We start from the raw sequence: 922746 nt of genomic DNA on the forward strand, positions 1-922746 counted from the left end.
CTCTTAGTAGCTTAACCATATGCTCCGGTTTCGTTCGCTCGCTTCCCTTGGTTTGGACTACGTCCAAAGCCAAAAGTCGCTCCCACCCGATACCATCGCAATTGCATTATCTACCGTTTTTATTGAAACTTGTTATACACAAGTTCAGCTAAAAAGGAATGTTCTAATTCGCGTTTGTTTCGTTTCGATATCTAGTTTTCAAAGAACAAGCTCCATAACTAGCAAGCTGTTTGAGAGTTTGAGCTCTCAAAACTGAGCAACGAGTGAGTAACTAGCCGACCTGGCTAGATTTTAGTTTTGAATGTCTTCATTGCAGAAGACGATTCTCCATAGAAAGGAGGTGATCCAGCCGCACCTTCCGATACGGCTACCTTGTTACGACTTCACCCCAATCATCTATCCCACCTTCGGCGGCTGGCTCCTTGCGGTTACCCCACCGACTTCGGGTGTTATAAACTCTCGTGGTGTGACGGGCGGTGTGTACAAGACCCGGGAACGTATTCACCGCGGCATGCTGATCCGCGATTACTAGCAATTCCGACTTCATGCAGGCGAGTTGCAGCCTGCAATCCGAACTGAGACCGGCTTTGTTGGGATTGGCTCCATCTCGCGATTTCGCAGCCCGTTGTACCGGCCATTGTAGTACGTGTGTAGCCCAGGTCATAAGGGGCATGATGATTTGACGTCATCCCCACCTTCCTCCGGTTTGTCACCGGCAGTCTATCTAGAGTGCCCACCCGAAGTGCTGGCAACTAAATATAAGGGTTGCGCTCGTTGCGGGACTTAACCCAACATCTCACGACACGAGCTGACGACAACCATGCACCACCTGTCTCAACTTTCCCCGAAGGGCACCTAACGCATCTCTGCCTCGTTAGTTGGATGTCAAGACCTGGTAAGGTTCTTCGCGTTGCTTCGAATTAAACCACATACTCCACTGCTTGTGCGGGTCCCCGTCAATTCCTTTGAGTTTCAGTCTTGCGACCGTACTCCCCAGGCGGAGTGCTTAATGTGTTAACTTCGGCACCAAGGGTATCGAAACCCCTAACACCTAGCACTCATCGTTTACGGCGTGGACTACCAGGGTATCTAATCCTGTTTGCTCCCCACGCTTTCGCGCCTCAGCGTCAGTTACAGCCCAGAGAGTCGCCTTCGCCACTGGTGTTCCTCCACATCTCTACGCATTTCACCGCTACACGTGGAATTCCACTCTCCTCTTCTGCACTCAAGTCACACAGTTTCCAGTGCGATCCGGGGTTGAGCCCCGGGATTAAACACCAGACTTACATGACCGCCTGCGCGCGCTTTACGCCCAATAATTCCGGACAACGCTTGCCCCCTACGTATTACCGCGGCTGCTGGCACGTAGTTAGCCGGGGCTTTCTTCTCAGGTACCGTCACCTTGAGAGCAGTTACTCTCCCAAGCGTTCTTCCCTGGCAACAGAGCTTTACGATCCGAAAACCTTCATCACTCACGCGGCATTGCTCCGTCAGGCTTTCGCCCATTGCGGAAGATTCCCTACTGCTGCCTCCCGTAGGAGTCTGGGCCGTGTCTCAGTCCCAGTGTGGCCGATCACCCTCTCAGGTCGGCTACGCATCGTCGCCTTGGTGAGCCGTTACCTCACCAACTAGCTAATGCGCCGCAGGCCCATCCCCAAGTGACAGATTGCTCCGTCTTTCCAGTTCTCTTCAGGCGAAGAAAACAAGTATTCGGTATTAGCTACCGTTTCCGGTAGTTGTCCCAAGCTTGAGGGCAGGTTGCCTACGTGTTACTCACCCGTCCGCCGCTAACCATCAGAGAAGCAAGCTTCTCTTCAAGTCCGCTCGACTTGCATGTATTAGGCATGCCGCCAGCGTTCGTCCTGAGCCAGGATCAAACTCTCCAATAAAGATGAATTTCTTCAGCGTCGTTAAACGTTCTGAAACTCATCAGGGTATTGAAAAGAGCGATAAGCTCATTTTGAATCTGACGAGATTAAAAATCTCATTTTGATCTTGCAAGCAAGATCGATACTCACTCGTTGTTCAGTTTTCAAAGATCAAACATAATTTGATGCGTTGTTTTTCATGTTGTCGTCGTTTCAGCGGCGACTTTTATAATGTAACACATCCACGTTTTCTTTGCAAGCATTTTTTTCAACCGTTTTAGCTACTGTCTTATAAAAATGCTTGTCCAATCAAACGGCTCCTTAAAAATGGAACGAAAATTAATTTACCATATAGTTTCGAAAAGGTCAACCCTATTTCGACAAATAAGTTGATCATTCCCTTTAGCAAATGGCGAATACAATGAGAGGCGCATTCTCTATCTAGAGAGCTACGCCTCTCATCATAACGTTTAAAATTATATGTTCAGCTTTATTTTATAGCTTGGAGTTTTTTAGCTTACCGCCTCTTGCATACTTGGATAACTCTTTAGGCGGGGCGAACCTTGCATACATACGGAATACTGTTTTATACCGACTCGCTATAGCATATTTAATCTCTTGGTCAAGACGATGGTCACTTAGATCGAACAGCATTTCATCCAACTCTTTGCGTAATACATAGTCCAGTTCCTTGCATTCTTTCTCGTTAAATAGCATACCCAGCATTAAGAGTTCTCCTTTTTGTGCATAGCCTCTATAGTCACACTCGTCTTTCAGCATCTTCTTTTGTTGAACATATCTCTTTTTTGTCTGCACTGCTGAAACCCGTTTTATTGTTATGGTCAAATTACTGGGAATTTATGAATGCTGGGTATCACAAAATTTGCACAAATAATTTTAATCTCTCACAAGTGCATATGTGAGCGTGCTCTCAATAACCGCTGCAACGAGAAGCAAGATGACTACCCAAAAACTTGCCGTTAACGTCATATTCATAAACTCTTTCCACCGAGATCCGATCATTGCCCGTTTGTCGCCTCCCATTTGCGCCAGACTCCGCACGACCAAACCGCCGAACCTCAATCCAAACGCACAGGCAATAATAATAACCGGGATTTCGATAATGCCATGTGGAAGAAGCCCCTTCACGACAATATCAAAAAAGCTTGCCCCATAATTCATCGTGGTGTGAACAACAAAGCCAAGCACCATCCCGTTGATTAGCAGAAAGATAATTGGCAAGATTCCGAAGAAAATACCTGCATAGATAACCAATACACTTTTAATGGCATTATTGAAAAAGATAAGTAAGAAGAAATTCCACTGCACATTTCCTCCTTGCTCCAACTGCTGACTGATTTGGCGAAGCCCTTCAATCTGCCCTAACAGTAACTCTTCTAGGGGGCCAGTACTCACCCACCCTGCTCCTATACCCACAGCGAACAATAAAAATGACCAGATTAAAGCTCCTCTAATCTTACCCATATCTCTTATAAATGTACTGAATTTTAACATAACAACCTCCTGTAAACCGAAATGATGGACAAACAAAGATGTAAAACGAATAACTGGACGGTACGAGCATACATTGAGAAGTAAACAAGCATTTCTTTATTGGGAGAGGGGCGCTTAGCGAAATGAACTCGTTCTATGTATTCAGCGGCAAAAAGATCAAACGTAATCTGATTGTGCTCGTTGCTGCCATTTTTGCGATTGGTATTATTTATCTGGAAAGTGGCAACGTGTCAGTGTTCTCGGAAGAAGCACCTTCCGCCGTCTACAGTGTACCGACTGACAAGAAGGTCATTGCACTTACCTTTGACATTAGCTGGGGTGATAAACGAACTGAACCGATTCTTAAAGTTCTTCAGGAGAATAAAGTGCAGAAGGCCACCTTCTTTCTCTCCTCACCCTGGAGCAAAACCCATCCCGAGATTGTGACTGCCATCAAAGATGCAGGCTATGAGATCGGTAGTCATGGACATCGGCACGAGAACTATACTAGCCTGACCGAAGAGCAGATCCGCAAGGAGATTTCGACAGCTCACAGCATTTTAACCGATTTAACGGGAAAAGAACCCAATTTGCTACGATTGCCTAACGGAGATTTTGATAAACGCGTGCTTCAGGTTGCGAATAGTCTAAACTATCAAGTTGTACAATGGGATACAGATTCTCTGGATTGGAAAAACCCCGGAGTACAGACAATCGTTGATCGTGTCGTCAGCAAAGCACATCCCGGTGACATTGTCCTGTTGCATGCCAGCGACTCATCGAAACAAACTCATGAAGCACTTCCGGCCATCATCGATAAATTAAAAAATCAGGGCTATGAATTCGTCACCGTATCTGAACTCCTTAACCATTCAAGTGTAGAGGGTAAGGAAGTACGCGATCAAGCCAGCGGCCAATAATACGCAAACAGTTGAAAAAGAGCTAACACAGTTAGCTCTTTTTGTATTTTTCATCGTTATGAAAACCTTATTCATGTGTATGGCCCTTCAACTCTTTATACCCAACATTCATTCAACGACTCGGAGCAGGATTCACAGCCGCTTCTTTTGAGCTATCGACCAGCTTGTGCAGGATCAGCATCTGATATGCATTACATAACAGCAAAGGGATCACAATAAAGATGGTAGCTGCATTAACGTCAATACGCAGTACACCAATCGTTTCCACTGCAGTCACGGCGATCATGAAAAAGAGCGTTGGTACTAACGCAGAGATATGTGTCTGTTTCACTTTCACGTAAGCGGTAACAATTGCAGCCGCCAAAATGATCAGTCCCAGCACAATGTCCGAGATACGCTCTCGTCCTCCTCCGACAAATAAACGCAAGAACATGATGTCCAGCAAAGCTAGCACAGTCAGCACAACCTGCACAATCTGCCATCCGCGTCTTGGGAATACACCCTTGCCCATATAATTCAAGATGAGATATGCAAAGAAACCCATTTGTGAATATACGCTAATCATCACTCCGGAGCCAAACAGAATCAGAAGATACAGCATAAAATCAGCAATACCATTCATTTTTTCTCCGTTTACCAACATCATAATCAATCCTGTACCTAATGCTCCCGCGGCGCCAATAAGCAAGGCTGTCCAAAATAGGAAAAACCATCTACGCAAATTCAAATGTTTTCCACCCCCGAGTGTTTATTTTACCAACCTTCACAGCAAAAAACCATCATTGCTCAACATATTTCCCCCTTTCCCATCACATACTACATCCAGTATCTAATCAAGGAGGGATTGTACACATGAAACGGCCTATATGGCAGCTATGCTACGTTGTATTGGGGCTATCCGTCATGCTCGCCGGCTGCGGTTCAGATCAGAGTTCTTCGCCTCCTCAGGGCAGTTATAAAGAGATGAAAACGATGGTCGTAGATATTTTGAAAAGTGATGAAGGCAAGAAGGCTGTTGAAGAGGCTCTAACGGGTCAAAGCTCCTCTGGCGGCGGTGGAGGCGGTGGGTCAGAAGAAGTCGGGAGCTCTGGTGGTGGATCGGGAACGGTAGGAATGAAAATGTTAATGCCAATGCAATCTTCGGAACAAATACGTATTGCCGTAAAAGATACCATAACCGCTCCTGAATACCAGAAGGAATTCGAGAAAATCATGACCGATCCGCAATTTGCCGGTGAATTCGCCAAAGCGATCAACGGACAAAGCAAACAACTGCATATGCAACTGATCAAAGATCCGACGTATCAGAAGTCGATTGGGGATATCATGAAATCTCCTGAAGTATCCAAGATGTTCATGGATATGACCAAAACCCCGGAATACCGAAAACAAACGATGACCGTTATGCAGGAAGTGATGCAAAATCCTTTGTTTCGTATGGAAGTTCTTACTTTGCTGAAAAAAGTGGTACAAGAAGAGCTCCAGCCTAAAACGGAAAGCGGTGGCGGGCAAAAGGGGCAGGAATCCGGTGGTCAGGGAGATGGTGGCAGTGGTGATTCTGGAGGTGGAGACTCCGGTGGTGGCGGTGGAAGTTCATAGAACTGCAAAGATGATCCAGGTTCTGCAAGAAGAGAAACGTTGATAAGCTTCAAATTTCCAAAGTAGAGATCATGTGAAAAGCCTGCATCCAAAGGACGCAGGCTTTATTTATAAGCACATTAAATTTTAATCACATAAGAAACTCATTCAAACTTAGACTCGATTGACTTGGCAACCTCGTCATATATAGCTCCTATTGTTGTCTCTGCCTTGTACACAGACGGTGAGAAATCCGGCTCAGAAGGATGGTTATCTGGAGCACCTAATGGAATCTGGGCAAGCAGTACCGTATGCAAGCTTTCGGCAAGACGTCCGCCCCCTCCACGACCAAAGACATACTCTTTCTCCCCACATTTACCACATTCGTAGTACGCCATGTTCTCAACCACACCTAACAGTTCATGTTCTGTTTGAATGGCCATCGCTCCGGCACGCGCCGCTACAAAGGCTGCGGTCGCATGTGGAGTCGTTACAATGATCTCTTTGCTCTGTGGCAACATCTGATGCACATCAAGCGCAACATCTCCGGTGCCCGGTGGCAGATCCAGCAACATGTAATCCAGTTCGCCCCACTGAACATCGGTGAAGAACTGACGTAGCATCCGGCCAAGCATTGGGCCACGCCAGATCACAGGGTTATTTTCCCGAATGAAGAAACCCATAGACATCACTTTGACGCCAAAACGTTCGACCGGTTGAATCACACCGTCCTCAACGACAGGGTATTCTTCAATCCCCATCATATCCGGCACACTGAAACCATAAATATCAGCATCAATGAGACCGACTTTCTTCCCTTGACGAGCCAGGGCTACAGCCAGGTTAACGGTGACCGTTGATTTCCCCACGCCCCCTTTACCACTAGCTATGGCAATAAAACGAACTCCCGACTCAGGGCTTAACAGCTCATGTCCATCGAGACCAGCCGCATGACCTTTTACAAGCACTTCATCCTGATCTTGCTCTTGCTGCACTTGTCCCAGGTTAAGGCTCTGACGGTCATGCTCTGACGCTACCCGTGTGCGGATATGCACATCCTTCACTCCATGCTGGGAAAGCAGGTTACGTGCAGCATCCGTTAAAGCGGTTGCATCTTCTGGCCGATTCTCCAGTGTCACCATGCTTAAGGCCACATGGTGTTCTTTCACCATAATGTCACGAATCCATCCCAGTTCCACTAAGCTTTGTCCTAGCTGCGGTTCCTGTAATGGCTGTAAAAGTTCAAGTATCTGTTCTTTTGATAACATCAGACAGCACCTCGGTTTTATCTATTGGCATGTGTTAGGTATGCTGTTCCAATTATAGCACTACCTCTCTTCTTATGACTAACTTTTCGGACGTTCACCTGAAGCATACCGGAGAATACCGTTATAAATAGATGCGGCTACTTTGCGTTGGTACGTTTCTTCAGCGAGCAGACGGGCCTCTTCCGGATGAGACAAGAAGCCGACCTCAACGAGTGCTGACGGGATTTTCAGAGCCTGAAGCAGATAAACGGTACTCACCGTTTTCGCTATACGATCTGTATTTTCCAGATTCCGAATCATTTCGGCTTGTAGCAGATTTGCAAGACCTTCGTTATCAGGATGATTAGGCGTGTAAAAGACTTGTGCACCGCTCCACCGATTAGATGGCACACTGTTCATGTGAATGCTGATAAATAAATCAGCTTGCTTATCTTCAATCTGTCTTACTCTCTGTTTGAGATCCTCTGTCTTACGTCTGGAGTACCCTCTCGTTCCCTCGTCGGCCAAATCCTTATCGATCTCACGAGTCATCACAACAAGAGCTCCTGCCTGTTGCAGATAGTCTCTAACATACAGCGCAATGGACAGATTGATATCCTTCTCAATAACTCCCTGCCTGCTCACGGCTCCCCCATCTGGTCCGCCATGACCTGCATCAATAGCGATCACCTTGCCAGCCAGAGGCAAACTCCAATATCCTGACGTTTTGGCCGAGGGCATCTCATACGAAACAACCGCTACAAACATAGCCAACAAACATAGGCTCAGCATAACCCTCTTCACTGTTTTTAACCGGACCCAGACTACCAGATGTTTCCCCATGTTTTTGCGCATAAAAAAACCACCTCGTCCCTATAAATGACTCTAATCATCTATATGGGACAAGATGGACAAATATACCCTTAGGAATGGACTTGCTCTGACATGCCCTCAATCAACACCTCAGCAACCTCAGGACGTGTAAATTCTGGCGGTGGACATTCACCATTACGCAACAATCCACGTACCTTGGTTCCCGACAAAGTCATATGATGTTTCTTGTCATGAGGGCAGGTTTTGCTGGAAGCCATATTTCCGCATTTGGTACAGAAGAAACTGTGCTCAAAGAACAGTGGTGTAATGCCCAATTCCTCAGCCGTAAAATTAGAGAAGATCTCTTGTGCTTCATAGGTTCCGTAATAATCACCTACACCCGCATGATCACGCCCTACGATAAAATGAGTGCAGCCATAATTTTTACGTACCATGGCATGAAAAATGGCTTCACGAGGTCCCGCATACCGCATTGCAGCCGGGAATACACCCAGAAACGCACGATCCGCCGGATAATAGTTCTCCAGCAGTACCAGATAACTCTTCATGCGCACATTCGCTGGAACATCATCAGACTTCGTCTCACCTACAAGTGGATTCAAAAAAAGTGCATCAACGATTTCCATTGCACTCTTCTGGATATACTCATGTGCCCGGTGGACAGGGTTACGCGTCTGAAAACCAACAACGGTTCTCCATCCTTTATCCTGAAAAATCTTACGTGTCTGAGCCGGGTCATAATAGAATTCTTCAAACTTGGCCGGTTTCGGACGGTTCAACACTTGAATTGGACCTCCTACATATGTTGCAGGACGCTCCAGCAGTTTTTTCACACCAGGGTGTTCAGGATCATCGGTTTTGAAAACACGACGTGCTTCCTCTGCCTGATCCACCTTATAGATGCTTTGAACCTCGAGCAGACCGTACGTTACTCCATCCGCTTCACCAACAAGAGCTACAGTTTCACCTTTACGAAGTGAATCAGCCTGTTGATCATTTACAGCCAGTGTAATCGGTATGCTCCATACTGTGCCATCCGCTAAACGCATTCGGGATACGACAGACAGATAATCTTCCTCATTCATAAAGCCTTGAAGCGGTGAAAACGCACCTACACCAATCAAATCCAAATCTGAGATCGTCCAGGTGTTAATCTGCAATGAGTTCAGGTTTTTGCTATCCTGCAATAATTGCTCACGTTCTTCTCCTTGTACGATACGCTGCACCAGCGCACCTCCATGAGGCAGAATCGAAGTCATCTTGTCAGCTCCTTATTAAAACATCCGATATTTTGATGAAAACTGCATTATCATTCTAAAATGGTTTAACTGAAAAAGACATTTGCGCTATCATGCCATAACTCTATTAATCAGCTTATTTGTGCAATCCGCACTCCGTTTTATCATTACCAGACCAGCGCCCCGCGCGAGGATCTTCCCCAGGCATTACCTGGCGTGTGCAATGCTCGCACCCGATGCTCGGGTAATTTTGATCATGCAGCGGGTTATATGTCACGTTATTAGCACGAATGTATTCCCACACATCCTCACTCGTCCAATGTGCAATCGGGTTAAATTTCATGAGTCCAAACTTAGTATCATATTCAACCTTCTTGGAGTTTGCACGCGTTGGTGCCTGATCTCTGCGAATCCCCGTAATCCATGCATCATACTGCGAAAGAATACGTGTCAGAGGTTCCACCTTACGAATGTTACAACAAGCATTAGGATCGGATTTCCATAATTCTTCCCCATGCTGAGCAGCTTGTTCTTCTGGTGTGATTTTTGGCGATACTTTTACAAACTCAAGGTTGTACTTTTCTTGCATCCGATCACGCGTATCATATGTTTCCTGAAAATGAAAATCTGTATCCAGATAAAAAACATCAGTAGATGGGCTAATTTTTTGCAACATATCTACAAGTACAACATCCTCTGCACCGAAGCTGCATGCAAATGTGATATTAGGAAATGTTTCAACCGCATAGCGAATAATATCTTCCGGGCTTGCGTGCTCCAGTTCCTCTGCTTTTGTACGAGCCAGTTCTTCCTTTTCTAACAAGTTCATTGTTCAATTTCCCCCATTCATGATCTCAAAACCACAAAAGCCGACTAATCTAATATGAATTATGTATAGTATAAATCTTTCACTCGCGATGTCAATGCCTGCCATCTGGTAAATTACATCAGTTCTACTCAGAAAAAATCAGTATAACAACGCTCAACTTTTAGTGCTATTAGGCTTCTAGATGAAATGAAGGTAAAACTATACAAAAATCTTATAAACATAACTTTCAAGTGCTCAAGATCCTAAAGAGAAAAAAACGTTGCTATTGTTGGATTTTTGGGATGAAGGACGAATTATTTTTCATCATTAGAGAGCGTATCCTGTCAGAAGAGGCATCCTCATTTGAGGAATAGTGAAAGCCGAGACTGCAACTCCGTCAAATAACAAAAGTAAGAACCCTTTATCGTATTCATAAAAAAGACTGATATCTGAGACATGAGAAAAAATGATATTGATTGGGTGTAGTAGTATTGCTATATACGGTTAAGATTTGTGCTAACGATAGTTAGAGTTATAACGTGGATCAAGTCATAGAGGGGAATGGCGGATGGACATTGATTAATCAATTTGAATTCATTTGGATTAAGAAGGTTAATTTAGATATGAATTAGATCAAAATTCAAGGATATACAAAACTAAAGTTACAGCTAATCTCTTGTAACCTCGTTTTTCTCTCAATGGGAATCATGTTGCTATTACGTTAACGTTAGAATATTCAAATTAGGCATAGCCTATTAGTAGATAAAACACAAAAAAGTCCCTGGCCGAAGCCAAGGACTTTGAAAAATCTTAACGTTTGGAGAACTGAGGTGCGCGACGAGCCGCTTTAAGACCGTATTTTTTACGTTCTTTCATACGTGGGTCACGAGTCAGGAATCCTGCTTTTTTCAGGGATGCACGGTATTCTGGATCTGCTTTGAGCAGAGCGCGGGAGATACCGTGACGGATCGCACCGGCTTGACCGGAGATTCCGCCACCGTGAGCGATAACCAAAACGTCATAGTTAGTGAGCGTTTCTGTCAAAGTCAGTGGTTGTTTTACGATCAGTTTGAGTGTTTCCAAACCAAAGTATTCATTAATATCACGTTTATTGATGACAATGCGTCCTTCACCCGGTACAAGGCGAACACGTGCTACCGAATGTTTACGACGACCTGTCCCATAGTATTGTACTTGTGCCATGAAACTGTCCTCCTTTTAATTAACCGCGAAGTTCGTAAACTTCTGGTTTTTGTGCTGCGTGTGGATGCTCAGTGCCTCTGTACGCTTTAAGTCTCAGCTTCATTTTCTCGCCCATGCGAGTTTTAGGAAGCATACCGCGAACAGCCAATTCCAACATACGTTCAGGTTTGTTTTTAACCATCTCTTCTGCAGTAGTTACTTTCAAACCACCTGGGTGCATCGAGTGACGGTAGTATTTTTTACCTTGCATTTTTTTACCAGTCAATACAATTTTCTCTGCATTGATGATAACAACGAAATCGCCAGTGTCCACATGTGGAGTGAATTGTGGCTTATGTTTGCCGCGGATCAAAGCAGCTGCTTCGCTCGCCAAACGTCCGAGGGTTTTGCCTTCAGCATCAATGATGTGCCATTGGCGCTCAACTTCGTTAGGCTTCGCCATGTACGTAGTACGCATGAAAAGTTCCTCCTTAAATGTTCAAAATCATCATTTTTCATTTATCTTCGTTCGTTAAGTGATAACTTTAGGTGTTGATGGATAGTTGTTGCGATGTGAACATCTTAATTGGGGCTGTGGGAAAGCCATTAAGAAAACACAACTTTTATATTACATGATAGGAGACTAATTCGCAAGTATTATTTGAGCTTTTTACTCACCAAATTTAATCTTTTTTGTATTCAAGATCCCAGAGCATCAAACCACAACTAACTGCAGTTGGTCCCGCAGCAGAACGGTTGCATGCAGCAATCATATCCGGCACATCAGAGGCTTTCCGTTTACCCTCTCCGACCTCCAGCAGTGTCCCTACAATGATACGCACCATATGTTGCAAAAAGCCGTTACCACTCACATAAATGTGAATGACACCCTGATCGCGAGGATGGTCCCTGCACATTGAACGGTCCACTTCTATCCATGCTTCGTATACCGAACGCACATGATTCTCTTTCTGAGACTTGCGTGAAGCAAAGGAAGTAAAGTCATATGTGCCTATGAAATGACGCAGGCCCTCTTCCATCGCAGTGATGTCCAGCTTGGCATGATGATGATGCTGCAGTCTTCTGTTAAAGACATCCGGAAATTGGTTTGCATTGACCGTATATCGATAGGTTTTCTTTTTCGCTGCATAACGAGAATGAAAATCTAGCGGTACCTCCATTGCATCAATAACAACAATGTCAGATGGCAATCTGGAGTTGAGTGCAATACACCAACGTTCCACCGGAATCTGGGACGCTGTAGGAAAATTGAAGATTTGTCTGCGGGCATGAACGCCTGCATCCGTTCGGCCTGACCCCGTGATTTTCACCGTCTCACCAGTCAACGCACGAATAGCATCCTCAAGGTGGTCCTGAATGGTATTACCTCCTGGCTGTACTTGAAAGCCGTAGTAGGCCGTTCCATCATAAGTTACCGTCATACATAAGTTGCGCATATTACCACACCTTTGTTCCATACTATACATAACCCTATCCCGAACAGCAAAAGAAGCCCCTTACGGAGCTTCATTTACAGCACGAATTCCGAAATGAAGAGAAAAAAAGGGTTGACTCAGAATCTTGGACTCTGTCCCCTTTCCTCATCTCACATCTGTATTACGCGCGGTCTACCAGTTCCAAGTAAACCATAGGCGCTGCGTCACCACGACGAGGTCCCAGTTTCAGGATACGTGTGTATCCGCCTGGACGCTCAGCGTAACGACCGGACAATTCGCTAAACAGTTTTTGGATTGCATCTTGCTCACCATCGATAGTTTCGCGGCGAACATATGCTGCCACTTGGCGACGGGCATGAAGATCTCCCTTTTTCGCTTTAGTGATCAGTTTTTCAGCAATAGAGCGAACCTCTTTTGCTTTCGCTTCAGTTGTCTGAATGCGCTCGTATAAGAACAGGTCGGTTACCAGGTCACGGAACAAAGCTTTACGTGCGCTGGAATTACGGCCCAACTTTTGGTATGCCATTGTTTTCCCTCCTTCACTTCAAGCACTCAGCTGTCTATTCTTCTGTACGTAGTCCCAAACCCAGTTCCTCAAGCTTCTCTTGAACTTCTTCCAAAGACTTGCGTCCGAGGTTACGGACTTTCATCATGTCTTCTTCCGTTTTCGTAGTCAGCTCTTGTACGGTATTAATACCAGCACGTTTGAGGCAGTTGTAGGAACGAACAGAGAGATCCAGCTCTTCGATCGTCATTTCGAGTACTTTTTCTTTTTTGTCTTCTTCTTTTTCAACCATGATCTCTGCATCCTTCGCTTCGTCTGTAAGACCCACGAAGAGCATGAGATGCTCGGTCAAAATTTTAGCGCCAAGGCTTACAGCCTCTTCAGGACGAATACTTCCGTCAGTCCAAACTTCCAACGTGAGCTTGTCATAGTTGGTTACTTGGCCTACACGCGTATTTTCCACAGCGTAGTTTACGCGGCTGATCGGGGTGAAGATGGAATCGACAGGGATGACGCCGATCGGCTGGTCATCGCGTTTATTCCGATCTGCCTGGACGTAGCCGCGACCGCGATTGGCAAAAATACGCATGTGAAGTCTCGAACCTGGTCCAAGCGTAGCAATGTGAAGATCCGGGTTAAGGATTTCTACATCGGAATCAGCACGAATGTCTCCAGCCGTGATTGCTCCTTCGCCTTCAGCATCAATCTCGAGCACTTTCTCCTCGTCAGAATGAATTTTGAGCGACAAAGCTTTCAGGTTAAGGATAATCTCTGTAACATCTTCCATTACGCCAGGAACTGTAGCAAATTCATGCAGAACGCCATCGATTTGAACCGAAGACACTGCCGCACCCGGCAGTGATGAGAGCAGGATTCGGCGAAGCGAGTTTCCAAGCGTCGTACCGTATCCGCGCTCCAGCGGTTCTACTACGAATTTCCCATAGGTGCCATCATCGTTGACGTCTACCGTCTCAATTTTCGGCTTTTCGATTTCTATCACTGCAATACCCCTCCTTCAAAACGTCGGTCCTCTATGAAACATTTACCTTCTCTTGCGAAAACATGTAGTAGTATGCCTAAACAACCATTATTAGCAGATTGTGCCGGAAGTATACCACACGCAGGGGCAAATCTCATTAGACACGACGACGTTTTGGAGGACGGCATCCGTTATGCGGGACTGGAGTTACGTCTTTGATCAGGTTAACTTCAAGACCAGCAGCTTGCAAAGAGCGGATCGCTGCTTCACGGCCTGCGCCTGGTCCTTTAACCATAACCTCAACGGATTTCATCCCATGTTCCATTGCAGCTTTGGCAGCAGTCTCAGCAGCCATTTGTGCAGCAAACGGAGTCGATTTACGGGAACCTCTGAATCCGAGGCCGCCGGAGCTTGCCCACGAAATCGCGTTTCCGTGAGGATCCGTAATAGTAACGATAGTGTTATTGAAAGTGGAACGGATATGTGCCACGCCAGATTCAATATTTTTACGGTCACGACGTTTAGTACGTACGACTTTTTTCGGTTTAGCCATTTTCTCTTATCCCCCCTTATTATTTCTTCTTGTTCGCTACAGTACGACGAGGACCTTTACGAGTACGAGCATTCGTTTTCGTACGTTGTCCACGAACAGGCAGACCACGACGATGACGAACTCCACGGTAACAACCGATCTCCGTCAAACGTTTAATATTCAAAGAGATTTCACGACGCAGGTCACCTTCAACTTTGACCTCTTTGTCGATACTTTCACGCAATTTGCTGACTTCATCTTCCGTCAAATCACGAACACGAGTGTTCTGATTGATGCCTGTAGAGCTCAGAATTTTCTGGGAAGTCGTTTTACCGATTCCGAAAATATAAGTCAAGGCGATCTCAACGCGCTTATCACGTGGCAAATCCACACCAGCTATACGTGCCATTTTACGCTACACCCCCTTCATTAACCTTGTTTTTGTTTGTGTTTTGGATTTTCACAGATAACCATTACATTCCCTTTGCGGCGAATGACTTTGCATTTTTCGCAAATCGGCTTGACCGAAGGTCTTACCTTCATGTGAATTACCTCCTCAAAGTTCTGCTTAGCAAAACCCTCTTCGTAAGCATTGACCTTGTTCTACTATTGTAAAACCGGCTTCGAAGCTTTCGCAAGTTTTGCCGGGCAAAACCCGCTTCATAAGCTTCACAGTTCATTGCAACTGTCTACTACTATTTACGGTAAGTTATACGACCTTTTGTTAGATCATAAGGCGATAACTGAACAACTACTTTGTCTCCAGTCAGGATACGGATGAAGTGCATCCGTAATTTCCCGGAAACGTGAGCGAGAATTTGATGACCATTCTCAAGCTCAACCTTGAACGTTGCATTCGGCAGCGGTTCAAGAACCGTGCCTTCCACTTCAATGACATCTTCCTTGGCCATTAGTCAGTCTCCTTTCTCTTCAGCTTGAATGTTGGTGGATTCCAGAAACGAATGAACCGCATAGCGGAGCTTTCCGTTTGTCACCCGACCACTCTCGTTTAAACTGTTTACAACCTCACTGCTAATCATCGGTTGAAGTTCAAGATGAAGAACATTCTTCTTCTTGGGTTGATCAAACTTTCGTTTGTCTCCATCCGCGATATATACGAACCTATTGTCCTCTATAGCAACAATTACTGCGGCTTGGTCCGCATTGCGGCCTTTACGGATCTTCACAATTTGACCGAGCTGCGGATTCGACGGATTGTTCATGCCTAATCACCTACGCATTCAGTTTTGTGAAAATTTCCATACCCTCAGGTGTAACTGCTACGGTGTGTTCAAAGTGGGCACATAACGATCCATCAGCTGTAACGACAGTCCAGTTATCTTCCAACGTTTTCACATACCGTCTGCCTGCGTTAACCATTGGCTCAATAGCTAGCACCATACCAGCCTTTAACCTTGGTCCACGATCAGGAAGACCATAGTTCGGAATCGATGGTTCCTCGTGCAGATTCGCTCCAATGCCGTGACCGACATATTCACGAACGACGGAAAACCCTTCATCTTCGATATATTTCTGAATTGCATGAGATATTGTAAACAAGCGAACGTCTGGTTTTACCAGCGCTAGTCCTGCGTATAATGAAGCCTCGGTAACGTCCAGAAGACGACGAGCTTCTTCGGAAATACGGCCAACTGGATAGGTCCAGGCAGAATCTCCATGATACCCCTGGTACTGCGCGCCAATGTCAAACGTAACGATATCGCCCTCGTTCAACTTGCGTTTGCCGGGAAATCCATGTACCAACTCTTCATTCACTGAAGCGCACACACTGGCAGGGAAACCGTTATAACCTTTGAAAGACGGCACAGCTCCTTGACTGCGAATAAATTGATCAGCCATATGGTCAAGTTCACCAGTCGTAATACCGGGAACAATGTGTTCTTCCAAGAGACGATGCGTTTCCGCAACAATTCTCCCAGCTTCCCTCATCAAACCCAGTTCCGTTTCGGACTTACCAATGATCATCAATTAACCTCTCAACAAGGACACGATTTCTTGAGAAACTTGATCGATATCCTGTTCTCCGTCGATTTGACGAAGAAGGCCTTTAGTTTCGTAGAACGTGAGGAGTGGTGCTGTTTTGTTGATATATTCGTCCAAACGAGTGCCTACGCTCTCTTCGTTATCATCAGAGCGTTGGTACAACTCGCCGCCGCATTTATCACAGATACCATCCTGCTTTGGTGGATTAAATACGACATGATAAGTCGAACCACAGTTTTTACAAATACGACGACCCGTCAAACGAGCCAGCAATTTGTTGCGATCCACTTTCAGGTTGATCACATGATCAAGACCTGAGTTCAGTCGTTCCAGGATGCCATCCAGCGCTTCTGCCTGAGACAGGGTTCTTGGAAAACCATCCAAGAGGAAACCTTCTCTGCAGTCCGACTGTTGCAATCGTTCTTCAACGATGCCAATGGTAACATCATCTGGTACAAGTAATCCTTGATCCATATATTCCTTGGCTTTCAGGCCAATGGGAGTTCCCTGTTTAATCGCAAGACGAAATGCATCGCCTGTTGAAATATGGGGAATACCGAACTCTTTCACAATGACGTCTGCTTGCGTACCTTTTCCTGCCCCCGGAGGGCCCATGAATAGGATGTTCACGTTATGTCACTCCCTCCAAGACTACCCTACATCAACAAACAGCACAATAGGTGCCGGCAAGTAAATCTTTACTCAACCGGAACCTATTGCCTATTTATTGATAAAACCTTTGTAGTGGCGTTTGATCAATTGGCTTTCGATTTGCTTCATCGTATCCAGCGCAACACCGATAACGATCAGGAGGGAAGTTCCTCCAATTTGCGCTGATTGAGGCAAACCAGAAAGTGCCCCTAAGAATACAGGCAGAACGGAAATGACTGCCAAGAAGATGGCTCCGGCCATTGTCAAACGAGTCATGACACGGGTCAGATATTTCTCGGTTGCTTTACCTGGGCGAATACCCGGAATGTAACCGCCGTTCTTTTTCATATTATCAGCCATCTGCTGTGGATTCATCTGTACGAACGTATAGAAGAATGTGAATCCGAAGATCATCACGACATACAGCACCATACCAAGTGGTTTGTGTGTAGTCAAGTTCTGACCGATCCACTGTGCCCAACCATGATTAGCCCAGAAGTTGGCGATAATCGTTGGGAACATCAACAGCGATGATGCGAAGATGACAGGGATAACACCAGCTGCATTAATCTTCAGCGGGATATGTGTATTCTGTCCACCGTACATTTTGTTTCCTACGACACGTTTTGCGTACTGTACAGGAATTTTCCGAATCGCCTGTTGAATGTAAATGACCCCGATGATAATCAGCACGATGACAATCGCGATGATCACACCTTTAAGAATGTTCATGAACAATTGATCAGGTTGGATGAAGTCGGACTCGATTGTTTGTTTGATAATGTTAGGCACTGTTGACAGGATACCCGCAAAGATCAAAATCGAGATTCCGTTTCCGATGCCTTTCTCGGTGATCTGCTCACCAAGCCACATCAGGAATGAAGTACCGGCCGTAAGTACAATTGCGATCAAGATATAATCTGCAAACGTAGCGTTAGGAATCATGTCTGTATTGTACAAGCGGTTGAATCCGATCGACGTACCAAACGCTTGAATCAATGCCAGCCCGATCGTTAAATAACGAGTCAGTTGTGCAGATTTCTTCTTACCTTGTTCACCTTGCTTTGCCCACTCCGCTAATTTAGGAATAACGTCCATGGAAAGCAACTGTACTATGATAGACGCAGTGATGTAAGGAACGATCCCGAGAGCAAATATAGAGAACTGGAACAGTGCTCCACCCGAGAACGTATTGAGAAGTCCAAAAACTTCTTTACCCGCAGAATTTGTCGCTTCGAACACATCTTTGTTAACGCCCGGAACGGGGACAAAGGAGCCGATGCGGTAAATGATCAGTACAAAAAGGGTAAATAATACCCTTTTGCGCAGATCCTCAACCCGCCAGATATTCTTTAGGGTCTTGAACATTAAATCACCTCGGTTGTACCGCCGGCAGCTTCAATTTTCTCCACCGCAGATTGAGAAAACTTGTTAGCTTTAACAGTCAGCTTCACAGTGACTTCACCGTTACCCAGGACTTTGATTCCGGATTTAGCGTTTTTAACAACGCCGTTCGTCATCAAGAATTCTGGAGTTACTTCAGTACCCGCAGGCAAACTATTCAGGTCTTCGATATTAACAACTGCATATTCTTTGCGAGTTGGGTTTACGAAACCGCGTTTTGGCAAGCGACGATACAATGGATTTTGTCCACCTTCGAAGCCTGGACGAACACCACCGCCCGAACGAGCGTTTTGTCCTTTATGACCGCGACCTGATGTTTTACCTGTACCACTACTTGGACCGCGACCAACACGTTTGCGTTCTTTACGCGATCCAGGAGATGGTGAAAGCTCATGTAACTTCATCGTTCGTTGCACCTCCTTAAAGATTTGTGGGTGTATACCCGTATATTAAGCTTCTACTTCTTTTACAGCTACCAAGTGACTTACTTTGTTAATCATACCACGGATGGCAGGATTATCGTTTTGGATCACTTTGCTGTTGATTTTGCGCAATCCCAATGTTTTCACAGTTGTTCTTTGCGTCTCCGGACGTCCGATCAAGCTACGGACGAGGGTAATTTCTAATTTAGCCATGAGAATTCCCTCCTAACCCAGAAGCTCTTCGACGGATTTTCCGCGCAGTTTAGCCACGTCTTCAGCACGCTTCAAACGGGACAAACCTTCCAAAGTCGCATTGACCATGTTCATGGAATTCGAAGAACCCAGAGATTTTGTCAAAATGTCACCTACACCAGCAAGTTCGAGAACCGCACGTACAGGACCACCAGCGATAACACCAGTACCTTCAGATGCTGGTTTCAACAGAACGCGTCCTGCGCCGAACTTACCTGTTACCAAGTGAGGAATCGAAGTTCCTACGAGTGGAACGTGTACAAGGTTTTTCTTAGCATCTTCAATACCTTTGCGAATTGCATCAGGTACTTCGCCCGCTTTACCGATACCCGCTCCAACCCAGCCGTTGCCGTCGCCGACTACAACCAGTGCGCTAAAGCTGAAACGGCGTCCGCCTTTTACTACTTTAGCTACGCGATTAATGTTTACTACTCTTTCAGACAGTTCCAAAGTATTCGGATCTACACGCAAGTCGTTAACCTCCTTTTGAAAAATATCTTAAAACTCAAGTCCTGCTTCACGAGCCGCTTCAGCCAATGCTGCGATACGACCATGATACAGATATCCGCTACGGTCAAATACGATATTGGAAACACCTTTATCTTTTGCACGTTTAGCAACGAGTTCGCCAACTTTACGAGCAGATTCAACAGATGCACCATTTTTGATGTCAGTGCTCAATTCTTTGTCTACAGTAGACGCGGAAGCGATTGTTACACCAGCTACATCATCGATGATTTGAGCGTACATATGTTTACCAGAACGGAAAACGTTCAAACGAGGACGTGCAGCCGTTCCTTGGATTTTCTTACGAACACGAAGGTGTCTTTTCAGACGAGCCTTGTTTTTATCTGGTTTCGTAATCATCTCAGGGATTCACTCCTTTCAGGTTACCTCGCTGGCTTCAAAGCAGAAGCCACGGGGTATATTAGAAACACACGAAGCAAGCAAGCCGAAAGCCGCGAAAAGGCGGTAAGAGAAATCTTATTTCTTCTTACCGGCTTTACCTTCCTTACGGATGATACGCTCGCCTTCATATTTAATACCTTTACCTTTGTACGGCTCAGGTTCACGAACGGAACGAATTTTAGCAGCGTAAGCACCTACGCGCTCTTTATCGATACCGCGAACAATGATTTTCGTATTCGAAGGTACTTCGAATTCGATTCCCGCTTCCGGTGTAATTTCAACCGGGTGAGAGTAACCAACGTTCAGAACGATTTTATCTCCGGATTTGCTTGCACGATATCCGACCCCAACCAACTCCAGAGATTTAGCGAATCCTTCAGTTACGCCACTCACCATGTTGCTGACAACGCTACGTGTTGTGCCGTGTAAAGAACGGTGAGTTTTGTTATCGGAAGGACGCACAACTGTAATTTCGTTGTTTTCAACTGTAACCTTCATGTCTTTGTGAAGTTCACGAGTCAAAGTTCCTTTAGGTCCTTTTACCGTGATAACGGTATTGTCCAAAGTGATGTCTACACCACTTGGTACTGTAATTGGTTTGCGACCAATACGAGACATATGTTGCACCTCCTATCTTGTGACGTTATATTACCAAACGTAGCAGACGACTTCTCCGCCGGATTTCGATTGACGAGCTTCTTTGTCCGTCATAACACCTTTGGATGTCGAGATAATCGCGATTCCAAGGCCGCCAAGTACGCGAGGTACTTCATTGCTTTTCGTGTAAACACGAAGACCTGGTTTACTGATTCTTTTCAGACCAGTGATAACGCGCTCGTTATTTTGACCGTATTTCAAGAAAACACGGATAATCCCTTGTTTGTTATCTTCGATATATTCAGCGTCACGGATGAAACCTTCACGCTTCAGGATATCGGCGATTTGTTTTTTCATTGTCGAAGCAGGCATTTCTACCGTTTCGTGACGAACTGTGTTCGCGTTACGAATACGAGTAAGCATATCTGCAATTGGATCAGACATAGTCATTGTGAGTTAACCTCCTTCCCGTTCAGGACTTTTTACCAGCTTGCTTTTTTCACGCCAGGGATCTGGCCTTTATAAGCTAATTCACGGAAGCAAATTCTGCAAATTTTGAACTTTTGCAGTACCGAATGTGGACGACCACAACGCTCGCAGCGTGTATAAGCACGTACTTTAAACTTTGGTGTACGTTGTTGTTTAACTTTCATCGAAGTTTTTGCCACTTTAGCCTGACACCTCCTAAATAATTTCGGAGAAAAGGGAGTCCTTCCAGACACCCGGAACGTTTATGCCAACATTATTTAACGAAAGGCATTCCCATTTGCGTAAGCAATTCACGGGACTCTTCGTCTGTTTTCGCCGTTGTTACGATGACAATATCCATACCGCGGACTTTGTCTACTTTATCATACTCGATCTCTGGGAAGATCAATTGCTCTTTCAGACCCAGAGTGTAGTTACCACGACCATCGAACGCTTTGCTCGATACACCGCGGAAGTCACGTACACGTGGAAGTGTTACGTTGAACAATTTATCGAGGAAGTAGTACATACGCTCGCCGCGCAATGTTACTTTCACACCGATAGGCATGTTCTCACGCAGTTTGAATCCTGCGATTGATTTTTTCGCACGAGTGATTACAGGTTTTTGACCTGCGATCAGTTGCAAATCGTTTACTGCGGAATCCAACACTTTGGAGTTTTGGACAGCGTCGCCCACACCCATGTTGATAACGATTTTCTCGATTTTCGGCACTTGCATTACCGTTGTATAGTTAAACTTCTGCATCAAAGCAGGAGCAATTTCTTGCAGGTAACGTTCTTTCATTCTTGATGCCATGAATCATAGCCCTCCTTTCTCATTCGGTTCAATTAGTCGATAATTTCTCCGGAACGTTTTGCAACGCGCACTTTTTTACCGTTATCCAAAACTTTGTAACCGATACGGGTTACTTTTCCGCTCTTTGGATCGATGTGCATCACGTTGGAAACGTGAATCGGAGCTTCCTTCTCGATAATGCCGCCTTGCGGGTTTTGCTGGTTAGGCTTCTGGTGTTTTTTCACCATGTTAACACCTTCCACAAGGACGCGGTTTTCACGAGGATAAGCAGCGATGACACGGCCTTTTTTACCTTTGTCTTTACCGCTGATCACCATAACCGTATCTTCCTTTTTAACGTGAAGTTTGTTGTTATGGGATTCCAGAACTTTTTTCACTCTTGGCATTTCGTACACCTCCTGTTTCTAAACATCACGAGCTTAATCTATTAGATAACCTCTGGGGCCAAGGAAACGATTTTCATGAAATCTTTCTCGCGAAGTTCACGAGCAACAGGTCCGAAAATACGTGTTCCACGTGGGCTTCTGTCGTCTTTTACAACAACAGCTGCATTTTCATCAAAACCGATGTAGGAACCGTCTTTACGACGTACAGAACGCTTCGTACGAACGACAACCGCTCTAACTACATCACCTTTTTTGACAACGCCGCCTGGTGTTGCTTGTTTTACAGAACAAACGATCAGATCACCGATTTGAGCTGTACGACGTCCCGTACCGCCGAGTACGCGGATACACATCAGTTCCTTCGCACCGGAGTTGTCGGCTACAGTCAAACGTGTAAATGGTTGAATCATTTAGTATTCCTCCTTCCAGCTATGCTGATCATGCAATTAGATGATAACCGCTTTTTCAACGACTTCAGTAAGTCTCCAGCGTTTATCTTTCGAAAGCGGACGAGTCTCCATGATTTTCACCGTGTCACCGATTTTCGCAGTGTTTTCTTCGTCATGCGCTTTGAACTTTTTAGTAACTTTAATGCGTTTATGATACAATTTGTGGTTTTTGTAGGTTTCTACAGCAACAACAATCGTTTTGTCCATTTTATCACTGACAACTTTACCAGTTTGAACTTTACGTGCATTACGTTCTTCGCTCATTGTTGGCCTCCTTCCTGATTACGGACGGAATGTATATCCGACCTCTAATTAACCGATTCCCAATTCTCTTTCACGGATGATCGTTTTAGCACGAGCTATTTCTTTACGCACATCACGGATACGAGTCGGGTTATCCAGCTGACCGGTAGCAAGTTGAAAGCGGAGGTTAAAGAGTTCTTCTTTAAATCCGGCAATCTTTTGCTCGATTTCAGCAGAGGTTAGGTTGCGAAATTCACTAGCTTTCATTTGCTTCACCACCCAATTCTTCACGTTTCACGAACTTCGTCTTGATTGGCAGTTTGTGAGCGGCAAGACGCATCGCTTCGCGTGCAATATCCTCCGGTACACCAGCAAGTTCAAACATGATCTTACCTGGTTTCACTACTGCAACCCATTTTTCTACGTTACCTTTACCGCTACCCATCCGAACCTCGAGAGGCTTTTGAGTGATTGGTTTGTCAGGGAAAATTTTAATCCAGACTTTACCACCACGTTTGATGTAACGAGTCATCGCAATACGAGCCGCTTCGATTTGACGGTTCGTAATCCAAGCCGGTTCCGTAGCTTGCAGACCATATTCGCCAAAGTTCAGCGTAGTTCCGCCTTTTGCTTGGCCTTTCATATGTCCACGTTGTTGCTTACGGTGTTTTACACGTTTTGGTACCAACATGATTAGTTGCCTCCTTCCTTAGCAGCTTGTTTCTTAGCCGTAGGAAGAACCTCTCCACGATAGATCCATACTTTTACGCCGATACGTCCGTAAGTAGTATGAGCCTCTGCAGTACCATAGTCAATGTCAGCACGCAGTGTGTGCAGTGGAACAGTTCCTTCGCTGTAGCCTTCAGAACGTGCAATCTCAGCACCGCCAAGACGTCCGCCTACTTGAGTTTTAATACCTTTAGCACCAGAGCGCATAGTTCTTTGAATAGCTTGTTTCAGAGCACGACGGAAAGAAACACGACGTTCCAATTGTTGTGCAATGCTTTCTGCTACCAGGATCGCGTCCAGGTCTTGGTTCTTAATTTCAGAGATGTTGATGTGTACTTTTTTACCGCCAGCAATTTTCGTAATTTGATTACGAAGATTCTCAACTTCAGATCCACCTTTACCGATTACCATACCTGGTTTCGCTGTGTGAATCGTTACGTTTACACGGTTAGCCGCTCTCTCAATCTCAACACGAGACATAGCGGAGTCTTTCAATTTATTTTTCAGGAATTCACGAATTTTCACGTCTTCCATCAAAAGATCGCCGAAGTCTTTGCCTGCATACCACTTAGATTCCCAGTCACGGATAACTCCGACACGAAGTCCGACTGGATTTACCTTTTGGCCCACACGTTTTCCCTCCTTCTACTTTTCAGATACCACCAAAGTAATGTGGCTAGTACGTTTGTTAATACGACTTGCACGTCCCATTGCACGAGGGCGGAAACGTTTCATCGTTGGTCCTTGGTTTACGTAAGCTTGCGAGATCACCAAGTTATTAACATCCAAAGAATAATTATGTTCCGCATTCGCAATAGCGGAGTTAAGCAACTTCTCAACAACTGGAGAAGCGGATTTCGGAGTGTGACGGAGAATGGCAACCGCCTCACCTACTTGCTTGCCGCGAATCAAGTCAACAACGAGTTGAACTTTACGAGGAGCAATCCGGATAAACTTAGCATGTGCTTTTGCTTCCATTGTGTAACCTCCTCTCAAACATTAGAGATGTTCATTTATCTTCTTGTTTTCTTGTCATCATCAGTATGGCCTTTGTACGTACGGGTTGGAGCGAACTCACCCAGTTTGTGTCCAACCATGTCCTCAGTTACATACACTGGCACGTGTTTACGACCGTCGTAAACGCCAAATGTGTGTCCGATGAATTGTGGGAAAATTGTAGAGCGACGGGACCAGGTTTTGATAACGTTCTTCTTGCCTGATGCTTCCATCTCTTCTACCTTCTTGAGCATGTAGCCATCAATGAATGGCCCTTTTTTCAAACTGCGACTCATGTGGAGATCCTCCCTTCAAACATAGCTTTTATGCATCCGTAGATGCCTCACGAAGTTATGCACAGTGTGTATTACTTCGTGCGGCGACGGATGATGTATTTATCAGAAGCTTTATTTTTCTTACGCGTTTTGTAACCAAGAGTAGGTTTACCCCATGGTGACATTGGCGATTTACGTCCGATTGGAGCACGACCTTCACCACCACCGTGAGGGTGATCGTTAGGGTTCATTACCACACCACGAACCTCAGGACGTTGACCCAACCAACGGCTACGACCGGCTTTACCGATTTTGATAAGCTCGTGGTCTTGGTTACCAACGGATCCGATTGTTGCGCGGCAAACTTTCAAAATACGACGAACTTCTCCGGAAGAGAGACGAACGGAAACGTATTTTTCTTCTTTACCAAGCAATTGAGCTTCTGTACCAGCAGCACGAACCAATTGTCCGCCTTTACCTGGTTTCAACTCGATGTTGTGGATAACGGTACCTACTGGAATGTTTTCAAGCGGCAGTGCGTTACCAATTTTGATATCTGCGTCAGGACCAGAGAATACTTGATCTCCAACTTTCAGACCTTTAGGAGCGATGATGTAACGTTTCTCACCATCAGCATAGTGAATCAATGCAATGTTGGAAGTACGGTTCGGGTCGTACTCGATTGTAGCAACGCGGCCCGGTATTCCATCTTTAGTACGTTTGAAGTCGATGATACGGTATTTACGTTTGTGTCCACCACCGTGGTGACGAACTGTAATTTTACCTTGGTTGTTGCGGCCTGCTTGTTTGCTCAATGGGGCCAACAACGATTTCTCCGGCTTATCTGTGGTAATTTCCTCAAATGTAGAAACGGACATGTTCCGTCTTGCCGGGGATGTTGGTTTATACTTTTTGATTGGCACTAGTTTTCCCTCCTTACTTCAAAGATTTCAATTATACAGTTTCAAAGAACTCAAGCGATTTGCTGTCTTGCGTCAGTGTTACAAACGCTTTTTTCCATTCGCTTGTATATCCGGAATAACGTCCGTACCGTTTCGGTTTAGCTGGAACACGAAGTGTGTTCACGTTTTTCACTTTTACGCCGAAAATAGCTTCTACCGCTTTTTTGATCTCGGTTTTGTTTGCACGGATATCGACTTCAAATACATATTTCAAGTCGTTCATCATGTCGGCAGTACGTTCCGTAATAATCGGACGTTTTACAATATCACGAGGATCTTTCATTACGCGAGCACCTCCTCTACCTTCTGAACTGCTTCTTTCGTAATGATCAGTTTGTCGTGCGAAAGCACGTCAAGAACATTAATACCATCAGCAGCTACGAATTTCACGCCCGGAATATTCCGTGCAGAAAGAGCTACATTATCATCATAGCTAGGAGCTACAATCAAAGCTTTGCGACCTACTTTGAGATTGTTCAAAATAGCTGCAAACTCTTTTGTTTTTGGTGAGCTCAACGCAAGAGCATCCAAAACGATAATGTCATTGTCTTGCACTTTGGATGAAAGAGCAGACTTGATCGCCAGACGGCGAACTTTCTTAGGCAGTTTGTACGCATAGCTCCGTGGTGTCGGACCAAATACGATACCGCCGCCTTTCCATTGTGGAGAACGAATCGAACCTTGACGAGCGCGACCTGTACCTTTTTGTTTCCAAGGTTTACGTCCACCGCCACGTACTTCAGAACGTCCTTTTACTTTGTGGGTACCTTGACGAAGAGAAGCGCGTTGCATAAGAACTGCATCGTACAGAACGTGTTGATTCGGCTCAATACCGAATACCGCATCATTCAGTTCAACTTCACCTACTTGGCTACCATCTACATTGTAAACTGATACTTTTGGCATTTTGTGTTCCTCCTTTCTTCAGTGGTTATTTTTTCACCGTTTCTTTGACTCTTACAAGGCTGTTCTTCGGTCCAGGAATAGAACCTTTTACGAGGATTACATTACGCTCAGCGTCTACTTTAACAACTTCAAGACGTTGAATTGTAACAGTATCATGTCCCATATGTCCTGGCAGGCGTTTGCCTTTAGGAACGCGGTTAGCTTGGATCGAACCCATCGAACCTGGGCCACGGTGATAACGCGAACCGTGTGACATAGGTCCAGTGCTTTGTCCCCAACGTTTGATAACGCCGGCAAAACCTTTACCTTTAGAAATACCTGTTACGTCAACGAACTCGCCTTCAGCGAAAATGTCAGCTTTCAATTCTTGGCCAACTTCATATTCCGCAATGTTAATGCCGCGAAGCTCACGAACGTAGCGCTTAGGTGCAGTATTCGCTTTTTTAGCGTGTCCTGCTTCTGGCTTGTTAGCATTTTTCTCTTTCTTATCGGCAAAACCGATTTGAACTGCTTCGTAGCCATCGTTTTCAATATCTTTCTTTTGCAAAACAACACAAGGACCTGCTTCGATAACCGTTACTGGAACTACGTTACCTTCAGCGGTAAACACTTGAGTCATTCCAAGTTTTTTTCCTAAGATACCTTTCATGTTGACACCTCTTTTCTTTTATACGTGGTCTTGTTTGTTGCTATATATTACAATTTAATTTCGATATCTACACCGGACGGCAGATCCAAGCGCATCAAGGCATCCACAGTTTGTGGAGTCGGGTTAACGATATCGATCAAACGCTTATGAGTGCGTTGCTCGAATTGCTCCCGAGAATCCTTGTACTTGTGCACCGCACGAAGAATAGTAATGATTTGTTTTTCAGTAGGAAGCGGAATCGGACCGGATACACCTGCACCCGAACGTTTTGCTGTTTCAACGATTTTCTCCGCGGATTGATCAAGAATTCTGTGGTCGTAAGCTTTCAAACGAATACGAATTTTTTGCTTTGCCATTTTAGTCCCTCCTTCTATCGCCCAATTTTTTATCGGACATACTCCGTGAAAATTTTCTAGCCACTCTCCCATGGCAAAGGGGCCGGGTGTGCCAGTAACCTCTCACATCATCGCAACGTCACAAGAACAACATTCATTATTATATAGAAAAGATGGGCGTATTGCAAGCATATTTAAAAAAAACATTTAAATTGATCTTTTCATAAGAATCGACTCAATTTAGCTCAATGTTTTTCTTCATATCCAGGCTGCCTAACCTATCAATCTATAAGATAAATCTTGTTCATTTTAGATGACGCAGGTTCCGAAACGTTGACATAATAAAAGAGTTCTTTATCCGATGTCGGATAAAGAACTCTTCCGAAGCTTCGTTACAATACAATGTTACTCGTTCCAGTACACTGTTGCTTATGCTCATTTGGCGAATGCCAAATTATTTTTGAATTGATGCTACGGAACCTGCACCAACTGTACGTCCACCTTCACGAATAGAGAACTTAGTTCCTTCTTCGATCGCGATTGGAGAGATCAGTTGAACAGTAACCGTGATGTTGTCACCAGGCATTACCATTTCAGTACCTTCTGGCAAGTTGATGATACCAGTTACGTCAGTTGTACGGAAGTAGAACTGTGGACGGTATCCAGTGAAGAAAGGCTTGTGACGGCCACCCTCTTCTTTAGTCAAAACGTAGATTTGTGCAGTGAATTCTGTGTGTGGTTTAACAGATGCTGGTTTAGCAAGTACTTGACCACGCTCGATTTGAGTACGGTCAACACCACGCAGCAATGCACCGATGTTGTCGCCCGCTTGTGCGGAATCCAACAATTTACGGAACATCTCAACGCCCGTAACTACGGATTTTTTAGTTTCTTCAGTAATACCAACGATCTCGATCTCTTCGCCGACTTTAACAGTACCACGCTCTACACGACCTGTAGCAACGGTACCACGACCAGTGATGGAGAATACGTCCTCGACAGGCATCAAGAAAGGCTTGTCAGTTTGACGCTCAGGCAGTGGGATGTAAGTGTCGATTTCTTTGAACATCTCAACGATTTTTTGAGCCCACTCACCATCAGGGTTTTGCAGAGCTTCACGAGCTGAACCACGAGTGATTGGAGTGTCATCACCTGGGAACTCATATTCGTTAAGAAGGTCGCGAACTTCCATCTCAACCAATTCCAACAACTCTTCGTCTTCAACCATGTCACATTTGTTCAAGAAAACAACAATGTAAGGTACGCCTACTTGACGGGAGAGCAAGATGTGCTCACGAGTTTGTGGCATTGGGCCGTCAGCTGCGGATACCACCAAGATAGCTCCGTCCATTTGTGCCGCGCCAGTGATCATGTTTTTAACATAGTCGGCGTGACCCGGGCAGTCTACGTGTGCGTAGTGACGAGTGTCAGTTTCGTACTCAACGTGTGATGTCGAGATTGTGATACCGCGCTCGCGCTCTTCTGGAGCTTTATCAATTTGATCGAAAGCAATTGCTGCACCACCGTAAGTTTTGGACAATACAGTTGTGATTGCAGCAGTCAGAGTTGTTTTACCATGATCGACGTGACCAATAGTACCAATGTTAACGTGCGGTTTATTACGTTCGTATTTAGCCTTTGCCATTTGAACGTGGCCTCCTTAAAATTTATGATTTTATGTTTCACTGAATGCAGTGCTTCAAACCAGGTTCAAGCACAAACATTCAGTGTGAGAAAACTACTCGGTGCCTTTTGTTTTGGCAACGATCTCTTCAGCAATGCTCTTAGGAACTTCTTCATAGTGAGAAAGCTCCATGGAGAACACGCCGCGTCCTTGAGTACCGGAACGAAGAGTTGTAGAGTAACCAAACATCTCAGAGAGAGGTACCTTAGCACGAATGATTTGAGCTCCACTACGGGAATCCATACCTTCAATGCGGCCACGACGGGAATTCAACATACCCATTACGTCACCCATGTACTCTTCTGGAACAGTTACTTCTACTTTCATGATAGGCTCAAGCAGAACTGGACTACATTTGTCTTTCGCTGCTTTCAGCGCCATAGATCCGGCAATTTTAAATGCCATCTCGTTGGAATCGACATCATGGTAAGATCCGTCTACGATAGTAGCCTTAACGTCAACAAGCGGGAAGCCTGCGATAACGCCGTTTTTCATTTGCTCTTCAATCCCTGACAATGCAGGTTGAATGTATTCTCTTGGTACGGAACCACCGACAACCTTACTTTCGAACTGGCTACCTGTACCCGGCTCGAGAGGTTCGAATTCAACCCATACGTGACCGTATTGACCACGACCACCGGATTGACGTACGAATTTACCTTCAACACGCGCTGGAGCACGGAATGTTTCGCGGTAAGCTACTTGTGGTTTACCCACAGTAGTGTCCACCTTGAACTCACGACGCATACGGTCAATGATGATATCAAGGTGAAGCTCACCCATACCCGCCAAGATTGTTTGGCCTGTTTCTTCGTCAGTGTGAGCGCGAAGAGTTGGATCCTCTTCCGTCAACTTACCGAGAGCTACACCCATTTTATCTTGGTCAGCTTTGGTTTTAGGTTCAACAGCGATTTCGATTACCGGATCAGGGAAGTTCATGGATTCCAGGATAACCGGATGTTTCTCATCACATAGTGTATCACCTGTACCTGTATCTTTCAAACCAACAGCTGCTGCGATATCACCGGAGTAAACTTCAGTGATTTCTTGACGACTGTTTGCGTGCATTTGAAGGATACGACCGATACGCTCACGTTTGTTTTTAGTTGCATTCAATACATAAGAACCGGATTGAAGTACGCCGGAGTATACGCGGAAGAATGTCAATTTACCAACGTAAGGGTCAGTCATGATTTTGAAAGCCAATGCAGAGAATGGCTCTTCATCGGAAGACTTACGAACCGCTTCAGTTCCATCCTCAAGAAGACCCTTGATTGCTGGAACGTCAACTGGAGCTGGCAAGTAGTCGATAACAGCATCCAACATCAGTTGAACACCTTTGTTACGGTATGAGGATCCACAGATAACTGGGAAGATCTTAACATCTACAACACCTTTACGGAGAGCGGATTTAATCTCATCAATAGTGATTTCTTCGCCTTCCAGGTATTTCATTGTCAGTTCTTCATCAAGCTCTGCAACACGCTCAATCAATTCGTTGCGAAGTTCTTCAACTTGCTCAACGAATTCCGCAGGAATATCGGTTTCTTCAATATCTTGTCCCAGGTCATCTTTATACATATGAGCCCGTTGAGCAACGATATCAATGATACCTTTGAAATCATTCTCAGCACCGATTGGAAGTTGAATCGCAACAGCGTTCGCTTGAAGGCGATCACGCATGTCAGATACAACGTTCAAGAAGTCAGCACCGATGATATCCATTTTGTTTACATATGCGATACGAGGTACGCCGTACTTGTCAGCCTGTCTCCATACAGTTTCAGACTGAGGCTCAACGCCTTCTTTCGCACTGAATACACCTACTGCTCCGTCCAATACACGAAGGGAACGTTCAACTTCAACAGTGAAGTCAACGTGTCCCGGGGTATCAATGATATTTACGCGGTGACCTTTCCAAGCAGCGGTAGTCGCAGCGGAAGTAATCGTAATTCCGCGCTCCTGTTCCTGTTCCATCCAGTCCATTGTCGCAGCGCCTTCGTGAACTTCACCGATTTTGTGCGTACGTCCTGTGTAAAACAAGATCCGCTCAGTTGTCGTGGTTTTACCCGCATCAATATGAGCCATGATCCCGATATTACGTGTATTTTTCAAGGAGAACTCTCTAGCCATGAAATGGGTCTCCCTTCAAAATTGAAGTTTATTTTTGTGAACTGAATCCTACCAACGGTAGTGAGCAAACGCTTTGTTCGCTTCAGCCATTTTGTGCGTATCTTCACGTTTCTTAACGGAAGCGCCTGTGTTGTTGGAAGCGTCGATGATCTCAGCCGCCAAACGCTCTTCCATTGTTTTCTCACCGCGGTTGCGGGAGTAGTTCACGAGCCAACGTAAACCCAAAGCAGTACGTCTCTCTGGTTTTACCTCGATTGGTACTTGGTAGTTGGCACCGCCGACACGGCGAGCTTTAACTTCCAGGACTGGCATGATATTTTTGATTGCTGTCTCAAATACTTCCATCGGGTCATTACCCGTGCGTTCTTGGATCAACTTGAACGCATTATACAGAATGCTTTGAGCAACACCGCGTTTTCCGTCGAGCATGATGCGGTTGATCAAACGAGTAACCAACTTGGAGTTGTATACCGGATCTGGCAACACGTCTCTTTTCGTAACTGGACCTTTGCGTGGCATGGATATCCCCCTTTCTTTCTTGTTCAGCAGTTCCTGTACCTTCCAGACCTAAGCCAGAAGGCTTTCAGGCAATCTGCTTATCATAATTTAGGCTTTTTTAGCTTTTGGACGTTTAGCACCGTATTTAGAACGAGCTTGCATACGGTTGTTCACGCCTGCAGTATCGAGAGCTCCACGAACGATGTGATAACGAACCCCTGCAAGGTCTTTTACTTTACCTCCGCGGATCAATACCACACTGTGCTCTTGAAGGTTATGTCCGATTCCCGGGATATAAGCAGTTACCTCGAGACGGTTCGTCAAACGAACACGGGCATATTTACGAAGTGCAGAGTTCGGTTTACGTGGAGTCATTGTACCTACACGAGTGCAGACACCACGTTTTTGTGGGGCACTGATGTTAGTGGATTCACGTTTCAAAGCGTTGAACCCTTTTTGCAAAGCTGGTGATTTTGACTTCTCAACTTTAGCTTGACGTCCTTTACGAACCAGTTGGTTAATAGTTGGCATGTGATTGCCACCCCCTTCCTCAATTATTCATGTTTCTTTACAAACCTTTATCTAAGCCCACAGACCCAGGCGGTTCATAAAAAGACAAATGAAAAGTTTTTGCCTTGGAGAATCCTTAAATGTTCTCGGACAAAAACGTTCCTTACCGTATCATTTTACGACAGCAGCCATCGCTGCTCCCACTCCAATCCCGCACGCTTTGCCGAGATTTTTCATTGTGTCCACTTTCGTGTACTTCACATTGTGTTGTTCACACAAAGCAATGATTTTGGAAGTGAGCTGCGGATCACTATCTTCTGCGACATAGACTTCTGAAGCCATTCCTGTCTGCACTGTCCGCATGGTCTGTTTGGTACCAATCTTGACATGAGCATCTTGCAAGCCTTTTTCATTAGACATCATACATTCCTCCGAATAGGACCAATTACAATCAGCTGCCCACGCACCTTTGATATATTAGCATCTAGCGCAAGCATTGTCAATGCTATTCCAAAAAGTTTTTATAAAGTTTGTGTACATCAGGATTCGTCGCTTGGATATTACAAACGTCGCTTCCTGACATACACATTCTTTAATTCCTCAGAAAGAGGAAATCTATATTAGTCTACCGAAACTGGCTCCAGCTCTTCTACAGAAGATTGGCCATCTTCAGGCTCAGCAAATTTGATACTGCGGTAACGGTTCATACCCGTACCAGCAGGGATCAGCTTACCGATGATAACATTTTCCTTCAGACCGAGCAACTGATCCACTTTACCTTTGATCGCTGCATCCGTCAGTACACGTGTTGTCTCTTGGAACGATGCCGCAGAGAGGAAGGAGTCTGTTTCAAGGGATGCTTTTGTAATACCGAGCAAGATTGGTTTTGCAACCGCTGGCTCTTTATCACTCAGAATCGCAATTTTGTTCGCTCTTTCGTACTCATGCGTATCTACAAATGATCCTGGCAACAATGTTGTATCTCCCGCATCAACGATACGGATTTTACGTAACATTTGACGGATCATAACTTCAACGTGTTTGTCATTGATTTCTACGCCTTGGTTACGGTATACGCGCTGTACTTCCTGCAAAATGTAGTTCTGTACGCCACGTACGCCTTTGATGCGTAGCATTTCTTTCGGGTCGATAGAACCGTCTGTCAACTCGTCACCCGCTTCAATTTCCATACCTTCGCTTACGCGAACACGGGAACCGTAAGTAACAGAGTATACTTTGGATTCTGCTTCACCTTGAATTTCGATTTCACGACGGTCTTTCGCTTCGCGAATCTCTTTAACCACACCGTCAATCTCACTGATTGTTGCTTGACCTTTAGGATTACGGGCCTCAAACAACTCCTGGATACGAGGCAAACCTTGCGTGATGTCGTCTCCGGCTACACCACCGGTATGGAACGTACGCATTGTAAGCTGTGTTCCTGGCTCACCAATGGATTGTGCGGCAATGATACCAACCGCTTCACCAATCTCCACGTGTTTACCTGTCGCAAGGTTGCGACCGTAACACTTTTTGCAGACACCATGACTTGCACGGCAGCTGAGAACGGAACGGATTTGCAATTTGGTTACGCCAGCTTTGATAATCGCTTCTGCTTTGTCAGAGTCGATCAATTCATTGCGGCCAGCGATAATTTCTTTTGTTTCCGGATGACGAACAGTTTCGAAGCAGTATCTGCCTTCAATACGGTCGTAGAGATCTTCGATGACCTCTTTACCATCCTGGATACGACTAACCGTAAAGCCTTTATCTGTACCACAATCGTCTTCACGCACAATTACGTCTTGGGCTACATCTACGAGACGACGAGTCAGGTAACCTGAGTCGGCTGTACGCAGGGCTGTATCCGCGAGACCTTTACGCGCACCGTGAGTGGAAATAAAGTACTCGAGTACTGTCAGACCTTCACGGAAGTTCGATTTGATTGGGAGTTCGATAATACGACCAGACGGGTTGGCCATCAGACCACGCATACCACCCAATTGAGTGATTTGCGATTTGTTACCCCGTGCTTTGGAGTCAACCATCATCATAATGGAGTTATAACGATCCATGGATTTCATCAAAATATCCGTGATGTCATCTTTGGATTTTGACCAGATATCAATGATACGGTCATAGCGCTCTTCATTCGTAATCAAACCACGACGATACTGGTTCGTAACGATCTGAGCTTTATCTTCGGACTGTCTGAGAATTTCGAATTTCTCAGGTGGAACGACAACATCGGACACGGCTACGGTAATACCCGCACGCGTCGAATACGTGAATCCAAGTTGTTTAATTTTATCCAAAATAACCGCAGTTTCGGTTGTATGATAAATTTCAAAACAACGAGCGATGATGGAACCGAGGTATTCTTTGCCGACACCGCCAGCTTGAGGAGCATTCATGATTGCCTCTCTCAAGTCAGTACCTTTCTCATAAACAAATGAATGATCGGCTGTACCTTGATACAGGTTCGCGCGAGTCGCATCATTGATATAAGGGAAGGTTGCCGGGAAAATTTCATTAAAGATAATTTTACCGATCGTAGTCAGCAACATACCTTTTTGTTGCTCTTCCGTGAAGCTTGTTTTACCAAGCGCCTTAACTGGAATAGCTACACGTGCATGCAGTCCGGCAGTCCCCCGTTGGTATGCAGATACAGCCTCATTGACTGTACGCAGAACCATACCTGTACCCTTCTCTTCTTTGTTGTCCATCGTCAGATAGTACGAACCAAGAACCATATCCTGGGAAGGAGTTACAACCGGTTTACCGTCTTTCGGGTTCAAAATGTTACCTGATGCAAGCATCAAGATACGCGCTTCCGCTTGAGCTTCAGCAGACAATGGAACGTGCACGGCCATTTGGTCACCGTCAAAGTCGGCATTGTATGCCGTACATACGAGTGGGTGAAGACGAATTGCTTTACCTTCAACCAAAATCGGTTCAAACGCCTGAATACCGAGACGGTGAAGCGTAGGGGCACGGTTCAACAGAACCGGATGCTCCTTGATGACTTCTTCAAGAACATCCCATACTTCAGGACTCACACGCTCAACTTTACGTTTTGCGCTCTTGATGTTGTGGGCAAGTCCTTTATTCACAAGCTCTTTCATCACAAAAGGCTTGAATAGTTCCAGTGCCATATCTTTAGGCAGACCGCACTGATACATTTTCAGGTAAGGTCCGACAACGATAACGGAACGGCCGGAGTAGTCAACACGTTTACCGAGCAAGTTCTGACGGAAACGACCTTGTTTACCTTTCAGCATGTGGCTGAGGGATTTCAAAGGACGGTTACCCGGACCTGTAACAGGACGTCCACGACGACCGTTATCGATCAAGGCGTCAACTGCTTCTTGCAGCATCCGCTTTTCATTTTGCACGATGATATCTGGCGCGCCCAGGTCAAGCAGACGTTTCAGACGGTTGTTCCGGTTAATTACACGGCGATACAAGTCATTCAAGTCAGACGTAGCAAAACGTCCACCATCCAGTTGTACCATCGGACGAAGTTCCGGCGGAATGACAGGAAGTACATCCATGATCATCCACTCTGGGTTATTGCCAGAGTTACGGAATGCTTCAATCACTTCCAAACGTTTGATTGCACGGTTACGACGTTGCCCTTGTGCAGTGCGAAGCTCTTCCTTCAGGAATTCAAGCTCTTTCTCTACATCAAGGTCTTGAAGCAATTTTTTAACTGCTTCTGCACCCATGCCTGCTTGGAAGCCGTATCCGTATTTTTCACGGTAGCTGCGATATTCCTTCTCGGACAACAGCTGTTTTTTCTCCAGTGGAGTTTCTCCTGGATCAGTTACTACATATGATGCAAAATAAATGATCTCTTCGAGAGATCTTGGAGACATATCCAGTGCGAGACCCATACGGCTCGGAATACCTTTGAAGTACCAGATATGCGATACCGGAGCAGCAAGCTCAATATGGCCCATACGTTCACGACGGACTTTCGCACGTGTTACTTCAACGCCACAGCGATCACAGACAACGCCTTTATAACGAACGCGTTTGTATTTACCGCAATGGCATTCCCAGTCTTTTGTAGGGCCAAAAATCTTTTCGCAGAACAGCCCTTCTTTTTCCGGTTTCAACGTACGATAGTTGATCGTTTCCGGTTTTTTCACTTCTCCGCGGGACCAAGAACGAATTTTCTCTGGGGAAGCAAGCCCGATCTTCATGTATTCGAAATTGTTGACGTCCAACAAGGAGCAACCCTCCTTAACCAATTCCTGTATTCTAGGTTACGCATGCCCCGGCTGTAGCCGGAGCATGACGTGAGCCTGATGAAAAACGCCGGTCATCATGCGCCCGAAGCGATTATTCCGCTCCGACCTCTGTACCCTCAAGGTTGAGGCTGAGCTTATCGCTCGCAGCGTCATCTTCATCGTCCATTTCTTTCATTTCAATCTCTTGCTCATCTTCACTCAAAATCTTAACGTCCATACCCAAGCTTTGTAGCTCTTTGATCAATACTTTGAACGACTCAGGAACACCTGGTTCCGGTACATTCTCGCCTTTGACAATGGACTCGTACGTTTTCACCCGACCAACAACGTCATCGGATTTAACCGTCAAGATTTCTTGCAGAGTATAAGCGGCACCATAAGCCTCAAGCGCCCAAACTTCCATCTCCCCGAAACGCTGTCCACCAAATTGGGCTTTACCACCCAGCGGCTGTTGCGTAACAAGTGAGTAAGGACCTGTGGAACGGGCATGGATTTTATCGTCAACCATGTGTGCCAGTTTGATCATGTGCATGACACCAACGGTAACTTCACGTTCAAACTCTTCACCAGTACGACCATCATACAGCACGGTTTTACCATTACGTTGCATACCTGCTTCTTCCATTGTATCGAAGACGTCATACTCTTTCGCCCCGTCGAATACAGGTGTTGCTACGTGGATACCAAGCTGCATTGCTGCCATACCCAAGTGAACTTCAAGCACTTGACCGATGTTCATACGCGAAGGTACGCCCAGCGGGTTAAGAACGATTTGAACCGGTGTACCGTCTGGCAGGAAAGGCATATCCTCTTCCGGCAAGATGCGGGCCACGACCCCTTTGTTACCATGACGTCCGGCCATTTTATCACCCTCGGAAATTTTCCGTTTTTGAGCAATATAAACACGAACGAGTTGGTTCACACCTGGTGGCAGTTCATCTCCGTTTTCACGGGTAAATACTTTCACGTCAACTACGATACCATCGGTACCGTGAGGTACACGTAGAGATGTATCACGCACTTCACGAGCTTTTTCACCAAAGATTGCATGCAAGAGGCGTTCTTCTGCAGTCAACTCTGTTACCCCTTTTGGTGTAACTTTACCAACGAGAATGTCGCCAGCAGCAATTTCGGCACCAATGCGGATAATACCACGCTCATCCAGATTACGCAGCGCTTCTTCCCCAACGTTAGGGATATCACGTGTGATCTCTTCAGGTCCGAGCTTCGTATCACGAGCTTCCGACTCATATTCCTCAATATGGATGGATGTATATACATCTTCCTTAACGAGTTTTTCGCTGAGTAGGATCGCATCCTCATAGTTGTAACCTTCCCATGTCATGAAGGCAACGACTACGTTGCGTCCAAGAGCAAGTTCACCCATTTCCGTCGAAGGACCATCAGCAAGGATGTCGCCAGCTTTAACAGTAGCGCCTCTTTTTACGATCGGACGTTGGTTGATGCATGTTCCTTGGTTCGAACGCATAAATTTGTGTAATTTATATTTAACGATATCGCCTTTGACTTCTTGACCGTCAACCTCTTCTACACGACGAAGCCAGATCTCGTTCGCAGAGGAACGTTCAATAATTCCGTCGTAATCGGCAACAATACATACACCGGAGTCTTTCGCAGCTTTGTGTTCCATACCCGTTCCTACAAGCGGAGCTTTAGGAATCAAGAGTGGAACCGCCTGCCGTTGCATGTTTGATCCCATCAGGGCACGGTTGGAGTCATCGTTCTCAAGGAACGGAATGAGCGCTGTAGCTACCGATACAACCTGCTTAGGAGATACGTCCATGTAGTCCACTCGTTCACTCGGCATCGTAAGGATGTTATCCGACTGTTTGTTGTAACGTACAATGATCGCATCTTCTGCAAAAGTGCTATCTTCGTTCAGCTTCGCATTCGCCTGAGCGATAACATAGTTGTCCTCTTCGTCTGCTGTCAGATAATCAATCTGCTCAGTGACAACACCCGTTTTCGGATCAACCCAACGATATGGAGCTTCAATGAAGCCGTATTCGTTCACACGCGCAAACGTCGACAAGGAGTTGATCAAACCAATGTTTGGTCCCTCTGGTGTCTCGATCGGGCACATCCGGCCATAGTGGGATGGATGGACGTCACGGACTTCCATGCCGGCACGCTCACGAGTCAAACCGCCCGGTCCGAGTGCGGACAGACGACGTTTATGCGTCAACTCGCCCAGCGGGTTCGTTTGATCCATAAACTGTGACAATTGGGAGCTACCGAAGAACTCTTTAATCGATGCGATGACTGGACGGATGTTGATCAATGCCTGTGGTGTAATGACATTCGCATCCTGGATGGACATTCTTTCACGAACCACACGCTCCATACGGGACAAACCGATACGGAACTGGTTTTGCAAAAGTTCACCCACAGAACGCAGACGACGGTTACCCAGGTGATCGATATCATCCGTGCTTCCAATGCCATGCAACAAATTCAGGAAGTAACTGATGGATGAAATGATATCCGCTGGCGTGATGTTTTTCACGGACTTGTCAATGTCGCCATTGGCAATCAGCTTAACCACTTTACCATCTTCAATTGGTGAAAACACATCAATCGTTTGCATCGGGATATCATTGGCATCCAAAACACCGTTCCCCACGTGATATGTGCGGAATCCAACGCTTTTCTCCAGGTGAGGCATGATTTCGTCGAGCAAACGACGGTCGACCATCTGACCTGCTTCTGCAATAATTTCGCCTGTTTCAGCGTCGATCAAAGATTCAGCCAAACGCTGATTAAACAAACGGTTTTTGATGTGAAGTTTTTTGTTGATTTTGTAACGACCTACGTTTGCAAGGTCGTAACGTTTTGGATCAAAGAAACGAGCAACGAGCAAGCTTTTCGCGTTATCCAGCGTTGGTGGCTCGCCTGGACGAAGGCGCTCATAGATCTCAATGAGAGCTTTCTCGGTGGAATCCGTGTTGTCTTTGTCCAGAGTATTACGGATATATTCGTCATTACCAAGCAAATCCAGAATCTCAGCGTCTGTGCCAAAACCAAGGGAACGCAGGAGAACCGTAACCGGAATTTTACGCGTACGGTCGATCCGGACATAAACAACATCCTTCGCGTCCATCTCCAGCTCCAGCCAAGCGCCGCGGTTAGGAATTACTGTAGCGGTATACGTTTTTTTCGCGTTCTTATCTACTTTGGTACTGAAGTAAACGCTAGGAGAGCGAACCAACTGGCTGACAATAACCCGTTCAGCACCATTAATAATAAATGTGCCGGTGCTGGTCATCAGCGGGAAATCTCCCATGAATACTTCCTGCTCTTTGACTTCTCCGGTTTCCTTATTAATGAGCCGGACTTTCACCCGAAGTGGTGCTGCATAAGTAACGTCGCGTTCTTTCGCGTCGTCTACTGTATACTTCGGTTCTCCGAGACTGTAATCGATAAATTCCAAAATCAAGTTACCTGTAAAATCCTGGATCGGCGAGATATCCTGGAACATTTCGCGCAACCCTTCCTCCAAAAACCAATCATACGATTTCTGTTGGATTTCAATCAGGTTCGGAACTTCGAGTATCTCGTTAATTCGTGCATAACTGCGCCGAGTGCGTCGACCATATTGAACAAGATGTCCTGCCAACTTAAACTCACCCCTCAATGTCTACTCACTTTAAAAATTTCGTTGCGAACCTCTGTTTGTAACCTTATAATGGTACACATACAGAGCAAAGCAATGCACCCGCAAATAAAGAAAAGCCCTTATTCGAAATGTCGTTCGATAAAAGAGCAACTTTGATCGGCGGATGTCTTTCCAAATCATTCTTATCCCCAGTTTGCCCAAAATGTACATATTATACGCCAAACATAGGCATAATAAGCCCGGTTCGGCGTAAAAAAAGGTTGACATTTTTAGTTAGCTAAAGCCAAGTAGGGCATCTTAATACTGACATTTTACAACTATACCACGCCTTGAATTTCAAGTCAATAGTCCTATTGCAAAAAAAATGATCCCCTGCTTACTTTACAAATTCGAATGAACCTCTCACAGTTCCTCTACTCTTCTTTCACCGCTTTGAAGATTCGGTAGCCTTTATCCTTCGTCACTTCTTCCACTCGTGTAAACAACGATTCCAACTTCGCTTTCGCAGAAGGTGCTCCTTGTTTCTTTTGAATGACAATCCATAACGCTCCGCCTACCTTCAAATGGTCATACGCCTGCTCGAAAATCGTGTGAACCGTTTCTTTGCCAGCTCGAATCGGAGGATTAGTCAAGATTACGTCGAAATCCCGCTTCTTTACTTCAGTCAGTAGATTACTCTGCAATACAGTAACATTGGCAATGCCATTCCCTTTGGCATTTTCTTTGGAAAGCTCAACCGCTCTTTCATTGATATCGATCATGGTGACATGCCCATCCGGTACAAGTTTTGCTGCTGTAAGCCCGATTGGCCCGTAACCACATCCCACATCGAGAACATGAGCGCCTGACGGCAGTTCCATCGCATCTATTAACACTCTGCTGCCATAATCGATTCCATTCTTGGAAAAAACACCAGCATCCGTCACAAGTCGCAGACTAATTCCGCGAAGTACCGCTTCCGCAGCCTTGCGATCATGTGCCACTTGTGGTTTGTCCGAATAATAATGATTGGACATGCCCTCACTCACTTTCCATAGTTACATTTACAGCAACAAACCCCTTGATATAAGTCAAGGGGTTTGTTGTTTTGTTCATTCAGCTTGGATAAGCTAAATTATTTAACTTCGATTGTAGCGCCAGCTTCTTCAAGCTTAGCTTTGATTGTTTCTGCTTCTTCTTTAGAAACTTTTTCTTTCAATGCTTTTGGAGCGTTGTCAACTACTTCTTTAGCTTCTTTCAAGCCAAGACCAGTGATTTCGCGAACCGCTTTGATAACGTTGATTTTGGAAGCGCCAGCGCTTGCCAAGATTACGTCGAACTCGGATTGCTCAGCTTCAGCCGCAGCCGCGCCGCCACCTACAGCAGCTACTGGAGCTGCAGCAGTTACGCCGAATTCTTCTTCGATTGCTTTAACAAGATCGTTCAGTTCCAGTACAGTCATGCCTTTGATTGCTTCCAAGATTTGCTCTTTACTCATGATTGAACCTCCATATATAATTTTATTTTTTTGTATTTCATTACTGCTAGGCAGTATTCAGATCAAGTAGCTTATGCGCCTTGTTCTTCTTTGTCTGCAACAGCTTTAACCGCAAGAGCGAAGTTGCGCACTGGCGCTTGAAGCACGCTGAGGAGCATGGAGAGGAGACCTTCGCGGGATGGCAGTTCTGCCAACGCTTTAACTTCTGCTTCTCCAATTACACGACCTTCTACGACAGCACCTTTCAATTTCAGTGCATCGTTCTTCTTAGCGAAGTCGTTCAGAATTTTGGCTGGAGCTACAGCATCTTCTCCGCTGAATGCAATCGCAGTAGGTCCTGTCAGAACGCTATCGAGTTCTGTCAATTCTGCTGCTGCAGTTGCACGGCGAAGCAATGTGTTTTTCAGCACTTGGAATTCGATTCCGGCTTCACGAAGCTGCTTGCGCAGTTCAGTAGCTTGGGCAACGTTCAATCCGCGGTAGTCAACAACAACTGTTGTCACGCTTTCGCGCAATTTTGCTGTTACAACATCAACGGACTCTTGTTTTGCTTGAATCACTTTTGCGTTTGCCAATCTGTACACCTCCTGATCAAATTTATCCCATTAAGAAAAGCCTCCGTAGAATCACGAAGGCTTGATATATACTCGCATCCGATTTGCATCGTTCAAGTTGTATAATCACACCTCGGTAGGAAATTAAGCCATATGGCACCTACTGTCTACGGCAAGCATATTCAAATGTCAACGGTCAGTCACTCGGACTCACAACTTTTATAGAATATCAGAACAGGGCGAACCTGTCAAGAATATTTTATCTAAAAGCTGCTGCGTTCACGCGTGCACCAGGGCCCATCGTAGAAGAAAGACTTACGTTCTTCAGATAAACACCTTTAGCTGCCGCCGGTTTAGCACGGTTCAGAGCATCCATGAGAGCTTTGAGGTTCTCATTCAATTGCTCGGAAGAGAAAGAAGCTTTACCGATCGGTGCATGAATTTGACCTGCACGATCCAGACGATATTCGATTTTACCGGCTTTGATTTCTTGAACAGCCTTAGTTACATCGAAAGTTACCGTTCCGGCTTTAGGGTTAGGCATCAGACCTTTACCGCCGAGCAGACGGCCCAATTTACCTACTTCACTCATCATATCCGGTGTCGCTACGCAGACGTCGAATTCGAACCAGCCTTGTTGGATTTTGTTGATCATGTCTGCATCACCAACATAGTCCGCGCCAGCCGCTTCCGCTTCTTTCGCTTTGTCACCTTTTGCAAATACCAATACGCGTTGTGTTTTACCTGTACCGTGTGGCAAGACAACAACACCACGTACTGCCTGGTCTTGCTTACGAGGGTCTACGCCCAAACGAACTGCTGCTTCGATAGTTTCATCGAATTTTGCAGTAGCTGCCTTTTTCACAAGCTCTACAGCTTCTGAAGGCTCGTAAGTTGCTTCGCTGTCGATCAGCTTAGCAGCTTCCAGGTATTTTTTACCGTGTTTAGCCATGTTATATTCCTCCTTTGTGGTTTTAGCGGATATACCTCCCACATTGACCGGCCGCGAATCGGCCGGCTTTACGAAGCCATGTTTCGTGTGAAAATTAGTCTTCGATGGTGATACCCATGCTGCGGGCAGTACCTTCAACCATACGCATTGCGGACTCAACGTCAGCAGCATTCAGGTCAGGCATTTTTGTTTCCGCGATTTGACGTACCGCGTCACGTTTAACGGTAGCAACTTTTTTCTTGTTCGGCTCGCCGGATCCTTTTTCAACTTTAGCTGCCACTTTCAACAGAACTGCTGCAGGTGGAGTTTTAGTGATGAATGTAAAGGAACGGTCCTCGAATACAGAAATCTCAACTGGAATGATCAATCCTGCTTGGTCAGCTGTACGAGCGTTGAATTCTTTACAGAATGCCATGATGTTGACACCTGCTTGACCCAATGCCGGACCTACTGGTGGTGCTGGATTTGCTTTACCTGCTGGAATCTGCAGTTTTACCATTTTGATTACCTTTTTTGCCATGATAGACACCTCCTTGCAAAATAGTGGTTAACGGGCCTCACAGCCCTCCCACAAGAAACTTGAAGAGACTATATCTTCTCCACTTGGGTGTATTCCAACTCAAGCGGTGTTTCCCGTCCAAACATGTTAACATGTACCTTGAGCTTGCTCTTGTCTACCAAAATCTCTTCCACGGAGCCCACAAAATTCGCAAAAGGACCGACTTTAATACGTACGGATTCCTTAATATCGAATTCAATTTTAGGCTTAGGTTCAACCATACCCATGTGCTTCAGAATTTGTTCCACTTCTTCTGGCAACAAGGCTGTTGGTTTGGAACCGGAACCTGTCGAACCGACAAAGCCGGTAACACCTGGTGTATTGCGAACAACATACCAAGAATCATCCGTCTGAACCATTTCGACCAAGACATAACCGGGGTAAACTTTACGCATAACGGTCTTTTTCTTACCGTCTTTGTTTACCACTTCTTCTTCCATCGGAACAAGAACGCGGAAAATCTTGTCTTCCATGCCCATGGACTCTACGCGTTTTTCCAAATTGGCTTTGACCTTATTTTCATACCCTGAATAGGTATGAACGACGTACCATCTTTTTTCCATATCAAGCCACCTGGGACCCTTCTTAAATAATCGCTTCGATCACAGCGGAGATGCCGATATCTACGACCCAAAAAAACAGCGTCATAACCACAACAGTACCAAGTACAATTAACGTGTAGTTCGTCAGCTCTTTACGATTAGGCCAGCGAACCTTTTTAAGTTCAGCCCAGCTTTCAGAGAAAAAGGAAATCAGAGATTTGAAACTACGTTTCACGCCGACTACACCTCCAAAAAACTATCTGGTTTCGCGATGAGAAGTCTGCTCGTTACAAAACTTGCAAAATTTCTTCATCTCCATGCGGTCGGGGTGATTACGCTTGTTTTTTGTCGTAGTGTAATTTCTTTGTTTGCAGTTCGTACAAGCCAAAGTAATAATTACCCGCATGATGTACACCTCCCGAAGACTTCCACATTGAAGCAGAGTCTCTAAATTGATCCTGAAAAAAAAGCCGTAAAATAGGCCTACCTAAAACACTTTATCACAAGGGTATAAGCATGTCAACGAAAGAATAACCTTTCGTCGATGGGTATTAATTCCGCAGGAAACGCAACGTATCTCTCATCTCTGATTTTTTCACTGCTCCAGTATGAACCGAGCGATTACTAGTATTTATCAAACCTTAACAATATAAACTACAGACAATAAAAAAAGACTCAAACACCGAGCCTTTTTCATCAACGACAACAACCTTTGTTCAATTATCTCGAACTTCCAGGTACTTTTCAAGTTTGCGTTTTACACGCTGCAATGCATTATCGATAGACTTTACATGACGATCCAAATCCACTGCAATCTCTTGATAAGATCTCCCGTCTAGGTACAACATCAGTACTTTACGTTCCAGGTCACTCAAAATCTCGGACATTTTATCTTCCAGGCCTACAAACTCTTCCTGGTTAATAATCAACTCTTCCGGATCACTGACCTGAGTTCCACAAATCACATCGAGTAACGTACGATCAGACTCTTCATCATAAATGGGCTTGTCCAGAGATACATAAGAATTAAGCGGAATATGCTTCTGACGTGTGGCTGTCTTGATCGCCGTAATGATCTGTCTTGTAATGCACAGTTCGGCAAATGCCTTGAACGAAGCAAGCTTGTCCCCTTTGAAATCACGAATGGATTTGTAAAGGCCAATCATTCCTTCTTGAATAATATCTTCCCGGTCAGCTCCGATCAAAAAATAAGATCTTGCCTTGGCGCGTACAAAGTTGCGATACTTGTTGATCAAAAACTCCAGCGCTTCGCTTTCGCCTTCACGGACCGCTTCGACAATGTCTTCGTCACTTTGGTAATCATACTTGGATAACATGATATCTTTGAGGTCGACACTCACAGACAATCCCTCCGGCTGCAACGCAAGGTACCCCGTTACTCTACTCTATGAAATATACGAACAGTATATATGATGGTACCTCCCACCGTCAACCACGGCATCCCTAAAAAAGAACAGCTATAACATAATTGTCAATAGTTTCAATATTGAAAAATTTGTAAGAAATCCGCTGTCAGCCTCGTCTCCAGCGTTCAAATTGCTGTAAAACATCCGGGCTTAATTTGCCCCCAATTGTATTCCGTGTTGACCTTGCCTGATCCTCTGCAAGCCGTTGTTGCAATTCCTTTTCATTTTGTTCCACTTCAATCAGCAGCTCTCTGGCAGATACGCGCAACGCTCCCTGTCCAAAGATGACATGTTGCTCTACCATATCGCTGGTTGCTACATAGATTTGGCGTCTTCGCATGCTTAGTTCCCGAACGAGTCTCTCGATACATTCGTCTGCCGTCTCTTTTTCCTTTGTAAAATGAACTTCCACTTTGCTCTGTGTAAAGGATTTACCGAGTCCTGGCACAAGGTAGGCGTCAAACACTACAATGACTCGGCGGCCGGAGAAAGCCTGATAGTCCGCAAGCCGAAAGAGGAGCCTGTTCCGCGCTTCTTCCAATTCGTTTTCGGCTATTTTGGATAATTCAGGCCAGCCGCCAATCATGTTATACCCGTCTACAAGAAGCACATCACGGGAATCAGCCATATCATCTATTCCTGCTCTTGGCGAGCACGAAGCACCTCATACATAACAACACCAGCTGCCACAGAGGCATTCAGGGAATTAATCTGACCTTGCATAGGCAATTTGACCAGAACATCGCATTTCTCACGAATAAGACGACCCATACCTTTATTTTCATTCCCGATGACAAGTGCAACCGGTCCTGTGAATACTCCATTGCCAAACACGCCTTCACGCGCAGTAACATCTGTACCAACAACCCATACGCCTTCTTCTTTCAACCGATCAATCGTTTGTGCCAGATTGCTTACACGAGCGACTGGAACATACTCTGCTGCACCTGCTGATGTCTTAGACACTGTTGCAGTTACAGCCGCTGAGCGCCGTTTAGGAACAATAACGCCGTGAGCTCCTGTGCAGTCCGCTGTACGCAAGATAGAACCCAGATTATGAGGGTCTTCAATCTCATCAAGCAAAATTAAAAACGGATGTTCATTTTTAGATTTGGCCGCTTCCAAAATATCTTCAACCTCAGCATAGGCATAAGGCGCTGCCTGCGCAACTACACCCTGATGTTGAATACCAGGAACCGTCTGGTCCAACTTGCGCTTGTCCACATGCTGAATGACAATCCCCTGTTTTTTGGCTTCCGCAATAATTGGTTGCGTCAAATGTTTCTGAGCCGTATCAGCAATCCATATTTTATTAATGGTCCGGCCTGATCGTAACGCCTCCGTTACGGAGTGTTTACCGGCAATCCATTCTTCTTCCATCCTCATTCGTTCCTCTCTGTATTGCTTGTTATATATATTTCAACCCTGAAGCTATTTTGACGTGGATGCAGATGCTTGCTCCGCCAGCTCAATACCCAGCCCGATCAGTTGAATCATGCGATCATGCTGACTACTGCTATACAGATAACCAATCAGACATTCAAACGCCGTTGCATGTCTATACTCCAGCACATCTGCATTTTTGGGAACACTGCCCGATTTGGCATTCCGCCCTTGCCGCACAACATCTTGCTCTTCTTCTGTCAGTTCAGCCTCAATACTTGTCAGTATGCGGCTTTGTGCTTTGGCAGATACCAGTTTGGTTGCACTGCGGTGCAGATGGTTAGGACGCATGTTCGCTTTGGATAACAGATACTGTCTCACGGCAACCTCATATACCGCATCACCGATGTAAGCCAGTGCGATTGGCGGAATCAATCGTGCAGGCCTGGAGGGTGGATAAGGAAACCATCCCCCCTCAAGTTCATTAACCTGATTATTAGTCACCACTTGCTTGGCCTGTTCATTCCGCTCGACAGAACCAGACAAAACATTCTCTTTTTCTCCACTCATTTGCGCCGCCATCTCATTCCCTGTGCGGTATCTTCCAGCAGAATCCCTTGAGCAGATAGTTCATCACGAATTTCATCCGCACGAGCCCAGTTTTTAGACTTACGTGCTTCCACTCGATCCTGAATCAAGCGTTCAATGTCCTCATCCAGAAGCTCTGGTTCAACATCCGTGTAGATTCGAAGCACAGCATTGAGTTCTCCGAACAGTTCAAGCAGTGCATGAATTTCAGCGGCATTGACCACATCTTGTTGCAACAACTGGTTCGCTTCCGCTGCCCACTCAAACAACGCCGTGATTGCATCCGGTGTATTAAAATCATCCTGCATTTTTTCATGATATTGTTGTCGAATCCGGTCTAGTTTTGCCGAAAATTCAGGTGTAACCTCCTGATTAACAGACACAGCTCCCAGGCGATGTCTCAGGTTACCTACTGCATTCGCAATACGATCCACACTGTTTTGCGCCTGTTCCATCGTATCTTCTGTAAAATTGAGCGGGTTACGATAGTGGGTGGACAACATAAAGTAACGAATCGCTTCACGTTTGTACTGATTACGCAGGTCTTTTACCAGAACACCGTTACCGAGAGATTTCGACATTTTTTCGTTATCAATACGAATAAAACCGTTATGCATCCAGTAATTCGCCAAAGGTGCGCCTGTTATTGCCTCGGACTGTGCGCATTCGCATTCATGGTGAGGGAACTGCAAATCCTGTCCACCGCCGTGAATATCTAGCGTGTCACCAAGGTATTCTCTTGCCATAGCAGAGCACTCGATATGCCATCCAGGACGACCATCTCCCCATGGGCTAGACCAGAAGATCTCACCTGGTTTGGCTGCTTTCCAGAGCACAAAGTCTTCCGGGTGTTCCTTCCGTTCATCTACACCGATCCGAATACCGAACTGCAACTCCTGCAGGTTTTGTTTCGACAATTGACCGTATTTTTCGAACTTTCCTGTTCGATAATATACGTCACCGCCATTTTCATATGCGAAACCTTTTTCAACCAGTTCACGGATAAAATCGATAATAAGCGGCATATTCTCCGTTACCCGTGGATTACTGCTCGCTTTAGGAATACCGAGTCCCTCTAGATCGGCATAATACGCGGCAATAAATGTTTCAGCCACATGCGGAACGTCGGTACCCAGCTGCTCTGCTTTGCGAATGAGTTTGTCATCGACATCGGTGAAGTTCACGACATAATTCACTTCATGTCCGATCTGCTCCAGATATCCACGAACCGTGTCGAAAAAGATCACCGGACGTGCATTGCCGATATGAATGTAGTCATAGACGGTTGGCCCGCATACATACATTTTCACTTTGCCAGGCTCTTGTGGAACAAACTCCTCTTTGGTGCGACTCATCGTATTATAAATCTGAAGTGTCATAGTCACTTTTCCTTTCATTCTAAACTACTTTTACTTGATTCCATGGTTTATGTTGATCGATGGAGTTATGTGCATTTCTCCGATTCTCGTGTATTTTGCAAAGTTCGCACTTCTTCCTGCAGCCGTTCAATCTCGCGCTGCATGCTGCGCAGAGAGTCAATAACCGGATCGGGCAATTGTTGATTAAGACGATCCACCCTACGTCCATCCTGTTTGACGATTCTACCTGGGATGCCCACCACCGTGCTATTAGCAGGAACTTCTTTCAGCACAACGGAGTTTGCTCCGATGTTGCTTTGATCCCCGACACGAAATGATCCCAACACCTTTGCGCCAGATGAGATAACCACATTATTACCAATCGTGGGATGTCTCTTTCCTTTTTCTTTCCCCGTTCCCCCAAGAGTTACTCCCTGATATATCACGACATCGTCACCAATCTCACAGGTTTCTCCAATAACAACGCCCATACCGTGGTCAATGAACAAACGTTCCCCAATCGTAGCTCCAGGATGAATCTCTATCCCTGTCATAAACCGGCTAACCTGTGATACGAACCGGGCGAGCGAGTACCATCTTCGTTTGTACAGATTGTGAGCAAATCGATGGGCCCATATGGCATGCAGCCCTGAATACGTAAATACGACTTCAAACCAACTCCGGGCGGCCGGATCATTTTCAAAGACCGTCTGGATATCGGATCTGATCTTTTTGAACATGCTCGTTCCCCTCTTGTTCCGGTTCTCGTCCTCCGGGTTCGCCGGACGGCGTGTTCCTTGGTAGTATACTTGCGCACTCGCTAGACAAAAAACGCCCCTGCAGCACGAAGCTGCAGAGGCGTTAGTCGCGGTCCCACTCTGCTTGGCTCATTCCTCTTCTTGAATAAAAGGAATGGGCCCTCTGGCGGCTCGGTAACGGGAACCAGTCGTCGCCATCTATCCTGACGTTTTCCTCTATCCAATGAATAGAAGCGGGGCCGGATTCGACGGTGCAGCTCACGGGTGCATTTCAGACTGCTGGACAGTGGATGACTCGCAGCCACCACTCGCTGAGCAGAAGTAATCTCTGTTCACGCGCGGGGCCATCCTCTCTGGATCTGTCCGGATCAGCTTACTTCTCCCGGTCTTTGCTGTTCTATATGAACGTATTATGACAATTCAACCTTGTGTTGCTATTATAGCGAAAAGCCTTCGCACTGACAACCAGCAGAATTGAATGGCATCAGTTGAACAATGAATACTTACACTCGTGCCAGCAAACGCTCGATGACAGTGTCACGACCCAGCAACACGATAGTCTGATTGAGATCACGTCCATGGGTCTGTCCAGTCAAAGCAACGCGGATTGGCATAAAGAGCTGTTTACCCTTGAAGCCTGTTTCCTTCTGCACTTCCTTGATCAAAGCAGCCATTTTGCTTGGCGTGAATTCATCACTTGCCTGTACTTTATCTGCAAATGCCTTCAGCACAGTTGGAACCTGTTCTTCAGCAAGTACCGCAGCGCCTTCACTTTCCAGTTCAACTTCGGAACGGAAGAACACTTCGGACAGTTCCACGATATCGGATGCCGCATTCATCTGCTCCTGATAGAGATGTACGAGCGTATATGCCCACTCTTTTTGTTCAGATGACAGCTCCGCAGGTAGACGTCCTGCTTTTTGCAGATGCGGAATAGCCATCTCGGCAATCCGTGCAGGGTCCGCATTTTTAATGTAATGGTTATTCAAATGCGCCAGCTTGTGTGTATCAAATACGGCCGGGCTCTTGGATAGACGTTTCGTATCAAAGATAGAGATCAACTGCTCTTGTGAGAAGATTTCTTCTTCCCCTTCTGGCGACCAGCCAAGCAAGGAGATGAAGTTAAACATCGCTTCTGGCAGATAGCCAAGCTGATCATATTGCTCAATAAACTGAATTACGGATTCATCGCGTTTACTCAGTTTTTTGTGGTTTTCGTTCACGATCAGCGTCATATGACCGAATTGCGGCGGCTCCCAGCCAAGCGCTTCATAGATCATCAGCTGACGCGGCGTGTTGGAGATATGATCCTCCCCGCGTAGCACGTGGGAGATCTTCATCAAGTGATCGTCCACGGCAACGGCATAGTTGTACGTGGGAATGCCATCTTTTTTCACAATGACAAAGTCGCCTGATTCCTTGCTGTTGAACGAGATTGTACCTTTAACCATGTCGTTGAATGTGTATGTGCGATCTGCCGGTACACGGAAACGAATGCTCGCCACGCGGCCTTCCGCTTCAAATGCCTCGATCTGCTCTGGTGTCAGGTCACGGTGTTTGCCGGAGTAACGCGGGGTCTCTCCACGAGCCGACTGCTCCTCGCGCTCCTGTTCGAGTTCTTCTTCCGTGCAGTAGCAACGATAAGCCAGGCCTTTGTCCAGCAGTTCCTGCGTATATTTGCGATACAGATCCAGACGTTCCGTCTGACGGTACGGCCCGTATTCTCCGCCTACATCAATACTCTCATCCCACTCGATGCCGAGCCATTTCAAGTATTTCAGCTGGCTTTCTTCTCCGCCCGCAATGTTGCGCTTCACGTCCGTATCTTCGATACGAATGATAAATTTTCCGTTATTGTGTTTGGCATACAAGTAGTTAAACAGCGCCGTACGAGCGTTCCCGATATGCAGGTGTCCCGTTGGGCTTGGTGCGTAGCGCACCCGAATTTCTGTGCTCATATGATTCCCTCCGTCTCTAATTGATTGATGATATCACACACGTACCAGGCATACAACGGATTGAGCGGCAATTCCCTCTCCTCGTCCAGGGAAACCTAATTGCTCGGTTGTTGTTGCCTTCACGTTCACTTGTGCCACATCCGCTTCCAGCGCTTTAGCAATGACTTCCGCCATCTGCGGGATATACGGTGCCATCTTTGGCTTCTGGGCAATAATCGTTGAATCAATATTCCCAAGCTTATAGCCGCGATCCTTCACAAGTTGCCATACATGCTCCAGTAGTTTCAAGCTGTCTGCATCCTTGAATTCCGGATCAGTGTCCGGGAAATGCTTGCCGATATCCCCAAGTGCCAGCGCGCCAAGAATAGCATCGCTGATTGCGTGCAACAGCACGTCTGCGTCCGAGTGACCCAGTAGCCCCTTCTCATAAGGAATGGTTACCCCGCCAATAATACACGGTCTACCTTCCACCAATTGGTGCACGTCAAACCCTTGTCCTACACGTATCATCGCTTCTTCTCTCCCTCAAGCCAAAACGCGGCATACTGTAAATCTTCCGGTGTTGTTAGTTTGATGTTGGTATAACTGCCTTCCACAACCTTAACCGACATTCCCTGGCGCTCAGCCAGCATGGCATCATCCGTCCCCAGAAACCCGTCACGTTCCGCGGATTGGTAAGCCTCCAGCAGGGAAGAAAGACGAAAAGCCTGCGGGGTTTGAATGCTCCACAGACTGCTGCGATCCGGCGTCGCTGTAACGATACCTTCCGCATTCACTTGTTTGATCGTATCCTTCACAGGCACAGCCAGCACAGCACCTTCGCCTGATTCGGCGGCAGCCATACATTCTCTAATCTGCTCACGGGTCACAAATGGACGCACCCCGTCGTGAACGAGAACCCCATCGGTGCTGAGCGCCCGAAGGCCTTCATGAACCGAATGCTGTCTCTCTTTCCCTCCGGGGATCACGCGGACACGCGTTTCCAGTTGGTATTCTTTTACCCATTCCAGGCATCGTTCAACATCTGCAACACCTGTAACCAGAATCATCTCACGGATCTCGTCCAGAGCCGCAAATACTTCAAGCGTATGTATGAAAACGGGCTTGTCCTGCAGCAGCAAAAACTGTTTGCTCTCGGTCGTTCCCATTCGGGTTCCCCGGCCTGCCGCCACAATGACAACGCCCCACCCTTTATCCATGCCGCAATCCCTGCCTTGTCTGTCAGTTTATCGCCGGGCGACAATTCATATCTCTTTCGATATCCATCATCGTACAACGATACACTACCCATCATACCGCTTTTATTGGGCTTTTTCCAACAGTTTCGGCTTGGCAAAAATCATTCGTCCCGCAGACGTCTGCAGCACGCTGGTCACCAGAACTTCCATCATCATGCCGATATACTCACGTCCACCTTCAACCACGATCATCGTTCCATCATCCAAATAGGCTACGCCTTGGCCGTGCTCCTTGCCGTCTTTGATAATCTGCACCATAATTTCTTCACCTGGCAGCACAACCGGTTTCACCGCATTCGCGAGATCATTGATGTTCAGTACGGATACCCCTTGGAGTTCACAGACTTTATTCAGGTTGAAGTCGTTGGTTACGACTTTCCCTTGTAGTACTTTGGCAAGCTTCACCAGTTTGCTGTCCACCTCGGAAATTTCCTCGAAATCACCTTCGTAGATCAATACCTGTACATCAAGCTCCTTCTGGATTTTGTTCAAAATGTCCAGCCCACGGCGCCCGCGGTTGCGTTTGAGCAGATCTGATGAGTCTGCAATATGTTGCAGCTCTTCCAGTACAAATTCCGGGATAACAATCGTGCCCTCGATGAACCCGGTTTTGCAGATATCTGCGATTCTGCCGTCAATAATGACGCTGGTGTCCAAAATTTTATGTTCTTCCATTCTTCGCTCTTCTTCAGGCTCTGGGTGGCCCCATCGTCCTGACTTCCAGAATGCCGCCAGATCGTCTTTCTTGGCCATAGCCAAGCTATAACCCGAATATGCAGCGATCACCGTGAGGGCCACTTGCAGCACCTCTCCTGCGGTTCCGAGCCAAGCCAAGCAAGGATACATCAGTAAGGCTACGAGCAGTCCAGCCACGATGCCTGCCGCGCCAGCAGCGAGCTCGTTCATGGGTATCCTGGCTAAAGAATCGATACCACTGTTTAATCTGTTGGCCATCATTGTGCCACCGATCGTGCATACGGACATAAAAAGTACTGCTCCCAGCAGTGTTGATACACCCGCACCCAGCAGTCCCGCTGATTGAATCCATTCAGCCATCCAAGGAATGGACTTGCCTGCCAGATGATAAGCCGTGTACCCGAACCATGCGCCGCACAATCCAGTAAAAGTTAAAATGCCTTTTCTCCACATGAGTTCCTGCACCTCCTCAAATCATTCTTCATTTTCATATCCAGTATGATCCAATTATCGAAAACCTAATCGCGTCAGCATGAAGTTTTTGGAAATGTTGTGCTCATCAGTTGAAAGTGAGACTTTTATTGGCATATAATGAATTCAATTCATATCCCGAGGTGAGTGGCAAAATGAGTACGCTAAGTTTACAGGCTTTTCAGGATCAAGTTTCCGAACTGTTGCTGCGCCATCGCAGCCTGATTGATGTACTGTCCAAAACGGGACAAGCCGGAGCCTCTGTTAACCGCGCTGTGTCCAAAGCCATTACCGAATGCGGCTGTATTGAGCTGCACGCCACCAAACAGAAATATGCCCCCGAGAGTGATATTTCTCAAGCCAAGGGCCTGCTGGAAACGCATGTGGAAGGTGAATTGTGTGAGAATTGCAAAGAGGTGATCAGCTCCGAGTTGGGGCGGAACCTGTTCTATATGTCTGCACTCTGCAATCTTCTGGACATCAACATGGAAGAGGTCGTGAATCACGAATCACAGAAATGTTCGACGCTTGGGATGTTTAATCTGTCTTAGCTAATCCGTCCCCGCTACTTCGTCATATATCAAAGAATACAAGCAAAAAGCACGTACACTCCTTGTTAGGAAGTGTACGTGCTTTTTTTTGAACTCATAGGGACCTTAGAGTTTGCCGAGTGGTTGGTACTTACGTACCCTACCCATTTTAGTTGTCAGAAGATCGCGATGATTTCTTGTCCTTGCGTTTCTTAGCACGATTGCGAGAAGCTGCCGTTCTTACACTGTATCTCATACCATATAGGGCATATAACACCAGCGGAATAAAAATCAGCTTGGAGAGTTGATCCGGGAATAAAACAGCCAGTGCAACCGCAAGTAACACAACCCACGGAGCGATCCAGATCGCCTTGCGGGGTAGTCCGACTTTTTTGAAATTGGGATATTTCAGTGAGCTGACCATCAGATAAGACAACAGCAACGTAGCAATCATCATGCTAATGGGTCCGATATCTTTGTGAAACAGGGATAGCGTAGCCAATACACCGCCTGCAGCGGGAATGGGCAAGCCTGTGAAATACCCCGGAATGCCCGGGCGCACGTTAAATCTCGCCAAACGAATCGCACCACAGATCGGAAAAGCCGCCGTTGCGATCCAGGCAAAGATCGGCATGGAATCCTGAAAAGACACCATGAAAATAATCAACGCAGGCGCCGCACCAAATGAAACCATATCCGATAGGGAATCAAGTTCCTTGCCGAATTCACTTTGTGCATTCAGTGCTCTGGCCACCCGTCCATCCAGACCGTCGAGCAGCATCGCAACGATAACCATAATCGCGGCCGAGCTATACTTTCCGTTGATTGCCAGCAAAATGGCCAGCATACCCAGAAACAGATTACCTAAGGTAAAAAGATTTGGAATGAATCTGGTTAACATGTTGTTTCACCTCATCCATAAAAAGCCGTTATAAGCGATCTCTACATCTGTCTGTCAATAAACATCTGCTCTTGCAGACGTTTGAGACCTTCCTTGATGGTACGGGCACGAACCTCGCCAATGCCGTCCACTTCATCGAGTTCTTCAATCGTTGCCATGATGACATGAGGTAATTGCTCAAATTGATCTACCAAGTTATGAATAATTACATTAGGCAGACGAGGGATCTTATTCAATACCCGATATCCGCGCGGGGCAACCGAATCTTCAGAAGTTGCCGCAGATGAAGGATAGCCAAGCAACCGTACAATATGATGTGCATCAAGCAACTCATCGTCCGACAATCTTTTTAATCCCACGATAATTTCGCGAATCTTGTCATCGCTGTCATCACGAGCATAGTCTTTATACAGCAACCATGCTTCTTCCTCTGTAGTACCCACGAGCTCTTCCATTTGCATCGAAATGAGCCTTCCTTCATTACCTAGCTCATCGATATAACGTTCAATCTCGGTTTTGATCCGCAGTACCATTTCTGTGCGCTGAATAACATTAACCACCTCGGGAATCGTAACGAGTTCCTCAAATTCGGAAGCGCTTAGATTCGTGAGGGATTGCTTGAGCACCGCTTTATACTTTTCGAGCGTTTGAATCGCCTGATTGGCTTTGGTCAAAATAACCCCGATTTCCTTAAGCGAATATCGAAGTGTTCCCTGGTACAGGGTAATAATATTCCGGCGCTGTGAGATGGAAACAACTAACTTACCCGTTTGTTTTGCCACCCGTTCTGCGGTCCGGTGACGAATGCCTGTCTCTGAGGAAGAGATGGATGAGTCCGGAATCAGCTGTGTGTTGGCATACAAAATCCGCTTCAAATCCTCACTCAGAATAATGGCTCCGTCCATTTTAGCAAGCTCATACAGGTAGTTCGGGGAGAAATCACAGTTAATCGAAAATCCCCCATCCACCACTTCCATTACTTCAGGGCTGTATCCTACAACAAGCAGTGCGCCCGTCTTGGCGCGTAGCACATTTTCCAGACCTTCGCGGAAAGGTGTACCTGGTGCGATCAGCCTTAACAAATCATTCATATTGTCCAGTTGGCTTGAATCCTTCATCTTGTTATGCCCCCTAATCTAAAGCAACCGCTAGTGCATCTGCCACGGTATTCACACCGATCAGTTGTATCCCGCGAGGATGTTTCCAGCCCTTTAAGCTTTTTTCTGGTAAAATAACTCGTTTGAAGCCCAGCTTCGCGGCTTCTTTCACACGTTGTTCTGCCCTGGATACGGCACGAACTTCACCGGTCAGGCCAATCTCGCCAAAGATGACATCATCCGGCTTGGTTGGCACATCTCTCAAGCTGGAGGCAATGCTAACTGCCACAGCCAGATCGACCGCTGGCTCATCCAGCCTCACCCCACCAGCGACATTCAGATAGGCATCCTGTGTCTGCAGGAACATACCCATGCGTTTTTCAAGCACCGCTATAATTAGATTTAATCGATGATGGTCGATACCTGTTGCCATCCGCCTAGGAGAAGGGAAGTGGGTCGTGGAAATCAAAGCCTGTAATTCTACAAGCATCGGACGTGTGCCTTCCATACTCGCCACAACGGTAGATCCAGCTACCCCTAGTGGACGTTCAGATAAAAATAACTCGGAGGGATTACCGACTTCACGAAGGCCATCTTCCCCCATTTCAAATATGCCAATCTCGTTAGTAGAACCGAAACGGTTCTTCACCGCACGAAGGAGACGATACGTATGATGCCGCTCTCCTTCGAAATAAAGCACACAGTCCACCATATGCTCCAGCATACGCGGACCAGCAATGGCACCTTCTTTGGTAACATGCCCTACAAGAACCGTTGCAATGCCTCGGCCTTTCGCAATCCGCATGAATCTAGACGTACATTCCCTTACCTGTGCTACACTTCCTGGTGCGCTGGTAACTTCGGGCAGATATACGGTCTGAATGGAATCGATGACAAGAAAATGCGGCTGGATCTGATCCACCGCTTCCTCAACCCGCTCCATATTGGTTTCACAGAGCACATACAGCTCCGGCGAAAGTGCACCAAGACGGTCTGCGCGCAGCTTCGTCTGCTTTACGGATTCTTCTCCAGACACATATAACACGCGTAGCCCCGAGTGGGTCAGCGCATGAGAAGTCTGTAACATCAATGTTGATTTTCCAATCCCCGGGTCGCCCCCCACCAGAACAAGCGAACCTGGCACAATGCCGCCGCCCAATACACGGTTCAGTTCACCGATTCCAGTCTGTACACGCGGCTCCTGACCGCTATCTATATCTATGATAGGAAGCGGTTTATCTTTACTGTCAAACAGAGGAGAATTTCTTCCTTGTGTTTTGACTACCGTTTCAGTTTCTTCTATCATCGAATTCCAGGACTGACAGCCAGGACATTTCCCGTACCATTTGGGGGCTTCATAGCCGCATTCCGTACATTGAAACTTAGTTTTTACTTTGGCCACTTCAGCACTCCTATTGATTTTTTTATTTTATAGCAGCATTTTGCATTATTCGACAAAATTTACTCGTTGCCCTGACATACAGGGATACTAAAAGTTTACCATTGTTTGAGATTTTTCGTAAAGGATTATCGCAAACTTTACACATGTTCCTCATCAATATCGCTTCATCTCAATCAAATCTTCACACATCCCTTTATAATTCGTACATACGAAAAAACCTCCCCGGCCAAAGCCAGGGAGGTTCTATATATGAGGTTCTATATATGCGGGTAGCTGAATTCATTCAGCCACATACATCATATTTATTTTGTTTCAATTTCCTCATTGGATGGAACGGCTGCTTCCTTTTTCGTTACAGACAATGCACCATTCTCTTCGTCGATGAGTAAGGAATCCCCTTTAGTCACATTACCTGTAAGCAACTCTTCAGACAATTTGTCTTCAATGTGCTTCTGGATCGCCCGGCGAAGTGGGCGTGCACCGTAAGCAGGATCAAAGCCAGCTTTCGCCAAGAAAGCCTTAGCGTTATCTGTGAGCTCAAAATCCACCTCGTACTCATTAAGACGTTTACGTAGGTCCTCACTCATAAGAGTAACAATCTCAGCAATGTGTTTCTCTTCGAGCGAGTGGAATACGATGATTTCATCGATCCGGTTTAAGAACTCAGGACGGAAGCTTTTCTTCAGCTCATCCATCACTTTGCCCTTCATATTATCGTAATCTGCACCTGCATCCACAACAGCTGTGAATCCAAGAGTAGAATTACGTTTGATCGCTTCTGCACCCACGTTGGATGTGAGAATGATCAGTGTATTACGGAAGTCAACAACACGGCCTTTGGAATCCGTCAGACGACCATCTTCCAGTACTTGCAACAAGATGTTGAAAACTTCGGGGTGAGCTTTTTCCACTTCATCCAGCAGGACAACGGAGTACGGTTTGCGACGAACTTTCTCTGTCAACTGTCCGCCTTCTTCGTATCCAACATAACCTGGAGGCGCTCCGACCAGTCGTGCTGTGGAGTGTTTCTCACCATACTCGGACATATCAATCCGGATTACGGCATTTTCATCACCAAACATTGCTTCAGCAAGTGCACGAGCCAGCTCGGTTTTACCTACACCGGTAGGACCGAGGAAGATGAATGAACCCATTGGGCGTTTTGGATCTTTAAGTCCTGCACGTGCACGGCGAACGGCGCGGCTGACCGATTTAACAGCCTCATCCTGACCGATTACACGTTCATGAAGAATGGACTCCAGATTCATCAGACGCTGTGTCTCTTCTTCTTTCAGCTTGTTCACCGGAATTCCTGTCCAGTTGGCTACCACTTGAGCGATATCCTCCGGAGTGACTTCGGAATCGGTACGACCTTGTTTTTCTTTCCATTGATTTTTCGTTGTATCAAGCTCTTCACGGATTTTTTGTTCCGTATCACGCAGTGCCGCTGCCTTTTCGAACTCTTGACTCTGAACCGCGGCGTCTTTTTCCTTACGGATATCTTCCAGACGGCTCTCCAATTGTTTCAGGTTTGGCGGAATCGTATAGGAGTTCAATCTTACTTTTGATCCTGCTTCATCGATCAAGTCGATCGCTTTATCCGGTAAGAAACGATCTGTAATATACCGATCCGACAATTTGACAGCTTGCACAATCGCTTCGTCCGTAATTTTCACACGGTGATGCGCTTCGTAACGATCACGCAGACCATGCAAAATTTGAATGGCTTCTTCCGGTGATGGTTGATCCACTGTAATCGGTTGGAAACGACGCTCTAGCGCAGCATCCTTCTCGATATATTTGCGGTACTCATCCAGTGTCGTTGCACCGATGCACTGTAATTCTCCACGAGCAAGAGCCGGTTTCAAGATGTTCGATGCATCAATCGCGCCTTCTGCGCCACCCGCACCAATCAGTGTGTGCAACTCATCAATGAACAGGACAATGTTGCCCGCCTGACGAATCTCATCCATGATTTTTTTCAATCGATCCTCGAACTCACCACGATATTTGGTTCCAGCAACAACCGAACCCATATCCAGCGTCATTACACGTTTATCACGCAATGTTTCGGGAATTTCGTTTGCAATAATTTTTTGGGCAAGCCCCTCGGCAATTGCTGTTTTACCTACACCCGGTTCACCGATCAATACCGGGTTATTTTTGGTACGACGACTCAATACCTGAATCACACGCTCAATTTCCTTGCTACGGCCAATAACCGGGTCAAGGTTATTCTCTCTGGCATACGCCGTCAAATCACGAGCGAGGCTGTCCAGCGTTGGTGTGCTTACATTGGCAGGTGTGCCGTTGTGGCTGGAAACTGCTTCACTGCTACCGAGCAATTGCAGTACTTGCTGACGTGCTTTGTTCAAGCTGATGCCAAGGTTATTGAGCACACGTGCCGCAACGCCTTCACCTTCACGGATCAGTCCGAGAAGAATGTGTTCTGTGCCAACATAGGTGTGGCCGAGTTTACGCGCCTCATCCATCGATAATTCAATTACTTTTTTCGCACGTGGCGTATATGCAATGTTCGTAGGTTGCTCTTGGCCACGGCCAATCAGCGTTTCTACTTCATCCTGAATTTTTTCCAATCCGAGTCCCAGGCCGATCAGTGCTTTGGCAGCAATGCCTTCACCTTCACGAATGAGGCCGAGCAAAATATGCTCCGTACCGATGTTATTGTGACCGAGACGGACAGCTTCTTCCTGCGCGAGTGCGAGCACCTTTTGGGCCCGTTCCGTAAATCTTCCAAACATCATATCTCCTGCACCTCCATGGTTTTGGATAAAACGAGGGATTCCATTCTATTTGAATGCCCCTTCGTTATTCTTCATATCACTTTTGTTTGCAGCCATGCTGCGAATAAAATCATTGGTAGCTTCAGTCTAGATGGAAGCTTATTATATAAAAGCCGCAGATGCGGCATGAAACCCATATTAACGCTTAAAGGAAGGTTTAACCAGAACTTTTAGCTGCATTGATCGTATCACGAATTAACTGAGCACGGTAGATGTCGCGCTCATCTGTACGCATATCCCCAAATGTTTTTTGTAAAAAACCTGGCTGAGTCATTACATTCAACTCATTCATCACTGGAATCGATAATCCTTCCAACAAACCAAGATCTACGCCGAGCCGCACATCCGACAAACGTTGCGCTGCTTCCTTCGTATCTACAATCGCTGCATGAGACAAAATCCCGTAGGAACGCATCACTCGATCCGTAATACGCAGTCTGGAATCAGTAATGAGCCGTTCTCTTGCGGTACGCTCATGACCAATCATCTGTAAAACAACACCGTGGAGGTTGTCAATCACTTCTTGCTCCGTCTGTCCAAGTGTAATCTGATTGGAAATCTGGAACAAGTTGCCCATCGCCTCGCTACCCTCTCCATAGATCCCTCGCACCGTTAATCCCACTTGAGACACGGCACTGAGGATACGGCCAATCTGCTGAGTCATAACCAATGCGGGAAGGTGCATCATAACCGATGCCCTGACACCTGTTCCAACGTTGGTTGGACAACTGGTCAGATACCCTCTGCGATCATCAAACGCATAATCCACGTGCGCTTCAAAAGCATCATCTATAGCGGAAGCTTTCTCCCAGGCCTCTTTGACCTGGAACCCCGGATAGAGGCACTGGATACGCAAATGATCCTCTTCATTGATCATAATACTTACCGACTCATCCTCACTAAGAATTACGGCTCCGTTGGTCGATTCATTTGCCAGACTCGGACTAATCAAATGTTTTTCCACCAGCACACGCTTGTCGAGTTCGTCAATATCGATCAGATCGAGTGTAGTAAAATCACCAAAGGCGTGTACGTCATCGTACTGAAGTACTTCGCTCAGCTTATTCAGCACCTCTTCCGATTGCTCACTCGAAGCCAGCATTGGAAACGGGATATGCTGAAGGTTACGTGCGATCCGGACACGACTGCTGATTACGATCTCCGAATCAGTTGCATCACTGCGCATCCAGTCACTGAGCGCCTTCTCTGTAAAACGCAGATTAGGCATCATGCTTCCCTCCTACTTATGACAAACTTTACTCTTGAGCTATTTCTTTTTCAAGTTCCCGGATCTGGTCACGAATCTGAGCGGCCTCTTCGAACTCTTCTTGAGCAATGCTCTGCTGCAGATTTTGCTTCAGATCGGCAATTTGCCGTTTCACCTTAATACGCCCGCCTGCTCTGGCAGGAACTTTACCTACATGCGATGTACTACCATGCACTCGCTTGAACAAAGGGTCCAGACGGCTGTCAAAGTATTTATAACAGGAACTGCAGCCAAAACGACCAACTTTGCTGAACTGAGCATACGTCATGCCACATTCTTCACATTGCAGCGTTTTAGCAGGAGCAGCACCTGAACTTTTGCCTGCCGGATCAAAATCGAGTATTCCTGATAACAGGTTGTGTATAGAGAATCCTCCTGCTGTTCCAGGAATCATCTCCCCCTTCTCTCGGGCACATGATTCACAAATATGAAATTCCGTCTTCTCGCCATTTACAATTTTCGTAAAATGAAGTGTAGCCGGACGTTTGTTACATTCTTGGCACAGCATATAGATGTACCTCCTTTGATCCCGATAGTTTTCATTTACCGAGCAAAGATATTAGCATTGCCTTCAACATTCTGGCACGAATTTGATCCCGGTAAGGAAGTTTGACCATAAGAACTTCTCTCGACACAGCCGCACGCATCAACCCGGCTTCCCGCTTACTTAAAAAACGCGCTTCTTCCAATTGATAAATCAAGCCTTCCGCAGCAGTCTGTCCAATCTCGTCACCAATACTGTGATGCAGATGGTTGTGCAGCGCCGATTGGGCAGGTAATTCAATGCGTTGTATACGAACATACCCACCACCGCCACGTTTACTCTCGACGAGATACCCTTTTTCAAGAGTGAAACGGGTGCTGATGACATAATTGATCTGGGAAGGTACACATGAAAACTGATCTGCCAGATCATTACGCTGAATCTCAATCATTCCTTCGGGACTTTCATGCAAAATACCCTTCAGATATCGTTCAATAATATCAGAGATATTACGCATCCAATCATCCTCCACTGTCTGAAACGTTAAGTCAATAAGGACCACACGCCCCCCACAGAGTACACCTTCTCCACCCATTTAACCACTCAGAGAAACAGCGAATCTTGCTGATACAAGTGTTAAACAGGAGAACAAAGGAAGCACGAAGGTCCTTGAATATCCCCTTGATCTTCCAATGATGTGTTCCGACTTACGGTACTTTTCATCAGAGAACAGTAAGAAAGCTAACGTCATATCATAGGTAAATAGCACGTATTCCAGAAATATAATCCTACGTATTTAACCTTGAGTTGACTTTGACTTTCTTTGACTTTATATACATTATAGCATATTTTACTGTTTTGCCAAGTGGGGGCACTATTCATTTTTTACGATTTTACACGAAATATTCGCCTGACACAAAAAAACCTCTCCCGGACATCGGGAGAAGTTCTCATTGCTTCCAATTGCGCTTCATATCTGTTGGAATGAAGTCGTACTCGATATAGATCGTCGCTCAAAAGAAATCAAGCAAATAGGTTTCACGTTTGGGAACTGCCTTTTCCAACGCTTGGATAGCGCTCACTGGCCCTTCCAATCTACCGATCTGTGCCATCTCTGCGGGTCTACGATAACCCATTAACACGGCTGAAAGGGATTGAATACTGAGACGAATCGGCTGATTCAGCTGACCTTCGCCATCCGATTTTGCCTTTTTCCATATTGAAGCGGTTCCGTTCATTGCCACGTTTAATTCCCATACACCTTCGTTCCACGGAGCGTAAGCATCTTCGACGTCAAGCCAAATCTGTACGGGCGAGTCTTGACTGGCAAAAGGGTACTGCGAAATGAACTGCTCCACGCTCACGATTCGTGCCATAAAGTAAGGCACTACCTCTTGCCCAATCCGTGGATTGTCCAATTGAAATGCAAGCAGATCACTTGCAGGTGCCTGTAAAGTTACTTCGTCAATCATGGAATCGTGATTAGCAATGAACGTCCAAAGCCCTCGTCTGGACTCTTCATTCAAATGAATGAACTCACCGATGGTAAACTTACTTTCCTTGACTTCGTAGAGGACATACCCTTGCGGCACTCCTGCCTCATCATAGTATACAGCACGCTGGCTTCCTTTTTTGACATAAACGGAATTTTCCCACCACGCATCATCACGATTCAAAGTCCCATTATAGCGCGCTGCATAAGCGTCATACACCTGCTTCAATTCTGCAAGCTCAGCATTACCACGTTTGATCGTGCCTGGTGTCAGTTGCTTGGCAGGCAGTTGAGCCGTAGACAATTTGTATTTCTTATATTCAACATAGGTTTCCCAGCCATACTTTCGATAAAAAGAAAACGAAAACGGATGCAGGAAAGATACACTTTGTTTATTCCGATTCATCTCTTCTAGTGCGTATTTCAGCAATCCTGCTACCCAGCCCTTACGTCTATATTCCGGCCATGTGGCTACACCCGCGATTCCACCCATTTCAAAGGACCTTCCATGGATATAGGTCTGAAAAGGAATAATCTGCAACTTGGCTCCAACCTGACCATCCGCATAAACCCCCAATACATTATGCTTAGCGAATTCCTGGCGCCGCCTCTCCAACTGATCCTCTGTTAATTTAAATTGAAAAGCATACTCGGAGAGCGCCATACAAGCCTCATAATCGTCGATCGTTAATTTGCGAAGTTCCATACTAATCTGCACCTCATTTTCTTCTAATGTAAGTTCATTCTGTACAAAAGGCTGCTTGTGCCCTTTTCTTACATTTGAGTGTCTCAGAGGTTCCCTTTAAAGTCAAACAAGAGATGTAACGTTCACATCTCCTAAATCATAATGTCTTCTGAATTTTAATATATAAAATAAAAACCACCACCGAATTACATCGGCAGTGGTTCTTCGCTTGGCGGCGTCCTACTCTCCCAGGACCCTGCGGTCCAAGTACCATCGGCGCTAGAGGGCTTAACGGTCGTGTTCGGGATGGGTACGTGTGGAACCCCTCCGCCATCGCCACCAAACGCGATTGGTCGAAGCATAGCTTCTTCCATATCCATTTTGGAATTGAAAATCATACACACATTCCGTGATGTACCGATTTTCATTTCACCATTCAGAGTGTTGTTCTCTGAAAACTAGATTCGAAACGAAACGTACGCGATTTAAAACTTGCTATTGGATAAGCCCTCGACCGATTAGTACTGGTCAGCTCCATGCATTGCTGCACTTCCACCCCCAGCCTATCTACCTCGTCGTCTTCAAGGGGTCTTACATACTGGGAAATCTCATCTTGAGGGGGGCTTCACGCTTAGATGCTTTCAGCGCTTATCCCGTCCGTACATAGCTACCCAGCGGTGCTCCTGGCGGAACAACTGGTACACCAGCGGTACGTCCATCCCGGTCCTCTCGTACTAAGGACAGCTCCTCTCAAATTTCCTACGCCCACGACAGATAGGGACCGAACTGTCTCACGACGTTCTGAACCCAGCTCGCGTACCGCTTTAATGGGCGAACAGCCCAACCCTTGGGACCTACTTCAGCCCCAGGATGCGATGAGCCGACATCGAGGTGCCAAACCTCCCCGTCGATGTGGACTCTTGGGGGAGATAAGCCTGTTATCCCCAGGGTAGCTTTTATCCGTTGAGCGATGGCCCTTCCATGCGGTACCACCGGATCACTAAGCCCGACTTTCGTCCCTGCTCGACTTGTAGGTCTCGCAGTCAAGCTCCCTTATGCCTTTGCACTCTTCGAATGATTTCCAACCATTCTGAGGGAACCTTTGGGCGCCTCCGTTACTCTTTAGGAGGCGACCGCCCCAGTCAAACTGCCCACCTGACACTGTCCCCGCACCGGTTTACGGTACCAGGTTAGAACCTAGATACGATCAGGGTGGTATCCCAACGGTGCCTCCACGCAAGCTGGCGCTCACGCTTCAAAGGCTCCCACCTATCCTGTACAGATCGTACCCAAATTCAATATCAAGCTGCAGTAAAGCTCCATGGGGTCTTTCCGTCTTGTCGCGGGTAACCTGCATCTTCACAGGTATTAAAATTTCACCGGATCTCTCGTTGAGACAGCGCCCAAGTCGTTACGCCATTCGTGCGGGTCAGAATTTACCTGACAAGGAATTTCGCTACCTTAGGACCGTTATAGTTACGGCCGCCGTTTACTGGGGCTTCGGTTCACAGCTTCGGGATTACTCCCTAACCACTCCCCTTAACCTTCCAGCACCGGGCAGGCGTCAGCCCGTATACTTCGCCTTACGGCTTCGCACAGACCTGTGTTTTTGCTAAACAGTCGCTTGGGCCTTTTCACTGCGGCCCCCTCGTGCTATTCACACTACCGGGGCACCCCTTCTCCCGAAGTTACGGGGTCATTTTGCCGAGTTCCTTAACGAGAGTTCTTCCGCGCGCCTTAGAATTCTCTTCTCGCCTACCTGTGTCGGTTTGCGGTACGGGCACCTTCATCTGGCTAGAGGCTTTTCTTGGCAGTGTGAGATCATGACCTTCGCTACTGTAATTTTCACTCCCCATCACAGCTCAGCCTTACGGTTAGCGGATTTGCCTACTAACCAGCCTTACTGCTTGGACAGGCATCCATCAGCCTGCGTCACTACCCTACTGCGTCCCCCCATCGCTCGTAACGATTTACGGTGGTACAGGAATTTCGACCTGTTGTCCTTCGACTACGCCTTTCGGCCTCGCCTTAGGTCCCGACTTACCCTGAGCGGACGAGCCTTCCTCAGGAACCCTTAGGCTTTCGGCGGATCAGATTCTCACTGATCTTTTCGTTACTCATACCGGCATTCTCACTTGTATAATGTCCAGCGCTCCTTACGGTACACCTTCAACCCTTATACAACGCTCCCCTACCCCTGATGCAAAGCATCAAGCCATAGCTTCGGTGGTGTGTTTAGCCCCGTTACATTTTCGGCGCAGAGTCACTCGACCAGTGAGCTATTACGCACTCTTTCAATGGTGGCTGCTTCTAAGCCAACATCCTGGTTGTCTGTGCAACTCCACATCCTTTCCCACTTAACACACACTTGGGGACCTTAGCTGATGGTCTGGGCTGTTTCCCTTTTGACAATGGATCTTAGCACTCACTGTCTGACTCCCGGAAGTAAGTCTATGGCATTCGGAGTTTGACTGAGCTTGGTAACCCTTGCGGGCCCCGCACCCAATCAGTGCTCTACCTCCACGACTCTGTTTTCCGAGGCTAGCCCTAAAGCTATTTCGGGGAGAACCAGCTATCTCCGAGTTCGATTGGAATTTCTCCGCTACCCCCACCTCATCCCCGCATTTTTCAACATGCGTGGGTTCGGGCCTCCAGTGCGTGTTACCGCACCTTCACCCTGGACAGGGGTAGATCACCCGGTTTCGGGTCTACGTCCACGTACTATAGTCGCCCTATTCAGACTCGCTTTCGCTGCGGCTCCGGCTCTTCACCTTAACCTTGCACGGGAACGTAACTCGCCGGTTCATTCTACAAAAGGCACGCCATCACCCCTAAAACGGGCTCTGACTTTTTGTAAGCACACGGTTTCAGGTTCTATTTCACTCCCCTTCCGGGGTGCTTTTCACCTTTCCCTCACGGTACTGCTTCACTATCGGTCGCTAGGAAGTATTTAGCCTTGGCAGATGGTCCTGCCGGATTCATACGGGGTTTCACGTGCCCCGCACTACTCGGGATCCGTCTCGGAGGGAACAGACTTTCAATTACAGGGCTTTTACCTTCTTTGGCGGGCCTTTCCAGACCTCTTCGCTTAACCGGTTCCTTTGTAACTCCATGTGAGACGTCCCACAACCCCAAAGAGCAAGCTCTTTGGTTTGGGCTTCTCCGCGTTCGCTCGCCGCTACTGACGGAATCACTATTGTTTTCTCTTCCTCAGGGTACTTAGATGTTTCAGTTCCCCTGGTATGCCTCTACTTGCCCTATGTATTCAGACAAGAGTAACTGGATATTACCCCAGCTGGGTTTCCCCATTCGGACATCCCCGGATCAAAGCTTGCTTACAGCTCCCCGAGGCAGTTTCGTTGTTCGCCACGTCCTTCATCGGCTCCTAGCGCCTAGGCATCCTCCGTGTGCTCTTAGTAGCTTAACCATATGCTCCGGTTTCGTTCGCTCGCTTCCCTTGGTTTGGACTACGTCCAAAGCCAAAAGTCGCTCCCACCCGATACCATCGCAATTGCATTATCTACCGTTTTTATTGAAACTTGTTATACACAAGTTCAGCTAAAAAGGAATGTTCTAATTCGCGTTTGTTTCGTTTCGATATCTAGTTTTCAAAGAACACAACAAATAGATGAAATTGTTTGGTGGAGCCAAGCGGGATCGAACCGCTGACCTCCTGCTTGCAAGGCAGGCGCTCTCCCAGCTGAGCTATGGCCCCTCAAATTCCATCAAAACTGAACAAATGGAGTAGTAACTTAGTAGTACTTGCAAGTTCACTGAACTTGCATATTTGAATGTCTTCGTTGCAGAAGACGATTCTCCATAGAAAGGAGGTGATCCAGCCGCACCTTCCGATACGGCTACCTTGTTACGACTTCACCCCAATCATCTATCCCACCTTCGGCGGCTGGCTCCTTGCGGTTACCCCACCGACTTCGGGTGTTATAAACTCTCGTGGTGTGACGGGCGGTGTGTACAAGACCCGGGAACGTATTCACCGCGGCATGCTGATCCGCGATTACTAGCAATTCCGACTTCATGCAGGCGAGTTGCAGCCTGCAATCCGAACTGAGACCGGCTTTGTTGGGATTGGCTCCATCTCGCGATTTCGCAGCCCGTTGTACCGGCCATTGTAGTACGTGTGTAGCCCAGGTCATAAGGGGCATGATGATTTGACGTCATCCCCACCTTCCTCCGGTTTGTCACCGGCAGTCTATCTAGAGTGCCCACCCGAAGTGCTGGCAACTAAATATAAGGGTTGCGCTCGTTGCGGGACTTAACCCAACATCTCACGACACGAGCTGACGACAACCATGCACCACCTGTCTCAACTTTCCCCGAAGGGCACCTAACGCATCTCTGCCTCGTTAGTTGGATGTCAAGACCTGGTAAGGTTCTTCGCGTTGCTTCGAATTAAACCACATACTCCACTGCTTGTGCGGGTCCCCGTCAATTCCTTTGAGTTTCAGTCTTGCGACCGTACTCCCCAGGCGGAGTGCTTAATGTGTTAACTTCGGCACCAAGGGTATCGAAACCCCTAACACCTAGCACTCATCGTTTACGGCGTGGACTACCAGGGTATCTAATCCTGTTTGCTCCCCACGCTTTCGCGCCTCAGCGTCAGTTACAGCCCAGAGAGTCGCCTTCGCCACTGGTGTTCCTCCACATCTCTACGCATTTCACCGCTACACGTGGAATTCCACTCTCCTCTTCTGCACTCAAGTCACACAGTTTCCAGTGCGATCCGGGGTTGAGCCCCGGGATTAAACACCAGACTTACATGACCGCCTGCGCGCGCTTTACGCCCAATAATTCCGGACAACGCTTGCCCCCTACGTATTACCGCGGCTGCTGGCACGTAGTTAGCCGGGGCTTTCTTCTCAGGTACCGTCACCTTGAGAGCAGTTACTCTCCCAAGCGTTCTTCCCTGGCAACAGAGCTTTACGATCCGAAAACCTTCATCACTCACGCGGCATTGCTCCGTCAGGCTTTCGCCCATTGCGGAAGATTCCCTACTGCTGCCTCCCGTAGGAGTCTGGGCCGTGTCTCAGTCCCAGTGTGGCCGATCACCCTCTCAGGTCGGCTACGCATCGTCGCCTTGGTGAGCCGTTACCTCACCAACTAGCTAATGCGCCGCAGGCCCATCCCCAAGTGACAGATTGCTCCGTCTTTCCAGTTCTCTTCAGGCGAAGAAAACAAGTATTCGGTATTAGCTACCGTTTCCGGTAGTTGTCCCAAGCTTGAGGGCAGGTTGCCTACGTGTTACTCACCCGTCCGCCGCTAACTATCAGAGAAGCAAGCTTCTCTTCAAGTCCGCTCGACTTGCATGTATTAGGCATGCCGCCAGCGTTCGTCCTGAGCCAGGATCAAACTCTCCAATAAAGATGAATTTCGTCAGCGTCGTTAAACGCTGTGAAACTCATCGGGGTATTGAAAAGAGCGATAAGCTCATTTTGAATCTGACGATTCATTGTGAATCAAAAGTTACTATCCATTTGTTCAGTTTTCAAGGAACTTGTTCACCTTATCTTGCGACAACTTACGTCAACCAGACAGGATATTTATCATATCATGTTAACTAAGTTTCTGTCAACAATCTTTTTCGTCAATCTTCAAAGCTACTCGACTACCTTCTGTTTGAAGCGACAAGAAATAATATATCACGCTGTCATGCTTTTAGCAAGTACTTTATTCAACTTCTATTATATTGCAATAAGATCGATCTTATTGCCTGAAGAGAGTGATCGAAATGAAGCGAATTTTGCCTTTACTAAGCCAAACAAGAGAGGTGATAGCTCGGAAAAGATCAAATTTGAAGTAAGTGATCCAAAAACTTTATAATTAAGGTATCTTTAAATAAAAGGGAGTACCCCAAGGTTGTTAACAGTTCCAATTGAGCAGTAGCACGCTCACATTTACACGTACCCTTCCTACACTCATCTGAGATCCGCTTTTGAATTTTGAATATTGATCTATTACGATTTTGCTTTCAACCTAAGATTTCGATTTCTAATTTAAATCCATGACGCGAGGTGAAAACACTTGAAACAGTGGTTAAAAATGATGCGTAAAGGTTACGGCAAAAAGCTCGTTTCTATTCATGCCTGGAATGCCTGGATCGTTGTGATACTTTCTATTACTGGTCTCATATTAATTGGTGGCTTCTGGCGTGAAACTCTGGGTATCGGACGTGTTTGGTTAAAATGGTTACATATCACCGTGGGCATCGCCATGCTTTTGCCTGTCGTGTATTACTTATTTTTGGCCAGTAAACATTGGAAGCAACTTCGCAATAAACCATGGCAAAAAGCAAATACCATCATCGTTCTTGCACTTCTGATCGGATGGCTATTATCCGGCATCGTTCTATGGCAGTTCAAGCTGGTCGGCCCACGATGGTCCAATGCCGCGCTTCTGATTCACGATTTGCTCACATGGGTTGGTTTACCTTACATCATCTACCACTCCATCACACGTACACGTTGGTTAAAAGACCCTGCACGCCGTACGATCCAAACGAATGAAGCATCGATACAGAAGACAAGTGTAAATAAACCAGCCGCTCCCAACGCTAACAAAGAGGAACCGGACACGGGTAACATACCAGCAGCTACATCTGTTCTCCCTGCAGACAAAGACTCTGGTAGAAATAACGTCCCAAACATGGAGAAACCGCAACCGATATATACCCGTCGAGCCTTCATCCGTTCTGCTGTGGGCATAGGACTCGCCGTTACTCTTGGACCTACATTTGTATCATGGGTAGGTAAAAACCTCAAGTTTGATAACAGCATAGACAGCATGCTTGAGACTGACCCCAATCGGATGGTTCCACTTCCGCAACCTTTATCTTCTTCATCTCCTCCAATTGGCGGGGGCGCCGAGGGACATTTTCGTGTATATACGGTAACACCCATTCCATCATTCTCTAATGCAAACTGGTCATTTCGGGTAGATGGTCTTGTAGAACGTGCCCAGATCTGGAATTGGGAACAGTTCGTCAAGCTTGCACGCACCGTGCAAGTCAGTGATTTCCACTGCGTTACCGGCTGGTCCGTGTACAAGAATACATGGGAAGGCATTCCTCTGAAGCATTTTTTGGAGAACGCCGGTATAAAGCCCGGCGCGCACAGCGTCAAATTTTATTCCGGAGACGGGGTATATACCGATGCGATCACACTAGAGCAGGCACAAATGGATGATATTATGATTGCGGTCATGCATGATGGCAAACCTATCCCTGCGGATCTTGGTGGACCTGTACGACTCGTTATTCCGCAAATGTACGCCTACAAATCGGTCAAGTGGTTGAACCGTGTTGAAGTCATCGACAGCGAGCATATCGGGTATTGGGAAGAACGGGGATACGACAAAGATGCATGGTTATCCGGTGCTTCTCAGCGTTTTCCTAACATAACGGGTTCATAACAGATCTCCAGCGTATACAAAAGAAGCCTCCTGACACGACATTTGCGTGTTTTTGGAGGCCTCTTTCTTTACAAGCTACTTGTATCACGTACCTAATTAATGCCTATGACACGTGCTGACGCAAAACTGTAGATATTAACGTTCTACGGATTCAGCAGGCGTACCAGTTCGTCCTCATCTTCGATGGTCGGAATACCGAGATCACGAGCCTTCGTTAATTTGCTGCCTGCCTTCTCTCCAGCTATGACAAGATCTGTTTTTTTCGATACACTCCCCGTGACCTTCGCACCAAGCGCTTCAAGTCTCTGCGTTGCTTCTTCACGTGTCAATTGATGCAGTGTTCCTGTAAGCACGACCGTTTTACCACTAAAGAAAGAATCCTCCACCACAACCGCTGGCGCTTCTGGTGCCTGTGCTTTCACACCCAAATTCAGCATTTTCTCAATAGCAGCCTGTGTGAACGGATCGGCAAAGAAATTCACGATGCTCTCCGCAACAATCCCACCTACATCGGGGAGTTCAACCAGTTCCTCTACGGTAGCATTCATGATGGCATGCAGATCACGGTAATGATCGGCGAGCATACGCGTGGTGGATTTTCCAGTGTTGGGGATACCCAAGGAATACAGGAACGAAGCCAGGTCCCGGTCTTTACTCTGCTCGAGCGCAGCAAGAAGGTTGTTCGCTTTCTTTTCGCCAAATCGCTCCAGTTTCACGAGATCATCGAACTGCAATGTATATAGATCAGCTGGTTCACGCACATTCAATTCATCATATAGCTGAATCGCTGTTTTCTCACTGAAGGTCTCAATGTCCATCGCGTCTCTGGAGGCAAAATGAGAGATCCGAGCAACCGTCTGCGGTTTGCATGCCAGCTTGTTATTGCAGAACAAGTGCGCTCCGCGTTGCTCTAACGGGAATCCACATGCCGGGCATTGCTCTGGATAGATGATCTCTTCTCCGTCATTCTCCTCAGTCACTTTGCCGAGAATCTCAGGAATAACATCATTGGAACGACGAATAAAGACACGTGAACCCAGCGCAAATTTCAGATTTTTACGTTCAATATCACCCACATTGTTCAGGGTGCAGTTCTGCACGGTCACTCCAGCGAGTTCAACGGCTTCCACCCGCGCCAGCGGCGTCACTTTACCCGTCCTGCCAACATTCCACACGACTTCGTTCAGTACGGTTGTTGTCTCTTCCGCTTCGAACTTATAGGCAACTGCCCAGCGCGGGAACTTATCCGTGTAGCCTAACACTTCACGAGTTCGCATGTCCGTGAGCTTAATGACCGCTCCATCAATCAGGTAATCCAGTTGCCCCCGATTTTCCTGAATTTCTTCGAGTTGCTCCATAACGTCATCGAATTCTTGGAAATAGGTGAGTGACGGATTAACTTTAAAACGGTTCTCACGCAAGAAGTCCATCATTTCCTGATGGTTGGCAAACTGGATATCATCCGAGTATCCAATGTTATAAAAATAAGCATTCAACCGACGCTCAGCTGTCGTTTTCGGATTCAGGTTACGCAGCGCTCCTGCGGCTGCATTCCGTGCATTTTTGAGCGGCTCGGCAGCCGTTTCATTATATCGATTCAGTACAGAAAGGTTCATAATGCCCTCGCCCTGCACTTCAATCGTACCTCCGGTATACGGAATTTTGAGCGGAACAGATTTGATGGTTTTCACTTGTGCCAAAATGCCTTCCCCTACCGTTCCGTTTCCGCGCGTAGAAGCCTGCACCAACTCACCGTTGGTATAGGTCAGGTTCAAGGTCAGTCCATCAAACTTCAGCTCAATGACATAACCTGGTTCAGGCAACGGATTATCCGGGTTTTTGCTGTTATAGTCATTCACCAGCTTTAATACACGTGTATTCCAATTGCGAAGCTGTTCAATGTTCTGCGCTTTGTCCAAACTCCATAATGGGGATAAATGACGATGCGGGGTAAATCCTTTGAGCAGTTCGCCCCCTACACGTTGTGTGGGAGAATCCGGCAACACCATACCGCTCTCCTGCTCCAGCGTAACCAGTTCATCGTATAGAAGGTCATACTCCTTATCACTGATCTGCGGCTGATCCATCGTGTAGTACTGATAGTTGTGCTGGTTCAGCTCGGTAACGAGTTGCTCCATCCGGTGCATCGGGTCCATATTGGGCCATCCCTCCGTATATTTAATATATGTAGAACGAACATGCCTATTGTAATCGAGAGACATGGCAGAATCGATGTTCATCTCAGTCCAGTATCATACAATAGGCCGTTTATTCTTATTCCACTTTGGTAATCGGGGCAAATCCAGCGAGTAGACGTTTCACGCCGACTGGAGCCGGGAATGCAATCTGCAGTTCGGTATCATTACCGCTACCTTTGACTGCAACGATGGTACCTGTCCCCCATTTGCCGTGTTGCACTTTGTCGCCTGCCTTAAATCCTGCCGCACTTTCGGATGAGGCCGATTTTGAAGCCGATGTTGGTGCCGCAAAGGTTGGACGAGATGTACTCGTAGTTACTCGGGACGTTGGCCCAGATGAAGCTGTTGCGGATGAACCACTTCGGCTTTGATGCTCAAACAGCTTGGATGCACTCGCGGCACCGCCGAAATTGCTTCCACCACTGGAGCCTAAACCACGTCCTCCATATGAACCTCCGCCTGTGCTGGTTCCTCGGCGGTAACGGTCGCGTGCAATGGAAGTATCTTCTTTAAGTTCATCCGGGATTTCATCCAAGAAACGGGATGGCGGATTGGCTGTTGTACGTCCAAACAAGGTCCGCATCTGTGCACACGAGAGGAATAACTGTTCCTCAGCCCGTGTAATCCCCACGTAAGCCAGACGACGTTCCTCCTCCAGCTCTTCATTATCCATAAAAGCACGGCTGTGAGGGAAGACCCCTTCCTCCATACCTACGATAAAGACAACCGGGAATTCCAGACCTTTGGCACTGTGCATCGTCATCAACGTGACCGCATCGCTCTGATCCTCTTCGTCATCGTTCATGCTGTCGATGTCTGCAATGAGTGCCAGATCGGTGAGAAACGAAACGAGCGTTTTGTCTTCATTATTTTTCTCAAACTCCATCGTTACCGACAGGAACTCTTCGATATTCTCCAGTCTTGCGCGAGATTCAATGGTGTTTTCCTTCTGCATCTCGTCACGATACTGGCTCATCTCCAGAATCTTCTCGGTCAATTCAGTCACGGACAGATATTCAACCATCTGGTGCAGAGCTGCGATCATATCATAGAACTCCACCAGTGCATTACGCGTGCGGCCAGCGAAACCGAGATCATCAACCACTTGCAGTACACGGAAAATGGAAACCCCGCGCTCTCCAGCGGCTGCAGCCAGCTTGGCTACTGTCGTATCCCCGATGCTGCGCTTCGGCACATTAATAATCCGGGTCAAACTGATATCATCATCCGGGTTGGACAACAGGCGCAGATAAGCCAAAATGTCCTTGATCTCTTTCCGATCATAGAACTTGATGCCGCCGACAATCTGATACGGGATATCAGACTTGATCAAAATTTCCTCAATAACCCGGGACTGAGCATTGGTACGGTACAGAATCGCATGTTGCTGATAGGATTTGCCGTTTTTCACATTTTTACTAATCTCGGAGGTTACAAAATACCCCTCATCATGCTCGGAATCGGCACGGTATACCTTGATCTTCGAGCCGCCTTCTTTATCCGTCCACAGCTTCTTCGGTTTACGGCCCGTATTCAGGCCGATGACTTCATTCGCCGCATTCAGGATGTTGGAAGTCGAACGATAATTCTGCTCGAGCAGGATCGTCTGTGCTTCCGGGTAATCTTTTTCAAAGTTAAGGATGTTGGTAATATCCGCCCCACGCCAGCGATAGATCGACTGGTCACTATCCCCTACGACGCAGATACGGTGGTGGCTGTCAGCCAGCATACGGCACAAGATGTACTGTGCACGGTTCGTATCCTGATATTCATCGACATGAATGTATTGGAATTTCTTTTGGTAAAAATCGAGCACTTCCGGCACTTCTTTGAACAGTTGAATGGTTGCCATGATCAGGTCGTCGAAGTCGAGTGAGTTGTTGGCTCTGAGACGTTTCTGGTACATCGTATATACCTTGGCTACAATGCCTTCAAAATAGTCGCCCGCCTGTTTCTCGTATTGCTCTGGACTGATCAGTTCATTTTTGGCCGTGCTCATCATCGCCTGAACAGCTTTGGGTTCGAACTTTTTCGTATCGATGTTCTGATCTTTCATACAGCTACGAATAACGGATAACTGGTCGGATGAGTCCAAAATACTAAAGTTGGATGTAAAACCGATCCGTTCAATATCACGGCGCAAGATGCGCACACACATGGAGTGAAACGTGGATACCCAAATATCGCGGCCCTGAGATCCGCCTACCAGTTGGGATACCCGATCCTGCATCTCCCGAGCAGCTTTATTCGTAAACGTAATCGCCAAAATGCCCCACGGGGGTGCTTTCCGTGTTGCGATCAGATAGGCAATCCGGTGTGTCAGCACCCGGGTTTTGCCCGAGCCCGCGCCAGCCATAATAAGCAATGGCCCATCCGTTGCCTCAACAGCTTGCCGCTGAGGAGTGTTCAGCCGTGCTACGGCGTCATGTATATTTACAGGTTGCATGCATGCATGCTCCTTTCATTAATTGGTCGTATAAGTGGGTCCTGCGGTTACACTTGTCACTCCGATGACAGAATAAGCTTTCAATCGCTGTTATTCCCGGATTTTTTAAACTATTTTCTAAAGGTGAATATCCGGTAATAAAGGCGAACGCTTATGCTTCCGATGCAGCTTTCTTTCAGAAAGCTTTTAGCTCCGCTTCTCCAGCTTATTTCTGTCCTCTCCGTTCGCGTGTAAACATAGTCGCCATATACTTTGTGGGTAGGTAAAAATACCAAGAGAACTGTAATAAATCTTCAGTTTGTTTAACGGGAGTCTTCGTTTCTTCAGATTACTCCTGTACTCTCCGTTCCTGTGTAAACATAAATCATAATGCACATGGGCGGAAGGAGATTTAGGCACCTGAAAGCAATATTACTTAAATGAAATTAAATCAATAAAGGGACAAAGATCTATTTTAACAGATTCTAAAGAGGATGTGGGGGAATGGTAAACTAAACCGGTCAGGTGTTACTTCGATCGCCTTTCACAGCTTGTACCGTTTCCAATGCTTGGCTCAAATGGCTGTACACAATATTCCCAACAACAATGGTATCCGCAACTTGGGCAGCTTGTCTTGCTTTCTCTGCTGTATCAATTCCACCGCCATAAATGAGATGTGATCGCTCCAATTGTCTATGTGTCTCGCCAACCAGCTCCATATCCCCGAAAGTTCCGCTGTACTCCATATATATAATGGGCAGGTTCAGTAACCGTTCTCCAGCTTGAGCGTAAGCAACCGCAGCCTCTGTCGTCAGTTCCGTATCTGCTCCGGTTAACCTCGCCACAGTCGAGTCCGAATGAAGCACAATATACCCCTCGGTAATCAGCAAATCCCACGGGATCAAATAGCCATAGCGCTCGATAGCCTGCTGGTGCTGTCCAATAATCCACCTGCTGTCTGTTGTGTTCAGCACCATCGGGATCAGATACCCGTCAAACCCAGGCACAACTGCCTCCAGATCGGATACTTCCAACACACAGGGCAGTTCATAGCGACGCACCCGGGACATCAGATCTACCGTATTATCATACGTAATACCTGATGATCCACCCACGATAATCGCATCCGTTCCAGACATGCATACCTGATCCAATGCCTCATCGGTAATTCCCCTGTCGGGGTCGAGCTTAAATACGTGTCTCCACTGCTTAATCATGTCTATCAACGAACATTCCTCCAGAGGTTCTTCTGCATCCTAAAAAGCTTGTAAACTAAGTCTAAGTCAGCAGACAGTAGGTGTCAATGTTCGTATAAAAGGCGAACAGAAAAAACACAGACTTTTTTGCTGTTTCCATCCCTAAAAAGTCTATGTCTCAAAATTGGATTCTCTTACGAATGTTTTTTAGTATTTATTAAGCCCCTTCTGGATCTTGATTGATTTAAGGCTTCCAAGCAAACCTTGTATTCATTTCTTCCATTTCCTGCTCTGTCAGGACGTCGGAGTACACCCCATACACACCCCATTTTTCATAATTGGCCGCCTGCCGGGTATCATTAATGGTATGCACATAGGTGACTGCCCCAGCCTTCTTCAGCTTGGCGACAAAGTTCTGGTTTACTTTATATTCCGGCATCGTTACAGCATCAATATCGTTATTTTGCACAAAATCAACAACTTGGCTCTCTGTATCTTGTGTAGCGTATAACGTGTAGATAATGGACGGGAAGTTGTAAACCTCCTTTACTTTTTCAAGCATAGGTTCATTATAAATCTGTACCACGACTCGGCTTAGAGCTGACGAATCATGTTTCTTCGCTGCATTGACCAATGATCGAAGCACTTGCTGGATATCTTCGTCCTTCTGCTCTTTGGTATCCGTTACAATATACATATCCGGGTACTTGGATAACACTTTCATAATTCCATCGGCATCCATTGGCTGGTACATGCCAAGAATCGGTGTGTTCATGAATTCATCGTGTGTAAGCGCCCCGGCCTGTTTATGCTCTGGCAACTCTTCATCCTGTCCCAGCATTTTGCTCATGTTAGCCGTCCACTCATGTCTGGCTACAGCTACGCGATCCGAAGTTAGCATGAAGTCTATTTCGAATACCCGTGTACCTTTTTCATAATTGGCAATCATCGCTTCATACGCGTTGGTGTAAGGCTGTTCCCGAATACTGCCCATCGCATGGGCGATTAATCGATAGTTTGCAAATCCATCACGTTGCTCCTCACTTTGACTGTCATGTGCCCAAAAGAGTGTACCCACAGTAACGAGCAACAGTATCAAAACGGCGGCAATACGTTTCATATCATTTACACATCCTTTGCAGACGTATTAGTCAAAGTAGTTTACAAGTATCACAAATTAATTATTGCTGTTCACTTACTATTAACGACGGTACATGTTGTGTAACATTACTTTTTGGTAACTAACTACCCGAATCAAGCAGGGGCAAAACAAAAAAGCCGCCCTGAGGCGACTTTCAATGGTGTGAGACAAGGATCAGATAAGGGAAGCCAGAGAGATCATTCAATTCATCTGTCGCTATCTGGTGCCCCTTCTCGTATCTACATGAAAACTCAATATGCATTTTTCAAACCATTGCGAATGGTTTCCCATATAATTTTAATATCAAATAATAAAGACCAGTTTTCAATATAAAAAATATCCTGTTCAATCCGATCCTCAATAGAGGTATCTCCTCGTAATCCCTTACTCTGGGCTAATCCTGTTATGCCTGGGCGAACATGATGTTTAATCATATACTTAGGAATTTCATCTCGAAACTGATTTACATAATACGGTCGCTCCGGTCTCGGACCCACCACGCTCATATGTCCTAACAACACATTGAAAAATTGAGGCAACTCATCTAAACTCGTACGCCTTATAAACGTTCCAAAGGCGGTACGACGTGGATCATTTTGAGTTGACCATCCTGTATCTTCCAAACCTTCAGGCATCGCCTTCATAGAACGGAACTTATACATCATGAAGTTACGTCTGTTAAGTCCAACACGCTCCTGTTTAAAGATAACCGGCCCTGCCGAGGTCAAACGCACCCCCAACGCTACAATGAGCATAATAGGAGATGTGAAGATGATTGCCGCGAGCGAAAACACAATATCAAACGCACGTTTCATAAGACGATTAATGGTACTATCTAGCGGAATGTCACGCACATTAATCATCGGCATACCTGCAAAGTTATCAAAGTGAGGCCGTGCCGGCAGATAATCAAAGAAATCAGGAATAATCAGTGTGCGCACTCCAGCCTTCTCACACACATTGATAATATGCGAATATTTATCATGTGCATCCAGCGGCAAAGCCAGAATAACCTCATCTACATAGTGCGTAGACAAAAATTCTTCCAGTTCATCGATTTTCCCTAAAATCGGGCTGTATCTCTTTTGTTCAACTTGATCCCAATGCCGGTAATCATCCAGAAAGCCCGTAACTTCATACCCGAGTTCAGGATAACTTTTGAGATTGTCATAGAAACGTTTCCCAAGTGAACCTGCTCCAAGGATCAGCACAAACTGACGGTTAAAGCCTTTTTTACGCAAGTGTTTTAATTGCAACTTCACCATATAACGATACAACAACGTGAAAGACACGTTACCGATCATATACATCGCAAGATATGCGCGCGAGATATTTACTTCTTTGAAAAAGAACATCAGACTCATCAGCATGAAGAAGGCTATGCCGTGAGATTGGATGATTTTCCAAAGTTCATCTACAAAACGCTTTTTGCGTTTAGGCACATAAAGTGAAGATAACAAACCTGCGAATATAGCAAGTACCGCATATACTAGGCTCCACATCAAATACTTTTCTATAGGTAGCGGGCTCTGGTTTATCAAGAGATCACTTTCAAATTTCAACCACCATGCGAGCAAAAAAGAAAGCTGGATAACACCAAAGTCAGATGCGATATACAATTGAGTTAAAAACCGTTGATTACGCCGAATCATGATTTCACCTCGGATGATACTTCGTTTTCCGTTCTCGTCGGTGTAACAGTTCTCTTCGAACGAGAAGGCAGAGATACCCAGTTACGCAGGAGGGATAACGTAAACTTTAAAGATATGCCCATCCATACGGCTCCGTTCATCAGTGGATTATATTTCTTTGCGTAGTGCTTGCGGTGGAACACCCACATTGCTCTATGAAACTCATACGTGATTTTCAAAGGTTTGCGACGGGCACTACCGCCTTTATAATGCACAATATATGTACGCGGATAGTAATAAATGCCCCACCCTGCCTCTTTGATACGATAACACCAGTCGATATCTTCACCATACATAAAAAACGTCTCGTCCAATCCACCAATCTGCTCAATGGTCTCACGACGTACCAACATAAATGCACCAACCAGACAATCTACTGGATATTCATCGTCTGGACTAAGATGCCCCAATTGATATTGATTAAACTTCGGTCGATCCGGGAAAAGCCGTGAAAGCCCAAACGCGTAGTAGAATGACGCAGATGGTGTGGGAAATCCTCTTTTGCAGGCTTTATCCAGTGAGCCGTCAGGAAGAATGACTTTACAACCGGAGGCCCCCATTTCGGGATGGCGATCCATAAAATAGACCATCGTATGGAGCGTATCTGGCTGAACGACCGTGTCAGAATTTAGGAGCAGAATGTAGCGTCCGCCGGCAATGTCCATTCCTTGATTATTGGCTACAGCAAAGCCGGTGTTGGCAGAGTTCGCGATCATCCGCACATTCGGATAAGCATGTTGAATAGCCCCAACCGAATCATCCCGTGAAGCATTATCTACGACGATAACCTCATATTGGTAAGAGGTCTGAGACGCATAAACTGATGCCAAACAATCCAGTGTCAGTTGACGTGTATTGTAGTTAACGATGATAATGCTAACGTCAACCTTATCATTTTTATTTATATGTGATACTTCGCTTAGTGAAGCATCGGTTGTATGAATCATTTTGAAAACTCCTGACTTCGTCTCATGTTTAACTATTGAAAGTATAGCATATGTTGGCATCAGAAGGGACTAAAAGTAGATTCAAGTTACAACTTCAAACCTTCTTCATTACATATATGAGTTTGAGAACAAGGTTATCCAGAGAGGCTTGACGGTAGAATGGCATATTCAGGACATAACTGATTCTATAATGCAAACTACGATCCCTCTGAAACAAAAAATGTTGTATGTCTTCTTGCTGTTGTGTAGATAACTGATCCTTATATATCTCAAAAAATGCACTTGCCTGTTTACTTAAAATAAAATGATTCTTTCCATTCATAAAACGATTCCATCTGTTCTTCCATTTTGTAAATAGTTTATCATTGCTGCCACCAAGGACATTCCCTTGATGCTGCCGATACAATATCATTGGCTCCTTATCGAAGATTACCTCACCAAAAGAGGCAACGAAAAGATATATCCACCAATCATGCATAATGATACTTGTTGGATCGGAGGGGAGATTCATTCTGAGATGCTCGAATGTAACTGAATTCAGAACTATGGTACAACCCACACAACAATTTTCGACCAAAGCATTGCACATACTGAGCGGTTTTGGAGGAAGCTGAGGCCATATGTTTAAATGATTCAACTCTTGATCCACCATTTGAGTAGAAGAACAATACATCAGAGGAATATCAGACGGCCTTGATTGAAGTTGTTCCACAGCCCTGCTGAGTTTGAAAGGCTGCCACACATCGTCCTGATCACAAAAGGCATAAAAATCATATTTCGGCTGCGTTAAACGCATCAGTTCAAAGAAGCTTCCGATTACACCTACATTCTCACCTTCAAAAATATGGAATCCGATCTCCTGGGGAATAGATTCAGCAAATTTACGGATTTTCAGGAGAGTTCCATCGGAAGAGCCATCATCCCGGATGTAAATATCCATCTCGATGTGGCGTTGTGCAATCAAACTTTCAAGTTGTTCCTCAATATACTTTGCACCGTTATATGTAGAAAGCATGACACATACTTTAGATTGGTTCACTCTGCACCTCAGATTTAAACTTTTCTTTTTATTATATACGAAAACTCCCGCCCGGAAATACAAGAGCGAGAGTTCATTATTGAGTACTAGATTTGTTTTGGTTATGACATAGAACGGATAAAATCACGTAAACCTTCCCGCCACGGGCGGAGATCCGTTAAACCGTTAGTACGAATCGACAAGTGATCCATTACTGAATTAACAGGTCTAGGAGCTGGCCTTGGAAACTGCTCTGTTGTGCAAGGTTCCAATTCAGCTTGAATGGAAACCCCGACAACAGTTTGAGCCTCCTCAAATATAGCTTGGGTAAACTCATACCAGGTACAATCTCCACAGTTAGAAGCGTGATATATCCCATACTTCTCTGTTCCCATTAGTTCGATAAGGAACAAAGCCAAGTCCACAGTATATGTGGGCGAACCTTTTTGATCATGAACAACCTGAAGTTTCGGTTTCTCCTGACCCAGCTTCAACATGGTTTTGACGAAATTATTACCGTGAAGGCCATACACCCAAGATGTTCGTACTACAAACCATTTAGAGCACAATGATTGTACCAGCCACTCTCCGGCTCGTTTGGATTTGCCATATACGCTTCGAGGATTCGTATCATCGTATTCCTGATAAGGAGTAGTCGATTGACCATCGAAGACGTAATCTGTACTGATATAAATCAGCTTGGCTCCGACTTTCTCTGCAGCTACAGCCACGTTACGTGTGCCTACTGCATTCACCTTATATGCACCATCCGTATCGGTCTCTGCTGCATCCACCGCAGTATACGCTGCACAATGTATAATGACTTCTGGATGATATGAAGATATAACCTCGTTACATTGAGCTTGATTGGTTATATCCATCTGGTCCCGATCACAAGCGAGAATGTCATGCCCCTCTTTTTCTAAAAGAAGCACAACATCCCGTCCAAGCTGGCCACTTGCACCTGTTACGAGAACCTTCATGCCTTATCGTCTCCTAAACGAGCTCCGTACTGCTTCTCATAGTACTCCTGATAGGCACCAGATTGAATACGAGTCCACCAATCCTTGTTATCCAAATACCACTGAATTGTTTCCTTAATTCCTGTCTCGAAGTTATGCTTAGGCTTCCAGCCAAGCTCGGTCATCGTTTTGGTTGGGTCGATGCCATAACGCCGGTCATGTCCCAGACGATCCTGTACATATTGGATTAGAGACTCAGGTTTTCCTAGCTGCTCCAAGATAGTCTTCACAATGTGTATGTTCGTCCGCTCGTTGTTACCGCCAATATTATAGACTTCACCATTACGTCCCTTGTGAATAACAAGATCAATCGCACTGCAATGATCCTCCACATAAAGCCAATCCCGAATGTTCAAGCCATCTCCGTATACAGGCAGAGCTTCATCATTCAGCGCACGTGAGATCATAAGCGGAATGAGCTTCTCCGGGAACTGAAGCGGACCATAGTTGTTAGAGCAACGCGTAATATTTACAGGCAAACCAAAGGTTTCGTGGTAAGCACGCACCAGCATATCTCCTCCTGCTTTGGAGGCAGAGTAAGGGCTGTTAGGTTGAAGAGGAGTATCCTCTGTAAACAAACCGGTTGGACCTAAAGATCCATACACCTCATCCGTCGATACTTGAACAAATTTGGTGATATTGTGTTTTTTAGCCGCTTCAAGCAGTGCCTGGGTTCCATTCACATTCGTACGCACAAAAACATCCGGTTCCAGTATGCTGCGATCCACGTGTGATTCTGCTGCAAAGTTAACCACTACATCTACACCCTGGCCAATCAAACGATCCATCTGGGCAGCATCCGTAATATCTGCTTTGATAAAGGTATGTCGCTTGTTACCCTCAAGAGATTTTAAATTCTCCAAATTACCCGCATAGGTAAGTGCATCTACATTGACGATTTCATAGTCCGGGTACTGCTCAAGCATATACATAACAAAATTACTTCCAATAAATCCGGCGCCGCCGGTAACGAGCAGTTTCATGAATGGGAACCTCCTAATTACTTCACTTCAAAATTAAAATTGATCTCCGCGTCCTTCAGCAATGGATGCCTCTGATCCTTGTCGGACAAGACCGGATTGGACGTAGGCCAATCAATTCCTAGTGCCGGGTCACTCCATAATATGCCGCGATCATGCTCCGGGGAATAGTATTCGTCTACTTTGTACAAGACTTGGGTGTCTGGGACCAAAGTACAAAAACCGTGAGCAAACCCTTTTGGAACGAGTAGTTGGCGGTGGTTGTGTTCGCTGAGAATTACACCAACCCAATTACCGAAAGTAGGTGATTCTTTACGGATATCTACAATTACATCATATATAGCACCAGAAATTACCCTTACTAACTTAGTTTGCGCCTTAGGAGCCGATTGGTAATGTAATCCACGTATTACTCCAGCTTCTTTTGAGAGCGAGTGATTATCTTGTACAAATTTGTAATTAATATCATTATCATTAAACAATTTTTCATTGTAACTTTCTGAGAAAAATCCTCTGTGATCACCGTGAACTGCGGGTTCAATAATTTTAGCACCTTCAAGTTCCAAAGCAACTATCTTCACATTTATGCTCCTTTCAAATAAAAAAATCAAAATAAGTATTTACGTTTCCGTAATCCATGGAAAACGAAAATTCCTTTCTATAATTCAAAGTTAAATACACTTCATTTCTGATCATGAAAATCTTGTTAAAAAGCCTAGATTGGCTGAGAAGATTAATAACCCTACGCCCGTAAACAATTAAACTCAGAATAGACCAGATCCTACGAATAAATTACAAACATATCTCATTAGAGAATTCATTCAAGTATTTTACCTTGCATCTGTACATTGTTTTTGTATTTTTTCATTATATTCCTATACATATAAAACGTGTCTATGCTTGGTGCCACCGTTTATACATTTGTTTCATTTTATTAAAAACCATGTAAATCCCTTTTTTTATCAACCAATATTGTACAAAAAAAACATAAATAAGCTTGTATCTACTTTTTTCAAGTGGCTGATTTTTTAAAAAACGAACTCCTTCTATGAGTCCTTCAACATAATCTTTAGATAGACCTAATCTCTTGAAGAAAGAATACTTCATACTAAACCCTATCATTATAAAAGGTAAATTAAATAAAATTTGAATAAAGGGCATATTTTTATGAATCAAAAAAATATTATTTCTTGCCGATAATCTTACTTTTAAGGAGGAGTATCCCCCTCCGGTAGTGGCACTCCCTATATGCAATATCTCTGCATTTGAACAAAGAATATTTCGAAACCCACATAGTCTTGCCCTATACCCAATATCAACATCCTCTAAATATGCGAAAAAACGTTCATCAAAGTATCCAACTATATTGAATAAATTCCGTCTATATATTGCAGCTCCTGCACAAGCACTAAAAACATCATGGTCTTTGTCATATAAATCTTTTCTCATGCCATGTCCTTCTTGATAAGCATTACCAAAAATAGTATAGGCATCTCCAGCATCATCAATTAAGCATGAATCATGATAACTTAACATCTTGCTAGAGCATGAAAAAATTGAAGAATCTTTATCAATGCTATCAACTAAATTCATCAGCCAGCTAGTTTGTGCTATTGTATCATTGTTTAACAGCACGACATACTTACCTTCAGCACTCTTAATTCCAATATTCACAGCTTTACTAAATCCCTGATTTGAATCCAATCTAATTATTGTTATACTTGGAATAAGAGACCGAGCTAGATTGATACTATCATCAGTCGAGTTATTATCTACTAATATTACTTCATAATTAGAGAATGTTTGATCTTTAAGAGAGCACAGACAATCTCTTAAATATTTTTCTCCATTATAGTTTGGAATCACAACTGACACTTTCATCAGTTAATTCCCCCTAATGTTTCTGTACAACATTTCAATCCCTTCTTCAACCGCCACTTTCGAATAAAAACTCATCTCAATCTTAGCCTTAAGAGGATCCAACACATTTCTTTTCACATCATAGCTTCGCTCAGTTTGATAATTAATTATGGCATCATTTCCTGTAACTAGTTCTAACAGGCGTATAATTTCAATTAAAGATAATCCTCTTCCAGTACCTACATTGAATACCGGTTCTGAATTATAACGCTTAGGCTCATACTGTATAGATGAAATAATTGCCCGGCACACATCTGAAATCTCAATGTAATCTCTTACAATATGCCCTTCGCCATAAATTGATATTGGTTCATTATTTAGAATCCGATGCATAAAAATAGATATTGCTCCGATTTTTTTATCTGGAGCTTGTCCAAAACCATAAGGATTCGCGACCCTAAGTATAACATTATGCATATTAAATAACTTGTTATACATTAGTAATATTTTTTCAAGAGTTAATTTCATATTTCCATAATGATTTAATGGGGAACAAGGCATATTCTCATTCAATAAATCAGCGTTCACTTCACCATAAACAGTGCCACCCGAAGACAAGAAAATGATCCTTTTTATTCCCACCTCTTTTGCAGCTTCTATTAACTCTATAGTTTTAATAACATCTTTAGAATATGGCTCTAAAACATTTTCCATTGAACTAGAAGGTGTGACACTACTAATCAAGTGAACGATCGTATTTTTACCTTCCAATAAAGTTCGGAAATTAGTTTCCGAAAAAAAATCACCCTCTATCACACTATACTTACCTTCCGGCAACCTTTTCCTGCTGATATCTCGATCATAAAGAGTTACTTCCATGTCCATAGAACAAAGCATTTTGACAAGCTCTGCCCCAATAAATCCAGCACCTCCAAAAACAATTGTGTTCATAGAGTTCTTTCCTTTCCACATTGTTAAAGTCACCAGTCATAGCTACCAGTGACTTTAAACAAATATTCAAAAACGATCATAATATCTACTCGCAAAATTCTGCATAGTGAATTGCTTAAACAATACAGAGGTATTCTCCTTATATTCCAAAAACTTATCAGGTTCAGTAGTCATCGTTTTCATTGCATTCACAATGTCATTAACATCTACAACGCCTTGACTTAACTCTAATAAAATTCCAGCTGACTTATTCTCATCTTGAGAATGAATCATATAACGAATTTCCCCAATGTTAGTAGATATTACTGGTTTGCCATACGCTAAATATTCAATTACCGAATTAGGTAAACTTTCCGAAATGAAATAAGTTGGTAACAATGCTACATCGAAAACCTTAACCCAACCGATCCATTCAGAGGGTTCTTTCAGATCCATAATAAAATGTATATAATCATAGTCTGTATATTTTTCTCTGAGTTTTTTAGAATATTCACTCTCGCCAACCAGAATCAGATGGGATTTTAAACTGCTTTCGTTATTTAATTTTATTATAGCTTGTATGCTCTCTTCCCAGCCTTTTTCTTTAATTGCACGTGAAACTAGGCCAAACACAAATTCATTTTGTTTAATACCTAATATAGTCTTGTCTTTTGGATCAATACTTTGTAAATCATATCCATAATATACCTTTTTAATTTTGTTGTAATCTGTTACCTTTACCTGCTCAAAAATCTTCAGGTTTTTATCCGTTGCATGGATAATATGATTAGCTCGTTCTAGAACCATAGGTACTATATTTATAAAATCATGGTCCCAATCGGGGTTCTGCTGAAGAGCCTCATAACATCCATGCATAGAGAGAACCCAATTTATATCTTTGTTTTCTTTTATAGCATTAAACACAATCTTATCAGACCACCAAATATGGGAATTCACTGTGTTAATATGAAGATTTTCAATTTGAGACTTTAACTCTCCCGCATCTCCAGAACTAGGTAATATATTCACGGAAGGAGAGATCATCTTAAGTACAGATTCGTCCACTAGCCAAGGCCTTGCATTATAAATATAAACGTTTTGATAAGTCGAGAAGAAATTTGCAAGCCTTATAACGAGCATTTGTCCTCCACCAACTTCAAAATCGGGCGTAACAAAAAGTAAATTTTTCTTTTCGCTCAAATAATTTGTTTCCGAATATTTTTTGACTGCATTTTTTTGAACTAATTCCATTTTATCTGCTAATTCCGGGTTATCAAAGATATTCTTACTACTATAACCTGCACAACCTAACCTTTCATAATCCTTCGGGATTTGTTCAAGAAATTTATCCAGCATACTCACAGGTAATTCATAGGTATTAATAATATATTGTTTAATATTTAGAAGCTCCCTATACAAGTCAACCTTTTGTTCATTTCTGCTAATGATACTTTGTGAGTGTCTTCGGTGGTAATTTAAAATTTCTGGTGTAAAAGAAATTTTACCTTGCTTAAGAACAAACAAATAACCAAACCAATCTCCACCAATTTTGTAATTCACCAACTCTTGGTCGATGCCTTCTAATGCAGAAGCTCTCATAAGAACTGCACTAGCATTAGGTATAGTATTTTTGATACCCAGACCTTGGACAACTTCGTCCTTTCCACTAATACAATAAGGTTCTACCCACTTATCAGTAGACAAATCATCAGTGTATTCAGTATAGCGGTAGTTAACTTTATTTGAATACTCATCTATGATTTGAGACTGCGCATAGGAAAGATTAACTTCTTGATCTTTAAATGCTGGAAGCAACCTTTCAAGCATAACAGATTCACATAAATCATCCGCCTCAGCTATCCAGATAATATCCCCTTCAGCTTCTTCAATTCCATTGATCCATTGACCAAAGCAACCCACATTCTTTTGATTCACAATAATCTTGTGTTTAATATTGCTCTCAGTCAAAATCTTCCTTGCCAAATTAACGCTGTTGTCACTCGATACATCATCCAAAAAGATAATTTCATATGGTTTTACAGTCTGGTTAATAACTGAAAGGAGTCTTTGTTCAATAAAAGATTCATAATTATAATTCGGAATAATTACAGAAACTTTATACTTAGATTTCTGATTGGTAGACGGATCGATACTATTCAATACGTTCCCAACATATTTTGTGAAATTAAACTTTTCCTCTATTGCTTTACGTCCCTTATTAACAATTGAGCTGTAAACCTCTTCATCACCTAGAATTCTCTCTAGTTCCACAGCCATTGCACTAACATCTAAATATGGTACTGGATTGACACCTAGCTCATTTAAGAGTTCGGGCATTCCCCCACCATCTTTAAAAGCAATAACTGGAGTGCCATTATCAATAGCTTCTAGTGCAATAGAAGGAAAGGGATCTTCGCGAGAAGTTAAAGCAAAAATATCTGCTCCTTCAAAAACAGGTAATGGATCTACCTGGAAACCAATCATATGGATATTCTGGCTAAGATCTAAAGCATTTGCATCATGCATCAACCACTTTTCAAGAATACCTTCCGTATCACCCATCCACACGAAATGCATATGACGAAGTTGCTTCTTGTGAACTAATTCCTGAGCTAGTTTAAAAAATAAATCAAGTCCCTTTCTAAGGTCACCGTATCCGCAACCTAAAATAACAACAGTATCATTGTCTAGTCCAAACCTTTTATGCAACTGCGTTTTCGCAAGCTCTTTATCCAAAGTCCTCGATCTTTTTTTATATATACCTTGAGGCATGATCAGAGCTTTCTCCTCATTAAATGGGAAAAACTCGACAAAATTATCTTTTACAAACTGATTAGGGAAAACCACTCTTGTTGCATATTGAGCTGCAAGCTTGGCAGCCTCTGTAAAGTTATATGTTTGAATTGATGTGGGTAATTCATGAATAAGCGAGATCGTTTCAATACCATTATCTTTAAGAATTTTAACTAGAATACTTGAAACTACTGAATTAGCTATACAGTACTTTACACCACTCATGGAAAGAGAGCGAATCACACCATGTACTTCTTTCTCATTTTCAAGAAAAGATAATGAATGTTGATGCAAACTGATAACTTCAGCAACTGTTGCAAATTCTTTTTCGAGCGGTCCCCCTTTAAGGAGGATTGCTATAACCTTTTTACCATATACATTCTTAAGAATCTTAATTATATTTAAAGATAAGATCGAAGCTCCTGCATTTTGAGCATCATGTACTATAAATAAAATTGCCTTTTCGTTGTTCACAGCACTTTTACTGTCAAACAAAACCTGATTGTGAAACTCAATGATATTCGTCTGAGGTTCAGTACTGTATAGCTTCTGTTTAACCTTGGTTAACGCTAATTTTAATCCAGATACTTTAATTTCCTGAAAAAACCTCTTGCGTAAATGAGGCTGAAGTTTAATAGTCTTATTAAATTTTATCCCGTACATTTTCAGTTTATTATACATATATTCACTTTTTGAGATTCCTATAAGCTCAAGTTGGCTAATATCAAAAGACTCAGAGGAATCAATATGAATAACAATTTTAGATATATTGAAATGCGTTTTTAGGTAAAATGGAACACTTTTGCCACTAAAGTTTCCAACATCAAATGTTTGAATTTCCCCATGTTCCCCGTGACAAACGATTCTTACTTTACCTTTGTCATTAGAGTTAAAGATACAATATATAAATTTCACGAATTTGATTTTTTTACCAACTGAGAAAGATATTTGAGCCTCTTGAAGCGGGTCACTAACATAAAATTGGTTGATTTCGTTAATCTCTATATTACTAGCATCATCCGCTTCGAAAGCGATAGAGTTTCTAAGCATGTTATTTTTTTTGGTGTTCCTATCCAAAACGGCATTAATTATATTCAACAAATGACTTACTAACATTAATCCACACCCATTTTCTTGAATTTAGAAATTACTCTCCATCTTTTTGATGAATAAATTCTATTTAATTCATCTGATTGTTCACTGACTTTTGCTTCAAGATTTTTAATCGTCACATTCATTTCTTTCATTTTATCTTCCTGTAGTAAAAAGGTTTCCATACACTTATCTACTTGTTGTTTACTTTCATTTATGCATTTTTTATTTTCTTCTAGCTCTTGTGTTAATTTTTTTACTAACAAGTTCAGTTCTTCTTTCTCTTTTCTTAGCTCGTATATATCTGATTCATATTCATCGTTCTCTTTCTTCAGGTTCTCTTTTTCTTGCAAGAGATTGTCTAATATTTCTTTTAGTTTATTTAATTTTTCGTTAGAAAAGTGGACCACATCACTTCGTTTATCTAATTGATCTAAAAGTTTAGATTGTTCTTTATCGATCCCCTCAATATTTTCCAACAGAACATCTATAAACTTGTATTTATCAAACTCATGATCAAGTATAGAGATTGTAATTACAATTTTTTTTAAATCAATAAAGTCATGAAGATCCATTATGATCTGTGGATCAGAATTGAAGAACACAAAAAAGCCATCATTTACGTATTCCGCATTCGTCTCATAAGATTCAATTGTATGAGTTGTTCCATCCTTCGCAATAAGCTCTATATTTTCAATTTTTATTGAACAACAGACATTCAACGGATCAAATCTAAGTCTGCTCACCTTTTCAAAATTATCTAGTTCAAAAATGATCTGGCCAGAATACTTTTTATTATTTATAATCGTTTGACTTTCTCCAAATCCGGCGCCCGTATCAATATATAACTGCGAAAAATAGTAATCACTACGCACAGGAATATCTCTGATTAAACTCGCTTGAGACATCGATTCTTTCTTCTTTATCTTTAGCACGTACTGATATACATCACCGAAGTCACGTGTCTTTAGATAAGCTGAAACGGAATTGGGGAGCCCATCAAAAAAATTACTAATCTCCGTTTCTCCAACCCTTTTTATTACAGCAGTTTCCTTAACTGTGACATAACCACTCGATTCTATCATATTGATCAACGTAGGGTAGGTGAAAAATCGGATGTGCGTATCATCTAAAATACCAACCGGTCTGTACTGAAATTTGTTGTGCATCATTTCAATGATTACACTGTTATGTGCAATGTTAGGAATCGAAATACATACAGAACCATCTTTCTTCAATAAGGAAGCAGCAGATTCTAAGACACGCTGTGGGTTATACAAATGCTCCAAGACGTCTGCAAAAATAATATAGTCAAACTTTATATCACTAAACTTTTCTAGCCAATCTAATTTCTCAATATCTCCTACAATTCCCTCTTTTGCATATTGTAAAGCTCTCTTCGCAGCCTCCTGATCTATCTCCACGATATAAACATCGCACTGTAAATTCTCTTTCAAGTGACGAGTTAATCTTCCTGCTGCCGGACCAAATTCCAGCACTGTTGTATGAGCTTCAATTTCTTTAGCTATGAGTGCCAAGGAGTTATTGGAATTCAAGTCGAGTTCGAAATCATATTTCATTTTCAGCCTATCCTTTCATACTCCAAGAATGAGGTAAGATACAAAGACCTTCAGCTACATAAGGGGCTTTTACAAAGAAGTCACAGATCTGTGCTTTATAATCTATGGGAACATGAGCATTTTTTTCAAACAAAGCAACATCAAAATAATAACTGCCACCTAGAAGATAAAAATCTGAATAATTTAAATATATAGTATTTATTCCTTTGTTATAGTTTATTTGTACTTTATCTAACAAGGTATTAAGACCACAAACATAAATATTGTCAATTGTATGCACGGCCACTCCTAATACAATATCTATATCCTCTTGATTCATCACAAAATCAATCTTGACCTTGAAATTCTCACCGTTTTTTATCTCGGTAATTTGCTCATTCGTCTGATTTATAATAGATACACTTTCAACAAATCCTACGATTTCTTTGTTTAAAACCCTTGTCTCTGAAGGCACTTTACCAAATACCGGCTTCTTTAAATTGCCATCACCATACTTTAAAAAGTCAGTATAACGATCACATACGGTTTCTGTGTCACCTTGCGCCTCTATTTTGCCTTGGTTAATCCATATTGCTCTTGTACAGTATCGTTTGATACTATTAATATCATGAGACACGAATAGAATAGTCTTCCCATTTTCCCTGAACTCGTTAAATTTCTCCATACATTTCAATTGAAATTTTAAATCGCCCACAGCCAAAGCTTCATCTACGATTAAGATCTCGGGATCTACATTTATTGCAACAGAAAATGCTAGCCTTGCAAACATCCCACTTGAATATGATTTTACAGGTTGATGAACAAAATCGCCTATATCAGCAAATTCTAAAATTGAGGGTAGCTTCTCTTCCATTTCTTCTCTTGAAAAACCCATCATCATTCCGTTAAGAAATACATTTTCTATCCCCGTATATTCTGGATTGAAGCCTGCTCCCAACTCAAGCAACGCCGATATTTTGCCTTCAACAGATACATCCCCTGAGCTAGGAGACACCACTCCTGTGATAATCTTGAGTAGTGTGGACTTTCCAGCTCCATTTTTCCCAATCAGACCAACGATCTCGCCTTTGCTTATAGACATGGATATATTATTTAGCGCAAAAAAATCCTTATGATACTTTCTCTTTTTAATACTTAGAGATTCTTTCAATCGAAGAATAGGCGAATCATATAATTTATAAATCTTTGAAATACTTTGAATTGAAATAATTGAATTCTCCATGTTCACACCATCCTACAATACATCAGCAAAGTGAGGTTTAAGTTTTTTCATAATGATTATACCAAGAAAAAAGAATACAGCAGCAAGTAACCAAAAATAAATAGATTGATTATACCTTTCCCAGAACCAGACCTTATAAATCAGGGAATCTCTGTATCCCTCAACAATATAATAAGCTGGGTTAATCTTTAGCATCCACCTGAATTGGCTAGGAAGCATGGCTGAATTCCATAATATTGGCGTAAGCCACATTCCAAACTGTAGCACCAAGCTAACAATCTGACCTAAATCTTTGAAAAACACAATCAAGGAACTCGTAATTAATGAAATACTATACACCATAACGAAAGCAGCGATAGAATAGTAAATCAACTGAATATAGTAGATATCAGGGTACAAGCCATATACTCCATAAATAAGTAAAGTAATAAGAATGAAAAAAATATGAACATATCCACTCGATATAATCTTCATGAAAGGAAGAACACGAATTTGGAAGACAACCTTTTTGACCAAGTAATTATATTCTATAAGTGAATTGGTTGAATTCCCTAAGGATTCGGCAAAAAAGAACCACGGAACAATTCCTGCAACCAACCAAAGTATAAAGGGTACATCTTGAACTGGTCCCGATCGAAAGCCTACTTCAAATACAAACCAATAAATAAGGACTGTAATGACAGGCTGTACAAATGCCCAAACAACACCTAGATAAGAGCCAGCATATCTTGTTTTGAAATCATTTAACGATAAACGATAAATGAGCTCTCGATGGTCTTTCATTTCTCTTAATAGATTAATAATATCTTTCCTAATTCTTAATAATAAACACATAACTATGGACACAACTAGAGAAATACCAATTGCGAAAAATTGTTTAACATATGCATTATCTCTAAGGATCTCATTTTTAATACTGTTAGGAATGGAGACATAAACATATGGATCTGTACCATCTGTTTGAAATGTAACACTAGACTCATTAATTTCAATCTCTGATATCTGGTTACTATTCTTCATAGTTACATTATTCAGTGGCAGATCATAACCTTGATATAAGGAAGTCAGTTTCAAATCGGCCAAGATTGGCTTAGATGGTTGTGTCCCTAAGTCAAATCTGATTTTAAATACATTCGTGTCCATTTTAAATTTCAATTCTTGAACAGCATTAGGTGTAACATAGCTTGCTTTTACGGAATTTTCTTCAGTGAGTTCGTCATCAGCTGAGTCTAATAGATAAAGTTGAAAATCATCCTTGTAATTGTTCGTGATGTTTGCCTTCAGATGCATCGTAATAGGAGTTTTTATGACAATATTCAACAAAAAAGAACATGCAAAAACTAGTATAAAAAATATTAAAATCCACTTAAATTTCTTATGCCCATGCAAAAAAATTACCCCTTTAATCAGAATTCAAATATACATCTAGCCATTAGCTACGATATCTAATAAATAGCGACCATACTCGGTCTTTAAAAGCGGCTCAGCCAAAGTAGACAATTGGGAACTATTAATATAGCCCATACGGTAAGCAATCTCCTCTAAGCAAGCGATATACAGGCCTTGGCGTTTCTGGATAGCTTCCACAAAATTAGACGCTTCTAATAAAGATTCGTGCGTACCAGTATCTAACCAAGCCATTCCCCTTCCTAGGAGTTCAACCTTTAATTTTGATTTTTTGAGATACTCTTCAATGACTGAAGTGATTTCAAGCTCCCCTCGTGCTGATGGAGACACATGTTTGGCGATGGATACTACTTCGCTATCAAAAAAATATAAACCCGGTACTGCGTAATTAGACTTTGGCTTATCTGGCTTCTCTTCAATTGAAAGTACATTTCCGTCTGAATCAAATTCTACTACTCCATATGCTTTAGGATCTTTCACATTACATCCAAAAATAACAGCACCTTCTGTCATTTTTGCGGCTGTTTGGAGAGTTTTAGTGAAGTTCAAACCATAAAATATATTATCTCCAAGAACTAGAGCCACAGGATCTCCATTAATAAACGACTCCCCAATGACAAATGCTTCTGCAAGTCCATGCGGATGTTCTTGCACACTATATTCTATTTTGATGCCTAGTGATGCACCACTTCCAAGAAGCTCTTGAAATAATGGAAGATCTCTGGGAGTAGAAATTAATAATATCTCTTTGATACCTGCTAACATTAGCACAGATAGCGGATAATAAATCATTGGTTTATCATAGATTGGTAGCAATTGTTTGGAGACAGCCCTTGTTAATGGATACAACCTTGTTCCCGAGCCTCCAGCAAGAATAATTCCTTTCATTCCTTACTCCTCCTAAATTTATGAATGTATCTATTTAGAACAAATCAAAGACAAGTGTTTTACTATTGAAATATATGCTAGAATATTGTCATATCTACAAGTAGAGAAGAATTATACCTTGTCGAATTCAGTATACGGGAAATAGACAGGAACGTCGACCCATGACGAGAAATGGCCATCTTTGTTCTAAGTATTAATTACTGGCATTGTACTATCATGGACCAAGACATCATTCCAGGCTACGTACCTTGATTTAAGGATTCAAGCTGGAAGAGAAAAGAGACTGGCTGACGATCATAGCGCTTCTAAATACATTTGTCATATATTATATTTTCAATCTCAGCAACCTCTCATTAATTGCAATGAATATGATATCCGCACAATGTGTCTGTTTTTTTTAACTATGTCATAAATAACCTTTCGTTTCGAATCAGTGTTTTAAAGCACTAATGCATATGTAGCCTACTAATGGCATTCTTGTTCGTAACCTTATTCTGCCTGGATAAAATCCAAAACTTGGAACTGGCAGATGACTCATCAAGAATTACTAGAATCGTGAAGAACGATAATACTAAGGTGTCTGAAATATTGCAAAACACACCCACCCACACTATATCTAGGATATTAACTGGTACAAAAATTTTATTGCTCATCTTATTATTTAGAAACTAGGTTAGAGAGGAGCAAGATACGATGACGTAAGAGAAGTACTTCACTACTTGCTTGAATGCTTACGAACGATACAACCAAGGTTGGCATAATCATCTGATTCAAGAAGATTCGGAGGATAAATAACTAATGGAACTACTAAATAAAATGCAATAGTACCTTAGGCTTAACTAGAAGCATTGAGAATTTACTGGGACTGTCCCTTTGAGCCGCTCCAGTTTAGTGTAATTCTGCATCTTAGACTATACCACAAGCATGCAGGCTATCTTTCCCAATTAGGCAAACTGACAAGAGATAAAAGTATCGGGTTGAACAAATCTAGAATCACCTCCTCATGGGCCTGATTATCAATGCGTTTAAGGAAAATTCTTAATAGCTTTATGAATTCATTCCATTGAAGGTTTTACATCAAAAAAGCGAGGGATTAGTAAATTGGTAGGTCGAAAGAATAACTTTGATTTGTTGAGGTTAATAGCTGCTATCGCAGTTATATTTTCTCATTCATTTGCTATTTCGCAAAATAATTATGCTCTTGATCCGCTAGTTGGTTGGACCAACAATCAGATCTCATTTGGTGATTTAGCAGTTGCTATGTTTTTTATTATTAGTGGTTTTCTTATTACACAAAGCTATGATTACAGAAAAGACCCTATCTATTTTTTAAAGGCAAGGATACTGAGAATATTTCCAGCTTTAATTGTAGTTATATTGATAACTACATTTATCATGGGGCCAATCTTAACAACATTTTCCGTAAAGGAGTATTTCAACAACCCCCAAACTTATATGTATTTAGGGAATATTTTACTTCATCCTATTCAGTACTATCTACCAGGAGTATTCGAGAACAACATATTAAAAGGTGTCGTGAACGGTTCGATATGGACTTTGGTATTTGAAACCTGCTGTTATGTCATTGTATTTATTTTAGGAGTCTTCAAAATGCTCAGAAAGAGCACATCAGTAATATTACTTACTTCCACTATTTGCATATCTATGATGCCACAAATCCCTCATAGTGATTTCACTTATAAACTCACTTTTTTAGGAGGATATTTTTTTGGTGGAATGGTTTTATATATGTTTAAGGATTACATCAAAATCAGCCATTTTTACGCTATAATCTCTATATTTATTTTCATACTAGCCGCGAATTATGGAGGTCTTGTTAAATCGGTTATACCTTTATTCGGCTCTTACCTGGTTTATTATTTTGCTTTTCATCAATCCTTTAATTTTAGCAATGTTTCAAAGTATGGTGACGTATCTTACGGAATATATATTTACGCTTTTCCTGTTCAACAAATATTGGTTCAGCTCTCAGGTGGAGAAATGAATGCAACTATTAACTTCATGTTAACATTAGTATTATCAGGTATATTTGCATTTTTATCGTGGCATTTAGTGGAAAAGAACGCTATGAAGTTAAGAAAAATTAAAAGAACTAGTTTGAGCGTCCAAGTGAATCGTGTTATAGATTGATAAGCCAAACGTCCCTTAATAATAAAACCGCTCTGTGAGAACATATGATACACCCCCTTTAAGTAGATACAAAAAACTTCATGTTAGCATGATGTTCTAGTGACACTCGGAGGGGATATTGTTATATCGAAAGAGGAAAACATTTCAGAGTTATACCTAAGAATTCTAATTAAATGAATTTAGATCATATGTGGATGGTTTTTTTTAGTTATATGGTGGTTGCTGAGCGCATCAAAACTGTTCACAATTGAAGGTGTGGGTGAAAAATTGGAAACGGGGAGCGCTTAATAAGCGAAAAAAAAAAAAAAAACGATTTCAAACCAAATTAAAACAGCGCGAACCGATTAAATATCGATGCGCACTGGTAGCATAGCTTTTTTTCGCCTGTCTACTTGACAGGGGTATGACCACAGAGTGGTTTTCTATACATAATTGAGGGAATGAAAAAGGAACAAATGAAGTGTCATTAAAGCTACCCCCGCTTGCATGAACTCCTGCATCTCAAAGTCATTCAATCTGTGACCAACTAAAGGTTATTAGACTTGGATTGTACAAAACTCTTCGCATTAGTACCATTTGGGAATATTTTATCTCGCAATTGCATAAACGGTGTCTCTATAAAGCGGAACATAATTATGGCAATTGCATATGTTACAACTAATGATATTAGCATTAAAAATATCGAGGATAGAATAGAATGATTATTTTGGTACTTTCCTGCTATATACATAAATATTGGAAAATGAACCAGATATACAGAGTAACTTGTCTTACTCAAGAACGCTATAAGTTTTTTAATGCTCCCTTGTGACAAATCATTAATTTCGCACTTTTCAAAAAAGGCAATCAATATGGCGCAAGAAATTGAAACAATGATAAACAAGAAGGTTCTACCATAAAATGAAGAATTGATAGTATCCTGAACTATACCATAATACACATAAAGAATTCCAAAGAAGAATAGGACGAGCAAATTACCTATCAAGTAAAACCGCCCTTTGGCAATATATTCATAAAATTTATTATAATACAGCTTAATTGAAGCTAAACATACACCAACAAGCATACTATCGAATCTTAACGGTATCTGTTTCCTTACCCCAAAATCCCACAAGGGTGAGTAGTTTATAACATAGTAGGCTCTGGATATACTCAGTATGATTAATAGAGAAACAATAACTAAAATAAAAGATTTTTTACTTGAATTGCATATTTTCGCTAAAAACAGAAAAAATACAGAGAACAAGACATAGAACCATTCTTCAATCGACAAACTCCATGATACAGCAAAAAAATCAAGATTCTCAGCTTTGAAATTTTGCAAGAAGAATAGTGTCTCTATATTAAATTTATCTTTTTGCACAAAATACAAAATAATGACCATGAAAAAATATGCGGGTAAAGTTCTAAACCATCTTTTTGCACAAAACTCATAAAGGTTCTTCCAATTAGGCTTATGATATATATCTTTTAGCATTATAGAGCCTATAAGAAAACCACTTAATACAAAAAACATTTCTACACCCAAATATCCAAATACATAAACATATCCAATAACGTTGTAATGCACAAAGAAGAATGATAAACCATGACAAATCAAAACCATTAAAATGGCCATTGATCTTGTGAAATCAAGTCCAATATTTCTAACCATTAAATTGCCCACCTGACCTATAAGAATGATAGTATGAATAATGCTCTAAATTCCTCTCGGACAATCTGAAAAGTTAGATAATCCTCTTCGCTCGGTTTAGCGATCGCGCTCACCATGAACCTGAAGATCCCTAACATGGGATATTCCCGTAGGCTCAATACCGAAGAAAGTCTCACAATGAGCATCCTCTGCATGTACTCCCTATGTAAGAAGGTAGTATGAAGCCTATGCCATACCATAGAAGTAGAAACCAGGTATTGCATAGTTGCGTTTGAATTCCTATGGTTATTCCTCAAATGAAAGGACTTCTCTATCATACTTTTGTTGAACGATCACAATAATGAAGCTCTATGCCGAACCATTTAGCTGATCCAGAACTGTATAAGTCAAACTCAAACTCTTTAACAACTATTACTAAATAGTTTTTAAAGAGTTTGATACTTCTGGCACTAGAATACTAAATCTCTTATATGAAAAAATTATCAGCTTATTGAAAGCAGAATGTTTGCTTTAATTTTTTTGGGGGTGGAGCTTTATTTCAAATCCCTTGCTAAAATGAATGCCTTTTATTTCCATTCTTTTCTCTCACACTAATTTTCTGGATCAGCCTAAGACATTACTCTTAGTATATGCTAAAATAATGTCGTATCTACAAGAAAAGGAGAATCAAACCTTGTCGAATCCAGTATACGGAAAACAAATGAAAACGTCGAGGAAAGTTACGGCCCATTCGGCATCGACGCTCCTATGGTCATTGTCCATAGGACTTATCTTATTTTTACTCTGGTCCGCGTTCCAAGTTGCGCTATTTAATGGTCAATTGCTGCAATTTGAAGCACCCATTCATTGGGCTGTTGCCATTACGACCCTCCTGTTCATCCTATGGGTTGCTATCTACTTTAAGCAGATGAAGTTAGAAACACAACAAGATTGGCTCAAAGTAGCTGTTATATTACTCCCTCTTACCTATGTACTATCGCTAATTAATGCAGCATCAGAATACTTGGCGGGTAATATGATTGTCATCCAATGTATTTATGCCATGATTTTTGTGATGACGATGTACCTGCTTCAAAACAACAAAATCAATCATATCATACAATCTTCCTTAATAGGAATTGCATATGTTATTGTCGGATTTGGTTTGTTAAATTGGTTAGGTGCCTTTAGTTTTGCAGGTAAACTAGTTGGATGGTTTTCTGCTGGCGTAATTAATGGTGTATACAACCAGGCCATCTGGAATGATTCCAACGGTGCGAGGCTTGCGTCCGTGTTTCAGTATCCCAATACATACGCAGCATTCCTAATGGCATTCTTGTTTATTTCCATCTTCAGCATGATTCGTTCCAAAAGAATATTCACACAATTGTTGCATGGCTTCATGCTTGTTCCCATTATTCTGTCATTGCTTCTGACGCTCTCTCGTACAGGACTTGTAATGTTGCCTATCGTATTTGTTATCCTATTATTTTTGCTTAAACCAACCAAACAAATTCTATGGTTTATCTATTGTGCCGTATCGGCAATTGGCACGCTGTTGGTTTTAAACCCGATTAACACTTCTGGAATTGAACTTCAAAAGCAGTTCACAGGTTCTCTTGCAGCCAAGAGCTGGGCGATCCTTATTGGAGCCTCGCTTGTTGTTGCATTGTTGTGTTGGGCGATCCAGCGCTTTGTAGCCCCTAAACTTGAAGCCAAGCTTCAATCTTGGTCAGCTCGAAAAGCATCCAGTATGTGGATTCCGCTAGGTTCTGTAGTTCTAACCGTTGTGATTGCTGTGCTATTGCTCGGTACGGGCGTGCGTAACATTTTGCCGGACAGTATTAGCACACGACTTGAGAATATCAACTTCCAGCAGCACAGTGTGCTTGAACGTATCACATTCTACAAAGATGCTACGAAACTATTTGCCGACTATCCTGTAATCGGGGCAGGTGGCGGAGCATGGACTTCATTGTATGAAAAGTATCAGAACAATCCTTATGTCAGTGCCCAGGCACATAACTTTTTCATGCAATATCTTGTCGAAGTTGGCCTCGTTGGATTTCTAGTATTTATGGCGTTTATACTATATGTTTTCTATCAATATGTACGATCGTATGTCAGACGGAATGAAGAGGATCGCGAATCACATTTCGTATACTTTATTCTTTCCATGTCCATCCTCGTGCTCAGTCTTCTTGATTTCAACATGAGTTATGTCTTTATTGGAATGCTGGTATTCCTTGGTCTTGGAGGCATGAGTGCCGCGATTGAGCCTCAACCAACTCGTCGTTTAAAAATGGGAGAAGCTGCGGCACGCGGAGTGTACAGTATAATTGCTGGAATAGCGATCATTGTGCTCCTCATCGTTTCTGTTCGATTCCTACAAGCTAATCATTATGCGATTGAAGGTAACGAGCTCGCGAGGAGCAGTCAAGATTTCCGGCAAATCAAAGCTCCGCTGGACAAGGATTTGTCCATCCGTAGCACACATCCAGATTCACTAATGCTTCTAGCATCACTTTATCAACAAGGCTACACGCAAACGAAAGATGAGCAATTCTACACAGAAGCCGTGCAATTGTTGCAGCGCGGCCTCGAAGCAGAACCATATAATAAAGGTATGGTAAAACAACTCATTGGCATATACGAATTGAAAGGCGAAAATGACCAAGCGTATACGCTACGAAAAGAATATGCAAGCAACTATATTTGGGATATGGACTGGTATGAGCAATTGATCAGCCGATCATTCGATCTGGGGTATCAGGCACTAGGACAAGGGGATACTACAAAAAAGAATGCTTATTTCACTTCGGGAATTGAGGCATATCAGCATGTAGTAGATGGAGTGGAGCACCTTAAAACTCTCCCTAAAGGACAGCTTCAAGGTCAGCCATTCCAAGTTACCCCAACGATGATTCTCAATGCTGGTAAAATGAAGTATATGTCCAACGATCTCTCAGGTGCTACCGCTGTACTTAAAACGGGAATTGCGGAAGATCTGACGGATGCGACGAATCGTGAAATTGCTCGTTGGTACCTCGCTTCGCTCAAACGAGAATTTAAAATGGACGAGGCTCTATATAATAAACTGATTGCCATCTCATCTAGTGAAGCAGACGAAATCAAACGAATTGCTGAATTGACTTTTAATTAGAATCTATCCCACATTTGTTGTTATCATCTTATAGAAAGAAGGTTTGCCTTATAAGGCAAACCTTCTTTGTCTTGTCCTTGGTAGAAGCGTTCTAAAGAAATAGTAGATCAATAACTTAAGCAAGGAATACATTCATTAATCAGTCTGCTGATACCACGATGTCTTTCAAATACTTCAGCAAATCCTCCCGCAGATCAGGACGCTGTAACGCATAGTGAATGGATGTTTCAATGAAACCTAACTTCTCACCCACATCATGGCGTAAGCCATCAAAATGATACGCGAGAATCTGTCTTTGCTCGTTCAGACGGGATAAAGCATCCGTCAACTGAATTTCTCCGCCTACACCGGCAGACTGCCTGCCCAAGATTTCAAAAATGTCGGGAGTAAGAATATAACGGCCCATAATCGCCAGATTCGAAGGAGAATCCTCCGTTTTCGGCTTTTCAATCAAACGATGTGCTCTAAAGACACGTTCATCCGTACGAGCCAGCAACTCTCCGTCCACAATACCGTAACGAGAAACATTGTTCCATTCTACAGGCTGTACTCCAACAATAGGGGACTGTAATTCGTCATAAACTTCCATCATTTGTTGCAAGCAAGGCTTGTCAGATTCTACGATATCGTCTCCAAGAAGCACAGCAAAAGGCTCGTTACCAATGAACTTGCGGGCACACCAGATGGCGTGACCCAAGCCTTTAGGTTCTTTTTGACGAATATAATGAATATCTGCCATTTCTGACGATTTTCGGACCTCACTTAGCAACTCCCACTTTTTTTTATCGACGAGATTCTGCTCAAGTTCAAACGAATAATCAAAGTGATCCTCGATTGCTCTTTTTCCTTTCCCTGTGACAATAATGATATCTTCTATTCCTGAGGCAACGGCTTCTTCTATGATATATTGAATTGTAGGTTTGTCCACGATTGGAAGCATTTCTTTAGGCATTGCCTTCGTCGCAGGTAAGAACCTAGTTCCCAGACCCGCCGCAGGGATAATTGCTTTACGAATTCGCATGTTTATACTCTCCTTTTTATTTCCAATTACTATCATTTAAGTTTTCAATTCGTTTGAATCATTGAGATATTCAATCCCTCAATCTTATGTATTGAAAAGTTAGAATAAGTATAACAGATATATGGTCGTTTCAACGGCTCGTTCTCTAGTGGTTTTCCCATAAACATGAGAGGGTGATACCAAAAAAGGAGTTTGTACCACCCACTAATTCTATCACACCATTAACAACTCGCGAATATCCTGCTCGGATAATGTCGTTGATCCTCCATCGCCCGGTTCAATGACCTCAGCAATCAAATCCTTTTTCCGCTGTTGCAACTCCAAAATCTTCTCTTCAATCGTGCCCTCCGTCACAAGACGAATCACCTGAACCACTTGTTTCTGCCCCATACGATGAGCTCTTCCAATCGCCTGTTCCTCCACGGCGGGATTCCACCACAGATCATATAATATGACGGTATCGGCTCCCGTCAGGTTCAGTCCGGTTCCACCAGCCTTGAGCGAGATCAGAAACAGTTCAGCTTCTCCCTCATTAAACCTGCGGCACATGTCTACACGACTCTGGGCAGGGGTTTGTCCATCCAGATAAAACAAGCTGTTGCCTTGCGCTGTAAGAGTCTGACGAATGAGGTTAAGCATACTTGCAAACTGGGAGAAGATCAGAATGCGTTTGCCAGCGGCCAGACAGTCCTGGACGGTCTCCAGCAGTTGCTCCATTTTTCCTGAATCCCCTTGATATCCGTCAACAAATAGTGCCGGGTGACAACATAACTGACGCAGGCGAGTGATACCGGCCAAAATTTTGATCCGGTTTTTCTGGAAACCGTTGTCTTCCATGTCCTTAGTTGTCTCATCCTGAAGCTGAGAGAGATACGCTGCGTAAAGCTTTTTCTGTTCGACCGTCAGCTCAGAGCGTTGCACCGTCTCAATCCGATCCGGCAATTCTTCCAATACATCTTTCTTCAAGCGACGGAGAATGAACGGACGTACCATACGCGAGATGCGTTCTGGCGGCAAGTCACGAAATCTTCTGTAGCTCGGGAATAAACCCGGAAATACGGCTTCAAAAATAGACCACAGTTCATCCAGTGAATTCTCGACGGGTGTACCTGTCAGGGCAAAACGGCGCGGCGCCTGAATTTGTTTGACGGCTTGCGCTGTCTGGGACGATGCATTTTTGACTGCCTGTGCCTCGTCCAGAATCAGGGTATGAAAAGTTCTTCCGAAATACGTATCCAGATCACGTCGTAGCAACGGATACGATGTCACGATCACATCCGCCTTGTCCATATCCGCCAGCATGCTGGCGCGTTCATCCTTCTGTCCTGCGGCGATCAATACATTCAAATGCGGAGCAAACCGTGCAAACTCATTCGCCCAGTTGTAAGTTAATGAAGCAGGCGCAACAACCAATACCGGCGGATGTGTCATTCGCGTGCGAATGGTCAGACCGTCTTGCTGCGAGGTGTGCCATGCATCATCTATCGTTCCACTGACGTTAGCCAAGTAAGCCTGCTTAGACCCATCCATGGTCCAATTATTAGAGATGTTGTTGTCTGTATCAGCTGGTAGCCCTGCCTCTTGTCCCTGCTCATACACGGATCTTTCCTGTAATGAAGCTGTGATGTAGGCGATACTTTGTAGCGTCTTGCCCAGTCCCATATCATCTGCCAGAATGCCGCCAAACCGGTAATGTGCGAGTGTACGAAGCCACTGATACCCGCTTGCCTGGTAATCCCGCAGCACGGGCGCCAGCGTCTGAGGTAACGGAAAGTCCATCCGGTCCGGATCACGCAGATCATCGAGGAAACGTTTGAGCGAGCCTCCCCATTTCACATGACCCGAAACCTCATCTCTCCCCGGAAGCTGCAACGCTCTCACCGCAGGCAACCGGATATGGCTGCTCTGGATATCCTTTGCTTCCAGTCCAAGCGCGTCAGCCATGTGAGCGAAGCTGCTCGCGCCATCATTTTCAAGTGACAGAAAGACACCGCTTCGCAGGCGGAAGAAAGCTTTCTTTTCCACAATGCTGCGCATCAGTTCTTGCAACTCCTGCTCGTCGACTCCCTCCATCTCGAAGGAAATCTCCAGCCAGTCCAGTCCTCTTCCCAGATCAGCACGAACCTTCGGCGGTACCGGATACGTTGGCATCATCGCTTTCACGGCATTCGGCATATAGATATCGGCCAGCTTCTCGAGCTCAGGCAACAGGTGATACATCACATCATAGATGGCGTCCTCACGCTCGCTTGCCCAGACACTCCCCTCCCGCTCCAGAAAAGAACGATCCAGTCTCTCGATGAGATTGCGTTCCTTGAAGCGGTCACGGATCAAGATGACTTTCTTTTCTTCCTCGTTAATTAAATACTCTGCCAGCGGGTTAATGACCATGACGCCATAATCGAATTCCAGACGTGCTGTAATGCGTTCCCGGTAAAAGTCGATATACAGTTTCGGTGACAACTCGGGTTCGGCAATCTGTTCGCGCACATGGGAATCAATCGACAGATGCCCCAATGTCCGCAGTTCCGGTACAACATGCTGCACAAACTCATCCACCTGCTGTGACGAGATATCGATGCTTTCTTTAATGCCGTAGGATGTGAGCGCACGGTTCAGGTCCTCCAAACTTCTCATCTGCGTCGGCTCTAACATATAGAACTGCCCCTCGACGACTGCCGCATCATATGCCGGAAGCAGAATCAACTCACGCAGTCCTGACACCTCCAGCTGATACCCTTCATTCGCCCCCTCTGCGATCCGGTAAAATAGAGGCAATGCTCCCTCGCTTAGGGTTAACGGACCATTTGCCAGTCCTGTGCCCTCCATGCGGCTATCCGCTTGCATAAGCAACTCCAGCAGTGGCTTCCAGACAATTGGAGCGATCAGGATATCGCGACCGTCCGAAGCACCTAGATACCCCGAAATGGACTCGCGGTATGCCTCTTCACTCTGTCTCATACGAATGAGCATGGAAAGGATAGCCTGATCTTCCGCCCGAAACACATGTAGCAGCGGATCATAATGAAACAGCTTGGTGAAGGACATGGGCTCGCCCTTTTCAATACAGTTCAGGAACTGCTTAACCTTCTGCACGACATAGAGCCGTTTGTTGCCCACTTTTAATTCAAGCGCCAACTTAGCTCCACCTTTATGCACATGTACCAGCTTACAGATGAACTGTACCTGTAATTCTTCTCGTAGCATGGAGCGGGTAACCGGTGCTGTGTATTTTGACTCTCGTTCATGCGGCAATCTGCGATCCTTCGCAAACAAGGATAAAATCTGGTCTGCCGTACGGTAGGACGGTTTGTCCGCAGAGCGGCCCCAGCCTGAGGCTGAACTCGGACGACCTGCCTGTGCAAAAGGAGAAGGGGACAACGACTGCGGCTTATGCTGCTGCGATTGATGAAGTTGATGAGGTTGTTCCAATTGCTGCGATTGCTGACCTTGTGCTGTAGATTTTAAATCTGAATAAGGCCGTTCCCATTTCTCTTCTTCGACCAGTGTGCCTACTTTTGAAGGTGTCCCTCTGCCACCAGACAGTTCTGGTGTATCCTCACGTTCATGAATAACAAGCAGAACAGCCGCAATATGCTTGCAATAGTCATAATAGTTGCCATATGCAGGGCAGTTGCAATGCGCTTCAATCTCTCCCGCATCGTCCAGGTCTACCTTCACTTCGTAGGCTTCCGTCCCCCGAACAACAGCTTGATAATGACGTCCGTCTTCACTCACAGCGAGCTTGCCAATCCTGCCAGACTGTTGATATTCTTCACCGTGTTTGAATGCCGTGACCCCGCACAGCAATTTGATATCCATCATCGTAAATGGAGCCACGCTTCACACCTCCTTGGTTGCCGATGCCGCTTTTATAGAAAAAACCCCAAGAGCTCCGTAAAGCAGAGATTGGGGTTGCTTATTAAGTTGAAACACAGTTGTTTACACGTGCACTTCGATGACAGAATAACCTTCCAATCACTGTTATCCCCAGATTTTTTTGATTCCCTTTCCTAAAAGGGAAAATCCGGTGATAAGCGTAGGCTTCCGATGTAGCTTTCTTGCAAAAAGCTTTTAGGCGAACGCTTCGCTTTTTCAGGTTTTTTCTGTCCTCTCCGTTTTTGTGTAAAACAATAGTTCAACTTATATAGCTTGTTGTTCCGTTTTATTTCACCAGTTGACCGCGTGTAACGCCCAATTGGTTCGTTGCTTTCAGGGTTTTCCATACTTGTGTTCCGCTGATCTCGCCGCGTAGTGCACGGTTGTACAGGTCGATAACTTCCTTCACCTGCTCCGGTGTCTCTTCCAGGAACTCGACCCGGTAACGGGATACACCCAGATCCATAAAGTTAGTCAGATACTCTGCACCAGACTGTTCTACGGCATTATATACCGTGTTACGGCAGCCCTCATCCACACGTACCGGGTGAGACATACCAATTCGGTCTTGCAGGGAAGCCCGCTTTTCTTCGCAAGGACGTCCGCAGTTCGTATAGTCGGTGCCTTCACTCATAAACGTACAGTACACGCAGTGCTCCGTGTGGAACATCGGCAGATGCTGATGGATTACCACTTCGGTCTGACTTGTACGGGAGTTACCGAGCAGATCAACCATCTGCTGAATGTTCAAGTCATACGACGGCGTGATCCAGTCGCAACCTGCCTCCAGGAACAATTCCACTGCCTTGTGGTTGGCGATGTTCAAGGAGAAGTCCCCGATCAGCTGCGGATGCTTCGCGTCCGGATTCATTCTACGGTGACGCAGGTAGAAGTAAAGCGCACCTGTATTACGAACGAGTACCGCATCCGGCTCCAAACGCAAGATATTGTTGTGATAGCCGTTCTCGCCAGGCATATGAATACGCGGCGTAGCCAGCGCGATTTTACGACCTGCAGCATGTACAGCTTCCACGGCTGCCGGGAATTGCTTGATAAACTCAAAGTCGGCGTAGATCATGCCGACGCCAGCTTCCAGCGCTGCCTCCACTTGTGGCAGGCTGCGGCACAGCGCGGTCAGCTCTGCTTGACCGCGAGCTACTGGCGATGCCGGTTGTGCCGCATCGCCGTACACGTCCACCGCCCGCTTCACGTAGACGGGCGGTTTCGGGCGCTCGCCCGCGAGTTGTTCAACCGCCTGACGGCGAATATTGTTCAACTCGCGCATCGGGATGATGACGTCACCGTGCAGATTGACGTCTAGTTCCTCAAGCTGGAACACGGTGCCGCCGAGACGTCCGAATTGCTCCTCGAGCAATTCATGGGTCATCGGACGTTTCTGGGCAATGTCCAGTTCCATCTCCGAATCCACGCGCACGGTCGTTCCCTTCTGCACGTCGGTCCACCACGTGCTGAGCGGCTGGCCCGGGCTGCCGATGACTTTCACTTTGACCGGGAAGACACGGTAAGGCTTATCGGTCTCAAAGCTTTGACGCAGACGTTTGTCGAGCGCAGGGTCATTGGTTTTCCATACCTTATCGCCGACTTTTACGCGGCGCAAGTCTACATCACTGCGGCCTGGTACGATGTCCACGATCCAGCCTTCGCCGGCTTCGCCTTCGATCTTCACACCTTTGCGGCGTACATCATATACACGTCCGCCCTCTTCTTTTTTCGTTGGATCACCAGCGTCGAACACGATGCCGTCTCCACGTTTCACAGGTGCATCCAGTTTCAGCACAACACCATCACGCAGCACTTGATCTACACGACCCAGGTAAACGCCACGGCTTTTCGGGAACGTCCCGTCTACCAGCTGTTTGTTGTTCGTGCCGTCCAGGAAACCATGTGTGAATCCACGCGAGAAGCTCTGTTGCAACTCACGAATCTCTTCTTTGCTTGTCCGTGTATTGTCACCGTCAAAATAACGGTCAATCGCTTTGCGATATTTGCTAACTACGTTCGCCACGTACTCTGGCGTTTTGAGTCGACCTTCGATTTTGAAAGACGTTACGCCTGCTTCAATCAATTCCGGCATGATATCAATGGCTGCCAGGTCTTTGGGAGACAACAGATATGCCACATCCCCCATCGGCTGGTGAACACCATCCACCATCAGATCGTACGGCAGACGGCACGCCTGCGCACATTCTCCACGGTTCGCGGAGCGTCCGCCCCACATTTCGGAAGTCAGACACTGACCCGAATAGGACACGCAGAGTGCACCATGCACGAATACTTCCATCGGAAGTTTCGCTTGATCACCAATCTTTTGAATCTGTTTCAGATTGTTTTCCCGTCCAAGTACGACACGTTCCATGTCAAACGGCTTCGTAAACTCTACCGCTTCAGGCGACGTAATCGTCATCTGCGTGGAACCGTGAATCGGAAAGTCCGGCGAAATCTCACGAATCATTTTGACCAGACCCAGATCCTGTACGATCACAGCATCCACACCCGCATCTACGCAGGCATCGATGAGTTCTTTGGCATCTTTCAACTCATTTTCAAAGATCAATATATTAAAAGTCAGGAACCCTTTTACGCCGTAACTGTGCAAAAACGCCATAATCTCCGGTAGCTCGTCCATACGGAAATTGTTCGCTCGTGCCCGTGCATTGAATTTTTCGACCCCGAAGAAAATCGCATCCGCCCCGTTGGCTACCGCCGAACGCATGCAATCCCAGTCCCCAGCAGGTGCCAGAAGCTCAACGTCTTCTCTTCGTATTGTTGCTGTTTTCATGTAGATCCTCCCCATACCGGCCTCAGCCAGTGTTCTTCCCTTGGTACCTGTATTTCGGTACGCCTGCATTGCTGTCAACGTCAAGTATCACTATATCTATACATTATGTCTGTATTGCCTGAAATCAAGGCCTACAGTCTCTCTATTTCTCAAATCAGCAGTAATAACTCCTGAACTAGTATAGTGTACCACTTCTGCACCGACTCTTCTACGGTTTCCTGAAAAAACCGTTTGTCATTTTCATCATTTTTCCATAGAGATTCCACTCATTCTCAACATATTTACACACCTTATTCCATTCATTGTAAAGTCGCAGCCAAAGAAAAACCGGAAGGTTCTTTAACCCTCCGGCAATTTCTACACATCTATATTGTTATTTAATAAAAGTAAATGAGTTCACTGCTTTTTCCAGCATGGCTGCCTGCACTTGCGTACGGTTCGCATCGTTCAGACCACTCGTGATCGTATACGTGATTCCATCCTTTTCAAACACAATCTGACGACCTGTATACGGCACACCCTTATCCACTTCATGGTACGTGAAGGAGAATGCCGGTACACCTGCAAAGGTCAGTTGTTCGCTACGGATCAGATTGAAGCTTTTTCGCGTTTTGGCTGCCTCTGCATAGGCCTCTCTCAGCTGACTAACCGTCATCTCAATCGACTTGTCCTCTGTAGCTGCAATGGAGAAGTTGCCACCCGTGAAGGTATAAACGACTGGTGAGCTTTCAAACCGATCACTATACGGCGTCCAGTAGCGCGGAATATCCACGCTGTAATGATAGTTTTTGGACGTACGCGTGATCGTTTTCATTTTATCTGTCAGATATGGATCTTCATCCAGCTGACCGAAATTATCTTTTACCGTGTCAAAATCAATCTCTACACTCTTCATAATTCGTTCAAACCATGCTCGGTCTGCGGCCTGTCCTTCAGGGAACGTATACTCCGCGTAGTAACGATATCCGTTCTTCTGCAAAAGCACATCATATTCCGTCTGCCATCCTGACCCGAAGTTATAACGGAATTCATTCACCTCGGCAGTTTCGCCAGAGATTTCCGTTGTAAATGAACCAATTTGCTGATAACTCTCGGCTGTAAAGGTTTCACGCATCCACTTCTCGAGCTGATCACTCCAGTCCTTCACCGTTGCACCGGACTTGGCTGAAGTCACTCGAAGTTGCAAATAAGCACCGTCTTTATCTTTATAAACCATATTATTATTGTCCATGGACCAGCCCGCTGGAACCTTTAATTCAATTCCGTAATCATCATTCCATGCCGCACGCATGTCGTCCTCCACCGTGGAAAGATCCTTAATGGTTCGATCTGACTGCGAATATCTTGGTTCAAAAGAGTTGAGCAATGAAGCATGTTTGCCCAGATCTTTATAATTAATCGCCTCATAATCCGCCAAGTAGACATCATATTGACGACCGTCATGAATGTACTGGCGTAACTCCCACAACACGCCATCCGCATCTTTGACGACAACTCTTGCATAAGGATTGTTTCCTTTAGATACCGCTTCACGGTCCAGTACCGTATCTCCTGCCTGTTTAGCCACCTGCACGAGCTGTGTCAGCAAGTCATCCGCATCCAGTACCACATTCTGGTCACTCACATACACTTCGAGAAAATAACTTTCATCCGTAGCGCCAAAGGTCATCATGCGTTCCTGTTCATTCGTTTGCAACACCAGAAGATCGGCTGGATAATGAATCGACCAGCCATAATAGCTGTTGCCAATTCTCGTTTTCCCTTTGTCCAGGTCGATGCCGTCCTCATCCACACCCTCACCCGTTTGAAGCAAACGAATGACGATCTCTCCCGAACTGTTCGGCGCAATCGTTGCACCGATTCCTGCAGCAACCGGGCGAAGAGGAACCATTAACACACCATTCACCATTTTGGGGGCAGTCCCCATCTCCACTTTGGCACCGTCAATCCATGCGATGGAACTGTCTATTCTCAAGGCCACAACGTGTGGACCTTCCTTGATTTTGATGACATCATTTTTCTCCAGCCGCACTTCACTGCCAAAGGCTTTTTTGAATACGCCGACAGGCACCAATGTCACGCCTTTAATCGTGAGGGGTTTCGTGATGTTTTGTTTTTTGCCATTCATAAAAGCACTTGTACTTCCTGCTTTGACACGCAGCTCATTGGTGATCAAATCATCAGCTGCCCATACTGGCAGAGCTGTGCTTGCCAGCAACATCCCTGCTAATACACCCGTGCTCAGCACGCGTAACCATGACTTCTTCATTCCGTTCATTCGTCCTCTCTCAATTCGGGTTGCTTGCCGGGCTTATTGTTCTTCATCCGTTAAAAGCGAATCATCGGACGGCTCCTCAAGAGAGGCTCGATCCACAAGTGTCAATGTGCGGGTAACGATGTCTCCGTCCGTTTGCACCAGCAGCTTTACCTTTTGTCCAGGTAAGTAGGCTTTGAGTAGCTCATTGATATCGACTACCGAAGATACACGTTTGCCCGCAACGCTGTAGATAGCATCCCCTTCCTTGATCTTGGCTTTCTTCGCTTCAGGACTCAATACACTCGTAACCGTCAACGGATCTTCCGCAGGCAGACCTACAATGGCCGACCAGCTCTCTTCCAGCTGTAATCCGAGACTTGCCCGTTGGATCGTTCCATATTTAAAAAATTGATTGATGACAAAGTTCACGGTGTCTACAGGAATAGAGAAACCCATGCTCTCGATGCCCACGGCAGAGAATTTCATGGAGTTAATACCGACGACTTCTCCCTTTAAGTTAACGAGCGGCCCTCCACTATTTCCGGGATTAATCGCCGTGTCTGTTTGAATTAAGCGGTAGGACGCTTCCACCCCACGGTTCAGACCGCTGATCACGCCAACCGTGGCTGAGTTACGCAATGAAAAGGAGATCGGCGTGCCGATCGCAATTACCGTTTCGCCCACAGCCGCTTGCGAAGCTTTAGCAAAGACCGCAGGTTTGAGTGCTTTAGCGTTAATTTTAATCAGCGCAAGGTCACTTAACGGATCACTGAACGATTCTGTAATGTTATATGTATTCCCGTCAGTCGTGACAACGACCGGATCGACCAACTGATCAACCACGTGGGCGTTCGTCACAATCCATCCATTAGCGCGAATGATAACGCCTGTGCCATGTGCCAGATTATAACGATCGTTTGCCGATCCGTTCTGGTTTTCCGTCGTTTTACCTATAATCCCAACCACAGACGGAGATACCTTCTCAATCACTTTGGGAATGGCTTCGCTTCCCTTATACGTATACGTTCCTGATTTGGCATCGTATTGTCCACTGCCACCGAACATCTTAACCAAATCTTTCGTATTTACATACACCTGGCCGTCGATCACCTTGGCTTGCATGCCTGTCTTGGATGCTGCTGCACCAGCCGTCGCCGTCATCACACCAATGGAGAGCACAACAACCATCATCATGGCTGTTGTCCGTTTTACTAACCTTATCATGACTTCACCTGACCCTCTCTACTCTATACATCCTTCTTGCGCGACTGGACAGCCGATTCCTGGCCGAATCTATCTTCTCTCTCATCTGCAATATCGGTATCCTTCAATGTATCATACAAATTCTGGCTATACAATCGTTTTAATTTTCGCTATTTTTCGACATAATCAAACTCTCTCAGTTTCCTCCCTTCGGAGAATACAGACATGAAAAAACACCTTCCATATTCATCATGGAAAGTGTTCGAAATGACTATTGCATGGTCTTATTTCTATGCATCTTAATATTACTATTAACCAAACCAACCTGTGATCATCGCGTAGTCTGTCATCAAAAATACCAGCAGACTGACAACTGTAAACCCGATAGCAAACAAATTTTTCTTCGGTGCCCGAAGGAGCCGAACCAATCCGATAAAAATCAGGATCGTAAACAAGATCACAAAAATATCAAATGCATTAAAATTCGATGTACTCGCTGTGGCAGCCTCTGCAAGCAACATGGATAGACAGACCTCCTCACCATAGTTAAACAACCAACACATACCCTAAACTCTTCCTCTATGTTATCCGTACCCTGTTAGTAATGCAAGCCCTATCATCCAGAAAAATGAAAAAAATCCAGATTGACCGATTTGCCCGCAAAAGCTTACCCGGTCTAATATGTAAACACTTTCATTAAACATTCTTATTAACAGTCAAGGTATGACAGATACCGGTAACAGACAATATGTAAAAAGAGCCTGACACCACGTATTGAGAAATAAAAACCTTCCTCACCGCAGAAAAGGGGTGGCATACATCCACAGCCTATTTCCCAGGCAAAGAAGGTTCTCATCTAATTTTACAGTTTAAAGATTCGCTGTGCTCTTACTAGTCTGCCAGTTGCAGAGCTCTGCTCCGCTCTGTATCGCGCTCCAGTACAGGTTTCAGATACTTACCCGTATAGGATTCCTGTACTTTAATAATATCCTCTGGTGTTCCTGTCGCTACAATTGTACCGCCGCCGCTTCCACCTTCTGGACCCAGGTCAACGATATAATCGGCTGTTTTGATCACATCCAGATTATGCTCAATGACAAGCACAGACTCTCCTGAATCGACAAGGCGATGCAAGACGTTCAGCAGTCGGTCGATATCATCGACGTGCAGACCAGTCGTAGGCTCATCCAGAATATAGATCGTCTTGCCAGTACTACGGCGATACAGCTCGGAAGCAAGCTTCACACGCTGTGCTTCACCACCGGACAGTGTTGTTGCTGGTTGACCGAGATTGATGTAACCAAGGCCTACATCAAGCAACGTTTGCATTTTGCGATGAATTTTCGGAATGTTCTCGAAAAACTGAGTTGCATCCTCCACTGTCATTTCAAGCACATCTGCAATATTTTTGTTTTTGTACTTCACTTCAAGTGTTTCGCGGTTGTAACGTTTGCCTTTGCAAACCTCACACGGCACATATACATCCGGCAAAAAGTGCATCTCGATTTTTATAATTCCATCTCCACGGCAGGCTTCGCAGCGTCCACCTTTGATATTAAAGCTAAACCGGCCTTTTTTATATCCGCGTACTTTTGCTTCATTGGTCTGTGCAAACAGGTCACGAATGTCGTCAAATACACCGGTATAGGTTGCCGGATTGGAACGTGGAGTTCGTCCGATCGGGGACTGATCGATATCAATCACTTTATCGATATGCTCCAGACCACGAATCTCCTTGTGTTGCCCTGGACGTACTCGTGCACGATTCAAATCACGTGCCAACGTTTTGTACAAAATTTCGTTGATCAGTGTAGATTTACCTGAACCAGACACTCCCGTTACAGCGGTAAACACACCCACCGGAATCTTTACATTCAGATTCTTCAAGTTGTTCTCTTTGGCTCCGCGCACTTCCAACCAGCGATCGCCAACACTTCGGCGTTCGGTACGAATCGGAATAAACTTCTTGCCACTGAGGTACTGACCTGTCAACGAATTCTCGTCATTCATGATCTCCTCAGGTGTACCTTGCGACATTACTGTCCCGCCGTGAATACCTGCACCTGGACCAATGTCGATAATATAGTCCGCCGCCATCATCGTATCTTCATCATGTTCGACAACGATCAATGTGTTCCCGATATCCCGCATATGTGCAAGCGTGGAGATCAAACGATCATTATCCCGTTGATGCAGTCCGATACTTGGCTCGTCCAGAATGTAGAGCACGCCCATCAGGCTGGAACCGATTTGAGTCGCTAGTCTGATCCGTTGTGCTTCACCACCGGATAACGTTCCAGCAGCACGGCTTAGCGTAAGGTAATCCAGACCTACGTTAACGAGAAAACCCAAACGGCTGTTGATTTCTTTTAAAATCAGTTTGGCAATGGTCTGTTCTTTTTCGGTCAGTTGCAGCGACTCAAAGAAACGTCCCGCTTCACCGATGGACAAACTAGTCACATAAGCCATGTTGTGGTCATTAATGGTTACGGCAAGACTCTCTCGTTTCAGACGTTGCCCTTTACATGTACCACAAGGCTTGGCACTCATGTATCCTTCAATGAACTCACGGATACCTTCTGAACCTGTTTCGCGATATCGACGCTCCAGATTATTAACGATCCCTTCGAACGTAACTAATGCTTCTTTACGCTGTCCGAAGTCATTTTCATAACGGAAACGAATTTTCTCAGACCCTGTTCCTTGCAACAGCTTGTTCATCTGATCAGCAGGTAGATCCTCTACAGGAACATCCTGAGGGATATTGAAATGTTCGCATACGGATTTGAGAAACTGCGGATAATACGTGGACGTTCCTCCTGTCCAGGCATCAAACGCTCCTTCTTCAATCGATTTACTGCGATCCGGCACAAGAAGGTCCGGGTCAACAATCATTTTGACACCCAAACCATCACAATCCGGACACGCACCAAACGGGCTATTGAATGAGAACATCCGCGGCGCAAGCTCATCAATACTGAATCCACATACCGGACAAGCAAAGTTGGAACTGAAGCGCAGTTCTTCTTCACCGATAATATCCACGAGTAGCTGCCCGCCGGACAGATTAAGTGCCGTTTCAATGGAATCTGCCAATCGAGCTTGGACATCCTCCTTCACAACGATCCGGTCAACGACAACATCGATGGTATGTTTTTTGTTTTTCTCCAGCTGGATGTCCTCCGACAGGTCACGCAATTCCCCATTAACCCGAACACGGACAAACCCCTGTTTAGATACATCGGCAAAAACGCTTTTGTGCTCCCCTTTGCGTCCCGCAACAATTGGAGCCAGAATCTGCAACCGGGTACGTTCAGGGTATTGCATGATACGATCGACCATCTGTTCTACGGTTTGGGATGTTATCTCAATCCCGTGATCCGGACAATGCGGATGACCGACACGAGCAAACAGGAGACGCAGATAATCATAAATTTCAGTAACGGTTCCTACCGTGGAACGCGGGTTACGACTTGTTGTTTTCTGATCTATTGAGATCGCAGGCGACAAACCCTCAATCGAATCGACATCCGGTTTCTCCATCTGACCTAAAAACTGACGTGCATAGGCAGACAATGATTCTACATAACGCCGTTGTCCTTCGGCATATATCGTATCAAACGCCAGCGAGGACTTGCCTGATCCGCTCAAACCAGTTAATACGACAAAGCGGTCACGCGGAATGGTAATATCGATGTTTTTCAAGTTATGCGCTCGTGCGCCTTTGATGACAATGTTCTCGCTCGCCAATGGTATTCATCCTCTCATTGCTTTTCTATAAACCTCTTAACCAAATTCGTCATTTTTATCAGTATAGACCTGATTTTACGATTTCAACATGTCTTATTATCGGGTCAATGGATACATTTATTTACTTCAATCTACTCAATAAGAGAACGGCCAAACTGGCCGTTCTCTCTTATCATCCAAGTTCAATCACTATCGACTTATATCTATTCTGCTCGCAATTCCAGCAATGCATCACGAAGCTCGGCGGCACGCTCAAACTGCAAGTTTTTGGCTGCATCTTTCATCTCCGCTTCCAGACGCTGAATAAGCGACTGGCGCTCCTTCTTCGACATCTTCTCGGCGGCGCCGGTCAGATACTCGTTTTTGGATTCAGCAACCTTCGTTGCCTCAATGACATCACGCACTTTTTTGCGAATGGTCTGTGGTGTAATGCCGTGTTTTTCATTGTACTCCATCTGAATGGTACGGCGTCTCTCGGTCTCTTTTATCGCTTTATCCATGGAATCCGTTACTTTGTCACCATACAAAATAACTTTACCCTCACTATTCCTTGCGGCACGCCCGATTGTCTGAATCAGGGAACGCTCGGAACGCAGGAAACCTTCCTTATCCGCATCCAGAATAGCGACCAATGAAACCTCCGGCAAATCCAGACCTTCCCGTAGCAAGTTAATACCAATCAATACATGGAAGGTACCCAGCCTCAGATCACGCAGAATGGACATCCGTTCCAGTGTTTTGATCTCCGAGTGCAGATATCTGACCTTAATGCCAACTTCCTTCAGGTAATCCGTCAGGTCCTCCGACATCTTTTTGGTCAGCGTAGTAATCAGCACACGCTCGTCTTTGGCAATCCGGTCGTTAATCTCTGCAATCAGATCATCAATCTGTCCTTTTGTTGGACGCAGCTCAATAACAGGATCAAGCAGGCCAGTAGGACGAATGATCTGTTGCACCATCGTATCGGTATGCTCAATCTCGTAAGGCCCTGGTGTCGCCGATACATAGATAATCTGGTTCATCTTTTCTTCAAACTCTTCAAACTTAAGCGGACGGTTATCCAGTGCAGAAGGCAAACGGAAACCGTGATCCACTAGCACAGTCTTCCTCGCTTGGTCACCATTGTACATCGCGCGGATCTGCGGCAATGTAACGTGAGACTCATCCACCACGATCAACATATCATCCGGGAAGTAGTCCATCAGGGTATATGGCGTATCCCCGCGTTCACGGAAGGTCAGCGGTCCGGAGTAGTTCTCGATCCCTGAGCAGAATCCGACTTCCTTCATCATCTCGATATCGTAACGTGTACGCTGCTCCAGTCGCTGTGCTTCCAGCAACTTGCCTTGCTCACGCAATACTTCAAGCCGTTCTTCCAATTCACGTTCGATGTTCACCAGTGCCACACGCATCGTTTCTTCTTGGGTTACGAAGTGAGATGCCGGGAAAATAGCAATATGCTCGCGCTCACCAATTAATTCTCCGGTTAAGACGTCAATCTCGGTAATTTTCTCGATCTCATCCCCGAACAACTCCACTCGAATGGCATGTTCACCCTTGGAAGCCGGGAAAATCTCAATAACATCGCCACGGACACGGAACGTGCCACGGACAAAGTTAATATCATTCCGCTGATACTGTATCTCTACAAGACGGGACAGAATCTGATTACGCGGTTTCTCCATTCCAACCCGCAGAGACAACAACATACTGGAATAGTCATGAGGTGACCCCAAACCATATATACAGGATACACTTGCTACGATAATGACATCACGACGTTCGAACAAGGAACTGGTCGCGGCATGTCGCAGCTTATCAATCTCTTCATTAATACTCGAATCCTTCTCGATATACGTATCTGAGGAAGGAATATAGGCTTCTGGTTGGTAGTAGTCGTAATAACTGACAAAATACTCAACCATGTTATTTGGAAAAAATTCTTTGAATTCACTCGCCAGCTGTGCTGCCAGTGTCTTATTGTGCGCAATAATCAACGTGGGCCGCTGTAGCTTGGCAATAGTCTGTGCAATGGTAAACGTCTTACCCGTACCCGTTGCACCCAAAAGCGTCTGGTATCTCTTCCCTTCCTGAACACCCTTCACCAATTCCTGAATGGCTGCAGGCTGATCACCTTGGGGAGAAAACTCTGACTCGATTTCGAACGTTTTGTCGCTCATAATAATATCGCTCATTGCCGTATCTCACCCTATCGTCTAAAATAATAGTCACTATATATTGTCGAAGTTCCCCGAATTTCCAGTTGGGAAAACTTATAGTAATAGGAATATTTGTTCCCGTTCAATTATACCTTGTTCGTTTTAGTGATGCAAACGTGAAATGAAGATAGGAGTGGGTTAATTTATGGATATTGCGACACTTATCGGTATAATTGCCGGAATTGCCGCAGTTATCAGCGGTTTTCTGTGGGAAGGCGGCCATATGTCCGGCCTGTTACAAAAAACGGCTGCTCTAATCGTGTTCGGCGGCACCATCGCTGCCGTTGTAGCCAGCTTCCCTGCACATCGTCTGCGAACGATCCCTGCTGCTTTACGTATGGCCTTTGGACGTCGTGCTCAGGATTCCAAACAATGGGTCGAAGAACTGATCGAGATGTCATCCATTGCCCGCAGATCCGGTGTGCTTGCTCTGGAACGCAGAGTTGTGGATCATCCCCATCCCTTTTTACAAGATGGCATCCAGATGGTTGTCGACGGTACAGACCCGGATGTTGTTCGGCAGATTCTGGAGATGGAAATTGATTCTGTAGAGCAGAAACATGAGAATTATGCCAAAATATTCGAATCTGCCGGTGGTTATGCCCCAACGATGGGGATCATCGGAACCGTAATGGGACTTATTCAGGTACTCGGAAGCTTAACCGATCCAACCGGACTCGGACCAGCCATTGCCGTTGCCTTTACAGCCACTCTATATGGAGTTGCCAGTGCTAACCTGATCTTTTTACCTATCGCTTCCAAAATCAAATCCAGAGGTGCTGACGAGGTGCAAGAAATGGAGATGATGCTTGAAGGAGTGCTTGCCATTCAAAATGGCGAAAATCCACAGCTCGTTCGCAAACGGCTAGAGTCTTTTACACTCTCGCACCGCCAGGTCTTGCAATCTCCGCTCGCAAAGGAGGGATTAGATGAGTCGTCGCAGTAAACGGCGTGCCAAACGCGAAGCTGCTGACCATCGGGATCGCTGGATGATTACCTATGCGGATCTCATTACGTTGCTACTGATTTTTTTCGTCATCATGTACGCCATGAGCAATCTGGACACCGGTAAATACGACGTCGTGACCCAATCCCTTCAAAGCACTTTTAATAAATCCGACTCCATACTTGAACTGGGGGACGGACTCGGGGAGACACCGGGTCAAACCATCACCAAGCCCCCCCAGGGAAGCTCAGAGGATGATCAAGATTCGTCATCAGATTCGGACAAAGATACCCCTATTGATAGCAACCGTCCGCTCACGGAGCGAGAAGAACAATTCAGGACTCAGGAACAGGAATTACAAAATCTGTTCAATGTGATTACCCAATATATCGAAGATAATAAACTGGATAATCAAATTTTCGTGGCAGACAAACCGCAAGGTATCTCCATTACGCTCAGTGATCGTTTTCTGTTTGATCAAGGACAAGCTGCCTTGAAAAAAGATGCTGCTCCTACACTTAGCAAACTCGCCAGTTTGTTTCGTAATCTTCAAATGGTGGTCAGTATTGAGGGACACACGGATAACATCCCAATAGGAGCCAATTCCGCGTACAAGGATAACTGGGAGTTGTCCGGTGAACGTGCGTTATCAGTACTACGCTTTTTCATCGATCAGGAGAAACTCGACCCCGACCACTTCCAATATGCAGGGTATGCGGATACCAGGCCAACCGGAGACAATACAACAGCAACTGGAAGACAGAAGAATCGCCGGGTTGAAATTACGGTGCTTCGCCAATTACAGCCATAGTCAGTTATCCCGCAAAAAAATACATGCATGACCTCAGCCTCTATTAACCGACTACGAAGTCATGTTACAAAAAAACAACTCAGTAAAAAGCACGTTTGACTGTATTCATCCCGTCAAACGTGCTTTTTTGACTGTATTCTAAATTACCCTTGCTCTTGCTCTTGCTTTCACTCTTAACTCTTAACTCCTAACTGACTCCCTCTATCTCTTTTCCTATTTACACCACAACCAATTTACGCATCCATCCCCGGTTGATTGGGACGAAGAATCACGGAACCGACAGCCAGCAGGATCACGGCCATGGCAAACAGGATCAGCAGCGGCAGGGTGATGTCTGCCAGCGTGCCTCCGGCGGAGATCGTTTCGACTGCCTGAATCGTCCATTTTTGCGGTACGAAGTTCGCCAGCTTCTGCATATACTCCGGCATGATGGATAACGGCCAGAAGCAACCCCCAATCATACAAGTTGGTACAATGATAAGAGAATTCAGCATACTGGCATTTTTCGATTCACGAATCAAACCGCTCACAGCACTCGCTAATCCCATCGATACCAGCATAAACGCTCCAAGAATCAGAAAGTGAATACCAAACGGAATCCCTGCATCATAATGCAGCACCCAACGGCTTATACCGAGCACGAGCATAATCTGGATGACTCCAATCGCCAGACTACCCAGAAAGTTTCCTAGCGCGATCTCATATGACCTAACTGGAGCAGTATACATTCGAGCCATCGTACGTTGTTTTCGATCGTCCATAATAACAGCCACTGCACTCGTTAACAGTCCCATCATGAACATAATCGTGAATCCGGTGACGTTATTTAAACCTGGCTTGGGATACAGTTGCAGATGTAATGCTTCCCCGGATAGATGATGCCTCCCAATCTCTTGCAGGAGCTGTTCGAGTTTCGCCTCCTGACTCTTAGCGTCAGCTTTAGAAGGCAACATGGTAGCAGATGTTTGTACGGCAGCAGCAGACTGTTTCAACCCATCCGCAACCCCTTCGGCGGCTGCTCGTAGGATGTATGAGCTTTCGCTGACACGCATTTCAATCCACTGGATCTCCACGGGCTTCCCCTGTAACAGCGATTCGGTGTAATTGGCGGGAATTACAATTCCCATGCTTGCTTTTTGGCGAACGATATCCGATTTCACTTCTGCCTCGTTACTCGCAGCTTTGAAGCTGTACTCCTTCGTACGAGCGAGCTCTTTGATCATCCATGATCCAGCGATCCCCTCATCCATATTGACATAAGAAACAACCGCACGACTGGCCTGCTCACTTCCAAAAAGAGCAACTGCACCTGTCACAACAAGGCATGGTAACAGTAAAAATGCAACAAACCCACGTTTACGTCCCAGTGTTCTCCGGATCATTAACCAAGCGATATGCAGACTATTCATAACGATATCCAACCTTTCTGTATATCACTGCAGCAACTGCTGCTAGCACTGCACACACGGCCCCAAGCATGAAAATATTGTGCATGACCTCTTGCAAAGTTGCACCCAGCATCATACTCAGAAAACTTTGAAGCGCCCAATGATTCACCGTGAATTCGCTAATGCGCTGTACAAAATCGATGGCGATCGGAGTAAACCCGCCGCTAATAAAAGTCATCACGATGATAATTCCCTGCATTAATGCAGTAGCTGAAGCAGCGCTTTTACTAACCAAGGCTACAATAATACCCAAAGTCATTGACGCCAGCGTAATAAGTATACAGATCAGTACAATTAACCACGGATGACCACCCCAATTCACGCCAAATAATAGGTTGGTCATGACGATAATAATGATTGCTTGTAAAAAGGCAAGCAGACTGTTACCTGCAACTTTGCCGGCAAAGATCACTCCATTGCCTACTGGCGTTGCCTGAAGACGCGCGAGCGTTTGTTTGTCGCGCTCTGTAAACAGGCTGTTAACGGTGGTCATGCCAGAGTACAGCATAAACATCGCCAGCATGGCTGCTGCGTAATACTGTGAAGCGCTGTAGGATTGGCCGGAATTCCCCGGGCTGCTGACCTTAATATTCGGCTGTGCTGATGGCAATCCAGTGCCATCTTGCGTTGAAATCGCCATCACCGTTTCTGGCCCAAGGACTTTTGCAATGGCAGCCTGTCGATTCAACTCATCCGTAAAGCTAGTGAATACGGTCTGCCCCACTACATTAAGTGTATTGTCTTTTCCAAGTATCCATTGTAGCTTAACGGTTTTTCCTGCCATCCATTGTTGCACCATATCCGAAGTCATGATCACCGCAAAATCAAGATCTCCTTGTTTTAACGCATCCATCGTTTCGTCCTGTGAAGACATGTTTTTCACTTTTATCATTTGGGCTACTTCAGGTGCAGCCACAAAGGCTTTCAGGGCTTCACCTGCCGGAGAGGATATCGCTTCATTTGATTGCACAATCCCCACGCGCAACGTATCAGGCGTCGTATCTTTTCCTGTTCCCATCGCGCTTGATAATGCCGTTCCCAAGATAAAAATTAATAATAAAGGCAGAATGAACAGATTAATCACTACAGAACGAATTTTCAAAATACGTCTGAGTTCAAAGATACAAATATGCCATATGCTCATGCCATCTCCTCCTAGTCTCGAAGCGTACGCCCGGTCAGATTGAGGAAAAGCGTCTCGAGATCCGGTTCTTCGACCCGGAGGGATTGAATGGACATGTCATGTTTGCTGCAAATAAACAGCATATCTTGCAGCGCCTGCTGTGCCGAAGGCAGCATAATCGTTAATGTGTCTTCCGTGACTTCTACTGCCCGTACACGCGGGTGAAGCTTAAGTTCTTCCACAGCACCGGCATCCATGCCGGAAGTGGTAAGTACAATTTTTTCCTCCGATGCAACACGTTCCCTTAACTCAACCTCGGTTCCACAAGCAATAATCCGGCCTTGATCCATGATAGCTACCCGATTACTGATCGCTGCAACCTCCTCCATATAATGACTTGTATAGATAATGGTCGAGCCCATCTTGTTGAGCGTTCGCACCGATTCAAGAATGTGATTGCGGGATTGTGGATCAATGCCCACGGTGGGCTCATCCATAATGATCAAATCCGGCCTGTGACTGAGCGCACATGCGATGTTGAGTCTGCGTTTCATGCCGCCCGAGAAGGTGGATGGAGCATCCTTGGCCTTATCTTGCAAACCGACAAATTCGAGAGATTCCTGCACTCTTTCTTTGAGCTTCTTCCCTCGTAATCCATAGAGCCGGGCAAAAAAAGTAACATTATCCGCGGCACTCATCGTTTCATATAAAGCCAAATCTTGCGGAACCAGCCCAATCTTACGCTTCACATCGAGTGGTCGCTCCTTCACCGATATGCCGTCCAGTCTGATCTCTCCCTGATCCATATTGAGCAGACCTGCAATCATGCTAATCGTAGTACTTTTCCCCGCTCCATTCGGTCCAAGCAGACCAAAAATCTCTCCCTTTTGCACACTTAAGTTGAGGTGATCCACCGATAACTTGCTGCCATACCGTTTTACAACGTGATCCATTTCCAATATATTCATTTACGTATGCCCCTCCCATATGAGCTCTTACCGCGATATTTCTATGTCTATTGTATCGAATGTCTCCCCTTGGCGAAGGTACATAAAGTCATCATTCAAAGGTGACTTAAGTCATCTCCTGATGTTGCGGTGGCCTATGTTATAATCAAGGATGCGTTATCGTCTTATTCTCCATTATGTTAAAAAAGGATGTCATCTACATATGCCCTTGGGATCCCTGCAATATGGTTTATTGGTTGTACCTGCTGTGTTGTTCAGTTTGACCCTACCTTTACATGGCGAAGCACTGTACACCTTTTACATCCTCATCTCGACCTTACTCGCTGTAGCGAACCGCTTTACCCGTTCAGGCGCACAGCAATCACTGTTATTTCTGGCAGAAATAATGTGGGCCAGCTGGTTGATCGCGCTATACGGCCCCTTTATGATTTTCATCTCTCTATCGGTTCTTTATGTTTATATGTATCGGCTCGGTGGATCTATAAGATGGTTCATATTAGGGTTTCAGCTGATTACAACGAATCTTGCACTGTATTGGCATGTTGCAACTCCAACTACGCTCAGTTCTGGAGCGATGGAAGTTCAAATGAACACCATGAGCTGGTTCTCGGACTCTGTGAAGATAAACATTGGCGTAAACCTGCTCCTATGGATGACAGCGGCTCTCTCCTGGCAAGGAGCCAAAGCTGCAAACGGTCGCAAGCAACTGGAGCATGTGTATGACGAGCTACGGCATAAGCATTATGAGCTACAAGAGACGCGTGCACAGTTGCTGTCATTTTCCAAACAATTAGAAGATGCGGCTCAGGCAGAAGAGCGTATTCGAATATCCCGTCAGCTTCATGATGATATCGGACATCGGCTAATACGCACCAAAATGATGTCAGAAGCTGCCTTGCTCACGCTACCTTTGAATAACGAACAGGGTACTGAAATGGTCAAGCAGATTCGAGACCAGCTGGCTGCAAGTATGGATGATATGCGTAACACCCTTCATAAACTTCGTCCTGATTTTCATGCATCCGATGCCTACGCTTTGGATCGTCTATTAGAAGAAGTCGGTCGCGATACAGGGATACAGACTCATTACGAGATTATTGGTCAGCCACACACTCTCTATCCAAGTACGCAGATTGTGTTGTACAAAAACGCCAAAGAAGCTATAACGAATGCCATTAAACATGGAAAGGCCACTTCCATTCGTTTGCAGCTGGCTTTTGGGCATCAGGAGATTCGTATGAGCATCAGTAATGATGGCAGCATGCACTCCCTTTTAGATACAAGTGTAACAACAGGCCTTGGGCATGAGGGTATGCGTCAGCGTACACAGTTCATTGGAGGTACCATTGAGGTTCAACCCACCGCCCCATATACCGTTATCACTCGAATCCCCATTACAAACAAAATGAATTTACTGTAAAACGGAAAGGAATATGCTCATGCCAGAACCGAACAATAGCACTCAGAAAACATTGTCCGAGCAACCTTCAATGATTCAAGTCCTCCTTGTCGATGACGATCCCTTCATCCGGGAAAGCCTGAACGTGGTGCTCGGTCTCGATGCGGGTATCCACATTACAGGTACGGCTTCCAATGGGACGGAGGCACTTGCCTGCCTTGAATCAGGAACAGCTGCAGATGTTGTACTCATGGATATACGTATGCCCGAATGTGATGGGGTCGAAGGAACTCTTTTGATCAAAACCCGTTTCCCCGATATCCAGGTACTGATGCTGACAACCTTTGACGACGATGAATATATCATTCAAGCTATACAGTACGGAGCGAGTGGTTATCTACTCAAAAACGTCCCTCCTGCCCGGATCGTGCAGGGCATCAAAACCGTCCATAACGGGGATATGCTGATCCACCCGGATATTGCACGCAAACTCGCGGGTTTGCTTCGAACGCCAGCTTCTCCTCCGGTAAACGAGCCACTTGAAACGCATGGGCTTACACGCATGGAGCTTTCCGTTGCCGAAGCTATATCAGAAGGACTATCCAACAAAGAAATTGCCACTAAACTGTTTCTCAGCGAGGGTACCGTCAAAAACTATGTAACTGAAATCCTGGGTAAGCTGCATTTGCGTGATCGCACCCAAATCGCCATTTTTATTTTGAGAAAATAAAGCAAAAAGGTACTTCCTCACGCCAGCCAAGGCGTTTGGAAGAACCTTTTATTACATTTCGACTGACCCTTTGTCACTCACTACAGGGGCTGGTGGTAAAGCCAGTGGAGCTTCGCCCACACGTTGCTCTTTCCGGCGTGTGAATAATTTGAGCGTAACCACATGAAACAACGTCACCGGACGTGGCTGAACTGCCCATGCTTCATGTTTATCCGGTGCCATAATCACACCAAGCTGGTGGTGCTCGCCTTCGTAAATCGCTCGTTGCATAAACTTGCTCTCTCCTTGATGATTACGCACCTCCAGCTTGCAAAAAGCCGGATTCATCCGCAGTGCCCGGTGTAGCTCTTCGGGAGAATGAACGAGTATACCGTTCACTTTATACAATGTCTCCCCTGCCTCAATTCCGAGCTCTGCTGCAGGACTCTCTGGAATCACACTAAGTACCTTAAGTCCATGCTGAGGGTGAACAAATGCAGGACTAAGTTGCTGCTCTTCCAATGCGCTGTACCACACCAGGAGTTCATGTCCGGCAAAAGCTACCAAGGCTGCAATCACTGTCAATGGTGACCACCATACGGCAAGCAGACTGAATACAAGTAATGCCAAGCTATACAGCATCAAACGTTTAGCTGAAACCTGGAGTTTACGCCCAGGTAGCATACTTTGTGTATTTTCGCTAAATCCCAGCAAGATGGGTAGTGCCATTAGCGTGTAGCCCTGACCTGCATGAAGTAGCGGAGTCCACGCCAGTTCTGTGATACCTCCGGTTGTCGGAACAAGAATTAGTAGCGGAACCGCCCAGAAGAGTTGAATCTGATATCCGCCTACCAACTTCCCGCGTTTACCTTCCATCAGAAACGGTGAGGCCATAGATACACCCTGCATTCGTGCCAGTATAGCTTCGCCAAAATGCAGCAATGCAGCCAGCACGAGCAGCACAGGCATGTCCAATGCGCGCACTGTGTCCACAGCCTGTCCAAGCATACCGACAGGCTGCCAGCTGGAGGCTACATTCAGAGCAAATTGCAGAATCCCCAGTGCCCCCGCTGCATAGGCAAAGCACAAATAACGGATACGAATTAAAGATAAAACCAATGCTGCAATCCATATGCTGATTACACTACCTAGCGTAAGATAAGTGCCAAGGAAAAGAGATATCATGGACACAATTACACCAATGACAATTCCCCCGAGAACCGCTCGAATCGCCTGCGTGATCGAACTCTGCATACGTACATGGAAGAGTTTCCGTTCCTGGAGCAACTGACGATGATAAATTAAAGCAATCAGAATCACTGCCATATAATAAAACGGCTGAATCAACAACTGTAACAATGCTTCCCCTAATACAGTTAACCAAGGCCATACCCATTCCATTGTAGCATTTCACTCCTCTCCTTCAGCCGGTTCAGAAAAAAAGAAGGCTGAAAATCAGCCTTCTTTATGGCTTCGACACAGCGGACGAAATATCCTTTGAGACATTTTCGATCGCGCGTTTCAGCTGTGCATCATATTGAGGATTGGCAATACGTTCAATCAGAGATGCTTCCAGAGACTCTGCCGTTTTCTCATCGATTTGGCCAGTAACCTGAATGCCTTTTTTCTTCTGGAACGCCTTGACGGCTTCTTCGGTCTTCTGGTCGTAGTATCCGTCCACACGATCCGGCTTGAAGTCAAGTCCTCTCAGCATCGTCTGCGCACTCTTCACATCCATGCTATTGCTGTCATATTTCAGTGGCAACTTCTCTTTATTAATCGGCGCAACCGAGAAATAGTCTGGCTGGTTCACTGCAATATCCGGTTTGATGCCTTTTTCATGAATCCAGGTACCGTTTGGTGTCAACCACTTGGCGATCGTAATCTTCAGCAGGCTACCGTCGCCCATCTGTTTATCGTAGCTGGTCTGCACCGTTCCTTTACCAAATGAATTTTCACCTACGAGTGTAGCACCAGCAGATTGTTGCAAAGCTCCTGCCAGGATTTCGGAAGCACTCGCGCTACCTTTGTTCATCAAGACGGTAATAGGATAAGGTTTGGCTGATCCATTCGATTTACTTTGTTCCTTCTTGCCATTTTTATCTTCAACCTGAACGATGACTTTACCTTTCGGTACAAACTGTTCTGCTATATCGATAACGACTTGTAGTACACCGCCCGGGTCATTCCGTACATCGATAATCAGGCCTTTCATATTTTGCTTCTCCAGCTTCGCGAGTTCTTCCTTGAAGCGTTCACCTGTATTCAGCGAGAACTGCGTAATGTTGATGACACCAATACCGCCATCTTCCATATGCGCATAAACGGTTTCCAGATCAATATCATCACGAACAATCATGAATTCAATCGGCTCTGTCGATCCCGCACGTTTCACCTGTACTTTGGCTTCGCTACCCTTTGGACCTCTAATCTTGTTAACCGCTTTGTTGAGCTCAAGTCCTTGAAGCGATTCGCCGTTAACGGACATAATGATGTCTTTCGCACGGATACCTGCTTTTTCAGCAGGCGAACCTTTGATTGGGGAAACGACAACGACATTACCGTCTTGCGAAGAAACCTCTGCACCAATACCGGTAAATGAACCTTCGATGGACTCTTCAAACTGGGCAGCTGTTTCCTGTCCCATATAGTTGGAGTAGGGATCACCGAGAGATTCCATCATGCCGTTAATCGCACCATCAATCAACTTGGTACGGTCGACATCTTTATAATAGTTACTGGAGATCAAATCCATTGCGGTTTCAATCTTCTTTAAATCGTTTTTCTGCTGCGAGCTGCCGGTTACACTTGCCAACAGTCCTTCGCCGGGTTTTACTTGGCTTGTAATACCCGGGTAAGTCATTAACACGATGGTTAACAGACTCCCGCCAAGCAGTCCCAAAATAACGAACAGCAGCGCCGATCTTTTTTTCATCATCCGTATGTCACCGCCTTTAGTATTGAAGCGCATCCGATTCGAACTGCCCCGAATCATTCCCTGAACATGCCAGCTTAGTATATGTCTAGCTTGTACGGATTATGATTTTTCCATTCGAAGTTTAAACTATATAAGTTGCAACGCATTAAATCAGACAATCTACAAATAGTTCATCGGATTCACAGCTGTTCCGTTATCACGCACTTCAAAGTGCAAGTGAGGCCCAGTTGAGTTCCCTGTATTGCCAGACTCGGCAATCGTATCGCCTTTATTTACCGTATCTCCCTTGCTGACCTTGAATCCACCTTCACGCAAATGGCCGTACAATGACCACAGACCTCCGCCATGATCAATAATAACCGTGTAGCCATAGCCACTATACCATTCAGCCATAATGACAATCCCGCCGGAAGCCGCATGAACGGATGTGCCTACTGGAACGGCAAAATCGACACCTGCATGCAGTTTGCCTACTTCCCCTGTAATCGGGTGAATTCGCGGACCGAACGGTGAAGAAATGCGTCCACCAGACACCGGTCTTGCAAAAATACCGCTACCTGACGAATAAGTTACCTCACTGTTGCCGCTTGAACTTACACGTGTTGGCGCCTTGGCTGCTGCTTTGGCACGTGCCGCAGCTTGGGCCCGAGCTTTGGCTGCAGCTGCGGCCTGTTGCTCACGCAATTTATTTTTCTCCTGTAACAGAGCTGAGCGTTTGCCAGCAATCTGCATCAACACAGCTTCCTGCTCAGCCGTCAACTCTTCGGATTGTTCAATTTTAGCATCATATGAAGCCAGGAGCACCTGCTTTTCTTTCTCTTTATCGTTCAGCTGCGACTTGCGCTGTTTCTTCTGTGAATAAAGGCTTTTGGCCTCCGCATATTGTCGGTCCAAATCTGCCTTTTTCTCTACCACAAGTTGCTTGTCCTTTTTATGTTCATCCAAGAGATGCTGATCCTGATCCACAATCGTTTTAAGCGAGTCCGCACGGGTCAGAAAATCGGTAAAGCTGGTGGAAGATAAAAGGACATCAAGGTAGGATACTGCCCCATCCGTATACATCAGGCGTACACGTGACTCTAGCAGTTTTTCTCTTGCGACGATCCGGTCTTCTGCTGCTTGCAGATCTTTTTTCGTTGTACGAAGATCTTCCTCCGTATTTTCAATCTGCAACGATACACTGGCCAGCTCATCACTAACGACATTGATCTGTTCCAAGACAACCTTCAGGTAAGCATTGGTTTTGTTCTTGTAATGTTGCGCTTCCTGTTTATTGGCCGCAGCCTTTTTTTGCTCCTGCTTGGCGGAAGCCGCCTTGCTCTCCAGTTGCTGAATCTGTTGATCAATATCGCTGATGCTATTCTTGGCATATCCGTCAGAAGGTTGAAACGTCATACCGGCCAGTAACATAAAGGCCAGCAGCGAAGCGGTTTTTTTCAAAATGATGATCCCCCATCCTATGAATTCACAAGAAAGCAACCTGCACAGGTGGTGAACAGCATGTTCTTTGCTTTCTTTCATCAAAACAACAGTTGCGTCTTTTCTACATATCGTCAAACAGCATTCAATAATGAACCTGTTTTGGCATTCTTTTCGACATTTTCTACACTTTGAGCGACTTGCGAATGGACAGTGTACTGCCCAAAATACCCACGAGCACACCAAGCCCAATCAGTAACGTTCCCATCAGTGGCCAGATTTCGCTGAGTGGAATTAGATTCAGCATCTGCATGAAGACATCCTGACCAATCGTTGACATCAGTTGACTGTATCCGAAGAACAGAACCGCGACCGTGATAACGGAACCGATTAGTCCAATTAACGCCCCTTCAATAAAGAAAGGCCAGCGGATAAAAGTGTTGGTTGCACCCACTAGTTTCATAATGCCAATCTCCCGGCGGCGCGCCAGAATCGTTACGCGAATCGTATTCGAGATCAGGAACATCGACATCAGGCCCAGTCCCCCGACAAAAATAAATCCGATATTACGAACAAGCTTCGTAAATTTGAATAACACATCTACCGTTTCCTTGCCGTAGTTCACTTTCATGATCGGCTTCTCGGCATGTTTCTCGTTCAATGCTTCAATCTTCTGCGCGACAAAATTGACCGTTTCCGGTTCAATTACTTTAACTTCAATCGTATCCGGCAATGGATTGTTATCTACATCAAAACCACCGAGAACATTATCCGCATTTTCGCCTAAACGATCACGGAATTCTTTTAATCCTTCATCCTTCGGAACAATTCGAATCTCGCTGACTTCAGGCATGGCACTGATCTCCTGACCAATGACATTGCGCAGGTTCTCGTCCACATTCAGCTCCAGAAAGGTACTGATCTCTACCTGGCTGTCTACCTGATTGGCCATAGAGTTCACGTTAAGCACAAGCAACATAAACACGCCAAGAATAAACAGAGAGACGATAATCGACATGACGGAGGCCACTGACATCCAGCCATTGCGGAATACGTTCTTGAAGCCCTCCCGCAGATGTCGCAAGAGAGTACTAAAATTCATAACCGTATTCCCCTCTCATCTGATCCCGTACAATCTGTCCGCGTTCAATGGCGATAACCCGTTTACGCATCGTATTAACAATATCTTTGTTGTGTGTTGCCATTACAATCGTTGTGCCCCGGAAATTGATCTCGTCCAGCAGTTGCATAATGCCCCATGACGTCTCCGGGTCCAGATTCCCTGTAGGCTCGTCCGCAATAATGACGGAAGGATTGTTCACAATCGCCCGTGCGATCGCAATCCGTTGCTGTTCCCCGCCGGAGAGTTGTGAAGGTTCGCGGTTGGCCTTGTTGCGTAATCCCACCAGATCGAGCACTTCCATAACCCTTTTCTTGATGTGACGCTTCGGCGCTTCAATAACTTCCATCGCAAATGCCACGTTCTCATATGCTGTCATCTTCGGTAACAGGCGGAAATCCTGAAATACAACACCGATATTACGGCGCACATAAGGAATTTTTCGTGGTTTCAACTTGCCAATATTAAATCCGTTAATGGATATTTGCCCTTTGGTTGGCACTTCTTCTCTGTACATCAATTTCATGAATGTCGATTTGCCTGCACCGGATGGACCAACGATATAGACAAATTCATTGCGGTCGATCTTCACCGACACCCCTTGTAATGCGTGGGTACCATTGGCGTAGGTCTTCCACACGTCCTGCATTTCTATCACATCATCACTTCCTGCTCACATAGTTAGCCATTATGATTTCGACACAATCCCGGCATTTCCTTTAAAAAGGCCTGAAATTCATCAGGAAAAATCCATCCTGTCCCTCTTTTGCTGGTGAAGCATGGATTCATATGAAGTTTATTGTAACAAATTTGTTACCTATTGAGTACCCGAAAGTTTTCCACCCTTGGATCATATAGATAGAGAGTGTTACGAATTCCGGAACAACAGAAGCCAAAAGGAGCGTTTGGTTATGAAAAAAATACATGTAACGGTCATCGCCCTGTTCTCCCTGCTCTTGATCGGCTCCGCGTCCTATGGATTGCTCTATATGTACGTAAACCAGCCTACTTTGCCCAAAGGGGTACAGATTAGCGGCTGGGCCATCGATGGCAAACATCGCAAAGAGGTACTGGCAGAACTGCACACTCGCATTCAACAATTACAGGACTGGCCTGTCACACTGGAAGTGGCTGAACCAAACCCGATAACGATGTCACATACTGCCGCCGAACTAGGAGTGAGTTACAGTGCAGACAGCTTCAAGGCCGCAGTACAACAGCTGGATGAGGGGAACCTGTGGGAACGCGCGTATGCACGGTATCAATTTCCCCAGACCTTCTCTTTGGATATGAACTACAATGAACAAACCTTTCAACAATTGCTTAGCCCTGCCTGGGAAAAAGAAACCTTCGGTACGCCGACCGAAGCCGTCCGCCGCATCACCGCAAATGATCAAGTGCAGTACATTCCGGAGAAAAGCGTGCGCCGGATTGATTGGAAAACACTTAGCACCCTCATGCAGACCAAGTTGCACAGGGAGCTGAGCGATGTGATGGATGGAGTAAAACCAGAACCCATCCGCATTCTTTTACCTCTATACACCTTGAAGCCAGAGGTAACGATCGATTCACTAAAGCAGGAAGGCATCGAGCGAAAAATTATTCAATTTTCCACAGGGCTGGGAAACAGCAGTCAAGGTCGGATACATAACGTCAGCGCGGCGGCTCAGGCCATCAACGGGATGATTTTGCCGCCTGGAGGTGTGTTCGACTATGAAAAGGTGATTCGCAAAGCGGAGAAGGAATATGGTTTTCGGGAAGCACCGGTCATCGTGAATGGCAGGCTGATGCCCGGAATTGGCGGAGGAATCTGTCAGGTATCCAGCACCGTATATAATGCCGCTCTGCTAACGGGCCTGGATATTGTGGAACGGCGTAATCACTCGTTGCCCGTTAAATATATACCGAAAGGGTTAGATGCCACCTTTGCCTCGGGCGCCATTAACTTTCGTTTTCGAAACAGCACCGAGAAATCCCTGTTGATCCATGCCAAGGTGCAAGGCGGGCGCATGGTGGTGAAGTTTTTCGGCACATTCCCCGAGAACGTCAGTTATGCGCTGGAGTCTCGTACGATTGAAACGCTCAGTGTACCTGTAAAGTATGTATCCAGTAACGTGCTACCTGACGGTGCCCAGCAAGTGCTTCAGAATGGACAGCCCGGGTACATCGTTGAGACGGTACGCACGAAGCGAGTTGATGGCAAAGTCGTTGAAACCAAAACAATCTCACGCGATACCTACAAAGCACAGAGCCGTTTGATTGCCCGCTCAGGTCGTATTAGCATGCCTGATCCACAGCAACCTTCCGTGGTGGAGGATGGCATTCGTGAGGGGAATCAGCCTTAAATTCAGGTGGAAATATAAGTTAAACGGGGAAGCTTTACACTGGACACTTCGCTGACATAATAACCTTCCGATCGCTGTTATCCCCGGATTTTTTGGATTCCCTTTTCCAAAGGGGAAAATCCGGGGATAAAGGCGAAGCTTATGCTTCCGATGTAGCTTTCTTGCAGAAAGCTTTTAGCTTCGCTTCTTCAGGTTTTTTCTGTCCTCTCCGTTATGGTGTAAATGAAAGTTCAACCTATATATTGAAGTAGGCAAATGTAAGCCTTAAAAACAACTAACGAATGATCCTTAAGAAGTAAAAATGCACCTGTCTCATACCCTTGTACGGGATATGAGACAGGTGCACTAGATTTACGGATTTGTAAAATCCGTTTATTGCATAACCTTTTGTTTCCTTAGCTTAAAGCTTGCAAAACGTTATAACTCAAGACTCACCGGATCTATGCTTCAAATACACGGTCGGTGATGGCTTAACTTCGTTCTCCTCTGCTTTAGTGCCCACCTGTATACTCGTGTTGCTCTTCTCCTACAACCATTTTCTCTTTCCCCATGAAGAAGGAAGCGATCAGTGCAAGGGCTGCCGGAATAACCGCCCAGGCAAACAGCTGTACAATGGAAGAGGATAACGCATGTGTGATGGACTCCAGCACCTGTGGGGGAATCCCTTGACGCAGCTCTGGTGATAACAATGCATGCGGATCGGTCAGATCCATCCCGGCAGGCAGACCACCTGCAGGCGCCCCAGTCGTTGCACCAGCTTCTCCAGCGGCACCAGCCATGTTGTCTGTCATTTTGCGCGTAAACACTTGACTCTGTACAATGCCAAAGATCGTGATGCCCATCGTCATGCCCAAGGAACGCAGAAAGTTCAGCGTTGAACTGGCGGCACCGCGTCTTTGCGGTTCGAAGGCATTCATAGCTGCATTACTAAGTACGGAGAAGGATGCACCGACACCAAGGCCAATCATGACCATGTATACCCGAATTGTCCATAGGGATGAACCTTCATCCAATGTCGTGAGCAACCCCAGACCCACTACAAGCAATGCCAGCGTTGGAATCATAATATTGCGGTATTTCGTTTTGGTCATGAGCACACCGCCCATAGAAGCCGTCACGACGGAACCCAGCATCATAGGCAGAAGGACAAGACCCGAGTTGGTTGCTTTACCACCGAGTACGCCCTGGATGAAAATCGGGATATATACCGATGCCGTGATGAACGCAGCACCACTGAACATGGCAATAACATTGCTTGACCAGTACACCCGCTTGCGGAACATACCGAATGAAATAATCGGCTCTTTGGCCTTCGTTTCTGCATACAAGAAGATCAATGCCAGCACGATAAAGCCGGCAAACAGCCCCAAGATCTGTGCAGAGTCCCAAGCAAACGTCTTGCCACCCAGCTCCAGCGCAAAGATCAGGCAGACCACGGCCCCAATCAGTGTAACAGCACCCAGCCAGTCAATCTGCTGTGACTGATGCTGGTGAGATTCCTTATAGAAAAATGCGATAAACAGAAATGCAATCAAACCGAGCGGCAGATTGATGTAAAACACCCATTCCCATGTGGCATACTCTGTAATGTACGCACCTAGCAGCGGCCCGAATACACTCGAAAGACCGAACACTGCCCCAAACAGACCACCCAGCTTCCCCCGCGATTCAGGCGCAACGACGTCGAACATAATCGTGAACGCAATCGGCACCAGTGCTCCTGCACCAATCCCTTGAATTGCTCTGTACATCGTCAGTTCCACGATGGATGTCGCAGTTCCACACAAAGCGGAGCCAAGCATAAATACGATGATCCCGAAGACAAAAAACTTTTTACGTCCATACATATCCGACAGTTTACCGAAAATCGGCATACCTGCCATCTCAGCCACCATGTAGGCAGAAGTTACCCAGACGAACTTGTCGAGCCCGCCGAGCTTGCCCACAATATCCCCCATGGCCGTAGCCACAATGGTATTATCCATAGAGGCCATTAAGATGCTGAGCAGCAAACCTGCCAGCACAAATCCAATTTTATTGTTACGCGCAGCCATTGTTGTTAATCTCTCCATTCCCGTTCTATTCATATGACTGCATTAGTATATCCGAAAAGAAGTAACAAGCAATCAGTCCAAGGACCGATTGCTTTATGGCAAAACCTTCTACCTTGGGGGGATAACCATAAGTTCTACTTTTATAAGATTATACGAGCCGTCTCTTGCATCTTGCCTCTTGGCTAAATTCGCTCGCTGTTACCCACCTTCGCTTCCGGATCAACGGATAGTTCGCCAGAGTACTCCACAAACCGGATATTACAGCCGCGCCCAATATGGACTCGACTCCCTCGAACCGTATCCGCTTCGGTATCTTCCAGTACAATCTCATCGCCCTCGATCAATTGAGCCCTGAAGGATGGCGCACCGCCCAATCCGAGCGCTTTCCATAATCCGCTGCGTTCCTTGCGCCGAATATCGATACGCTCACCGCCTACTTCTCTTGCTGAAGAAGACGTGTATAAACGAATCTCCACAATGTCCGCATTAAGTAGTCCGCCCACTTTAATATTGCCCTGAACGTTGATTACTTCACCCTGCACATCTCCATCAATCGTTGCCATACCACCGATATCAATACGCTCACTGTCCACTCTACCGCGCACATTACACTTTCCGTTCACAGTAAACTCAGGCGTAGATAAGTCTCCATTAATCGTGGTCATGCCATCCACACGTACCCGATTGCTGACCAGTGGACCATTAATGGTACACATTCCGTTAACCATCGTACTCTCGGCACGCGCCGCACCATGAACTCCCAATGTTCCATTGACATCTAGAGATTGGGTCTGCAGTTCTCCCTCCACTTTGGCCATTCCGTTGATCGTTGTGCTCTCGGAGACGAGGGAACCGTAGATTTTCAGCGTGCCGTTAACGCTTAGGGAGGAACAATCCAGATCACCATCCAGTTTAGCCATACCGTCAATATTCACTCGGTGATAAGAACCGCCTGTTGTTTTGCGAGAGCCTGTGACATTCAAATCATTTCTTAAGTGACGTTCTTCCATTCGTAAAATCCCCCTCAGCCCAATTTAAGTTTCAATTCTTCCATGAACGTTGCAAGCGGAATGCGAAGTACCACTTTTACCCCTTGATCAAAATAAAGTTCAGCTCCCGAGTTCACCACCATAAAGGCAGGTACGCCCATCTTGCGAATAAGCAGCAATTCACTAGCACGGTCACGAAACCGGTAATAGTGTTCAGACATTACATCAATCAGGAGTAACCCCTCCTGCTGAGTGATATCCCCGCTGAGAAGCAGCTTTTCAAGCACATAAAGCATCATAATCTGTTCGAGACCATATAATGACTGCTGGCGACCAGCCTCGTTTAACAGATCAAGCGAAGCTAGTGAAACAATGTTTCGATCCAGCAGTTGTTGGTCTGACATCTCCACCTCACCAAGTGTTGGCGAGAACACATCTGCCAGTTCATCCAGCGACAACCCGTCTTTCATATGAACAATCTTGTCGATCCGCTGTAAAATCTGCTGTTTAGGAAAAAATGTTTCCTGTCCCGTAAAAGAAGACTTTCGAATAAACCACTCCTCAGGAATCAGGTTTTTTCGTTTCCAACGATATAATTGACCGTATGAAATGCCTGTCAGGTCAAGTAGCTCTTTTTTGGAGATCAAATCATCCGTCAATTTCAGGACCCCCTTTTCATTAAAGTTAGTGTAACAAAACATTGTTACGTTGTAAAGATACGAGGATCATATGTGATGAAATAATCTATTCTTTGTTTATTTATTTCTTTGTTTTGTTCAGAAAGTTGATTATACAAAGATTATTTACGCAGATATCGAATACGTTTTATAACCTATCATTGCGTTTACTTTATTTTGGGTATAACCTTGAATATAAGCTGATATATTTCAGTTTTCTCACCTTTTCCATGGCATAATAACATCCTTATTCGACTTCCATTTATGAAAGGGGTTACTTTTTGGTATGGCACTCATTAAATGTGATTTCTACTCAGATGCCCTCGGATTAAGTACAAGCATGCATGTGATTCTGCCACAGCAGACCCACAATCAGATCGGAATGGAAAACGTCACTGGTTCTGGTCTGCACCCAACCCTGTATTTGCTTCACGGGATGTCCGATGACGATTCCATCTGGCTACGCCGCACTTCGATTGAACGTTATGTCGCTTCACTCGGAATTGCGGTCGTTATGCCTCAGGTTCATCGCAGTTTCTACACGGACATGGCAGAGGGAGGACAATACTGGACATTCATTAGTGAGGAATTGCCTAAACTCGCGCGCTCCTTCTTCCCGCTGTCACCGAAACGCGAAGATAATTTCGTTGCTGGCCTATCCATGGGCGGATACGGTGCCTTCAAGCTGGCTCTGCGAAAACCGGATCAATACGCTGCGGCGGCAAGTCTTTCGGGTGCTCTTGACATGGCCGCTCATTTGAGCAACGACGCCCCATCCGCTTTACGGCAGGCCGAACTGTTACGTATCTTCGGGCCTCAATTTGCAGGCTCAGAGAACGATTTAATCCATTTGCTCCAGGAGAGTAAACATAACCCGGCTCCACGGCCACTCCTCTATCAATGCTGTGGTACAGAGGATTTTCTGTATGAAGATAATCAGACATTCCGTAAAGCCTGCGCCGAGACAGACTTCAAGTTAACTTATGAGGAAGAACCCGGGGAACATGAATGGGGTTACTGGGACGTGAAAATTCAGAATGTGTTGAAGTGGTTACCGCTGTCTAAAAGAGACTGAGGCACATAAGAGAGGCCTCCCTCTCTGTATTAATTGCCAACTAAAAAAGCAGGCTTAAAGTGGACTGTGCCTCCTCGGTTACTATAACTAACCTGGGGGTACAGTTTATCTCAGCCTGCTTGTAATCATATTAGGTCACTCTATCAATACGCCGCTTTTCCTTCTTCTGGTAGCAACGCTTTGATCCGAAAGGCCATCCGAAGACGCAATGTCTCCTCCGGGTCTTTCAGGCTACGACCGATAATCTCTTCGCATTTTTCCATTCGATAAATTACAGTATTCCGGTGAATATAAAGCCGCTTTGCCGTCTCGGCAAGATGACAATGCGTTTCCAGATATACAGACAATGTATGAAGCAACATATGGTGATCCTTAAGTGTCTCATCTTCGAATCCTTGCATCGTATCCACATAAAATTTTCTCAGATGATCATGGGGGATCAAACGCAAAATTTCAGATACTTCCTTCGGCTGATACATTTCGATAAAGCGTATTTTTCCCGATATACTCCCGAAATAGAGAGCTTCATTCGCCTCTCTAAAAGATAAAGGAATCTGGCTAAGTGGCTGGGCATAACTGCTAAGACCAAATGACAGCTCCGATTCGTAATACATGGCAATTTTACGTTGCAGACGTTCCAGTAACTCGATAAAGGAAGGTTTGACCATCTCCCACTCTTCAACCAGCGGCATGAGTAGCACATAGGATCGGTCATGGGTGAACAAATATATAGGATGGCGGAAGTGTGCTAACTCCCCTTGAAGATGTTCAGCAATCTGATCCTGTTCTGCCTTATATTGCATGAATGACGTCGCTCGATCCTTGCTATTCAGCTTGCCGACCACACAAAGGTATCGTTGATCGCTGGACAGTCCGAACTCCCTTGCCCGGTTTGCAATCTCCTCGTTGCTCGAGAAGATCCCTCCAATAAAGTTAGTAAAAAACTCATTCTGGATCCGGCGCCGATTCTGCTTCAATGCATTATCCTTCATTAATTCAAACGCAATCACGTTCGTTGCCTGTTCAATGGTCAGAATGCTTGAACGTTCAGCAGGTGATATGAAGCCGGTAATACACAGGAAATGAACTTGTCTATGGGTGAATACGGGAAATAATGTTAACGTTTCACGTTCCTCACCTAACAAGGAAAATGCCGAGAACACGGAAGGCGCTACATGAATTTGACCACCGCCAGATAATAACATCTCCAGTTGTACAACCGTTTTAGCAGGAACTCGGCCGAAGATTGGCTGCAGATACGGCCCGAGCAAATATACAGGAAATCGCAGCAAAGCAGATAATTGATCAAGCAGCTTAGGTATACCTTGACCGCTCATAATTTGTTGGGTGAACTGACGATGGGTCTGTATGGCGTTATGCAACTCCGTTGTTCGTACATCGAGGATATGGCTCAGCGATTTGTTGACAATATCACCTAGCGAAGGATCAACAGGCAGTTCCACCAGAGGCAGTTCCAACTCGTTTGCCAGCTGAACTGCGGATTCAGGAATGTTGCCGAGAAATCTTTTGCTTTTGATACCCAGTCCTGCACATTCCTGTTGCCCCATCTCACGAATCAGTTCAAGCAGAGCCGGCAGGTCATCCTTGAAGTGAAAAGCCGTCGTAATCAGTAACTCATTTCTTTTCAAGTACGGAATAATATCAGGAGCATCCATCATATTGACGGTATGAACCTCCCGATTCAAACCACCGCTTCCCCCTACCACGATTGTGCCGTTGAATACACCCAGCTTCAGCAGGTCACTCATTTTCATCCTTCTCCACCCCTATGGTTAACATGCACAACGAATTCAGCTATTCTTCTACATTTTCGTGAATGCTTTTTAATTTTTTTTATTTTACGATGAATTAAACGCAATGCCAAGTTAATTAATCTAACATCGGTCGGAAAGCTAGCGTTACCGGAATGGGGGATACTGCACTTGATGATTGAACAACCAAAACCATCTGCCTTGTCTAATCAGATCGAAGAGATGGTCGAATGGCTGGCTTCGTACGGAAAAGACAACAGCGGCGGTGTAACCCGTTTGCTCTATGACCCGGCTTGGAGCGCAGCTCAGAAGGCGATTCAAGCTAAAATAGAACAACTTGGTTTATCCGCACGCTATGACGATGTCGGCAATTTGTTTGGTCGGCTCTCTGGACGTGATCCTGAAGCAAACGTAGTGTTAACCGGGTCTCATGTCGACACCGTGATCGGCGGTGGCAAATATGACGGAGCCTATGGGATCATTGCAGCACTCATTGCTGTGGAACATTTGCTCACACATTATGGTCAGCCACTCAAACCTATTGAAGTGGTATCGTTGTGTGAAGAAGAAGGCAGTCGTTTCCCAATGACTTATTGGGGCTCAGGCAACATAACGGGAGTAAAAGAGCGCGAGGCCATCCACCACATCAACGATGTAAACGGAATCCCCTTCGAACAGGCCATGCACGAGGCAGGATTCGGACTCGGACTTCATGCGCAGCCAACACGCAAAGACCTGGAATGTTTTATTGAACTGCACATCGAACAAGGCCAGGTGCTTGAACGCGAAGAGAAATCAATCGGCATCGTCAGTCACATCGTGGGGCAACGCCGTTATAACATTACGGTATACGGTGAGAGCAACCATGCCGGGACAACACCTATGCAGTGGCGTCGTGATGCGATGTTTACTTCAGCCGAGTTGATCCGAATATTGATGCATCGGGCCAAAGCCCATGAGTCTGGACTTGTCGCCACCGTTGGACGCATGGAAGTTAAACCGAATGTAGGTAATGTCATTGCACGCGAGGTCACCTTTAGCCTGGATGTTCGTCACAGTGATGCCAAGATCATTGAGCAATTTTGCGAGGCATGCTTCAGTGACTTCGAGACCGTCGCCTCTGAACATGGAACAACGGTCGCTTGCCATAAGTGGATGGATGAACCTCCCGTTGCGATGGATTGCACGTTAAACCAAACGGCTGAGGACATTTTAAAAAGCGAAGGTATTTCATACAAAAAAATGACAAGTGGCGCAGGACATGACTCACAGATTTTCGGCACGTATTGTGCAACAGGATTATTATTCGTTCCAAGCCAGGGCGGCATTAGCCACTCCCCTGCTGAATTCACCCATACGGAAGATTTGCAGCGCGGAGTTCGCCTGTTAATCGACCTGTTATATAAGCTGGCATATTGAATGAACAACTAGAACCAGGAGGCGATGACGAGATGACACAGTACCGGGAAATTCATGCACCTTTGAGAACCATTATGACCCCAGGACCAGTCGAGGTTGACCCGAGAGTTTTAAGAGCCATGGCAACACCCATTCTGGGCCAATTCGATCCGGAATTCACCCGAATGATGAACGAAACGATGGACATGTTGCGGCAGACATTCCAAACGACGAACCAGTGGGCCTTTCCGGTTGATGGCACTTCACGTTCCGGTCTGGAAGCCGTGCTGTGCAGCCTGATCGAGCCAGGGGACAAAGTGCTTGTTCCTATCTTCGGACGCTTCGGACATCTGCTGACTGAAATTGCCGAACGTCACGGCGCAGAACTCCATCTCATGGAATGCCCATGGGGAAAAGTATTCGACCAACAAGCAGTAATCGATGAGGTAAAACGAGTTCAGCCGAAAATTTTAGCCATCGTACATGGCGAGACTTCAACAGGTTGCATGCAGCCACTGGACCAGATCGGTCCAGCTTGCCGAGAACTTGGTGTATTAACGGTCGTTGATGCTGTTGCTTCCATTGGCGGCGCCCCAGTCAAAGTAGATGAATGGCAACTCGATGCCGTGATTGGCGGCACCCAAAAGTGCATATCCGTCCCTTCTGGCATGGCTCCTGTAACTTACAACGAGCGGGTAGAACGCATTCTGGCAAGTCGGAAAAAGGTAGAACGTGGTGTTGCACTTGAGAGTGATCGCCGGGATGTCGCACATCCAATCCGCAGTAATTACTTTGATCTGAGCCAGTTGCAAGATTACTGGGGGCCACGACGGCTGAATCATCATACAGAGGCAACATCCATGCTGTACGCACTGCGTGAAGGCTTGCGCATTCTGCTGGAAGAAGGGCTTGAAACACGCTTCGAACGTCATCGATTACATGAAAAAGCACTGATGGCAGGTATCCGCGGCATGGGTCTGGAGCTGTTCAACGATAAAGCATGGAAGCTTCCAGTCGTCACCTGTGTAAAAATTCCTACAGGGATAGATGGCGATTCTGTACGAACTACACTTCTGACCCAGTTTGGTATTGAAATCGCTAGCTCATTCGGACCGTTGCATGGGCAGATCTGGAGAATCGGCACCATGGGTTACAGTTGTCGGAAAGAAAACGTACTATTCGTCCTATCCGCACTGGAAGCTGTGTTAATCCGGCATAAAGCTCCGATTGTGATCGGACGCGGGGTGCAAGAGGCCCTTGACGTTTACGAGCAAGCAGAATAAAGCGCCGAGGGATTTAAACATCGCATAGGAGCACTGTTATTGGTCAATTAGAATCAAGGCTATTTATTAATATTGAAAGGATTCCGGGAACTGCCGGAATCCTTTTGTACAATTCAGACTTCGTTAAAATACATCAACTGCATCATGGATTGCCTGAATGCACAAGAAACATTTTCAACGAAGATCCACACGGAAGGTGACACATGCTTAAAATCAACCGGCTCCGCTCAGGTCTGGGCGGGCTGCAATGGCTGTTTTTCTTATTTACCAATACAGTAGTTATACCTATTACAGTTGGGGCGGCATTTGCATTGCCACAGGAACGAATTCAATTTCTGATCCAGTGTTCATTCATCCTCACCGGAATCGCATGTGCTGTACAAGCATGGCTTGGACATCAAAGATCCGTCATGGAAGGACAGTCGGGGTTATGGTGGGGTGTCATCCTGAGCCTTAGCGCATCCGCCCCCTCCCTTGGTATATCCTTGACGGAACTCGGGGGTAGTCTCGCCGTCGGCATTTTGATCTCGGGTGTGATCACAATCCTGATTGGCTTATGCGGTCTAGCTACGCCTTTATCGAAATTATTTACGCCAGGAGTCATGGCTGTATTTATGTTCTTACTTGGTTGCCGACTGAATATCATTTTTCTCGAAGGTATGCTTGGTATCTCATCAGGTTCTTCCGACAAGGCGAACGTAATCCAACCTGCCGTCTTCCTACTAGCCGCAGCAGTGGCTGTTTTGGTTGCTGTCTTATCCATAAAAGCACGGCCAGCCATAGCGCAGTATGCTTTGCTGATTGGTATTTTGGGCGGCTGGGCATTACATGTATTTATCTTCGGCAGCTCTGGGGGAACATCCAATTCAGGAACACTCGATGCAGTCTGGTTCCCGCTTGGGGAACCTGCGGGTGGATTGAACACTGGCGTAATCGCGATCGCCGTGATTGCCGGTTTAATCAACACTTCAAACACATTTGGTGCCCTGAAAGGTACGGATGCTATCTATGAGCACGAAGCGGCCAGCAGCCAGTATAAACGTTCTTTTACAATCAGTGGCATCCTTGCAGTGATATCAGGTGTGCTCGGACTCGTTCCATACGCTCCATATGTTAGTTCTGTAGGCTTTCTCCAACAAACCCGTATGCGAGAAAGACTTCCGTTTGTTATTGGGGGTCTGATGTTTGCAGCTATCGGCCTGATTCCAGCCGTCACTGGTTTACTGACACAACTTCCGCTCAGTATCGGAAGCGCTATACTATTCGTGACATACCTTCGCCTGTTAGGTTCTTCACTCCAGTATTTCGGACAGCTTCATATGGATGCGGCAAACCTCTACCGGACGGCTGCGCCATTATTCATAGGTATTATCGTTATGGGATTACCGTCGGAAATTTTTACAACATTACCCCCATTGCTACGTCCACTGCTCGGAAACGGGCTTTTGGTAGGTATTTTACTGGCTTTGTTATTGAACCAAGTCCACTCCCGCTCCTCCCTGAGTGCACTAAGCCCTAGTATAAGAACGAAAGGGGAATAACTAATGAATCATTCAAATCAGGAACAGACAGAAACATCCGCAATGAAAACGGGTCCAAAAAAAACAACCGATGCGCTCCAGCCTAATCACTGGGGGGCATACGTTAATGCAGAAATCAGACTCCCAGCTACCCAAGCTGGCTCACTAAGTGGACTAACCTTTGCAGTCAAAGATGTTTTCAATATTCAGGGAGAAACAAGCGGAGCAGGCAATCCAGATTGGCTTCGCACACATGATTCTGCAACCTCTACTGCTCCTGCATTGCTTACCCTGCTGGAGAATGGCGCAATTCTCGAAGGCACAACACAGACAGATGAATTGATGTACAGCCTGAATGGGGAAAATGCTCACTATGGCACACCAACCAATCCCCTCGCTTCGGATCGGATTCCAGGTGGTTCCTCGAGTGGGTCCGCCGTGGCAGCAGCAGCGGGACTCGCCGATTTCGCCGTCGGAACAGATACCGGCGGTTCTGTACGTATTCCATCTTCGTACTGTGGTCTGTACGGCTTTCGCCCAACGCATGGAGCAGTATCGACAGAAGGGGTCATTCCTCTTGCACAGAGCTTTGATACAGTCGGCTGGATGAGCCAGGATGTAACTATTTTACGTAACGTAGGCAACGTGCTACTGAAAGAGAAGCTTCTTCTGAAAGACAATGGTTCAGATATTACATCTGAAATAGATATGAAGCCGTTCACTCATTTCTTCATAGCGACAGAAGCATGGAATCTGCCAGAAGCTGAAGATCGTTCGATCTTGCTCTCAACATTACATGGAATTCAGGGATGGCAGCCGGAAGGTTATCAAACCATTAACCTAACCGAACCTGCCGAGAGCTTGGCAGACTGGTCAGCGGCGTTCCGTGTTCTTCAAGGGCTGGAAATTGCACACGAACACAGCGACTGGCTGACAAAAGAACGTCCGACGTTTGGCCCAGGGATCGCAGAACGTTTTGAGTGGGCTTGCTCCCTTGAGAAGTCTGCTAGCGAGGCCGAAGTGAAAATGCGTGCTCGCGTAAGGCGTAACCTCATTGACTTGTTAGGAGAAGATGGTCTGCTTGCCATCCCGACCGCACCGGGCCCGGCTCCCCTGCTGGGATTGAAAGGTCCTGAAGCAGAAGCTTACCGCGCCAAAACGATGCAGCTCTCCTGTATCGCAGGCCTTTCCGGCCTGCCCCAGGTTACAGTTCCTGTTCTCCGTCCTGATGGACTGCCACTCGGGTTATCTTTTATCGGTGGTACGAAGACAGATCTTAAGTTATTACATTGGACAGCAAAACAGTTTGCGGAAGAGGTGTGCCGATGAAACTTGTAACGATTGAAGATAAGGGGCGGGAGCAAATTGCTTTTTGGACGGATCGAGGCATTACTCCACTGGCTTGGCTGAACGAGCAATTCGGCACGAGCTGGGATACAGATCTGTTTACTTTGCTGCAAAATAATCAATTCAACGCACTACGTAACTGGTACCGCAATGAACACAAGCAGCTTGCCTCACTGTCTTCTCTGCCAGTCAATGACGCGCCCTATCGTGCGCTGTATCGACGTCCAGGGAAAATCATCGGTGTCGGCATGAACTATTGGGACAAAGCCATCGAACTATCTGGACATCCACCCGAGGATGAACCCGTTATTTTTCTCAAACCTGATTCATCCCTGATTGGCTCCGGGGAAACGATTCGTTTACCGTTTGGAGCGGGACAGATCACTGCTGAGGCAGAACTCGCGATTGTCATCGGACAAACATGCAAAGGCATTGGTGAAGAGCAGGCAATGGACGTTATAGCAGGTTACACGACCTCACTTGATATGACTGCCAAGGATATTCATGCCCGCAACCCCCGGTTTATGCAGCGTGCCAAAAGTTTTGACACATTCCTAAGCTTTGGCTCTTCTCTCTCAACGCCTGAAGAATACGAAAATTTGAATGAACTTGAGATTCAAACGGTTCACAATGATCATGTTGCCCACAGCAATACCGTTAATCATATGATCTTTTCTCCTGCGTACCTGATTTCTTTTCTGTCGAACGTGATGACACTTCATCCGGGAGATGTCATCTTAACAGGCACCCCGGGATCAGTCACCATTCAACCAGGCGATGTGGTTAGCTGTCAGATTGATGGGCTTCGGAAACTAGATAATAGGGTAGAGAGCGAAAACCGAACATTGTAAGATGTTTTGAACACAAAAATGCGTTTTTTACACCATTTTATCCTAACTTCACATACCACGTCATATTTTTTCATACAAATTCAACAGAAATTACGAGAACAATCTACGTTTTTGTCAATGAATTGTACAAACAAGATGATAAAATAAGAGATATAAAGAACAAGTAAGGATACATAACATTATTAAGTTATTTTATCTTACATGTTTTATATCATCTGTGGTGTGCAGACAGGAATGGATGGAACGACTCGTTAATTCAGAGATCAACCAGCCTTGCGGCACCCCATATCAAAGAGGAGTGGGGCAGATATGTCAACGAATTTGGCAGGACAAGTACTGAAACAGACGCAGCTACACGAAGAAATCAGCATCGACGACTCCTTAAAACCGAAACAGGAGAGCGAGAGAACAATCGGATCAGTACCCTACATGTTCATGTGGATCGGGGATGGCGTGAACCTCGGTAACATGACCCTCGGAGCGAGCCTCATTGTTGCTGGTGTCGCCACGCTCAATGTGTTTCAGACATTTGTAGCTGCGATGATTGCCATTGGTATTATTTCCGTGATCTTTGCGATCAATGACCGGTTTGGTTATCGAACAGGCATCCCTTATGTCGTTCAACTGCGAATGTCCTTTGGCATCAAAGGATCGATTATCTCCTCCTTTTTACGTGGTGTGCCCGCCATCGTGTGGTACGGCTTCCAGAGCTGGGTCGGAGCAACGGCTTTGAATGAAATTGTCAAAGTATTAAGCGGTGGCAGCTTAGACAGTATTCCTGTTTGTTTTATCTTGCTACAGGCCGTTCAGATTGTCCTGTCACTTTATGGCTTTCACGCAATCAAGTGGGTTGAAACTCTCGCTTCCGTCGTTATCATGCTTGCACTCGTCTATGTATTCACCTTATTACTTAACTCCCACAGCACAGCTATTACCGAAAATTGGGTGAATGCCAAAGGGACATGGGGACTCCCATTCTTTGCTTTCATCATGGTATTCCTCGGCAACTACGCAGCCATCTTCCTAAGTGCAGGTGATTATTCTCGTGAGCTGAAGAGCGGCATGAGTGACAAAAAGCGTAGTATGCTCTACTTCTTCCCGATCGTTATCGCTTATGGATTCGTTCTGACCATTGGTGCAATGATGGCAGCAGCAACAGGCATTTCCAATCCAGTCAAAGCATTTGCTGTTATTGTGGACAACCCATATATCACCGTATTTGTTTCAGCCTTCATCGTTATTGGTGCAGTTGCCGTTAACATGGTCGCTAACATCGTACCACCCGCTTACGTCATCTCGCTTGTTACCAAGCTCAAATACAAAGCATCTGTTATCATCACTGGTTTACTCGCCCTTTGTTCGTTCCCATGGGTACTCGTACAGGATTCCTCGGCTCAAGGTTTGAATACATTTATTCTAATCTATTCCGCATTCCTGGGGCCCATTGTATCGATCATGCTGGTCGAATATTACATCTTGCGAAAACAAAAGGTTGATACAGCGGAGTTATATCTGGATAACGGCTCCTTCAAAGGGTATAACCCAAGCGCCTTGTTAGCTATGCTCATCGGAGCTGGAGCAGCCTTCCTGCTCGTTGACATCGGCTGGATTATCGGCTTCATTACCGCAGGTCTATCCTATCTGCTACTCAGCAAGTTCGCCTTTAAGGGTTCCTCATTCAAGAAAGGTACCATCTACGAATAAATGAGCCTGACTTAACTGCCAGAGCCAACCCATTTAAACATCACCAAAAAGAGAGAGGGATGAATATGGAACATTATGATCTGATCATACGTGGCGGAAGCGTGGTGTTGCCAGACGGTGTGGCACAAGTCGATATCGGCGTGAAAGATGGCAAGATTGCGGCGATTGCCGCCACACTTGAGGGCGAAGTTACACATGAGTGGAATGCCACTGGACAGCATGTACTTCCAGGCATGATTGATGTACACGTGCATTTCAGCGAACCAGGAAGGGAGCACTGGGAAGGATTCACTACGGGATCAGCGATGATGGCCGCAGGTGGCTGCACGACCTTTTTCGATATGCCACTAAACGGAATTCCCTCGACAGTCACGGAAGAAGCTCTGCTGGAGAAGGCACGCATCGGCAATGAAAAATCTATCGTTGATTTCGGCCTCTGGGGCGGGCTCGTACCTGGCAACGAAGATGACTTGCAGCCATTAGCCGAATCTGGTGTCATTGGGTTTAAAGCCTTCTTGTCGACCACAGGTAATAAAGAGTTCGAAGCGGTAGACGACATGACACTGCTGACGGGCATGAAAAAGATTGCAGCTCTCGGCAAAATTCTGGCTCTGCATTCGGAAAGCGCGGCAATAACGAACTGGTTGAAAGCTGAAAAGGAAGCGGCAGGACTCGTCAGCGCCGATGACTATCTGGAGACAAGGCCAATCCTCGCCGAAGTTGAGGCTGTTGAACGCGCACTCTATTACTCCGAAATTACAGGCTGCGCCCTGCATTTTGTTCATATCAGTTCCGCAGCAGCCGTGGCTAAAATTGAGGCGGCAAAAGCCCGTGGTATGAATGTAACGGTAGAAACTTGCGCACATTACCTGCTCTTCAACCACGATAGCCTGCGTGAAAAAGGGACTATCGCCAAATGTGCCCCTCCCCTGCGTGAGGCGGATGAACAACAGCGATTGATCTCCCTCCTGGCAGAAGGTAAATTCGATATGCTATCTTCCGATCATTCACCATGCCCTTACGAGATGAAAGATCCGAAAGATTATAATCTCTTTCAGGCATGGGGCGGAATCAGTGGCGGACAGTTCACACTACTCTCTGCTCTGGAACTTGCATTAGCCCACAACATTCCACTAGAGCACGTCGCTGCTTGGACAGCTTCGAATCCGGCAACACGTTTTGAACTTGCAGATCGTAAGGGCAGTATCGCCGTCGGAATGGATGCAGACCTTGCCATCGTAAATCTGAATGAAGCATTCACCGTGACGGAAGAAAACTATTATGCCAAGCATAAACAGAGCCTCTATATCGGGCATACTTTCCCGTCGAGTCTGGCAGGTACAATCGTCCGCGGACATATCGTTGTGCAGGATGGCAAGGTGCTACCTTCTGTAAACGAAGGTAGCTGGCTGAAGCCTTAATTTAAAGCAATAGGAAACACACAAAAGAAGCATGTCAGAGATTCGTCTCTCGAACATGCTTCTTTTTTAATCTTTTTGAGTCCTAACCTTGGATTGTAGCCTATGCCTTAACCCCGATTTTCAATCCACTGCTCGGTTGCTCCGAGCACCTTCTCACTGCGAGCAATAGCCTCTGCCACTTGACCCGACGCTGTTCCACCGTAAACATTACGAGCGTTAACTACTGCTTCAGGCTGTAACACAGCATAGATCCGATCATCGAACAGCGGTGAAAATTGTTTGAATTCATCAATCGTCAGATCAAGCAAATATTTGCCATTCTGGATGCAGTACAATACGGTTTTACCAATCACCTCATGCGCTTGACGGAAAGGCAGACCCTCACCGACGAGGAAATCCGCAATATCCGTTGCATTGGAGAAGTCCTGGTTTACCGCTTGACGCATACGATCCTTGTTTACTTTCATCGTAGCAATCATTGGAGCAAATAACTGAAGCGCCCCTTCAAGCGTTGCTACCGTATCAAACATACCTTCTTTGTCTTCCTGCATATCCTTGTTGTAAGCCAGCGGAAGAGATTTCAGCACGGTCAGCAATCCGATCAGATTACCGTATACACGTCCTGTTTTCCCACGAACGAGTTCGGGCACATCGGGATTTTTCTTTTGCGGCATAATGCTACTGCCTGTGCAGAACGCATCATCCAATTCTACGAAGCCAAACTCCGTACTACTCCACAGTACCAGTTCTTCGCTCAAACGGGACAAGTGAGTCATGATCAGGGAAGCGGCGGCCAGGAACTCCACGATGAAGTCACGGTCACTTACCGCATCCAGACTATTCTCATATACTCCATCAAAGCCAAGCTGCTCTGCTACAAAATGACGATCAATTGGGAATGTTGTTCCTGCAAGCGCTCCTGCACCAAGTGGCAGTACATTAATCCGTTTGTAGCTGTCCATCAGACGCTCCGCATCACGCTGGAACATCGATACATAGGCCATCAAGTGGTGTGCAAACAAAATCGGCTGAGCACGTTGTAAATGGGTATAACCCGGCACAATCGTATCCAGATTATCTTTAGCCTGTCCGATCAACGCTTCCTGCAAAGCATGCAGCATGCCAACAAAACCAACGACACGTTCACGCAGATACAAGTGCATATCGGTTGCCACCTGGTCATTCCGGCTACGACCTGTATGCAGTTTACCGCCAACAGGACCGATCGTTTCAATCAGGTTTTTCTCAATATTCATGTGAATGTCTTCATCTGATACGGAGAATTCCACTTCACCTGCACGGATTTTATGCAAAACGGTGATTAGGCCTTCCTTGATCGTTTCCACATCTTCTGCCGGCAAAATACCGCATTTGCCCAGCATCGTCACATGGGCCAAACTGCCTTGAATATCTTCTTCCGCCAATGCTTTGTCAAAATTAATGGATGCGGTATATTCTTCAACCAGATGGTTGGTTTGCTTCGTAAAACGTCCTCCCCACAGCTTGCTCACAGTGAGTATCCCCTTTCGCTCATGGACAAAGCCGTCCCTGCCAGAATGTGCAAGAACGGCCCGCCTTGTCAGTAATTATGATGTAGCGTGATACACACGCCGTGAATTATTTTTTGTTTTGTTCCACACCGGAATGTACTTTCAAACGCAGTGCGTTCAGGCGGATAAAGCCTGTTGCATCGCCTTGATCATAAGCTTCAGATGGATCAGCTTCCATGGTAGCAATGTCCGGATTGTACAGGCTGACAGGACTTTTCACACCTGCGCCAATAACATTTCCTTTGTACAGTTTCACACGAACCGTACCGGTTACGTTCTTCTGGCTTTCCGTTACCAGAGCTTGCAGTGCCAGACGTTCCGGTGCAAACCAGAAACCGTTGTACACAAGTGTGCTGTAACGAGTAATCAAGCTATCACGCAGGTTCATCACTTCACGATCCATCGTAATGGATTCCATTTTGCGATGTGCCGTGAACAGGATCGTTCCACCCGGTGTTTCGTATACGCCACGGCTCTTCATGCCGACAAAACGGTTCTCTACCATGTCTACACGGCCGATACCGTGTTTGCCGCCCAGTTCATTCAGTTGCTCCATCACTTGCAGCGGGCTCAGACGCTCCCCGTTCAGGGCAACACAGTCACCTTGTTCAAACTCCAGTTCGAGGTACTCCGGTTGGTCCGGTGCATCCTCAGGTGCGCTGCTCAGCAGGAACATATCTTTGTTCTCGTCCGCGCTCGGATCGAACCAAGGATCTTCAAGCACACCGCTCTCATAGCTGATATGTAGCAGGTTACGGTCCGTGGAATAAGGTTTCGCCGCAGAAGCGGTAACCGGAATGCCATGTTTTTCAGCGTAAGCGATCATTTCTGCACGTCCTGGGAACTGATTGCGGAACTCTTCCAGACGCCAAGGCGCGATCACTTGAATGTCCGGTGTCAGTGCAGCTGCGTTCAACTCAAAACGAACCTGGTCATTTCCTTTACCCGTAGCGCCGTGAGCAATTGCTGTAGCGCCTTCTGCACGCGCGATATCCACCATACGTTTAGCAATAAGCGGACGCGCGATACTTGTACCGAGCAGGTATTGACCTTCATAAAGGGCACCTGCTTGGAACATGGGATAGATGAAATCTTTCGCGAATTCGTCGCGCAGATCATCGATGTATACTTTGGAAGCGCCCGTAGCGAGTGCTTTTTCTTCGAGTCCGTCGAGCTCATCCTTCTGACCGATATCGGCAGTAAACGCGATAATCTCGGCATCATACGTTTCTTTCAACCATTTCAAAATTACAGATGTGTCCAACCCGCCGGAATAGGCGAGTACGATTTTTTCCTTAGCCATGTGGTATGGTCCTCCCCAAGATCAATTACTATATTGCATCTATCATCGCCAAATTGGCGTTTAAAATCAACCCATTGCCGCAAATCGCGACTATTCACTCATCAAAGCGGCCATCAGTGCTTTTTGTGCATGCAGACGGTTCTCTGCCTGATCAAAGATCAGCGAGTTCGGGCCGTCAATGACACCTGCGCTCACTTCTTCACCGCGGTGTGCTGGCAAGCAGTGCAGGAACATGTAGTCCGGCTTGGCACCTTTCATCAATTCCTCATCGACCTGATACGCGGCAAATGCCTGCTCACGAATCTTTTGCTCTTCTTCAAAGCCCATGCTCGCCCATACATCCGTATACACAATATCGGCATCTTTCACGGCTTCCTGCACACTGTAGGTTACGACTACTTCGGAGCCACTCTCCTGTGCAATCGCACGAGCTTGCTCGACCACCGTGCTGTCCGGCTCATATCCTTCCGGTGTGGCTACTGCCACGTGCATCCCCATTTTTGCCGCACCCAGCATCAGAGAGTGTGCCATGTTGTTGCCATCGCCGACATAAGCCATTTTCAGACCCGCCAGTTTGCCTTTATGCTCCAGCACCGTTTGAAAATCCGCCAGTACCTGACATGGATGCGCTGCATCGCTCAGGCCGTTAATCACCGGAACATCGGCATGTTCTGCCAGTTCAATCACATTATGGTGTCCAAACGTACGGATCATGATGCCGTCAAGATAACGAGACAGTACCTTAGCCGTATCATGCGTCGTTTCGCCGCGTCCCAGCTGAATGTCGTTTTTGCTCAGGAAAAGCGCATGTCCACCCAACTGAAACATACCCACTTCAAAGGATACACGCGTACGTGTCGATGATTTTTCAAAAATAAGTCCGATCGTTTTGCCCTTCAGGGGCTGGAACGGTACACCGCTTTTTTGCTTGCCTTTAATCTCAATCGCGAGATCAAGCAGGTAACGAATTTCTTCTGCTGTATAGTCCGTGAATTCAATGAAATCCCGGCCTCTCAAATCAATTTTCTGGACCTTGTCTGTGTGCTGTACTGCCATTATTGGTTCCTCCTCATTTCCGGTTCCCTGCACCCGCACGGGCAGAAGTTCTACAGTCCTTGGCTGACTTGGCTCGGCTGAATTAACACTCTCCATATCAGCTTAGGTAGAGCAAATTCCCATTCAATCTATACCGCGGATGGATCGTCACCCTCTGCTACTTCTGCGCTTGAGCACCATGCGGCTACAGGGATTCTTTCGCTTTAATCTGCGCCGGGGGCCGTGATGGCCCCGGTTCAGTACTTTATTTTATCATCAAGAGATTAAGCTTTCGCCGCTACATGCTCCTCAATCAATGTCGCTACCAAGGATACAGCTTCGTCAATCTCTTCTTTACTTACATACAGGTTAGGAAGCAAGCGAATAACATTCGGTCCAGCTGAGACAAACAAGATACCACGTTTCTGTCCTGCCAATACGATATCACCGATCGGCTCTGCACACTCAATACCGACCAGCAAGCCCATACCGCGCACTTCTTTCACGAACGAGTTGCCCGCCAGACGATTGCGCAAGGACGTCATCAGATAGTCGCCCATCTCGGCTGCACGCTCCGGCAAACAATCTTCCAGCATGGTTTCAATGGTCGCAATAACAACGGAGGATGCAAGTGGTGTGCCACCAAATGTCGTTGCATGGCTACCCGGTGTAAATGCATCACGCAGAAACCCTTTACCCAACATTGCGCCAACAGGGAATCCACTACCAATGCCCTTTGCAACGGTGAACACGTCTGGTTCAACACCATAATGCTCGTGAGCAAACAACTTGCCTGTACGTCCCATACCTGTCTGCACTTCGTCCACGATCATGAGCAATCCGTGCTCGTCACACAGTTTACGCACATGCTTCACAAATTCCGGCTCCGCCGGATACACCCCGCCCTCTGCCTGAACCATCTCCAGCATAATCGCTGCGGTCTTTGGTCCAATCGCCGCTTCGAGCGCAGGAATATCATGCAATGGTACCGTTACAAATCCAGCTGGCAGTGGCAAAAATCCTTCTTTCACCTTATCCTGACCGGTTGCCGTCAGTGTTGCCAATGTCCGTCCATGGAACGATTGGGCAAAGGTAATCACTTCGTACCGATCTTCGCCCTTCACCTTCTGCTGATAACGACGTGCCACTTTGATCGCCGCTTCGTTCGCTTCAGCGCCGCTGTTGCAGAAAAAGACCGCGTCAGCGCAGGTGTTGGCTGTCAGCAAGGCTGCTGCCTTTTCCTGTCCTGGAATCTGGAACAAGTTAGATACGTGCCACAGCTCATCGATCTGAGCTTTCAACTTCGCTCCGACTTTCTCCGGTGCATGGCCCAGGCTCGTCACAGCAAGTCCGCACATGAAATCGAGATAGCGGTTCCCCTGATCGTCCCATAACCAACTGCCTTTACCTTTGACCAAGCTAATTGGATACCGTGCATACGTTTGAAAAAGTGAGCTTTCCGTCGGTATCGTTGCACCTGTTGCTGCTACTCCTGCTACGGCTGTGCCAGAACCTGGCTGTTCGTTGCCTTTTGCCATGACCATATCACTCCTTGTCGATTCGTACACGTATAAGGTGAATCCAAGACATAACACTGGCCACTTCGATGAAAAAAACCTTTGATCGCATATACCCATGGATTTTTCGATCATATTTATTGAACTAAAGGCAGTTTACACTAGCCACTCCGATGACAGAATAACCTTTCAATCGCTGTTATCCCCAGATTTTTTGGATTCCCTTTCCTAAAGGGAAAATCCGGTGATAAAGGCGACCGCTCCGCTTTTTCAGTTTTTTTCTGTCCTCTCCGTTTTTATGTAAACAAATAGTTCCAGAATGATAAAAAGTAAAAATCCACGATGCATGCGAACGCTTCGCTTCTTCAGTTTTTTCTGTCATCTTCGTTATTGTGTTATGAGCAGATTCACAAAAGTCGTGTACAAATTCTTTTTTATATATATAAAAGCCTAAAGTCTGAATTTCGTATTACATCTACTGCATTCGGATAATTCGTGTACCGATCGTCTCTCCGCCAAGCACGCGGCTCAGGATCTGCGGTTCGCTACCATCCACGATAATAACTTCGCGTACCTCGCCGTGAATGCAGGCAATTGCTGCGCGTACCTTCGGAATCATGCCGCCGTAGATTTCGCCGGTTTGAATCATATCCTCGATCTCTTGAACGGATACGGATGGCAGTACTTTTTTCTCGCCACCAATCGTCTTCATAATGCCTGGTACGTCTGTCACGACGATCATTCGACTTACGCCTAGATGAGACGCTACCGCTCCAGCAGCCGTATCGGCATTAATGTTGTAGCGCTGTCCGCTCGCATCCACACCTACGGGTGCAATAACGGGCATATAGCCCATGTTTACGATCCCCTGGATAATCTCTGCTTTGACGCTTGTTACATCACCAACCCAGCCGATTTCGGCATGGTTTTCTACCGGTTTCGCTTGAATGAGACCGCCATCGACACCAGATACACCCAAAGCCTGACCGCCTACACGCTGGATCAGACGGACGATCTGTTTGTTAATGCTACCTGCCAGCACCATCTCGACAACGTCCAATACAGGTTCGGTAGTCTTGCGCAAGCCATTCACAAATTCGGTTTCAATCCCAAGCTTCGCCAGATTATCGGAGATCGCCGGGCCGCCGCCATGAACGATGACCGGGCCGTTTCCCGAGGACTGCAAATCACGCAGATCTGCAAAGAAAGACTCTGGCAATGCAGCCAGCGTACTGCCTCCACATTTCATCACAAACATTTGTTTTTCCGTACCTGCTTCCGTTGCAGTACTGCCGTTTGGCATGGTTGAATTCACGGGGCAAGACTCCTTTCTTATGGGGTTATAAAGGATTAACACCTATATAAAAGATATAGATAAACGCTAGCCGTTCCAGATTCGGATCGTTCTTTCGATCGCCGTTGTCTCCAGGTTTTTCTGATTCCCCTTTTCCAAAGGGAAAACCCGGAGACAAATGCGAACGCTACGCTTCTACAGAATCGATTCCGCCTCTTCCACTATATTCGTTTATTTTTTATATTTAAAAGTTTAATCCTTATAAACATTTTTACATCTATGATGGTACGCAGCTTTCTAAGAGATGAAGCTGCAAGTTCAGTACCTTTAATAACGTTCAGATACTTTAGTAAACTTTCTGGTGAACCTAATTTTAAGACGATCTCGATATCTTATCCATTTGAAATGAGTCCGATCAGGAATAAGACAATTTATACCCATGATATATCATCTACTTACGTACGATACGCGGCGTTAATCCGCACATAGTCATACGTCAGGTCGCATCCCCACGCTACAGCGTTGCCTTCACCGTGATGCAGGTCCACTACAATACGCACTGTATCGGTCTGCAAGTATTCCAGCGCCGCTTCTTCATCAAACACAACAGGACGAGACTGAGCGAGCACAGAAATGTCTCCGAGACGGATATCTACCGTATCCGGGTTTACGGGTTGGCCTGCACGGCCTACAGCAGCAATAATTCGGCCCCAGTTTGCGTCAGCACCAAACATCGCGGATTTCACCAAACTTGAACCGATTACGGTTTTGGCAATGGCTTGTGCTGATTCGTCGCTAACCGCACCCGTCACTTCAACTTCCACCAGCTTGGTTGCTCCTTCACCATCACGTGCAATCGCTTTGGCAAGCACTTGGCATACATATGTGAACCCGGCAGCAAATGCCTCCCAATCCGGGTGATCCATCGTCAGCTCTTCATTACCTGCATAACCGCTGGACATCGCTACGAGCATATCGTTCGTGCTCGTATCACCGTCTACGGTAATCATGTTGAATGTATGGTTGGTCGCCTGGCGCAGCAGGCGCTGCAACGCTTCTGCGCCGATGACCGCGTCCGAGGTCATAAATGCCAGCATCGTGGCCATATTCGGATGGATCATCCCCGAGCCTTTGGCCGCTCCCGCAATTGTTACCGTCTTGCCGCCAACTACGACGGAGACGCAAGCTTCCTTTTTCACCAGATCGGTAGTCAGAATCGCTTGTGAAAATTGTTCTGCTTCGTTCGTTTCCTTACCGAGCTGTTCCGGAAGCGCCTTGATGCCCGAATGCACCGCATCCATTTTCAGCAATTCACCGATGACCCCCGTAGAAGCCACAGCCACGTCCTCTTCAGCCACGCCCAGTTCACGAGCCGCTGCCGCACGCATCGCATACGCATCCTCTTCACCCTGCTGCCCTGTACATGCATTGGCATTACCGCTGTTTACAATCACTGCTTGCAACCGTCCGTTGCTCAGACTTTCCCGGGTGACTTTGAGCGGAGCAGCCTGAAACACGTTCGTCGTGTAAACCGCTGCAGCTGTCGCAGGGATATCACATCGAATCGCTCCGATGTCGTTGCGTGATGTTTTTTTCAGACCACAGTGCAGTCCTCCTGCCGAGAATCCGCCTGGCGTAACAATCGTTCCATTTTCAACTACGGTAAAAGCTTGATGCTCCACTTTTGTTCCCATATCATATCCCCCGTATGCGTTCAGCCATATGCTGATCAACCGCCTGCTTCAACTGAAACTCCCACAACTTATACCCATGCCTTATGACTTTTAGATGGAACACCGCTTCTTCGCGCGCTCCCCCTACGATGTTCACAAGCCACATGTTATGGATATACTGGTGTCATGTTCAGCCCGAGGTTTTCCTCCCATCCCATCATCAGGTTCATATTTTGAATCGCTTGCCCGGATGCACCCTTCACCAAGTTGTCGATCACCGAAATGATCGTCAAACGTCCTGTGCGCGGGTCTACCGAAAATCCGATATCACAATAGTTCGATCCAGACACTTCTTTTGTCGAAGGCCAAATACCCGGTTCACGTACACGTACAAAAGGTCTGTTTTCATAATATTTACGATATAAGTCCACAATCTCCTGATCACTATGCTCACCCGTCAGCTTTGCATACATCGTACTCATAATGCCGCGTGTCATCGGCACAAGCTGTGTTGTAAAAGTTACCGTCACCGGGCTTCCGGTGATATTGCCGAGCACTTGCTCGATCTCAGGGATATGCTGATGTTTATTCAATTTGTACGCTTTAAAATTTTCATTCATTTCTGCATAATGATTGGTCAGACTCGTTCCGCGCCCTGCACCCGATACACCTGATTTCGCATCAATAATGATGGTCGATGGATCAATCCATCCCGCTTCCACCGCAGGAATCAGACCCAGCAACGTAGCTGTTGGATAACAGCCAGGATTGGATATAAAATCCTTACCTTTCACTTCATCTCCATACACCTCAGCCATACCGTATACGGCCTTCTCCAGCAATTCTGCTGACGGTGCAGGGTGTTTATACCATTGCTCATACACCGATCCGTCTTTCAAACGGAAATCACCCGACAGGTCGATCACTTTCAGTCCTGCTTCCAGCAGACTCGGTACGAGCTTCGCGCTTACGCCAGACGGGGTCGCGGTGAATACGAGATCTGCACGACTTGCGATCTCTGCCGGATCGACACCGTCGAGTGGCCTGCGAATCACGTCCGTCAAATGCGGAAACCCATCGGCGATGGACTCCCCGCTGCTGGATGAAGAGATTACCGATGTAATTTCAACTTGCGGATGATTCTGAAAAAAACGAATCAGTTCCACCCCGCCGTAGCCGGTGGAACCGACGATTGCCACTCTTAATTTGTTATTCACTCTCGCTCCCCCAATCCTGTTGTATGCGCTACTTGTGCCTTGCTCAAGGCTCTCTGAATGATGACGAGAAATTTGCACTAGCACTTCAATGACAGAACAACCTTTCATTCGCTGTTATCCCCGGATTTTTTCATCCCCTTTCTTAAAGGGAAAATCCGGTTATAAAAGCGACCGCTTCGCTTTCCAGGTTTGTTTCTGTCCTCTCCGTTTTTTGTGCGAACATCTCGTTCATACGTATCATCAAAGCTTGAGCAGACAATTCCGTCGCTTCTATGCATATTTGTGTATTATTATACGACTCTAGTTATATAAATACAACCATCTATCATGAATTTTACACGGATTCCCAACAAATCCGAACGATAACTTTTTACCTTAGGGACGAACAAGGATTCTTCTGTTAAAATACATAGTAGAAGGAAACATTACATACAGAGTCCTGTTCATACACATACCCTTTTTAATTAAGGTCACATTGAACTGGACTCCGAAGGTCATTATGAGACATGGGGGACTACAGTGCATATCGAATCTATATTACTTATTGTGCTCCTGGGACTGAATATTATCTTCGCTGCCGCAGTCGTTTTCTTTGAACGCAAGGATGCCAGTGCTTCCTGGGCTTGGCTGCTGGTATTGAACTTTATTCCGGTCTTCGGGTTCATCCTTTATCTATTGACGGGTCAGAATCTGACTCGCTATCGCCTCTTTCAATGGAAAGAGCGCAAGAAACTTGGCTTGGAGGAACGAATCGAGGCGCAGCTTGCCCAGCTGCAGGATAATCGCACGCCTTTCTCCAACAAGGCAACAGAAAATAGCCAAGACATGATTTATATGAACCTCAAACAAAATGGGGCACTCCTGACAGAGCATAACGCCGTTGAGATCATCACCGATGGAACAGACAAGTTCCAACGGCTTCTCGATGACATCGAGGCGGCACAAGATCATGTGCATGTGCAATATTACATTTATCGTGGGGATAGCCTCGGCAAACGGATTCGGGACGCTCTGATCCGTAAGGCGCGTGAAGGCGTGAAGGTTCGTCTGCTGTACGACGCGCTGGGCTCGCGACGGGTAAGAAATCGATTTTTCAAAGAACTGCGTGAAGCGGGTGGACTTGTGGAAGTCTTTTTCCCATCCAAATTCAGTCTGATCAACCTACGGATGAATTACCGTAACCACCGCAAAATCGTTATCATCGATGGTAATCTCGGTTATACTGGCGGCTTCAACGTTGGGGATGAATATCTCGGACTCAACTCGAAATTCGGCTACTGGCGCGATACCCACCTTCGTATTCGAGGTAATGCGGTGCATGCGTTACAAACACGTTTCCTGCTCGACTGGAACGAAGCTTCCAAACAACATGACACGCCGTATGTTCCCTCTCATTTCCCTCAAATTGAGGGTTCAGGTCAGACCGCCATGCAGATTGTATCCAGTGGCCCTGACGCCGAGATCGAGCACATCAAGAACAGCTACCTGAAAATGATTAATGGTGCCAAACATTCGATTCTTATTCAAACCCCGTATTTTATCCCGGATGCTAGTGTATTCGAAGCGATACGCCTTGCCTGCCTGTCAGGCATTGATGTTCGTATTATGATACCCAATAAACCGGATCATGCTTTTGTGTATTGGGCCACGCTGTCTTATATCGGGGAGTTGCTAAAAGTAGGGGCTAAAGTATTTATCTACGATAATGGGTTTATCCACGCCAAAACATTGATTATTGATAGTTTGGTCGCTTCGGTCGGAACCGCCAATATCGACTACCGCAGTTTCCGGTTGAACTTTGAGGTCAATGCTTTTATGTATGATGAGGCCATTGCAACGACACTTGTACAGACGTTCGAACATGATCTGCATGTATCACGAGAGTTATCGCTGGAAGAATACCAAAATCGCAGTTTTATGATACGTTTCAAAGAAGCTATTTCTCGTCTGCTGTCTCCGATCTTGTAAACTCGGCAGGAACCTATATAAATAACAGAACATAATTTACACAGACACTACGATGACAGAATAATCTTCCAATCGCTGTTATCCCCAGATTTTTTAATTCCCTTTACTAAAGGGGAAAATCCGGTGATAAAGGCGACCGCTTCGCTTCTACAGATTTTTTCTGTCATCTCCGTTGATGTGTAAATTTTAGTTAGTTTGGTTGTTTTGCTTATACAGGAAAACCTGCCTAGTCTAGATCCTATATCCTAAAAAATAAAAGCAGAACCTCCCTTCCCCGTAATCGGGGTAAAGAGAGGATCTGCTTTTTTATATCTACCTCATGCTTTTAAACCTTAAATATGCTCACCGCGCTTAAAGCCTTCACCAAGCACCTCATGCGCATTACTAATGATGACAAACGCTCCCGGGTCCACAGACCGGATCAGCGCTTTCAGTCTCGGCACTTCATTTTGCCCCACCACAACCATCAGCACCGTTCGCTGGTCATCCGTATATCCACCTTTGGCCTCCAGCTTGGTCAGACCACGATCCAGATCGGCCAGAATGACTTTGGTAATCGGTTCTGTCTGGTTGGAGATGATATATGCCACCTTGGAGTATCCAAGTCCCATCTCGACGGCATCAATGACTTTACCCGTAACGTACAACCCGATTAATGCATACAGAGACTGCTCCAGCGACAGCACAAAGGCTGCCAAAATAATGACGGTTGCATCCATGATGACAACGCATAGCGAGTAACTGAGTCCACTGTATTTTTGCACAATGCGAGCCAGAATACTCATGCCCCCGGTTGAGCCTCTGCCCCGGTACACGATCCCAATCCCGAGCCCCACACCAATGCCCCCATACAGAGAGCCGAGCAACGGATTAGCCGTCGGAATCTCCCAATGACTCGTCAAATATACAAAGAGCGGCAACACAATGCTTCCAAGGATGGAACGCACACCATATTGTTTACCAATCAACAGGAAACCTGCAATTAATAACGGGATGTTAATCGCCCATTGGGTATATGCCGGTTCCCAGCCCAACCACTCGTCTCCGAGGATGGATAAACCCGAGACACCACCTGAAGCGATTTGATTGGGCAATAAAAATAAATTAAAGGCTACGGCAATCAAAAACGAACCCACAATAATAAACAGGGTATCGATGACGTTCCGCCATGGTCCATTCAGGGGAATAAATGTGGTTAACCTCTTTTTGCGTTGAGGATATGAATGTTGTTGCTCTTGCATGTTGTCGCGCGCTCCTTTTATATAACGTATCCATAATCTTCTTAACATTTCTTAAAATTGTTCAAAAAAAAGCCCCTGTATACACCAGCATGCGCCTCAGCGCACGGGTCCATACAGGAACTTGAATTAATCGTTTTCTACTTTAATTTGGCTACGCAAATAACCGTCGATGAATGCATCGAGGTCGCCGTCCATCACTGCTCCTGTATTACCTGTCTCTACGCTTGTACGGTGATCCTTTACCATACTATAGGGATGGAATACATAGGAGCGAATCTGGCTACCCCACGAAATTTCCGATTGGTCCCCTCGGATTTCGTCCAGCTGTTGTTTTTGCTCTTCGATTTTACGCTCATACAATTTCGAACGAAGCATCGTCATGGCTCGCTCACGGTTTTTGATCTGTGAACGTTCGTTCTGACAGGTCACAACCACTCCGGTCGGTATATGTGTAATCCGTACAGCGGAATCGGTAGTGTTAATATGCTGTCCACCCGCACCGCTTGCACGATACGTATCGATCTTGAGGTCTTCGGTACGAATGTCGATCTCGATGGTATCGTCGATCTCCGGCACCACATCACAAGATACGAAGGAAGTATGTCTACGGCCTGATGAGTCAAAAGGGGAGATCCGCACCAGACGGTGAACCCCCTTCTCTGCTTTCAGATAACCGTATGCGTTATGCCCTTTGATGGACAACGTCACACTCTTGATCCCCGCTTCATCACCCGGAAGATAATCCAGCACCTCAACCTTGAAGCCCCGTTTCTCTGCCCAGCGTGTGTACATACGGAGCAGCATCTGACCCCAGTCCTGCGACTCGGTACCACCAGCGCCTGGATGAAGCTCCAGAATCGCATTCATCTTGTCATACGGCTGGTTCAGGAGAAGTTGTAATTCAAACTCTTCCAGTTTGCCTACAATTGCAGCGACACTGTTGCCAATCTCCGTAGCGAGCTCTTCGTCGCCTTCTTCATCAGCCAGCTCAGCCATCATCAATGCATCATCATAATCCTGTTGCAACTTCGCGTACTGATCTACCGAACCTTTCACTGCGTTCATCTCTGCAATGACGGCTTGCGCTTTCTCATTGTCATCCCAGAAGTCTGGAGCTGACATCTTCTCTTCAAAGTTCTCAATCATCTCTTGCTTGAGATCTAAGTCAAAGAGACCCCCTAAGGTTTGTTAATTTCTTGCCTATTTCACGCAGGTCCTGCTTCACGCTTGGATCGATCATGTGCAATTCCTCTTTTCATTAAGATAAGCTCCCCGCATCCGGGAAGTTCAATAATCAAGATCAAGTCTCGGATACAATATACCGTGAGGCTTGCGCATACTGTTACCAGCAGGCACGTCACCCCTCAATCAGCATCATATGATTATTCATATGCACCGATTATCGGATATGCATCCTCCACTTTATCTTATTGAACCCCCGGCTGCAAGGAGCCGTATAAGTGAAACGATATAGATTAAACTAACCTATCTTACATTGGGTACTTCGATAAAAGGAATGAAACGAAAACTACTCTTGACCATGACAGTGTTTAAACTTTTTGCCACTGCCACACGGACAAGGATCATTACGGCCGATTTGGTCAGAAACTTTCACCGGACGTTTCTCAGCAGGTTCACCGCTTGTCGAGATCTGACTCTCGTCCACTACGGCCTGACGCTCCTGGTTGCTTTCGATCTGTGCTTTCATCACATACGTCGCAACTTCTTCCTGAATTGAAGCGATCATCTGATGGAACATCTCGAAACCTTCGAATTGGTACTCACGAAGTGGGTCTGTACCACCGTATGCACGGAGGTGAATACCTTGGCGCAATTGATCCATTGCATCAATGTGATCCATCCACTTGCTGTCTACTGCACGAAGCACAACAACCTTCTCGAATTCACGAACCATATCTTCACCGATACGTTCTTCACGGGCATTGTACTTGTTCTGTACTTTCTCGAACAGATACTCAATGATCTCTTCAGCTTCTTTGCCCCAAAGGTCATCTTTGGTAATCGATCCTTCATCCAGTAATTTGCTGTTCATGAAGTCCGCAACCTCTTGCAGCTCCCAGTTCTCCGGAATCTCGTCACTGCAGTGTGCTTCAACGATACGTTCAATGGAAGGTTTGATCATATCCATAACGATTTGTTTAATATTTTCAGACTCCAATACCTCACGACGCTGTTTGTAGATGATCTCACGTTGTTGGTTCATGACATCATCATACTGGAGTACCACTTTACGTACGTCAAAGTTATTACCTTCAACCCGCTTCTGCGCAGATTCTACAGCACGTGTAATCATGCGGCTCTCGATCGGCTGATCTTCTTCAAAACCAAGACGCTCCATCATGTTGAGCACGTTGTCCGCACCGAAACGTTTCATCAATTCATCGCCCAGCGACAGGTAAAACTGTGTGGAACCCGGGTCACCCTGACGTCCCGCACGACCACGCAACTGGTTATCAATCCGGCGTGATTCGTGGCGCTCTGTACCGATGATATGAAGGCCGCCAACTTCAGCCACACCTTCACCCAAAATAATATCTGTACCCCGACCGGCCATGTTCGTTGCAATCGTTACTGCACCCGCTTGACCCGCGCCAGAGATAATTTCAGCTTCTTCCGCGTGAAACTTAGCATTCAAGACCTGGTGTCTGATGCCGCGACGTTTCAGCATGTCCGATAGACGCTCCGAGTTCTCAATGGATACCGTACCCACCAGAACCGGTTGGTTTTTGCTGTGGCGCTCTACAATCTCTTCCACAACCGCTTTGAACTTGCCATCAATGCTCTTGTAGACCACATCCGCCATATCATCCCGTTTGTTTGGACGATTCGTCGGAATTTGCAGTACTTCAAGTCCATAGATTTTCTTGAACTCTTCTTCCTCTGTTTTTGCTGTACCTGTCATCCCCGCAAGTTTGCGGTACATCCGGAAGTAGTTCTGGAAAGTGATTGTTGCCAGCGTCATACTCTCGTTCTGAACTTCAATGCCTTCTTTGGCTTCAATCGCCTGGTGCAATCCATCACTGTAGCGACGTCCAGCCATCAGACGGCCTGTGAATTCATCAACGATCATGACCTCTTCATCCGTGACAACATAGTCCACATCACGACGCATGATTACATTAGCTTTCAGAGCCTGTACAATGTGGTGATTCAGCGTCACGTTGGCATGATCATACAAGTTCTCAATACCAAAAGCTTTCTCCGCTTTAGCCACGCCACCCTCAGTCAGCGCCACGGATTTCACTTTGATATCCACCGTAAAATCTTCTTCCGGTACAAGACGTTTCACAAAACGGTCCGCTGCATAATACAGATCGGTCGATTTCTGAGCTTGTCCCGAAATGATCAATGGTGTACGTGCCTCATCTACGAGGATGGAGTCTACTTCGTCAATGATACAGAAGAACAATGGACGTTGTACCATTTGCTCTTTGTACAGCACCATGTTGTCACGAAGGTAGTCGAACCCGAATTCATTGTTCGTACCATACGTAATGTCACATGCATATGCATGCTGTTTCAGTGCATGGTCCATACCGCTGAGGTTAACCCCAACTGACATGCCCAGGAATTCATAGATTTGTCCCATCTCCTGGCTATCCCGTTGCGCCAAATAGTCATTGACTGTGACTACGTGTACACCTTTGGACATCAATGCATTCAAATATACCGGCAGTGTTCCTACCAGTGTTTTACCTTCACCCGTTTTCATCTCAGAAATACGGCCTTCGTGCAGCGCAATCCCGCCAAGCATTTGTACATCATAATGACGTTTGCCCAATACGCGGCGTGATGCCTCACGTACGGTTGCAAATGCTTCAGGAAGAAGTTCATCCGTCGTTTCTCCCTTTTCAATCCGGGCACGGAATTCCTCCGTTTTGCCTTTCAACTGCTCATCAGACAATGCCTGAAATTGTGGTTCCAGTTTATTGATCACATCGACCGTCTTCATCAGACGTTTCACATCACGCTCGTTCATGTCTCCGAAGATCTTTTTGACAAGTCCTAACATGGTATACCCCTTTCGTGCAAAACAGAATAGACCCCCTGCTGCCGCCATACGACACCATCGGATGGATTGTTGATCCATTTCCCCCTGGGGGTAACAAACAAAAAAACATATGAGATGAATCAACTCCAGGCTTGCCACAGTTACTCATGAAGCTGATCGTATTCACCCGGCTCTGGTTTATGAAATACATGCCAGAATTCGAGCTATTGAATCATGTTCATGGTGCTGTGTCTGTCATTGATTATGATTAGCGATCATTCGTTGACAATTCCTCATCAGGACAATGATTCTCTTTGCATAAATTGTAACAGTTTGTAAGGGTCGCCGCAACACGCCGTAGCAGACTTCTTTGAACTTCATCCCCCGTATAAACCGAGTTTTAGTGCAAAAAATCATAGTCGTTATCGGAAGTTGCAAATGGACTGTTTTATTTCCCGAGATGTTGCAAGGATCAATCAATCATTTGTGGGAAATATGGAATTTAATATCAAAATTCATTTTAACTTTTATAATTCTACTTTTGTTTTGATTTTCCTGCTGACTCCTAATCTATTAGACGCAACAATATAGCGAATAGTTTCATCATTTTATTTCCATCTTGCAATTCATTCGCTACGCACAAAAGAGCCCCATCCCTAGAAGGATGGAAGCTCTCGTTAAGTTCAATTCAGGAAGCATAGGCTCCTGCTTATATTCAATACTAAGGGCTAACTATTCAATTGAAGCGATGCTGTAAGTATACTTAACCTTGCTCAATCAAGCCATACTTGCCATCGTTCCGTTTGTAAACCACGCTTACTTCCTCATTCTCGATGTTGGAAAATACGAAGAAGTTATGACCAACCATGTTCATCTGGAGGATTGCCTCTTCCACATCCATTGGTTTTAACATAAAACGTTTCGTACGTACAACTTCCAAATCATCATCCGTATCCGTGTCCAGTTCGGCTGTAGCCACTGTGCCTGTCGGATCTTCTACGAAGAGAGTCTTCAGGCTACCTTCCTGACGGAATTTACGGTTAATTTTCGTTTTGTGTTTGCGAATTTGACGTTCCAACTTGTCCACAACGGCGTCAATGGATGCGTACATATCATCGCTCTCATCTTCAGCACGGAGCACAAAGCCCTTCAAAGGAATCGTCACCTCAACTGTATGCAAGCCTCTAGTTGTGCTCAGTGTAACGGCACCGTCAGAGGTAAGGGGTGCATCGAAATACTTCTCGAGTCTACTCAACTTTTTGTCGACATAATCTTTCAAAGCTTCGGTAACCTCGATTTGTTGACCTCGAATACTTAAATTCATAGGGCACTCCTCCTTTATCTTTGCCACTTCATTATAACACGAATGTAAGCGCCATGTAAAAACTCCCGGTGACCGAATAATGACATCTGCTCCAGTCACATCAACCAACGTAAGTTTAACGCCATATTTCGTGATTTTTCGGCATTTTCGAGCAAAATCACAGATTTAACTGGATTGTATATCTGGCGCTTGATCATCTATTTAACCGTTTTTGAGGTTCCTCAATCTGTTATGTAGAACTAGCTTATCCTGACCCTTAAGCTGCCCCCGTTTTGTCCGGTAATGGAGAGATCAACTTTCTTATATTTTAAACTCTATCAACACAAAAAAAGACCCCGGATCACCGGAGTCTGATGCTAGCGATAATTCAATTTGGTAACCATCTAACCATATATGTAGGTCGGATTGTCCGGATGATTATAATTTGATTACGTTAGCTGCTTGCGGTCCACGTGCGCCTTCGACGATGTCGAATTCTACGGATTGACCTTCTTCCAAAGTTTTGAAGCCTTCGGATTGAATTGCGGAGAAGTGTACGAATACGTCGCCGCCGTCTTCAGTCTCAATGAAACCGTAACCTTTTTCTGCGTTGAACCATTTTACTTTACCTTGCATGCACTAACATTCCCTTCGTCATCAAATGAAGTGAAGCTCTGGCCAAGACCCTAGCCCACAACTCAGATGATATCACCTAAACTTATCCATTGTCAATTGGTAAAGAAAATGTTTTCTTGGTATTTTTTGTAGATTTATAGGGAGAAATGTTGAAAGTTTCACGTTGGACTGTTTCAACTAAGTATAAATCATCAAAAACGAATATACTATTTTTTGTTGTGCATATTTATTTTTAACATGAATTAAAAAAGAGACCAAGAGTTCATCTGAACCCCTGATCTTTTTGTAAAAGATTATTTTCTTTTATCCATAAGGTAACTATCTGCTGCATACTTGGCTTCATAGAGGTTACGTTGACTACGTGCTGCATTCCGCTGCATCAACCACTGCTGAGCCTCATCTTTTAACGCTAACATATGAGACTCAATCAACGCATCATAAGCAAGAATATGATTCAGCTTCGTATGTTGTTCTTGATTTGCCTTAGCAGGCCCGCCCAACCTTATTAAACGTTCTACGATCGACTGACGTTCATTCACAAAAGCTTCAGTCTCATCTGATGATTTTGTGTTGATTTCTTTTACGAAAGCATCTGTTAATATCGCGAGTTCATCTATCAGCTGGTTTATCTGATCTTTGCTTTCCATACTACATTGTTCCTGCGGTCTGTTTATTGATCACGACCCAGGTTTCTCTTAGCTCTTGTAAATACCCTAATGCTTCCTCACCCAGACTCGAATTCTTTTTAATATTCGCCTGAATAAGCAAATGATTCGTATACTCGTATAGAGCAAACAAATCTTTAGCTACCGGGTAGGATTGATTCAAGGTTGACATTAGTTCACTAACAATTGTCTGAGCTTTACCTAAGTTCACATTTGCTTTGTAGTAATCTTTCGTTTGTATACCATCCAATCCTGCCTTAACAAAGCGAATGGCCCCATCATATAACATGATCACCAGCTGACCTGGTGTTGAGGTCTGTACAGAATTCTGTTTATATTTCTCATAAGGAGATTTAATCATTTCAAATCCTTCCTCCTCTTTTACTTAAAGTAGCTTGCCAAACTGGAAGATTGGGATTGGAACTGACTCATTGCTTTCTCCATCGCTGTAAATTGTTTATAATATCGCGTTTCCCAATTCGTCATTTTCCGCTCCAAGTTTGAGATACGATTATTATAATCTTTTAATTGTTCTCCCATAATACTTTCTGTTTTCAAAGCCATGGAAGCATTCGTATCAAATTTGGATGTACCTACTTTTTTCGTAAACATATCCAACGTTTCATTTAACTTTCCTCTTATTTCACCAAAAATAGGCTTGCCATTAAGATCGGAGGCAGAACCGCGGAAAATAGATAAAACCTTATCCGGATTCGTCGTTAAAGCTGCTGTTAACTTAGCTTCATCAATTTTCAATTGCCCCTTCTCATAATATTGCCCTGTCGTGATTCCGGCTTCGCTAAGACCTTTAAGATTATTGCTAATAATCATTCTCATGGTGGTTACAGTATCACTGAGAATACCATCATTTTTCAGGATACCACTCTTAGCCTTTTCTTCCCATTTTTTAATATCATCTTCCTTCATGGACTCGCGTTGTTCATCTGTTAAAGGTTTAAAGTCACGATAAGTTTGTTCTGATATTTTGGAATTCATCAGTCCTAGTAATTCATTATACGAATCCACAAATGATTTAATGGTCTCTACAGCCTTGGTAGGATCAGACTGGGTTGTGATTTTGGAGTTGGTAGCACCTGTGACTTCCAAAAAAGTCAATTTAACTCCATTAACCGTGAGACTGTCTGTGGAAGGCTTATACGTTTCAGTACCACCTAACCCGCTTGTAACGGTAACTTCTCCTTCAGTATAGTTCACCTTCCCACCTGTTCCAAAGTTAGCCGGAGCATCAAGTTTCAGTGCTCCTAACAACGAGCTAGTCTTAGATAATTTGTTACTATCCGTATCGGTTATTGCTTTACCAAATTCCTTATGTGTGATTGTAAACTTGCCACTAATTTCATCAAAAGTTGCATTCACTGTTGGAACCTCTGAGTTAATTCTTGCTATCACAACAGCTATTGAATCCGTGCTACCAAATTGGACCGTTTTATCGTTAATATTCAAATCATACGTTCCCGGAGTTGCACTTCCAGTAAGATCGGCCAGAGTTGTTGCTCGCGTAGCTTTTGTTCCACCAACCTGCAGCTCAACTGAACTTTTCATAATTGCCTTCTCAGCAAGCTTAGTGACCTTGACTTCCAAGGAAACATTGCTTGCATCTGCGTTGGCTTCAGCTTTGACAGCTGTAGAATTCCCACTCACCGTTGATTTTTGAGTATTTAGCAATTCCGATTTACTACTCATATCAAATAATTTATTACTCATTTGTACAATTTTACTGTTTAGTTCTCTATAGCTGTCGCGAGTCCAATCGAAAATTTGCTTCTGTTGCTTTAATTTATCTAGAGGGACACGCTTTACTGACATCAACGATTTGACCATACTGTCGACATCCATACCTGAAAAGCCATTAATTCTTGATACCATTCATTTCACCCTCCTACACCTTTTCGTCGATCACAATCCCTGCAATTTCCATCATTTTGGCAACTAGATCCAGTGTTTTCTCAGGTGGGATCTCTCGAAGAACCTCTCCAGTTTCCTTATTAAGAACCTTAACGAGAATTTGATGCGTTTTCTCGTGTACACTCATCTCTAGGGTCGTTGTTGGGCCCTGAAGAGCTTTAACGGCCTTATCAATGGCTTTGATGAGTTGTTCATCGCCAGGTGGAATATTCATTCCTTGCCGTTCCAATTTGGATAAATCCGTTCCGTTTCTAACCGATTGTAATAACATGCTGTCCTTATTACTCCGAGGCTCAACTGATGTGTTATTTGTAGCTGAAGAAGTCCCAGTCACATTGGTAGAAAGTGAAAACTGTAGATTCATCGTTCATCCCCCGATGGAATTATTTATTATATTTATCGGTAATCTTTAAGTGAGAATGTAGAGAATTATAGTAAAATTAAGATTTGATCTTAGTGATGGACTCAGTTAGATGACAAAATACGAGCATCATACACGGGTTGAACCCAAGCAGCTGAAGGGAATTTCTCCATCATTTCTTTTCTCATTTTCATCATAGCTTCTTGATCATTATTATTTTCGTAAAGCCTAAAATTCCGCTCGTATGTTTCATAACTGGAGTCTAAGTTCAATAATTTGGTATAGAACAATTCTGCATCTTCAAAATAGTTGTTTCGGAAACACAAATCCCCTAAAAGCCTTACAATTCCCGGATGATTTGGTGATTCCTTGTACACACCAACCAACATATCAATCGCTAACTCGTCAAATCTATACTCGCTGAGAATTTTACATATATTCAAAACATTTTTAGAATCGTTATCTATCAGTTTTTGAGTCAGCTCCTGGAATAGCTCAAACTCCTCAATCATGATCAATTGTTTACAAAGTGTAAATAGAACATTTTGCAACGGTTTAGTAATAGAGCCTGTCAACTTTTCATCTTTAAAGAGTTGTTTGATTATTTTCATCTCTTTGACGCCAAAATTCATTGCAAATTGAATTTTATCCATTACACTCTTGTCCTTAAATATATAGGCCATCAGTAGAACATCTTGTATATTTTCTCTATTGCCCAAGTTATTAATATCTTCCAAAGCTGTTCTCATTAGATTCTTGTCTTTACTATATATCTTGGCAATCGTATGAATATGCGGCTCCGTTGTGATGTTGAATTTGCTCAAGTAGTGGTTCAACAACGGATGACGCAAACTGTACAAAATATTCATTAAATTCTGGAGATCTTCTATGGTGTTCAGTTTATAGTGTTCCTCTATAATCTGTTTGCACTCGTCCGCAGATTGATTTATTTTAAGGCTGAACTGTAAGTAATCCTGCAAGACATGCGCAGTGTTCCCTTTTACCCTCATCGCGTTAATTCTCTCCAAGTAACTTTTATCCAATTGGTTCGTTTTCTCATACATATCCGCCAATTGAAGATGCGCCATATATCCTCCGCTACCCTCGGTAACCATCGTACCTTGATCGCCTAATTTAATACATTCATGGAAACACGTTTCGGCGTCTTTGAAATATCCATTCCTCGCATATATAATACCTTGAATGTATTTCATCTCCGTTTCTGAAGGGAAGATCCTCGTGGCATCCACTAGTATACCAACGGCATCCTCAAATTGACCGGTCTCATGAAGTGCAAATGATAACTTTGTGAGCAGCTCAGGGATATATACTTTGTCCTTGCCCAGCGAGTACGATTTTTGAAAATAAGTAACCGCTTTTTTAAAATCATTCATACCAAAATAGGTTTTCCCCATATTATATAGGTTGTAGGCTGTAGGATTCTCCTGAACTTCCAGTTTCATTAAAGGCAGATTACGCTTATGTTTCTTCTCTTCCAATATTTCCTCATCCATGTATCCTACATGCTGAATTGTTGATAGCGACATAACACCACGGTATTTAGAGTTGTCGTCCAGTATGTTAAGATGCTCATGCAATCTATTTTCATATTTTAGGCCAATGTTGTTCCGGAACAACCTCACAGCTGTGTGTATAAATGATTGATTAAATTTCATATGATTATTAATATTAAATACATAATAATCGTAGTCTTTCTTTAATTCCTCCTGTAGATTTACATCTGCATCAAAATATTCATCTGCATCCATCACAAGAATATAATCTGATTTTGCCAGCTCTATTGCATAATTTCTCGCGGCAGAGAAATCATTCACCCAATTGAAGGAATATATATTTGGGGTATATTTCTTGGCGATATCTAATGTTTCATCCGTCGAGCCTGTATCCACGATAATAATCTCACTAACAATCTGTTTTACACTCTCTAGGCACTTCTCCAAGTACTTCTGTTCATTTTTAACAATCATGCAAAGGGAAATCGTTTTGTCCATTAGATCCACTCGTCTCTTCATTAGTAGTATTTGAATTCATTCAATGACATCACATCGTAAAGTATAGATCCATAACACTTCATCATACCTGAATTTCAATTTATATGAATGAGCATGAGGTATATGCAACAGTATACCGAGCTTCCTCTGCTCTATATTTTTCTTGTTAATGTTTGTTAAAACACTATCCATAATCTATTTCAATAGAACACTCAAATTAAACAAAGACAGTTCTAATTTCTAATAACATGTCATGCACACTTAGATTCTGATTATTAGACGAGGCATAGTAAAAAAGGTTGTCGATGTGAAAATCGACAACCTTTTCTTACCCATAAATGCTGAGTTAAAATTAACGCAACAATTGCAGAACAGCTTGCGGCTGTTGGTTTGCTTGTGCCAACATCGCTTGGGAAGCTTGAGCCAAGATGTTGTTTTTCGTTTGGTTCATCATTTCTTTTGCCATGTCTACGTCACGAATACGGGATTCAGCAGCAGACAAGTTCTCGGAAGTTGTTCCCAAGTTGTTAATTGTGTGCTCCAAACGGTTTTGGTAAGCACCCAGTTTAGCGCGCTCAGTAGAAACTGTTTCAATCGCGTTGTTGATTGTTGTGATTGCAGCATTTGCAGAAGTTGCGCTGGAGATACTGATACCGCCAGTTACAGCTGCTGCTGTGCCACCAGTTGCGGAAGTGGATCCAGTAGCTGCGCCAACGCCCAGGCTTGCAGCATCCATCGCTTTGATTGTCAGAGAGATGTTTTGGTCAGCATTTGCACCAATGTGGAAGCTCAGGTTAGCAGCACTTGTTACGGAAGAACCGCTGTCCGCGAAACCGTTAAGCAATTTCTTAGTGTTGAACTCAGTTGTATTAGAGATACGAGTGATCTCTTTCGCCAACTCGTTTACTTCATCTTGCAATGCAGTACGGTCTTTATCTGTGTTTGTATCATTGGAAGATTGTACAGCAAGCTCACGCATACGTTGCAGGATGGAGTGAGTTTCGTTCAACGCACCCTCAGCTGTTTGGATCAAGGAAATGCTGTCTTGAGCATTTTTAGTAGCCATATCCAAACCGCGGATTTGACCGCGCATTTTTTCGGAAATTGCCAAACCTGCAGCATCGTCACCAGCACGGTTGATACGCAGACCGGAAGACAATTTTTCAATTGCTTTGTTTGTGTTTGTTGTGTTTGCACCCAGTTGACGGTGTGTGTTCATTGCAGCGATATTGTGGTTGATAATCATTAGAAATTTCCTCCCTGAAAATAAGTTAGTTCCACATCCATGTGGTAAACGCCGCGACATTAAGGTCGGCCGCCCTGCTGAAGCAGCGTCTAAACTATATATCGACAGGAAGTGAAGAACTCTTTATAGTAAATTGGAATATTTTTATTTTTTTTTGTTCTCTATTCCTTGCAGTAGCTCCATAAAAGCTGCAACGCTGGGAGCATCCGGTTTAGCTGATTCCCGGTTAGCTTCCTGGATAGACGCATATACCTCTTTTCGAAAGATATCAATCTGTTTGGGAGCAGATATACCGATTCGTACCGTGTCCCCTTCTACTGCGAGAACGGTTACCTCGATGTTATCCTGAATGATTATCGACTCGCCCTTTTTACGTGACAATACTAACATATCAGGCTCCCCCCTCTGTCGTCGTTAATTCTTCCGTCCAGATGAGATGTCTGGTCATATAGTCCGATTGGAGAAGGACAACTTGCTTCCCTACTCTCTTGACGGGATTAATGACTACTGGAGCCAGCAAATTCATGGTTGATTTCGTAATCTCGGAATGAATCGTAACGATCGAGAATACAGCAACTTCTTCCTCAATCTCCAATTCTTCTTTATCTTCATCGCTCAGTTCAAAGCTGTAATCCTGTTTAAATTCAAACGGGCTAACCACCAAAAATGAAAGTTCTTTCTCCTTCACTGATTGTAAATAGCTGAAAGGTGTCTCTTCCCAAGGAATTAAAGCAAACGTAGTCTCATCTTCAAATCCAGGCAGACCTCTGGAGAACTCATAAATACTTTGCTCATCGACTTCAATCTTACCCCAATTACTTGTCTCAATAAAAATGATAAACGCCTCCCTGGCGATAATAATTTTAGATAAAAAAAGCTATAGCGGATGCTTACAACCGTCTATAGCTCTATAGTATAACTTATAATCCGATATCTATTGAAGGCGGGATATACTGTATGGAAGCATATTGTTGTACATAGATATCCAGTTTCCCGCGTTGATACTCGATCTCAGGTTTGTTCACGGTGACATTCATTTCCGATTCTCCTGCTTCAAAACGAACGTCAGGCGCTCTCGTGTTAACACGAATGCTCACATTATCCATAGATGCCGGTGTACGCGTCTCTGGAAACGGTTTGGCTTGCCAGTTCGTCCCGACAATGTTGGCAATCGTATTACCTGGCTTATGAATTGCCGCCAGTTCATTTCCTTGCTGTACACGCTCGGCCATATTTTGCAGAAAAATCTGCTGAATGCCTGAATAGATCCGGGCATTCATATCAATCATATTCCCTCCATGATAGGCCGAGAAGGCCTTGGACTGATCGATATTAAGATCTATCGGATGGCTTTGTATCGTTAACTTCCCAGGCTTCGTATGGAGCTCTACATCTGCTTTCGGTTGCCGGATGGAATACTGCCCCATGTCCGCATCTATATGAAGTACTGTAGGCGTTGTCTGGATTTGCAGCATTGGAATAATACTCACAAGAGGATCTCCCCTTTATCTCAGAAAGTCAACCAAAGATTGGGATATGATTTTCGCTCCTGTAGATAGAGAAGCGTTGTAAATATTCTCCTGGATTTTAGATTTGATGGACAATTCAGCATAATCCGCATCCTCAACCTTGGACTGTAGATCGGACAAATTCACTTCAAGATCACTCAATCTACCTTGCATCAGTTCTATACGATTTGTTTTTGCACCAATTTCAGCTCGAATAGAAAGCATTTTATTGGTCCGCGTATCAATATTGTTTAGTTGATTAGACAATTCCTTCTGATCTCCACTAGCCAGAGCCTGACTAATGGTATTAAAGATTACAAACAGGTTATCTGCCTCAGCTGCGTTTCCAAATACCTCATTGCCCGTGACATTGATCGGGAGTTGAACAGCTTCACCGACAATAAAATTAATCTTGCCTGTATCAGTAAGAACTGAAGCAGCGCCAGATGTGTCAAATGATCCATCCGGATTTGCAGGAAAATCGTATGGCTTAACGTCATAGGTTTCGCCGTTAAAAACATACTTTCCGTTTAGTGTGCTATTTGAGATATCTATGAGCTGTGCTTTGAGTTGTTTGACTTCTTCATTGATGCTGTCCAGAGCCGACTGTGGATTCGTTCCCGTTGCCGCTTGAACTGTCAATTCTCTCAAACGCTGTACCACACTACCGGCCTGATCCATAACGGTATCATTGAAATCCAGCCAAGATATCGCGCTATCCACATTTTTCTGATATTGCTCATTGGATGATAGTTCCGCACGGTACCGGAGAGAATAAGTAATACCAACCGGATCATCTGAAGGCTTATTAATCTTACGCCCTGTTGCCAATTGAGTTTGAGTAGTGTTCATTTGCTGTGCATTGCGGTTCAGGTTAAGAATCAACTGTGAACTCAACATGTTATTGGTAACTCTCATTTTAATTTACTCACTCCTCTCTATGTTTATCTGCCTACTGTACCTGTGGAATTAATTAATTTCTCTAATAATTGGTCATATGCCGTCATAAAGCGTGCTGAAGCACTGTATGCATGCTGGAATTTAATCATATTCGACATCTCTTCATCCAGCGATACTCCACTGACCGATTGGCGTCTCGTGTTGACCTGTTCGACCAAAAATTCCGAATTCGATGTTTGGCGAGCTGCTTCCTGAGACTGTACACCGAGTTGACCTACTATCGCGCTAAATTGAGCCCCGATTGTTGCATTACGCAAACCGTCAGCTGATTTCATCGGCGTGTCTTTAAGATTAGCCATCAGATTAGCCAGTGTATTATTCCCTTTGATTATCGTTTCTGTTCCAGATGCATTCGTTGTTGTTCGAAGTGAAGTTGCAATCTTGTTTGGATCAGCCACTATGGCGGCATTCAAGGAGATATTCCCGGCTGTAATTGCGGTTCCACCTCCAGCCGCAGTAAAGAAAGGTAATCCTCCATTGTTCGTACCATCCAGACTATACCCAAGTTGATGCAATCCGTTTAAACCTTTGACAGTGACCTTCAGATCACTAGCCAATGTTCGTGTCGCTCCTGTGTATGTAACATTATTCAGAACGGTATTATCAGGTAGTACAGAACCTGCAGGTATTGTGATCTCGATATCCCCGTTAGCTAACGTATTCGCTAGCTCATCCATTTGTTTACGGTAGTCACTCACCAGCGTATCTCTGGATTTGATCATGCCATGAACCTCACCGTTGGTGAGCGTACCAGCTGTATATGCGTTATTCAAAAACGCTGAATCTACCACTGTTTGTACCACTCCGCCAGTCACAAGCTCTTGTCCATTCATTTGAACCTGATAACCCTGTGGCGAATCCGTGACGGTAATATTCATAATTTTGGACAGTTTGTCTGCCATTAAGTCACGTTGGTCACGTAGGTCGTTTGCATTATCCCCTAGGGACTCTACCTTTACAATTGCACTGTTAAGGTTCGCAATATTACCCAGATAACCTTGGATTTCATTACTCTTGACCGCAATATTGCTGTCCAAATCCTGACTTAGAGCGTCCAATTGGCGACTAATCTGGTTCATCGCGTCTGTAAGAGCCAGTGTCGTCTCTTTAACAATCCGTCGAGCCGTAACGTCTTCCGGGTTTTTACTCAGATCGGACCAGGATTTATAGAAATTATCCATAACCGTCCGGAAACCCGTGTCCGATGGCTCATTTACAATCGCCTCGAGTTTTTCCAGTGTATCTCGCTGAATCGACCAACTCCCGAAGTTGGTATTTTCGTTTCGATACTGGTCATCCAGAAACTTCTCGCGAACACGTGTGATCGAGTCGAACTCTACTCCTGTTCCGAGTTGTCCTGGTGCTGTGCTGTGCAAAAATGCAAACGGCTCCATAGGAATGGAAGCCTGCATGTTCACCTTCTGACGTGAGTATCCTTCCGTGTTGGCGTTGGCTACGTTATGGCCTGTTGTGCTAAGAGCGGCCGTCTGTGTGAACAAACTGCGTTTAGCCGTTTCGATTGAATGAAATGTAGATGTCACCTGGTTTCCCCCTATTAATCAGGCACGCGTGTCGAACAGACCGATTCGCCCTGGATTGCCGTGTTTATCAGCAGGATGCTGATAAGTTGCATCCTGTTCAGGTCTCGAAGCAAACATGTCCATAGATAAATCAATAAACATTAATGATTGCTCGATCAGCTTTTGATTGAGTTGATTAATCTCTTTCAATTCTTGTAATGTTTCCGCCAGCCTCTTCTGAACTTCAAACAATCGCTGTTTGTCAGCCGGATCAAAGATCAGCTTGGAAATCTCGGTAATATTCAGGTTCAGCATCGACTTGATGCCACGCTCCTGAAGTAGTTCATGAACAGCATGTAGTCGTTCTGTTTCAAGCGGCTCCTGCTGTTTCATAAACTTGGATTCCTTATTCATGATAGCAATAAGCTGGTCTACATCATTTTTGACGATAACTTCTCGTTTAAGTTGACTTAGCTCCAGCATATCACGGTGACTTTGCTCCATCTGCTCTAAAACTGCAATTAATCTGTCCAGTGCTGCCATTACCTAATCACCTATTCCTTATCAAAAGACTTGAAATACGGTAGCAGCTTATCAGCAAGCTTGCTACTGTCTACCTGGTATGTTCCTGAGCTTACCTGCTCTTTCAACTCCTGAATGCGTTGCAACCGTCCTGCATCTTGTGTACGTCCTTGTTCTTCAAGCATCTTCATCGCCTCCGGAGAAATGGATACTTCATCCTTGCGGCGGCTTTTCTTGTTCTCAGCCTGCTGATTGGACTCAACATTCCTCTGATATGAATTGATGGCTCCAATTCGACTCGGTTCATTGATTTTCATTCGAAGTGCACTTCCTTTCACCTGATTTTTTTCGTTGATATACGTATTTCTTTCTTTATCTTTATGTGTTCGAAATGAGTAGGATAATAAAAAAAACCGATAATCTTTAATAAGTTTATCGGTACGTTTCAAAACATTTGTTATAGCATTATTCGTATTTAAGACCACGTTCCTATTAATTGCGCAGTTTGTCGACGGCATTGTAGGTTCGTCCGCCTATTGGGTTGTTATCCTTCTGACCTACTTCACGAGCAGCCCCAGCCAAGTCTTTCGTTAGTCGAGTACGGCAGGAATCGCACATATGGCCTTCACGAATCAGCATTCCGCACACTTCACAAGGATACATCATATTCGGGGCGTTTTCGATGGAAATCCGTCCCTCTCGGATAAACTTCGTGATGGTTTTGATTGAGACTTCTGTCGCATCCGACAATTCCTGTATGTTGGCGCCTTTATTCTCGCGCAAATAGTCTACACAGATCTGGTATTCCTGCTCCATTTCCTTGATACAGTTCGAGCACACATCACGAAAATTCAATGCATACAATCTTCCGCAACGAGGACAATTCCCTAAATTCATCGCTAAAACTCCCCTCTCAAACTTCCTATTCCGACTAGATAATATCTATACATTACCTTATTTTCTCATATGAAGTCCATAGCATATTTACAAATATACAATGGTTTAGATTGCGTGAATATGAAATTTTTTTTTAAAGTTGGACCCCATATTTTACAAGGTTATCTTAGCTTCTGATATCTACTTCACAGTTTCCCCTAACTATTTAGGGGGAAATAACAACAAAACCTCAAGACCGTGCTAGTGTGAGTGTATAAATCTCCACCGTCACGCCGGCTTTACTTGCGGCATGTAAAATGACATGCCCACAAGCGTCTAACGTACTTCCGGTCGTGTAGATGTCATCAATTAAAAGTAATTTAAACGGCTTGCTGTAATTCTTGAGCAGGCTGAAATCAAATTCATCAAGCTTGATAGAAAAGGCATGTTTCATCGTCTCGAATCGCTCGGCGCGAGACTTGAAGCTTTGTTTCCCTGTGTTGATCTGGCGTTGCAACAGATCAACACAGGGCAAACCAGCGGTGATGGCAAGCTCTGTTGCCAGCCGCTCCGCCTGATTAAAGCCGCGTTCGGCCAGACGCTCGTCGCTCACGGGCACATACGTGACCGCATCCGGTCGCCATAGCGGCTTCCCGGTTTCTTTTTCACATATAAGAGTCAGTTCTTCACTCATCGCTTGAAAAGCTTGAGTTAACATAGCAGTTAGTAGCGGGGCGTAGCGCTCATAGCCTCGAAATTTGTACATGCTTATCCAATCTTTCATTAGATCGTTATACTGGACGGCGCTACGATTGCAGAAGAAAGAGCGATTCTGCATATGCGGGCGCACACAGTCAGGGCATCCTACACCACGCCCACAGCGCTGGCAACGGATCGAACGAATCCATGGAATCTGCTGTACACAACGCGGGCATATCCCGGAATAACGTGAGGACAACACCGCACGGGTTCCACAAGTCAAACATGGTGAACCCGGCGGGCCAAGCAGCTTATGGAGTTGTCCGGTTAAACGCTGAACATGCTCGAAAATATGAGAAATATAACTGAACATGAGGTGCTTCTCCTTTCTTAACGATATAACGAGACGACGTAGCGAGCATAAAGTATGTAATACACGTTCGGTTAGTATGTGTGAAGACCACTAGTGCTTGTGTAGCGATAGAATGGTTTTGTTTTGAAGGTGGATACTGGCGTAAATAATGGTTCGCATAAACGATTAGTCTGTAGTGAGCCTATTCAAGTTCAGTTGTGTATGTTGATGTAATGATGACTATGATCTTGGAGCTGGTGTACGGAGATAACCTTTGCGACGGGCAATCGCGTTCATTTTGCGAATCTGGGATACAGCTTTCACTTGGGAACGAGTACGGCGGGATGCAGCAAATACGACACGACCTGCCGGATCATCCAAGGAGCGCCCTGCCCGGCCTGCCATCTGTACGAGCGAGGCCTCGTCAAAAAGTCCGTTGTCTGCATCCAGAATAAACACATCGCTACGCGGGATCGTCACGCCTCGCTCCAAGATGGTGGTTGTCACGAGCAGACGGATGGAGCGTTCACGAAATGCAATGACTTTGGCGGCCCGCTCCGCATCCTGCGATGAAGTGCCTTCAATCGAGATCGCAGGAAAAGTCCGGCGCATCAGGTGCACAAAGGCCTCAATCTGGGCGATACGCGTTACAAAAACAAACACCTGAGCATCACGTTGTAAGGAAGTACGAATGCTACTCACGATGGTAGCTGGAAGTTGTTTGCGTTTGATGCATTGTGCCACAGTAGACATGTTGATCAGCTTCGGTACAGGTAGCGGATGTCGATGGAAGCGGACAGGCACTTTGGCATGAGCAAGTTTGCCCAAAGCGACCTCACGTTGCAAACGGGTTGGCGGCGTAGCGGACAAATAAATAAAATGCCCCTCCGGTTTACAGCAAGATGTAGCAGCGTGGGCCAGCATGGGATCGTTATGATAAGGAAATGCATCAAGTTCGTCGATGATCACCAGATCAAAACCTTGGTAAAAACGCATAAGCTGGTGTGTGGTGGCCAGAGTAAGCTGCGCGTCTTTCCAGCGCTCCGAACTTCCGCTATAGAGCGTTGCGAGCGAGGTGTCCGGGAATGCTTTGGCAAGGCGCGGAGCCAGCTCCAGTACAACATCCCTGCGCGGTGTAGCGACCAACGCTCGTCCCCCATGATCCAGGGTGTACTGGATTAGTGGGAAAATCATTTCGGTCTTGCCGGCCCCGGTCACGGCCCAGAGCAAGAACCGCCCCGGCCCATCCCCTGCGGGCGGCCGGGCCAAAAACGCGAGCGCCGCGGCTGCTGCCGCGCTCTGCGCTGCGCTTAGCCCCCACCGGGCGAGTCCGCCGCCGGTGGGGGCCAGGGCCGTGCCACGCGATGCTTTGCCGCGTGCGGGCACGGCCCCTTGCGCTGCACTGCGTAGCAGCAGCGCACAAGCACGGCTGCGCCCTAGCGCGAGGCATGCCTCGCAGTAGGCGCACGCCGCCAAGCCGCAGGCAGCGCAGGGCACGCGCTGCCGGGCTTCGCTGCCACAGCGGTGGCAGCGGGGCGCGCTTCGCGCGCGGCCGAGCCACGCGAGCCTGCGGCGCGTGGCAGGCCCTTCGAGGGCGGCTGTGAGCTGCAGCCGCCCATGCAAGCGCGCGAGCTGCGCAGCCGCGCGCCAGCCCCCTGGCGGCATGGCGGGCTCCGCCGCCAGCAGCGCCTCGGCCTCGGCCGCCAGTAATTGGCGGCCGCTCATCCGCTCAGCCAGCAGAGCTGCGCACTGCTCCAGCTGAGCCCAATACTCGGCGGGATATGGCTTCGGCATCCCACCAACCCTAACTGCACGCATAGCTGCAGTCCCTTTCCCTCCATCCCCACCAATTCCTTTTTCCCTTTTATCGTTCTCCCCTCTGTCCAATCTACTTCCATTCCTCCATCTTACCGCTTCCGCCTGTTCGACCAACACTCTCCTTGCCTCTATTTCACCCGAGAGATGCTCATACAAGTCCAGCTTGGTATTCAAGTAGCTTTGCCACGCCTCCATACGCCACATATCCATGCTACGCTCGGGTACGAATTGATCTACCAGCCACGATGCCTGACTTAACGGAAAATGCATGCTTAACACCAGCCATTGTTGCACATGCCGTCCACTCATGCCCTCAAGCCACCACATGACATCCACCTGAATGTCGAGAGACATGACCATATCCCACTCTTCCTCCGCCCGGTACACGTAAACCCCAACCTGCATCGCGTCTTCCCTCCCCTGTTCGTATCCGAAAAACAAAAAAAAGCACATGCTGACCGACGTCTTCGCCGGAGCATGTGCTTCATGTCCATTTTGCATATCACAGTGATTATAATTATTCATACGATGACCATATTCTAAAGCATTTCGAATTTCAACCTCACCGTATCCCATTCCTTCAGCTACTTAATTCGACTCTGTTCTTCCTCAATTTCCATATAAAATCAAGTATATGATTTTGCATTCTGTCCGTCAAGACAACCTTAACGTCACGTATTAACTCATTTAAAAATTTGGAATTTTCCCTTTGTATATGCGCAACTTTTTCCAATTTTATCAGTCTATACTTCTAAGTTAAGACTTCTGACTTCAAAATGCTTCTTCAGCATCATTTGAAGTGGTAAATCCAGTCTTTAACCATAGATTGCAATAAAACCCATATTCAATTTAAAGGCAGACTTGGCTACAATTACAAAAAAAAGATTACAGCCTCAAGCTGTAATCTTTCTCATATCGAATCGGCATATCAACGTCTGCAAACGTGTAAAATGTGAGGATTATCTGCACCCAGCTTCATCATTGGACCTACGCAGATCAATGAGGCGATAGTCACCATTCCTCTGCCCGGTATGTTCAAGTTCTGCTGGCACAGCAGGCAGATAAGACAACTCCATGCCTTGCCTTTGCATCATCTTCTCAATAATGGTTATCGTCTCTGCCTCTTGTTGCTCGGCGACCACCGTTAATGTAAAGCTCTTGCCACGATATAATAATTCCAGACAAAGTGATCGAATAATGCCTTCAATCCGTCCTACCTGATTGGAAGGAATGAGCAAAATCTGCTCGAAGCCTTCGGACTCCGGGCGGGAAGTATGGCGCTGGTGCATAAGATGAACGGCCATTGCCGCCAGGAAGTATATGAGCAGAATCATAGTCAGATGAGCAACCATGGCAACTGCACCTCCTCGGAAGGTCATGTTCACCCATGGCGAACATCCCTGTATACCGCAGTATATGCAGCGTATTCCGAAGGGTTACAGCCAAACAACCAGTCGGCGCTCGCCTGAACCAATGTTCAGGACACCCTTACACTGTGTTCATGTACAGTGATAAAGTCCATCAACCCGCAAACCAATCCGTACTGGATAGGGCGCGAGTAGATACCTGTATAACAATTATTAGAATTAGAGTGTAACCCAGCCATATTTGATGGAGTTAATAACGGCCTGTGTACGGTCGTCCACTTCCATCTTCTGCAGAATGCTGCTGACATGGTTTTTCACTGTTTTTTCACTGATGAACAAAAATTCACCAATCATCTTGTTGCTCTTACCCTCAGCCATTAAACGCAATACCTCAGCTTCACGACGTGTCAGCGGGTTATTGTCTCCAGCAACAAATTTAACGCCTGCTTCCTTCGAAGCGCCTTCGCTCATCGCACCTGTTTCGTTAAGATACGTCATACGACGAAGTTGCATAATCAGTTTGCCCGTTACTTTAGGATGAATAAATGCATGACCTTCATGAACGGAACGAATCGCGTTGATCAGCGACTCTGCTTCCATATCCTTCAGCAAATATCCGTTGGCTCCCTTACGGAGTGTTTCGAATACATAACTTTCATCATCATGAATGGACAGAATAATAACTTTTACATCCGGGAACAGCTCGCGCAGTTTCTCAGTGGCTTCGACGCCGTTCTCTACAGGCATGTTAATGTCCATCAGAACGATATCGGGTTTATCCTGATTACAGAATTCGAGCACTTGAATACCATCGCCACATTCCCCGATGACCTCAATGTCGTCCTCCATATTTAAAATGCGTTTCAAGCCCTCTCGGAACAGCTGATGATCATCAGCCAAGAGAACTTTAATTGATGTTTTTCCAGTATCACGGTTTTCCATCCTGCTACTCCTTTCCCTTATCCACGTTTGTCGGGATATGAATGACTATTTTGGTTCCCTGGTTCTCTGCGGATTCAATCTCTATTCTTCCTTCTAACAGTTCAACCCGTTCTCTCATCCCGATCAGACCGAAGTGGTTGTGATCCTTGCTTTTCTTGGCAAGAAGCTCCGGTTTGAACCCAAGCCCATTGTCCTGAACGACAATTTTGACGAGCTGAGCCTGGTATGTAATTTCTACGACAACATATGTGGGATAAGCATGCTTGGCAGCATTAGACAGACCTTCCTGCACGAGACGATAGATTGCAGCCTCCATTGCAGATGAGAGACGATGTTCCTTGCCTCTTGTTTCAAAAAGCGACCGAATTTTTGTTTTTACTTCAAAATCCTGCACATACTTTCGAAGCGTTGGAATCAATCCCAGATCATCCAGTGCCATAGGACGCAGATTGAATATAACTTTTCTCATTTCTTCAAGACTTGAACGAACCTGGCCTTTCAAATCTACTATTTCGGCCTGAACCATCTTAAAATCCTGCTTCATGAGCATTCTTTCTACAATTTCCGTCCTAAGCACTAGATTAGCAAGCATCTGCGCAGGCCCGTCATGAATCTCGCGGGCAATACGTTTCCGCTCTTCCTCCTGGGCCAAAATTATTTTCAAACCAATCATTTGTCGATTCTTGGCAGACTCGATAATCCGGGTCACCTGACCCAGCTCTCCTGACAAGTATTCTAGCACAACGCCCATCTGCGAACCAATCGTCTCGGCACGCTCTACAGAAGCCTCCACATTTTTGGCACGCTTCTGCAGATCATCCCGACGGGCCTTTAGATACATTTCCTTCTCACGATAAATCATCAGATCCAGCTGTAGCTGTGTCGCTTTTTCATACGCCTGCTTGATATCATGCTCCGAATAGCGGACAAAGTCGCGGCTCACCTCTGTAAGCCGGATCCGGGAACGGCGGTAATTCAGCTCCAATTGATCTACTTTCTCGATCGTTTCCGCCGTTTCCTTCAGCACCGACTTCAACTCTTCATTGAGCGTCTTCAGCTCATCACGAGTGGAGTCCATGATTTCAAACATTTGATATTTGCTGTTTTCCATGACTTGTATGGCGTTTTTTATGACGCGGTCTATGGCATCGGCTTGTAAATCCACGTTTGTTCGACTCCATTTCTATCGTTTCCGGTATATATCATACCATATCACGATGAGATGGTAACGGTCTTCGTGTTCTGTTCCCATTTTACAGTCAACCCAAGTTGCTCGGAAACGAGTCTGATAGGGACTAAAGTCCTACCCCCACTTACGTAAGGTGCAACCGTTGCGCTCTGTCTTTTGCCATTGAGAACAAATTCTTTCTGACCTACCACCAGATCGATCAGTTTGCTGCCGCGGATTACTGTAATCCGCTGATTTTTACTGTCCCAGTTCGCCTGTCCGCCAAAGGCATCCAGTACATGTTTGATCGGTACATACGTAGTTCCATTCTTAAGAACCGGTGTTGCATCAATGGTCTTTTTTGTCCCGTTTACTGTCATAGACTTCTGTCCAAGTACCAGTGAAGCTGTACCTGTAGGCAATCCAACTTCGCTGGATTTGGAAGGCATGGTGAACGCAATGTTGTCGAACGCAATCGTTCCCGTCATTGCACGCTCATCCTGTCCATCTTCTACATTCACGACATACACACGTTTCAGTTTCGCCGGATAAGCGATGTTCAGTCCATTCAGGTCAACATTAACCTTCTTCCATCCATTCCAGTCGATGACTTTAGCCAGATCGGCATATACCGTTTTGCCTTTAGCATCCGTAAATTCTGCACGTAGCCAGTTCAGACTCTTGTCACCCATCACATCCATCGACATGGACGTTGCGGCTGCTGATACGTCTCTGCCTGTTGAACCGTTCAGCTGAGCATAAGCATACATTTTACCGGTTCCGCCCGTCATATCGTAACTGAGTTGCAGTACCTTTGAGCCTGCCTTCTCACCGGTTCCTACCACGACTGCGGCCGAGCCTGTCACCCCTGCTACATTTGTTGTGAAGTTAATCGGATAGTTCGCGTTTTCGAAATTTTCCCAGATCGTTTCGCTCGCTGCTGCAGAGAGTACAACAACCGTGCTGTAACCATCATATCGGCCGATTGCATAACCAACCTGTGCTCCATCATTCACAGACGATACCGTCAACTGGTCACCTGCCACTTTTCCTTTAAATCCAATGAATTCCCATGTCAGGGAATCGGCTGGTACCGTCACGCTTTGTCCGCTCTTTGTTGTAGCTGTCACTGGAATCGAGAGTGTAGTTCCCGCTTGGAGTGAGCCAAGACCAGATCCGGCAGTTAAGGAAGCCAGCTCGTTACCACCCAGCACCGTTACTTTGATAGAGGAAGACGCTCCGCTACTTGTTGCCGTCAGCGTTGCTGTACCCGGCTTCACACCTTTAATCGTTCCGTTGCTGACGCTGACAATGCCGTTATTGCTGGATTTCCAGGTCAAAGGAATATTGCCTGTCGAGATCGGGTTGTAGTACGTGTCATAGCCTTTTGCAGAGTACTTTCCTTCCTGACCTGCGAGCAACGTCTGGTTGCCGCTCACCGCAAAACCTTTCAACTTGCCTTCAGGTGCCGTCGAGAATACTCCAAGTGTATTTACAACTTGACGTTGCTCGGTACCGTACTCGGTATTAAATGTGAGACTTGCGGATTGTTCACCCAGTGGACGTGTAACCATTGTCGTTGATCCGCCGCCATCCAGATTCATGCCTTTCCATACCCCGATACTGGTCATAAATGACTGTAATTCGGTCAAGGACATGCCGCTGCTGTTGCCGTTTTTCTCGGCTGCAATAATATACACATACCGCCCATCCTGAGAATATCCTACCGCGGTTCTGGCACGAACACCACCTATGCCGGAAGAAGCAATATTCCGCGAGAAGGAAGCAGCCTGACCTCCGTTTACCAGAATTGTATGACCGCCAATCATCATTTCCAGATTATTCGGGTCAACAGACTGTCCTGTCGTTTTGGCAACCAACTTGTAATCTGCTCCAACTGTTTGTCCAACAGACAGGTGACTCATGACCCATGTTGCCGCTGTACCATGTGCACGGAGGATATACCCGTCCGGCGGTACGGTCATATTTAATGCCTTTTTATCCGAAATTTGCGTGATGACACCATTCTGAACGAGTACCTCCGTCGGCGTTGTGGAAGGATCATTCGGACGTTTGGTCGACGTCCATGCAGGTGTATAAATATACATGGAGTTCACATGGCTGTATGTACCCGCTCCCGTTTCAACCGTATAGTCCTCCTTATTTATCCCACGCAGAGCGAATGTTGAACCATCCTGCGCCTTTACTGTGCCGTCAAATGAATATTCATCAATCATGGGCTTGCCATCTTTGGTTACCGTGAGAGCATACATGCCCTTCAGTTCCGAAGGCGTAGACACCAATACACCGTCAGAAACTTGACCGCCGATCGGTGACATTTCTCCGGATACGTTAAAATAATCTCCGTTCACCGCAGCGACCGCGCCGTTTTCCTTCGCCATACCGCCAGTGCTTTGTTTACTGTTTAATTTATTTCCCTTGCCTGTCATTACATCCAGTTTCACGTATGGATTTTGCAAGTCTACCTGGATCACATCGGCAAGCACATTTACCTTCGAACCTGAACGTGTTGTCGTATATCTGTATTTCATGAGCTTCGCACCCGAAGTCAGAATCTCTTCGCCCAGCTTGTTCGTATTCGTCGATGCTGCCGCGGCTACGGATTGCCACGAAGTCCCTGACCACATCTGTCCTCCTGCACTCATCACAGGCGCAATCCAGATCACACCTGCCAGTGTTACAATTGCCCATTTCTTTGCCTTATTGTACTTAACGCCTTCCAGCTGTTTCCCATGTTTCCCCAGCATGTTCGAAACGTCTCTCCCATCTTGTATATCAATCTTAGATATCACACAGATCCTGCCTAGTGACAGTCTCACAGCGTGATCCCTAGCATACCCTTCTATTAATAGACTGTTTTTTGCAGAAAAAGTTACGTTAATCATGAATATTAAGGGCTTTTCTGGTAAAAAAAGACCCAGGTATAGAGTAAACCTCCATACCTGGGAATCATCCTGCATATTAATATTTAAACCTTCATAATTGAATGGGTTTAAATCCAGCTTTATATGTTTACAGATAACCAATCCGATCCAACATCCGTTTTAACATAACCGCCGCTTGTTCTCTGGTCGCCTTACCCGTAGGCTTGAAGGTCTCATCGAGATGCCCTTGGATGATTCCTGTTTGCACGGCTTTGGCTACCGAATCCTTGGCTTTGATCTTGGCTTTATCCTTAAATACCTTGAGCGTATCCTCTGCCTTTTCCTGAAGTGCCTGAGGCTGCCCTACGAAATCCATTGCTTTGACGAGCATAATCGCCATTTGTTCACGCGTGACCGGGCTGTTTGGCTGGAACTTCCCATTGCCTACCCCTTGAATAATCTTTGCCTTCACTACAGCACCAATATATCCATTGGTCTCAGGTTTTCTGCCAAGGTCCGTAAATGATGTTGCAGATGCATCCGGTTTGAGTCCCAAACCTCTTGCAACAAGTTCAGCAAACTCGGCACGAGTGATATTCGTTTTGGTATTATACTTGTCCAGATTATCTGAAGTGATAATCCATTTGGAAGCGAGTTCCGTTAATGCTTCCCTAGACCAGTCCGATGCTTTAGGGAAGCTGACCAGATGGGTGATCGGTGCAATCACGCGGTTTCCATCCAACAAACCACGTGCTACGATCCCTGTCGACGAGGTTCGATAAGCCGTCGGTATATACGATAACGATTGTGAGTTAGGGTCAATCGCTGTCAAAGTGGTTAACAGTGTAGATGTGTTTCCAGGCACCTTCGTTAAATATTCACTTTTAATATTTTGCTCTACACTCTTCCCCGTGTTTCCATTAAAGAGCGTAACATAGGTTTCTGTTACTTCTCCCAGACTCTGTGCGTTGGATCTGGATAACATGAAGTCCATGGCACCTGCTGAAAGTCTTGGCACAGGCTCCATCTGTACGTACAGGGTCGCTGTCCCTGGAGCCGTTGTGATTCCCGCACTTTGTCCCATTGTTACAAACTTCAGGTCTGCAAGAGGGACCATCCATACATTGTCTTTATATTTGACACCGATCGTACCTGCACGATATTTGCCTGCCAGTTGGGATAGCTTGTGGAATGGAATACCCACATAGGCTGCTTCACTCGTCGTTGGGACTTCGAATATGATCGGTTGATTCAACTTAAAGCTGTTCGAGGCATAATTGAACGCCTGTTCAAGTTTATTTTCGTCCAGTGTGTACTGCTGTATTGTTCGGTTATAACGAGATGCTGCCATCTTAGCTGTTGCTGCATCTGTACTTAGAATTAACATACTTTGAGCAAAACCGGAGTTATTTGCATTACGTTCCGTCAGCCACGCTGGGAGTCCTAACGATGTATTATCTGTTGGCGTCGTAGTCACTGTCTTCTCTTGCAACGTCAATGGTCCGAACGCAGCCACTTCTGTATTCAAAGCATCTCTAAGCTGAACGCCACCTGGGGTGTACGTCACTGTAGCAACCTGTCCCGTCTGAGCAGCTTTGGACAGTTTAACCGTCACAACAGACCCATTAACCGAGGCGGAGCTAACCGGAATGATTTCATTGCCAGACTGTACTTTAAATTGCGTGGGAGTCAGTACAGCTTCTGATTTTAATGTGTTTCGGAAGTTAATCTGGACCGAATCTCCCTGCAGAATACCGGACAGAATTGTACCGTTTCCGAAGGTCTGTGTCACAGGTACAAGATCCAGTAAAGCGGCCTGATTGTTAGCCATATCCGTCAAGCGGGAGGTTCCCGGTACATAAGATAACGTCACCACTTGCGTACTTGTCACTGGAGTTGTCAGCGTTAGTGTCACCAGATCATCATCAATGTCTACATTGTTAACAAAGATCGCTTTGCCGTCTGCCAGTACCGAGTATTGATTATTCATCGGTTTGTTTAACCGGCTTAGCGGCTCATTGTAATACATCCACAGCTTATTAGCATTAACTTCAGCCTTCTGGAATACAGGCGGCTTTGAATCATTACTGTTCCGCACATAGAAACCGCTGAAACCTGCAAGCGGCTGCCCGCGGCTATCTTTTACAGGCTGGTCACCTGGCTGATACGATACTCGTACCACCTCACCATTGCTAATTGAAGAACTAAGGTTCAACGTAACCTGTGAGCTAGTGTTGGTTGAGATGCTGCTTACGCCAATGGTTTTGCCATCGGCAGTAACACTGAACTGTTTATACGCATCACTGGAGTTAATATATACCGTCTCCGGATAGTAGAGAACGATGCTGTTTGTATATGCCACACCTTCACGAGGTTTGGACATGATCGAGTCCAGTCCATTCTCTACATCTCGTGCCGAGAAGGAGACCGCAGAGTTCAGGGACAAGTCCTGAACTCTACGTGAAGTTGTCGTCGGGACGGTATAAGCTACTTTCACAACTTGTCCTACAGCGACACCTGTATCCAGCACAACATACACGCTATCCCCTGAAACATACGCCGTACTTACACTGCGATTATCTCCATTGACCGTCACTGCAAAGCTGGAAGGCAACAGGTCAAACGTAGATAACCATTCATCATACGTCAAACGAATAATCGTATTGCTGTACATTTTTGCTGTTTTGAGCACCGGTGGTGTCGTGTCAACAGACAAGGTTCTGAACGTCCACGAGGTTGTCCCCGTTAGGCCTGTAAACAGATTGCCGGACCGATCCCGGAAGACGTTACCCGGAATATCCACCGTATACGTTGTGTTACTCGTCAGGCTGGATTGCGGAATGATACGCAGCTGACGGTTGTTGGAGCTGTTAATAATCGTTGTTGCGTTCACCGTACCACCGTTTGAACTTCTCAGGATGGCTTGAGCGGAATAATTGGTATCCAATTCTTTGGTGAAGGTTACGTTTAGTTCCGTCGTAAGAGCTATGCCTGTTGCTCCATTTGCTGGAGACAAAGAAGCCACTGTGATAGCCGATGGATCGGAGATCACACTGAATCCCCAGTCGATTCGCTGGATCGCAGCCGTGTCATTGCCAAGCGCATCACGTAAAAAACCTTCGGGTATAGCTATGTATACGGTGCTATTATTTGCCCAGTTTCGAACAGGGTCAATCGTCACAATGGTTTGTGAACTGTTAAAACTAATTTGCGAAGAGTTCGCATCCACCTCTTCAAACAATTCATTCCCTTGATAAATCTGTAGTTTCCCGGTACCTCTAGACATCGCTTGATCAAAGGTCAATGTGAGATTTGCTGAAGGCGATACACCCGTAGATGCCGTTTGCGGTGTTCGATTCAGCAGTTTGGCCGGATTTACAGCAGCTACATGGAATGTCCACTCCTTATTCAGTCCTTCAAAAAAAGTTTGGCCATCCGCATATACAAAAGACCGATTGCCAATAGAGACATAGAAACTTCCACCTGGCAATGCAGGACTAGGCGTAATTGTGACCACCTTTCCCAGATCTGGATCAACAGCCACATTATCAGGTGTAATACTTACAGTCGGGTCACCAACATTGATACTACGCACAACCGAGTTATCCGAAAGTCGGTGGATAATGATTAGCTCTTGCGTATTCGCTACTTTTCTCACCGGGTTGGTAAATTCAATCTTCAGCGGCTGTGTTCCGTCTGCCTGTGTTGCATTTAACAAAGGTAATGTGGCGCTAATTCCCTTCGCAGCCAAGTCATCTGCGGCATAAGCTGTATTTCCACCTGTCCAGCCGCCTAGCAAACCCTGTGTCATTAACATCACGATTAATAGTGTAATCCATCCCTTACGGGCCCAATTCTTCACAAACACCCATCCTTTCCCCTCAATCCTTAGTCCTTATGTCTGATTTACAGACCTCTATATGTATGTCGGCCACAGAAGGAATATCTGTTAGTTATTTGGATATATATTACATTTAATTTATAATTTATCGGGCTTACTTGTCTTTAAGATTACTAGGCTAGAAGAGTCTATTATTTAATAAGATTCTCAGGAACTCATGACAAAAAAAGCCCTGGTTCCTAAACGGAACCAAGAGCTTTATATTTGCCTGACGTATTACAGACCCGCTTGTGTTTTCAAGAGTTCTGCTTTGTCCACTTGTTCCCAAGGTACATCGAGATCTGTACGGCCAAAGTGACCGTAAGCAGCCGTTTGTCTGTAGATCGGACGACGCAGATCCAGCATACGAATGATGCCAGCTGGACGAAGGTCGAAATTGTCTCGCACCAGTTCCACCAGCTTCTCTTCGCTAACTTTGCCTGTTCCGTATGTATCCACGTTAATGGATACCGGATTCGCTACACCAATCGCGTAAGCGAGTTGAATTTCCACTTTGTCGGCCAGACCCGCAGCAACCAGGTTCTTCGCTACATAACGAGCAGCATAAGCTGCAGAACGGTCTACTTTTGTCGGGTCTTTACCCGAGAACGCACCACCGCCATGACGTGCATAACCACCATATGTATCAACAATGATTTTACGTCCAGTCAGTCCTGCATCCCCTTGAGGTCCGCCAATAACGAAACGCCCTGTAGGGTTAATAAAATATTTCGTCTGCTCATCCAGCAACTCTGCTGGGACAACAGGCAGGATGACCTGCTCTTTGATGTCTTTCTGGATTTGTTCCAGTGTTGTCTCTTCCGCATGCTGTGTAGATACAACGATCGTGTCCACACGTACCGGTTTGTCACCGTCGTATTCGATCGTCACTTGTGTCTTACCATCCGGACGAAGGTAATCCAGCGTACCGTTCTTACGCACTTCCGCCAGACGGCGTGCAATACGGTGAGACAATGCGATGGGTAGCGGCATTAGCTCCGGTGTTTCGTTCGTTGCAAAACCAAACATCAAACCTTGGTCACCTGCACCAATGTTCTCTGTTTCACGTGCCATTTGCTCTGGATCACGATGCTCCAGCGCGGCATTAACACCTTGTGCAATATCAGCGGACTGTTCATTGAGTGATGTCAGTACCGCACATGTATTATAATCAAAACCGTACTTGGCACGAGTGTACCCAATTTCTTTTACTGTATTCCGTACGATTGCCGGAATGTCCACATATTCAGACGCAGAGCTGATCTCACCAATAACGAGCACAAGACCTGTTGCTACCGAAACTTCGCACGCTACACGAGCGTTTGGATCGTTCGCAAGAAACGCGTCCAATACGGCGTCCGAGATCTGATCGCAGATTTTATCCGGATGTCCTTCGGTTACAGACTCTGATGTAAATAGATGTCGGCCTTTAATAGACATGAAGTTTCAACCTCCCATAACTATAGTATGGCGATTGCCCGAACAAAACATAACGGCGATTCGTTCACTATACCCTCGAAGAAGCTTACAGTATAATAAGGACACTGATCCGCAATAACGAAGACAAGGATTTTTCAGGTAATTGCCTTAACAAAAAATCAACCTTTCCCTAGTGGAAAAGGTTGCATACCTCAACTTTCATCTTATCGTATTTGTCAAGTGGTGTCAATTCAGGGTCAGTTACGTATGAGTTCTAGAGGTGCTGTTCTGCCTGACGAATCAAACGTTTCGTAATCTCTCCACCGACCGATCCATTCTCCCGGGATGTGAGATGTCCCCAGCCTTTATATTGCCCATATGAATGATCACTTATCGCTCCAAGCTCTCCACCGAACTCGGTATCTGCACCAGCTAAACTGCTACGACCACCATATCCAACATTCAAACCAAACTCGGCAGCAATTTCGTACTTCATCTGATCGAGCATTTGACGACTTTCCGGTACGACCTTCTTATTACTTCTAGCCATTGTTCCTGCACCTCCGTTGTTGGTTGTCTACAAGTATAGAGTGAGCAGGAACTTGCCCGGCTAGCCGTATTAATGATTGTTAGAACTGGTTAATCTGAGCAATAGACCGCAAATAAAAGAGAATAATTCCGTACCAAACTACACAACCTATTTCAACGTATATCCACCGCGTACCATGACCGTGAGGCTGTATTTGTTACCATCCAGAACCGTAATGCCACGTCCGTCCCTTGGAAAAGAAAGCAGGTGATTGGTCGGCGCTGCCTGCCCATTCGTCAGGTCCACCCCGTCCGTCAGATCGGCTACACCATTCGTACCCTCACTGACAATCACGGCTTTACCGCTACGTACAATAAACTCCGCGCCAGATTTACCGAGCAGCTGTTGACCCGGCTTCACGGTTACAATCTCTACAGCATCGGTTGCACCCGATGCCAATGGAGGTAATCCCGGATCAGTGCTCGACCCACCCGTGCTACCCGTTCCGGTCGATCCATTGTTGCCAGTGGATGCGCCTGGACTTGTGCTTGCACCGCCTCCCAGCGCCTTCTGAATCTGCTGATCCACATAACTCTTCGTCACCACGGGGTCATCTGCCGTTCCCGGCTGACTAGTGCCTGCACCAATGGCTGTATCATTATATACGGCCCCGACCCACACGCCAACACCAATCGCCAGTGCAGCTAAAGATACTTTCATATAGGGTTTCATCTGTAATTTGTTCCTCCTCTGGTAATCTATTAACTTTAACTATAGAGAAAAAGGTGAGATGGGACAAGTAAAACCTCGCTCTCCTGTATGGGGAAGCGAGGTTTTATTGTTTATTTTTTTAATTGAAATACAAATCTTAATAGGTAATATAGACCTTTATGATAGATTGGTGTGAGCTATCTATCTTATATCCGTTGGTTCTTCCTTCGGAAGTTTTGTCACATCGTAACCGTAACCTTGCTCAGCCAGACGGATACGTTGCCCTTGGAACTGATCATCCAGACTAAGACGATATGAACCGCCACGGAGCTTCTCGAAAATACTATCCTCAATGCTCCATGTAAGAGTTTGGTTTTTACCGACCTTGATGTCTGTGCCCAAACTCAGCTCTTTCTCATAAGTTCTACCTGATTGATCTGTGAACGTAAGAATCAACTTATGTTCGTTCTCACCCATATCTGTCTCCTCGTTACGGGTAAGTGTGTAGTTCATCTCGATCTGTACAGATGTACTGCCTGCAAGGTAAGCACGGACACTATTTGCAGTCAGGTTATACGGATATAGATCAATGTTACTGAGCGAACCTTGTACACTGATGGAGACTGGCGGAACTTCAAATGCCAGAGCATTGACGTAAGCCGTCGCTTCGCCTTCACCCGTTACAAATTTGCCATCTGCAACCCCTTCACCTACAACCAGCTTCAGGTCAGAGAATGTAATAGATTTCGGCAGTTTGGCCCAGAAGGTTACAATCGACTTTTGCCCAGGTCCGGGCAGACGTTCGGATTGTTTTGCTGTAGCTTTATAGTACTGACCATCTGCTGTTTTATAGTAAGCAACCAACTTACCAAGGCCACTCTGACGCAATGATTTATTGGTCATCTCAAATTCGGTATACACGATATCCGATGATGCCCCAGGATAACGGATTGTTCTCCGTGCACCCATCTCCGTTTCTTTATCTCCTGTACCGGAAGTGTACGTTCTCCCTTTAGCTACAAAGGATACCGGTTGAATGAAGCCAGATGTATTGAGTGTAATCCATTCATTTGTTTCTTCTTCGCTCACCTTTTCGTTCAAGCTGAGTTCCAGACGAGACATCCGCAGATCCGATGGTATTTTTGTTAACAGATAAGCTTCCGTCGTCATACCTACGCCCAACAGTTTGCCGGATTGCGTATAAATCAACTTTTTATCTCCATCGATTTGAGCTGAATCTATCGTAAACATCGCTTCTAGTTCAGGAAGTTGTACCGTTTTGGTTGATGCATTGCGGATTGTTACCTTTGCGGCAATAATATCGCTATCCAACCACGGCAGACGTTGTAACGAACCGATTGATACGCCAAATGTGCCTTTATTGTTTTTGATCACTGTTTCTGTGGTCAGTGCATCTCCACTGGATACGGATTCAGGTAAGGTATATACTCCCACTGGATAAGAGAAAACCAATCCGTTGGTTGGCGTTGTTGTTGTCGAATCTGTACCCTCATTTTTGTCCTTAGGGCTCATCACATACAGCTTCATCTTGCTGGTGTCTCCATCTCCTTGGAATGTTCCACTCAGCTTAATCGTTTTGATATCGCCTGGGTTCAATTTCAAGTTGTCCAACGCTTTTGTTTCAATTGGATTAACCGTTCCATCCTCAGTACGGATCTCGAAGGAATAGGTTGGCACTTTTATGGCCTTTTTACCTTCGTTTTTGAGCACCATCTGCATATTTAACGTATATTCCTCATCTTCAATCCGAACTCTGGATGAGGTTACCAAAGTAGACAGAGGCTGTCCATCAATGGATACAATATTAGGTTGGTTTGCTGCCACACTGACATTGCTTTTACTTGCTTCGGGAAGCTGCATCGCCGCTACAGGAAGAACACTTTTCTCTTCACCCTGCTCTTCAACAAGTAACAACTCAGACTTTTGCAGTTTCACCGATGTAGGAACAGAGGCCATCAAACCAAGAGACTTGTTGGCTTGTGCCTGAATGCTCACCGTTGCACTGTCTTTATCTGGCGTTAATGGGTAATTTGCTCCGCCTGGGGTACGCAAAATCCATTTGATATTTGGGTTCTCCAGCAATTTGTAGCTAATGTTGTTTAAATTTACACCAATTTTCACATACTGTTTCTTATCTTCACCTGGATAGACTTTGATGCCAGAGACTTTCACCTTCACCGCAGAGTCGCTCAGGCGAACCGTCTTTGGTTTACCCACAGGTGTAGTAATGCTATAGGAGGCGGGCACATTAAACTTGCCCAGCGTTCGCTCATAGTTAGCTTGACTGAAATCCCATTTCACGATCAGGAAGTTCAGATCACTGATCTTCACTTCACGTCCCGCTTTCATGACATAAGTCAGTTCTACCGTGGAACCAGGGGATATCGATTTCTTTTCTTGATCCTTCGCGATCAATTTAGGGGAGAACACTGTGCCTCCATTCGTCTTCACCTTGCTCCAGTAATCAATCATCATCAGAGGTTTACTGTCATTATTTTGATACGATAGCGTATACGTCACGACATTACCATCATCCTGAGCCAGAATGTTCACATCCGTTAATCTTACAGTACTGCGTGCAGTCACCCGAATAGGCGAAAGATTCGCCAGTGTATGTACGACCTGTTTTTTCGGGGTAGTCGTTTTCTTGGTTGCTTTACTATTGGTACTGGTAGCCGATGATTTCGCTGTTGTATTTGCAGCCATTGCCATACCTGCCGTTGAACTGATCAACATGGCACTGACGAGCAAGCTCACAACCATTTTCTTTTGATCCACTTCCAAACCTCCCATAAGTTGCTTGTTGCTATATAGTATAAACGTTTGGGAAGGGAAGAAAGTTACGATGTTGTTGTCATTTCTAAATAAACAACAATAAAAAAAGACCCTTAGATTTCTCTAAGGGTCTTCTCTAGAAGCTTATAAATTAGTACTGTTTTTGTACGGAAACGTTGGAAGGATCAGCAGCGTTACCGGATTTGTCAGTTACAAATTTGTTAGTTGCATTTGTAGAGTTGAGGTACAATTCTACATAAGAACCAGCCAATTGTGAAGCACCATCAGCTTCAAATGTAACTACTACTTGATTAGCGTTAGCACCAGCAGCAACTGCAGTAACAGTAGCTTCGGATCCGCCAAGACGAGCCAAGAAGCCAGTAGTGTTGTTAGCAACATTCAGGTCTTCGTTGAAAGTCAATGTAGCAGTGTATTGTCTCTTACCATTAGCTTGAACAGCACCTTGAGCTACGCTGAAGTTGTTGTTGTCTGCCAATTTAGGCGCGATACCATCAGTCAAAGCTTGGCTCAGACCGCCTGCAACTTTGATTCCGTTAGGGCTAACAGATTGAATGTTCGCAGCTACAACGGAAGTGAAGTTTGCATTTGTAGGAACAGCAGCCAAAGATTGACCAGTAGTGATTTCGAAGTGAGCCAAAGTGTTACCATCTTTAGTCTCAACGCTGTTCAATTTCAAACCGTAAGTTGCATTAGTTACGCTGATCGAGAAGTCACTTGCACTTACGGAAGAAAGGTATCCATTAAATTGAACATCGATTTTTTTGTCGGAAACAGCTTTAGCTGATTCAATACCGATTGTTCTTGCAGCTTTAGCTACAACAGGTGTAGAAACTACGTTACCAGCGATGTAGTTATCTTTTGTATCAGCAACATTAGCGATACGCAGATTCAAAGTATCATTAGTACCCAGGTATCCATTTTCTTTGGCAGGCAAGGTAATGCGAACTTGTTGTGCATTCACTTGAGTTACCTCAGTGTTGTTAGGAAGCGGCAACAATGGACCGTTATTAATTTGGTAGTTATATTTGTTTGGATCAATTGCACTACCGTTACCACTTACAGCCATTTCTTTGCTGAATGTAACGTAGATATCAAGATCTTGCAAAGATCCGTTACCAGTGCTTTCTTGAACGAACCAAGCATCGTTAACTTTTGGTTTAGCAATGTCACTAACATCTACAGTAGTGGAGTATGGCAACATTGTGTTTGGAATTGCTGCGATATCACGGATACCGGAGATTTCCAAAGTGTATTTACCTTGTGCCAATTCACCAATTGTAGTGATTTGTACACGTTTGTTACCAGTACCATCTACGAATTTAGGAGTGTTAACTGGGTGACCAGCTGCTGTGAAGCCTCTAGTAGTTACCAGTTCGCCTTTTTCGTTTTTCAAAGTGAAGTTAGCGTTAGCTGTTTTCAACACATCAGCAGCTTCAACAGCTTTGCTGAATTCAACAGTGATTACGTGGTTGTTGTTGTAAACTTCAGCAGTTACAGAAGCTACTTCTGGACGAGTAGTATCGATAACTGGAGTCACTTTAGAAGTACGAGTAGCAGAGTTGTTGCTGTAGTCTGTTACACCTTCCAAAGTAATTGTGTTTTCACCCAAGCTCAGCTTGTTGTCGTTTTCGAAGTTTACAGTTACTTTGTTATCTTCAACAGTAACAGTTCCTGTTTTACCAGAAGACGTGTGGTAAGCTTTGCTTACGGATTTAACGGACTCGTTAAACTCGATTTCTACTTTGTTCAGGTTTGTAGCTTTTGCACTAACAACTTCTGGAGCTGTAGTGTCTTCAACTACTTCGAACTCAACTTCTTTTTGCAGAAGTTTGTAACCTGCATAGTCTTCAACACCATTTACTGTCAATGTGTGTTTACCAACGCTCAGGTCAGTTGTGATAACTGCAACACTTGGATAAGTGAAGTTAACATATCCAGAGATTGCTTTACCGTCGATGCGGAAGTTAGAAGTTGTGTTTACAGAAGAAGCTTTAACTGGCTCAGAGAATACTACTTTGAACGCTTTAGTTCCGAGACCTTTAACTTCTGAAACTTCTGGCAAAGTAGTGTCAACTGGAGTCACTTGTACTGTCTCTTTGAACACTTTGGATTTGTCAGAGTTTTTAACATTGCTTACATTCAACTTGTAAGTTTTTTGGGAAGTCAATGTTTGCTCTGCTGGCAGCAACAAAGTTACTGTTTTCTTGTCGGAAGACAATGTAGCAGATTTGAATTTGAAACCATCGATAGTGTAGTTGGACTCAAGCTCAGCGCTATCAGCATCAACATCACCATCAAATGTTACAACAACTTGTTTCAGGTTGTTAGCAGTTGCACTAACTACTTTTTGAGCTGCTGTTACTACATAAGTAACTTTCTCAGTGAAAGATTTATCTTTGTAAGTGAATTTCACTTCAGTTTCTTTGTTAGCTTCAAGAGCTTTATCCAAAGTTACTTTAACGGATTCACCATCGCTGATTTTGAAAGTAACAACTTTACCAGCTTCGCTTACTTCGTAAGAAGTAACTTTGATGCTTTGAGCTTGATCCACTGCATAAGCTGCACCTACCAGCAATTGGCGGGAAGCGTTAGCTGTGAAGTTAGCGTTAGCATCTACAAGACCAGCGTTGATTGCTGCTTGAACGTCTTTTTTAGCCCATTCTGGAGCGTTGTTGTTTACTTCAGCTGGAACTTCCAGGTCAAGCGCACGAGTAAGGATCGTCGCCATTTCAGCGATTGTCACTTTACCGTTGAAGTCAAAGATTTTTTTAGTTGTGTCTTTACCTTGCATGATACCCGCAGCAGTTACCGCTTCGATGTAAGGTACAGCCCAGTTTTTAGCTGTATAGTTTTTGTCTTTGTAAGACAATTGGCCAGTTACTTCTTTCAGACCAAGCAATTTAGTGATAACTTTTGCGAATTGACCGCGAGTCATCTCTTGATCCAATCCAGCTGTACCGTTAGGGAAGCCTTCGAAGATACCTTTTGCTTTCAATGCATCAAATTGTTGTTGCGGGGAAACTGCTGTATCACCGAATGCTACAGAAGCAAACATTGAGAATGCCATTGCTGTAGACAATGCTACGGATAAAATTTTCTTCATAACCTTTTTTTCTCCTCCTTGGGTGTTCATAACGTTGGAATTTTCTTTAATAGGGTCGCTCGTGTTCCTCATTCTATTGTCGCACCCCCTTTCCAGAGTCATGAGCAAGTTAATATAAATGATGTCTGTGAGCATATCACAGAAACTTGTTACCTAGAATAATGATAGAATCGCACGTAAATAGAGTAGTTTCCTAATCCTACCTTACGTATTATACAATGGGTCTCTCGTGCCGTAAAGCAATTTTTTCTAATAAATAGACAAGATTCTTCACGAGGTCAATCTTGGTAAGTTCCCCAATGTTTTTGACTCTACATCTTAAACGCAGTAGATTTGGAAAAGTTGCGCTTTCTTTAAAAAAAGTTTTGAACTTATTTTTGTAGTGGTGCAGCGCGGGTTTCTAGTATGTTCAAAACCAGTCACAGCGCCACTTTACTGATTTAATATCTGCGACATGAAGTTTTCAGAAATGAGACGGACGTTTATTTATACCCGCTGTTTATGACAATGAAGCGACAAATTCCACAATATTCAAAATAAAAAAAGAGAGCCCATTGGCCCTCTTTCATGTGTTGTTTTTGTAGATTATCGAATTTTCATTGCCAAATCAATAATTTGTGCACGCATTTTGGGATCACTATTTAGTTTCAAATACATGTCATCAATCGCGATACGGTTCTCACGATACGTCTTCTCATGTTTCATTGTTGTATGAGACCATTCGATCAATTCGTTTTCCGCTAGAACCAGATTATTATACGCATCATGGAAGCCGGTCGTCTGAACAAGCCCTTCCATTACTTCCTGAGAGATCTCCTGAGTCTTACGTGTATCCTCCAGTTTTTTCTCCAGAAAGACTGCCTGCTTCTCAAACTGTGTCTTTGCCTTCATGTAGCCCAGTTGGGCCTTAGAATAAATCGGTTTCATAAGCTAACTTCACCCTCTAGATCATTGTGTATTTAACGCTATTGTATCTTAATCTCTAGCAAATTACAAAAATAGTTATTGGTAAAAAACTGTTTCCTTCTATTATAAATGCATTCTATACAATCTCATATTTACCCATAAAAAGAACCCGCCCCTTCTTGTTAAAGGGACAGGTTCTTCCTAAAACATTTCCATATCGGATAAATTAGCTTAGCGTTTTAGGGAACAGTTTGGTACCTTTCTTGAACAATTCTACAGCAATTTTACCTGCTTCAGCACGAGTCAGGTTACCTTTTGGATTGAAAAGGAATGATTTGGCATTACCCTGCACGGGGCTGCCTTCCATGATTTTTGCCTTGGATACAGCCTGCACCGAAGGACGGGCATAGTACTCAATCTGATTAGAATCCTGGAAGGATTTGGACAATGTTCCTGCGAGCTTACTATCATTCGCAGCAAGCTTCATGCTCATCGCTCGTGCGATCATTACCGCTGCTTGCTCACGTGTAATTGGATCTTCCACACCAAAGAATCCATCACTAAGTCCAGTTATGATCCCTGCTTTGGCTGCTGTCTCAATGGAAGCATAATCCCACGTATCGCTTCTGGTTGTTGGCGAAACGTCTGAGAAGGTCTGTGTATTCGAATACTTCAATGGAATATCCAAACCTTTGACCAGCAGGGTAGCAAACTCCCCACGTGTCGTCTGATCATCTGCACCAAACGCGTTAAAGCGTAAATTGTTCATGATGCCTTTGGAATACAGAGCATTAAGGATATTTCTTGCCCATGGGTGGTTTGTAATATCCGGGTAGCTCTTACTTTGCTTCATTACTTTGTAATAACCAAACTCGTCGAAAGAAACGGTAACGGTATGTTTCTTCGTATCCACAGCTCCACCAATCGGTTCCCATTGTCCGATATTGCTCTTATCGGAGTAACGGAATACGCTAATGGTCGAACCTACTTCATCTACAATTGATGGATCGTAGGAAAGAGTCAATGTACCTCGGTTAGAAGGTACTAAAATCCGTTCCGTCGGGAATTGTGTAAAACTTCCTTCTAGAGAGTACGGTGTTACTCCATTTGTTCCTGGCTTATATCCGCTTGTCCCTTTATCTCCAAGTTCACCAATTCCACCGTTAATCCAATACGTATCGGATACTGGAACGAAGTTACTTGTCGTCAGGTTAGAGTTAAACATCTCTGTCAAAATAGTCGGAACTGTGATTGGTGACAAACCTCCCGTACTGCGTGGATCTGCCTGTCCAATATTAAAGCCGTAGTCATTTTTCCGTTCCAGTACGCCGTCCTTCGGATCAGCAATACCAAACAAAATTTTGTTGTCAGGGTAGAATTTGATTACACCACTGCTTGATTTGGAAGCGGATTGCAGAATGGTTCCCTTCGGGAACGACAATTCCAGCTTCTTATTAAATGCAGAATATTTGTTAGCCACTTTCGGAGCCATATACTGTGCATCTACTCCAACGGTGCTTGTATAGAATACGTTAACCGTATCGTTAATTTTGCCGCCATCTCTCGTAATCTGGATTTTGATCGCATTGTTCTTATCCGGAGACAATCCTACATAGTCGAGAACAAAACGGTTATCCATATCCGGACGTTTAACAGCCGCTTCCTTGCCAATCAATACCTGAGTTGCACCTTCAGCCTCAATATCAAAATGTACATAGTTCTTGTTAACGACAATCTGTTGTCCTACTGTCGCTACAGGAGACAGAATACGATAAGAAGATGGTTCTCTTACGATCTCCAACCGTTGTGTCGTTCTTGCCCCCGTGCTGTTGATCAGCTCTAATGTATACACATGACTACCTGGTGCATCAAAGATATAGTTCCGGATCCGAATCATGAATTCATCCTGATTCCCGGCAAAGTCAGCAATATGACCATCTTGAGTTGCCTTGTTTGGATCTCCTGTATCCGTTAATGGAATCGGATAGCTGTAGATCAGCTTGGAACCAGAGTACAGATTTGCAATAGTGGCACCGCCGCCCTTAAACACCAGGTCATATCTATCCTTGCTCGTTACATACTTTCCATCACGAATAATGAAGTCCGGCGTTACTTTGAAGATATTGACCATCTCTTCAGGGGTGTACACACTAACATCTGCCTTGCTGAATTCCACACGACCATCCGTTGGAACTGGGACCGGCATGAATTTATCAATATTGGACACATTGCTGTCTGAAATGTAAATTCTGATTTTTTTCTCAATGACCTTAGTCTTACCTGCACCGTCTTTATCCGTGCCTGTAATGGTGATGGTATTCTCCCCATATACAAGTTCTCCCGTCCCCCCAATGGTCAATGGGAAGGAAAACTTACCGTTAGTGCCCGGGAAACCAGCAGGAGTTCTGGCTACACCATTTACAAATAATTGACTTGTGAATGGAGGAGATACAAGTGTACTGAATCCAACGAATTCACCATTGACCGTTAAGGACTGGGTCGTTTTTGAATTGAATGTATAGTTCTGTCCATCATACAAGTTGGCTACGTAAATATAGCTTTTGGCAGCATACGATACGGTAACATCGTAATGTGGATCAGGATTTCCATAATAAAAACGAATTTTCTGCGTCCCATTGGCCACATTTTTCACCAAGTAAACCGCTTGATTGTTTGAAAGACCGGTAGGCGCATTCGTTCCCGTTGGTGCTCCCTCAATTGTCAACTTGGTTGTTCCGGTTGGTAGGTATTCACCTTTTACGATTTCGCCTGCAATAGCTTGGCTAGAATCCACCATAATATAAAAATCTGCTGTAGCAATCTGTGCATTGTCCAGTGGTACTTTATTGGTTACTGCACCACCGCTATAATCTGGAAGATAGTACATATTGGTAATAGCTTTAACACCTGGAGCATAAGTAAACTTCCCTTGATATCCAGAGCTAAATGTTCCATGCCCTACAACGGCGTTAACCGTTTGATTCTTCAAAATTTCAGCTGGTGTTGTGGTTGATGTTTGTAACGGATACGCATTATCGGTTGTGAATGTAACGATTCGGTATTCAGGCGTTGACCCGTCCGGACCAGGAATAATGGTTTCCGTTGCGTTGCTGAATGTCATCGTTGTTCCATTGACTGTGAACGATCCTGAATCCTTAAAAGAGCTATTGCTTGCGATATAAGGAAGCACCATCTGAACTTCAAGCTTGGCTTCGGTAGCTGCATTCGAGAATGTCGGGATATTGTTCAGTAGCGATTTCGTATCTGTAGTCCCACCGCTCGTTAATGAAACATTGAGCGTAGAGAATGGCTGATCCTTGTCGTAGTAATAAACTGCACGTTCGGTAAGGATAGAATCCGAGCCGTTAGCAATTCTAAATTTTAAATTATTCAAGCCCGCTGTTAATTTTAATTGCGGCGTGAAAAATGTTCCGTTTTGAAGCAAAGACGAATCAAGTTCTTCTCCGCCATTCAATGAAACGGTTACTTTAATTGCATTTTGCACTTTACCTTGAACAGACACAAACTGTGTATTTACAACTGTCTGCGCACCTTCATTCAAACCATAGGATGTATTGGAACCTGTACTTGGGTCCGTAAAAATTTTGAAATCCTGAATAAATGGAACCTGATCATATAGCACATAAAACGTATCTGAACGTTCTACAGATCCTTGAGTTCCTGTGAAGGTAATCCGGTTAAAACCCGGAAACAAGGTGATGTTGTTTGCCGTAAAGTTGTTATTACCGCTCGTACTCGCAGTTACTGCAGTGGTATTGGAACGGGTAGCATCAGGCTCCCATTTCGTTTTGTTGCTTGGTGCACTAACCGAGTTAAGCTGTTCGACTTTGACACGCATCGTATCTTTGGATACAAAAGCGTATGCACCCGTTATTGTAATTGTCCCTTGGGTCGTCTGATAAGCTCGATCCCGAGTCAAAAATCTAGCATTTGCTGAGTCTTCAATGTTCAAATCCGCCGTTTGACTAATCGCGGTATTATCTGGTGTAAAGTAGGTAGTCAGTGCGTTGGCAGCCGAAGCAACGGACCCACCGAATAGACCTTGTGGGAACAACGAGAGCACCATGGTGACCAACATGATCCAAATCAACGGCCGTTTCCTTTGTTGCATTACGTATCATCTCTCCTCTTTTTAAGTCAGTTACCAGTATTTATCGGCAAAAAGGTTCCAATTATTTAGTAAAAATCTCAAAAAAAACAAAAAAGCCTTATCCGCAATCGGGATAAGGCAAGGGTCTAATTATAATATTAAACGATAGCAGGGAAAGAACTGATTTATTTTAGGATTTCGAGCGGGTCTGTGGATTAAGCTTCACGCGCATACGCATTAGGAAATTGATCACCGGTTTTCTCGTTTTACTTACAAGTCCAATGACCTCCGCCCCTACTTGCAGGAAGAACATCATGATACAAATCACAACGAAGGTTACCCAGTTGGCTTCAAACATTGCTGCCGAAGACTGAATAATGGCCAGTACACCGAAGAATGCGGCAATACCATAGATGATCAGTACGGTCTGACGATGGCTGAATCCAAGTTCACGCAAACAGTGATGCAGGTGGCCCTTATCCGGTGAGAAGATCGGCTTCCGTTGCACCGCACGGCGAATAATCGCGAACAATGTATCCGAGAGCGGTACACCGATAATAATTAGCGGTGTAATGAAAGATACGACTGCAATCTGTTTAAATCCAAGCATCGAAAGCATCGCCAGGGAGAAACCAAGGAATAGTGAACCGGTATCTCCCATGAATATTTTCGCTGGGTGGAAGTTAAAGAACAAGAACCCGATAATGCTACCGAGCAATACCAGACACATCAGAGCAATCATCGTATTACCCATCAGGAAAGACATCACTGCAATGGTTCCAATAGCAATACCCGATACACCGGCTGCCAGACCATCCAGTCCGTCGATCAGATTAATCGCGTTGGTTACACCAACAATCCACAGAATCGTCAGCGGAATGGACACCCACGTTTCAAGTGAAGAATACGCATCCTGAAACGGAATGTTCACGAAGTCTACGCGGATGTTAAATCCAAATACAACGACGGAAGCAGCCACGATCTGTCCAAGCAGTTTCACTTTGGCAGACAATTCAAAACGGTCATCAAGTGCACCAATCAACACAATGATGGAGCCCCCAACCAGAAATGCACTGACAAAACTCATATCGCGAGTTGTAAACCAGGCAGAGACAAACGGAAGCAGGGCAGCCACCGTAATAATAAATGCCAGAAAAATACCCAATCCACCGAGACGCGGCATAATACGTGTATGCACTTTACGCGCATTTGGTGTATCCATTGCACCGATGCGGACTGCGAACTTTTTAACAAGTGGTGTAAGAGCTAAAGCAAGTCCCATTGACACCAGAAATCCAATGATAAAGATCGCTACCATTTGAACATTCGACCCCCAATTATAATACCTTCAGAAAAATTATAAATCCCCTGTTCTCTTTTTCTATATATAAAGAAACATTGTTTTTCACTTTTGATGAAAATTTATTGTTGATTCTGAGGCAACAGTTACACGGTACGAAGAGTGCAAGGGAAAACCTGTAGAAGCGAAGCGTTCGCTTTTATCACCGAATTTCATCCTTGAACAAGGATAAATAGAAATTTGGGGATAAGGGCGATCGAAGGTTCTCTTGCAATCGTAGTAATGAAGTGTAACAGCTCCTTTAGCGGGAGTGCCTAATGCAATCAAAGAATGTTTTCATTCGAGTGACACACGTATGTGCCGGAATGAATTATACGCTGATCATTTCTGAAAAGCTATCCTCAATTTCTAGCAAAAACAAGCATTTATCTCGTAATTACCTGTTTTTAACGGACTTTTGTCACGTTTTCTTTGTCCCGCATCACTTTCAATGCGAATTTCGGGAGCGCAAGCATCCGTCCAGCCCGGCTAGGTTCACGAAGCAGACGATAGAACCATTCCAGTCTTAACTTTTGGAACAGTTTAGGTGCCCGTTTGCTTTTGCCAGAGATCACATCAAAGCTACCGCCAACCCCCATCATGACAGGAACTTGCAACGCATGCTTATGCTTGTGAATCCAGGGTTCTTGGGTATCCGCACCGCGAGCGACAAATAACAGATCAGGTGCAGCCTGCTGTATCGCAGCTATAACCTGCTCATCCTCAGCCGAACCGAAGAAACCGTCGCGATAACCGACAATACGAATAGCCGGATACTGCTGTTGTAACCGAACTGCCGTTTCTTGAATCACTTCAGGAGTCGAACCAAGCAAATACACGCCCCACCGATAGTTTTCTCCAACCCGCAACAATTCATGTAAAAGTTCAAAGCCGGGCACTCGTTCTGCTACAGGATCCCCGCAGTAGCCTGCAGCCCATACTACGCCGGTTCCGTCCGGAACAATCATCTCCGCATCCTTCATCACCTTCATAATTGCGGGATTTTCTAGCGCAGCCATAACCATAATTGGATTGGCAGTGATAACCTGATGCGGCTGTTTCGACAACACGGCTTCTTCAAGCACCTGTACCGTTTCTTTCATCGTTAGTTTGGAAAAGGGGATACCATAGATGGAAACGGTAGGAATAGATCCGGTCTGACTCATTGTTATCTCATCCTTTGCGGCCTAAATAGGTAATAATTTGCTTGGCAGGCTCTACGGCTTCCTGCTTCAATGCAGTAATACGATCTTCATGTTGCTTCAACCATTGTGAACGATGTTCCAGCAATCCAGCAACCGTTTCTGCAAATTTATCCCCATCCAGTGAACTGGTATTGCCTGCAGGCTCACTTTCCAGTCGAAGCAGGAACTGATCGATTTTGGGATCATACGAGATACCAACAGGTGGGACATACTGTGAAGCTGCGTAGATTAAACTATGCAGACGCATGCCGATCATCAGATCACAGCGACTGACTTCCTCCAGCATTTGTTGAGGATCAGTAAGATCGTCCGTAATACTAATTTCACTACCTTTGCTTGTCACATCATCAATCATTTCCATAATGAAACGGGATGCCTGCACATCATCGGGCAGATGAAACGGCATAAAGCGCAGATGGACAGCCTTTTTCGTAGCCAGCTTCTTCAATCCAGCCGCAATAGCCGTCAATTCCTTACGATCCGATTCCCAGAACCGAACAGACACTCCGATCACCGGTAGTTTGGCATGAGTTGGTGGTTCCCCAGCAGTGGAAGGGTCAACTTCATCCCGGACTGGTGATGCTGTCTCCGGTAAAGGTAAACCCATCACTGGGTCAGGCACGACATGAATCTGATTCCACTTCAGTCCAAGACGACGCAGATAGTCTGCGGATTGCTCGTCTCGAACCGATACATAGGTACAGGATTTAAATACCGATTTGATCATCGGGTTAAAGATTTTACGGTGAACAGGGCCAATACCCTGCGCATAGATAAATGTAGGTTTTTTCAACCACTGAGCCAGCTTGATCACACCCAAATAATAAGGAATGGACTTCAATCCAGTTGCATCCTGCAGCAGACTTCCGCCGCCACTGATAAGTCCGTCACTTTCCTTCAGTGCCTCACGAACTTCCTTCAGCTTCATGCGATGTACAGCACGAACGCCATACATCGAGGTTGTCCACTCCGGATTAATGGAGAGCACAATCGGTTCAATGGTAACATTGGACCGCTGGCTCTCTTCTTGGAGGGCAGTCAGAATGGATTTCAGTACAGCTTCATCTCCGCTGTTGTTAAATCCATAGTATCCTGAGATGACTAACTTTTTAGAAGTGGTGACCATTTTTTCCAACATCCTTCCGCGACTTGCCACACACCCACAGCAATGATACCAAAGATCAAGCCAAGGCCGAGTCCCATCACCCCACGAATCAGTGACAGTACAGCTGGTGTATGAATATGCGCAAACGTATCAACCATAGACAATTGACCCATCGTGGCGATGATTAGCGCAAAAATCACTTTACGGTATTTTAAAGCGGCGAACACGCCAACGATAAACAGCGGGTGTCCCAGTACAAATTCTTTGAATCTAGGCCGCACGCCAAACGTATCTTCCAGCGTGGTACGCAGGAACATCTCAAATGGTGTAACGGAACCAGCGTTACCTGTACGGCTCAAATAATAATATCCAACAGCAGCAGCAACAAGCGCCAGTACAACCATCAAAATGTTGATCGGCATACGAAGCATGTCTTTCACTTGTTTCACAGAGATTGAACCGGAACCACGATAGAATATAATATAGATCGCAACCAGACCAATCGGAGCGAAGTGCAACAAGCTGACTCCACGGAACTGGTTAATAACCAGGCTGTACGTAATGCTATTCAATAATGCGATCACAAACGGTACAGCTACGAACGAAATGATCGATGTTCTTACATATAAAACAAGGGTCTGTGCCAAACGACGACCCGCAGGGGCATCCGGTTGACGCAGTTGTGTTGCATTCACTGTACGAACCGCCAGTACCATTGCAATGGTTGGTGCGGAAATGGCCGCCAGCAAGGCGATTCCTTGCTCCAGCAATGTAGGTTTCAACAGGAACAGACCCGCGCTTCCTACTAGTCCAAGCAGGAATACGGCAATGGTGAATACAAGTGCAAAATATGAAACCATCAGTGTGATCAAAGCAATTGCCCCGATAAGAGCGATCAGCTTCGCATACCGTTGAATAGACGAATCTTTCACAGTGAATGCTTCAGCTTGTCCGAGCTCAAAGCCGTGTTTGGCCATACGTTCAACGGCATGTCCTGGCTCACCCAAACTTTTGATCAGATTTTCGATCGGGTCGGTGATCTCAGCTTTGGCCGTATTCCGGCTCGGTGAAGCGTTCATATAAATCATGCGAATATTACGGTCTTTGGTTGCCAGTACAAAACGGTCGGCAATGGTATCTTCTTTCAGATTCGCATCGGAGTCGCTTAGTGAATAGAGACGAGTTACGTTGTAATCAATTTTGTAAGCCAGCGTCTGGAATCCTGCCTGTGGCTTCTTCAGATTTTCAATCGCCGCCAGACCAATATGATGTTTGTTCAGGAGCTGGGCAAACTGATCCAGACTTTTCATCTCTGCATTATCATTGTACCCTTTCACTGCATCCCCATCAAACAGGATACGTGTTACGCCATTCTCTTCGAAGAAGGTCAGCAAACGTTCCATCGATTGTTGGTTGTAAGGTACCGTGTCGGAGATACGAGGTAAAATATGAAAACCTTTATCACGCAGCATTTTCACCGCAACCGGGTCAGGCTGCATCGGCTGCATGTTGGCATTCTCCGGCGGTGTCTGCAATATTAAGCCGCTGCGACCTTCATACTCCCAAGGTTGAACCGGGATCTGACGCTCAGCGAACGTTTGTTCAATAATAGGGGTATAAGTCTGCGCATTCTCTTCAGATGTGAACAATACATAGGTATAGTTCGCATTGGAAGGAATCACTTCTTTGGTCATATTCGCAAGATCCTGACCTGAGTAAACCATCAATCGGCGTGTTTTTTTGAGTTCGTCCAGTGTACTCTCAAACACAGCCATCGTTGTCACACCAGCGTCTTTCAGACGTGTCATTTGTTGATCAATGAAATCTTGCGGGTGAGCCTGATACGCGGAAATATCCAAGAGTCCTCGGTAGTTGAAGACCAGTTCTACTTTGTTCGTGGAAGATTCTGTCTGCACCCGGTCACGGATGACCGGAATGGACGCCACCAAACCAATAATAACGATGAGCCACAACCACTTCCGGGAAGCGTTATTCCAATAAAGCCATTTTTGACGCACTACGTGTACCTCCTCAGTTGTTGGAACCAAATGCCCGTTCTGCTCTTATAATTCTTACGTTCAGCATGTGTTAACACACTCTCTAATATGCCAGCACACGATCCATTTTATTTCAAAGAAAAACCCCTCCGCCAACCAACCTTACGGTGCGGAGAGGCCTTCTGCATCTTTTTCTTACAGTACCATTTGTTTTATTGCGCGTCTACACGCGACATAACTTCCGAAACCAGACGTTCGATCTGGCTCTCTGCATCTTGCAAGCTCTCACCGCGCACAGCGAAGTACACTTTGATCTTCGGCTCTGTACCGGAAGGACGCAGGCAGAACCATGATCCGTCTGCCAAAATAAATTTCAGCACGTTTTCCTTCGGCAGGCCGTCCAGACCCAGAGAGTAGTCCAGCACATCCTGCACAGCGATGCCCGCAACTTCCTTCGGCGGATTAGAACGCCAGTCGGTCATTTTCGCCTGAATCTGTGCGACTCCGTCTTTGCCTTTCAGCGTGCGGGACTCCAGTTTTTCGAGGAAGAATCCGAACTGGTTGTACAGCTCCTGCAACACATCGTAGAGTGTCTTGCCTTGGCTCTTGTAGTAAGCAGCCGCTTCGGCAATCAACATCGAGGCAAGGACAGCATCCTTGTCACGGGCATAGTTGCCGGAGAGGTAGCCATAACTCTCTTCATATCCGAAGAGGAAAGTATGAGTTCCGGTTGCTTCGAACTGGTTCATTTTTTCACCTATATATTTAAAGCCTGTCAGGGTGTTCATCACTTCTGCACCGTAATGCTGAGCGATAACTGCCCCCATCTCACTCGTTACAATCGTTTTGATTACTGCACCGTTGCTTGGCAGCGCTCCTGTCTCTTGGAGACGACTGAGCAGATAGTGTACCATAATGGCACCCGATTGGTTACCGGACAAGACGAAATATTTGCCATCCTTGTCTTTTACGACAGCACCCATACGGTCTGCATCCGGATCTGTACCGATCAGAATGTCTGCGCCTACGGATTCGCCCAGCTTCATTGCCAGTGTGAACGCTTCGCGCTCTTCCGGGTTAGGGGACTTCACTGTGGAAAATTCAGCATCCGGCTGCTCTTGTTCAGCGACAATATACAACTGTTCGAATCCGATCTGCTCCAGTACGCGGCGAACCGGAAGATTGCCTGTACCGTGTAACGGTGTATATACGATTTTGAAATCACGGCCGATGCCGGATTGAATCAGCTCACGGCTTAGACTGCGGCTTGCCACGGTGTCTACGAATGCCTGATCGTCTTCTTCACCAAGCCAAACCAGCAAACCTTGTGCTTCGGCTTCTTCGCGTGTCATTTTTTTAACATCTGCAAGAGAAGGCACCTCTTGAATGTATTGAATGACTTGCTCTGCTTCATGCGGCACCAATTGTCCGCCTTCATGGTTGTACACTTTGTATCCGTTGTATTCTGGCGGGTTATGGCTTGCTGTTACAACGATACCACCTGTGGCTTGCAGGTGACGCACACTGAAAGACAACTGTGGTGTAGAGCGCAGGGATGGATACAGCTTGGCTACGATACCATTAGCCGCCAGTACCAGCGCCGCATCCAGCGAGAATTCAGGTGAGAAGTGACGGGAGTCATGTGCGATGACAACCGAAGGTTTGCCTTCCTTGTCCCCATGCTGCTCCAGCAAATAACGGGCAAAGCCTTGAGTAGCACGACCGACCGTATATTTGTTCATCCGGTTGCTACCGGCACCAATAACACCGCGCAATCCACCTGTACCAAACTCCAGATTTCTGTAGAAACGCTCCTCCAGCTCTTTGGGTTGATCCTTTAGATCACGAAGCTCCTGTTTCGTTGCTTCATCGATAGAAGCATCCTCCAACCATTGTTGCAACGTCTCGGCTGCTGCTGCGCTTAACTGTTCCATATCCAATAAGCCCCTTCCGTCTATATAAAAATTCTATTTATGCACGTAGCTGTTCAACTTATCTGCATGATATATACATGCCTATGTATCAGCTTGGGTCTGACAGTGCAAACATGATTTCGCCTTCAGCGACAATTTTGTCATCCACGCGGGCAGTAGCTTGACCTTTACCAATCGAGCCTTTAAGACGTGTAATTTCCACTTCCAGAATCAACGTATCCCCAGGCACCACTTGGCCACGGAACCGGAAATTGTCGAGTCCCGCCAAGAAACCAATTTTGCCTTTGTTTGCTTCTAAATTCAGCATAGCTGCCGCGCCAACCTGAGCCAACGCTTCTGTGATCAATACGCCTGGCATTACTGGATACTCAGGGAAATGTCCAATGAAGAACGGTTCATTAATCGTTACGTTTTTTAAACCGACAGCACGTTTGCCATCCTCCATCTCTAAAATTCTGTCCACCAACAGAAACGGCGGGCGATGTGGGATAATGGATTGAATTTGTTTGATATCTAACACAATTTAATCTCCTCTCGGGGTGTTTATACGAAGGCTCTCCATCATGCAAATAATGCCGGCGCAATAGCGTCGTTTCGGAAAGAGATCGTTCTATGACCGCCATTGTCCCTGAATTTTTTTGATCCCATTATTAATGGGTAAAATTCTGGGACAAACGCGAACGCTTTGCTTCTTTTGAACAATTCTCTTCCCTCCACTTACTGTAGTGCGGAAAACATTAAACGAGCATGATCAAGTCGATCCTCATATAAAATGAGTTTCATTTTTAATGTTGTATGAAATGTTGTTTTAGGGTTAACACTAGTAATATCCTTCATGACTGCAGTAGTGAAGGTTGAGATAAGGGGTCTCTCTTCGCGATGACAAGCAATGTCTTTCGCAGGGGAGGCCTCTTCTGACGTTAAACGTCATCCATCATTATACTGTTTTCAACACCAAAAAGAAAACTCCTGCCTGCGCAGGAGTTTTCGCTGAACTCGTTATCTTATGGAGCAAACACCAGATCATAAACATGTTTCCAGGTACTCCATTGCCATACGGAACCGATATCCTGTTTGCCCAGTACCACATACCCAGCGACCATTCCGCCAGCGAGGGCAAGAACAAGCAAAATCGGAATCAGAAACCATCTTGCGATGCGCCACCAACTCTTCTTTTTCTTCTTGACTTCCTTCTGCTCCGGCTTGCTGTTCTGCTGCTGTGTTTCTGTCATCCCATTCACCTTTATGCTCTCATATTATTGGCAAGACCCGCCATGGAATCACTAGACGTGAGCGCCCGTGCCGCCAGTTGATAAGTCCGCTGACCTTGCATGAGCAACGCCATCTCCTGTGTCATATCTACGTTGGATTGCTCAAGGAAACCAGTGCGGATCGATGCCTGAGGTACACGTGTTGCTGCATTAGCCCCGAATACGTCATTCTCGGTTAACCCAGCACCCAATCCAAAGAGGTTGTCCGCTAATTGCACAAGTCCTTCAGGACGCTCAATATCCACCATCTGTAGCTGTCCCCTGATTACGGCGTTGCCGTTGCCCTGACGCACGAGCAGATTACCTTTCTCATCAAAAGCAACTGTGCTGTCTTTCGGAGCAGTAACGGGCTCTCCCTGACGATTCAGAGCTAAATTCCCATCGCCATTGACAAGCACCATCAGGTCAGGATCGTTCGGATTCGCTTTTGGACGCATATCGGGCACAAAGTGGAATGCACCTTGACGTGTCCATACTTTCTGACCATCTGCCTGAACAGCAAACATCGCATTGCCCTCAATAGCTAGGTCTGTCGGGTTACCTGTCTCCTGCATGCTACCTTGGGACATATCTCTGGTGAGATTGACCAGACGTGCTCCAAAACCAAGGTTATACCCCATCGGTGTCGAACGCCCATCCTGCTTATACTTGTCATCTTGTTGCTGTATACGAGTCAGTACATCTTCAAAGTTTGCCTGTTTACTTTTATAGCCTGCCGTATTCACGTTGGCAATATTATCGGAAATGACATCCAGCCGTTGCTGAATCGCAGTCATCGACACCTTGGCACTAATCATGGAATTATTCATGCGGTGATTTTACCTCCCCTGCTTTGCTCCGCAAAGGGCTTATCGCCCATCACTACGCGGTAATATGGTTACAATTACAATTGGCGTTAGACACGACCAACTTCGTTAACAGCCTTTTCCAAACTGCGGTCATAGAACTGAACGACCTTCTGGTTCGCTTCGTAGGCACGAAATGCCGCATTCATGTCAACGGTAGCCTGAGAGGCGTCTACATTCGACCCTTCCAGATAACCTTGATGAATCTGCACAATATCAGTAGCATTCATCGTCCGAGCCGTTGCACCATTATCTTCATTCAGACTAAAATTACCGTCACCTTGACGAACAAGCTGATTCGGCTGGTCAATAATACTGATTCCAAGCGTAACGCCTGTTGGAACACCTGTAACCGCATTAACAAAGCGGCCTTGCTCATCCACTTTAAATTGATCCACAGGACCTGTCAATACAACCGGTTGCCCATTACTGTCCAGCACCTGAGAACCGGTAGAGCTGAGAAGTTGCCCTGTTCCATTAACATCCAGATGACCATCACGTGTATAACGCGTGTTTCCCTGTGCATCTCGAACAGTAAAGTATGCTTGCGGCTGGTACGTGACCGTTCCATCTGCTCGTACAAACTTGCCGGAAGCATCAAACCGAATGGGTTGATTGGTCTGCGGATCATTCACACTCAAATTCGATGAGATTGCAAAATCACTTGTACGTTTCGTTTCCATAAGAGCGCCTTGAACATTCATGGATAAGCTTTCCTCAGCGAATACGCCCGAGTTGAGTTTGCCCAGCCGCTTTGTTGGAAGATTGGCATCCCCGCCCGTTAAAGTAATGAGCATTTCCGGGAAGGAGCGGTTTACGCTATTCACCTGTTTGTATCCCGTTGTGTTCATATTTACAATATTCTGTGTAGCAGTGTCGTGGCGGCGTTGCTCTGTAATCATTCCCGCAGCAGCGGTGTACAGACCTCTTAACATGAATGAACCCCTCTCCTTAAACGCTTGTCCCTGCAACGCAGGTAGCTGTTTGTCCGTTCTGTTCACCTTTTCGGTGAACCTACCTGCTTTTTATATCGGCAAACTAGAATTTTTTCTTAACTACTTGATCCAAATTATTCAGCATAATGCCTGTTCCTTTTACAACGCAGTGCATCGGATCCTCTGCAACCCATACCGGAACATGCAATTCATTGGACAACAGTTCATCCAGTCCGTTCAGCAATGCACCTCCACCAGTCAAAACGACACCACGGTCAATAATGTCCGCAGACAGTTCAGGTGGTGTGCGCTCCAGTACCGACTTGGCCGCAACGATAATGGATTGCACGGAATCCCATAGCGCTTCCTGCACTTCACTACCTGACACAGTAACTGTAACCGGCAGACCGGTTACCATATCACGGCCGCGAACATCCATTTCAGCTTGAAGACCCGCAGGGTTAACGGTACCAATTGCGATTTTGATATCTTCGGCTGTACGTTCTCCGATCATGAGTTTGTATTTTGCTTTAATAAACTTGATAATCGCTTCGTCGAACTTGTCCCCCGCAACTTTAATAGAAGAGGCGGTGACTACGTCGCCCATAGACAGGACTGCAACGTCAGTCGTTCCGCCGCCGATATCCACGACCATATTGCCGCTCGGTTGGAAAATATCCATACCTGCCCCGATCGCAGCCGCTTTCGGCTCTTCTTCCAGAAATACTTCTTTGGCACCGCTGCGCTCCGCTGCTTCACGGATGGCCTTCTGCTCTACAGAAGTGATATTCGTTGGTGCACAAATCAAAATTCGCGGGTGGCTGTACCAGCTTCTTGCCCCTACACGACTAATGAAATGTCTAAGCATGGCTTCCGTAATTTCGAAGTCCGCAATAACGCCATCGCGCAGCGGTCTAATGGCAACAATGTTACCCGGCGTACGCCCCACCATACGACGCGCCTCTTCCCCGACAGCAAGGACCCGCTTCGTATCGCTTTCAATGGTCACGACGGAAGGTTCATTGAGAACAACTCCGCTTCCTTTCACGTGAATAAGCACGTTTGCCGTGCCAAGATCAATACCGATATCCTTGCTAAACATAAAAGAGCCCCCAAAGTGATATTATTTGGTCAGCGTATCCTGTGAAAAAGTGTCTCTTATCACGTCACCGCTCGTTCGACAAAGTGCAACATATATATGTAAAAATCGGGCTGATAAGATGTCATAATTCGATCCTGTACCAGCTTTTAACATATCATACTTCAGGGGAGGGATTCAATCCATGCTGTGAGCTTTTTGGCCTAGTTCTCAAAGAACTTGCTTATGATTTGGCGGAAGCCAGCACCTCACGTTTTTTTCCACTCGTTTTTTTGTACTTGATTTTGGTCGCTTCACCGCCCCGCAAATGACGGATCGACTTATGGTATTCCAAAATGTGTTTCACCTGGTCAGCAAGATCAGGGTTAATTTCCGGCAGACGCTCCGTCAGATCCTTATGCACAGTACTCTTTGACACGCCGAATTCTTTGGCAATGGTACGGACCGTATTTCTCGTCTCAACAATGCAGCGACCAATTTTGATGGTCCGTTCCTTGATGTAATCGTGCACGCTCCCGCCTCCCTACTGTGTGGATAGTTTGGTACATTATATGAGGAGCATGCCTATATATTCGCGGTTTAGAGGTGTGACAAGCTTCGAAGGTCCCATTATTTTCTGAAAAGCATAAAAAAGCAGAGGTTATTCACCCCTGCCCATCATGTTAGTGCGGTAAAAATCATTTATTTTTCCGGAAGATATCCTTGCGGGTTTACAGGCTGACCATCTTCATAAACTTCAAAGTGAAGGTGATTCCCCAGGTTTTTTCCAAGCTCACTCACACCAGCAGATGCAATCGCATCTCCTTGCTTCACTTCATCGTCCTGTTTTACTTTGACGTCCGCAAGGCTTTGGTATACAGTTTTCAGGTTATCGCTGTGAGTAATCTCCACCACTTGACCTGTAAGCGGATTTTGCTCAACACGTGTAACTTTACCGCTGAGTGCTGCTTTGACTTCAAATGATTTGTTATCACCGCGTGCCAGATCGACACCCGTATTCGGAATAAATGTGTCATTGTACTGCACCATCGCTGCTTCATGCTCTTCACTTGAAGCCTCGTTGTCATAGAATGGTTTCACAACCGAGATCTCGGAAGGAGATCCTACTGGCCAAACAAAATTTTCCGACTTTGCAACAACTTCCACACTTTCCTGATCCCCACCTGTAGCGGCTCCCTCGTTGCTCGCTGCGCCTGTTTCTACTGATTCTTTAGGAGAGTCCGGGTTCAGCGCTTTGCCGCCTGTTCCCTGATAGACCCACACTAGAGTTAGTATAATGCCTGCTGCTGCGATGTAGACTGCCGGGAAAACCCAACGTTTGGACATTGCTTTTCTCCATGAAGAGGGCTGAGCTGCCGGTACTCCTTGAGTTGTTTTAGGAGTTTCTTCTTGGATTGATTTTTTGTTGTTTTCATTCATCTTGATCACCTCAGTAACAAGTGTTACCGGGTGCAACTCTTTTATACACGCGCGACTCTAAAAATTTTCACGCAGCTTTCAAAGAATGCTATATATGTTTGAGATCAGTGTTCATCCGTGCACCGCTTCGGGGCCAGAAAACCTTTCGACCGCAGGTTACTACCAGATTTCTTCTATCTCCTTTTTCAAAGGTGAAATCCGGTAGTAAAGGCAAGTTTATGCTTCCGATGCAGCTTTTTTTTCAAAAAGCTTTCCGCTTCACTTCTACAGGTCTTTTCTGTCCCCTGAGCTCTCCGTATGCTCTCACTTTACTCATATATAGCCAAATCTTAAAAGCTCCGGAACGGGAGGTTGGTAGAGAACCACTCACTATACTCACTTCCCCTGCTTTGAGGCTAGCATCTTGGATGCCTGTCCGAAAGAGATTCCCGTATAATAATGTTTCAGAATCTCGGTAGCCGTGTGCCCCTCCTGCGCCATACCATTTGCTCCCCATTGACTCATACCCACTCCATGGCCATAACCATACGTTGTAATCTGCACTTCATCGCCTGTTGTTCTCCAGTTGAACTGACTGGATCTGAGTCCGAGACGTTTGCGGACTTCCGGCCCACTGAACGTTTCACCTGCAATCTGCATTTCTTTAATACGATGCCCCTTGGTCGTAGATAACACTTTGATCCAGGAACCGTTCTTATCTGCTGACACCGGAATTGCATCCAGGTTCATCTTCTGCAAAATTTCACTGCGCTTCATCGTAATTGTTTCTTCAAAACCTGGTGCAAGCTGTTTATCCCAGGGGCTAGCTACACTTTTCAAATAGGGAACAACATTGCCCCACACATCCTCTGCATTTTCCGTATATCCATTGCTGGTTGAGAAAAAGGATGCTGTGATCGCACGACCCTGATACGTCATAACTGCGTCACGACTTTCACGAACGGCCTGCTGAAGTTTTTCCCATTCCTTCGCTTTACCTAACCTTGTCCAATCCGCCTTGACCTGATCGGGTGGAATGAAGACCTGATGACTAATCGTATCCGTGACATCTGCTGTACCTGAAGGTACGCCACTTGTATCATTTGCAGCAAGTCTTCTCACGATAAATGTGCGAGCAGCTATCGCTTGTGCTTTTAACGCTTCTAACTCGAATTCAGCTGGCATCTCAGCAGCAACTACTCCCGTCACATATGTCTCAAGTGGTAATTCCAACGTTGTCCCGGTAGCAGACAAGTAAACACGCACCTTCGGCTCAGGATAGCTTACAGGCACAGCGGGTACAGGATTAGGAGACTGTAGACCGGTACCAGCGTTCACACCTGTAGAAGCAGGCGTAGATTTCACCTGTTCTCCTGCTCGCGGCCACACCAGGATGACCGGAATGCATATCGCCAGAACAAGCAGTGCTGATACCGCTACTGCGGGCTGCCAACGCCCTGGGTGGCGTCCCCAGCGGTGACGGTGACCGAATGCACGCATACGACGACGTTTGACCTTACGAAACGCATCCAACTCAATAAGCGGGATATTTATATGCTCTGTAGCTTCCTGTTTCAGTTCCTCCGTAGACAATCCCCCACGTTTAGCATGTGCCGTTTCTTGCTTGCTCCCCATTACGATTTGCACCTTCGCTATCTGTAACGGGGTACCTCTCTTCTTCTCAGGATTCAACCTGTCTTTCTCTGCATCCTGAATTAAATTCTCCTCTGATCCCTGCATTCCGGGCCGCGGGGCAAGAGGTACTTTTAGTTGTACACGAGCTTCTTTCATCCGTGATACCCCTCCGTTGTCGATGACCAGGTCATGGCTGGTTTTTTCTCAAATCCATAGTTTAAGATATGAGTTCACTCGATCTGATAGAACCGGATTTAAGAGAAACGCGAACCGTTGCTATTTAATGAGCACCTTTTCCTTTGTATGAGTAGATACCTGAAAGCATTGCTACTACGCGGTTTACACAGTGCATCCCGATCAATGGGTATGGAACACCCGCTCTTTCATATGGTCAAAATAGATATAAGCCTAGATGTTATGTTATACAAAGTTAGGATCAGGTATTAATAGAATCAGGCCCTTAACAGACCATCCTCATATATCGTTTGAACTTGTAAAAAGAACAAAAAAAGCCAAGCCCGGAGGCTCAGCTTCATCAAACGGATACGATACGTTTGATCTTGTTCCTGTATTCTCCACAGTAGGGTAGCTATACAGAAATAACGCTATGTGATATAAACGAGGGTTTACACCCAAGTTGGTTGTACTTTAAACATAGGAACTTCTTCCTCAACCTTTTCGCTAGGCGCCTTAACTGCATCCAGCTTAGGCTCTTCCACCGAAATTCGGTAGATATCTGCCCCGAGGCCATTTAACTTTTCTGCCAAATGTACATAACCACGGTCGATGTGATGTACACCACCTACCTCAGTTGTGCCTTCAGCGACCAAGCCAGCAATGATCAGAGCAGCCCCTGCACGCAGGTCTGTAGCTGTCACTTTAGCACCTTTCAGCTTAGCATTGCCTGTAATGATGGAGGATCTTCCTTCAACTTTGATTTCTGCGTTCATCAGTTGGAACTCATCAACATGCATAAAGCGGTTCTCAAAAACCGTTTCAGTCACAACACTCGTTCCTTCGGATGCCAGCAACAAAGCCATCATTTGGGATTGCATATCTGTCGGGAATCCTGGATATGGTAACGTTTTGACATCCACTGCTTTGAGTGGACGGTCTGCAATAACACGTACGCCATTCTCGTCAGGCTGTACTGTTACACCCATTTCTTCAAGTTTAGCAATAACGGAACCCAAGTGATCAGAGATCGCACCTTCAACGTATACGTCACCACCAGAGATTGCTGCGGCAGCCATATACGTTCCTGCTTCAATACGATCTGGAATTACCGTATGCTTAACACCAGACAGTTTCTCAACGCCTTCGATACGAATAACGCCCGTACCGGCTCCGCGAACCTTTGCACCCATCCCGTTCAGGAAGTTAGCCAGATCGACAATCTCAGGTTCTTTCGCCGCATTCTCCAGAACCGTAACACCTTCGGCCAAAGTTGCAGCCATCATAATATTTTGAGTGGCACCTACAGAAGCCACATCCAGATAAATTTTCGCTCCGCGCAACCGTCCTTGGCTACGTGCTTCGATATAACCTTGGCCCAAGCTGATCTCGGCTCCCATGGCTTCAAACCCTTTGAGATGCTGATCAATCGGTCGTGTACCGATGGCACATCCCCCAGGCAATGAGATTCTTGTTTTACCCAAACGCGTCAGCAAAGGCCCCATGACCAGAAAAGACGCCCGCATTTTACTAACCCATTCATACGGGGCTTCACAGGAAGTAAGGTTCTCCGCATTTACGGTAATCACTTCGTCCCGGTATGTAACTCCCGCTCCTAGCGATTCCAACACTTTGTTAATCGTCATCACATCGTCTAGAGGAGGTGCGTCAATAATAACGCTTTGTCCTTCTTCCCCTAAGAGAGAGGCAGCGATGATCGGAAGAACAGAATTTTTAGCGCCGCTAACTTTGACACTTCCGGTCAACCTTTTGCCACCGCGGACGATAAATTTGCTCATCATGGTTCCCTCCGCGCTTTTATTCCCTTTTCCTCATTCCGGAATACGTAAGCCCCACTGTGATAGAAAGGACTGTTGCTGTGTGTGGAATTTCGACATATTCTGGCATGTAAGCACAGATGTCTGATCAGAAAAGAATTGGTTTGTATAATTCATATCGATGATACCATGTGTACTGTACATCCTGCTTTATGGCTTGAAAAGTCATTAAAAAGGCCATCTTAGCATCAGAACAGACCAATTGGGATGGTTTTTAGCCGGTAACTACCGGATATCCCCTTTATAACCTACATAATTAGTGAAAAATTGTGAATTCCCTAACTTCCATCATAACATTGTTGAATTGTTCGATACAAGCATTTTTTACATAAACAATTCAAATTTGGTCAGTCAAACGTTCACATTTCTTTCTTATATTTTGGCCGACAGCTCATACTCTAATTGTTAACACAATTAATCGATGTTATTCGACAATGAGCCGCTTGAAGAACCTAACAGATGATTAACCAACCATCTCAACATTAAAACAAATTTCTTAACATTTGAGTCCAGGACAAATAATCAATAACAAAGCCAGCAACGGCATGCCCTAGAATAATGGCCAGCAACAAATGTAACAGTCTCCCCTGAGGACCTTTCGGCTGTCTGATCACTAAATCCAATTTCAGATTTTGCAATGACCACCATGTAATCGCTATACATATAAGAGAAACGACAATTGAGATCAGGCTGTTTGTGCTCAATGTCTGGTTCACCTGATTCGCCAGATCATTACCCATATCTTCTTACCTCCACCTTGATTGTTGCAGCGATCGGCATATCATATGCCTAACCCCCATAACTTGTTAGTCCACAGGAATGAGCGAAAACCAGAAAAACATCTCTGTTCTACTGTCAGGTCCCCCTCGAATTGACAAGATCTCTGATGCCTACCTGATCAAGCAACAACAATTCAACTCTGCAAGATGATGGACATCTAGCGCCCTACTTTCTGCATCTGCTGACTCTAAGGAATATAGGCTGTTTCACTATTACTTGTCAACTACATTGATTTCCACTTCAAAAAATATTTTAATTTTTATCCGCCAGTAATGGGTGACTAAAACGACATAAAATAGCGTTATAACGATATCGATTCTGTCATTTCCTCGGAAATAATTCTACTGAATCTCGTAAAATTAGTTCTATCAGGGTGATATGCCCATACTACTTAAGTCCTACATCTTATTCACCTGATCATTGAAATGTGAATCTAATTATTTGAAGCTATTCATACTATATAAAGAGAAAACTCTCTAACGTTCAAATCCATAAATAGCGTAGTGGCAATTCATCATCGTATTCCACTTTTTTTATTTCTATCATTATTTCTTCATAAAAGAGTAAAAGAACCCGGCAGACAATGCCGCCGGGCTCCATAAGTTACTTTAATTGCCGAATACGTTGATCCGGTTAACCGCTTTTTGCAAAGCAATCTCTGCACGACGGTGATCAAAGTGATCCTGGTTGCTTTGGCTGGCAAGCCGGCGTTCTGCCCGCTCTTTGGCCGCACGCGCACGATCCACATCGATGCTTTCCGGGAATTCGGCACTCTCTGCGAGTACAACAACCTTATCTTTGCGGACTTCGATAAAGCCGCCGCCGATGGCGACTTGCTTATTCTCTTTTCCGTTTTTGATCGTGATCGGTGCAATCTGTAAAGGTGTGACCATCGGGATATGACCAGGGAGAATCCCCAGTTCCCCTTCAATACCGCGAGCGATGACGCTATCCACTTGCTGTGAATAGACGAGACGCTCAGGCGTTACGATCTCCAACAAAAAGGTGCTCAATTCCATCCCTCCTGAAACTATCCGAAGGATAGCTCGCTTCATAAGGACAATCCTGGACTCAGATTATACCAGTGTTTTAGCTTTCTCCACTGCCTCTTCAATCGTACCCACGAAGAGGAATGCTGCTTCCGGCAGATCGTCATGCTTGCCTTCGAGAATCTCTTTAAAGCTGCGCACTGTTTCTTTAACCGGAACGTATTTACCCGGAATACCGTTAAATGCTTCAGCAACGTGGAAAGGCTGGGACAAGAAACGTTGAATTTTACGCGCACGATATACGAGCGCTCTGTCTTCTTCGCTGAGCTCGTCCATACCCAGGATTGCGATGATATCTTGAAGTTCGTTATAACGTGCCAAGATACGTTTAACGCCTTGTGCGACACTATAGTGCTCTTCGCCAACAACTTCAGGAGACAAGATCCGGGAGCTGGATGCGAGTGGATCTACGGCTGGGTAGATACCCATCTCGGAGATTTTACGCTCCAGGTTTGTTGTTGCATCCAAGTGAGCAAACGTTGTTGCAGGAGCCGGGTCAGTATAGTCATCCGCAGGTACGTAGATCGCCTGGATGGATGTAACCGATCCTTTTTTCGTTGAAGTGATACGCTCTTGCAATTGACCCATTTCTGTTGCAAGCGTAGGCTGGTAACCTACCGCGGATGGCATACGTCCAAGCAAGGCAGATACTTCTGAACCCGCTTGGGTGAAACGGAAGATGTTATCGATAAAGAGCAACACGTCACGGCCTTCTTCATCACGGAAATATTCCGCCATGGTCAAACCTGTGAGGGCTACACGAAGACGTGCGCCTGGTGGCTCGTTCATTTGTCCGAAGACCATTGCTGTTTTGTTGATAACGCCGGAATCACTCATCTCGTGATACAAGTCATTACCTTCACGGGTACGCTCACCAACACCGGCAAATACGGAGATACCGCCGTGTTCTTGCGCAATGTTGTTGATCAATTCCTGAATGGTTACCGTTTTACCTACACCGGCACCACCAAACAGACCGATTTTACCACCTTTTGCGTAAGGAGCCAGCAAGTCGATAACTTTGATACCTGTTTCAAGCATTTCCGCTTGGGTAGTCAATTCATCGAATGCAGGAGCAGAGCGGTGAATCGGGTTTTTATGTTCAGATACAACTGTACCGCCAGTATCGATCGCTTCGCCGAGTACGTTAAATACACGGCCCAGTGTCGCTTCACCGACAGGTACAGAGATTGGAGCTCCAGTATCTACGGCTTCCATGCCACGTACGAGACCGTCCGTGGAGGACATCGCGATACAACGTACACGGTTGTCACCCAGATGTTTCGAAGCTTCGAGTGTAAGATTTACACTCACACCGCTCTCGTTTACTGTAGTGATCGTAATGGCATTGAGGATTTCCGGCAGACCGCCGCGATCAAACTCGACGTCAACAACCGGACCCATGATGCTCACAACGCGTCCTTTGTTCATCTTAACGTTCCCCTCCTACAAGCCTGCTACTTTGGCAAAAACAAAATTCCGTTCGTTCATTTTTGCAGTGCAAGCCTTCATTAAATAAAAAACGGTTAGCCTTGTGCTGCGTTGGCACCTGCCACAATTTCCGTAATCTCCTGCGTAATCGCTGCTTGACGGGCACGGTTATAAGTCAATGACAGATCATTAATGAGTTTCGATGCATTTTTGGTTGCATTACCCATTGCTGTCATCTTCGCACCCAGTTCACTCGCTTTACCATTCAACAGTGCACCGTAGATCAATGTTTCCGCATAACGCGGAAGCAAAACTTCCAGCACAGCCTCAGCTGACGGTTCATACTCGTAGCTCGCAGTCGGTCCATCCGCAGGAGTTAACTCAGGTGTTTCCATAGGGAGAAGTTTCTCCATTGTCGGAATCTGGGTCAACGCATTTACAAAGCGGTTATAACAAATGTACAATTCATCAAAATCAGCCAGTTCAAATCCATGAACTGCCTCATGAGCGATGGATTTGATATCTGCGAATGAAGGTGAGTCCGACAGATCTGTAGTTGTGGAAGCCATAGCTATTTCGCGTCTTCTGAAATAGTCACGCCCTTTACGACCAATAACGAATAATTCGTACTCGTCCTGGGAGTTGTGACGCTCTTTCAGAGTCTGACTCACCTGACGCAGAACGTTCGCATTGTATCCACCTGCAAGACCCCGATCTGACGTAATGATCAGATACGCTGTCTTTTTGACCGGACGGCTTTCCAGCATCGGGTGCTGGATACCTTGGGTACTGGAGGCAATGCTCGCCACAACTTCTTTCAACTTCTCTGAATAAGGACGTGCGGCCTCTGCTTTTTCCTGCGCTTTACGCAGTTTTGCAGCTGCAACCATCTCCATTGCTTTGGTGATCTGCTTTGTGCTTTGTACGCTTTTAATTTGCCGCTTAATTTCGCGCATGCCTTTTGCCATGATTTCACCACCTTAAAGTTTTGACATAGTCAAAACTACTTCGTAAGCATATTCCTGCTTTGACTGAGTCAAAGTTTTGCATGCAGACATGCGGAATCGGTTAGACAACTCCGCAGCTACAATCATCTATTTAGACAGAGACTGCGAAGCTCTTTCTGAACTTCTCGATTGCACCTTTGAGTGCATTTTCATTGTCTGCTGTCAATTCTTTCGTTTCACGAATCGATCCCAGAATTTCCGGGTGGTTGCTCTCCATGAACGCAAGGAACTCATGCTCAAAACGAGTAACATCACCTGTTGGAATCTCATCAAGGAATCCTTTAACTGCAGTGTACAAGCTGACAACCTGTTGTTCTACAGGCAACGGCTGGTTAACACCTTGCTTCAGAATTTCCATCATACGTGCACCACGATTCAGACGAGCCTGAGTCGCTTTATCCAGATCGGAACCGAACTGGGAGAACGCTTGAAGCTCACGATATTGAGCGAGGTCAAGACGCAGGGAACCTGCAACCTTTTTCATCGCTTTGATCTGAGCAGAACCACCGACACGGGATACAGAGATACCAACGTTGATCGCCGGACGTTGTCCAGCATTGAACAAGTCAGCTTCCAAGAAGATCTGTCCATCCGTGATGGAGATTACGTTCGTTGGAATATAAGCAGATACATCGGAAGCTTGTGTTTCAATGAACGGCAGTGCGGTTAAAGAACCACCACCCAGTTCATCGTTCAGCTTCGCAGCACGCTCCAGCAAACGGGAGTGCAGGTAGAAGACGTCACCCGGATAAGCCTCACGGCCCGGTGGACGACGGAGCAACAAGGACAACTCACGATAAGCAGAAGCTTGTTTAGTCAAGTCATCATAGATAACCAGGACGTGCTCGCCTTTATACATGAAATACTCACCCATCGAACAACCGGAGTACGGTGCGATGTACAAGAGTGGTGATGGATCGGAAGCTGCTGCTGTTACAACAATGGTGTACTCCATTGCGCCTTTACGACGAAGAGTTTCCACAACTTGTGCAACCGTAGACTGCTTCTGACCAATAGCCACATAGATACACTTCATGCCGCTACCTTTTTGGTTCAGGATCGCATCAATGGCAATCGATGTTTTACCTGTTTGACGGTCACCGATGATCAACTCACGTTGTCCGCGACCGATTGGTACCATTGCATCGATGGCTTTAATTCCTGTTTGCATCGGCTCATGAACGGATTTACGATCCATTACGCCTGGTGCTTTACCTTCAACCGGACGGAATTCCGTTGTAGCGATTGGCCCTTTGCCATCCACTGGAATACCAAGCGGGTTCACGACACGTCCAATCAATGCTTCGCCTACAGGCACCTGCATGATTTGACCAGTCCGTTTCACTTGGTCGCCCTCACGAATATCATAGTAAGGTCCCAGGATAACGACACCGACATTGCTTTCTTCTACGTTCATGGCGAGGCCCATTACACCGCTTGGGAACTCAACCAACTCGTTGGACATGACATTCTCGAGTCCGTATACACGGGCGATCCCGTCACCAACCTCAATAACTGTACCAACTTCGACTACATCGATATCAGTCTTATATTGTTCAATCTGACTCTTAATTAATGTACTGATTTCTTCTGGTTTGATACTCAAGTGTCCTCACCCCAATCTACTGTACTCGTCTGTTAAAAGACTGCTCAAGACGTTCGAGCTTGCCAGCCAAGCTGCCGTCATAGATCGTATCGCCAATGGCGACTTTCAATCCGCCCAGCAGTGCAGGATCAACAATGTTCTCGATACGGATCTTTTTATTCACACGGCCACCGAACTCACGGGCTACCGCTTCTTTCTCTTCTTCCTTCAATGCATAGGTCGAGTATACGCGAGCATCGGCGATTCCAAGGGAATCCCCTTCGATTCTCACATAATCATCCAACAGGTCTTGCAACAATTCCACGCGGCCACGCTCAATCAGAAGCAAAACCGTGCGAAGGACAGGTTCGGACACTTTGCCATCAAGGCTTGCATGAAGCACATTTCGCTTGGCTTCATCAGAGATGTTTGGAGAAACAATAAATTTGATAATCTCTTGATCTCCGGTTAATCCACTGACAACGGCACGCAGTTCCTGTTCAACTTCAAGCACTTGCTGCTGCTGAAGAGCAACTTCGAACAATGCTTTTGCATAACGCTTGGCAACAATCGTATCGCGGCTCATTGTCGGCCCCCTACCTCATTGAGGTATTGGTTCACAAGTTCCTCTTGTGCTGGACCGTTCTCAACTTCTTTTTTGATCAATCTGGAAGCAATCTGAACGGAAGCAGTACCCAGTTCGCTGCGAAGAGCGGCAACCGCTTTGTTCTTCTCGCTCTCAATTTCACGTACAGCATCGTCTTTGAGACGAGTTGCTTCAGCTTTGGCATCAGCCAGAATAGATTCAGCCTGCTTGCCACCCGTTTGTCTGGATTGTTCAATAATGTCGTGAGCTTCTTTGCGCGCTTGTTCCAGAGCCTGTTTTTGCTCCTCCACATAAGCAATCGCCTGTTCCCGAGTCTGAGCAGCCTCATTCATCTGGCTCATTACGAGTTCACGACGCTTTTCCATGATGGAGAACAACGGACCGAAAGCATAACGGCTAAGCAGCCAGTATAAAACCAAAAATGCGATAATCGCAAGAAGCGTATTTTCCCATAAGAAACTCAATCTGTTCACTCCTTCCTGGAGGTATCCTAAACCGTTATCCCTTACAGGATAAGTTCCTAGCTAAAAAGAAGGCGCGGAGGGCTACAGCCTTCCCCGCCGTACTGTGTTATGTCTTAAGCAGCACCGTAGAACATGAATGCGAGTACCACACCGATGATCGGCAATACCTCGATCAAACCTACCCCGATGAACATTGTTGTTTGCAGTGTGGATTTCGCTTCTGGTTGACGCGCGATCCCTTCCACTGTTTTGCTGATTACCATACCGTTACCGATACCTGCGCCGAAAGCGCCCAATCCTGCAACAATTGCTGCTGCGATTAATGCCATTGCTCCCATTTGTATATCCTCCTTAAAATTATAAATCAATTTTATTGTTCAGCCTGATGGAGAGATCCCCGCAGGTCTAAAACTTAATGTTCTTCGTGCGTTTCGATGGTCTGTGAAATGTACACCATCATTAGAATGACGAAAACGAAAGCTTGAATCCCGCCGATAAAGATACTGAAACCTTGCCACACTGCAAGTAGCGGTATTGCGAAAATAGCGCCCAGCACTTTAAAGCTGGTCAGTTTGAGGATGGTTGCAATCAGCACCTCACCCGCAAAAATATTCGCGAACAAACGCATGCCGTGCGTGAGCAACTTGGACGCGGTCTCGATAATATTAATCGGAAGGAACAACGCGTACGGTTGCACATAGTGCTTCAGATAACCTCTAGTGTTCTTGAACAGTCCAAGTCCATGTGCTACGAGGAAGGCTACAAGAGCTAGTCCCATCGTTACGGACAAGTCAGCTGTTGGTGATTTGAACCAAGCCAGCTCGATATGTGGATGCGCTTCTGGGTCCTTCGCGTGAGCCTTTTCATAAGCCTCAACCGCTGTAACGATTGGTTTCCCGAAAACGGTAGCTGCATTAACATCCTTAACATCGGTAACGGCCTGGAATGGAAGCCCAAGCATATTTCCTACGAAGATGAACAAAATCATCGTAAGTGCGAGAGAAATAAAGTGTTTGCCTTTCTTCATGTCCATCGTACTGGATATCAGATTACGAACGAACTCAACAGCCCACTCCATAAAGTTTTGCAGCTTTCCCGGATTATCCACCGACAGGTTCCGTGTAGCGATGATGGCAAATATGAAGACAATGGCGCTGGTTACAATCAACATCAATAGTACGGACAAGTCCAGATGAAATCCACCAAGCATAATCACTGGAGCTTCATGCATATTTTTTTCTCACCCCTTTCTCTACCTGAAAGTTGCCACACTCAAAATCACTCTGCTTTGCGGGACATGATGATCCCTATAATTAATAGGGAAAATTGCGCAATGGCCAGACCGCCTGCAACCGCATATGTATTGAAGTACTGCGGAAAGCGCATCGATATGTAAATACCAAGCACTGCGAGCGCCGCTCTTGTCAAAAATCCCAGGTTCACACGCTTCAGATTACCTTCTGCCGCATCATCGGACATCTTCCTCACCTTGTAGCCCAGGTAAAATGCATTAATCAAACTGATGCTAACACCCAGGGCCAGTCCCAAAGCAATCGTTTCCAAACGAGGTGCAAATGCAGCCGTCAGAAAACAAATCATGAGAATGTACATGACGGAAACGGTCATCCATCTGCGATATCTGGCTAGTTCACTCATCACTTTCCCCCATGAATTTTTTAGCAATAAAGTAAATGCTTACCCCGCCTGCCGCAAGAAAAAAGAGAACGCTTACGGCGATCCATATTCCGTTGCCTCCAATGGTCCTGTCCAACCACGAGCCAGCGTAATATCCGGCAACAGCGAGCAAGGCAATCTCGATCCCAAAAGCTGTCACGAGCCCCATTGCTTTCCAGACCTTATCATCATGGTTACGGGATGAATTTGGTTTGTTCGAATCGGCCATTTTCCACGCCACCCTTGCAATCCCAGTTAATTTTACTGAATGATGAGAGCCTTTGTCAATTGATTGATTTTAGCGTTTTAAAGGGAGAAACGACGGGTCTACAGCTTAAGAAAGCCCATAAACCCGCGTAAACCGTACAGTTTAACTGTATGCTATCCCCTCTATAAATCCAACAGAAAATGTGAATTATTTTTTGAACTTTCTGTGAAATGATTCCGGACGCTCACTTTTTACGCCAAAATGGTGCAAAATCGCATTGACAATTCTTTCCGAAGCATGTCCATCACCGTATGGATTAGCAGCTTGGCTCATGCTTGCATACAGTTCTTCATCCGTAAGCAGAGCCTTGGTCCGTTCATATACACGTTCCTCTTCTGTCCCTACCAATTCCAGCGTACCTGCTTCGATGCCTTCCGGGCGCTCTGTAGTATCGCGCAATACAAGAACAGGCACACCAAACGAAGGCGCTTCTTCCTGCAAACCGCCTGAATCAGTCAGGATCAAGTGAGTGTGCGGGTAAAAGTTATGCAAATCCACTACGTCTAGCGGATCAATTAACTGAATACGGGGATGATTCCCCAAAATCGCGTGAGCCGGCTCCTTCACAGCAGGACTAGGGTGCACCGGGTACACGATGGCAATATCTTCAAATTCGTCAGCAATACGTTTGACGGCCTGGAAAATGTTGCGGTGAGGCTCGCCTTGAGATTCGCGGCGATGAGCAGTCATCAGCACCAGGCGTTTGCCTTGGGCCCAATCAAGTACCGGGTGTTTGTAATCCTCCCGTACTGTATATTGAAACACATCTGTTACCGTGTTGCCTGTGACGTAGGTACTAGACTCCGGTTTATTTTCCTTGGCAAGATTGGAAGAAGACCAGTCCGTTGGCGCAAAATGCAGATCGGCCAAAACACCCGTCAGCTGGCGGTTCATCTCTTCCGGGTATGGTGACAGCTTATTCCACGTCCGCAGACCGGCTTCCACGTGTCCGACCTGAATCTGTTGCAGGAAGGCTGCATAGCTGGCTACAAATGTAGTCAACGTATCACCGTGAACGAGCACGATATCTGGCTTGGCTTCACGCAAAACCGGCTCCAGACCGCCAAGAACACGAATGGTGATTTCGTTCAGGGTCTGACGATCTTTCATGACATCCAGATCATAATCGGGATGAATGTCGAAAACTTCAAGAACCTGATCCAGCATCTGGCGATGTTGCGCAGTTACGCAAACAATCGACTCAATAGAGTCGGGATGTTTCTGCAATTCCAGAATCAGCGGAGCCATCTTGATCGCTTCTGGGCGCACCCCGAAAATAGTCATCACTTTAATTTTTTTGGACATTTGAGCAAAGCTCCTTTTCTAATCCGCATGAAAATATGCTTATTTCGTTCCGTACAAACGGTCTCCCGCATCGCCAAGTCCTGGCACGATATATCCGTGATCATCCAGACGGTCGTCAAGCGCAGCTACATAGATGTCTACATCTGGATGTGCATCTTGTACTGCTTTTACGCCCTCTGGCGCTGCGACCAGGTTCATCATTTTGATCTGAGTGCATCCGCGCTTTTTGAGCACGTCAATCGCTGCGATTGCTGATCCGCCTGTTGCAAGCATCGGGTCAATCACAATAAGTTGACGTTCAGTCACATCTGTGGGCAGCTTGGTGTAGTATTCAACCGGTTGCAATGTTTCCGGGTCACGGAACAAACCAACATGTCCTACTTTTGCCGCTGGCAACAACTTCACAACGCCATCCAGCATCCCTAGTCCCGCACGCAGAATCGGTACCAGTCCAAGCATACGTCCAGAAATTACTTTTCCTTGTGTCGCGGCTACAGGCGTTTGTACATCAATGGATTCCAGCTCAACATCTCTTGTAATCTCGTAAGCCATTAATGTTGCTACTTCATCAACCAATTCACGAAAATCTTTCGTATTCGTACGCATGTCGCGTATAAACGTCAGTTTGTGTTGAATCAGGGGGTGATCACATATTACTAATTTTCCCATTAAATTGTCCCTCCGGTAAGTTCTTCATGAGTTAAGCATTTCCAAATATACCTAGCCGTCATTCACAGGCTCGATAAATCCTGTATATTATATCATCACCCACACTGAATTACACCATCAAAGGGCACCTAATCATTACAGAAAAGCAAATCCTACAAAAACAGGACCGGAAAATGATTCATCCGGTCCTGTTTGCTCGTGCTGTTGTGTGAGTTGAATGCTCAAAATACGTGTGAACACTAAAGATGCTCTTTTGTAATACAATACCACTCCGCCACCAGAATGCTCCTTCGATCGCCGTTATCCCCGAATTTTATGAATCACCTTAGGTAGGTGAAAATTCGGGGATAAATGCGAGCGCTCCGCTTCTACGGCCTCATTCTGCTCACTTCGTTACTTTGTATTCCATTTTAACAACCTTCAAAACCAAACAGCACAAGCAATGTTTTTTAGCAGTAGAAGTAACGGTACTAGTATTTAAGGTCGGTGTAGAGTGGGTATTGATCCGTCAGTGCAGTCACTTCTGCGCGTGCCTGATCAAGTGTTGCTGTATCTTTTGGATTTTTAAGAGTTTTCGCAATGATCTTACCGATCGCTACCATTGCTTTCTCGTCCATACCACGGGAAGTCGCAGCAGGTGTACCAATACGGATACCGCTTGTAATGAACGGGCTTGTTGGATCGAATGGAATCGCGTTTTTGTTCACTGTAATACCGATGGAATCAAGCACATGTTCCGCTTCTTTACCCGTGATGTTTACGCTACGAGTATCAATCAGCATCAAGTGATTGTCTGTACCGCCGGATACAATGTTCAATCCTTCAGCGATCAATGTTTCAGCCAGCACCTGTGCGTTTTTCACCACGTTCTGAGCATACGTTTTGAACGAAGGTTGCAATGCTTCACCGAACGCTACAGCTTTTGAAGCGATCACGTGCATCAAAGGTCCACCTTGGGAACCTGGGAATACTGCTTTATCAATGGCAGCTGCCCAGGACTTGCGGCACAGGATCATACCGCCACGTGGTCCGCGCAATGTTTTGTGTGTTGTTGTTGTAACGAAGTGTGCATGTGGCACCGGGTTAGGATGCAGTCCAGCTGCAACAAGTCCTGCGATGTGTGCCATATCAACCATGAACAGCGCGCCAACATCATTGGCGATGGAAGCCAGCTTCTCAAAATCAATCGTACGTGGGTATGCACTTGCACCTGCTACGATCAGACGAGGACGATGTTTGAATGCTGCTTTGCGAACTTCATCATAATCAATGAGGAATGTATCTTCTTGAACACCATACGCAACGAAGTTGTAAAGCAAACCAGAAGCATTAACCGGGCTACCATGGGTCAAGTGACCGCCATGTGCCAGGTTCATACCCAGAACGGTATCACCAGGCTTCAATGCTGCCAGATATACAGCCATGTTCGCTTGTGCACCGGAGTGCGGTTGCACGTTCGCATGTTCTGCACCAAACAGTTCTTTCGCGCGATCACGCGCGATATCTTCAACGATATCGACATGCTCACAGCCACCATAGTAACGTTTGCCTGGATAACCTTCAGCGTACTTATTCGTCAGAACGGAGCCGAGTGCTTCAATTACCGCTTCACTTACGATGTTCTCGGATGCGATCAGCTCGATGTTGTTCTGTTGACGTTTCAGTTCAAGATTCATCGCTTCCAATACTGCAGGGTCATTTTTACGCAATTGTTCCATGATTAAATTCCTCCTAAATTATAATGAAGTTATAAAGTGAAATGATGTTTACACGTAAACGGAGAGTGCAACACCAATCTGGAGAAGCAGCGCGTTCGCATTTATCACCGGATTTCCCCTTTTTAAAAGGGGATTCAAAGAAATCTGGGGATAACAGCGATCGTAAGATGGTGATGCAATCGAAGTCTGGAGTGTAACCCAGTGATTTCGCTTTATACGTTAGTCACAAAAGGTTGAATCGGGCTCTTCTTCCATTCGATAAACCGCACGTTCGCCGCCAATCAGCTTCGGACGTGTAAGTGCTGCTGTGACACGAGCCTCTCCAATGTAACGAAGCGATGTCCGAAAAGGAACCGCAACATGGCGAAGATGCATGCCAATCATAGTCTCTCCGATATCCATACCGGCATGGGCTTGAACATGCTCAGCCAGACATGGATCGGACAGTGAACGATAGGCGGTAGATGCCATGGAACCACCAGCCTTCGGCACAGGTACAGCGCCAACCTCTGTCAGTCCGAGCCGCTCAAGCAACCTACGTTCCATCACAAGCGCTCGATTCAGGTGCTCACAGCACTGGAATACAGTGTCGAAACCAAACTCTGTCTGCACCTCGCGAATACCTGCAAGCAACTGATCTGCCACGTCGACGGCACCACTTGTTCCGATGCGCTGACCTGCAACTTCACTTGTACTTGTGCCGATAACAACAACATGGCCAGAGCCAAGTTTACCGGCTGTCGCCAGTTCGCGCAGGATTGATGCTGTCTGTTGTTGCAATCCGGGTTGTTCCGAATCCAGTTCAATAGTCATCCTATCGCCTCCCGATAAAATCATGCCCGTCATCTTGTGATCATTTTGCTCAACGCATACGTTGCATGGCATTTCAGGTACTATTATAGCGAAAAATCAGATGAAAGACGAAAAAAAGAGCAGTCTGCGGGTATCGCAGAATTGCTCTTTTGCCCAGGCGACCGGCCGTTTGTTCCGGTGCTCCATTGTGGTTGTGCCCACTTCGTCGCCAGTTACACCGGATCCCTGTTTTCCCCTTCATCATAAATCAACCCCACTTTAAAATCAACGGTTAATTTACATTCCATGTTCTGTTTCTATATCTTGTCTCTGTACAGCTGAATTATTCAAGCTTATCCAGAAGCTTGGATAACGCTGTACGAATCTCTGCTGCCGCAATATTGTAATCGTCCCGGCTACCACCAAACGGATCGGAGATATCAAAACTCGGAATACGCTGCCGAATTTCGATTGCACGCTCCCTCTCCGAGGCCAGAATTTCCTGGCCCAGGGCCCGTTTCATCTCCATTGTAGCAAACAGGCTGTCCAATTCCTCCAGATCTTGAAGCACTTGTGTATCATTCTCGGCATATTCCTTCAGCGTGTAGGTCTTCTGAATGGAATTCGGGAACACCTGCATCACATGTTGCTTATGACTTCGGGTTAACGTCAGAATCAGATCTGCCCATTCGACCAATGCTTCACTAAGCTGTGTAGACTGGGATGGGCCCTCTGCCTGATGATCCTTCAAAACTGCTTCGGCATGACGTGATATCGGCATGCCTGACGATGCAGCCACACCTGCTGAACGAACATGTACCTCGATACCGCGCTCGGCTGCAAGTTTCCGCAGAAGCCCTTCTGCCATGGGGCTGCGGCACGTGTTTCCTGTACATACAAACAAAATATGTTTCATTGTGATAGCCTCCCCATATAATCAAGATGTGAACTACCTATCTTATCGTTCAACCGCTTTATTTTTTAAAATATAAACAAAAGTCCAAAGGCAAGCAAGATCGCCCCGCCTACAGCTTCACCGTAATCGCCCAAATTCTGACTGACCCGACGTCCGAGAAGCAGACCCATGATCGACATCAAACCACCGCAGAAACCAAAGGCCAGGATGGTCAGGACAAGATCACTGCTGAACATGCCGAGCGACACCCCGACAGAGAAGGAATCGACGCTGACACTAAGCGAAAACAAAAGAATGCCCAGCAGAGATCGATGATCGACCAGCTTGGTCTCCCCTTCACGAAAGGCATTCAAAATCATGTGAGCGCCTAGCAGTACCAGCAGTCCGCCTGCTGCATAATTCGTAATATTGCCCAGCAAGGAACTGACATATTTCCCCATATACATGCCAGCAAGCGGCATGATGACATGAAACAGTGCCGTAACGGTGCTAATTTTCAATACATCCCGCAGCCGTATACCCTTCATGCCAATGCCGATGCCCAGCGAGAATGCATCAAGCCCCAGCGCAACCGCCATAATCAGAATGGTTACCAACTGCCCTATATGGGCAGACACATCCCACATCCTCATACCCCCAAGTCACATAAGGTTCTTGTACACGATATGCGGACAAGAACTCAAACATGACGGTTACAGGGAAACGGAGCTAAGAAGTATGGATACAGTTTTCGGATGAAAAAAAACAGATCAAGGACACCCTTGCTAATATGAAATAGTAGATTGGGACGTTAAACTTGACGACTGCATGCAAGCTAGATGAATGCTTGCAAAAGTTGAGGCTCGCTCCTGATCCTGTGGGCAGGAGCGTTTAGGTAGGCGGCTCAGCCAACTTGAATAAGTTGGTTGCCTGCCGCCTTGAGCAGCCGGTTCATGACGGCTGCTCCCAGCCCTTCGCGCGAGCAGGCTTCCGCCACAATATATGTGGCGCCCTGCTCATCGCAGCTGCGCAGCGCGGCGTATAGTCTGCGCGCAGCTTCCTGTAGCTCGCTGGCGTTACCCAGCGAGAATACGGCATCGGCGCGGTACTGCTCCGCGTGCTCGGCGAACGCCAGCACCGCGGTACGCTCCCCGCGCTGCGCCGCCTCCGCCAGGGCGGCGCGGGTCCAGGCCGCCACCGCTACGGGCGGCCCCTCTACGACGCACAGCGCCCCTGCGGGTGCGTAGTGCGTGTACTTCATGCCCGGCGAGCGCGGCGCCGGGCTGTTGCTGTCGCCACCGGACCCTTCGGCGAGAAGCGCCGGGTCCGTGGCGACACGGGCGGCTACGGCGGACAGCTGTTCCGCCGTGATGCCGCCAGGGCGCAGGATGGTGACGGTACCGTCGTCACCGGCCTGCACCACGGTGGACTCGACGCCCACCCCCGTGGGGCCGCCGTCCACAATGCCGCCGATGCGGCCATCCAGATCCTCCCGCACATGTGCGGCGAGGGTTGGGCTAGGCCGCCCGGAGCGGTTCGCACTTGGCGCAGCCACGGGGCATGCCGCCGCCGCAATGAGTGGCAGCGCCACCGGGTGGTCCGGCATGCGCACGGCCACCGTGTCCAGCCCGGCAGTGACCCGCGGGGACACCGCCCCTGGCCTAACCGGCAGCACCAGCGTCAGCGGGCCTGGCCAGAAGGCCGCCATCAGCGCTTCCGCTGTTGCATTCACCTCAGTGACCAGTTCATGCAGCTGGTCACGGTGCGCGATATGCACAATCAGCGGATTGTCGGATGGCCGCCCTTTGGCGGCAAATACTGCCTCCACTGCTTCCGTGCTGCGAGCGTCTGCGCCGAGGCCGTAGACCGTCTCGGTCGGGAAGGCAACCGTCTCCCCTTGACGAAGGCAGGCCGCGGCAGCCTGCAAGTCAGCGAGCGCCGCTTCGCGGGCGGCGTTTCCCTTTTTCACATCCGATACTGGGGAAATCTCTTGAACGTGCACATTTATGTTCTCGCCCTCACTCTGCTCATGCACCAGTGCTCTGACATCCCAAAAGGCTGTATTGTGTTCCACCTCGACTCTCTCTACCGCCGCATGATCATGCTTGTCCTCTAACGAGGGTTGTTGTACCTTTTCGTGCTCTCTGTTCATATATATCATCATCCCTAAACTTCAAGTAGGTTCAATTTCAGTACATATAAGTATACCATATCTATAACGTTACAGGTTCGATCCAACCATAGGGTACTTCTCCCGCATATCCTGTTCATGTAGAAAAGGAAGCTCCCTGCACATTTGCAACGAAACTTCCATCCCTTAGTTTTTTATTCTATATTGCACTGCATTTTAATATGTCTTTTATTCGTTGTTAGGCGAATAAAGTTGCTACCCAATCCCATATTTTCACAGCCACATCCCACAGGAAGAATCTCGCTTCAGGCGTTTCACCTTGCACAGTTGCTTTCACCTCTACAGCATCCCCAGCTGAGGCAGAGACTGTCGTTGTCGTTGGTTTAGCCAGCGCGTCCCCTGTACTTGCATCGATGAAACAGAGTGGCGGGAACAGTACACACCACCAGTTCTGCCCTTTGCCTTCGCCCAGCGTAATCCGTACCGCTTCATACTCGCCAGCAGGGTATACCGTACCCCCATACAGCTTTGTTGGAAAAGGAACCGTGCCAAGCTCCACCTGATAATCATAAGTTAGACCACGTTTCATTAGCTCTTCTCCTACCCGATTCTCAATCTCGGACAGATGTTCACGAATGACATACCGAGCCTGCTCCAGACTTTGCGGATTTTCCAGCGCCCCAACCCATTCGCCCATCTGTGCAACGACCGCATCCCGAATCTCGCGTTTCACGAGCTGATCTCCCGCCGCATCGGAATTCGCTAGAATCCGCAAACGGATCGATTGCTCCGGAATAGTAGTAGCAGCAACAGCCGCATCGGTTTTCTGACCTTCCCACATCATAATGATCATCATAAGACATACAAGGATAAGTCCAATTTGTTTACCAATTCGTCTGTTCATCCCGTTCTCCCCCTCGGTTCCGATATCCAGCTGCAACTCTCTCATGTCTATCAGTATGCCCGGTAGAGGAAGAAGTAAACCTAGTACAAACCAGAAATCTATTAAAGTTTTTCATAGAAACGGATGAATTGGCTTTATAGATCGGGAAAGAAAAGAGATTCCTTACTAAAAGGAGATGATTTCAGCACTCATTTATTCTACGAAATGCCCCTAAACCATCTCTTCTCGGGCATATAAAAAAAGCTTAGTGACCACTAAGCTTTCTTTCGAAGACAGTAATGGATTAGATGCTACTTTAATCTGAATAATCCCTCCAACTCGTGAAAAACACAACTACATCGCGCTATTCTCTTTTTTCTTTTTCATCAGACTCCGAATCCGCTGCATCCACGACGGTGATTGCTCCTCTGGAAACCATTCATCCTCGTCTTCATCACCATACAACTTAATGCTCATCACCAGCCCAATACAGGCCATGTTAATCAGCAGAGACGTACCGCCATAACTAATAAACGGCAGGGTAATGCCCGTTAGAGGCATGAGGCCAAGGAATGCACCTACATTTTCAAACACCTGATAGAGTAACATCCCGATAATACCCACAATGATAATGGGTCCGGCCCGTTCTTTGCACTCCAGTGCGATTAACACCATCCGGTGGATAAGGATAAAATATAACAGGATTAAGAGCGAAGCTCCGACAAAACCAAATTCCTCCGCGACCACCACAAAGATGGAATCCGAATACGTATACGGCACACGTCCGCTTTGAACCGAAGTTCCTTCCAAAAAACCCTTGCCCATAATCCCGCCCGATCCGATGGCAAGTCCTGCATTTTTTGTATGCCACATCGCTTTGGCTGTAGCTTTCTCGGGTACAAGCCACGGATCGATCCGTTCAGCCCAGTGCTCCCGTTTGATCTTTTCCAAAAAGGCGAATATTTCATCATGGTAGAAGGTATACGATTTGATGAAACCAATAAAGAAAGCCCCCACAATCGCCAGCCCGATTAACGCATGTTTCAGCTTTATATTGCCGATCCATAAAATAGCAACCAGAATGACCACATAACCGAGAGCGTTACCCAGGTCATTCTGAGCCATAACCAGTGCGAAGGGAATAAATGTCCAGAGCCCAATCGGTACGACATCTCTCCAGAACCCGAGCTCCCCACGTTTACGCTTCACAATTAAATGGGCAAGAAATAGAACAAGGATCATTTTGAACAATTCCGCAGGTTGAAACGAAATGCTTTCCGTGATTTTCAGCCAGCCATTCGCGTTATTCAACGTACTTCCAAGCACATTGGCCAGGATCAAGAAAATAATGCCTATACCATATAGAAGAAAAGCGTATTTTACGTACAACTTGTAATTAAACAAACCAATCCCGATGACTGCAATGAACCCAACCACGTAGAAATAGATCGTTTTCACATGATGATTCGCGAGTTTGGGATCAAAGCGTGTTCCACTATAAATCGCAAGTATACTAATCGCCATTAACAACAACAGAACAAAAAGAATAACGCCATCCAGCTTCTTTACCGTTTTCCACATGATGTTTGAATATCCCCCTAGCTCACACATCGCACTTTACCAATAATGATCAATATTACCATTGTACCTAATTGGATGGGAGAATGGAAATCCGGTTGATTTTAAAGCAAAAAACCTTGAAAGTCCGTTCCCCAGCGAATGCCGGGAAGAACGATTCCAAGGTTGATCTGACTTCTTTTTCAATATTGCTGTAAACCATTCATGTTCACTGTTCCGGTTGCTCCTGTTGCACAGGTTTGCGTCTGAACAGCTTCAAGATCAGTTCCGTAATACTCGGTTGCTCCGCTGCTCCCAGGATATCTTCATTCTCTTCGGTGTGTACCTTGATACTCATGGCAATCCCCATACTGATCATGTTAATGAGCAGTGATGTTCCTCCATAACTAATGAATGGCAAGGTGATACCTGTCAGTGGCATGAGTCCGATAAACGGTCCGATATTGACAAAGACCTGATACAGAATCATCGCAATAATACCTACAATCAAATAAGCACCTACGCGATCCTTACATTCCAAAGCGATTAAGACTAGCCTATGAATCAGGATGAAATACAATAATAGAAGTACCGATGCGCCAACAAAGCCAAACTCTTCACCAATCTGTACAAAAATCGAGTCTGCATAGGCCAGAGGTACCCGATTGGATTGAATGGTCGTACCCTCCATGTAACCCTTACCCGTAACCCCACCAGAACCAATGGCAAGTTTGGCATTGTACGTCTGCCACAATACGTCTCTGGATGTCAGTTCAGGTACAAGCCACGGGTCAAATCGTTCTGCCCAGTGAGCACGTTTAATATCTTTGAGGAAACCCGTAATTTCATCATGATAATGAATGTATGCCTGTATGCCGGCAACAATGGCACTTACCGCCAGTACAAAACCAATCAATGCATGTGAAAATTTGATATTGCCGATCCATAATAAACCGATCCAGATAAAAATATAACTGAGTACCGCACCCAGGTCATTTTGCAACAACACAAGCAGCAAGGGCGGCAACACACATAAACTGATCGGAATGACATCTCGCCCAAAAAACAAAGGCCTGTTCTTCTTCCTGGCGAGCAGTGTCGATAACATGACAATTAGACATAGCTTGAACAATTCCGAAGGCTGAAGACTGATTCCGCCAATCGAAAGCCAACCTTGGGCTCCGTAATACTCATTACCAATGAACAAAACCAGAACTAACAGTAACAGACCCAGCCCATAGATATATAAATAATTTTTGACGATAAATTTATAGTTGATCATGGACATTCCGAAAAAAACAACAAAACCCAAAACATAAAATACAATCATATTTTTGGAGAATCCCTCAACCTTTGGACGACCAAACGTAGTACTGTAAATGGCCATGATACTAATGACCATCAGGATCACCAAAATAAAAACGATGGAGTAGTCGATCTTTTTGAATTTGTGCAGCATGTCTTTATGTTCCCCCAAGCATTCAGAAAATCTTCGGCATACCCCATTGTAGAGGATTTCGCGGCAAAAAGAAAACTTACGTGCCTTACATTTTTGTCACCTGTTCCGAAGGTCGAACACCCAGGACATGCCGCTCAATTCCGGCAAGGTCGGGAACGATGATAATCTCTGGCCAGTGCCCCGCCGATTCCAGCAAAGCCGCCACGTCGTGAGCCTGGCCCATGCCCAGCTCAAAACCGACAATCTGCGGCGGCGCAGGCAGCAGATTCAACTGCTCTACCATGATGCGGTACGGGGCGAGCCCGTCCGGACCGCCATCCAGAGCGAGGCGCGGCTCATGATCGCGCACCTCTTGCTGTAACCCGGCGATATCTCCCGCCGGGATGTAGGGCGGGTTGGACACCAGGATGTCCAACCGCTCCCCAGCGAACGGTGCAAGCAGATCGCCTTCACGGAAGTCGATCTGTACGCCGTTCGCGGCCGCGTTGCGCGCGGCCACATGCAGGGCATCCGCCGAGAGGTCCCCGGCGGATACCTGCCACTGCGGGCGAAGCGAAGCCATCGTGACCGCGATGGCACCGCTGCCCGTGCCAATGTCGACGGCGCGCACGGCACCGCCGGCGCCGGCAAACACGCGGTCTGCTGCGCGTAGCACAGCTTCGACCAGCAGCTCGGTCTCCGGCCGCGGAATCAGCACGGCCGGCGTGACCTCGAACGGCAGCCCGTAGAATTCCTGGCTGCCGATAATGTACTGCGCCGGCTCACCCGCAGCCTTGCGCGTGACGGCGTCTTCCCAGCGGCTACGCAGCCCGCTGGGGAACGGCTCCGGCTGCATCATGTAATACTGGGCGCCATAGACGCCCAGTACATGCTCCAGCAGCAGCCGTGCATTATTGTGCGGCTCGTACACGCCGCACTTCTCCAAAAAAGAGGAAGCCTCTACGAAGGCTTCCCGGCAACTCTGCTCCGGCGTCATTACAAACGTTCCGCCCGTCACAGATTATTCTCCTCTATCCATCATCTCGGTCTGCTGAGCAATCGTCAGTGCAGACAAGATATCTTCAATCTCACCGTTCATGATTTGATCCAGCTTGTGCATCGTCAGACCGATACGGTGATCCGTTACACGGCTTTGCGGGAAGTTGTACGTACGGATCCGCTCACTGCGGTCACCCGTTCCCACTTTGCTTTTACGCTCTACGGAGATTTTCGCTTCTTCTTCCATCCGTTTCATATCAAAGATACGTGTACGCAGAACTTGCAACGCTTTTTCTTTGTTGGAGTTCTGGGATTTACCATCCTGACACGTTGCTACGATACCTGTTGGCACGTGAGTTACCCGTACTGCCGATTTCGTTGTGTTAACCGATTGTCCACCGGCACCACTGGAACAGAACGTATCCACACGAATGTCTTTATCATGAATTTCGATATCAAAATCTTCCGCTTCCGGCATTACCGCAACGGTCGAAGTCGATGTATGAATCCGTCCACCGGATTCCGTTGTCGGGATACGTTGTACACGGTGTGCACCGCTCTCGTATTTCATTTTGCTGTACGCGCCGCGTCCGTTGATCATGAATACAACCTCTTTGAATCCACCGAGGTCATTCGTGTTCACATCCATCAGCTCGACTTTCCAGCCTTGTGCATCCGCATAACGGGTATACATCCGGTACAGATCAGCCGCAAACAATGCCGCTTCATCTCCACCAGCCGCGCCGCGAATTTCCACAATAACGTTTTTGTCGTCATTCGGATCTTTGGGTAGCATGAGTACACGAATCAGATCATCCAGTTCTTTCTGGCGAGCAGACAGTTCATCAATTTCCATTTTGACCATCTCGCGCATCTCGTCATCCAGCTTCTCGCCTTGCATTTCCTTCGCCGCTTCCAGATCCTCGCTTACCTGTTTGTACTCATTGTACGCATCGTATGTCGGCTGAAGATCGGATTGCTCCTTCGAATATTCACGCAGCTTTTTGTTATCACTAGCTACATCCGGGTCACACAAAAGCTCGCTCAGCTTGTCATAACGATCGGCCAATGCCTGCAATTTATCCAACATGTATAGTCACCTCACGTTTTATTTTGTCTTTGCACATGCCGTATTTCATAACGAACCAACATGCACACTTGCTGTATATATCTATCATTCAAGATTCCACAAACCACAGGATTCTTCTGAATCCCCTGACCGCAGCATCTCATTCGAATTCTGTGTTATATGATCGACGTATAACCTCGCTACAACGTCATCAAATCCTTTACTTTTAAAGTGATATAAAGAAATCGCCTACCGCCAAAAGCCCTTGTCTCATCTCATCGATTAAAACAAAGATTTTATCATGGGTATACGACTCTTAATTATAGCATATGCTTATGCCTCTGGCTAGAGCAATTCGTCCTCCAACTGCTCCAGCACAACACTCCACCATGTTTCTTCATCAAGCAAACTTACAGGGTCTTTCTCTGTATAAAATAAACGGAGTTGCTTCACTGCTTCATCTTTTCCGGACTGCTCTTTTTGCGTTAAACGAGGTTTAATCTCTCCGCGTCGAAATGCTTCCAGCTTCGCTTCCGCTTGTTCCAGTGTCATGACCGTGGGCTCATAGGCTTTGGAGTGCTCCTCTACGATTGCCGTGTACCTGCTCAGAAACGCCAGAAACAGGTGGAGACTGCTGTTCATTACAGCATACTCTCCACTCTGCACATCGACTCTATACAGTATGCCCGTTCCAGCTTACACCCCAAGAATGGCCGTCTGCTCATCCCATTCATAACCGATGGGTAACAGCGTTTTGAGATCATCCGATGTCCTCATTAACTCCATATCCGGCAATGGGTTGAACCTAATACCAAGTACATCTTCACCGTCCAACGTAAGCTGTGGCAAGCCAGAATGAAGCAGTAACCCCTGTGTTTCTTCGGTTAAATTCGCTTTTTCTACAAGCAGAGGATCGTATCGAACACACCGGGACGTTATATCCACTCTTGCCACCTCCTCCAAAGGTCCTTCTTTCTTTTATTATATCCATCATGGGTAAACAATCCAGTGAAAACGGAATCAACCTTGCATATACTGACCGTTGTTTCGGAGTAAAATGCAAACAAAAACAGCACTATTCCCCTACGAAAGAGATAGTGCTGTTCTTTATTTTAACCGGTAAACCTCTGAAGGCTGACCCGTCTTTAATCATTTATTTAAGATTACACGTTGAAACGGAAGTGCATCACGTCGCCGTCATTTACCACGTACTCTTTACCTTCCAGACGCAGTTGACCGCGCTCTTTGGCACCGTTCATGGAACCCGCTGCAACCAGATCGTCATAAGAAACAACCTCTGCACGGATGAATCCGCGTTCGAAGTCGGTGTGAATGACACCCGCTGCGCCAGGCGCTTTAGTTCCTTTACGGATGGTCCATGCACGAACCTCTTGTACACCCGCTGTAAAGTACGTATACAATCCGAGCAATTTATAAGCCGCTTTGATAAGCAAGTTCAGACCGGAATCCTCGATCCCGAGCTCTTCCAGGAACATTTGTTTATCTTCGCCTTCCAGTTCGGAGATTTCTTCCTCCACTTTTGCACTGATCGGCACCACTTCTGCATTTTCAGCAGCTGCGAACTCTCTTACCTTTTGCACATATGCATTGTTCGCTACATCACCAATTTCGTCTTCAGCCACATTGGCCGCATACAGAACGGGTTTCAGCGTAAGCAAGTGCAAGTCACGTACAATCAGACGCTCTTCGTCTGTCAGCTCCATGCTACGTGCAGGCTTGTCTTCATAAAGGACCGCTTTGACTTTCTCCAATACTTCCACTTCTTGAGCAGCCGTTTTGTTGCCACCCTTCATGTTTTTCTTGGAACGGTCGATTTTTTTCTCAACACTCTCGATGTCCGCCAGGATCAACTCCAGGTTAATCGTCTGAATGTCACTTACAGGATCAATCTTGCCATCGACGTGAGTGATGTTCTCGTCTACGAAACAACGAACAACGTGCACAATCGCATCCACTTCACGGATGTGTGCAAGGAACTTGTTACCCAGGCCTTCACCTTTGGAAGCTCCGCGTACCAGACCTGCGATATCAACAAACTCAAATGCGGTAGGCACTGTTTTTTTGGGTACAACGAGTTCTGTCAATTTGTCCAAACGCTCGTCCGGTACTTCAACGATCCCCACGTTCGGGTCAATCGTACAAAACGGATAGTTTGCAGACTCGGCACCTGCTTGTGTAATTGCATTAAACAATGTAGATTTACCAACGTTCGGCAAACCAACGATTCCTGCTTTCAAAGCCATGTATATGACAACTCCTCATTCATTACTTGTTCGGTATGGATAATCCTATCCATTATATATGACAAACCCCAAGGCATCAAGGAACTTCGCCGACTCATCGGCAATCATCCTCATCTTTAAATCCCGTGACTCATGCTAGCCTTTGATCTCCTTATACATCGTCAGGTCTGTCACTTCATAGCCCATCTTGCGATACAGGCTGCTTGCCCGCTCATTATGTCCAAACACATGCAGCCCGATGCGATCCACCCCAAGACTTCGCGCGGTCTTTTCGAGTGCATCCATCGTTTCTGTGCCGTACCCTTTGCCGCGATATGCTTCTTCCACCACGATATCCAGCAGAAAAGCTTCTTTCCCCCGGCGATTCTCCGTAATATTAAACCAGAGGTATCCGACAATGCCGTCCACCGGATGCATCAGATTAAACACATATGCCCCTGGCGTCTCTAATCCTTCCGGAAGATAACGCTCATACGATTCCTCTGCCCGTTGTAGCGCTTCTTCTGGCGCCCACGTTCCTGCTTCTACTTTTTCCTGTGCAAAATCTTCAATTGAACGGCTACGAAAACTCGCAAATTGTTCCGTATTCATTGGAGACAGTTCCATGTTATTTCCTCCTGATCTAGTTGTGATCACTTGAGTGTGATTGTTAAGATGGCCTACGTATGAACTTTATGTACAGTCTAGTACACTTACAAATCAGCACCTCTTCAAGTACCTCATTACATGAACCACATTAAATGAACCTTATTCCAAGCGCTTCAACTTCTTATGTTGAGCACTCATCCTAATCGACTTTACACGTTTCCAAGCATTTATCTTATTGCTCTGCTCGTTCTCCTTCATATTGTACCTTATTGTTTGAACATACACTGTAAAATAATGCTCTTGCACCAACTTTTGCATGCATCCCTGCGTTTATATCTTTAATACGAGACACCCGTATACAACAATCGAATAGAAAGGACGGTTTAACCATGCACACCAAACCACGTCGTCCCTTTTCCAAACTAAAACTAATGATTGCCCTTGGCCTGTTCCTTGCACTGGGTACCATTGTAGTGATGAGTTTTCTAAATGCCATCGATCCGTTCCGCAAACTAAGAATTACGATTGATAATCAGTCAGACTATGACATTACTCAGATTAAGACAGGCATAACCCATTTGAATCAACCCGTTCTCGATGCGAGCACAGCAGATAAAACAGAAGATTCCGATCTGCTCTATACCTTTAGCGAAGAAATCGTTAGCGGGGAAAAAATAAAGTATACTCCAAAATTGCATTTTTTAGGCGAAAGTTCCGTCTACGTCATACTTAAGGACAGCCGCGGCAAAACCTATACAAAAACAGCCTGTGGATATACAGAATCTGTATCAGGAACTTCCCTCATCACGATAACTAATGAGAATATAACTGTGAAGGAAAATTGTACTTAAATTGAATGTTTCTCTTTCTACACATCCACTTATGTTAAAATAGGAGGGAGAGCGACCGGCCAAAGTTTCTCGCCCAGAGGTCGATGGATTACTCCATCGGCTTTACCCTTTTAACAAGATTGTACATATTAATGAGTTCGTCCAGTACCATAGATTGATGGATCACCTGAGGGTGAAGAAGCTCGCCGTACTCCGTTTTTATTTGATGGAGTCTCTCCCTCGCTTCTTCGATCCGCAGTTTGAGTTCGCCCCGCTCCATAACACCCCTCCCTGCTGTACCATTGTAGAACATCCTGCTAATTAACATAAATTCAAATAAACTCCAACAGTGAAAACGACAAAAAAACACCCTTTTCTGAAACACCTTTGGACAATCTAACCAACTGTCTGTATAAGGAATTTCAAAACGGAGGATGCATCAGGATGCAACAAACCTAATTTCTTTAGACCTGTGGAGATCGCCCCTAGGCCTATACATACATGTGGATATGTTCCTTGTTACTTTTTACTTAGCATGTACCCACTCATCGTTCGGGACTGTATAATCTCTGAATCTTTTGAATAAGCATTTCGGCACTTGGCTTGACCCCGAGTCCAGTGACCACGTACTGCAAATCATCAAACAGGCCTAGACAATCGAGAAGCCCATCTTTATTCATATTTTCAATCGCAAATTCCATGCCTTGGCGAATGTAAGCTACACCTCTGTCATAGTTGTTATTTCTTAAATAATACGTACCTAACCCTGCAAGCAAAATACCATATTGATCATTGGTGTATTGTTTGCTCATTTTTCCGAAGCGACTGCTCTGTTCCTCGTAATCCAGATGAGATTGATACTGCTCAAGTACCTCGTCAATATTGACATTATATCGATTTGCTGCGGTCACGATGGCGCATAGCGCAGGAAATATTTCTTTTTTGCGATCAGAGATATACGTTAAATAATCTGGAATCAACGCTGTTTCACCCGACAGCAATCTGAAATAGTAGTTATTCCCTTCTGACCAATCCTGAAACTGAAGAATTACCATCTTTTCCTCTTCTGTAGGATCTTTGATCCAGCTGTAATCAGCATATTTGGAGACATACTGAAGGGTTTCTTCATACTTCCCATGTTGATAACTGACCTCAGCAAGCGCAAGATACGAATACAAAGCATAATACACAATCTTCTTTTTGGTTCTGGTCTCTACTTCTCGTAATGTTTTCTTGGCATCATATTGAATAAAAGCTTTGATCTGTAACTGGTCAGCGAATTCTTTCACTTTGTCCCAGCGGCGCAAGGATGCATACACATTGATCAGTTCATTCAGCGCATCGAATTGGTATTGCTCATCAAGACGTTCTACAAATAGTTCGAACCTCGTGGCTAGCGTAAGATTATGAACCTGGTCATTCGAAAGCCCTATTGAAAACAGACGATATTGGCATAAAGCCAGACGTTCCGAATGTTGCAACTTCTCACTCTCAGCAACACAGCGATAGAGCGGTTTACAAGCCTCCATCTTGCCTTCGCTATGCAACTGCTCTGCCAGCTCAAACAACAGAGGCACATAGGAAAGGTTATCCATCACATAGTTCACCGCTGTCTCCATATGTGTTATATGGCCTAGCTCCGCACAACGATATAGAAAAGGTCTGAGCCTTCTCCAATCCAGGGTAGAGTCTACTAAATACTCATGTATGTATAGTTCATATAATTCGCCTTCAGGCATTCCGATGCCAGCAGTAATACGATCTAACTGATTTAAGCCTATCGGACGATTCCCTTTCAACGTACCGCTCAATGTCCCGGAATTCACGCCAGAAATCTCGGAAAAGCGATTGATGGTCATTCGATTCCTTTTCAAAAAATGTTCTAAATGGTCACGAATTGTAGCTTTTTCGCTCAACGGGACACCGCCTTCCCATGAAATGAAGCTTAATGCGATCATACAATATTTTGGTAAGTATCATCAATATTTAACTTGTAAATATTTTACTTTAATATGCAAAAAAAACCGCCCTATTTTAATTGAGCGGATTAAGAACGATCTGCGATTGCTACGATGGGACTCGAATCATTCTAACGATCACCAGGGAGCTTATTTACTTGAAAAGCTACGTTTTTCACTCATTTTTGCGGAATTTCACACAAATAACGCTTCTGGTGATCGTTAGATTGTCAAACACCGCAAAATGCGCGAAATAAGGTTCTGTGAGATCGTTAGAGCCTCTGAGTCGATACAGCCACTCCGCTCACTAACCTTCGCTTCCGCACTCTGAGTCCTCGGCATCCATGTCGCCCGACCCCAACAACATTACCGCCGCTCAACCAGACGTTCTGTCCGCTTCACCTCTGCAACGCTGCCTGCGCCGATGCCGAACATGACGGTGCGTAGCTCGAATTCGACCTGCTCCAGCCGCTCGGACAGTGCTTCGTCGGAGGTGACGGCGGATTCGAGCAAGGAGCGACCAAAACCTGCGAGGTCGGCACCGAGCGCGAATGCTTTGGCAGCATCCACGCCAGTGTACAGTCCGCCGCTACCGATCAGCGCCCCATCGGGGTTCAGTGCCCGCACATCCTGGATGCATTCGGCTGTCGGAATGCCCCAATCGGCAAAAGCTTCAGCAGCCGCCCGGCGTACCGGGTTATTGTTGCGATACTTCTCCACCTGTACCCAGCTTGTACCACCTGCGCCAGCCACATCGATGAAGGCTACGCCTGCTTCGTACAATCGCTGTGCCGTCACACCATCGATGCCAAAACCAACTTCCTTAACACCGACAGGCACGTCCAGCTCACGACACAATTTCTCGATTCGTTGGTACAGACCACAGAAGTTCGTATTGCCTTCGGGCTGGAATACTTCCTGCAGCGTGTTCAGATGCAGCACGAGCAGATCCGCGCCGGCGATATCTACGGCACGCTGGAAATCAGCCGCGCTGAAGCCGTAGTTCAGCTGAACCGCGCCCAGGTTCGCGATGACCGGGATGTCCGGTGCCCAGCGGCGGACATCAAATGTGCTTGCGAGTTCCGGCTGCTCTACGGCAGCCCGGATCGAGCCTACCCCGAGCGCCCAGCCTCTGGCGTTTGCTACCCGTGCAAGGCGCTCATTTATCGCGCCTGTGGTCTTGCTTCCACCCGTCATCGAACTGATGAGCAAGGGTGTACGCATTTTTTTGCCAAGGAACGAAGTGTCCAGATTCACCTCTTCAAAATCCAGCTCCGGCAGCGGATGATGACGAAACGCATACTTCTCCAGGCCGCTCGTTATGCCTTCTCCTGCCACATTCTCCTCCAGACAGAGGCGCACGTGCTCCAGCTTCCGTTCTCCCGTTGCCACTTCGGGCAGCAGCCGTCTGCCGGCTCGCTCTTGTTCGTTCATGATGAGACCTCCTATGTGAGAATGATGTGCAGGGTAGGCTCATCTGCGTTGTTATGCTTCCTGTTCCCTACCCCATGCTGAGTTGCTCTGTAACTCTTGTTTCTATGTAAAATGCGGTTGCAATGGACTGGGAGAAATCACTCACCGTTCTATCCACTCACACCTATTCAATAAATCATCCTTGTGTCGTTAATCGCTCGGCTTATTCATTCGGTTCTTAGACAGACCATATAGGGTAGTGTCCATCAATGGACAACTCTATCCAGTATACCGTTCCTCTCAACCTAATGAAAGGACACTCCAAAACCCCCATGATCTCAAACATGAATTCATTAGAGTTTCGGAGCTTCTATTTTATCTCATTTGAGTCTTGTAGCGCCTCGGTCCACCTCATTAACTTCATCAAGTTCCAGCACACCTGGTTCTCCACGTGCTTGCTCTACCTTCCCAGCTCCGTTGCAAGTCGCTCCCCCACAAGCTGGCCGGACAGCGTAACAATCGGGGTTCCGCCGCCAGGATGGGTTGTACCGCCAACGTACCAGAGCCCTTGAACATCTTTGCTCTGATTGCCTGGTCGCATAAAAGTCTGTTTCACCGAATTGGAGGAAATGCCATAGATCGACCCTTGATGAGCGAGTGTATCCCGTTCAATATGTTGCGGTGTGTAACAAATTAACACTTCCGATTGCATCAACCCGCCAATACCACGCGCCTCCAATTGTTCCAGCACAAACTCACCGTAACGATATTTCTGCTCTTCCCAGTTCCACGCTTGAGACAAATACGGTGCATTCACCAAAATGAACAAATTGCTCGCCCCTTCCGGAGCCATACCTGCTTCGGAATAACCCGAGTAACAGATGTATATCGTTGGATCTGAGGGCATCCTGCGATCACGGAAAATATCATCAAACTCCAGCTTATACTGCTCTGGAAAAAAGACCGTGTGATGTAATAACTGATCGTACTTTCTGCGCACTCCCGCCAGGGTTACGAATCCTGAGATGGAAGGTTCGTACTTGGCAATCCGGGCATCACTCATTCGTTTCCGATGCTCCGGCGCGAGCAGTAACTTGTTTACACTAAGCACATCTCCATTAGCCACGACCTGTTCTGCTTCCATAAAGCCCCGATCCGTATCCACGCCGATCACCTTGCCATGCCGAGTCACGATCTGATGCACTTCTACACCCGTCAGAATCCGCACGCCTTTTTCCTGCGCAAGCCGGGTCATGCCTTCAATCAGCTGATACGTTCCGCCTTTGACCCCGTAGATGCCCACCTCTGCTTCCACATGACCCATCATGGCAAAAATAGAAGGCGACAGATACGGAGATGATCCTACATACGTGGCGTACCGCCCGAACATGGCGAGTGTGTGTGGATGGCTGAAATACCTGCGTAGCAACTTATCCAGCCTGACTGTAGGCCGCACCCGAAGCAGACTGCGCAACATTTGAAGGTTGTATTTATCAGACGGATTCAGTAGCAACTTACCGAGGAAATGACGATTCGCCTCCGCATACAATGCGGCAGATTCATCCATAAACGCATCATAACGCAAGGCATCCTCCGGACTGTACACAGCAATCTGCTCTTTCATCCAGCCGCGATTTCTAGACAGATCGACCACTGTTCCATCCGCAAAAACATTACGTGTTCTAGGCTCCAGCTCGTACAACTGCACATAGTTCTCCATCACCACGCCTGCCTGATCAAAAACCGAGCGAAACGCATCCGGCATCGTAATCGTGCTCGGCCCGCGGTCAAAATGATACCCGTCCTGCTGGATCTGTTGCAACTTGCCGCCCACATGCGCCTGACGCTCCAGAATGGTTACTCGCAAGCCCGCCGTAGCAAGGCGAATCGCACAGGATAGACCGCCGAAGCCTGCCCCGATTATAATGACATCCTGTTTCAAGTTCCCGTTTGAGGCCTCCGCCCGGTGCCCGTTATCCATTTTCATCTCTTTTCCCAGCAACATTCCTGCCCCTTTACTACCTTCTCCTATACCTTGGTCTCTCTCTGTATCTTCTGAACCGTCACCATTTCCATTCTCCTGTACACTCTGCATCAGCTATAACGCCTGCCTTTCCATACATACCCTTTACCAGATCGACCTGCCTGCCATGAGGCCAGACCAATAGCAATCACACACGCCATGCTGATCGGTTGAAAAAGAGCAAGCCACCACGGCTGACCTCCGATATGATCGGATACCCGTTTTACGGCCATGCCAAGCAATGTGCCTATGAAACCATAGAGAAATGACGTTTCACTGCCCGTTAATAGCCCTATAACCAGACCCAGCGGCGGCACAATATACATCACAAAGTACATCAGCATCGTCCCAAGCAACAGCACGTCCTTGCGTCCCATGCCTTCATACATATTTTTCTTATATCCGTTCCATACTTCTGCACCGTTCTGATACATCCGCGTACTCGTCACATCATGGACATCCGCCAGCATCACGGGATGACCGGCACGTTTCACTGCTTTGGCGAGACTCATGTCGTCCACCAGATGCCCTTGAATCGCTGCATGACCGCCGGACGCTTCATAACTTGTTCGATGAATAAGCAAAAAAGCCCCCGTAGCGGCGACAAACATCGGACTTGCCGATCTGCGTATCATAAAAATAGGAAGATGGCTGATGATCGTAAACATCATCATGGGCACAACAAGCTTTTCCATCCAGGTCTTCGCCACCTGGTAAGGGAAGCCGGTGACCAGCCCGCCGCCCTGCGCGCACCCGGCAGCAAAAGTCTGCCGAATGGCATCCGGCTTGACCCGAACGTCCGCATCCACGAACATAAACCAGTCTCCTTGGGCTTCCTGAACCAATCGGTGACAGGCGTAGGATTTCCCCATCCAGCCCGCAGGTAGTTCAGTACCCCGAAGCAAACGTACGCGTGAGTCTCGCTCGGCAATCGCCTGAACCAAAGCGGCGGTTTCATCTTCGGAGCGGTCGTCCAGTACCAGCACTTCCATACGAAACCCCTTCGTATCGCTGGCAAGCACACTTTCCAAACATGCTTCAATATGTATTCGTTCATTTCGCGCGGGGATCAATACCGAAACAAGCTGATCGGATGGCACGATATTCATCTTACGGAATGATCGTACTTTGGGCAGGCAAAGGGCATTCCACACCGCAAAGAGCAATTGCAGTAGCAACCCTCCCACCAGACACATCCACAATATCTCAGATGCATTCATACTCTCACTCATGTTATCGGTTCACCCGCTTTCGTGCCGCATCGTATTTTTCACTAGTGGAGCGAATTCCCCGAATCAGAGGCTGTGCATCTGGCAGACTTCCTTGCCCAAGCCGAATCAACGTTGCTCTATGATCATTCAGTTGTTGCTCCAGCACACATCCCAGCCGATGAGCAATCTCTTCACTTTTCCACGTTTTCCAATCTTCCACAATCGGCAAGCCAGCCTTCATTGAAATTTCAGGCAGGTCATGCTGAACCATGCCATGACATAAGGTGACTGGCACGGCAATAGCCTGTGGAAAACGACGAAGCACGAGTCCAATGCCCGGACGAAACTGAATCGGCCGAGCCTCCTGATGCAGAATTTCACCCTGCGGGAATATCCAGACCCTTTTACCAGCAGCCAGCAACTCATTCGTATATTGCAACGATGTCCGCACACCCGATGCACTGTCCTTGTTGATTGAATACGCCCCGAGTTTGCGAAAAAAAGCATACTGCCGAAGCTGCCGCTCCTCCATCATCACATAATGATCCCCGCGCGAAGTTTGCTTCGCCGCATGATACAGCAGCAGTCCATCCCACCATGAGCTGTGGTTCATAAAATAGACAACAGGCTGATCCGGCGCTATAGGCAACACTCCATCCAAGCGCTTGCGATCTACGATATGTGGATCGAGTGAACCCGAGAGCGTAAACGAACGAAAACGTCTACGCAACAAATAATAATGGTTGTACAGCGAGAAGACCCGGTCAAACGCTTTGGACTTTACGGCGCGAATCATACAGCCAGCTCCCCTCGGCAAGCAGCACACCTGCGATGGCAATGATGAAACTGCCTGTTATGCCTTCTTTTAGCGCAAGCAGGCCAAACAGAAGGATAAATAGTTGGTACAACCATTTTGCCCGCAGTAGGGAATGCCGATCCTTCGGCATGGCCGGCAAAAAGAGAGACAGAAATGCTCCCATAATGAACCAGCTGATGTAGTTTGTCCACGGAACACCGTAGAACCCGCCTGGAGCCTGCCATTCCCAAAATCCCCTTGCATGAGCTACAGGATCGAGTACAAAATCCAGCACAATTGCCCAAAATCCCGTTTTGAGGGCTCGCACCAACTTCCCACCCCAGGTCGATCCACCGCCGCTAATCATCGCCGAGTTGCCAACGACTGCGATCCAGGCGAATCCAAGTGTTACCGGTACACTGAACAGATGGATGCCAAAGAAGTCGGAATAGGCATACTCGCCAAAAGGCCAGTGTGTATGTACACCGATCCATTCCACACCCATACCGCCCAGCCAGATGATAAAGGACGATATCCAGAGGTCGGGCCGTAGCCACTTGACTGACTGGTCGGACAGGTCAGATCGGCGATGTTGTTGATATATAAGGTCAAGCACATACAATGCGTAGAATACAAGAAATAGCCCATTAGAGAAGGATAACGCCTCAGGCACACCAATCGTAAGCATGAGGATGGCACCAATGGCGTACCATACCCAGTACATCCACTGAACCATCAGGATACCGCCATTCGGGAAGCTTGATACGCCAGCATCGGATACCGTTTCACAATCGCGCCCAGCATCTCCAGTTTCAATTCATCGCTGACATATGCTCGTTTCGTGTACACATCGTAGTCGTTACGCTCCACGGCGTGCAGGATCGTTGAATAGAAGGCCGCGGCTAACTCAATCGAAAAGGCACTTTCAACCGGATAGGTGTCCAAACGATCCATGCCGATCCGGAACCAGTTCAGCGCTGCTGCTTTCAGATCCTGAATGATGGCGATAAATCGTTCATCCACAATGCCGTCTTCCCAGTCCTGTTCGGAGTATCCGTGTTTCTCCATAATCTCCAGCGGTACATAACGGCGCATTCTGGCCCGGTCTTCACCCACATCCCGAATAATGTTCACAATCTGCATGCCTTTGCCTAGTGCGATACCATTCATCGCTACTTCCGAACCGTTATCATTACGGAGCACAGGTAGCAGCATCTCGCCTACGGTTCCGGCAACCAGATAACAATAGTGCTCCAGCTGTTCCAGCGTTGTATAGTGGGTCACTTCCAGATCCGTTAATTGGCCCTCCATCTGACGAAAAAACGGGCCTTTGTCCAGATGAGGAAAGCTGCTGAACAGCCATCTCAGCGCCGGCCAGATAAAGTGCCCCTCCGCTTCTTCGAGGTGTTCAAATAATTCACGAATCTCATGGATCGTATACGTTGATTGCTCCGGCTCATCCACACTGTCATCAATCATGCGGCAAAACGCATAGATGACATATACCGCCTCGCGGCGGGGACTGGGCAGGCCCTTAAACGCCTGATAAAAAGACGAGGAGCCCTTCTGCATCAACTCTTCACACCTGCTTAAAATCGCTTCGTTCATTTCCCCATCTCCTTCATGAGTTGATTGACAGCCATCCTAGCGCCTTGCATGACAATGGGCACGCCGCCTCCTGGATGTACCGATGCTCCGGCAGCATATAAACCTTGTATCTTCGAGAACGGCTTGGGCTGCGGTCGATACACACCCGACTGAAACAGGACAGGTGCAATGCCAAAGCTTCCTCCACCGTATAAGCCATCACGCGCGGCGTCAGCAGGTGTACGTACTTTTTTCCATTGCAACGCTGCACGGAGTCCCGGGAATCCTCGTTCTTCTGCTTCTTCCAGCACACGTTCTGCCAGCGCTTCACTCTCTTGTTCCCAGTTCACGCCTTCTGCGTCCGGTACCGGAATGAGGAAATACAGTACACTCTGCCCTGAAGGTGCAGCGGTCTCGTCCACTGCAGCCGGATTGAAGACGTAAAACGATGGCTTCGCGGGAATGCGCCGCTCGTTGAAAACTTGGCGCAAGCTACCATCCAGGCTTGGTGGCAAGAAAAACTGATGCGTTATGGCATCCTCCCACCTTTTATCTACTCCGGCGTAAATCAGCACACATCCCGATGAAGGGCGATACGGCTTACGTTTCACGGGTGCTTCCGGTACCTGCTTCATCAGCCCGCTCAAATTCGGAAAATCTCCGTTATAGATTACGGCATCCACCTTTTCAGCACCATCAGCCGTTTCAATCCCCTCGCATATTCCATTGCGGATCTCCAGTCCAGTGACTTCCGTGTTCAGCTTGATCTTCCCGCCGCGAGAGAGCAGTTCCTGCTCCAGAATAGCGGGCAGAGCCGCGTAACCGCCCTTCACCATCCAGATGCCATATTCGTGCTCGGCGTAAGGAAGCAATGAATAAATCCCAGGTGTACCAAAGGGCGACCCGCCGATATACAAGCTTTGCAGCGAATACGCATCGAGCAATTCTTCATGTTCAAAATAATCCCCAACGGCCTTCCGCACACTCTTGTGTGCACGCAGCTTGCCCATAAGCGACATGAGCGAAGGGGTGAAGAAGTCCCTTTTGCGCGGAAACATCTGTTCCAGAAACGCTGCCCGGCCTGCGGGGAACAACGTGTCCATATCCTTCATAAACCTGTTGAACCCTCGGCCTTCTCCCGGGAACAACCGTTCAATCTCGGCGGTCTGCTCTGCCCGGTCTGTCTTCTTGGTCATGACACGTCCGCTGTGATAATGCACCCGGTATAACGGGTCACAGCGTAGCAGCTCGACTTTGGAGCGATCCACACCGGCCTCTTCCAAAATGCCAAGCAACATCTCGGGCAGGAGGACAATGGTTGGCCCCTGATCGATCCGGTATTCCCCTTCCTGTTCAAAAGCTATCCGTCCGCCTACGCGAGAGCCTCGCTCGTACACGGTAACATCCCATCCCTGACGGTTCAGCAGCAACGCTGAGGTAAGCCCTCCAATCCCGGCACCTACAACAGCTGCCCGCTTCATGATTGTCCTCCGGCTTGGGCAGTCTTCACGTAGGAGGATGGCTTGGTACGTCTTCGTGCATCCTCTTCCTGAATCAATCTGACACTGATTCGCGCCGATTCAAAGATTGTCGGCAAGCCGCTACCCGGGTGCGTACCTCCACCCACCAGCCAAACGCGTTCCAATTCCTCAAACTGATTATGCGGTCTCAGATACATCATCTGGCCCAGATTATGTGCCATATTAAACGTTGCCCCCTGGTATACATCCAGCTCATTCTGCCAATCCAGCGGTGTGAACAGCATACTTTCTTCGATCCGGCCACGAATGTCTGCCAGTTCTGGAATCGCTTCGAGCCGCTTCAACATGTCTTCTTGCACCTTCGCTCGTTCCGCCTCCCAATTGATGTCTCCCGTAAGGTTTGGTGTTGGCATCAGCACATAAAGTGCAGATTTTCCTGCCGGAGCGAGTGTCGGATCGAGCCTGGATGGGTTATGAACATATAGAGACGGGTCTGCCGATAAAATTTTGTGCTTGGTAATTTCGTCTACATTCACCCGGTAATCTTCCGGAAAATAAATCGAGTGATGTGGCAGGTCGATCTCACCATCTACACCGAGATACAACATGGCTGTGGAACAAGAATATTTTTTCTGTTTCATTTTTTCGGGTGTATATTTTTTAAGTACGCCAGGTTCGAACAGATGGTTCACTGCATGGGCAAAATCGGCATTGAGCACGACATGGTCTGCTTCGATCCGTTCGCCGTTCTCAAGCAGTACACCCTCGGCGCGACCATTGCGAACAATAACCTGGTTCACCGGTGTAAGGGTGTGAATGCGTCCGCCATTCTCTTCAACGACATCCGCCATCGCCTGAAATACCCGATTCACGCCGCCGATCGGATGAAACAGTCCATATTGGTGTTCGATGAACGACAAGATCGTAAATGTTCCTGGACAATCCCATGCGGACATCCCCAAATATTTGGACTGGAATGTAAACGCCCAGCGCAGGCGTTCGTCGGTGAAGTACCGGGAAAGAATGCCGTAAACCGTATTATTTATATCAAGTTTAGGTAGAGCCGTAATCGCATCTTTACGTAAATAATCGGTGAGCTTCCCAAACGGACGGCGGAGCAGTGGCATCACTTTGCCAAACTTCACTTCTTCGTCCCGCATGTACCGGAGGTAATTCTCTTCATTGCCAGGGAACAGCTCTTTGATCTGCGCTGCTGTATCCTCCCGATTGCGTGAAGGCGTGAACACCTTATCTCCAAAGTTCAAAGCGTACAGCGGGGTCAGTTCTTTCATATCTACATAATCCGAGAGCTTGCGTCCGACCACATCAAACATCTCTTCAATCAACTGAGGCATCATCAAAAAGGTAGCCCCGCGGTCAAACTTATATTCACCAAGCTCCAGACGGGAAGATCGTCCGCCAATGGCTGGCTGTTTCTCGTATACATCAACCTCATATCCCTGACCGGACAGTAACATGGCTGCTGCAAGCCCACCCGGGCCTGCGCCAATGACGGCTGCACGTTTGCGTTGTTGATTCGGTATCATGCCACTCACCTTTCTATGTAGGACTATCTCTAGTTCTCAAGCCCCTAAACTATTATTAAACCGCAATGAAACACTTTAATCGGGTAAACTCGAAAACATTATACAAATCGTGTACAAATATTATACGACAAGTAAAACATAAAATGACCCGTGGGTCAAATTAATTGTTTTTTACACGTTAAAGATCTATATAATCCCATAAAAAAACATCCCTTGATCGCTGGATCAAAGGATGTCCTATATGAATCTATTCCATCAACATTCGCCTTATGTTCAATTGTTATCCTATCACTTGTTAGGCACCTGGTGGCCGATCCGTAAAATACTCCCGTTCAATCCAGGACTGCCAGTCTGCCGAATCTTCAGGCATAATCCATTCCGGGTGACGAGCGTGCTTCGCACGTTCAAACCCTTTGCCGCCCAGCACAAAACGGATATGAGGGAACTCGTCCCGAATTCGGTCAATCAGCTGATCACAAGGTTCCACAAGTCCGGGGCTCGTAATCGAAAGACAGACCAGTTTGATTTTCTGCTCGCGGAGAATCGGAAATACCCCTTCTTCCGGCGTATTGGCCCCGAGATACAGGACTTCCGCTCCATTTTTGCGCATAAATAAAGAGAACAACAATAAACCAACCTGATGATGTTCCCCTTCCGGACAGAGAGCAAGAACTTTGGGCAGATGCGGATAGATCGGGAACAGATGGAAAAACTGATAAAACCGCTGGGAGATCAACTGCGTCATGAAATGTTCCTGCGCTACCGTTGCACGTCCTGCTTCCCATGCGTCTCCAACCCGAACCAGGATCGGTACGAGTACATGGTAAAACATGCTGTCATATCCGTACATCGTGAAACCAAAATCAATCAAACCGTTGGCACGCTCGCCCTGAAAATGATAGAGAGAATCATAGATCTGATCGGCCATCTGTGCATGAGCTTCTTCCATCACGGGTACTGGGGGAACCATCGGCGCAGGTGAAGAAGAATCAGGCCTTTTAGCTTTCCTGATCTTCAACATGCGTACAGCCTCGGAGATATTGGCCTGATGCTGATCAATCTGCTCCTTTAGCCAGCGCAGATCCGCTACATTCTCTTCCGTGTACATGCGATAACCCGACTCTGTCCGCTCAGGGGTAACCGCATCATAACGATTTTCCCAAGCCCGGAGCGTGACCGCCTGAATGCCCAGCATGGCAGCGACTTGTTTGATGGAATACACGTGATTACCTACTTTCTCTCCATAAACGTTCTACAAAAATAATACGTTCATTATACACAACGACCCTACAGCTGTCGATTCATCCAATCCAAATTGCATGATTCGCCTGTAAAAATCTCATGATTCCCATACAACACCCGAATTCTGCCTCCTGCGTCAACATCGCTACACCTGTGGTAATAAACGTCAGCAAGTACAGAAAGGGGGAGTCCAACATTGTTCCCATTGCGCCGCCATACCTCTGACCGCAAATCTTCCCGCGGCAAATTCCCATACATACGCACAGCAATTGCACTACTTATCCTATGGTTTATTGCTGTTATGCTCTATCAGACCTATAAACCGCTACCACCAGGCATCTCTTATGAAAGTCAAGAATATCGGGTGAAGAATGTCGAGTTCCTTCATGACCTCACGTACCCTTCTGCCGACGGACAGATGCAGCATGAACAGCAGATTTTTCAGCGGATGAAACAGGTGGTTGAGGATGCCGAGCAATTTGTCCTGGTGGATATGTTTCTGTTCAACAATTATCAACACAAGGGACAGAACTTTCCGCCTGTCAGCCAGGAGTTTACTGATGCACTCCTTGCCAAGAAAATGCAACATCCCGATATGGACATCTGGTTCATTACCGATGAAGTGAACACCAACTATAACTCGGCCCCCAATCCGCTACTGGAACAGATGAAACAGGCCGATATTCATGTCGTCATCACTAATGTTGATCCACTACGTGATTCTACACCGGTATATTCCGCAGTCTGGCGTACGTTCTTCCAGTGGTTTGGTCAGTCCGGTAAAGGCTGGATTCCTAACCTGATGGCAACAGATGGCCCGGATGTTACATTACGTTCCTATCTAAAATTGCTGAATGTAAAGGCCAATCACCGCAAGGTTGTTCTAAGCGAAAAAACAGCTATTGTATCATCAGGTAACATTCATGATCCTAGCGCTTATCACTCCAACATTGGCTTTGAGGTTACCGGTCCGATCATTGGAGATATCATTCAATCGGAGCAAGCTGTTGTAGATATATCGGGCGGGGGCCAGCTTCCTGTCTATGACGAAATCTCCCACACTCCGTCTTCCGAGGAAGCCGATGAAAATGATCGGCCTGTTCGCCTTCGTTATGTGACCGAAGGCAAAGTCAATGATGCCTTGCTGGATGAGCTGAGCCAGGTGGGAAAAGGGGATACCATTTGGATGGGGATGTTCTACATCGCTTCACCAAAAGTATTGGAGGCTTTACTGGATGCCTCGGAGCGAGGAACCGATATCCGGCTTGTACTTGACCCTAACGAAAACGCCTTTGGTCAGGAGAAGATCGGCATTCCTAATCGTCCTGTAGCAGCGGAATTACATGGTAAATCGAATGGCAAAATCCAGATCCGCTGGTATAACACGACCAAGGAACAGTACCATACCAAAATGATGTATATTGCCAAAGCTGCTGGAGATCATATCGTGCTCGGTGGCTCAACCAACTTCACTCCCCGGAATCTGAATGACTACAATTTGGAGAATAATGTGTGGATTGCAGCTCCGGCAGACAACAAGTTTACGTTAGACGTTGCGAATTATTTCAAGCGCATTTGGACAAATGAAGATGCCGAATTCACTCTGAATCTGGAAGAGTTCCAGGAGAAGACCACCTTCCTGAAAGGCATTTTGTATAAACTGCAGCTCATTCTTGGGTTTACAACATTCTGACCAGGCCCCAACATAATTAAATATATCCTTGTAACAAGATACATCCGTCTGTACGTTTCATGTGCGGCGGGTGTATTTCCTGATTTTTCTATCCTATCTTGACAGAGGATGTAATGTGTGAAAAGATGTTACCTAACGACCGTTAGGAAGGTGAATGTGATGACTGCTTATTCCATCCGGGACGCGGCCCTGTTTCATTTTGCCAGAGACGGCTATGAAGGGGCTTCCTTGAGAGCGATAGCTGATGAAGTCGGGATTAAGAAACCCTCTATATACGCGCATTTTAGCTGTAAAGAGGACTTGTTTATGCACACGCTGGACCATGCATTCGATGAAGTACGGCGACATACCTTGGAATATTTCCGTGACCACGCCCACCTGCCACTGGAACAACGGCTGCGGGGGTTGTTGACGTGGTTTGAGCAGGAGTATCAGAATCATGCCTCTGCCAGATTGATGCTACGCAACTGTTATTATCCGCCGCCCGATCTGTATAGCCAGGTGATGGATCTGGTATATCCATTTCTGGACGGAATGGAGCGTGCATTGTCACGGCTGTTTCAACGAGCGATTCGCGAGGGGGATGTTCCGCCTATTCCTGCCGAGCAGGCCGCCATTGCTTTTATGACCTTTCTCGATGGCATTACTGTTGAAATTATCTATGGAAGCTCACGTCGGTACAAGAGACGGCTGGATGCTTCCTGGCCTGTCTTTTGGAATGGTATACACAGCTTGAATGAACAGGCACGCCCTATCGTGCCAGAAGGAGATTGAACATCATGAACCGCAACTGGTTATACGTTTTTGTAGGAGGCATTATTGAAATTGTGTGGGTTAGCGGACTAAAACATGCTTCGAATGCTTGGGAATGGGCATTGACGGGAGTCGCCATTGTCATTAGTTTCGGCCTGATCATTGCTGCGGCTAAACGACTGCCTGTGGGTACGGTCTACGCCGTGTTTACAGGGATCGGTACAGCAGGTACAGTGTTGGCCGAAATGTTGCTGTTCGGTGAGCCGTTCCGTTTAGCTAAAATGCTACTGATCGGACTGCTGCTCTGCGGTGTCATTGGGCTGAAACTCGTCACGGATCAGCAAGAGAAGCAGAAACCACAGGTTAAAGGAGGTGCCGTCTAATGGCTTGGCTTGCGATTGTAGGTGCAGGAATTTGTGAAATTTTCGGAGTCATCGGCATCAACGGAGCTTCTACGCGTAAGGGTTGGCCTTACATTGTCCTGATGCTGGTATCATTCGTATTCAGCTTCTCGCTGTTATCTTACGCGATGACATCTATCCCTATGGGCACAGCCTATGCGGTGTGGACAGGAATTGGCACAGTGGGAAGTACGGTGACGGGTATGCTTCTGTTTGGTGAACGTAAAGAAGCGAAGCGGCTACTGTTCATTGCAATGATTTTGGTGGCAGCGGTAGGATTGAAAATCATTACGTAATGTAATGAATATCGTGCAATATAATGGATATTATCAACTTCAGGCAGAAAGACGACTTCACTCAGGGAGTCGTCTTTTTTTGTAGGTACGATTGTTTTAAGTACGTTTGTATATGTAGGTTCGTGTAGGTAGGCTTATGTAGGTACAAATTTCAGGTGAAATTTTTTAAGCACAACAAGTGATTTGGGATATAATGTAATCAAAGAGGCGGCCTTGTTATCAAGCTCAATTGGAAAGAAGGAGAGTGCTTTTTATGAAAAAATGGTTGGTACGTATCGGCGCGTATACCGGTTATTCGTTCTTGATCGCACTTGCACTCTTCTATCTCTTTTTCTTGGGAGTAATCATCATGATCGCTGTATACGATTTTATGGGAGGGGCATAGTCTGCTTTCTCTTTACTTCACTTGCTCTTTTTTCTTAGACTCGCAATGCTTTACTTGGATTTTCATTTATTCCTTTTTTATTTTAATTTCTTTTATTGAACTGTATTATATCTTCTTTAATTTGTTCTGATTTATTTTAGTTTATATCGATTTATGTTGGTTTACTTTCTATTTGCGCTTTCCTTCGCTTTTGCCCCTATTTCGTTCTCTACTTCTCGCCTCCCTCACTTCTTTACTTTACTTACTCCTTCTTGTTTTGCTTTGTTTTGCTTGGCTTACTTCCCTCCATTCGATATTCATTCACTTTTTCTCTCTTTTCCTTTTCCGAAGTAGCGCGGTTCATGCATTTAATTTCTAACGATCACCAGTAACGCTATTTGGGCCAAATTACAGGTTTTAGATTTCTAACGATCTCAGGTGAGCTTATTTCAGGATTTTGATGCGAAAATGGACGTCCAGCTTGTGTTTTCAACAAAATAAGGTTTCTGGTGATCGTTAGAATTTCAATAGGATGAATATTGCTCAAATAAGCTCCACTGTGATCGTTAGAATAAATTTTCGATATGTTCTCGAGTCGTCCTTAAGAGCGTTGTTGAGGTGTTGATGTGTTTTCGATGCGTCCTTTATACATTCTTCCATTCCCTCTCCAAAAAGTACAACGTACAGCTTTACGGCTTGCGTACTGTACTCTCTCAGTTCTTCTCTCGATTCATTAAGAGTTCTTTCTGGGCTCCCCTCTCGGTTCTTTTCTCAGTCCACTTTTCGGCTCTTTCACACCCCTACACCGTGCACATTTGTAATCCCTCATTCACATCGTTTATACTTAGTTTGACCACAAAGTCAATTCAAGAACTCAAGAGTTCCCAGTGAGGTGAACATACCCTTAATGAACCCGATCCATGGGATGAATGAAAAAAGAAAACTGGTCATCACCACAGCGCTCAAGCTGTTTTCCGCTAAGGGAAGCGCAGCAACCTCCATGCAGGAGATTGCCGAGTTATGTGGTATGTCCAAAGGCAGCTTATATCTCATGTTCAAATCCAAAGAGGAACTGGAAGCCAGTACGCTGGAGTACTGTGTATACATTCTTATGGACGAGATGTCCCAAATTGAACACGAGAGCAGCCTGACCTCCAGAGAACGGCTACATAAACAGATTGAGGTGCTACTAACGCATGTTGCGGAATTGAAGGAATTTTTACGCATCCAACTACGCAGCATGATGATGGATGATGAACAACAGCGCAAAGAGCACTGCACTCCTCAGCAAAGAGATATTGAGATACGTACATTGCATTGGTTCAAAAACAAACTGGAGGATCTATACGGCTCCGAGATCGAGTCTTATACGATTGATCTTATCCTTCTGACACATGGACTATTCCTGTCGTACGTCAAAATCTGGTTTACCGAAATGCCTTCTCTTACGGTCAATAAGATGGCTACGCATCTTTTGCAAATGATGGATTATGCAGCACAGGGCTGCCTCCAGCATCGGCCTGAACCTCTGATTCCGCTGGATCAGTGGCCTGCCTGGATTGCTGAACCCCAACTAGATGCAACCATGTTGCGGCATCCCGTCCATATTCTGAAACAGATGCAAGATATCGCATCAAGCGACCTGCCCGCCGGTCAGTCAAAAAATGATGTGCTTGAAACCATAGCCATACTAAGACAAGAGATCATGGAATTTACGCCAAGGCGTGCCATCATTCTCGGCATGATGCGTAACCTGGAAGGGATAACTATCCTTGAACCGATGCACTCCGAGCTTCAGCACATTATGGATACCATGTATAACCGGTTTATCCAGGCTGACTCGTCACACACATAAACAGGAGAAACAGAGAGGAGAAGAAACCAACGTATGAAAGGGATTATTAACTTTTCACTGAACAACAAGTTTGCAATCTGGATTCTGACCATCATCATCTCATTCGCAGGCTTGTACAGCGGAATGACGATGAAGCAGGAGACTATTCCGAACATCAATGTACCGTTTCTGAATGTCACGGCGATTGATCCGGGTGCGGCTCCAGAAGGTATTGTAGAAGATGTCACGAAGCCGCTGGAACAGAAGCTACGCAACCTCGAGGGTGTGAAGACCGTCACCTCCACTTCTATGGAGAATGCGGCATCCATCACGCTGGAATTCGACTATGGAACGGACCTGACGAACGCAACAGCTACGGTTCGTGAAGCACTGAACGAGGTGCAATTGCCGGACAGTGTGCAGAAACCAACTATCTCCAAGTTCAGCATTAACTCGTTCCCGGTTGTATCCCTCAGTTTGTCTGACAAAGACGGCGGGGATTTGGAAGAACTGACACGGCTCGTAGAATCGGATATCAAACCTGCACTAGAAGATATTGATGGTGTAGCTCAGGTTCAAGTGTCCGGTCAGTACGTTAAAGAAGTGCAATTGACGTTTAATCAAGCCAAAATGGCTGAACTCGGTCTAAGCGAAGATACGGTGAACGGAATCGTTAAAGGTTCATCCATTCGTGTGCCGCTCGGCCTATTTGAACTGGATAAATCCCAGAAAGCCGTTGTTGTAGACGGCAACATCATCGGACTCGATGATCTGAAAAATCTAGCGATTCCAGTCGTACCAAGCGGAGCTGGTGCAAACCAAGGTGCTGGGGGTGCTACAGGCCAGGGTGCCGGTGCGCAAGGGGCTTCCCAAGGTGGCGGTGCTCAAACCGGTCAAGCTACAGGTCAAACCGCTGATCCATCGGCTCAAGCTGGACAAGGTGAATCTGGTGCTGCGCAAGGGTCCAATCCTGCAGCTGGTCAAGCTGATAGCGGCAATGTTGCTACAGCAAATCCATCGGGTGCCGCAGGTGCGGCAAATGCAGCAGGAATCCCTACCGTGAAGCTGAGTGACATTGCCAAGATTGAGGTCATCGGTCAAGCCGAGTCCATCTCCCGCACGAACGGCAAGGAATCCATTGGTATTTCCGTAGTGAAATCCAACGATGCCAATACGGTGGACGTGGTTAAGGCCGTCAAAAGTAAAGCCGAAGAACTGCAAAAGCAATTCAAAAATGCAGAATTAACGATCCTGCTTGACCAAGGTCAGCCTATCCAGGATTCCGTCAACACGATGCTGGGCAAAGCTGTATTTGGTGCCCTGTTCGCGATTCTGATTATCCTACTCTTCCTGCGTAACATCCGTTCAACGATTATCTCCATTATCTCGATTCCGCTCTCCCTGCTCATGGCATTGACGGCGCTCAATCTGATGGACATTACCTTGAACATGATGACACTGGGAGCTATGACGGTTGCGATCGGCCGGGTTGTCGATGACTCCATCGTTGTTATCGAGAACATCTACCGTAGGCTGACACTCAAAAATGAGAAGCTCCGAGGCCGGGATTTGGTCCGTGAAGCGACTCGCGAGATGTTTATCCCGATCCTCTCCTCGACGATTGTTACGATTGCGGTATTCTTGCCGCTGGCACTCGTTAGCGGTATGGTCGGAGAGTTGTTCATGCCATTCGCCTTGACGATGGTATTCGCCCTGCTCGCATCCCTGCTGGTTGCGATCACCATTGTTCCAATGCTGGCACACAGCTTGTTCCACAAAGGAATCAAAAATAAACAAAACCATGAAGAGAAGCCGGGCAAACTGGCTGAAAGCTACAAACGCCTGTTGAACTGGACGCTCTCTCACAAAATCATTACCGTTCTTATTGCGGTTCTACTATTGGTCGGCAGCTTGTTCCTGTACCCATTCATTGGCACAAGTTTCTTACCAGAGCAGAAGGATAAATTCGCCACGATCACCTATAGTCCAGAAACGGGTTCACTTCGTGAAGATGTAGAAAAAGAAGCCCTCGTTGCTGAGAAATGGTTACTGAAACAGCCAGGTTTGGAGAAAATGCAATATTCCATCGGCGGTGGTAACCCGCTCGCTAGCATGGGTGGAGGCGGCGGTAACTCTGCACTCTTCTACATTCAATACAATAAAGACACCAAAGATTTTACCGATGTGAAGAAACAACTGGTTGAAGGTTTGCAAAAAGAAGTGACCAAAGGCACATGGAGTGAACTCGACATGTCCGGCGGATTTGGCGGAAGCAACTTAAGCCTGTCCATCTACGGGGATAGTGTGGAGCAATTGAAACCTGTAGCTGAAGAAGTCCTGAAACTGGTTCAAGCGGAAAAGGACTCTTTTGAAAAAGCAGATACCACCATCTCCGACACCTACGGTCAGTACACCCTCGTTGCCGATCAGGAGAAGCTGAGCAAACTCGGCCTTACGGCGGGTCAACTGGCAATGGCACTGAGCCCTGTACGTGAACGTCCGGTACTTACGGAAGTGGATATCGACAACAAAACGTACAAAGTCTATGTAGAAACGGACAACAAAACGTTCAGCAGCATCAAGGATATTGAAAATGAAAAGGTCACTTCACCGCTGGGCATCCAGGTTCCAATCAAGGATGTAGCCAAAGTGGAAGAAGGCACTTCACCGAACTCCATTATGCGTATTGATGGTAAAGTGGTTGTACAGGTGACAGCGAACATTCTGGCATCCGATGTGACCAAAGCTTCGCAAAACCTGAAAGCCAACATCGACAAGCTGGACTTGCCGGATGGCGTTGAAGTGAAGTTTGGCGGTACAACCGAACAGATTAATGACACCTTTACGCAGCTTGGTCTGGCAATGCTGGCAGCCATTGCGATTGTATACTTCGTGCTCGTGGTGACATTTGGCGGCGGACTTGCACCATTCGCGATTCTGTTCTCTCTGCCATTCACCGTGATTGGTATCATGGTTGGTTTGTTCATCGCAGGGGGTACACTAGACGTATCCGCAATGATGGGTGCATTGATGTTGATCGGTATCGTTGTTACCAACGCCATTGTTTTGATCGACCGTGTTATTCATAAGGAAAACGAAGGACTCACGACGCGTGAAGCGCTGCTGGAAGCCGGAGCTACACGTCTGCGTCCAATCCTGATGACCGCTCTCGCAACGATTGGTGCCCTGCTGCCACTGGTAACAGGTCTCGAAGAAAGTGCAGGTATCATCTCGAAAGGACTCGGAATTACCGTAATCGGTGGTCTGATCAGTTCTACACTGCTTACGCTGGTCATCGTGCCAATCGTGTATGAGTTCCTGATGAAATTCAAAAAGAAAAAAATCGTCGATTAATTCAGTCTATCGTTATTCCCACGATTCAGATGTGATCGCGAGCAAAAATTTGCCCTTGACGGGTACTGGAATCTGTAGTGATTCCCGTGCCTGATCAAGGGCATTTTTTATCGTGTCGATGGTAAAAAGTCGAACATATATCTGATGCTCATTTTAGATACAAAACAAAAAGGATAACTATTTTTGTCATCCAGACCAAATGAGCGTCAGGTTTAATCTCATCTTATCTAAATGCACGTATACTTATCTTTAAAAATCCAGTGAGCAAACACCCTGAATCCAGCATCCTTTGTATCAAATTTACAGGTGAGTCATGGGAAAGGGCGGTGATGGTGTGGGAGAGACCACGCTTCATATCCAAATTAGAGACATGCTGAAACGTCCTGTATTTCGCAAGGCCGAGTACCTTGCCAGTCAGCATGCATTGGAGCGTTATGTACGCTGGGTACATATTATGGAGGTTCCTGAGATTGGGGGCTTGCTGAGCGGCGGAGAATTGGTGCTGACAACAGGGATCGGCTGGCCTGAAGGCAAGTCGCATGGTCTGTCTTTTCTGCAACAATTGATTGCCTGCGGTGCCGCAGGGTTATGCATTGAACTCGGGGAACATACACGATCACAGCTTGAGGCGATGAAACAAATGGCGGAGGCGGCGGATTTCCCGCTGATCTGGTTTCATGAGCAAGTCCGGTATATTGACATTACACAGGATTTGCATTTTGCCCTGATTCGCAGTCATCAGCGTATGGTCGCGGAACTGGATCAGCTCACCACCTCCTTTCATCAGCTGTTGCTGAATGGGGATGGTGTACAGCCGCTACTGCGTCTGCTGTCACGCAATACCGGGTATGCTGTCGCCTTATATCCGCTGGAAGGTGAAGCGACGGCCATTCCTCATGTCCCACGTGAGCAACTGGAGAAGCAGAGACAACAGTGGTGGGATCAGCGTGAATCGATGGATCACACTACCCTTGACGGTTATACAGCGAACCCTTCGACTGTAGAGGTATCAGACCCTTTTTCCGGTCGGCTCACAATGAATCCAATCAGCATCCCTGTTCAGGCACTGGAGTACACCTTTGCTGATCTTATCCTTTTCCCTCAGAAACACACAGACCCTGAACCTCCCACTCCAGCTCTGCCGTACCCATCCGACGAGTACGTTTTTCATGCGCTGGAGCGATGTGCTGCTGCCATAGCCCAGGATTGGATGCGTACCCAGTACATGGAGGAAAAACGGCGTTATAAAGAGGATATGTGGGTCATTGACTGGTTAAACGGACATCACTCCGCGAAAGAAATTCATGAATATCTTGCAGCCGTACATCCGGCTCTCTGCACAGGACAGGCCGCAGTTGTTTTATTCGACAGCAACCCTACGCAACACGACAGTCTCAGACTGCAAAAGATACTGATTCAGCGTAATATCGTTGCCCGCTCCGTATTTGCCCGGGAAGGTTTCACCCTCTATAGCACTGTACTTAATCTCCAGATCATTCTCATTGTCATTGACCCGCAGGCTGCATCTCTGCGTAAATCTAATCTGTGGTCCTGCATTCAGCAACTTCGGCAACACGAGCAGGAGCAAACTCACCAGCTCTTCTCCGGTCTGTATGGTATCGGTCAGAACTATTCGGAATACCCACGCCTGCGAGAGAGTCTTGAATCCGCGAAGGAAACGTTACGTATTCAGAAAGATATCGGAGTAATGGAGCAGCCCTTTTACAGTAATCTGCACTGCTATCGTATCATCGCCAGTATGAAACAGAACGGTAACTTGAATGATTTTATTACGGAATACCTGGGCCCACTGATCCGGTATGATTCGGAGAAGGGAGGTCAACTGCTCCTTACACTGAAACAATACCTGGCGCTCTGCTGCTCCAAACAAGAGACGGCCAGTGCACTGTTTATCGTCAGACAAACGTTGTACCATCGGTTGGACAAAATCGAATCGCTTTTAGGGAAAGACTACCTTCTACCCGAGAAACGGGTTGCTATGGAACTTGCGCTATATGCCTATGAATACGTGCATGGATCGCTTATATAGTAACTATGCACTACGCTGTTCCTGTAGCTGACGTATGAGAATATGACTGAACCACTTTCGGCCCGAGGCTGTACCCACATGCTGCTCCACATTCTCTTCTGGAAGATCAGGATGTGCCCATGTCACATGAGCGCCCTCCAGATGTTCCCGGACCGAACAGATTCGATACCCCTGTGCAACCAATCGCTCAATGTCCAGCTTCTCCAGTTCAAATGCTTCGTGCTCCGACATCTGTTTCGACATTAGTTCCGCCCCCCATGAATCGCAGTCACCGGTTGCCTCGGTGGAATCGGTGCTCCTGCATCATACTTATTACGTTTTACATATTTTCCTGCCCCTGCATTGCCCACATACTGCCGATCCCGTATCACATACTCGCCGCGACAAAGCACGGTCACTGGACATCCCTGTACCTGCATGCCTTCAAACGCGCTGTAATCCACGTTCATATGATGTGTTTCCGCCGAAATCACCCTGGTTACGGAAGGGTCAAAAATAACAATATCCGCATCCGTACCCACCGCAAGTGTTCCCTTCTGAGGAAATAATCCGAACAATTTGCTTGCTCTGGTCGAGCACAAATCCACCCATTGATTGAGCGATATGCGGCCTTTGGCTACGCCTTCCGAATATAGAATACTTAGCCGGTCTTCAATGACAGGCCCCCCGTTAGGAATTTTGCTGAAGTCATCTTTGCCGAGATCCTTCTGCCCCTTGAAGTTAAACGAGCAATGATCCGAACCAATGGTCTGTAATTGTCCGCTTTGGAGCGCATTCCATAGTGCTTCCTGATGTCCCTTCTCCCTGAGCGGAGGCGACCAAACATATTTAGCACCCTCAAAGTCCGGCTGATCCATTATGGACTGATCCAGCGTCAGATATTGCGGACATGTCTCTCCCCAGATTCGGTATCCCATCTCACGCATGCGCGCGATCTGCTCGGCGGCTTCGGCACAAGTAACATGCACTACATACAGCTGTGAATCCGCCAATGCGGCCAAACGGGCGGCACGTCCCGTTGCTTCTCCCTCCAGCATAGAAGGACGGGTCAGTGCATGATGAATCGGTGCTGTGTGACCTTCAGCGAGCGCCTGCTCCACAAGCAGGTCAATGACATCTCCATTCTCGGCATGCACCATCACAAGTGCACCGTATTCTTTGGCTTTTTGCAACGTCTGAAAGAGAATGCCATCATCGGCCTGAAATTGGTTTTTGTATGCCATGAATACCTTGAAGGACGATACGCCCTCCTCTTCAATCATCTGCGGCAGTTCTTCCAGCACCTGCTCATTCATCTCGCCAATCATCAGATGAAATCCATAGTCAATGACAGCTTTCCCTTGGGCTTTTCGATGCCATTCTTGTAGGGATTCGGATAAGGGACGGCCTTTCTGAGTCAGACAAAAGTCAATGATGGTTGTGGTACCACCAAAGGCCGCGGCCGTTGTGCCCGTAGCAAAATCATCCGCTGTGACCGTGCCGCCAAACGGCATATCGAGGTGAGTATGGGGATCGATGCCGCCAGGTATGATATAACAGCCTGTTGCATCAAGTACTTCTGTCTGATCATCAGGGATTAACCCGATACCGATCTGTGCTATTTTCCCTGCTGCGATTAAAATATCGGCCTCAAAGGTATCCGATGCCGTCACCAAAATACCACCGCGAATTAATGTACGTGTACTCATGAAATCGCCTCCTTGGCTGATGGATTATGAATAGATTGCAGCAGGGAAATCGCCGACTGACGTTCATTCCAGGTAACCGGCTCCTGTTCTGGTGCAAGCTCAATCATCTCGATCGCACCGTCCACCGGGCAGACGATGGAACACAGATTACAGCCGACACAATCCTCCTCGACCACTTCAAGATAAGCACCGGACGGATCGTTTAACATGTCAATGCACTGATGAGAGGTGTCTTCACAGGCAATGTGGCACTTATTGCAATTGATGCATACATCCCGATTGATGCGGGCAACCACTTTGTAGTTGAGATCCAGATTGCCCCAATCCGAGTATCTTGGCACGGTCTGACCGACCAGTTCGACTACACTCTGAAGTCCTTTTTCATCCAAATAATCGTTCAGCCCTTCGATCATGTCTTCCACAATGCGGAAGCCATGGTGCATCGCCGCCGTACATACCTGCACTCCCGTCGCACCCATCAGCAGAAATTCCGCCGTATCGCGCCAGTCGGATATGCCGCCGATACCCGAAATCGGCACACCCACTTCGGAGTGACGGGCACACTCTGCCACCATGTTAAGCGCGATGGGTTTTACAGCCGGGCCACAGTATCCACCGTGTGCTCCCTTGCCGCCTACATGCGGCACGGTGTTCCAGGAGTCCAGATTAACACCAGCGAGAGAATTGATTGTATTGATCAGTGAGATCGCATCTGCACCACCACGTACAGCCGCACGGGCTGTTGCCGTAATGTCTGTAATGTTGGGTGTCAGCTTTACGATGACCGGTGTGGTAGCCACTTCTTTTACCCACATCGTCTGCAGTTCGACAAGATCAGGCTGTTGGCCTGATGCAGCGCCCATGCCTCGCTCTGCCATACCGTGCGGGCATCCAAAGTTCAGCTCCAGGCCATCGACGCCGGCGGCCTCGACCTTTTTGACAATCTCATGCCACTTTTCCCGCTTTGGTTCCACCATCAGCGATGCCACGACTGCGCGGTCAGGGAAACGTTTCTTCGTCTCGGCGATCTCGCGCAGATTGACCTCCAGGGGGCGATCGGAAATCAGTTCAATATTGTTAAAACCTGCCACACGCTGGCCGCCAAAATGTACTGCCGCAAAACGGGAGGAGGTGTTAATAATCGGCTCCCCAAGTGTCTTCCACACCGCGCCACCCCAGCCTGCTTCAAACGCACGCTGTACCTGGTACCCGGTATTGGTTGGTGGCGCCGAGGCGAGCCAGAATGGATTAGGTGACCGGATGCCCGCCAGATTGATGGATAAGTCAGCCATATCGAACCCTCCTTGATGTGATTTGGAGTGAATCTACGCTTGCTAAGATGAACGTAAACAAGGATAGCCATCTAACGATCCCCACAGCGCTTATTTAACTAAAATTAAGCCTTTGGGAATTCTAACGATCCGTAGGAACGTTATTTTGCTGTTTTTGCCCATTTCCGGCCTGAATCCGCGGGTTTTGGGTGAAATAAGGTTTGTGGTGATCGTTAGAAGTTCACATGCCTTGTTTTTGCAGAAATAGGGTGTCTGGAGATCATTAGCCGATTAGGAGCCAGTATGAAGTCCTGTGGAGATGAGTTTCTGAGAAAGCGTACAGACTTCCTTACGCGCTCTCTTCCGAGCAACCAGGCAGCATTTTCATGATCGAGGCAGCGACCCATTTGCCCTGCTGTGCCGCAGAAACAACCATGGCCTCTCCTTGACCCTGGCCAAAAATGACATCCCCTGCCGCGTACACCTGAGGATGAGAGGTACGGTACGTATGTGCCTCGACTTCTACCACACCTCCATGATGCTTCAGTTCAAACGCCTCAATTAGTGGTAGCAAACGATTCTGTCCAATAGCCCGAATCACCGTGTCACATTCGATAATAAAGGTTGAATTCTCCACCGCCACAGGCATCGCACGTCCGCCGCCAGGCGGGGTCACGAGCTCTATTTTCACACACTCCACCCCTCGAACCCGGCCATTCTCGTCTCCAAGAATACGCTCCGGCATCGTAAACCAACGAAACTCCACGCCCTCCTGCTTGGCAAACGTGTACTCAAATGCATAGGCCGTCATCTGTTGCTCTCCGCGCCGATACAACATCTGTACTCGCTCCGCACCCAGACGCACCGAACAGGTCGCTGCATCCACTGCCGTATTGCCTGCTCCAATTACAGCTACATTCAGACCATGCAGCGCCGGCGGTACACCCTGTTTGGTCGATTCCACAAGTTCAATCGCATCATAAACGCCTTCCAGCTTCTCCCCTTCAATGCCCAGCATCGGGACCGCTCCCATCCCGCATGCGAGAATGACAGCCTCATGTTGCTCCAGCAACTCGGGGGCCGCTATATCTACACCAACCCGTACACCGTATCGAATCTTTACTCCCAGTGCCTCCACCTGCTCGACTTCCCACAAGGAGATCGACTCCGGCAGGCGGAAGGATACGATGCCATAGGTATTCAGTCCGCCGCCTTTCGCCTTGGCTTCATAGATGGTCACATCATATCCTGCCCGGCCCAATTCGCGTGCTGCAGAGAGCCCTGCCGGTCCTGCCCCGACAATAGCCACACTTCTCCCGTTTGACGGGGCTGCATGAAACAGCGGTTCATGCCTCTCCATTGCCCAGTCTGTCGCATAGCGCTGCAGATCACCAATGCGGATCGGTTTGGAGGACTCGTTCAGTACACAGGCCCCCTCACATAACTCTTCTGTAGGACAGACACGTGCGCAACTCGCGCCAACCGGGTTGGCATCCATGATGGTACGAGCCGACCCTTTGAGATGTCCTGTTGCTATTTTTTTGATAAAAGAAGGAATATTGATATCCGTAGGACATGCCTTAATACATGGGGCATCGTAACAATACAGACAGCGGTTGGACTCTTCCATCGCTTCCTTATTGGTCATGGCTGGTTTCATCTCGCTAAAACGATTTTCCCAGCCGTAATCCGACCATGCTGTTCCAGAACGGTTCATCAATGTCATGCACCTCCCGCGGATTTAAGATTTCTGCCGTACCATCCATTGATATGCCTGACAAATGCCAAGCCTATACTTCCTGCCACAACGCTCTAGATCCGATCTACAAGCTCACCAGATGTTCATACGTCTCTGGTCTGCGATCCCGGTAAAACTGCCACACATTACGTACCTCACGGATCAACTCCGTATCCATCTCGCCAATGACCACTTCATCCTGATCCCTGCTCCCCATCGCCACCATGCGCCCTCGCGGATCCACCAGATACGACTGTCCGTAAAACTCACCCATGTTCCATGGCGCCTCCACGCCTACACGGTTGATTGCTGCTACGTAGTATCCGTTGGCTACCGCATGGGCTGGCTGTTCCAGCTTCCATAGATACTCCGAGGTGCCTGCCACTGTAGCCGATGGGTTAAAAACAATCTCTGCCCCTGCCAGCCCAAGCAAACGTGCACCTTCAGGAAAATGTCGATCATAACAGATATACACGCCCACTTTGGCGTAAGCCGTATCAAATACCGGATATCCAAGATTACCGGGTTTAAAATAATACTTTTCCCAAAAGCCGTTCGTCCCTTCTCCCGCTTCCACATGCGGAATATGATGTTTGCGGTATTTGCCCAGATACGTTCCATCCGCATCAATCACCGCCGCCGTGTTGTAATAAGAAGCAATACCCTCTACTTCGTACACGGGTAAAATCAGGACAACAGCAAGCTCCTTTGCCAGTTCCTGAAAACGCCGGGTCGTCGGCCCTTCGGGAACCTGTTCTGCGGATGCATACCATTTGGGTGTTTGTTCTGTGCAAAAGTAAGGCCCGTAAAACACTTCCTGCAGTCCGATGATCTTCGCCCCTCGTGCTGCCGCCTCGCGTACAAGTGTAATATGCTTCTGAATAGCTGCCTCCTTATGCACTTCAACCGGGGCCGACCCTTCAATCTCATGGGAAGCCTGAATCAAACCGATGCTGATCTTTGCCATAACGTTATCCCGCCTCCTTTGGTGGATTACCGTTGCACATCTTGCGAATGGTGCGATAGAGCACCTCCGTGCCTAACGCAATATCCTCGGGAGAGGAATATTCACTGGGATGATGACTGATACCGTCCTTGCTGCGGACAAAAATCATGCCATAATCGCACACATAAGACAGAGCGAGCGCATCATGGAACGGGCCACTCATCAATTCAGGCATGACTGCCCCCATCTCTTCCGCAGAAGAGCGAATGACGGACATCATGGAATCCGCACAATAGCGCGGTTCACTATTGGTATCCTCGGTGACCGTATATGTCAGACCATACCCAGAGCTGATTTCATCCAGCAATGTCATCAAACGGGCCTCCAGCCGATTACGCCGCTCCATCTCCATGTCACGCAAATCCACGGTAAAGCTCACTTCTTCCGGAATAATATTCCTTGAATCCGGAAATACCCTCAGACTTCCTACCGTACCGACAGTGGGCGCTCCCGGATCTTCACGGACCAGATCATCAAAGGCCGCAATCACTTTGGCACTGCCCGCAAGTGCATCATGACGCATCCCCATCGGCACAGAGCCTGCATGACCGGCCATTCCTTTCATAGTCACCGTGAGCCAGAGGGGACCCGAGATGCCTGTCACCAGACCGATCTGAGCATTCATAGCCTCAAGTACAGGTCCCTGCTCAATATGTAGCTCCAGATAACTGCCAATGGAACCGGGAGAGTACACCGCTGCTGTGAATTCTGAGGGCGAACACCCGAAGGATGCCAGCGCCTCCCGGCGAGTCACCCCGTTTTTATCCTGGCGTTCCAACTCCCCCTCCTCCAACTGGTTTGTAATGCCGCGGGAACCAAATAAACCTTTGTTAAACCGTGATCCCTCTTCATCGCAAAAAGCAATTACTTCGATCGGCATACGCGGCTGTACGCCTTGTTCAATCAGGCACTGTACGGCCTCCAGCGCACCGAGTACACCGATCGCACCGTCATAACGACCTCCATACGGCTGGGAGTCGATATGTGAACCGACCATCAGGATAGGTCTAGCTGCATCCGTGCCTTCAAGGCGACCAATTAGATTCCCGAAAGCATCCATTCGAGTCACAAGGCCTGCCTTCTCCATCCAAAACCTGACTTGGTTGATGCCCTCCATGTCCTCTGGAGTAAGGGCAAGCCTGCATACCCCTGTCTCTCCGATCTTGCCGATCTGAGCTAACTGTTCAATATGTTCATTCAGCCTCAGCTGATTAATGGATAACTCGGTTACGGTCTGCATCCTTCCTCTCCTCCTTGTCACGCGTTAAATCAACTCATGCCTACCCTCATCCAGACTGCGAAGTGCGGTAAACAAATGACTTACGATAAGGTCCAGTTCTTCCTCTGTGGTGACAAAGGGCGGAGATAGGGTCAAAATGTTCGCAAAGCCCGGCACCGTGTCTCCGTTTTTACCAATCAGGATGCCTTCCCGTTTACAATGAGCCAGCACCTTCATGACATTCTCTGTTGTCGCCGGTGAACCGTCCGGCTCAATCATCTCGATGCCGCAGGTGAATCCGAATAGACGGATATCGCCTACGGAAGGAAGTTCAAGCAGCGGCTCCAATTTTTCGCCAAGCAGCTGACCTAGTTCTGCAGCCCTGCTGACCAGTTGCTCCCTTTCCAAAATCTCCAGATTCGCCAGCGCAACCTGGCAGGATACCGGATTCCCGCCAAACGTGTTCACATGGCGAAAATGGTTATCCGTTCCTGGCTCACGAAAAGAGTCATACAGGTCGGCTCTTATCGCCGTGGCGGATAACGGAGCGTAGGCACTCGTCATGCCTTTAGCCATCGTGACGATGTCCGGCTGTACACCGTAGTTCTGGTGACCGAACTTCTGCCCGGAGCGGCCAAAGCCGCAAATCACCTCATCGACAATGAACAGCACGCCATAGCGCTGGCAGATGTCCTGTACTCTGCGCATATACTCTGGCGGAGGAACAATCATACCGCCACCGGTAATCACCGGCTCCATAATTACGGCAGCCACCGTCTCCGGGCCCTCCCATTGAATGACTTCCTCGTAGATGGCGGCACATTCAAGCCCGCAGCTATCCTTACTTTTCCCAAACGGACAGCGGTAACAGTACGGCGGAGGAACATGGGAGAAGCCTACACCGAGCGGCTCGTATTTGATCTTGCGTGCGGCTTGCCCCGTTGCGCCCAGTGCCCCCATAGAGTTACCGTGATAGGCACGGTGACGAGAGATGAATTTATGACGCGCGGGCTCACCGTTCTGATGGTGGAACTGACGGGCTATTTTGAAAGCCACCTCATTGGCATCCGAACCTGAATTGGAGAAAAAGATTCGATACTCTCCCTCTAGCCATTCATTCAGCTTCTCAGCCAGTAAAATCGCCGGCTCATGGCTCTGTGTCATCGGGATGTACGCGAGAGTTTTCATCTGTTCATAGGCACGTTTGGCAATCTCCTCACGTCCATGCCCTACATTGACGCACCATAAGCCCGACATGGCATCGAGGTAACGTTTACCCTCCTGATCCGTAACCCAGCTCCCCTCACCGCTAACGGCAATCAACGGGTGATCGTTATGGGGCGAGATGTGGTGCCAGACATATTTGCGATCCTTCTCCAGCCATTCTTCCTTCGTACCGCCCAGACGTTGTGCTTGCTGATCCACAGAACTCATCCATCCCGCTCCTCTCCTATGTGATGCGTGTAGCAATGTTCCCACGTCACGCCCATCCACATGATCATGTACATCCGACAACTCGATCTATGCCAGAACAATCGATTTATCCCTCAGTCTATGTTCCCGTGTCTCAGCCTATTTCAAGGCTCCTATACATCCTCCGTTCTTTCAAACCGCCCGGCCTCCGGGCTTATTTCACGGCCTCTTCATATATACTCTTCTCTAGTGCTTCATCCAAATTGGCTGCTTTCTTGATCAGTCCGTATTTCAGTGCAATATCTGCCGTTCGGGTAAACGATTCATCGACAAAACTTCCCACTTGTTCCTCGCTAAACCCTTCCGGACGAATCAACTTGGCAATCTCTTCAAGCATCGTTACTTGATGTTCACGAGTCGTACTGCCCTCGGTTACATTATTCATCACGATGTCCACCGTCTCATCCTGATGATCGATGGCATAGTTCCAGCCTTTCAGGATAGCCCGGGTTACTTTTACCGCCAATTCGTGATTGTTCTCCACCCACTCCTTCTTGGCAATCAGCGTATCCTCCAGCATGCCGACTCCGGCATCCTCAATGTTGAACACGTCCAGATCAGATTCTTTTGTGCCGCTCTCCAGTACAACGTGATATTCGTTATAAATCGTGGCCGTAGCCACATCCACCTGGTCATTGAAAAACTGATCCATCGTAAAGCCCTGCTTCACCAGTTCAATATCCTTTTTCGGATCAAGTCCGTTTTTCTCCATAAAAGCAAGCACCTGAAACTGCTGACTGCCAAACCAGGTACTGACCTTCTTGCCCTTCATCTGTGCCGGATCGGTAATGCCTGCTGACTTCTTCGCGATCAGGCGATAGCTGCTCTTCTGTGAGATCTGGGCAAGTGAAACGAGGGGAAGACCGTTATCCCGGCTGACCAGCAAGCTGTCCACTCCCGTAATGCCCACATCGGCTGCACCATTAACGACCTGTTGCTCAATAACGATATCCGGGCCACCTGGAATAATCTCCGCATCAATGCCTTCCTCTGCAAAAAAACCTTGTTCCTTCGCGGCATATATTCCGGCAAACTGTGCTTGCGGTACCCATTTAAGCTGAATCTTCACTTTGGTTAATGGTTGCTCCGCGGTTCCTGAACCACCCGAGCTTGCAGCGGCTGGCTGCGCTGCTGGTTCGCTTTTTGCAGAACATGCTGCCAGCACCAGCACCACACACAAGATCAACATCCCTAAACCCAGCTTCAACGTTTTGTACATGTACAGAACAACCCCCTGTTTATATATGGATTTTGTTAACGGTACGCGAAACGGAGAACGAATCTCCCGCTAGAATACGGAGCATTCAGAATTGTATTGGAGGGGTAATCGAATCCTTATCTATGTGCTCACTTTTTCTGTACATACCTGTCTACTGTGCTGACGTATGCGCACGACTCCAGTGAAGCAGGCGCTTTTCAGTCAGAACCACCGTCTCATAGAGCACAATGCCGAGGATCGCTGCGATGACGATACAGGACCAGGCCAGCGGCATGTTGGCGAGCCGAATCTGATCAGAGAGCAAGTAACCCAGCCCTTGGGATGCGATAAAAAACTCTCCTACAATCGCGCCGATAATACTGGTCGACATGTTGATTTTCAGACCCGCAAAGAGAGATGGCAGCGCATGGGGCATCCTCAGCTTCCAAAAGAACTGTTTCCTGCTCGCCGCCAAGCTGCTCAGCAGTTCTTCATACTGCGGCTGAATAGAGGTCAGTCCTTTGAACAGGCTGACGGCCATCGCGGCCATCGTGATGACCGACACGACGGCGATCCGGGACCAAATCCCGTCTCCGAACCAGTTGTTCATGATCGGAGCCAGAGCCACAATCGGAACTGCATTCAGCGCAGACAGGACTGTGACGGCTGCCCTGCCACTATTTGCAAAAAGTGATGCTCCCATCGCAGCCAGAGCCCCTAGCAGCGAGCCAATCAGAAACCCGCCCAGCATCTCGGTACCACTGTAGATGGCATAGCGGAAGAGCATCTCGGCATTGTCCCGGATGGATATAGCAATGGCGGAGGGTACGGGCAACTGATAATCTTCCAGTGACAGCAGCACATGAAAGAAGCGCAGTTGCCACAATGTTAGAAAAATCGCTCCTGCGAGCCAAGGCAACAGGTTGCGGAGCAGCATGCCGGCCTTCATGCCAATACGCGAAGTACTTGTGCGGAAATAATCAGTAGACGAGGACGAATGTTCTGCTTGTTGTATCTGTCCCCTTTCGCCAGGAAGAGCATGCCCTGTAACTCCGTTTGTGGTTCCTTCATCCCTTTTTGGCTGGAATACGCTACTTTCGCTCATGGCTACTCCCCTCCTTTGGGTCTGAATTCGGGCTGCCATGGAGTAAGCCAGTGTTCAGCCAAGCTGATGAACAGATAGGTGATGAGCCCAATGCCCATGCTGAGCATGATGGTTGCCCAGAACATACCCGCCTGTGCTGAACCATAATACAGCGAGCTGACCATCAGTACGCCAAGTCCATCAGGTGCTCCCATCAGTTCCACGACAATCGAGGAGGTCACTGCGAGCGGAGCCGCAATTTTCATGCCGGAGAATAAACCAGGAAGCGCCGAAGGCAGTAAACACTTTACGTAACGCGCTCTCCACGAAGTGCCATAGGCGCGCATGAGTTCCAGATGCTGGGTAGAAGCGCTTTTCAAACCTTTTAAAGTATGGATAATCACCGGAAAAAAGGTAACATATGCCGCCATGACAATTCGCGCCAACTCCGCATTATGAATAATGCCATATACGATCGGGGCAAGCCCGATCACCGGAACCATCTGAGAAGACACCACATAAGGAGATAACGTGCGTTCGATCCAGACCGTGGTACTCATGAGCAGTGCCAGTAATGCTCCCAGCAATGTTCCTACGGCAAAACCGATGGCAGCATTGCCAAAGGTAACCGAACCTTGCTCCGCCAGCGTGTTCCAGTGACGGAAGAACGACTCCATGACAACGTGAAGATATGGTAGACGAGAAGTGGCCTGCTGCGGAGACATAAACAGATGTAACATCCATGCCAGCCCTTCCCAAAGTACAAAAATCGATATGATCCAGATCATCACCCAGGTACGGTAACCCGGTCTAAACAAACGAAGGAACATGGGCTTGATCACGCTCCTCATGAAAACAGTTACGAATCGCCGTTATCATCTGATAGAAAGGTTCGGTTTCCCTCAACTGGCCCTCTCGCTCGGCTGGAAGGTTCACGGGATGGATCGAATGCACTTGGCCCGGATGGGCAGAGAGTACGATGATGCGGTCCGATAAAAAAACTGCTTCGGGGATGCTATGGGTAACAAAGAGGAAGGTTTTACCGGTAGAACGTTTAATCTCAAGCAGTTCCATCTGCAACTTTTCTTTGGTGAATTCATCCAGCGCAGAGAACGGCTCATCCATTAATAGAAGGGGTGGATCAAGCGCCAGTGCACGTGCAATAGACACGCGTTGCTGCATCCCTCCGCTCAGCTGCCATGGATAATGATCTGCAAATCTAGTCAGTCCAACCATATCCAGCAGTTCACTGCTAATGCGTCGGCACTCTTTTCGCCGGGTACCTAGCAGTTCCAGCGGTAGTTCTACATTGTGGCGCACCGTACGCCAATCAAACAGAGCCGGAGTCTGAAAGACGATACCAAACTGCCGTTGCAATCTTGCCTGCTTCGGTTCCTGTCCTGCAATTCGAACACGGCCTGATGTTGGCTGGAGAAGATCAGCAACAATTCGCAGTAATGTTGATTTGCCACAGCCGGAAGGACCCAGCAGGGAGACAAATTCATTGGGGGCAATATGGAACGTCACATCGGATAGGGCCGTTACTTGCTGAGGACCACTGCCAAAGATGACAGAAACATGATCCACATCGATAAGACGTTGCTCCGAGGTAACGCTCGTGGATGGATGAAGAGATACAACAGAGGGAGAGTTCATAGGCATTCTCCTTTGGAAAGATGGGATGGATGGAGAAGATTTCAAGGTTGATTGATGGAAGGTTAACCTACACAAACGTAACGGGTTGACTTGTTAGATACTACTATATCGCTTTGGCCGAAAATTACATTATACAAACTGTGTGGAGTATGGGCTTGTACATGTGACACATTGTAAAATGAGATTGATTCTCAGCATATCCGTTGCATATCTGTTGCACATTTGTTGAGACATGAAGTAACATGCAGCTGCCATAAATGAAGTACCCTCTCCACGCCCTCTTCTGCAAACAGCGTATATTCATTTGTATTAATTGATGGAATATTCGGAAAATATGACATATCCCCTCGTAATCCTATGAAATTTCATGTATAACGTTGGATATAGACAGAGATTGGAATAAAGCATTGGTGGGATACAGTTGTACCAACTCTAGCTTGAATTACCACAAGATCATGAAAAACAACATGTTTGAGGGCTGTTCAAATCTTTTTAAATCCAAAATTCGGGGTGGTCATCATGTTTGATTGGCTGGGATGGAAAAAAGGGTTACCGCTGTGGTGGTCTTATCGGTTGAATGCACACCGGAAGGAAGATGTGGAGCACATTTTTGAAGGGATCGCGGAGACAAGAAGACAGTTATTGATAGATTGGGCGAGTGATCAGTGGAGTCATCTGGATCGGTTGCTTCAGCAGATCGGATCGGTTAACCTCCAGGATGTGAAGCACGGATCAGCACAGGCAGAAAAGCTGGATACCTGGTTTAAGGCGAGCTACGCACGCACCCAGGATAGTACGGAATTGTTCATACTTAACGAGCAGCATCAGGTTATATTCTCTACATATCAGAAACATATAGGTCAACGTTATACTCCTCACGAGAAAATATCCTTTGGTCCCGGATTGAGCTATGCACAAGCAGGCATAGATGGTCAGAAGTGTCTGTATGGTCCGTATTCTGATCCGCTTACGCTGGAGATCGGGCCACGCTCGTCCACGTTTCATGACGCGATTACCTTGATGTTCATTGTCCCTATCGTGCAACAAGGTAAGGTTGCGGGTGCTTTATGTAGCCGTATTCCTGGCGACGTGCTTGGTGACCTCATTCAGCGTGAATCGGGACATATCTACCCGGACTCAGGTGATAACTATCTGTTTATGGCCGAGTCTGTATTGCGGCCTGAACTACAGCCAGGTACCGCTCTATCTCGCAGCCGCTTCGAGGATCGAACATTCACGCATGGAGAAAACCTGAAAGACGGTGTGACCACGGATTGGGGCATCGTGTCTGTCCAGAAGCATACGGAGCTTGAGCTGATGTTCACCGATCCCTCTACCGGCCAATTACATCCGGGCGTATCGAAAACGATTCAAAATGGCTCGAATCTGTTTGTGGCCTATCCCGGTTATTCGGATTACCGTCATATTCCCGTCATCGGTAAAGGCATCACCTTTCAACTCCCTCACTGCCCGGATCGCTGGGGCATGATGTGCGAAGGTGATCTGGAAGAAGTGTACCGCATACGCAGTATCGGATGGAGACAATTCAAACAGCATAGCTTCTATATTATGCTCTCGGCCGTTCTTGCTGCCGCCTTGATTTTTGTGCTGACAGGCAGCGGATGGAACGCTGCTGCAATCGCTGGCTTTCATGTCATCTTGGGATTCTTTGGTGCATTCCAGCTTCATCGCAAACAATACAACCGCGTCCATGGGGACTTGCGCAGTCTCAGTCAATTCATTCGGGTGAACGCGGAGGGTAAAGGTGATCTTACCCAGCGTCTGGACACCAATGCTTTTGCTCAAGATGAATCAGGTGAACTGGCCAAATGGATTAATAACATGATCGATTCTCTGGAGAGCATTATGCTCAAAGTCCAGCGGGCTACGGTGGACGTGATGGATAATCAGCATCTGATGCGTGCATCTACAGAGACCACTCAAGTGACTACTGACCGCGTCAACCTCAAGCTTGGTTCAATGATTCAAGCTACCCGTACCCAATTACAAGACCTGGATCAAGCCAAGCTGGCCGCTGATCATATGCGACTGACCCTGCAACAGCTGGAGATTTCAGCCAATGAACAGATTGGTGTAGCGAGACAGGAAGTAGATCGCATCGGTGATAAAATGATTCAAATCTCCAGTGCCGTGTCGGATACTAACCAGACGATCCTCTCCTTCCTTGGCACAATGAAAGACATCTACCGCGCCTTGGCGGTCATTGAAGAAATATCGGCACAGACCAATCTGCTCGCATTAAATGCGACAATCGAAGCCGCTCGCGTCGGAGAGCATGGACGCGGTTTCTCGGTTGTCGCGGAAGAGATTCGTAAGCTGGCCGATGTGTCCCGCTCCTCTACAGAGGACATTCATCAGATTTTGGATCGGATCTCGACGGCTGCAAGCGCAGCTTCCAAGCAAATCACCGAAGGAGACCAGGTGCTTGCCGAAGGAACAACGCTGGTTCAAGCAGCGTCAGAGCTTCTCCAAAAAGCCAGCTCCGAAGAAGCCGAGCGTACCCAAGTCGTCGATCAGGTCGTATTTTTGATGGAAAATATCGCTGCCATCAGCCACCAAAATCGGGTGACCTCCGCCGAGGTGGAAGCCGAGATGATGGCGTTGATTCGGGATATGTTGAAGGTTCAACAATCCTCCCATGATGTGGAGGCCATTACCCTGTTCCTGCAACAAGTCGTTGGCCAATTTCAATTGAATCAGCCTGCCTAAATTGCTATCACGGGACGTCATCATTGACGCGGATTGGAGAAATAGCTAAAATTTGATGCAACTGTTGCTTTTACAATTGTCGTATCATTTACTATAGAAGGTTTCCAATCTGAACTGTTGAAAGGGTGGTCTGCATGGAACTGCTTCAGGATTCATTTGGCCGCATACATGACTACATCCGTATTTCCGTTACGGACCGCTGCAATCTGCGCTGTGTCTACTGTATGCCCGCGGAAGGCATGGAGTTTGCTCCGCATGATGAGATAATGAGTTATGAAGAAATTACGGACGTGCTAAAAGTGCTCGCCCCGATGGGCATGCGCAAGGTTCGGCTCACGGGGGGAGAACCCCTGGTACGTAAGGATCTGCATAAACTTGTGGGCATGATCTCTGCCATTGATGGCATCGAGGACATTGCACTGACCACGAATGCCTTGCTGCTGGACAAACAGGCGAAGGCTTTGAAGGATGCTGGCCTGAACCGCATTAATATTAGCCTGGACTCCCTGCATGCTGACCGCTTCTCTATGATCACACGCGGTGGAGATGTCAATAAGGTGCTGAAGGGTATCGAGGCAGCTACTGCGGTGGGCCTGGCACCGATCAAGCTGAATGTCGTGCTCATGAAAGGCATTAACGATGATGAGATCAAGGATTTCATCGCTATGACGATGGATCAGCCGCTACATGTGCGATTTATTGAATACATGCCAATCGGGCAGGCTTCCGACTCCTGGCGCCAATCTTATCTGCCGCTGGAGGCTGTTACGGATGTATGTGCCGAGGCTGGCTGGACGGTTGAGAATACCGAGGGCCCTGCCGGGAATGGCCCATCACGTAATATGAAAATTACAGGCTCCCAAGGCACATTTGGTCTTATTCATCCAGTCAGTGACCACTTCTGCGATAACTGTAATCGGCTACGCCTTACAGCGGACGGACATATCAAGGCTTGTCTGTACTGGTCAGATGAATACAATGTTCGCCGCTATGTAGATGATCCCGATGCGATGGCCGCACTTTTCCTGAAAGCACTCGGTACCAAACCGAAAAATCATGAAATGGCGCTGGCACTGGAGAAAAAAATGCAATCCCACACCCCGACGGTACGACGCATGTCGCAGATCGGTGGATAGAAGGCAAACATAACGCCATCTATTATAAACAATCGCTGTGCTCATTATGATTCATGAACAAAACAGGCGAGAACCTCAGGTTCCCGTCTGTTTTTTGTGTTGTTTGATGATGAAAAGCTTATGTCAGCGACATGTTTCTATTCCTTTGATTCAAACGCTTAAAAAAAATGTAATAGACGTTATGCCCTTTTTAGGCCTAAATTAGGCTAATCGATCTGACGATGTATAATATACACCCAGATGATATACACACATACTACAGGAGCTGAACTTATTGAACATCGTAGAAGCACTCACTGCAGCAAGTCCTTATTTTAAAATGATGCTGAAAGAACACGATATCATGATTGCCGTTACCGATACCGAGAAGTTCTGGTATTACGTTCCCAGCAACGAGCTTGATCTTGGCATCAGAGCCGGAGATCCGATCTCTCTTGAAGACCCTACACTGCGCCGGGCACTTGTGCATGGGGAGACCTCAGCCAATCGCATTGACGCCAAATTTTACGGCACACCCATTATTTCATCCGCCACTCCGCTTTATGATGATGAAGGAAAGATTGCAGGAACGCTTGCTATAGGTTTTTCACTCCAGAACGAAGAAAAGCTCGAGCACTTTACCGACCTGATTACAGGCATCAGCGGCAGGTTATCAGAGATGGTGCAGACGGTTGCTGCACAGTCTGAACAGCTAACTGCTTCGTCTACGCAAATTTTGGACAATACACGCCTTGCTGTGAAGAACTCCGGTGAGGTCAACAAAGTTGCCGTATTTATTCGTGAAGTATCGGAACAAACGAATCTGCTTGGCCTGAATGCAGCCATCGAAGCCGCACGCGCGGGCGCGGCAGGTGCGGGGTTCGGCGTAGTTGCCGCCGAAGTGCGTAAACTGTCCACCGGAACCAAAGAGGCGACGGTGAACATTGAACGTTCCCTCAAGGATGTGCAGTCCTCCATTCAGCAGATGGAACAGGAAATTACCTCCATAACACAGTCCAGCAATGCACAGTCTGAACTTGTAACGGAGTTCAGTGAGATTATTGACCATCTGAACGCAACAAGCCAGGATCTTAAAGTGTTCATTGAATCAATGCTGCTAAAAGCAGAATAAACGGATACATCAAGCTTCCCGTGACTCTGTGACGGGGAGCTTTTTTGCTACGAAGTGTTAGCTAGCAGGTGCACGGCTGTCCCCTTCTTACACCCATCCAGCCTTTACGATTCCCTAGTTTTCATTGTTTCACCTTGCTCATGTGCTTTGAACACCTGATTTAGGAGTTAAAAAGCCTCCAGCACATCATCAGCGCGATTCCAACCATAATCAGAGCGGATACGCGGTTCAGCACAATTCGTAGATACCCTGTGCGATCATGATTGCCAACTACGCTGCCTGCGGCGGCAAGCCCCAGAAACCAAATCCAGGATACAGCCATTGTTGTGATTGTAAAATACATACGCTCCACCCCTGCATACTGAATGGAACTTGTACCAATGACAGCCACGGTATCCAGTAAAGCATGCGGATTGAGAATAGACACTGAAGCGGCAAAAGCAATCTGCCGACCTGCCGACATCGCTGTCGGGGCTTTATCTGAGGAAGCCGATGATTTCCATAGTCCCCAGCCCATGTAGAGCAAAAACAGGCTTCCAGCCGCGTATAAAACATGGGTGAGTAGCGGCCATTGAATCAAAATGAGAGACATGCCCCCTACAGCGGCTCCAATCAGCAGCGTATCACTAATCCCTGCTGTAATTATAGCCGGCAGTGCATGCAAGTATTTCTTTTGCGTTAACCCTTGATTGAAAATAAATACATTCTGAACACCCAGCGGTAAGATCAAGCCAAATGCCAGCACCACTGCATGAATAAAAACGTCCATTGCCCATCCCCCTTATCTCTTTCTTCAGCGTAAATGAAATTAGGGAAGACGTAACCAACCACTTGGATGGCATGGAGCCCAACCAAATGTTATAGTGGACGATACGAACACGATAACGGACTCTTTCTTTATAACTACAGGAGGTGAAATTACCTGATGGGACGTCAATATTCCAATACATCTTCTAGACAAATTTGGCAGCCTAACCCTGCGCTTGATTTGCCTATGTATCGTCAGATTGAAGCCTATATCCGGCAAAAAATCACAACAGGCGAGTGGTCGGCTGGGACTCGTCTGCCTTCTCAGCGAACACTGGCAACATCCATGGGTGTAAACCGCAGTACGCTGGTCACCGCTCTGGATAACCTGACTGCGGCAGGGATGATTGAAGGCCGACACGGAGGCGGTACCTACGTCTCCGGTTCCGGTTGGCACAGTATGGCGCATGCCGCCTTACCCAACTGGAGCGAAGCTGCTCAGGAAGGCTGGTACTATCCGAATTTGCCCGAGATTCAGCAGATTAATCAGGCGGAGTTCAGGACTGGCATTATTCGGCTGGGTACAGGTGAGCTCGCACCGGAACTGATGCCAAACGAAGCGTTTAATAAAATTCTCCAGACCCTGTCCAGCCAAACACGTATGCTGAATTACATCGAACCTCAAGGCAGCCTGGCGCTTCGTGAGGCGTTGTCCATACATTTGCAGTCTAATGGCATTCAGGCCTCACCTGATTCGATTCTGATCGTGTCGGGATCTCTACAAGCACTGCATTTAATCTCTGTGGGATTGCTGCCTCGTGGATCAGCTGTCTTGTTAGAGAAGCCGTCCTATCTATATTCCATCCACGCCTTCCAATCGGCAGGGCTAAAGCTAAACGGAATTGCCATGGAGGAAGAGGGATTACATCTGGGGCATTTAGAACATGCGATACGAACGTTGCACTCAGGAAACGACGAGAATAACAGCGAGTCCTTCCCGCTACTGTACACCATACCGAGCTTCCATAATCCTACAGGCAGCGTGATGAGCTGCCGTCGCCGGGATGAATTGATGTCCCTCGCCCGCAACTCCGGCATTTCGATCTTGGAGGATGCCGCTTATCAGGAACTTTGGCTGGATCACCCTCCTCCTCTTCCACTTAAGGCAATGGATCAGGAAGGTCGGGTGCTGCATATGGGCACTCTCTCCAAAGCGGTCAGTCCAGGTCTTCGTCTTGGCTGGCTTGTCGGTCCTGTGCCCGTCATTCGAAGGCTGGCCGACATTAAAATGCAGACGGATTACGGCACCAGTTCACTCGCACAGGAAGCCGCCGCATTATGGTTTACAGATGGCCATCACACAACTCATATGGAGCGGCTACGTCCGGAGCTTCGAAGACGCAGAGACTTCATGCTGGAGCTACTGCATCGCTATTTTCATGACATTGCAGAATGGGCAACGCCAGAAGGCGGGTTCTATATCTGGCTACACTTCACAGCGGAACCCTTGTCTACCCGCAAGTTGTTCTCTGCCTGTCTGGAAGCAGATGTACTCATTCATCCAGGATATCTGTATGATCGGCTGGATGCGAGTCATATCCGGCTCTCTTATGCCTATGCTTCGCAAGATGAGATGGAGCGGGGACTGATTGTCCTTGCACAAGAAGCACACAGGCTAATGAAGCCCAGCGTGTGAGCAACATCTCTTTGCATTGCAATATTGTAAAATACGTCGTTGCCCCCTATTGTACTGCTGATACTCAACTTGCGCTTATTTGGGATGCTCACCTTGGTGTCCCTCTCTTTCCATAAATGAGAATAGCCTTGAACTAACGGAGTATATCCGCAGTTCAAGGCTATAAGCATGAGCTTTTACACACTTAAGTGTGTAGAGTGGAATCGCAGGAACAGGAACAAGCTCCTATACCTATTATCCTTTGACCGCTCCCTCCGCAATACCCTCCATAATGAACTTTTGGAAGAATGCATAGATCAGGATAACCGGAATTGCAGTCAAAACCAGAGAAGAGAGAATTAACGGCCATTCCTTGTTATACTCACCAAACAGCATGTTCGTGGACAGGATAAGTGTGTACCGGTTTACATCCGTCAACATCAATAGCGGTAACAGGAAGTCATTCCATATCCACAGGAAGTCCAGAATTGCAATCGTCACCGTGATCGGAAGCAGCAGCGGGAAAATAATCTGAAAAAACGTCTGGAACTCGTTACATCCATCGATCTGAGCCGATTCTTCGAGTTCACGCGGAATGGACTTCACAAACCCGTGATAGAGGAAGATCGCCATGTTTACACCAAGTCCGATATAGATCAGAGCCAGTCCGTAAGTGCTTCCCTGCACCCCCATCCCCTTCGCGACACGCGTCAGCGGGATCATGATGGAATGGAACGGCACCAGCATGGAAGCGACAAACATGAAGAAGATCAGATTGCTAAGCCTGCCGGAAGTCCGTGACAGCTTGTATCCTGCAAGCGAAGCACAGAAGACGATGCCTCCGATACCCAGAATTGACACAATCGCGGAGTTCAGCGAGCTACCGAGCAGATTGATTTTGTTAAACGCATCCGTGTAGTTCTCCCAATGTAATGTGGTCGGCAGAGCAATAAAGGATTGGAACATTTCACCCTGTGTTTTGAATGAGTTCACCACAGCCATGTAGATCGGTAGCATGGCTACCAGAGAGCCGAGAATCAGTAACAGCCGAATCAGGTAGTTATTCAGTCGCTGCATTCTCATGCTTCCACCTCTTTTCTCTTCATGACGGTGATCTGGATGAGTGTAAAGATAAGAACGATAGCAAACAATACAACCGATTTGGCACTGGCATAACCATATCTGAAGTTGTTCGAGAAAGCTTCTTCATAGATATTCATGGTGATGACCTGTGTAGCCCGACCCGGGCCGCCGCCTGTCAATCCATAGACCACCTCGAACACTTTGAATGCACCGTTCAGTGTCAGGAAGAAACAGATTGTAATAGCGTGTGTAATCATCGGCAGTACGACGTTACGTAACACTTGAAATGCATTTGCACCGTCAATGACCGCGGCTTCCTTGAGGCTTTTCGGTACACCCTGCAATGCAGCCAGGTAGATGATCATCATATAGCCCACACCGTTCCAAAGCGATACGATTAGAATCGAGTAGAAGGAGAACTTCGGATCACCGAGCCATTGTTGGTCGAGAAAAGAAACGGCCAATTTCTCAGCCAGCTGCGGCAACACCTGGGAAAAGATGAACGTCCACATGAATGCACTGATGATTGTACTGATCATATTGGGCATGAAGAACAATGTGCGGAATAACCCTTTGCTGCGTGTACGCGACTCAATGAACACGGCGAGCAGCAATGCAATGACATTTTGCAAAATCAGCATAAAAATAACATATTTCATCGTAAACCACAGCGAGTTGAGGAAGTCAGGATCTTCCTTAAACAATTCCACAAAGTTCCCCAGCCCGATAAAGCTGTAGTCACGGTTTAACCCGTTCCAATCCGTCAAGCTGTAGAACATCCCGCTAAACGTCGGGTACAGCAGGAAAATCGCATAGATTACAAAGGCCGGCGCTGTGAACGCGAGCAATGAAAGATACTTTTTGAACACATTCGTAGCCATAACTTCTCCCCCTTTTTGCACAGCGGATGAAGGTTAACGGGGGAACGAAGATCGTTCAGCCAGCCGTTTCATCTGCTTCGAGACTGTTACGAAATAAAGTACCGCTAATTTGTTGACAAAACCCCGAGCTTAATACGGAACCAAACGAGATTTTGTCAACAAACGCAGGTACTGCTTTCTTACAGCTCAACCTTGTTGATCGTTCAGGCGCTTACTTGTTAAGCATCCTGCTCTTATTTATTGACTTTATTGTAGGATTTCCACGCTTTATCGAGCGCATCGATCACCTGCTGTTGATTCAACTGTCCGGAGTAGTACCCTTGAAGAGCTTTACCAGACTCATCCTTCACGGCTTGTGGAATCTTTGGATCTTGATAAGCTTTGCCTTCATTAACATATTTCAGGGCGTCGTCTACCCACGGGAAGCTCTTGAACGTATGCACTTTAGCAACCGGATTAAACTTGAGCGCTTCATAGAATGCACTTGAATCCTTGTCATCTAGAATGTAGTTTACAAAGTCGAGTGCCACTTCTTTGTTTTTACTTGATGACGATACAGCTAGTGAAGTGGATGTGCTCAGGTTGATTTTCGTATCATCCGGATTATCGTTCAGCGGCATTGGAGCTACACCAAAATTAACGTCAGGGTTGGACTTCAGAATCGTTTCTGCGTACCAAGGTCCTTGAATCCACATCGCCGCTTTGCCTGTAGCATAAGCGGCAGCGCCGTCATCGGCTCCAACTTCAAGCGCTTTATCCGTTCCGTTCGCATTAACGAGATCGAATACGTCAAACAGTGCTTTCATATCCGAGAAGGAAGCTTCGTCCTTGTTCATTTTTTCTACAAAATCTTTATGCTCCGTCTGTGTCAGTGCTCCTACTGTCAGCGGCAGGAACAATTGCGGAACCCAAGCTTCTTTGTAAGACAGCTCAAACGGTGTGATGCCAGCTGCTTTCAGCTTCTCTACAACCGCTTTCATTTCTGTCAACGTTGTTGGAACCTCAAGCCCTTGTTCTTTAAAGATATCTTTGTTGTACAGATAACCCCATGACAAGGTTTCCAGTGGAACCGCAACGACTTTGCCGCTTGCATCCGTTACCGAAGGTTTGACCGAATCCAGTAACTTATCTACAAAAGGTTGATTGGACAAGTCTTCGAGATATCCAGCTTTGCTGAAAGGCGGAATCTCATTCACCGCATGCAGAGCAAATACGTCTGGTGCGTCATTGGAAGCAAGTCTTGTTTTCAAAATCTGAGGTGCATTATCTGCTGGCGGCATCTCCAGTTGCACATTCACTTCGATGTTTTTGTCTGCTTTTTCTTTGGCTTTGAACTGTTCTATATATTTATCGTAATGTTCTTTCAGCCTTGGTTGAGCAACGAATACTTTGAGGTTTACGGTACTGCCAGCTTTGACTTCGTTCTGTTCATTATCCGTGCCTGCATTCGAGCCGCAGCCTGCGAGCAGAACGCTGACCAGTGCCGCACTTACAACGCTTTTCCATACTTTCATCTCTTATGACCTCCCGGTGTGACTGGTTTGTCTTTCATAGGCTTATTATATATCGCAAAATGTAAGCGCTTCATTGGACAAAATTAGACTCTTCCATTGGATTATTTTAAACCTTAATTCAAGCAACATTCCCCGAATGATTCATTCGGGGAATGGGTTAGGCAACTTATGCTGGCCTTTGCGCATCTCTCCGGGTGACACACCAAAGTGCTTTTTGAATACCCGATAGAAGTAGGACACATCTTCATACCCCGTCATCTCGGCGATATGTTTGAATGGAATCTGATCATCCATCACCCACTCTTTGGCCTTGGTCATCCGAAGTTGAACCACATAATCGGTCACGTTCACGTCATATTCTTTCTTGAAAGCTTTGCTCAAATATTCCTTACTGACAAAAAAGATTTGGGCAAGCTGCTCCAGCGTAATCATCTCCATGCAGTGTTGCTGCATATATTGCTTTACCTCTTCGAGGTTGAGCTTGTTCTTATACTTACGCTGGGCAATTAATTGTTCCAGCGCCTGATAATAGGAAGCGGAGATCCATTCCACAGCCGCCCGGATCGAACCCAGCGCTGATGCAGGAGGCAATACTCCCTCTTCCGGACGATCGAACAGCCCATTGGACACACATAGCTCGTCCAGCATATTCTGCAGCTCATAAACCGCACGTCCAAGCTGGCGAGGTCTTCGAACCTCGTTTTGTTCCAGCTTCTGCTCTAATTGATGAAACCATTCCCGCAGGCTCGTCAGGTTCAAGTCGTTGAAGCGCAGACGTGCTTGCTGCTGGAACAGAGAGAATTCACCCGCGAATGAAGCCGGATAAGCTTCCCACACTTCTGGTGCCGTAGCAGCTTTATCCAGTTCATGACTACATTTCGCCAGCGTAGCATTTAGTTCATCCGGATTCACCGGTTTCAGCAGATAATCAGCTGCACGATACCGCAGAGCGTGTTTGGCATAATTAAAATCATCATAACCGCTCACCACAACAACCTTAATCTCCGGGTACTGACTGCTCAGCGTCTGCATCAGCTCGACACCATCCGATCCAGGCATACGCATGTCCGTAATAATAAGATGAGGTTGCAACGTCTTGACCATCTGTATCGCCTGTTCTCCATCCTCTGCTTCACCGCAGACAACCAAGCCGAGCTCATCCCATTCACCAAGATTACGTAAAATATCGCGATTCCACGGCTCATCATCCACCAGCAACACTCTATAGATCTCCTTACTCACAAGGGCTCGCCTCCTGTTGTGCAGGGGATCGTTACGATCACTTTTGTTCCCTGCCCAAGTTTACTTTCCATACGCATACCGTAATCGGGTCCAAAATGCATCACCATTCGTGATGCGGCATTGAGCAGTCCAATACTCGTGCCTGAGTTCCATACCCGATCGGTATACCGCGTAATGCGTTCCAGTTTGGATTGCATCTCTACGAGCCTGTCCGGCTCCATACCCATGCCATTATCACAAATTTGAATCGTCACCCTACCCTGCTGTGGATCACAGAGCACTTCGATGCCTAGCTTCCACTCCCCAGGCTTTTTCTCCAGCCCATGCAAAAATGCATTTTCTACAATAGGCTGTAAGGATAACTTCGGAATATAACACTCTCGGAGTTCTCCCGTAATTTCCAGCTTATATTCAAGCCGGGTGGCAAAACGTTGCTTCTGAATCAGCATATAATGCTCCAATTGATCCAGTTCGGATTGCAGAGGGACAAGGCCGTCCGGTGCCCGTACAATATAGCGGAACATCTCGCTTAATGCCCGGATCACCTTGTAGCTATCTGCCGGCTTTTGCGAATAGACCATGCCACCGATCATTTGTAATGTATTTTGCAGAAAGTGGGGATGAATCTGAGATTGTAGTGCTTTGAGCTCGGCTGTCTGTTTCTCCAGATTCATCAAATAGTTATCCCGGATATGCTCCCGAATTCGACTAGCCATACCGTGCAAATTTTTCTCCAGTAGGCCAATCTCATCCACTCGTCCGCTACGCTCTACTTTACGATCCTTGATCAACTGGATACCCTTCATTGAATTCGCCAGTCTGACAATAGGTTTAGAGGTTCGCCAAGCGACCAGTGCCGCCAGAGCAACAGACACGACCGTTGCCACTCCGCCCACAACTAGCCCATACTTCATCGTTTCCAGTGCACTCTCGTTAATGACATGATCCGGTACGATTTTAATCACCCGTAGCCCTGTCGACTCAATATCGTGATAGAAAATATATTCCTGTGCTGTACGAATAAAACCCGCGTTATTCTTCGTTTCGCTCAGCTGCTTCAACGCTTCATCCGATGGCTGGATGGAGGAGTTCGGCTGATATACCGGATGGCCTGAACTGTCTCCGATATAGGCGGTATAATCTCCCCTGCTGTCGAGCAGTTCAAGCGTCTGGTTAAACTCGGCCCACTTGATCTCCAGACTGATTGCTCCGATCTGAGCCTGATCCTCAAAACGGTTCATGCTACGAGTCATATGGAACTTTTGCGGATCTATCGGATCATTGATAATTGTAAAATCTTTATGCTCCGCAAATAGCTTATGATACCCTTGGGGAATATCCGCAACCGTCTTAATTCGGGATTCCATAGAATTGAAGGTGAACAGGGTGTCCTGCTCCTTCAAGTACAGTTCGACCCCAAACACATAATTGCCAGCAGAATAGTACACACTGTTCAGCATATTAAAAACAGCCTTTTGTTCGTCAAAACGGCTGGAAGCAGGCGCTTCCTGGCCCAACGCCAAATACTGATGTAGCTCATCACTGATCTGAATGGAATAAATGATATTATTCATGCGGGTAAACTGTTCTGCCAGATAGACAGAGGCCCAATTCATATTGACCCGGTTCGTATCCATAACCTCGGCTTCCATGGAGGAACGCGCATTCTCCGCGGCTACCGCAGTTATCACAATGACTGGCAGTACAGCGACCAGGGTCATGGTCAGTATCAATTTATTACGAATGCTGCGCTTGAAAGGGTCTATCAGCCGACGGTAGAATTCGTTAAACACAGCGCATCCACTCCTGAGCTAAAATAAGACAAACGCCCCAGCATCAAAGCCGAGGGCGCCATGGTCTTGTTATTTTTTTCGGAAAATATGAAGTGAATGTTGAACCAAGATTTTACACAGGCCACTCCGATGACAGAATAACCTGGAGAGTAGCGGTTATCCCCAGATTTTTTTGATTCCTTTTTCCAAAAGGGAAAATCCGGTGATAAAGGCGAACGCTTCGCTTTTTCAGGTTTTTTCTGTCCTCTCCGTTAAAGTGTAAAAGAACAATTCAAAATCTTCTATTTTCCTTGGGAACTTAAAATCTGCACTATTATTCCCTAGTGTTGCTCGATAATTCGTACGCCCCAGCGTTCCAGCTTGATCTCCTGCCCAGCGGCAATCGAATCTCCTGATAATAGCTCTGTCCCTTCGCTATACGGATTCTTGAAGGAAACCGGCTCATCCGAATAGTTGAAATAGTAGCGAATGGTATGCCCCTGGTCGTTCACCCCTGTCTTCACAATGAGTGGAAAAGCAAGCTCCTGATCCGCCCCCCATACACCCGCGTCCTTCATCACACGTTCCAGCACACTGCGAATGACGGCGGCACTTGTGTAACAGCCAACATACGTTGCTTTGCCTTTACCGTAGTTATTTTGCGTGATCGCCGCATACTCTCCCCAATGTGGATGATCATACCAAGCGAGTACCTCCGCAGTCGTCGGTGTAATGAGCTCCATCCAGGTGTGTACCTGATTATGCTCCTCACCTACGCCAAATGGATCACCGCGTAGCCCAACATGCTTCGGCTCAACAAACAAGTTGTAGCTAATGCCACATGCTTCACTGATCAGTCCGGGCTGACGTGAAGAACGAACTTTGATATGCTCATTGGCAAAACCGCTCTTGAACGAGTACACGATATGTCCGCCGTCCTGTACAAATTGATTTAATTTTTCCAGCAACGCATCCGAAGCAGCATACAGAGCAGGCACCACAAGCACATCATAATCTGCATAACTCTCCACGGAAGGATCGATAAGATCGCAGCCAATGTTCATTTTATACAGCTCATCGTACATCCAGCGCACAACGTCGTTGTAATTCTTGTCACTGGTAAAGTTAAAGCCAAACCACTTGATGGAGGTTAACGCCTCGTTACTGAACAGTACAGCCACCCGATTTGTTTTCTTCAGATTCACCAGCTTAGGACTCAGGCGAGCAAAATCGCGGCCAATCGTCTGCGCTTCGTTATACACCGGATTCGGTTCAAAATCATGGCTTAGCAGGCCTTTCCAATAGGTCTCAAACGAATTATGCAGCGAGTGCCAATGCCAGTAGGCAACCATATTTGCTCCGGAAGCCAGATGACTGAATGCCTGTAATCGCAGTTGGCCCGGATAAGGAACCCAGTGCCAGAAGGCCTGTGCTTCGGTCTCCAGAACAAGGTAGTTGGATTGTTTGGTGGAACGCGCCACATCTCCTCCGAACGAAATCTCAATGCCGGTTAACTCGTCTTGGGAAGGATGATAGATATCTACACTGGTGATGTCAAAAGGTCGGGATGCTGCAAAATGATCCACATCCCCCTGAATGCCGTAGGAATACCCGCGCCATTCAAAGTCAAAGTTCTGGGTAACAAACTGGCCTTCCTGTTTGTACTCATTCACAATCCCTACTTGCCACGCCAGGAAATCCGTGACCAATTGCCGCTGGAACTTGGCAAACTCTGCTCCCAGGCTACCGTTAATGGTACCCACAACGGAAGGGAAGTCTTCCCAGCTATTGATGCGGTTACTCCAGTAATCCAGTCCAAATTCCTTGTTCAACTCGTCCAGGGAGCTGAACTTGTTCCGCATATATTTAACAAACTGTAACTGCACGTTGTCTCCAGCTGTGTTGTAGTGCTTCGTTTCATTATCTGTCTGATATCCTATGACAGCCGGATGTTTGCTCACGCGTGAGATCAGCTTACGAATGATGCGCTCTGCATAAAACAGATACGTCGGATGCGTGATATCCATAATCTGTCTTGCTCCATATTTTCCAGGTCCCTGTGCGGTTGTTGCCAGCACGTCCGGGTGCTCCTTCACCATCCACGTCGGAACAGCATACGTTGGTGTGCCTACGATGACATGAATTCCGGCCGCATGCATCGCATCCAGCACCCGATCGACGGAAGTGAAATCAAACACACCGTTTTGCGGTTCATGGGTACTCCACGTTGATTCGGCGATGCGCACGACATTGATCCCAGCATCCTTCATCATCTGAATGTCCTTGTCCAGTCTTTCATATGGCATATATTCATCATAATAGGCTACGCCGTATAATAATTTGTCCATGAAATAGTCTCCTTTGAGTGTATAAGGTAAGTTGACATGTTCCCGCTTCTAATGGTAGCGTTTACATTAATGCTAGTATCGTTTTATTCGTTGTTTAATATCTGTTGATACGCTTGCATATCCCGATATATTAGGATGTCCGCGTTAAACTGATTATAATGAAGTACATGCATAGTGCCGATGGCACAAGGCGAGTATTTTTTACCCTTTTCCGAGGTGAATGTCATGGATATCCGTTCGCAGCTTCGAGAGATGCCATACCATACGCTGGCTCACTGGCTTCCGATTATCGATTGTAACATCAAATTTTATGGCGCTCATAGCCAGCAAGTTCCATATGGGTGGGCTATGCCTGAGGAGACACATCCGGGCTTTGAGATCATTCTGATCATTCAGGGAACGCAGGAGAGTGTGATTCATGGCTACACGTATACGGTAGATGAGGGCTCTATTCTGCTCATTCCGCCCGGATTCAAACATACCAATACATGTATTTCTGCGGAGGGTATGACCTATTTTAGCGCACATTTTAACGTAGATGATCCGGTATTCACCTTAAAACTCATGTCCCAGCGTAGCAGAATCTATGCCGCCGGTACGGGAGATAATATGAAAATAAGAGCCGTGCTTGAAAGCTGGATGAGCATGATTAATACAGCCGAGGCTTATTCGTCCACAGACAAATTACTCATGCAAGCACGGATGTTCGAACTGTTTGCGCTGTTATCTCAAGCAGCAGAGAATACACCCGAGTCTACGATCTCGGTGGATGCTGCTCATGCCCCTGCTCCGACCGCTATGCATTACGCAGGAGCGATCGCTGAAGCGATCAAGCAGGCTTTCCATGCCCAGTTACGATCACGGGACGACAATGTATCTTCGGTAAAAGTCGAGCAGATCATTTCGTCGTTTGGCATTAGTCCGGGATATGGTTTACAGGTTTTTCGCAAAGTATTCGGTCATTCTCCGCGGGCCTACCTGTCCAGCCTGAAACTGCAAGAGGCCAAAGTGTTGATCGAGCAACCTGATCTTTCGCTTGGGGAGATTGCCATCAAACTTGGTTACACCCATTTGTCTCATTTCAGTAGACAATTCAAACGCTGGACAGGCCAAAGCCCTCTACTCTATCGAAATCAACATGCAGAGAATAGCCTGAATCCCGTTGCTCAACCTCCAGAAGGAAACTCCGAACACTGAAGATGAATTCGTATATTTTCGAATTCTTCGGGAGTATTCATATTGCTCAATTGTAGTGCGGCATGTTCAATACCTACTTGCTCCAGTTCGTCTATTTCGGCAAAATGGCAACCGATCTCTTCCAGCCAGCGAATGACACGCAGCCGGTCATGAATAAGGCACTGTTCTAGCTCGGGAAGCACACGCCTGTGGTAAACCCCTGCAAGGGGATGAATGCGTCCTTCTACTCGCGGAACGATGGCGTTGCAAGTTGGATACTGTACTGTGAGCCTCTTCATTCCATTGAAAAAAGAGGTTTGCAGAAGCGGCATGTCACAGGCACTGACCAGATTCCACTCTGTCTGGGAGGCATTGAGTGCTGCGTGGAGCCCCGCAAGTGGCCCCTTGCCCGGGTAAACATCCTTTACGCATTCGAAGTCTTCATCCCCTAGTGCGGTGTAAATTGCTTCGCTCGGCCCCGCTGCAACAACAACCCGGGATACGGCGGATCTGATCGCATTGTTTATATGAGTTAACACGGCTGAACCATTCAGTTCGAGTAGTGCTTTGTTCGTTCCCATTCGGCTGGATAATCCACCTGCCAATATAATGCCTGTCCATTTTTCAGCGTTCATAGCACTCTCCTCTTCCCGTAAGAACCTGAGTTATATCTTCGTGCAGTATTACACCGAACTTATAAAGCACATATCCATATTATACATTTCGTTACATCCGTTATGGGATAGGACATACCTTTAATTCATATATTCTATACGTTGAATCCCCTTTCAACAAATGATACATTGAACAATATGATTTGATTCGGAAAGGAATGGCTCAATTGGACAGATCTGCACCTGTGAGAGGCACTTCCTCGCTGACCTCTCTGAAACTATATAACTTTTTCATCTACGGAGCCATTTCGATCTTTGCCGGATTCCTGCAGCTCTATCTTCAAGAGATTGGTATGACCAAACTGGAGATTGGAAGCCTCATGGCCATCGGTCCTTTTGTATCTCTGTTTGCCAATCCGTTCTGGGGGTTCTGGAGCGATAAGTCGCGCAATATCCGTATTGTGCTAATGATGATGATGGGAGGCACCTTTGTGCTTGCACAGGGTGTATTTTATGCGCCCTCATATGCCTGGATCTATGTCGCCATGATTTTCTTTTATTTTTTCCAAAGTCCCTTATTCGCTCAAACCAACAGCCTGATTCTCGGTTATATCGACGGTACAGGTCAGAAGTTCGGATCCTTTCGGCTCTGGGGCTCTCTAGGTTGGGCGCTGACTGCAGTTGCTGCTGGGCCGGTTATTGACCGTTTTGGCGTTAGCAGTGTATCCATTATTTTTGCATGCATGATTGCAGTAGCGTTTGTATTCTCTGTACTTTTGCCAAAGCAGCCCATTGCTTCCGATACCCCGATTGTGACGTTCCGGCGGTTCGGCAAAGTGATGTTTAATCCGTATTTTATGATTTTTATCGGTCTTGGGGTGCTCGTTTCGGTACCCAATGCCATGAACAGTACATTTATGTCTCTTTATATTGTAGAGATGGGCGGCGACAAACAGATGGTCGGCTGGGCCATCTTCACATCCTCTATTCTCGAAGTGGGTGTGTTCCTGTTGCTGGATCGGTTACTGAAACGCAAAATGAGCATACTACTGGGCTCTCTGATTCTGGTCAGCCTGTTGTTTGCTCTTCGCTGGCAGCTCATGGCGCTGGCTAACAACCCGATGGAGGTTGTCTTTATTCAACTCATGCACTCGGTCACCTTTGGCGGTTATTTCTATGTGGGCACACAACTGACGATGCTGTTTATTCCACGGCCTTACCGCTCCTCCGGGCAAGCGGTGTATACGATGGCTTGGGGTGGTCTCTCCGGCGTCATTGCCGGGCTGTTTGGCGGTTGGCTATTCCAGAGCTTCGGTGCAGAGGTAATGTACAACATCGGTGTCTTCTTTTCACTCATCGGCGCTGCTGGCTTTGCCATCATGTGGCTGTGGAACCGTCGTAATGGATACCAGCCAACGGTGCTGACCGAGATGGGCAATATGGATGAAGACAAGTAGGTGAACTGACTCTGCGGAGGGCGGCTTTGCGGCAACTCCTACAGAAACTCGAGCACTCCTGTGGAGGATTAGTGGCAACTCCGCGGCTAACGATCACCAGGAAGCTTATTTGGGCAATTTCTAGACGTTTCATATTCTAACGATCACCAGCAACCTTATTTCCGACTAAAGCGAGGAAAACAGGGTAAAAAGACGGCATTTTCAAGAAATAAGCCCCGTACGGATCGTTAGAATTCAGAAATGCCGAAAAACGGGGAAATAGCGTTCCCTGTGATCGTTAGAGTAATTTGCATACTATAAAAGAGGACATCCCCTCTATATCGAAAAACACAAAAAGGGCGTCCCGTCATCTTAAGGATGAAGGAGCGCCCCTTTTTAATGCTTATGCAGCTGACTAATCTCGAAACTTCGTGCTCTAACCAAACCCTTCAAGCATTCGACGGGTGAATTAATGTCGTGGCTGACGTTGGTTTAGCAACCACCCCTGTCCCATGCCCACGCTACTATTACACGTCTATCTCAAGCTCTTGTTTGTCTATCCCACTCACTTGTTTGTCTATCTCACGCTCTTGTACGTCTACCTCATCCCATATCCTCTTGTATCTACTTTATACCTTATGCCTTCGGCAATTGGAATGAGCTTTTCAGCGATACAACCCGGTTGAATACGGGACGGCCTGGCTCGGAGTGCTTTGGATCAACACTGAAGTAACCGTGACGGAAAAATTGGAACTTGTCCTGTGATTTCGCTTCTTTCATCTCTTGCTCCACGAAGCCGTGAACGATCTCCAGAGAGTTCGGGTTCAGCTGATCCAGGAACGTTTTTTCCGGTTGCTCGGCAGTCTCTGCTCCAGCTCCAGTCACATCGGCCTCAATCTCAGCCCCTGCTACAGCAGCAACCACTTCGGCCTCTGCTTCCGCTTCCGGCGCTTCCGCCGAAATCAACGGCTCGTACAAACGGAATTCTGCGGGTACCGCTTGAGTTGCCTCTACCCAGTGAATCGTGCCTTTGACTTTGCGGCCTGTAAAGCCGCTGCCGCTCTTCGTTTCTACATCATATGTGCAGTGGATCTCAACGACATTACCATCCGCATCCTTAATTACGTCATTACATTTAATGAAGTAGGCATGTTTCAAACGAACTTCATTGCCAGGGAACAAACGGAAGTATTTGTTCGGCGGATTTTCCATAAAGTCGTCTTGCTCGATATAAATCTCACGGGAGAACGGAATTTGGCGGTTGCCCATCTCCGGATTTTCCACGTTATTCTCGGCTTCCAGCCACTCCACTTGTCCCTCAGGATAGTTGGTGATAACCACTTTGAGCGGGTGCAGGACAGCCATGGTGCGCGGAGCTTTCAGTTTCAGATCCTCACGAACAAAGTGCTCCAGCGTTTGCAGATCAATCACGCCTTGGCTTTTGGAAATGCCTGTTTCGAATACAAAATCACGGATCGCTTCCGGTGTGTACCCCCGGCGACGCAAACCCGAGATCGTTGGCATACGCGGATCGTCCCAGCCATCGACATGGCCTTCATCCACAAGCAACTTCAGCTTACGTTTGCTCGTTACCATCTGAGACAGGTTCAGGCGGCCAAACTCGTATTGACGCGGCTGACTTTGCATCTCACACTCTGCAACAACCCAATCATAGAATGGACGTTGATCTTCAAACTCCAGAGAACACAAAGAGTGTGTTACGCCTTCAATGGCATCTTCCAGCGGATGTGCGAATGCATACATCGGGTAGATGCACCATTTGTCGCCCGTGTTATGGTGATGTGCGTGAGAGATACGGTAGATGACCGGATCACGCAGGTTGATGTTAGGCGAAGCCATATCAATCTTGGCACGCAGCACTTTTTCTCCGTTCTTGAATTCGCCTGCACGCATACGTGTGAACAGGTCGAGATTCTCTTCCACCGAACGCTCGCGGTATGGGCTGTTTTTGCCCGGCTCGGTCAGCGTTCCACGCATTTGACGGATTTCGTCGGCGCTTTGATCGTCGACATAGGCTTTACCTTTTTGAATAAGCAAGACCGCACGGTTGTACATCTCATCGAAATAATCCGAGGCAAAACGTTTCTCGTTCCACTCGTATCCGAGCCATTTCACGTCTTCCTGGATGGAGTTCACGTACTCCACGTCTTCCTTCACCGGGTTCGTGTCATCAAAGCGCAGGTTTGTCTTGCCGCCGAACTCGCCGCCCAGCGTAAAGTTGATCCAGATCGCCTTCGCGTGACCAATATGCAGATAACCGTTCGGTTCCGGTGGAAAACGGGTAATAACTTCCTGGACTTTGCCCGACCGGAGGTCCTCGGTAATGATATTTTTAATAAAGTTAGGTGGGGTTGTGAATCGGTTGTCCACAGTTATCAAACCTTTCATGAATGGATTGGAGCTTGCAAAAAGTACAATAGTACAGCAATTCCGGGTAAAATTCCTTAATGACGAAACCATTTCCTGAAAATATCTTCTTTCATGGAAAGTTTCGTACGCGTTTCATTTAAATATACCTTTAACGGGGAAGGAGTTCAATAAATAACAACATGAAAATCGGGATCAAACGCACACGCTACCCGATTCAAGTTAGGCCCAATACCATTTTGACGAGTTCGCACGAATCATGTAGCATATGAGTAAAACTAAATTTAAGGGAGGGTTTCCCAAGTGAACGCGCTAAAACTGACCAAAGAACAGCAGGATGAAGCCATTCGCACGATCCAGTCGTATTTTGAAGAGGAACGCGGCGAAGAATTGGGCGATCTGGCAGCATGGGGCGTCCTCGACCTGTTTATGACACAGCTTGCTCCCTACATATATAATCAGGCACTCAGTGACGCACGCACGACGGTAAACCAGCGCATGGCCTCCATGGAAGAAGATCTGTTTGCTCTGGAGCGCAAATTGCCCCGGCCTCCCCGCTAATCTACCTATTATATAAAGAAAGAAGGTTGCAATCATGTTTACCTATTCATTGGATGAATATACAGAGCTTCGCCCGCTTTTGATGGAGCACACCAAACCGCTGTTCGAACTGACGGACCGTTCCAGAGATCAACTGAGACATTGGCTGCCTTGGGTAGATCAGGTGACCGACATGGAACATACATCGAGCTTTATTACGAACGCGTTAAAACAAGCTGCGGAGAACGGCGGCTTCACAGCCGGCATCTGGTTAAAAGGAGAACTTGCAGGCATCATCGGTTTCCACGAGATTAACTGGACAAGCCGTTCCGTAAGCATCGGATACTGGCTTGGTAAAGGTTTCGAAGGACAAGGCCTAATGACCAGTGCCTGCCGTGTCTTGGTGGATTACGCCCTCGTGACACTGGATCTGAATCGGGTGGAAATTCGCTGTGCCACCAACAACAAACGTAGCCGTGCTATTCCGGAACGACTTGGCTTCGTGCTTGAGGGTGTCATTCGCCAGGCGGAAAAGCTGCCTAAAGGATACGTCAATCATGCGGTATACGGCATGTTACAGCATGAATGGGAACTTTTGCGATAAAACAGCCTTACATAATGGACATGAAACGGACGGATATAACATTTTCATAAACAAAACTACATCACAACTAACTGAAGTATCTACGTAAATCAAAATACACTTCATTACACTGAAATACCTTATCATCATACATCACCCTAATCCGCTTGCCCTTTGTCTGTGACGGCACATGTCCCATAGATGAGGGGTATTTGTGGTTAGGACACCATTTTTTACTTCCCCTTAAGGTTGAACTCATCTCTGCTTCATGCTCGGTGCCTAAGATAGCGTTGTGGCTGTATAACCACAAACTCTATTCAAGGAAGAAGGATGATCACGGATGAAGAAAACCACAACATCAAAGGCAGTCAAAGTAACCAGCGCTTTAGCTTTAACACTTGCACTTGGCGGGGGCTTGGTGGCAACAACTGCGGTTCATGCAGACCCTGCGGCGAAAGCATCCGATGCACTCCAAAACAAACGCACTGCCCCGATGGGGTCCCATATATTGAAACCACCTGGCGAAGCGGAACGAGGACTTGGACCTTGGTTCGGGCCTCATGCTGAAGAAGTTCTCTCTGTGCTGGGCATCACCAAAGATGAGTTGAAAGAAGCCATTAAAGCAGATAAGTCCCTTGCTGAAATTGCTGCCTCAAAAAAGGTTGAGACACAGACGCTCATTGATAAACTGGTAGCCACGGAGAAAAAGGAACTGCAACTACAGCTTACCGACTCCAAGATCACACAAACCCAATATAATGAACGTTTGGCCGCTCTTACGGAACGCGTGAGTGAACTGGTAAACGAAAAACCATCCGCATTACGCGCGAAAAAACCAGAACATCCTGCGCCTGGAATGGGTTTGCCTGGACGGGGGTTTGGCCCTGAAGTCGATCGCAACCTGGACAAGCTCGCGTCTTTACTCGGAGTGACCACCAATGAATTAACTTCATCACTCAAAAAAGGGGATACCCTCGCAGCCATTGCCTCTGCCCAGAAGGTAAACGTGCAAACCCTTATTCAGCAGCTTGCAACCGATAGAACGGCCGATCTGCAGCAAGAGTTGAAAGACGGGAAAATTACACAGGCTCAGTATGATGAACGGGTTGCCGATCTAACCCAGCGCATCACAGACCTTGTTAATGGCAAACGCCCATCCGTTCAGCCCGAGCATCACCATGGCTCTCGTTTGAAAGACGAGTCTGGCACCCCAGTTAAACCTTTGCCAGAGAACGACAAAACAGACAAAGCAGGCACGACAGATCAGGCAGGTACGAGCACTTCTGATCTTAGTAAAGATCCTGCATAACCAACCGTTAGCAAGCAAATCGTACGTGGAATCTCACCTGTCTCTGCATCCTACAGGATGATTTCCATGCCAAGCCCCTCCTTCCCACGCTGTCAGCAGCGGTGAAGGAGGGGCTTTAATGTTTATCAGGTACATCGTCCTTTAGAGCGCGCGCACCATGCCACCATCCACAATTAATGATGTTCCGGTAATGTAGGAGTTGGCACCAGACAACAGAAATACGACAGCTTTGGCGAATTCCTCCGGCTGTCCATAACGCCCCAGCGGAATCTCTTTACGGAACTGCTCGGCAATCTCGTCTTCACTGACTCCATTCTGTTCTGCCCTCGCCGTATCCAACTCACGAATCCGATCTGTTGCGATGCGTCCAGGGGCTACGGTATTAATCAGAATACCGTATGGTGCAAGCTCCTGAGAGAGCGTCTTGGCAAGACCAAACACACCCGTACGAAACGTATTGGATAGAATCAGACCCGGAATGGGTTGCTTCACCGATGTGGAGGCAATGTTGACGATATGTCCTCCGCTTGCCTTCATATACGGAAGCACACCCCGAATCAGCCGCACATAACTAAGCATGTTTAGCTCAAACGCACGCTCCCAGTCCTCGTCGGTCAGTGACTCGAACGTACCGGAGGGCGGGCCGCCAGAATTGTTAACCAGAATGTCGATCTGGCCAAACTGTTCTGCTGTAGCCTGAATAAGTGCCGCGATGTCCTCCTTGCGTGTTACATCCGTTGCGACATATTCGACACATCCTCCGCCGCCAAGTGCAAGCAACTCTTCTTTGACGATAGCGAGCTTGTCCCCGCTTCGGCTGGCCAACATCACATCCGCACCTTCCAGTGCCAGCTGTGCCGCAACCGCTTTGCCCAGGCCTCGACTGGAGGCCAGCACGAGTGCTTTTTACCGCGAAGTCCCATATCCATTGTGTATTCCTCCCTAAGCAAAGTTTGTTCTCCTACACATCCGTCTAACCGTCTAGGCATCAATAAAATAAGCCATTAAAATGTCGTCTACATCCCTGCCACCGATTCGGAACTCAGATACAAGCCTGCCTTCGGTTATAAACCCACATTGCTCATAGAAGGCAACCGCTCCCGGGTTGCTGGATAATACACGCAGTCTCAGCTTACGAATGCCCTGCTCCAGCGCGTGTTGCTTCATCGCTTTCATTAGAGCTGTTGCCACACCAGAGCGGCGAAAATCCGGATGAACAGCAATATGGATTTCATAGACATGCCGATTCACTGGCATCCCCGTAGGGGGATGGAAGCCCACGTATCCGCATACCTGATCCTCTTGTACCGCAATGAGCTGACTGCCAGGAGGACAATATTGCAAATACTGCTGTCTGGATCTCCATTGCATCGGTGCAGGCGAGGTGGATGCATTCCAGACCAGCATATCCAGCTCCATTAGCTGGTTTGCATCCTTCATCTCGGAAGCACGGATTTGATACGTATGACTGGTGAACATGCTGATTCAACCTTTCGATATCTTCATTCAATTTTTTGATTCGCTTCATTTAAATATCTTTTTCCCTAGCTTGATTACGCTATCTTTATCATGTTCTTTATTCTGTTATCTATTGTAGCATAGCCGCCGGGAGGACTAAAATTCCACCTTCGTTTGACCAAATCATGAAAGATTAGAGCACACTACAACTTGCCTGCTAGCATAGCCGATGCCCTCTAATTTCTGGACCCAGCAGAAAAAAGCAGATAACCATGGACTTCGACAAATCAATTTACCTTGCCGTAACGTCATACTTTATACTGATTCCATGGTAATACTTATAGATACGGTTCAATAAGGTAAGGAGGTACATCCGGTTGAATATCAAAGAAGCCGCTTCCCGGCTGGGGATTTCCGCAAGAGCCATTCGTTTTTATGAGGAAAAAGGGTTAATTCAGCCTGCCAAGCAGGTCAGCAACGGATACCGCACTTATACGGAAAATGACATTTGGCGTTTGCAGACAATAGCAGCGCTACGCGAAATTGGCATGTCTTTGCAGGATATTACTCACGCGCTCGCCGAGATAGATCAAGGTAACCAGCAGGGGTTAGAGGAATATCTGGAGTTGCAGCAAGCGGTGATGTACGCCCAGTGGGTGGAGTTAAAACGTATGATGGATACAACCCAGCGGATGATCGACCTGAACCGTCAGGACGGGGCGCTGGATGTCAGCCACCTGCATGATCTGGCTGGCAGTGCACGCAGACTGCGGGAAGCAAGGCAGAACTGGCATGACCGCTGGAATTATGATAAACAAGCGGCCATCCATGATCAGCGGGTTCAAACTATGACAGATACAGAGGATTACACTCCACAAGCAGATTCAACCCTATCCACGACTGCGTCCTTAGGCCACGTACAAACAACAGCAGACAAGCCATTTAACCTATACCGTAATTACGACGAAGCATTAGAACAGACCTTGCAGTCTATTGCTCCTCAGCCTGGAGAAACTGGCTTGGACATTGGCACTGGGACAGGCAATCTGGCTGGCAGAATGCTGCGTCAGGGTGCTGTCATGACCGGGATCGATCAATCACGGGAAATGCTGCGAACATGCCGCCTCAAGTATCCTCAGATGCAGGTGAAGCTTGGTAATTTTCTGGCCTTGCCTTTTGCCGATCAATCCTTCGACTTTGTTGTATCCAGCTTCGCCTTCCATCATCTGGGTCCGGATCAGCAACAGCTCGCTTTGGAAGAAATCCAGCGTGTGCTCAAAACCAGCGGCACGAGCAGAATCTGTCTCACCGACCTGATGTTTAGGGATTCCGCCCATCGTGACGCTTACCTACGACATGCCAAGGTCACAGGCGACAAGGAACAACAACGCGCTTTGCACGAGCGCCATTTCCCATTGCTGGACGAATTACACTGCCGTCTGACTCACCTGGGCTACGAGACCAAACATGTCCGTCATAATGAATTATTGCATACCGTACTTGCGGTTCCGCTATAATAGCAGGTATCTGACAACAACCTCCAACGAAACACGAATGATATAGGAAAGAGCCAACTCTCCGAAAGGAGGTTGGCTCTTATTGCTGGTCTCGCTAGAGAGGACAGCAATGACTAGTTTACATATAAATATCAACAATCGTACGCTCAGCCGTGCCGCTTACTTCTTTGAACGCATCCAGCGAGATGCATACCCCGCCTTCACGATAACGGTTCACTGTACGCTCACCAGCCACGTCTTTGCCATTCACCGTTACACGGCTGACAGCTTTCTCATTCAGGTGGTAGATAAACGTCACCGGCGTGCCTGCATATTCGAATTCGAATTGCATGCCATCCAGCTCAGCTGGCAGTACCGGGTCAATGACCAGATTACCGCCTTCCTGACGAATACCGAGTGCATTCGAGATCAACTGGTTCATGTAGATTCCAGGGCCGCTGGAGTAGATTCTCCATCCGCCTTTCACTTCTACCGTCCCTTTGCGAAGCTGGTCAAAATGTTCCTGTGCCTCGTAACGGGTGTTGAACTTGCCATCCGAACTACTGAAGTACGCGTTCGCTTGGCGAATCTCTGCATTAGGCACAACCTCACGGATCCCCACCGGATTGATCATCGCCAGACCGTTCCACACTTGATCCGTTTTACCCAGCTTCGCCATCGCTTCCACGTAACGGATGTGGGCATGCACATATTGCAAACCGATCTCACGTCCGAAGTTGGATGCTTGCTCTGCACGTTTGAAGTGTGTGCTCACACCGCCAGCATATTGCGCAGGACGGTTCATCAGACGTACGCCATCCGGGCAGAGGAACTGTTCACGAATGAGTGCATAGTGTGACTCAGCCTGTTCTGCGTTCAGCAGTTCGCCGATCATGCTGCGTGTCATTGGCAACAGACGATATTGGATACCAGTCTCGGTGTCTGTCGGGTGCAGCATCAGCTTCGCCCGATCTGCCTCTTCCATGTACACAAAGCCTGGAATTACATCTGTGCCCAGCATGTAACGGTTGAAATCCTCGCGGATGCCCTGTGCCAGTTCGGCAAGCTCTTGCGCAAAAGCTTCGTCTTTGGACTTCAACGCCTGTGATAACACGTTCACGGACTGATACGTCAAGGCAACCGTCCAGCTACTCACCATGTATTGCTTGAGTTGTGCATTAGCTGGTTGCAGGGTATCATCCCAGTCTCCATCTCCATAGGAGGACAGGAACGTATCGTGCAGGAAGTGTGCACGGATGTACTCGATCTCTTTTTTCGCGTGATCCAGTACGGTTGCTGTCTCTTCTGTGAAGCCAAAGCTGTGTTTAACTGTATAAGGCACTTTCTCATCCAGAATGGCATAATCGCGTGTCGCAGTAAGGTAATCTGCCAGCACTTTCAGCGGCCATACGATGATATCGCCATGGCTCTCTTCCTGTTGAATCGCAAAGTACTTGTCAAACATAAACCATTGCGGCCAGTTACCATCATCTTCGTATTGGTGAGTGTACACCATTTTGATGATATCGCGAACCTGCTCATATTTTTGAGTGGCCATGAAATACTCTACCGGACCTTGGCACACATCACGCGTACCCCATGCCGCACCGCCGTATTGCTCCAGACCATGAGGCACAGAGTAGTGAACCAGCATGTTGTGGGTGTACCACCAAGCAAGTGCGTTGACTTTGAACAGATCTTCCGCATCCTGGCTCTCGCCGCGCGACAAACGGAAACCATTCATGACACCTGCAAAGAACTCACGGTATGCCTGCACTTCTTCTTCAAAAGAAAGAGTAGAAGTTGCTGTGTCAGCACCCGCAGTCGCCTGACCTTCCAGCACGCCCTGAACCTTCAGCGTCCATTCCGCAGTCTCTTCTAAGCTTAACGTTACAAGTGAAGCAGCACCACTGCGAACACCGCTGGCAAGAAGTGTTTCGTCCCCGGCTTGTACAGAGGCACCTTCAACAGTCATGCGGTACTCCAGCTCAGGATACGTTCCTGCACTCAGAGACTTCGAATCCGCTTTGAAAATCAATGTGCTACCATCCTGCGTCATGTGCAGTGGATACTCGTACTCATTCACGTTCATCGTAATCTGGTTCGTCACCAGGTAACGATAAGCTTTGCCACTTGTAGAACGCACATTCATGCGTACTTCCGTAGAATGCGTCGTTGTGTAATTCGTCACGATGAGTGTATCGGACTCCATTTTGTATATCCAGCGAGCATAGTTAAACCCAATCTCGAACAAAGACGGCATCGTCAGCAGACGATATTGCCCATCGATCTCAACATAGATGCGTTGTCCGGCCGTTTTTGGCACGTTCAGAGCATTGCGGGCATTACTGATCATTTTATTAAAATTGGTGTTACCAATGACAAGCTGTGAGTTAAACATTCCGTACATATACGAGGTGGTTGTAATAACCTGTGCACCAAGTTTTACATTACCGCCGCTCATCAGAATATGTCCGTGTGGACGCTCCACCAGCAGTTCTTTGGCTTTCAATACGATATGCTCGTAAGATTCGGTAAAGAAGGACAACAGCCGATCCCCGCTACGTTCTTCCTGATGACGGTCAGGGTACAGCTGGTTAATCTCTTCCTGCGTCAGATCCAGTGCCGCCAGTGGCTCACCCAGAGACGAGGAAAGTTTCACCTGTTCAAATACTTCACCTTGTTCTGCGTTCAAAGCCTGTACTTCGTTCCATGCTGCTGCAACTTCATCTCCATACTCCAGTGCGGTAATACCCGATGCATGGTTAGGCTTCGCCAGTCCGTAGAAAACAACCTGTGCCTCACCGTTCAATTCCAACAACTCGGATTGCAATGCAGTATAAGCGAACTCATACTGGTAAGTTTCGTTTGCCAGAGACGGGCGACTCAGGCTTTCAGGTTGATTGGTTTCTTTGTAAGATAGTCCGAAGAACTGGAATCCATCTGTTGAGTAACCCACCGCTTTGGTCAAAGAGCCTTGTTGCATGTAAGGGAACACGCCGCCCTGTGGCTGGTTTTGACGTGAACATACCACATAGCCTTTTGCATCATCTTCAAATACCGTATGGTCGATATATTGCGACAGATAGGCTTCATTACTACGTACTGCGCCCGGATCAGCAAGTCCCACATCTTGTCCATACACCACATCAACACGCTGCTGTTGTCCTGTAATCTTCACATCCCAGAACCAGATTCCTTGCGGGGCAAGCGTAAATACAACTTTATACTGGATCGCCTGTCCTGCAGGGTTCGGTTGCACACTGCCTGTCCAGATCAGCTGACGGTCTGCATGTAATTTGCTCGTAGATACTTGGCTACCGGAATGCACGCCGAGGAGAGGGAAGGAAAGAATCTCCCCATTTTCTCCGTATACACGCAGGTATAGATTATTCAAAGACCCATCAATCGGGTTGCTAAGTAGTTGATTCAGCATGGTTGAGCCGGAAGTGGCTTGATACAAATCTCCACTGTTCAAAAAAGTAAATGTGACTTCTCCGGCTGCCAGACGAATCGTTTCATTCATGGTTGTTGCCATCTCTCTATCACTCCTTAAATTAGTTTACGACTTAAAATCGAAACGTTTCGATATTTTTGAAAAAGAATAGGGCTCCCTTTGAACCGGTCGTTCCCGACCCGTTCCAACGATAACCCTCATGCTGTAATACAAGTAACACATTGTGTTCACTTACAGATCACACTTCTCGTCGTTATGTATCCATCTTAGCCAAGTCTTGCTGTGATGAATACTTGCTCTGCCTTTTGCATCTACTGCCCCAGTTGCCACCAATATTACATACCATGATGCAAACTCGGTAACCTTATTTCCTACTCTCGACCTTAAGGAGACCCCACGGACCCGCGCTCTACCAGATCAATCGTTAATGTATAGGATGGATTAACACTCTCTCCATTCAACATCTGGAACAGCAGATGCCCGGCCAGTGATCCCGCCTCATGCTTCGGCTGACGAATCGTGGTCAGCGGTGGTTGAATATATTCAGACAGCTGGATATCATCGAATCCAATAACGGAAACATCTCCCGGCACCGAAATACCACTCTCTTCAAATGCCTTCAGTCCACCAATAGCCATCTCGTCATTCCCGTAAAACACTGCTGACGGCAGCTCTCCCTGCATAATCATCATCTTGGTCGCGCTGAAACCGCCCTCGCGCACAAAATTGCCGTTCAAACGCCACTTGGATTTTTCGGTAAGGCCTGCTTCCCGCATCGCTCGGAGATACCCCTGGTAACGTAGCGCATTATCATAGGAATTGGACGGTCCGCTGATATAAGCAATATTCTCATGCCCCGCTCTAATTAGACGGCGAGTCGCCAGATATCCTCCCTGCTCTCCATCCACCAGTACGCTAACAAGATGATCGCCAGATAGCTGTCGATCCATGACAATAATGGGGAATCGCGACCCGGCAGACTGAACCAGGATATCATCATCGATGTTATGAGCCAGAACAACGGCTCCGTCCACTCTTTTTTCACGCAAAAAACGTACGGCCGTTGAATCCCCTCCACCCATCGAGCTGCACGCAATCAGGTCATACCCGTTCGCCAGCGCCACATCCTGCACACTACGAATCAACTCGGAGTAATAAGGTCCCGACAAGTCTGTCAAGATTAGCGCGATGGTATTGGTCCGGCTCCGTTTCAGATCCATGGCAAAGCCGTTTTTACGGTAATTCAGTTCCCGTGCTGCCTCGAGCACTTTGGCTTTGGTCTTGGCACTAACCTTGCTGTCCCCATTCAATGCATAGGAAGCAGTAGAGAGTGCTACACCCGCCAGCTTTGCCACATCCTTGATCGTTGCCATTCCTAGTTCGCCCCTTCTTGCTTCACTCGTCCATGACTATTTCGTTCTGTGCTCTGTTCTTTTATAGTTACTATTCATTGTAATGCAAATATTTTGAGATGATGTTTCAGGGTACCTCTAAAGTATGTTATGGTTGTACTATTATTATAAATCTTGAGTTGCTTCTAAACCATTTCAATTATGGATCGAAACGTTTCGAGGTATTTCCAAAAAAATAATTCATGCTCAACCTTCTTGTCTCTCTGCTGTAGTACAAACAAAACTGTAGTCATGATTCGTTCCTTCGTAATCAAATTCTTCTTAACCATATAAAAAGAAATATTGAGAAATCTGCTCTACACAACAGATTGAAACGTTTCGACATTTTCATTATAGTCGCTAGTGATAGCGATTTCAACCATTTTATTTGATTTTCGCAGAAAAGAAGAACATATTCAATACGTTCATATAATTGTTGCGAATTCTTCTGAAGTGATCAGTTTTCGACTTACAAAATCATTAAAGATAAGTGGTTCATCATGCTCCATATGGTAGGCTCGGGCAAATGCTGAAATCAGAGACGTTATACTGGACTCCTTCTTCTCGCTCATCATGTTCCTCCCGTATCAACAAAAATAAGGTCCCCCTGGCCAGGAGAACCTTAGTATATACGGAAAGTTTATATATGTAAATTATAGCATATATAAACTTTTTTGTCAATCTCATTTTTAGATAAGTTCATTAGAATCTATATTATTTCAGTCGTCTCTGTTGTTTAGATTCAGTACGTTCATTTTGTCCGTTTCACTTAGAATCCTATGCGTCCAAGCCGTATTCCCGAGTCTCCCGGTTACGGTTCAGCGCAGCATGTAATACAAATCCAAGCAGGGCTATTGAAGCCGTCCCGGTTGCCAGCCATGCTACAGGGATTAGACCCTGTTTATCATACATAACCCCCATCGCATACGGCCCGATTACACGTCCAACCGCTCCAATTCCGCCCGAGACACCAATGTAAAAAGGGGCTGCCCTCCCCGCATGCTCCGATATAAATGCCGGTGTTGCCGGTGAGATTAACATCTCTCCGAAAGTAGCGAGCACCATCGCAAGTACCATGCCCGGATAATTGTACATCGTGATCATAACAATGTAGGCGAGCCCATAAAATAAGGCACTTGCTGTCATCTGGGCGCTGGAGGTACGAGCCATCGTACGTTTTATCCAACTGGTGAATGGTTGCCCCACAAAGATCAGCACCCCGTTAAGTGTCCAGAGCAGACCGTACATTCTTTTCTCCAATCCTTCTGAAATAATATACGGGGATACGCCTGTATTCCAGATGGAGTTGCCAAACAAAAGGAACAACACACCAAGACTCATAAACAGATACAGCCGAGTGTTTCCCAGCAGTGTCCAGATGCCCGGACCGTCTGGTACGGTTTTACGTTTCGTCAGCTGTACTTCTCCCTGCTCCGGCTCCGCCCGGGAAAGATAAAACCAGAAAAACACTGCAAATCCTGCTGAGGTCACCCCGTTTAACACAAAGCTCAGATGATATGAAAAGTCAGCGAGAAATCCGCTAAGCGCCGTTCCAATCGCCACACCGATGTTGTTCGCCACATAAATAATGTTAAACAGTTCTCCGCGCCGCTCGGCAAACCGGAAGCCGATAAACGCTTGAATTGCAGGCAACGATAATGAACTGAATAACCCAATCCAACCCATTGCACAGATAAAAACAACCCAGTACGCGCTAATCCAAGGCAATGCGAACAATCCTGCCGCGTTTAGTGCAAGCGAACCAATGATTAGTTTTTTCACACCTACACGATGGTATAGAGAGCCACCAAGCAGCTGTCCAAAAATACCACCCAGAGATTGAATCAAAATAACAAAACCTGCGTTTGCCATCGTGCGCCCCAGCTCGTCGAATACATACATAGTCGTCAGCGGCCACATGAGAGCACTACCCGTGGCACTCACCATGCTTGCCAGCAAAAACACTTTCACTTCTTTTGGATAGTTATCCAGCCATCTCAACATTTTACCCATACTCCTTACATCTTCTAGCCTGACATACCCTTACCATTGTCCGCACAAAAGGCTCCCGCACACGTGGCACAACTCGCCACGGCGGAAGCCTGTAAGTTAAAGATATTATAATATGAATCTATATTACATCAAAACTATCTGGCTGCAAGCACACTCATTGCCGCTTCACTTCAACAGTGGCCGAGAAAAAGGTTGCACCGTTCCCCATATCCGACAAGCGGCCCGATGTCAGGGAATTGGAGCGCTGTTTTTTGCCCTCGCCGTCCCACCACAGTCCTTGGCTGATGACCGTTCCCGGAAGCATGGCATCCGTAACTTTGGCGGTCAGTTCAATACGTCCCCGTTCATTCCATACCACAACCGCATCGCCATCCTGTACTTCGCGGCGAGCCGCGTCCTCTGGATGAATTTGCAATAGCGGCATCTTCTCCAAACGTTGATGTTTAGCTGAATTACCAAAGTTGGAATTCAAGAAATTATGGTTCGGCGGAGATACAAACATAAGTGGATACGCTTCATCTGGACCAGCCGGATTCTCTCCATCAAAACCTTCAACTAACGCGGCGTATGTCGGTAATGGCGGTAGTCCCTTCTGCTGCATCTGCTCGGAGTATAATTCAATCTTGCCTGATGGCGTAGGCAAATGTTCCAGGAAAGATTCATGAGCCGACATGTCCAGCTTCACAAACCGCTGTTGCTTCAGACGATCCAGTGTAATCCCATTCATATAAGGGTTCTCCGTGCCCTGAAGTGCGTTCTCAATCATCTGCTCCGGCTTCTCACCAAAGATGTCCGCATCATAACCCATGGCTTGGCCAAGTAACGAGAACAGCTCCACATTGCTTTTACTCTCGCCGATTGGTGCGATCACCGGCTCTTGTAGCTGGACATACTGGTGCCAGTAGGACAGGTATAGGTCTGTTGCTTCAAAAGATGATGTCGCTGGCAGCACAATATCTGCATATTTTGCCGTATCCGTCATGAACAGGTCATGAACAACCGTAAACAGATCTTCCCTTGCAAAACCTCGCTCCACTCGTTCCGTATCCGGTGCCACCACCAGTGGATTGCTGCAGTAAACGAACATGGCCCGGATCGGCTGCTCCGCCTCCAGCAATGCTTCGCCAATCCGGTTCATGTTTACGACCCGCGGCTCGGCATGTTGCCTTAGTTCAGGGCGCTCTAGCGCGTCACCGTTGGTGCTCGCGTAGCTATTCGTGCGAACTGCACCGCCGCCGCGCTTCAGCCACTGCCCTGTAATTGCAGGCAAGCAGGCGATGCTGCGCACGTTCATGCCACCATTGTCATGATGCTGCAAGCCATTGCCAATGTGAATATGAGCGGCCTGCGCTCTTCCGTAGAGCTGTGCCAGCTCTACAATCGTTTCTTCCGGCACGCCTGTAATACGTGCTACGCGCTCCGGGGTATAACTACGCACATGCTCGCGTAGCGCTTCGTGTCCCACGGTATATTTTTGCATAAACGCTTCATTCGTCAGTCCTTGCTCGAACAGCACATGCATCATTCCCAGTGCCAGCGCACTGTCCGTACCCGGATAGAGCGGAATAAACCAGTCTGCCCACTGAGCCGTCCGGTTACGATGAACGTCGATGACAACGATTTTGGCGCCGTTCTTGCGAGCCTTCTCCGCTAGTACAACCTGATGCATATTGGTGCTGACAATGTTCCCACCCCATACCACAATCAGATCTGCATGCTCTGTATCCTCAGGCAACGTGCCGTGGTTGGCTCCCATCGTATATTTCCAGCCTGTGTTACCGGCAGCATTACATATCGTCTGCTCCAGCACGCTTGCGCCAAGCGCATTGAAGAAACGCCGATCCATACCGTCGACACCAAGCACACCCATATTACCGTAAAAACTATAAGGGAGAATGCTCTCCGGTCCATACGTTGCAGACAAGTCTTTGAACTTTCCTGTAATTTCCTGAATCGCTTCGTCCCAACTGATACGCTCGAACTTGCCTTCACCTTTGGCGCCGACACGTCGCATCGGATATTGAAGACGCCCCGGATGATACACCCGCTCCGTCATATTTCGAACTTTATTACAGATTGCACCCTTCGTAATCGGATGATCCGGATTACCGGTGACCTTCGTAATTTTACCGTTTTCTTTATGTAATAGCAGACCACATGTGTCTGGACAATCGAGCGGGCATACCGCTGGAAATACACCATTCTCCTGTTCAATCATCATTGGGCTCCCCCTCTTTCAATAGCTATCCCTATATCATATCCCGTTCAGGGTTATAACGTAAAGAGAACAGAATGAATCGGCCAAATCTTCATCATTGCTGGGTAGCATGTTATGTGTGCAAACTGGTCATTCCATTCAAAAATTTTAATTTCGAAAAAAGTTTTCTGCCTATGATTCATTCTTTGAATCGAAGGGTAAATTAAGAACAAGGCATTAGGCTGGTGTTTCCCCACTTCCTCCTCATGCCATATCATGGACCACTCCCGAAATTCGCCATGCTCAGGTTTCGTTCCCCCGAACCTTGTCATGGCGAATTTAATTTTGGGCAAAAAAAAGATGACCCCCTCCCATCTCCCCACGATCAACCCTGTCGTGAAGCGATGAAATGCATCATCTCACTTCGTTATTCCGTATTCTTACAAATATGATGCTACAATGCTCCTAAGTGTCGACTCTCCCATAAATTACGCCTGTTTACTCCACATCGCTCTGCCTTCTGCTTCCACTGAAGAAACCATAGCAGGAACAACCGTCTCCGGCTTGACCGCTGGCTCTGTTTTACGCAGATATACCATCCAATACGCAGCCGCTACGAACAACGCTCCACCCGTTAAATTACCTAGCCAAACCGGAATAAAATTCATGACGTACTGGCCCCAGGAATAGTGCCCTTCAAAGATCGCTGCTGGAATCAGAAACATGTTGGCCACAACGTGCTGAAAGCCGATAGCCACAAACGCCATCGTTGGAAACCAAATGCCCAGAATTTTACCGCTCATCGTATCGGATGCATAAGACAGCCAGACAGCCAGCGCTACCAGCCAGTTACAGCCTATGCCTGAGATAAAAGCCTGCAGGAAGCTGTCATGCAATTTGTGTCCTGCCATATCGACAACTTTGCTCAGGTATACACCCTCTGCAGTGAGCCCAAGCACATGACCAAAGAAAAAGGCCACAAACAATGCACCGAGCAAATTACCCACGGTCACAAGTAGCAGGTTCTTCAACATGCTGGCTGGAGAGATTTTACGTGTGATTGCAGCGAGCGGTACAGCCATCATATTGCCCGTTAACAGTTCTCCACCACCAATCAAAACCAGAATCAGACCTACCGGGAACACCGCCGCTCCGATAAACGTTGCAATGCTCCCCCACTCCGCTGGTGCAGATGCAATTACGCGAATATCGAGCAGAAACCCAAGCGCAATAAAGGCTCCCGCCAGGAAACCAAGAATCAGCACAGAAGAAACCGGATTCTGTGCTTTCTTAACACCAGCCTGCGAAGTATACTGTGCAACCTCCAGAGGTGTTTTGGTCGCCATATGTCATCCTCTCCTTTGTCTTCTATCCGTTCGCAGATCATTGAATTCATCTATGGTTTTATTGTATCTCGACCTTGCCGAAAACTTTGTGCAAATAATCACAAAGTAATCTAAGAAGATGATTCAATTTGCTACTTAGACGACAAAAAAAGAAGACTGACGATACGATCGCCAGCCTTCCTTCTGTCTTTATTTTATGATGTACCCAATTTTAATATCGTTGCTAGCCGCCTACATTCATGACTCACCTCACCGACTTACACCAGCGCTGGCGCTTTAACCTCTACCGGAGGCAGGGCTTGCAGACCTGCTGTGTTCAGGAAGTTCCAAGGTTTGTTGTAGTGCGGTTGGAAGAAGAAGTCGATAAACGCCAGCTCATCCACCGTCATGTTGTTCTGAATACAAACCGAGATCGTATTGATCGACTGCGTCAGATCCACTTGTGACATTACCTGTGCACCGACAATCCGGCGAGTCGCTTGTTCGTAAACCACTTTAAGCAACAGTTTCTCAGCCGTTGGCATGAACTCAGGACGGTAGCTGTCTTCCAGAACAACCGATTCGACAACAAGCCCCTCTTCTTTAGCAGACATCTCGGTCATTCCTGTTCCTGCAATATTTTGCTCATAAATTTTGATGCCCGATGTGCCCTGTGTTCCCATATAAGGTGTCGTTGGACGAACCAGGTTTCTCGCTACGAGTGTACCCATCCGCACGGCGTTTGTTGCTAGTGGAATGTAAGCCGCTTTGCCGGTCGGATTGTAGTGGATCGCACAGCTGTCACCTGCAGCAAAGACATCTTCCTGACTAGTTTGCATATATTTATCGACGATAATTGCACCGTTTGGCAACATATCCACTTGGCCTTTAAGCAGCTCCGTATTTGGACGGAATCCGATGCAAAGAATGACCAAGTCAGTCTCAAACTCCCCTTTGGATGTGATGACTTTGGTTACCTTGCCGTTCTCGCCCGTAAATTTCTGTACGGTTTGACCGAGAGCCAGTTTAATGCCTTTATTCGTGAGCGTATCTTCAATTCCATCTGTAAATTCAGGATCAAGGTATTTGTTCAAAATACGATCCACGCTGTCGATCAGCGTCACTTCTTTACCGTTCATCTGGAATGCCTCAACCAGTTCCACACCGATGTAACCTGCGCCAACTACAGTAACACGTTTCGCATCTTTGGCTTTTTCGATAATAGTGTTGGAGTGATTGTAGTTTTTGCAAAGCAGGATGTTATCCATCTCGATGCCTTCCAGCTTCGGTACAACAGGCCATGAACCTGTAGTCACGATCAGTTTGTCAAATGTATCTTCAAATTCTTCCCCGGTTTGCAGATTTTTAGCCCGCAAGGTGTGGCCTTTGGCATCCACTGCTGTAACTTCGTGAAGCATCTTGGTCACTACCCCGAGATCTGCCAATTGATTCGGCGAAGAGTAGAACAGGCCGTCAGGGTCTTTGACCACTCCACCTACGTAGAGCGCAATACCGCATGACAGGAAAGAGATATTATCATTGCGTTCATATACGGTAATGGTGGCATCCGGGTATAATTTGGCTGTATTTACGATGGCTGCTGTTCCTGCGTGTGTACATCCGATGACTGCGATTTTCATGAGAGTTCCTCCTTGGAGTATATAAAATAATGAGTTTAATAAACATGGTTAAGGTTGTGAAATAATTCACTATTAATTCAGTAGATCACTTGTGATTTATTTCACTTTATACACTCATTATAATGTGATCTTTTTCACATTGCAATAGGTTTTGCAAAAATAAATTCAATTTCCTCATAAAACATGCGACAGTTCTACTTTTGTCTTAAGTTCGCCATAGATTTTATACGTTATAAGTACTGACCCCATCTTATTTTCACTACTTACATTTTCCCCGAATTGCCTATTGCTTATGCCCTCCAAATCATTCAAATTCCGTTTTAGCGCAGTGCCAGCTATCTTCTATCCAACACAATGGGCAGGATGAATGAACAGAATGCAAAAATGGATGCCATTTAAAATTAAAGGTTGATTTCTTTATTAGTAAGCGCTTACAATATATAGAATCCTTTTATTGGATTATATGATATATATGTTCCATATTAGTTCGGGAAAATAATAGCTTAAGGAGGCGTTCACTTGAGTAAACCTAAATTGTTAGCCCCATTACGCATCATACCCGTTGCACTTTCTATGGCCATGATCACTGCCGCATTAGTCAATCCACATGCCGCTGCTGCCGATGTTAATGCTTCCTCCGCCCCAGTGACAATTAAAACCGAAGTGTTGCCGAGCCAGAAATCCAGTTCTACCCTTGTAGATGTGTCCTCTTTGTTGCAGAAATTCAGGGATATAAGCAACTTCGCGACTGGGGATCTCGCCAAAGATACGGCTTATGCACTGAATATCGTATCCTGGCAGATGCCGCACGGCGGCTTTTACAAAGACATGGAGAAACAATATGCTACCCCTTGGAATGGTGTAACGGAACGTTCTGGCTGGAAAGACCCGAGCGGTGTTGAGCTTGGAACCTTCGATAATGATGCTACAACATCGGAAATCCGCTTCCTGACTGAAATGTATGTCAAAACCGGTAATCCGATCTTTAAAGACAGTGTCCGCAAAGCCGTTGATTTTATTCTCGTGTCACAGTACCCTTCGGGTGGCTGGCCTCAGGTCTATCCTAAACGCAGTAATTATTCGGATGCCGTAACGTACAATGACAATGCGATGGTGCAAACGATGATTCTACTAGATGATATCACCCAGCGCAAACACGGGTTTGATAATGATATTCTGACGAGCCAGGAACGCAGTAAACTAAAGCTTGCATTAGATAAAGGTATTGCTTATACCCTGAAAGCCCAGATTATAAATAAGGGAGTACCTACTGTCTGGGGTGCACAGCATGATCCTGTGACCTATGAACCGTTACCTGGCCGAGCCTATGAGCTGGCTTCCAAATCGGGATCAGAGTCAGTTGCCATTACCGCTTTCCTTATGTCTCTACCTCAGACACCTGAAATCGAACATGCTGCTAAAAGCGCATTGAAATGGTTTGATACTGTTCGTGAAGATGGCACCAAATACAATCGGCAAGGCCCCGTTTATTTCGAGCCCGATGCTGGCAGTGTCATTTGGTACCGTTTCTATAACGTCGATGAAGATATTCCTTTTTACGCAGATCGGGACGGTAAAAAATATATGAACATTCTGGACATCAGCGAGGAGCGCAGACATGGCTATTCATGGGCTGGAAGTTATGCTCGTAATCTGCTGAAGCTTGCCTCCGAACAAGGGTATTACAAGCTTAGCAAGCCACTTCCCAAATCATAATAATTTTGAGTAGAGTATTCTGTGTAGATACAACACTTTAGACAAATAAAAGAAGCCTGTCCCTGCGAAATAGCAGGACAGGCTTCTCGTCATCATACGTTTACCTTACAGCAGATGTAGCACATTAACCGAGCAATTGCTCAATCGTTGCACTCATGGACTCTGGTGATTCTTTCGGTTCAACGCGGCCAACAACTTCACCTTCGCGGTTTACAAGGAACTTGGTAAAGTTCCATTGAATATCGCTGGTTTCACCTGATCCGGGCTGTTGTTCTTTCAAATATTGAAAGAGGGGATGAGCCTCTTCTCCGTTCACATCTACTTTTGCAAAGACCGGGAAATTAACGCCGTAGTTAATCTGGCAAAAAGATTCAGCTTCTTCGCTTGTTCCCGGCTCCTGCCCACCGAATTGGTTACAAGGAAATCCGAGTACGACGAGGCCTTGATCACGATAACGGTCATAGAGCTTCTGCAATTCACCGTATTGCGGGGTCAATCCACATTTACTCGCTGTGTTTGCAATAACGAGCACCTTGCCTTGATACATATCCAGCGGCACTTCCTGATTTGCGGTGGTTACCGCCTTGTACGAATATACGGACATTGCTAATTCCTCCTATGAGATCGTAATATCCCAATTATAAACGTGTTCAAGTGTGAACTTCAAATTTACCGGGAAGCTACAATCGCCTCATATCGAGTTTGCCGCTCAGCTTTGCTCAGTTTGGGACACGTGTAACAATAATCTTGACCCCCGTCCACCTTATAATACAGGCAGCATGTTGACTTCATTAAGATCTTCTCCCCCGGTTGATACGGGCTGTCTATCTCTACCGGCTTGAATTTCAACAGATTTTTACGTAATCCCAGAACTTCCGGTGGCATCGTTATGACATGCTCATACCCCTGAATAACAGCTTCTCGCTCCTGATCTGTAATCTCCATCTGAACAGCCAGCGTTTTGAACCATCTCAGGATCGACGCAAGCTGTGCCCACATCTGACCTGTATTCGCCCCGCCAGCCAGTGCCACTCCTTCAATTAAAGGCCGAAGCTGTTCTCCGTAATAAGCTGTAAGCATCGCCTGACGTGTAGATGTAGAAGCTACCGCTGAGTGGTGCTCGTCGTTGACGGGGGGTGCTGGATGAGCCTTTTCAGCGTCATCTAGCAGTTGAAAATGAAATGCGGGATATCCGTCCTGCAGGGTGAGTTGTAATCGAATATTATCCAGAGAAATATCCAGCACCTTGTCACACATCGCGTTTAGGTAATGTATACCCAAGAGCAAACCACGAACGGAATGCATGAAATACACCGCTGCGGTTTGCAAGCTATCTGCACGCAAATGTTCGTTATATGTTGTTAGCATATCTCTTGCCTGCTCTGCGTCCCTTAACGAAGCCAGAGGTGCAGCGTAGACAGAGTTCAAAATGGCATTCCTCGAGATACGTGCATATTGTTCAAGCCAGGTGTAATTGATTGCGCTCATTAATGAAACCTCCTGTGAATGCGAATGAGCCGCGTGCTAACAGCGCACAGCGGCTTCATTTCTATAATTCAGGATCGCACATCCGATCCAGCTCGTTTATTTTAACTGCCTGTTGCTTGCACACGATGTTCGGCGCGACCTGCCGCATGAACCATCGCACTGTTCACTACCTTGGTTTCAGGAGCAACTGGTTTTGGACGTTCGCCAGCGAGCGCATATGGCAAGCAGAGCGGTACATTGGAGCGCGGGTCCATAACGATGTCGGCTTCAATGTTAAATACTTCACGCAGCACGTCTGAGGTCATCACTTCAACTGGGGAACCTTCTGCAATGGCTTTACCTTGCTTGATGCCGATCATATGCTGTGCATACCGAGATGCATGATTCAGGTCATGGACGACCATCACAATGGTACGATTAGCAGTGGCATTTAGATGCTCCAGCAACTGCAATACTTCAAGCTGGTGAGCCATATCGAGGAAGGTTGTCGGCTCGTCCAGGAACAGAATATCTGTTTCCTGTGCAAGTGCCATAGCGATCCAGGCACGTTGACGTTGTCCGCCGGACAACTGATCGATCGGACGGTCATGGAATTCCGTCATGCCAGTCACTTCGATCGCCCACTCAATCATGCGTTTGTCTTCTGCACGCATGGAACCGAATCCTTTTTGATAAGGGAAACGACCATAGGAAACCAATTCTGTAACGGTCAGCCCTTCCGGTGCTGTAGGATTCTGAGGCAGAATCGCAAGTTGCTTGGCAACTTCACGCGTAGACTGCTTATGGATGGACTTGCCGTCGAGTAACACGCTACCTGCCTTCGGAGACATAATACGTGCCATTGTCTTCAGAATCGTTGATTTCCCCGAACCGTTGGCCCCCACAAGTGCGGTAATTTTCCCTTGGGGAATCTGAATGTTCAGATCCTCAACAATCAGTCTTTCCTCATAAGCGATATCCAGCTTGGACGTCTCCAGACGAAACATGCGATCATCCCTCTCTCATTAATCCCGGTATGTATTCCGGCTATCATAACGACAACGAAATTGAAATTATATTCTGATTCAATACTCTGAATTTTCCGACGCTTTAACCTTCTAAAAGAAACTGTTTAATCTGCTACACTAAAGATACTGATAATCATTATCACTTGTCAACCAAAAATCCCAATTTTTTTGATGTTATAAGGCATTTTTTGCTCGAAATCAGCATCTCAATGGCTACTATGACACTTATTATATGAGAGTATTTCTCAGTCATTCCGTGCGATTTTTCACCACTGGCCTAATTACCTTAATTTGAATCAATCGATATATGTCTAATTCGTGAACAAAAACAACTCATCAGCACACTTCATCTAGAAAAGACAATTGTTACACAAAAAAAATGATTCTGAAACCTCCGTTTCAGAATCATCCCCCAAATCTCACTTTATAGTTCCTTGCCAGTTCCAATTCGCATGGTGCCTAATACAAATTCAGCTTGGCTTCTGCATCAGGTTAATCGTGATCCCCGAACCTTCTGCATCTTGCTGGATGCTCACAACTTGATCGGGGTTGATATCGTCTGGCAACTTAATCTGCATGCCATAGGGGTACAAGCGATCTGCTTCTGCCAAGGTTAACGGTGCCTTAGTATCCGTTTTATTCTGGCCCTCTGGTGAAGCTTCATCGGTTGAATTATCACCTGTTTTATTTTGGCTTTGCTCCGGTGATTCATTTGTTGTGCCGGCTGACGCGTTGTCAACTTCGGATTGAGCATCCTTATCCGCATCACTCGTTGAATCAGCTGAACCTTGACCTGTATTTTCTGTATCAGAGCCTTCACCACGATTCAGGCTTTCCCACTGGTCTGTAACATCGATATCCCTTGTGTTTCCGTCATCCATACGTAGCTGAAGGTTCCCCTTTTCAAAAGGAATTCCGCCTGTCTCGCTCCGAAAGCGGATGACTAATTGGGCTGGTGATTTAGACCCTTCCTGCTTGTTCTCTGCAACAATATAAGCAATGTAGTCTGCTGGCTTCTCTTCTGGATTCGTGGCAACTACAGGTTCCCGATCTATCGGTGGCTGTACCTCAGGTTCAGATGAATTGTTCATCAGAGCATACGTACCACCTGCAGCACCGAGAATCAGGAACAACAGCAACAATCCCAGCCACCGTGTTTTCTTCCGTCCTGTTAACATGCGCATGAACGGAGAGGCAAGTTCCGCTTTGGCCCGATCATAGACCGGCTTCAGCGCTTTTCCTGCTTTGGCATAGTACGGCTTAAAAGCAGACTTGGATCGGAACGCTTCCCGATCATGCGTTTTGAAATACAGGATGATGGCATCTGCATATCCTTTATGTGCGTTAGAACCGCGAACAAACATGCGCTGCGCACCAGACCATTCAAAAAAAGTATAGATCTCTTCGGGGTGCCCCATATGACTGCGTGCAAACTCGATCAGACCCGAATAATCTAGCCGATTACTCCCGCTACCCCCACGATAAAACGCAAGCGACAATGCCTCATACGCTGGTGTTCCGGGCTGATTCCGTAGCTCTGCCGCGAGCCAGCGACGAGTCCAGCGCTGAAGCTCGTCCCGCTCAGCAAGGGAGAGAGATTCCATTCCTTCTTCCGCATTACCGTCACCGCTAAGCCAAGCTCTGGCTGCCAGCATCATATTGGTTCTTGCAACGACATCCGAGCCTTGACGTACCGACCAATCCCGAACCTCTTGCTCATGCTGCAAAATATCGATCTGCAACAGTTGCTCCCGATTCACCCGGTCCAGATCAAGATCCTGGATCATAAACAGGTTGATGACATAAGCAAGCTTGTCAGCCAGCTTGGTTAAAGCCTCCTGATATGCAGCCTGTTGGCCGCGAAGAGATGAGGCGGTTGGTTTGCTAGCAGGGGACACAGTCTCAGCACGCTGTCCTGAGTCGGCAAAAAACTCTGTTTGTCCGATATATCCGGTAATTTCCGATTCCATCGCACCACTCTCGGTGATAAAGTCCAAAACGCTAACCCGTTGAAGAGCTTCGTTCGCTGATTGCACCGGATTGGGCGCAGAACACAGTCTTTCCCGTAGCTCGGTACAAGACCGTTCCACTAAAAAAGCGGATTGGATGGCAGATGGATGAGCCGTAACCCATCGCTGTATAAGCTCAATCACGCCTGCTGCCGTTTCGGTACGTTTCAGCTGATTGTCCAGATATGGCTCAAACAGCAGTTCGGTCAATGAAGCATTACCCAGCACCTTATCAAAGAAGGCCTGATTCAACTGAGCATCCCGATCCAAAATGGTATACAGCTCCTGCACAGCGCGCAATCGTTTCTGCGCTCGCGCATTGTTTACACCGTAGATAAAATAATCCACAATCCGGGCCTTCACCACTGGTGCAGCGACCCGAAAATACTCACCGATGCGAGAAGCCACCACTTCTTCAGGTACATTTTCCCGCCGTACACTATCCAGTTCCCGGCTGAGCAAGGTCAGGAACAGTTCGTTCAGACGTGAACGCTGCTGTAATCCGCCCTCCGGCTTCAGATATGTCAACAAGCCGCTCAAGACCTCATGTTTGTTATTCAGATATAAATCCTCTACGCCTTGTTCAAGGCTGTAAAATACAGATAGCTCCCCATAGGCTTCGATGGAAAGTTCACGTCCAGGCTCCATGCCTGCCAACATCTCATCGGCAAATCCATAAAACTCGGCCGACCTTGCCTGATCCTGCATCAAAAACCACGCAAATTCTGCATATGGTAACTTCGCAACTGAAGCATCCGCGTGCGTGACACGCCCAGAGACGAGATCAAATGTAAAATCCTTCTCCGTATTTCGATCCTTGGGACGCAGTGTGCCACGCTCCACAAATTGCACATGAATACCTTTCTTGGCCTGTGGCTCTTTGGCAAATGTCATAAAACCAAGCTGACGTCGGAATGCATACGGCAATGCCTTGTACAGCAGACGAAGCAATGCCTTGGCTCCTGCTGTTACTTCCTCTGCTGGCACATCCAGTGCTATGTATACCTTGCGACGTGCCGCCACAGATTGCATCACGGCATACAGCATACGCTTGAACAATGTCTCGTCCATTTTCAGAGCGCTTAGAATCTGGCTCGGTGACGTGTTTGCCTCAAAGCTACCGCCGGGCAGTTCAGTTCCAAGTCCTGCTCCACCTTCTGTCGCTAAAGGCAATGCTGTCAGTGCAGGTAGCTCTGTACCCTGCTCGATATCATATGAGTTGGCGAACACGGCATCCAGCCAGTCGCCACGTTTCATATATTCTTCCGAGCTTGCCGGTGATAGAACATAATTGTGAGCGAAAAACGCGCTGCGCAGGCCGGTAAAATCCGCAGCCTGATACACATTTTGCCCGAGAATGGTCTCGCCGCTCTCCAGATGTAACAGGTGCATCGAAGCCGGATACTTGCTCTCGTCCTTCTCACTTCGGCCTGTCAGCTCCGCTGGAGCATCATAGACACAGTAAGGATGAAGTACTTTTTTGATAAAAGAAGGGTCCAGCCCCGGTGATGCAGCCACCGTATCGAATCCCTCCGTCGTCCGGAATACCCCGCGCCGCTCTCTCGTGTACATCTGCTGTTCAATGGGCGGAGTGTTAGTAGAACGCATCATCCCACTCTCCCCTCAATGTACTTGAGTTTGTATAGCAGCCACAGGAAAGGCTCGTCCACTCGGATGGGACTAACTACACCCTGAATTTTCATATCTACCGGATTACTTCCCAGCGCAGATACGGCAAAATAAGCGGTGTCTTTGAAATACACATCCATCGTACCTTTAAACGGACGATCCACTTTCTCGATAAAACGGCGAATCTCCCCGTCGATATTCTCAAACTCGGTCAGGTCGAAAGAGTCGCGGTGAACCATGTTGCGGAACACATTGCTATTGGATTTGATGTAATCGCCCTCCTCGTCCTTGAGGGAATGCAGCATGTCACTTTTGGTGAGCACGACAGCGGTTGGAATATTGGTTTTGGCCTTGTCTTGATAGGCGATAAAGTCACCGAAAAGAGTCAGCACCACATCGCGTGGCTCATCGTACTTCGGCGTCCATTCTCCCGGTTCGTTACCCAGGTTAATGCGGATTTTGTCCCGGATCGAACGAATCTGAAGCGGGTCAACCATGAACAGAATACCTGCCGAGTTTTTGATATGCTGTCCGTGCAAGCCCAGATAATCCTGCTCCACCATACCTTCACCTGCCACGTCAAAAAACACCAGGGTCAGCGGCGCTTTATCCTCGTCCTTGAACACAAACTGAAAAATAAATGGCTCCTGCAGCTTTTCCTTCTGCGTGGAATCCAGCAAGTCGCCTCGTTCGAACAGCGGCTCTTCATAATCCGCACGGAAACGGCGGCTGATCTCGGCATTCAGCGGCATACAAGCGGCATCAAAATGATCCGCAGTATAATGCTGCAACGTATGAATTAAGGAAGTCATATACACGGATTTCCCGACCTGGGATGCACCAATAATTGAAATGATATTGCTTGGTGCCTTACCCGCTGTTACAGGCAACTCATTATGACAATGCGGGCACAGACGGCGGCGTGTCATCACACCGTAACGATCATTCAGGCCCATGACAATGTTATCCGAATAGATCCGGTGCTCCTCCGGTACATCATAAGGTGACAGCACAGCTTCCATATCAAATACCGTATCCAGCCCAAAGCGTTCACGATATCGGTTAAGCTTGGCATCTTCTCCGAGTGCATAATCCTCGTCATCGTCACGATGGTGAGCCGCACGGAACACAACCTCTTCCGGTGAGAATTTGCTAAAGCAGTATGGACATACGATATCGTAGAACAACGGCCGTTCCTCCGGCTGCTGTCTCTTCAAAAACCGGCTAAAAAAACTCATAGACACTCCCCTCCCCGTTATATGTGTAAATAAAAATTCAACTTCAGTCGTCAAATCTGTTTAATCTGATATCAGCCGATAGGCAGCTCCGTACTTGGGGCCGTCCGTGAAGAATAACCTGATATAGTCGTCTTTGGCCACTTCCACGGGCGGCATTTCATTTTTCCCCGGTACAAAATCACTCACAAATGGATACACCGTTCCATCGTCCTTGTTCAGCGGAACGCCACCTTGTTTACGAACATAACAAAGCGCTTCTTTAGGCACAGGTACCTCAGCAGTTACCGTGATCAACACCGTCTTGCGTTTCTGAAAAAAACCGCTCTTATAGCGAATGGCAAAGCGGATATCCGCCTTGCCTGCACTTGCAATGCCCTGATTATCTTCATCCTGCTGACGGATCAGTACAGGCCCATCCTCATGCATCTGGCATGCGTACACCGTGTACTGGATCGCACCAAAGCCGGTAATTCGATCCACATACCCGTTATTCGCCTTGTACTCCTCTCGCGTATACAGCTTCAGCTTGCCCTGTGTCGATCCGCCCGCATCGTCTCCATAATCAGTAACACTCCTGTGTTCTTCACCCACACGATCCGTATTCATAAGATTAAGTTCCAATCGTTCCACGTATACCGCCTCAAGTTGCTCCGGCCAGAGCCAGCGAAGTGTGCAACGACCTTCGTCTACTGCGAGCGTCAACTTTCGAATCCGGGGAGCCGAAGGATCTGCATCTGCATTCATAAACCGCATATTCCGTTGACCTCCCCGATGTTAGAATCCTTTGCTGCGTGTATCTCTTGGCCGCCTACCGAATCCTTCCGCAGAAGAAGTTCCACGGCCAGCATCCCGGCGCCCTTTGCTCTTGCGTGGTGTGTTCTCTTTGATCGGAACAATCCAGGAGAAAAGGGTAAGTATACCTGACAGGATCAGCATGGCTCCCAATCGAACGAAAGCATCACCCACATTAGAACCGTTTAACCCCCACTCCAGTAACAGTCCGGCTAGCAAACCTGATACTGCACCACCTACACCGAAGCTGAGTGCAAGATGACGGTTATCAAACACAAGTCCAAGGGATACGCCAAGCGCCACACCGATCAGCAGCAAAGCCACAACACGGAAAATGGCCAGATACATACTGTGTTCCATCGCACCTGTACGCTCCGTCACGAGAGTACGTTCATCAATCGTATCGTAAATCTGCTGAAACGCGACATTCAGCCCACCTGCGTCAGGTACATCATAGTACATCCCGCCGGTTTGCTGAGCAATGCTCTTAAGCAAATCCGTCCCCGAAGGGTCTACCAAGCTCAGACCAACAGTATGGATAGCTACTTGTTCCTGTACATATTGCGGCAAAATGCCTGCGATATCAGCATCACTGAATCCGTCCGATAACAGGATAACGACTGTTCCCCGTTTCGGATCTTGTTTGCCTTCGATCAGTTTCATGCCTTCCCGGAGTACCGCATCAAAATTCGTCCCCCCGGATGTGGTGACAATGCCGTCGATTTTGCTATTCACTTCGCTTTTGGCAGCTTCACTATCTACGGCAATGAACGGCTGCAACAGTTGAGGCTGATCGTCAAACGTAATGACAGCCACCTGTTTGTCGCTCTCCATCTGATTAATGAGCGTCTTGGCTGCTTCAAACCGCCCGTTATTGGGGTCAGTCTCGTTCATGCTGCCTGAATTATCGATCATCAATATGATGTCTTTGACCTGTTTTGCTCCGCCCGGATTGATCTGGTACAGCAATTGCAATCCCATCCCTACAACCAGTAGCAGTGCTAGCGTTGCAGGCACAAACAGCTTCCAGGACAAGCTGAGATACCTGAGCTTCCACGAAGCACCGTTCAGTCTTGGTGAGATCATCTCTGCCAGTAGGCAGAACAGCCCCACGCTAAGTGCTAGCACACCGAAATATAACCCCATCAGCAGCAGGCGCGGCATTTCCCCAAGCCACTGATGCAGCATGATTTCTCCTGCCGCAAAACCAACTGCTCCGCCAATTAGGCTGAACAGCACCAGGAGAAGATTGATTTTTCGCTGCATGTCTGCATGCATCCTTTCTCAACGCCCGCCAGAAGCGGGCTGACTTAGTACCCACGAAACATAGAACGACACCTCTGCTTAATCTAAGCAAGTTGAACTTAAAGATGGTTTACCTCTACACTCCCTTAACAGGATGCCCCTTCCAACGTGCATTGTGCTATATGTTCTTTCATTCCGCTACCGAAGCGGAGACAGTTTCTCTGCTAGCTCCGCAGGATGAAGCTCATAACCATTTTCCGTATAAGAATCGTAGTACACCTTACCATTACGGTACACCATAAGATCCTCCAGATGGAACCCGCCCATCAGATTAAGCTTCTCTACCCCGCTGCTACGTTCCTCATAGACTACACCCAGTTTATAAATGCGCGAGGTTTCCTCTGCATGTGCCGCGTAGTCCATAAAAGCACTGTGATGGTCGCCAAAAAAGTACTTCTCTTCATACCGGTGCTCTTGCGTATAGTCGAACACCCGTATCCGAACAACGGCCTGATCTTCTAATGTGCGATACAGCCTGCGGAATAGATCATCACGGGTCAACACATCCCGATCCCTGTACGTAATCGTCACATTAGCTCGCTGCAGTAGTTCCTCTTCAAACGACAAGCGTAGCGGTTCCGCGGAAAGCAACAAGTCACGGCAAACTTCCATTAAGCGTGCAAGCAAACGGTCACTGCCTTTGATCGCAAGCTCATTCATATCTCCCATGTAGCGATCTTCGAACCATACTTCCCGCCCCCGTCTTGCCTCCAGATCGGCGATCAGTTCTTCCGTTACTTTGCCGTAATACTCCATGACGTTCTGACCAATGTATTCGTCAGCAGCGGCAATGCTCTCTTCCGCTACTTCACGCAATGTACGCTCCAGCGCTTCAAGTGAGGTTGTAACTTGACGACTGTAGCGATGCAGTTCTTCCATTTCCGTATCGTAGATACGAAGCAAATGCAGTTCATTTTCCAACCGTAGCAGTTCTACCTTGGGTTCATATACACGTTCCAGTAAACAATCGATTAGATTGCGCACGTTCTGCTTATCACGGAAGAGCGCACGTTTGATCGGTTGATCCTCCACCCGCTCTTGCTGACGCTGTTCCATCAGTGCCCGTGCGGATTCGAGTTGCATCGATTTGTCGCGGATCAGTGCGAGCAGGGCTTCACGAACACTCCCTGGCTCACCGTCGCTCCAGGCAGCCCACTGAAAGTATCCTATTTCGGGATATTCCATATGAGACTGCTCGGCCTGACGGCGAAGCGCCCCCGAAGAACCGCGCTCGCGTACACGTTCCTGCACCGGACGGACAACATTTTCACGGAAGTAGGCTTCCGCTCCTTCTCCATATAGCGCTCGCTCAGCCTCTCTTAAAGAGAGCGGCTTGAGTTCAGCAAAGCTGCGATTATGCGTCATGATGCCGCTCATGCCACTAACGAGGTCTTCGCTTGGCAACAGCCCCTCCACCTTACGTTCCACGGAGGAGGCATCCAGTCCGAAAAAGGTCATTTTGTCCTTGATGCTCCAGTCTGGCTCCTGTTGCATCCGGCTGAGCAGATAACGGTACAGATGGTACAGCACGGTCAGTGCGATCGGTTTGTTCGGCCGCCTGATCTCGGCAAAACCTGCACTGGCATACCCATGCTGATCCGAGGTGGTACGGATATTATTTTTAAACGACGTATTATTGTAGGTATTCGCGCCCGTGCTGGCGATGGCAGCCCGGTCTTCATAGCTTTCCTCCTGCTTTCGGTTCTTCAGCAGGCAGATGCGGCAGATGATCCCGGCATTTTCAATCCAGCCGCCAGGTACACCGGTGCCACGTTCGTTTTTGTCCGAAAGTACATAGACCAGATCAAACAAGGGTGCTGCAGGATGGGTTACGGGAACGGATATCCCGTCCTCCGTCACCAGCAACTTGCCGCTGAACATGTAATCCAACGATTGCATGTAATCGAGCTCACGCAGAAAAGCAAGTCCCGCTGCGCTGGCATATCCGAAGGAATCGACCTGCTCCATCTCACTAACCAGCACATGAAGATCCGTCTGTACCGACTTGAAAGACTGTGCCAGAATGGTCTCGGCCAGCTTCGTTATCTCAGGCAACAGTACATTCAGCGGATCATCGGCCCGGGTAATGACGGTTACGTAAATTCGATCAAAGGACGAATACAGCCGTCCATATTCAGCAATACGGTTGCTTACCCGCCGCATCATTCGATTTAATCCAAAAAGCGCCGCTACCGACTCGTGAAAGCTACGGTGTACATCCTTGCGCAGCGTTTTGGAAGAACTCCGCTGTGAATGCGAGGTGGAGATCGGTAAACGGTGGTACGTGACCTGAGCGTTTTCATAGGATGACTCGGCCCCGTAACCTGATTTTGCTTTCTCCTGATTGTGAGACGAATTCGTTGCATTCACTGCATCCACTGGATTCAATGTGTTTGAAGCATTTGAAGGACTCGAAGGACTCGATGCATTTGCAGCATCGGCTTCATTCGATGTATCATCTGTCCCAATGTGTACGTATACTACACCGTCTTCGTTATCCCACTTCAACTGGTTAATATCATGCACAGCGGACACCGCAGGTTTCACCAGATCACCAACAAAAAGGAACAAGGCCGGGTAATGGATGCTGCTGCGTCCATCCCCTTGGCTTCCTTGGCGTTCCTGTTCTACGGCGTACCGGGAAGCGTACTTGTAAAGCTCACGCTTTAAGGCGTGCTGCATCCCGTTTTCTTTTTGCTGCATATTCATTGGTACATTCATACCATCAGCCACCTTATTTCAGCCTTCTGCGAATATCGTTCAGCTTCGACGACATCGTTCTGTAGAACTGGTAGATGTCTTCTCCGTTCGCGAGTTCTACCCGTTCATACTCCAGACGATCACGTGACTCCATAAACAGTGCCGCCAGATCATCCAGCTTGCTCAGGAGCGGTGTAATATCCTCGGAAGCGGTCAGGTCGTTGTCGCGACGGGAGGATTTGCGTAGCAATGTACTGCGATCCTTCTCGGACAGGCCGCGGAAGTTGCCAAACACTTCGTATTCAGCGAAATTACGGCTTTTCATCAGGTTAGCGAACGGTTCCCATGCGTCTTCCTCCGGATCACGGTCATAGACGTATAGTGCACCCTTTTTAACAATCGTATCTGTATAGAGTGCTTCGATGAAGCGATCATACCACTGCTCTTCATCCTGATACTGTGCGAGAATGCCTTCCAGTTCAGCCACTTTCGCAGTGATTGCATTCATCTTCGCCAGTTCCTCACGTACCCGCGCGATAAGCTGTGGAGAGCGTACAAGGTTTTCTTTCGCCATATCTTCATTAATACTTCCGAAAATATCCTTCACATCCACCCGCGGCAGTCCTTCGGATTGCAGGCGTTTCAGCTCCATAACAGCTCGTTTCACCTCACCCAGATTCGGTGCGTTCGATGTGAGACGCATGTCGTAAGCAGCCAGCTTGGCAGACAGGTCAAACGGTTCCGTCGTGACAATCGCATATCGGTTACTTGTATTTTCATCCTGCGATTTGGCAGTGACAATGTTATAACCGAGCGCTTGCTCGAATTCATTGCGAACCCGTGCATTATACTGCTTCACGCGGGCATTCTCGTACACATCTCCCCAAGATTTTTCCGGGATTGGAGATGGCAGGTACGTCCAGTTATTTTTCTCCGTCTGCACCAGATGGCGTCCAATGCCCTCTTTGTCCAAAATCGTGCGTTCGTAGCTCTCTTCATACACTTTGAGCGGTGTATATACAAAGAGTGGTACCCCGTTGCGTGTATTCAGCCAGAAAATACGGTTCCGCACTTCGCTTTCTTTAACAGTAAAGTGAGATTTGCCTACGGCATTGTTCTGGTAGTTACGAATCCCTTTCAAGATACCCGGAGCCTGTGCTGGCACGGACACAAACCCCCAGGAAGGGAAATGTAGACTGCCTGTGCTATTGCTCAGATTAAATACCGGCACGGCCTCGTCATCCAGCTTACCTGCAATAAAACGTTCCACGAATTTCTCAACGGACTCGTCTTTCCCATATTTGATCACCAGGAAATCTTCCATGGAGCGAGTAATGAGATCACCAAACTTCTCACTCAGGAAATCAGAGATGGAGCTGACGATATCAATCTCGTTTTCCTTCACCCACTGGCTCGAATTCTCCAGCAGCTCACGCGAGAAGTCGCGGATCAGATCATCCGTGTCGCGTTTGTCCAGCAACCCGTCCACCACGCTCACGATATCCGGTACACTTACCACGTTCCAATAATAGGTTTTGTTGCCTTTATGATCCGTTTGCTCTTCGCCGCGTGTCAGCAGATCGCCGTTCTTGGCAAAGATGGAGCTGAGTGCATTCAGCGTCTCGGAAAATACGTTATAAATGCGACTGTTCTCTTGATTCAGCAGCTCATACAAGTCTTCATAGAACTCAATCATCTGGTCGTTGCGTTCCACATCGGCATGCAGCCAGTATTCATGAATTTTCGCTTCGATATAAGCATTCTTTTTCTTCTCTTTGGAGACAAAAGCACTCTTCGCATCACCCAGCTTCTCTTCGGATTGCTCCTGAGCCGCTTCAATATCACGTGGAATGCGGAATGCATTTTCCCGTAGCGTTTCGATGTACGACTGAATCATTTTCAGTACACAGAATCCTTTTTCGGTATAAATCAAACGAGAGACATAGAACGGCCCCTGTTCAGGATGCAAAAACATCCGCCGGATCTGCTCGGTAAACTGACCCGCAATCTCGCCCGGAAGCTGTTTCTTCGCCTTGATATATTCCTCACGGGCACGTGCCAGGAAGTTCTGTTCCAGCTCCGTATCCATGTTGACGACCTGGGATTTCACCACGTTGCCATAGGATAGACGTTCGCTGTTCTGGTAACCCGGTAGTGGTTCAGGTACGCGAGATTCGAAGGATTTGACGACACTTTCGAGATCAATACCCAGCTTACGTGCAAACTTCTCGGTATCTTCCTGATTCGGTGCTTTGGAGAACATGGTGCTCATTTTGTCGAACATCCGGTAGGCCAGATATGTTGTCATCTCTTCAATCGGCAGTACAGCCGAAGATGCACCGATGATGTTGTAGTCGTAGTTGGCCGGGTACACTTTGTTCATCTGTGCGATGTTGGTGCGAATGTTGCTGATATAGTCATGGATCGCAAATTCCTCACCCGACTGCTTCTCTTCACTGGAGATAAAGTTGGTGATGTTCTCCGCCGTAACGTTCATGCAGTAGTCGTAGGCATTCTCCAGCAATTTACCTTCCGTATTCGTCGCCGAGATCAGATGACACAGGTTAAATGGCGGCAGCGGTGAGTTCACGGCCAAAATGTTGCCGTACTTCTGGGTAAACCGCTCACCGCGGCTGTCCACGTTCATCCAGTAATCCAGCTCTTTAAGCGCTGCATATCCATTCTTGCGAATATATTCGCGTGTATGCTCGCTCAGACTTTTATTAGACAGGTTCACGTCAGGCGTGAACAGGTAACCGAGCGTGTTGACGCGGTCAATCCCGGCAGAGCCGTGATCCCGCTCAATGATGCCACGCACGATATAGGAAATATCGAGGAAGCAGCCGCTGCCTGTACCACCGGACAGACCGGTGAGCAGGAATACCATTAGTTTTTTGTTCGTACCAACGGATAATGTTTTGATCTTTTTATCGATGGCCTGTACCACTTGATTGATCTTCGTAAACAGCAGCAAACGTCCAGCCTGACGCACCCCTGCGGCTCCGTTCATACCGTCCGTGATGCTCAGTTCAGGAGACAGCCATTCTGTAATATACGGCTCCAGCACGCTGCGGTTCTGCAAAAGGCCGCCAATCTCGGCATTCGAAAGCAGTACAAATTCGTTGATCGGATCAAGGCCGATGCCTCTGTATTTCTTCGCGCGATCCTGTTCATTCGTTTCAAACGCCAGAAATTCAACGTTGTCCGGCTTCTCCATCTTTTTCTTGGACACCGGGTCTTGCGGCAGCTTGAAACGACGATTGATCTGATATTTCAGACGCAGTAGCGCGTCAATTCCCGTTCCGCCCAGACCGATAATCAGAATCGGGTTGTCAATCGTATCGACCCTGATTTTCTCACTGACGATACCTCCGCCCAGTGATACATCCAGTTGTTGAATATGTTCTCTCACAATCGGTTTCATTCAATATCCTCCCTGTATTTCAATTAAAAAGACTAGAAATATCATTTACACTTGCCACTCCGATGACAGAATAATCTTACGATCGCTGTTATCCCCGGATATCTTTGAATATGTTTTTCAAGGTTGATATCCGGTGATAAAGGCGAACGCTTCGCTTCTCCAGCTTTTTTCTGTCCTCTCCGTTAACGTGTAAATTGAAATCTGTCTTTTAAAGCTCTCATTCACTGAGCTCTAACACGTTACACCAAATACTCAATCAAAATCGTTTTATCCGCCTGTTGCAGCGGGATGCTCAGTCGATCACCGTTCTTCAGTTCAACGCCTGAGCTTGCATCCACCGCACGGCCGGATTTCTCCAGCGTACCTCCTGCGGTATTGCGAATGATCAATCGGTCTCCATTGCCAGGAGTGAATATATATTTCTCGGTTTCCTTCAGTTCAGGGTCAAGCTGCAGCAATTGATGCAGGTGGAATTTGCCCCGGAAGGATGCCAGCTTTTTGTATTGCGGATAGGATTTGTCTCCAGTGTTCTCATCCCGAATCTCCACGATGATCTGACCGACAAAGCCGCGGTTTTTGCGTTTCAGCCAGCCCATGAGGAACCAACCGCAGGCCGCCACCACGATCAGGGCAATCACACCCAGGATGACGGGCAACCAAGGGAACGGCTTATCATTCGCAGCAGGTGGCGTTGTAGGTTTTGCCTGACTTCCGCCTGTGCCCCCTGCGTTGATGACAATCGGTGCACTTTCACGGTAAAAGCTGTCTTCCTCTGCACGGATGATCAGTTCATAGTTGTGATTGTCCGGCACTTCAAAGGTTCCGGCAAAACCGGAGCCTGTGTTCTTGAGCGGTTGCTCTTCACTCTTGCCTGCGTCCTTGTCATTCACGATCAAGGTGGCCTTCATGTCCGCATACAGATCTTTATCTTGTAGCGGTTGACCGCCATTTTCCAGCCTCGCTGACAGATCGATCTTGTCGCCTTTCGTATAGGACTTGGTCTTAATTGGGTCCGCAACGAGTTGAAGATCGTAGTTAAACAGCAAGTTGATATCGATGCTGTCTTTGGGAGCCCCTTTTACCCGAAGTTTCCAGTCGCCCTCCTGAGGTTTCAAGAGCTTCACCAGCGAATAACTTTTGGAGGTAGATAGCTTGGCCTCATTCGAATTCAGGTTTACGTTCTTGCCAGAAGGATCGGTTAACTGTACCTGTACTGGCTTCGAAGACATGATGGAAATATTGGCTTCGAGCACGCTGTCATTCGGCACGTTCACGGTAACTTCCTGATAACTGCCGTTTCCGGTTACAGAAGGTAGCTTCACAACATTCAGCTTGGCATGATCGGCGAAAATTTCACTCAAAATCTGCGGCAGATCATCCGGTGTATCGGTGATAAACGACTTGCCTTTTGTTTGTTTGGCAAGGTCTGCAAGTGCATTTTTGTTCAGCTTGCCATCGGCATTCAGTCCGATCGTGTAGACTGGAATACCTTTCGCTTGCGCATCCTTGACGGCTTTTGCCAGATCCGCGTCCGACTCGGCCTGGGTGCGTCCTTTGCTTTTGTTAAAATCGTTATTGCCATCCGCAAGCAGTACAATCATGGGCGAGTGCGACGGGTCGGCCCCATGGCTCAATATGTTCATGGCCTCCGCAACACCTACGGATATATCGGTGTATGGGCCTCTGCCAAGCTGGTCGATAAAGTCTTTCAGATTACTTTTATCTGCGTCAGACTGAATCTCAAGCATTGCCTTTTCTCGCTCCACCTGATCGGTGTAAGCCACGATACCTACTTTATCGCCGACGGTGGGCAGCATATCTATAAACATTTTCATCGCTTCGTTACTGATCTTGTCGCGATCACTTGTATTCATCGAGTTGCTGACATCGGCTACAAGCACCGCGTCGATTCCACTCGTTTGTGCCTGGGCAGCTTCCGCTTGGGGGAGCAATGCCGAAGGCAGCAGCAGGGTTAGTAATGCCAGCAGAACCAGAGTTCCGCTAAGCCAGCGTTTTTTGCGTATCCGCAGCATGGGCTGTACTCCTTCACGTTTGAGATTAAAATGCGAATAGTTTATTATAGGCGTCAAGCCTTAAGGAAATCTTAACAGTCTTCTAATAAAATCTGAAAAGCACCCCTATTCTGAGTTACAATTTTGTAATGTCTGACAAAAATCGACGATTTTAGCGCTTTTGTTGGAATTCAAATTCCAACTATGGAAATATGATATAGCTATTACCAACAAACCGCAATATAACAGCGCTTGATCTTCAAGCCTTAGAAAGGGACGGAATTATGGTTACATACGTATGCCTCGCCATAGTGTTTCTTTTTGTTATGATCAAGGTGATCACGTTTCAGGTTCATCGGCGAAAGACCGTCTCCCGTGAAGACACGGATCGTACCCTGTACAATATTCTAAATGGTGGGCGTGATGGAGCATGAGTAGTACGAAAAAAGTAGTATCCATCCGGCCTTTCTATCGAACGACATATGCCTACCAAAAGTTGCATATCTGCAAACGCTGCGGGCAGTATACCTGCCTCTGGGAAGATCAGTGCACTTCCTGCGGACGTAGCACCCTTGTCACCGTAGAGGAAAAAGCAAGTTCACGAGTAAAACGCAGGATGGTCCGTGATGCTTTCTTTGTTCTTTTGATCGGCGCCGCAGCTACTTATTTCGGTGAAACGCTGGACCAGTCTATGATCGCTGCTACGGTGACGCTGTTACTGTTCGGCGGCCTGATCTTCTTGCAGCAGCGTTCATTCCAGATTGAACAACGGCGCGAAATGAGACAGTTGCTACGATTGGACGAAGAGATCATTCGCCAAGGGATCAATCGGAACTGGGCCCTTGTTGCCGAAGCGCGAAAAGAGGACGAGGCACTCGCCTACGAGATGTTGCGCGAGATCGGCTCCCTGATCTATAACGACCGGATTCGTCTGCAACAGATCGCGTTACTGCAATCTTTCGTGTTACGCAGCGATATGGACTTGCAACTTAAACCGCTACTGCTCCAGAACTTCGAGCGGCTGCTCGCCGAGTATATTGGCGAAATTGCCCGGCTGAAGCCGGAACTGATCCGTGAAGACGCGATTCGTTATATCGCCACGTATGAGGTTCACATTTTACAGTTGCATAATGGCATCCAGATTCTGACCGCCGTGGCGGCCGCTGCCGTGCGTAAGAGCAAATATATTGAACTGTTTCCCAGTCTGATCACCCGCTATGCACGTTTCATGCCCAAAGACCGGTTTATGCGGCTTTATCACACGATCGAGCGTTATCCAACCAAAGCACGCGGTGGACTCGCGGAGTCCGTCGGCCGGGTATATAACGAGAAATACCGCGACCAGTATGCTGATGTCCATGGGTGACCGTCTGTGCAACAAGCCGGTCTATATCGTATCGAGACTGGCTTACGTTCAGATTCGGATTCATAAAAAGTGGGCGAACCGCGTGTAATAACCAGTTAACCCGTAAGTAAAATAATGCAAATCAGCTCCCTAATTATAGACGAACGGTACACCGAGCTTCCCTGCATTGTTGTGATCTAGTAAGCAAGATATCGTGCCATCTTTTAATCATATAAGTTTTAAACCAAAAACACCCCGTCCTTAGGTCTAGGATGAGGTGTTTTGTCGTTCTGGTTCATATTGTGCGAATTCTAACGATCACAGGGGAGCCATCATAGCGTGGTGACTGTATAACGAGTGAAGGCTGGAGTGCGGTTCACATCGTGTGAATAAGTGCATGTGCATCCTGATTGTAAAAAAGGGCCGCGACGTGCTTCCGTCGCGACCCTTGGTTTGAGCGTTCGGTACGATAGCGTACCCGAACGCTCTTGATATGAGCCATGCGGCATCCGCTACTGCGATGCATGGCTATGATGCTTCTAGCGCAACATGCGGCTGCATCGCCGCTTGCGCCAGTGCGTTACCGCCCGCGACGAGAATCGCGGCGGTCGCCCCTGCTCGGACCGCGTCCAGCGGAGTCTGAGCGGCCTGAACCAGCGCCACCGCGCCCAGCGGTGCGCTTGTCGGCGCTGCGGCCAGCCCAGCCGCCGCTTCGCTCTTCGCCGCGGCCTGCTCCACCGCGGCCGCCTTGGCTTGTGCCGCGGCTACTACTGCTGCGGCCTTGGCTTGTTGCACCGCGACTGCTGTCGCTGCTACGCGCCGATCCGCGGCCTGCGCTGCGCTCGTCACCGCTACGGCCGCCACTGCGTCCACCGCTACGGCCACCTTCGCCTCCGCGCGAACCACGACCGCCACGTCCACCATCTCGGCGGTCGTTACGACCTGCACCGCGACGGGCACTGCCTGTCCCGGCAGTACGACCACCACGCTCATCATTGCCCTCGCTATTAATTACGCGGCGAGAAGCTCCCGTAGAAGCGACTGGTCCTTCGCTTGTCCATTGGATGCGATTCAGCTTCTGATTCGTACCTTCCTCGATCCGAGCAAGCTCCGGTCTGTCATGCTGGGTTGCAAACGTCACGGCAAGACCCGTTCCACCTGCACGGCCTGTACGACCGATACGGTGAATATAACTTTCCGCATCATGCGGCATATCGTAGTTGAATACGTGGGTAACCCCTTCAACATCCAAACCGCGTGCGGCGACATCGGTAGCCACAAGGATTTGCAGCTTCGCATCACGGAATGCTTTCATGACATTCTCTCGCTTGGATTGGGACAAGTCCCCGTGAAGCTCGTCGCTCTCATATCCTGCTTCTCTCAGATCTTCGTTCAGCTTCGAAGCACGGCGCTTCGTCCGGCAGAAAATAATCGCCAAATACGGGCGATACGTATCAATCATGCCACGAAGAGCATCAAATTTGCCGCGATCTGTACATTCCAGCACCTGCTGGCGAATTTGATGAATCGGGATCACGGACTTGGAGGAAACTTTTACGTCCTCCGGGTCTTTCATGTAGTTTTTCGCCAGAACACGAATGCCCTTAGGCATCGTTGCCGAGAACAGCATCGTTTGACGTCTATGCGGCAATTCTTTCAAAATCGTTTCTACATCGTCCAGGAAGCCCATGTGTAACATCTGATCTGCTTCGTCCAGCACCAGCTTTTTCACATTATCGAGCTTCAAGGTACCACGGCGCAGGTGATCCAGAAGACGCCCTGGTGTTCCTACAACGATCTGCGTTCCGTTTTGCAGTTTGCGCAACTGCTTTTCTACATCCTGTCCACCATATACCGCAAGCACATGCAGCTTGTCATCGTTCGCGGTCAGTTTCTTCGCTTCTTCCGTAATCTGCAATGCTAGCTCACGCGTAGGCGCAATAATCAGGGCCTGCGGAGAGCGGTCGGATACGTTAATTTTCTGAATAATCGGCAGCAAAAAAGCCAGCGTTTTCCCTGTGCCCGTCTGCGCCTCGGCGATGATATCACGTCCACCCAGCAGTACGGGAATGGAACGCTCCTGTACTGGAGTTGGCACGGCGATGCCCTGATGTTTCAGCACCTCGCACCATTCCGGGCGAATGCCCAGTTGTTCAAAGTTTGCCAATCGTTACACCTCTGTATATTCATTTAGATAAGTTCATTTCATAGAAGACCCCTAGCCCCTTGGAAAATGCATAGGCATCTCCGTCTGAACTTGATTGAGTCTATGTCATTGTCTGAGTCGGCATACGAGCCTGCTATTGGCGTCCTTGTGCCCGAGTTCTGCATCTGAACCTGATTCTCTACTCCAATCACACCCGTAACTGCAGTACACATCCTGTGAGTCCAAACTAGTTTTCCTGAATTCAACTCTGATTATGAAATGAATTTTTAAAAAGCAATCATTCCATTGCTCTTCTTCTCCATACCCTGTAGTTTACACGTTCATCCAGCAAAACAAAAGCGAAACTGAACTACCGCGCCAACTTGTAGCATAAATGTATCGCAAAAAGCAGACGTTTTAAGTTTATATTTCACACGAGGCGCGTATAAGCCGGACATAGGGAGTACGGAACAACAAGGTTTGTTTTTCGTAAATCAAGCTACACCAACTACTGTGACACCAACCACGAAAGTCCTAACGATCACCACAGAGCTTATTTGCTCGAATTATGCCTTGGCTGAATTCTAACGATCACCAGGAAGCTTATTTCGTCAAAAATCACGAGAATTCTCACAAAAAGTAGTGAAATCAGTAAAATAGCGTCTCTGGTGATCGTTAGAAATGAAAATGGCCCAAATTGGGCTAAATAAGCTCTCTCCTGATCGTTAGCGCTCACAGCTACAAAAAAAGCGGCTCCCCCGGCACACACCGCAAGGAGACCGCTGCATATTAATACTGTCTAGCGTTATCTATAGCCTATATTCGTTCGCATCGCAGTCCGCTATTTCTAACTTAGTTGCCACCTGTTGATGTTGTAACGTTCAGATACCAATACCAATACCAATACCATTTTGGAACAAGTTACTTAAACGTTACGCCTTACTTGAACTTTACACTTCGCTTTAACTTTACGCCTTACCCGAGCCTTACATGAGCTTTACGCTTTACTTCAGCCTTATGCTCCGTGTCCGCCCGTCTCCGGGACGGTACCCGCATCAGAAGCCTTAAATCCGCTGCGCTCCAGCAATCGGGAGCTTTCCTCGTTTAATCCACGCAAATGCACGGTTTTACCAAGCTTGGCGTATTTGAATTTTACTTTGCCAATCGCCACAACCGCAGTGTTGTCCCAGATATGCGAGCCTCCAAAGTCAATGGTGATGTCCTGCGGATCGGCTTCCGCATCGAATTTGTCCACGAAATGGGACGAGGAACCGAAGAAGAACGGCCCATGTACACGATACACTTTCTGTCCTTGCTCCTCGCTAGACTGGACGCGAATTTTGGTCTGTTTCCAGCCGAAGTGCAGCACACTGAGCACGACGCCAACCATTACACCAAGCGACAGATCATGCGTGTAAACAACGATCGCTACCGTCACCACCATAACGATCGCTTCAGCGCGTGGCACGCGAGCTATATTTTTCACAGAACTCCAGTCAAACGTACCAATACACACCATAAACATCACGCCAACCAGCGCACCCATCGGTACCTGCTTCACCACACCACTCAGGAGCAACAATAAAATCGCCAGGAACGCACCTGCCGTAAATGTCGACAGCCTGCCGCGTCCGCCTGACTTCACATTGATGACGGACTGTCCGATCATCGCACAGCCACCCATACCACCAAATAGCCCGTTCACAAAGTTCGCAATCCCCTGACCACGCACCTCGCGGTTTTTGCTACTTTTGGTTTCCGTCATCTCATCCACAATGGTTGCGGTCAAAAGTGACTCCAGCAAACCGACAAGTGCCATCGTAAACGAATAAGGAAGCAGAATCATCAATGTATCCCATGTCCACGCAATATTCGGCAGATGGAACATCGGCAATGTGCTCGTCAGATTGCCCATCTGACCTACCGTTTTAACATCGAGATGAAAGACCACTGTAATAATAGTCATGATAATAATCGCTACAAGCGGTGCCGGAGCCCCTTTGAAAAAACGCGGCAAAATATAGATGATAGCCAGTGTTCCCGCCACCATCACATACATGATCCAGTTCGCTCCCGTAAAGTGGGTGAGTTGCGCCATAAAGATCAGAATCGCTAGTGCATTCACAAATCCGGTCAACACCGAATGCGGCACGAACGTAATAAATCGTCCTACTTTAAATATGCCTAAAATAAACTGAATGATGCCCGTCAGGATGGTCGCCGCAAAAAGATACTCCACGCCATAATCCTTGACAAGCCCTACCATCAATACCGCCATAGCTCCTGTTGCTGCCGAGATCATGCCCGGTCTGCCGCCCGCAATCGAAATGACGATCGCTATCGTAATCGACGCGTATAACCCAACCATCGGATCTACACCTGCAATGATGGAGAACGCAATCGCTTCTGGAATCAACGCCAGAGCTACCGTGATGCCTGCGAGCACGTCTCCGCGGATATTGCCAAACCACTGTTGTTTTAACGTATTCATATGTTGTTGCTTTGCCTCCTAGATTTGTCCCTCAAATTAACGAACCTGCTGAAGAATAACGGGAGTCGTGCACGTCCAATTTCTCACCTTGGGACCCATAAAAACGACAGTGGAAAGTCTGCAAACAACTAAAATAATGGATAAGTCTTCGTAGAAAAAAACTACTATTATGCCTGACTCTTCGCCTGCTCATGGTAATGCCTAAAAGCATACCGCGCCCTTAACCTGTCTATTGCTAGTCTACTTGTCCCTAAGTGCATGATGATCTAATGCCTTGATTCAACTGCAAACACCGTCTCATAATCATCATGTCGTTGCCGTTCCAGCATGTACTGACCACTTCCGTTACCATTCAACTGTCTTTCTTGCTTACGGCATCTCTTCTCACCAACTAATCTCAACTATATTTGCTGGATAAACAGAGCAATGCCTGTTGTTAGTTTTCCTCTCTCAGAAAAACCGGGGCCGTTAATCTACTGACTTAATATTATAGTTACAGACATACATATGTACGAACACTGTAATATCGCAAAAACAGGTGCTTATCCCCTATTATCTTCATTCTTCTAGATTTAACTCTCTTTATCTCTGCTCATCAAAAAAAACCGCAAAGCCCTTTAATAAAAGGCCTTGCAGTCTATTTTGGCATTTACAGGTTATGGTTATGGTAAGTTATACCTATTGTCAAGCAATCACTTTTTGGCGTTCGTTTGCTAACTTCATTATTATAAAAGCTTGAACTTCCGGCTTAAAACCTGCCCGATTTAAAAATCGAGTACAGCAGAAATGCCACCATGAGGATCGCCACGAGAAAACCAATCTCAATCACCGGAATATCCCATAGCATCGTGGATTGGTGACTAATCGAAGAACCGATAATAAGTCCTACCATGATGATACAGAAGGCGAGCAGCACAATGCTGAACGATAAACGATTGCTGATCTGATCCAGTCTGCGCATGAGCGACTCTAATTCGGGAACGCTGATCTCCAGTCGCAGCTTGCCTTTGCTGATGATGGAGGACAACTGCCGTAGCTGTCCCGGCAAACCAATGACACTTTCGGCCATATCTGCCGCACTGCGAAACAGCCGATTTTTGATCCGACCCGCACTAAAACGTTCCTTGAGCAGCTTTCGCCCGAACGGCTCTGCCATATCCACAATGCTCAAAGTAGGATCTAGATGTTCAATGACCCCCTCCATCGTCAGCAAGGATTTGCCCATCAACAGTATATCTGCGGGCATGACAACCCTATGTTTCTGGGCAATGCCAAACAGATCATTGAGCGCCTGTCCTACACTGATTTTGGAAAAAGGGATATCGTAATATTTCGTTCGAAGTTTGTCCAAATCCACATGAAGGGCGCGCGCGTCCATGTCATCCGGCATCATACCGAGCTTCTCAATCGCACGGATCATACTATCCGTATCCTTACGCATCAGCCCGATAATAAGCGAGGCAAGCTGCTGCTTCATCTCATCACTCAGACTGCCCACCATACCGAAGTCGATGAAAGCCAGTCTCCCGTCCTTCAGCACCATCAGATTACCAGGATGCGGATCGGCATGGAAGAAGCCATGCATAAAAATCTGATTGAGCAACGCATCCACCAGCCGCTCGGCAATATTGTTCAGATCATGACCACGCTTCACCAGTTCATCCCGATTATTCAGCTTAATGCCCTCGATATACTCCATGGTCAATACACGTGATGAGGTCTGATCCCAGTAGATTACCGGAATTTTCACTTTAGGGTCCTGCTGATATTGCTGTGCAATCTTCTCCGTATTGCGACCTTCCACCGTATAATCGAGCTCAGCCATCAGAGCTTGGGCATACTCTTCTACCATCTGCGGAATCTGGTATTGTTTCACCCAATCCCAACGTTTCTCCGCCATCGCAGTCAGTTCTCGCAGAATGTCCAGATCGCGCTGCACAATCCGCGATATGCCGGGGCGCTGGATTTTGATCGCTACCGCCTCTCCGCTCTGAAGTTTGCCCAGATGCACCTGACCAATACTGGCCGCGGCCACCGGGGTATCCTCGAACCGGGAAAAGATCTCTTCCAGCGGTGTATCCAATTCCTGTTCCAAAATACCCCGTGCCGTCTCTGACGAGAACGGCGGAACCTGATCCTGTAATTTGACCAATTCACGAATCACCGATTCAGGTAATAGATCTGCCCTTGTGCTTGCAAGTTGCCCCAGCTTCACAAAAGCCGGCCCCAGCTCCTGCAACACCAGCCTGATCCGTTCACTTAACGTTTTGGAAGGTTGCGCTTCACGCGACATCCACCGTCTGGGCAGCGCGAGTAGCTGGAATAAACCCAACTCCTCGACCATATACCCGAAGCCATGACGCACCAACGCCATGGCAATTTCCCGGTATCTGCCGACATGTTTGATCCGCACAGCCATCTATTCGATCTCGTTTCCTTTGAGAGGAGGAGAATCTTCGACAACCGGAGCCGGGGATTCATCAAGTTGAAGTTGAGGTGTCTGATTCTGCTCGGCCAGCTTTTTTTCCAAAACGGCAACACGCTGTTCCAAACTGGTTACGTCACTTTCGGATGCCACGCCAGCTTCCTGAAGCACACGTTTGACCTGCTCCTGAATGACACGTTTCAGCTGGCCTTGCTCTTCTTCCCCGCGCTCCAACAATCGTTCAACAAACGCTTTGGATTCTCCAGGTGCAAGCTTCCCGCGCTCCACCAGATCATCCACGGTTTTCTCAATCTTTTCTTTGCTAACTAACGTAAGACCAAGCCCTAACGAGAACGCCTTCTTGAACAAATCGCTCATCTTATTCATCCTCCTCTTCGGTTGTCTATATATTACACCTGTTAAACCTCGACATGCAAAAAGGAGAGTTTCCTTACACGTACCGCGCTGCCCATTTTCCCGCTTGCAAAACTAATCGACGATATGTTTCATTCGCAAAGGATGGAACTGAATGCCCAGGCATCAGATAAACAATCCGCCCGAGTCCATACTTATGTGCCCATGCTGCCGGTTTCGGCCCCTCTTTAGACTGATAGTGTAGCAAAATTTTAGTCTCGGTAAATGAACCAAACTCAAATTCATATGGTTCTTCTTCCATCGTAAAACCGGAAATGCCCTCCGTCACAGGATGGCTCTCTTCCGTCACCATGAACTCCAGCGGCGCATATGGCGGGTGATGGAGAAATTTGGCGCCAATCATCTGTTTGATCTCATTTCGGTTCTGAAGCGAGATTCCATTATGTAAGATGACCAGCCCGCCCCCGTTACTTACATAAGACAACAGACCTGCTGTCTGCTGCGGGGAGACTTTGCCTCTCCAATCGTCCATGTATGAGATACATACATCAAATCCCGAAATATTTTCATGAAGCAACATGTTGCGATTTTCACTACATTGAACTGTAATCGTATCTTGAAAAATCCGGCTAATCTCCCCGTCTACCCCCTGTAGCGGATGCCAGTCCGGATGTGTATAATCTCCAATTAAAAGTGCCTTTTTGCGATGATCCATTATAATCATCTCCTTTCTTCTGATGTTATTCGTTTAGATTCGTCTGCACACTCCATATCCTATAAATTAACCACGCTTTATAAAATCGACTACCGTGGTGTTTCTTCATCTCTTCCACTTAGGTTTCGAATAAGATGTTCCCATCTCACAATACTTCCTAGTATAGCCGTATAACGGATTGGCATATCCATATCATCCAGATTCAGCTTGGACTCACCGTCTCCCTGTCACAACACACCCCATCCCTAACACATTCCACATGTTTCACTAAAAACCTTTAATTGTGCAGTCCAACACCCAACTTCACGACCAAAGTCTCAGGAGGTTCAAAACGAATTCAAGCCCTTCCGCATATGGATAAGTTAAGTACGTTCGTTCTGAGCACTTCTGAGCACGATCATTGCACACGGATGCTACACTTGAACTAAGCTTGGTGCTCGCGGTACAGTCGACAATGCTCCACCCATCGCTGTGCGGCTTGCGGATCAGAACCGAGGTGTACATGTGTGTATCCAGCTACGATACTGCCCGCCGCGTATCCCTCCTGCTTCGAACCCCTTAACCCCTTCGTCTCATACGCGTATGGAATGGCTCCTTCTTCGCGGTACGTCATCATGGAGTAATGGAATTCATGCCCCCGTAGAACTTCACCCTGTTTTAGCAAAAAGGAATCCTGAACCGCACTCGCCTCCCGGTATCCCAGTGCAGCTCGTTTCTTCTGCATCTGTACCTGCGCAGGAATAATACCTGCCATGGGATATGTCCGCCCTTCACGATCCGTGAGCGTTTCGGCCAGTACCATATAGCCGCCGCACTCCGCAAACAGCGGCATCTGGGAACGAGCTGCTTCGCGGAGCCCTTCCAGAAAACGCTCGTTTCCGGCAATCACCGCGGCAAACTCTTCAGGGAAACCACCACCCAGATAAATACTATCCGCCTTAGCCGGGATGCCTTCACCAGCGAGTGGACTGAAATACTTCAGCCTTGCCCCAGCCGCTTCAAGCAGTTCCAGGTTATCGGGATAATAGAAATTAAATGCCGCATCACGAGCGACGGCAATAACAGGCTGGTACGTATCCGGCTTGCTGTGGATGTGAAGAGCCGCGTGTTGGGCTACATACTCCGCGTCTTTTACGCTGGCTAAACGGGCAATGTTAGTGATATCGGTTGCGTTAGCCATATCGTTAGTATTAGTTTTGTCGCTAATGAGAGCCATTTCTGTATCACTAGATATATTCAATGTATCGCTAGTACGAGCAGTATCAGCCACATGAGCTGTGTTACTCGGGATGACATTCGTTGAGCCAGCTAGAATGGTGGAATGCACCGAGAGCGGGGGAGCACTTGTTGCCAGCTCCAGCAGAAGATCCATATCCGTGCCTTCCAGCAACACATCGGCTGCCCGCTGAAATAAAGGTTCCAGTTCACCACGCTCAATGGCAGGAACGAGTCCAAGATGTCTCTCGGGGATCGACATGTCTTCATCCCTTTTCAGCCAACCGACGACCGGAATACCGCACATTTGCTCAATGGCTTTTTTCACAATTGTATAATGACCCGCACTTCCGCACCGATTTACAATCACACCAGCAATGTTTAATTCAGGCTCCAGATGCTGAAAGCCCAGTACGATAGCCGCTGCACTGCGCGCCATACTCCGTACATCGACAACCAAAATCACCGGTGTCTGCGTAATCATCGCGATCTCGGCGGTAGAGCCGATGTTGCTGAGCGGATCTTTGCCATCGTAGAGGCCCATCACGCCTTCAATGATGGAAATATCATGTCCTGCGGAAGCCCGCTGAAATGTCTGCTTCACATATGCAGGCGAAGTCATCCATGCATCCAGATTACGCGAAGGTCTGCCCGTCACTGCCGTATGATACGTTGGATCAATATAATCCGGACCGCATTTGAACCCCTGAACACTCAATCCTCGCTGGGCGAGTACCTTCATTAGACCGAGCGTTACCGTTGTTTTGCCAGCCCCACTCCCCGTACCTGCGATGATCAGCCGAGGTGCACTTTGGTTATTGGACGTTACATTTTTTGAGTTCATCGTTCATCCCGCCTTTGCTTTACATATAACAAATAGACCATCCCATATCGGTTTCAACGGCTGGGACGGTCCTTTACATGAGGTTGTAACAACTACTTTTTATGTGTAAATACATAAGATGCTTCCCAATCACACGAACCCTAGCTTAATCAAACGCAACCCGTGCGACAGAGATCGTCAAGTTGCCGCTCTTTTTCTTTTCCAGCAGCCAATGATCAGCTCCCGAAGAGAGCAGCGCCGCCGGTTCACTTACGCCATAGGCTCCGGTGTATTTAAATACCGTCTCGGACGGATTGGCAAGTTGAACCGTATTCAGTTCCTCTGGAGTGTAAGTGACGAGTTCCCAGCCGTACTTAGCACATAGAGCCAGCAGGCCTTCCTCATCTTTTTTCAGATCAATCGTAGCCACGTTGCGCACGCTCTTCACGGACAGGGACAGCTCTTCCAGCGTGGCAAGCACTTCCTGCTCCAACTCCTCCATCGCCGTTCCGCGATTGCAGCCCATGCCGAGCACGAGGCTCTTCGGACGATACAACACACCATTCGTTAGAAAACGTTCCTCTTCCGCCGCCGAAAGCAGACGGTCACTGACCACCAGTGCAGCGTTAAACGCAAACGATTCCGTCTCCTGCATACTGCCGAAGACCTGAATGTGATCCGGTACAGGTTTGTTATACCGCCACCAGTTGCGTTCGCCTGTCTCTTGAATCAGTGCCACCGGCTCTTCGTTGACCACCGCCGCACTTACCGGGGTTGCTTTATCAAAGCTGTCCACGATCCAGCCCAGTTCACGACCAAACATATCCACCGGAATCGTGCCCTGCACATCCGAAGCCGTCGTAATGACTGCACGTGCACCAAGCACTTCCGCCACTTGACGCGTGAGTTCATTGGCACCGCCAAGATGACCGGATAACACGCTGATCACGTTCTCGCCGCGGTCATCGATGACCAGCACGGCAGGATCGACTTTTTTGTCCACCAGCAGCGGAGCAATCATACGGACGACGGCACCCAGCGAGATAAACAGAATGATGCCGTTGTAACGTTTGAACAGGTCTGGCAGAATCAGCTTCACCGAACCTTCAAACAGGGCATATCCAAGTTGTTCCTCATCGCCACGGGCAAATTTGCTCATATAATAGACGTCTGTACCCTGAAACTGTCCTTCGAGGTTGCGCACCATCTCCACGCCGTGCTTCGTAATGGCTACAGCAGCAAACGGATTACTCACCGAACTTCACTCCCTTGCGATAGCCGTGGGTGAAGGATTTGTCGTACAGTTTGGAACGGTGAGCATCCCGGTTCACCAGATCAGGATCAAGCGCCCAGCCTGCCAGAATCATCGCATGCATCGTAATGCCTGCGGCACGCAGATCCGCAGCCAGATTAGCCAGCGTGGTACGCACAATTTTCTGATCCGGCCATGTTGCTCGCTGCACTACCGCCACTGGTGTATCTTCGCTCCAGCCTGCGGCAAGGAATTCCACCACGACTTTTTTTGCCAATGTTGCACTTAGGAAGAGCGCCACCGTACAGTGATGCGAGGCCAAATCGCGCAGCTTCTCCCGTTCAGGCACAGGGGTGCGTCCTTCCGCACGTGTCAGGATGACGGTCTGCGTCAGTTCCGGCACAGTCAGCTCCGCTCCCAGCGCCGCTGCCGAAGCAAATACCGAGCTAACGCCTGGAATAATCTCGTACTCCACGCCCTGTTGTTTCAACAAAACCATCTGTTCCAAAATGGCACCATACATCGCTGGATCACCCGTATGTACACGTGCTACGCTGCGTCCTGCACGAACCGCTGTGCACATCAGTTCGACCTGCTGTTCCAAATCCATGCCGGAGCTTTGCAACACCTCGGCTTCGGGTTTGGCAGTCGCAATCAGTTCGTCATTCACGAGGGAATCCGTGTACAGAACGAGGTCGGCATTTTTCAAAATATTCGAACCTTTTACCGTAATCAGCTCAGGATCTCCCGGGCCTGCACCAACAATGTACACTTTCGGTTCCAATGTTTTCATTTGCTCACCACCATCAGGCTTAAATATTCCAGCTCCTGCCCTTTCAGTTCACGGGCGTCACGCCAGACCAATTCATAAGGAGAAGTGACTTTGGTGACCACCGACGCTTTGCCGCCAAGTCCCATCTCCTCCAGCAGCTCCAGCATCGGGTCCAGCACCTTTGCCACCTTAATAAACACAATCGTATCGTGATGCTCAATCGCCTGCCTCATCGCTTCTTTATCCGCTGTAGCCGGAATAATGCCAACCTGCTCATCTCCATCTGCCAGATGGATATCCAGCGCTGCCGCCGCACCAAGCACGGAGGATATGCCCGGAATCGAGCTAATCGGCACTTCAGGATGAAGTTCACGCATGAGACGTGCAAGGTGGATAAATGTACTGTATAAGTTCGGATCACCTTCCGTCACGAACGCTACATCTTTGCCATCCTTTAAAGCTTCCCAGCACGCTTCCACGGTTTTTCCCCACTCCCGCTCTAGTACGACCGGGTCTTTGGTCATCGGAAAGATCAGCCCCAGCATCTCTTTCTCCTCTGGATTCACATATAATTCAACAATTTCGTGGGCGTAGGATTTACCACCCTTGCGTTTCTTCGGGTAGGCGACCACCGGGCATTCGCGAATCATCCGGTATGCTTTGACCGTAATCAGCTCCGGGTCTCCCGGACCGACACCGACGCCATATAATGTGCCAACGGTAACTCCGGCTCCTGTCATGCTCTTTGAACTTTCCGTGTGAATTCCGGTACTGTTGATGTTTCCTGTTGTTGTGCTGATGCTGCTCTCCCCCTTTTCATTCTCTGCAAACTATTCCGCTCCGTTCGCTGTTTCGGCTTCCGCTTCTGCTCCTGCAATAAATTGACCTGTAATGACATAGATCGGGTTCAGTCCGTCAAAACGGGTCATGTTCAGGATCGGCTTGCTCCGCGCCGTCTGCAGCAAAGTCACGGAGGCATCCATGCCTGCATCGCGCATCGCCTTCATGCTGTCATGCAGCGTTTCGATAGTCGCTGCATTCACCACGATGCGTCCCTCGGGGCGCAGCCGGGACGCACACAAGGCGATCAGCTGCGCAAGTTCACCGCCGCTGCCGCCAATGAACACCGCATCGGGACCCGGTAGTTCGTCCAGCCCCGCTGGCGCTTTGGCATGAAGGACGGTAAAATCCGTCCGGAATTTGATCCGGTTGGCCTCGATGTTCACGAGGTCACCTTCGTTCTTTTCGATGGCGAAGACCTGGCCTCGCGGCGCCAGCCGCGTGCACTCCACCGCCACCGAACCGGAACCTGCGCCGATATCCCACACGATGCTGTCCTCGCCCAGTTTCAGCTCAGATAAGCTGAACGCGCGGACTTCACGCTTGGTGATGAGGCCCTTCTCGGGTTTGCGCTGATGGAATTCTTCATCTGCAAACCCGAAGCCTTTGCGCGGCGCCGGTGCATCTTTACGGCGCAACAAAATGACGACGTTCAGCGGGCTGCACTCAGCCGCTGCCAGCTCGTCCAGGGTGTAGTGGCGGGCACGCTCGTCTGCCGCGCCCAGGTTTTCCGCAACGTAGGCATCGTACTCCGTCATGCCGAACTGTTGCAGATACGCCCCGATCGCAGCGGGGCTGTTATGCTCGTCCGTGAGCAGCGCGACTTTGGCTTTGCCATCGATGCGCTGGGCTAGACCTTTGAGGGGGCGACCGTGCACGCTTTCAAGCACGGCGTCGTGCCAGCTCTCGCCAAGCCTTGCGAATGCCAGCTGCAGCGAGCTGAGATTAGGCCGGATATCCAGCTGATCCGGGCCGAGTTTGCGCGCGAAATATCCGGCGATGCCGTAAAACAGCGGGTCTCCTGAGGCAAGCACAACGATGGTGTGCGAGTCCTGCAACGCTTTTATTTTCGCAACGAGGTCATTCAAACTGCTCTTGATCACAATCTTCTCTCCCGCAAACGACGGGAAAAATTGCAACAGACGTTCGCCGCCTACCAGCACATCGGCCTCCTGAATGAGTTGTAGACTGTCTGCCGTCAGCCCCGCCGCGCCTTCTTCGCCTACGCCAATAATGCGGATGTTACGATTCTTTGCTCCAGTTGTTATGTTCGAGTTCACTGATTTCCGCCCTCCCCAGTTCCATTCCTTTCATGGTGACGAGCACCACTTCCACCGTTACGCCGCCCCCCGCATGTTCCAGACAGTGCTGACAGGCGTATAAGCATAACTTTTCAAAATAAGGCAAATATCCCGCTTCGGTCATCATATCTGCTACCTGAGTCGCCGTGTTGGCTTCCTCGATCGCTTGCGCCAGTTCATCGCCAGCTCCGGTCTCGCGAGCCACGGACGCAAGAAATCCAAAATCCACCGGCGCACTTTTGGAGTGCACCATCATGACCCCTTGAGCCACTTTGGCGAATTTGCCCGGCATCCCGACCAGACTGATGCGTTTCATGCCCAGCCGTTTCCCGTGTTTGATCGCAAAGCCGACAAAGTCACCCATCTGAATAAAGGCTTCTTCCGGCAGTTCGGGCATCATTTTCATGGCATACTTCTCACTGCTGCCTCCTGTTGTCAGCACAATATGCTCACAACCGGAAGCCTGAGCAACGGAAATCGCCTGTACTACACTGGCTTTGTACGCTGAAGTAGAGAACGGAACGACCACGCCGCGTGTGCCTAAAATGGATATACCGCCAAGAATGCCAAGCCGCGCATTGAGCGTTTTCTTCGCGATCTCTTCGCCGTCCGGTACGCTAATCACGACCCGCACTCCCCTGGCGGCCCCATATTCCGCAAGTACCTGTGTCACCGCTTCGGTAATCATGCGGCGCGGCACGGGATTAATGGCCGCTTCCCCAACAGGCACGGGCAATCCTGGCTTCGTAACACGCCCCACACCAATGCCGCCATCCAGCTCTACCCCCGGCTCGTCCCGCCAAGACACATGCGCAATGATTTTCGCCAAATGTGTGGCGTCCGGGTCATCCCCGGCGTCTTTGATCGTGGCACAGGTCGCCGTACCGTCCGTCATCAGTTCCTGCTCGATCAGCTCGAACGAGTGGTCAAAGCCGGCGGGCAAGGAAACCACGGCTTGCGCAGGGATATGACCCGTTAACAGGAACTGCGTCGCTCCTTTGGCAACGGCTGTCGCACACGCACCGGTCGTAAAGCCGGAACGCATCGGTTTATCCGGGTCCGGTGCTTCTCCGCTTTTCATGCGTTTCTTTTCCATGGCTTTGAACCTCCCGTCCTTCTATATGCTAGTTTGTTCGTGCGCTTATGTTGATTGTTGGTTGATTTTGATTGTTCATTGTTGTTTGGTCTTGTATGGATTGTGGATACATTGATTTTTAGTTTTACTCAACAACTGCGGTGCTAGTAACTGTACACTAACCCCTAGTGATCGTTAGAAGTTACCGGAGCGGAATCCCCATCTCTGGTGACTCGCACGCTAAGCGTCTCATTTACTTAACACCCACACACTCACGACTGAGCGCTAACGATCACAGATAACGTTATTTGGCCTAATATGCCCTCGCTGGAATTCTAACGATCTCAGGAGACGCTATTTCACTAAAACAGTGCGATTTCCAGCGCTTTTGGGTGGTTTTGAGCGAAATAACGTTCCTCAGGATCGTTAGAATTTCAAAAGGGTGATTTCACGCAAAATAAGCTTCCTGGTGATCGTTAGAAGTTGCTGGACTTTAACAGATTCGGACATGGCCCTTAGTGAAGACTCTTCCAGTTCTCATTAGGATTCGGCACGGCTCGCTAACCAGACTTAAATCAGATCAGGTAGATTTCGTTTGACCTCACTGGTCGAGCGAGGCAAACCGCCTTAGTACCCGCTCTATGCCTTTACAGCCATCAACGAGATTGCGTTAAGTGCTGCCACGACGATGGTGCTGCCACCTTTTCGACCGATGTTGGTAATAAAAGGAATGTCCAGCTTGCGTAGCTCGTCCTTGGACTCGGCCGCAGATACAAAACCTACCGGCATGCCGATGATCAGCCCCGGCTTGGCCTCGCCCTCTTTGACAAGACGAATCAATTCCAGCAGCGCCGTTGGCGCGTTACCGATGGCGTAGATGCCCCCGTCATACATTTGGGTTGCTTTGCGCGTCGAGATGATGGCACGAGTGGTGTTGAGGCGTTTGGCCTCTTCCATCACATCTGGATCGGATATATGTACATGTACATCGCCGCCAAAACCGCGAATACGATCCTTGCTCACACCCGCCTGAATCATCTGCACATCGGCAATGACTGACTGACCTGCACGTAGCGCCGCAATCCCTGCCTGGATCGCATCCGGGTGAAACACCATACTACGGCCCAGTTCAAAATCAGCCGAAGCGTGAATCACACGCTGTACGACTGGATACTGCTCATCGGTAAACGGGTGCTCCCCCAGTTCCTCCGTAATCATCTCAAAGCTCTTACCTTCAATTTCCTGAGGTTGCACGGTCAGCGGTTTAAATTCCGTCTTAAAATCCACCCGAATCACTCCATTCTTCTTTCGATATTTACAATAAAGCCGTTCAAAGTTGCGTTATTCAAATTAAGCCTATCGGGGAGATTATTTCCCCAAAATACTTTTCAGCTCGTCCAGTACACCATCAAAATGATCAAACACCGTGCCAAACTCCGCCTCTGGACGTGAGATCAGCACAACATGAATGCCCAGCTCCAGTGCAGACTGGATTTTCTCATCCACGGCTCCGGTTTTACCGCTTTCCTTGGTGACCATCACCGTTGTTGCATAGTGCTTGTAAAGTGCCTCATTCATTTCTCGGGAAAAAGGTCCTTGCATCGCAATAATATTGCGTTGCTCTACACCCAGCTCACCGCATTTCTCCATATTGTCGAGACGGGGGAGCATGCGTGCAACAAGTCGTATATCCGGATCACCGAGCAGGTGCTTGGTGAAGATTTGCAGCGTTTTGCTGCCTGTTGTCAGCATGACAGAACCTTTCAGCTCTTTGGCTTTGAGTGCTGCCTCATCATAAGATGACACGACATGTAATAGTTCATGGTCATCATAAGCAAGCCCCGTTCGTTCGTAACGAATGTAAGGAATGTTCGCTTGTTTCGCGGCTTCCATAGCATTCGCATGGGCTTCTTCGGCAAAAGGATGGCTCGCATCCACAAGGACAGGGGTATTATTTTCAAGAATCAGTTTCACCATCGCCTCTACGGTCAATCGGCCTGTCCGCACTGGTAAACCGGCTTCGGTCAGACTTTGGGCTGCACTTTCGGTCACAACCGACGTCAGGACGTTATGTCCTTGTTGCTGGATTCGGATCGCAAGTTCGCGTGCATCGCTTGTACCGCATAACATAAGAATCATGAACGCTTCACCTGCTCGGAAGTTGATGCCACTTGTGCCTGAGAAGAAGATGCGTGCTGCTGTATATCTCCTGCTGTTGCTTCTAAATCGTGTTGCTGGCTGCTCCGATGTCCTTCGTGCTCATGGTGCGAGTGATGCAACTCTTCGTCATGGTCATGATGGAAATCAAGTGTTGCCTCACGAGTAGATGCAGCCTCCGCAGCGTGCTCGGAATGCTCGTGGTCATGACTATGATCGTGATGATCGTGCTCATGATGGTGGTGATCGTGCCCGTGGTCATGTCCGTGATCGTGATGATCATGGTGATGGTGGTCATGGTGATGATCATGGTCGTGATCGTGGTCATGCCCATGGTCGTGGTCGTGATGGTGATGATGGTGTTTGGCCGCTTCAAGGCGGAACTGGCAGTTGTCACAGTTGGCTGTAACCCTTCCATATAGCCCCTCGTGCGCACGTTCCAACACCAGCTCGACCAGCTTCGGATGGAAGCCGAAATAACCACCGATTTCGACTTGAATGTCGGGATGTACGGCTGCAAATTCGGCCGTCATCTCATCAATGCGTTTAATCAGTACACCGGTAAAGAGGAAATACGGCATGACAATAATTTTTTTCGCACCAAGCAAGAGGCAACGTTCCAATCCATCCGGGAAAGAAGGCTGGGTTACGCCGATAAAGCTACTTTCTGCCCATCTGTACGGCAACTTCTCCCACAGCATACGGGTCATTTTGAAAAAGTCACTGTTGGCATCCGGGTCACTGCTTCCCCGTCCAAGTACAAGTACAGCGGTCTCTTCATCGGTCACCGTAGCAGGCGGGGCAGCCACTGCAACTGCTGTATCTGTTCCACCTTCACCTTGAGCTGCGATGCGTACAGGCTGCGCCTCTTGCAGACGAGTTTGCATAATTTGCACGACTTTTTCATGCACACCAATCGGACGTCCATAGATAAACTGCACTTGCGGATAACGCGCTTTGGCACGATCAATCGCATTCGGAATATCAATCTTGGCATGACCCGCTGCAAATAAAATAATCGGTACGAGTACGACGCGGGTCGCGCCTCGATCTACACAAGCGGTAACTCCATCCGCAATACTCGGTCTGGTTAATTCCAGAAAACAGGTTTCGACCAGTGTGTCCTCCGGTGCTTGCTCAGCGACTTCACGTGCAAACTCCTTTAACTCGCGGTTCCCCTCGGGATCACGGCTCCCGTGTCCCACCAACAAAATTGCATCCATCTTCGTATTTCCTCCTCTGTCCGATCCACAGATCAGATTTCTCATATTCGTAAGGCTCTCCTCTCGGTTCCAAGGAAGAAAGGTTTGATCTATTTCTATTTCTAGTTCTGTATTGATTCAGCTGTACATGTTGTATCTATCTCAATCAGCTGGGTTTCAGCCGAATTGTATTTAGATTATCGTTTCGTGTTTTAGTCACCGCATACCGGATTCACTTCAACAGTGACTGGCGCATCCACATGACGGAAGCCTTGAATGACTCCTACACGTTTGAAAAACTTGTGGAAACGTTCGTTCGGATGACCTTTTTCCTTGTACTCCGCGACAATGCGTTCCACAATGCCACCGATCTGATCACCCGGAATGCCCTCTGCTACAGGCTGAGCCGGATGTGCATTGCGGCCGAACTTTTTACCGCCAAGGAACAGATCGTAACCGCCTTTGCGATAAACGATGCCGATATCCTCCAGCACTGCCCCGTAACAAGCCATACCGCAACCGTTTAACGCTACGCTCGTTTCCTTCGGAGCAGACAATCCACCGATCACGTCCTGCAAATGGTTAGCCATCGGCACTGCGTCGTCCTTCTCCAGGTTGCAGAAGTCACAGGCTTTGACTTTGATCACATCCCCAATCGGCACTACGATAAAGTTCGCTGCGCGTAGCTCGTCTACCAGCGCGTCCGGCTCAAACGTCGGCACTCTCAGAATAATCTGGTGCTCCGGCGTATACTCAAGTTCGCCATCCTCACTCGCGCACTGCGCCAGCAGGGCCATCTGAGCGGCGGTGAACTTTTTGTTGCCCACGCCAGGCGACACGCCGATCTCAAAGAGCGGCGCCTTGCGCCCGGGCACGGGCACAGCAGCGGCTGCGCCAAGCACCGCTGCGCTGCTTGCGTCCTGCGCGCCTGCGGCTGCCGGGCCTGACGCCGTAGCGTCCAGCCAGCGGCTTGCCGCTTCGCCGGCGAGCGCACCGCCTGCCGCGAGCCGCGTCAGCGCCTCGGCGGCAAGCTCGGCTGCGCCGGCGCGTGGCGCCGCAACGGCAGCGCGCGGTGCGGCCTCTGCCGCCGCGGACGCGGGCCGCTCTGCGGTAAGCACGGCGGTGCCAGCACCGCTCGCCGGGCTTACCGCAGGCGGGGTGGCCGCCCATGCGCTTGCGGGCGGCTGCCCTTGCGGAGCCGTGCCCGCTCCGGCGCTGGCGCCGCGCAGGGCTGGCTCCGCCGGTGGGGCGGCCTGCGCATCGCGGGCCGTGCCATTGCCCGCTGCCTCGCCGGAGGCGGCAGCGCGGGCTTCCCGTGCGCCGAGCGACCATGGCTCGGCTTCGGTGCGTAGCCGCTCGTGAGGTCTGAGCGGCTGTTCCGCGGAGTTCAGCGTATATTTCCGCTGATATCCGCGCGGGGTGACCATGAGTCCTTCGTACATCATGGTCGAGGAATTGCCGATAATCACGGTCGTTAACATACCGATATCGTAATTCAGCATATCTTCCAGCGTGGTCATGACCACGTCTTGGCGTTCCCGGTACGCACTCTTGACCAGGCCAACCGGTGTCTTCGGATCACGGTAACGCAGCAACATCTCCTGCGTCTCTACAATCTGGCGTGTACGCCGTCCACTGCGTGGATTATACAAAGCAATGACAAAATCAGCCGCCGCTGCCGCTTCAACCCGGCGAATGATCGTTTCCCAAGGTGTCAGATGGTCGCTGAGGCTGATCGTACACGCGTCATGCATAACCGGCGCACCAAGCAAGGACGCACACGATTGAATAGCGGACACGCCAGGAATAACCTCGACAGCTACGCCTGTATCTGGCTTCCAGCCTTGCTCGATCAGCACCTCATATACAAGCCCCGCCATACCGTATACCCCGGCATCCCCACTGGAGATTACGGCAACAATGTGGCCTGCTTCCGCTTGTCTTACCGCTTCCTGTGCCCGACTGACTTCCTCTGTCATGCCTGTACGCACAATGGCTTGTCCATTCAACAAAGGCCGGATCAGATCCACATAGGTGTTATATCCAATGATGACCTCGCTTTCCTGCAATGCATCCAGCGCCCGTTTCGTTATGTGCTCCATCGCACCTGGACCGAAACCGATGATCAGCAACTTGCCTTGCTTTTGCATCCCGTTTTCCCCCTCACTCCACTTGTCATACGATTAATGCCCCAACCTTGTTTATCCCAAAAGTTCCCCGATACAGATGTGTCTCTCTCGTTTATAGCCCTGTAAAACATCATTTCTTCTGCTCAACTCGGCAACTTCGTTCCTGTCCGAAAAAACAAAAAAATCCCATCCTAATCACGGATGAGATACGCATGTACTTACACTCAGGAAACCTGGCCTGTATTATTCCATAATAAGGAATTACAAGCAGCCAGAATAGCCCATATAGAGCCTCACAAGACAAACCACGGTTTGTCCCTTTCCCGAACTTATCGTACACCACTCCTTTCCGCGAAGGGTTTGGTGACACATGCAAGGTAGGTCTCCTGGCTCTGGATCATTAGCGTTCTTTCCTGTCTTCCCCGGTATACCGAGTGACTTTCATGGAAAACGCTTTACCATTACAGTGGCGGGACCGCTCGGGACTTGCACCCGATTCCCTGTTACCTCTTGCTTTATGCAAGAGCACCTTGCTGCTTTCATATTGTCTTCATCATACCATCGGTCAGGAAATAATGTCCACGCTTCTCAAGATTGTCCTAAACATTAATTTTGGATAAAAATGAAAAAAAGGTCCCGATCCGATAACGGATCAGAACCTTTATATATCCATCCATATAACTGATGTGATTCCTTCTAAACTTAATACCTCTGTATACGAATTGCGTCTGCTATTCTTCATACAGCTACTCTTGCCCTGTGAATGCTCTCTTTATTAATCTTCCCGGACACCCACCGGATTCGCGGCAAAATAACGTCCCAGTTCAACGATGAGCGCTCCCATCTTCTCTTCGTCTGGTACAACCAGCGCTTCAATACCTTCCTCACGCATCGCATTCGCCGTAACTTTACCAACAGAGGCTGGGACTACCCCTTCTTTGAAGGCTGTCAGCATCTCCTCCAGCTTACCTTGAGATGTCGCATATTCCGTCAAAAACCGAACCTGCGGCCCACTTGTAAAGGCCACTGCATCTAACTTATGCTGAATTACTTCGTTCAGCAGTTGCTCCAGCTCTGTCTCTTCTGGCGGTACGTGACGATACGGCAATACCTGCCGCACAACAGCTTCTTGTTCTTCTAACCATCGAACCAGCTTGGGAGCCGTTTCCCCATGCAGCTGTAACATCACCTTTTTGCCTGTAAGATCATGCGAGCCAAATTCACGAATCAGTCCGTCTGTACTGCCGTCATCATCTCGTACCAGAGGTGTTAGCTTCAGCTTTTTTAACGCATTTACCGTTTTGTACCCTCGGGCTGCAATACACGATTCAGCCAAGACATTCCGAAGTTGTCCGGCTACATCCATGTCCTCAGCCATGTCGAACAAAGCATCCAGTCCCATGCCCGTCGTGAACACTGCCCAATCCGGCGGATCAGAAATCCAGGAGACCAGTCCGTCCCGAATGTTACGATCATCCAGAAACACCGTGCCTTGTGCTGGACGCACAAGCGGGATTCCGCCCATTTTCTCTACCAATAGAGACATCTCTTTGGACTTTCTCGGTCCGGTTAATGCCACACGTACCCCTGCCAAATGTTGAGCCATTCATGTTCCCCCCGTTATTAAGCCGAAAGTTCGTCAATCTGACTACAGTATACAGGGTACTTCTGCGGAGGGAAACCATGCTTGCTTGCTTTCCAGGCTCTCAAGCTATAACAATTTTTTATGATTTTCATCAGGAAGGCTGCAGATTACCGCCGCCATGTGATGGTTTACCTTTTTTCTCTATAGACTTTTCCGCTGACTTATCACCAGATTTCTCTTCTGACTTGCCTTCCGTATTCCCTTCAGAATAATCTGATTCATCAGATGCCTGCTCCTGCTTCTGTTCACCTTCCTGCTGTTTGCCTCTCGAGGCCCTCTCTCCCGATTCAGAGTTCGGTGCATGCCCAGCCTCCTTTTTGCGCGGACGAAGAAATAGAAAGAATACGATTGGAAACAGCACCTCAAATACAATGGCAACCCATGTCCATTCCCGTGTAAATCGATTCAGTTGGATCGCATTGCGGAAAAACCAGAACGCACATACAAAACCCAGCAACGCAATGGGTCCGGTCAGTACTTTACCAGACACTTTGGGAATCATGCGTTTCAATCCCCAGCACACTAAATACAGGTCAAACGCAATCTTGGTAATAATACAAGGCAAAGTTGCTGCCGCAAGCGCCAGATCGAATCGATCTAGAAAGTCACTAATCTGCAGCTGTCTTGCCAGCTCATACGATGGATATACAAGTCTTGAAGCAATGGGTACACCGATGGAGGTGATCGTTTCTATTACAATAAGCATCATAAGCAGTCCCGTGACGACGTTGCCTGTAACGATGGACTTTACTCGAAAATCACTTCCCCTTACGATAAAGGGCAGAAAAATCATCTCTCCATAAAACGAAAAGAGATACCAGCTCCCCCTGCCCACACCCGCCAGGTCAACATCGAAATAGGGCTTCAGGTTATCCATATTGATCTGCTGAATTAGCATAAACGGCACAATGATGGAGTTTAACAAAAAAAGCGCTACATATAACTCCACCATGCCAATCAGGGAGCCTAATCCTCCCCGCACGATAAATATAGCCATGACAAGCAGAGAGAGCACGATAATCGAGATTGGAGTTGTTTCCAGCAATGTGATACTCACATAATCCCCCGTTAGCCGGATATCTCTCGCAAATACAAAGAAGAAAAACGCGATGTACATCAATCCGGCTAATCTTCCCAGAAAGGGAAATCGTGTCACTAACGATTCAAACAGATCCTTGTCCGGAAAACGCCGCTGGACACGGCTGAGCACCCACATCGATGTAAACATAATCAGAACAACGGGTATGTAACAAAGATAGGCGTGCTGTTCTGCATAATAAATGGCTTGTGCATGAGGTTGTAGCAGTGTCCCCGTAATACTAAGCAGCATGAGCATCAAGATCATTTGCCTGTGCGTTACCTTCTGAATCATCCTGCCCCTCCTTCCGTACCTGTTTCTTGCATATCAAGATTACATATGCCACATCCTCAAGGCATTGGTAGCAGACGTTGAATAATATGACTCATCCATACCGATAGGAATACGGTTTTGTTCAGCGCCGTAACGTAGAACCAGAGGCCTGTTCCAAGCGCAATGATTCCATAAGACAGCCAGCGATTAATGGGGGCCGCTTGTTTCAGATGCCTGAAATCCATAATCAGCACCCCGATTACCATTGCCAGATAGGTAAACAGCAGCGGTTTAATCATGTATGATGTCCTCCTCTACGACTCCAATCGGTTTATTGACAACACCGACATTCTCAATAATGACATGCGGGTCCACAGTTACTTGAACCTCCGGATAGAGAAACTCCCAACGATCTTTAATCTTGTCCCATTCCTTGGGTAACTGCCTATGGATGGAACGGCCGATGCCGATAATGTCCGCTTTGAATTTCTTCTGAACCAGCCTTACACCTTCCTCAATATCCTCTTTGATCTTCCGGTGTACGGCTTCATTCAAATTTAAAATTTCCTTCTCGCGCCTGTCACCATAATCCGATTCATTGTCCACAAGCACTCCCTTGGCATACATCTGAATGGTCACACTCACTTTGCCATTCACAATCTTGGGATGAAGGGAGGAATTGTTCTCGTTTAACTTGATAAACATATCTCCTTTGCCGCGCGGAGCTTTAATCATGACCTCGGGTTCATTAGCTTCACCCATGGCAAGAATTAATGCATCAGCAGGGGCCTTGTCCATCATGCCCACCAACTTGTCTTTTTTGAAAATAGCCAAGCCGTCCAGTTTGATATTGGTCACAGCACCTTTCCAACCCTCAGGTACACTGTCCGAAACGGATGCGATCGGCAGAAAAGGATCAACCCCTTCGTCTAGAATGGAGTCTATAAACGTTTTAAGGGATCTTGGATTCCTCATATTAAGAAAACATAGTTCTCGTACCATCTCCGAAGGGAACTTCTCAATCGGCGCATCCGTGTCCATGACCTTGTGTGCCTCACCTCTGGTGACAACAGGAAGTGCCGATAACCGATTTAGGGGATATCGGGTGAACAGATCTAGCATCGGGGCAACACCGTCACGTGCCAGTTCTTCCCCAATAAGGATGGTACGGCGATGTGCATAATAAATACGGCGAGAGAGTGACTTCTGACCCTTAAGCGTAGTCCCGCGTAAAGTTCGATCCGTGTTGGAGAGGATAAACCATGGCTTGTCACCATTTGTACCGCCCCCGCCCCCTTCACTTCCCGAGGCTCCAGACTGTCCAGGAAGGGCAATCTGCAGACTGGATCGGTATTCATCACCTTCTTTATCAGCAGCAATACCGATGACAAAGGCGACATCATTAATCTCTTCGCGATCCCAGCAACCTGTAAGCAGAGATGTACACAAAATCAACGAAATGACAGCTCTATATTTGGTAAGAAACCGCATGGGATCACCATCCTTCCTCTGCTTCTGGCGAACCATTAATATCTCTAGCCATACGTTTGCGATCCCGGTGCACGGTCGAAGGACGATTGATCATTTTCCACCAAGGCACCCGGACCAAAATATCTTTGGTATCCTTCTTATGGTATGGACTCACCCCTGACAGATAAGGTACACCAAAAGAAGTCATCTGTGTCAGATGTACAGAAATCAGCACTAGACCAATCACGATGCCGTATAATCCCAGCATGCCTGCCAGAAGCATGATCGGAAACCGTAACAGCCTTACGGTAATGGCAAAGTTAAAGCGCGGAATCGTGAAGGATGCAATCCCCGTCATCGATACGATAATAACCATTGGGGCAGAGACGATACCCGCCTGCACGGCAGCTTGACCAATCACAAGGGCACCGAGGATACTGACCGCTTGTCCCACCGTTTTAGGTAACCTGACCCCTGCTTCCCGCAGCGCTTCAAAAGATAATTCCATAATGAGCGCTTCAATGAGTGCCGGGAAAGGGATGGCTTCGCGAGCACCGGCAATACTGAGAATCAATGTGGTTGGAAGCATGTCCTGATGAAAGGTCGTAATAGCGATATACAATGCTGGCAGGAACAAAGCAATAAACACAAACAAAAAGCGGATCCAACGAATCAAATTGGTAATGAAGAACCGCTCATAATAATCCTCACTAGCCTGTAACATCTGCCACATCGTCACGGGTGCAATCAATGCAAACGGTGTTCCGTCCACCATAATGGAAAACCGACCTTCCAGCAGATTCGCGGCAACTGTATCCGGGCGCTCCGAATAGTGCATCTGTGGAAACGGGGAATTCGGGTTATCCTCGATAAGTTCCTCGATATAACCGCTCTCCAGAATACCGTCGATTTCAATCTTCTCCAGACGTTTTTTGACATCCTGAATTAATTGGGGATCGGCGACTCCCTCCAGATAGACGAGAACAACATCGGTTTTAGTATCGGAGCCCAGTGTCATACTCACCATTTTGAGTGCAGGTGTCTTCAGCTTGAAACGAAGCAAAGCTGTGTTCATGCGCAGTGTCTCGGTAAATCCCTCACGCGGTCCACGGATGACCGACTCCGTCTGCGGCTCCTCTACACCTCTCCGCACCCCGCCTTTCACGTTGAACAGCCAAGCTTCGGCTTTTCCGTCCATAACCAGTAGAGCCGACGAGGCGAGCACGCCCTCGGTCGCAGCAGCCCAGGTCTGAACTCGCTTGACCTGCGTTAATTCAATTCGTGTATCATCAATCGGCACATCCGGCTCGTCAGTCCGTTGCTGGATCAGCCCTCGAATAAGCGGGCGCAGCATATGCTCCTGAATATCCGCCGAATTCACAATTCCCTCGACATAAACGAGAAGCCCCTGAACCTCCGGTGTGATCATAACGTTTCGGAACACGACATCCGAGGAGTTTGAGAAGATTTCTTTTAACGCCTGAATCTGATTGGTATGTATGGCACTGATCGGTTGTTTCAGAATAGGCGGGGACGGCAGTCCCAAGGGTACATATTTGCTACTGTCAGTCGTTGATGCTGAAGTCTTGGACTTTTCGCTACCTTTTGATGATTTATCTGCCATATGCCGCCCCTCCATTCTTGGTTTTTATACAAGGTAGCTTGTGCCAGAAGGCAGGGAATTATGTGGTCTTTTTTCACAAAAAAAAGCCTTCCTCAAGGGAAGACTTAACAATCGAAACGATCAACTTGAAAACTGAACCATACGTGTTAAATCAATAACTTACACCATGAACAGAATAACAATCTTAGATCATACACTTATCTCTGTTCGGTTAGTCAGCAAAATAATCATCAGGTATATATTGAATTTCCGACTTGGCATAGATGGTGAGTGTATGCCGCTCGCTGTCATATTTTACGCGGTCGCCGTCAACATAATACCAGTGCTTTGTCAGAGGACGGTCTTTGCGCTGTACGAAACGGAATACGTTTAATTCCTGTCTCAGCTCAATAATCTTCAAGGCGGTCTGCTCATCAAGTCCCGATACAGTGAACAGGTAACCTGTTCCTTCCTGCTGAAAGCGATAAGACAAGGCTGCATCCGTCTTGCTGTTCGCCAGCCCACGCCCGGTGACCCCATGTTTTACCATAAACCATTCCTGCTGTGCCATACGTATCGTTCCTCCTTTGATCTTGGAGTGGGAGTTCTTATTCATTAAGGCAAATCAATCAACATATAAAACGTATCCTCATGCCCTTCCAGCTTCATGGAAGAAGTCTGCTCCACGCGTGCGGTATCTCCTGTATGGAGCACATGTTCATTCTGCAGGCCAAGCTTGCCCTCAATGGAGAAAATGTACATGCGGCGACCTTCGTTCTGTTCAAAATCAAGCGTCTTGCCCTTGGATAACCGCCCAAGGTAAATCGTCATGTCTTGATGAACCGTGGCAACCCGCGGCCCACCATCGGATGATGCTACAGGCACAAGAGCGCCTTCCAGAGCAGTTGTATCATACGAAGTCGTTTCGTAGGATGGCTGTAACCCTTTCGTATGTGGCATAAACCACAGCTGGAGAAGTCTTACTTCCTCGGTATCTGAGGCATTATGCTCTGTATGAATGACGCCGCTTCCTGCTGACATGCGCTGAATGCTACCAAAGCCTGTTACGGCAACATTGCCCAGACTATCTTCATGTCTCAGCTTGCCATTCAGCACGATGGATACAATCTCCATATCACTGTGTGGATGTGCCCCAAAGCCGCGACCTGGTGCGATGACATCATCATTGGCCACCCGCATGGGTCCAAAAGCAGTGTTGTCCGGGTCCTGGTACTCCCCAAAGGAAAAGCTGTGACTGCCCCGCAACCAACCACGGTCAAAGCTGGAACGTGCTTCGGATGGAATAACCTTAATCATATCGCGTAACCTCCTCAAATCTGTTATGGTTCGTGTAGATCCCTCTTATTTTTTCTTAGTAGCATACTTATTCTCATTATATCAAATGTTAAGGTAATACGTCCAAGCCAAAAAGTGACGCTCCTTCCTTCAAACCAAAAAGCTCTTTACCTGTCAGCTCGATCCGGCAATCACCGTTACCTCGTCGGACTGGCAAGCAAAGAGCTTGGCCGCAGGCGTATTCCTGCGCTTTAACACTTTCCGTTACACTTTTCTATGAATCGTTATATTATGCTTTGATTATACTCATCCTGTTATGTCGCTTTCCTCCCTGATGCAGATCAGGCACTCACATTTTGGCTGTTCTGACGTGTAGCTCCTTGCCGGTTAAACAGATAATCCAGCGCCAAAAAGCGGCTGCCAGTCAGGAGAAGAGTCAATGATCCTGCCATCAGCATGTAATCGAACTCTGTTCCCATCAAAAACGGTTGCCCTGCCTTGGCTGTGAACAGTGCGCCGACCATAACCGCGATGAACAGCAAGGCAAATACACGTGTACCCAGACCCAGGATCATGGCCGCACCACCTGCCAGTTCAATGACAGCAACAACAGACGCCATAAAACCGGGAATCCCTATACTTTCAAAGAAACCAACCGTACCGCTAATTCCACCCTCGAATTTACTCCAGCCATGTAATAGAAAAATGAGACCAATCATAATCCTTGAGAAAAAAAGTCCAATTTCAATGGTTTTGTTATTCATCATACATCTCCCCATTTCATTCATAATTTTAGTCCGGATGGATTGCTTGGTTCATGGTCGTTTTCTATCCGATCGACCATACAAACAGAACAGACAGCAGCAGAAACACCGTTACAGAGATTAGAATGGCATATCGCGGTAAGCGCAGTGTAACATCACGTTCAGGGTCGAGCAGACGGGAAATACGCACATTTACAGACGTATCGGCAAATGAGGACTGAATTGTCATCGCTCTTCCCTCCCCAGATGGTGTGCATGTCCGAAGCAGTTTCAAGAGTGCACTGCCAATACCTGCGGCATTCCCCGTACGTTCAATCGCTTCGTTATCTGCTAAAATCTCTCTGACGATGCGATATTGCTGTGACGTATGCTTCAGCACAGGAATATACGGCATCATCGTAGCAAATACCGAGAGCAATGTTGTTTTCAGTGGATCTCGGTGCCACAAATGGTGAACCTCATGATACACGACAGCCTTCTCTTCATCCGAATCCAGCATATGGAGCAGGCCAGTGGAAAGCACAATACAAGGTCGCCACAGTCCAATGGTAAACGCAACCGGAGAAGGTTTGCCCACAACAAGAAATCGGGGTTTCTTAAGATGTCTGTACCTTGCAGTCAATTCTTCCGACCAAGCGCGAATCTCCATGGAGCGGAGCTTGGTTACTGCGGCACGCGTCTGGACAATTCGTCTAATCATCATCCAGCTTGTACCAGCAAAAGTCAGCAAAACCAGAAGCAACAGGAACTGACCTACAGACATCCACCCCATACGACTCATCCAGTGATTGCATAGCCATAGCAGATTCAACCGGATGTCCCATCCAAATATTTTATACATCGCATACATGAACATCTGCATGAGCACGAGTACCGGAATACCCAACCCGACGGTGAACAAAATCTTGGAACGGGTCTTCCACATCTTAATCGTTATCCTTTTTCCATTGCTTAATCTTCATTTCGAGCCGTTCAATCAAGCCTTCATCGGCTTCATCTAACGCATCCAGCATGTGATTCACTGCCAGTGTCCCGAATTCGTCCACCAATTCCTGGGACAGTTCCTTGGATTGATCGTTCATAAAGTCCTCCCTGCTTTGTACCGGCCGGTACAGCGATGTGCGGCCCTTCTGTGTTTTGCCGAGTAATCCCTTATCCACCAACCGATTCATCACAGTCATAACTGTATTGAAATTTACGTCTTTGTCTTGTTCCAGTGCCGTCTGTACTTCACGGATGCTGCTGCCGGGACGAGCCCACAATACTTCCATAATCTTGGCCTCAAGTGGTCCAAAAAAACGATTCAGTCCTCGCTCGCCCACTTTAAAATTGAGTATTCTCATATTCTGACACCCCTCACACTACCCATTGTAGTGTCCAGAAATGAGAAGTCAACCTCTATGTCAGGTATTTTATGTAAATAATTTGTAAAAATGTTTTTCATTCGTGTATAAAAGTACATAAGAAAACCGGGCAATTCTGCAAAATTGCAGTCATACCCGGTTCGTATCATGACCTTTCCAAGCTGGCATAAAGACCAGCTATTCGCTTGTGCGAGATGCGGGAAGTTCCCGCGTCGACAGATAATCTCACTTTATTTTGGCATATGCCCAGAAATATCTACACCCAAGCCATGAGCCAGTCGTCCACCCAGCTGTCCGTCAGCCCGGAAGAAGTGGCATAATGCTCGCATCTGGATATCTACCGGTACGGCTTTGAGATCATTCGTCAGATTATCCAGCAGATGATGCTGCTCTTCTGGTGTGAAGGAACGGAACAGCTCTCCTGCCTGCGTGTAATCATCCGTTTTCTCAATCTTTTCCCGTGTGACATGCCCCTGTAATGGAACCTGGGTTTCCCGATAAGCCGGATCTTCCTGTGGACTGTTACCTGAGCTGTTAGGTTCATAGTTTACGGGAGATGGGTTCTGGTTCACGTTCATGAGCCCATCACGCTGATGATTGCGCACAGGTGCATACGGGCAATTCACTGGAATTTGGAGATAGTTAGGTCCAAGACGGTGCCGCTGTGTATCCGGGTAGGAGAACAGACGACCCTGCAACAATTTATCCTCAGACGGTTCAATGCCTGGCACAACAGCACTTGGTGAAAATGCGACCTGCTCCACTTCTGCGAAGAAATTCTGAGGATTACGATTCAATGTCATCGTCCCTACTGTCTGGAACGGTAGTACATCCTCAGGCCATGTTTTCGTTGGGTCGAGCGGATCAAAAGAGAAATCATCCATCTGTTCCGGCTTCAGCAGCTGCACTTGCAGCTTCCACTGCGGATATTCTCCATTTTTGATATGTTCATGCAAGTCTCGCGTTGCGTGGTTAAAATCCTGTCCCTGAACTTCGGAAGCTTCCTTACGAGAAAGGCCACGAGCACCCTGCGCTGATTCCCATTTGTATTTCACATAGTGTACTTCACCTTGGTCATTGACCCATTTGAATGCGTGTACTCCGAATCCATCCATCTCCCGATAGTTGGCCGGAATGCCCAGATTCGAGAACAGCCAAGTCATCATATGTGTTGATTCCGGGGAGAGGGTCATGAAATCCCAATATCGCGCCGGATCTTGAATGTTGGTATCTGGAGCCGGTTTGAGAGAATGCACCATATCCGGAAATTTAATGGCATCCCGAATGAAGAAAACAGGCAGATGGTTACCCACAATATCATAATTGCCTTCACGTGTATAGAATTTAACAGCAAACCCGCGAGGGTCACGTGCGGTCTCAGGAGAACCCGTACCATGAATTACAGTTGAAAATCGTACGAACACATCCGTTTCTGTGCCCGGCTCTTGCAGGAAATCGGCTGACGTATATGCCTTCATGCTCTGCTCCAGCTTGAACACCCCATGGGCTCCTGCGCCTCTTGCATGCACAACCCGTTCAGGAATGCGCTCACGGTCAAAATGAGCGATTTTCTCGATCAGGTGGTAATCCTCCAACAAGGTTGGCCCTCTTCTACCTGCTGTGCGTGAATTCTGGTTATCTCCTACCGGTGCTCCCTGGTTAGTTGTCAAACGATCTGTCATCCTGTCGTCCTCCTTATAATGGGTCTCATGTCTGCTGTATCTATCTACTAATTCCATTCATATTCGTTGTTCGCTCAAATATACATTTAGACTTGATCTAACTGTTAAAATCATTCTAACATGTCCCATCTATCTACTGCATGAGGTTCGTATGAGGTTCAGATGAGGTTGTTACGCTAAAGATGAACCAATTATGAAGAGAGCGAAACAGGCTTCATATATCAACGAAACATAAAAAAGCGCAGACCGTTTATTCAACGATCCACGCCATATTTCATCTTAATTAGCATAATCAGCATCTCAGTGATGACCGCTCATCTAGCTCATTTTACTGAACTCATTATGTCTTTAGATCATCAGTCCTGTAAGATCCTCATACCCCATGCGGGATAATAAGCCATTACCATCTAACTCCTGAACGTTCTTCCCGCTCTTATTTAATTCCATCTCAAGTATGCACTGCAGAACTTCGGCGACAAACTTGGGCTGGTTCAAATTAACAGCGTATGTTCCACCCTCTTTCTTCATCCGTAATCCTTCATTTAAAGGACTGCCGGAAATGGGTGTATCTCTGGTTACAAATATAATGATATATTTTTTGTCTTTATTTTCCGTAATAATCGTCAGTTTGGATCTGCAGTAGATGTCTCTAGCCGTTCTGTAGCTCCACCAATAAGTGCTCCCATCGACCACTATTTTTCTCATATTATCTAATCCGCCAATCGATAGCCCACGCCTCTTACCGTAACGATATATTGCGGCGAAGAGGCATTATCGCCCAATTTTTTGCGCAAGCTTTTGATATGCACATCCACCACATTGCTTCCACCTGTAAAATCAGTCTCCCAAATATCACTAAGCATCTCTTCACGCGAGATGACTGCACCTTTGGCATCAATCAGCTTGAGTAGCAGATCATACTCCGTTTTGGTCAAGTGAATGCGATCCTGATCACGTTGCACGCTCATGCGCTCCCGATCCAGCACCAAGTCTTTGAATCCGATTCGCTGTCCCTCTTCAGGTAAAAAAGCTCGCTTAGGCATTACAGGACTACTTCCAATCATGCGCTGTACACGGTAAAGTGCCTCCTGCGGACGTGCAGGCCATACAAGCAACTCCTCCTGAAGCATCGGTCCGCTTGCACTGCCAATCATCTTCTCCCCCACCAGGTAGAGACATGGTGTCGTTTGTTCCGCCTCGCGGTTCAACCGGCTGTGGATTCCCGTAAATGCATCAATCGTTCCGGCAACCGAGAGGTCATAGATCAGTAGATCAAAAACAAGGCGTTCATGGAGATCCGGTTCCCAACGATGGAACACAAGTACGTCAAAGCAACTATCTGTCAGAGCCTTCACCAGCTCATGCACCTGACCCGGCATCGGGCTGATCAGAATGACACGTCTGGTAATCGGGCAGTTGTCCACGAGAGGTGCCGTTCCTGAATCTGCCAGCGCAGGTTTGACCCGAAGTGGCAAACGGCGGCCTGACCATTTCACTTTTACTTGACCCGTTTGGTTTTGCATTCCCCGCAGACACCTCCAAATACCACATGTGCATGATCTATTGAATAACCGGTCTCTGCCGCTACCTGCTTCATCCATTGTGGAGGAACTTCTGTCATCACCTCGTCCACTTTACCGCATACTTCACACATAATATGCTGGTGATCATCCATCCGGGCGTCATATCGGCTTGCTGTTTCGCCAAGTTTAAGCTCCCTGATCAACTCTTTGTCTGTTAAATAGCGAAGAGAATTGTATACAGTGCCATAAGCCAGATTGTACCCCTGTTCCACCAAGCGATTCATTACATCCGCAGCCGTTGGATGGTCTTCTGATTTACGTACGACATCATACACGGCTTGCCGTTGTATTGTCAGATTTAACGTTTTCACAACCAAGTCCCCTTTTTTCTATTTTTCAAATGTATATACCTCTCGAACATATTTGTTCGCTTTAGCTTTTACATATCAAAAGAATTTTGATTTAGATTAAGTATAAATCTTAATGCATATGGAAGTCAATATTGTCCCGTACGGCTACGTTTTAGAATTTTATAGCGCATTAAAACCAAACCCTTCAAACATTTGGGATTATATGGTTCGCCCCCACACTGATTTTCAGATAAAATAGAGGGATGTGCGTAAAAGGGGGGGATGCTGGTTGTTAAGCACGTTTTTTGTCAATCTCTGTGTGATCATTTCCTTTCTGTACCTGTCAGGAATCATCGCCAAATACTACAGCATTCGTTTGCCTTTTCCCTCGCTTCGCGTGCAGCTGGTCGGTGGCTTTTTATTCGGTCTATACGGTACAGTGCTTATGAATTATTCTTTCCATATTAATGACACTACCATTGTGGATCTGCGGCATTTGGCTGTCGTAACTGCAGCCGTATATCTGGGTGGGCTCGCTTCTGTCATCACCGGAATCATCATTGCGATCCTTCGTATCGTTATGTTTGGTGTCACCTCAGCAGCCATTGATGCAGCATTTATTATGATCCTACTCGGGCTGGCTGGTGTGTATTTTGCCTACGCTTCGTGGTCCAGATTAACCAAGATTATTACTATGAATCTCTTAGGCATGACCATGATATTTATCGTACTGCTAATGAACACGCCCAGCATGAATACATTGATGAAAGTATATCCCATACAGATGACCATAGCCTTTGCTGGTGGCCTTTTCATATATTTCATCGCTGAATTTATTAATAGATCTAACGAGATGTTATTTCTGCTGGAACGACGAGCCTCTACAGACCATCTGACGGATCTGAGCAATCGGCGGCAATTCGAGCAGTCTCTCCAGTCTGAGCTTCAGCATGCTAGGCAGTATCATCAGAAGCTTTCCTTGCTGGTTATTGATATTGATCGATTCAAAAAGGTAAACGATACGTTTGGTCACTCTGCCGGAGATTCCGTATTGAAGCAACTTGGACAATCGCTTGTAGAACATGCGCGTTCCACGGATCTTGTATCCCGTAACGGTGGAGAAGAATTTGCAATTCTATTGCTCGATTGTGGATATCATCAATCTATGGCTATTGCAGAATCCGTGCGGAAAGCTGTGGCCCGATCTCTTTTCATCCTGCCAGACGGGCAGACCGTAAAGCTCACGATCTCCATTGGTGTAGCCGTTTATCCTGATCACTGTGATGACCACGATGACAACGACCTGTTTGATCAAGCTGACCGTGCGCTATATGAAGCTAAAAATACGGGACGCAACAGGGTATGCTCACTGCCGCCCCGCAATATCACGGTTGTAGATAATGATTCATTTTGAGAAGATGATTAGTCTTAACGACGAAACGAAAGGGATGTCTCACCTGCCTCAACCAAGGCAAGCGGGACATCCCTTTCGCATTCATTAAACCAATAATGTTCTTCAGTTTCTATAGAAAACCAGTTGGAGTCAGGCCAGAATTTTTTCAATCTCTGCAATAACAGCAGCATCCAGCTTAACTCCAGAAGCTGCAGCATTTTCCTTAACCTGTTCCGGACGGCTCGCTCCGACCAGAGCGCTGGAAACATTATTTTGCCGCAAAATCCAGGCCAGTGCCAGTTGTCCCACCTTGAGGTTCAGCTTGTCTGCAACTTCAACTAATTGACGTACTTTGCCGATGCGATCTGCGTTAATTTTCCCTTCGTCCCAGCCAAGCTTGGCTGCCCGGCTATTCTCCGGGATATCGGAGACAGATGTATATTTCCCTGTCAGCAAACCTTGTGCAAGTGGTGAATAAACAACCTGTCCGATACCTTTACGTTCACCCAAAGGAATGATCTCGCTCTCTATATACCGATCAAACATATTATATACCGGTTGATTCACGACAATATGATCCAGCAACAGGCGATCTGCTGTACCGAGCGCAGCTTCCATCTGAGCCGCTGTCCACTGGCTCACACCTACATACAGCACTTTACCATGACGCACCAGATCGTCCAGTGCACGAAGGGTCTCCTCTATCGGTGTCTCCTGATGATAACGATGGCAATAGTAGATATCGACATAATCGGTGCCAAGGCGTCTCAAGCTGGCCTCGCACTGCTCCATAATATGTTTGCGGGACAAGCCGTGATCGTTAGGGCCATCACCCATTTTGTTAAACACCTTGGTTGCGAGAACATAAGAGCTTCGTGAATACGCTTTCAATGTTTGACCCAGCAATACTTCTGCGGCTCCCCGCTCATAGGCGTTGGCTGTATCGAAAAAGTTGATCCCTTCATCAAATGCCGTTTCAATTGATTTCACCGCATTTTCACGTTCCACATATCCTCCGTACGTCAACCAGCTACCTAAGCTGATTTCGCTTACTTTCAGTCCGCTTCCACCTAACCTGCGATAATCCATGAATACATGTCCTCCTCAGAATGTAGAAATGATGAAGTTAAGTTCCATATCCTATTGTAACCCAACCTGAACAAATGGAAAAACATATAAGTAGAAACTCAGGAAAAACAGCAAAAAAAGCACACCGCGAGTGATGTGCCTTCTGTAACCTTGGTAGAGAAATTCATCTTCTCTTTTTATGGCAAAATAATACTCAGTGCATTTAAAAGCTCAGTCTGTCTAACTGGCTTTGTCAGCACGGCATCAAAAACCTCCGTCTGCTGAATATTCATATGCATCCCATATGGAACGAGCACAATGACAGGCAGGCCTTCAATCTGCTGTTTCAGCGCAATGACGAAATCGACTGTAATGCCCTCACGCAAGCCCAGATCTACAACAGCCACATCCGGCTTATAACCTTCCTTGATCCATTCATATGCAGAGGCTGAACCCGAAGTCATGCGCACATCCATCTCCCAATTCCGCATCAGGGAGGATACGCCCTGCAAAATATCAGGATCTTTGGCGAGTAGCACTTTTTTAGCTTTCAAACGTTGCTGCACACTTGTGATTTGCGGCAAATCCCAATATCTGCGTAATGGCAATGAAATCCGGAACTCGGTTTCGTCACCTTGCAGGCTGTTCACCTGGATACGACCATGCATCAGAATGGCCAGATTCTGGCTGACTGCCAGTCCCAGATTGCTACCAATCAGTTTTTCCGTACTGATCGCTTCCGGTTTGGCAGTCGAAACTCGCAAACGGTTGTCGGATAACATTTGTCCTGTGTATCTAACCCGTAGCAAAAGCAGGCTTGTATCCTCTACTTCATCTCCCCTCATCTCTGCTGTTACCAGTACAGCACCTTCCCGAGTGGAATCCATGGCGTATTGCATCACATGGCCCAACATCTGGCCAATCTTGATCTCATCACCAATGAAAACCTGCGATACGTTCAGATTCAGGTTTAACCCCAGTTCTATCTTTTTGCTCGCAGCTGTTCCGGCGTAGAGATAGACAGTGTTCTCAATGGTGCTGACCAAATCAAAGGGATCATCATGAATAACCGTTTTCCCTGCCTCATTGATATTAAAATTCATCATATTGTTGAGCAGTGAAAGCAGAATATTACCGCTCGTTTCAATCATGTTCACATACTCAGCTTGTTCCTCCGACATGTCGGGTGTCCGCATCAGATCTGTCAATCCCAAAATGCCGTTCAGCGGATTACGGATCTCATGACTCATCAGTTTGAGCATTTGTGTCTTGGTCATGGCCTCGGATTCGGCACGTTCCTTCTCTGCCTGTAATTTCTCTTGCAATTGTTCTGAATGGCTGAGTCTCTGCTCCTGAACGTGCAGCGCACTCTCCAGGTCAACAACGTATCCTAGAAAAACAGCCATAGCTTTCAGCGTCTTCATATCGGTTTCACTGATGTTATACCCTGGATCATCCATTATGCATATCGTTCCGAAAGCTTCACCTGTTCTACGTACAATAGGTACTCCCACGAAAAATCGATTACCCAATCCACCCGTGACATTCATTGATCGTGTTACAGAATGTTCGGTGGTATCCGAAATGGTAACGACACTGTTATTGTCTCTTAAGACCAGACTACAGTAAGATTCCATAAAAGGAAGCGCAGTCCCTTTGACTATTAATTCTTCCTTGCGGTTGAAGGCTTCCAGAATGACATTAGTCACTCCGTCATTCGTGGCTACGAAGATGGTATTCACTCTTAATATGCCACTTAATACGTCCACAATATGGGCCGCTGCTTCTTCAATATTTTCATAGAAGCCTTGGTTAACGCCTTCTACCGTCCCCATGATCCAACCCCTCTTTGTTTGTCTTGGCTGCTATATTAAGTTCACCGATCAGAATGTTGATTCACATGCAGGGTCTGCCGGGGAATCCGAACGATTGTCACAAACTATACTTATATGTTTAACACCACAGAAGTACTAGAGAATCATACTGGTGCCTGTAACCTCTTTTCTCACCGAACAGATCTGAAAAAATACTTCGATCCACGATATCTGACTTGTAAGTTTATACTTGCAGGGTAAGTAGAAATTATACGCCTCTGTTTGAAATTTGGGAACCTCAAACCCGCGCTAAATCCCGGAAGGTGCTCTTCCACCTCACAAGGGGTGTGATCATAATCACACCCAAAAAACCACATATAGTTTATAAATGGATAATACAAATCTACATGTAGTATATAACTCGTATATTAATCAAATTATAATCTATTCAAAAATCATTTAGGAGGCACGTTACATGACTATGCTTGAGCATGCCGCACCACCGGCAACCGATCTGTTATCTGACCTGGGAAGACGTATTATTGGCGCAGAAGACGCTGATACGCTGAGGGAGAATGCAAATCTGAATGGAGATTCCTTCAGCGGCAAGATGAGCAGGCTTGGATCGGAGACAGCCAAATGGCATGCCATGCGCCATGTATTGCCAGAGGTGCTTGCAGATGCGGTGGAGAATGGCGATCTGTATGTGCACGATCTGGATCAGTATGCCCTTGGAACAACGAACTGCATTTTTATTCCATTCGATCGATTGCTTGCTTCTGGCTTCAATACAGGGAACGGATCGGTTCGCACACCACAGACCATCATGTCTGCGATGGCTCTGGTCGCGATCATCTTCCAGTCACAGCAAAACAGTCAGTACGGCGGCGTATCCGCCAACAAAATCGACTGGGATCTGGCGCCTTACGTACAACGCTCTTTCATCAAGCATTTCCGCAAAGGTCAACGGCTTTTTGATGAACAAGCCTTGCTGACGGACGAGAAGCTTCATCTGAACAGTGCTGAAGCGAAGCAACAGTGCCCGCGGGCATTTGCTTTTGCAAGTGAGGAAACAGAACTGGAGACAGGACAAGCCGCCGAATCTCTTATACATAACCTCAATACGATGAGTAGCCGAGCGGGCGGACAGATTCCTTTTACATCGCTAAACTATGGTATGTGTACATCAGCGGAGGGTCGTCTGGTGTCCCGCTCCCTGCTCGAAGCAACGATTCGTGGCCTCGGACATGGGGAAACGCCTGTATTTCCACAGCATATTTTCCAGTGTAAGCAAGGGGTTAACCAAGCTCAGGGCGACCCGAACTATGACTTGTTCCGCCTCGCGGTAACCTGTTCTTCACGGCGCATGTACCCTAACTTTGTCAATGTGGATGCAACGTTTAATTTACCTTTCTATCATCCGGAAGACCCGGACACGATCATTGCAACGATGGGCTGCCGCACACGCACCCTTGCGGATCGGTTTGGACGAAATCGGCAAAGTGGTAAAGGAAACCTGTCTTTCAATACGGTCAATCTGGTGAAACTCGGGATTCGGTTTGGCATCTGCCAAAACAATCGGGCTGTTGCGGATCGGGAAGGATTCTATGTGGCCTTGGATAAAATCATGCACAATGCCGTGGAGGGTTTACTTCATCGGTATGCCATTCAGAAAAAACAGCCTGCCAAATCATCGGACTTCATGATGCGTGAAGGGGTATGGGAAGGCGGAGAGAAATTGGAACCGGATGAGCCGGTTGCCGATCTGTTGAAACACGGCACGTTGTCTCTTGGATTTATCGGACTCGCCGAATGTATGACTGCTATGTATGGACGCCATCACGGACAAGATATGCATGTGCATCGCGAGGCGCTGAATGTCATCCGTACGATGAGAGAGTTCTGTGATCGGATGAGTGAGCTGCATAACCTGAACGTTACGCTCTTTGCTACACCTGCTGAAGGTTTATCCGGCAAATTCACCAAAAAAGACCGAGCCTGTTACGGCCCGATCTCCGGTGTGAATGAACGTGAATACTATACGAACTCGTTCCATATTCCGGTCTATCATAACCTTCCTGCCTACCGTAAGATTGAACTGGAAGCTCCATTCCACGCTCTGTGCAATGCCGGAGCCATCTCTTATGTTGAACTTGACGGCAATGTGCGGGCAAATACATCAGCCTTTATGCGCATCGTACAGTACGCGCTGGCACAGGATATCGGTTACTTCTCAATCAATCATCCGATTGATCGTTGCCCTGAATGCGGGTATGAGGGGGTCATCGGTGATACCTGTCCGGGATGTGAAGTTCACGAAAATGAGGTTCACTTCCAGCGCTTGCGCCGTGTAACCGGTTATCTGACAGGAGATTACAAGGTACGCTTCAATGCTGCGAAGCAGGCCGAAGTACGGGATCGGGTGAAACACCGGTGAATTTGTTTGGTTACATTCCCGAATCGGTCAATGAAGGAACCGGCCTTCGTGCTGTGCTGTTTATCAGCGGATGCCGCCATGCATGTCCGGGCTGCTTCAGCCCGGATTCGTGGAGTTTTCGCGCAGGTGAACCCTTTACAGAAGAGCGGCAGCAACAGATTTTGCATGAGGTCACGAACCATCCGTTACTGGATGGCGTGACGTTATGCGGGGGTGACCCCTTTTTCTCAGCAGCAGCATGTACTCGTTGGGTACGTCAGTTTCGGGATGCAAGGCCAGATCTGACGGTATGGGCCTACACCGGATTCGAGTATGAGGAACTCATCGCCGACCCGGAAAGAGCAGAGCTTGCACAGCTATGTGACGTGATTATCGACGGGCGTTACCTTGCAGCAGAGCGTGATGTATCTCTGCCCTTCCGTGGAAGTCGTAATCAGCGCTTGATTGACGTGCGCGCAACGCAAGCATCTGGAAACATCGTTACATTGCATCTTGGTGCAGTGTAACGATGTTTTTTCTCCTTTTACACCTGAAACCTTTGGATGACCTGATTCAGTTCGTAAGCCAAACTTCTCAGCTCGTGAGAAAGACTTGATACTTCTTCCATCAGCGCCAGTTGTTCTTCCGAAGAAGCACGAGCCTTGTTCGCGTTACCGGATGAATCCGAAGCCACAACACCCAATTGCTCCAAAGAAGCAGCAATCTGATCACTGCTGGCTGACATTTGCTCAGAGGCGGCGGATACTTCGTAGACTTGTCCCGATACCTTCTGAATAGATTCGACAATCTGGCGGAATGTTTCTGCCGTTACTACGGATGTCTCTGCTCCTCGTTTAGCGACATCCACTGACTCTTCAATGGAAGTTACGGCCTTCTCCGTATGATTAAGGATACCTTGAAGAATCTGGTCGATCTGATCAGAAGACTCTTTGGAGCGATTCGAAAGCTTCTGAATCTCCTGTGCAACCACAGCAAAGCCTCTTCCCGTTTCACCTGCTCTAGCTGCCTCAATGGAAGCATTCAGCGCAAGCAGGCTAGTCTGATCCGCAATATCCCGAATCATGGACATGATTCCACCGATGCTGCTGTTCAATTGTTGAAGATCATGGAGAACTACAACCGTGCCTGACATGTTAAGTTCAATCTTCTGCATCTGATCGACCATCGTTGTAATATCTGCCTCACCTCGGCTAGCGAGATCGGTTGTATCCGAAGCCAGTTCAGCAACCACCTGAGACGAGTCAGCAATTCGTTTGATGCCAATGACCATCTCGCCGATGGACTCCTGGCATTCATTCGTGGATTGTCGTTGCTGTTCTGCCCCGGAGGACACCTGCAACATCGATTCGGTAATCTCTTGTGAAGCTTCAGTGGTACGTTCCGAACTCATCTGCAGATCCGCAGCTGAGCGGGTCACACTCGCAGAAGTGGACTGAATGCCTGTAATCAGTTGCTGTAGCCCCCCCAGCATATGATTAAATGCGTTGGCCGTTTGGCCGATCTCATTGTTATTGCGTACATCCAGACTGACTGTCAGATTGCCGCCTGCTGCCTGCTTCGATACGTCTGCGAGTTTCTGTAATGGTCGAAGTACAATTCGAGCCAGAATGACCATAACTATAATCATAATGACCGCAATGACAAATCCACTCCCCAGACTATACAAAAACATCCACATCTGATCCTGCTTCACTTGGGCTGCGTCCAAATCCAGACCAAAAATAGCAATCGTCTTACCCGTATCATCTTTGATCGTGCTTAGATAGGTCACCCACGTCCCTGCAGTATCCGTGTATGATTCTGTAAAAGCGGTTCCGTTCTGGAATACATGATCATATGTATCTTGAACTACTTCTGGAATTTCGTATTCGACACCGGGGACCATCTCCAGATCATAGAGTGCCTGATTGACTTGCACCCCCGTTAAGATCTGTTTCCCATCCCGTTCGATAATATCCGATTTGAATATATAAGCATTTGCAATAGAGGCAACACCGGTCATTGCATCGAGTTGTTCTTTCAATGACGTGAGTTCGGGAGATGTTGGCTTAGGTGAAGCCCCCAGTTGCTGATTCGCCTGTTCTACCCACTTATGGTTGAGCTGAAGCTGATTGGACAGCGCCTTACCTACCTGATTAATTTCTTCGTAGTAAGCCTGCTGACTTTGTTTGAAATTCAACACACTCATCAGGATGATCATTACAAACAAAATGATGGCAATCAGGACAGAACTGGTGAAAACCAAACTTCGATTGCGGAAGTAGCGTAACATTGCAGATTCCCCTTTTCCTTTACTTTTCTAGCTTACATATCCGTCCTGATAAAGAATGAGTTCGGATCCGACTCCTTTCTCCACCTTTGCCTTCAGCAAATGATATGACACTATATAATATATATCGTGATATAATTGCTTTTTTTGAATGGGGATCATGTAAAAATAAAAAAGGCCAACCGTTAAAAACAGGTTGACCTCGCATAATAGAGAATAGGAAAAAGATGGTCAGCGATCTCTTCTATTCCGCTCTCTATCGTTTACATTTTCTATATGTTAACGCACCTCAAAATGACGAACACGGACGCCCGCAGGTAATATTAGATAGATATCCTGCACTCCTGATGCGCCTGTCAGTTCAACCTCTACCGTAGACCACTGCTGGGCACCGCTTTGTGCCAGCTCTACACGTCCTGCAAGGGCACCGTCCGGGGTACCCAATCTCACTTCCAGCAGACCCCCTTGCTGTTCTGCAGATAGGCGAGCTTCAAATGTGGTGGCCCCGTTGCCAAGGTCAGCATCCCTAAAGGCAATCCACCCTTGTTCTCCTATGACACGAACTGCTGTACCACCCTCTTTGCACTCATCCAGTTCCACACCCCGATAAGCATCATAATTCTCGGCACGTGTAGTCACGCTCAAGTCACGTGCAGGTATGATCTCTCCATCTATTTTTAGATCTGCGACCAACTGCACATCGGAGGAAGATTTGGCTGCCATAATCGAATAGATGCCATCCTCGACCACATAACGATCACGAGTAACATCCCAGATGGCCAATTCCTGAACAGGCAGATCAAAATGAACAGTCGCTGTCGCTCCAGCTTCAATATGCAGACGTCGGAAAGCTTTTAGCGTTTTGAGTGGACGTTTCACTCGTGACTTTCCTGCACGCACATACAACTGCACGACCTCGTCGCTGGCGATTGAACTGGTATTCGTCACATCCACTCGAATGGTCACGCGGTCGTCTTTTCCTGCTTGCGCAGGGCTAATCTCCAGATTGCTGTATTTAAATGAAGCATAGGTCAAACCATGTCCGAACGGATATAACACATTTCCTTCAAAATATTGATACGTGCGGCCCGCTTGGATAATATCATAATCCCGGATATCAGGCAGTTGATCTTCCGATTGTACCCAAGTCATGTTCAGACGGCCTGCAGGTGCGTAATCTCCGTACAATACGTCAGCGACTGCGTTCCCCAGTTCCTGTCCGGCATGTGACGTATAGAGGATTGCCGGAATATTCTCTTGAACCCAGTTGCAGGTAAAAGGATAACTCCCTACAATCACCACTACGGTGTTCGGGTTAGCTTCATGCACAGCCTTTACCAGCTGAAGCTGTGATTCAGCCAGCTCCAGACTTGGGCGGTCCACTTCTTCTTTACCGTTAACAAGCGGGTTGTTACCGACAAATACAATCGCTGTCTCGGCTTCTTTGGCTACAGCAACAGCTTCGTCGATCCCATTCGTTACGACATTTTGCTCGAATAGCTCTGCATCACCGAATGTTGTCAACTCTTCGGCCACCTTGAGTGCATCATGGCCATCGTTCGATGTCGTCACGACTCTACCATTCCATGTGGTGAGCCCCACACGACCCTCCGCCTGTGGCAACAGATGAAACACTTCTTTGACAAACCAGCCGTACACTTCATTAGCCGAGGCAGTGACCGACTCTTCATCTGTGGTCAGGTATTTGCGGTTACTCTCTGCCTGCAACGTGTAACTGCCGAACCCCCAATCCGTCACTCGGAATGTCTCGGCTTCTTCAGAGGCTCCCACTGCCATCTCAGATGAGCCCTCCACTCTGACAAGGCCCAGCTTTTTGCCGCTTGCTGCCGATGTCAGCGTGATGCGATGGTCACCGTCCTGGTAGGTTACGTTATCACTGCCCACTTTGCCGCGAATCGCTTCCAGTGGCGTGACGCTGTAGGGTAGCGTACCAGCATACCAATCCCGATAGACCGTTCCGCCAAGCTGGCCAATCACAGCTACTTTGCCTGTTTTGGTTTTGTCCAACGGAAGGGTACCATTTTCGTTTTTGAGCAAAACCACCTGCTCTCTTGCCGCCCGGAGAGACAGCGCTTTGGCCTTCTCCGTCATCATGGATTCCTCACCAATTGCAGCGTAGGGATTGCCTTCTTCCGGATCAAATTCACCTAGACGGAATCGCACACGGAATGTATTAAACAAGGCTGTGTCGATATCTTCCATAGTCAGCAGCCCCTGCTCCAATCCTTCACGAAGCGCTTGCTTGGACAGTTCGGCATCGTCGGTGATACTGTCGATCCCCGCTTTGACCGATTCAACCGTACCCGGTGTGTGGGATTCATAATATTTATGATCATTCTTGATGCCCATCACGTCGCCCGCGTCACTGACGATGAATCCATCCATGCCCCATTCGCCTTTGACAATCTCGTTCACAAAAGGATGCAACAAAGCCGGCGTGCCATTAATCGAGTTGTACGCTGTCATCATCGACTGTGCTCCGCCTTGCTTGAATGGCTTTTCGAACGCTTTCAAATAATATTCACGCATATTGCGTGGATCAATGCTGGATGAGCCGCTACCACGATCCACTTCGTTGTTGTTGCCGAGGAAGTGTTTGAGCGTTGCCACAGCTTTGTAATACTTGGGATGGTCGCCCTGCATACCTTTGACCAATGCGGTTGTCAGCTCTGCGGTCAGTTCCGGGTCCTCGCCATACGCCTCTTCGTTTCGTCCCCAGCGCGGGTCACGTTCCATATCCACCGTGGGTGCCCACAGCGTAAGACCGTTGACGGCAGGATTCCGTTTGTAAAATACACGTGCCTCGTCTCCGATGACGGAGCCGATCTCTTTCATCAGGTCGGTATCCCACGTACATGCGAGTCCTACAGGCTGCGGGAATGAGGTAGCTTCACCAAGCCAAGCCAGGCCGTGAGCGGCTTCCGTTCCATGTTTGTAAGCAGCAACACCCAGGCGTTCTACGGCTGGCTGGTATTGCAGCATGGATTCAATTTTTTCATCGTCCGTGAGACGGGACACAAGGTCCTTCACTCGATCGTTAAGTGCCATTGTTGTATCTTGAAACGGATATTTCGTTTGATGAGTTGTCATATCTATTCTCCCTTTAATGTATAGTATAGATTAATTATGATAGCGAATACATTTTAATTCACGAAAACGGACTATATCTTTCGGATTACCTCTCTAAATTAGGCAAAATACCTTTATAAAACATGATTTATTTTTATTTTAGGGGATATTAACCAAAAACCTAAAACGATTTCGGTAATCTTACTATAAAACATTCTGATATAAAAAAACAGAGGGACGTTTCAAGAAAATGTTCCTCTTCCTTTCTTAAAAATATCTAGCTACTCGTTTTTTTCTGGCATACTCTGGCAATCCTGATTAGAAGTACAGGGACTTCTGCTTCTGAACGTCCCCTATTATGCTGTGATCATGATTAGGAGGAAACCAATCCAATGAATAACAATGAGCAGTTGAACACAAGTTTACCACCGGTTCCCGAATCTTTGTGGCGTGCCGCGAATACATTCGAATCTTATCCGAAGTTAACAGAAGATACTACAACGGATGTAGCGATTATCGGAGCCGGGATTGCAGGCATCACCACAGCCTATTTGCTTGCCCAGTCTGGACTGAGTGTCGTTCTGCTTGAAGCTGGAAAAGTACTGGACGGCACAACAGGCCATACAACCGCCAAAGTATCTGCACAGCACGGGGTCATCTATGATGAAATTATGCATCACTTCGGACATGAGCAGGCACGGATGTACTATGAAGGGAATGCAAATGCAGCGAGCTGGATGCGTAGTCTGGTCAAGGAAAAGCAGATCGAATGTCAGTGGGTCGATGAGGATGCCTACGTCTATATTCAGTCCGATGACCATATCAAAAAGCTGGAGATTGAGCTGACCGCTTATGGCAAACTCAACATCCCTGGTGAATGGGTAGACCCCCTTCCGATTCCTGTCCCCTCGAGAGCAGGCATTCGTATGCCTGGACAAGCACGTTTCGACCCATTAGCTTACTTGCATCACCTGCTTGCTTCAGCCGTGAAACAAGGAGTACGTGTCTATGAACAAACAACGGTAACCGATGTGGAAGAAGAAGCCTCTCTGAAAGTAAGAACCTATAATGGTTCATTCGTCACGGCAGAGCACATCGTGGTTGCTTCCCATTTTCCCGTATATGATCCGGGATTTTACTTTACCCGCCTGCATGCTGAACGCTCCTATGCGGTGATGGTTGAGCCTGAGAAGCCCTATGCAGGTGGCATGTACATCTCCGATGATGATCCGGCCCGTTCACTCCGTGCTGTCGTTCATAATGGTAAAGAGCATATTCTGTTCGGCGGAGAAAATCATAAAACCGGACAAGGCATCTGTACCTTCGGTCACTACGAGCGCCTGGAGAAATATGCAGCCGAGACGTTTGGGATTCGTAACATCCCGTTTCGCTGGTCGGCTCAGGACCTGATCTCCATCGATAAAGTGCCCTACATCGGACCGATTACCGGAAGACATGAACGGGTCTATGTCGCTACAGGCTTTGCCAAATGGGGCATGACTACTGGTACGATGGCTGGACATCTGCTGGCAGACCGAATTACCGGCAGAGATAACCCGCACGCAGAAGTATTTGATCCGGCAAGATTCAAGGCAGACCCGGGTTTCAAACACTTTATCGTAGAGAATGTCAATGTTGCGAAGGAGTTAATTGCAGGCAAAGTCGGCATTGTGCACAAAAATATAAACGAGCTCGGCAACGACGAAGGCGCAGTCGTGCGTCATAACGGTAAAAGGGCCGGAGCCTATAAGGACACCAGCGGTAAGTTGTTCCTGGTTGATACAACTTGCACCCACTTGGGATGCGAAGTGGAGTGGAATAATGGGGAACGTTCCTGGGACTGCCCATGCCACGGCTCACGCTTTAATTATGAAGGACATGTCATTGAAGGGCCTGCGGTCGAAGACCTGCCCATCCTGGATGTGCAGGGGCAGTAAATACAATAGAAGTAAACTATATATCCATACAACGAATAACCCCTTCCCCACCAAATGCACAAAAGTTGTATTTCTGAACTCCATGTGTGAATATACGTGGAGTTCGCTGACATACATTTCATCTCATAGACCGGATCGGTATCCGTCTCCAGACGGAAGCAGCCGACCCGGTTTTTCTGTATGCTGGTATAGAAGGAAGTTATAATACGATCTGACATTACATAAATACGGAATGCGTTGATGAATCCACTACCACTGCACTAAACATAGGGTGCGAAAGGAACACAAGATGAATAGACAACAATTTATGCAAGCTATGGAAGTCGTTTTACATCCGATGGACCGGTTGGAACGTGCGGAACTCCTTGCAGATTATGCCCACAAGTTTACGCTAGGGCTACGTGAAGGCAAATCGGAGGAAGACATTACACGTGAGCTCGGCCACCCGGAGGAAATTGCACGTAAAGTACTCGGCGAACGGTATAACGCTAACGCATACTCTCACACATCCGATAGAGATCCCTTTGATGGGCCAACGTTCAGAGAGATGAAACCACCTGTTAATCACAATCGGGCTACGCGGAACTTTTTTGTGGGCATAGGCTTGATTTTCCTTAATCTTACACTCATGATTCCTATTGGTCTTAGCCTCTGGTCCGTGTGGCTTACGATTGCAAGTCTATCCTTGCTTGCGCTGGCTCCTGTCGCAGCTGCCTTCGACTATCTGCATCTGAATCACCTTGAAACAACAGAAATTTTCGTTGCTATTGGGCTGTTCGGTATTGGCATTTTGTTTGCCCTTGCCTCCAAATATATCTTTATCGCATTTAAAAATATGACACTTCACTATATTCGGTGGAATATCAACGTGATGAAAGGGGATGTTTCTGCATGAGCACGAAGAAATGGCTAGCACTGGCTCTCGTCTGCATTGGCATAGGTTTACTTGGAACATCGGTCTATGGTTTTCAGTTCAATGATGATAGAGAAGCATACAGCAAGCGATGGGATCTCAACACCGGGGGACTACAAGATGATCTGCAAAATATTCAACTGGATGGCAATTTTGATGCTGATATCGAATTCATCGTTAGTCCAGACAACACCGCGTATATCGAAGTGGATGGAAAGTGGGAACCGGAGGTTATTCAAAGCTTCGAGGAGGCAAGTTTTACCGATGGCACATTCCAGCTGACGCTGCAAAAACACAACCGTCTGAAGTTGTTCTCTTTTAATTGGAACTGGGGGGAACCAGATTCAAGAATAACCGTGGCTTTGCCAGAAGGATATCCCTTGAATGATGTCACACTACACTCTAGCTCAGCGGATTGGGATATAACTGGGCTACATGCTGAATCTCTGGAGATGAAAAGCACCTCAGGCTCCATTGTTTTGCGTGATATTCAAGCTCCTCGCATGGAATTGTCTTTGACCTCAGGGGACATTGCTGCTTCTGCTATTCAAGGGGATTTAGCCGTGGAACAGACATCAGGAAGCTTCACCGCAAAACAAGTGGATGGAAAAGTAAATAGCGTGATTCAATCAGGAGATGTGGAAATTGCACAATTGAATGGTGAGGCTAATGTTGAGTTCACATCCGGCAGTATTGATATCCAGCAATCTCACGCAGCGCCTATTCAGGTATCAGGGACATCGGGGGATATATCCATTCAGGCCGCACCTGATTTTGATGGAATTTATGAGGCCAAGGCCACTTCGGGCGACGTTAATATACCGGAGTCACCAGGCATAAGTCAGGATGTGATCCAGGCACGTACGACTTCTGGCAGCATTCGAATCACCCAACCGCGCTAACGTGTGATGAAGCATATTTCCGATCATTGGGTAAAGTATAGTATAATCAAGTGCTAACCCAAATGCTGAGGAGGAATATTCCTATGGAACTTAAAAATAAAACAGCCATCATTACTGGCGCCGGTAAAGGTATTGGCCGCGCCATCGCGGAAGCCCTTGCCAAAGAAGGCGTACATCTTGGACTGATCGCCCGCACCGCTTCCGATCTGCAAGCCCTTCAAGAGTCTTTAAGCCAGCAATATGGCGTGAAAGTAACGAGTGCTGCAGCAGACATCTCAGATCGCTCTCAAGCTGAAGCAGCGGTCGCAGCTATCGAGATGGAGCTTGGAGCGGTAGATATCCTCATTAACAATGCAGGGATCGGAAGTTTCGGTACACTGCTAGAGATGGACCCTGAAGAGTGGGAACGCATCCTACATGTGAATGTCATGGGTACATACTATGTAACTCGCGCCATTCTTCCTAGCATGATCAAGGAAAGCAGCGGCAGCATCATTAATATCGCTTCAACGGCAGGTGAGCGCGGATTCGCTACAGGTTCAGCCTATTGTGCATCCAAATTCGCATTGCTGGGCATGACGGAATCCTTGATGCAGGAAGTTCGCAAATCGAACATTCGTGTAACCGCGCTGACACCAAGCACCGTAAATACGGAACTGGCTGTGAATGCCGGACTCAAGATCGGAGACGAGGATCGCATGATGCAAGCCGAAGATGTAGCCGAACTGGCGCTGGCCACCCTCAAGCTGTCTGACCGCGTATTCGTCAAAGCCGCAGGCATCTGGACAACCAATCCACAGTAAGATGTGACTCCACCAACCAGAATGCTGGTTGGTGGTTTTTGTGTTTATGATATAAAGGATATCTAACGTATTCGTAAGGATGCAGTCATGATGCAGAACACTTCTCTATCGTAATCATTAAGGAACCTTTTAAAACTAAACACGGCATCCCTTGGAGTTTTAATTTTGTTTTTAGGAAAATGAATTGATGTTTTATCCCGTACTATTTATAGTTTTATGATTTGGACAATGGTCTGCGTAGCATTTGTTCGTTTACTCATTCGTAGATACGACTTTCAGGTATACGTTCTGGCCCGAGTCCGGGATTTTGTCGTAGCTTTGATACAATAGAAACAAGCAGAATGAAAGAGCCTTCGGAATTGATCGAGATTCCAAGGCTCTTTCATGTTTATTTCTTGTTTATTTTTTGTTTATTGTGTTTTTGTATAATAAACCTGATTTTTGTCGAAATGGGGGACGAGAGCTGTGAATCATCAAAGAAAAGCCAAACAATGGTTGAGGAAGTTGTATATATTGAGCATGGCTTTGATTATTGCATGTTCAAACATATTAGAAATCCCGGCTTATGCAGCTGAGACTTGGAGTCAATTTGGCCGGATCGGGCCGGTCTTCAGTTCAAACCCCGGAGGTTTTGCCGCTCCCAAAGGAGTGACGGTAGACAGCAGCGGGAATGTGTATGTGGCCGATTCCGGCAACCATCGCATTCAGAAGCTGACCCTATCGACGAATACATGGAGCGAGTGGAAAAAGGTCGGCGGCGGCGCAGGAAGCGGCTTGGGGGAGTTTAACAATCCAACCGCAGTGGCGGTAGACAGCAGCGGGAATGTGTACGTGGCCGATTCTGGCAACCATCGCATTCAGAAGCTGACCCTATCGACGAATACATGGAGCGAGTGGAAAAAGGTCGGCGGCGGCAATGGACTCGGTTTGGGCGAGTTTAACAATCCAAGAGGAGTGGCGGTAGACAGCAGCGGGAATGTGTACGTGGCCGATAGTAGCAACCATCGCATACAGAAGCTGACCCTATCGACGAATACATGGAGCGTGTGGAAAAAGCCCAGTGCCGGCGCAGTCGCAGGAAACGGCTTGGGCGAGTTTAATTTTCCTAATGGAGTGGCGGTAGACAGCAGTGGGAACGTGTATGTGGGTGATAGTAACAACCATCGCATTCAGAAGCTGACCCTGTCGACGAATACATGGAGCGAGTGGAAAAAGCTCGGCGGCGGCGCAGGAGCCGGCTTGGGTGAGTTTAATACTCCAAGAGCAGTGGCGGTAGACGGCAGCGGGAACATCTATGTGGCCGATACTGGCAACCATCGCATTCAGAAGCTGAACGCAGCCACCGGTACATGGAGCGAGTGGGTGAAGAACGGCGGTGGTTCAGGAAACAGCTTGGGCGAATTTATTAATCCAAATGGAGTGGCGGTAGACAACAGTGGGAATGTATATGTGGCCGATGACAGTAATCGCATTCAGAAGCTGACCGCAGCCAACAATACATGGAGCGAGTGGTCTGTATTAGGGCCGGTTAACGGGATTAGTCCGGGCGAGTTTACTTTTCCAAGAGGAGTGGCGGTAGACAGCAGCGGGAATGTGTACGTGGCTGATACTTCCAACCATCGCATACAGAAGCTGAACAAATCCACGAATACATGGAGCGAGTGGAAAAAGGTCGGTGGCGGCAATGGAAGCGGCTTGGGCGAGTTTTACAATCCATTTGGAGTGGCGGTAGACAGCAGCGGGAACGTGTATGTGGCCGATTCCGGCAACCATCGCATTCAGAAGCTGACCCTATCAACGAATACATGGAGCGAGTGGAAAAAGGACGGCGGTGGCACTGGAACCAGCTTGGGCGAGTTTAATACTCCTTATGGAGTGGCGGTAGACCTTAACGGGAATGTGTACGTGGCCGATTCTGGCAACCATCGCATTCAGAAGCTGACCCTATCGACGAATACATGGAGCGAGTGGAAAAAGGTCGGCGGCGGCAATGGAAGCGGTTTGGGAGAGTTTAGCGTTCCAGGTGCAGTGGCGGTGGACCTTAACGGGAATGTGTACGTGGCCGATTCTGGTAACCATCGCATACAGAAGCTGACCCTATCGACGAATACATGGAGCGAGTGGAAAAAGGTCGGCGGCGGGGCAGGAGCCGGCTTGGGTGAGTTTAATACTCCAAGAACAGTGGCGGTAGACGGCAGCGGGAACATCTATGTGGCCGATACTGGCAACCATCGCATTCAGAAGCTGAACGCAGGAAGCGGTACATGGAGCGAGTGGGTGAAGAGCGGCGGTGGTTCAGGAAACGGCTTGGGCGAGTTTAATACTCCTTATGGAGTGGCGACAGACAACAGTGGGAATGTGTATGTGGCCGATAGTAACAACCACCGCTTACAGAAGCTGGATATGCCTGCATCTGCGATCATTGACTTTGCAAGCACAGCGAAGACGAGCACAACGGCATCGTTCAGTTGGACAGCAGCCAGCGGAGCGACGGCGATCCTCATTGAGCAGTCGCCAGCCGGAGAGAATACATGGACAACAGCCACGAATGGCACGATTGCAACCAATTCGACGACTGCGACGGTAACGGGGCTCAGCGCAGCCACCGCATATGATTTCCGCTTAGTGGTCAACGGCGGGGCAAACACAGGCAACTCGAACACGGTGAGTGTCACGACCGATAATGTACCAACGTACACGATAGCAGAGATAGCGGATCAAACGGCAACGGAACTGACGGCAGGCTACAGTTCGGGCACTCAGGACACGAAAACGATCACGATTACGAAAACCGGCACCGGAGATTTGACAAACGTAGCGACGACGTTAAGCGGAACCAATGCGACCGACTTTGTAATTACGCAGCCGGGAACGACGACACTAAACAGCGGAACGACATCGACGACGTTTACGGTGAAAGCAAAGGACGGCCTGGCAGCAGGCACGTACACCGCAGCGGTCACGGTATATGCGGACAACATGACGAACGTGACATTTGCGGTTACACAGACGGTGAATCCAGCACCCGTGGCACCCTCTATCACAAGTCAGCCGGGCAACAAGACAGTGACAGCGGGACAAACGGCAACGTTCAGTATAACCGCCAGCGGCGACGCGCCGCTTAGCTACCAGTGGAAGAAAGACGGCAATGCGCTGACAGACGACGAAAACATCAGCGGAGCAACGGCGGCGACCCTAAGCATCAGTAACACGCAATCGGGCGATGCGGGCAGTTATACCGTCGTGGTCACCAATGCAGCGGGGAATGCGTCAAGCATCGCGGCAACTCTGACGGTGAACGCTCTGACCAACGCGGCATCACCAAGCATTGATACACAGCCGACGGGCGCCACGGTTAACGAAGGTGACAGTACCCCGAATTTAAGCGTAGCGGCCAGCGTAAGTGACGGCGGAACGCTGTCCTATCAGTGGTACAGCAATTCCGTGAACAGCACGATCAGCGGCAATGCAATTGCGGGTGCAACCAGTGCAACCTATGCCGCGCCGACAACATCGACAGGCACGACCTACTATTATGCTGTCGTGACGAACACGAACAACAGCGTCAGCGGCACCAAGACCGCAACGGCAACGAGCAACATCGCTGCGGTCAACGTGAACGCTCTGACCAACGCGGCATCACCAAGCATTGATACGCATCCGACGGGCGCCACGGTTAACGAAGGTGACAGCAGCCCGAACTTGAGCGTAGCGGCCAGCGTAAGTGACAGCGGAACGCTGTCCTACCAGTGGTACAGCAATTCGGTGAACAGCACGGTCGGCGGCAATGCAATTGCGGGTGCAACCAGTGCAACCTATGCCGCTCCGACGACATCGACAGGCACGACCTACTACTATGTTGTCGTGACGAACACGAACAACGGTGTCAGCGGCACCAAGACCGCAACGGCAACGAGCAACATCGCTACGGTCAACGTAAACATCGCGCCTACCCATACGATTGCTCCTATTGCGGATCAAACGTTAGCTGCACTTACTCAAGGTTATGCTCTGGGTACCCAAGAGACAAAAACTATCGATGTAACGAATACTGGCACGAGCGATTTGTCGAATCTGTCGGCAACGGTTAGCGGCATTCATGCTAGCGATTTTGTGATTACGCAACCAAGTACAACGTTAGTGAACGGAGCAACCACGTCAACCTTTACGGTGAAAGCGAAAGATGGCTTACCAGCGGGAACATATACCGCAACAATAACGTTATCAGCAACCCAAATGACGGATGTGACGTTTACAGTGATGCAAGTTGTGAACATGCCGAACGCACCGGAAAATCCGCAAAACCTTGTGGCTGTCGGTAGAAACGGTGAGGTCACACTAAATTGGAGTACGGTAACGGGAGCGACGTATTACAACCTTTATATGGCGACTGATCCAAGTCAGCTTAGTACCGCTTCGGTTGTTATCATCAATTCCTCTACCTACAATGCACAAAACCTGCTAAACGGCACGACCTATTTCTTTACAGTAAGAGCAGGTAACTCGGGAGGCTTGAGTGGGGAATCGAATCAGGCAAACGCCACTCCTGCAACTGTACCGGCAGCCCCAACAAATGTTTTGGCAGTAGCTGGAAACGGAGAAGCCACCGTAACCTTTACAGCTCCAACCGAGAACGGTGGAAGCCCGATTACGGGGTATGAAGTAACCGATTCATCAGGGAATGCAGTCACAACAGGAGCGGCAAGTCCGATTGTAATTACAGGTTTAACGAATGGAACGAGCTATACATTTACGGTGAAAGCGATCAATGGTCTAGGAAAAAGTACAGCATCCGCTAATTCAAATGCGGTCATTCCGCAAAAGTCATCCGGCGGTAGCACGGTCCCGATCGATACGCCATCCGTGCCTAGTACTCCAACCATCCCGGAGAAAACGAATACGGGAATGGATATACTTGTGAATGGTAAAGCGGAAAATGCGGGGACCGTAGCGAGAACCCAACGAAACGGTCAAACCGTTACAACCGTGTTTGTGGATCAGGAAAAGTTAGAGGACAAGCTCGCTGCGGAAGGCCAAAATGCTGTGGTGGCGATACTTGTAAATGACAAATCCCATGTGACCGTCGGCTCATTGAACGGTCAGATGGTGAAAAACATGGAGGACAAGCAAGCTGTTCTTGAGATCAAAACCGATCGTGCGACCTATACGATTCCAGCGCAACAAATCAATATTAATACGATATCCGAGCAGGTCGGCAAGTCGGTAGCCTTACAAGATATCCAGGTACAAATCGAAATCTCCGAACCAACAACAGATATGGTGAAAGTTGTTGAGAATACGGCAGCCAAGGGAACGTTCACGCTTGTCGCATCGCCGTTAAACTTTACGGTGAAGGGTATCTACGGAGATAAGACTGTCGAAGTATCGAAGTTTAATGCCTATGTCAAACGAAATATTGTGATTCCGAATGGTGTTGATCCCGGTAAGATTACCACAGGAATTGTTGTTGAGACAGACGGAACCATACGTCATGTTCCGACCAAGATTGTCGTGATTGACGGCAAATATTACGCGCAGATCAATAGCTTGACGAATAGCACGTATTCTCTTGTCTACCATCCGCTCGAATTTGAAGATGTGGCCAAACATTGGGCAAAACAAGCAGTGAGCGACATGGGATCACGGATGATTATCGATGGTACGGGCAATGGTATGTTCAGTCCCGACCGGAATATTACCCGTGCTGAGTTTGCAGCTATCATTGTTCGCGCATTGGGACTCAAGACGGAGAATGGAGCAACCTCATTCTCAGACGTACAATCAACAGATTGGTACAGCAGTGCTGTCAATACTGCTTATGCCTACCACTTGATCGGCGGTTTTGAAGATGGTGCCTTCCGTCCGATGGACACGATTACACGGGAACAGGCAATGGTGATCCTCTCCAAAGCAATGGCGATTACTAGTCTGAAAGGCAATCTCGCTGTTCAATCGACAGACGTAATACTTCGCCCTTATGGAGATACAGCAACTGTGTCTGCATGGGCGCTGAGCAGTGTAGCTGATACTGTAGAGGCTGGCATTGTATCAGGAAGAGGCGGCAATGAGCTTGCACCGAAGGATTACATCACTAGAGCTGAGGTTGCCAAAATTATTCAGGGACTATTGCAAAAATCCGGCTTGATTTAAGCAAGGGGACGACGGCAACTGAATTGTGATTTGGCACAGCTAAGACTCGCAAAGAAGAACTAATTAACTAAAACAAGGTGAGGGACACATGTCCCTCACCTGTTTATGTTTTTGTAATACATCTGAATTAGATCCCTACTAATAAACGCAGACGGTACACATCATATTTTAGAATCCGTCCCTTTCCTCACTCGCCTCACTTACCTTACTTGTTCAACAGATGATCCAGCTCCAATTCCTTGGACACCGCAATCAGCACAACGGCGGGTTCCTCGCCGATATTAGTCACTTCATGGGGTACAATCGCGTTCCATGTAAACGAATCTCCCGCTTCCAGCGTCTCCACATCTTCCCCCTGCTTCGCTTGAATGACACCTTGCAGTACCAGATGGCTTTCCTCCCCCGCATGTTTGCTGATCCCCGTCGAAGCTCCCGCTGGCAGTTCTACTATGGACATACGCATCGCACCTTTTGCCGTTAACTGCTGTACTTTAATCTGCCCGCTACCCGCTGTAGTCTCCTTGCGTTCATGCTTGCGAACCACATTCATACGCTGCTCTGATGTCAACAACAGGTAGGGTAGCGGGACGCCCAGGTAGTCCGCGATGCTTTCTAATGTAGCGATGGACGGTGACGTTTTGTTATTTTCCACATTGCTGATAAACCCCTTGGACAACCCTGTCCCCTCACAGAGTTGCATAATCGTAATCTGTTTCTGTTTGCGTATCGTTCGAATGGCCAAGCCAATATCCATGTGACCGCCCTCTCTTCTCTCTAACTACCGTTTCATTGAAATCAAGATTCAACCGTTGACTCTACAAATACAAGGCGATTGCCAAATGGATCGGTAATGGTCATTTCCCATGAATCCCAAGGGGTCTTCTCGATACCCGGTCTCGCATATTTATATTTTTGCAAAGAAATCCGCTTATGCAGCTCCTCCAGATGCTCTGTCTCAATCCGTAATGCCGCACCAGGAGTACAGTCTCCGTGATGTTCGGACAGATGAATGACAATCTCATCCTGCGACACCTGCATGTACAGCGGCATATCGGCCTCGAATCGATGCTCCCAGTCCACTTTGAACCCCAAGTAATCCGTGTAAAATTCCTTGGCCTTCGCTTCATCAAAAATTCTAAGAATAGGTACGATATGTTTCATCATCTTCTTCACGTCCTCCTCTAAAGAGATAAAAGCACAACAACAATTCTTATTCCAAGTTCCCTTATACAAAACATATTTTCATCATACAAAAAAAGTGTTGACCCTACAATGAAAGCATGATAGATTTTGTTCATAAATAAGAATATTATTTTCACATAGGTGAACTTTTTATTTTTAGTTTAATCCCTGTCATTAATTCATTCCAACTCTTTTGCTTCATTGGTTTGACCTATGCATTTGTTTGATATTTGCATTCATTTTATACATTCGATTTATCACAACTCATCTTTCACCTGGAGGTGTATTGGTTTGAATTCTACTTATATTCATGAGGTGAAGTTGCCTCCACATTACGATAAAACCCAGCAATATCCTGTTATTTTTGCCTTGCACGGCATGGGATCAGATGAGCAGGACATGCTTCGATTAATGGAGCCGCTGTCTACCGATTTCATCATTGTTGCCATTCGTGGGCCTATTGTACAGGGCGGAGGTTATGCTTATTTTCAGATCAAAAGTATAGGCAATCCCGTTCGCGAGTTATACGATGCCTCGGTTCAAGGACTGCAACAACTTATCATCGAGCTGTCGGCTCAATATGCCATTGATCCTGCACGGCGTTATATCGCCGGATTCAGTCAGGGCGGCATCATGGCGATGACGCTTGCCTTGGTGATGGGTGATGCCATCAAAGGCATCGTGGCTATGAGCGGATACATTCCGCAGTTTGTAAAAGAGGAATATGCTTTGCAGCCTTCATCCAATCTGTCTGCATTTATCTCACACGGCGATCAGGATCACCTTTTCCCGTTACAGCTGGGTGAAGATAATGCTTCGTTTTTCCGGAATCATACGAATCAAGTTACTTATGTACCATACAGCGGGGGCCACCATGTAACTCCTGAGTTATATGCCAAACTCCAACACTTCCTTCGGACGGATGCTGGGGTATCTACAGAAGACACGAAAGGAATGACTGAATCATGATGCCATCTTTGTTTATCGCCCATGGCGCTCCTTCACTTGCATTGGAGGAGAATGCGTACACTGAATTTTTGCAAAAACTTGGGCAGGATCTGCCCAAACCTAAAGCGATCGTCCTGTTCTCCGCTCACTGGGAATCGACGACACAGCTCGTATCTGCTGTAACCGGCTCATATGACACGATCTATGATTTCGGTGGTTTTCAACCCGAACTGTACCAGATCAAATATCCAGCCCAAGGACATGCCGAAACAACCGCTGAGATCGTCAAGTTGTTCACCGAAGCGGGAATATCAGTGCAGACGGATGAGGTACGCGGCCTGGATCATGGAGCGTGGGTTGTGCTACGCCTGCTCTATCCCGAAGCAGATGTTCCTGTAATTGCTCTCTCTGTGAACCGTTATCTGACGGGTGAGCAACAGTATCAGATCGGTCAAGCACTCGCTTCTTTGCGTGAGCAAGACGTTCTTGTCATTGGCAGTGGCGGAACCGTGCATAACCTGCGCCGTCTGAACTGGGAAAGTCAAGGTGTAGATTCTTGGGCTATGGAATTCGACAACTGGCTCCAAGATAAGCTTGAGCACTGGGATACGGATGCCCTCTTCGCATATGACAAGCTTGCTCCATCTGCACAGGCAGCAGTTCCTACGCCAGAGCATTTTGTGCCAATCCTGATCGCCATGGGTGCAGGAGAAGAGAAGAAACAAGCCTCTCTCTTATTCCGCGCGTATCAGCTGGGTAACCTGAGTTTATCCTGCTGGAGATTTGAATAACAAAACATGAGATTGGTTTAAAACCAATGGACCAAATAGAGACCAAAGCGTGAGTCACAGGGTAACCCTGCTGCTCACGCTTTTTTTTGAGATATTGTTAGGTGGTTGAATGCAACTACATAGACCACAAGTGCACTTTTACACTTCCATATTCATTCGTTATGTAGGACTCCCGCTTGGGTCTATGGTTTCTTGTACGAGTTTCCTGAGTAAATCTATACTAGTGGGAAACCATCTCATCAACAGATTTATTAGTTGAGTATGACATGCGAACGCTCATAAGGAGGCGAAACATGATGTCAGAACCAAAGTCAGAACAACGGATCGATGAGCTCATGCAAGAGTTGATGGAACTGCTGGAAGAAAAGGTGCAGGATGAGGAAAACCAGGAGTTGCTGGAGGCCTACCGCGAACAGGAAGGAACAACCGATGAGGAGCTTGACGCGTTCGAGCAATATTACAGTATACGTCTACCGGCAGATTTCCGGGCATTCTACAAACGTAAAAACGGCAGCGGATATGCCTTTCACATCCTTTTTCCAGGTGATGCCGCACAAAATGAAGATATGGTCTTCTACATGTTATCGCTTGAACAAATGAAGAGAGAACATGACGGTACTGTAGAGATTCGGATGGAAGACTATTTTTCCGAAGAAGAAATGCTTGAACTGGACCCGCGAATCAAGCCTTATTTGCATCAGAAATCATGGATCACCTTTGGCAAGCTGGGAGGCGGATCGCTGTATTTGATGTTGGATTTTGACCCAACAGAGCAAGGAACATATGGACAGATTATTATATTCAAACATGATCCTGACTTTGTCTATTACGTGGCTGAAACCTTCATCGAATTGCTGGAGCAATCCAATCGTAATTTGCGTGAGATCGATGTGATCGAATACTAAGTCAAATTGAATGACAAACAATTATATTAACAGCCGTTATCGTCTGGATAGTGATATGACCATTGTTTCATAATGCTGGGAGTTGTAAAGGCGGTTATAATAACATTTAGTGGAAATGCACAAGCTACCAGAAGAAGGACTGTCTTTCTACACCAACTACATATCTGGGAGGAACTACCGAAGTGGCTGAACAACCGAAGTCAGAGAGCTTTATGTCTCTCGTCAAAAAAGGCAACACATCCTCTGCTGTAGCCATGGCGGGTAACGCCATACTTGCACTATGTAAAGGAGGAGCCTTTATATTCAGTGGCAGCGGCGCCATGTTCGCGTCAGCGATGCATTCACTGGCCGATGCCATTAACCAAGGGTTTGTATTTGTCGGAAGTGTATTATCCGAGAAAAAACCTACACGCCGCTTCCCGACCGGATTCGGACGGGTCATCAACATTTTCTGTATGATTGCCGTAATTGTGGTGACGATTATGGCCTATGAGACCATTCACGAAGGCATTCACCTGCTCCAGCATCCTGCTGGTCACTCGGGGGGACTGTGGATCAACATTGGTGTGCTTGTGCTTAATATTGTGATTGATGGAGCCATCCTCATCAAAGCCATGAAGGAAATCTTGAAAGAAGCCCGCGCGCCCAAAGCGACAGGGTTCGCCCTGGTGCCTGCAGCGATTAAAAATGTAGGACGCGCTGCACCTCCAACCCGCCTTGTATTTTACGAGGACGTTGTAGCTGTGCTTGGAGCAACGCTTGCGCTCGTTTCTGTTGTTGTCATTGCACTGACAAACTTCGCTTTGCTAGATGGTATTGTCACCACCATCATCGGATGCCTGATGATTGCCGTTGCTTTCCGTGTCGGCTACGACAACATGATTGGCCTGATCGGTGTCGCCGCACCGCAGGATATTGAGGACAAAGTGTCCCAGACAATTCTGGCAGACAGCCATGTAGCTGATATCCAGATGATGCGCATCATTCAAGAGGGCCGGTATTACCATGTCGAAGGCCTGATTGAGCTGACTAAGGGACTCAGTCTAGCGGATGCGGATGATATCAAGTTCCGGATTCAGGAAAAACTGATGACAAACCCGGATATTGCTGACGCGGCGATCTCGATCATTGAAGACGACGGCGTGAACAGCTGGGGCAAGAAACATTCGGATGTGTTGAAAAAGTAGCGAAAAAGCAGGTTAACAACTGACTTATCGCTGCTTCATCTGCACAACAAAGAAACGAAGCAGGAAGTTCTCTGCCTCGTTTCTTTTGTGTTCTTTGATCCTTTTCTTTGCTCTGTTCCTTTGTTCCTCACTCTTTATGTGCGCTTCTCATTTGATATTCCTATCCCTATTAGATCATCGTGCCTGTCTCATCCCCATTTCCATCACCTTACCCAGCCATTTCTGACGAAACGCTTCCGTGGACTTGCGGATTGGACTAATCTCGGTTACACGTACAGGGGATACCCCACTGAATTGAAGGACGTTGGATTTCATGACCCGGTGACCTGCCCTTCTGTATACCAATGCATTGTAGAACCAAGGGGTGTCCATCGTCACAATAAGCTGTGCAGACTTACCTTTCAACAATTTGTCCCAGAGCGGTGAGTTGTCCCGATACCTCATAGCAAACCCGGGCAGGAAAATCCGATCAATAAACCCTTTCAGCACAGCAGGCATCGTTCCCCACCACGTCGGATACACAAATACCAAATGATCTGCCCAGCGAATGAGTTCCTGTGCCTTCAGCAGATCAGGCTCGAGCTCTGTCCGCTGACGATAGCCGTATCGGAGATTAAGATTGAACTCGATCTCGCTCAGATCGATCATCTCCACCGTCCCACCTGATTTTCGTGCGCCCTCTGCGTAGGACTCTGACAGTGCCTTGCAATAACTCTGTGGATCGGGATGACCGTTAATGATGAGAATTTTATTTGCATTCATACGTATGTTCCTCCTGTATAATATGGTTCATGAAGACCGATGAAACGGACATATCACAAGCATATAGTGAAGGTAGGTATAAACAAATGATCAACGACGCCAAATCATTGCGGATTCGTGCAAACGGGAGGACTTATGAAACATCTTAACCACAGTGTCCCGATATCCATGGTATATCCTATTTTAAAAACACTGGTACACAAAGGTTTTGACACGGAATCCTTTTTCAAAGACATCGATGTAGATACCTCCATCTTGGAGAACCCGGATGCCCGGATTCCCGTCACTGAATTGGAACGGATCATGCGGCGTGCTGCTGATTATGCAAACGATCCATACTTTGGATTAAACCAGGGTGGGCGGCTGGATTTTGCGGATTTAAGTCTGCCCGGATATGTTATGATGCACTCCAAAACGATTGGTGACGCACTTAGCGCGTACCAGCGGTATAACGATATTTTATATAGTGGATTTCAACTGGAGTGGAAGGTCGATGGACCGGATGTGATCATTCAGTTGTCTGTTGAAAATGAAGAAATCCCCATGTCTCGCCATTGCGTAGAGGATATGACTGTATCGGTATTACATCTGATCAACAAGCTGGCGAATCACCGGGCCGTGGTACGAGAAGTCCAATTCCGTCACGAAGCCCCTGTCGGGGCAGGTGACCTGTCTGTTTACGTGAACTCCCTTGGGGTCACTCCCGAGTTTGGTGTTACCCAAACCCTGCTGCGTCTATCCAAAGAGGTCCTGACGTTGCCCGTTTTATATTCGGATGCCAGGATGTTGAAGGTTTTCGAGTCGATGGCAGAGGAGACACGGGCAGACCTGTATGCCTCTCAGCCTTTCTCCAGCAAAGTAAGCCGTTGGATCACGGAGAGTCTGCCTTCCTTCTTCCCCACATTACAACACACGGCAGCACATCTCGGCGTGAGCATTCGCACACTCCAGAGCAGATTGCGTGAAGAAGGTACAACGTTTAACGAAATCTCCGTTCAGGTACGGAAGGAAATGGCACTACGTTACTTACAAAGAGGCAACTATGCTGTCGTCGATATCGCCTATGCCCTTCATTTTTCGGAACAAAGTGCCTTCCAGAATGCGTTCAAAAAGTGGACGGGACAGACCCCGGGTCAATACCGGGCTAATCTGGGGACTCGGCAGGGATAGGATCGCAACCCCATACCTAGACTTTAGTCTAGGATAAGTTTAACGCCAAAGACGGAGGTTCCCCTTTTCCAGTTCGTGGTATGCTGTATATAACGAAAGTGATGTTACATATTGCACGGATGGAAGATTCCATATTCAAAAGGAGAGAAATTATGGCTAAACGTACGATTCTTGCACCTGTCCTGATTTTGCTCGGTGTATACCTGATTCTGAATCAAGGCGGCACAATGGGCCCAGGCACAATCTTTGGTACTTTCTGGCCTACGTTATTTGTGATTCCGCTCGGACTGTTCTTCCACTGGTTATACTTCTCCATGATTGGCCGTGGCGTTGGATTGCTCGTTCCAGGCGGCTTGCTGCTGACCGTCGGTATTGTATGCCAGATCGCGATGCTGTTTGGTAACTGGGGTACGATGTGGCCGGGCTTCATTCTGGCGCCAGCGGTCGGTTTGTTTGAACTCTACTGGTTTGGCGGCAAAAATAAATGGTTGCTGATTCCGATTAATATTCTGACGGTTCTTTCCCTATTGTTCTTCACTGTCATGTCGATCGGTTCCGTACTGAGCAACATGAGCTATATTCAACCGTTTGTGGCCATTCTGCTGATTGTGGGCGGAGCGTATATCATCATGGGGCGCAAAAAGCCTATGTAGTGGCATGATATCCGATGAATTGGACGACTAGATTTCACTAAGCCACTCCGGGGACAGAACAACTGCGGATCGCTGTTACCCCCGGATTTTTTTGAGTCTTATATCACTTGAGAAAATCCGGTGGTAGCGTATGCTTCCGAAGTAGCTTTCTTCCAGAAAGCTTTCAGGCGAGCGCTTCGCTTCCTTCGTTTGTCCTGTCCCCTCCGTTAACGTGTAATCTCATATCCATCGAATATCGCACTTCAAAGCTATTGCTTTAGAGCAGGTAAAAGAAAAGGAACATCCCTGATCCATACGTGATCAAGGGATGTTTTTATTTATTTTTGTTGTTCTTATTAGGGTGAGACTGCCTGTTCATTGGGTTTCGATTGCATAGCTATATTGTATTTAATCCAGAAGAAAAGGATCAGAGGCAGGGCTGCGTTGGACGCGACAAAAAAAATCAGTGAAGGTATTCCGGCAAGTGGCATGTAGCTTATGCCTGTCACTTGAACGAACAACTGCTCGCCGTTTGGGCCGTCAGAGAACAGGATGGATGATGCCCCGTTCCAGCCTAGATGGCTTCCGACTGCAATAGCCATAGAACCGGATTTGGCATACGCATATGCCCAAACCAAACCCATGATAAAGGTGGTGGAAAATAGAATAATCATAACCGGGATGTTCCCGATCACACCGCTCGAGAACCAGTGATACACACCAAAAGCAACAGACGATAACACAACTCCCCATCGTACCCCCAGCCATTGAATCAGAAGCACAAGTAACGCGCCGCGAAATAATAACTCCTCGAACCATACTGATTTAAAATTCCACCAACTGGCTGTCAAAAAATCAGCCCAGTAATACTCGGGGTTTAGCTTCCAGTTTGACATGGTGACCAGAGATTCTGTCCAGTGAACTGCCGAGGAAACGAGGATACCCAAAAGTAAGGCTATCGCAAATTGCTGGAGACGTAGACCTGCCGGACGATACCCGAGCACAGACAACGGTTGCTTGATCGTGAAACGAAGCAAGAGCCAAGATAACAAAACAAGCACGATCATGCCTAACATCACGAACCTCCTTCCCACTTCATTGTAGTAAAACAATTGAATTCAAACATCACATCTACACCGTCAGAGTTTCCGTTCCGTTCTCTTTCATCCCGTTCCGTTCCCTCTATCCCGATATACTTTTCATATTCGGGGTTATGGGCTTTAGTACGCACGGGTGTAAATAAAGTTCCCAGCAATCCGAATTCTCGGAGCCCGCGCCGGAATAAATCCAACGTCAAATATCCCCTGAAGCCGCCAATATGCTCAGGGGTATTTGAGTTGCACTTGTTGTGTTCGTTGCAGTTCGCGCAGTTTGCGTAGACTGGAGGACAATTATTTACTATGCATCTTAAACTCCAGAAACAGGTCGTTATAATGCGATAGCATTTTTTTGCCCAGATTGTTGTAAACCTCCAGCTTGCTTGTCAGTGTCTCGTCTGGATAGAAGCGTTCATCCTGCGAGATATCTTCTGGCAACAGCTTAATTGCCTCCGCATTCGGTGTCGAGTATCCCACGTACTCTGCGTTGCGTGCAGCATGATCCGGGTCCAGCATAAAGTTGATAAACTGGTGCGCGCCGTCCACGTTTTTAGCTGTTTTCGGGATGACCATGCTGTCGAACCAGAGATTTGAACCTTCCTCCGGTACCTTGTAATCCAGCTTGTCGTTCTGATCCATAATCTCCGATGCATCCCCGGACCATACGAGTCCAACCGCGGCTTCTTCGTTCGCAAGCAACATTTTGATCTCGTCTCCAACGATGGCTCTTACGTTAGGAGTCAGGGTAGACAGCTTTTTGAGTGCAGCCTGAAGATGATCTTCATTCGTATCATTAAGTGAGTACCCCAGGCTATTCAGCCCCATACCGATGACCTCACGAGCACCATCGAGCAACAGGATCTGATTTTTCAAACGCGGGTCCCATAGGTCATTCCAGCTGTCAAATGTCAGGCCACCCACCAGTTCCGGGTTATACACAATACCAACGGTTCCCCAGAAATACGGGATAGAGAATTGGTTATCCGGATCATAGTTCAAGTTCAGGAACCGGGAATCGATGTTTTTCAGGTTAGGCAGCTTGTTGTGGTCAATCGGAACGAGCAGGTTCTCTTCTTTCATTTTGCTAATCGCATATTCAGAAGGAATCGCCACGTCAAACGTTGTGCCGCCCTGTTCAATCTTGGTCAGCATCGCTTCATTGGAATCAAACGTCTGATAGATGACCTTCATGCCAGATTCTTCTTCGAATTCCTTCAAAAGGTCAGGGTCGATATAATCACCCCAGTTGTAGATCGTCAGCGTGTTTCCACCGGAATATCCCTGACTTTTGTTCAGATACGAAGCCAGAATCATCAGGGCGAATGCAGCCACAAACACAAGTGCGAATGTCCGTACCAACTGTTTCATGGACGCAGCCCCTTTCCTCCGGCTGGAATGCGTGATGCACGGCGGTTAATGAAGTAATATCCAACCACCAGCAACACCGTGAGCAGGAACAATAGGGTAGACAACGCATTAATCGACAGCGACACCCCTTGCCTTGCTCTGGAGTAAATCTCCACAGAAAGCGTGGAGTAACCGTTCCCTGTCACAAAGAAGGTTACGGCAAAGTCGTCGAGCGAGTACGTCAAAGCCATGAAAAATCCAGCAAAAATACCGGGTTTCACGTAAGGCAGTACCACACGCGTTAGAATTTGCCATGAGCCCGCGCCCAAATCGCGAGCCGCATCCATCAAGGTTGGGCTCATCTCCTGCAGCTTCGGTAGCACCATGATGACCACAATCGGCACACTGAATGCGATATGGGACAGCAATACCGACGTAAAGCCAAGTTTGATGCCAATCATCGTAAACAAAATCAGGAATGATGCACCGATAATGACATCGGGGCTAACAATCAACACGTTGTTTAGAGATAACAGTGTGTTTTTGGTCCGTTTGCGACGTACATGATAAATCGCCAGTGCCCCTGCCACACCCAGAATGGTTGAGATCGCTGAGGACAACAGCGCGATAATAAACGTATTCAAGACAATAATGAGCAGCCGGGTGTCCGCAAAAACTTCTCTGTACCATTCCAGTGTGAAACCTTCGAACCCCCGCATATGGCCACCACTATTGAATGAATAGAAAATCAGATAGGCAATCGGCGCGTACAAAATGGCGAATACAACAGCCAGATAGACGTTAGACAGCTTTCCGTTTCTTCCCATTTCGCACCTCCTTCTTGCCTGATCCGGTCAGAAACATAATGACTGCCATCGCGATAATCAAAAAGACGGCAATCGTCGAACCCATGCCCCAGTCCTGGGTAACGAGAAAATGTTGCTCAATCGCTGTACCCAGCGTAATAACACGGTTCCCCGCAATGAGGCGGGTAATCATAAACAATGATAGCGCCGGGATAAATACGGCCTGACAGCCTGATTTCACTCCGCTGATCGTCAGCGGGAAGATCACACGACGGAACGTTAGCCACGATGAAGCGCCGAGATCCCGTGCAGCATAGATCAGGGACGGATTCATCTCCTCCAGCGCGTTAAAGATCGGCAGAATCATAAAGGGAATGAAGATGTACACCGAAACAAAGATAAAGCTGAAATCAGTGAACAAAATCTGTTGTGTCCCAATGCCCACCACTTCCAGCAGAGAGTTGGTCAGACCGTATGTGCCGAAAAGGCCAATAAAGGCGTACGCTTTTAACAACAGATTAATCCAGCTTGGCAAAATGATCAGCAGCAACCACAGCTGCTTATGCTTCGTCCGGGTCAGCATATACGCCGTTGGATACGAGATAAGTAGCGAGAACGCCGTAATCAGAAATGCATACCAGAATGAACTGAGCGTCATCTGCATATACACTGGCGTAAAGAACCGCGCATAGTTGCCAAGTGTGAAGTTACCCTCCACATCAAAGAACGAATAATAAATGACCAGCAGCACCGGCGCTACAACGAACAACACCATCCATAACACATAGGGAATCAGATACGCATTGCGCGTGCTGGCTTTAGTCTGCATGAGCGGCCTCTTGGTAAGCTTCGAGTCGTCTGTCGAACTCTTCCTCAGTTTCGTTAAAACGCATAACATGAATGGCTTCCGGGTCAAAATAAAGCCCGATGCGCGATCCGACGGCCGCTTTCTTCGTCGAATGAATCAACCATTCGTTGCCTGCGTCATCGTAGGTCGATATTTCGTAATGCACGCCGCGGAACAGCTGCGAATCCACCTTAACCTTAAGCTTGCCCTGCTCCTCGGTTGTGATCTCGAAGTCCTCCGGGCGGATGACGATCTCAACAGGCTCGTCAGGCTGCAAACCCTGATCGACACATTCATACTGAGCACCTGCAAACTCAACCACAAAGTCCTGCTTCATCTTGCCTGCCACGATATTCGACTCTCCAATAAAGTCCGCGACAAAGCGGTTAATCGGCTCATCATATATATCATTCGGCGTACCACTCTGCTGAATGACACCGCCGTTCAGGACAAAAATTTCATCGGACATCGCGAGTGCTTCTTCCTGGTCATGCGTGACAAAAATAAACGTAATGCCCAGCCGCTGCTGCAGCTCTCGCAACTCGTACTGCATCTCGGTACGCAGCTTCAGGTCGAGTGCCGACAAAGGCTCGTCCAGCAGCAGAATCTCAGGCTCGTTCACAATGGCGCGGGCAATCGCCACACGCTGGCGCTGTCCGCCGGACATCTCGCCAATCTCCCGGTTCTCATAACCGGACAGATTGACAAACTTGAGAGCCTCGAGCACTTTGCTACGAATCTCCGATGTTTTCATTTTTTTAATCCGCAAGCCAAAGGCTACGTTCTCGAATACATTCAAATGTGGAAATAACGCATAGTCCTGAAATACCGTATTCACCTGACGCTGATGCGCAGGAACCTTGTTAATCAATGCGCCGTTAAAATAAATGCTGCCCTCCGTCGGCTCCGCAAAGCCGGCAATCAGCCTTAATATCGTTGTTTTACCGCAACCGGACGGGCCGAGAAGCGTATAAAATTTCCCGCGTTCAATCTCAAAGCTGACAGCTTTTAATACAGCCTCATCCTGGTCATATTGCTGTGTCACCCGCTCGAACCGGATGATCGGTTGTTGTTCTGACATGCTTCACGTCGCCCCCTTATCCTTGGGTTTATCCTAAGAAACCTTACCTATTATACACGACTTTAATTAAGCCATATCTCGAATATGAATAATTTACCCCATTTTCTTTTGTTTTGAAAGGTCAAGCACGCACGTTACAGATATTAATAATATGGCAATAAATCTATTTTCTTATTAATTAGTCTTCTATACAAACGAATTAATAGATTCGGAATAGTATAACGTATATCCATCACAAGGAGGTATTCTTCATGGCTAACTACTTGTCCCCACACTCTCCAAAAAGTAAAGCTGCCAACAAAAGCAAACTGGTATCCAAAAACCGCGCAAAAAACAAATCTAAAAACAACGCAGGTAACACAAGCAAGTCAGAGCATATCCAGGAAACTGTCGTTAACGTCATTCTGCCTGAATCTAAAGAGAAAGATACACATCACCACCACCATCATCCACACAATCATCATCACCATCACTGCAATCCTTACTGGTAATCTATCTATTTCAATATCTTAGCCTGTCCATGTGAATTGATAGATTCAAAAAAATAAAACGTATATTAATGAAGGAGGCTTTACCATGACTAACTTCTTCTCACCGCTCTCTCCAAAAAGCAAAGCTGCCAACAAAAGCAAACTCATCTCTAAAAATCGTGCGAAAAACAAATCTAAAAACAATGCAGAAAACACAAACCATGCAACACATATTCAAAAAACCGTTGTTAACGTTGTTATACCTGACCACGAAAATAAACACCCTCACCATCATCACTGATGGGAAACCCTGTTCAGCATTGATATAAATTTCGCAGCATAAGTCTCACAAGAAGACGTAGCAGTTACATCTGCTACGTTCCTTTTTGAGTTATTTTAGTTTTTCGAAGTGATTCAAAAAGAATGAATGATGCCGGGACTCCATATCATGGAGTTGAGGTGAGGAAGACCATGGAAATGCGTCGTAATTTACCCCTTTTGATGAGTGTCTGTTTTCTTAGCCAGATGGGGGGATTTATGATTCTGCCCCTCTTTCCGGTATATATCGACCAACTTGGCCTATCTGGCTGGGAGATGGGATTCATTTTCGGATTGTTCTATTTAGGTAAAGTAGCCGGCGGGCTCCCTGCCTCTGCTCTCTATCGCCATGTAGGGGTCAAAATATCTCTCGTCCTTATGTTACTGATGCTCGCCATATGTACAGCTGGTTTTGCCATTGCCTCTACGCCCCTGTTCCTTGGCCTGTTGCGGCTATTGCAAGGAATGGCTTCAACCGGGCTGACCGTCATCGTACGCTCCATCATCAGTGACGGAGGAAATAGCGATAACCGGGGACTATACAACGGATACATCAGTAGTAGTGAGGGCGGGGGCATGATCCTGGGGCCGGTCATCAGCGGCTGGCTTACGCTCCACGTACCGCTGTCCGTTCCGTTCTGGCTGGTTGCATGCTGTTGTCTGATCGCCATGGTTGTTGTTATGGGTATGCAAAACAAAACAACGTATGGATCATCTGGCTCAATACCCATTCTAGAGTCGAAGGATAGTGAAGTTCTCTCTTCGGCTCCTGCAGATCAAACTTCACGTCAAGAAAAGATTGCTCAGGAGTATGCCTCCAATAATACACAGTCTCGCCCAAGTAATGGCACAGGTCTTATTCCTGTCCCACTTACAGGATACATAACGGTGCATGTCCTGGAGATGAGTGCCTATGCCGTTTTCTTGACGTATTTTGCACTCTATGCAACTCAAATCATGCAGTGGGATACCTTCTCTGCCAGTCTGGCCTTTACCATAGCCGGAATTTCTACGCTTGCGGCTGCCCCTTTTGTCGGTTTTCTCTCCGACCGCTTGGGTGATCGGCTCCTGATGTGCATGCTGGGCATGTTCCTGATCGGGGTTGAAGTCATTGTTTTTCTAAGTACTTCTGTCCACCTCTGGGTGTACATTGGCATGTTCGTCGGTGGCATTGGCGGGGCTTGTTACATGGATTCCTTTTTTGCACATATTGGGGATCACACTCCTGAAGTGAATCGAAGCTCTGTCATTGGTAAAATTGTCTCGTCTGCGGAGATCGGCTCTATGGTATCTCCTCTACTCGCAGCACTTCTGATGGAGACCTTGTCTCTATATGCTGTATTTGTCTTTAATCTTGTTCTGATCGCGGCAGCCATAGCCGTTCAAGCCATCATGCGAAGCAGGTATCGGATGAAAGAGAGCTGAGAAGACTGCTTTAAAAAATAAAACCCGCTCAAACAAATTAATGTGCAAACGGGCATTTCATTGGTGTATTCCCTGCCTGTGACTGTTTGGCTTCATCGGACGCATGCTCTCGGTCGTTTTGATGATCCATATTCTCATGGTGCTTATGGTGCTTATGGTGTTGCTCACTGATACCGACATCTGCGGCAACAGCCATCCCATCTTGAAACCTGTATGCAGGGGCCTGATGAAAAAAGTTCGGCTTCACAATCTCATTCCGATAGGAACTGTGAAAAATATGAGTAGTGGCTGGGGACACTGGTGGAATCAGCCACACCCAGTCTCCGGTCAGCTCGCGTCCAGCCTTTTCTTCCCGCTGTTCAAACAGAGCAAACTGTGATGCAGCTGTATGGTGGTCCACGATACTCACACCGGCCTTCTTAAATGAATGTAGCACAGCCACATTAAGCTCCACCAGTGCCCGATCTCTCCACAGTGTCGTTTCACTCGACGTGTTTAACCCTAGTGCAGCAGCTACATCTGGCAACTTGTTATATCGGAATGTATCGGCAAAGTTTCTCGCTCCGATCTCCGTTTCCATATACCAACCGTTAAACGGCGCAGCCGGGTAGTTAATGCCTCCGATCTCGACCCGCATATCCGCAATCATTGGCACACCGTACCAACGCAGGCCGAGTTCAGCAATCTCCACTCGCTCCGGGTGCTCAATCTGCACTTCGATGATCTCCTGCTCTGGTATTACATACCACTCTGGGGCCTGTCCTTGAGCTTGAATAATGATCGGCAACACATCATAATCGCCTCCAGCTCCCTGCCAGCCGAGGGAATTGGCCGCTTTGGTCAGTTCAATGGAAGCAGGATCACCCACAATGCCTTGCGCTGTCTCATATCCAGCATAACGGATCAACTGATGATTCCAGATACGGATGGGGGCTCCAACTGGGCCTTCTGGCGGCAAGAGGGTAATCGTCGGGATGATCTTGCCGCCGTTTGAAGCGTTATGGATATGATCCAGTACGGCCTGCGCAGCCACTCCTGCGGTATCAGCATGACGTGCATCCACAATGCGCAGCTTGTCCCAAAACAGCCGCCCGATACAGCGGTTGCTGTTCCGCCATGCCATTTTGCAGCCATGTTCCAGTTCCTCTGCAGTATGGGTATAGGTTCCCGTTTTGTCCATCTCTTGCTTAATGGCAATAAGCCGGGCCTCTGCGTCTTTACGCGTATGGCCCAGCTCTTCATAACTAGTATATATAAACCGTTCAGCTTCTTCCTGCAATCGATCCAGGTCTGTCCGCATTTCTCATTCCACCATTCTGTACATCTTGAATGCCATTATTATACGGGAAGCACACCGGATTTGTAAGCGAACGGGACGTTTGTTCACGGACTCTACATATCGTTGTCAGGACACAGGTTAGCCTAGATTATTTGCCCAAAAATGCGTTTAACATCCAGATCTCTTTATCTAGCGCAGCAGTGAATCCGATCATCATGTCTTCAGTCGCATTGTCTTCAACTTCTCCAGCTTCATGAATGCCTTGGCGAATCACATCAAGCATTGCATTCAGATCGGCAACAACATGTTCAACCATCTCTTCAGCAGACAGTTGTCCTTGTGCCTCCACAATTGGGGACAGGCGAAGTTGTTCTGCAATCGTTGCTACAGGACGACCACCAATGGTCAGAAGACGCTCAGCAACCTCGTCCATATTCGCTGTAGCCAGGTTGTACAGTTCTTCAAATTTGGCGTGAAGGGTGAAGAAGTGTGGTCCTTTGACATACCAATGGAAGTTATGCAACTTCGTGTAAAGGACAGACCAACCTGCGATCTGACGGTTCAATACCTCTTGAAGTTTAGCTGTGTTTGTTACAGAAGTGTTTGGGTTAGTTTGGATTGTACTCATGGAATTTATCCCCTTTCGAAAATCTCATTTTAGTTTTGTTTGTCGTATGATTTGTTTGGAATCGCTTCGTTATTCTTTTTTTAATTTAGACTTAATCTAAATCTTGTTTTAATTATAACACTGGCTATATACTTTGAAAAGAGCTTTGGCCCCTCTTCCAAATGAAGATTCCATGAAGCCGGGCTTCATGATGAACTTTTGGCTGCTTCCACTATGAACAAGGCTGCTCATGTAGTTATACCGCCAACCTTACCGACCTTCAGTGAACATTCTCACACGTCTGAGTGAAAACAAAAAACAGCCCTTCATCTGCAATCACAGATGACAGGACTGAATGCCTTGTTAGAACCTGATCATTATTTAGTTAATTCTAAGAAGTGCTTCGATTCCCCGAGTTCCCGCCTATGAACGAACCTGTTCAAACGTAAGAAGATGACTGATTTCCTCGTAGTTCCGTGCCGTAAAATGAGGTTCATGATCTGATTCGGGCGATACCTCACGGTGATTAAACCAGATGATCTTCCAGCCTGCATCCACCGCTCCGGCAACATCGTTGCGCCACGAATCTCCAATATAGTAGCTATGATCAGCTGTTGTTCCTGTCTGCTTGTTCACATGCTCAAACAGTCTGCCGTCCGGTTTCGCATAACCGACTTCACCGGAAATAAAGACCAGTTGCTCGTCCACCAGACCGAACACATCTAGCGCTTCTAACTTACGCCGTTGATGCTGACCTTCTCCATTCGTAATCAGCCCCACCGTATGTCCCTCCGCTTGAAGTCTGCGAATAAGATCATATGCTCCTTGGAAGGGAGTAATCTCAAACTGTCTGCTCAAATACCTTCGTTGCAGTTCTTGCGCTTGTCCAAGCTGCAGATCAATCCCAAAATCAGCCATCGTTAGCTCGAATCTACGGCATCTCATACGCTCTACTGCATCTGGTTCGGGAACCGCCGAAAGATCTTCCTGTGCAGACAGCCAGTCGCTGTAATAGCGAAATCGATGATACGCCAGCGCATAATCAAACGATTCCGGCAATCCGAGCACTTCCTCCAATGCTCCCCGAAGCGGCTGTAAGTGATCATATAAGGTATCATCTAGATCGAAAAATATGGCTTTAGTTGTATTATTGCTCTCCATCATGGATGCTTCCCCCTGCTTCTAATCTGCTCTCAAGTCAAACTGTTCTCTTATTACTACTATATATGTAGTGGAGAAGTCCGTCCAAACCCACTTAGATGATTTTACGTAAAAATGCCCCCTACTTACCACCCATCGTGGTGAAGTGAGAGAGCATTCTTAATTAAATCTCTGGAGATGCCCGGGGAGGTACTCCTTGAACGACATCATCGGATTTAACGTACATCACCAGAATCGGCTGGCTACACTGGAAGTATTCAAACCGATGTACTGGACATATCTCTTGCTGAGCGTTTCTCGGTGCGAACCAGACTAAAGACCAGATAGACCAATACCACCATTTGCGGCACGAAGGTCTCCCATGTAGGATACATGCCAAGCCAGCTTAGGGCAGGCAACTCATGTGCCACATGTGCAGGAAGCGTGGCCGATACCTGCAGGGCATGAATACTCTCGCCCAGAAAACGAAAGACCAGATAATAGATCAATAGCGTAGCCGTGAGGAAAAACCAGCGCACCGGTAGGCGCACGCTGAACTGAATAATCGCTATGGCCAGAATAACCAGGATCACCAAGGCTATGCCCACCCCCATGAACAAATGGGATAGCTGAATGGAAGGAGCCATGCCGATGTAGAATATAGCCGTTTCCGCACCTTCTCTTAATATGGCAAGACCAGCGACGGCAAACAAAGACCATAAACTTCCGCGTGCAAGGGCTCCTCCAACCTGGCGTTCTACATAACTGTTCCATGAGCGGGCGTTTGATTTGTTATGCATCCATTGTCCAACGGTCAACATCAGAACCACTGCCGCAAGACCCGTATACCCTTCAATCATCTCGCGTGTACTGCCTGAAGACGCCGCAGCCAGCAGCAGTGTTAGCACCACAGCCAGCCCTACACTCAAGAGCAAGCCGCTACCCGCCCCAGCCCAAATCCATCGCCGCGCAGCAACTTGCCCGCTCTTCTTGGCATAGGCCAGCAAAGCAGCCAGTACCAGAATCGCCTCCAGTCCTTCACGGAGAAGAATTAAAGCCGCATCCCATGCAGTATAAGACGTTGTTTCCGTTAAAGGTTCCAACCGCTCTATCATGCGGGATACCACCACTGTTGCTTTCGATGTATTCGGGGGACTGGAGACCAGGTAGCCGGATGCTTCCGTCATCTCATTCTCGATTGCGGTATACGATGCAGGCGAAGAGATCTGCACCTGTCCTTCGACGGAAGGCCAAGCAACAATAAACTGTTCCATGCCTGTAGCCGCTCCGGGGCTATCCCCGGCCTGAATCTGCTGTTGCACCTGTTCCAGCAATTGCAGCAGATCAGCCAGCGATGCAGAACCAGCGTTGACTGCTTCTTTATCCAGTTCCCCATCCTTGAGTGTCCCCATACTGTAATCCGTCAGAAGCGTCACCATTTCGTTCATTTGCTGGATGGCCTGTGTTTCCTTGCGCGGTTCGGCTTGCATGGCAATCCGAATCAGGCTCATCTGTTTCTCAAGCTGGCTGTATACGCCAAAATGGTCCTTGCGAATCGGTGCTTCCGTACCTTTCCAGGCAGTAACGATTCGTTTATACGTGCGCTCTGCCAGTGGCCAGTCTCCGTTTTGCATCGCGACAAGACTGCTGCGGGAATCCGGAAGTAAACGTGTTGCCGCCTTCCGGCCTGCGTCACTGCCGCCTTCCCCACTTTGGAAGGCTTCTACGTATGCATTGACTGCTCTTGCAAGGTCTGCCAGTGCACTTTTGGCTGCGTCGGCATCGCTACCCTTCAACACATCTTGAACCTTGGTGAGTGCATCGTTAATGGTAGTAGTTAAACCTGCGATCTGCTCTGCATTTTGCTCCGGTTTCAGTTGTCCGGCCTGCTGCCATAACACCTGAAAATCGGATACATCCCGAATGGCATCTTCCAGCTTGCCCTGTCCTGCTTCCACCAGCGCGCTTCCTACCGGAGGAAGCAGAGCATGCAACTGATCCGTTTTCGCGCTTTCCTGTGGTACAGCGGACGCAGCTGCAGCTGACGCATATGAAGCATTTCCAGAAGCATAAGCAGTAGTCTCCTCAAAGGCAAGGATGCGTCCACCAAAAACATAATCAACATGTTTGAACAGGCCTCCTCCCATCCATGAAAAAGAATAGATGAGGCCAACGAGTAAAGATAATGTAATGCGTAATGGTAATGTGATGCGTAGCAATCTCATATCGTTTTGCCCCTTAATCCGTGAACATTTGGATGTGGATTTCGATGTAAACTCATCAGCATTAGAACAATGTCTCCCCGATATATCCACCCTGTTTGCATCCGGGAAAACAGGCAAAGACGGCACTACCCACATGCACCGTATATTCATTCAGCTTGTCACTCTTCGCCAGCCGTGTCTGGATCGGGATGAACTGCTTGTCCATATCCCGTTGGTAGCTAATAAACAGCAAGCCTGCGTCGAGCTGGCCTGTTTTGGCATCGAGGCCGCTCGAATACGAGTACGAGCGGCGCAAGATCTGTTGACTCCCGTCTCCCTTGGCGAGCCGCAGATGCGATGTTGCCGGGATTAAGGGCTGTCCATCGGTGGATCTCGCCTGCAGATCCACCGGGTCGAATTCTCCACGGCTGCCAATCGGCGCGCCGCTATCACGGTGGCGACCAAACGTCGCCTCCTGATCCTTCAAGGTGGAGCGGTCCCAGACCTCCACACGCATGCGCACCCGGCGGACGGCCATGTAGCTGCCGCCGGCCATCCACCCCGGACCGTCACTCGGCTGCGCCCAGACGGTCTGGTCCATGAGAACGGCATCCGTAGTATCCGGATTGCCGGTGCCGTCTTTGAAGCCGAGCAGATTGCGCGGTGTTCCACCCGCGGGGGCGGCTCGGCCTGTGCGCTGGAAGCCCTCCTGGGTCCAGCGCAGCACCGCATGCCCTCGCGCAATACGCGCGAGGTTGCGGATCGCATGGAAGGCGACCTGCATATCGTCTGCGCAGACTTGCACGCACAGGTCGCCACCACACCACTTCGGGTCCAGCGCATCCCCGGCAAATGCCGGCAGGTCGCGCAGTCCCCGCGGCTTCGGTCCCTTCAAGCCGAAGCGCCCGTCAAACAAAGACGGCCCCACACCAAACGTCAACGTGGTACGTGACGGTGTCAGGCCTGCCGCCTCCCCCGTATCGGTGGGGGGCGTATTCAGCGTGGTGTTGTGCTCGCCGATCATCTGTCCGGAAGCCATGGCAGCCGAGGCTGCCGTCCAGTCCCGGAACAGACGGCGAAGCTCTTCCACGCTGCCTGCGGTAACGTCAAACGCCGCAAAGCAGATAAAATCCTGCGCGGGCGTAATAATACCTGCCTGATGCTTGCCATAGAAAGGCAATCCCTTATCAGCCGCCGCAGGTTCTACAGCGGCGACAGAAGAGCCTTTGCGGCCCAGCGCCATCAGTCCGCCTGCACCGCCCCCACCAATAAGCAGACCAAGCCCGGCTACGCCGGTCAGCTTCAACATCTCACGCCGTGACAACGGCTTTTTCAGCGAATCCTGCTTGTTCTCCGTCATCGTTCTACACTCCCAGTACCTGTCCCATATTGGACAGCGGCTCCGCGAGCGCATCGAGATTCTGGCTTAGCTTGCGCACATCCTCATCCTTCAACTTCTTGTAAGAAACGTACCCGTCACCTTCCTTGAACGGAGCCAGTTCTTTCTCCAGCGCATCGAATCGATCCGCAATCTGTTGGTTCAACTCTTTGTCCTTGGATGCCAGATCATCCTGCAGCAAGTTGTAAATCTCGCGTGCTCCTTCTACATTGGCCGCAAAATCATACAGATCCGTATGCGAATACCGCTCCTCTTCCCCGGTCACCTTGCTGGAAGATACTTCGTTCAGCAGTTCGACCGCACCCGTGACCATCAGACTTGCATCGATATCCATCGTTTCCACTTTAGCCCGTAGCAGCTTCGCATCACTGAGCAGTGTGTCTGCATATTCGCTCATGCCGTCGGTTGTTTTGTCTGCCCATAATGCTTTCTCAATTCGGTGAAAACCACGCCAGTCTGCAGCTTCAACGTCACCATCACGTGCATCAATGTTAGGGTCCAGATCACCTAGCGCCTCCGCTACCGGTTCAATCCGTTCATAATACATACGTGCCGGGGCATATAACGACTTGGCCTTTTCCAAGTCTCCAGCCTTCACCGCATCCGTAAACTTCTCGGTTTCCTTCACAAACGCATCAATCTGCTCTACGGCAAATGTACGATATCCCTCTACCGCAACAGAGTAATCTGCAACAGTTGCCTCTTGGCCTCCCTTGCTTGTATCCTGAGATGCTGTTTGAGCTTCACTCGTTACAGCTGTCTTCTCAGATGCCTTGTTCAAAGCCGCTCCATCATTGCCACACGCTGCAAGCAGCACCGAAGTCACCATCACGACAGCTGGCAAAGTCACACTTTTTCTCATTCTCAACACGAACACTCCCCTATGAACGCAGTAATTAGGCAACAAACCCTTAAAATAATCCTTTACCGATACAGGAACGTCGAGCAGACATACAAATATCGCTCTTGACCCTAGCTTTTAATTGATAATGATTATCAATTTCGATAATGACATCATAATTCCGCCCCATCTTTATGTCAATATGAAAATATGGCAGGTTATTACTCCTGTTTCATTAGGTTTATTTTGGGTATTTAATTCTGCGATCCATAGACAAAGTTCGTCATAGAACGTTAAAATGAGACACAATGTTAACTTGTTCCATAATTTAAGAAATTGGAGGCTTATGAACATGAAATGCCAAGTATGTAATCATGAAAATGGAGATGCCCAGTTTTGCGAGAAGTGCGGCTCTAACCTGACGGGAACCCATGCTTCTTCTGATCCTGTGGATTCCGTAACACGCACAGATTCAGCTTCCGCTGACTCGGAATACACGCATTGGTCCAGCAACAAGGAATCTGCTTCTCACCAACCAGAACCTACACGCTCTTCTTCGGTTTCACCTGTACCATCGCTTGTAAAAGAAACAGCAACGGTACATTCCAGTAATCATGAAGCTCCTGATCACGATACTAACCAAGGTAGCGCAGGAAATCAGTGGAACAACTTCGTTCAGAATGAAAAAGTACAGCAAGCCAAAGAAGTAAGCAAACAATACCTGACCTATTTCCTCAGCGTACTGGCTCGTCCGTATCAATCGATGAAAACCGTCGGTGAACAGCATGCCCTGAATGGGTGGCTAACGATGGCATTGTTTGCTGTATTAACCTCTACATATGTTCTGATCACATTTGGCCGCCTCGGTGCGGAAGGCATATTTGTTAGCGGATTTTTGCGCCCGCTCCTGTTTTCAGCTATTATTCTGATTGCTGCTGTTGCGCTCATCTATGGTGTACTTAAGCTGGAACGGATTACGTTCCGTCCCAAAATTCTGGTTGCCCAGTTCGGAACCTTGCTGGTCCCTGCAATCGCTACGCTTCTGCTCGCTAACTTGATGATTGTGATCTCCTACTCGTTCGCGATCTCCCTACTGGTGCTGTCGTATATTATGGTGTTTGTTGCGATGAATACGGTGCTGTTCCAGCATCCGCTCAATCGGACCAAAGCTGCCATTGACAGCACGTACAGCGTGTTGATTGTGAATGCTGTATTGTTTTACTTAATGTATCGTTTGTTATTTTCGACTATAGCTGGCTTACTTAGCCCGTTATTCTCGCCGTTTGGACGCTTGTAAATTCGTTTCTTCTACTCAAGATTGCTGAAATGGAGACTTCCCCCGATTGTGGAGGGAGTCTTTTTCATTTGCGAAAGGCAACATTGCGCGGATCATATTCCATACACTATAATGTGTAGTGTAAAAAATATGTTTGTATTTACTTATATGAGCCAGCATTTAGTTGAAGTAACTTTGCTCTACTGTTTTTTCTTTGTTTCTTGCTTGGTTTTTAATGTTATTAGCTTGTCTGTAAGTTTTCTTTATGTTGCTTCACCTTCAACACTACAATATGTAGTGTAACTATTCATTATTTGTTGACGAAAGCGGAGGAATTCGAATGGACATGACCCACATGGATCATATGCAAATGGAACAACAAACGGGGACCTCATATCTATGGCTGATTGTTGGAGCCGCCCTGCTGCTACTCTCGATTGCCGCCTATATCTGGGCATCACGTACGCGCGGCAAAATTCTTAGCCACATGAAAAAGAATGAGCGAGCAGCTATTCAGAAGAAAAGCCGCTCGCTCCGGCTCACAGCACATGCCTTGATCGCTGTATCCATCGTAGCCTTCGGCGTATTTTTCCTTCAAGGTGCCGGAAAGACATACGATGTAGCCGACCTCCCGAACAATGCAACCATCGATGTGACGGATGACAAATATTATGGAGCTACCCATACCGAGGAGCCGATCCAGTATGAAATGAAAATACCAACCTCGGGGCCACATAATCCACATGATATCCAATTTGGCTTTTATACCGACTTTCCCGGGTATCCTTATCTGGTTCACAACATGGAGCATGGGGACATCATCATCTATTATCGTGAAAATGCCAGTGATGAACTGAAGGAACATCTCCAATATCTCGCAAAATTTCGCCAAGCCGGGTCAGGCATTCTTGCCGTACCCAACAAAGATATTCCTGACGGCAGCGAGGTCGTTGTGACCGCCTGGACCAAAACAATGAAGCTGGACAAGTTTGATGATGCCAAGGTAGGTACGTTTATCCATCGTTACATCAATCAGGGGCCTGAGAAGATCCCGCCATCCATTCGCCAAGGCGGCGGAACAATGTAGCTTAGCAAATTTAAATGTAACGATCTCCAGAAACCTTATCTTCTGAAAAAGGAGTGCTTAAGCTCAAAAAAAATCCTTTTGAGCAAAATAAGGTCTTTCAGGAATCGTTACATTTTCAACTGTTCAAAAAAGGAGCAATTAGCGCTTCTCAGGATTGTTAGACCCCACAACTGAACGCAGCAGGACACGGCGACATAACATACCAGCGTCAACTTCCGCCCCTAATCCTTTCCCAATCATATGCCGATAAATTGAAGTAGAAATGCATACATAACATATACGCTCACAAGGGGGAGCAATTGGAACGATGAATAGTTTGTTTATGCGAATTTTTTTGTTTTTTTCCTGTTTGATGCTGGCTGCTGGGGCCATTTTAGGCATCACGATGTATCGGGCATCTGCTCAATTGGTTGAACAATCCATGGGGATGCAGGCACAGGCTGTAGCTGAACGGGCAGCCGCTTTGATCGATACGACACTGTATGCTCCACTCAGCACGGGGCAGGACAAAACGGCGTATTACGATACGCTGCGCGCACAACTTAGCCAGTTGCGTGAAGCCAACGGACTCAAATATTTGTACACACTTGGCACACGCGAGGAAAGTGGAAAGGCTGCGTATTATTACGTGGTAGACGGGGCCGCGCCGGATGTAGCCGAGGATGATTTTTCCCCATACGGTACAAAAGAGGAAACACTGTACGATGGCATGCTTCAAGCCTTTGCACAAGACACATCGGTTCGCGGAGAGCTTACTCGGGATGAAGATTACGGGGCTACGATTACCGCTTATGTACCGATTCATGGATCTGATGGCAAGATGTTAGGTATTGTAGGCGCAGATCTGGACTCTACCGCTGTCTATGCACTCATGTCGAGCAACCGCATCACGATGGTTTGGACAGCACTGGCGATTGTATTGCTCAGTGTATTGCTGGTGTATATTTTCGCACGTTATCTGACAAGACCACTGGTGAAGCTGAAACAGCTCATTGCCGAAGTGGGAAAAGGGGACCTCACCGTCAATGTGGAGCTTGGACGCAAGGACGAAATTGGCCAGCTCGCTTCCGAGTTCAAACACCTGGTCACGGATACCCGGCAAGTCATGACGGGCATTCGCCAAAGCTCGGATTCCTTGCTTCACGCCGCAGAAGGTGTATCCCGGCATTCCCAGGCAACGGCCGAGGCCAGTCAGCGGATTGCAGAGCACACGAATCATACTGCACAGGGGGCTTCCGAACAGGTGGTACGCGCTGGAGAAGTCACGGTAGCCATGGAAGAAATCACACGTAGCATGCAGCATATTGCTCATTCTTCTTCCAGAGTTGCCGACGTATCACAGCAGACAACAAACGAAGCCATTCAAGGACAGGCGAAGCTGGATACAGCCATCCGCAGCATGGACGGGATTCATCAGGCCAACGTACAGATGGCCGCATCGACGACCCAGCTTACGGATTACTCCAGCCAGATTGAATCGGTCGCCCACTTAATGAAAAATATTGCTTCACAGACGAATCTGCTCGCACTCAATGCCAGTATTGAAGCTGCCCGTGCAGGTGAACACGGTAATGGTTTCGCCGTTGTTGCTTCCGAGGTCCGCAAGCTTGCAGGAGAATCCGAGCAATCTTCACAACATGTAGCCGAGTTGATTGCCGAGATGACACGTCAGACCTCTTTGCTTGCGGAACATATGTCGGCAAGCACTACAGCGGTGCAATCCGGTCTGACTGTTGTGCAAGAGGCAGGTCAATCGTTCTCCTCCATTCATGGCGGCATTGAAACGATCAACGAGCGCCTGCATGAAGTGTCCGCAGCTTCTGAACAGCTGTCAGCAAGCTCAGAGGAAGTGTCGGCATCCATTGAAAACATGGAACACATCTCGCGAGAATCCTCATCCAGCATCCAGAAGGTATCGCAGGCTGCCGAAACGCAGCTACAATCCATGGGTGAGATCAGTGCTTCCGCAGAGTCACTACGTGTTTTATCCAGCGAGCTGAATGGCCTGATCAGCCGCTTTAAGATCTAGTTCGGTGCCCGCTTGCTCCATACCAAAAAGCCGCATGGCCGTAATCCACATTATCGGGGTTCTCCCCGATCATCGGAACACAGCCTGCGGCTTTCTTTAGCTCTTACCTTTCTACCGATTCGTATCTTTGATGCGTATCGTAGAAAGGTCTTTTTATCTTACATGAAGGTCAGCCCTACGGCTGCCGATCATTAGTAACGCTGCGGAGCAGCTTTTTTCCCCAAATCAGTCATGTATGTGAAAAATGCTTCCGGATCTGTATCATACACCAGTTGTACCGGACGTCCGTCCGCCTGCTCCACCGTGCGGCCTTGGCTCGGGCCATCTGGAATGACGATGCAATTCACGGTCTTTTTCTTCACGATGTCCTCGCGACCTACGGAAGCCGTAGTCAGCACATCCCACAGATAATACGTGGAATTGGTTTCACTGTACACCAGTGGCGGACATCCTGCATAACAGTTCCCCAGGAAATCCACACCTTCGAAGCGGCGTTCTGCTGCCCAGCGGTTACGGACTGCGGGTGTAAGAGGTACTTTGTTTGTGCTTTCGAGTGCGACCAGATCAATCTGGATGCCGCTCTGCCATACGCGATAAGCTGCTTCCGGGTCCCAGAATACGTTCCATTCCGCCGTACCGTCATGCTCCGGCTCTTCTACGTTTCCGCGTTCGAATGTACCGCCCATCCATACCAGCTTGTCGATTTTCTCTTCGATGTCCGGTGCTTCGTCCAGCGCACGCGCGAGGTCCGTCAGCGGGCCTGTGAACAACAACAGCGTTTTGCCTTCGGTATTGCGTACTTTCTCAATCAGATGCTGATGCGCAGGAATAGCGGAGAGCGGCGCTTCCATTTTGCCGGATTCATTCAGAACAGGCAGTGCATCTACATAGAATGAGTGCAGTCTCCATGCAGCTGGAAACGGGTTTTTGCCTCTGGAATTGGATTTAGCCACTTCAATAGAATACGTCCCGAAACGATCGATAATTTTACGGCTCGCATCGGTTGCCGGCTCCAAATATCCGTCTGCCGGAATAACCGATACACCGGTTACGTTTACATTGTCCATTTGCAGAAGCATAAACAGCGATACGAGATCATCCACGCCGCCGTCATGATTGAAATACACATTCAGTTTGTTCGTCATGCTTGCTTTCATCCTTCCTCTGGTTACCCCATTGATGTGAACTTGTCCGTCTGCCCAAGGCCGACGCTTCTTCTATTATGTCCCATAACCCTAAGCCGAGTAAACCTTCCACACCCAAAGAATCCCGTATCTATAGCATCCCCTGCGCATTTTTACCAGCTTATCCATTCCATCTCAGACATACATACCCAAGGCTCTCGCCTCTGGTAAAAAGAAAGATGGACCACGGGCATCAAGCCCCGCCGTCCATCTGCCCCTCCTCCTGAATTACAGGGATCGGGTTGGTTTCTTCTCTTGCTTCTCGGCAATCTCCGTATACTTGCCTGGCCAAAACGCCCATTTGCCCAGCAGCGCTGTAATCGCCGGCACCATGAACGGACGAACCAGGAACGTATCCAGCAGCACACCTACGGCGGTGATGATGCCGAACTGCACCAGTACCTGGATTGGCAAAGTCGCCAATACAGCGAACGTGCCCGCCAGAATCAGACCGGCAGAAGTAATAACTGAACTTGTCTCACCTACACCTTCTCTAATCGCCTGACGAAGCGGCATCGTTTTGCGTTTCTGCCAGATGCTTGAGATCATGAAGATGTTATAATCCTCGCCGAGTGCTACGAGGAAGACAAAGGAATAGAGCGGAATCGCTCCCTGAATAGCCTCTGCTCCAAGGCCATAGTGGATGATGATCCAACCCAGACCCAGTGCGGAGAAATACGACAGGACTACCGTTACAATCAGGTACGCTGTCGCAACAATCGAGCGCAGATAGAGCAGCAGTAAGAGCGTAATCATACCGATCACGACCGGAATAATAATCTTCGCATCCCGCTCTCCAGCGACTTCGATATCATATTGTTCGGCAGTCTGCCCATCAATCCACACTTGTTGATCCACATTGGTAACTCCGGCGTCTTTCAATGCCGCTTCCGCCGTAGCCCGCAAGTCAGGAATATGCTGCATCGCTTCGATTGAGTAAGGATTGAGATTGAACTCTACGTTATACGCCGTAATGTTGGCATTCTCCGCGCCTTGCTGCGGGTCGCCCACCTTGCTGATATAATCCAGTGATTCGAGACGTGTTTTCAGATCTGTCTCTTTGCCTCCGGCATCCACGATCACTTTAACTGGAGCGAGCTCTCCTTGCGAAAATTGCTCCCCAATAACCTTGAAGCCTTCACGCGAAGGTACATTTTCCGGGAAGGAAGATAACAAGTCGTACGTAAATTTCACTTGGGTTGAAAAAGTAGCCAGTCCACCAAGCAGCACTACCGTAATCGCCAGAACCGTCCAAGGTTTAGTCGTTACGATGCGTCCGATCCAGCTTTCACGGACTTTACGCGGAGCCGGAGCCGATTTGCCTTTTTTCTTCGCCCGCTCCACTTCCATCTCGTGAGTACGTGGAACGAATGGATAGAATGATCCACGTCCGAAAATGGCAAGTAGCGCCGGAACCAGTGTCAGGCTTGCAATAAACATGATGAAGATGGACAGACTGAAAGGTACGGCAAAACGATGATATGCACCGTATTCAGCTAACAGCAATACGAGTAGAGCTGCGACAACCGTAAATCCACTCATCGCAATCGCGCCGGATGATCCGGTAATTGCTTGGAATATAGCTTTCTTTTTATCCGGCTCATGATAGAGAATTTGACGGTATCTGGAGATCATGAACAGACAGTAGTCCGTACCTGCTCCGAAGAGTAATACAGTCATGATGGAGATCGACTGGGCGTCAACTGTGATCCAGCCTTGATCCGCCATAAATCCAAGAATCGGACTGGTGACCATATAGGCGAAGCCTACGGCAATAATCGGAATGATCGCTAGCACCGGTGAACGGTAGATCAGCAAGAGCAACACGAGTACAAGCACGACAGTTGCGATGAGCAGAGACACATCGGCGGATGAGAACAATCCGTTTGCATCAATCGATATCCCCACTGGTCCGGTTACGCGTGCAATTAACTTGCCTTCAGTATCTATAGCCGTATCAAATGGATTCATGCCGAAGATGGCTTTTGTTTTCTCCTCTAACCCTTCGACACCTGCCTTCAGTTGCTCTGAATCGGCATCTTTGTTGAAAAACAGCGGCATGACGATGGTGCTTCCGTCTTCCGAAAGCTGACCTTTAATCGCCTGCGGTGGCAGCTGATAGAGCGGTACAACCGACTGTTGCTGCTCCACCGGGTCTTGATCCAATCGCTCGGTTAACGCCTGAATCTGCTGGATCTGATCCTCTGTGAGTCCGGCAGAGTTACGCCAGACAATCAGCGCGGGTAAGCCCTCGCCGCCAGGGAATTCCTTTTTCGCCAAAGCAGCGGCCTGTACGGATGGTTTCGAATCACTTAAATCTTGTGCGTTGTTGGTCTCACGCTGATTTACTGCGGGCCATACCATACCAAGTACAACCGCAATGATAATCCACACGAGCAGTGTAACCCATTTACTTCGTTTGCCCGCTACGAAGCGGCCATAACCTGAACCTTCCTGCATGGTCTATTCATCTCCCTAGTTTTGTTTTAATCCATATAAGTTGAACAGAAAGATGGTTTGCACAGACACTTCGATGACAGAATAACCTGGAAAGTAGCTGTGCAAAATAAATAGTTCAACTCATACGAGAAATCTTTTTATCAAAAACAGCTTTTAAATTAATGTCATGGTATGGAAATGAACCATGGGTCATAATATAATCGAGTTAATTATATATACCGGAAGGTTAATTATGCAATCCCTAATTTTTTGAAAAGTCACAATACGTTATTTTATCCGTAAATGAGGTCGAGTATGATGAACAAAAAACCAAGAAAAGAAGCACGCCCGGCGCGTGCTCCAGGCAGACCCAAAGTAGGTACAGATCAAGCTTCCGCCTACAATAACATCCTAATGACGGCCTCACGGCTGTTTATGGAATACGGATACGAAGCCGTTTCCCTTCAGCAGATCGCTTCGTTATGTCAGGTGACCAAAGCATCGATCTATTATCATTTTTCGAGCAAACCGGAACTTTTCACCATAGCGATTACCCGTATGATGGCGATGGGCATGCAGCAGACCACACTGCGGCTTGAAGAACCCGGCACGTTGTACGAACGGCTGGTCAACGTGGCGGCTGCGAAGATGCAACAGTCTCATGTGGATACGGAAACGATGATGCGTGAAGCCGAAACGTATCTGAATGCCGACCAGTTTGCTCAGATTCGGGATGCAGAACATCGTATCTTCGAAGTTCTCGCTACACATTTCCAGCGTGAGATGGACAACGGGTATTTGAGAGAGGCCAATCCCTTGTTGCTTGCTCAGGCCTTCACGTCCCTGTTGATGTTAGCCAACCGTGAAGATGTACGCCGTATGCACGATACGATTGCCGAACTGGCCGAGGAACTCGTCGGACTCTTTTTGGACGGAGCAGTTAAACATCCATAGGATGAGTAGACGTGTAAACACAACTTCCCCTCTACTATTCCATAATGCGCATCTGGAGAACATTTAGTAAGGTTTCAATGATCGTTAAATCGGCCGAGTTTGGCTAGAGTAACCTTGACTTAAATCAACAGATAGTCTCCCATACACGCGCTAGCGCGGCGATGCCTGGCTCGATGTTCTCTGCTTCAATGCCGGCAAATCCGATGATAAACTCTCTTTTGCCGTCAGCAGGAGCACTTCCGTCTGCCCACAGATACTCCGCCGAGGCCACACGTATACCCATCTCTAACGCCTTAGCCACCATATTGTCGGCTGGATTCGGGTTAATCAGCCTTAAGACCAGATGGAATCCGGCGTGTTCGCCCTTAATCTCCATTCCCGGTTGATCGCCGAAATGCTGCTGAATGGCCTGCACAGTCAGGTCATGTTTGCGTTTATACAGATTGCGCATTTTACGAATATGTTTACCCAGCTCTCCCTCCCGCATGAATAACTCCAATGTCCGCTGATGCAGACGTGAAGCTGACTGTTCGAACAGAACCGTTCGATAAACCTCGCCAAAATGAGGAACGAGTTCCTTCGGGAGAACCATGTAATGCACGCAAAAAGCAGGGGCAAGCACCTGAGAGAATCCTCCCATGTAGATAACAGGTGCGTTCTCCCGCAGTCCCTGCATCGAAGAAATAGGACGACCGGAATATCTGAATTCGCCGTCATAATCATCCTCAATCAGATAGGCCCCGGAACGTTCCGCCCAGTCCAGCAAGGCGAGTCTGCGGCTGATCGGCATCGGCATGCCCATGGGAAACTGATGCGACGGGGATACACCAGCCAGTGACACATCTGCTTGATCCAGTTCATCCAGATTTATGCCTTCGCTGTCCAGTGAGATTGGGATAATCTCATATCCATAATTCCGAAAGGTTCCAGGTAACAGGCGATACCCGGGGTTCTCCACGGCAATTGATCTAACCCCACCTTTGCGAAGCATCGTCTGTGTAAGCAAGGACATGAGCAGATGCTGCTCTGCACCTATCACAATCTGCTCGGGCGTACAGCGAACTCCTCTAAATTGTCCTAGATAGGCCGCAATCTCGTTGCGCAATCCCCACTCACCCTGCGGGTTTCCGTAAAATAATAAACCTTTTGATTCTTCACGCCAAACCCGGTTCGCGTACTGCTGCCATTTCATATAAGGAAACAGGCTAAAATCATTATGCGACATGTGAAAATCATAGGTAACATTCGTCACCGGACGCAAGCTCAGTAAATCTGGTGATACTACTGTAGAACCTGCCTGACCCTGTTTGTTATTTGTACGGGCATAGTTAACCCGTTTTTCATTTTCTGCCGTATGTATATCGGACTTCCCCAGTAACATATCGTGATAACCTTCAATCACGGCTCGAACGCGGTAACCTCTGCGCGGCTGGCTATACACGTACCCTTCCGCAATAAGCTGCTGGTAGGCCGCTTCCACTGGTGTTGTGCTTATGCCCAGCAGTTCTGCCCATTTTCGTACAGAAGGAAGGCAGCTGTGTTCCACCAATTCCCCGCGGAAAATCTCCCGTTTGATATGATCCGAAAGCTGAATATAGACGGGTACACTGTCGTGCTCATCAAGTTTAGGTAATTGCATCATAACTGCCTCACTCCATCTGTCCTTTTCATTTTGTTAAAACTGTATATTTGGAAGTATACAGTATTGGGATATACTCATGTCAGAAGCAAGGACTTACAAACAATATTCAGGCGAAACAACACGCTATATGCCTTACAGGCCCCACAAGTTTGCTTGAATAGATCAGGAGGAAAACAAAACTATGTCACACCCTACATCTACAAATCGCATCGCCAAACTCATGCAGACTGAACGCATTTACCTGCGCCCATTCGATATCACCGATGTCGATGCTTATTATCCAAGCCTGTTTGAGCCCGAAATGCGTAAACAAACAGGAACTCAAGCGAGCTTTACCCGTTCTCAGGTTGAAAAGTATGTAGAGAGTTTAGCTCAAGACGACTCACGCCTAAACCTGCTTATTGCATTACAAAACACAGACGAAATCATCGGCGATGTCGCCCTGATGGACATGCATGCCAAAAATCGCAGTGCACATATTCGCATCGCCATTGATCAGCCAGCTAACCAAGGCAAGGGATATGGTAGTGAAGCCTTGCTACTTATGCTGGACTACGGCTTCGGCATTGCCAATCTGCATCGGATCGAACTGGATGTCTTTGCGTTTAACGAACGCGCCATTCATACGTATGAGAAGCTCGGCTTCCAGCGTGAAGGCGTGAAGCGGGACATGTTGTACTACAATCATCAGTATCATGATGCCATTCTGATGAGCATTCTTGAGCATGAATTCCGGGAGAAACATCTGAAAATAGACAAATGATAGAGTTCACGCAAAAAATACAAAAACCGGGGAGGTTATTCCTCCGCCCCGGTCAGGAAATGCAGATGACCCGCCAGCACCGACAGCTCGGCGGGTGTCTCCATGTACAATTCGCCATCCGTATCGGCCGGCATCGGTACATCTGTTTTTATTTTCAACGTCGACGCCTTGAAGTAGGAAATACTCTCATTCCGCGGTTGCCATTCTCCCTCTGGCTTATGTGAAAGCACCTCACGCAGAAGTGGAATGCCTGTCTCATGAATAATAAGCACATCCAACTTACCATCCTGCAACGCATCCGGAGCAAAAGGTAACGCATTCGTGCCCAGAAAACGTCCATTCGCCGCGTAGATCATCACCGCTTCGCCTGTTGTCCGCTCTCCATCGATCTCTAGCTCATACTGAAATGGATCGGAACGGGTTATCGTCTGGAGTGTGCTGATGAAATAACTGACTTTGCCGAGCGCCCCTTTTAAATTCTCGTTAATGTTCTGTGAAGCCTCACTGATGAGCCCTATTCCGAAAAAGTTCGTAAACACCCGATCATCTGCTCGTCCCACATCCACCGAGATAACTCGACCTGACAGCATCTCTTGTGCTGCTGTCTCCGCATCCGGGGAAATCCCAAGTGATCGTGCAAAATCATTACATGTACCGCCTGGAAGTACGCCGATCTGTGGAGGATTTTGCAAGGATGCCAGCCCGTTTACACACTCATGCACCGTACCATCGCCGCCTAGAATAAACACCACATCGAACTCTTCCCCGCGCTTCCGGCACAGCTTCTCTCCTTCACCCGGTTCATCCGTACGAACCACGACCAATTCATGAATAGCTGGAGCAAGTACGCCTGTGACCAGACCTAATGTATTCTCCCGATTGGCTTTCCCTGCATGAAGATGATGTATTAACAAGGCTTTATTCCATTCCATGCTGCTTTCCTCCATTCCAATGCTTGTTTCCCTTTACCCAAAAAGGTTGAAGTGATAAACAAAACCATGGCTCAGCGCATGATCGTGACATGCGAACCGTGGTTGTGAAGGTGAAACTTCATATAAAGAAGCGACAGACGGAATATGCATCGTTTTTGTTGTTCATGCGTAATACCAGATAGCTGTACAGGACAAGCTACTTTCATTCATTTTTGGCAACGTGAGTTGTATTTTATTTTATAAAAATAAAGCTTCTGTTCTGTCTGGAGCCACATGATTACCATCATTTATTATCATGGTTTCGCATCTCCGGTCTTATAGCCATTACCTGCTTTAACCGGATGTATGCATGAGAAAAAAGGTTCCTCCGCAACCTATGAGATATAAGCAACAACTTCGCGGGAGCAACCCATTCAATTCGCTTCAAAACGGTTATATGTACACTATACACGAATGGAGGAATTCCCTATGATTCCAGCTACAATGGAGCAATTAGAGCAAGTTCGCAAGGAATGCCGTACGATGGTTCGCAAAAGAGCAACCGCTTCTGCTGGCTCCACACTCGTACCTCTTCCCGGTACAGATGTCATCGCTGATGTGGGCATGCTGATGCAGCTGTTACCTGCCATTAACAATAAATTCGGATTATCTCAAAAACAGCTCGACGGCATGGACCCTGAGACGAAGTCCATGATTTACGGATTTGTGATGTCGATCGGGAGTAAAATCATCGGCCGCATGGTCACGAAGGAATTAGTCGTTCAGGTGCTCAAACGGGTGGGTGTACGAGTAGCGACTAAATCGGTCGCCAAGTTTGTTCCGTTTGCGGGGCAAGGTCTCGCCGCCGCTCTCAGCTTCACTGCCATGCGGTATGTGGGCAACAAACACATCGACGACTGTTATGAAGTGGTTAAACGTATGATTGAACAGCGCGAAGGCCTGCCTGGCGAACCGGCAACGGCATCACTGGAGGAAGCTACCCGCCATCACCTTGAGGAAAACTTGCAGGATATAGCTGAACATGAAACAAAGCAGCATGCTGATACGAAAGAGGAAGAGGAAATCAAACAGGACCATCAGAGCACCAGTGAAGGTAAGAAGGGTTTCCTGTGGAGACCAAGGCTTAAATAGTACGTTAAATTGTCTTCCATACATTGCATATCTGCAAGCGAACATGGCTGGCGGGACAAGGCACAACATCTATCCGCAGGAAAACGTTGTGGCATAGCAGTGATAACACAAACGGGACGAAGCAGTGCAATGACTGCGACGTCCCGTTTGTTTGGATTTATGTTACACCAGAGGTGCGAAGAGCACCGTGGCGGAGGTTCTATTTTTCCAAAAAACTATGGTTCTAGACAATCCTGACGGGTCCTGACAGCCTTTTAGATATCCACTCTAATCTGTTAGATCGCCTGCGGCTGCTGCTCCGTAAACTGACTGTTATACAGATCCGCATAGAAGCCCTGCTTCGCCATCAGTTCCTCATGATTGCCCTGCTCAATCACGTTACCATGATCCATGACAAGAATGAGATCGGCACCACGAATGGTAGACAAACGGTGAGCGATAACAAAACTTGTACGGTCTTGCATCAGCTCATTCATCGCTTTCTGGATAAAGACCTCGGTCCGTGTATCAACGCTACTGGTTGCTTCATCCAGAATCAGGATGGACGGGTTCGCCAGAATCGCTCTCGCAATCGTCAGCAGTTGTTTCTGACCTTGAGAGATATTGGACGCCTCTTCATTCAAAATCGTATCGTAACCGTCCGGCAGTGTGCGAATGAAATGATCAGCATGGGCAGCTACAGCGGCATTAACCACTTCCTCTTCCGTTGCGCCTTCCCGTCCATACGCAATATTATCCCGGATTGTACCGTTAAACAGCCACGTATCCTGAAGCACCATACCGAACAGACCGCGCAGATTACCACGGGACATGTCTTTAATGTTAATGCCATCAATGGTAATCCGGCCACTCTGGAGTTCATAGAACCGCATAAGCAAGTTAATCAGCGTTGTTTTCCCGGCACCTGTCGGTCCAACAATAGCTACAGTCTGACCTGGTGCCACATTAATATTCATATTGCGAATGAGCAGTTCATCTTCTTTATAGCCAAAATCCACTGTCTCAAAAGCTACAGCCCCTGTCGGGTAACGCAACGTTGCAGGTTGTTTGGCCTCTGGAACTTCCTCTTCCTCGTCCAGTAGTTCAAACACGCGCTCTGCCGAAGCAATCGTGGATTGAATAATGTTGGAGATGTTGGCAATCTGGTTAATCGGCTGTGTGAATTGCCGAGAATATTGTGTAAAGGCCAGAATATCCCCGATGGAGATCGAACCCCGAGTAACAAAAATCCCGCCGACCACACAGATCAACACATATCCCAGGTTTCCGACAAAGTTCATCAAGGGCATAATAATCCCGGAAATGAACTGGGCTTTCCAACCCGATGCATACAGTTCTTCATTCACTTTCTCAAATTGCTGTACAGATTGTTCCTCACGTCCAAAGGCTTTGACCACCTTGTGGCCAGTGTACATTTCTTCGACATGACCATTCAGTTCACCGAGTGACTTCTGCTGTCCGGCAAAATGTTTCTGCGAACGGGAAGCCACCAGCATAACCACAATGACACTAAGCGGTAAAGTCAAAATTGTAATCAGCGTCATCCATGGACTGATCGTCAGCATCATAATGATGACACCCACAATCGTCACCACGGACGTAATAAACTGGGCCAAACTTTGTTGCAGCGTGTTACTGATATTGTCCACGTCGTTGGTTGCACGGCTAAGCGTCTCACCATGTGTACGGGAATCGAAATATTTCAGTGGCAAACGTCCAACCTTGGCACTGATCTGCTCGCGCATATCATAGACGACCCGCTGAGCTACACCCGCCATCAGATATTGCTGTACATACGCAAAAGCAGCACTGAGCAGATAAAGTCCAAGCAACAGGTACAATACTCGCATCAGGGCTGGGAAATCAATCCCGGCTCCCTGCACACCCTGCATAATCGCAATGGCTCCATGGGCAAGAATATCTGTACCCTCTGCCATAATCTTCGGACTAATTATGCCAAACACGGTACTTAAAATGGCAGCGATCAAAACAAAGATCAGACGAGAGCTGTGTGGCCGAAGATACTGAACCAGGCGGCGCAGTGTGCCTTTGAAATCCTTCGCTTTCTCGACAGGAGGCCGCATGCCCATTCCGCCGCCAGGATGTCCTGGTCCGCCTGGGTTGCTCGGTGTTTTGCGTGGTGCTGTACGTTCACTCATGCGATCTCCTCCTCAGTCAGCTGGGAGGATACAATCTCGCGGTACACTTCATTGTTCTCCAGCAGCTCTCTATGTGTTCCCGAACCGACAATTTCACCCTCATCCATAACGAGAATACGATCTGCATCCATAACCGTGCTTACCCGCTGAGCTACGATCAGCACAGCCGCTTCCGTCGTTTCCGATTTGAGCGCAGCACGAAGTTTGGCATCCGTTTTAAAATCAAGGGCCGAGAAACTGTCATCGAAAATATAAATTTCAGGACGGCGAACGAGTGCGCGTGCAATGGACAAACGTTGTTTCTGTCCACCTGACACATTATTCCCGCCTTGTGCAATCAGGCTGTCATACCCTTCCTTCATCTCGGAGATGAAGTTTTCGGCTTGGGCCGTACGTGCCGCATGAATCACTTCATCCATACTCGCATCATCCTTACCTTGCCGAATGTTATCTGCAACCGTACCGGTAAAAAGGACAGCTTTTTGCGGGACAAACCCGATTTTGGATCGAAGTTCTTCTTGTTTAAGCTCCCGCACATCGGTTCCATTCACACGCACAGTACCTTCGGTCACATCATAGAAACGCGGAATGAGGCTCAGCAATGTGGTTTTACCCGAGCCCGTACCGCCGATAATCGCTGTCGTTTCACCGGAACGAGCCGTGAACGAGATATCGGACAACGCAGCATTTTCTGCACCCGGATAGCGGAAAGTGACATGGTCAAACTCAATCGTTCCCTGCATCGATTTCATTGTGCGAGGCTGCGCAGGATCAGACAGATCAGGTTGCATATCCAGCACTTCGTTAATCCGTTCTGCGGAAGCTGATGCTCTTGGAATCATGACAAAAATCATGGATACCATAATCAGTGAGAACATAATCTGCATCGCATATTGTACAAAGGCAATCAGGGAACCAATGTTCATATGACCGCCATCAATACGCAGACCACCAAAGTACAGAATCGCAATCATCGAAAAGTTCATGACCAGCATCATCACCGGCATAACTGTCGCCATCAGGACGTTGACCTTAATCGACGCATCTCTTAATTCCGTATTTGCCCCATTGAAACGAACACGCTCATGCTCGCCACGGTTAAAAGAACGAACAACCCGGATACCTGTCAGCTGTTCACGCAGAACCAGATTAAGCCGGTCCAGCTTTTTCTGGATTTGCTTGAATAACGGAAATCCTTTGGAACCGATTAAGGCGATTGCTCCTGCAAGTACAGGCAGAACAACGAGGAAGATGGTGGATAGCTTCGCGTCCTGAGAAACGGCCATGAAAATCCCCCCGATACACATCATCGGAGCCATAATCATCATGCGCAGCATCATCGTTAATACGTTCTGTACCTGTGTAATATCATTGGTTGTACGCGTAATCAGTGAAGCTGTGCCAAGCTTGTCGAATTCCTGCAGCGAGAAATTCTCAACATGCCGGAACACTCGGCTGCGTAGCTGTTTGGCAAATCCGCCCGCTGTGCGCGAAGACAGATAACTCGCGATAATGGAACATGTGGTTCCGCCAATGGCAATCAGCAGCATGAAACCGCCAATTTTCCAGATATAAGGTACATCACCTTTGACGATACCCAGGTTGACGATATCAGCCATTAACGTTGGCAGGTACAGCTCCGCCATCGTTTGCAGAAAGATGAGCGCCAAAATAAAAATAATCGGAATACGATAGGGCTTCAACATGCGAAATAACTTCATCATGGCGTATCATCTCCTTGTTCGGTTGTTTCTGTATCAGGTGCTTTATTGTCGTTTTCATGTCCCTCATCGTGACCGGAAACCTGTGCATCAAAGAAGGTATACACCTTGCTGAGCAGTTCCGCCAGTTGCAAACTATCCTCTTCGCCCAAATGTTCAACCAGTCTGTTGAAGGTAGCCATTCGTTCTTCATGGGCTGCACGAATAATTGCTCGGCCTGCATCTGTAATTGTAATCCGCACCGCCCGCCGATCCTCGGGGTCCATCGTCCGCTCAACCAGCCCTTCATCCTCCAGGCCACGAATCACGGGCGTAATCGTTGGTGATTTCACACGCATTAATGCGCTAATTTCGGACACTTTTAAACCCGGATGCTCCTGGTTCAGATGGCTCTCGAAATCAGGCGGATTATCCCGCCAATCCATACGCTCCCCTGGATGTGCACCATGAAGCAAACAAGCGAGTACCATAATTTCGTTGTGATTGCGCCCATGTGGTTTATGTTGTCTCCATTTGCCTTTGTTAAACTGCATAATGGAATATAAAAGCTTCTGGGCTACCGGATCTATGCCAGTCATCACATCACCCTCCTTCTTCGGAACATCATGTTCCATAAAATAATCATCGCCTGTCTATTAGATAGGACTTGTATTTAATAGCCTACCGATTTAATAGATGACCAATTTAATAGTTAATCAATTAATTAGGTTACCTAAGTATATTATCAGCTTTTGTATATGTCAATCATTTCATCCATGTCAAAAGCATCCAATATCAGAGAGCATTCCAATACTATCTGAACACCCATATAATCACTTGCGCTTCTACTTGACAGCATGTTTACTCTTAGCCATCCCATGACAAAAAGCCCCCAACCCATCAGTTTGATTAAGACCAAACGAAGGGAGTAGAGAGCTTTTTTAAAAATAGAATTTCCTGAATAGATTTTTTAAAGCAGACCTGTTGAATCGATATTTATTTTGAAGCAGATACACTCTTCGGCACAGCAGCAAACGGGAAATAGTCTTTAGCATTATTATAGGATATGCCTTGCACGATCTGACCGAGCAGTTCCAAATCGTTTGGTGCTTCACCTTGTTCTGCCCATTCACCAATCAGATTACAGAGCAGGCGGCGGAAATATTCATGTCTCGTATACGAGAGGAAGCTTCGGGAATCGGTCAACATGCCGACAAAACGGCTGAGCAATCCCACATTCGCGAGTGCCTTCATCTGAGCGAGCATGCCATCCTTCGTATCATTGAACCACCATGCAGCGCCAAGCTGAATTTTACCTGGTACGCCTCCACCTTGGAAGCTACCAATAATGGCTGCCAGCACTTCATTATCCCTTGGATTAAGGGAGTAGAGGATTGTCTTTGGCAAAGCATCCTGCTGCTCCAACGTATCCAGCAATCCAATAACAGCCGCCGATAATGGCGTATCATTCACAGCATCGTACCCTGTGTCAGGCCCGAGCTTCTTGAACATTTTCGTATTGTTGTTACGAGCTGCATTGATGTGGAACTGCATGACCCAGCCACGCTCTGCATACAGCTTGCCAAGGAATGTCAGTGTAACCGTCTTGTATCCGTCCTCTTCCGCGCGCGAAACCTTCTCACCAGCGAGTGCTTTGGCAAATGCAGCGGCTGCTTCCTCGCGTGTCGCTGTAGCATAAGGCACATAATCCAGTGCATGGTCAGAGACACGGCCGCCTACGGAATGGAAGAACTCCACGCGGGATTCCAGCGCAGCCAGGAATGAGTCATAATCCGTAATGGCTGTGCCCGCAACCTGTGAAAGCTTGCCTACCCACTCGATGAAAGTATCCCGGTTCAATTCCAGTCCTTTGTCCGGACGGAAAGACGGCAGAACTGCTGTATCGAAACCTTCAATCTCCTGAATTTTGAGGTGATATTCTAGAGAATCCGTTGGATCATCGGTGGTGCACACCACGGTGACATTGGATTTGGTAATCAGATCACGCGCACCGAAGCCTTCGCCGGTCAGTTTGGCATTTACTTTTTCCCAGATCGCTGGAGCGCTTGTCTCATTAAGCACTTCATGTACATCGAAATAACGTTGTAATTCCAAGTGAGACCATGCATACAGCGGGTTGCCGATCATCATCGGCACTGTTCTGGCATACGCAAGGAAACGGTCATAATCCGTTACCCCTTCGCCGCCCGTTACATACTTCTCTTCAACACCGTTAGCCCGCATCAGACGCCATTTGTAATGATCGCCGTACAACCAGGCCTCTGTCAGATTGCCAAATGTTTTGTTCTCGTAAATTTCCTGAGGACTGAGGTGGCAGTGATAATCCATAATCGGCATGTCTTTCGCATACTGCTCGTACAGCTTGACCGCCGTTTCATTGTGAAGTAAAAATTGTTCATCCAGAAAAGATTTCATTCGCCTTGCACGCTCCCTTTAGGTGAGTTTACGTTCATTTAGGTTCACTTTCCATCTTTACGCTACACCGTTTTCGCCTAAAGTTCAATATAAAATGATAGCGTTCTCAAAAAAGGTTGGTTTAGGCACACTCTTGGAAACACAGTATACTGGATTTAACGTCAATGATACCGATTTAAAGATCGATGCTGATGTTACTAATATCAATATTGATATACTAAGATAGAATCAGTACAGGTTATTGCAATGGAAGCTTGACCCTACAGCGGTCTTACATTTGCCAAACAAGGAGATGAAATGCGATGAAAATCACTTTTCTAGGCACAGGAGATATGTTTAGTGTTGAACAGCATCACAACAGTATGCTCGCTGAATTCGGCGATACACATCTGGTCATTGATTTTCCAGAGTCCAATGCCAAAGCGCTCAAGGAATACGGATTCGCGATGACAGGTATTCATAATGTGTTTATCACCCATCTACATGAGGATCATATTAATGGGGTTCAGATGCTCGGCTATTATGCACAGATTGTCGGTGATCGCAAACCACGCCTGTTCATTCATGAAGAGTTGGTTGACCCACTGTGGAACATCCTTTCTCCAGGGATGCGGTATACAACAGACGGCGAGCGTACAATGAGTGACTATTATGATGTGATTCCGCTTCCGGATGGCGGAAGTTTTGAGCTTGGCGGGGTCAAGTTCGAGACGTTTCGCACGCAGCATGTTCCCGGCATGGTCAGCAACGGGCTGATGGTAAAGCCTTATTTTTACTATAGTGCAGACAGCACGCTGGATCGTGAGCGAGTGGAACGGGTTGCACCCGATGTGCAGTTGATTTTCCATGAATGCCATATGCATGACCTGGTGATCAAATCCCATACGTCACTGAAGGATCTGGAGCAGCTCCCCGCTGAAGTGAGACGGAAAACGGTACTGATGCATTATCATGATGAATATGCCGATGCGGACAAACGCGCAGCATTCAACCGTGTGTACGCGGGTGATCTGCGCATGGCTGGCACGCTGGAGTCCTTTGAGTTGGGGGCATATTAGTAAACGGGCTATGGCCTACAAAATAGAACAGATCATCGGCATGGGAATGAGAGATTAGGGGGCAGGACGATCCCTGGCCCTCCGTTCCCCCGTTATTCTCATCACTCCCAAAACTTCATATATTCAATCATTCTTGAAGATGGCTTGGCTTGAAGGTGAATATAATCCTCTTCCCGCTGATCTTCTGGTCCATATGAGATTTTGACATACACATCAGTATAGTTCTGAAGATATTCTGCGCTAATTTCGGATTTGGGTCTCAGAACATAACTTCTGGATAAGCCTAATCCCAGCGGCTCTTTATCCGGCCGCAACGTAGTTTCATATGTATTGCCCACATTCGAATGGAATAGTTCAGCTGCATCAATAACTTGAAACATATCGGGATCGAGAGTGAAGGTTTGAATGACATTCATCATCGGCATGCGAACTTCATCAATCATAACCTCATAGGTGATCCCATCCACTCCAGATTCTCGGTCAGGGTTTACATCCACCGTTGCAGCCAGATGATACTCTCCTGGCAAGGCTCCTTTGAAACTCTCCTGATCCTTTGTTACCCGCTGGGTTATATCCCTGCGTTCTGTGTTAAACGTATAGTTGTCCGCGCGCTTAACTTCTCCATTTGGTCCTTCTTTCACGCCAAAATTGCACGCCGTTAAACTTATTGCTATTACAAGCAGATAGAGGACAAGCCAAAAGGCAGACGTTCTTGCTCTTACTTTTGTAGTTCTGTTTATTGTAGTTTTGGTTCTTGTAGTTCTGGTTCTTGCAGTTGTTGTTATTGTTGTTATTGTAGTTCTTGTCCTTGTTTTTGTTTTTGTATTGGTTTTAATTCTACGATGCATGCCAGTGCTAACTCCCTTCTCTCTTTCATATATTCCCTTATCGAAACTTATCGCTCATCCATATGAACAACATATCTAGCATGATACTTAATACGTTAATAAAAGTGTCCACCATCATTGATATTCTCTTGTAAATTCGAGTGAGACGACCTAACTAGTCTAGATTTCAAATAAACTTTTCCCTATATTTGGATTATTGTAGCATATATTCTAATATTAATCTCACATAATCTCTGTCATGTGTGTGACGTAAGTAGTGAATATGTTGGATGGTTGGTTGGTTGGTTGGTTGGTTGTTGTAGTTAAGCATAAGTGGGATGTGCGTAGAGTAGATTGAGAGTAGATAAGTCGTTAGGAAGTAGCTAGAGTAGAGGCCTGACTATATAAATGCGGGGAAATTCCATCAGTGTACACTCTGTTTTAAGTTTCCATTGTACGTTAACGATCACCAGAAACCTTATTTTACGTATATTGAAGGGTTTTACATTCTAACGATCACCAGAAGCGTTATTTGGATGAATTCGCTGTAAATGATAGCATTTTGACCGAATTTCAGCAAAATAAGCTCCACTGGGATCGTTAGAATTCCAAGGACCCTGTTTGGAGGCAAATAAGGCTTCCTGAGATCGTTAGAGTTCCAGAGCTGCTTCCAAACTATAAGTTACTAAAATGGGAAAACCACCTGAACTATCAGCACGCAGCAACGCGTCTGTTTGAACGTCCTCCACTCGTTGGTTACTATTGGACGAGTGAAGATACCGTTCAGTTTCAGGTGGTTTATTTATTAGTTGCAGTGCTGTATCATATCGACCTTTTTTACTTGTTACGTATCACTTATGCAGAGACATTGTCCTACAAATATTCACAAACAATTACTTTGGCGATTCTCAACATCTAGTTTGAGCCATCTACAGTGTCTTCACCGCAGTCCTCATTCTGCTCAGACAGTGCCCAGACGGACACCCCTCCGCCGCAGACGTGGAACGTAGCCCAGCCATCTTCCTCAATGGTGATTGAATCTTCACAACTACCGGTCAGGTCTTCCCAGACTTCCCCTGCACGATGCTCTCCGACAAACATTCTCTTCTCACCGTCATCTCCGTTTGAGATGACCACTGCGCAACCCGAGCCTTCAAACTCTTCCAATCCGCGACGAACCCAACCAATGGTGTTGGGATGATCGAAATAGTCTTCCTGCTCTCCATAAGCTTTGTTGCAACGAGCTGACAACAGAATGTCCAAAATCTCTTTTTTGCCCTCCACCGGTTCAGGTCCGCCAATCCCGTAATAATCGCCGTAAAAGACGACGGGATATCCGTCACGACGCAGTAGCGTCAGTGCATACGCGCTCGGCTTGAACCAATCGCCAACCCAGGATTCGAGCGCCTCGTGGGGCTGCGAATCGTGGTTATCCACAAAAGTCACCGCATGGGTTGGATGAGTCTGAACCAAGGTGTCTTCAAAAATTTTGGAAAGATCGAAATCGCGTCCAGCCAATGAGGCCTCATGAAATTTATAGTGAAGCGATACGTCAAACAAGTCAATTTGATAATCCACTGTATCTAAAAAGGTACGACAAGCATCCAGGTTGGGATTCCAGAACTCACCGACGATATAGAAATCTTGCCCGCGTTTGCGGATCATCTCTGCAGTAAATTCCTTGATAAACTCATGGTTAATATGTTTGATCGCGTCCAGTCGGAACCCGCCACATTGTAGCGTATCGATCAACCATTTGCCCCACTCGATCATTTCATGCCGTACATCCGGGTGGTTATAATCTATATTCGCAAACATCAGATAATCATAGTTGCCAAACTCATCATCGACATTTTCATTCCAGGTTTTGTTCTCGCCGGCAATGCGGAACACACCCGTACGTTCTTCTTTTGCATCAAAATCAGTACCGTTGAAGTGTTCGGATGTCCATTTGAAGGAAGAATATTCGTTGCCCCGGCCCGGGAATGTGAACTTCGTCCAGCCTTCGATCTCGAATGGTTCGGAAATCTCCTTCGTTCGATCATTAGGATCAACCTCGATCACTTTAAAGACTTCCTTTTCATCTGCTCCGGCCTTATGATTCATTACGAGATCCACATAAACGACAATGCCGCTCTTCTGACATTCTGCGATGGCTTCCACCAGTTCCTGCTTGGTGCCATATTTCGTGCGTACCGTACCCTTTTGATCAAATTCACCCAGATCGTACAGATCATATACGCCATAACCTGTATCCTCTGCAGACACTGCCTTTGTTACAGGAGGCACCCATACAGAGTCTATGCCTTTTGCTTTCAGTTCCGGGGCCATGTCAGCCAGTCGCTTCCAATGATTTCCGTCTGCAGCCAAATGCCATTCAAAAAACTGCATCATGGTATGATTTCTCTTCATCACAAACCGACCTCCTTGATTTGCATTCGAAGCGGACCGCGGAACGGATAGGGTATCGCCGTTGTTCGTTCGTGCTAACCAAGTTATAACCCGATTGCCCTATGTTTCAATCATGAAAATGAAAGAATGTTAAGAAATTCAAAGAAATTTTTTCGTAAAGCACTGAAAACAGCACGATAAATACATAAAAAACGTAAACATCATCAAATCCGTTTATAATCCATCCATTCGTCAGGTAAAAGAGAACGATACGGCTCCTGCGTGAAACGGTCATCAACTAGCACGAGCACACCCTTATCTTCTTCCGTTCGAATGAGCCTGCCCCCAGCCTGAAGCACTTTATTCATGCCTGGGAAAACATAAGCATAATTAAAACCGTTACGTCCTGATTTATCAAAATAATCCTTAAGCACGTTGTTCTCCAGACCAATCTGCGGCAACCCTGCTCCTACAACGACAACGCCATTCAGACGGTCTCCTGGCAGATCGACCCCTTCCGAGAACACACCGCCCATTACAGCAAAAACAAGACGTGTGCGCTCGGGATGCGGCTGGAAAGCCGCCAGGAACTGCTCTCGCTCCTGTTCGTTCATACCTTGCTCCTGCATCACCGTATCCGCATCGCTGGCCCCCGGAAGCTGTGTATATGCTTGATAGATTTCACGCATGTACGGATAGGAAGGGAAAAAGACCAGCAGGTTGCTGCGCGGCCACTCGGATACGAGCTGCTGTAACATCTCGGCAATCGGGCGTTTGGATCGCTCCCGGTCTTTATAACGCACAGACAGAGGCATGAGCCGAACATCCAGCTGTTCCCGGTGGAACGGCGACGGAATCTGCAATGTGTAGTCCTCTTCTTCTGCCCCCAGCATATCGCGATAATAACGAAGAGGTGACAAGGTTGCCGAGAAATGAATGGTTGAGCGGAAGCCCTTCGCCGTCTGCCGCAGTAGCAAAGATGGGTCCAGACAGAATAATTTCACCCGTACCTCGCTTCGGACACACTCTGCATAGGTGATAAAACGCTCGTCATATAACCTGGCAATTCGTACGAAGTTCTGTGCTGTAAAATAGGCATCGAGCAGCAGCTGATCCATCTCAGCATTGCCAGATCCACCCTCGGCCAGACATTGCTCCGCCACCATGACAAAAGGCTCAAGCCGTTCAATCAGCTCCTCTGGCGCTTCTTGCTGTATAATCTTGCCCTCTTCTCCGCCGTTCTTACGAAGGGTGATCAGATACTTGTCGATGGCCCCGGTATAATCCACAATCGCTTTGGCGGCAGGCACACTGCTGCCCAGCGTCTGGAACTCTCTTTTGACATCGAGAAAAACGGCCTTTTCCAACTCTGCCGAGAACATCATACGCCCACGATCCACCAGATTATGTGCCTCATCTACTAGCAGCACCGTCTTGCGCTTCTGTTCCTCCAGCATCCGTTTGAGTGAAATACGCGGATCGAAAATGTAGTTGTAATCGCAGATCACCGCATCGGCCGCATATGCCGCATCCAGCGAGAACTCGAACGGACACACCCGATGTTTGCGGGCATACTGCTCAATAACGGGCCGTGTCATCAACGTTTCATGTTCCAGCATGTCCAGCACAGCACCATTAATTCGGTCATAATACCCTTCACACATGCCGCATTGCCCTGTATCGCAGGCTTCCTCGTCCTTGAAGCAAATTTTGTCCTTCGCCGTCAGGCTGATGACATGCATGTTCAACCCTTCTGCCTGCATCCGGGCAAAAGCTTCCTCCGCCGCCACTCTCGTTGTCGTTCTCGCGGTCAAGTAGAACAAACGACTGGCCTCACCTTCACCGATGGCTTTCACCGTAGGAAAGAGCACGGACATGGTTTTGCCGATGCCTGTAGGTGCTTTGGCCATAAGTCCCTGTCCTTCACGAATCGTTTTGTACACTGCACCTGCCAGCTTACGCTGCCCTTCCCGGTATTTGCGAAAAGGAAACGGCAACTCGCGCACACTAACGTCCCGCTCCGCTTCATAAGCAACAATCATCTCCGCATACGGTGCATATCCGGCGATGACTTCTGACGCAAACTGCTCGAGCTCCTGCCGCTCCGCCATGCGGCGAAACCGCCGCTCTTCACCCGTCACCGAATGCACATACGTCAACTGCACCTGCATCCGCGGCTCACCATGCTGAGCGGCATACATAAAGGCATACATCTTCGCCTGGGCCCAGTGCACGTCGAGGCCGCCTTCCAGTTCGTCCAGGTTACCCGCCGTGGATTTGATCTCATCCACCGTTAATTGCCCCTCCAAGCGAATCAAGCCATCACATCGGCCTTCAATGACGTAGGTCAAATCCCCATGTTGAAGCTCGGCTTCAAGTACAACTTCTTTTAAATCCTCTTCGGTATATGCCTTCTGCACACGCTGATGGATTCGCGTCCCCTCCTGCATCGAGGCATTGGTGCGGAATCCAGGACGGATGCTGCCGCTCCGATAAACATACTCGACCAGTGGCCTGACTGATATCCGAATTGTTGTTTTCATACGATCACCCGTTCTGCTTGTAGTGGTTCTACTTTATCATGAAACAGGTTCCTCTAACCAGATTATTGGCAAATTGGACTCGTCCGTTCCCGTATGCTATGTTGAGTTGTATGAAGCGAACGCTCTGCTTCTCCAGCTTATTTCTGTCCTCTACGTTCTCGTGTGTAAAAGTATAGGCAAACTTATTTTGAATTTACGTATAAAGAGGAGGCAAACTTCCTATGTATATTTATTTGATCCCATCCCCGTTACCGGATGCACTTGCGGCATATCCACATCTGACACTGCGAGCTGAAGGTCAGGTACTTCTCGCTATGGAAACCACTGATCGTCTGCTGGATATTGAGTCAGATGAACAGGTAGCTTCTTATGAAGCATTTGATGATGCAGGAGCATGGGCAAGCGGTGGATTTGCTGTGCTGAACAACATTCCTGTAACCGAAGATGGCCGGAATGATTTTGAGGAACGTTTTAAGAACCGTGCCCGCAAAGTTGAAGATGAACCTGGATTCGTCGGTATTCGTGTACTCCGTCCATTGAAGGGTGATACGTATGTCGTACTGACACTGTGGCAAACAGAAGAACATTTCAAAGGCTGGCAACAATCGCAAGCTTATAACCACGCCCATCGTAACCGCAGCACTAGTGAGGGCCTGACCGCGCAGAAGCCAACTATGTTCCCGCGACCTTCATTTGTGACCACATATACAATCGAGTAGAGAGAGTAGAGTTGGCGAGTCATGATTAGTTGGAGTTGCTTGGCTCAAACGCCTAAATAAGGCTTTATGAGATCGTTAGCGCATTCCCTCACTCTTTCCCTTTACTCAAGAAAACCACCACTGTCTTCCCAGAAGAACAAAGTAAAATACCCGTAATTCAGACTGAGAAGACTGAATTACGGGTTTTAAATTTAAACTTTAATCACACTAGCGCCATGTTCCAGCTTAAGCACCCTATTTCCTCTATATCCGCTGCTACGCATCAACTTACAACGGACGTAATGCCACGGATTCACGCGCGTTCAACTGCTCCACCATAGACAGCCATTCCTGCGGTTTGTTTGGAAGTACAGCATAGTAACGGTTCAGGAAATCGGACACCAGACTGGCTGGCAGTTCCGCAAGAGACTCATCGCCCGGCATAAAGCACAGGTCCAATCCCCCCACCGCTTCACCGTCACCTTGCCAGGATGGATGAACATAAGGGAAGTCCAGGCGCTGATACCCCAGATGGGACAGCACTTCACGGCGTACATAAGGGTCCATCGGTTTGATACCGCCAAACGCGTGATCCTGAGTCAAATATGGATTGTAGATTTCAGCAAACATGCCGAACAACGATTTACCATTAGCAGCGGCGAGCTGCTGCAGATCAAGCTTGCGATGATTCGCCAAGAATGCGCCGATTCCCAAACCTTCGCGTCCGATAATCGTAAAATCAGTCATGGCCACATTCCAGTCCTCATAGTAACGGTACTCCGTCGCACCAACCACTTGGCCTTCATGTACAGCGACAAACACCCGAATGCCCGGGTCTTCCAGTGGTTCAGCCCATAACGGGAAATCGAGCACTTCCTCTGGCGGGAAAATGTCCTGCATCAACTTGTGCATTTGAGCAAACAACGGGTCCTGAATGGATGTAATACGTGTAAATTCCATAGATAAAAGCCTCCCTATTTAGATATGTATTTACTTAAAAGGATTAAGCCACTCCATCAGAGCCGCGTAATGACAAGATTCCTCGTCATCCAGATAATCGGTAGCCACTCCAACAGGCATACGCCCGCATTGTAGCAGAAAAGAAATAACCGGGTCATGCCTCTCTCCAGCGGCAACCTGATCCAGATACTGTTGTGCTGACATTTGCTCAGCTACCTGGTGATATCCAGGCATCCGCCCTGCTCCAAGCAAACGATCCATCCCCTGTGCAATCACAAGATGGTACATCGCCTGCATCATCAGCTGGGCCAGCCCCCACTTACGATACTTCGGACGGACACAGAGGTCAACAATGTATAGCGTGTTCCCATCCGGCCGGTGATTGCGGATATATCCATCATCTGTGACCTCTGCCCACGTATGGCTGGATGGGTCCGCAGCATCCCACTGCATTCGCAGTGAAGTCATCGAGCCAGCCAGTTCCCCATCCACCTCGATGCAGATGGCTCCTTCAGGATAATGCTGAATATGGCTACTAAGTTGCTCTTGGTTCCAAAGAAGTTCCTCCGGATATGGGGGTGGGAAGCTCTCTGCCTGGATACGAATAAGCTCTTCAAAGTCATGGGCCACATAATTGCGGATGACCGCTGTAGCTCTACCATGTTTACCACTTCCACCGGGTGCCGTTATCAGCATTTCTTTGACATACATCCCGCTTAACCCCTCCTTTGTACAGCTTTAATCAGCTTCCAAAAACAGATCTATTCCCAATCGGTGTACAGATCTGTACGGCGGTCACGCCAAGTTGTTACCGAGCCACGTTCGCGCACCTCGTACAGCAAATCCAGATCGAGATCGGCCGTTACAATCATATCGTTGTTAATCTCACCTTCCGCAAGAATGCCGCGTGGCGGAAATGGCACATCATTCGGGGTAATGATCGCAGCTTGTCCGTAATTGGCACGCATGAAATCCACTGTAGGCAGATGGCCCACCGTTCCCGTTAATACAACGTAAACCTGATTCTCCACCGCGCGAGCATGACTCGTATACCTTACCCGGTAAAATCCGTGGCGGTCGTCCGTACAGGAAGGACAGAAAATCACATCTGCTCCCTTGGCTTTCGCCATACGCACAATTTCGGGAAATTCAATATCGTAACAAGTCAGCATCGCAATGCGGCCTTTATCCGTATCAAACACTTCCAGTCCGTCACCTGCAGCCATATTCCACTCCGTTACTTCGGTCGGCGTAATATGAATCTTCGCCTGACGTGCAATCCGTCCATCCGGGTAGAACATATGCGCTGTATTGTACAGCTTGCCTTCCCGCCGGATAACGTGAGTGCCTCCGATCAGATGCATGTTGTATTTGGCTGCAAGGGAGACGAACAACTGCTCATACTGCTCTGTAAAATCAGGCAAATCTTCAATCGTTAACGCATTCCCTTGTGCGTCTCCAATGGACATTAATTGTGTTGTAAAAAATTCAGGAAACAGCACAAATTCCGTTCCGAATTCGGAAGCTGTCCGTATGTAATGCTCCGCCTGGGCGGCAAATTCCTCAAATGAGCGGATCGTTTGCAATTGGTATTGTACAGCGGATACCCGCAGTTTCATAAGTCCCACACCTCCACCAGTATTGTGGTTATATTGTATCAATGATCCGACGATTTATCTAATGCTATAGCTATGGAGGTAAGGCAATGTAGCAACAATACTTACACGTTATTCATCCCTCTACATCCTTCACTTTTATACAAAAAAGCCTCTTCATATGATGAAGAGGCTTTAGAAGACTCATTTATTCAATCCAATACCTAGAACCCATTTATCTAATCAAATACCTGGAACCCTTTTATTCAATATCCGAACGTTTCGCAATATTGCCGTCACCAAAGATGATTTGATCCATCTCAAACTCAACTTTGATTTTTTCTAAAGGTGTCTCCCTAAGTTCAGTATCTTTATCCATAAACTGATTTAATTCGAAACTACCCTCATAAGGCGTGGAAGCTCCAGATTTGATGGGTTCATCATATTTAACGTTTAGTGACTTGATCTCATTATCAAACATGTCTTTGAAGGTAATGACCCCCTGAAACCCTTTAATATCCTTGTCCGAAATGTTCTTCAAGTCAAGCGTCATATGTATAACATCACTGAATATCCATTTATTCGTATCTTTCAATGTCACACTTTTTTTAATTAAACTCACCTGTACAGACTCATCCAACAGTTTCAATTGACTTTGTTTTTTTGCTTCAGCTTCTTCCTGTTTTCTTTTAATCTCTTCCTGTCTCTTCTTCTCTTCTTCCTCAAGCTTAAGCTGTCTTTGCTTCTCATCGGTTATAATTTGTCCCACCGTTTTAGTAGAAAGATCCGTATTGCTACCCATTGAATATAAAATGGCTTTTCCCAAGAGGTCTTTATCTTCTTGCGTGATTTCAGTGCTATTCTTGATATCCTCGGGTACCGTTTCTGAATATAGTTTTTCGGTTAACGGCTTACCACAAGCCACCAGCATAATCGTCATTAAACCAATCAATATAGACAACTTTAATCCTTTATTTGCAGTACGTTTCTTCAACTTTACACAACCCTTTCGAATTCGGAATAATTGGCAACAAACACGTCATACTTTACACGCCATAGATGGAAAATATATGTGAGAACACGTTACTCTACTCTGTATAACTTTCACAGAAAAATCATCCAACTTCTGAACGCTCAGGCACCAGTCCATTTTTAAATATCTTTATCCAGCAATCTTGAATGCTCCCCTTACAATATCCTCCCGATTCACACCCCCTCAGTAACTTTATATCGGTTGAAACAACAATAAAATTAGAAGAAAAGATCGATAACTCACCTATGGATGCTCAGCCTCAGCAATCGACCTTACTCTCTGTTCCCCAGCATCGACTGCGTAAATCCGATCCATTCCCGGGTAGCAAAAGACAGATACCGATCCTTCCGCCAGATCATACCGAGCTGCCAAGGAATGACCGGTTCAATAACCGGGATGATCCGTACGCGCATATGATCAACCTCACGGCAGATCGTTTCCGGTAGCAAGGCCACACCCAGATTCGCCGCAACCATCGCACTTAACAGATCCCACTGGGAACTCTCATAGACTACACGCGGCTGGAATCCAGCTTGCTGGCAAGCCGCAATAATGCGGTCATGGAGCGCAAAATCTTCCCGAAACAAAACAAACGCATCCTGTTCCAGTTCATGGAGTGCGACCGACTCCTTTTCAGCAAGGGGATGGGAAGGATGCACGAGCAGATTAAGCTTTTCCTGAACAAACACAAAATGATCAAGCAGTTCATCGACCGTTGGCAACACCGCCACACCGATATCCAGCGCACCACTGATGACATCAGCCTCCACTTTTTTCGCCCCATCCTCGAACAATTGAATGCTCACTTGAGGATACGCTTTGTGGAACTCCCCGATAATCATCGGAAAGAAACTCGACCCCACCATTGGCGGCAGACCGATGCGCAGATGTCCCTTCTTCAGATTCATCAGATCGTCCAGCTCGGACGAAAGACTGCGGAACGATTTTTCAATCTCCAGCGCCTGCCGAAAAAAAACATGCCCGGCATCTGTTAGCTGCACCTGTTTACCGTAGCGATCCAGTAAGGTTACGCCAAGTTCCTCCTCCAGACTTTTAACGGTTTTACTAATTGTAGGCTGGGTGATATACAGCACCTCGGCGGCCTTTGTAAAGCTTTGTTGCCGTGCAACTTCGAGAAAATATTGCAAATGACGAATATCCATCTTTTCCTCCCCCTCCTATCCTGCTAGTCAAATCTATTTTAACTATAGACAAATGGAATAGTAAACATTCTTAATATGCATTTTACTCATGAAAGAATGCGTTGTAAAATTTGTGATACGAAGCAATGTTTCCATTCATTTTCATAATCATACGAATTAAATCGATCGGATACATGTTGATATACAAGGAGGGATTTGCGTGAAAAAATGGGGTGTCGGGATTGCACAAATTGCGTTATTAATGGTTTTTTCACTGCTGATGGACCTGCTGGCCCGTACTCTCCACCTGCCTGTACCTGGCTCCATTCTCGGAATGATCGCGCTGTTCATCTTGTTACAAACTGGCGTGGTGAAGCTTCGGTGGATTGAGGTCGGAGCGGCGTGGCTACTTGGTGAACTACTGTTATTCTTTATCCCGTCGGCGGTCGGCATCATGAACTACATGCCCATGCTGGAGCATGACGGATTGCAGATTTTATTTATCGTGCTGCTAAGCACGTTTCTGGTTATGGCCTGCACCGGCCTCGTTGCTACACGCATTGCCAAACGAAAGGAGCGTCACACCGGATGATTGGACTTTTATGTTTGTTGTTAACGGTCGGAATCTACATGGTTGCCAAGAGAATGTATCGCAGTCTGCCCAAAGTATATCTGTCACCGCTACTTATTACGCCGCTACTCGTTGTAGGCGTACTCCTATTAACCGGAACGGATTATGCCGCATACAGCAGCGGAGGCAAATGGCTTAGCCTTTTGCTACAACCTGCTACGGTCGCTTTTGCGGTACCGCTCTACACCTTCTTCCATGTGCTCAAAAAACATATTTCCGAGATTGTCATCAGTGTTATGACCGGATCGGTTGTTGCCGTACTCTCCTCGGCTATGCTTGCAAAATGGTTGCACCTCGACTCCGGCTTGATTCACAGTCTGATTCCGCGCTCGATCACAACGCCCATTGCGATGAATGTATCGGCTTCCATCGGAGGCATCCCGGCAGTGACGGCCGTATTTGTGATTATGACGGGGCTACTTGGGGCTATTATGGGGCCTTCCATCGTCAAAATGCTGCGTATTGATGGCGAGATTGCACGCGGTACACTCCTCGGAACAGGTGCTCATGGCACAGGAACTTCGAAAGCCTTTGAGCTAAGTTCATTGACAGGAACGATCTCCAGTATCTCCATGGTTTTGGCTGCACTCTTCACTTTAGCCGTCGCTCCCGCGCTCTCTAAACTTATTTTCCCATAATAGTTGGAATAATCCCTTTTTTTTGAAATATTATTGTTGTATTAAAGCCCTTTCTTCCTTACAATAAAGACAGGTTTTAATGTTAATATTGCGGGGGAGATGCGATGAAAAGAACCGGAATGAAGAGATCTCTGGACCGTCTCGGACGAATTGTCCTTCCTAAAGAAATGCGGGATACAATGGAAATCCATATCGGCGATCCGCTTGAATTTTTCATTGAAGGGAAAGAGTTGATTTTAAGAAAGTACAAATCAACATTGTGTATTTTTTGCGGTGACGTGGATACGGAAATGTATTTCAAAGAGCAATTCATCTGCCGGACTTGTGCAATTCAACTAAAACACCCAGATGACACTCCCGACTGGTTCGTACCTGAAAACAAACAGGTTTCTGCACCCAAAGAACGTCCTGTTGCTAAACCCGTAGCTTCCTCAGCTTCCTCTTGGGAAGAAGGAGATGCTGCGAGCAAGGACTACCCCGACCTGCGGCCAAAGACGGCGCGCATGCTGCAACAGATGAAAGAGATTATCGAACAGCACCCTGGACTCGCTCAACAGCAAATTGCGGAGAAACTTGGCATTAGCCAGGGACGTGTCTCTCAACTAAAAAAGTTATTATAGCTAGAATTTTGATACTCATGAATATACAACATACTTCCAAGCAGGAAGTTACACTGAAAAAGAACCCATTGTTCCATCGGGTTCTTCTTTTTTGTCACTATTACTTTACGCCTGTACGATATCCATATCCATATTGCTTTCTTCTTCTTCCAGTCTGTGCAGACTAACCAGTAACACGGCGATATTGGCTACAAGTAATACTGCCGGGAGAGGTATAGCCGCATATTGTGCATAGATTAGGTGGCTTCCTACAGCTCCGATCAGAATGAATGTTAGTATGCCTGAAGCCAGAATACGGGTACGCGGAATAAGTAACCCAACCGCACTAAGCAGTTCCAACGCACCGATCAAGTACATTGTCCAAGTAGGGTAAGAGAAACTCTCGAAGGTGTCAATCATCATCTCCGCTCCCGTAACTTTCGTATATCCCGTCATGACGAAAACACCCGCCAGCACCACCAAAAAAACATATCCCAACACTCTTTTCATATCTTCCATCTCCCATTCATCCAAGTATTATTTTGAGAATCTTTAACTTATTGCTAATCTCTTCTGCACAAAAATCAGCAAAATACAGTATGTATTGCAGCACTCATCTATGTAAAAGTTCCCTAGAAGAAACTGTGGTTTACTCAGGTTCCTCTGGAACTTGGATAAGGTTCTAATTTCCGAGGTTTATCCACTGCTCTGGTTGTGTGACTGCTCACCCGGAAATGGTATGTACATTTATAATACGAATTATTACTCACAAACTTACTTTTATGAAGTGAGTATATAATAATAAGATAATTTCTTCAAGTAATTTTTCGTGAAATGATGTATAATACATACAAAAGGTATGTTACAGTATATTTTGTAGTGACCACCTTTCACTTGAAGGTGCTTTTATTTTTCAGAGCGGCAGAAACTTTTGTCCTTTTATATAGGTTATATTGCACATTTGCCATGAATCGAGGTGAAACACGTTGAAGCTGAGAAAAGTAAAATCCCCAAGCCCTTGTCTGATTACACAAGCAATGGACATCATCGGGAAAAAGTGGGTACTGCTGATTATGTATCAGCTGCTGTCCGGACCAAAACGGTTCACGGAACTGGAAGCCGAGATGGCAATTAGCGGACGTCTGTTATCGGAGCGTCTGAAAGAGATGGAGACGGAAGGCATCGTAACCCGGCATATGTATCCCGAGATTCCGCCCCGTGTGGAGTATGAACTTACCCCTAAAGGTAGAGCGATTGAACCTGTCATTAATCAAATCTACAGCTGGTCTTCGGACTGGTTAAAAGAACAGCAACAATTGAAGTAAAATAGAAACTACAACAAAAGGTCTTATTTTACCCTAAGTTTTATACGAAAAACGCCTGCACCCGGAACCACAGTAAACATGGTTCGGGTCGCAGGCGTTTTTGTGCGCTAACGATCTGTTTAAGCTTTGATCTTTACAGGCAGACCGGAGTCCACGGATTCCTGTGCAGCGACGGTAATTGCCTGTGTACGGCAGGCATCTGCATAATCGGACAAAATGCGGGAACGATCTCCCGTGCGAAGTGCATGAATAAATGCTTCATTCTCCCGTTCATAGGGATTCTGTCCAGCTGAAACCTCAAGTCCTGCCATCGGATGCGAAGCCGCACTCGGTAGCAGAAGGCGGTCGGGTGTCCAGTCCCATACACCGGCATCCGTGTAGAATTGCAGCCCTGCTCCACCCTCACCGTCAGGCAGTAAACACGTATTCGCAATGCTTGCAATCGCACCACTTTCCAGCTTCAGCGTCACGTTAGCGACATCATCAACCGTCACTTGCTCATGTTTCTCATGCATGCTACGTTGGGCTGCTACGGCATAAACTTCCGTCACTTCGCCTGCACAGAAACGCAGTAGATCTACAATATGGGTCGTCTGCTCCACAAACTGACCTCCCGATCCGTCTTGACGGCGCCACCAACTAACGCCAGGCATACCGCCCATCCAGCGCCCCAGAGCCATGCCCACTTTCTGCTCCTGCATCGCTTGTTTCATGACCTGAGCAGCACCCTGATAACGGAAATGATATCCTACAGAGGTTAATAAAGAAGACTGTTGCACTTGCTCCAATATGCGGAGTGGTACGTCCATTCCTGTGCTCAATGGTTTTTCCACCAGAAACGGAATGCCCCGTTTGATCAACTCTGACTCGATGAATCCGTGGGACATGGGAGGTACGCAGATGTATACGGCATCCAGTTTCTCACCGTCCAACATATGCTCAAGATTATCGTAACCCGCTGCATCATATACAGAGGCCATCGCTTCTGCCTTTTCGAGTGTTGTTCCACATACACTTGCGACACGGACACCTTCCATGCGTGTGAGAATATCTGCGTGCACTTTACTAAACCAACCTGTTCCTATGATTCCGATCTGCAATGTCATGGATGTAATCCCCTCTCTGTTACGCGCTTACATGTTCCATTCGACCTAGCTCCGCAAATTCCTGCTCCTTTAGCTCTTGCCGGATGCTTCCAGCAACAGTTGATCCAATTCCTTAGCGTAGTTTGCTACCTGCTGTTCTGACCAGCCAAGCTGTTCTGCCATATACGTGCTTACTGCTGATTTATACCGGCGTACCTCATCGATGCGGAAAAATAAATCCCCTGTTCGGCGTACCCAGAAATCGGCTGGCGTTGCCGTCATCTCTTCCTCCATCGCGTAACGAAGCATCAGCAAAAGCTCTTGCGACATGCCGTGAAGCTCTGCCTTGGCTCGCGGGTCAGGCATGCGCTCATATAGCGCATCCACGTTGGAGCCATACGTACGGGCAAGCCGCTCCGCCGCTTTACGGTCCAGGCCTAGCGCAACGCCATCCTTGATCTTGCGTTCGGTGTACGTGACGTATCCGGCCGAACCGCCAACATCTCCCCCGGAGATCGGCATCTTTTTGGTTACACAAGGTCCCGGGGTGTGACCGAACTCTTGTTGCATCTGGCGTGCAACCAGATCCACAACCATCTCGGCCATTTTGCGATACCCCGTCAATTTACCTCCGGCAATGGTAATCAGGCCGGAATCCGATACCCAGACCTCATCCTTACGCGAAATCTCTGAAGGGCCCTTGCCCTCCTCATGAATCAGTGGACGCACGCCTGCCCAGCCTGACTCCACATCCTCTGCACGAATCTGGACGTCCGGGAACATGCCGTTCACTGCATCAATGACATAATCACGGTCTGATTCCGAAATTAACGGATGAGCCGGGTCATCACGGAATACTGTATCGGTTGTACCTACATAGGTTTTGCCATCCCGCGGCACCGCAAAGACCATGCGTCCATCTGGCGTATCAAAATAAACCGCTTGCCGTAGTGGGAATCGCACACCGTCAAATACCAGATGAATGCCTTTCGTCATCTGTAGCGTTTTGCCCTGGCGTGAGCCATCCACTTCACGGAGGGTATCCACCCATGGTCCTGAAGCATTGATTACTTTTTTCGCCATAAGCTTATAACTATTTCCGTTTAGTTGATCCATCACATGGATGCCTGTAATCGTTCCATTCTCCTTCTGAAAAGAAGTTGCCTTCATATAATTAACAGCCAGCACCCCGTGCCTCACTGCTTCCTTCATGACTTCAATCGTAAGTCTCGCATCATCCGTCCGGTACTCCACATAACGTCCGCCTCCCAGCAGTCCCTGCTTCCGCAGCAGAGGCTCACTTGCAGATGTATCACTGGCATTCAGCATCTGGCGACGTTCACTGCGCTTCACTCCAGCAAGTCGGTCGTACACCATCAGACCCATAGATGTACTGAAACGGCCAAACGTGCCTCCCGTGTATATGGGCAATAACATCGGTTCCGGTGTCGTCACATGTGGCCCATTCTCGTAAACCACCGCCCGCTCTCTTCCAACCTCGGCTACCATCTTCACTTCAAACTGCTTCAGATAGCGCAAGCCGCCATGAACCAGTTTTGTGGAACGACTCGATGTGCCTGCCGCGAAATCCTGCATCTCCACAAGCGCCGTCTTCAATCCACGAGATGCCGCATCCAGTGCAATGCCGGCACCTGTAATGCCCCCACCAATCACCAATACGTCAAAATGTGCATTCGACATTTGTTCCATGTATTCGGTTCGTTTTGCCGCCGAGAACGTTGCTGTCATGTAAAAACCCTCCATAATTTCCCTTATTTTTCTCTAAAAAACAACAAAAAAAGGACCACGTCATTCGTTCAGCAATTGCTGAACGCACGTGGTCCCTCCCGATCTCCAGACATCATTTTTTAACTTGTAACCTAATCCTATCACAGATTTTCGGTGGCGTGAAGGCCTGATTTGACACATTATTCAAAAAAATTTAAAAAACTTTTTTTGTGCAAGGATGGAATTTCAAAGCAACCCACTAACTCTACAATTTTCCTTATTGTGGACAATACTTTCTCTCCATCCAGGAATATAATCCCTGTAAATGAAGTATCATTTTCCACCAGTAAATATCATTTATAACATATGTTTAACGAAAAAGTACAAATAACCATTTGTGAAAGTTATCACATTAAAAATTTATTATTTCTGAAAATTGAAAATATTAATCAAATTACCTTGTATATATCGGTTTTTCTCTTAAGAGGCTTAACGCTTATTATTACATGTCAAGCTACTATATAAGTTGAACTAAAGATTTTTACACTGGACACTCCGATGACAGAATAACCTTCCAATCGCTGTTATCCCCGGATTTTTTCGATTCCCTTCTCCAAAGGGGTAAATCCGGTGATAAAGGCGAGCGCTTCGCTTTTCCAGTTTTTTCTGTCCTCTCCGTTAATGTGTAAAATAAACAATTCAACTTATATAAATAGTATAAGTTCATAATTGCAAGATTCAATCTCAGGCTATGAAGCACTTTTCACTTTCTAACAGATACTACGACTTCAAGAAAAGAGTGATCCACAATTAAATACGGATCACTCTGACATTTAGAAAATAGACACTGTAATAGCTATTCCCAACATAATAGGATCACATACCGAAACTTGTGCCTGGGAATAGTGTATATCGATCTAAGTAAACCGTAGATTTAGGCTCAATCATCACCGACTTAATTTTACTCGTTCCCTCAAATGTAAATTTCCAGTTTTCAATTTTAACATTATAATCATCTTCAGCAGTTACTCGTTGTATTATACGTACGGTTAAACTTTTTGCATCATGCTCTATTGGTTGCATTTCTACAATCGTTCCCATATTGTACGTTCCAGATGGAAAACTCTCATTGTAAATATCCGTTTTAAAACCGGTAGAATTCAACTTATTTACATCTTCTTCTCGTCTTTCATCGTAGGCCATAATCCATTTAAATACCATATTTCGTTCATTTACATAGGAGACACTACTCGTTTCACCTTTAAAATTCGGATCAGAATTCACATACACACTCTTGCTCTTGTTGTCCCAATTGATGTTTGCGCCAAGACCATCAGAGATAGCACGTAGTGGAACATAAACTGATCCATCTATTATTTTCGGTGCTGCGCTGCTTTGAACAGCATTGCCATGAATAAAAACTTTAGGTACTACACTTGCAGCGTATGCACCTGCTGTGAATACTGTTGTTAAGATTGCGCCAGCAAGCCCTATTTTAATGATACGTTTCATAGATATTTCCCTCCTAAGTATGTTGTGAAAGATTAGACGTTTCTAACTTCAATAAAGTTTCATCTCACTTAATAATAGGTTAAATTGGAATAAGAATCAAAAAAAAAAGATTCCTACGACGTTAGTAGGAATCTTTTTTCATCCATGAGTTTCTTACGCTTTCCGAGCAAAAAATGCAATTGGTGTGGAGCTACCTCCACCTGTAGTTACTTGGACCGGTACGGTTACCGATTGTCCATTAGTTAAAGAGAAAGCCCCTATTTTGACTGCTTCTGTCGCTCTTGTTTTGGATATACCATTCACTGCATTGCTTCCTACTTTTACAGCGCCTACGAAGACCCCACCACGTGGATTCAGATATAGATTGACTGTCTGAGTACTACCTGATGTATTTTTAAGGGTAAGGTTGATTTTATAAATGCCACCGTAAGCTGCACTATTAGACAACGTGCCTGGGAAAACAGCAGGATTACTCAGAACCCCTACACTATTAGACGTACCGCTACTATCAAGCGTGAGTGTGGCGTTACTGCCTTGAACATCAGCGTAATCCCATGTACCTCGTGGGTGAGTATTGACAGAATTAATAACTGGTCCTTGATGGGCGTTGAGGACGGATGTGGCGCTGGTTCCCGCAACGGTACGGATTTTCGCTGACATAGCCGAAGGACTCGAAAGCGTAAACTCCATCACCATACCTCGTACCTGATTATCTTGAAGTGTAAACTCCTTAACGGTGCGTACAGTGTTGGAGGGAACACTTACCGATGAAGATTCTTCTGTAAGGGTTTGTCCCAGGAGCGCCTTGGACAAACAAAGTCCTGCGTTTGTGAGAATATCTCCGCCATTTGTTGTTACTGTTGTTTCATATTTAATAGAACTTATCGTGATTGGGCTTGATCCACCATTACCCACTGTCAATCCATATTTGATTGTTCGCCCCGGAATACCTTTATCCTTATCACCAGTAGCATTGTGGTGCCACATAAATACGCGATACTTAACAGAAGTGGAGCCAGGGACAGAATCTTGCCACAAAGTAACCACGGGGGTTGAAAAAGTATTGTCTGTTAAAGGCTCCGGGTTATCGCAAACATACAAGCGTTGCCCTGGAATTGTCGAAAATCCACTAGAAATAACCGGTTGAGGGATGTTGGTAAGGGTAACAGGTGTTAAGTTAGGTTGAGAACAAGACATGAATAATTCCTCCTATATTACGATTGTATCGCAACGTATATTTTTTTTAGAAAACTGTATCATTCAATTGAGAAAGAATCTGGAGGAATCAACTTATCATTACTATTCCCGAGCAATGGTCGTTGCCATTTTCCTTCTCATCTATAAGGTAAAATGCTTAAGCATTTTACAACTTCGCTATCAGAATTTTTTAAAAGTTAATTGATCAGCAGTCTAACTCATCATTGGCTGGACAAGAAAAAAGCTTGAAAGTATAGAATTAGCATATACCGCAGTTATGGTTTCTTAGTAACGTTTGCAGGGGAGGTGATTATTTCAGGACGATGGCTGCTCAGACACAAAAATTTAAATTCCTTAACCAAGCATTTGTATGCTGACTTACTATCCTATTAATTGTCGGAATCTCTTAAGTAAAACTAGAAGCCCTAGTAAAGTATAAGGCTTGCCCTGTAGACAAAAAAATAGCTTCTCTCGATAATTCTGAGAGAAGGCCTTTTTAATTTTATACTCTATTTTCTTTTTTCAAGGGACTAGCTGTACTTTTGTTAAACTCACTCTCTACTACAAAGTCTTTTCGAGTCAGGTGATTTAAGGTTTTATCTACTAATAGAATTGATTTGTTAAGCTGTAACAACCTTTTGTCCAAATCATCTAGGCGTTGATTGAAGTTTCCAAGCACGCTTCGCAATAAAATGATTGCTATCAAGCTTGGAAAACCGATCGTACCAATAAGTGTTCCTATATTTTCAATTGCCATTTCTTCCATTCTCCAACTCCTCATTGTGAATAAATTCAAGGAATTCAACAATAATCTCTGATGCTGTGTCTTCATAGGGCAAATAGATAAAACGAGACAGTTCTTCTATATCTGGTTTATACAGGTCTATAATTCGCAACAAAGCGCTGTGATCATTCTGTTTAGCTGCAGCCATTAAGCTTACGAACTCACTCTCTGAGATAACTGTTGTAACATTTTCTTTTTGCATCTGTTCACCACCTGTTGACTGATATTCAATTTCTTTGCTACCTCAATCTCAGTGAAACCCTTTAAATATATTTGACTTATAATTTCTCTCCCATTTTCAGGAAGAGTGCTGAGGATGCTCTGAATATCTACTTTACTATCTAAGAAATATGTAAAGTCGTCGCTTGTTGCCCCTTCCTCGAAGATAGGGAGCTCTCGATTCCTTACTTTTTTTACTCTATATTGTAGCCTCCAACCAATTCGATATATTTCCGTCCTATATCGTTCAAATGTTGTTTGTTGATCCCTCATTCAATCACCAACCCTCCTTTTTTAATTACACCTCTACATATGTAGGTAAATATAAGAATTACTTTACAACCTTTTTAAGAACTCATGTTCCCCTTTTGTATAAAAATTATACCACATTTTCCATACTCCGTTAAGTCGAATTTACATACACTTCAGAGTCACCGTTAGAAATATTCTCTCACAACAAAGAATGAGTAAGTGATTTGCGTATGAGCAAAGAGTAAGATCAAAATTTAGCCAAGTTACCTAGATATTTTGATACCAATACAAGTAGACGACTCCTCCCTATAATTTGGCCTCGGGAGAAGTCGTCCTATACAAACACCTATTTACTTGACTGGAGAATATTAAAGTTGCTTTCTAGTTTTCTACATTAAATAATTTATTGAAATTGTTAGTACTACTTATTTTTAAGTCGGATCATATTAAAGACATATCTATCGCTGTCCACTGGACTACTCCACTTATTATTTTGATAGATTTGCATTTGAGTCGATCCTGAACCATCAAGCATAATAGAATCCACTGCATTCAAGCCCATATCATCCATAATACCTTTCATAAAAGGAACACTTCCTGATCCAGCAATGAGATAAGCATCATTATTCTTCCATGCTAGTACAGTACGTGCAATAGGTAGATAATAGCCTACCTCCCCTTTTATCGAGGAACCACCCCAGTTTTCCAAATTATAATCGTTTCCTCCAATAATCATTTCAACCGTTCTCTTAGGATAATATTGATAAACCTCATTAACATTCTTGACATAAAGATGTGTTGCACGAAGTGATCCATTCATATCTCGATAGAATACAGCCGTTTTTCTAGAGATTTCATTACCATTTACTGAAGTATTAGATAAGTAATTCTTTTTTAGTGTGCGACCCTGATAAGTTACAGATGAGTTCTCATCAACAGCAGAGTATGCGATAGACGCCCCCTTGGTTGGTGGCTTAGTATAACCATCGCTTGCTTCAAAAAAGCCACCATTAACACCAACATAGCTAGTGTTTTTTACTGGACTTAACACCGTTTCCGTTTTAATGTTACTCAAAGATGTTTTAATTACATGCTGTTCACCAATTGATGCTGGAATGTGCTTCCATGTGTAGTACTCATAGTTTGCCATATTTTATTCCTCCTAATTTTATTCTCACTATGTAGGTAAAATGAAATTAAAAAAAACAACCGGGATTATTATTAATCCCAGTTGTTTTTTAATTTGTGTTCGTGTTCCTTTTCATAGATAGTACATCAATAATAAAAAAAGCTATTGTTACAAAAATAAAAGACCAGTTATATTCTTTGAGTATCGTAGGTAGGAACATACAAACAATAGCTATAACACCATAAATTATTGCGCGAAAAATTTGTTTAACTTCGAAAAATTCCATAAGTAAACATGGTATACCTAAAGCAATAATAAGAGTAAAGTATGTCCAGAGGATAGTTACAAAAAAAATAAATAAATTGTCTTGGTCGGAATAGTTAATAGGAGGCTCACTAGCCACATTATTTTCTATAAAGAATAAAACACCTGCTGTAACTAGGGAAATAACTAATATTGATATAAAAGGGTGAATAATTATAGACAATCGAGTTCTTTTCATTAGAATTAGCACTCCTCATTATCAGCGATTTTTAAATAAACTGTCGAAATCCACCTCCTCTTTTCATATAGATGTGAGTAAAGAATTAATCTTTAACATAAAAAGAATACACTGATTAAGTTAGCTATTCTACTTCTTTGAAAGACGTTCTTTATGAAAATATTATAACTTGACATTATTTCTATATTGTAATATAAGTATTTTTTTAAAAATGTAACAAATGAATTTTTATTCTATTTTATTTAAAAGCCATGGCCGCCTTGATCGCTCGCTGCCAACCCGAATACAGCTGCTCCCGCTCGTCCTTGGCCATCACAGACTCAAAGACTCGCTCGGTATGATCATGCTGGTTCAATTCCTCTACGTTCGACCAGAACCCGACAGCCAGGCCTGCCAGATAGGCTGCACCGAGAGCTGTCGTTTCGTTCACTGATGGACGCTCCACAGGAATGCCCAGAATATCACTCTGGAATTGCATCAGGAAATCATTCGCCGCAGCACCTCCGTCAACACGTAACGTATGTACGGGGTATCCAGAATCGGTCACCATGGCCTCCAGTACATCCTTGGTCTGATAAGCCAGCGCCTCAAGTGTCGCGCGGATAAAATGCTCCTTCGTAGTGCCACGAGTAAGGCCAAATACAGCTCCTTTCACATCGCTGTCCCAATACGGGCTTCCGAGTCCCACAAAGGCAGGCACCATATAGACCCCGTCCGTCGAAGGCACTCGCTTCGCATAGTCCTCACTGTCTTTGGACGAACGAAGCATGCGAAGGCCGTCCCTCAGCCACTGCACGGCTGAACCTGCTACGAAAATGCTGCCTTCCAGCGCATATTGAACTTTACCATCCACACCCCAGGCAATCGTTGTAATCAGCCCGTGATCCGATTGTACAGGCTTCTCGCCCGTGTTCATCAACATGAAACATCCGGTACCGTATGTATTTTTCATACTCCCCTGGATATAACATCTCTGACCAAACAATGCAGCCTGCTGATCCCCTGCCGCACCCGCGATCGGAACCCTGTGGCCGAAGAAATGGTAATCTGTCGTATGTGCATATATCTCGGAAGAGCCCCGCACTTCAGGCAGCATCGCCTTAGGGATATCCAGAATATCCAACAATTTATCATCCCACTGCAACTCATAGATGTTATACATCAGGGTGCGCGAAGCATTCGAAACGTCCGTAACATGGGTACCACCGCTCAGCTTCCAGATCAACCAACTGTCGATGGTGCCGAACAGTAACTCCCCTTTCTCCGCCCGTTCACGTGCACCAGGGACATGATCCAGAATCCATTTTACTTTTGTACCCGAAAAATAGGGGTTAATCAGCAAGCCTGTTTTCTGATGAAACAGGTCGTCCAGCCCTTGCGTTTTCAACTCATCACAGATGGATGCTGTCTGTATGGACTGCCATACCACTGCGTTATAGATCGGTCTGCCGGTTTGTTTATCCCACACCACTGCGGTTTCCCGTTGATTGGTGATGCCGATACCTGCAATCTGTGCAGGTTTGATGCCACTCTCCGCCAGACAGGATGCCATTACGGCGAGGATCGAACTCCAGATTTCGTTGGCATTTTGCTCTACCCAGCCCGGTTTGGGAAAATACTGCGGGAACTCTTGCTGTGCCATATGCACAATCTCGCCGCTATGGTTAAACAGAATTGCCCGGGAGCTGGTTGTGCCCTGGTCCAGAGCCAAAATAAATTTTTCCATACCTTGTGCCTCCAGTGTGTAATCATAATGTAAGCGTTTTCCCAAAATACTTGATCAAATCATCATTGGATGTCGTTACAGCCGCCGCTCCCACACCGAGTGCAAGTTCCACTTCTTCAGGTGTACGAATCAGCCCCCCTGCAATGATGGGAATACCTGTCCGTTCAGACACCTCCGCAATAATATGCGGAATGACTCCAGGCAATACCTCGATATAGTCGGGCTGTGTTTTGGCAACCAATTGGTAACTTTTCTCCAGCGCATGGGTATCCAGCAGGAACACCCGCTGAATCGCCGTAATGCCTTTTTGTTTCGCTTTCTGGATGATGCTGGCCCTTGTGGAGATCAGTCCAGCCGGACGAATATGCTGGCACAGATACTCTGCGGCGTACTCGTCGTTTTTCAGCCCTTGCACCAGATCGGCATGTAGCAAAATCTTCTTCCCATACCGCCGAGCCTGGTCCATCATGCTTTGCAGTTGTGCAATATGCGTTTCTAACATGACCCCGTAAGTATATGGGCCTTCGATGATTGCTTCAAACTGCTTCATACTCTTCGCCGCTGGCAAAATACGTTGTCCCTCAAATGCCACCATCGTTCCCCCTGCATTCATCAGATGTCTATATTGTATAATTCGTCACACACCAACGGCAAGTGATTTGGGGGAAGTCACCAAATTCAAGAATTCAGGCGACATACCGCATATTCCTCCCGGCAAATTATCTTACACCGCAAAAAGACTGCTACTGCACTTTTCAATATGAAAAGCACCGTAACAGCCCGTATACATTACAACCAACGTATGATCACTATAAATTACTATGTAAATCCAAATATTTATTCTTAATCAATCAAGCCTGTGCATGTGGAACACGTGTCTCTGTCGCCGTCTCTGTCCAGCTATCGCTTTCCGCCAGGTGACCTGAACGCTTCACTTTCGTTTGCAGATACTTCTCATTAAATGCCGACCGATCTCCCCAGAGCGGAACGCGTCCGCCCACATTGAGTCCTGCTTCCTGCAGTGCAGCCAGCTTACGTGGATTATTCGTGATCAACGTAACCGGAGCTGACCGAAGTGCACGCAATACAGCAATCGCATCGTCATAATTACGCGCATCATCCGTGAAGCCAAGTTGCAGGTTCGCATCTACCGTATCCAGACCTTCTTCCTGCAAGATGTAAGCCATTGCTTTGCTAAACAGGCCAATGCCCCGTCCTTCATGATTCGCAAGATAGAACAGCGCACCTGCACCATGTGCCGCAATCATTTTCATGGACTGCTCCAGTTGGAAACCGCAGTCACAGCGTTTGCTACCGAATATATCGCCTGTGTGACAGATGCTGTGCATCCGAATCAGGGCTTCCTGAGCCTCAGCAAAATCGCCATACACCAGCACGCTGGATTGCTGACGCTCTGCCAGTTCGGCACCCGCAAGCGAGGCAATCAGCTCTCCGCTTTCCATCGCTTTGTCCGTTTTCAGCCAACTGTACCATTGAAATGTTCTCGTTTCCCCATCCAGATTGACCGGCAGTTTAATCGGTCCTACCAAATGTATGAATTCTTTTCCGCTCGGAAAAGTCTGGATTTTAGGGGCAAGCAGTTGAATAATATGTGAATTGATCATCGTTCGTTCCTCCTGTTAAGCATCTTCATCTCAAAATGTCTCATAATATTATGCATTCGCATCCGCTTTGATTTTGGATCACTTACTGACGTAATACATTAAAACGTCTTATTTTCAAGCTCTGCTCACAGCGAAATATTACGTATCTATATAATCCTCACTATAATTAGTTACTTAATGTAAGTTAGTTTAGAATAAAAATTATATTGTGTCAAGTAACTTTTATTTTTAAAGTAACTACTAATTTTATGTTAGGTAATGGACACAACCCATGTGTTTCATTTAAGGAAAATTGGGTATGAGTTTAGAAACTACTCATACACTATTGGTGTAGTCCACGAAGCCCAGCCTTAGTCTCTGATACTTCTTGCGTCAAACCTAATGATGAGGGGGTTAGCCTATGAACCGCCGTAGAAGAACCTGTTGGATAGCCATCATCATGGTCTGTGTCCTGCTAATCAGCGGATGCTCCATCTGGCCGGGACAGGATGATTCAGCATCCAGTAAAAAGGTAGCGCTTACATTGTGGTATTGGAATCGATCCATTGACGACAAACTCATTGCCAAGGCCAAAGAGGAATTCCCGAATATTGAACTGACTGCCCAGAAGATCGGTGGGGATTTCAAAGCCAAGCTCAAAACCACCCTCGCTGCACGCTCAGGTGAGCCCGATATCGTTGCCCTTAACGACTGGATCATGGAGTTATTCCCGAGCGAGGATCGCTTCTATAACCTGTATGATCTAGGCGCAGGAGAGGTTGAGGACCAGTATTTGCCGTGGAAATGGAAGCAAGGTGTGACGCCAAATGGACAGATGATCGGCTTTCCGATGGATACGGGGCCGACAGCACTTTTCTATCGTGCAGACTTGTTCAAGGAAGCAGGGCTACCTTCCGAGCCGGAGCAAGTTGCACGCCAGATTGATAACTGGGATGCCTACGCTGCTGCCGGAGAGCAGATTAAGGAGAAGTTTGGCGGAAAGGTTTTTCTGACCGATAATATCGGAAGCGTTTACAATCAGGTGCTTTCTCAAGCTGCAGAACGGTATTTCCGTCCAGACGGGTCGTTTATCGGCATGGATTCTCCTGCTGTACGCAAAAGCTGGAATACGGCCGTTGCTTTTAAGGAAAAGGGACTGCTTGCTAACGCTGACGGCTGGACACCCACCTGGAATGCAGCAATGAATAACGGCGAGATTGCCTCGTTCGTTGGTGCAGTCTGGATGAAGCAGGTGCTTCAGGAGGCGGCACCAGACACTTCGGGTACATGGCGTGTTGCCCGAGCTCCTGGGGGAGATGGCAATAACGGCGGCTCCTTTCTCTCCATTTTAAAATCAAGCAAACATCCGAAAGAAGCCTTTGAATTGATTCGCTGGCTGCAAAGTCCAGAGAACCAACTGGAGCAGTATCAGACGCTCAACCTGTTCCCGTCAGCTCCAGGTGTGTTTGATAAACCAGCCATGAAAGAAGAGGAACCTTTCTTCGGCGGGCAAGCAACAGGCCCGGTATTCGCCGAATCCGCACAGCATGTGCCTGATGCTTTTTTTGGTGAACGATACCCTTCGGTACACAATATCATCACCCGTCGGCTGAACGATATTGCCAAACAGAATGCTGATCCACAGCAAGTCTGGTCGGATACGGTACACCGCGTTGAGCGGGAGTTACAGCGTTAAAGCATGCATGTGATCCGTAAAGGAGGAGTTGTTATGGCTGTCACCGAACCTCGCACGTCCCCTGATTCCGGTCCGTTCCAGCCCGATCTGGACCGGCAAAAATCACTTTGGGCCCGTATATGGGAGCATCGTGCGCTCTATGTTGCCATCTCGCCTTTTTATATCCTGTTCGCCGTGTTCGGTCTGTTCCCAATCGCATTCTCGCTGTATCTTGCCTTTCATAAATGGGATGGAATCGGTGTGATGACGTATAACGGCTTGAACAATTTTAAATATATGCTCACCGATGCCGAGTTCTGGCAAGCGGTTGGCAACACGTTGATGATCTGGATCTATTCGACCATTCCGATGCTTTTCTTCGCTCTTATTATTGCGTTTCTACTACATGCGCCTTTCATCAAATTCCGTACCTTGTTCCGGGTCGGTTACTTTCTGCCCAATGTCACATCAATTGTGGCGGTAGCCATCATCTTCGGGGCATTGTTCGCAAACAATTACGGCTTCCTTAACTATCTTCTGCAGTCGGTCGGCCTCCCGGTCGTCGAGTGGCTGAATGCTCCCTGGGGCATCAAAATCGCTATCTCCTCCATGGTGGTCTGGCGCTGGACCGGTTATAACGCCATTATCTATCTGGCCGGACTCCAGAGCATCCCTCAGACGCTGTATGAAGCGGCCAGAATCGACGGGGCATCCGCTGTGCAATCCTTCTTCCGTATTACCATTCCGATGCTGCGTCCAGTCATTCTGTTCACGGTCATTACATCTACGATTGGCGGCATGCAACTGTTCACTGAACCGCAGGTGCTGGTGGGCAATGACGGAGGTGCCGGAGCAGCTGGTATGACCATCGTACTTTACTTGTATCGTGAATCCTTTATCAACAATTATTTTGGATACGGTGCAGCCGTTGGATGGGGCATGTTCCTGATTATCGCCCTGTTCTCCATCGTGAACTGGAAGCTTGTTCAAGGCAAATCATCCTGATGTGACAAGGGGGGAGCGCTCATGGCGTCCAAACATCTCAAGTCGCTGGTGCTGTATACCGGCCTGATCGGTGGCATGCTTATATCCATGTTCCCGTTCTATTGGCTCATTGTTATGTCCACCCGAACAACGTCCGACATTTACAAGTTTCCGCCCCAGCTCTGGTTCGGCGGTGAACTGTGGAACAATATTACACGGGTTTTGCAGCAGATTGATTTTTGGGGAGCCTTTCTGAATACCTTGTTTGTATCAGGTGTAGTAACCATTCTGGTGTTGTTCTTTGATTCACTGGCGGGGTTTGCGTTTGCGAAGTTTGAGTTTCCGGGCAAAAAATGGCTCTTCGTCCTGCTGCTCGCCACCATGATGGTGCCTTCCCAGCTATCGCTGGTGCCTTCCTTCGTGCTAATGGCCACGTTCGGGTGGGTAGGTTCCTTCAAAGCCCTCATTATTCCGGGCATGGTCAATGCCTTCGGCATCTTCTGGATCCGTCAGTATGCGACGGAATCCATCCCGAACGATCTGCTCGATGCAGGACGGATCGACGGTTGTAATTTCTTTCGCTTGTATTGGAACGTTGCATTACCAATTCTACGGCCTGCATTTGCCTTTCTCGGTGCATTCACCTTTATTGGGGTATGGAACGACTACCTGTGGCCGTTAATTGTACTGACCGATGCACGCAAGTACACGTTGCAGATTGCATTGTCTCAATTAAACGGACTCTATAACACGGACTATGCGATGGTCATTGCAGGTACACTGCTTGCCGTTCTTCCGCTCATCATCATGTTCCTGTTCATCAGCCGCCAGTTTATCTCGGACATTGCGGCAGGAGCGGTGAAGGATTAACTGAGGTGAGGTAGGGATGAGAGGGATGAAAGATATCCAGAGCACTGGGAGCAAAGTACTGATATGAAGCCATTTTGATCCTTCCTTCAAGTCTGATATTCTTATAGTAATTGAAATGGAAGAGGGATGATCACCATGGCGGCTTCACCTTATATGATCGGCGTAGATATCGGCACAACCTCAACCAAGGCTGTGTTGTTCAAGCAAGACGGTAGCATAGTTGCACAAGGCGGTGCAGATTATCCGTTATACACACCAACACCAGTGATTGCAGAGCAAGATGCGGAGGATATTTTTCAAGCGGTCCTTGCCTCCGTGCATCAAGCCATCTCCAAAGCCGGGGTACAGCCGGACGACATTCTGTTTGTTTCGTTCAGCTCGGCCATGCATAGCATTCTGCCTGTAGATGCACAAGGCAAACCGTTGATGCGAGCAATGACATGGGCAGACAATCGCAGTGCCGAGTGGACAGAAGCACTCAAATCGGAGATGAACGGACATGAAATCTACCTCCGAACGGGTACACCCATTCATCCCATGTCTCCACTGACTAAAATGATGTGGCTCACCCGAGAAGAACCAGACTTGTTCAGGCAGACACATAAATTGATCTCCATGAAGGAATATGTTTTCTACAAGCTATTCTCTGAATTTGTTATCGATCATTCAATGGCCTCTGCCACCGGACTTATGAATCTGGAAAAACTCGAATGGGATGCGGAAGCATTGCATGTTGCTGGCATTACGCCGGAGCATCTGTCCAGCCTTGTACCCACAACTCATGTATTAAAAGAGGGGCTTAACCCCGAATATGCCAAAGCGATGGGTATCGCGGAAACGACTCCATTTGTGATTGGGGCAAGCGACGGCGTGCTCTCGAATCTGGGCGTGAATGCCATTGACCCAGGAGTTGTTGCTGTGACGATCGGCACCAGCGGGGCAATTCGTACGGTCGTAGACAAACCAGTGACCGATCCAAAAGGACGTTTCTTCTGTTATGCGCTAACGGAAGATCAATGGGTCATCGGCGGGCCTGTGAACAATGGCGGCGTAATTTTCCGCTGGATTCGGGATGAGTTCGCGGCCTCCGAGGTGGAAACGGCAAAACGTCTCGGGATCGATCCGTATGAAGTTCTGACACGTGTCGCTGAAAATGTACCGCCAGGTTCAGACGGACTGTTGTTTCACCCCTATATGACCGGGGAGCGCGCACCTCTCTGGAACCCGAACGCACGCGGATCGTTTTTCGGCCTGACGTTGCATCACAAGAAGGAGCATATGATCCGTGCCGCGCTGGAAGGTGTGCTGTTTAACCTGTACACGGTTATGCTCGCGATTGAGGAGAAGATTGGTCGTCCGAAAAAGATTCAGGCCACCGGCGGCTTCGCCCGCTCCGAGCTGTGGCGCCAGATGATGGCCGATATTTTCGATCAGGATGTTATCATTCCCGAAAGCATCGAGAGTTCCTGCCTTGGTGCCGCTGTACTCGGGCTGTATGCCACAGGCCGTATTGATTCCCTAAGCGCCGTTTCGGGCATGATCGGTTCAACTCACCGCCATCAGCCACACCCGGAACGTGTGCGTGTGTATCGCGAACTATTGCCGATCTTCATCCGCATCTCACGCAAATTTGAAGAGGAATATGCCGATATCGCGGCGTTCCAGAATCGAATGATGCAGTAAATGAAGGCTCTTCCCTAATCTAGAGAGGGGAAGGGCCTGTTTCATTCCATCTTTTTTTTAAAAAATATGTCCATGATACGGTGTACACACTCTCCAAGATACAAATAAACCCCACAGCTTAAAGCCGTGAGGTTTATAACACACCTACGAATTATATTTGCTGAACGCATTCTCGTCCGCTTGTACATTTTCCAAGTATACAATCTGGCCTGCATCATTCACACGCGCAATATCCACGCCCGTCTTCGCATACACCGATCCATCCGCTGCTTGTCCGCACACAGCCCAATTGGTTTGATAACTACCGTCCGGCTGGGGCACCCAGGCATCCCACATATGTTTAATGTCTTGGTTATATTCATAAAAAGCTTTCATAAACCCCTCAAACCCGGCATGACTGGTGCCATTCAACACAATCTCGGCATCTGAAGTAAACAGGGATAACAAGTCCTGCATAGCCTGTTTATCTGTTCGTGAAGCATCAAATAATCGGAAATAGTTATTCAACATCGTAATGTTCGCTGCTGTATTCATCAATGGTTAGCCTCCTGTTGTCTCTTGCTGTCTCGAATGAAATATTTCATGCCGTATGCTCAGCACATGCCTATCAATTCGAATAATTTCGAACTAATTATTACGATAAGAACTGTATCACACTAGCTTACCGAATCGCAATACATATTTCGAAATTTTTCGAACATTGAAAGAAATAGCCAACTATGCTAACGTCTATCTTATGAGAACTATAACGATACCTACCGCTTCGGAGATGAGCCTGACCACAGTCTGCAATGCACTCGGTGACCCCATTCGCATGAAAATCGCATACTGCCTGGCGAGCTCGGGTGAGAAAAATTGCTCGGCTTTTGAAGTTGACCATATCTCCAAATCCACGTTGTCCCACCATATCAAAATCCTGCGAGAAGCTGGCATTATTCAGCCACGTATTGAGGGCAAACACCACTTTTATTCCCTTAGAAAGGACGAACTTATTGCACGTTTTCCAGGACTGGTCGCTATGATTCTACAAACAGGAGGCTCAGATTAATGGATAAAAAGGCAACCAAGATTCTAATGAGTACATTCTGGGGCGGTGGCGGTTGGAAATCACCCCATGCCCCCTTTTCGGGTGATGATTTCGAATATGCCAAAAGCAAGGGCGTCATGTTCGACCCGCTCACGATCAGCCATGACGAGATCGTAGAGCGCCTGCATCACATGCATCAGAACCCTGCGCTTAAAGAGCGCGTCATTACAGCCTTTCTACACAGTCTATCCACCAAAAAAGTGTATCTGCGCAGCGCATTATCCAGCTGGGCTTTGACACGAAACATGCCTCTGCATACCTACGGTGAACGCCCGGCTTTACATGCCAATACAAGCGCCTGCGGGGACTGTAACTTCCTTCGTTTACAATCGGATAAACAATATGTGGATGTAGATTTAAACGTGCTCAATTTTGAACGAATCAAATGGGGTGGCGTACGGCACGGTTGGTTGCTCTACTGCCTGATGGATCTGGAGTTACTGCTCCAGGATGACAACGATAATAGTAGTAACAGCACGGAGAGCAATCACATTTCCCCTTACGAAGTGACTGAGGAAGACCGAACGATTCTTGCCAAGATGCTGGAAGCCTCACAGACAGGAGATCCAACGGACAGTGCACGCTCCCTGGAGAAAAAGTGGAAGGATTGTGTACCATCCAGTAAACAAGAACGGGATTCACTACTAGAAATCTGGGCGGCCGCTGGTATTCTCGTTCCTATGGATACGCCAAGGAAACGTAAAGGTGGTTCAGGCGACTTTATCTTTGTCGCTACTTGGCAGGGCGATGATGGGTATCATGCCGAAAACGTACTTGATTACTTCGGCCCTTATCTGCCTCCAAGTAACCTCTAGATTGGTTTCATCTATTACATCTGATTCGCATGACCATCCATGCTCCAGGTTACAATACTGATATCGACAGATTTCGGGTTGAACTCGTATAATAAGAGGAAATGAGGATGATGGGAGTGAACCAAGCGAGTTTATGATGTACATACTGGCTTTCATATTGTCTTTTGCTGTCGTGGTTCTGCTGATTCCGCCGCTGGGCCGACTGGCGCACAAGCTGGATTTTGTGGACAAGCCCCGGGAAGATGTGGAGCGTAAGCTACACAGACAACCGATACCACTGACTGCTAGCTACGCGATATTTACTGGATTTTTCCTGACATACATTGCTCTTACTAAAGAATTGACCTGGGAGACAGCCGCATTGGTTGCGGGCGGCATGCTTCTCCTGACGATCGGTACGATTGATGACTGGTACAAAACCAAAGGAAAAGACTTTCCCGCGCTACCTAAAATGATTATTCAAGTCTCAGCTGCAGTGCTCGTTTTTGCTTCTGGTATTGCGTTTACCGGATTCGTGAATCCGTTCAATGCAGAGTATGTGCTCCTGCCGATCTGGTTGCAATTCATTCTGACGATCCTGTGGATTTTCGGAGTTACGACGGTGATTAACTTCTCGGATGGTATGGATGGACTGGCTGGTGGTTTGTCCGCGATCTCAGCGATCACGCTGTTTATTGTAGCGATCACGAAGGGCCAGAGCGATTCAGCACTGATGTCCATTACTTTAGTTGGGGTAACGCTTGGTTATCTCAAATATAACAAGGCTCCAGCCAAAGTGTTTATGGGCGATGCCGGCGCTACGTTCCTAGGCTTCATTCTAGCGGTTATCGCACTTGACGGTGCATTCAAACAAGCAACGATGCTGTCCATTTTCATTCCGATTCTGGCGCTGGGCGTACCGATTTTCGATAATATTTTTGTTGTGATCAAACGTTTCCTGCAAGGCAAAGCGATCTATCAAGCCGATGCAAGTCAGGCTCACTATCGCCTGCTCCGTGCCGGTTTGAACCACAAACAGGTGGTTGCCGTGCTCTATCTGGTCAGCACTTGTCTGTGTCTGTCCTCCATTATTTTATTGTTAGTCGATATGTAAAAAAAGTCGTTGGACACCCAATGCAAGCTATGCCAATGAAGGATTCAATAGAAATACAAGAAGCCACCCCCATGTCGAATGAGGGTGGCTTTTTTTGTTATTGAATAACTTGTTACATGAGTATCAACTCATCAAGAACACATCAAGATTAGCCGTTTTTTTCTTATTCGTAAAAAACTATGATTTAACCGCACCCGCCATTGCACCGCCAACGATAAAACGCTGCAACGCAACGTACAGCACAACCAGTGGCAACGTCACGATCAGAATACCACACGCTAGTAGCGGCCAGTTATTCATATACTGCCCATAGAAGGTAAACAAACCTTTGGTAACCGGCTGATAATTCGGATCAGACAGATAAATGGTCGGCCCAATAATATCATTCCATACCCCGATGGCTGTGAGAATAATGCCAGTTGCCAGAATCGGCTTCATTAGCGGAACAAGGATGGTAAACAGATAACGGGTGTATCCGCATCCGTCCATGGCAGCCGCCTCATCCAGCTCGCGGGATACCGATTTGATATAACCGACAAACATCAGAAACGCAATGCCTGTGCCCGTCGTTTTCAGCAAAATGTAACCCGTTTGCGTATTATACAGCCCCAGTTGATTGATCAAAGAGAACTGCGGAATCAACGGGTTCGGCAAATACATGGAGATCAAAAAGAAAATATAAATCAACGTACTGAATTTCACGTATCTGCGAGCAAGCGGGAAAGCTGCAAATATGGACAAAATTAAGGTCAGCAGTGTGGACATGCCCGTGTAAAGCACACTGTTCCACATGTACTGCGAGAAACTGCCCTTCGTCCATGCTTCGGCAAAGTTCTCCAGCCGTATGCCTTCCGTAAGTGCTACGGGATTCAGCAAATACTCCGTCTGAGTTTTCATCGACACATTAAACAGGTAGAACAGAGGGAAGACGTATAGCGCAAGCATCAGCAGCACAATAGTGTAGCTGATTGTTCTTGATGTTCTGCTCTGCTTCATTATACTTCCACCTCTCTTTTGCGAAGATAGAACAAAGCGACCATCGAAATCGTAAACACAAACAGGAACTGAATCATCGCTACCGCAGAAGCCAGACCATAATCGGCTGAGCCGCTACCAAACGCTGTTGCATACACGTCAAATGCCAGCGTTGTTGTATTAAATTTACCGCCTGTGAGGACGTAGATAATGTCAAAGGTTTGCAGTGCGCCGATGATGGACAACAGCATATTCACGGTAAAAGAAGGAGCAATCATCGGGAACGTGATGTTAGTGAATGCTTTCCATCCCGATGCACCATCCATATAAGCCGCCTCGTACAGATCACTCGGAATCGTCTGCAGCCCGGCAAGGAAGATGGTCATGGAATACCCCATATACATCCAGATCTGCACGAAAATAATCAGCTCAAAGGCAATATTATAATCCCCGAAAAAGTTCGAGCTGGTGCCAAAGAAATTCAGAATTGACTGCGCCGGCCCGCCAAGCGGATTCGCTACGAGCTGCCAGATCAATCCGGACACCGTTACACCAAGCACGACGGGCAAAAAGAATACCGCACGATACAGCTTGTCGCCCCGAAGCTTTTTGTTAATCAGAATGGCCATGAACAGACCCACTGCGTTTTGGATGATAACTACAGCAAACGCAAAATATAAGGATCGCCCGATCGCGTCCAGCCGGTCACCTGCATTAGATGCGCCAAAGAAGGTTTTATAATTTTCGAAACCGACAAAGCTCCACTCTTGTCCTCTCACTCCAGTCGCATCGGTAAACGAAAACAGCACCGTCACCAGCGATGGACCAAAACCAAACACGACATAAAGCAGTAGTGGAATGCTTAAATACAGATAAGGAATCAGCCGGGCCTTCCCTTTTCCAAACGGATACATCGTCCTCACACCTTTCATCGGGTAAAACCAAAAAACCGGAATAACAGCTTGACTTGGTACGGGCTGGCCTGAAGGCTCTTACCCCAAGCGCTATTCCGGTGGTTACTATACTACAAAACTTAGATCCATAACTTAGATGAGTCTTTAGTACACGAGCCCAATCATTCGTTTATTTTGGAGCCGCTGCATCCCAGTCTGCTTGTGATTTGCTCGCAAGTTCCTCTGGTGTAGCAATTGGCCCAGCGGGTTTAAGCATCTCTGCATGAACACTAGACTCAGCAATGTACTGTCCTACGTTCTGACGATTAATGAACAGCTGATCCCAGGAAAGCTTGAAGTTCTCCAGGTATGGTTGAATGTCTTTGATAAACTCACTCTTGATTTCTACATCAGGCTGTGTCGGAAGGAATCCGGCTGCATTAACAAAATCCGTATAGTTCCCTTTCTCCGACAGCATTTCAAGCCACTTCAGCGCATAATCCTTGTTCGGTGACTTATCTACTACCATCCAGGTCATATCGTATTTACCAGCCAAGTCTTTGTTCTTCGCTGCATCGTTACTGCCCGGAATCGGGAAATATCCAAACTTCAGATCAGGGTTAGCTGCTTGAATCGTCGTTGCATCCCACGTACCGTCCGCAATCATAGCCACCTTACCTGTAGCAAACAGACTTGGCAGTGTGCCGTAGTCAATCCCCATGAAACCAGGCATTGCACTGTTCATCAGCGTTTGAGCCTTTTGCAATACTTCAATCTGTACCGGATCAGTCAGCTTGGTTTGACCTGTCCACAGACCTTTGATGTAGCTCAGTTGATCATCATGAATGGAGGCTTGAAGACCTTGCACCGCAAGGCCAATCGGCCAAACATCTTTACCTGCGAAGCCGAGTGCTTCTACGCCGTTATCTTTGAATACTTTGATGACGTTTTGCAGTTCATCCCATGTTGTCGGCACTTGCAGATTGTATTTGGCAAAAAGGTCTTTGTTGTAGAACAGGCCTGTGAATGCCACTTTACCCATATTGACACCGTACACCTTGTCGTTGTACGTCATCGCGTTCTGCACGTCAACTTCGTTATAATTTTTGATAAAAGCCTGACCAGACAAGTCACTGATCAGCCCTGCGTCGATCCACTGCTTCCACATCGGATCAGCCGCACCCTTGGACCAGTCTTGCGGAGCACCAACGAAGCTGGACTTGAGCGGAATGATATCTACATCGCCCGTGTTACCTGCGTTCATCCGTGTTTGCATTAGTTGATCATACGTTGCATCTGCCGGAACTGTTGTGTACTCCACTTTCACGTCCGGGTACTTCTCTTCAAATTTTTTATTAAATTCTTTGATGTAATTGTTGATATTCTCTTGTTGCCAGTGAATGATCTTTAACGTCACTTTTTTGTTTCCATCCGTAGACGCCTTCCCATCCGAATCAGTCGAACCGTTACCACATGCTGCAAGTACAAACATTAAAGCGGTTACAAGTGTAATAGATAAAATCTTTCTCTTCATATCACTTTCCCCCAACCATTCAAGATTAATTTACGATTCAACAAATTTACGAAATCAGTTTCGTTAATCACACCCTCATTATGACTTCACCTGATAAATTTGTAAATAGTTTATTTGAATTTTTACAAAATATGTGATGAAAACTGCGTCTGATATGGGATTGGGCGTTCTTCCATGGGTGGATTCACACTTTGTTTTACGAAAACTCTATTCGCTGGCTTTATTTTTCCACCTCTACTCTTCCTTCCACTCTAGTTAAAATGAGCCTCTGTTTGTAGAAAATAAGGTTATTTTTACTAAAACCTAGTAGAATTTTCGTTAGATTGGAGAGCAAATACTTAAAAAATATCCATACATATCATAATCACCTCGACGATCACCCTTTCTGTTATTGACTCTCAGAAGCTTGTGACATAGAATGTTGGCAAGAAAGCAATAAAAAGGCACAGTCACAATCTACGAAACTAGTTTAGAATTTGAGGGATATATAATGAATATCAAAACGATAGCTCGTTTGGCCGGTGTGTCTGTTGCAACGGTGTCCAAAATTATTAACAACTACCCTGACATTGGCGAGGAGACACGCCAACGCGTACTTAAGATTATGGAGGAAACGGGTTATCGCCCCTCATCTTCCGCCAAAACACTGGCGACTAAAAAGTCCAATCTGGTGGGTGTTGTCTTTGCAGGGAAACTGAATGTCGATTTCAGTCACCCTTTCTTTGTAGAGGTCATTAATGCCTTTAAGAAACAGATCGGCCTGTTAGGATATGATCTACTCTTCTTTTCCAATGAAAAGTTCCTAGATCAGGGTGAAGACTACCTGGCACGTTCCAAATATTTTCAAGTGGATGGCTGTATTATTATTGCGGGGGATGAGGTGGAGAGCAGCGTGTCTGACCTTGATGCAAGTCCCATTCCGTGCATCGGAATTGACATTGAGATGAATGGACAGAACTCCTGTTATATCATGTCGGATAATGAAAAAATCTCTACCAAAGTGGTGGAACAATTTTATATGAATGGGTATCGGGATCTCGGGTTTATCGGGCTCCAGCGCGCCTCCCTCGTGATGCAGCATCGGGAAAAAGCCTTTAAACAATCCCTAAAGCAGTTTAGTCTCGAAGAGAAACCGGAATGGTTGGTATACAGCCAGGATTATGCCGCTACCGATGGTTACGAGGCAGCCAAACAGCTGTTACAAGCAGATGTCTTGCCGCGAGCTGTATTCGCCGCCACGGACTTGCTTGCATTCGGAGCGGTACGAGCCTTTAAAGAGGCGGGATTACGCGTTCCCGAGGACATTGCTGTTGCAGGATGTGATGACATTGAGGCTTGCCGTTACAGTGATCCTCCACTCACGACCGTTAAGCAGGATACAGATAAAATTGGACGTCTTGCGGCAATGATCCTGTTCGACTTGATGAATAAACAAATGGATAATCGTTGCATTAAAGTAGAGCCGGAACTGGTACTGCGCCGATCCTGTGGCACGTTGCTGGCATACCAGTAAATAACGATCACTGGCGACTTCGGGCACAAACAACAAAAAGACGAAGCAGGGCTGTGTCTGCTTCGTCTTTTTTCACATTATTCATCTGCATTATGTCATTTTCCTGCATCCTATCTGCTACTCGGTGACATCCACAGGACTAGTGAAGCGAATCTCTTCACTCACGGATGGATCATAGTCTCCTGCCACAGTCGGTTACTTGAGAGTAGCGGTGGGAGGCAGCGGGGATTTGCGCTGCCGCTCCAGCCATCCGGGCCGATCCAGTTCAAGGAGTCGGCGATATCGTTCTTCCCGAGCCAGCAGTTGTTCGTGAGAACCCTGCATGACGATGTTTCCATTTTCCACAAACACAATCTCGTCCATCTTCTCTGCACCAATCAGGTGGTGAGTGACCCAGATTAATGTTTTGCCTTGCAGGCTGTCTAGCATGGTGCGCATCAGTTCGCGTTCTGTCACGGGATCTAACCCTACAGTAGGCTCGTCAAAAATAACAACGGGCGTCTTCCGTAGCAACACCCTGGCTAGTGCAATCCGCTGACGCTCCCCGCCGGAGAAGCGCAGTCCTGTCTCTAGCATCGGTGTCTGATACCCCTGTGGCAGAGACTCGATCAGTTCAGCCAGACCAACCTGTGCAGCGACCTGACGTATCTCTTCATCCGTTGCATCTGGACGACCAATCCGCAGATTGCCTGCAACCGTCGTATTAAAGAGATGTGGACTCTGATTGAGTACTGCTATCACTTCGGTTATACTCTCGCCAAGCATCTCTACAGGCAGATCATTGATTAGAACCTTGCCGGATGAGGGAGACAAAGCACCTTGAATCAGCTTCAGTAATGTCGATTTACCACCACCGCTACGTCCAAGAATAGCCATACGTTTGCCCTGAGGCAGATGCAGAGAGATATCCTGAACGGCATATGCTGTCTCTGCTTCATACCGATAACTCACTTGCTCAATGCTAATATCCGCGCGCAGTTTCGGCGGAATGCGCAGACGGATTCGTCCATCTGCAGTCGTTCCCCGATCCGCTGCGGCTATATCATCGGTCGATTGCACCGCAACTGAACCAGATCGATGTCTGTTATGAGACTCCAATACTTGAGACTTCTTTTTCTGCTCTTCCCCATTCTGACGCACCTTACCCTCCGAGCCTTCCAACTTGCTTAATCGATCTAGAGATTCACGGTAATCCGGAATATGTCCTAGTGCATCGTTAACAGGTAGCAGTGATTCCGTAAGCGGGAACAAGACGAGCACAAATGCCGCGATCATAACCGCAGGTAGCTGGGCCGCTGTAGTCGTTTGTCCTGCCCACATGGTGACCCAAACAACCATCCCACCAATGAAGCATTGCGCAATAAAATCGCGCGAGCGGTTCCAGCGACGCAATCTACGGCGAATCTGATCAGCATGCTCCTCGTCCTCTTCCTGCCATTGCACGAACGCTGCCGCTCTGCCACTGGCAATCCAGTCTCCCAGCCCGAGTACGCCGTCGGTCAGACGTGTGTACAGCTTGCTGTTTTCTCTTTTGAGCTGCACACGCCATCTCCAGGTCAGCTTTAAAGAAATTGCAGGAAGCAATGCAACAATAAACAACATATACAGTGCCATCCATAGTGCAAACATCGGATCTACACTGCCGAATGCCAGTACAGCCGCTCCGTAGATCACAAGTGCTGTAACAGCCGGGAATACGGTACGCAGATATATATCTTGCAGACGTTCTACATCATCGGCCAGTGCACCAAGCACGTCACCGGTTTGCATTCGCGAACGCAGAAACAGAGCCTGTGGTTCCAAAATGCGATAGAGCTTCACTCGCTGATCTGCGAGCACACGCAAAACAGCATCATGTCCTGCCAGCCGTTCGACATAACGGAACACCGCCCGAAAGATACCAAAGGCACGTACACCTACAATCGGAACATAAACCATCAAAATATTTTCAGGACGCAGCGCAGACTTGGAGATCAGATATCCGGAGGTAAAAAGGAGCATCACCGCACAGAGAGCCGCGCATGTGCCCAGTGCAATCGCACCGATCAATCGCCAGCGGTACTGTACCGCGTATGGAGTAATCCAGCTATTTTTCCCACCTTGTGCGCCTCGTTCGGTCTCTGTTCCTGGGTGTCCGGATCTCATCTCATATCGCCTCCATCTGCGCTTCAATCATGTGATAATATACCCCTTTTCGTGCAAGCAGTTCCTGATGTGTGCCTGTCTCCGCTACCGTACCTCCATCCATGACAATAATGCGATCCATATGCGGCATCCAGTGCAGACGATGCGTTGCCAGAAAGACAAGTTTGCCTTCGAACAAGGGCAGCATCGTCTGCTTCAATTCATACTCAGTCTCCACATCCAGATGTGCCGTAGGTTCATCAAGCAACAGCACACTGCGTTCACTCAGCAAAGCTCTTGCCAGCGCTACACGTTGCTCCTGACCGCCGCTGAGCTGTCTGCCCCCTGCACCAATCAGTTCATGCAACCCATTTGCCAGAGATGACAATAGCTTTGTCAGCCCCGCTACCTGTGCTGCTTGAGCTACTTCCGCATCGGATGCCTCCGGCATGTAAAAACGAATATTATCCGCAATGGTACCACTGAAAATATACGGATGCTGCGGAATCGCCGCCGTCTGGCTACGCCAGACCTTGAGCCGTTCCAGACTTAGAAGCTGGCCATTGACCAGAACTTGTCCGGCTGTTGGAAGCTGAAAACCTGCGAGAACATCGATGAGCGTTGATTTTCCGGCTCCACTAGCGCCAATGATTCCAATTTTCCCAAGACCCTTCAGCTGGAAAGTAACATCCTGAAGGGAGTAGGGCCCCTCTGCTTCATGCTGGACCTGAATATCCTTCAGCGCTAATCGGCTATGCTCTCCCCAAGAGGATGCCGTTGCCACATTATGCATCCCATGTTTATCCCGGTTAAAGACCACTCGCAGCTGTGAAGAGGAGACAGAAGCATTTTCATTTTCACCCAACACTTCAGCTTGATCCAATGCACTTGCATAAACCTCTGTCTGACGTTGTTCTGCGGCCTTGCCTCGTTCAATCACTTGATTAATCGCTTCGCCAGCTTCCTTGCCATCCAGAGTCGCGTGGTAATCTGCACCCAACATGCGTACGGGCAGGAAATATTCAGGTGCTAGAATTAATACCGTTAGAGCAGGAAACAGTGACATATGTCCTTCCGTAAGCCGAAGTCCGAGACCTACTGCAACGGACGCAACCGACAACATGGTGAAGAAATCCAGTGCAAATGAGGACAGAAAGGCCATACGTAGTGTGGACATCGTTGCTTTTCGGTATCGCTGGCTTACTTGCATGATGGAGCCTTCGTGTGTTTTGCTTTGCCCCAGCGTTTTCAACGTTTCCAGTCCACGCAGTGTATCCACAAAATGATTCGCCAGCGCTTTGTAGGACTTGAATTGTCCATCGATCTTACGCTGAGTCGCCAGACCAATGAGGATCATAAATACGATCAGAATCGGTAGCGTCAGCATTAATATCACACCGGACATCGTATCCAGTTTGAATACATAAAGCAGAAGGACAACAGGTATAAACCCCATGCCCAGCATACGCGGGATAAACAGCTCCAGATACGTTTTATATTGGGAAACCCCTTCACGTGCCAGTGTCACCAGATGTCCCGTACCTTCTGTCTTGGCATAACGTGGCCCGAGTCTAAACCATTGTTCCGTCATCTGTTTACGCAGATCGGTTCCGGTTCTCTCCGCATACCGTGTAGTGACAAGCTGTAACCAGAATGACAAGGCATAGCGGGCGGAAAAAGCAGCCAGAAACAGCAGCAGCACCGGATACTGTGACGAAACCGTGGCACCTTCGAACAACGCCGTAATGGCCTGTGCCAGCCATTTGGCTTGCATAATAATCGTCATCGCCTGCAACAGCACCAGCGCAGATGCCAGTGCGAGTACCGGCCGGATGCCCGGCAGCTTCATAAGCCCGCGTCCCATGTCAGTACTCCAGGTGATGCTGTTCGTTCAGACGTTTGCGGAAAATATAATAACTCCAGATCTGATATCCAAGTACAAACGGTAACAAGGTGCACGCAACAATAGTCATCACTTTTAATGAGTAAGGTCCCGATGCTGCGTTATATACGGTCAGATCAAATGCCGAATTGATGGAACTCACCATAACTCGTGGGAACAATCCGATAAATACGGAGGCAAAAGCAATGGCAATAACCGCACCTGTCATCCCGAAAGCCCAACCTTCTCGTTGCTGACGAATGAAGTAAGCCGCAAGAGCCAGTGCCGTGGCACCAAGCAGAACCATAATCCAGAGCGCCCAGCCACGAACAGCAAACACATCGGTCATCAGATAGGTCAATAATGCGTATATCGCAAGCACTGCAACCAGCGGCATCATTACCTTTTTCGCCAGTTGAAGTGCCCGTTCTCTCAATTCACCTACGGTACGCAAGGAAACAAATAACAGCCCGTGAACCAGACACAATAACGTTACACTCAAGCCACCCACAACGGTGTACGGATTCACAATATCCAGGAAACCGGCATGCATCTGCATGTTCTCATCAATGGGCAGACCTTTCATCAACGTTGCAAAAACAACCCCAAACAGGAATGGCAGTAAGGTACTTGCCACTACGATAATAATGTCCCATGTTTTACGCCAGCGCTGCTGTTTCATTTTACTGCGGAACTCAAAGGCGACGCCGCGTCCAATCAACAACAGCAACACAACCACCAGTGGCAGATAGAATCCGCTGAACAGTGTTGCATACCAGTGCGGGAAAGCCGCAAACATGGCACCGCCTGCGGTCAGCAACCAGACCTCGTTTCCATCCCAGAACGGACCAATCGAATTGATTAATGTACGACGTTCACGATCTGTTTTGGCAATCAGACCCGTAGACATCCCTACCCCGAAGTCGAATCCTTCAAGAAAGAAAAATCCGATAAACAATACGGCAATCAGCACGAACCACAGCTCACTTAGTAACAACGGAATACCCCCCATCTACGCCAAACGGATCAGCCGGCTCATCATGCTCGTCTGACTTATCGACGGCATATGGACCTGCTTTGATTTTGCGTACAAACAGATACACCATCACGATGCCAAGAACCGTATACGCCGCAGTAAAGGCAATCGTGGAGAACAAAATCATTCCTGCGGAAACATTAGGTGACACACCTGCTTCGGTCGTCATATACCCGAACACCGTCCATGGCTGTCTTCCGACTTCAGTCATAATCCATCCTGCTGAATTCGCAATAAACGGCAGGGAGATCGCAAAGACCATCAGACGCATAAACCAGGGTTTTGCCACTTCCAGCTTCTTGCGCCAAGCCAGATATGTACCATACATCGCAAGCAGAATCATCAAGCCACCTGCAGCAATCATGACACGGAAGCTCCAGAATGTGGTTCGCACTGGTGGAATGTAATCTCCGGGTCCATACGTTTGCTGGTACTCGGCATTCAGTTCTTTCATGCCTTTGACACTACCCGAGAATTTACTATAGGAGAGATAACTGAGTAATCCAGGGATTTTGATCTCACCGGAGTTCTCCTGTTTATCCGGGTCGATGGAGGCAATAACCGTCCACGGTGCCGGGTCTTCGGTTGTTGTCCATGTACCTTCACTTGCAGCCATCTTCATCGGCTGTGTTTCCACCAGATATTGAGCCTGGAAGTGCCCTGAGAAGGCCACGCCCAGCGAGGAGACAAGACCGATAATAACCGCGATGTTAAAGGATCTGCGGAATACTTCGGCATCCTTCTTTTTCATTAACTTATAAGCACTAATGCCCGTCACGACAAAGGCTCCCGTCATTAACGCACCAAAAATCGTATGCGGGAATTCAACGAGAAACTGCCCATTTGTAATGAGTGCAAAGAAGTCATTCATCTCCGCCCGGCCATTATTGATGGCGAATCCAACGGGATGTTGCATAAACGAGTTCGCTGCCAGAATCCACACCGCTGACAGGAATGTACCGACAAATACAAGCCAGATACAGGCCAGATGTACTTTTTTGGACAAACGATCCCAGCCGAATATCCATAAACCGATAAATGTGGACTCCATAAAAAATGCCAGCAAAGCCTCGATCGCCAGCGGCGCACCGAAGACATCACCAACAAAGCGGGAATACTCCGACCAGTTCATACCGAACTGGAACTCTTGCAAAATACCGGTGACCACACCGACGGCAAAGTTAATCAGGAACAACTTGCCCCAGAACTTGGCCATCGTTTTGTAAATCTCTTTTCCCTTCGCAACATACAACGTCTCCATAATCGCTACCAGCAGCACGAGGCCAATGGATAGCGGTACGAAGAAAAAGTGGAAAATCGTTGTAAGTGCATACTGGATACGCGATAGCATAATCGGATCCATACCTTTACCCCTTCTTTCTGTTCGCTTTAGCAAGATACGTAAATGGCTTTGAAGCGGGCTTCTTCGCTGTCTGTCCTCCAAATACGTTGATGAACGTATTGTGCCAGATTACCTAATTTTCACATGTGATAATTATCACTAACTCGTCCCTCTTACGTAAAAAAAGTGACCTCGGTCACACAATAGATAAAATTAAGCCTATTTATTAAGCTTGTTCGTTGCCTGATTGGTCTTGACTGATGCACGTATTCATGGAAGTTGTTCATGTTTGGAGACAAATGCCCATATGTTAGTGTCAGACGGAGATATGTGAAGTGCTACAGCGGCTTTTTACATACCAAAAATCCCTTATCAAGGTGTGGTGAGTTACAAATGGAACATGCTGAACCGTTAACAGATGCGGATCCAAAGCCAAAACAGAGGCAGGAAGAGGATATAAAACAGGCAACAATGGACCTGTCTGTGTCCACAGATCTTGCCGTTCAATATGTGATTTTCCCGCGAAAAGGAGGCTGGTTATCCTTCCCCTACCCGGACATCGTTGCTTTATTTGCAGCTCAAGAAGGCACGATCTTATATGTCAGTAGCCGTACGGCTGAGGAAGAGGGATTACCAAAGTCCATTCAGGTGATCTCTCTTTCGGAGGCGGAGAACCGATTACAGGAACCACATACAGTTGCAATCGTCACACACCCATACTGGCTTATAGCTGTAGCTTCACTACAACCTGAATTATGTATTGCACTACTGCCTGAACCCGTAGGAGATGAAGCCGCATCTCCACTCTGGGAGAGCAATATCTCCAGACTTGTCGGCATTGCCGATCTAGTGGCCACATCCTCGGAAACCCGGTATATGAAGCTGCTCTTTCAAGGTACCCGTGCCATCTGGCTAGGGGGAGAAGACACTTCACCAGCCGGTTACATCCATTATGACGGTACACGTATTCCACTGCGCGATTATGAGATATTTTTTATGCATGCACTTCAGCAGGTACTGACTGGTAAACCAGACCGCGTTACCACGCTTCAATGTCGTTTGCGAGCTGACTACTACAGACAGCTCCGAGCCAAAACAGGTGCTCATGAAACCATCTCGTTTCTTCTGTCCGCATATGAGTATTTACTGGAAGATTCACGTGCCGCCGCCTCACTCAAGGAAGCATTCACTCATGCTGTCATCAACGGAAGGCAGGATTGTGTGGTGTCTCATTACCGGTTCCTCTCCGCCATCTATGCGAGATCAGGTCAGATTGAAGAAGCTCTACAGGTGTTTGGCATCAGTGCAAATAACGAGCAGGAACGTCATCATTATGAGCAATTGTGCCGCTGGCTTGAAGCCGGAGAGGAACAGTTGGTTCGAGCGGAACTGCTGCGCATCAATGATGATTACGGCAGTGCTCTGCGCGTTCTGGATGAGCTTGGCGGGGAAACGGCAAGGCATTGGAAGTTCCGTATCTATCAGGAAACAGAGTGTGTGGAGGATGCGCTCGCGCTCGTTCATGCCAGTGATATTCAGGATGCGACCAGCCTTCTGCAATATCGACAACTATCCGGGACGGCACTGGCTCTTCGAGGGGAACGTCACGGTGCGGTAAGGCTGTTTCTGGAGACAGCTGTGGAGGATGAAGAGGCCTTAGCTCGGATTATGGAACTGGAGCTGCTCGATCAAGCCGTACAACAGTTGCTTGGGGAGGTGCCTTAATGATAGACCCGAAGAAGCGCAGAACCCCTGGAAGTAGGCCCGTTATGCATGATTCGCTTCAATCGTCTTCGAGTTCCGAAGCCCAAAGCCAAAACTTCTCAAGTCAAGTTCATCGCATCATTAACTCACGGATCGAAGAGGAAACGAATTCTTCCGCGAGCCGTGATGTAGAGGTAGACGCGTACGAACAAAACTCTCCCGTACGTCGGGTGCGCAAAAATAAAAACAACAAGCTGACTGCCATGCTTCAGGTACGTAATGAGCAAGGACGGTATCTGGAAGAAGTGTTGCAAAATCTGAGTGAATTCGTGGATGAAATCGTCATTGTGGATGATGCCAGTACAGATGGAACACCGGAAATATGCAGAGCTTTCCCAAAAGTAGTTCGTCTTGATGTGTTAGAGAAGCCACTGTTTGCCGAAGAATGGCGCCTTCGCAACACGTTATGGCAAGCTGCCGTCAGTACAGATCCAGACTGGCTTCTCTCGGTAGATGCCGATGAACTATACAGTGCTGAAACCAAAAAGGCAATGCGCAAACTCATTGATCAGGACTACGCAGACTGGTTTGCCTTCCGATTCTACGATATGTGGGGTTGCCGAACACATTATCGGGAAGATGAGCTGTGGTCCATGCACAAACGTCACACTGCCTCCCTTGTCCGTTATATGCCGGGCTATCCTTACTTTTACCCGCAACAGAATCACCATGTTCCTCGTCTTCCCGCGTCCTGCACCGTGTTACCAGGGGTATGCACTGAACTGAAAGTTCAGCATCTCGGCTGGGCTGGAAGTTTGGAGGATCGGGTACGCAAATATTTACGTTACAAACGTATTGATCCGCATGGGGAATGGGGCAACCCAGCGCAGTATGAGTCCATTCTGGACCCTGAACCGCGCCTGCTCCCTTGGAAGGAGGAGTCGTAATATGGGTGTGGTCAGCATACTGACCCATAGTTTCACCGATGGTTACAACCGGGAGTTTGGCCGGGTATTTGGCGGCGGGCTGGAACGTTATATTCTCGATCTATGCAGTGTCATCCGCGGACTCGGACATATTCCCGAGGTACACCAGCTGTCCTATTTCGAAGCATTCCAGACCCGAACCGAACAGATCGACGTCTATGGTTACGATTACGACATGGAAAATGTACCGGAAGCTTTTGACCGGATGGCCGCAGCCGCTCGCGGTCCAATCATCTATGCCAGTTGCCTGTGGCAACCCATCACCTATAAACCTGGCAGTCTCGGAATATGCCATGGCATTAATTGGGATCGCCCCCGTCTGCCGCTTGAGACGAAACGCCAGGTTGCCGATCACATTCAGCTCTCGCTGGACGGACTGGTTCGCATCGTTTCGGTAGACTCTCATTTCCAGACTTTCTGCAGGGCAGCTTGTATGTATACCGATTCAGAACAAATTGTGCTGATTCCCAACGCAGTGGACACCTCTTATTTCATCCCGGCTCCGCCAAGCAGGATGCTCACACCGCAGCATGAAGAGGAATGGATGACGGCATGGAAAAGAGACACCGCACTTCAGGCTGAACATGAAGACACCCTTGTTCAGGAATACAAAGAGGATGCAGCAGATCATCATACAGCAGGCCTTAATGATTCAGAGTTATATCGCAGTTCAGGAGAAAAAGCCAGAACGAAGAATTTTAAGCGAGAGCAAAGTGAAGACTCCGGCGCTGATGCTGTTTCTTTCGAAAACGGGTTTGCGGAAATCACTCCTCATCAAGGTCAGGGTCATACGAACAACGCTGTGGATGTACCAGTCCCACGTCCAATCCGCATTCTATATCCACGCCGCATCAGTAGCGAGCGCGGTATTATTCCTATGATGCTGGCGGCAGATAAGCTGCTCGGGGCTTTTCCAGATGTGGAGGTTGAATTTGCCGGAGAACTGGTCGAAGGCAGTACGGTGGGCAGAGCCTTTCGCTATTGGCAGCGTACACATCCGCATACAGCCCGCATCTACCAACATACGTACGATTTCAAAGATATTCGTGACGCTTACCATCAGGCAGATATCGTTGTCATTCCTACCCTATTCTCGGAGGGAACCTCCTACGCATGCCTGGAAGCGATGAGCTGCGGTCTTCCGGTGATCGCTTCCAATGTCGGCGGACTCAATGATCTCATTCAGGATGGGTTCAACGGATTGCTCGTACCTCCGGGTGAGCAGGCACTGACTGCCGCGCTCATCAGGCTCGTTCAAGATCGCTCCGAGCGGGAGCGGCTGGGGATCTATGCGCGCGAAACGGCGCTGTCTTATGATCTGTCCATATGGCGCAGCCGGTGGAGCAGGGTACTGGAATCTTTTTTAGCTGAAACAGGATTGAAGGAGGCGATTCAAACATGATGGACACACCCGACACCACGGCAATGATGGAATCAAGGTACATCCGGCAAAGCGATCCGAAGACAGACACGCTCGTTTTTCCGCTTCATCCCGCATGGTGGAGCCGTCCTTATGAGTATGAATGGGCAAGGCAATTCGCGCGTTCAAGCGACGTAGTGCTGGATGCAGCCTGCGGTATTTCGCACCCGTTCAAGTTTTGGCTCACGGAACATTGCCGCGAAGTTCACGCATGTGATTGGGATGAACGCATCTTGTCGGAAGAGGCGATTCGTCTAGATATTGCGGCTGATTTTGGCGAACAGGCGGCTCTCCATCTGCCCGAACATTACCTCACCCGGCTTCACCGCGCTCAGGCCAATCTGGCTCAGCTTCCATATCGTCCCGAGCAGTTTGACCGCGTATTCTGCATCTCTGTTCTGGAGCATCTGGACACGGGCACGATGTTGCGGGCTTTTCGCGAATTCGCTCGGGTGTTGAAACCACGCGGACAGTTAATCGCCACTTTTGATGTGCCCGAGATGCGACCGGATTTGCTGGAAACGATCATGGCTGTCACAGGGCTGATGATTGAAGATAAGTTAACTGTGGAAGAGCCTACGGACGCCATCTCCTCGGAGATGTACGGCGCGCCCATCCGCTGTTTCAGGGCTGTCATATGCAAGACGGGAAAGGGATAGTGTCGTTAGTGAGGCACAACATTTTAATACACCTATCTTTACACACGTTATACAGTACTTCATCCGATCTATATAATTTGAACTAAAGATTTTACATAGTCCACTCCGATGACAGAAGAACCTGGGGATAAGCATATGCTTCCGATGTAGCTTTCTTACAGAAAGCTTTTAGGCGAGCGCTTCGCTTTTCCAGGTTTTTTCTGTCCTCTCGTTATTGTGTAAAAGAATAGTTCAACTTATATAGCATCTAAATAAGCACTCTCATAGAGGCTTTTGATAAGAAAACGATCGGGTATCCAAACGTAATATGAGGAAACGGTAGTGTTACGGATTGCATAACGAATTGCATAGTTATATGTTTATCCGTCTGAACCAGCAGGCCAAACTTGTGGTAAATGCAGTGTGTGCCGGGATGCCCCCGGCTTTTTTGTTGTGCTGTGAAGTCGGGCATCCCGGGGACATCCGGCGCTATGGGTACGCCGGATTACAGGTATACCAGCAGCATGTTGCACTGCTGCTGGAAGGTTGGGGCATGGGCTGCGCCAGAGGCCGTCAGGCGCAGCAGGGTCTGTAGGCCCGGCGGCGGGGTCTTCGCCGGGCGGCCTTGGGCGGCAGCAGGCCGTGCCGTGATCCGGGCCGCGCAATCGGCCCAATCACGCGCCAGGCTCTGCCGCCTGGCGAGCAGCGCGAGCGTGCCCGCCAGGAGCGCATGCGCTGCGAGCGCCGGGGCGGGCACTTCGTCCGCGCAGGGCTGCTGCGCGCCGCTAGGCATGCCGCATAGCGCAAGCAGCCCTGCGCGGACGCAAGCGGGCGCGCACAGCAGCCCGCAGCGGGCCGCAGGCGGGAGCGCTGCAAGCAGCGCCAGCGAGGCGGCTGGCGGCAGGGCCTGCAGCAGGTGCAGCCATGCGGGCCAGGCGCCCACGGCGGCGAGCGCCTGTGCGGGTAGCGCCATGCTGCTCGCGTAAGCGCCGCACGTTGCTGCGCCCTCGCCTTGCAGCAGCGCCTCGGCCGCACGCGCCACCTCCGGCACGGCTACACGCTGGCGCGTTGCCGCCGCACGCCCGGGCACGCCGCGCTCACGCTGCTTGTGGCCCAGCGCCCACAGTGCCAGCGCAGCCTCGGGCCCATGCTGCGCATGCGTTGCCCACAGCCGCAGTGCCGCCCTCGCGGCTGCATCCTCGCCGATCTGGGCCAGCGCCAGCCCCTCGGCAAGTGGCTGCTCGCGCTGCACCGGGCCCAGCGTCCATGCATGGCGCAACAGCCATTCCGGCCGATGCGCCGCCAGCGCAACAGAGACCAGTGCTTGCCACGACGCTAGCGGCAAGCTCCCCCACTCGGCTACGCCAGCAATGGCCTGCGGCCGTCCCGTGGCTGCCCCAAGGAGCAACATTCGCTGCCATGCTACCCCGTTGCCGGGCTGTATGCACAGCGCTTCCGTATAGGACGCTTCCGCTTCTGCCCAGCGGCCATCCTGTTCATGTGCCATGCCTTCCAACGTTAGGCTACGGTAGCTTCCGGCACCGGACACCGAGGTATATCTCCCTGCTGTCGATGCGGCGGATTTCGCCTGCTTTAACCATTCTAATGCACGATCTGCACGGTTCTGATCCAGTTCCAACACAGCGGCAAGTTCAAGCAGGTCCGGGAAATCATCATATACCGTTACCCAGTTCTCCACCACAGAGAGCGCCAGCTCAATCTGCCCCAACTCTCTCCACGTATATGCTGTTTTTAGTACCACATCCGAATGATATCCACACGTCGGATCAAGCTTTGCCAGCAGCGGCAGCAGTAATCGAATTGCTTCATCATACTTCGCTTGCTGAAACCACTCTGCAGCCAGCGCATAGAGCAGTTCCTGCTGATCTGGTGTCTGTTGAAGAGCCAGCCGAATCAATCTCATGTTACGCACATCTTTTCGTTTAGTAGCAATCACTTTATCTAAATAACCGTAATGAACAACCTCGATGTCCGAATGACGAATCCCTTGCGGCATCAACGCAAGAATAGAAGAAGCGACTTCCTCATGGATTCTCCCATGAAAAGCAATTCGGGGGTCATTTCGAAATAAACGGCACACCTCGTCCGTTACACGTTCTTCGCCTGAGTTACCCAGCAGACTCGTCACCTTAACCCAATACCCCCAGCTCTCTTCACTCCCCGCTTCGAGCCATTCCATTAGCTCTGACTTTGTCCATAACGTATGCATCCACATTTCATCGGCATCCAGCACCAGAATCCATGTAAAACTTGCGGCAGCAAGTGAAAGATTACGCGCCTGGCTAAAGTCTCCGTTCCACTCTGCACTAATGATGGTTGCATCATATCGCTGAGCAATAGCTACGGAATCATCCGCTGAACCTGTATCCACGATAATGATCTCGTCTATGATTTCACGTACTGAAGCCAGACAACGTTCCAGAAACTCGCTTTCATCCCTCACGATCATACATAAGCTAATACCTTCCTTCACCCGTACCCTGCCCTCCTTCCGTCAAAACTCTCCCTGAATATCCTTCGCCTTCCATGTATTGTCCGCCGCTCTTCCGACTTAGCCCTCGAATCCGTCTGCTCCAGGCAACTCCAGCCGAATATGCTGAATGACAGGCCAGTGTGCAAGACGCTGCCTTTTCCCAGGCTCCACCTGTTCCTTATCAGATGTCAGTTGCGCCAGATGGTGATCTGCTGCACGAATTAGTCCTTTAACTAGCCAGCTCGTTCCGCTAAGCGTATCCGAAGCTCCTGTAAACGGTTCTCGAATCAACTTTTCGGCATCGATTATCTCCCGTTCAACTTGTTCTCCCTGACTTCTCTCCTTCGCCAGTCTTTTTTCAGTTGCATCATGCACCTCATCCAGCAGTTGCCTCCCCCGTTGAATCAATCCATGCAGCGCCTGCCATCTTCCAGACTGAACACAGCCTTCCAGCATCAGCCCGAGAGCTTGCCATCCGTCGTACAACTCTGCATGGTCTGCGTCCGCCACACCCTCAAGTGTAGCTGCATTCTCCAAGTTCGATCTGTTCCCCATCTCTACTGCGAGCTTTCCCCATCCTGTAGACCCTGACTCTTCCTCAGATGCACTCTCCCTGCCCTCGCCTACCTGTGAGCCGTTCATCAGCCAACGGGTGAAGGCATCCTGGAATTTCATTTCCTGCCCCTCTTTCCCACTCAGCCATTGCAAACGTTCAAGCCAACGGGCAGCCATAGGTGCAAATGAGCCCTTTTTCCGCTTCACCGTTTCGAGTTTCAAACGCGCGCTACTCCAGTCCCCTCGCTGTACATGCAGAACAGCCTCAGCTATAGAACGTTTCTCCCGTTGCTCGCCGGAAGAAGCAGACGGTAACTCCCCGAGCAGTTCAAGCGCCGCATCGTAACAATGGCACTGTTCCAGAATACCTAGTACTTTAGATAAAGCTTCCTCCGAGCTCATGGCAAAACGCGACTCCATCACCGCTGGAATCTGCCCCTCCTGCCCGGATACCCGCATGATTCGAAATAGGCGATACAGTGGCGGTACCAAGCTGGATTTTGCCCGCACCGTTTCCACATAAGCATCGACCGCTCCCTCAAGATCGGCCTTTCCTTCCAGCAAGCGGCCCAGCGTGTACCATGTCTGGTATGTGCCCATGCCTTCCTCTGTGTGAAAAATCGCTGGCGGTGGCCCTTGCTGAACGGCTTTACGAAGCCACATCTCAGCAGCATCCGTATCCCCCACAGCATCCGCACATATCGCCCGATGATGCATCAGGTCTGTGTATTCTGGAAAAAGTTCCAGCGCCGCGTCCACACATTCCAATGCCTCCTGCCAGCGCTCTAAATGCTCCAGACAGCGGACTTCGTATTTCAGCAGCAGATGAGCATAACTGGTCACTGCAGGATCAATCATCTTTCGAGCTTTAACAAACGATTCGAGTGCCTTCTCCGCTTCACCCACACGCAAATACTCCACGCCCAAGTTATAGTGATGGAACGGTTGATCTGGCTCTTCTTCCACCGCCTGTTGTAGCAAACGCACGTTGCGATTCACCTTGTCCTTGCGTTCCACAACCACTGTCTGATACCCGTAATGGTGAATCACCATGTCTGTGATATGAAACGCGGCCTCCGGATTTCGCTCACAGATCGCCGCCGCAATCTGCTCATGGATGCGACCTTTGAACCGATGCTCAGGATGACTGCGAAACAAACGTAGCACCGGATTGACCGTTGCGCCCTGTTGGCCCGAACCCGTATAGTTATGAATGTTTAGAAACAATCCGTCGCATCCGCTGACTTCCGTCCAGCTCCTGATCTGCTCCCGAGCTGTCGCTTCCAGCGCCTCGTCCGCATCAAGAAAGAGAATCCAGTCGCCGGAAGCCTGCTCCAGGCCAGCATTTCGCGCGGCGGCAAAATCATCGCACCACGCAAACTCAACCACCGACGCGCCATACTCCCGCGCAATGGCCACACTGCGATCAGATGATCCAGTATCTACTACAATGATCTCATCCACCACATCCCGCACACTTTCAAGGCAACGTGGCAACATCTCTTCCTCATCCTTGACGATCATGCACAGAGAGATCCGCTCGGCCTGACTCCGCTGTCTCTGATGCTGATGTGCCTGCATGATGATTCCTCCTTTCTTTTGCATGATATACTGTCCGCCAAGGTATCCCCTCCGCTGTTCGCAACTGTTGTTCCAAAGCCAGTTGCTGATCCGCAAGCACTCTAACCTCGGAAGAACGATTCCGTTCCTGACGAATTAAACCAAGGGCCATCTGCAAGTAACAGATAGCCGCTCCAGCACGGGCTTTACTGAAATCCGGTTTTTGCTCCAGTGCCTGTTCCAAGAGCGACAGTGCTTGATCCAAATGTCCTTTGGAGTACAGCGTTTCGCCCAGACAGAACAGCCCTTCCGCATCCAGTTCTCCTTCCGTCATACACTGAATCAGCATCTCGGCGGCAATCATCGTGTATCCATGCTGGTGCAACAGACCCGCATAATTCCGCCGAATTTCTGTTTCTGTCCTCTCAGGATCTGACATGATACGAACCAGTCGCTCATGCAACTGCTGTGCGATGACCAAATGCCCGCTCTGAATCGCACGAGCCACTAACTGCCTTGCGATCATTTGCACAGGTTCACTCCATTGCAGAAGCTGCCCATCCGATACAGCAGGTACAGGAGCGGTAGAAGAACTAGCTGATAGAGCTGCAGGCTTATACTCAAACAGTAATCGGTCCGCTACCTTCCACATTCCCCTCTCTAGAGGAGATACTTTAGCGAAGAAAGATGCAGGCAAACGCCTGCCACTCGCCCAACACGCTAGCGCCCAATCACTTCGCTCATCCGATTGAAGGTTCATATCAGCAGCATCCTCCACTCCTGACGTAATGACAGACGAGAAAGAGGTCCGTTTATGATCCTCTCTATCCGCTTCTCCCCAGCTACTCTGAGCGAGATTCCATGCATCGGTAACTTGGTCTGCACACAACATCCAGTGAAGTTGATCACCTACTTGAATATGAATATGGGATGCCTCACCACCCAGAAGAAGTAGTGCTTGTTTATACGCTCCACAATTAGCGAGGGCATAGAGCATATGCATCAGCACAATCTCCGTTTCCTTTCCCAAATAGGGATGTGGCCGGTTCATTTGATCTGCATGATCTGTCGTTACATGGATCTGATGTAATCGATGAGCTAGATGAAGCAACCGATCTGCAATGGATTCGTCCGAAACTCCCTGTTGTTGCAGTGCATCCGCCAGCCCCATCCAAGCCGGTCTGTAGGTAGATAGATGCTCCAGGGCAAGCTCATATAGCCGAACCGCTTCCTGCCCGAATCCCCGTTGCTGTGCCAGCCGAGCCATCGATGTATATGCCCGGTAACTGCAAGAGCCTGCTTCTGTCACGTAAAAAGCTTTGACCACGGCTTCACCGCCGCCAGACCTTCCGTGATCATTTGGACTGGAGGCACAGTTGCACGCCCGTGCATAGGCACGATAAGCCCGTTCCTGCAAGCCTTGTCGCTCCAACACTTCACCGTATATCAAATGCAGATCAGCGTATGCAGGGTAACGTTGAGTTTCTTCGGAAAGCAACAGATGTGCTTCTTCGTAACGCTCCAGTTCTACCAGCACTTTGGCCAAATCTCTCACAAGGGTGGAGCGGTAGGGAGCTTGCCATTTGGCCCGTTTCAGTGACTCACGAAATGCCTCCACCGCCTGTTCCAAATCACCCAACTGGCAGCGTGTTACGCCCAGATTATACAGGTGAAAAGGATCTGCAGGATGATCGGCAAGCTCCCGCTCGATCAGGCGCAAATTACGCTTGCTCTTATCCCCTTTGGCGATTACGGTAGCAAGATAACCATCATGCCCCAGACGCAAAGGAGCAAGCGGCTCTTCTTCGACTTCTACATCTATTTCTACTTCAACAGCTGCTGAATGATCTACTGTACTTATTTCCAGTGAATCTAAGTGTATATCGCTCTTACTTATGGACTTATTTGGTGTAATGGCATCGCTCTGATGGTCCGTATTTTGGCGAAACAACTGCTCATGAATGCGCCCTGTGTACTGGTAACCGTGCTGAGCACGGAACAACCGTACCGGATGGGACAGGATCTTGTCCTCTATCCCTTCGCCGTATTGATTTTCGATCGTGATGCGTAATCGGGTGATGCTCTTATGGACGTTTGGCAAAACATTCATCAATTGATCCAAACCTTCGATGACATACTCATCGGCATCCAGACAGAGAATCCATTCGGTCGTTGCCAGGGGCAGGCTAATATTTCGGGCTTTAGCAAAATCATCTTCCCAACTGGCGTGTAGCACTGTCGCACCATATGTTCTGGCCATATCAGGTGTCTGATCGAACGAACCTGTATCCGTAATGAACCATTCCGAACCCGCTTGCTTCAAGCTGTCCAGACAGCGGGGCAGGTGATGCTCTTCATTTTGCACAATCATATGAATACCGAGTAACCGGTTCTGCATCCGCAGTGACCTCCAATACAAAAAATACATGAAGCCCACTAAAGTGAACTCCATGTACCTATATGACAGCAGAGCAGGTTATGTGCCTTGTCCATTGAAGAACACGTCAATCGTGCTTGGTGCACCGAGCAAGCTTGAGCGATAAGAAAGACGTGTGTATTTCAGGAAACGTTGCGGTACCAGAACATCTACAGAACCGGATAGAATCCCTGTTACCGTAGTCACATCGGTGTACCAGTTGGTTCCGTTCGCACTGATCTCCACTTGGGCATCCACCCTGTTCACACCTGGTCCCCTGTTATACACGAAAAAGGAGTATGTGCCGAATACACTCGTGGTCACAGCAGGTAGCGGTGTGAATGTGTTAGCAGTCGGTGTGCCGACAAGTTGGTTCTCCTGAAAACTTTTTTGCGAGATGGAGGTTACGCTGCTAAGTGTACCAGCTGTAATCGTTGCGCCAAGCACGCTGGTAATGGTCCCGTTCAACAAGTTGGTTAACGTTCCGGCTGTGATCGTGGCACCGAGAACACTTGTGAGGGTACCATTCAGCAAGTTCGTCAATGTGCCAGCCGTCACAGTGGCACCGAGCACGCTGGTTATCGTTCCGTTTAACAGGTTCGTCAGCGTTCCGGCCGTCAAGGTAGCACCAAGCACACCGGTAATCGTTCCGGCCGTGATGGTTGCTCCAAGCACACTCGTAATTGTACCTGCTGTAATCGTCGCACCGAGTACATTCGTAATCGTTCCGTTCAACAAGTTCGTTAACGTACCTGCGGTAATGGTCGCGCCCAGTACACTGGTGAGCGTACCATTTAACAGGTTCGTTAAGGTACCTGCCGTCAACGTTGCTCCGAGCACACTGGTTATCGTTCCGGCGGTAATCGTAGCACCTAATACACTCGTGATGGTTCCCGCCGTGATCGTTGCTCCAAGCACATTGGTTATCGTACCGTTTAGCAAGTTCGTCAGGGTCCCCGCCGTCACCGTCGCTCCTAATACACTCGTGATTGTCCCAGCTGTAATCGTCGCGCCGAGCACGTTCGTGATCGTACCATTCAGCAAGTTGGTCAGCGTTCCAGCCGTGATGGTGGCACCGAGTACGCTGTTAATTGTTCCTGCGGTGATCGTTGCTCCAAGCACACTGGTAATTGTACCGTTCAACAGATTAGTTAATGTTCCGGCAGTGATTGTTGCACCGAGGACACTCGTGATGGTACCGTTTAGCAAGTTCGTCAGGGTCCCTGCAGTCACCGTTGCTCCGAGCACACTGGTGATTGTTCCGGCTGTAATCGTCGCGCCGAGTACGTTCGTGATGGTACCGTTCAGAATGTTGGTGATTGTACCCGCGTTAATGGTAACCGTGGTCAGACCTGAAATGTTGCTGATCGTCCCGTCTAGAATGATACCTACCACATTCCCGCTTGTATCCGTTCTGACGGGCTGAGCCGTACCTGTACTATCCTGACCAAAAATCAGTGTTCTCAAGTTATCCGGATTCGTATTAAACGTTGTAAAGTTAGGCATAAGCCTCGTCCTCCTCCCTGGACAATCTGGGTAATTAAACTACCTTACGAGCATACGCTGTGCCTGAAAATATACATCAAGCCGAGTAGGCTGAGCCGGATCTACAGGCAGGAGCACAAGCCGGGTATAGTGTAGAAATCGCAAGGGAACCAGCGCCTTCGTCTGCCCCCCCTCAATGACTTCCTGACTATCCACTGCATAATCTACGGCATTCGGACTGACCTGAACTTGAACGATCGCTGGATGTTTTCCGCGATTCACCACGCCATAACTGTACATGCTCAAAGATGAGGTATCCTGCGGCGGGAGGGCATGTTCACCTTGACCTGTCTCTGCTCCAGTGTAGGTATGCTCTGTAAAACAGTGAGTAGCACCAGGGAGTTTCGTGCGTGAGAAAGCACCCTGTTTGAACCTAGGACGGGTAATCCGGGAACAAGGGGGCTTCAGCAGTTTGGCGCGGCGAGAACAACGGGATGGGGGACGGCTGACATATTTAGTTTTTGGTTTCATTGTCTGCTTGGCTGAGGGTTTCGTTCTCTTCCTGCTTCGCTTGGCTGTTCGACTCATCTCGATTTCCCCTTAAAAAATGTGCTTACGCATCGTATGCCCGGAAGGAAAATACGGGCACGGCATCCGCCGTTATTTGGGAATTCGGATATAATCCCCAAACGCTTTCTCTTGCTTCTACATATCATGCTAGTAATGAGGACAGGCGAGATAACGCAGGCTATAGGCTTTCTTCCATCTATTCCATGGTTCAGAGGAGGTCAAGCGGGATGACCAATACGAATGTGTTCAACCAGTCCAATGGCCCTTTATTTACACAGCTGACCAACACATTTGCGGCCCCGGGAATCGGAGCAACTCCGGATACCGGGGCCGCAGCTGCAGGTAGTTTTTTTGCCCTGACCACAAACAATGTCTCTATTCCTTCGAGCCAGAATCTCCTTCTACAAATTCTAAATGCCGCCGGAAGCGGCAGAACGATACGCATTGCGAGCTTATCAGGAGGCACAACAGCAGCAGCCACACTTGTGGTCTATTCCGGCGGAACCGTCACTGTCGGCAGCACCCCCGTACCCGTCAATACATTGCTAGGCAATGCCAACACCAGTATCGTAACGACAAGACAGAATACAGGGACACTTGGAGGTACCTTCACCAGCCTGCTCAGCATTCCGCTCACCGCAGGTCTGTATGCTCTCGATTTGAATGGATCTATTGTTGTGCCTCCGGGTCAATCGTTATCCATAAGCTTGGGAACAGGAAGCCAGGTGGGATCTATCAATCTATTTTGGTGGGAATTCTAACCTGTATTTTGAGTAAAGGTGGAGCGAATCATGCCGAACAATAATGTATTTAATCCCTTGAACCAACCCGTTTACACCTCCAATACCAACACATATATCTCACCTGGCATTGTTGCCCCACCTGAAAATAATGCGGGCAGCACAGGTAACCTGTACAATGCAGGTTCCACTAACTCCACCACACTCGGTTTGCTTGGAGGGAGCGTAACGGCCACTTTGCAACTCGCCAATCCAACTGGAAGCGGCAAAACATTGTATGTTTCCCGTTTGTCTGGTGGAATTACTGTTGCGCTCAATCTGCTGTCTTCGTTCAGCGGCACGTTGACCCTAACCGCAAACGGTACACTCTCATCGCCAAGTACACTTACAGCCGTAAACAGTAATCTGTCCAGCAGTAACACAAGTGTTGCTCTTGTTCGATTTTCTACAGCAGCCCCATCCGGTGCTACCGCTATAATGTCCATGCCTCTGCAAGTTGGTCCATTTCAATCCAACGAGTTCGGTAAATACGTGATCCCTCCTGGTCAGGCCATAAACCTGTCCGTAACCGGATCACTCACTGTTGCCGGCTTGTTAGCCTCCACAACGTATTTCACTTGGTGGGAAGTGTGATAATCTATAGCCGTGCCTCTGTGCAGGCCAAAGAACAGAAATAGCCACATTCGGATGAGTGCCGAATGCGGCTATTTCGTATGTTAGGATATGGAACGATCCAAACAAGCAATTTAGGAGACGCCTTGCTGTGCAGATCCCACCTTTTCACTCAAAGTGGATCTTCTGTTAAGCGACCACAACATACGCTGGAACAGGATGCCTGTCAGACCAATGGCAAGCGTAGCCAGACCGATCATTTGAAAAGTCGGACTTGGTCCCGCCGAGCGGATAATCGCACCGCCTGCCAGTGGGGCAGCGACCAGCACAACGCTGTATAACGAGTTTTGAATGCCGAATACACGTCCTACATAGTCAGGAGAGGTCTCTTTTTGCAGCAAATAATTCATCGTGACCATAAACAGTCCATTCCCCAGACCTGTACACAGGCCCAACATAATAATCCATGTCGTCGACGTATCCGGACCAACCCAGCCGAGTCCCGCAATTCCGGCCCCAATGAGAAAGTAGCCGCCGCCAAGCCCCCACCCGTACCCTAATCTCGGCAATCGGTTTAACAGCAAAATGATAAACACTGCTCCCGCACCTACGGATGAACCGAGCCAGCCGAGCATAGATTCATTACCTGGCTTGATTTCCCGAAACAGAGTCGTAAATTGATATTCGACCATTAGAATAGACATGAGGCCAAGACAGCCAAACACGATGGTATTCCTGACTGTGTGGGTGTGGCGTAAATACTTCCAGCCCTGTTGCCACTGCTTGAAGAAAGTCTCGGGTTCCTTCTGATTCTCTTCGTTATGCTCATCGGTTACTACAGCTTCTTTCTTCTCTACCAAACGTCGCAAAGGCCATAATACAGCGCCAGATAACAGCCGAGCACTCGCATTGATCAGAATGCAGATTTGTGGAGAGAAAAAGGCCAATACAACTGCACCCAGAAGGGGGCCTGCTATCTTGGCACACTGATTCACAAACCCGTTCAGTGACGAGGCTTGAAACAGCTGCTCCTCTGCCACGATCTGTCGTGTCAATGCCTGCTGGGCAGGAACGTGAAACACACTCATCATCGCACGCAGAGCCAGAAGTGGCAGCAGCCATGCTGGGCTTGGTGCGAATAAAATGCCCACCGTTAGCGCAATGGTAATGCCATCACAGAGAATCATAATTCTCACTTTATGCAGCCGATCAGCGAGAGCACCAGCTACCGACCCAAATAAGATACCCGGTACAGCCATACAGACAGGGATCAGCGCGATAATCAACGGATCGGCTCCCCATCGGTAAGCCACCATGATTTGAATCGCGAGCGCATCGAACCAATCGCCAAAGGTAGCGAGTGCGTAAGCCATAAACAGACGCACAAACTTAAGATTAGTCCAGAGGCTTTTTGAGCTTTTGGTAGCAGATTCACCAGATGAATTATCTGGTGTAGATGAAGGAAATACGTCGTTTCTTGCTGAGTTCACTGGACGAGATGGATTCTCTACATTCGATAAGTGGGGTTCTTCCGTCCTTGATGATTGTTGCTTCATACTTGATTTTCCTCCCTTGATTACAACCAACTTGTAAGATGGATTGCTCCTTGGCTGTAATCATAGAGGCGTTATGTCAGAGGAAGATCAGAGGATGCGGAATCCGTTGATAAAAAGTTAATAATGGTATTTACGATCTGCTGCCCATATACGGGAACACCATACGACTTACCGATCTCTGTATATATCTGCTGATATTTATTGCGAAGTCTTCCCGGGGTTCGATGGTGATCTATATACAGGAGGATCTGATAGGCTGAATTCAGATATAGCGGAGCATTGAGCGACATTTTTAATACATCCAGGCCGTCATCCATTCGTAGTTCTGCCTCTCGCACCCGTCCCTGTCGAAGTAGCCATAAACCCTCCATCACCTGAAAACGACCAATTTCTCGCAGGTAGGGAGCATCCTTTAATTCAGATCGCAGCACAGCCAGTTGTCTCTCGGCAGCTTCTCCACTCCCACCCCACAGTTCAACCGATAACGCGGCAAGACCTACGGGTAATTTGAAATAAGTCAGCTGTTCTGCTTCCATTACCCGATATGTCTCTTCCAGCAGCCTCTTGGCTTCCTGGTACTGTCCCGTCTCCGCGTAGATATCAATAATATTCAGAATGCGCAGTTCCTGACGATACTCGGCGGGCAACACAGGTGATTGGATCGCTAGCCTGTACAATTCCAAACTATCGGCTGGCTTAATGAGAGCATGCACATAGATCAATAGCCAGTACAAGCGCTCTTCCAAAGGGAAGTCATCTGTGCTCGTCAGCCACTCCAGGTCTCCCTGGATAAAATGCATATACAATTGGTAGTACGGTGAAATCTTCAAGCCAAGTGCTTCCTGCTGGTGAACCAGCATCTGGATTGAATTTCCCTGACCGAACAGATGATATTTGCGAAGCAGTCCATGAATCACTTCCTGCATCTCTGGATCATGAACCGAAGGATTAGAAGGCAACATCGATTTATTCTCCCGTAAAGCAAGCCGATATCCATAACCACGAACCGTATCCAGACTGACTTCATCCCAGCGCTTCAACTTCTTACGGAGACGATAGATGTGATCATCTACGGTGCGCTCCACCGGATATTCTAGCGGCCATACTCGATCCAGCAGTTGACTACGTGTGAAGGCCTTATCTTTGTTTTCGTACAGAAAATGCAAAAGCGCAAACTCCTTCCCCAGCAAGCGAATCGAATCCATTTGCTGAGATACCGTATAGGTTCCCTCATCAAATTGAAGAGACATTCTCGTTCCTCCCTTGTGTGCCCTCATATATGCCATACGCAGATCAGCAATCTACTTTATCTTTTTTCTAATGTATCTATGTATCTCTCAAGTATTTTCCAACTCACACCTCTTCAAGATACCATAAAAAAGCCCCTTGCGATAACGCAAAGGGCCCTGTTTCTCAAGCGATAGTTGTGGATGTGACTTCACATGAATTCAACCTTATCCCAATACCACGCGGTCATCCGCCATTTTTTTGCCGCTGATCCGCTCGAATTCACCGAGCAGTTCCGGCACCGTAAGTGTGCGCTTACGCTCTTCACTGACATCGAGGATGATTCGTCCTTTGTCCATCATAATCAGGCGGTTGCCTAGACGAATGGCCTGTTCCATATTGTGCGTTACCATCAACGTGGTAAGTCTCATCTCGCGGACAAGGGTCTCTGTCAGTTCGGTAATCAGCTCTGCGCGAGATGGGTCAAGCGCAGCTGTGTGTTCATCCAACAGCAGAATCTGCGGCTGAGTGAAGGTTGCCATCAACAAGCTGAGCGCCTGGCGCTCACCGCCCGACAAAAGACCCACCTTCGCATTCGGGCGTTTCTCCAGCCCGATTCCCAGTTTCTCCAGCTGCGCGTTAAAGATTTCACGTCTCGCACGGGTCACACCAAAACCAAGTCCGCGTCCCTTGCCGCGTTTGTACGCCATTGCCATATTCTCTTCAATGGACATATGCGGGGCGGTTCCAGCCATGGGGTCCTGAAAGACACGACCGATCCAACTGCTACGTTTATGCTCCGGCAAGTTTCTGATTGAACGGTCGTTGATGAGCACGTCGCCCATATCTGGTTTCATCACACCTGAGATAATGTTCATCAAGGTTGATTTCCCGGCGCCGTTACTGCCAATAACCGTTACAAAATCACCCGGATTCATAATCAGATTCACACCAACCAGAGCTGTTTTCTCATCCGTTGTGCCCGGGTTGAACAGTTTGGTGACTTGTGTAATCTCTAACATGCTACATGCCCCCCTTTGCCTGTTGGCCGCCAGAACGCATCAGCTCTTCGGTCCGTTTGCGAGCGAGGCTACGCTGTTTCATGGAACGCTGCATCGTCGGGAAAACGAGTGCGATAATCACGATAACGGCAGTGATCAGCTTAAGATCGGACGTTTCGAACCAATCTACCTGCAAGGCAAGTGCAACCACAATACGATAGATAATGGAACCAACGACAGCTGCCAGCGTCGCCCAGAACACCGTTCTGGCACCCAGGATTGCTTCGCCAATAATGACGGAGGCCAGACCAATGACGATCATGCCAATACCCATTGTAATATCGGCGAACCCCGATTGTTGAGCAATAAACGCACCAGACAAAGCCACCAGTCCATTAGACAGACTGACACCAATAATGGTCGTTACATCCGTATTCGCACCAAAGCTGCGAATCATGCGTTTGTTATCCCCTGTAGCGCGAAGCGCGAGTCCGATATCTGTTTTCATGAACAGATCAAGCATGATTTTAAATACCAGCACAACAATAATGATAATGATCATGACATGTTCGCCTGAAAATGGCGTTTCCACGCCCATAATCGATTTATTCGGTGCGCCAAGAATACGCATGTTGATCGAATACAGGGCAATCATCATCAGAATCCCGGACAGTAGTCCGTTAATTTTGCCTTTCGTATGCAGCAGACCCGTTAGGGCTCCAGCGATCATGCCGCCAGCCATAGCTGCCAAGCAGGCCAGCCAAGGGGAGTAATCATTGGAGATCATGACCGCCGCAATAGCGCCTCCTGTAGTAAAACTTCCGTCTACGGTAAGATCGGGGAAATCCAGAATGCGAAACGTTATATACACACCAAGTGCCATCAGTGCATATAACAGTCCCAGTTCAATGGCCCCTTCAATGGAATTCCAACTTATACTCACACTGCTTCCTCCCTGTCTATCTCTACCGGAAAAGAATGAGGCGAACCCACCTGCTCGTTCGCCTCGCCTCCGTCTGCCGAAGTAATGTCAACCTTTCAGCTAATCAATAAATGAATCCGGCCATTGGTTCTTATTGGATAATATTGTTTGCCTGATCTTTCACTTCGGCCTTCATCTCATCCGTTACCGTGATGCCTTGAGCTTCAGCTGCCTTCAGGTTCAGGATCAGATCCAGCTTGTCCGGAACAGTCACCTTCATATCGCCCGGTTTGGTTCCATTTTTCAAGATGTCCGCAGCCATCTCACCGACTTGGTAGCCGTGGTCATAATATTTAAATCCTACGGTTGCAAAAGCACCCTTCTCTACCGTATCCCGATCACTGGAGAAGAACGGAATTTTGTTGCTATTTGCCGTCTGAATGATCGTATCTACAGCACTTACAACAGAGTTGTCGAGTGTAATGTAAAATGCGTCGACTTTACCAACCAGCGAGTCTGTCGCTTGTTTGACTTCCGATGTATTGGTTACTGGCGCTTTAACCAGCTTGATGTTATGTGTTGCCAAAGCCTTCTCTGCATTATTTGCCATAACAACTGCATTCGGCTCACCTTCATTAATGACGAGTCCTACTGTTTTTACATCTGGCAGATTTTTAGCAATAAAATCAGCCAATTGCACGATTGCCTCTGGATTCGTATCCGACGCACCGGTTACGTTGCCGCCCGGTTTGTCCATATCACTCACGAGTTTCGCACCCAACGGGTCCGTCACAGCGGCAAACAAGAGTGGCTTGTCCTTCACTTGTTGCGCAAGAGCTAATGCAGATGGCGTCGCAATCCCGAGCACGAGGTCGTTTTTGGAATCACCGGCAATTTTCTGGGCAATAGACAAGTTGTTCGTGGAATCCCCTTGCGCATTGTTATAATCAATCTTGAGGTTTTTGTTCTCTTCAATGCCGGCATCCTTCAGAGCAGCGATGAAACCTTCACGTGTAGCATCCAGCGAGGGATGTTCCACAATCTGGGAGATGGAAATCTGGTAGGATTTCTCTGCGCTTCCGCCCCCTGTTGTGCTGTCTGAACCTTTGGACTCCGAGCCTGCACCACTGTTATTTCCGCAACCTGCCGCTACGATCATCGAAGCAGCCATCATCAATGACATCCAAAACTTCTTTTTCATCTGTAAGAACCCCTCTCCAAATGTTAAAAATGTGGTCTTCCGGTTACACTCCATCTTGTATCCCCTCAGGTACGATAGAGCGGAACAAAACAAACGCTTCAACGCATTGTTGCTTTGATCGACAAAAGCAGACAAATCTAGACTTTTGGCATGCGACTGAAGTCCATGCCGTGTTGCTCTTTTATTGTTTTCCTAATATTAAAGGGCATCCCGGCTTCCGTCAATGGTTGAACCGCTTCCATTTTTGTTTCACTCAGATTCGTGATAGAAAACTTTACATTATCAAAAAAAGACAACCCCAAATAATGGGTTGCCTCATTTTTTATATCTACTTTAATCCATAAGCATCGATCTAATACGTTATCTCCATCTACAATTTAAATTTCTCAATCTGTGACCGCAGTTGCTCTGACATATTAGCAAGTTCCGCTGATGAGGAAGCGACTTCCTCCATAGAAGCCATTTGTTGCTGTGCCGCTGCGGAGACATTTTCAGTCTCTGCTGCTGTCTCGCTAGCCGAATCAGCAATGAGGCGAATAGAGCCCACCAGGCTTCCCGTTCCAGAGACAATCTCCTCTGCCGCCGCTGTCACACTACGGATACTGTCAGCGACCTGTTCCACGGACGAGCGAATATTCGTAAACAGCTCACTTGCCACTTCGCCCGCCTGTTTGCCTTGAGCAGCCTGCTCAACGGTCTGTTCTGAAGCACGAAGTGTACGCTCAATCTCCACCTGAATGCGCCCAATAAATCCAGCAATCTGCTCTGCGGATGCAATCGACTGTCCGGCAAGATTACGAACTTCATCGGCCACGACGGCAAATCCCCGGCCAGCCTCACCAGAACGTGATGCTTCAATTGCCGCATTCAGAGAGAGGATATTCGTTTGCCGGGCGATGTTGCTGATTACACCTACAACCTCACCGATAGAGGTGGACAAACTGCTGAGGTTCTGGATCGTACCGGACAACTCACGAATGCCATACTCCATCTCATCCATCTTCCTACCCAGATCATGCATCGCTGTAGATCCATCCGTTGCGAGTACATTCGCTTCCGAAGCAACGGTGGATACATTAGAGCTATGTTCTGCGACGCCATTAATCTGCATCGCAATATTTTCCGCTACATCGCTACCATCTTGTACGCTCGACGTTTGACGCTCCGAGCCCTCAGCAACCACCATAATAGCCTCCGTAATGCTCTGTGATGCATTGGAACCTTGCTCAGCACCTACGGCTAACTGTTTGGCAGAATCGGTTAATTGTCCGGAGAGATCCGAAACATTCGTCATCAACTGATGTAGTTGCTCACTGGATCTATTAAATGAATGCAGAGCTGCGCTAATATCCGTTTTCCCTTTTACAGGAATGCGATACGTCAGATCGCCTTGTGCCAGTAGATCAATCCCGTGTGTGAGTTGACGAATGGGCTTTACAATTTTTGTCGCGATTAAAATACTGAGTAACAATGCTGCCGCAACGATGATGATTCCTACAGTTAGTACAAGTACGAGCAGATCATTAACCGGTTTTGAAAATTCACTCTCATCCATATATGTAACAACAAGCCAGTTCAGTTCTGTTTGAGTCATGTATCCCAATCTTTTAACACCATCTATTTGAAAATCAAATGCAAGATAATTGCCTTTTACCGCTTCAGCAAATGCTTCATTCATATGGGTGTTACCCATATCCGTAATATTACTATTCATAATCTTCGTCTCATCTGGAGAATAGATAAAGATTCCACTCGCTGTAGTCAACACTGCTTGTCCCGTGTTGCCGTGCTTAAATGCAATTACATCTTCGACCAATTCATTAATCTGATATCCAGCTGTATAGAAACCAACCGGTTGACCATCTTTCATAATCGGCGACCCAATGGCAACGCCAAGTTTATTATCTACTACAGAAATCAACGGTTCAGAGACATACGGACGACCCGCCTGAATTTCTTTTACATAAGGCCGGCTCGATAAGTCATATTCTTTACCTGTCGCGTCCATCGCAGACTGTCCTGTTACATCCGGTGAATAGAGAACCGTAGTAAACTCCGGATGTTGTTCTTTTAAACTGGAGAGAAATTGCATCTGTTGCTCTTTATTGTCTCCAATTGATGCACCTTGCTCGGCAATCATTCTAACGATAGTTTGTTGCTCTTTCATTTTGATATCCATTTCTTTGGCCAGCAATTTCGTATCCAATACGAGCTGTTTCGTTGAATAACTTTTGACCTGATTCGATGTAGGAACATAGAAGGTAACTGAAAGGACCGCAACACAGACAATAACGATGATCAGTGAAGACAGCATGATTTGTCCTGCCGTTTGCCTTAATGAACAAAATGTGAGTATTGAACGAAGAAAACCTGATTTTTTCCGAGCCATGACCTATCCCCTTTTTTTTAGAAGCTATAATTTTTATATGATATATATCGGTATAATCACGAGTGTTTTTAATCCGAAAAATACCGCTTCTTAAAAAAAATTTGGATCAGAATTCATATAACAAGTAATTTAACTCACATATGTTCATAATGAGATATGGGTGTGTTTATTCATATCAGAGCGAATAAACGTGTATAAAAATTACGTACAAATGTTTTTTTAGATAAAAAAAAAGACTGCTTCGACATTCGAAACAATCTGAGGTCTCCTTAAAAAGAGAAAGGTAATATTAAAAATTGTCTGAATTAAAACTGAACAAGATTATCTTTGATATTTATTTGGTAAGTAGTCCTTATTAATCTTTTGAAGTAAATTCTTTAAATCCAATTGATAAGAAGATAATTCTTCCCTGTTTTCACACCCCGTTAATTCATAAAGTTTCTCCTCAGGGAAATTTCTAATACAAATTCAATACAACTTTCATACACCATTAATTCGCCTTCTGATAATTGCAATTCAAACAAGGTCACACTAGCAATTTCTTCATATTTTATTACATCCATTTTACCACCTCACATAGTCTGAAAATATCTCTTTAAACTTTTGATTCTCCCCTAGCCATATTACCCCTGACAATTGCTACTAGTGCCCTAGCATCCTATCCCTAAGCTTTCTTCACACCTTATACGTGTTCCTGGTAAGAAAATGATTCCAATAACGAACTAAATATGGGAAGCAATTTGGTCATGTACCAATTTAAATCAGTTACTTTATTGTAGCCCTCTATATCAATGAATCTTCTATTAATATCAGGGCTCATTAAAAAAGTACCATTATTACGAATTAAAAAGGTTCCTCCAATATTTGTATCTTCCCAAGTCATAACAACTCCAATTAATTCCCCACTTTTCTCCTTTTCACTAAGAATACCTAACAATTTTTCTTTAGAGATGGAGGTTCGTTGCCAATCATAATTATCATTGTCACCAATAGGCAAAAAAGCAACATTCCCATGATCATTGTACGTCCAACCATACTTTTCTAATTCATTAAGGATAGTCATCCCTGAAATTTTCTCTGTTAAGGATATTTCAATAGATATTGAAATAGACATACATTTCCTCTCCCTCTTTTAATCTAAAACCGAATCTCGTTGGCCCATTAGCATTATTAACGATTTTGTACGACCCCAGGAGTGTTAATAACACTCTCCACCCCCTCACAAACATTGCTAAAAAAGCCCCAAAGGGGAACCTTCAGGGCTTTCTCACACCTAAATTTGGTGCATTTCCGAAAATTTTTTATACCAGTCAGGACGTTGTGCTTGAATCAATGAGATTGCTTCAGTTAATGCAACACCCTTTAGATCTAATAATTTTCTATAGTCAATTTGTTTGTTCCTAATCCAAATCTGTGCTAAAGACTCACCACAACTTGCCACTATCATTTCATCATAGCAATTATCGTTTGATACATTAATTAGAAAATCAATTGTTTCATCATCTTGAAAATTAATTCCCAAGTCAATTACTGCATCATCTTTCACTGCATCACTTGTGTTAGGATCTAACAAGATTTCCATTAGAGTCTTCTTATTCATACCTATCAGCTGCTCCCAAGGAAATATACATATAGTGCTTAGAAAAATATAATGTGTTCTTGTGCTCTGGCATTACAAGCTATTACTGCGAAGTAACATATGTAATATCTATTTTATTGACTCTCTAACACATATGTTTTTATCACAATATTCTCATCGAATACATAAATCCTCTCACACTGTGAACATCTCCACACGTCATATCTAGGAAATGGTATTGTTACGGGGTCGATCAAATTTCCCAAGTTTATAATTTCATCCCATTCCTTATCAGTATATACTATCAACTCAACATCATTAGGCGCTTTTGAATTTGATAAATTCAATCCACATTTACATTGGAATCTAGCCATCTCTATTCTCCTTTATGGGTACATAATAACTCCATCGCTTGTCCAAATTTTAACTTTTCATGGGATAGCTTTATTAAAATATGTTCCAGAAACACGATAAATGATTTGTTTAGCATCTTTAACTATCAATCCGGATGATCCTGCATCTGATATTATTGTTTCAGCACCTTGTTTAACCCCCTTATTGTAGAAAGAAGCTGACAAGATAGAGTTCCTGCCAGCTCGTTCAGAATTATTAAATTTTAATCCTCTTCTATAATGAAAGTCTTAATAACTTTGCCATACTCCCAATCACACACATAAATTCTCTCACACTTTTCACAACGCCAGACATCATACTTAGGAAATGGAATTGCTAAAGGATCTATTGAATCTAATTGAATAATATCATCCCACTCCTTATCAGTATAAACTCTTAATTGTACATTATTGGGTACAAGAACATTTGATAATATCTCACCGCACTTACACGTCATTCTTGCCATGTTCATCCTCTTTTCTTATTTAGAGACAACACCTTTACTTGTCCAAATTTCAACTCGACCCTGATCACATCTAACCTGTAAATCGTAAATAATCATCCAACTCATCTCCATCCAACGAGAATAGTGATTCATAAACACATATTTCTTCTTCTTCATATTTTCCTTCTATAAAAACAGATACAAAATGAACTGGATCGTCGTTATTTCTAGATGTTTTAAATCAATATCTCCGAATGATATTTTATATTCATCTGGCTCTTCCACTTTATAATTTCCAATGTATGACCAAAATGCCTTGGTAACACGTTCAACAATATTGTTTATAGAGACCCAATTTAAGAGTTCATCTGTATTCAAGACTCCCAACTCCTTTATGGATAATGCCCTGTTTCCTCATCCCAGTATCCTCCCGCATAGCGGAGCACATTCGGCGTTTGCTCTTCTACCACTCGTGGATTGCCCCACACATCGTAGGTGTACCGGTTCAGTGTGTCACCTGCGGCATTTTTCAGCTCTGTCACATCGCCGTGTCCGTTCTTCCAATAGGTTTGTAGACCGCTATCCCCAGGAACATGCCGTGCTTGAAGTTCACCGCTAGCGTCGTACACGTAACCTGCTGTGATGGACACGTGGTTGTTTGATCCTACTGTGCCTTCTGCCACCAGCAATTGACGATCGTCATAGTATTTAGAATCATAATTATAGTTTCAACCTCGTCGATTTAACCTATATTTGAAGTGCCACTTCAATGAAAGGGCACTTCTTTAATCTTAATTTTTAATAGCTCTTAACAAATTCAATTGGCTATTAATCTTATTCTTAAAGTTTCCTAAACTGTTTAGATCAACTACAAACCTAAACCCCTTATCGTAACCAAATGTCTCTCCCTCAGTATATGAACCAATATTAATCCAAACCTCTACATAAATTAAATTGACTTCAAATGTATCAAAAAAAATCAAATCAAAGTAACATTCTGAACTAGAAAACTCGTATTTTTCAATTACATGATTATTTTTTTTCTTCTCGATCATTTCTTCAATTGAAATTAATAAACGTTCGATCTCGTAAATAGTTAAAATAGCTCCACTTGCTTCAGAGTAATTATAATTTTCATTTTCTAAATTCAAGGAAAGTATAAAGGGTATCCAATTCTCGTAATCTTCCCTTTGTAAGTCACCATCAAGATATTGATTGTTTATTAAATCTATTGATAGAGAAATATTTCTTTCCTCATTTTCTAAATTAGCCATTTTCACACCTCTAATCTTGTGGTAGAGAACTAAAGCCACCTTGGTTATTCAACAAGGAAACCTTGAGAGGCTCAAAGCCAGTCAAGGTTTCTAAATTCAATTTTAAGCATCTTTGTTGGACCAAATATTTTATTAAATGTATCAGTTTAATTTATTAAGATAATACTTTATCAGATCATGATGCATTTCATTAATTAATTTATCTTCACCCAGTGACAAAGGATATACATCCCCGTCCTCAAACATATTTTTAGCTGCCTCATCATAACTTTTTGCAAATTCAATAACATAGGAATTGAGACCCTCAATATAACTTATTTTGTAATAAGAGTTATTATACTTTAACAGTGGAATACCATTTAAATGAACTCTCTCAAACTCCAAGTTTTGAATTAAAGCATCTATTTTCTTCTGTAGTTCCACAATATTATCTCCTTCTATTTAATTGTATTCCCTTGCATATCATAACGATGAATGATTGATGCCAGCCGATAGGCTCTAAGTATCGAGGAAACTTATTAATTTAAATAACCCGCCCTCTTGAGCAAAGTGATATTAGCAGGAATAAATTTATTTTGAGCTTGAATCTCTCCATCATCCGTATCAACGAAAAAACAGGTCTCGCAGTGTCTATACAATTTTTCACTATTGACTTCAGTAAAGACACGAAGATGGTCACTTTTACATTGCGGACATTCCTCTGCTGATGTAAATGTTATGATGTCTCTCACCAAGTTTGATATCCTTCGTAAAACCTCAAATTCCGTCTTAGGTTCTCGGTCAATGTAGCTTTTAACAATCGACCTGAAATCATCCCCTGACGAACCTATAACATACATTTCAGGATTCAGTGTAGCAATAAATCCAAAGAAAAAAACTTCGTTTCCTGAAAATGTGTAACCATTATCACTTTTCCCTGTATTTAAAGTTTGATTGATATACTCAGAATTAATTCTTACTATGTTAATTAATTCGTATAAGAAACTGATCATATCTATTTTCTCAAATTCTGAAAATAGCTCTAGTACTTCTGACCACAGCTTTTTACTTTTCCTTTTGTTATTCATCATCTACAACCTCTCACAACGGAGATTCATTAAATTGTTGATTAGCAAATCCAAGAACCAATTTCATTATCATGGAGCAGGTACTGGAATGTAGTAACCAGACAGTACCTACAACCTGTTCAAGATATGCCCCCAACCTGGATCTTTAGAGAGACCAAATATCGTTGGCCCATTAGTATTATTAATGATTCTGTACGACCTAGGTGTTTTAATAACACTCTCTGCCCATCATAAACATTGCTAAAAAAAGCCCCAAAAATGAACCTTCAGGGCTTTCTCACACCTAAATTTAGTGCATTTCTGAATATTTTTTATACCAATCAGGGCGTTGGGCTTGAATCATTGAGATTGCTTCAGCTAATGCAACACCCTTTAGATCTAATAACTTTTTATAGTCAATTTGTTTGTTCCTAATCCAAATGTGTGCTAAAGACTCACCACAACTTGCCACTATCATTTCATCATAGCGATTATCGTTTGATACATTAATTAGAAAATCAATTGTTTCATCATCTTGAAAATTGATTCCCAGGTCAATTACTGCATCATCTTTTTCAGCATCACTTGTGTTAGGATCTAACAAAATTTCCATTAGAATCTTCTTTTTCATATTTATCAGCTCCCAAGGGGAATATGTGTACCTATACCTCGCCCACCTATTTCACCAGTAAAAGGATTGATATATGTTCCCTTATCATCTAATCTTGCATCAAAACGAGGTTGATTACTCCCTGCTTGTAAACCTTCTCTTGTACTTGCTTCAGGCTTAATCTTCAGCCTCCAACTAAATACTCCATCCTTACCTTTTATGCCCCATTGTTCGACACCTCCTGAAGTATTTTGTTTAACCCATCCTTTTGCTTTCGCCCATTTTCTCAGGTTTGCAGTGTTCTTAGAAATACTACCAGTATCTTTAACTAGAGCATTACTAGTAGGTTTGGTAGACTGCACACCGTTTCCCGTCCCCTTAACTGACGGCTTACTACCCGCGCTGCCACCCTTTGCTCCACCGCCGCCTCCGCCGAGGCCGCCTCCAGAGGATCGGCCCATTCCGGCACTGCCACTGGCGCTGCCACTTCCTGAGCCCAAGCCTTCCAAGGCGTTTTTCTCTCCTCGTTTGGCCTCTCCGCTAGGATCGGTGTAGATCAACGGGTTATTTTCCACATATGTGTACAGATTCAGGCTACTCGGTTCTGCTTTATCTCCTTCATAGGTATCTTCGTTGATAAAACGTCCTAGATTCGGGTCATACCAGCGGGATCGCAGATATTGCAGCCCTGTTTCTTCATCCCAGTATTCTCCCGCATAGCGGAGCACATTCGGCGTATGCTCTTCTACCACTCGCGGATTGCCCCACACATCGTAGGTGTACCGGTTCAGTATGTCACCTGCGGCATTTCTCAGCTCGGTCACATCGCCGTGTCCGTTCTTCCAATAGGTTTGCAGACCGCTATCCCCAGGAACATGCCGTGCTTGAAGTTCCCCGCTAGCGTCATACACGTAACCTGCTGTGATGGACACGTGGTTGTTTGATCCTACTGTGCCTTCTGCCACCAGCAATTGACGATCGTCATAGTAGTATCGGGTTGTTGCTCCTCCTTGACCTGTTCTCTCATACAATAGGCCGTCACCGTTATAGCGATACTGTACCTTGCCTTTCTCTGTGTCGACTTCGATCAGACGATTCCGCCCGTCATATCTGTACTTGGCCTGACCCAGATCCGGTTGACGTTCACTTGTCATTTCTTTACGATTGCTACGCGCATCATACGTATAACTCTCGTTAAATACACTCGAGGACTTCAATCGATTCAGTGCATCGTAGGTATAAAGGGAAGCCTCTGCATTGTCGGTCTTGGATACGATATTTCGATTGTTATCGAAACTGTACCCGTAGTTACCAAATACATTTCCACTCCGAGTCTGCGTAAGCCCCGTCATATCAAACCCGCTATAGGTGTAATTCTGTTGCAATCCGTTACTTGTTTTGAACTGAGACAAGCTCTTGTTACTCCGGTAACTGTACGTATACGAGCCTAGTTCGGTATTGCCCGTGCCCTTCACTTTTAGACTGGATACCTGTGGCAACGGAACAAGGTAACTCTGCTCTACACCTAACTGGTAGTTGCCTGAGCCAAATTGTTGACTCGTCCGCAAACCTCGTTCTTCATAAGCGTAAGTCAAGGCGGACCCATCGGGATACGTCAATGTAGCAAGATCGCCATTGGCATCATAGGCGTAACCTGTCGTTCCAGTCCCGTCGGTCATCGCTGTTCGTCTTCCTGCGGCATCGTAAGCATATGTTACTGTCTCATCTGAGGTTATGTGTTGGACTTCAAAACCTCGATTGTTATACACATACGTCTGCTCTTGTCCCATACGATCCCGGTACACTGTCAGTTGATCTGCGTTGTCATACGTAAACCACTCCTGTTGGCCTAGCGGATCAGTCTGTTTGATCAATCGGCCTAACTCATCATGCTCGTATACCATCCGCTGACCATCGGCATATTGCAACGAAGTCATGTGGCCCGACAGGTTGTATGCATAACTCGTCGTTTGTCCAAGCGAGTCCTTAACGGATAACAATCGATTCAATGCGTCATAGGTATACGTCGTGCTGTTCTGATTGGCATCCGTGGAGGAGATCAGGTTCCCTGCAAAATCATAGGCCAATTTCATCAAAGTCACGTTGCCTGATGCTTTTACCTCTTCTTTACTGGTGAGTCTGTCAAAAAGATCATAGCTCTCTCTAACCGTATTACCTGCTCCATCTGTAATGGATTTTACCCGGTTCACATCATCATATTGATATCGATTCGCCCCTATGCCAAATACCTCTAAGGACACCCGGCTCCAAGGGTCATATTGATAGGAGACACTGCCGTTGTTATAGTCGAGCTTTCTTATTAATCTTCCATACGAATCATAGCGATATAACGTCGAACCCCGAACATTCACTTCTGAGTTTAACTCTCCGATAGGTGAATAGATTTTACTACTCATGACACCGGTAGGGTCAGTTACGGTTACCTGATTCAACGCATCATTATATGTTACCTTAGTCTGCGTTCCATCCGGATACTTCTCTGACGTCATACGTCCAAGTGCATCATAAGTGAACGAGGTGGTGTTCATATTCCCATCTGTATATGATTGCTGTACGCCACTAAGTGGATCGTAGACCGCCTGTACAGTTTGAATATGTGATTGTCCAGTATGATCCGTAACTTGAACCGACTGACCTGTTAGAAAAAAGGTTTTGGACGATGGACTGAATGTTTGCCGAACAACCGTATCTTTTCCATTTCCTTTAATGGTTACTTTAATCGGATTTCCATTCACATCATATTCATAATTGATCTGTTCAAGAAGAACCCCTGCTTTATTCTTAGAGACCTTTGTCAGTAGGTACCCTTTGTTCAGATCATAGGTATATGTTGTAATCAAGCTGTCATTCGCATTAAGCGGCTGTACGATTCGGGTTGGTGCAATACGGTTGTTGATGGAAACAACATCGTTGGTAATCGTCGTCGTTGCACCATTTGCATCCGTTATGGATGATACCAGTCCGAACGAATCCAGCGTCTGTCTTGTTGGTTTCCCGATCAGTAGCCCCGATTCACCAAAACTGTATTCATTCAACGTAATGGGTGTCGGGAACCGTTTGGACTCATCATAGGTGTACGTACTGACCTTCTCGGCAGCAGAGCTATCTGCTGGCTTTATGGCTTTACTCAGCAAGTAGTACGTATCAGGTGAATTGTCACCCCAATATTTTCGTTTGAATGTATATTTTGTTTCTAGAGCACCTTCAACCCCGAAAGCATTGTACGTAACGTCTTGGCCGTATGAATTCTTGTTATAGTATGAAGTATCTACAAATGAGGTCTTTGTTCTGGATTCAGAAGCTGTAGGCGAACTGTATGAATGGGTCATGCCGGAATAGGTAACTATGGTCTCCACTGCATACTTTCCAGTGTAGATCTGATACATGCCTGTACTGTATTGCGTAATAGCCTTATTTGGATGTTCAATGGCGGACAAGAAAACCCAATCTTGCCATCCCCAATAGAGCATACGCAACGTACCTGTAAAGTCTTTATAAGATTCAAATAAATTGAAGGGAAGCCGCGAGTACTGGGTATACGTATATTTGGTTGCTCGTCCCAGCGGATCAATAACCTCGCTTAACACATCTCTGTTCGTGCCATTCGTTGTATAAGGTAGCTTCGTTTTCTTGTACGTCACAGAGCGATTTCCAATAGAAGCACGCACCGTATTGCTGCTATCCTGATAATCCAAAGTCAGATAATTACGATGCTGGTCGTCTGCCGTAACCGTCATGACCGTCTGAAGGACCGGATAGCCATATCTCCCCATATAGCTATAGGTCAAAACAATCCGATTCCCCACTCCGTCGCGAATCTCAACAAGGTTACCAAATCCATCAAAATATTGACGAGTGTCCTCTTCAAAATTTTCTAGAACATACCGGATCTCTGTGTTACCTCCAGGTGGAGGTGAAGTTTCTGCGAATCCGATATACGGATACGGCATTCCTTCAAGTCCGTTACCCGTTCGATCCGAGCGCATAAACGAGCCTAATCCTGCAATATGAAGACGGTTCTCACTAACATTGTAATATGAAATATCCCAGGACCAGCCTTTACCCAATAGAAAACGTTCATCATCTATAGATATTCGTTTCTGATTCCCGTAAATCCCGCCCTCACCTTCGGCAAAATAGATGTCGTCCTTGCCTGCCGTACTGTTGTACACACGGGTAAGAGCAAAGTCCAATCCGTTTGAGCCAGGCAAGACCAGGTCAGTTACTCGTAAGGTGAGTGAGGAGTCCGTCATGGATATACCGCCCGTTGAATCACCAATGCTATATGGGGCTTGATCATATTTTAATTTGGCCCGCTGAATGGCTACCTCATCATATCCTCTTGATTGGGCTGCCATCATTGAAGAAGAAGGTGAGAGCGAATTCTGTTGCATTTGTTTTTTCTGATCTTTGTTTAATTGTTGCTCTAATAATGCCATTTCCTGCTCATGAATTTCATACGGAGTAAGCTTTCGATCAGGATACTTCTTATCCATAAATTCTTGATAGTTGCCTCCGGCACGCTTCGCTTCCAAACCCTGGTAGATGTCGCTTAGACTGAATCCTTTCCCCATTTCCGATACAATCCAGTCACTCTCCACCTCAAATAACTCCGCAACGGAACTAATCGTTATCAGATCTTCCGAAGGAATTGCAGACTCAAAGTCTGCTGGGAAAGAGCTATCTTCCACACCAGAATGAGGTTCAGCTACGGCTACAGGAATTCCCAAAGGCTGCAGGGTACCTGTAAACATTGAAACCATCATCACAAGTGCTACGATTACACCTATACACTTTTTCAATCTGAGAGATTTCTTCATATGTTCTCCTCGTCATATTATTATTTTTTTATTTTTTCGATCAGGTTCCCCTTGGCATCATAGTGGTATTGAATGACGTCTTGATCCATTTCAACAAGCGTAAGACGTCCGTTCACATCATACTGATATCGATATGTTACCGGACTGGCCGTTTGGAAGTTCAGCTTAGCAGTTTCTTGTATCTCTGGTTCAATAGATACACTTACTGGTTCAACGTAAATTGTCATCGGTTCTTCATCCCGCTTTTCTTCCATAACAAGCCGCACACGAACAGCAGCTGTACCTTCGGGAGTCTCTCCTGTCACCCGGTCTGTCCATTCAGATTCCATCAACACATCACCAGAATCGTCTAGAAATTGAAGCTCCCAATTCACTTTCCCGGTATAAGTTGCAGAGTCGACCCGAGCCTTTCCAGACCCTATGTAGAATTGCTTTCCTTCGACACGCGCATCTTGAGAAAGAAGTACCGTCTTGCCCCGCTTGGAGTCACTAAGGTGTATGCTCAGAATATCAGACTCTCCTGCAACGGATGAGTTAATTCTTTTTAAAGAGCTTTTCGCCAAGTCTTGATCCGTATGCCAAAACTTAACCCCGCTCATGTCCTCTTCCAACTCAAGAAAGTTCCCATTCCGCAGTATTTCTCCATATGTAGTCACTTGGGATGTTTTCGTGGGTTCAGATACCCGATCTCCCTGTCTCGCACGGATGCCAAACTCGTATTTTCTTCCAGCGACAAGATCCTCGGCATAATGGAATGGAGTCTTCGTTTCAGCGACCAGATTGCCAGACTCATAAACTTCATAAGTAACTGTTGGCGTGAATCCCTCCACCGGCTTCCACTTCAAGGATACAGATCTGCCTGTTACTGATTCGACCTCCAACTCTTCCGGTGTAGAAAGCGTTGTAGAAGACTCACCTGGCAAATAATCACCATTGTTAGATGAATTATTTTGGTTAGTTTCCACGTTGATGTTATCACCCTCTGCACCTTTAGCTATGAAATTTGTCCCAATCATCAGAGCCAATACTCCCGCAGCTGTGACAACAACAATACTTACTTTTCTAGATACCCCTCTCATAATCCCCCTCCAAATTTTCCAAAATAAGAACTTAAACAACATTATATTCAATATAAGAGACTATTTCTATAAAAATTTCCATCAAAAACGGTAAATTTGTTCCAAAAATAACGTTTATACGTCATTTTTCAACAACAAAAAAGAGATCGTCTCGATAAAATATCGAAACCATCTCTCAATCTTTTACTATTTATATATCCAAATAAACTATATTCATTATAAAAAACCATTTTCTATCCCATTACTTCCCCGATACCTCACGAATCTGGTACTTGCACTTCTTGCCGCCATCAGCATAACATTCAGTGCGCTCGACGTCCGCTTGCAATAGGGATCGAAATAGCTCCAGCTCACAACGACAAGCCTGCTTGTACACACTCGCAACCTGCACGATTGGGCAGTTCAGTTCGGTGATGACATACGTACCATCCTCTTCGATAGATGCATCAGCCATATACCCGTTGGCATTCTGGATTCGTGCCAGTTCCTCGACTCGTCCGGCAAGGTCATGCCCCTCCATCTGCGGCAAGCCACTGCGAAGCAACTTGTCACGGCGACCTTCGAAAAGGGCATCCACGACTCCACTGCCTGCCGTATCAGACAGTTCATCAAGCAGTTCCAGCGTTAGAGAAGAGTACGACTTCGGGAAATAATTATCTCCGCGATCCGTCAGATGATATACCGAGGAGGGACGCCCTGCTGTTGCACGAGCCTCACGCACCTCGATCCATCCTTCCTGCTCCAGTGCTGTCAGATGGCGACGAATCGCCATTCCGGTCAGCCCTAGCTCCGCCGTGATTTCACGAGCCGTCATCGTTCCTTGCTGCTTCAGCATGAACAGAATCCGTTCACGCGTTGTACGTTCTTCTTCACGCTTCATGTTCAGCACCTGCTCTCCTGCTTATGCCTGTACGGGCGCTGCCTCCCGGCAAGCATCCGAGCAAAAGCGGTTATGCGTCTCTTCGCAATCCTCACAGCAGACATGCTGCAGGTTGCAGGTCGGACAATTAATATATCGGTCATGTGTCGTACCACAGTGATAACAGCTGGCGATAACAATATCCTCATCGGTACGGTTGATCGGTACGGAAATCCGCTCGTCAAATACATAACATTTTCCATCAAACAGGCGCCCCTGCACCTCAGGGTCTTTCCCGTAAGTTACAATTCCGCCTTCCAGTTGGGCAACATCCTGGAAACCTTCTTTGATCATAAACCCTGTCAGCTTCTCACAGCGGATACCGCCTGTGCAGTACGTAATGATTGTTTTGTCCTTCATATCACCGAGATTCTCGCGAATCCACTCGGGGAATTCACGGAATGATTCGACATCCGGGCGGATAGCGCCGCGGAAATGACCGATTTCATACTCATAATCATTGCGTCCATCAATGACGATAACGTCATCCCGTTGCAAATGCTCGTGGAATTCCTTCGGTGAGAGGCGTTTACCGCTAATCTCATTCGGATCAAGTTCATCGTCTACGCGGAAAGTCACCAGTTCTGCTTTGTGACGCACAAAGATTTTTTTGAACGCATGCTCTTCCACATCATCAATCTTAAACACCATATCCTTGAACAGCGGATTGGCATGCATGTCCTTCATATATTGCTCTGTCTGCTCTGGCGTTCCTGATACTGTGCCGTTGATGCCTTCGGAAGCAATCAGAATACGGCCTTTCACCCCTAGGTCCTTGCAGTATTGCAGATGCTCCTGCGTAAACGTCTCGGGGTCTTCGATCTTCACGAACTTATAATATAAAAGCACGCGATACGCGCTGTTACACATGTATATCACCTGTTCCTCTTCCATGTTGTTGGCCGGTTCCTCCGGCGAGCCACCTACATTGCACCCTGACTTGCAGAAAAAGAAAAGAAACAGCCGCCCGAAACATCGTCTCGAACTGCTGTCTAACCATTCGACTTTATATTCCTGCATACTAGTTTATCGGAAGCGCAAGGACTTAGTCAATATAAATGTATAGAAAGGCATGAAAGATATGGAACACGCCTTCCATGCCGCCACTATCCTTTGATTGGGCAACTATTCCGAAATCGTAATGACCGAGGTCACAAAGTGATACTTCTCATTCTCCATCACCGATTGAGATAGCAAAATTTTATTCCCCTGCGGGCTCCAGGCTAACGAATCAGAGACATTGTCCATCTCTGCGGAAATCTGGAATTGCTCTGCAGATTCGGTGTTGGAAACAAACAATCCTTTTTCGTTATCCTTATCGGAATTAATCGTGTACGCGATCTTGGAGTCGTCACCCGACCAGCTTGTGCCAAAAATCTGTGTGCCTCTGGCGAGTGTGGCCTTCTCATTGCCTTCCAGATCGGTGAGCACCAGCGCCCGTTTGGTATCCGCTGTTCTTTTTACAATCGCAAGCCTCGTTCCGTCGTTCGATGGGATGACCCACTCCACGCTTTTGAGCACCTGTTTGGCTTCGCCCGTCTTCGTATCATAGGTGTTCAGTTGACCGTCTTCTCCGGTAATGTAATAGATCATGTTGCCCGACACCTTGATGCTACGCACGTTAAAGTTACCTGTCTCTACCAATACTTTAGTGGTGCCGTCCAGTGCAGCCGAGATCAGATCTCCTTTCATATTGGAAAAAACAACATGTTCATTATCGAGCCAGGCACCTTCCTGAACAAATCCATCCTCTTCACCCGCAGCAACCGCTTCTCCGCTCTTCAGGTTCAGAATGAAAGGCCAGCCTGTCGTTTCCTCCGTCTGCCAGTAGAACAGATGCTGTCCATCCGGCGATACCTGCGGTGCTCCCAGGTTAACCTCGCTCTCTATAAGCGGTGTATCTGTGCCTTTCGTCAGATCAACCATGTACAGGTTGTGCGGATAACGTTCCTCTCCCTCTACACTAACAGGTTTCATGGACGTGTTTTCTTTATCTGTCACAATCGAACTCTCGCTCAACCAAGCGATTCCGCGCATATTAGGCAGTTTATCTATTTTCTCAAGTTTGAAATTCTGGTAAACGGACGTGTTCGTGTTATCTTTGACCGTAATGTCTGTGCCTGTTTTTGCACCTTGTGTATTGCCAGACGGCTCTGTGGTGCTTCCACAGGCAACAGTGATCAATAACGCAGCTGCCCCCAGCGCTCCAAACGTGACTTTCATCCATATCATCATGTCGTGATCCCCCTCGGTTACTTATGCTATACACCTATCATAAAGCCGGCATACTTCCAAAGTTATTCAGACTTGTTTCCAACTTGTAAACTTGTATCTATATAAATTGAACTAAAATTATTTACATGAATACTCCGATGACAGAATAACCTTCCAATCACTCTTATCCCCAGATTTTTCTGATCCCTTTTCTCAAGGGGAAAATCCGGTGATAAAGGCGAAGGGTATGCTTCCGATGTTAGCTTTCTTTCAGAAAGCTTTTAGCTCCGCTTTTTCAGGTTTTTTCTGTCCTCTCCGTTTCTTATGTAAATGATTAGTGCAAGATATATTGATCTCAATTTACAAGTGGGAATACGAGTTGAAATGTCACGCCATCTTGATGCTCCTGATCGCTCGGTAGTAGCGTAATCGTTCCGCCCTGTTTTTCAACAAACTGTTTTACGAGGGATAGACCAAGTCCGGTTCCGCCTGTTTTGCGAGCTCTGTCCTTATTGACGGTGTAAAAAGGTTCAAAAATCTTCTCGCGTGCCTCTTCAGGGATCGGCGTACCTGAGTTATAGATGCGAATAACCGCCTGATGTTCCTCTGTACGCCGCTCATTCTCCACTCGAATGATGCCTCCAGCAACGTTATATTTGATCGCATTGTCCAGCAGATTGATGAAAATGTGCATCAGACTCTCCCGGTCACTGTGAATGACGGCAGGCTCCAGATCGAGCTCCATGTTCAGTGCAAACTTTTCAACCTTGCCTCGCATTCGCCCGCAAGCGTCCGCAAGCAATGCCCTGATTTCCACATCCTCCGCCTGATTCTCGAAATCGTACTTTTCAAGCGCAGACAGGTGTAGCACCTTCTCTACCATTTCATATAATCGTTCGGTTTCTTTCCCGATATTATTCGTCGCATCATCCAGCAGTTGTGGATCATCCTTGTACATATTTAAGAGCTCCACGTATGCCTTGATGGACGTCAGTGGTGTCTTGAACTCATGACTGATGTTGCCGATATATTGTTTCTGTTGCTGCTCCAGCGCTTGTAACTTCTCGATTGCTAGTTGCAGCTTCTGCTGCTCTGCATGCATGGCTGCAATGTTTTGTTGAATAGACGTGCTCATATAATAAATCCCTTGTCCCAGCTCGCCCAATTCATCCTTGCGTTTGACCGGAGATTCGGTAATATAGTTGCCTTCTTGAATGGAGGCCGCTGATTTCTTCAACCGGGTAATCGCTACAGCAAAACGGTTGTAGAACAGATAACCTAGAATGAAACTAAGCGCAACCACCGTGATGCCTGCCCATAAGAACAATTGTTGAATCCGGGCATAGAAATCCTGATAACTCTGCACGGAATATTGAATCCAGATGGCACCAATCTGTCCCTCCGGGCCGTCTAGCGGAGCGGCATAAAGCAATGTCTCTCCCTGCTCGTGATAGGCAATTTTATTCTTCAATGCGTAATTCAGAGTCTCCTGAACGAGTTCATTCTCACTTGGCGCAAAAGAAGCTCCCACTTGTTTGCCACTCATGTCATATAGTGCAATTGGCAGGCCTGTTGAGTCAGAGAGAGCTTGCGCCAATCTACGTCCATTTTGCTGCAGGAACTGTTCCGGCTCCTGACGAATGGCCTCCGTATAATATGCCTGGCGCACATTCAGATTAATGAGACGCGTCTGTTGCGCGAGAGTACGCTCTACCTGTGATTGCTGATTAAGCTCAATGCCTCGGAGTACGAGGGAACTAAGCACAACCACCGTGAGGATGAGCAATGCGGCCAGAAACACGCTGAATTTTAGCTTGATGCTGACTCTCATACCGTTCCGCCTGTTTCAGGAGCAGTTGCCTTGTACCCAATACCGTATACCGTTTGCAGCATTTGCTGATCGGTATCTCCGATTTTTTTGCGCAAACGCTGGATGTGAATATCTACCGTCCGTGTCCCCCCTGCGTACTCCATGCCCCACACTCGATCCAGCAAATCATCCCGTGTGTACACCCGTTCCGGATTGGACATCAGAATGGTCAACAGGTCGAACTCCTTGGGCGTTAAATCCAGCTTCTCTTCACCCACCGTCACAGTGCGATGAGCAACATGAATACGCAGGGTTCCATTGACAATTGCTTGGCTCTTGGAGTCGTCCTGCGGTGGGGTACTGCTTTTCTCTACCCGACGCATCAGTGCCTTCACGCGGGCGAGCAATTCGCGGATTTCGAACGGTTTGGTCATATAATCGTCTGCGCCCATTTCAAGACCGACAATTTTATCCACCAGTTCGTTCTTGACGGTGAGCAAAATAATGCCGATATCCTCCCGATCCTCTAGCCTGCGGCAGACGCCATATCCGTCCAGTTTGGGCATCATCACATCCAGAATCATGACTTGAGGATGGAACAAAGCCACCTTCTCCAAGGCCTCTTCGCCATCATTCGCTGTCTCTACTTCATATCCTTCACGCCGCAGTGCGTACGCAATGGCACTGACGATGCTGGATTCATCATCCACAACCAGCACTTTTCTATTCATCGGATTCATCCTCTTTATCTGTGTCATTGGTTTATGCGTTTATGTTATCAAGATCGCGATCATTACGCCATGAAACTTTGGTCGTTTTCATTACCCTATGGATACCTCGCAGCAGGTACGTTGCTCTTCTTCTTTTATACCCCAAAGACGGCAAAAAGAGCCATTCCACCGATGGATTGGCTCAAAATTTCTCTATTACATGTGGACTGTAACGATGTGAAATTGACTGATAATATTTAAACTCTAATCATCTTTGTTGGTACCTATTGCTAAGGTAGCAACTTACGGATTTCCTCTTCGGAAAGACCCGAGGCTTTCACAATGGCGGACATGTCCACTCCAAGGGCTAACAGCTCACGGGCCATCTCTTGTTTACCTTCTCGTAAGCCTTCCTTTTTACCTTCCCGTAAACCCTCCAGCCTACCTTTGGCTGTCCCTTCTGCCCGCGCTCCCTCAATCATCGACTTTTCATCACTCAGGGCCTTCATCCGGGCATCATACGCCATACGGGTAGCGGCATCATGACTCAAAAATTCCAGCGTATCCATCGCTTTCTTCAACATCGGTTCATTCATCGCCAGCACCTCCCAATTTGATGTGTCGATCCCTCTCAGGAATAACAGCCAATTCACAAGTCCGCCCTTCTCCAGCGGAATAGGGTGTTTCTCCAGCTTCGTTAACTCCATCACATGGATTTCAATGTCATCCGTCAGGCTAATCCCTGTGTGGTCTTCCCGCAAATGAAACACATTGTGGTAACGTTCATTATCCAAACAGGAGTAGTTCAAAATGTTAATAGTCACACACTTTTTAAGCAGATTATAGTTCTCACCCTTTTTAATCTGGTGGAAGTACATCTCACTCCAATAGAACAGTGTGCGCTTCTCCATATGGTACGGGTTGAACAGCTGCATCTCAATATTAATGAGCTTTCCTTCGACCGTCTTCGCCTTAATATCCAGAATGGACTGCTTATCCTCTGGACTATCTTTATCCGTGTACGTGTTAATAACCTTAATCTCCGTTAAGGGAGCCTCGCCAGTTTCAATAAACGTGCTGTTCAGAAAAGCTAACAAAACATCTTTATTTTGCTCACTTCCAAAAATGCGTTTGAACACAAAATCTACCCGTGGATCAAGCAGTTCCGCCACACATCATCAGCTCCATTCTTCACCAGCATTATACCATAATTCCCATCCTTCCTTTTGTTTAAAAATAATGAACTAAAGTATTTACACAATCCACTCCGATGACAGAACAACCTGGAGAGTAGCGGTTATCCCCAGATTTTTTCGATTCCCTTCTCCAAAGGCGAAAATCCGGGGAACAGCGTATGCTTCCGATGTAGCTTTCTTACAGAAAGCTTTCAGGCGACCGCTCCGCTTTTTCAGTTTTTTTCTGTCCTCTCCGTTAACGTGTAAATGAACAGCTCAACTTATATAGCATCATTTGATTATTCATTCCTCAAACGACAAATTTAACGGCTCGTCCGACATCTCGTATTCCGTTTCCATATGCGTCACAGGTGTGTTTAGATCCACCTCTTCGAAGCGGAAGCTGTCCACCCAGACCTTTCCTTTTCCGTTCAGAATCACCCCAAATGAAATCACTGCGCTCTCAGCCGGCACATCCAGCACAATGCTGTACTGATTCCATGGCTGCGTACCGGTAATCGGCCGGTCATGCATATTATCAAACTGCAGCACATCGTGCACTTGATTATCCACACGCATCCATAGTCCGCAGAATGCTTCTACACGATCCGTTTTAACAAATCCAGTCAACTTCATCCGTTTACCCACATATTTATCTGCCCTGAACTGCTGCATCATCGTAGCAAATTCATTTGGTTCCATCGGTGTAACGGCCTTCAAATACCCTGAGGCCTTGCCTTGATGTACCTCGGCGGGATCAAGTCCCATCTCATAGTTTTGCGGGTGACTTCCCGTTAACATCCAACCTTTGATTTCCGTTGTCGTATTCATCTCTATTTCTCCTCCTCTGGTTTTCCCAGTGAATAGTTTAAGATCAAATAATTTGCGAAACCGCCCAGGTGGCATGCCATACATTTTGCGAAAAGCCCGAGTAAACGCTTCCTGACTTTCGAATCCGCAGGCCAGCGATATGTCCAGAATCCCTGCATCCGTAGAACGCAGTGCGGTGGATGCCAGACTCATCCTCCGATGGCGAATGTAATCAACCACCGTCATGCCCACCTCATCCCGGAATACCCGGTGATAATGATATGGCGATAATGCCGCCTTGGAAGCCACGTCTTCCAGCCCAATCTCTTCATGCAGATGGTTCTCGATGTAGAACAAGCTGTCCTGAATCATCTCCTGATATCGACTCAATTGAAGATGTCCCCCTTCCATATCCTTACTATACGTGTTCACGAAGGAGCCGTTTTGATCATTTTTGCGGAAAATAAAAAAAGAAGAGCCTGATCAGGGACAACCATGTCCCTAACCGACTCTTCATAACTCTCATTTAAATGTGCTCCTCGGCCAAGTACAGCCTGATCAGACTGCCGGAACCGGCTGTGCACCAGCCTCTTCCTCATCATGTTCCACCAGCTCATGCTTCTCCCATGCACGGCTCTTCCAGCGGAAGTACATGATGACTGCACGTGTCCACTCGTCTGCCGCAATAGCAAGCCACACGCCTGCCAGCCCCATATTCAACTGGAACACCAGTAGATAGCCAAGAGGCAGACTCATGCATACCATGGAGATCAGCCCCATGTATACCGGGAACTTCGCATCACCTGCCGCACGCAGGGAACCAATGATAACGATATTACACGTACGCCCGGTTTCAAGCACCAGACTGAGCAACAATACCTGTGCGCCGAGCCTGATAATTTCCGGATTTTCCGTAAAGATGCTCATCAATGGCACGCGGAAAATGATAATGATTACGTCAATCACAACGGTCGCCAGAAGCGCCCATTTTACACTGTCGAATACACGTTTGTACGCATCATCCTTCCGCCGAGCACCCACAAGACGGCCAACAATGATGGACGTTCCCATGCCGATTGCCATACTGAACAGATAAATGTAGCTCGAAATGTTACCTGCATATTGTTTGGTTGCCATGGCTTCCGCACCCAAATAGGTCACATACAGCGTGAATACGAGCTGACAGGAGTGATACACCATCGATTCCATCGCAGACGGTATACCGATGCGCAGAATTTTGCCAATAAAATTTTTGGACAATTTAATGTAATATTCAAAATCGACACGAACCTCGCTTACACGATACAAAAGCCAGAAGAAGATCAGCAAGCAGACGAAACGGCTACCTACCGTCGAGATCGCTGCCCCTTCCACACCCAGCTTCGGCAAGCCGAAATGTCCAAAGATCAGCGCATAGTTACCAATGACGTGAATGACGTTCATAAACACGGACACATACATCGTTTCCTTGGTATATCCATGTGTACGAATCGTTGCCGCCAGTGCATTAATGAGGGCCTGCAAGAAAATTCCGCCCCCGACAATGCTGATATAGGAACGAGCATAATCGTAAATTTCACCTTGTATATTCAAAAGCGACAGCAAATGTCCGCCAAACACCAGGAAGATCACACTCAGGATCAACCCGACTGCCAGGTTAAGCGTAATGGCATTACCTGTAACCTGTGCTGCTTCAGTCAGCTTTTTCGAACCGATATATTGGGCTACAACAATCGCGGCACCATGTCCAATGACTTCGAGTACAAGAATCGCAATGGAGATAATCTGGTTGGCTGCACCCACCCCGGAGACGGCATTATCCGATACCGAGCTAAGCATAAGCGTATCCACGCTCCCCATCAACATAAACAAAAAGAGTTCCAGGAATATAGGCCAAGTTAACCGAATCAGCTTCAGATCCTGGGCATCTGAACGGAGAGACTCTTTGGTCGAGGATATTGCTGTCATTTTCTCACCTTTCCAACGTTTGCTTCAATTCATAGGGTATGTTAGCACAGGTGGTTTGAAAATGCAGTAGTTTTGCGAAAATAATTGAAAATATTTTGGAAATTCCAGTAATAGGTATTATAACGCTTTCATGAAACCCGTCTGGCTACTCCTTTTGAATGGCACTCGATGATGCCTCCCAGGACATAACAAAACCCTCCCAGCACGCGTATTAAGCGATTAGTGGGAGGGCTCTCTTACGTTTATACTCAGCGGAAGCACTGACAAGCAATCATCCTTTAACCGAACCTGCAGCGATCCCTTCGACAATTCGTTCACTCAGCACCAGGAACGCAATGAGAATCGGCAAAATGCTGATCATCAACGTTGCACCAATGGCACCCCAATCGGTGGTGTACTGCCCGATAAAGTTCTGCACTCCGACAGTCAATGTTTTGTATGCATCCGAACTAATGAAGGTGTTCACAAAAATAAATTCGTTCCAGTCATAGATCATGTTAATGATCGCCGTTGTCGCAATAACGGATGCTGTCATCGGCAACACGATACGGAAGAAGATGCGGTTCACCGAGCATCCATCCATCACCGCTGCCTCTTCTACCTCTCTTGGAAGCGCATAATAAAATCCCAGCAGAATCATAATCGTAATCGGCATATTAAATGCAATGTATGAGAGAATGACCGATAACGGATGATCGGTGAGATTCAACTTCAGAAACAGACTGAACAGCGGAATCAGCGTGGAATGTACCGGGATCATCAGACCCACCATGAACAGTCCCAGCACCAGTGAACGTCCCTTCCAGCGCATGCGTGTGATCGCAAAGGTGACGAGACTTGCAAACAGCACCGTGAACACCACGGAAACGACCGTAATCCATACACTGTTGAAAAAATATAAGCTGATATTGCCTTCCGTCCATACCTTGACATAGTTCTCCCAACGCGGCGTAGCCGGGAGCGCAAAAGGAGCCATGTCGAATACTTCCTGATTATTTTTAAGTGAAAATAACAGCAACCACACTAAAGGCAAAATCTGAAGCAAAGCCACCAGAGACAGGAGCACGTATAACAGGACGTATCCAAGCCTTCTCGTCCATACCGGGCTATGGCCTGTCTCCGGGCCAACGGGCAACCTAACAGCCGGTTCCATCTTCAACGGAATGACCTCCTTTCATTATAAGTAAGCATCAGGAATATTGAATTGTATCTTTGGATGCCGTTGCCTTACGCAGTAACCACGTCACAACCAGACAGATGAGAAGCAGGAAGAAACCTACCGCACTGCCGTATCCAAAGTCAAAACTGCGAAATGCCTGACGATACATGTAGGAAGCCATGACTTCACTTGCGCCATTCGGACCGCCATCTGTCATGACATAGATGAGGTCAAAATATTTCAGTGAGCCAACCACGGCGAGCACCACGGTCACTTTAATCACTTCCGTAATGAGCGGCAGCTTAATCCGGAAAGCAATCTGCCACGGGTTTGCACCATCAATACGCGCAGCCTCGATGAGTGATTCCGGGATGTTTTTGAGTGCCGCGTAATAGATCAAAATATAGAAGCCTGCATACTGCCACAGAATCGGAACGAACAATGCATACAGCACCAGTGATGGCTCCGCCAGCCAGGCTGGCGGATTGCTAAATCCGATGGCTTCCAGAAAGCTGTTCAGTACACCATTACTGGGGTGATAGATCTTCAGCCATAACTGGGCAATCGCAACGGATGACAGCAACATTGGAATCAGATATATTTTGCGAAAAAAGTTTGCACCCTTGATCTTGCCTGACAGCACGAGTGCAATCATCAGATAACCGATGAGACTCAGCGCAGAGAACAAGGCTAATAAAAAGGTATGATTCGCACTCTGCCAGAACGTACTGTCCTGAAGCAATCTGGCGTAGTTATCCAAACCTATAAACGTCATTGCCCCAATTCCATCCCATTGCATCAAACCGTAATAGCCCGTAAGTACAATGGGGATGTAGACCAGAACCAGGAGCAGAAGCAGCGCAGGAAGCACGTACAGCGCAGCCACCAGGCGGTTCGACATGACTTTGTCCAAGACGTATTCCTCCCTTCAAGCGTTCAAACATTCATATGGTGTACGTGTCGGTGAGGTCTACATCAGTTGCCTTTGTCGATCGCAGCCTGATGATTCTTCACAAAGTCTTCCGGTGTTACTGCTTTACCAAACAGTGCCTGAATCATATCGAGATGCGCCTGAGCAGCAGCCGGTTTCATCTGTACATCTGCAAAGAGGGTCAGGCTGCTCGCCTGATTCAGCTCGTTCAGCAGATCGATGTAAAGTTGTGGCAGCTGGACTGCAGCGGTATCCACTTTAGTTGCTGGAATGACTCCAGCTTCAGTCACCGAGCTTTCGCCCCATTTTTCCACAAAGTATTGAATGAATTTCTGCGCTTCGTCCTTCACTTTTGAGTTCTGAGCCGCAAACAATCCTACGCCCGGTCCGCCTACCCAGCTGTTAATGTCGCCTTTGCCGCCATCAATCGTCGGGAATTTGAAAAATCCAACCTTATCCTTGAGGTCCTGCGGAATGTCCGGGTTCGTTGTAAAGTTTGGCAATTCCCATGTTCCCATCAGATACATAGCCGCTTTTTCATTCATGAATTCGGATTTGCCCTCATCGTTGGACAAGCCGTTAAAACCTTTGTTGAATGCGTTCATATCCACCAGCTTCTGCACTTCAGCCGCAGCCTGTGTCAGTGCCGGATCATCAAACTTACCGGAGCCGTTAATGGCTTTCTCCAATGCATCCCCGCCTACACGATTCGCAAGGTACATGTACCAGAGTGACCCCGTCCAGCGGTCCTTATTCCCCAGTGCAATCGGCACTTCACCGTTATCGGTCAGCGTCTTCACCACGTTCAGGAATTCATCATAGGTGGCTGGTGTCTGCAAATTATATTTTTCAAATATCGCTTTGTTGTAATAAATAGGAGAGATATTCAGCTCAATCGGCAGCGCATAAGTTTTACCGTCTACCGCGTAAGCCTCGGTCGTTCCGGCGATAAACTTCTCGCCCAGATCCCCCTTCAGCAAATCATCGAGTGGTGCAAACAGGTTACCCTTCACATAAGGCTCCAGGAATCCCGCAGCCCAGGTTACGCCCACATCGGGAAGTTCATTGGAAGCAGACAGAATTTTCAGTTTGTTTTTGTATTGTTCATTCTCCAGCACTTCCTGCTTGATCGTCACATTTGGGTTATCGGTCTGATACTGCTGGATAATATCGTTGACCAGCTTGTTCTGTTGTGCGGAGCTGCCTGCAGGCCATAGATGCATGAATTTCAGAGTAACCTTGCCATCTCCGCCACTGTCACCGCCGCCTGCATTACTACCGGAATCCTTGCCCGCCCCGGAACCTGCATTGTTGCATCCAGACAAAATGACAGCCAGAATCAGCGTCCATGACAGGATCATAGCCAGTGTCTTTCTTTTCATATTTCCAACCCCCAATAGTGGAATTTCGGTTTTTGTAACCGCTTTAATAAAAGTGTAGCATGGGCATCATCCGACTATAAGGGTAGAATGATTTGGAAAAACTCCACTATTTTGAGTATTCATTCCCTTTTTGTTGAAAGAGTGAACTCTGCTTAATTCCATCTGTTAATCCTTTTCGTTCACAGAGTGACGATATTTACTCGGACTGATATTCTCCAGGCTTTTGAATACTTTGATAAAATATTTATCGGTCTGATAGCCTACTCTCTCCGCAATTTCGGAGATGGGCAGGTTCGTCTGCACTAACAACTCCTTTGCTCGCTGTACCCGTTTGCGCATGAGATATTCGCTGAAATTCAGCCCAACTTGTTCTTTGAACAGCACACTGAAATAACTGGAATTCAAGTGCAGGGAATCGGCAAGCTCACGCATCGTCATCGGTTCACCCAGATGTGTCTCAATGTATGCCAAAGCTTCTCCAATCGGTGTATTATCCTGTTGCTCTCTCCGTTCCCGGATGTCTACCAGCTTCGGGTCAACGATGTCTTGCATCGCTTGGATACGTCGTTGCTGCTCATGAAGAAGAAGTGCCTTCTGTACCGTCTGAAGCAGCTGCTCTTTATCAATCGGCTTGAGCAAGTAATCCACCACACCCAGCTTAATCGCTTGCTGCGCATAATTGAAGTCTGCGTATCCTGACATGATCAGCACCGCTGGTTTGCCAGGAAAATGTTGAATAGCTTCCACCAGAGACAAGCCAGACAACTCTGGCATGCGTACATCCGTAATCAGCAGGTCAGCCGGTTGGCTTGCAAGCCACTCTCTGGCCTCCACACCACTCGCAACCGTCTGAATCCGGTTCTTCCCGGCAGACCATGCTTCAAGCGTCTTCCGTATGCCTTCTCTTGTACGTGGTTCGTCGTCCACAATCAAAATTGTTTTTTCATGAATCATGTCTAGCCTCCGTTCCCCTCGGAATGTCGAATCGGATCACTGTTCCTTTACCAACTCCGCTCTCGACCGTAAGTTTGGCCTGCTCAGCGAGCTGATCGCCAAAATAAAGCCCGAGACGTTGATGTACATTAATCAACCCCACACCTGCTCCTCTTCCGGGAGCTACGGGCTCACCACCGTTTAGCGCCTGTTTAATGTCCTGAAGACGTTCCTCGTTTATTCCTGGTCCATTATCGCGCACCTCCACACACACGATATCTGTTATCGATGAAGGATATACGCTGATCTTTACCATTCCAGGTTTTAACGTATTCTCGATGCCGTACAGAACGGCGTTTTCCACAAGCGGCTGAATCAGCAACTTCGGCATGGGTACGCTTCGCAACTCTTCACTCAGCCTGATCTCCCACTGCATCCTATCACCCAGCCGCATCTGCATAATGTTCAGATACCGTTCTACATGTTCAAGCTCGTCCGCCAGCGTAACCCATTCATCCTGATGTGGGCTGGAGATTATGTAGCGAAATAACCGAGACATCGCGATAACCATACGCGCCATCTCCTCCTCTCCTTTTTCCTCCAGTGACCAGTAGAACGCTTCTAATGTATTGAACAGAAAATGAGGATTAATCTGGGATTGCAAAGCCTTCATCTCAGCCCGAGACTGCATGACCTCTTTCTCATGTACCACCTGTGTCAACTCATTCTGCCTGTACACCATCTGGTTATACACGTCATTCAGTTCATTGATTTCTAAGGTAGAACTCACCATGAGGTTAGGCCTCATTGCCCCCGGTTGTGCCCCGCGCATCGCCCGCATCAGCCGAATTAGTGGACGGGTAATCATCGTGGAGAGGAAAAAGGACATGACTAAGAAAAGCACAACGCCGATAATTCCCGATACAAGCAATGCCGTTCTCAGGATTGACACTCCTTCGGTAGTCTCTCGTAGTGGTGTCAGTACAGCCAGTGTCCAGCCTGTTAACTCGGATCGTTGCTTCACCACGATATAAGATTCTTTGCCATTCTGAACAACCGATTCACTGTTCATCACTGCCTGAGGATCGAGATGCACATCCAAATTAGAGGTCACCACTTCACCGTCACCGTCCAGCAGCATGATTGAATCCTGGGAGCCGTCTGCCCCAACCGAATCATTCAGTTGAAAAAAACTGCGTTGCATACGTACAACCACGTATCCCCCGTGCTCAAAGGAACGTTCCAGCAGACTGATTCGCCGAACAGCCAGAAGAATGCTTGGATCATCGGGATCGGAGCCAGCCCACACCAGTCGACCCTTACCCTCATCCGCTTTGACAATCCAGTTCCGCTCCAGCCTATGACTTAAGGAACGATCATCCATCGGAAAGATACGACTATAATCCGTGGTGTATATCTCCATACTCTGTGCACCATTAATAAAGGACTGGTAACTACCTGCAATCTGCAGTAGCGCCTGCCGCTGATTAAAACTCGCCTTCTGCCCTAGCTTCTCTTCATTCAGCAGACGTTGCACGTAAGCATCATCCGCAACCTGAGCGGTCAGGGAATTCACCTGTGCAATCAGTGCATCCAACCTGCCACTGGCCTGTACAGCGGTCTGATGGATATGCTTCTCGGCATTGTTTTTCAACAAAACCGCTACACGGTCATAGGCTGTGATGCCTGCGAGCAGCAGGACTATGAGCATGACCATTACAAAACCGACAAAGATCTGATTACGAAGAGAGTTAAAATGCCTTGTTTTCCGCTGCACTATCTAGACGTCCTCCTCTTTCTGCATGTAAAAGAAACCACCATCTCACGCCCGTATGTTACATAACGGGAATACACTCGATGCCGGATTCATCTACGTTATTCTGTTAAGGTTATATTGAAGCGCTTGCAAAAGAGCCGAAAAATTAAACTCTCTTATGTTTCTTTTCCTCTTAGCGGATCAACTTTGTTTAACCATTAAATTATCTCATTCAAAATAACATAGTTTTGTTTGGGGATCAATGGATTTCAACTGATTTTCAATAGATTAGAACATGATAAGAGAAGAACATGGAGCAACGTAAGCTCCACCCCTCGAAACCCCTTAATATGTAATTATATATAATATTATGAAATATTATATTATGATAGACAATATGAAAAATGATATCAAATACCTAACTTTCTAAGGAGATTCTTAACTTATGAAAAAAATGAGCCAAAAAAATTGGATTATCATTTTAACACTTGCTCTTGTAGCCTCTCTAGTTGCAAATGTTGTTGGTTATAATTCAAGTAACGGAAAACTAAAAGATTATTTAAATCAACAATACAGTCAGGTACTATCAGATTACGAAAGCAACATTCTTTCTACCTCAGATTCAATCTTGTCAACTTTGCAGAGCGCTATAGATAAAAAGATGATTAGTAAAGAGGAATTATTATTGTTATACAAGAGCTACGAACAGTTAAATCAGAATCAGAATCAATATGCAAGCTATGTACAGATATATAACACTCCTGATGGAAAAAAAGCTTTCTCTCTGGACATGACAGAACCTATTACTCTTAATTATGTCCCTGGTTTTATCTACTTTAATTCAAGTAAAGCTATGTTTGAAAAACTTCTTTTGCAAAGCGAATCCGATTCTGACTTAGTTGTAACTGCTAATTTAGATAAGAGCCTAAAACTTGCAAATGAAATCGTCCAAATAAACACAGCTATTTATAAAAAATATATCAATGAAAATTTCGCTAAATTGTCAAACGAAGAAGCAATACTGACCAGGTTACACTTACAAAAAGAGCTGACCATCTCTTTCACAAAACTAGCTGAGCTTGACGCAGAACTATTCAAATTAAATAACTAAATCCCTTTTAAAAATTCGCCATAAAAAAGAGCCAAAGCAGGTTTAACCTCTGCCTCGGCTCTTTTGCAATCATACATTAGAACATGCTCCACCATTCATTAGTGATATCCATCAATGTTACCCTTTAGGCAACGCATTACGCATACGCTTCTCTCTATACCGCTGATAGGCACGAATCAGCATGCCGATGATGATCATCACCACACCGATATTAATCGCCACATCCGCCAGATTCAATATGCCCCGGCCAGACGGAAACACCAGAAAGTCCGTCACACGAGCATAAACAAAGCGATCTATGGCGTTGCCGAGTGCACCCCCGACCATGAAACCTGCCCCGGCCTGCATCCAGAATCCCCGTATCTCACCTTTACGCCGATAATAGAGCATACCTACGATAAACAGCACAGCAATGACCCCGAATAAACGTGCATTCCCTTGAAACATGCTTCCGGCCATACCGCTATTTTCGTAATGTTGCAGCTGCATCCCTGAATCCCCAAGCCGCATCACTTCGCCAACCTCCATATACATCCGAACTGCAATTTTAGTACCCTGATCCACAAGCGTAACCAGCAACGCGATAAAATAAAACAACATCGTTTTCCCCCTGCCTGCCTAAGCCGCTCTTTATGTTCAATTGCAGAAAAATCATTATAACGTTCTTCTTACTCTACCACAGCGGTTATAACGTCTCCAAATGATCCGATCTTAAGTCTCTTCTAACATTCGATAAAGTGTGCAATTCACTACGGGCAGGTAGAGCCCCGTCCTGCGTCGAATGTAGAGCTTCATCACACATACGAAGGAGATGTCTTTCATTTGAATCCGATTAATCCCGAAATCACTGCAAGACTTGCACAGATGCAGCAGGAAGAACAGGAACTGATATGGGATACATTCAACTCCGAAACAGCACTACAACTCGGCCTGTATCTAGTTCAGGAAGCGAAACGCCGCTCACAAGCGGTGACCATTGATATTACGCTAAAGGGACACCGTCTTTTTTTGCATGCGATGGAAGGCACCCACCCCGATAACGAAAGCTGGATTCGGCGCAAAAACAACGTGGTCAACCACTTCGGCTCCAGCTCCTGGCATACGGCCTTACGACTACGGAGCGAAAATAAAATATTGGAGCAAGATTACCAACTATCTGACTCCGATTATGTACTGGCTGGTGGTGCATTTCCACTGATCCTAAAAGAGGAAGGGCAAGTAGGGACAATCACAATTTCGGGTCTGCCTGATGAGGAAGATCATGATCTCGTCACCACAGGCATTCGCTCATTTTTAGAGGGGTAGTACATACTCCATACTCATAACTGCGTTTCCTGGAACGTTGTGCACGTGAAAACCCGCCTTATATGATTGAATAAGGCGGGTTTAGTATTTTTAACTTTTTCGATCCAGAACGCAGTTAAGGAATCAGGATGGCTTTTTATTTTTCATCATGTGATATACATTGCTAAAGCTGCCGGAGAGAATGCCGACAATCGGGAAAATCGCCCAGTTAATATCCCAGCGCTGGTAGACGAAACCGGTAAAGAGGAAGAACGCTGTCGCGAGTGGCCAAACCACAGCCTCAACGGCTCGCACTGCTCGTGCCTCTTCTCTCTTGGCTGCATTCAGATGCTGATCCTCAAGCAACGTCGTATAGGAGCCCTGAATATTACCGTAATAGACAAACAAAAACACACCGATCCCCGCTGTAGCCAAGAGAGCCGATACACCGTAAGCCGCATACGTATCATTCACATAGGCCCCTGCAAATATGAAAACAGGAGACAGGATGCACAGACACACGCCCGTAATAAGAGCCACACGATATGTGAGTGCAAAGCTTACCTTACTGCGCTGGATAGTCATCAACAGGGAACGTGGGAGCTGGAACCCTTTCTCCATATACTCGAACCGTCCCAGCTTCATACCGCTATAGATGAACATACCCACGGCAACAGCCGCCAGCACAAACATACCACTCATGCCAATTACAGAGCCAATGCCGAACGTACCTTGATCTGATGAAGATCCTAAGCTCTCGAACAGCGTATCCATTAATATGAGAAAAGCTATTCCCGCCGAGGACAGCCACACGCCCAGCCCCGTCCAGAAGCCTGCACTTCGCTTAGCCGCGAGATAGGCCTGAACCTCTTCTTCGGTCAGCACAGGATATGTTTCCGAAGCATCCTCAGTCTGAATTCCGAGCTCTTCCATCAATTCTTCGATGTTGCCAAACTCAGAGATCACAATGCCAACGGCCTCATTCTCTGATCTGCCCTCCTGTTTTAACTCTAGATATTTATCTTCCATACCCGAAAGAAGCTCCTGTTTCATGCGCTCCACCTCAGGACTTCTCGGCAATCCCGCAAACATATTGTCCAGATACACCATTATTGTCTCCATATCCGATCACAGCTCCCTGATAAACAGATTAACGACCTCTTGCGTAACCTTCCATTCCTCGCATTTTTCTCTGTAATAGTCCAGGCCAGCTGGCGTGATCCGGTAATACGTGCGGCGTTTGCCCAGACTTTCATCCTGATAAAAAGATTCAATATATTCGTTTTTCTCCAAGCGGGTAAAGGCCGAATAGAGTGTAGTCTCCTTCATGACATACTTTTCATCGGTTAGCTGCCGGATGTTCTTGGAAATCTCGTATCCGTACGATTCTCCTTCAAGCAACATGTAGAGGATCAGCGTATCATTATACCCCCGTATTACGTCACTGCTAATCACAAAAGGTATTCCCCCTCATTACTTCATCTGTCGTAGTAGTTTGAGTATAGCACAGTTACTACGACAGATGAAGTAGTTTAGTTAAAATAGGCAAAATAAAAATCCGCACCTGGTTAGAGGTACGGATTTAATAGATGTAACCTAGTCTACGCATATTCTGTAAACCATTTACAAACGTTTCTCCTGCTCTGCGTTTAACGATGCGGTTACTGAATGGCAGTCAGCACATCCAGCAGCATGGACTTGAACTTCGGACGATCAATTGCTTCACAGACACGTACATTTGGCGCTTTACCAAAACGTCCGTTGATATCCACCACGCTGTATCCGCGTGTCAATTCCCCTGCCGCTTCTACGTCGACGTAATAATGACCCGACTTCGTCATGAGTGACTCTTCTGCGGCAACCGCCATTAACAAAGTGTCGGGATGGGTTGTTCCGTTTAATTTATGTACCGATTTGTTGAATTGCATGACTACTTTATTGATTGCAATGAAGAAATCGGAGCCCGAGGTACGGAGTGCTGCAATCTCTGCATGATCGTTATCATCCATAACGGAATATTGAGTACACATCTCCCAGCCAACCATCGTAATAGGGATGCCTGCATGCAGTACAATTTTGGCTGCCTCAGGGTCTACGTAAAAGTTATACTCCGCCGCCGGTGTGATATTGCCCAGTGCATTGTTCGTTCCACCCATGATATATAGATGAGCAATCTCAGGGATAATCGTTGGGTCCTTCTGAATCGCCATCGCGATGTTCGTTAGCGGCGCAATCGCCAGCAGTTCAATCTCCCCAGGATGTGCGTGAACCTTCTCGATAATAAAATCAACCGCATGCCCGCTCTCGGGACGTTGATCCGCCTTGGGGAAATGCGCGCCGCCCATACCGTCATCGCCATGCACATCTTCTACCGTACGATGCTGAGCCTGACCATAGGCCATGAGTGGACGCTCGCAGCCTTTATATACCGGAACCTTGCCGCCGTGTCCGGCAACCTGCACGGTGTACAGTGCATTTTCAACCTCTTGGTCAAACTGCACGTTCCCTCCGGTTATCGTAATGCCTTCCACCTGAAAATGATGCAATGCCGTCAGGATCGCAATCGTATCGTCTCCTGCTGTATCGGTATCAATGATGACTCTTCTCATGTTGCCGCGCTCCTTTTTCTGTATAGTATTCGTTTTATATCCGCCAAACGACCTTCGTTTATATCACTATACTTATTCAACGGACATATCTACGCGAAACGTCAGGGTTTATTTTACATCAAAAACGTACCAATGACGATGGAAACGCCGATGATCACGGAGCGTAACAACTGTGCTACCGCCATATTACCTCGTGCAATCTCGTCACACACTCGCATTTTCGGGATCAGGAAATCAAATATAATATAGACCAGACACAGAATAAGGATACCCAGTCCCGACCACAGAAGCATATCCAGCCATGCATGCGTTGAGAACGACACCATACCCACAATAATACACAGACCCAGCAGCTTGCTGCCCATGTACATACCTGCCGCCTCGTTGCCTTTGGCGATCTCCTCACTGTCGTTATACCGGGTCAATTTGCTAAATGCAAAATACCCCACAATCAACACCACTAACAGAATGCCGATCCCCACTGCAACATTCACGAGGTTCAACCCTAGCTTTTCCATTCCTTCTCCTCCTCATCATTCATTGGTTTACGTACAGCGGCTGCGCAATAATACGCCATATCTCCGGTTACCTTCTCCCCGACCCTGGGCAACATTCCGGCAAAACGTCCACCGATTACAAATACTCCTGTCAGCAAATAACCACGGTATTCCCCATCCTCTGTCTGAATGACAGCCTGTTCCATTGGCACAAGTTGCTGATATATCTTAGGCTGATTTTCGTAATAGGCGGCGACCTCTTCTTCTTCGTCATCATCTTTACTAAAGAGTGTAGATCCGCGTGCCGCATTTGTGTTTTTATCCATACCCGTATCTCTATTCGTATCCACGACGTCCCCCGGATCTTGAACTTCATTATGATCCAGCAAAACTGTGCCACGACCCTCTCGCCCCCAATAGCTCTTGGCTACGTAAGGTGCATCGCTCTGCTCAAACGGCTCCGCGGTGAAGTAGGTCGGCAGCAAATACCGTGAAATCACGTCCAACTCTGCCTCGTCAAAAAGCGTAAATCCACAGTACTCGGGCGTCTGCTCATTCCGCTCGTACAGCGACCAGATGGCAGCCATAAAACCTTTGCTTTGCATCAGCACATGCTGGACAGGATTCATCAGGCCAAGCTGTCCTTCTCGTACCAGTTCAATCAAAGCTGCGCCAATGTCCACACCGGTCGTTTCGTCCCGATCCCCAATCAAATATTCCAGCGGATACAACCGATATAACAATTGAATCTCGCGGCCCTGATGATACAGCGCTTCTCCCGGCACAATCTCAAGCTCCTCCAGCGGAGCATATAACACCTCATATCCAGCCTCACGGCAGCGTTCCATCAGGTAGGTGGTATTCGTACGATCCTCGACATGCTCACCGTAAGAGGTGAATGTGACTGGCCCCTGCAACCCTTGCTCAGCATAAAAGGATAACCACGATCGGAAGCAATCTCGGATACGTGCATCCATATGCACAGAGGGTGCAGTCCATGCCTGGTCTTCTGTCCGTCCGATCAAAATGTGTTCAAGTGCCGCCGATTCAGGAATACCTGTGGGCGTGTCGGTGTTATTTTCAATACATTTCAAACCAGCTTCGCCAATAATCCAGTCTTGACGAGTGATTCCGCCTGTAACAGCCTCCATACGCGCTGCCGGAATCAGCCCCGGATGTATGCCAAGTGCATGCTCCAGAAACGAATCTGGCATATATCGCTGAATAAAACGCATCACTTTTCCGTAAATCGCGTCCACCGCCTCCGCCGCAGTGTGTAGCTCTTTCAGTTCTTCCGGTGTATAAACCGTCAATGCGGGCACACAGTACTGTTTGCCGTACATACGATGATATGGAATTTGCTCACCAGCTTCGCTCGCGAAAATATCCTCATGACTGAACGGCAATGAGTACATTTCCCTCATCCCACCGACCTCCCCCGGATGATGCGGAGAATATTTGCCTGCTTCATGATGTCATTAACCTCCCGAACTTCGGAAAAAGCTGCCAAAGCCGCTCGATTTGGATTTGGTTGAGCTTTTATAAGAGCTACTGCCGTCTTTGCTTCCGCGATAAGAAGATCCGCCGTAATAGTAATGACCGCTGCTGGAGTCATACTCACAGCCTGTATCATATTCGGGATCACATTCGTCATTGCTACTGCCACATCCCGCAAGCACCGCAGGCACAGCCAGCATCAACGAGAATGCAACCAGCTTCGCTTTGGAGCCTGGTTTGGCGCTTGGAGTAGAGTGTGGTTTAAAGCCTATTTCAGAGCCTAAAATAGATGATGATTCTGATTCTAATACGTTGCTAGATGCTACTACAGTCTCAGAACCAGGCTCTAACGTGAACGCAATTTCATCCCCGATGACATTTCTGGACACTTGCCCGGATACAGGTTTTTGCACCTCTGCTTCCTTCATTACAGATCCACCTCTTTCATGAAAAACAGTACTTTCTTCCGATCCGCATCGAGCACGGAGTACAAAAACTCGTACGTCTCGCCTTCGCGTACCATGTAGTGATCCAGCAGCTGTTCGGCCAGTTCCATGGTGTAACCCGAGGATTCCGCAAGCTCCAGTTCCTCAAAGGAACGTCCATTCCACAGCATATATTCCGGGCTGTACATGGGAGACATTTTACACCTGCCCAGCGCTGCTTCCGCTATAGCAGCACCGTGCCCTTCCGGCATCTGCTGGTCATACGCAGTCACATAAATGGCGTGATCCCGCCGATCCTGACACTCATTGGACAGATGGGCCCATAGTTTGTTTTTCATCAGGGTAGCATCCACCAGCTTACGCATAAACAGTTCATCCCGCGTCACTGAAGCCTGCTCAAGCACGCCCGTTTCTGCCTGTTTATCCTCCGACCAACTGCGATACATCAATGAATAATAGATGGTGATTCCCTCCCAATCTGCAAGCTCGTAGGTGAGCCGATTCAATATACACAAACGTATTAAACGCATGAGGAGGAAAAAAGTTACACTATTCGCCGAGACATGTAAAAAGAAGCACAGACATTTATATGATTCTCTCTATCATTGTACTCCACCCTGCGTACTTGCTAGCCTATATGCCCGGCGTAGTTACCTGTTTTCCTACCCATTTTATCCCCTGCTCATGCGCTAACGATCAGGAGAAACGTTATTTCGGAGAAAAACCAGTGAAATCGGCTAAAAGCTCCACATTTTTAGTAAATAACGTTCCTGGTGATCGTTAGAATTTTAAAATCACTAAAAAACAGCCAAATAGCCTCTCCTCAGATCGTTAGAATATTCTGATTCACAACCACACAGAAAAGGACTGCCTCATGTCAGTCAATGCACACCAAATGCATCAACCGTGAGACAGTCCTTTACGTCCTTTGTACTCTAGTCAGTTTCTTTGTGCTCTATTCAGTTTCCTTGCACTCTAGTAGTTCCATACACTTGTAGCTATTACCTCAACAATCAGCCTAGTATTTACCCCATGGTACGAGTCTTAGATGTATTACTTGCATCATATCCGGTCCACTATCCCATCTCAGCCCATTGAGCCAATAACTCATCATATGCTGCCGATAACTGCTCCCGCTCGTTCCAGGCTTGCTCCAGAGCAACCGAATCATTGGCTAATGCTTCAAGTCGCTGATCAAGTTCCCGGATTTGAACCTCCATACGAGCCATCGCCTGCTCCAGTTGCTGAGCAGACCCGTGGTTACCACGATTGCTACCACTTCGGCTTTGACTGCTACTGCGGTCACCGTTCACACTTCCAACATTCTTGTTCACCCGTCCAGCATCGAGTTCAGTATGAGCTTGCTCTAACATGATCTCTCCGCTTGCAGATGCAACATCAGGTGCGTCTCCGCCTACTTTCAGTCGGGTGCTTTTGTTCGCTCCCGTCACCGCTGACTTCCCGTCGATTCCCGTATTCATTCCTGCTGCTTTTCTACTTTTTCCCGATCCGTTTCCAGCAAGACCTGCTCCTAGTTCTTGTGAAACTTCTTTCGCTGCATGTGCCTGTAGATCAAGCTTTTTCTCTCGGTACGCTTCATAATCCCCGAGATATGCCGTCAGTTGTCCATCCTCCAGTTCCCAGACACCAGAAGCCAGACGATTCACGAAGTATCGATCATGTGAGATAGCCAGCACGGTTCCTTCAAAATCAGCAAGTGAATCTTCCAGCGCCTCTCTTGAGGCAATATCCAGATGGTTGGTGGGCTCATCCAGCAGTAATACATTGGGTTTGCGATGGACCAGCAACGCAAGCCTCAGGCGAGTCCATTCCCCGCCGGACAGTTGCCCTACCGAACGGAAAACATCTGCACCATAGAATAGATATCTCGCCAGAATGCCACGAGCCTCCCCTTCCTCTACGCCTGCTTCCAGACGGAAGTGCTCCAGCACGCTCAGCTTTGGATTCTCAGGCTCCTGCTGCTGGGCCAAATATCCCACATCAACGCGCGCGCCCCATTCCAGCTTGCCTGCATCCGGCTGTTCTTCACCCAGCAACAGCTTGAACAGCGTGGTTTTACCGGAACCGTTACGGCCAATCAAGGCCGTTTTGTCCCCGTATTCCAGTAACGCCGAGACGCCTTGTAAAATATCTCGATCGCCGTATCGTTTCTCCACGTCTTCCAGCACAGCTACACGTTTACCTGTCCGATCCGTCGGACGCACATCAAAATCTGCATGACGACGTTCCAGCACAGGACGTTTTATTTGCTCCATCCGCTCCAGTGCTTTGCGCATGGAGGCTGCACGGCGGAAGAACTTTTCGTTACCGCCAACACGGCCCCATTCCTCCAGTTGGCGAATGGTTTCCTTCATTTTTTTCATGACCTTCTGCTGCTCTTTGAACTCCTCAAATTGCTTTAGTAGCCGCTGTTCCTTCACCCTCATATATTCGGTGTATCCGCCCGTAGCGATTTCGGCCTCTCCGTCCTCCAGCTCCAGCGTACGTGTCACGACCCGATCCAGAAAATAGCGGTCATGTGAGATCAGAATGACGGTACCCGAATAATCTCGTAAAAATCCTTCCAGCCACTCCACCCGCTCCAGATCCAAATGGTTCGTCGGCTCATCCAGCAATAACAGATCCGGACTGACGATCAGCTGTGAAGCCAGCACAACACGTGTCTGTTCGCCGCCTGAAAGCGAACCGAAACGCCAGCTGTAATGCGCCTTGGCAATATCCAGGCCATCCGCGACCTGATCAATCCGTGCATCCATCTCGTATCCGCCTTCGCGTTCAAACCGTTCCTGGAGCGCCGCATACCGTTTCAGCAACCTCTCCAGTTGCTCCGGATCTGCTGCGCAGGCCGGATCAGACATCTGCTGCTCCATCTCCTTCATCTGGTTACGACAAGCGATCAACTCTTGAAACCCAAGACCCAGTACATCCAGTACAGAATAGTCATCCAATCCTTCCGGTACTTGGGCAACGTAACCGACACGTGTATCTTTTTTCAGCATTAACTGGCCTTCGTCCGGCTGGCATAACCGAGCCATCAGACGCATCAAGGTGGTTTTGCCGCTTCCGTTGCGGCCGATCAGGGCCACCTTGTCGCCTTCCATAATTTCAAATGTAATGCCGTCCAGCACCAGATGTGCTCCGTGATATTGTTTCAACTGTTGCGCGCTAATAATCATCATAATAAGGTTCCTCCTATGGTGTGGAAGAGCCCGACCGCAACACAAAAAGAGCCGCAGGAGGTTAGCTCCGCGGCCCTTCAGAATTCAAGCAAATATGCTTATCGTCCGAATGAGGTCAAGGCAGGCATCTTCTCGTACATGTTAACTTCCGTATATTCAAAATTGGACAGACTTCTCCCGTTGTTCGAAAAAGTGTGAACAATGCCAGCCATAGCAATCGGCAGCTGGCTAATACGGTTGTTAAGCATCTCGTGATTCACCTGTCTTCACCTCCCTTGTCATAAGTAATGTCAATATATCACAGACGGTTGCACCTCTGCAACCACCTCATGCGCCTAGCATCCCTGTCATATGCTGTGCTCACGGTTTTCATTCGCCATTCTCCATCAGCCGTTTTCATTCCCTGAGTACTCTTGCTAAATTCCTACAATCTTCCACGGCTCTTCTTCCGATTTTCTACCACTCTTCTACCCGGAAGGTAAATTACTCTATATAAGTCATTCGAATATCCACTACATTGTGCAAATTTATCTCCACGCGCAGTTCCTCATGCTCATTGATCGCAATTAACGAGTTACCGCTAACACTTAATTTTTTGATGGGATTGGTGTCCTCCAAAAAAATCCCCCACACCAAACGACCTTCTGCATCGGTACAAGCAATGAAGCCTTCATTCCCCATTTGCCCGTCTCCACCAATGATTTTCCCACCTTGATAATCCACACTTGTCCATGCATCTACCATCGTCCAGCAATCCGGATTGTATTTCACAATACTGTCTATCGTCGTATCACAAACGGGAGAACAATACATGGTTCGCTCGTTGCTGTTAGGGTCAAAATATGTGCGGATATCTAAAATAATGACCGTTCCTTCTGGAAAAGCGATGCAATTTATACCTGGCATCTCTCGCTGTTCAGCGGACCAATATTCCATGATTAAGCTATTCATCATATGTCCTTTCCACGACGCCGAAGCACCAGAGCCGTAATCGCAACCGTAATCAGCGTTAACAACCCTGATGTACCTATAGCCACACCAAGCAGCGCATAACCAATGGCGTTCCAGTTTTCCATATTGATACTCATCACGATCACACCCGCCCCGCCAAGCAATGTCAGACACGGCAAAATGGACTGAATCCACGTCATCTGACGCCCCTGCGCCCGATACACGATCCATTCGATCAGCAATTGCACCACCCACATCCCAATCGTCCACAAAATAACGATATCCATAGAATTCTCTCCTTATAATTGGATATTCATATCGACCGCTACGGAGCAGTATTACGGTATAACCTCTCCATAGGGCATGAACTAGAATGATCGCTTTTTATCTATACTTATTCATAGCTTGGCGCCTTACTTCAACCAGTCTGCAAAAAAGTTCCGATACCCTTCCTTCATTATCGTTCTTGAAAAGGCACCAAATGCATACTCGCGGTTGTCCTCTGATACACTTCGCGGCGCAGCCGCGGCCATGTTCACCAGTTCAAACCAGTTATCCTCATTGCCTGCAAAAGCATGCGTGGACCTGATGTGACCATAGCAGGCATGCTCGGGTTTCACGACCATTTTCCCCATCGCCATCGCTTCCGTCAGTGGCATCGCAAACGTATCAAACGCTGAACAGCTCCAGTACACCTTGGCCGAGTTCATCAGCGTAAATATTTCATCCTGAGTAAGTGCAAACTTCAGCTGCACGTTATTTGGAATATCATACTTTTTCATACTTTCCTTATAACGCACACCGCCAAACACCATATACACTTCCTTGTCCGGGTTCTGCCGGGCATATTCCAGCACAAGGTCGGGACGGCGGTTCGCCTCATCCCGCCCGATCCAGAGCACGCGATTATGCACGACCTGACTCGGGTCATAATGGCGGTGCGCCAGCTCTTCGTTGAAGCCAATCGGAATGACGTTCACGTCATGCACGCCGAAATTGCGCCCCAGCTCTCTTTTCAAAAACTCGGTCTGCACAATCGCTTTATCCACCATCGTATAGAATGGCTTCATCATCTCATACCCGGTTAGTGCCGGGTCAGGGAAACTGTGCGGAAACAGAACACTTTTCGGCAAAAACATTTTCAGAAATGTAAATCCCGATACCGTATAGATCACATGCTCAATATTTTGGCTATGAATCTGATCCAGCACGATATCATAGTTCACCAGGTCACCCTTCTCATGCTCGTACCCCGGTAGCCAGTCGTATCCGCTCACATGGCGCTCCGGCGAGATGAACACAACGTCCACGCCCAGCTCCAGCCCGATCTGCTTCAGTCGATCCGCGAACACCCGCGGCCCCTGAGCCTCCGTGAATTGAATTTTACGCATAACCAGTCCGACTTTACGCAAACTTTTCACCCCTTATATCCATATTGCACTTCAACCGTCTAATCTTTTATCTTACCTCGTTCAGATGATTCATGCATTGCTCCAGCGTGGTAGCCGTCTCATGCCATTGATTGCGCAGCTGTTCCTGCGGCCACACACAGTCCGGATTCCGTAAATCGCCGTCGATCAGACGTAACATCCAGAGCGAGAATACAATCGCATAAGCATCGTACCACTTAGCAAAAGAAACCGGTTCAACCTGCACGCCAAGGCTCTTCAGCTTGTCCAGATACATCTTCATCACACGCGCCCGAAGCCCCGGCGTCATCGTACGTGGAAAGAGCGGATGCGACAAGTCCAGCAGATGATATACGTCCCACAATGGCGTATTCAGGTGAGCATGCTCCCAGTCGAGAATGACCAATCTACCCTCCACCTCGGCTACGTTGCCGGGGTGCAGATCACCATGGCACAGCACCAGCGGTAGCTCGTCCTCTGCCGTGAGGATCAACATGGTGAGTCTGTCCCAGTCCGCTGCAGACAACGTCAGATGCAGTTCGCGTAGCAGTTTATCCGTTGCTGACGGGTACTGCAGCAGTTCATGCAGCATATCCCAAATGGGCGGCTTATGCCCGACTCGCGGCAGGTCTTGCCACGTTGCAACGGGAAGTGCATGCCAAGCCGCCATATGTGCGGCAGCATTCAATATCGTCGATTCGCACAAGTGATGCTCCAGCTGTCCCATGTCCTCGTAGATCATCCAGCTCTGCTCCGGAGCCGCCGCCTGGTCCGAAGCCGCAATGAGCTGCGGATATACGGGTGGCAATTGTGCCATCACATGCTCGTACATCCAGCGTTCCCGTCCATGCTGTGCAGGATTCGTCAGCGGTTTGAAAATATAAGTCTGGCCAGATTGAACAGTAAATCGTTCCACACACCTGCCGTTCATCCCCTTATAGAGAATCTGCCGTGCTTTAACCTGCTTTTCATCCACTGTTCCTTCGGATGTCACCCAGCGCTCTGGAAACATGTCATTCGCTAAATTCTCCATATGATTCATCTTCCGCATGTCCCGAGTGCTCTCCAGCCTCCTCATGTCCTGGAAGTTCTCTGCGTCCTCTGTTTTTTCCATGCTCTTCATAAACTCACCCTCCCTTCTGTCTGGCCGTTCCGTACAGGATTTCTATTCATCATACGTTGCAGATGAACGGCCTGCAAGGGGGGGCTTACTGAGGCAGAGACGTATCACAAGTGCATTCATCCCACGGTTGCAATATGACTGCGATTCCCCCCGTACCATTCGTTCCTTTCCGATCCCTCTGTAGACAATGATATAATGGAACGACAGATTGTGAGGGTACTTGAACATTTACATAGGAGGAACGACCATGAGCATTGTACTGATACCTGAAAAAGTAGATTTTCGCATCTCCACAACCGATCTGAAGGCCATCTATACCGAATCCGGAGGTGTCACTTTACGTGTAGATGTGCAAACGCGTGGGGATGTGCCTCTAGATCATTATCGAGAAATCGAACTCACTTTCGACACCGTTGCTGAACTGCGCTGCATCACGGTTAATTTCTTCGAGCTACATGCAGGTCAGGTTGAAGGGATTAGCCAGCAAGACGATGTGCTCGCCTTCTGGGAGACGAGCAGGTATCATCCCGATCCCGGCTTTTATCAGGTCGTAGATTCACCCATTCTAGAGGAGAAAAGAACACTATTTGATCCCCGAAACCGGCTTGATCTGAAGCATTATCTTGTCGCCGGATATGACAGTTATGTTGAGGTTATTGCCTCATCTTATCAGTTTGCGGTGAAGGGTTAGAACGGTTTCCAGAGAATAAAATACTGAGCGCCAGCCGAATCCAATGCATACAAAAAAGAACCAGGCCGATCATTCGACTTGGTTCTTTTGGTAACTCAAATTGGTTTTGGTTTCTCACACCTATTCAAACACAATTCTCCCTGACGGATGCTCAGGCAAAATCGACGACACCAACTGCCGGACAGCAGGCTGATCCGACTCCAAGATGGAATCCGTGGCATCCCCGGTATAGACCAGCCTTCCCTGATCCATCACGGCGATGCTGTCGCAGATCGTCAATGCGGCGCGAATGTCATGCGTGATAAACAGATAGGACAGCCCATACGTTGCTCGCAGATCTGCCAGTAAAGACAGAATTTGTGTCTGATGCACCATATCCAGACTGCTGATCGATTCATCCAGCACGATTAACTTCGGCTTAAGGGCAATGGCTCTGGCGATATTGACCCGTTGCAATTGCCCTCCGCTGAACTGATGCGGAAGCTTGCCCGCATCCTGCGGTGTAAGTCCGACCTGCACGAGCAGCTGTTCAATCGTGCGCTGTTGTTCCTTGGCAGACAGGCGCTCGTAATTGTCCAGCGGCTCTCCAATAATCTGCGCGGCCGTCATCATCGGATTCACGGCGGAGTAACAGTCTTGGAAAACGACTTGCAAGTCACGACGTAGCCCTTTGAGCACCGTTTTATCCGCTCGATAGATATCCTGGCCTTGAAATAACACCTGACCTTGGCTGGGTCTCTCCAGCCCAAGAATAACTTTGCCCAAGGTGCTTTTACCTGCACCACTCGTTCCGAGCAATCCAAGGCAAACCCCTTCTTCAATCGTGAGTGAAACATCTTCTAGAACAGAAGGGCGTGATTCCGAACGATCCAGCCAGCTCCGTTTGCCATAGCGATGACTTACTTCATGTACTTGTAACATCCGGTTCTCCGCCCCCCTTCCTTCGTTTCAATAGTACGTATCCAGACAGTTCCGCACTACTCCACATCTTCTCACCTTTAGCGACCGATGGACAGTTTCGGCCGAGCACTCAATAACATCCGCGTATACTCATGCTGTGGATGATCGAACAATTGGTATACATCTGCCTGTTCGATAATCCGCCCCTTCTGCATGACTGCTACTTCGTCTGCCATCTGTGAGATGACACCCAGATCATGTGAGATGAGCAAAATGGATGTACCGTGCTCCTTGCGAAGCCGATCCAATTCACGTAGCACATTCAACTGATTCACGACATCCAGCGCAGTTGTAGGCTCATCGGCAATCACCAGAGCTGGCCGCAGACACATGGAAACGGCAATCATCACTCGCTGCAACATACCTCCGCTGAGTTGGAACGGATATCGTTTCATCAACTTTGCCGGGTCTGGAAGTTTCATATCAGCCAGCGCGGCAATGGCCTGTTCCCGCGCCTCTGCTTTGGACATCTTCGTATGGGTTCGTAATGTTTCAATGAATTGAGAGCCGATCGTATATACGGGGGTAAAAGCATTCATCGGATTCTGCATAATAAATCCGATATCCCTCCCTCGTATGCGCCGCATCTCTTCTTCAGATAAGTTGCTAAGCTCCCGTCCGTTCAGACGAACACTGCCTGACGATTCCATTCTGCGGGGATGAAGCAAGCGCAGTAGCGCATTACAAGTCACCGTTTTGCCGCAACCACTCTCACCGACAAGGCCGAAGACCTGACCCTTTTTCAAATTCAACTGAACAGGTTCCAGTAACGGGACGGCTCCCTTCGCTGTCTTGAGCTTAACCTCTAGATCACGCACTTCAAGTACATTCTCTGCCTTGTCCATCGTCACATTCCCCCCTTGTTCAGTTTATTTTCACCATTACTTTTTGGAAATGCCGTAACGATCAGATAAGGCTTCTCCCAAAATATTAAACGTCATTACCACTAGCAGAATAGCCACACCCGGATAGATCATCAGCTCCGGATGACTGCGAATATACCCTGTGCCTTCATGAATCATGGCTCCCCACTCCGCATTAGGCGGCTGAATGCCAAGTCCGAGGAAGGACAGTGCCGAGATATCCATAATCGCCCAGCCCATCTCCAGTGTGCCCATGACCACGATGGGACGTTGCACATTCGGAATGATATGTTTACGGATGATCGTCCAGGTAGAGGAACCACTAATTCGAGCGGCTGCGATAAAGTTCCGTTCCTTCAAGCTAACCACCATGTTTCGGCATATCCGCGCATAATGCACCCACTGTACCATCATGAGCGCCAGCAGAATCTGCATCAGACCTGGACCGAAGATCCCGACGATGCCCAGCACCAGTACCAGCTGTGGAAATGCCAATATGCCTTCACATAAACGCATCAGCACATTGTCAACCCAGCCACCGAGATAACCGGAGATCGATCCAACAATAAGCCCGATAATCAAAGACGACAGGAAGATCATCGTTGCAAATCCAATCGAAACCCGCGCTCCATAGAGAAGTCTGGAGAGATTGTCCCTTCCCAGATGATCTGTGCCGAGCCAGTGTTCGGCAGAAGGGTCCTTTAACTTCTGTAACAGATTCACTTTGACCGGATCATGCGGTGCGATCCATGGAGCCAATAATGCCAGGATGAAGAAAAGCAGCATGATCGTAGCGCAAATCCAAATTATTTTTTTTCCTCGAAATATCGTTCGCCATCGGTTCATCAATGCTCTGCCCGTCCTTTCGCCGAAATCCGCGGGTCCATATACAGCTGCACCAGATCAACGATTAGATTACACACGATGAACAGACACGCCGAAATAAAGACATAACATTGGATCACGGGAATATCTCGGTTGAAGATGGCTTCGACAAAGTAACGCCCGAAACCCGGCCATGAGAAGACCTGCTCTACAATAATTGTTCCTGTTAACAGCCTGCCCATGGTCATGCCCATTCCTGTAATAAACGGGGTAATGGCAATTTTGAGCACATGTTTCAGCATGATAACACGTTCACGTATGCCGCGGGTTCTGGCGTATTGCACATATGCTTCCTGTAATTGTTCGAGTACACTGGTACGCAACATACGGGTGTATAACGCAATCATCACCATAGAGAGCGTAAGCGTAGGCAGCACCAGGTTCTCCCAAGAGCCGCGCCCTTCAACCGGAAGCCAGTCTAGTTTCACGGCAAAAAAGAAAATAAGCAAGTAACCAAGCCAGAACTGCGGAATGGAAGCACCAAAATAAGAGATCGCCCGGCTCACCATATCAATCCAGCTATTTTTGTATACCGCCGCCAAAATTCCGAGAGGTATACTCACCAGTGCAGAGAATAGAATGCTCCACAAGGCCAGTTCTGCTGTAGCTGGGAACTTGTCCTTGACCTCATCGATCACCGGTTTGTTCGTGAGATACGAGGTACCAAAATCCAGCTGGGCCATCCTCTTCAACGTATCCACATACTGAGTGAGCAAAGGCCGATCCAGACCGAATTCATGTCGCTTCTCCGCCAACAGTTCTGGTGTTGGATAAATATGTGCTGCTGTCAGATACGCTTCGGCTGGATCGACCGGTGAAATATGGATTAGCCCAAAAGTGACAAGTGTAGCGATAAAAACGATAGGAATGATCGCGATCATTCGTTTACCTATATAGCCGATCACCAAACTTTCCTCCCCTTTTACCATGCCACACATGCTCTTGTTGCCTGATGTGTTACGTGTTCATTGCTACGTTTTTGACGTTCATCAACTATGATTATGGATTGCTTAACTGCATCCCCACAAACGGACTTTCATCCCGATTGGCCGGGAAGACAAATTTAGCAATTTTCTTCTGATATACGGCTGTTTTCTTCACATAAGAGATCGGCACAATCGCCGATTGGTCCTGTAAAGTCGTCAGGATGGATGTATACAGTTCCTGACGTTTCTTCTCATCTGTAGAAGACAGTGCTGCATGCACCTGCTCGTCCAGTTCCTTTTTCATCGGCAAAGCAGTAAGTGTCTCGGAGATTCCGAATCCCGGGCTTGCTACGACGTTAATGAAGGAATGCGGATCGTATGGTGCCCCGTAATTGTACCAGAAGTATAGATCGAAATCATTGGCTTTCAGACGTTTAATCTGTACCGTCAGTTCAAGTCCGGTAAGGTTTACTTTAACCCCCAGCTCGCTCCATTCGGCCTGAATGGTTTCACCCATCGCTTTCTGAATCGGATCGGTTTTATCAAAAATCAATTCGAATTCCAGCTTCTGTCCATCCTTCTCACGCACGGTTCCGCCTGCCGGCAACTTCCAGCCTGCTTCATCCAGCAATGCTTTGGATTGCTCTACGTTATATTCAATCGGTTTCAGATCCACATTGGTATATGGATAGTTTTTGGACAATGCGGTATCAGCCGGTTCTTCCAGACCCGATGTGACACCTTCCACCATCGCTTTTTTGTTAAAGCCCTGTTGAAGTGCCTTCCGCACTCTCACATCAGACAACTTCGGATTCGAAGAGTTAAGCAACAGGTCACGAGTACCTACAGGGTCAGACAGTTCGCTTACATACTTATCGTTCTCACGCAGCTGCTGGAATGCATCCAGACTAATCACGCCTTCACCGTAAATCAGATCCAGATCGCCCTTTTCAAAAGCAAGCACACGGGTCTCTGCATCAGGAATGATTTTGACCGTAATCTGATCGAACGCCGGTGCAGTACCCCAGTAATTCGGGTTACGTTTGAAGACCGCATACTCATCCTGCTTATATTCAGCCAGCATCCATGGGCCTGTACCTACCGGCTCTTTGATGCCTTTGGATGTATCCCCATCATCCGGGAATCCAGCCGCACCCAGGAAGCGGAACGGACGAACAACGGACAGATCCTGAAGTACAGGATAATACGGCTCGGTCAGAGTCATACGGAACGTATGGTCATCCACGACCTCTGTCTTGTCCAGCACACTGACGATGCCAAGCCAGCTATGTGTTTTTTTATTTTTCATGATGGAGTCAAAATTCTTCTTCACAATTTCAGCATTAAAAGGCGTGCCATCGGAGAAATTCACCCCTTGGCGCAACTTGAAAGTATATACTTTGCCATCATCAGAGATGGTCCATGACTCAGCAAGTGCCGGTTCCAGTTTACCATCCTTCTGGTAACTCACCAGTGATTCATAGATCATGGATTGGGCAAACAATTGGGACGGATTGTACGTATGTGGATTCATTGTACCGATATCCCGTGGCCAAGACATCGTAATCGACTTCGCCGAAGACGCCTGATCTCCCGAAGCAGAAGAAGACGCCGAACTGCTCTCTTTATTACTGCAACCCACGATAAATAACAGCAACAACAGTGTTGTCACCATCATAAGGGTAGTAGAACGTTTGTGTTGTTGTCCTAACATAGATACAAACCCCTTTTCTCTCTTCTCTCATTCTTCACCTGATCATTATCGTGATAATGATTCTCATATTCATTAAGAATATGAAGTAGCCTCCCTTTTGTCAACAAAAATCGACATAATATGTATGCCCATTAAATAGCCAAAAAAGCCCTTCCTATAGGATGAGGGGCTTTTTTGGTGAATAGCAGCAAATTTACTGCATATTCTCTGCATATTTCCTTTTCATTTCATATCTATACTCAATTTATTTAGTCATTTCTGGATGCGCAAAACCCCATTATAGTTTGCCTTCCTCGCGGTCGCCAGCGATCACTTCATCCGTTTCTTTGACATAGTCCACGATCTCTTGGACCGTTGTGTAGGCCACACCGACATAGGTATCGGCTGCGCCGTAATAGATGGCAATTCGTCCGGTATCGGCATCATGCAGGGTTGCACATGGGAAGACAACATTATCAACGAAGCCCTGCTCCTCATACCATTTCTCCGGCGTCAGCACGAAGTTGGAGGAACGATATTTTACTTTGGACGGCTCATCCAGATCCAGAATCACCGCACCCATGCTGTACACAAAACCGTTGCATGTTCCGGTTACACCGTGGTAGAACATCAGCCAACCTTCAGACGTCTCGATCGGAGCGGGGCCACCGCCAATTTTTACGGATTGCCACCAGCCCTGACCGCCTTTGCTCATGACGTGACGATGTTTGCCCCAGTACACCAGATCCGGGCTTTCGCTCAGAAAGATGTCTCCAAACGGAGTATGTCCGCTGTCACTTGGTCTGGATAACATCACGTAGTTATCGTTGATTTTGCGTGGAAACAATACACCATTGCGATTGAATGGCAGCATCGGATTCTCAAGACGGACAAACGTTTTGAAGTCCTCCGTCTTGGCGAGACCCAGGGCCGCACCGTAAAAATCGGTACACCAGATGATGTAATAGGTATCTTCCACTTTGACCAGACGCGGGTCGTATGCGTAGTTCGGCATAAACGGTTCGCCTTGTTCGTCTACAAAAGTGATGCGCTCCTCCTCTATCGTCCAAGATAACCCATCTTCACTCGAACCCATGTGCAGGTGTGGACGGCCATTGACTGTCTCGGCACGGAATACACCGATGAATTTCCCCTCATAAGGAACGACTGCACTGTTAAAAATACGGGCAACTCCCTTCACCGGATTACGTGGCACCACCGGATTAGCCGAGTGTCTCCACACCGGGCCTTCCGTTCCTTCCGGCTTATCCTCCCAAGGCATATTTGGCAAAGCATCCCCAACCATGTGTACCTTTTTCGTTTCAGTGACTGTCATATCTCATTTCTCCTTCTAATTGAATGATTTCAAAAAAGGTTTCACGCAATCATTTCACGGAACCTTGCGCAAAACCGTTGTAGATGTATTTCTGAAGCAACAGGAAAATAATCATCGTTGGAATAATGGCAATCATAATCCCGGCACTGATGACCTCCCACTGTGATCCGAAGGGGCCCTTGAACTTGAACAGGGCGGTGGATATTACCTGCAGATCGGTTTTTGGCATGTACAGGAATGGCGTGTAGAAATCGTTGTAAATGTTGACACCTTTGACGATAATGACCGTGACAATCGCCGGTTTCAACAAAGGCAATATAATTCTCCAATAGATCGTGAAGTATGAAGCACCGTCCAGCATAGCCGATTCATCCAGCGCGCTGGAGATCGAACCGAGAAATTGCAGGAAGATGTACACCGCGATAATATCGGTTCCCAGATACATGACGATAGCTGCCCACCGTGTGTTGAACAGGTCGAGGGCGTTAATAATCTGGAAGGTGGCAACTTGTGTCGTTACGCTCGGAATCAGGGTAGCCAGCAGGAAAGCGGCAACCATAATTTTTTTGCCTTTGAACTTGAAGCGGTCCAGTACATAGGCAATCATGGAACCCGTCAACGTTGCACCCACGATGGATATGATTAGAATAATGATTGTATTTTTGAAACCGACAAGCATGTTGCCATCCACAAATGCCTTGGCATAATTCGCAAAGTTAAGCCAGTTGGCGGGCGGGGCTAGTGGACTGCTATTGGCATACTCGGCATTGGTCTTCAGGGACGCAAACAGGATCACTACGATAGGCAAAAGTGCAATGAACGCCGCCAGAATCAGAGAAACGTATTTGATTATGCTGGCGATGGTATATTTGAATTGGTTCACGTTCATTCCTCTCCTTTCATGCTGACACGCTGCACAAGCGTTACAAGAATTACGATCAGAAGCAGCACGACAGCCATCGCTGATGCGAGTCCCAATTTGCCGTATTTAAATGCCAAGTGAACGGTCTGAATAACAAAGGTCATACTTCCGTTGGAACCGTCGGTCATAATATATGGAATATCGAACGCACTGATGGCGCCGCTTATGGCCAAGATCAGATTAAGTTGCAGAATGCGGGTAATACTCGGCAAAATGATATGGCGAAATTGTTGCCAGCGGTTCGCACCGTCAATATCGGAAGCCTCATACACATCCTTCGGAATCGAAGAAATCGCACCCAGGAAGATGATGAAGTTAAAGCCCATATATCTCCAGACCGATGCACCCGCGAGGGATACGTTAATAATATTCGGGTTACCCAGCCAGAGCTGGGTGTACTGTCCCAGTCCGATCGCCTGCATCAGCGTATCAAGCGTACCGTCCGGCTTGAAGAAAAAGAGGAAGATAAAACCGATAGCCACGCCATTCAGCAAGTAAGGGAAGAACAGAATGCCTTTAAAGAAATTTTTGCCCCGGATTTTGAAGCTGAGGATCGTAGCAAAATAGAGGGCCAGACCCATCTGTACAAAGGTTGCCACAAAATAATACAAACTGACGATAAACACTTTAAAGTATTCCGGATCGCTAAAAATCCGTGTGTAATTATCAAATCCAACATAGTCGAACCTTTTGCTGTATCCATTCCAATCGGTAAAGCTGTATTTGAACATGTTAATGACAGGCAAATAAGCAAACGTAAATAACAGTGCCAGCGGAATAATCGAGAAGGCACAGATAATAAATATGCGTTGTGCTGAGTAACTCCAGTTTGAAATTCTCCAGTATTTCATGCTCCCCACACCTCCCAGCGGTTCAGCCGCCTTGGTTCATACACGCTCCGTATCGCTCCGCGGATGTAACCGCAGGGTGGGCCAAGTAAATACACATGTTTAACAAGTCTTCACCACAATCAATTCATTTGATGGTTTAACTCCCGTGCGAACCTGGCCCAAAAATCCGACAACTACCGGCACCCGTATTACATCTGCTTCATCTGCTCACATCTGCTGTATGAACGCTCGTTTTTCCTATTATTTCGTAACCTCTGCGCGGGCTTTTACCCATTTATCATTCAGGTCTTTCATGATGTCATCATACGATTCGCTTCGGTTACCGATAGCTGCTTCAATAATTCGTTTCTTGAAGTCAGGCTGCCAGAGGCCAATCTCGCCTTCGTTATCGATTTTGTCCATCAATCCCTCTTGCCCCTCTTTAGCCGGAGTTAAAGTAGAGAATTTTACATCTTTATACTGATCCAGAATCGGCGGAAGCTCTGCGCTCTTGTCTGCACTCATGCCTCCACCTTGCTCAACCGCATAGTTGGATTTTGCCAGGAACCAGTCGATCCATGCTTTTGCCGCAGGTTTGTTCTCGCTGTTCACATTCATGCCGATGTTGTAATCCGCGGACAGCGGTACGATTACATCGCTAGCATTAGTCGGGAAGGGTAAGAAACCAATATTTTCTGGTTTATCTGTCATGCCTTGAATCTGTGTAATCGCCCATGATCCGAGAGCCATCGTTGCAATTTTGCCATTAGCCAGATCTGCCTTGGAACTCTCCCAGTCTGTAGTTGTCGGATCCTTCTCGATCAGACCGTTCTTGGCTGCATCATAGAGTACTTTGTACAGCTCGTAGTGCGGCTTCCCTGGCACAAAGTTCTCATCCGTATTCGGTTGATCCACGTTAACATAGTCTACACTTCCTGCAACCGTTGGCAGGTCGGCCTCCCATTGAGTAAGTGCCCAGCCGGATGCATAGTTCGTATAGAGCGGGATCGCATTCGTATTGTCTTTCACCTTCTGAAGTGATGCCTGGAATTGCTCCGGTGTCTTCGGAAGCTCAGTGATGCCTGCGTCTTTGAAGACCTGTTTGTTATAAATAATGCCTGAGAACGTGATGACGGTTGGAATGCCGTATACCTGACCATCCACCATTCGCTCTTCAATGGCAGTGTATTTGTCTTTCAGTTCATCGTACGTGCCAAGTGGCTCGAAAAAGTCCGGGATATCGGCGATTGGAACACTTGTCGGAATCATAAGTACGTCGCCGTAGTCTTTGGTGCTCATCCGAATTTTCACTTGCCCTTCATAATCAGCCAAGGCCTGAAAATTCACTTTCACATCCGGATACTTCTTGTTGAATTCGGCCGCATAGTCCTTGAATACGGTATCAACAATATCTGTACGTTGCGTCAAAACGGTAATTTCGCCCTTGATATCCGCCGGGTCTGTGCTAATCTCTTCCCCCGCCTGCGAAGACCCACCTCCCGATGAACACGCAGCAAGCAGCGAAGTGATGAGCAGCATCGTCAGCAGCATCATCCAGCCTTTATTTTTCCTCATTTTTCCGACCCCTTTCTTGATTCCGTTAAGTTATCGTTAAGGTTACAGATTAGATTTTATTATGGTAACGCTTACGTGTCAATTGAATTATTTATTACTTCACCAAAAAAATGAAAGTTATATTTCGTTGACAAGGTAATTTTATAGAACTAATATTACTTTATAAGGTTACCGATAACTTAATTTAATCAAACATGATTTTGCACGGATGAAGGAGCGCTCTGGATGACTCATAAGATGAATCAGCTTCAAACAGAAATTGCGGAGCATTGGAAGACGAAGATTATGCCGTTCTGGTCTAAGTTAAAAGATGAAGATCATGGTGGATTCTACGGCTGGGTTGGCAACGATCTGCAGATCAATCATCAGGCACCCAAAGGCGGAATCGCTACAGCACGGCAGCTTTGGTCTTTTTCCGCAGCCTACCGGGTAACCGGTGAGGACATCTGGCGGGAGCACGCTGAACACGCCTATCGTTTTCTCACTGGACACCTGATAGACAGAGAGCACGGAGGGATGTACTGGATGGTGGATGCCACTGGTGAATCGCTGGATACGAGCAAACATGTGTATACTCAGTCCTTTGGCATATATGCGCTCAGCGAATACTACCGGGCAACAGATGATGCTTCTGCACTAACACTTGCGAAAACGCTTTTTGCGCTGATAGAGAGCAAAGGCTTCAACACAGAAGCGCCTGCTTATAAAGAGCAGTTTGATCGCTTCTGGAATGAACAGCCCAATGAAATGCTGAGTGAAAACGGGGTCATTGCGGATTACACGATGAATACGCATATTCATGTGCTGGAAGCCTATACCACCCTATACAGGGTGTGGCCGGACCCACAAGTAAAAGCATCCCTTGAGCGACTGCTCGGAATTCTGTATGAACGGGTATATGACAAGAACACCAGGTTCCTCGGGGTTTTTTTCAACAAAAAGTGGGAATCCATCATTGATCTGCGCTCGTTCGGACATGACATCGAAGCAAGCTGGCTGATTGACGATGCTCTCAAGGTACTGGGACTTGAACATCACCCGCAATATGCCGCCATGGTCACGGATATCGCCTACAACATCCTGAGCGCGGCCGTACAAGCGGATGGTTCACTTATGAATGAACAGGAAGGCAACCATGTGGATACCACGCGTATCTGGTGGGTGCAAGCGGAAGCGATGGTTGGTTTCTATAACGCCTATCAGCGCACTAGGGATTCTAAATTTCTGGAAACGGTCGAACGGTTGTGGAATTATACGCGAACGCATATCGTGGATTCCCGGCCAGGCGGTGAGTGGTACTGGGCTGTGGACGAAAATGGCACACCTGATCATCATGAAATGGCCGGCCCGTGGAAATGTCCGTATCATAACAGCCGATTTTGCATTGAACTCATGGAGAGGATGGGATAAGCATGATACACCCAAAATACAAATCGTTACTGGAACAGCAGGAGCAGCTTTTGTCACGTCAAAATGAGGTGGATTCTTCCTTCTACAATGGCGTTTACCAGCGTTATCGGTATCCGGTCATTACACGCCATCATGTGCCACTGCACTGGAGATTTGATCTAAACGAAACAACGAATCCGTATTTCATGGAGCGTCTGGGCATTAACGCAACACTCAACCCGGGAGCAATCTATCACAACGGAAAATACATTATGGTCGTACGCACGGAAGGACTGGATCGGAAATCGATCTTTGCCCTTGCAGAGAGCGACAACGGCGTAGACGGATTCCGCTTCACCCGCAAACCGCTTGTCTGGGACGATATCGATGCAGCGGAAACCAATCAATATGACATGCGTCTGGTTCAGCATGAAGACGGCTGGATCTACGGCATCTATTGCTCGGAACGCAAAGACCCGGATGCGCCTGCCTTCGACACCTCCAGCGCTGTTGCACAGGCGGGTCTGGTTCGCACACGTGACCTGACCCGTTGGGAACGCCTTCCGAATATTACGACGAACTCCCCGCAGCAACGGAATGTGGTGCTGCATCCCGAGTTTGTCGATGGTAAATATGCTTTCTACACACGTCCGCAGGATGGATTTATCTCCACAGGCAGCGGTGGCGGTATTGCCTTCGGTCTGTGCGAGGATATCCTGAATCCGGTTATTCACGAAGAGATCATTATAGATGAACGGAAATACCACACGGTGTATGAGGTGAAAAATGGTCAAGGCCCTGCCCCGATCAAAACAGACCGTGGCTGGATTCATATTGCCCACGGCGTACGGAACACCGCAGCAGGTCTTAGGTACGTACTGTACACCTTCGCCACCGATCTGCATGATCCGGCACGCATCATCGCCAAGCCGGGCGGGCACTTCCTTGCACCTTATGATGACGAGCGCGTAGGCGATGTATCCAATGTTATTTTTTGCAACGGTGCCGTGGTTAATGAGAAGGGTGAAGTCTTTATCTACTATGCATCCAGTGATACACGCTGTCATGTTGCCACAACCACGCTGGAGCAATTGGTGGATTACACGTTTAATACTCCTGCTGACCCTTATCGTTCCCTGGACTGTTCCAGCCAGCGTGGAAACCTGATTGAGCAGAACGAACGTTTATTGCAAAATCAATGAAACTAACATCGCTCAATCAACCTTGTCCAACCTTCCGGGACTTGCGAAAAATAGTGATGTGAGACCCGGAATGGCTTTATTCCAGGTTGGTAACGATGTATACTAATATGGATTGTTGTTATGTTGGAAGAACGCGCTCATCATAATGACAGCACATTGTACCTAAACCGGCTTGAAGGAGGCGACCAAAGCTGAAGAACAATATCACCATGCGGGATATCGCCGACAGGCTCGGGGTCAGCAGTGTGACCGTCTCGAAAGCGTTGAATGACAAAGAAGGCGTCAGTGGCGAATTAAAGGAAAAGATTAAACAACTTGCCGTCCAGATGGGTTATCGGTATAACGCCACAGCCCGTTCAATGAAGGAAGGCTTAACTCATAATGTTGGTGTAATTATCCCGGAGCGGTTTACCGGTCCTACGCAATCGTTCTATGTACGCGTGTTCCAACGCATTACCAAACATCTGGAGGAACAGGGATATTACGGTATTCTTCATATTTTGAACAGTGAGGATGAAGAGGAGCTATCCCTGCCCAAACTGTACAGTGACAGCAAGGTTGACGGCTTCATTGTGCTGGGTCAGGTCAGCAAGGAGTATATTGAATTGGTGCAGTCGATGGACGTACCTAAGATGTTCCTCGATTTCTACGATGAACATTCCGATATCGATTCTGTTGTGACGGACAACTTCTATGCCGCGTATGAAATGACAAACTATCTGATCCAGCAGGGACACCGCAGTATTGCTTATGTAGGTAATCTGTATTCGACAAGCAGCATTCAGGATCGTTTTCTTGGTTATTACAAATCATTGCTTGAGCACCGGATGCCCATGAATCCGGATTTGGTGCTTAATGATCGGGATGAACGAGGTACGTTTATCGAGATCAATCTACCAGAACAGCTTCCCACCGCATTTGTCTGCAACTGTGATCAGGTTGCTCATCTGCTCGTGCAGAAGCTGACTTCGCTGGGTATTCAAGTGCCGGCCCAATGCTCTGTCGTTGGGTTCGACAATGATATCTACGCCATGCTGTCTGAACCTAAACTCACCACAGTTGAGGTAGATATCGAACAGATGGCACGGACGGCTGTTCAATCCATGCTCAAAAAGATTGACAACCCGAACCGTAGCTTCGGTCGCGTCCATGTAAAGGGCAATATCATCTATCGTGAATCAGTAAGTGTTGCACCAGAGACCCAGCCTCAAGTGACAACAACGACACAATAATTATGAAGCAGAAGACCACTGAACATAAAGCCTTTAAGCCATGACAGTAAATTGTAGGCATTTGGAGCTGAGGCAAGTAACATGGACAAGTAACATTAAAAACAAGCGCCCCCGCAACAACTGCAGGGTCGCTTGTTTTTTTTACTTATTTTTAATCGTTAGATTGTACGGAGCACTTCACTCAATAGCTTGTCTTCAGCCAATTGTCTTTAGACCAAGTTAACTTTCCTGCTCCTGCACCGTTGGAAGCAGTGAGACGTGCATTCAGTGTAGATGGATCATCTGTCTGGTAGCTGTATGGAAGGGAACCAAAACCATTCCACGAGAACGGTTTGATGACAGCCGGAACAGGTGCAAGTGGACTACCTGCTGTGTCACTATTACCACGGAAGGAACTTCCATCCAGAGAGTAAATCGTATCGAGCACACTGATTTTTCCGGTGTATGTGGCGTTGGTCGGATCTGTCTGATTGTTGCGTACAGGATACTGCACATCCTTGATTACTGATTTTTCAACTAACACTGCGCCGCTTTCGGTTGAGATAGCCCCATTGCTGGTAATACCGAATTTGTAGCCTTTAGATGCAATGGCTGTGGCCATAGCGTTAGTAATGCGCGCTTGAGCTGAACGGGCATCTGAAGCATCCATGATGATGTTATAGGCGTGGGCATTACCACCACGCAGACGAGGCATGCGATCCTGAATGTCTTTATATAGGTTATGATGCAGAGTAATCGACAGGTTAGCGTTAGCCGACTCTAGACTGGTCGCACCGACGAGATGCCCTTTTTTCTGCGGTCCAGCGATAGCAATGATATCTTCTTTGCTTAAACCGACCGCACTGCTACGCAGATGGTTATACATTGGATAGGAAGATTTATTGGCTTCCAATTCGTTAATCTGACGGGTAACCCAGCTGTTCGCACTACCGTCATCCCCTTTGAAAGTGGACCAGGAGATGGTTACACCGCTAGTTCCCTTTTTCGAATCGACGAGTCCGTCATAGGCTTTGTTAAACGTGCAGTGATCGATCCACACACCGCTACTGTCCTCCAGAGTAATGTAATCCCAATCGTTTTTGTCATAATCCCCTTTGGTCGATTCATCCCATTCCCAGAGCTCATCGAATTCCAGGTTACGAATAATCACGTTGGAGCTTCGTTTCACCGTGATAGCAGCGTGTTTGATCTTAGAGCCATTGGCCGAGAAAATGGTGAGTCCATTGAAGCCGTCCACCGTAATTTTGCTGACACCCGTCTGCTTCAATACCGGATGTGTCAATGCATCGTTATGCTTGGCAAAAGGTGCAGTCTGTGCCGCGCTAGGAATCTCGTTCCATCCCAAGTTGAGGTCGTTCATAATTTCAACGACTTTGACACCGGAGTTCTTTTTCAGAGCCAGCGCCAGGTCGGTGGCATTATACACTTTTTTATACGTGGACGTGCTCGACTCATTGATGATTCCGCCGCCTGTGTTCCCTTGGGAGAAACCGGTCAGATTGTAATCCGCGTTGCCCGCTGCCTGCACACTCGCAGGTCCAGATAATAAGGTGAACCCTAGCGTAAGGGCCAGAGCCGTGCTACATAAACTTCGTACTGTTTTTTTCATCGAATTGATTCCTCCCGATAGTATGATGATGAATGATGAGTTGTCCTGCCTGTCTCTCTGCGGCATGTCATGTCGCAAGTGACATATTCACAATGTAAATGTTGGAAGCGATTACAACAATAATCCTGATTTCACATCCCTTTGAGAACGGCCGACAGGAGGCAAATGGTACCCGAAACAACCTGGCATCGTATCAAGTTAACTTGTATAACGGGGTTTGATGTAGGAATGGGAAATCCGTGAAGAGAATAACACGTGGGCAGATAAATGAAATAAAAAAGGCAGGACCGCATCTAGTGCAGACCTGCCCGATTTTACTTTTTGATGGAACGTGTCCAGAAACCGCCATGGAACTGTTTGGGCTCCACGGTGATGACAAAAGCTTTGGGATCGAGAGCCAGAATGGTCTGGTAGAGCAGTTTCTGGTTTTTGCGTTTCGCCAAAATTTCCATAACCAGCCGATCTCCGTCTCGTCCGCTACCAACCCATGAGGTTACACCATACCCTTTATCGCGCAAAGCATTTGCAAGCCCTCCGTCCATCTGGTTGCAGATCACTTTTACGGTAACGTAACCAAGCGCAATTTTTTCCTCAATCCATGCTCCGAGCAGTACTCCAAGCCCGTACCCCACTGCGTATACAATCAGCGCAGACGGCTGGGTCAAATAGCTAAGTACCAGATTCAAGCCCAGTACATAGATTACAATCTCACCCATACTGATCAGGGCAGCGATGTATTTCTGTCCTTTGAGCGTTAAGATCATGCGAAGGGTGTAGGCCGATACATATACAATCTGAATCAAAAAGATAAATAACAAAATTTTAAGCAATGACGATCCCTCTTTCCTAGACCTTTTCGATGAATCAGGGCCTTGGTTATGTGCTGCATGGCGGACATTTCCACCTTATTGGAGATGCTTTTAAAAAAAACCAGGCTCATGTAGTCCATCATATTCCTCTATCTCCATCATTGGACGTTATGCCCTCTTCCTAAACGGTTTGATGTAAATTTTCAGGCATCTGTCCAGTCTGACGATCCCGGAACTGCCATTATAAAACCGTTTGTGTCGATGTTCAACCCGGCGATAGACCCAGGGGCGTAATAACCGTAGCGCGAATATGATGTATAAATCACACTGGATTTAGGGTGATCCCTTATCTTTCGAGCCATGCAAGAGAAATATTCGAGCCAAAATACAGACGGGATGCAGGTTCTATAAGGAAATCCGTTGCCTTTGGTGAGTACGGGACGAATGAACTTCAAAGGAGGAGTGTTCCATGGAAATATGGCGGGAAATGGAGCAGGAAGGTATGGAAAAGCTTGTTTTTTGCCACGATTCCTCCAGCGGACTTCAAGCAATCATTGCCATTCATAACACAACTCTTGGTCCAGCTCTGGGTGGATGCCGCTACTGGGCCTATACATCCAAAGAAGAAGCAATCCGGGATGCGATAAAGCTGGCCAAAGGCATGACCTACAAAAATGCCATGGCAGGTTTGCCCTATGGCGGAGGTAAGGCTGTTGTCTGGGATGTAACCGGTGCTTCGGAGCAGATGACGACAGGGGAACGGGTCGGTGGGGGCGTGGTGGACTCATTGCAGAGCGCTATTTTCGATAGCTTGCTGATAGACTCGAATAAAAGCGATATGCTTGGTGGGACGCTGATCGAATCAGTTAAGGGAGACACATTTGGTAAAGGGCTAGAGCACTCAGCGAAAGATAATGTGCTGGGCAAGATGCTGGCAAACTCAGGAATGGACGAAGCAGGCGAAGCGAACAACGGGATCATAGCGGAGAATTCGGAAGACGAAACACAAACACGAGCACAAGCACAAGCACAAGCACAAGACAAAGTGTGGATGGACACCACGAAAGATGGCTCTTTTAGCAGGACGCAAGCAGACTCGTCAGTGAATGGTACGTTTGGCGAAGGTCTGGCAGATCCAGCGAAGAATAAAGAAATTCGCGCATCGCAGTTTCGGGCTCTCGGGCGGTTTCTGGAGCGATTACAAGGTCGCTTCGTGACAGGTCTGGATCTGGGCACAACGGCGGCAGACATGGACCAGATCCGGGTGGAGACGGCATATGTGACGGATACCACGGGTTCCCTTGGCGCACAGGATGACTTCACTGCCGACATGACCGCCTACGGCGTGTACATCGGCATTGTCACCTCTCTGCGCCACCAGGGCGTAGCCGATCTGCAGGGCATTCCCGTTGCCGTCCAGGGACTGGGCAAGGTCGGGCATGCCCTGTGCCGTTACCTGCATGCAGCCGGGGCACGGCTGATCGTGGCAGACGTTGTACCGGAACGTGTACAACGCGCCCTTGTGCAGTTCAGCGGCGCCATCCCGGCCGATCCGGCCCGTATTCACGCCGCTGACTGCAAGGTGTTCGCCCCCTGTGCCCTAGGGGGCGTGATCACCCCGGCGACCGTGGAGGAGCTTCGCTGCTCCATTGTCGCCGGGGCGGCCAACAACCAGCTGAGTGAACGACAGCTAGTTGCTGGCCGCATGCAGGCGCGCGGCATTCTGTACGCGCCTGACTACGTGCTGAGCGCAGGCGGCATTATCAGCACCGCCTGCGAACTGCAGGGAGCTGGGCCTGACCTGATCCGCCAGAAAGTGGCGGGGATAGCAGGCACGCTCAGCAAGGTATTCGCCGAGGCTGCGCGATCTGGAATCTCCACAGCAGATGCAGCCGATCGTCTGGCCGAGGCCATTCTCGAATCAGGCCAGAACGACTAGGCCTATTAAGTCACACTTCAATATCTCTGTCTTTCATGTATGAGGAAAGTACTGTTTAAGCATTTTTATTCGTAGCCTCGCAGAGCTCTTTATTCTAAACAGTTCCCCACCTGCTTACACTTTCACTTACATCTACACCTGCACTTGCATCTGTATCTGTATCTGTATCTGTATCTGCATTTACACTAACTTCTGCACCACTGTTGTCACCACACACTAACGATCACAGGAGACATTATTTGGCCCATTTTGCATGCTGTACCAGGCTAACGATCACCAGACACGCTATTTTGCAAAAGTCAGCTCACTTTCGGCCTAAAACACCCTCTTTTGCAGAAATAAGCTTCCTGGTGATCATTAGAATTCATGAGGGCCACTTTTCACCCAAATAAGCTCATCTGAGATCGTTAGAATCACAACACACTTTTGCCTCTACCGCACCTAGGATTATTTGTTTGAGTTACTTATCCCCTCTACTACTCGTCAGGTTACTTGTTTGAGTCACCACTGCACATTGGCCTACTTGTATGATTTACTTATCCGATTTACCGTATATTCGGTTACTTACTGTACCCATTTCACTCGGTTCACCTACTTCTTTCACGCTTTTTACTCCGTTTCCTTTATTCACTTTGTTTCCTTTGTTCGCTTCATTTCTTCATTCAGTTCAATTACTTTGTTTGCATACTTACTTCATTTACTTCATTTCTTTCATTTTAATCTACCCTACTCCATCCCTTCACTTCTTCCCCCAACGGACCAACCTTTTATGTAACAGAGCCCCGCGTGCGGGTAGTTGCAAGCCGCTCACGGGGCGAAAATAAATACTCACTTCCATCAATCATGCTTAGAACCACTACTTAAAATTACACGGCTTAAGACAGCGACCAGTTCAATCAGGCTAACAACTCTGAAAAGATACCTCGATAGACTTCAGCTTAAATGACCACAGCCGACTTGACCGCTGGTTTCTTCACACGATACAGCAGCGTCCACAACAACACATTCGCCACAATCAAGATCACACCGTACATCCAGACACCTCCGGAGAAAGAACGGAAAAAGACATGAGCACCCCACAGTAAAGCGAACACAGGCAAAGCAGCGAAAATATACCAGCCGTCACTTTGCTGTGCCACACTGAACGATTGGGAGAACGGTGGCTTTTGCAGCATAAACTTGCCGGATACCGGGATCAGCGCTGTAGCTGTGAGCAGAATAATCGCAATGTCCGGCAAAATCCGAAGTCCAAATGTCCATGTGAACATGGCCGCATTCAACAGAAATACCGGTATAAATATGTTGCTTAGAAATGCCTTCAGGGCGCCTCGATATAATACATTTTCATCAGACATCGGCGCGGCGCGAAAGATCCAGGATGCCTTGTACTGACCCGAATACCGTAGCATAATGACTACCGTTACCAACAGGATCAGCATAATATACAAGGTGTACACAAAGGAACTTTGCCTGAATTCTGCCCAGGTCGATGATTGTAAAGCTGTATACCAGAAAATATAAGGCATAACTAACGATAAACCTAAAGATGGGTAAACTTTCAACTTGAACTCCCGTTCATCGCGCATCATGCTGGCCGACAGACGAAAGCAGGCTTGTTCTTCGGTAGAGCGACTGAACAGCTTGGCAACCATACGATCCCACTTTCCCCGGCGGCGACTCGATGTCTGGCCGGAATGAGCCATTTTTTCTAAATACAGCTCGAAGGATGGCATAAGCTTCACATATACGATCAGGCATATCACCGGAACAACAACAGCCAGCGCTGTTAACGTATAGATCCACACCCCGCCATTTCCTGCGAATAACCAATCGTATGCAGCAGCATACCATAGCGGAGGTAACAGCAGTTGCCACCATTCCGGCGTAAAAGCTACTTTAAAATCAATAATATCGAAGGAACGAATGACAAACTGATATCCAATCGCAATCCCCACGGAAAGCAAAATCTGCACCATATTAATCATATCTTTCAGCTTCTCCCCATCCAGAAACCTCATCATGAACAGATAGATGAGAGATGTGCTCACCAGAATCAGGATGCTGATCAGAATAATCTGTAACAGAAAGAGTAGAAAGAAACCAATCCCGTGCGTAACAAGCCCGGCGATCAGCGGCGCAACCGTCACTGAACCTGTCAGCAGCACCAGATAGACTCCGGCATGAATGGCTCTCGCCATACCCACCGTTCGCGCATTAACGGGTTTGGTCAAAATAATATTTCTATCCCGGATGTCGAGAAGCACGGATGAAAAATCCGAAATCATCGACGTCATAATCATAAACATCAGCACGCCAAACAGAATGCCCATCTGAAGCATGAATTGTCCTGTATCCCAGACGACAAAGGGAACCATGATTGCTCCCATCAAGGCATACAGCCAGAGAGAGCGAACATACTGGTTACCTTCTTTGTTCTCCTTGCTCTTTGACCTTCCGGCCATAATCGTAGGCACTCTGCGCTGATCCATCTGGAACTTCACCCGTAAAATAAGGCGTAGCACATCATAATCAGCACCCGTCTTAGTAATGATTGGCCGAAAACGATCCAGAACTTGGAGCGTACGAAAATCGGAGGGTTTCGCCATATTAGTTCACCTCCTGCACAATCGACACAAAGCGCTCAGCAATCGCCTTATGTTCATTAAAGCCTGTCAATTGATTAAACACTTCCTCCAGTGACCCTTCCATCGATTGTTGCTGGAGTTGCTTGAACGTGCCATCTGCCACGACACGGCCCTCGGCTATCAATACAATCCGGCTACTGATCTTCTCCACCACATCCATAATGTGTGACGAATAGAAGATCGTTGTGCCTTTTGCGGACAGCTGTGACAAAATCTCTTTCACCACCATTACACTGTTGGCGTCCAGCCCGCTCAGCGGTTCATCCAGAAACAGCAGATCAGGATCATGTAGCAGAGCCGAGATTAACAGCACTTTCTGACGCATCCCTTTGGAGAAGGAGGCAATGCGGGAATGATATGATTTTTCCAGTCCAAAACAATCCATCAGCAGCTTTGCTTTATAATCCGCATCTTCATAAGACAAGCCATATAACTCTCCCGTAAACGTTAAATACTCGGCCGGGGTTAACTGTTCATACAGTTCTGCCACTTCCGGCACATACCCGATTCTACGCTTATATTCCACATCGCCGCCAGCGATATCCTGTCCAAAAATACGAACGTTTCCCACATAACCTTCCACTAATCCAAGCAAAATTTTGACCGTTGTACTCTTGCCAGCTCCATTGGGTCCGATGTATCCGATCATCTCCCCACGATTCACTTCCAGATCGATGCCGTTTAATACATAACGCCCGTTATACCGCATACGTAAGCCTTCAATTGACAGTACTTGTTCTCTAGTCGTTTCCGATCTCATTTGTTCACCAGCCACTTCGTTATCCAGCTCCTTGTCTATACTATTTCTACAATTCTACTAGTTTACCACAGTTTGGATTAGGGGATCTATGAACTCTATAGAGTACGACAAAAAAGACGCTTCATTCGAAGCGTCTTTCTGCTGATACGATCGGTCTAAGCTGTATATACCGCAAACAGTGATCAGAGTCGAAAATCAATTTCATCTATTTCTTACTTTGCCGCAATTCAACAATTAATCCTCGTCATCAAAATCCTGATCAAACGACAACACCTTACCTGTGTTTGCGTCGATATCAACGTCTGCCTCACCTTGAGCGGTTCTCAGTTCAATCTCATAGACATAACGACCGTTATCACGATCCAGTTCAACCTTGGTGACTTTGCCACCAGTCACTTGTTTCAGTGCAATGTTGGAAGCTTGTGCAACCGTCAATTTAACCTGATTGGAGGCAGACCCACTCGAAGAGTTACCTGTTCCATTATCACGATAATCATCATCGTCATCGTAGTCATCATCATTAACAACGGCCAAAACCTTACCTGTATAGGCGTCCAATCTAACCGTCACATCCGGTTGACCTTTTCGGTCGATCTCGACTTCATAGAACGTTTGACCGTTTCTACGCTCCAGATCCACATCATCCACTTTACCTTCCACTGCTTTCAGCGCTATGGATTTTGCTTGGGATACAGTCAGCAGTTTACCTGTGTTGTTCTGGTTCGCACTCGTGGATTGTGTCACTGAGGCTGGTGCGGATTGTGTAGTTTCAGATTGTACTTGTGATGCCGGTTGCCCGTTTATATTACCGCTAGCCGCGACCGCTGATCCGCCAAGCAACACCGCTGCGGACAAGCTGCCAATCCAAAGTTTATGTTTGTTCATCATCATCATTCATCTCCTCGTTATTGTTCTCGTTCTCGTCTACATATTTAGAATAACCTAGGCGAATGAGAGATTAGAGAGAGAAAGATTAGAATTTGATGAGAAAATGAGGAGAGTATTCTTACCCCTTTTCAGAAAATAACATAATAGAAACAACTCTTAATCATCGTCCTTATCCCAAGTTACCGAACGTATGGCACCCGAGATCGCATTCACCTGTACCGTCGCTTCCCGGCCGTCTTCCAGATCGATCTCAACCAGGTAATACGGATTGCCACTGTTCGTACCACGTAGTTCTACATCATCCACTTCGCCAGGAACTCTCGCAAGCGCCTTCTGCTCTGCCTGCTTCTCACTTAGAAACTGTGGCTCTTTATCCGTCCCTCCCGTTGCCGATGACGGAGGTGACTTGATCGCTTCGGAGGAAATAATCTCGCCCGTATATGGATCAAGCCTCAGTTCTTGGCGGCTGTTATCCTTCGCTTTCACCACTGCGGTGTATATAGGACTGCCCTGCTGTTCAACCAGTTCCAGCGATATAAGTTGCTCCCCTGCTCTTTGCTTCAGCAACTCCGCCTTCATCTGCTCACGGCTCCACAACGTCTTCTCTTCAGCCTGCGGACTCGACTCCAGACGTTTGATGGATTGAACAGCCGCCGTAAATGCATCGACCTGCACATCGTATAAACCTGTCTCCGAACGAAGCTGCATCAAATACGTACCGTCCTTCAGGGTAGAATGAATGATCTCCCCTGGATATTGATCCAGCACAGATTGCGCGACTGCATCAGCAGATAACTGCTCTCGAGCAGGTTCCCACGGTTTCCACCACACCAGAGCTACAACAAGTACGACAACCAGTGTTCCGGTCCCCAACCACAGTAACTTTCGTGGCCCTTTACCAGTATGACTTCTTTTGGTATTTATATCTCCATGCCTAAGCTCATGTTTGTTATCACTTCGTGTCATTTCAGGCCTCTGTTCCTGTTCTGTCATACGCACTTCCCCCTCACATTCTTCCATGACTGATCTGAGTATTCTCGTTAAAACGTTATAACTAGCCTTGTATGTCATCAGTATAGAAGAGAAGAATGAGAATTTCATGAGAGTGAGTTGCCTCGGCTGTCCGATATGGATCGTGGTAAAATAATACATGCCTCCGTGCCAACACCTTCGGTACTCGTTAGCTCAATCTGTGCTCCGACAGCGCCTGCCAACTCCTTGGCAAGCGCCAGTCCGAGACCAGACCCACTGGCACTTCCGCTTCTAGTTCTAGAGACATCGACCTGGTAGAAACGGTCAAACACTTTCTCCAGATCCTCCTGCCGCATACCTATACCTGTATCCACAATCCGTATCCGGCACTGTTCGCCCTGGCTCTCCAGTTTGACTTCGATGGCATCTTCACTATATTTCCGGGCATTATCCAGCAAAATAAACAGTAGCTGCTTCAGCTTGCTCTCATCGCTGATCGCCCAGATGGGGCCTGAAGCGTCGCACCGTACTTCTCGGTGATAAGCTTCGCGGAATGCTCGCGTAGAATCCGTAGCCAACTTCGTAATATCTACGCGTTCCAGTTGTACATTCCATTGCTCCGGCTGCTTGGCCAGGAGCAACAGTTGCTCCGTCAACTCACGCATGCGTACCGATTCAGACAGAATCGCTTCCACAGCTTCATCAAAGACTTCAGGCCGCTCCTTCCCCCGGCGCTGGAGCAGACTGGCGTAACTCTCAATGATCGTCAGCGGTGTTTTTAGCTCATGTGATGCATCCGAGACAAAACGTTCCTGCCGTTCAAAGTTTGATTCCAGCAGGTCCATCATACGATTAAACGTCTGTCCCATCGTGTTCAGTTCGTCCTTTGATTTTGCCTCCAGCGGAAGTCGCTTGAACTGCCCACTCGCTTGAATATCACTCATTGTACGAGTCATTTGCTGGATCGGTCTTGTCATGCGATTCGCCAAAATTCGGCTGGAGATCACGGCAGGAATCAGGGCAACAATAGTCACGATGACTAGTACTTTACGCAGGGTAGCAAGTCCACTCTCTGTTTCAGCTACACTCTGAGTTACCTGCAGATTTACCACTTCGCCGTCCGGCCAGATTAATGGCATGGATACCCACACATATCCGACCTGGTCCACCTGGGTATACTCTGCCTTTTTCTCATTCTCATACTGGTAAGATAACTTGCTGAGTTGTTCGGATGTTCCCGTTGTGGTTACTGGTGAACTGCTGCCGTCTTCATGTACAATGCGTAGCATGCCGTTCACGGGCGCATAAGCCCGAAGAAGATCGTCTGGCGGGATCGAGCCAGCGGACTGACGTACTCCTGCGACGATCGACTCGGCTTCTGCTTCGACTCGGCGAATCTCATTATTAATGGATACTCGCTCAAATACAAGGTAGACAGACAGATTCACTGCAATTAACAGCACGGCAAATAGAACCGACGAGTATCCGTAGATTTTACTGCGCAGGCTCATGTTTGCTCCTTCAGGACGTATCCTACGCCCCTTACGGTATGTATTAGAGGTGGCGTGAATCCGTTATCCACCTTCTTGCGCACATAACGGATATACACGTCCACCACATTGGTATCGCCATAATAATCGTATCCCCACACGGATTGTACGATCTGATCCCGACTGAGCACCTGACGCTGGTTGCGTAGCAAATACACCAGTAGATCAAACTCACGAGGGGTAAGCTCTATGGCTTGTCCATCTCGAAAAACCTCACGCGTCCCTTCATGCAGTTTTAAATCAGCTGCAGTTAACCACGCCGTGTCTGTTTCCTGTTGCTGACCTACTGACTCATGCACCGTTTCCTGCCCCGGGGCATGATTCAATGTTCTGGCATTAGAAACTGCAGCAAGTCGTAGCGCTGCACGAATTCGGGCCAGCAACTCTTCAATCTGAAAAGGCTTCGTGATATAGTCGTTGGCACCAAGATCCAGACCGGACACTTTATCCTCCACTGAATCTTTCGCTGTCAGCATAAGAATTGGGATAGCTGTATCTCTCGCTCGAATCCGCCGCAAAACCTCAATACCACTTAGGCCTGGCAGCATGATGTCCAATAGAATCAGATCCCATTGTCCTTCACTGTACTTTTCCAGCCCTTCCGTCCCACTTCCTGCCTTCGTGACCTGATACCCCTCGTACTGCAACTCCAGTTCAAGCAACCTTGCAATCTTGGGCTCATCTTCAATGACCAGCACAGCTTCATTCATGCTGATTCCCCCTCACCCGTCATATCCTTCTCCCGCTAGTTTACAACATCTATTTACAATTTGCCTAAAGCGTCCGATACAGCATGATCTCCAGCTATCAGATCAAAGGCCATCCGATACGTCTTCTCTTCCTGCAAGGAGGCTGCAATGACACGTGCCACATCTTCACGAGCAATGCTACCCGGTTTCAGGTCAGTACCCACGGCCACTCTGCCGGTTCCCGGTTCATTTTTCAGACCTCCGGGACGAATAATGGTATAGTTCAGATCACTGGCGAACAGTGCACGATCTGCAAAATGCTTCGCTACATAATAGGGTTTGATCTCTTCCGGCCATTTACTCCGCTGATCGGCACCATAGGCACTGACCAGAATATATCTGGAAATGCCCTGTTTCTCTGCGGCCTCCATCGTTTTCACTGCACCGTCCAGGTCGATTAACAATGTTTTGTCCGGACCCGTTGAGCCGCCTGAACCAGCTGTAAACACGATGGCATTCTGATCTTTCATCGCTTCAGCAATCTCATCCACGGTACCCTCCAGATCACCCATGACAACCCGTGCACCAAGTTCCTTCAGTGCGTCTGCCTGCTCCGGCTTGCGAATCATGGCCGTAACCTGATGTTTGCCTTCCTGTGCCAGCTGTTCCACCAGGTGTTTACCAATCTGTCCATTTGCTCCAATCACCAGTACGTTCATTGTTCATTCTCCTCTCAGGTTGCGCAAAAGAGCGATATCATTGCTTCCTGTCTGCTATATTTTTGTTTATCTTATAGACTTTTAATGTAAAAGCCTTACCTTATCTTTTAAACGAAAGCGGCTGCTTTTAAGCGCTAGCTGAGTCGCTCAACGCTACACGCTTGGCCCTTGATATATCGTAATACGGTATACCAACAGAATTCTTTGGAACGTGCGTACGTACTGTCCTGTCGGTTTCTAACGTTCCGTATAATATCTGTATAAAGCCTTGTGTTCATACCTGTGAGTATCTCCGAGCTTCGCTTATCATCTGCATGAAGCCTCTCTCCTCTTACTTGCTTAGATCATATCAAGCAAGTTCAAGTCCAGAAGAGCATAACAAAAAAAAGGACGCCCAATGGGCGCCCTTTAACGTTGGTGTTATAGATTAATAAGCCAGTGCGAACAAGCCATGGATGTGGGACAGGTAACGGATGTTACTTGCTTCTTTCATCATGGTTGCAGGCAGACCTTTCAGACGAGTCTGGTTGCCACCGATCATGCCGACAGCGTCTTTACGACCCAGACTTCCCAGCGTACCGGAGAAGATTGGCGAGAAGGATTCCATTGCGCCACCTTTGAACATTACGCCCAGGTTGTGACCAATGGTTTCACCCATTTGCCAAGCCAGTTGTGCCGTTGGAGGGTAAGGGCGAGCGCCTTCGCTAGGGAAGACTACTGCGCTGTCACCAGCAACAAACACATCTTTGTGAGATGTGGATTGCAGAACTTCCGTTACTTTTGCACGGCCGCGATCCACTTCGATTCCACTGTTGGCAACAACGGCATTACCTTGTACGCCACCTGTCCATACCAGTGTGTTCGTAGGGATGGAGCTGCCGTCTTTCAGCATAACTTCGTTTTCTTTCATCTCTGTAATCGCCACGCCAACAATGAAGTTTACGCCGCGTTTTTCGAGACTGGATTTTGCACGATCAACCAGCTCTGGCGGGAAACCTGCCAGGATGGAAGGACCTGCTTCAACAGTGTAGAGGGAGATATCGTTGAAATCGATACCTTTTTCTTTACATACACCTGGAAGAAGATCAACGAATTCGCCGACAAGCTCGATACCTGTCAAGCCGCCGCCACCGATAACAAATGTAGCGTCTGCTTTGTTGCCGGATTGCTTGTATGCATCCAGACGTGCTTCAACATGCGCACGAATACGGTTTGCATCACTAACAGATTTCAGCGTGAAGCTGTATTCCTGCAGTCCCGGAATTCCGAAGTAAGCTGTTTCACTACCCAGAGCAACAACGAGTGCATCGTAAGAGTATGTGGAGCCGCTAGTCATGAGAACTTTTTTCTCGTCCGGCTTGATTGTATCCACCGTATCGATTTTCAGGTTCACATCTTTACCGCGCAGCAATTTTTCAAGCGGGAGAGCAACTGCTTGCTCAGCAATGCTTCCTGCTGCAAGACGGTGCAGTTCCGTAATAATTTGGTGTGTAGGGTAACGGTTCACGACAGTAATTGTCGCTTCTTCCGGAGTCAAGTATTGACGCGCAGTCAGCGCAGTCAACAGACCGCCGTATCCTCCACCCAAGATCAAAATTTGCTTCGACATATCCATCCTCCGTTCTTTCTAAGTCTTAACGTTTCGTTTGTTGACGCTCGTTCAAGATGCTCAAGAAAGATTGAGCAAAACGAAGCGATTGTTGTACGTTTGGATCTTTAAGCATTTTAAGCATAGCGAACAGGCCAACCGAAGATTGTTCGGTTTGCGCACGGTCATTTGCCTCGATGGCAGCAGAAGCTACACCTTTGGCTTTGTCTACAACAGGTTTAGCGAACTCACCCATTGCACTCATTGTGTCGCTGATCAGAACTTTGTCTGTAGCGATACCTTGTGCGAAGTCGTAAGCTTTCGTCATTGCAGTAACCATTTCAGCCAATTTAGGCAGGTTCTCCACCAATACAGTTAAAGACTCCTGTACCTCGGGCTTCATCAGTTGATCCAGTACGTCCAGGGACTGGCGCTCTGCGCCTTCTGTTACTGGCACCTCTTGTTGAGTAGGCGATTGTGACATAAGAGAAAGTCCTCCTTTACTTTGGGATAGAAGTCCGCGACTTTCATGATGCCTGTCAAGCTGAGCCGAACCACAAATACATCAATACACTAAATGTACCAAATTTCACACATTAGGATAAGAGCATCCAGAAAGACCACTCTCTCGCATGCATGGTATGTTGGGTCTGTTGCGCACAACACATGTTGACGCACAAAACGACAAGCAGGCCGAAATCGAACTCTATACCCTTATATTACACCTCTTACACATGAACATGAAAAAGAAATTTTTTACACTTGTGAAGATATTGTGAACATTGTAACAAAATCGATTTTTTTGTCAAGGAGTGTTGGCTTGTCTCGACGGGTCATATTTCTTTTCCAAACGCCACGAGCTACCATATGTGGTATTAAGACATGATCACAACAAACCATATGTACGAAAAGCACATATGAAAGTGCATATTGAACGTTTTTTCAGGAATGGATTTCCAAAAATCTGCCGTTCATGCAACGAATTTGGTCACTTTGGTTATTATGCAGCGACAGCCTCAGCCTTATTCTCCCCGTTCAAACATCTTACTCAAGCAAGTATGGACCTTCTCGAAAGAGAATGCAAAATTCCACACTAGGAAGGTGCGCTCACAACTTCAGGTTAGAACCCCTTCTCAAATCTCTTGTAATCGTGAACGTTTAAATTATTCTCAGCCCGGTTAATAAGGACTACACCAGACAACGAAGGAGATGTTCGATATGAGTAATTCAACTGGCGATAAAATTAAAGCAGGCATTAACAAGGCCAAAGGCGAAGTGAAGGATCAGATCGGTAACGCGACGAACAACAAGTCCCTTCAGGCTGAGGGTAAAATGGATAAGGCCAAAGGGGCCGTTCAAGATAAAGTGGCCGATGTGAAAAAACATCACGAATAATATATTCTGGTTTGCATTCTCGGATCATCTTTACGCACCTTGTGTGAAGACCGCAAGAGTGGCAAACCAGCCTGACCGTCGAAGTTTGGGCTCAATTCGTTCGGATACGCCGAACATCTGAATCCGAATCTGATGACGGGGGCGCAAAAAAAAGCCAAGGAAGGTGTCGAACAACCACCCTTCCCTGGCTTTTTTTGTTTTATAACGCTGGTACGGAATACCGTGCCATATCAATGATAAAGCTGCGACTTGTACGTGTTGTATGGTACTCCCGGTTGAATAGTCTAACCCAGTCGGCATGCTCCTGGTACCATTGGAATGTTCTCTCCAGACCCTGCTCCAGTGTAGTCTGGGGATACCAGCCAAACGATGCGCGCAACTTGCCGGAGTGTACAACCAAGCTGGAACCTCTGGATTGCGTAGGCTCCAGTTCCCTGATCTCCTTCGCTGTTGCTGATCGATCGAGAGGTTCCAGTAACATCCCGATCTCTTGCATTGTCGTTCCAATACCGGTAGAGATGTTATAGGTCTGTCCATCTTGGCCATGGGTCATAATCTGCTCGATCGCTCGCAACGCATCATCGATATACAGGAAATCACGTACAGCTGATCCCTGAATATCCAGTGGCAATCCATCCAGCATGCGCCCGAAGTTACGCGGGATAATGCGATCAGGAAGTTGCCATGGTCCGTATAAATTGGTCAGACGGAATGTTTTCACCGGAAGTTGATAACATTGAGCGTAGGATTGGGCTAGTGTCTCGCAAGCGACTTTCGAGGCAGAATAAGGGGAGACAGGTGCATAAGGGTCTGATTCGTTGTAAACTCTGCCCCATTCGCCACCGTACACTTCAACGGACGAAGCGAGTAAAAGAGGAATGTCGCGATCGGTAGCATATTGCAGGATAGCTTGTGTACTGAGGGTATTATTGCGAAATACCTCTGCGGGCTGATGGTACGAATAGTCGACGTGAGGCATGGCGGCAAGATGAATGATGTAATCTATGTTCTGGGGTAAATGAATATTGTCTTTAGCAAGGTTACACTTGATGAATGGCATGTCGTGCAATGGAGAGCGGTAAACAAGTCTCTGACAGTAGTCATCCTGATCTAGCATAGTGACCTGATGCCCCTTTTGCGCCAAAAACTGTGAAAGATTAAATCCAACAAATCCTGAAGCTCCTGTAACCACAATGTTCACACATTTTCCCCCTACTCCTTTTTTTCATCGGGCGCTTTAAAGAGAATGTCTGTATCGAGTATAACCTGAAAATGATACATTTTGTATCATTTTACAAATATTTTTTATTCCTTTATTCCCTGAAAGGTTAATACATGGAAAGAGGTGAACCCAAATGAGAGATCTAAGGCAAGATTATAGCGATATCCAGTCCATGAAATTTCAAGACGACGGAGTCATTCCGAATCATCCGCATCTGCCAGTACTTCTGTACAAAGGAGTCTGGCGTACCGAACCTACCCGTGCCGAATCCGACTTGAACCGGAATGGATGGGGCAATAGCTGGATCAACGGTGTATACGATTATCATCATTATCACAGCAATGTGCACGAGGCGCTTGCGGTAATGAGCGGATTTGTGAGGTTAATTATAGGCGGTGAGAACGGAAAGAAGGTCTATCTGGAGAGTGGTGACGTGGTTGTATTGCCTGCCGGAACCGGCCATAAACGTCTGGAAGCCAGTCCCGATTTTCGGATCGCGGGAGCTTATCCTGGAGGTATGGGTTACAACACTCGAACAGGCAAACCAGGGGAGCGGCCTGAGGCGTTGCAAGAAATTCTAGAGGTTCCTGTACCGGGCACAGACCCCGTGTATGGGGAAGGCGGGCCTTTAACCAAGCTGTGGCTCAATCACAGGGTTTGAGTTGTTGGCGTAATGAAAACCCTATAAGCAGGGGGAAGATTTTCCGATTGGAGCTACATTCCCCCCTGCTATTCGAACACGATAGAAACGCATCTCACGCGGATTACCCTCTACATCGAGCTTGCCTTGAAGCACAAGCTGACGCACCCGGTATTCCCAATCGTATGCCTTGTCTTCTTATGAGGAAATCGATTTTTCTGAAGCCTGATGTATCGGATGTCGTTCATCCTGATCAGGGTTAAACCGGGTGAAGTGACGCTCCAATTTCCGGCTCGCCCACAGAGATAGTGCAATAAATAACACGACGCCGATCCAGCGTACCGGATGCTCCAGAAACTGCTCTACATTTGAACCAATATACGTTACAGAGAAAATCATAATACCTTTACCGAGCCCCACCGCAAGCAGGAAGGATAACAATCGCATACGGGCGATACCTGCAGCCACATTGATAATGACAAATGGCCCCACAGGAAAAATGCTTAGCAGGAATACATAACTGAATGCGTTTCTACGAATCCATACCATGCTGCGTTGTACACGCGGTTTGCGTGCCCACTTTTCCACAAAAGCAGACTTCCCGATCTCTCGCACGATCAGGAATGTCACGGTACAGCCAAGCACCATGCCGATCCAGGAGTACAAAAATCCTGCCCACAACCCGTACACCGCTCCGTTCACACCCACAATTAATAACGTTGGAAGCGGTGGTACAAAAGACTTCATAAACGTAAGCAAAATGCCCGGCAATGGACCGAGAGAACGAAACTTCTCCAGCCAGAACCGAATATTTTCCTCCGTGATGTATGACATAATATCAAGTGCTGCTGGTGTCATCCGCATCCATCCAATCTATTCGATCTATAAAAGCAGTACGTTTTAAAAAACAATTCGACTGCCGCCCTCCAAGTATAACGTACATTAGGATGTCGCATCGTTGTCAATTTGAAGAAATATTTGAATAGGAGCGCAAGCCAAAAAAGCACACCCTGTTCATTCACCCAGGTGTGCTCTACATATGAAAGCTCCTGAAACTTCAGGAGCATAGCTTGTCTATCGCTTATTCCAATCCCGTTTCCTGTATCTCCAGCGCAAGCAGTTCTGCCTGATGGGCTGCATTCCACTCCGGAATGCCCGAACGCATGAACTCGTCCGCATCCATCGCCGCTTTGGATTGATTACACAGATTGCAGGCACATACACAATTGAGCGGTGTTGTATGTCCACCTTTGGCCCGTGGAAGAAGATGATCAATAGTATCTCCATAGGAGCCGCAGAAGTAACAGGTATACTTGTCACGGTCCAGAATAAACCGCTTGAAATCCTTGTTGCTGAACAATCGGCGAATGGTATAGCGATTAATCACAACGGCAGCTTTTTCCTTCACCAGTGTAACGGCAAGTTCCATATCCACTTCCTGATGCCAGCGGCGTCCTTTGTCCGTTTTGCCGCGCATGCGCACCATGCCCTGACGGTTGGTCCGGAGCGAAGCCGGATCTTCCGGGTCAATCGCTGCCGGCGGCGCGTGATGACGCCGCGGTCGGCCATCCATGCCAGCCCCGTGACTGCGGCTGGCATGCGATGGCTCGCGCCCGGCGGCGGCTGGCTGTGCCTTCGCCGCCGAAGAAGCCTTGCCCGTGCTGGCCTCGTCACGGGCAAGGCCAGGCTCCGGCGCATGGGCCTCAGCAGCTCCGCTGCGGGCCTGTCCTGCGCCGGGCGCGAGCGCCGCTGCAAGCTTGCGGCGCCGCTTGCGTTTGCGCCGGGCTGCGGGTGGCTCGTCCGCAGCCACAGGCGCTGGCCCTGCTGCCGGGCCTTGCGGCGTAGCCGGCAGCAGGGCTTGGGCCGCCGATGCTTGCTCGGCGGCCGGAACTACAGCGGCAGCTCGCTTGCGCGCCCGCTGTGCACTGCCCTTGCCATTCGCAGCGGCTACGCCTGGCGAATGCACATCGCCGGGCGGAAGCTCCCCGCCCGGCAGCCTCCTATCCACCGCATACAGATCGGTGGATGCCTCACTCTCGCTCTCTGCCTGAACAGAGGCATGCGCATGTATCACCTCTGACGGCTTCTTTTTCCGCCGTCTTCGGCGTTTTTTCCGCTGGCTGGGCGTATCACTAACCGAAACGATCGCTACATCCTTCTCCATCTGGTCGATCAGCACAGCCCCAGCTTCAGCATGTGAATTTACGTGTTTCCCCAAATCACGGCCTTGTTCCTTACCTGCGGCTGACCCCTGCAGCGCAATCCGCTCATTCCGTTCCCGTTCATTCTTCACCAGAGATGACACCATGTCTTCCCGAAGGTCGCTGTCCATCCCATCTTGTCCACGACGCTCCAGCTTTGCAGATGGAGATGCTTGGGCTACTCGCATATCACGGTTATGTTGCTCTCGTACACCGAGTTGACGACAACGGCGACAGGCTCCGCGTCTGGCTCCGGAACTCGCACGCCTTCCCGTTCTACGCCGAAACTCCGACGCAGGCCGTCGCTCTCCGCAATGCATACATGTCTTGGTTTGTCGCGTTTCGTGTGCTGTCTTCCCTTCGCGGAAAGGGGCTGATCCTGTCTCCATGGTTATCACCTCGGTTCCGAATGAATCCGGTTTCTTTCTATTGTATCACAACTGCTCGCGAACACCCTCATAGCTATAAGACTTGTATTCTTCCGACTTAAATTCAGTTGCCTGCTCACTGCATTCGTGGAGAATGTGCTCCACATATTCCAATATATCTTGCATCGGTTTCCCGCATTGTTCACATCTTGTCATGTATGATCACCTTGATCCTGTTCTCGAAGTTTTCTATAAGTTGAACTAAAAGCTATCTAAACTGAACACTACGACGACAGAATAACCTTCCCATCGCTGTTATCCCCGGATTTTTCTGTCCTCTCCGTTTCTGTGTAAATAAATAGTTCAACTTATATAGTAGTTATTATCTTTCCGCCTTATGATTACCCTTGTATTCTGAAAAAGAAACATTCGTTCCCACGATAAACACCCATAGTATCTGCAAAACCCCGGAATCACTTCAGCACAACAAAAAGCCATTCTCGAGCTCAGCCTAAGGCTGAACCGGAAAATGGCTTTTAATCAGGTATGATCTGACTTCAAGATCAAACATCCACTTGCCCCGAATGTTGTTGCGGTACAAGACGCGGCTTCGGTTTGGGCAAATTACCAAAGATAATCCAGGCATGTGGCAGGAATCGTGCCGCCAGCCCGACCACAATCCATGAAGCGATCAGTGCAATACCAAATCCGGCGGCGTACCACAGATGAATCAACCAGGATACCCCCGTTTGGGGTGGATGCTCACGATAAAACAAAAGGAAAAACGGATGAATCAGATAAATGCCGAAGGATAATGCACCCAGTCGATTTAGCGGTTTGACGATTAGTGCAGGACCTTTGCGGTAGAGCAAGTATGCAATCTGGATAATGACCAGTGCACAGGCAAAGGTATGCACATTCCAGAAAAGCTCATACCATAACGTGTTATAGGTCGCAATTTTCAACCGTAGCAAATAATAAATATATACGTGAGCAAGTCCCGCCGTGATCCACACAACCCACAGCACAATCCATGAAACTACGCGCATTTTAGTTGCATTCGCCCGGCTGATCACAAACCATTGTTTGATCTGCGGGAAATACACGCCCATAAAAGCTCCAAGCATGAAATAGGAGAAATAAGAGAAAGCCCAGCTTCCTTTGTTGGGCACCTGGAACCCGTATTTATTACTGACGATGAAGGCCCATTGAATAAAAAGCCCGATCGGGATAGACCACTTTACAACAGAAGGATGTTTCTTCAATAGCCATAGCACCAGTGGGAAGATGAGATAAAATTGCATATTAATAAAAACAAAATATAGATGCGTGTAGGCTTTGCCTGTAAACAGCCTTTCAATAAAAGTAATCAACGACTCATTAAACGGGCGTCCCTGGTAATACAGGTAATGCAGCACAACAAAATACATAATCGAAAACAGGAAGTAAGGCAACAAAATGTAGACAAAGCGCTTCTTGTAAAAATTCGTGACTAATCTCTTGTCTAGCGGACGGGTATAATAATTATAGAACAGCACAAAGCTGCTCAAAAAAATAAAGGTTGGTGTACCATATTTCATGAAAATATTAACAAAGTTGTACAACCAATAGTAACTGGAATTGGTCATTTCCAGCGTAGCATTGGAGGTGGAATGTACAAATAGCACACCGATAATCGCCACAGCCCGTACGAGATTTAACTCCGGGATTCGTTCTCTTTTCAGTGTTTGACTCATGGTTTAGAGGTTCTCCTTTATGTATTCGTCAATATGTTAAATATGACTTAGTCCATTAAGCTCTCTATCTATTAAAAGGCATATCGCTTAACATGTGTAGTCCAATTCCTTAATTTTTCTTTAATTTCCAAGAAGTTTTCAGATCATTCACATCGTCAGACATGTCAAAAAGACCGCTGTGACGCGGCCTGTGGCTTATTGTGTCGTTACTCTAACTTTTTTTTATTTACCGGTACAAAAATGTTAAACTCAGGTTCATGATCATTGGAATCCTGCTTCATAGGGTACACTTCATAATGCGTAAGCGGTTCATTCGATAGACAAAGTCCCTGTTCTTCAATCCATGCATAGATTAAATGATAAGAAGATTCAATGGATTCTCCTTTGATATGGGTGTATTTCACATAATCATGTGCCGGAACTTCAAATTGAACCATTCCCTCCGGGACATTCGGAGATGCCACGTCATCTACCTGGACGGCAACATAGTGGATAAACCCGGTTTCTGTCATATGATACGACAAACCCAATAGCTCATCCGGGTGCATCATATTCTTGATTTCATGGAGGCGACGCTTAAATTCGGTCTGCACCTTGCGAATACCTCCAGCCCCTGCCTCAGCGAACGTTCCCTCCCATTTCAGACCAATCATTGTTGCGGCCTCTTTACCGATCAACTCTGCAGATTGTATTTGTTTCATACACCTCATCCCTTCGTTCAACAATAAAATCGACAATGCCATGTTTTCCTGTTCGAACTCTATCTTATACTAAAACAGTAACAAATTATGTAATTAAATACCATATTTAATTTCATTTTGCACATGTCCTAATTTATATAACAAAAGGCAAGGAGTTTCCTCCCTGCCTTCATCATCATTCAACATTCAGTTTTTCTCCCGACTCGCCAGAATCTGCTTGTACACGTCAATGGCTGCCTGTCTGGAAACTTTCAGATCTACGATCGCATCCTTGCGTGGTTGGTGAATCTCCTTGCTATGCAAATCCTTCAACTCGGGTAGCCACTTGCGAATATAGTCGCCCTGAGCATCATACTTCTCAGACTGCGTAACCGGATTATTCACACGGAAATATGGCGCAGCATTTTCACCCAGCGAGGCGCACCACAGCCAGTTCCCCCGATTCTGGATGTTATCATAATCTTTCAGCTTCCTTCTGAAGTATGCTTCACCCAGCGTGAACGGACACTGAAGGTTTTTCGTCAAAAACATCGCTGTCAGAATGCGGAGCCGATTGGGCATATGCCCGGTCTCGTTCAGTTCTGTCATGGCTGCATCAATAATCGGAATGCCCGTTTCCGCTCTGCACCAACGTTCGAAATGAGTATCTTGAAGAACAGAGAGATCATACACTTTTTCATACGTAAAATAATCTTGCTCATAGACTGCCCTGTACAAGTAGAAATCGCGGAAACAGAGCTGTCTGATCCACTCTCCAGCTTCGGAGATACGCTGTGCAGCATCATACATCTTGCGAATAGATACTGCCCCCACAGCTACATATGAGCTGAGATGGCTTGGCTCATAGGCCTCGAACTCATCCCGATGATCCCCGTAATCTGCTACTCGTTCGGAAAGAAAACGATCCAGCAACATATGTGGATTCTCTTCATCTTCTGCCTCATCCGAATTCTCCAACAAAGCATGAGGAACCTTCATAGCCTGCGGCCAATCCACAATTCGTTCAGTGACGTCCACGTCTGCAATCGTGATTGCCGATGGTGGATTAGGATGTTCATTCATGAATTCAACCCAGCGTCGATGGAAGGCGGCAAAGACTTTATAGGGTTCTGATTTGCCTGTGAAACTGGCGAAGGCTTTCAGATCAACCAGCAAATGATCCGTCAGTTGGGTGAATGTGATCCCATAGGATTCACAGACTTTACGTATCTCTCGATCCCGTTCCATCGCATATGGCGTCATGTCCCGATGGACGACAATCTCACTGATCTTGTCCTCCATGTGGCTCAGTAACCAATCCACCACTTCGGCGGGTTTGCCATAAGCTACTTGCAGCTGCCGTTTCGCTTTCTTATACATTCTGCCCAGTGTTCCGGCATGACGGAGGAAGTTTGCACCGCTATGCTCCTTCTCCCGGCCTTGCCGGAGCAGGAATGGATCATAGATCAACACATGCAGGCTCTCTTCTTCCTGCTCACGCAAATAATCCAAAGCGCTTAGATCATCTGTACGCAGATCTTTACGGTGTATGAATAATTTCACGAGCTACACCCCTTCTGCCTAGGGCGTGTCTTGAAACCAACTGAAGTGCATCTTTCACCGCCTTTTCGCCCCCCGCTGCGTCAGTTTCCCTTGACGTGCCCCGGCACGCCTGCAGAAAACTTCCTTGCTTGGAACGAAAATTCAGCAAAATCTGCCTTCTTTAGATTTTTCAGACACGCCCTAAATATCTATTGTCTATTGTTTGGTCAGACTTTCGTATAGTTTGCTCGTTTCAGGTTCGGGCTGATGACCCAAATCCTCTTTCAAGGTCAATGTAAAGGAATGATACAGTCGCAATATGCCTTGTTGATCATCCATGGAAGCATAGACTTCCATCATTAACCGGCAGATTTCTTCTGAATAAGGCTCACGTTCCTGCAATTCCATTAATAGCTCAATCGCCTGCTCGCCCCGCTTGTGAGACATCTCCCAATGAGCGATATCCATGACAAGTCCCATATACTTACGACGGAGCTCCCTGCTCTTGGATCTGGCCCAATCATAGTCATGCTCCTCCAGATAATCGCCGCGATACAGCAGGGCGACGTGTCTCAGCTCGTTCACATTATCCGAAGTAACAGCTTCATAGGACAAGGCCTGCTCAAATTGTTCAATATCGCTCACCAAGTTACCTGTCAGCAGACGATAACGGTTCATATTGTACTCCAGCTTGCCTGTCATGTTCCATTCCTTCAATAATTTGCGAATCTGATAGACAGAAGTATGTAGCAGCGTCAGCCCTTTATCCTGAGATACATCGGCCCAAAGCTTATCAAGCAGAACCTCCTTGCTTACCCACTCTTCCCGGTGATGAAACAAAAATGCAAATAACTCCTGAGATTTGGTGGTGCGCCATTTATGCTTCTCGGCGCTATGATCCATACTTCTGAATATATCCAGATGTTTAAAAGTCAACAAACCAGGTGCTTTAAATTCCAACTCCTCGGCCTGGGCTTCAGGTTCCGATTCTTGCACCTCCATCGCCGCTGCTGTCTGAGCGTGATAAGACATTGTACCTGCAATACGATCGATGGTCTTGCTAAGTCTGGCAGAACTGACCGGTTTTAATACATAATCCAGAGCATGCAACTCGAATGCCTCCACCGCATGGTCCGCATACGCGGTTACAAATATGATTCGAATGCTTGAATCGAGTTGCTGTATATATTCAGCCGCTTCCAGACCATTAACCTCTGGCATACCAATATCCAGAAATACAACATCCACACGATCAATGGTCAAATAATGAATACCTTCGCGTGCTGTTGAAAAACATTGAACAGGATTAATTCTTCCATCTGACTGCAGCAGGCGCTGCAGATGAAGCTGCGCTGGCTTCTCATCATCAATGACTATGGCTCTCAACGTTCCCCAACCTCCTGCCATGAGAGATTTAATATGGATAGCCGCTATATCGGCTTTAGCTTATTCATGTTAACCATACTTACCCAATCCATGAACTCAAAGTCTCATGTAAAATGATTAACCTGGTTCAGCGGAATATGAAATTGAATTTGTGTACCGCTTCCTACATGACTCTGAATATTCAGTCCCTGTCCATAGAGCGACATAAGACGGCGATTGATATTTTGAAGCCCAACACCTCCGGGACCTTCTGTTCGACCTGACTTCACCTGAGCCATACGTTCAGGAGGTATACCCACACCGTCATCCTGTACACGAACGATGACATCGTCACCTTCCTGGAAAATATGAAGCCGCACCGTACCGCCTGCAGCCCTCTCCATAACCCCATGACGAATCGCATTCTCTACAAGCGGTTGAATGGTGAGCGGTGGTAAAAACAACCTTAAATCCGGCTGTACTTCATATTTAACGACAAGCCTGTCTTCAAACCTCGCCTGTTCCAGATGAACGTAGGACTCTACCAATTCGAGCTCTTTGTACAACGGAACCAGTTGATCCCTGTTCTGAAAATCAAAGCTACCTCGCAAATAATGACTCAATTCGATAAGCAGGTCCGTTGCCTTATCGGGATCTACAGCACAAGTTGCAATAATTACATTCAGCGCATTGTAGAGAAAATGAGGTTTGATTTGCGCCTGAAGAAAGGCCATCTCCGCCCGAATCGTATCCTGTACAGAGGTACGCAGGTCGATCAGCGTTCGAACCCGCGCCCGTAATTCACCCGCATCGACAGGTTTACTCAAAAAGTCATTTGCCCCCGCCTGGAAACCATGCCGAATATCCTCGGGTAATCCACGAGCAGTCAGCATCAGAATAGGCAATTCGGACAACGAACGATGCTCCCGAAGCTTGCGACAAAGCTCCGGACCGGACATTTTGGGCATCATCCAGTCGGTAATAACCAGATCTATGGATGGGTGTTGCTCATACAGCTCGATTGCTTTAAAACCGCTGTCTGCTGCAATGACCCGGTAATGCTCCGTAGAGAGCAAGTTCAGAAGCACATGTCGATTTACAGGATCATCATCCACAATCAGAATCGTAGGTTCCCCAACATGATTCCCATCCTGTTCCTGCATTGGACTGGAGTCATTCAAATCCCCGGCAACATAGTCCTTCGCCTTTTTCCCTTGTGTTGTCACATAACGAGCCGGCACGGGGTTGATCTGTTCTTGTAGTAACGGTAATTGTACAATGGGTAACGTAAAATGAAACGTCGATCCGACTCCCGGTTCTGATTCGACCCATATTTCGCCTTCACCCAACTCAACAAGTTTTTTCGTGATGCTGAGACCCAGCCCGGTCCCCTCATAAGCCCGTTCCATCGTTCCATTGCTTTGCTCGTAAGATTGGAAAATATCATGCAGCCTTTCGGATGCAATACCCACGCCAGTATCCGCAACAGATACTCTGACCTTGTCCCCTTCCACAGAGGCATACAGCCGGATCACGCCATGCTCCGTAAACTTGTAAGCATTGCCAAGAAGGTTATAGAGAATCTGCCGCAACCGATGCTCGTCTGCTTCCACCAACGGTAATGCATCAGGCCATTGCTGAATCAGCACAATGGGCTTGTCATCGAACGTAAACCCCGAAACCTCAACCACTGTTCGAGCGACCGACTCCAGATCAACAGGGACGCGATTTAACTCGATTTCACTGTTTTTTAGTTTGGAGAAGTCCAAAATATCATTGACTAGCAGAGATAATCTTTTCCCGGTAGCAGTAATCATGGACAGATTTTTGGCTTGTTTTGGCGTAACAGCTCCTGCCGCTCCTTCCAGCATAGACTCCGCAATGTTAATAATGCCATGTAGCGGTGTCCTCAGCTCATGCGACGTATTCGCCATGAATTCATCCTTGAGGCTGTCAATCACCAGCAAACGCTCCGACAAAGCTTCCACTTCAAGGAATGACTGCGCAAAACGAATAGCTGTAACAAACATCTGAATCAGAACAAATAACAGAAGTTCAAGCAATGCTAGAAAGGCGGTATCAATGGCCACAAATGCCCCGATCGTGAACAACACAACAACCATGATAATACTCATTAGGCCGACCAACGCAAAGTGGCTGTCGTTTGTCCTCTTACGCGACCAAAAGATCATGGTTCGTATCGCATAGAATAACACCGAGAACGAAATAAGCAGCATCGGTGCTTCAAAGGCCGAGAATAGTGTGGTGGGAAAAGTAAGACCTATCAGAGACTGAGCAACAAGCAGAATAAAGCCCAAACGCACAAACCAACCATGGACGGCCCCCGGCACTAATGCAGCCAGATATCGAAGCAAAAAATAATACGAGAATGCTCCGCTGAGAAGTTGAAGTCGAAGCATCACATCGTGCGTCAGTAAAGGTATAAATGTGGCCAGCAGCTTCTCACCATGCGTGAGGGCATACAATGCACCCGAGAGGCTGAACAGTCCTAGAAATTGGAGCTCTTTCTCACTGCGGCGCAGCCTGAACAACACGAGAAAAAAAACAGCGGGCAGAATAAATCCAAACAAGGTCATCAGATCCTTGAGCCCGTCCAACTGCTGGCTTCGGAAAATACTAGCCTCATCCCCGAATAAAACAGATGCAACTATACCTCCAGAGGCATAGCTATAATTGGATACCTGAATAATAATGTCAGCTGTATCTCCCTCTATGGAAGTAAAGCCTGTAAAGGGTAGATTCTTTTGACGGTCTGAATCTTTGGTTACCCCAGGAGAACCCATACCCCCTATGAGATTTCCATTAATAAAAATGCGATGTGACATGCGTATATTCTGTGTATGAATCCCATAACGTTTTTGTAAGTGGCTAGGGGTGAGTTGCACTTGCAAGTGATATGTTCCATAACCTTGTCCTTTTCCAAGTGCTGCATTCCATTTGGACGGAACCCGAACATCCATAGGAGCGGACAAGGGTCTGCGGCCTGACATATCCGCTTCAAAATCTTCCGGACCGAGCAGCTTGTCAGGATAGTAGTTCCAGATGCCATTAAGCCGAGCGGCACCTTCCTGGCTGAAATCCCATTGACGTAAATCTATACGCCCCTTTATAACCTGAGGATTGTCCCGCTCGCTGATCCATACCTGGGCGATCCATCCCAGCGGAAGCAGAACAACACAAATGAAACTTAGCGTCAACATGATCCAGTGTTTTCTCATCTATGTATTCCTTCCACCCTCATTACAGCGACAGATATCACTTTTTGTCGATTTTTTCTATAGATCCATGTTACACGTTTCCGGTGCTCACGGAAATAGTTCATGAACAGTTTTAGCTCATTTCATAGCAAAAAAATACTTTTGAGGCTTTCTTATGGGAAAAGGCAGGCCAAAAAGCCCCGAACTATTCTCTCCAGATGGAAACCAGGGAGAAGCCGGGGCTTAGGAATGCTCTTAGGGTAGGGTACGTAGGCACGTAGGATACGCAACGCACATCATACATTTCGTGATATTTGTGTTGGCTGGTTTAAGCTTTATTTGACGGCCTCTGCTAGCTTCTGCACAAGACCGGCCCAACCCTGAGCCATACGTTCACGGATCACCGCATGAGCCTGTCCGAATTCAGTCAGTTTATCCGCATCCCAGCCGCTATGAATCAATGTAAAATGGGTGCCTTCCGCTTGTTCTGCAAGTTCAAATGTTAACGTCCAATCTTTTCCCCAGCGAAAGCTCAGCTTCTGTTGCGGTTGCACTTCAATTACTTGGCAAGGGGATTGTCCAAAAGGTCCTGCTTCCAGTGTGAATTCATGTCCTTCGACTGGCTCCAAATTGCTGGGCATAAACCACGACCCCAGTCCTTCTGCTGTCGAGACCTTAGGCCATACTTTTTCAACAGATGCCATCAATACAAGTTCTTCCTTAATATCCGGTAATGCCGTTGGTGATGATTCCATTCCTGGGTTACCTCCTTGACGCTTTTTTCTAACTCAACCTATAATGGGTTTATCTTACATATAAGGTGTGTGATTCCTATGATAGTCTGCTCTGAAAAATCCATTTCCAAACACGGTTGCCTTAAGGGATAGTTCCGCAAGAATTTACCTTCCACACTTCTGTTTTAAACATACTTACTAGTGGAGGTATTATACAATGTCATTCAGTTATTACGGCCCTTTATGCACCAAGGTATACGATATTACCAAGCCTATCGGACACTCCTTGGGAGGCGATATCGAATTTTACAGCAACCTGCTGCAGCATTGCAACGGACGCATCCTTGAAGCGATGTCAGGTTCTGGCCGAATGCTCATTCCATTACTCGAAACAGGGTTGAAAGTTGATGGAGTCGATTATTCAGAAGCTATGGTTCAGTCCTGCCGTTCCCGATGCACCGAACGTAATCTACCTATGCCTGAGCTGTTTGTAGCCGATCTTGAAAATTTGCAGCTTCCCTATCTTTACGAAGCCATTATTATTCCAAGCGGCTCACTGATGCTTATTCAGGATCGTCGTTCTTCTATTCGAATCCTGCAGAATCTGTATGATCACTTAGAGGCAGGGGGCAGGTTAATCTTTGATCTCTTTTTGCCTGACGTGACGAAGCCCGCTTCCATTGATACATCTACTGTCCGCTTACCAGGTGGTGACACGATTACCATTGAAGTGAGAACGACCGAAATCAATCTGTTGCACCAGTATAAAACAAACCTGATTCGCTATGAACAATGGCACCAAGGTAAACTTGTAGGCACGGAGATGCAGGAACTCACCTTAAGATGGTATGGCGTGGAGGAGTTACGTCTTGTGCTGGAGAAGATTGGATTCACCGATATCGAAGTCTATACAGACTTTGATCCCGAGCAAGCCCCCACACAATCCAGTCAAAAGTTCGTCTATGAAGCAAGACGCAAGAAATAGTTATATGAGTTTGGTGCACGATTTGAACTACCCATAAGATATGCAACAAATAACGATGGTTCATTAAATTAGCCACCACGAACGCCTTACCAACGATACACTAACGATTCAAGAAAATAGGATACAGAAATTCTAACGATCACCACGGGCCTTATTTGCCCCTAAACGAGGCTTTCCAAATTCTAACGATCTCCAGTGGGCTTATTTCATCGAAAAACCTGAAAAACAGTTCCCATTGAAGCAAAATAAGCCAAATAACGCCTCTGGTGATCGTTAGAAAATAGGAATGGCTAAATTCGCCTAAATAAGGTTTCTCTCCTGATCGTTAGCGCTCTTCACGGCCGCTAAGCTGGTGCATGGCTTTCCTAGTACCCGGTGCCCTGCTTCCTGATAGGAAGCGTCAGCCACTACACCATCAATATCCCCGAGAATATTGCTCGGCAATCGCCGCCTGCTCTTTGCTAACACCTAGTTCAAGAGCAGCATGATTGACCCAGTATGGGTCACGTAACATGCCTCTGCCAATGGCAACCAGATCAGCATCACCGTTGCCGATCACGGCCTGTGCCAGTGCCGCGTCCTCCAACATGCCTACAGCGATTACAGGTGCCTTCAACTCGTCCCGAAAACGACGGGCAAAAGGAACCTGATACCCCGGATAGTTCCCGGGTTTACGCTGACCGGATGGCCCTTCACCGCCCGAACTGATGTGGAACATGTCCACGCCTGCTTCCTGATAGGCACGGCCAATCTCGATGGTATGATCGAGATCATACCCGCCGTCCGCATACTCCACCGCAGAAATTCGCATAATGAGCGGCATGTCAGCAGGCATTTCCTTTTTCACCGCACGAATCACCTCTACGCCAAAACGAGACAGATCTTGTCCATACACATCCTCGCGATGATTCATCAGCGGAGAGTGGAATTGGTGAATCAGATAACCGTGTGCACCATGCAGCTCGATTGCATCCACACCCGCTTGAACCGCACGACGCACACCATCTGCGAACTTCTGCACCATCGCTTCCACTTCTTCGGTGGTCAACGCGCGCGGCTCTTTATATTGTTCTCCCGGAAACGTGACAACAGAAGGAGCAACAGGCTGGGGCGCATCCTCGGCTTTACGTCCTGCATGTGCGATCTGGATCGCCACTTTAGAGCCGTAAGCATGCATTCCGTCTACCAGCTTGGCGAAGGCGGGGATATGCTCGTCTGACCAAATCCCCAGATCATTGTCTGTAATCCGTCCGTCCGGGTCAACGTCTGTCATTTCAATAATAATGAGTCCTGTTCCACCCACAGCACGGCTCACATAGTGAACCTGATGCCAATCATTCGGGATGCCATCCTTCGCCGTAACCGAATATTGACACATCGGTGCCATAACGACACGGTTCTGTAACGCTAAGCTTTTATATTGATAAGGTGAGAATAATTGCTCTGTCATTGTTGAGTACAACTCCTATCCATGGTCTATATTTGTAGCTTAGTTACGTGAACATGTCATCCGCCTGAACTTAATCAGTTTGGTTCCTGGTCGGAGAACATCTTCCCGTTTTTACCGTAGTTATCTTTCTCCAAATCCTCTATGAAAATAAAGACCTTACTCGCTTCCACACCCAGCGTATCGCAAGCAACCTCGGTCATTCGTTCGATCAACTGGCGCTTCTGCTCCTTCGTTTTGCCTTCCAGCATCTTCACTGTAATAAATGGCATGATCTACACACATCCTTTCTTCATAGCTATTATGAACCTGAGGTTCAAAAATTCAAGTACGCACTTTTTGGTGCCCTTCCATCCCGTCAGCAGAATACCCTTCTCGAAATAAGATCAAAACATGGTATGATATCGTTACAAACTCATCAAAAGTATCCTACCAATAGGATTCCATTTTAAAAGGCTCAAGGAGATGTCACCATCCCGCAAGAACAAAGACATTCTGGAGTGCCTGATATCCTGAATGTGATGCAATCCAATGATAACGTTACACTTGTACAGTCTGGCAGATCATATTCAACCTATATATTACCCATAAAGGAGCGATTTCACTTGAAAGATATATTGATTCAGAGACTCAGCACATACGTACAGATGGATACACAATCCGATGAAAATAGTGACACCTGCCCATCCACGCCCGGACAACTGGCGCTGGGCAAGCTTCTTGTCGAAGAATGTACCTCCATCGGACTGCAAGAAGTCACGATGGATGAGAATGGCTATGTCATGGCAACACTTCCGTCCAATACGGACAAGGATGTGCCTGTCATTGGATTCCTCGCCCATCTCGACACTGCTACCGACTTTACCGGTAAAAATGTAAAACCACAGGTTGTCGAGAACTATGATGGCTCTGATCTCGTGCTGAACCGGGAGCTGGACGTTATTTTGTCCACCAAAGACTTCCCTGAACTCCATGAGTACAAAGGACATACGCTGATTACCACCGATGGTACAACGTTGCTCGGTGCAGATAATAAAGCAGGGATTGCCGAGATCATGACGGCGATGACTTACCTGATCGAGCACCCGGAAGTGAAACACGGCAAGATTCGGGTTGCTTTTACCCCAGATGAAGAGATTGGTCGTGGGCCGCACAAGTTCGATGTCGCTGCCTTCGGTGCTAAATATGCGTATACCGTAGACGGCGGGCCGCTGGGGGAACTGGAGTATGAGAGTTTTAACGCAGCAGGGGCCAAGATTACGGTACGAGGAACGAATGTGCATCCCGGCACGGCAAAAGGCAAAATGGTGAATTCACTGAAAGTTGCGATGGAATTAAACAGCAAACTACCTGTAGAGGAAGCACCTGAATCCACCGAAGGTTACGAAGGCTTCTACCACCTGCTGGCGATGGAAGGTGATGTAGAGCTGACGAAGATGCACTATATTATTCGCGATTTTGATCGGGAGAAATTTGAAGCACGCAAAACCAACCTGTTAAACATTACGGGCGAACTGAAAGCGAAGTATGGAGATAAAAGCGTTACGGTGGAGATGAACGACCAGTACTACAATATGCGTGAAAAGATTGAGCCCGTTCGCCAGATCGTGGATATCGCGCACGAAGCCATGACCAAGCTGGGTATCGAGCCTATCATTCGTCCAATTCGGGGAGGAACAGACGGCTCCCAGCTCTCCTACATGGGCATGCCAACACCGAATATCTTCACAGGCGGGGAAAATTATCACGGCAAGTTCGAATATGTATCGGTAGATAATATGGTCAAGGCCACACAGGTTATTGTGGAGATTGCACAATTATTTGAGCAACACGGGAATGTCTGATCGAAGCAGACAGGACCAAGGTTGATTCATACGCAATAGATCGAATGAAAAAGAGCACCTTCTTCGTTGAAAGGTGCTCTTTGTAGTATCAATTCATTCGTATACATTCCCTCCTGCAATCTCTCGTAGTTCTTCCACGTTCTGAATGACGATTTTACGCCCTACTTTGCGAATAATATCTCGTCTGCACAAGTCCTGAATAACCCGATTGAGATGCCTGTAGCTGGTACCCAGCAAATCAGCAAGTTCCGTCAATTTGGATGTCTGAATCTCCTCTGATGCAGCTGTATCCTGATCAGCCGTAGATAACATATAGCTGGCAAATCTGCTTTCAACAGGATAGAGCATGTTCAGGCTCGACAGATTCGAGAACGTGTACAGCTTGTGTGTCACCTGACTCAGCATAAAATGGAGGAATTTCGGATTCTCGGCATACGTATTCTGAATGACACGGTAGCTGATGGCGAGTAACAAACTGCGATTCACAGACTGCACGATATTGTTCGCTTCTTTTCCATTCACAAGCTCCAAGTCACCCACAAGGGCGAGTGGTGTACTGAATCTGAGCAACAGTGACTTGCCATTCGGCAGTGTTGTGAAGATTTTAAGCTTACCTTCAACGAGAAAATATAAACGTTCAGGACGTTCTCCTTTTTCACAAATAATCTCGCCCTTCTCCGCCTCAAGCAAACGCAGCTCGGCAATTAACGTTTCGTCCAACACCTGATCCAATCCATGCTCCCGGACAAGTTGTCGCATAAGCTCAAAGTTCAACACTTCCTTCATCCAACCCACCTCCAACGTGATCTGTCTGATAAGCAAAATAAATGGACACATGTCCTATATTTCAATTAAATTAGCAACGAATAATTGGCATAAAAACAGTTACAACTAGAACTAATATCCAAGAAAACGCACCACATGGGAAAAAGTTGGAATATCATTTGGAAAATAGTTCGATTTTCATGCAATCAAGCATTCAGGATATCCGATTTTTGTCCGATGAACAATAGAGGTTCTGCAAATTTTCCAATTCACTTTACATTTAAATATTGAGAGGATGATTGAGTTCCATGAGTAACATAAACATTGTTGACGCACTGTTAAAATCCTTGCCTTACATTAGCCTGATCCTGCGGGAGCCAGCAAGCTTGACCGTGTATGACCACGAGAAAGTATTAGATGTGATTATGACAGAGAAGTTCAATCTTGGATTTGAAAAAGGCATGAAACTTATCGATTCCTATCAAAACTATGCTGTTTTGAAAAACGGTCGGGAAGCCACACTCTCTACACTGCCCAAAGAAGTGTTTGGAGTAGAGCTGGATACGCTGAACGTTCCCATCTTTGATGATAATAATAACGTTGTGGCTGTATTCTGTGTATCCTATGATCAATCCAATCAGAACCAACTGGAGGACATCATCCAAGAGAATCAAGACATCAATGCAAACCTGGTTGACATGGTGCAGCATGTCGCAGCTCATGCCGAAGAATTGCAGGCTACCAGTGAGCAAATTTTGGAGAACACACGACTGGCTGTCCAGAACTCATCCCAGATTAACAAGGTGGCTGGTTTCATTCGTGAAATTTCCGAACAAACGAACTTGCTCGGCCTGAATGCTGCAATTGAAGCTGCCCGTGTAGGTGAAGCCGGTGCCGGATTTGGTGTCGTGGCATCCGAAGTACGTAAACTCTCCGTTGATGCGAAACAAGCAACGACCGATATTGATGCCAGCCTGAAAGACGTACAGCAAGTGATTCAGCAGATGGAGGTTGAAGTATCCCAGATCGCTGCTTCTTCGCAAGAACAGGCAAATCTGGTTGCATCCTTCACCGATGTCATTGAGAAACTGAATGATACAGGTACGCGCATGAAAGCTCTATCCGAGCAACTGATCACTTACTCTGTACAAAAATAACGTAGGGAAACAAGAGCAAATCATATACGAACGATCCGCATAAAAACCTTACTGATAGATTGAGGTATGTAATAAACAGGACTTGGAATGCCATCATGGTTATCCAAGTCCTGTTTTATAGTGCGTTATAACAAGCTTTATTCGTTTGTTGACACTTTGGACGCGCCAAGGATGACATCAATCTAAATCATAAACAATCTTATCCTGTTGCATCCAACTTTCCTGCACCCGTTACTTCCTCTTCCGACTCCCAGCATTCAATCTCGCCCGGAATATGTATCCGGTCACGAGTGAATACAGGATCACGTCCCTCTGATTTCTGCCGCTTGTAATCCTTCAAGGCTTCGAAGGTGACTTTGGACAACATCAAGATGGCAATCAAGTTCACGACAACCATCAGACCCATGAACAGGTCAGCCAAATCCCACACTAGTTGCACCTTCGCTACCGCACCAAATACCACCATGCTAATGACAGCAACGCGATACACCCAGAGCCAAACTTTGTTAGACTTAATGAATTCAATGTTTGTTTCACCGTAATAATAATTACCAATCAACGTGCTGAAGGCAAACAAGAATACCATCACCGCCAGGAAGCCCGAGGCCCACGAACCGATGTGTGCACTGAGCGCAGCTTGAGTCAGCTCAATACCACCCAGATCCGAACCCTGATATACCCCGGATAACAAAATAATCATAGCCGTACTTGTACATATAACTAGTGTATCTGTCAAAACACCAAAGGCTTGGATCAGGCCTTGTTTGACCGGATGGGATGTATCTGCCGTTGCCGCAGCATTCGGCGCACTACCCATACCGGCTTCATTCGAGAATAGTCCACGTTTAACACCATTCATCAGCGCAGCACCCAGTGTCCCGCCAGCGACCTGTTCGACGCCGAAGGCATTTTTCACAATCAACGCAATCATGGCTGGAAGTTCTGTGATGTTTGCGAGCACGATAAATGCAGCCACCCCAATATACAACACTGCGAGCACAACCACGATATATTCTGATGCTTTCGCGATCCGTTTAACCCCGCCCATAATGATACCTGCAAAAACAACTGCCATAATAATGCCAACCGTTAAGCGATCTGTTCCAAAGGAGTTTTGGAAGGCCACTGTAATAGTGTTGGACTGTACAGCGTTAAAGACTAAGCCGAACGAAAGGGTGATCAGGATAGCAAAAAGAACCCCCATCCATCGTTTTCCAAGCCCACGTTCCATATAATAGGCCGGTCCTCCGCGGAATCCGCCTTTATCTTTAACTTTGTAGATCTGGGCCAGTGTGCTCTCGACGAAGCTTGAAGCTGATCCAATCATGGCAATAATCCACATCCAAAATACAGCTCCGGGCCCTCCCAGAGCTATTGCCAGTGCAATCCCGGTAATGTTTCCCGTACCCACACGTGCGGCCATACTGATACAGAAGGCTTGAAATGGGGAGACTTTACCCGGTTCCTTGCTCTTTGGCTCTCTGAGCACCTTGACCATATCACCGATCATACGGAATTGCATGAATTTCGTTTTTGTTGTGAAATAGACTCCGCAGACGACCAGCAGAATGATTAACAGTTTAGACCAGAGAAAATCATTGAAAAGAACGACAACATCTTGTATTGTTTGCTCCATCGATACGCCCCTTATTATGATGTATTATTAAAAAAGACTACTACATTCGTTTCTTATCCCAGCCCTGTGTCTGACCGAGTGCCGTGCTTGAAACAACTGAACATTTGCAACATTTTACACAACGACAGGTTCAGACTGATGCATGTTACTTATACTACAAGTGTATCTACCAAAATAGACAAATACCTACATGCTTTCTGGACATTTTTTTTGAACATGCGCCTCTCTCATCCAGTCATTGTCATCTAACCTTACATGTGAGCTTCTATGCAGATTTGCGTTTGGGAAGTATGATAGGAGAGGTATCTCACGATACGGAGATAAGCATGATGTAAATAAAACAGGATTTTATGGCGAGACAAACCGCCGTTTAAATAAAGCTTTTTTAGGGAAATACCGTGATGAATTGGAAAGGACGTGAACAATTTGCGTTATTTTATCGTGGATGATGATCCAAGCGTGCGTTCCATGCTAATGGACATTATTGAAGATGAAGGATTGGGTGACATTGCCGGGGAAGCCGAGGATGGAGCCCATATTCATGCCGAATTGCTGGAACTACATAAGGTGGATGTCCTGCTAATCGATCTGCTGATGCCGCATCAAGATGGGATACAGACCGTACGTGCACTTGAAGGAAAGTTCAAAGGCAAGATCGTGATGATCTCCCAGATTGAGTCCAAAAATATGATTGGAGAAGCCTACTCCTTAGGCATTGAGTATTATATTACGAAACCGATTAACCGGCTGGAGATTCTATCCGTGCTTCGCCTTGTGGAAGAGAGATTGCGGATGCAGCAGTCTATAGCGGATATTCAGCGTACACTGCAAGGACTGACGGGTCTACAGACAGGTGAGCGCAAGCAGGTGCAGGCTCCGGACAAAACCATTACTACCACAGGTCATTTTCTGTTGTCCGAGATGGGCATGATCGGGGAGGCTGGCAGCCGAGATCTACTGGACATGCTGGAATATCTCGAACAACTGGAGACGGAGGAACATAAGCTATCACCTTACACCTTCCCTTCGCTCAAAGACATCTTCCAGCAAGTAGCTCAGCGTAAACTAGGAGAGACTGCATCGGCTGCAGACATTACCAAAGAGGTGAAAGCATCGGAACAGCGGGTGCGCAGAGCCATTTTTCAGACACTAAGTCATGTGGTGTCTCTTGGATTGACAGACTATACCCATCCAAAATTCGAGAACTACGCCTCCAAATTTTTTGATTTTACAGAGATTCGCAAAAAAATGCTCGAACTGCAAAACAACGTGGAGCCCTCGCTGTCCCAAACCCGCATCAATACGAAAAAATTCGTGCAGGTGTTGTACCTGGAAGCCAAGCGCATGCTTCATTAAACCAAAAAGGGCATGAATGATCCACCTCCAAAGCTCCCTCACGGTAATGTGAGGTTAACCCTGACGGCGATCTTCATGCCCTTCCTTGATTGGGGTTGATGTGTTACTCTGTTCGCCCAAACCATACAAGTTCATATCATGGTACATTGTTGCAATATATAGTTGCATTCCCGTTCTGTTCACTTTCACGTGCGTGTCTGATTCCGGGATACTCGATTATACTCATTAATCAATTCATCTAGTGCCATCGACTGCCGAATGACTTCAGGATGTCCAAGCCTTCCCTTATTATGCTCCACCAGTTTATGAAGGTTATGCCTGGCTTTTTCTATTTTGTTTTTCAAATCCAAACTCATAACCATGGCCCCTGATACCTCCTTCATTTGTGTTCCATTGTAGTGTTTCCTGTCAATCTATAGTTGGATTAACATATGGCATAGGAGACATGGATGTTTTGTATGCTTCTCCAAAATTTGAAAGGGCTAATTTCATTCTAATAGAGATTGGTGAAAAATACCAGATGTAACGCCATGTTGTCACATTCTTCCCACTCTATACGCAGCCTTTGTTTATACTCTTCAAGCCCGAAAAGGCTTTGTGTCATAATTGTGTATTTGATAAAAATAAACCAAAATGCACCCCTCCAATCTCGAACCCCATGGTTGGTGTCCTTCTGAGAATGGAGAGATGCTCTCGGTTATCTCTTATTCATGTCGGATGAAGCTGTCCTGTCTGTTATGCTGACGTATATTTATACATTGGATATCCGTTATTAAATTTGGAATATTAGTTCGTAACTTTTACTTGTATTGTTTCACTTGTTGTCTTCCCATGATCATTGACCCATTCCACTACATATTCATAATCACCGACGGCACGATCTTTGATCTCAACCTTGGCTGTCTGCGCATGAGGAGAAGATGCCGTCAACGGCTGTCTGTCAATCTCCGTACCATTCTCATACAATCGGTATGATGTGGCATTCGTGCCCCACCACATATTCATTGTGATTGTATAGTTGCCATCTCCATCCCAATTGTCGTGGGATAGCTCTGGCTGAGATGGTTCAGCATTGCGAACGGTTATCGTGAGCGGTTGACATTCCGTTTTACCTTTAGCGTTCGTTAGCTCACACGTATATACATACGTACCATTGGCCCGACCTTGAATGGAAGTGGATGCCTTCTGCGCTGCAGGGGTAGATGCAGATAACTTCTGACGATCTAGCAGTTCTCCGTTCTCATACAGCTTATACTCCGTACCATTGTTCCCCCACCACATGTTCATCGTCACCGTGTAGGTTCCATCACTAAGCCCGTTTCCGTGACCGTTATTGTCAGATAGAACAGGCACTCCAGGTGCACCAATAACCTGATCTCCAGCCACCACCGTTATTTCAACGGTTGCCTCAGCAATCAGTCCCGCACCATTCTCCGCACGAGCTGTAAAGATATGCTTACCAACAAGCCCAGCCAGCACAATCTCATCCCCTGAATGCACAGTCTTGCCATCCCAAGTCAGCTCCAGATGTGTAATACCCGATTCAGGGTCTTCAGCCTTCACCTTCACTTGAAGCACATCATCCTCGCTCATCTGCTCCGCTGGCATGCCTGTAATGACTGGAGGTGTGGTGTCTTCCGGCTCTTGCGGGCCACCCACATAGCGAATATTCGGAGCCTTCGGCTGTTCCATGCCTGCGCCGAGATAAAAGCTTGTGTGTGGAGGCTGGTTATAAGCAACATTTTGCCATGCTACGCCAAGACGATAGACTGGATCATGCATCAACGTACGAAGACGAACATCGGTCTCATCGGTTGTGGTATAGATCCGCAGCTCGGAGCTGTCTTGACTGCGCCAAATCACTTCCTCACGCCAGTCGCCAAATAAATCAGCTTGTAAGCTTGGATTGGCTTTGGTTCCATTGTTGGAAGCAGCTCCTGTTGCTGTCAGCAGGTTAACCGTAGTCTGATTCTCGTAGTCCCACTTGTCGATTCGAATACCATCCTGCAGTTCACGCAACAGATCGCCGTCCCACCAAATTCCAAAGTTTGTGGAGGAAGGAATCTTCATTGTGATCAATTCTCCCTTGGCACTATACAGCCCGGTAATCGGAATATGCTGTTCATTGGTAATCGTAGCCGCCCATACCTCAGCTCCCGGATAGTTTGGATCGATATCAGCTGCCATACCGCGCCCCGTGTCCATCCCCGTAAACACTCCCCAAAGCACTTCACCTGTGGCTGCATCTCTCATCTCCATGCCATATTTCGAGCTTCGGTCCTCATGTACCCCGAATACCTCCATCCCCGGACGGGTTGGATCAAGATCACTCAGATGCATCGCATCTCCATGTCCCAGTCTTGTGTTGTAAAGTGGCTTACCGTCGTCATCAATTGCCATTGCTCCGAATGTAATCTCATCTTTGCCATCACCGTCCACATCACCTACGGATAAATTGTGATTCCCCTGACCTGCATAGGAACCGTAACCCTCATCGTTCGAGTCAAAACGCCATACCTGACTGAGCTTACCATCCTGAAAATTGTAAGAAGCAAGTACTGTACGCGTGTAATACCCGCGGCTAAACATCGCACTCGGATGCTCTCCGTCCAGATAGGCAACAGCCGCAAGGAAGCGGTCTACACGGTTTCCGTATCCATCCCCCCATGCAGCAACGTCTCCGCGTGGCGGATCATACTTCACTGTATCCAGTGCCGCCCCGGTCTCTCCATCAAATACGGTTAGAAACTCATCACCCAGAAGTACATAACCGGAGCTGTTACGATGATCTGCATTCGCATCCCCGATGACTTTCCCTTGTCCGTCAACGGTTCCGTCTGCGGTCTTCATCATCAGTTCAGCCCGGCCATCTCCATCAAAATCATAGACCAGAAACGGTGAGTAATGTGCCCCTGCCCGAATATTCGGCCCCATATTGATCCGCCAGAGACGGGTTCCGTCCAGCTTGTAGGCATCCATATATACAATGCCGGTAATTCCGGCCTGAGAATTATCTTTACCGTTATTCGGCGACCACATGAGCACGATCTCGTACTCGCCATCCCCATCGACATCCCCGACACTGGCATCTCCTGCATAGTAGGAATACGGCTGCCCGTCTTTGGTATACGCATCGGCAGGTTTCTGCAGCGGCACAGACAGGTATTGCTCCTGCCATACACCGAACTCTTTCGTCGCCGGCTTCTCTATTCCATTTTCTACCGTCGTAACACGGTATTTAGAACTGTCCGTACCTTCGGCATCCGTATAGTTCGTGCTTCCTGTCAGAGGCTCTGCGTTCAGCTTCACACCATCACGATACAGATTGAAAGCAATCGAATCCGTATCCAGCCCCAGCATGCGCCAGCCAATGTAGTTGCCTTGCCCCGTTTTCACCGCAACCGGTGCACGATCCAAATACTCCATTGCCCGGTTCAGCGTTGTAGCTACCGGAGTTTCAAGCACGCTGGACAGCTCGGATACGCCGCCTGCATTCACCGAGGCCACTTTATAGTAATAAGGAACCGTACTGAGAATGGTGGAATCCTTATATAAAGTTTCCTTGGTTCGATCAATCATCTCATAAGGCCCATTCTGGCTTTTGGAACGGTAAATTTGGTAGAATCGTGCACCAGCAGCTTCATGCCATGTGAAAGAAACATCGTTTTTCCGGATCTCTTGTAACGCCAGCCCGGTAGGTGCTTCCGCTTTCGTTACACTTGGATCAATCGTAGATACATTCAGCGCATTGGACGCGAGCGATTCCGTTCCCGTCTGATCCACTGCTGTTACCGTGTATACATAATCCATGCCAAGTTCGATCTGATTATCCGTATAGGCTGGCTCATCAACTGTGGCAAGCATTTCTGGTTTAGTTGCTCCCGCAGATTGCCGATAGACCTTGTACTGTACATCTCCAGCAGCCGCCTCCCACGACAACACTGCACGGATCGGATCGCTGTTCAGATCGAGTTCATCCAGTTGAAGCCCGGATGGAGACATAAAGGTTGGTGTGATCTCCAATCCATTGAGATGTGCGGTCTGTCCACTGAACACCAGATTCATCTGGCCGTCCTGCACTTGAACATCGTTGATAACCTTCTCAGCGATATTTTGGGCACCCGAGGATACGGTCCCGTAGTCCTTGCCCTCGATATTGATATTCGTTCGTGCGGAGCCGATCCAGTCTCCAATGTAAGCCTTAACCGAATAACTGCCGTTAGGTAAATCCACCTTGAATTCATAACTTCCGCCAAAATAAATGACAAAATCGCGGCGCAGCGCATCCGTGGCATTGCCACGATCCCGATCCGCCATATTCGCCGAAGAGGTTAGGCCGTAGCCGCGCTCCGGCGTGTATAAGGTATTCCGAGTCACTTCGTTATACCCTTCCGCGACTGGAGAGCCAACGGGGCCAAAATCGTATCGAAATGCAGCCGACTTCGTTGTGAAGCTCACCTCGTCCGAAGGCTCGGATTCGCCTCGACCATTCACGGCAGTGACACGTACCGTATAGCTTTCACCTTCGGTAAGGCCAGATAAGTTCATGGTTGGAACCGTTGCTGTTCCGGCTAGCGTATACGCAGATGCTGGCTCGGAAGACAGCTTGCGATAGATTTTATAGATATCTGCTGCATCATCTGCTGTCCATTTCAATACAGCACCGGCATTACTGATGCTGCCAGCTTTCAGACCGTTTGGCTTCACTGGAACCTCGGCAGGCACTTCAGCATCTTTCACGGCATCGGCCAGTGGAATATCAAGTTCACGCACCGCACCAGCAACCATTCTTGCGATCTGAATGGCACCGTACTCCTGAAAATGCGTATTGTCAGCAACTCCGTTAGGGAACGCCTGATAAATACCCGGTGCAACATGCAGGAACACCGACAGTGTAGCCTCAGGCCCAATCGAGTCATAATATTCGATGCTGAGTTTGCTCAGATCAATTAGTAGCACATTGTTTTCGGACGCTACTTCTTTGGCTGCCTGAACATATTCAGGGAAGGAAACATTGAATTTTCCCGTACTTGCATTGAAGTCCCTGCGCCCCATCGGCGTTACCAGAATCGGCGTTGCCCCCCGTTGCCGCACACCGTCTATGTAGGTTTTCAGATAGATTTTGTAATCGGCCGGGGAAGCGTAGCGGTCAGGCACACTGATGGTCGCATCATTATGTCCGAACTGTACAAACAGATAGTCTCCTGGACGGATCACTCTCAGAATTTCATCCAGCCGCCCTTGGAAAATAAACGACTTGGAACTGCGTCCACCGATGGAATGATTTTTGATCTCCACGGTATCGTTAAAAAAGGAAGGAAACATCTGCCCCCAGCCCGCTTGCGGCTCCCAATACGGATTGTAGGTCTGCATCGTGGAATCTCCAGCCAGATACAGAACAGGTTTGCTTCCCGCATCACGCTCAGCTTGCTTGGTAATAACCAATGCATTCAGATTCGCAGCGGTACCGGAAAATACCAGATTCATCTGACCATCCACCATCGCGATGTCAAAGTCCATCTCCAGATACTCGCCTGCCGCCTTGCTGTTCAGTTGCACCTTGTTCATGCTTTCTACATCGATGGCAATCTCTGTAGCTCCGGCTGCATCCCCGGCAACAAGCGAAACAGTATAGTCACCGTTCGGCAAATCCACGTTGAATTGTCCACCTGTAGCAAATGTTGCAAAATCAGACTTGATTGGATCACTCGTTCCACGATCCTGCACCGTCACCTTGGATGCATCCGCAAAACCATATCCCCGTTCCGAGGTATAAACGGCATCCGCTCCCACACCCGTATACCCCTCCGCCACGACTCCTGATCCAAAATCATATCGATAAACGGTTGTTTCCCCAGTATCAACAGCTGAATCCGGTGCTGCCGCACTCACTGCTGTCGTACCATAGAATGCACCCCATCCCAAGCTAGAAATCGTAAATATGAATATCAGCACAATTAAACCGAGTTGCCGCGTCCGTTTTGCAATCATCTACACCCACCCTTTCGTTTCTTCAACATGTTTTTCTGCTGAATTAAATAAAGTAAGCGCTTGCATTTTGTTGATGTACAACCCTCCTACGATTCTTACAACTCTCCCTGTTCCTCTCTGACTCCACGTCCACCTCCCCCTTTCCCACCGCAGTTTATGCCGCCGCTTCCAGGCTCACATCGAACTGCAGATTTGATTTCCCCTCGATACTAACGTTAATGTCCTGGAAATAACATGTAATTATCCGTCTTTTTTCACCACAAACCCGATATATTATCCCCCCATTCAACTGACTGTCACATAAGCAACCGTTTTCCGATGTTTCAGGTAATAATATCCCTTTCCATAACCGGGTCATTCGGTTACAATAGGGCGATATGTGTGTCCGGGTCCGGCGGATGCCAACATGCAGTTTCGAGAATGGCCTACGCAGGCCTATGATTCAGATTTGATATTAATTGGAGGCTTATCAACACCATGCAAACCGAGTCACAGACTAAAGTCAAAATCATAAACGCCGATCCCAGCGCGATGGGATTATTTGGGCTTGCGATTGTAACCCTTGTCGCTTCTTCCCAAAAACTCGGCATTACCGATGGACTTAGCTACGCTATTCCGTGGGCGATCTTCCTGGGTGCTTTCGCCCAACTATTCGCATGTATTCAGGATTCCAAACGCAATAACACTTTCGGCACCACCGCTTTCGGCGCTTATGCCTTCTTCTGGTTCGCTATGGGTGCCAACTGGATGATTAAAATGGGCGTGTTCGGCTCTACACTCGCTGAGCAAACCGATGGCAAGCAGCTTGGATTCGCTTTTGCCGGATACCTGATCTTCACCTTGTTCATGACGATTGGGGCTGTTGAAGCCAATAAAGTGTTGCTTATCATTTTCATTCTGATCGATTTCTTGTTCCTTGGTCTGACCTTTGACGCTTTCGGCGTAGCACCACATATCTTCCATACGATCGCTGCATACGCTGAGATGGCGATCGGTATCGTGTCACTGTATGGTACAGGTGCTTCGGTTCTGAATGCTCACTTCGGTTATACTTTCCTGCCGATCGGCAAACCGTCCGGTATTTTCAGACCTAAGGCTTAATATACAGATTGAAGTTCCACCGCCTGCGCGCCGGTCCGCGCCTGGCGGTTTTTTCGTATTACCTCGTCTCGTACCTCTACATTTGAATATGTTCCTAACCGACACCTATACTATATAAGTTGAACTCAAAGATTTTACACAGCCCACTCCGATGAGATAGCAAACCTTTTGAACAAAGAAGAGCCCACAAGAAATGCTGCATTTAGAAACACAATCATAGCAGCCATACTGTAAGGAGGAAGAAACATGAGAGAGATACCGAAACCAACGGAGATGGATCAAACGGAGAGAAAGTATGTACGTGAAACGCGCTGCTTCAAAACGGCACGGGTATTCCCGACAGATGTCAACAATCATAACACCTTGTTTGGCGGCAAGTTGATGTCCTACATTGACGATATTGCCTCCATCGCTGCCTCCAAGTTGTGCAGGGTAAATACCGTTACTGCATCAACCGACTCCGTCGATTTCCTGTACCCGATTAATCCTACGGACTCCGTAACACTTGAATCGTTCGCTACGTGGACTGGCCGCAGTTCCATGGAAATTTTCGTGAAGGTTATTCGTGAGGATCTGATAACGGGGGAGAAAAAAATCGCGGCAACAGCCTTCCTGACCTTTGTGGCCCTGGATGAAAATAACCGCAAACTGATCGTGCCCCGTATTATTCCGGAGACTGAAGAGGAGAAAAAACTGTACGAGACTGCGCCTGACCGCGCAGCCATGCGGAAACAACGGCGGGAAGAGAGCAAAAAGTTCGCTGACTTCCTGACCGTAACGTATCCTTGGGAATAAGCACAGAACAGTTTAACCAGAGGATGCCGGATAGATCGATATCGTTCTGCTGTCCGGTAACTCTCCTCCCATAGAAACACACCACTGTTGATAGAGCCGGAACGCAGCTCCACTTTCGATATACTGCTTAGACATGTATATACCCTGCTCTATGGAAGGGACACGTCCTGCAACATATAGTCGAAAGCCCGCATTTAACAGCACCTGATTTACAAACGTAAGATGACCATCCCCGCGTAGTACACTCTCCGCCACCTCAACCTGCTTCGCCGCGGTCCAGATCATATCCGGCACAGGCATATCCAGATCGTAGATTGAAGGATCTACAAGTTCAAGCTTCATCTCACCATCCTCGACAGCATATACACGTGTAGGACGATCAATATAGAGATCCTCCGACCCTTCCATACCTTGAATAACATAAGCACGTTGATACTGAAAACGAGTAAGAAGCTTGGCTATTCGATCCAGAAACGTATTATGAAACACTCCAAAAACAAGATAAGGCGAATGATTATAATCAATCAGCTTCTCGGCTGTATTCAGTACCGTTCGAAAACCTAGTTCTTCCCGTAATGGACGAAGTCTGCGTAACGGCTCACACCAGTCTTCCGCAGAAACATACATTACACCTGTATGGAGGGATGCACTCCGGGCATTTTCCCGGTCGATCTTCCGTGTATCAATCCCTGCCTCTCTCAATACAACAGACAGCGTAACTCCCCATTTAGGCGGTAAAGGTTCACTACCGTGTAGCGTAACCGGTAAACCCGCTGCCGCCAGTACAAATGCCACAGGGTATGTCGCCATAAATGACTTGGTTCGTCCGTCGTAAGGACCCGCACAATCCAAGCTATCCTGAAATACGGAGAAACGCTCCGCACTGTTCCGGCACGCATGGACAAAGGCTTCCATTTCCTCGACATTCTCCATCTTCATCCGCTCAGCCATAAGAAATGCGGCCGTCTGGGCAGGAGAAACTTGCTGTTTCAATATATGCTCGGCAACGTTCAATGCCTCTGCATAATTCAGATCACGTGAGCCTCGTTTGCCGCGCCCTACCTCTCTGAGGATCTGAGACATATCCATAGAGCATCCTCCTTCCAATTATGACTGGAGCAGTTGATGTGCTTTCACAATCGCTGTAGCTACATCGACCATCCGTTTGCGTTCATCCATCGCTTTTTTGCGTAACAGATCATAGGCTTCCGATTCGGAGATCTGCTTTAAATCACACAAGATCGCCTTCGCCATATCAATCCATTTCCGATCTTCCAATCTGGACTGCAGTTGCTTTCGCTCTTGCTCCCATTGCTTGCGTTCCATATAACGCCGCGCAGCAAAGTGCAGCGTCCAATGAATCTCCGGCCCAGCCATAGACGGTGTAAGAATGCCATCAAACGAGGTATCAACCTCGCAGTCTTCTACAGAGGAAGATGCTGTATCCGGAGCACACCACCAGAGAAGCGGAGTATCCGACTTCTCCTCACCCAGCCGCTTTACCCAATAAGCCACGTCCGCAAGAGACAAATGCAGGATGGAGGCATCGACTTCACGAGCAAGCTTCATCACCTCATCCTCCCTGTCCGAGACCTTAACATGATAGCCAACTGCTCCCAGCAGCTTCTCCGGTGTTAGAGGGATTGCTTCGGACGAGCCGGCCTGAATGGGATGTACACGGATGACCAATATGGATCGCATGATGGATCAATCCCTCCTTATATTGATATACAGTACCCACGCTCACTTTTAATACATTACCACATGAAAGCGTTATAATGTCATGTTACCTAACAAAAATCAAGGAATAAACATCTATATTTCAAAATTCCAGGTGCTCTGAAGTATTCGTAAGTAGCATCATGAGATGCATTCTGATCCTCGGTCTGATCCTAATGAATTAAAATGGAACAAATAATGGGTTAATCATGAGTACTATGGCACATTTCCTACATTATATGGCGTTTACGAAGTGATACATGGATTTATTTTCTTATTTTTTGTAATTTAAAGCATATTTTACGTAGCCGATTCAGCTTTTCTTTAAACTCATGTAAACATAATTAACTTCAAATTTCAAATACTTTTTTATGTTAACTATATTGACATGAACAAATCATTCTTTTATAGTTAACCCATAAGAACTCCATAACTGAAGGATCACTCACAGTTACAACGACGTAGCTGGTTGAAACGGCAATGAAGCCTGTTTTGCAAATTCGGAGATAAGGGATGCGTATGTATATGCGCAGTCCTCCGAGGCATGACAGGCTTTTTCGATTTTTAGGAACAGACGAAGGTAGCGTAGTAAACAGAATACAGAAATGGATCTGAGGGGGCTAACCACAATGAGTACAACGAAAAAACTGGTGCTGGTCGGCAATGGTATGGCGGGAATTCGTACAATTGAGCATATTCTGAAACTCGCACCACATGCATATGACATTACCGTCTTTGGCGCAGAGCCGCATCCAAACTACAACCGAATCATGCTATCTTCCGTTCTCGCAGGCGGAACATCCATTGAAGATATCGTGATTAATGATTGGAGCTGGTACGAAGATAACGGTGTCCATGTCTATCCGGGTGACCCTGTCGTGCAGATCGATACGGTACGCAAAGTAGCTGTATCTCAGAATGGGGTCCACGCATCCTATGACGAGCTGATTATGGCGACAGGTTCACAGGCTTTCATCCTGCCTCTTCCAGGCGCGAATAAAGAAGGGGTCATCGGCTTCCGTGACATTAAAGACTGTGAAACGATGATGGCGGCATCCCAAAAGTACCGCAAGGCGGCTGTCATCGGCGGTGGACTACTCGGTCTGGAAGCTGCCCGCGGACTATTAAATCTGGGTATGGACGTAACCGTCATTCATATTAACGGACACTTGATGGATCGAAATCTGGATCTGCCTGCTGGATTAATGCTTCAGCGAGAGCTTGAGGAGCAGGGCATGAAGTTCCTTTTGAACAAACATACGGAAGAGATTACAGGCAAAGGCCGGGTTAAAGCACTTCGCTTCACCGACCAAACGGTGCTTGAGGCAGACCTCGTTGTGATGGCAGTCGGTATTCGCCCGCAGATCGAACTGGCTCGAAACAGCGGTCTGGATGTTAATCGCGGGGTCATCGTGGATGACTATATGCATACCAATATCCCTGGAATCTCTGCTGTAGGAGAATGTGCGGAGCATCGCGGTATTGCCTATGGACTCGTAGCTCCGTTATATGAACAAGGTATGGTTCTTGCCAAACGGCTCGCTGGTGCAGCAACCGAAGGATACGCAGGGTCGGTCACTTCAACCAAGCTGAAGGTTTCGGGAGTCGACGTATTCTCTGCCGGACAATTCAAGGACTCGCCAGACACACGCAGCATTCGCATTCAGGATGATGTAGACGGTGTTTACAAAAAGATGGTGATCAAGGACGGCAAGCTCGTCGGTGCAGTGTTGTTTGGTGATACGACCGATGGCGCATCCCTCTTTTCCTTAATTAAAAGCGGTGAGGACATCAGCGGTCGTGAAAAAGAAATTTTGCTCGGCGTGCCTTCTGGCGGTTCCGGTTCCGGCCCTTCTGTAGCCGAGCGCATGGCTGCCATGCCAGATGATGAGATCATCTGTGGCTGTAACGGTGTAACGAAAGCTGCCATCGGTGATGCTGTTCTCAATAAAGGATGTAACACTGTCGGTGCTATCAAATCCTGCACGAAAGCTTCCGCTTCCTGTGGAGGATGTAAACCAATCGTGGAATCACTGCTCACGTATTATGCAGGGGACAATGTTGGCGAGCAGACTAAAGAAGGCATCTGCGGCTGTACTTCCTATGACCGGGATGAAATTGTGGCTCAAATCAAGGAAATGGGCCTGAAAACCGTCAAAGAAGTCATGAACGTGCTGGGCTGGGATGAGCCAGAAGGCTGCTCCAAATGCCGTCCTTCCCTTAACTACTACCTTGGTATGATCTGGCCTACAGAATATGAGGATGAGCGGGTATCCAAATTCACGAACGAACGTTACCATGCCAATATCCAGAAGGACGGCACGTATTCCGTTATTCCGCGAATTTACGGTGGTGTAACGTCCCCGGCAGAACTGATCAAGATCGCAACGGTTGCTGAGAAGTATGACGTACCGATGGTTAAATTTACGGGCGGACAACGACTCGATCTACTGGGTGTACAGAAGGAAAACCTGCCGAAGATATGGGAAGAACTCGACATGCCTTCCGGCTTCGGTTACGGCAAAGCTTTACGGACAGTAAAAACATGTGTAGGTAATACGTTCTGTCGCTTCGGTACACAGGATTCGATCGAGATGGGCATTCGTCTGGAGAAGAAACTCGACAAGATGGTCGCTCCAGCGAAAGTAAAATTGGCCGTCTCGGGATGCCCACGGAACTGTGCCGAAGCAACCATTAAAGATCTGGGCGTTGTCGCCATCGATGGCGCATGGGAGCTTCATGTTGGAGGCAACGGCGGTGTGAAGGTTCGCGCAGCAGAGCTGTTATGTACGGTGAAAACAGATGCTGAAGTCGAAGAGTGGACTTATGCTTACCTGCAATATTATAGAGAGAACGCAAGATGGAATGAGAGAACAGCGGCGTGGATTGAACGGGTAGGTCTGGATCATGTGAAGGAGGCTCTGGCAGATCGAGATGTACGTCTCGCACTGGTTGAACGTCTGGAAGTGACACTGGGTCACACGGTAGATCCTTGGAAAGAGATTATTGAAGATGAGAAATTGCGTAAAAACTTCACCCCACTGTCCGGTGCAGAACCGGTAGCTCACTAGAAGAGGAGGATCAGCGATGAATAGATTTCGCATTGGGCATCTGGCCGATATTGATGAAAAAGGGGCTCGTACCTTTCTGGTCGAGGATACCGAAATTGCCGTTTTCAAACTGAGCGACGGCAGCCTTCATGCCGTAGAGAATCGCTGCCCTCACAAGGGCGGCAAGCTATCGGAGGGAATGGTCTGCGGAACAGCCGTTCACTGTCCATTACATGACTGGAAGATTGATCTGCGAAGCGGCAAGGTCCATGAACCGGACGATGGTTGCTTGAACACGTACCAAACAGAAGTGGACGGAGATAGCGGAGATATCTATATTACGATTGCAGGTTAACCAATTGATTAGTGCCACAAGACAATGCTGACAGAAGAAGGGGTGCACGACGATGGATTTTGTTAAACCTGCAGAAGTATTGCAAGCCATGGTTGACGTTGGTGAACATAAAGCCAAAATGAATCGGGTACAGATGTTGATCCGCGGTTTTCTGGCTGGCGCCATCCTTGCCTTTGCCACTACACTGGCGTATACTGCCGTGTCTCAAACTTCGCTTGGTTTGGCGGGTGCACTCATCTTCCCGGCAGGATTCGCAATCATTATTCTGCTCGGTCTTGAACTGGTGACAGGAAACTTCGCCTTGATTCCGCTCGCAGTGATGAAGCGCAGAGTCAAACTTATCGATATGCTTGGTAATTACTTTTGGGTAATTATCGGTCACCTGATCGGATGTGCATTTTACGCACTATTATACGGCCTGACGATAACCAAAATGGGCACAGATATGAGTAACCCACTCGTTCAAACACTGATTCAAACCAGCGAAACGAAAACACTGGGATATCAGCATCTGGGCGGGGCAGGCATCGTGCTTGTCATCATAAAGGCCATTCTATGTAACTGGATGGTTGCGCTCGGAGCCGTGATGGCGATGACCTCTACATCTACACTGGGGAAAATCGTGGCGATGTGGCTGCCCATTACGATCTTTTTTGCCCAAGGCTTTGAACACGCCGTTGTGAATATGTTTGTGATCCCGGCCGGCATGATGCTTGGCGCTCATGTCACGATTACAGACTGGTTGCTGTGGAATCAGATTCCGGTGCTGGCAGGTAATTTTTTGGGCGGCGCTGTATTTACAGGTCTTGGTCTGTATTTTGCGCATCACTGGGGAAGCTCGCTTAAGCTATCATCTCCGCTAGCGACCATTCAAGGTGGCAGATCAGGGCTAACAGCTCCCAATACAACTTCGAAATGGGGGACACGGTCATGAGCAGAGGGTTGGTAAGTATCATCGGTGCTGGTCCTGGTGATCCCGAACTGATTACAGTCAAAGCCCTGAAACGGATTCAGTCTGCTGATGTTATTATGTACGATCGACTTGTCACGGATGAATTACTTGCTGAGGCGCGGGATGGCGCTCTCCGTATTTACTGTGGCAAAGCTCCCGGGCTTCACTCTATGAGCCAGGAGATGATCGGACGTATGCTGGCTTCTCATGCAGCAGAAGGCAAACACGTTGTCAGACTTAAAGGTGGTGACCCGTTCATCTTCGGCCGTGGAGGTGAAGAAGCGCTGGTGCTGGCGGATTCTGGTATCCCGTACGAGATTATCCCCGGCGTCACTTCGGCTGTGGGTACTTCCGCTTCTTCGCTCATTCCACTAACCCATCGCGGGGTCGCTTCTTCTTTTGCCTGCGTAACGGGAACCGGCAGTGATGGAAGTGTATCCTCTGTTCGCTGGGACCTGCTTGCGCATAGCGTAGATACGCTTGTGATTTACATGGGGATAAGCCAGTTATCACAGATACAGCAAGAGTTGCTTCGTCATGGCAAAGCCGGGCATACACCAGCCGCACTAATTGAACGAGGAACAACAAGTGAAGAACGAATTGTCACAGGCACACTTGCCGAACTGCAGACATTAGCTAATATGCATCACATCTGTAATCCAGCTTTAATTATGGTTGGAGAGTCCGTACTCATCCGCGAACAATTACTCCAGATGCAGCATGCTGCATCTGCTTCAATGACGGGTTAACCTTCAGTTGTACGCAGATCCCGCAGCGGGACGCATTCACATAGTATAATAAGCATGTATTTGCATGTATTAGTCCGACAACATACGCTCATTCACCGTCCGACCCTTCTGCCCAGGCTCAATCAGCAGACGGGTCGGTTTGATGTTAATTAGAGCTGTCAGCTGTTCCCCCATATAATGTGCGGAATATTTGAACCCCACCTCTGCCCAATGCATAATAACCCCCACGGTTGCGGATACGAGATAACTTAACATAATGTCATAATTGATCACTTGCTCACTGTCTTCAGTTACCAAAATGAAATCCTGAGTAAGGTAATCTCGGAACACATTGTTGATCCTGAGCGCCATATCCCCATGCATTGTCATGAGCGCCTTGAATTGATCCTGGTGATTTTCAATATATTCAAACACAGGCATAGTCGACGGTAACAGTCCGGTCATATCTACTTCTGTAAGGTTAGCATACGGTGAGGCGTAAGCCTGTCCTAATCCTTGCAGGAAGTCTTCCAGAAGAAATTGCAGTAGCTCCGGTTTGCCGGGAAAATGCAAATAAAAGGTCCCCCGATTATAATCGGCTCGTTCCGTAATATCCCGGATGGTCAGGGCGTCAGCCCCCTTTTCCAATATTAAAGAAACCGCCGCAGCGATGATCGCATCTTGCGTTCTTCGTGCTCTCCGATCCTGAGGGTGTTCAATAATCAACATTTCCGCCTCCTTTGTCCATTATTGTAACCTAAATGAACAACGCTTACATCTGTGTTCAGTAGCTGACATTTGCGCTGTCAATGATTATTGTCACATATTTATGTATATCTTAACATTAAGACAGGAACTAAAGACGACAGGTTTTCACCCACTGAATTCATTATTTAATTCCTATGGAGATTACCTGCCCATTATATATTATAAGGAGACGATTCAATCATGAGTACATCCTACACACAAACCGCTATCATTACAGGAGCTGCCGGGGGTATTGGTAAAGAGCTTGCACGTCGCCTGGCTGAACGTAAAATCAATCTGGTCTTGGTTGATTTGAACGAAGAAGCAATTGCCAAAACGATTGCTGAATTGAATCTAGATCAAGAGCATGTCATTGCGGTCAAAGCCAACGTATCCGATGAAGCAGATGTTAAAAATTACGTACAAAAAGCAATGGATGCATTTGGACGTATCGATTATTTTGCGAATAATGCAGGTATTGAAGGGCCAACGGGTCTAATTGAAGACCTGAGTGTTGAAGCACTTGATACAGTATACAACGTAAATATTCGCGGGGTATTCCTTGGTCTGCAAAACGTCATTCCTGTGATGAAAAAACAAAAATCCGGTGCGATTCTGAATACCTCTTCCCTTGCTGGTCTGATGGGCGCTCCGGCGGTATCTCCATATATTATGTCCAAACATGCCGTTGTTGGTCTCACACGTACCGCTGCCAATGAACTGGCACCGTTCAACATTCGGGTAAATGCTGTGCTGCCAGGCACCATCAATACTCGTATGATGCGTCAGATCGAAGCCAACTCCGGCAACGTAGAAGACTACCAATCCGCTACGGTATCCGCCATTCCAATGGGCCGGTACGGTGAACCGGAAGAAGTCGCAGCCGTGATGAACTTCCTGCTATCCGAAGATGCATCTTACGTGACCGCGTCCCTCTACACTGTAGACGGCGGCATGATGGGTCAGTAATAGTGCATAAAACTAAAGACCTCGACACCACCATGAAGGGCACTTCCCTTGTGTGATGTTGAGGTCTTTTTTCTCGTATGCACTAACGTATATCCATCAGGCACTATCTGTGCTATTTGTGCCACTCCACTACGCTAACGATCAACATGAACGCTATTTCGGTAAAAACACCTGAATAGCGTCGCTGATGATCGTTAGGATTTTTAATCCACGTATCCCGCGTGACCTTTGTCCATCAAATAATCCATTTCCGCATCCAAAATACTTTCGACAGTCAGCTCGTCAAGCTTCACATCTTTGCGGCTTAGAATGTAGTCAGACAGATCGTCGCCGTCAATATCGACGTCTTTACCTTTCGCATTCTCATGTGCCTTGTTGATGTAAGCTTGCTCATGCTTCAATACAAGTTCGATATTTGCTTTACTGGCCTTTGTTTTGTCCGCGATATATTGCATCATTTCCTGCTCGTTAATTGCGTTATTGTCTGCCACGTATGTTCATCTCCTTGGTTATTCTTCTTGCTGTCATTGTAGCATAGGTTATCCCATTACGGGCAGAACTTATGCCCAGCCTTTTGTGGCGCCCTTTATGATAAGGTACTCAATTTCGCCATTCGCTACTTTAGCATCGACCCTACGACAACCGCACATAAAATGCAGCCCCATCACCCACCACACTTTTGGCGTAAATCTCTCCCTTATGCTGCTCTACAATAGACTTGGCAATCGCCAGACCGAGGCCATGTCCTCCGTGTTTACGCGCTCTTGATGCATCCGTGCGATAGAAGCGGTCAAAGATTCGCTCCAGATGCTCTGGCGCGATCCCCTCACCCGTATTGGAGATGGTCAGCATCACATCATGGTTTTGCTTCTGAAGTGTAATGTTCACGGCCCCTGTTGGCCCGGAATATTTCACAGCGTTATCGAGCAAGATCAGAACCACCTGCTTGATCTGCTCCGGGTTTCCATGAACCATCAGATCGGGATCAATGCTGTAATCAAGGGAGATATTTTTTTCAAAAATCACAGCTTCCATCGGTAAAATAATACTTTCCACCGCATCACTCATATTAAACCTGGTATGGATCAGGTTGGAACGTGAGTCCTCCATCTGAGTCAGATACAGCAGATCATTCGTTAGTCCAGACATCCGCTCGGTTTCCGATTTGATATAGTGAAGCCATTTGGCCTGACTTTCGATGGTCTCCTCCTGATTCGCCAGCAAGACATCCGTGTTCGTATTAATGATTGCCAGAGGTGTTTTCAATTCATGGGAGGCATCGGCGATAAACTGTTTCTGTTTCTCAAACGCTTCACGCACAGGCGCAATGGAGCGGTTGGCAAAATAACGGCTTAGGAAGTAAATGACGATCAACATAATCAGTCCAACCACGGTAAAAGTGTAAATCAGATTGGTCAGGATACCCTGCTGCGCAGTCACATCCATGAATACGATCATGTGCCCGTCCCCGCTTGGATCAACCACATAGGCCCAGTCCGTGCCATCCAGTGCAAATTGTCCAGTCCACCGACTACTGTCACCTTGACCGGTTTTCTCCTGATCTACTTTTTGCAGAGCCTGTGTGTAAAACGAGTCCTCCATATCAAACCGCGAATGGGTATCGGTAATCTTCCACTGCTTATCGGTCTGAATCATAAAAGAAACCGACCGGGCAGGAGGTGCGCCGAAATCTCCACCCGGTCCTCGATACCCACCGAAGTTCCCACCGCTCATGCCGTTACTGTTGTTGCCCCCGCCCCTACTCGGAGAAGAGGGTACAGTTGCCGATCCGGAATTCGTTCCCGTTCCTGTCCCTACTCCTGCTCCCCCGTTTTGCCCTTCACCTCGTGACTGCTGAGCACCCAAACCAAACGGGCTATGGTAGAAATCAGATACCTTATACAGCTCCATATTCGTCTCGCGTTGCACATTCTGGTACGTAATCGTGTAAATCGTTACAAAAGCCACCAGCATCATAATCGAGATCGACACCAGATTGACAATCAGGAACCGATTACGGAGTTTCTTGAACATTAGCTCATCACCTCAAGTACATACCCCACGCCCCGAATCGTATTAATGCGGACAGCCGAATTCAGGAAGGTTAGTTTTTTGCGTAAAAAAGAGATGTAGACCTCCACGTTGTTATACTCGACATCCGAGTCGAATCCCCATAACTTCTCAATGATCTGCTCTTTGGAGGTGATCGCCTGTTTGCGGGTAATCAGCAGCTCCAGCAGCTCGTTCTCCTTTAGATTTAATTTGATCTCTTTGCCCTGTGCACTCAGCTTCAATTGAGTGGTATTCAGTTCGATATCACCAAACTTCACCCCATCCTCGGGGATCACTTCTCCTTTACGTCTTAAGGCCGCCCGAATCCGGGCAAGCAATTCTTCCGTGGCAAAAGGCTTTGCAATATAGTCATCGGCACCGTAATCGAGGCCAGATACTTTGTCCGATAGTTCTCCTTTGGCTGTGAGTAAAATAACCGGAGTATGGTTTCCTTCACTGCGGAGCGTTTTAAGCACCGTTATGCCGTCCATCTCCGGCATCATAATGTCCAGCAGTAACAGGTCGTAGATGCCGCTCTGCGCATAATCCAGTCCTGACCTGCCGTCGTGGACCATGTCCACGGAGTAGTTGTTTTTTTTCAAAATCTGAGATACGGCCTCTGCCAAATGAACCTCATCTTCCGCAATTAAAATTCTCATCCTCTATTCATCCTCTGCTCACGATGGTTTGTATGTTCTTATTCTATCAATTAAACCTTGAATCAACCTTAATAATTGGAACACCCTCACGGTATAGATGAAGGAAAAGAAATGTTAACGCAATGTAAAACGATTTAAGATTCATTCAAGGTTGCTTCGCTAAGATACAGACATGACAGCAACACACCACACACCCAACATAATCAAAACATACACCAACTTATCCATACCCGAAAGGACTGAACCGTCGTGGCGATTGAAGTATTCAACCGATATGAGAGCAAGTACCTGCTGACCGATGAGCAATACCAGCACTTTTACAATGATCTGCTCCACTACATGGAACTGGATGCCTACAACAAAAAACATGAGTTTTACTCCATCAGTAATCTGTACTTCGATACACCGCAGGATTCACTGATTCGAGCGAGTTTGTCCAAACCGAAATACAAGGAAAAGCTGCGTTTGCGAGCTTATGGTGTACCTGAAGAGAATGCGAAAGTATATCTGGAGATCAAAAAGAAAGTGTTCGGCCTCGTCAACAAACGCAGAACTGCGCTGAAGCTGGATGAAGCTTACGATTTTGTCCGCTCGGGACAAGCGCCAGAGCTGGCCGACTACATGAACCCGCAGGTGCTGGAAGAGATCAAATATTTTCTCCGGCTCTACGATCTTGAACCTAAAGTTTATCTGGCCTACGAACGCAAGGCGTTGTTCGATAAGAACAGCCGCGATCTTCGCATTACCTTTGATACCAACATCCGCAGCCGTAGATATGATCTGAAGCTGGAACAGGGAGACTACGGTGAACCGCTCGTGAAAGACGGGCGCTGGCTGATGGAAGTCAAAGCCGAGAAAACCGTTCCGATGTGGCTGTCCCAATTACTGTCGGAGCACAGGTTGTACCGGACCGGATTTTCCAAATACGGCAATGAATACAGACATCTGGTGAGAACCACCAATCTGAATTATCAGAACGAACGAGAACTTATCCCGGGTACTGATTTCAATCCTAACGATGCGGCCCCGGTTACTTCACAAGAGAAATTAATTAGAGAAAGAGAGCGTGTACTCTATGCTTGATGCCCTTTTCAGTTCCGCCCTAGACGATTCAACCTTGAGTTTCAGCAGTGCTGTCATCACGATTGGACTTGCCATTTTCCTGGGACTTATCATCAGCCTTACCTATATGAAAACTAACCAGGCCACCTATTCACAGAGTTTTACGCTGACTATGGTTGTGCTTCCCGTGATTGTTGCCATCATCATTCTGCTGATCGGTAGCAATATCGCCCGGGCCTTCAGCTTGGCGGGAGCCTTCTCCATCATTCGTTTCCGCAGTGCTCCTGGTGATCCGAAAGACATTGCTTACGTTTTGTTCACGATGGCATCCGGTCTGGCTTGTGGTGTAGGGGCTTTTGGTTACGCTGTTCTGTTCACCGTTATCCTGTGCGTGCTGATGTTTGTACTGAACCGATTTAACTTTGGTGGGAAAAAGAGTCAACAGAAGACGCTCAAGGTTACCATTCCCGAGAATTTGAGTTATGAAGAGGCTCTGAACGAAGTATTCCATACCTTTAATATCCCATTTGATCTGAAAAAAATCAGAACGACCGAACTCGGTAGCCTGTACGAACTGGTCTATAACGTCACGATTCACGAGAGCGTGAATCAGAAGCAATTCCTCGATGCCATCCGTACACGGAACGGCAATCTGGATATCTCGTTAACGATGAGTCCAACGACAGAATATTAAAATTTGGAAGAATAGTTCGCTCGCTTGTTCGATTACCACCATTATGATTTGGAGAGGAACGATATATATGAAGAAAAATACTCAGAAACGTAAAAACATCATCACAGGCAGCAAACTGTGGTCCATCGCCATGATTACCAGTCTGCTCGCAGCTTGCAGTGCTCCGGCAACGACAAGCAACACAGCCAATGCAGCCGTCTCCACAACAGGAACAACCAAAATCGTATCCGTCAGCGAGTCTACGTCCGTGAAGTATGCCGATCTGGTCTCCCTGGATGCCGATGATACGAATGTCAGCTGGACTGAAGCGGCTTCAACCATGATCAAGCTGAACGGTACGTCAGCAACAATTACAGGTTCGGGTGCAAAGGCAGCGAGCGGTTCAGTTACCATCTCGGAAGCAGGCACTTATGTGCTGAGCGGTGAGCTAACCGACGGCCAGATCGTGGTCAATGTTGCCGATAAAGGTGTGGTACATCTCGTGTTGAACGGCGCAACTATTCATGACAATGACAGTGCAGGAATCTACATTCAAAAGGCAGGCAAAGCGGTGATTACGCTTGAAAAAGGAACCCAAAACGCCGTTTCCGATGGTAAAACATACGTATATGCAGACAGCAGCACCGATGAGCCGGATGCGGCCATCTTTAGCAAAGCCGATCTTACGTTTAACGGTGCAGGTCAGTTGACCGTCACAGGCAACTATAATGAAGGGATTACAAGCAAAGATGATCTGAAAATCATCAGCGGCTCCATTAACGTCAAGGCAGCCGACGACGGCATCAAAGGCAAAGATATGGTTGCCATTCAGTCGGGTACCATTACTGTTGATGCAACAGGTGACGGAATTAAATCGACCAATGACACCGATACCAGCAAAGGGTTTGTCGCGATTGCAGACGGTACCTTTAACATTCAGAGCGGCAGCGACGGCATTCAGGCGGAAACCGCACTTGTCACAGATGGCGGTACGTATAACATCGTGACGGCTGGCGGCAGTGCAAATGCACCTGCCAAGGTCGAAGAAGGCCCCGGCGGTGGCGGCTTTGGCGGAGGCCGCGGTGGCTTCGGTGGTGATGGCGCAATGAATGGCGGCACACCTCCAACCGATATGGGCACACCACCGGATGGTGAACCACCTGCCGATATGCCAGCAATGCCAAATGGCAATGCAAGCAGCGGAACAACAACGAACTCCACGAAGGCGGCAAATGCGAGTACAACTAGCACTACTACAGTATCCTCTGATACCAACGCCGATGCAGACAATACATCGACAACAACAGAGGAAGAATCTATAAGCGCCAAAGCACTTAAAGCAGGAACCGGTCTCACGGTGAATGGCGGAACATACACCATTGATTCTATGGATGATTCCTTGCACAGCAATAGCAATGTGACAGTAAACGATGGGACTTTCAACATTCAGTCTGGAGATGATGGCATTCACGCCGATCAGGCGCTGACCATTAACGGTGGAACAATCAGAATTACGAAAAGTTATGAAGGGCTCGAAGGGGCAATTATCACCCTAAATGATGGGGATGTAGACGTAACGGCGTCAGATGATGGGGTGAATGCCGCTGGTGGTGAGGCAACAACGAGCAGCACAACAGCAACTACAACGGGAAAAGCTACAAATAACAGCAGTTCTGCTACCGACACAAACAAATCAGCAGATACAGACACTGCTAACTCCACTGGAACGACGGGTACCACATCCACGTCAGATCAGTCGGCACAAGGTTCGGACGCAAGCCAGCAAACCCGTGGCCCTGGCGGTATGGCAGGCGAATCATCAGGCAATAACGAGCTTCACATCAACGGCGGAACCCTTACCGTAAATGCTGGTGGTGATGGTCTGGATTCCAATGGCTCTATCACAATGACGGGCGGAACGGTTATCGTGAATGGCCCAACGACTAACGGTAATGGAGCACTGGATTATGACGGCACATTTGTAATCAGTGGCGGATATCTGGTGGCTGCGGGAAGCTCCGGTATGGCGCAAGGCACTTCCGATGATTCAACTCAAAATACAATCGTGATGACCTTCCCTGAGACACAAAAAGCTGGAACACTGGTTCATGTTCAGGACAGCAAAGGAAATAATATTCTGACGTTTGCACCAGCCAAAGACTACCAAAACGTAGTCGTTAGCTCACCGGATCTCGCAAAAGATGGATCATATGTCATCTTCTCTGGCGGGACATCAACAGGCAAAGCGGTGGACGGACTCTACACTGGCGGTACGTATAGCGGCGGAACCCAAATCGTTGCTTTCCAATCCACAAGTAATGTGACTTGGGTGAATGAATCAGGCGTAACAACAGCGCGCTCCGGCATGGGTGGTTTTGGCGGTGGCAATGGACAAGGCGGATTCGGCGGTGGAAGAAATCGTTCACAATCCGGTACATCTACAGATACAACAGGTACGACAAGCACAACTGGCACTACAGGAACTACGGATTCGGCAAAGTAACTGATGATGTACTTGTGAGCCGAAAGGGCAAGCCTGCCCTGACCTACACAACTTTAAAAAGTCCGGCTCTGATTTCACAATCAAGGTGAAATCAGAGCCGGACTTTGCTTGTTTTTCACATGGGGAAGATAGGTCATCCAACAGGAACCTGTAAGCCTAACGCAAATATGGATATATATTCTAAAGGTTTTCTAACGATCACCACGGAGCTTATTTGGCAGTAAAACGCCCTTTTCAAATTCTAACGATCTCCACAAAGCTTATTTCCAAGAAACATGCCAAAAAACGGCCAAAATATAGCTTTTCTACCGAAATAGCGTCACTGGGGATCGTTAGAAGTTAGCTGAGACGAAATCAAGGATAAGGAGGGAACCATTTTACAGCTATAGAAAATTCCAACCTGCCTACTCTCAAAAAGCATACACGTACACCTTGGTTCGCAACGCATCGCGGCAGGTAATCGTGCGCAGTGGCTCTTTGCCCGGCAGTGCAAAACAGACGCTGATCACCTTCGCACCCGGCGGCAGTTCCCGTTGGAACTTGTCCACGAGCCGAGTCATTGCACCCGGAAACAGATAACAGATCACACCATCGGCATGCGCATAGGAACATGTATAGATGTTGCCGCGGATGAAGCGCAGACGTCCCTTGAACGAATGCTGTTGTCCTCTAGCGCGGTGGAGCCATATACTCAGCCATGTCAGGCATTGAGAAGTCCACAGTGGGATGAGTGAGTTTTCAATGCCCGTCAGTCTTTTGCCAGGACAATGCTTTACTACATCCATGCCAAGTGTTCCCCATCCCGAACCCGCCTCCATAATATCTGCATAACCCGTTATTCGATTGACCTCCTGTATCACTACCTGCCTGACCGGGCGGGATGTCGGCATGGGCGAGATTCCATTTTTCCAGCTTACGATTACGATCCATACAACGGCAATCAAAGTTAACACGGCAATCAGCCATGGAATTAATTGAATAATCATCATGAACTCATCATAACAAAGGGAAGCTTCGGCGGTCTATGATCGCTTGGAAGCTTCCCTTTGTCCATATTCTTCTAAAAGGCATGATAACTATTACTTAATATTACTTGGTAATTCTGTCTAGAGGAAGTGATGTGACTATTCGCCAGTTTCCCCGACATGAGATTTCATGTATACCCCTTTTTTGTAAACGGATTTAATCGTAAAATGAATGCCCAGCTTGCGATTCGTGCGGTAGATGAGCGAGTTAATCTCGTCGATACCCACCGGATCACTCTCCAACATACTTCGTTCCGGCCACACCTGAGCAATAATTTGCTCCCTCGTTACAAAATGATCCAGCTCACTATACAGCAGCTTGAACAATTGGTATTCCTTCTTGGACAACGGAATTTCATCTTCGTTTACCTGCACCGTCTGCAGATGATCCTGTAAACGCACACCCTCGCCGAGCAAGTCCGATATACGATATTCTCTCGTCTCCCCGAGATCACCTTCCACCCGAAGGTGAATCAAACCGTTGACCAGTGTCAGGCTGTCCCCTTCGCCAAACGGATATTTCTCATATGGGACGAGGCGTTGCCCATTAAGTTCGGTTCCATTTTTGCTATCCAGATCCTCGATCCAGAGCTGTTCTTTCGTGTCATAATGAATGCGGCAATGCCGCTTCGATATCATCTGATTATAGATGGACAAGTCCAGTTCACTGACACCTGTGTAACGCCCCACCGTAATCGAGCGGCCCTGACTCACATAGGCGAATGAACCATCGCTCTCCTGTCCCGGCGTACGAATGACGATTTTTGCCGTCTCCCGCATGTTATTCCCCACCTTTAATGTCACTCGATCTCTATCTTTTCATTCGAGTACTGATAAATTCATCAGATTTGTTCCATTGTTTACATGTCTGCCATTTCATATAGTGATATACAGGAACACCATAGACTTAAACAGGCTTAAACATTCTTTACTCATTCTATAACTATACCAGACGTTGTGCATTTTTTCTCATAACGCCCTGACGGACGCTTTAGCTTATTCAACAAGAGAGGTATTTCCCATGAAGAAAAAAAACATTTTGATATACGTGCTGCTTGCCTTCGCTTTATCAATCACCCTAACCTTGCTGTCACGCGTGAGTGACGATGGCGGTGTATCACCAGAAGGGACATCAGCCTCCGAAATCTCGTGGCTTCGAATGAACAATCAACCTTAAATGTGGCAGCTACTCTATTATAAACGCGACTCCTGTACAAAACGTTTCACGAATGTCATCTATACGAAACATTTGTAGCACGTCCTTCGTTCCACAATATAAGGGGAGGAATTACAGTGAAAAGAAATACCATTCACGCAATCACATGTGCTCTTTTTGCTGCTTTGATCCTTAGCAATTGTCAAAGCTCTGATCTTCCCAATCCAGTGGAATTAAATAAAACTCCACGAGAGCTGGGGTCGTTCTATCCAGATAACATCACTGAAGTAGATTCAATTGAAATCATGAGTGGCAGTGACGGTTCTACAAAAAGAACGACCAATCCCAAGTTGATCCATGACTGGATTGAAAAGATTCGACATGTAAAAATTGTTCAGCATCCAGACGCAGAAGACACAACAGGCGTGTTATTTCATGTGACCATGTTTAAACAAGAAAACGTCATATTTTATATGACACCTACCAATATAAATCATCAGCCAATCGAGCCACAGGGCGAAGTGGCAGACCTCATAACTGAGCTCTACGAAGCGATCCCATAGCATTTTTTGCACTAAAAAGGACTCTGAATCACTTTAATTCCAGAGTCCTTTGACGACGTTCAACGAAGTATGCAACGTAGCAAGCACAGCGTTTCCTAACATGATTAGTACAACAACACTGGTTATACGCCTGCATCAATTTTGTTCATCATCTGTTTCCTCGACCTTCGCTGCGCGATCCTTCGCCTGAATCTCCTCCATCCGGCTGGACACCTTTTGATACAGATACGAGATACCCAGTAGCAGCAGACCAAAGCTGAAATACGCGATGATTTTGCTGCCCGCCGTCAACAGACTGACATCGTAGAACACCATCTTGCCTGTGGCGAACAACGTCAGGCCCAGACCGAGACGCCGGATCATGACATATTTTCTCCGGAACCCGTACGCGATATAGAGAATAGCCAGCACCAGGTAGATCAAGCTGAACATCAGTCCTACGTCGCCCCACTGGAACTGAATGGTCAGGAACACGGTGATGACGCCGAGCAAGTAGATGCCCGCAATAACGGGATACCACTCGACACTTTTGAACTGACCACGGATACCCGCGATGAGTAGGTCTCGCCCAGCGAAGAACACACCTACGTTGAAAATAATCAGTACCACCAGTCCGACAATCTCGGCTGCCGTATGCTGCTCTACACCTGGCTGCAATGCAGGCATCGTCAAGGTTACTGCCAGTGCAATGCAGCATCCAACCGCATGCAAGAAAAGTGTATATCCCCGCAGGAACGAGTCACGAAGCCATTTCACTTTGCCCAGTCCATACGCCAAAGCAATCGTCAGCGCAGCGAACATAAGCATTTTGTAGAACATGTGTAAGATGAATGTTTCATCAACAGTCCTGACATACAGTTCATTCGATTCATAGAGCACGTATAACCATACATTTATAAGGACTGCCACCCTGAATCCATCCAGGAAACCGCGTTCCCATGGGGCGTAGTTAAATTGTTTTCCCATTCCTTCGGAGGCATTTCCGCGTAGCGCCCAAGCATAATAAAGCGTAATGAGCAGGGTGCCCAGTGTGAGACTGGAGTATTTTAACATGAAGTACGATTGTTCCCCTACAAAGAATAACGACAACAGATCATACTGCACGAAGATTGTAATACATAGGAGCACAATGCCCCAACCCGCACGCTCGACTGCCTTGAATTTTCTGAAATGTCCGAACGTAACAAGCAACACGCCTTCAATCAGCCAGCCCATCGACAGCCATTTCGAACCAAACTGGAACGGAACAAACAGAATGGTAAAGGTGAGCGACGTAAGATAGAAGAGTAGAATTGTCTGCTTCTCCTGCGCCATATGTCGCTGAACAAACCTCGCAAGTCCGAGATAGACGAGTGCAAAAATAACAGCAAGCAAGCCCTGCGCATCATTCCAGCCCGCCGCATCAAGCAATACATATAAAGCAAGACAACTCAAGCTCGTATTCATTGCTAACAAGGCAAAATCCCACCAAGTCAGCTTCACCCGATGTTTAAACGGATACGCAAGCGTAATACCCAGATACAGGGCAAAAGTCACCACAGAATACAGCATCCCCACCTGTTCACTCGGCGACAGCCACAACAGAATCAGCATGGACGGCGTGTGGAACAGGAAGCTGATGTAGTGCACTACCGGCCAACGCTGCCCAAAGGAAATAAACACAATGATGCCGTTCAGCAGCAACAGATAGATCATTGCGGTATAGACCGCTGTGCCTTCCAGCCCAAACGTAAAAAGGTACGAGAAAAAGGGCAAATATCCCCCCACAAGACCAAAGGAACAGATCGTCTTGGACTGATACCGCAATGACAACAGCACGGACACAGCCGACACCAGAACGGATAGACCGAGACCTGTATATAACCCGATAATATGAAGCAGGAAGTAACTGTAGAAGATCGAACCGAACAGCACAGAGATTCCCCCGCCGAGCAATCCCATTGCAAATGTTTTCTTTTTCCGGCGGAACAGCCATTCCCCACCCGCGAGCATCAGTGCACCAAGCAGAAAGAAACCCGCACCCTTCATCTCATCGCTAAACCACGTCGTATACGAGTATCGGAAGGCTGCGCCCACCCCCAAAATAATGAGCAAAATGGCTACTTTGTTAATCCAGCTAAGCCCAATGCGCATCTCCATCCGATTCTGCTTGATTCGGCGCTGGATCGTTTCCTCACTCAGTTGCTCATCTGCCATCTGGTCATAACTATGCTGCATCTGTCCACGTACAGCCTCAGTTCTCTCCCATACGGCCTGTTTGTGTGAGTCAATCCGTGACTTCACCTCGTTTGCCAGGTAGGCAATCCGTTCCTTCATTTCAGCCGCATCCTCTTGCAGATGCTGGGAAGCCTGATTGAAGATAGTATTCAGATTAGCTTTGGTTCGATGCTCCAATTCGCTGATATGGTCGTTATGTACTGCCGTTTTGCCTTGAAAATAGGTCTCCATCTTCTCCCGCGATACCCGGATCAGATTCAGCTTCTCGTCCAGCATCTGCTCGGACAATGCCATGCGAAGACGCGCATTCTCTTCTTCCATCTGGCGTGCACGACGTTCCAGTTGTTGCAGTTTAAGTTGCTGCGTTTCCGTCTGCTCCAGCAACTGTTCGTTGCGAACCGTAAGGTCATCGGACTGATACTCCTGTAGTAAGGCTTGATAGTCCTTAGCGAGTTGCCTCTGCTGCTCCTGAACCTGCCTAAGCCGCTCCTTAAATTCCTTCATGGACTTCCTCCATTGGTTGTCATAAGATGTTTTCCTATATTTTACTATACTTATGTCAAAAATTGAGGTTTTCACGATAACTTTCCATCGGATACAATTCTGATCCGCTACACAAAAAAACACCAGCATTCCAGGTCTGTGATATCACAGATGCCAGAAGATGCTGATGCTTATTTATAGAAGCAGCGTGGAGATATCAAAAAAAACGATTGAACTATACTATGGAAGGTAATTATAGAATGTCATTTTCGTTAATCGACTCAATGCGTCGGTTTAGGGATGGGTTTTTTCAAAAATACACCGTAGGACAATGCACCCAGAAGCAGCAAACCTGCGCCCAGCAAAAATACATTGTTAAAGCTACCTGTCGTGTCCAGAATGTATCCGGTTACAACAGGAGCAAGCGCAGCACCCAGGAATCCGCCAAAGTTCTGTATTGCACCCAAGGAGGCTACTTGTTCACCCGGAGCAATGTCTGCAGCCAGTGTCCATATGACACCTGATGGTAGTTGCGAAGCAAAGTAACCAACAGACAATAGAACGATGCTCACGACCGTACTATCGATGAATGGGATAGGCGCTACCGACGCTGCGGCCAAAATAGCTCCACCAACGATAGGAACCTTACGAGAGGTCACTGCATTTACTCCTTTTCGAATGAAAAAGTCCGAGATTAATCCGCCCAGCAGTACGCCGATAATTCCGGCTACAAACGGAATCGAGGCAATCCACCCCGTCTCCTTCAACGTAAAGCCCTGCTCCTTCTCCAAATAGCTTGGAAGCCATGTCAGGTATACCCAGATCGTAAACATAATACCGAAGTTTCCGATGATCATAAACCAGGTGCTTTTGTGTTTGAACAAAGAACCCCAGTTTGCTTTGGGAGCATCAGCGGTTTTTGCTTTATCCGTACCTGTGCTCTGTTCAGTCGCAGCCTCCGGTCCTTTGATCAGCTGTTTTTCGGCAAATGTCGGATCACGATACACTTTGAGCCAGATTAGCATAATAATCAGACCAATGACACCGACAAAAATAAACATCCCTCTCCACGTCATCGTTAACATTAGAACCGTCAAAAGCGGTGGTGCAATAGCATTTGCAATCTGTGATCCCGTGTTAATAATGGAGGTTGGCAGTCCCCGCTCACTCTTGGCAAACCAGCGCTCGGTTACCTTCAAACCCGAAGTGAAAAAGGGAGACTCCGATACACCAAGCAGCATCCGCATCGCGTATAACAGAGAATACGTATTGGTAAACGCACTGAGTATGGTTGCGACAGACCACAGTCCAGACGCCCAGGTAAACATCTTTTTAGGTCCGAATTTGTCCACGAGCCAGCCAGCTGGCAGATTAGCCAATGCGTAAGGCCACAAAAAGGCGGATAACAGCAAACCCATCTGTGTGGAAGATAGCCCGAATTCCGCTGCTATCGTTGTATTTGCAATACTTAGATTAGATCTGTCCAAATAGTTTACGATAGCACCCAGGAGCAATAATAAAATGATGCCCCATCTCAAACCTACTTTTGGTGTTTGAGGTACCGAAGCAGGGGATGGTGATGGTTTTAATGTTGCCATGGAAGTCACTCTCCTCAACATACATAAATATTAAATTACTCATATTATATATAATGAATAAATATGGAAATTATAGGTTTGAGCAAGCGCTGCTCTTCCCCCAACAGGGAAAGATTTTACTGAAGTATACGTTTTCATAACTGGTTAAAAACGCTCTATATCTCTGTGGTTGTCCCAACACGCTCCAGACCTTCGTCCCCCTGCATACTCACAACGACCAGCGTAGTGCAAAATCCTGGTCGCTGTGAACTTCGTTTACCTATGCACGGGTTATCCGATCTGCTTGGGTTAATTAGCGCGCAGCAGCTACCGCCTGCAGAAACTCTTCAGCAGCCTTCGTTACTCGTCCGTAATCACCGGAATCCTTGGCTGCTTTGGTGATATAACTGCCGACACCAACGCCAACACAGCCAGCTGCAAGCCACTCATGCACATTTTGCGGCGTAACTCCACCCGTAGGCGCAATCGCAGCTTGAGGCAGAGGCGCAGACATCGCTTTTACATACTGCGGCCCTACAGCTTCTGCCGGGAACAGCTTCACGATATCCGCTCCCGCTTCAAGTGTCTCTACGATCTCCTTGGCAGTGAACGCCCCACTAACGGTTACGGCCTGGTAACGGTTAGCCACCTTGATCATATCAGGGTTGAGTTGAGGACTTACCAGCATCTCTGCTCCAGCCAGTATAGCAGCTCGCGCCGTTTCCCCATCGAGAATTGTACCTGCACCGATCAGAATGCCTTGGGAAGCATATTTACGTGATAAAACCTTGATCACATCGAGCGCTCCCGGTACACTCATCGTGATTTCAAGTGCCCGGATTCCTCCTGCGATTGCAGCTTCTGCAACGGATAGTGCCTCTTCTTCACTTTCTGATCGAATAATCAGTACAATGCCGGTTTCGGCAATGGTGTTCAAGTTCTCCAGCTTACGCCACATATCTGTATCCCCCTTAACTCATATGTCTATATAAATTGAACTAAAGATTTTACACAATTCACTCCGATGACAAAATAACCTCTCTCCACATCGCCTTACTCTTGTCTTTGCGGATACAAGCGATCACCGCTGTAGCCCAGTTGACCTGAGAGCTTCCATGCGGCTTCTTTAACCAGCTTTACAATGCTAGCCTCACGTTCCGGGGTCATTCCAGAATACATACTAGCTACACTGATTGCAGCCACTGGCTCGTCCCACTGATCATAGACAGCAGACCCGATGCAATACATCTCCAGATGATCCTCACGGTCATCGATAGAGTAACCGCGCTCACGAATCTCCTGCATGTCCTGCAAAATATCGGGGACCGTCACTTTGGAGTAGGATGTGCGCGAAGGGATCTCGCCTTCTCCCAAAATCTCCAGTACCTTGCTGGTTGGAAGAGCTGCAAGCAACGCCTTGCCCAGTCCGGTCGTATGCATATACCGGCGAGAGCCCAGCTTGGCCGTTGGACGCATCACGGAATAACTCTCCGCTTTGTCCAGATATACAATCCTTCCCTTGTCTTCAATGCCAAGAAAGGCGGTACTGCCTGTCTGACGATTCAATTCCTGAAGCAAAGGCCGGGCCATATGGGGAACTCCCATATTGGACAAATAGGCCATACCTGTCTCAAATACTGCAATGCCCAGGCGATAGGTCTTGAGACGTACATCGTCCATTTCAATAAACCCTTTGTGCAACAACGTCTGCACGAGTTCAAACCCGCTGCTCTTGGGCATGTTCATCTGTTTGCATATTTCATTCAGTGTTAACGGAGCACCACTTTTGGCAAATAAAACGAGTAAATCCGCTACACGCTCCGCAGATTTATTCATGCGAATATTGTCCATGTTATCTCCTTCAAATTCTTCGACGTCGAAGTTCGCATATGTGAACTAATTTCACATCACCGAACGATGCCCTCATTATAGATCAGGCCTTCAGAAAATATCAACCGCTTTCCCGAACTTTTTTCCGAATTCTTTTTTCTCCAAAAGGGATTGTTTTTCTGAGAGAAACAGTTTACTCTAGAAACGAATGTTCACCAACGCGAATAAGGTTCGTATATGCGAACTTTATGAAGAGTAAAATCTATTCATGATCGATATGATCCTGATCATCTGTAGGGGGAAGCACATGAAACCTGTACTGATTTTTCTAATTGGCTCCGCTGGCTCGGGTAAATCAACCATTGGCAAGAGACTAGCCACCGAGCATCAGTTTTGTTACTTGGATAAAGATGTTTTGTGTAACACGTTTACAGGCAAACTTCTGGAAACGCAAGGGTATTCTCCTCACGATCGTGACGGCAACAGCTATTACCGCGATATCGTGATGGATCTGGAGTACGAAACGTTACTCAACGTAGCCAACGACAATCTGCAACTAGGCAGATCGGTTATTCTGGATGCGCCTTTTGTTGGTTATTTTCATAAAAGCGATTACATTGATGGGTTGGTTTCCACGTATGGATGGGAAGAGGTTATTCCTGTTGTACTCCGGGTCGATGTAAATATGGACGTGCTTGAGCAGCGCTTGCGAAGTCGAGGACTGGAGAGGGACAGATGGAAGCTGGAGCACTGGGATACTTTTGTGCAAGGATTGAAAGCCAACGTTTGTACGTGGGAAAATATACAGCTTGTCTCTGTTGATAACAGTTCAGAACATTTGGACCTGGAGCGGCTGACTTCACAGTTGCCCTTAGCTGTAACCTCACTTGGTTCTTAAGGAAGCAAAAAAGTACACAGAGAGCATCTGCCCTGCTGTGTACTTTAGTGTACTTTAGTGTACTTTAGTGTCCTTTATCTCATCATCAGCAAAACGCGAAGCCCTATTGCTCCATATGGCTCCACATTGCTGCAAACCTAGTTTTTATCTGATGTATCGCTTTTTTCTACTGTGCCGCTCTCATCCGTCGATTCAGGTTCGATAAGCTGCGTTGTATTCGGGTCAAGCCAGCTCGTAATCATACCGCGCGCATAAGTCAGATCTTCATCAGACAGGTCATAATACCACGTACCGCTACGCATCTTCCCATCACCTTTCAGCATGTAATTGCTGATAGTTGGAATGCTGTCCTTCATATATAGAGACTCGGCAAAATTCACAATAAAGTCCGATTTCATATTTGTTGTAAAATTCGATCCGGCAATCTTGATGATGTCCGGGATTTTGGTCAGATTTTTGACCTCCATCGCACGATTCATGAAGCTACTTAGGAAAATCCGGTGACGCATCGTACGGTTGAAATCGGAATCTTCCCGATAACGCACATATCCCAGTGCTTCTTCGCCGTTATAGATCGGTTTGTTAGCTTGCACGAACAGCTTCTCATGCGCTTTACTTTTGTTCTCGATATCTTTCTTAATTGGCAACTCCACGCCGCCCACCGCATCAACAATGTCCTTCAAACCGTGAAAGTTAATCGCCGCATAGAAATCCACTTTGTTCTCCAGCAGCTTCTCCACCGTATCCATCGCCATTTTGGCTTCGCCGTGGGCATAAGCCGAGTTGATCTTGGACTTCACATCACGACCCACAATTTCAGTGTAGGAGTCACGCGGAATGGATAACAATAACACTTTATTATCCTCTGGACGCACGACAGAATAGATGATCGTGTCCGAACGGCTTGGCTCATTATCCCGCTGGTCAATGCCCAGCAACAACAATGAAAAAGGATCGGTATGTTGAACAACAGGCGCATCCTTATCCCCTGCGGCTTTATACGAATCATCCAAAGCTTCCTTCACCGTACCTGAGGCGAACAGGTTAAATGCCAGCACAACGAGTTGTTTCTGATAGATGAATCCGATGCCTCCGAGCACAATCAATAAACTCAGTATGATGATAAGGGGCTTCTTCCATTTTTTCTTCGGTTTCTTCGGCTTCCGTCTAGTTAAATGTGCAGCACTGTTTTCCATCATATCTCCTTTAGTTGCGGTTTCTTCATTCATTTAACTATATTAATAACACGTTTTCAATAGATTACGTTATAATCGGCTATACAAATACTGGACACCAAAGGAGCGATGAGAGATGGATTATCGACGTTTAGGCAACAGCGGTCTGCGCGTATCGGCACTGGGACTGGGCACAAATGCATTTGGCAAAAGAGCAGATCAGGCCGCCTCGACCCGCATTCTTCATGCAGCGCTGGACCGTGGCATCAACTTTATTGACACCGCCAACATCTATGCTGGCACAGAATCAGAACGCATCATTGGACAGGCACTGGCCGGTCGGCGGGAAAACGCTGTGCTTGCAACCAAAGCCGGCTTGCCCCGGCATGATGGTCCCCATGGGCGCGGTTCCTCGCGCTACCATCTACAGCAAGAGCTGGAACATAGCCTGCGGCGTCTGCAGACGGATTATGTTGATCTGTACCAGATCCATACCTTTGACCCGCATACCCCGCTGGATGAAACCCTGCGCACGCTCGACAACATGATTACGTCCGGCAAAGTGCGCTACATCGGCGCCTCCAATTACGCCGCCTGGGAGCTAATGAAAGCCCTCGGCATTAGCGAGATGCGCGGATATGCGCGGTATATCTCCACGCAAACCAGTTACTCGCTCGCCGATCGAACACCTGAGAACGAACTCGTTCCGCTGTGTCTCGATCAAGGTGTAGGCATTATCCCGTATTTCCCTCTGGCTGGCGGTATCCTGACGGGAAAATACAATGGACAAGCCAGTATTCCGTCTGGCTCCAGAGCAGATACCGACCCGTCGTTCAACCGCTTCTTGCTGGAACACAATATTCGGCTAAGCGAGCAGGTAAGTGCCAAGGCAGAGGCCGCCGGTTGCTCTCCAAGTACACTATCCCTCGCCTGGCTATTAACTCGTCCGGCCGTATCCACCGTAATTGTAGGAGCCACGCAGACGGAGCAGCTGGAGCACAATCTGGCCAGCCTCGATCTCAAGCTTTCGGGTGAATTGCTGACTGAACTGGATCAGCTGAGCGAGGATTTCCGTTATGGCCAGCCATTCGCATCCTACAGACTGGATTAGATTTTAATGACAAATAAACCTTCCAACCTTACATGGTTAGGGAGGTTTATCCATTTTTCGTCATTTTTCGCGCAAAATATATCATGAATTCACTCATGTAAACGTAAGCCGCTGATGAATCAAAATGTAATCCGTATTAATGTTCTGCTCTATTCCGAATAAACTCCTGCATGATTTCCATATAACCCTCTTTACGATCCGCGAGAAGTTCGAAGAAGTTTTTATCCGATTCCTCCACGAGATTCATGCCTTCAATCGCCAGCCTTGTGCCTTCCGGTGTTGTCGTAATGATATTCGCCCGTGTATCCGTCTGATGACGCTCACGCTTAACGTAACCTCTTTTTTCGAGGGCTCGTAACACTTGGGAGGTAACATTAACGTCTACATTGGCAAAATGAGCAATCTGTACCTGGGTAACTCCCTTGCCTTCCAAGTCACGCTCATTAAGCCATAAACAAGTATGCAATAAAATAAATTGGGGCTGTGTCAGATCAAGGGGCTCTAATACCCTGCGCACTTCCTTCTGCCACATCGTTGTTACCTGCCATAACAGATATCCGGGACTATCTTGCGGATTCGTGTATCGTGAGCTTTTCATTGTTCTACCTCCGTGATGTACGATCTTGTGCAACAGAGATGTATGTATATATCATACATGGTATAACGAATCTGTTATAATAACGCTTCGAAATACACTTCCGTTGCATCTCTATTCATTCATCTATGAAATAATATAACGATTTATCGTGTAGGAATAAACTGTTTTATCCATTGACCAAATCCCTGCGGATTTCGACTCTGAATCAAGATGGTGCCCTCTCCTCGAAAACGGCAAACCAACCCTTCCCCACTCGTCACACTGGACAACCAGCCTTGGGATGCTTTTTCGATGCGATAATCAACGTAATGAGGCCAAGCCACCAAGTGAGCATTATCGACAATAATCTCTTCGCCAGCAGCCAATTGTATAGGATGTATCGCACCATATGAGGACAGAAACACAGTGCCTCGTCCACTGATTTCAATTATAAAGAAGCCTTCTCCGGAAAAAAGACCTTTTTTCAGATTCTGCATTTTGGTATTCACCTGAATGCCTTCTGTTCCTGCCAGAAATCCGTCTTTCTGTACATAGAGAGAGTACGAGCCATCCAGTTCTACAGCCTCCACACTGCCCAGAGTTGATGGAGATAACAAAATCTCCGCGCTTCCCCCGGCGGCCGTCAATTCCTGAAAGAAAAATTTCTCTCCACTCAGCATACGGCCAAATCCGGCGAGCATACCGCCTTCTGCTGATCCTTTGAGTTCAACGGTAGGCGACATGGACACCATGGCTCCACTTTCAGCCTTGAAACGCTCTCCACGCTGTAAATCTACCTTAAGCATAGCAAATGCGCCGTCGTATAGAATTTCGTATTTCACGGTTTCATCAGCTCCCTGTCATTGTCGGTAGTAAAGTCATTGAGTCCATTATCCTCCAGCACGGCTGCTTTGTCGCCATATTCCTTGATGATATGCTGGTCACCCCAATTACATAGTGCGGTCAGAATGGGCTCTAAACTCCGGCCGTATTCACTCAATTCATACTCTACCTTGGGTGGCACCTGATTGTACACGATTCTTTTTACAATGCCGTCATTCTCCAGCTCCCGCAGTTGCTGCGTTAACATCTTTTGGGTGATTGCGGGCATGATACGCTTCAGATCACTGGTTCGTTTCTTTCCATGTGTCAGGTGACAGAGAATAACACATTTCCATTTGCCGCCAATAACCTCCAGCGTTGCTTCAACAGATATATTATATTTTTTGCGCTCCATCGTTGTCTTCCTCCCTGATGCATCTATGATTTGCTTCCGTTCATGCTAATGTACAGGCACCAAAAAGTACGTAGGGTACTAAAAAGTACGTACTGTTCATGTCATACCGAATAATTCATAATAGCATTTGCCGGTAAGCAAATCTACATTCTAGGAGTTGAACAGGACATGCATCATGAGACAAAACACAGCACTTGGGCGCTACTGGCACTAGCAATCAGCGCTTTCGCAATCGGTACGACGGAGTTTATCAGTGTAGGACTCTTGCCACTGATCGCAAATGATCTTCATATTAGTGTATCTTCAGCAGGGCTAACCGTTACCATATATGCTCTGGGTGTGATGTTCGGTGCACCGATTCTAACATCACTTACATCGGCTATATCACGCAAAACGTTGCTGCTCGCGATCATGTTGGTTTTTATTGCCGGTAACACCCTTGCATCATTATCCACCGGGATTACTGTACTTCTTATCGCACGGGTGATATCTGCTCTCGCACATGGCTTGTTCATGTCGATTGGCTCCACCATAGCAGCTGATCTGGTACCAGAAGGCCGCAGAGCAAGTGCTATTGCCACGATGTTCTCGGGACTGACCATTGCAACGGTAACCGGTGTGCCTATCGGTACATTCGTAGGCCAAAATCTTGGCTGGCGGGCAGCCTTTATCCTGATTGCGGCTGTTGGCATCCTTGCCCTGATCGCTAACCTCTTGCTTGTGCCCTCAACGTTACAACGTGGTACACGTACACCCTTTCGGGATCAGGTGAGACTCGTAACACGCGGTCGTCTGATGCTTGCTTTTATCATCACGGCTGTAGGCTATGGAGGCACATTTGTCGTGTTCACATACTTGTCTCCGCTATTGCATGACATCAGCGGTTATTCGGATCAAACGATCGCTATCATTCTGCTGTTGTACGGTGTGGCCATTGCCATTGGTAATATGATTGGCGGTAAAGCAGCCAACCGCAAGCCATTGAAGTCACTTCTTGTCATGTTCATTGTGCAAACGATCATCCTTGGCATCCTGTATTTCACCGTTCCATTCAAATGGGCTGCACTGGTGACCATTATGGGCATGGGCTTGCTTGCTTTCATGAATGTACCTGGTCTTCAAGTCGTTGTGGTTACACTCGCAGAAAAGTTTGCACCGCAAGCCAAAGATGTCGCGTCAGCTTTTAATATTGCTGCGTTTAACGGGGGGATTGCTATAGGTGCCTATCTGGGCGGAGTCGTGAATGACTCCATCGGTTTGATCCATACCACATGGGTCGGTGCATTAATGGTGCTTATTGCGGCAATCCTGACGATATGGGCGCAACATCTTGAACAGCAAGTTACGACAAACTCAGACAGGTTGGAACCAAACCCTGTTAAGGTTTGATCTGGAAGAAAAGCACCTTTCTCGTTATAGATCAGAGACCGCTCGAATCCGTATCCGGCCTCATATTATATATCGACAGACTATATACGTTACTATATAGATTGGACGTTATTTGATCTAGTATGATTTAATTTTGTATCATGAATTGTTGGCAATATCACTTTAAATAGAAATATAAACAGATTTCAAGGAGGATTTCTCATGACAATAGCAAAAAATCTACAATCGACTACAACATTGCATAACGGTGTTCACATGCCTTGGTTTGGCCTAGGCGTATTCAAGGTCGAAGAGGGATCAGAACTGATTGAGGCGGTGAAAAGTGCAATCAAACACGGTTACCGCAGTATCGACACAGCAGCGATCTACGGCAATGAAGCAGGAGTTGGACAGGCCATCGCTGAGGCATTGCAAGAAAACGGGTTAAAGCGCGAAGACCTCTTTATTACCTCTAAGGTATGGAATGCTGATCTTGGATATACGGAAACACTTGCCGCATTTGATACCACGATGAACAAGCTGGGACTGGAAGTTCTCGATCTATACCTGATTCACTGGCCCAAAGCCGGCAAATACAAGGGTGCTTGGAAAGCCATGGAGGAATTGTACGCAGCAGGCCGAATCCGTGCAATTGGCGTAAGTAATTTTCAAATTCATCACCTGCAAGATCTGATGCAGGATGCACAAGTGAAACCGATGGTCAACCAAGTGGAGTACCACCCGCGTCTAACGCAGGAGGATTTAAAATCATTTTGTAAGCAGCATGGCATTCAGCTTGAAGCCTGGTCACCGTTAATGCAAGGCGAATTGCTGGACAACGCGGTACTCACGGAGATTGCTACATCCAAGAACAAGTCTGTCGCTCAAGTCATCCTACGCTGGGATCTGCAAAATGGCGTCGTGACCATCCCGAAATCCACGAAAGAGCATCGGATTATCGAAAATGCTGACATATTCGACTTTGAGCTGTCCACTAAGGAGATGGAACGGATCAACTCATTGAACGAGAATGTGCGCGTAGGTCCGGACCCGGATAACTTTGATTTTTAAAACTTAAAAACTACATCTCTAAACCGTCAAGCAAAGTCGATTGTTCATCCATCGGCTTTGTTTTTTGTTTCATCCTCTTCGTTAAACTGGTTAATCAGTTTATCCAGGATCACGGACTGCCTGATTACCTCAGGGTGTAGAAATCCGTTATGTTCCTTCGCCAGTTCATGCAGCCGTCTTCTAGCCCGCTCTATTCTCAACTGTATAAGCATGCTTCTTTTCATCAAATTCAGCCCCTCTGAACTATTTTAGAATTTGATGTCAGATAATAGAATATTACTTTAAAGGCACAAAAAATATTTAGAAATAAAAAAAGCGTTTCCTCAAATTAGAGAAACGCTTCCCTTATTCTAATGAACCTACATTATACAGTCCCAACGATCTCTCAAGTAGGTTTTAAGTACCCCACCCGTGCCCCATTGTATTTACAATAATAGGGATAGACTCAATAATAGCAAAACTACATAGCACCAAGCAGTATAACATTTTTTTTAGCATTGAGTTGATACACCTCTCTTGATAGTTTTTTAAATATTTCCTTTGCTGCAGCATCTGCGAAATCTCTATACTGCTCAAAAAGGGACATACAAGTAATTATATTCTTTCCACTATTTATTATAATTGATAACTTCAAAGCTTCTAATGTAAGATTTACCGCAGAAGTAAAATCTTTGTTTTCGTTGAATCGATATATGGCTAGATCAGTTAAGAAATGCACATAGCTCTCTTTCAAAATTACAGATTGATATTCACCAAACTCCGTTTTCTCCGATTGATAGGGTATATATGCTGAAAAACGATTCAAAATCCTGTCGATATTGAAATGATACAAGTTCGCCGCCTTAGTAATGTGCAGTACAGCAATGAATATTTCATCTTCGTGTAATGCTATATAATCCGTGTACTCTTGTAGAACATCCACTTCTCCAGACATCAATCGATACATGAGTGTGTTGGCATCAGCCCACTCTGTAAATTGTCCAATTATCCGTGCGGCTTCTTCGTCGTTCTCTTGTATCCAACTCTCACCGTGTGCATATAAAGCCACAAATTCTAAAGCTCTCTTATAGTCTCCACATTCCTCACTAGCCGTGGCTCGAGCCAGATAGGCATATAAAATATAATAATATATAGGTCGCCCTGTCAGTCTTTTTACCTCCGATGGCCGCACTGAGCGGCATTGTAAATCATATTGTATCGTTGCGATCCGGTGCATTTCTTTAGCTAATGTATCCACTTTCCCCCACTTATGAACCATTCCAAAAACATGCATTAGCTGCTTTAACGCTTCAAGCTGATTGGTTTCATCGAGACGATTAACATATGTCTCAAATTGGGTAGCTACTCGGACATTTTCCTCAATGTCTTCTCCTAGTTCAATTAAAAACAAACGGTACTGACACATTGCAAGACGTTCAGAATGCTGGTACTTTTCTGCCTCACACACACCTCTATACAAAATTGCCGCAGCCAAATGTTTGTTATTCTCGAATAATTCTTCAGCTATATCAAATAATATTGGAACATAAGAAAGATCTTCTAGAATACGAATCGTGACTTGCCGGATACAATCTACCCGATTAAAATCTGCACACCGAAATATAAATGGTCGAATGCGTCTGATGGAAACTAGAAACGAAAAACACTCCTCTATGTAATCATTAAAAAAATAATCTTCTGGTAATCCCATTCCATATGTAATTGCTGTAAGTTGATTCATAGATATAGGTCTATTTCCTTGTAATATGCGGCTGAGCGTCCCTGAATTTATACCTGATGTCAAAGCAAAGTGAGAGTGTTTAATATGATTATCCTCTATGTGTTGCATCAGTTTCTCGCGAATTGAATTTGTCCACCCCATCATACTCACCTCCACAAAATACAAAAAATAGGTTAAAACACCATATATATCTATACTAATTAAGAATCAACCATTGGTCAACAACAAATGTATCATCTAACAACTTCTTTTCAAAAGGGAGCTGCCTCAGGCCATTGTCCATTGAAACGCCTGGCGAGGTTCTTGGAGTGAACAAGCACCAAAGAGACTGTGTATAAATTCCTGATCGAATTTAGACACAGTCTCTGCTTTTTTTCAAACCACAGACAGATAGAAGGATCGTACATCCTTCTATTTAGTTGAATGGCTTCCAGCCATCCTCCCCTGACAAAACGAGGGACAACGTATACTCGGCTGCTTCTTCCTCCGTCAGTATGTGAGACCAAGGCACGCGCACATCTGCACGTCCGGCTCCTGGCCCGGCACTTTTATATTCGGCATAATTAACTGTGGTTTCCGCTTCGACCTTGTTCCAGTTATGCCAGCCTTCCTGTTTCACGTGCGCACCGAGCCAGCAGTTCAGGAAACAGACTTTGGAATGATTACGCCACGGCCTGCCCAGATACACCGATTGCGGAGGGGCATTACTGGTCAGATCACATTCGACAAACACATATCCGTAACGAACATCCTCTGGTGTAGAAGCCGCTGTAATCCAGCCATTCACATGTCCTTCTGCAACCTCCGCTTCCGTCAAGCGGCTCTTCGTGAAGATCTCACAACCCTTGAACACAACCGTAGCCGAGCCAAAAATAAAGTCGATATCCCCTTCGATATAACAATCCTCGAAGTACTGTCTTAACTTCCTGCGCTCGGCACCGTCACGAGGTCCGCCGAAATAACTGCGGTCCAGCGGTTGCTCAGGCAATGGTCCGGTAAAGATCGTATCCTGATGACCGATAAAACGGCATCCACGGAACACAGCACGATCCCCATCCACATAGACTGCTAGCGCCTGTCCTACCTCGCTACCTGGCCCAGCCGAATTCACGAAAGAGATGCCTTCCGCCTTGAAATCATCAGCCCCGATAAACGCTGTGTACGAATGGAATGTATGATACTGTGAACCGTCGGGAAACCGCTTGAGTGCATGGTCATCATAGGTGATGATCGTCTGCTCGGCGCCCTCACCAATCAGATGAATGCCCGGCTTATCCATGTGCAGCTTCTCAACATACACGCCTGCCTTCACTCGGATCGGAAGGCCTTGAGTACCATGATCTGGATGAGCATCCACTGCCGCCTGAATGGTTGTATAATCTCCTGATCCGTCAGAAGCAACCGTAATACAGGGAGTAGAGGATTCCATCACGAGATCCGCTGCCGAGCGTTGCTCCGTCATGGCAAACGCTCCATTTCCAGTGCGGCCAATAACAACGGAGCAACTCCCATAAAGGAATCGCTTACAATAGCCTCGCTGACATAGTAGCCGTACGAGCCATCACGATCCAGACTCAATCCTGCACCGTGGCAGATGCCATTCAACCGAACGCCTTCAGTGGTCTCCTCCATTAACTTGGACGTAAGCCCTTGCCACCCTTTTTCAGCCGCAGTTCTGAAGTGAGGTTCCAGATAACGCAAACGTACACCTTTCGCAATTGCATATACAAACATGCTTGAGCCTGAAGCCTCCAGATAGTTTCCTTTGCGGAACCCTTGATCCAGCACCTGGAACCATAGTCCGCTCTCCTGCTCTTGTACTCGTACCAAGGCGTTACACATCCGCTCAAAGATACCAATAATCGTACCCCGTTTAGGATGATTCAGCGGGAAATGTTCAACACTATCCACGATGGCCATGGCATACCAGCCCATAGCTCGGCTCCAGAAGTGCGGGGAACATCCGGTCAGGGAATCTGCCCAGATCTGCTCCTTCGATTCATCCCAGCCATGGTATAACAATCCGGTACGTGGATCACGTGTCTGGCGCTCGACCAGCAGAATTTGATGAGCTACTTCGTCAAATAACTCTGGACGCTGAAACGTCTTCGCATATTGGGAGAGAAAGGGAGAAGACATGTACAGTCCATCCAGCCACATCTGGAACGGATAGATTTTTTTGTGCCAGAAGCCACCCTCGGATGTGCGAGGCTGCCCTGCCAGTTGCGCAGCGAGCAGATGAGCAGCTTCTGCGTAGCGCCCATCCTTGGCATCATCAAGTAATGCAAACAGGTTCTTCCCTTGATTAATCTGATCCAGATTATATTCTTCCAGGGAGTAGGTTCCGATAGATCCATCTGGCTGTACATACAGATCCATATGTCTTTTCATAAAATCGATATATTCCTGCTTGCCGTATTCTTCTCCTGTTCGTGCCATAGCCATTAACGTCATGCCTTCCACGTATGCCCATCGTCCTGAAGGGAATGCATGGAAACCATCCTCGTTACATTGCTGCATAATCGTTGCTGCAATTCGCTCAGACCAGGATAACTGCGTCTGTACCTGCATCGCGTTACCTCCTAGTAGTTTGTATTGGTTCGAATACAATAACGTGTATCGAATCTGTTACTAGCCACTGCTCTCATTCTACTCATTCGTTCTAAGCTATAATTTGAACTAAAGATGTTTACACGCTTACTCCAATGACAGAACAACCTTCCAATCGCTGTTATCACCAGATTTTTTTCGATTCCCTTTTATTAAAGGGAAAATCCGGTGATAAAGGCGAACGCTTCACTTTTTCAGGTTTTTTCTGTCCTCTCCGTTGGTGTGCAAAATAATAACTCAACATGGGATAGTTCTTCATTCAATTATACATTCACTTACTACTTTTAGAGCTGAACTAGCTTTCTATTAAAGCCGGCATTACTGCCGGCACGTTGCTGTTGAATTACGCAGATTCAGCTTCGGCTGGATGACAACCGGTACATCCACCCGCTCGTCACGAATCAGGGATACGATGAGCTCTGCCGCCTGAGCGGCCAGTTCATCCAGCGGTGGACCAATGGTGGTCAATGCCACTTCGGCATACTGCATATCCGGCAGATCGTCGTAACCGATAATCGAGATATCACGCGGCACGCTGTAGCCGGCTTCGAGCAACGCCCGAAGTGCTCCCCGTGTAACGAGGTTGTTCAAGCCGATAAATGCCGTGGGAGACTCCGCGCCAAACGTATAGTTCCGAATCGCGAAATATCCGTCTTCCCACGAAGAATGCGCAGGCAACACATCGTCCTCATTGAAAACCAGTCCTGTGCGCTGCAAGGCTTCCCGATAACCCTCCAGCTTGACATGCTGCGAGTTACCGATGAATCCAATTCGGCTGTGACCGAGGGATTTCAGATGCTCCACAGCCTTGTACAGCCCCTCCTTACGATCAATCTTGATGTAAGGAGAATTCGGGGCTTCATCTGTACCGAGTACAAAACACGGCATGTTCAGGGTCGCAAACTTTTTCCAAAATGCATCCCGGTTGTCCAGTGCATAGTCCCACAGAATACAACCATCGACACGCAGCTGGCTGAACACGTCCACCCCGTCATCGGCCACAACCAGAATCATCTGATATCCTCGCTTCTTCAGCTCGGTATGCAGGCTACCCGAAATGTTGGAGAACAATGGATTGCTCAGTTCGTCCAGCACAAAACCGATGATATTGCTTCTGCCGGTGGAGAGTTGCCGGGCCAGCATATTTTTCCGGTATTGGTGTTTCTCCGCTACCGCGAGCACCTTCTGCTTGGTCGCCGGTTTGATCCGGGGATCATCATTCAGCGCTTTCGATACCGTGCTGTAGCTCACCCCCGCCAGTTTGGCAATATCTTTAATGGTAATCAAATTGAATCAACACCTCTCATATGCCTGAAACCTGTCTCTTATTTCTGTGCAGCTTTATAGCGATCGTATTGTGCTTGTCTGCCTGCGATCACCTGTTCAACATTCATGCTTTTGAGTGTCTCGATGTACTTGTCGAACTGATCGAGGCTTGCATCACCACTAATAAACTTGAAGTTCATCTCTTCTACATATGTGGTAATGTCAGGCATGGACATGCTCTCTACGCTCGCTTCATCCGGTAAAGCATACACAAACGGGAACGGCTCACGCACATATTTCTCTAATTCTTTGTCCAGCTTCGCATGCCAAGGTGCAACGATCGAATCCGCTGAATCCGTGGACTGGATGTTTGGCAGGTTGACTGGGCCAATTCCGAGCTTTTGGATATATTCATTGTCTTTACCTTTATCCGTGAATTTCTTCACGCCATTCTCTTCTGTATACGTATCATCCTTGATGCCCCAAGTGTAATATGTCTGTGCTTCATCACTGACTGCATAATCCAGGAAGCGGAAAGCCAGTTCCGGATTTTTGCTATCTTTACTGATGCCGAAGATACCACTAACCGGTGTACGTCCGATGTAGAACTGATCTCCATGTGGCCCTTTTAATGGTAGAATACCTTTGATGATCGGCTCTTCGGGCTTGTAATCCTTGAAGAGCGGGCTGTAAACCATCGACATATACCAGCTGAAATTAAACGTCGCTCCCGTTACGTCTTGCGAGATCCTTGAAGTAACCTGGTCGCTTGTGGTACTCGCGTAGTCCACCCCCAGCAGACCTTCTTTGTACAGACCATTCAAGTAAGTCAGGTATTCCTTGTAAGCAGGCTCATAATAGCTAAAGTGTACTTTGCCTTGATCATCTGCATAGAAATTGTTCGATAGATCAAGTCCAAAGGCTGGGCCGAAGGCCATGGGCACAAACTTCGATTCCATCGACAATGGAATCTCATCGGCTTTGCCGTTGCCGTTCGGGTCATCTGTTTTAAATTTGCGCAGCATCGCTGTGAACTCATCCAGCGTAGTTGGTTCAGATAGTCCCAGCTTTTTGAGCCAACGCTCATTCACCATGAATACAGGCATGTAGTTACGCGTCAGCGTTTGTTGTGGAACATAATACATTTTACCATCTGGCGTGGTTAAACTGGCTTTCACGGATGGCGACTTTTCATATATTTTTTTGAGATTAACGCCATACTTCTCTACCAGGTCATTAATCGGGATGAACAGACCGCTGTTAATGTACTTCATTAATTGATCCTGATCCGGCAGGTACACGATATCCGGGAGCCCCGTGCCGGCAGCCAGCCTCGGATTGACCGCATCCGCATAGTTTTGAGGAGGGATCAGATCCCAATCTACTTTCACACCCGCATTACTCTCAATTTTCTTAACGATGGCTGCGGTGGACAGATCCACGTTGGTTGTCCATGCGTTCGTTGCCAGGACTGACAGCTTCGCATCCGGTTGATCCGTTACCGGCCCAGCGCCGGTATAATTGAAGGCTTTTTCTGTACTCTCAGGTGTTTTCCCCGCATCGGTTCCTGCACCTGTTCCCCCGCTGCAACCCGCCAAACTGATCGCAAGTATCGCCGCAATTACACTTTTTCTTCCTGCCCCTTTGACTTTCATCCATCATTCCTCCTTGGTATGAACCCTTTTGAACTCCCTGAGTGACTTGCTTGAATGACTGTGGTGCTTGGTAATGCAATCTATCCTTTCACGGCTCCGAGGGTAATGCCCTTAACGAAGTACCGTTGGATAAATGGGTAGATCATCACGATCGGCAGAATGCTGACCACAATAGATACATAACGAACTTGAAGCGATGAAACCGCCAGTGCACCGGATGTCATCGTACCGCCCATCTTCTGCATCACCTCTGGCGAAGCCATGATGAGCACCCTTCGCAGGAACATCTGGAGCGGCTGCATATCCTGTTTGCCTAGATACAGCAAGGCCGAGAAAAAATTGTTCCAGTGGAATACGGCGTAGTACAGCGTCAGCACGGCTAGTGTAGGCTTGATAATCGGAACAGCCAGACGATATAACATCGTCATCTCATTCGCTCCATCGATGCTAGCGCTTTCAAAGATTTCATTCGGAATGCCTTCGAAGGCCGAGCGGCAGATCATCACGTTAAACGTAATTACCAGTACAGGCAGCACCATCACCCAGCGCGTATTGTACAGACCAAGCGATGTGATCAGCATGTAGACCGGAATGAGTCCACCCGAGAAATACATGGTGAAAGCAATGAAGAAGTTCAGCTTACGCCGCAGAAAAAACTGCTGTCTCGACAACGGGAATGCGGCCAGACATGTTGCTACAATGTTCAGCAGCGTACCCACAACGGTATACCAGACCGTGTTATAGAAGGAAACCCACAGTTCTTTATACTGAAGCACCATCTTATATCCTGAAAGTGTAAACCCTACAGGCCAAAGCACCACTTTCTGTTTATCGATGGCATCCACCGAACTGAAGGATATACTTACCACGTAAAGGAATGGATATAAGGTGACTACAACCGCCAGAATGGTCAGCAGGTAGACGAAGACATAGAATAATCGGTCACTTCTCGATTTTTGCATACAGGCTCTCCTTTGGATCAGTGTTTGTCTTACCAGAGTGACATTTTGGTCAGGCGGCGAGTCAGAGAATTGGCTGCAAAAACAAGGATAAAGGTGATAATGGAGTTGAATAGTCCAATAGCTGTGGCGAAGCCATAGTTCTGACCCTCGATCCCCATACGGTACACATAAGTGGAGAGTACATCTGCCGTTTCATACGTAGCCCCGTTATAGAGCAGGTATACTTTCTCGAAGCCTACGCTCATGATACCGCCGAGCGACAGTAGTAGCAGAATAACAATGGTTGGTTTGATGCTTGGCAGGGTCAGATGCCACAATTCCTGGAATTTGTTCACTCCGTCAATTTTGCCGGAGTCATACATCTCGGGGTCAATGCCCATAATGGCTGCGATGTAGATGATGGAGCTGAAACCAAAGCTCTGCCAGATGTCTGAACTTGTGAAGATGGTACGGAACCAGCTGGCATCCATCATGAAGTTTATTTTTTCCATACCGAGTCTTGCGATTAGAGTGTTGATGATACCGTCTGTTGGTGATAGGAAGTTGATAATAATGCCGGCCACCACAACGGTGGAGATAAAGTGAGGAAGATAAGTTACGGTTTGCGCGAAGCGTTTAAAGGTTCGATTCTTAATCTCTACGATGCAGACTGCAAATAGAATGGGGATGGAGAAACCGAACAAGAGTGGCAGAAAGGCCAGTAAAAAGGTGTTTCGCAATAGCCGCCAGAAGTATATCGAGTTGACGAACTGCTCAAACCAGCGCAGCCCCACCCATTCGCCACTGAACATGCCTTGACCCGGTATAAAGTTGCGAAAGGCAAGCAATACACCCGGCATGGGCAGATACATGAAGATGAGATAATACAGAAAGATTGGTGAGAACATCAGCAACAAATACTTATCCCGCCGAATCAGACTGAACAGCGTGGACATGCGTTTTTTCAACGTAAACACTCCCCTTCGTTCCAAAATTACAACGTTTGAATTTTTTGATAAAAAAAATCTGTTCCCCTGTAATACATCTGATATTAGGCTAACTCCAATTTTGTAACGACCTATAATATACCGCATAATCACAAGAAAAATTGCATTTATTCAGTCTCGTTCATGCCTCAACTATGCCTTTTCAAATCTTACATCCCCCATAATTACAACGTTGTAATTTTAATTTAAATGTATACGCTTTCATAAACTTTTTCTCATCTTAGCAGAGTCTTGAATGTTTAGCAACAACAAAATCAGGAATACCCTTTAATTTTTATAACGCCATGCCCCGAGGAGCAAACGTGAATATTGCATGGTACCCGCATTGGAAAAAGAAAAAAGGGCAGAAATAGCGTTGCTATTCCGCCCCAACATGTATTACAACGACGTATCATAACTGATTGCGAAATTGCATCGGTGTTACACCCTTAACGCGCTGAAACGCTCTGTAGAACTGACTGACGTGTGAGAATCCCAATGCAAAGCTTATTTCCGTCACTGATTCGGTTGTATTGCGCAGACAACGAACGGCTTCCTCCACACGTAAATTCAGTAGATACTGGTACGGCGTTGAACCTGTCAGCATTTTGAACGAGCGCATAAAATGATACCTGCTCTGATGTGCTACCGCTGCCATGGAGTCGATGTCCATCGGGTTTGTGAAGTCACTGTGAATATACTCTAGTACACGCTTCATATGAGGATCTATGCCCAAATTACTCCCGTTAACTCCAAGGAAATGTGGACGATTATTGCCAGAAAGCAATAGCCCCTCTGGGCTCCCGGACCATATGGAACCAGCTTCTCTTGCTGCTCTATGCGAATGCTCGGGTCCAGACAATATGCGTTCAAGATCCTGCTCTACAGACAGCTCGGTTTCCTGAATGAGCAACGGGTCCGGTTCATCCTCCAGCCCAGTCACATGCCATCCTCGGAACAGTCTGCCGATCTCTGCAGGATCAAAAGCTTGGGTGATCTGTAATTCAGAATGAACTGATCTTGAACCGCGGTCTGCTAATCCTCTTGGTAGATTACGAAACTTGATGACAATGACGGCTGCGTCTGAACCGATCTCAAAAAAGTGCTCCGTCCGGGGATGGGCGATGATTCCGAATCCAGCCTGTAATGTATATGTCTGTTGTTCCTGCACCAGCAAGCATTGACCTCTAATGGGCAGGGTTACCTGATACCAGTCATCATGCATATGAGGTTCATTGGCGAACCCGCCAGAAGCTTTCCATAACTCTAAACCATTGAATGTCATATTTAATTCCATCGTTTCTCACCTGCTGACATTATAGCAAATCGTGCTTAGATTCCAAGCACTTTTCACAAAGACAAGCTCTCTAGCTATCTTTTATTATGGATAAAAATATCCGAGGTGATCTATGATGGCTCAAGCCGCCGTAAACAAAATTCAACTAAACCACGCAGCGAACTGGGCCCTTGCAGGGGTGAGTTTCGCCCATCTGCTGAATGATGCCATGCAAACGGTTGTTACGTCAGCCTTTCCGCTGTTCCAACAAGCCATGCATCTCAGCTTCGCACAGATGGGCTGGATTGCCTTTGCACTAAACATTACTGCTTCGGTGCTGCAACCACTGATCGGCTATATATCCGATCGCAAACCCATGCCTATTCTGCTGCCCGGCGGCATGATATTTTCCCTGTTCGGGATTCTGGGCTTTGCCTTTTCGTCATCGTTATGGATGCTACTCGCATCCGCGTCGCTGATTGGTATCGGTTCATCCATTCTTCATCCCGAATCCTCACGTGTTGCCCATCTGGCAGCCGGTCGAGGGCGCGGCATGGCACAGTCCATCTTTCAGGTTGGCGGGAATACCGGACAAGCTATTGCCCCCCTACTGGTTGCTTTTGTACTGCTTCCGCATGGTCAGTTACAATTTCTGTGGCTAATGGCCTTTGCACTTATCGGCATCCTTATCCAAGCTTCCGTCAGCCGTTGGTACAAGAATAAGCTGAACGCCTCACGCCCCCATCGGACACAGTCCGTACAGCACGCGCTACATGAATCAGAAGCAACGCCTCAGCCCGTGAGTCAAAACGAATTGTCATATCCATGAGTGTTCTCATTCTGCTATTATTCTCGAAGTTTGTTTATATCGCAGCTATGACAGGATACTACGCCTTTTATTACACGGCTGTGCATCATCTGCCACTCTCGAAGGCACAGCTCTGCTTGTTTATCCTTCAATTCGCAGGCATGATTGGAACCTTGCTTGGCGGGCCACTCGCGGATCGTTACGGGCGCAAACCGATGATCTGGTTTTCCATTGCTGGTACCGCTCCGTTCTCACTACTGCTTCCTTATGCAGGCCCTGTCCTGTCTATGGTGCTATGCGGTATCATCGGATTAATCCTGATGTCGGGCTTCAGTGTTATTATCGTATACGCTCAGGAATTGCTGCCACGTCACATTGGCACAGTATCAGGATTGTTCTTCGGCCTGTCATTTGGTATGGCTGGACTGGGTTCGGTTGTCATCGGTTCTCTGATCGATGTGACCAGCATTTCATTCGTCATCCGGCTGTGTTCCTTTTTGCCCCTGATCGGCGTGTGTGCTGTATTCTTGCGCAATGATCGATCCGCTAAAGCTTAGCAAGCTATTGATACTTCCATAACAGTTCCAATACAATAAGTTGAGAAACGGAGGCGCGATATGTATCAGAGAGAAGGGATGGTTCAATGATCATTGATATACAGCATGTGACTTGGAAGAGAGAATCCCTCACCCTGCTGAACGATGTCAGCTGGCGTGTAAACAAAGGCGAACACTGGGCGCTGCTTGGCCTGAACGGCTCTGGCAAAACAACGCTCCTCAATATGATTACCGGCTACCTGTGGCCTACGGAAGGCAACATCTCGGTACTCGGTCATGAATATGGCAGTGTAGACCTGAGGGAGCTTCGGAAGTCGATCGGTTGGGTGAGCTCCTCCTTGCAAGAGAAACTATACGCTTCTGACCGCACGCAATATGTCGTGATTAGTGGGAAACACGCTACGATCGGTCTGTATGACAAACTGGCAGACGAAGATTTGAATCAGGCAATGCACTGGATGCAAACACTGGGTTGCCAGCATCTGTGGGATCGTGAGTATCGCACTTGCTCGCAGGGGGAGAAGCAGAAATTGCTCATTGCCCGTGCCCTGATGGCGAATCCACAGCTGCTCATTTTGGATGAGCCTTGTAATGGGCTTGATCTATTTTCCAGAGAGCGTCTACTGGATAGCATCAGTGAACTGACAGCACGTTCAGACTCACCTTCGCTGATCTATGTAACGCATCATACCGAGGAAATTTTGCCCGTCTTCAGGCACAGCCTTTTGCTCCGTCGGGGTGAAGTTTGTGGGTGTGGATTAACCGCTGATCTCATGACACAGGACGTATTAAGTGATTTCTTTGAAGCCCCAGTAGAAGTAGATCAGCATGGTGAACGAGTTTATGTACGGGCAGCAGCATCTAAAGGTTAGAATTATCTGTATCCAAAAGGAACAGAGTGAGGCGGAATAAACAGCAAAGCCCAAATACTTATCCACATGTGGATAGTTTTTGGGCTTTCTACTCCTATATATTGTGTTATCCACGGTTTTCTGTGTAAAACTTTCGCCAATCTGAGCATAACTTCGATTCTATGTTTGCCTCTTCCTTAGCCTACTTCAGTGCGGAGAGAAACAGAAAAAGCGGAATACGCCGTCTGCGCTGATACGTCTCTTCATTGACGAATTCTGCACGCTTAGGTGCTGATTCACGCAATTGCTCCACTCGGAATCCAGCTTCTTGCAGGGCCATGTAATACGATTCAATGGTACGGTGCATTTTTTGGACGGAACCCCCAAGCCACTGCTGCTCCCGATACCCCTCGACGAAGTATTGATCTACGATCCAATTGGTTCGTGTTCCGGAGGGTTGCAGCGTTGAAGTAATCACCGGGTGCTCTACCGAAAAAACAAAGGTTCCATCTTTTTTAAGTGCCCCATACACTTTACGAAAGAGGCTTTCAACATCCTCGATGTAGTGGATCGCCAGTCTTGAAATGGCAAGGTCATATGAATGTACAGGATACGTCCACTCTTCGAGATAAGATTGCTCGATCCGGGCATTCAATCCCTGAACGGACTTGCGGGCAGCCCGAACCATATTCGTTGAACCTTCAATACCTGTATAAGACAAGCCATTATACCTCTCGCCAAGTAGTTCTACCGCAAATTTTGCGTCTCCACAGCCGAGATCGAGAATATGTTTACCCGTAACATCCCCGACCAACTCCAGCATAACCGGTCTCTCCAACGTATCATTGGCGTTATCCTGGCCTTGCCGACGTTCCATATACGTCTCAAATACCTCATTATTATCGTAAAAATCAGAACCTCTTTCACTCATATCTGCACTGACCCCCATTCTATGAGTTATACACTAGTGTGGTTCACCCTGCTGCGGGCTATATTCTGTAAAAGTATACCGGATTAAAGCATCTCTCACCATAAAAAAAGCTGCTTGCCGGAGCCCACTCCGCAAACAGCCTTCTACTTTGGTTTGAGGTGTTTAATTCCTAGCCAAATCGCTCAGTTTTGTACCACTTGCTCTCGCGTTTACGAATCTTGTCCATCAGCAGATTGTAGAAGGCCCGGATCGAGATCAGAATAAAGAGCTGAGCATATGTGAAATAGGATACACATGCGTAGATGAAATTCCGGGTGTTGCTCTGCCCGATATCCGCTGCCAGTGCCAGATTGATCTGTAGAACATAGATAAAATACATCAGTGCCCAACCAATGACCAGGTAGACGTATGCGTCCCCAGCAAACTGGAATGGAGAACTGACCTCCGGTTTGAATATTGCGATAACCTGATAAACAAGGTTCACCACAAAGATAATGTCCGACACAATAATAGCCAACATAAACCAGAAGTAACTGACCGCATAGTAGAGAACAAGCAATTTATTGCGCCAGCTGGAACGATTGAACAGATTATGAATGTTATCCAGGACCACCTGGTAGTTCCCCTTGGCCCAGCGTTCACGCTGTTTCATGTATACACCAAGCTGCTCTGGCTCCTGCTGATATGCTTCCGCTTGCGGCGCTAGGGCAACCAACTGGCCCCGGTTCATAATTTCAAACGACAACGCCGTATCTTCCGTAATGGCGGTCACATCCCAGCCGCCGATTTCCCGGATCAGGCTTGTCTTAATAATGTAATTCGTGCCCGGAATGGTCCCCAGCTTGAACAGCTCCCACAGCCCGGTGTGGTAGACACGCTGAGACGTTATAATTTCGAGATTAATACATTTGGAGAGGAAGTTTTGCCCACGGTTACGCGCTTTGTTTCGGCCAAATACAACCCCGTACTGTTCAGGATTCTCCAGTGATTTTTGTGCGAGAAACATCAGTGAATTTCGTTCTGGAGCAGCGTCTGCGTCAAATATACAGATCCAATCGCCGGTGGCCAGTTCCAGTCCGTCGTTCAGCGCACCGGATTTCCCCCCCGTACCTTTGCGTTCAAGTACCGTGACGTTACGGTGCACATAACTGGTCTGTCCAAGGAACGATTTTAACCGATCGGCTGTGTCATCTGTGCAATTATCTGCAATGACAATCACCTGCACCTTATCCTCAGGATAGTTCAGTCGCAAAATATGCTCCACTGTTGCCACGATGACCAGACCTTCGTTATGAGCAGGTACCATAACCGTGACGTTCGGATAATGATCCATATTTTCCGGAATCTGAATACCCTTCTTCTCCTGCTTGTGGATAAAACGAATAGCCCCGGCCATAATGACGATCGATTCGAACACAGCGATCCAAATACTGAATATCGACAAGATCAGAATGAAATCAGCCATCCGTTTTCCTCCGATCATACCTTCGAATTACCCTAGAGCGAAATCGGAGCGTGGCAATCGTTAATCCGATGGTAAACACCACAAAAATACAACTGACGGCAATACAGATCGGGATAAACCAGGACATATAATCCATAAGCCTCGCTCCTTTCGGTTAAATATATTCCCCGATTAAATCCGTCTCCGTGTTTCGTTCCAACGCGGCAAGGACAGCGTCCAGATTGTCATACTTGCTGAATTGTTCCTTCTGAAAAACCAGTGCGCCTGATTTGATAATGGTCTGGAGCTGGTTCCCCTTTTTATCGAGCACATCCATATCCATAATATTTTTTTTAATCCTGCGGGTTAACATCGGTAAGTAATCCACATTGACCATCGGACACAAAATGACAAATCGTCCGCGGTCCACAAAAAATTTGTGATCCTCGTATCGAATTTGCTTCTGAATCGACTGTGAGATCTCAAGCAGGAATTGGGAATACCGAACTGAACCAAGTGACTCCTGCACAAGCGGCAGAAATTCAATCTTAAACATGGCGATGCTGAATCCATAGCAGTCTGAATAACGTCTGGCAAGGTTGCTCTGTTTAACCAATGTATCTCCAAGTGCTTCCTTATTCCCTAGCGTAGTATCCAGATCGATCTCTGGATTGTGATCTTTCATCTGCTCCAGACGTTCAATTACCCGTGCACTACGCACAAGTCTTCTTTTGATATAAGCAGCAATTGCCGTGTTCGCCGGAATAAGTAGCCACCAGGAGAACACGAGCGCATTGGGTTCTGCAAAAGTCACGAGCCACACAAAATAAGTGACCAAGTATACAAATATCAGTACGACGGATACACCAACAGGAAGCAAGAGTCCCGCGGCGAGCGCCCCTAGTGACGCTATGCTTAATACAACATCCAGCTTGGTGTAGCTTTGATTCATGTACAAGTGGAGATATACAAAGAACTGCTGCACGATGGCGAGACTAATCAAGATTGCGTAACCCCAGGCCAGACGCTGGGTAGGTGCGTTATTTCTCATAGTCCTCCTTCTCTGCATCGAATTTCAGAATGACTCGGTGCCAACACCTCTTTTTTATAACCGAAACTTCAACAAAAATCGACAATTAAAGACAATAATATAGTAACATATAATCTTGGATTATATAGATAAAAATTTACTTTTTAAGAAAATTATATAAATAAGTTTCACCCAGCAACGGAAACAAGTTATCAAACAGGTGGGTGTTTCCGTCAAATACATAACCGCCCGGATATCGTGTGTCTTGCCCTCGCAGTGTGGTCATATGTTTATACAGCTGCTTTGCCCAATTCGGATCACCTGAGCGAACAGCGAGCAGGATGGATAGACCATATACCGATGCCGATTCATAATCTACGGCTGGTTTCTGTGTTCTACGAACATACTGTCCGGGGAGCTTGCCCCGAGTGCCGAACTCTTTTTTTAGAAAAGCAATCAGCTTGTCGGGTTTATGCCCCATCTCCATCACATGATTGGCAACGATGAGCTGATCAATCAGATTAACTTTGTCATCGTAGGTGTAAGCCTTGGTATTGACATTCATGCTCTTCGGATAGAATAATCCATCGTCAGGCATTTTATGCAGTATATCCTCGTACCTGCTGTAAACGTCCGGACCCAGCATCTGATGGTCTCTCATCGCTTGCAAGGCGAGCAAATCCACATAGACCAGACTTAAGGTGTCCGTGGAATGTCCACTTTTGAAATCATAAAAATCAACCAGGTACCCCTGTTGCTCGGTTCGCTGCGTTAATGTTCGGGAAAGGGCCGATGCGGTCGCCAGTTTGTGTGCTCTGCCTTGATTCCACCTGTCTGCCGCTTGCAACAGAGCCCCCATAATCCGTAGATCGTCACCTAACGCGTTGGTTGCCACATGGGATTTCCCTTGAGGATCAAGCTTCCAAGCGATATAGACGTCGGGCCTGATCACATAGTATGTCTGGAGCTGCTTGTAGGCCTGCTCGAACATAACTTCGTTATCACTTGCCAATGCATACTGCATCCACAATCCAAGTGACTCCGATAATGCCTCTCGGCCAGCAACGATGTCCGCTCTCTCCGACGCCGCTTCCTGCAAATAGGTTGCAAGTGTGCCATTCGGATTCGTCATATGTTCCTTAACAAAGGCAACTGTAGGGGATACCTTCTCCATCACAAACCGCTCCCTCCATAGCACTACAATCGCTACAGTTACAACAATCGCAAGTAATATGTACCATGAACGCTTTTTTCGGAAAATAAACTTCACACCATTCCTCCTGACGGGAATATATGACGGAGCAACTGAGCCACTTCTTACATTTTTGGAAGTAGGCCTTATCCACAGTGTGCGCTTAATCATGGATATCCATGTATGGGCGGCGACCGCCCTTTTTAACAAATTTCCAATCGACCTCGATGTTATGTCTCATCTTCCGTAGCAGCTGGATTGCTGTCTGAATCTCTTCCTGAGTCAGACCATTCAACGTTACATGATCCGAATGTACACCTTCTTTGCGAATGAACTGCCATGCTTCGAGTCCAGCCTCTGTTGGATACAGCACCTTATTCTTCTTATTACCCAATGCTGGCTGTTTGACAATGAATCCGTCAGATTCCAGTTTGCTAATTGCTCGCGCTGCCGTTGTACGATCCACCTTGATCAGTTCAGCCAGCTGGTTCGGAATGATGCCAGGGTTCTCGCAAATGCGGTACAAGTACAAATATTGTCCACGGGACAAGTTCAAATGCTGAAACTCCACATTGCTGATGGAATCCAGACAGCGGGCAATCATGCCAATTTCGCGCAACACTTCCTTAGGCTCGTTCAGTTCATGTACTTCCTGCGATTCATCGTTCGGCTGAGTCGGTTCGTTGGCTAATTTAGGTTCTTTCGGTTCTGTCACAGAGTTCACACCCCTATAAAATTGTTGCATTCGCAACATAATTAATGATATAACTACACTAGTTCAGTGTATCACTTTCAATTCCATTCCGATATCACATTACAAACAAGCAGAGGAGAACGATCCATGAATATAACTATTGTTGAAGCAAACACAATGGAATTACTGGAGGCCTGCTTAGCCATTCGTATGGCCATTTTCGTGAAAGAGCAAGGCGTATCTGCCTCCGATGAATTCGATGCATTTGATGCGCTAGGTACCGAAGCACGCCATATCCTACTCTATGTGGATGGTGTACCTGCCGCCTCCTCCAGACTACGCATCGTAGAGCAAGTAGCCAAGCTGGAACGCATCTGCGTGATGCTGGATTACCGCAAGCATGGTCTGGGCCGTGTATTAATTAACAAGCTGGAGGAGATGGCCAGAAAGGACGGATTAGAGAAAGCCAAGTTGCACGCACAGGTTCAAGCCTCCGGCTTCTATGAACGTCTTGGCTATGCTCCGGCTTCCGATGTTTTCATGGAGGATGGCATTCCCCATCTGCTGATGACAAAAAAGCTGAACTAAGAGACATCATCTCTCCGTTCGAAATTAGCTTGCAACTCAAAGAAAACGCCTCTATCTTCACTTCGTCAGTGAGTACATAGAGGCGTTTGTTGTGTTTTTTATCCCATAGCCAGACGGCCGGCATCTGATTTTGCAGCTGTTTTTACATCTGCTTTAGCTTCCGCATTTTTCATCTGCTTGCTACGTAGCTGTCCGCAGGCCGCATCGATGTCTGTACCATGCTCCATACGTACCGTAGAGTTGATGTTGTTCTTCTTCAGAGTATCATAGAATCCCAGAATACTCTCTTCCGTACTGCGCTGGTACTGGCTATGCTCATCCACCGGATTGTACGGAATCAGATTCACACTGACCATGCTCTTACGACTGGACAGCAGTTCTGCGAGTTCAGCCGCATGTTCGCGCTGATCATTCACATCCCGAAGCAAAATGTATTCAAACATGATGCGTTTGTTTGTTTTCTCCAAATAATAATCCACCGCATCCATCAATTGTTCAATCGGGAATGCCCGGTTGATCTTCATGATATGTGTACGTAGCTCATTATTCGGCGCATGCAGTGAGATCGCAAGGTTCACCTGCAGACTGCTGTCTGCAAATTCCTTGATTTTATCCGGCAATCCGCTTGTGGACACCGTGATTCGCTTCGCTGCGAGCGCTAAACCTTTGCGATCCTTGATCACTTCGATAAAGTTGCTCATATGTTCAAAGTTATCAAATGGTTCGCCAATGCCCATGACCACAACGTTTGTGACGCGCTCACCTTGACCCGCTGCATCCAGATGCCGCTGTACATGCATGATCTGTTCTACAATCTCTCCTGCGGAGAGATCACGGCTCTTCTTGATCAGCCCGCTGGCACAGAAGCTACAGCCAATATTACATCCGACCTGTGTGGTAACACAGACAGTTAAGCCATATTTTTGCCGCATGAGCACCGTCTCGATCAGGTTGCCATCCTGCAACCGGAGCAGGAATTTCACCGTACCGTCTGCTGACTCCTGCTTCACATGTTCACTCATTGAATTCAAGGTGAAATGCTCAGAGAGCACATCCAAACATTCCTGACGAACATCGGACATGCCGTTAAAATCATGAACCCGTTCCTGGTATAACCACTCCCAGATGCGAGAAGCACGGGATTTCTTCTGCCCATGCTCGGGCAGCCAGGTACGTAATTGCTCTAATGTTAATCCATATATGGATGATTTAATCATGGTATAAACCTCTTTTCGCAAAAAGCATATGGCTCATCGGTCGTCTTACCCAAAAAACCTCTACTCTGTATTGTCCCAAAATTAAGAAGGGAACACAAGGGCTTTTGCATTTCTTCCAAGAGGTTTTATGCATGGTAAATCTGCGCAGGCGGCCTAGAAGTGAATAATGCCAGACGTATGCAGCAGAACGAGCAGAACCAGAACAGGTGCAACATAACGAAGCATAAAGAGCCAGATGCGGAACCAGCCGGAGCTTAGACCAGCTGCCTCCGCAGCCGTTTTCCAAAAGTATCCCGCAAAGATCGTAACCAATAACCCGCCTACAGGAAGCAAGATGTTGGACGCCACAAAATCCATCCAGTCGAATACACTCTTCGATCCGATCTTCCACTCAGGGAACAGTCCGAGCGACAGAACGGAAGGCAGTCCTACGATGAAGACAGCGAGAGCGATGCTCCATACGGCACGATTACGACTCCAGGAAAGACGCTCCATGAAGTATTTAACGGGAACCTCCAGCAGTGAAACTGCTGATGTCAACGCTGCGATTGCCAGCAAAACAAAGAATAATCCGGCAAACAGGAATCCTAGCGGCATTGCCGAGAATGCTGCAGGTAGCGCAATGAAGATCAGGGACGGCCCTTGGTCTGGTGCAATGCCAAAAGAGAACGTCGTCGGGAAGATGATCAGTCCCGCGATAAAGGCATAGAGCAAGTCGCCCGCACCAACAGCAACTGTTGCCGCACCCAGGGATTGGCTTTTATCCACATACGAACCATACGTTACGAGGATACCCATACCCAGCGACAGCGAGAAAAAGGCATGTCCGAGCGCAACCAATGCCGACTCCGTTGTAAGCTGGGAGAAGTCCGGATTCAAGAAAAAGGAAACTCCCGCACCTGCCCCTGGCAGCGTAACGGCACGAATCATCAACACAATTAATAGAACCAGCATGGCTGGAATTAGAATTTTGTTAAACTTCTCAATTCCGTTCGATACACCCTTCGCTACAATCCAGCCTGTGATCAGGACAGAAACCAACTGCCATACAATCGGCATATAACCGCCGACAAAACTGCCGAATTGTGCGCCATAATCCGGATTATTAAACAACGTGCCACTGAACGAAGTTACAGCATATTGTAATGTCCATCCCGCGATGATGACGTAGAAGGACAGAATGATAAAAGGCGTTAATACTTGCAGTAAACCAGCCGCTAACCAACCTTTATGTCCACCTGCTTTAATAAAAGCAGTTGCTGCGCTCCCCCGTCCACTTCGTCCAATAGCAAGCTCGGCAAGCAAGACAGGCAAACCAATCAGCAAAAGACAGATAATAAAGAGCAGGAAGAAAGCTGCTCCCCCGTTTTCGCCCGTAATATAAGGGAATTTCCACATGTTACCGAGACCTACGGAACTACCGATGGCCGCCAGAATAAAACCGGCACGCGAGAAGCGTTCCCCTTTGCCAGCGTTGTTTGGGTCTAGATCAGACTTACTCAAATTCATTGTATCTACTCCATCACTTTAAAGTTTTCCCGTAATTATATACTAGTCCGCGTGTCAGGTCATGCAAAAATCAGTATTTGTCGAAAATTCACCAAATTGGAGATGATTTCAGGATGAATTCAGTATGGGAAAATAACCTGAAACTTAACCATCACCTATCAACAATGAACCCTGAGTTAACTTGGGAAAACACAAAAAAAGATGTTTCAGACAGCTCTTGGCATAGCCTCTGAAACATCCCCTTTTTGAAAGTCTATATATCGCAGGGTATTGTCCCGCATATGTGTATTGTTTTCGCTCGATGCTGTCTAGATTTTGATCTCTAGCAACTCATATTTGATTACACCCATTGGAGCATTGACATGAATCACACTTCCTACTTCTTTGCCCATCAGCTCTTTGCCTAATGGACTCTCATAAGAAATTTTGCTGTTGGATACATCCGCTTCCGCCGGGCCGACCAGTTGATACTCGATCTTTTCAGCAAACTCAAGGTCGTTCAATATCACTGTTGAACCAATACTTACTTTATTGGAATCCATATTATCTGAGCTGATGACTCTTGCTTTGGTTAACATCTTTTCCAGAATCAGAATGCGGGTCTCCATAAATGCCTGATCATCTTTGGCTGAATGATACTCGCTGTTCTCCTTCAGGTCCCCGTAACTGATCGCAAGCTTCAGTCGTTCTGCCAGTTCCTTGCGCTTCACCGTTTTCAGTTCCTTCAGTTCTTCCTCCAGCTTTTCCAAGCCTTCCTGTGTCAAAATCACTTCATCATTAGCCATGTTTTCCATCTCCTAATCCTGCTATCTATCTCTATTCTAACCTATTTCCACTCCAAACGGTTAACATACCCCGGAAAAAGAAACCAAACTATCATTTATCATATAACGTGCGCAAAATATATATGTGTACCCTATTTCCACTATGAGTATCATTAGAATTGTACCGGTACAATCATAATAAACTTGTGTGTGCATTTCAGATGCTCACTTATACAATGAATTCAGGGCAGTAGCGTTTGAGGCATTTCCCCTGCAGCCCATGATATGACTTGAGGTGATCGAGATGAATGTTACATTAACTCCAGCTGAAATAAACGCTTATCTGAAACGGATAGGCATAGATACAATCAAGAAACCCACTTTAGAATTCCTTGCCGAGATGCAACAGGCACATATCCATCATCTATCTTGGCAAACGGTCGATATTTTTGCGGGCAGGCCTGCAGACATCGATCTGCAAGAATCCGTGCAGTTGATCCTGCAAGGACGCAGTGGCTACTGTTTCCATTTGAACGGCGCATTCAGTGTTTTACTTCATTCCCTGGGATATACGGTGCACTGGCACCGCGCGGGCGTTCAGCCGCATGGAGAACAGCCACGTGTGAACTCGTTCCATCTCGGTCTGTCCGTCTCTTTGCCAGATGCGGACCCGAATGTGGAACGTTGGATTGTGGATGTCGGTCTGGGCGGTATGCCTTTTGAACCTCTCCCTCTTCGTTACGGAACCTATGGACCCGTCCCGTTTACGTATATACATTGATGCCTTCTTCCGTTGTTCCTGGTGGATGGAGGCTTGAATACGAGCCTAACGGACCAAGCATGGGAGTGGATTATGATCCCGAGGAGCTTACCCGTCTGGAAGAGTTTATTCCCAAGCATGAATTCTACAGCCAATCCGTGGATTCACCCTGGCATAACGCATTTCTGCTCCGTCAGAGAGATACAGGCCACAGCTATGAGCTTAGGGGATGCGTGCTTCGAACGCATGGAATCGAGGGCATTAGCAAGACAGAAATTCGAAATTACAATGAGTGGAAAGACATACTAACCAAGCTTTTCTATGAACCGTTAGTGATTTATACGGAACAAGAGCGTAGGGAGATGTGGGAACGGATACAGATTGCGCATGAAGAATGGAAAAAAACACAACTAGCCTGATCCATTGGAGAAAAACGCGAGATAAGGATAAATATAGAGGAAAGCCTGTCATCCATGCCGAATACAACGTCAGGTGATAAATGATGATAACTATACAAGTACTGCAAGTGCCCTCCGTTGTACCTGAACCATATTGGGATCTTTTTCTGTCATTCGTTTCTGAAGAGCGGCGGGCACAGGCTTCACGCTTCATGCATCAAGCAGATGCATATCGGTCAGTGCTAGGTGAAGTGCTGACCCGTGTGAAGTTAAGCAAATTGACCGGCCTGGGACATAGGGAGATTACGTTTACCCGTAACAAATATGGAAAACCCGCCCTTACTCACGAAGCTGATGTACAATTTAATGTCTCGCACTCCGGCGATTGGATTGCACTGATTGCTGGAGGTAAAGATGAACTCGGTGTCGATGTGGAGAAAATAGCACCGATTGACCTGCAGATCGCAGAGCGTTTCTTCTCGCCACAAGAGAACACTTATCTGGCAGCACAGCCTGCCGATCAACAGCTGCATACCTTCTATCGCCTGTGGACGCTAAAGGAGAGCTACATTAAAGCTATAGGCACAGGTCTGTCGCTACCGCTGGATTCTTTTGCTATTCTCCCAAGCCAGTATGTACAAGGGCAACAGGTTGGCGATCTTTGTTGGTGTTGCACGCAAACTGGGCACGCAGAGTTAACAGGAAAGCTGCAGCAAAAAGGGGAGCAACTGAGCAGCGATGCAGAAGGTGATCAGAACATACGCGTCATGCCCCATCGTTTCTACAGCCAGCCTCTGGATGCAAAGCATATGTTGGCTGCCTGCACCGCCGATGGTGAACTGCCAATGAGACCGGAAGTTGTGACGTTGGATAAGATGTATACCAAGCTAGTGGAAGACGCTAACGCTGGGAGATGATGTGTTTGTGTTTATGCCAGCCCAGTTGGGAGAGGGGATTGAAGCAAAGTACAGGGCCTCCCCCCAAGAAACTCTGCAAGTAACGTATTTGAGCGCGGGCGGTGTAGTCGTAGTCATTACTCGTCCTTCCGCTTCAAATGGAACCGTTAGGCTTCCATAGAACGGGACTCTTTGGTCCTCCCAAAGAACCGAGAATACATAAAGAAAAGGACAACGACAAAAATGAGAACGAAAACTAAAAATTCAATCTTGTAGCCAAAGCGATAGAAAGACGTACCTGCTATTGGCCCAATTGTCATCCAGACATAGCGGAAAAAGTTGTAGACTCCCGTTGCACTTGCTCGATGATTCGGCATTTCATCTGCCAGTATCGTAATCTGAACGGGCAGCGATAATCCAAGAGTCAAACCAAATATGGCTAAACTTATCGCCAGTATGGAAATCGACAGTGACGCTGTCACTACGAACAACAGTATGGACATCATATTAAAGACCGCTAACAACAACAGCGACTTTTTGGCTTCGACATACTCCTGCAGACGTCCGCCAATCATGCTTCCGATGACGATACAGACCGATATAGGCATAAACAGCCAACCCATGCCGCTTGGCGTCAGGTCATATCCCTCGATCAAAATATTCGGAAGCAGCACAAGTAACGTATAGAAGACTGCGTACTGTACAGAACCTAGTACAACAATTGCCAGTCCGATGCGGTGATTTAGTACCGCGGTCATCTGCCGAAGCCGAAATTGTCCCCCATTAACACGGGGCGTCCATGTCTCCGGCAAACCCAAAAACAAAATGAGCCAAAACGATAAACTCACTGCAAACAGAAGCCAAAATAAATGATCCACGCCGTAATGTTGTCCTACAATGCCCCCTACGACTGGCCCCAGACCAGGCCCGAGTGCAACCAGCATTTGATAGATCCCCATAGATCGTCCCCGTTTTTTTCCTTCAAACAAATCTCCGATGATGGTAATGGCTGCTACCGAACCAACAGCAACTCCAATAGCCTGCAACGCTCGAAATATAATTAATTGTGTGACCGTATCAGATAGTGCTACGCCAATCGTGGCACATACATAGAACATAAATCCGATCAACAACATTTTACGCCTTCCATATCGATCCAGTAACGGACCGTAAACGAGCTGCATACAAGCAAAAAATATCGGATAAATGGCAATTGATAAATTAACAGCGTCTTGAGAGGTTTGAAGCTTATTTGCTAATTCTGGCAACAACGGCGAGTAGAGGGTTTGTGTGAATGGACCAAAAAACGCTGCCAGAGAAACCAAATAAACCAATAACGTTCTGCGCATCTTTCCACCTCCATAATCTCTATTTACAACGCTAAGCATACAAAATATACTTACAAAAGATAAGTACACACTTTTTCGTGCAAAACTTACCAGAAGGGAAGTGTCGTTAGAGAATGTCTGCTATTCAATATAAATTCAATGGCAAGCAGTACCAGTGTCCAATCGAGCTTTCCGTCTCTCTCTTCTCTGGAAAATGGAAAACAACAATAATATGCAAATTAATGGATGGCACAAAGCGATACGGGGAATTGAAGAAGCTCATTGACGGGATTAACCACAAGATGCTTGCTGAACAACTTCGTGAGCTTGAACAGGCAGGAATTGTTAACCGCAAGGTCTATCCTGTCGTGCCGCCCAAAGTAGAATATGCTTTAACGGAACTGGGTGAACAATTAACGCCAGCTATCCGTCTTTTACAGCAGTGGGGCAGTCAGTTCGCAACAGAGCTCCCTCAGGAGTCCCCCGCTCCAATCTCCGTTCCCTTACCAGCGGATAACTAGACCACTCCTAGTCTCCCCCGTAAGCGTACATCCAAAAAGGCAGCCTTGTGCATGATGAACATGCTGGGCTGCCTTTTTCAGCTTACTTACTACTTTGTAAGTATTGAACTAAAAAGTGCGTACTTACTTTTATAAAGTTAATTGACTATGATGTAAGGGCGAATACACCTTCCGCAGAATGGAGAGATAACTATGAAAACGTTAATTATTGTCGCTCATCCCGATCTGGCCTCATCACGGATTAATCAGGCTTGGGTACAAGAATTACAGCAGCATGATCATATTACCGTGCACGACTTATACCGCCAGTACCCCAAAGGAACGATCAATGAAGGCCATGAACAGTTGCTACTAGAGCAGCATGAACGCATCATCTTCCAATTCCCGTTGTATTGGTATAGTAGCCCGCCACTTCTGAAGTGGTGGTTCGACACCGTGCTTCAAGCCGGATTTGCCTATGGGCCTGACGGGGGCAAGCTGCAAGGAAAACAGATAGGCGCAGCCGTTTCGACTTTTGGTACAGCTGAATCTTATCAGTCAGCCGGAACCAACCGCTTCACGATTGAAGAGCTATTACGGCCTCTGGAGGCACTGGTACGTTATGTTGGAGCAGACTACCTACCTCCATATTCACTTCATGATGTATCTCATGTAACCGATGAGCAGTTGGAGCATAGCCAATCACAGTATCTCCTGTATGTAAACGCTCCTGCGGAGCAAACCGAAGTTCAACAATTCGGCTCTTGATGTCCTCTTCGGTCCAGCTTTCTCCACGGTAATAACCGCCCGCAAGCCGAACAACTCAAAGAGGGCTGCTCAGGTCTATTGTATTGACCTGACGCAGCCCTTTAAGTTACCAACGCAACACAATCAAACCAGATACAATCTTATAGCTCGGCTCACTGCTGAGCAGTGCTTCTAGTCGCGGCTCCGCAGTTTGCTGAGCAGACGAAGAATCTCGATGTAAAGCCAAACTAGCGTGACCATCAACCCGAAGGCACCGTACCACTCCATATACTTGGGTGCCCCTTGTTCTGCACCACCTTCAATAAAATCGAAATCCAGTACCAGATTAAGCGCGGCAACAATGACAATCACAACCGAGATACCAATACCAATCAGGCTGTTCTCATGAAGATATGGAACCGTGATGCCGAACAGACCGAGCACAAAGCTAAGCAAATACATAATCATGATACCGCCCGTTGCAGCCACTACGCCTAACTTGAAGTTCTCTGTTGCTTTGATTAACCGCGTTTTATAGGCTGTTAACAGGGCAACAAACACCGCCATGGTTAGCAAAGCTGCTTGTAACGTAATTCCGTTGTACAAAGACTCATAACTTGCCGAAAGTGCACCCAGGAACATCCCCTCTGCTACCGCATAGATCGGTACAAGATATGGAGATACCACCGGTTTAAACGAAATAATTAGCGCCAAAATAAAACCGACAATTAACCCGCCATATGCAAGCGGCATCACTTCCTGTCCTTTGAAAAACATCATCCATGTTGCAAATGCACTGCCCAGCAAAATGATCAACGTGATGAACGCTTTGTTCACCGTGCCGTTAATCGTCATGTAGTTCTGGTACCGATCCTCTCCATATCCTCTGTTCTCAAACGTGCTGTCCTTAAGTGTAGGATTACCGCTACGACCGATCAACACAATCACCTCTTCTTATGTATTGGGTAAATCTGTGAAACCCATTTTCTAGTGCTACTTCCTTGAAAAGCGAACTTTTTAGCTTCAATATTTGTTACGTAGAACTATATTTGCAAAGGAAATGGAGTTGGATGCAATCCATGGATCACATCCTGTCCACCTGCACACGAACCTAGGACATATGTCCTAAATGCATTTCAAGCTTACGTTCTTGCTTGTGCACCTTAAATAAACTTGTTTACTTACTTATCTATCTTACTTATACAGTACCTTGTCTACATTATACTTCGCCCGCATCGTGTTAATGATATAGGTCTCATAAATTTCACGATCCATTGGATCTTCTACCAAACAAACTTCAATCTTTGTGACTTCGTCGCGGTGATTCTTCATTGGAGATACCGTATCTTCAAAATGCTTTTTGATTCGCGGTCTTAATTTTCGCGCTTTCCCGACAAATAACAACTCACCTGCGGCATTATAAAACATGTAAATTCCGCCTTGCTCGCGCGTAATCAGGTGAAAATCAGTAAATCCATAAATGTGGCTTAACTGCGGATTTTCCTGCTTGGTAATGGTCACATCTGGTGTAGGAACCGTAATCTGAATCATCCATTTCACTTCCTTATATTCTATAGAAATACATCCTAACACATATCATAATCCGACACCATTTCGAGTTAAAAGAAGTAGATTTCACGGAATTTTCGCTTTTGCGACAAATATTTCAAAAAAAAGGTTAACTTCCCTGATTCAAAGTGGTACTATAGGGGTATGAGGAAGAATTTGGGCACTAAGACATATGTCTTTGTATCCACGCTCGTTTTATAGAGCCTACCATTTTTCATCTTTTTCATACTGAATTCGGTGACGTGCACACGAGAAGAGTACAGTTAGTAAGAACCGTAGCTTTGAAGTAGATTGTAGAATCACCATCTTTACGAAAACCTATTGCAGCAAGCATTGAGTGGCAATAATTAGCCTTTTAAGATTTCTTTTTATTACAGCATCAAGTTTATCATCTAGAATTAGAATAATATAGACAAAGCATATAGCATAGGAAGTTGATCCACTTAGAATTATATAGACAGGTATTTCTAGAGACTAGTCAGAACATTCAACTGTAGCTAGAACAGAATAGTATTACACCCTTAGAATTGAACAGGCTTCACCTCCAGCCCGGCATATGAGCCAGGGCTTTTTCCCGTTGTGCGTACAACTCAGGCCACCTTAGCTACGAAACAGAGGTATCGTGGTTCTTTCTGCTGGGTTTATAATATGGCAAGATACCAGTAGAGGGAGTGATGGGATGTATTCCGATCTGCAATTGACGGAGGACCGCCCTGTATATATACAAGTCAAAGATTATTTGAAACGATTAATGTTAAAAGGCGGTTTGCAACCCAATCAGAAACTGCCTTCAACCCGTGAGCTGAGCACGTTGATGAAGGTAAGCCGAAGCACCATTCTGCTCGCCTACGCAGAGCTTGAAGAAGAAGGGTTGATCTATGCGCTCAAAGGTAAGGGTAATTACGTCAGCACACTTATTGAAACGCAGCAGACCAATGCAATCCATTGGCAACTAGACTGGACGGCAGAGGTAAGTGATTATGCAATCCAGGCAGAGCAATATGATCTGATGAAACATGGCTCAGGAGCCGAGCGCGGCGAAATTTCCTTTACCAGCATCGCGCCGGATGAAAAACTGTTTGATCTTCAAAATGTGAAACGGGCCTTCCTGGATCGCATGTCACTTGAAGGAGAAGTTTTACTTAATTACGGCTACGCGCAAGGATATAAACCGCTCATGAATTATTTGATGAACTACATGGAAAACAAAGGGGTCGACCTTACGGGTAAGGATATTTTGATTACGAACGGGTTTACGGAAGGATTTGACCTGGTCCTTGGGGCATTGCGCAAGAAGAGCGGTAAAGCACTCTGTGAGAACCCTACACATCACACGGCGATCAAAAACCTGAAGTTGCACCAGTTTCAACTAACCGGTATCGATATGGAACCGGATGGCCTGGATCTGAAGCAGCTAGAGCAACAGCTGGCTGGAAGTGCATATGATCTGGCATATCTTGTGCCCTCGTATCACAATCCGACCGGAATCGTGACTTCGCCTGCAAAACGAACTGAAATTATACGTTTAATGAACGAATATCAAGTTCCGATCATTGAGGATGGATTTAACGAAGAGCTTCGTTATTCCGGCTCCCATGTCTCACCCTTGATTGCCAGTATGGGTAAGGGTAACGGCCTTGTCTATCTCGGCAGCTTCTCCAAAGTATTGTTTCCCGGACTGCGTGTGGGCTGGATTATCGCGGATGCTACATTGATCGATTATCTGGAAAGCATGAAGCGGGCGCGCAGTATTCATACGTCTACTCTGGATCAGTCTCTGTTATATCAATATTTAAGCAACGGCAATTTTGAAAAATATCTAAAACGGGCTCGTACAGAGTACAAGCGAAAGTATGAACTCGCTGTGCATTGTCTGAAACGGCATCTGCCGATGTGTCAAATATCCGGAGCAGGCGGTTTGCATCTGTTTGTGCAGTTTCCACCAGAAGTGCGAACAAGAGAGTTGCTAGCTGCCTGTAAAGTAAACGGGGTAACCTTTACTCCCGGAGATACCTTTTATCTGGAGCCGGGTCAAGGGCTTCACACCATGCGGCTTGGATTCTCCAGAGTCAGTGACGAGAACATCCGCAAAGGCATCCGTATCATCGGGGAAACCGTTGCGAGCATGATGAATTGATTTAATAACATTAGGGGAGGATTTTCACATGAAAGTCGGCGTTATTATGGGCGGTACATCTTCAGAGCGGGATATATCCCTGCTCACCGGACAGGAGATGATTGCGAATCTGGACAGAAGTAAATACAAGGTCATACCGATTGAGCTGAATTCCAAACGCGATTTGATCGATAAATCGGATGGAATTGATGTAGCCTTGCTTGCCCTGCACGGAAAATACGGAGAAGACGGCACGGTGCAAGGCACGCTTGAATCCCTAGGCATTCCCTATACAGGTTGCGGCGTACTTGCAAGTAGCGTATGCATGGATAAGGACATGTCCAAACAGCTCATGCGGCAAGCAGGAGTACTCACGGGAGACTGGCTTCAAGTGAATCGAATGCAAGATCTGTCCTCTGTGGCTGTCCAGCACTTAACGTACCCGGTGGTCGTCAAGCCCAACTCAGGCGGTTCCAGCATTGGAACACAGATCGTTCATGAGCCATCAGCCCTGCCTGCCGCAGTAGAGGCTGCTCTTGCCTGGGATGACAGTGTAATGATTGAGCAATATATTGAGGGTGAAGAGATTACCTGCGCCATTGTAGACGGTAAAATGCTACCCGTGATCTCGATTCGTGCCAATGCTGCCTTTTTTGATTATGCTGCCAAGTATGATGATAACGGTGCGGATGAGCAGGTCGTGCAATTACCTTCTGAGCTGCATCAGCGCGTAGAAGCCGCAGCGTTAACTTGTTACAACGTTCTCAAATGCAGTGTCTACGCTAGGGTGGATATGCTCATTCGGGATGGGGTGCCTTACGTGCTGGAGGTAAACACCTTACCGGGGCTTACACGGAACAGTCTGCTACCCAAAAGTGCAGCCGCTGCCGGGATTTCTTTTGCCAAGTTGCTCGACACCATCATTGATCTGTCTCTTAAAGAACGTTCCGGGGAGTTGTCGCGTGTATGAGTCTAGATGTAAATATTCGGCATAGCACCAAACAGGATGTACAGGACATGGTTATTCTCATGGATCAACTGGGATACCCCACAACCTACGCCGAGATGCAGGAAAGATACGCTCATATCGCTGCTGATGCGAATTTTACAACGTTGGTAGCCGAAGTGCGCGGACATATAGTGGGACTGATTGGCCTGCAGACATCCTATTCATATGAAAAGAACGGCAGACATTGCCGCATCATGGCACTGGTTGTTCATGAACATTACCGCAGCTCTGGTATCGGCCGTCAGCTTCTACTCGCAGCTGAGCAGTGGGCGGCCGAACAGCAGGCGGACTCTCTGTCGCTAAACAGCGGCAATCGTGCGGATCGTGAAGCGGCGCATGCATTTTATCAGAGGATGGGTTATACGGCTGGCAGCACCGGATTCAGTAAAAATGTCATTCGATGAAATCTAAACAACAAAATATGCCCTTCCAAGCGCTAATGTGGCTCGGAAGGGCATATTTATGTTTTTTATGATCTTATCCTGACTGATTTAGTACTTGGCAGATTGTGCACCGTCAATCGGAATGATGGCTCCGTTGATAAATGGCGATTCACCGGACAGCAGGAATGCGACCAGACGTCCGACTTCCTTGGGATCACCCAGACGTTTGGCCGGGTTGTCCTTTACAAACTCTTTGGACGCCGACTCCCAGTCATTTGGGTTAATCTGTTTGAATGAACCGATAACCATGTCTGTCAAAATGGCTCCTGGAGCTACTGCATTGATGCTAATACCATGCTCTGCATATTCAATCGCAGCATCCTTGGTCATGCCTGCAACGGCATGTTTACTTGCCCCATAAGCGATCTGATTAGGCACAGCGCGAATACCACCCACGGAGGAGGTGTTGACGATAAAGCCTTCGCCTTGCTTTTTCATCACAGGCAACACGTGTTTCAAGCCATAAAATACACCTTTTAAATTAATGTCGATTACCTTGTTGAACATCTCGGTTTCATAGTTTTCGATCAGATTCTGTTTGCCCTCAATGCCCGCGTTGTTAAAAAATGCATCGATGCGTCCGAAGTTGTCCACGGTATCCCGAACATATTTCTTAACGGCTTCTTCATCGGCTACGTCTCCCTCGATCAACAGAAACTCAGCTCCGTTCACTTCTTCCGAAATTACCCGCTTGGTCTCCTCCAGTGCCTTCATGTTAACATCCACCAGAGATAGCTTTGCCCCTTCTCGCGCGACCTCTACTGCAGCCGCCCGGCCAAGCCCCGAGCCACCTCCTGTAATCAAGACAACTTTATTGGTGAACCGTTCTGTCATGGTATAGACCTCCTAATGATTTTTTAGATCATCCATACTTCAATACCCTTTTCAAATTGGACTCTAACATGGCTTCGACAACTCATATGCCTCCATTAATTTCTCGATGGGAATCCCATTAATTTTCATTCCTGCCACTTGGCAAGCTTCAAGCTCAACACCTGAAAAATCACAGTCGACAAAACGACTGTCTCCCAAATCACAATGTCTCCAATGCATTGGCACACGGTCTGCACCAAGATGTGTATCCTGAAACTGAACCCCGCCCAGCGCACAGAATTCCAACTTGGTGTTTGTTAAACGTAAATCTGCCAGCAACATTTCCGTCATATTCAAGTTCGTTAATTTGCTTCCACTCAGATTACAATCGGTAATGTGGCTGTTCTTCATTGTACTGGCACTGTACCACATCGAATCCAGGTTCGCCTGAACGTGTTCTCGCTCCTTCACTGGATCACGCTGCCCACTCCCGCCATCGATCTTCTTCTCATAACCGTACTCCTCGTCAGAGGCATACATACGAACATAACCGAGCTTTTCGTAAAAATGGTGATTTTCCCGTTGCCGGCCAGAAGTCTCCAGCCTCCAATGCCGAATCTGAGGATAAGCGGCCTCCATCTGACGAATCACTTGGGATCCAACACCTCGCCCTTGGCAGACAGGGTCGATATAGATTTTATCCAGCCTTGCGACTTCATATCCCAACAGATTGATGCTGAGTCCACCGATTGCACAACCATCTGCTTCCACTACATAGTAGTCCCACTCACGAATGACATACTCATGTAAGCGAACAGCATTATAACCCGGAGGACAAAGATTGCTATCCAAGTCCTGCTCTCCGTTCGCCCAGACATGCATGGCATGATCAAAAGCACGTGTGCAAATTGCTGTCAGCACAACTGCATCTTCGTGTTCTGCTCGGCGCAGGTTTATCAATAATGGTTTGGATTTAATCCGCCCAGTGGCTTTCCCATTGGAATCCATGCTGTGAAGTTCAAAATAATCATAGACCTCCCCGTCAGACAGGCGTCTCCGATTCACATACTGGAAGCCTGTATGCTCCAGCACTTTACGAGAAGCTGGGTTGTACGTCTTCACGATGCCCACAATCCGGTTTAACGACGTATGTTCGAATAGATATGCTGTCAACGCTCGTACCGCCTCCGTGATATAACCTTTGTTGCGTTGATCGCGTGAAATGGCATAAGCTAACTCACGATCAGACGGATCAAGCATATCGTTAGGAAACACACCGCACCAACCGATCAACCGCTGACTCTCCTGATGAATGACCGCAAGCATAATCCGTACATCCTGCGGATCAAACTGTTCATAACTCCCTACGACAAACTGCAAAAATTCACTTAATTGCTCTTCTGTCATCTTCCAATCGGGTAACAGGTCGGTAATTTCAGGCTGATGTGTCAAGGTTGCCAGCGCGGCTTGGTCTTGCAAGGTAAAAGGACGTAACATTACCGAATTAGCAACAATCGTGAAACGATGATTCATATAGAACACCTCTTAGGGATTATTTTGTGATGACACGACAAAAAGGAGCACCTCCAATAGAGGTACTCCCTTGTCGTTTCATCCTCTCAGATCAAACGCCGGAGCTCCTCGTAATGGGTCAAAAAAGGACAGACGTATCCCGTGTTGGTCTAACGGAATTTTTGCGCCTTGTTCTTTTCTACATCATTACGAGAAATCTGGCATTCTCTGAAATCCCCTTTCAATTCACGCATCGTTTATAACGATCCACATTGTATTATGGACGATCAATGAAAATCCAGCCTGTATCTTGTTCTTTTTCAATCGTGGCTCCAAGTGATTCTGCCATGAAACGTAGCGGCACATAAGTCTTGCCGTTTTTGCCAACAAAGGCGGATTCCACCATCGTGACTTCTTGCCCCGCAACAGTTGCTTTCGGAGAATCTACCGTCAGTACGATCTCGTCTCCAGTGATGTCGTCAATGACAACGATCTGTTTCGAGCCTTTCGTCCATTTCACTTCTGCATCCAATTGCTCGGACAGATACCGAAGCGGCACAAAGGTTGTATTTTTGACCGTTATTGCTCCAACTTCTTCGTCTTCCGGATAGAGGAAGATACTTTTGGTTGTAATCTTCATCTCATTTTTCAGGAGTTGGTAGACAAATGAGTTTGGATCAAAATTTCGAAGCACCTGACCCGGTGTAACTTCCCCTTCGGTCAGTTCCATCACACCACGGGAAGCATCCACTTCATCCACAGTGACTACGCCGCCGATATTCCATAGCTCACTGTCTGCGCTAACCGTTACAGAACGCACTGGCAAGTCTTCTGATGCAGGCACAGCCACCTTCAAAGACATCTTTTGTTTGCGAATATCGAGTTTACTATCCAGGAAAAAGTCCATATTCAATTTGGTTTCAGGGCCAAATACTGTTTTCAGCTCCGGTGTATCTTTTAGCAGGTTGTTCAGTTCCTGATCATAGTTCACCAGAATGCTGTCCAAGCCTTCTTTGATCATGGCATAGATGGATGTAACTGCTTCCTCCTTCGATTTTGGCAAGATAGAAGTCATCTCATCGTCTTCCATACCTTCTCCTTCTATACCTTCCAAGCCCATATAACTTTCAAATACAGGGTACAGTACATCATACAAGTCTCCAATCAACTGTTTGAGACCTTGCTCATCCTTAGAAATACTTGTCAGGAACGGCTTAACCATCGCAAGCAGCTCTTCACCGTTAATCTCCATATGCAGCTTGTTCAGAGACAATGTTTCACCATTAACGGCTTCCTGAACAGGGGTAACGGATATGTTTTTCGGATTAGACAGATGTTTCATGACAAAAGTTAATACCTTTGGAGAAAGCTCTTGCATCTGTTTCTCCAGCTCTTTTGTATCTATAGGAAGCAGCATCGTCTCTGCTCCCCCAAGTGTATCCAGAGATATGTAAACCGGTTTCTGTGCACCATCAACATCGATGGTCATGCCCGACTTGTCCATAGACAGATGGAAAGGCAATTTCGTTCCTTCGATGCTCACTGATCCTTTGATCGATGCCGTGTTCGTATCCTTCATCTTGGCATGATCAATGTTGAGTGAAATGGAATTGATTCGTTTAATCATTTCGAGGTCTTCGTCGGTTGCGAATTGTTTGTCCGGTTCTATGTTAATATGCATGGATTGTTTGGTTTCACCGGATTTTACATTGGTGTTATTGACCATGGCTTGGCCAACATCTACTCCGCCCACGGCCTGACAACCTGTAAGAATAACCAGTAACAGGACAAGCGGTACTGCCATCCATTGTCTTAACTTTCCGCTCATAATTGGGATCTCCCCCTTAACAAAATATGGTTCATCCCATATTATGAGGGCACTTGGAAGCAATGTAAACGGATACGCATAAAAATAGGCCAAATAGGCCGGAACACGTCCGGCCTTCTGGTTCTTCTATCACTCATATGTCATAACATGCGCGTGGAAACATGCTGTTTCATGTATTATTTTCAGACTATTCCTGCTCCTGATCCTCCGCAGACTCTTCCTCTTCCACTTCATCTGCCGGTGTTACAGGGGTCTCGAATTGATCCGGTTCATCGTCTTGAATCGCTTTGTTCTCTTCGTTCTGATTTTGTGTCATAATCGCTCTCCCTCTCTTCAGCAGAATATCATCAAGGCACTGCCTTGTGTGTATCAATAACCGGATGGCATATGAATCAAACATTGTTCCAAACCATGATTGCACACAGATCGGAATTCATCCCTTTAGAAAGAGCCCTTTCAGAACACGTAAAAGATAATCCCGTTGCCGTTCTCTACGGTCACTTGAAACAAAGCCTGTATCTGATCAATCGTTTGCACGATCTCCTGAAAAGTCTCCTCTTCGTCCCAACCTTCCATTACGGGATATACCCCTTCAGCAAGCATCTTGTCCAAGCTGAAACGCGTCCTCACATCCTCAGGGGTAAGTTGCTCCAATGCCATATAAGCCTCTAGAACCTGCTTGTTATTAATCAAGAATAGATCCATATCCGAATAGTTCCCCAAATACTGTTGACTAGCGAGCGGCACAACATAACTTAGTGGAGGTTCTCCATCTACGAGGTTACCATTCAACGTAAACTGTAGCATCTGCCACGTTTTATCAATATCCAGATCAACCTGACAATCATGCACACTAACCTCTCCCGATTGAATGGAATTCAACAATTCATCGGTTACTACCACATATCTACCCGACATGCCCATCGCGTTATCCCTCCTGACATTTCCTTCTATTATTCCCCATTAACCGTGCATGTTACATCAGAATCGGGGTAAAAAGGAAAAAGGGCACAATAACGTCACCATACGATGCTCATGTGGGGAGCGTAAACGAACCATTTCCTAAGGAGGATATCCCGATGAAAAAATTTGACTACAGTCTCAATTACGAGGAACTCGATCTGCGCAAGCAGCCTGAATTATATACCGTTGGCCGGGGCGAGCAAGGGGTGCTCATGGTGGAACCCTACAAAAGCGAGATTCTGCCGCACTGGCGGTTCAAAACACCTGAGATTGCGACAGAGTCATCGGAGAAGATCTATGAACTATTTTTGCAGTATAAGAAAAAGGGAGATTTCATTGGCATGGATATGGCTCGCAAGTTTTTACAGATGGGATACACTCGGGCGAGACGTTATACCAATCATAAAGGTGGGCGCAAATATTCGAAGCAGGATGGCTCCATTCTGCCTTATCAGAATGACCCCGTGAAGGCGGAAGCAGCAGCCATTTTCAAAGCGCAGTGGGAGGTAGCGAAGAAAGATCCCGACTACGTGAAAATGATGAAAAATCATCGGGAAAAGTACGAGTCAGAGGAGGGCTAGGCGCATATCTGAAATCATTGACTTGTGGAAACATATGGTTCAGAATCTATCTTGTTACTGTTTGTTTTCCACCACTATTTTGGAGAAAAGAGGCGCAGCCGACTATGACAGATTCGTTCATACAATTAAACACAGGCCAGAATACCAACATCAACGAATGCGCTCAGCTTCAGGTTACGATCAAGTGCACATCCGCCCCCTCTGCCTTGGATGTTAGCTGTTTCATGGTAAACGAAGCAGGAAAAGTTCCCTCTGACGACTATTTTGTATTTTACAATCAGGAGGCTGACCCGCATAACAGCGTTCGTTTGCAACAGATAGAGGAATGGCAGTCTACTTTTGTACTGGATACGCATAAATTGCGGCAGGCCTCTGTAGAAAAATGTGTGTTCACGGCTACACTTGATGCGGGACATACATTCGCCGATGTTCGTACATGCCAGGCGGTTGTTCAAGCGGGTTCCCAGCAGATTACGTATGAGATTACGCAGGCCACGGAAGAAACAGCGCTTATTTTCATTGAAATTTACAAGTATCGTGACGAATTCAAAGTTCGGGCCATCGGACGTGGTTTCTTTGGTGGATTACAGCCGCTGGCAGAATCCTTCGGGGTAGAGATTGAAAGTAACGAAGCCTCGGAAGCCGAACAAGCTCTGCTCACAGCACAAGCTGAAGTGGCAGCAGCCTCTTCCCAAACCACATTACCTGTTGCTGAATCAGTCCCGAGCCCTCCACCACTGAACTTAACCAAAATCGATCTGCTCAAGCATAAAGTAACCCTGTCTCTCCAAAAGAAAAAGGTTGAACCTATTCAGGCACGTGTTGCCGTTGTATTCGATGCATCAGGCTCCATGTACCATCTTTATCGTAAAGGCATCGTGCAAGAAGCCTTTGAGCGGATACTGGCGATTGCATCCGCATTTGATGATAACGGAGAATTAGACGTATGGTTCTTCGCCAAAGACTTCTTACGTGCCCCTAGCGTTACCGCCAAAGATTTCGAGAATTATATTGAACGTACATATAAGCTGGGTAGCAAAGGCGGTACCAATAACGAACCTCCTGTAATGCAAGATGTCATTCATAAGTACACCATCGAGGAACCCAATGTAAAGATTCCAACGTATATTATCTTTTTTAGCGATGGCGGGGTTAGTCAAAAAGGAAAAATCAAGCGATTGATTACCGAAAGCTCAACCAAAAATCTGTTCTGGCAATTCGTTGGTTTAGGTAGAGCCAATTACGGTGTTTTGGAAAATCTCGATGAGATGGAAGGGCGTTTCATTGATAACGCTAACTTCTTCGCACTAGACGACATCTCGAAAATCAGCGATGAAGAATTGTATGATCGTCTGCTCAATGAATTTCCAAGCTGGATTAAGGAAGCTCGGGCCAAGGGCATTCTGGCCTAAAATGTTCATCTTCTATGCTTAATTCAGGCTTGTAGCTTTAAATTGCAATCTTAGAATCGTGGTCTTAACATGCTTCCGACAATGCGCAGCATGGACTTGCGTGGCATGAGGCGGGAGAACTGTGCTGTCCAGTAATTCCGGGTTCCTGGTACTGCATATGGCTTGCCTTTCTCCAGCGCCCTCATGGCCACTGCCACGACATGCTCAGGTGTATCCCGTTTGCCTACAGAAGCTTCACTAGCACCTACCACATCAAAGAACGGCGTCTCGGTTGAACCCGGACATAGTGCCAAAAATTGAACCCCACGCTTCCAGTTTTCTTCATATAACGCCTCTGTAAAAGAAAGTACAAATGCCTTTGTCGCCCCGTACACCGCCATAAACGGATCGGGTTGGAAAGCTGCCGTCGAAGCCACGTTAATAACCGTGCCATTCTCCTTCTCTAACATGCCTGGCAAGAAAAGATGCGTCATGTTTGTCAAAGCTAATACGTTCAACATAATCTCATCCTGTTGCCGCAAACCCGACAATTGTTCAAAGTAACCATGAGTAGCGAATCCAGCGTTATTGATCAAGATATCAATCTGTATTTCCCGTGTCTGACATTCCTCATATACCTTCTGTGGCGCGTCTAATTCGGAGAGATCCGATACGATCACTTCTGCCCTTACTTGATATGTACGTTTGATTCGTTCTGCCAATTGTTCCAGCTTAGACTCCGTTCTTGCTACTAGCACAACATGGTTACCCTTCGAAGCCATTTCGAGTGCAAAAACTTCACCTATTCCTGAAGAAGCTCCTGTAATAAGTGCCCATTGATGTTGTTTTATCATTTCTCATCCACCCTTTGCATGAATATAAACACATGTTTTCTATTGGAAACACTGTTTCTTTATAGAATCATCGTAACCAATATTCATGATCCTGTCAAATTCAATCTGTTTAACTCAACTTCAGAATGTAGTGCTTACTTTCAAGAATCCAATTAAATTGACGTGATCTGGCGTAAAACAGTAGAATGACCTTAAGCAAAGGAAACGTCGCAGTCTCTGTTTAACAACAATACGGTTATGAGGATGAAATCAATGAAGGATACACATTCGGGTTCCACGGAATCTGCACATACGGTAACAACTTTTCAGGAAGCCAGACTGCAGCACTCGGATAATCTTCGGCAAAATGTTGTGCATGCTGCTGCTGCTTTATTACAAGAGCATGGACCCGAAGCCGTCACGGTACGCCGCGTAGCCGAACGCATGGAATGCTCTACTAAGATCATATATAACCTTTTTGGCAAAAAAGAAGGGTTAGCCAAACATCTATATTTAGAGGGATGCTCTGTTATGGCTCAGCATTTTGAAGCTGTTCCCCGGCAAGCATCGTTCGAACAATATTTCCGTGATCTGGCCTACGTCTACTGGGACTTCGGCATTTCTCAATCCAGCTTCTATCAGCTGATGTTTGGAGGTTCTTTTTCCGAATTCAAACCGGACGGAGAGACGTTACAGGGAACAGCGACTGCACTAAAGCAGGTGTCTGGGTTAGTTGAGTCAGCCATTGAACAAGGAATGATTCAGGTGCAAGATCCCCTGCTTGCGGTGCGCATGATCTGGGCTCCCTTACATGGTGTGATACATCTGTACCTGGGAGGACATATTGAAAACGAAGAAGCCGCCAAAACCCTCTATGATCATACGTTAGCTATGGTTATAGGCTCTCTTGTGAACAAATCTGCGAATGGATAAATACAAGATTGCTGCATGTAGAAACGGTTAAAATTAAACGTAAAAGGAGCCTGTCCGCTCGCGTACGTAATACGCTTAGGACAGGCTCCTTTTTCTTTTGCTACTCTATTTCGGTGTACTGAATAGATCAATTTAGATCATTTTTATCATCTACAGCCGGCTTAGCGTGCTTCCTGATTTTCCGCTTCCCAGCGTGCAATTTCCTCACGAACTTTCGGCGCTACTTCTTTGCCCAGTAGTTCAATCGCGTGCATAACCTCATCATGCGGCTGTGTACCCAGTGGTGTATGCAACATGAAACGGGTGATGCCAACCTCTTTGCGCAGATAGATGATTTTCTCAGCGACGGTGTCCACATCCCCTACGTACAGCGCACCTTCCAGGCTACGTGCCGCATCAAATGTTTCTCTGCCATAATGTCCCCATCCGCGTTCGCGTCCCAGCTGGTTCATTACCGCTTGTGCAGGGCGGAAAAACTTCTCTACCGCATCATCGGTTGTATCGGCAACAAAGCCATGAGAGTGGGAAGCAACGGTTAACTTGGAAGCGTCGTGTCCGGCATGTGCGGCTGCTTTTTTGTACAGCTCCACAAGAGGTGCGAATTGTTTTGGACGACCACCGATAATGGCAAGCACCAGCGGCAATCCGAGCAGACCTGCACGGACAACCGATTCCTGATTACCGCCGCTGCCAATCCAGACCGGAAGCTTCTCCTGCACTGGACGCGGATAGATGCCCAGGTTGTTGAAGGAAGGGCGATGTTTGCCTGACCAGGTTACTTTTTCCGACTCCGTCAGTTTCAGAAGCAGGTCCAATTTCTCGTCGAACAATTCATCATAGTCGCCCAGATCATAGCCGAACAATGGGAAGGACTCGATGAATGAGCCACGCCCTGCCATAATCTCCGCACGTCCATTTGAAATACCGTCCAATGTCGCAAAGTCCTGGAACACACGTACTGGATCATCCGACGACAACACGGTTACCGCACTGGTCAAGCGAATGTTTTTCGTCTGCGAAGCTGCCGCCGCAAGAATGACTGCCGGGGATGAAGCCGCATAGTCCGAACGATGATGCTCCCCTACACCGTACACATCCAGACCCACTTGATCTGCCAAAACGATTTCTTCCACAACATCACGAATACGCTGCGCGTGGCTAATTACTTCTCCTGTATTAACATCCGGGTTTGTTTCCACGAATGTACTAATTCCGATTTCCATGATATGTTCCTCCCTGTGTATGAAGCGATCCGTCGTTCATCTAACCTATTGTAAGTAGATCACCTTTTGTTATATACCTTTATATTGGACTATTTTGAGCAGAAATACAAGTACCCTCTGTTTCCAGAGGGTACTTTTCTTCTACAACTTCCTTCCGACATACAGCAGATGAGACGAGATTCCCAGAATGGAAGGGTCTTTGGCCGCCTCAATCAAGTATTGAAGCAGTTCTTGCTCCTCGCCCCGTTCCTTCCAATAGTACTCCTGTTCATCCGTGATCATTGCTTTAAGGCTGGAGGAACCAATCAGCTGAACAGTCTCGAAGCCCTGCTGTTCCATGAACGGCACAACATCCTGCACATGAAAATAGTATGCTCCCGTAAAGCGGCCCTGATCCTGATGATCAAATGTGCCTCTTTCTACAAAAGACCGGATCGCATCCATGCTGTCATTGGGCCTCCAATGATGCGGCGATTGCAGTGAGTTGATGCTCATCCGCATCCGGGTCTGTACCGCCACAAATACAACGCCTCCCGGTTTTGTTACCCGATAAAGTTCACGCACTGCCGCCTCCCGCGCTTCTTCCTGTTGCAGATGATACAGCGGCCCCAGCATAAGCACCGCATCATAGGTTTCATCGGCAATCCCGTTCAGATGAGTCGCATCCAATACATGAAATCCCTCAAACTGCTGTGTCAGCCCAAACGCTTCGGCCTTTTCTCGTGCTTGTTCTACGGATGAAGGTGTAAGATCCGATAACGTAACCTGGTATCCCCGTTTGGCGAGTTCCATCGCATATTTCCCTGGTCCAGCACCGTTATCCAGAATCAGACCGCTTGGCGGAAGATGTTCGCGAATATAATGCATGTTAATGATGAATTCAATGGGTTCACGCTCCAGCCTGCCCCACTCATCAAAACCGGAATAATATTGAATAATGCGCTCTCGATCTCTGTCCATCTCTTGTACACCTGCCCTTTTCTCTGGAATTAAGCTTGACAGAACATCAAAAAGACCTGCCACCTCAGCTAAGAGGCGACAGGTCTGACCTTCGCGGTACCACTCTTTTTGTTCATAGACAGGATTATACCAACCTATCCTTCCATAACATCTCATGACCTGATGACGGAGGTTACTCGTCAGAATCTACGTGGAACGCATTCGATCCTGCCGCTCACAGGTGAGTTGGGGACAGGCTGGACTGTCTCTCACCGAATTGACAGTTCTCTGAACCAAGCCATATACCTTAATACTCCTGATCATTGCGTTTGTTATTTTAATTTTACCAAGTATAGTTCTCCTAAATATTTACTGTCAACTCTAAATTCACAATAAACCAGAATAGTTCACTCATTTATAAAATACAAACCGTATTACATCAACCCTTCTTATTTTTGCATCTCTTCCACTAATGGTACAGCTATTTTAGCTTCCGGTTCTTCTATACTGTACATCCAAGGATATACAACGGCCGTATCCGATGTATACTTCTCATACCGATCAATGCCCTGATTGTCTCCGTCGCCCGCAAACTGGGTCTTGGTGGGCATACCATAGCTTCGTTCACCCTTTAAGAGCATAAAGGTCTGATTCATCCCCCCGAAACGTGGATCATCACTATACCTCTCCACATACAAATCCCCGTCCTTAAGGTAATATGTCCAATGGATTGTATAACCACCAAGCTTTGAATCCATAACTTGTGGCTTCTCACCAATTGCAGGTAAAGTAACCGGCTCGAACTCACCCTCAATATATTGGACTTGATGATGGGCATACAGAGTCATTGGGGTATCCGGATTAATCTTCAGACCTGGGTTTACTTCAAAACGCAGTTCCATTTGATTTGAATGATCTGACATCCATACGTTACCTTCCAACCGGGTGCCATTCACATCCAGATCATATTTCAAATAGGGCAGTTGCAAGATGGATCGATCCTGAGCAAGAATCACCCGGATTTGTGTCGGTGTAATGATGGCCTCCTTTACGAGTACCCCTTCAGATTGCTGGCCCAGAGGGAGATTCAACACTCTTTTGCTCGTGCCGCTAAGCATCTCCGTTTTATCTAATCGTATACCGATATTCAGGGGCTGATCCATTCTACCTTCTTCTTTATGATACGCGAGTACATAAGATGAGGCTTGCTGCTCTAACGTATCCAGGTTATAGAACTGTTCTGATATATATTCACCATGTGCTCCTGGCTTACCGTTTATACTCGGTGCAACCGAATCTAATGTCTGTCCTTTCTGATCATAAATCTTCAAAAAAGGATAAGCATACTCACGGACATCAGACTGGTCAAAAGTTAACGATGTAGACAGCATCACTTGATTATCTTTCTCGTTGAATACACTCACTGCAAGTTTACCCAAGCCGTCTTTATGAATATCAAACCCTTGTGACTGCCGCTGGGAAAGATCCAGGTTAATTGCCTGTTCTTCGGGAGCCAATACCTGGACTCCACTTACTGTAAAATCAACATCGGCCTCTTTTCCTGACGGTGTCCACTCCGTTTCAAAATAACCTTTGTATACTCCGTTCACCTGATCAAAATCATGATAATACCTGCCTTCGATTTGCTTCCCCGTCTCATCGCGCAGACCGATCGAAGGGAATCTTACCGTATCCCCTTTGTACTTACCGGGGTTCAAGGTGTACAAAATAACGGTACGATTATCATCAGTAAAGGCAGTATCGAGTGTTAATGTTACCCCGCCGACTGTCACCGATTGATTAAGTTTCTGCCCAAGTCCATTTTGCAGCGCATTCTGGATACCACTCCGGTGATCCAACAGGTCAAACCAGTCATAGTGGACTGCTGCATATACAGGTGTCGCCATAAGAATAACGGCTGCTGTTCCGATCAGTGTGGTTTTTTTCCATCTCAGGTTCCGACGTACATTTTCTTTCCTCGCTGAAGCATGAAGCTCAGGGCAACGTTCTTGATCCTTTTGGATCTGATCCCACATGGCATTAAAATCGGGATAATGGATATCCGCATCATTTTTCAGATGATGAGACAATCTTTTTTCCGTATGTTTCACTGTACACTTCCCCTTTCTGATATTGTTTGCTGGCCTTCTCCCATTTTTTCCTCAGCAGACGAATTCCCTTATATATTCTTGACTTCACCGTACCCAGCGGAACTTCCAGCGTTTCGGCCGTTTCCAATAAACTGAATTCGTTCATATAGCGTAGCAGAATGGCTGAACGTATTTTCTCAGGCAACTCCTGAACCCATTGTTCCCAGAGATCCGATTCCTCCGCATGCTGAGCCACCTCGTCAACCGGATCAACCGTTCGTTGCGGCGTGAGCATAAAAAGCCTTTTTTCCCGTTGCTTGGATGCATGCTCTCTTTTCATAAAATTAAGGCAGTGATTCACTGTGATTTTCATCAGCCATGTTTTCATGTAATCTACCTTCCTCCAATCCTGACGGAAGACGGTAACAAAAACGTCGTGGCATACATCTTCCGCATTCTGCGCATGATGGAGCATGTAGTAACACGTCCGGTACACATCTTTTTTGTACATTTCGAACAGTTCTTTTTCAGTCAAACAACTCTCCTCCTTTCTCTGCATCAGCCTTTTCAAATCTATAGACAAAGCCGATCCTTCAAAGGTTCATTCTTCTTCTTTCAGCACAGCCAAAAAGAACGTTCACTTCCACAGCAATGCAGAAATGAACGTTCTTCATGGATGAAGACAAGTATATTTGAACTCACGTACAGTGCAGTCCCTGAACGACAGCAGCCTAGATCTTTTTCACAAATTCGGACTTCAACTTCATCGCACCCAAGCTATCGATCTTGCAATCAATATCGTGATCTCCATCGATCAGACGAATATTCTTCACCTTGGTTCCTTGTTTCACGACGAGTGAGCTGCCTTTCACCTTGAGGTCTTTAATGACCGTAACAGTATCCCCATCATTCAGTACATTTCCATTGGCATCACGCACAACTTTGGATTCCTCAGCGTCCCCTTGATCTGCTTCCAAAGACCATTCATGCGCGCATTCCGGGCAAACGAGCAAATTTCCATCCTCGTACGTATATTCCGAATTACATTTCGGACAATTAGGCAAAGTAGACATATGTATTAAACTCTCCATTCTAAAATTGGCTTACATGCAAGTATACGGGATTTGGGCCGTTTGTTCCATACGATGGATCACTGCAACACGGTTTAACTTATATGGAAGGTTCCACCTACACCGAATTTAAACCAAATTTAAACTTGATTCTACCCTTGCTTTAAGGAAATCCGCTTAATATATAAGTATCCAAACAGTGTAACGAAATCATTTTATAAACCTTACGGACATTGTCCTCTGCTTGTATTTCCATGCCAAAGGAGTTTCTGCTTATGTCATCCTATGTTTTCCCCATTCAGACCGCGTTTATCATCTTTGTCATTGCTTCCATGTTTTTGCTGGTGCCGTGGTTAATCTATGGTTATCGCAAAGACGGCTTCTTCAGCTGGTCTCGGTTTGCCGTCAGCTTTTCTTTTATTTTCTTCCTCATGGCTGCTTACTGCCTGGTGATCCTGCCGCTTCCCGCGACTCGAAATAACTGTGCTGGCCACGCAGCGAATGCGGTGTATTACAACCTTCAACCCTTTATGTTTGTGAAAGACATTATGAGGGAAACACCGATCATCTGGTCTCAACCCTCTACGTGGATCAACATGATTAAGGGCCGAGCTTTCCTGCAAGTGCTGTTCAATGTATTACTGCTCATGCCACTGGGGGTATATATCCGGTATTTCTGGCAAAAGAGGGCGTTCTGGAAACATGCCTTCGTCGCTGGTTTCGGGCTTTCCTTATTTTTCGAAGTCACCCAACTCACCGGGTTATACGGATATTTCAGTTGTCCTTACCGGCTGTTCGATGTGGATGATCTGATGCTGAACACCTCCGGTGCAGTGATTGGATTCTTCGCAGCCCCGCTGGTGTTGGCTTTGTTCCCGTCACGTGAGAGTATTCAAGCCAAGAGTGAGCAAATCGTGGAGCAAAACCGCGTCTATCCTGTGCCACAGTTACTTGCACTACTGATCGATGGTATTGTGGTGGGGATTATCGCCAATCTCATGTCAATCTTCACCTTGTCCAACGATATCCAGGATGTACTAAATACGTCCACGGCGATGGTTATTGTTCTGTTCTTTATCCCATGGGTTCAAAGCGGAGTTACACCAGGCTCTGCCGTTCTCCGGTTCCGATATGTCGATCGTCAAGCGGGTACTCCGACGCTTTCAACACTATTGAAACGATTGATTGCTATCTATGCTCCGTGGCTTCTGTTAACGGTTATTCAACTGGTAAGTAAATATGCATACCCTAACTATCGAGATGATGTCATTCAGCCTTATCTCGTCTGGATTTCGCTCGGTATCAGCATGGTGTACTTTCTCGTGTATATCATCCTGTTTATCCATGTGTTGGTCGTGATATTCTCGGGTGGAAAACGTTCCTTCTACTTCGACGAAGTCTCCCGTACGCGAGCCTCGCGTAAATAATAAATCAAGTGTACTCTCTCTTACAGGGACGATCACATAGGCAAAAAAGCGGCCTTTCATGGTGAATCCATGAGGCCGCCTTTGAATTTTCGGATACCGAATCTGATATCGAAATTAATACTGAAATCTGTAAATTTGTTGAACTCTCTGCATAACATCAGACTTGTGAAATGAAGGATGCCTTACTTAACCCCCAGCAGTTCGCGTTTGGACGCCTCCGGGTCATGCACAACCTCGATCTCATGGTTGAAAATGAGTGTCGCCCGATCCTTACGATATTCAGGCCATTCGATTCCTGCTGTCTCCGGCTTGCCGTTTTTCGCGAAGGAAATCCAGGCATCCTGTACCTTGAGAGCAAGCATTTTAGCCGCTTCATCCGGCACAGCCTTCATGAATTTCAGCGCATCCAGCGTGTTAAATACAAAGAACATCTCAATGCTGTGGATCGCTCTTTTCAGAAGGGGATGCTCCGGCATCACCCAGTCAAAACGGTACATCCACACCGGGGCATGCTTCTGCTGTGCAGATGCATACTGTAGTGCTGACCGCCAGAAGAACATATCGGTCATGACTTGAGCTTGTCCATCCGCTGTTTTCGGATAACTATCCGCGATAGCAGCGCGATTCTCCAGATCCGGCGTCATGAAGTCGACACCCTGCACCATATCAATTTCGTTCGAGAATGGTACATCCGGCTGAATAAATAACGATCCCTCATGCAGTGTTGTGCCGATAAGTACAGAGACATCCTGTGCGAAACCCTCACTAACAGCCTGAAGTGGTATTTGAGGCAAAGTCTCACCATCGAGCACAGGTTGGAACAACAAGGCCATGCCTGCTCCGCTCTGCTGCTTCACCGTTTCTGCTGCCGCCATAATCTGCTCTACCGGAATGCTGTTCAGCTTAGCTAGGTTGTCTCGGTCCACACCAAGAACCTTCAACATGCCCTCACGCAAAGCCGAAGCTTGCTCAGACGGCATGAGCTGCGAAGCACCACTCTCCATGATGGCACGTTGGAACAGCCCTTTGGCTGCTGGCATCGCCATTAATGCGGCAATACTCATACTACCTGCTGATTCGCCGAACACCGTAACCTGACCCGGATCACCGCCGAAGGCAGTAATGTTATCTTTCACCCATTGCAGCGCAGCTACCTGATCCAGCAGGCCTGCATTGGATACATAGGAATCACCCAGCGGAGCCATATGCAGGAATCCTAGCGGCCCCAGACGATAGTTAATCGTCACCACGATAACATCGCCACGAACGGCTAGTTGTGTGCCATCGTATACAGGCAGACTGCCTGATCCGGTTACGAACGATCCCCCGTGAATCCAGACCATAACGGGAAGAGGCTGACTGTTTTCTTTTTCGGGTGCCCAGATGTTCAGATACAGACTGTCTTCCGACTCTGGCGGCTTCTGCCCGCCCATCCACTCTGAATCATGACGCGGTTGTATATTCTCAGGCCCGAATTCGGTCGCCTGTCTGATTCCTTCCCATGACTCGGGCTGTACCGGAGCTCGGAAACGCAGCTCTCCTACTGGCGGCTTCGCATATGGAATCCCCTTCCATACACTTGCACCGTGTAAAAGCTCGCCTTGAACCGCACCATATCTCGTTTGAACCTGAAGTTCTCGCATTCTGCTTCTACATCCTCTCCGTGAATTAAATACATTCATTGGTAACCATGATTAGAGCTTAATGAGGGCTAACCATGTGTATATATTTGAGTATAAATCTTCGGCATACCCATTTACAACTTTGCCCAGATGAATACATTGGTCATGCCCTCTTTTGAGTTGGATTAAAAAATTCGATCTAAAAATTCTCCGAATGTATATCCCGTACTATAAAATTTTTCAGCAAGAGCAACTATGCTTTTGAGTAGAAAATTAGACGTATTAAAAATAATAATGCCTAGTACAGATATAATCACAGGCAACATCCATTTTCCATATAAATTCCAGTTCGTATGCCTCAAGGTAAGCCATCCCCTTACCAAAACAGTTATTTCATTCCTCAAAGGATATGTTAATAGTACATTGTATATCCCAAAAAATACAATATTTAATATTGATGAATTTGCAGTGAAAATTGAGACAAAAACAGAGTCATGTATATACACAACTCTGCTTCAATTACGATTATATCAATCGTCCTCTTTTCACAAAAAAATGATGCTTAACGATCAACTACTGGATATCGCACTGTATACTCAGCACCTTCAACCCATTTCCCGGCAGTGAAGTCCCGCCCTTTCACAACAACTCGATCCTTGTAAATCTCTACATGTAGCCCTTCGCTACCCTCCAGGTGCTCATCTTCATCCGTCCATAGATAGGCGACAGAAGAAGCGTTGAACATGGTTGGCAGCTGGTCTGCACCATCATACATCGTATGCGGTGCTTGCAGTTGCCAATGCGTATGCCCGGAGAACAGAATCGCTTGTGGGTACTTGGCCAGTACGGCCTTCAGTTCTGCATCCTGATTCACGCCATACCAGCCTTGGGCCTGAAGCGATCCCGCAACGGTGTCCATCAGGGGTTGGTGGATAAAGAGGAAGATCGGACGATCCAGTGCGGCCTGTTCAGCCAGCTTCGCATCCAGCCATTCCAGTTGTTTAGACGACATCTCACAGTCCTTCGGATGCGGCTGCTCCGTACCGAGAAAGATATAGTGATATCCGTTGATCCAATGATCGTGGTACGTTCCCTTCATTCCTGTCGCCGCTTCAAAATCAATCAAACGCCGATGCCATAATCCCGCAACGGTAATCGTTTCGGCTCTAGCGGACATGTCTACGTGAATTTCCCCTTCATGTGCGGTCTGCCCTGGCAGCACGAATTGGTTGCCAGCCAGTTGCTGAATCAGCGCCGCTGACTCCTCCGCAGTCTGTTTCACCGGATGCTCTAACTCCGCATCTTGCTCCAGGATCTCCGCTACCTGACCTTCATTCATCTCAAGCAAAACCAGAGGCGGCTTCTGCCAGATGACTGCACCAATATCATGATTACCCACCGTGAAACGTATCTCCGGCAACTTCTCCGCATTTTGCTCCCAGATTCGCTGCCATTCCCGATACTCGCTCGGCAACCCGCGGTCGGTTACATCACCCACATGCATAATGCCACTGCTTCCATGGCTGAAAGAGGCAATATCCGCGAGCGCCTGCTCCAGATGCCGGTTATGAATATGATCTGCCTCGTCCCGTACATGTGTGTCCGTGATCACCTGGAAGGTAGCCAGTGGCTGCTCAGTAGTACTCATTACGAATCACTCCATTTCAGTCCAAGAATGCCTATCAAAATAAAACCGATCCATACCATCGATGTCAGCCGTAGCCGTTCACCAAAGAAATAATGCCCCACCACGCCAATCATCGTGATCCCCACGCCTGACCAGATCGCATAGGCCACAGCCAGCGGCATATACTTAACGGCATAATTCAGAAAGGTGAAGCTTGCGGCGTAACAAACAAACATCATCACGGAAGGCCACAATCTGGAGAAACCATCCGACACTTTAAGTAATATCGTGGCACTCAGTTCCAGACCAATGGCAAGTGCCAGCAACACCCAGCCCAGATAAGTCTGACTACTCGTCATCGGCCTAACCCACCGGAGAGCAATTCATGGAACGTCTGGATTGTGCGATCCGCCAGTTGTATTTTCCCAGACTCACCAATGCCAATCTTGTAGCCTGCTCCTGCAGCTCTCGCCATCTCCATATCTCCGTCCGTGTCGCCAATCACCATGACTTGCTGCGCCTGTACACTGAGTCGCTCACAGGCAAGCAGCAACATATCGGGAAACGGTTTTCCGCGGTCTACCAGATCCGTTCCAATGATGACATCGAAGTATGCTTCCAGCCCCATCCATTGCAGATGTTTGACTGCACTTGCCGTTTCATCGGCTGTCACTACGCCCATTTTCAACCCCTGCTCGCGAGACTGCTCCAAAAACTCTCTCACACCGGGTAGCGGATGCGCCGGACGATGTACCTCCATCGCTTCCTCGGCCTGTGCGAGGCATGCTCTTACGATCATTTTGGCTTCTGCCCAGCTTAGTCCTGCACGATATCCATGCCACGTCAGCACGGCATATACTTCATCCATCGTACCCATGGCGAGCGGACCCCGGACATCATAACCGTTCATCCGTCCCTGTTCATCGTGAAACGTGCCCCAGATCTTTGGAAGATCGGCTTCATCCATCTCTAGACCACGAATAAGCAGTTGTTCTCTGAAATCATTCAACACACAACCTGTCCAGAACCCCCACATGCCTGTAAAATCAAGCAACGTCCCATCCTTATCAAACAGAATGGCTTCAACCTGCATCTGTGTTCTATCGTCTACTCTATTCTCTTGCATGGACTAACTCCTTGTCTGTGATCGTAATGAATGGAAAGGGCGGTACGTGGTGTACCGCCCTTTTTGCTTAGGCACTAAAGCTTATACATGAGAGAGGATGCAAACTTCATGTATTACAATGAATTATTTTGCAATGCGATCCAGTTCTTTCTGTGCTTTTTCTTTAGCTTCCTTTAACGCCTGCTCTGCAGGAACATTGTTGATCTGTACTTTATCCGCCGCTTCTTTCAGGGCATCGTTAATTTTGCCGCCCGTTGGATCACGGAATGGAGCTGAAGCATGTGCTGCCTGTTGCAATGGTACCGTAATCTGTGGATGCTCTTCACTAAACTTCTTGAAGTCTGGGTCTTGCTGTGCAGATTGGCGTACCGCAATGTAACCTGTGTTCATCGACCATGAAGCGGTGTTCTCGGTTTTGGAGAAATACGTCAGCCATTTATACGCTGCCTGTTGTTGCTCTGGACTAGCTGCTGCCGGAATACCTGCAAGAATTGCACTCGCTACAGGTTTACCTTCGCCAATGCCTTCCCAGCCTGGCTGTTGCATGGCCGCAACGATTTTAAAATCCAGATCGCCTTGGTCACCACTTGAACCGGTGTATCCAGCCGCTTTATTTTTCATCACATCGTCAATGGTCTTGTACCAATACTCCCAGCCTTGACCGCCATATTGAATGCCCATGATTTTGTCTTCGTTGATCCATTTACGGAACAGTTCCCATGTCTCGATCCATTCAGGGGAGTCGATCATCACCGTTTTACCGTCATCACTCAGAATTTTGCCGCCTTTGCCCATAACAGCATCGATCATGTTATCTCTGCCCCACATTGGCTCCCAGCCGTAGAAAGTGGTTTTGCCATTTTCTTTCTTGGACATCTTCGCGGCAGCCTCGGCAAATTTCTCCCATGTCGTCAGGCTTGCCGGGTTAATTCCGTTCTCTTTGAACGTATCCATACGGTAGTACATAATTTGCGTCGTGCCATACATCGGTAAAAAGAACTGCTTGCCATCTACATTCCCTTGTTCCAGGAACGTTTGAATAAAATCGTCTTTTTTGAAGTTCGGGTCAGCCGCGATCATCTCATCCATAGGTGCATAATAACCTTTGCGGGCCCAGTCAATATTGGCACTCAGAACGGCAGCAGGCACTTTCTTGGACGCAATGGCCGCTTGAAGTTTCTGCTCAGTCTCCGTGTAATCAGCTTGTACAATCCCTTTTACAACCACTTCATTCTGCGAAGCGTTGAAAGCATCAATTTTCTTCTTCATATTGTCGCCCAGGTTACCGCCCAGGCCATACCAGAACTCAATCTCCACCGGCGCTTTGGCCTGTGTGTCCGTGCCTCCGCTAGCAGCCGTTGTCGCATTCGATTCTGCCGGGGCTTGTGTTCCACAAGCAGTTATTAAAGCGAAGCTTGCGGCGAGTACCAGCGACATGCCACCTTTCCAGCTCAGCTTCAGTTTCTTTTTCAAAGTCATGCCTGACTTGCTCCAATTCATTGTTGTTCCTCCCGTTTTTAGGTGACTTTTTAGGCGAAAATGTGAAGCATATCAATTCTTGTTTACGCCAGCCGTCATGTTCACACTCTGCATGATCGTTTTCTGGGTGAACACGAAAAGAATAAGTAAAGGTGCGATGGTAAACGCACTTGCAGCCATAATCTGCGGCCAAGCCAGTCCATAGGCACCGCCTTCCACGAAGAAACTTCGCAGCCCGGCAGATACCAGCTGTAGGTCAGGGTTTTTGGTGATAAGCATTGGCCAGAAATAGTTGTTGTACTGTTCGATGAATGTAATCAGCACCATCACGGCGAAGCTGGAGCGAACGAGCGGTGCAATAATCGTCCAGAGAATGCGGAAATGTGATGCCCCATCCAGCTGTCCGGCTTCCACGAGTTCATGAGACACCTGCATAAAGGCCTGACGAATCAGGAAAATGGAGAACACACTGACACAGTTGGATACGATCAGACCTGTGTAGGAATCCAGCAGATTCAGCTCGCTTAACACCAGATAACCAGGCAGATACACTGCCGTGCTGGGAATCATGTACCCCACCAGAATGATGCCGGTTAACGTGCCCTTAAGGCGGAATTTCATATGAGTCAAGGCGTATGCCATCATGCTGGAGTTCACAATCTGGAGCAGACAGATCGCTATGGCGACCCCGGTGCTGTTCAGCATGTACCGTGCAAACGGTGCGGCGTTCCAGGCATCCACGTAGTTCTGCCACAGAAATGTCTTTGGCCAGAAGGTCGGCGGGAACTGCCAGATTTCATCATTCGTTTTGAATCCGCTGATCACCATCCAATAGAACGGAAAAGCAGTGGCAAGTGCAATAATAGCAAGCGCCAGATAGCGAAGGATGGCACTGATTTTTACTTTTTTACGGGATGCCTTATGCATCTCTCTGGGCTTCATTTGGCTCGTTTTACTTTTGGGCATGGTCATTGTCATTAGTAGTGCACCAGGCGTCTGCCAAGCAGGAAGGAAACTCCCGATAACAGCACGCAGATCAGAATAATAACTACAGCGATCGATGAAGCTTCTCCGACGTTAAACGATTCAAAAGCAGACTGATAATACATATACAGCAAGGTTCGAGTTGATCCAGCAGGTCCACCTTGAGTCATGACGTTAATCTGGTCGTAAGCCTGTAGCGATTGAATAGTCAGAATGATCGAAAGGAAAAAGGTCGTTGGTGAGATCAGCGGCAACGTAATGCTTCTGAACTTGTCCCAAGCTCCCGCCCCATCAATGGAAGCTGCTTCAAGCAGATCGGAAGGCAGATTCCGTAGAGCTACCAGATAGAACACCATTGCCCAACCAATGGACTTCCACAAGGTTACAATCAATACTGCAACAAGTGCCCAATCCATATCGCGGAGCCATCCAATCGGTGATACTCCTACCCAGCCCAGCATCAGATTGGCTAGTCCCACTTGCGGTTCAAAAATCCATGACCAAGCGATGGATACGGCAACCGTTGGTGTCACCCATGGTGAGAAGAGTAATGTGCGAAAAATACCGGATGATTTCATTTTGCTATTCATCAGCATCGCTAGTGCAAGTCCTCCCACAATCGTAGGGATCACACTCCCGAGTCCGAACAACAGCGTCACTTTCAAAGATCGATAGAATTCAGAGTTCGTTAGCAGGTACGTGTAGTTATCCAACCCGACGAACAGCTTGTCCGGGCTCATGAAGTCCCAGTCCGTAAAACTGAGATATACGATGTATCCCAGAGGCCCCAGCCAGAAAATCAACAGCGGGATTAGAGCAGGCAACGTGAATAGAACCGCCTCCGACTCCCTCCAACATTTCAAACGCAATTCTCCCACTCCTTATTCTCCAAATTTTCTTTAACAATTGGCAATTTATAGATGTATATTGGCTTGTTTAATCTTCTGTACAAAAATGATTGTACATTCGAATTGAAAAATCTATTTCGGGGTTGTGTTAAAATTCGAAGGAGTCATGTAAAATATGAATATGTTCGTGGAAACGTTTATTCTATTGCCGAGGTGACATTGTGGGAAAAGAAATTGTTGGGAACCCGAATCATTTATCGTTACCTGATCGGTCTGCACTGAGGGAGAGAGTCATCGAGGCGATTGCCAATACGATGGATCTCTATGGGGTTAATCATACGTTTGGTAAATTGTATGGTGTGATGTATTTCGAAGACCGTCCGATGACGCTGGAAGAGATGAAGACCTCTATGAATATGAGTAAAAGCAACATGAGTTATGCCGTTCGTTCGTTAACCGAGTCTCAAATGATCTATAAGCTGGACGAGAAAAAGGAGCGGCAGGATCAATATGTGGCGGAGACTGACTTCTTTCGCACGTTTCAAAATTTCTTCGGATTAAAGCTGCAGCGGGAAGTGGATGTGATGCTGGAAGGCATCCGCGAGGTGATCCCTGACCTGACAACCATGATTCTAGCGAAACATACAACTGCACAAGAACGGGAAGAGGCATTACGAGATTTGCACAAACTCCAGCATGCAGAGCAATACTATGTCTGGCTTCAAGGATTCGTGGATCGGCTGCGAGAGGGTAAGCTGTATGAACAAAAATCAGAAATACCGGAACAGCAGGACTAGCCTTGTTGAGCATAGACTTAAAGATGTCGGATCTTAGCAGAATAAATTTAGCAGCAGATATGAGATTGAGATCAATCCATTATGAATAAGCATATACAACAAAGAGCTTTACCCAGCCGATGAATGGCTTTGGGGACAGCTCTTTTGAAACCTACATATGTCTGAGTATAAAAGATAAACTTGGCCTTGATTCAAAATACAAATATTTGGAATCCGTTGTTTGAATGTAACATGCACCATTCCACTTATCATCTACAGGAAAAAGGATCGATGTGAATTCCACTTTTTCTGCAGAGTCATTGCCATTGTTTATCTGTATTGTAATTGGTTCATTATAGACATATTCTATGGCGCCACTCTTTTTTATATCTTTGACCTCATCTTCTGATAACGGAGCATTGCCACCTGACATCATATCTCCTTTTTCAAATACGATTAAAGAGAGAAGCTGATCAAAAAGTTGCGGATCTTCTTTTTTATTAATTGATTTCTGTTCTTCAGCGCGATAAAGATGTATCAGATCTGGCTCCCATTTTTCCGGTTCACTGCTCGGATGGAGATACCAACCGAGTGTGAAGCCTAAAGCAACCGCGATCACCACAATAATAGAAACAGATGTATTGAGCTTCATCCCTTCACCTCTCATGCTCGTTTACGTTATAGTATACTGTGAAAACATTATTCATGATTTCCATAGTCCCTATGCTACTTCAATCTCAATAGATAAACAAAAAACCACCCCCTCGGGTGGTTTTCTGCTTCCATCTTTTTAGTTAAAAAAACTACTTCTGTGCTGCAGCTTCAATATCTGTGTAGGCCCAGTGTGTTGCTGGCACGTCGCTAAAGGATGGCGTGGCCACTCCCGTCAGCGGTGTACGTTTGAACAGGACGTTCAGCACTTTTACCGCTTCCGCACGGGTAAGTTTGCGGTCTGGTTTGAATGTACCATCATTGTAACCCGTCATCAGACCAGTGGACTGCACATAGGCAATCGCATCGGCTGCCCACAGATCAGCGGCTACATCCGTAAAGGAAGTGGCTTCTGGTGCTGTTCCTGTGGTATCCGTTGTTGCTACAGCGTTCGTTTGTTGCTTCTGCAACCAACGGTACGCGATTGTTGCCATCTGGGCACGCGTAATCGAACCTTCTGGTGCAAACGCTGTGTCACTGAGGCCGTTCATGATACCTGCAGCCTGTGCCTTTTGAATCTCACTCGTTGCCCAATGTGTTGCGGCTACATCGGCAAAGGTTGTACCTGCCGCCGTAGCTGTTGCTGTTTCACCCGGCAGATTACGAGCCAGCATTGCAGCCATCTGGGCACGTGTAACGAACGCATCTGGACGGAAATCGGCACCGAAACCTTGGATGTATGGCTCATTCGTCTTTTGAGAGGCTTTCAGCCCATCGACGACAACCAGTGTAAACGTACTGAACTTGGTTACCGTAAACTCAATGCCTTCGCTGTTATTAGCCAGTTTCACGAGTTTGCCTCGCAACAGTTCTTTCGTGCCATCACTGTGTTCAATGTACACAGCCAGGTTATCCAGAATCTGCTGACGAGTTGCCGCATCGGTTGGCAAGCTGTTGCTTAGTGGCAATGTCAGCGTCACTTCACGGCTCTGCATGTTCGTTTCGATCTCAACTGGACGAGCCAGTACACGAACATTCGTATTTGGAGCAACTTGCTGAATTACTTGCTCTTTCTTCGCCCGCTCTTCCAAGTCTTTGCGCTCGGATTCCTTTTTGAGTGGAACCACGCGGAAGTACAAGTCTTGATCGAATCCAGCAATGGACTTCGTTGGAATGGAGATTACAGCATTTTCGGTCGAAATTTCCAGTTTCATCGAACCGTCACTTAGATCTTTGACAGCTGTTTTTGGGACTTCGACCCGTGTCTCGGACACGGCATCTTTCGTATCTGGAATCACAATGCGTGCCGTATTGCTACCCAATTGTTTTGCTTTTTCAACCGATTCCTTGGCAATCGCATCTGTCATTTTGACCAAATCTTTAACCGTACCGTTGGTTTCGGTTGTACGTGTGATTGGGGTTTTGGTCAAGTTTGTGCCGTCAACACCGTTCACATCTACGACAATCTGCTCTTGCTTGGTCGTTGGTGCAGGTGTGGACGTCACTGGTGCAGATGATCCGCTGCCACCGCTACCACCTGTGTTGTTGCCCGGGTTAGGTGTGGAACCATTCCCATTACCGCTGTCACCGTTGGCTGTAAAGACAATTTTTACAGCACGTCCTGGCAACTCATCACTAAAGGCTTTATGACGAACCCATACTGTTTTGTTACCGCTAAAATCCAACTTCTGAATGGAAGCCAGATCAATCCAATTCAGTTTGCCATCGAATGAAATTTCCATCGTATCATTCAGACCTGTTATTTCGTTTTTAACGTCGTCCCCTTTTACATTAGGGGCAGTGAAGAAACGATTAATTACATATTGTAAATTCCCAATATCCTCATAGCTGTCTTGTTCATCAAGTACCCATTGTGCCAATTCCTTTTGATCTTCCACGCTAAGCTCTGCTCTTTTGGACAGGTCGAGGGCACCCGTACGATCAAAAGCATACTTCTCGAAGAAAGCCTCACCCTCCATTTGAGCTTCCATAGCACTTTGGAGCCACTGACTCATTGGATCAATTTTGGTGGCCTTTTCAATAGATTGATACGGGGCAGTCAAAAGCCCTAACACTACCATTGGTTCCACGATATCTCCTTGGTAGAGTCCTTCCAACTTTTCATAGGCCATCGAATACAGATATTTATAAGCAAAAACATTTTTGTCTACTTTATTAGTGAGTTTCAAATATTTTTGACCAATGCTTCCATACTCTTCTGCTTCTTGGTCGTTAAAGTACTCTGATATATCTACCATCTTTTGTGCAAGTAGATCCAGTTTATTGCTCAAAGCAGTAAGCTCCGTTTGTTCCCAAACAGATTGTGCCAACATGCCAAGTTCAATCATGAGTTGAACCTGATTTTTATTCTCGTAATCTTCACTGACGTATTGGATCAAGAATCCTGCAATGAAATCTCTAACCTGTGGGTTTAAATTTTCGTAGCCGTCAGGAAATTTAATTTCTAAAGCCGGATCTTCCATAGCCTCGCGCATGGCTGTTTTATTTCCACTTTTCCTCGCAGCGTTCAAGACAGACAATACATCCGTGTTATTATCACTGGAGAAAAATTTGTCAAATGAGGTCTGGATTTGAACAAAGGATTCGTACCCCCCATCTGGCCGCTCCGCAATCATGTGATCTGCCAGTGCATTTGACTTTTGTATATCTTTCTTGATTCCATCTATTTTCTCTACATCTATCGGAAAGCTCATTTTAGGATGTTCTAGGTTTTTGTTGTAGTCCGCAATCTCCGATTGAATTTGTCTCAATTGGAACATCGAACCCAACATTTCATTAGTGGTCAGCGCCTTGTTAATTAAGGGGGTGAACCTTGCTTCATCATCGAGAGAAGTTAATAATTTGAATACAGACGACGGACCCTTTTTAAGTTGTAGCTCAAGCATAGCCGCTGTGATACGTTTTTCAATGCCTGAGAATTCAGAATATTTACCAACAAACTGATAGAACATACTGTCAGGAGCAGGTTGATCCAGATAGTTAACTTGTTGCATCTGCTTCGCATATAGTTCATCAAGAGAACTCATTTCATCCGGTCCACCGATGTCATGAATGAATTCAACCGCCTTTAAAGCTAGCTGCACGAGGTATTCAACTTGCTCTTTATTGGCGTACCCTTCACTGGTTGGTGGATCTAAATTAAGCATATAAACTGCGATATCATTCTGATCCTCTGAGGATAATTGCTTGAAATCAGGCGTAGCTATGAAGTTTTTATCGCTCAGTAGTTCAACAGCATCAATTATAAAGTCATTTGCGTTGCCTTTATCCGCTGTTTTTATTAATTCGTTAAACTTTCTCAGTCCTGGTTCAAAGAACTCATCAAATGCTTTTTGCACATCGGATACCGTTTCATATCCATCTTGCTTGTGATCAAGCATCCATTGAGCAAGTTCATTTTTTTCGTCGTCGTTCTTAAGGGTGAACATCTTGTTCATATTAAATACAAATGGTCGGACGCCTTCGGTCACCCCTACTTGTGGAAGATAGGTTAAATATATTTTAAAAAGTGAGTCGATCGCCTCATTCATACTGTTGATATCCGTTGCTTTATTTATCTCTTTGTAATCATTAAGTTTCTCATATAACATTGCGAGCTGGCTATTATGGTAGATCGTAACAGAGCTGTTTTTGAAAACAATATTGTATAGCAATATATTATCAATAAACATCGTCCAATCCGCACCATTCAGATGCATATAACGAAATGCAGCTTGTGTCCATTCTGCCTTGTCGACACCGGGGAAATAGGAGTTCCACTTCCCTAGCAAATTGTATACATATTCCATTTTTTGGCCTAAGGTCTCAATCTCGAACTGTCCGGGCATTACACTGACGTTATAAATCAGATTAAATGCATATACAGCATGATTGTCACTATCATATTGCACATCTAGTGGAATCAGCATAATCATACCTCTGGCAATCTCATTCTTTTGATCCTCGCTTAATGCTGCGTAACCTTGAGGCAGCTGTAACAATTCTCCTTCCTCAAGCAAATGACGAACATTAGCTATTTTTTCGCCAGGGTTGGAATCATCATACCCTTGTCTCTCCATGTTTAAAAGTTCGTATGGGTAAGATCGAGCACTTACCACACCTCCAGGACTTACAATCTGAAGCAACATCATAGCCACCAACATAAAACTTACTATCTTTCTGAACAAGGCTTCGCTCTCCTCTCATTTCATGTTTGATCCTTATACTTGTATCTTTAGACCTAGTTTAGAACACAACAATAAACAGATTCTAAACAAGAAATGATAATAAAAGGAAAAAAAACCACTCCATAGTTGAAAACAGAGTGGATTCCTTCATATTTTTCGTCAAAATTCATCATTTCAAAAAAAATTTAAGCGAAACTTCTTGTTAACGGTCCGGATTTACCTGATATTCACGCAGTCTCCCCTCATACACCAGCTTCAACTGCTCGCACTGGCGAAAATCATCCGGTGTCACAAGTGCAGGTAGCTTGTTCCACAGTTTGATGCCTGAGCGTTGCAGGATTTCGGCTACAAACTGTGAACAAAAATAGGAGTTGCTGAACTCCACCGGCTCCTTGAGTGTAATACCAAGAACCCCCAGCAGGTTGTACATATATTTCTGGCGGCTGCGAATGAAAATGTGCAGCACTCGTTTCATTTTTTCCACTTCACGCTCCGTAACCTGAAGCTCGTAGATGACACATGTCGTATTCGGATATTTACTATACGTCCCTGTCTGGATATCTTCCTTCACAAACCCACCATTCAGCGGATTGCTCGGATGTTTGCGACCGAAGCTGTACAACTCCGTTAATTCCCGGTCGAACGAGATGGAAGCGTGATTATACGGTGCTTTGGTGTAAGTCTGAATGACTCTTGTAAACAACGTACCTGTATTCGTCAGCAAAATATAAATCGAACGTTCATCGGTCATCCTCATATTTCCCCTTATCAAGTTGGCACTATTCCTTCATAATAACATAGGTACCCTATAATGGAATCTCACATTGAATAAGCAGGTGATCTTCGTACATGAACAGCTCTCTACTGACATTAACTCTGATTTTCGCAGCTCTACTCGTTATACATATTGTGTACAAAGTGATTGCCAAACTGCAGCCGGATAAGGATTATTCGGGCATTGGAACAAAAATTAAAACCTGGTGGGGGATGCTGGCCATCTTTTGCCTTGCTACCCTGTTTAATCCCATTGTCTCGCTGATCTCGCTCATGGTGCTGGCATTTTTCTCGCTGAAGGAATACTTCTCCATGATCCGTAACACCCGCAAAGCCGACCGCCGTCTATTTCTATGGGCATATCTCGCGATCCCGGTGCAGTTTTACTGGATATACATTGGGTGGTATGGCATGTTCATCATCTTTATTCCGCTCTATGTATTTCTCGTCTTGCCCATGCCACGTCTGATCAACAAGGGAACGATCGGATTCCTGCGTAGTGTCAGCTCCACCCAGTGGGGACTCATGCTCATGGTGTTTGGATTAAGTCATCTCGCTTATTTTCCGTTTGCCTCACCCGAGTACGGATCGAAACTGGTGTTGTTCCTCGTTGTGCTAACACAGCTTAATGATGTGGTGCACTATCTCGTATCTCTTTATCTGGGCAAACGAAAAGTGGTGCCTACAGCCAATCCTTTTATCACTTGGGAAGGGTTTGTGTGTGCATTCCTGGTCACGACGGCGGCCTCCTATTTCATCTATCCCTACCTGACACCATTTGATTGGCCATTTTCGTTGTTTATCGGGGCACTGATTGGCCTTGCCGGATTCTTCGGCAGCCTCACCGTATCTGTGCTGAAACGGGATCTGCTCATCGGGGATGACAACAAGTCGGATGCACTCAAAAAAAGTTATCTCAGCAGGGTCGACAGTCTCACCTACACTTCGCCGGTCATGTTCCACGTCGTTCGTTATTTCTTTGAATTTATGTAGAAACGGTCTATTATTCATCGTAAAAAAACAACTTCTAAGCTAACGATGATGAACATCAAAAAAGCAGCCCTATGGCTGCTTTTCCCGTTTTATTTATATCCGTACAATGATTTATGTTTCTCCGTCTCCTGGTCGTTCTTTGCTTACTTCAAATGAATCTCCTTCTCGGCCATCAGCATATTACCCTCATCATTGGTGAATACAAATGTGGCTTTTCCGCGTTCACCCTTCATCTCGTCCGAATAGATAAAGCCTGAAAACTGTCCATTGCCGCTAAAATAAAAACCGTCCTCTCCGTTCCCGCCATGCTCTATCGCTTCCTGCATCGTATTCACAATCGTTACCGTGTTGGATGTCCAGCGCATTTCCGTTAGGCTGTAACCTTTGGGCACTTGTTTGATCGCAAAATCAAAGCTGTTGCCTTCACTCGGTTTATCCGATTGATCAATGACAATATCAATATCCTCTGACATTGCCGCAGCGTTAGACTGCGTCTGCATCTTGCCCTCTTCACCTTTTGCGCTATTCTGATCATTTTTGTTTTTGGCCTCTGCATTAGGTATAGATCCCTGTCCAGCTTCCTCGATCGGTTGCTTGGATTGCGGGTAAGCGTGCTCCTGTACAGACTCTTTATTATTTTTGGCGCCACAGGCGCTAATAATAATGACCATACATAACACAGCAGTATACAGTGCAGATCTCTTGATCCCCTGTTTCATACTCCATCTTCTCCCTTCGTTCTTCTTGCATAATTCACACACACAGATTAGAACCTTATTCATCACTACACCATATCGTCCCTCATGAAGCTCCATAATATGTAAATGATTTTAAAATTCCAGACTGCACTTGTTCTTTTGTAGTGATGAGTGTATGAGTTTTCATGCAAAAAGATGGGAATCAGACGTGTATCAATTCTTATCATTAATGTTGGAATTGCGGCAACTCCAGCACCTGTCCTGTCTGAATGGTACCGTGCGACAACTGGTTTGTATCTTTGAGCGCTTCGACATAAATCCGAGTATCCATCTGATCCGGTTTGTTCGCAAGAGATATACTCCATAGTGTATCCCCCGAAGATACAACAACCTGTTCATTCAGCAGCAAAGGCTGATCTCCCGCCGATGCCTTGAATACTACACTGCAACCAGCAATAAATACGCTCATCGTAATGAGTAGCTTAATCATCGCCGGGCGTGTGATCTGATCTCGTAGAAAGAGCCTTGAAGCGTGTTTTTCATATGAGAATTCCGGCTTGGTTCTTAGAACCTGCTCAGGTTCATGAATGCTTTTGTACGTGGAATACTTCATTTCCATCTGACCCCCGATTGTTATCTTCCTTTTTCGTCAATCTTCAACTCGCTTGCCTATATAACTTCACTTAACAACATAATTTTTATCTCTCTCTAAAGACAAATAGGCACATATTACTAGCTTTTAATCGTATACATAGGTCTATGTTATCACTTCATTCTAAACAAATTCTGAACAATGCTCGGGCCGACTGAACAAAAGTTTCAATTCGAGAATAGATGCCTGATTTTCGGCGATGGGACGTGTGATTCTGCCCTATAATAAGGGAAAGATTGTGATTCTACTGGAGTAAGGACGTGCGGTTTATGATCTCTGCAGATCTAAAGGAACAGTATTACCAGGCACTGATCGCTAAGGATTCAGAATATGAAGGTTTATTCTATGTCGGTGTTAAAACAACAGGGGTGTTCTGTCGTCCCACCTGCCCGGCTCGGAAACCTAAATTTGAGAACTGCGAATTTTATGAAACCGCTCAGCAAGCCCTGCTTGCGTCCTTTCGACCATGCCAGCGATGCCGGCCTTTATCTCACCCCAATCATGTTTCGGATGTGGTTCGCATGCTGGTGGAGGCGGTTGAGAAAGAGCCGGAAAAACGCTGGAAAGGGCAAGATTTCAAGGCACTATCCATTGATGAATCTACTGCTCGCCGTCAGTTCAAAAAAAGATTCGGGATGACCTTTGTCGAATACGCTCGCGCACGGCGTATGGGACTAGCACTGAAACATATTCGTTCAGGGCGCACTGTCATTGATAGCCAACTCTCCACCGGATATGAATCCAGCAGTGGATTCCGGGATGCCTTTTCAAGAATTATGGGAGCCGCACCTACACATGTAGATGACGAACGGGTACTAAGGGCAGCCTGGATCGATACCAGACTTGGCCCCATGATGGCTATAGCGGATGAGCAGGCTTTATATTTAATCGAATTCATTGATCGCCGAGGGCTGGAACGCGAGGTGGAACGCCTGCGCAAGCGCACCGAATCTGCGATTGTACCTGGCACAACAGCACCTATTCAATCTATTGAACGGGAATTAAATGAATATTTCGACGGCAAAAGGACAGCTTTCGACACGGCGTTGTTCTGTTTAGGAACACCATTTCAGAAGCAGGTATGGGATGCGTTATTAGCCATTCCGGCCGGGGAAACGAGATCTTATCAGGAGATCGCAAAAGCCGTTGGAAAACCTTCTGCATGCCGGGCCGTAGCCCAAGCGAACGGGGCAAATCAGCTAGCTATTGTTATTCCGTGTCACCGTGTGATTAACGCAAGTGGTGAATTGGGCGGATATGGAGGTGGACTGACACGGAAAAATTGGCTGCTTCAGCACGAGAGACAGATGTCATTACAGTAGGAATTTTCAGTAACAGCACCTTATCTATTTCTATAAAGGAAGTGAGCCAAAATGAAAAACAACCATTGCACACAGAAAGAAAAAGCTGAACAATTTCATCAATATCATGTGAAGGGACAACCACTCGTACTGGTGAACGTGTGGGATGCCGGGAGCGCGCAGACCATTCAATCTACAGGTGCCAAAGCTATTGCTACGGGAAGCTGGTCTGTTGCCGCCGCTCATGGGGAACAGGATGGTGAAGCCCTTCCGTTCCAATTGGTGCTTGCTAATCTTTCACGTATTACAAAGAGCGTAGATCTGCCTGTAACCATCGATATAGAGGGAGGGTATGGCAGGTCCGTGTCAGAAGTGAAGCAAAACGTGTTGCAAATTATTGAACATGGGGCAGTAGGTATTAATATCGAGGACCAGTTGCCACATGGTGAAGGCCTGTACAGCGTCACAGAACAATGTCTGAGATTATCCGCTGCTCGCGAAGCTGCAAGCGAGGCAGGCATTCCCCTTTTTATCAATGCACGCACCGATTTATTTCTGCAACAAGTTGCTGAGAAACATGATGAAGTATTAGTTAACGAAGCAATTGCACGGTCCGAGGCATATGCGGAAGCAGGGGCAAACGGTATATTCATTCCAGGTTTACAGGATCAGCATTGGATTCAGGAACTATGTGACTGTTCGCCAATCCCCGTCAACGTGATGGTAACCTCCAACGAACCTTCACCGAGACATTTGGCCACACTAGGGGTAGCACGAATCAGCTACGGGCCTTATCCTTATCTGCAAGTTATGGAGAACCTGAAAGCACTTGGGCAACGTATTTTAACAGGAGCATAAGGATTATACTGATGAGGTGTGTTCATACCATGCCGTCCCGCACGGAGAGAAGATAGGATGTTTCCAGCCTTCACCTGTGGTATAATCCCACTACCTAACAGTAACAGGAGGCACATATGCTTAACGTTGAACAAAAGCTTGAAATTCTGGAGTCGTACCCACAGCTGCAGCGTAAAAATGTTTCTCTGGGTCGTGTGAATTTCCACTACGAGGACAGTGCCTACGAGAAAAAAATTGTAGCACTCCATATTCACCCGAACGGTAACGGCTATATCTATGCAGGGTTATTGCCAAACTACGAGACGGATGCAAAAGGGTTCGTCAATGTCCGTGATTACTCCGAAGCAGATCTGCGTACATTGCTGGATGCAACACTCAAAGCGATGTCTCATAATCCAGACGCAGTTGAAGTGACTGAGAACGTACCATCCCCTAAAGAATCTGCCCCGGTTATCCTGTCATCAAGCGGTGGTATCTGGATCAATGAAGAGGGACACACACTTACTTTAAAATATGACAATGATATGTGGTGTGTATATGCTGGTTCGGAGCTGGAGATGGCTTTTGAATCACGCGGCGAGGCTGGCGAGTATCTTGAAGAGGAAGGATTCAAACCGCAAGCTCACGCTTAGATTAAAGTACAACCCATAAGAGACGACAAAGAAAAACACGAGGCGAGCATACGTCCTCGTGTTTTTCTTATCCCTCGTGTCTAATTACTGGTGTGATTATTACTGAACATCCTCATTTGCGTTCCCCTAACGGCTTAAACTCTGTAATTCATCACAGTTAGTCTTTGCTGCCTTTGCGTACCAACGGAGCATGCTTCATCATGGGATAGGTGGACAGAAGCAGCGCGCCACCGATTACACCCAGCACAGTGAATACGAGCATTCGATTTTGATAGGCAATCCAGAGCGTGAATTGTCTCATATCTCCAAATGCAATCACCAGCGACAGCACCAGACCAAAGCCAAACAACAGAATCAGGAAATTACGCAGGCCCAGCCGAATCCAGCAAACCGTCAAGAAAACAGATAGACCGAGTACCAAGAGCCCCAGCATCATGTCAATCCACAGGTATGGGAACACAAGATAACTCGAAGAATAGAGCATTCCCGGTTGATACAACGTGACCTGTAGCCATCCCCCGACGTTCAGCAGATGAACAACCCCATAGATCAAATGCAGATGACCATCGTGCCTACAACCATAAAGGCTCCCATCGTATAGAATGATTTCATAAATTGAATCCGTGTACTGCCCATACCAATGGCTACCGGGTATAACGTGATCAGACCTGCAATGGCAAAAGTACAGATTCCTCCATACATCGGCCCGAACAACTGCGAGGAATAACTGACGTGAAACAGAAAACCAATCGCGACATAGACTGCTGTCAACCCAAGCGCAATGGATGTAAAGATCAGCATATATAAACGCATGTCATCTAAAATTAGCCGATTCGTTCCTTTTACTGCATTCATGCTCTCACCTCCTCCTTCCGCGTTACATTCACCAGATAATCCTGGAGCGTTGCTTTTTCAATGGAAAGCCCATGATGCCCAGCCTTGGCTGCCCATTCCTTCGAATACATATCATCAATCATCACTTTGCCGGTTGTACCCATGCGAGCAGAATCAATAATATTAGCACCTGCAGAGGCTATCTCCACATCTTGAATTAACCCTGTTAGAAGAACTCCTCGTTCGCGCATCTCCTCCATGGGGTGATGATATAACACTTTACCTTGATGTACCACAATCAGGGTTTCACACAAAGGCTGTACCTCTTCGATATGATGTGTTGATATCAGAACCAGACGAGGGTTATCTTCATACGTTTCCAATAATGCTTCATAGAAAAGTTTTCGTTTCTCGGCATCGAGTCCATTCGTAGGCTCATCCATAATCGTCACACTGGCGTTACTGCACAGCCCCAGAATTATTTGAGCAGCTGTCTTCATGCCCTTCGAAAATTTACTCATTTTCTGTTTGGACGGCAGTTCAAAAACATCGATGAGCCGCTTGGCAAGTTGTTGATCCCATTGTGAATGGAAATGTGATCCGATGCTGACCAGATCATTCATTGTCCAGTTTTTACCGAGCGGATGATTCTCCTGGATATAACATAGATGCCCTTGAGCAGACAGATTATTGTACGGGTCCTGACCCATAATTTGAATGCTGCCACTGTCAGGACGGTTGTGTCCGGCGAGCAGACTCATTAGCGTCGTTTTACCAGCACCGTTCCTTCCCCAAATTGCACCAATTACAGGTTCATTCTCATGCAGGGTGACACTGTTCAGAATAGAGGGTTTACTCTTTTGATAGCTGTAACATACCTGCTCCATATGAATCATATTTCACTCTCCTTATCCTTCTTACCGCGAATCAGATCAATAATCATGTCCTCGTCCATCCGAATACGTCCGGCTTCTTCAAGTAAAGGCTTGATGTATTCTTCGTAAAAATGTCGCTTTCGTTCAACAAGTAAGGCTTCTCTGGCTCCTTTGGCAACAAACATTCCCACACCTCGCTGTTTGTATATGATGCCTTTGTCTACCAACTCCTGTAGCCCCTTTCGCGCCGTAGCCGGATTAATATTGTAAAAGCGTGATAGTTCATTCGTCGAGGGAACCTGCTCCTCCACTCTCAATCTGCCTTCCACAATATCATCCATGATCATCATGGCGATCTGATGAAAAATAGGCTGGGATTCATCCAAGGTCGATTTCATCTGTTTCCAACTTTCATACATAATAATGATTTGCGTGTGTCTTATATGGGGGTCAATTTTTTCTTTTCTTAATTAGTTAGTCGGTTAGTTACTCATGTAACTAACTATAGTATACAAGAACATAAATGTAAATAGACCCTTGTTAATTGATCAACTTCTCCACACGGATTCGGTTATATTGGTTCAGGAGAGCGTCAAGTACTACGGATTGTCTGATCACTTCAGGATGAAGCAGACTGCCATATTGCAGTTGTATCTGATGTAGCTGTTGTCTCGCGTCTTCGATCTGTGATTTTAATTCCATACGATCCATAGCACCCCCTCCTTTTGTCATATTTTAGCTTATTATGCCAATCGGTAGTTTAATGAGGGTATGACAGATATGCTCTTCTATGCGTTACTGGACCGTTTATACATACAAAAAAGAACGCCTCTGAGTTATTCAGAAGCGTTCTGTGGCTCAGGCTTATGTCCCTAAACCGTGATCATTCGTTCGGTAGATTGGAGGAGGGGTATCTTCCTTGACTGGAGATGGCCCGGTAACGGTCGGCAGGATGTTCACCGCGATACTACAAGTAACTATCAGCAAAGCCAGTTTTTTCTTCATTGATTTTTTGCACCTCACCAATCAAGATTTTGTATTGCTGTATAGCAGTATCGGACGCGTAATCCCTGTATTGTTCGAATAGTCCGACACTTCTAAGCATACCTCGTCCATCACTAATTTCAATAGCAAAACTTAAGCTATCCAGAACAAAATTTAAACCTTGTGCAAAGTGATCCCTCTTCAGATAATACTTGCCCAATCCAGCCAATAATCGGACGTAACGATCATCCGTAACCTGCTTGCTGACTTTTCCAATTCGGTTCCGTTGCTCCTGATAAGTAAAATGCGGTGCATACTCTTCTAACACATCATCGATATCCATATCGTATCGATTTGCCGCAGTAACAATATCACATAGCGCAGGAAAGATCTCGTTCTCTTTTGTTGAAATGTAGGCCAGATACTGAGGAAGAATTTCGAACTGTCCAGCCATTAATTGATATATATAACGATTCCCTTCAGCCCATTCCTGAAATTGTTGAATAACAACCATTTCTTCATGATCCGGACCTTTGACCCAAGAGGAATCGGTGTATAACGAAACATATTTGAGGGCCATCTCATAGTTGTCTAAATGGAAATACGCACTTCCCGATGCCAAATAAGCATACATAACATAAAAAATGATAGGTCGTTTCGTTTCTTCCGCTTTCTTTCTCCCATTCAATTCATAGTGAATGGTTGCCTTCACCCGCAGTTTCTCTGATAACTCCTGCACCTTACTCCACCGATGAAGTGAGGCAAACGCATTAATCAATTCATTTAATGCATCCAGTTGATAGCGTTCATCCAGTCGATCCACATAATATTCAAATTGAGCCGCAATAATAACATTCCGCTGCTGATCATTCGACAGTCCGAGCTTGAACAGACGATACTGACAGAGCGCAAGCCGCTCGGAATGTTGCATCTTCTCACTTTCAGCGATTGTTTCATATAAGAGAGTTGCCGGTTTCCATTTACCAGCATGATAGAACTCCTCCGCCACATCAAATAACATCGGGATATACGAAAGATTATCCATCATCAGACGAACGACCTCTTCGATACAGTCCAGCTTATCCAGTTCAGCACATCGATGCAGAAAAGGGCCTAACCTCCGCCAATCCGGCGTTGCGTGCACAAAGCACTCATCAATATACAACTCATAGAAATGGCCCGCTGCAAGCTTCATAGCTACCGTAATACGGTCCAGCTGCTGCATGGAGATAGGTCGATTCTTATTCAAAATGTTGCTGAGTGTGCCAGAATTAATTCCGGACAGCTCTGAAAATAAACTGATCGACATCTGTTCACGCTTCAGATAGCTTGCTAAATGATCGCGTATCGTGGTTGTTGTCGGCTTCAAGGGAACACCACCCTCCAAAATAAAAACACAAAAAGCGAGATTACAGGTACATGCAAAAGTAATTATATGTAATATATACTTGCATTACAATAAAATAATTTCAACTAATTTGTATTAATTACATTTTAATCCTTTTAGAGCGATAAAATATGTATCTATATTTTATATCGAAATGGTCTGTTCTTCCAAGACCCAACTGCACAAAAAAACACGAGCCAGACAGGCTCGTGTCATTTGTCCGAATATCATTACGTATTCAGCGTATTTCACGGTGTTATTCCATACTCAATCTAATGTGACCTAAGGCAGTACATTCCCTGCAGCACGATAGATTTCATACCACTCTGGACGAGTGAGGTGAACCTCACCTGCTTTCACACAATCTTGCAGACGTCCAATATTCATTGTGCCTGTCACAGGTTGCATCTTGGCAGGGTGACGAAGCAACCACGCAATCGCAATGGTCGTATTGCTCACGTCATACTTCGCAGCGATCTCATCGATCTTTGCATTCAATTCCGGGAATTTCTCATTGCCAAGGAAGACACCCTCGAAGAATCCGTATTGGAACGGAGACCACGGTTGAATGGTAATATCATGCAGACGGCAGTAATCCAGAATGCTGCCATCTCTGTTCACCGCAGCGTCATTCTCCATATTCACGTTGATGCCGCTATCGATCATCGTCGTGTTGGTAATACTCATCTGCAGCTGGTTGGCTACCAGAGGTTGTTTGACATATTTTTTGAGCAATGCGATCTGGTTCGGATTCTGGTTGGACACGCCGAAGTGGCGCACTTTTCCCTCACGCTCCAACTGATCGAATGCTTCAGCCACTTCCTCCGGTTCAACAAGTGCATCCGGGCGGTGCAAGAGCAACACATCCAGATATTCCGTTCTTAGACGTTGCAGAATGCCATCCACCGAATTCAGGATATGCTCTTTGGAGAAATCAAACATACCCTTGCGAATGCCGCATTTGGATTGAAGAATCAAATTTTCACGAACCTGGGGATTCATCTGCACAGCATCGGCGAAAATCTCCTCACATGTTCCTGTGCCGTAAATATCAGCGTGATCGAAGAAATTCGCGCCTATTTCCATAGCAGAACGTACAAAATGCTCCGCGTCCTTACTGTCTAATGAATTGATTCGCATACAGCCTACAGCAACTACAGGCACATCGAGTGCACTGCTGCCCAGTTTAATGGTTCTCAAGATGTTTCCCCTCCATATTCAAAAATAGTTTGTGTGCATGAGACCCTGATACATATCCATATATGTATGTCCATGCCTGTCTTCCGTCTATGATTGTGACATATATCTGCAATCGGTTTCAATAGACTTTCCCCACATTTATATGGAGAAATGATTTGTTATAAGTAAAACCGCCCAGCCTTGGGCAGTAATCGTTAATCTTTTTCCGGCACGATCACCTTCATATAACCAGGCAATACACGGATATCAATCGGTAAAGCAGGGCCTTCCTCCCCATCCACATTCGTACGAATGGTTTCGTCGGAGCGAACATGCACTTCTTTGGCTGTAAAATAGTGCACGTCCTTATGCTCCTTCAGATTGCCGAAGAACAAAGAAGTGCCTAAGGTCACGCTGTTGAATACACCGATATTTTGAATCACAAAGCAGTGAATCAGCCCGTCGTCTACCTCTGCATCCGGTGACAATTTTTCGAATCCTCCGACCGAGTTAGTAAGGGCCGCCACAAAAAGCGGTGACTCTCCTTCCCAGAATTGCCCGTCATATTCGATCTTCAGAACGTTTGCCGATGTGTTTACCAGATCCTTCAATCCTTCTTTCAGATAAGCGAATGATCCCAGCTTTGATTTTTCCTCGGACGAAACAGAGAATAACGCCTCCGCCAAGGAGCCGGCAGCCACCACATTGGCAAACAGTCGCCCATTCACCATGCCGAGATCGACCAACCGGGTCTGTTCCGAACGTAACTGCTCGATCGCTTCCTCCGGGTCAAGAGAGATATGTAACGCCCTTGCAAAATCATTCACCGTTCCCAGTGGAACGATACCTAGAAGAGGACGATGTTCCTGATCCAGCATACCGTTGATCGTCTCATGTAATGTGCCATCTCCCCCGATCGAGATGACCAGATCACACCCATCTTTGCAGGCATGTAGACCGTAATGGGTAGCATCGCCTTCCCCGGCTGTTTCGTTCACCACTACTGCATATTGACTTGCTTCCAAAATAGACCGAACCTGGGATACATAATGCTCTGCTTTTTCCTTGCCTGACGACGGATTGCTAATGATCATTGCTTTCCTCATCGATACATCTCCCTCTCCGCATATAACCTCTGTACATCCTTACCCTTTTCATCAAGAGGTTGAATACAGTGTGATGCAAATATGTTGATCACCATGCAAATTTTTATAATTTACACAAAGTTATGCTGAAAAAGTGCAGGGCATGGCTCTTGTCATATAGAATAAAAGTATAGATAGATAAACGTTATAAAATTACTGTTCCTATAATCCCAAGATGGGTTAATAAGCTAGAGACGTTATGATTTGGAGGGAAGGCATGTAATGAAGAGAATCACACTTGTATTGTTGATATGTATTCTAAGTATAGGTACGGCGGGGCAAGCAATGGCATACACCACCACGGATTCGGATCATTCCCTCATTAAAGATTCTGCGCTAGAGGAAGGACTCAAGCTAATTTTAAATATTCCTGTAGGTGAACACCTCACATCTAAAGATCTGAAGCAGCTTCGTGTGGTGGATCTGAGCAATGCAGGCATTCAAAGTCTTTCCGGGCTGGAACATGCCGTGAATTTGACCCATTTGCGTCTGTACGGTAATGAAATTACCGATCTCACACCACTGGAACACCTGACGGAGCTTCGCGAGATTGACGTCCGAAACAATTACATTACAACCATTCAGCCTCTTGCTGCATTACAGCAACTGGGACGTCTATATATCAGTAACAATTCGATATCCTCCATTGACGTTGTGCGAGAATTTCCCAGACTACATACACTGCATGCCAGCGGCAATCAGATTTTAAGCCTAAATGCTCTAACAGAGCTGCATTCGCTGAAATGGCTCGAAATCTCAAATAATGATATAACCGATCTTACACCACTTGCGGAACAGACTCAGTTGACGCAATTGAATGTGGCGAACAATCATATTTCGGCACTTGATGCTCTCACAGAGTTGCCAGATACCATGCATGAGCTGAATGTGGCAGGTAACCATATATCTCGCCTGGCACCCCTGAGCCACTTGACAGAATTGCGGAAACTGGATATCTCGGGTAACCAAATCCAGCAACTGAGTGACATCGCAACATTAACAAACTTAACGGAGCTGAATGCGGAGTCCAATCAGATCTATAATCTGGAGCCGTTGCGCGAGTTAACCAAACTTAACGTCTTGAAGTTATCCAATAACCGGATATGGGATCTAACACCAATCTCGGAATTATCCTTCACACCCGATAACTCAGAAGTACAAAGCGTAGACAACATCTCTGCTTCCACTTCTATGTCCTTAAGCACATCAAATGTGATGGCAGAGACAGCTACTGCCGGGCTGACTGTACATAACAATTATCTGGATGTGACAAGTGGCAGTCATACGATGCAATTACTGAACGAGATGAATGTCAGAGAGCAGAAGCGTACGCCGCAGGGGCGTTTTCAACGCCTGATCGAAGGGTCTACCACGGCATATGTGGGCGACCGTGCGTACGAACTTGATGCAGCTCCTTTTATTAATGAAGGCCGGACGTATGTGCCTCTTCGCTTTGTATCCGAGCATTTAAATGCTCGTGTGAACTGGAACAGCGGTACACGCGAAGCAGTCATTACCCAAGAGGATCAAATCATTCGCTGGGGCGTAAGCAACAAGCAGGTTACCATTAACGATGAACTCATCATGAATGATGCTCCGCTGTTAATGAAGGATGGCAATGCCTATGTTCCCATTCGATTTATTTCAGAGAAGCTTCATACAACCGTTGGATATATCGCCAAGAGTAAAACGATTCTGATCTTTGAAAACAAATAACCATATCCCCGCTGCATTGTTAGCGGGGATTTTTTCTGTATTCTGAGGAATAGGGTATATCACGCTAACTATATGATGAGCCCTTAATTGTGGCCAACATAAGTGTTATGGGTGTAGTGAGCCACTCCCTCCCACTCCATAATGATTCATTTCCAAACGAACCACCTTGGATTAGGGTAAATATTGCACGGATTAGCACATCTGCTTTTGCAGTGGAAGTTGGTATACTAAACGTAATCAAAAGGATTACTCACCAGCCTACGAGGAGGATCATCATATGACATTTACGTTTAACGGATTTTCGACTACACCTACAGAGCCGTGGAACCAGTTATCTTTTTCAGTCACCAATGAAAGCGCTAACTTAAAATTAACCGGTGAACAGCATCAGCTTGTTGAAGGGTTCGGTGGTTGCTTCAATGAGCTTGGTTATTTGGCTTTGGCCCATTTAAGTGACGAGCAGCGACACGAAGTCATGCATTCCCTGTTCCACCCGGAAGGGGAACATCGGTTCACGATCTGTCGCCTGCCGATCGGCGCGAGTGATTATGCAGAGCAGTGGTATAGCCACAACGAAGTAGACGGAGATGTGGCCATGGACCATTTTTCCATCGAACGAGATTTCAAATATCTGATCCCTTATATCAAGGAAGCTTTGAGTTATAACCCGGATTTGCAATTATTCGCATCGCCATGGAGTCCGCCAACCTGGATGAAGTTCCCCAAAGCTTACAACTACGGAACACTGCGCTGGGAAAAGGACATTCTCGAAGCCTACGCTTTGTATTTTGTGAAGTTTGTTAAAGCCTACCGTGAAGCGGGCATTACAATTCATCAGGTACATGTGCAGAATGAAGTGATCGCAGATCAGAAGTTTCCTTCCTGCATGTGGACAGGCGAGCAGCTGCGTGAATTTATCGCTGATTATCTAGGGCCTGCTTTTGAGAAGCATGGTCTGGACACCGAAATTTGGCTGGGTACGATCAATGCGCCTGATCCGTGGGAAGAACTGATGAAAAAGAAAACAACCGGATTCGATGAATATGCCGGACTGGTGCTCAGCGATCCCAAAGCCTACTCCTATATAAAAGGGGTTGGATACCAATGGGCAGGCAAACATGCCATTCAACGTACCGTAGCAAGTTACCCGGAGCTTCGTTACATGCAGACCGAGAATGAGTGCGGGGATGGGAACAACTCTTGGAACTACGCCAAGCACGTGTATAACCTCTACCAGCACTATTTCAGTAATGGCGTCAACGCCTATATCTATTGGAACATGGTGCTTGAGCCTAAAGGACGTAGCACATGGGGTTGGGAGCAGAATTCAATGATCACTGTTGATCCTGCAAGTAAGGACGTCACTCGTAATCCAGAGTATTATGTCATGAAACATTTTGCTCATCATATCGTTAACGGCGCTCGCCGGTTGGGTCTGTCTGGAGCATGGAGCGGCAAAGCCGTTGCTTTCCGCAACCCGGATAACAGCCTCGTTATCGTTGTTAACAATCCGTTCCCGGATCGCCGTGACCTTCACTTGACGTTCGCCGAAGGACACACGATTCATGTGCAGTTAGAAGCCGATTCCTTTAACAGCATGGTGATCACAGCGAATTAAAACACCGTATGAACGGCAAGAAACGCAAACATGACATGATACTGATGCAAGCTAAAAGACCCTGTCCCACATCGTAGTGGGACAGGGTCTCTTTTGAGGGGATAATGCATGTTAACTGATTTAAACGGGTAGAGTGAATCCATTCTGCCTGTGATTGTACTAAAGTTTATACAAATGCCAACTCCAAGGTCTGTACCTGGGCTTATGGATTGTTCGCCATGTAGGTTTTCAGCCACTGCATTGCAGGACGCTCTGTGCCATTGCTTCTAACCAGGTGGGAACCACTAGTCCAAGTTTGGTTTTCGTTGTAACCCCACAGCGTAACACCTTTAACAGCCGGGTGCTTCCACAGTACAGGGAACTTCTGTTGGTAACGTTGCAATTGGGTATTGTCATCGCCAGTCATGTCCAGCTCAGATACATACACTGGAAGGCCTGTTGCTTGCAGTTTGTTCAGAACAGTGTTCATCGTGTTCACAGATACATTGTCCATATTGAAGTAGTGCGCTTGAATACCGATGCCATCAACGAGACCTCTGTTTTTCAAAAGGTTGATGATTTGGATATATCGATCTGCCTTCGCAGGGTCACCGATAATGCCGTATTCATTGATCAGCAACTTGGAATTCGGGAAGGCTTGTCTTGCTTGTTGGAATGACCAGATGACCCAATCCCAACCCGTCTGTCCATCTCCACCAATCGCATTGTGGAAGGCTGGCTTTGCATGCAACGGCTCATTGACTACGTCAACAAACTCCGACTGAGAGTAGCGTTGTCCTGCAGCTCTGATCCATTGAATTACTTCGTTTCTCTGATCTGTTGCAGAAAGGCCATTCATCCAGTTAGGTGCCTGATTTCCCCAAACAAGGGTGTGGAATTTGAAAGGCATTTTATTGTTTTTCGCATAGTTGTAAGCCATATCTGCCTGGCCCCAATTCATCACATTACGCGTACCTTCTACCGCACCCCACTTCGTGGAGTTCTCCGGCGTCACCTGATTCCAGTACGGACTGAAATTGTTTGGTACCTGGTTAGCTATAATATTCCCCAAGAATTTACTGCCTTTAGCCAATCCGGCACTGACACTGCCCACCGCGACTGACGCGGCCAGCACACCTGCCAGAGCAAGCGTACCTACCGTCTTAAACCATTTGGACTTCAACATAATATTCCTCCTTGGTTTGGTTTATTTTATAAAGCGCTTACAAGGACATCATAATGGATAATTTTGGTTTTATACACATATAAAACATACTATTTACTTTGAAAAGTATACTTCCTATTGCTTTATCTTTTTTCCCTGCTTTACGCAACTGTATCGAACATATATGTTACATCAGCGTTTACATTACCTTGATGTTTCTCTAGTATGGATTGATAGATATCATTACACACATTAGAACACAAGGGAGATTACACATGCGTACACATGGTTTAAAACGTTTCGCTAGTTGGTCATTATCCATTCTATTAGGCACTTCCGTGCTACTCGCGCCGCTCGCTGCGGAAGATGCTCACGCAGCTGAAGCAGATCCAGAGACTAAGATTACTTTACTTGGCACATCTGATATTCATGGTCGCTTTATGCCATGGGACTACGCACTGGATGGCCCCAACCCTGCCGGAAGCATGACACAGCTCTATACGATGGTAAAAAAAGTTCGTGCTGAGAATCCCAACACTATCCTGCTCGATGCAGGAGATATGATTCAGGACAATTCTGCCGAATTGTTCAATGATCAACCCCAGTCACCGATGATGGTGGCCATGAACGAGATGAACTATGATGCCTGGGTTATGGGGAATCACGAATTCAACTTTGGCCTGGATGTGCTGGAGAAAATCTCTTCTCAGTTCAAAGGCCAGGCGCTTGTCGGTAACATTTTCAAAGAAAACGGCGACCGTTACATGCCTGCATATACGATTATTGAGCGCGATGGTATCAAAGTAGGCGTAATTGGTATGAACACCCCGATGATCACCGAATTCGAAAAAGGAACCGATCACCTTGATGGTGTTATTGTTAAAGACCCTGTAGAAGAGACACGCAAAGCCATTGCTGAGCTGAAAGGCAAAGTGGATGTGATGGTTGGTCTCATGCATATGGGACTGGATAACGAGAACGGCAAACCGGGAACCGGCGTCACGGACATCGCCAATGCCAACCCGGAACTGGCTGCTATTTTTGCCGGACATATGCATCAGCTGATTGAATCACAGTCGGTAAACGGCGTGCTGATCTCTGAACCCAACAAATATGGTACACACATGTCACGTATTGACCTGACATTTGCCAAAGAGGACGGCAAGGTTGTGTTGAAGAGCAAGGAAGCCAAGGCACTCGCTGTCAAAAAAACAGACGGCACTTATGAAGTTTCCGATCCTTCTCTGGAAAAAACACTGCATCCGTTCCACGAGTTCGCTCGTTCCGATGCTAATATCGTGGTCGCGGAACTGAAAGGAATGAATCTGGTTCCGGCGGATGAGATCAAAGGCATCCCTGCCGTGCAGATTCAGGAAACGCCGCTGTCTGATTTTTTCACCGAAGTTATGCTCCATTACAGTGATGCTGACGTTGTTGCCCATCAGATCGATAATGACAAAGCCAAGCTGGACGTTGGCCCGATCAAGAAAAAAGATATTGCGTTTAACTACCAGTACACTTTTGGTGAAGTGACGGTATATGAAGTGACCGGACGAGATCTGAAGGATTACATGGAATGGTCTGCGGGATACTTTAACTCCACTCGCCCAGGGGATGTAACCATCAGCTTTGATCCGAAGCGACGTGCTTCCAAGTACAGCACCGATGATTTCTTCGGCGGTGTGACCTATGAGATTGATCTGACCAAGCCATATGGCAGTCGAATCACGAATTTGAAATACAGTAATGGAAAAGCCGTTCAGGAGGGTGATACGCTCAAGCTCGGTATGAATGCTTATCGGATGGAAGCACTCATTGCCAAAGGCGGGGCGCTTGAAGGACGTACGTTCAAGCAACTCTGGTCCTCCAAGGATGCTTCAGCCTTTGGTGAGATTCAAGGCACGATCCGTAATCTGTCTATCGCATATCTGAAAGACGTGATGAAAGGTGTCTACGAACCGAAGATTCAGCAACATTGGAAAATCACTGGCGTAGACCTGACTGCACCGGAGCGTGCAGATGTCGTGGAACTGATTAATGCCGGTATTATGAATGTGCCGACAACGGAAGATGGCAAGTACACCAATATTGCCTCCATTAATATTTTGGATGCTGTAACTTCGGACGAGATTGAAGCTCTCTCTTCCAAAGCAGGGATAGATGCAGCACAATTCAAAGGCGTAAAAACGAAAGGTGCTTTCTACCAGAAGTTGAACAAGGCTCGCAAAGCAGTAGAAGGTAAAGACAATGGCGGGGGTTCCCCATCTCCAGCACCTGCACCGGAGAAACCGGTAACTCCAGCGAAGCCGAACCCAACTCCGGTTCCTACACCTGGAGCGCCAAAACCAGGTACTCCAAAACCAGGTAAACCACCTGTTTCTTCGGACAATGGCAAGCCAAGTGTCACAGCTCCAGGCAAACAAGCGAGGGTTACAGCCACTCATCTGAATGTACGTGCGGGTGCATCCTCCAAATCTAAAGTGATTACTTCTGTACCACAAGGTACGATACTTGAAGTAGTTAGCACAGGCCATGCCTATGGCTGGGTCAAAGTGAAGCTGAATGGACAGATGGCATACGTTTACGACAAATATGTGAGTATTCTAAAATAACACTGTATGTATCAAGGCGGTACACCCATGTAATGATGGAGGTATCGTCTTTTTATTATTTTGAGTTCACTTTCGAGGAAGCTCTTTGTGGAATGATACAAATCGTTTCACGTGGAACGTTGCACATCTAACGATCTCCACGGTTCAACCCCTTAATATTGGACACTAGCTAGCTTTTTCTCAGATTGACGCATCATAATGCAATGGATTTGGGCTCTATGGTTCCTTCGTTGACCAGGCGCAGGTAATCTGTCGGCGACCAGTCGTGTAGACTGCCGTGAATACGGTCTTTGTTGTAATAACGGATATAACGGTCTACCTCGGAAAAGGCTTCTTCGTAGCTTTCGAAACAATGTCGCTGGTAACACTCACGTTCCAGAACACTATGAAACGATTCAATAAAAGCATTTTTATTCGGTGTTCGAACGGGTGTCCGCTCATGCTCTAAACCTGCTTCTTCACAGAAGTTATAAAACGCTTTGCTTATAAACTGAGGGCCGTTATCGGTACGAATCACGAGCTTTGGCTCGGTCTTAGGGATACGTCGCGTTACCATAGCCTGCCGGAGCGTATGCAGGATGCTCTGCGTGTCGCAGGCTTTACCGCGATGGTGAGCGACGATTCGACGATCAAAAACATCAATAATACTTGCGAGGAAAAAGTGCCGGCGTTTCCCCGCAACATAACCGTACTTGATATCCATCTGCCACAATTGGTTAGGCCCATCTACCGTTCGGTTATTAGCTACTTTTCTCGGTACGGTATGGATTTGTTCGCGCTGAGGGAGAAGGATACTGAGAGACTTACAGAGCCGATATACTTTCTTTTTGTTAATTACCAGATTGTACTTTCGGCGTAACAACACGGTTAGTTTTCGGTAGCCAAACGCTGCATTTGGCCCTTGAATCAAACGACGAAGAAACCCGACAATCCGAGTGTCCGAAATACGATTCCCTTGCTGGTTGTAAGAGTATCCAGGGATTTTTCGTCCGCTACTTATGGGTTGCTGGCGTTCAGGGTGTTTCAAGTGATAATAATATGTTGAGCGAGGAACATCGCAGATCCGGAGCACCGTACGGACAGGATATCCTCGCTCAATCCAACCTATCGCGGTTTGTAGTCGGGATACTTTTTTTTAACGAGATCCTTAAGAATCTGGTTTTCTAATTCTTTTGCGCCAAGAAGTTTCAAAGCTTCATTGTATTTCTCCTGTAATTCTTGATAGTTGGCTACATCTTGCTGTATTTGTTGTGTTTCTTTTTGTTTTTTAGCCACCAGTTCCCCCACCTCATCTTCGTATTGACGAACCCAAGTCGTCAGCGTTTTAGGAGACATGCCGTACTTTCGTGCCACGACCTCTGTCCGGAGGCCAGAAAGCACCTCTACGACATACTCCTTTTTCGCCTCAACTGGGCATCTAAATCGTCTTTTCATGAACACTCTCCTCATTTCATTTAGTGTATCTGAGGTAGCTTTGAGTGTCCAATTGGATTAGGGGGCTTTAAAGTCCAGACACGCTATTTAGGCGATTTTACGCGTTTTTATTTTCTAACGATCTCAGGAGACCTTATTTGGGCAAAATGAAGTGAGATCGGATGTTCTTATCGTGTTTTCAGCAAAATAAGCTTTCTGGTGATCGTTACAATTCCAACACGCTCTATATCGTTCCAATAAGCTAATCTGAGATCGTTAGAATAATGCGGGTGCGGACAATGACCGTAACTACTTTCACCGGTATATAGGGGTGCTCCGATATTCAGAAGTTGAGTCTCTTTATTTTCCACGCGCTTCCCGTGCACATAGAGTATAATAGGCAGGTATATGTTACATGTACGGTGCAATGCTGGTAAGTAAGATCATTAACATGGTTACCGAGACCAAAATAACGTGAGCAGACAGCATTTCAAAACTAAACGCAAAAGAGGTAAATGATGAGTAAGCAGTATTTTAAAGATTATGGCTTGGGGGAAGAAATCGTCAAAGCACTGGACAGTCTGGGTTACGAGAATCCCACCGAAGTTCAGACCCGGGTTATTCCCGTTGCACTGGAGAATCAGGATCTTGTGGTAAAATCACAGACGGGCAGCGGCAAAACAGCCGCATACGGTATTCCACTCTGCGAGCTGGTAGACTGGAACGAGAATAAACCGCAGGCCCTGATTCTGACCCCCACACGGGAGCTGGCCCTGCAGGTCAACGAAGATATCACCAACATTGGTCGCTTTAAACGTATTAAAGCAACTGCGCTGTATGGACAATCTCCTTTTCACATTCAAAAAGCCGAGCTGAAACAACGGACCCATGTGGCTGTGGGCACACCAGGCCGAGTATTGGATCATATTGAACGGGGCACGCTGCCGCTGGATCGCATCGCATATCTGGTCATTGACGAAGCAGATGAGATGCTGAACATGGGCTTTATCGAGACGGTGCGAGCGATTATTCAGGCACTACCGCAGGAACGGACAACGATGCTGTTCTCCGCAACGTTCCCGGAAGATGTAGCGAAGCTTTCACGTCAATACATGGATACTCCTGTAGAGATCGAGATTAAAGCTAGCGGACTGACTACAGCAACGATTGAACATGCCGTGATTCGCACGTCGGAAGTGAACAAAACTGCACTGCTTCAGGACTTGTTTATTACAGAAAACCCAGACAGCTGTATTGTATTTTGCCGCACACAGGAGAATGTCGATAAGCTGTTCCGCGTGTTGGCTGATTTGGACTATCCGGCAGATCGTATCCATGGCGGTATGGAGCAAGATGAGCGAATTGAAGTGATGAATGCCTTCAGACGTGGACAATTCCGTTATCTGATCGCCACTGACGTTGCCGCGCGTGGAATTGACATCACGAACATCACCCATGTCATCAATTATGATATCCCGCTTGAAAAAGAAAGCTATGTACACCGTACAGGCCGCACGGGCCGTGCAGGGAAAACAGGAAGAGCCTTCACTATGGTCACCCCAAAGGATGGCAGACGTCTTGCGGAGATCGAATCCTACATTGGGTTTGAGATTCCTGTGGTCAAAGCCCCTTCAGAAGATGAGGTAGATCGCTGCCGGGAAGCATTCGAGAAACGCCTCAAGATCGCACCTGAACGCAAAAAGGACAAGCGTGAGCAGTTGAACCAGCAGATCATGAAGCTGAATTTCAACGGAGGTAAGAAGAAAAAACTTCGTGCGGTTGATTTTGTAGGAACGATTGCGAAGATTGAAGGCGTAAGTGCAGACGATATCGGGATTATCACGATTCTGGATAACGTGACGGATGTGGAAATTCTGAATGGTAAAGGTCCACTTGTCCTGGAAGTTATGCAGCATACTACGATCAAGCGTATGCAACTTAAGGTACGTAAAGGTCACAAAAATTAACGAAGAAGCAACGAAACAACGAACAACGAAAGAAGAAACAAATCCATTTCTTCGCTTATGAACTCAAATCAAAACCAGGGATAAAGACTTTTGAAGTCTGTCCCTGGTTTTTTATCTACATATAACAAATGCCATTCCATCTAGGATGACTATAGATCTTATCTCATTTTTAAATCCCTACACCGTAATATTCAGATCTACTTTTTCTTCTTACGCACCGCTCCATCGTGGATAGAATACCGAAACAGCTTATCCTCCGCACTACCTTGATCATCCGTCACCTGAAAGGTTCCAGCATCCGCCGTCTTGTATACCCCTCCTGTCACAAAACTGAACACAGCCTGATCATCCTTGCCCCAATATGGGTTTAACATGACAAAAGATGCTCCATCGATGCCTTTTACGGTACGTTTGCCATTCGCATTATATAGACTATTTCGATCCTTGGCCCAGCTCTGGGGATCAGCTTCGAGCAAATGAGTAAAGCTAGCACGGTCTATCTTTTTATTGACTATGCCCCACAGATATACCTGATTCGCATCTACAGCCCAACTACCGGATGGTGTGAGCACTTCAAAACTTGCCGCATCCGCTCCCTTGATCCGTTGAAGTACATCATCAGGATGACCGAAAGGCTGACTCGTACGCGCATACTGCGCATGATATACGTCGTTCTGATCTCTGGATAAACCCAGATGCTCCGTACCGCCTAACAATTCAAATGTGAATACGTCCGCTCCCTCAACACGATACCCGTTATAATAAACATGCTGCTTGTCTCGACCAAATCGGCCTCCAAGTGACTCGAAGCTCTTCGGATCTGCTTCACGGATGATACGCCACTGAAAATAAACCCGATTCCGATCACGCGCAAACTGTTCGTCTAGCGGTTCAAATGAACTTCGATCCGCGCCGCGAACCAAATTAAAAGTTTCTTTAGCATCTCGCCTGTACCCACTGCCAGACTCCGTCCGATAGAATACGGAGGTAGCCGTAGCATACCAATTTCCCGTAAGCTGCACCACATTATCCGCATGATGAGCGTAGTCAGTCTGCCACCAGCCCGGTATATCTGGGTAATGCTCCCGGAGCCAATCTACGATCTCATGTTTATATTCATTGGCGTAACGAAGGCCGCTCGACAAGTGAAACAAATGATCCCGATCCGTACAGTAATCATGCTGCGCAATGACTGTACTTGTATCAATGTCATTGAACACATGAAAATGCTGGCTGTCTTTGACATAGAGCTGATGTTTATCCTTTGCAAAATAAGGCGTCCCTGGCAACAGCTCAAAGCTGCCTGGATCGGAGGGAGAGACGGGCTTGTCCTCCAGATAGACATGCTGCGAATCAGAGCTGTAATCCTCATGCAAGACGCGGAACGCTTCCGTATCTTGACTGAACAAACTGGCCTTGTTCGTACGTGCATTGAACCACCATATACCCTGATGATCCTTGAAGTAGGCAAATGTCAGCCAGCCTTTGGGGTAGGTCGATAAGACTTCGAAACCATCAGCAGTGATCCCGCCTTTGACCAGAACCGCGTCTCCGTCCTCTTTCTGCAAGACCACTAGAGCCTTCGCATTGATCACAAAGCGATCCATAACCGTTTCTCCTCCAATCCAAGAAATACATGGTCAGAAATTATAAGTGTGAGCCACCACTGGCATCCAGACATTGTCCTGTCATCCAGCGACTATCCGCCGAGGCAAGAAATGCAGCGATATCAGCCACATCCTCGGGTTCTCCCCAGCGATTCATTACAGAGAGCCCGGCTGCATACGCCTGTCCCTGTGGGTTCGCAAGTGTTCCTTCATTCATCTCGGTGTTAATGATACCTGGTTGTATGGCGTTAACCCTGATCTGGCGGCTTCCCAGTTCTTTGGCTAGCAGCTTCGTGAACGTATCCATGGCCCCTTTGGTCATACTATAAGCAAACACTCCTGGGGAAGATACGCGTGTAACAAAAGAGGATATATTGATGATACACCCTCCATCCCGAAGCCGAGAGACGGCCTGCTGTGTCACAAATAGCGGTGCTTTTACATTAATTCTTATGACATCTTCAAAAGATTCTTCCGTCGTTTCCTCCAGGCTAAGGATCTGTCCTATGCCAGCGTTATTCACCAAAATATCCAACTTGCCTTCTTGCCCATGCTTCTGAACAGCAGCATCGATCTTGGAAAACAATGCATGAATGCCATCCAGCGTACTTAAATCAGCTCCTATGGCCTGCCCCTGTCCACCACGGTCTATGATGTGCCGCACCACACTCTCCGCTTCCGCCTGCCTTGTTGCAAAATGCACAAGAACGTATGCCCCCTCCTGTGCCAGGCGGATCGCAATACTCCGGCCAATACCTCTGCTCGCACCTGTTACTACGGCTACTTGTCCTTCCAGTCTTCTGCATGTCTCGTTCATAACGTCATCCCCTTCAATGAATAATCTGACCTTCGCAAAGGCTCAGGACAGTTATATCACGAGACGACAATCACAATCTTGCTCTTATATTCGGGCGATACCTCAATCACTTGTACAGTCCCAAACGGTGATGAAGCTGCTCTCGAATCTCTGTTTGATTGAGTACTTTAACGATCAGCGCAGGTGTGTACTGCTGTTGCATGATTTCAAAAGAAAGCTCCGGACTGCACGATGAGGAAACCGTCTGAAACAACTGATAGAAATATAGGCCATTCGGTTCGTCTGAGCCTCTATACTTATACGGTGCCTGATAAATCAGGTAAGGCATTTGGGCCAGATCAGGCTTGTGAAATCCCTTTTTATCGTGATCCGACAGCAGATTTATCCATCGCGGGTCATCGCCCATATCCTCAATCAAGTTATAACGAGATGTCTTCATTTTCACGTTCTCCAATATGAGTTCAGTCACGTCGGCTGTATTCTCTCTCGCAAAACCGTATACGTACCCCGCCTGACTCGGCTCCTCGCTATGATCGGTGCGGCTCAAACAGGCAAAGTACAACGCGCGTAGCGGAGACGCTGTAAGTTCCAGCAAGTTCGTAGGCAGACCCTCATGGTGACACCAGGCTAACACATGCTCGCGCTCCCACTCTCCCGCTTGATCTGCCATATCTCGGACATAATCATTTACTGCATCCACATAATATTCCGGGTTATCTCGAAGCAATCGCGCTATTCCTGATCGAAGTAAAGACGAGGATTGAGTGGCATATCGCCTGTTTTCTCCGCGATAATAATACCCCTCCTGACCATTCGGTAACTCTTCGATCATCGCTATATAGTCTTTTATCGAATTTACCTCATAGTATACGGCATCATTCATAGCATCTAGCACCTCCAGCTCCTATATGTGTTTTATCCTTCATTTCCCTACAAACATACTACCATTTATTTACTACTTCATCTGATATCAGGCTTCATATCACAGTCAATGGGGACGGAATTCATGCTCTTACCGCTTATTCACCAACAGATGTTGCTATGTTCAGCAATCTCTGAATTGTTTACTTGCTAAATATTGTAAATCAACTACAATAGATTTGAAAGCGCTTTAATTATTTTCTAATCTATATGGAGGTGTACGTAATGGGAAAACGTAAGACGGTCTGGCTTCTGGTTTTCACACTCGCATTAACGATGTTTGGTCTACATCCTGAACGAAGCAACGCGGCAAGTGTAGCAATTACCAATGGTACCGATTGGCTTGATACGGCTGGCAATCCCATTCATGCCAACAGCGGTAACATCCTGCAGGTAGGCTCAACGTATTATCTGTATGGTGAACACGCTGTGGGCGGTAAGTTTGACAGCGTGAACGTCTACACCTCAACGGATTTGAAAAATTGGACCTTCAGCAATGCCATCTTGACCAAAGACTCCGCGACGGAACTCGCCTCCAGCAAGATTGAACGTCCCAAAGTGATCTATAATGCCTCCACCAAGCAATATGTACTCTGGGCTCACTATGAGAACGGAACAGACTACAACCTCGGCCGCGTTGCGGTAGCCACAAGCAGTACACCCAACGGCAAATTTACGTATGAAGGCAGCTTCCGCCCGCTTGACTATGAATCTCGTGACATGACTGTTTTTGTGGACACGGACGGCACAGGTTATCTCGTAACGGCCTCCCGTAAAAACGGCGGTGCGAATGATACGATGGCTATTTTTAAGATGAATGCAAGTTATACAGGGGTACAGTCTTTTGAAGGATGGTTATTCGAGAATGCATACCGCGAGGCCCCGGCTGTTGTGAAAAAAGGAAACCGCTACTATCTCTTCACCTCCCAGGCCGCTGGCTGGTATCCGAATCAGGGTGCATACGCTACAGCTACTTCAATGACCGGGCCATGGTCTGCACTAACGCCTTATGGCAACCCGTCTGCCTTCGGCTCCCAGATCCATGATATTGCCACGATTCAGGGCAGCAGCACCACTTCGTATATCTATATGGCGGATCGCTGGAATCCAATGAATCTGGGCGAGCACAAACATATCTGGTTGCCCCTCACGCTGAATGACGGCAATGGAACGGCGTCAATGGAATGGTATACCACATGGAATATTGATGCAGCAACAGGTCAGATCACGTTACCTGCTCTCGTCAATCATGCCCAAGGCAAGACAGCCTCCGCCAGCTCGACGGCTTCTGGCTCGTCGCCTTCCCTTGTCAATGACGGTAACTATCAGACCTCATGGGTGGCTTCTTCCAACAGTTGGCCTGCGTGGTGGCAGGTCGATTTTGGAGCACCAAAGACCATTACGGAGATTGATACTTCGTGGTTTATGTATAAAGGTTCCGAGGGGTATTACAAATACAAAATCGAGATTAGCAACGATGGTGTAAACTACTCCACGCTGGATCGCACCAATAATCTGACATATGGTTTCACCACGGATGCGGTGCATTTCACGGCCCGCTATGTGCGAATAAATATGGTTAACGCTGTCTTGTGGAACAATCCGGGCAACTGGTACACCCCAACACTGCATGAAGTCAAAATGCTGGGCCCATCCACGCCTGAAGCTACAGGCTACAGCCAGTTCGCTTCACACAATGTACCGGATCGCATGATCCGTCACGCCAACTATGTTGCTCGCATTGATGCAAATGTCACCCCCGCTCTGGATGCCCAGTTCCGCGTTGTACCGGGTCTTGCCAGCTCTACAGGTGTTTCGCTGGAGGCAATCAACTACCCTGGTTATTTCCTGAAGCGTAATGCGAGTAATAAAATTGTACTTGAAGCCTTCACAAACACCACTGCATATAAAGGCGATGCCACGTTCCTGATCAGCCCCGGCTGGGCAGATGGCACCAAAGTATCTTTGCAATCATACAGCCAACCGGGATATTACATCCGACATTATGATTATGTGTTGCAACTGGATGCCGTGAATGCCGCCAGCAATACGACTACAAAAGCAGATGCTACGTTTGGGCGATTGAATTTCTAAGCAACAATGATGTTCAAATTCACCTTTCTCCATGCTCAGCAGACTATTTCCTTCACAAGAAATAGTCTGTCTACCCATCAATTGAACCTATGATTCGAGAAATGAAAGATTAATTTGCGCCCATCCTCGTCTGCATCTGCGGTTATGGCAACGTTCTCCTCATACAGTCCTTGCGTATAATTCGCTACCGTCTTGCGCCAGAAATGCTGACCCGTTTTGTTTTTCTCCCCTGGATTGGTGAATATCTCCCAGTTGCCCTCAAACATAGCGAAGATCATTACAGCCGCCTTCTCCGCGATACCCATTCCCCGATACGGCTGCAACAGGAAAAATTCATGCATGAAAAAATCGATGCCTGACGCACAGTGAGGCGGTGTTGCCACCATTGCAAATCCAGCAGGTCTGTCCTCAGCCATGATCAGGAAGGGATAGAGACAGTCCGGCTTTTCCCACCATATATTTTGTACATCGTATTGGTCGTGTAATGTTCGGTAATCAGAACTCGCTTCGTAAATACCATGTACATTCGGTCGATGTGCCTCCTGCAACCCATAATGTCCAGACAGGTCATGCAGGTATAACGGATACATGTTTTTGATGATATATGCCTTATCATGATTTGTCAGTTCCACTTGGATGTTCATGTTTATCTAAATCACCGTTCCTTCCACTGGTTACGGCCGCTTCCTTACTCTATATAAGTAAACGTGCTCTCTGGACTCTATTGTACGAATGCTGGAGGTGGACAGATATGTAATATTCGTTTTCTAATCATTCTGTACATCCACATGTCTACTCATTGAAAAACATAGTAAAAAGCCACATCCGATGGCTCGAATGTGACTTCCTTTTCATCCAATCTCATTTCATTTCTATTTCTATTTCGCTTCGCTTTTTACAATATACAATTTTCTTAATACTCTCGATGGATAAACAATATTGCTCTGCAAGCTCATCGATCGTTGCTTCCGTAGCAAACTTCTGGCGAATCTCGTTGTTCCGCTCCCGAATCAGTTGTCGACCGCCTGAATTCTCCCCCCATTTCTTATGGGTATCCTTAGGCCTCGGAATATAGATTAATCCACCAGGAAGATGACGTTGTATCTCTTCGAGCAATGCCTTCGGAAGGACGGCATCCGCATTCACATATTTCATCGTACTCCACTCCTTAAAAAGTTAATCTTTAAGGCAGCAGAGTCTTACGAAGAAACTTTTGACTTCATCGTGTCAATGATGGCGGGAATGGATATTAGGCTCTATGCAAACAACCGCCGTTGTTCCTCGCATGGACTCTACATAGAGCGTGTCGTGAAACCTATTATGAATCGAATCATGGTAGCCCCCCTTTCGCTGAATCGATATAAAATTACGTAAAATCATGCCCCGGCATTTCAAATTACACTCCTATATCTTCCATATAGGAAACTGATATCCTTTAATCCTCCTTATACTGCGCTACACTTTGCTCCAACATCGTACGGACCTGCTCTTGCAATTCTGGTGGAGATATCACCTTGACCTCGGGTCCATAGGAGAGTAGCCTACGCGCTGTAAAAGCAAACTCCGAATGTGGCACAACGCCGCGCCACTCTTGATCTGATACGGTCTTGAATAATGTATCCGACGCGGCTATTCTTGCCCCGAATGCTGTAAATTGCAGTACAACCTCTTCGCCATCCGTGTGCGCTGCCTGTTTCAGCCATGCTTTTAGTGTGGGTACAGATTCATCCATCTGATCCAGCACTGTAAGCTGCTTTATTCGATCCACACGATATAACAATACGCGATCGTTATGCCGTGCAGGCATGTACCAATACCCCTGCTCATAATAGATGCCTATGGGATTGACGGTCACCTTTTTCCAGCCACTGCGAGCGTTGTACAAAAATGAAATCACTTTCTTCTCGACTGCGGCTGTTAACAGATCCGATGTAAGGGAATCGTGGTGATCACCCGGATGTTGCATAAAAGCTATGTGTTCCCGTAGCCCTACAATCCGTTCCTGTACATCCGAAGGCAGTGTAGAGAAATACTGTTCTGCCAGATGTCCACGAATCGAACCATACGGAAAATCAGGAACCATCTCCAAATATTCAAGCATCATAAACAAACCTAATGCTTCCTGCTGCGTCAGCTGCAGAGGTGGCAAAATGCGATTGGGCAGCACACGGTACCCACCGTTAACACCTACCTCCGTGTATAGGGGAAAGCCCATCGTCTGTAATGCATCCAGATCACGCTGGATGGTTCGAACCGATACTTCGAATCGTTCTGCCAGCTCCCGAGCCGTGAACTTATGTCTGGAATCCATGAGGCGCATCATCGCCAGCCTGCGTTGATTCATCCTATCCCCACCTTAACTACGTCACTTTATGTCATAGAAAAATTGTAACATATCCGGGCTATTCCACGAACGCGAAGACGTTATAGCATCCTTGAATGATTTTGCTTTGCAGGCAGGCTCTCCACACATAAATGTAGAATATTAAAGCATCTACCATTAAATGTCGGGAGTTGAGACCAACAATGACCAGTAAAGAAATCTTTCCTGTAAATGTACGTGAGATTATTGATTACATAGAACATGGCGATGTATTGAAGGGGCCTTACCTTTCGGTTACCCATGACGGTGCAGTGACTGGAACAGCATTCGAGACACAAGATTCGTTCACGAATCTGGAGGAAGCCCTGATATTTTATCAGGAAGAAGACGTTGAGCCGCCTTGTTACTTTCTACTGGACATTACCGCAGACGCCTTAGGAGATATTCCACCTGCCTCTGGAGAGGAGCAAAAATCCCTCGACCGAGCATTTATTCTGTATGAAGAAGAGCAAGACTTCTACGGCATAATGAAGAAAAAATTAGAGGGACAGGCCCCGGAATTGGGCCTGAAGCCTGATCAACTTAACCACCTTGCTGATATTATCAGCAGTGATCTATTTCAGATTGCGAGAGCGCGATTGTTAGGCAAGGAGCCACATCCGTATTTTGAAGAGATGTTTAATATCTATAAAAATCAAGGACTGCCTGTAGGCTGGGTAGGTGGCGAATCTGCTGCAGAAGGACAATTCATCATCTACACTCGTCCTTAACATCCGAAGGTACACGCCAAGCTAATGCTCAATCAACCAGCGATATCAAAATATCAACGGCTGGTTGAAGTTTCACCTAGGCCTCCATACAAGAAATGAAGAACAAACGTTATTCTATAGAAAAACATGTTCAAGGAGGTTTCTCACAATGAACAACCTGCAAGGAATGGGAACAAAGATCGCACAACTCCGCCGGTCTAGCGGCATGACGCAGGAGGAGTTAGGAAAGCTTTTATCCGTGTCAGCACAAGCTGTTTCCAAGTGGGAGAATAGTGATTCTTTACCGGATCTTCCCCTGATCGTAAAGATAGCAGAAACGTTTAATTGCTCGACCGATTACCTATTAGGACGTGAGGGTGGACTCATATCATTAATCCCTCAAATCCGTGAGACACTCCATAAGATGGAGTTAACAGATCGAATCGCATTTCTCGAACATATGATTACACTAACCGAAGGGCCTCCCTCTACACTACCTGTTAGTTCAAGTGGAAATCCATCTCTAGTACATATACACCTTGGTCCAGCAGGTTTAGGTCTCTGGGCGAAAGATCGCCTTGCTTGTATTGCTACACCGATATTCTTGAAAGAATCGGTGGAATTGCTGAGGACAGCAGCTGCATTCCCGCTCAACTTGTTATCGGATGACGTCCGCCTGGTCTTACTCATTCTCTTGCGAGAAATAGATGACTTGAAGCCAGAGTATGCACTGGATGAAAAGACACTACGAACGTACCTGCCAGACTCTATACATCTGGATCAGGTTCTTACGGAGTGCATTGAACTTGGGTTTGTCGACCGCGTACGCGGTGGATATCGACTGAATTTCAGAGCTGATCTTACTGTGCGGCTACTCGCAATGGTTCATCAGATTATAAATCAACAGGGAACTATGAATGTAACAGTAGGCAACGTATAACCCGCCGAATCCTACGATTGATACAACAAACACAGATGTAACCGAAGTTACCACTCAAATTAAAATATGAATTCTACAATATATTTCAATAAACAGATCGGAGTGGGGATTTTGAGAGACCGGATTGCAGCCTTTCGAGGCTCGAAGCATTTTGAATTAAAACATGTTACGGATCACGTCATTGCGACCATTGCGGTTCCAGGAACAGGATCATTAGGGAATGCAACCATCATTGATCTGGGCGATGCAACAATGGTCGTGGATACTTTCCTAACCCCGCAGGCCGCATCAGACCTGAAAGAAGCAGCCACTTCTATTACAGGGAAACCGGTAACCTACGTTGTGAATACACACTGGCACAGTGATCATACCTCTGGAAATCAAGTGTTTGTACCCGAAGCTCTCATCATCTCAACAACGACTACCCGTGACATTATGGATACCTTTTCAAGACAAAGAATAGCTCAATATCGGGAGAATACGGAGCAGATGAATCAGGCGATTCATCAACAAGAAATACAACTGCAGCAAGAGACCGATGAAAAGTTAAAACGAGAGATGGCCTGGGATAATGCCAGTGACCGTGAGTTTATGCAGATGCTCCCCGATCTGGTACATACCGTTCCCGCGATAACCTTTAATCAACAGATGGTCATTCACGGTAGTCAATGTACCGTCCAACTCCTTACATTTGATGGGGGACATACCCAGAGTGACACCATCCTGTATATTCCTGAAGAGAAAATCGTTATTACAGGAGATCTGGTCCTGTCCAAACACCATCCGGTTCTGGCTAATGCCAACCCGCAGGAGTGGCGGCGTATATTGGAACAGATCGAGCAGCTTGGGGTGGAGACAATCATTCCCGGGCATGGAGAGGTATGCTCTCTGCAAGAGCTTCATGATGTAAAAGGATATATTCACGATATGCTGGCTCTGGTGACAGAAGCCGTGAAGACCAAACAATCTATAGATGATATTGAAGTACCGCACAACTATAAGGAATGGTCGTTTACAACCTACTTCAAATCGAATTTAAGCAAAATTCACACGCTTATCACGGAGTCAGAAACATAGTGTAGTTTATAAAATTTTGAAATTTGCATAAAATCAACATTGAATTATTTTCCATTACAGGGTATGGTAAAGACAGCTTAGCGATAAGCAAGTTCCTTACACGAAGGGAGAGGTTTTAAATGGCTGCTACTTATATGAATATGGTGGTTCAGTATTAAAACCGAATAGCTGGCATATCTGAAAAAAGCGGGATGACTCCCGTATTATTTATTATGCCATCCAAAGTAACCTTTCGTGAATATTGCTGTTTGCAGATACGATGAAGGTCGTATCTTTTTTGCGTCCTGATGCCGCAGAACAGTAGCTTCTTAAGAGGCTGCTTGTTTGCGGCATTTTTGCGTCCAAAAACAACATTTAAAGGAGCTAACCTTATACCCATGATGAATTTAAAAACCTACGGATATATCGAAACAGAAGAGGTCCCCGATGGATTAATACCTGGAAGAATCACAGAACTTCGGCGGGAGCAATTCACGGTCATGACAGAGCTCGGTGAAGTCAACGCAGTATTGAAAGGTTCATTTTATTATCAGGCGGATATGCCAACCGACTTCCCTTGTGTGGGGGATTTTGTCCTGCTGCGCTACAACGATATCGGTGATTCCCTGATTGTTAAGGTGCTTCCCCGAAGGTCCAAATTCTCGCGCGCAGACTATGCAGGCCATGCTGCAGGCTATGCCAAAACGATATTGGAGCAGGTTGTCGCCACCAATTTCGATGTCGTATTTATCCTGACTTCGTTGAACCAAGATTTCAATGTGAATCGCATTCTGCGTTACCTGACACAAGCCAGACAAAGCGGTGGTAAACCGGTCATCATTTTGACTAAGGCAGACCTCGTTACAGCGGATCATACCATGCTCACAGAAGTTAAACATCGCATCTCCGATGTACCTGTTCATGTGATCAGCAGTCATACTCGCTTGGGGCTGAACCAACTGGACACTTATCTAGCACCAGGTCAAACCGTTGTATTTCTCGGCATGTCTGGCGTGGGTAAATCCTCTCTGCTCAATGCATTAATTGAAAATGACGTCATGAGAGTGCAGGCCATACGGGAGGACGACAGCCGTGGACGCCATACCACAACACATCGTCAACTCTTTATGTTGCCTTCGGGCGCAATGGTTATTGATACGCCTGGCATGCGTGAGCTTGGGCTTTTCGATGCTGACGAAGGTATTCATGCAAGCTTTGCCGATGTCGAAGCATTATTCGCTCAGTGCCGCTTTACTGATTGCCGTCATCAGACCGAGCCTGGATGTGCGGTTCTCTCTGCACTCGCGGACGGTTCATTACAAGATGAACGTTGGGAGAATTATATTTCCCAGCAGTCAGAGAACAAGTATGTACAACACAAAACGAACTACCTCATCGAAAAAAGAGCAAAAAACAAAATTTACAGGATTCAGAGTAAACAAACCAACAAAAGCGGAGGTCGGAAGAAATGAATAAGACGAAGATGACGAAAATAAAGATGCAAACGTTAACTCATGTTTTAAACCAATATTTTAAGAAGAACATTATTGTAGCGGACTATCATACAACCACTCTACATGGCGGAACTGTGGGTAACGTCAATCTGGTAACAGGAACAGCCGAAACCGAAGATGGCCAAAAGTTTCCTTACCAACTTGTACTGAAGGTTCAGAAACAATGGGAACGTTATAATGATCCCGGTTCCTGGCGCCGGGAATATGATCTGTACATGTCTGACCTCGAAACAACATTCTCGGAAACCTTTCGCTGGCCCACATGTTATTACGCGGAGATGAATGCCGAGGAAAATGAATTTCAGCTGTGGCTGGAATATATCGATGGCGTATCTGGTCTTGATCTATCTGTTGACATGGTTGAACAGGCTGCGCTGGAATTAGGGCGTTATCAAGGCAAGCTGTATGCGGAACAGCCCGCAGTGCTGAAGAGTCTGACCAACTTGAGCCATGCCGATCTCATGAAAAATACGTATCTGCACTATCGCTCATGGCCTGTCGTTTATAATTACATCCGTTCTGAAGACTGCGAATTCCCACCCCATATCCGGCAAATGTTGATCGATATGGATGAACACTCGGACGAACTGTTCGCTCGTATCGAACAGTTGCCACTTGTGTTAAACCATCGGGATTTCTGGGTGACCAATCTGATCTATGCCGATGGGAACATCGCGCCCATCGATTGGGATACATCGGGGTGGGGATACTTTGGAGAGGATATCGCAAGCCTGGTTGCCGATGAGTGCGATATTGAGCATATGGTGGAATATTATCAGCGCTGTGTTCCTGCGTATTATAAGGGCTTTGCGGAATATGCCGATGCTCCCCCACTCGCCGACCACTGTGTACACGAGATGATTCTGTTCGTGTTTGGATACAGACTTGTCGAGGGTTATGTACATGCCGAGTCCGATGCGGCGAAGGAAGAAAACCTGCATATACTCCAGAAAATCTATGAAATGAAATATAGCCCGCTACAGGGATAAACGGTGCGGTAGTTCATTGCTTATCCATGCTTCCAGGCTCCCTCCTTGGCTGTACTTTAAGTAAATAAGCATTTAAACTACGTCAAGTATTGTCATAGTTATGGTGTATCTTACAGGTATCACAGGAAGGGAGCAATGAACGATGAATACTTCTAATTCAAAAACGATTCTTTACATTGCCATGAGCCTGGATGGATATATTGCCCGATTGGATGGTACGTTCGATTGGTTGCTTGATGTGGAAGGTGATGGCGGCGATAACGGCTATGCCACATTCTATGAAACGATTGGCAGTGTGGTTATGGGACGTTCCTCGTACGAGGCAGTGCTTACCATGCCGGGAGACTTCCCTTATGCAGATCGTCCGACTTATGTGCTTTCTCGCTCAGAACAACCACCTGCACCGCATGTACAATTCACAACCGAGAGCGTAAAAACACTCATTCCCCAGCTGAAACAGTCTTTCGAGGGAGATGTTTGGATTTTAGGCGGCGGCCAGCTTGTTCAATCTGTGATGGAGCAGCAGTTACTGGATGAAATTGAGGTCGCTATTATCCCGAAAATACTGGGTGAAGGTATTCCCTTATTTCCAAAAGGCACCGTGCCCACACTGCTGAAGATGATTCGTACTCAGACGCTTGGGCAGATTATATCCATCCGTTATGAGGTGCAATGCCATCTTGCAACAGAGGGTTCATTAGAATTAAACGACCAGACTCGATAAAAACAACTCGAAGAAGACCGCACAGCGTCCCGCTGCGCGGTCTTTCGTTACCCTTGGGTATATAACAACCATTGGGAGAATTTATATAAGTTGGAGAGTTCATTTACACAACTTGTATATTATAGAATTCGCCGAATGTACTCTGTTAAAACATCAGCCGACCGGCGATGTGATTGATCTCCAGGATGTGACCTTGCGCCCATCGTTTCCTCGGTCGTATTTGGCAACTGAAGGATCGACACAGCATGATCTCTTGTTTGCCCGTGATAGGCATCCACCGCACGGTAGATGGCGGGAAGCAGAGAAGATCCAAGCATGCCATACGCCCAGATGATATGCGCTTGCGGGTTATTTTTTCGCAGCTTGATCAGAAAGCGCTCCACTGCATTCTCGAACTTGGCCAAGTCTGCCTCATGATACGTCCCGTCTCCGTTGAGGCGTTGCTTGTACACTTGTCCTGTGATTGGATCTGTCCACGCTGGAGACTGGAATGCACCATCGTCATTGCTGCCCAGATTGACTACAATAACATCAGGCTGCCAGGAGCTAAAATCATGTGGCTCTAACGCGCCAAGTTGCTCATTTCGCTCTCCCTTCAGCAGACCGCAGACCTGTTCATAATACGCCGGAATATTGCCATTCGGATTGTTGTCCCAACTGCTCAGCACGCCCCATCCGCTCTGAGAAATGACACGGTACTCTGCATCTAAGGCCTCAGCCGTCATGAACGTATAATTGTGCAGTGCACTGAACCACATGGGTACCCAGTCCTCTTCTGTCTTCGCCCCAATTGCTCCTTCTCCCGAGGTAATGCTATCTCCGATAAACTCGATTTTAAGAGGTTTCTCTTCTACAGGTAGGAACGTGCCATCCGCCTTCACCGCATGAAACTGCAGACTGTTGCTCAGGTCACCACTCATCGCCTGTACATCCTTGATGATACGCACATTTTTGACCGCATTAGGATTCATGCCACGAAATACACAGATCCAGGCTCTACCCCTGGTTAACATCTGACGGCTTACCGGAACACCATTGATAACAATGCTGATCCAGTGCTCAAGCAGATCATAGGAGGATTCTATTTCAACCCAAAATTCCGCACCCTGTACGTTCAATTCGACTGCACTACCTGTCCAAAACAAGGTCAATGGTGACCGCCCGGCCGTAGTTCTACCGTGTATTTTTACATGCTGTACATTCGAAATAGCGATAACCTCTAATTCTCCATTGGAGCTGTTACTCATAGGAAACCTCCTGTTCAATTCATGGTTATATTCTCACTTATCGGATACTACCACCCGGAATGGAGCATGCCCTGTTTCCGCATGAAGAAGCTGTGTGGGTTTACGCAGACGCAGACTGCAGACCAGTCTAAATATAGCCCGCTTCTGTTCAACTTCCACCCATGAAACATCAATCCATAGAGGAACCAACGGGGCATGCCAGCATAGGAGATCCACGGCCTCATCCACTGTAAATTGCCGATGCTCTACATTCTGCGGAGCAAGCACAACCAGCCGCATCATCTCGTCTGCACCGTTCAGCGATTTGTCCAGTTCGGGAGCAGGTTCAATGAGCAAGCCAATCTCTTCATACTCCAGTTGGTCCCGCTCCCTAATCTCTTCGATGGCCTGTATCAGATGTGCTCGGAAGATTACTTTATCCATCTGAGTTATTCGCTCCATAAACCCATGCCCTCCCTGGTCGTGATATGTACTGACACAACTGATGAATCTATCTATATGTTTACACGGACACTCCAACTTATATATACCTTTTATAATTATTATGCACAACAGCAAAAATCCCCTGCAAGCAACCCTGTTCAAGTTCATCATATCAGATGTGCTCAAGTCCATGGTTTGCCCGTAAGGGATATGTTCATTTATTTTTGATTATCGGGGGAAAAAGATAGCCTTTTCCGGCTTCTCTTCTGCGCGTTACAGCACCTTACCCAGGAATGCCTTGGTCCGTTCATGACGCGTATTCTGAAAAAGTTCCTCCGGTGTGCCTTCTTCGACAATATAACCTCCGTCCATGAAGATCACCCGATCCGCGACCTCACGGGCAAAGCCCATCTCATGTGTCACAACAATCATCGTGATTCCTTCATGCGCAAGGTTTTTCATGACTTGTAGCACTTCCCCGACCATCTCGGGATCAAGAGCCGAGGTAGGCTCATCAAACAACATCACACTCGGATTCATGGCGAGTGCGCGCGCAATGGCTACACGTTGTTGCTGTCCACCGGACAGCTGATCGGGATAGGCATCTTTTTTCTGAGACAGCCCTACCTTACCAAGCAGTTCCATTGCTTTTTTCTCATTTTCGGCTTTGCTCAGCTTCCGGATATGTTTGGGCGCCAGCATGATGTTCTCCAGCACGGTCAGATGCGGAAACAGATTGAACTGCTGGAATACCATGCCCACATTCGTGCGCAGCTCGTCGATATTGGTCTTCGGGGAGGTAACCTCCACCTCGCCAATCATGACCTTGCCTGACGTGACCTCCTCCAGTAGATTGAGGCAGCGCAAGAATGTACTTTTGCCAGACCCCGAAGGGCCAATGACACACACTACTTCCTGCTCCCGAATCGTTGTGGAGATATCCTTCAGCACCTCGTTCGCACCAAACTGCTTTCTTAAGTTCTCTACAATAATCATCGGATTGCATACCTCCTTTCAATGAATCGGGAAGCCCGGGATAACAGCACAATAATGATCAGGTAGAACACACCGACTGTACCCCAGATTTCAAATGCCCGGAAGTTCGCGGAAACGATAATTTCCCCGCTCTGTGTAAGCTCCGCAATCCCTATCGCTGATAATAACGAAGTATCCTTAATCGTAATAATAAACTGGTTTACAAAAGTAGGAATCATACGCCGGGTTGCCTGCGGCAGTACCACGAGCCACATGGTTTTGAAACGACTCAGGCCTAATGACCTTGCTGCCTCATGCTGCCCTTTGCCAATAGATTCAATCCCTGCCCGGAAAATCTCCGAGATGTATGCACCAGCATTTAAGCTAACCGCGATAATGCCTGCCGTCATGGCCGGAATGCGCATATCCAGAAACACCGGCAGACCGAAGTAAATGAAGTATACCTGCACGAGAAGCGGTGTGCCACGGATGATATCCACATAAAGCGAAGCCACCAGTCGCAACAACAGATTCAGGGAGGTGCTCATCAAGCCGGAGATCAGACCAATCACCATTGCAAAGATGAGCGAGATCACAACAATTTTTAACGTAACGACCGTTCCCTCTAACAGAAGAGGCAATGCGTCCAGTATGACTTGCCAGGAGGAATCCATCCGTACCACCGTTCCTTTCTACTTCGCTGCTGTTCCTAGATATTTTTCAACGATCTTGTCGTATTCGCCGTTTGCCTGCAATTTTTTCAGTCCGTCATTGATCTTCTTCTGCAATTCAGCATCGCCTTTAGCTACAGCAATTCCGTAGAAGTCACCGTTCAAGCGGTCACCAACAATCTTAAGTTTAGAGTTAGGGTCCACAGCGATTTTATAAGAAACCACCGGGAAGTCTTCGAGTGTCGCATCCGCGTTTTTATTCGCTACTTCCTGATACATGGATGGGCTATCATCAAAATATTTCACGGTTGCGCCATAGGTCTTCGCATATTCATCAGCGAGATTCGCACCTGACGTTCCTTTTTTGATCGCAATTGTTTTACCTTTCAAATCCTGTGGACTCTTAATGTCGTTGTTATCCTCATTCACGATTAAGGACAGTCCAGCTTGATAGTACGGTTCGGAGAAATCTACAACCTTTTTGCGCTCATCCGTAATGCTGATGCCTGCTATTGCGCCATCCAACTGATTTGCTGTAATGGCTGGAATAATACCTTTGAAATCCATCGGCTTGATCTCTACCTCAAAGCCTTCTTCTGCCGCAATGGCATTCATCAGGTCAATGTCGATCCCAACGTATTTTCCATCCTTCTGAAATTCAAACGGAGGATATGTTGCATCCGTACCAAATGTATATTTGGTTACTGCCGATCCACTTGCAGACTGGGCACTGCTGTCTTCTCCTGATTTTGCTGTGCCGCAGGCACTAAGTGCCAGAGCAAGAACTGAAGCCATAACGATGGATGCTACCTTTTTCATGGAAAAACCCCTTTTCCTGATTAGATTGGAATCGACCGAATCGATCATTTGTATTTATGTACGTATTGTATTTCTACACCTACAAGAACTTACGCAATCCTACACATTTTATTAACAACATATGAAAAATAAATTAACACAATGTTGTTTTTGACTACTTTTTTGTACAAAACTCTAAATAATTATATGAAAAACCCTCGTTTTATGTAACTTTATATAACACAAAAGTAAAAAAAGACCCTTGGAAAGGGTCTCTAGAATTTTGACTTACACATACCTGCGCTGTGATATGGATTTTATTCACTTACTATTCTAGCTATTTATTTTCTCTACTGTCTCCATGTAGAATACTTGCAGGAATTTCTTGATGTTTACCTTGCTCTTGTTGTCGCTCGCCTGCTCTTCTTCCATCGCCCGCATCTTCATACGCACGTCCTGAAAATCAAAATAAAGCGGCGCATAATGCTCAAATTTATGATTGCTGTAATCCGTGAGCCCAATGGAGGCGAGATTTGTCAGTGCTGTCAGAACCGTTCTGCGGATGCGCTGCTCCATCGCCTTGCACTCCTTCTCCACTTCCTTGGGCGTTAGCTTGTACTTCTGAGCCACAGCTTCATAGGATTCCTTCAGCGGCGGTAGCTCAGAGGCCTGCTTTTGCTCAATAGCGTACTCCATCAAGGCTATGATATCTTTGCTCCCACTCTCACCGATGATGCCCAGATCCATTAATATGCTTCGCGCCGAATCTCGCACCGTTCGGGTCTGAGCAGGAGCCAGGGCCGGAGCTTCTACCAGATTCAGGCGAGCCATGGACTGTTTGATCTCCTGTACATAACGCTCATACTTCCATTGCTCATTCACTTTATTGAGCACATGCTCTACTTCCACCCGGTTGATCGGTTTGTGAATGAAGAACTCAATCCCCTTCTGGTAGGCCGCTCCCACCATCTCTTTGTTGACCACCTGTGAGATCATAATAAATTTGCCGTTATAGCCGCTCTGCTTCAGGTTCGCCACGGTTTCAATCCCGTCTTGATCTGGCATCAACAGGTCAATCAATACGACATCGGGTTTGAGATCCAGAATCATACGCTGTCCTTCCAGACCGCCCTCGGCCATGCCTGCAAGCTCCCCGGTTCCACAATTCTCGATGATATCCTGTAGCATGCTGCGGCTCACCACATCATCATCCACGATCAGGATCGAAAGTGTCATGGGCATCGGCCTCCTTCATTAGATTGACCCTGGGGATCATGACTGTGAACACAGTACCCCTTCCAGATGGAGCACCTCCTACCTGAATCTGTCCTTCCAGCGACTGAACGATATCACGTACATGGGAGAGACCAATACCTGTGGCAGCAATGCCCACTTCATTAAACTTGGTCGTATAACCGGGTTCAAAAATAACCCCGCGCTTCGCGTCAGGTACACCTTTTCCCGAATCGGTCACCACAAAATGCACATCGGCATCCTGTTCAAACACCCGTACTTGGATCATGCCCTCCTGCTCAATTGCTTCAACCGCATTAGCCAGCAAGTTATTCATGACCGTAAGCAGTGGGATGTAGTATGGAGACTCCCCTTCATATTGTTGTTCAATCTCGATCTTCACCTGTTTGTGCAACATCTCACTGTATTTCCGATTGGCCCTGCCTGCAAAATGTACCACTTCCGACAGACTCATATTGACCGTCTTCTCGTTATCATAAAGCTTCAGCAATCCGGCCAGAATCCGCTGCGAATCCTTCTTCACTTCATGAATCTGTTGAGCAATGCCCAGGGTTCGCTGGCTGTATTCGTTCATGTCCTGCTCACGCAGATCACGATATAGCTCATAACTGTTAGCCGTAATACCTTCAATCGTATTCATCGCTTTTTTCAGGTAAAAAACTTCGCCGTACAGTCCCGAATTCACACTTAACATCTGTTCGATCCGCTTTTCCTGTTCTGCATGCAGGAGCCTAATCTGTCTGACCGCAAAACTGTTATACAGCCCGATGACAAAGTAACTTCGCAAACCACCTACAATCAGCAGATAGAGCCATTCACGCATATAAAAAATATTCGTCCCGCCCAGCACACCTCGCACGAATAACTCCACCAGGTTGGAGGAAAAATCTATACCGGTGATGATACCACCAAGCAATAGCGGGGGAATTTCATGAAAACGGTGTTTGAGCTTGCTTAGCCCATAGGCAAAGACCACATAGTATAAACCTGCTCCAAGGTTATCTTGCATGCTCTCTAGTACGGAGATGGTGTGTATATGGTGAATCAAATCAGCCGATTGGAAAGCTATGCTCGCTAGCCCCGTCAGGATTCCTGTTTTTATATAAGATAAATGGGGCATAATCATCAGCAAAAACAAAAGAATGCTGACCCCGAGGCCGATCCGGAAATAATCTTCCCGAAAGGGATTAATTTTGAACTGTGCACCTACGGACGTAGCCAAGGCAACGGCAACCATCTGCACATTCTCGTTTTTGACCCAATTGCGCATCCCTTAATCCACCTACTATCGCAACGTTCACAAGCCCGTACTGCTACGGCTTACGGCTCGTGCTTCTGATGTTAAATATACTAACATACGCGAGAAACATTAGAAATATTTAAAATTTGGGGATTGTGTCATTCCACTGTTAAACAACATAAAAAGGCTGGAAGTTTGACTTCAACAGCCTTTTTTATCCTTGTCTCCTACCTGCAGGTTTTCCGCTCAACGATTCTGGTCATACGTGAGTATTCCTTGGAGGTTAGGAGTTTAGCTATTCGATCCGAAACGAAACTCCGTAGCTACGGGTTATTCCGTTTCACTGTCAGGAATCTCGAAAGATACCGTGGTCCCCTCGCCCGGCTCACTTACAATGGTTAGTCCGCGGCCATAACGCTGGAGCAATCTACGGTTTGTGTTCGCGATCCCAATCCCGCCTTTACTGCTCCAGGAAGCTTCCTGTAATGCGGCGACTTGCTCAGGTTGCATGCCTTTGCCATTATCCTTGACCTCAATTCGGGTGTAACCCTCACACCGGTTAATGCTCAACCATATCGTTCCTCCGGCAGTACGGCTTAATAAACCATGTTTAACCGCATTCTCCACCAGAGGCTGAATGGATAGAGGAGGCAGACGCAGCGTGAGATTAGACTCCATGTCCAAGACAACAGACAGCCGATCCTCAAATCGTGTTTTTTCGATAAACAGATACGCTTCGACGAGCTCCAACTCATGGGACAACCTCACTAATTCTCCAGTATTGAGGTAGTTAAAACTGATGCGAAGGTAAGATGAAAAAGCTTCTCCCAGCCTGCGCATATGATCCGTATCTATCTCGCTCAGCACCATCAGTGAATTCAGCGTATTAAACAAGAAATGAGGCTGAATCTGTGCCTGCAGATAGGCCGCTTCCATCCGCAGCCGCTCCTTGATAGACTTATTCAGCATCGTCAGTGCTCGTATCCGGTATTTAAGCTCCACGGCATCCACCGGTTTGGTAATATAATCATTGGCTCCGGACGCAAATCCGGTATAAATGTCTGGCGGCTGACTTCGAGCCGTGAGCAGCAGCACGGGAAGCTCTGACATGGAAAACTGCTCACGCACCTTCCGGGTCAGCTCATATCCCGACATGTAAGGCATCATTACATCCGTAATCAATAAATCCCACTGGCGTGTATTTAATAATTCCAGCGCTTCCTGCCCTGAACGAGCGGTTGTAATCAGACAAGGCTCATTAGAAAGAATACTGACCAGCACCTCAAGGTTAACCGGGTCATCATCAACAGCCAGAATGAATGACTTTCCTTCTGGCAAAAGAGGGGGCATTTCTTCTGCCGCTGCGGATTCGGCATGTTCTGAAGCAGTATGCTGTAACACAAAGCCGTTTAATGCTTCCTCCATCATCTTGGAGCTTTGCTCCCACACGGCAGGCAGTGGCTCAGCCAGCTGCGGTTGCGGATCTCCCTGCTCGGCTGGCTGAGCCAGCCGCAGATCAAAGCTGAAAATTGAGCCCGCCCCTGGCATGGAACTCACGGACAGTGATCCGCCATGCAGCTCAACAAGCTGTTTGCAGATATTTAATCCAAGCCCGATGCCCTGTCCGTCCCGTTCATCATAGGGACCCTGCTCATACGGAAGAAAAATTCGCGCTTGCGTTTCCTCGTCCATACCTGTACCTGTATCGGCAACATGAATTAGAGCATGGCTCTCAATAAGCTCGGCACTTACCGTAATCGTACCTCCCTCTGTATGTTTAAGGGCGTTATGCAACAGGTTATACATAATCTGCACAAGTCGCTTCTCATCGGCCATGACCTGAGGGAAACCTTCTTTAATGTCCATTTGCAGCTGCACCGGCTTTCGTTCAACCATGTATCCCAGCATCGTCATGATGCCAGGCACAACAGATTGCACGGATACCGGAGAACACTGCAGTGTAATACGGTGCTCTTTAAGTCGTACAACATCCAGCAGGTCGCCAAGCAGATGAGACATTCGGCGCCCGATCGTAATAAGCAGCTCCATATCCTCTATACTGCGCGCTTCAAGCTTGCTTTTTTCCCGAATAACGACATTATGAGCAATGTTAATGATTCCGTGCAGCGGTGTTCGCAGCTCATGCGATGTGTTCGCGAGGAACTGGTCTTTGATCTTGTCACCTTTTTGCAGCTCCTTATTCAACTCTATAATTTCGTGGGCATTTCTAAAATACTTTTTGAACCAATAGGCCGAAAATCCCGTAATCGCAAACACGATATCCAGCGGATAATAAACGGTCATGTCGCCCCCGAACCTCCCCGCTGCACTCCATAACAGGTTCGATATAATACCTCCAGCAGTTAGAAGCAGGAAGACCGTATCCCGATCCAGTGATACTCTAAAGATCATCGTTGCTACAATTGAAAAGAACCAGAACGCTGAGATCATAGTGAACAGGTTAATCACATAGTAATGACTCATCGCATAAACAACGCTGATAGGCACGACCAGAATGACAGCAATATAAGCTAAAGTGACAGCTGCATAAATTTGAAGCCATTTTTTTCGAATATGAACGAGAGCCAGTCTCTGGAATAACAGCAGGATACAAGCATTTTGCAACATTACACAGATGACCCGCAGCTTGACTCCCCATGTATAGTTTATCGGTAGCCACAGCATCAAGAGGTTATCATGACCAGCCATAATAATGAAACCAACCGAAGATGTAAGAATAGCTGAAACCAGCAAGGCCCGCTCTTGCGGATTGAAAGTATACAAAATACAGGCGTACATTCCATGCAGCATCAGCACAAGAAAGATCGCCAGTTGAAAACCAATGGAACACCAGCGCGCATATTCTACAGCAGCTTCCGAGCCGAAACGGACAGGTTTGCTAATCCCACCCTTATAAGGGCTGTCATAATTGGCTACACGAACAAGCAGTTCAATGGATGTCGTACCTTCCTGATCATAGGTGGCTGTAAAAGCCGTGCCCCTGGGTACATAGCTCACTTCATTGTCCGTCACTCGTCCCATACGATAAGCGTTCTCTCCGTTAATCTCGACATCGGATGCACTGCGGATATCTTTGAACCAGAAGGTCACGGATGTCTGAAGTGGATCAGTCAAAATACGCAATCGATATGTCGCATATCCAAGTGAATTTCCCCCATCCGGTTTAAGCTCTTCCCTCCAGTCCCCTGGAACCCGAACAAGCTTTCCTTTGGCATTCTCCCCTTTGTTCATAAGCTGCTGACCCGTTAATAGTTCATGCGAGTACAGCTCCCACTCTCCGTTCAGATACATCACAGGAGACTGTTCCAGATCGCCCCCTCGCAAGTCAATGACGCCATTCACGGCGCGATGTTCATCCGTAATCGGAAATAACTGAAACCACACCCAACGCGTACCTAGCAATACAGCAAAAATAGCCAACATTATCCATATGTAGTGATAACGCTTTACCCATCCTTTATCCTGTGCCTTCATCCCATCGTTTGCCCCGGCTCAGTTAAGCCCAGCTTCCAGTCACGATACCAATGACGAATCTCTTCACTAATTGGAATGCCCAAGTCCTGCTCCATTCTGCTCATTAAGAGCCGGTATTGCTCTTCTACACCAAGGTCATGATTTATCTCATCATATAGTTTCATGAGCATGAAGTAGCTTTCTTCTTCGTCAGGTAACATCTGCTGAATCTGCTGCATGTTCTCGACTACACGTTCGTTCTCATCCTGCTTGAGATAATAGAGATTGAGTTGTCTCATATGGTACAACCACAGGTAACGTAATCTCTCCCGCTCAGGTTCAGCCCAAATAAAGTCGTATTGTCCAAAATAGGTGCCCTTGTACCGATATAATGCCTGTTCATAAGCTTGAACCGTTCCGGGCTGCACTTCCCTCCATGCTTTCATCTCCTGCTCCCACTGCTCACTGTCCAGCTGAGCATCCCCCACTTCAAGCTTATAGCCCGCTTCCAGATGCGCACTTTGAATTGTAATCATATCCATACCACAAGCCTTCAATGTCTGACGAACATGATACATCGTAGTGTAGAGTTGATGCGCTGTCTTCTCTTCTTCCATTCCCGGCCACATCAGGTCCAGCAGCACACTGCGATAAATAACCCGGTTCCGATGATGTAGAAGGTAGGCAAACAACTCCTGAGCTTTGCTGGTACGCCACTTGGCGATCTGCGGCTCTTTGCCTGGCAGTTTAAAGCTTATTTGATTGAAGCAGCAGATCAAGGGAACTTCTGTATCCATCACTCGCTGTTCACATCTGACGGCAAGCTTCTCCCGCACACGTTGCAACGTCCGCTTGAGACGTTCCGTCTGCACGGGCTTCATCACATAATCCAATGCCTGAAGTTCAAAGGCATGAACTGCATATTGATCATAGCTGGTGACAAAAATAATCTCAGTACCGGGCACCGCGACCTGAATTCGCCGCCCCAAGTCCATTCCATCTATTTCTGGCATATGGATATCCAGAAATACCACATCCGGCCGATGCAGCACAACACCTGCCATCACCTCAGCCGGATTCATATAGCTGGCAGCAATCTGAATGCCGCTTACTTCTTTCTCTAATAACTTTTGCAGTCCGATCAACGCAAGGCGTTCATCATCAACCAGAATGACCTTCACAGGAGCTTCCTCCTCGACCCAGAGGTCTTGATTTTTATTTATACTATTATATCATACGTGTTTGCCAAATCAGGTCCCTGTTTCCATTTTTAATTTTCTGCAATTTAATTGTATAATGGACATAATGACAGGCCAGAGCCTGTTCTTATAGAGAGGAAGATCACACATGTCAGATGTAAATCAGAGTTTTGGACAAGCCCTTGTTAAATCCCTCGTAGGGGAGCGCGGACATATTCGCATAACCAAAGCACTGCCCGATATTGATGTGGAGCTGGCGGGACGTACGCACGAGGCTATGCCCTATACCATTTATCAATTGGTTAAACATATGCACTACTGGCAGAATTTCATGCTGGAGCATGTTGAGGGGCGCAAGCCGCAGATGCCAGCCAACGTAAGCGAGAGCTGGCCGGTAGAGACAGGCCCACAGGATGAAGCAACTTGGCAAGAGGATATTCAGGCATTCCTGGGCGGAATTGATCAAGCCGTATCTATCGCAGAAACCGCACAACTGAATGATCCGCTTCTCTTTTTCCCAGGCGAAACCAAAGGTGGATTACTGCGCAATATCGCCTCACACAACTCTTATCATCTCGGCGAGATTGTGCTGCTTCGCCGTTTCTATGGCGCATGGCCGCCTCCAGGCGGCGGATTCCCGGCATAATAACGAAAGAACGTACGGGAACACATCCTCGAATCTGCGATTGAGGAGTGTAAACTACAACAATGGCAGATAAAGGCCTTGCAACATATGGTACACCGCAGACGAGAAGCCGCATGGGGGTGCACCCTGCGGCTTCTCGTTCATTTAGGATGTTTTTTAATTGTAACTGCTTTTCATCTTTTGGCACGTAAGGCGTAAACCCGGTTGTTCATCAAAGTGTTTATCGCGTTAACCCTTGGATAAACGTTTCAAAGTTCGGTGCGAGCGGTGTAATCTTTCGCTGGTTCTTATCTACGTAGACGACCTCTGGCTCACCATCATTGCCGAAGGAACGATAGTCCAGCATGACAACCCCTGCTTCGGCAGGCGCTTTCGCAATGACCACCCCAATCTCGGGATAACCATCACGTTCAATCACAGCCCAGCTTCCTTCTTCACCGCACAGGGAATGGCGTTTCTCACGGCCAATACCTAATATCCCCTCAATCTCGACATGTCCGGTTTCTCCAGACTCTTCGTTTGTCACGGGGAAAAAGCGGTTATATGGAATGCCTCCGTTATGCTCCTTCATCATCTCAATGTAAGAGGCAGGCAAGCGGAATACAAGTTGTTCTTCCACCGATTCAATCAATCCATCGCTTGGCAGATCAGACACATACTGCTCCAGAGCCAATTCACTGTCATTCCAGAATTCACCGGATACGGGTACTGGATCATCATGGACTAAAGGTATAGAAGAGATCACCACCGGTTGCTCTTCGGCTGTTGTTTTTTTCAACTCACCGTCTTCGTCATCTTCACCCGTTACGCCCTCGTCCGCGTCCTCATCCTCTTCTTCCTCATCGTCCCGGTTTCGAATCCATTCCAGAAACTCCAGCGTATCTTCATCCCCAGGCTCCAGTTCGTCGGATCGTTCAAAAGCTTGCTCTGCCTTGTCGTATTGTTCCAGATAATAATAAGCCAGTCCAATCCGGTATTGCCAGAGCGGGTCATCTGCCCCCTCTTGGGCCACGGTCAGAAATTGTTCCACAGCTTCTTCATATCGTTCCAGATTGTTTAAGGCCCGGCCCAAGTGATTCACCAGCGCATAGTCTCTCTCTTCTGCAGGAATCTCCTGCACTGCTTCTACAATTTTCTCGTACTCATCTTGCTCATGCCAAGTTTCCAGTTGCTCCAATAACTCTTCGTTCATCATCGTGCCTCCGTTCCTTCTTCTCATCATTATGTATTGAAAATTATACCACTATACGGAACCGCTTCTCCAGCGAAGAGGGAAACGGTCTACATCGCAATGCTATTTAAGATGAAAAGTATAAAAAAGCAGCCCGACCTCATGTTATCCATTCAGTCAGGCTACTCAAGCTATTGCTTCCTTCGTTAATTCAGCATTTCCACACAATCGTACACCCAACCTGCACTTAACCAATTGCCAAGGTCGCTGGAGCCGCTGATCGGTGTAATGGTGATCGTATTGGCACCGTTAACAAAGTGTGATGCAGGAATATTCCAACTGAAGGTGGTATTATTGCCCCGGTACGTGCCGATGGTGAAACTACGAGAGTTCGGCTGAGCAGAAGGCGCTGGATTACTTAATGTGCGTCCATTAATGGTTACACTTGGTCGGCCATTAATGTAAGCAGCTGTGATACCGATATTCAGCACATGTGAGGAGGATGCCTGCGCTGCATTTAAGTTAAAATTCACCGTTGTAGGCGAGTTCTGACCCCGGAATTGAATAGCCGGAAAACGATTCGTTGCACTGCCCGGAGTATACGTTACCGGCCCCCAGCTTGGGTTGCGACTGTCCGAAGGATGACGAATTGGAATCGTCTGTCCATTCAGGAACTCCCGTGGTGTCCCGTCCCAGTTCCCAATCCGCCAGATGCTGGAGGCTTTGCTCGGATCATTGTTGATGGTGCGGGTGTTCACCGTTGTAGTTTGTCCCGCATTCACGTTCACATTTTCCGTGTATACGGCAAGCTCACCTTTATACACCGTCATGGCATATGTTCCCGGAATCATGCCGTACTTGGTTGCAGACCCACTCGATGATGCATTTGCCCAATACTGAGCGTTGCTGTTCGCAAATCCAATTGTATAAGCATAACCTGCATCCATGCCAGAAAGTCCATTCAACACCACATTCCCCCGGCTGGTCACCCATCCTTGCAGATTTAATCCTGACATCCAGCTAAAATCAGGTGCCGCAGGAGTGCCACCAGTTGTAAAAATAAGGGCATACGGCCCATGCAGACCAAGACGCCAGTTCTCCGTCTGGGCATGTCCCGAGTTCATATAATTATAGACTTCCGTCTCAGAACCGCTCTGGAACTGAATATCACGGAAGAAAGGCCCGCCTGAGCTTTTCTCTCGGTTGCCGTAAGCCATGAATACACCAACTCCGTTGCCCGTTACCCCTCGAACAGACAGGTCTTTCGCCTGATCATTACCATAATATTTAGAAGCTGACTGTCCATTCGCGAATCCGAATACATCCTGACTTTCAATCGCCCCCGTATTACCCCTGTTGTTCGAGTTCACCGGCACACCGGTCAGCACACTCCCATTGCCGCGGAAAATATAACGAAGCTCTCCAATAGACGGCTGTGCCGTAATATGGGTAGCCATATAGATAATATTCTCACCACCGCGCGAAGCATAATAATGCGTTAATGTGTTGGTAGAAACGGTGATTAATACCGTTGAACCCGAAGGTGATCTATTCCACGTCACATTCGCGGATGACCCTAAACCTGAACCAATATGTGATCCTCTATTACTGTTCAGCTCCGTTCCGTTCATCTTGGCCGAGATGATATCTCCATTGGTTTTGTTGACCACATACACAAGTCCTGACCCGGTATTTACCTCGATTCGGGAACCATTGTCCGTCACCTGAATGGTGGCTGCATGGCTCTTTGAAGCAGGAAAAGCAAAAACGGAAGCAACCATGGCGATGAACAGCAGCATACTCGTCCATTTTTTTACCAAACGTTGAATCATGTGAATATCCCTCCTGATTATCATCACATTATGAAGCGCTTACATTTTGATGTATGCTCAACCTCTACGGTGGATTGTGATGTGCCACATCGTTTGATGTGTACCTCTTAGTTGCAATACTTCCGTATTAACCTCCTTTCCCAAAACACCTTTTGATACGATTTTCTTACAATTACATTATCATAATACCATTATATTACATATCCATACAATGATAAGCTTCCCGTCCCTATGAATACTTCTTTTTCTTGCGCACAGAAGGTTTTTGCACCCGCCCTTTACGTAAGTTATATTCGTACAGGTAATAATCCATATTTTACTACAAACTCGGATGACATAGATGTCTACAGCATCATTCACAACAAAAAAACCGAAACGGCTCGCATATGCGAACCGCCCCGGCAATCTTGATCGATCATAGTAGGATGAGATGGGATGAGATTTGAATTACAGACCTGCAATCAATGATTTGATCGTGCTGTCGCTTTCCAGCGCACGGATGATGATCGTTACCGCTTCAGCGCGAGTTGATTTGCCGTTTGGCGCGAACTCGGAAGCTGTCAATCCATTAACCAGCTTCGCGGATGAAGCAAGTTCAATCGCTTCAGCAGCCCAGTTTCCGGCTTTTACATCACTGAATTTAGTCGGAGCATCCGTAGCCAACGTATTCAGATCGAGAACACGAGCAATGATAGCTATCATCTCGGCACGAGTGATCGTTGCATTCGGCTTGAAGGAGCCATCTGTGTATCCACCGATTACACCCTTATCTGCCAGAGCACCGATATATCCAGCAGCCCAGTTAGAACCTGCATCTTTGAAGCTATTTGCTGCTTTATTCTCACTAAGTCCAAAAGCACGTGCAATCATTGCTGTAAATTCAGCTCGTGTTACAGGAGCATTCGGCTTAAACGATCCGTTCTCATAACCGTTAACGACACGCAGTTTCAGGGCAATGTTAATATTTTCGTTAGCCCAGTGACTCGCGATATCACGAACGGCGAATTGTTGATTCTGGGTTGCCGCAATAGCATCGCTTACTGTTTTCAGCAAACTATCCGGGTTAACAACTCCAGATTTGAACGGACTTGTCGTTGTACCTGGATTAGGCTGTGTGCCCGTCGATGGCGTTGTTGTGCCTGGTACAGGTTGTGTTCCTGTCGATGGTGTCGTTGTACCTGGGCTAGGCTGTGTGCCTGTTGAAGGTACAGTCGAAGAACCGCCGCCACCATTTCCTGGTGTAGTTCCTGTGTTGGTTGTATCTGTGATCACTAAAGCAATACGATTGTTTTCATATACAACTTGTGTGCTGTATTTTGACGGTAGTCCTTGGACGTTAACGGAGGTGAATTGACCCGTTCTTTGGTTTGTACCATGAGTAACTAGTGTGAACGTACCTGCACCCGGTACATAACCGTTACCAAAATTCACATCCAACTCCCCAGCTGCTTGAATCGTACCTTTCACATCAAGTACATCTGAAGCTGTCGCTACATTCAGTTCCAACACCCCTGTTGATCCTTGAGTGAAGTTCCCTTCAATGTTCCATTTTCCGTATACACTTTCGGTCACTGTACCGCTGTTGTTTGTAACGTTACCTGTACCAAATGCCGAAGGCGTGTCGCCTTCCAATGTACCTCCGTTGATCTCTGTACCACCGGAATACGTGTTGTTACCTCTTAATTTCAGGGTACCGCTGCCTTCTTTCGTCAATTTACCTGTACCGGAAATATCGTTTCTCCACACATCCTGTGCATTGAATCCGCCTTTAGCCGCATCCATCGTTACTTTCACGTCATGATTGAACGCACCGTATCCATCTGCAGCAGCAAACAAGTTAAGACGTCCCCAGCCTTCTGGATCATCCAATACCGGATAACCGGAAGCAATCGCTGTTGTCGCCAGTACTGCACGACGTTGCTGGTCGGACAAGTAAGGCTGTCTTGTTTCAAGCAACACTTCTGCACCTTTAGGTACAGCAACAGGTTCGTTCGTTGAATCGATCTGCGGGAATCCATATGTTAAACGTTGAGTGTATTCTTCTTTATTCTTCTGATAATCCGTGAACCGATCTTCTGCTGTTCCATTTTGTTTCAACAGGATATCATGTGCCTGCTTGTACGCATCTTTTTTCAACTGTTGATTGTCTGGATCATTCAAAGCCGAAGCTGCGAATGCCGTCGCCAGTACACGACCTCCCATAACATCAAGCGGTGAGTGCATGCCGGCTACAATCCGGTCATCTCCCATTTCAGATGCACGTGTCATTAATTCCTGAAATCGCTCAGGAACAGAATATGCCAGTGCGATTGCTGCAAGGTAGGAGGCATTGGTGTGACCACTCGGGAATCCGCCATCAGATTCTGGAGTGCTGCTTCTCACAGCTTTAAGTGTAGGTACAATAATCGATAAATCATCTTTCCAACGGAAAGGTCTCATATATTGGTAAAATTTCTTGGCTTGTTGTGTTGAGGCGTAGTCCCCCCGCACTTTACCAACCAGATCTACCATTTTCCCAAGTTCAGAATCGGAGTTTCCTCCTTTGTTGGAATCATTCGTATCTGAAAACTTCGTTGTTAATGCTTCTTGCGGAATATAGGTAATAGAAGTGACCGTTCCGGACATCTCACGATATACATTCGTTAATACGCCAAGCCCTTCAACTGCTCCATACGTCTGGTTTCTTCGATCGGTATAATAAGCTTCCTCTTCATCTTTTGCGGTACGCGTTTTAGAAAGGTTTTCCACGTAATCAATATTGTAATCCAATACCTGTTCATTCAGCTTGGTACCGTTATTCCAAGCTGATCCCGGTGTCCATAATTGAAGAAACTTCGAGAGAGTGCCTATGGCTGGGTTGCCATTAACCGTCATGCCTGCACCCGTGTTATTTTTGTACGTGTCTACAAAATATCCCCACTCTGGTTGAGGTGGCAATGGAATGGTTGTCTCATCTGATGCAGCGAGCACGTTGCTTGCGGCAAAGGTATTGGATAAAAGAACGACTCCCATCGCTGCGGCGAACAATCTCTTCTTGTTGCGTTTGATCACTTTCGTTTTCAAATTTGTCGACTCCCATCGTTTTATAGTTGGTCTCGGTACGGTCTCAATGTAGCATTGGGGCCGCAAAACCAGCAATAAAACAATTTCGTCATTGTATCAATTTCGACGCAATATCATAAATCCTCAACATTTTACATCAAGTTAATATAAATCGTGAACCTTACTGAATTCGGGTAGTGTATAATTTGGGCCGGGAGGAATGTTTGATGAAAAAGTGGAGCTCTGCATGGGCGGGACTAGCCCTGTCTTATGGTTCAATCGTCATCGTTATTGTGCTGCTGATCTGCTCATTTTTCTATATCTATTTCTCACGCAGTTACAATGAAGAATTAAGAAATAAGAATCAGCTGATTCTTGAAAATACAGCACGTACTATTGAAGGAACCGTACTCAAGCGGGTGCAACAGATGTATGTTGACCTCTCTCTTAATAAATCAGCCAATATTCGTCTCTTTACCGATCAGGAGGATCGAAATGAATTAAATCAGGTGGTAGACCTGCAAGAACTGCTCAAAGCCAAGGTTGCCGCCAATACCGATATTGTTCAAGGCATTCATCTCTATTATCCTGCACGTAATATTATGCTCTCCTCGCTCTATGGACTGCGCTATAAAGCAGATCAGAGCGAAGGGTCTGTGTATTATGCGGACTGGCTTCAGGAGATGCGCACCAGTAAACATAACAGCCTGTGGACGCCAGTACGTCATATTCCAAAGGACATTTTCTCCAGTCAGACAAGCGAGAATACCAATGGTTTGTTCACGTATGCGCACAGCTATCCTTTTCGCTCAACAGGAGAAACCAGTGATGTCATTATCGCCATAGATGTCAAAGAAGAGGCCGTGAATGCAATCATTGAGAATATGATGCCTTCCCAGTATCAACATACCGTAATCGTCAACGCTGCCGGGAATGCAGTGAGTCGATTGCAAGAACAAAGTGCCGGACAGTCTGATATGTACACCGCAAGTCTGAAGAAGACGCTTGAGCTAGGCCACGCCAAAGGTAGCTTCGACGAGAAGATTGGCGATGCACCATATGTGGTTTCCTATCAAACGTTACCATCGACTCAGTGGATGATCTACAGTGCTACGCCATCCAGCTACTACTATGAACAGTCCATCATGATCCAGAAACTTATTCTCGGGATCTGTCTCATTGCGCTGTTGATCGGGCTGATTTTATCCGCTGTGCTTGTACGCGCGAATTATAGTCCGATCAAACGACTGGTGGGCCGCATTAAGGATCTTTCTGGGACTACATCTCATCAGGTTACCAATGAATTTCGCCTGATCGATAATGCCTTTCTTCATCTCAAAGAACAAGTGAATCATCTCGAAGAGACTGTACATGCGAACAGTGCGGCTGTAAGGCACAAAGCTGTGCTTAACCTTTTGCAAGGTAATCCGGAACACAGGCCATGGAAAGAGGAACGTGCTGCTCTTGGTATCGCAAGACAATACAAGGAATACTGCTGCATGCTGATGAATACCGGTTCAGCGATTGCTGAAAGTGGCTCATCGAAACAGCCTGAGACCATTGCCAAACTGATGCATGGGCTGGAGTGTTTGTCCTTGCAAGATAGCCGTCTCATTGCAGAAGAACTGCCAGATAAGCGATTTGCCGTCATTCTCTGTACCGATGTGGCTTCAGAAGCATTATTGGACAAGTTCGCCGAGCTACTGCTCGCCGAGACACGTCAGCAGCTACAACCAGACATTCAGCTGTCTACAGGCTGTTGGGTCAAGGATCTACGTGATATTCATCAGAGCTTCAACGAAGCACAAGTCTTGATGAAATATGCTTATCTTTTGCCAGAGCTGCACATTCTGAAAGATCACTCCCTGCTTCAGCGTGAGCACAGCCTGGATGAAATTCCGCAGACTTTGCTTGCCAAGTTCAGAGACAAACTTCAGAGCAGGCAACTTGATGAGGCTGTAGGCACCATCGAACAAGTGGTTGAACAAATGCGGGAAGGACAGTTCCCTGCGGATTATTGCCATTTTATCCTGTCAAATATGGTGTTTATCTACTCAGATGCAGCCAAAAACGTTCGTTATAAGCACCCGTTGCAGTTCGGACACCCTGATCTGTATCACGAATATACAAATCTGCATGATATATTGGCATACCGCAACTGGCTGACAGCATCAATCACTACATTTATAGAAGAAACCGAGAATCGTAACAGTGATCGAGCCGTCTCCACCATCGAGCTGGCGAAGCAATATATTGAAGCCAATCTTTCGGATGACCTCTCACTTGAGGCTGTTGGAAGCAAAGTATTCCTTAGTCCCAAGTATCTGAGCAAGCTCTTTAAGGAAGAAATGGGTGTCACCTACACCGACTATGTAACATCAAGGCGGATGGAGCAGGCCAAGCTGTTGATTGAAAACAACAACATGACCATTGACCGGGTCGCAAGCTCGGTTGGTTACGGCACAACCGCCTATTTCATTAAACGTTTCAAAGAAATGTACGGCTGTACACCGGGCAATTATGTACGCAATCTCTCTTCGGCAGCAATATCCGAAGCCGGATCATAAGGATGAGGAGGATGGATCGGATGAAGGTGAAGGAACAGCAGGCAGGAGCGAAAGTTCCTTATCGCTATCGAGTGTTTCTGACTACGGCACTGCTGACGCTGGCGGGCGTTATTCTTGGCGGCTGTAATCTGCTGACCGGACCCAATGCTGTAGTCGAATCAGAGCTGAACGGTACGCCATCCTCTCCTTCGGGCAAAGCCAAATATCATATTTCGTGGACGTTGCATCAGAATCTGCCCGTTCCGCAAGATGCCGAGATGTTGAAACAGGTGGAAGAGCAATTTGATGTAGATCTGGAAATCTGGAATATGGAAAACAACAAATATGAGTCGCTTCTCGATATGAAGCTGGCTCAAGGTAACATTCCCGACCTCTTCCGTATCCGTCAGCCGCAGGATTTGTTGAAATATCAGCAGCAAGGGGTGCTTGCCGAGATTCCGGTAGAGACGTTGAAACAATATGCCCCAAATCTCATGCGTATCATCCATGAACAAGCCCCGGCCTATGAACATGCAGGAGTTATAGACGGGAAGTATTACGGCATTCCTGTCATCAATCCAACGAACATCTACCGTACACCGGTGGTATATCGGCAGGATTGGCTGAACAAGCTGGGTTTGTCCGTTCCGCAGACGCTGGCGGAATTCGAGAAGGTTATCTATGCATTTACCTTTGATGATCCCGACGGCAACGGCATCCAGGACACGTATGGTTTATCTAGTGAAGGCATGAATGTGGTATTCGGAGCCTTCGGTCAGATTATTTTTGCAGATCAACTATACTTCGGCACGAAGGATGGGAAGAAAGTTATTGGTGCGTTGCAGCCCGATATGAAGGAAGCACTGACCTACCTGCGGAAATGGTACAAGGACGGTGTAATCGATCCCGAGTTTGTCACTGGCGAGAATAAAGGCGGTTACAAACATCTGTCCCATGCGTTTATTAACGGTAAAATCGGGATGACCTCGATGGGTAACTACTACCACTGGATTCAGGATGGCGATTATGAGGATTGGCATGTTGAACGTGACGGTAAAGTGGTGAAAAGTCCAGTCCAAGCAACCTTTAATGTAAAAGAATTAACGGCCAAGTTCCCTGAAGCTGGGGTCACATTAGGCCAACCCTTCATGGGACCTCACGGACAACGTGGCTCCAAAGGAAATGACATGTTAATGAGCTTCACTGCCATCGGAGCGGATGCGATCAAGGAGCCGGGCAAGCTGGAGATGATTCTGCGTATTTTGGATGAGGTTAGTGCAAGCCCTGATCCAGATAAAGCAACAAGCATGACCTATGGCGTGCAAAATAAACACTGGGTCTGGACACCGGGCGAGCCGAAAAACATCGTCATTATGCCGCCATATGACACCATGTTCGGGTATCAGAATACGATTGGTGCCAATATCGGCATGACGGTTCCGCTGAAAGAGACGGGAGAACGGGAGCAATGGGCTTCAACGCTACACCTCGATCAGAACGGCATTTATAATGCGCTGGAGGTCGCCACACCCGCTCTGGCTAAATATAGCGATTCGTTAATCCGGTTGAAGAACAAAGCCTATATCTCGTTTATTACAGGTGAGCGACCACTCCGTGAATTCGATGAGTTTGTACAGGAGTTCATGTCTGCAGGCGGTGCAGAAGTGGTGAAAGAAGCGAATGCGTGGAAGCAGTAGGGGAATGAGGAGGAAGTTTCTCGCAGGCGTGCCGGGGCAGCTTGTGAAGGGAAAGTGACGCAGCAGGATTGAAAGGTGAAAAAATCCATTTCAGTGAGGTTTAAGACACACCTAGGCAACACGCTCAACTCTAACGATCACCAGTGACCTTATTAGGCTGATTTTCACACATTTAGAAATCTAACGATCTCCAGCGACGCTATTTCGGCCAAAATGCATTAAAGATGATGATTTTCCACTGAAAAAACGCAAATAGCGTCATCTGTGATCGTTAGCCGCTGTCCAAAGCTTCGGGGACTGGATCTTAGCTAACTTATGCATCTCTAGACCAGCTGAGGGAGAAGAAGCAATAGAATACACAACATCACCGTCAGAATTGCAAAACAAACTCCAGCCCACATAACATATCCTTTGGGTGCCTGAGGATTAATCACTTTACACATAAAGTAAATAAAGAAATAGCTAACCAACGCAAACAACACCAAAATGACAGGGGTAATAGTCATACTTCACGCCCCTCCTTCTTGGCCACCGTCAAATATGCCCAATCTTCTCCACGCTTAATCGGACTGTTTACATCTTCTTGAAACTTGATGACGGCCTCGTCATACTGCTGTTTCTGCGCTTCGCTTAGACTCGCAACGTATCGCTGCCTCGCCTGTTCAAATTGCGCATCGTCCCATAGCGATAGTAAAAAATAAGGGCTGAAAATTCTATTTGCCTCTATCACACCTTGAGGATCAGATATAAGCTGCTCGATTAATAGAATCTCGTGTTGTGTAATGTACTCCATCATCGATAGGAGGCTGCCCTCGAATGCCTCTTTCCCCAATAATTCATACCACTTTATCTCCGAATGCTCATAGTAACTTTCCGGCAGTCCTGTGTAGGACTTATGCTTGATATGCGTAACTTTACAGTGCAGCATAACTTCTATACTCGTTCCTGCTGTATTATGTCTATTGGCCTGCAAATAGATGGATATCAACAATTCCTTCGTTTTCATCTCCAGGGCTTTGCGGGATTTGACAATCTTGAAGCCAGCGAGTGGCAACAAGCTCTGCAATGATTTTAATGTGAACTCGATCAATTCAGTGGACGATGAATGCTCGTTAAATGCATACTGGCCGAGAATGGAATCCACGCTTGTATTTTGACTTGAGTTATTATTCATGTAGATTAGATCACCCCTTATAGTCACGCCAAAGTTACTATAAAATGGAACTCATCGTCAAATGAAGTCATGTTAACATGACTCTCCCATTGATATGTTCATGCATAGCTTCTGAACCAGCCTAAAAAAGAGCAGCCTTATGACTGCTCCTTCTTCACCAGTTGTGCTAATTGTGCTCGCACATACATACTCATGGACTTCCAACACAACACAGTACCTCACATTACCCAATCCACTCCAAATCATGCCGTCCTTGTACGGATCAAGCCAGATATTCCGCCATAATCTGCTCGATATCATACGGTGTCACACCTTCATCGACCGCATAGATCGTATCGGCCTGCTCCTTCGTATCCACCAGTTCACCTCTCGCCTTGGCGTGCAGCATGAACAAGTCATACAGGTGAGGTTTGCGTAATGAGGTCATTGCTTTCCCCATCAGCACGATGCCTCCCCGATTGCCTTCCACATTGTTGTAATAGTCCGGGTACCTTGTCAGCGCCAGATCCGTCCAGATGATCGTACGATCAACCAGATCCAGAATGACGGGAATTGCGATCTGCGTATCCGCCGTAATATCAATCTTGTTCTCCACCGTGGATGGTTCATAGATTTCGCCCGAGCCGGGTTTCTTACGCATCATCCAGCCTGCAAAACATTCCGGCAAGTTGCAGTACGGATGGCTGGTGAAGGAGTGAAGTGTGGTCACCACATACCTTCCGCCATAATTCACAATCGAAGGGATATGCAGGTCAATAAACTCACTCGCCCCATAAGGTGCAGTCACAATATCCCCGCTATGGACAGCCTTATATTTCACAGACTTCAGATTCGTATATGAGATATGTTCAACATAGTTCCAGTCCTTGTCATACATGATCGCAGACAGGTCAATATCCACACGCCCTGTAGGCGTACCATCGACCTCGCCCTCTTTCCACCAACTGAAGAAACGAATTGTGTCGCCCTCTCCCATCGGGATACGGCTTCCTCTCACAATCGTCCGTAAGGCTTTGCTCGCGGATCGTTGTGAAAATGGAACCAGATAATGTCGCATCCGCTCATCCACATACGTCTTCCCGAGGGAAGGGAATTCAGCGAATCGTGTGATCAGGGCCTGCTCGCATAATTGCACCACTTCCTGACAGACTGCTTCATTCAGCTCTGGCAGCTCATTTGGGATGCCAACCGCCTTGGCCACATTGCCTTTCGGGAAAAAGACCCGCATTTTTGACGCTTCATTCCGCTGTGCGAAATGCTGTCTCACCTGTAATAACACTGGCGTAGACACCTGTGCAGCGACCTCTCCAAAAGCAAGCAGCACATATTCCTCATTGTCTGTAATGCGTAGCATATGATCCAGCTTCCGCGCAAATTCACCCGGACGCTGAGACAACAGGTCAATCAGGCTCCAAATATTCCGATACTGGAATGCCAGTTCAACGCTACCGTTAAAGGTTGTAAACGACTTGTTATTTCGCAGGATATCAAAGGCTTCCTGGCTCCGCGGATACCGTAGCTTGTATTCGGATGGGTGCAAAATCTCCCCCAGCCGAATCCAGCGATCCTTGTAGCGCAGCATATCCTCCGTGATGGAGCCGCATTGCTCCAGTAAACTGAGGAGCAAGCGGCGCTCACGGCGTTTGAATTTACGGAAAGGCGTGGCGGTTGCCAGACTGACGTCCCCCTCCGACCAGGATACTGCCAGTCGGAGTACATCGCTTGCCGTTTTAAAATAATTCCCGATACGTTCCATGCTTGCCAGTTCATTTTTCAATAACACCGCAACAACGAACCCTACATTCTCCTTAAACGGAATCTCCTCCGGTAGTATGGTCTCGACCTCGCTCGGATCAGCGTGTTTCAACGCTTGTTTGATATCTTTTTTGTCCGTATCCGAGATGGAGCCATTCGCTTCGATTACCTGACGGATCAGCTTCTGGAACGCTTGCTTGCTCCCCAGATCGATGATTCTCAGCTTCGTTTGCTCCAGGAAAGGAGACCGCGCGCCAGCAGCCATAGCCGAAAGCTCAAAATCACCCAGCGTATGATGTGTCAGGTAATAAAAAACAGCATTCAAGTACAGCTCCGCTTCGTCTGCTTCCATCACCTGCTCCGGGAATCCCGCATACATCGGTTTGTATTTCACATGGGCACCGACCATCACTTTCAGGTCTTCTACCAGCTGCCCAATCAATGCTGCAAATTGTTCTTCGGACAGCGTCCGCAATGCCTGCATCAGCTCATTGGAGAAGGTAAACCCAAGTGACTCTATATTTTTGAGCGCTGTTGCCAGAAGATTTTTGGGCAATCGATGCACCTTCTGTTGGTCAGGCTCGATCATTAATTTGCCGGCTCTGCGCACATAGATACTGTTCATTTTTATATTGCTGTAATTTACATCTTTATTGTTCATGATCAAAGAGTCCAGGAAAGCCATATCCCTAATTAACATTTGGTGGTTAGCTTGAGAAGGAAGGAATATGATAGCCTGGACGCCTCCTCTCTGATTTGAAATCTTCAGGAGAGCGTCGACCCTAATAATCTCCAATGATGTAGAAGGAAGGACCGCCATAGCCTGAAGGCCAAGAGTTCGAGGTTCCGAAGTTCGTCACCCGAACCTTTGGTGAACTCATCATCTCAGATTTTGGCATCTATGAGCAGGGCAAAAGTATTACGACATGAATTTATACAGAGGGAGTGCTCGAACGGGTGTCGAATAGGATGCAAAGAATAGAAACCAGAGAGTACAATGAAGAGCGAGGCAGAAGTACAGGAATCCAACGTATTTATGAAACGAGGTTATCCGAAAATGAGACTCCACACTTTATATAATGATTATATTCGTCTTAAATTCCATCTCCCCCCGGAACCCACACACGGAGATATGATAATGGCATTTGGTCAATATGAGGATGACAGTGCAGCGTTATTCTTTAATGATCACCCCGATGACACCTTCTCAGGCTGGATCGTCCCATTACGTCCGAAAGACCCCTACTATGGATCAAAGCCAGACTGGAAGCCCGTATTAGCTGAGACGTTTGAGCAACTTAATGTATATGATGAGATGATTCTGTACTACCTACTGTTCACGATTAATAGCACACTATCCATCAACACACACAACACCTACAGCGAGATGAATGATGTGATGAAAAAATATAGCTTCCTCCAGCTGTCCCATCTGCATGACATAACTTGTTTAAACGCTTCACAGAAGCAGTCGCTGCGCGACTTTTTCTTCTTTATCTATCTCTACGCCCATCCGGTGAATGATGAGACTTTATACGCCTGTACATTTGACCAACAACGTTTGATTCATACCAATACGGGCATTCCACTCGAGGATTATTTCGTTGCTTATTATAATCACTACACCACACATCGCGACGAGCACGCGGAACATATCGTGATTTCGGCAGACGAGATTCAAGCCTGCAAAGCGTTAACTCTGGAGCTGTTACAGGTCATTGAGGGACGTTCCCCCAAGTTAATCATACCTTCTATTAAAAGTTTGGAGCCCGCCATTCAACTCATTAACGATGTCGATGGAATGCTCAAGCTATACAAGGATGATCCTGCGGCGTTTTGCCAGATCATTAGAGATTTGCTCGCTGATGTCATGATGGATGTGACGTGTGAGACAAACGCTAGTGCTGATTCGGATTCCGATACCACTGCCAATACGGATACACTGGGAGTTGCCACTGAGGGTGCTTCGGTGAACTCCAGATCATATCGTGATTACTGTTTTACCGTGTTGCTTCAAAATTACGCTTCATATATCCTGTTCTTTGATTTTAACGAAATTCAAGTACTTATAGATGCTTTCCAGGATACCCCCATGGAATGCCGTTTCATCATCAGCAAAATGTTCACAGACACCATTTTTCTCAATAAGATCATACGCCAGCAAGAGATTGATCTGAACGAGTATCCCGAGGTGACCCGATTTTTTAATGAACAGGCTACGGAGTGGTTTCTGTAGTACCCCTGCAACGAGTAACAATGAGTAACAAGTACTCTTGGCAGTGTCGTTGGGATAAAAAACAGCCTCATTCATGAGGCTGTCACAAGGTACAACAAATTGATTTTTTCCATACGCCAAATATCCCAGTGAGCAGATGCTCATATATTCCTGGTTTTCCATTCCTGATACCATGATTCCACTTCGGGGCCAAGGTCTACTCCTGCCTCTTGTTGTAATGCTGCTGCCAATTGATGATACTGAGCAACCACCGGCTCTTTATTGCCTAACCGATCATACAACTTCATTAAAGAAAGGCTGACCTCCTCCATCATCGGATCAAATTGCTGCATCTGGTGGTACAACATCAGGGCTTCATTAGGGTGTCCCGATTCAATGTAGTATTGCGCAAGCTTCAGCGCATGATTCTGCCAGAGCGCATGCAATCGCTGACGTTCCAGTTCCGCCCACGCGTAATCACCCTCACCGAAATACTTGCCTTCATACTGATCCGAAACATACCGATGCTCGGCAAGTGTAGACGGCGATAATGAAGGCAATCGGTTAAGACGGCTCTCCCACTCTTCCGCATCAATCCGGAGTTCGCCAGTTTCCAATATATAACCAAATTGTTGATAGCGTACCGAAATCCGGTCCTCACCCATGAATTCGTTCAGCATACCACGTAAGCGATGAATGCCACTGTGCAGGTTCGTTATACCTCTCCTCTCATCGAGCTCCGGCCATAACAGCTCAAGCAGGGTGTCACGCTTGATCGGTTTATTGCGATGATGGAGCAAATACGCGAATAGTTCTCTGATTTTGGTAGTTCTAAACTTCAGATGTTTGGGCGCCTCATTCGGATGCAACTGCACCTGAAGCATTCCCAAGCAACGGATTAACGTTCCTCGCTCTGCTGTGTCTTCGATCACGTCCATTGGTGCCGGTACAGCCCTGCGCTGATACATCTTCATCGTTTTATCCAAACGATTCCTTGTTACGGGTTTCATAATATAGTCCAGCACTTCAAGACCATAAGCTGTTAGTGCATGTTCGTTATAGGCTGTTGTGAAAATAACTTCTGTTCTTGGAGATACCTCATGAATTCGTTCAGTTGCTTCAATTCCATTCATCCCCGGCATCTCAATATCCATGAAAACGAGGTCAGGCAAATGTTGCTTAATTTGCTCTATCGCTTCTTCTGCCTTCAAAAAAGAACCGATGACCTCGCAATCCTCTCTCTCAACTAACAATTTATTCAACCTGCTCAGAGCGAGATTTTCATCATCTACCAAAATCACTCTCATATGCACAGCCCTCCGACTCACTTGATGATCCTTTAATCTATAATTTTACCATAAACTTTGGATTGCGAACGCTATCAATTTGGTAATACGTCTAAAATTCGAAATAAAAAAAGGGCGCTCATCGAACACGACGGTGCAGGAGTTAGACGAAACGTGTCGAAATTAAAATCTGCCATGAAACCAATAACCAATATAAAAATACCTAGATATGTCGTGTTGTCCCTTGTCTTTTTAACCATTTTACTTAGCTTTCGCTGGATATGGTCCGCCTCTTTTGTTATACCGGATCATCCAGAACCCGTTCGAGGCGTGTTGGATCTTCGCGGTTGGGATTTTGCTGACACTTCCCCGATCTCTCTGGATGGAGAATGGGGATTCACACCCCATGCATTGATTTCTGGCGGAGAAGATAAACATACGAATTCAGATATGGGGTCGGACAAGCCTTCCACCTGGGTCCAAGTGCCGGGTGACTGGCGCAAGGCGTTACAACCACCTTCTGCTTCGTCATTCGGATATGGAACGTACCAGCTTCGTATACTGCTCGACCCTTCGGTGAAGGAAATATCCCTCTGGGCTCAGAAAATTCAGACCTCATCCATCATTGAGATCAACGGAACGGTTGTTGCCCAGTTTGGTCAACCTGCCAGCGATGCCGAAAGCTATCAACCAGAAAGGACTGCATTTGTAACTTCCTATGCACTAGATGGGACAAATGAACTCACTCTACTTGTGCAGACAGCCAATTTCGACGATCCATTCAGTGGAGGCATTACGCGTTCTCTATACTTGGGTTCTCCTGAAGCCATCGGAAGTGAGCGAGGTTTATCGATTGATTTGCAGAAAATTACGTTCGCTATACTGCTTCTGCACAGCCTGTATGCCTTTGTCATGTTTCTATTTATCCGGAAGCAGCGGGCACTGCTCACGTTCTCGTTGTTAATACTGGCCACGGCCTTAACGGTGGTCTCTGACCATGACGGGCTGTTATTAAACTGGCTGCCACTGAACTTCACTTGGATGGTTAAAGCCAAGGCGATTTCATATGCTTCATTTGCGCTTTTCCTTCTTATGCTGGCCAGAAGCTTTGCGAATCCGAATCATGGGCGAAAGCTCTTTCTTGCATATGCCGGTATTGTAGGAGGATATCTATTATTTTTGCTCCTTGCTCCCGTAACGCTTGTGTACCAAGCACTTCATACTCAAATTCCTGATTTCCTGTATTTGTTCGCCATTGGTTGGTCTGTGCTCCTGTTCTTCAAAATGGCCGCAGCCAAACAAAGCGACGCAAGCTTTCTGCTCTTTGCAGCAATGAGCAGTATGTCCAGTGTGCTGTGGGGAATTGTAAACTCACACAACGAAATCACCAATGTGTATTATCCGATCGATGTTATTGCTGCCATATTTGGCTTTGCGGCCTACTGGTTCAGAAAATATTTCCGCAATGCCACTGAAATTGAAAAACTGTATGAACAGCTCAAAGTGGAAGACCAGCAAAAAGATCAATTCCTGGTGAACACCGCGCATGAACTGCGCACTCCCCTGCATGGGATTATTAACATTGCCGAAAGTATTGCGGTGCGCGAACAGCGTCAATCCGGAGGACAACATACGGAAGACATGAAACTGCTCGTCAATATCGGGAGACAGATGTCGCAATTGATTGATGACCTTCTGGATGTCATTCGTCTGAGAGAAAAACGCATCATATTGCAGAAGAAACCGTTATCCCTCGCCTCCGTCATATCCGGCGTCATTGGAATGTTCCGATTTATGGCGGAGGGCAAGCGAGTCCAGATCATCGTAGATACACCCGAGGGATTACCGCTGGTTCAGGCAGATGAGAGACGACTTGTTCAGATCCTGTACAATCTGCTGCATAATGCGCTCAAATTCACGGATGAGGGTACCATTACGGTATCGGTTAGGGCAGATGAACATAGCGTCATTATGCAAGTTTCGGATACGGGCACGGGAATCAGCGAGGAGCTACAAGAACGAATATTTGAAGCTTACGAGCAAGGTACTGCTCAAGCACGTTTGAGTGGTGGGATTGGGCTCGGGTTAAGTATCAGCAAACAGCTCACTGAGCTTCATGGTGGTGAACTTACCGTGCAGTCCGTGCTTGGACAAGGATCTACTTTTCAAGTTTCGTTGCCACGAAAAGATACACCTGCCTTAACCGAACAGACCGATCAGACGGAGCATTCGCGATGGGGTGTCCAGCATTTGAGTGAGGTTGCTGTGAGCCTAGATGAAGAGCAACCTCCTGTGAACCCCGTCTTACCTGGGAAAACCACTGCTCGCATTCTCGCTGTCGATGATGATCCGGTCAACTTACGTGTTCTCATCTCGATGCTGTCGAATGAACCCTATGATATACAACCTGCCACTTCAGCGTTAGAAGCACTTGAACTTCTGAATACGCAGTCATGGGATTTATTAATTGCGGATGTGATGATGCCTCATATGTCCGGTTATGAACTGACAGAGAGCGTGCGTAAACGTTATTCCGTATCGGAGCTTCCTATTCTGTTGTTAACGGCCCGAAACGAACCTGCTGATATTTATGCCGGATTCATGGCGGGTGCTACTGATTATGTGACCAAGCCTGTTGACGCTGTAGAGTTGAGACATCGCATTGGTTCATTGATTGTGTTGAAACAATCGATTGATGAGAGATTGCGGATGGAAGCCGCTTATTTGCAGGCACAGATCCAGCCTCACTTCCTGTTTAACACACTCAATTCCATTATGATGCTCAGTGAGATCGATACGGATCGAATGCAGCGATTGGGGGATGCTTTTATTGAATATTTGCAGACCAGCTTCCACTTTGTGAATTCGGAGAAAATGGTGGAGATCACCCACGAGATAGACCTTTCGAAGGCCTATCTCTACATTGAGAAGGAACGATTCGCAGAACGATTAAACGTAGTCTGGGACATTCCAGAAGACATCGATGTGATTCTCCCTCCACTCACCATCCAGCCGCTGATTGAAAATGCTGTTCGCCATGGTGTCCTCAGCCAAGTGGAAGGCGGGACGGTATGGATTCGCATCGTTGCCCAAACCACGGGCACACAGATCGAGATCGAAGATAACGGCTCAGGCATGCATCCAGAACAGATTGAACGAGCGCTCGCATGGCCTAAACCGAATCCGCTAAAGCCTGGAGGCATTGGTTTAACCAATACCCATCGGCGCTTGAATCAGCTCTATGGACAAGGGTTAAAGATCGTCAGCTCCCCTGGGCAAGGGACGAAGGTTTCCTTTTTTATCCCTGACCAGACCGATATGGATTCGTTATAAGTTCATTTTCGGGAAAAACAAACCACAAAAAGCTGAGCCTGGACTTGATCCGGACTCAGCTTTTTTGATTCATTTTCTGGCTTCATGAAGCACTTTATCACTTACACATGCAATGCTTGCTTCTCATCCGACAATCCCAGCGATTTCGCCGTAGACAGATTCACCTCACGTAATAGATCGAGGTTCTCTGCAAGCGAGATGCCGTAAGACGGGATCATCTCTTTGATCTTTGGTTCCCATTCCTTGATGTGCTGCGGGAAACAACGCTCCAAAATCTCCAGCATAACTTGAACCGCCGTCGAAGCACCCGGCGATGCGCCTAGTAATGCCGCAATGGAGCCATCTGCCGCAGTTACAACTTCGGTTCCGAACTGCAGCGTGCCTTTGCCGCCCTGAACGGTGTCCTTGATCACCTGCACACGCTGACCCGCCAGCACCATATCCCAGTCCTCACTCTTCGCACTCGGTACGAAATCACGCAGTTCCTTCATGCGCTGTTCCTTCGTTAACATGAGTTGTTGAATAAGGTATTTGGTGAGCGAGAGTTCCTTCACACCTGCCGCAAGCATCGTTAAAAGGTTATGCAACTTCACCGAAGCAATCAGGTCTGCATTCGATCCGGTCTTCAAGAACTTCGGTGAGAAACCGGCGAATGGACCAAACAGCAGTGACTTCTGGTTGTCGATGTAACGTGTATCCAGATGCGGTACGGACATCGGTGGAGCACCTACGGAAGCTTTGCCATATACTTTGGCATGATGCTGTTCCACGACTTCCGGATTTTTGCACACCATGAAGATCCCGCTTACCGGGAAGCCCCCGATATGTTTACCTTCCGGAATACCGGACTTCTGGAGCAGGTGCAGACTTCCGCCGCCCGCGCCAATGAAGACAAATTTCGCCCGATGACGTTCAACAGCTCCACTCGTCAGATTTTTCACGGTCAATTCCCATGACTTATCACTTTTGCGTTTAATGTTCTTCACGCTATGTTTATAGTGGACTTCCACCTTTTGTTCCTGTAGATGTTTCAGTAGCATACGCGTTAAAGCACCAAAGTTAACGTCCGTACCGGAGTCAATCTTGGTCGCCGCTACCGGCTCGCTACTTGTGCGGTCTTTCATCATTAGCGGCATCCACTTCGCCAGCTCTTCCCGGTTGTCCGAGAAATCCATGCCTGCGAACAGCGGATGGTTTGACAAGGTGTCGTACCGTCTTTTCAGAAACTGCACATTACTCTCGCCATGCACGTAACTGAGGTGAGGAATCGGCATAATGAAGTCCCTCGGATTCCGAATCAGACGACTGTTCACCAGATAGGACCAAAATTGCTTGGAAACCTGGAATTGCTCGTTCACCTTAATGGCTTTGCTAATATCTACGGTTTTGTCTGGTCGTTCAACAGTATAGTTAAGTTCGCACAGCGCAGCATGCCCGGTTCCGGCATTGTTCCACTCATTCGAGCTTTCTTCTCCTGCCGTGGCAAGCTTCTCAAAAACCTTAATATTCCAGTCTGGTGCCAATTCTTTAAGCAAAGTTCCCAAAGTTGCACTCATAATTCCGGCACCGATCAAGATTACATCTGTACTCGTTTGTCCCTGGCTCATGTCTACCGTCCTTATATCCTATATTTGCCAAAAGGATGTAAGCGTTATCGATTTGGCATTGGCTGCAAGCCCACTCTTCGAGGGTTCACGCCTTGTCTGAATGAATATAACCTTGAACTAGTGTATCAATAATATGGAGCAATTTAAATATGCAATTTCAAGATATTTGCTATTCCCTCAGTATACGCTAGTTTGCCGCGGTTCGTTAGCCCGGTTATAGGCCTGAAAGATTTATTTGTTCAAAGCAAAGAAGGAACTTTGCATTCGCTAGGCAAACGGCCTGTTTTTAAAGCCTATGATTCGCTGTGAAAAAGAGTGCACAAAGAGCCGCATGCATGATAACCTTCGCATAACGGCTCTTATTATAGAAAGAAGTCAGCCCACACGCTCATACGCGCTGTGCCCTCAGAATATCGAAATCAGTTCCTTCGTATACGGGTGGCGTTCCTCGGCAAACAACGCATCCGCGCCAAATTGGTCTACGATCTGTCCGGATTGCATCACGATAATTCGCTGGCTCATTCGGTGCACCGCCGCCAGATCATGTGAGATGAACACATAGGACAGGCCGAGAGATATACGAAGGTCGGTGAGTAGCTGCAGAATCGCTCCCTGCGAAATAACATCCAGACTAGCCGTCGGTTCATCCAGCACAACCACATCCGGCTCAATGCCGATGGCTCGCGCAATCGTAACACGTTGCCGCTGACCACCACTCAGCTCGTGCGGGTAGCGGTTCGCCAGTTCACTCGGCAGTTCTACGGCCTCCAGTAGCTGACGGATGTAAGCTTCTTTCGATGTATAGGTGAAGTGTGTGAGCTTCGCATCCCGACCTAGTTGCTCATAGGGATCGATCAAGGATGCTCCAATGGTAAGTTTCGGATTTAGTGCAGCCGAAGGATTCTGGAAAACAATCTGAATCTTGCGACGGTGCGGACGCAAACGGCGTCCATCCAGCCGGGCAATATCCTGCCCGCCAAGCTGGATCGAGCCATGGTCCGCATCCTCAATACGAAGCAGACAGCGGGCCAATGTGCTTTTGCCACAGCCGCTCTCTCCGACAAGACCCAGGCATTCGCCGCGATTCAGGGTGAACGAGATAGCGTTGATGGCAGGGTGTTCCGCACCAGCATAGGTGCGGGTGAGCTGTTCCACGTGTAACACGACTTGGCTGGCTTGGCTTCTCACTCCGCGCCCACCTCCTTCAAACCAGACTTCAATTCATTACTCAATACAGGCGCTGCTTCAATCAATTGGCGTGTATATTCATGCTGGGGATGATCCAGAATCCGGTGTTTGCCGCCTGATTCCACAATCTTCCCTTCTTTCATGACAGACAAGCGGTTCGCATATCGGCGCACATGCCGCCAATCATGCGTAATGAACAGGATCGCACAGCCCGTCTCGGCCTGCTTGCGTGCGAGTAGTTCCATTACGCGATGCACGGACATGCTATCCAGCGCGGTCGTTGCTTCATCGGCAATAAGCAGACGTGGGGAGAGCATCAGCGATGTAGCAATGGATGCTCGCTGTAGTTGACCCCCGCTGAGCTGAAACGGATAGCGGCGAAGCAGTTCCGGGCTGAGTCCAACAGACTCCAGCGCTTCTGCGGCACGCTTTTTACGGATCGTAGCAGACTTCTCGCCATGCACCTTCTGATATTCATCAAAGTGTCCGCCAATGCTGCGGAAAGGTGTAAATGCTCCCTGATAGTCCTGAAAAATATACGAGATATCGCGTCCGCGCAATGCGCGCATCTCCTTCGGCTTCCGTTCGAGCAGATTGCTGCCTTCGAACATCACACGGCCAGATGCGCGCAGGTTGGGCGGCAGCAGCTGTCCAATGGCCTGCGAAAGCAGGCTTTTTCCACTGCCGCTCTGTCCCACGAGCGCCATGAATTCCCCTTCGCGGACGGCAAGGGACACCTGATCCACAATCGTCCGCTCCCGGCTGAAGATGCTCAGTTCCTGGGTAGAGAGAATCATGACTGCACCTCCTTTTTCACATCAAACCGATCTCGCAAGTAGTCTCCCAACATATTCGCCAGTAGCACAACCGATACAATAGCGAGTCCCGGAAAGACCATTAGTTCAGGTCTGGACTGGAAATAAGGACGCGAGTCATTCAGCATCGCTCCCCATTCAGGTGTCGGCGGCTGTGCGCCGAGTCCGATGTAAGATAAGGATGAGATCAGCAGGATGATTTTGCCGAGATCCAGACTCGCCAGTACCAGCACATGACCTGCAATATGCGGTAACAGATGTTTGGTCATGATTCGTGCATCGGACAGACCGTTGGTTCGGGCTACACGAATGTAATCCTTTTGCGACTCGGATAGGACAGTGCTTCGAACCAGACGCGCGTAACTCACCCATTTCACGATAACAATCGCCAGCACCAGATTGCCAATGCCTGCACCAAGCAGACCACTCAGTACAATTGCGACAATGGTGTCCGGAAAAGCCAGAAATGCATCTGCAATACGCATGAACAGTTTGTCGATCCAGCCGCGTTTGTACCCTGCGATCAGGCCAAACGGAATGCCGATAAGCAGTGCCGCACCGAGTGCAAGCAGGCTGTAACCGAGCGTCTGACCGCCGCCGAGAAGCAGACGTGTCAGCACATCACGGCCCAGATGATCGGTGCCAAGCGGATGAAGCGCGCTCATCCCTTGCAACCTGCTGCGCAGGTCGGTGAGGGTATGATCATGTTTCAGATATAGAAAGGCATACAGGGAGGCCGCGATAGCGAGCAGTGCAAACAGCATGCCGATGATGGCCTGCCAGCTGTGCTTTTTTGTTTTGGTTGACGGCATGCGCAGGGGCATCGTTTTCATCGGTGGGCCTCCCTTTCCTTCAATTTCATCTCTGGATTTAAATAACGGTAAGACAGATCTACCGCCGTATTCACCAGGAACACGACAACCGCCATGATCAGGATGTATCCCTGAATCAATGGATAATCGCGCTGGCGAATGGCATCCACAACCAGCTTGCCGATCCCCGGATAAGCAAATAACACTTCAATTACCACAACGCCGCCAATCAGACTGCCCAGACTAACTCCAAATACGGTGATCACCGGAGGCAGACTGTGTCTGAAAGCATGTAGGAAGAAAATACGCCCCTCCGAAAGCCCTCTGGCCCGGGCAGATCGCACAAACTCCTGGCTCAGAGAGTCCAGCAAGCTGGAACGTAAAAGACGCACATAAACGCTGGAGATGGCGAGTCCCAGCGTCAGCGATGGCAGAATAAGTGAGGTAAATCCGTCCCGTCCCATCGTGGGCAGACTGCCAAATCGTACGCCGAACAGGTCAATCAGGATCAGTCCCAGCCAGAAACTCGGAACCGCTGCGCCCAAAATCGACAGAATGCGGCTACCCTGATCAATCCAGCTACCCCGATATAGTGCGGACAGGGAGCCCAGCGGGATAGCCACGAATAGCATGACCAGCAGTGACCCGATTGTAAGCTCAGCTGTTGCCGGGAGTGCGCGCATCAGTGTCTGCATTACCGGCTGGCCTGTTGAATAGGACACACCGAAGTCCATCCGTACAAAATCAAGCAGCCAGCGGCCAAATTGCACGGGAAGCGAGTCATTAAAGCCCATCTCCTCGCGTAGTGCTTCGACTTGCTCCTTGCTCACCGATAATTCCTCAACATTCAGGATGGTCAGCACCGGATCGCCGGGAGCAAGCCGGATGAACAGGAAGCTTACAAACATAATGAAGAGCAGGAATACAAATACCTCCAGAAACTTGCGAAGCAAAATACGAAACATTACATCACGTCCAGCTTGTTTGTGATCATGTAATATTCACTGCGCGTGGTGACCCAGTTTTTCACCTTTTTGCCGTTGTAGGCCACAATCGTTGCAGGATGCAGTACAAAGGAGTTCAGCACGTTATCATGTACATAATTGGCTGCTTTCTCTGCCAGCTCCGCGCGTTTCTGGGGTTCCACCGTAAGGTTCAGTTCGTCGATGATCTTGGTCAGTGCCGGGTCTTCCGATCCGCTGAAGTTCAGCGCACCCTTCGGATGGTATGTCGCATTCAAATAATAACCCGCATCCCCGCGTGGAGCGGTCAGATTACTGTATGTAGCGATGTCCCAATCCCGGTTGGAAGCCATGTATTCTTCCGGTGCATCAATCTGACGAATCTGCACATCAATTCCGATCTTTTTTGCATCCGATTGGAACACTTGTGCAATCAGAGGCAGATCGGCGCGTGACGAATAGGTGAGTAGTGTCAGCTTCAATGGTTTGCCGTCTTTGGTCATTACGCCGTTTTGCTGGGTGTAACCAGCTTCGCCAAGATATTTTACGGCCACATCTGAACCGGTCTCCGTTGTTGCATGTGTATATTTAGGTGCAAATGGCAACGAGGGCAAGAATGGGCCAATGGCAGGCTCGCCGTATCCAAGCAGAATTGTATCGACAATGCCTTTACGGTCAATTAGCGCATCCAGTGCTCGGCGGACATTCACATCCTTGATGCTCTCCCGCTGCATATTCATCGTCAACTGGTGCACACGGAACGTGGATGTGGATTCAACTTTCAACCCGTCGATGGCTTTGAGGGATTCCAGACTTTCCACTTCCGGGCGGTAGACGACGTCTACTTGACCGGACTTCAGTGCAAGCGAACGTGCATTAGCATCTTCATTAAACGAAAATGTTACGGAATCCAGCGGCGAGGCCCCGTCCCAATATCCGTCATATCGGCTCAGCTCCAGCTTGCTGCCTGCCGTGAAAGAAGTCAGCTTGAACGGGCCTGTACCGATAGGTTTGTTCACAATATCCGGCTCACTGACATCAATGATCGCCGTGTTCGGGTTCACCAGCTCGGATGCAAACTCAGGGAACGGCTCGGTCGTGGTGATCTCCAGCTTGTTCCCCTCGGCTTTGATCGTATCCACCTTCAAAGTATTTTGGATGGCTACGTTCTCCTTCAACGCCCGCTCCAGGGATGCTTTAACCGCTTCCCCTGTCATCAGTTTGCCGTTCTGGAAGGTCACATTGTCGCGCAAGTTAATCGTCCAGTGCTGACCATCTTTACTCTCCCAGCTCTCGGCAAGCCACGGCACAACGGTCAGATTGTCCTCATCCAGACGCAAGAGCGTTTCCGTAATGCCCGCACGTAGCGGCACATAACTTGAATCCACATGCGGATCAAGTGAACTGGTGGAGAAGTTATATAGGAAGTGAACGTTCTTATTCCCTTGGGTATTGGTATCGCCTTGCGCTGCCGGGCTAGAGGTGGATGCTCCGCAAGCGGTAAGTAATACTGCCGCACTCAGGGCCAAGGAGATTAGCGCCAGCAAAGGCTTCTTTTTCGTAAACAAGGTCATGCCCCTCTCTCATTCTTTTTCATATGGTTGTTAATCGTAATCATTATCATTTAAACAATGAGTATTATCTTATCGTAATGATTACGTTTTGACAAGATATTTTTGATTGATTGGACGCAAAAAAATCCGACTCTCGAATGAGAGCGGATTTGGGATGTGTATGTTTTGGTATACTGTGCTATAACCCTGTTTCGTAGTCTTCAAGTAGATGTGACCAGTAGCCTTTAGCGTTCTGCATCGCTACAGGATCTGTCTGTTCAAAGTACCTGCGAAATTCGCTGTCATATTGAGCTTGGGTATATTTCCCTTCGCAAAATAGTCTAAATGCTGAAGGAAGTGTATCAGAATAAACTTGACTAAAATCAAGTAAGAATTTAAAAGCACTTTAAGCTAAATTGACATTCTATAAAAAAATCAGCAGCTCAGGCATGAACTGCTGATTCTTTATACTGCATTAGTTTTCGTAAACGTTTCCAGCTCCACTGACTTGATTGCCGTTAGAAGAAATTCTAACCTTGGCATTAGAAATTTTATTAGCGCTTAGATTTATGATTGCGTAGTATTGATTTTCTTGAAAGTAGTAACCATTTACTGTTTTTTGACCGTACCATTGAACAGAGCCACCAATTTGAGTGATAATTTCATATTTTACGTAGAAACCGCTTGTTGGACCCCCATTCCAATTACTGTCGGATTGGTACCCCATAATTGAAACCCAGTTATTGGTTGTATTGAATGTATCTTTCCCGATAAGAGTGTTTCCACCCCAGTTACTAAAGCTGTAATAATCTAAGGTCGTAGCACGGGCAGCCATCAAACCAGAGTTGTCTATATACTCTGTGTTTTCAACATTAATTGGTTTAACTTTTCCGTAATCAGGTGAATTCTGATCCGCATTAACCTCTTGAGGAATTAAGACTACTTTCCAGTCTTGATTGATTTTTTTTACTTCGTAAGGTAATGGCGGAAGAATTGTATCTACTGTCGTGAACTGAACAGACAAATGAACTTCAGAATTGCTAACTTCTGTTGAGTTGAGAATTTTAAAATCAACAACTGGAGTATCAGTTTCTGCTTGTAGCGCATAAGCAGACCTACGTTCTGTATCATTTTCATAATTAGGTTCTACAGAATTTTTTATACGTCCTTCAATATCTTTAGAGATGTAGGAATTAAAGTAGTTTGAAGCTACTTGTTCCGCTTCTTCTAACACCTGTGAAGATGAGTTATGAGAAGGAGAAGCACTAGCGGAGGGAACAACTGCAACTGTTAAGAGCAAAGACATAGTTAAAATTTTTATCTTTTTCAATAAATACAAAATAATTCCTCCATTACTATAATTTATAGATCAAAGTATAGTATAAATGGTAAGCTTGTTTTTTAAAAGGGAAAATATTACATTTTAACTTAAGATTATTCATCCGTAAATTGCATAGAGTGAATTGGTGTACCTTTAGTGACTTGACCTGTCACTGTGTTGATTTCTAATGGCTCTACTAAAACTTTCCATCCACTACCACTTTTGAATACTTTAAATGGCAGTGGTGGTGATTGCTCGTAGCTTTGCCCTGAATATTTTTGAACTACATAAAATTGGACTTCATTATTGTTAATTTGCTTGCTTTCCACAATTTCATAACCAGTAGTAGGATTTGTTTTAAAATCTTTTAGATATCCTTCTTCGCGACTTTTCTCATCCAAATAGTTTGTGTCTTTTGAATAAAAAATCATTCCCTCTGCATCCTTGTCAATGTAAGCATCAAAGTAGCTAGTTGCTGCTTCCATCGGAGTTTGGGCAATTCCTCTTTCTGCGGTTATAGTGGATACCACTAAGATTGAGCCAGCAACAACCCCTGCCAGTAAAAGTGATACTATTTTTTTTCCCTTCATGATCAAATACCCCTTTTCAAGGTTATATTTCCTAAATTTTCTTTAGGTCTAATAAGTATAACGTAACAACTTACTGAAATGTTGTGCAATTCTTAAATTTTTCTTTATCTAACTGTGGAAAGACAAGGGGGTAATTAGCAACATTAGCTATGAAAGGAGGCAGAGGTCTAGTAGACGTATCTCTAAAGAAGAGTGCTAATCTTCTTAAAAACTCGCGCGCTAAATCGGCTTCTATTTCGAAAGAGCTCGTTCCTACGCGTTCCCAATGGATCGCATTAATCCTTGTTATTGCCGCTTGTAAATTCACTCCAACCACCTCTTGTTCATTTCCGTTCTTAGGAGCAAATACTCAGCATTCATCCTCTAATTTCGGCACAAAAGGTGAAAGAAATGGATCTTCTTGCTCTGCGATCTCACCTCGTGTTAACGTATACACCTTGAACTGATTAGATGATGCTAAATCATCACTATCTCTTACGTAAAGAATGCCGTAGGAACCCGGAGCTATTTCACCTGCTTTTCTGAACACTTCAATCGGATTAAATTGGATTTCAGGTTTGTGGTTATCAAGGCCAGCAATCCAAAGCTGATAGTCACCATTAACAGCCCTCAGATCTAGTACACCCGAAGGCCAACTCAACTTCTCAATGTACTTCTGTAACTCCTGAATAGCTTCATCATATTGATCCTCATCTTCTTCAAACGATACACTTTCCCTAATTGTAGCCCATCCATGGTATTCAAAAATGGCTCTAGCTCCCCTCGGGGTTTGTCTTATGTAAAAAGTTGACCTTATGATCTGACATCCAAGATAGTATTCTCTTCTCAAAATTTTGCTATAAACCGTTGCACTAAATCAGCATACTCTTTTTGTTCCTCTCGATGAGTCCATTCGAATTGTGGAAGAATAGCATGAATGTGCTGGAGTAATAATTTCAACTGTTCCAAATCTTGATAATCACCCAGTTCGATACCATACAAGAGCTCTAGCAAATGACCATCGTACATCTCCCCAGCAAGAGGATCATCGGACAAAATTTCCATCGCCTTTTCTATACCCAGCTCCAAAAACACACGCTGACCCAGCATTCGACTTACATCTTCTAAGTTAAGATCATCTACTTTTTTGTTAAGCAGCCTACCGTACCACTGCTCCAAAGCCACAGAATTACTTTTGCCCAGCTGGCTATTATAATCTATACAGTAAATGTCCATAATCCGTTTACTCAGGTGCACCCCTCCGAATCTGGCCAGATTATTAAACCTCTGAGAAAATCCTCCAGTACCCTTCGTTCCGCAATTCCTGCACCAGACAGTACAGTAGCCACACGCTCTAGTAACAGAGGTTCATGCATTAATCTTTGTTTATACTCAGGAGATGTGTAGCTCCTTAGTGTGTCTATACATATTTCTAATAACTCTCTATCCTCAACAGTCAGTAGAGAAAGCAACAATTCAAATTCATGCCTCTCTCGAGTACTATCCAAGCAGTACGCAAGCTTCTTCTGCCAGCTGAGGGGTTTGCTCAATACTTCTCTAGATAAAATATCCCAATCACCTAGTTTAAAATCTTCCAGAATTTCTGTCGCTATAACACAACCGTCATCGTACCAGGAATCAACTGTCGTCTCGGCGTATAAAAGATTATCAAGTTGTTGGTACATATCATTCCTTATCCCATCCTAGGATTTTTATAACACCAGTCTGAGTCATAGGACATGGAGTGTAGTTTCTTAATATCTTCCCATGTGTAGACCCAGTCATAATCTGCTACCCAAAAGTAGTCCGCCTGGTTAAGTTTCAAATATTCATACACAAACTGAAAAATAACCTCTTCTGCACCAAATGCCTCTTCTATTGTACCTACCCGAATGAGATCCTGTTTAGGGTCTAAATTCAGATCTTCGTGATCATGAAATAAAACACTTTTATTTTCTTTTGCCTTTACATATAGGATAAATTGACGGTTATTTTCTTCACTATTGTACGAATGACTTAGAACATTCAAGGTTGTTGAAGAAAATCTCCCCATTTTCAATATGTTTATGATTATCAAAAATTAGTCTATGATCTGATTGAAACACAGCAATTATAGTGTCAGATAAAAACTTCTCTGGTGAATACTTCTCACGCTCCGTTAGAAAAAAAGCTGTTGTTCCCATGTTATTTTATTGCCTCTTTTCATGATTCCAGAGAAATTTAAAACCTGATAGATTACTTTCTTTCTTCGGCCTTCATGCGAAGCCAATCCCTTGCTTCCTGCCCTTTGAGAATTAGAGGTTTATCGGCTGAACCAATATGAATGCTGTGAAAATTGGCCTCTTCTATTCCTTTGATGTTTCTTAACGTTACTCCATAAAACAAAACCCCTTCAAACCTTGCCTCACTCAAGTCTACATCTGTTAATGAGGCATGGCTAAAATCAGTTAAAGAGAGGTTGCAGGCTGAGAAATTACAGTTTTTAATTGTTGCATTATCAAATCGTGTTTCCCATAGATCGCCTCTTGAAAATCGAACTTTATCCACATTGGAGTTAGAGAAATCTACATATGACAAGTCTGATTTGTAAAAATCACAATGCATCACGTTGCTATTTTTATATAATGACGAACTTAAAACAGAGGCATGAAAATCCATGTTGTTAAGACTCAGACCCTCAAAAGTACAACTAGCCATAAATGACTGTTCTAAACAAATATTAGAAACATCAAATTCGCGAAAATCAACATCTTGCAATCGAAGTTGCTCACCTTCCTGACCGCTAGTATCAACCCATTTTCTATGAAGTTCGAATCTGTTATACATATCGTTTCTCATCCGTCCCTCGTCCTCTAATCCATGTAAGAAACAGCTGTCTTGTTTAATTTTAATTCAGGGTTACTGTACTGCACCAAATGCGGGATCATTCATATGAAGAATTGCTCTTTCGCATTATCTTGATAACTTCTTGGTGCATATATAGTTCTGCTGATATATTTCACGTTGAGGATTCTTGCTCTAAATCAGATAACTTCTCACTTATTCTTGCAACGTTCTCACTTTTCAATAGTTTTGCGTTGAGTTCAGAGATGAAATCCAGAAACAGATGTGTATTACGTATGATTTCTTTGACAAAGGACTCCAAATTTATAGAAATCCCACTCCATGTTGAGTACTTGAATTCCTCCAGCGGTTCAGTAATAAATAAGTCCAAAACTACTTCACGATCCGTATCTTCCACTAAGCTAACTAGCAGTTCTTCTCCATGTGCTTTAAACTCCAACCATAGATTAGCACTATCAGGAATTCGATAAGCAACGTACGGATTCACGCTTACCATCTTAGCCACCGTCAGTAAGTCAACAAACCATCTAACTAGTCTCTCATTACCGAATGGGCAATCATCAAAAAACATACCATACGTACTTCCGTTGAAATCCAATTCAATTATTCCATCTATATCTTGTTTGGCCTGATCAAACTGCTCTGCAGACATTTGCTTCAGCGCGTCCAAATCATCTATGGCTTTAAACGAAATCACGAACATATTTTGAGCACACTCCTAATCTTTTAAATCACTAATTTTATACTTATGTGTACCATATATTGAATCTACATTATCATTCCGAATGAACACTTTAATTGATTCATCAAATACCGTGACAGTATGCAAACCATCCTTCACACCTTGTTGTTTCAATTGATTTACTGCCTCTGTAGAAGCATCTGTTATTCTTTTATCAGACCATTCTTTATTAAAAAAAGACTTCCTACTCAGCATCTCATTTATTTGCTCATCAGACATCTTCTTTTGCAAGAATGGGAGTTGTTGTTTTGTACTATTAACAGAATGTCTATTAATAACGTGGTCAATTAGATTTTGACTCAGTTGTTGAGTAGGTCGATCTTTAATAACCGGACTTTTTTCCTCTATAACTGGTTTCTGATTTTTCACATCCTCTAAATTCTTCTTCAACTTCGCCACCGCCGGATGAGAGGAAGGCAAGCGAAACGGGCCTTTGCGTCCAGGCATACTTCCGCGAACCATCTGAAAAGCCATAAAAATCTGGCTGAACTTCAGAGAAGTTACCATCATCTGTGCATATCGATCATTCACTGGCTCGCCTGTGAAGGGATGAACTCCATTTTCAAAGGCTTCAATCTGCAAGGCATTAAGATCTACCCCCGGATCTTCTGCATGGCCTGCTTGCATCCGATTGATATCTACATGCCCTTGATCCTTCTGATACGCCTGCAGAGCTGCCTGATCGGTAACGCCATCCTCATTCACAGGCATCTGCACCAGTCTCCCAAACACATTGACTTGGGCCATTCGGTAGCCTTTATCCTCCGAACCCGTATCACTCCCCGAGCTCTTCATCATGGCTGCCGCACCCACAGCACCAATAATACCACCCAGACTGCCCTTTTCCGCATCTGCCTGCTCAAACCTCGTAGCAATATCCGTTAACTCCTTCGAAGTATATACCATGCTCTCCAGTGCTTTCTGTAACACGGTACGTGATCTTGCAAAATCACCATAAAAACGCTCCTGTGTCACACCCAGCCATACGGGCTGAAGGAACATGATCTGCCTTGAGAGGTTATCCTGGATATGCTCCAATTGTTGTCTCGCCTGATCCACCTGATTCGATACGTGATGTAATTGTTCAGGGGTCACTTTGATTGTACTCATATGCTTTCTCCGCTCATTTGAAATAGGATTCTCCTATGTTAGCAGAAGTATAATATGTAAAACTATCCGGCTAACATCCTGAATTTACCTATAACCCGACATCTGACACACCACTCATCGGTGCTATAGTCCTATATGCATATACCCACATCCAAGCACATCCTACCATTTTCAGTAAACCCAATAACAATCTCCTACTTTATCCCCGCCAAAAACACCCGATACCGTTCAATCTGCTCCTCCGTCGCCATTTCTCGCAACGACTCCAATACCACTGTACACTTGATAATATGCCTCTCCATCCCCAGTCTGTCCGCTACACACATCGCCTTCAAAATAAAATCCACAGCCTCCTGCGGCCTTCCCATCCACTGTTCATATAAGGCCCTTTGGTAACAATAGTTGTACATATCATCGTTGTTTAACGAATCCATCCCCACTCCTGACCCATCAACCTTCTCCTCAATCATCTGTATGATAAAATCAATCCGCCACCCATGCCGCACCGCGGCCTCTGTGATCACCTTCAACCCTGACAAACGTTCCTTCGGATACTCCAGCAACAGGTTCACATAGCCCTCCAGCAACTCAACCTGCCCTGCTTCAATCTCGAGTGCATAGCGATGGATTTCGGCTTTACGTTTGAACTCCTGCACAACTTGTAGCTCTGCCTCATCCATTCCTTCCATACACCCCAATGCTGCATATTGACGGATACAAGCTCGTGCCTGATCGATCTGCCCCAGCTTCTGATAAGCCATACCTCGCATCATATGACTCCATCCCATGTAATAAACCAATGGACATTCCGTATGAATATGAAGTTTAGACCCACCTTCCTGTTGACACTCCACCCGTTCTTCATATATACACTGCGCACACTGGTACAACACGTCCGCTGTCTCCAGCACCTTGTTCCAATTTTCAAAAGCCACAGCCATATCCAGCATATCAACAATAATGTCCGGTTTGAGGGATTTCAGGATTGATGATCGCAAAAAAGTAAACCTCCTTATAATATGAATATTAGAGATAATAAAACAAAGCTATTTATGCTTTAAGATACAGCCTTTCATTTATTCACTTTCAGAAACTCCAAAGAAGTAGTACAATAAATCAAATATAGTACTTAATCGCAGTTTTTTCAATATATTTTACCGCCTTTAAGTCTCTGCTAAATACATCGATACTCTCCTAACCTTTAGGAGAGGTGGTTATTATGACAAAATTACGCAATTCGGTTGGAGAACGGATAAGAGCAGTACGCAAAGCGAAGGGTTTGACACAACAGCAACTTGCGGAATTATCTGGATTGGATGATGCATATATTGGGTCGGTAGAGCGTGGGGAGAGAAACTTTTCTATAGATACTCTAGAGAAAATTCTCTTGGGTTTGAAACTTTCACTCAACGAGCTAATGATATCAACAGATTTTTTAGGGGAGGTGGAAAGTCGACAAACAGTTCTTGAAGAATTTATAGCTATTACAAGCAATATTTCAGATGAACAGATTGATATATTAACACAAATTAATAAACAAATTCTACGAGCATTCCATTAATCTCTACAACCTTGAAACTCGTGTTATAAAAGATTAATTTTTTCAAGAAAAGATTACATTTAAAAATTTCTTTCTAAAATTCTTCTTTTTGTACTTGAATCAATATAAAAGCAAAAGAAAATAGATTCTATACAAGAGTAAACTTGGAGAAATCAACTAAATAACATTTATAGTTATAAATATTTGATTTTTAAACAAGTGAGAAAATTATTGATTGATCCAGATATAATTCATAATTATGAATTATATAATGGAGGCTGAAAAATATCTTTTTTTAAATATAAAAAATAATAATTTACATCATTAGGGAAATTAGCATCAGTTATAATCTAATGTAATAGATCAACTGATGCTAATTAGGAACACTATAAATATTGGATGTTATATCGCTTTCCCACTAATCTTTCGAATCTTTTGATAATATTATAAGCAGAGCTTTTAATAAAGTCTTCTTCACTTTTTAATAATGGCACTACATATTTCATAAGACTTGCTTCATTGCAAGTTTTTGATAATAAAACTTCCAATTCGTATCTTTTCATATCTGGGAGCTTCCCTGCAACCAGATTAGTTAGCCAAAATAGCACTTCCCCTTCTATATCCTTACTATTTATAGGACAATGAATTAACATTTCAGTTAAAAAATATCTGTGCTTGTAATCCTTATCATTTAATTGCTGTAGTATAAACTTTTTTTCTGAATGATAACAGTTATGCCCTATTAAATTGCTTAATGCTTTTCTATCAGACCAACTGTCTCGTCCAGATTGACAATACTCCTCCCACAAAGCAAACAAAGTAACAAAAGACTCTTGTGATATAGAGTATTTCTCATTTTCATAGTTTTCAAATGAAATTATATTCAATATTACGGAACGAACTTCTGCTTCACAGTTTGTAATTTTATTTATTAAATAATCAGTCAATGGATAATTTTTGTTTAAATGTCTCAGTACATGAACTAAACTATCTTCTAAATCACTATTATAGTTGTTTAATTTATCTTCTATTATTACAAATACCTTATTAGGATCAATTTTAGAAACAATATTGCACAAATTCAAAAGTTCTATTTCATTTTTACAAGATTCCAATTTTTCATATGCCTGTTTTGTAATCTCAACCTCTTCGAGATCGTATAAAAAATCGGCCGCAACACTCCCAATAAATTTCTCATTTAATAAATCAAAAAGCACCTGAGTTAAATCATTATACTTAATTGGCCTATGCATATCATCTCGAAATCCATGTATAATTTTCCTTTTATATTCTGATGGAAGGGTTCTAAGAAGACCTAGCATTTTATCCTGGGCTTTTTTTGTTTTTAGTTCACTCAATACTTTTATAGCAAATAAAATTGAATTCTTATCTCCTGAATTCAAAAGTTCGGTCACTTTAATATAAAGATCTTCAGAATCATAAGCACTTATCACATTGGCAATGTTACTCAAAATGAACTCACTGGTATCATTATTTAGCCTCATTGCCTCATCAAACATTGTGCCCAGCGTAGAAGGTAAAGCTAGTATTTTTAAAGCTTTATTATAACTATTCCCAGAGCGCCATGATTCATCAGTTAGTAGGCCTTCTAGTGACTTATTAAAAGATTCAACCACACCTCTACGAGCTAAAACCATAGACGCGGAAATAGATAGTTCAACCACTTCACTATTTTGCATTTCTAACAGCTCTGTCTCTTCGCCAAACTCTCCTATATAGTTCAAAGCACTTGCTAGGTTTGATTTTTCAGCTTTACTAATAGAAGGACTTTGAATTCTTCCCTGCAGAATTTGAAACAATTGTCTACCGATCTCATCTTCACGAATTGCTGCACTTTGATAAGCGATTACTGCAAACATAATATCTGTGTTTGCAATTTTTCTCAATACTGATTTTGCCTTTTCTTTATCTAATAATCCAACAAATAAGATTAACGTTTCATTCCATTTAAGATTAATAATTTTCTCTTCAAGTATGAAGGGATCTTCAAAAAAATACTCCAAAAGTCTAAATGCTGCTAAAAACTCAGTTATAGATTGATGGAAGAAAGAAATTTCGCCATCAAAATCAGTAACCATAATCCCACTTTTTAATATATTTTTCATTAATATTTCAGAGCTTTCAGGCGTAATCTCATATTCTTTAAGTTTTATTAGAAAGTCACTTGTGTTAATACTTTGGATGCCTTTATCAACTAATTCATATGCAATATTAACAAAAAGTAAATGAATTAAATCGGATGCAATATCCGTGCGACTAATTACTTGTTTTTCAGTCAAATGTAAATAATTCTCAAGTAAAGTTTTTATATCAGAAACTTTGCTTTCCCCTTGTTCTGACTGAAGATACAAACTAATAAATAATGGGTTTTTTAATATATCCTTCATTTTTGAAGATAAGTCTCCATACCTAGCGTTACCATTATCCGCTAAAATCTTTTCTAATTGAGTATCATTTATAGGTTGAACCTCAAATATAGGATAATCAAGGAATTGAATATAATTCATCGATCTTGAAGTAACAATGAACCGATTTCGAGAATACAAGTTTGTTAACCACTGCAAGTTATTGTATAAAATCCTCGACTCATCATCAATAAGGTTTCTCGGCGCTTCATTCACAGCATCGAAAATGAAGATAAACCATCCCTTCTCTAGAGCAACATCTACATCAATCGTTGATGGTAGCCTGCTCTCTATCATTTTTCTAAGATCTCCTTTATATTCTTTCATTGGCAATAGGACAGGTATAGAATGTTTTAAATCAAGTTCCTCAACATCATTACAAGCTAGTATTTTATCTAAGCAAGATTTAGCTGTCGAATAACTATATCTCTGAACAGATTTTGTCTTACCAGTCCCTGGAGAACCGAAAACAACAAGATTAGTATTTAAATTATACACTTCGTTAATTGGCATACTGAATTTTATAAGACGTTCTATTTTATTTCTACCCGCATAAAGATCATATCTTTGTTTTGCACTCAAATTAATTGTATATTCATTATTACTCATATTTAATATGTGACAAATAGAATCTAAATATCTTACCAGTGATGTCTTCAAAGACCCATTTTCGTTAGAGGGCCTCTTAACCCTAGTCTCATTAAAAATATTTTCTAGAGTGCTATATAGATTCTCATGACTCCATACTTTCTTACCATTTTCAATTCTCTCAATAGTTTCATAGGGTATAATATTTATACCGTACTCTCTCTTCCAATACTCGGATTCAAGATCTCCTATATCCGAAATTATTGCAAAATGTTCTCTTTCTGCGCCAAGAAATGTTGATCTTATCTCGTCCTTTAATAATTGAAAATCAGGATCTCTCAGACCAAAACCAATATAAATAATAGCCCTAGAAGCAAATAAAAATTTCAAGGTATCCGTTGTTGATCTGTTTTGGTTGATTAATTTTCTATAATCTTCTCTTGATAAAACTATTGTTTTTGCACTATTGATACTACCGTGAATTTTAAATATAAAATTACTCGCTCCTGATTTTTGAAGTTTAGCTTGCTCTATCAGTTGGTCATTATTTACAACACTTAATTTCGATTTGTTGTAAGTATAGTAAGCATCCTCTATAAGCTCGTCATAATTTGTTGTTATAAAACAGTTTGGGCCTAAATTGATTAATAACTTATGTATATCGTGAGGTTGTGGATTTGTTTTCATGAATAATTCTTCAATAAAGTCACTTAAATCAGCATCTCTCATTTTTAAACTACATAAGCTTGCAGCAGTTAACAGATCTCCTTTGTCAATTACATCTAATATTTCAGAATAATGTTCATTAGATAAGCCACGGTTTACCAAATAATTCACCATCTGCTCAAGAAGACCTTTCCAATGAGGCAATCCTGACCACATAGATATCCCGGATCCTACAAAAAAAACACTTTCTGAAGACCTTATAGCATCCAAAAAATTCTTAGGATATTTCATTTAAAACTACACCTACCTTAATTGATGAATTTACAGCATGTGATCTAATAGTACAATAATCTTAAATCATAGAGATTTCAAAAATTCATTTTTTTATACTGAGTGTTAATAATTTTCACTCTTAGAAGAAACTGTATCAATAAAATGTACTATTCCCATAGTTAAGAAAAAATCAATTCAACGATGAAAAACTCCCCGCGCCAATACCCCATACTCCACCCGGTTCCGGCCCTTTTGCTTCGCCTGATACAGCGCCTTGTCCACGGCATCAAATAGCTGAATTAAATAGCGTTCGCCATCCTCCGGTACGTCTTCGTCCTCATATGCAAAATCATCAATCGACAGAATACCGACGCTAATTGTAATTGCTATTTCCCCCATCCCATAATTCAATGAAATACGATTGGATTCCACGGTCTGTCTTACACGCTCTGCAATATCAATCGCTAGATCATGCTCGGTATGCGGCAGGTAGATCATGAATTCCTCTCCACCATAGCGGGTTAGAATGTCGGTACTGCGTACAGATTGCCGTAGTGCCTCTGCTGTGCGAACCAGTACTTCATCTCCAACCACATGACCATAGTGGTCATTAATGGCTTTGAAGTGGTCGATATCGAGCAGCATGAGGGAAAACGGCATTTTATATTGAAGGTTCGTGAGTACTTCATGATTCAGATGTTGCGTCAGGTAACGGCGATTATAGCACTGCGTCAGACTGTCCGTCAGCACCAGCTCTTCCAGCTTGCGGTTGGCATCGGATAACTCCTGACCAATCAGATCGAGCGCCTCATTGCGCTCTTGTAGCGTCTTGTACTGCTGGTTCATCGTTTTAGCATAGAAGCGCTCTTGCGAGACATCCTGGAACGTCAGCAGGTGCCCTAGCGGTGCAAGAGCCGAGTCCACAATCGGAGAAGACTGCAGAATATAGTGGCAGAGCTGGCCGTCTTTCTCCACGATCACTTCGATCTGGCAAAGCTCCATTTTTTTCAAGCGATACTTGTTCAGGAACTTCCGACTATTCCCCTCCACAGACACCCCAGCGAGAAATGCCTCCATGTCCCAGGCATCCCCTACATGTTGTTCTATGAAAAAACGAGAGGCTTTGTTCACCTCCACAATCACTTCGTTCTCATCCAGCACCAGGATGCCATACGGAATCGTATTAATGACGTCCTCATGGGCGATGGAGACCAGATTGAACACGTTGTACCTTTTGATTACATACACGAAGAACAGGTCGGACAGGAAAATACCCAGTGAGGTCAGACCCGGAATAATCGGCAACCAGCGGCTTAGCAATACATTAAGGATGGCATCCAACGTGGCAAACGCACCCAGCACAAAAATACCCCAAAGAGTGATTTTGACCTGCTTTTGAATCATGGCTGGTGTCTTGGAGGAAAATACCGCATGAAACATAATAACAAGGGAAGTCACGAAATAGCTCACCAAAATGAACATGACCACCCAGAACCATGGGCCGTAAGCACGCTCGATATAACCACCCTCCAGAGGCATGACAAAATCATGCCAAGGGTTCGCAACAACCCCAATCGCTCCGATTACAGCGGGTACAAACAGCAACACCAGCCGCCTTTGGCTTAATCGTTCCGCATAACCGGTAATAAACAACGTCAGCAGCAGCCACCCGCTCCCTAGCAGCGACACCGCTACAAAGGACAACAAAACATAGAATAATTGCAGGCCCGGATCATCGGTGAGCGTACTCGCAAATTGACAGAAAGGCCACATCATCATCAAACCGTGAAACAAAAAATACACCTTATGTAAATTGGTAATTCTAACGGTAGCAAACACATACACGCCCACACCAAACAATAGCACGAATAACGAAAGATCATACCACACTAATGGGTTCACAAATCTTCTCCTTCTTGGAAGTGACACTGTTCCATAGTTATCAGCGGAATTCTGATACGTTACCAAACGTTGAACTTTGATTTTTCTTCGGATCATTCTACAAACAACTATATGAGATACATCTGCTAGGCTTTGAATTTGTTCTGGTTAAATTACCCATATCGTACCATACCCCTGATACGCTGAGTAGCCCATTCACTGGAAGTCTGCCCAACCTCTGATTGAAATCGTATTCATTTTTTGCACTTTTGTGAACGTTTTATTTGAAGACTCCACGTCAAAAAAAACGCCCAGCTTGCAACTGAGCGTTATCCAGCCCGTAACGGAATACGTAATCTATTTTATTGAAAAAAAAGCTTCACTACTGGTAACTCTCCTACGTCCGTGCTATTTCTATTTTTCTTTTCAATCTATTCATGACTAGCTCATGATCCATCAAAGGTTCTTTAGCAGAAATCTGTTTCTCCGCAACGATTAAACGAAGTTGAAGCTCGTGTCTTGCCTCAGTTAATCCGTTATTTCCATGAAATTCGTTAGAAAACCGTTTGCTTCCCATAAAAATCAGACTCCCTTTTCGTACCTGATATCAACGCTTCAATTCCACTTACTTCACATCTGCCAAAGGCTCATTGTCCGAGAACAGATCCGGATTTTCCTTCAACATCTCCGTAAGCACCTCGGTTGTTCTCTCAGCATTACAGACACTTGCGACGGCATCTCCAAAACTCCCTTTATGCATCGCGCCTGCTTGAACCAGCACCTCATCCACCTTCCAGAAGTGCTCTGACCAAGATAGTCCGCAATGTCTGCGTGAAGGTACGGAAATTTTAGTTCCATCTGGCAAAACAGTATACAGCATCTCATGTTCATCGGTCATTCTGCCTGGAATGTCCACCCATTCCTCGATTCCATGAATAAACGTGTTCCGCTTCAAGTCCACCCCCACCAGCAGAATTGTCGCTTTGCGATCAAGTAGCTTGCCCCATGCAGAACCTCGTGCACATGGCGTATCGAAGAAATGATCGTCCTGTGTGAACGCCTGTGCGTCCTTCCCTAATGCCGCTACCGAGTGTGTAGGATGCCAGGAACGGACAACGTTAGGACGTTTACGGAACAACTCCGGCAGAATGCCCACACAACAGGAAGACGTTTCCACGTGGAACAATGGATTACTTTTGTTAATGGTAGACCACGTATGCGTAGGCAAAACGAGCAAACCATCCTTCATATACTCACTCAGCGCATCCAGCACGGTATCTGCCCCGCCCTCCACCTCCCCCATACTCTTCATCGAAGAATGCATCAACAAGGTGCCGTGACGATCTATGCCTAATTCCTCTAGCTGCGCGATAAGACTTTCGTATGTATGTGTCATCTTGGAATAACCTCCTTAGGAATCGATGTGATGTATCGAAAAATAAAACAAAGAGCCGAGATAGGTTCTCGGCCTCTGTAATACACTTTTATACGGCAAGCAGATGCTCGCTTTAACGTTGAATACGCTCATGAATTTGATCTCTGATACTCTGATCATACTTCAGACATGAGCAGAGTACAACCGAGATTTATCCTTTGGAATGGAATCAAGGCGTGGATTAAAGACCTTAGTGATGATTCTAAAACGATATATACCATCTATAATTCCATGTTTGTCAGTATGACTATTTAATAATCACGTACTCCAGATTCACCAGCTTCGCATACGTTACGATCTGATCTGTCGTCAGGTTCAGGGATACCACCGTGTGGTGTCCGCCACCGTTCTCAATCCAAGCTTTAACGCCGTCTTGGAAGTTCGGTTTTACTGTCCACAATACACGAGCGACTGGCAAATTTGGTGCAGGAACCGTTGGTTCGAAGGCAGATACTTCATTGATCAGCAATTTGTAGTGTGTACCGAAGTCTGCCATGGATACGACGACACCTTCGCCAGCTTTGCCGTCAAAGACGAGACGAGCCGGATCTTCACGATCGCCAATTCCCAGTGGAGATACGATGATTCTTGGTTTAGTGCTCGCAAGTGTAGGATCAACCTCAAGCATGTGAGATTGCAGAATGGCTTCTTGGCCCGATGCCATTTCATACGTGTAGTCTTCCATGAAGCCTGTGTTTTCGTTATGCGCCATGATTTTCAGCAAACGATCCAGCGCCGCTGTTTTCCAATCCCCTTCACCCGCAAATCCGTAGCCTTGAGCCATCAGGCGTTGTACGGCCAGACCCGGAAGCTGCTTCATGCCGTGCAGGTCTTCGAAGTTCGTTGTGAAGGCCGTGTAACCGCCGTTATCCAGGAACTTTTTGATCGCAATTTCATAGCTTGCTTGCACACGTACACTAGCTTCCCATGCTTCTTTGCTGTTAGTGCCATAATCGAATTCATACAGATCCGCATATTGTGTGATCAATTCATCAATCTCTTGCTCACTTACAGCGTTCACGTACTCAACAAGGTCGCCGATGCCGTAGTAGTCTACTGTCCAGCCAAACTGGATTTGAGCTTCGACTTTATCCCCTTCCGTTACCCCTACGTTACGCATGTTATCGCCGAAACGAGCAACTTTGATGTTAAAGCTTTCGTTGTATGCCACCGCTACGTCCATCCAGTCTGCAACCTGCTGTTGCACTTCCGGACGCTCCCAGTAACCCACAACAATTTTATTTTGTTTTCTCAGACGGGCATTAATGAAGCCATATTCACGGTCGCCGTGTGCCGCTTGGTTCAGGTTCATGAAGTCCATGTCGATGGTTGCCCATGGAATGCTCTCGTTATATTGCGTTGCGAGGTGAAGCAATGGCTTTTGCAGCAATTTCGTACCGCGAATCCACATTTTCGCTGGAGAGAAAGTATGCATCCAAGTGATTACACCCGCTACTTCGTCGCGGTAGTTTACTTCTTTCATGATGCTGGTGATTTTATCTGCGGTTACAGCCAGATCTTGCAATACAAGCGGGTAAGGAAGTACGCCGCTAGCGTTAAGGGCATCTGTAATTTTCTGTGCGTTTGCTTTAACTTCACCGAGTGCTTCTTCACCGTACAAATGTTGTGAACCGACAACGAACCAAAACTCTTTTGCTGCTGTTGCTGACATGGAATCATCCTCATTTCATTAGATTATAGTTGGATAAGATGGGTTTACACCGGGTCACTCCGATTGCAGTACCATCTTTCGATCGCTGGTTATCCTCGGATTTCTTTTTTTCCTCTCTTAAGGGGGAAATCCGATGATAAACGCCAAGCATATCCTTCCGAAGTAGCTTTCGTGCCGAAAGCTTTTAGCTTCGCTTCTCCAGATTGGTTCTGCACTCTCCGTTAATGGTGTAAAAGTTCTAATACAACCTTGGGTTAGACAGGGGATTACACCGAGACACTGCGCAGACAGAATAATCTTTCGATCACTGTTATCCCCAGATTTCTTCGAACCCCTTATGTATAAGGGGGAAATCCGGTGATAAAGGTGAACGCTCCGCTTCTACAGCTTTCTTCTGTCTGCTCCGTTAGTGGTGTAAAAAAAGGTTGTTCAACCTCGTATTGAACAGATTTTCACACCGGGAAACTGCGATTGCAGCATCTCCGGGTCTTACAGTTCCAGATTATTTCTGGCCGTAGTATGCGTCCTTGCCGTGTTTGCGCAGGTAGTGTTTATCCAAAATACCTTGCGGCAGTTCTTTGGCAAAGTTGTTCAACTGGCGGGCGTACAGGTTCATTTTGCACACTTCCTCCAGCACGACGCTGTTCACCACGGCTGACTTGGCGTCTTTACCCCATGTAAACGGTGCGTGACCATGCAGGAGCACTGCCGGAATCGCCATTACATCCAGTCCGCGTTGTTCGAACGTCTCAATGATTACACGGCCCGTCTCTGCTTCGTATCCGTGATCAATCTCATCCTGGTTCAGGAAACGTGCACATGGCACGGCTCCGTAGAACGTATCCGCGTGAGTCGTTCCCATGACAGGTACGTCCAGACCGGCTTGCGCCCAGATCGTTGCCCATGTGGAGTGCGTATGCACGATGCCACCAATTTCCTTGTAGTGTTTGTATAAAACGGCATGGGTAGCGGTGTCCGAGGAAGGTCTCATCTCCCCTTCCACCACGTTACCGTCGAGATCGACGACAACCATGTCGCTGGCTTCCATTTTCTCATAATCGACTCCGCTTGGTTTAATAACGAACAGACCGCTTTCCCGATCAATTGCGCTCACATTGCCCCAAGTGAACTTCACCAGTCCGTGCTTCGGAAGCTCCAGGTTGGCCTCGAATACCTCTTGTTTCAGTTGCTCTAACATGTTTAGTTTCCTCCGTTCTCTACCAGATGCTCTACAGCGGCGTGCTCAATGGCAAGTCCGCTCCGATAGCGTTCGATAAATGCTTCAAATCCCTTCACATCGGCAGCTTCCGGAGCCACTTCGACCCCTTCGACATCCTTGAACACCTTTTGCTCCAGGAAAACATCCAGCGTTTCTTGCTCGCCTTTGTCCTTCAGGTACGAAGCCAGCAAAGCCATACCCCACGCGCCGCCTTCACCAGCGGTAGACATTACCGATACCGGAACGTTCATAGCCGCCGCGACGATTCGCTGACCAACTACAGGTGTCTTAAACAGACCACCATGTGCCAAAATGCTGTCGATCGCCACCTGCTCCTTCTCGGTCAGGATGTCCATACCCAGCTTAAGCGCGCCAAAGGCGCTGAACAGATGTGTGCGCATGAAATTCGCCAGGTTAAACTTGCTTTCTGGAGAGCGCACGAACAACGGACGACCTTGTTCCAGCCCTGTAATATTTTCACCAGAGTAGTACCCGTAGCTGAGCAATCCGCCCCCGTCCGGGTCGGCTTCAAGCGCCTTGTTAAACAACACGCTGAACAGCTTGCCGGAATCGGCCTCGATGCCCATCGCCTCTGCGAACTCGCGGAACAAACCGATCCATGCGTTCAGATCACTGGAGCAGTTGTTAGCATGCACCATGCCAACCGGACTGCCGTCTGGCGTGGTCACCATGTCAATCTCGGGATACACGCTGGACAATTCCTTCTCCAGAACGATCATCGCAAAGACTGACGTGCCCACGGAAATGTTCCCTGTCCGTTTGCGCACACTGTTCGTGGCGACCATACCTGTTCCCGCATCACCTTCTGGTGCACAGAGTGGAATTCCTGATGCCAGTTCTCCTGACGGATCAAGCAGCTTCGCTCCAGCTTCCGTCAATGCACCTGCATGTTCACCTGCGAGGTACACTTTAGGTAGCAAATCCTCAACCTTCCACGGATAACCTTTGCCAGCAATATGCTCATTAAACTGATTGATCATTGCCGGGTGGTAATTATGCGTTGTCTCGTCAATCGGGAACATACCCGATGCATCGCCGATCCCAATCGCCTTATTGCCCGTCAGCAACCAGTGGATATATCCTGCCAGTGTGGTCAGGTAATCAATCTGAGGCACATGTTGCTCTCCGTTCAAAATCGCTTGATACAGATGGGCAATGCTCCAACGTTCAGGGATGTTGAATTGCAACAATTCTGTCAGCTCGCGTGCAGCCGCACCTGTCGTTGAGTTACGCCATGTACGGAACGGTACGAGCATTTCCCCCGCCTGATCCAGCGCGATATATCCGTGCATCATTGCAGAGAATCCGATTGAACCTACAGTCGTCAGCGGTACACTATACTTCTGCTGCACATCCTGCTTCAACTCGCGGTACGCTGTCTGCAAACCCGTGATGATATCCTCCTGATTGTACGTCCAATAGCCGTCTTTCAGCAGGTTCTCCCATTCATAACTGCCAGAGGCAATCGTCTCGAAATGCTCATCAATCAATACCGCTTTAATGCGCGTTGATCCAAGCTCAATCCCAAGTGAGGTTGCTCCCTTGGCAATAGCTTCTTTCACATCCACATGACTCGTCACTTCCGCATATCCCCTCTCTGCTCGCCATCTACGTCCGTGGAATGGCATCTATTCCAACTGCACCCTCGTAAGGTGCAATCCACCACCTACGTTCGTGGCTATAATCTATTTCAGCATTCCAAGAATGCGCTTTCCTGTACTGACAGCCTTAGTATATTTTTTGTACGTACATTTGTCAATGAGATAACGAAGTTATACTCACAAAGGACTTTTTTTGCAAAATACTCAATTACATCAACGAATTTTAATTTATTTCCCCTGTAGAAATTCAAGGTTTAATTCGACAACATCGTAGCCAGTTGTACGTAACATTTATAAAAATGTACGGTTTCTCTTGCAAGTAAAGTGAATCATGCTAGAATATGTACGTACAACTTGAGCCATATTGATATAATATAGACGTTACAACGAAAGAAGTGGACGAATTGAAACCTAAATACCAAGTCATTATTGATGATATAAAGAGCCATATCCTGTCTGGGACTTACAGCATCGGCGAGCAGATTCCTACTGAATCAGCCTTGCAGGAGAGTTATAACGTGAGCCGTCAGACCGTTCGTAAGGCCATTTTGGAGTTGTCTAACGAAGGTTTTTTACGCAGCGAAAAGGGTTCTGGCACCTATGTCAGCAATCAGTACCGATCGCGAGCAGGTGGCAACACTTCCAAGAAGACGATCGGGGTCATTACCACCTATATCTCGGACTATATTTTCCCTTCCATTATTCGCGGTATCGAGCGTCGTCTGAATGAGGACAACTACTCGCTACTGCTCGCCAGTACGAATAATGATGTAGCACAAGAGAAAAAGGCACTTGAGATGATGTTATCTTACGGCGTAGATGGTCTGATTGTTGAACCGACGAAAAGCAATCTGTACAACCCGAATATTGCGTACTATCTGTCTTTTAAGGAGCAGGATGTGCCGTTTGCGATGATCAATGCATTTTATGAGGAGTTAGAGGTCCCCTTTTTCTGTCTGGATGATGTACAGTCCAGTTATCTCGCCACTAAGGAATTAATCTCCAAAGGCCACACCCAGATCGGGATTATTGCCAAAATGGATGATCTGCAGGGCAAGTACCGGATGAAGGGATACATCAAGGCACTAGGGGAAGCAAAACTGAGGTTCCACCCCGAGCATGTGCTCTCGTTTGATACCGCATCAAAAACAGATCTGTCCGCAAACGTGACAGCATATCTGCAAGAAAATCGGGAAGCACTCACCGCGATTGTTTGTTACAACGATGAAGTTGGGCTGGAAGTGGTACACGCTTGCCGCCAGCTCGGTATTTCGATCCCGGATGAGCTGTCCATTATTGGTCAGGACAATTCGTACATCGCCAAAAATGCAAATATCAGGCTCACCACACTCACTCATCCCCAAGAGCAGATGGGTCGTGATGCTGCCGATTGGGTTATCCGCAAGCTTCAGGGGAAGAAAGACCTCCCTACTCAAACCTACTATCAGCCTGAACTGGTGGAGGGAGAAACAGTGAAAGAGATGGAGATTGAGTAAATATTCTTATGCTTGCAACGCTAGCCAGTAGCAAGTGATATACTAGATGGGGCACGGCGTAATATATATCGTACGGATGACGTAGAGTTCCATACGATTTACGTTTTTTTACATTTACACGAGCAATACAATTTGGGATAAAAAGAGTTCAGGAGGTGATCTCGTCATGGTTGAAATGAACGGCCTATCACAACCAGCACATCTGTCACCTGTGGACTTGAACAGCATGCGTGCCAAAACGTTGGGAGATTATCTGAAATCACGACGCGCCCGGCTTCAACCGGAGCAAGCAGGACTCGCTAAGACTCATGGTCAACGCCGAACACCAGGGTTACGCCGAGAAGAGGTTGCCATACTGGCAGGGGTTAGCGCAACCTATTATACGTTTCTGGAACAGGGGCGAGAGGTAGCCGTCTCCCGAGAAGTTATCGAGAGTATCGGCCGGGCACTTCAATTGTCTCCCGATGAGCACACCCATCTGCTCGGCCTATGGAATGGCAATGAACCTGAGATGGCCCTGCCAATTACCTCGGAGATCACTCAACCTTGGCGGGATATTGTGAATCAGATGGCGTTTCCTGCGTTCATCACGAATGATCGTGCTGAGTTGCTTGCCTGGAACACATCTGTCGACAAATACGTATTGGACTACACTTCACGTGCTCCAGAACAACGGAACATGATGTTTAGCTTATTTACAGATCCGGAAATGCGCGCTCGACTTATCAATTGGGAGGAGATGGCGGCACATTCCGTTGCCATATTCCGTACCTCTTATGATAGATATACACATGATCCGTGGTTTCCCAAGTTTGTAGATGATCTTTCCAAAGAAAGTTCTGAATTTGCATCGTTATGGGAGCTGCACCACGTAGAGGCAAAGAGGGTTACGCGCGTTTACTACCAACTGCCCGACCAAGAACAAGCTATCGCATATGACATTAATTCGTTATCCTTCACGCTGGATCACCCGGATCTGCATCTGTGCATCTATTCTCCAGTCAAGGAACAGGAATCTTAAACAGCGCTTGCCCCTCTTCTTTCACAAATCGTATGATCTACACTTCATTTACCACCGTAGTCCTATACAAGACAACCAGAATAATGCCATCCTGGTACTGCCGTTACTAGCATAAGCATGCTGTGGTTGGGGTAGTAACTGCGAATTAGAATGGAATCATGCCTTAAGCATAACGATGAAGGTACTATATTCTTTAATTTGCGGAAAAGAGGGATGATCGGATGGAGTTTAATAATAATGGAGTGGTGAAAAGAAAGTTAGGCTCACTTGGACTTGAGGTATCCGCACTGGGACTTGGTACCATGATGATGCCTGACAACGAGGATTCTATACGTACGATTCATGGTGCACTGGATCACGGAGTTACCTTGTTCGACACAGCTGATATATACGGGGAACATTTCATGCAACAAGGACTGTTCGGAGGTAACGAGCAGCTGGTTGGTCGAGCTCTGAAAGGCCGTCGTGATCAAGCCATTCTGGCGACCAAATTCGGCATTGTATCTCCAAACATGAAGGTACTCGGACACCCGGCGTATGTCAAAAAATCAATCGATTCCAGCCTGCTTCAACTGGGCACCGATTACATCGACCTGTACTATCAGCATCGTGTTGATCCGGACATCCCTATTGAAGAGACCGTTGGCGCTATGGCTCAACTTGTGCAGGAAGGTAAAGTCCGCTTCCTTGGTCTCTCGGAAGCAACGGCGGATCAGATCCGGCGGGCACATGCCATTCACCCCATCACGGCGGTAGAAACAGAATACTCGCTCTGGAGCCGCGAAGTAGAGGATGGAGTGCTACCTGTGCTGGATGAACTGGGTATCGGTTTTGTACCCTATAGTCCCTTGGGACGCGGATTCCTGACTGGACAGATTCGGACGTTTGATGATCTGCCTGCGGATGATTACCGCCGCTTCTTCCCTCGTTTCCAAGGAGATAACTTCAATAAAAATCTGGAGGTCGTTCGGCTGATTGAGCAGCTTGCCGCACGAAAAGGCTGTACTACACCTCAACTGGCTCTAGCCTGGCTGCTGGCGCAGGGGGAGCAAATTGTACCTATACCCGGTACGAAACGTCTAGAGCGGTTGCAGGAGAACCTTGGTGCATTGCAGGTCACGATCACACCGGAAGAACTGGCCGAGATCGAACACATCTCGCCAAAAGGGTTTGCAGCCGGGGAGCGATATCCTTCATTTTCCTGAGGTCAGAGTTGAATAAGAATAAGAACAGGAAAAAGGCTGCCGTTCGGCAGCCTTTCTTAACTCACTTTCTAGAGCTATTTTATACTTATTTTTATACTCTTCTTTTATTTACTCCTCTTAACAGGGAATCTGCCAATCTTCGTGCCCTTCAACTGCGGTCTGTTGCCGGAAACGTCAGAATCACCGTCGTACCCACTCCCTTCTCACTCACATACTTGATCGTTCCGTTAACCTTCTCCACGATGTTGAAGCAGATCATCAGCCCGAGTCCCGTACCATTCGTTTTCAGCGAGTAAAACGGGGTACCCAAAGCTTTAACTTCCTCCTCCGTCATCCCACACCCCTGATCCACAATTTTGATCTCCACCTGCTGCTTCACAAGTCTTGCTGTTACATGAACCATGGCTCCCGTATCCGAGGCTTCCAGAGCGTTCTTGATCAGATTAATGATCACCTGCTTAAACTCAACGGCATTCATGAAGATCGTGCAGCCCTCTTCAATCTCGATATCGATATGTTTATTGGACAACATGGCATAGGAGCTCAGTAGGCTAGCTACCCCCTCAAGCACCTCTTGCACATGTACTTTCTCATCAACCAATATCTCTCGGTTTGGTTTGGCAATGGACAAAAATTGGGAGGTCACCTGTTCCACCGTATTCAGCTCATCGATCATCAGCGCAAACTTGGATCGATCTGCAGGGTCGAAGGCCGGATTTTGTTGATACAACTGCAGGAATCCCCGTACCACCGTTACCGGATTACGAATTTCGTGCGCAACCGCTGCCGTTAGATGTGCAACCATTTGGAGACGTTCGGATTGTTGTACCTGTTCCAAATATAGTTCCTGTTTGCGGATCCGATCAAACGTTAAATAGAAAATGAGAAACAGGAGCAGTTGACTCGCAATGATATTAATCAGATTTCCGGCCAGATCTATATGTATATATTTATACAAATTATCTTGCTTGTGAATATACGTCGTTACAATCACCAGCATGACTGTATTCAAGCTGAGCGAAATATAAAACAACTTGAAATCATAGAACAAGATCGCGAGTGCTGGAAGCAAACAGATCATAATGTAAGTTGTCCACGTCTGGGGATAGATCAAAGCTAGCGTGTAGAAATAGACAAACCCAAGTAAAATAATGCTCAATCGAAATGCAAATGTCTCATATCTGGGGTAAATGAGCAGACATACAGGTATCGTCACAACACATAACAAATGAATGACATATCCGATGGTCATACCCTGAAGCTCTGCGGTAGATACGGCTAAACCGGCTACCATTAGAAGGATCATTAGAAACATCGATATATAATAGGTCTTCCGGTTCATTGGACTATGCAATTCCTTCATCTATTCACCACCTTGTTCGTGAATTTCTATATATAGTATTGTAGCTTATTTCCTGTATCACCTTCCATGGATGAGAAATATTTTATTTTAGTCATACCAAAATAAGCTGCATGGACATTTAGCCCATACAGCTTATTTCGATTAATGCAACTGTATATTTACAGCACATTCTATTTAAAAATGTACTCGTAATTAAAGAATAACCCCGATTACGCAAGTATTTACCTATTAAGGTTTAATCACAGAGAGAAGTGATTCGTTGCCCTCTGAGATCACCGTTACTTCCGGCGCGAACTCGGCATCCTCAACATGTAGGGTTTGGCCAATTTTCATTGCACTAATATCAAACTCGACCACGGTTGGCAAATGACGAGGTAGAGCCTCCACTTCAATAGTAGCTAACTGAATCTGCACAACCCCGCCGTACTTCGCATCCTCTGGGGTTCCGTTGAACTTGACCGGGATTTTGGTACGTAGCACCTCATCGTTCTGTACCTGCTGAAAATCGACGTGAATCAAATCTCGTGTAACCGGATCACGCTGCAGATCTTCCAGCAATACGATAAGTGAAGGTTTTTCTTCGAATTGCAGTTCGATGAATCCAGACGCACCTTGGTTCAACCATTTTTGAAAGGGTACCGACGGGATATGAATCATTTCATTTTCTGTGTTTTTGCCAAAAACAATACCTGGCAGGCGGCCAGATTGGCGCAAATTCTGAAGTCCGGACGGCTTTAATTTGATACGAGTTTCCGCTTGTATAAGAGTAGTCATGCTATGTTCGCTCCTCTGTATTCTATGATTTTCTGTACACGTTCACTTACCATCATCCAACATTCCCCTACGGGGGCTAAAGAGAGAAACATAGCATCACCACCTCCACACGGCCTCATTTTATAACCATTAAATGTAAACTCCCATAATATACAGCAAGGCACTCTACTTGGAAAAGTAGAATGCCCTTGGGATGCTTCCAGCCTATCATAGAAACCCATGTTTGTCGATGAACCGACCAACTGTACCATGATATTCATCACTTAACAAATACATACATTTGGTATATTATAGAATTGTAGCAAAAAATTATAAGAAGAGAGGAGTTTACACTTTGAAAAAGACACTCTCCATGCTTATCGTCATGAATTTAGTTCTTACCCTTGCCTTTAGTTTCAGCGCTTCTGCTAACAATGATATTGAGGGAAAGGAACTGCCGGATGCACGCATTACGGAACAGTTCATACAGCCCGACACTGAGATCATCACTGAGCTGACCGAGGCTCCCACCGAGTTGGATTCTACTCCATTGAAGGAACACCAGCTCAAGGAAACGGTTAACCTGAATGAAACTTCTTCCACTTCCAAAACACATAAGCAACAAAGTCTACTGGCTACTCCGCAATCGGAGGATACAGATAACACAACAGCCTCAGCTGAGACCACTACATACACTGGCTACATCCAGGAGCAAGGCACCTCCAGCTATTTATACCCGATCTATGTACAGCCGGGGCACATTCTGCAAGTACAGATGGATACCCCCGCATCTGCGCAGCTTGATTACGATCTATATCTCTATGAATTCGATATGTCCACCGGGGAAGTGAATCCGAATCCTATTGATTACTCCATCTACGGGACATATTTGAACAATTACGGGAACGGGTCCAGAACCTTATCTGAAAATGTAGGCACGAAAAATATCACTTCCGGCGCCAAAGCCTACTTAATTGAAGCCTACGGCAAGGTTGGTGCCAGCATTAATGAGCCGTTTACCCTGACGGTCTCCACAAGCTCGACATATGATGCCTTCGAGACGGACGAGAACGCGCTACGTGCCTATCCGCTTACCGTTGCTGTTGGCGGCTCTACACTCGCAACCCGTTCATTGAATTCGGAGATCGATCAGGATTGGTACAAAATCACCGTTCCTGAGAGCAGAAACTATGATGCGATGCGTATCACGCTGGACCAGGCTTCAACGGCGAATGGTTACAAAGCTGAATTGTACGGGGCTTTAAGTAACAATCGAATGGCCTTGATGCCGACCACGAACGGTAACGTATCGTTAGGTACAGGCACTTATTATTTGAAGGTGTATACCACCAACACTTATTCGGACACCAATTATTCACTGCATTTGCAGCCTGTATTACGTGCAGACAAAATTGTCATTACGGGTTACAACTCAAACGGCGGCCCCAACGATTATCCTTCTTACGCCTATGGACGCTACTACCGAATCACAGGATCAAGCTTCACGGTGACAGGGGTTGCGGCTACTTCCGATAACTATGCCGTTGCTAATACGGAAGTCGAGGTCATCTGGGCGAATGATGCCTGGTCTGAAAGCAGCAACAATCGTTATCGCATTGCCAAAGTTATGACCAACAGCAGTGGGCAGTTCACAGCAACGTTGTCCCTGCCTCCTTCCGCCGGTAGCCTCAGTCAGTACTTGCCAGGAGCCATAAGCTTCACCCATTATTATGATCTTTGTGCTGTGGTGGCTAGAGTGACAAGTCGCCCAAGTGTGAATACGACCGATATTGTGTATCACTTCGCCTACAGTATTTATGGCGGTTGATTGAATCAAGGAGAGCAACGAGTGGTGAAAGATAACCGTTCGTTGCTCTTTTTTTGTCCATTTATATTAAAAATATGGAATATTATTCCGATAACATAAAGAGACATTTCTGAGATGGAAACTAGAGCATTTATTTTTTTGACGAATAGGGGTGTTTACGAATGAAGGTTTCAAGCACAACGCCGTTTGACCTCAATGCCTACACTCATTCACAACAACGCACAGGACAAGCGAATCCATCAAATCAACCAACGATGATTACGGGGAAGTTCGATTTGTCTCATGACATAGATACCGTGGAGATCAGTAACGCTTCCAGACAACTTGCCTCCTCGGATGTCGTGAACCATTCAGCCGTTTACTTCGGCACCGTTCAGATCAACGAGTCACTGGAACGCCTGCTCAAGGGCCAATCTTCTGAGGTTAAAGAAACGGTCTATGGCATTATTCAATCTAACCTGATTACGGATGTATCAGATGAGGGCCATCGATCCGCTTTACTCGAACTGGGTCTAACTCAAGCACAATACATAGCGGACAACTACATAAAAGGCGATCAGGCCACCGAGTTCATGAATACGTTTCGTCAGATTGGAGCAATCTCCACAACCAGAACGATCAACCCTGAAACGAAGCAAGTTCAGTATGATACACCACCACAACGGCCGGTTGGTGCACCAGAGGATTACGTGGATCTTAATTATATGATGCGTAAATTCCAGCCCCAGACCTATGATAAGTTGCAGGACGCCATCGTAAACAACAAAGACTGGAGCAGCATTCTACAGAACTTTGCGAAACAGGCCTCCACGAATCAGGCATGGATCAAAGAATACCGTGAGGATGCGGCCCGTTCTGCTGATAACATGCCCATCCCGAACCGATTTGAAAAGGCTGACACAACCAACCTAAGCTCATTTGTCCATGCGGTGAAAGAGATCATTACCCGGACCGATTCGCCAAACAACAAGCTGCTAATCGATAATATCGAAGCTTTTATGCGAAAGCTTCAACCCGAGGGTAAGGCTACCTAACTAGTCGTTCCGCTCACTGCATATTAAAAAGCTCCACTCCCCGGTTTCATGGGAGTGGAGCTTTTGTTTAATTCGTTCTTGTTGCTACTGCAACGTCAGCATAATTTTATCGCCGGATCGAGTAATCTTATAGATCCCTTTTTGCATATCAATGCCGTAGTGTTTTTTCAGTAACATTTTCGCGTTAAGATCTGTCTCAATCACCACAAGGTAGTCGTAGTTACTTAGCAGATTGTCCATATTATCCTCGTAGAACAGCACGATACCGTCCACATTGGGAGCATATAAGAAGTATCTACCCACGTATTGCATGTAATAACTGGTCACCTGTTGATCTCGGTCAGAGCCGTAAAACAGATACTTGCTTCGATCCTCTTTGCCGCCCGTATACCACCGATCCCCTGTCACCGCATGAACTTCGTAGGGAAGGGTTTTGTCGTACGTTTTGTTGATCGAGATCATCCCGTTATATTCGGACAAGAGAGTTGTTGCCGCGAGTGCCATACACGCGATGATTCCCTGTTGATAATGCCTCTTCGTCTGTACCGTCTTGAATGATTGATAATCAGGAACCTCACCAATGCGGTAATGGAACGTACGCTCAATATCAACGGCTGCACAAAGCACCAGTCCACCAGCGAACAACACCACGATACTTGATGCATAACGCTCGAACCCAGCCAGTCGAACAGCCTCATCCACAGGCATGGAGAACAGATACAGTGCCAGAATTCCGGCATAGTACAGTACCACGACCACATTCAGTGCAATCAGCACTTTCCACAGGTTCCACTTCTTCTTGAGCACCACATAGGCTACAATTGAAGCCGCGATCGCAACAACTTCAAAAATAACAATGCCCAGCACAGGTCTGGATGTAATATCCACGCTAGATTTCAAGAAGAGCACCAGTATGTCCCACTTTTGCTCAGCTGTTTTACCCGGCTTTAGAGCCGCAGCTGCTCCCTCGAACTTGTTATTCACACCGTGGAATACCGTTGCCATACGCAAGCTCCAACTGAAATACGGCAATAATGCCCCTGCAATCGTACCGAGCACAGCGAGTCCAATCTTCCAATTCGCACGTTGCTTATTCGTAAGCCAGACATATACGAGAAAGATCAGGCCCACGGCAGCAAAGATGATTCCTGTACTTTTGATCACCGTCAGCAGACCCGCCAGAGGCAGAATAATGATGCAAGCTCGCTTAAGATCATGACGATACTGGTATATCACCGCCACAATCGCAAGTGCAAAGATTGGAAGCAGGAAGTCTACTAGCAGGTTGGTGATGCGAATCGTCAGGTTGAAGAAGGATAAGGTCGATAAACCTAACCCGAGAAAAGCATATAACAGGAAACGTTTTTTCTCTGACACGATGCCAAACATGGCGTAGAAACAGGAAAAGATCAGCAACCCCTGCGCCAGTAACATAATCGGCTGGGCATGTCCCATAAATCGGCAGATGTAGTAGATAAACGACGACGTGCCGAGCGGGTAATTTTTAAACTCAATCAGGTCCGAATTCGGTGTTGGAAACGCATTGGTACTGAGCATCTCCTTCACCACAATCGCCCAATGTGAGAAATTATCGTAGTGAGTCAGCTCCGTGTGGAACAAAATGAGCAAAAATATGAAAACCCCGCTCAGAAAACTCAATTGAAATAATGAAAATGATAATGACCATGAGCCCCGTTTACTCTGGTACAAAGCTTGTATCACTCTGCCTCTAAACAACAATAAGCCTGTGACCAGCACAACAATGCTGCCCGTGAAGAGCTGCCCTGCTAGTCCGGCAAAATAGACGATACAGGCGATAGCCGAGAACACAAATATCGGAATGAACTCCCACCGGATGGACATCACCTTACGGACAAACTGCATATAACCGATCATCGATATTATGAGTAAAATGCCCATCACAAGTTGAAGCAAAAGCAGCATGTCTATCTCTCCTAACCCTCTTTGGTGAACCGCTCAGCTTGTGGACGAATCAAATCACTCAGTAACTGATCAATCAAACCACGCCCCAAGATCTCATCGATATTCTCTACGGAGAGAAGCACTTCACGTTTGTTTGCCGTTGTTTTTCCCGTATGTTTTAAGACCAATTCAATATTGCTTTCAGTGTAAAAGGTAACCTCTGACCCTTCTGCTATCTTGCCTTGCAGATTCGTGGCAGAGAAGAAACGATAATTAAAGCTGAGCAGTGTACAGCTCGCATGATTCGTAAACGTTACGGGAAGATGAAGAGAAAGCCTTGGCATCTTCCGCTGATCCGATTTGGGCTGCACAATCCGTTTTTTCACATTACGCAACATGTCGTCATATGCAGTGTCCCATAGGTTCATTTGCTCCGGTAGCGAATGCTTCCGGTCATAGATGAGCTGCATGTACTGCCGGTTATCCGCCTCACTGAGCGGTTTCACCGTTGCGGAATAACGCCATCCTTCGCCATCTGCTTTGACATATACGATAACCGCATCAAGATTGGCCTCATATCGACTCGATTTGACGACCAGAGAGATGGTCTTCTGCTCTGGTAGATAAATCGGGTACGGCACATAAAATGCAATGCCATTTTCCGAAAGATCCACTGTCTTGGCCTCGTAACGTAGCGTGCTGTCCGGATAACGGATGATCACATCTTCTTGCGCCCGTATCCGTTCATTCTCCCGGTATGCTCGCCGCCCGATCATGAAGAAGAGCGCATAGAACAAGGCAATCATATTGTGAACGAGCCAGAAGATGATAATACTGCTGAAAAATAAAGCAATGCCGTACTTGCCATTCACATACCGGATAATCGCAGCGATGGACAGGATGACCAGAAAAATATGCGGCAGTGCATATTTCATCGAGGCAATCCACTCGCGTCCGGTTGAACGATTTTTATTCGTCACCTTGAACTTACGCTCACGGATGCCCACCGTCTCCAGGATAACCGGCCAGATCAGATACGGCATGAAGATGGTATCGATGACCTGACTCCAGCGCTGATTCCGTATATTACTGGACAGATAACGCATTGATAGACTGTAGAAGAAATACGATGGCAACCAGAAGATCAGAATCTGCCAGAAGGTCGTATTTACGATCTGGAAATCAAATAAAGCGAACAGAATGGGAGACAAGATAAAGATCAGTCGATTGAAAAAAGACCACCAGTATAAAAAACTGCTCACATAGGTCACTCTCGTCCAGAAAGGCAACTTTCTGGAGATCGGTGCACGCGTATTTTGCAAGCTCTGAATGATGCCCCTCGCCCATCGTATCCGCTGTTTGATCATGCTCGGAATCGTGGTCGTCGTCTGTCCTGCAGCTTGAACCTCTTGCGTGGCATACGTGATATACCCCTCTTGCTGCAAACGGATACTTGTCTCAAAATCCTCCGTGATGGTGTTCAGCGGAAACCCACCGATATCTACCATCCCTTGCCGGGCAATCACTGTATTACTGCCCGTATAGGCTACGGCATTGGACGCATTGCGCAGAATGTTAACCTCGCGCGAGAAAAAGTCCTGCTCGTTCGGAATACCCTGCTCCGCATACAGATTGAACTGGAATAGATCCGGGTTGTAAAAGCTTTGCGGGGTCTGCACCAGCCCCAGCTTAAAGGTTGGATCGATCTCCTCTTCACGGCGAAGGCGCCATTCTCCGTTTTCTTCGATAAACGTGGAGAGCATGAAGTAGGGTACGGTTTTCATCAGAAACGTATGCTGCGGAATCATATCAGCATCAAAGGTTGCAATGAGTGGAGACGATGTCTTGCTCAGGGCATTGTTCAGATTGCCGGATTTGGCATCCTTGTTGCCGGGGAATCCCAGATAACCAATGCCGAACTGCTTCGCCAACTCTTCTACCGCAGGTCTGGCACCATCATCGCACAGGTAGATATGTACCTTCGATTTGTCCGGGTAATCCATAAACGTACAGGCATTCACCGTTTTATACAAAAGGTCAACGGGTTCGTTATGTGTGGCGATAAATACATCGACGTGCGGGTAATATTCATCCGGGATCACCGGAAAATCGAGCTGCGCCCGTTTCTTTTGCATCTTTTGAAAAAATAACTCAAAGGTCGTCCCTACAGTAACCATCTCCGCCATAATGAGCAACATGCCAAAGATGACATTCAGCACCCCTTCTCCCCATGGCAGCGTAAAGAACATACGCCAGATCAGATAGATGGTCATGAGGATCATCGTGATGATGAAAAAAACGTTTTGCCTTTTCTCGTTTTGCACTACTGCTGCTTCCTCCTTGCTGCAAATACCCACCTCCGCTGCAATTGGAAACTTAGCAGGAACAGGATGGCATCACAGACGAATTTCGCTGCCTTCTCATCCACGAGGAATAGGGTATGGAATAAATACACGCCTGTACTCGACAACAATATAACCAAGCCACATAGCGTTAAGTAACGCCACAAACTGCCTCTGCTGTCTTCCTTCCGAAACACAAAATATCGATTCAAAACATAATTCACGACAATTGAAATGACTCGGGCGATCACGGTCGCGAGCAAAATTCTTAAATAATGCTGATCCCCCATCATGGGGCGCAGGAAATCGATCAAAAACCAGGCAATGCCCAAATCAACGACAGAACTGGCAACCGACGATGATATAAAACGAAAGAAATTCGAGAACAGCACCCCCATCACCCGGGCACTATCCTGAATCGCTTTGAAATGGGTACCCGCATTGCCATTTTCATAGATCACTTGAATGGGTACCGTATGAATGCCAATACCTGACTGAATACAGGAGATCAGCATCTGCAGTTCATATTCAAATCGCTTGCCGCGTACATCCAGCATAAATGACAATAACTCGGTACCGAAGGCACGAAGTCCCGTCTGGGTATCCGACAGTTTTTTTCCATATAACAGCGCAAAAATAAATGATGTCATCCGATTACCAAATAAAGATTTAGGCGGAATATCGCCCTCACTGAAATCCCGCACGCCGAGTAGTAAGTCATTCGGACGACGTTTGGCTTCCTGAGCAATCCGATACACATCCTCTGCAGCGTGCTGCCCATCTGAATCCGCAGTAACTACGTAATGAGCCTGCCCATAATGCTGTGCTATGTAACGAAATCCGGTCTTCAGCGCCTCACCTTTTCCTTGGTTCTGTGCGTGTCGCAGCAAAGCGCATCCATTATCTTCTAATTCTTCGAAAATGTGCTGATATTTCTCGCCAGAACCATCATCTACAATGACCAAATTCGTAAAACCGTAGTCTCGCAACTGACGTACATAGGATAAAAGTCTATCATCTGGTTCCAGAGAAGGAATGAGGATGATCGTTTCGTCCTTTTCTTCTGCTATAATCATCCGAAATGAGCCCCAATTCGACATATTTTCATGAAAATCTGTTGTATATTAGCGTTAATATCTTCCTTGAATATAGGAGAGTATACCATCGAAAAGGTGGGGCGTAAACGAGAACTTTTGTAATCTAATGGTAAAAAAGTTTTACATTTTCATGTACATGTGATAGTCGTAACAGACTATATCACTCTGATATATTAATCATTCAGCTACCTTATAAATAATAAAGAACCCCCGTCTATTAAACGGAAGGTTCGGGTTACTCACATGCTATTGATATACTTTTGCTCAGACTGTCACTTTGTGGTTGTTATTCACATTTTTATTCTGATATCTGACAGCCCACTTATATACGAAGGTCAGAATAAATCCGGTCAGGCCACAGACGGCCGCAATAACAAAGGCTCTCTGATAACTGCCATCTGCACTATACACATTTCTCATGATTGAGGGTCCGAAATAGCCGGCCAGTGCGAATCCGATAAACATAATTCCGTAATTGACACTGTTGTTTTTGGCCCCAAACTGATCTGCCGTGAAGCCGGGAAATACCCCCATTAAAGAACCAAAGCTTAAACCAATCATGGAAATCCCCATATAAAATGTACCTACACTGTTCTCTCCTGAAAAATAAAGCATGATCAGGCCGGCCACAGATAAGAGAGACGTAATGGCAAGTGTATTGATTCGGCCAATCTTGTCTGAGATATATCCGGCCAGAATCCGGCCACCTGTGTTAAACAGCGCCAAGATCGATACAACTGTTGTTGCCGCAGCAGCCGATAAACCAACCATTTTCTGAGCGATAGGTGAAGCTTGAGAGGTGCACATCAGTCCGGCAAAAGCTCCACTGATCAACAGCAAGATCATCACGTAGAAGATCGGGCTTGCAAGCATGCCTTTCCAATTCTTCTCTTCTCGCGGAGAACGGGCAAGTTGGACAGCACTTGGTGTCCATCCTGACGGAGCAAAATTAGCCGGGCATTTCTCAATAAAGAACGACGCTACGCAAATAATAAGGAGAAAGGCAATCCCTATGATCAAGAATGCAGAGGTTACCCCCGAGTTGCTGATCAACACATTGGCGACCGGAGGAATAATCACAGAACTTAACCCATAAGCAGCCGTCGTTACGCCCCCAACCAATCCGCGTTTGTCGGGGAAGAATTTGATGGAGTTGCTGATCGTACACCCGTAAACCATTCCTGTTCCCAAACCAAGCACAATTCCATAAGCAAATACCAGAAAACCTACAGATGTGGCAAAGCTCGATAGAATCATACCACCCCCGAATAAAATCCCTCCAACCAGAATGACCTTCTTGGGTCCGAATCTGTCATTAATCCATCCACCCGATATCATCGTAATGGGTCCGACTGAATTGCAGATGGTAAACGCAATAGCCAAATCCCCTGGCGTCAATGTACGTCCTGTGAGACCACTTAGATAAGCTGCCATTGGGGCAGCAAATACACTCCATGCATAAATGGAGCCAATACATAGGTTGATAAAACAGCTTGCAATCAGAATAATCCATCTCTTTTTTGTCAGTTCCACTGAGATCTTTTCCCCTCATGATTGTATTGTGAAATAATTCACTAACTTATGCGATAAAGTGTAGCACAGCTTTTTATATCCATCTATGACAACATGTATAGCTTTATCAAGGATTTTTTTGTAGTTACCTGACAGGGGAAAGATTCTCATATTTAGACGAATGGCAGCTTATGCCAGACACAGGTTTGAACTAAAATAAGATGAGAGTCGTAGACCCTGATTTGACCCTGATTAAAGGCTGTGATGTCAATGTTATTTCAACGGGACAAATGGCTACAGTATCGGGCCTTTCGCAATGTCCCTTTGCTCGCCAGACGATTGCCAGAAACACAGTTGCTTGAGAAAGAAACCTTAGACCATATGCTTCTACAACATTCAAGTGTCGTACTGAAACCCTGCGACGGACGTTATGGGAGAGATATTGTGTTCATCCGGCGGCTGAAAACAGGTACCTATCAAATCCAAAATGAGAATAATATCATTACCATGCAAAACAAAAGTGATTTACAGGATTGGTTTGATCAAATTGGCAAGGATCGTGAGTATATCATCCAGCAGCGTCTGTATTTAGCTCGTATTCGGCAAAGACCGTTCGACCTTCGTATCATGGTTCAACGTCAAAAAGCAACTTCATCTGCCTGGAAGGTAACCGGTTCCTACGCCAAGATCGCATCACGCGGGTATCTGGTGACTAATGTGACCAACCGTACCATTCCTGTGCTCAAAGCGTTGCAACTAGCACGTGTAGGTGGACGGAAACTGCTCCTTCAAGTAGAGCGCACTGCTCTGCTGGCCGCCAAGAGCCTGGAGGTACACTACCCTGATCTGAGACAGATCGGTTTTGATATTGGAATCGATAAGAAAGGCGGGATCTGGATTATTGAAGGCAATTACCGCCCTGACCTTCGTCCGTTCCGGCACTTGAAGGACTCTTCGATGTATCGCCGAATCTTGTGGTATCAGAAACATTAATTCCAATCGTTACGACGCAAGAAGCGACTCCCCGTTGACCTGGAGAGTCGCTTCTTAACATCCGTTTCTTTGTTCAACCGATTGCCGATATTGTTAACATTTCCGACGGCGTCTAGCCGAACTTACTACACGCGTGACCCGGAACTGGTTTGGGCCCACCTGGATAATCGCGAACTGGCTGTAGGATGTTCCTGATGACGTGTAAGGTTCTGCTTCAATATTTCCACTCGGTGTGATCACAGTTGCAGTAATTCGAGTCACCAGACAAACTCCACGCCCCGATGACTGCCAAGTCCCTTCACGTTGAACACTGTAACGGTCATTGCTACAGAAAATAGACGCATACTCGACCGTTCCATACGCATTAAACGAAGTAGAGTTATAAATCTGAACTGGATCATACCCACCTGTTGGTCTACGATTTCCCATTCTCAAAACCTCCTTATTGTTGATAGTTTATTAGATGCAATAGAGCGATTTTGGTGAGGGATAGACGTGGACAAGGCTGAAAAAGTGTATTTGCCTTACAAAAAAAACCACCCGCCATGTTAGCGAGTGGTTTGCAACTGCTGTAGCAATGATGAATCAGGAAGCTTTCGCCGCCGCTGCTTTTTGAATCAACGCTTTGGCATCATTCATTGAAAGACCTTGCTTAGGTTCCAGCATTTTTTTGTCTGTTGCACTGAAAATGCCTTTATCAATCAGTTTTGCTAGTGGTTTCACCGCGTAAGTAGCCACCGATTTTCCATCTTCGAAGCCAGCAATGATCGTTGCCGCTTTCGCTTCGGATGCCGGGCTATTCACCAATTTCGCCAAAATGGTTGCTGCCTCTTCCCGAGTGATATCACGCTCAGGATAGAAGTTACCCCCGTAGCCTTGAATAAATCCTGCTTTTGTAGCTTCTGCGATAGCATCGGCATATGCAGCATTCGTAGCAACATCCTTGAATGCAGGTGCTGTAGATACGGCGTTAAGCTTCAACAGATCCACGAGTGCAGTTACAAATTCAGCACGAGAAATAGGTTCATTACTTACTGGTGCTGGTGTTTCTGTTGGCTCTGTAGCGACAGCCAGATTCGTGATACGTCCTTCTTTCTTAGCTTGAATATTGCCACCCTTGAATGTATCTGTGATGTATTTGTAGAACACATCCAGATCAATTGGGCCAGCCAAGGAGGATTTTGCATCTAGCAGTACTTTGTAGTTATCTCCACCTGCAGCCATGAAATTGTTCACGACAGCAGTGTATGATTTTTTAGGATCAATCGGTGTACCATCTGCAAGCGTAAGAGCCGTCACACGCTCAGTAACCGGCTTGCTGAAGTCGGCTGTGTATTTCAAACCAGCAATTTGCAACGTTTTTGTATTTGGTGTACCGTCAGCATTGGTTCCCCATTGCTGTTGTAGCAACGTTTTCACCTGCTCACCTGTCAGCTCCAGCTTCACGAGTGTATTGCCGAAAGGCTGGATTTTAGCCAAATCTGCAAAGGTCACATCCCCTTTGGGCAGGTCTGCACGGATACCACCTGGATTCATGAATGCAAAGTCAGCCTTACTTGCTTTATCGCCAAAGTCTGCTTGACGCATCGCATCTGCAATCAGGTTGCCCAGTGGAGCTTCGTTATTGTAAGCATCCGTACGCAAAACGGTACCATCTGTTGTACCTACTGGCTTGGTCAGCTCAGGGTGCTTATCCAAAGACTTCTTAATAATTGCTAGTGTTTCAGGATCTTCTTTTACACCCTCTTGGAACGTGGTTGTCACGGTAGCCGATTTTTCAGTTACATCTCCCGTAACAGGGTCAATCATCAGCTTGATGTCTTCAAACGCCGTACCATAAGAGTACGCTTGCACGATCAGCTTGCCATTCACGACACCATTGGCCAGAGCGTGATTATCACCCGCAACGATGACATCAACAGGAGAGTTTGCAGGCAACGCTTTTGCCAGATCAGCCGCTTCTCCAGTTGTTACCCCTTCTTTGGTCGATGCTGGGTCATGTGCCAGAACGATGATCGTTTCAACGCCTTGGTCTTGCAATTCTTTTGCATATTTATTAACGGCTTCAACCTCTTCTTCAGCGCTCAGGAAACGTACACCTGCTGTACCCGCTGGAGATACTTTGTTTGGCGTTGATTTCGTCACGAGTCCGATGAATCCGATTTTGACGCCACCTACTTCTTTGATCACATACGGTTTAATCAGGGGTTTACCTGTGGAGTTTTCGATCACATTTGCATTCACATAATCAAATTTGGCACCGGCGTGAGTTACTTTACCTTCTTTTGGATCAAGTCCGCCAAAAATTTGAGCCTTCAATGCAGCAATCCCTTGGTCGAATTCATGGTTGCCCAGGGAACCTACATCAAATCCCATCATATTCATCCATTCCATGGTAGGCTCATCGCGATCCATAGATGAGACTGGAGCAGATGCACCAACCGAGTCGCCGTTATGGAACAGCAAGGAATGCTCATATTTGGCCTTAGCTTCTTTGAGATACGTTGCTAGAATTGGAGCAGAACCTGCCTTCTTATCACCAACCATAGATGTTGTATCCAATTGGCCGTGGAAATCATTGATTCCTATCAAATGTACCTCTACATCTTTACCTGCGGCAGAAACGGAACCGGCTGCGCCGAACAGCTGAGTGAGTAATAATGTAGCAGCTGCCACACGAATGGTGCTTTTCCCCAAAACTTTTTTCCAAGACATGAGTAAACCAAACCCCTCTCCAATTTCAAATCCTGAAACATTTTACCATAGTTCAATTCATAAAAGTGACCAATTCTATTAAATCTATGTAAAAAAAATTACAAAAGAATACAGAACTCTTTATATTGAAAATGTTGTATTTTATATTTTTCTCTTGCTATAGTGGAATAAAATGTTATATATTCTCTTTGTAATCACTTTCTAACTCTGTTAAATGAATGAATCATCCTCCTTTACTACCACTATGCCTTTCTGAAACTTCTACCAAACATATTTAAGCTCACAACGATATAAACCATCTATTCTAGCATTTGATTGCCATTAAAGGAGGTGACCCTGAGAGCTCTGTACATATGGCTGTCCCATGAATGACCACTGGGGGATGTGTTGATTGCTCTTTCACCACTTCTGACCGAATGCTATGTTGCATTACGGCAATACCCGTAAGCGTTTGTTGTACTACGCAATTTGCATCAACCATTCTAAGGAATATAGGAGAGTGTCCAATGAAAAAGCTATTTTTCCCAAAATCATTCCGCATTTTGATCACATGTTTGCTGATCCTGGCCTTTGCTGTACCCACAACAGCTTCCGCAGGCTACCTTGGAGATAAATTGTTGATCGGTCAGAGTATGCAAAAAGGGGACTATCTGACCTCCCAAGACGGCAGGTTTTCAGCCATCTGGCAGGATGACGGGAATTTCGTAATCTACCAGAACGGCTCTTCTCTATGGAGCAGTGGCACAAGTAAAAGCGGAGCACTTTCGTTTAAATTCGAACAACAATATGGGAAGCCTGTCATCTATAAATATGGAACGAAGTGGCAAACAATTTATCAATATGCTTATCGTTGGGGAACCAACCCGGCCACAGGGAAGTATGAATACTATTATGGCCCGGGCTGGGATACCGTACTGGTAACAGATACAACCAAGCTGGTAGATGCCTGGTTTGCGAATACTGCAGCATGGATTCCTGGTCACCATGGAAGCGCATTACCAACGAGCACAACAGGGGATACTTTCGTCATGCAAAATGACGGTAACCTAGTTCTCTACAATACTACCCTGACCAACGAATATTACCCGAATAGCTGGATTCCTGTCTGGGCTTCCAATACGGGCGGCCGTTAATAGGGGATCGACAGAAGCCTTATATTTATGTTGAATGATACTCGCAATGAATATATGAAAAGCCGAAGCAGGAGTTTATCCCCGCTTCGGCTTTTTTATTTTTCGCGAATTACCACAGATCTTCCGGAATGTATTTTAACATCGTTTCGGAGCCATCTGGATTGATCTTGTACGTATGCGTTCTTGTCGCTTCCTCAAGATCTCCGAATGACCATCTGCCCAAACGGTTGTCTGGATAAGAAGCTTCAACCCCGGTTAATGGGCCTCTGTACAACATCCCATTGATCATTTTGACAGCTTCCTCTCTGGTAAGCTGACTGTTGGGTTGGAAGGAGCCATTTTTGTATCCTGCTAGGAATCCAAAACGGTATACCTCATCGATAGACTGCTCCGCCCAGCTCCCTTCAATATCGGTAAACGAGCTGATTCTCAATACATTGTTCATCTTCAGCTCTCTTGCAACTCCGAGATAACGAGCAATGGCTGTTGCCAGCTCTGCCCGTGTGATCGGTTGATCTGGCTTGAACGTGTTATCTGCATAACCTTTAAATATCTCTTTGTTTACAACTGCTTCGATATAATCGGCTCCCCAGTAACTTGTAGCAACATCACTGAACAGCTGAACGTGGTGAACCTCATCTTGCAATTGCAGTGTACGGGCAAAGATGGCAGCAATCTCTGCACGGGTAATGAGTCGTCCGGGTTTAACGTTACCATCTGGATATCCCATAATGTAACGGGCATGCTTATGTTCATAACGGTTAGAATACAACATCACCTTGATCAAGGATGCATCATCTTGTGTATTCGTAAGTGTAAGCTTGTGATCCGTACCTATACTAGCCGTTATGATCCCAAAATCTTCACCTTCGTTCATATCGTTAACCTTGAGTTTGAACGTCAGCTTGCCTTGCGTTCCTCCCGTCAGCTTACCAACATTCCACTTGAGTTCTTGGCCTGTCAAAGCACCGCCGTTCGCATCCACCAAACTTAGCCCTGAAGGGATCTTAACTTTGATGTACACACCATCGGCATCGATCGAGGTTTTATTGGCATAGATCACGGTGAAGGTAAGTGTATCTCCTTCGCCACCCTTCATTTTGTCAACCAGAATCGCTGTAGCGAGATCAATAGACCCCGAAGGCGTCGTAGTTGTTGGAACAGTTGCTGGTGGAGTTGAAGTTGTCGGTGAGTTTGATGCACCCGCACTCGTTCCTGCTCCTGTTCCTGTTCCTGTTCCTGTTCCTGTTCCTCCAGATGTTGGCATAGGTGTCATGCTAAAGTTATACAGCACAATATCCGTACCCACATGAATCAGCGGTTGGCTTGGATCAACAACTCTGCTATCAAAATCCTTATATCCAGCTCTCTTCGCAGTTAAATAATAGTCCGTATGCGGAAATACCATAAAGGCATATTGCCCTGTCGCATCACTTGTCTGCGGGTTGGCATTATCCGCTGGTGGGAAGTTATTCACTGGCGGCAAGTTAACAACCGTTCCGTTACTGTAATGAAGTGTAACAACAGCACCGGTTATCGGTTGACCTGTTACGGAATCTGTAATTGTACCATACGGGTCAATAAGCACTTCACTGATGCTAATCTGTCCGTCTGCATTAATTTCGGCATTCATGTGCCCTACAACGATAGGTTGTGTCCCACCTCCTGGAAGCGGAATGTTATAGATGACTTTTGCCGTATAGCTGCCCTTGAGCACACTGTCGATATTAAATATACCGTTGTGGTCAACTGGACCTGTATGATCGCCATTACCATCATTGATCAATACATTGTAGCCACCGCCCACAGTCCCATCGAGCGTTGCGGATTCCCCTTGCGTTTTTCCAACCAGGACAATACCTGATACGGTTTTATTTCCATCAAAGGAATGGCCATCCACACTTCCGTTTACGGGGACGTTCTGATTAAACGTGACCGATTTCTGCTGACCGTTGATCTCAACCAGCTTTGTAATCGATACATCGTATGTCACATTCCCCTGCGGTATAGCAATGGTGTATGCCCCGTCAACTCCTGTAATAGCAACCGCGTGAAAATCAGCAATGCCATCTCCGTCAAAATCTTTACTTACTTTAATCGTGGAACCTGCTAACGGATGTCCTGCCTGGTCTGTGACAACACCTGTAATAACCCCAGGAGTAATCGTGATATAGATCGTGTCACTAACCTGGATACCCTTTTGGCTATCATCTACGGTTGCCGTCAGCGGTATGGATACCGATCCCGCACCCCCAAGAACCGCTGCAGTAAAGGTTGTCTTAGCAACGCCTTGTGCATCCGTCAGAACCGTTATTGTATTGGTATTTCCGGTAAAATGACCGTACGTTGTATTCGGTACTTCAAACACAACTTCAACGCCTGCCTGAGGACGCCCCTCTTTATCGGTTATCACCGTCTTAAATTCGGATGTAGCCGTACCATTACCAAGTATGGATGAGGGGTTGGCTGTTAATGTTATCTCGTAATCCACAAGTTCAAAATCTTCGGTGATATGTCCGTTTCCATTCACATTGGCTGTAGACACAGAGACTTCTCTATGCGCCGGGCTATATCCATCACGCACAACTTCCAAAATATAATTATTGATGACGACGTCTTCGAAATTGTACTTCCCATTTGTATCGGTCGTAGTACGCCCCTTCTCTTTACCCGCAAGGTCGCGCAAAATTACAGTAGCACCAGATACCGGATTTTGGGTCTCTTTATCTCTGATTGTTCCATCAATGCTAGGGTTGATAAATGTGATTGTAACCGTAGCTTCGTTGGAATTACCTACTCCATCATAAGCCTGATAAGTGAACGTCACACTGCCAGATATTTCTCCAGCAGGCACAAACGTAAATGAACCATCGGTTTTAACATTCAGTGTCCCCTTGCTTGTATCACTCAGGGAGCTGATGCTCACGGCAGTAAGCGTACCGTTCCCTACAACGGTATCATTCGATAGAATACCGGTTGCCGCAGGAACGTTCAGCGTACGGCCCTTCACTACCTGATAGCTGTCATTCTCAGCTGTAGACAGCTTACTGAATTTTGCATAATAGTCTCCAGCTGAGGAAACTGTCAATGCATAAACTTTATCCGTACTTACAGGTGTACCTGTACCTTCCTCGTTGTCATACCATCCTGCGAAGGCATAACCTGAAGCTGGATTTGCCGTAATCGTTGCCGATTCGCCAAGTGCATAGACACCGTCACCTTCTGTTACGCCACCAACATTACCAATGACATGAGTCGTGATCGGCACTTTGATGGTGATGGTAACCGTAGCTGAACTTGAGTAGGCTGTCCCGTCATAGGCCTCATAAGTAAATGTCACATTACCCGATGCATTTGCTTCCGCAACAAACGTAAACGATCCGTCCGGATTTACATGTAGTGTACCTTTGCTCGTATCACTAAGCGAACTGACATGGTCCACGGTAAGCGGATGATTCTCATCATCGGTATCGTTAGAGAGCAAGCCCTTCTCCGCTGGAACATCCAGTGTGTCTCCGCTTCTAACGTTGTAGCTGTCGTTTTTCGCGGTTGGCTTATGTGCAGGTGGTGTAATGTTAATCGTTACCGTCGCTTCATTCGATAGGGCAGAACCATTATTAGCTTTATAGGTGAACGTCACACTACCCGATGCTTCTGCTTCCGCCACAAAGGTGAATGATCCATTTGAATATACATTCAGTGTCCCCTTGCCTTCATCACTGATTGAACTGATACTTACAGCAGTAAGTGTACGTCCCTCGCCATCCGTATCGTTGAGCAAAATGCCCTCTTCCACTGGAACACTGAGAGTTTCTCCTCTCACAACGCTATAAGTATCATCATGGGCTACGGGTAACGATGTGAACTTTGCATAGTAATCCTGATTCGTCTGAACCGTGAACGTATATGTTGTATTCGTACTTGAAGGCGTTCCTGTTCCTCCCGGGTTATCATACCACCCTGCGAATGTATAACCCTGATTCGGAGTAGCTGTAATTGTTGCAGAATCACCAATGTTATAGGTGGCATCCCCTACAGATGTACCACCTACAGCTCCAATAACATGCGTGTTGATTACAGCTGTGGTCACGTTGGTTACATCCGTAGATACCGTATTGGACGCAAGGTTAATTCCTGAAATGACAGCATTATCGCTATCTAACGTCTGCGGCGTGCCCGGTGCAGTTTTCGTAAAAGTAAGCACCTTGCTGTCATTGGCTGGAACATCAATCCCTGTTTGGGTTTGGCCATCGCTAATGACGCTGAGCCCTGTAATAGCTGTATTTGTATAGTTATAGATGGTCACTTTGTAATCTATAGACCCGTTAATTGGAACGGTTGCCGGGCCTGTCTTCATAATTCCCATCTGCAAATCAAGCTTCCCGTTGTTTCCAAGTCTCATAATGGCCTTGCCATTATTCAGCGATTCCTCGGTTACATACGTTGCGCCGATTCCACCCGTTTTGGAAATGGTCTGTTTACTTGTTAAAGCCTGATAATAGGGACTGTCAGCAGGTGGTTGGAAGTACGCTGCCGTCTTGGCTCCATCACTCGCATTGCCCGCATTGATGTAACGGGATGTGTCACCCACCTGATCAGGTGCTACCTGAAATGTCGGTTTTACTTTATAACTGATTTTAAAAGAACCGCCTGCTGGCGCACTATAGTCTCCAGGCTGCGGACTTGTCCGGTTTTTGAAACGGTAAATATGCGATTGCATATCATCTGCGTCAATATACCATGTAAGACTGCTAACGCCTGCGACGGTTTTAATGACCGCCTTACTTCCATACCCCGCGAATGCATACGCTGTACCACCGTTTATATTCGTATTTGTGTCTACTGTCGCAACAGCATCCCCGATTTTTAACGTGGACAGATCCACAGCAAAATCATTGCTGATATCGTCTGCAACAACGATAGCACTCGCGATATCTGCCGTTTCCCCACCGTTCCCCAGATCCGTGGTTTCCGGTATGTTGAGAAGCGGAAGTATCGTTGTAGTAGCCTCAACATCATTGGTTAAACCGGAGAAAGCTGATTTCACAATGTCATACGTTGGGGCAAATGTGTAATAACTACTGTATACAAATGAATTGGCATAGTTAAATCCATTAGGCCCCTGAGATGCATATGCACTCAGTTTGTCATATGTGTTCTTGGCAGTACCATAGTTATAATTACTATCTTCCTTATTCTCGTTGACTCGTTTCGGATCAAGTCCTGCCCACGCATACACAGGTTCGTTACCGTTATACGGTCCATTGATCGCCGTTGTGGAACCCAACCCTACAGTATACACTTTGGACTGAGTGCCTTCTCCCCCATTGTATTCGGTATATTTACGATCCATAAGATCCTTCATATATGCACCGGTAAGAATGGTTAACGCAGCAATTTCCGGATCACCTGTATTTGCCAAACTAGTACCGGCTGTCGCTGGTACATACTTGCTGCCATCCGTCCCACTCTGATTGTAATTAGCAATCGTTGTAGCATCCGTTACCGCGTTGGCAAAGTCGGTTTCAAATGATTTGCCTTTTGGCGAAGAAAACCATGCTTTCTTGGCATGAATTGCTGCCCCGTCAGATAGAAGGAATAAATATGGCTGGCGTTTCGGGCCTGTTCCCTTCGTTCCCACTTTCCCCATCGTCTTCGAGACACCGTACATAATGCCGTCCTGCGTTGGCGTCCCTGGTCCCAGAGAAACTGCAGACTGTGCTCCAACTCCACTGCCATCCCTGGTTAAATTACTGTTCAAAGTGACCGTTTGGTTGCTATCTGTATACTTCAGATAATCTTCCGTTCCGTGACCCGAACTAAATTCGTAATGTCCCAGTTCCATAAACGTGCCAAGGTGGCTGGAGGAAGCGGACCCGCCAAACCAATATACCGCAACACGGTTGTTGGGATTCGCATTCATAACTGTACGAATGGCTTCATTTGCAGCATTAGCCATCGCTTCAACACGATAATATATACCTGGATCGCCTGCTTTTGCAGCAATTTCTCTACCACTGCGACTACCCATAGAGGAACTCATATCCAAAATAAAAGTCACGTCTGCCGCAGATCCGTTCACATTGCTGTTACCGCCAACACCTGGATTGGTCGAGTTGGATGTCATATATTCTTGTGCTAGTGCAGATATCTGAATATTGAATGTACCATCATTCTCTGCCGTAACACTTTTGTCTGTCCAGATCCGTCCATCTGAGGCAGCTGTACCGAAGCCAGCAGGTGCTGTATCTGTGACCGGATCGGCCGTTAACTTCACACGATATTGCTTGTAGTTTGCCTCTGCTGTGGTTGGAGCATTATCTGCATAGGCTACTGAACCTAATAATGCAGATAGGCCACTCCCCCCCAGGATTAAACATACCGTTAGCACAATAGAAATGATTTTTTTGATGCCTTTGGTCATATCCTTTTTGCCTCCATATAAAATTGAAATGTAACTGGTTTCTTGCTGTAGATAATCCTGAATCCCCTTTCATATATGCAACCCAGTTAACTTGCTATAGGGAATTCTTATACTCAACTTACAATGAAGTGCTCTCACAAAGTGACTCTACTAATGATATGACCTACTTTCTATATCAAAATGATTAGCGAGGATTAGTATAACCTCTGTCTCTAAACAAATACTGAACAAGCATTTATTGAGATTATTTCGTAGCTGCTTCACTCGTTTCATATGTTTACCGCTTCAAAGGAATGGTTATGGTTTCAGTAACATTGGGGATTCGATTTTAACAAACAAAATGAGATGCACGTTCAATTCAGATGATGAACATAATTAAGGATGTGATGATTTGACAGGAGTTGTAGGCGTACTAATGTTAATCATAGGTCTAATTATGGCCATATCACCTTACTCCTTTTGGTATTTCAGGTTAGGATGGAAACTTAAAGATGCCAAGCCTAGCGATTTAGCATTACGTGCTGAGCGGTTCTTAGGGGTAATTTTCGTCATTGTTGGTTCCATACTCATTGTCTCAAGCTGCTCATCTAGTCATGGGAAAGACCACGACTGGGCAGACCATTTTAAAGAAAGACTCTCTGCAGGGCAATTACAAGAAATCAACATCGGCCTGTTTAATCCAGTAACATTAACGGATGAAGAGACAAAAACAGTTACTGGCATGATACAACATGCAGAGCTGAGGCCTATGGATTTCGAGGAAAGTTCAGGAGCAAGCAACATAGGGGAAATAATTTTTAAAGATGGTACTCGCTTGGAATTAATCATTTTTGGATCATCTGGTGGTATTGAATTGCAATCCGATTCTACCGATGCACATTATGAAATCGTAAGTGATAAATTAGAAAATTGGTTTCGTTCAAATTATACAAATCAATAACAAGAGCCCATCCTGCCGGGCTCTTTCTTCTTGTCTAAGAGATTAGCTTGGCTGTCAAAGTATACATACATCACTTCAGATAACTCACGCTAGACCCTTCTTTTATAAAACCCAACTTTTGTATCATATAAATTTTTTTTATATATCTGGAGTCCGTGTTTATCTGGTTCTAATCTGACTCCTGCGTTAATTCTAGTTCGCCTTGCCCGATTCTCCAGTATAGTTTTCAGTTATATGTACTAAATTTGTTGTTATACGAACTACTTCTGGTATGGGTAAAAATAACTACTATTTATTTCGAAAAAAGGTGCTCGATTTACAAATCATATCCTTTTTGGTATCTTTAAACCTCGACAAATTACAATCCAATATTTAGGAGGTTTTATCTTGAAAAAGTTAATGTCTTTGTTCCTTGCGACTACATTACTCACTTTTTCTCTAGGTACTAGTGTCTCTGCATCCGACCAAGTATCTAAAGATCGTATCCAAATTCCAAGTAATACCGTATATAGTTTGGATACTAAGGGTGAAAAATTAGGCAAATCAGCCAATTTCGATTCCAGTAGTGTAGATATCAAATCTATGGAGAGTAACGGTGCAGATTCTGTTTCCTTATCCGGTAATGTGATGACTAGCACTGGAGAGAAGGAATTCCAACTTACAGGCGGGTTAAAGAAGGCTGGTTATACGGACAGTCTGATTGTAGGAGAATTAAAGGATAACAAGGACAATTTTGAAGTTGTCTACTTCGGAATTGATCGCAAACCCAACAGCAATCTAGCTTTATTGCGAGATAAATTCAAGAATGATGATACTGTTGTTAAACTGTATTTGCTTGAAAAGAATACAAGAACCTTTACGTTTTTGGAAACGGATCAGTTAAATGATAAACTTCATACAGATCAGATGTTTAACAATTCGGGCTCTTTTGAAGATGCAGAACATACAGATATGTTTTGGTACGGGAAAGTATTTGAACCCGTTCGAGAAGAAACCAACGATGGACTAACAACATTTGCTGCGTCTCTGGCAAGTGGTAAGTCGGACAAAACATATACTGCAGTATACAACGCGGGTGTTGCTACAATAACAGAAAAAATGACGGTAAGAGCTTATGTTGAGGGTCCCTCGTCTCTTAGTGGAGGTTCTGGGGATTTTACCACAAAACTTTATCCCCTGTCCGTAAGTACGACATCTAACGTAGGAACCGTTAATTCCAAAACCTCAGGCTGGAGAATGGGAGTTCATCAAGATACAACCCTTGAAGCTTATACAGCTCCTGGGGATGTAATACGGTCTATTATGTGGGATTCATCTTATAGTACCCTTGGAAAATTAAAACTGAATGTAGCTTGGGGACTGTCGGTTCCTAATACAGGTTTGTCTTTTGGAGTAGGGTATACGAATTCACAGAACATTGCAGCTGGAACATTAAAGGTATATGACAATAGTGGTAGCAGTAAAGTAAGAAGATCAAAATTAACGATTCCGAAAAGTCAAAGGCTGGAGCTTCCAAGCCACTCCTTTGATTCTGTTATTAAAGTTGGTCACTACAGTACACCAAAACAGAAAACATTAAACCTCAAATTCACTTATTATATCTCAAACATTCAGGATAATTACAACGCAGCTACAGGACCACAAACGCATAATCTATCTTTCTCTTACAACTCGAAATAATTCATCAAATCAGGAACACCCGCTATGCGGGTGTTTTTTGTTTCGTGCGTTTCACGTACTCAACGGGCTAAAGTCATAACAAAAAGCCTTAGGAAAGATCCTAAGGCTACATCGTTTAATTTAAGTAATCGAAGTTCTATTTTATGATGGGATAAACTAAATATCTCATCGTCATCTTTTGCATTAGTTACGCACCTTGTCGCGAAGCTTCAAAAACACCTGATAGCTGCGTTCAGCACAGGAAGAGATCGACACCGGATCGAATCCAACCAGATCGGCGTACAGCGTGTCGTTTAGTGGAGCTGTCCAGGATTCGGGCAACTGTGCTGCCCCAAGGCGCGCACCCATGATCGACCCAACCGTAGCTCCATTACAATCGGTGTCGAGCCCACCATAAACAGACGTGACAACTGCCTTCTCAAAATCATTGCCAGCATACACCAGAGATGCTGCTACCAGTGCAGCATTGTTATTGGTATGCACCGCATCATAATGACTGAACGTATCCCAAATCCTGCTGACCAAATCCCGCTCGTTCCGAGCAGAGAGTCCAATCTCCATGCCTTGAAGCACATCTGCGGCCAGTCTGCTTGTCTTCGGAATCTCGCTGAGTCCAATTTCTACAATACGCTCGCTATTATTTTCCACGAACGCCGCAGCGATCATCGCTGCATTCAACATCTCACCATAAATACCATTCTTGACATGAGAAAAGGAGGCATCTCTCCAGCCAAGTTCGGCTGCCAGTTCAGGTCGTCCGGCTACACCATATGCCAATCCGTCAGCGCGGATTGCAGCTCCGATCCACTCGCGGTATGGATTGAGATGCATACGTACACGTTCCTGGCGTAGTGCCCAATCCGCAGGTTTATCCGACTTCAGGTGCGAAGTCTCCTGTGCAAAGTTCATGTATGCTTGTGTCTCCGCTGTACATACCTGACTGTACGTGAGACGGTGATGCCACAGTTTTCCGATATCCCACGAATCCCAGTCCAGCCCTTTTTCCTCCAGCAACAGCAAGCCCAGAATCGTGTAACGAATATCATCATCGCTCTCCATAAACCGAATTTTCTCTCGCACACTTAAAGGCCCTAGTTCTGTCAAACTCAAGCCATACTCGTTCTCCGCACGGGAATGTTCAGGAGTATACCCTCGAATTGGCCAGGCGTCAGCTCCCTTGAACCAAAGCTCAATATTTTCCCAGCCCGGGCGTCCATCCTTACCGTAGAGGTAATCGGGGTGTTCCAATGGCTTCCCTAGTGCACACCCAACACTTCGCCCGAGCCAAGCCCCGTAGAATTTATCTCGCCATACTTGCTCACTCCAGTCCGCTTGAAGCTCGCGAGGGCCCTCTGGACGCAAAGCACGGATGTCTTCCAAATTCGAAGGTTCTGCAAAAGGAAAATCAGCCGATACCTGAAGTTCCATCAGTTCTCGGTAGAGTTGCAACAGCGTGCTCTCATCATCAGCGGCCTCGTCCCACTTTTGCATATATCCCTGAGTGTCACAGCCTTCCTCACCCCGTTGAAGCAGTTCAAGTCGCACCGTCTCTCGCAAGTCAGTCCAGCCTGCCATATTAAGAATCCCCTTGTGGAGATTGCTCTACACGAGCGTCCAGGATAGCAAGTGCATCATAGATGAGACGAATGAAAGCATCACGGTCAACATCTAGCAGTACGTTCACATTAGGCTCGCGATCTGTCTTGATGCGCAAGTCGCCCACGGTCATCCCGCGTGTGTGCGTTCCTTGGGTTTCGATCGTCACGTCCAGCATTTTGCTTTGGAACAGCTGAGGCTGAAGCAGCCATGCAATGGCACACGGATCATGCAGGGCATTGCCATGGTAACCCATCTTTTTACCGTAAATCGAGTAGAAGTCCAGCAGTTCCCCAACCATGACTGATACAGGGCCGCGTGTTTTCAAAGCTTCAATCTCTTCGTCAAAAATAGCCGCTTTATCCGTCACATCCAGTCCACTCATCGTGATCGGAATTCCTGATTCAAATACAATTTGGGCCGCTTCCGGGTCAACATAGATGTTAAACTCTGCTGTACGAGTTACATTGCCATAGGCAATGCCTCCACCCATCATGGAAATGCCAGCAATCTGTGACTTCAGTTCAGGATACGCACGAATGAGGGTAGCAATATTGGTCAACGGGCCAATGGGCACAAGGGTGATCGGCTCATCCGAAGACAGCAACAGATTTCGTATAAACTCTACAGCCCCTTCTTCAATTGCCCGAAAGCGACTTGGCGGAAGTACAGGGCCGTCCATTCCCGATTCACCATGGGCTTCCTCTCCCGTCACTAAGGCACCCAACAGCGGCCCCTTCGCTCCTTTCGCTACCGGGATATCCGCTCCGACAAAACTGAGAATTTTGAGCGCATTATTCGTAATCTTCTCTAAGGTCTGGTTGCCGCCCACTGTTGTGATGCCCTTAATCTCCAGCTGCTCTGGGTTAGCCAGCGCCAGCAAAATGGCAATTGCGTCGTCATGTCCTGGATCACAGTCAATAATTATAGGTTTTGTCATTGTTCTCTCCTCAGTTCGTTTTTTGTGCGAGTTTACGCCGCTTCTTACGTGTCTCAGCAATCGCATAAACAATTAGTCCGATCACGGTGGCTACATAAGGCAATGTACCGATTAACTCAGCCGGTATCTTGAGCACCTGCAATGCATTAGCCAGTGCCTCCGCTCCACCGAATAGCAGTGAGGTCAGGGCTGTGCCTACGGTTGTACTGCGTCCCATAGACTCCGCTGCGATGGCAATCCAGCCCCGGCCAGCGATCATATCTCTGGTGAATAGAGATAAATATCCCATCGACATGTAGGCACCACCCAAACTGGCAAAGAATCCACTCAGCAACAAAGCCATATACTGAATTTTCACCACACTGACACCAACCGACTGTGCCGCATGCGGATTCTCACCGACGGAACGAATTTGCAGACCTAGTGGCGTACGTTTTAATAAATAATAGACGGCAATAACGGCTAGAATGGAAGCATATGTCAAAATGTGGTGCCCTGACAGAATCGGTCCGAGCACCGGAATTTGTTGCAACAGGGGAATATCTATACTAGGCAACACCTTGCTCGGCAAGGACGTAGATGAACCTTTGTCACCACTAAGCAAGTACAGTAGAAACACCGTTCCCCCTGATGCAAACATATTGATGGCAACGCCGCCGAGAATAATATGCGTCTTGAATTTAAGGGTGAAGAAAGCAAGCATTCCGGCAATCGCCGTACCCGACAGCACTGCGCCAAGTAATCCGATCCAGGCACTGGCCGTGTATGAGCTGACAACAACCCCCGCCAGTGCGGATACGAGCATGATTCCCTCCATACCAATGTTGATGATCCCAGCTCGATTGGAGATCAATGCACCTAAAGCCGCGAACAAAATCGGAGTAGTAACCCGTAATACAGAGAAGGCAAAATCCGTCGTTAAAATGACGTTCAGCAGGCTATTCATGCAGTTTGGCCTCCTTCAGCAGCATCCGATTCTTCCAGAATTTCAAGAACTGCTCCGCAGAGATCAGCAAAATAATGACTGCTTGAATAATGGAAATCATCTCGGAAGGCACATCCGACAAACGAGCCATCAGGTCCGCACCGATACGAATATAGGCGAGGAAGAGTGCGGCACCAATGACGGAAAGAGGATTGTTCTTGGCAAGCATGGCCACAAGTGCACCATCCAGTCCATATCCCGGCAATGCCGTCCATTGAAAGCGATTATACATGCCCAGCACTTCGACCGAACCACCCATACCGGCAATAAAACCTGCAATTAGGTGCACCAGAATGATGACTTTTGCTGTTTTCATACCGGAGTATCCAGCAAATTCGCGGTTGGCTCCCGTCATGCGCAGCTCATATCCCCACTTCGTGCGATACATGAAATAATGAGCAAGAACAATCAACACCAGCACAATGATCAGTCCGGTATGCAGCCGTGTGCCTGGCATTATTTTGTCCAGCTGTGCCGTCTCGGCAAATTTATAAGATACATTCGAGAACGCCTTGGCATCCCGCAGGTGATAATTCAACAGATACAAGCCAATTCCAAAAAAGATGCTATTAAACATCAGTGATGTGACCAGTTCATTGGCATTCCATTTGGCCTTTAGATAACCGGGAATAGCTGAGAGTAGTGCACCCACAATCGAACCCGCTCCAATCGCCACGATCGGGTGCATAATTCCGTTCATGCTTAGATGAATAGCCAGAATGGCAGCAACAATGCCTGAGATATAGAAGATACCTTCAGCACCCAAATTGAACATGTTCGTTTTAAACAGGAGTGACACCGACAGCCCTGTAAACATGAGCGGAATTGCCATTTCCACAACATTGCCCATGCGGCTTAAGGTGGACAGCGGCTCAAACAGGAAGATGCGGATAGTCTCTACAGGCTGGCTGCTCACCAGAGAGATAATAATAAATGCAATAGCTAAAGAAATAAGAATGACTGCTGCCGTGCGGTATACTTCAAAATATTTTAATCGGATCATGGGGAAGCCTCCTCCTCATACTGCTCCTGCTGCTCACGAATCCCAAGCATGTAGAGACCCAGCTCCTCTTCGCTGACGCTTGACGGAGAATCCAGCCGTGCGGCAATCTTTCCGTCATATAACACAAGCAGTGTATCACTCATTTCCAGAATTTCATTCAGATCAGCCGATACAAGCACAATTGCAGAGCCCGCATCCCGCAGCTCCAGCAACTTCTGATGGATAAACTGTGCCGCTCCAATGTCCACCCCCCGCGTCGGCTGCTCTGCGATGAGCAGATCCGGTTCGGTTGAGCACTCACGGGCAACGACTACCTTTTGCATATTGCCTCCTGACAACATACCGATTGGCTGTGACGGGCCGGAGCAACGAACCTTGAATTCCTCCACCAGAGAACTTGCCAGCTTTTGAATGGATGACATGCTAAGGAGCGGCCCTCTATTCAGAGATTTCGAACGATACCGGGTGGAGATCAGATTGTCCGCAATACTTGCCTCACCAGCTGACCCCTGGCGCATCCGGTCTTCCGGGATGTAGGAGACGCCGAGCCCACGAATCTCGCGGATACCGAGTGAACGAATATCCTTTCCCTTCATTTCAACCTTGCCGCCTGCATAGCGATTCGCCAAGCTTCCAGTCAGTGCTTCTACGAGCTGACTCTGCCCATTGCCTTCCACGCCGGCAATTCCGACGATTTCCCCTGCGCGAACCTGGAAGCTGATATCGGACAACAATGCCTTGCCTTCCGGATCAACCGCGCCCAGATGTTGCACAGATAGTACTGTCTCGCCATAACTCTTCTGCGTTTTGTCATACTTGAGTACAACATCCCGTCCTACCATTAGCCGTGATATTTCCTGTTCCGTAACATCGGCAATGTTAAATACACCCTCTGTACGTCCGCCGCGCAAAATGGTAATTCTATCGCAGATCGCTTTCACTTCTTTCAGCTTGTGCGAGATAAACACAATCGTATGTCCTTTTTCTTTCAGCAGCTTCAACTCTCGGAACAACTCTTCTGTCTCCTGTGGAGTTAGTACGGCTGTAGGCTCATCCAGAATGAGTATTTCTGCACCACGTAGCAGAGCTTTCAAAATCTCTACCTTTTGCTTCATCCCTACACTCAAATCCTCAACCTTGGCCCTTGGATTAACGGACAGATTATACTTGCGCGCCGTTTCCTCCGTCATGCGGACAGCTTCTGCATAATGAATGCCCACACCGCGTCTCGGCTCCATGCCGAGCACCATATTCTCAGCCACGGTGAAGGAAGGAACGAGCATGAAGTGTTGATGCACCATACCGATTCCAAGCGCAATAGCATCCTGAGGGTTGCCAAGCTTGATCTGTTTTCCTTTTAACAAAATCTCGCCTTCGCTCGGCTCTTCCATGCCAAACATCATCTTCATCAATGTAGACTTGCCCGCCCCGTTCTCCCCGGCGATGGCATGAATCTCTCCCTCCTGCAAGGAGAACTGAACATTCTTGTTAGCGACCACCCCATTGGGGTAAACCTTTGAAATATTACGCATTTCCAACAGTGCGCCGGACATGTCGGGTTGCTCCTCTCTACTAGCAATGTGCACAAAAAATGTACAGCCGAAAATGCATCAATGATCATGACTACATCTCCAGCTGTACAACATACACTCGGTTATTTCACTCCGATGATCCTATCCAGTAAACGAAAGTTTATGCTTATCTTATGGCTTCACGCTATTACGGATCGCTTCGATCTCTGAGGTTTCCATGCCCATCGCATTGGATACCTTAATCTCTTTGTTTTCAAGTTTCTTCTTGATCTCTTCTACTTTCGCTTGCAGATCAGCAGGGAATACACTTGTATAGATGTCATTCTCCGCAATACCAACACCGTTCTCGACAAAGCCCATCACCTGGCGCTTTCCTGTCTCCAGCTTGCCCTCTTTCGCCTGGGTCACGGCTTCCAAAATCGAAGTGTCGATCTTTTTGATCGCAGAAGTAATGATAAGGTTAGCTTTGGCAGGGTCTGTCTCTTTGAGCAACGCAGCCTGGTCCGAGTCCACGCCGATCGCATACTTGGTTTTTTCCTTGGCTGCATCAAAAATCCCCAGGCCTGTACCGCCCGCTACGTTAAAAATCACGTCAACTCCCGAGTTATATTGAATAAGGGAAAGTTCTTTTCCTTTGGCCGGATTGACGAAATCACCAGCATAAGATACAGCGACCTTAATATTTGGATCTACGTACTTAGCTCCTTCAATGTAACCGACGAGAAAAGCATTGATACCGGGAATGTCCATCCCGCCCAGGAAACCGATCAGGTTGTCCTTGTTTGCATTTGGCATGTCCGACTTGGTCGTGAGCGCCGCAACCGCTCCCGCCAGGAAGGATACTTCATTAGTAGAATAGGACATATTATATACATTGGCCGGGGCATCCTCGATGTCTGTATCGTAGTTAATGAACGTTTTATCCGGATGCTGCTCCGCAGCAGCATTAAACATTTCTGTAATTTCAGAGCCACCAGAAATGAGAATGTCCCAGTCCTCAGCAGAAATATCGTTAAACGTTGGCTCCCACTTTGTTTTGTCTGCACCCATTTCAATGACCTTGGTCTTAGCGCCCAGTTCGGACTTAACTAGCTCAAGACCATGATTAGCAGCGTCGAAGAAGGATTTGTCTCCCAGTGTACCTGGAATCAGCAATACCACTTTCAGTTGATTGGTCTGCTCACCGCCATTCCCCGTTCCTGCTGAACCCGTTTCACCTGTTGTACCCTTCTTACCTCCACATGCGGACAGAAGCAACAACAACGCTACCATACAAATTACCAACGCATTCTTCTTCATGTTCTTTACTCACACCCCTGTTTGTTGTTAAAATCATGGATAATCTGTCGTGCTTACAGCCCAGCTTTATAAATCATGTAAATTAAAACCTAATTCTGAATTGTAATGCGTTTTCTTTTCTGCTATAACCGAACGTAAAAACGATTACTTTCATTTAACATTCGTTTATGAGTATGATCATAACAAAATCAAGCCATTATATTTATATGATTTCGGTCGCTTTTTTGTACGATTCGGCTAATTGTCGAAATTAGGGGGAAACAATAATGGATCAAGTTCTATATGTTGTCAGAGCCGAACACGCCCGGTTCACACATATCATCCCTCATCGCCATGAATGTTATGAGTTGGTATATTATTTTAAAGGGAACGGGACATCCATGATTGGAGAGCATAACTACCATTTTCAAGCTGGAACCTATGCACTTATTCCGCCACACCAACAGCATGATGAGGATCATCGCGGGGACGCTGAGGTACTTTTTGTTGGATTTCAGACGGATCTATCCGAAATTGCCGAGCTGCAAGGCATGCATCAGGATGACCGGGAGCATAACATCTATAACTACATGCTACAGTTGAACACGGAATATACACGGCGGGGTGAAGGTGCTCAGGACTACCTGAACGACCGTCTACACCATATGTTACTGCACTTGCTCCATCGTGGAGGTAACAGCATGTACCCTCTGTTCTCCGGAGATCGACTCCAACATGTGCTTTCATATATAAATGAACATTTCACACAACGTCTCTCCATCGAGATGTTAGCGAACATGTCCGGATATAGCTATGATCGCTTCCGGCATCTGTTCAAAGAGAAATACGGAGCCTCCCCTTCTCGATATATGCTAATCAAACGCCTGGATTACGCAAAGCATCTGCTTGCCAGCACACAGATGTCCATCTCGGATGTCTCCGCCGAGGCTGGATTCGTGAATGATGCTCAGTTCTGCAACATGTTCAAAAGAGAGACTGGTACAACCCCGCGCTCCTATCGCAAAAACTTGCAGATCACGAACATCTAGCACCCTTGATTTTTGCTCTGTGAGAGAGTGAGGGTGCCAGATGCTTTTTTGGGGTTATACCTCGCCTGTTGCTACGTTCAACTTAACGAACGAAAAACGTCCTATCTACTGGTTTGTTGATAACCGTAAACAGGACGTGAGATTGTTCTTATTTTTATGGATAGACCTTCTAAAAACCGGCACGTTATAATACTCCCCAAATCCCCTCTCGTCAAGAAATAATGTGCGAATGAGCGATATAACGAGCGAGCCCCCCTCTATTCTTTCTATACAGTATTGAATTTCCGGATATGCAGGGCATTATCACTTTTTTCAATTCATCCGGTATCACGTAAAATATTGTTCAGAATGATGAAGAATTCAGAAAGGAGCTTTACATGAACAGCGTGGATAAAATCCAATTTTCTCTCTTTTATGGCGAAGAGATCGACCTGTTTGGCGGGCATGAAATGGTCAAGGTGCGGACGCTTGGCAAATTCGATGATGAAGACCGCGATAATTTTTACTCCCTGTTAGAAAGTGATGGCGTAGGATAAACTGCACAATGTTTGCTTTACTACTAAACTTTGTAAATTAAAAAGAAAGAATATCATTTTCCCAATTATATTAAGGGCCTCCTTTACAGGATGGCCCAGCATTAAATCAAACTTTATCAACAAAAATGAATACATTGCCGAAATGTTTCATGAATCTTTTATACTCGGCATTTTCTTTTAATACAATGATAGAGGGATAGGCATTTGTTTTGCGTTCTTTCAACGAAGCGAGCAATCCCTTGTGCATCATGCAATGAAACTTTCCTTCCCTATACTGAATAAGAAGTGGTGGGGACATAGATGTATCATCACTTTCGCTTGCTACGTTCTCCACGCTATCGAATTCTTCATACTGAATAAGGCGTAATGGAAACTGAACCACTCCAAAGTTTAAATCATCTTCCTTGATGAGTCCCTGCACATCGGGAGAGGCTTGGCAAGTGAGCAACAAATAGCATTGTATCCATTCTTCAAGCATGCCGGTATTGGCATAGCTTACAGCTGATTCTAGTGTCGGAGAATACGTTAATTGTGCATCGGTATGCTTCGAGTAGATGATTTTCTTAATGGAGTCCAGAGATAAATAATATTCGTCCGCAAGTTCTGATACAGTGAGCCCATGAGCGTACTTATTTCGGATCATTCGATTGCGCTTTTTGAGTTGAGTTCGGTAACCCGACGTTTCGCCCCAACCCTTTTTTTCCTCCCCGGAAGGAATATACAATAGTTTGCCTGCCGCATACTTCTGAACTTCTTTCATCAGCTCCTCGGGAAGAACATCGCTAGCATTGATATATTTCATAATATCACCATCTATAAAGCGTAAATTCGATCTTTTAGTTCACTGATAGACTTCATAATGGACCGGCAGGACTCCGTATCATCAATAGATGCGTGCCAGCGCAAGACATCAATGCCTTTATAATAAGCCATACATAGAAATCTTTCCTGAAAATCGGGTATGACAATCTCCCTTTTTTTGCAGTAATCAAATAATAATTCTGGAATACGCAAGTATGGCTTATTTAAATCCATAATTACAAAATCGAGAAGAAAATCGCCGATGCCGGATCTGCTCCAGTCAGGGAATCCAACCGTCGTTTTGCCATCCGTGATCAGATTAACGAAGAATGTATTGTTATAGACCAAATAGCGTTTCCCCTCACAATACGGGATTCTATCCTTCATTTCCTGCAAATATGTTTCAAAAAATTCACGATCAAGTATCGTTGTCTCGAACATCTCCTGCCAATTGTACCAATAGCCCTCTTGAGGTTCTGCGAATGTTTCGATCAGAAATTCTTTACAACTCTCGTATTCTGTTTTGCATTCCTCATCAAATTCACCGTAGCCCTCAATTCCCTGGATATCAGATACATGAATTTCCATGATCTTGTCAAAAAATAGCTCGTGGCACTCAGCAAACTCTTCCAGGTTTAATTGATCAGCGATACGTCCATTCGGCGTCATATTTACGTTTTCAGATAGCATCGAACGAATCATGTGGTCCTTACTCATCTCTTCTTCTCCTTTTCTCAATTAAGATTCATCAGGTGCGCATCTGACATAAGAAAAGGATACCACTCGAAATGATGCGGGATATAGGCAATGAATATCTTAAGTAAACTTTACCTAGCTCTATAAAAATTCCCCTATATTTGGATCAGGGTTTACCATGCTGTGTTCAAACATACGTTTAAGGCCATCCTCTGATGGATGGCCTTAAATACAAGTAACCGCACTACTATTCTATTATCTTGGAATAACAGGTATCCAAATCTCGCTCTTAAAGTTGGGAGATGACACATCTTTACCTTCATTCCATAAGATTTCCGGTCCTTCCGCCACTTCATAGCTGGCAGAAGGAAACCATTCGGAATAGATTCGACCCCATACCTGTTGTAACGTTTCCGGGAAAGGTCCAACCGCTTCGAAGACGGCCCACGTCATTGCGGGAACCTCTAACTTTGCAAATCTCTCTGGAAACTCCTTGGATGATGTAGCAGCACCTACATAATGGTCCAGCTCTCCTCTTTCCTCCATTCGCCCTTCAGAAAAATGCACCGAAGCTGAAATTAATCCCTGTGGCTCAACATTGGAAAGTTGTTTCAATTCACCAATATCTTCACTGGTTAAGCTTTGCCACATTGATGCAATTTCCGGGTTCACCCCGTCAAATTGAATGGGTACCCTCTTCATTATGCCTACAATATAGAACGATTCCTTCTCAACAACACGATAGTTCATTGCATTTCCTCCCTGAACAGTTAATTGGAAGGTCATTCGTGGATAGGCTACTAAAGACGACACATGCGACCTGACCGATGAGGGCGTTATTCCGTGCAATGCTTGGAAAGCTCTGGAGAAAGCATCAGCTGATCGATAACCATATTTCACTGCCACATCCACAATTCTTAAATCTCCAGCTTGAAGTTCGAATGCCGCGAGAGTCAGACGCCTCCTCCGGATGTATTCCGACAACGGAATGCCTGCAAGAAAGGAAAACATTCTTGAAAAATGATAGTCTGAACAATGTGCCCGTTTCGCTGCTTCCTTCAGATCGATGTCTTCCTCAAGATGATCTTCAATATACTGTAAGGCTCTATTCAGATTTTCCAGCGAATCCATCCAAATGACCTCCTTTCAGGTATAGAATATCAAGAGTGGAATGTTCACATCCGACATTTTATGCACGGATTTGTGGGACAGTAACTTGAACGAACCATTTGATTATTTATAGTCATTCATCGGCCCTTTATCCATGATCACTTCTACCATTTTGGAAGATCCCATCTTGAGCTTTGGCCTATTCTCTGAATTAGGCTTACTATAAAGCTCCAATGGACTTATGATTACACCGTCTGGTGTGTTATACAGTATTCCTGGTACACAGGTATATATCTTATCATTGTTATTGGCATTCTTAGCCGAGATCGTAACAGAGGTTCCCTCATGATTATCTATACTCATCGAGACCTTGTATCTGTAGAAAGAACCTGTCCCATTGGACTGAGCTGAATAAACGACAGGAACAACCGCGAGGATATCATCTCTTAATCTTAACTTGATCACCTCTGTCTTAATGGCTTGGTTACTTCTCCCCACATCACCCTTATGTTCTACAGCACCGTTACCAAAGCTTTGAAGTGGCGGTACGCCCTTCGCACCAAACATAGCTACATCAATCTGCTTACCATCCTTGGTGTAGACCAAAGCGTAGATATCATAATCCGTTCCAGTCTCCCATGATACTGTAGCTGTAATCTCTGGTGTTTTATCTATGAGTACTGACTTTTGCCCTTTTTCGAGGTTAATCTTACCCGTTACCTTTTGAAGATTTAATGATGATTTAGATGATTGGGTATTTGTCTGATCAGCAGCAGCTCCACTCATTGAATCAGACACTTTTGGTGATGGGTTTGGAGTAATGTGAGGCTCAGCAGATTTGCTTGGTTCGTCCGCTTCAACCTCAACACCATAGTTTTTACACAATCCTTCAAGCCCTGAATTAAATCCGCGCCAGATTGATTTTGCCTTGGTTTGTCCATTCCTTAAATATAATTCCAGAACTACGATTCCATTTTCGTTCGTGAAGCTGGAGGGAGATAACTGAATAACTGTATTATCAGTACATATTTCAGCTGTCAGATTTTTCACATTCGAAAATCCCGTGTTATGATCCTCTGTCAGTGTTATTGCTATTTTGGTTATCCCTTCAGGAACTTTATCCATATCGAAATCAATTCTATGTACTTTGGTATTACTTGCTTGCTCGGAGGGTAAAAGAGTGGCTACACCTGTGGAACTTGTTGGTTGATTGTAAAAAATGATCCCGCTATCTCCTTGCACCTTGTCGGACTCCGTTAAAAGGAAGGCCGTTAGTGAAACATCGATGAGATTCGAAATCTCGTGGCTAATCTTGATACTCCCTTTTGCCGCACTTAAAGTTGTATTTGCTCCCATCTGAAGAAACTGACTCATTCAAAATCACTCCCTATCCATTGATGTCTCGTACTCAAGCTGATCTTTTCGTTCCCAAAGCGCAGAATATGTACTGACTCACTTATATTACCACAAGAAGGAAATACTTAGGAGCTGAATCGCTGCCGTAGTTATGAGTTGCTTTTTTCCGCCAAATACAGATTTAAAAACGCCCTGTCTACTGATTTATTGAAAATCGTAAACAAGACGTGATTTGATTTTATGCGTATATTTATAAGTTAATGTCTATCATTTAATCGTTGAATCGCTTCTTTGGTTATCGGTTGAAAGAAGTTTACCATGTTGCCATCCGGATCACGAAATAGCATTGAGCGGTTTCCCCACGGCATTGTGGTTGGTTGCTGCACCCAATCATGAATGTATGTTTTCAGGCGCACGTATTCCGCTTCGATATCAGCAACATGAAACTCCAAAATGACCGGATGATTCATGGCCTCGGCTACATTTTCAGCGTCCACCCCAAATAATGTTGTGGTCTGGGTGTGCCCGATGGCAAGCGTGCATGATGGTAAAACAAACTCTGCAAATACAGGTGCAGGGCGCTCCGCTGTAACCCCAAGAACGTGTTCATAGAACGCCATAAGACCCTCTACATTGTCAGTAATGATACGTACAGAAGCAAAATTCATAACAGATCATCCTCCCTAATTTTCTACATTATTTATCCCTAAATCTTGTTACTTACCTGTCTCCCTTGCTGCACTGATCTGATTATAAAAAAACGCCACTGACAACGTTATGTCAGTAGCGTTTATAGGTACTCTTTGGATTTACATATCACGAAGCAGAGACGTATCCAATTCGCCTCCCCCCAAATAACCGCTGCAGAGGACAGGACGGCCGAGAATTTCATACGATTTTCATCTATTGCACTTAAAATTCGTCTATTGCGCTTAAGAAAACTGACAGAAACCGGCTACAGGGTGTTCTATTTCAGTACCCATTTTGGCGAAAATATATAGCGAACCAAAACCAAATGGATAATTGCCACCCTCTTGAATCAATGTATCTGGATAACCATCTTCATCGACTTGGAAAAAGAATGATAGTGACTCTTTCTTGAGTTTTGCAAAATAATAGTCTTCATCCTGAATCAGTCTCGGATTACCGCCCGCCTTAATCAAAAAGGGCTGCTCCATGGATTCTTCGTCCTTGCTTCGTTCTCCGTGTGAGATGGAGTGTCTTATCAGATCCTTGTGAGTAAAAGACCCCTGGATGCTTTCTGCTGAAACAGGATGTTCAATCACCTTGATCGAGCAATCAGGATAGATGTTATTTTCCAGATAGCTTTCACGATTTTCAGGGATAAAGATCGAGATCATGCTCTCTGGTCTGAAGGGATGGTTAAGGCTCAGATAGAAAGCATACTTTTGGTTACCTTCGTGGATGAGTTCAGATTGGTCGTCAAAAAACTCAGGTGCATTACCGCCGATCCAGCCTGCTCTATGTTCACTGGTTAAGAACGGTTTGGCATAATAAAGAATAGATTCTACTCTAGTCGTCAACATATTCGCTTGATTCTCTATCGGCACTTTACAACTCCCTCTCCAGAATCTGATATTTACTTGTTTATTCGCATATAACACTCATCTCCATTATAAAGAAGACTCCTCTCTAATCCACCTACGTTTAACCTCAATCCTGGAACTTCATTAAAAGTTAGGGGATAACACAAAAAAACGTGTCCTCTAAAGAGGACACGCGAGATGAAACCCATTCATTTGGTGTTTCGTCATCGGCCTTAACGCTTTTTAGCAACTACCGCTAGCCGGCCATTTTCAGTCGAATATTCACATGTGGACAGTACAACAAGTTTATCACCATACTGAGCGTTTACACCTGTGTCGTAAAGAGCGAGTTTTTTGATATTCTGAACATATGAATCAAACTCGGTGGACGTCTGTACATCCCCAATTTGATAGTACTTAAACACGTCATCTGATTTACGATACACTTTGGATAGAATCACAGCAACAATCTCGTACTCTTCCTTTTCGTAAAGCGTACTAAACTCGAATGTAGCGTGCTCTTTATAAAAGCTTTCACTCTTGTATTTCATTAGGTCTTTAAACATCCAGCCACTTTTCATATGATGTCCGTGAATTAGCAAAATATCTGAACCCCTGATCTGGCTATGCCTGTCCAAAAAAGGAAGGCCACCTTGGGTTTCCTTCTTATCGAAATCATGATCCAGATAATAATCCGCATCCTGTGGATTTTGCATGACAGGATATTCAATTCGAGTGCCGTTAATCTTCAGCCAGCCCACTATGTCCGAGTTCCGCTCGTAAAGGGCTTGAAATTCAGGAAGTATGACTCGCTTTTTCTTCTTATTGAACAAAAAAGAGGGGATTGCATCCCCTCCGTTTTTATTCGACCCTTCCTCCCACATGTTCGCCAACTCATCTATTTTCTGTTGCTCAGCATAATCTCGCAGCAGCGTTCTCGAAATACCGATGAGAGAGAATACCAACACAAGGGAGGAAATGGCGATAAGAATTTTTTTGGTTTTGCTCATGTTCTTACCGCCTTTCCGGTCATTAAATGTGCTTTTTCTTCTTGTTACCGAGCAGACAGAAAGCGATCGTGATCAAGGACATCAGTGCCAAAATCATATAGAACATTGGCGATATACCGTTGTCTCCTGTTTTCGGAGCATCGTCCAACTCGTTGCTGACGTTATCCGTAACCTGGTCACCTTTGGTCGCTCCATCGTTGCCATTGTTGGTTCCGGTGTTGCCGTTGTTCGTTCCCGGAGTACCGTTATTGGTTCCGGTGTTGCCGTTGTTCGTTCCCGGATTACCGTTATTGGTTCCGCTGTTGCCAGTGTCAGTTCCTGGGATACTGTTATCGGTTCCTGGAACACCATTATCTGTTCCACTGTTCCCATTGTTCGTTCCCGGAGTACCGTTGTTGGTTCCTGGAATACCATTATCGGTCCCACCGTTCCCATTGCTCGTTCCTGGAGTACCGTTGTTGATTCCTGGGATACCAGGGTCGGTCCCACTGTTGCCAGTGCTCGTTCCTGGAGTGCCGTTGCCGGTTCCACTGTTGCCAGTGTTGCCTCCGCTGTTACCACCGGAGCCACCACCTGAACGGATCGGCTTCATTGGCACATCGTATTTGACAATGTCAAAATCTACAGAAATCGTACCGCTAGTGTGCGTTTCGTATCCATCCTTCGTTACAACCAGATAGTAATCTGCTTCAGGGAATACCATGTACGCATAGAATCCATTGACATCGCTATCCTGCTCTGGACTCTTGTTGTCGTGCGGCGGGAAATTTGGAACCGCTGGAAGTGTTACTTTTGTACCCGGAATGCGACCTTTATCTCTATTCCGCTGTGTATCCGCATAATACAGTGTAACTTTGGCTCCTTCAATTTTCTTGCCCGTGCTCGCATTTCCTGTAGTTTCATCGTAGACCGTACCGTAAGGGTCGACTAATTCCTCAGAAATATTCAGCTCTCCGTTAGCTTTCACGTCGAGTTGCGTTACTTTGAGGAGCAACTCCTCACCCGTCTCCACTTGATAACGAACTTCCATGGTGTACTTCTGTTCGCTTAAGCCTTCCACGGAGAACGTTCCGTTCGAAGCCATTGGAAAAGCCTTAGGACGACCATTTTCCGTAATATAATTACCGTCTCTGTCTTTCAGGTAGATATACATATGGCTGGTATGCAAGCTGTTAAATAGCTCTGTTGTTCCGTCCATTTGTTTGAGCATAATGATACCTACAGCAGTGATATCCGCTGGAATGGTCTCGTCTGTAACACTGCTGTTTACATTTGCTTTTTGTGTAAACTTAACAGGTACATCTCTTCCGCCTACCCGATACAACTTCGTATATGTGATCGTGTAGTCCGTATCAGCTACGGCTGGGACTGCATATTCACCCTTCTCATTCGTCTCAATCTGAAGCTCTTCACCTGTCTTCAGATCAGTCACCGTGATGGATGCATTCGGAATGACTTCTCCTGTATTGTTGTCACGCAGTACACCTTCCAGATAAGGGCGAGTATTTTTAAATTTAGCTTCAGCCGCTTTTTTCTCCGGAATCACACCCGTGTGAACAAAACGTTCAGGGTCTGTCACATAACCATCTTTCGTATAATCGTCCTGCGTTACCGTATACTCGAGAGATGAAGGGAGTCCTTGCACAATAAGTGTCTGGCCATCGGTAAGCTCGAAGCTATCGCCGTTCTTGATCATGCCCTTGCTGCCATCTGACTTCTCATAGGCGTAGGACTCATCTGATCCCTCACCTGTGAAGGTGATGGTGTACTTAAACAGCTTGCTCTTATCTTCGTCTTTGCCTTTCACTGTGTTGCTGATGAGTAGTCCGCCCTTCAAAACGCGCACGTTCGTGAATGGAGCTTCTTCATCCATGCCTTTCATCACCTCGGAATAATACCGTTCCTCAGGAGTAGTCATGTATTCATCGGTTGTGTAATCTTTTTGGCTAACTGTGTATCTCAGATGTTTAGGCAGGCCTGAAATATCCAGTGTCTCTCCGTCTTTGAGGCGGAAGGTGTCGCCAGACTTGATCGTGCCTGTACTATTATCCGACTTCATGTAAGAGTAACTTTCATCTTTGCCTGTTTCTTCAAAGTGAATGGTGTACTCGAACTCCTTCGTCTTATCGCCACCGTTGCCCATGACCGTATTACTAATAGTCAGCTTGTTAACGATTCGTTCGTTGATGAAGTCCGCTTTATGATCACCTTTGTTCACAATGGAGCCGGACAGCTCTCTCGTATCAGGTGTGGTCGTATAGCCATCAACGGTCGTATAATCGTCCTCAGTCACGGTATAGACCAGATTCGCAGGCAAAGCAGGAAGTATTGCAGATTCCCCATGCTTGAGGACGATCTTGTCTCCATTTTTGAGCGTTCCAGACGTATTATCCGATTTCTTATAGACATACTCTTCGTCCTGACCTTCACCAGTGAAGGTCACAGTGTATACAAACCCTTTGTTCGGATCACTGCCGTTGCCTTCTACCTTATTGGTAATGGTCAGCTTGCCTTGGGCAGGTGTTGGCACAATCAGTGGCTGATCCGAGGTTACTTTTACCCCGTCTACCCAGAGAGGTTTTCCCGGTGTATTACCTACATATACTTGATAAATCTTTGTTGTAGGCAACCAAGTATTTGTATCAATGTATGTTTCCTTCAGCTCATAGTAGCCTGGGTCAGGGAATAGAAGATTAAGTTTCCCTAAATTATCGGTTTTTCCTTTGATCACTGTAGTTCCGCTGTCTTTTTTATAGAGTGTAAATTCTACATCTTTCAACGGATTTCCATTCGGATCTACTTTTCTCAGAGGCAACAAGGCATTGGAGCTTGAACTACCTGCTACGTCTGAACTGTCCAGTGTACTTTCACTTCTAGCGCTGACAGCACTCAGACTGTCATCGCCCTTCAGTTTTACCTCGTTGCCCATTTTGTCTCCGGCTTTCGCTTTCGAAGGATCAACTTCAGTTTGGTATACAAACTGGTAAAACTTATTCGGATTGTTCATTTTGAATTTGAGGACGGTAGTCCCATCTGCACCTGGTGCAACCTCTACTTGAACTTCGCTATTAGGATCGCTCAGGTCGAGGGCTTCACCTCGTTCCAGAGTACCGCTAGCTGTTAGTTTAGCAAGGTAGACGGCCATACTAGGTGATGTCAGCACAAGCTTTCCGTTAACTTCATAACGTAAGTTCATGCCTGCACCCAGGGTATCCTCCAGATAAACGCCCTGCTTCATGTTAAATGGCGGAGTATAGTTTACTGTCCATTCCAACACACCTGGAACAGGTTTAGTTACCGACTTGCTCAGAGTCTGGATCGGTACGATAATCTTACGCTGTTCAGAGACAATCTTTTCTACTCCACCCCAAGACATATGGAGGTCAGCTTTGTTATATACCACTTGCTTGTCCGTGCCATTCGTCGTGTATTCGTTCAAATATTCCTCTAAAGCTTCGTTAGAAGGTCTTGCCTTCACCAAGATCACATAAGGACTCTCCAATTTAGAGAAAGTGAACGTTCCTACGTTGCCATTATGGGTGAAGGAGCTTACGACATGAGCGTCAGTGCCTGGTTCAATAATGTTCTTGGCATCGTTTCTCGTACCGTAATCTGTACCTGAACCGTTGTCGGAATATCCTTTCCAAAGCTCATAGTCTTTACCTTCGGAAAAGGGAACAAACTCCCATCCTTCAGGCAATGTGTCCACTAACTTCATATTACTAATGACTCGATTACCGCCATCTTTAGCCATTTCTTCTGTGTTATATCCGGGCATGTTTACCCCTAGACGGAAGGTGACTGTCTTGGTTGTCCGGTCATAAGCAGAAATCGTCCATGCATCATTACTATCGTTTCTAATGTAACTGTTAACGTTATTTGGGCTAACATTTTCAAGTGTGCCATCGACTTTCAACGGCCTTGAAGCAAAGAGCATATCCTTGTTCAGCATACGCAGGTGAAGATTGGCATTGTTTTGCGTTTGTCTTACGTTCTCACCATCAATGAGCAAAGCGCGATTAGAACTTGTTTTGCCTACGTTGATGTCCTGTCTGAAAAGGATGTCCGGGTTGGTCTCCAGTGCACGGAAGCTGAAGGATGCGGAACTATCCGTATATCCAGTCACCTTGATTAAATCCGCCACCACTTTACCATCCACCGTTAAAGGGATTGCCTTCATCGTCAGATTGGCTTCACTCGTTTTCAGCGTTCCTGCCTTATACTGCTTCCAAAGCTGTGCGGAAGTTACATTCGCCTTGATTTTCGCAATGGTTTCTGCACTCACTTCACCACTTACATCTACGGCATTGTCCAAGACGTCCAAACTACCGCCATGTACAAGGACATCATATACCGCTGCATTCGGCAGAGCATATTGTGGGGCAAGGTTAACCGTCCACGTGATGCTACCTTGGTTATAATCCTCTGTAGAAACAGCACCTGATTTGGTGAAATTATGCGCGCCGATGTTAACGATGGCCTCGTCCGTTACTGCTACAGGCCATTTACCCGTCGTTACATCGTTGTTCTGTATACCAGCCGGTGTATCCAAATTCCAGTTGGCGCGAGGATCGATTCTGAAGCTGGAACCACTTATTACTTTGCTTTTAATAATTAAATCCACTTTACCGTTAATATTTCCAAAAGAATACACACCGTTTGCATCTGGTGTAATGGGTGTTAATCCAGATTCGGTACCATCCTCTTGCCATTCAGCCGATACAAAATTCAGCCCGGCAGGTAAACCATTGGTAATCGTAAAGTCTTTCAACCCATTTTTGTTATATCGGTTAACTGTGACTTTCCAGGTAATGGTCTCACTCGCATGATCGTATGAAGCACTGGATTGAATCCAGTCGGGAGCAAAGGCCATCTCCAGCCCAGCCTGCACCAGCATGCTATCGTCTTGTCTCAGTTCCACTTTACCATTCGTATCCCGGTGGCTACGCCCCAGATTGGTTGGCGGATTCCGATACTCGTAATAATACGATTCCTTAGGAATCCAGGTTTTATATTCCACTTTGGGTTCCGGACCTGTTCCCTGTGGAAAAATGTAAGTCAGCGATCCGTCTGCTCCAACAACTGGTGCTACGTTCTGATCGTTAACTTTGAAGGAGCCCTCCACATAAATGCCGCGTGAATTTCCAGAGCCTGTATTATATGCTGAGGGATTCGTATAAAATGTCTTCCCGTCTAATGGCAATTTGATCGTTTTATCAAACTGATCGGATGCCGATACGGTTGACTGCCAAGTAATCGCGCCTTCTACGAATTGGGCCGGTTGAAGTCCGCGATAACTATACTGATCCCACCTGATCATTCCAGGCGAGGTTAACGTGATACCGTACTCTGCTGTAACATTCGGATTCTCTAGCTGATATGTACTACCAAAGATGTTGACAGGTTTTTTATCACCATAATTCAATCCCGTTACATCTGCATCAGCTGTCGTTTCGAAACTGAAAGTAACACCTCGTCCAACACCATTGAAAAAGTTATCATCACCATCAAAGACAACTCGAATGCTATTTGGAGTAAAATAGGTAGTACCCAGTTGTTTAGTGCCTGAGTCAGTCTGTGCATACAAGGTTCTGGTCGCTGTTGGAAGCACGACTTCCTTGAAGTGATCTTCTCTTTTCAGCTCAATCCAGTCACCCTTTTGAATGTATTTCTCAGGATCTGCATTCGTTGGATTGGCATCATCTCCATTGACAGGTATCTTGAGCCCTTCCGATTTGAGCGTAAATGGTTGTCGTCCCTTAATAATACCGTTCAGATCAATGACCACATTCCCTTGCTTCAACTCCAGCGGAAAGGATACATTAGATTCCATAAAAACTGCTGTTTTATCCATTGGGACAGCTGCCAGCATTATGGAATTGTTGGGTACATCATATACTGCCTCGGATACTGAAGTTGGTTCTTCCATACTCATCGAGTCAGATTCGCTAACTGCGCCCATTCCATTATCGTTAGGTACACTCTCTGCATATGCGGCAGTGGAGAACATCACTGTCTGCATAACAAGCATAATTGCCAGAAATAAGGACAATAACGGTTTACCTACATTGCGTCTTTGCTTCAATACGAGAATCTCCTCCATTTCTAAAATTTATGGCGAAACTGGCATACCTGACCATTATAAATTAGAGGTCTAACCAAATTCTGACCACCCGTATATTTGCCCTTTAGAGATGATATGTACTGAGTTGCCTCCATTAAATAAGTACTACATTTATAGCGTTATAATATTGGTTAAGAATCTTATATGTAAGCAAAAAAGCGCCCTGTCTACTGATTAACAATCAGTAAACAAAGCGCAAATGAAGAGCCTACATTCAATGTTTAATTCTAATTTCACATCATATTTATTCCCTGCACACTGTCGATGTGGTGTGTTATTCGATTAAATCTATTCAGGTATATATGGAAGATCCAGCATCTTCGGAACGTTGATCACATGTTTTTCCGTATACGTAAGAATACCCTCTGCGCCGTATTCACGGCCAATACCTGATTGCTTGAAGCCACCAAAAGGGAACCGAACATCAAGCCCCTGCACAGCAGCTGTATTGATCATGGTTGTTCCAGCTTCGAGTTGACGTGCCAAAGAGATGGCATCCTCTTCTTTTCCCCACACAGAACTCGTAAGTCCATATATGCTCTCATTGTGCAGTTTAATAACCTGCTCTTCATCGTCAAATGGCAGAACCGGAACCGTCGGACCAAACTGTTCCTCCACAACAATCGGATCATGAGCATCGCAATCCAAAACAAGTGTAGGTTGCAGGTAGTAACCTTGTTCAAACTGCTTTTGATCCAGGATTTGGCCGAGAGGGATGACCTTGGCTCCGCGCTTCTGCGCATCTTCAACCAGACCATTCACGTACTCTCTCTGCTTCAGGTTATTAACGGGCCCCACCGTCGTGTTTGGATCAAAAGGATCACCAATTCGAATCCAGCGATTAGCTGCCTCTATATATTTTTCCACAAATTCATTATAAATCGAACGGTGTACATATACGCGTTTGGCAATCATACAGATTTGGCCTGTTGTCAAGAAATTAGAGATGACAATTCGGCGCATCGCTCGCTCATCCTGAACATCAAAGCTTTCCAAAAAGATTGCCGCATCATTCCCACCAAGCTCCAGCGTCATATCTTTAATCGTTTCGGAAGCGGCTTTGATAATATGCTTCGCTGTTGCAGTTCCACCTGTAAAGGCGATTTTCGTCACAAGAGGATGACTCGTCAGTTCAACGCCCACATCCGCATCACCGTATACAACATTGATTACGCCAGCCGGGAACTCACTCGCGATAATCTCTGCCACCTTCGCCGCCGCCAGTGGTGCATATGGACTCGGTTTAAGCACAATCGTGTTGCCCGCAAGTAAGGCAGGAGCGATCTTGATTGTAGATAAAGCAATAGGATAGTTCCATGGACTAATCGCTGCCACCACACCGATTGGATCATAGGATACAATCGTTTTACCATGGTCATGCTCCTGAACCTCGTCCGCCAGAACGGATGCAGCTTCATTACAAGCAAACTCCATCCACATCAGCGAAACAAAAATTTCACCGTGTGCATCATACAGAGGCTTACCATGCTCTCTGGACAGCAAATGCACAATATCATTCTCCGCTGCTCTAATTTTCTCTATCGCCTTGCGCATCCGAGTAATGCGTTCACCAATGGAGGTCTGTTTCCACGTTTTAAAAGCCCCTGCCGCCGCTTCAATGGCGGTGACCGCTTGTTCTTTGGTCGTGACAGGGAAATAACCTACGATCTCAGTTGGATTGGCCGGATTCTCTTTTGCTAACTGCGAAAGGGATTTTACATGTTGACCGTTAATGAAGGCTTCAACTGTAACTGTCTCTTGATCTGCTTGAATTGTCATATGAAATCCCCTCCCTTAACTCCATACTTCCTCTGCAATTTCCTTAACGTAACGAAGTTTACGCCATTGTTGTTCTTCAGTTAGAATGTTGCCTTCCTCGGTGGAAGAAAAGCCACATTGTGGGCTCAAACAAAGTTGATCAAGGGGAACGTAAGTTGCTGCTTCTGCAATCCGGGCTTTAATCTGCTCTTTATTTTCTAACTCTCCGGTTTTCGATGTGATTAAACCAAGCACGATTTTCAAATCTGTTCGATTCACATATTTTAATGGCTCGAAACTACCTGAGCGCTCATCGTCAAATTCTAAAAATAACCCATCTACATTTAAGCCTCCAAAAATAACTTCAGAAGCATAATCGTAACCACCTGTTGAGAAAAAGTTGGATTTATAGTTTCCCCGACAAATATGCATCGTCACAACTAAATCTGCCGGTTTATAAGCCAAAGTTTCATTAATCATGCGTTGCATCGTTTTCAACTCTACTGCCGGTTCCAACCCTTTAGCGCGCAGTTTATCATGACCAGCCTCTGAGAATAGGTCTGCCCAAGCTGTATCATCTAATTGTAGATAACGACATCCTGCATCATAGAAGGCTTGAATGACCTTTTGATATGCTGCAATCGTATCCTGAAGGAATTGCTCCCGATCCGTATAGCTGTTGGCGCCGTTTTCCAATCGATAGAGAAGCATATTCGGACTTGGAATAGTTTGTTTTGCCACGGCGTCCCCTGCATGTTTTTTCAAAAACTTAAAATGATCCACAAAGGGATGCGTAGAGAAATCTACCTTACCTACAACTCGAATTCCGCCCTTGCGAGTCTGCATGTTATGGAATTTAGGTCCATCAATTTCCTCATACAGCTCTACACCGTCCAAACCACCCAGGAAATCAAAGTGCCACCAGCTTCTGCGAAACTCACCATCCGTAATAGCGAGTACGCCATTTTCTTTTTGTTTCTCAATCAATCGGATGATCTCTTGATCTTCCACATCTTTTAGTTCTTCATATGTAATCGTGCCAGCTTTGTATTGTTCACGCGCCTGACTCAAGTTCGCAGGACGTAGGAAGCTTCCAACATGATCGTTACGGAATGGTATCATAGAAAAATCTCCTTCTAACTTTTAGTTTCCTGAGTATAGCATGATCAAAATGATTACCTGTAATATGAAAAAAGCATGACTGGTCATAGCTTTTAGCAATAGCCAGAAGGCCTTAGAAAGCAAAAAATCCACAACCACATAGGGTCATGGATTTACAGGGTGTAGCCCTATTTTTAAATCATCGTTCATTAATAAAATTGTACCCGTCCTCAACTACTATGATTATAGTTGCTTGATAATGCCTTCCAGCTCATCGACCAAGCCTTTTGCCCGTTCAAAATCGGTATTTTTCAAAGCCAATTCAATCTGCATTTCAACAGCCTTTTTATTTTGTTCATTTTGCAAATAGTCTTTATCGAAATGACTGGCGTATATCATCTGTCTGAATTTGCGCATGCTCATTTTTCTGATCGTCTTATTCTCAATAATGAGTACATAATCCATACCGTTGACGACCGAATAGAAATCATGCGAAACCATGAGGATCGCGCCTTGATATTCTTCGATGGCTCTCTCCAGTGCAATCTGCGAATAGATATCCAGATGGCTTGTCGGTTCGTCAAGAAGCAACAGGTCAGCTTGCACCCCGGCAGCTTTAGCCAGTTGAAGCATGTTTTTTTCGCCGCCGGACAGTGATTCGATCTTTTGATCCAGGATTTCGCCTTCAAAGCCGTAGTTCACAAGATAGGCTCTGATCTCATCATACGTTTCAAACCCGGCATCGATGAATTCATGTAGGATTGTATTTGAATCTTTGAGCGTTTCGCCTTGAAGCTGTGATAAATAACCCAATTTGAGATCCTCATTGATTTCGATGGATGGCTGATTGTTTTTGAAAATATCCCGAAGCAACGTTGTTTTTCCAGTACCATTGGGGCCGATGATGGCCACTTTATCTGTCGATTTGATCTCGAAGTTCACATCTTGCAGAACTAGCTCATCAAAGGAAACACTATAGTTATTGACCTTGATCGCGATGCTGTCTTCCACTTGATGATCCAGGCCAAACCGAATATTCGGCTGCTTGATGTCGACAAACGGTGCTTTGATTCTGCGCGCTTCCAAACGTTCTTGAAATTTCACTCTCGCTTTTAACGCTCTTCCTCTGGAAGCTTCCGAATTAATCGTTGCGATTGCTCTGAGATTTTCGATGACACCGTCGTATCTTTCGATCTCTTCCGCTTCAGCAACTGCGATTTCCTGCAGTTCAATCTTCGTCTGAAGCAAGGAGAAATTATACTCGATATATCGTCCGTCAAACTCCTGAAGCTCCATGTTCTCAAGGTGAATGATTTTGTTGAAGCAATGATTCAACAGATAGCGGTTATGCGTAACGACGAGTAACATGCCTTTATGGGAATTAATCAATTTTTTAAGCGCATTGAGGTTTTCAAAGTCTAGAAATACATCCGGCTCATCCATGATCATCAGATCCGGACTGTGGAGCATTTCCTTCATGACTTGAATAAGCTTGAATTCCCCGCCGCTTAAGGACGATATGCTTGCATCCTTCAGCTTCATGAGGTTGGCCAGGTTTAGCTGTTTATGAATGGTGTTTTCATAATCATCTCCGCCCATGGCCTCCAGTGCGTCCAAAGCCAATTGCACTTTTTTCATCAGTGAATCCATATCCGATGTGTTGGCCATTTCCGCATAAATCGCTGTGATCTCATCCTGAAGCTTGATAAATTCTTCTGCGATATATTCAAAAACCGTCATTTCTGTCGTTGGGTCTACCTGTGAGAACTGACTCATATACCCGATTGTGCAATCCGGATCGATCTCCAGCTTCCCCTCGAACAAATGTCTTTCCGGGTCCATCAAGATTTCAATCAACGTACTCTTGCCACTACCGCTTGTGCCAATAAAAGCGCAGTGTTGGCCCTCTTCGAGTGTAAATGAAATGTCTTTATAAAGTTCCTTCTGCGGAAAAGAAAAAGATAAGTTTTGGGCTTTGATCATGGTGTTACCTTTCTTGGTATCTAAAATAGTGTAATTATGATGTGGGATTGTTGCAGAACGTAAGTTTGAATAAGCCTGAAGTTGTCGATTCTCAGCGTAACACCGATTGAGGGTAAGTACAATTGATTTGTATTTCTAGGCACGAACCAAAGTTTGGCTATGTCGATTAGATGTTTGATTAAAAAAACAATATCTTGATGAGGAACCTGTGTACCGCCATATGAAAAGTAGAGTATATCCACTCCATATTTCTCTTTATACAGCACGTTTAGAGACATCCTTCGTCGGATGGCCCTTTCGTTATACGTTACTATGGACGACTGAATAGCTTCATGAATTTGATGTAGATCGGATGGACCATAAGACCTGTCGGGCTTACGGAGTATCTTTTTCCCGTATCCAAGCGGCGAATATGTTCCATTTCCTCAGCATTCAACTCAAAATCAAATAATTCACTGTTCTCTCGTATTCTTCGCGAATTTGATGATTTCGGGATTGCAATAATACTCCGCTCCAGATGCCAGCGCAAAATGACTTGTGCCACCGACTTTCGGTGCTTTCTAGCGATTGTAAGCAGCTCGGGGTGCTCCAGCAGTTCTTTGCTCCCCTGACCTAACGGGCCCCAGGCCTCGTGCAGAATCTGATTTTTCACCATATACTCATGCAACTCTCGTTGTTGGAATTCCGGGTGTGTCTCGATCTGATTCACCATGGGCAAAATCCGGGCATGTTTCTTAAGATGCTCCAAATGCTTGATCTCAAAATTAGCTACGCCTATGACTTTGATCCGGCCTTCGTCGTATAACTCTTCCATCGCTCTCCAGGCATCCACATAATGGGCACCGGCAAAATGAATTAAATACATATCGAGATACGTTACGTTTAGTCTTTGGCAAGTCCGTTCAAATGTCTTTTTCGTCGCATGATATCCGAGATCCGTTGTCCAAGCTTTCGAGGTAATAAAGAAATCTTCCCGAGGAATGTCACTTTTTTGAATGACTCGGCCTAGCGCTACTTCATTCCCGTAAATTTTCGCTGTATCAAAATGGCGGTATCCGATTCGAATCGCCTCTTCAACCGTTTTTTCGAAAGATTCCCCCTGCTTGATCTTATATAGGCCGAATCCGAGTTGCGGAATATCGACTCCGTTTGCTGCTTGCATTGTACGTTTCATCGAAGATCGTCCCTTTCACTGGTTCGGGATCGTGATTCTGTGGCTGGCTCCTCACATTGTTCAAATAGCTTATCAATCTCGCTCGCCAAGTTTTTCAACGACTTCAGCTTGCTTCCGGCGTCCAGCCGATAAAAGTTACGAGTTCCTTCTTTGTGAACGCTAATAATCTGCGCTTCTTTCAATATTTTCAGATGATGCGATACAGCAGGACGGGAGAGGTGTGTTTGCACTCTAATCTCACCCACACGCATGCCAGGTTTCTGCGGTCCTTGAATCAAAGCCATCAATATCGCCTGCCGAGTCTCGTCTCCAATTGCATTCAGTACCTTCTGGTTGTTCTTAAATTCGGTCGCGATTGTATTCAAAAATTGCTGTTCGACGGGAATCTCCCCTTTTCGTTGAACCGTTTAATTCTTTTGACGAATATAAGATACCACGATCTCAGACACAGCAGCACTTCGGGAAAGAAATCCAAGAACAACATTTTTCCAATTGCACGGGATTGCTCGAATACTTGCTGTGACTTGTGGTGATAAGGTTGACCATGTTGTCTAGAGGGTCTCGTTTTATATGCTAGACATTATTTTGAAAATTAAATGTGTTAAACTTAAACGAGCATTGCCCATCTATTCTAATGAATGCTACATAACTGAATATAGGCCGTTTATACAACAAATATAGTTAGAAAGGAACTGCCATGAAGCGTTCTCCGAAGAAACCAATGAAGTCATTATTAATGCCTGTAATTCCCGGTGGAATCATGACGATTCTTATATTTTATTTGGATTACTTCCAATTCCAACTTGTTGAAAAGTTCATACTGTTTGCGGCATTTGTCATTGTCCCTCTTGTTATTTTACTTTTGAGATATGATGCACAGAATAAACAGCAACCAATAATGTATGTCCTTATGAAGTGGCTTCAATATCCTGCCGCGCTTCTTACCCTATTTTCCGTCATCAGCAATAAGATGTGGGGTTTCGAAGGCACGGCAATACCAGGCATGCTCTCCCTGGGTTGGCTACTGTTCACACTACTGCTGGGCATCTATGGCTTGACCACGATTGTGATGGCTAAAGGAAAAGCAGCGGAAATCGCCATTGGTGCGGGACTTGTTTACTTTTTTATCGGGGGAATATGGTTTACGTTATATCAATATCAAGTGGATCTCTTCAATGCCAATGTTACTACGCATGCCTTGAGCTCAGTTCACTTTCATTTCTCATCTGCGATCGTTCCGATTTTCATTGGTGCACTGGGACGGATTATGGCGAAAAAAAGCTGGTATCCCTGGGTCGTTGCCATCGATATCATCGGACCGCTATTGATTGCTTTTGGTATGATTTTCTCCAAGCCGATCGAGTACGTTGGTGTCACTTTGTTCGCTTGTAATATTGTGGTTTATACGGCTTATCTCCTGGCTTACTTAAGGAAAAACGCTTTGAATATGAAGGCATCCTTCTTCCTAGGCCTTTCTTGCCTAGCCTTTTACACGGTTGTTGTCATCTCCATCTTCTATCCGTTACTGAAAAAGATGTACTCCTTAACCATACTCGACTTTATTCCTATTTACGGAGCTCTACACGCATTTGGTTTTGTCTTATGTGGACTGATTGGTTGGATGTACATGGTAAACTCTATTCAGGAGAAAAAGATGGCCAAGGAGAATAGATGGGTTGGTACATCTTTATGAGTTGGGTGAACATGGTTTTAGGCTAACCCATCGGCTTCGTATGAGTAGTTTAGTCAGGTTCGTGCTATAATAGGGATCACATAAATAACATTCATCATTTGCCAGATGGCGATGATTAAGGAGATTGAATCTTGACGAACAACCATGATAGTGGAGCAGTTAACGGACTACCAGAGAACTTGGAAGAGCTCAAACGAGCGGCTAATCGGTCTTCAAGCTGGAGAGACAGACTGAACGCGGTGAACGAATTGGGGAACTGGGACACAGAACCTACCATTAAGTTACTGCAGAATGTTTTGAAAAATGATCAAGTGTTCCAAGTGCGCGAAGCCGCATATCTCAAGCTCAAACAGTTGGGTGAAGAAGTACAAATGCCTGCCAAAAACAAAGGCGAGCTGTTTAAAGGTACGAACAAAATTTTGCTACGGATCAAAAAAAGCCTTCCCGAAGGTCACACATTTGAGGAATTCAAGGAAAAACTGCAAAAAACACGTCTGGATCTCTATGATACTTACGAGGGCGACAAAGATGCTGAGTTCGACTCCTGGCTCCATGGTATTTGGGAGACACTAGGTAGAAGATAAGATGGCTGCCGTTCACCGTATGAATAGCAGATTGCAAAATAATAGCCGAGTAAAAAGCCACTTCAAAAAATGGAGTGGCTTCTTTATTTCTTCAGGGTCATCTCCATCAGATCAATGTCACTAGAGCACCTGTTCATAAAACATCCTTCTTCCTGTATATCCCATTACATTTATTTACTAGTATAATAGTGGAAACCAACAAACATTTTGAAATAGAAGGAGAGCTGTTATGGAATATCATGTATCCATACATGGGAATGATCAAGGAAAAGGAACCGCAGATCAACCCCTTCGTACCATATCACGCGCTGCGGCTCATGCCATGGCTGGTGATACCGTTATTGTTCATGCGGGAGTATACAGGGAATGGGTCAACCCGACGAATGGAGGAACAGCCGAGCATCGAATCGTGTATCGATCCGCAGGAGACGGTGAAGTCGTCATTACAGGAGCTGAGCGGGTTACCGACTGGAAAGCTGAAGGAAATGACGTTTGGAGCACAGAAGTGCTGAATTCCATCTTTTCCGTTCGTAATCCCTTTGAAGTGGAGCTTAGTGGAGACTGGTTGTTCGACGGGCCCTTCCCAGTTCATCTCGGCGATGTCTATTTGGATGGAAAGTCATTGTATGAATGTGCTAATGTTGAAAGCGTTCACAATCCGGAGGTTTGGCCCGAAGCCAAGTATTCCGAGGATTCACTGTTGAAATGGTATGCCGAGGTCGATTCTACGACGACGAAGATTTGGGCTAATTTTGGCGGAAAAGATCCTAGAAAAGAAAATGTAGAAATTAATGTACGTCCTTATTGCTTCTGGCCTGAGAAGCCAGGATTGAACTATATCACCGTGAGTGGCTTCATATTGCGTCAAGCTTCGCCTCAATGGGCGCCACCTACGGACTACCAGGAAGGTCTGATCGGACCACACTGGAGCAAGGGCTGGATTATCGAAAACAATATAATCAGTGAATCCAAATGTGTTGGTATTAGCCTAGGTACCGAAATGGGTACAGGGCACACCAACTCTTTGGAAAAGCGCAGTAAAGGTGGGACACAACGGGAGCAGGAAGTTATTTTACGAGCATTACGCTCCGGCTGGCATAAAGATCACGTCGGCAGTCACATCGTTCGAGGGAATATAATTCATGATTGTGAGCAGGCAGGTATTGTGGGTCATATGGGCGCAGCTTTCAGCCACATTTACCAGAACCGGATTTATAACATTCATCATAAACGGCTCAGACATGGTGCCGAAGTCGCCGGAATTAAACTGCATGCTGCACTAGATACTCAAATTAGCGAAAATATAATGTACAGTTGTTACCGAGCGCTTTGGCTTGACTGGCAGGCACAGGGCACTCGGATCAGCCGCAATGTATTTTTTGACAACATTTCAGAAGACCTCTTCGTTGAGGTGTGCCATGGTCCGTATATGGTGGATCACAATCTATTCCTCTCACCTATGAATTTCAGAAATATGGCTCAGGGCGGAGCATTTGCTCATAACTTATTTGCTGGCCGATTTGTCGTCCGTTCCGAGATTACCCGGATTACGCCATATCACTTCCCTCATGAGACAGCCATGGCGGGATACTCCAATATCACCGGAGGCGACGACAGGTATTACAACAATATCTTCTTGGGTGATAACGACACCGATGCCAATAAAGAGCCTGTTCCAATCACCTTTTTTGAACATCTTCCCCTCAAACCAAGGGATGCCGTTGGAGAGAACGGGAAGACGGTCATGGATGGTGTGCCGGACGATTCCATTTGTTATCTGCATGCTGTCGGACTTGGCGGCTACGATCAACATCCGAATGTCAAAGATAAGAAGTGGTGGGAATACACCAAAGAAGAGCTTATGGAGCTTGGCGATGCCGCGAAGGATTTCTTTATAGGCAATGCCGTTCTTCCGGTAGCTATGGGAGGCAATGTATATCTCAATCATGCGGTTCCAAGTGCTCACGAATCCGATACGAAAATACATTCACAGAAGGGCATAAACATTGAAATTGATCCTGCACTAGGCAAAGTACACATTCAGATTAATGAGCCCGAATTGCTTCGGGGCACCTCTGCCATGGTGATTACCACCGACCTGCTTGGAAAGACGTATCACGCCGATATGGATTACGAGGAACCCGACAGCACTCCCTATCGCTTTGACTCCGACTTTTTCGGCACAAAAAGACCGGATGCAGATGTTACACCAGGTCCGTTTGAGTTAAGGGAGAAGGGTATTGTTGAGTTTGGGATTTAGTTTGTTATTGAGGGTCCAGTCACCCAAAGTGACTGGATCTTTTTTGTGTGAAGCCTATATTCCGATAATCAGGAAATAAGGCTCTAATTGAAACGAGGCTCTGATTTTATTTGGGATAGCCTCTTACTTCAAAACATAAGAAAATAAGTGTGAAGATCACTTTTGACTTGCAACTGCTCAACGGAACTTTTTTTCTCTAAATACTATATTGTAACTTTACATGGAAATTAAAAATACATATATATTAATATATATGTATTTTATTGTATATTTACAATTTAAATAAAAATGGTAATATATCCAAAGGGAATAACAGTAAGTATTACATAAAATTATATTTAGGAGGAGAATAACTTGATCAAAAATAAAATTTTATCACTGTTGCTTTGTGTTTCTTTGTTCGCAGTATCCACTCCACAAACATTTGCTAACGGTGCAGTTGATCCAAATCCCAACACTGAAAGAGTGCTCACTGAAAAAATAAAGAGTGATACTTTAGAGATAATAGAAAACTCTAGAGGTTCAAATAGTGTCCAACCTCAGAGTGAAGTTCGTCCAGCTAATATCTTTAGGATTGTTATGGAGGCAGCTAAATTGCTCTTTGGAGCAACTAAAACATATAATAAAGTTACAGAGGCCTATGTTGAGAATGCTATCGAAAATGAGTTTAAAGATGAACTTCCTTTCTTAGTCACTCGGAATTCTTTAATTGAGGAATTTTGGCTTATTGGCACGAATGAATATGTGGAACTTAAATTCGGTACTAGTGACCGAGGATTAGAACATATCTTAAGCAAACATCATCCAAAATATTGGACTGGTCTAGGATACAGAGAATATAATTCATTTTTCAACGACACCACCAGCATGAGAGATATTATAAGTATTATTGCAGTAGTAGCAAATCAAACCCAAAACAATAAAAATAAAATAATCGCAAACAACAGTGGTAACGTTTCAGTAGATGGTACTTATGACGGTAAAAAGTATAGACTTGTTGTTAGTAGCGACTATGAAGTAGTAACTTTATATCCTTTGGGCTGGAACGTAGCTGAATCTAAATAATTTTAATAAATATATTTCGTTAAGAGGATCGATATTTGGAGGGCTTATGGTTTCCATTCAAACGTTTCTTATTCCACCGCAACAATCACTTCCAGAAGTATATTCTTGTATGGGGACTGAAGAGTTGCGAGAGCTTTTTGTCGCAGTTGAACATTTTGAAAGTTTATATGTTGGCCAGAGTGATGAAATTCCTATGAAGAGTAATGAGCTTAATATTGCCGTTATTGTTCAAGATACTCACCAACTACTGATTGGATTTGAACAGTGGGGATTAGATTTGTGGGGATGCTATTTGTCAGTCTTAAAAATTTATATTGAAAGTGGATTTGAATATGGTGAAGGAATATACGGTATCGATCCAAAGTTGATATGCTTTAAAAAGATTGATAATAGGTTGATAGAAGTAACTCTAAAATATGATCCATTGCACGTAGAAAAGACCATATCTCAATTTATTTTAGAAGAACGTGATTTTCTTCAACAACTCATTACTGGAGCATCCAATTTTTATGCTTATATGAATAGCTACAATATCCATACAAGTAAAAAAACACTGAACTTCCTCTCTCAAACAATAGAGTTGTTAAAACAAACATATTCGAAAGAATTGTGAGGCGATTTTTTGCATGCGAAGATTAAAAGTATTTAGTATTGTTTGTGTTCTTTTCTTTGGAATTTCTACCACTATCTTTGCTAATGAGTCTACTTCAAATAGTGAAGCTTCGAAATTTATATTGAGAGAGTATCTTGAGGCCTCGGTTAATCAAGACTATGAGAGACTTAGTAGATTGACTGAAGACCATCGTTATAACAGTTTAGAAGAGAAGCAACAAGAGTATAAATCTTCTCTGGAGAATCCTTCAGAAGTACCTCTTTCATTTACAATCATTGATCAACAAAGAGTTAGTGATAAGGAATATAATTATAGTGTGAAGCTAGAATTTCCAGACAATGAAATAATAAACCTACCAATAAACATGAAAAATATCAATGAAAACTGGAAAGTAATTATAAGTACACAGCCAGTCAACGAGCAAAAGGGTTACGAAATAATAGAGCACGCTGATGACAATCTGATGATCCAAAAGAATCAAGCCCTAGCTGAACCTCAGCCTAGCACAAAATGCACTTGGAGCTTTTCAGAGAGAGTAGATGGACGCACATTCACCTCTTTGTGCAAAAAATTCGACTTATCTACCAAAGACTATAGAACAACTCTAAATCTTCAACAGTATAACGATCATAAAGATAAAATTATTCCTCTTATTAAATATGAAATATTTGAAACTAAGTTCTTTGGAGATAATCTTTGGGGATACACTGATGTATACGGAGAAAAAAAAGGAGTTGGCTTCAAAGCTGAAATTTTTGGAGATACTTTAAAAGCAACTAACTGTTATATCAAATTTTCAATTGAAAATAGCAAGAATACAGTTACTACCTTTAAAGGATTTGGGGAATTATATAGTTTCTGACCAAATGGGGCTGCCCATTTCATATTAATTAGAATGTCGACACCCCAAATCATTACAATTATTTATCATCCTTTATGTACATTAGATTAGACGTAAAGGCTCGTAATTACGTAGGGAGAGTAAATTATCCTACTTATACGAGCCTTTTGTTTGTTCCAGAACGATTCAACACATTGCTTTTGGAGAAGTTTGGTGATTTCATTCCTTTTTTCTTGGCTTCCCTCTCAAGGACATATATGTCCCAATCCTTAGGACATATTCCACTGGTCCGCTACTAAATTTTTTGAGATATAGATGACTGAACAATAATTGAATACCATATACAGAGAGTGCAATAATCACTCCAGCAAATACTCCAGCACGGCCAAACAGCCCCAATCCATATCCATAATAAATCGTTGTACAGATTACACTCTGCATTAGATAATTGGTCAATGAGAGACGACCAACCGCCTCGAACTTGACGAATATACTAGCTCGACTGTTTACAGAATAAAGTAGAGCAAACAAGTAAATGTAGCCTAGTGCGAGCAGTATCCCTCCCAACATCGATCCAAATTCGATGCACAACCAGTCTTCGGCATTGAATTTGGGTCGTAGCACACTATAAACTTTAAGCAGCAAACCGATTGGTAGCAGAAACAAAGCACGGCGAATATACATAGATCGCATCGCTAGTGGATCATTAAATGTACCAATTCTAGCAGCACGCATGCCAAGCAGAAACATTGGTAGTGTCATAAGAGGAGCTAACACCAAGGCTAACAGGAGTATCCCTTTATCCGACTCCCCACCGAATGGACTAACACTATTACTAAAATCTCTAATCTCTGTGTAGCTACCGTTTCCAAAAACATTCTGACTCTGTATGATATAACTCTCCATATGTGTCGATACATCAGCAATTGGATTCATTGGATTGAACTTCAGAATATCCAGCAATCCAACTCCGGTGAGTAGCATTAACGCCAAGATAAATAACGTTTTTGGATTTCGATTTAGAAACAGAAGCAAGAAGAATCCGAGTACACCGTAGATCGTCAAGATATCCCCTTCCCATAGATAAGTTATGTGAAGTATCCCAATAACCAACAACAGTAGGAAACGACGAGCCAAATGGTATTTCGGTCGTAAATCTCGTGATTCTAGACTTTCAGCCAGCTTAATCATTCCAAAACCGAACATAAATGCAAAAATCGGCATAAAACTACCCACCACAGTGATAAGAAGTAAGGAGTGAAGAGTGCGGTCTGCACCATCGATTCCTAACAGTTGGGGTTCACTCTGTCCAAACATTCCGTATTGGAAAGCCAGCATATTCGCCAACACAATGCCTATCAGACTGAATCCACGTAGCCCATCAATTAATTGGACGCGATTTTTTGATGAGTTCAAACAATCACCTCTTTTTTTATACTCGGCCTTATATCTATCCTTTTATTTACTGTATATTTTTCAAATCCTATATAGATTAAAAATAGAGACTTACTTAGGCGACATTTCTTTTTATAAAAAGTGCTTGAGGGCTGAGACCTAGTATTTCTCCTCGCTCTTCATTCAAATTCAGTTTACATGGTATCATATAAAATTAAAAATTTAATTGATTACTTAATCACTTGCTTGTGTGACAGTCTTTATAACCAATAGGCAGGGCAGTCCCCCCTCACGAAGTGGGTACACTTCCACGCTCGGAAAGTATAAAATGTAGAAATTTCTCCCTTACTTGTGGTATGGTTCACCCCGATTGATCTTCACTGCGCGATAAATCTGTTCTACCAGCACCAGCCGCATTAACTGATGCGGCAGGGTCATGCGCCCGAAGCTTAAGCGCTGCTTCGCGCGGCGCAACACCTCATCGGAGAGCCCGTGGCTTCCTCCGATGACAAACACGACATGGCTCGTCCCATACGTGCCGAGCTTGTCGATCTCCATAGCCAGCTCCTCCGAACTCCAGAGCTGGCCATCCAGTGCGAGCGCGACGACATGCGCCTCGCTCTTCACATGCGCGAGGATGCGTTCGCCCTCGCGCTCTTTTACCGCCCGCACCTCAGCTTCGCTCAGGGTATCGGGCGCTTTCTCGTCTGCGACCTCGATCATCTGAAACTTGATGTACGGGGCGAGCCGCTTGGCATATTCCTGAATGCCCAGCGTTAAATATTTTTCCTTCAATTTGCCTACGCCAATAATTTGAATTAACATCTCATCATTCCTCCTGAATCGTCGTCTTGCCATCCATCTATATGTTAGATGCTTCAATCGCATCGTTCATGCAAACCAAGTTCATTCCAAAACTCTAACGATCACCACAAACCTTATCCAGCTCGAATCGCCCACTTTTAAAATCTCCCATGCCACAGCCGCTCGCTCCCTACAAACGCAAAAAGAGCGCTCAACACGCTCTCTCTGCACCTTGCTGTGATGTTCATACCGGATCGAACCAAGTCTAACGCCAGAAGCACTACCGCTACGCTACTACGCCATGCACAACGATATCCCATAGCAACATCCAATAGCACCCCTGGCGGCCTGCTCTACAGTACGCTAAACGACAAGGAATTCCGCGTGCTGATCGCACTCAGCGCATTTGGCAGGCGGGTCCCAGTCGGCAAATTCCGTCTCCTTCAGATCCACGATATCTGGAGCGTCCTCATATTCATCTACAAACATGTCGATGGCAATGTCCACGTGTTCTTTGCATACAACGTACATCCGTCAAGCATCCTTTCTGTCACCAGCTATGTTCCCGATTCACAACCGCTTATCCCATTACAGGATAGCCACTTCTCAGTTCTATCACACCTGCCGCGGAAAAGAAACCCCCACCTCGCAGATCGGCGCAAAAACTTGCCACTCTTGCACCAAAAAAAGCCTCTTCCTCAAGATGTGCACATCTATCTTTCCCATAAGATCAAAAAAGCACCCCCTCAACAATACCCACCTCAGTCAGGTATCCTTGCTGGAATGCTTCAACTTTAATTTAACTCCAAGCGCATTCACGCTCTTGCACTCATCCTTGCTTTACCCTTGTCGTTACCTTTACGCTATCCTCAACTTGCTTCTTACCCCCAGCTACCAGCCTACTCCAATCCCGACTGAGCCTTCGTGAGCAATTTCCCGCCTTGAAAAGCAATTACCGCGTTGCCGCCGTTGCCAGCTGTACCTTTATAGTTGTACACGACCATGTTCTCCGCTTCACTTAGCGCTTCACCTTCACCGCCTAGAATATTGATGACCTCTTCCACGGTCATGCCAACCTCCAGCTTCTCATACTGGGCAAACGTAATCAGCACCCCGTCTCCTTTTCCAGCAGATCCGTTGTTTCCTCCAGCTGTCGGTGTTTTGCCACCCGTCCCTTGTCCAGCAACGCCAGCTGTACCAAATTCATTCAGCTTTTTCTCAAGTGCAGCAATTTTCTGCGCCTGCTCATCGCTTTTAATTCCCTGCTCGGTCAGCTTTTTCTCCAGGCCAGCAATCTTCTCCTGCAACGCGCTCGTATCTACTGATGCAGCTGGTGTGCTCTCCGATCCACAAGCAGATAACAACAGCATCGATAGTGCCAAGCTTGTTCCTCCAAGTACCTTTTTCTTCAACAGATTCATCTCCGAATCCCTCCATTTTCAGATTAGCTAGCCAGATCACACGTTATCCAGCTGTTATTTGCAACAACGATCTATGTAAACACATTAAGAACAGTTTACCACACAGGCGAACAAATGTATCTGCGCCTTTCGCTCCAAGTCTTTCTGTCTATATAAATTGAACTAAAGATTTTACACAGTCCACTCCGATGACAGAATAACCTGGAAAGTAGCGGTTATCCCCAGATTTTTTTTAATTCCCTTTTCCAAAGGGAAAATCCGGTGATAAGCGTATGCTTCCGATGTAGCTTTCTTGCAGAAAGCTTTCAGGCGAGCGCTTCGCTTTTCCAGGTTTTTTCTGTCCTCTTCGTTAACGTGTAAAAGAATAGTCCAACTTATATAGTTGTGTCCTGCCCTACCTTCAGGCTCTACCTCATGCCCCATGAACATAAAAAGAGTGGTCAGATATATTCTGATCACTCTCTCTACTATCATCTGTCTCATGATCACCTTATCAGTATGGCCATGTTCCATGACATATGATCATTTCAGTGAAACAACCTGCAAATCATGCTCCACGGTCACAGCCCCACAAACTTCATAAAACTCAGCAAGCCTTACTCCGGCTTATCCGTCAGCTTCACAGACACTTTCTCCGCTTTGCCATCCCGATAGAACGAGACCTCTATTGAATCGCCGATCTTTTTCTTATCGTACAGGAATTTCCGCAGGTCCAGCGTGGAGGTAATTTTTTGCCCATCAAATTCCGTAATCACATCGTTCAGCTTCATGCCTGCCTCGGATGCCGGGCCGGAAGCCTCTAATACGACCACACCGCTATCCACGTGGGATGGCAGTTTGAGGTCCTTGCGCTGATCATCATCTAGTGGAGCATACGGATTACTCAGATCAACGGTGTACACGCCAAGATAAGGACGGGATACTTTGCCGTTCAGCAAAAGGGAATCCACCGTTTTCATCACTTCGTTCATCGGAATAGCGAAGCCGAGACCCTCAACGCCGGTATCCGAAATTTTCATCGTGTTGATGCCTACAACCTTGCCGTTCAGATCGACCAGTGCTCCGCCGCTGTTGCCTTCGTTAATGGCTGCATCCGTCTGAATGACGTTTTGCTCCCAGTCATATACCCCATCCTGATTAATGGATACAGGCAAAATCCGATCTGTGTAACTAACGATTCCCGAGGTCAGCGTACCCCCAAGTCCCAGCGGGTTACCGATCGCCAGCACCGTCTGGCCGCGTTGCAGCTTGCTGGAATCACCGATTTCTGCCGCCGCTCCGAGGCCTTTGTCGTCCGTTGACAGTACCGCGATGTCACTCACCCGGTCTTTACCTACCAGTTTGGCTTTATGTGTTTCCCCGTCCACCGTCACGATCTCCAGATCACTGGCACCTTCCACGACGTGGTGATTGGTCATAATGTAGGCTTTGCCATCTTCTTTTTTGAAAATAACCCCAGACCCCAGCGCGGAATCTTCCATCGACAGGCTACTGCCTGTTTTATGATTCACGATGCTGACAACAGAAGGACGTACTTCTGCCGCCGCGTTGATGATGCGGTCGTAAGGATCAGCGACCTGTGCTGTCTGTGCAGTTCCACTACCTTGACCTGCCGCATTCGCCAGAGGTAATTGCGTTGCAGGCTGGCTGATGAAGCTGAACAGCGTAACCGTCACGATGGAGCTAATCACCGAACTGATCACAGCTACCTTGACGGTAGAACTGAATTCCGAGCGTGATCTACGCGGATTGCTCCAGCGATCACGTGCGCGTTTTCCGCCTCCCGGGCGGATGATCTGAAGTTTGCCTTTCTGTTCAGGTTCGGCGCGTCTTGATACCTTGGTTGAATAAAAATCGTCTCCAAACAATCCCATCGTGATCCTCTCCCCTTCGTTGTCACGCATCAAGACCCTGACTGCCGCCCAAGTTATTGCATGGATGACCAGTGAAACTCCCTGTTTCCCCATGCCTTTTTGCTTTTTAACAAAATGGTCTTGCACATCGCTACATTCCCGAACAAGGCCAGGAACGAACGTATATATACAACAGGATGGCACTGCATCCGTGTGCTCTTTCAATCATGCTCTCGCCTATTGCGAGATTTGAGATTCCATTTCATACGCAAAAACAGCCAAAATCATAATACTCCTTATATACTAAACACTTTATATCCCAAAAAGTTGCATAATTACGTAAATAAACGTAAATTTTCGCGACAACTCCCTTAACAATAAAGGTTCATACTATCTATCACCACAAAATGGGATACGCTAAGCGCTATTCTTTCGAATTCATCAAACTTTTCAATCCCAACTCATTCCAAATTCAAAGCGGTACAGCTACAGTTTCAGCATACACATCCCGCCCGGAGAATGTTAGCGGCAAAAAGAGGAATGTTTTCCACCCAGCCTGACTACAATAATAGTAAAAGAACAATTCAAAGCTTCATAGAATGAAGGAGGATTCCACAATGGAACGCACGCGAACACTCACAGCTATGGACGAAGTTCATATGGCGGCCAAGCTGGCTGATCTCAAAGAAGAACATTATCGTAACACACTCGCGCTCAGCACCATCATTGAACTGCTTATTGATAAAGGCATCCTCACCCGCGAGGAAGTGGAGCGCAAAGCCGCCGAACTAGACAGCTTTATGGCTCACCCACCCTATCCCATGGTGTAGGACGATCATAATACGTATCACAGAGCTTGAACTCATGGTCCCGATAAAAACAGCCACGGCTTTCCATCGCATCACGCACCGACATTTTAGCCAAATCCATCATATTATGATCCCGGCTGAGATGTGCCAGATACGTACGTTTGATGCGTCCGTTCATCAGTTCACTAAGCGCCGCACCTGCGGCTTCGTTCGACAAATGCCCGATATCACTCAGAATCCGGCGCTTGGTGTTCCACGGATACCGCCCCATGCGGAGCAATTCGACATCATGATTCGCCTCCAGCACGAGCACATCCGAGTCCGAGATCGCATCGCGAACCTTGTCGCTCATATAGCCGAGGTCTGTCGCAACGGACAACTTCTCGCTACCATCGTCGAATGTATAACCTACCGGTTCAGCCGCATCATGCGAAATACCGAAGGACTCTACGCGTAGCGAGCCAAAATCATGCTTTTCACCCGTTTCAAAAATCCGTCGGTTCTCCTCGGGAATCGCTCCGACCGACTTCTCCAAAGCCGCCCACGTATTTGTATTTGCATAGATCGGTAAATTATATTTCCGAGACATCGCGCCTAGTCCTTTAATATGATCCGAATGTTCATGTGTCACCAGAATGCCATCCAGTTCCGTTCCAGAAATCTCCCGTTCCAGAAATAATGCCTCCAGCCGCTTCGCGCTAAGACCCGCATCAATCATGAGCGAAGTGCCCCCATGCTGAATGACTGTGGCATTACCTGTCGAACCACTGGATAACACCGTAAAATATATCCCCATAACGCATTACTCCCCTGGTTTATCTGACTTGGGACTGAATACATCCCCACTGATGCCCTGCACGTACAACACTTCGCCACTTTCCAGCACGAACCGCCATGCCGGCATCGCTACCTGTATATCTGAATTGAACAACTGGCCGTAATAGCCCAGCTGTATGTCTTTCACAATTGCATTGTTTGGCAAAAAGTTTTCGATCAGCGTTCCCAGCGCCTTTGACGCCGGAAGCACCTGCTGATCGCTCTCCTCGGCGGTTGTAATCCGCACGGGAGTCTGATGATAACCCGTGATTTTCTGATCGCTGTAGAACAGCTCCAGACTCACGTTAAAGAGCGGCCATTTGCCGTCCACCAGCGGGTGGAGCACAAAAGCCCCATCTTCCGCCATCAGCTGATCCAGCCGGTACGTGCCGATTTGCGGAATCTCCGCCTGCAGCGCGTCCGCTAGCTCGCTTGGCGAGAAGATCAGCTTGCTGTCCACCGGCTCCTCCAGCTCCACTTCAATCCCCGACTTGTCCTCTTCGGTAAACTCATAGGACAACTTCGGCAGCTTCGGCGTTTCATTTGGAATCGGCGCCAGCACCTGGATGCCCTTCTCTTCCATCGCCTGCTGTGTATTATCTGCGAGCGAGGTGAAGTCCAGATTGGCTCCGGCCGTCTCCCGCGCATCCATCCAGATCTGATATCCCAATACCAGATTCAGCAGCAGAAATGCATATATTAATACATTTTTCGCCCGTCCCCAATCCAGATCATTCACCTCCTTATTTACATCTCCATTGAGACTAAGCTAAGACACCGTCGTCTCCTCACCGTTGCCAAAGCGGATCACCCAAACCGGGATCAGCCGCAACCCATCCTCCATCGCAGATGGACGATATGCCGGGTATACATCCACGACTTTACGGTTTTCACCCGCTACTTTGCGGATCAGATTTTTCAGTTTATCCCCGCCGGGCAACTTGATGGACTTCTTCGTCTCCGCACCTTCGTTCAAATATTCCAAAGATCGTTCATAACTAGATACCGTCTCCTGCTGCATTTCCATGTTGATCGTGCCGAAACGGAATTGCATCGAATCCAAGATTGGGTAACTGCCGTAATACTGCTGGAACTGCAACTTCGTTTTGTTGTCAGCTGATTTGAGCATCATGTGTGAGCGCCCTTTCCAGCCACCATGCTGATTGACAAAGTCAACCGCAAACAGTGCGTCCTTGGACGCATCACTCTGTCCAGCTGGCGGTGCCGCCGGGTCTGTATAGCTGATCCAGCGTTGCTCCTGCTTCACTTGCAGACTACGTTTGCTATCCGTATAAATCTCTGATCCATCTTTTTCCCGAATATTCCGGGTCATGCTTGGATCAGTGAACAGACTGCGCTGCATCTGCTCTACCGTGAACTGCCCTGTCGGCACATCTGCCTCAATCGTATCCAGTGCCTGCGTCGGAATATAATATCCGCCTTCCATTAGCGTGTACGGTGTCCAGCTCGTCCCAAAATCGACATGTTGCTGCACATCCTGCACCGTCAAGTCGGCCTGTGTGGCCTCATAGACCACATCCCCCTTGGCACTGAAAAAAAGCGCATGAGCCTTTGTCTCATCTGGAGTTGTATATATAGCGATACGGTTGATTGTCTCTCCTTGAAAAAGAGAATCTGTTCCTAAGCGCATCACTCGCTGTAACAAGGCCACTGGCATGCCTTCCTTAAACGACAACTCAAAGCCGGGACTCTCCTTACGAATCTGATCCCAATTCACCGACTGCACATTGCGACGCTGAAAATCCTCGAACGTCCGGCCTTTCAGCCTGGAATAGATCAATTGATAGAACGTGTTGCCAGGGTAAAACACCGTATGTTTATCCTGACCCAGATGAATAATCATCTGATTCGGGAAAATTAACTCCTCAATATTACGCTCTTGGCCCATATTTTCGGTCTTCACGTAGTTTGTCTCCGAGGTCACCACAGAGTCACCGCCCCCAGGAAGACGATAGATCAGGAAATAACTCTGGATCAGACTGGCTGCAACCAGTGAAGCGAGCACCAGAGATTTAATCCGTTCCTTCAAGGTGCTCACCTCCCTTATCACGCATTGGCAATGTGAACGTTACCGTTGTGCCAACGTCTACCTCAGACTCAAGAGAGATGTTTCCATCGTGAGCTTTTACAATTTCCCGGGCAATGGACAATCCAAGCCCTGTGCCCCCCATGCTGCGAGAGCGAGCTTTGTCAACGCGGTAAAAACGCTCAAATATCCGATCCAAATCACGTTGCGGAATACCCATACCTGTGTCAGATACGGAGATAGCTAACGTATGCTCATCGCTGCGCCGGGCAGCGATCGTAATGGTGCCGCCCTCCAGCGTATATTTCAATGCGTTGGACACTACATTGTCCAGAACCTGATCAATCTGATCCCGATCGAGTGGAACTGCTGGAATATCATTTTCCACAGACAGGACAGACTGAATGTCCTTCTGGTGCATCTGGAAGGAGAATCGATCCGTGACTTCCTCCAGCATCTCCAAAATATCGATAGGTTGCTTGCGTAGCAATGCTTCCTTGGAATCCAGTCTGGACAGGTGCAATAGGTCCGTCACCAAACGGATCATGCGCTCGGTCTCATTCTGAATTACACCGACAAAACGTCCCGCCAGCTGCGGGTCTTCCAATGCCCCATCATCCAGCGCTTCGGCGTAACTTTTAATCGTGGTGAGCGGTGTACGCAGCTCATGCGATACATTTGCTACAAACTCACGCCGGGAGTTTTCCAGTTCTTCCTGCTCCGTTACATCCTGAAGTACAGCAATTGTGCCGGTGATCCCCAGCTCACGCCGGTGTACAGGAGTGAACGTCATGCGAATCACGACCGGCTCTTCCTGACCTGCCGGAGCAATCTGGAGCAATGTTGAGCCGGTGAAACCACTTGCCAGTGCTTCCGCGTCCTCCGGATCAATACCCAGCAGGACAGCAAAGTGCCTGCCTTCAATATCCGATGGGCGCATGCCGAGAATGTTGCTGGCACGGCGGTTGACGAGAATGACTTTGCCATGCTCATCCGTCGCAACAACACCATCACTCATATTGGTCAGGATCGAGGTCAGCTTCTCTTTCTCCTCTTCGTTCTGGGAAAGAGCATCTCGCAGCCTGCTGGTCATATAGTTAAATGCCTGGCTAAGCTGACCAATCTCATCTGTGCCAAATACCGGTGTCTGCTGATCGAAGTTCCCTTCTGCGACCGCGGTTGCCCGCCTTGTCACTTCCTTAATCGGCTGGGTGATCGTATGTGACAGAATGACACCGAGTACCGCCGTTAATACCAAGGCGATCAGAATACCGGATATGAAAATCTTGTTAATGCCTTCCATCGTCGCGTACAGCTCGTTCATCGAAGCGGCGATGTAGACTGCACCAATAATTTTGCCGCCGGTTAAAACTGGCTTGGCCACGACTTTTTTGCGGACATTATCCTCGTCTACGATATATTCCTCATTATCCCGAATGCCTTGCAATGCACGGCTGACAACGGTCTGGGTATTTTTTCGCCCAATATAATCGGAATGTGAACTTAGCGAAGTCGTAAGCACCTTGCCGCTGGCATCCAGCACCTGAATCTCGGCACCGTTGATGTTGAACAGATTGTTTACCAGGACACGCAGGTTCTCCGTTTTGTCCTCTCCACCCTCCGCTTCTCCACCAGCCATCGTCTGACCGACTAACACTGAGAGCATCTCTGCCCGTGCCTGCAAATCTTCTGTAAAGTTGCTAGTGAGCGAGTTCTTCATCGCACTTACAAAATAAACCCCGATCAATTGCATCGCAATTAGAATCAGCAGCACATATATAATAATTAATTTCGCCTGAATCGTTCGAAAGAACGAAAATTGCGAGAATCGGCCCATTATATCCCCACGCTTTTGGCACTGCGCACGAGATAACCAAGCCCCCGGCGAGTCAGAATCGTTTCCGGCTTGCTCGGATTTTCTTCAATCTTCTCCCGTAGCCTGCGAATCGTCACATCCACTGTACGCACATCTCCAAAATACTCGTATCCCCATACAGCTTGCAACAGATGCTCTCGTGTCATGACTTTGCCCGAATGCTTGGCCATATAATAGAGTAGCTCATATTCCCGATGCGTCAGATCAAGCGGTTCTCCGCCCTTGTACGCCGTATACATGTCCATATCAAAAGCCAGATCAAACAGCCGCAGGATCTGCTTCCCTTCTTCCTCTGGCGCTTCTACAATCGCTGTAGGTTTCTGTTGTCTGCGCATCTGAGCCTTGACCCGTGCGAGCAACTCCCGTGTGCTAAAAGGTTTGGTTACATAATCATCTGCGCCTAGTTCCAGACCGAGTACTTTATCGATCTCTCCATCTTTGGCTGTCAGCATAATAATCGGGACCTCCAGATGAGCACGCACCTCGCGGCACACATCCATCCCGTCCTTGCCCGGAAGCATCAGATCCAGAAGCATCAGATCCGGTTTCTCGGATAACGCCAGTTCGACCGCACGAATACCATCAAACGCACAGATGACCTCGTATCCCTCTTTTTCCAAATTAAACTTCAGAATATCTGCGATGGGCTGCTCGTCGTCCACCACCAAAATCTTTCCCTGCATCGGCTGAATTCACCCCTATATCCTGCTTAATCCGCCACTGGCGCTGTCTCTCTAATCTATTGTATTGCTTATAGTCCATATCATGTTGTGTGTTGAATATAGTCAACGACTTATACTCTCTAGTTTAACATACCTGAGGCACCGTCACATCCCGATCCCCCTCTTGGAAGCCGTTTCCTGTAGAAATATTTCACACCAAAAAAACAAGGCCAGCTAAACAGCGGGCCTTGTTCTTATCTCAGCATGGTGAAGCGATGCCTTGTGTACTATACTCAATATCGTGATATATCCTTAATTCAGATAAGTCATCGGATTTTCTGCTGTACCATTTTTCAAAATCTCAAAATGCAGATGTGTTCCTGTGGAACGTCCGGTATTGCCCATCACGCCGATACTGTCGCCCTTTTCCACCACTTGGCCAACATCAACACTGATGCTATTCAAGTGACCGTAAAGTGTTTCATATCCGTTGCGATGGTTAATAATGATGACATTCCCATAACCGCTCTTTTGGCCTGCAAAAGTAACTACACCTTCATCTGCAGATTTCACATCGCGATTACCGACCAGATCGACACCTTTGTGCTGACGCCCCCAACGTTGACCGAAGCTGCTGCTCATCGTCGCATTGGATACAGGCCATGCAAACTGTCCTGTGCCTTCGCCAACCACTTTAGTTCCGCTCAGCACTACCTCAGTCACCGCAGTTTTGAGAACTTCCTGACCCAGCCATTCTTCGCGAACGACTTCGCCGTTTTCTTTGGTGATGCGATACTGCATATTTTTTAGCCCGCTTTGGCCTGGACGAACCACTTTCGTCGTACCTGCCTTCAGCTCAGCACTTTTGCGCACCTCAACCTGTGGTTTCACTTCAATCTGTTCTACCACTTGCTCCACCGATTTAACCGTGATTGCCGGCTTTGGTACGGTCAGAGTCAACTCCTGTCCAATCTGGAGGGATGTCTCCTTGATGCCCGGGTTATGTTTACGAATCTCGCTTTGTGTAATCTCATATTTGGCTGCGATCGAAGAGATCGTATCTCCTTCTCGCACTACATAGGTTACAGGCGCGTCTTTACCAACGGTTAAAGCTTTAACCGCCTCGGACTCATCCCATATTTTATTCGGGTCCGCCTTCACCGTATCCGTTGTCACTTCTTCTTTGATGTCTACGGATTTTAACGTTGTACTTGGCCCGTTATCCTTTTTAGAAGAATTCGCCGATACCGACTTGGTTTTCAGTGAGCTTCGCACAGCCGATGCCGGTATGTATTTGCTCTGTACTTGTTGCAGGATCTTGTCTGCCGTTTCCTGATCCTTCACAATGCCGACGACTTCACCGTTCACTTTAAGCTCCACGCCTTTGGCATAAGCCGTTAACATGTTGCCCAGTTTGTCCAGCGTTTGCTCGCTGTTCACTTCGGGTTTATATGCCCTTACCGTTTCCGTTGTAATTCCGTCTGTGTTCAGCACCATCTCTGCATCCGGATACTTCTCCCGGTATTCTTCGGTTTTTTTCGCAAACAACTGCTGCAGTTGTGCCTCGTTGGCAATGGTTCCAACTTCAGTGCCTTTGACTATAACCTTATAATAAGGAACCGTATTGGAAGCCACATATTGCTTAACTCCGAATCCAACCGATGCTGCAATCAGAATGCCACAAGTTGCGGTAATGATCCATTTGCGCGATGACAAAATTCTTTTCTTATTTGAACTGAAGTTGGACATGCTCATGCTGTTTTTGTCTTCGGCCGTCCGGTGTTCTCCGGATTGTTCGTGTACCCGGTGTTGATCCGGTTGGCGTTTGCCTCTGAAACCTTTCATGATTCTCTCCTTTTCAGCACTTCTTAATCCGCATTTGAATCGGACTTCACCTCATGGTGAGTCTTATGCAAGTAAGTTCATTGTTATGATTATTTAAAAAAGCAGGACTTTAGCTGTGCTCTTAAAAGTGTCAAAATTTTAACCTTTTATCACACCCGTATACTTTAACACAGGTTTTACAGTCATTTCAACTCTTATCCTCACAAGAAAAATCCGCGTCCTATCTGGTTTCCCTGATATATCCATAGGTTAGAGCGTCTGTTCCATCACCCATTATGCCTCAACTCCAGTTATACTATGTACTTTTTATCTCAATCTAAGACTAGGTTCTAAGACCTACTGAATTGCATTCAATTTTTCATGTAAATACAAAAAAATCCCCCATCAGAATACCTCTGATGAAGGATTAAAATCGACTTGTTCTATTCTTAGTCTGGCAGGCTCATCACGCTTAAAGCAAGATTCATTTTCACTTATTCTTGGTTGCTCCTATAATAAACCGCTTTTGTTGCACTTCCCAGAATCCATGCCGCTCCATCTCCAGATGGATCTCCCATAATGGTTCACGGAATCGTTCTACTGTAAAATCTGGTACTTGCCACGGGATGGTGTTTAGATAATAAACCAGAGCCCCGATATCATAGAAACGCTGTACAGGCGTAGCTTCACGCTGATCCCAGATGTGAAAACCGTTTCTCACCATCTGATCTACGGCGAAATCGAGCTCCCATCCAGCATAATCAGATGGCATTGGGATGCCTAATCGATCATTGATCTCACGGCAATCCGACCAACCTACCTGCTGTGTCAGAAACACTCCACCTTCTGAAAGCAAGCGCCGGACTTCCCGTGGATCATACGATTCATGCCGATTGAGAATTAGATCAAATTCCCCATCTGCAAAAGGAAGCTGAGAATCATCCGTTACAGGATACACATTTACGCCTAACGGGCTAAGACGATCCTTCGCAATCGCTATATTTGGAGCGTATCCTTCCGTTGCACAAGTGTATGACGGTAACGGATGCAGGCTCGACAGCAGCTCACCACCGCCTGTGCCCATATCCAGCATTCGCTTCGCATCCTTCATACAACTCCGTGCCATCTCGTCGTAAGACCAGCACAACACACCACTCTGCATCCGCCCATTATCCGTAATATATCCAAAATCCCAACCATGGAAGGGCTGTTCTGCTTCCTTTAATCCTTGCTCAAATCGTTCCTTCATTGCAGCAAGTTGTTCAGCCGGCATCATTGATGATGTATTTATCGTATTTTTAGAACCTGCATTATTCGATGTCTTCATAGTTATTAGGCCTCCAATAGTCCATTTCATGCTTTTCTCCGGTATCGGTACAACGTACCTCTGGTACAAAGGCATGAACGGAGGGCCACGACTCCTTGGCCTGAGAGCCGGTGTTAAAGAGAGGTTCTGTTGTTATATATCGTGTTCTTTACGGTTCATTCTCATATACTCTTCCTCCTGGGTACGTTCTCTACTATTTCATGCAATTATATGGGGAATGAATCATGGATTTCAACATGAATGTAACATTTCCCCAGTTTAACTGGTTATTAGTTGGAGGATACGGGGCTAAGAAGGTACCGCGACCCTTTTTATTCCGCTTGCAGTACTTGCATCAAATCATCGTATTCTTCACTCGTAAGATACTTCGAGATCACCTGTTCAATCTCTCGCAGTTCCTGCTCGGTCAGTCCACCCTCCATCGCTCCTGAGATCTGTTGCATTTCCTTTTGGGGTAACTTGTTCATCAGCAGAGTGAAAATACGTTCTTTTTCCTCCGTCGGCAGTTTGTTTTTGGCGCCTGTAATATCATCCGGTGTAACAACGATTGCATCATTGCCCTTTGCATGGTTACTGTTCGCTTCTTGACCACTCGACGTGTCACGTCCAGCCGCTGTTCCGTTGCCATCTACGGTTCCATTTCCAGAATCCCCGCTTGCTCCTGCTCCGCCCGTTTCATCGTTGCTGGAGGTTCCGGAGTTCGTCGTTCCGTTGCCCATCACCGAAATTGAATTCTCCGGAGCCTTTTCCTCTTTCGTTCCCGCTCGCTGATCCGTAGACGGATCCTCTGACTTTTCTCCCTCACTAGACTGCTTGTCTCCCAAGGCCCCTTGGAACATGCCCATCAGACCCATGGGCTGACCTTCCCACTGTATATTAAAACTGGCTAGCAATGACTTGGCATACGATTGCACGATTAAACCTGTCGTAAGCAACGTCAGTGAACTGACCAGCAACACGATAAGCACCATTTTGACAAACCACATCAGCAACTTCATCTCTGTTTTTCTCCCTCCATATACATATCATTCGTTCAACGTATATCCTGTTAGCCAGTATTGACGGAAATCTCGGGATTATATCCGAAACAGACACAAAAAACCTCCAGTCGCCGCTGAGTAGCAACAACTGGAGGTAGATCTATCATTCATATATCATGTTATACGTAGATTGGCAGAACCTGATTTGTCTGCTCACGGTTACGACCTACAGAGAAGATCGCGATCGGAATACCTGTCAGTTCAGATACACGCTTCACGTAGTTCTGTGTGTTCACCGGCAGATCTTCCAGCTTCTTCGCTCCTGTAATGTCCTCACTCCAACCTGGCATTTCTTCGTATACGGCTTCACATTCAGCCAGCATTTTGAGGCTTGCCGGGTAGTGAGTGATTACTTCACCACGGAATTTGTAACCTGTGCAGATTTTTACGGTATCCAGACCTGTCATAACGTCCAATGAGTTCAAGGACAGCCCTGTGATGCCACTTACACGACGAGCGTGACGAACAACCACACTGTCAAACCAGCCCACACGGCGCGGACGTCCAGTTACTGTTCCGTACTCATGGCCTGTCTCACGAATCTGGTCGCCGATCGCATCATGCAATTCGGTAGGGAATGGGCCGTCACCTACACGAGTTGTGTATGCTTTCGCTACGCCAATAACTTGCTGAATGCGTGCTGGACCAACACCCGAACCTATACATACGCCGCCTGCAGACGGATTGGAAGAAGTCACATATGGATACGTACCTTGGTCAAGGTCCAGCATCACGCCTTGTGCGCCTTCAAACAGTACTTTTTTATTCTCATCAATGGAATCATTCAGCACAACCGATGTATCCTTCACATAAGGACGAAGAATTTCTGCATAGCCGAGGTAATCCTTCAGAATCTCTTCTACATCAACCGGAGTACCGTTGTAAACTTGCTCGATAACACGATTTTTCTCTTTAACCAGATGACGCAATTTCAATTCGAAATCTTCTGCATCCAGCAGATCCACCATGCGGATACCGATCCGGGCAGATTTGTCCATGTAACAAGGACCGATCCCTTTGCCGGTTGTACCGATTTTGTTCGGGCCTTTACTCTCTTCCTCCAGTGCATCCAGAACCATATGATAAGGCAGGATGATATGTGCACGCTCACTGATGGACAGGTTTTTCGTTGTAAATCCGTTATCATGAATATAATTAATTTCTTCGATAAGTGCCTTCGGGTTGATAACCATACCGTTACCAATCACACAAGCTTTGTCTGTGTAAAAGATACCCGATGGAATCATCGTCAATTTATATTTTTTGTTGTCGATCAGGATCGTATGGCCAGCATTGTTACCTCCTTGGTAACGAGCCACCACGTCAGCGCTCTCCGCCAAATAATCCGTGATTTTACCTTTTCCTTCGTCTCCCCATTGCGTTCCCACTACAACTACCGTTGACATAGTTAACATACCTCCGTGGGTGCCTTGCGCACCTTTGTATTGGTCTGTCCGTCCTCTATCCCGGCAGGCATGTTACGCAATAAACCGACTGAGAAGCGTGCTAACGGACAGTAAAAATGTCCTTCCGTTACATTCAAGGGAAGGTTTGCGCTGCTTTAACGCAGCAATATTAGTGTACCAGTCCCCTTTTTCAAAGTCAAATGAAATGGCGAACAATTATATATGCCACTTGCTTAATGTTCGGAATTATGACCGAATTTCACAGTAAAAAAACCGGTGATCCCAGTCTTGTTACCTTGACTGCATTTTCACCGGTACTTTTATATTTGCAATGGATTGACGCTACATATGGTATAGATCCTGATATCCGACCAAGCTAATCTCCTATTACTGGTTGTATCGGATAGCCTGTGTACCCCTGCTTAGAGTAATCGCAGTCTATCCGCTACATCGCGAAGGCATCATTATGTGCCCTCTCGTAATTGACGAATTTATTAAAGTTTTTCAAGAAGACTAATTCTACGGTTCCTACCGGACCATTACGCTGTTTAGCAATAATGATCTCAATAATATTTTTCTTCTCGGTTTCCTGGTTGTAGTAGTCATCCCGGTACAGGAAGGCTACGATATCAGCATCTTGCTCGATCGAACCGGATTCCCGCAAGTCACTCATCATCGGACGTTTATCCTGCCGTTGCTCTACACCCCGGCTAAGCTGAGACAAGGCGATAACCGGAACTTCCAGTTCCCGGCCAATCTGTTTCAGCGTACGTGAAATCTCGGATACCTCTTGTTGACGGTTCTCCCCGGCTTTACCACGTCCACTAATCAATTGAAGGTAGTCGATCAGAATCATACCGAGACCCTTCTCTTTTTTCAGACGACGGCATTTCGCACGAATATCAGCTACCGTAATCCCTGGCGTATCGTCGATGTAGATGTTGGCTTCGTTGAGAGCAGCAATCCCCATGGTCAGCTTCTGCCAGTCTTCATCGCCTTTGAATTCCCCTGTACGAAGAACTCCCGCATCCAGATTGGCCTCGGCGCAGATCATCCGTTGTACGAGCTGTGCCGCGGACATCTCCAGACTGAAGATGGCTACCGTTTCTTGTGCCCTGATGCCTACGTTCTGAGCGATATTCAAAGCAAAGGCGGTCTTACCTACAGATGGACGCGCCGCTACAATAATCAAGTCGCTACGCTGGAATCCAGCGGTCATCTTGTCCAAATCGATGAAGCCGGAAGGGATTCCTGTTGTCGTTCCCCGGTTCTGATGCAACGTTTCGACCTTGTCGAACACTTCCATGAGAACATCCTGGATGGCGATAAAACCACTACTGGAGCGTCTGTTGGAAATCTCCAAGATGCGGCGCTCCGCTTCCCCGAGCATACCTGCAACATCTTCTCCACCTGTGTAGCCTTCACTTACAATCTGCGTAGCTGTGCGAATCAGACGACGAAGCATCGATTTCTCTTCGATAATCTGCGCATAATAATCCACGTTGGCCGCTGTTGGCACACCGTGAGCAAGCTTGGCAAGGTAGCTAACGCCACCGATGTCCTCCAGCTCACCTTTATCCTTCAGACGCGAAGTCAGCGTAACAAGGTCAATCGGTTGATTTTCCTCACCTAGCTGGATCATCGCTTCATATATCAATTGATGGGGCTTATCGTAGAAATCCTCGGTTTGCACCCGTTCCATCGCTGTAATCAGAGCTTCGCCCTGCAACAGGATTGCACCCAGCACAGCCTGTTCGGCCTCTAGGTTCTGCGGGGGGACCCGGTCGAATAACATTTCGCCGCCCATCTTACTCCTCCGTTACCTGTACCTTCAAGGTTGCCTTCACCTCAGGGTGAACCTTGACGATCACTTGCGTTACACCGAGCGTACGGATCGGATCATCCAGCTCAATTTTGCGCTTATCTATTTTCAGGCCCTTTTTTGACAAAGCTTCCGCGATCTGTTTGCTCGTAATGGCACCGAACAGACGGCCGCCCTCACCCGCTTTTGCCTTGAGTTCCGTTACTTCTGCCTCCAGCTTTTTCGCAAGTGCTTCAGCTTCCGCTTTCTCTTCCTGCTTAAGTCTTTCTTCCGCTGCCTTCTGATTGTCCAGAGTCTTCATGTTACCCTCCGTTGCCGGACGAACAATTCCCCGTGGCAACAGGAAGTTCTGTGCATAACCCTCAGATACTTCCTTCACTTGCCCCTTCTTGCCTTGACCCTTCATATCTTTTATAAAAATGACTTTCATTCGAATAACCCCTCTTCCTTTTCGATTTCAGCCAGGACGTTCATCAGCCGTTTCTCCGCTTCTCCCAGCGTTCCTTCAAGCTGCACTGCAGCATTGGTTAAGTGACCGCCGCCACCTAATCGTTCCATAACGACCTGAACATTCATGCGACCCAGTGATCTTGCACTGATGCCAATCAGTCCATCCGTTCGCTCACTGATGACAAATGAAGCGACCACGTCGGTCATGTTCAGCAATGTGTCCGCCACCTGGGCGATCATCATCTGTGAGATCTTGTTGCCAGGGCCAGTGACCGCCAGCGCAATGTTCCCATATACCATTTTAGCATGCTTTATGATTTCTGCCTTAGCAATATATTCTGACAGATCCTCTTTCATCAGCTTCTGGACCATAATGGTATCTGCACCACTACGACGAAGGAAGCCCGCTGCTTCAAACGTTCTGGAGCCGGTATGCAGTGCAAAATGCTTCGTATCCAGCGTGATGCCGGCAAGTAGGGCCGTTGCTTCAAGTGGAGTGAACTGTACCTTTTCGTGAATATATTGCAGAAGCTCCGTAACAAGTTCAGCGGCAGACGAAGCGTACGGTTCCAGATAGATCAGTACTGCATCATTAATAAATTCCTCACCCCGGCGATGGTGATCCACGACCACCACACGCGTTGCAGATTGCACCAGTTTAGGTTCCATCGTCATTGAAGCCTTGTGGGTATCCACAACAACCAGCAGTGTGTGCTCTGTCATCAGCTGCGTCGCTTGCTCCGGTGATATCAAAGCTTTGGACAACTTCTCGTCCTTGTTGACCTGTTCCATCAGCCGTTCAATAGAAGGATTCATACCGTCCAGCACAATACGAGCCTCAACGTTGTACAGACTCGCTGCCTTCCATACCCCAATGGATGCACCGATGGCATCCATATCCGGCATTTTATGACCCATAACGATTACACGGTCACTTTCCTGCATCAAGTCCCGCAAGGCGTGAGCAATAACCCGCGCTCTGACGCGTGTGCGCTTCTCCACTGCATTGGACTTACCACCGTAAAACGATAAACGCTGACCCGACTTCACAGCCGCTTGATCTCCGCCTCGTCCAAGTGCCATATCCAGACTGGATTGTGCCAGTTCTCCCATCTCGCTGATGCTGTCTGAACCCGATGCAAGGCCAACGCTTAGCGTCATCGGCACTTTCAGATCGGCTGTCATCTCCCGAACTTCATCCAGAATAACAAACCGGCTCTGTTCAAGCTCCTGCAGAGACTTATGATTCAGCATCATCAAGTAACGATCCGACGAAAGACGACGGAGATACACGCCATATTGCTTTGCCCAGGCTGTAATCTCACTGGCAACTCGTGCGATCAGCGCTGTACGTTGTTGGTCATCCATGCCTTGAGCAGCCTCATCCAGATTGTCCAGAACGAGAATACCCAGCGCAATACGTTCATTCTCATATTTATCCCGCAATATAGCTAACTCGGTGATCTCGTACACATATACGTACCGCTCCTGCGGGTTGTGAATTACACCGTAATACCGATCATCCAGTTGGAATTCATCATGGAATTCCTTGGGGGAAGGTTCTTTGGATCCATCCTTATCCTTCTTCTCCTTCGGCTGGGGAAGATGTGGGAACAAGTTAAGCAGTGAGCTGCCGACGACCGTCTTCTCATGGAACATATCTGCAACGAAGCGGTTGTGCCACTCTATCGTACGATCCTCGCTATACAGCACAATTCCGAAGGGAAGCATGCTAACCGCCTCACCTTCCATACGTTTAATACGAATGGTAAGGCCATTAATATAGTCATTAAGCTCGCGGCGGAATGCAAGTTCTGCCTTGATCATGACGATTCCCAGCGCCGAAGCCAGTATCAGACTAATCAAACCAAGCGTCCAGTTATAGATAGTAACTAACATCACTAGTAGCAACAGCAGTATGAACGCCCATACGGTATAATAGCCGTGCCAGCGTTTCTTTAGAAATTTAGGCATGACTCATCACCCTATCGTTTTGATTTCGATATTGCCTCACGGATCGGGAACGCCAGATCAATAATTCCGACAATGCGAAGCGGACCAATGAAAAACACTGCTGCTCCCAATAAAAATGGGATAATCGGATTCCATTTTCTTGTATATGAGAGGAAAAAGAAGAAACCGATGGCTTGAATCATGAAACCAAGATTAATTAATGGTGACAAGTTCATCGCAATCATCTTCCAATATGATCCGTCGTTTTGTCTGGATACTACCTCAATAATCAACGCGAGGAAGTAATACCAGATCAATGCACGTGGCATACGCCATTCTCTTGCAGGTGGAAGTTTGGATACGTTCAAGCCCATAACACTCAGAATCGGACGAGCAATGATATGTGTAATGAATGCCATGACCATCGACGTAACGACCAGGGCAAAAGGAATCATTAACTGTGTTTGTTTCGCGATATCTTCAGTCATTTCAGGTGTCCAAACGAAACCATTGATCATCTGATTCGAAGAATTCGTGAGTGGCTCAATCGTTAATTGCACCACATCTCTGATATAACTGGACAGATCAAATTGGAAAATGAGACTGCCCACCAACAGTAACAACAAATATTCCGCCAGCATCGTTCCGGCACCTGTCATTAGAGCAAACAAGGCCGATTTTTGTTTCTTATACGCGTGACCCATAGCGATGGCTGGCAAAATCAAGATCACCATGAACAACAGATAAATCGGATGGACCATCACCAAAATAATAGCAACCGGCACTAGATGCAAAATAAAGGATTTTACAGATAGTGAGGCATACAAAATAACTCCCGGAATCATCATAAAAAATATAGAGAGCACCGATAAAGGAGTTAGTAGCGAAAGCAGCAAAAGTAAAAGCACTGCACTCCAGACAGCTGATTTAAAGCTAAATTTCAACAAATTCACCTCTTACGCATATGATCTTCTAGCGCGGAAATATCCTGGTACCAGTCTTCCAGCTGGTGACCTTCCTGTTTATGCTTTTTTAATTTCTCTACAAGCAGAGCATCGAGATCCTTAAATGGAATACCGAGCCGACGGCCCAATATGTAACTGCTCATCATTAAACTGGCAAGACTATCTCCGATTCGAATCGTGCTGCCTTCCCACAATGCTTTGAATAATCGGGATACTTGATCAAGTACTTCGGTTTTCAGCCATTCAATCACTTTAGCCCGCTTGGCTACATCCAGTTCTTTAGGCATTTGGCGAAAGTCACTCTCCCCCGAAAAAGCTTTATTCTCGATTATAGCATAAAAAAGGGGCCTGCAAAATTACCCCCAAAAGCGGAGAAATTCTCCTAAACTCCATGACAGGTGCGATGCCGAGCCCCGTTTGTCTTATCATATATATTCGTAATAATCGCTTTGATTATCCCTGCAAGCCCGCCATTTTTGAAAAGTAATCAACTATTTAGCTTTCATGGACTCCTTGGCAACAATTCCTTCACAGTATTCAATGATCTGACTGCGTCTCACAATGCCGATAAAACGTTCCATATCATCCACGACCGGGACAAAGTTCTGCACCTTGGCTAGATTAATTAAATCCTCCATATTGGCATCAATGGATACCGGCTTGATATCAAGTCTCAACGGAACGTCCTTGAGAAGAAATTTTGAAGCGTTTTCAAATGATATCTTCCCCTCGGCATTTTTCATATACCACAACAGATCGCCTTCCGTAACCGTACCAATATATTTGCCTTCCTTATTCAAAATAGGCACTGCTGTAAACCGATGATATTCCATCCGTTCCAGCGTTTGCCGCAGTGTAGAGTCCGACGTCACACATGTAACCTCTTGTTTGGGCAGCAAAAAAAACGCGATGTTCATACCCTCATATATCCTCCTTGTCTATTTCTCGTTCAACTAGATCGCTCAACTTATATTATACGTTATAGAACGAAGGATGTTCCAAAAGGATGAAGTTCTTACGCGATGAAAAGCCTCACACAAAGAAAAAAACAGCAGCCCGCTTAACGTACTGCTGATTGTTGTGTAAGACAAACCATCTGTATGGAGTTAACTATTCAATCTTCTGCCGGTCAGGAATCATGACTTCACCGGCTGGGGTCGATTGATCCATCCAGTTTTTAATCAGCTCTTTAGCATATTGAACATCTTTCTCATCGGCACGCCCATAATAAATGCCGTTTTTACGCATACCTTCGCTCAAAATCGTAAAGCTGGAAACCTGTGGTTTTTCCTGTGTCAGAACTTGTTTTGCCAGATCAATGATAAAGTTCGGCTGCATGTCGGTCTGAAAATTATCACCCATGATCTGGAATAACTCGGGGATCTTCGCGATCTGATTCAGATTCAACATTTTGTCTGCAAAAGCATTCAGGAAAATTTGCTGCCGATTCGTACGGTTAAAATCACTGTCTTCCCGATATCTCACGTAATAGAGTGCTTCCTGTCCGTCATAGATCGGTTTGCCGCCTTTTACCGTGAACTTTTCATGGTTTGGATCTTTGTTCACGATATCCTTATCAATTGGCAGTGATATGCCTCCGAGGGCGTCAACCACCTTTTTGATTCCCTGAAAGTTAATCGTTGCGTAATAACCTACGTCTGCATCAAGAAACTTTTCCACCGTATTGATGGACATATTCTCCCCGCCGAAGGCGTAAGCATGCGCGATTTTGTCATAATCATCCGTCCCGTCCTTGTCCGCATCTCTTCCTACGATCTGCACATACGTGTCACGCGGAATAGATACCAGAAGCACCCGAGATTCCTTCGGACGTACCACAGCATAGATGACTGCATCCGAACGTCCGCGTGACTTCTCGTAGTCTCGTTTATCGGAGCCCAGGAGCAACACAGAAAATGGTTCTTTACGATATACTGTTGGATCAGGCGTTTTATTACCTTCCTGCGGCACGTAAGATTGCGTTAGCTGCGCTTCTACTGTATCCGCCAGAAACAGGTCAAAAGCGGCCACAGCGAGCTGCTGACGGAAAACATAACCGCCAATGATCAGAACGACTAGGGAGATAAGTGTTATATAGAGGCCTTTGCGACTTTTTTTCTTCTTTTCTTTAGTTCTGCTTTTCATCCGTCGATTCCTTCTTCACTCTCAAAATTGAAATTCATTACTACCCATTAAACGTGAGCAACGTCTGATGACACGCCGTTCTCCAAACTTTTATTTCTCTTTGAGCCGGAGTACCGCTGATGCTCGTTCTATTGTAATCATTCCTGCATCATGAAAAGTTACAATCGGGTTAAATTGAAAAGAACAGCGCCCCCTTTTTCGGTTACAAAAGGTTCACTGTTCCTCCGTATCCTCTCATTTTAATTCTACATATTATGTGATCCCAACGATCCCTCCGGTTGCTGCTTCTGTTTCTCTTTTTGACGAAGACGTCCCGTTACTAGAGCCACGATCAAGGTTAACACGCTAAAAATAACTGCTGACCAGAAAAGTCCATTGTACCCTTGACCTGTCGTTTGATGTACAGCCTGAAGCAACGTCTCCCGTATATTGGCATCTGGAATCTTGGACAACCCCGCCATGAGACTGGAGACATCATTTCCTGATGTTCCACCAGAAGCATATTGCTCCAGCGCGGCCGGTGGTACTTCAATTCCTCGATCCGCCAGACCTGACTGGATGTTCGAGCCCAGGTTAGAAAAAGAACGTGCCAGGAATCCGGCGAAGATCGTCGGCGCAATCGCCATCGCCATTTGACGGAACAAAGAGCTGGTTGCTACTGCAATACCTTTATTGTTCTCACCTGCCTGTTCGGTTACAAGAACGTTGACTGGCGCACCCAGCATCATGCCAAAACCAATACCGACAAGGGTACTCGCAATAACAAACTGCCAGATATGCTCTACCCATAGCGGGAATAATAGGAAACCAATCGCAGAGAGCAAGCCAGCTACCGACAATGTCCAGATTGGTCCTTTCCGGTCAACGAGGTATCCTCCTCCTCCTGCTCCAATCCCTGAAGCCAGTGCGAGCGGTGTAAACCAGTAGCCTGAAGCTGTGCTGGATACGCCTAGATATTGCTCTACAAAACCCGGAATGAAGATAACAGAGGCCAAAATGGCTCCTGAGAAAAAGGCAATGAGCAACGTCCAGCGGAAAGATGCAATGCCAAGCAGTTTTGTGGAAACGACCGGTTCACGGTCGGACCCTTCCAACCTTTTTTCCATAAAATAAAAGATCACCAGCACAGCTACACCCACTAGAAAGAAGCTATAAAACATTGGCGAAGCCAAGCTTTGAAGCATGTTCACACCGTCGAGATTACTGAAGCTGTACATCAGACTCAGTACGCCTAATGTTAAGACCGCTATGCCGCTCCAATCGACAGCTGCCCGGCTGAGCTCCTGTTCTTCCTGGATATAACGGATTCCGACAATGAACAGCAGGATTGCAATCGGTACGTTGATGAGAAACAACCAGTGCCAGTTGCCTGTAATATCAAGGATGAATGCGCCGATGTTAGGGCCAAGAATAGCTGCTATGCCGTTCATGCCTCCCAGAAGCCCCAGAGCTGTACCCTGCCGCTGAGCAGGAAACTTACTAAGCACATAAGAGCTCGCGATGATAAATATCCCGCCTCCACCAAGCGCCTGAATGACCCGGGCGATCAAGAAAAAGGTAAACGAAGTGCTTAACGCAACAAGGAGCGATCCGATTCCGAATAAAGCAACCTCAATGAGAAACAGTTTTTTGCGTCCAAATCGATCTGACAGCTTACCCGCAATGGGTACACTGATTGCAAGCCCAAGCGTGTATAGCGTAATCGTCCAAGCACCCCATGTTGGCGAAACACCAAACGAGGCATTTAATGTGGTCAGCGACGATGTAATTATTCCGTTATCCAGTGCGGCCATAAATACACCCACGGCAAAGAGAATCAATGGCCATTTCATTTCTTTTTGCATCCCGGATTCCTCCTTCATCTGATTCTGTACACTCTCGTACAACTCTTAATACCATCTATATAAACCTGAATGAATAATAATGACTCACTGGTCATTTTAAAATAAAGCGAGTCTATATGTCAATTGATGAATATCGATTAGACCCAATTTATGTAACACCTGCATTCCATTTCAATGATGTATTTCTCAGTCTCACGATTTAAAAAAAGAGGTTGTTCTCTGATCCCTTATCGGAATCAGAGAACAACCTTAGATCTTATTTTTTTACTGCATCAGATGACGGTTCAGGAATTTCTCTATCGCGCGGTAGAGATCCAGTTGATTCTCTACATTGGCGAAGCCGTGACCTTCATTCATTTTCAGCATATATGGCACGTCTACTCCACGTTTACGCAGTGCTTCGACAATCTGATCGGACTCGGCCTGTTTGACACGCGGATCATTGGCACCCTGAACAACAAATAGTGGTGCTTTCATCTGATCAACATGGAAGAGCGGTGAGATTGCGGTAAGCAGCTCTTTGTCCTTCTCCGGATCACCGACACGCTCATAAAACAGATTGCGCCCAGATTCCCAATATGGCGGTAGCGAGTTAAGCAGCGTAAAGATATTGGATGGGCCTACATAACTAACCCCAGCAGCGTATACATCCGGGGTGAAGGCCAGGCCAGCGAGAGCCGCATAACCCCCATATGATCCACCATAAATTGCGACTCGCTTCGGATCAACTGTACCTTCTTTTACCAGCCAGTTCACACCGTCGGTGAGATCATCCTGCATGGCTTTACCCCACTGTTTATTGCCTGCCTCTAGAAACTTCTTACCATAACCTGTTGATCCACGGAAGTTCACTTGCAGGACTGCATATCCGCGGCTTGCCAAGAACTGGACATCCGGAATATATCCCCATGAATCCCGGGCCCAAGGTCCACCATGCGGAAGAACAACCAAAGGAAGATTCGATGCCGTCGCACCTTGTGGCAGTGTCAGATATCCATGAAGGTCAAGACCATCCCGAGACTTGAACATAATTGGTTTCATATCCGCCATTTTGGTCTCATCAATCCATGGAGCCGTATCCGCCAGCTTATCGAGCTTGCCTGTTTTGGAATTATAGAAATAATATGTGCCCATCGATTTGTCACTGTATGATATAAAGAGTGCCTGCCCATCATCACTTGTGCTTATAATACCAACCTCTTTGCCAGGCACCTTGGCTTTGATATCCTGCATGAGTGTCTTGAACTCGTTGTCAAAATACTCATAATTGACCTTGTCTGTCTCATAGACTGCTGCAAGGATCTTGCCTTTTTCTTTGGAAGGAATAACATTGCTGACATCCACATCTTTGTTTTCAAAAAGAGTTCTGGTTACCTTCTTTGTTGCCAGGCTATATTCCACGACAGCCATCTTGTCTTGCTCCAGATTGGATACTGCGTACAGGTTTTTGTTGTCGCTTGTGAACATGACAGGAACAAACGTATCTCCCAGATCTGTTGTGAGCAGTGGCTGGAACGGCTGATTCTCCGCATCCCGATACAATAAGGAAGATACATTGCCATCACTGGATATGGCTACACGAATTTTTCCTTCATGGTCTGTCATCCAGCCTGTAATGTTACCCGGATTCTCGGCAGCAATAACTGCCTCCCCTGTCTTGATATTGATACGGTATACGTCAAAAACTCTCGCATCACGCTTGTTCATGCTTACCAAAATTTCATCTGGAATATTCTCCAAAGGATCGACAAGCATCGCTCTTGTATTTGGATAAGGCGTCAGATCTTTGCTATTTTTTCCATCGATATCTGTAATATACAGGTGGTAGTTCTCATCTCCAGCCGCATCCTTTGCATACAACAGCTTGTCATTCGTTGCCCATGCAAAACTAGCAATACTGCGATCTGTTTCACTTGTAATACGTACAGGCTTATCTTGACCATTTGCCGTAACCACGATGTTCATCCGATTGTTCCACGGCTCCATGTAAGCCAGATGTTTGCCATCAGGGGACATTTGAAAACCTGCCTGAGCAGGCTGTTTGAAGAAGTCCTCAAGCGGTGTGACCCCTGCTTTCTTCACATCAAGCCCTAGGGCAAGGTACAGTGCACTAGCAAATTCCCCATGCGTTACTGCTTGTTTTGCATGAAATGCATTACCTTCGATAATGAAATGTTGTTTAACTCGGACAGCATCATTCGCATGTACAGCCGGGATTTGGTCAGCATCACTGTAGATCACCTGTATACCGTTATCCTTCAATTCGAAAGCTCGTGTGAACAACGAAGCCATCTGGGCACGTGTGAGCGGAGCATCTGGCGCATACCCTTTGGTATTACCTTGAATGAGATCACCTTGTTTCAGCGCATAAATGGCTGGTGCTGCTGCATGATCAGACAGAACGTCTGCAAAACCTGTAAGGGTTGCCGGAGCATCCAGTTCAAGCACACGCTGCAGAATAATCGCAGCTTCAGCACGTGTAATAGGTGTTGCCGTTTCTTTCATTCCATCTGTGGTGCCATCTATGTATCCCAGTTGTTGCAGTGTCTGTGTTGCCTTGGAAACGATAGATTCCGAGACAGCCGCCGTAGGTTTGACTGCTTCGGCCGCCTGTACGGCAGGCTGAATCAAGGCAATCGACATGGCCATGGACAGCGTGAGTGCGTACACTTTTTTGCTAATCGAGTTCAAATGTTTTCCCCCTTATAAGTGAATTACAGGATAATGTGGAACTATACGTATCCTATTTTACTATGATTATCCATTTCGGAACAGCGGCAACTCTCCTTGACACGGGTGGTATGTTTAGTTTACTTTTGTGTTCGAAAATCCGTAATTCAACAGCTTGCGTGTCTCAACGAACCGCCCTTCCCTCGTATCTGATCCAAATACAACCGATATTAGCCGTTTGCCATCTCGCTCAGCCGTTCCAACGAAATGATACCCCGTATCCTTGTCATATCCAGTCTTTAATCCATCATTACCTTCATAAGCATATGGACCCCCGATTGAAGATAACATCCAGTTTGTATTGCTCATATAGATCCCCTTTTGGTGCAACGAGACTTGCATTTGATTGGAAACTTTAAGAATCTCGGGGTGATGGTTAAGCAAATATTGGGCAAGCTTGCAGGCATCCATCGCAGTCATTAACGTTTGACCCTGGATATTATGTGGACGATAAGGACCAAGCATAGTCTCGCTTAGACCTGTAGAGTTGGTGAAGTGAGTATCCCCTGACAGACCAATCTCAGCAGCCTTTTGATTCATCCGCTGTACAAATTGATGTTCTGAACCGCTGATATGTTCCGCCAAAGCAACGGTAGCATCATTGGCAGAATATACTGCCACCACTTGGAATAACTCCTGAACAGTGAATCGATCCCCCTGTTTGAGTGCAAGCTGATTCCCGCCAACAGAGCTGGCGTAACGACTAACATTAACAGGATCATCCCAACGAATATCTCCTCTCATTGCAGCCTCCATTACAAGTAGCTCGGTCATTAGCTTGCTGATACCTGCAGGAGCAATCTCTTCGGAGCCATTGTAATCCATCAGCACCTGTTCCGAATTCATATCCATCAAAACAGCCGACTCGGCTTTAATGCCTGGCTTACCAACCAGCATGTCCGGTTTTACTCCCAAATATATAATAACTAGTAAAGTGAATAACATTCCTGCGCGTTTCCACCATATTTTCATCGATTCATCACCTCTTACCTATATAGACGTAGCAAAGAGGCATTTTGTCTGCACTTTTTTGAGAATAAATTAAATTTTTTTTATTTTTTGGTTACAAAAAAAACATGGATTTCTTCCACCCCATGCCAGAGTGTCGAAATCCATGTTTATTAATAATTACTGAGCAACAACTGCTTTATCTGCATTTACAGCCAGATCGCTCAAGTATACGCCAGTTCCATCGCCAATCGCATAGTTCATTACACGTTTGTTAACTGGTGATACCACAGCACGGTACAATGTTGGGAATACTGGAACTTCATCTACCATGTATTGTTGCCATTCATTGTAGATCTCTTTACGTTTCTCTACGTCAAATGCTTCAGCAGAGATACCACGTGCCAGCAATTTGTCGTTCTCTTCACTGGAGAAACGAGGGAAGTTATAGAGTGCATCGCGTCCATACAGACCTGATGGATCAACGTCGATACCAACACCCCAAGCCGCTTGGTACACATCGACATTAGGATCATCTTTACCTGTGTTACCTACACGGTCGTAGAAGTTGTTAAACTCGATCATTTCCAAGTTTACTTTCAGACCGATTGCTGCCCAAGATTGAACATAGTAACGTGCGAGTGGCTCAGCTGTGTCGCCACCTGTCATAGAAATAAAATTGATTTCAAGTGGTGAACCATCTGGCTTCGTACGGAATTCTCCGTCCATTTTATAGCCAGCTTCGTCAAGCAATTTCTTTGCAGCTTCCGGATCATATTTCACACCTGGATTGTTGGAATCATGGAATTCAGGGTGAGAAGGTGGAATCAGTGTTGTTGCATTCCAGCGAAGACCGTTGTAGAAACGTTTACCTACTTGGTCATTATCTACAGCCATCCACATCGCTTTACGCAAGTTTTTATCACCCATTTTTGCGTCAGGATTAGATTTAACTTTATTGTTCTCAGCATCCCATGTTCCCAGTTTGAAACCGATGTACGTATACGCACGGTCGATTGCACCCAGGAATTCAACGTTGGAGAGGTTCGCATTGTCTTTATACTGATCTGTCGGGAAGGAGTCTACCAGATCTACACCGCCAGATTTCAGCTCTTGAACAACCGTTGTCGGGTTGATTACTTTCAATGTTACTTTGTCCAGTTTTGGAGCTCCACGCCAGTAGTCATCGTTTTTAACAAACGTTACAGACTCACCTGGTGTGATCGTTTCTACTTTAAACGGACCAAAACCGATTGGCTTCTCACGTACTTCTTTGGAAGAAGACATTTTCGCAATATCCATACCACCAAAAATATGTTTCGCTAATGGATATGTCCACACGCCGCCTGTCAGCAGGGATGGCGTTGCTTCTTTATACGTAATGCTGATTTTTTTGTCACTCAGCACTTTAATACCAGAGATTGTTTTTGCTTTTCCAGCATGATACTCATCCATACCTACAACACTTGTGAAATTGGAATCATAACGTGGGCCATCATAACCTTTGCCACCGATGACTTCATAAGCAAACTGCAAATCTTCAGCCGTTACCGGCTTGCCATCATGCCAGTTTACATTGTCACGAATCGTGAGCGTAAACGTTTTGCCATCTTCGGATGTTTCATATGTTGCTGCACCATCATTGGTGTAGACATAGTCTTTATCCCAAGTCAGCAAACCTTCGTCAAACCATTGCAAAACTTGCGCATCCGGATTACCGGAATAGAAGTTAAAGTTTAGTGTACCTTCAAAAGCAGTATCGGATACGAGACCATAGGTAAGTGATCCACCCTCGATGGCTGTACCTTCATTCTTTTTAACATTACTGAAGTCTTCAATGGAGTAAACCCCCTCTTCTTTCGCAGGTTTTTCCTCCGTTTTCCCTTCTTCAGTTTTGGCTCCTGGTGCAGGAGTTGCTGCTTCTTTCTCGGAGCACGCCGCAAGCGCCAATACAAAGACCAGCATCATCGTGAAAAATAGTCCTCGTGAAAATAATCCCTTTTTCATGAACCTTTCCTCCCTTTTTTTAACCTCTTCTTTGTCTTGCATCCGTCGCACGTTTCAAGGCCTGTCCGACATTATTTATACTCAACATCAATACCAGGATCAGTAGTGATGCAGGTAGCCAAATCCACCATCTGTATTCCAAGGTTTGCGGATTACGTGCATAACTTACGAGTGTTCCAAGACTTGGTGTGCTTTCCGGGAAACCAAATCCCAAGAAAGACAACCCGGATTCAAGACCAATATTAGCTGCCAGGTTCAATGTCATCGTTACAATGATAATCGAACTTAGGTTAGGAAGAAGCTGCGATACAATAATTTTAAAGTGAGAAGATCCAAGTGTTTTGGATGCTTTAATATACTCGAGTTCACCCTCCTGAAGCGCCTTGGATCGAATCAATCTGGCGATTCCCATCCATAGGAAGGCGGTCATAATGAGCGAGAATGAAACGATATTATATTTCGGTACAGCCGTTACAAAGGCGATAACCATCATCAGGAATGGCAAGATCATGAAAAAGTCCACCACACGCATGAACATATTATCAATCATTCCGCCAAAGTATCCCGAGAGCACACCAACCAGAATGCCAATAAATCCAGTCATTAAGGTTACCAGAATACCGATAGTTAAAGAGTTTCTTGTCCCAATAACAAGCTGACCAAATACATCTCGTCCGCCATAGTCTGTTCCCAGCCAGTATTGAGCGGAAGGTGGCTCATATAGTGCAAACAAATCAACTTTAACAATATCGTCCTGATTCAGAATCATAGAGGTTCCATATACAAGAAGAATGACAAGCCCCAGGAATATGAGCGAAACGAGGGCTACTTTGTCCCTGACCAACTCTCGCCACACAATGCTTAAGCCGGAAGGGCTTTTATCAACCTTCTGCGAAGTTACAATAACATCATTGGTCTTGCTCATCTGTTTTCACCCCGAAATCTTCAAGTTCTTACTTAATGCGAATACGCGGATCGACCAATCCCAGAATAATATCAGACAGCAGTGAGCCTAGAATCGTAGCAATCCCATATAATAATACGAGTGCCGTGACTACACTGAAATCCCGTAATGAGATGGAATTCAGGAACAACTGTCCCATACCCGGGTAGCTGAATATACTTTCAATAAAGATGGTTCCGCCGATCAGCCCCGTAATCTCATACCCGAAAAATGCAGCAATCGGCAACAGGGAGTTTCGCAAAATATGTCTGTTGTAGATTCGGGATTCCGAAGCACCTTTGGCTCTCGCCGTGATTACGAACTCTTTGTGCTTGATATCAATAATCTCACTGCGTAAATATTGTACCGTGGATACAGTGGAGATTAGTGCCATTGATAACGCTGGTAGTAGCAAATGGTGAATCTTGCTTATGACGTATTCAAATGTTCCTGGTGTAAGACCTGGTGCCACACTTCCCCCTGTCGGGAACCATCCAAAACGGAACCCGAAAATCCAGACCATGACCAGAGCGAAAATGAAGAGTGGTGCTGCAAAACCCAGGTACGTATATCCTGTAATTAAACGGTCAGACCAGGTGTCGTTATAACGACCACTGATGATACCGAGTGGAATAGCAATAAGATATGTGAGAATCAGTGTTGCCAATGCAAGCCAGAATGTATTGGCAATCCGTTGACCAATAAGATCTGTTACTGGCATTTTAAAACGGAACGATTGTCCGAAATCACCCATAGCTGCATGCCTGATCCAGTCCCAATACTGTATATACCATGGATTATTCAATCCTAGCCGTTCGCGCTGTTCTTCTAGCGCTTTGGGATCAATACTCGGATCAAGCAGTCCCGTCAACGCGTCACCTGGCATGGCTTTGGCCATCAGGAAGACCAGAATACTGAGCAAAATTATTTGAGGAATCATTATAAATATTCGGCGTACAATAGTTTTCCACATATGGCCTTCAACCTTTCTGAGGTAAAGCTACCCGGTGAGTATCGGAAATGGATTGGAGCGAATAAGCAAGCCCTTCCTCATCGAAGAAATTGCGGTATGAATTTTCATACTCGGATTTGATCTGCTGTCGGAAAGCTATCATTTCCTCACGTTTGGTTGGGTCCATATCCGGAATCGCTGCGATAAGACGTTTGGTATAGATATGTTGGGGATTTTCAAAAATATCATCTGTTGTCCCTTGTTCCACATATCGACCTTTATACATAATTCCAATCTGGTCGCACATATGACGAATAATGCCCAGATCGTGGCTGATAAACAAATAGGTCAGATTCAGTTCTTTCTGAATTTCCTGCATGAAGTTGAGCACCTGGGCTTGTACGGATACATCCAGTGCAGATACAGGTTCGTCAGCGATAATCAGTTTGGGCTTGAGTGCAATGGCACGAGCGATTCCAATCCGTTGACGCTGTCCACCTGAGAATTCATGCGGATACTTGTAGATAGACTCTGGACTCAACCCTACCTTCTCTAATAAGCTACCGACCTGTCTCTTCTCTTCCGTTGCCGTCAGTCGTTCATAGTTTCTTAGAGGCTCAGCAATGATGTCCATAACGCGCTTCTTCGGGTTAAGAGACGAATAAGGATCCTGGAAAATCATCTGTACATCCCGCTGAAGCTGGCGATCTTTGCGTCGTTCTTTGGTCAAATCCCTGCCATTGAATAAAATTTTTCCACTTGTCACATGATTCAGACCAATCACAGCTCTGCCTGTTGTTGTCTTGCCTGAACCGGATTCTCCAACAAGACCGTAAGTCTGGCCTTCTTCAATGGAAAAGCTGACATCGTCAACCGCTTTGACACTGTCAATCTCCCGTTTTAGTAATCCTCCGCGAATCGGAAAGTGTATTTTGAGTCCTTCTACTTCAAGTAATGCCATTATGTTATGCCTCCTCCGCTTGATCAGGGAAATGAAAGTGCTGATAGCAGGTACACCTTACAAAGTGTCCTGGCGCAATTTCATGCATCTGCGGGTTATCTTCATGAGCAGAGTCGCTAATCCATGGAATTCGGGCCTTGAATCTGCACCCCTGCCTTGGAAGATTTTTGAGAGAAGGTACGATGCCTTGAATGACATGTAATTTGGATTTTTCTTCAGTAATCGTAGGGATCGAGTTTAATAATGAACGTGTATAGGGATGTTTTGCATTGGTCATCAATGTAACAATATCCGCTATTTCAACAATTTCTCCTGCATACATGACGGCTACACGATCAGCCATCTCGGCCACTACACCAAGGTCATGCGTAATAAGGATAATACCTGCGTTAATCTCATTCTTCAGCTCTCGGATCAACTCGAGAATTTGCAACTGAATGGTCACGTCAAGTGCTGTTGTTGGTTCATCGGCAATGAGCAGTTCTGGCTTATTGGCAATTGCGATTGCGATAACAATACGTTGCCTCATACCGCCAGATAATTCGTGGGGATATTGCTTATATATTTGTTCGGGACGTGGAATCCCTACCTGGTTCAATAAGTGAATAACCTTATCCCGCTTCTCTCTGGAAGACAGCTTCGGTTGATGAAGAGTGAGAATCTCTTCAATCTGTTCACCTATGATCATTAGAGGATTGAGTGCGGATAGTGGATCCTGAAAGATCATGGCCATTTCTCTTCCGCGCAGTTTGTTTAATTGATTAGGGGATATGTTGGCGATATCTTTCCCTTTATAGAGAATCTGACCTTCGATTTTGGCTTTGTTATGCAATCCCATCAGAGAAAATGCAAATGCACTCTTACCTGAACCTGATTCTCCTACAATAGCCAACACTTCATTTTTCTTAACCTTAAGATTAACGTGATCGACTGCTGCATAATAGTTATCTTCAATTCTGAATGATGTCGTTAAGTCTCTGACTTCCAATAGCTCTTTATTCAAATCAATCACCCTAACCCTGTAATTTCATCAGACTGTATTCATAAGTAGAAGAGTGCATCCACTGTATATTTCCATGTTGTTCCTTAAATTGAACAAAAGTGTATACAAAATACCTTATCGTTAACAGAATCAAGATTATAGTCTTCAATTTAAACCATTGGTCAATTAATGTTGATAATTCCTAGCGGAATTATAAATACAAATAATTACTGTAATCATACGTGTAATTTAAGTTAACGTCAATCATTATTTTGGGATTTATGGAATAAATGTTTTCTATGCTACAGTTTTGGGTAATAGTTTTGGCTAAAAGGTATCTATAGCAGGATTTTAGTGTGAGAGTTAAGTGTGCTCGGGTGGAATTACAACAATATGAGGCGTGTGTACAAAGTTTTTTTGTGTTTATATATAACATGTCTATGACACAATGTGTAGAGTTAATAGCATATGATTTGGGAGTAACTTAGTTAGTGTAAATTACATGTCACATTTAGGGGGATTTTGTCGTTTCATAGAATCTCTGCTTAGAGGTCATATGAAGCTTATATATATACATTTATTTAAGGTTTGTAAGATAAACGTAAAAATCTAGTTATTATAGTATAGTTTTATTTAATTGTTGCTGTAAAGAGTTAATTGTTACTTTTGAACATTTATTTTACAAAAGAAAGAAAAAAGTCCTGCAAAAAGCAGGACTTTACTAATAAATATTCATAATTACGCATATATACTATTACCTTTGTGGTGCCAATGGTGGCCTTTTACCACGTTTTAAATCACGAATACTCAAATCAAAGTCCATCTGTAGATGAGGATAGTCCGGAAAGTTAGTCCAGTCTCCACCCCAGGTGAAACCTAGCTCTTTAGCTAAATCGACAACCTCCATCCAATCTGCCTTGCCATTGCCATTATCATCTCGTTCCATATCCCAGACAATATCTCCATCAGGGGTTCTTAAGGCAAAATCAATGGCTAGTCCATAGTTATGATAAGACTCCCCGCCTCTTGCATTGGTGACAATATTCCCAGAAGATGAGCGTCCCTGTGCAAAGAGAGCATCTTGTTCCTCCACACTCCGATATCCATGCGTAATCACAACTTCTATACCTCGCCTGGCAGCCATACGGACTAATACACCTTCACTTTCGGCAACAGCTGGATGCAAACCGGTAATTGGCAAAGGCTCAGGAATTATTTCATCTTGCCATATCTCTCCCAAGTCCCCTTTTTGTTGCAACCATACAAATACAATGGATAGAATAATCGTTGCGATGATCCAGTTTCTCAGGCTTTTCTTCCTTCGCTGTCTTAGCTTACGTAGTGATGAATTCATATACTCTCCTACACTTTTTCTACTCATCAAGCTTTAATTCTTTTTTAAAGGCTTCATTTCAGGTAAACTAACTTCTATTATAATTCATCTCAGCTGTGAAAGCTTCTTCTGCAAAAATTACATGATTATACGTTTTCATTTTCTTGAATTTTCATATGGTATCCTTATTCTTATCCTTAGATTTATAGTATTTAAGAACACAAAAAAAGCAGTCGGCTTATAGCCGGCTGCTCTTGTATGCAAACTGAGTAAGACTACTCAGTTGTGTATGGCAACAATGCGATTTGACGGGAGCGTTTGATTGCAATCGTCAGCATGCGTTGATATTTAGCGCTAGTACCTGTTACACGGCGTGGCAAAATTTTTCCACGTTCGCTGATAAATTTACGAAGCAAGTCCGTATCTTTATAATCGATGTGAGTAATTTTGTTCGCTGTGAAGAAGCACACTTTACGACGTTTGTTACGACCACCACGACGTGCCGGTCTTTTATCGTCTCCGCCTTCTCTTTGCTTGAAGCCCATGCTTTTCAGTCCTTTCCTATCATGTAACCGATAACTCGTACGAGTAACGGCTCACGTTAAAATGGCAAATCATCATCCGATATATCAATCGGTTTTCCGTCATCGGAAAAAGGATCCTGATTGTTGCTACGCGCAGCATTATTGTTGCTTGCACGTCCGCCGCCGCCTCCATAAGAAGGCTCTTCACGCATAGGTTGACCCCCGCCGCCACCGCCTTCGCGGTTAGCTGACTCCAAGAAACGAACATTATCGGCAATGACTTCGGTCACGTATACACGTTTTCCTTCGTTATTCTCGTAGTTACGTACTTGAATGCGTCCTTCGACTGCAGCCAGACGACCTTTACGCAAATAGTTTGCACAAGTCTCGGCAAGCTGTCTCCAGGTTACGACCGGAATAAAATCTGCTTCCCGCTCTCCTCCTTGGCTTGTAAACGGTCTGTCTACCGCCAAAGTAAATTGTGTCACAGCTACTCCTGCTGGAGTATAACGTAACTCAGGATCCCGGGTTAACCGGCCGATCAGAATGACACGGTTCAACAATGTAATCCCCTCCTTCTGAGCGTATTGGTGCGATAATCACGAGTTAATGTCTTAGGCAGACTTAACGTCGTTGGTAATGAGATAACGAATTACTTCGTCAGAAATTTTCATGAGACGCTCAAGCTCAGTAACTACTGCTGGTTCAGCAGTGAAGTGTACCAGAACATAAACACCATCACGGAATTTCTTGATCTCATACGCAAGACGGCGTTTACCCATAACGTCGTGAGCTGTAACCTCACCACCGCCGTTGGAGATGATGCCTTGGAATTTATCGACTGTAGCTTGAACAACTTCTTGCTCAACGTCAGGACGAATAATGTACATCACTTCATATTTGCGCATAATTTTCACCTCCTTATGGACTCTGGCCCTCAATCCAGGTTGAGAGCAAGGAACGAGCACAAACTCGAACTATATTAATATAACAAATGCACAAACGAAATGCAAGCAAACGTTCCCTGTACATATTGGTACATAATCCCCATCATGTTTAGACATCAGATGGAACACACTACAGAAGTAACACTGATCTCATTCTGTGGAGGAGGCTACTTATTATGGGTGAAAGAACCGAGTTCGAACCTGGTGACAAAGCGCCGAATGATGGAGAATACACTGAAGTCGGGGAGAAGAGTTTTCACACGGAGATTAATGATCCCAAGCGAGTCACGCTAAAAAAAGGTGAAGCCTTTCCGGAAACGAGCAATCACAATCGCAAGTGGAAAAAGCTGACTAAAGCTCGCGTTCACTAAGTTTTTTTCAGTACCACGTATATAAAACGGTAGTTAGCACATAATACAATCAGGCGGTACACGAGAGAGGTGTGGTTCCGTTGGACAACGAAGCCGATTTTTCGATGTTGGAGATGCATCACGTAATATAAGAAGCTTGTGGGTGTGTAAGACTTCAATCCGAAGCACAGGTATTGCTACAAGCAGTACAGCCAGCGTTTCTGTCGTTACGACCGATTGTGATCTAACTAAACATGTACCGCCGGATAAAGAGCCCGTCAGGGCTCTTTATTTTTTTATACGAGGCCACATTATACAATTTTCCAAAAAAATATAAGAAACAAAATAAAAAGACTATCCAATAGGCTAGTCCCTTCAAGTTGTTTATGATGACTCCAGTCCATGGAGTTATGTAAGCATTGCATTTTCGCAAAATCTAAATGACTTAAGTGGCGGAAAGGGTGGGATTCGAACCCACGCACGCTGTGACACGCCTAGCTGATTTCGAGTCAGCCCCCTTGGGCCTCTTGGGTACCTTTCCGCAGCAAAATTGATTATATCACGCCTGTAGTCGGAAAGCAATACCTATACCCTGTCTGCATGAAAACGCTATTTCACTATTACGTTTCATCACCGCGATATGGCTAGATCATGCATCTAAAACACCGGATATATGTTTTCCTCTTCCACCCTACCCTCAGGATTCCTCATCCTCTTCTACCGAGCGTAACACTTTTTTCATGTTTTTCTCGAACTTGGCCCGAGGAATCAGTACGCTATGTTTGCAACCAACACACTTGATCCGAATATCCATCCCCATCCGAATGATCTCCATCTCATTGCTTCCACAGGGATGTTGCTTTTTCATCTGTACGATATCTCCAAGCTGGAAACTTTTACGCTCCACCTGCACCATCTCCCTCATCATTATCCATCGCAGCCGCCTGCTCTAATGCAGCCAATTTGCTTCTCTCATGGTACTCGAGTATTTTCTTCACATCTCCCTGAATTTGACGTTCGACCGAAGACCGGGAGTTCGGCATACATTCCGCTACCACACGAATGACATAATCAGAAGTAGACATCGACTGAATACCTAGCACATCCGGTACCTTCACAATATTCAGATCTCGTTCCTCAATACCTGCGAGCGATTGCTTCACCAGATGTACGGACTCATCCAGCGTCAGATCAGCCTTCATCGGGATATCCACTACAGCAAGCGAATTAGACATCGAATAGTTAGTCACACTTGCAATTGTACCATTCGGAATGATGTGTACTTCTCCCTGCCAGCTTACCAGTTTGGTTGTTCTTAGACCAATGACTTCAACAGTTCCTTTGAACGTGCCTGTCTGAATCACATCTCCTACAGCAAACTGATCTTCTAAAATAATAAAGAATCCGGTAATGACATCTTTCACTAAACCCTGAGCACCAAAACCAATTGCAAGCCCGAGCACACCGGCACTAGCTAACAGTGGCCCAACTTGAACATTGATCTCCGATAACAGTAACAAAATCATAATGAAATTACATGTTATCGAGGTTGCATTTTTCAACAACTCACCAATCGTTACGAATCTGCGCGGGTTGACGCGAATTTTGCCTTCCTGTTTCCGTGCCATCGAACGATCAATAACCCGGGACACCACTTTAATGACAATACGACTGATAATAAAAATAATGAGGATACGAATCGAACTGAACATGATGTTAAGCCACATATCCGTATCCGAAATTTTAGCCCACACTTTATCCGTCCAACGAATGGCTTCATCCACAGTTGATGCATAAATGCCGACATTATTACCAGCTTGCGCAAAATAAAATGACATCAAAGTCTGATTCCTCCTCTACATCGGTATGTTATCATAGCTGTCTTCGGTTTTGAAATAGAGGCCGCGAATCTCAACAAACTCATCACGAATAATTTTCTGTACTCGCATCAGATCCTCTTTTGGAAACTGAATACACAGTGCACAGCCCGCTGTAATCTCCTTAGGTGTCGGAAACAAGTCAATCTCGATCTCAGCAAACTCTAATAGCATCTCTGCTCGCAGTGCCTGCTGCGTTGAATCAAACGCAATCAACATCCAATCGTTCAGCCATTCGTCCATGTCCTGCTCCTTTCAAGCTACAACCACTCTCAGGTAAAAAGCCTGTCCTTCCGAAGTATAAAACACTCTACCTTTCCATATACTGATACTACTATTCCAAGGGAAAGGATAGATCCTATGAATCCTACTTCGCGTTCCTTTTCATCACAAGATCTGACCAGCCTGAAAGTTCCTCATACTGATCCAGGTGTGCATTCTGCCATTGTACATCGTTTAATGTTCCATCTCTATAAAGCTCATTCCTTGCAAAATGTAGTGATTGTCTGCATCGGTACAGACCGTTCCACCGGTGACTGTCTCGGACCGCTAGTGGGTACGTCACTGGCAAAATGGGACAGCCCTCTGTTCCATCTATATGGCACATTGGATGAGCCGGTTCATGCTGTAAATCTGCAAGACACACTCCACAAAATCTACAACACCCATCAAAATCCGTATGTGATTGGTATTGACGCCTGTCTTGGCCAATCCTCTAGTGTCGGTTGTATCCAGGTCGTAAACGGCCCGCTCAAGCCTGGCGCAGGCGTAAATAAAGAATTACCGCCGGTCGGCGATATCCATCTGACAGGTATCGTTAACGTCGGCGGTTTTATGGAATACTTTGTGCTTCAGAACACACGGCTTAGTCTCGTTATGCGGATGTCTGAAATTATAGCAAGCAGTCTGTACTCGGCCATTCGGGAATGGCACACTCGTTCTACTCTGCTTGCTGTGCCAGAGTAATAGCTTCCTTCTCCTCTGGGGAAAGTGTATACGTTGACTCTCCCCCTTTTAGAGGTTTTGCATATACATATGAACCATCACGATTGAATAATCCCGTAAGGATCATACCATCCTGACTTTCATTAATCATGGCTATCGAAAAGCTCAGGTCGCTACCACGCTCTCCATAAGCGTTGTATCTTTTCACACCGACCTTGCCCTGAATACGAGCCAGCTTCTGCAATGCTGTTTGCAACTGATTCGTTTGCAGTTTGTGTTCGTCCTCAATGCTGTCCATCTGAATCTTCAGATTAATTAGTAGGGACTCCAAATCCTCCACACCACTGCCAGCCATCATGGCTTCGTATTTACGTTTAAACTTCCGTAACTTTGCCCCTTGAGCAATACTCACGATCAGCAAAATCACCGTAAGCAATGCCAATCCGCCAATAATCCATAACAGCTGTTCCAGAATCAGCTCATTTAATTCAGCCATGTAAGTGCAACTACCCCTCTATGTTTTTGATCAGATTCACGTCTGTCCGTAGTTCTTAGCTTTTATTATAAATCAACCCGTTATTCAAGGAATTAATCATATATTTCCATTTTGAACAACAGAACGTTGAACAATTTTGTTACTCCCTATTTCACTGCTGTCAGCTCAGTAATGGCCCGAATGAGTTCATCGACCTCTTCATGGGAAGAGTTGTATCCAACGCTTGCTCTGACAGCCCCGGTAGCTGTTGTACCTGCTGACTCATGCGCAAGTGGAGTACAGTGAAATCCTGAACGAACCGCAATACCATAATTCCGATCCAGCCGGAATGCAAGCTGAGCTGAATCATATCCCTCAATTATAAAGGATACTAATCCTGAACGAGGTTGTCCAATGTCCGGGCCCAACAGTTGAATACCTTTGATCGAAGAAAGCCCATTCATTATAAGTTGCGTTAACTCCCACTCATGCTGATAGATGGAAGCAGGTGTCATGGCAAGTACATGCTTCACCCCCGCTCCTAACCCAGCAATCCCCACCGTATTAGGAGTCCCTGCTTCATATCGATCTGGACGCACTTTAGGCTGTTCTACTGCCTCGGATTGACTACCTGTACCTCCATGAAGGAGAGGTTGCACATCAAGCTCAGGAGCGATGTATAAGCCGCCTGTACCTTGGGGTCCTAACAATCCCTTATGTCCTGGAAAAGCGAGCATATCAATGCCTAGTTTTCCTACATCCACTGGCATTACCCCAACACTCTGAGCTGCATCCACCAGTAAAAGAGCGTGATGTTGACGGCATAGTTCTGAGATTTCTCCAATTGGCAAAATGCTCCCTAGAAGATTAGAACTGTGCGTACATACGACCAAACGGGTGTTTTTCCGAAACATCCGCTCCATCTGTTTTAAGTCTATGGCTCCATAAGCTGTGACGGGTACATAATCAACCTCAATCTTACCCTGTCTGCGAAGGAACTCCAGAGGGCGCCGAACTGAATTATGTTCCGCCATGGTGGCTATAACATGATCACCCTCTTGAAGCACACCCTGAATTGCAAGATTAAGAGCTTCTGTTGTGTTTGAACCAAATGCAATATCATTAGGGTTTCTAATACCAAACAGAGTCGCTAAGCCTTTTCTCGTTTCAAACAAAACCCTGCTCGCCTGCACAGCCATACGATGACTCCCCCTGCCTGGGTTAGCCCCTGCAAATTCGAGGGCATTCATCATTGCCTCACCAACAGCAGGTGGTTTAGGCCATGATGTTGCTGCATGATCCAGATAGATTGTGTTCTCCATCCTCCTACCACCTCAGCTCATAAGAAATAATTACAGGATTTGTTTACAAACAAAGAATGACATATCGTTTCTCCAGAACACAGAGTCGATATGTCATGACATGAGTAGCTCTGCATGTTGTTAATGATGCACCCGAGTTGTTATTGCAACAGTTCTAATAATCGTTCGAGATCTTGTTTGCTATAGTAGTTGAGCTCTATTTTACCTTTATCTTTCTGACCATGTTTAATTTTCACTGTCGTTTTAAATCGTTCCCGAAGTGACTCTTCCAAGGTGTCGATAAACGGATCTTTCTTCTTTAGCTTGGACTTAGCCTTCACTTCACCTGGTTTGGAACGATCAAGTTGTTGCACTGCCTCTTCCAGCTCACGCACACTCCACTGCTGATCAATGGACTGTTTAGCTAGCTGTTTGACCAGGTTTTCATCCTTCACACCAACAATGGCACGTGCATGTCCCATTGACAATGTTCCACGTGAAACATGATCCTTTACTTCCTCTGGCAAAGCCAATAATCGTAAAAAGTTAGCGATGTGAGAGCGTGATTTACCAACCTTCACGGACAACTCTTCTTGGGTCAAAGAGAATTGATCCATTAATCCCTGGTAGGCAACTGCTAGTTCCATTGCATTCAGATTCTCCCGTTGCAGGTTCTCAATCAGGGCTATTTCCATAACCTGCTGATCATTAAACGTACGAACAACAGCTGGAATGGTAGCATTACCACAATACTGTGATGCCCTAAACCTGCGCTCGCCTGCAATAATCTCATATCCTCGGAGTACAGGACGAACGATAATGGGTTGGATCACACCGTGCTGCCGGATCGATTCCGCCAGTTCATGTATTGCTTCCTCATCAAATGCTTTACGCGGCTGATAAGGGTTAGCCCGCAGTTGACTAATCGGGATTTCTACGACTTTATCATCGTCATTAATTGAAAGCGAAGGAATGAGGGCATCAAGTCCTTTTCCAAGCCGCTTACTCATAAGAAATCACTTCCTTTGCGAGCTCTAAATACACTTCCGCTCCTCGGGAACGGGGATCATACGTTATAATGGATTGCCCGTGAGATGGTGCCTCACTCAGCCGTACATTACGCGGAATAATCGTTTGATATACCTTTTGCTGAAAATACTTCTTCACTTCTTCTATAACTTGAATGCCCAGATTCGTCCGAGCATCAAACATCGTCAGTAACACGCCTTCAATCTGAAGAGAGGTATTTAAATGTTTTTGCACCAGCCGAACCGTATTCAGCAATTGGCTTAACCCTTCCAATGCATAATACTCACACTGAATCGGAATAATCACGGAATCGGAGGCTGTTAGCGAGTTGATCGTCAACATTCCGAGCGATGGCGGGCAATCAATAAGAATATAATCATAATTATTTCTAACTTGTGCGAGTGCCTTTTTCAGACGAACTTCTCGCGATATGGTGGATACCAATTCGATCTCGGCTCCGGCAAGTTGAATTGTTGCAGGTATGATATGAAGTCCCTCAATTTGTGTCTCCGCGATCGCTTCCTGAGGAGGCACATCATTAATTAGGACATCATATATACAATTCGCCACATCTGCTTTATTAATTCCGACTCCGCTCGTTGTATTTCCTTGGGGGTCAATGTCAACAAGCAGTACCTTCTTCCCGAGTGAAGCAAGTCCTGCACCCAAGTTAACCGATGTCGTTGTTTTCCCCACACCGCCCTTTTGATTTGCTACGGCCATAATCTTAGACAATACCTTCACCTCAAATAAAATAGGAGTCTTTTCTTGTAGGTTGTGAGTTACAGTTAACAATAAGCAGGCGGCCACCGTCCACAAGAACAACAACTACCGTTTCCTTAACAGAACGATTTGTTCCCTTCACGTCGCATGAAAAACGGACTATATAGACAGAAAAAGCGGCCATTGCCGCCTTAAGCTTCAATTATTTGCGTTTTGGAATATGAATAACAATTTCGTAGTGATCCTCATGATCCGCTTCTTTTGTTTTGATATCCATACCTGAGCCTGTTACCATATCGATAGATTGACGAATCGTGTTAAGTGCCAGTCTTACATCCTTAGTAAAAGATATCCGCTTGGACTTTTTAATCTTGGAAGCTTCCTTATAAAAAGCAACACGTACCTCTGTCTGCTTAACATTCAATTCCTTGTCGATAATCTCGCCCAGCAATTTCAATTGCAGTTCTTCCGTATCCAGCGACAATAAGGCTCTTGCGTGACGTTCAGATATTTTGCGCTCCATCAAGGCTGTTTTCACACCTTCTGGAAGATTCAACAACCTAATCTTGTTAGCAATGGTAGATTGACTTTTACCAAGTCGTTGAGCAAGGCTCTCCTGTGTCAACTGATGCAAATCTATCAACTTTTGGTAGGCAACCGCTTCCTCAATCGAGGTTAAACCTTCACGCTGCAAGTTCTCAATTAACGCAATGGATGCGGCCTGAGAGTCGTTGAATTCACGCACAATGGCCGGGATGTGCTCAAGACCTAGTTTGCGAACAGCACGCCAGCGGCGTTCCCCAGCGATAATCTCATATGATCCATTACGAACCCGAACAACAATAGGTTGAATAACACCATGTGTTCTGATTGTTTGCAGTAACTCATCAATTTTATCATCATCAAAAATAGTACGGGGTTGATATGGGCTACTCACAATTTCGTTAACCGGAACCTGTTTAATCTCGTCTCCGTTATTGCGCTCCGCCAAACCAAACAACTTCGAAAATTGTTCTTTCATTCCGTAGATTACCACCTAGTTTCGTAATAGCTCCCACATTAGCAGGTGCTTCTTATTCCATAAGCGAGACTTCATACTCATCGTTCCTGAAATAAGTTATGCCATTCGTATTGCCCTGCTGCGAAACAGCATCAAATGCTTAACCATCTATTGATATGAACTAATCTAAGATCACTGTTTACGCAGGAACTGATACTTCTATTCTATCATCTTTTTCACCATAATCCTATGTTTACCTATTCTTTAAAAGAATCAAATTTTCCTGCTTTTTTATTCTGTTTATTAGGAAAATAAAATGAATGACTACCTATATAAGTTGAACTAAAGATGTTTACACTGAGCACTCCGATGACAGAATAACCTTCCCATCGCTGTTATCCCCGGATTTTTTTGATTCCCTTTTCTAAAGGGAAAAATCCGATGATAAGCTTATGCTTCCGATGTAGCTTTCTTGCAGAAAGCTTTTAGCCGACCGCTTCGCTTTTTCAGGTTTTTTCTTTCCTCTCCGTTTCTGTGTAAATAAAAATAGTTCAAATTATATAAATCCTGATGAACTAAAATTATTCCAGCCCTGATTTTGTATATGAAAATCTCATCCCACCGTATGCATTTAATTTAACTCAGTTCTAATTTAGAAAACACAAAAAAATAGAGAATGTTTCACGTGAAACATCCTCTATTTCCATCTGGTCATTCAACATGTTATTTTGTTTTTGTCCCTATGTCACAATACTACACGAGTGGAGTTTTAAGTGGTGTCCCCGGTTTACGTGGATACTTATGTGGTGTCTTATCAAACTTCTGAATCAAAATAATATGACGTTCTGATTCCTCCACCGGCAGCTGGAATGGATGAACAGCCTTCACCCGTCCTTTCAGCTGATTAAAGCTGAACTCTGCTTCCTTCATTTCATCCCGCGGGTCTCCGCCCTTCATTGCAGCGAACATACCGCTTTTACGTACAAAGGGAAGGCAGAATTCATTCAGTACCGCGAGCTTGGCTACCGCCCGTGCAGTAACCAGATCATAGCTGTCTCGATATCCTTCTTTGCGGCCCAGTTCCTCAGCACGACCATGGATTAATTCGACCTGCTCCAGACCAAGTGTATCCACTACATACTGTAAGAAACCAATCCGTTTATTCAATGAGTCGATGATTGTAAGCTGGATATGTGGAAAACAAATCTTAAGCGGGATTCCTGGGAATCCTGCTCCTGACCCGATGTCAGCCAGTTTGTTTACTTTGTTCATATCCGTATAAAACGCTAACGATACCGAATCATAGAAATGTTTGGTATATACTTGCTCCCGATCTGTAATACCGGTAAGATTCATTTTTTCATTCCAGGAGACAAGTTCTTTATAATACAATTCGAACTGTTCCAGCTGGAGTTCTCCTATTTCCAAGCCATGCTCCTTCAAGCGTTGTTGCAACTGCTGTTGAATATCGTCCATTATTGTCCCCTTGCTGCGGTAACGCGGTTATAATGCTCAAGATAGACAAGCAAGATAGAGATATCAGCAGGCGTTACACCCGCAATACGAGACGCCTGACCAATGGAGATCGGGCGAATTTTCGCCAGCTTCTGCTTGGCTTCCATCGCAAGACCATGAATCTCATCATATACGATCGTGTCTGGAATTTTCTTTTTCTCCATTTTTAGCAAACGTTCCACGTGGATCAATTGCTTCTCAATATAACCCGCATATTTAATTTGAATTTCGACTTGTTCCTTCATATCAGCAGTCAATTCCACCTCGGAAGGAGATACTTGCTCAATCCAGTCATATCCAATCTCCGGACGACGCATCAGGTTCAGCAATGTGCTTCCATCCTGGATCGGTGTAGAACCGATCTCTTCCAGTTTGGCATTAACTTCAACAGGACGTACCTTTGAATCTTTCAAACGTGCAATCTCCTGCTCGACTTTCGCCTTTTTATCCAGGAAAGATGCATACCGATCCTCGGTAATCAGTCCAATGTCATGACCAATCTCCGTAAGGCGCATATCTGCATTGTCATGACGGAGCAGCAAACGATACTCGGCACGAGATGTCAGCAAACGGTAAGGCTCATTGGTACCTTTGGTAACGAGATCATCAATGAGTACTCCAATGTAACCTTGGGAACGATCAAGTACAATAGCCTCTTTGCCCTGCACTTTACGTGCTGCATTGATACCAGCCATGACCCCTTGTCCTGCCGCTTCCTCATATCCGGATGTACCATTGATCTGACCCGCTGTGAACAGCCCTGGCAGACGTTTTGTTTCCAGAGATGGCCACAATTGCGTTGGAACCATCGCATCGTATTCAATTGCGTAACCGTTACGCATCATTTCCACTTTTTCCATACCCGGAATCGAACGAAGAACAGCCAGTTGTACATCCTCTGGCAGACTTGTAGATAAACCCTGTACGTAATACTCCGATGTATTTTTACCCTCCGGCTCCAGGAAAATCTGATGCTTTGGCTTATCGCTGAAACGTACAATTTTATCCTCAATGGATGGGCAATAACGCGGCCCTGTTCCCTCAATCACACCTGAGAACATCGGCGCACGATGCAGATTATCATTAATAATCTGATGTGTTTCCACAGATGTATACGTCAACCAACAAGGTAGCTGCTCATTCGTAGAAGATGTTGTCTCATAGGAAAAGAACTTCGGCTCATCATCGCCGGGCTGAATTTCAGTTTTGCTAAAATCAATTGTATCCTTATGCACACGCGGTGGTGTACCCGTTTTGAAACGTACAAGCTCGAAGCCCAGCTCACGCAGATGCTCCGACAATTTCAGAGATGGCTGCTGATTGTTTGGTCCGCTTTCATACATCAGCTCGCCCATAATGACTTTACCGCGCAGGTATGTTCCTGTTGTCAGCACTACAGCTTTGGCACGATATTCTGTACCTGTTTGAGTGACAACTCCTACACACTGACCATCCTCTACGATTAGACGATCTACCATGCCCTGACGCATGGTTAGATTAGATTCTTTCTCCATCGTTTCTTTCATTGTATGCTGATAAGAGAACTTATCCGCTTGCGCACGTAGCGCATGAACGGCAGGTCCTTTACCCGTATTGAGCATCCGCATTTGGATAAAGGTTTTGTCGATATTCCGGCCCATTTCCCCGCCCAGTGCATCTATTTCCCGTACAACGTGTCCTTTTGCCGGCCCACCAATGGATGGGTTACAAGGCATGAAAGCCACCATGTCGAGGTTGATCGTAATCATCAGAGTTTTTGAACCCATTCGGGCCGCTGCAAGAGCTGACTCTACCCCGGCATGTCCTGCTCCAACGACAATAACATCATATCTGCCGCCATCAAAAGCCATGTGTATTACCTCCTTATTTTGCTGTTATCTATATGAAAACCAACACTTCCTGGCAACAACATCATTCCATCCTTTGACAACGGGCAGAAATTGTACCTTCCCATCATACACAACCATTTCATTGAAAGAAACGATAAAATGATTTACTTTCCTAGGCAGAACTGGGAGAAAATCTGATCTATTAATGCGTCATGCGCTGTATCTCCCACGATCTCTCCAAGCTGCTCCCATGCCAAACGAACATCGATCTGGATCATATCAATCGGAACAAACTGATCCGCAGCCTCATACGCATCAATCAGAGATTGCTTTGCCTTTTTCAATAAGGCAATGTGGCGAACGTTACTTACATACGTCAAGTCAGCAGACTCCAGCTTTCCACTGAAAAACAGCGTCGAGATGGCGTCTTCCAATCGATCAACGCCCAGATCATCCTTCACAGACATCGGAACAAGCCGCTCCTCCGGAATGTAACGGAGCAAGACGTCACGGTCAATCTGTGGCGCTAAGTCCATTTTATTCATAATGATAATTGATTGTCTACCGCGGATTTGTTCCAGCAATTCAATCTCATCCTGATGAAGAGGCTCAGCTGCATTCACAACCATCAGAATCAGATCCGCATCATTGACAGCTGAACGTGAGCGCTCGACCCCAATCTTCTCAACAATATCCATTGTCTCCCGAATCCCTGCTGTATCGAGCAACTTCAAAGGGATATTGTTTATTGTAATGAATTCTTCAATGACATCCCGGGTCGTACCCGGAATATCAGTCACAATGGCCCGGTTATCTTGAGCAAGTGTATTCATTAATGAGGATTTACCTACGTTAGGTCTTCCAACGATTGCTGTCGTGATGCCTTCACGTAATATTTTGCCTTGTTCTGCTGTCGTGAGCAACTTATCAATCTCAGCCATAACCTCACTGGATTTTTCTTTTATAAATTCAGACGTTAATGATTCCACATCATGCTCAGGATAATCGATATTTACTTCGATATGAGCCAGTGTCTCTACCAATGTATATCTCAACTCACGCAACTTGGAGGAGAGTTTACCTTCTACCTGCTTCAGTGCTACCGAGAAAGCACGATCCGACTTCGAACGAATCAGATCCATGACTCCTTCAGCTTGGGACAAGTCAATCCGTCCATTGAGGAAAGCGCGTTTCGTA

Annotated in this window: 769 protein-coding genes, 2 tRNA genes, 5 rRNA genes, 4 pseudogenes, 2 riboswitches and 1 other annotated feature (2 of these 783 cut by a window edge); of the genes and pseudogenes, 171 read left to right on the top strand and 609 right to left on the bottom strand. The window is 46.5% G+C overall.

Annotated features, from left to right (window positions below; all coding sequences use genetic code 11):
• The 4 genes from ACT89M_RS24695 to ACT89M_RS24710 form a co-directional block, all read right to left on the bottom strand.
• Positions 1-17 (bottom strand): 23S ribosomal RNA (locus ACT89M_RS24695); it reaches 2911 nt to the left of the window's first position.
• 316 nt (positions 18-333) lie between these two features.
• A 16S ribosomal RNA gene (locus ACT89M_RS24700) occupies positions 334-1889 on the bottom strand.
• The 16S and 23S rRNA genes sit together here, the layout of an rRNA operon.
• A 474-nt stretch (positions 1890-2363) precedes the next feature.
• Positions 2364-2594, bottom strand: coding sequence for a hypothetical protein (locus ACT89M_RS24705; RefSeq protein ID WP_090924652.1), 231 nt, complete (start codon positions 2592-2594; stop codon positions 2364-2366).
• A gap of 171 nt (positions 2595-2765) precedes the next feature.
• Positions 2766-3383: a stage II sporulation protein M gene (locus tag ACT89M_RS24710; protein ID WP_308723516.1), complete on the bottom strand. Its 618-nt coding sequence runs from the start codon at positions 3381-3383 to the stop codon at positions 2766-2768.
• 122 nt (positions 3384-3505) lie between these two features.
• Here ACT89M_RS24710 and pdaB point away from each other — a divergent pair, with 122 nt between their 5' ends.
• Complete coding sequence (gene pdaB / locus ACT89M_RS24715; RefSeq protein WP_090924654.1) at positions 3506-4282, top strand: polysaccharide deacetylase family sporulation protein PdaB; 777 nt, start codon at positions 3506-3508, stop codon at positions 4280-4282.
• Between the two features lie 112 nt (positions 4283-4394).
• On the opposite strand, the gene ACT89M_RS24720 is transcribed toward pdaB, so the two are convergent.
• Positions 4395-5009 carry a KinB-signaling pathway activation protein gene (locus ACT89M_RS24720; protein WP_090924655.1) on the bottom strand — a complete coding sequence of 205 codons (615 nt, stop codon included), beginning with the start codon at positions 5007-5009 and terminating at the stop codon, positions 4395-4397.
• Between the two features lie 125 nt (positions 5010-5134).
• On the opposite strand from ACT89M_RS24720, the gene gerD reads away from it, so the two are divergent.
• Positions 5135-5881, top strand: coding sequence for a spore germination lipoprotein GerD (gene gerD, locus ACT89M_RS24725; protein WP_341181286.1), 747 nt, complete (start codon positions 5135-5137; stop codon positions 5879-5881).
• Positions 5882-6024: 143 nt separating this feature from the next.
• Here gerD and ACT89M_RS24730 read toward each other — a convergent pair whose 3' ends face one another.
• The 63 genes from ACT89M_RS24730 to ACT89M_RS25040 all read right to left on the bottom strand — a co-directional run bounded on the left by ACT89M_RS24730 (position 6025) and on the right by ACT89M_RS25040 (position 54757).
• On the bottom strand, positions 6025-7128 hold the full coding sequence (locus tag ACT89M_RS24730) for an Mrp/NBP35 family ATP-binding protein (RefSeq protein ID WP_154892111.1): 1104 nt from the start codon (positions 7126-7128) through the stop codon (positions 6025-6027).
• Positions 7129-7206: 78 nt separating this feature from the next.
• Positions 7207-7962 (bottom strand): N-acetylmuramoyl-L-alanine amidase CwlD, encoded by a 756-nt coding sequence (cwlD, locus tag ACT89M_RS24735; protein ID WP_090924658.1) that lies wholly within the window; start codon positions 7960-7962, stop codon positions 7207-7209.
• Positions 7963-8030: 68 nt separating this feature from the next.
• On the bottom strand, positions 8031-9200 hold the full coding sequence (sat, locus tag ACT89M_RS24740; protein WP_308723521.1) for a sulfate adenylyltransferase: 1170 nt from the start codon (positions 9198-9200) through the stop codon (positions 8031-8033).
• A 115-nt stretch (positions 9201-9315) separates the two neighbouring features.
• Entirely contained in the window at positions 9316-10008 is a 693-nt protein-coding gene (locus tag ACT89M_RS24745; RefSeq protein ID WP_090924660.1) for a phosphoadenylyl-sulfate reductase, read from the bottom strand.
• Between the two features lie 789 nt (positions 10009-10797).
• Positions 10798-11190: a 30S ribosomal protein S9 gene (rpsI, locus tag ACT89M_RS24750; protein WP_090924661.1), complete on the bottom strand. Its 393-nt coding sequence runs from the start codon at positions 11188-11190 to the stop codon at positions 10798-10800.
• A gap of 19 nt (positions 11191-11209) precedes the next feature.
• The gene (rplM, locus tag ACT89M_RS24755; protein ID WP_024633564.1) at positions 11210-11647 is read right to left on the bottom strand and encodes a 50S ribosomal protein L13; all 438 of its coding nucleotides are present in this window, start codon (positions 11645-11647) and stop codon (positions 11210-11212) included.
• Positions 11648-11852: 205 nt separating this feature from the next.
• Positions 11853-12626: a tRNA pseudouridine(38-40) synthase TruA gene (gene truA, locus ACT89M_RS24760; RefSeq protein WP_090924662.1), complete on the bottom strand. Its 774-nt coding sequence runs from the start codon at positions 12624-12626 to the stop codon at positions 11853-11855.
• Positions 12627-12786: 160 nt separating this feature from the next.
• Positions 12787-13152: a 50S ribosomal protein L17 gene (rplQ, locus tag ACT89M_RS24765; RefSeq protein ID WP_017692102.1), complete on the bottom strand. Its 366-nt coding sequence runs from the start codon at positions 13150-13152 to the stop codon at positions 12787-12789.
• A gap of 34 nt (positions 13153-13186) precedes the next feature.
• Positions 13187-14131, bottom strand: coding sequence for a DNA-directed RNA polymerase subunit alpha (locus tag ACT89M_RS24770; RefSeq protein WP_024633566.1), 945 nt, complete (start codon positions 14129-14131; stop codon positions 13187-13189).
• 136 nt (positions 14132-14267) lie between these two features.
• Entirely contained in the window at positions 14268-14663 is a 396-nt protein-coding gene (rpsK, locus tag ACT89M_RS24775; RefSeq protein ID WP_068537278.1) for a 30S ribosomal protein S11, read from the bottom strand.
• A gap of 19 nt (positions 14664-14682) precedes the next feature.
• A complete protein-coding gene (gene rpsM, locus ACT89M_RS24780; RefSeq protein ID WP_056697730.1) occupies positions 14683-15051 on the bottom strand; it encodes a 30S ribosomal protein S13 in 369 nt (122 codons plus the stop codon).
• Between the two features lie 20 nt (positions 15052-15071).
• Positions 15072-15185, bottom strand: a complete 114-nt coding sequence (gene rpmJ / locus ACT89M_RS24785) for a 50S ribosomal protein L36 (RefSeq protein ID WP_003333770.1) — start codon at positions 15183-15185, stop codon at positions 15072-15074.
• A gap of 152 nt (positions 15186-15337) precedes the next feature.
• Positions 15338-15553, bottom strand: a complete 216-nt coding sequence (gene infA / locus ACT89M_RS24790; protein ID WP_017692098.1) for a translation initiation factor IF-1 — start codon at positions 15551-15553, stop codon at positions 15338-15340.
• 3 nt (positions 15554-15556) lie between these two features.
• Entirely contained in the window at positions 15557-15865 is a 309-nt protein-coding gene (locus tag ACT89M_RS24795) for a KOW domain-containing RNA-binding protein (protein WP_090924663.1), read from the bottom strand.
• Between the two features lie 10 nt (positions 15866-15875).
• Positions 15876-16628, bottom strand: coding sequence for a type I methionyl aminopeptidase (gene map / locus ACT89M_RS24800; protein WP_090924664.1), 753 nt, complete (start codon positions 16626-16628; stop codon positions 15876-15878).
• A 3-nt stretch (positions 16629-16631) separates the two neighbouring features.
• Positions 16632-17276: an adenylate kinase gene (locus ACT89M_RS24805; RefSeq protein WP_090924665.1), complete on the bottom strand. Its 645-nt coding sequence runs from the start codon at positions 17274-17276 to the stop codon at positions 16632-16634.
• 90 nt (positions 17277-17366) lie between these two features.
• A complete protein-coding gene (secY, locus tag ACT89M_RS24810) occupies positions 17367-18665 on the bottom strand; it encodes a preprotein translocase subunit SecY (RefSeq protein WP_090924666.1) in 1299 nt (432 codons plus the stop codon).
• Positions 18665-19105, bottom strand: a complete 441-nt coding sequence (rplO, locus tag ACT89M_RS24815; RefSeq protein WP_090924667.1) for a 50S ribosomal protein L15 — start codon at positions 19103-19105, stop codon at positions 18665-18667. Before rplO ends, secY begins: the two co-directional genes overlap by 1 nt.
• A gap of 45 nt (positions 19106-19150) precedes the next feature.
• Positions 19151-19336: a 50S ribosomal protein L30 gene (gene rpmD, locus ACT89M_RS24820; protein WP_090924668.1), complete on the bottom strand. Its 186-nt coding sequence runs from the start codon at positions 19334-19336 to the stop codon at positions 19151-19153.
• A 12-nt stretch (positions 19337-19348) separates the two neighbouring features.
• The gene (gene rpsE / locus ACT89M_RS24825; RefSeq protein ID WP_024633574.1) at positions 19349-19846 is read right to left on the bottom strand and encodes a 30S ribosomal protein S5; all 498 of its coding nucleotides are present in this window, start codon (positions 19844-19846) and stop codon (positions 19349-19351) included.
• A gap of 27 nt (positions 19847-19873) precedes the next feature.
• Positions 19874-20242 carry a 50S ribosomal protein L18 gene (gene rplR, locus ACT89M_RS24830; RefSeq protein ID WP_017692090.1) on the bottom strand — a complete coding sequence of 123 codons (369 nt, stop codon included), beginning with the start codon at positions 20240-20242 and terminating at the stop codon, positions 19874-19876.
• Between the two features lie 117 nt (positions 20243-20359).
• A complete protein-coding gene (gene rplF, locus ACT89M_RS24835; protein ID WP_090924669.1) occupies positions 20360-20902 on the bottom strand; it encodes a 50S ribosomal protein L6 in 543 nt (180 codons plus the stop codon).
• A 30-nt stretch (positions 20903-20932) separates the two neighbouring features.
• Entirely contained in the window at positions 20933-21331 is a 399-nt protein-coding gene (rpsH, locus tag ACT89M_RS24840; protein WP_090924670.1) for a 30S ribosomal protein S8, read from the bottom strand.
• A gap of 32 nt (positions 21332-21363) precedes the next feature.
• Positions 21364-21549, bottom strand: a complete 186-nt coding sequence (locus ACT89M_RS24845) for a type Z 30S ribosomal protein S14 (protein ID WP_013312154.1) — start codon at positions 21547-21549, stop codon at positions 21364-21366.
• A 74-nt stretch (positions 21550-21623) separates the two neighbouring features.
• On the bottom strand, positions 21624-22166 hold the full coding sequence (gene rplE, locus ACT89M_RS24850) for a 50S ribosomal protein L5 (RefSeq protein WP_090924671.1): 543 nt from the start codon (positions 22164-22166) through the stop codon (positions 21624-21626).
• 32 nt (positions 22167-22198) lie between these two features.
• Entirely contained in the window at positions 22199-22552 is a 354-nt protein-coding gene (gene rplX, locus ACT89M_RS24855) for a 50S ribosomal protein L24 (RefSeq protein ID WP_090924672.1), read from the bottom strand.
• A 41-nt stretch (positions 22553-22593) separates the two neighbouring features.
• Positions 22594-22962 carry a 50S ribosomal protein L14 gene (rplN, locus tag ACT89M_RS24860; protein ID WP_024633579.1) on the bottom strand — a complete coding sequence of 123 codons (369 nt, stop codon included), beginning with the start codon at positions 22960-22962 and terminating at the stop codon, positions 22594-22596.
• Positions 22963-22998: 36 nt separating this feature from the next.
• Complete coding sequence (gene rpsQ / locus ACT89M_RS24865) at positions 22999-23265, bottom strand: 30S ribosomal protein S17 (protein WP_056697701.1); 267 nt, start codon at positions 23263-23265, stop codon at positions 22999-23001.
• 48 nt (positions 23266-23313) lie between these two features.
• On the bottom strand, positions 23314-23511 hold the full coding sequence (gene rpmC / locus ACT89M_RS24870) for a 50S ribosomal protein L29 (protein WP_017692083.1): 198 nt from the start codon (positions 23509-23511) through the stop codon (positions 23314-23316).
• Positions 23501-23935, bottom strand: coding sequence for a 50S ribosomal protein L16 (gene rplP / locus ACT89M_RS24875; RefSeq protein ID WP_076292170.1), 435 nt, complete (start codon positions 23933-23935; stop codon positions 23501-23503). Before rplP ends, rpmC begins: the two co-directional genes overlap by 11 nt.
• 2 nt (positions 23936-23937) lie before the next feature.
• On the bottom strand, positions 23938-24603 hold the full coding sequence (gene rpsC / locus ACT89M_RS24880; RefSeq protein WP_090924673.1) for a 30S ribosomal protein S3: 666 nt from the start codon (positions 24601-24603) through the stop codon (positions 23938-23940).
• A gap of 15 nt (positions 24604-24618) precedes the next feature.
• Entirely contained in the window at positions 24619-24951 is a 333-nt protein-coding gene (gene rplV / locus ACT89M_RS24885) for a 50S ribosomal protein L22 (RefSeq protein ID WP_090924674.1), read from the bottom strand.
• A gap of 35 nt (positions 24952-24986) precedes the next feature.
• Entirely contained in the window at positions 24987-25265 is a 279-nt protein-coding gene (gene rpsS / locus ACT89M_RS24890; protein WP_056697694.1) for a 30S ribosomal protein S19, read from the bottom strand.
• Between the two features lie 71 nt (positions 25266-25336).
• Complete coding sequence (rplB, locus tag ACT89M_RS24895; protein ID WP_076292169.1) at positions 25337-26167, bottom strand: 50S ribosomal protein L2; 831 nt, start codon at positions 26165-26167, stop codon at positions 25337-25339.
• Positions 26168-26198: 31 nt separating this feature from the next.
• The gene (gene rplW, locus ACT89M_RS24900; protein ID WP_090924675.1) at positions 26199-26489 is read right to left on the bottom strand and encodes a 50S ribosomal protein L23; all 291 of its coding nucleotides are present in this window, start codon (positions 26487-26489) and stop codon (positions 26199-26201) included.
• A complete protein-coding gene (rplD, locus tag ACT89M_RS24905) occupies positions 26489-27112 on the bottom strand; it encodes a 50S ribosomal protein L4 (RefSeq protein ID WP_090924676.1) in 624 nt (207 codons plus the stop codon). The genes rplW and rplD overlap by 1 nt, the downstream gene beginning before the upstream one ends.
• Before the next feature lie 25 nt (positions 27113-27137).
• The gene (gene rplC, locus ACT89M_RS24910; protein ID WP_090924677.1) at positions 27138-27761 is read right to left on the bottom strand and encodes a 50S ribosomal protein L3; all 624 of its coding nucleotides are present in this window, start codon (positions 27759-27761) and stop codon (positions 27138-27140) included.
• A 47-nt stretch (positions 27762-27808) separates the two neighbouring features.
• On the bottom strand, positions 27809-28117 hold the full coding sequence (gene rpsJ / locus ACT89M_RS24915) for a 30S ribosomal protein S10 (RefSeq protein ID WP_017692074.1): 309 nt from the start codon (positions 28115-28117) through the stop codon (positions 27809-27811).
• A gap of 433 nt (positions 28118-28550) precedes the next feature.
• Positions 28551-29741 (bottom strand): elongation factor Tu, encoded by a 1191-nt coding sequence (gene tuf / locus ACT89M_RS24920; RefSeq protein ID WP_123067252.1) that lies wholly within the window; start codon positions 29739-29741, stop codon positions 28551-28553.
• A 93-nt stretch (positions 29742-29834) separates the two neighbouring features.
• Complete coding sequence (gene fusA, locus ACT89M_RS24925) at positions 29835-31913, bottom strand: elongation factor G (RefSeq protein WP_154892113.1); 2079 nt, start codon at positions 31911-31913, stop codon at positions 29835-29837.
• A gap of 48 nt (positions 31914-31961) precedes the next feature.
• Positions 31962-32432 carry a 30S ribosomal protein S7 gene (rpsG, locus tag ACT89M_RS24930; protein ID WP_056697679.1) on the bottom strand — a complete coding sequence of 157 codons (471 nt, stop codon included), beginning with the start codon at positions 32430-32432 and terminating at the stop codon, positions 31962-31964.
• Positions 32433-32519: 87 nt separating this feature from the next.
• A complete protein-coding gene (gene rpsL / locus ACT89M_RS24935; protein ID WP_017692070.1) occupies positions 32520-32942 on the bottom strand; it encodes a 30S ribosomal protein S12 in 423 nt (140 codons plus the stop codon).
• A 150-nt stretch (positions 32943-33092) separates the two neighbouring features.
• Entirely contained in the window at positions 33093-33341 is a 249-nt protein-coding gene (locus ACT89M_RS24940; protein WP_090924680.1) for a ribosomal L7Ae/L30e/S12e/Gadd45 family protein, read from the bottom strand.
• Positions 33342-33541: 200 nt separating this feature from the next.
• Positions 33542-37156, bottom strand: coding sequence for a DNA-directed RNA polymerase subunit beta' (gene rpoC, locus ACT89M_RS24945; protein ID WP_154892114.1), 3615 nt, complete (start codon positions 37154-37156; stop codon positions 33542-33544).
• A gap of 112 nt (positions 37157-37268) precedes the next feature.
• A complete protein-coding gene (gene rpoB, locus ACT89M_RS24950; RefSeq protein WP_154892115.1) occupies positions 37269-40814 on the bottom strand; it encodes a DNA-directed RNA polymerase subunit beta in 3546 nt (1181 codons plus the stop codon).
• A gap of 413 nt (positions 40815-41227) precedes the next feature.
• Positions 41228-41830, bottom strand: a complete 603-nt coding sequence (locus tag ACT89M_RS24955; RefSeq protein WP_154892122.1) for a class I SAM-dependent methyltransferase — start codon at positions 41828-41830, stop codon at positions 41228-41230.
• Positions 41831-41928: 98 nt separating this feature from the next.
• Positions 41929-42291, bottom strand: coding sequence for a 50S ribosomal protein L7/L12 (gene rplL / locus ACT89M_RS24960; RefSeq protein ID WP_090924684.1), 363 nt, complete (start codon positions 42289-42291; stop codon positions 41929-41931).
• Positions 42292-42362: 71 nt separating this feature from the next.
• Positions 42363-42866 carry a 50S ribosomal protein L10 gene (gene rplJ / locus ACT89M_RS24965; RefSeq protein WP_090924685.1) on the bottom strand — a complete coding sequence of 168 codons (504 nt, stop codon included), beginning with the start codon at positions 42864-42866 and terminating at the stop codon, positions 42363-42365.
• A 23-nt stretch (positions 42867-42889) separates the two neighbouring features.
• Positions 42890-43036 (bottom strand) — a sequence feature (ribosomal protein L10 leader region).
• A gap of 68 nt (positions 43037-43104) precedes the next feature.
• Positions 43105-43797 carry a 50S ribosomal protein L1 gene (rplA, locus tag ACT89M_RS24970; protein WP_090924686.1) on the bottom strand — a complete coding sequence of 231 codons (693 nt, stop codon included), beginning with the start codon at positions 43795-43797 and terminating at the stop codon, positions 43105-43107.
• A 94-nt stretch (positions 43798-43891) separates the two neighbouring features.
• Complete coding sequence (rplK, locus tag ACT89M_RS24975) at positions 43892-44317, bottom strand: 50S ribosomal protein L11 (RefSeq protein ID WP_017692062.1); 426 nt, start codon at positions 44315-44317, stop codon at positions 43892-43894.
• 68 nt (positions 44318-44385) lie between these two features.
• Complete coding sequence (gene nusG, locus ACT89M_RS24980; protein ID WP_024633599.1) at positions 44386-44919, bottom strand: transcription termination/antitermination protein NusG; 534 nt, start codon at positions 44917-44919, stop codon at positions 44386-44388.
• A gap of 22 nt (positions 44920-44941) precedes the next feature.
• On the bottom strand, positions 44942-45133 hold the full coding sequence (gene secE / locus ACT89M_RS24985) for a preprotein translocase subunit SecE (RefSeq protein WP_024633600.1): 192 nt from the start codon (positions 45131-45133) through the stop codon (positions 44942-44944).
• 21 nt (positions 45134-45154) lie between these two features.
• Positions 45155-45304: a 50S ribosomal protein L33 gene (gene rpmG, locus ACT89M_RS24990; RefSeq protein ID WP_072735843.1), complete on the bottom strand. Its 150-nt coding sequence runs from the start codon at positions 45302-45304 to the stop codon at positions 45155-45157.
• Positions 45305-45614: 310 nt separating this feature from the next.
• On the bottom strand, positions 45615-46259 hold the full coding sequence (sigH, locus tag ACT89M_RS24995) for an RNA polymerase sporulation sigma factor SigH (RefSeq protein WP_024633601.1): 645 nt from the start codon (positions 46257-46259) through the stop codon (positions 45615-45617).
• Between the two features lie 172 nt (positions 46260-46431).
• Positions 46432-46953 carry an NYN domain-containing protein gene (locus tag ACT89M_RS25000; protein ID WP_090924687.1) on the bottom strand — a complete coding sequence of 174 codons (522 nt, stop codon included), beginning with the start codon at positions 46951-46953 and terminating at the stop codon, positions 46432-46434.
• A gap of 5 nt (positions 46954-46958) precedes the next feature.
• Positions 46959-47705 (bottom strand): 23S rRNA (guanosine(2251)-2'-O)-methyltransferase RlmB, encoded by a 747-nt coding sequence (gene rlmB, locus ACT89M_RS25005; protein WP_090924688.1) that lies wholly within the window; start codon positions 47703-47705, stop codon positions 46959-46961.
• Positions 47706-47756: 51 nt separating this feature from the next.
• On the bottom strand, positions 47757-48278 hold the full coding sequence (locus ACT89M_RS25010) for a Mini-ribonuclease 3 (RefSeq protein ID WP_253491039.1): 522 nt from the start codon (positions 48276-48278) through the stop codon (positions 47757-47759).
• Positions 48275-49675: a cysteine--tRNA ligase gene (cysS, locus tag ACT89M_RS25015; protein WP_154892116.1), complete on the bottom strand. Its 1401-nt coding sequence runs from the start codon at positions 49673-49675 to the stop codon at positions 48275-48277. Before cysS ends, ACT89M_RS25010 begins: the two co-directional genes overlap by 4 nt.
• Before the next feature lie 65 nt (positions 49676-49740).
• Positions 49741-50394, bottom strand: a complete 654-nt coding sequence (cysE, locus tag ACT89M_RS25020; RefSeq protein WP_090924690.1) for a serine O-acetyltransferase — start codon at positions 50392-50394, stop codon at positions 49741-49743.
• A 521-nt stretch (positions 50395-50915) separates the two neighbouring features.
• Positions 50916-52370: a glutamate--tRNA ligase gene (gltX, locus tag ACT89M_RS25025; protein ID WP_090924691.1), complete on the bottom strand. Its 1455-nt coding sequence runs from the start codon at positions 52368-52370 to the stop codon at positions 50916-50918.
• Positions 52371-52403: 33 nt separating this feature from the next.
• A complete protein-coding gene (gene ispF, locus ACT89M_RS25030; protein ID WP_154892117.1) occupies positions 52404-52880 on the bottom strand; it encodes a 2-C-methyl-D-erythritol 2,4-cyclodiphosphate synthase in 477 nt (158 codons plus the stop codon).
• Positions 52877-53569 (bottom strand): 2-C-methyl-D-erythritol 4-phosphate cytidylyltransferase, encoded by a 693-nt coding sequence (gene ispD / locus ACT89M_RS25035; RefSeq protein ID WP_154892118.1) that lies wholly within the window; start codon positions 53567-53569, stop codon positions 52877-52879. Before ispD ends, ispF begins: the two co-directional genes overlap by 4 nt.
• A 102-nt stretch (positions 53570-53671) precedes the next feature.
• Complete coding sequence (locus ACT89M_RS25040) at positions 53672-54757, bottom strand: PIN/TRAM domain-containing protein (RefSeq protein WP_090924694.1); 1086 nt, start codon at positions 54755-54757, stop codon at positions 53672-53674.
• Between the two features lie 173 nt (positions 54758-54930).
• Between ACT89M_RS25040 and ACT89M_RS25045 the strand changes: the two genes are divergently transcribed.
• Entirely contained in the window at positions 54931-55326 is a 396-nt protein-coding gene (locus ACT89M_RS25045; RefSeq protein WP_090924695.1) for a nucleoside triphosphate pyrophosphohydrolase family protein, read from the top strand.
• A gap of 148 nt (positions 55327-55474) precedes the next feature.
• On the opposite strand, the gene pssA is transcribed toward ACT89M_RS25045, so the two are convergent.
• From pssA to ACT89M_RS25105, 12 genes are all read right to left on the bottom strand, one after another.
• Positions 55475-56206: a CDP-diacylglycerol--serine O-phosphatidyltransferase gene (pssA, locus tag ACT89M_RS25050; protein WP_090924696.1), complete on the bottom strand. Its 732-nt coding sequence runs from the start codon at positions 56204-56206 to the stop codon at positions 55475-55477.
• A gap of 41 nt (positions 56207-56247) precedes the next feature.
• The gene (disA, locus tag ACT89M_RS25055; RefSeq protein ID WP_251512077.1) at positions 56248-57324 is read right to left on the bottom strand and encodes a DNA integrity scanning diadenylate cyclase DisA; all 1077 of its coding nucleotides are present in this window, start codon (positions 57322-57324) and stop codon (positions 56248-56250) included.
• Between the two features lie 13 nt (positions 57325-57337).
• Entirely contained in the window at positions 57338-58705 is a 1368-nt protein-coding gene (gene radA / locus ACT89M_RS25060) for a DNA repair protein RadA (RefSeq protein ID WP_090924698.1), read from the bottom strand.
• A 302-nt stretch (positions 58706-59007) separates the two neighbouring features.
• Positions 59008-61470, bottom strand: a complete 2463-nt coding sequence (locus ACT89M_RS25065) for an ATP-dependent Clp protease ATP-binding subunit (RefSeq protein WP_154892120.1) — start codon at positions 61468-61470, stop codon at positions 59008-59010.
• A gap of 196 nt (positions 61471-61666) precedes the next feature.
• Positions 61667-62737, bottom strand: a complete 1071-nt coding sequence (mcsB, locus tag ACT89M_RS25070) for a protein-arginine kinase McsB (protein WP_154892124.1) — start codon at positions 62735-62737, stop codon at positions 61667-61669.
• 28 nt (positions 62738-62765) lie between these two features.
• Positions 62766-63284 carry a protein-arginine kinase activator protein McsA gene (gene mcsA, locus ACT89M_RS25075; RefSeq protein WP_090924701.1) on the bottom strand — a complete coding sequence of 173 codons (519 nt, stop codon included), beginning with the start codon at positions 63282-63284 and terminating at the stop codon, positions 62766-62768.
• Positions 63285-63315: 31 nt separating this feature from the next.
• Positions 63316-63777, bottom strand: a complete 462-nt coding sequence (locus tag ACT89M_RS25080) for a CtsR family transcriptional regulator (RefSeq protein WP_090924702.1) — start codon at positions 63775-63777, stop codon at positions 63316-63318.
• A 496-nt stretch (positions 63778-64273) separates the two neighbouring features.
• Positions 64274-65458, bottom strand: a complete 1185-nt coding sequence (locus tag ACT89M_RS25085; protein WP_154892121.1) for a GNAT family N-acetyltransferase — start codon at positions 65456-65458, stop codon at positions 64274-64276.
• A gap of 206 nt (positions 65459-65664) precedes the next feature.
• Positions 65665-65781 (bottom strand): 5S ribosomal RNA (gene rrf / locus ACT89M_RS25090).
• A 154-nt stretch (positions 65782-65935) separates the two neighbouring features.
• Positions 65936-68864: ribosomal RNA gene (locus ACT89M_RS25095) — 23S ribosomal RNA — on the bottom strand.
• 212 nt (positions 68865-69076) lie between these two features.
• Positions 69077-69152 (bottom strand) — tRNA-Ala (locus ACT89M_RS25100).
• A gap of 108 nt (positions 69153-69260) precedes the next feature.
• Positions 69261-70816, bottom strand: a 16S ribosomal RNA gene (locus ACT89M_RS25105).
• Between the two features lie 660 nt (positions 70817-71476).
• On the opposite strand from ACT89M_RS25105, the gene ACT89M_RS25110 reads away from it, so the two are divergent.
• A complete protein-coding gene (locus ACT89M_RS25110; RefSeq protein WP_487344864.1) occupies positions 71477-72862 on the top strand; it encodes a molybdopterin-dependent oxidoreductase in 1386 nt (461 codons plus the stop codon).
• A 143-nt stretch (positions 72863-73005) separates the two neighbouring features.
• Here ACT89M_RS25110 and ligA read toward each other — a convergent pair whose 3' ends face one another.
• The 17 genes from ligA to rfbA form a co-directional block, all read right to left on the bottom strand.
• Positions 73006-75018, bottom strand: coding sequence for an NAD-dependent DNA ligase LigA (ligA, locus tag ACT89M_RS25115; RefSeq protein ID WP_154891257.1), 2013 nt, complete (start codon positions 75016-75018; stop codon positions 73006-73008).
• Between the two features lie 118 nt (positions 75019-75136).
• On the bottom strand, positions 75137-77506 hold the full coding sequence (gene pcrA / locus ACT89M_RS25120) for a DNA helicase PcrA (protein WP_487344865.1): 2370 nt from the start codon (positions 77504-77506) through the stop codon (positions 75137-75139).
• Between the two features lie 500 nt (positions 77507-78006).
• Entirely contained in the window at positions 78007-78711 is a 705-nt protein-coding gene (gene pcrB, locus ACT89M_RS25125) for a heptaprenylglyceryl phosphate synthase (protein ID WP_487344866.1), read from the bottom strand.
• A gap of 214 nt (positions 78712-78925) precedes the next feature.
• Positions 78926-79801 carry a phosphatidylinositol-specific phospholipase C/glycerophosphodiester phosphodiesterase family protein gene (locus ACT89M_RS25130; protein ID WP_487344867.1) on the bottom strand — a complete coding sequence of 292 codons (876 nt, stop codon included), beginning with the start codon at positions 79799-79801 and terminating at the stop codon, positions 78926-78928.
• Positions 79802-80073: 272 nt separating this feature from the next.
• Entirely contained in the window at positions 80074-81474 is a 1401-nt protein-coding gene (locus ACT89M_RS25135) for an undecaprenyl-phosphate glucose phosphotransferase (RefSeq protein WP_487344868.1), read from the bottom strand.
• Complete coding sequence (locus ACT89M_RS25140; RefSeq protein WP_253500551.1) at positions 81471-82460, bottom strand: glycosyltransferase family 2 protein; 990 nt, start codon at positions 82458-82460, stop codon at positions 81471-81473. Before ACT89M_RS25140 ends, ACT89M_RS25135 begins: the two co-directional genes overlap by 4 nt.
• A gap of 94 nt (positions 82461-82554) precedes the next feature.
• Positions 82555-83499, bottom strand: coding sequence for a glycosyltransferase family 2 protein (locus ACT89M_RS25145; protein ID WP_487344869.1), 945 nt, complete (start codon positions 83497-83499; stop codon positions 82555-82557).
• A gap of 101 nt (positions 83500-83600) precedes the next feature.
• On the bottom strand, positions 83601-84461 hold the full coding sequence (gene rfbD / locus ACT89M_RS25150) for a dTDP-4-dehydrorhamnose reductase (RefSeq protein WP_154891263.1): 861 nt from the start codon (positions 84459-84461) through the stop codon (positions 83601-83603).
• Positions 84458-85483: a dTDP-glucose 4,6-dehydratase gene (rfbB, locus tag ACT89M_RS25155; protein ID WP_253500549.1), complete on the bottom strand. Its 1026-nt coding sequence runs from the start codon at positions 85481-85483 to the stop codon at positions 84458-84460. The genes rfbD and rfbB overlap by 4 nt, the downstream gene beginning before the upstream one ends.
• Before the next feature lie 17 nt (positions 85484-85500).
• Positions 85501-86061, bottom strand: a complete 561-nt coding sequence (rfbC, locus tag ACT89M_RS25160) for a dTDP-4-dehydrorhamnose 3,5-epimerase (RefSeq protein WP_487344870.1) — start codon at positions 86059-86061, stop codon at positions 85501-85503.
• A gap of 313 nt (positions 86062-86374) precedes the next feature.
• A complete protein-coding gene (locus ACT89M_RS25165) occupies positions 86375-87361 on the bottom strand; it encodes a glycosyltransferase family 2 protein (RefSeq protein ID WP_487344871.1) in 987 nt (328 codons plus the stop codon).
• A 3-nt stretch (positions 87362-87364) separates the two neighbouring features.
• A complete protein-coding gene (locus ACT89M_RS25170) occupies positions 87365-88291 on the bottom strand; it encodes an NAD-dependent epimerase/dehydratase family protein (protein ID WP_487344872.1) in 927 nt (308 codons plus the stop codon).
• Positions 88292-88357: 66 nt separating this feature from the next.
• Entirely contained in the window at positions 88358-92164 is a 3807-nt protein-coding gene (locus ACT89M_RS25175; RefSeq protein WP_487344873.1) for a glycosyltransferase, read from the bottom strand.
• A 14-nt stretch (positions 92165-92178) separates the two neighbouring features.
• The gene (locus tag ACT89M_RS25180; protein WP_487344874.1) at positions 92179-93711 is read right to left on the bottom strand and encodes a class I SAM-dependent methyltransferase; all 1533 of its coding nucleotides are present in this window, start codon (positions 93709-93711) and stop codon (positions 92179-92181) included.
• Positions 93712-93742: 31 nt separating this feature from the next.
• Positions 93743-94957, bottom strand: coding sequence for an ABC transporter ATP-binding protein (locus ACT89M_RS25185; RefSeq protein ID WP_487344875.1), 1215 nt, complete (start codon positions 94955-94957; stop codon positions 93743-93745).
• A gap of 12 nt (positions 94958-94969) precedes the next feature.
• Positions 94970-96346 carry an ABC transporter permease gene (locus tag ACT89M_RS25190; RefSeq protein ID WP_487344876.1) on the bottom strand — a complete coding sequence of 459 codons (1377 nt, stop codon included), beginning with the start codon at positions 96344-96346 and terminating at the stop codon, positions 94970-94972.
• 36 nt (positions 96347-96382) lie between these two features.
• Complete coding sequence (gene rfbA / locus ACT89M_RS25195) at positions 96383-97252, bottom strand: glucose-1-phosphate thymidylyltransferase RfbA (RefSeq protein WP_487344877.1); 870 nt, start codon at positions 97250-97252, stop codon at positions 96383-96385.
• 1101 nt (positions 97253-98353) lie between these two features.
• Here rfbA and ACT89M_RS25200 point away from each other — a divergent pair.
• Entirely contained in the window at positions 98354-99403 is a 1050-nt protein-coding gene (locus tag ACT89M_RS25200) for an acyltransferase family protein (protein WP_487344878.1), read from the top strand.
• Positions 99404-99929: 526 nt separating this feature from the next.
• Here the strand turns inward: ACT89M_RS25200 and ACT89M_RS25205 are convergent.
• Positions 99930-101057 (bottom strand): acyltransferase family protein, encoded by a 1128-nt coding sequence (locus tag ACT89M_RS25205; RefSeq protein WP_487344879.1) that lies wholly within the window; start codon positions 101055-101057, stop codon positions 99930-99932.
• A 673-nt stretch (positions 101058-101730) separates the two neighbouring features.
• Between ACT89M_RS25205 and ACT89M_RS25210 the strand changes: the two genes are divergently transcribed.
• Positions 101731-104199: an O-antigen ligase family protein gene (locus ACT89M_RS25210; protein WP_487344880.1), complete on the top strand. Its 2469-nt coding sequence runs from the start codon at positions 101731-101733 to the stop codon at positions 104197-104199.
• 139 nt (positions 104200-104338) lie between these two features.
• On the opposite strand, the gene galU is transcribed toward ACT89M_RS25210, so the two are convergent.
• The 8 genes from galU to uvrB form a co-directional block, all read right to left on the bottom strand.
• The gene (gene galU / locus ACT89M_RS25215; RefSeq protein ID WP_487344881.1) at positions 104339-105220 is read right to left on the bottom strand and encodes a UTP--glucose-1-phosphate uridylyltransferase GalU; all 882 of its coding nucleotides are present in this window, start codon (positions 105218-105220) and stop codon (positions 104339-104341) included.
• 213 nt (positions 105221-105433) lie between these two features.
• Positions 105434-109060, bottom strand: coding sequence for a DEAD/DEAH box helicase (locus tag ACT89M_RS25220; RefSeq protein ID WP_487344882.1), 3627 nt, complete (start codon positions 109058-109060; stop codon positions 105434-105436).
• A gap of 325 nt (positions 109061-109385) precedes the next feature.
• On the bottom strand, positions 109386-111899 hold the full coding sequence (locus ACT89M_RS25225) for a U32 family peptidase (protein WP_154891275.1): 2514 nt from the start codon (positions 111897-111899) through the stop codon (positions 109386-109388).
• A gap of 373 nt (positions 111900-112272) precedes the next feature.
• Entirely contained in the window at positions 112273-114168 is a 1896-nt protein-coding gene (locus tag ACT89M_RS25230; RefSeq protein WP_261769469.1) for a stalk domain-containing protein, read from the bottom strand.
• Between the two features lie 42 nt (positions 114169-114210).
• Positions 114211-115380, bottom strand: a complete 1170-nt coding sequence (locus tag ACT89M_RS25235) for a S1C family serine protease (protein WP_308722761.1) — start codon at positions 115378-115380, stop codon at positions 114211-114213.
• Between the two features lie 290 nt (positions 115381-115670).
• A complete protein-coding gene (locus ACT89M_RS25240; protein WP_090923015.1) occupies positions 115671-115880 on the bottom strand; it encodes a hypothetical protein in 210 nt (69 codons plus the stop codon).
• Positions 115881-116250: 370 nt separating this feature from the next.
• On the bottom strand, positions 116251-119109 hold the full coding sequence (uvrA, locus tag ACT89M_RS25245; RefSeq protein ID WP_154891278.1) for an excinuclease ABC subunit UvrA: 2859 nt from the start codon (positions 119107-119109) through the stop codon (positions 116251-116253).
• A 203-nt stretch (positions 119110-119312) separates the two neighbouring features.
• Positions 119313-121304: an excinuclease ABC subunit UvrB gene (gene uvrB / locus ACT89M_RS25250; protein WP_090923011.1), complete on the bottom strand. Its 1992-nt coding sequence runs from the start codon at positions 121302-121304 to the stop codon at positions 119313-119315.
• A gap of 169 nt (positions 121305-121473) precedes the next feature.
• Between uvrB and ACT89M_RS25255 the strand changes: the two genes are divergently transcribed.
• Positions 121474-122274, top strand: coding sequence for a flagellar motor protein (locus ACT89M_RS25255; protein WP_090923009.1), 801 nt, complete (start codon positions 121474-121476; stop codon positions 122272-122274).
• A complete protein-coding gene (locus tag ACT89M_RS25260) occupies positions 122258-123085 on the top strand; it encodes a flagellar motor protein MotB (protein WP_154891279.1) in 828 nt (275 codons plus the stop codon). Before ACT89M_RS25255 ends, ACT89M_RS25260 begins: the two co-directional genes overlap by 17 nt.
• Positions 123086-123318: 233 nt before the next feature.
• On the opposite strand, the gene ACT89M_RS25265 is transcribed toward ACT89M_RS25260, so the two are convergent.
• From ACT89M_RS25265 to ACT89M_RS25275, 3 genes are read right to left on the bottom strand one after another with little or no spacing between them, the layout of a single operon-like run.
• Positions 123319-124494 carry an ABC transporter permease gene (locus ACT89M_RS25265; RefSeq protein WP_154891280.1) on the bottom strand — a complete coding sequence of 392 codons (1176 nt, stop codon included), beginning with the start codon at positions 124492-124494 and terminating at the stop codon, positions 123319-123321.
• Positions 124487-125677, bottom strand: a complete 1191-nt coding sequence (locus tag ACT89M_RS25270; protein ID WP_154891281.1) for an ABC transporter permease — start codon at positions 125675-125677, stop codon at positions 124487-124489. The genes ACT89M_RS25265 and ACT89M_RS25270 overlap by 8 nt, the downstream gene beginning before the upstream one ends.
• An 11-nt stretch (positions 125678-125688) precedes the next feature.
• Entirely contained in the window at positions 125689-126624 is a 936-nt protein-coding gene (locus tag ACT89M_RS25275; RefSeq protein ID WP_154891282.1) for an ATP-binding cassette domain-containing protein, read from the bottom strand.
• A 202-nt stretch (positions 126625-126826) separates the two neighbouring features.
• Between ACT89M_RS25275 and ACT89M_RS25280 the strand changes: the two genes are divergently transcribed.
• Both ACT89M_RS25280 and ACT89M_RS25285 read left to right on the top strand, forming a co-directional pair.
• Positions 126827-128044 carry a sensor histidine kinase gene (locus ACT89M_RS25280; protein ID WP_308722753.1) on the top strand — a complete coding sequence of 406 codons (1218 nt, stop codon included), beginning with the start codon at positions 126827-126829 and terminating at the stop codon, positions 128042-128044.
• A 70-nt stretch (positions 128045-128114) separates the two neighbouring features.
• Positions 128115-128753: a response regulator transcription factor gene (locus ACT89M_RS25285; protein ID WP_341181922.1), complete on the top strand. Its 639-nt coding sequence runs from the start codon at positions 128115-128117 to the stop codon at positions 128751-128753.
• Between the two features lie 51 nt (positions 128754-128804).
• Here the strand turns inward: ACT89M_RS25285 and ACT89M_RS25290 are convergent, their stop codons facing one another.
• The 5 genes from ACT89M_RS25290 to ftsE form a co-directional block, all read right to left on the bottom strand.
• The gene (locus ACT89M_RS25290) at positions 128805-130133 is read right to left on the bottom strand and encodes a PDZ domain-containing protein (protein WP_341181292.1); all 1329 of its coding nucleotides are present in this window, start codon (positions 130131-130133) and stop codon (positions 128805-128807) included.
• 64 nt (positions 130134-130197) lie between these two features.
• On the bottom strand, positions 130198-131670 hold the full coding sequence (locus ACT89M_RS25295; protein WP_341181293.1) for a S41 family peptidase: 1473 nt from the start codon (positions 131668-131670) through the stop codon (positions 130198-130200).
• Positions 131671-131829: 159 nt separating this feature from the next.
• A complete protein-coding gene (locus ACT89M_RS25300) occupies positions 131830-133110 on the bottom strand; it encodes a murein hydrolase activator EnvC family protein (protein WP_090922998.1) in 1281 nt (426 codons plus the stop codon).
• Positions 133111-133273: 163 nt separating this feature from the next.
• A complete protein-coding gene (gene ftsX, locus ACT89M_RS25305) occupies positions 133274-134191 on the bottom strand; it encodes a permease-like cell division protein FtsX (RefSeq protein WP_154984706.1) in 918 nt (305 codons plus the stop codon).
• Positions 134181-134867, bottom strand: a complete 687-nt coding sequence (gene ftsE, locus ACT89M_RS25310; protein ID WP_090922994.1) for a cell division ATP-binding protein FtsE — start codon at positions 134865-134867, stop codon at positions 134181-134183. Before ftsE ends, ftsX begins: the two co-directional genes overlap by 11 nt.
• Positions 134868-135120: 253 nt before the next feature.
• On the opposite strand from ftsE, the gene ACT89M_RS25315 reads away from it, so the two are divergent.
• Positions 135121-136554: a VanW family protein gene (locus ACT89M_RS25315; protein WP_308722749.1), complete on the top strand. Its 1434-nt coding sequence runs from the start codon at positions 135121-135123 to the stop codon at positions 136552-136554.
• 491 nt (positions 136555-137045) lie between these two features.
• On the opposite strand, the gene ACT89M_RS25320 is transcribed toward ACT89M_RS25315, so the two are convergent.
• From ACT89M_RS25320 to ACT89M_RS25330, 3 genes are all read right to left on the bottom strand, one after another.
• Positions 137046-138608 carry an MDR family MFS transporter gene (locus ACT89M_RS25320; RefSeq protein WP_154984792.1) on the bottom strand — a complete coding sequence of 521 codons (1563 nt, stop codon included), beginning with the start codon at positions 138606-138608 and terminating at the stop codon, positions 137046-137048.
• A 182-nt stretch (positions 138609-138790) separates the two neighbouring features.
• A complete protein-coding gene (locus tag ACT89M_RS25325) occupies positions 138791-139618 on the bottom strand; it encodes a polymer-forming cytoskeletal protein (RefSeq protein ID WP_154984708.1) in 828 nt (275 codons plus the stop codon).
• A gap of 14 nt (positions 139619-139632) precedes the next feature.
• Complete coding sequence (locus ACT89M_RS25330) at positions 139633-140256, bottom strand: YhbD family protein (RefSeq protein ID WP_090922987.1); 624 nt, start codon at positions 140254-140256, stop codon at positions 139633-139635.
• A 304-nt stretch (positions 140257-140560) separates the two neighbouring features.
• On the opposite strand from ACT89M_RS25330, the gene ACT89M_RS25335 reads away from it, so the two are divergent.
• Entirely contained in the window at positions 140561-141349 is a 789-nt protein-coding gene (locus ACT89M_RS25335) for an alpha/beta hydrolase (RefSeq protein WP_308722748.1), read from the top strand.
• Positions 141350-141492: 143 nt separating this feature from the next.
• Here ACT89M_RS25335 and ACT89M_RS25340 read toward each other — a convergent pair whose 3' ends face one another.
• Entirely contained in the window at positions 141493-143124 is a 1632-nt protein-coding gene (locus ACT89M_RS25340; RefSeq protein ID WP_308722747.1) for a PucR family transcriptional regulator, read from the bottom strand.
• Positions 143125-143295: 171 nt separating this feature from the next.
• Here ACT89M_RS25340 and allC point away from each other — a divergent pair, with 171 nt between their 5' ends.
• The 7 genes from allC to ACT89M_RS25375 all read left to right on the top strand — a co-directional run bounded on the left by allC (position 143296) and on the right by ACT89M_RS25375 (position 152645).
• Complete coding sequence (allC, locus tag ACT89M_RS25345; protein ID WP_308722790.1) at positions 143296-144540, top strand: allantoate deiminase; 1245 nt, start codon at positions 143296-143298, stop codon at positions 144538-144540.
• 32 nt (positions 144541-144572) lie between these two features.
• Positions 144573-145802: a pyridoxal-phosphate-dependent aminotransferase family protein gene (locus tag ACT89M_RS25350; RefSeq protein WP_308722746.1), complete on the top strand. Its 1230-nt coding sequence runs from the start codon at positions 144573-144575 to the stop codon at positions 145800-145802.
• Between the two features lie 203 nt (positions 145803-146005).
• Positions 146006-147343, top strand: coding sequence for a uracil/xanthine transporter (locus ACT89M_RS25355; protein WP_308722745.1), 1338 nt, complete (start codon positions 146006-146008; stop codon positions 147341-147343).
• A 42-nt stretch (positions 147344-147385) separates the two neighbouring features.
• On the top strand, positions 147386-148651 hold the full coding sequence (locus ACT89M_RS25360; protein WP_373323241.1) for an amidase: 1266 nt from the start codon (positions 147386-147388) through the stop codon (positions 148649-148651).
• Positions 148648-149520 carry a fumarylacetoacetate hydrolase family protein gene (locus ACT89M_RS25365; RefSeq protein ID WP_308722743.1) on the top strand — a complete coding sequence of 291 codons (873 nt, stop codon included), beginning with the start codon at positions 148648-148650 and terminating at the stop codon, positions 149518-149520. The genes ACT89M_RS25360 and ACT89M_RS25365 overlap by 4 nt, the downstream gene beginning before the upstream one ends.
• A 309-nt stretch (positions 149521-149829) precedes the next feature.
• Positions 149830-151224 (top strand): NCS1 family transporter, encoded by a 1395-nt coding sequence (locus tag ACT89M_RS25370; protein WP_308722742.1) that lies wholly within the window; start codon positions 149830-149832, stop codon positions 151222-151224.
• Positions 151225-151289: 65 nt separating this feature from the next.
• Positions 151290-152645, top strand: coding sequence for an allantoinase (locus ACT89M_RS25375; RefSeq protein WP_308722741.1), 1356 nt, complete (start codon positions 151290-151292; stop codon positions 152643-152645).
• Positions 152646-152752: 107 nt separating this feature from the next.
• Here ACT89M_RS25375 and argH read toward each other — a convergent pair whose 3' ends face one another.
• The 7 genes from argH to argC form a co-directional block, all read right to left on the bottom strand.
• Positions 152753-154156, bottom strand: a complete 1404-nt coding sequence (argH, locus tag ACT89M_RS25380; RefSeq protein ID WP_110895522.1) for an argininosuccinate lyase — start codon at positions 154154-154156, stop codon at positions 152753-152755.
• Positions 154157-154262: 106 nt separating this feature from the next.
• Positions 154263-155498: an argininosuccinate synthase gene (locus ACT89M_RS25385; protein ID WP_090922968.1), complete on the bottom strand. Its 1236-nt coding sequence runs from the start codon at positions 155496-155498 to the stop codon at positions 154263-154265.
• A 90-nt stretch (positions 155499-155588) separates the two neighbouring features.
• Entirely contained in the window at positions 155589-156554 is a 966-nt protein-coding gene (gene argF / locus ACT89M_RS25390) for an ornithine carbamoyltransferase (RefSeq protein ID WP_308722740.1), read from the bottom strand.
• Between the two features lie 263 nt (positions 156555-156817).
• On the bottom strand, positions 156818-158071 hold the full coding sequence (locus ACT89M_RS25395) for an aspartate aminotransferase family protein (RefSeq protein ID WP_308722739.1): 1254 nt from the start codon (positions 158069-158071) through the stop codon (positions 156818-156820).
• 454 nt (positions 158072-158525) lie between these two features.
• Positions 158526-159353: an acetylglutamate kinase gene (gene argB / locus ACT89M_RS25400; protein ID WP_308722789.1), complete on the bottom strand. Its 828-nt coding sequence runs from the start codon at positions 159351-159353 to the stop codon at positions 158526-158528.
• A gap of 446 nt (positions 159354-159799) precedes the next feature.
• Positions 159800-161038, bottom strand: coding sequence for a bifunctional glutamate N-acetyltransferase/amino-acid acetyltransferase ArgJ (gene argJ / locus ACT89M_RS25405; protein ID WP_253499800.1), 1239 nt, complete (start codon positions 161036-161038; stop codon positions 159800-159802).
• Positions 161039-161184: 146 nt separating this feature from the next.
• The gene (gene argC, locus ACT89M_RS25410) at positions 161185-162234 is read right to left on the bottom strand and encodes an N-acetyl-gamma-glutamyl-phosphate reductase (RefSeq protein WP_154891300.1); all 1050 of its coding nucleotides are present in this window, start codon (positions 162232-162234) and stop codon (positions 161185-161187) included.
• A 519-nt stretch (positions 162235-162753) separates the two neighbouring features.
• On the opposite strand from argC, the gene cls reads away from it, so the two are divergent.
• Complete coding sequence (gene cls / locus ACT89M_RS25415) at positions 162754-164202, top strand: cardiolipin synthase (RefSeq protein ID WP_090922960.1); 1449 nt, start codon at positions 162754-162756, stop codon at positions 164200-164202.
• A 332-nt stretch (positions 164203-164534) separates the two neighbouring features.
• Here cls and ACT89M_RS25420 read toward each other — a convergent pair whose 3' ends face one another.
• From ACT89M_RS25420 to ACT89M_RS25785, 74 genes are all read right to left on the bottom strand, one after another.
• Complete coding sequence (locus ACT89M_RS25420; RefSeq protein ID WP_090922958.1) at positions 164535-165443, bottom strand: YitT family protein; 909 nt, start codon at positions 165441-165443, stop codon at positions 164535-164537.
• Positions 165444-165569: 126 nt separating this feature from the next.
• Positions 165570-166683 (bottom strand): peptide chain release factor 2 gene (gene prfB / locus ACT89M_RS25425; protein ID WP_154891301.1). Its coding sequence is split into 2 segments (ribosomal slippage): positions 165570-166610 and positions 166612-166683, totalling 1113 coding nucleotides; the frame shifts between segments, so codons are not numbered across the junction.
• A 288-nt stretch (positions 166684-166971) separates the two neighbouring features.
• Complete coding sequence (gene secA, locus ACT89M_RS25430) at positions 166972-169476, bottom strand: preprotein translocase subunit SecA (protein WP_154891348.1); 2505 nt, start codon at positions 169474-169476, stop codon at positions 166972-166974.
• A gap of 742 nt (positions 169477-170218) precedes the next feature.
• Complete coding sequence (gene hpf, locus ACT89M_RS25435; protein ID WP_090922954.1) at positions 170219-170779, bottom strand: ribosome hibernation-promoting factor, HPF/YfiA family; 561 nt, start codon at positions 170777-170779, stop codon at positions 170219-170221.
• A 417-nt stretch (positions 170780-171196) separates the two neighbouring features.
• On the bottom strand, positions 171197-171394 hold the full coding sequence (locus ACT89M_RS25440; RefSeq protein ID WP_024631599.1) for a cold shock domain-containing protein: 198 nt from the start codon (positions 171392-171394) through the stop codon (positions 171197-171199).
• A 293-nt stretch (positions 171395-171687) separates the two neighbouring features.
• Positions 171688-172041, bottom strand: coding sequence for a flagellar protein FliT (gene fliT, locus ACT89M_RS25445; protein WP_090922953.1), 354 nt, complete (start codon positions 172039-172041; stop codon positions 171688-171690).
• A gap of 1 nt (position 172042) precedes the next feature.
• Positions 172043-172420 (bottom strand): flagellar export chaperone FliS, encoded by a 378-nt coding sequence (gene fliS, locus ACT89M_RS25450; RefSeq protein ID WP_090922951.1) that lies wholly within the window; start codon positions 172418-172420, stop codon positions 172043-172045.
• Between the two features lie 20 nt (positions 172421-172440).
• Positions 172441-173946, bottom strand: a complete 1506-nt coding sequence (gene fliD, locus ACT89M_RS25455) for a flagellar filament capping protein FliD (RefSeq protein WP_154891302.1) — start codon at positions 173944-173946, stop codon at positions 172441-172443.
• Between the two features lie 13 nt (positions 173947-173959).
• Positions 173960-174349 (bottom strand): flagellar protein FlaG, encoded by a 390-nt coding sequence (locus ACT89M_RS25460; RefSeq protein ID WP_090922947.1) that lies wholly within the window; start codon positions 174347-174349, stop codon positions 173960-173962.
• Positions 174350-174450: 101 nt separating this feature from the next.
• Positions 174451-176358, bottom strand: coding sequence for a glycosyltransferase (locus tag ACT89M_RS25465; protein WP_186809793.1), 1908 nt, complete (start codon positions 176356-176358; stop codon positions 174451-174453).
• Between the two features lie 352 nt (positions 176359-176710).
• Positions 176711-177604 carry a flagellin Hag gene (gene hag, locus ACT89M_RS25470; RefSeq protein WP_154891304.1) on the bottom strand — a complete coding sequence of 298 codons (894 nt, stop codon included), beginning with the start codon at positions 177602-177604 and terminating at the stop codon, positions 176711-176713.
• Between the two features lie 144 nt (positions 177605-177748).
• On the bottom strand, positions 177749-177994 hold the full coding sequence (gene csrA / locus ACT89M_RS25475; RefSeq protein ID WP_090922943.1) for a carbon storage regulator CsrA: 246 nt from the start codon (positions 177992-177994) through the stop codon (positions 177749-177751).
• A 1-nt stretch (position 177995) separates the two neighbouring features.
• Positions 177996-178466, bottom strand: a complete 471-nt coding sequence (gene fliW, locus ACT89M_RS25480) for a flagellar assembly protein FliW (RefSeq protein ID WP_318294972.1) — start codon at positions 178464-178466, stop codon at positions 177996-177998.
• 58 nt (positions 178467-178524) lie between these two features.
• A complete protein-coding gene (locus ACT89M_RS25485; protein WP_090922939.1) occupies positions 178525-179094 on the bottom strand; it encodes a DUF6470 family protein in 570 nt (189 codons plus the stop codon).
• Positions 179095-179109: 15 nt separating this feature from the next.
• Positions 179110-180030 carry a flagellar hook-associated protein FlgL gene (flgL, locus tag ACT89M_RS25490; protein WP_090922938.1) on the bottom strand — a complete coding sequence of 307 codons (921 nt, stop codon included), beginning with the start codon at positions 180028-180030 and terminating at the stop codon, positions 179110-179112.
• A gap of 26 nt (positions 180031-180056) precedes the next feature.
• Positions 180057-181613 (bottom strand): flagellar hook-associated protein FlgK, encoded by a 1557-nt coding sequence (gene flgK / locus ACT89M_RS25495; protein ID WP_090922936.1) that lies wholly within the window; start codon positions 181611-181613, stop codon positions 180057-180059.
• Positions 181614-181631: 18 nt separating this feature from the next.
• A complete protein-coding gene (locus ACT89M_RS25500) occupies positions 181632-182135 on the bottom strand; it encodes a flagellar protein FlgN (protein WP_154891305.1) in 504 nt (167 codons plus the stop codon).
• Positions 182136-182146: 11 nt separating this feature from the next.
• On the bottom strand, positions 182147-182431 hold the full coding sequence (gene flgM, locus ACT89M_RS25505) for a flagellar biosynthesis anti-sigma factor FlgM (RefSeq protein WP_090923072.1): 285 nt from the start codon (positions 182429-182431) through the stop codon (positions 182147-182149).
• A 175-nt stretch (positions 182432-182606) separates the two neighbouring features.
• Positions 182607-183011: a TIGR03826 family flagellar region protein gene (locus tag ACT89M_RS25510; protein WP_090922933.1), complete on the bottom strand. Its 405-nt coding sequence runs from the start codon at positions 183009-183011 to the stop codon at positions 182607-182609.
• A gap of 229 nt (positions 183012-183240) precedes the next feature.
• Entirely contained in the window at positions 183241-183972 is a 732-nt protein-coding gene (locus ACT89M_RS25515) for a ComFC family protein (RefSeq protein WP_308722737.1), read from the bottom strand.
• 309 nt (positions 183973-184281) lie between these two features.
• Positions 184282-186186 (bottom strand): helicase-related protein, encoded by a 1905-nt coding sequence (locus ACT89M_RS25520; protein ID WP_487345324.1) that lies wholly within the window; start codon positions 186184-186186, stop codon positions 184282-184284.
• 632 nt (positions 186187-186818) lie between these two features.
• Positions 186819-187211: a hypothetical protein gene (locus tag ACT89M_RS25525; protein ID WP_090922927.1), complete on the bottom strand. Its 393-nt coding sequence runs from the start codon at positions 187209-187211 to the stop codon at positions 186819-186821.
• A gap of 234 nt (positions 187212-187445) precedes the next feature.
• The gene (locus tag ACT89M_RS25530) at positions 187446-188168 is read right to left on the bottom strand and encodes a response regulator transcription factor (protein ID WP_063567747.1); all 723 of its coding nucleotides are present in this window, start codon (positions 188166-188168) and stop codon (positions 187446-187448) included.
• Between the two features lie 4 nt (positions 188169-188172).
• The gene (locus ACT89M_RS25535; protein ID WP_090922925.1) at positions 188173-189333 is read right to left on the bottom strand and encodes a sensor histidine kinase; all 1161 of its coding nucleotides are present in this window, start codon (positions 189331-189333) and stop codon (positions 188173-188175) included.
• A 47-nt stretch (positions 189334-189380) separates the two neighbouring features.
• The gene (locus tag ACT89M_RS25540; RefSeq protein ID WP_487344883.1) at positions 189381-192104 is read right to left on the bottom strand and encodes a stalk domain-containing protein; all 2724 of its coding nucleotides are present in this window, start codon (positions 192102-192104) and stop codon (positions 189381-189383) included.
• Between the two features lie 265 nt (positions 192105-192369).
• Complete coding sequence (locus ACT89M_RS25545) at positions 192370-196083, bottom strand: SwmB domain-containing protein (protein ID WP_487344884.1); 3714 nt, start codon at positions 196081-196083, stop codon at positions 192370-192372.
• Positions 196084-196338: 255 nt separating this feature from the next.
• Positions 196339-197541: a methionine adenosyltransferase gene (gene metK / locus ACT89M_RS25550; RefSeq protein WP_090922918.1), complete on the bottom strand. Its 1203-nt coding sequence runs from the start codon at positions 197539-197541 to the stop codon at positions 196339-196341.
• 253 nt (positions 197542-197794) lie between these two features.
• Positions 197795-198070: an alpha/beta-type small acid-soluble spore protein gene (locus ACT89M_RS25555; RefSeq protein WP_090922916.1), complete on the bottom strand. Its 276-nt coding sequence runs from the start codon at positions 198068-198070 to the stop codon at positions 197795-197797.
• Positions 198071-198217: 147 nt separating this feature from the next.
• The gene (locus ACT89M_RS25560) at positions 198218-198781 is read right to left on the bottom strand and encodes a hypothetical protein (RefSeq protein WP_308722732.1); all 564 of its coding nucleotides are present in this window, start codon (positions 198779-198781) and stop codon (positions 198218-198220) included.
• Positions 198782-198961: 180 nt separating this feature from the next.
• A complete protein-coding gene (locus ACT89M_RS25565) occupies positions 198962-201559 on the bottom strand; it encodes a hypothetical protein (protein WP_308722731.1) in 2598 nt (865 codons plus the stop codon).
• Positions 201560-201707: 148 nt separating this feature from the next.
• Positions 201708-204680, bottom strand: coding sequence for an S-layer homology domain-containing protein (locus tag ACT89M_RS25570; RefSeq protein ID WP_308722730.1), 2973 nt, complete (start codon positions 204678-204680; stop codon positions 201708-201710).
• A 585-nt stretch (positions 204681-205265) separates the two neighbouring features.
• Positions 205266-205607: a hypothetical protein gene (locus tag ACT89M_RS25575; RefSeq protein WP_090922908.1), complete on the bottom strand. Its 342-nt coding sequence runs from the start codon at positions 205605-205607 to the stop codon at positions 205266-205268.
• Between the two features lie 205 nt (positions 205608-205812).
• A complete protein-coding gene (locus ACT89M_RS25580) occupies positions 205813-209697 on the bottom strand; it encodes an S-layer homology domain-containing protein (RefSeq protein ID WP_487344885.1) in 3885 nt (1294 codons plus the stop codon).
• A gap of 190 nt (positions 209698-209887) precedes the next feature.
• On the bottom strand, positions 209888-211015 hold the full coding sequence (locus tag ACT89M_RS25585) for a glycosyltransferase family 4 protein (RefSeq protein ID WP_090922903.1): 1128 nt from the start codon (positions 211013-211015) through the stop codon (positions 209888-209890).
• Positions 211016-211443: 428 nt separating this feature from the next.
• Complete coding sequence (locus ACT89M_RS25590) at positions 211444-212202, bottom strand: WecB/TagA/CpsF family glycosyltransferase (RefSeq protein WP_154891313.1); 759 nt, start codon at positions 212200-212202, stop codon at positions 211444-211446.
• A 7-nt stretch (positions 212203-212209) separates the two neighbouring features.
• Positions 212210-213367 carry a polysaccharide pyruvyl transferase CsaB gene (gene csaB / locus ACT89M_RS25595; protein ID WP_154891314.1) on the bottom strand — a complete coding sequence of 386 codons (1158 nt, stop codon included), beginning with the start codon at positions 213365-213367 and terminating at the stop codon, positions 212210-212212.
• Positions 213343-215364, bottom strand: a complete 2022-nt coding sequence (locus ACT89M_RS25600; RefSeq protein WP_308722728.1) for a DUF5693 family protein — start codon at positions 215362-215364, stop codon at positions 213343-213345. Before ACT89M_RS25600 ends, csaB begins: the two co-directional genes overlap by 25 nt.
• Before the next feature lie 191 nt (positions 215365-215555).
• The gene (locus tag ACT89M_RS25605; RefSeq protein WP_154891316.1) at positions 215556-217277 is read right to left on the bottom strand and encodes a phospho-sugar mutase; all 1722 of its coding nucleotides are present in this window, start codon (positions 217275-217277) and stop codon (positions 215556-215558) included.
• Between the two features lie 88 nt (positions 217278-217365).
• On the bottom strand, positions 217366-217797 hold the full coding sequence (gene fabZ, locus ACT89M_RS25610) for a 3-hydroxyacyl-ACP dehydratase FabZ (protein WP_090922893.1): 432 nt from the start codon (positions 217795-217797) through the stop codon (positions 217366-217368).
• A 484-nt stretch (positions 217798-218281) separates the two neighbouring features.
• Positions 218282-218509 carry a DNA-directed RNA polymerase subunit beta gene (locus tag ACT89M_RS25615; protein ID WP_221791282.1) on the bottom strand — a complete coding sequence of 76 codons (228 nt, stop codon included), beginning with the start codon at positions 218507-218509 and terminating at the stop codon, positions 218282-218284.
• 11 nt (positions 218510-218520) lie between these two features.
• Positions 218521-219357, bottom strand: coding sequence for a flagellar hook-basal body protein (locus ACT89M_RS25620; protein WP_154891317.1), 837 nt, complete (start codon positions 219355-219357; stop codon positions 218521-218523).
• 86 nt (positions 219358-219443) lie between these two features.
• On the bottom strand, positions 219444-220328 hold the full coding sequence (locus ACT89M_RS25625) for a flagellar hook-basal body protein (protein ID WP_154891318.1): 885 nt from the start codon (positions 220326-220328) through the stop codon (positions 219444-219446).
• 103 nt (positions 220329-220431) lie between these two features.
• A complete protein-coding gene (mreB, locus tag ACT89M_RS25630) occupies positions 220432-221430 on the bottom strand; it encodes a rod shape-determining protein (RefSeq protein WP_090922887.1) in 999 nt (332 codons plus the stop codon).
• Positions 221431-221650: 220 nt separating this feature from the next.
• Positions 221651-221938 carry a sporulation transcriptional regulator SpoIIID gene (gene spoIIID, locus ACT89M_RS25635; RefSeq protein ID WP_024632710.1) on the bottom strand — a complete coding sequence of 96 codons (288 nt, stop codon included), beginning with the start codon at positions 221936-221938 and terminating at the stop codon, positions 221651-221653.
• A 170-nt stretch (positions 221939-222108) separates the two neighbouring features.
• The gene (gene spoIIQ, locus ACT89M_RS25640) at positions 222109-222846 is read right to left on the bottom strand and encodes a stage II sporulation protein SpoIIQ (RefSeq protein WP_154891319.1); all 738 of its coding nucleotides are present in this window, start codon (positions 222844-222846) and stop codon (positions 222109-222111) included.
• A 375-nt stretch (positions 222847-223221) separates the two neighbouring features.
• Positions 223222-224616: a stage II sporulation protein D gene (spoIID, locus tag ACT89M_RS25645; protein ID WP_154891320.1), complete on the bottom strand. Its 1395-nt coding sequence runs from the start codon at positions 224614-224616 to the stop codon at positions 223222-223224.
• A 470-nt stretch (positions 224617-225086) separates the two neighbouring features.
• Complete coding sequence (murA, locus tag ACT89M_RS25650) at positions 225087-226433, bottom strand: UDP-N-acetylglucosamine 1-carboxyvinyltransferase (protein WP_090922882.1); 1347 nt, start codon at positions 226431-226433, stop codon at positions 225087-225089.
• A gap of 521 nt (positions 226434-226954) precedes the next feature.
• Complete coding sequence (locus ACT89M_RS25655; RefSeq protein ID WP_090922880.1) at positions 226955-227212, bottom strand: DUF1146 family protein; 258 nt, start codon at positions 227210-227212, stop codon at positions 226955-226957.
• Positions 227213-227860: 648 nt separating this feature from the next.
• Positions 227861-228265, bottom strand: coding sequence for a F0F1 ATP synthase subunit epsilon (locus ACT89M_RS25660; RefSeq protein WP_308722727.1), 405 nt, complete (start codon positions 228263-228265; stop codon positions 227861-227863).
• Positions 228266-228328: 63 nt separating this feature from the next.
• A complete protein-coding gene (gene atpD, locus ACT89M_RS25665; RefSeq protein WP_090922876.1) occupies positions 228329-229732 on the bottom strand; it encodes a F0F1 ATP synthase subunit beta in 1404 nt (467 codons plus the stop codon).
• Positions 229733-229827: 95 nt separating this feature from the next.
• Complete coding sequence (gene atpG / locus ACT89M_RS25670; RefSeq protein WP_090922874.1) at positions 229828-230700, bottom strand: ATP synthase F1 subunit gamma; 873 nt, start codon at positions 230698-230700, stop codon at positions 229828-229830.
• Between the two features lie 130 nt (positions 230701-230830).
• Entirely contained in the window at positions 230831-232345 is a 1515-nt protein-coding gene (gene atpA / locus ACT89M_RS25675) for a F0F1 ATP synthase subunit alpha (protein ID WP_090922872.1), read from the bottom strand.
• A gap of 16 nt (positions 232346-232361) precedes the next feature.
• Positions 232362-232910, bottom strand: a complete 549-nt coding sequence (locus tag ACT89M_RS25680) for a F0F1 ATP synthase subunit delta (RefSeq protein WP_090922870.1) — start codon at positions 232908-232910, stop codon at positions 232362-232364.
• On the bottom strand, positions 232907-233395 hold the full coding sequence (atpF, locus tag ACT89M_RS25685) for a F0F1 ATP synthase subunit B (RefSeq protein WP_090922868.1): 489 nt from the start codon (positions 233393-233395) through the stop codon (positions 232907-232909). Before atpF ends, ACT89M_RS25680 begins: the two co-directional genes overlap by 4 nt.
• 113 nt (positions 233396-233508) lie before the next feature.
• Positions 233509-233733, bottom strand: a complete 225-nt coding sequence (gene atpE / locus ACT89M_RS25690; protein WP_090922866.1) for a F0F1 ATP synthase subunit C — start codon at positions 233731-233733, stop codon at positions 233509-233511.
• 74 nt (positions 233734-233807) lie between these two features.
• Positions 233808-234626 (bottom strand): F0F1 ATP synthase subunit A, encoded by an 819-nt coding sequence (atpB, locus tag ACT89M_RS25695; RefSeq protein WP_090922864.1) that lies wholly within the window; start codon positions 234624-234626, stop codon positions 233808-233810.
• Between the two features lie 47 nt (positions 234627-234673).
• A complete protein-coding gene (locus tag ACT89M_RS25700; RefSeq protein ID WP_090922862.1) occupies positions 234674-235051 on the bottom strand; it encodes an ATP synthase subunit I in 378 nt (125 codons plus the stop codon).
• Complete coding sequence (locus tag ACT89M_RS25705; protein ID WP_090922860.1) at positions 235044-235298, bottom strand: AtpZ/AtpI family protein; 255 nt, start codon at positions 235296-235298, stop codon at positions 235044-235046. The genes ACT89M_RS25700 and ACT89M_RS25705 overlap by 8 nt, the downstream gene beginning before the upstream one ends.
• 186 nt (positions 235299-235484) lie before the next feature.
• Complete coding sequence (gene wecB / locus ACT89M_RS25710) at positions 235485-236642, bottom strand: non-hydrolyzing UDP-N-acetylglucosamine 2-epimerase (RefSeq protein WP_308722726.1); 1158 nt, start codon at positions 236640-236642, stop codon at positions 235485-235487.
• 39 nt (positions 236643-236681) lie between these two features.
• Positions 236682-237311, bottom strand: a complete 630-nt coding sequence (gene upp / locus ACT89M_RS25715; RefSeq protein ID WP_090922856.1) for a uracil phosphoribosyltransferase — start codon at positions 237309-237311, stop codon at positions 236682-236684.
• Positions 237312-237781: 470 nt separating this feature from the next.
• Positions 237782-239029, bottom strand: a complete 1248-nt coding sequence (locus ACT89M_RS25720; protein ID WP_167375780.1) for a serine hydroxymethyltransferase — start codon at positions 239027-239029, stop codon at positions 237782-237784.
• Positions 239030-239248: 219 nt separating this feature from the next.
• On the bottom strand, positions 239249-239842 hold the full coding sequence (locus ACT89M_RS25725) for a TIGR01440 family protein (RefSeq protein ID WP_154891321.1): 594 nt from the start codon (positions 239840-239842) through the stop codon (positions 239249-239251).
• A gap of 144 nt (positions 239843-239986) precedes the next feature.
• Positions 239987-240068: riboswitch (ZMP/ZTP riboswitch) on the bottom strand.
• A 96-nt stretch (positions 240069-240164) separates the two neighbouring features.
• Entirely contained in the window at positions 240165-240737 is a 573-nt protein-coding gene (locus ACT89M_RS25730) for a low molecular weight protein arginine phosphatase (protein ID WP_154891322.1), read from the bottom strand.
• A gap of 65 nt (positions 240738-240802) precedes the next feature.
• On the bottom strand, positions 240803-241363 hold the full coding sequence (locus ACT89M_RS25735) for a manganese efflux pump MntP (protein ID WP_154891323.1): 561 nt from the start codon (positions 241361-241363) through the stop codon (positions 240803-240805).
• A gap of 257 nt (positions 241364-241620) precedes the next feature.
• Positions 241621-242880 (bottom strand): L-threonylcarbamoyladenylate synthase, encoded by a 1260-nt coding sequence (locus ACT89M_RS25740; RefSeq protein WP_308722725.1) that lies wholly within the window; start codon positions 242878-242880, stop codon positions 241621-241623.
• Positions 242881-243085: 205 nt separating this feature from the next.
• Positions 243086-243751, bottom strand: a complete 666-nt coding sequence (gene spoIIR / locus ACT89M_RS25745; RefSeq protein WP_154891351.1) for a stage II sporulation protein R — start codon at positions 243749-243751, stop codon at positions 243086-243088.
• A 333-nt stretch (positions 243752-244084) separates the two neighbouring features.
• On the bottom strand, positions 244085-245311 hold the full coding sequence (locus tag ACT89M_RS25750; RefSeq protein WP_154891324.1) for an FtsW/RodA/SpoVE family cell cycle protein: 1227 nt from the start codon (positions 245309-245311) through the stop codon (positions 244085-244087).
• Positions 245312-245516: 205 nt separating this feature from the next.
• Positions 245517-246746 carry an FtsW/RodA/SpoVE family cell cycle protein gene (locus tag ACT89M_RS25755; RefSeq protein ID WP_154891325.1) on the bottom strand — a complete coding sequence of 410 codons (1230 nt, stop codon included), beginning with the start codon at positions 246744-246746 and terminating at the stop codon, positions 245517-245519.
• Between the two features lie 85 nt (positions 246747-246831).
• Entirely contained in the window at positions 246832-247722 is an 891-nt protein-coding gene (gene prmC / locus ACT89M_RS25760; protein WP_154891352.1) for a peptide chain release factor N(5)-glutamine methyltransferase, read from the bottom strand.
• A 24-nt stretch (positions 247723-247746) separates the two neighbouring features.
• The gene (prfA, locus tag ACT89M_RS25765) at positions 247747-248814 is read right to left on the bottom strand and encodes a peptide chain release factor 1 (protein WP_090922822.1); all 1068 of its coding nucleotides are present in this window, start codon (positions 248812-248814) and stop codon (positions 247747-247749) included.
• Between the two features lie 324 nt (positions 248815-249138).
• Positions 249139-249477 (bottom strand): hypothetical protein, encoded by a 339-nt coding sequence (locus tag ACT89M_RS25770; RefSeq protein WP_154891326.1) that lies wholly within the window; start codon positions 249475-249477, stop codon positions 249139-249141.
• Positions 249478-249489: 12 nt separating this feature from the next.
• Positions 249490-249738: a hypothetical protein gene (locus tag ACT89M_RS25775; protein WP_154891327.1), complete on the bottom strand. Its 249-nt coding sequence runs from the start codon at positions 249736-249738 to the stop codon at positions 249490-249492.
• A gap of 218 nt (positions 249739-249956) precedes the next feature.
• Entirely contained in the window at positions 249957-251057 is a 1101-nt protein-coding gene (gene ychF / locus ACT89M_RS25780; RefSeq protein WP_123065294.1) for a redox-regulated ATPase YchF, read from the bottom strand.
• A gap of 135 nt (positions 251058-251192) precedes the next feature.
• Positions 251193-251663, bottom strand: coding sequence for a GNAT family N-acetyltransferase (locus tag ACT89M_RS25785; RefSeq protein ID WP_308722724.1), 471 nt, complete (start codon positions 251661-251663; stop codon positions 251193-251195).
• A gap of 371 nt (positions 251664-252034) precedes the next feature.
• Between ACT89M_RS25785 and ACT89M_RS25790 the strand changes: the two genes are divergently transcribed.
• Complete coding sequence (locus ACT89M_RS25790) at positions 252035-252496, top strand: hypothetical protein (RefSeq protein WP_308722723.1); 462 nt, start codon at positions 252035-252037, stop codon at positions 252494-252496.
• An 88-nt stretch (positions 252497-252584) separates the two neighbouring features.
• Here ACT89M_RS25790 and ACT89M_RS25795 read toward each other — a convergent pair whose 3' ends face one another.
• The 11 genes from ACT89M_RS25795 to ACT89M_RS25845 all read right to left on the bottom strand — a co-directional run bounded on the left by ACT89M_RS25795 (position 252585) and on the right by ACT89M_RS25845 (position 265713).
• Positions 252585-252755 (bottom strand): aspartyl-phosphate phosphatase Spo0E family protein, encoded by a 171-nt coding sequence (locus tag ACT89M_RS25795; RefSeq protein WP_308722722.1) that lies wholly within the window; start codon positions 252753-252755, stop codon positions 252585-252587.
• 265 nt (positions 252756-253020) lie between these two features.
• Entirely contained in the window at positions 253021-254391 is a 1371-nt protein-coding gene (locus tag ACT89M_RS25800) for a helix-turn-helix domain-containing protein (protein WP_154891331.1), read from the bottom strand.
• Between the two features lie 408 nt (positions 254392-254799).
• Positions 254800-255867, bottom strand: a complete 1068-nt coding sequence (fni, locus tag ACT89M_RS25805) for a type 2 isopentenyl-diphosphate Delta-isomerase (protein WP_308722721.1) — start codon at positions 255865-255867, stop codon at positions 254800-254802.
• A gap of 439 nt (positions 255868-256306) precedes the next feature.
• Positions 256307-257827 (bottom strand): phytoene desaturase family protein, encoded by a 1521-nt coding sequence (locus tag ACT89M_RS25810; RefSeq protein WP_308722787.1) that lies wholly within the window; start codon positions 257825-257827, stop codon positions 256307-256309.
• 113 nt (positions 257828-257940) lie between these two features.
• Entirely contained in the window at positions 257941-259101 is a 1161-nt protein-coding gene (locus tag ACT89M_RS25815; protein ID WP_261769495.1) for a glycosyltransferase family 2 protein, read from the bottom strand.
• Between the two features lies 1 nt (position 259102).
• On the bottom strand, positions 259103-259876 hold the full coding sequence (locus ACT89M_RS25820) for a lysophospholipid acyltransferase family protein (protein ID WP_154891333.1): 774 nt from the start codon (positions 259874-259876) through the stop codon (positions 259103-259105).
• Positions 259845-260612 carry a carotenoid biosynthesis protein gene (locus ACT89M_RS25825; RefSeq protein WP_308722720.1) on the bottom strand — a complete coding sequence of 256 codons (768 nt, stop codon included), beginning with the start codon at positions 260610-260612 and terminating at the stop codon, positions 259845-259847. Before ACT89M_RS25825 ends, ACT89M_RS25820 begins: the two co-directional genes overlap by 32 nt.
• A complete protein-coding gene (locus tag ACT89M_RS25830) occupies positions 260612-261484 on the bottom strand; it encodes a phytoene/squalene synthase family protein (protein WP_090922801.1) in 873 nt (290 codons plus the stop codon). The genes ACT89M_RS25825 and ACT89M_RS25830 overlap by 1 nt, the downstream gene beginning before the upstream one ends.
• Complete coding sequence (locus ACT89M_RS25835; RefSeq protein ID WP_308722719.1) at positions 261481-262944, bottom strand: phytoene desaturase family protein; 1464 nt, start codon at positions 262942-262944, stop codon at positions 261481-261483. The genes ACT89M_RS25830 and ACT89M_RS25835 overlap by 4 nt, the downstream gene beginning before the upstream one ends.
• On the bottom strand, positions 262941-264491 hold the full coding sequence (locus tag ACT89M_RS25840; RefSeq protein WP_308722718.1) for a phytoene desaturase family protein: 1551 nt from the start codon (positions 264489-264491) through the stop codon (positions 262941-262943). Before ACT89M_RS25840 ends, ACT89M_RS25835 begins: the two co-directional genes overlap by 4 nt.
• 295 nt (positions 264492-264786) lie before the next feature.
• A complete protein-coding gene (locus ACT89M_RS25845; protein WP_090922795.1) occupies positions 264787-265713 on the bottom strand; it encodes a MerR family transcriptional regulator in 927 nt (308 codons plus the stop codon).
• Between the two features lie 216 nt (positions 265714-265929).
• On the opposite strand from ACT89M_RS25845, the gene ACT89M_RS25850 reads away from it, so the two are divergent.
• The 8 genes from ACT89M_RS25850 to ACT89M_RS25885 all read left to right on the top strand — a co-directional run bounded on the left by ACT89M_RS25850 (position 265930) and on the right by ACT89M_RS25885 (position 276478).
• Complete coding sequence (locus ACT89M_RS25850) at positions 265930-267426, top strand: phospholipase D family protein (RefSeq protein ID WP_253499662.1); 1497 nt, start codon at positions 265930-265932, stop codon at positions 267424-267426.
• Between the two features lie 159 nt (positions 267427-267585).
• Positions 267586-268200 carry a TetR/AcrR family transcriptional regulator gene (locus tag ACT89M_RS25855; RefSeq protein WP_154891337.1) on the top strand — a complete coding sequence of 205 codons (615 nt, stop codon included), beginning with the start codon at positions 267586-267588 and terminating at the stop codon, positions 268198-268200.
• A 5-nt stretch (positions 268201-268205) separates the two neighbouring features.
• Complete coding sequence (locus ACT89M_RS25860) at positions 268206-268562, top strand: DMT family transporter (protein WP_308722717.1); 357 nt, start codon at positions 268206-268208, stop codon at positions 268560-268562.
• Complete coding sequence (locus tag ACT89M_RS25865; protein ID WP_090922789.1) at positions 268562-268876, top strand: DMT family transporter; 315 nt, start codon at positions 268562-268564, stop codon at positions 268874-268876. The genes ACT89M_RS25860 and ACT89M_RS25865 overlap by 1 nt, the downstream gene beginning before the upstream one ends.
• A 253-nt stretch (positions 268877-269129) precedes the next feature.
• Positions 269130-269261 carry a hypothetical protein gene (locus ACT89M_RS25870; protein ID WP_261764621.1) on the top strand — a complete coding sequence of 44 codons (132 nt, stop codon included), beginning with the start codon at positions 269130-269132 and terminating at the stop codon, positions 269259-269261.
• 886 nt (positions 269262-270147) lie between these two features.
• Positions 270148-271095 carry a TetR/AcrR family transcriptional regulator gene (locus ACT89M_RS25875; RefSeq protein ID WP_487344886.1) on the top strand — a complete coding sequence of 316 codons (948 nt, stop codon included), beginning with the start codon at positions 270148-270150 and terminating at the stop codon, positions 271093-271095.
• Between the two features lie 33 nt (positions 271096-271128).
• Positions 271129-274428, top strand: coding sequence for an efflux RND transporter permease subunit (locus tag ACT89M_RS25880; RefSeq protein ID WP_487344887.1), 3300 nt, complete (start codon positions 271129-271131; stop codon positions 274426-274428).
• A gap of 313 nt (positions 274429-274741) precedes the next feature.
• Positions 274742-276478 carry a PucR family transcriptional regulator gene (locus ACT89M_RS25885; protein WP_308722714.1) on the top strand — a complete coding sequence of 579 codons (1737 nt, stop codon included), beginning with the start codon at positions 274742-274744 and terminating at the stop codon, positions 276476-276478.
• A 3-nt stretch (positions 276479-276481) separates the two neighbouring features.
• Here ACT89M_RS25885 and ACT89M_RS25890 read toward each other — a convergent pair whose 3' ends face one another.
• The 11 genes from ACT89M_RS25890 to ACT89M_RS25940 all read right to left on the bottom strand — a co-directional run bounded on the left by ACT89M_RS25890 (position 276482) and on the right by ACT89M_RS25940 (position 288811).
• Positions 276482-276721, bottom strand: a complete 240-nt coding sequence (locus ACT89M_RS25890; protein ID WP_253499646.1) for a hypothetical protein — start codon at positions 276719-276721, stop codon at positions 276482-276484.
• Positions 276721-278166 carry a dihydropyrimidinase gene (hydA, locus tag ACT89M_RS25895; protein ID WP_308722713.1) on the bottom strand — a complete coding sequence of 482 codons (1446 nt, stop codon included), beginning with the start codon at positions 278164-278166 and terminating at the stop codon, positions 276721-276723. The genes ACT89M_RS25890 and hydA overlap by 1 nt, the downstream gene beginning before the upstream one ends.
• On the bottom strand, positions 278163-279458 hold the full coding sequence (gene preA, locus ACT89M_RS25900; RefSeq protein WP_487344888.1) for an NAD-dependent dihydropyrimidine dehydrogenase subunit PreA: 1296 nt from the start codon (positions 279456-279458) through the stop codon (positions 278163-278165). Before preA ends, hydA begins: the two co-directional genes overlap by 4 nt.
• A gap of 328 nt (positions 279459-279786) precedes the next feature.
• Positions 279787-281154 (bottom strand): NAD(P)-dependent oxidoreductase, encoded by a 1368-nt coding sequence (locus tag ACT89M_RS25905; protein WP_154892009.1) that lies wholly within the window; start codon positions 281152-281154, stop codon positions 279787-279789.
• A gap of 106 nt (positions 281155-281260) precedes the next feature.
• On the bottom strand, positions 281261-282142 hold the full coding sequence (locus ACT89M_RS25910) for a nitrilase-related carbon-nitrogen hydrolase (protein WP_154891978.1): 882 nt from the start codon (positions 282140-282142) through the stop codon (positions 281261-281263).
• Positions 282143-282146: 4 nt separating this feature from the next.
• A complete protein-coding gene (locus ACT89M_RS25915) occupies positions 282147-283421 on the bottom strand; it encodes a M20 family metallo-hydrolase (RefSeq protein ID WP_308722712.1) in 1275 nt (424 codons plus the stop codon).
• Between the two features lie 24 nt (positions 283422-283445).
• Positions 283446-284834, bottom strand: a complete 1389-nt coding sequence (locus ACT89M_RS25920) for an aspartate aminotransferase family protein (RefSeq protein WP_308722711.1) — start codon at positions 284832-284834, stop codon at positions 283446-283448.
• 193 nt (positions 284835-285027) lie between these two features.
• Positions 285028-286092: an ABC transporter substrate-binding protein gene (locus tag ACT89M_RS25925; protein ID WP_487344889.1), complete on the bottom strand. Its 1065-nt coding sequence runs from the start codon at positions 286090-286092 to the stop codon at positions 285028-285030.
• A 151-nt stretch (positions 286093-286243) separates the two neighbouring features.
• On the bottom strand, positions 286244-287176 hold the full coding sequence (locus ACT89M_RS25930) for an ABC transporter permease (RefSeq protein WP_308722709.1): 933 nt from the start codon (positions 287174-287176) through the stop codon (positions 286244-286246).
• A 2-nt stretch (positions 287177-287178) separates the two neighbouring features.
• A complete protein-coding gene (locus ACT89M_RS25935; RefSeq protein WP_308722708.1) occupies positions 287179-287997 on the bottom strand; it encodes an ABC transporter permease in 819 nt (272 codons plus the stop codon).
• Positions 287966-288811, bottom strand: a complete 846-nt coding sequence (locus tag ACT89M_RS25940; protein ID WP_308722707.1) for an ABC transporter ATP-binding protein — start codon at positions 288809-288811, stop codon at positions 287966-287968. The genes ACT89M_RS25935 and ACT89M_RS25940 overlap by 32 nt, the downstream gene beginning before the upstream one ends.
• Positions 288812-289330: 519 nt before the next feature.
• On the opposite strand from ACT89M_RS25940, the gene ACT89M_RS25945 reads away from it, so the two are divergent.
• The 3 genes from ACT89M_RS25945 (at position 289331) to ACT89M_RS25955 (ending at position 293788) form a co-directional block, all read left to right on the top strand.
• Entirely contained in the window at positions 289331-291541 is a 2211-nt protein-coding gene (locus ACT89M_RS25945; protein ID WP_308722706.1) for a methyl-accepting chemotaxis protein, read from the top strand.
• 134 nt (positions 291542-291675) lie between these two features.
• Entirely contained in the window at positions 291676-292677 is a 1002-nt protein-coding gene (gene moaA, locus ACT89M_RS25950; protein WP_253499621.1) for a GTP 3',8-cyclase MoaA, read from the top strand.
• A 274-nt stretch (positions 292678-292951) separates the two neighbouring features.
• The gene (locus ACT89M_RS25955; RefSeq protein WP_090922762.1) at positions 292952-293788 is read left to right on the top strand and encodes a methyl-accepting chemotaxis protein; all 837 of its coding nucleotides are present in this window, start codon (positions 292952-292954) and stop codon (positions 293786-293788) included.
• Between the two features lie 160 nt (positions 293789-293948).
• Here ACT89M_RS25955 and ACT89M_RS25960 read toward each other — a convergent pair whose 3' ends face one another.
• Complete coding sequence (locus ACT89M_RS25960) at positions 293949-294557, bottom strand: LysE/ArgO family amino acid transporter (protein WP_308722705.1); 609 nt, start codon at positions 294555-294557, stop codon at positions 293949-293951.
• Positions 294558-294713: 156 nt separating this feature from the next.
• On the opposite strand from ACT89M_RS25960, the gene ACT89M_RS25965 reads away from it, so the two are divergent.
• Complete coding sequence (locus tag ACT89M_RS25965) at positions 294714-296231, top strand: aminotransferase-like domain-containing protein (RefSeq protein ID WP_308722704.1); 1518 nt, start codon at positions 294714-294716, stop codon at positions 296229-296231.
• Positions 296232-296465: 234 nt separating this feature from the next.
• On the opposite strand, the gene ACT89M_RS25970 is transcribed toward ACT89M_RS25965, so the two are convergent.
• The 6 genes from ACT89M_RS25970 to ACT89M_RS25995 form a co-directional block, all read right to left on the bottom strand.
• Positions 296466-297293, bottom strand: coding sequence for a carbohydrate ABC transporter permease (locus ACT89M_RS25970; RefSeq protein ID WP_090922754.1), 828 nt, complete (start codon positions 297291-297293; stop codon positions 296466-296468).
• Complete coding sequence (locus ACT89M_RS25975) at positions 297290-298174, bottom strand: carbohydrate ABC transporter permease (RefSeq protein ID WP_090922752.1); 885 nt, start codon at positions 298172-298174, stop codon at positions 297290-297292. The genes ACT89M_RS25970 and ACT89M_RS25975 overlap by 4 nt, the downstream gene beginning before the upstream one ends.
• A gap of 233 nt (positions 298175-298407) precedes the next feature.
• A complete protein-coding gene (locus ACT89M_RS25980) occupies positions 298408-299688 on the bottom strand; it encodes an ABC transporter substrate-binding protein (protein ID WP_090922751.1) in 1281 nt (426 codons plus the stop codon).
• 141 nt (positions 299689-299829) lie between these two features.
• The gene (locus ACT89M_RS25985; RefSeq protein WP_261771679.1) at positions 299830-300930 is read right to left on the bottom strand and encodes a response regulator; all 1101 of its coding nucleotides are present in this window, start codon (positions 300928-300930) and stop codon (positions 299830-299832) included.
• Positions 300927-302723 (bottom strand): sensor histidine kinase, encoded by a 1797-nt coding sequence (locus ACT89M_RS25990; protein ID WP_253499609.1) that lies wholly within the window; start codon positions 302721-302723, stop codon positions 300927-300929. The genes ACT89M_RS25985 and ACT89M_RS25990 overlap by 4 nt, the downstream gene beginning before the upstream one ends.
• Before the next feature lie 320 nt (positions 302724-303043).
• Complete coding sequence (locus tag ACT89M_RS25995; protein ID WP_487344890.1) at positions 303044-305050, bottom strand: beta-galactosidase; 2007 nt, start codon at positions 305048-305050, stop codon at positions 303044-303046.
• Between the two features lie 225 nt (positions 305051-305275).
• Between ACT89M_RS25995 and ACT89M_RS26000 the strand changes: the two genes are divergently transcribed.
• On the top strand, positions 305276-306247 hold the full coding sequence (locus ACT89M_RS26000; protein ID WP_154892013.1) for an AraC family transcriptional regulator: 972 nt from the start codon (positions 305276-305278) through the stop codon (positions 306245-306247).
• Here ACT89M_RS26000 and ACT89M_RS26005 read toward each other — a convergent pair.
• Positions 306217-306861, bottom strand: a complete 645-nt coding sequence (locus ACT89M_RS26005) for a molybdenum cofactor guanylyltransferase (RefSeq protein ID WP_154891992.1) — start codon at positions 306859-306861, stop codon at positions 306217-306219. The two genes, ACT89M_RS26000 and ACT89M_RS26005, sit on opposite strands and share 31 nt — an antisense overlap.
• A 197-nt stretch (positions 306862-307058) precedes the next feature.
• Here ACT89M_RS26005 and ACT89M_RS26010 point away from each other — a divergent pair, with 197 nt between their 5' ends.
• On the top strand, positions 307059-308297 hold the full coding sequence (locus ACT89M_RS26010) for an MFS transporter (RefSeq protein ID WP_154891993.1): 1239 nt from the start codon (positions 307059-307061) through the stop codon (positions 308295-308297).
• 615 nt (positions 308298-308912) lie between these two features.
• Here ACT89M_RS26010 and ACT89M_RS26015 read toward each other — a convergent pair.
• Complete coding sequence (locus ACT89M_RS26015; RefSeq protein WP_154891994.1) at positions 308913-310685, bottom strand: glutamine--tRNA ligase/YqeY domain fusion protein; 1773 nt, start codon at positions 310683-310685, stop codon at positions 308913-308915.
• Positions 310686-310967: 282 nt separating this feature from the next.
• On the opposite strand from ACT89M_RS26015, the gene ACT89M_RS26020 reads away from it, so the two are divergent.
• From ACT89M_RS26020 to ACT89M_RS26030, 3 genes are all read left to right on the top strand, one after another.
• On the top strand, positions 310968-311225 hold the full coding sequence (locus ACT89M_RS26020; protein ID WP_090924184.1) for a DUF2164 domain-containing protein: 258 nt from the start codon (positions 310968-310970) through the stop codon (positions 311223-311225).
• Between the two features lie 34 nt (positions 311226-311259).
• The gene (locus ACT89M_RS26025; protein ID WP_154891995.1) at positions 311260-311808 is read left to right on the top strand and encodes a GNAT family N-acetyltransferase; all 549 of its coding nucleotides are present in this window, start codon (positions 311260-311262) and stop codon (positions 311806-311808) included.
• Positions 311809-312127: 319 nt separating this feature from the next.
• Entirely contained in the window at positions 312128-313096 is a 969-nt protein-coding gene (locus ACT89M_RS26030) for a LysM peptidoglycan-binding domain-containing protein (RefSeq protein WP_154891996.1), read from the top strand.
• Positions 313097-313237: 141 nt separating this feature from the next.
• Here ACT89M_RS26030 and ACT89M_RS26035 read toward each other — a convergent pair.
• Positions 313238-314025, bottom strand: a pseudogene (locus ACT89M_RS26035) (SDR family oxidoreductase).
• Positions 314026-314077: 52 nt separating this feature from the next.
• Entirely contained in the window at positions 314078-314575 is a 498-nt protein-coding gene (locus ACT89M_RS26040) for a GNAT family N-acetyltransferase (RefSeq protein WP_090924180.1), read from the bottom strand.
• Between the two features lie 356 nt (positions 314576-314931).
• Here ACT89M_RS26040 and ACT89M_RS26045 point away from each other — a divergent pair, with 356 nt between their 5' ends.
• Positions 314932-316071 (top strand): methyltransferase domain-containing protein, encoded by a 1140-nt coding sequence (locus tag ACT89M_RS26045; RefSeq protein WP_090924179.1) that lies wholly within the window; start codon positions 314932-314934, stop codon positions 316069-316071.
• Positions 316072-316189: 118 nt separating this feature from the next.
• Here ACT89M_RS26045 and ACT89M_RS26050 read toward each other — a convergent pair whose 3' ends face one another.
• The 7 genes and pseudogenes from ACT89M_RS26050 to ACT89M_RS26080 all read right to left on the bottom strand — a co-directional run bounded on the left by ACT89M_RS26050 (position 316190) and on the right by ACT89M_RS26080 (position 328073).
• Positions 316190-319588: a GH36-type glycosyl hydrolase domain-containing protein gene (locus ACT89M_RS26050; protein ID WP_154891998.1), complete on the bottom strand. Its 3399-nt coding sequence runs from the start codon at positions 319586-319588 to the stop codon at positions 316190-316192.
• Between the two features lie 302 nt (positions 319589-319890).
• A complete protein-coding gene (locus tag ACT89M_RS26055; protein ID WP_090924177.1) occupies positions 319891-320880 on the bottom strand; it encodes a LacI family DNA-binding transcriptional regulator in 990 nt (329 codons plus the stop codon).
• Positions 320881-321329: 449 nt separating this feature from the next.
• A pseudogene (locus tag ACT89M_RS26060) lies at positions 321330-321470 on the bottom strand (class I SAM-dependent methyltransferase); the annotation flags it as partial.
• Positions 321471-321675: 205 nt separating this feature from the next.
• A complete protein-coding gene (locus tag ACT89M_RS26065) occupies positions 321676-322899 on the bottom strand; it encodes an MFS transporter (protein WP_154892014.1) in 1224 nt (407 codons plus the stop codon).
• A 166-nt stretch (positions 322900-323065) separates the two neighbouring features.
• Positions 323066-325129 carry a molybdopterin-containing oxidoreductase family protein gene (locus tag ACT89M_RS26070; RefSeq protein WP_487345325.1) on the bottom strand — a complete coding sequence of 688 codons (2064 nt, stop codon included), beginning with the start codon at positions 325127-325129 and terminating at the stop codon, positions 323066-323068.
• Between the two features lie 467 nt (positions 325130-325596).
• The gene (locus ACT89M_RS26075; RefSeq protein WP_308722696.1) at positions 325597-326454 is read right to left on the bottom strand and encodes a formate/nitrite transporter family protein; all 858 of its coding nucleotides are present in this window, start codon (positions 326452-326454) and stop codon (positions 325597-325599) included.
• 257 nt (positions 326455-326711) lie between these two features.
• Complete coding sequence (locus tag ACT89M_RS26080; protein WP_308722695.1) at positions 326712-328073, bottom strand: FAD-dependent oxidoreductase; 1362 nt, start codon at positions 328071-328073, stop codon at positions 326712-326714.
• 519 nt (positions 328074-328592) lie between these two features.
• On the opposite strand from ACT89M_RS26080, the gene pelA reads away from it, so the two are divergent.
• Positions 328593-329789 (top strand): pectate lyase, encoded by a 1197-nt coding sequence (gene pelA / locus ACT89M_RS26085; protein WP_373323232.1) that lies wholly within the window; start codon positions 328593-328595, stop codon positions 329787-329789.
• A 124-nt stretch (positions 329790-329913) separates the two neighbouring features.
• Here pelA and ACT89M_RS26090 read toward each other — a convergent pair whose 3' ends face one another.
• The 10 genes from ACT89M_RS26090 to ACT89M_RS26135 all read right to left on the bottom strand — a co-directional run bounded on the left by ACT89M_RS26090 (position 329914) and on the right by ACT89M_RS26135 (position 347414).
• Complete coding sequence (locus ACT89M_RS26090; protein WP_090924172.1) at positions 329914-330393, bottom strand: glutathione peroxidase; 480 nt, start codon at positions 330391-330393, stop codon at positions 329914-329916.
• A gap of 65 nt (positions 330394-330458) precedes the next feature.
• The gene (locus ACT89M_RS26095) at positions 330459-331277 is read right to left on the bottom strand and encodes an IucA/IucC family C-terminal-domain containing protein (RefSeq protein ID WP_464678753.1); all 819 of its coding nucleotides are present in this window, start codon (positions 331275-331277) and stop codon (positions 330459-330461) included.
• A gap of 101 nt (positions 331278-331378) precedes the next feature.
• Positions 331379-332263, bottom strand: a complete 885-nt coding sequence (locus ACT89M_RS26100) for an ABC transporter ATP-binding protein (protein WP_090924170.1) — start codon at positions 332261-332263, stop codon at positions 331379-331381.
• Positions 332264-332754: 491 nt separating this feature from the next.
• Entirely contained in the window at positions 332755-335904 is a 3150-nt protein-coding gene (locus ACT89M_RS26105) for a GAP1-N2 domain-containing protein (protein WP_487344891.1), read from the bottom strand.
• Positions 335901-337160: a TRAFAC clade GTPase domain-containing protein gene (locus ACT89M_RS26110; protein ID WP_090924168.1), complete on the bottom strand. Its 1260-nt coding sequence runs from the start codon at positions 337158-337160 to the stop codon at positions 335901-335903. The genes ACT89M_RS26105 and ACT89M_RS26110 overlap by 4 nt, the downstream gene beginning before the upstream one ends.
• 60 nt (positions 337161-337220) lie before the next feature.
• Positions 337221-337913 carry a beta-mannanase gene (locus ACT89M_RS26115; RefSeq protein WP_090924167.1) on the bottom strand — a complete coding sequence of 231 codons (693 nt, stop codon included), beginning with the start codon at positions 337911-337913 and terminating at the stop codon, positions 337221-337223.
• Positions 337914-337934: 21 nt separating this feature from the next.
• Positions 337935-339218, bottom strand: coding sequence for a vWA domain-containing protein (locus ACT89M_RS26120; RefSeq protein WP_308722693.1), 1284 nt, complete (start codon positions 339216-339218; stop codon positions 337935-337937).
• Between the two features lie 177 nt (positions 339219-339395).
• The gene (locus ACT89M_RS26125) at positions 339396-341978 is read right to left on the bottom strand and encodes a transcription initiation factor TFIID (RefSeq protein WP_308722692.1); all 2583 of its coding nucleotides are present in this window, start codon (positions 341976-341978) and stop codon (positions 339396-339398) included.
• Between the two features lie 13 nt (positions 341979-341991).
• Positions 341992-345381, bottom strand: a complete 3390-nt coding sequence (locus ACT89M_RS26130; protein ID WP_308722691.1) for a tubulin-like doman-containing protein — start codon at positions 345379-345381, stop codon at positions 341992-341994.
• Between the two features lie 239 nt (positions 345382-345620).
• Positions 345621-347414: a vWA domain-containing protein gene (locus ACT89M_RS26135; RefSeq protein ID WP_253499560.1), complete on the bottom strand. Its 1794-nt coding sequence runs from the start codon at positions 347412-347414 to the stop codon at positions 345621-345623.
• A 409-nt stretch (positions 347415-347823) separates the two neighbouring features.
• Here ACT89M_RS26135 and ACT89M_RS26140 point away from each other — a divergent pair, with 409 nt between their 5' ends.
• Positions 347824-348759: a hypothetical protein gene (locus ACT89M_RS26140; protein WP_154892006.1), complete on the top strand. Its 936-nt coding sequence runs from the start codon at positions 347824-347826 to the stop codon at positions 348757-348759.
• Between the two features lie 559 nt (positions 348760-349318).
• On the opposite strand, the gene ACT89M_RS26145 is transcribed toward ACT89M_RS26140, so the two are convergent.
• The 29 genes from ACT89M_RS26145 to ACT89M_RS26285 form a co-directional block, all read right to left on the bottom strand.
• Positions 349319-350905 (bottom strand): DEAD/DEAH box helicase, encoded by a 1587-nt coding sequence (locus tag ACT89M_RS26145; RefSeq protein ID WP_308722690.1) that lies wholly within the window; start codon positions 350903-350905, stop codon positions 349319-349321.
• Between the two features lie 994 nt (positions 350906-351899).
• Positions 351900-353375: a SulP family inorganic anion transporter gene (locus ACT89M_RS26150; protein WP_308722689.1), complete on the bottom strand. Its 1476-nt coding sequence runs from the start codon at positions 353373-353375 to the stop codon at positions 351900-351902.
• Positions 353376-354123: 748 nt separating this feature from the next.
• On the bottom strand, positions 354124-355794 hold the full coding sequence (locus ACT89M_RS26155) for an ABC1 kinase family protein (RefSeq protein WP_308722687.1): 1671 nt from the start codon (positions 355792-355794) through the stop codon (positions 354124-354126).
• Positions 355795-356178, bottom strand: coding sequence for a phasin family protein (locus ACT89M_RS26160; RefSeq protein WP_090924158.1), 384 nt, complete (start codon positions 356176-356178; stop codon positions 355795-355797). It lies immediately after the preceding gene.
• A 73-nt stretch (positions 356179-356251) separates the two neighbouring features.
• On the bottom strand, positions 356252-356890 hold the full coding sequence (locus tag ACT89M_RS26165) for a ThuA domain-containing protein (protein ID WP_308722685.1): 639 nt from the start codon (positions 356888-356890) through the stop codon (positions 356252-356254).
• A gap of 424 nt (positions 356891-357314) precedes the next feature.
• Complete coding sequence (locus ACT89M_RS26170; protein WP_308722684.1) at positions 357315-358949, bottom strand: cobyrinic acid a,c-diamide synthase CobB; 1635 nt, start codon at positions 358947-358949, stop codon at positions 357315-357317.
• Between the two features lie 145 nt (positions 358950-359094).
• On the bottom strand, positions 359095-360183 hold the full coding sequence (locus ACT89M_RS26175) for a cobalt-precorrin 5A hydrolase (protein WP_308722683.1): 1089 nt from the start codon (positions 360181-360183) through the stop codon (positions 359095-359097).
• Positions 360176-360973 (bottom strand): precorrin-4 C(11)-methyltransferase, encoded by a 798-nt coding sequence (cobM, locus tag ACT89M_RS26180; RefSeq protein WP_487344892.1) that lies wholly within the window; start codon positions 360971-360973, stop codon positions 360176-360178. The genes ACT89M_RS26175 and cobM overlap by 8 nt, the downstream gene beginning before the upstream one ends.
• Positions 360970-361692: a precorrin-2 C(20)-methyltransferase gene (cobI, locus tag ACT89M_RS26185; protein ID WP_251509290.1), complete on the bottom strand. Its 723-nt coding sequence runs from the start codon at positions 361690-361692 to the stop codon at positions 360970-360972. Before cobI ends, cobM begins: the two co-directional genes overlap by 4 nt.
• Positions 361693-361782: 90 nt before the next feature.
• Positions 361783-363072: a precorrin-6y C5,15-methyltransferase (decarboxylating) subunit CbiE gene (cbiE, locus tag ACT89M_RS26190; RefSeq protein ID WP_487344893.1), complete on the bottom strand. Its 1290-nt coding sequence runs from the start codon at positions 363070-363072 to the stop codon at positions 361783-361785.
• Positions 363035-364189 (bottom strand): cobalt-precorrin-5B (C(1))-methyltransferase, encoded by a 1155-nt coding sequence (locus tag ACT89M_RS26195; RefSeq protein WP_487344894.1) that lies wholly within the window; start codon positions 364187-364189, stop codon positions 363035-363037. The genes cbiE and ACT89M_RS26195 overlap by 38 nt, the downstream gene beginning before the upstream one ends.
• 618 nt (positions 364190-364807) lie before the next feature.
• Complete coding sequence (locus ACT89M_RS26200; protein ID WP_090924152.1) at positions 364808-365455, bottom strand: precorrin-8X methylmutase; 648 nt, start codon at positions 365453-365455, stop codon at positions 364808-364810.
• Positions 365456-365536: 81 nt separating this feature from the next.
• A complete protein-coding gene (gene cobK, locus ACT89M_RS26205) occupies positions 365537-366307 on the bottom strand; it encodes a precorrin-6A reductase (protein WP_487344895.1) in 771 nt (256 codons plus the stop codon).
• Positions 366304-367548, bottom strand: a complete 1245-nt coding sequence (locus ACT89M_RS26210) for a sirohydrochlorin chelatase (protein ID WP_487344896.1) — start codon at positions 367546-367548, stop codon at positions 366304-366306. The genes cobK and ACT89M_RS26210 overlap by 4 nt, the downstream gene beginning before the upstream one ends.
• A 191-nt stretch (positions 367549-367739) precedes the next feature.
• Complete coding sequence (cobJ, locus tag ACT89M_RS26215; RefSeq protein WP_308722677.1) at positions 367740-369677, bottom strand: precorrin-3B C(17)-methyltransferase; 1938 nt, start codon at positions 369675-369677, stop codon at positions 367740-367742.
• Positions 369678-370015: 338 nt separating this feature from the next.
• Positions 370016-370204, bottom strand: a riboswitch (cobalamin riboswitch).
• Positions 370205-370431: 227 nt separating this feature from the next.
• The gene (locus ACT89M_RS26220) at positions 370432-371262 is read right to left on the bottom strand and encodes a uroporphyrinogen-III synthase (protein WP_154984465.1); all 831 of its coding nucleotides are present in this window, start codon (positions 371260-371262) and stop codon (positions 370432-370434) included.
• Between the two features lie 130 nt (positions 371263-371392).
• On the bottom strand, positions 371393-372673 hold the full coding sequence (locus ACT89M_RS26225; protein WP_487344897.1) for a GerAB/ArcD/ProY family transporter: 1281 nt from the start codon (positions 372671-372673) through the stop codon (positions 371393-371395).
• Positions 372674-372729: 56 nt separating this feature from the next.
• On the bottom strand, positions 372730-372951 hold the full coding sequence (locus ACT89M_RS26230) for a hypothetical protein (RefSeq protein WP_154890297.1): 222 nt from the start codon (positions 372949-372951) through the stop codon (positions 372730-372732).
• On the bottom strand, positions 372944-374143 hold the full coding sequence (locus ACT89M_RS26235) for a Ger(x)C family spore germination protein (RefSeq protein ID WP_186809706.1): 1200 nt from the start codon (positions 374141-374143) through the stop codon (positions 372944-372946). Before ACT89M_RS26235 ends, ACT89M_RS26230 begins: the two co-directional genes overlap by 8 nt.
• Positions 374144-374147: 4 nt before the next feature.
• Positions 374148-375746, bottom strand: coding sequence for a spore germination protein (locus ACT89M_RS26240; RefSeq protein ID WP_154890295.1), 1599 nt, complete (start codon positions 375744-375746; stop codon positions 374148-374150).
• Between the two features lie 211 nt (positions 375747-375957).
• Complete coding sequence (locus tag ACT89M_RS26245) at positions 375958-376296, bottom strand: hypothetical protein (protein WP_090924143.1); 339 nt, start codon at positions 376294-376296, stop codon at positions 375958-375960.
• A 44-nt stretch (positions 376297-376340) separates the two neighbouring features.
• A complete protein-coding gene (locus tag ACT89M_RS26250) occupies positions 376341-377042 on the bottom strand; it encodes a pirin family protein (protein ID WP_154890292.1) in 702 nt (233 codons plus the stop codon).
• A gap of 320 nt (positions 377043-377362) precedes the next feature.
• Complete coding sequence (locus ACT89M_RS26255) at positions 377363-377785, bottom strand: DoxX family protein (protein WP_154890356.1); 423 nt, start codon at positions 377783-377785, stop codon at positions 377363-377365.
• A gap of 64 nt (positions 377786-377849) precedes the next feature.
• Positions 377850-378710: a M56 family metallopeptidase gene (locus ACT89M_RS26260; protein ID WP_154890290.1), complete on the bottom strand. Its 861-nt coding sequence runs from the start codon at positions 378708-378710 to the stop codon at positions 377850-377852.
• 1 nt (position 378711) lies between these two features.
• Positions 378712-379128: a BlaI/MecI/CopY family transcriptional regulator gene (locus ACT89M_RS26265; protein ID WP_090924139.1), complete on the bottom strand. Its 417-nt coding sequence runs from the start codon at positions 379126-379128 to the stop codon at positions 378712-378714.
• Positions 379129-379379: 251 nt separating this feature from the next.
• A complete protein-coding gene (locus ACT89M_RS26270; RefSeq protein WP_154890288.1) occupies positions 379380-380831 on the bottom strand; it encodes a catalase in 1452 nt (483 codons plus the stop codon).
• A gap of 348 nt (positions 380832-381179) precedes the next feature.
• A complete protein-coding gene (locus ACT89M_RS26275; RefSeq protein WP_154890286.1) occupies positions 381180-381536 on the bottom strand; it encodes a hypothetical protein in 357 nt (118 codons plus the stop codon).
• 5 nt (positions 381537-381541) lie between these two features.
• A complete protein-coding gene (locus tag ACT89M_RS26280; RefSeq protein WP_154890284.1) occupies positions 381542-382354 on the bottom strand; it encodes a winged helix-turn-helix transcriptional regulator in 813 nt (270 codons plus the stop codon).
• Positions 382330-382725 carry a Fur family transcriptional regulator gene (locus ACT89M_RS26285; protein ID WP_090924136.1) on the bottom strand — a complete coding sequence of 132 codons (396 nt, stop codon included), beginning with the start codon at positions 382723-382725 and terminating at the stop codon, positions 382330-382332. The genes ACT89M_RS26280 and ACT89M_RS26285 overlap by 25 nt, the downstream gene beginning before the upstream one ends.
• A gap of 298 nt (positions 382726-383023) precedes the next feature.
• On the opposite strand from ACT89M_RS26285, the gene ACT89M_RS26290 reads away from it, so the two are divergent.
• A complete protein-coding gene (locus ACT89M_RS26290; RefSeq protein WP_487344898.1) occupies positions 383024-384118 on the top strand; it encodes a GGDEF domain-containing protein in 1095 nt (364 codons plus the stop codon).
• Positions 384119-384247: 129 nt separating this feature from the next.
• On the opposite strand, the gene ACT89M_RS26295 is transcribed toward ACT89M_RS26290, so the two are convergent.
• Positions 384248-385186, bottom strand: a complete 939-nt coding sequence (locus tag ACT89M_RS26295; RefSeq protein WP_154890279.1) for an aldo/keto reductase family protein — start codon at positions 385184-385186, stop codon at positions 384248-384250.
• A 176-nt stretch (positions 385187-385362) separates the two neighbouring features.
• Positions 385363-387000, bottom strand: a complete 1638-nt coding sequence (locus ACT89M_RS26300) for a hybrid sensor histidine kinase/response regulator (RefSeq protein WP_154890277.1) — start codon at positions 386998-387000, stop codon at positions 385363-385365.
• A gap of 454 nt (positions 387001-387454) precedes the next feature.
• Between ACT89M_RS26300 and ACT89M_RS26305 the strand changes: the two genes are divergently transcribed.
• The gene (locus ACT89M_RS26305) at positions 387455-389416 is read left to right on the top strand and encodes an anaerobic ribonucleoside triphosphate reductase (protein WP_487344899.1); all 1962 of its coding nucleotides are present in this window, start codon (positions 387455-387457) and stop codon (positions 389414-389416) included.
• Positions 389413-389922 carry an anaerobic ribonucleoside-triphosphate reductase activating protein gene (gene nrdG, locus ACT89M_RS26310; RefSeq protein WP_090924131.1) on the top strand — a complete coding sequence of 170 codons (510 nt, stop codon included), beginning with the start codon at positions 389413-389415 and terminating at the stop codon, positions 389920-389922. Before ACT89M_RS26305 ends, nrdG begins: the two co-directional genes overlap by 4 nt.
• A gap of 17 nt (positions 389923-389939) precedes the next feature.
• On the opposite strand, the gene ACT89M_RS26315 is transcribed toward nrdG, so the two are convergent.
• A complete protein-coding gene (locus ACT89M_RS26315; RefSeq protein ID WP_154890273.1) occupies positions 389940-391688 on the bottom strand; it encodes a methyl-accepting chemotaxis protein in 1749 nt (582 codons plus the stop codon).
• Positions 391689-391964: 276 nt separating this feature from the next.
• Complete coding sequence (locus tag ACT89M_RS26320; RefSeq protein WP_154890271.1) at positions 391965-394796, bottom strand: glycoside hydrolase family 3 protein; 2832 nt, start codon at positions 394794-394796, stop codon at positions 391965-391967.
• Positions 394797-395167: 371 nt separating this feature from the next.
• Between ACT89M_RS26320 and ACT89M_RS26325 the strand changes: the two genes are divergently transcribed.
• The 5 genes from ACT89M_RS26325 to ACT89M_RS26345 all read left to right on the top strand — a co-directional run bounded on the left by ACT89M_RS26325 (position 395168) and on the right by ACT89M_RS26345 (position 405480).
• Positions 395168-396712, top strand: coding sequence for an FAD-dependent oxidoreductase (locus ACT89M_RS26325; protein WP_154890269.1), 1545 nt, complete (start codon positions 395168-395170; stop codon positions 396710-396712).
• A 289-nt stretch (positions 396713-397001) separates the two neighbouring features.
• Complete coding sequence (locus tag ACT89M_RS26330) at positions 397002-397607, top strand: DUF1700 domain-containing protein (RefSeq protein WP_308722676.1); 606 nt, start codon at positions 397002-397004, stop codon at positions 397605-397607.
• On the top strand, positions 397604-398527 hold the full coding sequence (locus tag ACT89M_RS26335) for a DUF4097 family beta strand repeat-containing protein (RefSeq protein WP_308722675.1): 924 nt from the start codon (positions 397604-397606) through the stop codon (positions 398525-398527). The genes ACT89M_RS26330 and ACT89M_RS26335 overlap by 4 nt, the downstream gene beginning before the upstream one ends.
• Positions 398528-398610: 83 nt before the next feature.
• Entirely contained in the window at positions 398611-399330 is a 720-nt protein-coding gene (locus ACT89M_RS26340; RefSeq protein ID WP_090924125.1) for a 3-ketoacyl-ACP reductase, read from the top strand.
• A gap of 519 nt (positions 399331-399849) precedes the next feature.
• The gene (locus tag ACT89M_RS26345) at positions 399850-405480 is read left to right on the top strand and encodes an S-layer homology domain-containing protein (RefSeq protein WP_487344900.1); all 5631 of its coding nucleotides are present in this window, start codon (positions 399850-399852) and stop codon (positions 405478-405480) included.
• 205 nt (positions 405481-405685) lie between these two features.
• Here ACT89M_RS26345 and ACT89M_RS26350 read toward each other — a convergent pair whose 3' ends face one another.
• Together ACT89M_RS26350 and ACT89M_RS26355 are read right to left on the bottom strand one after the other, a co-directional pair.
• Positions 405686-406234: a helix-turn-helix domain-containing protein gene (locus ACT89M_RS26350; RefSeq protein WP_145333555.1), complete on the bottom strand. Its 549-nt coding sequence runs from the start codon at positions 406232-406234 to the stop codon at positions 405686-405688.
• Positions 406235-406275: 41 nt separating this feature from the next.
• Positions 406276-406641 (bottom strand): glyoxalase superfamily protein, encoded by a 366-nt coding sequence (locus ACT89M_RS26355; protein WP_373323239.1) that lies wholly within the window; start codon positions 406639-406641, stop codon positions 406276-406278.
• Between the two features lie 312 nt (positions 406642-406953).
• On the opposite strand from ACT89M_RS26355, the gene ACT89M_RS26360 reads away from it, so the two are divergent.
• The 4 genes from ACT89M_RS26360 (at position 406954) to ACT89M_RS26375 (ending at position 410493) form a co-directional block, all read left to right on the top strand.
• Positions 406954-407631: an alpha/beta hydrolase gene (locus ACT89M_RS26360; protein WP_154890257.1), complete on the top strand. Its 678-nt coding sequence runs from the start codon at positions 406954-406956 to the stop codon at positions 407629-407631.
• Entirely contained in the window at positions 407628-408401 is a 774-nt protein-coding gene (locus ACT89M_RS26365; RefSeq protein WP_308722672.1) for a DODA-type extradiol aromatic ring-opening family dioxygenase, read from the top strand. Before ACT89M_RS26360 ends, ACT89M_RS26365 begins: the two co-directional genes overlap by 4 nt.
• Before the next feature lie 293 nt (positions 408402-408694).
• Positions 408695-409306 carry an SMI1/KNR4 family protein gene (locus tag ACT89M_RS26370; RefSeq protein ID WP_308722671.1) on the top strand — a complete coding sequence of 204 codons (612 nt, stop codon included), beginning with the start codon at positions 408695-408697 and terminating at the stop codon, positions 409304-409306.
• A gap of 182 nt (positions 409307-409488) precedes the next feature.
• Positions 409489-410493: a cation diffusion facilitator family transporter gene (locus ACT89M_RS26375; protein WP_253499466.1), complete on the top strand. Its 1005-nt coding sequence runs from the start codon at positions 409489-409491 to the stop codon at positions 410491-410493.
• A gap of 174 nt (positions 410494-410667) precedes the next feature.
• Here ACT89M_RS26375 and ACT89M_RS26380 read toward each other — a convergent pair whose 3' ends face one another.
• Positions 410668-411255, bottom strand: coding sequence for an NAD(P)H-dependent oxidoreductase (locus ACT89M_RS26380; RefSeq protein WP_090924117.1), 588 nt, complete (start codon positions 411253-411255; stop codon positions 410668-410670).
• Between the two features lie 135 nt (positions 411256-411390).
• On the opposite strand from ACT89M_RS26380, the gene ACT89M_RS26385 reads away from it, so the two are divergent.
• Together ACT89M_RS26385 and ACT89M_RS26390 are read left to right on the top strand one after the other, a co-directional pair.
• On the top strand, positions 411391-412425 hold the full coding sequence (locus ACT89M_RS26385; RefSeq protein WP_308722670.1) for an AraC family transcriptional regulator: 1035 nt from the start codon (positions 411391-411393) through the stop codon (positions 412423-412425).
• Positions 412426-412577: 152 nt separating this feature from the next.
• Complete coding sequence (locus ACT89M_RS26390; RefSeq protein WP_154890251.1) at positions 412578-413078, top strand: hypothetical protein; 501 nt, start codon at positions 412578-412580, stop codon at positions 413076-413078.
• 335 nt (positions 413079-413413) lie between these two features.
• On the opposite strand, the gene ACT89M_RS26395 is transcribed toward ACT89M_RS26390, so the two are convergent.
• From ACT89M_RS26395 to ACT89M_RS26420, 6 genes are all read right to left on the bottom strand, one after another.
• Positions 413414-414133 carry a CPBP family intramembrane glutamic endopeptidase gene (locus ACT89M_RS26395; protein ID WP_487344901.1) on the bottom strand — a complete coding sequence of 240 codons (720 nt, stop codon included), beginning with the start codon at positions 414131-414133 and terminating at the stop codon, positions 413414-413416.
• Positions 414133-414348 carry a hypothetical protein gene (locus tag ACT89M_RS26400; protein WP_487344902.1) on the bottom strand — a complete coding sequence of 72 codons (216 nt, stop codon included), beginning with the start codon at positions 414346-414348 and terminating at the stop codon, positions 414133-414135. Before ACT89M_RS26400 ends, ACT89M_RS26395 begins: the two co-directional genes overlap by 1 nt.
• 100 nt (positions 414349-414448) lie before the next feature.
• A complete protein-coding gene (locus tag ACT89M_RS26405) occupies positions 414449-415522 on the bottom strand; it encodes an ABC transporter substrate-binding protein (protein ID WP_487344903.1) in 1074 nt (357 codons plus the stop codon).
• A complete protein-coding gene (locus tag ACT89M_RS26410) occupies positions 415519-416328 on the bottom strand; it encodes an ABC transporter permease (protein WP_090924111.1) in 810 nt (269 codons plus the stop codon). Before ACT89M_RS26410 ends, ACT89M_RS26405 begins: the two co-directional genes overlap by 4 nt.
• Positions 416303-417136 (bottom strand): ABC transporter permease, encoded by an 834-nt coding sequence (locus tag ACT89M_RS26415; RefSeq protein ID WP_090924110.1) that lies wholly within the window; start codon positions 417134-417136, stop codon positions 416303-416305. Before ACT89M_RS26415 ends, ACT89M_RS26410 begins: the two co-directional genes overlap by 26 nt.
• Positions 417126-418235 carry an ABC transporter ATP-binding protein gene (locus ACT89M_RS26420; RefSeq protein ID WP_090924109.1) on the bottom strand — a complete coding sequence of 370 codons (1110 nt, stop codon included), beginning with the start codon at positions 418233-418235 and terminating at the stop codon, positions 417126-417128. Before ACT89M_RS26420 ends, ACT89M_RS26415 begins: the two co-directional genes overlap by 11 nt.
• Positions 418236-418486: 251 nt before the next feature.
• On the opposite strand from ACT89M_RS26420, the gene ACT89M_RS26425 reads away from it, so the two are divergent.
• The 3 genes from ACT89M_RS26425 to ACT89M_RS26435 all read left to right on the top strand — a co-directional run bounded on the left by ACT89M_RS26425 (position 418487) and on the right by ACT89M_RS26435 (position 420448).
• Positions 418487-418726 carry a hypothetical protein gene (locus tag ACT89M_RS26425; RefSeq protein ID WP_487344904.1) on the top strand — a complete coding sequence of 80 codons (240 nt, stop codon included), beginning with the start codon at positions 418487-418489 and terminating at the stop codon, positions 418724-418726.
• An 85-nt stretch (positions 418727-418811) separates the two neighbouring features.
• Positions 418812-419006, top strand: a complete 195-nt coding sequence (locus tag ACT89M_RS26430) for a hypothetical protein (RefSeq protein ID WP_090924107.1) — start codon at positions 418812-418814, stop codon at positions 419004-419006.
• A 200-nt stretch (positions 419007-419206) separates the two neighbouring features.
• Entirely contained in the window at positions 419207-420448 is a 1242-nt protein-coding gene (locus ACT89M_RS26435; protein WP_487344905.1) for an MFS transporter, read from the top strand.
• A gap of 37 nt (positions 420449-420485) precedes the next feature.
• Here ACT89M_RS26435 and ACT89M_RS26440 read toward each other — a convergent pair whose 3' ends face one another.
• From ACT89M_RS26440 to efeO, 6 genes are all read right to left on the bottom strand, one after another.
• Complete coding sequence (locus ACT89M_RS26440) at positions 420486-421748, bottom strand: nitric oxide synthase oxygenase (RefSeq protein ID WP_487344906.1); 1263 nt, start codon at positions 421746-421748, stop codon at positions 420486-420488.
• Between the two features lie 127 nt (positions 421749-421875).
• Positions 421876-422355, bottom strand: coding sequence for a Dps family protein (locus ACT89M_RS26445; RefSeq protein ID WP_154959454.1), 480 nt, complete (start codon positions 422353-422355; stop codon positions 421876-421878).
• A 402-nt stretch (positions 422356-422757) separates the two neighbouring features.
• Positions 422758-423495: an HAD family hydrolase gene (locus tag ACT89M_RS26450; protein ID WP_308722784.1), complete on the bottom strand. Its 738-nt coding sequence runs from the start codon at positions 423493-423495 to the stop codon at positions 422758-422760.
• 257 nt (positions 423496-423752) lie between these two features.
• Entirely contained in the window at positions 423753-425699 is a 1947-nt protein-coding gene (locus tag ACT89M_RS26455) for an FTR1 family iron permease (protein ID WP_487344907.1), read from the bottom strand.
• A gap of 61 nt (positions 425700-425760) precedes the next feature.
• On the bottom strand, positions 425761-427038 hold the full coding sequence (efeB, locus tag ACT89M_RS26460) for an iron uptake transporter deferrochelatase/peroxidase subunit (RefSeq protein WP_487344908.1): 1278 nt from the start codon (positions 427036-427038) through the stop codon (positions 425761-425763).
• Between the two features lie 4 nt (positions 427039-427042).
• On the bottom strand, positions 427043-427939 hold the full coding sequence (efeO, locus tag ACT89M_RS26465; protein WP_308722783.1) for an iron uptake system protein EfeO: 897 nt from the start codon (positions 427937-427939) through the stop codon (positions 427043-427045).
• Positions 427940-428270: 331 nt separating this feature from the next.
• Here efeO and ACT89M_RS26470 point away from each other — a divergent pair, with 331 nt between their 5' ends.
• The 3 genes from ACT89M_RS26470 to ACT89M_RS26480 all read left to right on the top strand — a co-directional run bounded on the left by ACT89M_RS26470 (position 428271) and on the right by ACT89M_RS26480 (position 432310).
• Positions 428271-429215: a zinc ribbon domain-containing protein gene (locus ACT89M_RS26470; protein WP_308722665.1), complete on the top strand. Its 945-nt coding sequence runs from the start codon at positions 428271-428273 to the stop codon at positions 429213-429215.
• Positions 429216-429549: 334 nt separating this feature from the next.
• Complete coding sequence (locus ACT89M_RS26475) at positions 429550-430281, top strand: DUF3105 domain-containing protein (RefSeq protein ID WP_222592179.1); 732 nt, start codon at positions 429550-429552, stop codon at positions 430279-430281.
• A gap of 322 nt (positions 430282-430603) precedes the next feature.
• Positions 430604-432310 (top strand): methyl-accepting chemotaxis protein, encoded by a 1707-nt coding sequence (locus ACT89M_RS26480; RefSeq protein WP_487344909.1) that lies wholly within the window; start codon positions 430604-430606, stop codon positions 432308-432310.
• Positions 432311-432501: 191 nt separating this feature from the next.
• Here ACT89M_RS26480 and ACT89M_RS26485 read toward each other — a convergent pair whose 3' ends face one another.
• Positions 432502-433455, bottom strand: coding sequence for a nucleoside hydrolase (locus ACT89M_RS26485; protein WP_090924098.1), 954 nt, complete (start codon positions 433453-433455; stop codon positions 432502-432504).
• Positions 433456-433722: 267 nt separating this feature from the next.
• A complete protein-coding gene (locus ACT89M_RS26490) occupies positions 433723-435954 on the bottom strand; it encodes an MMPL family transporter (RefSeq protein WP_308722663.1) in 2232 nt (743 codons plus the stop codon).
• Between the two features lie 294 nt (positions 435955-436248).
• Here ACT89M_RS26490 and ACT89M_RS26495 point away from each other — a divergent pair, with 294 nt between their 5' ends.
• Positions 436249-436887 carry a TetR/AcrR family transcriptional regulator gene (locus ACT89M_RS26495; protein WP_308722662.1) on the top strand — a complete coding sequence of 213 codons (639 nt, stop codon included), beginning with the start codon at positions 436249-436251 and terminating at the stop codon, positions 436885-436887.
• A 124-nt stretch (positions 436888-437011) separates the two neighbouring features.
• On the opposite strand, the gene pdxR (ACT89M_RS26500) is transcribed toward ACT89M_RS26495, so the two are convergent.
• Positions 437012-438529, bottom strand: coding sequence for a MocR-like pyridoxine biosynthesis transcription factor PdxR (gene pdxR, locus ACT89M_RS26500; protein WP_154890207.1), 1518 nt, complete (start codon positions 438527-438529; stop codon positions 437012-437014).
• Positions 438530-438710: 181 nt separating this feature from the next.
• Here pdxR (ACT89M_RS26500) and ACT89M_RS26505 point away from each other — a divergent pair, with 181 nt between their 5' ends.
• Complete coding sequence (locus ACT89M_RS26505) at positions 438711-439292, top strand: GNAT family N-acetyltransferase (protein WP_154890205.1); 582 nt, start codon at positions 438711-438713, stop codon at positions 439290-439292.
• 35 nt (positions 439293-439327) lie between these two features.
• Here the strand turns inward: ACT89M_RS26505 and ACT89M_RS26510 are convergent, their stop codons facing one another.
• A complete protein-coding gene (locus ACT89M_RS26510; protein WP_154984425.1) occupies positions 439328-440224 on the bottom strand; it encodes a diacylglycerol/lipid kinase family protein in 897 nt (298 codons plus the stop codon).
• A gap of 468 nt (positions 440225-440692) precedes the next feature.
• On the opposite strand from ACT89M_RS26510, the gene ACT89M_RS26515 reads away from it, so the two are divergent.
• Positions 440693-441355, top strand: a complete 663-nt coding sequence (locus ACT89M_RS26515) for a hypothetical protein (protein WP_154890201.1) — start codon at positions 440693-440695, stop codon at positions 441353-441355.
• 275 nt (positions 441356-441630) lie between these two features.
• On the opposite strand, the gene ACT89M_RS26520 is transcribed toward ACT89M_RS26515, so the two are convergent.
• From ACT89M_RS26520 to uxaC, 4 genes are all read right to left on the bottom strand, one after another.
• The gene (locus tag ACT89M_RS26520) at positions 441631-443514 is read right to left on the bottom strand and encodes an ABC transporter ATP-binding protein (RefSeq protein WP_487344910.1); all 1884 of its coding nucleotides are present in this window, start codon (positions 443512-443514) and stop codon (positions 441631-441633) included.
• On the bottom strand, positions 443511-445238 hold the full coding sequence (locus ACT89M_RS26525) for an ABC transporter ATP-binding protein (RefSeq protein WP_154890196.1): 1728 nt from the start codon (positions 445236-445238) through the stop codon (positions 443511-443513). Before ACT89M_RS26525 ends, ACT89M_RS26520 begins: the two co-directional genes overlap by 4 nt.
• Positions 445235-445813: a MarR family winged helix-turn-helix transcriptional regulator gene (locus ACT89M_RS26530; RefSeq protein WP_186809703.1), complete on the bottom strand. Its 579-nt coding sequence runs from the start codon at positions 445811-445813 to the stop codon at positions 445235-445237. Before ACT89M_RS26530 ends, ACT89M_RS26525 begins: the two co-directional genes overlap by 4 nt.
• A 397-nt stretch (positions 445814-446210) precedes the next feature.
• Complete coding sequence (gene uxaC / locus ACT89M_RS26535; RefSeq protein ID WP_308722659.1) at positions 446211-447650, bottom strand: glucuronate isomerase; 1440 nt, start codon at positions 447648-447650, stop codon at positions 446211-446213.
• Between the two features lie 302 nt (positions 447651-447952).
• On the opposite strand from uxaC, the gene ACT89M_RS26540 reads away from it, so the two are divergent.
• Complete coding sequence (locus ACT89M_RS26540) at positions 447953-448708, top strand: MBL fold metallo-hydrolase (RefSeq protein ID WP_487344911.1); 756 nt, start codon at positions 447953-447955, stop codon at positions 448706-448708.
• Positions 448709-448809: 101 nt separating this feature from the next.
• Here ACT89M_RS26540 and ACT89M_RS26545 read toward each other — a convergent pair whose 3' ends face one another.
• The 3 genes from ACT89M_RS26545 to ACT89M_RS26555 all read right to left on the bottom strand — a co-directional run bounded on the left by ACT89M_RS26545 (position 448810) and on the right by ACT89M_RS26555 (position 454469).
• Positions 448810-449349 (bottom strand): hypothetical protein, encoded by a 540-nt coding sequence (locus ACT89M_RS26545; RefSeq protein WP_154890188.1) that lies wholly within the window; start codon positions 449347-449349, stop codon positions 448810-448812.
• Positions 449350-450450: 1101 nt separating this feature from the next.
• Positions 450451-451947, bottom strand: a complete 1497-nt coding sequence (locus ACT89M_RS26550; protein WP_487344912.1) for an alpha-amylase — start codon at positions 451945-451947, stop codon at positions 450451-450453.
• A 203-nt stretch (positions 451948-452150) separates the two neighbouring features.
• Complete coding sequence (locus ACT89M_RS26555; RefSeq protein ID WP_487344913.1) at positions 452151-454469, bottom strand: helicase C-terminal domain-containing protein; 2319 nt, start codon at positions 454467-454469, stop codon at positions 452151-452153.
• A 221-nt stretch (positions 454470-454690) separates the two neighbouring features.
• Here ACT89M_RS26555 and ACT89M_RS26560 point away from each other — a divergent pair, with 221 nt between their 5' ends.
• Complete coding sequence (locus ACT89M_RS26560; protein WP_487344914.1) at positions 454691-455188, top strand: antibiotic biosynthesis monooxygenase family protein; 498 nt, start codon at positions 454691-454693, stop codon at positions 455186-455188.
• A gap of 267 nt (positions 455189-455455) precedes the next feature.
• Here the strand turns inward: ACT89M_RS26560 and ACT89M_RS26565 are convergent, their stop codons facing one another.
• The 5 genes from ACT89M_RS26565 to cidR all read right to left on the bottom strand — a co-directional run bounded on the left by ACT89M_RS26565 (position 455456) and on the right by cidR (position 459918).
• The gene (locus ACT89M_RS26565; RefSeq protein WP_154890180.1) at positions 455456-456127 is read right to left on the bottom strand and encodes a GNAT family N-acetyltransferase; all 672 of its coding nucleotides are present in this window, start codon (positions 456125-456127) and stop codon (positions 455456-455458) included.
• Between the two features lie 30 nt (positions 456128-456157).
• Complete coding sequence (locus ACT89M_RS26570) at positions 456158-456838, bottom strand: GNAT family N-acetyltransferase (RefSeq protein ID WP_154890178.1); 681 nt, start codon at positions 456836-456838, stop codon at positions 456158-456160.
• Between the two features lie 50 nt (positions 456839-456888).
• On the bottom strand, positions 456889-457746 hold the full coding sequence (locus ACT89M_RS26575) for a carbon-nitrogen hydrolase family protein (protein ID WP_154890176.1): 858 nt from the start codon (positions 457744-457746) through the stop codon (positions 456889-456891).
• 238 nt (positions 457747-457984) lie between these two features.
• A complete protein-coding gene (locus ACT89M_RS26580; RefSeq protein WP_154890174.1) occupies positions 457985-458716 on the bottom strand; it encodes a hypothetical protein in 732 nt (243 codons plus the stop codon).
• A gap of 311 nt (positions 458717-459027) precedes the next feature.
• Complete coding sequence (cidR, locus tag ACT89M_RS26585; protein ID WP_090921719.1) at positions 459028-459918, bottom strand: cidABC operon transcriptional activator CidR; 891 nt, start codon at positions 459916-459918, stop codon at positions 459028-459030.
• Positions 459919-460117: 199 nt separating this feature from the next.
• Between cidR and ACT89M_RS26590 the strand changes: the two genes are divergently transcribed.
• The 3 genes from ACT89M_RS26590 (at position 460118) to ACT89M_RS26600 (ending at position 461786) form a co-directional block, all read left to right on the top strand.
• Positions 460118-460489 carry a CidA/LrgA family protein gene (locus ACT89M_RS26590; RefSeq protein ID WP_154890172.1) on the top strand — a complete coding sequence of 124 codons (372 nt, stop codon included), beginning with the start codon at positions 460118-460120 and terminating at the stop codon, positions 460487-460489.
• Positions 460486-461166 carry a CidB/LrgB family autolysis modulator gene (locus ACT89M_RS26595; RefSeq protein ID WP_154890170.1) on the top strand — a complete coding sequence of 227 codons (681 nt, stop codon included), beginning with the start codon at positions 460486-460488 and terminating at the stop codon, positions 461164-461166. Before ACT89M_RS26590 ends, ACT89M_RS26595 begins: the two co-directional genes overlap by 4 nt.
• Before the next feature lie 104 nt (positions 461167-461270).
• Positions 461271-461786 (top strand): AbrB/MazE/SpoVT family DNA-binding domain-containing protein, encoded by a 516-nt coding sequence (locus tag ACT89M_RS26600; protein WP_090921714.1) that lies wholly within the window; start codon positions 461271-461273, stop codon positions 461784-461786.
• Between the two features lie 105 nt (positions 461787-461891).
• On the opposite strand, the gene ACT89M_RS26605 is transcribed toward ACT89M_RS26600, so the two are convergent.
• A complete protein-coding gene (locus ACT89M_RS26605) occupies positions 461892-462275 on the bottom strand; it encodes a DoxX family protein (RefSeq protein ID WP_167375755.1) in 384 nt (127 codons plus the stop codon).
• A gap of 527 nt (positions 462276-462802) precedes the next feature.
• Here ACT89M_RS26605 and ACT89M_RS26610 point away from each other — a divergent pair.
• Positions 462803-463090 carry a winged helix-turn-helix transcriptional regulator gene (locus tag ACT89M_RS26610; protein WP_090921779.1) on the top strand — a complete coding sequence of 96 codons (288 nt, stop codon included), beginning with the start codon at positions 462803-462805 and terminating at the stop codon, positions 463088-463090.
• 119 nt (positions 463091-463209) lie between these two features.
• Here ACT89M_RS26610 and ACT89M_RS26615 read toward each other — a convergent pair whose 3' ends face one another.
• The 12 genes from ACT89M_RS26615 to ACT89M_RS26670 all read right to left on the bottom strand — a co-directional run bounded on the left by ACT89M_RS26615 (position 463210) and on the right by ACT89M_RS26670 (position 474849).
• Complete coding sequence (locus ACT89M_RS26615) at positions 463210-464196, bottom strand: Gfo/Idh/MocA family protein (protein WP_308722658.1); 987 nt, start codon at positions 464194-464196, stop codon at positions 463210-463212.
• Between the two features lie 69 nt (positions 464197-464265).
• Positions 464266-465924 carry a glycerol-3-phosphate dehydrogenase/oxidase gene (locus ACT89M_RS26620; protein ID WP_308722657.1) on the bottom strand — a complete coding sequence of 553 codons (1659 nt, stop codon included), beginning with the start codon at positions 465922-465924 and terminating at the stop codon, positions 464266-464268.
• An 855-nt stretch (positions 465925-466779) separates the two neighbouring features.
• Positions 466780-467415, bottom strand: a complete 636-nt coding sequence (locus ACT89M_RS26625) for a stalk domain-containing protein (protein ID WP_308722656.1) — start codon at positions 467413-467415, stop codon at positions 466780-466782.
• Between the two features lie 153 nt (positions 467416-467568).
• Positions 467569-468612 carry a hypothetical protein gene (locus tag ACT89M_RS26630; protein WP_487344915.1) on the bottom strand — a complete coding sequence of 348 codons (1044 nt, stop codon included), beginning with the start codon at positions 468610-468612 and terminating at the stop codon, positions 467569-467571.
• Between the two features lie 502 nt (positions 468613-469114).
• A complete protein-coding gene (locus ACT89M_RS26635; protein WP_308722654.1) occupies positions 469115-469378 on the bottom strand; it encodes a hypothetical protein in 264 nt (87 codons plus the stop codon).
• A complete protein-coding gene (locus tag ACT89M_RS26640) occupies positions 469359-469598 on the bottom strand; it encodes a helix-turn-helix domain-containing protein (RefSeq protein ID WP_308722653.1) in 240 nt (79 codons plus the stop codon). Before ACT89M_RS26640 ends, ACT89M_RS26635 begins: the two co-directional genes overlap by 20 nt.
• Positions 469550-469888 carry a sigma factor-like helix-turn-helix DNA-binding protein gene (locus ACT89M_RS26645; RefSeq protein WP_308722652.1) on the bottom strand — a complete coding sequence of 113 codons (339 nt, stop codon included), beginning with the start codon at positions 469886-469888 and terminating at the stop codon, positions 469550-469552. Before ACT89M_RS26645 ends, ACT89M_RS26640 begins: the two co-directional genes overlap by 49 nt.
• A 400-nt stretch (positions 469889-470288) precedes the next feature.
• Entirely contained in the window at positions 470289-471017 is a 729-nt protein-coding gene (locus tag ACT89M_RS26650) for a hypothetical protein (RefSeq protein WP_487344916.1), read from the bottom strand.
• A gap of 88 nt (positions 471018-471105) precedes the next feature.
• Positions 471106-471498 carry a hypothetical protein gene (locus tag ACT89M_RS26655; RefSeq protein ID WP_308722650.1) on the bottom strand — a complete coding sequence of 131 codons (393 nt, stop codon included), beginning with the start codon at positions 471496-471498 and terminating at the stop codon, positions 471106-471108.
• A 238-nt stretch (positions 471499-471736) separates the two neighbouring features.
• Positions 471737-473224 (bottom strand): glycerol kinase GlpK, encoded by a 1488-nt coding sequence (glpK, locus tag ACT89M_RS26660; protein WP_154890162.1) that lies wholly within the window; start codon positions 473222-473224, stop codon positions 471737-471739.
• Between the two features lie 22 nt (positions 473225-473246).
• A complete protein-coding gene (locus tag ACT89M_RS26665; protein WP_154960817.1) occupies positions 473247-473816 on the bottom strand; it encodes a glycerol-3-phosphate responsive antiterminator in 570 nt (189 codons plus the stop codon).
• A gap of 259 nt (positions 473817-474075) precedes the next feature.
• A complete protein-coding gene (locus ACT89M_RS26670) occupies positions 474076-474849 on the bottom strand; it encodes a GTP cyclohydrolase II (RefSeq protein ID WP_487344917.1) in 774 nt (257 codons plus the stop codon).
• Positions 474850-475249: 400 nt separating this feature from the next.
• On the opposite strand from ACT89M_RS26670, the gene ACT89M_RS26675 reads away from it, so the two are divergent.
• The 4 genes from ACT89M_RS26675 (at position 475250) to gntK (ending at position 480040) form a co-directional block, all read left to right on the top strand.
• On the top strand, positions 475250-476524 hold the full coding sequence (locus ACT89M_RS26675; protein ID WP_487344918.1) for an ABC transporter substrate-binding protein: 1275 nt from the start codon (positions 475250-475252) through the stop codon (positions 476522-476524).
• A 33-nt stretch (positions 476525-476557) separates the two neighbouring features.
• The gene (locus ACT89M_RS26680; protein ID WP_251510470.1) at positions 476558-477508 is read left to right on the top strand and encodes a carbohydrate ABC transporter permease; all 951 of its coding nucleotides are present in this window, start codon (positions 476558-476560) and stop codon (positions 477506-477508) included.
• A 21-nt stretch (positions 477509-477529) separates the two neighbouring features.
• Entirely contained in the window at positions 477530-478357 is an 828-nt protein-coding gene (locus ACT89M_RS26685; RefSeq protein WP_090921699.1) for a carbohydrate ABC transporter permease, read from the top strand.
• A 135-nt stretch (positions 478358-478492) separates the two neighbouring features.
• A complete protein-coding gene (gene gntK, locus ACT89M_RS26690; RefSeq protein WP_487344919.1) occupies positions 478493-480040 on the top strand; it encodes a gluconokinase in 1548 nt (515 codons plus the stop codon).
• Between the two features lie 144 nt (positions 480041-480184).
• On the opposite strand, the gene ACT89M_RS26695 is transcribed toward gntK, so the two are convergent.
• Positions 480185-480574 carry a polyketide cyclase gene (locus ACT89M_RS26695; RefSeq protein ID WP_090921695.1) on the bottom strand — a complete coding sequence of 130 codons (390 nt, stop codon included), beginning with the start codon at positions 480572-480574 and terminating at the stop codon, positions 480185-480187.
• 202 nt (positions 480575-480776) lie between these two features.
• Here ACT89M_RS26695 and ACT89M_RS26700 point away from each other — a divergent pair, with 202 nt between their 5' ends.
• The 3 genes from ACT89M_RS26700 to ACT89M_RS26710 all read left to right on the top strand — a co-directional run bounded on the left by ACT89M_RS26700 (position 480777) and on the right by ACT89M_RS26710 (position 483035).
• Positions 480777-481088 carry an ArsR/SmtB family transcription factor gene (locus ACT89M_RS26700; RefSeq protein ID WP_090921693.1) on the top strand — a complete coding sequence of 104 codons (312 nt, stop codon included), beginning with the start codon at positions 480777-480779 and terminating at the stop codon, positions 481086-481088.
• Positions 481088-481942 carry a hypothetical protein gene (locus ACT89M_RS26705; protein ID WP_154890153.1) on the top strand — a complete coding sequence of 285 codons (855 nt, stop codon included), beginning with the start codon at positions 481088-481090 and terminating at the stop codon, positions 481940-481942. The genes ACT89M_RS26700 and ACT89M_RS26705 overlap by 1 nt, the downstream gene beginning before the upstream one ends.
• A gap of 133 nt (positions 481943-482075) precedes the next feature.
• Positions 482076-483035 carry an MraY family glycosyltransferase gene (locus ACT89M_RS26710; protein WP_090921690.1) on the top strand — a complete coding sequence of 320 codons (960 nt, stop codon included), beginning with the start codon at positions 482076-482078 and terminating at the stop codon, positions 483033-483035.
• A 177-nt stretch (positions 483036-483212) separates the two neighbouring features.
• Here ACT89M_RS26710 and ACT89M_RS26715 read toward each other — a convergent pair whose 3' ends face one another.
• The 3 genes from ACT89M_RS26715 to ACT89M_RS26725 all read right to left on the bottom strand — a co-directional run bounded on the left by ACT89M_RS26715 (position 483213) and on the right by ACT89M_RS26725 (position 486437).
• A complete protein-coding gene (locus tag ACT89M_RS26715) occupies positions 483213-484031 on the bottom strand; it encodes a carbohydrate ABC transporter permease (protein ID WP_221789621.1) in 819 nt (272 codons plus the stop codon).
• A complete protein-coding gene (locus tag ACT89M_RS26720) occupies positions 484031-484924 on the bottom strand; it encodes a carbohydrate ABC transporter permease (protein ID WP_090921685.1) in 894 nt (297 codons plus the stop codon). The genes ACT89M_RS26715 and ACT89M_RS26720 overlap by 1 nt, the downstream gene beginning before the upstream one ends.
• A gap of 169 nt (positions 484925-485093) precedes the next feature.
• Complete coding sequence (locus ACT89M_RS26725) at positions 485094-486437, bottom strand: ABC transporter substrate-binding protein (protein WP_090921683.1); 1344 nt, start codon at positions 486435-486437, stop codon at positions 485094-485096.
• 490 nt (positions 486438-486927) lie between these two features.
• On the opposite strand from ACT89M_RS26725, the gene ACT89M_RS26730 reads away from it, so the two are divergent.
• The gene (locus ACT89M_RS26730; protein WP_090921682.1) at positions 486928-487950 is read left to right on the top strand and encodes a LacI family DNA-binding transcriptional regulator; all 1023 of its coding nucleotides are present in this window, start codon (positions 486928-486930) and stop codon (positions 487948-487950) included.
• Positions 487951-488145: 195 nt separating this feature from the next.
• Here ACT89M_RS26730 and cydC read toward each other — a convergent pair whose 3' ends face one another.
• Genes cydC through ACT89M_RS26750 form a run of 4 tightly spaced genes read right to left on the bottom strand, consistent with a single transcriptional unit; the run spans position 488146 to position 494355 of the window.
• Positions 488146-490095, bottom strand: coding sequence for a thiol reductant ABC exporter subunit CydC (cydC, locus tag ACT89M_RS26735; RefSeq protein WP_154890150.1), 1950 nt, complete (start codon positions 490093-490095; stop codon positions 488146-488148).
• A 1-nt stretch (position 490096) separates the two neighbouring features.
• Positions 490097-491938: a thiol reductant ABC exporter subunit CydD gene (cydD, locus tag ACT89M_RS26740; protein ID WP_487344920.1), complete on the bottom strand. Its 1842-nt coding sequence runs from the start codon at positions 491936-491938 to the stop codon at positions 490097-490099.
• A 1-nt stretch (position 491939) separates the two neighbouring features.
• Positions 491940-492953: a cytochrome d ubiquinol oxidase subunit II gene (gene cydB / locus ACT89M_RS26745; RefSeq protein WP_487344921.1), complete on the bottom strand. Its 1014-nt coding sequence runs from the start codon at positions 492951-492953 to the stop codon at positions 491940-491942.
• A complete protein-coding gene (locus tag ACT89M_RS26750; RefSeq protein WP_487344922.1) occupies positions 492940-494355 on the bottom strand; it encodes a cytochrome ubiquinol oxidase subunit I in 1416 nt (471 codons plus the stop codon). Before ACT89M_RS26750 ends, cydB begins: the two co-directional genes overlap by 14 nt.
• A gap of 372 nt (positions 494356-494727) precedes the next feature.
• Here ACT89M_RS26750 and ACT89M_RS26755 point away from each other — a divergent pair, with 372 nt between their 5' ends.
• The 4 genes from ACT89M_RS26755 to ACT89M_RS26770 are packed head-to-tail and all read left to right on the top strand — an operon-like array spanning position 494728 to position 499103.
• A complete protein-coding gene (locus ACT89M_RS26755; RefSeq protein WP_308722644.1) occupies positions 494728-496059 on the top strand; it encodes a hypothetical protein in 1332 nt (443 codons plus the stop codon).
• Entirely contained in the window at positions 496059-496985 is a 927-nt protein-coding gene (locus tag ACT89M_RS26760) for a glycosyltransferase (RefSeq protein ID WP_154890139.1), read from the top strand. The genes ACT89M_RS26755 and ACT89M_RS26760 overlap by 1 nt, the downstream gene beginning before the upstream one ends.
• Before the next feature lies 1 nt (position 496986).
• Positions 496987-498426, top strand: a complete 1440-nt coding sequence (locus tag ACT89M_RS26765) for a glycosyltransferase family 4 protein (protein ID WP_261769306.1) — start codon at positions 496987-496989, stop codon at positions 498424-498426.
• Positions 498423-499103, top strand: coding sequence for a class I SAM-dependent methyltransferase (locus ACT89M_RS26770; protein ID WP_090921668.1), 681 nt, complete (start codon positions 498423-498425; stop codon positions 499101-499103). The genes ACT89M_RS26765 and ACT89M_RS26770 overlap by 4 nt, the downstream gene beginning before the upstream one ends.
• Positions 499104-499587: 484 nt before the next feature.
• Here ACT89M_RS26770 and ACT89M_RS26775 read toward each other — a convergent pair whose 3' ends face one another.
• The 5 genes from ACT89M_RS26775 to ACT89M_RS26795 form a co-directional block, all read right to left on the bottom strand.
• The gene (locus ACT89M_RS26775; RefSeq protein ID WP_487344923.1) at positions 499588-501576 is read right to left on the bottom strand and encodes a tetratricopeptide repeat-containing glycosyltransferase; all 1989 of its coding nucleotides are present in this window, start codon (positions 501574-501576) and stop codon (positions 499588-499590) included.
• A 78-nt stretch (positions 501577-501654) separates the two neighbouring features.
• Positions 501655-503712, bottom strand: a complete 2058-nt coding sequence (locus ACT89M_RS26780) for a tetratricopeptide repeat-containing glycosyltransferase family 2 protein (RefSeq protein WP_341181344.1) — start codon at positions 503710-503712, stop codon at positions 501655-501657.
• A complete protein-coding gene (locus ACT89M_RS26785; RefSeq protein ID WP_487344924.1) occupies positions 503639-506089 on the bottom strand; it encodes a tetratricopeptide repeat protein in 2451 nt (816 codons plus the stop codon). Before ACT89M_RS26785 ends, ACT89M_RS26780 begins: the two co-directional genes overlap by 74 nt.
• Positions 506090-506167: 78 nt before the next feature.
• Positions 506168-507613: a DUF6385 domain-containing protein gene (locus ACT89M_RS26790; RefSeq protein ID WP_253499363.1), complete on the bottom strand. Its 1446-nt coding sequence runs from the start codon at positions 507611-507613 to the stop codon at positions 506168-506170.
• A gap of 39 nt (positions 507614-507652) precedes the next feature.
• Positions 507653-508123 carry a DUF6385 domain-containing protein gene (locus ACT89M_RS26795; RefSeq protein WP_487344925.1) on the bottom strand — a complete coding sequence of 157 codons (471 nt, stop codon included), beginning with the start codon at positions 508121-508123 and terminating at the stop codon, positions 507653-507655.
• 266 nt (positions 508124-508389) lie between these two features.
• Between ACT89M_RS26795 and ACT89M_RS26800 the strand changes: the two genes are divergently transcribed.
• Positions 508390-508923, top strand: a complete 534-nt coding sequence (locus ACT89M_RS26800; protein ID WP_487344926.1) for a hypothetical protein — start codon at positions 508390-508392, stop codon at positions 508921-508923.
• A 30-nt stretch (positions 508924-508953) separates the two neighbouring features.
• Positions 508954-509535 (top strand): hypothetical protein, encoded by a 582-nt coding sequence (locus ACT89M_RS26805; protein WP_487344927.1) that lies wholly within the window; start codon positions 508954-508956, stop codon positions 509533-509535.
• 113 nt (positions 509536-509648) lie between these two features.
• Here ACT89M_RS26805 and ACT89M_RS26810 read toward each other — a convergent pair whose 3' ends face one another.
• From ACT89M_RS26810 to ACT89M_RS26955, 30 genes are all read right to left on the bottom strand, one after another.
• On the bottom strand, positions 509649-511070 hold the full coding sequence (locus ACT89M_RS26810) for an MFS transporter (RefSeq protein WP_487344928.1): 1422 nt from the start codon (positions 511068-511070) through the stop codon (positions 509649-509651).
• Positions 511071-511141: 71 nt separating this feature from the next.
• Entirely contained in the window at positions 511142-512320 is a 1179-nt protein-coding gene (locus tag ACT89M_RS26815; RefSeq protein ID WP_487344929.1) for a winged helix-turn-helix domain-containing protein, read from the bottom strand.
• Between the two features lie 204 nt (positions 512321-512524).
• Positions 512525-513319: an ABC transporter ATP-binding protein gene (locus ACT89M_RS26820; RefSeq protein ID WP_090921652.1), complete on the bottom strand. Its 795-nt coding sequence runs from the start codon at positions 513317-513319 to the stop codon at positions 512525-512527.
• Between the two features lies 1 nt (position 513320).
• Positions 513321-514181: an ABC transporter permease gene (locus ACT89M_RS26825; RefSeq protein WP_373323238.1), complete on the bottom strand. Its 861-nt coding sequence runs from the start codon at positions 514179-514181 to the stop codon at positions 513321-513323.
• A 190-nt stretch (positions 514182-514371) separates the two neighbouring features.
• Positions 514372-515421: an ABC transporter substrate-binding protein gene (locus ACT89M_RS26830; protein ID WP_487344930.1), complete on the bottom strand. Its 1050-nt coding sequence runs from the start codon at positions 515419-515421 to the stop codon at positions 514372-514374.
• Positions 515422-515791: 370 nt separating this feature from the next.
• Positions 515792-517810 carry a methyl-accepting chemotaxis protein gene (locus ACT89M_RS26835; protein ID WP_487344931.1) on the bottom strand — a complete coding sequence of 673 codons (2019 nt, stop codon included), beginning with the start codon at positions 517808-517810 and terminating at the stop codon, positions 515792-515794.
• 682 nt (positions 517811-518492) lie between these two features.
• On the bottom strand, positions 518493-518924 hold the full coding sequence (locus ACT89M_RS26840; RefSeq protein WP_464678895.1) for a hypothetical protein: 432 nt from the start codon (positions 518922-518924) through the stop codon (positions 518493-518495).
• Positions 518925-519083: 159 nt separating this feature from the next.
• The gene (locus ACT89M_RS26845; RefSeq protein WP_487344932.1) at positions 519084-519410 is read right to left on the bottom strand and encodes a hypothetical protein; all 327 of its coding nucleotides are present in this window, start codon (positions 519408-519410) and stop codon (positions 519084-519086) included.
• 113 nt (positions 519411-519523) lie between these two features.
• Complete coding sequence (locus ACT89M_RS26850; RefSeq protein WP_487344933.1) at positions 519524-519763, bottom strand: hypothetical protein; 240 nt, start codon at positions 519761-519763, stop codon at positions 519524-519526.
• Positions 519764-520005: 242 nt separating this feature from the next.
• Positions 520006-520248 (bottom strand): hypothetical protein, encoded by a 243-nt coding sequence (locus tag ACT89M_RS26855; RefSeq protein ID WP_487344934.1) that lies wholly within the window; start codon positions 520246-520248, stop codon positions 520006-520008.
• Positions 520249-520619: 371 nt separating this feature from the next.
• Positions 520620-520877, bottom strand: coding sequence for an RHS repeat-associated core domain-containing protein (locus tag ACT89M_RS26860; protein ID WP_487344935.1), 258 nt, complete (start codon positions 520875-520877; stop codon positions 520620-520622).
• A gap of 141 nt (positions 520878-521018) precedes the next feature.
• Positions 521019-521501 carry a WapI family immunity protein gene (locus tag ACT89M_RS26865; protein WP_487344936.1) on the bottom strand — a complete coding sequence of 161 codons (483 nt, stop codon included), beginning with the start codon at positions 521499-521501 and terminating at the stop codon, positions 521019-521021.
• A 141-nt stretch (positions 521502-521642) separates the two neighbouring features.
• Positions 521643-521924: a hypothetical protein gene (locus tag ACT89M_RS26870; RefSeq protein ID WP_222592210.1), complete on the bottom strand. Its 282-nt coding sequence runs from the start codon at positions 521922-521924 to the stop codon at positions 521643-521645.
• 95 nt (positions 521925-522019) lie between these two features.
• Positions 522020-522571: a hypothetical protein gene (locus tag ACT89M_RS26875; RefSeq protein WP_308722630.1), complete on the bottom strand. Its 552-nt coding sequence runs from the start codon at positions 522569-522571 to the stop codon at positions 522020-522022.
• 286 nt (positions 522572-522857) lie between these two features.
• Positions 522858-523178, bottom strand: coding sequence for a hypothetical protein (locus ACT89M_RS26880; RefSeq protein ID WP_308722629.1), 321 nt, complete (start codon positions 523176-523178; stop codon positions 522858-522860).
• Between the two features lie 5 nt (positions 523179-523183).
• Positions 523184-527998 carry an RHS repeat domain-containing protein gene (locus ACT89M_RS26885; protein WP_487344937.1) on the bottom strand — a complete coding sequence of 1605 codons (4815 nt, stop codon included), beginning with the start codon at positions 527996-527998 and terminating at the stop codon, positions 523184-523186.
• A 20-nt stretch (positions 527999-528018) separates the two neighbouring features.
• The gene (locus ACT89M_RS26890; RefSeq protein WP_487344938.1) at positions 528019-529077 is read right to left on the bottom strand and encodes a fibronectin type III domain-containing protein; all 1059 of its coding nucleotides are present in this window, start codon (positions 529075-529077) and stop codon (positions 528019-528021) included.
• A 241-nt stretch (positions 529078-529318) separates the two neighbouring features.
• Positions 529319-529957, bottom strand: a complete 639-nt coding sequence (locus tag ACT89M_RS26895) for a helix-turn-helix transcriptional regulator (protein ID WP_145333640.1) — start codon at positions 529955-529957, stop codon at positions 529319-529321.
• A 21-nt stretch (positions 529958-529978) separates the two neighbouring features.
• On the bottom strand, positions 529979-530866 hold the full coding sequence (gene trhO, locus ACT89M_RS26900; protein ID WP_090921769.1) for an oxygen-dependent tRNA uridine(34) hydroxylase TrhO: 888 nt from the start codon (positions 530864-530866) through the stop codon (positions 529979-529981).
• Positions 530867-531121: 255 nt separating this feature from the next.
• Positions 531122-532231: a TolB family protein gene (locus ACT89M_RS26905; protein WP_308722626.1), complete on the bottom strand. Its 1110-nt coding sequence runs from the start codon at positions 532229-532231 to the stop codon at positions 531122-531124.
• Between the two features lie 334 nt (positions 532232-532565).
• Positions 532566-534041, bottom strand: coding sequence for a sensor histidine kinase (locus ACT89M_RS26910; RefSeq protein ID WP_308722625.1), 1476 nt, complete (start codon positions 534039-534041; stop codon positions 532566-532568).
• On the bottom strand, positions 534038-534751 hold the full coding sequence (locus tag ACT89M_RS26915; protein WP_154960523.1) for a response regulator transcription factor: 714 nt from the start codon (positions 534749-534751) through the stop codon (positions 534038-534040). Before ACT89M_RS26915 ends, ACT89M_RS26910 begins: the two co-directional genes overlap by 4 nt.
• A 269-nt stretch (positions 534752-535020) precedes the next feature.
• Positions 535021-535902 carry an Rpn family recombination-promoting nuclease/putative transposase gene (locus ACT89M_RS26920; protein ID WP_308722624.1) on the bottom strand — a complete coding sequence of 294 codons (882 nt, stop codon included), beginning with the start codon at positions 535900-535902 and terminating at the stop codon, positions 535021-535023.
• Positions 535903-536208: 306 nt separating this feature from the next.
• Positions 536209-537126, bottom strand: coding sequence for a helix-turn-helix transcriptional regulator (locus tag ACT89M_RS26925; protein ID WP_308722782.1), 918 nt, complete (start codon positions 537124-537126; stop codon positions 536209-536211).
• A gap of 147 nt (positions 537127-537273) precedes the next feature.
• Entirely contained in the window at positions 537274-538683 is a 1410-nt protein-coding gene (locus ACT89M_RS26930) for an MATE family efflux transporter (RefSeq protein ID WP_308722623.1), read from the bottom strand.
• A 271-nt stretch (positions 538684-538954) separates the two neighbouring features.
• The gene (locus tag ACT89M_RS26935) at positions 538955-539836 is read right to left on the bottom strand and encodes a carbohydrate ABC transporter permease (RefSeq protein ID WP_260984721.1); all 882 of its coding nucleotides are present in this window, start codon (positions 539834-539836) and stop codon (positions 538955-538957) included.
• 37 nt (positions 539837-539873) lie between these two features.
• Positions 539874-540755 (bottom strand): carbohydrate ABC transporter permease, encoded by an 882-nt coding sequence (locus ACT89M_RS26940; protein WP_308722622.1) that lies wholly within the window; start codon positions 540753-540755, stop codon positions 539874-539876.
• A 62-nt stretch (positions 540756-540817) separates the two neighbouring features.
• Positions 540818-542155 (bottom strand): extracellular solute-binding protein, encoded by a 1338-nt coding sequence (locus tag ACT89M_RS26945; RefSeq protein WP_487344939.1) that lies wholly within the window; start codon positions 542153-542155, stop codon positions 540818-540820.
• Positions 542156-542320: 165 nt separating this feature from the next.
• A complete protein-coding gene (locus ACT89M_RS26950; protein WP_308722621.1) occupies positions 542321-543109 on the bottom strand; it encodes a response regulator in 789 nt (262 codons plus the stop codon).
• Entirely contained in the window at positions 543099-544865 is a 1767-nt protein-coding gene (locus tag ACT89M_RS26955; RefSeq protein WP_487344940.1) for a cache domain-containing sensor histidine kinase, read from the bottom strand. Before ACT89M_RS26955 ends, ACT89M_RS26950 begins: the two co-directional genes overlap by 11 nt.
• A gap of 424 nt (positions 544866-545289) precedes the next feature.
• Here ACT89M_RS26955 and ACT89M_RS26960 point away from each other — a divergent pair, with 424 nt between their 5' ends.
• Complete coding sequence (locus ACT89M_RS26960; protein WP_487344941.1) at positions 545290-545955, top strand: hypothetical protein; 666 nt, start codon at positions 545290-545292, stop codon at positions 545953-545955.
• Positions 545956-546072: 117 nt separating this feature from the next.
• Here ACT89M_RS26960 and lspA read toward each other — a convergent pair whose 3' ends face one another.
• Entirely contained in the window at positions 546073-546555 is a 483-nt protein-coding gene (gene lspA, locus ACT89M_RS26965) for a signal peptidase II (RefSeq protein WP_251510536.1), read from the bottom strand.
• Positions 546556-546777: 222 nt separating this feature from the next.
• Between lspA and ACT89M_RS26970 the strand changes: the two genes are divergently transcribed.
• Positions 546778-547260 carry a heme-degrading domain-containing protein gene (locus tag ACT89M_RS26970; RefSeq protein WP_308722617.1) on the top strand — a complete coding sequence of 161 codons (483 nt, stop codon included), beginning with the start codon at positions 546778-546780 and terminating at the stop codon, positions 547258-547260.
• A 123-nt stretch (positions 547261-547383) separates the two neighbouring features.
• Here ACT89M_RS26970 and ACT89M_RS26975 read toward each other — a convergent pair whose 3' ends face one another.
• The 13 genes from ACT89M_RS26975 to ACT89M_RS27035 form a co-directional block, all read right to left on the bottom strand.
• The gene (locus tag ACT89M_RS26975) at positions 547384-548361 is read right to left on the bottom strand and encodes a permease prefix domain 1-containing protein (protein ID WP_341181352.1); all 978 of its coding nucleotides are present in this window, start codon (positions 548359-548361) and stop codon (positions 547384-547386) included.
• Positions 548362-548367: 6 nt separating this feature from the next.
• Entirely contained in the window at positions 548368-548694 is a 327-nt protein-coding gene (locus tag ACT89M_RS26980) for a helix-turn-helix transcriptional regulator (RefSeq protein ID WP_154984372.1), read from the bottom strand.
• A 206-nt stretch (positions 548695-548900) separates the two neighbouring features.
• Positions 548901-549848, bottom strand: a complete 948-nt coding sequence (locus ACT89M_RS26985) for a nucleoside hydrolase (RefSeq protein ID WP_154890084.1) — start codon at positions 549846-549848, stop codon at positions 548901-548903.
• Between the two features lie 113 nt (positions 549849-549961).
• The gene (locus tag ACT89M_RS26990; protein WP_253499327.1) at positions 549962-550366 is read right to left on the bottom strand and encodes a DUF350 domain-containing protein; all 405 of its coding nucleotides are present in this window, start codon (positions 550364-550366) and stop codon (positions 549962-549964) included.
• Entirely contained in the window at positions 550354-551769 is a 1416-nt protein-coding gene (locus ACT89M_RS26995) for a glutathionylspermidine synthase family protein (RefSeq protein ID WP_487344942.1), read from the bottom strand. Before ACT89M_RS26995 ends, ACT89M_RS26990 begins: the two co-directional genes overlap by 13 nt.
• Positions 551770-551823: 54 nt before the next feature.
• Complete coding sequence (locus ACT89M_RS27000; protein ID WP_308722616.1) at positions 551824-552270, bottom strand: hypothetical protein; 447 nt, start codon at positions 552268-552270, stop codon at positions 551824-551826.
• Complete coding sequence (locus ACT89M_RS27005; RefSeq protein WP_261769304.1) at positions 552270-552818, bottom strand: hypothetical protein; 549 nt, start codon at positions 552816-552818, stop codon at positions 552270-552272. Before ACT89M_RS27005 ends, ACT89M_RS27000 begins: the two co-directional genes overlap by 1 nt.
• A 546-nt stretch (positions 552819-553364) precedes the next feature.
• Positions 553365-555488: a ribosomal protection-like ABC-F family protein gene (gene abc-f / locus ACT89M_RS27010; RefSeq protein WP_154890078.1), complete on the bottom strand. Its 2124-nt coding sequence runs from the start codon at positions 555486-555488 to the stop codon at positions 553365-553367.
• Positions 555489-555586: 98 nt separating this feature from the next.
• The gene (locus ACT89M_RS27015; protein ID WP_186809699.1) at positions 555587-555748 is read right to left on the bottom strand and encodes a hypothetical protein; all 162 of its coding nucleotides are present in this window, start codon (positions 555746-555748) and stop codon (positions 555587-555589) included.
• Between the two features lie 223 nt (positions 555749-555971).
• A complete protein-coding gene (locus ACT89M_RS27020; RefSeq protein WP_308722615.1) occupies positions 555972-556442 on the bottom strand; it encodes a hypothetical protein in 471 nt (156 codons plus the stop codon).
• Positions 556439-556726 (bottom strand): YesK family protein, encoded by a 288-nt coding sequence (locus ACT89M_RS27025; protein WP_154890076.1) that lies wholly within the window; start codon positions 556724-556726, stop codon positions 556439-556441. Before ACT89M_RS27025 ends, ACT89M_RS27020 begins: the two co-directional genes overlap by 4 nt.
• 126 nt (positions 556727-556852) lie before the next feature.
• A complete protein-coding gene (locus tag ACT89M_RS27030) occupies positions 556853-557851 on the bottom strand; it encodes a glycosyltransferase (protein ID WP_154890074.1) in 999 nt (332 codons plus the stop codon).
• 46 nt (positions 557852-557897) lie between these two features.
• Positions 557898-558971 carry a phosphotransferase gene (locus ACT89M_RS27035; protein WP_154890072.1) on the bottom strand — a complete coding sequence of 358 codons (1074 nt, stop codon included), beginning with the start codon at positions 558969-558971 and terminating at the stop codon, positions 557898-557900.
• A 247-nt stretch (positions 558972-559218) separates the two neighbouring features.
• Between ACT89M_RS27035 and ACT89M_RS27040 the strand changes: the two genes are divergently transcribed.
• Positions 559219-559662, top strand: coding sequence for a hypothetical protein (locus ACT89M_RS27040; protein WP_260510670.1), 444 nt, complete (start codon positions 559219-559221; stop codon positions 559660-559662).
• Between the two features lie 120 nt (positions 559663-559782).
• Here the strand turns inward: ACT89M_RS27040 and nikE are convergent, their stop codons facing one another.
• The 9 genes from nikE to ACT89M_RS27085 all read right to left on the bottom strand — a co-directional run bounded on the left by nikE (position 559783) and on the right by ACT89M_RS27085 (position 569652).
• A complete protein-coding gene (gene nikE / locus ACT89M_RS27045) occupies positions 559783-560583 on the bottom strand; it encodes a nickel import ATP-binding protein NikE (RefSeq protein WP_221786702.1) in 801 nt (266 codons plus the stop codon).
• A 77-nt stretch (positions 560584-560660) separates the two neighbouring features.
• On the bottom strand, positions 560661-561467 hold the full coding sequence (gene nikD, locus ACT89M_RS27050) for a nickel import ATP-binding protein NikD (protein WP_221786704.1): 807 nt from the start codon (positions 561465-561467) through the stop codon (positions 560661-560663).
• Between the two features lie 36 nt (positions 561468-561503).
• Complete coding sequence (nikC, locus tag ACT89M_RS27055) at positions 561504-562331, bottom strand: nickel ABC transporter permease subunit NikC (RefSeq protein WP_373323237.1); 828 nt, start codon at positions 562329-562331, stop codon at positions 561504-561506.
• Complete coding sequence (nikB, locus tag ACT89M_RS27060; RefSeq protein WP_090921753.1) at positions 562331-563275, bottom strand: nickel ABC transporter permease subunit NikB; 945 nt, start codon at positions 563273-563275, stop codon at positions 562331-562333. Before nikB (ACT89M_RS27060) ends, nikC (ACT89M_RS27055) begins: the two co-directional genes overlap by 1 nt.
• A gap of 94 nt (positions 563276-563369) precedes the next feature.
• Entirely contained in the window at positions 563370-565010 is a 1641-nt protein-coding gene (gene nikA, locus ACT89M_RS27065) for a nickel ABC transporter substrate-binding protein (RefSeq protein ID WP_221786707.1), read from the bottom strand.
• A 277-nt stretch (positions 565011-565287) separates the two neighbouring features.
• On the bottom strand, positions 565288-566325 hold the full coding sequence (locus ACT89M_RS27070) for a glycoside hydrolase family 130 protein (RefSeq protein ID WP_090921591.1): 1038 nt from the start codon (positions 566323-566325) through the stop codon (positions 565288-565290).
• Between the two features lie 49 nt (positions 566326-566374).
• Entirely contained in the window at positions 566375-567214 is an 840-nt protein-coding gene (locus tag ACT89M_RS27075; protein ID WP_090921587.1) for a carbohydrate ABC transporter permease, read from the bottom strand.
• Positions 567211-568098, bottom strand: a complete 888-nt coding sequence (locus ACT89M_RS27080) for a carbohydrate ABC transporter permease (protein WP_154890059.1) — start codon at positions 568096-568098, stop codon at positions 567211-567213. Before ACT89M_RS27080 ends, ACT89M_RS27075 begins: the two co-directional genes overlap by 4 nt.
• Positions 568099-568338: 240 nt before the next feature.
• Entirely contained in the window at positions 568339-569652 is a 1314-nt protein-coding gene (locus ACT89M_RS27085) for an ABC transporter substrate-binding protein (RefSeq protein WP_487344943.1), read from the bottom strand.
• Between the two features lie 237 nt (positions 569653-569889).
• Here ACT89M_RS27085 and ACT89M_RS27090 point away from each other — a divergent pair, with 237 nt between their 5' ends.
• The 3 genes from ACT89M_RS27090 to ACT89M_RS27100 all read left to right on the top strand — a co-directional run bounded on the left by ACT89M_RS27090 (position 569890) and on the right by ACT89M_RS27100 (position 573475).
• Positions 569890-571062: an AGE family epimerase/isomerase gene (locus ACT89M_RS27090; RefSeq protein ID WP_487345326.1), complete on the top strand. Its 1173-nt coding sequence runs from the start codon at positions 569890-569892 to the stop codon at positions 571060-571062.
• Between the two features lie 2 nt (positions 571063-571064).
• On the top strand, positions 571065-572243 hold the full coding sequence (locus tag ACT89M_RS27095; protein WP_487344944.1) for a glycoside hydrolase family 130 protein: 1179 nt from the start codon (positions 571065-571067) through the stop codon (positions 572241-572243).
• Between the two features lie 209 nt (positions 572244-572452).
• Positions 572453-573475, top strand: coding sequence for a LacI family DNA-binding transcriptional regulator (locus ACT89M_RS27100; RefSeq protein ID WP_154890055.1), 1023 nt, complete (start codon positions 572453-572455; stop codon positions 573473-573475).
• A gap of 181 nt (positions 573476-573656) precedes the next feature.
• On the opposite strand, the gene ACT89M_RS27105 is transcribed toward ACT89M_RS27100, so the two are convergent.
• Together ACT89M_RS27105 and ACT89M_RS27110 are read right to left on the bottom strand one after the other, a co-directional pair.
• Positions 573657-575084, bottom strand: coding sequence for a pectate lyase family protein (locus tag ACT89M_RS27105; protein WP_154890053.1), 1428 nt, complete (start codon positions 575082-575084; stop codon positions 573657-573659).
• Positions 575085-575398: 314 nt separating this feature from the next.
• On the bottom strand, positions 575399-575914 hold the full coding sequence (locus tag ACT89M_RS27110; RefSeq protein WP_090921575.1) for a DUF2179 domain-containing protein: 516 nt from the start codon (positions 575912-575914) through the stop codon (positions 575399-575401).
• 448 nt (positions 575915-576362) lie between these two features.
• Between ACT89M_RS27110 and ACT89M_RS27115 the strand changes: the two are divergent.
• Together ACT89M_RS27115 and ACT89M_RS27120 are read left to right on the top strand one after the other, a co-directional pair.
• Positions 576363-576626: pseudogene (locus ACT89M_RS27115) on the top strand (Glu/Leu/Phe/Val dehydrogenase dimerization domain-containing protein); the annotation flags it as partial.
• Positions 576627-576839: 213 nt separating this feature from the next.
• Positions 576840-577832, top strand: a complete 993-nt coding sequence (locus tag ACT89M_RS27120; protein WP_445667232.1) for a Glu/Leu/Phe/Val dehydrogenase family protein — start codon at positions 576840-576842, stop codon at positions 577830-577832.
• A gap of 938 nt (positions 577833-578770) precedes the next feature.
• Here the strand turns inward: ACT89M_RS27120 and ACT89M_RS27125 are convergent.
• From ACT89M_RS27125 to ACT89M_RS27165, 9 genes are all read right to left on the bottom strand, one after another.
• Complete coding sequence (locus tag ACT89M_RS27125; RefSeq protein ID WP_154890049.1) at positions 578771-580438, bottom strand: hypothetical protein; 1668 nt, start codon at positions 580436-580438, stop codon at positions 578771-578773.
• A 1-nt stretch (position 580439) separates the two neighbouring features.
• The gene (locus tag ACT89M_RS27130; protein WP_154890342.1) at positions 580440-581237 is read right to left on the bottom strand and encodes an ABC transporter ATP-binding protein; all 798 of its coding nucleotides are present in this window, start codon (positions 581235-581237) and stop codon (positions 580440-580442) included.
• A gap of 234 nt (positions 581238-581471) precedes the next feature.
• Positions 581472-582131 (bottom strand): PepSY domain-containing protein, encoded by a 660-nt coding sequence (locus ACT89M_RS27135; protein ID WP_487344945.1) that lies wholly within the window; start codon positions 582129-582131, stop codon positions 581472-581474.
• Between the two features lie 150 nt (positions 582132-582281).
• A complete protein-coding gene (locus tag ACT89M_RS27140) occupies positions 582282-583118 on the bottom strand; it encodes a PepSY domain-containing protein (RefSeq protein ID WP_186811750.1) in 837 nt (278 codons plus the stop codon).
• Between the two features lie 104 nt (positions 583119-583222).
• Positions 583223-584608: a sensor histidine kinase gene (locus ACT89M_RS27145; protein ID WP_154959593.1), complete on the bottom strand. Its 1386-nt coding sequence runs from the start codon at positions 584606-584608 to the stop codon at positions 583223-583225.
• The gene (locus ACT89M_RS27150) at positions 584605-585357 is read right to left on the bottom strand and encodes a response regulator transcription factor (RefSeq protein ID WP_154959592.1); all 753 of its coding nucleotides are present in this window, start codon (positions 585355-585357) and stop codon (positions 584605-584607) included. Before ACT89M_RS27150 ends, ACT89M_RS27145 begins: the two co-directional genes overlap by 4 nt.
• A gap of 53 nt (positions 585358-585410) precedes the next feature.
• Entirely contained in the window at positions 585411-586055 is a 645-nt protein-coding gene (locus ACT89M_RS27155) for an SDR family oxidoreductase (RefSeq protein ID WP_154959591.1), read from the bottom strand.
• A gap of 427 nt (positions 586056-586482) precedes the next feature.
• Positions 586483-587664 (bottom strand): NAD(P)/FAD-dependent oxidoreductase, encoded by a 1182-nt coding sequence (locus tag ACT89M_RS27160; protein WP_090921560.1) that lies wholly within the window; start codon positions 587662-587664, stop codon positions 586483-586485.
• Positions 587665-587689: 25 nt separating this feature from the next.
• Positions 587690-588127, bottom strand: coding sequence for a DUF1641 domain-containing protein (locus ACT89M_RS27165; protein ID WP_090921558.1), 438 nt, complete (start codon positions 588125-588127; stop codon positions 587690-587692).
• A 734-nt stretch (positions 588128-588861) separates the two neighbouring features.
• On the opposite strand from ACT89M_RS27165, the gene ACT89M_RS27170 reads away from it, so the two are divergent.
• A complete protein-coding gene (locus ACT89M_RS27170) occupies positions 588862-589038 on the top strand; it encodes a CsbD family protein (protein ID WP_090921556.1) in 177 nt (58 codons plus the stop codon).
• 199 nt (positions 589039-589237) lie between these two features.
• On the opposite strand, the gene ACT89M_RS27175 is transcribed toward ACT89M_RS27170, so the two are convergent.
• Entirely contained in the window at positions 589238-590239 is a 1002-nt protein-coding gene (locus ACT89M_RS27175) for an NAD-dependent epimerase/dehydratase family protein (RefSeq protein ID WP_186809695.1), read from the bottom strand.
• 154 nt (positions 590240-590393) lie between these two features.
• Between ACT89M_RS27175 and ACT89M_RS27180 the strand changes: the two genes are divergently transcribed.
• Positions 590394-590921 carry a hypothetical protein gene (locus ACT89M_RS27180; RefSeq protein ID WP_154890035.1) on the top strand — a complete coding sequence of 176 codons (528 nt, stop codon included), beginning with the start codon at positions 590394-590396 and terminating at the stop codon, positions 590919-590921.
• A 177-nt stretch (positions 590922-591098) separates the two neighbouring features.
• Here ACT89M_RS27180 and ACT89M_RS27185 read toward each other — a convergent pair whose 3' ends face one another.
• The 9 genes from ACT89M_RS27185 to ACT89M_RS27225 form a co-directional block, all read right to left on the bottom strand.
• On the bottom strand, positions 591099-591758 hold the full coding sequence (locus ACT89M_RS27185) for a TVP38/TMEM64 family protein (RefSeq protein ID WP_154890033.1): 660 nt from the start codon (positions 591756-591758) through the stop codon (positions 591099-591101).
• A gap of 223 nt (positions 591759-591981) precedes the next feature.
• Positions 591982-593490 carry an HNH endonuclease gene (locus ACT89M_RS27190; RefSeq protein ID WP_373323230.1) on the bottom strand — a complete coding sequence of 503 codons (1509 nt, stop codon included), beginning with the start codon at positions 593488-593490 and terminating at the stop codon, positions 591982-591984.
• 45 nt (positions 593491-593535) lie between these two features.
• Positions 593536-593685, bottom strand: a complete 150-nt coding sequence (locus ACT89M_RS27195; RefSeq protein ID WP_186809694.1) for a hypothetical protein — start codon at positions 593683-593685, stop codon at positions 593536-593538.
• 347 nt (positions 593686-594032) lie between these two features.
• Positions 594033-595205 carry an acyltransferase gene (locus ACT89M_RS27200; RefSeq protein WP_253499276.1) on the bottom strand — a complete coding sequence of 391 codons (1173 nt, stop codon included), beginning with the start codon at positions 595203-595205 and terminating at the stop codon, positions 594033-594035.
• Positions 595206-595411: 206 nt separating this feature from the next.
• A complete protein-coding gene (locus ACT89M_RS27205) occupies positions 595412-595906 on the bottom strand; it encodes a GyrI-like domain-containing protein (RefSeq protein WP_308722602.1) in 495 nt (164 codons plus the stop codon).
• A 186-nt stretch (positions 595907-596092) separates the two neighbouring features.
• Positions 596093-597448 (bottom strand): cryptochrome/photolyase family protein, encoded by a 1356-nt coding sequence (locus ACT89M_RS27210; RefSeq protein WP_308722601.1) that lies wholly within the window; start codon positions 597446-597448, stop codon positions 596093-596095.
• A 195-nt stretch (positions 597449-597643) separates the two neighbouring features.
• Positions 597644-598813 carry a response regulator gene (locus ACT89M_RS27215; RefSeq protein WP_308722600.1) on the bottom strand — a complete coding sequence of 390 codons (1170 nt, stop codon included), beginning with the start codon at positions 598811-598813 and terminating at the stop codon, positions 597644-597646.
• 104 nt (positions 598814-598917) lie between these two features.
• A complete protein-coding gene (locus ACT89M_RS27220; RefSeq protein ID WP_341181362.1) occupies positions 598918-602013 on the bottom strand; it encodes a hybrid sensor histidine kinase/response regulator in 3096 nt (1031 codons plus the stop codon).
• 332 nt (positions 602014-602345) lie between these two features.
• Positions 602346-602765 (bottom strand): SRPBCC family protein, encoded by a 420-nt coding sequence (locus ACT89M_RS27225; RefSeq protein WP_154890021.1) that lies wholly within the window; start codon positions 602763-602765, stop codon positions 602346-602348.
• A 196-nt stretch (positions 602766-602961) separates the two neighbouring features.
• Here ACT89M_RS27225 and ACT89M_RS27230 point away from each other — a divergent pair, with 196 nt between their 5' ends.
• A complete protein-coding gene (locus tag ACT89M_RS27230) occupies positions 602962-603729 on the top strand; it encodes a class I SAM-dependent methyltransferase (RefSeq protein ID WP_154890019.1) in 768 nt (255 codons plus the stop codon).
• Between the two features lie 415 nt (positions 603730-604144).
• Here ACT89M_RS27230 and ACT89M_RS27235 read toward each other — a convergent pair whose 3' ends face one another.
• The gene (locus ACT89M_RS27235; RefSeq protein WP_154890017.1) at positions 604145-605179 is read right to left on the bottom strand and encodes an NADH:flavin oxidoreductase/NADH oxidase; all 1035 of its coding nucleotides are present in this window, start codon (positions 605177-605179) and stop codon (positions 604145-604147) included.
• Between the two features lie 74 nt (positions 605180-605253).
• The gene (gene thmT, locus ACT89M_RS27240; protein ID WP_090921533.1) at positions 605254-605448 is read right to left on the bottom strand and encodes a 2-hydroxymuconate tautomerase; all 195 of its coding nucleotides are present in this window, start codon (positions 605446-605448) and stop codon (positions 605254-605256) included.
• Positions 605449-605781: 333 nt separating this feature from the next.
• Here thmT and pepT point away from each other — a divergent pair, with 333 nt between their 5' ends.
• Positions 605782-607020 (top strand): peptidase T, encoded by a 1239-nt coding sequence (gene pepT, locus ACT89M_RS27245; protein WP_154890012.1) that lies wholly within the window; start codon positions 605782-605784, stop codon positions 607018-607020.
• A 93-nt stretch (positions 607021-607113) separates the two neighbouring features.
• Here the strand turns inward: pepT and ACT89M_RS27250 are convergent, their stop codons facing one another.
• Positions 607114-607779, bottom strand: coding sequence for a Crp/Fnr family transcriptional regulator (locus ACT89M_RS27250; protein ID WP_487344946.1), 666 nt, complete (start codon positions 607777-607779; stop codon positions 607114-607116).
• Between the two features lie 323 nt (positions 607780-608102).
• Here ACT89M_RS27250 and ACT89M_RS27255 point away from each other — a divergent pair, with 323 nt between their 5' ends.
• Positions 608103-608942, top strand: coding sequence for a methyl-accepting chemotaxis protein (locus tag ACT89M_RS27255; protein WP_420874699.1), 840 nt, complete (start codon positions 608103-608105; stop codon positions 608940-608942).
• 199 nt (positions 608943-609141) lie between these two features.
• Here the strand turns inward: ACT89M_RS27255 and ACT89M_RS27260 are convergent, their stop codons facing one another.
• Positions 609142-610578 carry an alanine/glycine:cation symporter family protein gene (locus tag ACT89M_RS27260; protein WP_308722598.1) on the bottom strand — a complete coding sequence of 479 codons (1437 nt, stop codon included), beginning with the start codon at positions 610576-610578 and terminating at the stop codon, positions 609142-609144.
• Positions 610579-611004: 426 nt separating this feature from the next.
• Here ACT89M_RS27260 and ACT89M_RS27265 point away from each other — a divergent pair, with 426 nt between their 5' ends.
• Positions 611005-611934, top strand: a complete 930-nt coding sequence (locus ACT89M_RS27265; protein WP_090921525.1) for a response regulator — start codon at positions 611005-611007, stop codon at positions 611932-611934.
• A 185-nt stretch (positions 611935-612119) separates the two neighbouring features.
• Here ACT89M_RS27265 and ACT89M_RS27270 read toward each other — a convergent pair whose 3' ends face one another.
• Together ACT89M_RS27270 and ACT89M_RS27275 are read right to left on the bottom strand one after the other, a co-directional pair.
• Positions 612120-612296 (bottom strand): aspartyl-phosphate phosphatase Spo0E family protein, encoded by a 177-nt coding sequence (locus ACT89M_RS27270; RefSeq protein ID WP_090921523.1) that lies wholly within the window; start codon positions 612294-612296, stop codon positions 612120-612122.
• 424 nt (positions 612297-612720) lie between these two features.
• Positions 612721-617925: a rhamnogalacturonan lyase family protein gene (locus tag ACT89M_RS27275; RefSeq protein WP_308722596.1), complete on the bottom strand. Its 5205-nt coding sequence runs from the start codon at positions 617923-617925 to the stop codon at positions 612721-612723.
• A 477-nt stretch (positions 617926-618402) separates the two neighbouring features.
• On the opposite strand from ACT89M_RS27275, the gene ACT89M_RS27280 reads away from it, so the two are divergent.
• Entirely contained in the window at positions 618403-619026 is a 624-nt protein-coding gene (locus tag ACT89M_RS27280) for an acetate uptake transporter (protein WP_090921519.1), read from the top strand.
• 246 nt (positions 619027-619272) lie between these two features.
• Positions 619273-619821, top strand: coding sequence for an acyl-CoA thioesterase (locus ACT89M_RS27285; RefSeq protein ID WP_186809692.1), 549 nt, complete (start codon positions 619273-619275; stop codon positions 619819-619821).
• Between the two features lie 12 nt (positions 619822-619833).
• Here ACT89M_RS27285 and ACT89M_RS27290 read toward each other — a convergent pair whose 3' ends face one another.
• Together ACT89M_RS27290 and ACT89M_RS27295 are read right to left on the bottom strand one after the other, a co-directional pair.
• The gene (locus ACT89M_RS27290; RefSeq protein ID WP_308722595.1) at positions 619834-620910 is read right to left on the bottom strand and encodes an anthranilate phosphoribosyltransferase; all 1077 of its coding nucleotides are present in this window, start codon (positions 620908-620910) and stop codon (positions 619834-619836) included.
• Between the two features lie 18 nt (positions 620911-620928).
• Positions 620929-621522 carry an ANTAR domain-containing response regulator gene (locus tag ACT89M_RS27295; protein WP_154890004.1) on the bottom strand — a complete coding sequence of 198 codons (594 nt, stop codon included), beginning with the start codon at positions 621520-621522 and terminating at the stop codon, positions 620929-620931.
• 647 nt (positions 621523-622169) lie between these two features.
• Between ACT89M_RS27295 and nirB the strand changes: the two genes are divergently transcribed.
• From nirB to cobA, 4 genes are read left to right on the top strand one after another with little or no spacing between them, the layout of a single operon-like run.
• Complete coding sequence (gene nirB / locus ACT89M_RS27300; protein WP_308722594.1) at positions 622170-624611, top strand: nitrite reductase large subunit NirB; 2442 nt, start codon at positions 622170-622172, stop codon at positions 624609-624611.
• A gap of 16 nt (positions 624612-624627) precedes the next feature.
• Complete coding sequence (gene nirD, locus ACT89M_RS27305; protein WP_154889999.1) at positions 624628-624945, top strand: nitrite reductase small subunit NirD; 318 nt, start codon at positions 624628-624630, stop codon at positions 624943-624945.
• 52 nt (positions 624946-624997) lie between these two features.
• Positions 624998-625879 (top strand): formate/nitrite transporter family protein, encoded by an 882-nt coding sequence (locus ACT89M_RS27310; protein WP_154889997.1) that lies wholly within the window; start codon positions 624998-625000, stop codon positions 625877-625879.
• A complete protein-coding gene (gene cobA / locus ACT89M_RS27315) occupies positions 625876-626646 on the top strand; it encodes a uroporphyrinogen-III C-methyltransferase (protein WP_154889995.1) in 771 nt (256 codons plus the stop codon). The genes ACT89M_RS27310 and cobA overlap by 4 nt, the downstream gene beginning before the upstream one ends.
• A 69-nt stretch (positions 626647-626715) precedes the next feature.
• Here the strand turns inward: cobA and ACT89M_RS27320 are convergent, their stop codons facing one another.
• Positions 626716-627354: a TetR/AcrR family transcriptional regulator gene (locus ACT89M_RS27320; RefSeq protein WP_308722593.1), complete on the bottom strand. Its 639-nt coding sequence runs from the start codon at positions 627352-627354 to the stop codon at positions 626716-626718.
• A gap of 219 nt (positions 627355-627573) precedes the next feature.
• Here ACT89M_RS27320 and ACT89M_RS27325 point away from each other — a divergent pair, with 219 nt between their 5' ends.
• Positions 627574-628341 carry an SDR family NAD(P)-dependent oxidoreductase gene (locus ACT89M_RS27325; protein ID WP_308722592.1) on the top strand — a complete coding sequence of 256 codons (768 nt, stop codon included), beginning with the start codon at positions 627574-627576 and terminating at the stop codon, positions 628339-628341.
• A gap of 203 nt (positions 628342-628544) precedes the next feature.
• On the opposite strand, the gene ACT89M_RS27330 is transcribed toward ACT89M_RS27325, so the two are convergent.
• The 3 genes from ACT89M_RS27330 to ACT89M_RS27340 all read right to left on the bottom strand — a co-directional run bounded on the left by ACT89M_RS27330 (position 628545) and on the right by ACT89M_RS27340 (position 631052).
• Entirely contained in the window at positions 628545-628799 is a 255-nt protein-coding gene (locus tag ACT89M_RS27330) for a hypothetical protein (protein ID WP_145333845.1), read from the bottom strand.
• Between the two features lie 175 nt (positions 628800-628974).
• Positions 628975-630375, bottom strand: coding sequence for a sensor histidine kinase (locus ACT89M_RS27335; protein ID WP_308722591.1), 1401 nt, complete (start codon positions 630373-630375; stop codon positions 628975-628977).
• Positions 630375-631052 (bottom strand): response regulator transcription factor, encoded by a 678-nt coding sequence (locus tag ACT89M_RS27340; RefSeq protein WP_154889987.1) that lies wholly within the window; start codon positions 631050-631052, stop codon positions 630375-630377. Before ACT89M_RS27340 ends, ACT89M_RS27335 begins: the two co-directional genes overlap by 1 nt.
• Positions 631053-631301: 249 nt before the next feature.
• Between ACT89M_RS27340 and ACT89M_RS27345 the strand changes: the two genes are divergently transcribed.
• The 3 genes from ACT89M_RS27345 (at position 631302) to ACT89M_RS27355 (ending at position 635290) form a co-directional block, all read left to right on the top strand.
• Positions 631302-632135, top strand: coding sequence for a polyphosphate polymerase domain-containing protein (locus ACT89M_RS27345; RefSeq protein ID WP_154889985.1), 834 nt, complete (start codon positions 631302-631304; stop codon positions 632133-632135).
• Positions 632128-632808 (top strand): DUF4956 domain-containing protein, encoded by a 681-nt coding sequence (locus ACT89M_RS27350; RefSeq protein ID WP_308722590.1) that lies wholly within the window; start codon positions 632128-632130, stop codon positions 632806-632808. Before ACT89M_RS27345 ends, ACT89M_RS27350 begins: the two co-directional genes overlap by 8 nt.
• A 67-nt stretch (positions 632809-632875) precedes the next feature.
• Positions 632876-635290: a carbohydrate-binding domain-containing protein gene (locus ACT89M_RS27355; protein WP_308722589.1), complete on the top strand. Its 2415-nt coding sequence runs from the start codon at positions 632876-632878 to the stop codon at positions 635288-635290.
• A 410-nt stretch (positions 635291-635700) separates the two neighbouring features.
• On the opposite strand, the gene ACT89M_RS27360 is transcribed toward ACT89M_RS27355, so the two are convergent.
• Positions 635701-636279, bottom strand: coding sequence for a class I SAM-dependent methyltransferase (locus tag ACT89M_RS27360; protein WP_154889981.1), 579 nt, complete (start codon positions 636277-636279; stop codon positions 635701-635703).
• 135 nt (positions 636280-636414) lie between these two features.
• On the bottom strand, positions 636415-637095 hold the full coding sequence (locus tag ACT89M_RS27365) for an FHA domain-containing protein (protein WP_123063975.1): 681 nt from the start codon (positions 637093-637095) through the stop codon (positions 636415-636417).
• Between the two features lie 513 nt (positions 637096-637608).
• Between ACT89M_RS27365 and ACT89M_RS27370 the strand changes: the two genes are divergently transcribed.
• Positions 637609-638034, top strand: a complete 426-nt coding sequence (locus ACT89M_RS27370; RefSeq protein WP_154889979.1) for a hypothetical protein — start codon at positions 637609-637611, stop codon at positions 638032-638034.
• Between the two features lie 135 nt (positions 638035-638169).
• On the opposite strand, the gene ACT89M_RS27375 is transcribed toward ACT89M_RS27370, so the two are convergent.
• From ACT89M_RS27375 to ACT89M_RS27390, 4 genes are all read right to left on the bottom strand, one after another.
• A complete protein-coding gene (locus ACT89M_RS27375; RefSeq protein WP_154889977.1) occupies positions 638170-640755 on the bottom strand; it encodes a DUF2339 domain-containing protein in 2586 nt (861 codons plus the stop codon).
• Between the two features lie 260 nt (positions 640756-641015).
• Positions 641016-642332, bottom strand: coding sequence for an MFS transporter (locus ACT89M_RS27380; protein ID WP_154889975.1), 1317 nt, complete (start codon positions 642330-642332; stop codon positions 641016-641018).
• Positions 642333-642624: 292 nt separating this feature from the next.
• Positions 642625-643269 (bottom strand): bifunctional 2-keto-4-hydroxyglutarate aldolase/2-keto-3-deoxy-6-phosphogluconate aldolase, encoded by a 645-nt coding sequence (locus tag ACT89M_RS27385; protein WP_154889973.1) that lies wholly within the window; start codon positions 643267-643269, stop codon positions 642625-642627.
• 95 nt (positions 643270-643364) lie between these two features.
• Complete coding sequence (locus tag ACT89M_RS27390) at positions 643365-644162, bottom strand: IclR family transcriptional regulator (RefSeq protein ID WP_111271245.1); 798 nt, start codon at positions 644160-644162, stop codon at positions 643365-643367.
• Positions 644163-644448: 286 nt separating this feature from the next.
• On the opposite strand from ACT89M_RS27390, the gene ACT89M_RS27395 reads away from it, so the two are divergent.
• Entirely contained in the window at positions 644449-645039 is a 591-nt protein-coding gene (locus tag ACT89M_RS27395) for a P-loop nucleotide/nucleoside kinase family protein (protein WP_253499229.1), read from the top strand.
• A 137-nt stretch (positions 645040-645176) separates the two neighbouring features.
• On the opposite strand, the gene ACT89M_RS27400 is transcribed toward ACT89M_RS27395, so the two are convergent.
• On the bottom strand, positions 645177-646238 hold the full coding sequence (locus ACT89M_RS27400; protein WP_341181370.1) for an LCP family protein: 1062 nt from the start codon (positions 646236-646238) through the stop codon (positions 645177-645179).
• A gap of 112 nt (positions 646239-646350) precedes the next feature.
• Here ACT89M_RS27400 and ACT89M_RS27405 point away from each other — a divergent pair, with 112 nt between their 5' ends.
• Positions 646351-647325: an aldo/keto reductase gene (locus ACT89M_RS27405; protein WP_308722588.1), complete on the top strand. Its 975-nt coding sequence runs from the start codon at positions 646351-646353 to the stop codon at positions 647323-647325.
• A gap of 136 nt (positions 647326-647461) precedes the next feature.
• Here the strand turns inward: ACT89M_RS27405 and ACT89M_RS27410 are convergent, their stop codons facing one another.
• The 3 genes from ACT89M_RS27410 to ACT89M_RS27420 form a co-directional block, all read right to left on the bottom strand.
• Positions 647462-647923 carry a MarR family winged helix-turn-helix transcriptional regulator gene (locus tag ACT89M_RS27410; RefSeq protein WP_154889966.1) on the bottom strand — a complete coding sequence of 154 codons (462 nt, stop codon included), beginning with the start codon at positions 647921-647923 and terminating at the stop codon, positions 647462-647464.
• Positions 647924-648066: 143 nt separating this feature from the next.
• The gene (locus ACT89M_RS27415) at positions 648067-648744 is read right to left on the bottom strand and encodes a TIGR00266 family protein (protein WP_090921470.1); all 678 of its coding nucleotides are present in this window, start codon (positions 648742-648744) and stop codon (positions 648067-648069) included.
• Positions 648741-649139, bottom strand: a complete 399-nt coding sequence (locus ACT89M_RS27420; protein ID WP_090921468.1) for a winged helix-turn-helix transcriptional regulator — start codon at positions 649137-649139, stop codon at positions 648741-648743. The genes ACT89M_RS27415 and ACT89M_RS27420 overlap by 4 nt, the downstream gene beginning before the upstream one ends.
• A gap of 168 nt (positions 649140-649307) precedes the next feature.
• Here ACT89M_RS27420 and ACT89M_RS27425 point away from each other — a divergent pair, with 168 nt between their 5' ends.
• Both ACT89M_RS27425 and ACT89M_RS27430 read left to right on the top strand, forming a co-directional pair.
• Entirely contained in the window at positions 649308-650528 is a 1221-nt protein-coding gene (locus ACT89M_RS27425; protein ID WP_251508176.1) for an MFS transporter, read from the top strand.
• Positions 650529-650735: 207 nt separating this feature from the next.
• Positions 650736-651578 (top strand): aldo/keto reductase, encoded by an 843-nt coding sequence (locus tag ACT89M_RS27430; RefSeq protein ID WP_221790061.1) that lies wholly within the window; start codon positions 650736-650738, stop codon positions 651576-651578.
• Positions 651579-651622: 44 nt separating this feature from the next.
• Here ACT89M_RS27430 and ACT89M_RS27435 read toward each other — a convergent pair whose 3' ends face one another.
• From ACT89M_RS27435 to ACT89M_RS27475, 9 genes are all read right to left on the bottom strand, one after another.
• A complete protein-coding gene (locus ACT89M_RS27435; RefSeq protein WP_154889962.1) occupies positions 651623-651802 on the bottom strand; it encodes an aspartyl-phosphate phosphatase Spo0E family protein in 180 nt (59 codons plus the stop codon).
• Between the two features lie 236 nt (positions 651803-652038).
• Entirely contained in the window at positions 652039-653442 is a 1404-nt protein-coding gene (locus ACT89M_RS27440) for a transcriptional regulator (RefSeq protein ID WP_154889960.1), read from the bottom strand.
• Positions 653443-653713: 271 nt separating this feature from the next.
• Positions 653714-654760 (bottom strand): pectinesterase family protein, encoded by a 1047-nt coding sequence (locus ACT89M_RS27445; protein ID WP_154889958.1) that lies wholly within the window; start codon positions 654758-654760, stop codon positions 653714-653716.
• A complete protein-coding gene (locus tag ACT89M_RS27450) occupies positions 654757-655869 on the bottom strand; it encodes a glycoside hydrolase family 88/105 protein (RefSeq protein ID WP_154889956.1) in 1113 nt (370 codons plus the stop codon). Before ACT89M_RS27450 ends, ACT89M_RS27445 begins: the two co-directional genes overlap by 4 nt.
• A 357-nt stretch (positions 655870-656226) precedes the next feature.
• The gene (locus tag ACT89M_RS27455; RefSeq protein WP_154889954.1) at positions 656227-657195 is read right to left on the bottom strand and encodes a LacI family DNA-binding transcriptional regulator; all 969 of its coding nucleotides are present in this window, start codon (positions 657193-657195) and stop codon (positions 656227-656229) included.
• Positions 657196-657233: 38 nt separating this feature from the next.
• Positions 657234-658829 carry an extracellular solute-binding protein gene (locus ACT89M_RS27460; protein WP_154889952.1) on the bottom strand — a complete coding sequence of 532 codons (1596 nt, stop codon included), beginning with the start codon at positions 658827-658829 and terminating at the stop codon, positions 657234-657236.
• Between the two features lie 80 nt (positions 658830-658909).
• Positions 658910-659791, bottom strand: a complete 882-nt coding sequence (locus ACT89M_RS27465) for a carbohydrate ABC transporter permease (protein WP_090921438.1) — start codon at positions 659789-659791, stop codon at positions 658910-658912.
• A gap of 29 nt (positions 659792-659820) precedes the next feature.
• Positions 659821-660738 carry an ABC transporter permease gene (locus ACT89M_RS27470; RefSeq protein WP_308722587.1) on the bottom strand — a complete coding sequence of 306 codons (918 nt, stop codon included), beginning with the start codon at positions 660736-660738 and terminating at the stop codon, positions 659821-659823.
• Between the two features lie 430 nt (positions 660739-661168).
• Entirely contained in the window at positions 661169-662053 is an 885-nt protein-coding gene (locus tag ACT89M_RS27475) for a helix-turn-helix domain-containing protein (RefSeq protein WP_487344947.1), read from the bottom strand.
• Positions 662054-662165: 112 nt separating this feature from the next.
• Here ACT89M_RS27475 and ACT89M_RS27480 point away from each other — a divergent pair, with 112 nt between their 5' ends.
• The 3 genes from ACT89M_RS27480 (at position 662166) to ACT89M_RS27490 (ending at position 664269) form a co-directional block, all read left to right on the top strand.
• Positions 662166-662861: an MFS transporter gene (locus ACT89M_RS27480; RefSeq protein ID WP_308722586.1), complete on the top strand. Its 696-nt coding sequence runs from the start codon at positions 662166-662168 to the stop codon at positions 662859-662861.
• The gene (locus ACT89M_RS27485; protein ID WP_308722585.1) at positions 662858-663397 is read left to right on the top strand and encodes an MFS transporter; all 540 of its coding nucleotides are present in this window, start codon (positions 662858-662860) and stop codon (positions 663395-663397) included. The genes ACT89M_RS27480 and ACT89M_RS27485 overlap by 4 nt, the downstream gene beginning before the upstream one ends.
• An 86-nt stretch (positions 663398-663483) precedes the next feature.
• The gene (locus ACT89M_RS27490; protein ID WP_308722584.1) at positions 663484-664269 is read left to right on the top strand and encodes an ABC transporter ATP-binding protein; all 786 of its coding nucleotides are present in this window, start codon (positions 663484-663486) and stop codon (positions 664267-664269) included.
• A 181-nt stretch (positions 664270-664450) separates the two neighbouring features.
• On the opposite strand, the gene ACT89M_RS27495 is transcribed toward ACT89M_RS27490, so the two are convergent.
• The 6 genes from ACT89M_RS27495 to ACT89M_RS27520 form a co-directional block, all read right to left on the bottom strand.
• Positions 664451-665179, bottom strand: coding sequence for a class I SAM-dependent methyltransferase (locus tag ACT89M_RS27495; protein ID WP_308722583.1), 729 nt, complete (start codon positions 665177-665179; stop codon positions 664451-664453).
• Positions 665180-665348: 169 nt separating this feature from the next.
• Positions 665349-666644, bottom strand: a complete 1296-nt coding sequence (locus ACT89M_RS27500; protein ID WP_090921414.1) for a glycosyltransferase family 2 protein — start codon at positions 666642-666644, stop codon at positions 665349-665351.
• Positions 666637-666780 carry a hypothetical protein gene (locus tag ACT89M_RS27505; RefSeq protein ID WP_167375743.1) on the bottom strand — a complete coding sequence of 48 codons (144 nt, stop codon included), beginning with the start codon at positions 666778-666780 and terminating at the stop codon, positions 666637-666639. The genes ACT89M_RS27500 and ACT89M_RS27505 overlap by 8 nt, the downstream gene beginning before the upstream one ends.
• An 18-nt stretch (positions 666781-666798) precedes the next feature.
• A complete protein-coding gene (locus ACT89M_RS27510) occupies positions 666799-667674 on the bottom strand; it encodes a diguanylate cyclase domain-containing protein (RefSeq protein WP_154889946.1) in 876 nt (291 codons plus the stop codon).
• A gap of 136 nt (positions 667675-667810) precedes the next feature.
• Positions 667811-668923 (bottom strand): glycosyl hydrolase, encoded by a 1113-nt coding sequence (locus tag ACT89M_RS27515; RefSeq protein WP_308722582.1) that lies wholly within the window; start codon positions 668921-668923, stop codon positions 667811-667813.
• 85 nt (positions 668924-669008) lie between these two features.
• Positions 669009-669449, bottom strand: coding sequence for a MarR family winged helix-turn-helix transcriptional regulator (locus ACT89M_RS27520; protein WP_154890334.1), 441 nt, complete (start codon positions 669447-669449; stop codon positions 669009-669011).
• 237 nt (positions 669450-669686) lie between these two features.
• Here ACT89M_RS27520 and ACT89M_RS27525 point away from each other — a divergent pair, with 237 nt between their 5' ends.
• Positions 669687-670127 carry a GNAT family N-acetyltransferase gene (locus ACT89M_RS27525; protein WP_308722581.1) on the top strand — a complete coding sequence of 147 codons (441 nt, stop codon included), beginning with the start codon at positions 669687-669689 and terminating at the stop codon, positions 670125-670127.
• A gap of 98 nt (positions 670128-670225) precedes the next feature.
• Here the strand turns inward: ACT89M_RS27525 and rlmN are convergent, their stop codons facing one another.
• The 3 genes from rlmN to greA form a co-directional block, all read right to left on the bottom strand.
• Positions 670226-671344, bottom strand: a complete 1119-nt coding sequence (gene rlmN / locus ACT89M_RS27530; protein WP_308722580.1) for a dual-specificity RNA methyltransferase RlmN — start codon at positions 671342-671344, stop codon at positions 670226-670228.
• Positions 671345-671497: 153 nt separating this feature from the next.
• The gene (locus ACT89M_RS27535) at positions 671498-672853 is read right to left on the bottom strand and encodes a sodium-dependent transporter (RefSeq protein ID WP_154984301.1); all 1356 of its coding nucleotides are present in this window, start codon (positions 672851-672853) and stop codon (positions 671498-671500) included.
• 308 nt (positions 672854-673161) lie between these two features.
• Positions 673162-673638 (bottom strand): transcription elongation factor GreA, encoded by a 477-nt coding sequence (gene greA, locus ACT89M_RS27540; RefSeq protein ID WP_090921402.1) that lies wholly within the window; start codon positions 673636-673638, stop codon positions 673162-673164.
• A 283-nt stretch (positions 673639-673921) separates the two neighbouring features.
• Between greA and ACT89M_RS27545 the strand changes: the two genes are divergently transcribed.
• From ACT89M_RS27545 to ACT89M_RS27555, 3 genes are all read left to right on the top strand, one after another.
• Positions 673922-674398, top strand: a complete 477-nt coding sequence (locus ACT89M_RS27545) for an arylamine N-acetyltransferase family protein (RefSeq protein ID WP_308722579.1) — start codon at positions 673922-673924, stop codon at positions 674396-674398.
• A 59-nt stretch (positions 674399-674457) separates the two neighbouring features.
• Positions 674458-674796 (top strand): hypothetical protein, encoded by a 339-nt coding sequence (locus ACT89M_RS27550; RefSeq protein WP_487344948.1) that lies wholly within the window; start codon positions 674458-674460, stop codon positions 674794-674796.
• Between the two features lie 80 nt (positions 674797-674876).
• The gene (locus tag ACT89M_RS27555; protein WP_154889933.1) at positions 674877-675692 is read left to right on the top strand and encodes a 4'-phosphopantetheinyl transferase family protein; all 816 of its coding nucleotides are present in this window, start codon (positions 674877-674879) and stop codon (positions 675690-675692) included.
• A gap of 146 nt (positions 675693-675838) precedes the next feature.
• On the opposite strand, the gene ACT89M_RS27560 is transcribed toward ACT89M_RS27555, so the two are convergent.
• Positions 675839-677020 carry an MFS transporter gene (locus ACT89M_RS27560; protein ID WP_186809688.1) on the bottom strand — a complete coding sequence of 394 codons (1182 nt, stop codon included), beginning with the start codon at positions 677018-677020 and terminating at the stop codon, positions 675839-675841.
• A 113-nt stretch (positions 677021-677133) separates the two neighbouring features.
• Between ACT89M_RS27560 and ACT89M_RS27565 the strand changes: the two genes are divergently transcribed.
• Together ACT89M_RS27565 and ACT89M_RS27570 are read left to right on the top strand one after the other, a co-directional pair.
• Positions 677134-677520 (top strand): winged helix-turn-helix transcriptional regulator, encoded by a 387-nt coding sequence (locus ACT89M_RS27565; protein ID WP_154889929.1) that lies wholly within the window; start codon positions 677134-677136, stop codon positions 677518-677520.
• Between the two features lie 192 nt (positions 677521-677712).
• Entirely contained in the window at positions 677713-678267 is a 555-nt protein-coding gene (locus tag ACT89M_RS27570; RefSeq protein WP_154889927.1) for an NAD(P)H-dependent oxidoreductase, read from the top strand.
• A 171-nt stretch (positions 678268-678438) separates the two neighbouring features.
• Here the strand turns inward: ACT89M_RS27570 and ACT89M_RS27575 are convergent, their stop codons facing one another.
• The gene (locus ACT89M_RS27575) at positions 678439-679185 is read right to left on the bottom strand and encodes a Bax inhibitor-1/YccA family protein (protein WP_090921397.1); all 747 of its coding nucleotides are present in this window, start codon (positions 679183-679185) and stop codon (positions 678439-678441) included.
• 255 nt (positions 679186-679440) lie between these two features.
• Positions 679441-679797, bottom strand: a complete 357-nt coding sequence (locus ACT89M_RS27580) for a nucleotide excision repair endonuclease (RefSeq protein WP_090921395.1) — start codon at positions 679795-679797, stop codon at positions 679441-679443.
• A gap of 697 nt (positions 679798-680494) precedes the next feature.
• Here ACT89M_RS27580 and pdxR (ACT89M_RS27585) point away from each other — a divergent pair.
• From pdxR (ACT89M_RS27585) to ACT89M_RS27595, 3 genes are read left to right on the top strand one after another with little or no spacing between them, the layout of a single operon-like run.
• Positions 680495-681952: a MocR-like pyridoxine biosynthesis transcription factor PdxR gene (gene pdxR / locus ACT89M_RS27585; protein WP_154889925.1), complete on the top strand. Its 1458-nt coding sequence runs from the start codon at positions 680495-680497 to the stop codon at positions 681950-681952.
• 28 nt (positions 681953-681980) lie between these two features.
• Positions 681981-682901: a D-alanine--D-alanine ligase gene (locus ACT89M_RS27590; protein WP_308722577.1), complete on the top strand. Its 921-nt coding sequence runs from the start codon at positions 681981-681983 to the stop codon at positions 682899-682901.
• Entirely contained in the window at positions 682898-683344 is a 447-nt protein-coding gene (locus ACT89M_RS27595; RefSeq protein WP_308722576.1) for a GNAT family N-acetyltransferase, read from the top strand. The genes ACT89M_RS27590 and ACT89M_RS27595 overlap by 4 nt, the downstream gene beginning before the upstream one ends.
• Positions 683345-683431: 87 nt before the next feature.
• On the opposite strand, the gene ACT89M_RS27600 is transcribed toward ACT89M_RS27595, so the two are convergent.
• The 5 genes from ACT89M_RS27600 to ACT89M_RS27620 form a co-directional block, all read right to left on the bottom strand.
• Positions 683432-684217 carry a glucose 1-dehydrogenase gene (locus ACT89M_RS27600; RefSeq protein ID WP_154889921.1) on the bottom strand — a complete coding sequence of 262 codons (786 nt, stop codon included), beginning with the start codon at positions 684215-684217 and terminating at the stop codon, positions 683432-683434.
• Between the two features lie 63 nt (positions 684218-684280).
• On the bottom strand, positions 684281-685729 hold the full coding sequence (locus tag ACT89M_RS27605) for a GNAT family N-acetyltransferase (protein ID WP_487344949.1): 1449 nt from the start codon (positions 685727-685729) through the stop codon (positions 684281-684283).
• Between the two features lie 256 nt (positions 685730-685985).
• Entirely contained in the window at positions 685986-687536 is a 1551-nt protein-coding gene (locus ACT89M_RS27610) for a copper amine oxidase N-terminal domain-containing protein (RefSeq protein WP_487344950.1), read from the bottom strand.
• Positions 687537-687723: 187 nt separating this feature from the next.
• A complete protein-coding gene (locus ACT89M_RS27615) occupies positions 687724-687852 on the bottom strand; it encodes a hypothetical protein (protein WP_487344951.1) in 129 nt (42 codons plus the stop codon).
• Positions 687853-687992: 140 nt separating this feature from the next.
• Positions 687993-688460: a DUF1877 family protein gene (locus tag ACT89M_RS27620; protein WP_090921209.1), complete on the bottom strand. Its 468-nt coding sequence runs from the start codon at positions 688458-688460 to the stop codon at positions 687993-687995.
• A gap of 155 nt (positions 688461-688615) precedes the next feature.
• Here ACT89M_RS27620 and ACT89M_RS27625 point away from each other — a divergent pair, with 155 nt between their 5' ends.
• Complete coding sequence (locus tag ACT89M_RS27625) at positions 688616-689080, top strand: DUF4385 domain-containing protein (RefSeq protein ID WP_336121609.1); 465 nt, start codon at positions 688616-688618, stop codon at positions 689078-689080.
• Positions 689081-689184: 104 nt separating this feature from the next.
• Entirely contained in the window at positions 689185-690492 is a 1308-nt protein-coding gene (locus ACT89M_RS27630; RefSeq protein WP_308722574.1) for a VWA domain-containing protein, read from the top strand.
• A gap of 50 nt (positions 690493-690542) precedes the next feature.
• Here ACT89M_RS27630 and ACT89M_RS27635 read toward each other — a convergent pair whose 3' ends face one another.
• A complete protein-coding gene (locus tag ACT89M_RS27635) occupies positions 690543-691325 on the bottom strand; it encodes an SDR family NAD(P)-dependent oxidoreductase (protein WP_336121608.1) in 783 nt (260 codons plus the stop codon).
• A 252-nt stretch (positions 691326-691577) separates the two neighbouring features.
• On the opposite strand from ACT89M_RS27635, the gene ACT89M_RS27640 reads away from it, so the two are divergent.
• On the top strand, positions 691578-692237 hold the full coding sequence (locus ACT89M_RS27640) for a TetR/AcrR family transcriptional regulator (RefSeq protein WP_154889906.1): 660 nt from the start codon (positions 691578-691580) through the stop codon (positions 692235-692237).
• 161 nt (positions 692238-692398) lie between these two features.
• Here ACT89M_RS27640 and ACT89M_RS27645 read toward each other — a convergent pair whose 3' ends face one another.
• The 5 genes from ACT89M_RS27645 to ACT89M_RS27665 form a co-directional block, all read right to left on the bottom strand.
• Positions 692399-693460 (bottom strand): LLM class flavin-dependent oxidoreductase, encoded by a 1062-nt coding sequence (locus tag ACT89M_RS27645; protein WP_090921199.1) that lies wholly within the window; start codon positions 693458-693460, stop codon positions 692399-692401.
• A gap of 141 nt (positions 693461-693601) precedes the next feature.
• Entirely contained in the window at positions 693602-694420 is an 819-nt protein-coding gene (locus ACT89M_RS27650) for a class I SAM-dependent methyltransferase (protein ID WP_154889904.1), read from the bottom strand.
• A 428-nt stretch (positions 694421-694848) separates the two neighbouring features.
• Complete coding sequence (locus ACT89M_RS27655; RefSeq protein ID WP_154889902.1) at positions 694849-696510, bottom strand: DUF4179 domain-containing protein; 1662 nt, start codon at positions 696508-696510, stop codon at positions 694849-694851.
• Complete coding sequence (locus ACT89M_RS27660; RefSeq protein ID WP_336121606.1) at positions 696467-697024, bottom strand: RNA polymerase sigma factor; 558 nt, start codon at positions 697022-697024, stop codon at positions 696467-696469. The genes ACT89M_RS27655 and ACT89M_RS27660 overlap by 44 nt, the downstream gene beginning before the upstream one ends.
• 196 nt (positions 697025-697220) lie before the next feature.
• The gene (locus ACT89M_RS27665) at positions 697221-697562 is read right to left on the bottom strand and encodes a zinc ribbon domain-containing protein YjdM (RefSeq protein WP_090921192.1); all 342 of its coding nucleotides are present in this window, start codon (positions 697560-697562) and stop codon (positions 697221-697223) included.
• A 272-nt stretch (positions 697563-697834) separates the two neighbouring features.
• Here ACT89M_RS27665 and ACT89M_RS27670 point away from each other — a divergent pair, with 272 nt between their 5' ends.
• A complete protein-coding gene (locus ACT89M_RS27670; protein WP_487344952.1) occupies positions 697835-698986 on the top strand; it encodes a VanZ family protein in 1152 nt (383 codons plus the stop codon).
• Positions 698987-699168: 182 nt separating this feature from the next.
• Here the strand turns inward: ACT89M_RS27670 and ACT89M_RS27675 are convergent, their stop codons facing one another.
• The 7 genes from ACT89M_RS27675 to ACT89M_RS27705 form a co-directional block, all read right to left on the bottom strand.
• Positions 699169-700629: a carboxylesterase/lipase family protein gene (locus tag ACT89M_RS27675; RefSeq protein ID WP_487344953.1), complete on the bottom strand. Its 1461-nt coding sequence runs from the start codon at positions 700627-700629 to the stop codon at positions 699169-699171.
• Positions 700630-701170: 541 nt separating this feature from the next.
• Positions 701171-702256, bottom strand: a complete 1086-nt coding sequence (locus ACT89M_RS27680) for a metallophosphoesterase family protein (RefSeq protein WP_154889894.1) — start codon at positions 702254-702256, stop codon at positions 701171-701173.
• Positions 702256-702594: a DMT family transporter gene (locus ACT89M_RS27685; RefSeq protein WP_154889892.1), complete on the bottom strand. Its 339-nt coding sequence runs from the start codon at positions 702592-702594 to the stop codon at positions 702256-702258. Before ACT89M_RS27685 ends, ACT89M_RS27680 begins: the two co-directional genes overlap by 1 nt.
• On the bottom strand, positions 702591-703361 hold the full coding sequence (locus tag ACT89M_RS27690; RefSeq protein ID WP_186809687.1) for an HAD family hydrolase: 771 nt from the start codon (positions 703359-703361) through the stop codon (positions 702591-702593). Before ACT89M_RS27690 ends, ACT89M_RS27685 begins: the two co-directional genes overlap by 4 nt.
• A 123-nt stretch (positions 703362-703484) precedes the next feature.
• Positions 703485-704861 carry an ABC transporter substrate-binding protein gene (locus ACT89M_RS27695; RefSeq protein ID WP_154889890.1) on the bottom strand — a complete coding sequence of 459 codons (1377 nt, stop codon included), beginning with the start codon at positions 704859-704861 and terminating at the stop codon, positions 703485-703487.
• Between the two features lie 51 nt (positions 704862-704912).
• Positions 704913-705767, bottom strand: a complete 855-nt coding sequence (locus tag ACT89M_RS27700; protein WP_154890331.1) for an ABC transporter permease subunit — start codon at positions 705765-705767, stop codon at positions 704913-704915.
• A 50-nt stretch (positions 705768-705817) separates the two neighbouring features.
• Positions 705818-706693, bottom strand: a complete 876-nt coding sequence (locus ACT89M_RS27705) for a carbohydrate ABC transporter permease (protein WP_154889888.1) — start codon at positions 706691-706693, stop codon at positions 705818-705820.
• A 200-nt stretch (positions 706694-706893) separates the two neighbouring features.
• On the opposite strand from ACT89M_RS27705, the gene ACT89M_RS27710 reads away from it, so the two are divergent.
• On the top strand, positions 706894-707469 hold the full coding sequence (locus ACT89M_RS27710; RefSeq protein ID WP_154889886.1) for a GbsR/MarR family transcriptional regulator: 576 nt from the start codon (positions 706894-706896) through the stop codon (positions 707467-707469).
• A 151-nt stretch (positions 707470-707620) separates the two neighbouring features.
• On the opposite strand, the gene ACT89M_RS27715 is transcribed toward ACT89M_RS27710, so the two are convergent.
• From ACT89M_RS27715 to ACT89M_RS27725, 3 genes are all read right to left on the bottom strand, one after another.
• Positions 707621-708100, bottom strand: coding sequence for a lysis system spanin subunit (locus ACT89M_RS27715; protein ID WP_154889884.1), 480 nt, complete (start codon positions 708098-708100; stop codon positions 707621-707623).
• 151 nt (positions 708101-708251) lie between these two features.
• Positions 708252-712286, bottom strand: a complete 4035-nt coding sequence (locus tag ACT89M_RS27720; RefSeq protein ID WP_487344954.1) for an S-layer homology domain-containing protein — start codon at positions 712284-712286, stop codon at positions 708252-708254.
• A gap of 202 nt (positions 712287-712488) precedes the next feature.
• Positions 712489-713037, bottom strand: a complete 549-nt coding sequence (locus tag ACT89M_RS27725) for a hypothetical protein (protein WP_154889880.1) — start codon at positions 713035-713037, stop codon at positions 712489-712491.
• A gap of 98 nt (positions 713038-713135) precedes the next feature.
• Here ACT89M_RS27725 and ACT89M_RS27730 point away from each other — a divergent pair, with 98 nt between their 5' ends.
• Entirely contained in the window at positions 713136-714053 is a 918-nt protein-coding gene (locus ACT89M_RS27730) for a phosphatidate cytidylyltransferase (RefSeq protein WP_090921168.1), read from the top strand.
• Positions 714054-714196: 143 nt separating this feature from the next.
• Here the strand turns inward: ACT89M_RS27730 and ACT89M_RS27735 are convergent, their stop codons facing one another.
• Complete coding sequence (locus ACT89M_RS27735) at positions 714197-714772, bottom strand: hypothetical protein (RefSeq protein WP_308722565.1); 576 nt, start codon at positions 714770-714772, stop codon at positions 714197-714199.
• Positions 714773-714977: 205 nt separating this feature from the next.
• Positions 714978-715370 carry a LysM peptidoglycan-binding domain-containing protein gene (locus tag ACT89M_RS27740; RefSeq protein WP_154889876.1) on the bottom strand — a complete coding sequence of 131 codons (393 nt, stop codon included), beginning with the start codon at positions 715368-715370 and terminating at the stop codon, positions 714978-714980.
• 302 nt (positions 715371-715672) lie between these two features.
• On the opposite strand from ACT89M_RS27740, the gene ACT89M_RS27745 reads away from it, so the two are divergent.
• The 3 genes from ACT89M_RS27745 to ACT89M_RS27755 all read left to right on the top strand — a co-directional run bounded on the left by ACT89M_RS27745 (position 715673) and on the right by ACT89M_RS27755 (position 718194).
• On the top strand, positions 715673-716725 hold the full coding sequence (locus ACT89M_RS27745; protein ID WP_154890330.1) for a bifunctional transcriptional activator/DNA repair enzyme AdaA: 1053 nt from the start codon (positions 715673-715675) through the stop codon (positions 716723-716725).
• Positions 716726-716776: 51 nt separating this feature from the next.
• On the top strand, positions 716777-717562 hold the full coding sequence (locus tag ACT89M_RS27750) for an isocitrate lyase/PEP mutase family protein (protein WP_154889874.1): 786 nt from the start codon (positions 716777-716779) through the stop codon (positions 717560-717562).
• A 116-nt stretch (positions 717563-717678) separates the two neighbouring features.
• Positions 717679-718194 carry a hypothetical protein gene (locus ACT89M_RS27755; protein ID WP_154889872.1) on the top strand — a complete coding sequence of 172 codons (516 nt, stop codon included), beginning with the start codon at positions 717679-717681 and terminating at the stop codon, positions 718192-718194.
• A gap of 157 nt (positions 718195-718351) precedes the next feature.
• On the opposite strand, the gene ACT89M_RS27760 is transcribed toward ACT89M_RS27755, so the two are convergent.
• The 8 genes from ACT89M_RS27760 to ACT89M_RS27795 form a co-directional block, all read right to left on the bottom strand.
• Positions 718352-718747, bottom strand: a complete 396-nt coding sequence (locus tag ACT89M_RS27760) for a hypothetical protein (RefSeq protein ID WP_308722563.1) — start codon at positions 718745-718747, stop codon at positions 718352-718354.
• Positions 718744-719049: a hypothetical protein gene (locus ACT89M_RS27765; protein WP_308722562.1), complete on the bottom strand. Its 306-nt coding sequence runs from the start codon at positions 719047-719049 to the stop codon at positions 718744-718746. Before ACT89M_RS27765 ends, ACT89M_RS27760 begins: the two co-directional genes overlap by 4 nt.
• The gene (locus ACT89M_RS27770) at positions 719046-719924 is read right to left on the bottom strand and encodes an ATP-binding cassette domain-containing protein (RefSeq protein ID WP_154889870.1); all 879 of its coding nucleotides are present in this window, start codon (positions 719922-719924) and stop codon (positions 719046-719048) included. Before ACT89M_RS27770 ends, ACT89M_RS27765 begins: the two co-directional genes overlap by 4 nt.
• Positions 719921-720301, bottom strand: coding sequence for a GntR family transcriptional regulator (locus ACT89M_RS27775; RefSeq protein ID WP_154890329.1), 381 nt, complete (start codon positions 720299-720301; stop codon positions 719921-719923). Before ACT89M_RS27775 ends, ACT89M_RS27770 begins: the two co-directional genes overlap by 4 nt.
• Before the next feature lie 142 nt (positions 720302-720443).
• Complete coding sequence (locus ACT89M_RS27780; RefSeq protein ID WP_090921152.1) at positions 720444-720614, bottom strand: aspartyl-phosphate phosphatase Spo0E family protein; 171 nt, start codon at positions 720612-720614, stop codon at positions 720444-720446.
• A gap of 256 nt (positions 720615-720870) precedes the next feature.
• Positions 720871-722256, bottom strand: coding sequence for a helix-turn-helix domain-containing protein (locus ACT89M_RS27785; protein ID WP_308722561.1), 1386 nt, complete (start codon positions 722254-722256; stop codon positions 720871-720873).
• Positions 722257-722556: 300 nt separating this feature from the next.
• Complete coding sequence (locus tag ACT89M_RS27790; protein WP_090921150.1) at positions 722557-723474, bottom strand: aldo/keto reductase; 918 nt, start codon at positions 723472-723474, stop codon at positions 722557-722559.
• A gap of 194 nt (positions 723475-723668) precedes the next feature.
• Positions 723669-724559, bottom strand: a complete 891-nt coding sequence (locus tag ACT89M_RS27795; protein ID WP_154889869.1) for a diacylglycerol/lipid kinase family protein — start codon at positions 724557-724559, stop codon at positions 723669-723671.
• A 261-nt stretch (positions 724560-724820) separates the two neighbouring features.
• Here ACT89M_RS27795 and ACT89M_RS27800 point away from each other — a divergent pair, with 261 nt between their 5' ends.
• Together ACT89M_RS27800 and ACT89M_RS27805 are read left to right on the top strand one after the other, a co-directional pair.
• Positions 724821-726314 carry a leucine-rich repeat domain-containing protein gene (locus ACT89M_RS27800; RefSeq protein WP_154889868.1) on the top strand — a complete coding sequence of 498 codons (1494 nt, stop codon included), beginning with the start codon at positions 724821-724823 and terminating at the stop codon, positions 726312-726314.
• Positions 726315-726591: 277 nt separating this feature from the next.
• A complete protein-coding gene (locus ACT89M_RS27805) occupies positions 726592-727932 on the top strand; it encodes a glycoside hydrolase family 30 protein (protein ID WP_154889867.1) in 1341 nt (446 codons plus the stop codon).
• A 202-nt stretch (positions 727933-728134) separates the two neighbouring features.
• Here ACT89M_RS27805 and ACT89M_RS27810 read toward each other — a convergent pair whose 3' ends face one another.
• The gene (locus ACT89M_RS27810; RefSeq protein ID WP_154889866.1) at positions 728135-729097 is read right to left on the bottom strand and encodes an endo-1,4-beta-xylanase; all 963 of its coding nucleotides are present in this window, start codon (positions 729095-729097) and stop codon (positions 728135-728137) included.
• Between the two features lie 254 nt (positions 729098-729351).
• On the opposite strand from ACT89M_RS27810, the gene ACT89M_RS27815 reads away from it, so the two are divergent.
• Positions 729352-731688: a 5'-nucleotidase C-terminal domain-containing protein gene (locus tag ACT89M_RS27815; RefSeq protein WP_154889865.1), complete on the top strand. Its 2337-nt coding sequence runs from the start codon at positions 729352-729354 to the stop codon at positions 731686-731688.
• A gap of 193 nt (positions 731689-731881) precedes the next feature.
• Here ACT89M_RS27815 and ACT89M_RS27820 read toward each other — a convergent pair whose 3' ends face one another.
• On the bottom strand, positions 731882-732796 hold the full coding sequence (locus ACT89M_RS27820) for an IS3 family transposase (RefSeq protein WP_341181917.1): 915 nt from the start codon (positions 732794-732796) through the stop codon (positions 731882-731884).
• A complete protein-coding gene (locus ACT89M_RS27825) occupies positions 732793-733122 on the bottom strand; it encodes a transposase (protein WP_308723560.1) in 330 nt (109 codons plus the stop codon). The genes ACT89M_RS27820 and ACT89M_RS27825 overlap by 4 nt, the downstream gene beginning before the upstream one ends.
• A 497-nt stretch (positions 733123-733619) precedes the next feature.
• On the opposite strand from ACT89M_RS27825, the gene ACT89M_RS27830 reads away from it, so the two are divergent.
• Complete coding sequence (locus tag ACT89M_RS27830) at positions 733620-735068, top strand: DEAD/DEAH box helicase (protein ID WP_154890327.1); 1449 nt, start codon at positions 733620-733622, stop codon at positions 735066-735068.
• A 197-nt stretch (positions 735069-735265) separates the two neighbouring features.
• Here ACT89M_RS27830 and ACT89M_RS27835 read toward each other — a convergent pair whose 3' ends face one another.
• The 3 genes from ACT89M_RS27835 to ACT89M_RS27845 all read right to left on the bottom strand — a co-directional run bounded on the left by ACT89M_RS27835 (position 735266) and on the right by ACT89M_RS27845 (position 738375).
• A complete protein-coding gene (locus tag ACT89M_RS27835) occupies positions 735266-736675 on the bottom strand; it encodes a DKNYY domain-containing protein (RefSeq protein WP_154889863.1) in 1410 nt (469 codons plus the stop codon).
• 40 nt (positions 736676-736715) lie between these two features.
• On the bottom strand, positions 736716-737492 hold the full coding sequence (locus ACT89M_RS27840; RefSeq protein ID WP_154889862.1) for an SDR family NAD(P)-dependent oxidoreductase: 777 nt from the start codon (positions 737490-737492) through the stop codon (positions 736716-736718).
• Positions 737493-737598: 106 nt separating this feature from the next.
• Positions 737599-738375, bottom strand: a complete 777-nt coding sequence (locus ACT89M_RS27845; RefSeq protein ID WP_154889861.1) for an FRG domain-containing protein — start codon at positions 738373-738375, stop codon at positions 737599-737601.
• Between the two features lie 263 nt (positions 738376-738638).
• Here ACT89M_RS27845 and ACT89M_RS27850 point away from each other — a divergent pair, with 263 nt between their 5' ends.
• Positions 738639-740507 carry an AbfB domain-containing protein gene (locus ACT89M_RS27850; RefSeq protein ID WP_487344955.1) on the top strand — a complete coding sequence of 623 codons (1869 nt, stop codon included), beginning with the start codon at positions 738639-738641 and terminating at the stop codon, positions 740505-740507.
• 77 nt (positions 740508-740584) lie between these two features.
• Here the strand turns inward: ACT89M_RS27850 and ACT89M_RS27855 are convergent, their stop codons facing one another.
• The 3 genes from ACT89M_RS27855 to ACT89M_RS27865 all read right to left on the bottom strand — a co-directional run bounded on the left by ACT89M_RS27855 (position 740585) and on the right by ACT89M_RS27865 (position 742851).
• On the bottom strand, positions 740585-741151 hold the full coding sequence (locus tag ACT89M_RS27855) for a GNAT family N-acetyltransferase (RefSeq protein WP_308723275.1): 567 nt from the start codon (positions 741149-741151) through the stop codon (positions 740585-740587).
• A 217-nt stretch (positions 741152-741368) separates the two neighbouring features.
• Positions 741369-741662, bottom strand: a complete 294-nt coding sequence (locus ACT89M_RS27860; protein WP_154889854.1) for a CD3324 family protein — start codon at positions 741660-741662, stop codon at positions 741369-741371.
• A gap of 280 nt (positions 741663-741942) precedes the next feature.
• The gene (locus ACT89M_RS27865; protein ID WP_154959510.1) at positions 741943-742851 is read right to left on the bottom strand and encodes a helix-turn-helix transcriptional regulator; all 909 of its coding nucleotides are present in this window, start codon (positions 742849-742851) and stop codon (positions 741943-741945) included.
• 182 nt (positions 742852-743033) lie between these two features.
• Here ACT89M_RS27865 and ACT89M_RS27870 point away from each other — a divergent pair, with 182 nt between their 5' ends.
• The 6 genes from ACT89M_RS27870 to ACT89M_RS27895 all read left to right on the top strand — a co-directional run bounded on the left by ACT89M_RS27870 (position 743034) and on the right by ACT89M_RS27895 (position 748802).
• Entirely contained in the window at positions 743034-743600 is a 567-nt protein-coding gene (locus ACT89M_RS27870; RefSeq protein WP_154959509.1) for a hypothetical protein, read from the top strand.
• Positions 743601-743748: 148 nt separating this feature from the next.
• Entirely contained in the window at positions 743749-744519 is a 771-nt protein-coding gene (locus tag ACT89M_RS27875) for a helix-turn-helix domain-containing protein (RefSeq protein ID WP_154959508.1), read from the top strand.
• Between the two features lie 66 nt (positions 744520-744585).
• Complete coding sequence (locus ACT89M_RS27880; protein WP_308723274.1) at positions 744586-745596, top strand: MBL fold metallo-hydrolase; 1011 nt, start codon at positions 744586-744588, stop codon at positions 745594-745596.
• A 377-nt stretch (positions 745597-745973) separates the two neighbouring features.
• Positions 745974-747047 (top strand): ribosome small subunit-dependent GTPase A, encoded by a 1074-nt coding sequence (gene rsgA / locus ACT89M_RS27885; RefSeq protein ID WP_308723273.1) that lies wholly within the window; start codon positions 745974-745976, stop codon positions 747045-747047.
• Positions 747044-748078, top strand: a complete 1035-nt coding sequence (locus ACT89M_RS27890; protein WP_253499081.1) for an aminoglycoside phosphotransferase family protein — start codon at positions 747044-747046, stop codon at positions 748076-748078. Before rsgA ends, ACT89M_RS27890 begins: the two co-directional genes overlap by 4 nt.
• Before the next feature lie 142 nt (positions 748079-748220).
• Positions 748221-748802, top strand: coding sequence for a dihydrofolate reductase family protein (locus ACT89M_RS27895; protein WP_154889842.1), 582 nt, complete (start codon positions 748221-748223; stop codon positions 748800-748802).
• A 119-nt stretch (positions 748803-748921) separates the two neighbouring features.
• On the opposite strand, the gene ACT89M_RS27900 is transcribed toward ACT89M_RS27895, so the two are convergent.
• From ACT89M_RS27900 to ACT89M_RS27940, 9 genes are all read right to left on the bottom strand, one after another.
• Positions 748922-750049 carry an SGNH/GDSL hydrolase family protein gene (locus tag ACT89M_RS27900; RefSeq protein WP_154889840.1) on the bottom strand — a complete coding sequence of 376 codons (1128 nt, stop codon included), beginning with the start codon at positions 750047-750049 and terminating at the stop codon, positions 748922-748924.
• Between the two features lie 33 nt (positions 750050-750082).
• Positions 750083-750490, bottom strand: coding sequence for a hypothetical protein (locus ACT89M_RS27905; RefSeq protein WP_154889838.1), 408 nt, complete (start codon positions 750488-750490; stop codon positions 750083-750085).
• A gap of 255 nt (positions 750491-750745) precedes the next feature.
• The gene (locus ACT89M_RS27910; RefSeq protein ID WP_090923440.1) at positions 750746-751468 is read right to left on the bottom strand and encodes an amino acid ABC transporter ATP-binding protein; all 723 of its coding nucleotides are present in this window, start codon (positions 751466-751468) and stop codon (positions 750746-750748) included.
• Complete coding sequence (locus ACT89M_RS27915) at positions 751465-752121, bottom strand: amino acid ABC transporter permease (RefSeq protein ID WP_154889835.1); 657 nt, start codon at positions 752119-752121, stop codon at positions 751465-751467. The genes ACT89M_RS27910 and ACT89M_RS27915 overlap by 4 nt, the downstream gene beginning before the upstream one ends.
• Before the next feature lie 18 nt (positions 752122-752139).
• Positions 752140-752937 (bottom strand): transporter substrate-binding domain-containing protein, encoded by a 798-nt coding sequence (locus ACT89M_RS27920; protein WP_221787566.1) that lies wholly within the window; start codon positions 752935-752937, stop codon positions 752140-752142.
• A 312-nt stretch (positions 752938-753249) separates the two neighbouring features.
• Positions 753250-754152, bottom strand: coding sequence for a response regulator (locus tag ACT89M_RS27925; RefSeq protein ID WP_154959504.1), 903 nt, complete (start codon positions 754150-754152; stop codon positions 753250-753252).
• Complete coding sequence (locus tag ACT89M_RS27930) at positions 754124-755440, bottom strand: sensor histidine kinase (RefSeq protein WP_154889829.1); 1317 nt, start codon at positions 755438-755440, stop codon at positions 754124-754126. Before ACT89M_RS27930 ends, ACT89M_RS27925 begins: the two co-directional genes overlap by 29 nt.
• 300 nt (positions 755441-755740) lie before the next feature.
• Positions 755741-758722, bottom strand: a complete 2982-nt coding sequence (locus tag ACT89M_RS27935; protein WP_487344956.1) for an ATP-binding response regulator — start codon at positions 758720-758722, stop codon at positions 755741-755743.
• A 179-nt stretch (positions 758723-758901) separates the two neighbouring features.
• Positions 758902-760065, bottom strand: coding sequence for a response regulator (locus ACT89M_RS27940; RefSeq protein WP_154889825.1), 1164 nt, complete (start codon positions 760063-760065; stop codon positions 758902-758904).
• A gap of 166 nt (positions 760066-760231) precedes the next feature.
• Here ACT89M_RS27940 and ACT89M_RS27945 point away from each other — a divergent pair, with 166 nt between their 5' ends.
• Positions 760232-760729, top strand: coding sequence for a DinB family protein (locus ACT89M_RS27945; protein WP_154889823.1), 498 nt, complete (start codon positions 760232-760234; stop codon positions 760727-760729).
• 220 nt (positions 760730-760949) lie between these two features.
• On the opposite strand, the gene ACT89M_RS27950 is transcribed toward ACT89M_RS27945, so the two are convergent.
• The 3 genes from ACT89M_RS27950 to ACT89M_RS27960 form a co-directional block, all read right to left on the bottom strand.
• Positions 760950-761921, bottom strand: a complete 972-nt coding sequence (locus ACT89M_RS27950; RefSeq protein WP_308723277.1) for an SMI1/KNR4 family protein — start codon at positions 761919-761921, stop codon at positions 760950-760952.
• Between the two features lie 185 nt (positions 761922-762106).
• Positions 762107-763732 carry a rhamnogalacturonan lyase B N-terminal domain-containing protein gene (locus tag ACT89M_RS27955; RefSeq protein ID WP_308723271.1) on the bottom strand — a complete coding sequence of 542 codons (1626 nt, stop codon included), beginning with the start codon at positions 763730-763732 and terminating at the stop codon, positions 762107-762109.
• Positions 763733-764179: 447 nt separating this feature from the next.
• Complete coding sequence (locus tag ACT89M_RS27960) at positions 764180-766780, bottom strand: S-layer homology domain-containing protein (RefSeq protein ID WP_373323301.1); 2601 nt, start codon at positions 766778-766780, stop codon at positions 764180-764182.
• Between the two features lie 221 nt (positions 766781-767001).
• Between ACT89M_RS27960 and ACT89M_RS27965 the strand changes: the two genes are divergently transcribed.
• The gene (locus ACT89M_RS27965) at positions 767002-769341 is read left to right on the top strand and encodes a helix-turn-helix domain-containing protein (RefSeq protein ID WP_487344957.1); all 2340 of its coding nucleotides are present in this window, start codon (positions 767002-767004) and stop codon (positions 769339-769341) included.
• Between the two features lie 20 nt (positions 769342-769361).
• Positions 769362-771017 (top strand): extracellular solute-binding protein, encoded by a 1656-nt coding sequence (locus tag ACT89M_RS27970; RefSeq protein WP_487344958.1) that lies wholly within the window; start codon positions 769362-769364, stop codon positions 771015-771017.
• 323 nt (positions 771018-771340) lie between these two features.
• On the opposite strand, the gene ACT89M_RS27975 is transcribed toward ACT89M_RS27970, so the two are convergent.
• The 3 genes from ACT89M_RS27975 to ACT89M_RS27985 all read right to left on the bottom strand — a co-directional run bounded on the left by ACT89M_RS27975 (position 771341) and on the right by ACT89M_RS27985 (position 774607).
• On the bottom strand, positions 771341-771523 hold the full coding sequence (locus ACT89M_RS27975) for a hypothetical protein (RefSeq protein WP_154889812.1): 183 nt from the start codon (positions 771521-771523) through the stop codon (positions 771341-771343).
• Positions 771520-772191 (bottom strand): hypothetical protein, encoded by a 672-nt coding sequence (locus tag ACT89M_RS27980; RefSeq protein WP_308723267.1) that lies wholly within the window; start codon positions 772189-772191, stop codon positions 771520-771522. The genes ACT89M_RS27975 and ACT89M_RS27980 overlap by 4 nt, the downstream gene beginning before the upstream one ends.
• A 262-nt stretch (positions 772192-772453) precedes the next feature.
• Positions 772454-774607: a TerD family protein gene (locus tag ACT89M_RS27985; RefSeq protein ID WP_308723266.1), complete on the bottom strand. Its 2154-nt coding sequence runs from the start codon at positions 774605-774607 to the stop codon at positions 772454-772456.
• Between the two features lie 477 nt (positions 774608-775084).
• On the opposite strand from ACT89M_RS27985, the gene ACT89M_RS27990 reads away from it, so the two are divergent.
• On the top strand, positions 775085-776182 hold the full coding sequence (locus ACT89M_RS27990; RefSeq protein ID WP_154889808.1) for a hypothetical protein: 1098 nt from the start codon (positions 775085-775087) through the stop codon (positions 776180-776182).
• 140 nt (positions 776183-776322) lie between these two features.
• On the opposite strand, the gene ACT89M_RS27995 is transcribed toward ACT89M_RS27990, so the two are convergent.
• Positions 776323-777468, bottom strand: coding sequence for a response regulator (locus ACT89M_RS27995; protein WP_154889806.1), 1146 nt, complete (start codon positions 777466-777468; stop codon positions 776323-776325).
• Positions 777469-777642: 174 nt separating this feature from the next.
• Between ACT89M_RS27995 and ACT89M_RS28000 the strand changes: the two genes are divergently transcribed.
• Complete coding sequence (locus ACT89M_RS28000; RefSeq protein ID WP_154890322.1) at positions 777643-780780, top strand: hybrid sensor histidine kinase/response regulator; 3138 nt, start codon at positions 777643-777645, stop codon at positions 780778-780780.
• 101 nt (positions 780781-780881) lie between these two features.
• On the opposite strand, the gene ACT89M_RS28005 is transcribed toward ACT89M_RS28000, so the two are convergent.
• The 17 genes from ACT89M_RS28005 to ACT89M_RS28085 all read right to left on the bottom strand — a co-directional run bounded on the left by ACT89M_RS28005 (position 780882) and on the right by ACT89M_RS28085 (position 795301).
• Complete coding sequence (locus ACT89M_RS28005; protein ID WP_154889804.1) at positions 780882-782387, bottom strand: malate:quinone oxidoreductase; 1506 nt, start codon at positions 782385-782387, stop codon at positions 780882-780884.
• A gap of 405 nt (positions 782388-782792) precedes the next feature.
• The gene (locus ACT89M_RS28010; protein WP_154889802.1) at positions 782793-783575 is read right to left on the bottom strand and encodes an ABC transporter ATP-binding protein; all 783 of its coding nucleotides are present in this window, start codon (positions 783573-783575) and stop codon (positions 782793-782795) included.
• On the bottom strand, positions 783572-784372 hold the full coding sequence (locus ACT89M_RS28015; RefSeq protein ID WP_308723264.1) for an ABC transporter ATP-binding protein: 801 nt from the start codon (positions 784370-784372) through the stop codon (positions 783572-783574). Before ACT89M_RS28015 ends, ACT89M_RS28010 begins: the two co-directional genes overlap by 4 nt.
• Positions 784369-785223 (bottom strand): nickel transporter permease, encoded by an 855-nt coding sequence (gene nikC / locus ACT89M_RS28020; RefSeq protein WP_308723263.1) that lies wholly within the window; start codon positions 785221-785223, stop codon positions 784369-784371. The genes ACT89M_RS28015 and nikC (ACT89M_RS28020) overlap by 4 nt, the downstream gene beginning before the upstream one ends.
• Positions 785220-786167 carry a nickel ABC transporter permease gene (gene nikB, locus ACT89M_RS28025; RefSeq protein WP_154889796.1) on the bottom strand — a complete coding sequence of 316 codons (948 nt, stop codon included), beginning with the start codon at positions 786165-786167 and terminating at the stop codon, positions 785220-785222. The genes nikC (ACT89M_RS28020) and nikB (ACT89M_RS28025) overlap by 4 nt, the downstream gene beginning before the upstream one ends.
• On the bottom strand, positions 786167-787738 hold the full coding sequence (gene nikA, locus ACT89M_RS28030; RefSeq protein ID WP_341181413.1) for a nickel ABC transporter substrate-binding protein: 1572 nt from the start codon (positions 787736-787738) through the stop codon (positions 786167-786169). Before nikA (ACT89M_RS28030) ends, nikB (ACT89M_RS28025) begins: the two co-directional genes overlap by 1 nt.
• Before the next feature lie 454 nt (positions 787739-788192).
• Positions 788193-789056, bottom strand: a complete 864-nt coding sequence (locus ACT89M_RS28035; protein WP_154889792.1) for a hypothetical protein — start codon at positions 789054-789056, stop codon at positions 788193-788195.
• A 95-nt stretch (positions 789057-789151) separates the two neighbouring features.
• Positions 789152-789628: a hypothetical protein gene (locus ACT89M_RS28040; protein ID WP_154889790.1), complete on the bottom strand. Its 477-nt coding sequence runs from the start codon at positions 789626-789628 to the stop codon at positions 789152-789154.
• A gap of 70 nt (positions 789629-789698) precedes the next feature.
• A complete protein-coding gene (locus ACT89M_RS28045; RefSeq protein WP_154889788.1) occupies positions 789699-789935 on the bottom strand; it encodes a hypothetical protein in 237 nt (78 codons plus the stop codon).
• 42 nt (positions 789936-789977) lie between these two features.
• Positions 789978-790457 carry an Imm7 family immunity protein gene (locus ACT89M_RS28050; protein WP_261764706.1) on the bottom strand — a complete coding sequence of 160 codons (480 nt, stop codon included), beginning with the start codon at positions 790455-790457 and terminating at the stop codon, positions 789978-789980.
• Positions 790454-790792 carry a contact-dependent growth inhibition system immunity protein gene (locus ACT89M_RS28055; protein ID WP_487344959.1) on the bottom strand — a complete coding sequence of 113 codons (339 nt, stop codon included), beginning with the start codon at positions 790790-790792 and terminating at the stop codon, positions 790454-790456. The genes ACT89M_RS28050 and ACT89M_RS28055 overlap by 4 nt, the downstream gene beginning before the upstream one ends.
• 62 nt (positions 790793-790854) lie before the next feature.
• Positions 790855-791292, bottom strand: a complete 438-nt coding sequence (locus ACT89M_RS28060; protein WP_154889786.1) for a hypothetical protein — start codon at positions 791290-791292, stop codon at positions 790855-790857.
• A gap of 8 nt (positions 791293-791300) precedes the next feature.
• On the bottom strand, positions 791301-791660 hold the full coding sequence (locus ACT89M_RS28065) for a hypothetical protein (RefSeq protein WP_308723261.1): 360 nt from the start codon (positions 791658-791660) through the stop codon (positions 791301-791303).
• Between the two features lie 182 nt (positions 791661-791842).
• Positions 791843-792445 carry a pentapeptide repeat-containing protein gene (locus tag ACT89M_RS28070; RefSeq protein ID WP_487344960.1) on the bottom strand — a complete coding sequence of 201 codons (603 nt, stop codon included), beginning with the start codon at positions 792443-792445 and terminating at the stop codon, positions 791843-791845.
• A 160-nt stretch (positions 792446-792605) separates the two neighbouring features.
• Positions 792606-793154 (bottom strand): hypothetical protein, encoded by a 549-nt coding sequence (locus tag ACT89M_RS28075; RefSeq protein ID WP_487344961.1) that lies wholly within the window; start codon positions 793152-793154, stop codon positions 792606-792608.
• 15 nt (positions 793155-793169) lie between these two features.
• A complete protein-coding gene (locus ACT89M_RS28080) occupies positions 793170-794303 on the bottom strand; it encodes a WXG100 family type VII secretion target (RefSeq protein ID WP_487344962.1) in 1134 nt (377 codons plus the stop codon).
• Between the two features lie 194 nt (positions 794304-794497).
• On the bottom strand, positions 794498-795301 hold the full coding sequence (locus tag ACT89M_RS28085; RefSeq protein WP_487344963.1) for a DNA-binding protein: 804 nt from the start codon (positions 795299-795301) through the stop codon (positions 794498-794500).
• 221 nt (positions 795302-795522) lie between these two features.
• Between ACT89M_RS28085 and ACT89M_RS28090 the strand changes: the two genes are divergently transcribed.
• The gene (locus tag ACT89M_RS28090) at positions 795523-795864 is read left to right on the top strand and encodes a helix-turn-helix domain-containing protein (protein WP_154985716.1); all 342 of its coding nucleotides are present in this window, start codon (positions 795523-795525) and stop codon (positions 795862-795864) included.
• A 365-nt stretch (positions 795865-796229) separates the two neighbouring features.
• On the opposite strand, the gene ACT89M_RS28095 is transcribed toward ACT89M_RS28090, so the two are convergent.
• The 7 genes from ACT89M_RS28095 to ACT89M_RS28125 form a co-directional block, all read right to left on the bottom strand.
• Positions 796230-799814 carry an SIR2 family protein gene (locus ACT89M_RS28095; RefSeq protein ID WP_308723260.1) on the bottom strand — a complete coding sequence of 1195 codons (3585 nt, stop codon included), beginning with the start codon at positions 799812-799814 and terminating at the stop codon, positions 796230-796232.
• 177 nt (positions 799815-799991) lie between these two features.
• Positions 799992-801698 (bottom strand): histidine kinase N-terminal 7TM domain-containing diguanylate cyclase, encoded by a 1707-nt coding sequence (locus ACT89M_RS28100; RefSeq protein ID WP_308723259.1) that lies wholly within the window; start codon positions 801696-801698, stop codon positions 799992-799994.
• 376 nt (positions 801699-802074) lie between these two features.
• A complete protein-coding gene (locus tag ACT89M_RS28105; RefSeq protein ID WP_154889770.1) occupies positions 802075-802254 on the bottom strand; it encodes a hypothetical protein in 180 nt (59 codons plus the stop codon).
• Positions 802255-802302: 48 nt separating this feature from the next.
• The gene (locus tag ACT89M_RS28110) at positions 802303-803073 is read right to left on the bottom strand and encodes an AAC(3) family N-acetyltransferase (RefSeq protein ID WP_308723258.1); all 771 of its coding nucleotides are present in this window, start codon (positions 803071-803073) and stop codon (positions 802303-802305) included.
• Between the two features lie 286 nt (positions 803074-803359).
• Positions 803360-804784: an L-arabinose isomerase gene (gene araA, locus ACT89M_RS28115; RefSeq protein ID WP_308723257.1), complete on the bottom strand. Its 1425-nt coding sequence runs from the start codon at positions 804782-804784 to the stop codon at positions 803360-803362.
• Between the two features lie 502 nt (positions 804785-805286).
• Positions 805287-805982: an L-ribulose-5-phosphate 4-epimerase gene (locus ACT89M_RS28120; RefSeq protein WP_308723256.1), complete on the bottom strand. Its 696-nt coding sequence runs from the start codon at positions 805980-805982 to the stop codon at positions 805287-805289.
• A 2-nt stretch (positions 805983-805984) separates the two neighbouring features.
• Positions 805985-807652: a xylulokinase gene (locus ACT89M_RS28125; RefSeq protein WP_221787630.1), complete on the bottom strand. Its 1668-nt coding sequence runs from the start codon at positions 807650-807652 to the stop codon at positions 805985-805987.
• A 377-nt stretch (positions 807653-808029) separates the two neighbouring features.
• Here ACT89M_RS28125 and ACT89M_RS28130 point away from each other — a divergent pair, with 377 nt between their 5' ends.
• The 3 genes from ACT89M_RS28130 (at position 808030) to ACT89M_RS28140 (ending at position 811347) form a co-directional block, all read left to right on the top strand.
• Positions 808030-809121 carry a GntR family transcriptional regulator gene (locus ACT89M_RS28130; RefSeq protein WP_090923506.1) on the top strand — a complete coding sequence of 364 codons (1092 nt, stop codon included), beginning with the start codon at positions 808030-808032 and terminating at the stop codon, positions 809119-809121.
• Between the two features lie 166 nt (positions 809122-809287).
• Positions 809288-810142 (top strand): helix-turn-helix transcriptional regulator, encoded by an 855-nt coding sequence (locus ACT89M_RS28135; protein WP_253498975.1) that lies wholly within the window; start codon positions 809288-809290, stop codon positions 810140-810142.
• Between the two features lie 242 nt (positions 810143-810384).
• Positions 810385-811347 carry an aldo/keto reductase gene (locus ACT89M_RS28140; RefSeq protein WP_373323300.1) on the top strand — a complete coding sequence of 321 codons (963 nt, stop codon included), beginning with the start codon at positions 810385-810387 and terminating at the stop codon, positions 811345-811347.
• A 148-nt stretch (positions 811348-811495) separates the two neighbouring features.
• On the opposite strand, the gene ACT89M_RS28145 is transcribed toward ACT89M_RS28140, so the two are convergent.
• Entirely contained in the window at positions 811496-812710 is a 1215-nt protein-coding gene (locus tag ACT89M_RS28145) for a HAMP domain-containing sensor histidine kinase (RefSeq protein WP_308723254.1), read from the bottom strand.
• A gap of 228 nt (positions 812711-812938) precedes the next feature.
• The gene (locus ACT89M_RS28150; RefSeq protein ID WP_308723253.1) at positions 812939-813484 is read right to left on the bottom strand and encodes a 50S ribosomal protein L25; all 546 of its coding nucleotides are present in this window, start codon (positions 813482-813484) and stop codon (positions 812939-812941) included.
• Positions 813485-813818: 334 nt separating this feature from the next.
• On the opposite strand from ACT89M_RS28150, the gene ACT89M_RS28155 reads away from it, so the two are divergent.
• Both ACT89M_RS28155 and ACT89M_RS28160 read left to right on the top strand, forming a co-directional pair.
• A complete protein-coding gene (locus ACT89M_RS28155) occupies positions 813819-815291 on the top strand; it encodes a hypothetical protein (protein ID WP_308723252.1) in 1473 nt (490 codons plus the stop codon).
• 161 nt (positions 815292-815452) lie between these two features.
• Positions 815453-816325, top strand: a complete 873-nt coding sequence (locus ACT89M_RS28160) for a hypothetical protein (protein ID WP_253498966.1) — start codon at positions 815453-815455, stop codon at positions 816323-816325.
• 84 nt (positions 816326-816409) lie between these two features.
• Here ACT89M_RS28160 and ACT89M_RS28165 read toward each other — a convergent pair whose 3' ends face one another.
• The 4 genes from ACT89M_RS28165 to ACT89M_RS28180 form a co-directional block, all read right to left on the bottom strand.
• Positions 816410-818269, bottom strand: coding sequence for a hypothetical protein (locus ACT89M_RS28165; RefSeq protein ID WP_308723251.1), 1860 nt, complete (start codon positions 818267-818269; stop codon positions 816410-816412).
• An 11-nt stretch (positions 818270-818280) separates the two neighbouring features.
• Complete coding sequence (locus tag ACT89M_RS28170; protein WP_154889754.1) at positions 818281-820572, bottom strand: glycosyltransferase family 2 protein; 2292 nt, start codon at positions 820570-820572, stop codon at positions 818281-818283.
• Positions 820572-821666, bottom strand: a complete 1095-nt coding sequence (locus tag ACT89M_RS28175) for a bifunctional glycosyltransferase family 2/GtrA family protein (RefSeq protein WP_186809684.1) — start codon at positions 821664-821666, stop codon at positions 820572-820574. Before ACT89M_RS28175 ends, ACT89M_RS28170 begins: the two co-directional genes overlap by 1 nt.
• Before the next feature lie 285 nt (positions 821667-821951).
• Positions 821952-823220 (bottom strand): L-lactate MFS transporter, encoded by a 1269-nt coding sequence (locus ACT89M_RS28180; protein WP_090923524.1) that lies wholly within the window; start codon positions 823218-823220, stop codon positions 821952-821954.
• A 249-nt stretch (positions 823221-823469) separates the two neighbouring features.
• Here ACT89M_RS28180 and ACT89M_RS28185 point away from each other — a divergent pair, with 249 nt between their 5' ends.
• On the top strand, positions 823470-824192 hold the full coding sequence (locus tag ACT89M_RS28185; protein WP_186809683.1) for a YheC/YheD family protein: 723 nt from the start codon (positions 823470-823472) through the stop codon (positions 824190-824192).
• A gap of 93 nt (positions 824193-824285) precedes the next feature.
• Here the strand turns inward: ACT89M_RS28185 and ACT89M_RS28190 are convergent, their stop codons facing one another.
• Together ACT89M_RS28190 and ACT89M_RS28195 are read right to left on the bottom strand one after the other, a co-directional pair.
• The gene (locus ACT89M_RS28190) at positions 824286-824621 is read right to left on the bottom strand and encodes a hypothetical protein (protein ID WP_090923530.1); all 336 of its coding nucleotides are present in this window, start codon (positions 824619-824621) and stop codon (positions 824286-824288) included.
• Between the two features lie 156 nt (positions 824622-824777).
• Positions 824778-826907, bottom strand: a complete 2130-nt coding sequence (locus ACT89M_RS28195; protein WP_154889748.1) for a 5'-nucleotidase C-terminal domain-containing protein — start codon at positions 826905-826907, stop codon at positions 824778-824780.
• Between the two features lie 506 nt (positions 826908-827413).
• Between ACT89M_RS28195 and ACT89M_RS28200 the strand changes: the two genes are divergently transcribed.
• Positions 827414-828040, top strand: coding sequence for a hypothetical protein (locus ACT89M_RS28200; RefSeq protein ID WP_154889746.1), 627 nt, complete (start codon positions 827414-827416; stop codon positions 828038-828040).
• Between the two features lie 109 nt (positions 828041-828149).
• On the opposite strand, the gene ACT89M_RS28205 is transcribed toward ACT89M_RS28200, so the two are convergent.
• Positions 828150-834464, bottom strand: coding sequence for an Ig-like domain-containing protein (locus tag ACT89M_RS28205; RefSeq protein WP_154889744.1), 6315 nt, complete (start codon positions 834462-834464; stop codon positions 828150-828152).
• Between the two features lie 391 nt (positions 834465-834855).
• On the opposite strand from ACT89M_RS28205, the gene ACT89M_RS28210 reads away from it, so the two are divergent.
• Positions 834856-835404, top strand: a complete 549-nt coding sequence (locus tag ACT89M_RS28210) for a DUF6199 family natural product biosynthesis protein (protein WP_154889742.1) — start codon at positions 834856-834858, stop codon at positions 835402-835404.
• Between the two features lie 387 nt (positions 835405-835791).
• On the top strand, positions 835792-837084 hold the full coding sequence (locus ACT89M_RS28215) for a hypothetical protein (protein WP_154889739.1): 1293 nt from the start codon (positions 835792-835794) through the stop codon (positions 837082-837084).
• A gap of 183 nt (positions 837085-837267) precedes the next feature.
• Here ACT89M_RS28215 and ACT89M_RS28220 read toward each other — a convergent pair whose 3' ends face one another.
• The 6 genes from ACT89M_RS28220 to ACT89M_RS28245 all read right to left on the bottom strand — a co-directional run bounded on the left by ACT89M_RS28220 (position 837268) and on the right by ACT89M_RS28245 (position 844439).
• On the bottom strand, positions 837268-838659 hold the full coding sequence (locus ACT89M_RS28220) for an ADP-ribosylglycohydrolase family protein (protein ID WP_308723250.1): 1392 nt from the start codon (positions 838657-838659) through the stop codon (positions 837268-837270).
• 1 nt (position 838660) lies between these two features.
• Positions 838661-839620, bottom strand: a complete 960-nt coding sequence (locus ACT89M_RS28225; RefSeq protein ID WP_253498941.1) for a nucleoside hydrolase — start codon at positions 839618-839620, stop codon at positions 838661-838663.
• Positions 839621-839630: 10 nt separating this feature from the next.
• Complete coding sequence (locus ACT89M_RS28230; RefSeq protein ID WP_123063838.1) at positions 839631-840566, bottom strand: ABC transporter permease; 936 nt, start codon at positions 840564-840566, stop codon at positions 839631-839633.
• Positions 840559-841608: an ABC transporter permease gene (locus ACT89M_RS28235; RefSeq protein WP_154889731.1), complete on the bottom strand. Its 1050-nt coding sequence runs from the start codon at positions 841606-841608 to the stop codon at positions 840559-840561. Before ACT89M_RS28235 ends, ACT89M_RS28230 begins: the two co-directional genes overlap by 8 nt.
• Positions 841605-843161: an ABC transporter ATP-binding protein gene (locus ACT89M_RS28240; protein WP_253498935.1), complete on the bottom strand. Its 1557-nt coding sequence runs from the start codon at positions 843159-843161 to the stop codon at positions 841605-841607. The genes ACT89M_RS28235 and ACT89M_RS28240 overlap by 4 nt, the downstream gene beginning before the upstream one ends.
• Positions 843162-843311: 150 nt before the next feature.
• Positions 843312-844439 (bottom strand): BMP family ABC transporter substrate-binding protein, encoded by a 1128-nt coding sequence (locus tag ACT89M_RS28245; protein ID WP_253498932.1) that lies wholly within the window; start codon positions 844437-844439, stop codon positions 843312-843314.
• 266 nt (positions 844440-844705) lie between these two features.
• Between ACT89M_RS28245 and ACT89M_RS28250 the strand changes: the two genes are divergently transcribed.
• Together ACT89M_RS28250 and ACT89M_RS28255 are read left to right on the top strand one after the other, a co-directional pair.
• On the top strand, positions 844706-845467 hold the full coding sequence (locus ACT89M_RS28250; protein WP_253498929.1) for an AraC family transcriptional regulator: 762 nt from the start codon (positions 844706-844708) through the stop codon (positions 845465-845467).
• A 377-nt stretch (positions 845468-845844) separates the two neighbouring features.
• Positions 845845-846003: a hypothetical protein gene (locus ACT89M_RS28255; protein ID WP_186809682.1), complete on the top strand. Its 159-nt coding sequence runs from the start codon at positions 845845-845847 to the stop codon at positions 846001-846003.
• Positions 846004-846547: 544 nt separating this feature from the next.
• Here the strand turns inward: ACT89M_RS28255 and ACT89M_RS28260 are convergent.
• The 13 genes and pseudogenes from ACT89M_RS28260 to ACT89M_RS28320 form a co-directional block, all read right to left on the bottom strand.
• Positions 846548-846805 (bottom strand): annotated as a pseudogene (locus ACT89M_RS28260) (CD3324 family protein); the annotation flags it as partial.
• An 11-nt stretch (positions 846806-846816) separates the two neighbouring features.
• Positions 846817-847506, bottom strand: coding sequence for a hypothetical protein (locus ACT89M_RS28265; protein ID WP_261769292.1), 690 nt, complete (start codon positions 847504-847506; stop codon positions 846817-846819).
• Positions 847507-847755: 249 nt separating this feature from the next.
• A complete protein-coding gene (locus ACT89M_RS28270) occupies positions 847756-848631 on the bottom strand; it encodes an AraC family transcriptional regulator (RefSeq protein ID WP_154889723.1) in 876 nt (291 codons plus the stop codon).
• A 102-nt stretch (positions 848632-848733) separates the two neighbouring features.
• Complete coding sequence (locus ACT89M_RS28275) at positions 848734-849984, bottom strand: TerD family protein (RefSeq protein ID WP_308723249.1); 1251 nt, start codon at positions 849982-849984, stop codon at positions 848734-848736.
• A 239-nt stretch (positions 849985-850223) separates the two neighbouring features.
• The gene (locus ACT89M_RS28280) at positions 850224-850634 is read right to left on the bottom strand and encodes a VOC family protein (RefSeq protein ID WP_308723248.1); all 411 of its coding nucleotides are present in this window, start codon (positions 850632-850634) and stop codon (positions 850224-850226) included.
• Between the two features lie 264 nt (positions 850635-850898).
• Positions 850899-851537, bottom strand: coding sequence for a hypothetical protein (locus ACT89M_RS28285; RefSeq protein WP_308723247.1), 639 nt, complete (start codon positions 851535-851537; stop codon positions 850899-850901).
• 209 nt (positions 851538-851746) lie between these two features.
• The gene (gene srtB, locus ACT89M_RS28290) at positions 851747-852523 is read right to left on the bottom strand and encodes a class B sortase (protein WP_308723246.1); all 777 of its coding nucleotides are present in this window, start codon (positions 852521-852523) and stop codon (positions 851747-851749) included.
• 22 nt (positions 852524-852545) lie between these two features.
• Complete coding sequence (locus ACT89M_RS28295) at positions 852546-858608, bottom strand: DUF7601 domain-containing protein (RefSeq protein ID WP_221787650.1); 6063 nt, start codon at positions 858606-858608, stop codon at positions 852546-852548.
• 327 nt (positions 858609-858935) lie between these two features.
• Entirely contained in the window at positions 858936-860426 is a 1491-nt protein-coding gene (locus ACT89M_RS28300) for an aldehyde dehydrogenase family protein (RefSeq protein WP_154889712.1), read from the bottom strand.
• Between the two features lie 15 nt (positions 860427-860441).
• On the bottom strand, positions 860442-861527 hold the full coding sequence (locus ACT89M_RS28305; protein WP_221787651.1) for a 5-methyltetrahydropteroyltriglutamate--homocysteine S-methyltransferase: 1086 nt from the start codon (positions 861525-861527) through the stop codon (positions 860442-860444).
• A gap of 222 nt (positions 861528-861749) precedes the next feature.
• Positions 861750-863489 (bottom strand): ABC-F family ATP-binding cassette domain-containing protein, encoded by a 1740-nt coding sequence (locus ACT89M_RS28310; protein WP_308723244.1) that lies wholly within the window; start codon positions 863487-863489, stop codon positions 861750-861752.
• 310 nt (positions 863490-863799) lie between these two features.
• Positions 863800-864663 carry an aldo/keto reductase gene (locus ACT89M_RS28315; RefSeq protein WP_308723243.1) on the bottom strand — a complete coding sequence of 288 codons (864 nt, stop codon included), beginning with the start codon at positions 864661-864663 and terminating at the stop codon, positions 863800-863802.
• The gene (locus ACT89M_RS28320; RefSeq protein WP_308723276.1) at positions 864660-865049 is read right to left on the bottom strand and encodes an ArsR/SmtB family transcription factor; all 390 of its coding nucleotides are present in this window, start codon (positions 865047-865049) and stop codon (positions 864660-864662) included. Before ACT89M_RS28320 ends, ACT89M_RS28315 begins: the two co-directional genes overlap by 4 nt.
• A 335-nt stretch (positions 865050-865384) precedes the next feature.
• Here ACT89M_RS28320 and ACT89M_RS28325 point away from each other — a divergent pair, with 335 nt between their 5' ends.
• From ACT89M_RS28325 to ACT89M_RS28350, 6 genes are all read left to right on the top strand, one after another.
• Positions 865385-866356: a YndJ family transporter gene (locus ACT89M_RS28325; RefSeq protein ID WP_308723242.1), complete on the top strand. Its 972-nt coding sequence runs from the start codon at positions 865385-865387 to the stop codon at positions 866354-866356.
• Positions 866357-866487: 131 nt separating this feature from the next.
• Complete coding sequence (locus tag ACT89M_RS28330) at positions 866488-866940, top strand: HEAT repeat domain-containing protein (protein WP_308723241.1); 453 nt, start codon at positions 866488-866490, stop codon at positions 866938-866940.
• Positions 866941-867169: 229 nt separating this feature from the next.
• Entirely contained in the window at positions 867170-869200 is a 2031-nt protein-coding gene (locus tag ACT89M_RS28335) for a right-handed parallel beta-helix repeat-containing protein (protein WP_308723240.1), read from the top strand.
• 354 nt (positions 869201-869554) lie between these two features.
• Positions 869555-870265 (top strand): hypothetical protein, encoded by a 711-nt coding sequence (locus ACT89M_RS28340; RefSeq protein ID WP_154889694.1) that lies wholly within the window; start codon positions 869555-869557, stop codon positions 870263-870265.
• A 46-nt stretch (positions 870266-870311) separates the two neighbouring features.
• Complete coding sequence (locus ACT89M_RS28345; protein WP_154889691.1) at positions 870312-870878, top strand: hypothetical protein; 567 nt, start codon at positions 870312-870314, stop codon at positions 870876-870878.
• Positions 870879-870891: 13 nt separating this feature from the next.
• Complete coding sequence (locus tag ACT89M_RS28350) at positions 870892-871740, top strand: hypothetical protein (RefSeq protein ID WP_308723239.1); 849 nt, start codon at positions 870892-870894, stop codon at positions 871738-871740.
• 198 nt (positions 871741-871938) lie between these two features.
• Here ACT89M_RS28350 and ACT89M_RS28355 read toward each other — a convergent pair whose 3' ends face one another.
• The 5 genes from ACT89M_RS28355 to ACT89M_RS28375 form a co-directional block, all read right to left on the bottom strand.
• On the bottom strand, positions 871939-873135 hold the full coding sequence (locus ACT89M_RS28355) for a DUF418 domain-containing protein (protein ID WP_308723238.1): 1197 nt from the start codon (positions 873133-873135) through the stop codon (positions 871939-871941).
• Positions 873136-873459: 324 nt separating this feature from the next.
• Positions 873460-873939, bottom strand: a complete 480-nt coding sequence (rlmH, locus tag ACT89M_RS28360) for a 23S rRNA (pseudouridine(1915)-N(3))-methyltransferase RlmH (RefSeq protein WP_062327777.1) — start codon at positions 873937-873939, stop codon at positions 873460-873462.
• Between the two features lie 342 nt (positions 873940-874281).
• The gene (locus tag ACT89M_RS28365; protein WP_090923561.1) at positions 874282-874449 is read right to left on the bottom strand and encodes a CxxH/CxxC protein; all 168 of its coding nucleotides are present in this window, start codon (positions 874447-874449) and stop codon (positions 874282-874284) included.
• A 368-nt stretch (positions 874450-874817) separates the two neighbouring features.
• Positions 874818-875339 carry a hypothetical protein gene (locus tag ACT89M_RS28370; RefSeq protein WP_260510742.1) on the bottom strand — a complete coding sequence of 174 codons (522 nt, stop codon included), beginning with the start codon at positions 875337-875339 and terminating at the stop codon, positions 874818-874820.
• A gap of 596 nt (positions 875340-875935) precedes the next feature.
• On the bottom strand, positions 875936-877213 hold the full coding sequence (locus ACT89M_RS28375) for a S1C family serine protease (protein ID WP_154890313.1): 1278 nt from the start codon (positions 877211-877213) through the stop codon (positions 875936-875938).
• Between the two features lie 596 nt (positions 877214-877809).
• Here ACT89M_RS28375 and ACT89M_RS28380 point away from each other — a divergent pair.
• Entirely contained in the window at positions 877810-878022 is a 213-nt protein-coding gene (locus ACT89M_RS28380) for a hypothetical protein (RefSeq protein WP_090923564.1), read from the top strand.
• On the opposite strand, the gene ACT89M_RS28385 is transcribed toward ACT89M_RS28380, so the two are convergent.
• From ACT89M_RS28385 to rpsF, 28 genes are all read right to left on the bottom strand, one after another.
• Complete coding sequence (locus tag ACT89M_RS28385) at positions 877991-878797, bottom strand: MBL fold metallo-hydrolase (RefSeq protein ID WP_090923565.1); 807 nt, start codon at positions 878795-878797, stop codon at positions 877991-877993. The genes ACT89M_RS28380 and ACT89M_RS28385 overlap by 32 nt on opposite strands.
• A 6-nt stretch (positions 878798-878803) precedes the next feature.
• The gene (yycI, locus tag ACT89M_RS28390; protein WP_090923623.1) at positions 878804-879547 is read right to left on the bottom strand and encodes a two-component system regulatory protein YycI; all 744 of its coding nucleotides are present in this window, start codon (positions 879545-879547) and stop codon (positions 878804-878806) included.
• 39 nt (positions 879548-879586) lie between these two features.
• Entirely contained in the window at positions 879587-880867 is a 1281-nt protein-coding gene (locus ACT89M_RS28395) for a YycH family regulatory protein (RefSeq protein ID WP_154889681.1), read from the bottom strand.
• A complete protein-coding gene (gene walK / locus ACT89M_RS28400) occupies positions 880851-882701 on the bottom strand; it encodes a cell wall metabolism sensor histidine kinase WalK (RefSeq protein WP_154889679.1) in 1851 nt (616 codons plus the stop codon). Before walK ends, ACT89M_RS28395 begins: the two co-directional genes overlap by 17 nt.
• Complete coding sequence (gene yycF, locus ACT89M_RS28405) at positions 882701-883423, bottom strand: response regulator YycF (RefSeq protein ID WP_154889677.1); 723 nt, start codon at positions 883421-883423, stop codon at positions 882701-882703. The genes walK and yycF overlap by 1 nt, the downstream gene beginning before the upstream one ends.
• A 291-nt stretch (positions 883424-883714) precedes the next feature.
• Entirely contained in the window at positions 883715-885247 is a 1533-nt protein-coding gene (locus ACT89M_RS28410) for a peptidoglycan DD-metalloendopeptidase family protein (RefSeq protein WP_154960427.1), read from the bottom strand.
• 469 nt (positions 885248-885716) lie between these two features.
• Positions 885717-886475: a class I SAM-dependent methyltransferase gene (locus ACT89M_RS28415; protein WP_154890312.1), complete on the bottom strand. Its 759-nt coding sequence runs from the start codon at positions 886473-886475 to the stop codon at positions 885717-885719.
• A 389-nt stretch (positions 886476-886864) separates the two neighbouring features.
• Positions 886865-887551: a hypothetical protein gene (locus tag ACT89M_RS28420; RefSeq protein WP_154889672.1), complete on the bottom strand. Its 687-nt coding sequence runs from the start codon at positions 887549-887551 to the stop codon at positions 886865-886867.
• A gap of 161 nt (positions 887552-887712) precedes the next feature.
• Complete coding sequence (locus tag ACT89M_RS28425; protein ID WP_090923571.1) at positions 887713-888999, bottom strand: adenylosuccinate synthase; 1287 nt, start codon at positions 888997-888999, stop codon at positions 887713-887715.
• 445 nt (positions 889000-889444) lie between these two features.
• Positions 889445-890806: a replicative DNA helicase gene (gene dnaB / locus ACT89M_RS28430; protein WP_090923572.1), complete on the bottom strand. Its 1362-nt coding sequence runs from the start codon at positions 890804-890806 to the stop codon at positions 889445-889447.
• Position 890807: 1 nt separating this feature from the next.
• On the bottom strand, positions 890808-891251 hold the full coding sequence (rplI, locus tag ACT89M_RS28435) for a 50S ribosomal protein L9 (protein WP_090923573.1): 444 nt from the start codon (positions 891249-891251) through the stop codon (positions 890808-890810).
• Complete coding sequence (locus ACT89M_RS28440) at positions 891248-893245, bottom strand: DHH family phosphoesterase (RefSeq protein ID WP_090923574.1); 1998 nt, start codon at positions 893243-893245, stop codon at positions 891248-891250. The genes rplI and ACT89M_RS28440 overlap by 4 nt, the downstream gene beginning before the upstream one ends.
• 11 nt (positions 893246-893256) lie before the next feature.
• Positions 893257-894168 (bottom strand): DUF2232 domain-containing protein, encoded by a 912-nt coding sequence (locus tag ACT89M_RS28445; RefSeq protein WP_090923625.1) that lies wholly within the window; start codon positions 894166-894168, stop codon positions 893257-893259.
• A gap of 5 nt (positions 894169-894173) precedes the next feature.
• Positions 894174-894476, bottom strand: a complete 303-nt coding sequence (locus ACT89M_RS28450; protein WP_090923575.1) for a MazG-like family protein — start codon at positions 894474-894476, stop codon at positions 894174-894176.
• Positions 894477-894680: 204 nt separating this feature from the next.
• On the bottom strand, positions 894681-895106 hold the full coding sequence (locus ACT89M_RS28455; RefSeq protein ID WP_090923576.1) for a CBS domain-containing protein: 426 nt from the start codon (positions 895104-895106) through the stop codon (positions 894681-894683).
• Between the two features lie 193 nt (positions 895107-895299).
• Positions 895300-896334 (bottom strand): LCP family protein, encoded by a 1035-nt coding sequence (locus tag ACT89M_RS28460; RefSeq protein ID WP_090923577.1) that lies wholly within the window; start codon positions 896332-896334, stop codon positions 895300-895302.
• A 245-nt stretch (positions 896335-896579) separates the two neighbouring features.
• Entirely contained in the window at positions 896580-898196 is a 1617-nt protein-coding gene (locus ACT89M_RS28465; protein ID WP_441342908.1) for an MFS transporter, read from the bottom strand.
• 246 nt (positions 898197-898442) lie between these two features.
• Complete coding sequence (locus ACT89M_RS28470; RefSeq protein ID WP_154960422.1) at positions 898443-900869, bottom strand: S9 family peptidase; 2427 nt, start codon at positions 900867-900869, stop codon at positions 898443-898445.
• Positions 900870-900983: 114 nt separating this feature from the next.
• Positions 900984-901880 carry a D-alanyl-D-alanine carboxypeptidase family protein gene (locus tag ACT89M_RS28475; RefSeq protein ID WP_154960421.1) on the bottom strand — a complete coding sequence of 299 codons (897 nt, stop codon included), beginning with the start codon at positions 901878-901880 and terminating at the stop codon, positions 900984-900986.
• Positions 901881-902036: 156 nt separating this feature from the next.
• The gene (locus ACT89M_RS28480; RefSeq protein WP_253498862.1) at positions 902037-903863 is read right to left on the bottom strand and encodes an oligopeptide ABC transporter substrate-binding protein; all 1827 of its coding nucleotides are present in this window, start codon (positions 903861-903863) and stop codon (positions 902037-902039) included.
• A 19-nt stretch (positions 903864-903882) separates the two neighbouring features.
• Positions 903883-904788 (bottom strand): ABC transporter permease, encoded by a 906-nt coding sequence (locus ACT89M_RS28485; RefSeq protein WP_123067009.1) that lies wholly within the window; start codon positions 904786-904788, stop codon positions 903883-903885.
• A gap of 28 nt (positions 904789-904816) precedes the next feature.
• On the bottom strand, positions 904817-905779 hold the full coding sequence (opp4B, locus tag ACT89M_RS28490) for an oligopeptide ABC transporter permease (RefSeq protein WP_154889655.1): 963 nt from the start codon (positions 905777-905779) through the stop codon (positions 904817-904819).
• Positions 905780-905786: 7 nt separating this feature from the next.
• On the bottom strand, positions 905787-906719 hold the full coding sequence (locus ACT89M_RS28495) for an ABC transporter ATP-binding protein (RefSeq protein WP_260510743.1): 933 nt from the start codon (positions 906717-906719) through the stop codon (positions 905787-905789).
• Between the two features lie 4 nt (positions 906720-906723).
• Positions 906724-907722 carry an ABC transporter ATP-binding protein gene (locus ACT89M_RS28500; RefSeq protein WP_090923585.1) on the bottom strand — a complete coding sequence of 333 codons (999 nt, stop codon included), beginning with the start codon at positions 907720-907722 and terminating at the stop codon, positions 906724-906726.
• 733 nt (positions 907723-908455) lie between these two features.
• Positions 908456-909055 carry a M15 family metallopeptidase gene (locus tag ACT89M_RS28505; RefSeq protein ID WP_090923586.1) on the bottom strand — a complete coding sequence of 200 codons (600 nt, stop codon included), beginning with the start codon at positions 909053-909055 and terminating at the stop codon, positions 908456-908458.
• Between the two features lie 254 nt (positions 909056-909309).
• Positions 909310-909579, bottom strand: coding sequence for a 30S ribosomal protein S18 (rpsR, locus tag ACT89M_RS28510; protein ID WP_090923587.1), 270 nt, complete (start codon positions 909577-909579; stop codon positions 909310-909312).
• Positions 909580-909635: 56 nt separating this feature from the next.
• A complete protein-coding gene (ssb, locus tag ACT89M_RS28515; protein WP_090923588.1) occupies positions 909636-910121 on the bottom strand; it encodes a single-stranded DNA-binding protein in 486 nt (161 codons plus the stop codon).
• A gap of 51 nt (positions 910122-910172) precedes the next feature.
• Positions 910173-910466 carry a 30S ribosomal protein S6 gene (gene rpsF / locus ACT89M_RS28520; protein ID WP_024629534.1) on the bottom strand — a complete coding sequence of 98 codons (294 nt, stop codon included), beginning with the start codon at positions 910464-910466 and terminating at the stop codon, positions 910173-910175.
• Between the two features lie 215 nt (positions 910467-910681).
• Between rpsF and ACT89M_RS28525 the strand changes: the two genes are divergently transcribed.
• Positions 910682-910876: a YjzC family protein gene (locus ACT89M_RS28525; protein ID WP_090923589.1), complete on the top strand. Its 195-nt coding sequence runs from the start codon at positions 910682-910684 to the stop codon at positions 910874-910876.
• A gap of 429 nt (positions 910877-911305) precedes the next feature.
• Here the strand turns inward: ACT89M_RS28525 and ACT89M_RS28530 are convergent.
• From ACT89M_RS28530 to ACT89M_RS28545, 4 genes are all read right to left on the bottom strand, one after another.
• Positions 911306-911396, bottom strand: a tRNA-Ser gene (locus ACT89M_RS28530).
• A gap of 156 nt (positions 911397-911552) precedes the next feature.
• Entirely contained in the window at positions 911553-911762 is a 210-nt protein-coding gene (locus ACT89M_RS28535; protein WP_090923590.1) for a DUF951 domain-containing protein, read from the bottom strand.
• Complete coding sequence (locus ACT89M_RS28540; protein ID WP_154890311.1) at positions 911752-912693, bottom strand: mechanosensitive ion channel family protein; 942 nt, start codon at positions 912691-912693, stop codon at positions 911752-911754. Before ACT89M_RS28540 ends, ACT89M_RS28535 begins: the two co-directional genes overlap by 11 nt.
• An 18-nt stretch (positions 912694-912711) precedes the next feature.
• Complete coding sequence (locus tag ACT89M_RS28545; RefSeq protein ID WP_186809681.1) at positions 912712-912975, bottom strand: putative Se/S carrier protein; 264 nt, start codon at positions 912973-912975, stop codon at positions 912712-912714.
• 117 nt (positions 912976-913092) lie between these two features.
• Between ACT89M_RS28545 and yyaC the strand changes: the two genes are divergently transcribed.
• Positions 913093-913698, top strand: coding sequence for a spore protease YyaC (gene yyaC / locus ACT89M_RS28550; protein ID WP_090923592.1), 606 nt, complete (start codon positions 913093-913095; stop codon positions 913696-913698).
• Here the strand turns inward: yyaC and ACT89M_RS28555 are convergent.
• The 8 genes from ACT89M_RS28555 to mnmE form a co-directional block, all read right to left on the bottom strand.
• Entirely contained in the window at positions 913673-914173 is a 501-nt protein-coding gene (locus ACT89M_RS28555) for a DUF4446 family protein (RefSeq protein WP_090923593.1), read from the bottom strand. The genes yyaC and ACT89M_RS28555 overlap by 26 nt on opposite strands.
• Positions 914174-914319: 146 nt before the next feature.
• Complete coding sequence (locus ACT89M_RS28560; protein WP_308723235.1) at positions 914320-915474, bottom strand: aminotransferase class V-fold PLP-dependent enzyme; 1155 nt, start codon at positions 915472-915474, stop codon at positions 914320-914322.
• Between the two features lie 140 nt (positions 915475-915614).
• The gene (locus tag ACT89M_RS28565; protein ID WP_308723234.1) at positions 915615-916463 is read right to left on the bottom strand and encodes a ParB/RepB/Spo0J family partition protein; all 849 of its coding nucleotides are present in this window, start codon (positions 916461-916463) and stop codon (positions 915615-915617) included.
• On the bottom strand, positions 916456-917217 hold the full coding sequence (locus ACT89M_RS28570; RefSeq protein ID WP_090923627.1) for a ParA family protein: 762 nt from the start codon (positions 917215-917217) through the stop codon (positions 916456-916458). Before ACT89M_RS28570 ends, ACT89M_RS28565 begins: the two co-directional genes overlap by 8 nt.
• A gap of 190 nt (positions 917218-917407) precedes the next feature.
• Positions 917408-918226 carry a nucleoid occlusion protein gene (gene noc / locus ACT89M_RS28575; RefSeq protein ID WP_090923596.1) on the bottom strand — a complete coding sequence of 273 codons (819 nt, stop codon included), beginning with the start codon at positions 918224-918226 and terminating at the stop codon, positions 917408-917410.
• A gap of 732 nt (positions 918227-918958) precedes the next feature.
• Positions 918959-919681, bottom strand: coding sequence for a 16S rRNA (guanine(527)-N(7))-methyltransferase RsmG (gene rsmG, locus ACT89M_RS28580; RefSeq protein ID WP_090923597.1), 723 nt, complete (start codon positions 919679-919681; stop codon positions 918959-918961).
• On the bottom strand, positions 919681-921570 hold the full coding sequence (mnmG, locus tag ACT89M_RS28585) for a tRNA uridine-5-carboxymethylaminomethyl(34) synthesis enzyme MnmG (protein WP_154889642.1): 1890 nt from the start codon (positions 921568-921570) through the stop codon (positions 919681-919683). Before mnmG ends, rsmG begins: the two co-directional genes overlap by 1 nt.
• Positions 921571-921713: 143 nt before the next feature.
• Positions 921714-922746 carry the 3' portion of a tRNA uridine-5-carboxymethylaminomethyl(34) synthesis GTPase MnmE gene (gene mnmE, locus ACT89M_RS28590; RefSeq protein WP_154889640.1) on the bottom strand. 344 nt of this gene lie beyond the right edge of the window, so the window shows 1033 of its 1377 coding nt (coding positions 345-1377); its start codon lies beyond the right edge, outside the window; its stop codon occupies positions 921714-921716.

Source organism: Paenibacillus sp. NN59, from assembly GCF_057597225.1.

What these genes read in the sequence shown, in the direction of transcription:
- ACT89M_RS26645 (WP_308722652.1), bottom strand. Translation starts at nt 469,888, where the DNA reads ATGAGGGATCAACAAACAACATTTGAACGATATAGGACGGAAATATAT.
- ACT89M_RS28125 (WP_221787630.1), bottom strand. Translation starts at nt 807,652, where the DNA reads ATGCCATTCCACGGACGTAGATGGCGAGCAGAGAGGGGATATGCGGAA.
- ACT89M_RS25575 (WP_090922908.1), bottom strand. Translation starts at nt 205,607, where the DNA reads ATGAAACCGATTTATTCTAAGGCCCAACTGGGCTACATGAAGGCAAAG.
- ACT89M_RS27875 (WP_154959508.1), top strand. Translation starts at nt 743,749, where the DNA reads ATGAACAACCTGCAAGGAATGGGAACAAAGATCGCACAACTCCGCCGG.
- ACT89M_RS25590 (WP_154891313.1), bottom strand. Translation starts at nt 212,202, where the DNA reads ATGAGTCAGACCGGATCTATTCCTACCGTTTCCATCTATGGTATCCCC.
- ACT89M_RS26780 (WP_341181344.1), bottom strand. Translation starts at nt 503,712, where the DNA reads ATGCAGGCACATCAGCATCAGAGACAGCGGAGTCAGGCCGAGCGGATC.
- ACT89M_RS27700 (WP_154890331.1), bottom strand. Translation starts at nt 705,767, where the DNA reads ATGCATAAGGCATCCCGTAAAAAAGTAAAAATCAGTGCCATCCTTCGC.
- ACT89M_RS26880 (WP_308722629.1), bottom strand. Translation starts at nt 523,178, where the DNA reads ATGAAAAAGAAGATTCTAATGGAAATTTTGTTAGATCCTAACACAAGT.
- ACT89M_RS26450 (WP_308722784.1), bottom strand. Translation starts at nt 423,495, where the DNA reads ATGGAGAGCAATAATACAACTAAAGCCATATTTTTCGATCTAGATGAT.
- ACT89M_RS26010 (WP_154891993.1), top strand. Translation starts at nt 307,059, where the DNA reads ATGGCTCAATTGGACAGATCTGCACCTGTGAGAGGCACTTCCTCGCTG.
- ACT89M_RS27770 (WP_154889870.1), bottom strand. Translation starts at nt 719,924, where the DNA reads ATGATTCATATGGAGCAGGTATGTTACAGCTATCAAAAGAGTAAACCC.
- ACT89M_RS26000 (WP_154892013.1), top strand. Translation starts at nt 305,276, where the DNA reads ATGGATATCCGTTCGCAGCTTCGAGAGATGCCATACCATACGCTGGCT.
- ACT89M_RS25815 (WP_261769495.1), bottom strand. Translation starts at nt 259,101, where the DNA reads ATGAGTGAGAGTATGAATGCATCTGAGATATTGTGGATGTGTCTGGTG.
- abc-f (WP_154890078.1), bottom strand. Translation starts at nt 555,488, where the DNA reads ATGATGATTATTAGCGCGCAACAGTTGAAACAATATCACGGAGCACAT.
- csrA (WP_090922943.1), bottom strand. Translation starts at nt 177,994, where the DNA reads ATGTTAGTATTGTCACGTAAAAAGGGCGAGTCGATAATCATTCAGGAT.
- ACT89M_RS25880 (WP_487344887.1), top strand. Translation starts at nt 271,129, where the DNA reads ATGAAAGGGATTATTAACTTTTCACTGAACAACAAGTTTGCAATCTGG.
- ACT89M_RS25165 (WP_487344871.1), bottom strand. Translation starts at nt 87,361, where the DNA reads ATGAAAGTGTCAGTTGTGATTCCAAACTATAATGGAGAAAAATATTTA.
- ACT89M_RS28335 (WP_308723240.1), top strand. Translation starts at nt 867,170, where the DNA reads ATGGAATATCATGTATCCATACATGGGAATGATCAAGGAAAAGGAACC.
- ACT89M_RS25980 (WP_090922751.1), bottom strand. Translation starts at nt 299,688, where the DNA reads ATGAAAGTATGGAAAAGCGTTGTAAGTGCGGCACTGGTCAGCGTTCTG.
- ACT89M_RS27040 (WP_260510670.1), top strand. Translation starts at nt 559,219, where the DNA reads ATGAGCATTGTACTGATACCTGAAAAAGTAGATTTTCGCATCTCCACA.
- ACT89M_RS28205 (WP_154889744.1), bottom strand. Translation starts at nt 834,464, where the DNA reads ATGACCAAAGGCATCAAAAAAATCATTTCTATTGTGCTAACGGTATGT.
- ACT89M_RS27580 (WP_090921395.1), bottom strand. Translation starts at nt 679,797, where the DNA reads ATGATTCAGATTACGGTTCCTACACCAGATGTGACCATTACCAAGCAG.
- ACT89M_RS27380 (WP_154889975.1), bottom strand. Translation starts at nt 642,332, where the DNA reads ATGGCAACATTAAAACCATCACCATCCCCTGCTTCGGTACCTCAAACA.
- ACT89M_RS25730 (WP_154891322.1), bottom strand. Translation starts at nt 240,737, where the DNA reads ATGAAACATATTTTGTTTGTATGTACAGGAAACACGTGCCGCAGCCCC.
- gltX (WP_090924691.1), bottom strand. Translation starts at nt 52,370, where the DNA reads ATGAGCACAGAAATTCGGGTGCGCTACGCACCAAGCCCAACGGGACAC.
- ACT89M_RS26080 (WP_308722695.1), bottom strand. Translation starts at nt 328,073, where the DNA reads ATGAAAATCGCAGTCATCGGATGTACACACGCAGGAACAGCAGCCATC.
- fliD (WP_154891302.1), bottom strand. Translation starts at nt 173,946, where the DNA reads ATGGTATCAAGAATTAATGGCTTTTCAGGTATGGATGTCGACAGTATG.
- ACT89M_RS26630 (WP_487344915.1), bottom strand. Translation starts at nt 468,612, where the DNA reads ATGTCTTGTTCTCAACCTAACTTAACACCTGTTACCCTTACCAACATC.
- ACT89M_RS26330 (WP_308722676.1), top strand. Translation starts at nt 397,002, where the DNA reads ATGAATAGACAACAATTTATGCAAGCTATGGAAGTCGTTTTACATCCG.
- ACT89M_RS26240 (WP_154890295.1), bottom strand. Translation starts at nt 375,746, where the DNA reads ATGGCAGATAAATCATCAAAAGGTAGCGAAAAGTCCAAGACTTCAGCA.
- ACT89M_RS25280 (WP_308722753.1), top strand. Translation starts at nt 126,827, where the DNA reads ATGCCCTTGGGATCCCTGCAATATGGTTTATTGGTTGTACCTGCTGTG.
- ACT89M_RS26670 (WP_487344917.1), bottom strand. Translation starts at nt 474,849, where the DNA reads ATGATCAATTCACATATTATTCAACTGCTTGCCCCTAAAATCCAGACT.
- ACT89M_RS26715 (WP_221789621.1), bottom strand. Translation starts at nt 484,031, where the DNA reads ATGAAGCAGAGCAGAACATCAAGAACAATCAGCTACACTATTGTGCTG.
- ACT89M_RS28195 (WP_154889748.1), bottom strand. Translation starts at nt 826,907, where the DNA reads ATGTCTTGGAAAAAAGTTTTGGGGAAAAGCACCATTCGTGTGGCAGCT.
- cydD (WP_487344920.1), bottom strand. Translation starts at nt 491,938, where the DNA reads ATGGGACGCGGGCTTATGAAGCTGCCGGGCATCCGGCCGGTACTCGCA.
- ACT89M_RS26515 (WP_154890201.1), top strand. Translation starts at nt 440,693, where the DNA reads ATGATTCCAGCTACAATGGAGCAATTAGAGCAAGTTCGCAAGGAATGC.
- ACT89M_RS26835 (WP_487344931.1), bottom strand. Translation starts at nt 517,810, where the DNA reads ATGGCTCGGAAAAAATCAGGTTTTCTTCGTTCAATACTCACATTTTGT.
- ACT89M_RS26345 (WP_487344900.1), top strand. Translation starts at nt 399,850, where the DNA reads ATGGCTTTGATTATTGCATGTTCAAACATATTAGAAATCCCGGCTTAT.
- ACT89M_RS26705 (WP_154890153.1), top strand. Translation starts at nt 481,088, where the DNA reads ATGGATAAAAAGGCAACCAAGATTCTAATGAGTACATTCTGGGGCGGT.
- ACT89M_RS26825 (WP_373323238.1), bottom strand. Translation starts at nt 514,181, where the DNA reads ATGGCACTTGGTGTGTATATAACGTTTCGCATTCTGGATTTCCCCGAT.
- ACT89M_RS25290 (WP_341181292.1), bottom strand. Translation starts at nt 130,133, where the DNA reads ATGGAATGGGTATGGCCTTGGTTAACTGTATTAGGGGAAGCATTGTTA.
- ACT89M_RS26755 (WP_308722644.1), top strand. Translation starts at nt 494,728, where the DNA reads ATGGAACATGCTGAACCGTTAACAGATGCGGATCCAAAGCCAAAACAG.
- ACT89M_RS28455 (WP_090923576.1), bottom strand. Translation starts at nt 895,106, where the DNA reads ATGAACATCGCGTTTTTTTTGCTGCCCAAACAAGAGGTTACATGTGTG.
- ACT89M_RS28015 (WP_308723264.1), bottom strand. Translation starts at nt 784,372, where the DNA reads ATGATTCTCTCTACCCAGGAACTGAGCATCTTCAGCCGGGAGCGGACG.
- efeB (WP_487344908.1), bottom strand. Translation starts at nt 427,038, where the DNA reads ATGACGGAGAACAAGCAGGATTCGCTGAAAAAGCCGTTGTCACGGCGT.
- rplI (WP_090923573.1), bottom strand. Translation starts at nt 891,251, where the DNA reads ATGAAAGTCATTTTTATAAAAGATATGAAGGGTCAAGGCAAGAAGGGG.
- pdaB (WP_090924654.1), top strand. Translation starts at nt 3,506, where the DNA reads ATGAACTCGTTCTATGTATTCAGCGGCAAAAAGATCAAACGTAATCTG.
- secA (WP_154891348.1), bottom strand. Translation starts at nt 169,476, where the DNA reads ATGTTAGGACTTGTCAAAAAGATCTTCGGAGACATGAACGAGCGTGAT.
- ACT89M_RS27635 (WP_336121608.1), bottom strand. Translation starts at nt 691,325, where the DNA reads ATGATAAAACAACATCAATGGGCACTTATTACAGGAGCTTCTTCAGGA.
- fliT (WP_090922953.1), bottom strand. Translation starts at nt 172,041, where the DNA reads ATGGAAAGCAAAGATCAGATAAACCAGCTGATAGATGAACTCGCGATA.
- ACT89M_RS28230 (WP_123063838.1), bottom strand. Translation starts at nt 840,566, where the DNA reads ATGAATAGCCTGCTGAACGTCATTTTAACGACGGATTTTGCCTTCTCT.
- ACT89M_RS26415 (WP_090924110.1), bottom strand. Translation starts at nt 417,136, where the DNA reads ATGCAGACTAAAGCCAGCACGCGCAATGCGTATCTGATTCCCTATGTG.
- ACT89M_RS27870 (WP_154959509.1), top strand. Translation starts at nt 743,034, where the DNA reads ATGACCAGTAAAGAAATCTTTCCTGTAAATGTACGTGAGATTATTGAT.
- ACT89M_RS27915 (WP_154889835.1), bottom strand. Translation starts at nt 752,121, where the DNA reads ATGGATTCCTCCTGGCAAGTCATACTGGACGCATTGCCTCTTCTGTTA.
- ACT89M_RS27605 (WP_487344949.1), bottom strand. Translation starts at nt 685,729, where the DNA reads ATGAATCATCGTTTCACGATTGTTGCTAATTCGGTAATGTTACGTCCT.
- ACT89M_RS27170 (WP_090921556.1), top strand. Translation starts at nt 588,862, where the DNA reads ATGAGTAATTCAACTGGCGATAAAATTAAAGCAGGCATTAACAAGGCC.
- ACT89M_RS27275 (WP_308722596.1), bottom strand. Translation starts at nt 617,925, where the DNA reads ATGATTGCAAAACGGACGCGGCAACTCGGTTTAATTGTGCTGATATTC.
- ACT89M_RS26890 (WP_487344938.1), bottom strand. Translation starts at nt 529,077, where the DNA reads ATGAGAGGGGTATCTAGAAAAGTAAGTATTGTTGTTGTCACAGCTGCG.
- ACT89M_RS24705 (WP_090924652.1), bottom strand. Translation starts at nt 2,594, where the DNA reads ATGCTGGGTATGCTATTTAACGAGAAAGAATGCAAGGAACTGGACTAT.
- ACT89M_RS26520 (WP_487344910.1), bottom strand. Translation starts at nt 443,514, where the DNA reads ATGAGTGAACGTACAGCACCACGCAAAACACCGAGCAACCCAGGCGGA.
- ACT89M_RS25725 (WP_154891321.1), bottom strand. Translation starts at nt 239,842, where the DNA reads ATGACTATTGAACTGGATTCGGAACAACCCGGATTGCAACAACAGACA.
- ACT89M_RS27035 (WP_154890072.1), bottom strand. Translation starts at nt 558,971, where the DNA reads ATGAAGAGCATGGAAAAAACAGAGGACGCAGAGAACTTCCAGGACATG.
- ACT89M_RS26710 (WP_090921690.1), top strand. Translation starts at nt 482,076, where the DNA reads ATGATGTACATACTGGCTTTCATATTGTCTTTTGCTGTCGTGGTTCTG.
- rsmG (WP_090923597.1), bottom strand. Translation starts at nt 919,681, where the DNA reads ATGGACGATATTCAACAGCAGTTGCAACAACGCTTGAAGGAGCATGGC.
- ACT89M_RS27000 (WP_308722616.1), bottom strand. Translation starts at nt 552,270, where the DNA reads ATGAAGGAAGCAGAGGTGCAAAAACCTGTATCCGGGCAAGTGTCCAGA.
- prfA (WP_090922822.1), bottom strand. Translation starts at nt 248,814, where the DNA reads ATGTTGGATAAATTGCAGGCATTGGCCGATCGTTATGACAAGCTGAGC.
- csaB (WP_154891314.1), bottom strand. Translation starts at nt 213,367, where the DNA reads ATGGTCACCACTTCTAAAAAGTTAGTCATCTCAGGATACTATGGATTT.
- araA (WP_308723257.1), bottom strand. Translation starts at nt 804,784, where the DNA reads ATGTCAGCAACAGCAGCAAAAGAGTTTTGGTTCGTTGTCGGTTCACAA.
- ACT89M_RS25230 (WP_261769469.1), bottom strand. Translation starts at nt 114,168, where the DNA reads ATGAAGAAGTCATGGTTACGCGTGCTGAGCACGGGTGTATTAGCAGGG.
- ACT89M_RS27665 (WP_090921192.1), bottom strand. Translation starts at nt 697,562, where the DNA reads ATGTCTACTTTGCCTAATTGTCCGAAATGTAATTCGGAATATACGTAC.
- ACT89M_RS26150 (WP_308722689.1), bottom strand. Translation starts at nt 353,375, where the DNA reads ATGAATACGTTAAAACAACAGTGGTTTGGCAATATCCGCGGAGACGTG.
- ACT89M_RS26570 (WP_154890178.1), bottom strand. Translation starts at nt 456,838, where the DNA reads ATGTATGTCAAAGAAATGCTGATAACGGCACCCGGTGGAAGTGGTAAA.
- ACT89M_RS26895 (WP_145333640.1), bottom strand. Translation starts at nt 529,957, where the DNA reads ATGAAGCGTGAAGAAGAACGTACAACGCGTGAACGGATTCTGTTCATG.
- noc (WP_090923596.1), bottom strand. Translation starts at nt 918,226, where the DNA reads ATGAAAGAACAATTTTCGAAGTTGTTTGGTTTGGCGGAGCGCAATAAC.
- ACT89M_RS28495 (WP_260510743.1), bottom strand. Translation starts at nt 906,719, where the DNA reads ATGGCATTACTTGAAGTAGAAGGACTCAAAATACACTTTCCGATTCGC.
- ACT89M_RS28105 (WP_154889770.1), bottom strand. Translation starts at nt 802,254, where the DNA reads ATGGGAAGCAAACGGTTTTCTAACGAATTTCATGGAAATAACGGATTA.
- argJ (WP_253499800.1), bottom strand. Translation starts at nt 161,038, where the DNA reads ATGGGAACAAAAGTGGAGCATCAAGCTTTTACCGTAGTTGAAAATGGA.
- ACT89M_RS25185 (WP_487344875.1), bottom strand. Translation starts at nt 94,957, where the DNA reads ATGGAGAATTCAATTATTTCAATTCAAAGTATTTCAAAGATTTATAAA.
- ACT89M_RS26170 (WP_308722684.1), bottom strand. Translation starts at nt 358,949, where the DNA reads ATGAACTCAAAAAATGTAACGTCCAATAACCAAAGTGCACCTCGGCTG.
- ACT89M_RS26470 (WP_308722665.1), top strand. Translation starts at nt 428,271, where the DNA reads ATGAAATGCCAAGTATGTAATCATGAAAATGGAGATGCCCAGTTTTGC.
- ACT89M_RS25275 (WP_154891282.1), bottom strand. Translation starts at nt 126,624, where the DNA reads ATGAATATATTGGAAATGGATCACGTTGTAAAACGGTATGGCAGCAAG.
- ACT89M_RS26805 (WP_487344927.1), top strand. Translation starts at nt 508,954, where the DNA reads ATGCCGAACAATAATGTATTTAATCCCTTGAACCAACCCGTTTACACC.
- cobM (WP_487344892.1), bottom strand. Translation starts at nt 360,973, where the DNA reads ATGAAAACATTGGAACCGAAAGTGTACATTGTTGGTGCAGGCCCGGGA.
- cobI (WP_251509290.1), bottom strand. Translation starts at nt 361,692, where the DNA reads ATGACAGGAGCCGGAGTTACCGTTGGCACATTATATGGCGTCGGTGTC.
- ACT89M_RS26925 (WP_308722782.1), bottom strand. Translation starts at nt 537,126, where the DNA reads ATGGAAGGGGGACATCTTCAATTGAGTCGATATCAGGAGATGATTCAG.
- ACT89M_RS27085 (WP_487344943.1), bottom strand. Translation starts at nt 569,652, where the DNA reads ATGAGGAAAAATAAAGGCTGGATGATGCTGCTGACGATGCTGCTCATC.
- ACT89M_RS27100 (WP_154890055.1), top strand. Translation starts at nt 572,453, where the DNA reads ATGCGGGATATCGCCGACAGGCTCGGGGTCAGCAGTGTGACCGTCTCG.
- ACT89M_RS27510 (WP_154889946.1), bottom strand. Translation starts at nt 667,674, where the DNA reads ATGAGAAATAACGCACCTACCCAGCGTCTGGCCTGGGGTTACGCAATC.
- ACT89M_RS25325 (WP_154984708.1), bottom strand. Translation starts at nt 139,618, where the DNA reads ATGGAAGAACGTCACTTAAGAAATGATTTGAATGTCACAGGCTCTCGC.
- ACT89M_RS25510 (WP_090922933.1), bottom strand. Translation starts at nt 183,011, where the DNA reads ATGAATTTAGGGAATTGTCCTCGTTGCGGAAGATTGTATGCATTGAAT.
- ACT89M_RS27850 (WP_487344955.1), top strand. Translation starts at nt 738,639, where the DNA reads ATGGGAAAACGTAAGACGGTCTGGCTTCTGGTTTTCACACTCGCATTA.
- spoIID (WP_154891320.1), bottom strand. Translation starts at nt 224,616, where the DNA reads ATGAAAGAAGCTCGTGTACAACTAAAAGTACCTCTTGCCCCGCGGCCC.
- ACT89M_RS25365 (WP_308722743.1), top strand. Translation starts at nt 148,648, where the DNA reads ATGAAACTTGTAACGATTGAAGATAAGGGGCGGGAGCAAATTGCTTTT.
- ACT89M_RS27750 (WP_154889874.1), top strand. Translation starts at nt 716,777, where the DNA reads ATGAAAAACAACCATTGCACACAGAAAGAAAAAGCTGAACAATTTCAT.
- ACT89M_RS26575 (WP_154890176.1), bottom strand. Translation starts at nt 457,746, where the DNA reads ATGAAACTGCGGGTATCCGCTGTACAATACCAATTGCAAACGATCCGC.
- walK (WP_154889679.1), bottom strand. Translation starts at nt 882,701, where the DNA reads ATGGGCCGATTCTCGCAATTTTCGTTCTTTCGAACGATTCAGGCGAAA.
- ACT89M_RS26275 (WP_154890286.1), bottom strand. Translation starts at nt 381,536, where the DNA reads ATGAGAAAAATAGTGGTCGATGGGAGCACTTATTGGTGGAGCTACAGA.
- ACT89M_RS26495 (WP_308722662.1), top strand. Translation starts at nt 436,249, where the DNA reads ATGATGAACAAAAAACCAAGAAAAGAAGCACGCCCGGCGCGTGCTCCA.
- ACT89M_RS26975 (WP_341181352.1), bottom strand. Translation starts at nt 548,361, where the DNA reads ATGGAGACAATAATGGTGTATCTGGACAATATGTTTGCGGGATTGCCG.
- ACT89M_RS26155 (WP_308722687.1), bottom strand. Translation starts at nt 355,794, where the DNA reads ATGGCTGTGCGGATCAAACATGTCGGCAGATACCGGGAAATTGCCATG.
- ACT89M_RS26685 (WP_090921699.1), top strand. Translation starts at nt 477,530, where the DNA reads ATGGCGTCCAAACATCTCAAGTCGCTGGTGCTGTATACCGGCCTGATC.
- ACT89M_RS26265 (WP_090924139.1), bottom strand. Translation starts at nt 379,128, where the DNA reads ATGAGAATACTCAATTTTAAAGTGGGCGAGCGAGGACTGAATCGTTTT.
- ACT89M_RS27130 (WP_154890342.1), bottom strand. Translation starts at nt 581,237, where the DNA reads ATGAGATCGGAAACGACTAGAGAACAAGTACTGTCAATTGAAGGCTTA.
- ACT89M_RS26425 (WP_487344904.1), top strand. Translation starts at nt 418,487, where the DNA reads ATGGCTAACTACTTGTCCCCACACTCTCCAAAAAGTAAAGCTGCCAAC.
- ACT89M_RS26810 (WP_487344928.1), bottom strand. Translation starts at nt 511,070, where the DNA reads ATGAAGCAACAATCATCAAGGACGGAAGAACCCCACTTATCGAATGTA.
- rpsJ (WP_017692074.1), bottom strand. Translation starts at nt 28,117, where the DNA reads ATGGCAAAGCAAAAAATTCGTATTCGTTTGAAAGCTTACGACCACAGA.
- ACT89M_RS27225 (WP_154890021.1), bottom strand. Translation starts at nt 602,765, where the DNA reads ATGGAATCATCACCAACGGCATTACCGGATATTAAGGAAGAACTTGTA.
- ACT89M_RS28110 (WP_308723258.1), bottom strand. Translation starts at nt 803,073, where the DNA reads ATGACACATACATACGAAAGTCTTATCGCGCAGCTAGAGGAATTAGGC.
- ACT89M_RS26525 (WP_154890196.1), bottom strand. Translation starts at nt 445,238, where the DNA reads ATGATGAAGTTATTTCGCATGTTGAAGCCCTATCGTATTCCGATTATT.
- ACT89M_RS25920 (WP_308722711.1), bottom strand. Translation starts at nt 284,834, where the DNA reads ATGAGTTCTGTGGATCAGCAAGCACAACGTCTGGGCGGTACGAAGGAA.
- rplA (WP_090924686.1), bottom strand. Translation starts at nt 43,797, where the DNA reads ATGGCTAAACACGGTAAAAAATACCTGGAAGCTGCTAAGCTGATCGAC.
- rplO (WP_090924667.1), bottom strand. Translation starts at nt 19,105, where the DNA reads ATGAAGTTACATGAGCTTTCACCATCTCCTGGATCGCGTAAAGAACGC.
- ACT89M_RS27995 (WP_154889806.1), bottom strand. Translation starts at nt 777,468, where the DNA reads ATGAGAGTGATTTTGGTAGATGATGAAAATCTCGCTCTGAGCAGGTTG.
- lspA (WP_251510536.1), bottom strand. Translation starts at nt 546,555, where the DNA reads ATGTTGTTTTATTTTATCGCGTTGCTGGTTACGCTTGTGGATCAGGGT.
- ACT89M_RS27600 (WP_154889921.1), bottom strand. Translation starts at nt 684,217, where the DNA reads ATGACAGAACGGTTCACCAATAAAGTTGTCTTGATTACAGGAGGTGGC.
- ACT89M_RS26610 (WP_090921779.1), top strand. Translation starts at nt 462,803, where the DNA reads ATGGACATCATCGGGAAAAAGTGGGTACTGCTGATTATGTATCAGCTG.
- cwlD (WP_090924658.1), bottom strand. Translation starts at nt 7,962, where the DNA reads ATGCGCAAAAACATGGGGAAACATCTGGTAGTCTGGGTCCGGTTAAAA.
- ACT89M_RS25375 (WP_308722741.1), top strand. Translation starts at nt 151,290, where the DNA reads ATGGAACATTATGATCTGATCATACGTGGCGGAAGCGTGGTGTTGCCA.
- ACT89M_RS27685 (WP_154889892.1), bottom strand. Translation starts at nt 702,594, where the DNA reads ATGACGAGTAGTCAGACTTATCTGGGCTGGGTGTTGCTGGCACTTGCC.
- ACT89M_RS27070 (WP_090921591.1), bottom strand. Translation starts at nt 566,325, where the DNA reads ATGACAGTCACTGAAACGAAAAAGGTACACATGGTTGGGGATGCTTTG.
- ACT89M_RS27560 (WP_186809688.1), bottom strand. Translation starts at nt 677,020, where the DNA reads ATGCGCAGAACGTTATTGGTTTATTTGGTTTCTCTGGCAGCGTTTTTT.
- ACT89M_RS26875 (WP_308722630.1), bottom strand. Translation starts at nt 522,571, where the DNA reads ATGATGAATAACAAAAGGAAAAGTAAAAAGCTGTGGTCAGAAGTACTA.
- ACT89M_RS26995 (WP_487344942.1), bottom strand. Translation starts at nt 551,769, where the DNA reads ATGAGGGAAATGTACTCATTGCCGTTCAGTCATGAGGATATTTTCGCG.
- rplF (WP_090924669.1), bottom strand. Translation starts at nt 20,902, where the DNA reads ATGTCTCGTATTGGTCGCAAACCAATTACAGTACCAAGTGGTGTAGAC.
- ACT89M_RS26075 (WP_308722696.1), bottom strand. Translation starts at nt 326,454, where the DNA reads ATGGCGACCAAAACACCTCTGGAGGTTGCACAGTATACTTCGCAGGCT.
- ACT89M_RS25615 (WP_221791282.1), bottom strand. Translation starts at nt 218,509, where the DNA reads ATGACAGAAACACAGCAGCAGAACAGCAAGCCGGAGCAGAAGGAAGTC.
- ACT89M_RS25520 (WP_487345324.1), bottom strand. Translation starts at nt 186,186, where the DNA reads ATGTGGTGGCTTGAGGGCATGAGTGGACGGCATGTGCAACAATGGCTG.
- ACT89M_RS25255 (WP_090923009.1), top strand. Translation starts at nt 121,474, where the DNA reads ATGGATATTGCGACACTTATCGGTATAATTGCCGGAATTGCCGCAGTT.
- ACT89M_RS25970 (WP_090922754.1), bottom strand. Translation starts at nt 297,293, where the DNA reads ATGAGAATGCAGCGACTGAATAACTACCTGATTCGGCTGTTACTGATT.
- ACT89M_RS27320 (WP_308722593.1), bottom strand. Translation starts at nt 627,354, where the DNA reads ATGTTGATTATTGAACACCCTCAGGATCGGAGAGCACGAAGAACGCAA.
- argB (WP_308722789.1), bottom strand. Translation starts at nt 159,353, where the DNA reads ATGCCAAACGGCAGTACTGCAACGGAAGCAGGTACGGAAAAACAAATG.
- ACT89M_RS26750 (WP_487344922.1), bottom strand. Translation starts at nt 494,355, where the DNA reads ATGGATCCGATTATGCTATCGCGTATCCAGTATGCACTTACAACGATT.
- ACT89M_RS25135 (WP_487344868.1), bottom strand. Translation starts at nt 81,474, where the DNA reads ATGATTCGGCGTAATCAACGGTTTTTAACTCAATTGTATATCGCATCT.
- ACT89M_RS26110 (WP_090924168.1), bottom strand. Translation starts at nt 337,160, where the DNA reads ATGAGTTTTTTTAGCCGGTTTTTGAAGAGACAGCAGCCGGAGGAACGG.
- ACT89M_RS25740 (WP_308722725.1), bottom strand. Translation starts at nt 242,880, where the DNA reads ATGATGATATATATGAACAGAGAGCACGAAAAGGTACAACAACCCTCG.
- ACT89M_RS27815 (WP_154889865.1), top strand. Translation starts at nt 729,352, where the DNA reads ATGCGTACACATGGTTTAAAACGTTTCGCTAGTTGGTCATTATCCATT.
- ACT89M_RS27805 (WP_154889867.1), top strand. Translation starts at nt 726,592, where the DNA reads ATGACATTTACGTTTAACGGATTTTCGACTACACCTACAGAGCCGTGG.
- ACT89M_RS27295 (WP_154890004.1), bottom strand. Translation starts at nt 621,522, where the DNA reads ATGCGATCCATATTGGTCATCCGTGTACATCCCATTCAGGCCGGCTCG.
- ACT89M_RS25295 (WP_341181293.1), bottom strand. Translation starts at nt 131,670, where the DNA reads ATGATGAAAAAAAGATCGGCGCTGCTGTTCGTTATTTTGGGACTGCTT.
- rpsQ (WP_056697701.1), bottom strand. Translation starts at nt 23,265, where the DNA reads ATGAGCGAAGAACGTAATGCACGTAAAGTTCAAACTGGTAAAGTTGTC.
- ACT89M_RS27500 (WP_090921414.1), bottom strand. Translation starts at nt 666,644, where the DNA reads ATGGCTGATTTCATTCTGATCTTGTCGATATTCAGTATTTGGATCGCT.
- ACT89M_RS26625 (WP_308722656.1), bottom strand. Translation starts at nt 467,415, where the DNA reads ATGAAACGTATCATTAAAATAGGGCTTGCTGGCGCAATCTTAACAACA.
- galU (WP_487344881.1), bottom strand. Translation starts at nt 105,220, where the DNA reads ATGCGAATTCGTAAAGCAATTATCCCTGCGGCGGGTCTGGGAACTAGG.
- ACT89M_RS26595 (WP_154890170.1), top strand. Translation starts at nt 460,486, where the DNA reads ATGATTGGACTTTTATGTTTGTTGTTAACGGTCGGAATCTACATGGTT.
- ACT89M_RS28315 (WP_308723243.1), bottom strand. Translation starts at nt 864,663, where the DNA reads ATGAAACGTACAATGCAAGCAGCAAACGGAGTCGATATTCCGCAACTC.
- glpK (WP_154890162.1), bottom strand. Translation starts at nt 473,224, where the DNA reads ATGGAAAAATTTATTTTGGCTCTGGACCAGGGCACAACCAGCTCCCGG.
- ACT89M_RS28415 (WP_154890312.1), bottom strand. Translation starts at nt 886,475, where the DNA reads ATGAAGGAACGATTTGAGCAAGGATTAAAGGAAGCAGAACAGCCCTTC.
- ACT89M_RS26435 (WP_487344905.1), top strand. Translation starts at nt 419,207, where the DNA reads ATGAGTGTCTGTTTTCTTAGCCAGATGGGGGGATTTATGATTCTGCCC.
- ACT89M_RS26885 (WP_487344937.1), bottom strand. Translation starts at nt 527,998, where the DNA reads ATGAAGAAATCTCTCAGATTGAAAAAGTGTATAGGTGTAATCGTAGCA.
- ACT89M_RS25010 (WP_253491039.1), bottom strand. Translation starts at nt 48,278, where the DNA reads ATGAGTGGAGAAAAAGAGAATGTTTTGTCTGGTTCTGTCGAGCGGAAT.
- ACT89M_RS25785 (WP_308722724.1), bottom strand. Translation starts at nt 251,663, where the DNA reads ATGGAACTGTCTCCAATGAATACGGAACAATTTGCGAGTTTTCGTAGC.
- ACT89M_RS26410 (WP_090924111.1), bottom strand. Translation starts at nt 416,328, where the DNA reads ATGGGAAGAAACGGAAAGCTGTCTAACGTCTATCTGGCTGTTGTATTC.
- ACT89M_RS27905 (WP_154889838.1), bottom strand. Translation starts at nt 750,490, where the DNA reads ATGGAGCGAATAACTCAGATGGATAAAGTAATCTTCCGAGCACATCTG.
- ACT89M_RS27290 (WP_308722595.1), bottom strand. Translation starts at nt 620,910, where the DNA reads ATGGATATGTCTCAGATCCTCAGAGAGGTAGGGCGCGGCAAACGAGGC.
- nikC (WP_308723263.1), bottom strand. Translation starts at nt 785,223, where the DNA reads ATGAAAACGATGCCCCTGCGCATGCCGTCAACCAAAACAAAAAAGCAC.
- ACT89M_RS27250 (WP_487344946.1), bottom strand. Translation starts at nt 607,779, where the DNA reads ATGCGACAACTTGTCCGGGAGCATGGATTGGATCAGGTGTTGGACGAA.
- ACT89M_RS27865 (WP_154959510.1), bottom strand. Translation starts at nt 742,851, where the DNA reads ATGAATCAACGCAGGCTGGCGATGATGCGCCTCATGGATTCCAGACAT.
- ACT89M_RS27480 (WP_308722586.1), top strand. Translation starts at nt 662,166, where the DNA reads ATGATGGCTCAAGCCGCCGTAAACAAAATTCAACTAAACCACGCAGCG.
- ACT89M_RS24940 (WP_090924680.1), bottom strand. Translation starts at nt 33,341, where the DNA reads ATGTCTAATGAAAAAGGCTTGCAAGATGCTCATGTCAAGATTGGTACC.
- ACT89M_RS28525 (WP_090923589.1), top strand. Translation starts at nt 910,682, where the DNA reads ATGGGTGAAAGAACCGAGTTCGAACCTGGTGACAAAGCGCCGAATGAT.
- ACT89M_RS26765 (WP_261769306.1), top strand. Translation starts at nt 496,987, where the DNA reads ATGGGTGTGGTCAGCATACTGACCCATAGTTTCACCGATGGTTACAAC.
- nikE (WP_221786702.1), bottom strand. Translation starts at nt 560,583, where the DNA reads ATGTTACAAGTACATGAAGTAAGTCATCGCTATGGCAAACGGAGCTGG.
- ACT89M_RS25750 (WP_154891324.1), bottom strand. Translation starts at nt 245,311, where the DNA reads ATGTGGAAAACGGTAAAGAAGCTGGATGGCGTTATTCTTTTTGTTCTG.
- ACT89M_RS28175 (WP_186809684.1), bottom strand. Translation starts at nt 821,666, where the DNA reads ATGATTATAGCAGAAGAAAAGGACGAAACGATCATCCTCATTCCTTCT.
- cobK (WP_487344895.1), bottom strand. Translation starts at nt 366,307, where the DNA reads ATGATTCTTATGTTATGCGGTACAAGCGATGCACGCGAACTTGCGATC.
- ACT89M_RS27825 (WP_308723560.1), bottom strand. Translation starts at nt 733,122, where the DNA reads ATGAAAAGACGATTTAGATGCCCAGTTGAGGCGAAAAAGGAGTATGTC.
- ACT89M_RS27765 (WP_308722562.1), bottom strand. Translation starts at nt 719,049, where the DNA reads ATGAATGCAGTAAAAGGAACGAATCGGCTAATTTTAGATGACATGCGT.
- ACT89M_RS27725 (WP_154889880.1), bottom strand. Translation starts at nt 713,037, where the DNA reads ATGACCGATGAACGTTCGATTTATATTTTGCTGACGAATACAGGTACG.
- ACT89M_RS24955 (WP_154892122.1), bottom strand. Translation starts at nt 41,830, where the DNA reads ATGTCCAATCATTATTATTCGGACAAACCACAAGTGGCACATGATCGC.
- nikA (WP_221786707.1), bottom strand. Translation starts at nt 565,010, where the DNA reads ATGTTAGGACAACAACACAAACGTTCTACTACCCTTATGATGGTGACA.
- ACT89M_RS27405 (WP_308722588.1), top strand. Translation starts at nt 646,351, where the DNA reads ATGGATTATCGACGTTTAGGCAACAGCGGTCTGCGCGTATCGGCACTG.
- ACT89M_RS27180 (WP_154890035.1), top strand. Translation starts at nt 590,394, where the DNA reads ATGAGAGATCTAAGGCAAGATTATAGCGATATCCAGTCCATGAAATTT.
- ACT89M_RS27835 (WP_154889863.1), bottom strand. Translation starts at nt 736,675, where the DNA reads ATGGATCGCTTTGTGATCAATGCGAAGGCTCTAGTGGTCTTGCAGAAA.
- ACT89M_RS27695 (WP_154889890.1), bottom strand. Translation starts at nt 704,861, where the DNA reads ATGAATTGGAGCAAGTCAGGCATGACTTTGAAAAAGAAACTGAAGCTG.
- ACT89M_RS26620 (WP_308722657.1), bottom strand. Translation starts at nt 465,924, where the DNA reads ATGACAGCAACGTTCTCGGCGGCAAAACGAACCGAATACATGGAACAA.
- upp (WP_090922856.1), bottom strand. Translation starts at nt 237,311, where the DNA reads ATGGGAAAATTAGTAATATGTGATCACCCCCTGATTCAACACAAACTG.
- rfbD (WP_154891263.1), bottom strand. Translation starts at nt 84,461, where the DNA reads ATGAAGGTTCTCGTAACAGGTGCAAGTGGCCAGCTTGGACGGGATGTT.
- ACT89M_RS27220 (WP_341181362.1), bottom strand. Translation starts at nt 602,013, where the DNA reads ATGTTGACGCTAAGTTTCATTTGTGTTGTTCTGCTTCCGCTGGGATGG.
- ACT89M_RS27185 (WP_154890033.1), bottom strand. Translation starts at nt 591,758, where the DNA reads ATGACACCAGCAGCACTTGATATTATGTCATACATCACGGAGGAAAAT.
- ACT89M_RS26510 (WP_154984425.1), bottom strand. Translation starts at nt 440,224, where the DNA reads ATGGAATGGAATAAAGCCTTGTTAATACATCATCTTCATGCAGGGAAA.
- ACT89M_RS26930 (WP_308722623.1), bottom strand. Translation starts at nt 538,683, where the DNA reads ATGACAGCAATATCCTCGACCAAAGAGTCTCTCCGTTCAGATGCCCAG.
- ACT89M_RS26950 (WP_308722621.1), bottom strand. Translation starts at nt 543,109, where the DNA reads ATGATTCATGAAAAAACAATTTTGATTGTGGACGACGAACCACGTACA.
- ACT89M_RS27340 (WP_154889987.1), bottom strand. Translation starts at nt 631,052, where the DNA reads ATGAGAATTTTAATTGCGGAAGATGAGGTTCATTTGGCAGAGGCCGTA.
- ACT89M_RS26990 (WP_253499327.1), bottom strand. Translation starts at nt 550,366, where the DNA reads ATGGAAAAGCTAGGGTTGAACCTCGTGAATGTTGCAGTGGGGATCGGC.
- ACT89M_RS27900 (WP_154889840.1), bottom strand. Translation starts at nt 750,049, where the DNA reads ATGAGTAACAGCTCCAATGGAGAATTAGAGGTTATCGCTATTTCGAAT.
- ACT89M_RS25040 (WP_090924694.1), bottom strand. Translation starts at nt 54,757, where the DNA reads ATGTGGAGAAAAGGCATTTTAACTTTTACTGGATTGTGCGGCGCATGG.
- ACT89M_RS26910 (WP_308722625.1), bottom strand. Translation starts at nt 534,041, where the DNA reads ATGAGAGTCAGCATCAAGCTAAAATTCAGCGTGTTTCTGGCCGCATTG.
- ACT89M_RS25355 (WP_308722745.1), top strand. Translation starts at nt 146,006, where the DNA reads ATGCTTAAAATCAACCGGCTCCGCTCAGGTCTGGGCGGGCTGCAATGG.
- ACT89M_RS26760 (WP_154890139.1), top strand. Translation starts at nt 496,059, where the DNA reads ATGATAGACCCGAAGAAGCGCAGAACCCCTGGAAGTAGGCCCGTTATG.
- ACT89M_RS25350 (WP_308722746.1), top strand. Translation starts at nt 144,573, where the DNA reads ATGACACAGTACCGGGAAATTCATGCACCTTTGAGAACCATTATGACC.
- ACT89M_RS27490 (WP_308722584.1), top strand. Translation starts at nt 663,484, where the DNA reads ATGATCATTGATATACAGCATGTGACTTGGAAGAGAGAATCCCTCACC.
- ACT89M_RS27570 (WP_154889927.1), top strand. Translation starts at nt 677,713, where the DNA reads ATGAAAACGTTAATTATTGTCGCTCATCCCGATCTGGCCTCATCACGG.
- ACT89M_RS28480 (WP_253498862.1), bottom strand. Translation starts at nt 903,863, where the DNA reads ATGAAAAAGGGATTATTTTCACGAGGACTATTTTTCACGATGATGCTG.
- ACT89M_RS28235 (WP_154889731.1), bottom strand. Translation starts at nt 841,608, where the DNA reads ATGATCCGATTAAAATATTTTGAAGTATACCGCACGGCAGCAGTCATT.
- ACT89M_RS25820 (WP_154891333.1), bottom strand. Translation starts at nt 259,876, where the DNA reads ATGATTCGCGCCGTAAAGTCCAAAGCGTTTGACCGGGTCTTCTCGCTG.
- rpmD (WP_090924668.1), bottom strand. Translation starts at nt 19,336, where the DNA reads ATGGCTAAATTAGAAATTACCCTCGTCCGTAGCTTGATCGGACGTCCG.
- rplN (WP_024633579.1), bottom strand. Translation starts at nt 22,962, where the DNA reads ATGATTCAACCATTTACACGTTTGACTGTAGCCGACAACTCCGGTGCG.
- ACT89M_RS25385 (WP_090922968.1), bottom strand. Translation starts at nt 155,498, where the DNA reads ATGGCTAAGGAAAAAATCGTACTCGCCTATTCCGGCGGGTTGGACACA.
- ACT89M_RS27145 (WP_154959593.1), bottom strand. Translation starts at nt 584,608, where the DNA reads ATGAGCCTGCGCAGTAAAATCTACGGATACTCGTCGGTTCTATTTGCC.
- ACT89M_RS25940 (WP_308722707.1), bottom strand. Translation starts at nt 288,811, where the DNA reads ATGAACTCTCCCTCTGTTGTATCTCTTCATCCATCCACGAGCGTTACC.
- ACT89M_RS27740 (WP_154889876.1), bottom strand. Translation starts at nt 715,370, where the DNA reads ATGGAAATGAAGTATTCCACGTACAAAAGCATTCATGAACCTGAGCAG.
- ACT89M_RS25680 (WP_090922870.1), bottom strand. Translation starts at nt 232,910, where the DNA reads ATGAGCCGCGATACGATTGTTGCCAAGCGTTATGCAAAAGCATTGTTC.
- ACT89M_RS27105 (WP_154890053.1), bottom strand. Translation starts at nt 575,084, where the DNA reads ATGAAAAAAACAGTACGAAGTTTATGTAGCACGGCTCTGGCCCTTACG.
- ACT89M_RS27400 (WP_341181370.1), bottom strand. Translation starts at nt 646,238, where the DNA reads ATGATGGAAAACAGTGCTGCACATTTAACTAGACGGAAGCCGAAGAAA.
- ACT89M_RS26055 (WP_090924177.1), bottom strand. Translation starts at nt 320,880, where the DNA reads ATGGCAACGATCAAGGATGTGGCAAAGCTGGCGGGTGTAGCACTCTCT.
- yyaC (WP_090923592.1), top strand. Translation starts at nt 913,093, where the DNA reads ATGAATCCTACTTCGCGTTCCTTTTCATCACAAGATCTGACCAGCCTG.
- ACT89M_RS27140 (WP_186811750.1), bottom strand. Translation starts at nt 583,118, where the DNA reads ATGACAGAACAGGAACAGAGGCCTGAAATGACACGAAGTGATAACAAA.
- ACT89M_RS25225 (WP_154891275.1), bottom strand. Translation starts at nt 111,899, where the DNA reads ATGAAAACAGCAACAATACGAAGAGAAGACGTTGAGCTTCTGGCACCT.
- ACT89M_RS25735 (WP_154891323.1), bottom strand. Translation starts at nt 241,363, where the DNA reads ATGTGGGATGTGTCTGCCCATATAGGGCAGTTGGTAACCATTCTGATT.
- ACT89M_RS25000 (WP_090924687.1), bottom strand. Translation starts at nt 46,953, where the DNA reads ATGGCTGATTCCCGTGATGTGCTTCTTGTAGACGGGTATAACATGATT.
- rpmG (WP_072735843.1), bottom strand. Translation starts at nt 45,304, where the DNA reads ATGCGGGTAATTATTACTTTGGCTTGTACGAACTGCAAACAAAGAAAT.
- ACT89M_RS25205 (WP_487344879.1), bottom strand. Translation starts at nt 101,057, where the DNA reads ATGGTTAGAAATATTGGACTTGATTTCACAAGATCAATGGCCATTTTA.
- cobJ (WP_308722677.1), bottom strand. Translation starts at nt 369,677, where the DNA reads ATGCAAAAGCAAGGCAAGTTGCTGATCATCGGTTTCGGTCCAGGTGCG.
- rsgA (WP_308723273.1), top strand. Translation starts at nt 745,974, where the DNA reads ATGATGAATTTAAAAACCTACGGATATATCGAAACAGAAGAGGTCCCC.
- ACT89M_RS27385 (WP_154889973.1), bottom strand. Translation starts at nt 643,269, where the DNA reads ATGTGGCGTAAGCTGGAGAACTTGAACACCATTGCCGAAACCGGCATT.
- prmC (WP_154891352.1), bottom strand. Translation starts at nt 247,722, where the DNA reads ATGACGCCGGAGCAGAGTTGCCGGGAAGCCTTCGTAGAGGCTTCCTCT.
- ACT89M_RS26090 (WP_090924172.1), bottom strand. Translation starts at nt 330,393, where the DNA reads ATGTCCGTATATTCGTACAAGGCGGTAACCACCGCAAATCAGGAAGTG.
- ACT89M_RS27715 (WP_154889884.1), bottom strand. Translation starts at nt 708,100, where the DNA reads ATGAAGCTCAATACATCTGTTTCTATTATTGTGGTGATCGCGGTTGCT.
- ACT89M_RS27970 (WP_487344958.1), top strand. Translation starts at nt 769,362, where the DNA reads ATGAAGGTGAAGGAACAGCAGGCAGGAGCGAAAGTTCCTTATCGCTAT.
- nusG (WP_024633599.1), bottom strand. Translation starts at nt 44,919, where the DNA reads ATGGAAAAAAGATGGTACGTCGTTCATACCTATTCAGGGTATGAAAAT.
- ACT89M_RS26985 (WP_154890084.1), bottom strand. Translation starts at nt 549,848, where the DNA reads ATGAGAAGAGTCATCATTGATACCGATACAGCAGGAGACGATACGATT.
- ACT89M_RS25855 (WP_154891337.1), top strand. Translation starts at nt 267,586, where the DNA reads ATGACTGCTTATTCCATCCGGGACGCGGCCCTGTTTCATTTTGCCAGA.
- ACT89M_RS27880 (WP_308723274.1), top strand. Translation starts at nt 744,586, where the DNA reads ATGAATTCTACAATATATTTCAATAAACAGATCGGAGTGGGGATTTTG.
- ACT89M_RS25585 (WP_090922903.1), bottom strand. Translation starts at nt 211,015, where the DNA reads ATGGTAGCGATCTTTATCATTGGATTTCTGGTGTCAATGGGACTTGCT.
- ACT89M_RS26225 (WP_487344897.1), bottom strand. Translation starts at nt 372,673, where the DNA reads ATGATTCAGAAGGTAACGCACAGGCAAATGATCTTGATGCTCATGCTG.
- ACT89M_RS28270 (WP_154889723.1), bottom strand. Translation starts at nt 848,631, where the DNA reads ATGGATTCGCTGGAAAATCTGAATAGAGCCTTACAGTATATTGAAGAT.
- ACT89M_RS26695 (WP_090921695.1), bottom strand. Translation starts at nt 480,574, where the DNA reads ATGAATACAGCAGCGAACATTACGATGTTGAATAACTATTTCCGATTA.
- ACT89M_RS24745 (WP_090924660.1), bottom strand. Translation starts at nt 10,008, where the DNA reads ATGAACTTGTTAGAAAAGGAAGAACTGGCTCGTACAAAAGCAGAGGAA.
- ACT89M_RS26335 (WP_308722675.1), top strand. Translation starts at nt 397,604, where the DNA reads ATGAGCACGAAGAAATGGCTAGCACTGGCTCTCGTCTGCATTGGCATA.
- ACT89M_RS26840 (WP_464678895.1), bottom strand. Translation starts at nt 518,924, where the DNA reads ATGTCTATTTCAATATCTATTGAAATATCCTTAACAGAGAAAATTTCA.
- ACT89M_RS28135 (WP_253498975.1), top strand. Translation starts at nt 809,288, where the DNA reads ATGGTTGAAATGAACGGCCTATCACAACCAGCACATCTGTCACCTGTG.
- ACT89M_RS27535 (WP_154984301.1), bottom strand. Translation starts at nt 672,853, where the DNA reads ATGAATTTGAGTAAGTCTGATCTAGACCCAAACAACGCTGGCAAAGGG.
- ACT89M_RS26640 (WP_308722653.1), bottom strand. Translation starts at nt 469,598, where the DNA reads ATGCAAAAAGAAAATGTTACAACAGTTATCTCAGAGAGTGAGTTCGTA.
- ACT89M_RS25975 (WP_090922752.1), bottom strand. Translation starts at nt 298,174, where the DNA reads ATGGCTACGAATGTGTTCAAAAAGTATCTTTCATTGCTCGCGTTCACA.
- ACT89M_RS26600 (WP_090921714.1), top strand. Translation starts at nt 461,271, where the DNA reads ATGAAAAGAACCGGAATGAAGAGATCTCTGGACCGTCTCGGACGAATT.
- ACT89M_RS26440 (WP_487344906.1), bottom strand. Translation starts at nt 421,748, where the DNA reads ATGCGGACAGACCTGGATCGATTGCAGGAAGAAGCTGAACGGTTTATA.
- ACT89M_RS26315 (WP_154890273.1), bottom strand. Translation starts at nt 391,688, where the DNA reads ATGTTACGCTACTTCCGCAATCGAAGTTTGGTTTTCACCAGTTCTGTC.
- ACT89M_RS25260 (WP_154891279.1), top strand. Translation starts at nt 122,258, where the DNA reads ATGAGTCGTCGCAGTAAACGGCGTGCCAAACGCGAAGCTGCTGACCAT.
- uvrB (WP_090923011.1), bottom strand. Translation starts at nt 121,304, where the DNA reads ATGAGCGATATTATTATGAGCGACAAAACGTTCGAAATCGAGTCAGAG.
- ACT89M_RS25530 (WP_063567747.1), bottom strand. Translation starts at nt 188,168, where the DNA reads ATGGAAAACCGTGATACTGGAAAAACATCAATTAAAGTTCTCTTGGCT.
- ACT89M_RS27545 (WP_308722579.1), top strand. Translation starts at nt 673,922, where the DNA reads ATGAATGTTACATTAACTCCAGCTGAAATAAACGCTTATCTGAAACGG.
- nirB (WP_308722594.1), top strand. Translation starts at nt 622,170, where the DNA reads ATGAGTACAACGAAAAAACTGGTGCTGGTCGGCAATGGTATGGCGGGA.
- preA (WP_487344888.1), bottom strand. Translation starts at nt 279,458, where the DNA reads ATGGCTGACTTATCCATCAATCTGGCGGGCATCCGGTCACCTAATCCA.
- ACT89M_RS28565 (WP_308723234.1), bottom strand. Translation starts at nt 916,463, where the DNA reads ATGAGTAAGCGGCTTGGAAAAGGACTTGATGCCCTCATTCCTTCGCTT.
- ACT89M_RS27365 (WP_123063975.1), bottom strand. Translation starts at nt 637,095, where the DNA reads ATGCGGGAGACGGCAAAAATCGTCATTCGTACGCCGGGACAGGAGAGC.
- pcrA (WP_487344865.1), bottom strand. Translation starts at nt 77,506, where the DNA reads ATGCAACCTGTAAATATACATGACGCCGTAGCACGGCTGAACACTCCT.
- ACT89M_RS27270 (WP_090921523.1), bottom strand. Translation starts at nt 612,296, where the DNA reads ATGGTTATGAGTTTGGATTTGAAAAACAAAATAGAAAAAGCCAGGCAT.
- ACT89M_RS28005 (WP_154889804.1), bottom strand. Translation starts at nt 782,387, where the DNA reads ATGAGCCAGGGACAAACGAGTACAGATGTAATCTTGATCGGTGCCGGA.
- ACT89M_RS26160 (WP_090924158.1), bottom strand. Translation starts at nt 356,178, where the DNA reads ATGAGCGATTTGTTCAAGAAGGCGTTCTCGTTAGGGCTTGGTCTTACG.
- ACT89M_RS27235 (WP_154890017.1), bottom strand. Translation starts at nt 605,179, where the DNA reads ATGACAGAGCAATTATTCTCACCTTATCAATATAAAAGCTTAGCGTTA.
- ACT89M_RS25995 (WP_487344890.1), bottom strand. Translation starts at nt 305,050, where the DNA reads ATGGACAAATTATTATACGGCGTAGCCTATTATGATGAATATATGCCA.
- ACT89M_RS27780 (WP_090921152.1), bottom strand. Translation starts at nt 720,614, where the DNA reads ATGGATCGTATGGAATTAAAATCACAGATCGAAGACGCGAGACAACAG.
- ACT89M_RS27650 (WP_154889904.1), bottom strand. Translation starts at nt 694,420, where the DNA reads ATGGACAGAGATCGAGAGCGCATTATTCAATATTATTCCGGTTTTGAT.
- ACT89M_RS27745 (WP_154890330.1), top strand. Translation starts at nt 715,673, where the DNA reads ATGATCTCTGCAGATCTAAAGGAACAGTATTACCAGGCACTGATCGCT.
- ACT89M_RS28365 (WP_090923561.1), bottom strand. Translation starts at nt 874,449, where the DNA reads ATGTACGTTGTATGCAAAGAACACGTGGACATTGCCATCGACATGTTT.
- ACT89M_RS27840 (WP_154889862.1), bottom strand. Translation starts at nt 737,492, where the DNA reads ATGAACGAGACATGCAGAAGACTGGAAGGACAAGTAGCCGTAGTAACA.
- ACT89M_RS25265 (WP_154891280.1), bottom strand. Translation starts at nt 124,494, where the DNA reads ATGAATAGTCTGCATATCGCTTGGTTAATGATCCGGAGAACACTGGGA.
- rfbA (WP_487344877.1), bottom strand. Translation starts at nt 97,252, where the DNA reads ATGAAAGGAATTATTCTTGCTGGAGGCTCGGGAACAAGGTTGTATCCA.
- ACT89M_RS27120 (WP_445667232.1), top strand. Translation starts at nt 576,840, where the DNA reads ATGGACGAAGCAGGCGAAGCGAACAACGGGATCATAGCGGAGAATTCG.
- ACT89M_RS26210 (WP_487344896.1), bottom strand. Translation starts at nt 367,548, where the DNA reads ATGGATGCAATTTTGTTGGTGGGACACGGGAGCCGTGATCCCGAGGGG.
- ACT89M_RS27435 (WP_154889962.1), bottom strand. Translation starts at nt 651,802, where the DNA reads ATGAAAAGAAGCATGCTTATACAGTTGAGAATAGAGCGGGCTAGAAGA.
- ACT89M_RS27150 (WP_154959592.1), bottom strand. Translation starts at nt 585,357, where the DNA reads ATGAATGAAGCTGTGCTGGTCATTGAAGATGAGCCCAAGATTGCAAGG.
- ACT89M_RS25440 (WP_024631599.1), bottom strand. Translation starts at nt 171,394, where the DNA reads ATGCAAGGTAAAGTAAAATGGTTCAACGCAGAAAAAGGTTACGGTTTC.
- ACT89M_RS25270 (WP_154891281.1), bottom strand. Translation starts at nt 125,677, where the DNA reads ATGAGCATATGGCATATTTGTATCTTTGAACTCAGACGTATTTTGAAA.
- ACT89M_RS25810 (WP_308722787.1), bottom strand. Translation starts at nt 257,827, where the DNA reads ATGGATAACGGGCACCGGGCGGAGGCCTCAAACGGGAACTTGAAACAG.
- fusA (WP_154892113.1), bottom strand. Translation starts at nt 31,913, where the DNA reads ATGGCTAGAGAGTTCTCCTTGAAAAATACACGTAATATCGGGATCATG.
- ACT89M_RS26505 (WP_154890205.1), top strand. Translation starts at nt 438,711, where the DNA reads ATGTCACACCCTACATCTACAAATCGCATCGCCAAACTCATGCAGACT.
- ACT89M_RS25930 (WP_308722709.1), bottom strand. Translation starts at nt 287,176, where the DNA reads ATGAGCGAAAGTAGCGTATTCCAGCCAAAAAGGGATGAAGGAACCACA.
- ACT89M_RS27590 (WP_308722577.1), top strand. Translation starts at nt 681,981, where the DNA reads ATGAAAGTCGGCGTTATTATGGGCGGTACATCTTCAGAGCGGGATATA.
- dnaB (WP_090923572.1), bottom strand. Translation starts at nt 890,806, where the DNA reads ATGGGCGGCGAAATGTTATTCGACCGGGTCCCCCCGCAGAACCTAGAG.
- ACT89M_RS28375 (WP_154890313.1), bottom strand. Translation starts at nt 877,213, where the DNA reads ATGGGATTGTTTGGAGACGATTTTTATTCAACCAAGGTATCAAGACGC.
- mcsA (WP_090924701.1), bottom strand. Translation starts at nt 63,284, where the DNA reads ATGCTGTGCCAAGAATGTAACAAACGTCCGGCTACACTTCATTTTACG.
- atpD (WP_090922876.1), bottom strand. Translation starts at nt 229,732, where the DNA reads ATGAACAAAGGACGCGTTGTGAGCATCATGGGTCCGGTTGTTGACGTC.
- ACT89M_RS25870 (WP_261764621.1), top strand. Translation starts at nt 269,130, where the DNA reads ATGAAAAAATGGTTGGTACGTATCGGCGCGTATACCGGTTATTCGTTC.
- ACT89M_RS27795 (WP_154889869.1), bottom strand. Translation starts at nt 724,559, where the DNA reads ATGAGGAAAGCAATGATCATTAGCAATCCGTCGTCAGGCAAGGAAAAA.
- ACT89M_RS28075 (WP_487344961.1), bottom strand. Translation starts at nt 793,154, where the DNA reads ATGTTCGTGATTTCGTTTAAAGCCATAGATGATTTGGACGCGCTGAAG.
- ACT89M_RS27615 (WP_487344951.1), bottom strand. Translation starts at nt 687,852, where the DNA reads ATGACACAAAATCAGAACGAAGAGAACAAAGCGATTCAAGACGATGAA.
- fni (WP_308722721.1), bottom strand. Translation starts at nt 255,867, where the DNA reads ATGAACGAACAAGAGCGAGCCGGCAGACGGCTGCTGCCCGAAGTGGCA.
- ACT89M_RS26220 (WP_154984465.1), bottom strand. Translation starts at nt 371,262, where the DNA reads ATGGCTCAACATTTGGCAGGGGTACGTGTGGCATTAACCGGACCGAGA.
- ACT89M_RS28325 (WP_308723242.1), top strand. Translation starts at nt 865,385, where the DNA reads ATGAAGTCATTATTAATGCCTGTAATTCCCGGTGGAATCATGACGATT.
- rpsS (WP_056697694.1), bottom strand. Translation starts at nt 25,265, where the DNA reads ATGAGTCGCAGTTTGAAAAAAGGGCCATTCATTGATGGCTACATGCTC.
- ACT89M_RS27775 (WP_154890329.1), bottom strand. Translation starts at nt 720,301, where the DNA reads ATGAAATCGACCTTGGATGAATCCCAGCCTATTTTTCATCAGATCGCC.
- ACT89M_RS25065 (WP_154892120.1), bottom strand. Translation starts at nt 61,470, where the DNA reads ATGATGTTTGGAAGATTTACGGAACGGGCCCAAAAGGTGCTCGCACTC.
- ACT89M_RS25910 (WP_154891978.1), bottom strand. Translation starts at nt 282,142, where the DNA reads ATGGCAAAGATCAGCATCGGTTTGATTCAGGCTTCCCATGAGATTGAA.
- ACT89M_RS26770 (WP_090921668.1), top strand. Translation starts at nt 498,423, where the DNA reads ATGATGGACACACCCGACACCACGGCAATGATGGAATCAAGGTACATC.
- ACT89M_RS25915 (WP_308722712.1), bottom strand. Translation starts at nt 283,421, where the DNA reads ATGCAGACCGTAACCGAGTTATCCATTAATCAGCTGAGGCTGAATGAA.
- ACT89M_RS25240 (WP_090923015.1), bottom strand. Translation starts at nt 115,880, where the DNA reads ATGTTGCTTGCAGAGGCTGCCACAGCGAGTACATCGAATTTTAATGCA.
- ACT89M_RS27735 (WP_308722565.1), bottom strand. Translation starts at nt 714,772, where the DNA reads ATGAAACAGGGGATCAAGAGATCTGCACTGTATACTGCTGTGTTATGT.
- ACT89M_RS25655 (WP_090922880.1), bottom strand. Translation starts at nt 227,212, where the DNA reads ATGGGTAATGATCTGGCGAATCAGGTGAACCAGACATTGAGCACAAAC.
- ACT89M_RS26455 (WP_487344907.1), bottom strand. Translation starts at nt 425,699, where the DNA reads ATGAGATTGCTACGCATCACATTACCATTACGCATTACATTATCTTTA.
- ACT89M_RS26800 (WP_487344926.1), top strand. Translation starts at nt 508,390, where the DNA reads ATGACCAATACGAATGTGTTCAACCAGTCCAATGGCCCTTTATTTACA.
- ACT89M_RS28080 (WP_487344962.1), bottom strand. Translation starts at nt 794,303, where the DNA reads ATGAGTACAATCAAAGTGACCCCTGAACAATTACATCACGTATCGAAT.
- ACT89M_RS27460 (WP_154889952.1), bottom strand. Translation starts at nt 658,829, where the DNA reads ATGAAAGTCAAAGGGGCAGGAAGAAAAAGTGTAATTGCGGCGATACTT.
- ACT89M_RS26655 (WP_308722650.1), bottom strand. Translation starts at nt 471,498, where the DNA reads ATGAAAAGAACTCGATTGTCTATAATTATTCACCCTTTTATATCAATA.
- ACT89M_RS27165 (WP_090921558.1), bottom strand. Translation starts at nt 588,127, where the DNA reads ATGTCACAATCGCCTACTCAACAAGAGGTGCCAGTAACAGAAGGCGCA.
- ACT89M_RS27420 (WP_090921468.1), bottom strand. Translation starts at nt 649,139, where the DNA reads ATGGAGCGCAAAAAATATAATATATCTGTTGAAGCAACGCTGGAGGTT.
- ACT89M_RS28310 (WP_308723244.1), bottom strand. Translation starts at nt 863,489, where the DNA reads ATGATCAAAGCCCAAAACTTATCTTTTTCTTTTCCGCAGAAGGAACTT.
- gntK (WP_487344919.1), top strand. Translation starts at nt 478,493, where the DNA reads ATGGCGGCTTCACCTTATATGATCGGCGTAGATATCGGCACAACCTCA.
- ACT89M_RS26385 (WP_308722670.1), top strand. Translation starts at nt 411,391, where the DNA reads ATGAAACATCTTAACCACAGTGTCCCGATATCCATGGTATATCCTATT.
- ACT89M_RS26280 (WP_154890284.1), bottom strand. Translation starts at nt 382,354, where the DNA reads ATGCAAAACCAAACGGGTCAAGTAAAAGTGAAATGGTCAGGCCGCCGT.
- ACT89M_RS26130 (WP_308722691.1), bottom strand. Translation starts at nt 345,381, where the DNA reads ATGAAACCGATTGTGAGAGAACATATTCAACAACTGGATGTATCACTG.
- allC (WP_308722790.1), top strand. Translation starts at nt 143,296, where the DNA reads ATGATTGAACAACCAAAACCATCTGCCTTGTCTAATCAGATCGAAGAG.
- rlmN (WP_308722580.1), bottom strand. Translation starts at nt 671,344, where the DNA reads ATGATTAAATCATCCATATATGGATTAACATTAGAGCAATTACGTACC.
- ACT89M_RS27550 (WP_487344948.1), top strand. Translation starts at nt 674,458, where the DNA reads ATGGGAGTGGATTATGATCCCGAGGAGCTTACCCGTCTGGAAGAGTTT.
- ACT89M_RS27005 (WP_261769304.1), bottom strand. Translation starts at nt 552,818, where the DNA reads ATGCGTTTAATACGTTTGTGTATATTGAATCGGCTCACCTACGAGCTT.
- ACT89M_RS27160 (WP_090921560.1), bottom strand. Translation starts at nt 587,664, where the DNA reads ATGTCGAAGCAAATTTTGATCTTGGGTGGAGGATACGGCGGTCTGTTG.
- ACT89M_RS27520 (WP_154890334.1), bottom strand. Translation starts at nt 669,449, where the DNA reads ATGATTGCCCGCTGTCTGGATTCCATCAGCAATGTGGAGTTTCAGCAT.
- ACT89M_RS28505 (WP_090923586.1), bottom strand. Translation starts at nt 909,055, where the DNA reads ATGAATTCATCACTACGTAAGCTAAGACAGCGAAGGAAGAAAAGCCTG.
- nikD (WP_221786704.1), bottom strand. Translation starts at nt 561,467, where the DNA reads ATGGACAAGGCAGAGAATGTACTTGAAGTGCGTGATCTAGAGGTTAAG.
- ACT89M_RS25340 (WP_308722747.1), bottom strand. Translation starts at nt 143,124, where the DNA reads ATGAAAATGAGTGACCTGCTGAAGCTGGGTGTATTCAACGGCACAATC.
- ACT89M_RS28450 (WP_090923575.1), bottom strand. Translation starts at nt 894,476, where the DNA reads ATGCCTAAAGAACTGGATGTAGCCAAGCGGGCTAAAGTGATTGAATGG.
- ACT89M_RS27190 (WP_373323230.1), bottom strand. Translation starts at nt 593,490, where the DNA reads ATGGAGACAGGATCAGCCCCTTTCCGCGAAGGGAAGACAGCACACGAA.
- greA (WP_090921402.1), bottom strand. Translation starts at nt 673,638, where the DNA reads ATGGCTAATGATGAAGTGATTTTGACACAGGAAGGCTTGGAAAAGCTG.
- ACT89M_RS25315 (WP_308722749.1), top strand. Translation starts at nt 135,121, where the DNA reads ATGAAAAAAATACATGTAACGGTCATCGCCCTGTTCTCCCTGCTCTTG.
- rpsG (WP_056697679.1), bottom strand. Translation starts at nt 32,432, where the DNA reads ATGCCACGCAAAGGTCCAGTTACGAAAAGAGACGTGTTGCCAGATCCG.
- ACT89M_RS28060 (WP_154889786.1), bottom strand. Translation starts at nt 791,292, where the DNA reads ATGTACCAACAACTTGATAATCTTTTATACGCCGAGACGACAGTTGAT.
- ACT89M_RS26105 (WP_487344891.1), bottom strand. Translation starts at nt 335,904, where the DNA reads ATGATGCGTTCTACTAACACTCCGCCCATTGAACAGCAGATGTACACG.
- ACT89M_RS26095 (WP_464678753.1), bottom strand. Translation starts at nt 331,277, where the DNA reads ATGAGCGCAATCAATTACACCTGGCTTGAACAATATGCACGTATCTCG.
- ACT89M_RS25570 (WP_308722730.1), bottom strand. Translation starts at nt 204,680, where the DNA reads ATGAAGAAAATTTTATCCGTAGCATTGTCTACAGCAATGGCATTCTCA.
- ACT89M_RS25925 (WP_487344889.1), bottom strand. Translation starts at nt 286,092, where the DNA reads ATGTACAAAACGTTGAAGCTGGGTTTAGGGATGTTGATCTTGTGTGTG.
- ACT89M_RS27830 (WP_154890327.1), top strand. Translation starts at nt 733,620, where the DNA reads ATGAGTAAGCAGTATTTTAAAGATTATGGCTTGGGGGAAGAAATCGTC.
- ACT89M_RS26700 (WP_090921693.1), top strand. Translation starts at nt 480,777, where the DNA reads ATGAGAACTATAACGATACCTACCGCTTCGGAGATGAGCCTGACCACA.
- ACT89M_RS28350 (WP_308723239.1), top strand. Translation starts at nt 870,892, where the DNA reads ATGCGAAGATTAAAAGTATTTAGTATTGTTTGTGTTCTTTTCTTTGGA.
- flgM (WP_090923072.1), bottom strand. Translation starts at nt 182,431, where the DNA reads ATGAAAATCAATGAACCGAGTCGAATTGGAGCCATCAATTCATATCAG.
- ACT89M_RS27930 (WP_154889829.1), bottom strand. Translation starts at nt 755,440, where the DNA reads ATGCGCAATTGGGTCAAAAACGAGAATGTGCAGATGGTTGCCGTTGCC.
- secY (WP_090924666.1), bottom strand. Translation starts at nt 18,665, where the DNA reads ATGTTCAAGACCCTAAAGAATATCTGGCGGGTTGAGGATCTGCGCAAA.
- ACT89M_RS26115 (WP_090924167.1), bottom strand. Translation starts at nt 337,913, where the DNA reads ATGCGGTTTATGAATGCAGATGCAGATCCTTCGGCTCCCCGGATTCGA.
- ACT89M_RS26605 (WP_167375755.1), bottom strand. Translation starts at nt 462,275, where the DNA reads ATGAAAAGAGTGTTGGGATATGTTTTTTTGGTGGTGCTGGCGGGTGTT.
- ACT89M_RS27425 (WP_251508176.1), top strand. Translation starts at nt 649,308, where the DNA reads ATGCATCATGAGACAAAACACAGCACTTGGGCGCTACTGGCACTAGCA.
- ACT89M_RS25890 (WP_253499646.1), bottom strand. Translation starts at nt 276,721, where the DNA reads ATGTCGAAACAGATGTCGGAGCACGAAGCATTTGAACTGGAGAAGCTG.
- ACT89M_RS27280 (WP_090921519.1), top strand. Translation starts at nt 618,403, where the DNA reads ATGCAAACCGAGTCACAGACTAAAGTCAAAATCATAAACGCCGATCCC.
- ACT89M_RS28560 (WP_308723235.1), bottom strand. Translation starts at nt 915,474, where the DNA reads ATGGAGAACACAATCTATCTGGATCATGCAGCAACATCATGGCCTAAA.
- ACT89M_RS26255 (WP_154890356.1), bottom strand. Translation starts at nt 377,785, where the DNA reads ATGAATAACAAAACCATTGAAATTGGACTTTTTTTCTCAAGGATTATG.
- ACT89M_RS27810 (WP_154889866.1), bottom strand. Translation starts at nt 729,097, where the DNA reads ATGTTGAAGTCCAAATGGTTTAAGACGGTAGGTACGCTTGCTCTGGCA.
- rplQ (WP_017692102.1), bottom strand. Translation starts at nt 13,152, where the DNA reads ATGGCATACCAAAAGTTGGGCCGTAATTCCAGCGCACGTAAAGCTTTG.
- rpsL (WP_017692070.1), bottom strand. Translation starts at nt 32,942, where the DNA reads ATGCCAACTATTAACCAACTGGTTCGTAAAGGACGTCAAGCTAAAGTT.
- ACT89M_RS28370 (WP_260510742.1), bottom strand. Translation starts at nt 875,339, where the DNA reads ATGAATCTGTTGAAGAAAAAGGTACTTGGAGGAACAAGCTTGGCACTA.
- ACT89M_RS25840 (WP_308722718.1), bottom strand. Translation starts at nt 264,491, where the DNA reads ATGATACCGAATCAACAACGCAAACGTGCAGCCGTCATTGGCGCAGGC.
- ACT89M_RS28245 (WP_253498932.1), bottom strand. Translation starts at nt 844,439, where the DNA reads ATGAAGAAGAATGCGTTGGTAATTTGTATGGTAGCGTTGTTGTTGCTT.
- fliS (WP_090922951.1), bottom strand. Translation starts at nt 172,420, where the DNA reads ATGATTAAATCTCCTTATGAGAAATATAAACAGAATTCTGTACAGACC.
- ACT89M_RS28090 (WP_154985716.1), top strand. Translation starts at nt 795,523, where the DNA reads ATGACAAAATTACGCAATTCGGTTGGAGAACGGATAAGAGCAGTACGC.
- ACT89M_RS27965 (WP_487344957.1), top strand. Translation starts at nt 767,002, where the DNA reads ATGAAAAAGTGGAGCTCTGCATGGGCGGGACTAGCCCTGTCTTATGGT.
- rplW (WP_090924675.1), bottom strand. Translation starts at nt 26,489, where the DNA reads ATGAAAGATCCTCGTGATATTGTAAAACGTCCGATTATTACGGAACGT.
- disA (WP_251512077.1), bottom strand. Translation starts at nt 57,324, where the DNA reads ATGAAGGATTCAAGCCAACTGGACAATATGAATGATTTGTTAAGGCTG.
- ACT89M_RS28275 (WP_308723249.1), bottom strand. Translation starts at nt 849,984, where the DNA reads ATGAGTCAGTTTCTTCAGATGGGAGCAAATACAACTTTAAGTGCGGCA.
- ACT89M_RS26845 (WP_487344932.1), bottom strand. Translation starts at nt 519,410, where the DNA reads ATGAATAAGAAGACTCTAATGGAAATCTTGTTAGATCCTAACACAAGT.
- nikA (WP_341181413.1), bottom strand. Translation starts at nt 787,738, where the DNA reads ATGACCTTGTTTACGAAAAAGAAGCCTTTGCTGGCGCTAATCTCCTTG.
- ACT89M_RS27090 (WP_487345326.1), top strand. Translation starts at nt 569,890, where the DNA reads ATGAATCAGCTTCAAACAGAAATTGCGGAGCATTGGAAGACGAAGATT.
- ACT89M_RS27925 (WP_154959504.1), bottom strand. Translation starts at nt 754,152, where the DNA reads ATGACACTTTCGATCCTGATCGTGGATGATGATGTGGTGAGCCGCAGC.
- ACT89M_RS27610 (WP_487344950.1), bottom strand. Translation starts at nt 687,536, where the DNA reads ATGAGCGGAAAGTTAAGACAATGGATGGCAGTACCGCTTGTCCTGTTA.
- rpsH (WP_090924670.1), bottom strand. Translation starts at nt 21,331, where the DNA reads ATGACTATGTCTGATCCAATTGCAGATATGCTTACTCGTATTCGTAAC.
- ACT89M_RS27985 (WP_308723266.1), bottom strand. Translation starts at nt 774,607, where the DNA reads ATGAACAATAAAGATGTAAATTACAGCAATATAAAAATGAACAGTATC.
- hydA (WP_308722713.1), bottom strand. Translation starts at nt 278,166, where the DNA reads ATGAGTACACGTACATTAATTCGCGGTGGTATTTTGGTGACGGCATCG.
- ACT89M_RS26935 (WP_260984721.1), bottom strand. Translation starts at nt 539,836, where the DNA reads ATGGAACCGGCTGTTAGGTTGCCCGTTGGCCCGGAGACAGGCCATAGC.
- rplK (WP_017692062.1), bottom strand. Translation starts at nt 44,317, where the DNA reads ATGGCAAAAAAGGTAATCAAAATGGTAAAACTGCAGATTCCAGCAGGT.
- ACT89M_RS26005 (WP_154891992.1), bottom strand. Translation starts at nt 306,861, where the DNA reads ATGAACGCTGAAAAATGGACAGGCATTATATTGGCAGGTGGATTATCC.
- ACT89M_RS26680 (WP_251510470.1), top strand. Translation starts at nt 476,558, where the DNA reads ATGGCTGTCACCGAACCTCGCACGTCCCCTGATTCCGGTCCGTTCCAG.
- ACT89M_RS26785 (WP_487344924.1), bottom strand. Translation starts at nt 506,089, where the DNA reads ATGCAGAACCGGTTACTCGGTATTCATATGATTGTGCAAAATGAAGAG.
- ACT89M_RS26865 (WP_487344936.1), bottom strand. Translation starts at nt 521,501, where the DNA reads ATGGCTAATTTAGAAAATGAGGAAAGAAATATTTCTCTATCAATAGAT.
- ACT89M_RS28040 (WP_154889790.1), bottom strand. Translation starts at nt 789,628, where the DNA reads ATGAAGGGAAAAAAAATAGTATCACTTTTACTGGCAGGGGTTGTTGCT.
- nikC (WP_373323237.1), bottom strand. Translation starts at nt 562,331, where the DNA reads ATGAACCGATGGCGAACGATATTTCGAGGAAAAAAAATAATTTGGATT.
- ACT89M_RS27075 (WP_090921587.1), bottom strand. Translation starts at nt 567,214, where the DNA reads ATGAACGTGAACCAATTCAAATATACCATCGCCAGCATAATCAAATAC.
- ACT89M_RS27990 (WP_154889808.1), top strand. Translation starts at nt 775,085, where the DNA reads ATGGCATTTGGTCAATATGAGGATGACAGTGCAGCGTTATTCTTTAAT.
- ACT89M_RS25905 (WP_154892009.1), bottom strand. Translation starts at nt 281,154, where the DNA reads ATGAACCGTTCTGGAACAGCATGGTCGGATTACGGCTGGGAAAATCGT.
- ACT89M_RS28200 (WP_154889746.1), top strand. Translation starts at nt 827,414, where the DNA reads ATGAAAAAGCTATTTTTCCCAAAATCATTCCGCATTTTGATCACATGT.
- ACT89M_RS26725 (WP_090921683.1), bottom strand. Translation starts at nt 486,437, where the DNA reads ATGAAGAGAAAGATTTTATCTATTACACTTGTAACCGCTTTAATGTTT.
- ACT89M_RS25140 (WP_253500551.1), bottom strand. Translation starts at nt 82,460, where the DNA reads ATGATTCATACAACCGATGCTTCACTAAGCGAAGTATCACATATAAAT.
- cysS (WP_154892116.1), bottom strand. Translation starts at nt 49,675, where the DNA reads ATGACACTTCAGATTTATAATACGATGAGTCGCACCAAAGAGGAGTTT.
- ACT89M_RS26325 (WP_154890269.1), top strand. Translation starts at nt 395,168, where the DNA reads ATGAATAACAATGAGCAGTTGAACACAAGTTTACCACCGGTTCCCGAA.
- rpmJ (WP_003333770.1), bottom strand. Translation starts at nt 15,185, where the DNA reads ATGAAGGTAAGACCTTCGGTCAAGCCGATTTGCGAAAAATGCAAAGTC.
- ACT89M_RS27505 (WP_167375743.1), bottom strand. Translation starts at nt 666,780, where the DNA reads ATGGATTATATGTCCTGGTTTATCCCGATCTGTATTGCCGTCAGTTGT.
- ACT89M_RS27645 (WP_090921199.1), bottom strand. Translation starts at nt 693,460, where the DNA reads ATGGAAATCGGAATTAGTACATTCGTGGAAACAAACCCGGATGTTAAT.
- rpsI (WP_090924661.1), bottom strand. Translation starts at nt 11,190, where the DNA reads ATGGCACAAGTACAATACTATGGGACAGGTCGTCGTAAACATTCGGTA.
- nirD (WP_154889999.1), top strand. Translation starts at nt 624,628, where the DNA reads ATGAATAGATTTCGCATTGGGCATCTGGCCGATATTGATGAAAAAGGG.
- ACT89M_RS26270 (WP_154890288.1), bottom strand. Translation starts at nt 380,831, where the DNA reads ATGACAGATCGTTTGACAACTAACCAGGGAGCACCGGTAGGAGATAAC.
- ACT89M_RS27620 (WP_090921209.1), bottom strand. Translation starts at nt 688,460, where the DNA reads ATGGGCATGTCGGGTAGATATGTGGTAGTAACCGATGAATTGTTGAAT.
- ACT89M_RS27025 (WP_154890076.1), bottom strand. Translation starts at nt 556,726, where the DNA reads ATGGATATCGTTATTTTGTGGACGATTGGGATGTGGGTGGTGCAATTG.
- ACT89M_RS27260 (WP_308722598.1), bottom strand. Translation starts at nt 610,578, where the DNA reads ATGGAGCAAACAATACAAGATGTTGTCGTTCTTTTCAATGATTTTCTC.
- ACT89M_RS27465 (WP_090921438.1), bottom strand. Translation starts at nt 659,791, where the DNA reads ATGCAAAAATCGAGAAGTGACCGATTATTCTATGTCTTCGTCTACCTG.
- rplP (WP_076292170.1), bottom strand. Translation starts at nt 23,935, where the DNA reads ATGTTGGTACCAAAACGTGTAAAACACCGTAAGCAACAACGTGGACAT.
- ACT89M_RS28265 (WP_261769292.1), bottom strand. Translation starts at nt 847,506, where the DNA reads ATGATTCGTTCGATGCTATCTGAAAACGTAAATATGACGCCGAATGGA.
- ACT89M_RS26530 (WP_186809703.1), bottom strand. Translation starts at nt 445,813, where the DNA reads ATGACTGGCATAGATCCGGTAGCCCAGAAGCTTTTATATTCCATTATG.
- rplC (WP_090924677.1), bottom strand. Translation starts at nt 27,761, where the DNA reads ATGAAAGGTATCTTAGGAAAAAAACTTGGAATGACTCAAGTGTTTACC.
- ACT89M_RS27890 (WP_253499081.1), top strand. Translation starts at nt 747,044, where the DNA reads ATGAATAAGACGAAGATGACGAAAATAAAGATGCAAACGTTAACTCAT.
- trhO (WP_090921769.1), bottom strand. Translation starts at nt 530,866, where the DNA reads ATGTGTAACAGCGCGTATCGCGTGCTTTTATATTATAAGTTCGTGAAG.
- ACT89M_RS26650 (WP_487344916.1), bottom strand. Translation starts at nt 471,017, where the DNA reads ATGGCAAACTATGAGTACTACACATGGAAGCACATTCCAGCATCAATT.
- ACT89M_RS26025 (WP_154891995.1), top strand. Translation starts at nt 311,260, where the DNA reads ATGTTTACCTATTCATTGGATGAATATACAGAGCTTCGCCCGCTTTTG.
- ACT89M_RS27640 (WP_154889906.1), top strand. Translation starts at nt 691,578, where the DNA reads ATGAAGGATACACATTCGGGTTCCACGGAATCTGCACATACGGTAACA.
- ACT89M_RS26395 (WP_487344901.1), bottom strand. Translation starts at nt 414,133, where the DNA reads ATGTTAGGCATGATCGTGCTTGTTTTGTTATCTTGGCTCTTGCTTCGT.
- ACT89M_RS27135 (WP_487344945.1), bottom strand. Translation starts at nt 582,131, where the DNA reads ATGATGATGATGAACAAACATAAACTTTGGATTGGCAGCTTGTCCGCA.
- ACT89M_RS26730 (WP_090921682.1), top strand. Translation starts at nt 486,928, where the DNA reads ATGAATATCAAAACGATAGCTCGTTTGGCCGGTGTGTCTGTTGCAACG.
- ACT89M_RS25705 (WP_090922860.1), bottom strand. Translation starts at nt 235,298, where the DNA reads ATGGCCGATTCGAACAAACCAAATTCATCCCGTAACCATGATGATAAG.
- ychF (WP_123065294.1), bottom strand. Translation starts at nt 251,057, where the DNA reads ATGGCTTTGAAAGCAGGAATCGTTGGTTTGCCGAACGTTGGTAAATCT.
- ACT89M_RS28420 (WP_154889672.1), bottom strand. Translation starts at nt 887,551, where the DNA reads ATGAAGTTGCTGATGTGGTTTGTCAAAATGGTGCTTATCGTGTTGCTG.
- ACT89M_RS28240 (WP_253498935.1), bottom strand. Translation starts at nt 843,161, where the DNA reads ATGTCCGGCGCACTGTTGGAAATGCGTAATATTTCAAAGGTTTACCCC.
- ACT89M_RS27450 (WP_154889956.1), bottom strand. Translation starts at nt 655,869, where the DNA reads ATGCAGGTACAGACGCAGTTATCCTGGTCTGAGCGAATTGCAGCAACG.
- ACT89M_RS25370 (WP_308722742.1), top strand. Translation starts at nt 149,830, where the DNA reads ATGTCAACGAATTTGGCAGGACAAGTACTGAAACAGACGCAGCTACAC.
- ACT89M_RS28250 (WP_253498929.1), top strand. Translation starts at nt 844,706, where the DNA reads ATGGATCAAGTTCTATATGTTGTCAGAGCCGAACACGCCCGGTTCACA.
- ACT89M_RS27485 (WP_308722585.1), top strand. Translation starts at nt 662,858, where the DNA reads ATGAGTGTTCTCATTCTGCTATTATTCTCGAAGTTTGTTTATATCGCA.
- metK (WP_090922918.1), bottom strand. Translation starts at nt 197,541, where the DNA reads ATGTCTATTAAAGGCCGACATCTATTTACATCAGAGTCTGTAACCGAA.
- ACT89M_RS25605 (WP_154891316.1), bottom strand. Translation starts at nt 217,277, where the DNA reads ATGGAACAGTTAAGCGCAGCAGCAGCCGAGACGTTGCAACAATGGTTG.
- ACT89M_RS27155 (WP_154959591.1), bottom strand. Translation starts at nt 586,055, where the DNA reads ATGAACGTACTGGTGATTGGAGCAAATGGACAGATTGGTAAACACCTG.
- ACT89M_RS27440 (WP_154889960.1), bottom strand. Translation starts at nt 653,442, where the DNA reads ATGATGGGGTGGACAAATTCAATTCGCGAGAAACTGATGCAACACATA.
- cobA (WP_154889995.1), top strand. Translation starts at nt 625,876, where the DNA reads ATGAGCAGAGGGTTGGTAAGTATCATCGGTGCTGGTCCTGGTGATCCC.
- ACT89M_RS26340 (WP_090924125.1), top strand. Translation starts at nt 398,611, where the DNA reads ATGGAACTTAAAAATAAAACAGCCATCATTACTGGCGCCGGTAAAGGT.
- ACT89M_RS25460 (WP_090922947.1), bottom strand. Translation starts at nt 174,349, where the DNA reads ATGAATCTACAGTTTTCACTTTCTACCAATGTGACTGGGACTTCTTCA.
- ACT89M_RS26365 (WP_308722672.1), top strand. Translation starts at nt 407,628, where the DNA reads ATGATGCCATCTTTGTTTATCGCCCATGGCGCTCCTTCACTTGCATTG.
- mcsB (WP_154892124.1), bottom strand. Translation starts at nt 62,737, where the DNA reads ATGCCTAATCTGCGTTTTACAGAGAAGGCGCTCAGTGACTGGATGCGC.
- rpsF (WP_024629534.1), bottom strand. Translation starts at nt 910,466, where the DNA reads ATGCGCAAATATGAAGTGATGTACATTATTCGTCCTGACGTTGAGCAA.
- ACT89M_RS26540 (WP_487344911.1), top strand. Translation starts at nt 447,953, where the DNA reads ATGAAAATCACTTTTCTAGGCACAGGAGATATGTTTAGTGTTGAACAG.
- ACT89M_RS25335 (WP_308722748.1), top strand. Translation starts at nt 140,561, where the DNA reads ATGGCACTCATTAAATGTGATTTCTACTCAGATGCCCTCGGATTAAGT.
- ACT89M_RS26960 (WP_487344941.1), top strand. Translation starts at nt 545,290, where the DNA reads ATGAAAAAAATGAGCCAAAAAAATTGGATTATCATTTTAACACTTGCT.
- rpsK (WP_068537278.1), bottom strand. Translation starts at nt 14,663, where the DNA reads ATGGCTAAACCGAAAAAAGTCGTACGTACTAAACGTCGTGACCGTAAA.
- rplV (WP_090924674.1), bottom strand. Translation starts at nt 24,951, where the DNA reads ATGGAAGCAAAAGCACATGCTAAGTTTATCCGGATTGCTCCTCGTAAA.
- spoIIR (WP_154891351.1), bottom strand. Translation starts at nt 243,751, where the DNA reads ATGAACAGACGAATTGGTAAACAAATTGGACTTATCCTTGTATGTCTT.
- ACT89M_RS25960 (WP_308722705.1), bottom strand. Translation starts at nt 294,557, where the DNA reads ATGGACGTTTTTATTCATGCAGTGGTGCTGGCATTTGGCTTGATCTTA.
- ACT89M_RS25965 (WP_308722704.1), top strand. Translation starts at nt 294,714, where the DNA reads ATGGGACGTCAATATTCCAATACATCTTCTAGACAAATTTGGCAGCCT.
- ACT89M_RS25395 (WP_308722739.1), bottom strand. Translation starts at nt 158,071, where the DNA reads ATGGCAAAAGGCAACGAACAGCCAGGTTCTGGCACAGCCGTAGCAGGA.
- ACT89M_RS26480 (WP_487344909.1), top strand. Translation starts at nt 430,604, where the DNA reads ATGCGAATTTTTTTGTTTTTTTCCTGTTTGATGCTGGCTGCTGGGGCC.
- ACT89M_RS25500 (WP_154891305.1), bottom strand. Translation starts at nt 182,135, where the DNA reads ATGGCAGCACTGGACAGATTAATTGCAGTTTTAGAGCAGATGGAGCAA.
- ACT89M_RS25555 (WP_090922916.1), bottom strand. Translation starts at nt 198,070, where the DNA reads ATGGCTAGAAGTAATAAGAAGGTCGTACCGGAAAGTCGTCAAATGCTC.
- gerD (WP_341181286.1), top strand. Translation starts at nt 5,135, where the DNA reads ATGAAACGGCCTATATGGCAGCTATGCTACGTTGTATTGGGGCTATCC.
- ACT89M_RS25285 (WP_341181922.1), top strand. Translation starts at nt 128,115, where the DNA reads ATGATTCAAGTCCTCCTTGTCGATGACGATCCCTTCATCCGGGAAAGC.
- ACT89M_RS28440 (WP_090923574.1), bottom strand. Translation starts at nt 893,245, where the DNA reads ATGCCTAAATTTCTAAAGAAACGCTGGCACGGCTATTATACCGTATGG.
- truA (WP_090924662.1), bottom strand. Translation starts at nt 12,626, where the DNA reads ATGCGCAACTTATGTATGACGGTAACTTATGATGGAACGGCCTACTAC.
- ACT89M_RS26050 (WP_154891998.1), bottom strand. Translation starts at nt 319,588, where the DNA reads ATGGCAACAACCATGAATGAAACGATTCGTCTGGCAGCCGGAGAAGTC.
- ACT89M_RS25720 (WP_167375780.1), bottom strand. Translation starts at nt 239,029, where the DNA reads ATGGAACAATTGCGTAAAAATGACCCTGCAGTATTGGAAGCGATGAAT.
- ACT89M_RS25560 (WP_308722732.1), bottom strand. Translation starts at nt 198,781, where the DNA reads ATGAAACCCTATATGAAAGTATCTTTAGCTGCACTGGCGATTGGTGTT.
- ACT89M_RS27920 (WP_221787566.1), bottom strand. Translation starts at nt 752,937, where the DNA reads ATGAAAAAGGTAGCATCCATCGTTATGGCTTCAGTTCTTGCTCTGGCA.
- ftsX (WP_154984706.1), bottom strand. Translation starts at nt 134,191, where the DNA reads ATGAATTTTAGTACTCTCTTGCGACATCTGCGGGAGGGCTTCAAGAAC.
- ACT89M_RS25865 (WP_090922789.1), top strand. Translation starts at nt 268,562, where the DNA reads ATGGCTTGGCTTGCGATTGTAGGTGCAGGAATTTGTGAAATTTTCGGA.
- ACT89M_RS28000 (WP_154890322.1), top strand. Translation starts at nt 777,643, where the DNA reads ATGAAACCAATAACCAATATAAAAATACCTAGATATGTCGTGTTGTCC.
- ACT89M_RS26445 (WP_154959454.1), bottom strand. Translation starts at nt 422,355, where the DNA reads ATGAGTACAATCCAAACTAACCCAAACACTTCTGTAACAAACACAGCT.
- ACT89M_RS27285 (WP_186809692.1), top strand. Translation starts at nt 619,273, where the DNA reads ATGAGAGAGATACCGAAACCAACGGAGATGGATCAAACGGAGAGAAAG.
- ACT89M_RS26790 (WP_253499363.1), bottom strand. Translation starts at nt 507,613, where the DNA reads ATGCCTAACTTTACAACGTTTAATACGAATCCGGATAACTTGAGAACA.
- map (WP_090924664.1), bottom strand. Translation starts at nt 16,628, where the DNA reads ATGATCATTGGTAAGTCCGAAACGGAACTGGGTTTGATGAGGGAAGCT.
- ACT89M_RS26550 (WP_487344912.1), bottom strand. Translation starts at nt 451,947, where the DNA reads ATGAAGAGAAATCATACCATGATGCAGTTTTTTGAATGGCATTTGGCT.
- rpmC (WP_017692083.1), bottom strand. Translation starts at nt 23,511, where the DNA reads ATGAAAGCTAGTGAATTTCGCAACCTAACCTCTGCTGAAATCGAGCAA.
- ACT89M_RS28410 (WP_154960427.1), bottom strand. Translation starts at nt 885,247, where the DNA reads ATGAAAGGTTTCAGAGGCAAACGCCAACCGGATCAACACCGGGTACAC.
- ACT89M_RS27675 (WP_487344953.1), bottom strand. Translation starts at nt 700,629, where the DNA reads ATGCGAGAACTTCAGGTTCAAACGAGATATGGTGCGGTTCAAGGCGAG.
- ACT89M_RS25790 (WP_308722723.1), top strand. Translation starts at nt 252,035, where the DNA reads ATGCACACCAAACCACGTCGTCCCTTTTCCAAACTAAAACTAATGATT.
- ACT89M_RS27390 (WP_111271245.1), bottom strand. Translation starts at nt 644,162, where the DNA reads ATGGACAATATTCGCATGAATAAATCTGCGGAGCGTGTAGCGGATTTA.
- ACT89M_RS26030 (WP_154891996.1), top strand. Translation starts at nt 312,128, where the DNA reads ATGAAGAAAACCACAACATCAAAGGCAGTCAAAGTAACCAGCGCTTTA.
- uxaC (WP_308722659.1), bottom strand. Translation starts at nt 447,650, where the DNA reads ATGAAATCTTTTCTGGATGAACAATTTTTACTTCACAATGAAACGGCG.
- ACT89M_RS28185 (WP_186809683.1), top strand. Translation starts at nt 823,470, where the DNA reads ATGTTATTTCAACGGGACAAATGGCTACAGTATCGGGCCTTTCGCAAT.
- ACT89M_RS25755 (WP_154891325.1), bottom strand. Translation starts at nt 246,746, where the DNA reads ATGCTGCACAAATTCAAAAAGATCGACTACTCCATCGTTTTTATTTTG.
- ACT89M_RS28555 (WP_090923593.1), bottom strand. Translation starts at nt 914,173, where the DNA reads ATGGCTGAATTAAATGAGCTGATTCTGGAACAGCTGTTATGGATTATT.
- cydC (WP_154890150.1), bottom strand. Translation starts at nt 490,095, where the DNA reads ATGAGATCCGGACACCCAGGAACAGAGACCGAACGAGGCGCACAAGGT.
- rplE (WP_090924671.1), bottom strand. Translation starts at nt 22,166, where the DNA reads ATGGCATCAAGAATGAAAGAACGTTACCTGCAAGAAATTGCTCCTGCT.
- pssA (WP_090924696.1), bottom strand. Translation starts at nt 56,206, where the DNA reads ATGTTAACCAGATTCATTCCAAATCTTTTTACCTTAGGTAATCTGTTT.
- ACT89M_RS25700 (WP_090922862.1), bottom strand. Translation starts at nt 235,051, where the DNA reads ATGAGTGAACTAGCCAGATATCGCAGATGGATGACCGTTTCCGTCATG.
- atpE (WP_090922866.1), bottom strand. Translation starts at nt 233,733, where the DNA reads ATGGGAGCAATGGCATTAATCGCAGCAGCAATTGTTGCAGGATTGGGC.
- ACT89M_RS27625 (WP_336121609.1), top strand. Translation starts at nt 688,616, where the DNA reads ATGAAAAAATTTGACTACAGTCTCAATTACGAGGAACTCGATCTGCGC.
- ACT89M_RS26830 (WP_487344930.1), bottom strand. Translation starts at nt 515,421, where the DNA reads ATGAAAAAGAAGTTTTGGATGTCATTGATGATGGCTGCTTCGATGATC.
- ACT89M_RS26120 (WP_308722693.1), bottom strand. Translation starts at nt 339,218, where the DNA reads ATGCAGCGAAAAATCAATCTTCTCCTGGTGCTGTTCAGCCTAATTGGC.
- nikB (WP_154889796.1), bottom strand. Translation starts at nt 786,167, where the DNA reads ATGTTTCGTATTTTGCTTCGCAAGTTTCTGGAGGTATTTGTATTCCTG.
- rplX (WP_090924672.1), bottom strand. Translation starts at nt 22,552, where the DNA reads ATGCCAAGAGTGAAAAAAGTTCTGGAATCCCATAACAACAAACTTCAC.
- ACT89M_RS26945 (WP_487344939.1), bottom strand. Translation starts at nt 542,155, where the DNA reads ATGAAAAGAAAGACACTGGCTATGATCCTGTCATGGACGCTGATTCTG.
- ACT89M_RS26235 (WP_186809706.1), bottom strand. Translation starts at nt 374,143, where the DNA reads ATGCGGTTTCTTACCAAATATAGAGCTGTCATTTCGTTGATTTTGTGT.
- ACT89M_RS27200 (WP_253499276.1), bottom strand. Translation starts at nt 595,205, where the DNA reads ATGAGTCAAACACTGAAAAGAGAACGAATCCCGGAGTTAAATCTCGTA.
- ACT89M_RS27595 (WP_308722576.1), top strand. Translation starts at nt 682,898, where the DNA reads ATGAGTCTAGATGTAAATATTCGGCATAGCACCAAACAGGATGTACAG.
- ACT89M_RS26420 (WP_090924109.1), bottom strand. Translation starts at nt 418,235, where the DNA reads ATGTCAGAACAACAACCGATCATCCGGTTCGAGCGGGTGACACAGCAA.
- ACT89M_RS25130 (WP_487344867.1), bottom strand. Translation starts at nt 79,801, where the DNA reads ATGAAACGTATTGCCGCCGTTTTGATACTGTTGCTCGTTACTGTGGGT.
- ACT89M_RS27845 (WP_154889861.1), bottom strand. Translation starts at nt 738,375, where the DNA reads ATGAATGATGCCGTATACTATGAGGTAAATTCGATAAAAGACTATATA.
- ACT89M_RS26300 (WP_154890277.1), bottom strand. Translation starts at nt 387,000, where the DNA reads ATGGGGACGGTAGAAGGCGTTAACCAAGGCTTCTATGAAAATATTGAA.
- ACT89M_RS28300 (WP_154889712.1), bottom strand. Translation starts at nt 860,426, where the DNA reads ATGACAATTCAAGCAGATCAAGAGACAGTTACAGTTGAAGCCTTCATT.
- ACT89M_RS26405 (WP_487344903.1), bottom strand. Translation starts at nt 415,522, where the DNA reads ATGAAACAGTTGGTACGGACATTCGCACTTGTGTTTGTGGCTGCATTC.
- murA (WP_090922882.1), bottom strand. Translation starts at nt 226,433, where the DNA reads ATGAGCAAATTTATCGTCCGCGGTGGCAAAAGGTTGACCGGAAGTGTC.
- ACT89M_RS27630 (WP_308722574.1), top strand. Translation starts at nt 689,185, where the DNA reads ATGACAGATTCGTTCATACAATTAAACACAGGCCAGAATACCAACATC.
- rplR (WP_017692090.1), bottom strand. Translation starts at nt 20,242, where the DNA reads ATGATTACGAAACCAGATAAAAACAAGGCTCGTCTGAAAAGACACCTT.
- ACT89M_RS28425 (WP_090923571.1), bottom strand. Translation starts at nt 888,999, where the DNA reads ATGTCAACGGTAGTTGTAGTGGGAACGCAATGGGGAGACGAAGGAAAA.
- ACT89M_RS27325 (WP_308722592.1), top strand. Translation starts at nt 627,574, where the DNA reads ATGAGTACATCCTACACACAAACCGCTATCATTACAGGAGCTGCCGGG.
- ACT89M_RS28160 (WP_253498966.1), top strand. Translation starts at nt 815,453, where the DNA reads ATGAAGGTTTCAAGCACAACGCCGTTTGACCTCAATGCCTACACTCAT.
- ACT89M_RS27095 (WP_487344944.1), top strand. Translation starts at nt 571,065, where the DNA reads ATGATACACCCAAAATACAAATCGTTACTGGAACAGCAGGAGCAGCTT.
- ACT89M_RS27330 (WP_145333845.1), bottom strand. Translation starts at nt 628,799, where the DNA reads ATGATGCAATATATCGCGGACAAAACAAAGGCCAGTAAAGCAAATATC.
- ACT89M_RS28070 (WP_487344960.1), bottom strand. Translation starts at nt 792,445, where the DNA reads ATGAGAAACGATATGTATAACAGATTCGAACTTCATAGAAAATGGGTT.
- ACT89M_RS26905 (WP_308722626.1), bottom strand. Translation starts at nt 532,231, where the DNA reads ATGATGATATGGATGAAAGTCACGTTTGGAGCGCTGGGGGCAGCTGCG.
- ACT89M_RS26195 (WP_487344894.1), bottom strand. Translation starts at nt 364,189, where the DNA reads ATGGAAAAGAAACGCATGAAAAGCGGAGAAGCACCGGACCCGGATAAA.
- ACT89M_RS26820 (WP_090921652.1), bottom strand. Translation starts at nt 513,319, where the DNA reads ATGTTAGAGATTACACAAGTCACCAAACTGTTCAACCCGGGCACAACG.
- ACT89M_RS28485 (WP_123067009.1), bottom strand. Translation starts at nt 904,788, where the DNA reads ATGAGCAAGACCAATGATGTTATTGTAACTTCGCAGAAGGTTGATAAA.
- ACT89M_RS26070 (WP_487345325.1), bottom strand. Translation starts at nt 325,129, where the DNA reads ATGATTGAACAGGAGAATGGTGTATTTCCAGCGGTATGCCCGCTCGAT.
- cidR (WP_090921719.1), bottom strand. Translation starts at nt 459,918, where the DNA reads ATGGATATTCGTCATTTGCAATATTTTCTCGAAGTTGCACGGCAACAA.
- ACT89M_RS27935 (WP_487344956.1), bottom strand. Translation starts at nt 758,722, where the DNA reads ATGTATCTGAACGGAGAGTGGGAGCTGTACTCGCATGAACTATTAACG.
- ACT89M_RS26230 (WP_154890297.1), bottom strand. Translation starts at nt 372,951, where the DNA reads ATGATTAAACCGCTGCTGTTTACCTATCTGGCAATGGTAATCGGGGTG.
- rpsR (WP_090923587.1), bottom strand. Translation starts at nt 909,579, where the DNA reads ATGGGCTTCAAGCAAAGAGAAGGCGGAGACGATAAAAGACCGGCACGT.
- ACT89M_RS27375 (WP_154889977.1), bottom strand. Translation starts at nt 640,755, where the DNA reads ATGAAGGAATTTAAGGAGCGGCTTAGGCAGGTTCAGGAGCAGCAGAGG.
- moaA (WP_253499621.1), top strand. Translation starts at nt 291,676, where the DNA reads ATGGAACTGCTTCAGGATTCATTTGGCCGCATACATGACTACATCCGT.
- ACT89M_RS25235 (WP_308722761.1), bottom strand. Translation starts at nt 115,380, where the DNA reads ATGATAAGGTTAGTAAAACGGACAACAGCCATGATGATGGTTGTTGTG.
- ACT89M_RS26855 (WP_487344934.1), bottom strand. Translation starts at nt 520,248, where the DNA reads ATGGCAAGAATGACGTGTAAGTGCGGTGAGATATTATCAAATGTTCTT.
- ACT89M_RS26675 (WP_487344918.1), top strand. Translation starts at nt 475,250, where the DNA reads ATGAACCGCCGTAGAAGAACCTGTTGGATAGCCATCATCATGGTCTGT.
- ACT89M_RS26485 (WP_090924098.1), bottom strand. Translation starts at nt 433,455, where the DNA reads ATGACGAACAAACTGAATGTGTATTTCAATCATGACGGCGGCGTGGAT.
- ACT89M_RS27800 (WP_154889868.1), top strand. Translation starts at nt 724,821, where the DNA reads ATGAAGAGAATCACACTTGTATTGTTGATATGTATTCTAAGTATAGGT.
- ACT89M_RS26015 (WP_154891994.1), bottom strand. Translation starts at nt 310,685, where the DNA reads ATGAAAGGTTTGATAACTGTGGACAACCGATTCACAACCCCACCTAAC.
- ACT89M_RS27310 (WP_154889997.1), top strand. Translation starts at nt 624,998, where the DNA reads ATGGATTTTGTTAAACCTGCAGAAGTATTGCAAGCCATGGTTGACGTT.
- ACT89M_RS25795 (WP_308722722.1), bottom strand. Translation starts at nt 252,755, where the DNA reads ATGGAGCGGGGCGAACTCAAACTGCGGATCGAAGAAGCGAGGGAGAGA.
- ACT89M_RS25420 (WP_090922958.1), bottom strand. Translation starts at nt 165,443, where the DNA reads ATGCAAGAGCAACAACATTCATATCCTCAACGCAAAAAGAGGTTAACC.
- ispF (WP_154892117.1), bottom strand. Translation starts at nt 52,880, where the DNA reads ATGATACGTGTAGGACAAGGGTTTGACGTGCACCAATTGGTGGAAGGT.
- atpG (WP_090922874.1), bottom strand. Translation starts at nt 230,700, where the DNA reads ATGGCAAAAGGCATGCGCGAAATTAAGCGGCAAATTAAAAGCGTACAA.
- ACT89M_RS26165 (WP_308722685.1), bottom strand. Translation starts at nt 356,890, where the DNA reads ATGGATCATCGCAAAAAGGCACTTTTAATTGGAGATTATACACATCCG.
- ACT89M_RS26040 (WP_090924180.1), bottom strand. Translation starts at nt 314,575, where the DNA reads ATGTTCACCAGTCATACGTATCAAATCCGTGCTTCCGAGATGAAGGAT.
- ACT89M_RS25860 (WP_308722717.1), top strand. Translation starts at nt 268,206, where the DNA reads ATGAACCGCAACTGGTTATACGTTTTTGTAGGAGGCATTATTGAAATT.
- tuf (WP_123067252.1), bottom strand. Translation starts at nt 29,741, where the DNA reads ATGGCAAAGGCTAAATACGAACGTAATAAACCGCACGTTAACATTGGT.
- ACT89M_RS28150 (WP_308723253.1), bottom strand. Translation starts at nt 813,484, where the DNA reads ATGACTACTCTTATACAAGCGGAAACTCGTATCAAATTAAAGCCGTCC.
- ACT89M_RS27955 (WP_308723271.1), bottom strand. Translation starts at nt 763,732, where the DNA reads ATGATTCAACGTTTGGTAAAAAAATGGACGAGTATGCTGCTGTTCATC.
- ACT89M_RS26140 (WP_154892006.1), top strand. Translation starts at nt 347,824, where the DNA reads ATGAGTAGTACGAAAAAAGTAGTATCCATCCGGCCTTTCTATCGAACG.
- ACT89M_RS25830 (WP_090922801.1), bottom strand. Translation starts at nt 261,484, where the DNA reads ATGAACGAAGCGATTTTAAGCAGGTGTGAAGAGTTGATGCAGAAGGGC.
- ACT89M_RS27230 (WP_154890019.1), top strand. Translation starts at nt 602,962, where the DNA reads ATGTCATTCAGTTATTACGGCCCTTTATGCACCAAGGTATACGATATT.
- ACT89M_RS24710 (WP_308723516.1), bottom strand. Translation starts at nt 3,383, where the DNA reads ATGTTAAAATTCAGTACATTTATAAGAGATATGGGTAAGATTAGAGGA.
- rpsM (WP_056697730.1), bottom strand. Translation starts at nt 15,051, where the DNA reads ATGGCACGTATAGCTGGTGTGGATTTGCCACGTGATAAGCGCGTTGAG.
- ACT89M_RS25945 (WP_308722706.1), top strand. Translation starts at nt 289,331, where the DNA reads ATGTTTGATTGGCTGGGATGGAAAAAAGGGTTACCGCTGTGGTGGTCT.
- ACT89M_RS26565 (WP_154890180.1), bottom strand. Translation starts at nt 456,127, where the DNA reads ATGGAATTTACACGTATTACATCCATTCAGGACCCGTTGTTTGCTCAA.
- ACT89M_RS27755 (WP_154889872.1), top strand. Translation starts at nt 717,679, where the DNA reads ATGCTTAACGTTGAACAAAAGCTTGAAATTCTGGAGTCGTACCCACAG.
- ACT89M_RS26475 (WP_222592179.1), top strand. Translation starts at nt 429,550, where the DNA reads ATGGATCATATGCAAATGGAACAACAAACGGGGACCTCATATCTATGG.
- ACT89M_RS28540 (WP_154890311.1), bottom strand. Translation starts at nt 912,693, where the DNA reads ATGTCATTTTATTTTGCGCAAGCTGGTAATAATGTCGGCATTTATGCA.
- ACT89M_RS26295 (WP_154890279.1), bottom strand. Translation starts at nt 385,186, where the DNA reads ATGGATTATCGCAGGTTAGGTGGAAGCGGACTGAAAGTAAGCGAAATC.
- ACT89M_RS28465 (WP_441342908.1), bottom strand. Translation starts at nt 898,196, where the DNA reads ATGAAGGAGGAATCCGGGATGCAAAAAGAAATGAAATGGCCATTGATT.
- ACT89M_RS27020 (WP_308722615.1), bottom strand. Translation starts at nt 556,442, where the DNA reads ATGATGAATAGCTTAATCATGGAATATTGGTCCGCTGAACAGCGAGAG.
- ACT89M_RS26350 (WP_145333555.1), bottom strand. Translation starts at nt 406,234, where the DNA reads ATGGATATTGGCTTGGCCATTCGAACGATACGCAAACAGAAACAGATT.
- mnmG (WP_154889642.1), bottom strand. Translation starts at nt 921,570, where the DNA reads ATGGCTTTTGATGGCGGCAGATATGATGTTATTGTCGTTGGAGCAGGA.
- ACT89M_RS26125 (WP_308722692.1), bottom strand. Translation starts at nt 341,978, where the DNA reads ATGAATGTACCAATGAATATGCAGCAAAAAGAAAACGGGATGCAGCAC.
- ACT89M_RS27080 (WP_154890059.1), bottom strand. Translation starts at nt 568,098, where the DNA reads ATGAAATACTGGAGAATTTCAAACTGGAGTTACTCAGCACAACGCATA.
- ACT89M_RS25045 (WP_090924695.1), top strand. Translation starts at nt 54,931, where the DNA reads ATGAGTACGCTAAGTTTACAGGCTTTTCAGGATCAAGTTTCCGAACTG.
- hag (WP_154891304.1), bottom strand. Translation starts at nt 177,604, where the DNA reads ATGATTATCAACCACAATATCGCTGCAATGAACACACACCGTCAACTG.
- ACT89M_RS26850 (WP_487344933.1), bottom strand. Translation starts at nt 519,763, where the DNA reads ATGGCTAGATTCCAATGTAAATGTGGATTGAATTTATCAAATTCAAAA.
- spoIIQ (WP_154891319.1), bottom strand. Translation starts at nt 222,846, where the DNA reads ATGAATGAAAACAACAAAAAATCAATCCAAGAAGAAACTCCTAAAACA.
- atpB (WP_090922864.1), bottom strand. Translation starts at nt 234,626, where the DNA reads ATGCATGAAGCTCCAGTGATTATGCTTGGTGGATTTCATCTGGACTTG.
- ACT89M_RS25320 (WP_154984792.1), bottom strand. Translation starts at nt 138,608, where the DNA reads ATGGCTGCGCGTAACAATAAAATTGGATTTGTGCTGGCAGGTTTGCTG.
- ACT89M_RS27950 (WP_308723277.1), bottom strand. Translation starts at nt 761,921, where the DNA reads ATGAACGAAGAGTTATTGGAGCAACTGGAAACTTGGCATGAGCAAGAT.
- ACT89M_RS24795 (WP_090924663.1), bottom strand. Translation starts at nt 15,865, where the DNA reads ATGAACAATCCGTCGAATCCGCAGCTCGGTCAAATTGTGAAGATCCGT.
- ACT89M_RS25170 (WP_487344872.1), bottom strand. Translation starts at nt 88,291, where the DNA reads ATGAACACAATTGTTTTTGGAGGTGCTGGATTTATTGGGGCAGAGCTT.
- efeO (WP_308722783.1), bottom strand. Translation starts at nt 427,939, where the DNA reads ATGAGAAAAAGTGTGACTTTGCCAGCTGTCGTGATGGTGACTTCGGTG.
- ACT89M_RS26245 (WP_090924143.1), bottom strand. Translation starts at nt 376,296, where the DNA reads ATGGCACAGCAGGAATGGTTTATGGTAAAACATGGGGTCACCGGGCGT.
- ACT89M_RS27525 (WP_308722581.1), top strand. Translation starts at nt 669,687, where the DNA reads ATGAATATAACTATTGTTGAAGCAAACACAATGGAATTACTGGAGGCC.
- ACT89M_RS27395 (WP_253499229.1), top strand. Translation starts at nt 644,449, where the DNA reads ATGAAACCTGTACTGATTTTTCTAATTGGCTCCGCTGGCTCGGGTAAA.
- ACT89M_RS25080 (WP_090924702.1), bottom strand. Translation starts at nt 63,777, where the DNA reads ATGCGTAATATCTCTGATATTATTGAACGATATCTGAAGGGTATTTTG.
- ACT89M_RS27475 (WP_487344947.1), bottom strand. Translation starts at nt 662,053, where the DNA reads ATGGAATTAAATATGACATTCAATGGTTTAGAGTTATGGAAAGCTTCT.
- ACT89M_RS28255 (WP_186809682.1), top strand. Translation starts at nt 845,845, where the DNA reads ATGAACAGCGTGGATAAAATCCAATTTTCTCTCTTTTATGGCGAAGAG.
- ACT89M_RS27195 (WP_186809694.1), bottom strand. Translation starts at nt 593,685, where the DNA reads ATGACAAGATGTGAACAATGCGGGAAACCGATGCAAGATATATTGGAA.
- ACT89M_RS27975 (WP_154889812.1), bottom strand. Translation starts at nt 771,523, where the DNA reads ATGACTATTACCCCTGTCATTTTGGTGTTGTTTGCGTTGGTTAGCTAT.
- ACT89M_RS26430 (WP_090924107.1), top strand. Translation starts at nt 418,812, where the DNA reads ATGACTAACTTCTTCTCACCGCTCTCTCCAAAAAGCAAAGCTGCCAAC.
- ACT89M_RS26355 (WP_373323239.1), bottom strand. Translation starts at nt 406,641, where the DNA reads ATGAAACATATCGTACCTATTCTTAGAATTTTTGATGAAGCGAAGGCC.
- ACT89M_RS25625 (WP_154891318.1), bottom strand. Translation starts at nt 220,328, where the DNA reads ATGTTAAGAGGTCTGTACACCGCTGCTGCGGGAATGATTACAGAGCAA.
- ACT89M_RS26795 (WP_487344925.1), bottom strand. Translation starts at nt 508,123, where the DNA reads ATGAAACCAAAAACTAAATATGTCAGCCGTCCCCCATCCCGTTGTTCT.
- ACT89M_RS27360 (WP_154889981.1), bottom strand. Translation starts at nt 636,279, where the DNA reads ATGATGATTATTCAATTAATTCCATGGCTGATTGCCGTGTTAACTTTG.
- pdxR (WP_154889925.1), top strand. Translation starts at nt 680,495, where the DNA reads ATGTATTCCGATCTGCAATTGACGGAGGACCGCCCTGTATATATACAA.
- ACT89M_RS26100 (WP_090924170.1), bottom strand. Translation starts at nt 332,263, where the DNA reads ATGTTTCGTCTGGAGACGTCCAAGCTGGATATCGCTTATGAGGAAAGA.
- ACT89M_RS27690 (WP_186809687.1), bottom strand. Translation starts at nt 703,361, where the DNA reads ATGCAAGAGAATAGAGTAGACGATAGAACACAGATGCAGGTTGAAGCC.
- ACT89M_RS26555 (WP_487344913.1), bottom strand. Translation starts at nt 454,469, where the DNA reads ATGAAAACAACAATTCGGATATCAGTCAGGCCACTGGTCGAGTATGTT.
- ACT89M_RS28190 (WP_090923530.1), bottom strand. Translation starts at nt 824,621, where the DNA reads ATGGGAAATCGTAGACCAACAGGTGGGTATGATCCAGTTCAGATTTAT.
- ACT89M_RS27980 (WP_308723267.1), bottom strand. Translation starts at nt 772,191, where the DNA reads ATGAATAATAACTCAAGTCAAAATACAAGCGTGGATTCCATTCTCGGC.
- ACT89M_RS28065 (WP_308723261.1), bottom strand. Translation starts at nt 791,660, where the DNA reads ATGGGGAGATTTTCTTCAACAACCTTGAATGTTCTAAGTCATTCGTAC.
- ACT89M_RS24730 (WP_154892111.1), bottom strand. Translation starts at nt 7,128, where the DNA reads ATGTTATCAAAAGAACAGATACTTGAACTTTTACAGCCATTACAGGAA.
- ACT89M_RS25875 (WP_487344886.1), top strand. Translation starts at nt 270,148, where the DNA reads ATGAACCCGATCCATGGGATGAATGAAAAAAGAAAACTGGTCATCACC.
- argF (WP_308722740.1), bottom strand. Translation starts at nt 156,554, where the DNA reads ATGGCAGTACAGCACACAGACAAGGTCCAGAAAATTGATTTGAGAGGC.
- ACT89M_RS28385 (WP_090923565.1), bottom strand. Translation starts at nt 878,797, where the DNA reads ATGGGGATATATTTTACGGTGTTATCCAGTGGTTCGACAGGTAATGCC.
- ACT89M_RS27910 (WP_090923440.1), bottom strand. Translation starts at nt 751,468, where the DNA reads ATGATTATTGTAGAGAACTTAAGAAAGCAGTTTGGTGCGAACGAGGTG.
- ACT89M_RS27355 (WP_308722589.1), top strand. Translation starts at nt 632,876, where the DNA reads ATGAAGAAAAATACTCAGAAACGTAAAAACATCATCACAGGCAGCAAA.
- ACT89M_RS25825 (WP_308722720.1), bottom strand. Translation starts at nt 260,612, where the DNA reads ATGGTTCAGTGGATGTACTGGGTATGGTACGCCATTGGTGCCATCCTC.
- ACT89M_RS28380 (WP_090923564.1), top strand. Translation starts at nt 877,810, where the DNA reads ATGGAACGCACGCGAACACTCACAGCTATGGACGAAGTTCATATGGCG.
- ACT89M_RS28545 (WP_186809681.1), bottom strand. Translation starts at nt 912,975, where the DNA reads ATGGACGAATGGCTGAACGATTGGATGTTGATTGCGTTTGATTCAACG.
- ACT89M_RS25085 (WP_154892121.1), bottom strand. Translation starts at nt 65,458, where the DNA reads ATGGAACTTCGCAAATTAACGATCGACGATTATGAGGCTTGTATGGCG.
- ACT89M_RS27670 (WP_487344952.1), top strand. Translation starts at nt 697,835, where the DNA reads ATGTCATCCTATGTTTTCCCCATTCAGACCGCGTTTATCATCTTTGTC.
- rlmH (WP_062327777.1), bottom strand. Translation starts at nt 873,939, where the DNA reads ATGTTAATTCAAATTATTGGCGTAGGCAAATTGAAGGAAAAATATTTA.
- rfbB (WP_253500549.1), bottom strand. Translation starts at nt 85,483, where the DNA reads ATGAAACTGCTCGTTACCGGCGGCGCCGGATTTATTGGAAGTAATTTT.
- ACT89M_RS25525 (WP_090922927.1), bottom strand. Translation starts at nt 187,211, where the DNA reads ATGGTTGCTCATCTGACTATGATTCTGCTCATATACTTCCTGGCGGCA.
- ACT89M_RS27855 (WP_308723275.1), bottom strand. Translation starts at nt 741,151, where the DNA reads ATGAACATCCAAGTGGAACTGACAAATCATGATAAGGCATATATCATC.
- ACT89M_RS28220 (WP_308723250.1), bottom strand. Translation starts at nt 838,659, where the DNA reads ATGGCAGGCTGGACTGACTTGCGAGAGACGGTGCGACTTGAACTGCTT.
- hpf (WP_090922954.1), bottom strand. Translation starts at nt 170,779, where the DNA reads ATGAATTTAAGTATTCGAGGTCAACAAATCGAGGTTACCGAAGCTTTG.
- ACT89M_RS26815 (WP_487344929.1), bottom strand. Translation starts at nt 512,320, where the DNA reads ATGTCTCTTCAATTTGATGAGGGAACCTATACGGTATCTCAGCAAATG.
- ACT89M_RS27410 (WP_154889966.1), bottom strand. Translation starts at nt 647,923, where the DNA reads ATGAAAAGCTCACGATACACGAATCCGCAAGATAGTCCCGGATATCTG.
- rplD (WP_090924676.1), bottom strand. Translation starts at nt 27,112, where the DNA reads ATGCCAAAAGTATCAGTTTACAATGTAGATGGTAGCCAAGTAGGTGAA.
- ACT89M_RS25620 (WP_154891317.1), bottom strand. Translation starts at nt 219,357, where the DNA reads ATGAATAATTCCATGATTAGTGCCAAGGTGTCGATGACTGCGATTCAG.
- ACT89M_RS28225 (WP_253498941.1), bottom strand. Translation starts at nt 839,620, where the DNA reads ATGACAAAACCTATAATTATTGACTGTGATCCAGGACATGACGACGCA.
- ACT89M_RS27495 (WP_308722583.1), bottom strand. Translation starts at nt 665,179, where the DNA reads ATGAGTGAAAGAGGTTCTGATTTTTACGATAATAATGAGGTATTTGAG.
- ACT89M_RS27945 (WP_154889823.1), top strand. Translation starts at nt 760,232, where the DNA reads ATGTCAGATGTAAATCAGAGTTTTGGACAAGCCCTTGTTAAATCCCTC.
- ACT89M_RS27680 (WP_154889894.1), bottom strand. Translation starts at nt 702,256, where the DNA reads ATGAGTACTACTGAGCAGCCACTGGCTACCTTCCAGGTGATCACGGAC.
- mreB (WP_090922887.1), bottom strand. Translation starts at nt 221,430, where the DNA reads ATGTTTAGCAAGGATATCGGTATTGATCTTGGCACGGCAAACGTGCTT.
- ACT89M_RS26490 (WP_308722663.1), bottom strand. Translation starts at nt 435,954, where the DNA reads ATGCAGGAAGGTTCAGGTTATGGCCGCTTCGTAGCGGGCAAACGAAGT.
- flgL (WP_090922938.1), bottom strand. Translation starts at nt 180,030, where the DNA reads ATGAGAGTTACCAATAACATGTTGAGTTCACAGTTGATTCTTAACCTG.
- ACT89M_RS26635 (WP_308722654.1), bottom strand. Translation starts at nt 469,378, where the DNA reads ATGGAAGAAATGGCAATTGAAAATATAGGAACACTTATTGGTACGATC.
- ligA (WP_154891257.1), bottom strand. Translation starts at nt 75,018, where the DNA reads ATGGACCCGATGCACCGGATGGAGCAACTCGTTACCGAGCTGAACCAG.
- rplL (WP_090924684.1), bottom strand. Translation starts at nt 42,291, where the DNA reads ATGAGTAAAGAGCAAATCTTGGAAGCAATCAAAGGCATGACTGTACTG.
- ACT89M_RS25540 (WP_487344883.1), bottom strand. Translation starts at nt 192,104, where the DNA reads ATGCTGGGGAAACATGGGAAACAGCTGGAAGGCGTTAAGTACAATAAG.
- ACT89M_RS26250 (WP_154890292.1), bottom strand. Translation starts at nt 377,042, where the DNA reads ATGATTAAGGTTATTCCATCCGAAGCACGTTCCAGCTTTGACCGTGGT.
- wecB (WP_308722726.1), bottom strand. Translation starts at nt 236,642, where the DNA reads ATGTCCAAAAAAATTAAAGTGATGACTATTTTCGGGGTGCGCCCAGAA.
- ACT89M_RS28305 (WP_221787651.1), bottom strand. Translation starts at nt 861,527, where the DNA reads ATGATACCATTCCGTAACGATCATGTTGGAAGCTTCCTACGTCCTGCG.
- ACT89M_RS26380 (WP_090924117.1), bottom strand. Translation starts at nt 411,255, where the DNA reads ATGAATGCAAATAAAATTCTCATCATTAACGGTCATCCCGATCCACAG.
- ACT89M_RS27445 (WP_154889958.1), bottom strand. Translation starts at nt 654,760, where the DNA reads ATGACGGAGCAACGCTCGGCAGCGGATCTCGTGATGGAATCCTCTACT.
- ACT89M_RS26135 (WP_253499560.1), bottom strand. Translation starts at nt 347,414, where the DNA reads ATGCTGCGGATACGCAAAAAACGCTGGCTTAGCGGAACTCTGGTTCTG.
- ACT89M_RS28165 (WP_308723251.1), bottom strand. Translation starts at nt 818,269, where the DNA reads ATGCTGCTTTTGCTTCAACTTGTGATGGGCATTTTACTCATAATATCG.
- ispD (WP_154892118.1), bottom strand. Translation starts at nt 53,569, where the DNA reads ATGGATAAAGGGTGGGGCGTTGTCATTGTGGCGGCAGGCCGGGGAACC.
- ACT89M_RS28475 (WP_154960421.1), bottom strand. Translation starts at nt 901,880, where the DNA reads ATGAAAATATGGTGGAAACGCGCAGGAATGTTATTCACTTTACTAGTT.
- cysE (WP_090924690.1), bottom strand. Translation starts at nt 50,394, where the DNA reads ATGTTCAAAAAGATCAGATCCGATATCCAGACGGTCTTTGAAAATGAT.
- ACT89M_RS26305 (WP_487344899.1), top strand. Translation starts at nt 387,455, where the DNA reads ATGACTATGCTTGAGCATGCCGCACCACCGGCAACCGATCTGTTATCT.
- ACT89M_RS25465 (WP_186809793.1), bottom strand. Translation starts at nt 176,358, where the DNA reads ATGGACAAAACGATTTCCCTTTGCATGATTGTTAAAAATGAACAGAAG.
- ACT89M_RS25360 (WP_373323241.1), top strand. Translation starts at nt 147,386, where the DNA reads ATGAAAACGGGTCCAAAAAAAACAACCGATGCGCTCCAGCCTAATCAC.
- srtB (WP_308723246.1), bottom strand. Translation starts at nt 852,523, where the DNA reads ATGAGCAAAACCAAAAAAATTCTTATCGCCATTTCCTCCCTTGTGTTG.
- ACT89M_RS26320 (WP_154890271.1), bottom strand. Translation starts at nt 394,796, where the DNA reads ATGACAACTCATCAAACGAAATATCCGTTTCAAGATACAACAATGGCA.
- ACT89M_RS27350 (WP_308722590.1), top strand. Translation starts at nt 632,128, where the DNA reads ATGCTTGATGCCCTTTTCAGTTCCGCCCTAGACGATTCAACCTTGAGT.
- yycF (WP_154889677.1), bottom strand. Translation starts at nt 883,423, where the DNA reads ATGCAGGGAAAGATTTTGGTGGTGGACGACGAGCAGCCCATCGCAGAT.
- ACT89M_RS26370 (WP_308722671.1), top strand. Translation starts at nt 408,695, where the DNA reads ATGATGTCAGAACCAAAGTCAGAACAACGGATCGATGAGCTCATGCAA.
- rplM (WP_024633564.1), bottom strand. Translation starts at nt 11,647, where the DNA reads ATGCGTACTACGTACATGGCGAAGCCTAACGAAGTTGAGCGCCAATGG.
- rlmB (WP_090924688.1), bottom strand. Translation starts at nt 47,705, where the DNA reads ATGGAAGAAGAATGGATTGCCGGTAAACACTCCGTAACGGAGGCGTTA.
- ACT89M_RS26720 (WP_090921685.1), bottom strand. Translation starts at nt 484,924, where the DNA reads ATGTATCCGTTTGGAAAAGGGAAGGCCCGGCTGATTCCTTATCTGTAT.
- infA (WP_017692098.1), bottom strand. Translation starts at nt 15,553, where the DNA reads ATGGCCAAGGAAGATGTCATTGAAGTGGAAGGCACGGTTCTTGAACCG.
- ACT89M_RS26915 (WP_154960523.1), bottom strand. Translation starts at nt 534,751, where the DNA reads ATGAATAGAAAAGTGCTGGTTGTGGATGATGAATCCAGCATCGTCAGT.
- ACT89M_RS27205 (WP_308722602.1), bottom strand. Translation starts at nt 595,906, where the DNA reads ATGAAACAAATACAATCTGCAGAGTTGATCGGTAAAGAGGCCGCAACA.
- ACT89M_RS27555 (WP_154889933.1), top strand. Translation starts at nt 674,877, where the DNA reads ATGATGATAACTATACAAGTACTGCAAGTGCCCTCCGTTGTACCTGAA.
- pdxR (WP_154890207.1), bottom strand. Translation starts at nt 438,529, where the DNA reads ATGATGCAATTACCTAAACTTGATGAGCACGACAGTGTACCCGTCTAT.
- ACT89M_RS28345 (WP_154889691.1), top strand. Translation starts at nt 870,312, where the DNA reads ATGGTTTCCATTCAAACGTTTCTTATTCCACCGCAACAATCACTTCCA.
- ACT89M_RS28280 (WP_308723248.1), bottom strand. Translation starts at nt 850,634, where the DNA reads ATGAATTTTGCTTCTGTACGTATCATTACTGACAATGTAGAGGGTCTT.
- ACT89M_RS25835 (WP_308722719.1), bottom strand. Translation starts at nt 262,944, where the DNA reads ATGAAGCGGGCAGCTGTTGTAGGTGCCGGGATTGGAGGGCTTACCTCA.
- ACT89M_RS28095 (WP_308723260.1), bottom strand. Translation starts at nt 799,814, where the DNA reads ATGAAATATCCTAAGAATTTTTTGGATGCTATAAGGTCTTCAGAAAGT.
- ACT89M_RS28120 (WP_308723256.1), bottom strand. Translation starts at nt 805,982, where the DNA reads ATGTTAGAGCAACTGAAACAAGAGGTATTCGAGGCCAACCTGGAGCTT.
- ACT89M_RS27125 (WP_154890049.1), bottom strand. Translation starts at nt 580,438, where the DNA reads ATGGCGAAACCCTCCGATTTTCGTACGCTCCAAGTTCTGGATCGTTTT.
- ACT89M_RS26615 (WP_308722658.1), bottom strand. Translation starts at nt 464,196, where the DNA reads ATGACATTGCAGATCGGAATCATAGGAACAGGTTGGTTTAGTAAAGTG.
- opp4B (WP_154889655.1), bottom strand. Translation starts at nt 905,779, where the DNA reads ATGTGGAAAACTATTGTACGCCGAATATTTATAATGATTCCTCAAATA.
- thmT (WP_090921533.1), bottom strand. Translation starts at nt 605,448, where the DNA reads ATGCCATTTATTACAGTGAAGATGCTGGAAGGCAAAACGAAGGAGCAG.
- ACT89M_RS26560 (WP_487344914.1), top strand. Translation starts at nt 454,691, where the DNA reads ATGTATATTTATTTGATCCCATCCCCGTTACCGGATGCACTTGCGGCA.
- ACT89M_RS27335 (WP_308722591.1), bottom strand. Translation starts at nt 630,375, where the DNA reads ATGTTCAAGAAACTCCGTAATCGGTTCCTGATTGTCAATCTGGTGTCG.
- ACT89M_RS26390 (WP_154890251.1), top strand. Translation starts at nt 412,578, where the DNA reads ATGGCTAAACGTACGATTCTTGCACCTGTCCTGATTTTGCTCGGTGTA.
- ACT89M_RS27895 (WP_154889842.1), top strand. Translation starts at nt 748,221, where the DNA reads ATGAATACTTCTAATTCAAAAACGATTCTTTACATTGCCATGAGCCTG.
- ACT89M_RS27565 (WP_154889929.1), top strand. Translation starts at nt 677,134, where the DNA reads ATGTCTGCTATTCAATATAAATTCAATGGCAAGCAGTACCAGTGTCCA.
- ACT89M_RS27730 (WP_090921168.1), top strand. Translation starts at nt 713,136, where the DNA reads ATGAACAGCTCTCTACTGACATTAACTCTGATTTTCGCAGCTCTACTC.
- sat (WP_308723521.1), bottom strand. Translation starts at nt 9,200, where the DNA reads ATGACTTCGATTCTGCCTCATGGAGGTGCGCTGGTGCAGCGTATCGTA.
- ACT89M_RS27860 (WP_154889854.1), bottom strand. Translation starts at nt 741,662, where the DNA reads ATGAAATATGTGAATGCGGATGCCGTCCTTCCGAAGGCATTGCTCGAA.
- ACT89M_RS28145 (WP_308723254.1), bottom strand. Translation starts at nt 812,710, where the DNA reads ATGAAGGAATTGCATAGTCCAATGAACCGGAAGACCTATTATATATCG.
- ACT89M_RS28460 (WP_090923577.1), bottom strand. Translation starts at nt 896,334, where the DNA reads ATGAAAAGCAGAACTAAAGAAAAGAAGAAAAAAAGTCGCAAAGGCCTC.
- ACT89M_RS26260 (WP_154890290.1), bottom strand. Translation starts at nt 378,710, where the DNA reads ATGTGGAAGACCCGTTCCAAGATTTTGTTCACCGTCGGGTTGGGTATT.
- ACT89M_RS25885 (WP_308722714.1), top strand. Translation starts at nt 274,742, where the DNA reads ATGGGAAAGGGCGGTGATGGTGTGGGAGAGACCACGCTTCATATCCAA.